The following is a 922746-nucleotide window of genomic DNA, read 5'->3' as shown; positions in this document are numbered from 1 at the left end:
GTTTTTGCTTTCTTTTGATGAAGAACATGCGAAGGCTTCTGGTATTTCAGCTAAGTGGATTCATTTTATTTTTATTTTAGTCGTTGCACTTGTCATCGCAGCATCGATGCGTATTGTCGGTACACTCCTAGTGTCCGCACTCATGACACTGCCAGTTGCGGCAAGTATTCGGATTGCCAAAGGGTTTAAACAGGCAATTTTCCTTTCCATCTTATTTGGGGAATTGTCTGTCATGGTCGGCTTGATTTTAAGTTATTATCTTGATTTAGCGCCGGGTGGAACCATTGTGATGCTGTCTATCTTGATTTTAATCGGGTGTATTAGTATTGGGAAATTCAGAAGGGGGAATCATCATGAACGTACAAGAAGCGCTTGATTTATTAAAGGAAAAAGGCTATAAATATACAAGCAAACGTGAAGATATGCTTCAATTGTTTTCTGATTCTGATAAATACTTGACCGCTAAAAATGTATTAACAGCATTAAGTGAAGATTACCCAGGGCTTAGTTTTGATACGATTTATCGAAACCTGTCTTTATATGAAGATCTTGGGATATTAGAGACAACGGAATTATCAGGGGAGAAACTGTTCCGTTTTAAATGTTCGTTTTCCCACCATCATCATCACTTTATTTGTTTGACGTGTGGTAAAACAAAGGAAATCGACGCTTGCCCTATGGACAAGCTTGATGCTGATCTAGAGGATTATCACATTAGCGGACATAAATTTGAAATTTACGGAACGTGTCCTTCTTGCGAACCGAAAGAAGTTCATTCATGAAAGAAGCCAGCCGATGGGCTGGCTTTTTGTTTTGTGATCTTGAAAACGTTTTACAAAGGATAGCTGTTTCATTAAAATGAGAACAATAGATCATCTATTGAAACATCATTGAGTCTTTTGAAATAGGGGAGTGGTCAAAGGTGGCATATTATGTTGTTTTCGATGTAGGCGGAACAAAAACAAAGCATGGGGTCATGGATCGAAATGGTGAGCTGATCACGAGCGGCGACTACGTAACAAACTGCCGACAACTTGAGCCGTTTTTAGAGGACATGGAGAACGTGGTGAAAGAGTATCAAAGGACTTGGGATATCAAAGGGATTGCGATGAGTCTTCCGGGTTTTGTTGACAGTCAAACGGGTTATACGGAATTTGCAGGAGCGATTATTGCTTTAAATGGCCAAAATGTCAAAACGCTTTTGGAAGAAAAAACATCACTTCGTGTAGAAGTAGAAAATGATGCGAACTGTGCAGCTCTGGCTGAAAAATTTAGTGGTCATGCGAAAGAGTGTGACAGCTTTATATGTATGACGCTTGGGACTGGTGTCGGCGGTGGTATTTTTGCTGGTGGCGAGCTTGTGCGCGGTGCCTCTTTTCGCGGCGGTGAATTTGGTATGATGCTGACAGAAACAGAAAATGGTCAGTTTACCACACTCAACAGCAGTGCTTCGACAGCTGGATTGATACGAAGCTACAAAGAGCAGCAGGGCATTCCACAAAGTCAGCAAATCGACGGTCAAGAAATCTTTGAAAAAGCCAAGCATGATCCGGCCATTGAGAAGATGATCGATCAGTGGTACAAACGAATCGCAATTGGTATTTACAATGTGGCAACAGTTCTCAATCCAGAGAAAATCCTCATTGGCGGGGGCGTGAGTGCAAGGCCCGATTTGATTCCAAACATTGAGAAACATTTACATACTTTGCATGCATGGAAAAACATACAGGTGACACTGGAAACGTGCTATTACTTCAATCAGGCAGGTATGATGGGTGCACTTTATCATTTTTTAATAAAAGAAGGACATTATCGTACAATCAAAAAGTCGATACATTAAACGGATCGGCTTCAGCGTGTAGACAAACCCTCGCATTCGCCCGCAGTCCTGCGTGCTGGTGCTTACGAATGTCAAATTCGCTCCGCTCCGATGCTAGTCCTTCCTAGACTGCAAAGGTTTTCTATCACGCTGAAACGAAGACAAAGGGCTAAAATCAAGTTCATTTTAGCCCTTTGTCAACAATCTGAAGCCGATACATTAAAAACGTATCGGCGGCTTTTGATCTGTTTTAGTAAGCAGTTTGCAGACGCTTTTCATACTGTTTGATCCATTGGGATGCTTCTTGCCAGTTATTAACGCGAATGATCCGTTCATCAATTGGCATTTGATTATACGGTGAGTTAAACAGAATCACTGGAATGTCAGCTTCTTTTGCAATCATTGTGGCATTGCCATGGTGATCTTCAAAAAACACATCGATCTTATGTTTTTGAACAGCTTCCACCTTATGATGTCCGCCAACAAGCTCGATATCGTCGTAATGGACATGATTCTCCTCAAACCATTTGTAGGTGATGTCTGAGTGATGCTGCCTTCTGGCTGTGATATAAATCAATTGATGATGATGTTTCATTTGATTGAGGATTTCTTTTGCACCCTCGGCAGGCTTTGCCTGTTTATAAATAAGAGGCTCATACTCATTCATCCAGCCCCAAAATTCTTCATTTGAAATCTTTAAAAGCTTCGTCAAATCATATTCCGTCATATCATCTAGTGTGATGTCACATTGAAACGACTCATTTAAGTAGGGGACAAAGGTGTCCTGCGCCGTGACTGTGCCATCGATATCAATTCCTAAACGTAACATGCCCACACTCCTCATATTTATCCTCTTAAAGTGTAACATAATCAATTCACAATTCCAGCAAGTTTTAGCAAACATGAAACAGACATTTTTGCTCATACTAAAAAAGCTCCTTTCTATTAACCAAAAGGGGGAATTGATCATGGAAAGAGACGAAGATTTCAGAAGAAATGATCGTGAAATCGACACACACTTTAGTAATGATGATGGCTATTTAGAAGAAACAGCTGCTGAAATTGCAGAGCCATATCAAGCATCAAGAGATCGTGAAGACAGAAGAGAACGTGACCATGTAGGTGACGATTCAGGCAGTAAGGGGATAGGCTATACAGCACTCGCGATTGCGATTATCTCACTATTTGTCTTGCCGGTGCTATTAGGCGTAGCGGCAATCGTCGTTGGTTATATTGCAAGAAGAAAAGGAGCACATGCGCTTGGCGCGTGGTCAATCGGGATCGGAATCGTTTCCGTCATCCTCGGCATCTTTATCACCCCGTTCTTTTAACAGGACAGGAACAGAAAAACGCCTGACAGTGATGTCAGGCGTTCTTTGTTATGCGTTCGCTTGTTTTGCTTTTTCAGCTTCCATTTTTGCATAATGTTCTTCAGCGATTTTATCGATTTCTTTTTTCAGTTCTTCGACCATTGTTTCTTCTGGCACTTTTCGAACGATTTCACCTTTGCGGAATAAGAGGCCTTCACCTCTAGCGCCAGCGATGCCGATATCAGCTTCACGCGCTTCACCCGGACCGTTTACAGCACATCCGAGAACAGCTACTTTGATCGGTGCTTTAATTTTAGAAATATATTCTTCGACTTCATTTGCAATGCTAATGAGGTCAATTTCAATTCGTCCACAAGTTGGACATGAGATGAGTGTTGCTGCATTTGATGCAAGGCCAAATGATTTTAATAATTCACGTGCCACTTTGACCTCTTCGACCGGGTCAGCACTTAATGAAATACGGAGTGTGTTACCAATTCCCATATTCAAGATTGCGCCAAGACCAGCTGCACTTTTGACCGTACCTGCAAATAACGTACCTGATTCTGTAATCCCAAGATGAAGAGGATAATCAAAGGCTTTTGCTGCTTTTTCGTATGCCTCAATCGCAAGGTTTACATCAGATGCTTTCATACTGACAATGATGTCATGAAAATCTAGGTCTTCTAAAATTTTAATGTGATGCAGTGCACTTTCAACCATACCATCTGCTGTTGGATAGCCGTATTTATCAAGAATCTTTTTCTCGAGCGAACCGGCGTTTACCCCAATACGAATTGGAATGCCTTTTTCTTTTGCCGCTTTCACAACTGCTTCGACTTTTTCTCGTCTTCCGATGTTTCCTGGGTTGATACGAATTTTGTCTGCACCTGCTTCAATCGCTTTCAGTGCAAGCTTGTAGTCAAAATGAATGTCGACAACAAGGGGGATGTTGATTTGTTTTTTAATGTCCGCAATCGCATTTGCTGCACGCTCATCTGGGCATGCGACACGCACGATTTGACAGCCAGCTTCTTCTAAACGTTTAATTTCAGCTACTGTCGCTTCGACATCATGTGTTTTGGTTGTCGCCATACTTTGAATGACGACTTCATTGTTTCCACCTATAGTTAAAGGTCCCACTTTGACGGGACGCGTTTTTGTACGATGTGTGACTTCACTCACTTGTCAATCGCTCCTTAGTGTACATGCAATTCGTTTGCAGTGTACGACGTGTTTTACATCTCATATTGTAACAGTCTCTTTGTATGAATGACAAGGAATTAACGTTTTATCTCTTATAGACCGGAAACTTGTATGTGCTGCCTGCCCGAATTTCGTTCGCTTTGACGCCTTGATTCAGTGCTTCAAAGTCTTCGATCACTTCATCTAATGGCTTACTTGTATGTACGATAGAGACGACGGTTTGACCTTGTTTAACAGTGACAGTTTTATATGCCTGTTTTTCAGCTGTTTGAAAGGCGCTGGCGGGAACAGCAGGGCCTTCCTGAACGGGGATCGTTCCATTTTTTAAATCAAAAAAGATAATAAAGAGGACAAACAAACTGACTAGTAAAAAAATAATTCGCCGCATTTTACTCACCGCTTTTAAGAGTTTACTTCAGATTATGCATGTCCCTGAGTTGATAGAACAAAAAAGAGTGGAAAAGCTAGGAAGGGTGGTTCTAGTGAGTTCTAGTATGACTTGTAAGTGAAAAAAGTTTGGAAAAAGCAATCCTAAGCCCTTTCTTTATTATGATAAAATCAAAACAGGGGGAGAGTATATGAAGAAAATCAGTCAGCATATATATGTAAGAACACTAACAGAAAGTGATGCAGAAGCACTATTAACACTTGAACGAGAAAACCGCACTTATTTTCAGCAATTTACTCCTTTGGTTCAGGATGATTTTTTTACTGTACCTCGTCAAAAGGAACGGATTAACCGCAGTATGCAAAGGCGTGCAAAAGATGAAGCCTATATGCACGGTATTTTCTTAAATGAAACAGATGCATTAATTGGAACGATCTCACTCAATTCTGTTGAAAGAGGACCGATTCAAGGGGCTTTGCTTGGATATGTACTTGATGAAAAGCAAGGCGGGAAGGGGTATATGACAGAGGCGATTCGTTTGATTATCGATTATGCCTTTTATGAACTGTACCTTCACCGTATTGAGGCTGGCGTAAAACCATCTAACATTGGTTCCATTCGTGTGCTTGAGAAGACAGGGTTTGAAAATGAGGGACTTCATCGTAAAAAAGTAAAGATCAATGATACGTGGGAAGATCACTATTTGTTTGCGATCATCCATCCAGATGAGTCATAGGGTCAAAACAAATAAAAAAGCTCCCCAAAATGAGGGAGCTTACAGCGTGTAGACAAACCCTCGCATTCTTTGTCAGTCCTGCGCTTCGGTGCTCACGAATGTCAAATTCGCTCCGCGCCGATGCTCGTCCTTCCTAGACTGCAAAGGTTTTCTATCACGCTGAAAAGAAGACAAAGGGCTAAAATCAACAACATTTTAGCCCTTTGTCAACAATCTGAAAGCTCCTCAAAATGAGGGAGCTTATTTTTTGGCAGGTATTTCTTTAACGACAAGATATAAGAAAATAAAGTTAATCACCCAATTTAATAAAAATGAGTTCGCAACCGGCGTGTTTAATGCACTCATGATGGCGAAAAAGACGGTTGTTAATGTGAGTGAATAGGCAGAGAGCTTCCAAAGCATTTGAAAGGACAGCTCTTTTTGCTGCATTCGTTTAATAAATGTGCCAAGCATGGCTAGGAATGTTGCGCTGATGAACATGAGAGCAGCAGTAGATAGGTACAGCAGGACACAAATGACAGGGATAATGATCGCTTGATTCTGGTTTGTGACGCTGGCAAGTTCATCTTTTGTGAGTGTTCCGCCAAGCAGCTGGTATGGAATATCTGTCATTTGTCCGTCAATGGCAATCACTGCTTTTTCTTTCAATAACGCAATGGCTGTTTGTTTTGATTCAAGCTCACTTGATTTTATTTTTTCATTGGGATCAAAGATAATCGTGATGCCATTTTCTTCTTTTTCGATCGGCGTGCTTTGATCCGCTTGAAGCGTTCCTTTTTCAATGGAAAAGTCGGGTAAATCTTTTTTAATCACATGTTGAAATCCTGACATCGCATTTGAAATTTCTTTGCTCATATGATAGCCCTGGGGGACAGCTGCGATGATCGAAAGGATAAAGATGAATAAAATGGCCTTTCCAATCCCAGTAAAACGTGCTCTGGCAATATCTTTTGGTGAATAAATTCCTTTTAACAATAAACTAAATACGTTCAACCGATTCACTTCCTACATTCTTTTCTATTTCTCACATTGTATCAATGTCTATCCATCCAGTACAAGTACGGCCTTCATTACTGGTTAAGATAGAAGGAATGAGGCATAATGTATACAGCATATAAAAAGGAGGCGGCAGCGGATTGGACGTGCTGTATTGGATTTTGATCGGCTGTGCATTTATCATTGCGTTTGTGGGACTTGTCTATCCAATCATTCCTAGTGTGGTTTTCATGGTTCTTGGGTTTATTTTATATGGGCTCTTTTTTAGCTTTGAGAAATTGACGCTCACCTTTTGGCTCATTCAAGCCATGTTTACAGCTGTGTTATTTGCCGCGGATTATGTCTCCAATCTGATTGGGGTGAAACGCTTGGCGGCAGCCGGGCGGCCATTTGGGGAAGTACCATTGGGCTTTTAGCCGGTCCTTTTGTGATTCCGATTGCTGGAATTATCATTGGTCCATTTATCGGCAGTGTCATCGCAGAGCTGCTCGTTCATCAAAAAGATCTGAAGACAAGTGTGAAAGTTGGGCTTGGCTCATTAATTGGTTTTGTGTCAGGCGTATTTGCAAAAGGGTTGATTCAAGCACTGATGCTGGGAATCTTTTTGTTTTATGTGCTTCGCTAAATGGAAAATCGGTGTTTAACACTCTTTCTGAAGGGTTAAATACAAAATAAACACTGAAATGTTTCAGATCATGAGCAATAACGTTGAAACAAGCCGTTTCTTTTGATACTCTTTGATTAGGGTGAATTGCTTGCTTACTAAGGAAGCATTTCAGTACATACATTTCTAAGGAGGAATTTAACCATGGCTTTTAAACTTCCAGAATTACCATATGCTTACGATGCATTAGAACCACATATCGACAAGGAAACAATGACGATTCACCACACAAAACACCACAACACTTATGTAACAAACTTAAACAAAGCAATCGAAGGTGTATCAGCTCTTGAAGATCAATCAATTGAAGAGCTAGTGGCTAACTTGAACTCTGTGCCTGAAAACATTCGTACAGCTGTACGTAACAATGGCGGAGGACATGCAAACCACTCATTATTCTGGACGCTTCTTTCACCAAACGGTGGCGGCGCACCAACTGGTGAACTTGCAGATGCAATCGAAAAAGAATTAGGCGGATTTGAAAAATTCAAATCTGATTTCGCTGCAGCAGCTGCAGGACGCTTTGGTTCTGGTTGGGCATGGCTTGTTGTGAACAATGGCAAACTTGAAATCACAAGCACACCAAACCAAGATTCTCCTTTAACTGAAGGAAAAACACCAATCCTAGGACTAGACGTTTGGGAGCATGCTTACTACCTAAACTACCAAAACCGTCGTCCTGATTACATTTCAGCATTCTGGAATGTTGTGAACTGGGATGAAGTGGCTCGCCTTTACAGCGAAGCTAAATAAATGATTTGATTTGAAAAGACCTGCTTCTCTCTGAGAGCGGGTCTTTTTATATTTTCCCTCCTTTTTTTACATATCTGCCTTTTGATGAGACAGACTATTGTGTAGAAAAGGAGAATGAATGATATGAGCAGATTAAAGAAAATGTTCGGGGACATGGATGTCACAAGAGATTTATTGCTCCTCCTCACGATTGGCGGATTATACGCACTTGCGATTGCGCTTTCGAATACGTTTGTGAACGTGTATTTATGGAAACAGTCTGGGCGATTTACAGACCTTGCGATTTATAACTTGGCGATAGTTGTCCTTCAGCCCATTACCTTTTTATTTGCTGGTCGGCTCGCTAAAAAAATAGATCGTGCATTTGTCCTTCGTTTCGGTGTCATCTTCTTAGCCGCTTTTTACTTAATTGTTCTCATGGCAGGAGAGCAAGCGGCAGCTCGGCTCGTGTTATTAGGCAGTGTGCTTGGAATCGGCTATGGTTTTTACTGGCTTGCCTTTAACGTGCTTACTTTTGAAATTACTGAACCTGAAACAAGGGATTTCTTTAATGGATTTTTAGGAGTGCTTACCTCTACAGCTGGTATGATTGGGCCGCTCATTGCAGGAATTGTGATTTCTCAATTAACGGATGATACAGGCTATACAGTGATTTTCACTTTATCGCTTTTTTTGTTTTCACTAGCGGTTGTGATGAGTTTTTTCCTCAAGAGGAGACAATCAAAAGGAAAATTTATCATTAAGCAAATTTGGAAAGAGCGCCATGCGGACGAGAATTGGCGTAAGATCACAACTGCTCACTTTTTTCAGGGGCTCCGTGAAGGCGTGTTTGTCTTTTTAATCAGTGTCTTTGTGTTTATTGCAACAAACAGTGAGCTTGCTTTAGGCACATTTGGTCTAGTCAATTCAGGTGTTGCCTTTTTCGCCTATTTTTTTGCTACCCGTTTGATTAAGAAAAAATGGCGTAAAAAAGCGATTATGTTTGGCGGGCTTATTTTATACGGCGCTTTATTTTTAATCGTCTTTCACTTGTCCTATGTATCACTGCTTATGTACGCTGTAGCCATTGCGATCGGCTACCCGCTTCTGCTTGTTCCGTATGTCTCTTTAACTTACGATGTCATCGGTCATGCCAGATATGCAAGAAAAGCCCGAATTGAATATATTGTCGTCAGAGAACTATTTTTAAATGCAGGGCGTATTTGTTCGATTGTCTTTTTTCTTTTATCTGTCACCTTACTGGGCGATCGGCTTGGGATTCCTGCTTCACTTGTCGTACTCGGAGCGGGGCACACCCTTATTTATTATTTTGTAAAGGACATTCATTTAAAAGAGAAAACAGCTGATATAGAAGAGGCTGACGGTCAAAAGCCTGTTTCTCAAACGAACCTTATGAAGGGAGAAAGGTAAAATTTCTTACCAATGGAACATCAAATTTCTAGATAAATGATAGAAAAACCGCTAAAATGATGATGGCACCTTTTATACACAAAAAGGGGTGCCATTTCTTTCTTGATAGAAAAGGTGATGTGATGAGAAACAAGAAAAACAAAAAAGACGCGAAGGAAGGGCGCAAAACACTTCCGATCCGGCTGAATTTATTATTTTTAGCTGCGTTCATTATTTTTACCGGTGTTGTGGTCAGACTCGGTTTTGTGCAGATTGTGAATGGAGAAGATTATAAAAAGCAGGCAGAAAAACAAGAAGACGTGAATGTCAGCTCATCTGCTCCGCGCGGAAAAATTTATGATCGAAACTATAACACGATTGTCAGCAATAAAGCGCTAAATGCCATTACATATACGAGAACCTCGACGACTTCACAAGAAGAGCGGCTCAAAGTGGCAACAAAATTAGCAGATATGATTCACGTAAGTACGAAGAAAATCACAGATCGTGATAAAAAAGATTTCTGGATCTTAACCCATCCGAATGAAGCGAAAAAGCTTGTTCAAAAAGAAGCCGATTTAAAGGGTGACGATAAGGTCTCTGATGATAAACTATACGAGCTCCAGCTGAAACGCATCACAGACAAGGAATTAAATCAACTGACGAAAAAAGATTTGCAAGTGCTTGCGATTAAAAGACAAATGGATGCAGGCTATGCACTTACGCCTCAATTCATTAAAAATGAAGATGTAAAACCAAGTGAAATTGCTTACGTCTCTGAGCATTTGGACGAGCTGCCAGGTGTAGATGTCACAACAGACTGGTCGCGCAGCTATCCTTATAAAGGACTTCTCCGCAGTATGCTCGGCAGTGTGTCTTCAAGTGATGAAGGTCTTCCGTCGTCACTGCTTGAACATTATCTATCACTCGGCTACAGCCGAAATGATCGTGTAGGAAAAAGCTATCTTGAATATCAATATGAAGATGTCCTGCAAGGTCAAAAAGAAAAAGAACAAAGTACAACAGATAAAGAAGGCAATGTCACAAGCTCTAAAGTGTTAACAGAAGGAAAGAGCGGGAAAGACCTTGTGCTGACGATTGATATTCAGCTGCAAAAAGCGGTGGAAAAAATCATCGAAAAGAACTTGAAAAGTGCGAAGCAAAGAGGCGGCACAGAACTTCTTGATCGTGCGTTTGTTGTCATGATGGACCCGAGAAATGGGGAAGTGCTCTCGATTGCGGGTAAACAGATTACCAATAAGAATGGGACATACAAATTTGATGACTATGCACTAGGAACGATGACATCATCATATGCGATGGGATCAGCAGTGAAAGGGGCAACTGTGCTGACAGGTTATAAAACAGGCGTCCTTCATATTGGAAGCACCCAATACGATGAACCGCTCTATATCGCTCAGTCACCGCCGAAAAAATCCTATCAAAATATGGGACTCATTAATGATTTAACCGCACTAGAACGTTCATCAAACGTGTATATGTTTAAAACAGCGATTGCAATTGGGAAAGGGGAATATCGTAAGAATCAGCCGCTCCCAATTGATACAAAGGCGTTTGATACGTTCCGTTACAATTTTAGTAAATTTGGTCTTGGAGTGGAGACAGGTATTGACCTGCCAAACGAAGCAACTGGCTATCGTGGAACGTCTACACAATCCGGTCTTTTACTTGACTATGCGATTGGACAATATGACACGTTTACACCGCTACAAATGGCGCAATACGTCTCAACGATTGCCAATGGCGGCTATCGTTTACGTCCTCAGCTCGTAAAAGAAGTGAGAGAGCCAGATCCGCAAAGAGGCATTGGGGCTGTAACGGAGTCCGTCAAGCCGGATGTACTGAATAAGCTCGATATGACAAGTGATGAGATCAAACGCGTACAGCAAGGATTCAAGCTTGTGATGCAGAACCCAAGAGGGACAGCATATTCGAACTTTGGCAACAAAAAATACAATCCAGCTGGCAAAACAGGGACCGCTCAATCATTCTATGACGGCCCGATTAAAAGTAAACGCGGCACACCAACGTATAACACAACACTTGTTGCGTATGCGCCTGCTGATAATCCAGAAGTAGCGATTTCAGTTGTCGTGCCTTGGGTGTATCAAGATTACAACCAGCGCTATCCGATTACAAATGATATTGGTGAACAAGTATTAGACAAGTACTTTGAACTGAAATCGAAACAGGAAAGCAATGATACACAAGCGAAGAACAAAAACAAAATTGAAAATGAAGCAGAAACAAATAACTAGACCTATTCTAGGTAAAAACGCTCACTTTTTGTGGGCGTTTTTTATATTTTCTTCAAACTTTTCGATATAAATTGACAAAAATCATAAAAAACCCCGCAATTTCTCTACAAATCTTCGACATTTACAAAACCTTAACATTCCATTTAAACGAAATTAATAAAGAACCTTTAATGTATTACTCGTAGGACAAATTATTCAGGGGGTATTCTTGAAATGAAAAAGAACAAATTATGGCTGCTTACTTTCCTTACTATCGCATTGTTAGCATTCGTCACAGCATGCGGAAACAGCAGCTCAAGCGGAGATTCAAAAGACAGTAAAGGAAATGCTTCAAACAAAGATGAGGCATCAGGTTCCATTACCATCTCAGGATCATCTGCGATGCAGCCTTTAGTTCTTGCGGCAGCAGAAAAATTCATGGATAAACATCCAAAAGCCGATATTCAAGTACAAGCCGGCGGTTCAGGAACAGGACTTTCTCAAGTATCAGAAGGATCTGTACAAATTGGTAACTCAGATGTATTCGCAGAAGAGAAAGACGGAATCGACGCAAAAGCTTTAAAAGACCACAAAGTAGCAGTTGTTGGAATGGCTGCAGCTGTTAACCCTGAAGTTGGTGTCAAAGACATCACAAAGGACGAATTGAAAAAAATCTTCACTGGTAAAATCAAAAACTGGAAAGAGCTTGGCGGGAAAGACCAAAAAATCACACTTGTGAACAGACCAGACTCATCAGGAACTCGTGCAACATTTGTGAAATATGCACTTGACGGTGCGACACCTGCAGAAGGAATCACAGAGGATTCTTCAAACACAGTGAAAAAGTTGATTGCAGAAACACCAGGTGCGATTGGGTACCTAGCATTCTCTTATTTAACAGATGACAAAATTACACCGCTTAGCATTGATGGTGTGAAACCAGAAGAAAGCAATGTAGAAAGCGGTAAATATACAATTTGGGCATATGAGCACTCTTATACAAAAGGTGAGCCAGAAGGTTTAGCAAAACAATTTTTAGATTACTTGATGAGTGACGAAGTACAAAAAGAAATCGTTAAAGACCAAGGCTACATCTCAGTCTCTAATATGAAAGTAGAAAGAGACGCAACAGGCAAACAAACAGATAAGTAAAAGGTCTTGAATTGATGATGAAGGAAAAGTGGAGCTTTTCACTTTTCCTTTTATGACATTCATAGGAGTGTAGAAAAAGATGAAACAGATAGAACATACAGAAGCGAGCGATCGACTGATCAGCTCGAAAAAAAATAGGCAAATGGATGAAGTAAGAGGAAGTATTTTGGTGAAATTTTGCGCATTCTTAATGATTGCTGTATCAATTGCCATCACAATCTTCCTTGGCATTAAGGGTTTACAATCTTTCATCGTAAATGGTGTAAGCCCAATTGAGTTCTTAACCAGTATCAATTGGAACCCTACAGCGGAAAATCCGCAATACGGCGCATTTCCATTTATCTTTGGATCAATCGCTGTCACGCTTCTATCAGCACTCATAGCAGCACCGCTAGGCATCGCAGGAGCGATCTTCATGACAGAAATTGCACCTGCATGGGGACGGAAAATTCTCCAGCCAGTGATTGAACTGCTTGTAGGGATTCCATCCGTTGTTTACGGATTCATAGGTCTTACAGTATTGGTGCCGTTTATTGGACATTTTAAGTCAAGCGGTTCAGGGCACAGTGTGTTAGCAGGAACGATTGTCCTGTCTATTATGATTCTGCCGACTGTTACATCCATTGCAACTGACGCAATGGCTTCACTTCCAAAAAGTTTACGTGAGGGATCGTATGCATTAGGCGCAACAAGATGGCAAACGATCAGACGTGTTCTTGTACCGGCAGCGCTGCCGACATTAATGACAGCGGTCGTGCTTGGAATGGCAAGAGCATTTGGAGAAGCCCTTGCCGTTCAGATGGTCATTGGAAACACGCGTAATCTACCAGAAAGTATTATGGACACAGCTGGTACATTAACAACCATTATTACGTTAAACATGGGACATACAACGTATGGAAGTGTTGAAAACAATACACTTTGGTCAATGGGACTTGTCCTTCTAGTTGTATCATTTATGTTCATACTCATTATCAGATACTTGTCATCTAGGAGGAAGATTTAATGAATAGCAAAATGACCGATCGTTTTGCCACAATCGTTTTTGGATTATGTGCCGCCATTATCACGGCGATACTTGTTGGCTTGTTTTCTTATATCATCTTCAACGGTGCCAAAGAATTAAATTTTGACTTTTTGACTACCCGCTCAAGTGCGATTGGCTCTGGTGGCGGTATTAGGGATCAGCTGTTTAACTCGTTTTACATTCTATTTATTACGATGCTGTTTACCGTGCCTCTTGGCGTGGGCGGCGGGGTGTACATGGCAGAATATGCACCTCAAAACAAAGTAACCGATTTTATTCGTACATGTATTGAAGTGTTATCCTCTCTGCCATCGATCGTCATCGGTATGTTTGGTTTGCTGATGTTTGTTAATTTAACAGGATGGGGCTATACGATCATCGGAGGAGCCCTTGCGCTGACTGTCTTTAACCTGCCAGTGATGGTCAGGGTGACAGAAGATGCACTTCGATCTGTACCGAAGGATCAAAAGGAAGCATCGCTTGCGCTTGGTGTGACAAAGTGGCATACAGTGAAGACGGTTCTGATCCCAGGTGCGATTCCATCCATTATTACCGGAGCGATTTTAGCATCGGGAAGAGTTTTCGGTGAGGCGGCTGCTCTTCTTTTCACAGCAGGTCTTTCAACACCGCGTCTTGATTTTACAAACTGGAGTCCTTTCTCCGATACGTCACCACTAAATATTTTTAGACCGGCAGAAACATTAGCCGTTCATATATGGAACGTCAATACACAGGGGATTATTCCAGATGCAGAGGCCATTGCAAATGGTGCATCAGCCGTACTTGTGCTCTCTGTATTAGTATTCAACTTAGCAGCTAGATGGCTTGGTTCATTTATTCATAAGAAGCTTACGTCAAAATAAATAGTGAGAGGTGTGAAGGGGATATGGTTCAAATGCTAGCAGAAAAAAAAGAGATTGCAGCAAAAAAGGCTCCACTTCAAGCGGAACAGATTCTACAGGTGCAGGATTTAAGTATTTATTATGGTGAAAAAAGAGCAGTCAATCAAATTTCATTTGAAATTGAAAAAAATGCAATCACTGCATTAATCGGCCCATCAGGGTGCGGAAAATCGACTTTTTTACGCAGCATTAACCGCATGAACGACCTAATTCCAGGTGCACGAAGTGGAGGGGCGATCATGTACGAAGGGCTAAATATTTTGGATGACCGTATTAATGTGGTGAATTTAAGAAGGGAAATCGGGATGGTCTTCCAAAAGCCAAATCCATTTCCTAAATCCATCTATAATAACATTACGCATGCACTAAAATATGCGGGTGAAAAAAGGAAATCAGTGCTTGATGATGCGGTAGAAGAAAGCTTAACAAAGGCAGCGCTATGGGATGAGGTCAAGGATCGCTTGCACCGCTCTGCCTTATCATTATCAGGCGGCCAGCAGCAGCGCCTCTGTATTGCACGTACCCTTGCGATGAAACCTAGCGTGCTTTTATTAGATGAACCGGCTTCTGCCTTAGACCCGATCTCAAATGCAAAAATCGAAGAATTATTATCGGAATTGAAACATGATTATTCGATTGTCATTGTCACACACAATATGCAGCAAGCGTTACGTGTATCTGATCATACAGCCTTCTTCCTGAACGGTGATCTAGTGGAATACGATGCGACTGAACGTATCTTTACACGTCCTGCGCAGCAAAAAACAGAAGACTATATTAATGGTCGATTCGGATAAGGCGGGTGGATTTTGATGAATGCAGTAGCAACTGAAACAGCCAAAAAAGAAGTGTTTCGTGTGAATGATATGAACCTTTGGTACGGACAACATCACGCACTGAAGCATATTGATTTAGACATTAAAGAGCATGAGGTCACAGCGATTATCGGTCCGTCCGGCTGCGGAAAGTCAACATTTATAAAGACCTTAAATCTCATGGTCAAAACAGTGCCAGGTGTGAAAATCACCGGGGATATGATGTATAATGGTGACAATATTTTAAAAGGCCGTGTCGATCTAGTGGAACTGCGTAAAAACGTCGGGATGGTCTTTCAAAAAGGAAACCCATTCCCTCAATCTATTTTTGATAATGTCGTCTATGGACCAAGAATTCACGGGGTGAAGAGCAAGCAGCAATTGAAAGAAATCGCTGAAAAAGCGCTTCGTGATGTTGCCCTTTGGGATGAAGTGAAAGATCGATTAAGTGCGCCTGCATTAGGTCTTTCTGGTGGTCAGCAGCAGCGTCTTTGTATCGCAAGAGCCATTGCCACAAGCCCGGATATTCTATTAATGGATGAACCAACATCTGCGCTTGATCCTGTTTCAACATTAAAGATTGAAGAATTGATCATGAAACTGAAAGAGAAATACACGATTGCCATTGTGACACATAACATGCAGCAAGCGGCAAGGGTATCCGACCGAACAGCGTTCTTCTTGATGGGCGAGCTTGTTGAGGTCAATGATACGAATGTGATGTTTTCAGAGCCAAATGATCAAAGAACAAATGATTATATATCAGGACGATTTGGATAATCAAAAACCCCCTGGAGGTCAATGCCGCCAGGGGGTTTTTGATGTTATTTTGTTAAGGCTTTGACAATTTGTTTGAATGTCATACCTGTTTTTAAATTGAATTTGCCGGCACGAATTTCTTTATGGTAGCCTGCGTCTATCACGTAATCATTAAAATCTTTAGACGAGTTGATGATTCCGTCCTTTTCAAGCATGTCTGAAACATCACTTGTGCTCATACCGTTTTTAATCACGAATTTAACCGTTTTGCCTTTTGGCTTGTCCGTTGTTTGTTTATCGTTCTGAGAATCGCCGTCTTCACTTGCTTTCAGCGCTTTTTCTTTATAATCAAGAAGTTGTTGATATGTTTCACGGCTGACGGAGACTTCTTTTTTAGAGTCTAAGTAATTTTTCACGTCAGTGTCTGTCACTTTCGCTGCGAGGGTTTCTTTTGTTGTAGAATCAGCTGCCGCTTCATCTTTTCCAGTAAGGAAAAAGACGATCGCCAGAACACCAGTTGCAAGAATCATACCTGCTGCAAACGTTTGGATGCTTTTTTTCGTCATACAAGCACCCTCTCGTTGTCTTTAATGATCATGTTCACATCTTCTACAGATACATGCTCAGCGCGCGCAATGGCCTCAGGAGACATGCCATTTTGGTGCTTTGAAATGATTTGTCTTGCAATAGATGGATCAATTTCTGAATGCTTGCGGACAACGATGTTTGTTTCAAGCAATTCTTCTTCAAGAACCTTCATTTTCTTTTTCAGTTTATAGATTTCTTGCATTGCAGATAGTTGAAGTGTTTCAAGTTCTTGTTCGACTTCTTTAATCGGCTCTCTTTGAAAATATGAGAATGCGATCAGTACAATACTGACAACAAGCAATCCGATAATTGCAATTTCCATGTTTCATCACCTTTTATTCATATTTTAATGCTGAAAGCCAAAAAAGGCTCTCATGTTTGTTTCAGACAGTTTTCGACCCTTCTTTTTTATACCATAAAAAAGCTAGTTTCAAAAGGAATTGCTGAAAAAATCACCTTTTTTTCATCATTTTTCTTTTTATAGGGAAACCGAGTATGAAAACCTTGCCCGCTGTTAAAATAAAAGAAGACGGATCAGATGAAAAAAAGCTGTGGAACAAAGAGGGGGTTCTCATGTATACAGTACGACAAAGAACGTGTTTTTATAGGGGAGAAGGCGATTTTTCATCACATGACCAGACAATATGGATCAGGATGCGGGTGGAATGCATTGAAAAATGAAATTGGTGAAAAAACATTCTAGCATTCCTTAGCTAGAAGTGGTATTATAGTTAGGTCTGAATGTGAATTGATTTTAGTTTGGAGGGAAAAACATGCGCGTAAATATTACTCTAGCTTGCACTGAATGCGGTGAGCGTAACTATATTACTAAAAAGAATAAGCGAAACAATCCAGATCGCGTTGAATTCAAAAAGTATTGCTCACGTGATAAAAAACAAACTTTACATCGTGAAACAAAGTAAGCAGCAGGGAATTTTCCTGCTGTTTTTTTATGATGGGAGATGAACCTGTATGAAAAAGGAGCTCCGCCTTCAAACATTGGCCATGCTTGATCAGATAAGCGCTGAAGAGTTCAATCGCCACGCCGCTCTACTTCATGAACACGTGCTACAGCTGTCAGAATGGAAACAGGCGAAAACGATTGCTTTGACTATGTCTAGGGGAAAAGAAATACCGACAATGCCTCTGATTGAAAAAGCGTGGGAAGAAGGAAAAACAGTTTGTATTCCCACCTGTTTTCCGAAAACAAAAGAGATGGTGTTTTATGAATATACACCTGAAACAAAGATGACATCCAGCTACTTTGGGCTATTGGAGCCAGACCCTCTTGAGTCTACAGCTGTACATAAAGAAGCCATTGATTTGATCATTGTTCCTGGGGTGTGCTTCGATCAACGTGGTTACCGGATTGGGTTTGGTGGCGGCTATTATGATCGCTACTTAGCGGACTACCACGGGGTAACCATTGCCCTTTGTTTGTCTTTACAGCAGACGAGGCATATTCCGGCTGAAACGCACGACATCCCGGTGTCTATGATTGTCAGTGAAAAAGGTACGTTATATCAAAAGTGAAAGCCCGCTCATTGTCCAAAAACGGGCTTTTTGTGTTGAGATCGTTTCATTAGTTCATGGCATTTTAGCTAGCAGGAGGCATATATTGAAAAAATTTCGAGGAAAGAAAAGATACTTCCGTAATTTGTGGGAGGAAGTGAATACTTTTGACTTACAACTTGATCATGATTATTGGTTCGATTTTTTTCATACCCATCTTGATTTTTGGGGTGTTGGGAAAAATAGCTTGAAAATAAGAAGAGAGCATATTAAAGCTCATGTCGCCTTGTACAATAGAACACTCAAGCTGCTTGAAGGTTTTGAAAAGCCATATCAAACATGGATTAGTATTTACGAACAAGATCCTGCATTAGACGCAGTATATATCCATACACCAAATCCAAACGATCACAACTTCCCGCATAAGATCGAAGAGTTAGAGTGGAATGGTAAACTGCCTCATACGTTCAAGGATTTGATTGACCTTCAACAATTTGATGTAGCTTATCTTCAAACAGAGTATGGAGAAGAGTTTTATATTCAATCAAAAGAACATGGGATTAGGCTGTGAAAACTGATTAATAAAAGACGCGCCATTGTCAGTGATAAAAATGATGGTTTATGCATAAACAAATCCTATTTAAGCCACGATACGAACATAGGAGGGAATATGATGAATAAAATGATTTGGAGCATTGTGTTCACACTGTTTGCATTCGTTCTTGTGCAAAATCGTTATCGGCTCATGAATTTGATCTTAGGTCAAAACCAAGTGCGTCACTTTTTTATTAAATGGCTGATGAAAATCCCATATTTTCGGACGAAATTTATTCGCCAAGCATTCTAATCCCGCAAAAGCCGGGATTTTTTTGTTGAGAAATGCGTATAAGAGTAATTCTTGCTATAATAATGTAAAAAATGGAGCGCGAATGAATGAATGTCATAGATAGTCTATTTTGGCGAGTGATTGATGAACTCAGACAAAAAGGATACGAGATGATTCAAAGTCCGTACCCAGAAGATGAAATCTTTTTTGAAGCACCACGAAACTCAGGATATGATCTCATCCGTCTATATAGAAGAGATGTGAATTTTAGACAGGAGATCGTTCGAGATATGGAAGAGCAGGCCTTTCGGATGAATCAGTTGAGAGAAGCCATGCGTAAACGTTCTCTTCATCTCCTGCAGCTACAATTTACAGCTGATCATCCAGTAGATGATTGGGAAGACATAAACGGTCAACCGCAAAAACAGCAAAAGGTGACGGTGACACCTGTTTTACTGAATGAAGAAACCCTTCAAAACGATGGACACGAGCTGCAAAAATGGCTGAATACATCACTTTCGATTGATGTAGAAGAGGCGAAGGCAGATACAGTCGAAGATGTGATGCATCTGAAAATGAACGTGCTTCAGGCATTTCAAGATCAGGAAAAGCAGCGTGAACGAGAACGGGCCGTTTTTCAAAATGGCAGACCGATTTTTACCTACTTGTTAATCGCAGTTCAAGTGGTGATGTTTCTTTTACTTGAATTATCTGGTGGAAGTACCAATACAGCCACTTTAACAGCATTCGGTGCGAAAAATAATGTGCTGATTTTAGAGGGTGAATGGTGGCGTTTTGTGACACCTATGTTTTTACACATTGGTTTGACGCATTTACTCTTTAATACATTTGCTCTTTGGTCCGTTGGAGCGGCTGTTGAGAGAATTTATGGTTCAGGAAGATTTTTGCTGATTTATTTAATTTCCGGCATCTTTGGCTCCATAGCGAGCTTTGTGTTTAATACAGCCATCGCAGCAGGAGCATCAGGTGCGATCTTTGGCTGTTTAGGCGCATTGTTATATTTAGCGATCTCTAACCGGAAGCTCTTCTTTCGTACGATGGGGACAAATATTATCGTGATTATCCTCATCAACTTAGGGATAGGTTTCACTGTATCAGGGATTGATAATGCAGGGCATCTTGGGGGGCTTGCTGGCGGATTTTTAGCCGCTTTAGCGGTCCGTCTTCCTAAACAGTTTCAGCCTGTCAAAATGCTTCTTGCTAGTCTTCTTCTCCTCCTTATTGGCGGCTTTGGATTGTATACAGGGTTTCATTCAGACGATCAAAAAGAAGCGGCGGCAACTAGCGAGGCAGCGAGTTTATTTGATGAAAAGAACTATAGCGAAGCAAGTCAGCGTCTAGAGGAATATGTAAAGCAAAAGGATGCCTCAGCTGAAGCACTTCATATATATGCGCTTTCCGAAGCGCAGCTTGGACATCTTGACAAGGCCATTGAGTATTTGCAAAAGTCGCTTGAAAAAGATCCAAATGAGCCGAATAAATTGTATCACTTATCGTTGTTATATGTAGAAAAAGGCGAGACAGCGGAAGCAGACGACTTCATCGAAAAAGCATTAAAACAAGATCCGCAAAATGACCAATTTTTAAAGTTGAAACAATATATTGAAAACACTCAAACACGTTGAATGACTTGACTGAAAGCGTATTTATGAATACGCTTATCCTATCTGTTGATTTAGAGAAATGGTGAAAATAATGAAAACGTTATATGATGTACAGCAGCTGTTCATGAGATTTGGAAATTACGTATATTTCGGAGATCGTAAAGTGGAATTAGAATTTATGGCAGATGAATTGAAGGAAATGTACACATCGGGCATCATCGATCGAACTGAATGGTCAAACGCAATGACCATCCTTCAAATGGAACTAGCCAAATTAAATCGAAAAACAATGTGAAGGTGGAGGACATATGACAGGGGATTGGTTTGTAGGAGTTGATCTTGGCGGTACGACAATTAAGCTTGCGTTTATTAATCTTTATGGTGAAATTCAGCATAAGTGGGAGATTCCTACGGATAAATCTGGGCAGACAATTACAGTCGACATTGCCAAGTCAATTGATCATAAACTAGTTGAGATCAGCATGCCGAAATCAGCACTAATTGGGATCGGTATGGGGGCACCTGGACCAGTGGATAAAGTATCCGGAATTGTCTATAAAACAACGAATCTGGGCTGGACAAACTATCCCTTGAAAGACCATTTAGAGGCAGAGACAGGACTTCCATCTGTCATCGAAAATGATGCGAATATTGCTGCACTCGGTGAAATGTGGAAGGGTGCAGGTGATGGCGCCAAAAACATCCTGATGGTTACACTGGGCACAGGGGTTGGCGGCGGTATTATTGTCAATGGAGAAGTGGTTCAAGGCGAAACAGGTGCTGGTGGAGAAATTGGTCATATTTGTGCCGTTCCATTTCAAGGAGCACCATGTAACTGCGGGAGAACAGGCTGTATTGAAACCATTGCGTCTGCCACAGGTATCGTCCGAATCGCAAAGGATACATTACAAACAAAGAGCCATACATCATCACTTGGCTCACTTACTTCGCTGTCTGCAAAGGATGTATTTGAGGCAGCAGAAAACGGAGACGAACTGGGGATGCGTGTCGTAGATGAAGTGACAACCCATCTTGGTCTTGTCCTTGCGAATCTGGCTAGTGCCTTAAACCCAACAAAAATCGTCATTGGCGGGGGTGTATCTAAAGCGGGCGAGCTTCTTCGCAGTAAAGTAGAGCGTGTCGTCAAACATCATGCCTTCCCCCCATGTGCTGAGGATGTTGAAGTGGTAATTGCCACACTAGGAAACGATGCAGGCGTAATCGGCGGTGCATGGATGGCAAAAAACAAGTGGCTGTCTTGAACAAAAATGTCATAATGATGTCATTTTTATTAAAATCAGCGATAGATAGGCATGAAATTGAATGATTAGCATATTCATAAGTTTGTCATGGGGAAAAAGACATTGATTTTCCAGCATAGACAGGATAAGATATACTTTAGTTATTTTTGAAGAAGCACCAATAATTGGGGATGTCCCTAACCTGAGTGCGTTTTTAGCATAAGGAGGTTACAATGCGAAAGAAAAGATTAAAGGCGATGTCATTTTTACTGATTGCGACTTTGTTAATGTGGGTGAAAACCTATGTTATCTATAAATCTAGCTTTAATATCAAAATTGAAAATTTCATGCAGGAATTTATCCTGTTTATTAATCCGCTTAGCTTTCTCTTGTTTATCTTCGGTATCGGTTTATTCTTTAAAGAAAAAAATCGCAATCGATATATCATCGTGACGAGTTTTGTTCTGACATTTATTTTATTAGCTAACATTGTATTTTATCGATTCTACAGTGATTTTCTAACCATCCCCGTCCTATTTCAAACAAACAATATGGGTGACCTCGGGTCAAGTATTACCTCTTTAATTGAACCAGTTGATTTTCTGATGTTTGTTGATATCATCATTTTAATTTGGCTCTATAAAAAACAGCCTTCCTTTAGAACAGATGTAACGATTTCACGTAAGGGACGTGCAGCTTATTATTTATTTGTGGCAGCCACTTTCTTTTTTAACCTTGGTTTGGCTGAAACAGAAAGACCAGAGCTGTTAACTCGTTCATTTGACCGTGAGATGCTAGTGAAAAACATCAGCTTATATAACTTCCATATTTATGATGGGGTTCTGCAATCGAAGCAATCCGCTCAGCGAGCACTTGCCGACAGCAATAGCTTAACTGAAATTGAAAACTATGTAAGCGCAAATCAAACAGACCGTAATGAAAAGACGTTTGGTCAAGCAAAAGGACGAAATGTCATTCTAGTATCGCTTGAGTCTACTCAGAGCTTTGTGATCAATGAAAAATTGAATGGGAAAGAGATCACGCCGTTCTTAAACAAATTGATCAAGAAAAGCTACAATTTCAGTAATTTCTATCATCAAACGGGTCAAGGGAAAACATCGGACTCCGAGTTTATTGTTGATAATTCACTCTATCCGCTTGGAAGAGGAGCTGTATTTTTCACAAATCCAAGCAACGAGTTCAAAGCCGCACCTGAGTTGTTAAAAGAGGAAGGCTATCATTCTTCTGTTATTCATGCGAATAACAAAAGTTTCTGGAACCGTGACCTGATCTATGACAGCTTTGGCTACGACAAATTTTTTGATATTAAATCATTCGATGTAAATGAAGAAAATTCAGTTGGCTGGGGACTAAAAGATGGTCCGTTTTTTGAGCAGTCAGTAGATTTAATGAAAACGATCCCGCAACCGTTCTATACGAGATTGATTACATTAACGAACCATTTTCCATTTGACTTAGATGAAGAAGATAAGCTCATTGATGAATATGACTCAAAGAGCAAAACGTTGAACAAATACTTCCCTACAGTGCGTTATCAAGATGAGGCACTAAAGCTTTTCTTTAAAAAAATGAAGGAAGCAGGGTTATACGACAACTCCATTTTTGTGTTATATGGTGATCACTACGGGATTTCTGAAAACCATAACGAAGCAATGGGACAATTCTTAAACAAAGACATTACACCTTTTGAAGAAGTTCAGCTTCAAAAAGTACCATTTGTTGTACACATTCCTGGTATCACGGATAAACATCCAAAAGAGATTAATACAGTTGGCGGGCAAGTAGATATCCGTCCAACAGTCATGAACCTTCTAGGAATCGATACAAGCAAGCAAATTCAATTTGGTCATGACCTATTATCAAAAGATACAAATGACTTCACAGTGCTTCGAGATGGAAGTTTTATTACGAAGGACAGTGTTTTCACAGCGGGTGTTTGCTACAACAAAGAAACGGGTGAGCCGAGAGAAGATGAGTCTGTTTGTCAGTCTTATGAAGAAAAGGCAAAACAAGAGCTTCAATTCTCTGATCAAATTATCTATGGAGATCTCCTTAGATTTTATGACCGAAACAACTCGGACCATTCACCATCTAAAAAAGAAGATGACACTGAGCTAAAAAAGGCGTCTTAATTTAAAAGAAAACCTCTGCTATTTACATGCAGAGGTTTTCTTTTTTTACTTACTGGTTCATATAGTGTGAGAGGAGGGATGTAAATGAAAAAGTCGTTTGGCACAATTGAATGGCATCTGGATGAGGCAAGGAAGGAGGATGTGGCAAAGCAGCTTGGTATAGGAAAAGAAGCTTTCCGTTTGTCCAATCAGTCAAATACGGAGCACCTCCTTTTACCGGGGTATAGACTTCCAGAAGGGACCCATTCATTTCAATCGGTAGGTGAGGTGCAAAGCTTCATTGCGCCTTACCGGCTCCAGCAATCAGATGATTGGATCAGCGGCACATTTGAATATGATAGCGCTCACTTAGAACGAGAGCTTCAATATTTGAAAGCTGTTTTTCCTTTTCTTCAGATGAGTGTGATTGGTCAATCAGTGCTTGATACGCCCATTTATGAAATCCGTACGGAGCCTGTACAACATTTACATTCCATACATGTTAATGCCTCTTTTCATGCAAATGAATGGATCACGACCTCTGTTTTATTAAAATGGCTTAAATCACTTTGTTTAGCGGCCTCGGACCCAGTGCAAGCAAGACATCATGAAGCGGTTCGTATATTGCAGACCACTGCTTTGTCTATTGTCCCGATGGTAAATCCAGACGGTGTTGATTTGGTTCGCAATGGTCCAGAATCTTTAGGGTTGTGCCGTGAGGAGTTCGCGCCGCTAAATGGTGGATTTTCCGATTATCGAGAATGGAAGGCGAATATTCGAGGAATTGATTTAAACAATCAATTTCCTGCTTATTGGGAAATCGAATATTATCGTAATAAGCCGAAGGCACCGTCTTATAGGGATTTCCCAGGGCATCAGCCGTTAACAGAACCAGAAGCGAAAGCAATGGCACATCTCGCCTTACGAAAACGCTTTGACCGGCTAATTGCCCTTCATACACAAGGAGAAGAGATATACTGGGGTTTTCTTGGCCACGAACCGGCCATTTCAAAAGAGACGGTCGAACGGTTAGAACGGGTGAGCGGTTACAAAGCGATTCAATATCTTGATAGCTATGCAGGTTATCGTGATTGGTTTATTTATCAATGTAAAAGTGAGGGATATACGGTGGAACTTGGGCGAGGTAAGAACCCGCTTTCTATGAGTCAATTTGATTCGATCTATGAAAAAACAAAGCGGTTATTGTGGGAAGCATGTAAGTATTAAAAGCACCTAATCGGTGCTTTCAGCGTGTAGACAAACCCTCGCATTCTTTGTTAGTCCTGCGTGCCGGTGCTCACGAATGTGAAATTCACTCCGCGTCAGTACTCGTCCTTCCTAGGGCTGCAAAGGTTTTCTATCACGCTGAAAAGAAGACAAAGGGCTAAAATCAAGTTCATTTTCGCCCTTTGTCAACAATCATTTAATACGTTCAAACCAATCAATTTCTTATGGTCAATAAAAACCGTGCTGATGTGATTGACGAGAGCATTCCTGTAAGCTATTGTGAAAGAGTGGATGTAAAAAAAAGGATATGAATTAGGGAGATGTCGATGATTGAATGCTCAAAGCCTGTGGAAACGGAATTTTACTTATCTATTTGTTTCTAAAATGTGTAAAATTACTGCTGATAGTTTATCTTTTAACACCATTTTGTGGCTTTTAGTGCTAGGGGGAAAAGGAGCAATTGGAACAGCATTTTTTATTGCCGTTAGTTTTGTCCCTCAAGCCATTATTGGGCCGTTTATTACCCCAATGATGAAGCCGCATCAATTGAAATTTTGGATGTGCTTTGCTGATTTAACTCGGGCGGCGATTATACTTGTGATTGTGGTGAGTTACTTTTATGATTTTTCTCCTTTGGCACTCATCATTGGCGGTATGTTGCTGCATTCAGCGACTGGTGGTTCCTATGAACCAGCTTCGGTGTCCATTATTCCAAAGCTTGTGCATGAAGATGTGATACAAAAGGCGAATGCAACCATTCAATCAGCCAGTCATGTGGTCAGGCTTGTGACTGTGACGATTTGTGGTGTCATGATTGCATTTGTAGGGGTAGGATATACAATGCTTGTGATTATTCCTCTTTACCTCATGTCCGCTTTGCTGGTTTTGCTGATTACATATAAAACGGAAGCGATCATGGATAAAGGAAAAAAAGGATTATCATACGGAAAACGATTAATAAGGGGATTTTCACTTGTGAAAAGTCATCATATTTTGTTTCCATTAGCCATTTTTTGTGTCTGCTCCAATTTTGCTGCGGCACCGTGGGAGGCATTGTCGGTTATTTATTTAACAGAAGATTTACATAGTGGACCAGTAGTATATTCATTCATCAAAGTGACCACGGCATTAGGTGCATTTTTGATGGGATTCGTTTTAACAAAGGTGAAAGTGAATCGATACGGTCTGTTGTTTATCGGGGCAGGGATCGTTGATGGAATTGCATTTTTCATTACAGGGATGAATGCCTTATTACCACTTGTGTTTATATCTGCATTTGCCTTAGGTGCAGCCATCAGTGCAGTCAATGTACCTGAACATACGATGATTCAATTGTCAGTAAAAGCGGAGGATCAGCCGCAAGTGTATGCGATTATTAACATGATCTCGTATTTAATGATACCGTTAGGCGCTCTCATTGGTGGCTATATGGCGACGTTATTCGGTTCAGGATATGTCATTGCAGCTGGTGGACTGATCGAAGCCATTTCAGGTATATGCCTGCTCCTTTTCACAAAGATTGGGAAGGTAGAGAGAGCAGATTTGACGATAGAACGGGACAAACCAAGCTTAAACGCCACATGATCATGGCATTTTTGAATCACGATGGGTTACAATGAGAACGAGAAAGAAATAGGATGTCATTGAAAGGAGCAAGAACCATGGCGATAGCAGATGTCACCATCATTCCAATAGGCACTGAGACACCAAGCGTGAGTGCATATGTAGCAGACGTACAAAGACTGTTAGAGGGCTTTCAACAAGAAGGGAAAATCAAATATCAGCTCACACCAATGAATACATGTTTTATTTGAGGTCATTCAGCGTATTCATGAGGCTCCATTTGAAAAGGGTTTACACCGAGTAGCAACCAATATCCGCATAGATGACAGAAGAGATCAAACGACCACCCTTTCAAGCAAATTAGAAAGCGTGAATAAACATTTGAATCAATAGAAAAAGCCTGCTAATTGCACGCTTTTTTGTATAATAAGGGCAATAACACATTTCTGTGGGGGATGAACATGTTATCGAAACGTGAAGAAGAAAGAAGAAATCAATTAGAAGTAGTGGCCTTAGATGAATTAGTGCCTGAAGATCATCTTGTACGAAAAATTGATCAAGCGATCGATTTTGATTTCATTTATGATCTTGTCAAAGATCATTATAGTTCTGATAACGGCAGACCAAGTGTGGATCCCGTTGTTCTTATTAAAATGGTTTTGATCCAATACCTATTTGGCATTCGCTCTATGCGTCAAACCATTAAAGAAATTGAAACTAATGTGGCTTATCGTTGGTTTATTGGATATGGATTTTCGGAGAAAATTCCGCACTTTTCTACCTTCGGTAAGAACTACGTGAGACGCTTTCATGATACAGATTTATTCGAACAAATTTTTTATCGAATCTTAAGAGAAGCGATGAAAAAAGGTCTCGTTGATCCATCTATCGCTTTCATTGACTCAACTCATGTAAAAGCAAACGCCAATAAGAAAAAACTTGAAAAGAAAATTGTTCGAGTAGAAACGAGAAGTTATCAAAATCAGCTTCATGAGGAGATCAATGTTGATCGTGAGGAACATGGAAAAAAGCCGTTACCCCTACAGAATAAGAAAGAGAAAAAAGAAATCAAGGTCAGTACAACTGACCCAGAGAGTGGCTACTATGTAAAAGATGAACGTGAAAAGTTATTTGCTTATTCATTTCATACGGCTTGTGATTCAAAAGGATTTATTTTAGGATCACTGGTCACTGGTGGAAATGTTCATGATAGTCGTATGTTAGATTCACTCGTATCAAAGGTGACAAAGAAAGTCGGAAAACCCAATGTAGTCGCAGTAGATGCTGGATATAAAACACCATATATCGCCAAGTTTTTAATGGATCAAGAGATAAGACCTGTCATGCCTTACACCCGCCCGAGAACAAAAGCTGGTTACTTGAAAAAGAATGAATACGTATATGACGCACATGTTGATTGTTACATTTGCCCAAACGGGCAAATTCTTTCTTATCGTACAACGACTAGAGAGGGATATAAGCAATATGCGTCCGATTCAGAGGTATGTAAATCCTGCTCGTTTTTAGATAACTGTACACAAAGTCAAAATCACACCAAACAGATTCACCGACATATTTGGCAGGACTACCTAGACGAAGCAGACCATCTGAGACTCACTGAAATGAATAAGAACATCTATGCAAAACGGAAAGAAACGATTGAACGCGTTTTTGCGGATGCAAAAGAAAAGCATGGAATGCGATGGACGAAACTTCGAGGATTGAAAAAAGTTTCGATGCAGGCGATGCTTACTTTTGCTGCCATGAATCTTAAGAAATTAGCAAACTGGACATGGAAAGAGCCATGTCCAGCGTAAAGCAACTGATCAATTTTATCAAAATAAGTGAAAACCCCACTTTTACTTGAAGTAAAGGTGGGGTTTGTCTACGGTCTGAAAGCCTGCTAATTGCAGGCTTTTAATGTGCAGTTGGATAACCGCTATAGATGATGGTCATGACGGTAAACCATCCAAAAACCAAAAATGTGGCGCCAGCGAAAGCAATGGCCAGTACGTTCACTTTTTTGAGTGAGCGATAGATGCCGAGAGCGGCTAAAATCGTGACTAGACCAAAAATAATGACGAGCATCATATGAAAGTCCCCCTTTGTCATCAATCCCCTTGATTTCCTTTCTTTTCATTTTAACCGTTTTCATAAAGCTTGTCGAGTACATTCAAGTTGACGATTGTTTGAATTTTTATTGAATAGCCTTCATAATAAAAAAGAATGAAAAAAGTAGTAGGTGATGAAAATGAATTGGAGAAGAATGCCGCTAGGCTATGTGCAAGCGAACGCATATATTTGGAAAAATGAACAGGGAGAATGTTTAATTTTTGATCCAGGCGGCGAAGCGCAAAAGCTAATTTCTTATGTGAAAGAAAAACAGCTGAAACCACTTGCTGTCTTATTGACACATGCCCATTTTGATCATATTGGTGCAGCAGATGAGGTGCGTCAAGAATGGGGAATTCCGCTTTATGTCCATGAAAAGGAAAAAGAATGGCTGACAAATGCTCAGCTAAACGGTTCAGCTCGACTAATTGGTAACGGAATTACGGTCAAAGAAGCTGAACAATTGATTACGTCAGAAGGACCTCTTCAAATTGGATCGTTTACATTAGAAATGTTCCACACACCAGGTCATTCACCTGGCAGTGTGTCTTACTATTCAGCGGAAGAGGGATTTGTGATTTCTGGTGATACTTTATTCCAAGGCGGTATCGGGAGAACTGATTTAACGGGCGGTAATCAAGACGTGCTGCTTCAATCGATACATGACAAATTGTTGTCATTGCCAGAATCAACTCTTGTGTTAAGTGGACATGGCGAGGAAACAACTGTGCTTACAGAACAGGAGCAAAATCCGTTTATCAATGGGTTTTCTTTATAATAGCACGCACGAAAAAAGCATCTCTTTCAAAAGAGATGCTCAGGCTGTCGAGAAAATCTCGACAGCTTTATTTTTTTCCTTAAATTTTCCACTACCCCATTTTATAATAGAGAAAAGCATACTAAAGGAAGGTGTTTTTCTCATGTTCCACACTAGAAATTCGTCTCAGCACGAAGCCGAATTTGTATTACTAGATCAACTGGTCGAAGAGGATCACCTGCTTCGTAAAATTGATCAGTACATTGATTTTTCATTTATCGTAGATAAAGTAAGACCGTATTATAGCGAGAATAAAGGTCGTCCTTCTCTTGATCCACTTATTTTGTTCAAAATGATGTTTATCGGATACCTGTACGGTATCCGTTCTGAAAGACAACTTGAAAAAGAAATTTACTATAACATGGCGTATAGATGGTTTTTAGGTTTGAACATCAATGACCCCGTTCCTCATCACTCGACCATTAGCTGGAATCGTCGTACTCGATTCAAAGATACAACGATTTTTCAAGACATTTTCGACGAGATTGTGCTTCAAGCTATCAATCATGATATGGTAGGAGGCCGCGTTCTTTTTACTGATTCAACTCATCTTAAAGCCAATGCCAATAAACATAAATATATGAGAAAAACGATTGAACAAGATACCCAGAACTATATAAATGATTTAGAAGAAGCGATCCAAGAAGATCGGGTGGCACACGGAAAAAAGCCCTTAAAGGTAAAAGAGGAGGTGAAAACGGAAAAAGACATTCGTCAAAGTACGACTGATCCTGAAAGTGGCTATCTTTATCGTGAAAACAAACCGGAAGGCTTTTTCTACCTAGACCACCGTACAACGGATATGAAGTACAATATCATCACGGATGCCCACATCACGCCCGGTAATGTCCATGATTCTGTTCCGTATCTTGATCGGTTGGATCACCAAATCGCACGATTTGGTTTTCAAGTAGAAGCTGTTGCCCTTGATTCTGGTTATTTGACGACCCCAATCTGTAAAGGTTTATCAGATCGCCGTATTTTTGGTGTCATCGCACATAGACGCTTTCATCCAACAAGAGGTTTATTTGAGAAGTGGAAATTCAAGTATGACTCTGAACATGATCATTACATATGCCCAAATGGTGAGAAGCTATTATATACAACAACTGATCGAAAGGGTTATCGATTCTACAAATCAGATCCTAAAAAATGTGCATCGTGTTCTTTCCTTGAAAGATGCACAAGGTCGAAAAATCATCAAAAAGTCATCTCAAGACACATATGGGAAGAACATAAAGAAAAGATCAGACAAAATCGTCTATCTGTCTCTGGAAAAGAGCTATATAAAAAAAGAAAAGAAAAAATAGAGCGAAGCTTTGCAGATTCAAAACAACTGCACGGGCTTCGCTACTGCCGGTTGAGGGGAAAACAAAATGTGAGTGAGCAAGTTCTTCTCACAGCTGCCTGTCAGAACATGAAGAAGATTGCCACACATCTAGCGAAGCTAGGTTAGGTGTGTGGGAGGCCTTTTTCATTCAATCTCATCCATCATCATTACGATGAAAATAAAAAAGATTGTAGAAAAACATGAGTTTCTCTACAATCTGAGCATCTCTTTCAAAAGAGATGCTTTTTTCTATTAATGTCCGGTACCGGGAACCATGATGAAAATTGAATAATATGTAAATCCGGCAAAGAAAATCGTCAAGTACGCTCCGAAAATGTAAATATACATTCTTTCGGATAAATTCAAGTAGGATAAAAATACAAAAAGAACGGTTTGACCGAAGAACAGCAAGGATGCATCTTTCATATGTCCTAAATAGAACATGACAGCAAAAATACCCGTCCAAAACCCAAGAACGCGGAACATGCGATTCATTTCTTTCCCTCCCCTTAAAAAACCCCTTTGATTCATATTATAGCTGATGATCACTTGTTATGTAAACATTTACATTTTTGACAACGTGTGAACATTCATTCTTTCGTTAGAAAAAATTTTTTTGAAAAAGTGATGAAAAAGTGTTTATGCCTAAATGCATGAGGGTACTTAGTCCATAAGAGAAAAGGTTAACGACCTAAGGAGGAAGACTAATGAGTGACATTACTTTTTATTCATACCCAAGCTGCACGTCTTGCCGCAAAACAAAGCATTGGTTAAAGGCGAATCAAATTGATTTTAAAGAGCGTCACCTTTTCAGAGAAACGCCAACACTAGACGAATTGAAAAAAATCCTTTCCTTAACAACAGAAGGAATGGATGAAATTTTAGCTACTCGAAGCCAAGCTTTTAAAAGCTTAAATTTAAATATTAATGATCTAAAAGTAAATGAGGTACTTCAGCTTCTCATTGAAAAACCAAAGCTGCTCCGGAGACCTATTATCATTGATGGAAATAAATTAGTGGTCGGCTATAATCCAGGGGAACTCATGAAAATTTCAAAAAAGAAAGCGATTCATCAATCGGTTTCCTAATCAAAAACGAAGATCAGCTGAATGATGTTTCAGCCGTCTTCGTTTTTGTGCTGAACTGGGCTAGCTGGGTTCGAACCAACGATCACGGAGTCAAAGTCCATTGCCTTACCACTTGGCTATAGCCCAATATGAAACGTGTAATGCTATTGTTCACCATCTGCGGTCATTTATACATAAAAAGTTGGTTGTCACTAGTTGTAAGTGAAAAAGGAGCGAACGACAGAAATGAAAAATGAAAAATCCGAGCAATTATATGAATTTATTCTTAAAGAAGCCCCTGTCATGACCGAAGAATGGCTGAAAACAAGAACAGAAGAAGGCTCATTATACTCCAAACATGCTTCAGAGGAGACAGAAAAGAAGCTGAAAGAACAAAACACAGCATTTATTCAAACGATTGCAGCAACGTTAGTCACGCTATCAGATAAAGTAGAAGACCATCTAAAAAAGTGGTCAGTTGATATTGCCCGCGATCGAGCTGTTCATGAAGTACCTTTATATGAAATCATCGGACAATTTAAGGTGTTCCGCCACATTTTTTGTTCCAGAATTGAGACCTTTACACAACATACGGAGCTTGAAGTGACACTCAAAGATGTGTGCGATTGGAATCAGCATTTTCACGCCACATTTGATGACATGATTGCGCGTTTATCAGAAGAGTATGACCGCGTGACAATCAATCAGCTTAATGCACAAAGAGAAATGATTCAAGAGCTTAGTGCGCCTGTTATTCCAGTTTCAAAAGAGATCGGTATTTTGCCGCTGATTGGTGAAATTGATACGTACCGGGCGAAAATCATTTTGGAATCAGTACTAGAACAGGCATCTAGACTGCGTCTAACCCATTTATTTATTGATATATCTGGCGTTCCCGTTGTTGATACGATGGTTGCTTATCAGCTGTTTAAAGTGGTTGATAGTGCGAAGTTGCTAGGAATTGAGACGATTATATCAGGCATTCGCCCAGAAATCGCTCAAACTGTAGTGAAACTCGGTATTGATTTCTCAAAAGTAAATACTGAACACAGCCTTGCAAAAGCTTTAGAAAAAAGAGGATTTCGTATCTTTGAAGAGCAGCAGCAAGAAGCAACGTGAACCAAAAAATGTTACTAGTAAAAGTAACGGGTCCGTTGACAAGGAGAAACAATATAATGAGCATATGAATGAGATGACCAATTCGCATACAGATTTGGTCTCTTTTTTACCCATAAATCAGACACGAAAGGATATTCTTTATCTTCAAATCAGTAATCTATTAAGGAGGATTATATTTGGAGACACCTCCTTGTAACAGATCATCCATAATGAAAGAACCAAATGAAAGGTGCCAATAGCACTTCTTTTTTATTTTTTCCTCTGAACGGAACCCGTTGTTGTAAAAGTCAAATTTTTTGATATGTCCTTCTGTTATTTATAGATGAAATACACCTCAAATTGAACATTTTTAACCCTTTTCAGGCATGAATATCATGAAATACGCTTTTGTCAGGCACGTTACGCCATCATACAATATGGTCACTGAAAGGAGTGAACCACTTGTATGGTATTGAATATTTGGGGCAAGAGCTGCTAGAAGAGGCGTGCCGCATGAGAGCATCTGATGTGCATATTGTTCCGAGAGAAAAGGAAGCTTCAGTCTCTTTTCGTGTAGACGCTGACCTCATTCAGCAGCGGATCATTGACAAAAAGAGCGGAGAGCGGCTCATTGCTCATTTCAAATTTTTATCTTCTATGGATATTGGTGAAAGAAGGAGACCACAAAATGGATCATTGGCTGTGATGTTAAGGCGCGGTCAAGTGTTTGTTCGGCTCTCTACACTACCAACTGTAAATGATGAAAGTCTAGTGATTCGGATTTTACCGCAGGATCATGTGCCGAAAACAAAGTATTTGTCACTGTTCCCGAAGGCTTCAACGAGATTATTATCGTTTCTGAATCATTCGCATGGGCTCATTTTATTTACAGGACCAACAAATTCAGGGAAAACGACAACACTTTATTCATTGATTCAGTTTGCCAAAAAACATTTTAATCGGAATATTATTACCCTTGAAGATCCTGTGGAAACAAGAAATGAAGAAGTGCTGCAGGTTCAAGTAAATGAAAAAGCTGGTATCACGTATGCGGCAGGTTTACGCGCTATTTTAAGACATGATCCAGATATGATTGTGCTTGGAGAAATAAGAGATGCGGAAACAGCCAGAACAGCTATTAGAGCAGCTTTGACAGGTCATTTAGTCATGAGCACATTGCACGCAAAGAATGCAAAAGGAGCTCTTTATCGAATGCTCGAATTTGGTGTGACGGTGAATGAACTCGAACAAACAATGGTTGCTATTGCTGCTCAGCGGTTAATCGAACTCGCATGTCCATTTTGCGGCGAAACGTGTGAGCTTTATTGCAAACTAAATCGGCCAGTCAGACGAACAAATGTATTTGAATTGCTTTACGGAAAGGAGCTTGGTGAGTGTATCAAAGAGGCAAAAGGAGAATACGCTCATTCGTCATACGAAACACTGCAAAGGTTAATTCGGAAAGGAGTGGCACTCGGCTATTTATCAAAAAGCACATATCATCGCTGGGTTTATGAAGAAGCGAACCTCTAAAGCCTGGTCTAAAAAAGAACAAGCTGAATTCTTATCGAAACTGGCTCAATTGATTCAAGCTGGATATACATTGGTTGAGGCATTAACGATGGTGAATATTCAGTTATCAAAAAAACAGCAACAGCGATTAACGCCAGGCATTCAGTGGCTGCTTGAAGGGGAGCCTTTTTACGTTGTACTTGAGCGACTTCATTTTCAGCGGGAAGCCGTCGCTATTCTTTGTTTTTCAGAGAAACATGGCAGCCTAGCGCGAGCTCTTGAACAAAGCGCCCGTTTTCTAGAGAAAAAAATCATGCAGGTAGACACATTCAAGCGTATGTTACGATATCCGATTTTTCTTATGTTTACGGTTTTTGTTGTGCTCATCATTGTTCAGCAAATGATCGTCCCTCAATTTTCTTTATTATATTCATCTATGAATACAAGCATGACATGGCTGATTCAAGGAATGTTTGGCCTCTTCCAATTCCTACACGCTTTGCTGCTCATGATCGGTTGTATATGTATCTGTCTTTTTGGATATTATGAGCTCTTTTTTAAGAAAAAATCGACCCTTGAGAAACTGAAAGTCATCAGCAGGCTGCCGGTGGTATTTAAAGGGGTGCAGCTGATGCATACGTATCTTTTTTCCCTTCAGCTAAGCGGACTTCTTCAAGCTGGGTTATCGATTTACGAAAGTTTGCAAGCTTTTAAACAGCAGACCTATTTACCCTTCCTTCAAGAAATGTCTGAACAAATGATAGGAGAGTTAAGAAAAGGTGAGAGTATGGAACATCAAATAAGCCGGTCTCCTTTTTTCGAAAGGCATTTTGCGGCTGTCATTAAGCATGGGGAAGCAAGTGGGATGCTAGCGAGAGAGATGTACACATATAGTCAATTTCTTTTAGAGAATGCAGAATTGAAAATTGAAAAATGGGTTTCATGGCTGCAGCCTGTCATCTATGGCTTAACAGCATTTCTTATACTCATTGTGTATTTATCTATTCTTTTACCAATGTATCAACTAATGGAACAAGTGTGAAAAGGAGGACTAAGGCATGAATGATAAAGGATTTACACTGTTAGAAATGTTAATTGTCATGCTTGTGATCTCCATTCTTTTATTGATCACCATTCCAAATATCACTCGGCATCATCAAAGCATTCAAGCAAAGGGCTGTGAAGGGCTGAAATCAATGGTGAGTACACAGGTAATGGCATATGAATTAGAGCATGACGGCAAGACGCCATCTTTAGCTGAATTAGAAAAAGAAGGCTATGTCAAAAAAGGATTATCTTGTCCGAATGGAAAGGCAATTTTCATTCAAAACGGCGATGTGAAAAATGAATAAATCGCTTTTCCAGGAGAAAGGATTTACACTCATTGAACAGCTCTTGATCGTCATGATTTTCTCTATCTTATTATCGATAATAGGTGGAAAAGTGCCCAATATATTAGAAAGTGCTGAAGCAAAAAAGCAAGTGAACTTGCTAAAACAAGATCTTCAATTGGCATCTTATACTGCATTTATTAAAAAAACACGAGTAACTGTTGAGTTTCACCCGCCCAATGTATCTTATCAAGTCATCGAACAGAATAGTGAGCAGATCATTGCTTCTAATCCACACAAAAAAGGCACCATCAAGCAATCCACATTTCAAAAAGGCCTTCACTTTAATAAAAACGGACATCCAAATAGCGGCGGTTCTCTCATTGTTCAATTTGGCAGTCAAATATATAAACTCACGATTTACTTAGGGAGCGGGCGGATTCATGTTCATCAACAATAAAGGATTTAGTACGTTTGAGATGCTCTTTTCTTGCCACCTCTTTCTATTTGCTGCTCTTGTGCTCGTGCCATCCTTTGAAAAACTGACAATTGGGAAAGAAGAATTAAGGGCTAAACTGGAAGCTTATCAAATCTTACATGAGTATATGAATACAGCTTTTATAGAAGGTCAAAATGAATCAAGTACAAAGAAACGAGGCGAGATCACATATGAATTCATTTGGGGTCAGGAGAAGGGATGTGTTTCATACAAAGTACAAAAAAAGAAGACGATTTGCTTTCGACATTTGGAGCGATGAACAAGGCTTTACACTCGCTCAAGCAATATGGCAATTGCAGCTATTTTTGCTGCTTTCTTTTGGCTGCATGCTGCTTTTATCAATTGCTGAAAAAGCTCATCCGTTTGCAGAAATCAACAAATTTTCGCAAATGGAGTGGAAACAAACGGTCCTGCAATTAGAGGAGGAGCTAAATTGTGCTGTCGCTGTAAGAGCGGTGAAAAATGGAACAGCACTGGAGTATATTTCAAATCAAGGGCGAGTGGTGACGATTGAGCCGTATCAAGAGATGCTTCGTAAACGAACGGATCAGGCAGGTCATCTCCCTTTATTACAAAAGGTGAAACAATTCCATGTAAGAACAAAAGAGCAAACCACCACTCTCCAAGTCACAGATGTATTTGGTCAAGTACATGAAGCTGTTTTTTTCACTTACAAAGGAGTGATTCCTAAAACGTGAAAAGAGAAGACGGGTTTATTTATCCCCACGTACTTGCTGTCATACTTTTATTTTTATTGATTCTAGGCTCGATGACCATTGGGTTTCAAAAAGAGTTGAAAAGTGCAGAGCTCACGATTTCTTTTTATCAAAAACAGCAGTTATTTCGAATGGGACTAAATGAAGCTGCAAACAAATTAAATCGTATTTGTGATCAGCCATTGAGCCCAATTGTCACAGAAGAAGGTCGAGTGACGTTGAAGCGAATTGGGTGCGATGACAGAAAAAAGCTAGTCCGGCTCTTGGTTAATATCGAGACAAAGGGTGGTGTAACTGACGAGCGGGAACTAGAGATGAATAAGGAGACAGGAGAAATCAATCAATGGATCAGCACTTATTAGCGAGTGTATAAAACGATACTCTTCTTGGTAACACTTTAAGGAAGAAGAGGTGAGTGTTCGATGAAGACAAATGATTATGTAAAATATATGACGCAGGAAATCATTAAATATATGAATACACCACGTGACGAGCGGAAAGAACATAAACAGGAAAAAATGGAGACAAAACCACCATTTTCTCAGCGTTTATTCGGTGTTCTGCCTTTTGGCTTCTCAATGATGCTAAAAAAACGTCAACGTCATCGACAAAAGTAAAAAGCCGCCAGCAGGCGGTTTTTTTCATGCCATTTTAGCTGTATTCTTCCACAACAATGACTTTATTGACCTTGTTCGAGTAAGGGTTATAGGAAATGGTGACATATACCCCAAATTCTTTGGCCTGATCTTTCAACGTAATATGGTATTGCTTCACGGATTCTTTCTCCCGGTGCCGATCCCACACTTTTTGTTTGAATAAAACATGTGCTAACGGATACCGTTTTTTTGCTTCTTTGACTGCCCTTGTTTCCCATTGATCTGCGGCAGCAGTGATTCCTTTTGCCTCCGCTAGATGGGCGCTTTGGATCAAAGGGTTTAACAGTAAACTGAGCATGATCATGATTCTTCCATATTTCAACTAACATCACCTCACCAATTATTATCCTGACCAAATCCTGCACTTTTATGTAAATTTTTAAGAAGTACAAATGTCACAGAAAAAAATATTGAATATGGCGAAAGAATGAGAAAATGGAAGAATTTTCTCGGTAATGTTCTTGTTTAAGAACAAAATGGACTAATTTGACGTTTTGGATTTTATAGGTAATTCCTTATACTGAGTGTAATCGTTCTTTTTAAAGAACAATTGTTCAAGGAGTTGAAAGATTCAATGAAACAGCCGCTCTTTGTACTATTTTGTGCTATTTGTTTGATTTTCACTTCTTTTTTTATTACGTCTACTAACGCTTCTTTTAACGATGTCGAGCATTCGAATTTTGTCATGAAAACATGTGAAAATTTCGAAGAGACAGATCAGCATTGCCAGCCAAAGAAATGGGATAGAAGTCATTTGAAACTGATCGATCAAACGATCATTGAGGGGACAGTCTGTGCGCCTCAAAAGCTGAGCATGTCACTAAAAAATATTGGACAACCCATCGTGCACTCTGAATGGAAGTGGGAACTACATAAAGTAGAGAGTGTTCAGATGCCATTACAAGATGGCCATGTTATTGAAAAAGGTGCTATACAGTCCCTCTCATCAGAAGAAATGACGACTGTCACGGCAGTTAAAGCAAAAACAAATGGAATCTATGTGTTTAAAATCTATTATCCTAAAGGGTTTGGTGGTTCTGAAAAGCCATTCTTTACGTCTCAACATATACAGCTTTCAAACTGTCAAGAAAAGGCGTCCTAAATAGGGGTTGCCTGCTGAATGAAATATGATATGTAAAGGGGAGAAAGGTATGAAAAAGTGGATGAAAATGTCTGGGAGTATTCTTTACGCGCTGGTCTTCACGATGATGATTGTGTGTATTATTGTCGTGTTGTCATCAAGGACAACAGGCGGAGATCCTCAGATTTTTGGTTATGAGTTCAAGCAAGTATTATCTGGATCAATGGAACCGGAATTTTCGACTGGTTCATTGATTGTTGTGAAACATGTCACCTCACCTGAAACACTCAAAAAAGGGGATATTATTACGTTTCAAACGAAGCAAGACCAATCCTTTGTGACTCACCGCATTGTTGGGGTGAAAGGAAAAGGAGTAAATAAAGCCTTTGAGACAAAAGGAGACCACAATATGTATCAAGACGGCACGCTCGTCAAAGCGAATCAAGTGACTGCGCAGTATACGGGCGTGAAGATTCCTTATGCAGGAAAGCTTCTTTCGTATGCAGGAACTTCTGCTGGGACCGCTCTTTTGCTCATTATTCCAGGGGTGATGCTGCTTGTTTATTCAACCATTCATTTTGTTGGTGCCGCCAAACATCGAAGACATACGGCTGAGTTACATATGTCAGAGGAACAAGTATAAATTTTCGTTTGTAACCTAAATCAGGTTTCAATAAAACAATTTATTAGGGGGTTCAATCATGGCAATGAAAAAATCAATTCGTTTAGGTGTTTTATCGGGAGCGTTAGGTCTTGCTTTAATTGGCGGGGGAACGTGGGCTGCATTTAATGATGTTGAGACGGCAAACGCGGTCTACTCTACAGGAGAGCTGAATCTATCTGCAAAAGAGAATTCCGGCGCCATCAACCTTGCGAACATAAAACCCGGTGACCGTATAAAGAAGGAATTTAATTTTGAAAATAAAGGGTCTCTTGCAATTAATCAAGTGCTGATGAGTCTCGATTATAGCCAGTTTCAAGATGGAACATCAGCGAAGAATGGCGGGAAGAATACAGCTGAAGAATTCCTCAGCCAATTTCAGGTGAGTGTTCTAACGGTTGGAGCCGAAGGTGGGAATGGATACCCGAAAAATATTATTTTAGACCATGCAAACCTGCTTGACCTGCATCTATTAACGTCAAAGCAGGATCAGACCGCATTTGAAAAGCTTCGTCATGCCGTCGATGAGAAGTTTTTACATGAAAGTGGTAAAATTAATGTTGCCACCGTTGATGGATCAACAGCTCCAGAGTATGACGGCATTCCAAAGAATCCGTTTGATTACGATAAAATGGAAATGATCATTGAATTTGTCAATGACCAGACGAAGGATAAAGCGGGTAACTATATCCAAAATAAATACCAAGGCGATGCGATTCAAGTTGATCTTTCCTTCGAAGCGACTCAGTGGAATGGTTTAACGATCAATCCAAAAAAGCATACGGATGAAAAAGGCTACGTGAAAGAAAACGAAAAAGCACACAGCGAAGATAAAAAATAAAGTCAGTCTTTAGACTGATAACAAGATCTGCATAGCAATTGGAGGAGTATGCGCTAAAATATGCGCATTACTCCTCTTCTTGCTTTTTTTTCCAGATTTGATAATCTAAAAATTCACGAAATTGCTTTTTCGAAACCCCTGATGTCATTGCATCTCGAACTAGTTTTTCCCATTCACTATCTAATTGACCATCGTATTCGGTTTCATCATTTTCGTTTAACAGTGTATGAACCGAGACGTCCAGAACAGCGGAGACTTTTTCAAGAAATTGAATGGAGGGGTTTGTTTGCAAGTTTCTTTCTATTGAACTTAAATAAGACTTCGCTACCCCAGCCTTTTCGGCCAGTTCTGATAGTGAGTAGCCTTTTTCATTGCGGTATTGTTTAATACGCTGGCCAATCAATGTCATCACCTTCCTTTCGATATTATAGCACATTCAGAAAGGTTTGATAGAATGACTTCTTGCCATAGGGGGAGACTCAGAGGACTTTTCGCGTGATTTGAGAAAATGACGGACTTCTTCTACTGTTAGTCCTGCTTTGCGCGCTTCGCGTAATAATTGAACCCATTCACTGTCTAATAACTTCGTTTTCTTTTCCATACAAATACCCTCCTAAAATACTGAATCGTGTATTTCAGGCACTTAACGCATGAAATGGAAAAACACAGGTGATAAGACTTCATAGATTGCTTGCGTCATGTTTCCGCCCAATACAAACAGACAAACGTTGCTTTTGATTGATCGAAAATTTGATATCACATGAAAGGGAGGGAGACTCGCTAAGTCAGCCTCCTCTTTTTTGCTGTAAGTAAAAAAGTCCGCCATTTTCAATCGTAAGACTGATTTTTGGTTCGTATAAAGTTTTAAGTGCTTGTCTTTCTATTTCATATTCTACAGATGTGTCTGAAGTCCCTTCATAAAATTGGTTTAAAAGTTCCGAGTCTTCTTTCCACTTTTGAACAGCTCTTACCGCCCAATCATCCGGCTCTTCATTGGCATAACGTTCCATCAGGCTGTAAAGCCGTTTGACGCCGCTCTCTGGCTTAATCATCGTACTCATTGTGAAGCAATAATCAGGAATTTGAGACGATAGCTCACGCGCTTCCAGCTTCTCTTGAAATTGTTCGATGACTTCTCCACGTATTAGATGAAGTCCAAGAGACAGCAGTTTGTCTTTTTTACGGTCTGCCAGATAGGATATTTTGACATTGAGACCAAGCCACGGCTCCAGCGCGATCTGGCTGTTTGTGAGCGGTCTGACTTTTTCGTACAGCCGAATAAAACGGCCTTGCTGTTTCACAACCTCGAATATTTGGAATAAACGAGGGGAGCCGAAGTGGACAAATTCTCCTTCGACCGAGTCATCAGCTTTTTTTTGATCAGTGATCAAAGTCAATTGCCGCGGCTCAGGTACGCCTCCCGTTTTTTCGAGCCAATGCCAATAAAAAGGACGGTTCATGATCAATTTATCCATTTCGATTGTCAGCTGTACGGTCATGTGCCCTGCACTTTCTTCAAGTATGTCGCATTGATTTGCCTGAAAGAAACGGAGAAGAAATGTGTGAATCTCGCGCTGCTCCATTGGTCAACTCTCCTTTATGAACCTTGCTGTCTTTCTTCTAAAAGCGGTGTTTGTGCTTCTGTTAAATAGGAAGCAAATTGGGTTAATTTCTTTTTCATGTCTACGTCAGACTCGTGTTGGAAGAGAATTTGATGCAATTCTGTTTCAGCATCTTGGATATCAATTCGGGTTAAAATATCATCTAGATCGCCAATGACGTTTTCAAACAGCTGAATTTTTTCATATAAAAGTTTTAAAATATGTTCTTCAACTGTCCCGCTAGTTGCCATATTGTAAATGTGGACATCCCGCTCTTGACCGAGCCGGTGAATACGTCCAATTCTTTGTTCCAAGCGCATTGGGTTCCACGGAAGGTCGTAGTTGATGATTTGGTTGCAAAACTGAAGGTTGATCCCTTCGCCGCCTGCTTCTGTCGCAATGAGCACTTGCGCCCGCTCTCTAAATAAATCTTTCATCCAGTCTTTTTTACTCCGTTTAAACCCGCCTCGAAAAGGAACCGAACTGATGCCGTTTTGCTGGAGAAACCATTGCAAATAAATTTGTGTCGCGCGGTATTCAGTGAAGATAATGACTTTTTCATTTAATTGCTGAATGAGTTTAACGACTTCAAGTGCTTTAGAATTTTGTTCTACCTGGTTGATTTTCTCCATGATGTGCATTATCGCAGAAGCACCTAGAATGTGTTTTTCCTCTTCTTGCATTTTTTTAATGGTCATATAGACAGCCTCACGACTCGAACAGCATTCTCGTTCTAAGGTCATAATTGAAAACATGTGCTTCGTATAGGAAGGGTTTTCTTTTAACTTACAAATTTCATCATATAGTGCTTGTTCTGTAGGGGAGAAATCAATAGAAATCGTCTTTACATGCCGCTTTGACCATTCGATGCCAGTGTCTTGTCTCCGGTTCCGAATCATGACTTTATTGACTAACTGTTTTAGCCGGTCATGGTCCTCAAGTTGAAGGTCTTTTTTGGCAAAGAGGTCTTTAAACTGTGTTTCATTACCTAAATGGCCTGGCTTCAACAGAGAAACGAGATTAAAAATTTCTCCTATTCGATTTTGGATAGGTGTGGCTGTGAGCAGTAAGCAGAACTTTTTATTCAAATTTCTCACAAACTCATAGTTTTTCGTTTTATTGTTTTTCAGTTTGTGTGCTTCATCAATAATGACCATATCGTAGGAGATGGATAAGATCGTGTCTCGATGTGGCTGTCTTTTGGCTGTATCAATTGAGGAAACCACAACATCGCACTGCTCCCACACATAGCTCTTCTTTTGCTCGACAGCATCTATGTAAAATTTTGTCCGCAGTTCTTGTACCCATTGGGACACAAGGGAGGCGGGTACGAGAATGAGAATCTTTTTGGCAAGTCCGCGAATCATGTATTCTTTGATAATCAGTCCTGCTTCAACGGTTTTTCCAAGACCCACTTCATCTGCTAAAATGGCTTTCCCATTCATCTCTTCTACGACTCTTCTAGCGACTTCGAGCTGGTGTTTTAAAGGAGTAAATGCAGGCAGGTGCGCAGGTGCTTGCAGTCCTTCAAATGAATCAATGGCTGTCACTTTTTGTACTTGTGCTGCTAAACGGTACATATCCCAATTCGCCCAGGGACCGTCTGCTGTAAGCCGCTTTTGAAATTCACTTGCCCATTTTTGATCAAATATCGTTTGAATATTCAATGTGACCGCCTGCCTTTCTGGTAGAGTGATGATAAAATCGTTCTGTTTTTAAACGCTTCATTTTTTCATAGCGATTTAAAAGATGTTATATATCAATAAAGGCGAACGATAATGAATGATTATTTTAAAAATGTTAATGATTTTTCTGTTGCTCTTCATCCATTTCTAATGGTAGGATGTTGGTAAGTGATCTAGAGAATAAGTCACCCATTTTGATAGTATGTCCAATAAAGGTGAAGAATATGAGCGGATGATGGTATGGGGAGAGACCTAGCGGTTATTTTGCACTGACAGGCGCCGAAGGAGCAAGCTGAATTGGTTCAGTGAATCTCTCAGGCAAAAGTACTCTTACCGGACGCAACTCTGGAGAGTGTTTGCGCAGCGATTTTTAGCAAACCACCAAAGGGGAAAACGCACAATGATGTTGTGCTGTAAACTTTCAGGTGCAAGGACAGAGACTTCTTTTTGATAAAAGGGAGCGCTCTGTCCTTTTTTGCTGTGATTTTTTTCTGAAAATTCAGCTTGTGATGTGCACTGTAAGAAAAAAGGGGGAAACGATTGATGTTGAAACGAACACCGCTTTTTCATGCGTATGAAACGTTTGGCGCAAAAACCATTGACTTCGGGGGCTGGGAATTACCTGTCCAATTTTCTTCCATTAAAGAAGAACATGAAGCTGTTCGAACAAAAGCAGGGCTGTTTGACGTGTCTCACATGGGTGAGGTGGAAGTCACAGGTCAGGGAGCCCTTCCTTTTTTACAAAGGTTATTAACCAATGATCTGTCAAAGCTGACAGACGGTAAGGCACTATATACAGCCATGTGTTATGAAGATGGCGGAACGGTGGATGATCTGCTTGTCTACCAAAAAGAAAAGAACAACTATTTACTTGTGATCAATGCTTCAAATATTGAAAAAGATGTGGATTGGCTGCTGAAACATCAAGGTGAGGAAGGCGTTTTCATTAAAAATGTCTCTGATCAAACCGCCTTGTTAGCCCTTCAAGGACCTCTTGCTGCTGACATCATCAAAGATGTTGCGGATGAAGAGGTAACATCACTGAAGCCATTTACGTTTTTATCAAAAGCGATAATTGCGCAAAAAGAGGTGCTTGTCTCAAGAACCGGTTACACAGGAGAAGATGGCTTTGAAATCTACTGCCAGTCAGAAGATGCTGTTCACCTTTGGACCGCTTTATTAGAAGCCGGACAGCCGAAAGGACTGATCCCATGTGGACTCGGTGCACGTGACACCTTAAGATTTGAAGCAAGACTCCCGCTTTATGGCCAAGAGCTTACGAAGGATATTTCTCCTTTAGAAGGCGGCATTGGTTTTGCTGTTAAAACGGATAAAGAAGCAGATTTTATCGGAAAAGATGCACTTAAAAAACAAAAAGAAGAAGGACCGAAACGAAAGCTTGTCGGGATTGAAATGATAGATAAGGGGATACCGCGGACAGACTATCCGGTCTTCTCAGGAGATAAGCAGATTGGTGTAGTCACAACCGGTACACAATCTCCAACATTAAAGAAAAATATTGGGCTTGCCTTGATTGAAACATCAGAGGCGCAGCTTGGGACAGAAGTGGAAGTGCAAGTTCGTAAAAAACGTCTAAAAGCCAAAATCGTCGCTACACCATTTTATAAAAGAGCCAAATAACGAGGAGGAATAGAGGATGAAGCACAGGTATTTGCCGCAAACAGAGCAAGATCAAAAAGAAATGCTGGATGTCATCGGTGTTCAGTCAATTGATGAGCTTTTCTCAGATATCCCAGAGAAAGTCAGATTCAAAGGTGCGTACAACATCAAAGAAGCCGCATCTGAAACAGAGCTAGTGCGGGAATTGTCTCGTCTTGCTGCAAAAAATAAAGATACAGTGGCTTATGCCTCGTTTTTAGGTGCTGGTGTGTATGATCATTACCAGCCTGTGATTGTCGACCATGTGATTTCACGTTCTGAATTTTATACAGCGTACACACCTTATCAGCCTGAAATTTCTCAAGGTGAATTGCAGGCAATCTTTGAATTTCAAACAATGATTGCTGAGCTGACCGGTATGGATCTTGCCAATTCCTCGATGTATGATGGCGGAACGGCATTAGCTGAAGCGGCGATGCTGGCTGCAGGACATACAAAGAAGAAAAAGATTGTGGTATCTGAGACGGTTCATCCTGAATCAAGAGCGGTGCTGAAAACATATGCGAAAGGACAGCATATTGAAGTCGTCGAGGTACCTGCGCGAAAAGGTCAGACCGATCTAGCCGCATTAGAAGAAGCCGTCTGCGACGAAACAGCAGCGGTCCTTGTACAATACCCAAACTTCTTCGGTGTTGTTGAACCATTAAAGGACATTGAACCGATTGCGCATAAAGGGAAAAGTTTATTCATCGTCTCAAGTAACCCGCTTGCACTTGGTTTACTGACACCACCAGGAAAGCTTGGGGCAGATATTGTCGTTGGTGATGCGCAGCCATTTGGCATTCCAGCTGCATTTGGCGGACCTCATTGTGGATATTTCGCTGTGACGAAAAAATTAATGCGGAAAGTGCCGGGGCGTTTAGTCGGGCAAACAGAAGACGAGAACGGTGTGCGAGGATTTGTGCTGACCCTTCAAGCGCGCGAGCAGCATATCCGAAGAGACAAAGCGACTTCAAATATTTGTTCAAACCAAGCATTAAATGCGTTAGCCGCTTCTGTTGCGATGACGGCGCTTGGGAAAACAGGTATCCAAGACATTGCCTATCAAAACGTACAAAAAGCCCATTATGCCAAGACGCAGGCAGAAAAACATGGGTTACAGGCTGAAATAGAGGGCGCTCATTTTAATGAATTTGTGTTGAAACTGAATGAACCTGTGAAAGAAGCGAATGAGCGATTGCTTAAAAAAGGAATCATCGGCGGATATGACTTGGGACGGGATTATCCAGAGCTTCAGCAGCATATGCTCGTCGCTGTGACAGAACTAAGAACAAAAGAAGAAATTGATACGTTCATCAAGGAATTGGGGGATCGTCATGAATAAACAAGATCAGCCGCTTATTTTTGAATTATCCAAAGAAGGAAGAATTGGTTACAGCCTGCCTGATTTAGACGTACCTGAGGAGAAGCTCCCAGATTTATTTGATGAAGCGTATATCCGCCATGAAGATGCGGAGCTGCCAGAGGTTTCTGAACTGGATATTATGCGTCACTACACAGCATTATCTAGGCGTAATCACGGGGTCGATTCTGGCTTTTATCCTCTAGGCTCTTGTACGATGAAATATAATCCAAAGATTAACGAAAAGGTGGCACGTCTTGCAGGTTTCTCGCATGTGCATCCACTTCAAGAGGCAGACACTGTGCAAGGTGCATTAGAGTTACTTTATGATTTAGGTGACCATTTAGAAGAAATTACAGGAATGGACGCCGTGACATTACAGCCTGCGGCAGGAGCACATGGCGAATGGACGGGGCTCATGATGATTCGTGCATACCATGAAGCAAGAGGAGATCTTAAACGAACAAAAGTCATCGTGCCTGATTCTGCTCATGGAACAAATCCCGCATCTGCAACAGTAGCAGGATTTGAAACGATTACGGTGGCATCTAATGAACATGGGCTTGTCGATTTAGACGACCTGCGCCGTGTTGTCAATGAAGAAACGGCGGCTCTCATGCTCACAAATCCAAATACACTCGGCCTTTTTGAAGAAAATATTTTAGAAATGGCTGAAATCGTCCACGGAGCAGGCGGGAAGCTTTATTATGATGGAGCGAACTTAAATGCTGTATTAAGCAGAGCAAGACCGGGGGATATGGGATTTGATGTGGTTCACTTAAATCTTCATAAAACCTTTACAGGTCCACACGGAGGAGGAGGCCCTGGTTCAGGTCCAGTTGGCGTGAAAAAGGATTTGATTCCATATTTGCCAAAGCCAGTGCTTGTGAAGAAAGAAGGTCGTTATTTCTTTGATTACGATCGTCCAGAATCCATCGGCCGTGTGAAACCGTTCTATGGGAACTTTGGCATCAATGTCAGAGCGTATGCGTATATCCGCTCTATGGGACCAGACGGCTTAAAGGCTGTAACTGATCATGCGGTGTTAAATGCAAACTATATGATGCGCCGCTTATGTGCTCATTATGATTTGCCATTTGACCGTCACTGTAAGCATGAATTTGTCCTTTCAGGTAAACGTCAAAAGAAACTAGGTGTGCGGACACTGGATATTGCCAAACGATTACTTGATTTTGGCTATCATCCGCCAACGATTTACTTCCCGCTAAATGTAGAGGAATGTATCATGATTGAACCAACTGAAACAGAATCAAAAGAAACCCTTGATGCATTTATTGAAGCGATGATTCAAATTGCAAAAGAAGCGGAAGAGAACCCAGAAATCGTACAGGAAGCACCACATACAACCGTTGTGAAACGAATGGATGAAACAAAGGCTGCACGGAATCCAGTGCTGGTTTTTGAAAGAAAATAAAAAGACTCATGGGGGCAATAGCTCCCAGAGTCTTTTTTGTTAGTTCTTTGTTTTAATGCGGCCGCCCCATTTTTTAAAGCCGCCCTTTAAATTATAAATCTCACGACAGCCATTTTTACGTAACGTTTGAGCAGCTTTTCCGCTTCTCAAATTATTTTGGCAATAGAGATAAACAGGCTTGTCAGGGCGTATTTCATTTTTGCGCTGCTTTAATTGTGAAAGGGGAATGTTTCTTGCGCCTAAAATATGTCCACCTTCAAACTCATTTGGTTCTCTCACATCAATGAGTTGGGCTTTGCGGTAACCTTTGATAAATTCTGCTTCCGTCAGCGTTTTCATTATGCGCTGCTGATAAATGTAACTGCCGATGGAATAAAGAACGAAAAGTCCACAAAGTGAGAGGACGATATAGTTGAATATTGGCAATACGACTCGACTCCTTCTTGAGCATCAGCACAGTCACCTGTCTGATGGTACGTTTTAGACAAATACTATTATAGTAAAGCAAAAGAAACTTGTCATCATAAATGGTAAGAATTATTTTCAATTCCTTCCCTATTTGATAGACTGATGAAGAGAGAAAATCGGTGGTCACCACCGTCATCTAACATTGACTACGTAAAAGAGAAGGGATTTTATATGCAAAAAGAGAAATGGTGTTTCATTGATACAGGAAACCAAGACCCTGCCTTTAACATGGCAATGGACGAAGCCTTGCTTTATTGGCATAGCGAGAAGCTGATCCCGCCTGTTATCCGTTTTTATGGTTGGAATCCAGCGACATTATCTGTTGGATATTTTCAACATGTTGAAAAAGAAATCAACATGGAAGCGGTTGAGCGCTATGGTCTTGGATTTGTTCGCAGGCCTACAGGAGGCCGCGGCGTTCTTCATGATCAGGAATTGACTTACAGTGTGATCGTGTCAGAAGAGCACCCAGAGATGCCAGCGACGGTGACAGAGGCATACCGCGTCATTTCAGAAGGGATTTTAGAGGGCTTTAAAGAACTAGGACTCGATGCATATTTTGCCATTCCTCGTACAGAAAAAGAAAAAGAAAGCTTAAAAAATCCAAGATCGTCTGTATGTTTTGATGCGCCTTCATGGTACGAACTTGTTGTAGAAGGCAGAAAAGTAGCAGGCAGTGCGCAAACAAGACAAAAAGGTGTGATCCTCCAGCATGGCTCGATCTTAATTGATCTTGATGAGGACAAATTGTTTGATTTATTTCTGTATCCAAACGACCGGGTGAGAGAGCGGATGCAGCGCAGCTTTAAAAACAAAGCGGTGGCGATCAATGAAATTTCAGATCGAACATGTACGATAGACGATGCGCGTGTTGCATTTAAACGAGGGTTTGAAAAAGGATTAAATATCGAGCTTGTGCCTTATGAGCTGACAGATGAAGAGTTGGCATTTGTTCAACACCTCGCCAAAACGAAATACGCCACAGATGATTGGAATTACAAGCGTTAAGACGAAGGACTCTTCTTGTTTTTTAATGGGCGATGGTGTAGAATTGTTATGATTATTAAGTAAAGGTGCATTTTGGAGGGGTTTTATGACTACACCTAGTATGGAAGATTATATTGAACAAATTTATATGCTGATAGAAGAAAAAGGATATGCAAGAGTATCTGATATTGCAGAAGCCCTCGCTGTCCATCCCTCCTCTGTAACAAAAATGGTTCAGAAGCTAGATAAAGATGAATACCTCATTTATGAGAAATATCGTGGTCTAATTTTAACCCCGAAAGGCAAAAAAATTGGAAAACGTCTCGTATACAGACATGAACTGCTAGAGCAATTTTTAAGAATCATTGGTGTAGATGAAGAGAAAATTTATGATGATGTAGAAGGTATTGAGCATCATCTCAGCTGGAACAGCATTGACCGCATCGGCGACCTCGTCCAATTCTTTGAAGAAAACGATGAGCGATCCGTTCAGCTGAAAGCGATTCAAAAGAAAAACGAACAAACAAATCAAGAATCTTAAGAAAAAGGACACCCTTAGCATGGGTGTCCTTTTTGAATATAGTTCTAATGAAAGGCAAATGCTCCTACACTATTAATAGTGTGACAGAAAAGGGGGCTCCTTGATGAAGATAGATGGTGTGTTCTCAGGTGGAGGCATTAAGGGTGCAGCACTTGCAGGCGCCTATGAAGCGCTTGAAGCAAGAGGATTTCAATTTGTCCGTCTCGCTGGAACAAGTGCGGGAGCGATCATTGCTTCACTCATCGCAGCGGGTTTTACGAGTCAGGAGATTCGGGAGCTGTTAGACGAAATGGATGAGCATCAATTGCTTGATCGAAGGTGTCAATTCATCCCGTTTAAAATGCTCAGGTGGGTGTCTATTTATTGGCGTCTTGGCCTTTACAAAGGTGACCGTCTAGAAAAATGGCTGACAGACGTGTTAAAACGAAAAGGCGTCACCGTATTCGGTGATCTGAAAAAAGATACGCTCAAAATCGTCGCTTCTGATTTAACAAATGGCAAAATCCTTGTCCTTCCAGATGACCTTCCTTCCTATGGGTTAAATCCAGAACGGTTTTCTGTCGCCAGAGCCATTCGGATGAGCTGCAGTCTGCCGTATTTTTTCGAACCTGTCAAACTGAGGTCTTCAAAAGGAATTTGTACCATCGTGGATGGCGGCGTGCTCAGCAACTTTCCGATTTGGCTTTTTGCTGAAGAGAAAAAAAGACCGTTTGTCGGTGTCACATTAACCCCAAACGAAAAAGAACGCCCTCAACATTCCATCCGCAATGCGTTTGAACTGTTTGGCGCTCTATTTGAAACGATGCGTGGTGCTCATGACGAAAGACATATTGCCACAAAACACGAACGTCATATTATTTTTATCCCTGTAGAACACGTCATTGCCACTGATTTTCATCTCATGACAGAAAAGAAAAAGGCGCTCGTCGATCTAGGCAGACAGAAGGCCGAGCAATTTTTAAAGAGCTGGACATTTTAAAATAAGGCGCGATTTTTCTTTTTGTTTTTCTTGCCTTCAATGACTGTCAAATGTGTTTGGCTTTTCTTTTTGAGAAGGACGGGCTTAGACTTGTGGTCAGTCGGCACGCTTCGCAAATGAGTGACCCGGTTTTTCATCTGGCTTTTCGTTTTTGGTTTAGGCTGCTGGTAGCGACGTTTTGATTGTTTGACTGCTTTACGATAAAGATTTCCTTCTGTTCCAGTTCTTCGATTCATCAGCCATCTAAATAAGAAAAATAGAACCGCTCCAATGATCACAACTGATAGCAGCATCGTAAAGAGTCTGCCTGGATTCGTTGTGAGTAAATACACAAATCCCAAAACACCTAAAGCGAAAATAATGGTAAAAGCAGGATGTACTCGGCGATTCATAACTGTCCACCTCCGAAAGAATTTACCGGATTTATAAACTAGATCACTTGATGAGCAGAATCTGATGCTTGTTTCGCAGATGCTTCCTCTAAACGAAGAAGTTCATTAAAACTTGCAATGGCTACCTCGACTTGATCATCAGAGGGTTCTTTTGTTGTGAGCAATTGCAGCCAAAGGCCAGGATAGCCAAGCACTTTAAGCACTGGCACGTCACGGAGTTTGTTTGTGAGCTGAAGCACTTCAAATGAAATGCCCAGAACAACCGGAATAAGCGCCAAGCGATTCAGAACTCTCACCCATAAAGGATCTGTCGGTACGAGTAAATAGACGAACATGCCGACAATGACAGTGAATAAAATAAAGCTGCTGCCGCATCGATAATGCAGGCGAGATTGGCTTTGGACATTTTCCACTGTGATGTCAAGATTCTGTTCATAGCAGTTTATGACTTTATGTTCTGCCCCATGATATTGAAATACCCTTTTAATTAAAGGGGTCATGGAAATAAAGTAAATATAGCCTAATAACAGGATCAATTTAAAGAACGTTTCCACTGCAATTTGTGCGAAGTTTCCAGAAAACACCGGACGCACAAGTTCGGCTAAAAAGACAGGCACTAAAGTAAAGACAAATTTACTAAAAAGAAGAGAGAGAACTCCGATCACAGCAATGCCAAAGATCATTGATAATTTCGAGCTTTTTTGTTCCTTTTCAAGAGAATGATCTTCAGAAGGATCTAAGTCATAGCGCTCGCTGGAGAAGTTTAAGTGCTTACTGCCGTTTGCGCTTGCTTCAACAAGTGCAGCAACACCCCTGACAAAAGGGATTTTCTTAAGAAAGGCGGTTCGTTTATTGGAGGTTCGGGGAAGCTTTAAAAACTCAATGGACTGATCCTTACGCCGGATCGCTGTCACATAGTTCTTTTTACCTCCGAACATCACACCTTCCACAACTGCCTGCCCTCCATATGCTGGAGGTTTCGTTTGATTGGACATATTTCATCAACCTGCCTGTTTCCTGTAATTTACATGCATTTCCTTATACCTTTATTGTACAGGAAAAGAGGGGAAATCACTAGCTCACAGGTCGATTATCTACTAGAATTCTATCTACCTCTTTTTAGCCAGTATACCCTGTTATAAAAATTTTACACTCTCGCACGGAAATCCTTTTTTTTCATGACATTTTGGACATACTACTTGCTGGAGGTGTTCATATGAAACGTGATGAAAAGAAAAACCAAGAAGAAAAAAATCAATCAGTACAAACGTCTTCAATGGTGGCAAGGGCAGCAGCCACAGGTTTTGTCGGCGGAGTTTTTTGGGGCTTTATCGGATTTCTGACCCATATGTTTCATTTTTCAGAGGTGAGTCCAAATATGCTGTTGCAGCCATTTGTGCTTGGTGAATGGAAAAAAGGCGGACTTGGTACATTTATGAGTATTGTACTTTTAGGGATTTTATCTATTGGAGCAGCCTTTATTTATTATGGACTGCTCAAACGGATCAAAGGTTTTTGGATGGGACTGATTTATGGCGCAATTTTGTGGCTGCTTGTTTTTTATGTATTTAATCCTATATTCCCCGATGTGAAGCAAGTGCAAGATTTGCAGCAAAGCACCATTGTGACGACATTTTGCCTATATATTTTATATGGCATGTTTGTCGGGTACAGTATTTCATTTGAATACAATGAATTAACGAGTCAGAAGCTTGCAAGGGCACTCGGGAAAAAGACAGAATAAAGTGTAAATCCACCATTCATATGATAAAATTATTTTTGGAAACGAAAGGTTTCTAAGGAAAAAGAAACAGACATCGATATAGAGTGAATTAGGGTGAAGGAGTGGTCATATGCCTCATTTTCTAGTGCTGAATGGGCCCAACTTAAATAGGCTCGGCAAGAGAGAGCCAGGAGTTTATGGAAGTAAAACATTAACAGATTTAGAAACGAATTTGTTTCAGTTTGCAGAAAGAGCAAATATTCAATTGACGTTCTTTCAATCGAATCACGAGGGAGATTTGGTCGATGCGCTCCATGAAGCAGAAGATCAGTACGATGGCGTCGTGTTTAACCCGGGTGCTTTTACCCACTATAGCTATGCACTGAGAGATGCCATTGCAAGTATTACGTTATCTGTCATCGAAGTACATATCACAAATGTTCATAAGAGAGAGGAATTCCGCCATCATTCGGTTCTTGCTCCAGTATGCCAAGGTCAAATCGTTGGACTTGGTTTAGAAGGATATAAATTGGCGATTCGTTATTTAGTCAGTGAAGGGGGAGCAGTATCATGAAACTTGAAAAACTAAGAAAACTTTTAGCCGAATTAGACATAGATGGTTTAGTGATTACGAGCAGCTTTAATTTACATTATATGACGAGTTTTACTGGATCAGCCGGTCTTGCCATCGTTTCAAAGGATCGAGCCGCCTTTATTACGGATTTTCGTTACACGGAACAAGCCAAGGATCAAGTAAAGGGCTATGACATCATTGAACATAAAGGAAACATTGTGGAAACTGCTGTCCAAACGGCAAACGAATTTGGGGTGAAACGTCTTGGTTTTGAACAAAACCATATGACATTTGCCACCTACCAGCAGTATTCGGGGAAAGCAAGCGGTATCGAGCTTGTTCCAGTCTCAGAATCAGTTGAAAAGTTGCGCTTGATTAAGTCTAATGAAGAGATTAAGATATTAGAGGAAGCTGCGAAGATTGCAGATCATGCCTTTGATCATATTCTCACGTACATCAAGCCGGGCCTGACAGAAATTGCGGTCATGAACGAGCTTGAATTTTTCATGAGAAAAGAAGGGGCAGAAGGATCTTCATTCGATATGATTGTTGCCTCTGGCGTTCGTTCAAGCCTGCCACACGGGAGAGCGAGCGAAAAGGTGATTGAATCTGGCGACTTGGTGACACTGGATTTCGGTGCCTATTATAAAGGCTATTGTTCAGACATGACAAGAACCATTGCTGTAGGAACACCAAGCGACAAATTAAAGGAAATTTATCATATCGTATTAGAAGCAGAAAACGCTGGTGTGGATAAAATCAAGCCAGGCTTAACAGGAAAAGAAGCTGATCGCATCACACGAGACATCATTGAAAAGTATGGCTACGGTCAATACTTCGGGCATTCGACTGGACATGGGCTTGGTATGGAAGTACATGAAGCACCTGGCCTTTCCTCACGCTCAGATGTCGTGTTAGAAGAGGGAATGGTTGTGACAGTTGAACCAGGCATTTACTTGCCGGATGTCGGCGGCGTGAGAATTGAGGATGATATTGTCCTAACAGCTGACGGCAATAAACGATTGACCCACTCACCGAAAGAACTTATCATATTATGATGGTGAAATGTAGGAGGATGACAAAATGATTTCAGTAAACGATTTTCGTACAGGCCTGACAATTGAAGTGGACGGCGGTATTTGGCGTGTAGTGGATTTCCAACACGTAAAACCAGGAAAAGGCGCAGCGTTTGTCCGTTCGAAACTGCGTAATCTGCGTACAGGTGCGATTCAAGAGAAAACATTCCGTGCAGGTGAAAAAGTAGCGAAAGCTCAAATTGAAACAAAAACAATGCAGTATTTATATGCAAATGGCGATCAGCATGTATTCATGGATACAAGCTCATACGAACAACTTGAACTAAGCGAAGCGCAAATCAAAGATGAGCTGAAATATTTGCTTGAAAATATGTCGGTTCAAATCGTCATGTACGGTGATGAAACACTTGGAGTAGAACTTCCAAACACTGTAGAACTAGAAGTAGTAGAAACAGAGCCTGGTATTAAAGGTGATACGACATCAGGTGGATCAAAACCTGCAAAAACAGAAACTGGTTTAATCGTGAACGTTCCTTTCTTTGTGAACCAAGGTGATAAACTAGTGATCAATACATCTGACGGTTCATACGTTTCAAGAGCGTAATGAACGGAGAGAGACTGTAAACCTCGTGTTTACAGTCTTTTTTTATTTGGAAAAATAGGACGCCTCGGACACCCCTTACTCTATTCTCTCATCCATCTCTCTTCCTTTTGAAAAACAAGACTACTTCTAGCTAGTGAAGCATATAGTGTAAAAAAAGCTGGAGGTTCTATATGAAACAATTTCTTCCGGGTATACACCCATCAGTCGCTGCCATGGCAGGGATGAGGTTTTTATCTGCCGCGATTGAACTGACGGCCGCCATCCTCATTTTAGTGACAAATGATGTGCGTAAAGCGGTTGTCATCAATAGTATATTAGCGATCATCGGGCCGCTCATTTTTATTATTACGATGACAATTGGAATCTACCAAATTGCAGGGCAGTTATCCTATGCGAAGCTTGTGTTTATTTTCATTGGTGTCGTATTTATTCTTGTTGGAATTTATAAGTGAAATGGCTTGGCATAATTAACGGCATGCATCATACATTTTAGAGAAGAAAAAAAGGAGGGGAATTCGTTGCGGAGTTTGTTGGATATTCTCCCGCACTCAATTGGACAAGAACTCAGCATGTTAAAAGAAGCAGAGTGGGCGCAAATAGAAGAAATCCGCATTCGCACCGATCGCCCAATTGAGCTGATGCAAGGAGGAAAACCCCGCTTTCTTTCCTATCATACAACAGGTGAAGATGCGGCTCAGTTATTAGGCAGGCTCAGTAATTACAGTATGTACACACTGGAGGAAGAGTTAAAACAGGGCTATATCACCATATCTGGCGGACATCGGGTTGGGCTTGCTGGAAAGGTCATCGTCGAAAATGGATTCGTCAAAGGCTTAAGAGATATTTCTTCATTTAATATTCGCATCGCAAAAGAGAAGATCGGAATTGCTCTGCCGTTTCTCCCTTATTTATATGAAAAACATTGGTGTAACACACTGATTATAGGTCCGCCGCAAACCGGGAAAACGACATTGCTGCGTGATCTAGCACGTCTTGTCAGTACAGGAACAACAGCCATTTCTCCTAGAAAAACAGGGATTGTAGATGAACGCTCTGAAATCGCAGGTTGTATAAGAGGAGTGCCGCAGCATTCTTTTGGGCACCGGATTGATGTACTTGATGCGTGCCCAAAGGCTGAAGGGTTAATGATGATGATCAGATCCATGAGCCCAGAAGTCATCATTGTCGATGAAATCGGAAAAAGTGAAGATGTACAGGCACTGTTAGAAGCAATCCATGCGGGAGTCACCATTATCGTCTCAGCTCATGGGTATTCTCTTGAAGACTTATCTAAACGGCCATCATTTGAACCGTTATGGCAGCTTCGTGTGTTTGATCGATATGTGGAATTAAATAGAGAAAAAGGGCCTGGCACGATCGGACGGATATTTGACCAAGAGGGACAAGAGCTGAAGCGGAGACGGGGAGTGGACGTATGTTAAAGCTTATTGGTGCTATTTTCATTGTTGCGGCTACGACATGGGGAGGATTCGAGTTTGCGAAGCGGTACAGTGATCGGCCAAAGCAAATCCGCCAGCTCCGGTTTGCACTCCGATCTCTTGAAGCTGAAATTATGTATGGTCAAACACCTTTAGCTAGAGCCGCTGACCAAATTGCGTCCCAAGTAGGACCGCCTGTGAATCGGCTATTTGAACAATTTGCAGAAAAACTCAACGTCGGAACCTTTTCTGCGAGGCATGCATGGAATGAAAGTCTAGAGGATGTATGGAAAAAAACCGTATTAAAAAAAGGCGAATATGAGGCGCTGAAGCACTTTGGGGAAACCCTTGGTCAGCATGATGTGACGGCTCAGCAAAAATATATCAAGCTAGCTTTAGGCCATTTGGAATCAGAGGAAAAAGAAGCTGAAGTTGCCCAAGCGAAAAATGAAAAAATGGTGAGAAGTCTTGGTTTTCTAAGTGGGTTACTACTGATTCTGTTATTGATGTGAGAGGAAGGGAGTCGAGAGCATGGGCGTTGATGTAAACGTCATTTTCCAAATTGCGGGAGTGGGTATCGTCGTGGCTTTTCTCCATACGATTTTAGATCAAATGGGGAAAAAAGAGTACGCACAGTGGGTCACACTGCTTGGATTTATCTACATTTTATTTATGGTTGCTACCATTGTGGATGATTTGTTTAAGAAGATTAAAGCCGTATTTCTATTTCAAGGATAGGGGAGGGCTTACAAATCGAAATTATTCAAATTGTTGGACTTGGTTTAATCGCTACTTTTCTAGCATTAATCGTCAAAGAACAAAAGCCAACCTTCGCCTTTATGCTTGTTGTGTTTACTGGGTGTGTCATTTTCCTTTATTTAATCGATCAAATCTATGCCATTATCTCCATGATTGAAAAAATTGCAGCAAGTGCAGGCGTCAATATGAAATACGTTGAAACCATTTTGAAAATCATTGGCATTGCCTATATTGCAGAATTTGGTGCCCAGCTCACAAAGGATGCGGGACAAGGCGCCATCGCTTCAAAAATAGAGCTTGGCGGCAAGATTCTTATTTTGGTCATGGCGGTACCGATTTTAACGGTCATCATTGAGACGATCCTAGGTATGATCCCGTCCATGACTTGATGGAAAAGAGGTGATGATGATGAAACGGGTGACAGCTGTGCTAGGGTTTATGATGTTCTTTTGGATGATCGTTCCGTATGCAGGTGCAGAAGAAAGTGTGCCTTTATCAAGTGAAGAACCGGTTGCAGAAGAAGTTGTGGGTGGACAGGCTGATGCCTTAGAGCTTCATTCTATCAGTGACTTTTGGGAAACGATATTGGACGAGTATGGCGGCTTTCTGCCTGAAAGCCAAAAAGGTACAGTGAAGGAAATGATCGATGGCGATAAAGAGCTGTCTCCCCAAACGTGGCTGAAGGCTTTTGTTCATTATCTGTTTCATGAGCTGATTGCCAATGGAAAGCTCTTAGGCACACTTATATTACTCACCATCTTTTGTTCGCTTTTGCAGCTTTTGCAAAATGCGTTTGAGCAAAGCACTGTTAGTAAAGTTGCATACGCTCTTGTTTATATGGTGCTTATCATTATTGCATTAAACAGTTTTCATGTTGCGATCTCTTATGCAACAGAAGCCATTCAAACGATGACTAGTTTTATTCTTGCTCTTATTCCTCTTTTATTAGCACTTATTGCCTCATCAGGCGGGCTTGTCTCAGCCGGATTCTTTCATCCTGTGATTTTGTTTTTAATGAACACGAGCGGTGTTTTTATTCAATATGTCGTTCTTCCGCTCATCTTTTTATCAGCGATCTTGAGCATAGTCAGTACATTGACCGAACAATACAAAGTGACCCAGCTTGCCCAGCTGTTAAGAAATGTCGCCATTGGCGGGCTCGCTGTTTTTTTTACTGTATTCCTCGGCGTCATTTCTGTACAGGGGGCATCTGCTGCTATCACTGATGGAATCGCTCTTCGCACAGCCAAGTTTATTACCGGAAATTTCATCCCTGTCCTTGGCAGAATGTTTACTGATGCGACAGATACCGTTATCAGCGCCTCTGTGCTGCTGAAAAATACGGTTGGCCTTGTAGGCGTCGCCATTTTGATTTCAATTGCGGCTTTCCCAGCGATTAAGGTGCTGTCGCTCGCTCTGATTTATAAACTGGCCGCTGCGATTCTTCAGCCTTTAGGGGGCGGGCCGATTATTAGCTGCCTTGATGTCATTTCAAAAAGTGTTCTTTATATATTTGCTGCATTAGCTGTTGTATCGCTTATGTTCTTTTTAAGTATTACCGTTATCATCACAGCTGGCAACCTCACCATGATGATGAAGTAAGGAGGGGACACCATTTGAGTTTTCTCACAGAATGGATCACAAGTATTATCCTATTTATTTTATTTGCGATTGTGATTGATCTTTTGCTTCCCAATTCAAGCATGCAGAAGTATGCAAAAATGGTCGTCAGCTTATTGTTGATTGTGGTGATGCTCAATCCGATCTTTGCGTTATTCCGGGCAGATCCGGACCAAATTTTCTCAGAAATCATGAAAGGGAAGGACCAAGCGCAATCAGAAGAAATAAAAAATCAGATGAATTTAGAAAAAAAAGAAATACAAGCTTCACAGCGTGCATATATTTTAAAGCAAATGGCTGTCCAACTAGAAAAAAGCGCAAAGGAGCCACTGGAGAAGGAGAGCTATGAAATGAAACACGTAGAAGTGTTGGCAGATGAGGAGCACCTTGATCAGAATATGGAGGCAGATCAATTTCGCATCAAAGCAGTCCTTGTCCCGCTCACAGGTGATGCTGTAGAAACGGTGGCAAAGGTCGACATTGATCTCTCCAGGCAAAAGGAGGAAAGCGCCGAGACGTCAGCAAAAGAGATGGCGAGGGTGAAAGAGACGCTTGCAGATGTTTGGAATACACGGCCTGAACACATTGCGCTCAACATTGAGGGAGGTGACGCAGCAGATCATGAATAACAAGGACTGGAGACAAAAACTGAAATCAATGTTCCAAGCACCTGAAAAAGGTGAAGGGAAACCAAAATTAACGAAGCACCATTACTTACTGCTTGTCTTCATCATCGGCGTGTCATTCATGTTAGTCAGTCAAATTCTGTCACCGCCATCAAGCAAACAAGAGGCTGCTGTTCCTGCGTCTAAAAAAACATCCTCAGAAGAGCAGGCGGTGTTCAAACCATCCTCTTCAGGTAAGTCAAACAACTCGATAGAGGATGTTGAACAAGAATACGAAAATCAGCTAAAAGAGATTTTAGAAACGATCATTGGTGTTGAGGATGTTTCCATCGTGGTAAATGTAGACGCAACTTCTTTAAAAGTGTTTGAAAAAAACAAATCCAATAAAAGCACTACGACCGAGGAAACAGACAAAGAAGGCGGCGTGCGAAGTGTCACGGATCAAACAAAAGAAGAAGAGATTGTCATTATTAAAAATGGCAATGAAGAAACACCTGTTGTTGTCCAAACGAAAAAGCCAGACATTCGAGGTGTCCTCGTTGTTGCTCAAGGAGTAGACAACGTTCAAATAAAGAAAACCATCATTGAAGCGGTTACACGAGTGCTTGATGTACCGAGCCATAGAGTGGCTGTTGCCCCTAAAAAAATCAAGGAGGATTCGGAATGATGTTAAAAAAACAAACGGTTTGGCTATTAACGATGCTAAGTTTAGTTGTCGTATTAAGTGTGTACTATATCATGTCCCCACAAGGTGAGAATGCTGTGACAGTAGAAGATACAAAATCAAAAGGAATGGAAGAGAAAAAGGCTGAGCCAGAAAAAGGGACTGATAAAGGAACCGAAAAGAATGCAGAAGAGAAATCAACTGACAAAGAAACCAATGCGAAACAAGAAGATGTTGAAACAAGTGGAGAAGAAGGAAAGGCTGTTTCAGAGCAGACCGACGATGAACTTTTCACAACCTACAGACTTGAACTGGAAGATAAGCGCAGCAAGCAGCGTGAAGAGTATAACGAAATCGTGTCTAGCGATGATGCAACAGCGCAAGAGAAAAGTGAAGCTTATGATCAAATGACAGCGCTTAGTGAGGCAGAAGGAACAGAGCGTCAGCTGGAGACATTAATCAAAACAAAAGGATATAAAGATGCGCTCGTCAGTGCAGAAGGAGATAAAGTGAACATCACGGTTCGTTCTGATAAAAAATCAAAGTCCCAAGCAGCAGATATTATTGATTTGGTCACAAAAGAAATGAGAGGGCTTGATAACGTAGCCGTCACTTTTGAGCCATCGAATCAATAAAAAATGCACAAGCGCCCTTTTCTGAAAAGGGCGTTTTTTCATGCGGGTTGACGCCCTTTTTCAGGTGCTTGCGCGAGGTGTCTCATCACATTAATAGTTGAATTCAACGAAATCCTCCTGTAAGATGGTTATAGTATGTACTTTTAGTACTAGCCTATAAAAAAAGATAAATCCATACATAGGGGTGCAAATCCATGTTAAAAATTGAAGAGATTCATGAACTGATTAAATTAATTGACGAATCAACAATTGATGAATTTACGTACGAAAATGAAGGTGCAAAAATCAAGTTAAAGAAAAATAAAGAAGTCGTTCAGCAAGTTGCGGCACAAGCACCAGTGGCTCCTGTCCAAGCAGCTCCAGCTCAACAAGCTCCTAAAGCACAAGCTCCAGCTCAGACCGAAGCCCCTGCACAAGAGGCAACTGCGTCTGAAAACCTGCATAAAATCACATCCCCAATGGTTGGCACATTTTACGCTTCTTCTTCACCAGAAGCAGATCCATATGTGACAACAGGTTCTAAAGTGAAGGAAAACTCAGTTGTATGTATCGTTGAAGCGATGAAACTGTTTAATGAAATCGAAGCAGAAGTAAAAGGCGAAATCGTCGAAGTATTAGCTGAAAACGGTCAGCTTGTAGAATTCGGACAACCCCTCTTTCTAGTGAAAGCAGAGTAAGGAGTACGATCATGATTAAAAAGCTATTAATTGCAAACAGAGGAGAAATCGCAGTTAGAATCATCCGTGCTTGTAAAGAGCTTGGAATTGAAACAGTTGCGGTATTTTCTGAAGCAGATCGTGATGCGCTGCATGTTCAAATGGCTGATGAAGCATATTGCATCGGACCGACTGCTTCAAAAGATAGTTATTTAAATGTGACAAATATTGTCAGTGTGGCAAAACTAACAGGTACAGATGCCATCCATCCAGGATATGGTTTCCTTGCTGAAAATGCAGACTTTGCAGAGCTTTGCGAGGAATGTAATGTCATCTTTGTTGGACCAACTGCGTCAGCAATTTCCAAAATGGGAACGAAAGATGTGGCAAGAGAAACAATGAAGCAAGCTGGAGTTCCAATTGTCCCTGGTTCTCAAGGAATTGTAAAAGATCTTGATGATGCTGTTTCAACAGCAGCTGGTATTGGGTATCCTGTCATTATTAAAGCAACTGCAGGCGGCGGTGGTAAAGGTATCCGTGTGGCTCGCACAGAAGAAGAGCTCATTAACGGTGTCACCATTACGCAGCAGGAAGCAGCACAAAACTTCGGGAACCCAGGTGTCTATTTGGAGAAATTCATTGAAGACTTTAGACACGTTGAAATTCAAGTCCTTGCTGATCAGCATGGGAATACCATTCACTTAGGTGAACGTGATTGTTCTATCCAAAGAAGAATGCAAAAGCTTCTGGAAGAAACGCCATCACCTGCACTAAATTCAGATATTCGTGAGCAAATGGGTGAAGCTGCCGTAAAAGCAGCCGAAGCTGTTGAATACACAGGTGCTGGAACGGTTGAATTCATTTACGATTATAATGAAGAGAAGTTTTACTTCATGGAAATGAATACACGTATCCAAGTAGAGCATCCTGTAACGGAAATGGTCACTGGTGTTGATTTGATCAAAGAACAGATCAAAGTAGCTTCAGGTGAAAAGCTTTCCCTTACGCAAGAGGATGTCGTATACGAAGGCTGGGCGATTGAATGTCGTATTAACGCAGAGAACCCTGAGAAAAATTTCATGCCTTCTGCTGGTGAAATTAAAATGTACCTTCCGCCAGGCGGTTTAGGAGTACGTATTGATTCTGCCGCTTACCCTGGTTATGTGATTCCGCCATATTACGATAGTATGATTGCGAAAGTGATCACATATGGTAAAACGAGAGAAGAAGCAATTGCAAGAATGAAACGTGCGCTTCAAGAATTCGTCATTGAAGGAGTCTACACAACGATTCCATTCCACCTCAGATTACTAGAGCACGAAACATTTGTGAGCGGTAATTTTAATACGAAGTTTTTAGAAACGTATCAAATTATGAAATAATAACAGCTTTCGGAGGTGAATGATCGTGTCAGAAAACAATTTGCTTGAAATGAACCTTGATGAAGATCAATTGGGAAAAGTGCAAATTGCGCCAGAAGTGATTGAAGTCATTGCTGGGATCGCTGCATCAGAGGTCGAAGGAATTGCGGAAATGCGCGGCAACTTCGCTGCTGATGTGGCAGAACGCTTTGGGAAGAAAAATCACCGTAAAGGTGTGAAAGTAGATGTCTCTGATGAAGGCATCACAATTGATGTGTATTGTGTGGTTGAATTTGGCCTATCCATTCCAAAGGTATCCACTGCTGTTCAAGAAAATATCCGTCAAACCCTTTTAAACATGACGGCCTTAACGATTAATGAAATTAACATTCATGTCGTTGGCATTCAATTTGATACAAAAACAGCTGAAGCTGAAGTTGATCAAGAAATGTAAAAAGGGTTGAAGTGAAACCAAGGAGGCATTGCCTCTTTGGTTTTTTAAAGCCTATTTTTGGGAAAATTCCACATGATGATTACGTCACGCATGGAGTGATTCGTTTTTCGTCACAGCTCGCATGGATCTTGGTGCGACTGCGGTCAAAATATGTTATGATCTCTGTATGGCTTAACGACAAGCGGATAAAGTGGTTAAAGGAGTAAATAATGAAAAGAAGAACTGCAAGAGAAAAGGCGCTACAAACATTATTTCAAATTGATGTCAGCAATATTGATCCGAAAGAGGCCATTACACATGCGCTGGATGAACAAGAATCAGATCCTTTTTTCGAGGAACTGGTTTTCGGTGTGCTCGAACAAAAGGACAAGCTCGATGACATGATTTCACAGCATCTTGTGAATTGGAAACTTGATCGTATTGCGAACGTAGACAGAGCCATTTTAAGGCTGTCTGTGTACGAAATGGTATATCAAGAAGATATCCCGGTGAGTGTTTCAATGAATGAAGCCATTGAACTGGCTAAATTGTTCGGTGACGATAAGGCGCCGAAATTTGTAAATGGTGTACTTTCAAACATTAAAAACGACCTAAAGCAGCAATAGGAGGATTCGACATGACAGCAACAATCATCGATGGGAAAGAAACAGCAAAAGAAAAGCGTGAACAATTAGCAAAAGAAGTAGAAGAGCTAAAACAAAAAGGAGTCACACCTGGTCTTGCCGTTATTCTAATCGGTGATGATCCGGCTTCACTTTCTTACGTACGCGGGAAGAAAAAAGCAGCAGAAGCCATGGGCATGCATTTCCAGCTTGATCATTTAGATGCTTCTTTAACAGAAGAGGAATTGCTAAAGATGATTGATCAGTACAATGCGAATGATCAATTCCACGGAATTCTTGTTCAGCTTCCACTGCCAAAACATATTTCTGAAAAAGCCGTCATTGAACGAATTTCACCAGAGAAAGACGTAGATGGTTTTCATCCGCTGAATATCGGGAAAATGCTACTTGGGGAAGACACATTCCTCCCTTGCACACCAGCAGGTATTGTTGAATTATTGAACAAAACAGGTGTGGATCTCTCTGGCAAAGAAGTGGTCGTTGTAGGACGAAGCAATATCGTCGGCAAACCAGTTGGACAATTGCTATTAAACGAAAATGCAACTGTCACCTACTGTCATTCAAGAACGGCGAACATTTCAGAACATACGTTAAAAGCGGACATTTTAGTTGTTGCCGTCGGTCGAGCAAACTTTATTAAAGCTGACCAAATTAAAGAAGGCGCTATTGTCATTGATGTAGGAGTCAATCGTCTAGAAACAGGGAAACTTGTAGGGGACGTTGACTTTGAAGCAGCAAAAGAAAAAGCTTCTTACATCACACCAGTCCCTGGCGGAGTGGGCCCAATGACAATTACGATGCTTGCACACAATACGGTTAAATCAGCAAAACGTACATTATCATAAGCTTGATCCATTCATCCACCTGCGTGCTGCCGGTGGATGAATGTGCGTTTTTGAAGAGGAGGAATACGTCATGAGTGAAAAAGCCTTTGTGACGGTCACAGCCCTTACAAAATACATAAAAAGAAAATTTGATGTTGACCCTCATTTAGAAGATATTTGGATCAAAGGTGAGTTATCAAATGTGAAGATTCATTCAAGAGGTCATGTTTATTTCACCTTAAAGGACGAAAATGCACGTATGCAAGCTGTTATGTTCCAGCGCTCCGCGTCCAAGCTACCTTTTTCACCAAAGAGCGGAATGAAAGTGTTCGTACGTGGCGGAATTCAAGTCTACGAACCGAGCGGAAGCTATCAATTATATGCAAAAGAAATGCAGCCTGATGGTGTTGGTGCTCTTCATCTTGCCTATGAAGAGCTGAAGAAGAAACTAGCAAGTGAAGGTTTATTTGATGAGCGCTATAAAAAAACAATTCCTGAATATCCAGAGGTTGTTGGTGTCATTACATCCCCAACAGGAGCAGCTGTTCGAGATGTCATTACCACGATCAATCGGCGCTATCAGCAGGCCAAGATCATTGTGCTTCCGGCATTAGTCCAAGGAGAAAATGCTCCGCGTTCGATTGTGGAACGGATTAAAGAAGCCAATGAAAAACAGCTTTGTGATGTCTTGATTGTCGGGAGAGGCGGAGGATCGATTGAAGAACTTTGGGCCTTTAATGAAGAAGCAGTCGCAAGAGCGATCTTCGCATCAGACATTCCAATCATTTCTGCAGTTGGGCACGAAACAGACTTTACCATTAGTGATTTCACTGCAGACATGAGAGCACCCACACCAACAGGAGCAGCAGAACTAGCTGTTCCAAGCACCGCTGATTTAATTGAACGAATCAAATCAATCGACATTCGGTTAACAAGAGCAGTAAAAAATCGAACGTCACAAGCAAAAGACCGTCTTGTGGCACTTCAATCCTCTTATGCTTTCCGATTTCCAAAACGATTACAAGAGCAAAAAGAGCAGCAATTCGATATGATATTTGATCGTTTTCAAAAACAGCTGACAAGACAAATGGAACAAAAACGCAGTCAACTTGACCGCCAAACATATAGACTGAAGCCGCTTCATCCAAAAGAGCAGCTGCTTCAGGCGAAAAAACGTCACGCCAATGAAACAGAACAGCTCGTTCGGAGCATGAATGTGCAAATGAAAACAATTCATTCGCAGTTCCAATCGGTTCTTGGTAAACTAAATGCATTAAATCCGCTTCAAGTCATGGAAAGAGGCTATAGTTTAGCTTATAAAGAAGATGAGCTCATTAAAAGTGTGAATCAAGTAGAAACGAAGGATCAACTGACGATTACAATGAAGGATGGACGTCTGATTTGTGAGGTTATTGAGAAGGAGGGCAATCATCATGACAGAATCAAATAAACAAAAAGAAGAACAAATGACATTTGAAGAGGCCATGAAAGGACTTGAAGAGATTGTGGGAAAGCTCGAAGAAGGCGATGTACCGCTAGAACAAGCTATCCACTATTTCCAAGAGGGTATGACGCTCTCAAAACTTTGCCATGAAAAATTACAGCATGTTGAAAAGCAAATGGATTTCATTTTAAAAGAGGACGGTGAACTGGCTCCTTTTTCTGTGAAGGAGGCAGATGCTGGTGACAAGTAACTTAAACGAATTTTTAACAACACGAAAACATGCAATTGAAGACTATTTATTTACATATGTGCAGGAATTGTCTATTCCAGAAGAGCTGAAATCATCTATGCTTTATTCTCTGAAAGCTGGCGGAAAAAGACTGCGTCCTGTCCTTGTTCTTGCTCTTTTAAATGCGTATGGGAAAAAGGAAGAAGACGGTATACCAGTAGGTTGTGCAGTGGAAATGATTCATACGTATTCCTTGATACACGATGATCTTCCTTGTATGGACGATGATGATCTGCGCAGAGGAAAGCCGACCAACCATAAAGTATACGGCGAGGCAACAGCTGTTCTTGCAGGTGATGCGCTGCTCACTGAAAGCTTCCGTCTGATTACATCGCAATTATCTGACGATGTACCTGCTGATCAAAAGCTTCGAATCATCGATGAACTTGTTACATCAGCAGGTGCACTCGGAATGGTTGGCGGACAATTTGATGATATGGAAGCAGAACAGAAACAAATCCCTCTTTCTGAATTAGAATCGATTCATGCCCGCAAAACAGGAAAGCTACTCACCTTTAGTGTGGTTGCTGGTGCGATACTGGCAGGTGCATCTGATGATGAGATCGAAAAGCTGAGAGAATTCAGCTATCATATTGGCATTGCTTTTCAAATCCGTGATGATATTTTAGATCTTGAAGGCAGCGAAGAGAAAATAGGAAAGCGGATCGGCTCCGATACAGCAAATGAAAAGTCGACATATCCTTCTTTATTAACGCTTTCAGGAGCAAAAGAAAAGCTGGATGAACATATCACTCGTGCGAAAGAAATTGTCTCAAATCTTGAGTTGGAGCAAAACTTGCTGCATGATTTATGCGATCTGATTGCCTCACGAGATCACTAAAAACAGCCTAGATTTGAGGGTCCTCGAGCAATTGTGGTAAACTGTAAACAGTTTATCATGATGAGACAACTCTTATTCCTGAATTGGTTTTCATAGGAATAAGGCATTATATATGTAGATAGAAATTTTGTTGAAAGCGAGTTGATCCTGATTGGATCTTTTATCAATAAAAAATCCAACGTTTCTAAAAGGAATGTCAAATGCAGAATTAGAGGAGCTGAGTGCGGACATTCGCACGTTTTTAATTGAGTCGTTAGCGAACTCTGGTGGGCACATTGGTCCAAACCTTGGTGTCGTTGAACTTACTGTTGCACTTCACAAAGTATTTGACAGCCCGAAAGACAAATTTCTTTGGGATGTTGGACATCAGTCTTATGTTCACAAGCTGTTAACTGGAAGAGGCGCCGAGTTTGATACACTTCGTCAATATAAAGGGCTCTGCGGTTTCCCTAAACGAAATGAAAGTGAACATGATGTTTGGGAAACTGGACACAGTTCAACCTCATTATCTGGTGCAATGGGAATGACGGCAGCGCGTGATATTAAAGGAACAGATGAATACATTCTCCCGATTATCGGCGATGGTGCACTAACCGGCGGTATGGCGTTAGAAGCACTGAACCATATCGGGGATGAAAAAAAAGACATGATTGTGATCTTAAACGACAATGAAATGAGTATTGCGCCAAACGTTGGTGCGATCCATACAATGCTTGGCAGACTACGTACAGCTGGTAAATACCAATGGGTAAAGGATGAGCTTGAATACTTATTCAAGCGTATCCCAGCAGTAGGCGGGAAGCTTGCTGCAACAGCAGAACGTATCAAGGACAGTCTGAAATATTTGCTTGTCTCTGGTATGTTCTTTGAGGAAATGGGCTTTACTTACTTAGGACCAGTAGATGGACATTCCTATGAAGATTTGTTTGAGAATCTTGAATACGCAAAGAAAACAAAAGGCCCGGTTCTCCTTCATGTCATCACGAAAAAAGGAAAAGGCTATAAGCCGGCCGAATCTGATAAGATCGGCACATGGCACGGAACAGGCCCATACAAAATCGACACAGGTGACTTTGTAAAACCGACAGCAGCAGCACCGTCATGGAGTGGTCTCGTCAGTGAAACCGTCAGAAAGCTGGCACGGGAAGATGAGCGGATTGTCGCAATTACACCTGCAATGCCCGTTGGCTCAAAGCTTGAAGGATTTGCAAAAGAATTCCCTGAGCGAATGTTTGATGTTGGAATTGCAGAGCAGCACGCTGCAACAATGGCAGCTGGACTTGCTACACAGGACATGAAGCCATTTTTAGCGATTTATTCAACGTTCCTCCAAAGAGCCTATGACCAAGTGTTGCATGATATTTGCCGTCAAAATCTCAATGTGTTCATTGGAATTGACCGTGCAGGTCTTGTCGGTGCAGATGGAGAAACACATCAAGGTGTGTTTGACATTGCTTTCATGCGTCATATGCCGAATATGGTTCTCATGATGCCAAAGGATGAAAATGAAGGACAGCATATGGTCAACACAGCCATTCAATATGATGATGGTCCAATCGCCATGCGCTTCCCGCGTGGAAATGGACTAGGCGTCAAAATGGATGAACAGCTGAAAACCATCCCAATTGGTTCTTGGGAAGTTCTTCGTCCCGGGAAAGATGCTGTCATTTTAACATTCGGTACAACCATTAAAATGGCGCTGCAGGCAGCAGAAGAACTGCAAAAAGAAGGAAAATCAATCCGTGTTGTCAATGCACGTTTCATTAAGCCTCTTGATGAAGGCATGTTAAATGAGATACTGTCTGAAGGTTTGCCAATTTTAACAATAGAAGAAGCGGTGCTTCAGGGTGGATTTGGCAGCAGCGTATTAGAATATATTTACGACAAAAAAGCGTCTCATATAAAAGTAGAACGTATGGGCATTCCAGATGAATTTATTGAGCATGGAAGTGTCGATGCGCTACTTGAGGAAATTGGACTGACGAAAACACAGGTTGCTGAAACATTACGTGACCTGCTTCCCGCAGCACCAAGAAAAGGAATTGGATCATGACATCAAAGAAAGAACGACTTGACGTTTTATTAGTCGAACAAGGACTAATGGAAACGAGAGAGAAAGCAAAACGCGCCATTATGGCAGGGATCGTTTACTCAAATGAAAACCGTTTGGATAAGCCAGGAGAAAAAATCGCTCGTGATACCCCGCTGACTGTGAAGGGGAATCCGCTGAAATATGTCAGCCGAGGTGGGCTAAAGCTCGAAAAGGCACTTCAAGATTTTGATTTAACCGTTGAAGGAAAGCTTTTAATTGATATCGGCTCATCAACAGGGGGATTTACAGATTGCGCACTCCAAAATGGAGCAGTCAAATCCTATGCTGTGGATGTTGGCTACAATCAGCTTGCGTGGAAATTACGACAGGATGATCGGGTGATCGTCATGGAACGCACCAACTTCCGCCATTCTGTTCCGGCAGATTTCACCGAAGGATTACCAGAGGTTGCATCTATTGATGTATCATTTATCTCGCTCAAACTCATTCTTCCCGCATTAAAGCATATTCTTATCCCAGGCGGCGACTGTATTGCGCTAGTGAAGCCGCAGTTTGAAGCGGGCAGAGAGCTTGTTGGAAAAAAAGGCATTGTGCGAGAACCTTCTGTACACCTTGGTGTGCTAGAAGAAATGAATCAATTTGCTGCAAAAGTAGGCTATGATGTAAAGGATGTTTCGTTTTCACCGATTACAGGCGGAGATGGAAATATCGAATTTCTCCTCCACTTGGTCCTGCATCCCGATCAAGAAGAGAATACGGCACTTCCAGTATCTGAACTTGAAAAAGTCGTCAAAGAAGCCCATGCCGTATTGAAAGAAAAGAAAAACAGTCCTGAGCCGGCTGACACATGAATTATTGAAACAAAAGGAATAATAGCTCGCTATTATTCCTTTTAGATTGTTGACAAAGGGCTAAAATGAACTTGATTTTAGCCCTTTGTCTTCTTTTCAGCGTGATAGAAAACCTTTGCAGCCCTAGGAAGGACGAGTACTGGCGCGGAGCGAATTTGGAATTCGTGAGCACCAGAGCGCAGGACTGACAAAGAATGCGAGGGTTTGTCTACATGCTGAACGGAATAATCGCTCGCTATTTTTCTTTTTTACATGGTCAAAAGATCAGAATTGACCGTTTCTCACGTAATGCTTGTTTTTTGAAGTGTGCATCATATAACATAGAACGTAAAGACAAACTGAGATTCTAACGTCTAGGGGGGTCAAAATGAACAAAGGTCAAAGACATATTAAGATTAGAGAAATTATCGCAAGCCAAGAAATCGAAACACAAGACGAATTAGTCGATATTTTGAAAGCGGATGGATATAACATCACACAGGCGACCGTATCAAGAGATATCAAAGAACTGCATTTAGTCAAAGTGCCAACAAATAACGGAACATATAAATACAGCCTTCCTGCAGATCAGCGGTTTAACCCGCTATCGAAATTAAAGCGTTCCTTAATGGACGCATTTATTAAAATGGATGCTGCCAGTCATTTAATCGTTCTAAAAACAATGCCTGGGAACGCTCAAGCCATCGGTGCTTTAATGGATAATTTAGATTGGGAAGAAATTATGGGAACCATTTGTGGGGATGATACCATCTTAATCATTTGCCGCACGCCAGACGATACGGATACCGTTTCGTCCAAAATTTTAGAGCTTCTATAAAGAGATCAGGTTTACAAAAAGAGGTGTCAAATGAGTGTTAGCAGAACTAACCATTAAAAACTTTGCAATCATTGAGGAGTTAACGGTTTCGTTTGAAAAAGGACTCACAGTTCTAACAGGGGAAACAGGTGCCGGAAAATCAATCATGATTGACGCTGTCTCACTTCTCGTAGGGGGAAGAGGATCATCCGAATTTGTCCGTTATGGCGAAAAAAAAGCAGAGCTGGAAGGTCTTTTTCTTGTACCAGCAGATCATCCTGTATTTGCTCTTTGCCAGGAACAAGGAATTGATGCATCTGATGAAATGATGATTCTTCGCCGTGATATCAATCAAAGCGGGAAAAGCATTTGCCGCATTAATGGTAAGCTTGTCACCATCTCGCTTTTAAGAGAAGTTGGTCGGCTTTTGCTTGATATACATGGACAGCATGATAATCAGCTGTTAATGGAGGATGAAAATCATTTGCATTTGCTTGATCAATTTGGAGCAGAAGAAATTGCACCTGCTCTCTCGCAGTATCAAGAAGCGTATGATCAATATATGAAGACGGCGCAAAAACTCAAACAGCTGTCTGAAAATGAACAGGAAATGGTTCACCGGTTAGACTTATTGCAATTTCAGCTGGAAGAGATTGAGGCGGCACAATTAGAGTCTGGGGAAGATGAGAAGCTTCAAGAGGAACGCCATCAAATCAGCAATTTTGAAAAAATCTTTTCCTCGCTTCAAAACGCGTATAATGCTCTGCGTAATGAGCAGGGAGGACTTGATTGGGTTGGGATGGCTTCAAGCGAGCTTGAGCAAGTTTCTGAGATCAATGACGATCTGAAAACGCTCTCTGAGCAAGTGTCAAACTCCTATTATTTATTAGAAGATTCTACTTTTCAAATGCGCAGCATGCTTGATCAATTAGAATTTGACCCAGCCCGTCTTGATTTTATTGAGTCTAGGTTAAATGAGATGAAGCAGTTGAAGCGAAAGTACGGCACAACCGTTGAGGAAATTTTAGAATATGCGGCTAAGATTGAAGAGGAGATAGACCAAATCCAAAATCGAGACAGCCATTTGCAGACACTTAAAAACAAACTTGATGCGATAAGCCGGGATGCATTGCTTGAAGCGCTTAACGTGTCAGAGCTCCGTAAAAAATGGGCGAAAAAACTGGCGAAGCACATTCAAGCTGAATTGAAGGATTTATATATGGAGAAGTCTTCTTTTGATACCGCTTTTACGATTCGATATGCACCTTTTGGCAGTACGGACTGCCCGCTTTTAGATGGAAAACCCGTACAGCTCGGGAAAAATGGCATAGATCAAGCGCAATTTGTCATTTCTACAAATCCGGGTGAACCGATGAAATCTTTGTCAAAAGTAGCATCTGGAGGAGAAATTTCACGTGTCATGCTGGCAGTGAAAAGTATTTTCTCAGCGAAACAAGAAGTGACGTCCATTATATTTGATGAAGTGGATACGGGTGTTAGTGGCAGAGTCGCACAAGCCATTGCTGAAAAAATTTATAAAGTAGCAGCAGGCTCACAAGTACTCTGTATTACCCATCTGCCGCAAGTTGCAGCAATGGCTGATACACATCTTTTTATTTCAAAACGCGCTAAAGCTGGTAGAACAATGACGAACGTCAAACCACTCAGTGATGATGAAAAAGTGAGTGAAATTGGCCGAATGATTGCTGGTGTAGAAGTCACTGAGCTCACAAAACAGCATGCAAAAGAATTACTGCACCAAGCAAATGATGTCAAAACGACAGGGTAGCTGAAACAACAGCTGCCTTTTTTATATTGTCTCATATTCGCCGTATATACGCATGAAATCGTCTTTTTCTTTTATCAATTTATCCAATCATTTTCTAAAGGTGTCGGTTATAAATCCTCGCTAAGAAGGCAAAAGTAAAGATGTAGCCAAAACATTAATGTTCTGGTGTGGGTAAGGAGCGAGGAGAGTGAAAAATGAATGCCCGAAAAGATGAGAAAAGCCATTGGTGTGATTCTCCTTGTTTCTTTAATAAGTACAGGGTTTATGAGCATAGTGAAGGAATATATCAGCATTCCAACAACTGTCGCAGTATTTGAACACGAGAAGCATTCGATTGATACATCCATTGAAGCGTCAGCCAATGCTTCTTCACCAGCCTTTAGTCTTTCAGAGAAAAAGAATCAACTTGAAGTAACCGGACAAAAGGCGGGAAAAGCCGAAATTGTTTATGATCTTAAAGGATTTCCTATTAAGAAAACAAAAGTCGATGTTCTTCCCGAATTAAAAGTCATTCCTGGAGGACAATCCATTGGCGTCAAACTCCACTCTGTCGGAGTTCTCGTTGTCGGTTTTCATCAAATCACAACAGCAGACGGCAAAAAATCACCAGGTGAAGCTGCAGGCATTCAATCAGGGGATATGATCATTGAGATCAATGGTCAGAAAATGGAGAAGATGAATGACCTCACCCCATTTATTCAGAAAGCCGGAAAAACGGGGGAAACCCTTCATTTACTCATAAAAAGAGACCATAAAACCTTTCAAACGACATTAACACCCGCGAAAGATGCAAGTGAAGGTACTTATCGAATCGGTCTTTATATTCGTGATTCCGCAGCAGGAATCGGGACGATGACCTTCTTTGAACCATCTTCTAAAAAATATGGCGCCCTTGGGCATGTGATTTCTGACATGGATACAAAAAAACCAATCGTAGTCGACAATGGTGAAATTGTCAGATCAACTGTCACATCCATTGAAAAAGGGACAGGAGGCAACCCTGGAGAAAAATTGGCCAGGTTTTCTTCCGAAAGAAAAACGATAGGTGATATTTCACGTAACAGTCCATTCGGTATATTTGGTACGTTAACCGAAAAACTTGAAAATCATGTAGCAGACAAACCACTTCCAGTCGCATTATCAAGTGAAGTAAAAGAAGGTCCAGCCGAAATATTAACGGTTGTGGACCATGATAAAGTAGAGAAATTTGATATTAAAATCATCAGCACAACACCGCAAAAATTCCCGGCAACAAAAGGAATGGTGCTTAAAGTAACAGATGAACGCTTATTAAGCAAAACGGGCGGGATCGTTCAAGGAATGAGCGGAAGTCCGATCATCCAAAATGGCAAAGTCATTGGAGCGGTCACTCACGTGTTCGTCAATGACCCGACAAGCGGATACGGCGTACACATTGAATGGATGCTGTCAGAAGCAGGGATTGATCTTTATCAAAAAAACAAAAAAGCAAGCTGATGAAAACTGCCGCGAATCTTCCGGCAGTTTTTTTCTACCCTTTCTTTCTCTTCCATCATGTTATAAAATAAGGAAAAAGAGATTTTTCGACAAAATGGAAAACAGTGTGTTGTCAAATTGCAATAATCGTCGATTCATTAAGAAAAACGTAGAAAAAGCTAGATAATGCTCTATTATTCGGAAAATTAAACTTTTTTAAAGGGGATAGCATGGTTTTGTCGAATTGAACACTCAGAAGAGAAATGCAAAAGACTAAGGAATCGACATTGGGGAGGAAAGAACGTGGAGAAAATTAAAGTGTGTGTAGCTGATGACAATCGAGAACTTGTTGGCCTTTTGACAGAGTATATTGAGGGACAGGAAGATATGGAAGTACTTGGCGTGGCGTATAATGGTCAGGAATGTCTGACATTATTTAAAGATAAAGAGCCCGACGTTCTCCTCTTAGATATTATCATGCCTCATTTAGACGGTCTTGCTGTACTGGAACGCCTCCGTGAAAACAATGAAATGACCAAACAGCCAAGTGTCATTATGCTGACGGCTTTCGGACAAGAAGACGTAACGAAAAAAGCAGTCGATTTGGGCGCATCCTATTTCATTTTGAAACCATTCGATATGGAAAACCTCGTAGGTCATATTCGTCAAGTCAGTGGAAACGGCACACAAGTCAGCCATCGATCTTCATCTATCCAAAACAGTGTCCTTCGCAGCAAACCTGAACCGAAACGTAAGAACTTAGATGCGAGCATTACGACGATTATTCATGAGATTGGCGTGCCAGCTCATATTAAAGGTTATTTATACTTAAGAGAAGCCATTTCAATGGTGTACAATGATATTGAACTACTCGGCAGTATTACAAAAGTATTGTACCCAGACATTGCAAAGAAATTTAACACGACAGCCAGCAGGGTAGAACGAGCGATTCGTCATGCCATTGAAGTGGCTTGGAGCAGAGGGAATATTGACTCCATTTCGTCACTCTTTGGTTACACAGTCAGCATGTCAAAAGCCAAACCGACCAATTCCGAATTTATTGCCATGGTGGCTGATCGTCTGCGTTTAGAGCATAGAGCAAGCTAACGGTGTTTATAGACGGTTTACTACTCGGTAAATTCCGATAAACTACGTTAACACACCGATAAATATTCGCAAACTTATACGATAAACTTTTACGTCCGCTAATTCCGTACAAACGGGTATTAGGGGGCGTTTTTTATGTTGGATGATCTCGATTTGCAGCTCGATAACTTCATGCTTTACTGCGATTCAAAAAACCTCGCAATCAAAACGAAAGCAAGCTACGAACAGACGTTGCATTTGTTTCTCGCTTATCTACGCGAAGAACACAAAATTGATGAGCCGAAAAATATAAAAACGGTTCATATACGCAGTTATATAAAGTATCTTCGCGAAAGGGGCAAATATACCGTCGTGGCTCGCGAGAGTTCGAAGTCGTTAAATAATCCGCATAATAGGACCGATCACAGCAAGCCGCTATCCGATACGACCATAGCGAATTATCTTCGTAATATTAAAGTGTTTTTCTCATTTCTTTTATCCGAAGGTGAGATCCGCGATAACCCGGTTAAGAACGTGCAGAGAATTAAGCCGAATAGAAAAAAGAAAAAACTGCTTTCGGAAGAAAATTTACGCCTGTTTTTTAGAGCGTTTGACACGGCAACTTTTTGCGGTTATCGGAATTGGATGCAAGCACGCCTATTATTAGATACAGGAATGCGCGTCGGTGAGCTTGTAAATCTACGTTTAGAGGATATTGATTTCAGAAGGAAGACGATTTTGTTGTCCGATCCTAAGAACGGAAAACAACGATTCGCTTTTATGTCGCTAAAAACTATGCGGGATATAAAACGGTGGCTTCGGTACCTAGAACGCTACACGAATTCGGAATTCATCTTTCCGACAAATAGGGGAGGTAAGCAAAGTATAACGGGAGTTGAAAAGAACTTTACGATCGCATCAAATAAAGTAGGACTTTCCGTCGCGCCTCACCATCTTCGTAACAACTTCGCGAAATATTACTTATTAAACGGCGGAGATATAACGACGTTATCGACTATACTAGGTCATTCTTCTGCTGAAGTTACGCGACAAGCCTATCTTGATTTTGATGACGATGAGGTAGGCCGCATTTATCAGAAACACGCGCCATTAAATAACATGCGCATATAAAAATACAAAAAAAAGAACGCTCACCAACCGAATAAATCCGGTAAGTGGAACGCCCTAACCCTGCTTCCAGTATATCGGAAAAAAGCGTACGAGTCAAACGCTTATTTAAGTGCGCCTTAATTTCGAAATGGTCTGCGTTCTCCTAAAGGGAGCGACGAAAATGTACACGAAAGAATCCGCTAAAATGGCCCAATTCCGCTCAATTGACGAGCTAAATGGCGCCATCCGCACGCACATCTACCGCAATAAATCCAACCTATCACCGTCAGCAATAGACGTCTTGAAGGTGCTATCGCGTCACGCAGTCAAAACGCCAGGCGTTGCGTGGCTGAAGATCGATTCCATAGCGTCACTAATCGGCAAGCACCGTACTACAATTATACGCGCGATCAAGCGCCTAGAAACTCTCGGCATTATTCGTAAAGAAATAAAATACCGTCCTGTTAGCGGAGGTAACGGCGCAAATATGTACGTCATCCTAGCGCCTGCGCCTTCTAGTGCTACTCCGCAAATGCAACTCCGCCAAGATGCGGCCAAGCCTACGGAGACTAAGGCGGATCGCCCAAAATCCGAAGACGAAGCCGTTATTCTTAAAAGCAAAAATAATTTACTAAGTAATACGTATGCTGCGTTCAGAAATGTCATTGATTGCTTTGTAACCGATCGGCGTCTAACAAGCCGTCTATATGGCGTGTACTTGGCGCAGACGTCCGCCCTTAAATCTGCATATGATAAGTCTTTGCTAGATGAAATCGGCTTGAATGCGCTTCGTATCGCTTTTATCGGTGTTAAACGGAAGCATATACGAAATATTGTCGGATATTATAGTGGGATATTAACGAATCTGTTCGATAATCTTTACCGCAGGGAAATCGAAAGGGGCGCATGAGAATGGCGAATACAGTTGACGCAATCAAAAATAAACGAGATATAGAACGAATGAAGAAGGCGCTCCACGGCCGCGATCTAGTTATGTTCGTACTAGGCGTATCGCTGGGCCTCCGTATATCTGACTTGCTAACGATTAAAGTCGGCGACCTTCGAGGACAGTCGCATTTAACTATCAAGGAAGGTAAGACGGGAAAGACTCGCGATATCAAGTTGTCATCTACGGTTGTTAAGCTGGCGCAGAAGTTAGACGGAGACGACGATTCGTATGTATTTCAGTCGCGCAAAGGTATTAATAAACCGATCAGTCGCGTTCAGGCCTACCGTGTCTTAAATGCGGCCGCCGAAAGAGCCGGAATAAATATCGATATAGGTACGCACACACTTCGTAAAACATTCGGGTATCAGCTTTATTCGAAAGGTATAAACATTACGCGGATTATGAAAGTATTCGGCCATAGTTCGGAGGCTCAAACGTTGAAGTATATCGGCATAACTGCGGATGAGATTGACGCAGCATACGAGGCTATCGAGATATAAAACACCAAGCAAGCGCCTCCCGCGGACAAGGCCGCCTAAAACTCAGGGGGTTGCGCCATGTTACTGTATTACGGACTGTAGGGGCTGCGCATAATGGTCGGCACACTGCGACATAAAGAGGCGTCAAGCCGCGTCCTATCAACGTTTATGTGACGATAAGTTACGTGGACAGGACGCCTTAACGGTGTGTGTTACGTATCGACGTGTAACATACGAAGACGAACCGTTTATGCATGATCTTATACAGTCGGGCCGGCATAGGGCATCGGGGAGCATACAGGCGTGGCGCGGTTTATACGTTGCATAAAAACAATAGTAGTCATTGCGAAGATAAGAACGTGACAAACGTTATCATACCAATGCTTTCGTACGCTCGCGAATGTAACAAAAGGTGATTCTGTTACGTTCATTATGCGTTTTTATGTATAATTTATTCATTTTCGCGATGAAACGAAGGAAAGAGCCGCCCGCCCCCAAGCGCCCCAAACAAAAACGCGGAATCTAGTAAACAAAACTTGCGCACAATTTTTTAAACTCGGAGGGATTCGAACCCCCGGCAGACGTGGTACCGGAAACCTATTGCGGAACTTATTACGATTCTTACTACGAAAGCCTTACGTACACTTATTTCGGATACGGTCCGTATTATTTCGGACACGAAACCGGAATGTAATCAATGCGATTATACACCGATTGAATTTGTTAAGTCAATAAGTTCCGATGTCATCGCAATTTGCGATAAGATGCCCTCAATCTTAGCGTATCATAAATTACTCCGCTTCGATAAACGACTCGAACGCCGCCAATTTACTACGCATTTTCCTACGTTTTGACTCGCTTGCTGCGCGCTGGAACGCAATATATACGTAGTCATCAAAACGGCTAATTTCGTTCAATTTCGTAATAAAAAAGACCAGCCATTACGACTGATCATCGGTATCATTCGGAACAAATTCGACTATGTCTTCGATGCGACAATCAAGATAATCGCAAAGCTGCGCGATAACGGTCATAGCTACAAATTCGCCAGCGGAGATTTTAGCGACTGTATTAGGCGAGAGTCCTAACTCATTACGAAGGTCCGTTTTCTTTTTATCCTTCCTGATGAGCATGTGTTCTAACGGCTTGTACGATGGTTTTAACCTAATGTCCTTTTGACGTCTAGTCATATTAACACCTTCCTTTGTCCATATTGTATAACAAATAATACATTTTGTCCATTTTTAAAAATATTTCGTATATGTTGTTGACTTAAAATGTATAACAAGTTATACTAAGTATAGAAAGTCATACAAAAAGTATGGCAAGAAAGGAGTGAAAAAATAATTGATTGAACTGGCAACAAAAATATCCGTACTCATAGGCGCATGGCTCGGAATTATTAAGATTTCATTAGAGCTAATCGCAATGAGAAAAAAGAAAAAGAAAAAGCGACGGTCTCCCGCCAAGAAGAAACGTCGCAAGTAAACGGACGGGGCGATAAGCCCCGGTTCAATCAATTATACCACATATGAAGAAATTCTATACTTTTGATTACTTGATACTTCTCGCGCTCGGCTTTTTGATCGCATCAATGACCTTCAGAAAAATATCTACGCTTGACCAAATAATTATTGCAACCACATCTCTATACGCATCACTACTTATTATGAAAGTGATTAAAGGGAGGAAATGAAAATGAAAAAAGATTTGATTAAGGCTGAACTTGTATTTTATGATTTTTACGGGCAGGGCGCACATTTTCGGAAGGAAAAAGATTTAGTCCACTTAGGGGATGGTCTCGCGATAGGGTACGAAGAGGGCAACGGTCTTGCGCTTTATAAGATGGCGGGCGTTCCTGGCGCCTGGGAGATCGGCGACCGAGACGAAGTATTGTTCCGAATTGACGACGAAAACGAAGCGATCGCAGGTCGTTCTATAGAGGAAATCGCGCAAATGTCGGTTGTCGATTTTATGGTTATGGCATCGCGCCGTACGGTTTCTCACTGAATACGGAAGCCTTACCATAAATTACACGTAAATATTTAGATTTATTCGACAAATTACGACTACAATGTCGATGGGTTTAGTGTTATATTAAGAACGAAATAGAACGGAGGTTCCCTTTGTGTCGGAAATATCGACGGAATTGTTGTACGAACGTACAACTTTCGGGTGACGGGCGTGTTTGACCCGCCAGCGACCGACATCTAATCATACTCAATCCATTCGTAAAGGTCGTCAATGGTGCAATTAATCGCAGCGGCTATGGTTTTCGCGGTATCAAAATTCATGCCACGCGTGCCGTTGACGTACTTCGAAATAATGGACTTATCGTAGCCAGTTCTATCGGCTAGTTGCGTTTGAGTATAGCCACGCTCACGGAGTCGGTCGCTAAGTAAACATCTACCTCGACGATACTTAACCGTAACAAACACCTCCGCATAGCTTATATCGGGGCTATACGGTTCAAATTATACCTTATAAAAGACCAAATATAAAAGAGAGATACCAAAAAGAGGGGGATTCATTTGTTTAGTATTCGCGATGATGTGTTTAATACAATGGAAGATCGTGATTTAAGTTTAGAGACGGCAGCTTCGATTCTTGAAGTTCATGTTAATTCGCTTTACAACTTTAAAAAAAGTGGTTCTATCGGATTCCGAACATTACTTAAAATTGCTCAAATGCTGTATGGTACAGACTATCACGATATTATGAGGAAGTGGTGCCTTCTTTTGAACACTACCGAATCAATAAAACATTCATTCGAATACGCAGCAATAAAAAGGGATTTGGTTCTGCTGAAAGAGATTATAAATTTAGCTGAAGATGATCCGTCGTTACTGCTTTACACAAAAGTCTATAGCGCTATCTATGCTTATATGACTGACGAAATATCTTTTCCTGAACTAAGAGGAGTTCTGAAAAGCATTAAATGTGCGAAAGATAAGGATATATCTCTTTTGATAAAGATTTATAATTGCTATGTGCTGTATTATGATAAAGATTTCTTGAAAATGGTTACTGAAGCCAGTGACATAGAAAATGAGCTTCGCGATTATAGAGGAGAGCGTCGGCAGTTTTTCAAAGAATGTTACTTGTATAGGCTCGCGGAAATCTTGATGCCCGTTCATCTTCATTTCTCTAACTTTAAAGAAGTTCGTCACTATGCGGAAATGATTATTTTTGCAAATGCCTGTTCAAAAACTGTTTCCGATGCATATTTTTACTTAGGTATGTCTTTTGTCCTAAGTGATAAAGGGAAATGCCTTCTTTATATGAATAGAAGTAGAGAATTGATGGAGGGAGTAGATAAGTCTAAAATGGTAAAAGAGGCGGACATAGATGTATATCTAACCGAACTTTATTTCTCGGTAAAAGAGGGGGGAGAAATACCAGACGTGTCCCGTCTTACGAACGAAATGGCGCTAGGTGACAACTCGGACTTTATCATGTACTTTAAGTTCCGCAGCGAAAACACGCTTCAAGCATGTTACGACGGATTTTCGTATTTTTTTAAACAAATGAACTGTCTTTTCGCAAACATGATTGCCGATGACTTATCTACGTTCGGTGTAGACGATATTCAAATTCAAGCATTAAAGTCAATTAACTTCAGCAAAGGAGAGATTAAATTTGAAAAAAACGTTATTAGTTGCTTTAACTTTGGGTGTAGTAGTGAGCTTGTTGGGGCTTGATAATCCTAAAGGCTTCAAAGATGCTAAAGGAGACAATATGATTAAAGTCGCGGAAAGAAAACCGGGCGGTTGATATGGCTAACAAAGAGGTCGCTAGATTAATTCTAGCGGCTTTTTTATTTCAATAATTTTCATTAATTACATAAAAATTCTTTTTTCTATGTTTGTGTAGTTTTCAGAATCTTTCGCCCTTCCCATGCTACTATTTACTTACAGAAGAAAACATTACTAATTCGGAGGCGAGGAAGTGGACGAACGAAAGGCGTATCTACTAACGTTAGCGATGGAATCCGGCGCAATGCCGTATATACATCATGAATCTGAAAGAATAGCGGGAAGCGTACCCGATCAAACATCGTTTGAACAACGAACATTACTATCGGTTGGTTACTGGCTAGATCGGTATAGGGAAAACGGGCGCGACAAAAGGGCGCTGATACAGCGAATTATCAAACGCGAAAGTATTACGTATCTGAAACAAACGAAACGAGCAGCAGCTTTATCTATAGAAGGAATGCGAGATGGCGGTAATATCTCGTGGGAGCCGAAAGACGTTTTAGCGGACGTCGAAAGCGAAGTTTTATTAAAAGAAAAGACCGCCCTGTTAGCGCAAGGCGATCTTCGTAAAGAAATGATATTAACGAACTGGTCACGGGGATGTACGAATAACACCGAAATCGCCATGCTGTTAGCGCGGCACTTTGGCGGCAATATCGAGGGCAATCGAAAGTACATCCAACGTTTCCGATTAAAATGCCAGCGGGAACTGGCGTCCTAATCAACTAAACCGCGAGGGCTTCGTCATATTTATGATAACCGTTTTCAATACGGTTAACAAGCGAACAAAGTACGAACGACCTCGTATGCAAATACGGGAGGGCATCAAATGAACGAAATCATGTCGGACTTCGCAATGATCGGTAGTTTTATCGGAAGCATTGCCGCGGTAATAATCGGCGGTATGTATTGGTCAATCGTAAAGGAAGAACGAGGCAATTCAAATGATTGACGCACTTGTTATCGAATATCGCGAAACCAAAAACGAGCTTGTATTTAATGAGCTATATCGGGAACTTATCGACAAACAAAGAAAAAAATTTTCCACAATAGCACGGTCGATCAACTCAAATGAAGCTGACGTGATTGCGTTATACGAAGACATATTGATGAAGTGCGTTGAAAAGTGGGACGGCATTCGACCGTTCGAACACTTGTATAAATTCAGCATGAAAAGGGCGCGCGCGAACGTCTACAGGAATCAATCGGTGCGCCGCAATAAAGAAACTATCGTCGACCCGCAGGACGTGGGAGCGGGTAAAACCGCAGGAGCAACGACAGAAGATGCCTATATTCAAAATGAGACAATGCGAGTTTTTAAAGCCATGATAGAAGACGAAATCAGCTTAAAGGTAGTTGAAACGTTTTTACAGCTCGACAAGCCGTCATATACGAAAATAAGCAGGCTGACAGGCGTAAATAGATGGAGTGTAACACGCATTCTCAAAAGACTAGATACAACTAAAAATCGCGAGCTTCTACTCGCATAAAATTCGGAGGGATACCCATGAAAACAATTTACAACGTAACTAATAAAACAATCGCAGAGGCAAACCGCATTTTTGGACTATCAAAAAAGGACGCAGCTAACGAACTAATCGGACGCGCGTACCAAGCCGTCAAAGTATATACGTTTGATTCGACGAGCGGGTCTGAAGCAGTTTACGACCACTATCCGACTAATACGCGTCTTATCATCGCAACAAATGGCGCAATCATCGGCGTTTATGAGATCGGAAAGCTACCTGGGAGCAACCGCAGCGCGTGCGAATTAGTTAGATCGACTATTCTTCGCGGCCTCAAAGTGGAATATGAGCGTCTTTACAGTCAGTGGGCGGACGTCGAAGTAACTTTCGCGCAAACGAGTCTCGAAATCGCTATGACTAAACGTGCGCAGATCGGCGAAAAGGATGCCGCAGTTTTGGTTGAATACGCGAAAAAGTTGTCCGACCTTTGCTTCGAGAATAGCAAGCGCCATAAAGAAAGAAGCGAATTACATCGCGAACTTATCGAATTGGAACGCGCCTTCGTTCCGTATCTTTAAAGCAGTAAAATTGCACGAAATTTAGAAGTTTTAGAAGCGGCCGAGGCTTAGTATACTCGGAAGACCTAAACGGCTTAATTTCGTGTGATTTTGTTTCATGGCGAACGCCGTGTATCGTCTACCCATATACGGCTAATCCGTTAACATCATTATTTGAAGTGCTAAGGCTTCATGTGGTGAAGGGTACTGCTCCATGTATCATGAATGACACAGGGTTTCAGTGTGGCGAAAACAGAACACTTCATAACGTATATTTATACGATTATATGTATGTATATGCTTAGGTTAAACGTAGTCTAGCCGTAATTGCTTGCGTTCATTCTCAATTAAAGCGTCCTAACTGATAATCAATACGACTTCATTCGTACAAAATCGCCAAAAGTACGACTTTATTCGTACAAGCGAAAACGGGGTTGACGCTTAGAGCCACGTGGGGTACAGCGTTTTGAGGACGGAAATTACTTCTTATCTTCTAAATCTAAAACCTAGTGATCCGTCGCTACGCTCCGTCTCACATATACGCAATATGTATAATTAATGTATATTTGCGGACGAGGCGGAGCCGAGGGCGCTGTACTTAAATACATACGGTAGGGATAGCGTTAGTAGGACGGAGATATAAACGATAAATAAACGCCTAAGCAACGTTAATTTACTTGTGAAACATACGCTTAGTTGGCTATACGTAGTAGAAGGACGTAAATGAACGTAACATACTAACGGTAGGGTGACGTATTAATCGCATTCCTCGATAAGTACGAGAAGGCGAAATTACTTACGAGATAAAAGACTAGCGCTCAGTTAAAACCCTTCGCGCAAATACCTAATTTAAAAGATATATCTATCGCGATAAAGGATATTTGCAAGAGTAAGCGTAAGCGAACGAATTGCTTTGGTTTATGTTAGTACCACTTGTTGCGTCGGTAATGTAAATTTAGACTTCTGACTAAGATATACCAGCACTTTATAAAATGCCGTAAAACCGCGCAGTTCTAGGTGTTCCTCCACTTTTGGTAGCGACCCGAAAAACCAAGTATTCGACGGAAAAGCGACCCGAAAAACCAAGTAATTCTAATCAAATTAATCATGACCGATTTCTAAACGATAATACAGCGGACATATAAACGATAAATAAACGCCCAAGCTACGTTAATTTACCCATAATACCTACGCATAGTTGGCTATGTCTTATGAGGACGTAAATAAACGTAACATACCCGCTGATTGCGTAAATATACCCTACGTTTACTACGGATATGCTGTCTTACGTTATAGAGGGAGACACAGACGATGACTAATCGTTAAGGACTACGTAGATATACTTGTGTAACCTACGAATATGTGTCCTATATAATGAAGGTGCTTGTATGACTATTGAATATGCTGTACTACGTTATAGGAAGGATAACCCGATAATGGGTTCTTTTTTATTTGCATAGAAAGTTTATAAATAATAACAAAAATAAGGGAGGGCGCTGTAATGACACCGGAATTGTTGCGCACATTCAGAGTCACAAGAAATATGACTCAGGCTGAACTAGCCGACAAACTAGGATGTTCTACTCAGATGATCGCCTTAATTGAGCGCCAAGAAAGAAGGTTCACCGAACGAATGGCGAATCGATTCATGGTTGCGTTTAATTTAGACGAAAAGAAACTTCAAGAGATACGAAAATTAAGGGAGGCGATCGTATTTGACGAATAGAGTTATGGAGCAACGCCAATGGATGAGCCTACCAGCAGGCGTCAAGAAGGATATCTTCGGCATTAAAGCGGAAGCAACGATAAGAGACGGCCAAATCTTCAATAAACACGGCAAGGACGTCTCTCATTTAGTAGAAGTAGTTACGAAAACGTCCGGTAAACAGGTGCGTAACCTAAAAATCAAAGACGATCTGACTGCGCATGAATCTGAAAACGGTGGTTTTGTTACCGCTTTTTACAATGACGCAGTTACTATGGAAGAAAGTTTTCCAAAGCTCAACCAATCCGACCTAGCACGCTTAATGCTAATCGGTACATACACCGGATGGGGCGACGGCCAGCTAAAATATGATAATGGTAAGCCAATTAATAAAAGCGGATTAAATAATCTAGTAGGAATGAGCGCCGGTAAATTCAGAGACTTCTATAGAAAGTTAGAGGACGAGAACATTATCCGCGAAGAAAATGGCGTTATTTATATGAATCCTTGCGTTTTCTATCGCGGGGCGCATTCCGACGTCAGACAACTTACGAAAGAAATGCAGCATACAAGAATGTTCCGTGCCACAGTAAGGAATCTTTGCAAGGCGTACAACGGGCGTTCAGTAAAACAACTTGCGATCATATACTCCATTTTGCCGTTTGTAAACTTCAAATTCAATATCGTTTCATTCAATCCAAGCGAATCAAATGAGGACTTAGTAAAACCTATTCCATTAGATAAGTTAGCCGCGCTTCTTGGATACAAGGATCAAGGCCAATTTAAAAATACTTTAAACAGAATTAAATATGAAGGTAAGCCAGTTTTTGGGTTCTTTGAAATTAGTGGAGACAGAAGGAAACGAAAAACCGTTGTTAATCCTCGTGTTATATATGCGGGCAAAGGGGACTCACTGGCCGCGATTAAAGCCTTATTTAATTAAACACCACAATAAACCTGTTCTATGAGAGGTGAGTTATGAAGCATACACTATTTATTGCGAAATTTATGGACGATCGACGCTCCGTTTACTCTTATATGATAACGAACTATGAAGGAATAAAAGCATCAGGCAGTTTTGTTACATTAGGCAAACGAAACAATCAGAATACGGACTATCGAGTTCTTCAAAGAGCATTAAAGAGTGTCTCGCAGATGTTGGGCGTTGTTGACCTGAAAATTATATTCGATCAATCTCTTATACAAATCGCCTATGAAATGGTAGAAGTTGACGAGCCGAAATGCCCCGAAATCACTGAAACAACGGCGCGCATTATAAGACGTTTTAAATCATGTGAGTACGCTACGACAGATTTTTCCGACATAAATGCGATACCAGAGGAAGTATACGTCATGGATACCGCTGTTGATTTACTCTCTAAATACAGTTCAATAACAGGAAATGTGCGCCTTTTAACAAAGGAATTATTCGGTAAAAAGATATTAATATACTAGGAGGACGGACCATGATATTCGAGATGTCGAGAGGCCTCGCCGAGAAGGTTTCTAAATTAGATTCACTAAGCAAACAGAAAAAAAGAGTGAAGAAGAGTTGGCTATGCATGATGAAAAGTTAGGAGAAGAGCTAAAAAAAGCAGAGATAGAGCTAGAAGAAGCGATTATCAATTTATCAATCGAATCATCACAAGCAAATAGGTCTAAGGAGAGAAAAGCCCGGGAAAAAGTGTCCTCATTGCGATTAGAACTATCAGGAAGCAGCGAGCGTCGACAGACTGTTAGTAGAATCCTTCAGAGAGACATACTAAAGATCAAAGAAGAAGTCATGTCTGATCTGTCTGCTGAATTGAAATCTCATAAAAATACATTTGAACAAGGAACTCTTGATCGAATACGCCTGGCAAAGAAAGAGTATTTAGACGCATTAAAAGCCCATCACGAACTGATTGATGTACAGTGCCGTCAGACGTATTTTGATGTGGCAAGGTCTATCGGTGAGACTGCGTCGGCGACGTCAACTGGCTTATTTGATAAATACTATCCCAATATATACGTTAGGGAAACAACCTTTCGACATACCCCAAACGGAAATTCACCATACGGTATCGGCACCAAAGAAATACAAGACGCTTTGAGTAAAGGCATTGTACCAAAATTAAACGAAAATAATTAAAAATAGTAGAGGTGTGGAGTTTATGACAAAGATGAAAGAACTAGAAACCAATTACACAGAGCTTGCTAACATTAGAGATCAAATTCCGAGGGTATTTTTGGATATTAAGAAAAGAGTAGCAGAGAGTGAGGACGCCATCCTTCGAGATACATCATTATCGCGTGAGGCTCAATCGAAGAAGTTGTCGGAAATTAGAGCGCACCATTTCGATGAGTTAATGAAGGATCTACAGGGTAGAAATGAGCTGTACAATATTGCTGCGGATAGAGCTATTTCAGGCGCAAACGATATTATTCTGAATGAACCCGACCGACCGGCCGATGCAGAAGTAGCTGAATTCGATCGAAGTTTTCTCGCGTTAAAAAATAATTTGCTACTAGCTAGAAATACGGCTGCCGCTCTTGAAGACTTAGATAACTTTGTAGGTCAAATTAAGTCTCCATACTTTGCGAGAAGGGCATCATCAGAGTTTGCATCAATAGCAACTTCGATTATGGACAGAGACAATTCTAGTCGCGTAAAACTCAACCACATAAATTCTAAAATAAATGCTTTCGCGGATACAGATGAACAAAAGCGGGCGCGGCAAGTCAAGGAAACGGCTATTCAATTAAAAGAACGCGGCATCTCTTCGGCGTATAGTCAGTATTTCGACTCGGTTGCTAAGACATTCGGTCCAAAATTAGCCAACTACATCCACAATCCGGGAGCCTACCTGCCTCAACAAGATTAAAAGACGACATAAGCGCCTTCGGGTGTATTTTTTTTGCGTGTTTTTAGGAAGGGGAGGCGATCATCGTAATAGTTTTCGTTAAAAGTGACGAGGTGTTACTCGTAGATTCCGAGACCGGCGAAATTATGCTTCGAGAATCAGAAGGATCGAAAGACATGCGGATTTCCCGCGCCGTCATGACATGTCGTTATGCAGATGTAGGCGGAGAATTGATATACGCGAAGGGGTGATCGGATGTACTGCGTTTCCAAAGTAAACGAATTTTATGGCGATTATGGCGCCGCAGAGTCTTATTATGTTCGCGAAACTTCAAACGGCAGACTAACCGATCTTTTTAAAAATGGCGCTGCGCACATTAAATTGGAAGTTGACCGCGGGGCCTTCGCAGTTACAAATAACAACGGCGAAATTTATGTTGGTTCTACTAATTGTGAACGCGATTTTCTTGCGCTGCTTAAAAACGCAGTGTCTAGCGCCCACCTTTTAGGTGCTAACGAAGTGTACGTCTTGCCGGATATGAAGAACGCTGAAGATATGATCGAAAAATTAAGTAAGCATACTGACTAGACTTCGCGGGCGCCTTAGGGCGTCCTTTTTTATTCTATAAAGAGAGGGTGCGAATTAAATGAGTGAATCAAAACTAACCGTCACTGACCAAGAAGCCGAAGCAACCGGCAGAGCGGTCGGTGTTTTTTTATGGGCTGTGAATGAAGCAATTAAAGGGAATTTCGAACTCAGCGAGGAGCAGGCTATCGCAATAAATGACGCTCTAAGCGAGTTAGATAAGTTCGATCAAAAGGGCCTTGAGATATTATTCGAAGGGGCGGCCAAAGCTAGAGGCGATGAGTCATGAGTGCGGTTTCAGTTGGTGAAATCGTAGCGCGTTTAGAACTCGATTCTTCTCAGTTTTCTTCGAGTGTCTCGCAAGCCCAAGCGCAAATGCAGCAGATGGGCAATTCGGCCAAGTCGTTAAGCTCGCAAATGGGTCTCGTTCAAAAAGCGGCCTTAGCGGTAGGCGGCGCAGTCGTGGTCGGTATCGGGGCATCAGCAAAAGCGGTGGCAACGTTCGAGCAGCAAATGAGCGCCGTCAAAGCGGTATCGGGCGCAACGGCCGGTGAGATGAAAACGTTGACCGATCTCGCAATCAAGCTGGGCGAATCGACGTCTTTTAGTGCAACCGAAACGGCGCAGGCGACCGAGGAACTCGTAAAAGCCGGCGTATCAACTAAGGACATCATAAACGGAGGCTTAGCGGGCGCGCTCGATCTAGCAGCGGCGGGCAACTTAAATCTTGCGGATGCGGCCGAGATTGCCAGTACGGCACTAAACGCGTTCAAAGCCGACAGCTTATCGGTGTCTGAAGCGGCTGACATTCTCGCAGGCGCGGCCAACGCATCGGCAACGGACGTAGGCGAAATGAAATTTGGCTTGGCTCAAGTATCTGCGGTTGCGTCAGGAATCGGAATGTCTTTTAAAGATACGGCGACGGCACTTGCGGTATTTGCTCAGAACGGAATCAAAGGCTCAGACGCCGGTACGTCTCTTAAAACGATGCTATCGCGGCTAGAACCACAGACGAAGCAGCAACGCGAAGAAATGATGGAACTCGGTATTATAACGTCGGATGGGACGAATAAGTTCTTCGACCAAGCCGGCTCTCTAAAAGACTTGGCGACTATTTCCGGCATTCTACAGAACGCATTTAAAGGATTAACGGATCAGCAGCGGCAGTCTTCGCTACAGACGTTATTCGGTTCGGATGCGGTTCGGGCAGGTACCGTCTTCTACAAAGAAGGCGCAAAAGGCGTTGAGGATATGGCGGCGGCCATGTCGAAAGTAACGGCGGCCGAAGTCGCAAAGGTAAAGCTCGATAACTTCCTCGGATCAGTCGAAGAATTCAGCGGCGCAGTCGAAACACTCGGCATTAAGCTCGGGAACGAGTTCTTGCCGCATCTACGGAAGATAGTCGACATTGGAGCCGATTTAGTGCGGGCTTTCAGTTCGATTAATCCTAGCGTAGTAGCGACCGGTCTAGCGATGGCAGGAACGTCGGCCGCGATCGCTCTTACGGCTTCTTCTGCGATAAAACTCGGCTTCGCATTACGTGGGCTATTCGCGGCGATGGGGCCGGCGGGCTGGATCATAACGGGCCTTTCGGTGCTTGGCGGCTTGTTAGTCGGCGTCAACGCGAGTTATAAAGCGATGAACACCGTTAGCCTCGAAGCGGCAAACGCGAAGCAAAAGGAAGTCGACGGCATTAACAAAACGATCAAAGAGTACGACGGCTTGCAGGCGAAGATGAAGCTTACGAACGATGAATTGCTGCGCTACTTAGACAACAAGGACGCGTTGGCTAACGAGAAGGATTCGGCTGCGATTAAAAAGCTAAACGCAGAACAGGATGGCCTCCGTAAAAATTCGGGGCTTACTAATAAGGAGTTCGACCGGTTCCTCGAATTGAACGATCAGATCATTAAGAAGTCGCCGGAAACAGAAGCGGCTTTTTCTGCGCAAGGTAATGCGATCGCGAAAAACACTGTGGCGATGAAGGCGTTAAGTAAAGAGAAGGCGGAAGAAGTGCGCTTAGAGTTAGAGAAGCAGCACTTAATCGCCGAGCGGAATATGGAAGGTCAACTAAAAAAAGAAAAGCAGATACAACAAGAGATCAATGATGTCAGATCAGAGAGAGCTTCAAAAGAAAAGGCAGTATCAGATCAACTTAAGAGAGTCGAAGGCATTGAAAAAAGCATAGCAGAAGCAAAAGATAAAGGAGATAAAGCCACTGCTCAATCGCTTCAAGTTAATCTAGAGCAAGAAAAAAGATTACTTGAAGCTAAACGATCGGAGTTAATTAAGAGTACAGAAATCCTACAGAAAAAGCGAGAGAGTCTAGCGGAAACTCAAAAAGAAATCGGAAAACTTGATCAAGTTAAACAAAAGCAAATAGAACTAGAGCTCCGTCAAGTCGGTCTCAACGCGAAAAAAGGTCAAGGAGTAGCGGTTATTAATCAAGAGATTATGAAGCTCAGAGATGCGCGCTCAAATCTTATAAACAACACGACCGAAGCGGATAAGAAGACGGCAGAATATCGGGAGTCCTTAGCCGCAATTGAAAGCGAGCTATCGCAACTAGAACGCACGAAGAACAAGGTTATCGAAATCACGGGCCAAGCATCGAACATGAACGCTGAACTCAGCAAGGATCTTAGTAAGCGTATCACGATCATTACAACGGACGTCACACGTAAAACGGAACGAGCCGTCAGCCGAGGGCGCGGTAACGAAGGTACGTACCACGTCGGAGGCATCGTCGGCAAACCGGCTGGTAAGCTTCATTCAGGCGGAATGGCATCGAAGTTTATCGACCGTCCTATGAGTCACGAAGTTGATATCCGCGCGTTAAGGAACGAGATGGTCTTGACAGAAGCGCAGCAAGCGAACTTATTCCGGATGCTAGACGCTGGGCACACAGCGCGGATAACATCGGCAGCCGGCGGCCACAGTCCGCAAATACAGGCACACCTTTCCAGCCTCGCAACTGCCATCGAGTCACTTAAGGGGCTTTCGGTGGTCATGGAGGGTGAAGTGGTCGGGCGAATCGTCGAACCGCACGTTAGTAGACGGCAGATGGACGAAATAGATCGAAGCAGTTACTAGAGAAACATACGGCCATTGCGACTAATATTGCGTGGCCGTTTACATATTTACGTTGATGCCGATATAAAGAACAGCGTATAATAAATTCATACATAGAAGGGGGATAATTCCATGATTAAGGTATTTCCGAAAGTCCTATTCGTTCTTGCGTGGGTATTGCTGGCGGTAGGTATATTAACGAATATAGAAAATACGATGTATTATAACGCTACTCAGTTCGTAGTGGAAGGTGAGACAGCGAAGCCGATCCGATTAATGGAGATCGTTAGAGATATTACTTCGCCTATATTTAATTCTGCGGTACTTATCGCGATTTCGTATATACTTCAGTTAATGATAGATCGTAAGACAAACGCGTAATTCAATACGCAGCCTCGTCCTTAATTGAGCGGGGCCCTTTTTTTATGCCGTAAAATAGACGCGATGGAAAAGACTGCTTGTCATATCCGTAGCGATCGTTTAATATAAGAGATAACACAACGGTAAATATCCGATAAACTTAACGGGTGTTTTCCGATAAAGCGGATGTAAAATAGTTAAATAACGTATAAAGGATGCGACTAGCCTCGCTTCTAAACCGGACGACTACGGCACCAATTCCGAATTTATTGCCATGGTGGCTGATCGTCTGCGTTTAGAGCATAGAGCAAGCTAAGTCACCTTCCATGAAAAAACGTTTCTTCAATGAGGCGTTTTTTTATTTTCGTAAAATATTGCTAAAAAATGGTTATGTTGATAAAATCATCTTTAATGTTTAAATTGGACAAACGGGTCGCTTTATTTTCAGAATAAAATGAAAAATAAAGCATGAAAGAAATGATTAGGTCATAAAATAGTGGTAATCAGCTACGCTAATCAATTGGCTTATAGAAGAAGAAAACGCTCATTCGTAAGAAAAAGGATGAGAGGAAAAGGTCTTATGTAATTAGTAAATAAAGTAAATGAGATCGAAAGTTCTATTTCTATTGACCTGATTGGTTGGCGTTTTAAAGTCACTGGCTTCTTAGAGATTGTGCCATTTGAACTGAATATTCCCATTGTCGAATTTAATAATTTTCACATTCTTTTACTATGCTATAATAATGAAAAGAAGAGGGTGAGGTTATGGGAAAGCTGAAAATCCACTCTGCTGAGGTTGCGAACGAAATTAGCAAGTGGACGAGGGTCATTTCTCAGAATGACCTAGAAAAATCTGCTGTCTATAAAGAGAAAATTCAGAATTTGCTAAAAAATACAGATGAGGATCGAGAAGTTCTTCTTTATTATCAGCTAGTCGACGGCAGACATGAAATGTTACTTGGAAATATTGAAAAAGCCAATCAGATTATGAAAAGTGTCGGAACGCTGGATGAAAAAGCAGATGACATTATTAATTTTTATTTTTACTTTTATAAAGGCCAATATGCTGCCTATGTCAAAAAATATGATGAGGCGATTAGTTTTTATAAGATTGCTGAGCAGCGGCTAAAACGTGTGAATGAAGATCTTGAAGTAGGAACTTTTCATCATAAAGTCGCTTCCATTTATTACGAACTGAAGCAAAATTTCATTTCCATTAATCATATTAAAAAAGCCATTGATACGTTTAAAGCGCATGAGGAATATACCGCACAGGCGATTGACAGCTTGATTTTGCATGCGAGCAACTGTATAGATTTACTACAATTTGATGAAGCTGAGGAAAAGTACCAAGAGGCACTTGAGAAAAGTAAGCGTATTAACAATGAAGTGCTGATTGGGAAGTGCTATCACAATTTAGCGGTTCTTTATTACGCAAAACCTGATTATAAAAAAAGTGCGCAATACGCCAAAAAAGGGATGGGCATTCAAATTCATCGCGACAATAGCCATTATTTCATCCAATCTTTATATGTTCTCGCAAATGCCTTAGTTCATTTAGGAGATCATGAGGCGAAAGAATGTATTAAAGAGGGGATTCAATATAGTTGTGATATCCAAAATAATGAATATATAGTAAAATTTGAAATTTTGGATTTGATGTGCGAAAATAGTGGAGCAGCAGACGTATTCTCTGAAAAATTAGACTACATAGAAAAAAATAGATTATATGTGGAGCTTGAGGATTTGTCTGAACAAATATCGAAATACTTCAAGGAACGAAATGATTATCAAAATGCCATTCGTTTTCTTGAAAAGAAATTCGATGCACAAATACTTCAAAAGAAAGTGGAGGTTATCTTATGAAAAAGTTGTTGTTAGGTGTAACAATCGTTACAGCAGTCGCAGTTGTTTCTTCCCTTTTTGCTCTTGACGCAGAGACGACAGAGCAAGCCATCAGAGCGATTACGTGATCGAATTTACCTGTCAACCTCTTCTCTCTTATTAGAAGAGGTTTTTTTATGTGCTCAAACTGGCAAAACGAAAAAAGACACGTCATAATATAGGTAATCATCATATTTAGAGGTGGCATATGACGAAAATTTTTGCACATAGAGGCTTTAAAGGAAACTATCCAGAGAACACCATGATTGCCTTTGAGCACGCACTCCATTCTGGAGCGGATGGGATTGAGCTTGATGTTCAGCTCACCAAAGACGGCAGGCTGGCTGTCATTCACGATGAAAAGCTGAACCGAACGACCAATATGAAAGGGTTAGTGAAAGACTATACATATGAAGAGTTAAAAAGAGGAGATGCCAGTCATTCTTTCTATGAAGAAACGGGTGCGGTCTCCATTCCTCTTTTAGAAGAAGTATTAGAGCTAGTGACGCAGAGATCATCCTTTATGATCAACATTGAATTAAAAAACTCTATTTATCGATATCCAGGGATTGAAGAAAAAGTAAAAGAGCAAATTGAGCACTTTCAAATAGAGGATCGAGTACTTGTCTCATCATTTCATCACGGCAGTTTAGCTCTTTTTCACAAGCTGATGCCGCACATTGAACTGGCGGTCCTCACGATGGATGTGATTCATCAGCCGGACATGTATTTAAAAACAATCCCAGCTAAGGGCTACCATCCGAATATAAAGGGCGCTGGGGTGACAAAAGAAGTAGTAGCCGCTCTCCATGCGGACCAACAAGTGATTAGACCGTTTACTGTAAACAGTGAGAAGCAAATAAAAAATATGTTGAGATTGGGTGTTGATGGAATCTTTACTGATTTTCCTGATCGAGCCGTCAAAATAAGAGAAGAAATGAAATAAAGACCCGCTATCAACAGCGGGTCTTTTTCATGATTACCTTTGCTTAAAACGAGTTGTTACTTTATTTCGTTTACGGTCCCTATATAAAATAAATCCTGCAACAACATAAAGACCTCCCCCTAAAAATAACAACCCTGCAATTCCTTGCAGCCATAAATATGGAAATGGTGCAATGATGATGCCAAAAACAGTGTCACGCAGCAACTTAATGCCAAGTGCTGCAAAGGCTCCAGGTATTAAAATAATCACTAATGCCAGTATTCTCCCCATCAAATGTCCCCTTAAACGTCATTTACTTCCATTGTCTAATTCAAAAAATATTTTGTCAAGAAAGGAAAACGTGGTAATATAGGTGTTGTGCAATTTTTTGCAACGGAAAAATATGGTGTGCAAAATTTTTCATATAAAGGGGTAACGGGATGCAGAGAGTCTTGATTGTCGGTGCAGGACAAGGTGGATCAGCACTGCTTGAAACATTGCTGAAAACAAATACGGTTCAAATCATTGCGATCGCCGACCTTGATCTCGAGGCACCGGGGATGGATGAAGCGAAAAAGAATGGAATTGAGACGACGACGGATTGGAAAGAATACATAAAAGATGACATTGATATCATCATTGAAACCACAGGCAGTTCTGCTGTACTGAAGGAACTAATTGAACAAAAACCAGAGCATGCTGTGATTGTGCCTAGCTCGATGGCATACGTCATTTCAGAATTAATGGCAGAGAAACAACAGCTTATTCAAATATTGAAGGAACAAACCTATAAACATGACCGCATTTTTAATGCAACGAATGATGGCATGATTTTTATTAATATGGATGAAGAAGTGGTCCTGTTTAATCGATCGGCTGCCAAAATGGTGGGGTGTTCGCAAAAGGATGCGATTGGCCGTCACATTCGAGAAGTGATTCCGAACACGAAACTTCCCGATATATTAAGGTCAAGGGAGCCAGAATTTAACCAAAAGCAATTTTTGAATCAGCAAATTCAAATTGTGACCACCCGTCTGCCGATTATTGATGACGCGGGGAGAATGTTAGGTGCTTTATCGATCTTTAAAGACATAACAGATGCGGTGGAGCTTGCGGAGGAAGTAACGAACCTCAAAGAAGTAAGAACGATGCTTGAGGCGATTATTCAATCATCAGATGAAGCCATATCGGTTGTCGATGAGCAGGGGAAAGGTATTTTGATCAACCGTGCTTATACGAAAATGACCGGTTTAACGGATAAAGAGGTCGTGGGGAAACCAGCAGGAGCTGATATTTCCGAAGGGGAAAGCATGCACTTAAAGGTGCTTGAAACAAGAAGACCAGTTCGAGGCGTCAGAATGAAGGTTGGTCCAAATAAAAAAGATGTCATCGTCAATGTAGCACCTGTTATTGTGGACGGCATTCTAAAAGGCAGTGTCGGGGTCATTCACGATGTATCCGAAATTCAATCATTGACGAATGAATTAAATAAAGCAAGACAGCTCATCCGAACACTTGAAGCAAAGTACACATTTGAAGACATTATTGGAGAAAGTGAACAAATGCTTGTCGCACTTGAGCAGGCAAAGCTGGGTGCAAAAACGCCGGCAACCATTTTACTCCGCGGAGAATCAGGTACTGGGAAAGAGCTGTTTGCGCATGCCATTCACAATGAAAGTGATCGCAAGTACAACCGCTTTGTCCGTGTCAACTGTGCTGCCTTATCAGAAACTCTTTTAGAGTCAGAACTGTTTGGCTATGAGGAAGGAGCGTTTTCTGGTGCAAGGCGTGGCGGGAAAAAAGGGCTGTTTGAAGAAGCCAATCACGGCAGTATCTTTTTAGATGAAATCGGTGAAATGACGCCAAGTACACAAGCGAAATTGCTGCGTGTCATGCAGGAAAAAGAAATTGTTCGGGTAGGCGGAACGAAAGCGATACCGGTTGATGTGCGTGTGATCACAGCGACAAATGTCAATATTGAAAAGGCGATGGCAGAAGGGAAGTTCAGAGAGGATTTATATTATCGAATGAACAGATACCCGATATCGATCCCACCGCTCAGGCAGCGTCTCGAAGATATTGAATCATTAAGTAAACGCCTCATCCAGAAGATCAATTTAGACTATGGGCGAAACGTCAGCGGCTTAACAGATCGTGCGCTTAATAGACTTCGTTCGTATAGCTGGCCAGGCAACGTGAGAGAGCTTGAAAATGTGCTTGGACGAGCGATGATCTTTTTGAATCCGCAAGAAGAATGGATCGATGAAGCGCATATCGCCTTCATGGAGTCAGACGAGCATGAGGAAAAAGAGCAGCAGGAACTGGCTGTTAGTCAATTTGAGGGGGAGACGCTCTCGGATGCTGTAGAAGCATTTGAAGCGCAGCTGATCAAACAAACCCTTGAAAAACATCAATTCAATCGCACAAAAACAGCGAAAACATTAGGGATCAGCATTCGCAATCTTTACTATAAAATGGATAAGTATCAGCTTGCAAAAGATAGCATGCAGTAACATGCACGTAACCTGCAAGAAATTGCATAATTTCTTTGCGAAAAGGCTTATTTTTCACACATTTCAAGCTGGCACGGAACTTGCATATAAAAAGAGGAACCGAGCACAAGGAAAGGTGGGCAAGTATGAAGCTTGACGATCTGATTATCAAAGCCTCGAAGCTGCAGAATAAAACAGCGGCTGTGGCTCATGCAGAAGACGAAGAAGTGCTTCATGCCATCAAAATGGCAATCGAACGAAAAGTCGCTCGCTTCCTGCTGGTTGGAAACAAACGCAACCTAAAGGAGCTAGTCAAACAGCATGAGATTAATGAAGACTGGATAGATATTATTCATTCAGATTCACCCGAAGAATCTGCCAAAATTGCTGTTCAGGCAGTAAGTGAAAATCATGCAGATATTCTCATGAAGGGTCATGTCCCGACAGCCGTACTGTTAAAAGCTGTCCTAAATAAAGAATATGGACTTCGGACAGCGAGTGTCCTTTCGCATGTTGCTGCCTTCGAAGTACCGGGCTTTGACCGTTTTATCTATGTGACGGACTCTGCGATGAACATTGCACCTGACTTAAATATGCTGAAAGAAATTACGGTGAATTCCGTTCAAGTCGCACAAGCTGTCGGAAATGATATGCCCAAAGTGGCGGTATTATCAGCGGTAGAAGTCGTAAACCCAGCGATGGATTCGACGCTCACAGCTGCAAGCCTTGCGCAAATGAATCGAAGAGGTCAAATTTCTGGCTGCCTGATTGATGGGCCGCTTGCTTTAGATAATGCCATTTCTCAAACGGCAGCTTCTCATAAAAATATTACGAGTGATGTGGCGGGTCATGCAGATATTTTGCTTGTGCCAACCATTGAAGCAGGCAACATTCTTTATAAATCTCTCATCTACTTTGCTCATGCAAAAGTGGGAGCTGTGGTGGCAGGAGCGAAAGCACCGATTGCTTTAACAAGTCGGTCTGATTCAGCTGAAAGCAAGCTCTATTCAATTGCACTTGCCATCTGTACATCAAATTAAGTGAAAGTATTAGGAGGAATAGAAAATGGAACTTTTTAAATATATGGAACGATACGATTATGAACAGCTTGTATTTTGTCAGGATGAACAGTCTGGTTTAAAAGCCATCATTGCCATTCATGATACAACACTTGGGCCAGCACTCGGCGGAACAAGAATGTGGACATATGAAAATGAAGAAGCAGCTATCGAAGATGCCTTGCGTCTTGCAAGAGGTATGACCTATAAAAATGCGGCGGCAGGACTTAACCTTGGCGGCGGTAAAACGGTCATCATTGGTGATCCGAGAAAAGACAAGAATGAAGAAATGTTCCGTGCTTTTGGCCGTTACATTCAAGGATTAAATGGCCGTTATATCACCGCTGAAGATGTCGGTACAACGGTAGAAGATATGGATCTTATCCATGAAGAAACAGACTTTGTCACAGGCATCTCTCCTGCATTTGGTTCTTCAGGAAATCCATCTCCAGTGACTGCTTACGGTGTATATAAAGGGATGAAAGCAGCTGCAAAAGCAGCATTCGGTACAGATTCATTAGAAGGAAAAACAATTGCCGTTCAAGGTGTTGGAAACGTGGCTTACAACCTATGTAAACACCTGCATGAAGAAGGCGCACAGCTCATCGTCACTGATATCAACAAAGACTCAGTTCAGCGAGCTGTAGAAGACTTCGGTGCAAAAGCGGTAGACCCTGATGATATTTATGATCAAGAATGTGATATTTACGCACCATGTGCACTCGGTGCAACCATTAACGATGTGACGATTCCTAAATTAAAGGCAAAGGTCATCGCAGGTGCAGCGAATAACCAGCTGAGAGAAACTCATCATGGAGATCTTATTCATGAAATGGGCATTGTGTATGCACCGGATTATGTGATCAATGCAGGCGGTGTGATTAACGTTGCAGATGAGCTTTATGGCTATAATGCAGATCGTGCAATGAAAAAAGTAGAAGGCATTTACCAAAACATTGAGCGAGTGATTGAAATCTCTAACCGTGATGCCATTCCAACTTATAAAGCGGCAGACCGATTGGCTGAAGAGCGAATTGAAAGAATGCGCAAATCAAGAAGCCAATTCCTGCAAAATGGTCAACATATTTTAAGTCGTCGCTAAATGGATGAATGAGTTGAAACGGAGGTTTTGTTTTTGCTGACAAAAGAATGGCGTATTCTCACTATTAATCCTGGCTCTACTTCAACAAAAATCGGTGTGTTTCATAATGAACGATCTATTTTTGAAACGACATTAAGACATACAGATGAGGAAATCAAGCAGTTTCCTCATATCATTGATCAATTTTCATTCCGTAAAGAAACCATTTTGAAAACACTGCATGAACAGGGGATGAACATCTCAAAGTTTGATGCAGTTTGCGCACGCGGTGGTCTTCTGCGTCCGATTGAAGGTGGCACATATGAAGTAAATGAGCAAATGGTTGAAGACCTAAAAGAAGGGTATGCTGGCCAGCACGCCTCTAATCTAGGCGGAATTATAGCCCGAGAAATTGCACTTGGCCTTAACATCCCAGCTTTTATTGTTGATCCCGTAGTCGTAGATGAACTGCAGCCGATTGCTCGTATTTCAGGACTGCCAACAATTGAGCGGAAAAGCATTTTTCATGCGTTAAATCAAAAAGCAGTCGCAAGAAAAACGGCTGCTTCGTTTGGAAAGCGTTACGAAGATTTGAACATGATCATTACCCATATGGGCGGCGGAATTACGATTGGTGTACATCAAAAAGGAAAAGTCATTGATGTGAATAACGGTCTTCATGGCGAGGGTCCTTTCAGCCCAGAGCGGGCAGGTACTCTTCCAACAGGTGACCTTGTTAATTTATGCTTTTCTGGTGAATATTCGCAAGAGGAAATGCTCAAACGTATTATTGGCGAAGGCGGTCTTGCGGGCTATCTTGGTACGACAGATGCAGTAAAAGTAGAGCGCATGATTGAAGCAGGCGATGAGCGTGCGGCGCTTATTTATGAAGCGATGTGCTATCAAATTGCCAAAGAAATCGGTGCGGCTAGTGCGGTTTTAAAAGGGGCTGTTGACGTCATTGTGTTAACAGGTGGCCTTGCGTACAGCAAACAAATTACGTCAAGCATTAGAGGATACATTGACTGGATTTCAGATGTTGTTGTGTACCCAGGTGAAAATGAATTGCAATCCTTAGCAGAAGGGGCCCTTCGCATTTTAAAAGAAGAAGAATCACCAAAAGAATACCCAAATGATCAAAAGGCGGAGAAAGGAGTGACAAGTCATGGCAACTGAATATGACCTCGTCATTCTTGGTGGAGGCACAGGCGGCTATGTAGCGGCCATTCGTGCCTCTCAACTTGGATTGAAAACAGCAGTCGTAGAAAAATCAAAGCTCGGTGGAACATGTCTTCATAAAGGCTGTATCCCATCTAAAGCGCTTCTTAGAAGTGCAGAAGTCTATCAAACGGTCAAACGTGCCGCTGATTTTGGCGTTGAAGCAAGCGGAATTGCCTTACAATTTGCCAACGTACAAAAAAGAAAAACAGAGATTGTCGACAAATTAGCAGGCGGCGTCAAACACTTAATGAAACAAGGGAAAATTGATGTATACGAAGGAATAGGCCGTATCCTAGGCCCTTCGATCTTTTCGCCAATGCCAGGCACCATCTCGGTAGAAATGGCGAATGGCGATGAAAATGAAATGCTGATTCCAAAGCAGGTCATCATTGCGACTGGGTCAAGACCGCGCGTCCTGCCCGGACTTGAAGCGGATGGAACACACATCCTTACATCAGACGAAGCACTTGAACTGCAAGAACTTCCTCAGTCCATGCTGATTGTCGGCGGAGGCGTGATTGGGATCGAATGGGCTTCCATGCTTAACGATTTTGGCGTAAAAGTCACAGTGATCGAATTTGCAGATCGCATTTTACCAACAGAGGATCAAGATATTTCTAAAGAAATGGAAAAGCTTTTAACGAAAAAGGGCATCACCTTAGTGACAAATGCGAAGGTTCTGCCAGATACTGCCGAAAAGCACGAGAATCTCGTCAAGATCCAAGTGGAACAAGGTGGAGACACTCAGTCGTTTGAAGCAGAGAAACTGCTTCTCTCAGTTGGCCGAGTGCCAAACGTGGAAGGAATAGGACTTGAAAACACGGACATCCAGACAGAAAAGCAAGGCATTGTCGTGAATGAGCATTATCAAACGAAAGAGTCGCATATTTACGCAATAGGTGATGTCATTGGCGGTCTTCAGCTGGCGCATGTCGCATCACATGAAGGCATGATTGCAGTGGAACATATGGCTGGTCAAGATCCAAAGCCGCTTGATGAAACGCTCGTGTCTAAATGTGTGTACTCTCACCCAGAAACCGCTAGTGTTGGACTGACTGAACAGGCGGCAAAAGAGCAAGGCTACGAAGTCAAGATTGGGAAGTTTCCCTTCATGGCCATCGGAAAAGCGCTTGTATTTGGAGAGTCTGATGGATTTGTCAAAATCATTGCTGACCAAAAGACAGATGATATCTTAGGGATTCATATGATTGGTCCTCATGTAACAGATATGATATCTGAAGCTGGATTAGCCAAAGTATTAGATGCAACTCCGTGGGAAGTGGGACAGACGATCCACCCGCACCCAACCTTGTCAGAAGCAATTGGCGAGGCAGCACTGGCTGTTGACGGAAAGGCGATCCATTTTTAATCAAGGAGGGAAACATGATGAGTAACATGCGTCATCAGGAATTAGGATTATCAGATGAACAAGCGATTGACATATATAGAACCATGCTTTTAGCAAGAAAAATTGATGAACGGATGTGGCTTTTAAACCGTTCTGGAAAAATTCCATTCGTCATCTCTTGTCAAGGACAGGAAGCGCAGCAAGTCGGTGCCGCTTTTGCCCTCAATAGGGAAGAGGATTACGTTTTACCTTATTACCGTGATATGGGGGTTGTCCTTGCATTCGGGATGACGGCGAAAGATTTAATGATGTCTGGTTTTGCGAAAAAAGACGATCCAAGCTCAGGCGGGAGACAGATGCCAGGTCATTTTGGGCAAAGATCAAACCGAATTGTGACTGGATCATCACCTGTGACAACACAGGTTCCTCATGCGGTTGGAATCGCACTTGCCGGGCGTCTAGAGCAAAAGAATTTTGTTAGCTTTGTCACGTTCGGTGAAGGTTCTTCAAACCAAGGAGACTTCCACGAAGGCGCCAACTTTGCTGCGGTGCATAAGCTGCCTGTTATTTTCATGTGTGAAAACAATAAGTATGCGATTTCTGTCCCGTATGACAAACAAGTGGCATGTGAGCGTATTTCAGATCGTGCAATAGGGTACGGAATGCCTGGTGTGACGGTTGATGGAAATGATCCGCTTGAAGTGTATGCAGCGGTCAAAGAAGCGAGAGACCGTGCGGCAAGAGGCGAAGGCCCAACATTGATCGAAACCATTTCTTACCGGTTAACTGCGCATTCAAGTGATGACGATGATTCTAGCTATCGAGAAAAAGAAGAAGTGCTCGAAGCAAGAAAGAAAGATCCGCTCATTCAATATGAAACGTACTTAATCGAAGGAAATGTCATGACTTCTGAAATGAAAGAAGAGATGACAAAAGAAATCATGCAAATCGTAAACGAAGCCACTGATGAAGCGGAAAACGCAGCTTATGCCGATGCAGAAAGCGCACTTCGTTACGTGTATGCGGAGTAAGGGGGAAGAAAAATGCCTGTTATGTCATATATAGACGCTATCACATTAGCGATGAAAGAAGAAATGGAGCGAGATCCGAAAGTGTTTGTGCTCGGAGAGGATGTCGGGAAAAAAGGAGGCGTATTTAAAGCAACAGCGGGTCTTTACGAGCAATTTGGAGAAGCGCGCGTCATGGATACACCTCTTGCCGAATCAGCGATTGCAGGTGTAGGTATTGGGGCTGCTATGTATGGAATGCGTCCGATCGCGGAGATGCAATTTGCGGATTTTATTATGCCAGCCATCAACCAAATCATTTCAGAGGCTGCAAAAATTAGATATCGTTCCAATAATGATTGGAGCTGCCCAATGGTCATTCGTGCTCCTTACGGGGGCGGCGTACACGGGGCGCTTTATCATTCACAATCGGTCGAAGCCATTTTTGCCAATCAGCCAGGCTTAAAGATTGTGATGCCCTCTACACCTTATGATGTCAAAGGGTTGTTAAAAGCCGCAGTGCGTGATCCAGATCCTGTATTGTTCTTTGAACACAAACGTGCATACCGTCTCATTAAAGGAGAAGTGCCTGAAGAGGATTATACGCTCCCTATTGGAAAAGCGGATGTGAAACGAGAAGGCGATGACATTACGGTCATTACATATGGCCTTTGTGTTCATTTTGCCCTCCAAGCAGCAGAGCGCCTTGCGAAGGACGGAATTTCTGCTCATATTCTCGATTTACGTACAGTGTACCCGCTTGATCAAGAAGCGATTATTGAAGCGGCATCAAAAACAGGGAAAGTACTCTTGTTAACAGAAGATACAAAAGAAGGAAGCATCATGAGTGAAGTGGCGGCCATCATTTCAGAGCACTGCTTGTTTGATTTAGATGCGCCTATTAAACGTCTAGCAGGACCTGATATCCCTGCAATGCCTTATGCACCGACAATGGAGAAATTCTTCATGGTTAATCCGGATAAGGTAGAAGCTGAAATGAGAGAACTAGCGGCGTTTTAAGAAAGAGGAGGGTTTCAAAGTGGCAACTGAACAAATGAAAATGCCTCAGCTTGGTGAAAGTGTAACAGAAGGAACCATTAGCAAATGGCTCGTTTCACCTGGCGATCATGTGAATAAATACGATCCGATTGCGGAAGTCATGACAGATAAAGTAAATGCAGAGGTTCCGTCATCCTTTACAGGAACAATCACTAAACTAGCGGCTGCAGAAGGTGATACACTTCAAGTAGGAGAAGTGTTTTGTGAAATTGAAGTAGAAGGCAGTGCGCAGCAGAGTGCGAAAATAGAAGAGGCGCCTGCGCAAGATGAAGCACCAGAACCTGACCAAACAAATGTGGATCAGAGTCAAAAGAAACGATACTCTCCGGCAGTCCTGCGTTTAGCAGATGAACACGGAATTGATTTAACGGCTGTTCGAGGAACGGGAGCTGGCGGCAGAATCACAAGAAAAGATTTGCTGAAGCTTATCGAAAGTGGAGGTGTAAAAGAAGCGGCAGCACCTGTGAGTGAAGGTACGGGTCAAACAGAACCTGCAAAGCCGTCACAAGCAAAAGCGGCTCCTTCCATCTCTTCAATGCCTGGAGATGTTGAACTGCCGGTCACGCCGATTAGACAGGCGATTGCCGCAAACATGCTAAGAAGCAAGCATGAAATTCCACATGCCTGGACGATGATGGAAGTGGATGTGACAAACCTTGTGACAAGAAGAAATCAGCTAAAAGATCAATTCAAAGCAAAAGAAGGCTTTAATTTGACGTTTTTTGCATTCTTTGTCAAAGCAGTGGCTCAGGCCTTAAAGGAATTCCCTGAAATGAACAGCATGTGGGCTGGTGATAAAATTGTTCAAAAGAAAGCGATCAATGTCTCCATTGCTGTTGCGACAGATGACGCTCTTTTTGTCCCAGTGATCAAAGATGCGGATGAGAAAACGATTAAGGGAATCGCCAAAGAAATTCATGAACTTGCTTTCAAGGTCAGACAAGGCAAACTGAAGCAAAGTGACATGGAAGGCGGCACTTTCACTGTGAACAACACAGGATCATTTGGTTCGGTTCAATCAATGGGGATTATTAACTATCCGCAAGCAGCCATTCTACAAGTAGAATCTATTGTAAAGCGCCCGATGATTGTTAATGGTATGATTGCCGCAAGAGATATGGTGAATCTTTGTCTTTCATTAGATCATAGAGTACTCGATGGTCTTGTATGCGGTAGATTCCTGCAAAGAATCAAACAAATTCTTGAAGGCATTGACGAAGAGACGTCCGTCTATTAAGCTCATTTATATGTCCCCTTCTCACAATGAGAGGGGGATTTCCATATCAATCAGAAAGGAGCGATGAGATGTCTGGACTAGATTTTTTTGCTTTTCTTACGATCGGTCTGATGTTTATCACAGCCATTGCGTTCGCTTTTCTTCGGTATATTTCCAAATCACGCAATCATCCTGAACGCTTACTGCTCATCATATCGATCGTTTCAATCATTCAAATCGCCTATTGCTTGTTGATGATAGGAGGATTTAAAGGAGTCGCCAATAGTTTATTAGGCATTTCCCTTCTGATAGGTACACTGCTAGGGTATGCACTTGAATATTTATACAGACGCTATATCAAAAAAACGCCCGCATCGAAATGATGCAGGCGCTTTTTTATTCTGGTGGAACAATAAAGGTCAAATGCTGTTTTAATACTTCAAGGGAAGAAGGAGCGGTCATGTATACTTCACCATCTGTATCTGCATCCATTTCCTCTTTAGTATGAATATGAATGCGGGATGCTTGTATAAGAGACAGGTCACCTTTAAAATCTTCTAGCTCTTCGCGATTCATTGAAAAAATCTCTTTTAAAGCAGAGAAACTCGTATTTCTGCAAATTAAAATTTCGGCTTTTCCATCATCAATTGAAGCATTTGGCAGATCTATTTTATTTGTACCGATAAAGTGCCCATTCATGACAAGGACAATCACAGCTTCTTCTTCCCAGTTTTCCTCTTCGGTTTCAATGCGTACGTAGAAAGGTTCTGTCTGCTGAAGGGTTCGAAGAGCGCTCGTGAAGTAGCTGATTTTTCCGAGGACAGCTTTTTCTTTATCATTAATATTGTTTGAGGTATCTGCGATGAGACCAATCCCCCAAAAATTTAAAAGGTATCGATCCTCTGCTTTGATTAAATCGACCTTTTTTTCAGTGCCATCTATCACCATTTGAGCGGCCTTTGGCATCTGCTGGGGGATGCCCAGCGTTCTAGAAAAGTCATTGCACGTCCCGCCAGGTAAGATCGCTACAGTCGGCCTTTTTTCTAAACCGCCAATTCCATTCATACATTCATGGACGGTTCCGTCTCCGCCTAGTATCATCAGCAATTCAACCGACTCATCCATCTCACGGCAGAAATGATAGGCATCATTCGGCTGTTTTGTAGGCTTAAGGATGAGTTCATCAATATGTAAAGAAAGAAGAGGCACTGTTTGACCTAGTGTTTTTTCCATGTTTTTTTGTCCAGCATTTCCGTTATAAATGAGTATTGCTTTTTTGAATTGTGCCATCACGCAGTTCTCCCTTTCATCACTTTACTATCACTTTTCCCCAATTCCACAGGTCATAAACGACGTTTGAAAAAAGTGAAGGGAGCGAAACAAGACATTTGCCCGCCGGCGTTTTCCTTGATATGATGTAGTTAAAATGGTTTGGTACGTAGAAGGAGTGGACGGTTATGAATATTGATTTTAATTTATTTATGAATGATATTGTGAAACAAGCACGAGAAGAGATTAAACAGGCAGGTTATACGGAACTGACTACAGCTGAAGAAGTCGATGAAGCACTGACGAAAAAAGGAACGACACTTGTCATGGTGAATTCAGTGTGCGGCTGTGCAGGCGGTATTGCTAGACCAGCGGCTGGTTATTCTGTTCATTACGATAAGCGTCCAGATCAATTGCTCACAGTGTTTGCTGGACAGGACAAAGAAGCAACCGCAAGAGCACGTGAATACTTTGAAGGCTTCCCGCCATCTTCACCATCATTTGCTCTATTAAAAGACGGGAAAATCATTAAAATGGTCGAACGTCACGAAATCGAAGGACATGAACCGATGGAAGTGGTGTCAAAACTTCAAGCCGCTTTCGATGAGTATTGCGAAGAAGTGTAACATGTTACTTTTGAATGAATCATTTAGAGGCAGTCCGGTCTTTTGATCGGTCTGTTTTTTTGTTTTATATGACATACGAATCAAAATAATTTTAGCAAAATACTATTGCATATCAAAAATAAAGTGTTTAAAATACACTATAGTGAATAAATATTCAAATCTACTCATGATTTTAAATACTAGGAGGCATTATCATATGAAAAAGTGGTTATTATTACTTATGACAGCTGGTCTTGCAGCTGCACTAGCAGCATGCGGAACTTCTTCTAATAATTCAAACGCATCAGGAGACGACAAAACACTCATTATGGCGACTTCAGCAGATTATCCGCCATTTGAATCAAAAGACGGTGATAAAATTATCGGTTTTGATGTCGACCTTGCTACAGCTCTAGCGAAAAAGAACGGCTATAAGCTAGAAATTCAAGATATGGACTTTGCAAGCCTCGTGTCAGCTCTTAAAACAAATAAAGCTGATATTGTGCTTGCAGGCATGACACCTACTGAAAAGCGTAAAAAACAAGTTGATTTCTCAGATGTTTACTACAATGCTGAAAACTTGGTTGTATCAAAAAAATCTAGCGGTATAAAAACAGAGAAAGATTTAAAAGACAAAACGGTTGGCGTTCAATTAGGTTCTATCCAGCAAGATGAAGCAAACGGATTGCAAAAGAAATATAACTTAACGGTTGAAGATCGTAATAAAATCTCTGATATCATTCAAGAAATTAAAGCAGGCCGTTTTGATGCAGCCATTATTGAAGATAAAGTAGCGGCTGGCTACTTGAAGAAGGAAAAAGATTTCCAAGCATTTGGATTGAATAGCTCAAACGAAGGTTCAGCCATTGCGTTCAAAAAAAATAGCGACTTAACAGCGAAATTCAATAAATCATTAAAAGAAATGAAGGATAATGGCGAACTTGATAAACTCATTAAAAAATGGTTTGCTGATGAAAAGTAAGTCAGGAAAAGGATCAGCGTCATTCATGAAAATCAAGTAGAAAGCGCTGAAAAGTTCAACATGTGTTGAACTTTTTTCCTGTTTATTCTTTGATTTTATCTGAAGGAAAAAAAGGAGAATATCATGATGGATTTTAAAGATGTAATACCTCAGATGCCCTTTATTTTAGAAGGTCTTAAAGTAACGCTTTCTATTGTTGTGGTATCACTGTTCCTTGGTTTTATTTTAGGAATCTTATTAACGCTCTGTAAAATTAGTGTATTTAAGCCGCTTATCTGGCTAGCCGATTTTTATACGTCAATCTTCCGAGGCACACCGCTTGTGCTTCAGCTTTTGATTATTTATTTTGGTCTTCCCCAGCTGCTCGGCTTTCAAATTGATCAATACTGGGCAGCTGTAGCCGCCTTTTCACTAAACTCGGCGGCGTACGTATCTGAAATCATTCGTGCGGGTATTAATGCCATTGATAAAGGGCAAAAAGAAGCAGCCGTTGCTTTAGGTATCCCGTATGCTAAAATGATGAAGGACTTATTGCTTCCGCAAGCATTCAAAAATATTTCACCAGCACTTGTGAACGAAACGATTACACTGACAAAAGAATCAGCGATTGTCACAGTCATTGGACTGGGCGATGTCATGAGACGAGCTTATCAAGCAGGTGCCGTCACCTATAACTATCTTGAACCGCTTATTTTTGCGGGTCTCATCTATTATGTCATCGTGCTTATTCTTACCTTCGTCGGCAAATCGGTGGAAAGGAAGTTAAAATCAAATGATTAAAATAGAGAAACTCACAAAATCTTTCGGTAAAAATGAAGTGTTGAAAGGGATTGATACCACGATTAAAGAAGGCGAAGTGGTAGCTGTCATCGGGCCGTCTGGTTCAGGAAAATCAACATTTCTTCGCTGTATTAACTTACTTGAAAAACCGACTTCTGGAGTGATTACGATTCAGGGGACGGAAATTACCAATCCAAAAACAAATGCACTAAAAGTGCGCGAGAATATTGGTATGGTGTTTCAACATTTTCACTTATTCCCGCACAAAACAGTGCTAGAAAATATTACGTATGCGCCAATGAATGTGAAGAACCAATCGAAGGAAGACAGCATCAAGCAGGCAGAGGATCTTTTAAAAAAGGTAGGACTTTTAGAGAAAAAAGATGATTATCCGAACCGGCTGTCAGGTGGTCAAAAGCAGCGTGTCGCCATTGCACGTGCCCTTGCGATGACACCAGACATCATGCTTTTTGACGAGCCGACGTCTGCTCTTGATCCAGAAATGGTAAAGGAAGTATTAGAGGTCATGAAAGAGCTCGCTCAATCTGGGATGACGCTGATGATCGTCACACATGAAATGGGCTTTGCAAAAGAAGTGGCAGACCGTGTGATCTTTATGGATGATGGGAAAATTGTAGAGGATGCAAATCCTGTAGAATTCTTTGAATCTCCGTCTTCACAGCGTGCTCAAGATTTCTTGCAAAAAATATTATAATGAAAAAAACGAGGGGGAGACTTAACATCTCCTTCTTTTTTTGATTATAATGGGGAAAGTAAAAAAAGTTCATCATTTCACAAAAGTAGACAGAAAAGAGTGAATCACATCATGTTTAAAATCGGCTACCGAACGCTGAAAACAGCATTAGGAACAGCTCTAGCCATTTACATTGCACAAATGCTCGGTCTGCAAAACTATTCAGCTGCCGGCATTATTACGATCCTTTGTATTCAGGTGACGAAAAAAAGGTCACTCCTCGCATCTGGGGCCCGCTTTGCCGCATGCAGTCTTGCCATCTTATTTTCTTATTTGTTTTTTGATCTAATTGGGTATCACCCTTTCGTCATTGGACTGATGCTGCTCGTCTTTATTCCAACAACGGTCTTGCTTCGGATTAAAGAAGGGATTGTCACAAGTTCAGTGATTATCCTTCATTTGTATATGTCTGGAGGCATTACGCTTCATCTCATCTGGAATGAGCTTTTACTCATCACCATTGGTGTAGGGGTCGCACTCATTATGAATCTGTATATGCCTAGCGTTGATAAAAAGCTGAAACAATACAGTGAACAAATTGAAGCGAATTTTGCGAAAATCTTTGAAGAAATCGAGCAATATTTAATGACCGGAAAACAAGATTGGACAGGAAAAGAAATACCTGAGACGCATCAATTGATTAAAGAAGCGAAAGCTCTTGCATACCGTGATGTTGAAAATCATGTCTTAAGACATGAAAATCTGTATTATCATTATTTCAATATGAGACAAAAGCAATTTGAAATCATTGAGCGGGTGCTTCCGAAAATTACGTCCATATCTGTTACAACGGAGCATGGGCAAATCATTGCAGAATATATTAGAGATTTACGAGAACATATTCACCCAGGGAACACGGCACATAAGTTCTTAAGACGCCTGATTGATATGAAAGAAGAGTTTGAGGCACTGCCGCTTCCACAAACACGTGAAGAATTTGAAGCTAGAGCCGCACTCTTTCATTTCCTCGGGGAAATGGAACAATATTTGGTGTTGAAAAGTTATTTTAAAGGGATGAAAGAATAAAGACGCATGAGTTCCTCCTTCATTGGTCAATCTAATGAAAAAGGAGGAGCCTATGCGTCTTTTATTTTATACTGTGCTGACCATGTCCCTTTCACCCATCTGGCCGCTCGGGCAAAACCCGCTTCCAGGAGATCCGTATGTCATTATTAATAAACAAACGAACGAGCTTGCGTATATTGATCATGGGAAAATTCAAAAAGTCTACCCGGCTTCTACTGGCAAAACAGCTGATTTAACGCCAGAAGGTGAATTTACGATTATGATCAAAGCGAAAGATCCTTATTACAGAAGAAAAAATATTGAAGGCGGCGCGAAGAATAATCCACTCGGCCGAAGGTGGATTGGATTTGATGCGCGAGGAACCGACGGGAGAACCTATGGCATTCATGGAACAAGTGATGAGACATCGATAGGGAAATTTATTACGGCAGGCTGTGTACGTCTTCATAATCAAGATGTAGAACGGCTATTTGATCAGATTCCAGTTGGTACAAAGGTATGGATCACGACATCAAGCGATGCATTTGAGAAACTGGCCAAAGACAAACAGGCCATTCGTTAAAAAACGAATCACCTGCTTGTCTGCTTTTTTATCAACACTTTATAAAAAGGCTGCCGCTCCTGCTAAAAGTGAAGAAATTAACAGTAAGCTAATCATGAGCAATACCATAAATTTCATGAATTTCTGAGACATATCGCACCCCTATAATCAAATGTTTTTGCGACGAGCGCACCTTTCTTTATTCTAGCTCGTTTTTACGCAGGCGACAAGTGATGTACAAAGGAAGTGAACGGATGAATCAAATCGATCATATAGCCATTGCCGTTTTTTCTATTCAAAAAACAGCACGTACGTTCTCCAATCTGTTTAACTGGGAATTTTCAGACATAGAAGTACTTCCGAACCAAGGGGGCAAAGTATCTTTTGCTTCCCTAGGTGATCTGCACATTGAGTTGATTGAACCGATGTCGGATCACAGCACATTACATACCTTTTTAATGAAAAGAGGAGAGGGGCTTCATCATATTGCATTAAAGTCAGGTGGCATTCAGGCTGATCTCAGTCAACTTGACGAGCTCGGTGTACAGCTCATTCAAAAGGGCGCACAAAATGGTGCGAACGGAAAGCGCATTGCGTTTATTTCACCAAAAGAAACGTCAGGTGTGCTAATTGAATTGTGTGAACCTTTGAAAGGAGAGAAACAGGAAGATGCATGAATCGTTCAATGGCTTATCTGAATGGCGTCAGAAAGCTTTAAGGGGCGGCGGTGAAAAACGAGCAGCGGCTCACCGAAACAAAGGAAAGCTGACTGTTCGGCAGCGGCTTCATGAACTTCTTGATGAAGGCAGCTTTATGGAAATTCAGTCATTTGCTAAAGGCTGCCGCTCAGAACATTTAGGGGATGGCGTTGTCACTGGGACGGGACTGATTCATGGGAGACAAGTAGGCGTTTATGCACAAGATGCGACCGTGTACGGGGGTTCGCTAGGGGACATTCATGCGAAAAAAATAGCGGCTTTAATGGATTTGGCTGCTAAAAATCAAATGCCTGTTATCGGTCTAAAAGACTCAGGTGGTGCGAGAATTCAAGAGGGTGTGGTATCATTAGAGGGATACGGTCAGATTTTTAAACGGAATGTGCTGTACTCTGGTCAAATTCCGCAAATATCCGTTATTTTAGGCTCCTGTGCGGGAGGTGCAGTATATTCACCTGCATTGACGGATTTTGTATTCATGACGGAGCAAACAGCTCATATGTTTTTAACTGGTCCGAAAGTGATAGAAAAAGCAACAGGAGAGACGGTCTGTCCTGACCGGCTTGGAGGTGCAGCAGTTCAGCATCAAACAAGCGGGAATGTGCACTATACAGGGAAAGATGAGAGAGACGTGTTAAAAGCAGTTAGAACGCTTTTAACGTACATACCAACGAAACGACGGCCTGTCATTCATCGTAAGGTGCAAAAGCATGATGCGAGCGATCTTGGGAACATCTTGCCAAAGGAGCCATCACGTACTTATGATGTCAAACAAGTGGTGACAGCGATCACCGACCACGGCTCATTTTTTGAAACGCAGCGTTGTTTCTCCAAAAATATCGTCACAGGTTTTGCCAGATTACAAGGGTCTTCCATTGGTCTTGTAGCCAATCAGCCTAAGGTGCTGGCAGGAAGCCTTGACCTCGATGCTGCTGATAAAGCGGCTCGGTTTATTCGATTTTGCGATGCATTTCATATTCCCATTTTAACCCTTGTGGACGTTCCTGGTTTTTTGCCAGGTGAGAAAGCTGAGCATGCAGGCATTATCCGCCACGGCGCAAAGCTTCTGTATGCGTACGCTGAGGCGACCGTTCCAAAGATCACTGTGATTTTGCGAAAGGCGTTTGGCGGTGCATACGTTGCGATGAATAGTAAGGGCTTAGGTGCTGACTTTGTGTATGCATGGCCAGAGGCAGAAATTGATGTCATGGGAAAATCGTTTGCAGACGAAATTGTTCATCCTGCTTTGCGTGAGGTGGACAATGAAGCTAGTGTCATGAAGGCAGCACAATTAGGATTAATCGACGATATTTTAATGCCAGATGAAACGAGAGAGCGGCTCATTCGCTCATTTGACCTGCTTCGCAGTAAGGAAGAAGATAGACCGTTAAAAAAGCATGGAAACATGCCGCTATAAGAGGAGGAACATCATCATGATCAATGAGAAACGCTTATTAGACGAATTTTTAGAACTTGTTCAAATCGATTCAGAAACGAAACATGAAGAAAAAATTGTTGAAGTCCTAAAAGAGAAATTTACTGGTTTAGGGCTTAATGTAGTTGAAGATGATTCAAAAGAGACAACCGGCCATGGAGCAGGCAATCTTATATGCACACTTGAAGGGAATCAAGAGGCAGATACGATTTATTTTACTTCTCATATGGATACAGTTGTACCAGGTAATGGTGTTAAGCCAGTCATTGAAGACGGCTATGTCAAGACAGATGGCACAACCATTCTTGGTGCTGACGATAAAACAGGGCTTGCCGCGATGTTTGAAGCGATCCGTGTCCTAAAAGAGAAAAATGTACCGCATGGCAAGATTGAATTTGTCATTACAGCTGGTGAAGAATCAGGACTTGTAGGAGCAAAAGCGTTAGATCCGAAACTGATGACAGCAAAATATGGTTATGCCCTTGATTCAGATGGCAAGGTCGGTACCATTATCGTGGCTGCGCCAACACAGGCGAAAGTACGTGCAACCATTTACGGAAAAACAGCTCACGCAGGCGTGGCACCTGAAAAAGGCGTCTCTGCGATTACGATTGCATCAAAAGCGATCGCGAGCATGCCGCTTGGCCGTATTGATGAAGAAACAACGGCGAATATCGGCCGCTTTGAAGGCGGAACACAAACGAATATTGTCTGTGATCAAGTGGATATTTTGGCAGAGGCACGTTCTTTAGAACCGGCAAAAATGGAAGCGCAAGTAGCGAAAATGAAAGAAGCCTTTGAAAAAACCGCTAAAGAAATGGGCGGAAGTGCCGATGTACAAATTGACATCATGTATCCAGGCTTTAAATTCTCACACGGCGATCAAGTCGTTGAAGTGGCGAAAAAAGCGGCTGCGAAAATTGGCCGTCCTTCAGAACTACAGACAAGCGGGGGAGGCAGTGATGCAAACGTCATTGCTGGAAACGGCATCCCGACCGTCAACCTAGCTGTTGGATATGAAGATATTCATACGAAAAATGAAAAAATGCCGATTGAAGAATTAGTCAAGACAGCTGAAATGGTTCTCGCCATTATCGAAGAAACGACAAATCCATCGTAAAGGCAGGAGACTCTGTGAGCACGCAAAAGATCATTATTTTCCAGGTGGGACAAGAGGATTTTGGTATCAGCGTAGAACATATACGCTCAATTGAGAAGGTCCCTTATTTACAAGAAGTATCGAACCTTCCAAAAGAGATTAAAGGACTCATGTCGTTAAGAGGAGAGGTCATTCCAGTCAGTGACACAGGTGTCATGCTGCACGGAAAACCTCTGGATGTAACCGAACAGTCTAAGGTTCTACTATTTGAATTAAACGATCAAATGATTGGCTGCCTTGTTTCTGATGCAAAAGATATCATTGATATCGAGCTAAGTGAGATCAAGCCATTTCATATGAACACAAAAGCATCTGAATATTTCTTCGGCGTCGTTGAGAGAGAGAACAAGATGATTTTACAAGTGGACCCTAATAAGTTTCTAGGGAAAATCGAGGATCTGGATCAATTGCCTGAGCGATTGAAAGAGGAATTGGCATAAACAAAGGCCCCTTATCCATGGATAAGGGGTCATTTTGTGTGCCGGAGCTCACGCATCTTTTATTTGTTGCGCTCTACAGAAGACAAATAAAGCCTCCTTACCATGTTCGGGTAAGGGGGCTATCATTTATTCAGCTGCTGGGTTAATTGAATCGTTTGCCGCAGCTTTTGTTTTTGATTTTTGGTACATCACATTTAATATAATCGTTTGAATGGTGAGTAAAAGTCCGCTTGTCATCCAATATAAAGGAAGAGCAGCGGGAGCATTAATTGATAGAAACAGCATCATGACTGGGAAAATCATGCCCATGATTTTTGCTTGTTTCAGTGCGGCTTCTGTTTGGGTGCCTGATTGCTTTGCGAATTTTTGTGTGACATAAAATTGCAAGAAATACATGGCCCCTGCAAAGATCGCCACTAAAAGATCAGTTTGTCCTAAGTTAAACCATAAGAACGAATGCGTCGCAATCTCAGGTGTTGAGCGGATTGCAGAGTAAAAGCCAAGAACAATTGGGATTTGAATCAGCATCGGCAGACAGCCCATTGCCAGCGGGTTCACATTGTTGTCTTTATATACTTTCATCATTTCCATTTGCAGTTCTTTTTGTTTTTCAGGTTCTTTTGTTTTTTTCAATTTGCTTTGTATTTGGTCAATCTGAGGCTTAACGAGTGCCATTTTCTCTTGCATCACTCTCTGCTTTTTAAATTGGTTTGCAAAAAGCGGGAAAATAAGCAGCCGGACAATCAATGTCACGAACATAATAGATAAACCGTAGTCATCATGGAAAAAGTTCGCAAGCCAGATAATCAACTCAGAAAAAGGCTGAACAAAATAATGATGGAAAAACCCATCAGAGCTTGTATTTGTTTGCGCACTTGCAGCAAATGCCGGTGACGCTACCATCATCAAAAATAAAGTCGTACAAATAGTCAATAAACGTTTCAATTCGTTTCCTCCTCAATAATAAAATCTAATAAGTGAGAGGAAGCGAATGGTCTTCATCATCATTTGATGATCTTTTCATTCGAATGACTTTACTAATCCAAGTTGTAATGCGATCATATATGATAAACAGAAAGTCTGTTCGATTCAAACAAGATGCATCCAACTCTTCTAAACGATGTCCTCCGAGGTGCTCGTTCATTCGGCAGTCTTTTAATAAGAAAGCAACACCGATGGCGGTCAGCGCTGGAAGAATAATCGTAAAGAATTCAACAAGGAAAAAGACTTCATTGAATGTATCAATAATCATGATTATCACATCCATTTCATTACTCACAGTGTACTATACACCATATGAAATGTCTAATGGAACAAACAGGTGAGATCACGGTGAAGTGAAGGAAAGTAGATCACCTAAGGAGGCAAGCGAATGGCTGATTCTCAAAAGAAGGGGCGAATCATTTTTCATATTGATATGAATAGTTTTTATGCATCGGTAGAAATGGCGTATGATCCTTCTTTGAGAGGGAAACCTTTAGCCATTAGCGGAAATGCAAAAGAACGCAAAGGGATAGTTGTGACCTGCAGCTACGAGGCAAGAGCACTCGGGGTGAAGCCGCCGATGCCACTCTGGGAAGCGAAGCGGCTATGTCCGGGACTGATTGTGCGTACACCCAACTTCGACCGGTACCGCAGCTCCTCACAAGAAATGTTTACCATACTAAGAGAATATAGTGACTTAGTTGAACCCGTTTCAATTGATGAAGGCTATATTGATTTAACCGATACACCTTATGCTGAGCATGCCGTGAAAACCGCTCATGATATTCAAACGAGGCTCGTAGAAGAGCTCATGCTTCCTTCGAGTATTGGCATTGCACCAAATAAATTTCTAGCGAAGATGGCATCTAATTGGAAAAAGCCAATGGGCATTACCATTTTGCGTAAACGAGATGTCCCGACAATGCTCTGGCCGCTCCCTGCAGGTGACATGCATGGGGTTGGACAGAAAACGGCAGATAAGCTGAAAACCATCGGAATTCATACAATTGAAGATTTAGCGAAAGCGAATGAATATGCGCTAAAAGAGTTATTAGGCATCAATGGACCGAGGTTAAAGCAAAAGGCAAACGGAGAGCATGACGGCATTGTCGACCCAGAAAGAATATACGAATTTAAATCTGTCGGCAATTCTTCCACTCTTCCTCACGATTCTGATGATACAGATGAACTCGTTTCATTAATAGAGAAACTGTCGCAATCGGTGAGTGCCAGATTACGAAGAAAAGAAGTGATGGCAAACCGGCTGCTCATTATGATTCGGTATGCAAGCTGGAAAAATATCACACGGAGCGTCACACTCACGAATCCAACTGATCGAAAGGAAGATCTATTTGAGGCGGCAAAGCAGCTATTCCTAAAGCATTGGAATGACCAGCCTGTAAGACTTTTAGGTGTGACGGGGACCGATCTTGTGGAACGAAAATCAGCCGTCAAGCAACTTGATTTATTCTCTTATACAGAAGATGCAAAAGACGAACCGCTCCAATCTCTTTTAGACGGACTGAAAGAAAAATACGGTAAACCACTCATTCAAAGAGGAGTGACCATTAAGGAAAAAGAGAGCAAAACAAGTGGTACAAGTTTTAATAAAGACTTTTTTCAGGACGAAAGAGGAAATGACTAGCCTGAAAACTTGATAAAAGAGGTGATGTTGTGGTAATTTCAAAGGGTACATCATTTCAGCAGTAATCAATATAGTGTGTTAGAAGGGACGTCAGAATTATGTCAAAACAACAAATCGGTGTCGTTGGACTAGCCGTTATGGGGAAAAACCTTGCCCTAAATATTGAAAGCCGCGGTTTCTCCGTGTCCGTTTATAACAGATCTAGCAGCAAAACAGAAGAGTTTCTTCAAGAATCACAAGGGAAAAACGTTGTAGGCACATACAGCATTGAAGAATTTGTTCAATCGCTTGAAACGCCGCGTAAAATTCTTTTAATGGTAAAAGCGGGTGCAGCAACAGATGCAACCATTCAATCATTACTGCCTCACCTAGAGAAAGGTGACATTTTAATTGATGGTGGAAATACATATTACAAGGATACACAAAGACGTAACCAAGAGCTTGCGGAAAGTGGTATTCACTTCATTGGTACAGGTGTTTCTGGCGGTGAAGAAGGCGCACTTAAAGGTCCTTCTATCATGCCTGGCGGTCAAAAAGAAGCGCACGAGCTAGTGAAACCAATTTTAGAAGCCATCTCTGCGAAAGTAGATGGTGAGCCTTGTACAACGTATATCGGTCCAGATGGAGCAGGACATTATGTCAAAATGGTTCATAACGGTATCGAGTACGGAGACATGCAATTGATCTCTGAATCATACTTTATCTTGAAGCATGTCGCTGGTTTATCAGCAGGGGAGCTTCATGAAGTATTCTCAGAGTGGAATAAAGGCGAACTTGACAGCTACTTAATCGAAATCACAGCTGACATTTTCACAAAAGTGGATGAGGAAACGAACCAGCCGCTAGTAGATGTCATCTTAGATAAAGCTGGCCAAAAAGGAACTGGAAAATGGACAAGCCAAAGCTCACTTGATTTAGGTGTCCCGCTTCCAATCATTACGGAGTCTGTTTTCGCTCGTTTTATTTCTGCGATGAAAGATGAGCGTGTGGAAGCAAGTCAATTAATTCAAGGGCCTGAGCCAACTCAATCAGCTGAAGATAAACAAGCATTAATCGAAGCTGTTAGAAAAGCTCTCTTCATGAGTAAAATCTGCTCATATGCACAAGGTTTTGCGCAAATGAAAGCAGCATCTGATGAGTATAACTGGGATTTGAAATACGGTGAAATTGCGATGATCTTCCGCGGTGGATGTATCATTCGTGCAGCCTTCCTGCAGCAAATCAAAGAAGCATATGACCGTAACCCTGAATTGAAAAACCTATTGCTTGATCCTTACTTCAAGGATATCGTAGAAAGCTATCAATCATCACTTCGTAAAGTGATTTCACTTGCAGTAGAACAAGGTGTTCCTGTTCCTTCATTCTCAAGTGCACTTGCTTACTTTGATAGCTATCGTACAGCTGTCCTTCCAGCTAACTTAATTCAAGCACAGCGTGACTACTTCGGCGCACATACGTATGAGCGTACAGATAAAGAAGGCGTCTTCCATACTGAATGGATGAAATAAGTATAAAACCTCAAAAGACCTTACCTTGGTAAGGTCTTAGATTGTTGACAAAGGGCTAAAATGAACTTGATTTTAGCCCTTTGTCTTCTTTTTAGCGTGATAGAAAATCTTTGCAGGCTAGGAAGGCCGAGTACTGGAGCGAAGCGAATTTGACATTCGTGAGCACCAGCACGCAGGACTGACACCGAATGCGAGGGTTTGTCTACACGCTGTGACCTTACCTTTGGTAAGGTCTTTTTTGTGTTTACATCTATTCGGCTAAAAATCCGAAAAAGAGGGATGCTAAGTAAAAAAGAACAGAAAGTAGGGATAGAAGTGGGCATTTTATATGCACTTCTCCCAGCGATATTTTGGGGAAGTATTGTTCTCATCAGTGTCAAACTTGGCGGGAATGCCTATCAGCAAACACTCGGCATTACCCTCGGCGCTTTTTTGTTTTCAATCGGCGCCTATTTGATCAAAATGCCGGAACTGACACCGCTTATTTTTGCGGTTTCCGTTATCTCTGGGATCTTTTGGAGTATAGGGCAAATGAATCAGCTTTCAAGTGTCGCCTTTCTAGGGGTGTCAAAGGCTGTTCCTTTATCAACGGGTATGCAGCTTGTGAGCACGACATTATTTGGTGTCATTGTCTTCAAAGAATGGCAAACCATGACGGTCATACTTATTGGTTCTTGTGCCATTTTATTTATTATTGCTGGCGTTGTCATGACATCCCTCGGTCAAAAAAAGAGTGGCGGAAACGAAGGCGGCAATTTTAAAAAGGGAATTATCATTTTGCTCATCTCAACCGTAGGCTACGTCGGATACGTCGTCATTTTAAGATGGTTTCATATAGATGGCTGGTCTGCGCTCGTTCCGCAATCTGTCGGCATGCTGCTTTCATCGTTAGCGATTAGTCTAAAGCAAGACCCGTTTAGCAAATATACGTTCAGAAATATCATTGCTGGTCTTGTGTGGTCGACAGGAAATCTAGGACTTCTTTTGGCGATTCCACTCATTGGCGTAGCAGTAAGTTTTTCCATGTCTCAAACAGGAATTGTCATCTCGACTTTAGGCGGTATTTATTTATTAAAAGAGAAAGCATCAAAAACAAGCTTTGTCATTGCAGGCTGCTTGATGATTATCGCAGGCGGTGTGCTACTAGGTTTTACAAAATAGGAGGTTTAAGCGAATGTATCCAGATTTGGAAGGGAAAACAGTTCTCATCACAGGAGCAGGTACAGGGATAGGTCAGGCGATGGCACGCCGGTTTGGACAAGAAAAAGCCAATGTAGTGATCAATTATTTCTCAGATAAAGAAAACCCGGACGACACGATTGCTGAGATTCAAAAAAGTGGCGGACAGGCTGTCAAAATTCAAGGGGATGTTTCAAAAGAAGAGGATATGAAGGCGATGATTGATCAAGCTGTCAATACATATGGCAGTCTTGATGTCATGATCAATAATGCAGGAATTGAAAATGAAGTTCCTTCAACTGAAATGACGCTAGATAACTGGAACAAAGTGATGTCCACCAATTTAACAGGTATGTTTTTAGGGTGCCGTGATGCATTAAAGTATATGACAGAACACGGGATCGAGGGGTCGATTATTAATATGTCGTCGGTCCATCAGCAAATTCCGTGGCCTCATTTTGTCCATTATGCAGCAAGTAAAGGAGGCGCCAAGCTTTTGACGGAAACGCTGGCACTAGAATATGCGCCTAAAAAAATTCGTGTAAACAGCATTGCACCAGGCGCAATTGATACCCCGATCAATGCCGAAAAATTTGATGATCCAGCATTGAAAAAGGGCGTCATTGAGCTGATACCAATTGGTTATATCGGAAAACCGGAAGAAGTGGCAGCATGTGCTGTCTGGCTTGCATCAAAAGAGGCGAGCTATGTGACAGGGTTGACGTTATATGTAGACGGCGGTATGACCAAGTACCCTGGATTCCAAGCAGGAAAAGGATAATCGTGATGATCACGGGCTGGGCCCAGAGGATAACACAACACCAAATTATGATCTAGTATGTGCATGTGAAGACTAGTGAAAAGCGTGTGTATAAACATTCACACGCTTTTATCCGTTTATACGCCCTATTCAAATATGTTCGTTTCTTTTACAGGCCTTACACAAATTTTGATTGCAAAGATATGAATAGATTCGTAAAGTAGCAGCAAAAGACGTTTACCTATCCATGAAATTGAGTGGGAATAGCATCTGTTTCCATCTCGGGGCAGTTACTTCTCATGATTTATGGGTTTTTGAATGAGCTAAGTCATTAGCACTTATTTTAACAAAGTTCTCAAAGACTGTCTTCTGAAGAAGAAGCTACTTTATGGTTCATTCGGAGAGTATTTTTTAAAAGAAAAGGGGTCTCGTTCATATCTGGATGAGATCTCTTTTGTTCTGAAAGCTTGATGTGAGTATTGATACGGTCATTTATAAAATAAAATACATACATATAAAATTAAATGTCTAGACATTTAAAATAAAAATATATAATATTAACTGGAAGCGCTTTTATTACAACAATGGGGTGAGAGAAATGAAACGTATTTTATTAGCATGCAGTTCAGGTATGTCTACGAGTTTACTAGTCACAAAGATGAAAGCACATGCTGAGTCTATAGGGGAGGAAGCAGAGATTTGGGCAGTCGGACAAGACCAAGCGAGAAAAGAAATGGCACATGCCGATGTTGTATTAATTGGACCGCAAATGAGCTTTTTAAAAGGGGATCTTCAAAAAGAAGCTCAAAAATATGGGATTGAAGTAGAGGTCATCGATATGCAGGCGTATGGGCTAGCAGATGGTCAAAAAGCGTATGAACAAGCGGTTTCATTGATGGGGGAATCTTAAAGGATGGAAAAGAAAACGCTCGAAGGACTCACGGAAGAACAAATCAGTTTTCAATTGATCTTACACAGCGGAAATGCACGAAGCAAATTGCTTCAATCTCTTAAACAATTTAGAGAAGGTCATGAAACAGTAGCATCTGACCTTCTCAAAGAAGCGGAAGATGATTTGCGGAATGCACATGATATCCATTTTCAAATGGTACAGCAAGAGGCAAGCGGAGAAACGATTTCATTCTCCTTGCTGCTCATGCATGCCGAAGATCATTTCATGTCAACGATGACAATAAAAGAGCTTGTGGGAGAGCTCTTACCGATATTGCAATCACTGAAACAATAAAGGGTGTAAACAAGGGGGGGAAACCAATGTTTGATAAAATAAGTGCGATTTTGGTTCCGGTTGCTGGGAGATTGAACAACAATCGCTATCTAGGGGTATTAAGGGATGCCTTTATGCTTGCGTTCCCATTAACAATTTTTGGTTCCATCATGGTCGTATTAATGAATTTGCCATTTTTAGATAAGATCATGAGTCAAACAGCACTGGAAGGTGTTCAGTCTGCACTAAATATTGCACCTAGTGCGACCATCAGCATTATGAGTGTGTTTGTTGTATTTGGGATTGGCTACTATTTATCGAAAAGCTATGATGTGGAAGCTGTCTTTGGCGGTGTGATCGCTTTAGCCTCTTTCCTGCTCCTTACGCCATTTTTACTAGAACAAGAGGGCGGTGCATCCATTGCAGGCGTCATCCCAGTCGATCGTTTAGGCGCAAAGGGAATGTTCCTTGGAATGATCACAGGCTTTTTGTCAGCTGAAATTTATCGCTATTTTGTCCAAAAGAAATTTGTCATCAATATGCCGCAAGGGGTTCCGCCAGCTGTTTCTAAGTCTTTTGCTGCACTTATCCCGGCTACTTTGACACTTACAACCTTTTTACTGATCAATATCATCATTACACAAGGGTTCAAAACCAACATGCATGACTTGATTTACAATGCGATTCAGGCGCCGCTTGTCGGACTTGGGAGCGGTATCATTCCGACCTTGATCGCTATTTTCTTTATACAAATTCTTTGGTTCTTTGGGCTCCACGGCCAAATTATTATCAACTCTGTCATGGACCCGATTTGGAATACATTGTCCATTCAAAATCTAGAAAGCTACACAAAAACAGGTGAGGTTCCGAACATCATCAGCAAGCAGTTTATCGAAATCTATACAGTGGGTATGGGTGGAACCGGTATGACGCTAGCTGTTGTGTTTACGATTTTAATCTTTCTTAAAAGTAAGCAATTGAAACAAGTAGCAAAGCTCGGCTTAGGACCAGGTTTATTTAACGTCAATGAACCCATTATCTTCGGTTTACCGATTGTGATGAACCCGCTTATTCTCATTCCATGGATTTTGGCGCCAATGGTGATTACTTGTATTTCTTATTTTGCGATGGCCGCAGGTATTGTGCCGCCTCCGACAGGCGTGAATATTCCTTGGACAGTCCCGATCTTTATTAGCGGAGTCATGGCAACAAATTCATTAGCGGGCGGTCTGCTTCAGCTGTTTAATTTAATGATTGTGTTTGTCATTTGGTTCCCGTTCCTAAAATTTATTGATCGTATGAATGTGAAAAATGAAAAAATAGTCACGACAGAAAAAACGAAACAAACAAACATCAAAGGTGAAGGAGACTCAATACATGTCGATGGAAACTAACAGTCAATCATATACATTTCCAGAAGGTTTCTGGTGGGGATCTTCTGCCTCTGCTACGCAAACAGAAGGCAGTTATCCAGGAGATGGAAAGGGACCGAACATTTGGGATCACTGGTTTGAAAAAGAGCCGAATCGTTTTTTTCAGGGCGTCGGTCCAGGTGTAACCTCGCAATTTTATCGTAAATACAAAGAGGATATCCGCCTCATGAAGGAGATTGGGCACAACTCGTTTCGTCTATCTATTTCATGGTCACGCCTTTTACCTGAGGGAAAAGGGGCTGTTAATGAAGAAGCTGTGGCTTTTTACAATGATGTGATCAATGAACTGATAGCCAGTGACATTGAACCGTTTGTGAACTTGTATCATTTTGATATGCCAATGGCGTTGCAGGAGACGGGAGGATGGGTAAACAGGCAGGTTGTAGACGATTATGTCAGCTATGCGACATTGTGTTTTCAGCTATTTGGCGACCGGGTGAAAAAATGGTTTACCCATAACGAGCCGATTGTCCCTGTAGAGGGTGGATATATGTATAGCTTCCATTATCCAAACGAAGTTGATTTCCAAAAGGCAGTGCAAGTTGGATTTCATGAGATTTTATCAAATGCTAAGGCCATTGCGGCTTATAAAGAGATGAAGCAGGATGGGAAAATAGGCATTATCTTGAACCTTACTCCTTCGTATCCGCGAAGCCAGAATCCGCGGGATGTCGAAGCAGCTGAGATGGCTGACGTCTTCTTTAACCGGTCCTTCCTAGATCCAGCAGTGAAAGGACATTTCCCTGAAAAGCTAGTGGACGTGTTAAAGAAAGAAGGATTGATGCCGGCTATGGAGGAAGGAGACCTTGAACTCATTCAAGAGAACACGATCGACCTTCTCGGCATCAACTATTATCAGCCAAGAAGAGTGAAAGCAAAGGAACATATGCCTCACCCTGATGCACCATTTATGCCAGATCATTATTTCGATTCTTTTGAAATGCCGGGCAGAAAAATGAATGTGTACCGCGGCTGGGAAATCTATGAAAAGGGTATTTACGATATATTGAAAAAAGTCCAGACAGACTATGGGAATATTGAATGCTTTATTTCTGAAAATGGAATGGGTGTCGAAGGAGAAGAGCGGTTTCAGGATGAAGAAGGAATGATTCATGACGATTACCGCATTGATTTTATTTCTGAGCATCTTAAATGGGTGCATCAAGCCATTCAAGAAGGAAGTCATGTAAAAGGCTATCATCTGTGGACGTTTATGGATAATTGGTCATGGTCGAATGCCTATAAAAATCGCTATGGATTTGTCTCAGTGGACCTTGAGGAAGACGGGAAACGTACCATCAAAAAAAGTGGCTATTGGTTTCAATCGGTTTCAGAGAATAATGGTTTCTAATCAAGATACTTGCTCTTTCCTTGAAAAGGGCAAGTATTTTTCTTATGTAAAGATGAAAGGGGTGAAATGAAAGTGGCTCGAACCTTTTAAGCGCACTAGGCTTAGTGTAGAATGAGAGGAAGGCTAGAAAGCGCTATAATAGGATATGAAAAAACAAGTCAGTTGGTGGTGTGAGATGACAAAGTACGAACTCATTTCAGAAGAAATTAGAAAAAGAATAGGAACAGCATATTATCCAGAAGATCAACCCATTCCAGATGAAAACTCGCTTGCCGCTGAATTTAAATGCAGCAGAATGACGATGAAGCGTGCGCTCGATCTTTTAGTGGCGGAAGGTCTGCTCTTTAGAAAAAGAGGTCATGGCACATTTATTGTGAAGGCAGCACTAAATCAAGGTGCGATCAACGTATCAGGTCATGAAAATAAAGGGTTCACGAAAGTGATGGCAGATAAAAACGTGACGAGCCAAATCATTCGCTTTGATGTGCATTTTCCAAGTGAAGAGGTGGCAGCTCATTTATCCATTGACTCAAGCACACCCGTCTATGACATTATTCGGCTCCGTTTGGTAGAAGAAGAGCCATATGTATTAGAAAAAACCTTTATGCCTGTCAATGTCATTAAGGGAATAGATGAAGAGGTTTTATTGGGTTCCATCTATAGCTACATTACAAACACACTGCAATTAAAAGTAGCAGGAGCGCACAAAAAAATTAGAGCGGCTAAATCAGATCAGCTTGATCAGCAATATTTAGGCTGTGACCCTACGGATCCGGTGCTAGAAGTGGAGCAGGTGGCTTATTTAAACACAGGCCGGCCGTTTGAATATTCCTTTAGCCATCATCGCTATGATAAATTTGATTTTTCAACAGTTGAAATTACGAAAACACGACTTTAAAAAAAGAGCAGAACCCCCTCAATCGGGAGACTGCTCTTTTTTGTTGATTTTATATATTCCACCAGTGATATCCATCTTTTTCAAGAAGCTGATCTGCTTCTTTTGGTCCCATAGAACCAGCAGGATAATTTGGTTTTAACGTTTTGGTTTCAGCCCATTTTTCTGAAATTGGATCAACAAAGTTCCAAGACAGTGCTACTTCATCCCAGTGGGCAAAGTTTGTTGCGTCACCTAGCAAACAGTCATGAATTAGCTTTTCATACGCTTCTGGTGTATTCATGATGTCGTTGTAATTTGTTTGATAGTCAAGCTTAATTGGTTTAGCATACGTTCCGCCATCAAGCTTGCGAGCATTCAGGTGAAGGGTGATGCCTTCGTCTGGCTGAATGTGAATCACAAGTAAGTTTGGATGCATGGAATTCCCGTTTCCGTAGTACAGGTTCATCGGAATGTCTTTAAATTGAACGACGATTTGAGTGGATTTCTTTTCTAGACGTTTTCCTGTACGAATGTAAAATGGTACCCCTGCCCATCTAAAGTTATCGATGAGAAGTTTCCCTGCAACGAATGTTTCTGTGTTGGAGTTTGGGTCCACATTTTGCTCTTCAAGATAGGAAGGAACCATATTGCCATCAATCGTTCCTGCATCATACTGTCCGCGGACAAAGAATTGATCCACTTCATCTTTCGAGAATGGACGAAGCGCACGCAATGCTTTCCGTTTTTCGCTACGGATTTCCTCTGTATTGAGCTTAATCGGTGGCTCCATGGCTAGTAGTGCAACCATTTGAAGCATATGGTTTTGTACCATATCTCTCAGTGCACCAGAACTCTCGTAATATCTCGCACGGTCTTCGACACCTAATGATTCACTCGATGTGATTTGAATGTTTGAAATATAGCGGTTTGTCCAAAGCGGTTCAAAGATCGCATTCGCAAAACGAATTACCTCAATGTTTTGCACCATCTGTTTACCAAGATAGTGGTCAATACGATAAATTTGATCCTCTGTAAATGCATCTCGGATCTCTTCATTTAATGTTTTGGCACTAGGCAGGTCATGACCAAACGGTTTTTCAATGACAAGTCGAGACCATCCAGTCGTTTCTGATACGCCTTCACTTTTTAAAAACTTCGCAATGGTTCCGAAGAATTCTGGTGCCATCGCTAAATAGAACATCCGGTTATTCGGGATACTGTATGTATCTTCAAGACCAGAAAGAAGCGTGTTCAGTGCTTGATAGGAAGCAGGGCTTGAGACATCAAAATCATGGTAATAGAAATGAGAAATAAATTCCTCTGCTTTTGCTTCTGCATCATCAGAAGAGACCGATTCTTTTACCACAGCTCTTAGGTCTTCATGAGACCAAGGACGACGTCCAACACCTACAACGGCGAATTGATCTCCAAGCTTTCCGCTATGATAAAGTCTATGTATAGAAGGGTAGAGCTTGCGTTTTGCAAGGTCTCCTGTTGCGCCAAAAATGACAATGACTGCTTTTGGATAGTTAGTTTCTGTATTCACGAAAAGTACCTCACTTTATTCGTAGCATTGTTGTAAAAACCGAGAATGTATGTACATTTTCTTTATTTTAAAGGTTCATTGTTCGTAAAGCAAACATTTGATTCGACTTTTTCTGCCCGAGTTTGACTTTTTTCAAAAATTCCGCTGAATTCACATTTATCCTGTCTTCATGTATTCTATATGAATGAAGAGATTGTATACCGGCTGTAGGAGGAAATCGTAATGGAACTGCTCTTTTTAGGAACAGGTGCAGGCATTCCTGCAAAAACAAGAAACGTCACTTGCACTGCGCTGAAGCTTTTAGAAGAGAGAAAAGCCGTGTGGCTTTTTGATTGCGGAGAAGCGACGCAGCATCAAATATTACATACAACGATTAAACCAAGAAAAATTGAGAAGATCTTTATCACGCATATGCACGGTGATCATGTATATGGTCTCCCGGGTCTGCTTGGCAGCAGGTCCTTTCAAGGCGGAGAGGATGAATTGACGATATATGGTCCAAGCGGCATTAAAGCTTTTGTAAACGCGGCACTTTCAGCGACACAAACGCATTTGACTTATCCGCTGCATATCATAGAAATAGAGGAAGGGATCGTTTTTGAAGATGAGACCTTTCAAGTAGAAGCAAGACGAGTGTCTCATGGGATCCCAGCTTACGGTTATCGGGTCGTGGAAAAAGATGTACCTGGTGCACTAAAAGCCGAAGACCTAAAAAAAATCGGTGTAAAACCTGGACCTTTGTATCAGAAGTTGAAAAATGGGGAAACCGTTACACTCGAAGATGGAAGAATGATTGATGGAACCGATTATTTGGAACCCCCTAAAAAAGGGAGAATCGTTGCATTTTCAGGAGATACCCGTTTGTGCGAGAATATAACAAGGCTTGCCAAGAATGCGGATGTGTTAGTCCATGAAGCAACATTTGGGAAAGAAGATGCAGAACTAGCCTATAATTATTATCACAGTACGACAGAACAGGCAGCAAAAACAGCGCAGGAAGCAGGCGCAAAAAGACTGATTTTGACCCATATTAGTGCAAGGTACCAAGGGGAAGAGTCACTGAAACAATTACTCAAAGAAGCCCGCGATATATTCCCGCTGACTGAAGCTGCACATGATTTCTTTTCTTTTCCTATTGACCGTACCCTGTAAAAATTGGATGAATCGTCAAAAAAAGTTGTGTGATTTTTTTGATATTTATGATGACGCTCTTTTTCAGGTAGTGGTAAAATGGTGAAGAAAAAACAAATGACGAATTACACTATGAAGAATACGGGAGGCACAATCAAAGATGAGCGGTTTTACAGCGTTAAGTGAAGCAGAATTAAATGACCTATATGCAGCACGACAAAAAGAATATGAAACGTACAAAAGTAAAAACTTACACTTAGACATGTCTAGAGGGAAACCTTCACCAAAACAGCTCGATTTATCTATGGGCATGCTCGATGTCGTGACATCAAAGGATGCAATGACAGCTGAGGATGGTACAGATGTGCGAAACTATGGCGGCTTGACAGGCCTTCCTGAAACAAAGAAATTTTTTGCAAGTGTGCTCAATCTGAAGCCAGAACAAATCATCATTGGCGGTAATTCTAGTCTGAATATGATGCATGACACAATTGCACGTGCTATGACTCACGGCGTATATGGCAGCAAAACACCTTGGGGAGAGCTTCCAAAGGTAAAATTCCTTGCACCAAGCCCAGGATATGATCGTCATTTTGCCATTTGTGAGCATTTTAACATAGAGATGATTACGGTAGATATGAAGTCGGATGGACCTGACATGGATCAGGTGGAAAAATTGGTTGCAGAAGATGAAGCCATTAAAGGGATTTGGTGTGTACCGAAATATAGTAACCCTGACGGCATTACGTATTCAGATGAGGTTGTTGACCGTCTTGCTTCTATGCAGACAAAAGCAGACGACTTCCGTATTTTTTGGGATGATGCCTATGCAGTCCACCATCTAACAGATACGCCTGATACGTTAAAAGATATTTTTCAAGCAGTAGACAAAGCAGGACATGCAAACCGTGTGTTTATGTTCGCCTCTACTTCTAAAATTACGTTCCCAGGCTCGGGTGTTGCACTGATGGCATCTAGTCAGGACAACGTCAGCTTTATTCAAAAACAGCTATCAGTTCAAACCATTGGGCCAGATAAAATCAATCAATTAAGACACCTTCGTTTCTTCAAGAATCCAGAAGGATTGAAGGAACATATGAAAAAGCATGCAGCGATTATTAAGCCGAAATTTGACCTCGTTCTTTCGATCCTTGATGAAAAGCTTGGTGGAACAGGCATCGCTGAGTGGCACAAACCAAATGGCGGATATTTTATTAGCTTAAATACACTCGATCATTGTGCAAAAGCTGTTGTGCAAAAAGCGAAAGAAGCCGGTGTGACACTAACAGGTGCAGGGGCGACATATCCTTATGGAAACGATCCGCTTGATCGTAACATCCGTATTGCGCCAACGTTCCCAACACTTGAAGAACTAGAGCAGGCGATTGACATCTTTACGTTATGCGTTCAGCTTGTCAGCATTGAAAAGTTGCTGTCTGAGAAAAGTCAATCAGCACCAACGGTATAATGAAAAAACTCCTTGACTGATGTCCGGTCAAGGAGTTTTTGTTTTTAGTTGGCTGTTTGATAATAAGAGACAGGCTGTTTTGCTGCACACCATACATCATAAATCGCAAGCTGCACAATATGTGGTTCATCGTGATGAATATAGTGCGAGCTGTTCTGCGCCTGAATCCATCCGCTTTGGGATGATAATGTGAGCATTCGTTTATGAAGCCTGAGCCAAGCTTCATGTGCTGGATGAAACAAGCGGCTTTTGCCTGATGAAATGACAAGAAGGGGCATCATCCCATAATGCGTTTGCTCCTCTTTGATCGTACGCAGCATTTGCTCAAAGTCCTCATGTGTACATTCTGCTGTGAATTGCGCCATATATGAAGTGCGTTCTTCCTTTGATAAGAGTGGCAGAATGACCTGCTCTTGCTCCTCACTTGCTGGGTCTAGAAGGACCATACCGATAACATCTTCTTTTCTGCGGCTTGCCCATAAGCGGCTGACAAGAGAGCCAAATGAGTGCGCCACAATGAGAAATGGCGGCTGAATATTGGCTTGATGTAAGAGTGTATCTAAATCATCCGCAAGATCATGCAAAGTTCTTCCTTCTTTGCTTTCACTGCTTTTTCCATTGCCTAAACGGTCATATAAGAAAACACCAAGCTCTGGGTCAATATCACGAGCGATATTCGCCCACGTATCGCCTGAAATTCCATATCCTGCTTCAAAAATAATGGTGGCTTGCTTTTTTCCTTGACGATGCCTTGTATAAAAGTGATGTCCATCTATATGATACGTTCTTTCAATCAATGCCGAGTTCATTCTTCCATCTCCTCTAAGTGGTTCTTTAGCTAAAAGACGGCACAAAAGGCAAAGATGTTTCTCTTAAAAACAAAAAAGATGCCTATTTCAAAAAATAGACACCTTTTTGCTTAAAGATGTTACCAAGCGCGATCGTATTGGCGCGGGCTTTCGATGGATGTACGAAGCTCTTTAGCGGCTGTTTTTGGGAAATACGGATCCCGTAAAAATTCTCTGCCGATAAAGATCAAGTCAGCACGCTGATTTTGTAAAATTTCTTCGGCCTGTACACCAGATGTGATCATACCGACAGCGGCTGTTTGGATGCCGGCACCTTCTCTTATTTTCTCAGCAAAGGTGACTTGGTAGCCGGGGAATGTTTTAATACTGGCTTGCACCACAGCGCCTGAGCTCACATCAATTAAGTCGACTCCTTGCTCTTTCAGCCATGCGGCAATGCCAATATAATCTGCAATATCTAGTCCTTTTGTTGTGTAATCAGAAGCGGATACACGGACAAATAATGGTCCATCCCACACTTCATTGACTGCATCAACAACTTCTCTCAAGAAGCGATAACGATTTTCTGGTGAACCGCCATATTCATCTGTCCGGTGATTGGCAAGCGGTGAGAGAAATTCGTTAATCAAATAGCCATGCGCACCATGAATCTCAATGATGTCAAATCCAGCTTTCTTGGCGCGGACAGCGGCATCTTGAAACGCCTGAACGGTGTCTTTTATTTGATCGATAGACATCTCAAGAGGTCTTTTAGATTGCTCGTCAAATGGAATGCTGGATGGAGCAAGAATGTCACCATCTAGCTCAGCCTTGCGTCCTGCATGGGCTAGCTGGATGGCCGTTTTTGTTCCGTACGCTTTGATTTGTTCGTTTAATGAGGCAAACCCTTCAATGTGCTCATCACTCCAAATTCCGAGGTCCTGATCACTAATTCTTCCCTCAGGTGAAACAGCACTTGCCTCGACCATAATTAATCCGGCCTGACCTTGCGCACGGGAAATATAATGTGCAAAGTGGAAAGGCTGTAATTTTCCATCACGGTCATAGGATGAATACATACACATCGGGGACATGACGATGCGGTTTTTGAGTGTGACACCTTTTAATGTCCAAGGTGAAAAAAGCTTTGTTTCCAATTACCTTCGCCTCCTCATAGAATGGTATAGCCGATTATAACAGTCATTCAAACATTCGTCATAAAAGGTGCTCAAACCATATAGCTTTTGAACATGATTTTGTATAATGAAAGATATGGACATCAAAGGGGGATAAACGGATGAAATGGCAAACGGAAAGTGAACTAAAGGAGCTACTCACAGCTCTGATGCAGTATGAAAGCATATCTGGTACAACGGGAGAAGTCGCATTAGCGGAATATTTATATTACTTGCTGAGGGAGCGGCCATATTTTGAGCAGCATCCTGATCACTTGGCTTTGCATCCAATGAAAGATGGCCGGTATTTTTTAACGGCACTTGTCAAACGAAGTACGCTGCCACGTACTGTTTTACTCCTCAGCCATTTTGATGTCGTCGATACAGAGGATTACGGAGAATTTCAAAATATGGCGTGTAAGCCCGAAGAGTTAATTGCGTCCTTTTCTCAAAAAAGTGCACTTCTTCCAAAAAGGGCAAGAGAGGATTTAGCTTCAGGTGACTGGCTGTTTGGACGAGGGTCCATGGATATGAAAGCAGGCCTGACTGTCCAGCTTTCCATGCTGGAAAGAGCGATGGCAGGGAGGTTTGAAGGAAATATTCTGCTCGTCACAGTGCCAGATGAAGAAGTGAATTCACAGGGGATGCTGGAGGCTGTTCCGAAACTAAAGGAGCTCAAGGAGACGTATGACCTTGAGTATACCGCGTGTTTAAACAGTGAGCCGATGTTTGAAAAGTATCCCGGGGATGCGCACCAATACATCTATACAGGTAGTATAGGGAAGGTACTTGCGGGATTTTTCTGCAAAGGAATTGAAACACATGTAGGTGAGCCCTTCTCAGGATTAAATGCAAATTTTATGGTATCTGAATTAAACAGGCTGTTAGAACTAAATAGTGATTATTGTGAGGAAGTAGATGGTGAAGTGACACCGCCTCCGACCAATTTGATGCAAAAGGATTTGAAAGAAGCTTACTCTGTTCAAACGCCTCACACGGCTGTTTCTTTATTTAATGTGCTGATGATGAACCGCTCTAGTGAAGAGCTTCACGGGCTCCTCTATGAAACTGCGAAACAAGCAGCAGTCCAAATCGAAGCCAATCTCAAACAGAAAACGGCTGCATTTCAACGCTTTAAACATTTTACACCCATCGATACAAACATCACGGTGTTAACGTATCATGAGCTGTACGAAAAAGCTGCTGAACGATCCGGCAAGCAGGAGGTCGAGCGAATTGTCAACTACGCCTTTGCCAACCGGGGTGAGCTTGGGGATCGTGATTTTTCAACCAAAATTGTATCAGAACTGACGACCCTTTGTAAGGAAGATGGAGCACTGATTGTGTTGTTTTATAGTCCGCCATTTTACCCATCTGTTTCTTCAACAAACGATCTGCATATTCAAACGACCTTAAAGAAGATTCAAAGAGAAGCAAAAGAGATCTATGGAATCGAAGTAGAAGAAGTCAAATATTTTCCTGGTTTATCTGATTTAAGCTACTTACAGCTTGAAAATCAAGATATAGCCGATTATACAGCCAACATGCCGCTATACCAAAAAGGCTACTCGTTACCACAAGGAGAAAAAGAAGCTCTTAACGTTCCTGTCATCAACGTTGGTCCATTAGGAAAGGATGCGCACAAATGGACAGAACGGCTGCATGTCCCATTCTCTTTTGGCGTTTTGCCGTCGCTCTTAGAATCAACAATTCATGCTTTACTAGAAAAGAATTAAGTGAAAGCCCTATCGCCATGATAGGGCTTTTCTTTTTGATTTTAATCACCTTCTGTCTAAAGAAATAGAGTATGATATAGAATGATACTTACATATATTTGAAGGGGGATTGTGAGAGTGAAAACAGGAGTACTAAAAAAAACAGAGATCATGACATCACTTCAAGAGAGTTTGCGTAAGCTTGAGGAGTTATTATGGACATGTGATGAGGCTACATTAGATGAATCTTTTGGGGAAGGCAAGTGGTCGATTAAACAAATTGTTGGACATTTGTATGATACAGAAGAAGTCTGGTCAGAGCGGATAGAGCAGGCAATATCAAATGAGCACACGCTTTTCGCATCATATGATCCAGAGATATATGTGAAGGGAAGAGCTTATGAAACGTATACCGCACAAGAGGTCAGTGCATTGATCGAGCGCTTAAAAGAGAGCAGAAACAAAACACTACACTACAACTATTAGAAAAGGATACATGGGATTTTTCAGGTCTCCATCCTGAAGAAGGAGTGATGACAGTCCAAATATTAGCTGAAACCATTGCTTTACATGAAATTCATCACCTCGATCAAATCAAAGCCATCATATCCATGAGAGCATCGAGTGATAGATGAAAAGCACCTGTCATCAAGGCAGGTGCTTTTCTATATTATTTATACGTACTCGCTGAAAACATGTCGTTTAATTCTGCTGCGCGTTTTGTCGCTGTTTTCACACAATCGACAATCGCTTCTTCAAATTGATAGGAAGCAAGGGTATTCAGTCCTGCTTCTGTCGTTCCACCTTCGCTCGTAATTTCTTTGCGCAATTCAGCAGGTTCCTTACCGCTATCCTGAAGCATATTTGCAGCGCCTGCAATCATTTGACAAATGAGCAATTTCGCTGTCTCTTGGTCCATCCCAAGTTCCGATGCACCTCGCTCCATTCCTTCAATCAAATGATAAATAAAGGCAGGACCGCTGCCTGCAATGGCTGTGACCGCATTCAGCTGTGATTCATCTAAAACCGTCACATGACCGATCGTTTCAAACAGCTGAACTGCTTTTTCCTTTTGCGCCTCTGTGACTTCATCACTGACAGCAATGCCAGTAGCTGATTGTTGTATGGCTGCTGATGTATTTGGCATCGCACGAACCACCGCCGTTTTTGCGCCAGTATATTGCTGAATGGTTTCAATAGAAATGCCCGCTAAAATAGAAATAATCAGCTGTCCATTTAAATGGGGCCTTACTTCAGAAATGCCACTTTCCGCATCTTTTGGTTTTAAAGCAAACACCAGCATATCGGCTTCTTCATAAATAAAGGAACGAGCGAAATCTGTTTTGACTCCATAACGTGCATTTAATTCTTCTAATCGTTTTTCATTTGTTTTATTTGTGACAATGATATCTTCATTTGACATAATGCCGCTCTTTAAAAGACCTTTAATCATAGACTCGGCCATTGAGCCTGCACCAATAAATCCAATTTTACTCATAAGCTGCTCCTCCTTGTAGAAAATAAAAAAACCTCTCGTCTGCAAAGGACGAAAGGTTTTTCGCGGTACCACCCTCAATTAGCATGCAATGTTGCATACTCAGCTCTAGTCCCTTAACGCGGGAAACGTTTAGGTTTGCCTAACAGCTCAAAGGGCAGGTTCAGCAAATAAGAGGATGGTGAAGTCTTACAGCCGGTGGACCTCACTCTCTTGCATCGTTATTTTGCTTACTAATCCTTGTCATCGCGCATCTTATATTTGTTGTTCATTATGCAACGATGGACAAGTTTGTGTCAATAGGGAGAGATAAAAAAATTGACCATCTAAACCGCATGACAGTCTGCCCTTTGCAAGATACAATGAATAAAGAAGAGTGAGTTCAGAAGATCTATGAGTCAAAAATCAGGAGATGACGTATAAAAGTGAAAGAAGAAATGATTCAATTATCCATCCCCACACCGTTTGCGGTGGGGGATGTCCATGCATATGTATTAAAAGGCAATGCCGTGACCTTAGTCGATTGCGGACCGATGACACAAGAAGCGCAGCATGCCTTTGTCACGCAATTAAAGGAACATCATTTATCAATAGATGATATTGATCAAGTGGTTTTGACACATCATCATGCAGATCATGTCGGTCTTTTAGATCTGATGAAACCTCAAGTCCGTGTCATCGGACACGAGTTGAATGAGCCCTATATTAGTCAGGATGCAGCGTTTAAACAGCGTCAAATCCATTTTATGAATGATTTTTTTCAGCAGTTAGGTGTGCCGCTTCGTCAAGGTGAGTGTGAAAGAATTGTGAGGCAGTCCTATACATATTCATGTACGGCACATGTCGATGACGTCATAAAAGAAGGCGATCGTTTGAAGGGACATGAGCACTTCCAAGTGCTGGAGACACCGGGACATGCACAATCTCATCTTTCTTTTTTAGATGAAACAACAGGGAATTTCATCGGCGGTGATCTGCTGCTTACGACCATTTCTTCCAATCCGTTAATGGAAGCGCCAATGAAGGGAACAGAACGTCAAAAATCGCTGCTTCAATATAAAGCATCACTCGAGCGTTTATTGCATTTGCCCATTCAGACGATTTATCCAGGGCATGGCCAGCTCATTACCTCTCATCACGAATTGATCGAAGAAAGATTTAAAAAACAGGAAAAACGGGCAAATACGATGTATCAGCTGCTTCAACGAAAGGAAATGACCGCCTTTCATCTTTGTCGCACCCTATTTCCGGGCCTGTATGAAGAAGCATTATTTCTGACAATGTCTGAGACAGTCGGACAGCTTGATGTGCTTTTAGCGGCTGGACAAATTGAAGAAGTGCAAAAAGACGGAACCCTCTACTATCGAGCAAATGAAGGAGTGAAATAAATGGGGCGACTAACAGGAAAGAGAATATGGATTACAGGTGCTTCAGGCGGTATTGGTGAAAAGATGGCGTACTTGGCAGCAGCCGAAGGAGCAGAAATCATTGTGTCGGCAAGACGAATTGAAAAGCTCACAGGTGTAAAAGAAAAGATTATAAGTGCTGGCGGCGTATGTCACATCGTTCAGCTTGATGTCAGTCAGCTTGAGGACATTGATCAAGCCTATCAACAAGTGGGCGCTGTTGATATTTTGGTGAACAATGCCGGCTTTGGTGTGTTCGATCTCGTCGAAGACGCATCCATTGAGGAAATGGTGTCGATGTTTGAGGTCAATGTCTTTGGTTTAATTGCCTGCACAAAAAAGGTCCTTCCTGAGATGAAACAAAGAGGGAAGGGACATATTATCAATATAGCGTCACAGGCAGGCAAAATTGCCACCCCTAAATCCGCCATCTATTCCGCATCAAAGCATGCGGTTCTCGGATTTTCAAACAGCCTCAGAATGGAGCTGGCAGACAGCGGGATTCATGTCACAACCGTCAATCCAGGACCGATTGCCACAGACTTCTTTACCATTGCAGACCGTAGTGGTGAATATGTGAAAAATGTTGATTTTATGATGCTCAGTGCTGACAAGGTAGCAGGGAAGGTCGTATCCGCCATGATGACGAAAAAAAGAGAGATTAATTTACCAGGATGGATGAATGCTGGCAGTAAGTTGTATCAATTATTCCCGTTTTTATTTGAAAAAGCAGCACGTAAAGCGATGATGAAAAAATAACAAAAAAAAGAAACCGGTCACAGGCTGGTTTCTTTTTTTGTTTGATGGGGCTTGATATTGGTGACGCCAAAGACATTGCCATCAACATCTTCGAAGCTAAAACCGCCTAAGTCTGGGTCAGCTAATATTTGAATATCTGATACAGTCACTTCATGCTCGCTTAAATACTGGTGAAAGTTTTTTAAATCCTTCACAAATAGATCAATCATACTATGCCGAACTCCTGTAAAAGAGTTCATAAAGTAGATTCGTTTCTCGTGTTTTGTTTTGACGAGATAAAAGTGAGCATGGCGGCTTCTTCTGATTGATGTAGAACGATCATCTATAAAATCTGTTCATACCAAGAGACAGCCCGGGGGATATCAGTCACAGGAATTTCAATAGTAGCAATTTGTTGAATGGTCAATGGCTTCACTCCTTTTTCTATATTCGTCTTGCCGCTTGCTGAAGTGGATCCCATACACTGTTAAAAGGAGGGGCATAGCTAATATCTAAATCTTCAAGGTCTGTCACAGTCAGCCCTTGATAAAGAGCAGTTGCCATGACATCAATTCGTTTATCAACACCTTCTTTACCGATGATTTGTGCGCCAAGCAAGGTGTGATCATCGCTTCTGTAAATCAGTTTCACTTTTATTTTCTCTGCATCTGGGTAATATCCAGCGTGGTCAGTGCTGTCGATGGTGATGGTGGAGAAAGGAAGGCCCGCGTCTTTTGCTTCTTTCTCTGATAAACCCGTTCGCCCTGCTGTCACGTCCATAAATTTCATCACCGCTGTGCCGGTTACGCCTTGAAACGCACGGTTTGTTCCTGTCATATGAAAACCTGCGATTCTTCCTTGTTTATTTGCTGTCGTGCCGAGCGGAATATAGTCCAGTTCCTTTTTGATACGGTGATAGGTTGCTGCGCAGTCACCCGCCGCATAGATATCTTGTACATTGGTCTGCATGTATTCATTCACAACAACTGCACCATTTTGAAGACGCTGAATTCCTGTGCTGTCTAAAAAGGATGTTTGCGGAGTGACGCCAACGGCAATGATGACCATATCTGTTTCAATGGTCTGTTTGTCTGTTTGAACAGCTGTTACATGTGTCTTGCCCTTTAACTTTTGCACTGTTTCACCAAGTACCACGTGAATGCTTTGATTGTCCGCTTCTTCTTTCAGATATTTTGCCATATCGGGATCAAAGCCTGGGCCAAGTGTTGCACCCCGCTGAATGATATGAACGTCTTTGCCTAGCCCTTTTAAATTTTCTGCCATTTCTAAGCCGATATATCCTCCGCCGATAATCGTGATATGTGTGACGTCTTTTTTTAGATTGTCTAAAATAGACAGCGCATGCGGGATTGTTTTTAATACGTGGACACCTTCTAATGAATGACTGTCTAGATTAAGTGTGACGGGGCTTGCTCCTGTCGCAATTAACAGGCGGTCATACGTTTCTGTAAAGGGCTCTTTTGTTTTAGAATGAATACCCGATACTGTTTTTTGCTCCGGGTCAATTGAGGTCACTTCGTGTAAGCATCTGGCATCAATTCCGTACTTGTCACGAAAAGTGTCAGCGCTACGTGCGATGAGTTTTCTGTGATGATCAATGAGACCGCCGATCAAGTAGGGGAGCCCGCACTGTCCATATGAGAAAATCTCTCCTTTTTCAAAAGCTACAATTTGTGCGTCTGGATCCTCTCTATATATTTGCATAGCGCAGCTCATTCCTGCTGCATCTCCGCCAATCATCACATATTTCATTTGGTGTGCTCCCTTCTATCTATCAAACTGAATACTCTTATTTACCCTCATTTTCCTTTATTTAATGCTTTTTTTTCGCAAAAGAAGCAAACTTTCGTTGAAAAATAAAGACAGCGCCTTCATTTTAAGCTACAATCGGATTATCGTCTTTTTGGTTATGAGTTTAGTTTAGATTGGTGGGAAAGACTTTGGGTGACGAACGACTAGATTTTAATACACTATATACACGCCATACGAGAGAGGCATGGGCCGCTCTTGGAGAATATATGCCGGTATCTGTTTCAGAAGAAGAAGTGAGAGCACTTCAAGGATTAAACGACTACTTATCGCTAGAAGAAGTTCGAGATATTTACATACCGCTTATTCGGTTTCTGACATTACATGTCTTTGCAGAAAAACAAAAAAATCAGCATGTCAATGCTTTTTTAAACTACCCGCATCATGCGAAAATCCCTTTTTTAATTGGGATTGCAGGAAGTGTGGCCGTCGGAAAAAGCACGACAGCACGTATCATTGAAACGCTTTTATCAAGGCTTGGAGATGGGCTGAAGGTGAGTCTCGTAACAACGGACGGCTTTTTGTATCCTCAAAAAGAGTTAAAAGATCGGGGGCTGATGGAAAAGAAAGGCTTCCCGGAAAGCTATGATGTTAAAGCGCTACTTTCGTTTTTAAATGAATTAAAATCAGGGAAACAAACTGTGCATGCACCTGTATATTCACATCTGACCTATGATCGTCTTGAAGGGGTGTATGAAACAGTAGAAGATGCAGATATTGTCATCATTGAAGGGATCAATGTGTTGCAATCACCGGCACTGGATGATCTGAAGGATGAGCCGCGCGTGTTTGTATCAGATTACTTCGATTTTTCGATTTATGTAGATGCCGCTGAGACGCAAATTCAATGCTGGTATAAAGAACGGTTCCGTTTGCTGCGGGAAACAGCCTTCCAAGACCCTGAATCTTTCTTTCATCAATACAAAGATTTGACGGATGAAGAAGCAGATCAGATGGCAAGCACGATTTGGAATACAGTGAACCGGCCAAATTTATATGAAAATATTTTGCCGACAAAATATAGAGCCGATTTGATTTTAAAAAAAGGTGATCAGCATAAGGTGGAAGAGATCGCCATCCGCAGGGTATAAAGAAAACCGCTCAAATTGAAGTGCACCCCAAATATTAGACACAGTCTAACATTTGGAGGTGCTTTTCTTTTGGCTAAATTTACAATTGAAGATAAAATCAAAGCTGTAAAACGATACCTCATTGACCGCGAACCCCTGCTTGGAATTGCAAAACAGATTGGCGTGCACAAAAGCATACTTCAATATTGGGTCAGAAAGTATCAATATCATGGCGAAAAAGCTTTTTCAAAGTCATATACAAATTATCCAGTCCAATATAAACTAGACGTACTTGATTATATGAATGAACATGGGACGTCTATCTTGGAAACAGCTGCACTCTTTAACCTGCCTTCTGATACCACGCTTTGGAACTGGAAGCGCATCTTGGAAACACAAGGAGTAGACGCCCTTCAATCTAAGAAAAAGGGGCGTCCGTCTATGAAAAGGAAAACTGGAAAACAAGAAATAACGAAAGGATCAATGGAAGCGTTACAGGCAGAAGTAGAACATTTGCGCATGGAAAATGAGTATTTAAAAAAGTTGAATGCCTTAGTTCAAAACAAGGAACAATCACCAAACAAGACAAAGCGCAAGTAGTCTATGATTTAAGGCATCAATATCCGGTGAAATCACTTCTTAAGCTCGCATGTATTCCACGCAGTACCTACTATTACTTGATCAAGCATTTAGATCGTCCTGATCAGGATGTCGAACTGAAAAAGATGATTCAAACTATTTATCAGGAACATCAAGGACGTTATGGATATCGCCGGATTCGTGATGAACTAATTAATCGGGGACAAAAGGTGAATCACAAAAAAGTCCAGCGCATCATGAAAGTTCTAGGGCTAAAATGCATGGTCCGAGTGAAGAAATATCGTTCATACAGAGGCACAGTGAACAAAATAGCGCCTAATATTTTGGCTCGTCATTTTCAAGCTGATAGGCCAAATGAGAAATGGGTCACAGATATAACGGAGTTCAAGTTATTTGGTCAGAAGCTCTATCTTTCGCCCATATTAGATCTATTTAATGGTGAAATCATTACCTATACAGTCGGTTCAAGACCTGTTTATTCACTCGTCTCAACGATGCTTCATCAGGCGTTCAACCGTTTAGATGAAGATGAGAAACCAATGATACATTCTGATCAAGGATGGCATTACCAAATGAAGCAATATAGACACGACTTAAAAAAGCGTGGGATTACACAGAGTATGTCCCGAAAAGGTAACTGTTACGATAACGCAGTTATCGAGAACTTTTTTGGTATCTTAAAGTCTGAATTTCTATACCTAAAAAAATTTGAGAACATCGAACACTTCAAGCAAGAACTTGAACAATATATTGATTACTACAATCACACACGTATAAAGACAAAACTAAAAGGCATGAGTCCGATACAATATCGAACTCATGCCTCGAAAGCTGTCTCATAAAAAAACGCGTCTAAATTTAGGGGGTCACTTCAAATTGAGAGCGGTTTTTTTAATGACCTCCACTTACTTTCACAGCCACGGCAGCCGCCGTTCGTTTTTTTAGGCGGTAGTATCCGATAAGTAAAAACGGAACGCCTGCAGCGGTGACAATCGCCAAGACTGAAAAAATAGAAAGGGGATGGGCTGCGCCAAATAAGTCAATACACAATCCTCCGACAAACGGTCCGACGACGCTGCCGAGCTGAGAAAACCCCATTGCGCCGAAGTATGATCCTTTCACTTCAGGTTTTGCAATATTGTCTACAAACAGATCCATCATTGCAAAGAGCAGCACTTCACCAATCGTAAACACGACAATAATAAAAGCAAGCGTACCGAGACTTTGTGAAAAAGCAATGGCAAACAAACTGCCTGCTAGAAGCACGTTCCCAGTCGTTAATGACAAAATCGTTGAATAGCGCTTAGCGATCATAATCAGCGGGTACTGAACGACAATGACAACCACTGCGTTTAAGGATAAAAGATACCCAAACAGTTTAGGGCCATCCTCAATCATAGGGGATGCCGATAAATATTGAGGCAGTGTTGAGCTTAGGTGTGAATAGCCAAATGAACATAAAGTAACGCCAATGAGGATGATGCTAAAGACCGTATCTTTCTGAATAATGGAAAGAGCTTTTTTGACGCCGATTTGTTTGGTGCTTTCTGGAGCAGCCACTGGATGCTTTTGAAATTGCCATGCCAGCGTTAACCCATACAACAAGTAAATGAGGGCAGCGACGAGAAATGGAAAAGTCGTTTTTGATGACCCGAGATATAAGCCAAGCAGTGGGCCGAAAATGACACCAATGTTAATGGCCGTATACCGTAAGTTAAAGACAAACAACCGAATGCTTGATGGGGTGACATCGGATAAGAGTGCTTTAGACGTTGGTTCAAACAGCGCCCGGCACAGTCCATTTAAAGCATTCATAAAAAAGAAGACCCAAATGGCATCTGCAAACGCGAAGCCAACAAAGACAAGTGTCCAGCCAAAGATGGATAAAAGCATGACCTTTTTTCTGCCGATTCGGTCGGAAACATAGCCGCCGTAAAAACTCGCAACAATCCCAATAAGAGAGCTGACGGCAATGATCAATCCAGCTGAAGAGGCTGAGGCGCCTTTGATTTGTGTCAAATAAACGGCTAAAAAGGGAATGCTCATGGATGTCGCCATTCGGCCAAATATCGTGCCGATGATGATCGTCCAACTAAGTGGATGTAAAGTGCGTAAGTTATTTTTCATGCTGTGTCTCCCCTGAGTTTGTAAGATGTTCCAATCATACATGAAAAATTGTGCAAATTAAATACACAATTTGATGGAGGAGTCATCCGTCAAATGACAGAGAAGCTTGAACTGTTCCGTTCATTCGAAGAGCATATGCCTCGTTTTCAAGGTTTTAAGCCTTGATGGATCATAATTTTTTCAGAAAAACGAAGCGGGTTTTTCAATGATCATGTTTTCGTTTTGCGAAAATCAATTGAGATCGATGGCAATAATTTGATGTAAGGAAAGGTTTAGAACATCTTCGTCATTCACGATTTTCATTTGGCGTGTTTCATAATGAATGGCTTTCACCCAGCCCCAAAACTGTGCTTTCATGCCTGATGAGACATATGTCACGCAAATCGCTTGATCCTCGGTAATCGACTGTGTGATCAAAACATTCATTTCCTCTAGCTGATCGGAGCTGAGCGGTAGAGGTGTATATTCTTTTTTCTTTCGTTTTTGAGCAAGTAGTTGCTCCCGGTGCTCTGGTAGCATCATTCGGCTTGATTCCCACATGATGTTGTATCCAGGTGTTAATTTATTGGGATTCATGCTTGTTCGCCTCCGTTATTTGTAATGCCCGCCAATTTTTTCGGCGCGGTGATATACCTGCCCTGCGCTTGTCAGTGACGAAGCATGCAATAATGCCGCAGGTCCATATTTCAGATGGATTTCATCAAATACTTTGCTGAGTTGATCTTTCTTCAAATGATGATCAAATAAAGTCAGCTGATAGTGGCTGTCAGGCTGCAGCTGTGAGAGGGTAATGCCTACACTGCGAATGGGCTGGCCATCCCAGTGCTGCTGGCATAGCTGAATCGCTGCCTCTGCAATATCTGAGCCATACTGTGTCGGTGAATGAAGCTTCATTTGTCGATGAAAGCCTGTTGGATGTGAAAAATCAGCCCCTCTTACACCAACAGACACCGTTTGACCGAGATAATGCTTAAAACGTGCCCGCCTAGCGACTTCCTCACTCAATTCAAGAAGAGCGACTTTGATCTCCTCAAAAGATGCGTAATCACGGGGAAGGGTCATATGATGCCCAACGGCTTTTTGCTGATCATGTGTGTGAATAGTGACTGGGGAGGGATCGTGTCCTAAAGCTGTTCGCTGCAGAAGCTCCCCATTGATTCCCCAGCGTTTTTTTAATCGGTCTAACGGATAAGTAGCAAGTGTGCCAATGGTACTGATACCCATTCGTTTCAAATGATGCTCCATTCGTTTGCCGACGCCAAATAATTTTCCAATTGGAAGCGGCCATAAATCAGCAGCAACCCGGTCTGCACTCAGTTCATAGATGCCGGATGTGTTTTTTTTGGCAAAATGGTCACAGGCCATTTTAGCGAGCACTTTATTAGGGCCGATGCCCACACGTGCGTAAATGCCAGTCTGATTCATAATCGTTGTTTGTATATGTTGAGCGATCTCATGTGGAGAGCCGAATAGTGTAAGACTGCCTGTAATATCAAGAAACTGTTCATCAATGGAATATGGCTCGACAAGGTCTGTGTATTGTTCAAGCAGTTCTGTAATCATGACAGAGACATCGAGATAGCGCTGCATACGTGGACGTACAACCACTGCTTCAGGACATTTCTCCTGTGCTTCCCATAACCTTGATGCATTTTGTACGCCACGTTTCTTCGCGAGAGGGCAGGCTGCCAGGACGACTCCGCTTCTTCGTTCTGGATCTCCAGAGACAATGAGCGGTACATTCTCCAAATGAGGCGCCTCCACCTTCTCGACTGATGCATAAAATGACTGCATATCCACAAGCAGAATGGCTCGTTCATTCATTGTACTTCACCTCTAGGAACGTATGTTCTGTATCTATTGTAAACAACATGAGGTGAAATTCATACTGGTAAATCATTCAAAAGCTGTCCATACAAAAAAGACGAAGTGGTGAACACTTCGTCTCGTCTGCTGCAACGATTGTTAGGCATGTGCCATGTTGTGGAATGTTTGGAGCGGTTCAGAACGCAGACGATAAGCCATCAGCTTTTTCTTTGGCTTATGTGTAAACTGCCGAACCACATCCACATGGTCATCATAATGGAACAGATAAAGGGTGACATCATGCTTCCCATGCTTTGTTTGCATAGTAAGCGGCGCTGGCCCTTCATTCGGATGAAGAAAGCGTTCTTCATCACCAGGGTAAATATAATAGCGTTCAGTAAAGATCGCATCATTAAAATGTTGAATGATTTCAGATGCTCGCTGCTCATCAAGCGAACGACCTTGAAAAGTAATATTTGTTTGCTCACTTGTTACTTTAGCATGTACGGCGTAGCGGCTAAAAAGGCGCTCAACAACACCAGAAGGCAAAGAGGTGACAAGCAGCTTTAAAAGACTAAACACAACAAGCGAAATAACAACCCAAACCAATCTCATCATCTCCAATAAACATTTGTACCATTTCCTATATGAACCATCTTAACATAACAAATGAATGAAACTTTCGCACAAAAAGTGAACTTTTTGAAATAAGTGTGAAGATTTAAAAGGAGATGACGGCTGAAAGACGAAGAACCAACAAATGAACATGAAAAAAGACGTGCATACTGTCTTTACAACCATTTGATCAGACAGTAGACTATTGAAACAATCGCATTTTTGAGAAAAAACGAATCAAAGGAAAGCCAAAATGGAAAAAGGGGCGAGGCCATCATGATACGTCAAGTGAAACCGTCAGATTTTTACGCAGTCACATCCGTTATTCAAAGCTGGTGGGGAGGCAGAGATTTGCGTGCAAAATTGCCAAAGCTCTTTTTTGAACATTTCCAGCAAACAAGTTTTGTTGTCGTTGAAAAGGGAGAGCTGATCGGCTTTTTGGTTGGTTTTTTATCGCAATCTCATTCGGATGAAGCCTATATTCACTTTGTTGGCGTCCACCCAGATCACCGTAAATTAAAGATAGGTAAAATCCTCTATCAAGCTTTTTATGAAGCGGCTGAAAAGGAAGGAAGAACAACAATTAAAGCTGTCACAGCTCCTATCAATAAAGTCTCCATTGCTTACCATACAAAACTCGGATTTCAGATAGAAAAGGGAGATAAAACAGTAGATGGCATCTCAGTCTTTTCAGATTACGATGGCATTCATGAAGACCGTGTGTTATTTGTGAAGAAGCTGGAGGCAATGAAATGATTGTTTATTTAGATCACACAATAATTGATGTAGCAAAGCAGATCTTACATATTCAACTAGCTGCATACCAACAAGAAGCTGAACAAATTGGCTATGCTGATCTTCCGCCATTAAAAGAGACCATTCAAGATGTCATGAAAGCAAAAGAGCAATTTATTGGTTTTGAGCAAAATGATCTCTTATTAGGCGTAGTTTCATATGAAGAGCTGAAAGATTGTTTGATCATTAGTCGATTGGCTGTGCATCCCAAAGCGCTAAAACAGGGCATTGGAACAAGACTCATGTCCACAATCATGGAAAAGAATGTTCCGATAGAACTGACCACAGGGCAGGAAAACACCCCTGCAAAAAGGCTATATGAAAAATTAGGGTTTTTTGAAACAAATGTCATTCATGTGGCAAAAGAGCTCACCCTATCAAAAATGAAATGGACACCGCGACGCAGGGTTGAGGTTGTCGAATTCAAAAAAGAATGGCATGAAGAATTCCGTCAAGAAAAGCAGCGACTCAAGCAAATCATTCAAAAGATCTGGATAGAAGGCTACCATATTGGCAGTACGTCAGTTACAGGACTTGTTGCCAAACCAATTATAGATATATTAATAGAAGTAAGCGATATAGAAGAGATCGATAGAAAAAAAGAGAGATTTGAACACCTTGGATACGAAGCGCTCGGTGAAAATGGTATAAAAGGGAGACGCTTTTTTCAAAAGGGTGGCTTGAATCGTACGCATCATGTCCATGTGTATGAAAGAAATCATCCTGATGTGAAAAGACATTTATTGTTTCGAGATTACTTAAGAGTCCACCCAGAACGAGCTGAGGCGTATGCGTCTGTCAAGGAACAATTAGCAAAGCAGTATCCGGAAGATATACAAAGCTATATGGCAGGAAAGAATGAAATCATAAAAGAAATAGAAAATGAGGCATATCGCTGGGATAAAGAAGGAAGAGAGGAAGCTCTTAAATAAGCTGCCTCTTCTCCTCAGTTAATTAGGAAGCTGAACATTGCCTTTTACAATATAGGCCTGTGAAGCAGCAGTAGATGGAAGAGCGGGTAATTGATCCTTTACTATGACCCCGCGGATATCTGTGATTCGAACAGGAAGAGATGTAGACCCCATATGAAAGCCAAGGAAATGGTTGTAGTCGGTCTTTTCCATGTTCACCCATTGTCCATCTTTGTAATATTCCATTTTCATAACCGGATATTTATGATTGCGCACTTGAATCGCAGCCCACCACTCACTGCTACCTTCTTTTATTCTGTAAGCTACATTTCCGCTAATCGGTGCTTTTATAATTTTCCAACTAATTGGGATTTTCCCGTCTGCCATATTGCCAATTTTGGCAAAGGCATTAGGAGAAAGATCAAGAGCTCCTTTTGATCCTTCTGGATATTTATCGGTTACATACACCACGGTTTTTCCTTTTGGCCCCGTTACTTCAAGGTAAGCCCTGCAAGTGCCGCATTTACCCCTTTATAGTTATAGTCATGGGGATTTAAAGCCGTAATTTTCATGTCAGATGGAATAGGATCTAATAAAGCGGCGCCCCCTGAGTAACCAGATCCCGTATAAGTCGCATAGCTTTCTCGTACTTCATCAAGGATAGATGCCGCTTTCATGTTGGGCATAGTGAAACTCAACATCAATATCAGCGCCCCGATAAAGCAGAGAGATAATCTTTTTTTCACGATCTAAAACCTCCTGTTTCTTCTTTTAAAATTGATAGCGTCATCAGTATAATTCTAAAAAACAGGATGCAGAAAGAGCCAATAGATAGATATAATCCTAGTGAGAAGAGCGTGTATTTCAAAGAGTATGACTTTCGGATTTAGTCGTGTGTCATGTTTTATGGTGTTTTATGTGTTACAATGTAAGCATCAATTTAAAAAGGATGTTCGCCATGTATATTCACATCACAGAACTGGCTAAAACGTATATAGAAAAACAGCAAACAGGAAACGGAACGAAGGAATTACTGCTTCGCTACGATTCAGAAGGTTGTGGCTGTGCAGTGAGTGGCGTACCGATGCTTTGGTTAACAAGTGAAAGAACAGGTGAATGGGAACCACTTAAAAATAGCCAATATTTAAAACTATATATACACACAGCACAAAAGGTGTTTTTTGACGAGGAAATGACGATTGATTTTAATGAAAAAGCCAATACACTTATGTTGAAAAGTCCTCAACAAATACTCAGCCCGAGAATGGGTATACTTGTAAAGTAAGGTGGAAACGTAGTGGATCAAAAGCTGAAAGTGATACAAAATACGGCACAAAATAAAACGTGGGTGTCGTTTTTAAATAATAATCATCCATATAGCCTTTTGCACTGGTCAATCGGTGGAATGGATTCAGTAAAAAAGGACGTCTGGCTTCTCCAAGATGAAGTCACATTTGAAACGGAAGAATTTCCAACGCTTGAATTAGCAGTCAGTTGGATAAAAGAGAATATGGAACACGTAACAGATGTGTTATAAGCCCTTTGCTGAAGAGGGCTTTTTTTGTGCCATCATCATCTCATCAAACAGGAGAACTGTCTAATTTGAAAAATGAGATTTTTCAACGATAAAAAGTCATTTTTAACAAACATTTCGACAAAATGAGAAAAATAGAAAGAGAAAAATAGAGACTGTAAATGCCGAAAAATCGGCAATGAAAGCGGTTATTGCGGGATACCGAAAACTTTACGAAAAACGACATTTCATATTTCTTCCATTCGAGGAAATATGATAGAATACAACATGTATCGTACATGAGGAGGGAGGTGCTAAGGTGAATTGAAGCTCAAGCTGTCATCGCCTCAGGTTGGAATCAAAATAAACGAATGGTATAGGCAGATTTGCGGATTTCATGTCATGAAAGCAGAGAAGCTAAAAGCCGAGATCGAGCAGGAAATCCTTGAGATGGAGCAAGATCAGAACTTGCTGCTTTTTTACCAGCTGATGGATTTTCGACATAAGGTCATGCTTGAATATTTTGAACCGGCAAAAAAAGCCTCGAATGATGAGGAGATTAAGAAGCTTCTAGAAACAATTGAACATTCGCAGACCAAATTAACAGATATGCTTGAATACTATGTTCATTTTTTTACAGGAATGTTTGAATTTGAACAGAGAAACTATTTGAGCGCCATTGCTTATTACCGTTCCGCTGAAAAAAAGCTCAATCTCATATCAGATGATATAGAAAGAGCAGAATTTTATTTTAAATTAGCAGAAATATACTACCACATGAAACAAACCCACTTTTCGATGCACTATGCTTTGCAAGCGTTAGATACGTACTCTGCCTACAGAACGTACACGCTGAGAATCATCCACTGTGAATTTGTCATAGGTGCAAACTATGATGATTTGAAATGCTATGAACATGCATTGCCCTACTTTAAAAATGCTCTAAAGCGAGCACGCTCAATTGGAAACCCTCGAGTCATAGGTTCGGCCCTTTTCAACTTAGGTAACTGCTATTACCAAATGAACGATCTTGCTACAGCAAGTCGCTATCTCAAAGACTCTCTTGAAGTGTTTGAAAAGGAGAATTTAACCCATCTGAATCGCTCTCTAGACCCACTATTTATGCTGACCCAAATCCTGTTTAAACAAAAACAAATAGAAGAGTCGTTAACCCTCTATCAACAAGGTATTATGAAAGCCTGTGAATTAGAAGATGAAATTTACATCTGCAAGTTTCAGTTTTTAAAAGCATTATACGTTGATGCAGAAATAAAAATCATAGACGATACATTAGATTTGTTGGAGGACAAGCGTTTATACCCAGATATTGAGGAACTGGCACTTGATGCGGCTCATTATTATAATGAGCTTGGATTATTTGAAGTTTCTACCCGGTATTACGAAAGGAAAATTCAAGCCATATCAAAAATTCAAAATGGAGGTCATTTATATGAAAATGAGTTTGATAGTTCTTTTATTGGCAGCAACTGCAGGGTTATCGGTCATGAGTCAGCAGCAATCGGAAGAGAGCCATATGGAGCTGGCGGGCAGACACCATACAACAGTGGTGACTATCGTATAAGTTAGCAAAAAGAGGAGACGAACGGCTGTTCATTCTCCTCTTTCATTTTGATTGAATTGAAATGCTTCCAGAAATGCTTCGACCTCTTGTTCATAGACTTCCTTATTGTCACTATAAGACATCGCATGCGCACCATGTGGCGCAATAAATAGCCGTTTATCACCTTTTTTGCGTGCGTATAACTGCTCGCTTTGCTCACAAGGGATATAGTCATCATGGAGGCTATGAATAAAAAGGATAGGTTCTTTCACCTGATCGATGACATCAAGTGGAGAAACTTGCCGAATGCTGTAACCGTCCCGCCATTTCAACACTTGATCACTTAGTGGAAGAATCCACTGTCCTGAAAGACGAAAATCTGTTTTTAATCGATACAGAAGCTGATCCTCAAAGGAAGCAAAAGGACAATCAGCGATGTAAAAATTGGCGTTTGCATCCGGTTTTGCAGCATATAATAAAGTTGTGACTGCGCCCATCGATTCTCCGTGTATCCCAATGATTGCTTTTTCCCCAAGCCTTTTTCTCAGCCACTTGACGACTTGAGCCAAATCTTCTTTTTCATAATATCCATAGCTCGTTGTTTTTCCGCCGCTCATCCCATGTCTTCTATGATCATAAAGCAGCACATTCCATCCAAGCTTTTGGAATAATTTCATATACTTCACGGAATTGATCAAACTGACTGTAACCCCGTGACAAAGAACGATGGTACGTGTTGTATGAGGGATCGGTACAAAATAGCCATGAAGATCATAACCAAATGTTGAAGGAATACAAACTTTCTCTTTTTGCAGCTGTTGAAACTCCTCGTGATGATAGTGCCCTTCATCTGATTCTCGTTTGATGAGCTCTTCATCCGTTAATTTTCGTATATACATCATTTTATTGGTAAAAAAAATGCCGATTGCAGCGAGTGGACATAATATCAAGGCGAGTATAGCGAGCCATTTCTTCTTCAAGCTGATTCTTCCTTTCCGAAGGGTTTCTATGATGATCATACCACATGTTGGGAGTTTGGCGTGACTCTTGCTGAGCAAATAAAACGGATGATACACTAAGGCAAAAGGAGAGAGGCAAAGTGAAAAAGACGAATCAAGATCAAGCAAAGCTAAAGGACGGCATAAAGGATGATGTGAAACAGCAGCTCCTTCAAATGAAGCAGAATCTGGCCGCCGAGACAGAAAAAAGAGAAGAACAAAAACGACAAGACCTCCTTCGGCAACAGAAAGAAAAAGAAAAAAATAAAAGCTTCTCAGAGCTGCTAGATGAAAGTCATTTAGACTGGAGAAAGTATAAAAGTTAAAAAAGGGAGCTGTGATGCTCCCTTTTTTTGTTATATCATTGAGATGAATACATACTACATGAGCCTGAGAGGAAACACGTCTAACTCCCTCGTATTACTTCATTTCAGAATCGCACCAATAGGTTTGGTTGTACATTAAAACAAAACATAAGTGGCAAGCTGTTCTTCCATTTGTCTTCTATTGATTCAAACGATGCGTCTCATACACAGACTGTTTTGTGAAATATGACAAAGCTTTAACTTCTTGGTCGCTTAATGAACGTGCCTTTGCCGCTGCCACATTTTCTTTTAACTGTTTCACCGAGCTTGCGCCAAAAACAACAGAGCTGACTGCAGAATGCTTGAGCAAGTATTGAATGGACAGCTCTGTCAGTGATAGGTCATAAGCGACTTTCTTTAACGAAGGAATGATTTGCTGGAGCTCTTCAAATGAATATTCAAGATACCCGTTCTTTTGAATCGCCGCACTTGCTTGCGAAAGGGGTTTTTCAGTTAATAATCCTTTTGCTAAAGGACCTCTTGCCACGACACTAATGCTTTGTTCTTCAAGAAGAGAGAACCATTCTTCTGGGCGGCGGTCGAGTAAACTATATTGCATCATCACACTCACGATGTTTGATTTTTTGGCGTATTCTTTAATGACATTTGGACGGATTGACGATATGCCGTAATAGCGAATGACACCTTCTTCAACCAATTCTTCAAATGCCTCGATGGTTTCGTCAATTGGATCGTCAATTGTGCCGCCATGCAATTGATATAAATCAATATAATCTGTTTGAAGTCGTTTCAGGCTTTGTTTCACTGCCTCTTTTATATATGCTTTTGAAGGATCCCAGTCCCAGCCAGGTTTGCCTTTTTCAAAGCGGTTGCCGCCTTTTGTGGCCAAAATCAAATCTTGGCGTCTGTTCTTAATGGCTTCCCCGACGATTTCCTCATTTGTTCCAAAATCATATAAATCAGCTGTATCCAAATAGTTAATCCCAAGATCAATGGCTTCATCTAATAAAGAGAGCGCTTTTTCTTTTTCAGTCCCAAGGGACATACATCCTAGTGCCGCCTCACTAACCACGAGATCAGAGGTGCCAATTCGTCTTTTTTTCAATTCAATCACACTCCTATCCTTTCACATTAAGTGAAACAATTCTGGAATTCAAGCTAGGTGATTTCAAAAGGCGCATTGAAGCAGGCATCCGCATTTTGGCTTCTCCTAAAACATCTATGTTAAAATGAATGAAGTAAAAAGTGAAAGTAGAACGAGGAGCTGACAAAATTGAAGGACTTTGAAGAAAAAACATTATCGTCAAAAACATTATATAACGGAAAAATCATTGACTTGGTTCTTGAAGATGTAGAATTGCCGAACGGAAAACCAGGCAAACGCGAAATCATTAAACATCCAGGTGCAGTAGCAGTCATTGCACGTACAGACGAGAATAAAATCATTTTGGTCAAGCAATACCGTAAAGCACTGGAGAGAGCCATCGTTGAAATCCCGGCTGGAAAATTAGAAAAAGGAGAAGAGCCGGCACATACAGCACTGAGAGAATTAGAAGAAGAGACAGGCTATACAACTCAGGCGCTCCAAAAACTGACCGCCTTTTATACATCACCAGGGTTTGCGGATGAAATTGTTCATATCTACCTTGCCGATCAGCTGGTCCCGCTTGAAGAGAAACGAGAGCTGGATGAGGATGAATTTGTCGAAGTGATGGAAGTTTCATTAGAAGAAGCGCTGCACCTCATCGAAAAACAGCATATTTATGATGCAAAAACAGCCTATGCCATTCAATACTTACAATTACAAGAGGTACTTAAGTCTACAAAATGAGGGAATTCTTTGCAGATATCCATATTCATATTGGTCGAACAAGAACAGGCAGGGCTGTCAAAATTACAGGTGCAAGGTCACTGACCATTGACCAAATTCTCATTGAAGCGTCTCAAAGTAAAGGGATGGGGATGATTGGTGTGATTGATGCACAATCTCCTGAAGTCTTAGAAGAATTGATAGAAGGTGTAGAGGAAGGCACGTACACTGAACTAAGCGATGGCGGTTTATCATTTGGAAAGACCGTTTTGCTTTTAGGCAGTGAGCTAGAAATCAATGATGACCAATCAAAAGGTCCGATTCATGTGCTTGCCTTTATGCCCACGCTTCGTAAAATGTCGGAGTTTTCCGCATGGCTTTCTCTTCATATGAAAAATGTGCATTTGAGTTCACAGCGGTTATATGTGGATGGGAGAACGCTTCAGCATAAGGTGAAGGAACTAGGGGGATTATTTATTCCTGCCCATATTTTTACGCCGCATAAAAGTTTATACGGCAAAGGGGTCAATACGTCTTTAACCGAAGTATTCGATCCAGAACTCATTGATGCTGTTGAGCTTGGCCTTAGCTGTGATACGTCTATGGCCTCCCAGCTAAGTGAGCTAAACCGCTATCCTTTTTTAACAAATTCAGATGCCCATTCTTTAGGGAAAATTGCGCGGGAATATACTAAGATCCGAATGGATCATGCCTCCTTTGCTGAATTCGAGCTAGCGCTTCAAGGAAAAGATGGCAGAAACATCACTGGAAATTATGGGCTCGCTCCGCGGCTCGGAAAGTATTATCATACGACCTGTGAGAAATGCGGGGTAAGACCTGACAGTCAGGAGCAAGAACAGTGCGAAGCATGCGGCCATACCCGAATGACAAAAGGGGTGAGTGAGCGGTTAAAGGAGCTTGCTGACCAAGAAAGTGATAAAGGAATAAGGCCTCCTTATGTTCACCAGCTTCCCCTTCAATTTATTCCAGGTGTTGGAGCCAAAACGTTAGAAAAATTGAAAGCTGTCTTTCATACAGAGATGAATATTCTTCATCAAGCAACAGAACAAGAATTAAAAGCGGTCCTGCCTGAGAAAACAGCCGATTACATCATCAAAGCAAGAAGAGGTGAAGTTGGACTGATCGCTGGCGGAGGCGGGGTCTACGGTAAGGTGGATATCAATCATGAATCAACTTAAATGGACATGTCACACATTTGAACAACTGTCTAAAGAGGACCTTTACCTAATTTTAATGGAAAGAGTGAATGTGTTTGTTGTAGAACAAACATGTCCTTATCCTGAAATTGATCATCGTGATCAAGAGGCGCTGCATGTAATCGCCAAAGAGAACGGCACAATTGTGGCTTATTGCCGCATTTTCCAAAGCGGGATCATGTACAAAGAGGCATCCATTGGCCGTGTCCTTGTGACGAAGACCGGCCGGAAAAAAGGTTACGGGAAGATCCTGCTCGATCAGGCGATAAAAAAGCTCAGTGAATTAGGCGAAACAAAGATTAAAATCCAAGCACAGGCTTATTTGAAATCGTTCTACGAATCGTTTGGCTTCGAAGCTGTCTCAGATTGTTATGATGAGGATGGAAGTCCGCATCTTGATATGATGAGAATAGAAAGATAGGCGTCTATACGTCTATCTTTTTTAGGTTCTTTCATGTATCATAACGACAACGAAAGGGGTTTTGTGAAATGGGAAAAAGCAAAGCAAAGAAAAAGAGAGAACACCTTCAAAGGCAGCACAGTCGAAATCCAGAACAATCGAGAGGAAATATACCGCATTTTAGTACACACGAAAGAAAGACAAAAACAAAACAAGAAGCCTTGCAGCATATGATGAAAAAACATAAAGGTAGGAATGCTTATGATCGCTATGAACAGGATCATAAGCATTTTTATTTTGCTTTTTTGTGACAAGTAGATCAAATAATTGGAAAAATTTTAAAAAATAGGACAAACGGTCGTTTCTTTTTGTCTAAAAATGTAGTTAAATGACAAAAAGAAATGAAAGGGAGAGTGGGTATCGTGAAGGTCAAATCATTTGGAGCAGGGCTTTGTATGGCAAGTATGCTGCTGGCATCGATGACATTCGGCGCATCAGATGTATCTGCAAAGGATCAAGCAAAAAAAGAGTATATGATCGGTTTTTCTTCTTCCGTTCAAGACAAAACACAAAAACAGCTTGTTGAAAAAGCTGGCGGTCATGTGAAAGAATCAATAGATAAAATAGATATGATGAAAGTTTCGTTGAACGAAGCATCAAAAGAAAAACTACATCAAGCAAAAGAAGTTACTTTTATTGAGGAAGACCAAAAAGCAAAAACAAGCGGTCAAAGCGTCCCTTATGGTATCAAAAGCATTAAAGCACAAAAGGTACATAAACGAGGATATGCCGGACAGAATGTCAAAGTAGCTGTTCTTGACAGTGGAATCGACGGCAAGCATGAAGATTTACATGTAACTGGTGGTGTTAGCTTTGTTCCAACAGAGTCCGATCCGCTCGTTGACCCGCATGAACACGGAACCCACGTTGCAGGCACGATCGCAGCATTAGATAATAAGGTAGGCGTGGTTGGTGTGGCACCAAAAGCTTCGATCTATGCGGTGAAAGTGGCAGATGAAAATGGTGACGGCTACTATAGCTGGATCATTAAAGGCATTGAATGGGCGATTGAGAATGAGATGGATGTCATCAATATTAGTATGGGGGGAGCAAGTGAATCAGAGGCGCTGAAAGAAGCGGTCGATCGAGCATATGACAACGGGATTCTCATTGTCGCATCTGCAGGAAATGCTGGGAGCTACGGGTCACTTAATACGATAGATTACCCGGCCAAATACAGCTCTGTCATGGCAGTCGCATCAGTGGATCAACGAAAGCAAAGAGCCTTTGATTCCTCTGTTGGGGAGGAAGTGGAAGTATCAGCACCAGGCGTTTCAACATTAAGTACCATTCCTCATAACGAATATGGATATAAGAGTGGAACGTCTATGGCATCACCTCATGTAGCTGGTGCTGCGGCAGTCATTCTATCAAAACATCCGAATCTGACAAATGATGAATTGCGTGAAAGGCTGACAAAAACGGCCACAAAACTTGGCGAACCTTTTTATTATGGGGCTGGGCTTGTGAACGTACAAAAAGCTGCACGATAAAGGAAACGAGAAAGCAGTGTGCAGCTGCTTTCTCGTTTTTCTTTTCATAAAACTGTCATGTTTCGTGTGCTCTCTCATAGAATCTAGTAACCTTTACTATTTGGGAGGAAGGCGCATGCGGAAAAAGTCTTGGAAAGAACATCTTCTTCAGCACGTGAAAGATCATTTATCAATTTATTTGTTTGTTTCTGTACTATTTTTAATGGGCGTCATTTTTGGAGCCATTATCGTCAATAGTATGACAATGAGTCAGAAAGAGGATTTATTCTACTATTTAAATCAATTTTTTGGTCAACTGACGAATGAGAAAGCAGCAGAATCAAAAGAAATGTTTTTGCAAAGCTTTTTGCATCATATGAAATATTTGGGCCTCATGTGGATACTCGGAATTTCCATCATTGGCCTGCCGCTTATTTTTCTGATGATCTTTTTAAAAGGGATTGTAGTTGGGTTTACTGTCGGTTTTTTGGTCAATCAAATGGGGCTTAGCGGTTTTTTTCTATCTTTTGTCTCGGTGCTTCCTCAAAATATCTTGCTCATTCCTGCGTATTTAGTGATCGGAACTTGTGCGATTGCGTTCTCCATTCGTTTAATTGGTCAGCTTTTTATGAAAAAAACCATCAGTCAAGCGCCAATCCATTGGTTTGGCCGGTATGCTTCTGTTCTACTGATGATTTTAACCCTCGCTGCTCTTTCGTCCTTTTTTGAATCATACTTATCATTCATGCTGATGAAAAAGCTGGCAGGTGTTCTGTTTTGATAATTTTATAATCGTTATTAAATAATAATCAATTTATTTATCAATTTAAAATGATTATAGTTGGCTCTCTGCACATCATTTGATATAATGATCAAGTAATGTGGCGTAGGAGGGAAAGTCAATGGAAAATCGGATTGATCGAATTAAGAAACAGCTTCATTCTTCCAGCTATAAGCTCACGCCACAGCGTGAAGCAACAGTAAGAGTACTGCTTGAGAATGAAGAAGACCATTTAAGTGCAGAAGATGTATACCTCCTCGTAAAAGAGAAGTCTCCTGAAATTGGTCTTGCTACTGTTTATCGGACGTTAGAATTGCTTACTGAACTGAAAGTTGTTGATAAAATTAACTTTGGAGACGGCGTTTCGCGATATGATCTTCGCAAAGAAGGAGCCGCTCACTTCCATCACCATCTTGTCTGTATGGAATGCGGAACAGTCGATGAGATAGAAGATGATTTATTAGAAGATGTTGAAGAGATTATTGAACGCGACTGGAAATTTAAAATTAAGGATCATAGATTGACATTCCATGGTATTTGCCACCGGTGTCATGATGATGAATCCGGCAAATAATCCGAATTGGAACCTTTTCATTCAAAATGAAAAGGTTTTTTGCATGTTCGCTGTATATTCCTTGTCCCACCTGGCATATGCTAAAGTAATGAGAACACGAGAAAGGACATGAAGAACATGCGAAAATGGCTCAAAACAACAGGTGAAGTAATGAAAGTATTTATCTTGTTCACTGGTTTTACCGTCCTGTTCTATTATGCTATGATATGGATAAATTCAGAATATGAAAGCTATCATCGTTATGATAAACCAGAAGGTGCAGCGATAAAAGTGATGGAAATGGATCAGCCGAAACAAGACAGGTGGCAGGATCGATTGATTTATTTTTATCAAAACGGGGAGTAGAAACCATTGAAGGATCAATTATCCGACTTTATTCATTTTATGACAGTAGAGAGAGGACTCTCTGAAAATACCATTGTCTCTTATAAAAGAGATTTACAGAACTATTTGTCTTTTTTAATGATGCATGAACAATTGACAGATGTAAAAGACGTCACACGCCTTCATATTATTCATTATTTAAAACAGTTAAAAGACGAGGGGAAATCGAGTAAAACGTCCGTCCGTCATCTATCATCGATACGCTCCTTTCATCAATTTTTGCTCCGTGAAAAAGTGACAACAGATGACCCGTCATGGAACATTGAATCACAAAAAACAGAGCGGAAATTACCGAAAGTTCTATCATTAGATGAGGTAGAAAAGCTGCTCGATACACCTAAGCAGCAAACACCATTTGACTACCGTGACAAAGCCATGCTCGAACTTTTATATGCAACAGGTATTCGCGTAAGTGAAATGCTTGATCTGACTCTTGCAGATGTGCATCTGACCATGGGGTTTATCCGCTGTTTTGGAAAAGGAAGAAAAGAGCGAATCGTGCCTATTGGTGAAGCTGCTGCAAGTGCGATTGAAGTGTATATAGAAAAAGGCAGAAACAAGCTGCTCAAAAAACAGCCGGCCGATGCTTTATTTCTGAATCATCACGGAAAAAAAATGTCGCGGCAGGGCTTTTGGAAGAACTTAAAGAAACGAGCCATAGAAGCAGGTATTCAAAAAGAACTGACGCCTCATACGCTCAGACATTCATTTGCGACACATTTGCTTGAAAACGGTGCGGATCTTAGAGCCGTACAGGAAATGCTCGGACATGCCGATATTTCTACTACACAAATTTACACACATGTCACAAAAACAAGATTAAAAGACGTGTATCACAAATTCCATCCAAGGGCATAAGTAAAGCATGGCACGGTGAACGTGTATCATGCTTTTTTATGTTTGGACCGTTTATGGTTGTCAATTGACTTGAAAACGGTTTATACTTGAGATGTCTGACCTCTCCAGTTGTGAAAGGTGAAAGGACAAGAATATTGAAGGAGGCGCTTTTTTATGCCTGATTATCAGTATAAACGTATTTTCCTCATTGTGATGGATTCAGTAGGAATCGGGGAAGCACCTGATGCTGCTGATTTTAATGATGTAGGTGCAGATACACTTGGACATATTGCTGAAAAAATGAACGGGCTTCATATGCCGAATATGGCGAAGCTTGGGCTAAGTCATATTAAAGAAATTAAAGGAATTCCAGCGGACGAAAAACCGCTTGCGTATTATGGGAAAATGCAAGAAGCATCCAACGGGAAAGACACAATGACAGGGCATTGGGAAATCATGGGTCTTTACATCGACACACCATTTAAAGTCTTTCCAGACGGCTTTCCAGATGAACTGTTAAATGAATTAAAAGAAAAAACAGGGCGCGGCATCATTGGAAATAAACCAGCGTCTGGTACAGAAATTCTGGATGAGCTTGGCGAAGAGCACATGAAAACAGGCGATTTAATCGTTTATACTTCAGCAGATTCTGTGCTGCAAATTGCTGCACACGAAGAAGTTGTGCCATTAGACGAACTTTACCGCATTTGCGAAATCGCACGTGAACTGACATTAGATGAAAAATATATGGTAGGGCGCATCATCGCTCGTCCATTTGTCGGGGAGCCGGGGGCATTTGTTAGAACACCAAATCGTCATGACTATGCATTAAAACCATTCGACCGTACCGTCATGAATGAATTGAAAGATGATGGACTTGATGTCATTGCGATCGGAAAAATCTCTGATATTTATGATGGTGAAGGAATCACCTCTTCACTCAGAACGAAATCCAACATGGATGGAATGGACAAGCTAGTGGAGACGCTGAAAACAGACTTTACTGGGCTGAGCTTCTTAAATCTTGTCGACTTTGATGCGCTTTATGGACATAGAAGAGATCCAGAAGGCTACGGTAAGGCACTAGAGGAATTTGACGCACGTCTACCTGAAGTGTTTGATCTATTAAAAGAGGATGATCTGCTTGTGATCACGGCAGATCACGGAAATGACCCGGTTCATCACGGAACAGATCATACAAGAGAATACGTTCCGCTTATTGCTTACAGCAAAAAGCATCAAGAAGCGAATGAGCTGCCAACAGCGAAAACATTTGCTGATCTTGGGGCAACGGTAGCAGATAATTTTAAATCAACGCTGCCAAAATACGGAACAAGCTTTTTATCTCAACTCAAATAGGGGGAAATCACGTGGGAGCACAGTTTTCAGAAGCGGCGGCATATATTAAACAAGCATCGACATATGTACCAACAGTTGGATTGATTTTAGGTTCAGGTCTTGGCATTTTAGCCGATGAGATTGAAAATCCAATCAAATTGAAATATGAAGATATTCCTGGATTCCCTGTTTCAACAGTAGAAGGGCATGCAGGCCAGCTCGTCATTGGAACGCTGAAAGGCACGGTCGTTTGTGCCATGCAAGGACGTTTCCATTACTATGAAGGGTATGATATGAAGCAGGTGACATTTCCTGTCCGTGTGATGAAAGAAATCGGCATTGAGACATGTATTGTGACAAATGCAGCGGGCGGTGTGAATACGTCCTTCCATCCTGGCGATCTTATGTTGATTACAGATCATATCAATATGATGGGAACCAATCCGTTAATTGGACCAAACGACAGTCAAGGGGTTCGTTTCCCTGATATGTCTGCACCGTATGATAAAGATTTGTTGGCACTTGCAGAGAAAACGGCTAAACATTTAGGCATATCTGTGCAGCAAGGGGTTTATGCAGGAATGACAGGCCCTTCATATGAAACACCGGCAGAGGTTCGTTTCCTCAGAACGCTTGGCGCTGATGCAGTCGGTATGTCGACTGTGCCAGAAGTGATTGTGGCACGTCATGCAGGCATAAAAGTACTTGGTATTTCATGCATCTCTAATGCGGCTTCAGGTATTTTAGATCAGCCGCTTTCTCATGATGAAGTGATCGAAGTGACGGAAAAAGTGAAAGCAAGTTTCCTTGATTTAGTGAAAGAAGTTGTCAAACAACTCTCATAGATCGTGTGAAAAAGCCTTCTGTTCATAAACAGAGGGCTTTTTTTTATGGCAATCAAACGATCTCTGAATAAAACAGCCTTTATGAGGAAAAAATAGAAAGGATTACGATAATGGAGGTCTGCCACTTGAAACGTCATATATGTGCATTGTTTATTTTAATGATCCTTATCTCAATGGTTTCACCATCAGCGATGGCAAAAGAAAAGATTGAAAAGCCAGGAGAAAAACAAACATCAGAATTGGCGCATGAAGCCAAATCAGCGATTTTAATGGAACGTGACACGGGAAAAGTGCTTTACAACAAAAACAGTGATGAAAAGCTTGCCCCTGCAAGTATGACCAAAATCATGACGATGCTTCTCATCATGGAAGCGATGGATCAAGGGAAATTAAAAATGACTGATAAAGTAAGAACGAGCGATCATGCAGCATCTATGGGGGGCTCACAAATTTTCCTTGAACCGGGAGAAGAAATGACGGTTAAAGACATGCTAAAAGGCATTGCGATTGCGTCAGGAAACGATGCTTCAGTTGCCATGGCAGAACATATAGCTGGATCTGAAGAACAGTTTGTTGAGCAAATGAACAAAAAGGCAAAAGAGCTTGGGCTCACCTCAACGGTCTTTCAAAATCCAACAGGACTTCCTGAAAAAGATCATTACAGCACGGCTCATGATATGGCAAAAATGGCGAAAGAGCTGTTGAAATATGAAGAGATCACCAAGTTCACAGGTGTATACGAAGATTATCTTCGTCAGAACACGGATAAAAAATTCTGGCTTGTGAATACAAACCGTCTCATTAAATTTTATCCAGGTGTGGATGGGGTGAAAACAGGGTTTACAGGCGAGGCGAAATACTGTCTAACTGCATCCGCTAAAAAAGGGAACATGCGCGTGATTGCTGTTGTATTCGGTGCAAGTACACCAAAAGACAGAAATGCTCAAGTCGTCAAAATGCTGGATTACGCCTTTAGTCAATATACAACGCATCCTCTGTACAAGCGTGGTCAAGATGTAGCAGAGATCAAAGTGAGCAAAGGAAAAAAGAAAAAAATTCAGCTTGTCACGTCTGAACCGATTTCTCTGCTAACGAAAAAAGGCGAAAATGTCGATCAGATCAAAAAAGAAATTAAATTAACTCAAGATGTCACAGCCCCATTTTCAAAAGGAACGAAACTTGGCACCATCATCTTGAAAAAAGATGGAAAAGTGCTTCATGAAAGTCCTGTTGAAGCGAAAGAAGATATGGAAAAAGCCGGTGTTTGGACGTTCTTCAAACGGGCTATGGCCGAATTTGTTAAATGGAAGTAAAAGGTGAAAGACTGCTGCAACGGGCAGTCTTTTTTGCTATGAACGAAAAGAACATCTAAATGTGACGAATGATCACTAGTTTTGTCATGGTGAAGGATTTGCATGTGAAGAAAGAGAAACATTCTTTATCCGAAAATAGAGCAAGGAGGAAGAAAAGATGAGCCTTGGTATTGATTTTCAAATAAAAGAGAGCGTACTTTGCATTCGGTTGACAGGGGAGCTTGATCATCACTCCGCAGAGACATTGAGACAAAAGGTGACGAATTATTTGGAAACAGAGGACATTCGCCACATCGTGCTGAATTTAGCTGATTTATCGTTTATGGACAGCTCTGGGCTCGGAGTGATTTTAGGAAGATACAAAGAAATTAAACAACTTGGCGGTGAAATGGTCGTCTGTGCGATCTCGCCAGCGGTGAACCGTTTATTTGATATGTCCGGCTTGTTTAAAATTATTCGTATGGAGCCTTCAGAGCAAACTGCGCTGCAAACATTGGGGGTGGCATCATGACAAATGAAATGAATCTGACTTTTTCTGCTTTAAGTCAAAACGAATCCTTTGCGAGAGTAACGGTGGCAGCATTCATCGCTCAGCTCGATCCAACATTAGATGAGCTAACAGAAATCAAAACCGTTGTATCAGAGGCGGTCACGAACTCGATCATTCACGGGTATGACGGGAATCCAGACGGCAAGGTGCACATTAGCGTTACGCTGGATGACCATATTGTGTATCTGACGATTCGAGACGAAGGTATGGGCATTTCAGATCTTGAGGAAGCAAGGCAGCCGCTTTTTACGACGAAACCAGACTTAGAGCGCTCCGGGATGGGTTTTACGATCATGGAGAACTTTATGGATGATGTCATAGTGGACTCATCTCCAGAAATGGGCACAACAATCCGCTTAACAAAGCATCTATCAAAAAGCAAAGCGCTTTGTAATTAAGGAGCTGCTCATATGGATGTGGAGGTAAAAAAGCAAGCAAAAAAAGCACAGCTGTCTAATGATGAAGTGAAACAGCTCATCAAAAAAAGCCAAGACGGAGATCAACAAGCAAGAGACCTCCTCGTAGAAAAAAACATGCGTCTTGTTTGGTCCGTTGTTCAGCGCTTTTTAAATAGAGGATATGAACCAGATGATCTGTTCCAAATAGGCTGTATTGGCCTGCTGAAATCTGTTGATAAATTTGATTTGTCTTATGATGTGAAGTTTTCGACGTATGCCGTTCCAATGATCATTGGTGAAATTCAGCGTTTCATTCGTGATGATGGAACCGTCAAAGTCAGCAGGTCTTTAAAGGAACTTGGAAATAAAATCAGGCGGGCAAGGGACGAATTGTCTAAATCTCATGGCAGAATGCCGACTGTTCAGGAAATCGCTGAATATCTGGACATCACACCTGAGGATGTCGTTCTTGCTCAAGAAGCGGTCCGCTCACCATCATCTATTCATGAAACCGTGTATGAAAATGACGGCGATCCGATTACGTTGCTCGATCAAATTGCCGATCATTCAGAAGAAAGATGGTTTGATAAAATTGCGCTAAAAGAGGCGATTAAAGAATTAGAAGAGCGTGAGAAACTGATTGTCTATTTAAGGTATTATAAAGACCAAACACAATCAGAAGTAGCAGAAAGACTCGGAATTTCCCAAGTGCAAGTCTCACGGCTTGAAAAGAAAATTTTAAAACAAATCCAAATGCAAATGGATCAAAAAGACAGCTAGCCAATTCGGCTGGCTTTTTTTGTGTGGTAATTACCGGTAAATCAAGTTCTTTCAGTATGAGAACCATTTTTCACCACATACTATTTTTAACCCATCGTATAGGAAGTGACTTGGATGGACGGACAAATCTTTATTCGGCTGCGCCATCGGATTAAGACTGGTAATGATCAGCTTATTTATTTAGAGGATATCGCCCAAATCACTGGAGATGACAGTGCTGTGCAAAAGCTGAGCAAAATGCCGATATACCATGTCAGCAAAAAGGATCGTCACATCGTTGTGTTAGATATCATGCATGTGGTCAAAACGATCAAAAAAACATGGCCTGACATTGACATTCAAACGGTCGGAGGCTCAGAAGCCATTGTTGAAATAGACACAGGCAAACGCCAGCTGTCCCCCGTATTATTCGTGTTTGTATGGCTCCTCTTATTTGTCGGAGCGGCCCTTGCCATCATGAATTTCCATGAGGATGTTAGTATGCGACTTGTTCATATCCGCCTTTACGAGATGATTACTGGAAACACGGTTGAGCATCCGTATTTATTACAAATTCCATATAGCTTTGGACTCGGTTTTGGCATGATTTTATTTTTCAATCATGTGTTTAAAAAGCGTTTAAACGAAGAGCCAAGCCCGCTTGAAGTGGAAATGTTTAAATATCAGCTCGATCTTGATCATTATGTCGCACTCAATGAAAACAAAGAAACATTGAAAGATATCCATGATCGGTAAATGGCTTTTTGTGGTGCTTGTTGGGCTCGGCGGCGGTTTAACGGTAGGGGCAGGATTTGTGGCGTTTCTCACAGTGCTTGGTATTATCCCTCGATTAATGCAATTAACGAAAACGCAGCGTTTTATTCAAGGATATGAGGCTGCCGTGATAAGTGGAGCGGTCGTTGGCGGCTGGGCTACTTTAAGTCAAGTCCATTTGCATTTATCCAAATGGCTGGCGTTACCGATCGGTCTTTTATCTGGCATTTTTGTCGGCATGCTTGCTGCCGCACTCACTGAAGTGTTAAATGTACTTCCTATCTTAACGAAAAGAATTGGAATGGACGGGAAAATTGTGCTGCTGCTCATGGCCATCGTCTTAGGAAAGGTGTTTGGCTCGCTATTTCATTGGCTTATTTATATTTAAAAATGTGGAGGGAACAACACGTGTCAAGTTTAAAAGAGAACTATCCATCTAAAGTGAAAACGTATCAGCCGAAACCTCCTTATGTACTGAACTGCATCAAGGCTTTTCTTGTCGGCGGTTTGATTTGTGCGATAGGCGAGGGATTGCAAAATTTCTATATTACTTTTTTTGATTTTAATGAGAAGACAGCAGGGAATCCAACGGTGGCGACCCTTATTTTAATTTCTTCTATTTTAACTGGTATTGGTATTTACGATAAAATCGGCCAGTTTGCTGGAGCGGGGTCAGCTGTCCCGGTGACAGGATTTGCAAATAGCATGACAAGTGCGGCTCTTGAGCATAAAAGTGAAGGGCTTGTGTTAGGTGTAGCGACCAACATGTTTAAACTAGCTGGGAACGTCATTGTGTTTGGTGTCGTCTCGGCATATGTCGTAGGGATTATTCGATACGTCTTGGAAAAGATGTTTTCGTAGGAGGAATAAAACGTGAAACTAACAGGTAAGCAATCTTGGGTATTTGAACACAAGCTTTATGTGAATGCGGAAGGAACAGCTGCAGGACCGAAAGAAAAAGAAGGCCCAATCGGTCATCTCATTGATAAAACCTATGATGAAATGCACTGTTATCAAAAGAACTGGGAAATGGCTGAAAGGCAGCTCATGGATGATGCCATATCAATGGCCTTATCAAAAGCAAATTTGCAAAAAAGTGATATTGACCTTTTGCTGGCAGGAGATTTACTAAACCAAAACGTGACAGCCAACTATGTGGCAAGAGAACTCAAAATCCCGTTTCTTTGTTTATTTGGTGCCTGCTCCACATCAATGGAATCAGTCGCCATTGCCTCAGCGTTAATAGATGGTGGGTTTGCCAATAGAGCACTTGCTGCGACAAGCAGTCACAATGCGACGGCGGAGCGGCAATTCCGTAATCCAACAGAATATGGCGGACAAAAACCAGATACAGCCACAAGTACAGTGACAGGGAGCGGTGCTGTCGTCATCAGCCAAGAACCTTCCCAAATTCAAATTACAAGTGCCACCGTCGGACGGGTGATGGATCTTGGGATTACAGATCCATTCGATATGGGTTCGGCTATGGCGCCTGCAGCGGCAGACACAATCAAACAACATTTAGAAGACTTAGGAAGAACAGTAGATGATTATGATCTCATCCTAACAGGAGATCTATCTGGAATTGGATCGCCTATTTTAAAGGATCTTCTGAAAGAAGATGGCATTCAGCTTGGACGGAAGCATGATGATTGCGGATTAATCATATACACACCTGATCAAAATGTATTCGCTGGAGGCAGCGGCTGTGCCTGCTCAGCTGTCGTGACATTCAGTCACATCTTTCAAGAAATGAAAGCAGGGAATTTGCAAAGAGTATTGGTTGTAGCAACCGGTGCGCTTCTCAGCCCAATGATGGTTCAGCAAAAAGAGACCATTCCAACCATTGCGCACGGAGTTGTATTTGAGCGTGCAGGAGGAGAAAGCTAATGGATTATTTGATTGCTTTTGTTGCAGGCGGACTGATTTGCGTGATCGGCCAGCTTTTACTTGATGTACTGAAGCTCACACCGGCACATGTCATGACGACCTTTGTTGTGGCGGGGACGATTTTAGACGGGTTTGGTATTTATGATAAATTTATTGAATTTGCAGGAGCGGGTGCTACCGTCCCTATCGTAAGCTTTGGTCATAGCTTGCTTCATGGGGCGATGCATCAGGCCGATGTCCACGGATTTATTGGAATCGGAATTGGGATTTTTGAGTTAACCTCTGCTGGAATATCAGCTGCAATTTTATTTTCATTTATCATTGCACTTATCTTTAAACCGAAAGGATAACCTAATATGGGGCAAAGACGCAAAGTCATTTTAGTGACAGACGGAGATATATATGCTGCCAAAACGATTGAGCTTGTCGCAAAGAAAGTCGGCGGAAGATGTATTTCCAGCTCAAAAGGGAATCCGAGCAAACGAACAGGGCCAGAACTGGTCCAGATGATTTTAAAAACGCCGTATGACCCAGTGTTTGTCATGTTTGATGATTCTGGCTTAACAGGTGAAGGAACAGGGGAGACGGCTATGAAGCACGTAGCACGTCACCCTGAAATTGAAGTGATTGGCGCCATTGCAGTGGCATCTAAAACCCATCAAGCGGAATGGACAAAGGTACATGTCTCCATTGACCGGGAAGGTGAACTGACAGAATATGGCGTTGACAAACATGGACTTCCAGAAATGGAACCACACAAAATGAGTGGAGATACAGTGTATTGTCTCGATTCACTACAGCTTCCGATTGTTGTCGGCATTGGAGATATTGGCAAGATGGGACGGAAAGATGATCTAAGCAAAGGGTCCCCCATCACAATGAAGGCAGTCGAATTAATTTTAGAAAGGAGCGGTTTCCATGAAGAAAGACAAGGTGCACGTGTACCGAGATCCGAAGAAAAATGAAGATTTTTTCAAAGACAATGTCGGGATGGGTCTCAGCTTTGACCTTGGCGTTCGGAAAATTTATGTCCATGATCAGGAAATCCAGCTTTACTATGTAAATGGATTATGTGATACACAATATGTGATCTATTTATTAAAAGAATTGATTGAAATCAATGACAACGAACCTGAATCAGATGATCTTGCACGTGTGGTAGAAAACCGTCTTGTCAATCAGCAAGTCTCAAAAGTTGAAACGCTTGATGAAGCAGTGGATCAAGTGTTGTCTGGACTTGTGGCAGTCGTTGTCGAAGGTGAAAATTACGCATTTATTATTGACGTCAGGAGCTACCCTGGCAGAATGCCGGAGGAACCGGATACAGAAAAGGTTGTCAGAGGTGCAAGAGACGGCTTTGTTGAAAACATCATTGTGAACACAGCACTCATTCGCAGAAGAGTGCGGGATGAAAAACTGCGATACAAAATGCTTAAAGTAGGCGAGCGTTCTAAAGCGGACGTCTGTGTTTGTTATATTGAAGACATAGCTGACCCCGATCTTGTTGATATTATCGAAAAAGAAGTGTCTGGGATTAAAGTTGACGGACTGACGATGTCTGATAAAACAATAGAAGAATTTATCATTAAGCAAGGATATAATCCCTTCCCGCTTGTGCGATACACCGAGCGCCCAGATGTAGCCGCTAACCATATATTAGAAGGGCATGTCATCATCATTACGGATACATCCCCTAGTGTCATCATTACACCAACCACTATTTTTCATCACGTTCAACATGCTGAAGAATATCGCCAGGCGCCAGCGGTTGGGACTTTTTTAAGATGGGTGCGTTTTTTAGGCATCTTATGTTCTACTTTTCTTTTGCCGATCTGGTTTCTTTTTATTCTAGAACCGAATCTTCTGCCAGACAATCTAAGCTATATTGGATTTAACAAACCTTCTCATATCCCTGTCATTCTCCAAGTATTCCTTGCTGATTTTGGGGTGGAATTTTTACGAATGGCGGCGATTCATACGCCGACCGCCTTGTCGACTGCCATGGGCTTGATTGCAGCCGTTTTAATTGGACAAATTGCAATTGATGTCGGTTTATTTACACCAGAGGTCATATTATACGTCTCGCTAGCAGCCATCGGTACATTCACCACTCCAAGTTATGAACTGAGTGTCGCTAATAAAATCATCCGACTGATCATATTAGCACTAGTAGCGATCTTTAAGCTGAATGGACTGATCATCGGTTTTACGCTGTTACTTATTTATTTAACATCCATTCGTTCCTTACAGACGCCTTATATGTGGCCATTCATTCCTTTTAATGGAAAGGCTTTATGGCAAGTGCTCATTCGGACGTCTGTTCCTGGCTCAAAAGTAAGGCCAAGCATCGTTCACCCTCAGAACAGATCAAAAATTCCGCCAAATTCTTAACGCTCGTTGAAAGTGGCTGAAGATTGTGATATTGTATTTTTAACTTTGAGAAACGGCAAAAGGCAGCTTGTGCAGCTGTCTTTTTTCAGCCGAGGCGGAGAAAGAGGGAATGACATTGTATTTACACGGCACTTGCAGACAAAATGAACTCGGACATTTAGAAATTGGTGGTGTTGATGCCGTTTATTTAGCTGAAACGTATGGGACACCACTTTATGTATATGATGTGGCTTTAATACGGGAGCGTGCAAAAAGCTTTCAGAAAGCATTTATTGAAGAAGAACTAAAGGCTCAGGTGGCATATGCGAGTAAGGCGTTTTCTTCTATTGCCATGTTCCAGCTGGCAAAAGAAGAAGGCTTATCACTTGATGTCGTTTCAGGCGGGGAGCTGCACACAGCCATTTGTGCCGGGTTTCCAGTAGAAAAAATTCATTTCCATGGTAACAACAAAAGCAGAGAAGAATTAAAGATGGCATTAGCGCATGGAATCGGCTGTATTGTTGTTGATAATTTCTATGAAATCAACCTCATTGAACAGCTTGGGCAAGAGCTGTCAAAACAGGTGAAAGTACTCCTCCGCATCACGCCGGGCGTTGAAGCACATACGCATGACTATATTACAACAGGTCAAGAAGATTCAAAATTCGGTTTTGATCTTCATAATGGACAAGCAGACGAAGCGGTCAAACAAGTACTTGAATCAGAAGTGATCGAGCTTTTAGGTGTCCACTGCCATATCGGCTCTCAAATCTTTGATACAGCTGGTTTTGTCCTTGCGGCAGATAAAATTTTCTTAAAGCTGGATGAATGGAGAGAATCATTTGGATTTATTTCCACAGTGCTTAACTTAGGCGGAGGCTTTGGCATCCGTTATACAGAAGAGGACGAACCACTTCCAGCAACTGAATACGTGGAGAAAATTATTCAAGCGGTGAAAGAAAATGTAGCCCGCTATGAGTTTAAGATGCCTGAAATTTGGATTGAGCCAGGCCGCTCACTTGTTGGAGATGCGGGAACCACTCTTTATACGATTGGTTCATCCAAACATGTACCTGGCATTCGCGATTATGTAGCCATTGACGGCGGAATGAGTGATAACATTCGACCTGCTTTATATCAAGCAAAATATGAAGCAGCGAGCGCCAATAAAATGAGTCAAACGCATGATCAAACTGTGTCCATTGCAGGGAAATGCTGTGAAAGTGGAGATATGCTCATTTGGGATATTGATCTGCCAGAGTTATCACAGGGAGACTTGTTAGCTGTCTTTTGTACAGGAGCTTATGGCTACAGCATGTCAAACAACTATAACCGCATCCCGCGCCCGGCTGTAGTATTTGTAGAAGATGGGGAAGCGCAGCTTGTCGTTGAGCGTGAGACATATGAGGACATTGTCAAATTGGATTTACCTTATCAATCAAAAGTGAAGTCATCGACTTAAAAAAGCTGCCTGATCATCAGGCAGCTTTTTCTATGACATTTATTTTCCACCAGTAAATACAGAGACGATCGCGTTCCAAATGGAGACAAAGAAATCCCAAATCTTCTGTAGAAGGTTTTTCCCTTCATCTGATTCTATGAATTTTGTAATCTTGTCTTTTGCTTTATCAATTTGAGATCCGACTTGTTTCCAATCGATATTGATATTTTTCATCTTATCAAAGAGAGAGACAAGTTGATCTTTTTGGTCTTGCGTTAGATTTAAGTTCAAATCAGAAGCGGCTTGATCTACTTTTTCTTCCACTTCTTTTGTTGTTTTAGGAACTCCATTTTTGGCAATGTCATCTTTGATTTTTGCAATCAGGGCAGAGGCATTGTCTTTTCCAATAGAGTCTCCCAGTTTAGATGTTGTTACAAGTTCTTCGTTTGCCACCTGTTTCACATCTTCAGGAATGGCTTTGTCGCTTGACACTTCATAGGCTTTTAATAGACCTGTCAGTGCTGCTGTACCAGATACTTCAAACGGCGCCGTCACGACAACCTTTGCATCTTTCACGCCTGCGGTCATTAAAGCATTTAAATACATCTCATCTGTAATGGTCTTAATGTTATGTGTATCCACGGTCAGACCCGTACCTGATTTTTCAATGGTGATGGATGAAGATGATAATGCTCTCGTCCCGATAGAAGAACGAGGGATATACTTTCCTAAATATTCGTGCTCTTCTTTATTGGTTACTTCAATTTTTGTCGCATTTTCAGGTGGATTCAACTCGTCAAGCACCTTCTGGCGATCAGCCGGTGTTAAGTCTTGCCCGAGTGTGACGATGACATCGCCGACAGCTGCATCCGCTAAGCTGACTTTTGGCGCACCAATCAGTAAAAGGAGCGCTGCCATCATACCAAGCATTGTTTTTTTAAACATGTTGACCTCCTTCAAGTCGAAAGCGTTTCTCGATGGTGAGAAACTCATCTTTTGAGTACATGATTTGAATCGTACTCCATCATATAGACGTAACAAATCAGTCTGACGTTTCAATTTTCTTTTAAAGATGTTTGAAACCTCCAATATGATGAAGTGATTTGCTCAGTCTGTGATCATTTCCTTAGGAGAAAAGGATCAAGCTCTTTTATTTTATCAATGATGGCAAAAGAGGTAAATCACATTCGACAAGCAGGGGATGTTTAACATCACCAAAAATGTGCTATAATGAGCGTTGTTTAACCTGAAAGGAGAATGTGAAAAATGGCGAAAAAAGGATACATACAATTAACGAATGGAAAGAAAATTGAGTTTGAACTTTACCCAGAGGCTGCTCCAGGTACAGTAGCAAACTTTGAAAAATTAGCGAATGAAGGCTTCTACGATGGATTGAAATTCCACCGCGTGATCCCAGGGTTCGTAAGCCAAGGCGGCGATCCAAACGGTAATGGAACTGGAGGACCTGGTTACACAATTAAATGTGAAACAGAAGGAAACCCTCATCAGCACGAGAGAGGTTCATTATCAATGGCACACGCTGGTAAAGACACTGGCGGCAGCCAATTCTTTATCGTACATGACCCACAGCCGCACTTAAACGGTGTTCACACTGTTTTTGGCAAAGTAACATCTGGTATCGAAGCTGTTCTTGATATGGAACAAGGACAAGGTATGGAAAAAGTCGAAGTGATCGATGCTTAATCCAAAACACCGCTTAATTGCGGTGTTTTTTTTATTTTACATCTGATGTTCCTGTGATCTGTGCCGTGAAGCGGTAGGTGATCATCCAATATAAAAGGGCTAAGGCGCTGATAGAGGCTCCAAATAAACATACCCCATTCCAGCCAGCGTTTGCGTATATGTTAGTTGATACAATAGAACCGAGCGCACTGCCGAGGGAATAAAAAATCATATAAGCAGCAGTCAGCCGGCTTCTCGCCTCAGGCCGGACCATGAAAATCATACTTTGATTGGTCACATGAACGGCCTGCACAGATAGGTCAAGAATGACTATACCAACGATTAATAAAATGAGGGAATATTCAGTGAAAAAAATAAAACACCATGAAAAGAGTAATAGGACAAGGGCGATGCACGTTGTTAACTGTCCTAAGCCTCGATCAGCAAGGCTTCCAGCTCGAGCGGCACCTAATGCTCCGGCAACTCCAGCAAGGCCAAATGCACCAATTGCCGTATGTGACAGATTGTATGGCGTAGTGCTGAGAGGCAGCACAAGTGAAGTCCACAGCGTGCCAAACACAACAAAGATCAGAAAACCCAGTACGCCACGAATACGTAGAATTCGTTCTTGTCTGAACAATATAAACATTGAAGCGAGCAAGTTCACATAGGATATGGAGGCTCTCTTGCTGTCAGCACGCGGAAGATACCGGTACAACACGCCAGTTATGATCAGCATCATCACGCCGGAAACGAGATAGACTGATCTCCAGCCGGCGAGATCGGTTAGTACACCAGCAAACGTTCGTGCGAGAAGAATACCAATCACAATTCCACTTTGAACCAAGCCCACTATGCGGCCACGTTCTTCAGGAGCGGCCCACGTTACGAGTACCTGAGTGACTACAGCGAGCAGTCCCACCGCAGCTAGTCCTATGAACAGGAAGGTGGCGGTAGGGGCGATACCGACTAGAATGAGAGATAACACGGATACTAGCATTTGAGCTACGATGAGCCGCCGTTGGTTGAACAGATCACCAAGTGGTACGATCAGTAGCAGTCCTAGCGCATAACAAAGCTGAGTAATCGTAATGACCATACCAACGGATGAATAGCTGATACCAAACTCGGATGCGAGGGAGTCTAATAATGGCTGTGCAAAGTATATGTTTGCAACTGCCATCCCCGAGGCTGTCGAAAACAGTAGAGCCATCTTGCGAGTCATCGTTGATCGGGTGGTTATTTGTAAATGAATCGTTTCCAGATCACAATGTTCATCGGCAGTCATTTTTTCTTTTTTCATGCATTTCATCCTCTCTTTTTGTACTAAATAGTATAATATACTGATTGGTATAAAATGATTCCTGTTAAGGATAACCAGAGAAACGTTTTAAAGTCAAGATGATGTAGTGAAGATCTTGAGAGGGGCAGTCGATTTGACAATGATACGTCAATAAAATAAAATGATAGTGTACCGATAAGTAAAAATATCCTTATAAGAAATAGATGATTGATTTAGTGAAGAGATTTTTATGATAGAAATGAGGGTTGATGATGGTTCGACAACGGGAATTTGATGAGGAAAAAGCATTAGATGAGGCCTTGTTGCTTTTTTGGGAGAAGGGGTACAGAGCCACTACATTAAGCGACTTAACTGCAAAAATGGGAATACAGCGGCCAAGCTTATACTCAGCGTTCGGTGATAAAGAGGAATTGTTTGAAGCGGCATTACGCAAATATACAACTCAGCATGCTGCCCACATTCGAACAAAACTTCAAAACAATCTATCTGTAAAGGAAGCATTTCATACATTATTTGCTGAATTAGTAGCAGAGGAATATGGAAATGGGCCGAGTAAAGGGTGCTTCTGCATCAATACAATAGTCGAGCTTGCCCCCCACGAAGAGAAATTTGAAATTCTCACAAGAGAGCATCAGATGTATCTTTCGGTCATTTTTGAAGAAAAAATTGTACAAGGTATTCGCTCGGGTGAGCTCGAAAGCAGTCTGAATGCCAAAGCCTTAGCACAGGCGTTGGTTGTTTCTTTTATTGGACTTACAGTTCTCATGAAATCTCGCCCAGAGCGTTCATTTGTAGATCATTCTGTAGCGACGATACTATCCATATTGAAATAAATAGTCTATATAAAGAAAGCGTATTTTGATCAATTGATTAAAACACGCTTTTTCTTTTAGGGTGTGATGGACACGTTTTTGTGATATGATAAGAGAACAAACATTCGTATTCGTGAGTGTCACCATATGTAGCTCTAAAAATAAGTGAAAGTGCACATCTAAAAAGCGTGTGATCATGCTGAAAGAAAGCAGGAGATACTTTGAGACCATTAACAAAAGAAGAAAAAAATCAGATGATGATTGCTATTCAGCGTTACTTTGCCGAAGAACGAGAAGAGGAGATTGGTGAATTAGCAGCCATCAATATATTAGAATTTATCACAAAACATCTTGGAAGCTACTATTATAATCAAGGGGTTCGTGACAGCCGAAATATCGCTGTTCAAAGATCTCAATTGTTAGAGGAAGATCTATTCGCACTAGAGAAAAGAATATAATCAAAAAGCTCGTCTTTCTTGTTTACCCTGCTAACAGATAAAGAGGAATAAAGACCCCCTTAATAAAGAACGCATATTCGTATCATATGTAATGATGAAAAGGTGGAACCAAAAGTCCATTTGAATCGTTATATAAGTAACCATTAATGAAAATCAGCTTTTTTGGTTTTATTTCATCAAAAGAAGGAATAGAACATACAAATAGGCGAAGTGCAGATGATGGAGGTTCTAAATATGGGGAAAATCAAATTAAAAATCGCAATCTTATTTGTTTTACTGCTTTGTTTAGGCGCAGGTTATTTATACATGAATGGTATGAAAATTGAAGATGTGCCAACAGCCATCGGCGAAAGCTTAACGAATAATGACAAAGATTACACAATCTATGAATATACCATTACAAAAATTGATGGTGATGAGTATTACGGTCAAGCCAAAAATGGCACGAAAATCATTTTTAATGGAAAGAAATTTGAAGATGATGTGGCCGATCTGAAAAAAGGCGATCGTATTAAAGCATACTTTAGTAATGAAAAAAGAATAGACGGTCTTATAAAAGTAGTAAAAGTCGTCAATTAACAAGTCTCCTTTCCTATAAGGAGGCTTTTTTTTATGAACAGGTGAATAAATCTTGATTGTTGCATTTGACAACAAGGATCGCTATAATAGCCCCTAAGGACAGCTAAATATCGATTGTATCCTTCGGGGCAGGGTGAAAATCCCGACCGACGGTAATAAAGCAAATGCTTTACAGCCCGTGACCCGTTAATTTATTAACGGTTGATTCAGTGAGAAGCTGAAGCCGACAGTGAAAGTCTGGATGGGAGAAGGATAACGAAAGCTATGTATGAACAAAAAATAAGTGTTGATCATAGTTTTATTTCTAATGCAAAAAAACCAAAGCCCCGGAATTTTTCCGGGGCTTTCTGTATGTCAATATAGTCATCGCATGCAGTGTTTATTAGGTGATCCCTCATTTACCTTGTATGGACCATAAAAAGCGACGAAGGTGTTCAATCGATCACATGTCCCAAACATCGCTTTTTCATAAAGTGAGAAGTACAAAAGAAAGAGAAAGGGAGGATCACATGTTTACGGGGATTATTGAAGAAGTGGGTACAGTCCAGTCATTGAGCAAAAGATCCGCAGATGCCATGGAAATTATCATCAAGTGCAGTCGTGTACTAGAAGATGTTCACCTAGGTGATAGTATCGCCATCAATGGCGTTTGTCTCACTGTCACAAGCTTCACAAAAGAACAGTTTGCGGCAGATGTGATGCCTGAGACGGTCAAAGCGACATCACTTGATCAGCTTGCGCCAGGTAGCCAAGTGAATTTAGAGCGAGCGATGTCAACAAATGGACGATTCGGCGGTCATTTTGTTTCAGGCCATGTTGATGGAACGGCTGTGATTACCCGTGTAGAAAAGAAGAGTAATGCCATTTACTATGATTTGAAAATGGACAAGACCCTCACAGATATGCTCACAAAAAAGGGATCGATCGCAATAGACGGCGTCAGCTTGACTATTTTCGATTTGCGAGATGCTCATGTGACAGTTTCTATCATTCCACATACGCTTGAAGGAACTATTTTCCCGACTAAATCTATGGGGGATGTAGTAAATATTGAATGTGACATGATCGGTAAATACATTTATCGCTTTTTAACAAAAGAGCAAAACGAAAAGCAGCCATCACGATTAACCCCATCATTTTTAAAAGAGCACGGATTCTAGGAGGCGATTGTATGTATCATTCAGTTGATGAGGCAGTAAATGCCCTGAAACGAGGAGAAATCATTATCGTAGTAGATGATGAAGACAGAGAAAATGAAGGAGACTTTGTGGCACTTGCTGAGCATGCAACGCCGGAAGTCATTAACTTCATGGCTTTACATGGAAGAGGTCTTATTTGCACACCAGTTCATGCCTCGATTGCGAAACACTTGGATCTGCATCCCATGGTCGAGCGAAATACGGATGCACATCATACAGCATTTACAGTGAGCATCGACCATACGTCAACGACAACTGGTATAAGTGCTTTTGAGCGCTCAACGACCATTTTGGCCATGTTAAATAAAGAGTCAAAACCAGAAGATTTTGCCCGCCCAGGTCATGTTTTCCCTCTTATTGCGAAAGAGGGAGGCGTAGTAGAAAGACCAGGTCATACAGAAGCGGCCGTTGATCTTGCTAAACTTGCGGGTTCAGTGCCAGCGGGTGTCATATGTGAAATTATGAATGCAGATGGAACCATGGCCCGCGTACCCGAACTACAAAAAATTCAAAAAGAACACGATTTAAAGATGCTGACGATTGAAGCATTGCAGGCATATATAAACAAGCAAACAACGACAATGAAAACAAAATAAAAATCACAAAAAAGGATGATGAACATATGAATACAATACAAGGTAATGTAGTAGCAGAAGGATTAAAGTTTGGAATCGTCGTCGCTAGATTTAATGATTTTATTACAAGCAAATTGCTAGATGGAGCAGAAGATACATTGCTCAGACACGGAGCAAACGGTGACGATATTGATGTCGTGTGGGTGCCGGGGGCTTTTGAAATTCCGTATATGGCAAAAAAACTAGCAGAAACAAAAAAATATGATGCAGTCATTACACTTGGAACCGTGATTCGCGGGGCAACATCACATTACGATTATGTTTGTAATGAAGCGGCTAAAGGAATCGCACAAAGTGCCATCTCAACAGGGGTGCCGATTATCTTTGGTGTACTGACAACAGAATCTATTGAACAAGCCATTGAAAGAGCCGGTACAAAGGCTGGAAATAAAGGCAGTGAATCAGCTGCAGCTGCTATTGAAATGGCCAACCTAAATCGAACGTTTCGTTAATTTGATGAAAAAGAGTTTAAAAACAACCTAAAAGTGTTTATAATGTGTGATGAGCAAGTGATTCATAAGACATTTGCTGGAGAATAGGATAATTTTAATATTGAGGGGTATATATGTTAATTCGTTACAAGAGGTCTTTTGAAAAAATTGCCATGGGACTCCTGTCCTTTATGCCGGGTGAGAAAGACGTCAAACAGCTTCAGCAGACGATAAAGTCGTATGAAATGGATGAAGATCGGCAGCTGTTCCTTTGGAAAGATGGTGAGGATATCGTCGGTGCGATTGGTGTGCTGAAAACAGACGACCAAGTACAAATCGAACATATTAGTGTCAATCCGTCCCATCGTGACCAAGGCATCGGCAAGGAAATGGTATTAGCCGTGGAAGAAGTATTCAAAACGAAAACACTCATTCCAAATGAATTAACGCAAGGCTTCTTTCATAAGTGTCACAATGAAACAAACTAAATATCACACATGTAAAAGCAGAGTTATATGCCTCTGCTTTAGATTGTTGACAAAGGGCTAAAATGAACTTTATTTTAGCCCTTTGTCTTCCTTTTCAGCGTGATAGAAAACCTTTGCAGTCTAGGAAGGACGAGTACTGGAGCGGAGCGAATTCGATATTCGTGAGCACCGGCACGCAGGACTGACACCGAATGCGAGGGTTTGTCTACACGCTAGAGCAGAGGTTATATGCCTCTGCTTTTTTTACGTTCCATCTGCTTTTCACGTTCAAGCAATACGTCCGTTCGATCACGCAGTCTATGCTTTTCAATTAAGAATGTATGGGATAAGTTGCTCTCCTGTCCGAAGGTTAAGCCTTCTTTTTGGGCCATCTCTTGGCATAAAGAAAGAAGCGTTTCATCTCGGATTGGCAGCATCACACTTTCGTAGGGCATGTCTTCATCGATTTTCTTTTTCAGTGTTCTCAGCAGTAAAAGAAATGCCTCTTCATCAAGACCTAATTCTGTTAGTACGTTCCGGTCCGAATCTAATATATGAAGGCTGTTTGAAATCAGCCGTTTTGCTCCTTTTCCATTTCCTCGTCTTTGATGATACAAAGCAACAGCAAGCTGAATGAGACCCGCCCAGTACTTTTTGCGCTGATGAGGAGGATCTTCTTTCCAAAATTCTTCAAGAATTTCATGACACTCAAAATAATCTCTTGTCGTATGAAATTCATGTAAAAAAGCCACGTACGCTTTAGGATACACAGCGGTCATCTCCTTTTCCACTATCAGTCTAACATACCGAAAAGAAAAGAAGAAAGAGCGCCCCTTTATGAAAGGACGCTCTGTTTCTTTAATAAACCCAAGCCGCGCCAACGATGATCAGCAAGATGAACAGCACAACAATAAGCGCAAATCCTCCGCCGAAGTAATAACCATCTCCCATAATGTTACGGCCTCCTTTTTCATCAGTTCTGATTACAATGGTATTCTATGTATAAATGCCCTCATTGGTATGGGCGAATCCACTGTTTTTCTTTTTTTGCCTGCTGCCTCATGGTCGAAATTATATTGGACGAGAGCTTTATGGTGTCTTATACTAAAGGTTAGCCGATGAAAACGGTACTTAGAAGACAGTAGAAATGGTGAGAAAAGAATGCTGGAATATCAGGTGAAAATAGATTCGTTTGAGGGTCCTTTGGACTTGCTTTTACATTTAATTAACCGTTTGGAAATTGATATTTATGATATTCCCGTCGCTAAAATTACGGAGCAGTATTTATTATATGTCCACACGATGAGGGAGCTTGAACTGGATGTTGCAAGTGAGTATTTGGTGATGGCTGCAACTCTCCTCAGCATTAAAAGCAGAATGCTTCTTCCAAAACAAGAGGAAGAGCTGTTTGATGAAGACCTGATGGAAGAAGAAGAGGACCCTCGTGATGAGCTGATTGGCAAATTAATTGAATACCGCAAGTATAAAAATGCAGCGCAAGAACTGAAGGAACGTGAAGAAGAGCGGCAAAACGCCTTCACAAAACCACCAAGTGATTTAAGTGAATTTGCAAAAGAAGCAGAAGCGAAGGACACAAACTTACACGTCACGGTGTATGATATGTTAGGTGCGTTCCAAAAGGTATTGAACCGCAAAAAAATAACAAAACCAGCACCATCAAAGATTACAAGACAAGAAATCCCGATTGAAGACAAAATGAATGAGATTATGAACCATTTAAGAAAAACAAAAAAGCGAACCAATTTCATGACTTTATTTCAACATGATCAAAAGGAACACCTTGTCGTGACGTTTCTTGCTGTTCTCGAATTGATGAAAAGCCATCAAATCATGCTGGAGCAAGAAGGAAACTTTGAAGATATTTATATCATAGGGAGTGAAACGATTCATGACGCTTGATATCGTGAATTGGAAAGCCATCTTAGAAGCGCTGCTTTATGCAGCAGGTGACGAAGGCTTAACAAGAAAACAGCTCATGTCTGTTCTTGAAGTTGATGAGGCAGCGTTGCTTGATATTATGTCTGCCGTAAAGGAAGAATATCAAAAACAAGAACGAGGAATTGAGCTCATTGAATATGCAGATTCATATATGCTGCTGACGAAAAAAGAATACAGCGTATATTTAAAAAAATTAGTAGAGACACCATCGAAAGGTTTGTCACAGGCAGCGCTAGAAGTGCTCGCCATTGTCTCGTATAAACAACCGATTACACGCAGCGAAGTCGAGGAGATCAGAGGCGTTAAATCAGAACGAGTGCTGCATAGTTTAGTTGCCAAAGCACTGCTCTGTGAAGTAGGACGTGCCGATGGACCGGGACGAGCGATCCTTTATGGGACAACACCTACCTTTTTAGAGCAATTTGGTTTAAAAGCCTTAGATGAATTACCGCCACTTCCAGAGAATGTGGAAGCAGATGGGGTGCAAGAAGAGGCTGATCTCTTTTTTGAAAACTTCAATCAAACATTTGAAGAGATAAAATAGTTCAAAATAAGGAAAAATGTATGATAAAATATAAAAAAGATTTTAGGTCTAAAATCTTTATTTGAAAGATAAAATGGTGACAAAGCCATGAGGGGAAGGTAAACACGAAACAAATGGCACATATGAATGTAAAGGCTCAAGTTGATCAAGCAGGCGTTTTTTTATCAAAGGTTGCAGTTGAAGTGAATGATTTTCTGAACGAAGCTACCTTATCAAGCTTGAAACGATTAAACCCGGAAGCGGAAGCCTATTATTGTGACATATTAAGTACATTGCGGAAGCTTGCAGTTTATAGCGAGGATGCCGCGGCGGTTTGTAGGAAAATCAGGAAGCAGCAGACATTCCCGCAGCAAGCCGCACAGCAGACGCTTCATCGTATTTATCATCAATGTATTGAAGAATTTTTTACACCAAAAAAGGATACATGGTATGAAGATAGCCGTTCAGCCTACACAGGAAAAAGCTGCATTGTTTTCCATCATGCAGTATCGGCTGAGGTCAAACGTTTGTTTTCTTCATTAGAAAAAGATTTTTTAACGATGAGAGAAGAGCTGGAATATACAACATCTCATCAGCAAATGAAAATGGTATAAAGAAGACAAGGCAACTCTCACATGAGAGTTGCTTTTTTTTATGGACGAGGCATCATAACTTTTTCAGCCGCGCATACACTTGTACAAAACGGACAAGGACGTGAATGAACATGCCCTATTTAAAAATTGGAACAGCAGTCCTTCTTCTATTAACACTCTTACTGCCTTTTTCCTCACACGCTCAAGCAGACGTCTCATTATCGGTGAGTGCGAGAAGCGCCATTTTAATAGATGGACAGTCAGGCAGAGTCCTATTTGGAAAGGACGAGCACGAAAAAAGAAGAATCGCCAGTATCACAAAAATTATGACGGCTGTATTAGCCATTGAATCAGGAAAAATGAACGACATGGTCAAAGTGTCAAAACGTGCGATTCAAGCGGAAGGTTCTTCGATTTATTTAAAGGAAGGACAGAAGGTGAGTTTAGAAGACTTGACATACGGGCTCATGCTGCGCTCTGGAAATGATGCAGCTGTTGCCATTGCAGAACATGTTGGCGGCAGCTTAGAAGGGTTTATTTTTATGATGAACCAAAAGGCCTCTGAACTAGGCATGGAGAATACGAATTTTCAAAATCCGCATGGACTCGATGATCATAAAAACCATTATTCATCAGCTTATGATATGGCGATCTTAACGAAGTACGCCATGAAGCATCAGCAATATCAAAAAATTGCCGGTACCACCTTTTATAAAGCAAAAACAATCGAGGGTTATTGGAAAAATAAAAACAAGCTGCTCACGGGTTTGTATCAATATTCGACTGGAGGGAAGACAGGATATACAAAACTTGCAAAACGCACACTTGTCTCCACAGCTGCAAAAGGAGATGCTGCGCTCATTGCTGTGACGATTAATGCACCGGATGACTGGAAGGATCATATCTCAATGTTTGAGTATGCATTTGATCACTATAAAACGTATGTGCTTGCTGAAAAAGGCAGGCTCGCTTCGTTAAAAGGGACTTTTTACGAAAAAAAAGCGTTTATTAAGCGGGATGTGGACTATTTACTAAATGAGGATGAGAAAAAACTAGTGGAAATCGAAACGGAAATGCTGACGCCTGAAAAGAAATGGGAAAAAAACAAAGAAGCGATCCCAGATGTAGTAGGGAAAATGACGTTCTTACTGGATGGTCAGGTAATTGAGCAAGTCCCCATTTTTTATGAAAACAAACGCAACCGAATACCTCAAAAAAGCTTTCAAGAAATGTTTAAGTCTGTCTTTCAGACATCGATAGGCGGATCTTCATGGTCAATCTGATCTGGGTATTCCTCACGGTCATCGGTCTTGTCTATGCAATGTTTAACGGAACGATGCATGAAGTGAATGAAGCGGTCTTTAAAGGATCAAAAGAAGCGGTCACCATTTCAATTGGGTTGATTAGTGTTCTTGTATTCTGGCTAGGATTGATGAAGATCGCAGAAGAAGCGGGGTTGTTACATTTCTTTAGTAAATTATGCCGGCCCTTTATCTCAAAACTATTTCCTGAGATTCCTGCGAATCATCCAGCGATGGGGTATATTCTGTCCAATCTCATGGCAAATTTCTTTGGCCTTGGGAACGCCGCTACACCACTTGGGATTAAGGCGATGGAGCAGATGAAAGTATTAAATGGCGGAAAAAATGAGGCGAGCCGGTCTATGATCACTTTTTTAGCAGTCAATACATCTTCTATCACACTTGTGCCAACGACTGTCATTGCCATTCGTATGACCTATGGCGCAGATCAGCCAACAGATATTGTAGGCCCAACCATTTTGGCGACACTTATTTCAGGTATCGGTGCGATTATGATTGATCGCTATTTCCACTATCGCAGAAGCAGGCGGGGGTGATCTTGTGGCATTTATTAACTGGCTGTCACTTGCTTTGATTCCACTGATCATCGCAGGAATATTGATTGCAGGGACGATTAAAAAAGTACCGACGTACGAAACATTTGTAGAAGGCGGGAAAGAAGGCATTCAAATTGCCTTTTCAATCATTCCATATTTAGTCGGTATGCTTGTCGCCATTACGATTTTCCGAGCATCCGGGGCACTTGACTTTGTCATGGAGTTATTAAAACCTGTGTTTACAGCGATTGGTGTTCCTACAGAAGTGGTGCCGCTTGCGTTAATACGCCCTATATCAGGAACAGCTGCGCTAGGTATGACATCAGACTTAATTGCGACTTATGGTCCAGACTCTTTTATCGGCAAGCTTGCCGCCGTTATGCAAGGGTCAACGGATACGACTCTTTATATTTTAACCGTCTATTTTGGAGCAGTTGGTATTAAAAAAATGGGAGATGCACTGAAAGTGGGGCTGCTTGCAGACCTGATTGGGATCATTGCATCAATTATTATCGTCAGTTTGTTATTTAGCGGCGCCTAATCAGGTGCTTTTTTTATTTCGTGGATGGAAAACAGCTTTTTTGTTGAAATTAGACAGATGAAACGCTTATTTTTCCACGAATGCTTGTTTGTTTCAAGCCAAGCAAGTAAGATAGTACATGAGGTGAAAGACAAATGGAACGTTTACAGAAAGTAATTGCCCATGCCGGCGTCGCTTCTAGACGAAAGGCTGAAGAATTAATTAAAGAAGGACGAGTTACCGTTAATGGTGAAACAGTGACAGAGCTCGGAGTAAAGGTGGGCTCTTCAGATAAAATTGAAGTCAATGGCTTAAAGCTTGAAAGAGAAGAACCGGTTTACTTTATGCTTTATAAACCGCGCGGCGTCATTTCAGCTGCCGAGGATGATAAAGGACGCAAAGTCGTGACAGACTTCTTTGATGATGTTCCGCAGCGTCTGTATCCAATCGGCCGGTTGGATTATGATACGAGCGGTTTAATTTTGATTACAAATGATGGCGAATTTGCCCATAAGCTCATGCATCCGAAATATCAAATTGATAAAACGTATGCAGCGAAACTAAAAGGCATCCCTTCAAAAGAATTGCTTAGAAAGTTAGAAAAAGGAATCATGTTAGACCATAAAAAAACAGCACCTGCCCGTGCCAAAATGCTTTCGATTGATAAACGAAAGCAAACATGTATTGTGCAATTAACCATTCATGAAGGCAGAAACAGACAGGTTCGCCGTATGTTTGAAGCGATCGGCCACGACGTTTTAAAACTCAAAAGAGAGCAATATGCTTTCCTTCATATTGAAGGCATGAGACCAGGAGATCGCAGAGAATTGACGCCGCATGAAGTAAAACGCCTAAGAGCGATTGCGGATCATGGGAAAAGCGCTTTTTAATTTTCACATAAACTTCAAAAAATGAAGAAGCATCAAAAGAAGGAGAATGCTATAATTTACCTGAATGTCTATGGGGAAGGGGTACTTCAGATGAAGAAAAGACGATTTTTCATACGGACGGGCATTCTCCTCGTGATGCTTGCTGCACTGTGTTATACGATGTATAACTCAGTATTTGCCAAACAGGATCAAATCAAAGAAGGATCTATTGCGCCGAACTTTGTCCTTCAATCGGTAGATGGGGAACGGATTGAATTAAAGGACTTAAAAGGCAAAGGCGTCTTTCTCAATTTTTGGGGTACATGGTGCGGTCCATGTAAGCAGGAATTCCCTTATATGGCAAATCAGTATGAAGTGTTCAAGGATCGCGGTGTCGAAATTGTTGCCGTGAATGTGGGGGAATCCAATATTGCTGTGAAGAACTTTATGGATGCTTATGGCGTGAATTTTCCTGTTGCCATGGACAAAGATCGTCAAGTGACAGAGGCATATGATATTACGCCGCTGCCAACCACATTTTTAATTAATCCTGAAGGCAAAGTAATCAAAGTCATAAAGGGGACGATGACAGAACGTAATGTCTATGAATATATGAATTTGATTAAACCAAAGGGGTCATAGAATGAAAGAGGTAAAGTGCGAGTGTGGACATATTAATCCAATCGGTACTGTTCTATGTGAATCATGCGGGAATCCCATTTCAGTAAAAGAGAAAAATTCATCAAAACTGCTTGATATGAGATATGACGGCAGTGCAAGACGCTCGCAAACATACAACAAAACGATTGTTGATAAAGTATGGAACTTTTTTTCTTCCGTAAAAGTGGGTGTGTGGCTCATTGTCATCACACTGTTAGCTTCTTCGCTAGGAACTATTTTTCCGCAGGAGCGGTTTATTCCGCCAGGTGCATCAGCTTCCACTTATTATGAGGAGCAATATGGGTCGTTTGGCAAGTTATATTACATCCTTGGATTCCATGATCTTTATAATTCTTGGTGGTTTTTAGCCCTTGTCGCATCTATCGGAATTTCCCTTGTGATTTGCAGCCTTGATCGAGTGATTCCACTTTATCGTGCACTCAAAAATCAAGGGGTTGTCAAAAAAGAAGGTTTTATGAGAAGGCAGCGTCTTTTCAGCGAAACAAACCAAACATTAGATCAACATACATATGAAGGCATCGTTAGTAAAATGAAACAAAAGCGTTACCGCGTAAGAGAAGAAGATGGACATATTTTAGCTGAAAAAGGCCGCTTTTCCCGCTGGGGACCTTACGTCAATCATATTGGATTAATTATATTTCTCATTGGATCCATGCTTCGGTTTGTCCCAGGAATGTACGTGGATGAAACATTATGGGTAAGAGAAGGCGAAACGGCACCAATCCCAGGGACGGGAGGCCAATACTTCTTAAAGAATAATGCGTTTTCAATTGACCGCTATGAATCTGAAAAAGAAAAAGAAGTCTTTGAAAATGCGATTGAAAAGGCTGGCGATGGTCAAGTCGTCAAAAGTTATAAAACCGATGCCGTTTTATACAAACGTGAAGGGGAAGTTGTTTTTGGTGAAAAGCCAAAGCTGAAGCAGGTAACAGAACACGATATTAAAGTGAATGAACCGCTTAAGTTTGACAATTTCTCATTATATCAAGTGGATTTTAAACAAAATGAACTCGATCAAATGGTCTTTCAGCTGATTCGAAAAGATACTGAGAAATCTTTCGGAACAGTGAAGATTAATCTGCTGGAGCCTAAGTCAGAATATGATCTTGGTAGCGGTTACAAAGTCAAGGTGATGAGTTATTTGCCTGATTTTTATTTTGACGAAGATGGCACACCTAGTACGAAAACGAGGAATCCGAATAATCCTGCGTTCGTCTTTGAAATGATCTCTCCTGAAAAACCAAAAGGTGAAAAAAGTTTTGTCGCGATTCAAGAGACAGTAGAGGGTTCTGATAACAATCTTTATAAAATGAAATTTGACCGGGTTGAAACAAAAAACGTGACAGGTTTAACGGTTCGAAAAGACTTAACACTTGGGGTACTCATTGTTGGCGGAATGATCTTTATGATTGGGGTCATACAAGGGATGTACTGGCAGCATAGAAGAATCTGGCTGTCGGCAAAGGATGGAAAAGTATTTGTGGCAGGACATACAAACAAAAACTGGTTCGGCTTAAAGTCTGATCTCAAGGTGTTACTGCACGGCAGTGGCATCAAACAGCCAGTGGATCAAAAAGAACTGCCTGATACAACAAGTATCAGCAAAAGCAAGGGGGAAGGATTAGATGGCGGCAGTCAGTGAAAACCTGTTATTTGCAGCTTTTCTATTGTATTTAGCGGCAGTTCCTTTTTTTGGAGGGGCCATTAAAGGAAAAAAGAAAGAAGAGGGTCCGCGCAAAAACAAGGCGGCACTTATCGGCATAACGCTGACCATCATCGGTTTTTTGAGTCAATTTGGCTATTTTATTTCAAGGTGGATCGCGTCTGGTCACGCACCAGTCAGTAATCTGTTTGAATTCACCACAGCCTTTGGCATGATGCTGGTGCTCGCATTTATTATTTTATATTTTGTCTATCAAGTGTCTGTGCTAGGTTTATTCACACTTCCAATCGCTTTATTAATCATTGCTTATGCAAGCATGTTTCCATCGGATATTTCACCGTTGATTCCTTCGCTTCAAAGTAATTGGCTATATATTCACGTCACGACAGCAGCGCTTGGTCAAGCCATTTTGGCGATCAGTTTTGTGGCAGGTGTGATTTTTCTTTTGAAGCATGTCGATCAAACAAAACCGGGGAAGAAAACCTTTGGCTTAGAGCTGGTCATGTTTATGATTGTGGTCACCCTTGCATTTATCGCAGTCACGTCCATTTTTAGAATGACAGGGTATGAAGCGAAATTTAATTGGGTAGATAAAAATAAAGAAGAGAGCGTCATGGTCTATGAGCTTCCTGCCTTAGTAGGACCTCATAAAGGAGAACTTATCACAAAAGATCGTTTAGAGCCTGTAGTTGATCTGCCGCCTGTTTTTTCAGGTAGAAAGGTGAATACAGTGCTGTGGTCATTTGGCGTTGGGCTGATTATTTATGGACTGCTAAGATTGATCATTCGCAAACGACTAAGTGCGCTGCTTCAGCCGCTCGTAAGACAGGTGAATCTCGATTTAGTCGATGAAATTGGGTACAGGGCTGTTTCCATAGGATTCCCTGTATTTGCGTTAGGCGGTCTTATTTTTGCGATGATCTGGGCACAAATTGCATGGACGAGATTCTGGGGATGGGACCCGAAGGAAGTATGGGCTTTAATTACATTTTTATTTTACGCCGCCTATCTCCACCTTCGGTTATCACGAGGCTGGCATGGTGAAAAGTCCGCTTGGCTTGCTGTAATCGGATTTGCGATCATTATGTTTAACCTCATCTTTGTCAACCTAGTGATTGCGGGGCTTCATTCTTACGCGTAATCGCATGAAAAAGGCCAACTTTTATGATTCGATTCGGCTTTTTGTTAAAATGTATGTAACAACGGAGAAAGCAGGAGGATTGTCTAATGGAACACACAACTCAAACGAAAATATTAGTCGTCGATGATGAGGCAAGAATTCGTCGCCTTTTAAAAATGTATTTAGAACGGGAAAATTATGAAATTGATGAAGCGGAAAATGGGGATGAAGCCATTCAAAAAGGACTTCAAACCGATTATGACCTCATTTTGCTTGATTTAATGATGCCTGGGACAGATGGGATTGAAGTGTGTAATCAAATCCGAGATAAAAAAGCCACACCAATTATTATGCTGACAGCAAAAGGTGAGGAAGCTAACCGTGTGCAAGGCTTTGAGGCAGGAACGGATGATTATATCGTCAAACCTTTCAGCCCGCGTGAAGTGGTTCTTCGTGTGAAAGCACTGCTAAGAAGATCGTCTCAAACGTCATACCTTAATACTGGAACAACCACAAAAGATGTTCTCGTGTTTTCTCATCTATCTATTGATCATGATGCACACCGGGTCACAGCAGATGGAAAAGAAGTCAGCCTCACGCCGAAAGAATACGAACTTTTGTACTTCTTGGCAAAAACGCCGGATAAGGTCTATGACAGGGAAAAGCTTCTCAAAGAAGTGTGGCAGTATGAATTCTTTGGGGATCTGAGAACAGTGGATACTCACGTCAAAAGGCTTCGCGAAAAACTAAATAAAGTGTCACCAGAAGCAGCGAAAAAAATCGTGACAGTATGGGGTGTCGGGTACAAATTTGAGGTCGGCGCTGAATGAAGCTGTGGAAAAGTGTCGTAGGAAAGCTATGGTTAACCATTCTTTTCCTCGTGCTCATTGTTTTATCGATTTTAACTGTGCTTCTTTTAGAGTTCATTGAGAATTACCATGTGGAAGAAGCAAAGTCTGATTTAACACAAATGGCCAACAAAGTAGCAGTCATTTTAGAAAGCCATGAGGATCAATCGCTTGCAAGATCGATTACATCAGAACTAGCTGATAAATTGACAAGTATCGCGATTGTTCAAGAGGATGGACTAGAATGGTATTCGTCTGAAAAAGGCGGGAAGCTTCCTGCGATCACAAAAGAACAAATTGAAGCAGACAAAGATTTGAACAGGGCACTGACAGAACGAAAAAAAATCAGTAAACGAGCTGAATCTGATACAGGCAATCAGAAGGATGAGCGCATTGTAGTAGGTGTTCCTTACGAGGCGAACGGAAAGAAAGGGATGGTCTTTCTTTCTCAATCCCTCCTCGCAGTAGAGCAGACGACAAAACATACGACGCGTTATATCTTCCTCGCAGCCGGAATTGCGATTGTGCTCACCACGATTTTCGCTTTCTTCTTATCCACTCGTGTCACCTATCCTCTTAGAAAGATGAGGGAGGGAGCACAAGATTTGGCGAAAGGGAAATTTGATACAAAGATTCCTATTTTAACGCAAGATGAAATTGGGGAACTGGCGATCGCCTTTAATCAAATGGGTAAGCAGCTTAAATTTCATATAACTGCTTTAAATCAAGAAAAAGAACATTTGTCCAACATTCTCAGCAGTATGGCAGACGGTGTCATCACGATCAATATTGATGGGACGATCCTCATGACAAACCCTCCTGCAGAAAGATTCTTGCAGGCTTGGTATTACGAGCAAAATATGAAGATCAAAGATGGGGATGAACTGCCGCCAGAAGCGCGTGAATTGTTTCATACTGCCGTCAGTACGGAAAAAGAGCAAATGATCGAAGTCACGCTGCAAGGGCGTACTTGGGTTCTTCTCATGTCTCCGCTTTATAACCAGCAAGATGTCAGAGGGGCGGTAGCGGTACTTCGCGATATGACAGAAGAGAGAAGACTGGATAAGCTAAGAAAAGACTTCATTGCAAATGTCAGTCATGAACTCCGTACACCTATTGCTATGCTTCAGGGCTATAGTGAAGCGATTGTCGATGACATTGCCGGATCAGAAGAGGAAAAGAAAGAGATTGCCCAAATTATCTATGATGAATCACTTCGAATGGGGCGTCTTGTGAATGATCTTCTCGATCTCGCACGTATGGAAGCTGGTCATATTACACTGAATCTTGAATCAACTGATACAGAAGAGCTGACTGAAAAAATCTACCGTAAATTCCTTGGAATTGCGAAAGAAAAACAAATCAACCTGACGTATGAAATTGAAGTAGAAGAACCGTATTTTGTATTTGATCCAGATAAAATAGAACAGGTTTTTACAAATCTCATCGATAATGCCATTCGTCATACACCAGAAGGCGGAGAAGTTCACTTCTCAGTTCAATCGGTGGAAAATGGGCTCAAAATGGATGTGAAAGATTCGGGAAGCGGTATTCCTGAAGAGGATCTCCCGTTTATTTTTGAACGGTTCTATAAAGCAGATAAAGCAAGAACAAGAGGACGTTCCGGTACGGGGCTGGGCCTTGCGATTGTGAAGAACATCGTAGAAGCGCATCAAGGCTCCATTCATGCACATAGTAAAGCTGGAACAGGTACTCACTTCACTTTCTATATTCCGAAAAAAAAGCAGGAACTCGTCTAATCTTGACGAAGAATCTTGTTACATGAGAAACACTTCTTTTCGAAAGAAAATGAAGTGTTTTTTCTATTTTCATATTTTTAAGGAGAAGTTAAACTAAAAGCCCTTTCTAAATTGTCGATCTTGTAATATATTTGTCATAAAGTTGTAATGTAACGTTTTGTGAGAGTCACTCGACAAAAATAAGTGAACGGAGGGGTTTCCTATGCATGAAACCTTTCAAAAAATATATGATTCGTACCATCAAGATTTGTACCAATTTTTATTTTATATGGTAAAAGATAAAAATCAGGCAGAGGATCTCGTTCAGGAGGTTTACATTCGGGTACTTCACTCATATAAAACTTTTGAAGGAAGAAGCAGCGAGAAAACATGGCTGTTTTCAATTGCGAGGCATGTGGCAATTGACTGGTTTCGCAAACAGCAAACCATCAGACAACGGGTGCTCGGCACGTTTGATTGGGATAAACAGGATGTAAAAGATCCAGACCTGCTCCCAGATGAATTGGCTGTACAGGATGAAAATATCAAAGAAATTTATGCCGCACTTGATCATTGTACCATTGATCAACGAGCCGTCATCATTTTAAGGTTTATCCAAGGCTACTCAATCATGGAGACGGCCAAGGCGCTAAAGTTCTCGGAAAGCAAAGTCAAAACAACGCAGCACCGAGGCCTGAAAGTGCTCCGAAAACATATGGAGCTTTTGAAGGAGGAGCTAGTGAATGAAAACGAACAGGTCCAATTGGAGCGAAGAACGAATTAAAGTATTACTCAGTCAGCTTCCAAAGGTGGAGGACAACCGTTCATCTAAGCAGATTTACCAGCAAATGCTGATGGCAAGCGGGAAGAAAAAGAAAAGTGCCAGATGGATCGGTCCAGCGGTCGCAACCGTTGTGGTCTTATTTATGGCGTTTTTGATTTCTCCTCATTTATTTCAGCCGGCTGCTCAAGATATAAAGAAAGTGAAAATGGACTCGAGTGCTGAAAAAGGACAGGTGAATGCTACATTAGAGGCAGTAAAAAACACAAATGATCCTTCACATGTTGCTTACGCATCTGACAAAGAAAAGTATATGACGATTTCATACATAGATGAATCGACTTCTCAAGTTGTCCCAATCAGTATTCAAAAAGAAAATAAGCATGATGATGTGCAGGCGCTTCTTGATACATATGAAAAACTGGAGCTGCCTGAAATGACAAAACCTCTTCAAGCCTATATGGATATGATGGATGTGAGTGAAAAAGGGGACACGTTGATTTTTCAGCTGAAAAATGATTTGTCTCTTGATACATTAAAAGAAGCCAATCGTTTTAAAGACATGGTCAAAGAAACGTTAAAATGGAGCCAATATAAACAAGTACAGGTCAAGTCTGTCAATGGCTCGCACCTTCAATTAGGGACGAATGGCCGTCTTGGTACCATTTCAATTAATAAAAAAACAAAGCACGCTTACTACGTTTTAGAAAATAAGAGCGGGACATTTTTGGTGCCGTCAAAAGATGATTATCCTTCTTATAAAGATGCGGTAGAGGCGATGAAGCGGGCGAATGATGCAGGACTCGATCCACTCATTAAAGAAGAGCCTATTCAAAAGGTGACATCAAAAGGAAAACATGCAACCATCACGTTTGGAGCATCAGCACAATTAACGGACTCAATTGATCATATTTTACTTATTGAAGGACTGCTGCTCACAGCGAAAGATTTCGGTTTTACAGATGTCACGATACAAAATGCAGGAACAGATCAAGTAGGCCCATATGAATTAAAAGAACCGCTAGAGGTACCGGCACTGCCAAACCCAGTTGTTATCAAAGAACGCTAAAGGACGCAACTTATTGCGTTCTTTTTTCATGTATAGAAAAGGGCTTCCTTGAGGTATACTATGCTGTCATGAAAAGAACTTCAAAGAAGGGAAGTCACTGATGAAAAGGTATTGCTACATATGTGCTAGCTGTTTCTTGTTCTTGACCTTATCACCGTTTGCCCGTGCAGAGAAAACAACCGAGTGGGTGGAACCAATCAGAGGTGAAGTCACTGATTTGTTTGGGACAAGAGGTGGTTCGCATAAGGGGTTAGACATTGCTGCACCGGAAGGAGAATCCATTTTGGCTGCTAGCGAAGGTGTGGTCACTCGTTCCTATGTATCTGCTACATATGGTGAAGTTGTATTTATTCGGCATCCAAATGGATATGAAACCGTCTATGCGCATTTAAATGCGCGTTTTGTGAAGAATGGTGACCATGTACAAACAGGACAGCCGATCGGCATCATAGGCAACACAGGCGCTTCTAGGGGCACTCATTTGCATTTTGAGGTGCACAGGGGTAATTGGTCAGTCAGTAAAGAAGATGCAGTAGATCCGCTCACAATCATTGCAAGAGATCGTTTCCAAGAGCCAGCCCTTCATGTAGATGGATATGAGAAACATACATATGTCATACAACAAGGGGACACGCTCTGGTCCATTGCTAAAGCACATCAAATGACCGTTGATCAATTGAAGAAAATCAATGCACTGACAACGCATCTCATACGTACAGGTGAACGTTTAATCGTTTCAACAAAATAAACCTCATGCTTTTGCATGAGGTTTACCATTTTTTATAGGTCAATCAGACGCACAGAAAGAATATCGCTTACTTCAGTTAACGTTTGGACAATTTCATCTTCAAGGTGCTTGTCAAAAGAAAGCATCATGATGGCTTCGCCGCCTTTTTCTTTACGGCCTACTTGCATTGTCGCAATGTTCACATCGTGGTCGCCTAAAATCTTTCCAACTTGACCGATCACACCAGGTGCGTCAGTATGCTGAATATAGACAAGGTGCCCATCTGGGTAAAAGTCAATATTGAAACCATTAATAGAAACGACACGTTCACCTAGATGCGGGATATACGTTGCTTTTAATGTAAAGGTGGAAAGGTCACCTTTGACTTCAATGGAAATGCTGTTCTCATAACCAGATTCGCTTGAAGAAATTTTCTCGCTAAAGCTAATGCCGCGTTCTTTTGCGACCATACCTGCATTGACTTCATTTACAGTCGAATCGACACGCTCTTTCAAAAAGCCAGAAAGCAGACTTTTTGTAATAAATGATGTTTCGAGTTTTGCGATAGATCCTTCATATGAAATGCTGACTTCTTTTACAGGTTCTCTCATCGATTGAGAAACAAGACGTCCAAGTTTTCCTGCAAATTGATGATAAGGCTGGATTTTTTTGAACTCGTCTTTTGTCATCGCTGGTAGATTAATAGATGACATGACCGGGAGTCCTTTTGCAAATTGAAGAACTTCTTCAGAGACTTGTGCCGCGACATTTAATTGTGCTTCTTTTGTAGATGCACCAAGATGCGGAGTGGCAATGACGTTTGGATGATCCACAAGTGGATTCTCAGTAGGTGGTTCTACTTCAAATACATCGAGTGCCGCCCCTGCGACATGACCATTTTCAAGTGCTTCAAGAAGGTCTCGTTCGTCAATGATGCCGCCGCGTGCACAGTTCACTAGACGAACACCTTTTTTCGTTTTTGCGATTGTTTCTTTATTGAGAAGTCCTCTAGTTTCTTTTGTTAAAGGTGTATGTACCGTAATAATATCTGATACTTCAAGCACTTCATCAAGTGATTTTGCATTGACACCAATTTTTTCGGCACGTTCTTTTGTGAGGAAAGGGTCAAATACGTTGACCGTCATGCCAAATGCTCTTGCACGCTGGGCGATTTCACTTCCAATTCTGCCTAAGCCAACAATCCCAAGAGATTTTCCGTAAAGCTCAGCACCGACATATGCGCCTCTGTTCCATTCTTTTGATTTCACAGAAATATTCGCTTGAGGAATATGACGCATGAGAGATGAGATCATCGCAAACGTATGCTCTGCCGTTGAAATCGTATTCCCATTTGGTGCATTGATGACAATCACACCGTGTTTTGTCGCTTCATCAATGTCAATGTTGTCGACTCCCACACCGGCACGGCCAACAATTTTTAATGAAGTCATTTTTTCATAAAGTTCTTTTGTCACTTTTGTGGCACTTCTGACAAGTAAGGCATCAAACGTGTGTAATTCATCTTCTGCTTCTGTTACATTTTTTTGAACAATTTCAACAAAATCTGATTCTAATAGTGGTAAAAGACCATCATTGCTCATCTTATCTGAGACTAATACTCGAAACATCGTAAGATTTCCTCCTAAAATAAACGTCATAAATATCTGATAATTTACCATATTCCTTTTCACTGTGTCAATCAAATTAAAGCAGTAAAGCGAAAAAGAAAACACGAACATTTTTTAGTGTCTTGATCGAGAATGGACACCTTTAAACAAAAGATAACCAATTTTTACGCATTTGTCATTATAAATTTTAGGTTTTTTACGATTTCTTAAAACTGATGAATTTGCTCAGGATTTTTATCTGTACAAATGCTCATATATCATATATAATGATGTCGAATTGAATAATGATCAATCTTCGGGGCAGGGTGTAATTCCCTACCGGCGGTGATGAGGCATAGTCTCTAAGCCCGCGAGCCTTTTTTGGCAGGATTCGGTGTGATTCCGAAGCCGACAGTATAGTCTGGATGGGAGAAGATGGAGGTTCGTAAACGTTGAAAACATGTCTGTTTATACGTTTATTTGTGTAGCCTAAATTTCCCGCTCCTGTGTATGTATTCAGAGCGGTTTTTTTGTGGCTAAAATTGAACAATCCTCTTTTCGAAAGATTTGATCGAAAAGGAGAGAGAATATTGAATCAAAGTAAAGTAAAACGTTTAGTTGTCATCAGCATGCTTAGCAGTATCGCATTTGTATTAATGTTATTGAATTTCCCTTTCCCTGGGCTTCCTGGGTATTTAAAAATTGATTTTAGTGATATTCCTGCGATTATTGCGATTTTAATTTATGGGCCAGGTGCTGGGATTGCTGTTGAAGCTTTAAAGAATCTACTGCACTACCTCATTCATGGTAGCATGTCCGGTGTTCCTGTGGATCAAGTAGCGAATTTTACAGCAGGTGTACTATTCATCTTACCGGTGGCTTTTATTTTTAAAAAGATTAAATCAGCAAGAGGGTTAGCGTGGTCCATGATTCTCGGAACATTACTCATGACAGTCATGATGAGCATCTTAAACTATTTCTTGTTCCTTCCTGCTTATACATGGTTTTTGAATGCACCCGTCCTGTCAGATCATGTGCTAAAGGCAACCATTACAGCAGGGATCTTGCCTTTTAACCTGATTAAAGGAATCATCATCACCATCGTCTTTAGTTTCATTTTTGTCAAAATGCGTCCATGGTTTGAAAATAAACGCCGACTTCAAAATAGTTAATATAAAAAAAGCCCCTTTTAAAGGGGCTTTTATCCTATTCATGCTTAAGTGGATCACCATCGAAAGTTTCGTCCGCAACTTTAATTGAGTCAGTTGGGCAACCTTCAAATGCATCAAGCATATCTTCTTCAAGTACTTCTGGAACTTCTACAGTCCCCTGATTGTCATCAAGCGTGACAAATGCAATGCCTTCATCATCATAATCATAAATGTCTGGAGCAGCTGCACCGCATGCGCCGCAAGCAATACATGTGTCTTTGTCTACAATTGTATATTTTGCCATGTTAAAAAAATACCTCCCAGATTGTTCGATGGAACAAATGGTTTAACCTTTTTAGTTTCACCGATAAAAAACCAATTTCCTCAAACCTTATTGTAATGATTTTAAATTCACATTTCAACTGTAAAGTGATTGAGAATGCTTATCACATAAGGGTTTGTTCATAACTTTCCACCATTAATTGAGTTTAAACATTTCTTCTTCAATGAAATCTGTTAAAATAAAGGGAGAAAATATTCGAATTTTGTCAGGAAGACAGGTGCTTTGGTCAATGACGATTCATTACTTGGATGTCATGTTGATGGACAGCGTACATAAATTGAACGGCGAACGCTCCATTAGTGCTGTCTACCATCTTTTTAAAGGGAAAAAATCATCACAAACGATACAGGATGCAAGTTTGTTTCAGCTTTCTAGCTACTTCGGCTGCTACCCAGCTTTTACGAGGGATCAGCTGAACCGCTCTGTACAAAGGCTAAAAGAGCAGCACTTAATCAGAAAGACAGGGGATACATTCATTGCCACAGATGCAGGAATAAGTATGCTCAGTCAGTGTTTCACTGAAAAACCGATGCCAGTTTATTTTAATGGTGCCAAGTATCATGATAAAGCAAAGGTGTTATGGATGAGGCTGTCTTTACTTGTGCAGGTCCTTTCGCATCATGCAGCGCGATCACAACACTATGTGCCGATTCAAAGAGATATATCGGTTCAAAACTGGACGAAATCCTTCTTCTCGCAATATCACCAGAAGACAAAGCTTTCTGAAGATATCCATCATGAGCTTGAAACACTTCTTGCTCATTTAACTGATCAAGAGGCACTGCTTTTTGTTTATTCATTGACTTCCAATGAAAGAATCGGACGGACGTACCAGCAAATGGCGGAATGGATGAAAGAAGATGTATGGTATGTTTACTTGCTTTTTTGGAATGTGCTCCATTATTTTATTCAATGTGCGCAAAAAGGTGAGGCACCGATCATCCAGCGAATGATAGATGATCTTCAATTCAAACGTGTGCTGACCACCTCTACCCATAAAACGCTTGAGCTTGTACAAAAAGGGTTCAGTATTGATCAAATTGCTCATATTCGTTCATTAAAAAAAGCGACAATTGAAGATCATATTGTGGAGCTCTCGATACATGAGCCGAGTTTCTCGATCGAACCATATGTCAGCAGTGAAGCTCAAAAGGCGATACATGAGGTAGCCGGTCAGCTCCAAACCAACAAGATGAAGCTGATCAAAGAAAGTCTCGAGCATTCATTTACTTATTTTCAAATACGATTGGCATTGACAAGGATGGTGAAAGCAAGTGGATAAGCTTCATCAGACGCTGATGCGATACTTTGGTTATGATGCCTTCAAAACAGGTCAGGAGGACATTATTCGAAGTGTACTTCAACAAAAAGATACGGTTGCCATGCTTCCTACTGGTGGCGGGAAGTCACTTTGTTATCAAATTCCGGGCTATTTGACAGATGGGTTAGTGCTGATCATTTCACCTCTTTTATCACTCATGGAAGATCAAGTGGAACGCATGAAAATGCGCGGTGAAAAGCGAGTGGCTGCGCTTAACAGTACACTGTCTTTTCAAGAAAGAAGACATATTATTCGGCATTTGCCATCATATAAATTTTTATTTGTCGCACCTGAGGCGCTTATGTCAGAGGTATTGTTAGAGCAGCTCAAAGCGATGCATGTGGGGTTATTCGTTGTAGATGAAGCTCACTGTATATCGGAATGGGGACATGATTTCCGCCCGGAATACTCCAAGCTTGGGGAATGGAGAGAAGCGCTTGGCAATCCTGTCGCCTTAGCACTAACGGCAACTGCAACGAAACAAACCTTAAAAGATACTGTGCAAACGTTGCGGCTAGAGCATCCAGATGTTCATATTCATTCAGTCAACCGGCCGAATATTGCACTATTAAAAGAGGCACATGAAACGAAAGAAGCAAAAGAGAAACGAGCACTTGAGCTTGTGGAAACCCTTCAAGGGCCTGGGCTGATTTATTGTCCGACCCGGCAAATGACAGAAGATATTTCACGTTTGGTGAAACAAAAAACGCATCAACGTGTAGAGTTTTATCATGGTGGAATGGAGTCAGGAGACCGCATGCTGATCCAGCAGCAATTTATCAGTGGTCAAATTGATCTCATTTGCTGTACAAGTGCTTTTGGAATGGGAATTGATAAAGCAAATATACGCTTTGTGATTCATATGAGTCCGCCTCAGTCAATTGAAGCATTTATGCAGGAAATTGGAAGAGCTGGACGGGACGGGAAAAATAGTGTGAGCGTTCTTTTATATACAGAAGAGGATGCGGATATTCAAAGTCATTTGATTCAAGCAGAAGGTTTTGATGATCCAGAAATTGATTTTTTCTTAGCTCGAGTATCACATATGCCGATAAATGATGAAAAGAAATTACGTGAACAATTGATGGAAGCAGGGCTTCAGGAGACGCGCGCGCGAATGCTCTCGCATTATTACACGATGTACCAAACTGAACAGCCCCGTTTACTCATGAAGAAGCTGAAAGAAAAGCTGCAGGATAGACAAACAGAAAAGCTAAAAAAAGTGTGGCAGTTTAAAGAGCATATCACTGGCCATCGCTGCTTTAGGCAATCTCTGTTATCATACTTTGATGAGCAGCTTGATCTAACGGAGGACGCTTCCTTTGGGAACTGTTGCTCTTCATGCGGACTTGACCTGTCTGATTACGAAAAAAAAGATCAACCATTGGAGCTGAATGAAATGAAACACTGGAAGACCGAGCTGGATCGTCTGTTTCACCTGACAAAAGAGGCGCAGCATTGATTGAACAACATCGCCGTATTATTGAAAAATTAACCGATCGACAAGTAGTAGAACAGTTGTATTTCACACAGCTGCTCATGCTGATTGTCTCTTTTTTACTAGGGATGTTTATGTTTGATCATTGGACTGATTTTACAGCCCTATGGCAGATCCGAGATATGCGTATCCTGACTTACGGAATTGGCGGCGCTTTGCTTGTAATTATTGTCGACGCTATTGTCATGAAGGTGTTTCCGGCTCATATGTATGATGATGGCGGATTAAATGAAAAAATGTTCAAAAACCGCAGCATCCCGCATATTGTTTGGTTAACGCTGCTCATTGCCTTTTCAGAAGAAATTTTATTTCGCGGGATCGTTCAGCAGCAATTTGGACTGGAGATTGCAAGCATTGTGTTTGCACTTCTTCACTTTCGCTACTTGTCAAAAATACTCTTGTTTATCCTTGTGGTTTCTATTAGTATTTTTTTAGGACTTTTATACGAGTGGACAGGGAATTTATTCGTTCCTGTCATGACACACTTTGTCATTGACCTAGTCTTTGCATGTCAAATTCGTTTTAAATATTGGGGGAGGGATGAACATGGAAGAAATGTCGAGAATGAAGAGAAAAAAGCAGCAGCTGACAAACATCCATGATGATGATGTAGAGAAAAATCTTGAAGAAGAAAAAGTGCATCCTTCAGATGACTCTCACTTTCCTACACGAGAAGATTTTCATGAATATAAAAAGCAGCGAACCAAAAAGGTGCGTAATCCATTGTTTACGACACTGGCTATTATCTTTCCTATTATTGTCGTCACGGTTTTCTTCCTGTTGATTTATTACACATCAAAGGAAATTAACGATAACAACAATCAAGGTGTTTATATTGATAAAACATCGAGTGCTGACACAGATCCAGTCCCGTCAGCACTTGTTGACACAAAAAATGATTCAAGCGCTGACAAAGCGGATGCGTCTGATGATGAGAAGAAAAAGAAAGATGCTGATAAAGAAAAGCAGCGTTCAAAAGAAAAAGCAGAGCAAAAGAAAAAAGAACAAGCCGCTAAAGAGAAGGCTGAGCGTGAAAAGGCCGAAGCTGCAAAAAAGCGTGAGCAGCAGCAGCTCGCTCTTCAAAAACAGCAGGAAGAAAAAAAGCGAAAAGAAGCAGAAGAGAAGAAGAAGCAGGAAGAAAAGCCTGTTCGTGTCGTGCAGCATACTGTTGGACCAGAGGAAAACTTGTATCGAATTTCCATGAAGTATTATCAAAACCGATCAGGGGAAGAGAAAATTCGATCTTACAATCATTTAAAAGGAAATAGCGTGTACAGCGGACAAGTATTGAATATCCCATTAGAAAATTAATATTTGACATGAATGAATCGAAAAGCACATACATATGTAGAAAAAAGGGACAAGGGTGTATGTGATGACATTGCACGCAATCAGCCGCTATATGGATCAGCCGACACAGAAAATGATTGAAACATTGATCAAAAGGAAACGCAAATACGAGGGATTTGCAAAACAATGCAAAAGGTGGCAATGGACAGCCCTTTTATCACTTGCGATTCTTCTGTTTTATTTTGTGATAACAGCTAATAGCGGGGGCTCCCTGCAGCCGGAAGCGATGATTGCCACATTGCTTGGCCATGAGGTGTTTCTGTTTTGGATCATGGCTGAAGTGTTTGCTTTTTACGCATCGTATTATTATAAGAAAAAAGAAGAAAAGGCTGAGGATGAATATCATAAGCTCAGATGTGAAATTATACAGAAAAGCACAGATTTATGGCCTCAATCAAATCAGTGGAAAGAGCGCGAGGCCGTTTTTCACTTCATGCAGACTCAATATGACATCAATCTCTATTATGAAAGTAAATAAATGAGCAAAAGACGTTTAAACAGTTGAAACGTCTTTTTTCATTCAAGCGTCCTATAAAAGAAAGCTGATACAAGGGAGTCATTCATAATGAAATATGCCATTGGATTTACTGCTGCCATAGCGGCTGTGACAACAGGTGTGTGTGTAACAGCGAAAATGGTGAAAACGGCAAAACAAAACAACATCAAAAAGCATTACTTTACAATAGAAGGACTTAAGTCAGATCGACCTGCTGTCATTTTCTTTATTTCTGATACACATCGCCGTCTAATTAGTGATACTTTATTAGCGGAAGTGGAAGAGCAGCAACCTGATGTCATTATGATCGGCGGGGACTTAGCTGAAAAGGGAGTCCCTTATGCTAGAGTCGAAGAAAATGTGAAACGTCTAGCAAGGATTGCCCCGGTGTATTTTGTGTGGGGGAATAACGACCATGAGCTGCATCAGCAAAAACTTAAAGACATCCTCCATACCTATCAGGTGACGACATTGCAAAATGAGACGGCTGTGTGGGATTTTGAAGGACAGCCCATTAAAATAGGCGGAATCGATGATATCCGGCTTGAAAAAGCAGATTATGAAGCGATACGGCCGGAGTTTGTCAAAGAAGATGTGAATATCCTTTTATCACACAACCCAGATGTGCATCACTTGATGAGTGAAGAAGAGGGAATTGATCTCGTTTTGAGCGGTCATACCCATGGGGGTCAAATTCGCATTGGGAAATTTGGTCCGTATGAAAAAGGAAGAACAGGCCAAGTCAAAGGTGCTTTCTTTCTGATTAGTAATGGTTACGGAACAACAAAGATTCCGATGCGTCTTGGAGCAGAACCAGAAACCCATCTGATCTATTTAATGCCGCTAAAAACGCGCTAAGTTGATGCCCCATCAATATTTTCCATAAAAGTCACCGTAAGCATAGCTTCATGCTTGTCTTCCGTCTTGACACAGTGTAAACTGAATACAAAATTAAGAACCTATGACTCATCATCTCATATACTACAGTATGATGTGTGTTAGAAGAGGCAGGAGGGAACGTTATGCGGCTAGAGCGTCTGAATTATAATAAAATCAAAATTTTTCTCACACTAGATGATCTGACAGACCGAGGTCTTACGAAAGAAGACCTTTGGAAAGATTCGTTCAAAGTTCATCAGCTGTTTAAAGACATGATGAACGAAGCGAATCAGGAGCTCGGTTTTGAAGCGAATGGACCGATTGCTGTTGAAGTATTTTCTCTTCAGGCGCAGGGGATGGTCGTCATTGTGACAAAGAGTCAGCAGGAAGATGCTGATGATGAGTTTGATGAAGATTACATTGAGATGCAAGTCAAGCTCGACGAGAGCAAGCATGTGCTCTATCAATTTGCCTCGTTTGAAGATGTGATTCAACTGTCCCATAGTTTAAGTCGTATTGGACTTTTGGGGGGTACAGTTTACCATTATGAAGGTCAATATTTTCTCAGCCTAGATGATTTCGAAGAACTGTCTGCAGATACGGTCATTTCTATTTTAGCGGAGTTCGGTTCTCCGACGACATTAACCATTCACCGGTTAAAAGAATACGGAAAAGTGATCATGCAGGAAGATGCAGTGAAAACGATTCAACTGTATTTTTAATCACTTTTTTCTATTATATTTAATACTGTTGTGATGAAACAACAGTATTTTTTTATATCCATTTTTATATTTATAAACGCTGATATTTTATTTTGATAAAAAACGCTTTTTACCTTTGCTTTACCAGTACGAAGGTGTATACTATTGCTTGAAAGGGAGCAGTAGATCATGAAAGATTTCTAGGGGGTTTATTTTAATGGCAGCCGATCAAAACGCCGCTCATAACGCAGAAGATAAGCTAGATGTTTTAAAGTCAACTCAAACCGTCATACATAAAGCGCTTGATAAATTGGGCTATCCGCAAGAAGTGTATGAATTGCTGAAGGAGCCAATTCGCCTATTAACGGTCAAAATTCCAGTACGTATGGATGATGGATCGGTGAAAATTTTCACTGGTTATCGTGCGCAGCATAATGATGCTGTCGGTCCAACAAAAGGCGGAATTCGATTCCACCCGAACGTTACTGAAAAAGAAGTAAAAGCGCTTTCAATTTGGATGAGTTTAAAATGTGGTATTGTGGATCTTCCTTATGGCGGAGGAAAAGGCGGTATTATCTGTGATCCAAGAGAAATGTCATTTAGGGAGCTTGAAAAACTAAGCCGCGGATATGTTCGCGCAATTAGTCAAATCGTTGGACCAACAAAAGATGTTCCAGCGCCAGATGTGTTTACAAACTCTCAAATCATGGCATGGATGATGGATGAGTATTCTAGAATTGATGAATTTAACTCGCCAGGATTTATTACAGGAAAACCAATTGTTCTTGGAGGCTCACATGGACGTGATACTGCAACGGCAAAAGGTGTAACGATCTGTATCAAAGAAGCGGCGAAGAAAAAAGGAATTGACATCAATGGGGCTCGTGTTGTCGTTCAGGGATTCGGAAATGCAGGAAGTTACTTGGCTAAATTTATGTATGATGCCGGAGCGAAAATCGTAGGAATTTCAGATGCTTACGGCGGTTTGTATGATGAAGATGGTCTCGATATTGACTACTTGCTTGACCGACGTGACAGCTTTGGAACCGTCACTAAATTATTTAATGATACAATTACAAACCAAGAGCTGCTTGAGCTAGATTGTGATATCTTAGTACCTGCAGCCATTGAAAATCAAATTACAGAAGATAATGCGGCGAACATTAAAGCCAAAATTGTCGTAGAAGCAGCAAATGGACCAACGACATTGGAAGGGACAAAAATTCTTTCAGATCGTGGTGTACTGCTTGTTCCAGACGTACTTGCAAGTGCGGGTGGAGTGACTGTTTCTTACTTTGAATGGGTTCAGAATAACCAAGGGTTCTACTGGACAGAAGAAGAAGTAGAAACTCGTTTAGAAGATATGATGGTGAAATCATTTAATAATATTTATGAAATGGCGCAAAACCGCCGTATTGATATGCGACTAGCAGCATATATGGTCGGTGTACGTAAAATGGCTGAAGCTTCTCGATTCAGAGGCTGGATTTAAGCGACTTATTTGCATCGCGCCTTAAAATCTCCTATCCTTAAATAGGAGATTTTTTTATGGAATCATGCAAAGAATCAAACAGCCCAGCAATTGTTATTGCAGTGAAACGACAGGAGTGGAACAAATGAAACAAGAAAAAGCGATCATAATAGGAGGCGGCCCCTGCGGTCTATCAGCTGCCATTGCATTCAAGCAAATTGGGATTGATGCACTTGTGATTGAAAAGGGCAATGTGGTCAACAGTATTTATCATTACCCTACACACCAAACCTTCTTCAGTACAAGTGAAAAGCTTGAGATCGGTGACGTCGCTTTTATCACTGAAAATCGGAAACCCGTTCGTATTCAGGCGCTTTCCTATTACCGAGAGGTGGTCAGACGAAAAAGCCTTCGTGTGAATGCTTTTGAAAAGGTAAACGCTGTGACGAAAAAAGATGGCCGTTTTACGGTAAATACATCAAAAGACGACTATACATGTGACTATGTTGTGATTGCGACTGGCTACTATGATCATCCTAACTATATGAATGTAAAAGGGGAAGACCTTCCTCATGTGTATCATTATTTTAAAGAAGGACACCCCTACTTTGATAAAGATGTGACGGTGATCGGCGGGAAGAACTCTAGTGTTGATGCTGCCCTGGAACTTGTGAAATGCGGAAGCAGGGTGACGGTTTTATATAGAGGAACTGAATATTCATCCAGCATCAAACCTTGGATTTTACCAGAGTTTGAAGCGCTTGTTCGAAATGGCACCATTCGAATGGAGTTCGGTGCAGAGGTGAAGGAAATCACAGAACAGGATATTGTCTTTACAAACCAGCAGGGCCAAACGGATCGAGTGAAAAGTGATTATGTGTTTGCGATGACAGGTTATCATCCTGATCATTCATTTTTAGAAAAAATGGGTGTAACAATCGATCCAGAATCAGGCCGCCCAGCATTTGATGAACAAACAATGGAAACAAATGTAGAAGGTATTTTCATTGCAGGGGTCATTGCAGCTGGTAACAACGCCAACGAAATTTTCATTGAAAATGGAAGATTTCATGGCGGGTTAATTGCAGAAGAAATCAACAAAAGAATCAACGGGTAAAAAAAGAACTGGGTCCTTCTAAGGGATTCAGTTCTTTTTTATGTAAATTGGGATTATATAGAAGATTATTTTTGGGAAAATGGGCTCGAGTCATATAAAAAAGGGGTGATTCGTGGTACGATAATAAAGGATAATGTAGGGAAAGAGGTCTGATTATGATCGCAATCATTTCAGCAGGTTTAGCTCCCGGCATCGCACTTTTAAGTTATTTTTATTTGAAAGATCAATACGACAATGAGCCGGTTCATATGGTCATCAGATCTTTTATGCTAGGTGTCATACTTGTGTTTCCAACCATGTTTATTCAGTATGTCCTCCAAGAGGAAAATATCGCTACGAATCCTATCGTGATTTCATTTGTGACATCGGGATTTTTAGAAGAATCATTAAAGTGGTTTATTTTAATGGTCAGTGTCTATGCGCACGTACAGTTTGATGAACACTATGACGGGATTGTCTATGGAACAAGTGTCTCGCTTGGATTTGCGACACTTGAAAATATTTTGTACTTAGTGGGTCATGGGGTAGAGTACGCGTTTACACGTGCCTTGCTGCCTGTATCAAGCCACGCTTTATTTGGTGTGGTGATGGGATTTTATATAGGTAAAGCTCGCTTCTCTGATAAAAAAGAGCAGCGAAAATGGCTGATTCTCTCTTTAATACTTCCTATCCTTTTTCATGGCTTATATGATTTCATTCTTCTTGGCATGAAAAATTGGGGATATATTATGTTGCCATTCATGATTTTTTTATGGTGGTTTGGTCTGCGGAAAGCCAAAAAAGCCCGTGCGGTGAAGATGGTACAAATTTAAATTGGAAAACGTCCTATACGTCTTTAGGGCGTTTTTTGTCTTTTCCATCCAATTCCCTCCTGTGATGAATGTATAAAAATAGGGATCGGAAGAAACATATATTCAAACATCAAAAGTACAGGAGGATCAAATATGGACAAAGCTCGTTTTATGAAACAAATCGTCCTTATCTTCTCAATTGTTCTGCTCGCGTCTTCATTGATGACAGCTGAAAAAAGTGAAGCTTTCACAAATCAAGTGATTCAGCGGGGAGCTACAGGAGAAGATGTCGTCGAGCTCCAGGCAAGGCTCCAATACAATGGTTTTTACAATGGAAAAATAGACGGGGTGTATGGCTGGGGAACTTACTGGGCCGTGCGCAATTTTCAAAGCCAGTTTGGTGTAAAGAAAGTTGATGGACTCGTAGGGGAAAAAACAAAAAGCCTATTAGTTCAAAAGACGAAATACTATAAAGAGTTTGTGCAACAGCAGTTGCAAAAAGGGAATCAGTTTACGCACTATGGCGGGAAACCTCTTGATCAGCAAACAAAGGCTCCTGCGCAAAGAAACACGCAAAAAAAGACAGCACAAGGTGCAAAAGAGAATCAAAAAAGTCAAAGCGGAGGAAACAGCTCGTCTGGAAAGCAGTCAGGAAATGGTCAAGCAAATCAAACGCCGAAACAAACAGCAGCCAACATGCCAGGTGGTTTTTCAAGCAATGACATTCAGCTCCTTTCACAAGCTGTTTATAGTGAAGCGAGAGGTGAACCTTATGAAGGACAGGTAGCGATCGCAGCCGTCATCTTAAACCGTTTAAACAACCCGACCTTTCCAAACACGATTGCTGGTGTCATTTTTGAACCGCTTGCGTTTACCGCTGTAGCAGATGGACAATTTTATATGGCGCCAAATGAAACCGCTAAAAAGGCAGTATTTGATGCCATTAATGGCTGGGACCCATCTGAAAGCGCCGTTTATTACTTTAATCCTGATACAGCAACAAGCCCATGGATTTGGGGAAGGCCACAAATTAAACGAATCGGGAAACATATTTTCTGTGAATAAAAAGAGGTGTAAATAAATGATCAGAGGAATATTGATTGCTATTTTAGGAATTGCTGTCATCTCAACAGGATACTGGGGCTATAAGGAGCATCAAGAAAAAGATGCAGTGCTGCTTCATGCAGAGAACAACTATCAAAGAGCCTTCCATGATCTAACGTATCAAGTCGATCAGCTGCACGATAAACTTGGCGCAACACTTGCGATGAACAGCCAAACATCTATATCTCCAGCACTTGCAGATGTATGGAGAATGTCATCAGAAGCGCATAACAATGTCAGCCAGCTTCCGCTCACATTGATGCCTTTTAACAAAACAGAAGAGTTTCTAGCGAATGTCGGTGACTTTAGCTACAAATCGTCACTTAAATCTTTATCAGATGAACCATTAAACAAGGATACACACAAAACCATTACCACTTTATATGATCAAGCGGCAGATATTCAAAACGAGCTTAGACAAGTGCAGCATCTCGTACTCAACAAAAATTTAAAATGGATGGATGTTGAAATGGCACTGGCTGATGGAGATCGAAAAAATGACAACACCATCATTGACGGATTGAAAACCGTTGAGAGAAATGCTGATGCGTTTGCAGATGTTGATCTTGGCCCTACAAATGTGTCAACTGAATCAGAAACGCAAGGCTACAATCACTTAAAAGGGCAAAAGATTTCAAAAAAAGAAGCGATCCGTATCGCCCAGCAATTTGCGCCTGACCATAACAAAGATTTTAAGGTGAGAAAAAGTGGGAGTAAAACGAACCGTGATGTCTACAGCCTGTCAATGTCTGACCCAGACAATCGGGCAAACTTTTATTTAGACTTGACTGAAAAAGGCGGCCATCCTGTCTATCTTCTTCAGAACCGAGAAGTGAAAAAACAAAAAATCAGTTTAAATGATGCCTCAGAAAAAGCACTAAGTTTCTTAAAGAAGCATGGATTCGATACTGAATCATTTCATTTAGATGAGAGTGCGCAATTTGATAATATCGGCGTATTTACCTATGTACCTTTACAGAATAACGTATTGCTTTATCCAGATAGTATTCGAATGAAAGTCGCTTTAGATGATGGTGAGGTTGTGGGATTCTCAGCGAAAGACTATTTAATGAATCACAGAAAACGCGACATAAAAGCACCAAAGATTTCTCGAAAAGAAGCTGAAAAGACCTTAAATAAACATGTGAAGATCGAGGATACACATGTAGCTCTTGTTCAAAATGATATGTCAGAGGAAGTTCTCTGCTATGAGTTTTTAGGAACCATTAAAAACGACACGTATCGAATGTTCATTAATGCAGATACTGGAAAAGAAGAAAGAGTAGATAAACTAAAAAATGCAGAACCTATATATAAAGACCTATAAAAAAGGAAGCGAGGAAAAGGCGAATAAGCCTTTTCCTTTTGTTTTATACATGGTTTAATATAAGAGAGGATACGATTTCACAGATGAAAAGAGTGATGAGGAATGTTACAAATAGGGGATGCAATCACAATTGAGTATGTCAATGAGAACAAAGAAGTGAAAACCGCAAAATCGAAAGTTTTGGAAAATAATAACGATGATATTTGCATTAATTATCCAGCTGATAAAGAAACGGGGCGCACGATCTATTTAAATCAAGAAACAGAAATCACCGTCTTCTTTTTCGATGAAAATCAAATTCCATACAAATGTACAAGCAAAGTCATTGGGAAAAGAAAAGAAGATATCCCGATGATTGTCGTTTCGATTCCGCCAAAAGAAGAAATGATTCGGCTTCAGCGAAGAGAATATCTTCGAGTGGATACGATGGTGAAAGCGTCCATTACGCAAAATGGTGAAGAAACCTTCGACACATTTATTGTCAATATGAGTGCTGGCGGTGTAGCAATTGCCGTTCCAGAAGGTGTCTCACTAAAAGAATATGGCGAGGTCGTCACAGAGTTTGAACTTTCACTTAAAGAACCAGTGAAAATTAAAGCGATTGCAGAAATGAATCGTGTTTATCAAGATGAACAGACGGGGAAAACAAGAGCGATCATGGAATTTACTGAAATCACAAACGACCACCAGCAACACATCATGAAGTATTGCTTCCAGCAGCAGCTTCTAACACGTGTGAAAAAAGTATAAGAATAAAGGTTGTCAAAAGCTTCCATACTAGAGAGGAAGAATCTAGCGTTGGAGGCTTTTTGTATGAAAACAATGGAAAGATGGTTATTCAAAGCAGTGCTTATTCAGCTCATTCTGCTTTTGGCGGTTCAGGTCACCCTTCACTTGACGAAAGGAGAACTATTTTTGTCAAAAGTCGTACAATACGAGGGTGTGAATAACATGAGCATTGAAGATTGGATTGAGACATTTAAGCAAAAGGATTGATAGAAAATTCCCCCGTTTGAGCGGTGATCGTGTTACAATTCATAAGGGAGATTCAATCAAGGAGAGGTATTATGAAAAAGAAATTATCTATCGCAATTGACGGTCCTGCTGCAGCAGGAAAAAGCACTGTGGCAAAAATTGTCGCAGCGAAAAAATCATATATTTATATCGATACAGGTGCGATGTACCGCGCAATTACACTTGCAGCACTCAATCAAGGCGTAGACCTTGAAGACGAACAGGCACTTGATGTGTTATTGAAAAACACAGTCATTGAACTTGTGTCAACTGACGAAGGTCAAAAAGTACATTTAGACACGATCGATGTCACAGAAGACATCAGAACAGACCGCGTAAGCAATCAAGTCTCTGTTGTTGCAAAGCATCGAGCTGTCCGGGAAGAAATGGTCCGCAGGCAGCAAGAGCTGGGGAACCGAGGCGGTGTCGTCATGGATGGAAGAGACATTGGCACGCATGTTCTTCCAGATGCAGAAGTGAAAATTTTCTTGCTTGCGTCAGTAGAGGAAAGAGCAAAACGTCGTTTTGAAGAAAATCAGAAAAAAGGCTATGATGTCAACTACGATCAGCTGATCGAAGAGATTGCAAGACGTGACAAGCTTGATTCTGAGCGGGAGGTATCACCGCTGAAGAAAGCAGATGATGCCATTGAAATTGACACGACTTCCCTTTCTATTCAAGAGGTTGCAGGTAAAATTTTAGATGCAGCAGAGCGTGTAGAAAAACAGTAAGAAATTTTAGAAAACTTTTATAAGTTAGAGGTTTATCTCTTGACAAACAAGGTCTTTTATTAGAAGTTTATACTAATACTATTTTTATTGATCATTCAAGCAATTCTGTTGATTTGAATGTTTCTATAATACATATTCGGCTGGCAATCATCATGCTAAGGACACATATTCACCCAGTCGTTTTAACTAAGCTGTGTAGGTTTGGACCAAGGAGGTTATCGAAATGACAGAGGAAATGAATCAAATCGATGTTCAGGTACCAGAGGTTGGAGATGTAGTGAAAGGGATTGTTTCTAAAGTTGAGGACAAGCATGTCAATGTAGATATCGTCAATGTGAAACAACCTGGGATCATCCCAATCAGTGAATTATCAAGTCTTCACGTTGAAAAAGCATCAGATGTCGTGAAAGATGGCGACGAGTTAGAGCTTAAAGTAACAAAGGTCGAAGACGATGCTTTGATTTTATCGAAACGTGCTGTTGATGCAGACCGCGCTTGGGAAGACCTAGAGAAAAAGTTTGAAACAAAAGAAGTATTTGAAGCAGAAGTAAAAGACGTTGTCAAAGGTGGTCTAGTGGTCGACATTGGTGTTCGCGGATTTATTCCTGCGTCTCTTGTTGAGGCACACTATGTAGAAGACTTCACTGACTACAAAGGAAAAACACTCTCGCTTGTTGTGGTAGAGCTTGACCGCGAAAAAAACCGCGTGATTCTATCGCATCGTGCAGTCGTTGAGCAAGAACAATTAGACAAGAAGCAAGACTTCCTGCAAAAGCTTGCAGTAGGCAGTGTGATTGATGGAAAAGTGCAGCGCCTGACTGACTTTGGTGCATTTGTTGACATTGGCGGCATTGATGGATTAGTTCACATTTCTCAACTATCCCATGCGCATGTCGAAAAGCCATCTGACGTTGTTGAAGAAGGACAGGAAGTGAAAGTCAAAGTTCTTGCTGTTGACCGCGATAACGAACGTATCTCACTATCTATTAAAGAAACATTACCAGGACCTTGGAGCCAAATTGGTGAAAAGGTAAAACAAGGTGATGTTCTTGAAGGAACCGTTCAACGTCTTGTGAGCTTTGGAGCATTTGTTGAAATTCTGCCAGGTGTAGAAGGACTTGTGCATATTTCCCAAATTTCACACAAACATATCGGTACTCCTCAAGAAGTCCTTGAAGAAGGGCAGACTGTGAAAGTGAAAGTGCTTGATGTCAATGAAGATGAAGAGCGCATTTCACTTAGCATTCGTGAATTAGAAGAGAATCCTGAAAAACAAATCGAAGAGGATTACCGTCAATATCAGGCGAAAGAAGAAAATACAAGCGGATTCCAGCTTGGTGACCTGATTGGTGATAAACTCAATAAACTAAAATAATTTGGTGATCAAAATTGACGCGAGCAGAAAGAAAGAAACAGCATATTGAGCATGCTTTGTCGACTGGCCAGCATGCAGCAACAGGTTTACAAGATGTTTCCTTCGTTCACGCCAGTTTACCAGATCTTGCGACATCACAAATTGATACACATACGACAATTGGCGGACTGACTTTCGGTTCGCCAATTTTTATCAATGCAATGACTGGTGGAGGCGGAGAATCGACCTATGAGATTAATCGCTCTTTATCTATCGCAGCGAAGGAAACCAATATTCCAGTAGCAGTCGGATCACAAATGGCTGCACTGAAAGATGCAGACGAACGTCGTACGTATGAAGTGGTTCGAAAGGTAAATCCGGATGGACTCGTTTTTGCCAATTTAGGCAGTGAGGCGACAATTCAGCAAGCACGGGATGCCGTTGACATGCTGGAGGCAAACATGCTCCAAATTCACTTAAACGTGATTCAAGAGATCGTCATGCCTGAAGGAGATCGTGATTTCAGAGGTGCTGTTGAGCGGATCGCAGCCATTACTGAATCAATTGAGGTGCCTGTTGTCGTCAAAGAAGTTGGATTTGGGATGAGTAAGGAAACAGCAAAGAAATTATTTGATGCTGGAGTTGCTGCTGTTGATGTAGGTGGATTTGGGGGAACGAATTTTTCTAAAATCGAGAACCTGCGCCGTCAAAAAGCACTTCGCTATTTTGACCAGTGGGGAATTCCAACTGCAGCGAGTCTGGCTGAAGTACATACAGCCTTTCCAGATCAAACCGTCCTAGCTTCTGGAGGCATTCAAGATGCACTTGATGTGACAAAATCAATTGCTCTTGGTGCGTCTGCCGTTGGATTAGCCGGTTTTTTCTTAAAATCCCTGACGAGTGGAGGAGAAAAGGGCCTCATCTCTGATATCATTGATCTACAAGATGATGTGAAGATGTTGATGACAGTACTTGGCATGAAAACAATGGAGGAGCTAAGGCAAGCTCCGATTGTGCTTACAGGGGAAACAAGTCATTGGCTGAAAGAAAGAGGCGTGGATACTACGTACTATAGTTTAAGAAATAAGAAGACAAAGGACTAAATGAAATGTAGCCCTTTGTCTTCTTTTCAGCGTGAAAGAAAACTTTTTTTGTCTATGAAAGACAGCTCCTTTTTGCGGAGCGAATTTGACATTCGTGAGCACCAATGCGCAGGACTGACACTGAATGCGAGGGTTTGTCTGCACGCTGAGACATGTGGTAATCACATGTCTTTTTTTTATTGATTTCTTTTGCGAGCGTCTTCCGGGCCTTCTAAAGTTGTTGCCCCTTTGTGATGAATGGATTGATCACGGTCAGACTCAACTCTTCTTGACGCCTTAAGGCGTTTTTCCTGTCTATCCTTACCCATCATACATCCCTCCTCAACTATTAGGGTGTCACCTCTTGTTTATTTCATGCAAATCCCGCACCTTCTCATATGTTTAAAAATTGGAGATTTTCCCATAATGTAATTGAGGTGATGAGGGTTGGAGGCATTGTACTATTATTGGTCAATATGGTTCGTTTGGATTATGGTGACATTTATCATGGAGAAAAGCACGTGGCGCAATGTGCTGGGCGTATGTGTTCTCATTCATATTATATGCAGTCATGTCATGGTTTCTATTTTAGACATTAGGATCAATGCAGGATTTTTGATGACCTTTTTATATGCTTGCATGTCATTCGTGATCTTTCGGCCTGCTCATCGAATCATGCGAATCATGCGAATCATGCAATTAGGTTCCATGGTCAGTGCGTATGCCTTTTTTATGATTTTTGCATTATATGATCCAGTTTGGTTCACGATAATAAAGGTGGACTGGGTTGTATTTGCCTTGCTGATCTTGATGTGTTTAACATATGGGCATCAGTTAACGGAACGGATCACTTTATGGATGATGGCTATATGTCTGGGGGAAGCCCTTTATGCGCTTACGATTCATCGCCTCACATCTTCCATTGTCATAGGAGATCTCTCGTTTCTTTCCATGGCTGTTCAAGGAGCTGTCTTTCTATTAGGTGTAGGTCAGCTTGAAAAACTCTTGAACACCCGTTCATCTAGAAAACCAGTAAAAGGGGCTGCAAAATCAACATGACAAATTACACGTTTCCTGTGATTATTGGTGTCATCTTTGGGATGGCGGCTAGGCTCTATATGCTAAGAACTGATTATCGGCAATATCCCACATATATTCATGGACAAGTGATTCACATTGCGCTAGGTTTTATCGCATCAGGGCTTGGTGCTATTATTATGCCTGCGCTGATCCAGGAAGAATTCACTGCAATTACCTTTCTGACGCTTGCAGCCACGCAATTTCGTGATGTGCGTAATATGGAAAGAAATACATTGACCCAAATGGATTCGTATGAGCTTGTCTCACGAGGCAGTACATATATCGAAGGCATTGCGATCGCCTTTGAAAGTAGAAATTATATTGCCATTCTTACTGCCCTTATTACAACGACCGCCTGTATTTTCTTTTCGCTCGTCGTTGGGACCGTGGTCGGTATTCTTTGTTTTTTCATGGCAAAACTATTAATGTCAGGGAGCCAATTAAAGGATATCGTGAATATTCAAAAAGGGGAACTTCGTTTTGACGGCGCAGGACTTTACGTAAATGATATTTACATTATGAATATCGGGCTGCCTGAAAAGCAAAAATTGATTTTAGAGCATGGAATGGGGTTCATCTTGACTCCGAAGAATTTTAACTCGGCCACAACCATCGCAAACCTTGGGCAGCGGCAAGCTATCTTATTTGATTTATCCAACGTGCTTGGTGTATACCGAGATTCTGGTGAACCATCGCTTTGTCCGCTCGCAAAACGTGATCTGAATAATGGCACACTTGGCGTATTCATTTTACCGCAATGGCAGCGTGAAGATTTAGCTGTCCGTGTATTAGAAGAGGTGCCTATTTTAGAAAATGCCATTAGAATGCCGACAGATTTCATTAAAAAGAAAGTGAGGTAATAGGGCATGGCGAACACCATTGAACAATTTATATTGGCTGTGGCGACAACAAATAAAGAGCGGGTCATTGGCGGAACAGCCGTTTTTTTCTGTGAAAATAAAGAAGAGCTCGACATGTATGCCATGAATTTAGAGGCCATTTTAGATGGAATTGCACACGGCATTGGAGAAGATCTTTACTTGATCGTCAAACATTTTTAAGTTATTCATTGTGGTCTGATTAAAAATTGATATAATATATAAGTTGAACCCTTCATGTTTGAAGGGTTTATTTCATAAAACTGAATGAAAATTATAAATCCCGGTTGAAACATGATGATGAACATATTGAATCGCGGCTGGATTGAAAGGAAGGGTACTATGGGTAAACCTGTCGTAGCCATTGTTGGAAGGCCCAACGTTGGAAAATCTACAATTTTTAATCGAATCGCAGGCGAAAGAATATCGATTGTAGAAGACACACCTGGTGTAACAAGAGATCGAATCTATAGCTCTGCTGAATGGTTAAATTATGACTTTAATTTAATAGATACTGGTGGAATTGATATTGGAGATGAGCCGTTTTTGGCGCAAATTCGCCATCAGGCTGAAATCGCAATGGATGAAGCGGATGTTATTATCTTTATGGTCAATGGAAGAGATGGCGTCACATCTGCGGATGAAGAAGTCGCAAAAATTTTATATCGCACGAAAAAACCTGTCGTACTTGCTGTCAATAAATTGGACAACCCTGAAATGAGAAGCGACGTGTATGACTTTTATGCACTTGGATTTGGCGAACCGTATCCGATTTCTGGAACGCACGGACTCGGTCTAGGTGATCTGCTTGATGCTGTCGCAGAGCATTTCAAAAACTTACCAGATACACAGTATGATGAAGAAGTGGTCCAGTTCTGCTTAATCGGCCGCCCAAATGTAGGGAAATCCTCTTTGGTGAATGCGATGCTCGGTGAAGAACGTGTCATTGTCAGCAACATCGCTGGTACAACAAGAGACGCTGTAGATACAATGTTTACGTACAACCAACGTGACTTTGTCATTGTCGACACAGCCGGTATGAGAAAAAAAGGGAAAGTTTATGAAACAACAGAGAAATACAGTGTACTCCGTGCGTTGAAAGCCATTGATCGATCGGATGTTGTCGCTGTTGTTCTTGATGGTGAAGAAGGCATTATTGAACAGGATAAACGTATTGCCGGCTACGCACACGAAGCGGGTAAAGCCGTTGTGATCATTGTGAACAAGTGGGATGCTGTTGAAAAAGACGAGCGTACAATGAAGGAATTTGAGCAAAACATTCGCGAGCATTTTCAATTCCTTGATTATGCACCTGTCTTATTCATGTCTGCTCTTACGAAAAAGAGAATTCACACGTTAATGCCAACAATCATTACCGCTAGTGAAAATCATGCGATGCGCGTTCAAACTAACATTCTAAATGATATTATCATGGATGCCGTAGCAATGAACCCAACGCCGACCCATAACGGACAGCGTCTGAAAATTTACTATGCAACACAAGTGGCGATCAAACCGCCGTCCTTTGTTGTGTTTGTAAATGATCCAGAACTTATGCACTTTTCTTATGAGCGTTTCCTAGAAAACCGAATTCGAGATGCATTTGGTTTTGAAGGAACACCAATTAAAATATTTGCGAGAGCGAGAAAATAAAAAGGGTGAGCAGGATGAAGAAAATTTCAGTACTTGGAGCAGGGAGCTGGGGAACAGCTCTTGCGCTTGTATTAGCTGATAATCATCATGATGTACACATGTGGGGACATAGACAAGAATTAATTGATCAAATCAATGAGAAACATGAAAATCATGATTACTTGCCTAATGTTGCATTGCCAGCGTCTATTCAAGCGACAACAGATATGAAACAGGCACTAGAAGGGACAGATGCGATTATTGTCGCTGTGCCAACAAAGGCTATTCGAGAAGTATTGAAACAGGCCAATGAGTTCATTACGTCAAAGGTGCCATTTGTTCATGTCAGTAAAGGAATTGAACCAGATACGCTTCTTAGAATTTCTCAAATGATTGAACAAGAAGTCCCAGAAGCGAAAAGGGAAGCAGTGGTTGTTCTGTCAGGACCAAGTCACGCTGAAGAAGTTGGCTTGCGTCATCCGACAACTGTGACTGTCTCGTCAGAACATATTGAAGCAGCTCAATTTGTTCAAGATTTGTTCATGAACAATCATTTTAGAGTGTACACCAACCCTGATGTGATTGGGGTGGAAATTGGCGGGGCGCTGAAAAACATCATCGCTCTTGCGGCAGGGATCACAGACGGACTCGGATATGGCGATAATGCGAAAGCAGCGCTCATCACAAGGGGTCTTGCTGAAATCGCCCGCCTCGGCACAAAAATGGGAGGAAACCCTCTTACATTTGCCGGATTAACAGGTGTTGGAGATTTGATTGTCACATGTACAAGTGTTCATTCGCGTAACTGGCGCTGCGGGAATTTACTCGGTAAAGGATATAAGCTCGAAGAAGTGCTTGAAAAAATGGGGATGGTTGTCGAAGGCGTCCGCACAACAAAAGGCGCTTATCAGCTCTCCAAAGAATACAAGGTCAGCATGCCGATTACAGAGGCTCTTTACGGCGTCCTATTTGAAGGGAAAAAGGTTGACGATGCTGTAGAATCTTTGATGGCACGTGTGAAAACACATGAGATGGAAGACCTTGTGAACATGTTCGAAAACCAAACAAAGTAATTGGAAGACTGAACTTAGGCGTGTAGAGGATGCAAGAAGGGGAAGACTTGCATAACATAACAATGAAGTTTGAATAGAGCTTTGCCTCTACAGAATGAGGAAAAATAGTCGACCTAATGACTGAAGCAGAGTCCCCCTCTTTGCTTCAGTTTTTTTATTCACTTTTTTCTGAATGATTGGAAAAATGATTGATATTTTACTTAATTTTGGTTTAGAATGAAATATAAACGCTTACAATTCGTTTATATTAAAGGGGGACAGGCACGATGAGTTTTGCTTTAATCAAGATGTGGTTTGCGCTTGGTTCAATGGGGCTCATGTTTTTAGCCGTTGTAACCATTTATTTGAGTAGGTTTAAGCTGAAGAGCCGATTTCTGAAAATAACAGCTTCGACTGTTGCGTACAGCTTGATGCTCATATCAGGTATCATTGTGTTTTTAGTTGTAGTTAGCGGGCCGGTCAATGAATAAAGAAAAAGGAAGAATGTGATGATCAAAGCAAAAATCAGTGTCATGCTGTTAACACTTATTTTACTTACGGGGTGCCTCTATCCAGAGAATCGCAAAGCTGAAAACCGCGTGCCATATAAAGAGCAGCTGCAAAGTGTGCAGACAGCGATTGAAGACTTTCAAAAAGCGACAAATGGCCTTTTACCGATTGAAACAAAAGAAGGCGACACACCTATTTATCAGAAGTATGTCATTGACTTTAAGCGTCTGTCACCAAGATATTTACACGATGTACCGTCGACATCTTTTGAAGGCGGGGGCGAATATATCTATGTCCTCACAGACGTCGAACAAAATCCAACGGTGAAACTGCTTGATGTCAAAATGACACAAACGATCAGTGAATTACGTCTAAGGATCAAAATATATCAAGATGAACATACATATCCGCCATATGGCAAAGTAGTATCCAAAGATTTATATACGTTAAATGAAAAAAAACTAGGGTTAAAAGCACCGCCTACAGTGACGAGCCCTGTCACGGGTGAATCACTTCCATTACTGATTTCCTCAAATGGCGAAATCTATGTTGACTATCGCAGTGATTTTGCCCAGATTTTGAAAAATACGAAACAAAAGCTGAAACCAGGTGAAAATATTCAAGATGTCTATTGGCAGGAAACCCCGTTTGTACCAGCGTTTTCTGTTCCATATACGATCAACAAAAAAGGTGAGCCGGCTTTTTTAGAAAAAAAGACGTCATAAACAAGAATGAACCTTTCTCCTCTGCATATAAATGAGGAGAAAGGTTTTTTTATGGCTAAACATACTCTCAAAACAAAAAAGGTGTCATATTCAAATAGGACAACGTCATACACATATATTGTCCTGACACCTTTCAAGCACCGTTTGATTGAAGTATAGAGTATTTTATTTGAAAACGAGGATAGCAAGTCCGGGAGGGGATCACTTGGAAAAAGTCGATATTTTCAAGGATATCGCTGAACGAACAGGAGGCGATATATATTTAGGAGTCGTTGGAGCTGTTCGTACAGGGAAATCTACGTTTATTAAAAAGTTTATGGAGCTCGTGGTGCTCCCGAATATCAATAATGAGGCAGACCGTGCAAGAGCACAGGATGAATTGCCGCAAAGCGCAGCAGGAAAAACCATTATGACCACAGAGCCAAAATTTGTGCCAAATCAAGCGGCATCCATTCACGTGAGCGACGGTCTGGATGTCAACATTAGGCTTGTCGATTGTGTAGGCTACACCGTGCCTGGTGCACGCGGGTATGAAGATGAAAATGGTCCGAGAATGATTAATACGCCGTGGTATGAAGAGCCAATCCCGTTTCATGAAGCAGCGGAAATTGGTACACGCAAGGTCATTCAAGAGCATTCAACCATTGGTGTTGTGATTACAACAGATGGATCAATTGGGGAAATCCCAAGACATGACTATATTGAATCAGAAGAACGTGTCATTGACGAACTCAAAGAAGTTGGAAAGCCGTTTATTATGGTGATCAACTCTGTGAGACCTTATCACCCTGAAACAGAAGCACTGCGGCAGGAACTTAGTCAAAAATATGATATTCCTGTACTCGCGATGAGTGTCGAAAGTATGAGAGAACAAGACGTCCTCAGTGTACTTCGTGAAGCATTATATGAATTCCCAGTGCTTGAGGTGAATGTGAACCTGCCAAGCTGGGTCATGGTACTAAAAGAAGATCATTGGCTAAGAGAGAGTTATCAGGATTCAGTGAAAGAAACCGTCAAGGATATTAAGAGATTAAGAGATGTTGACCGAGTGGTAGGTCAGTTCAGTGAATTCGATTTTATCGAAAGAGCGGGCTTAGCGGGCATTGAAATGGGTCAGGGGATCGCAGAAATTGATCTGTATGCGCCGGATGATCTATATGATCATATCCTAAAAGAAGTGGTTGGTGTGGAAATTAGGGGCAAAGATCACCTTCTTGAGCTCATGCAAGATTTTGCACATGCGAAAACGGAGTATGATCAAGTGTCTGACGCTTTAAAAATGGTGAAGCAGACTGGTTATGGAATTGCGGCACCAGCTTTGTCGGATATGAGTTTAGATGAGCCGGAAATCATTAGGCAAGGATCAAGATTCGGCGTCAGATTAAAAGCAGTCGCACCATCTATTCATATGATTAAGGTAGATGTAGAAAGTGAGTTTGCGCCGATTATCGGAACAGAAAAACAAAGTGAAGAGCTCGTCCGATACTTAATGCAAGACTTTGAGGATGATCCGCTTTCTATCTGGAATTCCGATATATTTGGACGCTCACTCAGCTCGCTTGTCAGAGAAGGCATTCAAGCAAAACTCTCGCTGATGCCGGAAAATGCAAGGTATAAACTAAAGGAAACGCTTGAACGAATTATTAACGAAGGATCAGGCGGTCTGATCGCGATTATTCTATAGGATGTGAGACCTCTCATTGATGGGGGTCTTTTTTTGCGTGCAGGTGAAGTCATAAAAAGACAATTGTATAAAGATTAGTCAGATTCAGGCTGAAATTAGGAATATTCGTTCGCAAAAGTGCCCTTAATCCTTGACGAATAAGGATTCTTCCCTTTAAAATGCTTGATATGGTATTTCATATGTGTTAATCTACTTACAGAAAATCTTCACTTTGTTGGACAAACATTCCTTCAAAGAGAAGTTTTCTAATGAAAAGCCATGTATGACGCTTTCTAGACGCTCTTTTTTTCAAAAAAAGTGTATAGAAAGAAGATGAATTGTGAAGAAATGATAACAATCTATTGAATGCATATTTTTGGGAGGAGGTGAAAGGCATGAACAAGACAGAACTTATTAACGCGGTTGCTGAAGCAAGCGAGTTATCTAAAAAAGACGCGACAAAAGCAGTTGATTCTGTTTTTGATACAATTTTAGATGCACTTAAAAATGGTGACAAAATCCAACTTATTGGTTTTGGTAACTTTGAAGTACGTGAGCGTTCAGCTCGTAAAGGACGTAACCCACAAACTGGTGCAGAGATCGAAATCCCTGCAAGCAAAGTACCTGCTTTCAAACCAGGTAAAGCACTTAAAGACGCGGTGGCAGGTAAATAATCGTTATGTGTAATGATCCTATTGAAGGAGTTATACATATACAGTTTCACACTGGTCTAGAAAAGCCCCTTTGATAAGGGGCTTTTCCTTTTGAATCAAATGGTTTGTTTAGAACGCTCTCCTTTGCTTTTAGGATCTGAAGTGTGCTAGAATCTGAATGAAATGTAATCGCCTTTGGAGGATATAATACATGAGTGAAATAAATAAAGAATTAATCGAACACGCGGTACGCGATATATTAAAAGCAATCGGAGAAGATCCAGATCGTGAGGGACTTCTTGATACCCCAAAACGAGTAGCAAAAATGTATGAAGAAGTGTTCTCGGGATTAAATGAAGATCCAAAAGAACATTTTAAAACCATTTTTGGTGAAGATCATGAAGAACTTGTTCTTGTGAAAGATATTGCTTTTCATTCAATGTGTGAACACCATCTTGTGCCATTCTATGGCAAAGCCCATGTCGCTTATATTCCGCGCGGCGGAAAAGTAACGGGACTCAGCAAGCTGGCGAGAGCAGTAGAAGCCGTGGCAAAGCGCCCGCAGCTTCAGGAGCGCATTACATCAACGATTGCAGATAGTATGGTGGAAACTTTAAATCCACATGGTGTGATGATTGTCGTTGAAGCAGAGCATATGTGTATGACGATGCGCGGAGTGAAGAAACCCGGCGCTAAAACCGTCACTTCAGCCGTACGCGGTACATTTGCAAATGATGCGGCAGCAAGAGCAGAAGTGCTTTCATTTATTAAAAACGACTAATCCATAGATGGAAGGTGAACAGATTGAGTGAAAATAAAGCATCTGATTTTGTGGTGATTAAAGCCATTGATAATGGTGTCAATGTGATCGGCTTAACTAGAGGTTCCGATACAAGATTTCACCATTCCGAAAAGCTCGATAAAGGTGAAGTCATTATCGCACAATTTACTGAGCACACATCAGCCATCAAAGTGCGAGGCGATGCTGTCATTCAAACAAGCTTCGGTGAAATTCAAAGCGAAGCAAAGAAATAACGCACGACTATGCACTTGATAGCATGAAAGTCAGGCCTGATATGGTATAATAAATCTCTATACAATGTAGAGAGCTACATATGAAACTGTAATTTTTGGGACAAGGGTGATATCTTTGCAAGACATCTACGGAATTTTATCTAATCTGAATATAAAATTAAACAAAAAGCTTTCTCATCCTTATTTGGCGAAGCATTTGCGTGCGCCGCTCATCGATGAAGATAAGCTCCTTCTTTTTCATGCAATGTTTGATGAAGCTCAAATCGATGCTGAGAAAAAAGAAAATTATATTTTAACGGCGATGCTTGTGCAAATTGCCCTTGATACCCATGACGAAGTCACAACTGCTGCAGCCATCAAACAAGACGAGTTCAAAAATCGTCAGTTGACCATCCTAGCAGGAGACTATTTCAGCGGTCTCTATTACTCTCTTCTCTCTGACATGAAAGATATTTACATGATCCGTACTCTCGCCACGGCGATCAAAGAGATTAATGAACATAAAATTAGACTATATGATCGATCCATTCAAGATGCAGCCCACTTTTATAAAAGTGTTGCTACAGTAGAATCTGCGCTATTCCAAAGAATTTCTGAGCACTTTCAATTGACGCATTGGAATGAAATTGCAAGTCGCTTCCTTGTTTATAAACGTTTTATGAAACAAGCAGAAGACGACAAACATTTAAAACTTTTTTTGAACGATAGCTATACGGACGCCTATACATGTTTTGACAACTTTGAAAGTGAAGGCTATGAAAAGGCCAAACGATCAATCAAGGAGCATCTAGTTTCATCTCCGATCGTTCAAAAAGAGCTATTAAATCGCTTGGATCATATGAAAAATGAACCTGCGTACCATCAGAAAGTGGAAGAAGGGTAAGTCATGCAGCAATCAAAAGAACAGCGAGTACACGGTGTATTTGAAAAAATTTATAAAAACTATGACCAAATGAACTCTGTCATTAGCTTTAAACAGCATAAAAAATGGCGCGATAAAACAATGAAGCTCATGAATGTTCAAAAAGGAGCCAAAGCGCTAGATGTATGTTGCGGAACTGCCGATTGGACGATTGCACTTGCAGACGCTGTTGGAGAAACAGGCGAGGTCAAAGGCCTTGACTTCAGTAAAAATATGCTGAGTGTTGGCGAAACGAAGGTGAAAACAGGCGGCTACAATCAAATTGAGCTGCTCCACGGCAATGCAATGGAGCTTCCTTTTGAGGACAACTCATTTGATTATGTCACAATCGGTTTTGGCCTTCGAAATGTCCCTGATTACTTAACAGTGCTAAAGGAAATGACACGAGTGGTAAAACCCGGTGGAATGGTTGTCTGCCTTGAAACATCACAGCCTGAGATGATTGGGTTTAAACAAGGATATTATGTCTATTTCAAATACATCATGCCGCTCTTTGGCAAGCTGTTTGCCAAAAGCTATCAGGAGTATTCATGGCTTCAAGAATCAGCCAAAACGTTCCCTGGCATGAAAGAACTGGCGTCTCTTTTTGAAGAGGCCGGTCTGTCTGATGTCTCGTATCATCCATTTACAGGCGGTGTAGCAGCAACACATATCGGAAAGAAGCTTTGAATAAACGATATTTGGGTGAAAATAATGAAACTAAAAGCAATGATTTCTTTTCTAAATCATGATATCGATATAATTGAAAAAGAGCTTGAACAAACCGTTCGCTCTGATTATGCATTATTAAGTGAAGCCGGTCTTCATTTGCTGCAAGCGGGCGGAAAACGAATCCGCCCCGTTTTTGTTCTCCTTTCAGGCATGTTTGGTGACTATGATATTAATAAAATTAAATATGTAGCCGTAGCGCTTGAATTAATCCACATGGCATCACTTGTCCATGACGATGTCATTGATGATGCAGAACTGAGAAGAGGAAAACCGACGATTAAAGCAAAATGGGACAACAGAATTGCGATGTACACGGGGGATTACTTATTTGCAAGGTCACTCGAGTACATGACGAAAATCAATCACCCAATGGCACATGAAATTTTGTCAAAAATGGTCGTCGAGCTCTGTCTTGGGGAAATAGAACAAGTCAAAGATAAATACAACATGGACCAAAACCTTCGTACATATTTAAGAAGAATTAAACGAAAAACAGCCTTGCTTATTGCAGGTAGCTGCCAATTAGGTGCGATTGCAGCTGGAACAGATGAAAAAACACATAAAGCCCTTTACTGGTTTGGGTACTATGTTGGTATGTCGTACCAGATCATTGATGATGTCCTTGATTTTACAGCAACTGAAGAAGAATTAGGTAAACCTGTTGGTGGGGACCTTTTACAAGGAAATGTTACCCTTCCTGTTTTATATGCGCTTCAGAACCCGACGTTAGAAGGTCAGTTGAAGCTGATCAATAGTGAAACGACGGAAAAGCAGCTGAAACCTGTGATTGAACATCTCAAACAAACAGATGCGATCGACCGTTCCATTCGAGTGAGTGAAATGTATTTGAAAAAAGCATTTGAACAGCTCGATCAACTTCCGCGTGGGCGGGCTAAATCTTCATTAGCGTCGATTGCAAAATATATTGGTAAACGAAAATTCTGATCAACGTTTCGTTGATTGGTTTTTTTGTGAAATTTTTTGTCAAAAATTGATTATTATAAAAAAAAATGATACGATCACTTTGTAACAATGTAAGCCTATACATACATAACGACGGGGTGGAAAACGTATATGGACAAAACATTTCTTATGGTCAAGCCTGATGGTGTGGAAAGACAATTAATCGGTGAAATTGTGTCAAGATTCGAAAAAAAGGGGCTTCAGCTTGTTGGAGCAAAGCTCATGAGCATTCCAAAAGAAGTAGCAGAAACACATTACGGAGAGCATAAAGAAAAACCATTTTTCGGTGAATTGGTTGACTTTATTACGTCAGGACCTGTATTTGCGATGGTATGGCAAGGTGAACAAGTCGTAGACGTAACAAGGCAGATAATTGGAAAGACAAATCCGAAGGAAGCGCTTCCAGGAACAATAAGAGGCGACTATGGATTAACTGTTGGCAAAAACATTATCCATGGCTCAGACTCACCAGAAAGTGCCGAAAGAGAAATCAACCTTTTCTTCAAACAAGAAGAACTGACAAACTGGGATCAAACGATCTCAAGCTGGATTTATTAATGTTCAAGCCAAAGTGTTCATCAAATGATCACTTTGGCTTTTTTATATTGAGATTTCTATACGATTTTTCGCATGAGATGATACAAATTTATGATAAAAACAGCTATACTAGGACAAAGATAGATGAGACAGGAGAGGACATTGATGGATCAGTATCAAGTATTTGTTGGGAAATGGAAAAAACTAACTGGGGTAGATCTGAATTTATATAAAGAAGCACAAATGAAACGAAGATTAACATCTCTTTATGATAAAAAAGGATATAAAGATTTTGAGGCATTTGCGTCTGCTCTTGAAAAGGACAAAGCGCTATTAGATGAAACGATGGATCGAATGACGATCAATGTGTCAGAATTTTACCGAAATTATCAGCGCTGGGAAGTACTTGATCAAAAAATCCTGCCGCTGCTTTCAAAAAACAGCGGCACCCTAAAAATATGGAGTGCAGCTTGCTCTACTGGAGAAGAGCCATATACACTCTCAATGTTGCTATCAAGCCATCCGCTTGTGAAGGACTTCCAAATTATTGCAACGGATATAGATGATAAAGTACTGCAATCTGCGCAAAAAGGAAGATATCATGAACGATCTTTGCAAGAGGTGCCAGATCAAATCAAGCAAAAATATTTCACCAAAGAAGATTCTTCATTTTACACGGTGAAGGATGAGATTCGAAAGCACATTCAATTTAAGAAACACAACCTTTTAGCAGATCCATATGAAAAACAGCTGGATCTCATCGTGTGCCGAAATGTCCTCATCTACTTTACAGAAGAGGCGAAAGAAGAAATTTACTTAAAAATGAGCAGCAGTTTAAAGCAAAACGGCGTATTATTTGTTGGTTCTACAGAACAAATTTTTCACCCAGAAAAGTTTGGACTAACCTCTGCTGATACTTTCTTTTATCAAAAGAAGGGGTAGTAGCTGACTTTTTAGTAGGAAGTGTGTTATTATAGTTTTACTTAAAAGCGTTAATGCGATGAAGGGAGAATAAGTCATGAGGTACTTAACAGCAGGTGAATCACATGGTCCACAACTGACCACAATTATTGAAGGAGTTCCAGCGGGACTTTACATAGAGCAGGATGACATCAATTATGAACTGGCTAGAAGACAAAAAGGTCATGGCCGCGGAAGAAGAATGCAGATTGAAAAAGACCAAGCAAAAGTGTTAAGTGGAGTCCGCCACGGGAAAACATTAGGTTCTCCTATTGCACTTGTTGTTGAAAATAATGATTGGAAGCACTGGACAAAGGTCATGGGTGCAGAGCCGATTACTGAAGAAGAAGAGAGTGAAATGAAGCGTCAAATCTCTCGTCCAAGACCAGGGCATGCGGATTTAAATGGTGCGATTAAATATGGTCACCGTGATATGAGAAACGTATTAGAGCGCTCATCAGCACGCGAGACAACGGTTCGTGTAGCAGCAGGTGCAGTAGCGAAACAAATTTTGGCTCACCTTGGAATCAAAGTGGCTGGTCACGTCCTTGAAATTGGTGGAGTAAAAGCTTCCCATACCGCTTATGAATCTATTGAAGATTTGCAAAAAGTAACAGAAGAATCACCTGTTCGCTGCTATGACAGTGAAGCTGGTCAAAAAATGATGGATGCCATTGACGAAGCGAAGAAAAACGGCGATTCAATTGGTGGTATTGTCGAAGTCATCGTTGAAGGGATGCCAGTTGGGGTCGGCAGCTATGTACACTATGACCGCAAACTGGATAGCAAGCTTGCAGGCGCAGTACTGAGTATCAACGCTTTTAAAGGTGTTGAATTCGGTATTGGCTTTGAGGCGGCTTCTAAAAATGGCAGTGAAGTTCATGATGAAATCATCTGGGATGAAGAAAAAGGCTATACGAGAAAAACAAACCGTTTAGGTGGTCTTGAAGGCGGAATGTCAACTGGCATGCCAATCGTCGTAAGAGGGGTTATGAAACCAATCCCAACCTTATACAAACCATTGCAAAGCGTGGATATTGAAACAAAAGAACCTTTCTCTGCAAGTATTGAGCGTTCTGACAGCTGTGCTGTTCCAGCCGCAAGTGTTGTAGCAGAAGCAGTCGTTGCATGGGAAATCGCCAATGCAGTGGTTGAGCAGTTTGGTCTTGATCAAATTGACCGCATTAAAGAAAATGTGGACAAAATGCGCCAGCTTCAGAGGGAGTTTTAATGAAAAAACTGGAAGTGAAGACGTCTTCAGCCACTTATCCTGTATATATCGGTGATGGGATTAGACAAAATATCGTAGACTTGATTACTTCCACTGGGCGATCCTACACGAAGCTCTTCATCGTGACAGATTCAGCCGTCGATGCCCTTTATGGAGATGAAATGGTTCAATTACTTAAACAGAAATGGTCTGTACAAAAAGTAGTGGTGCCAAACGGAGAACAATCAAAATCTTTTGCGCAGTTTGAGCAGATTCATACGAAAGCCATCCAATTTCAACTCGACCGCTCCTCATGTATCATTGCACTAGGAGGCGGGGTGATTGGAGACTTGGCTGGCTTTGCTGCTGCCACTTATATGAGAGGCATTGATTTTATTCAAGTGCCGACCACGCTGCTTGCACATGATAGTGCAGTCGGCGGAAAAACCGGAATCAATCATCCGCTCGGCAAAAATTTAATTGGTGCGTTTCATCAACCGGCTGCTGTCATCTATGATACAAGTATGCTAGAGACACTCTCACCAATAGAGCTAAGATCAGGCTTTGCTGAGGTGATGAAACATGCACTGATTTCAAGTGAAGTCTTTTTATCAGAACTGATGTCCATTCGTTCGTTGACAGAATTATCAAAGGATGAACTGGCACATATGCTTTATCAAGGGATTCAAGTGAAAGCATCCATTGTTCAAGAAGATGAAAAAGAACAAGGTGTGCGGGCATACTTGAATTTAGGTCATACACTAGGGCATGCCATTGAAGCGGAGTATGGATACGGTGCGATCACGCATGGAGATGCCATTGCAATTGGCATGCAGTTTGCTTTATATGTCAGTGAAAAAGAGCAAGGACTCAGCCTAGATCGCGAGAAACTTAAAGTGTGGATGAAAGAACTAGGGTTCCCAGTACAAGTCACACAAACGATTTCAACCAAAACATTTGTCGATCGCATGATTGGTGATAAGAAGGCAAGAGGCGGGAGTGTTCAGTTTGTTTTGCTAAAACAAGTTGGAGACGTCACCCTGCAATCTTTCACAAAAGATGAGCTGTATCACTGGCTCGAAGAATGGAAACGGGAGGAGGGCTGTCTATGATGTTTCGCGGGATACGCGGGGCTACAACTGTGACAGAAGATACAGAAACAGAAGTGTTAACCAAAACGAAGCAGCTACTAGAAGCGATCATTTCAAAAAATCAAGTAGATCCAGAGCGTGTCGTGCAGATCTTGATTTCAGCTACACAAGATATTCACTCTGTTTTTCCAGCAAAAGCACTCAGGCAGTTTGAAGGATGGACCTATGTGCCTGTTACTTGTATGCAAGAGCTTGACATTGATGGAGGTCTAAAGAAGTGTATTCGCGTTTTAATGACCGTTCAGACAGATGTCAAGCAGGAAGACATCCAGCACGTATACTTGGAAGAGGCTGTCACGCTTCGGCCTGATTTACAGTTGACAAAAAACAAGGAATTATAATACGATATGAACAGCCGAAGTTTACACACAGGTGTGAACGGCATTGCAAGCTTAGAGAAGATGAGAATGAGACTAGGGTAGTTGAGATGAGTAGAGTTGAGCAGAGATACGATACTTCTATTTAATCATACTGCCTAAAAGAGCGAAGCCTCTTTTAGGCTTATTTCGTATACTCAAACAAATCCTCAAGATGTCCCCTCATTCTCCTTAAATCCATTTAAGGAGTGTGCTTATGAAATCCCAATCAAATCTTACCCAATTTTTAAGAGACAGTCAGTTTTACAAAACCATCCCGATTGTTGAAACCATTACAGTTGATACGCTCTCACCTATTCAAATTGTTGAGAAACTGAAACAGGATATTGTGTATTTGCTAGAAAGCAAAGACGAATCTTCTAGCTGGTCGAGATATTCCTTTATCGGATTACATCCTTTTTTAACATTACATGACGAGCAAGACCATTATATTGCTCGTGACGCTGCGGGAAAGTCAGTGATGCAAAAAGCGGAGCTGAAAGAGTTGCTTGACTGGATGAAAGAGCAATATCAAATCAAGACACCTGAAATTGATATCCCATTTACTGGCGGAGCCGTAGGGTACTTAAGTTACGACCTCATTCCCAACATTGAGCCGTCTGTCAAGCCGCATCCGAATGCATCAACAACAGATAATTGCACATTATTTGTTTGCCAAACAATGATCGCATTTGATCACGAAACAAACCAAGTTCATTTTATTCAGTACACGCAGCTGAACGGTCATGAAACAGAGGAAGAAAAAATTCTGGTTTATCGAGAAAATCAAAAGCAGCTTGAACTGATGATACAGCAGCTTCATACAAAAATTGATATGAAAGAACTGATTATCTCAGGGAATATGAATGAACCCCCTTCGTTTGAACAGGTGACGTCTACCTATGAAAAAGCAAAATTTTTAAAGGATGTCGAAAAAATCAAGGAGTATATTCGAGCGGGTGATATCTTCCAGGGTGTACTTTCTCAGCGTTTTGACATTCCAGTGACAGTGAGCTCATTTGAATTATATCGTGTGCTTCGGATCGTCAATCCATCACCGTATATGTATTTTATGAAATTAAAAGATCGAGACTTAGTCGGAAGCTCGCCAGAACGATTAATCCATGCGAAAAACGGACACTTAGAAATCCATCCAATTGCTGGTACAAGAAAACGAGGAATGACAAAAGAAGAAGATGATGCACTAGCAAGAGAGTTGCTCGATGATGAAAAAGAAAAAGCAGAACATTACATGCTGGTGGATCTGGCTCGAAATGATGTTGGACGTGTGGCAGAATACGGCAGTGTGTCTGTCCCAACTTTTACAAAAGTCGTGAATTTTTCGCACGTCATGCACATTATTTCTATTGTGACAGGGAAGCTGAAGCAGGATACACATCCAGTAGACGCACTTATGTCCGCTTTTCCAGCAGGCACATTGACAGGCGCCCCAAAAATTAGGGCGATGCAATTATTAAACGAAATGGAGCCTGAGCCAAGAGAGACGTATGGCGGCTGTATTGCCTATATTGGTTTCGACGGCAATATCGATTCCTGTATTACCATTCGCACAATGAGCGTCAAACATCAGACTGCTTCAATACAAGCAGGTGCCGGCATTGTCGCTGATTCCGTTCCAGAAAACGAATGGGAAGAGACATGTAATAAGGCAGGAGCACTTCTAAAAGCCATTCAGCTTGCTGAACATATTTTCTCAGAAAAGGAGAGTGTGCCAAATGAATCAACGACTATCAGCTCTTGTTAATGGAGGAAAACTATCAGAAAAAGAAGCGAATGGCCTGATGCATGATATGATGAGCGGCTCGTTAACAGATGCTGAAGTCGCTGCTAGTCTATCTATTTTAGCGCATCGAGGAGAAACCGCCGAAGAAATGACAGGCTTCGTGAAAGCCATGAGGCAGCATGCAGCACCAGTAGAAAGGTCACTTGATGTCGTTGATACGTGCGGGACAGGAGGCGACGGTTTATCAACATTTAATATATCAACAGCCGCTGCCATCGTTGCTTCGGCTGCTGGGGCGAAAATCGCCAAGCACGGAAATCGTTCCGTCTCCTCTAAAAGCGGGAGTGCTGACGTGCTAGAATGTCTTGGTATTCAAATTCAATCCACACCTGAAGAAACAAGACGACAAATACAGCAGAAAAACATGGGCTTTTTATTTGCACCGCTCTATCATTCTTCTATGAAACAAGTAGCCGCCGTACGCAAGCAGCTCGGATTTCGGACGGTATTTAACTTATTAGGACCGCTTTGCCACCCGATGCAGGCCAAAAAGCAAATCATTGGTGTGTATGCAAAGGAAAAGGCAAAGCTCATGGCGAAAGCTCTTGCTCCTTTAGAGCCAGAACATGTCCTGTTTGTTTGCGGAGATGATGGGCTGGATGAATTAACCATTACAGCAAATTCATACATCATTGAACTCAAAAAAGGTGTCATGACAGAATATACGTTAAACCCAGAAGACTTCGGACTTGAAAAAGGGCATTTATCAGACATTCAGGTCCAATCACCAGAAGAAAGTGCCAAATTGATTCAGAATATATTGAATTATCAAGCGGGTGGAGCACCGCTTCATATTACAGCGCTTAATGCTGGGGCCGCATTATATGTGGCAGGAAAAGCAGAGAGTCTGATGGCAGGAACAATGAAAGCATTAGAAACGATCAAAAACGGATCAGCTAAAGAACAATTAGCCCGTCTAAAACAAAAAACGAAAGAGGAAGAGATCTATGCTTAATCAAATTATCGCCCGTAAAAAAGAACATGTGAAAACCTTGCAATTACCTGAGGATGGACATTATGAAAGACGATCATTTAAAGAATCCCTTATGAATCCTCACCGCTCGATTGGACTGATTGCTGAGGTGAAAAAAGCGTCTCCTTCCAAAGGAATCATTCAGCCTCATTTTGATCCTTTACAGACAGCAACAGCATACGAGGCATCGAATGCAGATTGTTTATCTGTCTTAACGGATGAACCGTTTTTCCAAGGGAAAAACGAATATTTGTCTCTTATTAAAGAACACATCACACGTCCTATTTTAAGAAAAGATTTCATTATTGACTCTATACAAGTAGAGGAATCGAAACGGATAGGGGCAGATGCCATTTTATTAATTGGAGAGGTGCTTGAGCCGCAAAAGCTGTATGAGCTCTATACAGAAGCGAAAGAAAAAGGACTGGATGTCCTCGTTGAAGTACATGCAGCACATACACTAGAAAAGATCTTACACCTATTCACTCCTGAGATCATCGGTGTGAACAACCGGAATCTCAATACGTTTACAACAACAGTTGAACAAACAAAAGAGATCGCGCCACTTGTTCCAAAAGACGTATTACTAGTAAGTGAAAGCGGCATAAAGACATTTGATGATCTGACCTTTGTGAAACAGCATGGAGCAAACGCCGTTCTTGTTGGTGAATCTTTAATGAGGGAACAATCACAGGAGAAAGCCGTTCAGGCATTGTTCGGAGAATGAATAGGATGAAACCTTATTTAAAATATTGCGGGGCTGTCTCACAAGAGGATGTCGCATGCATCTCGCAATCACAAGCGGATGCCATCGGTTTTATTTTTGCCCCGAGTAAAAGACGAGTTCATCCAGATCAAGTGAAACACTGGCTGTCACAAGTAAAATGCAAAAAAGAGATAGTGGGCGTATTTGTGAATGAAAAAACACCAAAAGTGTGCGAGATCACAAACAACCTCCCCTTAGATATTGTGCAGCTTCATGGTGATGAGACGCCAGAAGATGCAAGCGACATCAAACAACAAACGAAGGCGCTCGTTTGGAAAGTGTTCCATCACGAGCCCGATGTAAACGACACACTTGAACATATGACGGCATTTGCTCCAAGTGTCGACGGTTTTCTCATTGATGCGAAAGTGAAAGGAATGAGAGGCGGTTCTGGAACAGCTTTTGCATGGGAGGCAGTGCCTTCATATGTTCAGCATGCAAAACAACTGGGAAAAACTTGCGCCATTGCTGGCGGGATCACGCCAGACACCATAACAGATCTGCTTGCTTTTGGTCCAGACGCCATAGACCTTTCAAGCGGTATAGAAGAAAACGGAAAGAAAAGCAGTACAAAGATGAAAGTGCTCGAAGAAAGGATGTTGAACCATGTACGCATATCCAAATGAGATTGGCAGATATGGAGAATTTGGAGGGAAATTCGTTCCTGAAACGCTCATGCAGCCACTAGAAGAGATCGAACAAGCTTTTCGTGAATTAAAAGAAGACCCTGCTTTTCAAAAGGAATATATATCGCTTTTGAAAAACTATTCAGGCAGACCAACTGCACTCACATACGCTGATCAATTATCGGCATATCTCGGTGGTGCTAAAATCTATTTAAAAAGAGAAGATTTAAACCATACAGGCGCTCATAAAATTAACAATGCGCTTGGGCAGGCACTGCTAGCGAAAAAAATGGGAAAATCAAATATCATCGCCGAAACAGGAGCAGGTCAGCACGGTGTAGCTGCTGCAACAGTGGCCGCAAAATTCGGTTTATCCTGCACTGTATTTATGGGAAAAGAAGATGTGGAAAGACAATCACTCAATGTGTTCCGAATGAAACTGCTCGGCGCTGAAGTCATACCTGTCACAAGCGGGAACGGAACATTAAAGGATGCAACCAATGAAGCCATCCGCTATTGGGTCCAGCATTGCAGTGACCACTTTTATATGATCGGCTCAGTCGTTGGACCTCATCCGTATCCTCAAATCGTCAGTGAATTTCAGCGGATGATCGGAGATGAGGCAAAAGCTCAGATACTTGAAAAGGAAGGGCAGCTTCCTCATAAAGTCGTTGCCTGTGTTGGCGGAGGGAGCAATGCGATAGGGATGTACCGGGCGTTCTTAGATGAAGAGGTCGATATCATTGGTGTAGAAGCTGCTGGGAAAGGAATCGACACTCCGCTTCATGCAGCGACCATCACGAAAGGGACAAAAGGTGTCATACATGGATCTTTGACATACTTGATCCAAGATGAATTTGGTCAAATTATTGAGCCTTATTCGATTTCAGCTGGATTAGACTATCCGGGGATCGGGCCAGAGCATGCGTATTTGCATGCGAGCGGCCGGGTTCAATATGTGAGTGCGACAGATCAAGAAGCACTAGATGCGTTAAAGCTGCTCACAGAAAAAGAAGGAATCCTGCCAGCGATCGAATCTGCACATGCTTTAGCAAAAGCGTTTGAAATGAGCCAGAACATGAGGGGAGACGACATTGTCCTTGTCTGCTTGTCAGGCAGAGGAGATAAGGACGTGCATACATTAATGAATGTGCTTGAAAGTGAGGGTGAAACAAAATGATCACATTTCAATTAGAGCAAGGTCAGAAATTATTTATTCCATTTATTACAGCGGGTGATCCATCAGAAGAGATCACCATTGATTTAGCTCTCGCGCTTCAAGCAGCAGGGGCACATGCGATTGAACTAGGTGTTCCGTATTCCGATCCGTTAGCGGACGGCCCTGTCATTCAAAGAGCTTCTAAAAGAGCACTTCATCATGGTATGAATATCGTAAAAGCGATAGAATTAGCAGGAAAGATGAAAAAAAACGGCGTAAAAATTCCTGTAATTCTATTTACGTATTATAATCCTGTGTTACAATTAGACACAGAATACTTTTTCGCTTTACTGCGCAAAAATCATATTTCGGGACTCTTAACACCCGACTTGCCTTTTGAAGAGAGCAGCGAGCTGCAGAAGAACTGTCAAGCACACGACATTTCATATATATCACTCGTTGCACCAACAAGCAAGGAACGATTAGAAAAAATTGTAGAGCAGGCAGAAGGTTTTGTGTATTGTGTTTCATCTCTCGGCGTCACAGGTGTTAGACAATCTTTCGACGCATCGATTACAGATTTTATTCAACAAGTGAAACAGTTGAGTCAAATACCAGTTGCTGTAGGTTTTGGTATTTCAACAAGAGAACAAGTAGACTCAATGAATAAAATGAGTGATGGTGTCGTTGTCGGCAGTGCGCTTGTCAAAAAAATTGAAGAGCTTCAAGAACAATTAGTAGCAAGTGATACACGCCAAGAGGCTTTAAGAGAATTTGAAACATATGCAAAAACATTTAGTCCCCTCTATTCATTCAAATGAGGTGAAACATTTTGCAAATCAAAGATCAATTAAAACAGCTAAAACCGTATCAACCTGGGAAACCAATTGAAGAGGTCAAAAAAGAATATCAATTAGACAAAATTGTGAAATTGGCTTCAAATGAAAACCCTTTTGGATGTTCCACACATGCAAGAGAGGCCATACAAGCTGAACTTGAACATTTAGCGATTTATCCAGACGGATACAGCGCAAGTTTAAGAACGGAACTGGCTGAGTTTCTTCAAGTAAATGAAAAACAATTAATATTCGGGAATGGCTCAGATGAACTTGTGCAAATTATTGCTAGGGCATTCCTTGATCAACATACAAATACGGTGATCCCATCTCCGTCATTCCCGCAATACCGTCACAATGCAGTAATTGAGCATGCAGAGATTAGAGAAGTACCACTTCTAAATGGAGGAGCTCATGATCTAAAGGGAATGCTGAATGCGATGGATGACAACACAAAAGTCGTTTGGGTGTGTAACCCGAACAATCCGACAGGAAATCATTTGTCAGAATCTGAGCTCGTATCGTTTTTAGATCAAGTGCCTGCTCACGTGCTTGTCGTTTTAGACGAAGCATATTTTGAATATGTTCGTGCGGAAGACTTTCCGAACAGTTTATCTCTATTAAAAGCCTATCAAAATGTCATTGTACTGCGCACGTTCTCTAAAGCATATGGACTTGCGGCACTTCGAGTAGGTTATGGGGTTGCCTCAGAGGAGTTGATTACCGCCATTGAACCTGCGAGAGAGCCATTTAATACAAGTCGTATCGCTCAGGCAGCTGCACGTGCAGCCATTAAAGATCAAGACTTCATTCAATCGTGCAGACAAAAAAATGAAGCAGGTCTCAAGCAATATCAAGAATTTGCGGAACGTTTTGGACTATTTATCTATCCATCTCAAACAAACTTTGTGCTGATTGACTTTAAAAGAGATGCAGATGAGCTGTTTAATGCACTTTTGAAAAAGGGCTATATCGTTCGATCTGGTCAAGCTCTCGGATTCCCAACTTCTTTGCGTATTACTGTTGGAACAAAGGAGCAAAATGAAGAAATCTTAACTACACTTGCCGATTTATTACAAGGCATCCGTGCGTAGCATAACAATGAAGTCATATCCTGTTTATGGGATATGGCTTTCGTTGTAACTCATCCAATATACATATAAGCTATTGAAACAGCTTGTTTAATTTTCGCGAAAAATCAGGTGATGAACATGAATGAAGCAAACGAAACCATATTAATCGCTGGACTTGGTTTAATTGGTGGTTCTATTGCACTGTCGATTAAAAAAGAATTTCCACATAAAAAAATTGTAGGCTATGATGTCTCTAAAGAACAAATGATTGCTGCAACAAAACTAGGGATCATCGACGCGACTGCCGAGTCCTTTATAGAAGGCTTAAAAGCATCAGCAACGATTATTTTGGCAACGCCAGTACAACAAACCGTCAAAATGTTAAGTGATATTGCAGCATCTGGAATTGAAAGAGAGCTCACGATTACGGATGTAGGGAGCACAAAGCAAAAGGTCGTTCATTTTGCTGAAAAAACGTTGCCTGATCATTACCAATTTATTGGTGGGCATCCGATGGCAGGGTCTCATAAGTCAGGTGTTATTGCAGCGAAAGACTTTTTATTTGAAAATGCATTCTACATTTTAACGCCAGCAAAGGTAACAAGTCGTCAGGCTGTTGACCGTTTGAAGGATCTACTGAAGGGAACCAATGCTCATTTCATTGAAATGACACCCGAAGAACATGATGCTGTGACAAGTGTGATTAGTCACTTTCCACACATCGTCGCTGCCAGTCTTGTGCATCAAGCGCATCATTTTGAAGAAGAATTTCCTCTTGTAAAACGGTTTGCTGCTGGAGGCTTTCGAGATATTACCCGTATTGCATCAAGTAATCCTGCAATGTGGCGCGATATCCTTTTGCACAATAAAAACAAGATTTTAGACCGATTTCATGAATGGAAAAAAGAGATTGACCGCATTGAATCCTTTGTGCAACAAGAAGATGCTGAGGGGTTATTCTCTTATTTCCAAGAGGCCAAGGAATATCGCGACGGCCTGCCTCTGAGGAAAAAAGGAGCGATCCCTGCTTTTTATGATCTTTATGTCGATGTGCCGGATCATCCTGGTGTTATTTCGGAAATTACAGGATATCTAGCAAATGAAAACATCAGTATTACAAATATCCGTATTATTGAAACGCGAGAAGACATTAACGGGATTTTACGCATTAGTTTTCAAACAGATGACGATCGAAAGCGGGCAGAACTCTGTATAAAAAATAGAGCAAATTACGATACATTTTATGCTGATTGAGGTGAGGAACATGAAAATTCATAAAAGTGCTCCTATGAATGGAGAAATTCATATTCCAGGAGATAAATCCATTTCTCATAGATCTGTGATGTTTGGCGCTATTGCTGACGGGACTACAGTAGTAAAAAACTTTCTTCCTGGCGCTGATTGTTTAAGCACGATTGATTGTTTTAGAAAAATGGGTGTCGACATCGAACAAAAAGGTACAGATGTTGTCATTCATGGTAAAGGACTAAAAGGACTTAAAGAGCCGAGCGATATTCTCGATGTTGGTAACTCTGGCACAACCATTCGTTTAATGATGGGAATCTTGGCTGGCTGTGAGTTCCACAGTACGCTGATCGGAGACGAAAGTATTGCCAAAAGACCGATGAAACGGGTAACAGGTCCGCTCAGACAATTAGGAGCCAAGATCGATGGTAGAGCAAATGGCGAGTATACACCGCTTTCTATACGTGGGGGTAATTTAAAAGCTATCTCTTATGAGTCTCCAGTTGCCAGTGCCCAGATTAAGTCGGCTGTCCTTCTAGCTGGACTGCAGGCAGAAGGAACAACGACGTTAACTGAACCGCATAAATCAAGAGACCATACCGAAAGAATGTTATCAATGTTTGGTGTCTCGCTACATGAAGATGCACAAAGTGTTTCAATTGAAGGTGGACAAACGTTAAAAGCAACAGATGTATTTGTCCCTGGAGATATTTCTTCAGCTGCATTTTTCTTAGTGGCTGGATCTATCGTTCCAAACAGCCGGATTGTATTGAGAAATGTCGGTTTGAACAAAACGAGAACTGGTATTATAGATGTGCTAAAACAAATGGGTGCAGACCTCGACATTCAAGAAGTGGATGCTAAAGGCGGAGAACCGTACGGTGATTTAACGATCTCTACCTCTTCATTAAAAGGGATCGACATTTCAGGTGATATGATCTCTAGACTCATCGACGAAATTCCTATTATTGCGCTCCTAGCTACTCAAGCAGAAGGAACAACGATCATTAAAGATGCTGCTGAATTAAAAGTGAAAGAAACCAATCGTATTGATACAGTCGTTTCAGAACTTAAAAAACTAGGTGCTCATATTGAAGCAACAGATGATGGAATGAAGATTCATGGTAAAACGAGCCTTAAAGGCGGTGCAGTCGTCTCAAGCTACGGAGATCATCGAATTGGTATGATGTTAGGAATTGCGGCATGTATAACAGAGCAAGCAATCGAGATTGAAGATACAGATGCAGTACGTGTATCTTATCCAAATTTCTTTGAACACATTGAATACTTAACGCAAACAGTCTGAGGATTTCCTCAGGCTTTTTCTTTCCTTTTGCATATTTGAAAGAACTATAGCATAGCTTGTCTCAAGGTGAAACCTTGAAAAAGAGCATTTTGCTGATTCAAAAACAATTTTTTAGCGTATTCGGTTTACAAATCATCAGTTTAGTAAAGTATTGATTGAAAAAGAGTCTTCAAAACACAAAAATGGCTTCATGTTAAAAGAGCAACATATTTGCTGGATATGCAGCTGTCGATTATGATATGAAGTAACAACAGTTTAGGTTTTTGGAAACAGAAAGGAACGGTTTGATTTGAATAGTTCATTACAAGAAGCCATAAAATTAGTTGAGGCGGGTGAGACTGAAAAGGGACTCCAAACACTTGCTCAAGCAGAGAAGCATCTTCATGATGAAGAAAAAGCGCAGGCAGCTCAGTTATATTATGACTGGGGAGATATTGATAAAGCACGGAATCTCATTAGTGATTTACATGATTTATATCCAGAAGAAACAGGATTGACCTGTTTTTATGCAGAGCTGTTAATAGACTCTGATGAAGAAGAGAAAGCAATAGCAGTTCTTGAAACGATTCCTGAAGATGACGATGCGTATCCAGAGAGTTTATTGTTAATGGCAGATTTGTATCAAATGCAAGGACTATTTGAAGTTAGTGAACAAAAGCTTTTAAAAGCGAAAGAGTTACTACCTCATGAAGCCGTCATTGATTTTGCTTTAGGGGAATTGTATTTTTCTCAAGGTCTTTCAAAGAAAGCAGCCGACTATTTCTACAAAGTGGCCGATCAACAAAATGAAATTGGTGGTGTCAATGTATATCAGCGGCTCGCTGAATCATTAAGCACAGCTGGAGAATTTGAAGATGCCCTTGAATGGTATGAAAAGGCTGTAAAAGATCAAGTGGATCCAAATACACTTTTTGGCTACGGATTTACAGCGATGAGGGCTGGCAGAACGAAAACGGCTATTCAGCAGCTCTCTGAACTAAAAGATATTGATCCTTCGTATTCATCACTTTATATGCCTTTAGCCAAAAGCTATGAGGAAGAAGGACTATATCATGAAGCTTTAGAGATAGTAAAAGAAGGAATTAAAGTGGATGAGTATAACAAAGAGTTATATTTATATGGGGCAAAGATTGATTTGAAAAATGGCCATTCGGAAGATGCGAAAAAATTGCTTCAAGAAGCACTAGCTCTTGATCCAGGATATATTGAAGCGGTTCAAACGCTGCTTGCGATCTATTTAAATGAAGAGCTGTTTGATGAAATTCTGGATGTGATTAAAGAGGTTAAAAGCTTTGGGGAAGAAGATCCAAAATGGAATTGGTATGCTGCTTCTGCTTCTGTCGGACGAGAAGAATACGATGAAGCCGCTGAGTATTTCAAACTTGCTCTGCCTGATTTTGATGAGGAACGTGACTTTTTATATGAATATGCTTCGTTCCTTTTAGAAGAAGGCAGACAAAAAGAAGCCTTGCCGTTATTACGAAAAGTTCTTCAGAAAGATGGCACGAATGAAGAAATTGAAGAAACGATTTTAAGAATTGAAGACGAAATTTCCTTATAGTTTGCAGGAATGAAGAACTGGTTTGTTGAATAATTCATGTATAGCAATTTAATTTACGATAGAGGAGGGAATAACATGCAGACCCCTGTTTCTGTCAATGAAAAGAAGGAATTTATCCGATGGTTCTTAAACCATTATCAGTTAAAGCGAAGAGAGTGTGTTTGGATATTAAATTATTTAATGAGTCACGACTCTTTGATGGAAAAGGTTCATTTTGTAGAGCAAGCAGAATTTTGCCCAAGGGGAATTATTATGTCAACACACTGTGTGGATGAAGTTCCCTTTAGATTTTATAAAGAAAATATCATGACGACAGATGCAGAAAAATCATTTCATGATATTCGTTTGAATAAACAGCAAGATTTGTTTATTCAATTGAATTTCCGATCTGCATATCGTTCGCCGGAATATGCCGCTGTACTTGAAACAAATCCTCATATTCCTAAAGATCTTTATGAAAATGAAAAAGATAAAGATCTTGCTGAGAAAGTGCTAGAGCATTCTATCGCTACTTTCCAAAAAGAACGGCTGATGAAAGAAATCGATGAAGCGCTTGACCGTCATGATCAAGAAACATTTAATAAGTTAGCAAAAGAATTAAGCCTATTATCATAAACCAAGCCAATAAGCCTTGCCCTATACAGGCAGGGCTTATGTGATGAAAGAGGGGAACTAGATGAAGTTTCAGGCGGAGGACGCGGATCTCTTTTTACAATCTAAAGATTACATTGATACCGCTATCATTCCATTAGTTGGGATAAACGCAAGCCATATCAAACAAACCGTGTCTTTAGGTGAGTTCACAATGCTTGTGGCAGAGGATCTTGAAAGGCAACTGAAAGGCAGAGTGTTTCTTTTTCCTCCACATACATATTTAGAAGTAAATAATCGTAAGCAAGAAGACATACTTGCACTAAAACAATCATTGCAAGAACATTTTCAGCATGTTGTGTTTATCACATCTGATAACAAATGGAAAGAACAGCTAGAAGTGAGTGAATCGGCATTTATATTGCAGTCTGTTCCGCTTGAGCATTTAAAGGTCAATTTAAAGCAAAAAGTCATTCAAGACAGTGTAGAACAAATTTTGAACTTTTTGTTACAAAAATGGAACCCGTCATAAAAACCCTTACATTTGCATTGTACATAGCTTTTTAGGCTGTTGACCTTGTGAATAGATTGATATATTATGAGGGTGTCCTAGTTTTATGAAATTTTTTCTAATTCAGTTATAAAGTAGCTGACGACCTGAGGGGGGGAGAAAAAAATGAGCGAGAAGAGACATGGAGTGTCCAGGCGTCAATTTTTGAATTACACGTTGACCGGCGTGGGGGGATTTATGGCCGCTGGAATGCTCATGCCTATGGTTCGCTTTGCGCTTGACCCTGTGCTAAAAGGAACAGAGGATCAGGATATGGTTCAAGTTGTCAGTGTAGATGAACTGACAAAAGAACCGAAGCGCTTTGACTTTAAAATTGATCAAGTAGATGCATGGTATGAGTCAAAGGAATCTAGGTCTGCATGGGTGTACAAAGAAGGGGATGAAATTGTCGCTTTATCGCCAATCTGTAAACATTTAGGATGTACAGTGAACTGGAACAGTGATCCGAAAAATCCAAACAAATTTTTCTGTCCATGCCATTATGGGCTGTACGACAAGGATGGTACAAACGTACCCGGAACTCCGCCGCTTGCACCGCTTGACCATTATAAGCAGCAAGTGAAGGACGGATACCTCTATCTTGGAAAAGCTGTGCCGAAAGGGGAAGGGTAACGATGCTTAACAAGATTTACGATTGGGTAGATGAGCGGCTGGACATCACACCGATATGGAGAGACATTGCGGATCATGAAGTGCCTGAGCACGTCAATCCAGCACATCATTTCTCTGCTTTTGTGTATTGTTTTGGCGGTTTAACGTTTTTTGTGACGGTCATTCAAGTCCTTTCGGGCATGTTTTTAACGATGTATTATGTACCGGATATTAAAAACGCATGGGAATCTGTCTATTATTTGCAAAATGAAGTGGCATTTGGACAAATTGTAAGAGGGATGCACCACTGGGGTGCGAGTCTAGTCATTGTTATGATGTTTTTACATACGCTGAGGGTCTTTTTCCAAGGGGCGTATAAAAAGCCTAGAGAGTTAAACTGGATTGTTGGTGTGCTCATTTTCTTTGTGATGCTTGGACTTGGTTTTACAGGATATCTTTTACCGTGGGATATGAAGGCGCTATTTGCGACGAAGGTTGGTCTTCAAATTGCAGAGGCGACACCTTTCATCGGGAAAGAGATTAAAACGCTGCTTGCAGGTCATCCTGACATTGTAGGTGCACAAACGCTGACGAGATTTTTCGCTATCCATGTCTTTTTCTTGCCAGCGGCATTATTTGGGCTGATGGCTGCCCACTTTATTATGATTCGTAAGCAAGGAATTTCTGGACCGCTTTAAAATTTTGCGTTTGATGAATGTTCAATGAGGAGGGGATGACTTTGCATAGGGGAAAAGGGATGAAGTTTGTCGGAGATTCCAGAATACCGGCAGAAAGAAAACCTAACATACCTAAAGACTATTCCGAATATCCGGGAAAAACCGAAGCCTTTTGGCCGAACTTTCTTTTAAAGGAATGGCTTGTAGGTGCTGTTTTTTTAATTGGATTTCTTGTCCTAACTGTTGTTCATGCACCTCCGCTTGAGCGGATGGCTGATCCGACAGATACGGGCTATATTCCGCTGCCAGACTGGTATTTCTTATTTTTATACCAGTTGTTAAAATATGAGTTTGCTGCAGGAAGCTATACGGTAGTTGGCGCAATGATTATGCCTGGAATTGCGTTTGGTGCTCTTTTACTCGCACCATTTCTTGATTCTGGTCCTGAACGTAGGCCATATCGAAGACCAATTGCAGTTGGGATGATGATTCTTGCAGTTGGTGCAGCAACCTATTTAACATGGGAGTCTGTTGCTACTCATGACTGGGAAGCAGCAGCGAAGCAAGGTGAAATCAAGAAAGAAGCAGAGATTGATACCTCAGCTGAAGAGTATAAAATTTATCAAGAGCAGACATGTATCTCCTGTCACGGAGATAATATGCAAGGCGGGGCAGCTGGACCGTCACTTGTTGACAATGGCTTAGCACCAGAGGAAATTGCGAAAATCGCTGTAGAAGGAAAAGGCAACATGCCTAAGGGCATTTTTAAAGGCAGCGATGAAGAACTTGAAAAGCTCTCGAAATATTTATCTGAGGTCAAATCTAAATAATTCAGTTGTTTAAATGCAAGTACAAGGATATACTCAAAAGGAGAAAAAAGCTGGCGCTGTCAGCTTTTTTCTGATTTTAACAGATCGTGAGTGAAGAGAAATATGAGATGGATTCAATATCTGCTAGCCACACGCTACATGCTTGTGCTCGTGCTCATTGTCAACTTTCTTGGTACTGCGTACGGCTATTACTGGTATATTCCGCAGCTCGTAGAGACGCCGGCTGTCTTTTTACCTTTTGTACCGGACAGTCCGACGGCAAGCTTTTTCTTTTTATTTGTATTACTAGCCTTTCTAATGAAACGCCATGCTCCTTATTTTGAAGCACTGGCCCTTGTCACCTTGATCAAATATGGATTATGGGCTGTAGGGATGAATCTTTTCGTGCTCGTTTCTGTTGATGATTTTCCGTGGGAAGGATATATGCTAATTGGTTCGCACTTTGCGATGGCGGTACAGGCTGTGTTATTTGCCCCGTATTATCGTTTTCACATGCGTCATTTGGTTGTAGCAGGCATATGGATTTTACATAATGATGTGATTGATTATGTATTTGGAATGATGCCGCGTTATTCTATGCTTTCTGCCTATTCAAATGAGATCGGCTACGTGACGTTTTGGTTAAGTATTGCCGTTCTTCTTGTTTCGTATTATCTTGTCCTCTCGAAAAAATCGGTCAAGCTTGAGCTCCCTTAACAATGTTGGTCTAACCTTGTCCTTTTTTTCATACGCTGTATGGAGAAAGGCTAGGAGGGACTTGCATGAAACGAAAGTCAATCGCGATGATTCTATTATTATTTCTCGTCTTGCATCCAGCTGCTGCAAAAGGTGAGGAAACAACAGCTGCTAAAGCGCTGCAAGAATTAACGGAACTATCAGATTCAATCTTTCAATTAACGAGACAAGCTAAATATGATGAGGCATTACAAGTCGCATTGTATGCTGAAAAGACATTTAAAGCTGAGAATTGGCGTGGAACTCTGACGAATACGCAGGTTCGGCAAATTACACTTGGCTATCAAGATATCATTAAAGGACTCCCGCAGGAAGACTTAAATGAGCGCGAAAAACTTCGGTATGCCTCTCAGTTTAGAATGCTTCTTGATGCGATACAATCAAATTCGGAACCTCTTTGGGGTTCGCTCGAGAAGCCGATTATGGGGTCTTTTCCGACATTAAAGAAAGAAGTAAAAGATCCAGAATCGACGACGTTCTATGAAACTTGGAATGAGCTGGTTTCATTGTATGATATGATTTATCCGAGTTTAACCATTGATATCTCGCCTGAAAAGCTGCAAACGATTAAGCAGCACATGGAAGTAATTGAACAAGGTGAATTTTTAAAAGCATCGAGTGGGACAAAGCTTGAGCGTCTCACGAAACTCGAAGAAGATTTATCAAGTGTGTTTGCGAACGTTGATCAAGATGAAGCGGATCCATCGCTTTTATGGGTCATCTTAACAACAGGAAGTATGATTTTACTCACTTTAACGTATGTTGGGTTTAGGAAATACCGTGCTGAAAAAGAAAAAAAGCAAAAGCGACAAGCCGATTATCCAAAGTCATAAAAAAAGAAGCACCGTTATCGGGCTTCTTTTTTTAGTGGGGATTGAGCGGCTTTTTATGTTCATCTAATGTGAAGCCTTCACCAAGTACGTCATGCACGTCACTCACTGATACAAAGGCATGAGGATCGACGGAAGTTACGACACTCTTGAGGTGGACAAGCTCATTTTTTGGAACGACGCAGTAAAGCACGTTGCGTTCCTGTTTCGTATAGGAGCCGACACCCTTTAAAATGGTCACTCCGCGCTCCATTTCCTCTGTGATTTTCTTTTGAATGATGTCATCCTTTTCAGAAATAATCATCGCTCCTTTGGCAGCGTAAGCGCCTTCTTGCATGAAGTCGATGACTTTTGCAGCAACAAATACGGCAACAAGTGTATACATGGCTTCTTTGTAATTTAAATAGGTGAGAGAGATGGTAATGACACATGCGTCGAAGATAAACATCGTTCTTCCCATTGCGACTTGATAATGTTTGTTGATCAGTCTTGCAATAATGTCCACGCCGCCTGTTGTCCCGCCGAATTTAAAGATGATTCCGAGGCCTGTTCCGATAAACACACCTGCAAAGAGTGCGGCTAAGGCTAAATCATGCTGAAGAGGCATATGTATTTGAAAGCGCTGAAAGATGGCTAGAAAGACAGAAAGACTGACGGTTCCGACAATTGTATATGTAAACATGGTTCTGCCAAGCATTTTCCAGCCGATAAAAAAGATCGGAATGTTTAACACAAGGTTTGAAATAGATGGGTCAATGTGAAATAGAAAATATAAAAGCAGTGTGATACCTGTAAATCCGCCTTCCGCCAAGTTGTTCTGCATATTAAAATGAACAAGGCCGAAAGAAAAAATCGCAGATCCTATTAAAATAAATACGATATTTTTAAGACGAATTTCTTTTAGCAAAAGATCACTCCTTTTTTTGCTTAGACAGCGATAATATTATATGGTATGGAAGAGAAACAAGCAAACTGAGTTTTAAACATTTGTCAAATATTTATGATTTCGCTAACATGTAAGAGATGGATAGGAGGATGAGCTTCATGACGAATGAAAAAACGCTGCGTCACGTGCAGCAAGAAGTCGATGATTACATAGGACAATTTAAAGAAGGCTATTTCAGCCCGCTTGCCATGATGGCCCGTCTGACAGAAGAATTAGGTGAGCTGGCAAGAGAGGTCAACCATTACTATGGAGAAAAGCCGAAAAAAACAACAGAAACAGAAAAAAGCATGGAAGAAGAAATTGGCGATGTGCTGTTTGTGTTAACATGCCTTGCCAATTCACTCAATATATCACTTGAAGAAGCCCATGATCGTGTGATGCATAAATTCAATACAAGAGACAAAGACCGCTGGACGAAAAAAGAAGGGAAGTAGAGAAGATGACGAATCAAACCATCAAAGTTGTAATCGCTGGAGCAAGAGGAAGAATGGGGATAGAGGCTGTCAAGCTGGCAGAAGAAACAAGCCATTTTGAACTAGTAGCAGCACTTGATCACACACATGAGGGGAAAAAGCTATCAGATGTGCTTCATACAACATCTGATGCGCCCATTTATACGGATATTGACGTGTGTCTTTCAGAAACAGCACCGGATGTATTAATTGATTTGACGACCCCAGAAATCGGGAAAGTACATACAAAAAAAGCCCTTGAACATGGCGTACGTCCAGTCGTAGGCACAACAGGTTTTTCAGAAGACGACCTAAAAGAACTTCAGCAATTAACAGAAGAAAAAGGGATAGGCTGTATTATTGCGCCTAACTTTGCTGTTGGTGCTGTTTTAATGATGAAGTTTGCCAAAATGGCAGCGAATTATTTTCCTGATGTTGAAATCATTGAGCTTCATCATGATAAAAAATTGGACGCTCCGAGCGGTACAGGACTAAAAACGGCTGAAATGATTGCTGAAGTAAGAGAAAGCAAAAAGCAGGGGCACCCTGAAGAAAAAGAACTAATCGAAGGTGCTCGAGGAGCAGATTATGATGGCATCCGTCTTCACAGCGTAAGGCTTCCAGGCATGATTGCTCATCAAGAAGTGCTGTTTGGAATGGACGGACAGACGCTCACGATCCGTCATGATTCTTATAACCGTGCATCCTTTATGTCAGGTGTGAAGCTTTCTGTTGAACAGGTGATGCATATTGATCAACTCGTCTATGGCTTAGAAAATATTATCGACTAATAAGGAGTGGATCCCTGATGAACATTGCTTTAATCGCTCACGATAAGAAAAAAAGTGACATGATTCAATTCGCCATTGCGTATCGAGATCTTTTGGCAGATCATACACTTTATGCAACAGGAACCACAGGTTTAAGAGTGAAAGAAGCGACTGGGCTGCCCATTCAACGTTTCCAATCAGGACCACTTGGAGGAGATCAGCAGATCGGTGCTATGATTGCTGATAATGCAATGGATCTTGTGCTCTTTTTTAGAGACCCTCTCACTGCACAGCCGCATGAACCGGATGTATCTGCACTCATCCGGCTTTGCGATGTGTATGCCATCCCATTAGCAACCAATATGGGGACCGCCGAAATTTTAGTCAGGAATTTAAATAAAGGTACGTTTGATTTTCGAGATGTAGCAAAAAACGGAGGAACGCATGAAACCACTTGATATCCTTGCATTCGGTGCCCATAGCGATGATGTAGAGATCGGTATGGGTGGAACGATTGCAAAATACGTAAAAAAAGGGGCACGTGTTGGGATTTGTGACTTGACTCAGGCTGAATTATCTTCAAATGGAACGGTTGAAAGCCGAAAAGAAGAGGCCAGAGCAGCCGCTGCCATTTTAGGCGTCACGACTCGAATCCAGCTCACGCTGTCAGATAGAGGACTTTATCTGAATGACGAAGCGATGAAAGAAATTGCAGGTGTCATCCGAACATACAAACCGAGACTTATTTTTGCCCCGCACCACCAAGATCGACATCCTGATCATGGTCATGCGGGTTCACTTGTAGAAGAGGCCGCTTTTTCTGCAGGTATACATAAATTTGAAGATTCATACAAGCAGCCAGCGCATAAAATAAGCCAGATGTATTATTACATGATTAATGGCCACCATCGTCCAGATTTTGTGATCGATATTTCAGACGAGATGAAGCAAAAAATTGATAGCTTACATGCGTATAAAAGCCAATTTGTCAAAACAGAGAGTTCAGTGGAGACACCGCTTGTAAATGGTTATATCGATTTTGTCAAAATGAGAGAGTCGATGTATGGAAGGGAAGTCAATAAACCTTTTGCAGAAGGGTTTCTGACAAAGAAGCCACTTTTGATGGACGATGACTTACTTGGGGGGTAATTATGAAAAAATTGAAGATCGGAATCACTTGTTATCCGAGTGTTGGCGGTTCGGGCATTATTGCCACAGAGCTTGGAAAACGTTTAGCTGAAAAAGGGCACGATGTTCATTTCATTACCTCAAGTATTCCGTTTAGACTCAATAAAGTGTATCCGAATATTTATTTTCATGAGGTGGATGTCACTCAATATGCTGTGTTTCAATATCCGCCTTATGACCTTGCACTGGCAAGTAAACTCGCAGAAGTCGCAAAACGAGAGAAGCTTGATATTATTCATGCGCATTATGCGGTCCCTCACGCTGTCTGTGCGTTCTTAGCCAAACAAATGACTGGACAGTCTGTCAAAGTCGTCACCACCCTTCACGGGACGGATATTACGGTTTTAGGCTATGACCCATCTTTAAAGGAAGTTATCCGGTTTGCGATCGAATCATCTGACCGCGTAACGGCTGTATCACATTCATTAGCTGCGCAGACATACGATCTGATTAAACCGAATAAAAAAATTGATACGATCCATAATTTCGTCGATGAGCGCGTATATTTGCGCGAAGATCACGAAGTGCTGAAGACGCATTATGGTCTTCTGCAGGATGAGAAGGTCGTCATCCATGTATCAAATTTCCGTAAAGTGAAGCGGGTGCATGACGTAATCCATGTGTTTAAACAGATTTCTGAACAGGTGAATGCAAAACTGCTACTGATTGGGGACGGCCCTGAAAAATCGGTTGTTTGCGAGCTGGTGAAAAAGCTTGGATTAACGGACCGCGTGTTATTTTTAGGAAAGCAAGAGAAGGTGGAGGAGCTCTATTCGATTAGTGATTTGAAGCTGCTGCTTTCTGAGAAAGAGAGTTTTGGTCTTGTACTACTTGAAGCAATGGCATGCGGAGTACCTTGTATAGGAACAGACGTTGGAGGAATTCCAGAGGTGATTGCACATGGAGAGACAGGATTCCTTGTTCCGCTTGGTGATGTAGATGGAGCAGCAAAACATGCCATCTCTATTCTGAAAGACAATGCGCTCCATAAGCAAATATCGATGGCAGCCAAGTCTAGTGTTGAAGCCAATTTCTCTTCTGACAAAATTGTGAGAGAGTATGAAGAGCTTTACTTAGAATTGATCGAAGGTGATGTTGAAGATGAATGAACCATTCACACATGCGATCCCTATTTTACATACACTGCATGAACATGGGTATCAAGCTTATTTTGTCGGCGGTGCGGTGAGAGATGTCCTTTTAGGCAGGGAAATTGGAGATATCGATATTGCGACAGATGCCACACCTGATGTGGTGGAGTCTTTATTTGATAAAACAGTAGATGTCGGTAAAGAGCATGGCACTGTTATTGTGTTACTTGACGGGGTCAGCTATGAGGTCACTACGTTTCGGACTGAATCAGAATATGAAGACTTTCGCCGGCCTAAAGAAGTGGCGTTTATTTCATCACTAAAAGAAGATCTTTTAAGAAGAGATTTAACGATCAATGCAGTGGCCATGGATATTTATGGTGACATCATTGACCATGTGGGCGGCAATCGGGATATGAAGCGGAGACGAATTCAAACGGTTGGAGATCCTGCATGCCGCTTTCAAGAAGATGCGCTTCGGATGATGAGAGCGGTGCGGTTTTTAAGCCAGCTCGGGTTTGAGCTTTCTAAAGAGACGGAAGAAGCAATGAAAAAAGATAAACATCTGCTTGCTAACATATCTGTTGAACGCAAAAAAATCGAAATGGAAAAACTTTTAAAAGGCCGCTACTGTGAGCAAGCGATCAAGGTGCTCATCTCCACCAAATTGTATGAAGAATTGCCCGGCCTCAAAAAAGATCAGCTGAATGAAACGTTCCAAGCTTTCCCGTATTATTTATTGGATGGGTTAGATGAGGTGTGGGGAGCCTTTATCCATTTACTTGGTCTAGATGAGGCGGAGGCGGTGTCCTTTTTAAAAGAATGGAAGTTATCAACGAAACTTTTAAAAGAAGCCGTTGCCATTAGCAAATATGTTGATTGTGACTGGGATGCGGAAAAAATGTTTGAAGCTGGTGAACATGTCCTGCTTTCTAGTATGAAAATCACGCAGCTCAAACATGAGCGCCGCATTTTCTTTGATGAGCTGGAGGCGGCGAAACGTTCATATGATGCGTTGCCGATTAAACAGCTTCAAGACCTTGCAGTGTCAGGAAAAGATTTGATGGCCTTTCGGCAAAAGCCAGCTGGTAAATGGATTGCAGAAGAGCTTGCTTCTGTGAAAAAAGCCGTTTTGCAAAACCAGCTTGAAAACCGAAAAGAAGTCATAGAGGAGTGGCTCATAGCGTGCGATCAGCGATTAGAAAACGATTAATTGAACTATTTACAGCATCTGAGCAAGATTTTGTCTCAAGCCAGCAAATATGTGATGAGCTTGGCTGCTCCCGAACGGCAGTATGGAAGCATATAGAGGATTTGCGAAAAGAGGGATATGAGGTCGAAGCGGTCAGAAGAAAAGGATACCGGCTGCTTCGTAAACCGGACAAAATTAGTGAAGACGAAATTCTGTTTGGTTTGGAAACAGAGCTGTTTGGCAGGCATATTTACTTTCAAGAAGAAGTCGCCTCAACTCAGCTCATTGCCCATGACCTCGTCAATAAAGGAGCCCCGCACGGCTCGCTTGTTGTCAGTGATCATCAGACAAACGGAAAAGGACGCCTTCAAAGAACGTGGCATTCACCAAATGGGACAGGCATTTGGATGAGTTTGATTCTCCGGCCGGAAATACCGCTGCACAAAGCGCCGCAAATGACGCTTTTAGCATCTGTCGCCATCGCTGAAGCCATCGCGCAGCAAACGGGTCTCAGTCCATCAATCAAATGGCCAAACGATATTTTGCTAAACGGAAAAAAGGTCGTTGGTATTTTGACTGAATTAAAAGCAGAAGCTGACCAAGTTCACGCAGTCATTATTGGTCCAGGCATTAACGTGAATCAGACGGCAAATGATTTTCCTGAAGAATTAAAGGATGTTGCAACGAGTTTGCAAATGGAGCTGGGTGAAAAGGTAGACAGAGCGGCATTGATTCAAACCATCATGTCCACCTTTGAAAAAAGGTATGATGAATATATGACTTATGGTTTTGCTCCGATCAAACAATTATGGGAATCATATGCGATGACCATTGGAAAGCGTATCATCGCACGCACCGTCAATGGGCAATATGCTGGAACGGCGCTTGGGATTAATGATGAAGGCGTTCTTTTACTCGAAACGGAAGGCGGAATCCAAAACATCTACTCCGCTGACATTGAGATCAAGTCAACTTAAGTGGAACACCACCCGGCACATTTTTGATATACTTCGTGTGGGCAGTATCTGAAAAAGAACTGTACCTGTTAGGAAGAAAAATTCGATAAATTTCTGCCTTGATCCTAAGGGACTTGGACAGAGGGATGATTCGTCTGCACATGAGAGATAAAAGCGTGTGAGATCAGACAAGCCATCTCCTCTCCAGAATGAGGAGGAACAAATGAAGACAAAGTTAGATTTTTTCAAAATGAAAGAACAAAACGAACCTATTGTGATGCTGACAGCATACGACTATCCAGCTGCAAAGCAAGCGGAAAAAGCGGAAGTCGACATGATCTTAGTTGGTGACTCACTTGGGATGGTTGTCCTTGGACTTGATTCCACAGTGCAAGTGACGATGGATGATATGATTCATCACACAAAAGCAGTCAAAAGAGGCGCAAAAGACACATTTGTTGTGACGGATATGCCATTTATGTCTTATCATTATTCATTAGAAGAAACGATGAAAAATGCAGCAAAAGCTTGAAGGTGGAGACGGAGTATTTGAATCCATCCAAGCACTTACAAGAGGCGGTATTCCTGTTGTAAGCCATTTAGGGCTGACCCCTCAATCAGTCGGTGTCCTTGGCGGCTATAAAGTGCAAGGAAAAGACAAAGAGAGTGCACAGAAATTGATTGAAGATAGTCTGAAATGCGAGGAAGCAGGCGCCATCGCTCTTGTGTTAGAGTGTGTACCTGGTGAACTGACAAAACGGATTACTGACATGCTAAAGATTCCTGTGATCGGAATTGGGGCAGGGGCTGAAGCAGATGGACAAGTTCTCGTTTACCATGATGTGGTAGGGTACGGCGTGTCTAGAACACCTAAATTTGTGAAACAATACGCGCAAATCGATGCTGTATTAGAAGAAGCGCTCATACAATATACAAAAGAAGTAAAAGCACGCACTTTCCCAGAGGATGCTCATACCTTTCATATGAAAGAAGAAGTCCTTGATGGTTTATATGGGGGGATCAAGGAATGAAGGTTGTCTCCCATATTCATGAACTAAAAGAAATGATCAAGCAGCATCAAAAGAAGCAGCATTCCATTGGATTTGTCCCTACAATGGGTTTCCTTCATGAAGGACATCTTACGCTTGCAAAAGAAGCGAGAGATCAAAATGACATCGTAGTGATGAGCATCTTTGTTAATCCATTGCAATTTGGACCGAATGAAGACTTTGAATCCTATCCAAGAGATATGAAAAGAGACCAGCGTCTTGCCGAAGAAACTGGAGTAGATATATTATTTACACCTGATGTGAAGGAAATGTACAAAGATGAGCCATCGATTACGATGACTGTTCAAAAGCGTACAGACGTCTTATGCGGGAAGAAACGCCCAGGACACTTCGACGGCGTTGTCACGGTGCTGACAAAGCTGTTTCACCTTGTCGCACCAACCAATGTATACTTTGGTCTAAAGGATGCACAGCAAGTCGCTGTTATCGATGCGATGATCAAGGATTTCTTTTTTGATCTTCACCTTGTGTCTGTTCCTACTGTTCGAGAAGAAGACGGTTTAGCGAAAAGTTCAAGGAACGTGTATCTGTCTGAAACAGAAAGGCAAGAAGCACCTGCTTTATACCGGGCATTAAAAAAAGGACAGACAGCTGTAGAAAACGGTGAACATGATGTAAATCGTATTTATCAATTAGTGGAAGAGGAGATTCTTCAAACGAGTGGAGAAATCGATTATATTGACATTTACTCCTACCCAGAGCTTGAACCTCTTCAGCACTTAACGGGCCAAGTGATCATTGCCACTGCTGTGAAGTTCTCCCGGGCAAGACTGATAGATAATGTGATTTTCCATGTTCCTGAAAGCGGTGAAAAGCATGTATAGAACTTTTATGACCTCGAAACTTCATAAAGCGACAGTGACTGAAGCAAACTTACACTATGTAGGTAGTATTACCATCGACGAAGATTTGCTTGATGCGGCAGGCATGATGGCAAATGAGAAAGTGCAAATTGTTAATAATCACAATGGTGCTAGACTTGAAACATATATCATCCCTGGAGAAAGAAAGAGCGGTGTCATTTGTTTAAATGGTGCGGCAGCAAGATTGGTTCAGCCAGGAGATGAAGTCATTATTATCGCTTATGGGATGTTGTCAGAGGAAGAAGCGAAATCGCACACACCTAAAGTGGTCGTGTTAAATAAACAAAATCAAATTGAACAAATGATTGGGCAAGAGCCTGCGAGAACGATTTTATAACGCACGCTCACATGGAAACAGAACAGTTTCATCATAAGGAAGCTGTTCTGTTTCAGCTATATTGCCCAGAGTGTGTTTCACTATGAGTGGAACGAGGAATTGAGGTGTCCATTTTATGACCGATCAAAGGTTTGTTGTCGTTGATATTGAAACCACCGGGAATTCACCAAAAAAAGGTGATAAAATCATTCAAATTGCTGCGGTGGTCATTGAAAATGGACAAATTGTCGAACGGTATTCAAAATATGTGAACCCAGGGAAAACGATTCCTGGATTTATTGAACAGCTGACAGGTATTAAGCAGCACATGGTTGATGACGCGGTGTTTTTTGAGGACATTGCCCAAGAGGTGTATGATCTCATACAGGGCGCTTATTTTGTTGCGCACAATGTTCATTTTGATTTGAACTTTTTAAACGATGAACTAAAAGCATGCGGGAAAAATGAGCTGGATGTGCTAGCGATTGATACGGTTGAAATTTCTAGAATTCTTTATCCTGAGCTTGAAGGTTATAAGCTAACTGAATTAAGCGAAGAGCTCATGCTTCCACATGACCACCCGCACAGGGCGGATAGTGATGCGGAAGTTACTGCCATGTTATTTTTAACCTTATTACATCAATTAAGGAATACACCGCCAAATGTGTTAAAACAGCTGCGCAGATTATCCTCTTATCTTCTAAGTGATATAGGACTTTTAATTAAGCAGCTTGAAACCAATCACTCTAGTCAGGATGATTCGCTTGTAGAAGTAGGATCTTTTGCTGTGAAAGATGTGACCAATCCTATCACTGAATCGACATATGCAGTAGGCGCTGACGACGAGCAGCTGTTTGAGGAGATAAAAGAGAAGCTTCCTCAAACATTAGAAGGCTATGAAGTAAGAGAAGGCCAGCTCACGATGATGAACAAAGTAAGAGATGCGTTCCATGAAAGAGCTTATGCGTTAATTGAAGCGGCGCCAGGAATCGGGAAAACACTCGCTTATCTTATACCAGCTGCTTTAGAAGCAAAGAAATCAGGAAAACCTGTCATTATCAGTACATATTCTATTTTACTGCAGCAGCAAATGCTTCAGCGCGATGTTCCGCTACTCAAGCAATTGCTCCCATTTGAGCCAGCCGCCTGTGTGTTTAAAGGGCGGGCACATTATATTTGTTTAGATAAGTTTGAGCATGTCCTGCATGAGGAAGATGATAACTATGATGTTGTCTTAACAAAAGCGCAAATTTTAATGTGGCTTCTTGTCACTGAAACAGGTGATTTGTCTGAACTGAATTTACCGTCAGGAGCTGCAAATATAAAAGACCGTATCTCTTGTGTGCATATGCCATTTACATCGAAAAAACGCCGTTTTAAAGAACATTGTTTTTATGAACGGGCTAAACGAAAGGCTCAAACCGCTGATTTAATTTTGACGAATCACCGTCTGCTTTTATCTCAAACAGAAGGAGCTTCTATCTTTCAGCATGCAGATGTCTATGTGATTGATGAGGCCCACCAATTTGAAAAAACAGCCAATGAAACGCTAGGTGACAGTGCGTCTTATATCCAGCTTCATGCGAAATTAACGCAGCTTGGCTCTTTGCATGGCGGGCTGCTTAAGAAATTGAAAAAGAGATTTCATGGGGCAGGTTTATCAACTGACACCTTTATTGAAATGGACGAGTATCTTCAGCAGCTTCAGATGGAAAGTGACGCATTTTTTAGTACCGTTCATTCTTTTGTCAAAAGGACAAAACCAAAAGCGGACATCAATCGTCTCATTCATAGAGTCCGTCATCATTCAAAACATGCTCAGTGGGTCCGAATTAAAGAATCAGCGAGTAAGCTTTGTTCGTTATTGATTGCTTGTGAGAAACTGTATGAGCAGCAAAAAAATGAGTTGCTTCACAAAAGTGATCAGTTCATAGAGCAGTTTGCATTTGAAGCAGAAGAATACGATCAAGTGATGTCATTTATGCAGACATTCTGCAGTACGCTGTACCGGTTTATCTTTGAACCAAACAATGATGAAACCGTTTGGATTGAGATTGATGCAAAGGGTGCCAAGAATGCTGTCTTTATGCACGCGCAGCCGCTAGATACAGGGGAGTTGCTAGCTGATCGGTTCTTCATGAACAAAAAAAGCGTTGTCCTCACATCAGGGACGCTTACCATCAATCAACGCTTTGATTATTGCTTGGAACGATTTGGACTGCAAGATTTTTACCCACACCTTGTCCAAATTGATTCACCTTTTGAACTTGAAAAACAGCTTAAGGTCGTTGTGCCGGCTGACATGCCGCCGATCACAAACCGTGATGAACGCGAATATGTGAAGCAAGCTGCAACATATATTAAGATCATGGAAAAGCAGGATCAAGCGAAAATATTGGTATTATTTAATTCACATGAGATGTTAAAAGCAGTGTATGAAGAGCTGAAATCAGAAGGTATGCAATCGGCATTGTTTGCTCAAGGTTTGACAGGCGGGAGCCCTGTAAAATTGACGAAAATGTTCAAATTGGCTAAGCAGGCCATCTTGCTAGGAACAGGGAGTTTCTGGGAAGGTGTGGATTTTCCTGGCTCAGAGCTAACGACCGTCATTATGGCAAGGCTTCCTTTCCGCCCGCCCGATTCACCGCTCATTGAAGCAAAATGCGAAGCGGCAAAAAAACAGGGGAAGAATCCGTTTAAAGCCGTCGCTCTCCCGGAAGCTGTGTTAACTTTTAAGCAAGGAGCAGGCCGCTTGCTGCGCTCGGAAAAAGACATCGGAACATTGCTGATTTTAGACCGCCGAGTGAAAACCGCTTCGTATGGAAAACTATTTTTAGAATCACTTCATCATGCGCCAGTTCACGAGATGTCCAAAGAGTCGCTTGAGGCGTATATAGAAAAGCTTAACAACGAAAAGCCGCTGTCATAAGCGGCCTTTCACTGGTGTGGGTTTGGAGTTAATTTATCGTAACGGCTTTTTATGTTCCGTTGTAAAAATAGTATCGGTTCTCACATTGAAAAGTATGATTAACAATATTTACGTACCGAGGAGGAATTAGAAGTGGAAAGTAAAATAGAGGTACTTTCAACTGTTCAAATTAAGCATTCAGAAGACCTATACAAAATCGTCGATTTGCTGAACAGAACGCTTAAAAGGGAAGATCTTATGTTTGGATTAGCATTAGATCAAGAAGATCAAAATCAAGCGATATTTACCATATATCGCACATAGGGGAAGCTTGACATGAAAAAAATAGTTTGGATTATTTCATCCGTTGCTGCGCTCGTTTTACTCATTGGCATCATTAGCTTTTCGTGGATATATCAAATTGCCATGGGTCAAAAAGAAGAAGGTCATGAGGCAGCGATTGAACGAGCAAAAAAGCAAGTATCATTAGCACAAGTAGAGCAAGTGGATACCTTTGTTGGGAAAGAAAAGCAATTTATTGTGGAAGGTAAAAACAAAAAAAACGAAGCGATCTATGTGTGGGTACCTGCCAGCAAAAAAGAAAAAGTCATTGCTAAAAAAGCAAAAGAAGGCATTACTTCAAACCAAGCAGTACAAGCCGTTCAAAAGGAGAACACCATTTCTAAGCTAAAAAATGTTCAATTAGCACGAGAAGGTGATGTGCTCCTTTGGGAAGTAACGTACTTAAATGAGAACAACCAATATAGTTTCAGCTATGTTGATTTTACGACAGGACGAGTGGAAAAAAATTTAACACCGTAGTTTCTTCTGTCTTGCGTTGACCATGCTGATTTAGAACGGTTATAATAAAATGTATGAAAAAAGAATCACACCTATCTAACAAGGTGAGTTTCTTTCTGGCTTTGGAGGGAAATATGTTGAAAACAACTATTAATCAAGTGTTCAAACACGTCGATGAAGAAGTAACAATCGGCGCATGGATTGCCAATAAACGTTCAAGCGGGAAAATTGCATTCTTGCAGCTTCGCGACGGGACAGGCTTTATTCAGGGAGTCGTTGTAAAAGCAGAGGTGGAAGAGGAAGTCTTTAAGCTTGCGAAATCAGTGACACAAGAGACATCGGTCTATGTCACAGGACAAGTAACAAAAGACGAACGTTCACCACTTGGTTTTGAATTACAAGTGAAATCCATTGAAGTGATTCACGAAGCAACAGATTACCCAATTACACCAAAAGAACATGGAACAGAATTCTTAATGGATCACCGTCATTTATGGCTGCGTTCTAAAAAACAGCATGCCATTATGAAAATCCGTAATGAAATTATTCGTGCTACATATGAGTTTTTCCATCAAGAAGGCTTCGTGAAAGTGGATCCGCCAATCTTAACAGGAAGTGCTCCTGAAGGAACAACAGAGCTGTTTGCTACTAAATATTTTGATGAAGATGCGTACCTTTCTCAAAGTGGACAGCTTTACATGGAAGCTGCTGCGATGGCACTAGGAAAAGTATTCTCATTCGGTCCAACATTTAGAGCAGAAAAATCGAAAACAAAACGTCATTTAATCGAGTTCTGGATGATCGAGCCTGAGATGGCATTTGTTGAATTCAATGAGAACCTTGAGTACCAAGAAAATTATGTGTCTCACGTTGTTCAAAGTGTACTTGAAAATTGTAAAGTAGAACTGCACACACTTGGCCGTGATACAGCAAAATTAGAAAACATCAAAGCACCATTCCCGCGCATCACATATGATGAAGCGATTAAATTCTTGCAGGATAAAGGATTTGATGACATCGAATGGGGAGATGACTTCGGTGCGCCGCATGAAACAGCGATCGCCGAAAGCTATGATAAACCAGTCTTTATCACTCATTACCCAACCTCATTAAAACCATTTTATATGCAGCCTGCACCAGACCGTGATGATGTCGTCCTTTGTGCAGATTTAATTGCGCCAGAAGGCTATGGAGAGATTATCGGCGGTTCTGAACGTGTTCATGATTTAGATCTGCTTGAAGCAAGACTAAAAGAACATGGGTTAGATCAAGAAACGTACAAATGGTACACAGAATTAAGACAGTATGGTTCTGTACCACATTCAGGTTTTGGTCTTGGACTTGAACGAACAGTTGCTTGGATTAGCGGAGCGCCGCATGTGCGTGAAACAATTCCATTCCCAAGATTATTAAACCGTTTATATCCTTAAGACGTGAAAGCCTCCAACATATGGAGGCTTTTTCAAACGTCTTAAGGGCAGCACGTATGAGAAAACGTGATATACTGAAAGTGAAGAGGTGTATCCGATGAAAAGGCAGCAATTTATAGATATGCAGAAAATGGGTTCGACCAGTTTGCCTAATTTGCTGATTGCCCATTATGAGCAATTAGGACTGAATGAATCACAAATGATGGTCATGTTAAAGATTAAAATGAATGAAGAACAAGGCGTCTTTTTTCAAACATTTGAAGAGCTTTCACATGGTATGACCATTTCGGCCGAAGAATGTGCTTATATGGTGCAGTATTTGATTCAAAAAGGGTTTATTTCGATCCAGCCGTTTGAAGACAGGTCTGGTATTCAGCATGACCGATACTCGGTAGAACCCTTATGGGGTGTGCTGTATGACTTTTTAGAAGCAAAACAGGCGAAAGACCTGCAAAAGAATCATGTGCAGGCTGAAAAGTCTTTATATGCGCTATTTGAAGATGAGTTTGGCAGACCACTTTCTCCTCTTGAAGGGGAAACACTCTCGATCTGGATGGACCAAGACCATCATGATGCTGAGATGATTCGTCTTGCTCTAAGAGAAGCCGTTTTATCAGGAAAATTAAATTTTCGCTATATCGATCGAATATTGTTTGAGTGGAAAAAGAAAGGGCTGAAAACAGCGGAAGAAGCGAAAGAGCATAGCCAGCATTTCCGTTCGCAGCAAAAAGCCCCACCTTCAAAAGAAGAAACATCTTCATATAAAAGACAAGTTCCTTTTTATAATTGGCTGGAACAATAACCAATAAAGGAGAAGGCATGTTATCAAAAAAACAAATCAATGAATGTTTAGATATTATAGGAGATATGTTTCCAGAGGCTGAGTGTGAGCTTGTTCATTCCAATCCATTTGAACTAGTGATTGCTGTCGCACTCTCAGCGCAATGTACAGATGTTCTAGTGAACAAAGTGACCAAACATCTATTTCAAAAATATAAAACACCAGAAGACTATTTAAGTGTGCCGCTTGAAGAGTTGCAGCAGGATATTCGTTCGATCGGTCTTTATCGTAATAAGGCAAAAAACATTCAAAAATTAAGCCAAATGCTGATTGAAGATTATGGCGGTGAAGTGCCAAGAGATCGAGATGAGCTAATCAAGCTCCCAGGGGTTGGGCGGAAAACAGCAAATGTCGTTGTATCTGTCGCTTTTGGAATTCCCGCCATTGCAGTAGATACACATGTCGAGCGCGTAAGCAAACGACTTGGGATTTGCCGCTGGAAGGATTCTGTTCTTGAGGTAGAGCAAACCTTAATGAAGAAGGTGCCAAAAGAGGATTGGTCCGTGACCCATCATCGTCTCATCTTTTTCGGCAGATATCACTGTAAGGCGCAGCGGCCACAGTGTGAATCTTGTCCACTTCTTGATATGTGCAGAGAAGGGCAGAAGAGGCTGAAAAAAGGGCTGGTGAAGCTGGCATGAGCGGAGCAGCTGTTTTCACCTCATATGTCGAAAAGCTAAAAGAGAAAAAGGTAGAGATAAGCGGCGAAAAAAAGGATATATTAAGAATCAATCCACTCGCATTTGATCTATCTTCAGAACCTTTACTAGATGAGCAACCGTGGCAGAAAACGGAAGAATTTGTTCCTTTGATGTTTGATCTGTGGAATGAATTAAAAGACAACATGCTTCCTCGCTTTCAAACGAGAAAATCTCGGTGTGAAGAGGATGATATGCTGCAAGGCATTGTCAGTATGATTGCAATGTTTTACTGGATCAAAGGAGAGAAGCTTCAAACCGTTGATTGGGAGGAAATCAAACAACAGACGTTTCCAGTAGCCCCCATTAACTGGACAGAACGATTAGAGTTTATTTTACTTAAACCTACTCAATATCATTGCTTTATTCAATTGGACGAGTTATACACAGAGCTCAAAAAGCAGTATGGAAAATACGAAGCACTCAGAAAGTTAAAACAAAATCGTTAAAAAAGCACTTGCCACATAGGGCAAGTGCTTTTTTGTTATTCGTCTTCTTTGCGAGAAGTAGAATTTGACTGAGTATTTGAGCTTTGAGAATTGGCTTTCTCGTCGTCTTTCTTTTTATCTTTATTGGCATCGCTCTGTGAGTTGCTGTTTCCATTTGTACTGTCTGAGCCATCACTTGAACCGCCATCACCATTTTCGGTATTTCCGCCTTGATCTTTTTTATCATCAGGCTTCTGCTCATCAGTGCCACCTTGGTTTTGATTATCATCTGTTTGATCTGTCTGCTCATCATCAGGTTGCTGTGGCTCTTCTTCTTCTTTGTTCTCATCATCTGCTTTTTCTTCCTCTTCTTCGTCATCTTTAATGGTGAGGAAGGTAGAAGCAGCTTTACTTGTGACATCGTCTACAGTCGCTGTCACTTGGAATTTATAGGTGGATCCTGGCTTCACATCAGAGATGACGGCTTCTTTAGAAGAGCTGTTTTGAATGTCTTTATAGCCTCCATCATCGACCGCTTGCTTCACATTAAATGTTGCATCTGCATCGTCATCATAACCCCAAGTGAGTGTAATCGATTTTTTCTCTTCATCATACACCGCTTTTAAGTCAGATGGTTTGTCAGCTTCTTTCTTTTCATATGTGTCAGAAACTTTTGTTGGGACAGTTCCTTTGACGAAGTATTCCGTTGTCTTCTTATCACTTGGTGTGTTTGGTCCAGCTAACTTCGCTGGATCTGATCCTTTTTCAACCGTTGCTTCAACGACACTGTCTGGCTTTTCAAATGAGCCGCTTCCATCATCAATTTGAGAAATTAATTTCTGGAAGACAACTTTGGCAACACGTTGTTCATAATCCGTGAGCCACATTTTGCCGTCTGCATCTTTTGAGTTACCGATTCCGGTCCACACAGCTGCTGTGTATTGCGGCGTGTAACCGACAAACCAAGAATCTTTCGCCCCGCCAGAAGGGATGTTGTATTTATTAATATCATCTTGTGTAAAGTTGGTTGTACCTGTTTTACCAGCTACTTGAACATTCGGTACTTGTGCGAGTGTACCTGTTCCAGATTGTACAGCAGTTTTCAGCATATCTGTGATCATAAATGCAGTGTAATCACTCATGGCTGCTTTAGAGTCTGGCGTTAAGTCAAGCTTCGTCCCGTCATTAAATTCAACAGACGTTACGGCATGCGGTTCATTATAGTATCCGTTGTTACCGAATGCACTAAATGCACCAGCCATTTTAAGAGATGAGACACCTTCGTCAAATCCGCCGATTGAGTAAGACTCAGGAATGTCAGAAGGTAAGTCCAAACCTAAGTTATTGGCGAATTGAACAGCATTATCTGTACCAGCTTCTTGGAAAGCTTTTAAAGCAGGGATGTTTCGTGATTGTGCCAAAGCACTTCTCATCGACATTTTCCCTAAGTGTCTTCTGTCAAAGTTGTTAATTGGTGTACCGTTAGAGTACGTATAAGGCGCATCATCAATTTGCTGATATGTTGACCATTTTTTGTTTTCAATTACAGGACCGTAATCTAAAATTGGTTTAATTGTAGATCCCGGCTGGCGTTTTGCATCAGTGGCATAGTTAAAGCCGCCGGCTGGTACATCACGACCACCACCAATGGCACGAATTTCACCATTTTTTGTATCCAGCAGGGTGACTCCAGCTTGCATACCTTTCGTAAATCCGGCTGAATCCCCATTGATGATGTCATCCAGATGATCCTGAGCTTTTCGATCAAGAGAAGTATAGATTTTTAATCCATCTGTTGAAACATCTACTTTGGCTTTTTTCTGTACTTCTTCCATGACTTCTTCAATATAAGCAGAGTACTTACTTGAGTTTTGACTCTTATATTTATCAGCTGAAACAACGGTTTTGCTGACAGGTGTTGCTTTTGCTTCCTCATACTCTTTCTCTGAAATATAGCCTTGTTTTTTCATTAGGCCTAAAACGATATTACGGCGTTTTTCCGCTGCCTCTGGATGTTTCACTGGGTTATAGGCAGATGGACTTTGCGGCATACCTGCAAGTGTGGCAGCCTGTGCAACAGTTAGTTTATTTAAATCTGTCACTCCGAAAAATTGTTCAGCCGCTTTCCCAACACCATAAGCATAAGGAGAGAAGAAAATACGGTTTAAATACATTTCTAAAATTTCATCTTTAGAGTATTTTTGCTCAAGCTGAATCGAGAGCCATACTTCCTGTACTTTACGTTTTAACGTCTTTTGATTGTTAAGCAGGGAGTTCTTCACAACCTGCTGTGTAATCGTACTTCCACCTTCTGCTCCAAAACCGTCCTCGACGTTTGCGACAAGAGCACCGCCAATACGGATAGGATCAATCCCGTGGTGTTTATAAAAACGTGCATCTTCAGTTGCAATAAACGCGTCTTTTACAACGTCGGGTATATCTTTAATCGAGACATACGTTCTTTTTTCCGCCCCGACTTCTGCAAAGACTTTTTTGTCTTTATCGTAAAGTTTTGAAGAATACGGCGTTTTTAGCTTGCTATCATCAATAGAAGGAGCGCTTGATGCAAAAACGGCAAAAGTTGTGATTCCGGCTACTAAACAAAGAAGACCGATCACGAGTAAAGATAAAAATATTTTTTTAAATAGACCTGCTTTCTTTTTGCCTTTTTTGTTCTTTTGCTTCTTATTGTTTTCTTGACTTGCTTTACGTCGCTGTTCACGACTTGTAAATTGATCAGACATCACATCTCAACCTTTCGTGTTAAACCTTTTTCGAACGTAAATGTTGCTTCCTGTCATCCGAAAAATGAAGTGTCTCCACTACTTTAATATAATCAATTCTTGGCGAATATCCAAGTGTCATGAGGTGACCTGCTTCCATTAATTCATCTTTGCTAATGGATTTACGGCCGTTTTGCTGCTGCCGCTCCCAAAAGAAGAAGAGGTCAGTAGCGGACAAATAATAAACGGAACCAAATGCGGATATAATAACAAAACAAATACCGCCTTGCTTTTCAACCTGTTTCATATGCTCAATTTGATGGTCGTGGAAATTTTTGAGCGGAAACGAGGTGGTGCTTTTGGTTTCCTTTGCTTCAAAATCGATATAGCGTCCTTTGTATACCCCGTTGTAGTCTGTTGTGGAGGATTGTTTAAAATAGGCTTCTTTAATGACAGCAGCGCTTCTTTTTGGATAATCCACATTGACAATTTGAACAGGGGTAGGCTTTTTATGAATGACTGCGATCCCGTTGACCAAATAGTACTGGTTCGTTTCATTTAAGTCAGCTTCAAGCGTCATCCCGCGGTTACTATAAGATGATTCGCCGCTGATTCTTTTTTTTGTCCCAATTTGTTGAATGGGCTGATACGATTTTCCGTTAGGATACCGAATCATCAAGTTCAGCCTCCTTTTAATGCATTTTGTATTGGAGAGATCGCCATGTTGTTACAACAAGAGCACATGATTACCCAGCATATTTTACATGAAACGAAAGCGAAAAATAAGGATAACCTGACAAGGACAAATGCGTACAAGCGCTTTTATGACCGTCATCCAGAGATGAAATGGTCTCTGCTTGCTTCTTTTGTCTCCAGAAATGCTGGATGGTCGATGACAGATTTAAAAGGCGAGCTCTTCCATCCGGGTTTAACGGATCAGCAAGGGCATCTGTTCTTTACAGCGTATGAAAGAGCGAATTGGCTGATCTTTTCAGATGCTTACCCGCAGCTTCTCTTGTATGAATGGTCAAAAAGGTGCCGCAAACCTTTATTTCATCTGCTGCCCCATTTCGGTGTGTCTCGTTTTATGAACGCTGAGTGGGAACGATTTTGGCAAAAGCGTGACACAGAGCGACTGCTGCATGCACTCATCATAAATGAACAATATACTATACAATCTCCTATTATACAAAATCCTCTACTGAAAAAGAATGTTTTTCACTCGATTCAATATCTTTTCAGCGAGTGGGCACATTTTCAAACCGTCGTTTTTCCGACAGTAGACGGGCATTTGTACGGGTTAACCATCCGAAAGTTTTCCCAAGTAAAAGAGCGCATTACGTTAGGGAAAAAGCTAGCAAAACTATTGTTTCGAGCCGATTTGTTTTCGGATTTTTATCATTTTTTGCATACCGTGCCGCATACGGGATCTCGATTTGATTTTGAACCGTTTTTAGGGATTGCGCGAAGGTCAAGCCCTTTCCTCAGAACGGTGTATCCAGTCATGACACATTCATTAGACGATCAAAGGGAAGATTGGTTTCAAAAGAAATTGAGTCCATCCTTGTTTGAAGCAGAGCGTTTACCAAAACAAATTGAGCTGACCGACTGGTATTTTCATAAAAAAAGGCAGCTTCGTTTTCTTTTCTCATTAGAACACTATTTTTTGCATAAATAAAAAGCAGGGGGTACCTGCTTTTTTTACGTGGATGGACGGTTAGGGCCGCCGAGCTTTTTATCAAGCTGATCTGTACTGTTTTCTTTCCCTTTTGTTTTTTGCTCTTTTGGTGCTTGCTGCTTTTTCATGACATCTACCTCCTTTGTCCTTAGAATTTACACAATCGGACGCGATCATACAAAGAAGGACAAGCACGTGTCGAAATGGAAGAAATTGCGCTTATCTTCACTTAGATTGGCGATTTAGTTCTAGTTTTGTCATGTATGAAGGAGGGAGCAAAAGAAAAGAGAATGTAACGAGAGATGATAAAGGAGGAATCTGATGATGAGCGAATTTGTATCAAAAGAATCCATTATGCAGTTGTTAGAGGAAATTGAGCGAAAGATTGATGCGGTGGAAGAAGAACTGTCTTTAGCTGTCAAAAAAACAAAAAACGCTGCCGTAGAGGAGCAAGAACAAATCATTGACCGTCTTGAATCTGAAGTGAAGGAATGTGAATTGAAAATTCATGCAGCAGAGTATAAGCTGCAGGCAAGACCCGCATATCACGCCGGATAGCTTTTCTATTTGAGCAATAAGTAAACGTTTGATAGGATGGTTCATAGAGGTGAACACTTTGGATAATCAAACATTACTTAAACATACACAAGAGTTGATCACGTGGATCGAAGAAGCATACGAGCAGTACCTAAAGGGAAAGGCAGAAGAGGAATACCCAGTTTATGATTTTTACAACGATATTCAACCGGCCGTTGTCAAATTTGATCAGCAAATGGAAGAGTGGCTTACTGCTGCTACCTCATTTATTCATCAGGCCAAACCTAGATACTTACATCAAGAACAGCTTGAAGCCGTCCAAGAAAATGGAAAAGAGGTTGTGCTGCAATCTTATTTTGGCAAACAGCATGCACCTCGTGTGAAAAATTTAGTTGAGTCAGTGATTTATACACTGAACCTTTTAATAGAAGAAATCAACAAACGCAGCTGATGAAACAGCCTGCGTTTTTCTTATGGCTGCTGTAGGCACATCTTCTGCTTCCTGAACATAATATATCATTGACTTCAATATGTTTTCAGAGCGAGAGGAGCGAGATGCATGTTCCCTTATTCAAACCAACCATCTTATGAAATGAATCAATTTCAGCAACGGCCTTTTCCGTATCCAGATATGCAGCAACCTCCGCAGCCTCCAGAATATTTCATGCCCCCATATCAAGGTGAAATGAACCAGCCGCCGTCTGCAGGTTATCAGCCGCCTTTTGGATATCAGGAAAACTTCCAGCCTTATCAGCCGCAGCCTGAAGCAATGAATCAGCCGCAAATGCAGCCGCCGGGCATGATGCCTATGCAGCAGCCTATGAATCCTTATCCTTTGCCAAGGCCGCAAAAACAGCAATCATCTCAATTTAAAAGTGTGCTGTCACAATTTAAAAAAACGAATGGGCAATACGATTTTAATAAAATGTTTGATACTGCTGGACAAATGATGAGTACAATGAATCAAGTGGGCTCATTGGCGAAAGGATTTACTAGTATTTTTAAAGCATAGCAAAACCCAATAGATATACATCTATTGGGTTGTTTGTTTTGGCGCAGTCACACGAAGTGATTGATCTTTCCAAACGCTCTTCATATTGGTTTCATCTATTTTTGCAGGCATTAAAATGGTTTTGGTAAAGCTCGAATAGGAGGATGTCGTGTCTGTTTTGATTTTTTCCTGTACCGATAAGTGTAAATATTGCGCTTTCACTTCTAGTGCGATATCACCTTCGACAAAATGGTCTGGAAATCGAATCTCAATATATACATATTGATCATCTTCTGTCACATCGGTTGTAATGGATGCAAGTGAATGGCTCGTGGTCATCAGCGCCTCTGCACTATTTAAAATGTCGTGAAACGGCGATGATGCAAAAAATTGTTCAATCGCTTCATATAGAATGTCTTCATTTGTTAACAACTCGTGTTTCTTTTCACTTTCATGTTTCATTGGAATCACCTCTCATCTACAGCCTATGCAAAAGGGGCTCAGGCGGTTATCAATTGATGAGAGGAAAAAATTATGATTAAATAGTGTTGAATGAAGCAAGGTGTATGGGCATGAAGGTTTATACGCTGAATAGATCTAGAAGCAAAGCTTGAAGGGAGCAAATGAACATTGCTGAAAAAATTATTCGGTTTCGGAAAAAACCAAGATGATGTAAAGGAAGAAGTCATTTATTCTCCAGTTGATGGAGAGTTAATGGATATGACCGATGTACCAGATCCAGTTTTTTCTCAAAAGATGATGGGAGACGGCGTAGCTGTAAAACCAAAAAACGGAACCATTGTGTCGCCAGTAGATGGTGAAGTTATTCAACTCTTCCATACAAAACATGCAATTGGGATTCGAACACTCTCGGGGCTTGAGCTTCTGATTCATATCGGACTTGAAACGGTTGGATTAAATGGTGAAGGCTTTGAAGCACACATAAAAGAAGGGGATAAAGTGAAAGCAGGTGATCCTCTCATTACATGTGATTTAGCGCTGATTGAAGAAAAAGCGGCAAGCACAGTGACACCAATTGTCATCATGAATGGTGATTTAGTAGAACATCTTGACAAAGAACCTAAGGGCTCTGTAGAAAAGCAGACGTCCAAGCTTTTTACAGTGAAAATGAAATAATCCAAAAAAACTACCCTGAGTTGGGGACTGACCCCCGTTTTTGAGACAGGAATCAAAACACCTTTATACAGCCAATTGCCGATAATTTATCGGTGATTGGTTGTTTAGTTTCGTTTGAATACGAATGTTGTTATAATAATAAATGTATTCTTTGACAGTGCGTTCTACGATGGTGGTCGTAGTGCGATCAATCCTGTTAAGATAGAACGTTTCAGACTTTAGTGAGGAATGAAACGATTCGATGGAGGCATTATCAGCGGGCGTCCCTTTACGGGACATGCTCATGGTAATGCCTTTTATATGAACAGCTTTCTGATACTCGTAAGATGTATACACAGAACCTTGATCGCTATGTAACACGCAATTCTCAGGAAGTGCTGGGAGCTGATTAAGTGTGTTTAAGATAAAGTCTGTGTCCTGCTTATCACCAATCGTAAAAGCAATCACTTCTCCATTATATAAATCCAATATACTGGAAAGGTACAATTGTTTCTGTCCATAAGGCAAATACGTGATGTCCGTGACTAGTTTTTCAAGAGGGCGATCAGACTGAAAATTCCGATCCAGTATATTACCGGCTACGGCATAAGGCTGCCCATTCTTCTTACGCTTTTTCATTTTAACCCGGCATTGCCACTGGTTTTTCTGCATGATACGTTGAACAGTTTTATGGTTAATACGCATTCTCATTTTTAGTATGGCTGTGATTTTCCGATAACCATATCGATATTTGTGCTTTCGGCACAACGTGCCGACCTGTTTCTCTAGTTGTCTTTTAGAATGAGTCTGAGTCAAATCCTTTTTCCATCTATAATACGAAGTACGTAAGATGCCTAAATGGACACAGATGTCCTGTACCGTCATCGTTTTGCACAATTCTTCTACCAGTTTGATTGACGTTTCCTTATCAACTTCCTTTCCAATTCGTTGTACTTTTTTAAAACTTCATTCTGTTGACTCAAATAGCGATTTTCTGCCCGCAGTCTCTCTAATTCAGAAGAGTACTCGGGACCCTTTCCATAGGTATATTGTTTTCCAACAGGTTGTTCGAACCTGTGTGTATCCCCAGTTTTATGCCATCTCACCCATGTCTGAACCTGCGTCTTATTCTTGATATTCAATTCCTGCATGATCTCTTTCATAGGTACGCCTGCCAATCTCATTTCCACAGCCTTCTGTTTGACTTCAACCGGATAACTCACTCTTGTCCCCATAGAAAAAACACCTCCATGTTTTATTTCGGATCACAACGATCCGTTTTCAAACTTGAAGGTGTTTTTTATTTGTCTCATCTTAGGGGGGTCAGTCCCTTGATAGGGTAGTTTTTTTATTGAGGAGATTAATCCTCCATTGGAACCCAGCCTTTACTTGCTTCCATAACAGTCCATAAACCCTCTGGAATCATGTACTTGTCTTTTTGACTGCGTTTAATGACGGTTTCAATCTCGTTTTCTCTGCCTTCTTTAATCTTTACTGCCCAATCGGGATCAACAATGACTTCTCTTGCAACAGCGATGAGTGGAATCCCTTGATTGTATGCATTCAGTGCATCCTCAGCTGTAATGACGCTACCGACGCCGATGAGTGGAAGCGTGTCACCACAGCGCTCTTTTAATAACTCCATCCGCGTCTTACTTGTATCAGCACCACGTCTTGCTTTAGAGTCAATCTCCATTAAAGAAATATGCAAATAATCAAGGTTTTTTGTCTTAAGTACGTCCACTAAAGTAAATGTTTCTGTCATGGTTAAACCAGGTGTTTCTGGTTCTTCAGGTGATAATCGATACCCAAAGATAAATGGTTTTGTTACATGCTCTTTGATTGCTTCTTTCACCGCATCTACTACTGCAATTGGAAATGCGAGCCGTTTTTCTTCGCTTCCGCCCCATTGATCTGTACGCTGATTACTATGCGGGGAGTAGAATTGCTGTAATAAATATCCGTTCGCTCCATGGATTTCGATCCCATCAAATCCTGCTTGGATTGCGCGCCTTGCTGCTTCTTTAAATGAGTCGATGATGTGAGGAATTTCTTCTTCTGTCAAAGCTCTCGCAATTTGTTTTCCATCTTTAAATACATCACTTGGCGCAACGACATCACCGTTTGGGACTAAATGAGGGAGAGCCTGAGAGCCGCCATGATGAATTTGCATAATGGCTTTTGTTCCTTTCGCTTGAATCGCAGAAGCAAGCTTTTGAAGGCCAGGTATATCTTCATCCCTTGCAATAGAAGGCTGTCCTTCAAACGCCTTACCATCTGGCGTCACGTTTGCACATGCGGTGATGACCATGCCCATTTCGCTTGATCTAGCGGTAATAAAATCAATTTCTTCCTTTGAGATCGTGCCATCCTCATGAGAACCGAAGTGTGTCATTGGTGCAACGACTAAACGGCCATCAATAGAGGCACCCCCTGGGAATGTAAAAGGTTCAAATAAAGGCTTAAATTCGTTTTTCAATCTGATCATCTTCTTCCTTGATAAAATCATTTCACTATAGAAGTGTAATAGATATTGTTACAACACATCAAAATATTTGCTCACAAGCGGTGCATCAAAAAATTGCCGCCTAGTCATGCAAACAAATATTCGGTACACTAGAATGAGAGGTGGATACCAGATGAAGAAAAAAACAATGAACGAACTCATAGAAGAATTAAAAAAAGACGAACAGGTCGAGCATTGGCATGAAATTGAAGCGAAGCCTGCACTGACTTCTTCAATTCCTGAAAGAGTCAATGACAGGCTCAAAGTGGCGCTTGAAAAAAGAGGTGTGAGCGAACTGTACATTCATCAAAAGGAAGCCTTTGAACGTGTGATGGATGGTGAGAATGTGGTGACTGTGACACCTACAGCTTCAGGTAAAACGCTTTGCTACAATCTGCCAGTTCTTCAGTCGATCGCAGAAGATCAGACAAGCCGCTCCCTCTATTTATTTCCAACAAAAGCACTTGCGCAAGATCAAAAAAGTGAATTAAACGAAATCATTCATGAGATGGATGTTCCAATTCACAGTGAAACCTATGACGGGGACACCTCCCCAGCGATTCGCCAGCGCGTCAGACAGGCAGGACATATTGTCATCACAAATCCAGATATGCTGCACTCAGCGATTTTGCCTCATCATACGAAATGGGTCAGTTTATTTGAGAACTTAAAGTATATTGTCATTGATGAACTTCATACATACCGAGGCGTGTTTGGCAGTCATGTCGCCAATGTCATTCGAAGACTAAAGCGAATTTGTGCATTTTACGGAAGTGACCCGACCTTTATTTGTACATCAGCGACCATTGCGAATCCGAAAGAGCTTGCAGAGCAGCTGACCGGAAGCAAGGTGCATCTCATTGAACGAAACGGAGCACCTAGCGGTAAAAAGAATTTTGTCTTTTACAACCCGCCAGTCGTCAATAAGCCTTTAAATATTAGACAAAGTGCGGCCACTGTTGTGAATCAGCTCGCTAAAACATTTTTAAAAGAAAAAATTCAAACGATTGTTTTTGCTAGAAGTAGGGTAAGAGTTGAAGTCATCCTAAGTCATATTCAAGAACTAGTGAAAAAAGAAATTGGTCCTAAATCGATCCGTGGTTATCGCGGGGGCTATTTGCCGAAAGAGCGGCGCATGATTGAAAAAGGCTTAAGGGAAGGAGACATTCTCGGTGTTGTCAGCACAAACGCACTAGAATTAGGAGTAGATATTGGACAGCTAAAAGTCTGTATCATGACGGGATATCCTGGCAGTGTAGCGAGTACGTGGCAGCAGGCTGGACGAGCTGGAAGGCGTCATGAGGAAGCACTCATTATCATGGTCGCAAGCTCATCGCCACTTGACCAATATATTGTCAGACACCCTGAATACTTCTTTAACAGACCACCTGAATCGGCAAGAATCAATCCTGAGAACCTTATCATCCTAGTCGATCATCTAAAATGTGCGTCCTACGAGCTACCGTTTCGAGAAGATGAACAGTTTGGCGGTATGGAAGTAGAAGAAATCTTGCAATATTTACATGAAGAAGGGGTTCTTCATTTCAGCGGGAACCGTTATTATTGGTCAGATCAATCGTTCCCGGCTCATGGCATCAGTCTGAGATCTGCAAGTCAGGAAAATGTCGTCATTGTCGATCAATCCGATGTAGCGAACGTTCGAATTATTGGGGAGATGGATCGATTCAGTGCGATGACTTTACTTCATGATGAAGCGATTTATTTACATGAAGGGGTTCAGTATCAAGTGGAAAAGCTAGATTATGAACATCTTAAGGCTTATGTGAAACAAGTCGATGTAGAATATTATACAGATGCGAATTTAGCAGTTCAGCTCAAGGTGCTTGAAATTGATCAAACAACAGAAAAAGAGGCGGTATCTGTTCACTACGGTGATGTGACCGTCAATGCAATGCCGACTATTTTCAAAAAAATTCGATTATCAACCGGGGAAAATATCGGTTCCGGCCCGATTCACTTACCTGAAGAAGAGATTCATACGAGTGCTGCTTGGTTTGAATTACATGAAGCAGAGCGGACATTTGAAGAAAAAACACTTGAACAGCTCTTGCTCGGTATTGCCAATGTTCTTCAGCATATTGTTCCGGCGTTTGTCATGTGTGACCGTTCAGACATTCATGTCATTTCTCAAATAAAGGCAGCCCATACCGGGAAACCGACCGTATTTTTATATGATCATTACCCAGGTGGAATCGGTTTAAGTAAAGAGGTCCATGCTCGCTTTGATGAAATTGCTCGTGCAGCCACTCAGCTGATTGAGCGATGCAGCTGCGAGAACGGCTGTCCATCTTGTATTGGCATGGAAATGAAAGAGATCGATGGAAAAAGCAGTATCATTCAATTGATGGCAGGATTTTAAGGAAAGGGGGAAAAGACCTACTCATGTCATTAAAAGGAAAATTAAACAGAATGAAAAAACACCTGTCGCACAATCAGTCAGATGAAAAGCGTGGGGCAGTAAAAGAGGGACAAACGCCCACTGTGACGGCTGAAACCATTCCATTTCTAAAAGAGTGGGGGGAATTAGGTGCAGCTCCTTACTACTTTGAAGACTCTTTCTGCCTCATTCGGGAAGTGACCTATCCACTTGACCATCAGCATGGGCGATATTCATTTGCAGAACTGCCGGAGATGGTGAGTGCATGGAACAAAAGTGAGATTCAGCATTCACTTTCTGCAAAAGGCTACAAGCCTCACGAGCTATTTTTCTTCGATACAGAAACAACAGGACTATCTGGCGGAACGGGAAATATGATTTTTCTACTTGGGCATGCGAGAGTTTATTCAGATAAAGTGGTGGTAAAACAACATCTGCTCACGAATCCAGGAAATGAAGCGGCACTTTACAAAAGCTTTCTTAGTGAGGTGGATGTCGAATCACTCGTGACATATAATGGGAAATCGTTTGACTGGCCTCAAGTCAAAACGAGGCATACATTATTACGCGATCAAATACCTGCTCTACCTGAATTTGGTCATTTTGACCTTCTGCATGGGTCAAGGAGATTGTGGAAACATAAATATGAGCGTATGGCTCTTTCGGTTGTAGAAAAAGAGGAACTGCACGTCAATCGAGAGGGAGATACACCGGGGTTCCTCGCACCAATGATCTATTTTCACTTTTTAAAGGAACAAAACCCGAAACTGATTGAAGGAATTTTGACTCACAATGAACTTGATGTCTTATCGTTAATCAGTCTCTACATTCATTTGTCTAAAAAAATCTTATCCAAAGATGCGGTGAAGGAAGACGATGAGAAATATGCATTAGCTAAGTGGCATCTTGCTCACCGTGATGTGCAGGAAGCAACAAAGCACCTGCAAGAATTAACGGGAGCAGCGTTTGAGCATGCGGATCAAGCAGCTTATGACCTATCATTACAGTACAAGCGATTAAAACAATGGGATGAAGCGGCATGCATATGGAGACGTCTATTTGAATCAAGTGATGTTCATTTAAGATTAAAAGCGGGTGTAGAGCTTGCAAAGTATGAAGAACACCGTCAAAAAGATCCAAAAGCAGCCCTTTCCATTACCCAAACATTGTTATCACAATCGTCTTTAAGTGAACGAGACATTGTGGAACTTGACAAGCGAGAAAAGCGGCTCTTAAGAAAAGCTGGGCAATGAAATTATTGCCTGGGAAAGCGCAAAAAATGACAACGTTCGGCTCTCGGCCGAAAATAAAAATTGTTTAGCACTTTTATTGTAGAAAAGTCACGAATCCTGTAAAATAACGTTAGATATTGAATGAGGAGCGTAGAGCATGTATAAGGGTCTTTTCTACTTGTTTTTTCTTGTTGTCATATTGGTCGCTTTTGTGTTTTCAAACCATAAAGATGTTTTTCTTACAAACTTTTAAAATAGGTTAATGCATTAGTACATGTACACCTCTTGATTCATACATTATTAATGTAAGAAAATCAAGGAGAGGGGAATGCTACATGTACCATCATCATCATTGCAATCCAAATGTTACACAGCCAATTGTACATCCAACGAATCACTGCTGTACGCACAGTGAGTCAACTACAATTGTGCCGCACATCCACCCGCAGCATGTAACAAATGTTCATCACCAGAATTTCCAACATGTTCACTACTTCCCGCATACGTTTTCTCAGGTGGACCCGGCAACACATCAACACTTTAACTGCGGTGGACCTTGCTGTAACAGATAAAGTGAAATGGGACTTTTATAAGTCCCTTTTTTTAAAAGTAGGTGAAAAAATGAAAATTATTGCTGTCACAGGGTACAAGCCATTTGAGCTTGGGATCTTCAAACAAGACGAGCCTGCACTTCAATACATAAAAGCGGAACTTCGGAAAAGGCTGACGGCACTCATTGAAGACGGGCTGGAATGGGTGCTCATTTCAGGTCAGTTAGGGGCAGAAATATGGACAGCTGAAGTGGTCTTTGAGCTTCAAGAGGAGTTTCCAGATTTAAAACTTGCTGTCATTACACCATTTTATGAACAGGAAGAGCGCTGGAATGAACAAAATAAAGAGCTGTATGAAGGCGTTCTTGCACAAGCTGATTTTGTAGAAAGTGTCACGCATAGACCGTATGAAAGTCCGGCACAATTTAAACAAAAGAACCGCTTTTTTATTGAAAAAACGGACGGCCTTCTCGTCTTATATGATCCCGAGCACGAAGGCTCGCCAAAATATATGATCAAAGAAGCTGAAACCTATACCGACTACCCAATTATGTATATCACAATGGATGATTTAAGAGCACAGGTTGAGGCGGAAGATCCGTTTTTTGACTAAAAGCAAGAGAAAATTTGACAACGTCACGTATTTCTGAAAAAATATACTATGAATTCACGATATGAGGTGAAAAAGATGCTTGCTGATAAAGTAAAGCTTTCTGCGAAAGAAATTTTAGAAAAAGAATTTAAAACAGGTGTCCGAGGGTATAAACAAGAAGAAGTCGATAAATTTCTAGATATGGTCATTAAAGACTATGAGACATTCCATCAAGAAATTGAAAAACTCCAACAAGAAAACCTTCACTTGTCAAAACAGCTTGAAGAAGCGGTTGAGCAAGGGAAAAGACAGCCTGCACAGTCCAATACAACAAACTTTGATATTTTAAAAAGACTATCTAATCTTGAGAAACACGTTTTCGGCAGCAAACTTTATGATTGAGTAATACCAAAAAAGCTTGTGTCAGATGACATTGTCGTTTATAATAACGCATGTTGATTAACGTTCGGGTAATCGCTGTAATGCTTTGACATTGCAGAGGAAAGTCCATGCTCGCACGGTGCTGAGATGCCCGTAGTGTTCGTGCCTGGCGAAAAAATAAGCCAGGGCAGCCTGGGAAAGGCTGACGGCAGGAAAAATGCCTACGTCCTTTAGGATATGGCAAAGTATCCTTGAAAGTGCCACAGTGACGAAGTCTCACTAGAAATGGTGAGAGTGGAACGCGGTAAACCCCTCGAGCGAGAAACCCAAACTTGGTAGGGGAACTTTCTCAAAGGAACCAAACGGAGAGAAGGACAGAGAATTCTGTAGATAGATGATTACCACCTGAGTACGAGGCTTTTGCCGTTTGCAGTACGATGGAACAAAACATGGCTTACAGAACGTTATATCCGTTATCATAAACATGATGAAATCAAAGCTCTCCTATTTCTACATATGGAGAGCTTTTATCTTGATTAAGAAAAGAACGAGAAAACAGGTGATAAACAAATGAAAACCTATACACTCATCGCAACAGCGCCAATGGGAATTGAAGCGATAGTTGCAAAAGAAGTAAGAGACCTTGGGTATGAGTGCACTGTAGATAACGGAAAAGTCATTTTTCAAGGAGATGCACTTGCCATCTGCCGTGCGAATCTATGGCTGCGTACAGCAGACCGAATCAAGGTCCAAGTTGCTGAATTTTCGGCCAGGACATTTGATGAGCTTTTTGAACAGACTAAAGCCATTGACTGGGCCGCATTTTTACCGAAAAATAGCACATTTCCCGTCATTGGTAAATCTGTTAAATCTCAGCTTGCCAGTGTGCCGGATTGTCAGCGCATCGTCAAAAAGGCTATCGCGCAAAAACTTAGATCGTCTTACAACATACAGTCTGAATGGCTAGAAGAGACAGGCCCTGAATACAAAATCGAGGTAGCGCTTTTAAAAGATAAAGTATTGCTGACGCTTGATACGTCTGGTGTGGGTCTTCATAAACGTGGATACCGTGCAGATCAAGGGGGTGCGCCGATTAAAGAAACCCTTGCAGCGGCGCTTGTCTTATTAACGAACTGGACACCTGACCGTCCGTTTGTCGATCCTTTTTGCGGATCAGGAACAATTGCTATTGAAGCAGCGATGATTGGACAAAACATTGCCCCTGGATTTAACCGTGAGTTCGCATCTGAATCATGGGAATGGATCGGTGAGGACGTTTGGAACAAAGCACGCCTTGAAGTAGAAGAAAAGGCGAACTATGATCAGCCGCTTCACATTATCGCGAGCGATATTGATCATCGTATGGTAGAGATTGCGAAACTGAACGCAGAAGAAGCTGGTCTTAGTGAACTGATTCAATTTAAGCAAATGCAAGTGAAAGACTTTCAAACAAAAGATGAGTATGGTGTGATTGTCGGAAATCCGCCTTACGGTGAACGTCTCAGCGATAAGCCAGCTGTGGAAAAAATGTATCAAGGCATGGGTGAAGCATTGAAAAACTTAGATACGTGGTCCATTTACATTTTAACGTCACATGAAAAATTCGAAGAGTGTTTCGGAAGAAAAGCGACGAAAAAGAGAAAACTGTTTAATGGATTTATTAAAACAGACTATTATCAATACTGGGGAAAACGCCGGCCTAGAAAGCAAACAACTGAATCGTAACAAATGTCCACACCACGAGAAGGTGTGGATTTTTTTATGCTAAAACGGTATAAGTCTTGACGGGACGGAATAAACTGAACTTGATTTTTAAAAAAGAGGTGTCTTCATGATTCATTATGATCAATTTCAGTTAATTCAAAAAGCACTCGCTTCAACAGCCCGAGAAATAGAGGGGATTGAAACGGGACAATCTGCTAAACTTACGGCAGCCATCGAGAACTTAGCAATGGCTCAAAACTACATAGACCATTCAGAGCACGCATTTTTAATGAAGGAAAGCTACCAGCATCGCCTGCGCTCTTAAAAAAAAGATTGTCATACCCCAGCATAAATGTTACTATTGAATGTCTGAATGATTCAAAAGTTGGGGGTTGAAGCAGGTGACAGCATCTCGTTTGCCTTTTTCATTAACAAAAGAACATAATTTTTACGAAGAACTGGGCAACTGGATTGGTGATGTGTTTTATGACATTTTGCCAGAAAAGGGCTTTGATCTTCGAGATGAACAAATATTCATGGCTTTTCAGTTAGAAAGGGCCTTTAAAGAAAAAAGTGTGATGTTTGCCGAAGCTGGGGTAGGCACAGGCAAAACAATCGTTTATCTTTTATTTGCGGTCACATATGCAAGATATACAGGGAAACCTGCGATCATTGCATGTGCAGACGAAACGTTAATTGAACAGCTGGTCAAACAAGAAGGTGATATCTATAAAATTGCCAATCACCTTGATATTCAAATAGATGCGAGATTAAGTAAATCGCATGATCAATATTTATGCTTAAAGAAACTAGAGAAAACGATGCAACGTGAAGATGATGAGAAGTGGCTCGACATTTATGAATCGCTTCCTTCATTTGTTCATGAATCTCATGGGATGCAGACATTTTATCCGTATGGTGATCGAAAAGAGTATCCAGAATTAACAAATGATGAGTGGTCAAGAATTGGTTATGACTCTTTTCAGGACTGCTTAACGTGCGACATGCGGCACCGCTGTGGCTTGAATTTATCAAGAGACCATTACCGAAAAGCAACAGACCTCATCATTTGTTCTCATGACTTTTACATGGAGCATGTATGGACAAAGGAGTCACGTAAACGTGAAGGACAGCTGCCGCTCCTTCCTGAGCATAGCTCTGTTGTATTTGATGAAGGGCATCTTCTTGAGTTTGCAGCACAAAAAGCGCTAACATACCGAGTGAAACAATCAACACTTGAGACGTTTTTGGAGCGTCTTTTGCAAAATGATATTCGTGAAGAGTTTGCAGAGCTTGTTGAAGATGCACTTGCAACAAACGATCAGTTCTTTTATCTCTTAAAAACGAATGCCAAAGAAATCAAAGGATCACACCGTCTTGAAATTGGTCGTGTAGATGAGGTAAAGCGTTCAGCAAGTGAATTATGTGATTTGCTTGAGAAGATTGGAGAAGCGCTCGTATTTGAATCAGAGATGTACACAATTGATCAATACGAATTGTCTGTTGTGGAAGAGTACATTGAACAGATGGCGTATTCTTTGTCGCTTTATCAGAAAAATGCCATTAGCTGGCTGGAGAAGCAGGAATTAGATACAACCTTTGTCGTCATGCCAAAAACGGTAGCAGAAGTTCTCGGTGAAAAGGTATTTTCGCAAAAAATCCCTTATATTTTCTCATCTGCTACGTTGTCTGAAAATCAATCATTTGATTATTTAGCTGAAAGTCTTGGGATCAAAGATTATTTATCCATGAGTGTGGCTTCGCCGTATGATTATGAGGAGCAAATGCAAATGTATTTCCACGGAATTCAGCAGCCAATGACAGAGTCAGCTGTAAAAGGTCAGCACGTGCTATCTCAGATAAAAGAAAATGGCGGTCGATCTCTTATTTTATTCCCTTCATTTGATGAACTGCATGTATTTAGAAAGCAGCTTGATGCATCAAATGAATCACTGCCTTTCCATGTGTATTTTGAAGGAGACGAGGAGATCAGTACCATTGTTCAAAAGTTCCAAGCGGATGAAACATCTGTGTTATGTTCCGTTCACTTGTGGGAAGGGCTGGATATTCCAGGACAGTCTCTAACAAATGTGGTCATTTGGGGACTTCCATATCCACCGCATGACCCAGTATTTGAAGCAAAACGGAATGAAGCGAAAGATGCATTTACTGAAGTGGATCTTCCGTACATGTTGCTTCGTCTAAGGCAGGGCATTGGTAGACTGATTCGGACAAGCCAAGATGCTGGCAGCATTCATATTTACTTTGGCAGTCAGAAAGATATTGAGCTGCAAAGTAAAATTGAATCCGTTCTTCCAGTAAGGCCAGTGATCTCTTAATGATAGAAAACCATTCAATAAGAGGAGGATACGATCAGCGTATCCTCCTTTTTCATTGACAAAAGAACATTTATTGAAGTAGCCTTGAAACGTACATACATATTTTAATGATTGGGGGAACGAACGCATGAGTCTTGAATCAAAAGAGAAAGCGTTTTATCAATTGCTAGGAAAAATCGCCCATTATACAGAGGCGCTTCATTTACTTTATTGGGACTCTCGAACACAAGCACCTAAAAAAAGCGCTGATTTCAGAGCAGAAACCATCGGTCAATTATCCAGCGATATCTTTAATATGAAGACTTCTGATGAAATGAGAGATCTTCTTGATGCATTAAATAAAGAGAAAGAAAAGCTGTCAAAAGACACGCAGAAGGCACTCGAATTATCGCAAAAAGAATATGATGAAAACAGTAAAATTCCAAAAGAAGAATTTAAAGAATACTCCATTCTTCAATCAAAAGCAGAACATGTTTGGGTAGAAGCAAGGGAGAAATCAGATTTTTCACTCTTTGCACCCTATTTAAAACAGCTGATTGATTTTAACAAGCGTTTCATTCAGTACTGGGGCGTGAAAAAAACACCATATGATGTGCTGCTCAATAATTACGAGCCGGATATGACGGTTGAACAACTCGATCAAAAATTCGGTGCACTTCGAGACGCCATCGTTCCTCTCGTGAAAAAAATTGAAGCTTCGCCAAATAAACCGGATACTTCGTTTTTATCGAAAAGCTTCCCGATCGACAAACAAAAAGAGCTGAGTCTCTTTTTCTTAAAAGAGTTAGGGTATGACTTTGACGCAGGACGACTTGATACAACGGTTCATCCATTTGCTGTGACATTAAGCAGAGGGGATGTACGTGTGACGACGCGTTATGATGAGCACGATTTTCGCATGGCGATCTTTGGCACCATTCACGAATGCGGCCACGCCATTTATGAACAAAATATTGATGAGGCACTGAGCGGAACGCTCTTATGTGACGGCACATCAATGGGTATTCATGAATCACAGTCTCTTTTCTTTGAGAACTTTATCGGCAGACATGAAGATTTCTGGAAAACGTATTATCAAAAGCTGCAAGAGGCATCTCCTGAACAATTTAAAGATGTCACTTTAGAAGAATTTGTGCATGCGGTGAATGAATCGAAGCCGACTTACATTCGAATTGAAGCAGATGAACTCACGTATCCACTTCACATTATTATTCGCTATGAAATTGAAAAAGCCATTTTCAATGAAGAAGTAGCCGTTGAAGATCTGCCAGCGTTATGGAATGAAAAATATAAAGCATATCTTGGCATTACGCCGCCTAACGATGCGCTTGGTATTTTGCAGGATGTTCACTGGTCTGATGGTAGTTTTGGTTATTTCCCTTCATATGCACTTGGTTATATGTATGCGGCGCAATTAAAGCAGCAAATGATCAAAGATTTACCGAATTTTGATGAACTGATTCAAAATGGGTCTTTTGCACCGATAAAAGAATGGCTAACTGAACATGTCCACAAGCACGGAAAACGGAAAAAGCCATCTGAGATCATTCAAGACGCAACTGGTGAAGAATTAAATGTTCAATACTTAATTGATTATTTAACAGATAAGTACACGAAACTGTATTTATCATAAATGAAAGGCACCCTTTAATCAGAAGGGTGCTTTTTTGCTGCTTGAATATTCTAAAAACGAACGTTTAAAGCTTAATGATTATTTAAGTTCGGTATTTTTCTAGAAAAGTGCTTTCCAAGCGTCTGAAATCTTGTTATAATTTGAACACTATGAAACACTCATATAATCGCGTGATGAAGGCACGCAAGTTTCTACCGGACACCGATACCGTCCGACTATGAGTGAGCAAAATGAAACAGCTTTTGTATGAGCTGAAGATCCCGTGGATCGTTTTCGCATTGCTTGCTCCTTAATGGACAGCAATGCTTTTTTTATGCAAAAAAATGAAAGTTGCTAATATGCTGGGAGGAAGAATGATGGAATTGTTACGTCAAAAGATCGAGAACGAAGGAATCGTTCTGTCAAATCAAGTGCTAAAGGTAGATGCTTTTTTAAATCATCAAATTGATCCTGTGTTAATGCATGAGATCGGTCAAGAGTTTGCTAGATTATTTAAGCATGATGGAATTACTAAAATTATCACAATCGAATCTTCTGGTATTGCACCTGCTGTCATGGCTGGGCTTGCCCTTCATGTGCCAGTTGTTTTTGCCCGAAAGCGGCAATCACTGACTTTAACGGATAACCTTTTGACAGCAAGTGTGTATTCTTTTACCAAAAAAGTAGAAAGTACGATCGCTGTCTCTAACACGCACCTTAGTGAGGATGATTGTGTGTTAATCATCGACGACTTTTTAGCAAATGGAGAAGCCGCTAAGGGACTAGCTGCAATCGCAAAGCAAGCGAAAGCAAAAGTAGCTGGTTTTGGAATTGTTATCGAGAAATCATTCCAGCCTGGAAGAAAAGAGCTTGTGCAAATGGGCTATAGAGTCGAGTCACTCGCACGTATCGAATCGCTCGAGGAAGGAAAAGTCACGTTTGTACGCGAGGTACAATCATGAGTGCCGCTAAAAAAGCCAAAACCCTTTCGCTAGGGATACAGCATGTACTGGCGATGTATGCAGGTGCGGTTCTTGTCCCGCTCATTGTTGGAGATGCGCTTGGGCTCACGCCAGCCCAGCTGACGTACTTAATTTCGGCAGATATTTTCATGTGCGGTGCCGCCACACTGCTTCAAGTATGGAAAAACCGCTTTTTTGGCATCGGTTTGCCTGTTGTACTAGGCTGTACATTTACTGCGGTCTCTCCTATGATTGCGATTGGCTCTAAATATGGAATTTCGTCTATATATGGAAGTATTATCGCCGCAGGGTGTATTGTCATTGCTCTTTCATTTTTCTTTGGGAAGCTTGTGAAATTCTTCCCGCCCGTTGTCACAGGTTCCGTCGTCACGATCATTGGAATTACCTTAATTCCGGTAGCCATGAACAATATGGCAGGTGGTGAAGGAAGTGCAGACTATGGTTCTTTTGAGAATCTTGGACTTGCTTTTCTTGTATTGTTTATCATTGTCCTTCTCTATCGATTTACAAAGGGATTCATGAAAGCCATTGCCATCTTAATCGGCATTCTACTTGGGACAGCAGTTGCTGCTTTCTTAGGGAAGGTGGAGACGGCAGAAGTGGCGAATGCACAAGTTTTCCGCATCATTGAGCCTTTTTACTTTGGGTTGCCTACTTTTGAATTTGCACCAATCATGACAATGACATTAGTTGCCATTGTGTCATTAGTCGAATCAACGGGTGTATACTTTGCGCTCGGAGATTTAACGAATCGTTCATTAAAAGAGAAGGATTTAGCAAAGGGATATCGTGCAGAGGGAATTGCCGTCTTATTAGGCGGTATCTTCAACGCTTTTCCATACACAGCCTACTCCCAAAACGTTGGATTGATCCAATTAACAGGTGTGAAGAAAAATCAGGTCATTGTGGTGACAGGGGTATTATTAATGGTATTTGGCCTTTTTCCTAAAATCGCGGCATTTACAACGATTATTCCAAAGTCCGTTCTAGGCGGTGCAATGGTCGCCATGTTTGGCATGGTCATTGCGTATGGGATTAAAATGCTCTCACGCGTCGATTTTGCCAAACAGGAAAACTTACTCATTGTCGCATGCTCAGTTGGCATCGGGCTCGGAGTAACGGTGGTACCGCAAATGTTTGAGCATTTGCCAGAATCGATTAAATTGTTAACAAGTAACGGAATTGTCGCCGGAAGCTTTACCGCTATTTTGCTTCATATTATTTATCACATGATTCCTTTTAAAAAAGAAACAGAGCAGGAGCTAATGGAAGAACCTAAGCAATCTGTTATGTAATCACTTCTCTTTGGAGAGCTGAAAGCCCGCATCCTTTGGATACGGGCTTGTTGTGATTAGCGCTATTAATGTTGTACCGGCGGCATTGTTTCGTTAATGACTGCAAATGTATAGCCCCTTGCTTTTAGTTGTGTAATCAGGCTATCTAAATAGTTCGTGGTAGAGGGTTGATCATGCATTAAAATAACTTTTGGTTCCCATGGTTTATTTTTCTCAAACATTTGCAGTTGATTCAATACCTCTTGAACATATTGTGAGTTTTTATATCTCCAGTCAAGGCTATCAATCGTCCAATCCCAGTAAATAAAGCCATTTTGGTTTAAACGTACTTTTTGATCATATGTTAAATTTGGAACACTGCCATAAGGTGTTCTCACAAGACGGGTGTAAACGCCTGTAACAGAAGCAAGAATGAGCTGAGCTTCTCTCATTTCATTTGCGGGAGACTCACTGTTCTGATAAAAGCGGTTTATATCATGCGTCATGCCATGAAGCCCTAATTGATGTCCTTCTTGATAAAGTCTTTTCACAGCTGCTTGGTGAGCTTGGATTTGCGGTCCAAGCATGAAGAATGTCGCCTTCACTTGATGTGCTTTTAAGACATTTAACAGCTGATTTGATGTAGCAGAAGGACCATCATCAAATGTTAAAAAGACCGTTTTATTCGTTGTCTGTTGGTTTGGATTGGTCCTAAATTGTTGATCCAATGTTCTTGTAGAATGATCTTTTGCTTTCAGACTGATACTTGTGTCTCGGAAGTCACTGCTAGTAACAATTTTTGCTTGCCCATTTGTCGCCTGCGAATATCCCAGATAAAAACGAGAAACAGTGTAAGAAGCACTAAACCAATTATCTTCGAGAGAAATATCGTGTTGTAGGGTGTCTGTTTTTTGGACACCTTTTTCATGACAATCACTCCAGTCAATTAAATTTTGTGCCGAATCATGTAGTAGATTCTATCTTTTTTCACTGTTTTTCATGGTGTTCATATTGATTAAGTATACAGGAAAAAACCCCCTTTTTATATATAATCATCAAATAAATTAGCATTTTATGGTTATTTATTTGTGTTGATCAGAAAAAAGGTGATCCATTCATGTTTAAATGAAATAATTCTGAATAATGATCGAAACGTTGATGTTTATACGCTAAGATAGCAACAGATTTAACCATTAATGCGAAGTGAAAGGAGATTCCGTATGAAAGTGTTGTATAATGACGATTTCATTGAAAAAAGGGTGCTCATGTGGATATTGGAGATAGAGGCTAGCAATCGCGAAATACATAGAGAAAAGCTCTTACCCTACAAAATAAAGAAGAAACAAAAGAAAGCAAAGTCAGTACAACTGAATCAGAGATTGGCTACTATGTAAAAGGTGAACGTGAAAAGTCATTTGCTTATTCCTTTCATACAGCACTTTTACTTGAAGTAAAGGTGGGGTTTGTCTACGGTCCTTCTCATTTGAGAGGTGTTTTTTTGCATAAAGCTATGTTAAATAACTCTATTAAAATTGCATAAAAAAAGCAGGTTCGCTTGGCTTGGAACGAACCTGTGAAGGAGGAAAACTACATCATGTTTTCACCTATATTATCCAATATTTATCAATTGTCGTCAAGACAAAAAGTTAGACGGAGGAAAATATTTTGACTGAATTGTGTCGTTTTGGCATGTATATCCTTTTTTTGATTGGGGATATTAACCGAAAAAAGAGGTGAAGCCGATGGCATACATTCTTTCAGTTGGAACAAGTCTGCCAAAACATCATGTGGATCAGCAAGCAGCTGCTCAATTTGCAAGGTCTCAATTTAAACGATCGTTTAAAAATATTGATCGGCTATTAAACGCTTTTAATAATGGCGAAATAGAGAGCAGGCAGTTTGTACAGCCTATTGATTGGTATCAAGAACATCACTCTTTTGAAGAGAAAAATAATCTCTATGTCGAAAAAGCATTGGCTCATGCGAAAGAAGCCGTTTTTCACTGTCTGCATGAAACAGCGTTCCTTACAAAGCCAGTTCCTTTTGATGAGATTGATGCTTTGTTTTTCATCTCCAGTACAGGGTTATCAACGCCAAGTCTTGATGCCAAGCTGATGAATGTTCTTCCATTTTCTCCTTATACGAAACGAGTGCCAATTTGGGGGTTAGGATGCGGGGGCGGGGCGGCAGGCTTATCTCGAGCTTATGAATACATCAGGGCGTATCCAGAAGCGAAAGTGCTCGTTGTTGCCTGCGAGCTTTGCAGCCTCACTTTTCAGCCGCAAGATCAATCAAAAAGCAATTTAATTGGAACCTCGCTGTTCGGTGACGGGACTGCGGCCGTTCTTTTAACTGGAGAAAAGGCAGCATCTGAGTATACGCGGTTAAAAACAGTACCTAAAGTGCTTGGCACGCAGTCAGTGACCATGAAAGATTCTGAGGATGTGATGGGATGGGATTTTACCGCCGACGGATTTCGGGTCATCTTTTCACGTGATATTCCGTCCATCATTTCTGGGTGGTTAAAAGAGCAAGTGGATCAATTTTTACATCAGTTAGGGTTTTCAACAGAGGATGTATCCGTTTTTCTTGCTCACCCTGGAGGGAAAAAAGTGATTGATGCCTATCTTGAAAGCCTATCTTTACAAGAGCATCAGCTATTTTCTTCAAAAGAGGTTCTGAAACAGCATGGAAACATGTCCTCTGCCACCGTTTTATATGTCATGAAGCATTTTCTTGAACATCAGTCACTAGATGCAGGACAGGTGGGGCTTTGCGGAGCACTTGGTCCAGGCTTTTCGTCAGAATTATTGCTCATGAAATGGGAGGGGCTCTCGTGATGATTTTCTGGATAGTGATTGGCATTTTCATTTGTCAGCGTCTCATTGAAATGCTTGTGGCGAAAAGAAATGAAAAGAAAGTGAAGGCGCTCGGAGCGATTGAATTTGGTGCAAGCCATTATCCTTATATGGTCGCTATGCATGCAGCTTTTTTCCTCTCGCTTATTGGAGAGACATGGCTGCTGCATCGTCAACCGTCTCGTTTTTTCCTATTGCTGCTTGTGTTTCTGCTTGCGACCCAGGTGATTCGGTACTGGGCACTATGTTCACTTGGGACGTTTTGGAATACAAAAATCTTAGTCGTTCCAAATGCGATGATTGTGAAAAAGGGGCCGTATCGCTGGTTAAAGCATCCTAACTATGTGGTGGTGGCGATTGAACTGATGTTCATTCCGCTGCTATTTAACGCATTTATTACTGCCATTTTGTTTACGTGTTTAAATGGATGGATGATGATGGTCAGAATACAAACAGAAGAAAAAGCACTGAATCAGTATTTATTAAATTAATATTGAAAATCATTATCAATTGTGCTACACTTTCATTAATGATAAACATTCTCAATCATGAAGGATGGACGGTGATCACATGACAATGATTTTCTTACTCGGTACGGTCTGTGTATACAGCTTATTGATTGGCTTCGTATTAAAAGGTGTTTCAAAAAAATCTGCTTCCTGATTGCAGTCCATTGTGACTGATCGGGCAGCAGATTTTTTTATTTCCTCAGATCAGAAGAAAAATCTCTTTATTTTGTGTAAAATGGTACACATACATAACTGACTTTTCTAAAAACAAAGGGGTTTATCGTCATGAAAGACTTGTCTATTCGAGATTCGCTCGTTCAAACTACAGGTGCTTTATATCAAAGCCTTCTGAAAAGGGATGATCACGAGCGCGCAGCCAAACTTGCATCTATTATGAAAAAGGAAGCTGAAGAAGAAGTATATATCGCATTTACCGGCCACTATTCTGCTGGTAAGTCATCACTAGTGAATCATCTTCTTCATGATCACATCCTGCCCACAAGCCCAATTCCAACGAGTGCAAACTTGGTTGTTGTCAGGAAAGGGGTCAGTGAAGTTCAGCTCCATACGTCTGATGGACGTTTTGCAAAAATGAGCGGTTCTTATGATAAAGAAGCGGTGCAGCGTTTTTGTAAAGATGGGGAACAAATTGAGATGGTGGAAATTAGCGGTGATTATAGTGGACTTGAAGAAAAAGTGGCACTCATTGATACACCGGGAATTGATTCAACGGATCATGCGCACTTTTTATCCGCTGCTTCTATTCTTCATCAAGCGGATGCTCTTTTTTATGTCGTTCATTATAATCATGTCCATTCTGAAGAAAACATTCGCTTCATTCGCTCGATTAAAGAGAAAGTGCCCAATCTTTATTTCATCGTCAATCAAGTGGATCGGCATGATGAACAAGAGACAACTTTTGAAAACTACAAAAAACAAGTCGTTGAGATGCTTTTAAAAGAAGGCATTGAAGAAGAACATCTATATTTTACTTCTGTGACGGATGAGGCACACCCAAAAAACGAAATGATCCGTTTAGTGAAGAAACTACAAGAATTACAAACCATGCCTAAAGCATCACTTCGAGCCTATACAGAGCAGAAAATCGAACATGTTTTAAAAGAACATATAGACTCGTTAAAAGAAGAACTGCATGAAGAGGACCTTGATAAGCAGCTTCAAGAAAAAAGGAATGAAGTGCAAGAACTAGAAGAGAAACGCCGATTTATTGAAAATGGAGCAAAGCAGTTAGAAGATGAAGTGTCTTCTGAAGTAGAGAACATCTTAAAAAATGCAAACCTCACGCCATTTAAGATGCGAGAGCTTGCAAGTGACTATATCGAATCGAAAGCACCTGGCTTTAAAGTGGGTTTACTTTTTGCCAAAAATAAAACCGAGCAGGAAAAGGAAAAGCGGGCAAATGATTTCTTAGCAGATGTCAAAAAGAGAATGAAAGCGGAAGTTGACTGGCACATTGCCGAGCTCCTCAAAAAAGAAATAAAACAGCATCAGCTTGGGGAAGCGTTATTAGACAAAGCCATGGCATTTGAGACACCTATTGAAGAATCCCTGCTTGAAAAGGTCATTCACCAAGGGGCAACTTTTTCTAACGAATATGTTCTTCAATATGCGAAAGATGCTGGTGAAGCATTGAAAAGACAGGCGAAACAGCAAGCACTTCAATTGATTGAACAGATGATTGAAACCTTGAAAGACCAGCTCAAGAATGAACAGGAGAAGCAAGAGGAAAAATGGGAGCAAGCGAAACAAGAGCTTCAGAGCCTTGAGGAGTATAACGAAAAAAATGAACAAATAAGACAGGATATTCAGCATTTATGGGATATTTGGCAAAACGGAACGGATGAGCCTATCCCAGGTGACTGGTTTTATGCGAAAAAGCAATGGATGCAGCACGACCAGCTGGAGAAGAATCGCGCATCAATTCATGTTGAAGAGAGCGATCAAGCTGCTGAACGGACAAAGCGCGATCAATACCGCCAATCACAGCATTTAACAACAGCACAATCGATTGCACAATTTAAAGAGCTTTCCCGCATTTTATCGCCTTTAGATATTCTAAAGTCTCAAAGAGATTCCTTTGAAAAACGAACAGAACGGCTACAGGCAAAAGAATTTACACTCGCTTTATTTGGCGCTTTTAGTTCTGGAAAATCTTCTTTTGCCAATGCGCTTGTTGGACGGAAGGTGTTACCATCATCTCCTACGCCAACAACTGCAACAATTAACAAACTGACACGACCTACGGAAGATCATCCTCATGAAAGTGTCAAAGTGGTGTTTAAAACGAAGCAGGACATTCTAGAGGAACTCGATCAGATTCTTGGATTTTCGATCACAACAGAAAAAGGAGATTCGTTTAAGGCAAAGCTGGAAAGAGTGCTGAAAAAACGGCAGCTCGAACAGGATCACCGAATCATTGTAGAACATTTTCTACAAGCCTATGCCAAGTTTCATGATGACATTGACAACCAAACCAATTTACATGTCACACTTCAAGAATTAAAGCCTTATGTAGCGGAAGAATCTGTTTCTTGTGTGGTGAAGGAAGTGACGGTGTATTTAAGTACACCTCTGACAGATAAAGGGCTGACGATTGTCGATACACCAGGTGCAAGCAGTATGAATAAGCGTCATACAGAAATCGCCTTCCAGTATATGAAGGATGCAGACGCCCTTCTTTATTTAACGTATTATCAGCATTCTTTCTCAAAAGCTGATCGCTCATTTTTACGGAAGCTTGGACTCGTAAAAGATTCCTTTAGCATGGATAAAATGTTCTTTATCATCAATGCAGCTGATTTGGCTAAGGATCAAGCAGAGCTTGAAACCGTATTTGACTATGTACGAAGCGAGCTCACAAAAGAAGGCATCCGCAATCCAAACCTGCATCATGTGTCTAGTAAGGAAGAGATCGAAGGGAAAGAGCCGACATCTTATAATCAATATGCAACACTGAGAAAACAGCTCGACTATTTTATCGAGGAAGAATTAACGAAAGATGCCATTGAACTTTTGCATTTTGAAGCTAGTACATTATGTACAACGGTCGATAGACTACGTGCGACCTTGCATCAATCAGAAGATGAGAAAGAAGCTGAAAAGAAAAACATCAAGACATCCTATGAAGCCATTCTCGAAAAAATGCAAGATGTGAAACGGTCTAAGCTTGTGACCGAAAGCGTAAAAAAAGACGTGCACGAACAGCTCTATCATATTGTACAGCGGCTTTCATTATTTGCGAATGATCTATTAAAGTCGGCCTTTTATCCTGGCATATCTCAAGGGAATTTTGGTCAGCAGTTAAAAATGGCACTTGAGAAAGCGTTAAAGGAGTATGAATTTGAATTTGTGCAGGAGCTCAAGGCACTTGATATCCGAATGGAATCGTTTATCCACCATTATTTCCAGGAGGAGTGGGAAAAAGGGATGCAGGCTGCATGTGCGGAAGATCCTTACTTTTCTCTCAGCCTGTCAGCCCCTGAGGAGAAAAATGCTGAGCTAAAACAAATTGAAGTTGAAGCAGAGATTACACCATTTGAGCCGCTTTTAAAGAAACAAAAATCAGCGAAAGCCTTCTTTGAACAAAATGAAAAGGCTACGTTTATTGAAGCCATTCGAGATGTTCTACATCAAATGACAACACGTTGGGCAGATAACGAAAAAGAAGAGTTGCTGAGCAGATATGAAAAGCTAGTGAAGACCTATACGGAAAGGTACGAACAAGATGCTCTCCAACAGCTCAATGAGCAAAAACAGACATTTATGACGAGCCTTACAACAGATGCTGAAAAACAGGCGGTCATTGAACAAGTTTATGAACAAACAAATGAATGGAAGAACCAGTTGAAAACGATATGATTCATGGTAGACTATATAAAAAAGAAAGCAGTTGATAGACGATGACGAGCGTACACGAAGAAATTTCTGCACATTCACAGAAACAACATGCCCACATCCAATCTTTTCTTGCACTTGAACAAAAAAGAGAGCAGGCGATTGAATCGGCTGTGAAAAAATGTGAACACAATGAACCATTTTCAACAGATGAGATCAACGCCATTACGTCTAAAATGAATGAGCTTGCCCGAGGCGGAATTGTTCCGCTTCGTAAACATGTCACGATTGAGATGGTGGAGGAATACACCCAGCGTAAACAGAAATAAAGAGTAACTTTCTCATTTTTGGTCATCTTAACAAATGAACCAGAAAGGGGAATGATCATGGCAAAAAAGCAAAACGTAAAGCAGCAGGAGGAGCGCATGCCGAAGGAAAAAGGCATGCCATCCTACGCAGAAGCGGAAACGAAAAAAATGCAATATGGTAAAAAGTAATCGGGCTGCCTCTTCTTTATCAAAAGAAGAAGGCGCCTTTTTTATGTTCGTTTCGATGTTCTATGATAGAATAGGAGTATTGTTTATAAAAAGGGAGTTTAGATGAATGAATAAACACGTACTACTTGTAGATGGCATGGCACTTCTTTTTAGGTCGTTTTATGCGACGGCTGTCCATCGCAATTTTATGATAAATGATCGTGGTGTGCCGACAAATGGAGTGAATGGTTATTTGAAGCATTTGTTAACAGCTGTCCAAACATTTGAGCCGACTCATATCGTATGCTGCTGGGATATGGGGAGCCAGACATACCGGAACGAATTGTTTCAAGATTATAAAGCCAATCGAGGCGAGGCGCCTGTTGAGCTTATCCCACAGTTTGATTTAGCAAAAGAGGCGACAGAAGAACTGGGGATCATGAACATTGGTGTGAAAGGTTTTGAAGCAGATGATTGTATTGGAACGCTTGCATCAATCTATCAAAACGAAGCACATGTGACCGTCTTAACAGGAGATAAAGATTTGCTGCAGATCTTGAATGAACAAGTGACCGTGGCTTTAATGCAAAAAGGCATCGGGAATTATAAGCATTACACAAAAGCCCTTTTTGAAGAGGAAATGGGCATATCTCCAAAGGCGCTGATTGATATGAAAGCGCTGATGGGTGATGCTAGCGATAATTACCCTGGTGTAAAAGGAATCGGCGAAAAAACAGCATTGAAATTTATTCAAACGTATCAAACGATTGATCGACTGTTAGAAAATGTTCATGCATTAACGGCAGCTCAGCAAAAGAAAATGCAAGCAGGATTAGAAGATTTGAAGCTTTCTCGTATACTGGCAGAAATTAAATGTGATGTACCACTCAGCTGTCCGATTGACGAAACAAAAATAAAAATGGACCCAGAGCGGGCAGCGACAATGCTTCGCTTGCATCAAATCAAAGGGATCGAACCAATGGTTAACCGCTTAAGTCAATTAGGAATCAGTTAAGGTTGTTCTTATGTAGAAAAGAAACAAAGGGCTACATGTATTAGCCCTTTGTGTTGCTTTTTTTCGCCTTATTTTCTAATTGCGATATTGGCTGTTTATCTTTTGTTTGCGCATCACCTTGAGGAGTCGTTCCGTTTGTGACACGGCCTCTGTTCTCTTTATCCAATTCGTATCACCTCACACATTAGCATAACCAAAAGAAAAGCGATTCATCCTTTTGAAAGGTGAATCGCTTTTCTAGCGAGCTGATCAGCCACTTGATTTTCCTTGCTCGGAATCCACTTAATGAAAAATAAATCAAATTCGCTTTGAAGCTGCAGCATTTCTTCGATAAAATGACGAAAAGATGGATTTTTAGCAAATCCTGCATTGGCTGCACGATCCACTACTTGTGAATCAGTGCGGAATGAAACGGTCCGTAATCCTTTTTCTACGCAAATTTTCATGCCTTCAATGAGCGCGGAAAACTCTGCTTCATGATTGCTCATGATGCCAAGAGGAATGGAGAAAGACTCAGCTTTTCCGTCATATTTCAAGAATATGCCGATGCCAGATGGACCTGGGTTTCCGGCACTAGCACCGTCAATATATATTTCAGCTGGCAATTTATTTCCCCCTTTCATCAATCGGAACCATTTTTTTCGCCGCATAGGCATAAGGTGTGCCAATGGCAGCGACGATAAATTTAATCACATAAGTCGTGATGAAAATTTCGATCCATATATGGAATGGGTAGGTCCCAAGAAAGGCAATGGTTGTGAAAACGAGTGTATCAAGTAGCTGGCTAATCATTGTACTCCCCGCATTTCGCAGCCAGAGCGCACCGTCTGAAGGAAATATCCGGCGAATAAACGAATATACATAAACATCTAACATTTGACTGATGATATAAGCAGCAAGACTACCAAGAGCGACCCTTGGCATAAAGCCAAATATCGTTTCTAATGATGATTGGGAAATGTCAGATGGAGCGGGATGGAAAAGCAAAGCCTCCTGCATGACAACAGTTAATGTTAAAAGGGTGGCAAAGCCAATCCAGACAGCTTTTTTCGCTTCGGTTTGTCCATATTTTTCATTGAGGACGTCCGTTGCAAAGAACACACTGCCATATAAAATGTTGCCAAGTGTTGCTGTTAAGCCAAATAATTCAACGGTTTTGACCACTTGTAAATTGGCAGCAACTGTTGCAAAACTAATCCATACGAAAAGTCCCATCTTGCCAAATCCTTTATAAAATAGAAGAACAATGATAAAATTAATGATCGCAAATAAGATCCAAATACCTTCATTAAACAAGTGACATGAACTTCCTTTCTAAATGTAAAATGTAACTTTTTGATTATAGCATAACGAACGTTTACCTTAAAAGTATGGGAAGGCGATGTGATCAATGAAACTAAGAGCGCACTATACAATGAAAGTGAAATCGATTGGGTCCATTGCTTTTTTCCAAGAAGATTGGATGGAGCTCAAAGAGGCCTTGCTTTTAGCAAAACATATAGACAAAAAAGAACCGCAGTCACTTCTATCATTTGAAGATGAAAAGGGTGCGATGTGGTCGATGAAAGAACTTGAAAAGCTAAACGAAGAACTTAGGCTTGAACCCGATCAGCTTCAGGTCTATTTTGATGCGAGTTTTCGCAAAGAAACAGGTGATGCTGGGCTTGGAATTGTCGTGTATTATCAGCTCGGACAGGATGCATACCGGTTAAGGAAGAATCACCCTTTTCAGAGCACCACGAACAATGAGGCAGAGTATGCGGCTTTATTTGAAGCGGTAAAAGCTTTAAAAGAACTGGGAGCCAGCAGAAACTCTGTAACGATTAGAGGAGATTCTCTTGTTGTGATGAATCAGCTCAAAGGGGAATGGCCTTGTTATGATGATATACATAACAAATGGCTCGACCGAATTGAGGCTGCGATCAAAGAGCTGAAGCTCACGCCAACATATGAAGTCATCGATCGTAAACAAAATGCAGAAGCAGATCAGCTTGCCAGACAGATACTTGCAGACGTCCCTATCGAAAGTAAGTTGAAATTAGAAGCAGACGGAGCTGAATAAAGTGGATAAAAAAACAGCAGTAAAAGAATTAACTGATCTTCAAGACACGTATTGTGCAGATTGCTTGATTAAGAAGCATTTTCGTAAAGAATTTGGCAAAAAATACGCCCACTCCTTTTGTATACAGCAATGCACGGTAGGAGAGAAGATCAAACAATACGGGAATGAATTACTCAAAAAATAAGCGTACACTCCGGTTTTCCCCTAGATGTATCACGCGTTCACGAAAAAAAAACGAATAGAATGTGTAAAAAAAGAACATATTCTGAAAAATGAGCCGATATAACTATAGAAAGTTTTGGTTGAGTTACTTTTTGACTAAGTGACGGATAATAGAGGAAAAGGGGAAGGCCGGCATGGATAATAAGGATTTTGAAACGGTATTACATCGGACATTTCAAGAGGTGTACAGTGATCTAGAGCAACTGGTAGATGTAGCAAAGAAGGGAAGACCTTTTCTAGAAAAAGATATCTCTGAAATTGAACAAAGATTAAAGCAAAATATTTTAGCGATTGAAATTCAGCTGAAAATCAAATAAGAGAGGCATACGCCTCTCTTTATTTTGTCGTTTCATCATTGATTGAGTTGATTAGATTTTTGTTACGTTTGCAGCTTGAGGTCCACGATTACCTTCAACGATTTCAAAAGAAACTTCTTGTCCTTCTTCTAGAGATTTGTAACCGTCACCTTCGATAGCTGTGAAGTGAACGAATACGTCGTCTCCGCCTTCAACTTCAATGAAGCCGAAACCTTTTTCATTATTGAACCATTTTACTTTACCGTTTTGCATATTGCTTTTTCCTCCTAGTACTGTAGCACACCTTTCGGCATACTAAAAAAAATTTTTCATCACCTAACGACTTAAGAAGTTGTTAAATGATGGTTCCACTATACACCATCAAAAGTAAAGCGTCAAGCAGGCAAGCCAAATTTTGAGCAGAATGTTTGATTTTTTTGTTTTTTTAGTGAATGACATTTATCTATAAAACGTCCTAATCTCATGAAACCTAACGTATAACTTGTCCGTATATAGTAAAAATATAGAAAGAGGTGCGTCATGAATCGTTACACAATTGAGGAGTTTGTTCAGAATACGCAGCAAGAAGACAAAGGGGAAGGGGTCTTTGAACTTGAAACACCAAGATTGTTAGAAATTAATTTAACGGATACCATTTGGGCAAAAACAGGCTCCATGGTTTCATATCGCGGGAAAATAAAGTTTGAACGTGAAGGTGTGTTTGAACACGGTGTGTCAAAGATGTTCAAAAAAATGTTATCAGGAGAAGGAACTTCTTTGATGAAGGCCACAGGTGATGGGAAATTATATGTAGCAGACCAAGGGAAAAAAATTTCGATTCTTCGATTGGCTCAAGGGGAGTCTATTTTCGTTAATGGAAACGACTTGCTCGCATTTGAACCGTCTGTTCGGTGGGATATTAAATTAATGAAAAAGGTGTCTGGCATGCTTGCAGGCGGATTATTTAATGTCAAACTTGAAGGACCAGGTCTTGTGGCAATCACAAGTCATTACGAACCGCTGACGCTGATTGTTCAGCCAGGTGATTCTGTTTATACAGATCCGAATGCGACGGTCGCATGGTCAGGAGATTTGCAGACTGAATTTGTGACAGATGTATCGTTCAAAACGTTTATTGGCAGGGGAAGCGGAGAGTCTATTCAAATGAAGTTTAGCGGAAGCGGCTTTGTTGTCGTGCAGCCGTTTGAAGAAGTGTATACAACGAATGGGAATCAAGGTTAAAAGAAGAAAGGTGTCCGTCATTGACGGACACCTTTTTATGATAATGCTTGAGCATACGATTTGTTGCTCATGATCAGATCTGATTGTTCGACGATATCTTCTAAAATGGTTTGAGAAGACTGTTTTAAGTGTAATTTTTTGATGTTTTGTTTCATGGATTCTAATTTTTCTTCGTCTTGCAGCAAGTTGGTGACAGATTCTAAAATGTCTTCGTGTCTGTTGATGACAATGGCAGCGCCGTAATCTTCAAAGAAAAGAGCATTTTCTTTTTCTTGTCCTGGAACAGGTTTGTAAAGAATAACTGGGACACCAATTGCTGTTGCTTCTGTTAATGTAATTCCGCCCGGTTTTGTAATCATACAGTCCGTTACTCTGAACAATTCATCAATTTGTTCCACATATCCAAGCGCCTTCAATTGATTTGGGTGTGCTTGTTCAAGTTCGCTAAGCGATTGCTTCAGCGCTGCATTCTTACCGCACACAACAACAATTTGTACTTCACTGTCAAGAAGTAATGCTTCACACAGTTCCTTCACATTTTTTAGTACACCATGGGCACCCGCCATAATGAGAAGGACTTTTTTGTCTGATGATAATCCATATTTTTTATAGATGATCGATTTAGGCACGTCTACTTCAAATTGTGGTCTAATCGGAATGCCTGTTACCTTGACATCGCTTGGATGTGTGCCGATTTCTACTAGCTTTTGTTTCACATAATCGGTTGCAACATAGTATCGGTCAATGTTTTCATGTACCCAAATTTTATGAAGACAAAAGTCTGTCATCACATTAAATGTTGGAATGACTTTACCTGTTTTGTTTCGGTATTCAGGTACAACAATCATCGGGAATGTAATGATGATGATATCCGGATTGTGTAATTGAATTAATTCATCTAGACGCTTATTTCCCATCTTTAAATAAATGTTAAATTTGCGTTTATTGTAAATTTTATCTACACCGTAATAAAACAAGCGATAAAATTGTTTCCCAATGGAGAAGCTCTTTAAATATAAATATTGAGTCACTTCGGACACAATGGGATTTGATTCTTGATACAAATTAGAAACTATCACATGTTCAAACCCTTGGGATTTGCATTCATCATACAGTGTTTTTGCAACCTGCATATGTCCATTTCCATAATTTGCGGTCAAGATTAATATTTTTTTATTGGTATTCAAGAATATTCACCTCAAATGTAATCAACAACAACAAAACTTCGTACGAAACTATAAATCTCATAGGTCTACATATACATAAAGATAACATATAAACAGCGAGAGCATATCATTCGTTACGAAAGAATTAAACTAATTTTAAAAAACAAACAGACTAAATTGATAATGGAAGACAGAGCCATTTGTATTTTAACACATTTTAAGCATTTATCATCAGACTACAGTCTATTTTATTCCCACACATATGGTGTTTCTTGATAAACATAGTAATTAAGCCAATTCATAAACAGCAAAGTAGCATGGGCTTTCCAGCGGTTCACTGGAACTAATGTGTCTCCATCTTCGATGAAATAGTGGACGGGTTTTTTGACTGTATCATGTTTCAACAAATCTCTTTCATATTCCTGCTTCAATGTATCTGTATCGTATTCAGGATGTCCAGTTAAAAATACTTGTTTATCATCATCTGAAACAATTAAACAAACACCAGCTTCCTCAGACGTGCTCAATACTTTTAGATTCGGCGTGTTTTTTAATTGTTCTGTATTAATATCTGTATGCCTAGAATGTGGGACATAGTATACTTCATCGAAACCTCTTACTAATCTTTCTTTTTTCTCTTTGACAAGATGCTCAAAAACACCGAATTTTTTCTCTGGAAGCTTGATTTTTTCAATGCCATAATGATGATAAAGACCAGCCTGTGCCCCCCAGCATATATGGAGAGTAGACGTCACATTCGTTTTACTCCAGTCCAAAATGTCCTGCAGTTCTTTCCAATAGGAAACTTCTTCGAAAGCTAAATGCTCAATTGGTGCACCTGTAATGATCATGCCATCAAATTTTTTATGGCGAATCGAGTCAAAGGTCGTATAAAATTCATCTAGATGCTCTCTCGATGTATTCTTCGGTGTATGTGTACTTGGAATCAAAAATGTAAAATACACTTGCAAAGGAGAATTTCCGAGCATTCTCAGCAGCTGCGTTTCAGTTTGTATTTTTTTTGGCATTAAATTTAAGATCACGATATTCAAAGGACGGATATCTTGTTTGAATGCCCTTGTCTCATCCATGACGAAAATGTTTTCGCTCTCTAGTATTTGTTTTGCCGGCAGATGAACTGGTATGTTAATAGGCAACTCGCCACCCCCTGAACCAAAGCTAATTTCACTTCATTATAGGAACTTTCTGGCGATATTTCAATGTTTCAATTATGTTACAATGAAAAATAGAGCAAAAAAGAAAGCTGTTTCTGTCAAAAAAGGAGGCCATTAATCATGATCACAAAGCATTTATCAGATATTGACATTGCCCAAAAGGCAAAGCTGAGACCGATTCAAGACATCGCAGCAAAATTACAAATACATGACGAAGAATTAGAATGCTATGGTTTCACAAAAGCGAAAATATCTTTGACTATTTTTGACCGTTTGAAGGAACAAAAAGAAGGAAATGTGATTCTTGTGACTTCGATCAACCCAACGCCAGCAGGTGAGGGGAAGTCCACCGTAACAGTTGGCCTCGGTCAAGCCTTCGAGAAAATTGGGAAAAAAGCGATCATTGCCATGCGTGAACCTTCACTAGGTCCCACAATGGGTATTAAAGGTGGTGCAGCTGGCGGCGGATATTCACAGGTGTTGCCTATGGAAGAAATCAATCTTCATTTCACAGGGGATTTTCATGCGATTACATCTGCACATAACGCTTTATCTGCTTTTATTGATAATCATATCCATCACGGAAATGAGCTTGGGATCGACGCACGCCGAATTGTATGGAAACGAGTGTTAGATTTAAACGATCGTGCTCTAAGACAAGTGGTCGTAGGACTTGGCGGTCAATTAAATGGGTACCCTAGAGAAGATGGGTTTGATATTACGGTTGCATCCGAAATGATGGCCATCCTCTGTTTAGCAGACGACTTAACCGATCTAAAAAAACGTCTTTCTTCTATTGTTGTTGCCTACAATCAAGAAGGTGAACCGGTCACAGTTGGAAATCTAGGATATGAAGGCGTATTAACCTTGCTTTTAAAAGATGCGCTGAAACCAAACCTTGTTCAAACGATTGAAGGAACTCCAGCCCTTGTTCATGGTGGTCCTTTTGCCAATATTGCACATGGATGCAATAGTTTAATTGCCACAAAAATGGCGGCAAAACTAGCAGATTACGTCGTAACAGAAGCGGGATTTGGTGCAGACCTCGGTGCGGAAAAATTTCTTCACATCAAAACAAGAGCCGGTGATTTTAAACCAGGCGCTGTTGTCATTGTAGCAACTGTCAGGGCGCTTAAAATGCATGGCGGAATGCAGAAAACAGAGCTCAAGGAAGCAAATGCACAGGCTGTATTAGAAGGTATACATAATTTAGAGAAGCATATTGAAACAGTGCAAGCCTTCGGTCTACCATACATCGTTGCAGTGAACCGTTTTATTACCGATACAAAAGAAGAAATTCAAGCAATAGAAAACTGGTGCGAAACGAATGGACATCCAGTCAAAGCCGTCAATGTATGGGAAGAAGGAGGAGCTGGCGGCGTAGCACTTGCCGAAGAGCTCACGACACTCATTGAAAAGAATGAAAACAGCTTTTCTTATTTATATGAGGAGCAAGATTCCATTGAAGAAAAGTTGTCAAAAGTCGCCAAAGTGGTTTATGGTGCAGACGGCGTCAACCTTACATCAAAAGCAAGAAAGCAGCTAGCTGCAATTGAGAAAAATGGCTGGGACCATTTGCCGGTTTGTATGGCAAAAACACAATATTCACTATCAGATGATCCGACTTTAATCGGCAGACCAAAAGGCTTCACCGTTACGATTCGAGAGTTAAAACCATCTGTAGGAGCAGGTTTTATCGTTGCACTAACGGGAAGCATTCTGACCATGCCAGGTCTCCCTAAAAAACCTGCGGCACTTGAGATGGATTTATTAGAAGACGGCAGTGTGACTGGACTCTTTTAGCAGGAAGCATAAAAAGCGATTTTCTAAAAGAAGCATGTTACGATAGGAAAAAAGTGAATCCTAGGAGGCTATTAGATGTCAATTTATGATATTCAGGTCAAGACCATTAACGGTCAGGAAAAATCAATGGCAGATTACAAAGGGAAAGTACTGATCATCGTGAACACAGCGAGCAAATGTGGACTGACCCCTCAATTTAAACAATTACAAGAGTTATACGATCAATATCATGAAAAGGGCCTTGAAATTTTAGGATTTCCGTGCAATCAATTTATGAATCAAGAACCAGAAGGGGAAGAAGCAATTCAAGAATTCTGTTCGTTAAACTATGGTGTGACCTTCCCGATGTTTGCAAAGGTAGATGTCAATGGTGACAATGCGCATCCGCTTTTCAAATACCTAACGAGTCATGCGAAAGGTGTGCTTGGTACAAAAACGGTGAAATGGAATTTTACTAAATTTATCGTTAACCAAAATGGAGAAGTGACTGAACGATTCTCTCCTAAAACACCACCAAAAGAATTAGAAAGCTCCATTATCGCTCTTTTGGAGAAATAAGTATGTATTCGAGTAAGCAGCAAGAACAATTGGAGGCAGCTGCCTCCTTTGTTTCAAAACAGCTAAAGAATGAACCGACTGGACACGATGAAGCTCATATCAATCGTGTTCGCCAGCTTGCCGTCCATATTGCACAACAGGAGGGCGGGTCGCTTTTTGTCATTGAAATGGCAGCGATTGTCCATGATGTAATTGATGACAAGCTGTCTAGTGAATGGAAGATTTCACCGCATGATCTCAAGCAGCAGCTCCTTTTGTGGGAAGTGGACACGCGAGATATTCGCTATATCATGGATATCATTACAACAATGTCTTTTCGTCACCGGCATATGCAGCATAAGCCAGTGACATTAGAAGGGGCCATTGTTCAAGATGCAGATCGACTGGATGCGATAGGTGCAACTGGGATTGCAAGGGTGTTTACATATGCAGGTGCAAAAGGGGAGCCTCACTATACAGAGGGTGCTCACCAAGGCACAGTACTTTTGCATATGCAAGAAAAGCTGCTTCAATTAAAAGACTTGATGAACACACGTGCTGGAAAGCAGCTGGCTCATGAGCGACATGAGTTTATGTGTCTATTTATTAAGACATGGAAAGAAGAATGCGGCCTTACAGATGAGTAGGGTCTTTATGTGTGTAAGGAGGATGTGTATAGATGAAAATAACTGCCATAGAACCAACGCCAAGCCCGAATACAATGAAAGTCATTTTGACAGAAGCGCTTGCAGGCGGTAAAAGCAATAACTACAAAAAAGATCAAAAAGACGAAGCGCCAGAGATGATCAAGCGCATTTTAACCATTGAAGGTGTAAAAGGTGTTTACCATGTAGCCGATTTCTTAGCGGTTGAGCGCAATGCGAAATTTGACTGGCAAGGTATTTTACAGCAAGTCAGAGAAGCCTTTGGACAAGAAACAGAAGGGCTTCAGGGAGAATCGCAGTCAGGTGATGACACATTTGGAGAAGTCAAAGTGTTTGTTCAAATGTTTAATGGGATTCCGATGCAGGTGAAGCTGACAGACGGTGAAAGAGAAGAACGATTTGGAATGCCTGAACGTTTCCAGGCAGCGATTTTAAAGCTAAGAAGCAGTTCAGATAATGTTGTATTTGAACGTGTGTGGAAAGAACATGGCGTACGTTTTGGAGAATTTGCTGATATCGGTCAAGAAGTCACAGAAGAGCTGCAAGCTGCATATGACGACGAGCGTTTATCCCGTTTAACAGAGGCAGTGAAGGAAGGTCAAGAGGCTGTAGATAAACAAGTGAACCGAAAAGCATATGATGTGACAGAAGAGATGCTGCGCGATGAAGATTGGAAGAAACGTTTTGCTCATTTAGAGCAAATGCAGCCAGAGAAAAAAGATATACCTGTTTTAATGAAAGCGATGGAGGATCCAAAAACATCGATTCGCAGACAAGCTGTTGTGAATGCTGGCATGATTGAAGATCCAGCTATCTTGCCTATTTTATATAAAGGGCTTGAAGATAAAACAGTGACAGTTAGAAGAACTGCAGGAGATTGTATTTCGGATCTTGGTGATCCTAGTGCGATTGAAGCGATGATCCAAGCCTTAAAGGACCCAAGTAAGCTTGTCCGCTGGCGTGCGGCCATGTTCCTTTATGAAGAAGGTGACGAAACAGCACTTGAAGCTTTAAAAGAAGCGGAGCAGGACCCTGAATTTGAAGTCAGTCTTCAAGTAAAAATGGCCATTGAACGAATTGAGCACGGAGAAGAAGCAAAAGGCTCTGTGTGGAAGCAAATGACAGAAAGTAGAAAAAATGCACCAGAATCATAAGAAAGACGAGCAGGCTGCCAATAAAAGGCAGCTTGTTTTCTGAAAATGACTTTTTTATTGGCAGAAAAATTTTTTTAGAAAAATTATTTTGAATATTGTTGAAATATGAGAAAAAACTCTATATAGTAGTACCAATATAGAATATTGGAGGTCAGATTTTATGACACAATCCTTGCTGAGCACTTGCTTCAGCAGAGAAATCAGTCACTATCTATTATAGGTGGCTAAATAAACAGAAAATTTGTAAAATAAAATGAACTCAAAATCATACAGTCAACAAGACTAGTAGTATAGGAGGCTTTTTAAACAGATGGCAGAACTTCGCAGTAATATGATTAAACAAGGAATTGACAGAGCACCTCACCGAAGCTTACTAAGAGCAGCTGGGGTAAAAGATGAGGATTTTGGCAAACCGTTTATTGCCGTATGTAATTCCTATATTGATATTGTCCCAGGGCATGTCCATCTTCAGGAATTCGGAAAAATTGTGAAAGAAGCCATTCGTGAAGCTGGCGGTGTTCCATTTGAATTCAATACAATTGGGGTAGATGATGGTATTGCGATGGGGCATATTGGGATGAGATATTCATTGCCAAGCCGTGAAATCATTGCTGATTCAGTAGAGACGGTGGTGTCTGCACACTGGTTTGATGGCATGGTTTGTATTCCGAACTGTGATAAAATCACGCCAGGTATGATGATGGCTGCCATGCGTGTGAATATCCCAACTGTATTTGTCAGTGGTGGACCGATGGAAGCTGGGAGAACAAGTGATGGCAGAAAAATTTCTCTTTCTTCTGTCTTTGAAGGCGTAGGCGCATACCAATCAGGGAAAATTAATGAAGAGGAATTAAACGAATTAGAGCAATTTGGCTGTCCAACATGCGGATCTTGCTCTGGTATGTTTACAGCAAACTCAATGAACTGTTTAGCAGAGGCGCTAGGGATTGCTCTTCCTGGAAATGGAACCATTTTGGCGACTTCACCAGAACGAAGAGAATTTGCGAAGAAGTCAGCAAAACAATTGATGGAGCTGATCAAAAAAGACATTAAACCACGTGATATTGTCACCGAAAAAGCGATTGATAACGCATTTGCTTTAGATATGGCACTTGGTGGTTCAACAAATACAGTTCTTCATACATTGGCGATTGCAAATGAAGCAGGCGTTGAATATTCACTTGAACGCATCAATGAAGTCGCAGAACGTGTACCGCATTTATCGAAACTTGCTCCAGCTTCAGATGTATATATTGAAGATTTACATGAAGCTGGCGGAGTGACCGCTGCACTAAATGAATTGTCCAAAAAAGAGGGGGCTCTTCATTTAGATACCATGACCGTCACAGCGAAAACGTTAGGCGAGAATATTGCAGGTCATGAGGTAAAAGATTATAACGTCATTTATCCAATTGACAAGCCATTTACTGAAAAGGGCGGTTTAGCCGTTTTATTTGGAAACCTTGCGCCAGATGGAGCAATCATTAAAACAGGCGGTGTACAAGACGGCATCACACGTCATGAAGGACCTGCGATCGTATTTGAATCCCAAGAGGAAGCACTTGAAGGAATCATTAATCGAAAAGTAGAAGCAGGACATGTTGTCATTATTCGTTATGAAGGACCTAAAGGCGGTCCAGGCATGCCTGAAATGCTTGCACCAACTTCACAAATTGTTGGAATGGGACTTGGTCCAAAGGTTGCTTTAATTACAGACGGACGATTCTCCGGTGCTTCTCGCGGATTGTCTATTGGACACGTTTCTCCAGAGGCAGCAGAAGGTGGCCCGCTTGCCTTTGTTGAAAATGGTGATCATGTCGTTGTCGATATCGAAAAACGCATTTTAAGCGTAGATGTCCCGGAAGAAGAATGGGAAAAAAGAAAAGCAAACTGGAAAGGCTTTGAGCCAAAAGTAAAAACAGGTTACCTTGCCAGATACTCAAAACTTGTGACATCAGCCAATACAGGCGGAATCATGAAAATTTAATGTGAAATTGAACATTTGAAAATTGGCTCTCTCTATAGTATCCTTTATTCACAACATAAGGATTATAGAGGGGGCTTTTTTATGTCAATGGCATATGAAGAATATATGCGTCAGCTCGTCGTACCAATGCGCCAAGAACTGACAAGTGCAGGGTTTCAAGAATTGACGACTGAAGAAGAAGTAGAAAAAACGATGCAGGAAGCAGAAGGAACAACATTTGTTGTCGTCAATTCCGTATGCGGATGTGCTGCCGGTTTAGCACGCCCTGCTGCTACTCAAGCTGTCATGAAAGCAGAAAAAGCACCAGATCGAATGGTGACGGTCTTTGCTGGTCAGGACCGGGAAGCTACGGCTAAAATGAGAGAATACTTCACAGGTGAGGAGCCATCTTCTCCATCTATGGCACTTTTAAAAGGAAATGAACTCGTTCACTTTATCCCGCGTGACGAAATTGAAGGTCATGAAATGGAAGATATTATGAAGAACGTCTTATCTGCATTTGAAAAACATTGCTAATACAAATGTTGAAATGTCCTGTGATCCATCAGGGCATTTTTTCTTGATTATGATGGAGGAACGTCATGCTCATTACAACAAGCTTTAGAGCAAATGAACAAACAATTGAAACGGCAAAGGCCCTCGCAAAGGACTTGCATGGTGAGTATATCGAGCGGCGCAAACAATCTGTCAAACAGCTTGCGATCAAGCGGGGGGATGTACTGGTTGTTGGGAAAGAACGATTTGAATGGTATCAGCCAAATGGTGAAAAGTTCTTTTTCCATCCAAGCTCAGCGATGTTTAGGGTGAAGCGGGTTCTGCGAGGGGAAAAAGATCCATTGATAGAAGCAGCACAATTAAAGCCGGGCGATTCCTTTTTAGATTGTACGCTTGGATTAGGATCTGATGCGATTACCGCAAGCTGCGCTACAGGAGCCAATGGAAAAGTGGCCGGTATTGAAAAAAATCCGATGACGGCATTGCTTGTTCGAGAAGGACTCAGCACTTGGGAAACGGGTGTGAAAGAGGCAGACGAAGCGATGAAACGGATATCTGTCATCAGCGGGGATAGTATTGAGCAGTTAAAGAAGCTCCCTGATCGATCCTATGATATCGTCTATTTTGACCCAATGTTTGAAGAAACCATACAAGAGTCTGCTAGTATGATGCCGCTTCGTCATGCAGCTGAGCATCATTTTGACCATGAAACCGCTGTGAAAGAAGCAATGAGAGTGGCTAGAAAAAGAGTGGTTTTAAAAGATCATTGGAAAAGCACACGATTTACCACTGATTCCTATCAATTTCAGGTGATGAAACGTAAAACCGCCCAATTCCATTACGGATATATCTCAATAGAAGAAGACAAATCAACAAAAATTTAATCACTCTTAACAATTAAAAAAGCCCTATTTCAGGGCTTTTAATCGGTGATCTCCATATAGACAAAATAAAATAACGTCAGCAAGGAAGCTGTGATGAAAAACCCTTCAAGCATATCCATTCCTCCCAAATTTTAGTCGTCGTTACTGTCATTGTAAACGTTTTATCATGAAAAAGAAAGTCTCAACTCAATGACCGAATTGAATGACTGAAAATTCATTATATGCTAGAATAGCAGTATGATAACTTATGGAAGGAATTAGATATCATGAAAATGTGGATGAGAAAAACGCTCGTTGCACTCTTTACGATTGCGACTTTTGGTTTAATCTCTCCTCCATCAGCTTTGATGACAGACAAGCCATCTGAACTTTCTTCATCTGATAAATCACCTTATACAGCAGTTTATGATACATCAGATGATACGCGCAGCTGGGAATTATCGCAAGAAGACAACAAAGAGCGGGTAGACCCCTTTGAGCAATATAAGCAAGAGGTTCTATCAAGTGCAGAAAACCAATCCTTTCTCAAATTTGGTCGTAAAATCACACCTGTCATTGAGGACGAGTATAGAGAAGAGATTCAACCAAAAATTGAACAAGTGTTAACCGACTTTTTAACAAATTTCAAAGATGACGAAAAATTTCAAGATGTTGTTTTAACTGATCAGCCTTCAAGCGGAAATGGGGAAAAAATCTTCCACATTTATAATAGAAAGACTGGAGAAGATTTGCTTCGTTTTCATGTCAGGAGAGATCAGCCGCCTCACAGCGGATATTGGTTTAACTTTCACTACCATACAGCAGAAGATGGATTCCAGACGCATCATGAACTCGGTAATATTTACTGGGATAAAAACACCCCGCCGAGCTGGATGAGCCACTAGAAGGAGATGTCATGCCAATTGAAAAAGTATACAATGAACGAAATGGTTCGCATTACAAAACAGATGTTAAACGAGCGTGGAGTGAAAATAGAAGATATTGCACACATTGTGCTGAAACTCCAAGAGAAATACAACCCAAATCTTCCACTTAGTGTCTGCATTGAAAATGTTGAAAAAGTGCTGAATAAAAGGGAAATTGTCCACGCAGTTTTGACAGGACTTGCTCTTGATCAGCTGGCAGAAAAAAAGCTTTTGCCAGAACCTTTGCAGCATTTAGTTGAAACAGATGAACCGCTATATGGAATTGATGAGATTATTCCGCTTTCCATTGTCAATGTATATGGATCAATCGGTTTGACCAACTTCGGTTATCTAGACAAAGAGAAATTTGGTATTATTAGAGAATTAGATGAAGGTCGTCCTGGTGAAGTACACACCTTCCTTGATGACCTTGTCGCTGCGCTTGCCGCTGCAGCAGCAAGTCGCATAGCTCACTCTCACCAAGATATTAAGGACGAAGAGCAGGATCGAGTGAATCAAGCATAAAAAGAAAAACATGTCTGCTCATCTTGCAGACATGTTTTTTTGGTTTCAACAAAAGCAGAAATAAGGTAAACTACAACAAGAACATAAATAAAGGATGAAAAAAATGAAACAATACAAAGAGTTATGCCGTCATGTATTACAGCACGGGGATGAAAAAGGTGACAGAACAGGAACAGGCACTATCAGCACGTTCGGTTACCAAATGAGATTTGATTTACAGGAAGGGTTTCCTTTATTAACAACAAAGAAATTACACCTGAAATCAATCATTCATGAGTTACTGTGGTTTTTAAAAGGTGATACAAATGTCAAATATCTTCAAGAAAATGGTGTCCGTATTTGGAATGAATGGGCAGATGAAAATGGAGAGCTAGGGCGTGTGTATGGTGCGCAGTGGAGATCATGGGCGAGTGGAGACGGAGAGACAGTAGATCAGATCAGCAAGCTGATCCATGATATTGAGAATCATCCTAATTCGAGAAGATTGATTGTCAGTGCGTGGAATCCAGGAGAAATTGATCAGATGGCGCTGCCTCCTTGTCATTGCTTGTTTCAATTTTATGTATCAAACGGTAAATTATCGTGCCAGCTCTATCAACGTTCGGCAGATATCTTTTTAGGTGTGCCTTTCAATATTGCTTCGTATGCACTTCTAACGATGATGATTGCCAAAGTGACAAACCTTGAGCCAGGAGAGTTTATTCATACGCTAGGAGATGCTCATATTTATCAAAATCATCTTCCGCAGGTCAAAATGCAATTAGAGCGTGAGGAGCGCACACTTCCGCAGCTTCGCATCACTAGAGATGTCAAAAGTATTTTTGATTTTACGTTTGATGATTTTGTGCTCGAGAACTATGATCCACATCCGCATATTAAAGGAGAAGTCAGTGTATGATTTCCATGATAGTGGCGACAGGAAAAGACAGAGTCATTGGCAAAGATAATCAAATGCCTTGGCATTTACCCGCTGATTTAGCGTATTTTAAAAAAGTCACAAGTGGCCATACCATTGTCATGGGCAGAAAAACGTTTGAATCAATTGGACGAGCACTGCCTAACCGCCGGAATATCGTGTTAACCACAAGTTCTTCTTTTCAAGCTGAAGGATGCGAGGTAGTTCATTCAATCGATGATATTTTAACCATTGCGAAGACCGAGGAAGAATTATTGATCATTGGCGGGTCTAAGCTGTATGAGGAAATGATGCCATACGCAGATCGTCTATATATCACGCACATTCATCATTCATTTGAAGGCGACCGTTTCTTCCCTTATTACGATGAAGAGAATTGGACGGTTGTATCACGTGAAAAAGGCCATCGTGACGAAAAGAACCCCTACAATTATGAATTTGTCGTCTATGACAGAAAAGAAGGATAAGTGAGTAGGAGGAGTACGGTTGTTTCGTTATTGGTTTTTAACGATTTATGTTGTTGTATCCTTTTTTAAAAGTATAAGGCATTTGTATGATCATGAATTAACGGATCCACGCATTTCCTATACGAAACGAATGCATCTCATCCATGAGCATGCAAAAAGGTTTGCCAGAGGGTGTATTGATCAATCAGGGTCGGTCATGACCATTCATCAGCAAAAAAAGCTGCCAGATGGTCCTGTTATTTATGTCACAGAAGCACATCATCCAGTGACGACGACATTGCTGATTGGTCACTTAGAGAAGCCATTTGCTTTTATGGCAAAACCGCATCTGTTTCGCTATCCCATCTTAAAACAATGGTTGAAGAAGATGGCGGTGATCAAGCAGAATCAATCTGATGAGGCGTTATTAGAAGAAGCAAGAGAAAGAGTTCTATCTGGCCAGAGTCTGTTGCTTTCTGAACAGTATCGTGTCATGGCAGAAACGCTTGCTGAAGAATGTAACTGCTCACTTGTTCCGGTTGAAACAAGCGGCACAGACCGTCTTTTAACAGGGAAGATCGTCAAAAGACTTCGTCCAGTTAATGTCGATATCCATATAAAAGCACCGGTCAAGATGAGTGATTACGCACAAAAGCGCGCATAGAAAAAACCAGCATCCGAATGTGGATGCTGGTTTTTTGATCATGCTGGGATGTTGACGCAATAAAATAGAATGCAGAAGAACATGGATGCACTTCCGCCGAGAACAAAGCTGTGCCAAATCGCATGATGATAGGGAATTTTCCGCCAAATATAAAAGATCGTTCCGACTGAATACAAAATACCGCCTAATAGTAAGAGGCTGAATCCAGCTCCTGTTAATTGAATGTACAGAGGTTTAATTGCGATGATAATCATCCAGCCCATTAATAAATAAACAAGGGTGGATACAATGATAAACCGTTTGACGAAAAAGATTTTAAAAACGATACCGCCTGCAGCAAGCGCCCATACGATTGCAAGAAGAGTATAGCCAAGTGCGCCTTTTAATGGGCCAAGCAAAAATGGCGTATATGTACCAGCAATCAATACATAAATCGCAGAGTGGTCAAGGATTTCAAATACATCTTTTGTTTTTTTGTGCCGAATGCTATGAAGCAAAGTAGAGCTTAAATAAAGCAGCAGCATCGACGCGCCAAATATCGAAAAGCTAATAATGTCAGTGACAGTGCCGTATTGAACAGCGAATAAAACGAGAAAAACAATGGCGGGAATGGATAAAATGACGCCAATGCCATGTGTAATTGCGTTGGCAATTTCTTCTTTTACAGTAAACAATGGATGTCCTCCTTTATTGAACCGGTATATAACCATCAAGCGACTTCAGAAATGAGAGACCTTCAAGTGTAATCTTCGTTCCAGCTCTGCCTTTCCCTTTCGTCACATAGGCTTTTTTCTCAAGATCATCTAATCGACTCCTGACTTGCTGAGGGGTCAGCGGGATGTCGCCTTGTTTGCTTAACTCAGACAAGATACGTCTGCTGGCTGCTTCTCCTTTTTCATTTAGAGACTTAATGGCTTCGAGTAAGAAAACAAATTCTTGTTTCTCCATAAGCGTGAGCTGGTGTTCTTCTTTTTTTCCTTTACCAGCTGTTTGTTGAGGTAATAATACAAAAGGTGGCAAGTGATGCAAGAAAACTGTTTGCCCTTCGAGGATCGCAGCTGCATAATGAACGATATTTTTGAGCTCCTGGACATTCCCTTCAAACGAATATTGCTGTAAGACTTCCCACACACTTGAGTCGATGTCAGGCGTCATGTTCAGTTCTTGAAAGAAAGCAGCGGTTAAAATAGGAATATCTGTTTTTCGATCTTCTAAAGGCGGGAGAGGGATATGAAGCACATTGAGCCGATAAAACAGCTCAGGTAAAAAACTGGACGAAACGCTCATCGCCTCTAATGATAAAGACGAAGAAGCAATGATTTTTGTTGCAGGAGAATCTTCGAGAAAACGAATGACCTGATGCTGCATAGGAATACTAAATGCGCTGACTTCGTCTAAATAAAGCACATGATTTGCCGCATGAGTAAATGCTTCCTGCAAAGTCACTTCATCTACAATGGGGCAATAGATATATTTCATCGAAGCCTGCGCAGCAAATGAATGGGCCATTTCTTGTGCAAAGCGTGATTTGCCTGTTCCAATTTCACCTGTGATCAACACAGGCTGATCGTTTTTCGTGAATTGTTTTGCCAAATGAATGGCGTGTTTTATATCTTGGTGTTCTCCATATATATTAGCAAACGGATGTGTGGTCATCGAGCGATTCCTTTCTTTTGGTTCTAATTGGTTTTATTATAACACCCAATTAGAACAAATGTATAGAAAAACGAAAAAGTTCATGAAATTTATCTCCGATCTATGATCTATTGGTTTATTTTTTGAATATTCATGTTATAATGACAAATTAAATAAGGTTAAAGAGAAAGGATCTTGTACATGAAACCGTTGCTCAAAGAAAACACGCTAATTCAAGTGAAAGACATCTTAAAAGCCCATCAAAATTTGAAGGATGTAGTGATTCACACACCACTTCAAAAAAATGAGCGACTTTCTGAACGATATGAATGTAATGTCTACTTAAAAAGAGAGGACCTGCAAGTTGTTCGTTCTTTTAAATTAAGAGGCGCTTTTAATAAAATGAGCCAGTTGCCAAAAGAAAAACTAGAAAACGGCATTGTTTGTGCCAGTGCAGGAAATCACGCACAAGGCGTTGCCTATTCTTGCAAATATTTAGGTATCCATGGGAAAATCTTTATGCCTGCTACCACACCAAGGCAAAAAGTATCTCAAGTGGAGCTTTTCGGAAAAGAATATGTTGACATTATCTTAACCGGAGATACCTTTGATGATTCGTATCATGAAGCAGTCAAATGCGGAGATAAGGAAAAGCGGGAATTTATCCATCCGTTTGATGATTTAGATGTCATGGCAGGACAAGGAACAACTGCTGTAGAAATATTAAATGATATCGAAGTGGAGCCTCACTTTTTATTTGCAAGTGTTGGGGGCGGAGGTTTGTTATCTGGCGTTGGCACGTATATGAAAAATATCGCACCAGAAACAGAAATTATTGCAGTCGAGCCACTTGGTGCCGCCTCACTTCATGCTTCCCACGAGAAAGGGGAGGTTGTCACACTTGATTCAATAGATAAGTTTGTAGATGGAGCAGCGGTTCAGCGGATTGGCGAAAAGACGTTTACGTCGCTTCAGTCTGTTGTCGATAAGATTAGTCTTGTACCAGAAGGAAAAGTATGTACAACCATTTTAGAGCTGTATAATCAATGTGCAATTGTAGCTGAGCCAGCGGGTGCGTTACCGATCGCGGCTTTAGATGCACATCGTGAGGAGATTAAAGGGAAAAATGTCGTTTGTATTGTCAGCGGAGGCAATAATGACATTGGCCGAATGCAAGAAATCAAGGAACGCTCCATGATTTATGAAGGACTCCAGCATTATTTCATCGTTAATTTTCCGCAAAGAGCAGGTGCTCTCAGGGAATTTTTAGATGAAGTGTTAGGGCCAAATGATGATATCTCACGCTTTGAATATACGAAAAAGAATAACCGAAGCAAAGGACCTGCGCTTGTTGGGATCGAATTGAAAGAAAGAGATGACTATGCAGCGCTGATTGACCGAATGAATAAAAAAGGCTTCCACTATGTTGAAGTGAATAAAGATCAAGATTTATTCCACCTATTTATTTAGGCTTAACAGATAATTGGAAAAGAGGATTGATCGTTTGTGCTGCTCAAAACAATATGTTTTAGACGGATGGATGGAGCTCAGATCAAGGTAACAGAAGTCCCTGTTTTAAAGGGAGATGAATCCTATGGTTTCATGCTCACCTTTAGACTTGAAGCTTTCTTGAAAAAAGTCTATGTATCTAAGGGAAAGAGGCATGTGTACTCTTTCAGGGAGGATGTGAAACGTAACGTCAAGTGGAGCACATATGAACAGATCTACCAAGAGCCTACACTAAAACACAATGCGTAAATTGGAATCTTTGCCAAAGAGAGTGAGCGGCCATTTTCAAATGGCGGCTACTCATCTTGGCAAGGATTTTTTACATGAAAAGAAGAAAATGTGACAATTTCAAAAACGTTCTGACAGTTGTTTTCAAGTATGCATGAAATAAGGTAATATCATATGTAAAGACTAAGACAGCAAGGATGAGACGATAGTGAAACAAATTAAAATTGTAACAGATTCAACTGTGGACCTTCCGCAAGAAAAAATCAATGATCTTTCCATTCATGTCATTCCGCTCAATATCTCCATTTCTGGGGTTGATTATATTGACCGAGTGAACATACAGCCAGATGAATTTATTGAAAAAATGGAGGACGCTGAGGAACTGCCGAAAACGTCTCAACCTGCCATCGGTCAATTCGTCGAATTATATGAAAAACTGACGGCAGATGGAAGCGAAGTTATTAGTATCCATTTAACTGGTGGGATGAGTGGTACGGTTCAAACTGCTGAAAGCGCTTCTAAAATGGTAGACGGAAATATTACTGTCATCGATTCGAATTTTATTTCCTATGGTTTAGGGTTTCAAGTCACCAAAGCAGCAGAGCTTGCAAAAAAAGGGGCAAGCCGTGATGACATCCTCAAAGAAATGGACAAAATTCGTCTTAAAACAAAGCTATTTGTCACAATCGATACATTAGAAAATCTCGTGAAAGGTGGACGAATTGGAAGAGGAAAGGCGCTGATCGGTTCACTTCTTCATATTAAACCAATTGCCAGCTTAACAGACGGCATATACACACCAGAAGCGAATGTGAGGAGTTACTCCGCTCTTGTCCGCTATTTGACAAAACAGTATGTACAGGCGGTGAAAGGAAAAACCGTTCAGGCCATTGGGATTGCACATGCAGATGCATTAGAACTTGCAGAAAAGCTTAAAACAGCACTGCTTGATCACACACCTGATGCACTAGTTGACATCGCTTATACAACACCGATTATTTCCTGTCATACTGGTAAGGGCGCTATAGGCTTTACTTTTTATACCGATTGATTGAAAAGGGGATGTAATTGTCATGTATAGAAAAAGGGGAGCCTTATTTGGTGCGCTTACGATTATAAGCGTGCTTCTTTTAGTCTCATGTTCAAATGGACAAATCAAGGATGCATTAAATTATCAAATCCAGCCGTTTGAGTATCAAAACCAGGATGGTCAAAAGGTGTCGCTCGACGATTTAAAGGGGAAAGTCTGGGTGGCAGATTTTATTTTCACAAGCTGTGAAACGATTTGCCCGCCGATGACCGCACATATGACAGAGTTACAAAAACGGTTAAAAGAAGAAAAATTGGATGCGCACATCATTTCATTTAGCGTCGACCCAGAGGTGGATTCACCGAAAAAGCTAAAGGAATTTGCAAAAGCATATCCATTATCCTTTAAAAATTGGGATTTTCTCACTGGTTACTCGCAGTCAGCGATTGAAAAATTTGCAATGAAAAGCTTTAAGACGATTGTGAAAAAACCTGAAGACGAAGACCAAGTGATACACCAATCTCTGTTTTTCCTCGTTGATCAAGAAGGAAAAGTGATGAAAAACTATGATGGTGTTCAAAATACGCCATATGATGAAATCATCAAGGACATCAAAACACTGAATCGAAGCTAGTATAAGGATGTTCAAATGAGCGAAAACATGATACACTTTTTTAATCAGAAAAAGGAGGGACATCATCGTTTGAAGGCTCGTTTGATTTTGATTGTGATGTCTCTAGCTTTTGTTCTTTCTGCATGTTCCGCGCAAGAGGCTGGCATAAAGGATAAACTAGAAGACACACAAAACGTAAAAGAACATATTACGATCGCAGCGGTTGGAGATTCCTTAACAGAAGGAATCGGAGATCAAAATAAAAAAGGGTATGCCGGCATCACCCGTGACAAGATAGAAGCGGTGGACGGTGTACAGTCTGTTACATTAAAAAACTATGCCATTAAAGGCAGTAGAACGGTAGATTTATTAAAAAGATTAAAAGAAAAAAAAGTGCAGGATGGACTGAAAGACGCTGATTATATTTTCTTTACGATCGGCGGAAATGACTTAATGCATGTCGTCCGTCAAAATGTGCTCAACTTGACATTTGCTCCTTTTCAAAAAGAGCAAGGTCCTTTTGAAGAGCGTTTTAAGACCATTCTTGCTCAATTAAGAGAGCATAATGACCATGCAAAGATCATGTATGTCAGTATGTACAATCCTTTTAAGTTCAGCTTGTCTGAGCTGAGAGATATTGATGAGGTCGTCAAAGACTGGAATGCTGCTGCCGAAAAAGAACTAAAAAAAGACGGCAATGCTGATATGATCGATGTAGCAGATTTATTTGAAGATGATAAAGATGAAAAATTACTGGCAGATGATGATTTCCACCCAAACCAAAAGGGGTACTCTCTTATGGCAAATCGTTTATTCTCAGAAGTGAAAAAAGAAGGACTGCCGAAGGAATAGGGTGAAAAGATGAAAAAATGGAAGAGTTTATTTTTTATTTTACTGTCAATTAATCTATTGATTGTTCTTGTATGCGGTATTTTTATGCTGCTGCCGAGCGATCAATCCGCTTCGAAAAAAGAAGTGAACAGCGAGTATGCTTTTAACATTTCTAGTTCAAAAGAATCGCTCACCAGCTTTGTCAATGATTATTTAAAAAACCAAGGATCAAGCGATATGCCCGACTTTCATGTTGCGATTGACCAAGATGTGAAAGTAACAGGTGCAATCAAAGCTTTTTCTTCAACGATTAATGCAAATGTATTATTTACACCAACTGTTGAAGATAACGGGGATGTTCTGCTGAAAGTAGATGACTTTTCAATTGGACAATTAAGCATCCCAATCAGTTTTGTTTTAAGCTACATGGGTCAATTCTATGAACTGCCTGATTTCGTTCATGTGAAACCAGACCAAAAAACGGTGGAAGTGCGTCTTTCAGAAATGCCGCTGACGAATGATATGTATGTCAAAGCGAACAAAATTGATCTTGAGAATGATGAAATTGAATTCTCATATTATCATCCAAAGCAATAGAACGTGTAAGTCAGGAGTGAAACTATGAAGCGAGTCTATCAATATTTTAGTTTACTGTCGCTCTTATTTGCTGCATACTTTGGCATGACAGCTGCCTCTCATTTAAAAGCAGAAAATATCGACCAGTTTTACTTAAATATCGCCTATTGTGCATTATTTTTAGGTACCATGATTCTTGCTTTTGATTTTCAAAAACAAGAAAAAGCTGAAGATGTCTCGTAAATAGCCTTTTCCATTTGGAAAGGCTATTTGTCTTCTTTTCAGCGGAATAGAAAACCTTTGCATTCTAGGAAGGACGAGTACTGGCGCAGAGTGAATGTGACATTCGTGAGCACCGGCACGCAGGACTGACACCGAATGCGAGGGTTTGTCTACACGCCTGAGAGCCTTTTCCATTTGGAAAGGCTCTTTTTACATTTGGTGAGACAAGACGACTTTTGCCATTAGCTCTGGCTCTCCGTTTGCAAATCCATGAAGTAAAATAAGATAGGCCCGCTTTGTTTGCAGGTGAACTTTCGGAATATCTAGCAGTACACTTTGAGTACCGGCAGCTTTTAATTCAAAGTGATACTTATTCGGAGAGAAGTGGTGGGTTTGGGTGCCGTTCACATATCCGAGCTCCTTTGATAAGATGCCTTGATCTCGTTCATATATATCAATGAAAGGGAGGTCTGGTGACAGCTGGATAAACGTGAGTGCTGATAGCTCATCTTGCTTAATCAGCGAGTCTTGCTTTTCTGTGAGCAGCGCAAAGCCGGTATGAGCTCCTGTGATACATAGCGTGTAAGTCTCGTTTCCATTAATCATCATACGGGAAGAAAGAATTCTTTCTTTTGTAGCCAGCTTGAATACTTCTATCTCATAAACACCCTCATCCCATTCCATATAAGCAGACAGCTGACCGTATGGCAGCTTTTTTTGGATTGGATGCTGATTTACCAATACAGCAAGCTCACTTAAATCCGGTGCAGCGTGAAATAATCGAATAACAGCTTTGGAAATGGTGTTTCTCGGATGGTATGGGGGGAAGGTAGCTAATGGACGATATAGAAATTGATTCATCTCGTAGAGCTGCTGCACGTCTTCATCCCTTCTTTCTCTACAATGTGTTTTTTGTAGCGTATGCAAGAAAGGGACGGTCTGTATAGGCAAAAAAAGCATAGAAAAAAGCCTGACAAAAAGTGTCAGGCTCTCGTATTAAGAAGGAGATGAATATTGATGATATTCAGCCAGCTTAATGAACGTTTTTTCATCCTCAATTAATCCGCAAACGCCGCACTGGACTTTGATTTTCGGTCCTTGATAGTTCATGTGAAAAGGAGAAAGCTGATCTCCTTCATATGTTTCGACAATAGCTCCAGTTGCTGGATCAAGTTTCACAGGTTCTGAATGCTGCTCGATGAGATTAAAACGCGTTCTGTTGGTTTTGCAGTTCGGACAAAGATATGGACTTGTCATGGTTCATTCCACCTTTTTATCCGTAGCATGTCCTCCACGCTAAAATCTATGCTTAATCCTTTTGACTTTTATCCAGCTTTTTAAATAATTTGATCATCGTTTTCAGTTCTTCATCATCAAATGATTCAAATCGTTCCATGAAGTATTCTGTTTTCTTTTTCTCAAAATGCTCAGTAATTTCCTTGCCCTTATCGGTTAAGTGGATTTTGATGATGCGTCGATCCTCTTTTGAACGGATACGAGTGATCCAGCCTTTTTCTACAAGTGTGTCGGTTACAGCTGTAATATGGCTTGCTGATACACCGAGAATTGAGGCGAATTCCGTTACTTTTTTTGCGCCTTGTTCACGCAGCAGATTTAAAATGAGAAATTCATTCCGAGATAATTCGTTTTCAAGCAAGCTGTTAATTTCATAACGTATTTGCTTAAATACGGTTCTCAGTAAAGTATCCATTTCATACATCATTTGTTTTCTTTGTTCCAATCATTAAACCCCCATTATATTTTAAGATACGACAGAATGCTTTCTTTTGTTTTTAGGTATACAAGTCGTATCATTTTCATTATTTTTTATCATGTTATAATATGATGATACCATTTTTTAAATGAAGGGGGCACTAATATGTCTGAAAAACAAGAATTAGCCACATTTGCTGGAGGCTGTTTCTGGTGTATGGTTAAACCTTTTGATGAACAGCCAGGCATTATCAAAGTTGAATCAGGGTATACTGGCGGACATACAGTGAATCCAACCTATGAGGAAGTATGTACAAATACGACAGGCCATAGAGAAGCCGTTCAAATTACCTTTGATCCAGACGTTTTTCCGTATGAGAAGCTATTAGAACTATATTGGCAGCAAATAGACCCAACAGATGATGGAGGACAATTTGGTGATAGAGGAGAGTCCTACCGTACAGGGATTTATGTCCACAATGAAAAACAAAGGCAACTTGCAGAAACATCAAAAGAGCAACTGAGCCAAAGCGGAATTTTCCAAAAGCCAATCGTGACAGAAATTTTAGAGGCTAGTCCTTTTTATCCTGCTGAGGAATATCATCAGCATTATTATAAAAAGAACAAAATGCACTACGAACGATACCATGTCGGTTCGGGCAGAGCCGGTTTTATTCAATCTCATTGGAGTGATAAATAATGGCTAACGAAAAAGAGCAGCGCATCAAAGAATTAAACCGAATGCAGTACGAAGTGACGCAAAATAATGGCACTGAGCCGCCATTTCAAAATGAATTTTGGGATCATAAGGAAGAGGGCATTTATGTAGATATCATTTCAGGCAAGCCATTGTTTTCTTCTTTAGATAAATTTGATGCCCATTGCGGCTGGCCAAGTTTTACAAAGCCGATTGAAGATCAAGAGGTAGAAGAGAAAGTAGATACGAGCCATGGCATGGTGCGGACTGAAGTTCGCAGTAAGACGGCCGACTCTCACCTTGGTCATGTATTCCCTGACGGCCCAGGGCCAAACGGACTTCGATATTGTATTAATTCTGCCGCTTTAAAGTTTATCCCGAAGGATGATCTTGAAAAAGAAGGCTATGGTCATTTGAAACACATCTTTCAATAATTGATTTTAAAAATCGTCACATGGAAGTCAGCTGCTTCCGTGTGACGATTTTTTTATTTTTTATGGTGGGTATGATGTAATTGTTCAATGATGTGAAACAGTTTCTCTTTTGTAATGAGCGGTGCTTCGTTTGATGTGTAATGGGTCAAATGGACTTTTTGAAAATGAGGGTGAAGATGTGGTCTTGGTAAAATGGCATAAAATTGTTCATGTTCAAATAGTGCATCTGCCTCGTGAGGGAATGTGAGTTCCTCGTGAAGTTTTTCTCCAGGTCTTTTTCCGACAACAAGAATATCAGGAGAAGGAACGTTGATCTGACCAGCATATTCATGAAATGCTTTCAATAGATCAGCCAGCTGTAATGACTCCATCTTGAGGATGAATGTTTCGCCGCCTTTCATCATGATAGCTGCTTCAAGCGTGAGAGATACAGCTTCTTCGATAGACATAAAAAAGCGTGTCATCTTAGGATCAGTTACAGTTAGAGGTTGTTCATTTAACAACTGTTGAAGCATGATGGGTATGACGGAACCCCTTGATCCAAGCACATTGCCAAACCGGACAGAGCAAAACCTCGTTTTCTGATTTGAAATACTTTCATTCGCTTGAAAAAACAATTTTTCTGAAATTAATTTTGTAGCTCCCATGGCATTTGTCGGAGAAACCGCTTTGTCGGTTGAAATGTTGACAACATGACTAACTTCATGTTCAAGTGCTGCTTCAATGACATGCTGTCCGCCGATGATGTTGGTTTGGACAGCTTCAAACGGATTATCTTCGCAGGTGGGTACTTGTTTGAGTGCAGCTGCATGGAAGATGATATCTACCCCTTTGACAAGCTGCCTGACGCGGCTGGCATCCCTCACATCTCCAAGTGCAAATACAACCTCTGGATTTGCCGCATATTCATTTTTCATCATGTATTGTTTACTGTCATCTTTACTGAAGACAATGACCTTTTTAGGAGAGCATGCTGTTAATTTTTTCACAATCTGCCGGCCAATCGAACCCGTACCGCCTGTGACCAAGATGATTTTGTCACGAAAAAAGGTCTTCAAACTCGTTTCTATTTGTTTGGACATATCTAATCCCCCAACTCTCATTTCTCTACTTTGCATCATATGTGAAAGAGTGGAAGACGTTTGAGGAAAAGAACCACTTCATGCATAAATTAGGTGAACCAATTATAACCATCTGCTTGACGACTTAATAGAATATGTAGAGATAGAAGATTAAGTAGAATAGCGAGGCACCTAAAGAACTTCAGTACGGTGATCAGTTCAGCTCTCAGAATTTATTCTCTGATACTGAGCTGCGCGAGGGGAGAAGATCATACATGTATAGGGGAAATCGTATTTTAGCTATGATACCAGCTTTTAGCAGCAAGCAGGGACATCATGCTGAACACATTCGCGTATTGGCGGAGCGGCCGCTGATCTATTGGACCATTCAGCCATTATTACAAATGATTGAATTAGATGAAGTCATCGTATCTTCAGAGGATGTGAATACTCAAATCATTTCGTCCCACTATGGAGCAAATGTGATTGAACTGCCAAGCACACATGTGACGGAACAAACACCTTCTTTATTAGCTGTGAAGCATGCACTTGCTTATTTAGAACGAGAGGGAAAGACGTTTGATATTGTTTTGTATTTGCATCCATCATCACCACTAAGGCAGACGGCAGATATTGAGAACTGCTTACAGCTTCTAGTAGAGGGGGGATATGATTGTGCGGCTTCTTTTACAGAGGCGTTAGAAAATCCAAATGAAACTTGGACACTTCATGACACCAATGAAGCCAGCCTGTATAAGGACAATCATTATTTTTTTGTACCAACTCAGGAGCACCCTTATACGTATGGACGTTTAAATGGAGCTGTCTATGCGTTTCATGTTCCATATGCAAAAGAATGCATTCATTCCTTTTTAGAAGGATCTGTTGGTGCATATATGATGGATCATGCGCAATCGCTTGTTGTGAAAAGTGAGGAAGATCGGAAAAAGGCAGAGAAGATTTTATTGGCTCGACAAGATGCAGAAGAAACGGCATAAGATGATGGCAATTAGAAAAAGCGCCCGGTCATAGGGCGCTTTTGACTATTTCATAAAGTCTGTATGGCAGCGTATCAAATGTGTTCCAGCGCACGACTTGCTCGTAATTGTTCTCTGCAACTGCTTGCCTTTGTTCAGCGTTTGTTACATAATACTCGACCTGTTCAATCAAATCGTTTTCGTGTGTGTAAAAAGCGAAACTTGAAAATGCCGGTGACGGTTGTAGGTCTGTCAATTGAAAGCGTCCGCTTGCAGCGATATCAAATGCTCTGTTGTTCAGGCTCTTATTTTGAACATTGGCTTTGTTTTGATTATAGGCAAATTGCGCGGGTCTGTGTGGATTTAGGACAATGGCTGATGTTTGATAGATGTCTGCCATTTGCTCGGGACTCAGCCAGTGGGTCATCAGTGTGAGATCGCGATATCGTCTGCGTGATTTATTCAACTGGCGATGCCATTCTTTACCTGCAACGAGAATGCGCCATTTGTTTTGATGTAAGAGTGTATCGACGGCTTTGATGCGGTTTGGATAAGGGTAGCCAATGAGTGCAATGTCATAGATGCACGACTCATGTGGTGATTCTTTTTTCTGAAATACGTGTGTATTGGTCGGAATGGGAAAGTAGTGCGAGTGATTAGCGCCCATTTGTTTGTAAAATGACAAAGCACCTTCGTCAATCGTTAAGATCAGCTGTGCATCACTTACGCATGCAGCTGACACATCTATATAAAAAGGGTCTTCTGTCATCCACAGTACGACAGGGATCTTTTCTTGTTTGAATTGATGAAGTACTTCTGTTGGAATATGATCACCGATCATCATGAAAACAAAATCCGGAGAAAATGTCCGGATTTTGTGCATATGAGCGGGTAGAGATTCCCTTTCCATCTTGATACATGAAAAGGGGGAATCAATGAAGCTCTCTTCAATCCATTGATCGAACATCCGATAGATTCCACCGTAGCCAGAGCTGACATAAAGAAACTTCATGATGGCCCTCTCACATTAAGATGTGAATGTAACACTTTCCACTTTATCTACATCTAATAGAGTTGTTGCAGAGCCTGTAGGTGTCACAGAGCTTTCCTGTGTGACAAAAACAATACCAGTAGAAGCATCGAATGCTACGAATTGAACGGGTCCAATTAAGTCTCCAGAGTCCATCACAATACTAATAACTGTTCCTGGTGTAAGTCTTGCGAAAATCCACCTTGCTCCTTGAGATGAATTAAGTGCTGAAGCAGCATCTGAAGTTGATGCTTCAGCTGCGACTTCACTTAATAAATCGTTTAATTTATTTTCCAATTCTGCACCTCCTTCTTCGAGATTAACTGTTAACGCATGACTAAGCGGTTTGAAGAATAGTTTCAATAGTTCTTTTTTTAACTCAGTACGATTGTCATTCATTTTATCCCCATCCTTCCTTCAACAATTGAAACACACCACTATGTATATGCCGTTCAGTTTTTTTGGTATAAGCAGAATGCTCATTCCTTGTTCTTTTTTCATTTAATGACTTCACACATTTTTTAAAATGTTTTCAAATGCTGATGCTAAATGAAGTGATTCTCATACTCTAGTAAAGATCAAACGAGAAGAAAGAGGGAATTTTGAATGGAATTTGAACAATTATTAAATGGCTGGAACAAAGAATTACTAGAAACAGAAGGAATACTCGAAGTTGTGTTGATTTTGCTTCTTCTTCGTCTTTTAGAGGGACGTGAGGAAGAAAGTGAGTCAGAAATCAAAGAGTTGCTGCGCCAGTGGCTTGAGCTCGGCATTCCGCTGCCTCGTGTTCATTTAGTCAATGGTGAGGTGCTGCAAAACGTGGTTGTTGTTCAATTGTTTCATACAGTGGCGGTTTTTAAAAATGCTACGAATCAGCTAAGAGTGAATGTTCCTTACACAAATATTGTTAGTTAGGGAGCTTTTTAATCTCATTAAAAAGGATAATGCCCATGAAAGTATCGGTGATTTTAACAAGCTACAATAAACCTGATTTCATTGATCGTGTGCTAAAGAGTATGATAGAACAAACATATCAAAACTGGGAGCTTTTGATTATGGATGATGGCTCGGAGCCAGAAACATTAAAAAAGATTCAGCCCTTTTTAAGCGATGAGCGTATCCACTTGTATCCGCATACTGTTCATCCTGCAAAAAGGCTGATGACTGTACGTTATGCGACGCTTATTAATGAAGCATTAACACGAATATCAGGGGAGCTTATTTGTTATTTAACAGATGATACAATGTATTGCAAAGATCGTTTACAGAAAATGGTGGATGTTTTTCAATCAAAATCACATGTAGATATCGTTTATTCCTCGCAGCGTGTGGTCCATATTGATAAGCATCTAGTGGAAACAATGACCTTTGTTCGAGAAGCGGAACATGTGTTAGAACATGCGTCCTTTCAAGTAGATCACTGTTCGGTCATGCATAGAAGACGCTTGCTTCCTTTGATTGATGAGAAATTTGGGCAATATTGGGATGATGACCCGAAGCATTGGCATCATGCAGATTCTGTTTTTTGGATGCGGTTGAATCATTTTGCTGCGTTTTATCCATTAAAAGAGGTACTCGATATCACATTTAAAACACCCCAATCCTTTCATCACATGTTTTCAAGTATGCCGTATGATGTAATTGATGGGACGGTCATTGAAAGAGAAGGGGCTTATTTTCAACTTGCTTATGGGAATCTTCATGAGATTGACAAACGATGGGTTCATGAAAAGAAGATACGTGCGATTCGTGTCCCTTTGATTTGTGCGATGAAATATGAGGTGAAAGATAAGCGCGTTGTGCCGAACTATACAGTGGTCACCGCAGATAATGGAAGAACGATTTATTATATTGAAGATCAGAAAAAAAGACGATTTGCTTCAAAACGTGATATGCAATATTTTCAGTTTCATCCAAAAGAAATGTGCACCGTTTCAAACGAACTGCTACAGACATTAGACGAGGGCAAAATCATTCAAGTATCTCCTGAATTCAGCCCGCCAAACCGCCGGCTTTTTAAATGGCAACGGGATGTCTATTTATTTGTGCATGATACCTTCTGCCGTATTGCCCCTGAGGTGGTCAAGTTATTCGCATTTTATCATCAGCCAATCAAATTATATCCTTCCCACTTTACTTTATTTCAAGAAGGGAAGTCGATTGTTCCATTGTATATGGAATCATTCCACGAGTTTGACATGTCTCTTTATCAAACGTCAGGACGAAAGCACTCCTCATAAGTTGGGGTGCTTTTTTTAGAATTGACGAAAAAAGCAGGAGATCGAAAGGAAAAAGCGAAACGTGAAAAGGATAGGGGAACACGTTGAATATCATCAAACCGCTGAAAATTGGGCAATACTATGCCGGATTTTCGGCATAGAAAGTGAGGGGGAAATAGTGGGGAAGGTTGTCGAAAGAGCGGATTGGTTTGAATTAATTTTAGAAGCCATCGATGAAGCGATTCACGTTGTAGACGATCAAGGGGTCACCATCTTTTATAATCATAATGCAGCGAAGTTCGACTGTTTAGCGAAAGAAGAGGTGATTGGCAAGTACATACTGGATGTGTATCCTTCATTAACTGAAAAGACAAGTACACTCATGCATGTACTTAGAACAGGAAAACCCATTTATCATTCGTTGCAAACCTATTTGAATAAAAATGGAGAAAAAATTGAGACCGTCAACACCACACTGCCCATTATGGAAGGCAGCAAGTTAATTGGGGCGGTAGAAGTAGCGAAGGATGTGTCGAAGCTGTCGGCGCTTTCGAATCGTTTAGATCAAAAAAAACGAACGGATGGTGCCGCGGAGACCACTCAAATGCTCGATTTTTCTTCATTTTTAACAAATGATCCACACTTAAAAGAGATGCTGGAGAAAGCGAAAAAAGCTGCTGCATATCCTTCATCGGTTATGGTCTTCGGGGAAACTGGGACAGGAAAAGAGGTACTCGTACAAGCGATTGTTCATGCATCTGATCGGAAAGATCAAGTCTTTATCCCGCAAAACTGCGCTGCTCTTCCAGAATCGCTGCTTGAAAGTCTTTTATTCGGGTCTGTCAAAGGAAGTTATACGGGCGCAATAGATCGCAAGGGGCTGTTTGAGTTAGCAGATGGCGGTACGCTTTTTCTTGATGAGCTGCAAGCGATGCCGCTTACGCTTCAAACAAAATTACTGCGTGTGTTAGAGGATGGTGTTGTCCGCCGGATAGGTGATGCAAAGGCGGTTCAAGTAAATGTCAGAGTGATTACTGCCCTCAATATCGACCCATTTGAAGCCGTTAAAAAACAAATGTTAAGAGAAGACTTATTTTATAGACTGCATGTGTCATCATTTCATATCCCGCCGCTTCGCACAAGGAAGCATGATATCCAGCTGTTATCCCGCCACTTTATTCAAACGTATCATCAGCAATTTTCTAAAAACGTCAACCGCCTTTCTGAAGAAACCGTCCAAGTATTTATGGCCCATCAGTGGCCAGGGAATGTCAGAGAATTAAAACATACGATCGAGCATGCCGTCTTGATGATGCCAAAGGAAACAGAAGAAATCACCCCAGCATATCTCCCTGCCCATTTGCGGACGCATCAGATAGAAAGTCATCCTCCAGAGTCCTCATTAAAAAGTCAAGTGACGTCATTTGAACAAACGCTGATTCAAGAAGCTTTAAGACAGCACGCAGGGAATATTAAGCAAACGGCAGCCGCTTTAAAAATTCCTCGACAAACATTGCAGTATAAACTAAAAAAATATACAGATGCCGAAAAGTAAGCACTTCAAACAGGTGAATGTGACGGAAAAGCTCCTTTTGTAAAGAATAGGGGCATTTTCCCATGTTGGCACATAACTTGCATAGTATAAAGTGAATGCTGATAGGGGGAATGGATATGAATCAAAAACTGTATCAACCTGCGCGACATTGGAAGGACATTGAACTTTGGAAGGACGTACCCGAGGAAAAGTGGAACGACTGGATTTGGCAGCTGACGCATACGGTCAAAACGCTTGAAGATTTAGAAAAAGTCGTGAACTTAACAGAAGAGGAAAAAGAAGGGGTGAAGATTTCCACGAAAACCATTCCACTCAACATAACACCCTACTATGCCTCACTGATGAATCCAGACGATCCAAGATGCCCAATTCGTATGCAGTCTGTACCGATTGCAGAGGAGCTTCATAAAACAAAATATGACCTCGAAGATCCGCTCCATGAAGATGAGGATTCACCTGTTCCAGGTTTAACGCACCGCTACCCAGATCGTGTGCTGTTTCTCGTCACAAATCAGTGCTCCATGTACTGCCGCTATTGTACGAGAAGGCGCTTTTCCGGTCAGATCGGGATGGGCGTGCCGAAAAAGCAATTAGATGCCGCCATTGGATATATTAGAGAAACCCCTGAAGTGCGGGATGTGTTAATTTCAGGCGGTGACGGGCTGTTAATTAATGATCAAGTGCTTGAATACATTTTGAAAAACTTACGAGACATTCCTCACGTTGAAATCATTCGAATTGGAACACGTGCACCGGTCGTGTTTCCGCAGCGAATTACAGATGAATTGTGTGAGATTTTAAAAAAATATCATCCGGTTTGGCTGAACACTCACTTTAATACAAGCATTGAAATCACAAAAGAAGCGAAAGAAGCGTGTGAGCGACTTGTCAATGCTGGCGTGCCTGTTGGTAATCAGGCGGTGATCCTAGCAGGGATTAACGACAGTGTTCCAATTATGAAGAAGCTGATGCATGATCTCGTCATGATTCGCGTCAGACCTTATTATATTTATCAATGTGATTTATCTGAGGGGATCGGCCACTTTAGAACACCTGTTTCAAAAGGCCTTGAAATCATTGAAGGCTTAAGAGGACATACGAGTGGTTATGCTGTGCCAAGCTTTGTTGTAGATGCACCAGGCGGAGGAGGTAAGATCACCTTACAGCCAAATTATTTATTATCTCAAAGCCCAGAGAAAGTGGTCCTGCGTAACTTTGAAGGTGTGATCACCTCTTATCCGGAGCCAGAACATTACGTCGCCGGCCAAGCGGATGCGTATTTTAATGAAATCTATGAAGAAAAGAAAGAACCCGCCATTGGCATAACAGCTCTATTTGAGGACGAAGCAAGATCCTTTACGCCTGAAAATTTAAGCCGAATGAAACGAAGAGAGTCTTATGAAACGAATCCTGAACATGATACGCTCAAAAACAAACGTGAAAAACGAGATGAATTAAAAGAGAAGAAGTATCAAGCCCAGCTCAAAAAAGAACAAACCGTAAAGGAGGAGAAATAACGTTGCTGACATGTGATTGGTGTGAGGAGAAGAAAGCGAACGCAGGACAGACCACAGTCTATTGGGAACTCATCACGGGCACACAATCGATTGAGATTTTGGAAACGCCTTCGATTTCTTGCACGCATTGCGGGATGACGTATCAGAAGGATGAGACAGTAAAAGAGATAGAAGATCAATTAATTTTAGTCGATCAAACAAAGCTTCCAGAAAAAATCTCATATGAAGAATTAATGAGCATGGAGCGGTTATTAAAGCGTAATTACTTTGATTTTTCTTCATAAGTTGTACCTCCGCCTATACAAGTCATCAAATTCCTGTATAATATAACAACAAAATAGAGTGTCGCGGAGGGAAAAACAGGTGAAGTCGTTTTACCATTATTTAATGAAGTACAGACATCCAAAACCAAAGGATGAAATCAGTCATTTTGCAAATGCTGCTTATGAAGATCACAGCTTTCCTAAAGCATCCACTGATTATCATGAGCTATGTGCCTATTTAGAGTTAAATGGGGACTATTTAAGCTCCATGACGACATTTGATGAGGCTTTTGAGCAATACGAAGTAGAAGTCAAAAAAAAATAACACACACAACCGCTTGTTCCGTATGGAAGAAGCGGTTTTTTCATGAAGAAATAAAATGGCGTTTTGCATGGTGTGGTTGCCCATGCAGAATTCCTTGCGCCGGCATACGATACGTTAAGACCAAAAGTCGGGCAAGGGGGAGACAGAATGAAGGCGAAAGCACCAAAATATAAAGTAGGGGATATTGTCGTCGTTGTCATGTACGGCACAGTTGGAACGATAACAAAAGTCCATCAAATTGACCAACATTATCTATATGAGGTCAATCATAATGAGGTGCTTTATTTTGAAACATCACTCCAGCTTTACGATGAGTACGACGGGGTGATTGTAGATACGGAAAAGCTGGACATTGAATATGAGTTCCTCATTGGCGATGTTGTATATGTAAAGGATTACGGGAAAGAGCTATTTAAAATCATTGGCCATCGGACTGAGATATGGCGCTACCTTGAAGATGGCTGGGAAGATGTCATTTATGAACTGACAAGGTTAAAAGACGGAGAATGGCTGGAAACAGAAGAAGAAGACTTGACGCTTGTCCTAAGGAAATATGAGATGGATCAGTTTGTTCATCAGCTTCTTTTTGTGCATTACGTTGGAGAAACCTCAAAAGAAATAGAGGAAGATATGGTGCAAACCGCTCTATTACAGTTAGAAGAGAAACAAGAAAGCGAAGCATCACTAGAATTTCTCGCTGTATCTATAGTGGATGAGCTTCTTGACATTTACAATGATTATAAAATTCTCTATGAATTTTTCAAAGACCCAGAATATAAGGATATGATGGACTTTATTTTGGAAAGTTTAAACGAGCATTTTGGTTAAAAGAAGACTTGTCCTAACACGAATAAAAAGTAAGGAACACAGAAAAAAGCAATCACATAAAACCAACCCCTCAAGATACGGCCCATCACCTGATCAAAAGTATGTCCATCTAAAATGCTTAACCATTTCATTGCCTCATGCCCCTTTTCTTTTCGTTTACTGCATTTATATGTATGGAATAAGCCATTATGACAAACTGTAATAAAAATAAGGCAGCGTTCATACATCATAAAAAAGGAGGCGGAAAGCAATGAAAGAAGCAGATTTGGTGATTGATACAGAGGAAATTGCAGAATTCTTCTACACGGAGCTGGTCAAAAGAGGGTACATACCATCTGAGCTGGAAACGTTTGAGCTTGCCGATATTACATTTGAATATATGCTGAGGAAAGCAATGATAGTTGAAGAAGAGGCGCGGTAGGCACTATACTTTGAAGAGATTCTGAGTAGAAAGGGAGGGGAATTGTTTCGCGTGTATGTCATCATTTTTTTCCTTTTGTTTGGCGCCATCGCAGCGCTTATGGTGTCTGGCATGTTCCAGGAGTTGGACAACCAGATCATCTTATCGTTTGAAAACATCAGACTTCCTTTTTTAAATGATGTCATGCTGACTTTGACTGACTTTGGTATCAGTGCGCTGCTTGTCCCAATCATGCTCATCTTTAGCGTGGTGCTGTTTATGTATAAACGCTACCACTCTATTATGCTGCTTTTTCTACTATATATAGCAGAAAAAACGGTCAATCATGAACTGAAAGGACTGTTTGCTAGAGAGCGTCCAGCCTTTGATCATCTAGTGAATGAGACCTATTACAGCTTTCCGAGCGGTCATTCTATGAATGCGGCAACGATCTATCCATTTATCGCCTATCTATTCATTGAAATGATTCCGTGGCTGAAAAAGAGACAAAAAGCAGTCTACATGGTGACAGGATGTTGTGTGCTGATGATCGGCATCAGCAGGATGTATATCGGTGTTCATTATGTCACTGATGTAGCAGGGGGCTTTGCGATAGGACTAGCTTTATTTCTCATATGTAAAAAGATTGACGAAAAATTGTCCGTCATTCGACAAAAATAGAAGAAGGAAATTCTTAGATCCCAGCCAATTTTATATAAAAGGGGAGGGATTTGAATGCAATTGACGTTGAGATTTTTTCAAAAGAAACCTTCAGCTTATCACTTAACCATTTATCAAACACCTGAATATGGTGCAGAAAGCGGACATCAGCCTGTGTACCGGACAAAGATTGGCGGCAGGACACACCTTGATGTACTGGAAAAAGCATTCTCGACATTTAATGTACAAGATACAGTCCCTAATGATTACAATGCACGGTTTATCACAACAGGGGATATCGTTGTGATTGATGACCAGAAAAAAGGGAAGTGCTACTACCAGCTCTTTCCGGCAGGATGGAAACGCAGTGAACGCCTAATGACGATGAGTTAAATATAAACGACGATGCCAGCTTTACTTTCAGCTGGTATTTTCTTTTTTGATCTCAATCGTTTATAATAAATGGGACTAAACACATGTTAAACGTAAGTGGAGGCTAAAAAATGAGTGTACATATTGGAGCAGAAAAAGGACAAATTGCAGAAACGGTATTGCTGCCAGGCGATCCGCTTCGTGCGAAATATATTGCAGATACATATTTAGAAGATGTTGTGTGCTATAACGAAGTGCGCGGCATGTATGGTTATACTGGAACATATAAAGGAAAACGCATTTCTGTACAAGGTACTGGAATGGGCGTACCGTCTATTTCGATCTATGTGAATGAGCTAATCCAAAGCTATGATGTTCAAAACTTAATCCGTGTCGGTTCTTGCGGAGCGATCAAAAAAGATGTCAATGTACGTGACGTCATCTTAGCTCAAACATCATCAACAGATTCTCAAATGAACCGTGTGGCATTTGGACCGATTGATTACGCACCATGCGCTGATTTTGATTTACTGAAAAAAGCCTACGACACAGCAGAAGCGAAAAATGTAGCTGTGCGTGTTGGGAATGTATTTACAGCAGACCAATTTTATAATGAAAAACCACTTGAGCTGATGGACCAATATGGAATTCTAGCGATTGAAATGGAGACAACGGCTCTTTATACGCTTGCTGCAAAATTTGGCAGAAAAGCGTTGTCGATTCTAACAGTGAGTGATCATGTGCTAACAGGAGAAGAAACAACTGCTGAAGAGCGTCAAACGACATTTGACGAAATGATCTTAATTGCACTAGATTCTGTTTTATAATAGTATAAAGGGTGTGCTACGATGTAGCGCATCTTTATTTTTTTAGTAGAGCAAAAGGAAGGTATGTCATGAAGAAAAGCTATAAAATACTCTCAATCGCATCGATTCTTGGTTTGACGGCCGCATTATCAGGCTGCCAGTTGCTGGATCAGAAAAGCGGTACCACTGAATCTAACAAAACAAACGAACAAAAGAACGCAGCAAGTTCATCACCCCAGCAAAACTCAAACGATACGGCAGATTCATCTAATCAAGAGCTGACGTTAAAGAGTGAATATTTCAATGACATCAAGGTAGTGAGCGGACTGAAGACCATTCAAAACCCTGAAAATGTGCTTGCTTTAGTGAACAAAGAATATGCACTGCCAGGAACCTATAAACCTTCTGATCTCGTTGTACCAAAAGTGGAATTCTCTTTTTCAGAGGATATTGAAAAACGATATATTCGAAAAGAAGTAGCGGATGCACTTGCAAAGTTATTCAAAGGTGCTAAAAAGGAAAACTTTGAGCTTGCTGCAGTATCTGGCTATCGTTCCTATGACCGTCAAAAAGTCATTTTTGATAGTGAAGTGAAACTAAAAGGGAAAGAAAAAGCCCAAGAAGCCGTAGCCTTACCAGGGGAAAGTGAACATCAAACAGGTCTAGCTATGGATATTTCCTCAAAAAGTGCCGGCTTTGAAATCTCTGAAAAATTTGGTGAAACACCTGATGGTAAATGGGTAGCCAAAAATGCTTACAAATATGGCTTTATCATCCGTTATCCAAAAGGGAAAGAAGACATCACGAAATATGAATATGAGCCGTGGCACCTGCGCTATGTAGGGAAAGAAGCTGCAAAAGCGATGCATGATCATGATTTAACATTCGAAGAATACATGAACAAAGTGAAGAAAATATAAACAAATAAAAGGCCTCCCGAAGCTGGGAGGCCTTCTTTTATACGCCGTTTTAAAAAAAGAACAAACCTGCTAAAGCGAAGCCGGTAATAAAACCGAGACCGATGCCATAAGCTGCACCCCAGCCATAATAACCTCCGTAATATCCATAACCAAAGCCCCCGCGGGACCCGCCGACTGGACGAATATAAACTTTGCGGTTTGTCACCCGCTCAATACGTCCAACATGTACTCTGCCATTTCGATCAGTAATTCTAGCTACTTTCCCCATATGCTGCTGACAAAGTTTGTAGTAGCGCTCCATGTTTTTCCTCCTTATGACAAACTCTTTTCACTCTTATCCTATGCGAAAGACTTCATAGAGTTTGGACAAAACATATAGGAGATTCGCTCATTTTATACTGTACATTCAAATACAAGGTGACTCAGATGTTCTCGGTGTGTTTGAATCAGGTCATAGTGTGTCTGCAATGTATCATAAAGAGAAGGTGGTATTTGATCTGATAATTCCATTTCGGTCGGCTCCTCCTGCACCATGTGCTCATCGAATGAGAGAATCTGAATGTCACGGAATCCTGCGGACGCTAACTGTTTTTTCCATTCAGAAAATGAAAAGAGGGAGTGAAACCCATAAAACTCCCGAATGGCTGCCTGTTCTTCTGAGGAAAGCGGCACTTTTAACACAGCCTCATTTGCGATCAATTGTTTTCCAGGAGCAAGCACCCGTTTTATCTCAGCAAGCGCAGCAGGTAAATGGGTGAAACTTAAAACAGATTCACTGATCAGTAGAGAGAACGAGTCATCCGCAAATGGCAGGTGTTCGATCGATGCTTGCTGTGCACGGAAAGGTAGTTGTTCCCGCTCGAATCGCAGATTGGCTTTTTCAATCATCAAAGGGTGTGTATCAATCGCCTCTACTTCATAACCTAAATGTCCTAAATAGGCTGCTGTTTGTCCTGTGCCGCATCCAACATCCAGTATACGATCGTCAGACGCCAGGTTGAGATGCTCAATCATCGTTTTAGTTAGCTCAATTCCACCAGGATGGGCACCTGATACACCAAAATAGGCAAGCATTTCTACATAGTCACTCATGGAATCCCTTCTTTCTTTATCATGTTTCTCTCTAAAGATTATGCATTGCAGGGCTAAATGGCTTATCTTTTCAAATAGAAGTTTGATCCTTTGGTTGACGGATGAAGAATCGTCCTTGATAATAATGAAAGGAGATAAAGGTGGTGTTTTTTTGAAAAAACAATTCAAGTTCGTGATAGCCATTCTGGTGACAGCAGCGCTTTCCTCAGCGATTACATTTGTGATCACAAAACAAGGTGCTGTCAGCGTTTCAGGAGATGAGAAGTTTAGTAAACTCATGGCTGCATATACGAAGGTAAAAAACGAGTATTACGAAAAAACGGATGATCAAAAACTAGTAGACGGTGCGATTCAAGGCATGATTGCATCACTTGATGATCCATACTCTACATATATGGATCAGGAGGAAGCCGAAGGGTTTAACAACACCATTTCATCTTCATTTGAAGGAATTGGTGCACAAGTAGAAGAGAAGGATGGACAAATTTTAATTGTCGCACCGATTAAAGGCTCTCCTGCTGAAAAAGCTGGTTTGAAACCTCATGATCGTATTTTAAAAGTGGATAGTAAAAGTACAAAAGGCATGTCAGTGAATAAAGCCGTTTCTCTTATCAGAGGGAAAAAAGGAACGGATGTCAAACTGCATTTGAACCGACAAGGTGTTGGAAATGTGGATGTGACGATCACACGAGATACGATTCCACTTGAAACGGTGTATGCAAAACTAACAAAAGATAAAATAGGCGAAATCCAAATCACTTCTTTTGCTGAAACGACATCTAAAGAGTTGGATAAAGCGATTGATGACCTCGAGAAAAAAGGGGCAAAAGGTTTTGTCATTGATCTGAGAGATAATCCAGGCGGCATTATGACAGAAGCAATTGAAATGAGCAATGACTTTATCGATAAAGGAAAAGTCATTATGCAGGTTGAGGAAAAAGGAAAGAAACAAGTGTACAAAGCGGAAAAAGAACGCAAAGTTCATCAGCCGGCAGTTGTTCTTGTAAACGGCGGTTCAGCGAGTGCTGCTGAAATTATGGCGGCAGCTCTGCACCAATCCTCCAGCATTCAACTTGTTGGAGAAAAGACATTTGGTAAAGGGACTGTTCAGAATGCGCAAAGCTACAATGATGGTTCTAGTGTGAAATTAACCATTGCCAAGTGGCTGACACCAGACGGGTCTTGGATTCACAAAAAAGGAATTGAGCCACAGGTGAAAGCATCTCTGCCGAGTTATGCGAAGCTGCCATACTTAAGTCCGAAAAAGACGTATCAACTGAATGATGATGGAGATGAAGTCAAAGCGGCTCAAAAAATGTTCCAAGCGCTTGGCTACAAAGCAAAAGCCAATGGAGAATATGATCAAGCATTCCAGTCGGTCGTGAAAAGGTTCCAATCAGATCACGATCTAAAGGCTGATGGTATTCTGACAGGGGACACAACGACGGTACTGATGACAAACATCCAAGATAAGCTCAAGAAAAATGATACGCAAATGAAAAAAGCCATTGAAGTGTTGAAAAAAGAAATGAAATAGAAAAAGCAGTCCTCATCAGGGGACTGCTTTTTTTCTTGTGTTACGCTTTGTTAGCCACAGGTTCCGTTGTTTTCCCATTCTTTTCAAACAAATCACTTGTCACAGAATTAGATGTGACATTCTTCTGGAAGAATGGATTCAATATCAAGATGACCACAACGTTTGCTAGTAAACCGAGAAAGCCTTCATAAAGGCCGAATGTCATTTGTGTCATATTCGCTGTAAAGGTAACGATAATTCCTACGATGAGCCCCGCAATCGTTGCTTCTCTCGATTGTTTTTTCCAGAATAAGCTGATGGCAATGGCTGGGAAAATTTGAACCATTCCAGAAACACCGATCAGCTGAAGCGTGACAAGCGCAGTCGGGAACAGCATACCGAATAAAAGAGCAAGCCCGATCACGATAAATACCATCGAACGTGTAATGATCGTTAACCGTTTAGGTGACACATTTGGATGGATTAAATCACGGTACAAATTATTGGCAAATAAATTCGATGCCCCAATGGCCATGATCGAACATGGAATGAGAGAAGCAAGTGCAATCGTTGAATACGCAAGCCCCTGCATCACGCCGCCATATGACGTCTGAATTAAATGAAGAAGAGCAAATCTTGGATTTGTATCTTCCGGTAAGACTAAAAAGGCAATGAAGCCAAGGAAGATGACCAAAATCAATACAATGTTGTAAAGAGGTAAAAACATACTGTTTTTACGGATGGCATCTGCGCTTTTGGCTGTGAAAACACCAGTTGCTGCATGAGCCCACATAAATAATGCGAGTGCAGAAACACCTGATGCGGTAATAAACCACAAAATGCCTTTAGGGCCGCTTTCAGGAATCGTCAGAAGCTGTGGAGCTTCCTTAGCTAACGTATTCATCATTGGTGTCCAGCCGTTAAAATGAATAATCGGGAGGGAAACGACCATAAAGAGCATGATCACCCAAACAAGAATATCTTTAATAATGGCTGTATATGTAGGACCTTTAATACCACTGAAAAATGTATAAAGTGCAACTAAAATAAATGAAATCATAACCACTGCATTCACATTAATATAACTCGTTCCAGCGACAGTTAATGTATCTTGAATCCCGCTTAGCTGAAGACAAATGTATGGTATGAGCATGAGTACACCAACAATGGCAATCAAACTGGATAACAGTTTACTGTCAAATCGCTCACGTGCATAATCAGCAAGTGTTGTCAGCTTGTGATTTTTTGCAACCGTCCAAAGTTTTGGTAAGAAGAAATACGCAATAAAATAAGCAAGAACTGAATAGGGGATAGCGAAAAAAGCAACACTTCCCGCTGTATAAGCTGTACTTGTGAGCCCTAAAAAGGTATAAGCAGTATATAAGTCTGCGCCAACAAGGAACCAGACGAGAAGCCCGCCAAATTTTCTCCCGCCAACAGACCATTCTTCGACTGATTGTCTTGATGATTTATCACGACCAGCGGCAAAACCGATGACCACGACGATGAAAATGATACTTGCAGTAATCAATAAAGCTGTTAAGTTTCCTTGCATTCGTCAGTTCCTCCATTTGAATGTTGCATCCTGTAAATGATAAATGTGCAAACGGGTGTGAGTACAATCCATAGTAAGAGCCAGAAGTGGAAAAAAGGCAGCCCGATGACAAATGGATGAATACGATTCACAAAGGGGAGCAGTGCAAGCTGTCCAATGAATGGAATCGCGATAAGTAGCGCCAGTATCAGTTTTTTGTTCATGTTTTCCTCCTCTAATATTTTGTAATTTCATAATAATAGCAGTTGTCAGATTAGATCACAAGACCATTTTCAGAAAAAACAATCATTTTTATGAATATCATACTAATATAACGCTTTCATTTTTAAAAAGAGGTAAATACTGAAGAATGAGAAAGGAAGACTTGAAAATAAGTATGGAAAAATAATATTTAGAGCAAATAAAAAAGCCCCAGCATGACGCTGAGACTGAGCCGTTTTTTATAGGAAATCAGATACTTCTTCGATGTCAAAACGATTGCTTTTGTGAGCTTCTTTTGCTGCTTTCCCGACAGAAATCAACATCACTGGTTCGTATCGACCACTCACATTGAATTCTTTTACGTACGCTTCTTTACTGAAACCGCCCATTGCGCATGTATCATATCCCATTGCTTTCGCCGCAATCATTAACTGCATAGCAGCTAACGAAGCGTTTGAATACGCAGCTTCACGTGCATATTGCTCGCTTTGGTAAGCACCATTGATTTGCGTCATCAGTGTTTCTTTAATATCTTCTGTGATGAAGCCTTGTTCTGCTAGCTCACTGTAGATTTTTTCACCCTTTAGATTGGCTTCAAGGTCACCTAGCACAGCAATCACAGCTGATGCTTGAGAGACTTGTTTTTGGTTGTAAGCAATTGGAAGAAGTTTTGCTTTTGATTCAGCACTATGGAACACAGTGAAATGCCAATGCTGAAGGTTCCAAGCAGATGGTGCTTTTGTTGTGATATCAAGAAGCTCTGTTAACTCTTCTTTTGTCATTTCATGAGTTGTATCATACTCTTTTACTGAAGCTCTTTCTTTTAAAATGTCAATCGTTTTTTGATCGCTCGCCATATGGATATTTCCTCCCGTTTTTGCAAATAGTATGGTACAATAAATAAAAAAGTGAGAAACTTACTTATTGTAACTAGAGATATATTTTAAATTGTATACCGTTAGTTTGTCAAACGATTATGAAAAGAAAGGCTGAAATATATGGAATTTCAATTATGTCCAAACATTCAGCAAGCTTTTTTGCTTCTTGGCAAAAGGTGGAATGGTCTCATCATTCATGTATTGCTTGACGGTCCGAAGCGGTTTAAAGACCTGACGGACATTATTCCATCCATCAGTCAAAAAATGCTCGCAGAACGCTTAAAAGAGCTTGAGCAAGAAGGAATCATAAAGCGCACTGTACTTCCTGAAACGCCAGTCAAAGTCATCTATTGTCTAACCGAAAAAGGGAGTGCATTACATGGTGTGTTCGGAGAAGTATCGCGCTGGGCAGGGGAGTATGCTGGATCTCATGTAAAAAAGGAGCAAGCCTAGTTTTAGGTTTGCCCAAACGTTTTGTCTCCTAATGAATATGCTGATGTTAGGCACATGACAAAGGAGGAGAAAAGCATGTACCCTCATACTCCGTATTTTCGAGGCGGTGCCCCTGGCATTCCGCCATATGAATCTAGAGTCCCTTTGTTTTTTGGTTTTGGCGCTCCTTTAGTCGGCGGACTGCTTGGCGGATTTCTAGGAAGTGCGATTTTTAATTATCCTCGTCCATATTACCCGCCACCACCACCGCCTGTTCCACCACCTTATGGCGGCGGATATCCACCATATTATTAAGAAAAAAGAGTAAGCCTGCTTCCATTTCAAAGCAGGCTTTTTATAATGGAATATCAATTTCAGAAATGCCTGGATCATCATGCTTTAAAAACATAATTTCTAAAATACCATCTTGATACGATGCCTTCGTTCCTTTTCTTTTCACAGCAGCAGGCAGGACAACCTTCTTTTGTTTATTCTCTTCAGGAAAATGATCAATAAACAGCAGATTGGCTGTATGTTTGATTTTTACTTTTTCCGTGTTCGGACGATCGAGCTCTATTTTGACAAACACGTGATCTGTCGTCTCAAATACTTCAACATTCGGCTCTTTCTTTTTTTTATCGTCTGTCTCTCTTGTTTTCTGCTGCTGAGACAGCGGATCCTGAAAGGGGAATTGAGCAGAATAATTGGAGCCGAAAACACTTTCCATGACTTGATTGACATATTGCTCAACGTCTTTAGGATCTGAATTTTTTAACGCTTCTTTTGAAAATTGCTTTTGAAAAGGGAATAATCGGTTCCAGTCAAACATGCAAATCATCCTTTCTAAATGCCCTGAATTAGTATATGCCCATAAAGTGATGTGCGTGCTATAATATACGATAGGTTTAGAAAGGAATGGTTAGATTGAACGAACAACTATCAAAAGGTGTCTTATATACGGCTGCATCTTTTACATTATGGGGATTGTTCCCATTATATTGGAAACTGATGGAGCATATTTCGTCAGGCGAAATTTTAGCGCACAGAATAGTATGGTCCTTTATTTTTATGTGCGGTATTCTTTTATATTTAAAGCAAGTCCGTCCAGCGATGCAGACTGTGAAAGGTCTGATGATAGATGGAAAAGCACTTTTTTCATTACTTTTATCGGCTATTTTAATTTCGGTCAATTGGTATGTATACATTTGGGCGGTAAATCACGATCTTATGCTGGAAGCGAGTTTAGGGTATTATATTAATCCACTTGTATCAGTTTTACTAGGCATCATTTTCTTAAAAGAACGACTGAATAAAATGCAAACCACCGCCATTCTCATTGCTGCAGCTGGGGTCATCATCTCAACTGTTCAGTACGGCTCATTTCCTGTCGTGGCTTTCGTATTGGCTTTTAGTTTTGGGTTTTATGGACTGATTAAAAAAAGAATGAGTTTTACGAGTGCCATTGGATTAACCATTGAAACACTGCTTCTTGCACCAGCTGCGCTTGTTTACTTATTCTTCTTCTTAAAAGAACCTGTTGTCACGATGAATCCGAGCAGCTTCGGCTCTCTTGGGCTATTATTTTTTGCAGGTGTCTTTACAGCTGTACCGCTTCTTTTATTTTCTGAAGGGGCCAAAAGAATTCCTTTATATCAAGTTGGTATTTTGCAGTATATTGCACCGACCATTACACTCTTTTTGGGGCTGTTTGTGTATCACGAACACTTATCTGCAGCAAAAATCGTGACATTCCTCTGTATTTGGGTGGCGATTTTACTATTTACAACCTCTCAACTGCGAATGAAAAAAACAGCGAATTCTCATTAAAGAGACGAAGCAGTTTGCTTTTTTTTGCAGGCGGATCATGTCATAATAAGTTGTTACCAAAACTGTAGAGGTGATCACATGTCATCAGTCGATGAGCTTGCACACGCTTATCAATCTTTATGGAAAAATCGGCAGCTTGATGTAGTGGATATGACTTCATTACACGAGGCGATACGAGATGATTTGCTTGATGCACGCACCCATCCTCGCGCAAGAAAGTCATTGCATCAAAAGTATGTACTCGCTGTGGAAAGAATTTTAGAAAGCACGATTGAACAGGGTCATCAACTACAGCTGATCAGCTTACATACAAAAAAGCTGCGCGAACTAATTCAAAATGGAGGAAGGAACCACTCATGAAACCAATTCAAACGGAAGATGTCACAGCGCATCTTGAATCGTTTTTAAATCGGCCAGTCTTCGTTCATCTTGAAACGACAACTGGTTCTTATTCAGCTCATGTGAATGAGCAAAATATGACGGTCGTGGCGTATATCCGCAACGCAAAAGTCGTCTATTCACAGGCAAAAATAAAAGGACAAGGTCCATACCGTGTCGGGATGAAAACAGAAGATGGCTGGATTTACGCAGAAGGTTTAACCGATTACGTGTTTGATGAACAAGGCCGCCTGCTGTTAGCAGGACACCTGCCAGACGGAAAACTAGCGATCTCATTACAAATTAGTGAAACACCATTTCAGGTGTAGGAGAGAGGGGAACAGTGATGAACGAACATGTACTTGTGATGCTGCCTCACCCCGACGATGAATCCTTCGGGGTCGCAGGGCTCATCGCGCAAAGCAGAAAACGTGGAATTCCAGTGACGTATGCATGCGGGACACTTGGAGAAATGGGAAGAAATATGGGAAGTCCAACATATGCTAACCGTGAGACACTTCCTGAATTAAGAAAACAGGAATTAATCAATGCATGTAAAGAAATGGATGTCACAGACTTGCGAATGCTTGGTCTTCGGGATAAAACGTTGGAATTTGAAGATGATGAGTATTTAGCGGATGTGATGGAAAGTATTATTGATGAAGTGAAACCAACCCTTATTGTCACATTTTATCCAGGTCATGGTGTACACCCTGATCATGACGCGACAGGTGAAGCGGTCATTCGTGCTCTATACCGAAAGAAAAAAGAAGACCGTCCCGTCACATACTGTATGGCCATTACGAAAAATCGAGAAGAAGTGCTAGGAAATGCCGATATTGTGATTGATATTACGGATGTAGCCGATATCAAATTAAATGCACTAAGAGCGCATAGAACACAAACAGAAGGCATGCTAAGAGAGCTTGAACAAAAGTTGAAAAACAAAGAACCAGTCGTTCAAAAATGGTTTGATGAAGAAATTTTTTGGACGTATCAATGGAATGACTAAATGAAAGGCAGCTGACTTTGAAGTGACCCCCTAAATTTAGACGCGTTTTTTTATGAGACAGCTTTCGAGGCATGAGTTCGATATTGTATCGGACTCATGCCTTTTAGTTTTGTCTTTATACGTGTGTGATTGTAGTAGTCAATATATTGTTCAAGTTCTTGCTTGAAGTGTTCGATGTTCTCAAATTTTTTTAGGTATAGAAATTCAGACTTTAAGATACCAAAAAAGTTCTCGATAACTGCGTTATCGTAACAGTTACCTTTTCGGGACATACTCTGTGTAATCCCACGCTTTTTTAAGGCGTGTCTATATTGCTTCATTTGGTAATGCCATCCTTGATCAGAATGTATCATTGGTTTCTCATCTTCATCTAAACGGTTGAACGCCTGATGAAGCATCGTTGAGACGAGTGAATAAACAGGTCTTGAACCGACTGTATAGGTAATGATTTCACCATTAAATAGATCTAATATGGGCGAAAGATAGAGCTTCTGACCAAATAACTTGAACTCCGTTATATCTGTGACCCATTTCTCATTTGGCCTATCAGCTTGAAAATGACGAGCCAATATATTAGGCGCTATTTTGTTCACTGTGCCTCTGTATGAACGATATTTCTTCACTCGGACCATGCATTTTAGCCCTAGAACTTTCATGATGCGCTGGACTTTTTTGTGATTCACCTTTTGTCCTCGGTTGATTAGTTCATCACGAATCCGGCGATATCCATAACGTCCTTGATGTTCCTGATAAATGGTTTGAATCATCTTTTTCAGTTCGACATCCTGATCAGGACGATCTAAATGCTTGATCAAATAATAGTAGGTACTGCGTGGAATACATGCGAGCTTAAGAAGTGATTTCACCGGATATTGATGCCTTAAATCATAGACTACTTGCGCTTTGTCTTGTTTGGTGATTGTTCCTTGTTTTGAACTAAGGCATTCAACTTTTTTAAATACTCATTTTCCATGCGCAAATGTTCTACTTCTGCCTGTAACGCTTCCATTGATCCTTTCGTTATTTCTTGTTTTCCAGTTTTCTTTTTCATAGACGGACGCCCCTTTTTATTAGATTGAAGGGCGTCTACTCCTTGTGTTTCCAAGATGCGCTTCCAGTTCCAAAGCGTGGTATCAGAAGGCAGGTTAAAGAGTGCAGCTGTTTCCAAGATAGACGTCCCATGTTCATTCATATAATCAAGTACGTCTAGTTTATATTGGACTGGATAATTTGTATATGACTTTGAAAAAGCTTTTTTGCCATGATATTGATACTTTCTGACCCAATATTGAAGTATACTTTTGTGCACGCCAATCTGTTTTGCAATTCCAAGCAGGGGTTCGCGGTCAATGAGGTATCGTTTTACCGCTTTGATTTTATCTTCAATTGTAAATTTAGCCAAAAGAAAAGCACCTCCAAATGTTAGACTGTGTCTAATATTTGGGGTGCACTTCACTTCAGTCAGCTGCCTTTTCCTGTTGCAGAATGCATACGTCTTTCAATCAACCTGAGACGAACAAATAGGACGATGGCACCTGCGGCAAGCCCAGTAATCAGACCAATCCAATAACCAAACGCTCCAAATGAGGTATACGTGCCAATCAAGTAGCCAGCTGGAAGGCCGATGACCCAGTAAGAGACAAACGCAGCAATCAGTGTATAATTCACATCTTTATACCCGCGTAGAGCTCCCTGAATTGGTGCGGCGATCGCATCTGACAGCTGGAAAAAGATCGCATACATCAAAAAGTGCTGTGTCATTTGTAAAACAGCTGATTCAGTTGTATATAAACCAGCGATCTCAGGTCTAAATAACAAGATGAGTGTTGCGGTACATAATGAGAACAAAACAGCTGTTGCAATGCCAATATAGCTGTAGCTTTTTGCGTCTTTATACCGCATGGCACCGGCTTCAAAACCTACAACAATCGTTAAAGCCATTGAGATACTAAGCGGCAGGATATATAAAATAGAAGCAAAGTTCATCGCTGCTTGGTGACTGGCGATTGTCACGGTATCAAAGTGACCCATTAAGAGCGTGACAGCTGCAAAAATACTTGTTTCAAAAAAGATCGCAAACCCAATAGGGATACCGATTTTCAGTATTTGACCCATTCGGGAGACGTTAAAACGAGGTAATGTCTGAAACAACCGAAAGGATGCAAACGGTTCGGCTTTGATGACAATACAAATACTCATGATGAAAATCGCCCAATACGTCAGCGCAGATGCAAGACCTGCCCCTGCACCGCCAAGCTTTGGAAACCCAAAGTTTCCAAAAATAAAGAGATAATTTAAAACAAAATTAATAGGAAGTGCGGTTAACGTAATGAACATCGTCACACGTGTTTTTCCTAATGCATCAATGAACGATCTCATGACTGAATAACCAAAAAGCGGGATGATTCCAATAGCAAGGAAGCTGAGAAAATGACGGGCAATGATTTCTACGGATGGTTCAAGCCCAAGTCTCCCTAAAATAAAAGGAACACACAACGATCCAATGACAATCACCACGATACTTAAAAGAAAAGATAAATAAATGGCCTGGAAGACTGCACGAGGAACGTCTTCCCTGCGGCCGCCGCCCATTAACTGAGCCACAATAGGGGTAACAGCCATTAAAATACCAGCGAGACCAGTATAAACAGGTGTCCAAATGCTCGAACCGATGGCTACACCTGCTAGGTCTTCTGCACTCACTTTTCCAGACATCACCGTGTCTAAAAATGTGATGAGCGAAAGACCTGCTTGTGTAATTAAAATCGGAATCAATATGGTTAAAAATTGTGCCAACTTTGCTCGAATACTATTCGTTTCTCTCATCATAAGTTCCTCTCTGAACAGAAATAACGAGAGGAATTATATCACGCTATGTAAATAAATCAATTCTCCGTCGGATTATTTTTCTTTGAGGGCTTCGTTTTTTTGAACATTTGGGCATAAATAAAAGAAAGACTGACAACACCTAAAATGCTGCAAGCATATTGAATCACTTTTTGAATGGTCATATTGAATTCACCTCCATACAAATAGAATGTGCACAATTTGTTATTTTATGACACAAGCGAAAGAAGGAGGGACATGGTGAGATGATCAATCGCACAAATGAAGAAGCGATGTTTAAGTTAGAAATGAAATCTCATTTAACGCAAATTATGATGGATGCAAGGAAAATCGTCGATTCGCTTGACCAGACGGAACAATGCCTTCTTTGTGAACTCGAATCATTGCATGATCAGTTTAATGAAATGCATGCAGAGGCTTCCTCATTTTATTTACAAGCATATATGGAAGAATTCACACCAGGTTTTGCTCAATTTTCTTTAGCCATTGAGAACTTATCAAAACAAAAGCATGGCGCACTGATTGTGATTCAAAGGAGAGATGAGGTGGAGGATTATATACAAAAAGGGACAAACCTCCATGCGAAAATTAGCGCATCATTAATAGAAAGCATTTTCTATCCTGGAAACCCACTTCATGATGGCGCCCTTTTAGTAAAAGAAAATACGCTTGTTTCCGCTGCAAACGTCCTACCGCTCACCTCAAAAAAAGTCAGCCCTTCTCTAGGCACAAGACACCGGGCAGCCATTGGACTTTCTGGCATGACTGATGCCCTTGTTCTTGTGGTATCAGAAGAAACAGGGAAAATGTCGTTTGCAAAAGAAGGCGTCCTCTATCCGTTAACTGTAAAAGATCAAGAAATCAGAAAGTAAACATGAACACAGCATTCTTCATGGGGAAGGGTGCTTTTTTTTATTGAGGAGAAAAAACAGGCAATTAAGTAAAAAGTCATTTGATACAGAAAAATTTGTCATGTAGAATAGAACTATGAAACTAGCAACGTGCTTGTTTTGACAAATTTCTAAACGTCAACTTAAAAATTCCTTAAAAATTGTTTATAAATACAGCAAACAGCCGATAGAAACGATATGGCTTTGTTTTAGCATTTTGAGTTTGCTGCTCTAAAACCTATTTAGTATTGCCCAACGTCTTCATGTCGAGTAATATTATAGAAATAAAGATAAAATAGTGCAAGAGAAGCAGAACCATTAAATGCTAAACTCAAAACTAGTACATAAGTCTTACGGTACGAAATCATGAAAGGCGGAGATTCATCTATGAAGAAAAAAGTAGTAACCGGCCTCACAGTTTCAGCGATCGCAGGCTCAGCTGTTATTGCTACACCGGCAGAAGCACAGACGATCAAGGTGAAAAGCGGTGACTCACTTTGGAAGATTGCCGAACAGTACAACACAAGTATTTCGGAACTTCAATCTCTTAATCAATTAAAAACGACGATGATTTTTGCAGGACAAAGCTTAAAGATTCCTAGTGCAAAAAGTTCAAAATCCAGCTCATCAACAAGTTCAAAAGCAACGAAATCAAGTGCTTCAACAACATCTAGCTATACAGTCAAGCTTGGGGATTCATTATGGCTGATTGCGAAGAATCACAAAATGTCAGTTGCAAGTTTGAAAAGTTTGAACAGCTTAAACAGTGACCTCATTCGTCCTGGACAAAAGCTGAAAGTGTCTGGAACAGCGAAAACGAGCGGCAGCCAGTCCTCAAATTCAAACTCAACATCTAATTCTAGCTCAAGTAACAAATCAACGAATTCTAATAGTTCGTCGTCAGCATCTAGTACATATAAAGTGAAATTAGGCGATTCACTTTGGAAAATTGCCAATTCGTTAAATATGTCGATTGGTGAAATTAAAACATTGAACTCGCTAAAATCTGATACGATTTATCCAAATCAAGTATTGAAGGTAAAAGGAACGGTGACGTCAAAACCAAGTCAGCCGAAAGCACCTGCTCAACCTAGCACGCCTTCAAACAGCAATCAGTCTTCAAGTAGTAAAACCACATCTTATACGGTTAAATCAGGTGATTCATTATGGAAAATTGCGAATCAGTTTAAGGTGCAGGTTCAATCAATCCGCACAGCAAACAGCTTGAAAAGTGATGTGCTTAGAATTGGACAAGTATTAAAAATCAACGGAACAGCTTCCGGTTCAACTGGATCTAATGGTTCTACGTCAAATGGTTCAACAACACCGGTCAACAATAATAAAAATGACGTTCCAATGAATGCAAAAATCACGACAATGATTCAAGAAGGTAAAAAGCTCACAGGCATACCTTACAGGTGGGGCGGCAATACACCAGCTGGATTTGATTGCAGCGGCTTTGTTTACTATCTCATTAATAAGGTTTCATCAGTATCTAGATTGAGTACAGCAGGATACTGGAATATGATGACGCCTGTCAGCACACCACAAGTTGGAGATTTTGTTTATTTCACAACGTACAAAGCAGGTCCTTCTCATATGGGACTATACCTAGGTGGAGGAGATTTCCTTCATGCAAGTGACAGCGGAGTAGGAATTTCAAACTTAAGCAATCCTTATTGGAAAAAAGCCTATCTAGGTGCGAAACGTTTCTTCTAAAAAAGCCGATTTTCGGCTTTTTTTGTTTGCCTTCTCATCAGTTTGTCCATACTGATAGCAAAAGGGGGCAGTCATAAATGAAAAAGTCAGTGTGGATGATCATGATATGTTTGATCTTTACCGCATCAGCATGTCATGCACCGCCGAAAAAAGAAACGACAGAAGAAACAAGAGAAGTTGCCGCACCTAAACAAGCACCAGTCACAACGTCACTCATAAACGAAAGCGGGCAAAAAATAGGGAGCATTGAAATAAGAGAGTCCTCAGAAAATGGGCTGGATCTGCATGTGAAAGCGAAAGGACTGCCGCCAGGTCCTCACGGCTTTCATATTCATGAAACAGGAATATGTGAAACGCCAGATTTTGATACGGCGGGGGCTCACTTTAATCCGACTCATAGAGAGCATGGCTTCGACAACCCAAAAGGGCATCATACTGGAGATATGCCTAATTTAGAAGTAGGGGCAGATGGTCAAATTGACGTCGTTGTGAATGTTCCGAATGTGACGGTCAAAGGAGGCCCGAATCAATTGGTTGATCAAAACGGGCGAAGTTTCATCATCCATGCAGAAGCAGATGATTACTTAAGCAACCCTTCTGGCAACTCAGGGAAACGCATTGCTTGCGGAGCCATCACAAAAGAAATGGTAAAATAACAGAAGTCGAACCTTTATGTATTGAGTGCATAAAGGTTTTTTTAGTATACTTGGTGAGGAAAATGATCGAAGAGAGGAATTAATCATATATGTTTAACCAACCAGCACTCCCAGAAGAAATTCAAGCAATGATCGAAGCAAAAGGAAAAGTTCTCGAAGAAGAATTTCGTCCGCTTATCGGAACAAGCGGCTATGAATCACAAGATACGTCTATTATTCAAGATGCCATGATTGCACTTGCCCTAGGAAAAAATGTTCTGTTAAAAGGACCGACGGGCTCAGGTAAAACAAAACTAGCAGAAACTTTATCCGCGTTTTTTCAACAGCCGATGCACAGTGTAAACTGCTCAGTTGACCTTGATGCAGAAAGTCTAATTGGTTATAAAACCATCCATAATGATGGACAAGTTGCTTCTATAGAATTCATTGAAGGACCCGTTACAAAAGCAATGAAAAAAGGACACCTTTTATATATTGATGAAATCAACATGGCAAAACCAGAAACACTGCCTATTTTAAACGGTGTGCTTGATTACAGAAAAATGATGACAAACCCATTTACAGGTGAAGTCGTTAGAGCAGAAGAAGGCTTTGGCGTGATTGCAGCAATCAATGAGGGGTATGTGGGGACAGTGCCGCTCAATGAAGCGCTGAAAAACCGTTTTGTCGTCATTGAAGTTCCTTACATTGGCGGTGGCATTTTAAAAGAAGTACTGCACACTCAATCTGTATTAAAGGATGAGCGTTTAATCGATCAATTCGTACAGCTCTCATCAGATCTCATCGTCCAAGCACACAATGGACAGGTCAGTGAAGAAGCCGCATCCATTCGCGCACTGTTAGATACATGTGATCTTGCGCAATATATCCCGCCGCTTCGTGCAATTGAACGAGGAATTGTAGAGAAGCTAGAAGATGACCGGGAAAAAGCAGCGGTAAGAAATATCGCTCAAACATTATTCGAGTGAGGTTCTGACTTTTGAAATTCATCAAATTTAATGACAGCAGAATCGATTCATTTCTATTTATGGAATTAACGGATTTAGCCAAAACACTTGCCAAAAGTGATGATGTGGAGCTTGAATACGGTGTTCAATCGTACTATGAACCGTTTGAAAAGAAAATTTTCATCAGCCATTTTTGGGATGATCGTCATCAAGAGGATATGATGGCAGGCCTAAAAAGTGATGTGTTCCTGCGAGCAGTAGGGACAGTGTATAGCGATCTTACAGTATTTGAAGACATCATTCGCTATGCCCACACATTATCCATTCCTGATGTGTGCAAACAATTGTTTATGCTGTTTGAAGATATCCGCATTGAAGAGCGGATTAAACGTGACCGCCTAGGAACAAAAAAGGTGTTTAAACGGAGAAGAGAGCTTTACAGACGTCACTTTAAAACACAATTAACGATTAACCAAGAGCGCAGTATTTTAACAGATGCACTCTTTTGTGCGATATACGTGAAGCTGACAGCCGAATCTCCGCTTGAAGAAATTCCACCCCTTCATGAGCGGATAGATCCAATGATTCCGTTTATTGAGTCAAGTCTTGAACGTGTATATGACGCACGCTCGACATCTGATATCGCCATCATTGTGAAGGAATTGACAGAAGGCTTCGATGAGCTCCTTGAAAAGGATATGCTAAACACATACTTTTTCTTCCCAGAATTGGACTATGAAAAAGCGGCAAAAGAACCGCTTTTCCATGACCTCAAAAGAAAGCCAAAATTAAGTGAGGATATAAAAGTCGATCGGGAAAAAGAGGGGGATGAAGACATCCATAATGAATATATGGAAGTATGGCATAGAGAAACGGAAGCACCATCTAAAAGTTTCCTTCAATTTGATTTAGAACACGGTGGTAAAAGCGATCTCGGTAAAGATGCGGCAAGAGAAGGTGACGATGGAGATCAGGCGCTTGGAACGGTTCAAGGTTCAGCCAAACAAACCCATCGAAAAGACTATTCAAAGCTTGAAGCACTAGAAGAGGCAGAAGGAGAAGAAAGCGGGGCAGATGCGCATGAGAATGGAAAAGAAAACAAATATGCGTTTCCAGTCATGATTTCACCAGAACCTCCTTCACCAGAGCAAATAGATGTGTACAAGCAGCACGCAAAGGCAATCGAGCCTTATCAGAAACGCTTAAAACAAATGATTCAAAAAACACTTGAGCATAAAAAATCATGGCCAAAAACAGATCTTCATGCAGGACGTCTCAGTAAAAAGCTCATTCGTTATTTTACAGAGTCTAACCCTCGACTATTTTATAAAAAACAAGCGCCATCTTCTCAAATTGATGCTGTGTTCACTTTATTAGTTGACTGTTCGGCAAGTATGTTTGACAAGATGGATGAGACAAAAAAAGGGATTGTTCTGTTTCATGAAGCTTTAAAATCAGTGCAGGTACCTCATCAAATTGTAGGGTTCTGGGAAGATACAAATGATGCAACTGAAACAAGTCAACCGAACTACTTTAACACCGTCGTATCGTTCAAAGATTCCTTATTTGACGCAGGACCATCCATTATGTCACTTGAGCCAGAAGAGGATAACCGGGATGGCTATGCGATTCGCCAAATGACAAAAATGATTTTAAAACGAAGAGAAGAGCAAAAGTTCCTCATTGTTTTCTCAGACGGAGAGCCGGCTGCATTCAGCTACGAACAAAATGGGATCGTGGATACACATGAAGCGGTTCTCGAAGCGAGAAAAAAGGGAATTGAAGTGATCAATGTGTTTTTATCCAATTCTCCGATTGAAGAGGCGCAGATGAAAACGATCCAAGATATGTATGGCAAGTTCAGCATTTTTGTACCAGATGTCGATACATTGCCAGATGTGCTATATCCATTACTCAAGAAATTGCTGCATAAAAGCATTGGGGCATAAGGTTTTGCCCCTTTCTTTAAAATATTTTTCGGAATGATTTAAATTTTTTGTTTTTCTTTGAATTTTTTATCTTTAATTGAACAAAGAATGTAGAAAGTAATCCGAAACAGTGGTAGAATATGATTGGAAGCGTTTTATTACATAAATTTGGTCATTGTGTTCTGGAAGTTATATCGAGATAGTGTTCAATCACTTGATGATCAAAGTTGGGGGTAGTGTTCAAAATGTTTCAAAATGATGTGAAACAACCGTTGAGTTGGGAAGAATTTCATGGTCCGAACCTCGGCTACGTGCTCGAGCTCTACGATCAATATGTCCAGGATCCTACTAGTGTTGATGAAGACATAAGAGGCATATTTGATGAACTTGGTGCACCACCGAGTGAAATGAAGGAGGAAATTGGGAAAAAAGAAAATAGCGTAGTTACTTCTGAACAAATCCAAAAGATAGCATCAGTCGTTAAACTGGCAGAAGACATCAGAACGTATGGCCATTTAAATGCTTCCGTCAATCCTCTTCGCAAAGAAAAGGAATTACAAGAGCTGTTTCCATTAAAGGAATACGGTTTAACTGAAGAAGACGTTAAGAATATTCCAATATCAATTATTAGTCCAGATGCACCTAAACACATTTCAAACGGCATAGAAGCCATTAACCATTTGAGAAATACGTATAAGCGTACCATTTCATTTGAGTTTGATCACGTACATGACTTCGAAGAGCGCAACTGGCTCTCTAAATCTATTGAGTCTGGTGAATTATTTAAGAAAAAACCAGCAGATAAACTAGTTTCTGTATTCAAAAGATTAACAGAAGTCGAGCAATTTGAGCAGTTCCTTCATAAAACATTTGTTGGACAAAAGCGTTTTTCTATTGAAGGATTAGACGCACTTGTTCCAGTACTTGATGAAATTATATCCGAGTCTGTTACACAAGGGACTTCAAATATTAACATTGGAATGGCACATAGAGGCCGTTTAAATGTATTAGCACATGTGTTAGGAAAGCCATATGAGATCATTTTCTCAGAATTCCAGCATGCGCCTAATAAAGAGCTTGTACCATCAGAAGGCTCTATCGGCATCAGCTACGGATGGACAGGGGATGTAAAATATCATCTCGGTGCTGACCGCCAAATCAAAGATGAAGATACAAAGAGTGCAAGAGTCACACTTGCCAATAACCCAAGTCACTTGGAATTTATTGACCCGATTATTGAAGGAAGCACTCGTGCAGCTCAAGAATCGCGTACTCAAAAAGGCTATCCAGTTCAAGACGTTGAAAAAGCGTTAGCCATCTTAATTCATGGGGATGCTGCATTTCCTGGTGAAGGAATTGTCGCAGAAACATTAAATTTAAGTCAATTAGTCGGCTATCAAGTGGGAGGAACGATCCATATCATTGCCAACAATATGATTGGATTTACCACAGAAAGCAATGAATCTCGTTCAACAAAATACGCTAGTGACCTTGCAAAAGGTTTCGAGATTCCAATTGTTCACGTCAATGCAGACGATCCAGAAGCTTGTTTAGCAGCTGTTCAGCTGGCGGTAGAATACCGTAAACGGTTTAAAAAGGATTTCTTAATTGACTTGATTGGCTACCGCAGATATGGCCATAACGAAATGGATGAGCCATCTACTACTCAGCCAATGCTGTATGATGCGGTCAGAAAGCACAAAACAGTCAAGAATATCTTCGCAGATAAGCTTGTCACTGAGGGCCTTCTGTCAAAAGAACAAAGAGAAGAAATTGAGCAGGCTGTCACGGCAAAAATTGAAGAAGCTTATAAAAAAGTACCTTCAAAGAAAGAACATACAATTCAAGAAATCGAACTGCCAGAGCCTGTATCTAACGGCTTCCCTGCAGTTGATACATCTGTAGAGTTTGATGTATTAAGAAAGCTGAATGAAGAATTAATTAGCTGGCCGAAAGACTTCCAAGTATTCGGTAAGCTAAAGCGGATCCTTGAAAAACGTGCAAAAGTGTTTACAGATGATCGCAAAGTGGAATGGTCACTTGGTGAAGCACTGGCATTTGCATCTATATTAAAAGACGGTACGCCGATTCGAATGACCGGACAGGATTCTGAGCGAGGCACATTTGCTCAAAGAAACCTTGTTCTTCACGACAGTCAAACGGGAGATGAATTCATTGCTCTTCATGAACTGAGTGATGCAAATGCATCATTTACAGTCCATAATAGTCCACTGTCAGAAGGCTCTGTCATCGGGTTTGAATATGGTTATAATGTCTATTCTCCTGAAACATTAGTAATTTGGGAAGCTCAATTTGGAGACTTCGCAAATGCGGCTCAAGTGTATTTTGATCAATTTATTTCAGCAGGCCGTGCCAAGTGGGGACAAAAGTCAGGGCTTGTGATGCTCTTGCCACATGGATATGAAGGACAAGGTCCAGAACATTCTAGTGGAAGAACAGAACGCTTCTTGCAATCAGCTGCTGAGAATAACTGGACAGTTGCGAACCTGACAAGTGCAGCTCAATACTTCCATATTCTTAGAAGACAGGCGAAAATGCTACTTCGTGAAGAGATTCGTCCTCTTGTCATCATGACACCGAAGAGTCTGCTTCGTAACCCGAACACATTATCCGAAGTCCAAGAACTAACAGATGGACAGTTCCGTCCAGTTCTTGAACAGCCGGGCCTTGTGCATGATCATGAAAAAGTAACACGCCTTGTGCTATCGAGCGGGAAGGTATCGATCGATATTAGTGATCGTTTTACTCAAATGGAAGACTCAAAAGATTGGCTTCATATTGCGAGAGTGGAACAATTATATCCATTCCCGGCCAAAGATATTAAAGCCATTTTATCAAAACTGACGAACTTAGAAGAAATCGTATGGGTGCAAGAAGAACCGCAAAATATGGGCGCTTGGGGATATATTGAGCCATATTTACGTGAAATTGCATCTGAAAAAGTAAAAGTACGTTACATCGGCCGCAGAAGACGTTCAAGTACGGCTGAGGGTGATCCAACTGTTCATAAAAAAGAACAAGAACGAATTGTATCTGATAGCTTGACTCGCAAAAACTAAGGGGGAAATGAAAAATGGCGGAAATTAAAGTACCTGAACTAGCGGAATCAATCTCGGAAGGAACAATTGCTCAGTGGCTAAAACAGCCGGGCGATTATGTTGAGCAGGGGGAATACCTGTTAGAACTTGAAACAGATAAAGTCAATGTCGAATTGACAGCTGAAGAATCTGGTGTTCTAAAAGAAGTACTGAAAGATTCTGGTGACACTGTCCAAGTTGGAGAAGTCATCGGAACGATTGCAGCAGGTGAAGCTGGCGGAAGCGAGTCCGCAGCTCCAGCACCTGAGCAAGATTCTGCACCAGCTTCGAAAGAAGAACCAGCAGCTGAACAAAAAGAAGAGGCAGCAAAAGAAGAGCCGAAATCTGGTAATGGCAGAACGATCGCTTCTCCAGCAGCTAGAAAACTAGCAAGAGAGAAGGGGTTAGACTTATCTGAGATTCCAACCGCAGATCCGCTGGGCAGGGTACGAAAGCAGGATGTAGCTTCTTACCAAAAGAATGAAGCTCCTGCAAGTGCACCGAAAGCCGCGCCAAAAGCAAATGCTGCGGTGCAAAATGATCAAGCAGGGAAACCAGTTGAGCGTGAAAAAATGTCACGCCGCAGACAAACCATTGCAAAACGTTTAGTTGAAGTTCAACAAACGGCAGCGATGCTGACAACATTTAATGAAGTCGATATGACAGCTGTCATGGATCTAAGAAAGCGTCGCAAAGATGCCTTCCTTGAACAAAACGATGTGAAACTGGGCTTCATGTCCTTCTTCACAAAAGCAGTGGTAGCAGCACTTAAAAAATATCCACTTCTCAACGCAGAAATTCAAGGTGATGAGCTTGTCATTAAAAAATTCTATGACATCGGTATTGCTGTAGCCGCCAATGAAGGGCTTGTGGTACCAGTTGTCCGTGATGCAGACAGACTATCGTTTGCTGGAATTGAAAAAGAAATCGGTCATCTTGCGAAAAAAGCAAGAGATAACAAATTATCGCTCAATGAATTACAAGGTGGATCATTCACGATCACAAACGGAGGAACATTTGGTTCTCTGCTTTCAACACCAATTTTAAACAGTCCTCAAGTTGGAATTTTAGGTATGCATAAAATTCAGCTTCGTCCTGTTGCAATTGATGAAGAACGCTTTGAAAACCGTCCAATGATGTATTTAGCTCTTTCATACGACCACCGTATTGTCGATGGTAAAGAAGCTGTTGGGTTCCTTGTCACGATTAAAAATCTACTTGAAGATCCTGAACAGCTATTGCTTGAAGGATAATCGAAAGAAAAAGCTAGTACCGATGAGGGTACTAGCTTTTTTGGTCTTTATTTTCTGGGTAGCCTCTTTTTGACCAAAATGTTGCCAGCCAAGAGCCAGATAAATTATGCCATACGCTAAAAATGGCACTGGGAACGGCGGCAAGTGGAGAAAAATGTGCGGTTGCAAGGGCTGCGCCAAGTCCAGAATTTTGCATCCCTACTTCTATTGAAATTGCTCGTTGAGAAGGAATGTCCATTTTACACCATTTTGCAATGAGGTAACCCAATAATAGACCAAGAGCATTATGTAAAACAACAACGGCAAAAATAAGCAGTCCAGATTGCAGAATCTGTTCTTTATTTGCGCTGACAACAGCTGCAATGATGGCGACAATGCCAGTAACAGATACAAGCGGGAGTGCTTGTACAGCATACGTCACTTGTTTTTTAAAAAACAATTTGACGATGACCCCTAAAATAATCGGAATTAAGACAACTTGGACAATCGACAAAAACAAAGCACCCGGTGATACAGATAACCAAGATTTTGCAAAAATATAAATAAAAACAGGGGTCAAAATGGGAGCAAGTAGTGTCGAGATCGTTGTCACGGCAACGGATAAGGCCGTATTTCCTTTCGCCAAAAAGGTCATTACATTGGATGCAGTCCCGCCTGGACAGCAGCCGACGAGAATGACACCAACAGCGATTTCAGAAGGCAAATGTAACCCATAGGCCAATAAAAATGCAATGAGTGGCATTAATGTATACTGCGCTAAAACCCCGATCAATACATAAAGAGGCTTTCTAAAAAGCTCTTTAAAATCTTCAGAAGACAGCGTCAGCCCCATGCCAAACATAATAATGCCAAGTAAAAAAGGGATATAAGGTCCAATCAAAGAAAATGCCGCAGGAAAAGTAAAACCTAGACAAGCAAAGACAATGACCCATATAGCAAATGTTCTTCCCGCAAAGTGACTAATGTGTAAAAGGGTGTTCATACTATCTTTCAACTCTCTTTCTTTTCATATCTTTTCTATTTTAAATGAATTTTCTGAAAAAACAACCTATGATTTTGCATCTGGTGCTCATAATATTATTATGTAAACTAATAAAAAACCACATAGTATATGAACTATGTGGAGTATGCGATCAAAAAGGTGTCCATTTCACTTGTTGAGCCTGTTTTAGTCTTGCTTCTGGCTCACGCCAGTCAACGACATTCCACCACTGGTCTACATATTGCGCCTTCTCATTTCGATATTGGAGGTAATAGGCATGCTCCCACACATCAAGAGCAAGAAGGGGGATGATGTCCCATTGCGAGAGGAACTGATGGCGCTCTGCTTGTAAAATGTCTAAACGCTGAGATCTCGGGGACCATACAAGGATCGCCCATCCGACACCTTCTACTTGTTTGGCAGCAGCTGAAAAATGTGACTTGAACGCCTCATAGCTGCCAAATGATTGATCAATGAGACGAAGCATTTGACCAGTAGGTTTTCTTTTTCCTGAAGGACTCATTGAAAACCAAAAGATACAATGTAAATAATGTCCTGCCCCATGAAAGGCAAGTTCACGTTCCCAATGCTTGATCATCGTAAAGTCATTGGTTCTTCTTGCTTTTTTTAGCGCAAGTTCAGCTTGATTTAGACCATTAACATAAGTTTGATGATGCTTTTGATGGTGCAAGTACATAATTTCTTTTGAAATATAAGGTTCGAGCGCGTCATACCGATAAGGCAGTGGTGGTAACTGATGATTTCCAGCTGCTACATCGCGCACTTCTTCGTGTGGCTGCATGTCTTCTGCAATCCTTTCGGCTAGTTCGTACCATTCTTGCTCACTCGAACGGTCATCCTCCATTTTGAGTCGTAAATTTTCCACTTTTCGATGAATTTTATCATCTTGCCACACATGTTGAATCGTGCTAAGCCACTCTTTGAGCTGTGAGCGATATTCTTCTTTATTCATGTATACGCCTCATTTCGTCTAAAAATGTAGAACAAGCCATCATCGGAAACACAAATGGGTAGCTATGATAGGTGATGTAAAATTGTTTTGGCAGTCCAATGCCGACTGGATAGTACATGGCTTCTTCAGTATGGTGATGGTTCACTAAAAAGGAGACAGCTTTCAAAATGGCTGCGTTATTTGCTTTCTCATATTGGAGGAGCGCCTCTGTCGCCCATGCGGTTTGAACCACTGTGCCAAAGGGAAGCGGGACATAGGTTTTCAGTTCTGCACTTTTACACGATTCTCCGAAACTGCCATCTTCAAGCTGAATCTGCTTTAGAAAACGGTACGCTTTTTGCACAGCAGGGTGTGAGGAGGGAACACCGGCCGCTTTCAGTCCTGTTAACGCTGCCCAAGTTCCATAAATATAACAAACACCCCATCTGCCAAACCATGATCCGTTTTTCTCTTGGTGGTCAATGAGCCATTTTACACATCGATCTTTTTGCCTGAGAATCGAGGGTGAAGCAGTATCTTTTTCTTCTAAACCAATCAAATGGAGCACACGACCAGTAATATCAGGAGTTGACGGATCAATCGCTGCATCCTCCGCAGATTCAAGCGGAAGGTGACGAAGTAGAAAGTGATCTTGATTTTTTTCAAAAGCAGAAAAGCCGCCATCACGGTTTTGCATGGAGAGAAGCCAGTCATATCCTCGTTTCCACTGAAGTGGATCGTATTCTTTTGGGATCGCTTTTAACACAATTTGCGTGTCATCACAATCAGGATTATTCGTATTGATATGTGAGAAACCAAAGCCCCCGGGAGCAGCATGACGGTTATGAACTGCCCAATCCGCTTTCTTCATTTGCTGCCGGTCCAGCAAATAGGTGAAGGAATTCATGATCATGGGATCTTCTCGTTTTCTTCCTGCTCTTTGAGAAGCGTAACTGACAAGCGCTGTATCCCACACAGTCGAGGTGGAATTCTCAGCATATAACTTGCCTTGACAGGAGGTGACGAGCCTTTTCATCCCTCTGACTGCTTTTTGGATGAGATGATGTCCAGGGGAGTACCCAAGGCTCATGAGGGCATAGACCATAAAGATGGTTGCACTTAAGTAACTATACAGCGTCCCATCTTTTTCAAGACGGTCAAACATGTATCGCTTTGCCGCTTCATATCCGAAAAAGTCGAGCCGGCTGTCGAGGGCTGTATATGACCGCATATACATGAGGAAGTGATCAGTCGAACGTTCTTCTCTTGCCATAAACCAGTCAAATGGATTTTTAGACATGTTTTCATCAAGATGGGCTAATGATGGAAACGTAGCATGAGAGGTGTACCGTTTGTTCAGTGCGATCATCATGGGTACAAAATGAATCCTTGCATAGGCACTAAGGTGGTAGAAGTGCAGTGGAAAAGCCGTAGGGATGAGTAAAAGGGAAAGAGGTGCATAGAAGTAGGGCCAAGGGTGCATGCCATTTACGGCAAGCATCCATTTTGTCATAAAATGAACGCTCTTTAGTCCACCTTTTGAGCGAATATATTGTGCTGCTTTTTCCATATGGGGCTCGTCTTTTTGAAATCTGCCAGATGCGAGCATGCCGCAATAACCTTGTACTGTAGCTGTGAGATGTCCCGACTGGTCATGATACAAAGAAAAGGAACCATCTTCATTTTGTTTGGCATGTATTGCTTCGGCCAATTGATGGATCAATTGCTGATCAGGGTCACCAACGGCTTTTAACAGCATAATGAAAAAAGCATTTGTCATCATAGGTCCTTCAAAGCAGAAAATAAATGCGCCATCTTCTCTTTGTCTGCGTTCTACCTGCATGTGCAGTTCATCGATATATTCGTTGACTCTCGTTTTAAAATCTTGCATTCGGCCATGCTCCTTTCCTTTATCACTATATTCAGGAGTCGGCCTGTCACATGCCAGCACAAAAAAGCCGATGACATCGTCACCGGCTCAGCGTGTAGACAAACCCTCGCATGCGCCCGCAGTCCTGCGTGCTGGTGCTCACGAATGTCAAATTCGCTCCGCGCCAGTACTCGTCCTTCCTAGGGCTGCAAAGGTTTTCTATCACGCTGAAAAGAAGACAAAGGGCTAAAATAAAGTTCATTTTATCCCTTTGTCAACAAATTAAGCCGATGACATCGTCACCGGCTTTAGCGTGATTAGTCTTGCAGATTAATCCACACGCTTTTGACTTCTGTATAGTTGTTAAGGGCATATGATCCCATTTCTCTGCCAAGGCCTGACTGTTTATATCCGCCAAACGGGGAGGCGGCATCAAAGACATTATAGCAGTTGACCCAAATGGTTCCTGCTTCTAGGCGTGCAGCGATATCGTGAGCATGCTTTAAGTTTTCTGTCCACAGTCCTGCCGCTAACCCATAGTCAGATTGATTGGCCCGTTCGACCACTTCATCAATGGAATCGTAAGGAATCGCAGATAGAACTGGACCGAAGATCTCTTCTTTTGCGATTGTCATTTCATCTTCTACATCTCTAAAGACAGTAGGGGAGACGAAATAGCCTGCTTCATAAGGGCAGTCACCACCGACTACGGCTGTTGCACCTTCTGACTTCCCTTTTTCGATATAACCTAACACACGTTCATGCTGCTCTTTACTCACTAGAGGCCCAATCTGGGTATCATGATGAAGACCAGCTCCTTGTTTTAATGATGTCGCATATTTAGCCATTTGATCGACGACTTCATCATATTGGCTCCGGTGCACAAAGACCCTTGATCCTGCACAGCACACTTGGCCTTGGTTAAACATCACGCCGTTTAATGCACCTGGAATGGCTTTCTTTAAATCGGCATCTGGTAAAATAATATTCGGCGATTTTCCGCCAAGCTCTAAAGTAACACGCTTGATGGATTTGGCTGCTTTCTCCATGATCAATTTCCCAACACTTGTTGATCCAGTGAAAGCCAGCTTATTGACATCAGGGTGATCGGTTAATGCTTCACCGGCTGTTTCACCGAATCCAGGAACGATGTTAATCACGCCTTCTGGGAATCCGGCTTTATCCACTAATTCAGCTAAATATAAAGCAGATAGTGGCGTTTGTTCAGCTGGCTTTAAAACGATGGTGCAGCCTGTTGCTAGTGCAGCACCCATTTTCCACATGGCCATGAGCAGCGGGAAGTTCCAAGGAATGATTTGTCCCACAACGCCCACAGGCTCATGGCGGGTATAATTAAAATATCCCTGGCTGACAGGAAGGGTTTGTCCAGTCATTTTTGTGGTCCACCCTGCATAATAGCGCATGTGCTCAATGGCAAGAGGGATATCCGCATTGGTTGTTTCATTAATTGGTTTTCCATTATCAAGTGTTTCCAGCTGAGCCAGTTCTTCTTGGTGTTCTTCCATTAAATCTGCCAGCTTAAACATCAAGCGGGCACGTTCGGCTGCAGACATAGAACGCCAAGGTCCATGGAACGCCTTTTTAGCAGCTTTTACTGCCTCATCAATGTCGGCTGCACCTGCTTCATATACATCAATAAGGGTTTCTCCTGTGGCAGGGTTAGGTGTAGAGAATGTTTTGTTATCATGACTTGTGACAAACTGACCGTTAATGTAGAGTTTTTTCGTCCCTTGGAGAAAAGATTCGAGTTTTGAACTGATTTGAAGTGTTGTAGAGCTCATAAATAAACAAACCTCCTTAAAGATATGGGTTGTTCTGCGAGTTCTAGGTGGAAAAAGTGGACATGAAGCCATTTGTATACGCACACACATGTAAACGTATACATTTATCATATTACACGACATCTTTGAAAGCAATCGATAACACTCATTGCATTTCACGAAAAATTGGCTACAATAAATGTATAGATGAAAAAAGGAGTTTTTAAATCATGATCCATCAAAACTGGCAAACGGCTGAAACGGTAAAACAAGTAAAATGTGTACATACAAATGCGAAAAAATATATGGTTGACCGGGCATTAACGGTTGGGCACACATATGATGTGAAAAATGAAACAGAGGAATTTCTCTTTGTCGTTGATAATACGGGTAAAGTAGGCGGGTATTACAAAGAGTATTTCGAAGACAATTCTGCTGAATGATTTTGATGGTCATCACTCATACTAAGAAAAACAGTAAAGGGTGATGATGATGAAAAAGCAGCAAGAAGAGCAGAAACATCAAAATGCTTGGCATGACAATGAAGATGCTGATATGGCGATGACACTTGAGCAAATTTCTGATGTGTATGCCGAAGGAACGATTGATACCCCGAAAGATGAATAGTCATTTAAAACAGTGATTTTACATAATCACTGTTTTTTTATGGTCTCATAACGAATGATTTCTTGAAAAAAACTGAAACTTTTTTCCTGCTTTAACAGTCTAAATAAGTAGAGGAAAGAGCATCGGATCAAAAAGAAAAAGTTAAATGAAATTTAATCTATTCGTAATGGAATAACGACGATTTATAGCGTATTCTATAAGTGAGAATAAAACGTACCCACAGAGCCGTGTGGCCGTTTTGTCATAAAGGAATTTGATGCAGGAAGAGGGGGTTTACGTGGGTATTTTTTCTGTCAGTAAACAAAATGATCATAAAAAATTCGAATCCTTATTAATTGAAGGAGAAAGAATTGAGGCTGTTTACAGACTGCGTCACGACCAAATTTGTTTCACCAATAAACGACTGATCTTTGGCGATAACCGCGTATTTTCTAAAAAGAAAGTCAGGGTCTCCTTGCCGTATCGATCAATTGAAAGTTTTGCCATTCAAGAAGCTGGCGTGTTTGATCAGGACACTGGTATGCTGCTTGTTACAAGCTCAAAAGTATTTGAACTCGATTTTTCTAAAGATACCGATTTGAGTGACGTGCAGGCCATTTTAACCAAACATCTTTGCTGATCAACGATGCGATTACATAGATCACATGCACTTTTCTCATTCTTTGTTCTTATTTTTATCTATCGCATATCCCTTGAGCTTTTCCCATCACAGTGGGGAAGGCTTTTTTCTATTCGTGTGTTTGAATCACATCAAAAAAGGATAAAGATGAAACAGATACAGAAAGGAGAATGAACAATGAAAGTATTAGTTGCTGGAGCAAACGGACATACAGGGAGACTTGTCATTCGATATTTAAAAGAAAAAGGACATGAGCCGCTTGCTCTCATTCGAGATGAAAAACAAGCAGATGCGCTAAAAGAACTTGGTGCAGCGCCTGTCATCGGTGATCTTGAAAAGGATGTGACAGATGCTGTGAAGCAAGCAGAAGCTGTCATCTTTGCAGCTGGTTCAGGCTCAAAAACAGGTGCAGATAAAACCATCGCTGTTGATCAAGAGGGAGCAAAACGCCTCGTTGATACAGCCAAAAAAGAAAATATTCAGCATTTTGTGATGCTGAGTTCTTATAATGCCGATGATCCTCATCAAGGAAAAGGACAAGGCAGTATGGAGCTTTATTATGAAGCGAAAAGAAAAGCCGATGAACATTTAAAACAGTCTGGTCTTTCTTACACCATTGTGCGGCCAGGAGCACTGCTGCATGAGGAGAAGACAGGGAAAATAGAAGCGGCTGCTCATATTCCAGAAGATCGTGACATTGAGATTTCAAGAGAAGATGTAGCCACTGTCTTAGTGGAAAGCTTAACGGAATCCAATGTGAAAAATAAAGCCTTTGACTTAATCAAAGGTGATATACCAGTAGAAGAAGCACTTCGTAATCTTTAAATGAAGAAAGCCGCTGCCAAAGGCGGCGGCTTTCAGATTGTAGAGAAACTCATGTTTTTCTACAATCTTTTTTATTTTCATCGTAATGATGATGGATGAGATTGAATGAAAAAGGCCTCCCACACACCTAACCTAGCTTCGCTAGATGTGTGGCAATCTTCTTCATGTTCTGACAGGCAGCTGTGAGAAGAACTTGCTCACTCACATTTTGTTTTCCCCTCAACCGGCAGTAGCGAAGCCCATGCAGTTGTTTTGAATCTGCAAAGCTTCGCTCTATTTTTTCTTTTCTTTTTTTATATAGCTCTTTTCCAGCGGCAGACAGACGATTTTGCCTGATCTTTTCTTTATGTTCCTCCCACACATGTCTTGAGATGACTTTTTGATGATTTTTAGATCTTGTGCAGTTTTCAAGGAAAGGACACGATGTGCATTTTTTAGGATCTGATTTGTAGAACCTATAACCTTTTCGATCAGTCGTGGTATATAAAAGCTTTTCACCATTCGGGCATATGTATTGATCGTGTTCAGAGTCATACTTGAATTTCCACTTCTCGAATAGTCCTCTTGTTGGATGAAAACGTCTATGTGCGATGACACCAAAAATACGGCGATCAGATAAACCTTTACAGATTGGGGTCGTCAAATAACCAGAATCAAGGGCAACAGCTTCTACTTGAAAACCAAATCGTGCGATTTGGTGATCCAACCGATCAAGATACGGAACAGAATCATGGACATTACCGGGCGTGATGTGGGCATCCGTGATGATATTGTACTTCATATCCGTTGTACGGTGGTCTAGGTAGAAAAAGCCTTCCGGTTTGTTTTCACGATAAAGATAGCCACTTTCAGGATCAGTCGTACTTTGACGAATGTCTTTTTCCGTTTTCACCTCCTCTTTTACCTTTAAGGGCTTTTTTCCGTGTGCCACCCGATCTTCTTGGATCGCTTCTTCTAAATCATTTATATAGTTCTGGGTATCTTGTTCAATCGTTTTTCTCATATATTTATGTTTATTGGCATTGGCTTTAAGATAAGTTGAATCAGTAAAAAGAACGCGGCCTCCTACCATATCATGATTGATAGCTTGAAGCACAATCTCGTCGAAAATGTCTTGAAAAATCGTTGTATCTTTGAATCGAGTACGACGATTCCAGCTAATGGTCGAGTGATGAGGAACGGGGTCATTGATGTTCAAACCTAAAAACCATCTATACGCCATGTTATAGTAAATTTCTTTTTCAAGTTGTCTTTCAGAACGGATACCGTACAGGTATCCGATAAACATCATTTTGAACAAAATAAGTGGATCAAGAGAAGGACGACCTTTATTCTCGCTATAATACGGTCTTACTTTATCTACGATAAATGAAAAATCAATGTACTGATCAATTTTACGAAGCAGGTGATCCTCTTCGACCAGTTGATCTAGTAATACAAATTCGGCTTCGTGCTGAGAAGAATTTCTAGTGTGGAACATGAGAAAAACACCTTCCTTTAGTATGCTTTTCTCTATTATAAAATGGGGTAGTGGAAAATTTAAGGGAAAAAATAAAGCTGTCGAGATTTTCTCGACAGCCTGAAAGCCGCTGCCAAAGGCGGCGGCTTTTTTGATGTTTTCATTTCACATGGAGCTGGAAGGTAAAGAGAAAGGAGTGATTGACCGTGAGCTTAACGAAAGAGCAAAAAGCTGATTTATATGAAAGACTTATTCAATTAAAAGAAGATGTGAAAGGATCAAAAAAGAAAGAAGAATCCATGCTGGTCGAATCGAATGAGATTTCAAATGGTGTTGGAAACCATATCGCAGATCACGGAAGCATCTATTTAGATCGCATGACCGAACAGACGCTGGATCAAGTCGATGATCAGCTCGAAGGTGAAATAGAAGCGGCGCTTAAGCGGATGGAAGACGGAACATATGGAATTTGTGAAAAAACAGGAAAAGACATTCCATATGAACGTTTGAAAGCAGTACCCTATACTCGTTATTCAATTGATGCAAAGAAAAATGAAGAAACCAATCAAGATCCAAATGAATTTGACCGTTCGTTCTCTGAGCAAATGCGTGATTTAACAAATAGAGAAACAATGGATCAATTACATTCAGATACGTATGAAAGGCTAGAAGAAGAGCAAGATGTTGATGTAGATGAGGAAAAATAACATGATGAGAGAAATTTATGTTTTCTCAACATAATGTTTTCCCACGTCTACATGGACAAAAATCTTGTATACATGAGTATTTTTTAGAAAAAACATATCTTGAAATTTAATAAACTTTCGTGTAGTATAGTTTAAAGGCTGCGATGCGCGTAATGTTAATTAAGTTTTAACCTTTAAGCTGTAATAGGGAGTTTTATATTGAAGCCGGAATGTCACGCCTCCTTCGAGAGGAAGACAGGAACGTTTCTGCAAACACCCACTTTGAGGAGTGGTGGTTTAAAACTTTCTTACTTAGATTACGGCATCTGCAGCTTTTCCTAGGATGATTCAAGCCATTTTCCATTTTTGGAAAATGGCTTTTTATTTTGTCCAAAATACGATTTTGAACAGACCGAATGTGGATGTACAAATGTATGTTAAAATAGACAAAACAAACGACGGAGAGGGAATTGGATGTTACAACAAGCAGAAGCACTTCTTAAACAATATTATGGCTTTGATGCTTTTAGACAAGGACAAAAACAAGCCATTGAATCGATTGTGAATAAACGGAAGGATACGGTCTGCATTATGCCGACAGGCGGAGGTAAATCGGTTTGCTACCAGATTCCTGCCCTTATGATGGAAGGAACGACAATCGTTGTATCTCCGCTTATTTCTTTAATGAAAGATCAGGTTGATGCGTTAAATGAGATGGGAATACGATCGTCCTTTTTAAATAGTACACTTTCAGCAGGTGAAATGAATACAAGGCTGAAAAAATGTGAACAGGGGGAGTATGATTTGCTTTATATCACCCCTGAACGCTTACAAAATGAACGTTTTTTTCAGCTGCTTGATCGATTGACGATTCCTTTAATGGCTATTGATGAAGCGCACTGTATATCTGAGTGGGGACATGATTTTAGACCGAGCTATCGCTTTATACAAGAATGTGTAAACAAGCTTTCAAAAAGGCCTGTTATTGTAGCATTAACAGCCACTGCTACAAAGAAGGTCCAACAGGATATATGTGAGCAACTTGGCATGGACGAAGAAGAAACAATCTTTACTGGTTTTGCTAGAGAAAATTTGTCTTTTCAAGTGGTGAAAGGGCAAAACAGCGACCAATTCATCACACAATATATGAAGAAAAACAGTCTTGAGTCAGGCATTATTTATACAGCCACACGAAAAGAAGCAGATCAAATTTATCATCGTCTAAAAAAGCAAAAGATCAAAGCGGGTGTTTATCACGGAGGATTAGATGATGAAGTGAGAGAAGAACAGCAAAATCTTTTTTTAAATGATGATATTCAAGTAATGGTAGCTACATCTGCATTTGGTATGGGGATTAATAAGTCTAATGTACGTTTTGTCATTCATCATCAAATTCCAAGAGATATTGAAAGTTACTACCAAGAAGCAGGACGTGCCGGGAGAGACGGGCTTGAAAGTGAATGCATTTTACTGTTTTCACCGCAAGGCGTACGCGTGCAGCGCTTTCTCATTGAACAATCAACAGAAGATGAATTGAGGTATCAGCATGAATTGCTCAAGTTGAGACAAATGGTAGACTACTGTCATACGGAACAGTGCCTTCAGCAATTTGTGATGGATTACTTTGACCAATCATCAAGTGCCCCTTGTCAAAAATGCAGCAACTGTCTAGACGAGAGAGAGCGTGAAGACGTCACGAGAGAAGCACAAATGGTTTTGTCGTGTACCGTTAGAATGAACGAACGATTCGGAAAAATGATGATTGCTCAAGTATTAGCCGGCTCTAAAAACAAAAAAGTGCTTGATTTTGGTTTCGACCGGCTTCCTACTTATGCTTTAATGAAACAGCATTCAGCCCAACATATCAGTGATTTCATTGAGTTTTTAATTACAGAAGAGTATTTACACATGTCTGAAGGAGCTTTTCCAACACTAAAAGTGACACAAAAAGGAAAGAAAGTGCTAGTGGGGCAGGAGACCGTCTATAAAAAGCAGGCGATAAAGGCAGAGGCTATTCAAGAAAATGATGCTTTATTTGAGCAGTTAAGAATGGTCAGAATGAAGTTGGCAAGAGAGCAGGGCGTTCCGCCATTTGTTGTCTTTTCTGATCAAACATTGAAGGAAATGTCAGCAGTAGAGCCTAAAACAGAAGAAGAACTTTTAAATATTAAAGGTGTCGGTGCACAAAAAAGAGAGAAATATGGAGATGTTTTTTTAGAAGAAATTCGTTTATTTATAGAAAAAGAGAAAAAATAAAGAGTTTGAAGAAGGAAAATAAATTTTTTTCGTTTCACTTGGACGCGTTTTCATCATGATGATTTCCATCCCTACAAAACCTTGATATGATGCGGAATTGAGCCATTTAGTGGGCTGATTTACCAATGGAGAGAGATGTTTCATGTAAAGGAACTGTAATCTAAAACATATCGTTTTGTTATTGAAATGACATTTACATATGTTACGATAGCACTCGTTAGCCGCCATAAAAAGCTAACAAGGGAGGATTTACTTTATGAAGAAGACTATTATGTCCTTGGTTGCTGTTGCAGCAATCTCAACAACAGCATTAGGAGCACAGCAAGCTTCTGCAAAGGAAATCACTGTACAGAAAGGTGATACACTTTGGGGAATCTCTCAAAAAAATGATGTGTCTCTAAAGGACCTAAAGGGTTGGAACAATTTATCTACAGACATGATCTATGTAGGAGATAAATTGACAATCTCTTCAAAAGAGAAAACTCAGGAGCAGTACAAAGTCCAGAAGGGGGACAGCCTCTGGAAAATCGCTCAAAAATTCAATGTGTCAATTAGCGATATTAAGTCTTGGAATAACTTAAACTCAGATATAATTATGATTGGTTCAACATTAAGTGTTGCTGGTCAAAGCTCAGCTCCGGTAAGCTCAGAACCTGTTCAAAAACAGGCACCTGTCCAAAAAGAGCAAACAACGAAAAAAGCTGCTCCTAAAAAGGAAACAGCTAAAGCAGAATCATCTTCTGCTAGTCAAAGTGTTCAAAAAGAAATGACTGTAACGGCTACGGCTTATACAGCAAATGATGGTGGCATCTCAGGTATCACTGCAACAGGGGTAAACTTAAACAAAAACCCAAATGCAAAAGTAATCGCAGTAGATCCTAATGTCATTCCATTAGGAAGTAAGGTTTATGTTGAAGGCTACGGTGAAGCCATCGCAGCAGATACTGGCGGCGCAATTAAAGGTAACAAAATTGATGTACACGTACCAAGCAAATCCCAAGCTAAAAATTGGGGCGTAAAATCAGTCAAAGTGAAAGTACTTAACTAGTAGTCTATTGTTTTTGGAAGAAAGCATCAGGTGGCGGCCTGATGCTTTTATTATACCTTTTTTTGGCCGGAAATACACATATTTTTCTGAAAAATTCGCATTTTCGACAAAAACCAGCGTATAAGTCTATCTCAACGCTGGTTTTTGTGTCGTTAGCTGTCCACCCAATAAATTTCTCCGCTTTGCTCTTTCCAATTAATTTGGACATCAAAATGGTGTTTTTCATAAAAATGAATCAGGCGGTCCACATGGTTCCAATCTCTTTTGACGAGATCCCCAGTAATGACTGGAATGTTTTGCTCTCTTGCGATTTCTTTTAAATGCTTCATACAGATGGATCCATAGCCATTATCAGGCGGGCCTTTAATATCGGCAATGTGAATCTTTCCTTCTTCAGGATATTCCGCGATCAAGGAAAAATCAGATTGTCCGCGAAAAGCTTTTTCACAATCGCTTAACATGATTTTGCACGTATCTGCATTCTCAATTGCAGAGACGATCATCCATTCATCTTCCTTCGCTTGATCAATGCCAATAATCTTTGCTTTTTTTGAAATATCTTTTATATTTTCTTGCATTCGATACATTTGGAACTGCAACTGCTGTAATTCTTGTTCTAATGTCTTCACATCTTTTGTTGTTTCCTGTAAGATTGACAAGTCTATTGCTCCTTTCATAGAAGAGTTGATAAAAACCACACAAATTCCCATTCTAAAGGAAGTGAGTGGATCTTTCAAGCCGCTAGAAGGCAGGCAATCGGCAAGTTTGTCTAAAATTCGACGAAGACAGCGAATTCATTGACTTTAGAGACAAAGTTAAATAACATACTCTTAGTCGGAACTAATAAAGAGAGGTTTTCAAACATGAACGAACAGAATCAAAAACCGAAAAATTTCACCGGCATTGTTGTCTTTTTAACAATTGCCATAAACGGCTTAATTGCTTTATTATTTTTCATGCCAAAAACAGATAAATTTAGTCATCTGGATATTACATTTCTGCCGTTACTGAATGCCGTGATGAACAGTTTTACGTTTATCTTTTTACTTTCAGCGCTCATTATGATTAAACAAAAGAACATTAAAGCCCATAGACGATTTATCTTTGCGGCTTTTTCAACAACACTTGTCTTTTTAATTTCGTATGTGACGTATCATTCAATGGCAGCTGATACACACTTCGGGGGAGAAGGAATCATTCGTCCGATTTACTTCTTTATTCTCATCACACATATCGTCTTATCTGCCGTCATTGTACCGCTTGCACTGATCACTCTCTTTAGAGGCGCACAAATGCAAGTCGAACGTCATCGTAAAATTGCCAGATGGACCATGCCTCTTTGGCTCTATGTCAGTCTAACAGGTGTCATCGTATATATCATGATTTCTCCATACTACAGCTAACGTATGTCCATTTGGACATACGTTCTTTTATTTACAAGATGAAGTGCTTTGGATAAAATGGGAATTGGGTATCCGACTTGCACGGTATCTTCCCACCTATAGAATCACATCATGTCTGGCCGTTTGCTCGTTTGGAGAACACAATTGAACGAAACGGGGGTTATATGATGACTGAACAATTGCAGTACAAACCGGGGCTTGAAGACATTGTGGCAAGCGAAACGTCAATTTCGTTCCTAGATGTCCAGCAAGAAGAAATTGTGATTCGCGGTTATGACCTCATCGAGCTGGCACAAAACAAGACGTACTTAGAAACAGCCTATCTGCTCATTTACGGAAGATTACCAGATGCAATGGAATATCACCAATTTCAGCAAGATATTTCCTCACAAACAAGCTTACATCCAACCATTCAAACCATTTTGACAAAACTGCCAAAAACCACTCACCCAATGGATGCCATGAGAACGTGTTTATCTGCTCTTGCAGGGTACGATGAACAACTGAATGATCGATCAGAAGCATGCCAACAAGCGCGTGCCGTTCGATTACTTGGCCAGCTGCCAGCGATTGTTGCGGGAAGCTATCATATTCTCACACAAGACACCACACCTACTCCAGACCAGACCAAATCCTACACTGAAAACTTTCTAGCGATGTTAACAGGCCGCACTCCGGCACAAGACGAAATCAAAGCATTTGACCAAACACTCACGCTTTATAGTGAGCATGAGCTGCCGAATTCAACATTTGCAGCAAGAGTCATTGCATCTACTCATTCTGACATGTATGGTGCTTTTACTGGAGCGATTTCTTCATTAAAAGGTGACTTACACGGAGGCGCAAACGAAGCAGTCATGCATATGTTGCTCGAAGGCAAAACAACTGAAGGTTTCCTTGCGCTCATTGAACGTAAATTAGCCGCAAAAGAAAAAATGATGGGCTTTGGACACCGGGTATACATGAGAAAAATGGACCCAAGAGCGGCTCTTTTAAAACGATCGTTGAAAACGCTTACCGAATCAAAAGGAGACACGACGCTGTATGACATGTGCGTCGCAGGCGAGGCATACATGAAAGAAAAGAAAAACCTCTATCCAAACCTTGATTATTACGCAGCACCTATTTATTACGTGCTCGGCATTCCTATTTCACTTTATACACCGATTTTCTTTGCTGCGAGAGCAAGCGGATTAGCAGCGCATGTCATCGAGCAGCATTCACACAATCGGATTTTTAGACCGAGAGTAAGGTATTTAGGACCAAGAGGATTAAAAGTCTCAAATGATGATGGAAAAACGGGGGAATGAATATGAATAAAACAGCAGTAGCCAATCAAACAGATCAACTATTAGAAGATATCGCAGCCTATGCCGTGGATGGAGAAATTACGAGCAAAGAGGCCATTGAAACAGCTCGGTATGTACTCATGGATACACTCGGCTGCGGAATGCTGGCGCTCAACTTTCCAGAATGTACGAAGCATCTTGGACCCATCGTACCTGGAACTGTTGTCCCTAACGGAGCAAGAGTGCCCGGCACTTCATTTGTATTAGATCCTGTTCAAGCGGCGTTTAATATAGGATGTATGATCCGTTGGTTAGATTATAATGACACGTGGCTTGCACAGGAGTGGGGCCATCCCTCAGATAACCTGGGCGGGATATTGGCTATAAGCGATTATATCAGCAGAACGAGGCTTGCAAACGGAGAAGAACCGCTTTCGATGAATGACGTACTGCATGCGATTGTAAAGGCACATGAAATACAAGGTGTGCTTGCTTTAGAAAATTGTTTGAATCGAAATGGCTTGGATCATGTTCTTTTTGTCAAGGTGGCATCAAGTGCAGTCGTATGTGCAATGCTTGGCGGAACGAAAGAAGATGTGCAGCATGTGTTATCACAAGCTTTTGTGGATAATTCACCGCTTAGAACATACCGGCATGCCCCGAACACAGGATCAAGGAAATCGTGGGCAGCAGGGGATGCTACAAGCCGTGCGGTGAGACTGGCGATGATGACATTGAAAGGAGAAATGGGCTATCAAACGCCCCTCAGTGCAGAAAAGTGGGGATTTGAAGATGTGTTAATGAAAGGAAAACCACTCACACTTGCCCAGCCGCTCGGGTCATATGTGATCGAAAATGTACTCTTTAAAATTGCTTATCCAGCAGAATTTCATGCGCAAACTGCCGCTGAGGCCGCTGTTATTCTACATGACGCGGTAAAAGACCGTTTAGATGAGATTGACAGGATAGAGATTACGACACATGAATCAGCCATTCGAATTATTGATAAAAAAGGACCGCTTTACAACCCGGCAGATCGTGACCATTGCTTGCAGTATATTACGGCCATTGGGTTGATCTATGGTGAGCTGACCGCTGATCATTATGAAGAAGAAACGGCGCAGAATCCGCTCATTGACCGTTTGCGTGATCAAATGATCGTGAAAGAAGATAAACGGTATACAGAAGACTATTTAGATCCAAAAAAGAGATCAATTGCAAACTGTGTTCAAATCTTCTTTAAAGACGGAACGATGACAGATCGAATCGAAATTGAATATCCGCTTGGTCATCGCAGAAGAAGGCAGGAAGGGATCACGCTGCTTGAAAAGAAATGGGAATATCATTTGAAAACGAGATTTCCACAAAAACAAGTCGATCAAATTGTTTCACTTTGTCAAAATCCAAATCAATTAAAAACAACGACAGTACCAGCATTTATGGATTTATTTGTCATATAAGGGGGAGCTAGTGTGTGGATCGTGAATGATGAAGTAAATCAAGCTGACTTAGCCGCAGCTTTTAAAGAGCAAATGCACAAATCCGCTTTATTTCAAATTCCAGGCGTTCACGATGGAATGTCTGCGCTCTATGCGAGGAAAATGGGATTTCAAGGGCTTTATTTATCGGGTGCCGCTTTTTGCGCAAGCAAAGGGCTTCCTGACCTTGGTATGATTCATTCCACTGAAATGGCGGAAAAGGCAAAGGAAATCATTCGAGCTTCTCAGCTGCCTCTTTTAGTTGATATGGATACTGGCTATGGCGGTGTATTAAATGCAGCCAGAGCAGCAAAAGAGATGGTTGAGAGCAAGGTAGCTGCTGTTCAAATTGAAGATCAGCAAATGCCGAAGAAATGCGGACATTTAAACGGAAAATTACTTGTTTCTGTAGAAGAAATGATGGCGAAAATCAAAGCGATCAAACAAGCGGCTCCTACACTTCTTGTCATCGCAAGAACGGATGCGAAGTCAGTAAACGGGATGGAGGATGTCATTCACCGGGCTAATCTCTATCTAGAAGCAGGAGCAGATGCCATTTTTCCTGAGGCGCTGATTACAGCAGAAGATTTCACGTATGCTTCAAACAATATAAAAGGGCCGCTTCTTGCAAACATGACGGAGTTTGGAAAAACACCTTATTATCATGCAGACGAATTTTCTATGTTTGGCTTTCAAATGGTGATTTATCCTGTGTCATCCCTGAGAGTTGCTGCAAAAGCGTATGAGCGTTTATTTACAGAGATTAAGGAAAAGGGGACGCAACAGGGGATGCTGGAAGACATGCAAACGAGAAAAGAGCTATATGAAACGATTCATTATGATGAATATGAAGAAATGGACCAGCGTTTAGCCAAAACGATCCTGCCGGAAATCGGGAAAGAACATTCATAAAATGAAAAGCACTTCCTTCATGGAAGTGCTTCAGACCGTAGACAAACCCCACCTTTACTTCAAGTAAAGGTGGGGTTTTCACTTAATTTAATAAAATTGATCAGTTACCTTACGTTGGACTAGGTCCTTTCCATGTCCAGTTTGCTAATTTCTTAAGATTCATGGCAACGAAAGTAAGCATCGCCTGCATCGAAACTTTTTTCAATCCTCGAAGTTTCGTCCATCGCATTCCATGCTTTTCTTTTGCATCCGCAAAAACGCGTTCAATCGTTTCTTTCCGTTTTGCATAGATGTTCTTATTCATTTCAGTGAGTCTCAGATGGTCTGCTTCGTCTAGGTAGTCCTGCCAAATATGTCGGTGAATCTGTTTGGTGTGATTTTGACTTTGTGTACAGTTATCTAGAAACGAGCAGGATTTACATACCTCTGAATCGGACGCATATTGCTTATATCCCTCTCTAGTCGTTGTACGATAAGAAAGAATTTGCCCGTTTGGGCAAATGTAACAATCAAAATGTGCGTCATATACGTATTCATTCTTTTTCAAGTAACCAGCTTTTGTTCTCGGGCGGGTGTAAGGCATGACAGGTCTTATCTCTTGATCCATTAAAAACTTGGCGATATATGGTGTTTTATATCCAGCATCAACTGCGACTACATTGGGTTTTCCGACTTTCTTTGTCACCTTTGATACGAGTGAATCTAACATACGACTATCATGAACATTTCCACCAGTGACCAGTGATCCTAAAATAAATCCTTTTGAATCACAAGCCGTATGAAATGAATAAGCAAATAATTTTTCACGTTCATCCTTTACATAGTAGCCACTCTCTGGGTCAGTTGTACTGACCTTGATTTCTTTTTTCTCTTTCTTATTCTGTAGGGGTAACGGCTTTTTTCCATGTTCCTCACGATCAACATTGATCTCCTCATGAAGCTGATTTTGATAACTTCTCGTTTCTACTCGAACAATTTTCTTTTCAAGTTTTTTCTTATTGGCGTTTGCTTTTACATGAGTTGAATCAATGAAAGCGATAGATGGATCAACTAGACCTTTTTTCATCGCTTCTCTTAAGATTCGATAAAAAATTTGTTCGAATAAATCTGTATCATGAAAGCGTCTCACGTAGTTCTTACCGAAGGTAGAAAAGTGCGGAATTTTCTCTGAAAACCCATACCCAATAAACCAACGATAAGCAACATTGGTTTCAATTTCTTTAATGGTTTGACGCATAGAACGAATGCCAAATAGATATTGGATCAAAACCATTTTAATAAGAACAACGGGATCCACACTTGGTCTACCGTTATCAGAACTATAATGATCTTTGACAAGATCATAAACAAAATCAAAATCGATCGCTTGATCAATTTTTCGTACAAGATGATCTTCAGGCACTAATTCATCTAAGGCCACTACTTCTAATTGATTTCTTCTTTCTTCTTCACGTTTCGATAACATGTTCATCCCCCACAGAAATGTGTTATTACCCTTATTATACAAAAAAGCTTGTAGACTTTGTCTACAAGCTGAAGCACTTCCTTCATGGAAGTGCTTTTTTTACGATGATGGTGTGGATGATGAAGCCAATTTCATCTTTTCTTCAACTGTTTTCGTTTTTTCTTTTACTTTTTCAGCATAAGTGAAATCACCGTAGCAATACGGATAGCGGAAGTTATCTTTGTCGCCCCCGCATGTATAGACTTCAGGGTTTCGCTTCACTTGCTTTTTGGAGTATTGCTTTGCCAATTTTTCGGAATGTTTTCCCCCGTTTTTTGCAACAAAATCAATATAGCCGATTCCCATGTTATAGCTTTGAATAATGGTTTCCAAATCAACGCCTTTTTTCTTCCCATGCTTGTACATGGTCGAAAAATGATGGACTCCTTGTTTAATGCTTTTCTGAGGGTCATTGATTTCATTTCGTTTCAAACCAAGAGATTCAGAGGACTGCATTGGATCTCCGCCTCTGCCTTTTGATTCTTGATACATCATACCGAGAATTAACGCGGTATATTGATCTAAATCTTGATCTCTTAACTCTGTTTCTACAAGCGGTTTGTAATCATCCAGTCTCGACAAAACAATTGATTCCGTATCAATCGGCAGCTTTTTTAACTCCTTTTGATTAAAGGAAATGACAATGGCCGCTAATACGCAAACAAACAGAAAAATCGTGAAACAGCCTGAAATGGCAAAACATCCTGTTTTTTTCTTTTTCAAGGTCAGTTCACCCCTGTTTTGCCCCGCTTTTAAAAGGGAAGTACAGCCTTTATATTATGCCATATCCTGCACAGGATACCAAGTGAAAACCTTATATTCAATCATAGCCAAACGTAAATTCTGTTCTTGTTTTCAGTCTATAGCAGAAATAAACAAAACCGATCATGAGCCACACCATGCCGATGATTAATGCATTTGTACTGATGCTTGTTAAGAGCCAAATACAAAAAGCCGTTCCGCAAAGAGGGATGATGGCATACCTCAGTGTGTTTAATACACCTCTTTGTTTTTGTTTGATGAAATAGTAAGCGAAAACAGACAAGTTAACAAACGTAAATCCAATTAATGCCCCGAAGCTGATAAACGAGTAAATGACCTCAAGCTCACCAATAACTGCGGTTAACGAGAAAACACCAATTAATAAAATATTAAATACAGGCGTTTTCAATGTTGGGTGAATATAACCGAAGAAACGCTTTGGTAATGATTGATCTCTTCCCATCGCATACAAGAGTCTTGCGGCACTCGCATGTGATGATAGGGAGGAAGAGATGACAGCGACCATGGTGCCGGCTAAAAAGAATGAGTGGAGAAACGCGCCGCCCACAAATTCTGCAATTTCAAGTGATGCCGCATCTGGATGCTTGAACTGTTGAAAATTTGGAAACACCTGCTGTAAAAAATAAGAGGTAAGGGTAAACAGCACACCTCCAATAGCGACCGTTAAAAATATGGCGAGAGGAATCGTTCTTTTTGGCTTAATTGTTTCCTCAGACATGGTTGAAATCGCATCAAATCCTAGAAAAGAAAAACATAAAATCGTCGCGCCGGAAAAAATAAGAGCGGGATCTAAGCTCGCTGAATAAAACGGACGGGTTGACAGTATCTCTCCCGTGCCTGCATGCTGCGTGAGCCCATAAATAATAAACCCAACAAATGTCACAGCGACAATCACCTGAAAGGTCACAAATAGCGCTGTAATGTTGGCTGTAAGACGTATACCGATCACATTGACAGTCGTTATGGCGATAGCAAGTATGATGATCCAAATGTAATGAGGTACATCAGGAAAGGCTGCCGTTAAATATGCACTTCCGATTGCAAAATTCACCATAGGCAAAAATAAATAGTCTAGCAATAGTGTCCAGCCTACAAGGAAGCCGACGTGAGGATGAATACTTTTTTGCGCGTATGTATATGCAGATCCTGCTTTTGGAAAAGCCTTCACCATATTCCCATAGCTAAGCGCTGTCAATAGTAATGCCAGTAAAGTAAAGATATAAGCTGCAGCAACGTGTCCTTTCGTCAGCTGAGCAACAATGCCGTATGAATCAAATACGACAAGTGGGTCCATATAAGCAAGCCCGATCACAACAAGTGGAAAAACAGTCAGGCTGCGTTTTAGTCTTGGCTCTTCAGTCAATTTGCCTATCAGCTCCTCTAAAAAAATGAATAAATAATGCTCATTTTAAAAAGAATGCTACCACGTGTCAATGCTATTTGAATAAATCTTTTTTCAAAAGGTGTGGAAGCTTTGCATGCTACACGTTTTGGTATATGATGATACATAGAATAAGTCGTGAGTTGACTGACAAGAAAGGTGAAGCGAAATGAAGGAAGAACTGAATACAAATCAAGAACAGGAACGGATGGAGCTGGACGAAGAAAGTCTATTTCTTGTCTCCCAAACATTTAAAGCCTTATCTGATCCGACGCGTATTCGTATTCTGCATTTACTGTCTCAAGGTGAACATTCAGTAAATGATATAGCAGAAACACTAAACCTTATGCAATCAACCGTATCTCATCAGCTGCGCTTTTTAAAAAATCTTCGTCTCGTGAAATCTAGACGAGCAGGGACCTCGATTTTTTACAGTCCTGAAGATCAGCATGTGATGGAAGTGCTTGAACAAATGATACACCATGCACAGCATGATTGAGAAAAAACCTTCCTACTTTTATATAGGAAGGTTTTTTATGCATGATGTACTTGGGTTGATCGTTTATTTGCTTTCATCATTTGATAAGAAAACACAATATAGTAAGCCGCTAGAAGGAAAAAGCTGAGTATTGTCAGCGCATCATCGCTGACAATATGCTGATACAATTCAACGATATCCATTTTGGTGATCGCATGTGTTGTCAGATTGACCGATTTAAATGCAAGCCTAGATAAAAACAAACATAAAATAAAGCTTTCAATCCATTTACTTGTTTTCATATACAGCCGGCCATTTTCTAATTTCATCTGAATCGTCTGATAGGCGTGAACGGCGAGACTGCTCCCGAAAATCATGCCAATGACGGCATAGATAAAAATACTGTGATTTTGCCATCCTTCTGATAAGAGAATAAGGGCAGTGAGACTAAATACATACATTCTCATGAAAAGATTTACCGGGCGCACAAGCTGATAGCGTCTCATTCGATTCATTCGAATGATGATCCAGACGAGCATGACGATCCCGATCATGAACAACTGCCATACGTGATGTGTCATGATGCAACCTCCTCCTGCACAGGCAGGGATGTAAACGAATGCTGGCTGTTACTTATCATTACCATTCTTTCTTTTTTTATCAAATCAAAACCTATATTTATGAAAAAGAGGAAAAGTCATGAAAATTGATCGCATTTTGTCCATTGTGATGATACTGATTAGCAAACGGCAAGTACAGGCGAAAGACCTCGCTGAACTACATGAAGTGAGCGTAAGAACCATATACCGTGACATTGATACGATTAATCAAGCGGGGATTCCAGTTGTCACAAAACAAGGCGCAGGGGGTGGAATTTCACTCGTTGACGACTATCGTCTAGAGAAAAAATTATTCACTGATGATGATATTGAACTGATTTTAACAGCTCTTGAAAGCATTACGAGTGCATACACCTTTAAAGAAAGTGAACATGTACTAAAGAAAATGAAATCCCTGATTCCGTCTCAAAATGAAAAACAGCAACATGTATTTATTGATTTAAGCTCTTGGGGGAAAGACAGCTACTTAGAAAAGAAGCTCCAGCTCATTCATACCGCTGCCTCAGCGCATCAATATATCCAGTTCACCTACCGCAATGCAAAAGGCGAAACACTTCCTAGAAAAGTAGAGCCTTATACACTTGTCTTAAAAGGAAGACACTGGTATTTGTATGCGTATTGCTGCGTGAAAAAAGCGTTTCGCCTGTTTAAACTCAAAAGAATGTCAGACCTTATCACGCATTCAGTATCTTTTCTTCCTAAACGAATAAAAAATGAAGAAAAGCCTTGGAATGATTCTTGGCACGAAGAACCTTCCGTCAGTACACTAACGCTCAGGTTGACTGAAGATTCTGTTGGTAAAGTGAAGGAATGGATAGATGAAAATGAATTTACCGTATGTGCAGATGGTACGTATCTTGCCACAATCACGTTGCCTCAGGATGATTGGTTATATAGCTTTCTTTTTTATTTAGGGCCAGATGTAGAGGTTGTCTCTCCGCTATCCGTTCGGGAAGCATTTGATCTCAAGTTGAAACAATTTCAAAAACCAAAAGGAACTTGACACGATGTTGTCAGGTTTCTTTTTATATGATGGAAAAAAAGGAGATGAGAAGGTATGTACGATATCGTGATTTTACAGAAACAATGGATCAAGGGATTATCTGTTCGAACAACAAACGAAATGGAGCAAACAAACGAGCGGAAGATTGCACCGCTTTGGCAGCAATTTTTCACGCAGCAGCTTCGCGGAGGACATGCGCCAGTCATAGGGCTGTATTCAGATTATGAAAAGGATGAAAATGGCGCTTATTTGTTCACAGCGGGGCAATTGGTTGACCAGCAGCTAGCACAAGATGCAAAAGAGATTCCAGGCTCCACCTACGCAAGATTTCAAACGAGAAAGGGCCCGATTGAAGAGGTTGTGTTTGAAACATGGCAGCAGATTTGGAGTTGGGATCAGCGTTATTTGCGAACATATACTGGCGATTTTGAATGGTACGACGAACGATCGATTGATCCAAAAGAAGCGCAAATTGATATTTATATTGCAGTCGATGAAAAAATAGTTGCTAAAACTAATGCTATTAGTTAATATAAAACTAACGACATTAGTTTTAGGGGGAAAACAAGATGAGATTGACAACATTTGACCGTTTGCACCAGCTTACATTAATGCCGCGTATTTTTCCGGTAAATTGTTATGTATTTGAGGAAGAGAATGAACTCATCTTAATTGATGCAGCTTTGAAAATGGCAGCAAGCTCGATAATTGAATTTGCACATCAATTAAACAAACCCGTTAACAAAATTATTCTGACTCATAGTCATATGGATCATATTGGCGCACTAGATGAAGTGAAAAAGGCTTTTCCAGAGGCAGTTGTTTATTTATCGAAACGAGATGCTCGCCTGTTTGCTGGCGATTTCTCTTTACTTCCTGGTGAGCCAGAGAAAAAAGTCAAAGGCAGTTTTTCAAAAGACATTCACACAAAACCAGACGTGCTTGTTGAAGAAGGGGGCGAGATTGGGTCACTGAAAGTCATTGCCGCACCAGGACATACACCAGGAAGCATCTCTTTATACGATGAAAAGTCAGGGGTTGTCATTGCGGGTGATGCAGTTGTGACAAAAGGCGGTTTATTTGTAACGGGTGAGTTTCGCTTCACCTTTCCATTCCCGGCTTTTGCCACTTGGGATGCAGAAACAGCACTAAAAAGCGCTGAAAAATTACTGGCACTTCCCTTGTCTTGTCTCGCAGCAGGACATGGTGATCTCATCATAGAGCCTGAGGCAAAGCTCAGAGCCGCTATCGAAAAAAGGAAGCAGCAGCTACAAAAGGGGGGACAGTAAGCCATGTCTCCAAGAATGGGTATCACACAAGAAAAAATTGTTGAATCTGCCATCGAATTTGTCGATGAAGAGGGCTTTTCCGCTTTGACTATTGCAACATTGTCCAAACGGCTTAACATCAGACCACCATCTCTTTACAACCATATATCCGGTCTTCATGAAATACAGGCAGCTCTTGCTGTCAAGGGGCTGACAATGCTTTGTGAGGCCGGCAAACAAGTAACAGCGAGGCTGGAAAAAGAAGACGCTGTTTTAGCATTTGCAAGACAATATGTTCAATTTGTTCGTCAGCATCCCGGTCTTTATGAGGCTGCTTTTTCACATATGAATGAAAAAGAAGTCAGTGTGGCTGCAGAGCATCTTGCTGATTTTGTCCAATCCATCATGTCTCGTTTTGGTGTAAAAGAAGAGGACATGACGCATGTCGTCAGAGGGCTCAGAAGCTTACTGCACGGTTTTGGAGATATTTCAAATAAAAAGGGATTTCAACGGAAAGAACACCTTGAAGATAGTGTGAGCTATGCGGTCCGTCTTTATATTGCAGGCATCAAAGAGCAAGAAGATCTGTCTCGTTGACAGGTCTTTTTTATGTATCGAACCGATATGATGAAGGAGATGTAAACAAATCAAAACATTTTTTGGGCAAAAAACCAATAAAGATTTGACAGTTTTGTGAAACATGGTATGCTTATTATGTGAAATAATTCACATAGAGGAGTAGAGGCAGATGAAAAGAAAGCCTGTTTATGTGGAAACAACCATTCAAGCACCTATTGAAAAAGTATGGGAGTATACGCAAAATCCAAAGCTTCATGAACAATGGGATTTGCGATTTTCAACCATTTCATTAAATGGACCTAGTGATGAACAGCCCCAATCCTTTTTGTATGAGAAACACCTTGGATTCGGCATTAGTGTAACTGGGACAGGAGCGTATCGAACGAGCGTGAAGGATGAGCGTCATGAAAGAGCATCCTCACTTCAATTTAAATCATCACACCCTTTGTCTTTCATCAAAGAAGGCGGAGGGTATTGGAAATACATGAAAACGAATGATCACATTGTGTTTCAAACGCAATTTGATTATGAGACAAAGGAAGGAAAAGGGTGGAAATGGGCAGACCGTTTGTTTTTTCGACCAATGATGGGGTTTATGACTGCCTTTAGCTTTGGCGCATTAAAGACGTGGCTTGAAAAGGGCACGCATCCCCGGTTGCTGCTAGAGAGAACACTTGCCCATTATGGCATTTGTTTGTTGTTTGCTATCGTCTGGTTATGTCAAGCGATCATTCCTTTTTCACCTTCTGCTTTTGAACATAGCACCGGATTTCGATTGTTTTATGCGCTATTAGGTGTATCATGGCTCATGCCTAAACTGCCAAAGAAATATATATTCATCCTTCAAAGCATCTTTCTGCTGCTGATGCTTGGTAGCGGGATTTTATCGCCAGAAACGACTCTGCACGAGCCGCTGGTGCTGAGTGCATTTTTGATTTTATCTGTTGCAGGAATGATCAACTTAAAAGATTGTGTAGATGTGTTTTCGATCAAACGAAAAAGGGGAGGTAGACATGGTCGTTCATCATCATCAAGTAAAGGACTACGATAAGTTGCATCCAACATTAAAAGAACGTTATAACCGCGCGTTTACGGCTGAAGGCATCATGGAGGAAATAGGAGGCGGGACAAAGCTCATCCGATTGTTATTCAAAATCGGTCCATTGTTTCGCTGTTTTTTTCCTGAAAGAGGGCGAAATATTCCCTTCCAAATTGTGAACAAGCCTTTTACGACAAGTAAGGGAGAAGAAGGGATGCACTGGTTTCGAACATTCTATTTTCCTGACAAGGAAAGACATTTTGATGCAGATATGATCATTGATCAGAAGAGCCATCAAGTACTAGACTACTTTGGAAAACCTAGGCTTCTTGTGTCAGAGCTTCATTTTACAGTCACGGAAAAAGGGTTCTTGCACATTCAATCAGGTAAGCAAAGGTTTTTGCTGTTTGGGCGGGAGTGGCCGCTCCCTTCTTGGCTTTATGGTGAATCTAATGTAACAGAAGGGTACGATGAGCGTGCAGGTGAGTATACGATTGATGTTCAAGTGAAAAATCGCCTTTTTGGCACTCTTTTTACTTATAAGGGCAGGTTTACGGAAAGGGTGTCACCTTATGAATAAATGGCATTTGATGTGTAGCATCGTGTTGATGTCTTGCTTTCTCGTTACCCGTTTGACGACAGCTCCCATACCAGAATTTTTTGTTCTCATCGCGATTTTATTTTTTCTTCCCGCTTTCTTACACTTTTTTTATCAGGAAGAGAAGAAACGGCAGCAGGAGGGGCTGATCGGCTTCATAATGAAAACCTTTCCAGTAGCAGCTCTATGTGCAACAGGCGCATTCATCTATCATTCTCTTTGGCTTGCATTGGGATGGCTTTTCTTTACAATGATTCTGGCTTTATTTGGTTTCACTCGTTTGCTGAAAAGAGGGGCCCATCCGCTTCATGAGCTGATGATCGATGGCGCATGTATGTATATCGCTCTAGGTGGGCTTTGGTTCTGGCTGTACATAGCAGATATACAAGTGATGACATTTTCACCGATGATTGTTCTTTTGACAGCTATTCATTTTCATTATTCGGCTTTTTTTATCCCAATCTTTTATGGCTTATTAGGAAGGCAGCGCAAAAAAGAGACGACGCTATACAAAGTGGGTGGCTGGGTTATTTTACTGTCGCCAGTGATGATTGCTGTTGGAATCAGCTATTCTCGCCTGTTTGATACGTTCAGCGTCATTTTGTATGTGATCGCACTTTATTTGTATGGAATTTTGTGTATGAAAACTTCTTTTCGTTCAACTGTCGCAAAAGGGTTCGTTGTGTTTTCTAGCATCATGTTAATGGGAACCATCGTCCTATCATTCCTTTATTCTGCCGGAATGCTTTTACATGTTACCTACATCAGCATGGATCAAATGATTTGGTTTCATGGCAGTATCAATGCAAGTTTGGTTATTTTACCAGGCCTCATTGGATGGTTGATTGAAAGACCAGCTGATCGATTGAAACAGAAGGATTTTCCGGTATCGAGAGTTCACGGTCGTTTTCAGATCATGTCTTTTCAACATGACGACATGCAGCATGATGAGAAGATTGGTTTAGTCGATTCTCTTGACCAATTAAATGGAAAGGCATTTTCAGCAGAGAGTGTGTCACCTGTTATTCGCAGATTTTATGAGGACCCGATGTCCTTTACGTTAAAAGCAGCCGTCTGTTTTCATTGGTGGGTAAGGCCGTTTGTCTTTTTGCTTCAACCTGTTTTTAGACAAATAGGACAGCTCTATTTAGGGTCATCACGAATGCCATATGAAATGCCGGGGAGTCTTTCAAGATTTCAACATCCTCTTGAAGAAAGGAAGAATGTACGTGTGTGGATCAGGCGCAATGAGAAAGGCGAGCAAGTCTTTTATGCGCTCTATGCTCAGCACCATGATGAAGAGACAGTCTATATGAATATTGCTTTGCCGCTTCCTTTTTCACAGCTTACGGCTATTTTAAAACCTTTGAATGAAAAGGAAGATTTTCTATTAAAAAGTAAAAGTCCAAAAGGCAGTACGGGTGATGAAGGATTGTATTTGCATACGTCTTTCATCACCATGAAACTGCCAATGGAAGAAAGCTTTCATATGAAACCGGAGACGGAAAAAAGTCTCACAGCAATTCATCAAATGAAGCTATTCGGTATTCCTTTTTTAACGATTCAGTATCAAATCGACAGTGAAAGCCACTCATCTTAATCAATGATGTCACATGGTTCACCGTGACGAATGATGTTCACAATCGCTTGCCCATCACTCGGATGATGATCTGCATACTGTACTGGCAGTAAAGCAAAAAATACATAGTAGACTGAGAAGTAAGCAAATTGATAGAAAAATTGATGTTCTGGCAGGAAATCGTTGGCGATCATTGTGTTCAATATGAGAACACTGAGCAGGTTGCATAATGATCCGCCTAAGTAGACAAGAATGTGTGAGAAACGGTTATTTCTCCTCATTTCTTCATAGTGGCAAAATGCATCTAGAAAATAGATTCTTCTAATTTCAACGACGCCTATTTTCAATACTTTTTTGCCTCTGCCAAGCGCAAACGAAACCTTTGCTCCAAACAGCCAGGCGACTACAATATGGCCCAGCTGATGCAAGATGGCAACGATAGGAAGAATGACGAAAAACGACCAGCAAAACGTCCACATATCTGATAATGTAAACAAGTGTTAACCCTCCCCGAAATATTCGAGAGGAAGCAGTAGGATTATTTGCCATTTTACCGAATTCATTTTCATGATGCAAACATTTAATAGACTACTATAAAATCATTATGTAAACTAAAAAGGATTTTCAATGAATAGGCTTTTTAACTCTTTCTTTTAGAAGAGTAGGGTGTGCTACAATAAAGAAATTAGTGGAAGACAAGTGGTCATCTAGCAGAAGAAAAATGTGACCTTTTTTATGAAAGATTGAAAGGGAGAGAGATTCTAATGGCAGATATTGAACAGTTTTTAGCGTTAGACATTCGTGTTGGGACGATAGTAGAAGCAGAATTTTTTGCAGAAGCAAGAGTGCCTGCTTTCAAGCTGAAGATTGACTTTGGGGATGAGATTGGCATAAAACAATCTAGTGCACAGCTGACAAAACGTTATCAGGCTGAGAATCTCACTGGGAAACAAATTATTGCAGTGGTCAATTTCCCGCCAAGAAGAATTGCCGGGTTTAAATCAGAGGTGCTTGTCTTAGGAGGCATGCCGTCAAAAGAAGACGTTGTTCTGCTTGCCACTGATGAGCCGGTTGAAAATGGCACCAAAATAGGGTAAGAAAAAAGACATCTTCATCAGAAGATGTCTTTTGCGTATTGAGGCGGAATAACCACACGCCACATTCGTGTGTGTCTCAAAGAGACGTGTTACCCGACTTACACAATTCAGCTCATCGCTTGATTAATATAGCATGGGATTGGTATGAATGCAACCATTATTTGAGTTCTCTTTGTTTTTGGAAGAAAAAAAGAAGGTTCATATCCTCATATCATAGAAAAAATGACAAGAAATCAATTATTTGGATTATTTTTTCAAAAAATATTGAAAAGTCAGATCATATTTTATAAAATGAATTCATCTTAGTTTGTTTAATCGATAAACTAAGATGGCGATCATCTGTTGATCTATTGTTTAAAGCGAATGATTTGCTGCTATGTGGGCTAAGCTGAAAGAAAGAGATGTTCAGCTTCATTTTTATAACGAATTGAAAGCGCTTTATTTTCGACCTATTGATTGCTGCTGCCCTGCACCATCTGTCCGCTAGAAGAGGCTAAGTGAAGAAGGGAGAAAACTCATGGTGAGTGAGAATTTAAAGAAGATTCGTATGGCTGAAAAAGTGGGGTATGCTTCAGGAGATTTCGCATGTAATTTAATTTATGCAACTGTCTCTACGTATCTATTATTTTTTTATACGGATGTCTATGGATTATCAGCAGCAGCAGCAGGGACGATGTTTTTGGTGGTTCGGGCTATCGATGCGCTTGCAGATCCGTTTATTGGGGCGATGGTTGACCGAACGAACAGCCGTTTTGGCCGGTTTAGACCTTATTTGTTATTTGGTGCGTTACCTTTTGCCGTTCTTGCCATTCTTTGTTTTACGACACCGGATTTTTCCGAAATGGGAAAACTCATTTATGCGTACATCACGTATGTTGGTTTATCGCTTACATACACGTTCATCAATGTTCCTTATGGTGCTTTAACTTCCGCAATGACAAGAAATAACCAAGAGGTCGTCAGTATTACGTCTGTTCGTATGCTTTTTGCAAATCTCGGTGGTTTAGTTGTTGCTTTTTTTGTTCCGTTTCTTGCGACGTTTTTGAGTGATACAACAGGAAATACAGCACTTGGCTGGCAGATCACGATGGCATTTCTCGGCGTACTTGGGGGCGGATTACTGATTTTCTGTTTTAAAAGTACGAATGAGCGCGTCACGCTTCAAAAGCCAGAGGAAAAGATCAAGTTCAGTGATCTCTTTGTCCAGTTACGAGTGAATCGTCCGCTTGTTGTGTTAAGCATTTTCTTTATCATTATCTTTGGTGTGAACTCGATCAGCAACTCAGTCGGGATCTATTATGTGACGTATAACCTCGGCAGAGAAGATTTAGTGAAGTGGTACGGCCTGATTGGCAGTCTGCCAGCTTTAATGGTGCTGCCGTTTATACCTAAGCTGCACAAGTTGTTAGGAAAGAAAAAGCTGCTGAATTATTCATTATTGCTGAATATTGTAGGTCTTCTTGCATTACTTGTGATCCCGCCGAGTCAAATCACTTTAATACTTGTTTTCAGGCTCGTTGCGGCTGCAGGGAGTATTACAGCAGGTGCTTACATGTGGGCGCTCATCCCTGAAACCGTTGAATACGGCGAATATAAAACAGGGAAAAGGATGGGCGGACTCATCTATGCCATCATCGGATTCTTCTTTAAATTTGGGATGGCATTAGGCGGGATTGTACCAGGGCTTGTCCTTGACCGATTTGGTTATATTGCAAATCAAGTGCAAACACCAGAAGCTTTACTTGGCATTTTAATCACGACAACGGTGATTCCTGTATGCTTACTGATTTTAGCGATGGTTGATATTAATTTTTATAACCTAGATGAAGAAAAACATAAAAAAGTCGTACGAGAGCTTGAGAATAGAGACAAGGTGTATATCGATCATATGGACGACTTTAAAATGTAGTTCTCTGAAAGAGGAGGAAGTTCAATTGAAGATTACTAATCCAGTGCTCAAAGGGTTTAACCCTGACCCAAGTATTTGCCGTGCGGGAGAGGATTATTACATGGCGGTTTCTACATTTGAATGGTTCCCAGGGGTGCAAATTTATCATTCGAAGGATCTCGTCCATTGGCGGCTCGCCGCGCGTCCCTTGCAAAAAACTTCTCAACTCGATATGAAAGGAAATCCTGATTCCGGCGGGGTATGGGCGCCGTGTTTAAGTTATGCGGATGGTCAGTTTTGGCTCATTTATTCAGATATTAAAGTAGTAGATGGTCCGTTTAAGGATGGTCATAATTATTTGGTCACAGCTGACGAAGTAGATGGTGAGTGGAGCGATCCGGTTCGACTCAATAGTTCTGGGTTTGATCCTTCCTTGTTCCATGATCCAAGCGGAAAGAAATACGTGTTGAATATGCTGTGGGACCATCGAGAAAAACATCACTCCTTTGCAGGTATAGCCTTGCAGGAATATAGTGTATCTGAAAAAAAACTGGTCGGTGAACGGAAGGTCATTTTTAAAGGCACGCCAATCAAACTGACAGAAGCCCCACATCTTTATTACATCAATGATGTCTATTATTTATTAACAGCTGAAGGGGGAACGCGTTACGAACATGCAGCCACAATCGCCCGTTCCTCGCGTATTGATGGGCCGTACGAGGTTCATCCTGACAACCCAATTTTAACGGCTTTTCACGCGCCTAGCCATCCACTACAAAAATGCGGGCATGTTTCCATTGTACAAACGCATACAAATGAATGGTATATGGCCCATCTGACTGGCCGCCCAATTCATTCAAGGAAGGAATCCATTTTTCAGCAAAGAGGCTGGTGCCCTTTAGGAAGAGAGACAGCCATACAAAAGCTTGAATGGAAAGATGGCTGGCCGTATGTGGTAGGCGGAAAAGAGGGGCTCCTAGAGGTTGAAGCGCCTGCGATGAGCGGAAAAGAGTTCTCCCCAACCTATCACATAGTCGATGAATTTAAAGATTCATCGTTAAATAGACATTTTCAAACATTAAGAATCCCATTTACGGATCAGATTGGTTCAGTGACGGAAAATCCTCATCATTTAAGGCTGTATGGGCAGGAATCTTTAACGTCTAAATTTACCCAAGCGTTTGTTGCGAGGCGCTGGCAAAGCTTTTATTTTGAAGCAGAGACAGCGGTTTCCTTCTTTCCGAAAAACTTTCAGCAAGCGGCAGGTCTTGTGAATTATTATAATACGGAAAATTGGACTGCACTTCAGGTGACTTATGACGAGGCGCTTGGCCGTATCCTTGAGTTATCTGTGTGTGAAAATCTGGCCTTTTCTCAGCCGCTAATTAAAAAAATCATCATCCCAGACGAGATTCCGTATGTGTATTTAAAAGTGACCGTTCAGAGAGAGACGTACACGTATTCTTATTCTTTTGATCAACAAGAGTGGAAAAAAATAGATATACCGCTTGAATCGACTCATTTATCAGATGATTTTATTCGAGGAGGGGGGTTCTTTACAGGGGCTTTTGTCGGAATGCAGTGCCAAGACACAAGCGGCGAACGTCTGCCTGCCGATTTTAAGTATTTTCGATACGAAGAAACAACTGAATAAAAAAAGACAACACTCTAAAGGCTGTCTCTCTTTAACATGTATTCCATTATGGTGAAGGCGTGACATCACGCAAAAAAGCTTCAGTGACAAGAGATGTCATCCCTAAGGCTGGTGCGTTTTGTCCTAATGACGAAGGAAGCAGCTCCACCCGTGAGCTGAATTGTGCATCCATTCTAGAGGATACTTCATCTTGAATGACACTTAGAACGGCCTGCTCAGATTCAATGACCTTGTTTCGTAAAATAACGGCTTGTGGGTTGAAGGTATGCAGAACGTTTGTGAGACCTACCCCAATGTAAAAGCCAAAGTTACGCAAGGCATTGAGTGTCTTCATATCATTTAACTTCGCCAGCCGCTCAATATCTTGATAGGTGAATGGCTGACCATCTGTTTGGAGCGATTGGAACAGTGCCTTCTCAGATGCATACAGTTCCCAGCAACCACGATTTCCGCAGCTACATGTCGGTCCATTAAAGTCGATCGTCATATGTCCCATTTCACCAGAAAAACCGTTTGTGCCTCTATATAAATGATGATTGATAATGATGCCTATTCCAATACCAGTGCCGATACTTGCATAGATCAGATGGTCATAATGTTTAGCAGCACCGAAGATTTTTTCACCGTACGCACCGGCATTTGCTTCATTCTCGATAAAAACCGGTACTTGGAATGTGTCTTGGAGACTTGTTTTTAGATCGACATTTTTCCATTTTGAATGAGGCGTAAACACAATTTGTTCATCTGCATCGACCAGACCTGGTATACAAATCCCTATACCAATCAGCCCGTATGGAGAAGAAGGAATGTGTGAACGTAACTGCTGAATCAATTCAATTAATATACGGACGGTCACATCAGGTGTGCTGGATGGGAGCTTAAACTGCTCATTATGAATCATCGACCCTTCAAGGTCTGTTAAAATGCCGTTGACATAATCAACACCGACATCAATGCCGATAGAGTAACCTGCACGTTTATTAAACATGAGAAGCACGGGTCTTCTTCCGCCGCTAGATTCGCCTTGACCGATTTCATAAACAAGATGTTCTTTCATTAATGTACTCACTTGAGAAGAAACGGTCGATTTATTTAACCCAGTGCGTTCAGATAATTTTGCTCTGGAAATTGGTGCATGGTGCAGAATTTCGTTTAGCAATAGCTTTTGATTTATTTTTTTCACAAAGTTCTGATCCGCAATATCCATTGTATCCACTCCATTTGTTTCGTCTTTAGATTAAGTGAAGAAAAGCCGTTTTTTGTCGAGTTCATTCTCTATAAAACATGCTTTTCATTTTATTATAACGAAAATATTTCTAAAAAACTAAAAAATATGGGAAATTCAAAGAGATTAGTTGGTAAACTCATTCGTTCGTTTGTTGAATCAACTTACTAAGTGAATATATAGGGGGAATCACTTATGGTCAAATCAAATATGACTTCGTTAAGTAGTTTACAGGGGATTGGCAACATTCAATATGAAGGAAAACATTCAAAGAACCCATTCGCATTTAAATATTATAATCCGAGCGAAATGATTGGCGGAAAGACAATGAAAGACCACCTGCGATTCTCCGTCGCTTATTGGCATACACTGACTGCTGATGGAACAGACATGTTTGGAACTGGCACGATGAAAAGAGCTTGGGATTCTTATAGTGGAATGGATTTGGCGAAAGCTAGATTGGAAGTGGCTTTTCAGCTCTTTGATCTATTGGATGTTCCGTATTTTTCATTCCATGACCGTGATATTGCACCAGAGGGCGACACGCTTCAAGAGACCAATCAGCAGTTAGACATCATCATAGAAAGAATGAAAGATTACATGCAGCAAAGCGGGGTTCGGCTTCTATGGAACACGGCTAATATGTTTAAGCATCCAAGATTTGTTCACGGTGCAGCGACATCCTGTCATGCAGATGTATATGCCTATGCAGCTGCACAAGTGAAAAAGGGCATCGAAACAGCAAAGGAACTCGGCGCAGAAAATTATGTTTTCTGGGGAGGACGAGAAGGTTACGACACACTGCTGAATACAGATATGAAAAGAGAGCTTGACCATTTGGCGACCTTTTTGCATATGGCGGTCGATTATGCAAAAGAAATCGGATTTACAGGTCAATTTTTAATTGAGCCAAAGCCGAAGGAACCGACAACTCATCAATATGATACGGATGCAGCGACATCAATCGCCTTTTTAAAACAATATGGATTGGATACACACTTTAAATTAAATATCGAGGCCAATCATGCGACATTAGCGGGTCATACGTTTGAGCATGAGCTGCGTGTAGCAAGAATTCATGGACTGCTCGGTTCCGTTGATGCCAACCAAGGAAACTCCCTTCTAGGCTGGGACACAGATGAATTCCCAACAGATTTATATGCCACAACACTCGCCATGTATGAAATTTTGCAAAATGGCGGACTTGGAACAGGCGGTCTCAATTTTGATGCAAAAGTCAGAAGAGCCTCCTTTGAACTGGAAGATCTTCTGTATGCCCATATTGCGGGGATGGATGCATTCGCAAAAGGGCTGCGGGTGGCTCATAGACTCATAGAAGACCGTGTGTTTGAAGATGTGATCAAGCACCGGTACCGTAGTTTTTCTGAAGGAATTGGACGGGAGATTTCAGAAGGAACGGCAAACTTTCATACATTAGAAGAATATGCACTGAAACATCCGCTCATCAGAAACGAATCTGGCAGAGAGGAACAGTTGAAAGCCAGATTGAATCAATATTTGTTAGAAGATTAATGGAGCGGGCTGCTGTTTTGAAGGAGTGAACACATGAAGTATGTAATGGGAATTGATCTTGGAACGAGCGGAGTCAAAGCGATATTAGTAGATGAGAGCGGGAAGGTATGCTGTGAGACGACTAAATCTTACCGCCTCATTCAAAGCAAACCAGGTTATTGTGAGCAAAATCCTGAAGACTGGGTAGAGCAGACGATGGCCGCGATGACAGAACTTATGGAGAGAAAGCCTGTTCAGTCAATGCAGGTAGAAGGCATCAGTTTTTCTGGACAAATGCACGGCCTTGTTTTATTGGATGAATCCCTTCAGGTGCTCAGGCCTGCCATCTTGTGGAATGACACAAGAACAACACCGCAATGCGGGCGCATGACAGAAAAGCTAGGAGGCAGGCTGCAAGCGATCACAAAAAATCAGGCGTTAGAAGGGTTTACACTGCCAAAGTTGTTATGGGTAAAGGAACATGAATCAGAAATTGATCAACGAATCCATTTGTTTTTACTTCCAAAAGATTATGTCAGATATCGATTAACCGGCGCTATTCATATGGACTATTCTGATGCGGCTGGTACGTTACTGTTGGATATTGGAGAACAAACATGGAGTGAGGAGATTTGTCAAACCTTTGATATTCCGATTCGTATTTGCCCGCCGCTCGTTTCATCGGAGGCGGAGGTTGGAACACTCTTGCCGCAGATCGCAAAGGAAACCGGGATGGCAGAAGAGGCGAAGGTTTTTGCGGGTGGAGCGGATAATGCTTGCGGTGCCATTGGTGCCGGCATTTTATCATCAGGTCACACACTATGTAGCATTGGCACATCAGGTGTCATTCTTTCCTATGAAGAAAATCATAACAGAGAGCTGAATGGAAACTTGCATTTATTCCATCATGCAAAAAAAGACGCTTTTTATACAATGGGAGTCACTTTATCAGCAGGTTATAGCCTCGATTGGATTAAATCTTTACTTGCTCCAAATGATTCGTTTAAAGCCCTTTTAGCCGGAGCAAAGGATATAGCGCCTGGCGCAAATGGATTGCTGTTTACGCCATATTTAGTTGGGGAAAGAACGCCTCATGCAGATTCAGTCATTCGTGGAAGCTTCATTGGATTAGACAGCCGGCATGAAAAAGCGCATATGGTTAGAGCTGTGCTCGAAGGAATCACTTTTTCATTAAATGAATCGATCGCTTTATTCAGGCAGGCCGGAAAAAGAATCGATGCTATTGTGTCCATTGGTGGAGGTGCGAGAAGTCATACATGGCTTCAAATGCAGGCAGACATTTTTCAAGCTAAGGTGATTCAGCTTGAAAATGAGCAAGGGCCTGCGTTAGGTGCAGCGATGCTTGCAGCAGTTGGATGCGGCTGGTACGAGTCACTTGAGGCGTGCGCGGATGAGTTTATCCATCAAGCGGCAATATTTACACCAAATCAACAGCATGTCGATGTATATGATCATCTCTTTCGTTTGTATCAAAGCATTTATACAAACACAAGAGACATTCATGCGGGTCTAGCACAGTATCGATAATCTAGTAGTGAGTGGGGGCATGAAAGGAGGTGATGAATTCGTTTCATCTTAGAGATGACAGAATCAAAAGGATGAAAAAGGAGAGGAATGGAAGATGAATTTGAGAAAATTAAGACTGTTGTTTGTGATGTGTATTGGACTGACGCTTATACTGACGGCTGTACCAGCCCATGCGAGAACCATTACGAATAATGAAATGGGTAACCATAGCGGGTACGATTATGAATTATGGAAGGATTATGGAAACACCTCGATGACACTCAATAACGGCGGGGCATTTAGTGCAGGCTGGAACAATATCGGAAATGCTTTATTTCGAAAAGGAAAAAAGTTTGATTCCACTAGAACTCACCATCAACTTGGCAACATCTCCATCAATTACAACGCAAGTTTTAACCCAGTCGGGAATTCCTATTTATGTGTCTATGGCTGGACACAATCTCCATTAGCAGAATACTACATTGTTGATTCATGGGGCACATACCGTCCAACAGGCACACATAAAGGAACATTTTATGCAGACGGGGGCACATATGACATTTATGAAACAACCCGTGTCAATCAGCCTTCCATTATCGGGATCGCAACCTTCAAGCAATATTGGAGTGTACGTCAAACGAAACGTACAAGCGGAACGGTCTCCGTCAGTGCGCATTTTAAAAAATGGGAAAGCTTAGGGATGCCAATGGGGAAAATGTATGAAACGGCATTTACTGTAGAAGGCTACCAAAGCAGCGGAAGTGCAAATGTGATGACCAATCAGTTGTTTATTGGCAACTAAAAAAGTCAAAGAAAAGAGCCGGGAGCAAAACGCCTGGCTCTTTCTATCATAATTTTTCAACTTCGACTCTGCCGGAAAAGAACGTCGCACCACCGCCCATATCTGCCAAACGATCAGGTGTGAGGCCATTCACCAAATGTTTTTTGCCTTTTTGGTCTGCCCATAATCCCTGGCTGACAACAACGCCAGATAACACATTTTGTCCGACTGACACGATGAGCTCGCATTCTCCTCGATCATTCAGCACACGAACCATGTCCCCATCTTCAATCTGTCTTTCTTTTGCATCTTGTTCATTCATATGAAGCTTCGGAAATTTCTCAAGCTTTTGATGCTTCTCATGAAGAGAGAAGGTGGAATTAAGAAAATTATGGTTTGGTCCCGGTATAAACGTCAGTGGATAATCACTTTCCTTGAATAAAGGTACATAGGTTGGGAGGGCTGGATATCCATCTTTTTTCATTTGTTCAGAGTAAAGCTCAATTTTCCCGCTTGGGGTAGGGAGCTTTAAATCTTCGAAAGGCCCTCGTTTTGCTTTGATCCACTTTTTCTCTTTTAACGCTTGATATGAAATGTTTTCATAGTGCGGATTTTCAGGATGATGAAGAGCTTGTTCCATTAGTTCCGCATCTGTGTCTTTAAAGGCTTCATCTTCAAAGCCCATCGCATGAGCCAAAAGACGAAACACTTCTGTGTTTGATTTGCTTTCTCCATAACGTTCTATAACAGGTTCTTGAATTTGAATGTAATGATGCCAGTAAGAAGTATAAAAATCCTCGTTTTCAAAGGCAGAGGTCGCTGGCAGAACAATATCCGCATAAGTGGCTGTCTCTGTCATGAATAAGTCATGGACAACCGTAAATAAGTCTTCCCGCATCAAACCGTCTCTTACTTTATTTGCTTCAGGTGTCACAACAGCCGGGTTGCAAGAGTAGACAAAAAGAGAATCAATAGAAGGTTCTGCGTTCGTTAGCACGCTGCCCAGCTGATTCATATTAAATGTTCTAGGTTCGCGTTCCTTTAATAATTCCGGCCGCTGAAGAGCGATTTCATTATAACTAAGAAAAGAAGAGTTCGATTTCATCGCACCGCCGCCTTTGTGCAACCATTGACCGGTGAGGGCAGGGAGGCAGGAGATGGTTCGAATACTCATACCGCCATTATCGTGATGCTGTAGCCCATTGCCAATACGAATGAGAGACGGCGATGTCTCTGCGTACATTCTCGCAAGTGTGATGATGTCTTCTTTCGGGACACCCGTGATCTGTTCAACCGTTTCTGGATCGTACTGCTTCACATGCTCGCGAAGTTCATTGTGACCGACCGTGTAAGTCTCTAAAAATGACGCATCTGTGAGGTCTTCTTTAAAAAGGACATGCATGATCCCAAGAGCTAGCGCACTGTCAGTGCCAGGGCGAAGCGGAATGAACCAATCTGCCATCCGGCCCGTTTGGTTTTTGTGCACATCAATGACGACAATTTTAGCCCCTTGCTTTCGAGCTTTTTGTGCCAACGTGATTTGATGCATATTGGTTGAAACCGCATTGATGCCCCAAAAGATAAATAGTTTCGTATGAATGGTCTCTTCTGGGTCTGTCCCGATGCTTGCGCCCATTGTATATTTATAGCCAGTTGTTCCGGCTGACTGACAAATGGTTCGGTCTAGCTGACTTGAGCCAAGTCGATAGAAAAAGCGGCGGTCCATTCCTTCTGCATTGAGATTCCCCATATTCCCATAGAAGCTGTAAGGCAAAATGCTTTCTGGTCCTTTTTCTTCGATCAGCTTTGTCCATTTTTGACGAATGGTTTCAATCGCTTCTTCCCACGTAATTGGAGCAAATTGCCGGTCACCTTTTTGACCTACACGTTTTAATGGTGTTGTCAGACGTTTTTCATCATATAAACGAGCTGTGACATTCCGCACTTTATTGCAAATGTTTCCTTGAGTGACTGGATGATCTGGATCTCCTTGAACTTTAACGATCTTTCCGTTCTCTTTATGTATTAAAAGACCGCACTGATCAGGGCAATCTAACGAACAAACTGATTTGAATATTCCGTCTTTCATTGCTGTGTAATCGGTCATACGTTTAGCTTCCTTTCCAAATTCCGTGATCACTGTACATATGGATTTTATTTTAGCATGTTCAGACGAGGAAGGTAAGGATAAGCATATGAAAAAAAGCCCCTAATGAAAGGGACTTTTAAAAACGGGTGACCTGCACAGGGAATTCTTTGACCCCAAACACAAACGTGCTTTGAATCGGTTTCAGCTGATCTGCCGCACAGGTGATTTCTCGAAACGTACGGAGTAAAACCTCAAGTGCTAGATGAGCCTCAAGCCGGGCGAGAGGGGCACCAAGACAAAAATGGATGCCGAAGCCAAAGCTCAAATGCGGATTTGATTTTCTGTCAAGACGAAACGTATCTGGATCGTCAAACTTCCGTTCATCACGATTCGCAGATGCCACCCAGCTGATAAGATAGTCTCCTTTTTCAATGTGAGAACCGGCAATCTGAACATCCTCTGCTGCAACTCGCCCAATCGCTTGAACAGGCGGATAATAGCGTAGCGTTTCTTCTGTCAATTGAGGAATGAGAGACAGGTCTTGCCGCACTGATTCGCCGATATGCGGCTGCTCTGTTAAAAGTCGTACGGCATTTGTGATTAAATTCGTTGTTGTTTCATTACCAGCAACGAGTAAGAGTATACAAAAGCCAAGCAGTTCATTTTCTGATAAACGCTCACCGTCAATTCCCGCTTGGATGAGAAGGGAGATTAAATCTTCGGCTGGCGTTTCTTTTCGCTTTTGGATCAAATGAGCAAAGTACTCTGACAGCTCTTTTTCTGCTTGTTTTTGCATGTCGACAACGGCTTGAACAGCTTCTTTTGAATCATCTTTGGCTCCTGCAACTAGAGCATCTGAATGTTTTTTGATCAGCTCTCTGTCTTTCACTTCTGCGCCGAGAAGCTCGGCGATGATCATGACAGGTAGGGGAGCGGCCAGATCTTGCACAATATCGAAGGTTCGTTGATCCTTTACTTGATGTAATAGATCATGGGTCAAGTCTTTGATCTTTTCTTCTATTTGTTTGATCGCTTTTGGCGTGAAGGCTTTATTGACGAGTGCTCTCATTTTGGTATGTTTTGGAGGGTCCATTGTTAAAATACTCGTTTTAGATGTACTTCTTCCTCGCTGTGATGAAAACACTTTTGGCTGCTTCAGAACGGACTGAATATCAGCATATCGAAAGAGATCCCAGCACTTTCTCGTTTCATCGTATCGAATATCACCCTGCGATCTTAATTCATTGTAGATAGGGAATGGGAAAAGAAGGTCATCTGTAGATCGGATTTCTTTCATTGGGATGACATTGACGTAATTTTCTTTTACTTTCATTATGAACGCTCCTTTTTCTCTTGATTCCCTTTCACGGTATCACCACAAAAAACGCATTTCAACGGACATGTTTTCTAAAATATGTCAATAGTCTAATCGAAAGATTCAAACACATTCATCCTATAGGAAAATAGAAAGTCATCAAAATGATAGCGCTTTCTAAAAACTAGAATTGAAGTCACCGAAACCAAAAATAAAATGGTGAATTCAGTCGAACGAAAGGGTACTATGATTCAAATCTGTATAGTTCTTTTGATCTAAATTGATGATTTTAAAAAACACGGCTAACATATATACCGCAAGCTGTTCAGCGTGTATTCGGGACTTTTGAAAAGCGCTGGCTCTTTCTTGACACGATTTCTCATCATGTTACGATAACTAACGTGCGAAAAACACGAACAAAAAGCGAACAAGGGAGAGGATCAATATCATTGATCAAAAGAAAGTTGCTTTCATTGGAGCAGGTTCTATGGCGGAAGGAATGATTGCAGGTATTGTGCGATCAGGTCAGATGCCGCTCAGCCAAATTTACGCAACAAACAAGCAAAATAAGCAGCGATTAAACGAACTAACGAAACGCTACGGAATCCAAACAGCCACAATGGATTCATTTCCTTTTGAAGAAATGGATATGTTGATCCTGGCAATGAAGCCAAAGGATGCTGAAACAGCACTTGAATCATTAAAACCTCATATTCAGAAAGATCAGCTCATCCTGTCTGTACTTGCAGGTGTGAAATCATCGTATATTGAAGACATGCTGCATGAAGGGCAGCCTGTTATGCGAGTAATGCCAAATACGTCAAGTACGATTGGGGCGTCGGCGACCGCTTTATCTGCTGGACGTTATGTGAAAAATGAACATGTAAGCATGAGTCGGGCTCTTTTATCTGAAATGGGAGAAGTGTATACCATTCAGGAAGAGCAAATGGATATTTTCACAGGAATTGCCGGAAGCGGTCCAGCTTATTTTTATTTCTTAATGGAAAGAATCGAAGAAGCTGGAGAAGAAGCTGGCTTATCAAAAGAAATGTCCCGTCAAATCGGTACACAGACACTTCTCGGTGCAGCGAAGATGCTGCAAGAAACAGCTGAAAATCCTTCTGTCCTCAGAGAAAAAATTACGTCACCTAATGGAACAACTGCTGCAGGACTAGATGCATTAGATGATTTTGGCGGAGGAGAAGCCATCAAACAGGCTGTCAAACAGGCTGCCAATCGATCAAAAGAAATAAGTGAACAGCAAAAACAAAAAGTAACGATATAAATAGAGCCTCAATACAGGAGTGATAAGGTGTACGCAGATAAAGAGAGAAAACGAATTGTTGTGAAAATCGGAAGCAGCTCTCTTACTAGCTTTCAAGGTGAGATTAGTTTGAAAAAACTAGAAAACCTCGTCAATCAAATTGTAAAACTCAAAGATGAAGGACACGAAGTCATTTTGGTCTCATCTGGTGCGGTTGCAGCTGGTTACCGAAAATTAGGGTTTATTGATAGACCGAAAACACTGCCAGAAAAACAGGCGTCTGCCTCAATAGGGCAAGGGCTTTTAATGGAGTCATATTCTACTTTATTTTTATCGCACGGTTATATTGCTTCACAGCTATTAATTACAAGAAGCGATTTTTCAGATGAAACGCGCTATCAAAATGTGCGAAATACAATGAATGTGTTATTAGATCGAGGGATCATCCCGATTATTAATGAAAATGATACAGTGACGATCAATCGGTTGAAATTTGGAGATAATGATACATTGTCTGCAAAAGTAGCTGGACTGATTGATGCGGATTTCCTCGCTATTTTATCTGATATTGACGGCTTGTATGAAGATAACCCTCATACAAATCCGAATGCGAAAAGAATTCTAGAAGTCACAGAAATCACAGAAGACATCGAAGCAGCCGCTGGAGATGCGGGAAGCAGCGTTGGCACAGGCGGAATGAAATCAAAACTCGACGCCTTTAAAATTTCAATGGCCTCAGGCATCAATGGCTTTTTGGGAAAAGCCGATACGCCTCACATTTTAGACAAAGCCATTAATGGGACAGAGGACGGCACTTATTTTACAGCTGACGAAAATTTAGCGCCGCTGAATTATAAAAAACAGTGGATTGCTTTTCATTCTGGCCCAAAAGGCGAAATCGTTGTTCAAGAGAAAACACAGGAGCTTCTCATGCATCGTGAGAAAAGTCTGGATTCTGACGGCATAGTCGATGTAAAGGGTTCGTTTAAAAAAGGCGATGTTGTCCGTATTTTAGATCAAGATGAAAGAGAAATAGGGCTTGGCATTGTCAATTATGCGTCCGACGAACTCGCACTGAACGGTGACTTGCTACAGGATGAAGTGGTGCATGTCGTAGATCTTGAAGCATTTGTTTGTCATTTAGATTTATCAATACCAGTTTGCTAATCATAAGGGAGGAATTTCATGACACTGACAGCTGAAGTTGTCACATCGGTCAAAGAAAAAGCGAAAAAAGCAAAGCACGTATCAAAAAAACTAGGTTTACTTCAAACAGAGGAAAAAAATGAGGCGCTGCTGAAAATAGCAGAAACACTCGAACAGCAAAGTGATTTTATTTTACAGGAAAATCAAAAGGATTTAGAGGCAGGAAAAGAAAAGGGCTTCTCTGAAGCATTAATGGATCGATTAATGTTAAATGAAGAGAGAATTCATGAGTTTGCAGAAAGTTTGCGGCTTGTGACGAGATTAACAGATCCTGTTGGAGAAATATTGGATGAATGGACTCTTGAAAACGGCTTACATGTGAAAAGCCGAAGAGTACCGCTCGGCGTGATCGGGATGATCTATGAAGCGAGACCGAATGTCACTGTCGATGCAGCAGGGCTTGCCCTTAAGGCAGGCAACTCAGTGATTTTAAAAGGCGGTTCCTCCGCTATTTCTTCCAACAAAGCCATCGTCCGCGTCATTCATGAGGCATTGGATCAAACAAAGATCCCTCGTGATGCGGTACAGTTTATTGAACAAACAGACCGTTCATCGGTTCAAGCGATGTTTCATCTAAAAGAGTGGATTGATGTTTTAATTCCGAGAGGCGGGGCTTCGTTAATCAAAACAGTTGTAGAAGAATCGACCATTCCAGTTCTTGAAACAGGGACAGGGAACTGCCATATCTTTATTGATCAAACAGCGAATGTAGAAAAAGCCATTCAGATTGTCATCAATGCGAAAACAAATCGTCCGGCCGTTTGTAATGCGCTTGAGACTCTGATCGTTCATCGCGATTGGCTGAAAGAAAATGGTGCAGCATTGAATGAAGCACTCCTTCAGCATCATGTCACTGTGCATGGAGATCAAGACGCTCAATCTTTCTTTTCCGAAGCGGTTCCTGCGGAGGAAGTGGATTGGACAGATGAGTATTTAAGTCTTGATCTTGCGGTGAAAGTCGTTGACTCAATTGAGGACGCCATTCACCACATTGATCAGTACGGAACGAAACATTCAGAAGCCATAGTAACAGAGGATGAAAAAAACGCACAAATCTTTCTAAACGAAGTCGATGCGGCCGCTGTTTATCATAACGCATCTACACGTTTTACAGATGGCGGTGCACTAGGATATGGCGCTGAAATTGGCATTTCTACTCAAAAGCTGCACGCAAGAGGGCCAATGGGACTTCCTGCACTGACAACAACAAAGCTGCTTCTGTCTGGTGATGGTCAGATTAGAAGCTAGAATGAATGTAACGAACACTACCTTTCTCCTTGGGGTAGTGTTTTTTTAGTGTATGAGAAAAGAAGAGAGAAAAAGGGGGAACGACATGGAAACGATGCTGAAGCACTGACAACTCTTGAAAAAGAAGACAAAGGGCTAAAATAAAGTCCATTTTAGCCCTTTGTCAACAATCTGAAATTCCCCATAAGAGGGAGTTTTTTTATGAACTTGAACAATCTTTTTTCATGACTTTCTCAAATTTGAAAAATTCAAATGTCTCAGGTGCTAAAGGGTCATTTTCTTGATTCTTCTCATGAGGGAAGCTCGGATCTGGATGGTGTAAGTGATAAAACTCAACAATCTGAAACCCGCATTTGTTCACATAAAAATGAATGTTGCGCTTTTCAAAATAAGGAGTGACAACTTCCCACACCTTCGTTTCTGGATATTGCGCCTCAATGGCTTTCCATGCTGCCTGACCAATGCCTCGGCTGTGAGATGATGAAGAGATGTATAACAGGTCCACCGAATTGCGGTGTGTGTGATGGTTGATTTTTAAAACAACCCCTCCTGCCTTTTGACCATTTAGTAAAATATGATAGACAAGGTTCTCTGACGAATAAAAGGATTCATCAATCGACTCATCAGGAGGAATTGGTCCACCTTCTGCATCGCCAAATGCATCAATGATGCCAGCAGTGAAAGCATCTTGCAGTTCCTTTTTCATCAAAGGGAAGTCTTCTTGATTTGCAAGTGATAATGTGACTTGATCTTGTGCGATTTTGTTCATGTGTAAATCCTTTCTCCACATACGTGGTGTTTCTGCATGTTATCATAAAGGATGGAGTAACTCCATAGTCAAGAAAGGAGCCTTAAAAATGATGAGCGATGTTCAAAAAACATTTTTAACTGGAGAATTTGCGGCATTATTTGAAGTGAAAAAAGATACACTGCTCTATTATGATAAGATCGATTTGTTTAAGCCGGCAGGTGTTCAGGAAAATGGATACCGTTATTATACATTTGAACAATTTGATCATTTCATGGCCATTCAATCCCTTCGTGCTGTTCAATTTCCGATCAAGCAATTAAAACAATACTTTACTGAGCCTTCTCAAGATAAATTGCAAAGCCTGGCGGTTGATCAAGCAGAAAAGGTCGGGGAGGAGATCCAAAAACTACAGGATATTCAATCTTTTCTTTTTCGTGTGATCGAGACAACGAATGAATTATCATCAGTGAAAACAGGGGAGGTCTTGTTTCAAGAACTGCCAGAGGAACCGATCGTCCTCAGTACATCAAACCCGATTGATTCAAACACACCTATAGAAGAAATTTCTCGAATTGTAGGAGAATTTCTGAAAGGGATTGGTATTAAAGGTGCCGCGGCAAATGGTTCTGTTTTAAACAAGGAGCAGTTTTTGCAGCGTCATTATCAACAATCTGATAGGCTGTTTTGCCGAATGGAAGGGCCGGATGCAGTCAAAAAGCCTGCGGGTCTATATGCAGTCATGTATCAACAAGGAACATATGAAGAGATGGAGACTGCCTATTCACGTTTATTAGATCGAATCGAAGCAGAGGATATGATACTGGATGGGGATGTCTTTGAGGAGTATTTACTTCATTCTCTGATGTCTAAAAATGAAGCGGATTACATGACGAAACTTAGTGTGAAAGTCAGAAAACGGGAAGCTTAAGGCATCACAAAAAGGATAGACAGGCATTTTTACATGCTGTCTATCCTTTTTGGTGTTGTTTAACCGACTTGGTTTTCGGCAAATTGACTCATATAGAGGTCTGCATAAAAGCCTTTTTCTTTCAAAAGCTCACGATGAGTTCCTTTTTCAATGATCGTGCCATCTTTCATGACTAAAATGAGATCGGCATCTTTAATCGTTGAAAGTCGATGTGCAATGACGAAGCTTGTTCTGCCGTTCATTAATTCATTCATCGCTTTTTGAATATGCATCTCTGTCCGTGTATCGACACTGCTTGTTGCTTCATCTAAGATTAATATCTTCGGATCAGATAAGATGGCACGGGCGATGGTTAACAGTTGACGCTGACCTTGTGAGAGGTTGCCGGCATCTTCTGTTAAGAGTGTGTCATATCCATCTGGAAGGGTGCGGATGAAATCGTCTGCATAGGCATGTTTAGCGGCCTTCAACACATCCTCTTTTGAAACATTTGGTCTGCCATATGCGATGTTGTCATAAATTGTGCCTTCAAAGAGCCATGTATCCTGAAGAACCATCGCAAATAAGTCACGCACTTGCTCTCGGCTGAGGTCGGTGGTTTTTACGCCGCCAATGCGAATGGAGCCTTGATCTAGCTCGTAAAAGCGCATTAACAGATTAATAATCGTTGTTTTTCCAGCGCCTGTTGGCCCAACAATGGCAACTGTTTGTCCTTCTCGGACTTGTAAATTCAAATCTTTAATAATGGGTTGATCTTTCTCATAACCGAAGTGAACGTGCTCAAAGGCCACATCTCCGGAAAGGGATTTAAGATCAATCGCTGCATCTTCTTGCGCATGTTCTTCTTCTTCATCCAGAATTTCAAACACCCGTTCAGCAGAAGCGATAGCAGATTGAACTAAGTTTGCAACACTGGATGCTTGCACAAGCGGCTGCGACATTTGCTGTGTGTATTGGATAAATGCTTGCACATCCCCAACACGAATATTCCCATTAATGACAAGAATTCCGCCAGCAACACTTACCGCCACATAGCCAAGATTCCCAATAAAGGTCATCATCGGCATCATTAAGCCGGAGATAAATTGTGCTTTTCTTGAAGATTCATATAGTTGTTCGTTTAATTGATCAAATGTATCAATGGCTTTCTTTTCATAGCCATACGCACGAACCGTCTGATGTCCTGTGAACATTTCATTAATATGTCCATTGATCATCCCTAGTTCTTTTTGCTGTGCTTTAAAATGCTTTTGCGAAAATGATGTAATGCCTCGAATCGCAAACAAACTAAGAGGCAGCGTCAAACAAACAAGCAGCGTCAGTAGCGGACTGATGAAAAGCATCATGACGACAATTCCAATGACTGTAATAACAGATGTGATCACTTGCGTGAGTGCCTGCTGTAAAGAAGTATTAATATTATCAATGTCGTTCATCACCCGGCTCAGCGTGTCTCCGTGTGTTGTTTTATCAAAATAACGAAGGGGGAGACGTGTGAGCTTGTCATTTGCTTCTTGCCTTAATTCAGCAATGGTCTGCTGCGAGACACCCGCCATTACATATTGCTGCACGAATGAGAAGAGAGATGCTACGACATATAATAGAACAAGCAGCAATAAAATGCGTGAAATGACATCGAATTGAACACCAGTTCCTTGTGTAAAACTTTCAAATAGGGAAGAGGTGGCATCCCCAAGTAATTTTGGACTGACGACATTAAAAACGGTTGAACCGATCGCTGCAATCAGGACAATGATCAGCTGAAATTTCCTCGGTTTTAAATAGCCCGTTAAACGAAGAAGTGTTTTTTTAAATTCCTTCGGTTTTTGTACTGGGCCCCTTGGGTGACCGCCTTTATGTCCCATTCCAGAAGACATTTTTTTACTCATCCTTGCTCCACCTCCTGACCTTCCTGTGATGCGACTATCTCTTGATAGACAAGGTTATCTTTCAGTAACTGTTCATGTGTACCGATACCTGCTATTTTTCCATCATCTAACACAATGATTTTATCGCTATGCTTCACTGTGCTGATTCTTTGAGCCACAATAATCAAAGCAGCATGCTCTTTTTCAGCTTCTAGCGCTGACCGAAGTTTTGCATCCGTTTTGTAATCAAGGGCAGAGAAGCTATCGTCAAACAGGTAGAATGCAGGTTTTCTTACGAGTGCTCTTGCGATCGAAAGACGTTGTTTTTGACCGCCAGAGAGATTCGAACCCCCTTGGTCTATCTCTGCGTGAATTCCGCCATCTTTTTGCAAAACAAATTCTTCGGCCTGTGCTGTCCGCAGTGCCTGCCAAATCTCGTCATCTGTTGCATCGCGTTTGCCAAAGCGCACATTATCAGCAATGGTTCCGCTAAATAAAATGGCTTTTTGAGAAACATAACCCATCTGACTTCTCAGTTTCTCTTGAGGCAATTCTCTAATATCGACACCATTTAATGTAATTTTTCCTTCTGTTGCCTCATAAAAACGTGTCATCAGCTGAAGAAGGGTCGTTTTCCCGGAACCTGTACTGCCGATGATCGCCGTCGTTTCACCCTTTTTGGCTTCAAACGTCATGTCTTGAACGGCTGGTTTTTCAGCATTTGAATAATAAAATGACACATTCTCAAAGCGAATGGACTGGGCTGGCTGATCAAGTTTAGTGACAGCTTCTTTTTTGTCTTTAATTTTTGGTTCTAGATTTAACACTTCATTCATCCGTTTAGCTGATGCCTGAGCTCTAGGCACCATAATAAAACTCATAGAAAGCATAATGAGTGCCATTAAAATCATCATCGCATATTGAATGAAGGCGATCAGATTCCCGACTTCCATCTGTCCGGCATCAATCCGATTAGCACCAATCCAGACAATGCCGATATTCGTGAAGTTCATGATAATGAGCATAAAAGGGAACAAGTACGCCATTAATCGATTGACCTTAAGACCAGTCTCCTTATACGATGTATTGGCTTCTTGAAAACGTTCCTTTTCGTCATCTACTCGGTTAAACGCACGTATGACCCGAATGCCTGAAAGCGACTCTCTCATAATCAAGTTCAGCCGGTCCGTTTTTTTCTGAAGCTGGCCAAAGAGGGGGATCGCTTTTCTTGACACCAAATAAATGAACCCACCAAGAAGGGGAAGAGCTGCTAAAAAGATGAGAGATAACACAGCATCTCTAGATACAGCCAAAATAATTCCACCAACGAGCATAAGAGGCGCCCGAGTCATCATTTGTAAGATCATGATCGTGACATCTTGAACTTGTTTCACATCATTTGTGGATCTTGTAATAAAGGAAGATGTCCCGATTTTTTGAAATTCTTCTAATGAGAATTGTTCGACATGCACAAACAGCTGTCTTCTCATATCACGCCCGAAGCCTAGAGCTGTCTTAGATGACAAGTAGGACTTCCAAATCGTGAGCAAGATGGCAAGTAAAGAACAACCCACCATCCAGCCCCCAACTTTCCATATATAAGCGACATCTCCTTGGACGATCCCGACATCAACGATATCTGCCGTAAGCGTCGGTAAATACAGCTGGAGCATACTGCTTAAAAAGGTGAGAATCACAATGGACACAACGGATAGCCGATAGGGCTTTAAAAACGATAAAATTGATTTCATACGATTACCTTTCTTCCATATAGTCTGTTGTTCTGTAACTCATCATATACAAAGAGGGATTATTTCTACAAATGAAATGTCTTGTTTTAATGAATTATTTATATTGTTCAATTTTTGAAAAGAAGTCCTTTACAAACATATAAAAATCATGGGCAGAAGGAGACATCTCTCTCGATTTAGAAGCAATAATTCCGACCGTTCTTCTCACTTGCGGGAAATCAATGGGAATTTTCACTGTAAATCGCGGTGTTGTTTCATAAAAAGCACTTTCGGGTAATAAAGTAACGCCCATACCCGCTGACACAAGACCTTTAATGGCATCCAAATCTTCTCCTTCAGATGAGATAGTTGGCTCATAGCCAGCCTGCTTACAGGCATCAACCGCAATTTGTCTCAGCACATATCCTTCAGGAAATAAAACGAAATGGTCTTTTCTCAAATCACTTAAATGAATACTTCTTTGCCCGCTAAAGGGGTGACTAATAGGCAAAAGGGCATAAATGCTTTCGGAAAACAAGATATTTCCTTCTATTTGAGGATCGTTTGTCGGGACGGGTCCTAAAAAGGCAAGATCAATGTCTCGATTTTTGACAGCTTCAATCAGAAACTTATAGGAACCTTGACGAAGTAAAAAATCGACCTCTGGATATTCCAGCTTAAATGCGGAAATGACAGAAGGGAGCACTTGGCTTGCTAGACTTGTAGGAAATCCAATGTTCACTGTCCCTTTGTGGGGGTCTAAGTATTCATCAATTTGTTCTTTGGCGTAATCTATCGCTTTTAGGGCGGTTCTGACATGGTCCAAAAATTGTCTGCCGATTTTCGTTAATTTGATATTTCGTCCTTCTCGTTCGAATAAAGCCACTCCAAGTTCTTCTTCTAAATTGGCAATCTGCCGGCTGATGGCAGATTGGGCAACGTGTAAGTTTTCAGCCGCTTCTGACACGTGTTCACGGTCAGCAACTTCTACAAAATAACGTAATTGACGAAGCTCCATTTTTGCACTTCACACCCATCTATCTCAAAAAGAGATTGTTTTGATCTAAATTATATATTGTTTATATTAATTTGAAAACTTAAAATAAGTTACAGAGTTTGTGAGATTTTATTACTGTGAAAAAACGGATCTTTTAAACGGGGGAGAGAAACGATGACTTATAATCAACTACCACAACCACAAGGTCTCTACCGTCCTGAATTTGAACATGATGCATGTGGAATCGGACTGTACGCCCATTTAAAAGGGGAGGCGACACATAGCATCGTCAAAAAGGGATTGCAAATGCTGTGCCAGCTTGATCACCGCGGCGGGCAAGGCAGTGATCCGTATACAGGTGATGGTGCCGGCTTAATGGTACAACTGCCAGACGCTTTTTTTAGAAAGAACTGCCAAGACTTTGCACTTCCTGAAAAGGGCCGTTACGGGGTAGGAATGGTGTTCTTTTCAAAAGATGATGATGCCAAAACGCGTCAAGCGATCGAACAAAAGATCAACGGCTTCATTAAACAAGAAGGGCAAACATTAATTGGCTGGAGAACGGTCCCTGTTGATGCTGGGAAAATTGGAACGGTTGCAGCGAAGAGCTGTCCGGTTGTCCGGCAAGTGTTCATCGGAGCAAACGACAACGTAACAGACCGTTTGTCATTTGAACGAAAATTATACGTCATCCGCAAGCAGGCTGAAAACTGGGGAACAGCAGAGGAAAAACAATTTTACTTTGTCAGTCTGTCTAGTCAAACCATTGTATATAAGGGGCTTTTAACATCAGATCAAGTTGATGCTTTTTATCTTGATCTACAGGATGAAACATTTGTTTCTGCATTTTCACTCGTTCATTCAAGATTTAGTACAAATACATTCCCGACATGGGAACGAGCGCATCCAAACCGTTACTTAATTCATAACGGAGAAATCAACACATTAAGAGGAAACATCAATTGGATGAGAGCAAGAGAACAACAATTCGTGTCTGAAGCCTTCGGAGAAGATCTAGACAAGATTTTGCCAGTGCTGAATGCAGACGGAAGTGATTCATCCATTTTAGACAATGCCTTTGAATTTTTCGTGCTTGCAGGGCGTACTCCTGCTCATACAGCGATGATGCTGATTCCTGAGCCGTGGACGGAGAATACGCACATGTCTAAAGAGAAACGGGCATTTTATGAATACCATAGTTCGTTAATGGAGCCGTGGGATGGTCCGACAGCGATTTCGTTTACGGATGGTAAACAAATCGGCGCCATCTTAGATCGGAACGGATTAAGACCCGCGAGATACTACGTGACAAATGACGATCATATCATTTTCTCATCTGAGGTCGGCGTCATCGACACAAATGAAGAAGATGTGAAGTATAAAGACCGTCTTGAACCAGGTAAAATGCTGTTAATCGATTTAGAAGAAGGACGCATTATTTCGGATGAAGAAGTGAAATCTTCGATTGCGAATGAACTTCCTTATCAAAAATGGCTCGATGAAGAAATGGTTCACGTCAATCGCTCTGAAGAAAATTCAGAAAATTCTAGTATAATGAGTGATTTGTTAACACGTCAGCGTGCTTTCCATTATACGTACGAAGACATTCAAAAGTATTTAATTCCTTTACTAGAAGAAGGCAAGGACCCAATCGGCTCAATGGGAAGTGATACACCGCTTGCTGTGTTATCAGATCGTGCGCAGTCGCTGTTTTCTTATTTCAAACAGCTGTTTGCTCAAGTCACGAACCCGCCAATTGATGCCATTCGTGAGCAGCTCGTTACATCAACCATGACTTGGTTAGGTGCTGAGGGAGATATTTTACATCCAAATGAATATTCATGCCGAAGAATTAAACTTTATACACCTGTTTTAACAAGCGGGCAGTTCAACGGCTTGAAAACGATTGTTCATAACGCCTTTAAAAGCAAAACGATTCATACACTTTTCACTGATGACCTAAAACGTGGTCTTGATGCGATGTTTGAAGAGGCAGAAAAAGCGATTCGTGAAGGGGTATCTTTACTAATTCTTTCCGATCGTGACATGACGGAAGAAAAAGTGCCGATTCCACCACTTCTTGCATTGAGTGCACTTCATCAGCATCTTGTGCGTCAAGGCTTACGAACAAAGGTGAGCTTAATCGTCGAATCTGGAGAAGTAAGAGAGGTTCATCATTTTGCCGCACTGATTGGCTACGGTGCAGATGCGATCCATCCGTACCTCGTTTACGAAACATACAAACAGCTTATTGCTGAAGAAGCGATTGCGATTAGCTTTGATGAAGCTGTCACAAAGTTTGGGAAAAGTGTGACTGAGGGCGTAGTTAAAGTAATGTCTAAAGTGGGAATTTCCACTGTCCAAAGCTATCGAGGCGCACAAATTTTTGAAGCGGTCGGCATTAGTGAAGATGTCATCCAGGCGTATTTCACAGGAACAGCTTCTCAGCTAGGCGGTATTGATCTTGACACCATTGCAAATGAAGCAAAGCTTCGTCATGAGGCTGGGTATCAGGCATCAACAGATCAAACGCTAGAATCAGGCAGTGAGTTCCAGTGGAGAAAAAATGGAGAGCATCATGCCTTTAACCCAAAAACCATTCATACCCTTCAGTGGGCATGCCGCAACGAAGATTATGATTTATTTAAGCAATACACGAAGGCAGCGGATGAAGAACGAATTGGTTTCCTTAGAAATCTATTTGCTTTTCGTTCAAAACAAAAGCCAGTTCGTCTAGAAGAAGTTGAATCTGCTGAATCCATTGTACGCCGCTTTAAGACAGGTGCGATGTCATTTGGTTCACTAAGTAAAGAAGCGCATGAAGCACTAGCGATTGCGATGAACCGAATTGGCGGCAAAAGCAACAGCGGAGAAGGCGGGGAAGACCCTGCACGCTTCACAGTAGATGAGCACGGGGATGATCGCAGAAGTGCGATTAAACAGATTGCTTCTGGCCGCTTTGGCGTGAAAAGTCATTATTTAGTCAATGCAGATGAACTGCAAATTAAAATGGCGCAAGGTGCAAAGCCGGGAGAAGGCGGACAGCTGCCAGGAAATAAAGTATATCCTTGGGTCGCAGACGTACGTGGTTCTACGCCAGGTGTTGGCCTAATCTCACCACCGCCTCACCATGATATTTATTCAATCGAGGATTTGGCTCAATTGATCCATGATTTGAAAAACGCAAACCGTGATGCACGCATCAGTGTCAAGCTAGTTTCTAAAGCTGGCGTTGGTACGATTGCAGCAGGTGTCGCAAAAGGGACAGCGGATGTCATCGTAATTAGTGGATATGATGGCGGTACTGGAGCTTCTCCGAAAACAAGTATTAAACATACAGGACTTCCTTGGGAGCTTGGATTGGCAGAAGCGCATCAAACCCTTGTCTTAAACGGCCTTCGAGAGCGAGTCGTTCTTGAGACGGATGGCAAATTAATGACAGGACGCGACGTTGTCATGGCTGCGATTTTAGGAGCAGAAGAATACGGCTTTGCGACAGCTCCACTTGTCGTATTAGGATGCGTCATGATGAGAGCATGTCATTTAGATACTTGTCCAGTCGGTGTCGCTACTCAAAACCCGGAACTTCGCAAAAAATTCATGGGTGACCCTGATCACATTGTCAACTTCATGATGTTTATTGCAGAGGAAGTAAGAGAAATTTTAGCTGAACTTGGCTTTACATCAATGGATGAATTGATTGGGCGTACGGATGTTTTATCAGTAAGTGAAAGAGCAAAAGCACACTGGAAAGCAGGACAGCTGAACCTTGAAACCCTGCTTTATCAGCCAGAGGGACCACGCACATTCAGAACGCCACAAAATCATAAAATTGATGAATCACTGGATATGAATGAGATTCTCCCTTATGTACAGGAAGCGCTCGATCATCAAACACCAGTTGATCTGTCACTAAACATTCGCAACATTCACCGTGTAGCTGGAACGATTACGGGCAGCGAAGTGTCTAAGCGCTACGGAGAAGAAGGTCTGCCAGAGGATACGATCACACTTCGGTTCACTGGTTCAGCTGGACAAAGCTTCGGCGCATTTGTTCCAAAGGGGATATCTTTATATTTAACAGGTGACTCAAATGACTATATCGGCAAAGGACTCTCTGGAGGCAAAATTGCTGTCAAAACATCTGATCACTTTGTACAAAATGGACATGAGAACGTGATTGTCGGTAACGTTGCATTTTACGGCGCGACAAGCGGAAAAGCGTTTATTAACGGTCGTGCAGGTGAACGTTTTGCCGTGCGTAATTCAGGTGTCAATGTGGTCGTTGAAGGAATCGGTGATCACGGCTGTGAATACATGACTGGCGGACGTGTTGTCATTTTAGGTGACGTTGGGAAGAACTTTGGCGCAGGGATGTCTGGCGGTATCGCTTATGTGCATACATCCGATGCAAAACAGTTCAAAAGAATGTGCAACATGGAAATGATCATGTTTGAAAAACTCACAGATCACGAAGAAGAACAAGAAGTGAAGCAAATGATTCAGGAACACCTTGATTATACAAACAGCTCAAAAGCAGCAGCGCTTCTAGAGAACTGGGCACAAGAAAAGAATCAATTCATTAAGATCATTCCGAGAAATTACAAAATGATGCTTCAAAGCATTGAGGAACAAAAACAAGCAGGCCTCAGCCACGAGGAAGCTGTTATGTTCGCATTTGAAGCAAACACAAAACCGAAAAATAAAGAAACGGCAAACGGGCAAAAAGCAGCCCTCGCTCATTAAGAAAGGGGAGAGGACAATGGGCAAAGCAACAGGTTTTATGGATTATAAAAGAGAAAAGCCAAATGAACGTGACCCTCTCACTCGTCAAAATGACTGGAAAGAATATTCAGCTCCTTATACAGATGAGGTATTGAAACAGCAGGGTGCTAGATGTATGGATTGCGGAACACCGTTTTGTCAAATTGGGATGGAGATCAGGGGCGGCGTTTCTGGCTGCCCGATCTACAATTTAATTCCAGAATGGAACGACCTTGTCTACCGAGGCAGATGGAAAGAAGCGCTTGAAAGACTACAAAAAACGAACAATTTCCCTGAATTTACTGGAAGAGTATGTCCAGCACCTTGTGAAGGCTCATGTACCGTCGCGATCAATGATCCAGCAGTATCGATTAAAAATATCGAACGGACGATCATTGATAAAGGTTTTGAAAATGGCTGGATTACACCAAGAATTCCTTCAAGTCGTACAGGGAAAAAGATCGCCATTGTCGGATCAGGACCAGCAGGATTGGCAAGTGCAGACCAACTAAACCAAGCAGGACACGCTGTAACCGTGTTTGAACGATCTGATCGTCTAGGCGGACTGCTCACTTATGGTATTCCGAATATGAAGCTCGATAAAGAAGTCGTTGAGCGCAGAGTTAAACTGCTAAGACAAGAAGGCATTGACTTTGTGACCAATACAGAAATTGGTGTGGATATCACGGCTGATGAACTGAAAGAGCAATTTGATGCGGTCATCCTTTGTACAGGTGCACAAAAGCAGCGTGACCTGTTAATTGAAGGCAGGGAAGCAAAAGGGATTCACCTGGCAATGGATTATTTAACACTCGCAACAAAAAGCATGCTTGATTTAGGATTCAAAGATAAAAACTTTATTGACGCAAAAGGGAAAGACGTCATTGTGATTGGCGGAGGAGATACAGGCGCTGACTGCGTCGCAACTGCACTTCGCCAAAAAGCAAAAAGTGTTGTTCAATTCGGAAAGCATCCAAAGCTTCCAGATACACGTGTAGGGGATAACATGTGGCCAGAACAGCCTTATGTCTTTTCTCTAGATTATGCTTACGAAGAAGCACAAGCAAAATTTGGAGAAGACCCGCGCCAATATTCGATTCAAACCACAAAGATTGTGGCTGATAAAAATGGGAAGTTAAAAGAGCTTCATACCATTCAAATGGAAAAGGTGAAAAACGAGCAAGGGAAGTTTGAATTTCATGAGATTCCAGGAACAGAGAAGGTATGGCCAGCTCAGCTAGTCTTTATTGCGATTGGTTTTGAGGGAACTGAACAGCCACTAGTGAAACACTTTGGCGTGGACAGCAAAAACAATCGGATTGACGCAAAATATGGGGAATATACAACGAATGTAGAAGGCGTATTTGCAGCGGGAGATGCAAGACGCGGTCAAAGCTTGATTGTCTGGGCAATTAACGAAGGCAGACAAGTGGCGCATGAGGTAGACCGTTATTTAATGGGGAGTTCGGTTCTGCCAAAATAGGTCAAACAAAGGGTGTTTACCATATATAGAGAAAAGCCATGACCAAAGAGTGGTCATGGCTTTTTATGATTCAGACATGGTTGGCTGGATAATGACTTTTTTACGTTTGAACTGGGAGACAACCAAACAGAGGAAGACAGCAAGAACAAAAAGAGAAATGGTCAAAAAACCAAACGTATAGGAGCCCGTCATTTCTTTTAAACTGCCAAGAACGTTTGGTAAAAAGAATCCCCCAATGCCTCCTGCAGCCCCTACAATTCCAGTCACAATCCCAATTTCCTTATGAAACACTTGCGGCACAAGCTGGAACACCGCCCCATTCCCCATACCAAGACACATCATTCCGACAAATAAAAGCGCAATGACCACTGGTAATGCAGGTAGACTACTCACTGCCCCTAAGCAGATACCAATCAAAGCAAATAAACCGAGCAGTACTTTCATCCCGCCAATTTTATCGGCAATCAAACCGCCAACTGGTCGAAAGAAGCTGCCTGCCGCCACGCAAAGCGTCACAAAATCACCAGCATGAATTTTTGAAATCGCATATTGGTCCACAAAGAAAATACTCAAGAAACTTGAAAGGCCGACAAAACCACCGAATGTAATCGCATAAAGCAGGCAGAAAAACCACGTTGTTTTCACTTGAAAGACTGAAAAATAGGACCGAAGCGGCTGAGGGGCGGGCTGGTTTGGTGCATCTTTTGCTGTGAAAATAAAAAACAAAAAGACGAAACTTAAAGGAATAAGAGCGAGCCCCATCACTGTATGCCAGCCATACATCTCCGCAAGCCTTGGTCCAAAGAGTGTCGAGATCAGTGTTCCGCTGTTTCCGGCGCCGGCAATTCCCATCGCTACCCCTTGTAAATGAGGAGGGTACCAGCGGCTTGCCATCGGTAAAGCGACCGCAAAACTCGCACCTGCAACCCCTAATAAAATCCCGATCAGTACTAGCTCTGAAAGGGTTGTACCACCGAAAAACCCCCATATGAGTGGAATGGTGGTCAAAATCATGCCCATCATCGCTGTTTTTTTAGGTCCCATTCGGTCTGTTAATAGACCTAGCACAATTCGAAAAAAAGATCCGGATAAAATCGGAATGGCTACAATCATGCCTTTTTCTATTGTCGATAAGGCAAAATCTTGTGCAATAAAAGCACCGAGTGCCCCCAGCAAAACCCAAATCATGAAACTCACGTCAAAATATAAAAATGAACCAAACAATGTCTTAGGATGACCACTAGAAGTCAATTCTGAGAGTTTCACAAAACCCCTCCTTTATTTTGAATTTTCTGACTTAAAGATAGCGAGTTGATAGAAGGAATGGAAGTGTTGTGTTAGAAAAAATGACATGGATAAACACTTTTTTACAAATGTGTGCCATAATCTAGGCAAACATTGCTTTGGCGCAAAAAGCTAGAAAGGTTGATCTCACATGGCAAAACGTAAACTCGTGTTTATCGGAAACGGCATGGCGAGTATGAAATGTATCGAACATATCGTAAAGAAACAGCCAGAACGCTATTCCATCACGATCATTGGAAAAGAGAAGCACCCGGCCTACAACCGAATAAAACTTTCGTCAGTTTTACAAAAAAGTGAATCGTTGTCTCAAATTGAACTAAAGCCAAAAGAATGGTACACCAAACATGACATCACCATCCAAACAGGCGAAGCAGTTGTCCACATCGATACAAAGCGTCAATTGCTCATGACAGAAGCACGCCGGAATATCCCGTATGACAAACTGGTTATCGCCACAGGCTCATCGCCTCATTTTCTGCCTATACAAGGCGTATCCAAAAAAGGGGTCTATGCTTTTCGTACGATTGACGATTATGAGGCCATTTACGCTGATTCTTTACGCTATGAGCGTGCAGCAGTCATTGGAGGTGGTGTACTTGGTGTGGAAGTGGCCGCTGGTTTACAGATCGCTGGACTGAAGACAACCTTGATTCATCACACGGATTGGCTTATGCAACGCCAATTAGATGAAACAGCTGCAGGGCTTTTGTCTCAACAATTAAGTCGCAAGGGGATTCAGGTAAAAACAAATGCTCATACGATTGCATGTTTAGGAAACGAGAGAGTAGAAGGCGTTCTGTTAAAAAGTGGAGACATCGTGGATGCTGATCTCGTGGTTTTCACAACGGGGGTCCGTCCGAATATAGAGCTTGCAAAACAGCACGGCATTCATACAAGAAAAGCCATTGTTGTAAATGATGTCATGCAGACAAACGTTGAGAATATTTATGCTATTGGAGAATGTGCAGAGCATAAGGGGATGGTGCACGGTCTTGTGCAGCCTATTTATGAACAAGCAAACGTGCTTGCGAATCATTTATTAGATGAACTGGTCACGAATTTACCTCCTGCCATTTATTCAACAAAATTGAAAGCAAATGACATATCTATTTATTCTGCTGGCAGTATTGTAAACCGATCCCCCTCCGCTTCAGTGGTGACTTACTTAGATGAAGAACAAGAAGTATATAAAAAACTAGTGTTTGAACATGATGTGCTCACAGGCGTTGTATTAGTTGGTCAACTTGAGAGAGCTGAGCAGCTTTTGCAGGATGTAAAAGTGGGGCGTGATAAAAGCGTAGTCATGAAATCACTGAATGAAGAGCAGATATCCCCTTTAGATTCATTAAAAACAGAGGATCTCATCTGCCAATGCCACACGGTGACGAAGGGAGCGATATTCAAAAGCATATCGGCCCATCAGCTGACAAATTTAGAAGAGATAAAAAAACAGACAGGGGCCGCAACGGGCTGCGGAGGCTGTCAAGAGCTTGTTCGTGCCTGCTGCCATGTCTCATCAAATCAGCTAACGGAAGCACTGGACACGTTTTGCTCGTGCACAAATGTAGAGAAACAGACCATTTTTTCGTATATAAAAAATCAGCATCCGCTGAATGAAGAGCAAGTAAGAAGACGATTTAATTGGATGACAGATAACGGCTGTGACAAATGCCGAGCAGCCATTCCATACTATCTTGAGCAGTTTCAAGATCTTTTCGTAAAAGACAGCCCATCAGATCATGAGCACATACTAATGCCTCAGTTATATGGTGGCCGTCTTGATCTGACATTTTTACAGATGATAACCGGATTATTAGAGCAAAAGCAAATTCAGCACGTAGAACTAACGGAGAATAAACGAATTCGGCTGATCGGTATTTCACAAGAGGCCGCCCATATTGTAAAAGAACATGGACACAGCATGCCACAAGAAAGCAAGAGACTTTCTCATGTTCTTTCATGTGATTGTCGTCACGATCCATCTGTCACAACACTTGTCATGGAGATCGAAAGACAACTAGAAAACACGCTTTTACCTGCAGTCACATCGATTCATATCGCTGGTCCTTCCTGCGTATGTCATTTCAGCCCCATCTATGACATCTGCATCAAGAAGCAGCTGGATGAATGGGACATTTATATAGGAGGCAGCATACGTCAACCTAAGGCAGGTCAGCTTTTTTATTCTGTGAGCCGAACGGATGAGCTGATTCCTTTTTTAAAAGCACTGCTTGAAGACTATAGAAAACGTGCATATTTTCAAGAATCTATTGGAGACTGGATCCAAAAAAACGGCATCATTTCCATACGAGAAAAATTGCTCGATGAGGAAATGAGAGAAGAGCTCTGCGAGCAATTTGAGCAAAGTAGACAAAAGGGTGTGAATGTATGAATCAATCTTTTTTACAATATGTGCAGCAAACATCAGAGCAGCAAGAGCGAAAAAGGGTGTTCCCATCTCAATGTCCGTTTTGCAGTATGCAGTGCAAAATGCAATTAGTCGAGCAGCATGCAGAAGGGCGAACACGCTACCAGACGATAGGTATTCATAATCCAACCACGTTCGGCAGGATCTGTATGAAAGGGCAGCATGCCCACCAGCACGCACTGCACAAGGAACGATTGAATCACCCCCTCATCAAAAGAAACGGTCAATTTGTCAAAGTGACTTGGCAAGAGGCACTTGACGAAATCAAAGCACGCACTCAAACCCTTCAGACGGAACATGGGCACGATGCTATCAGTGTGTATGGTAGTGCATCGATTACAAATGAAGAAGCTTATTTACTCGGAAAATTTGCAAGGGTCGCCCTTAAAACGAAATACATTGATTACAATGGAAGACTGTGTATGTCTTCAGCAGCAACAGCAGCTAACCAAACATTTGGACTTGATCGGGGTCTAACCTTTCCGCTTCGTGACATCAAGCATGCCCGGGTTTTACTATTGGTTGGAACCAATATAGCGGAATGTCAGCCGACCCTCATACCGTATTTGGAAGAAGCTAAAAAGAACGGGGCATTTCTCATCGTGATCGATCCGCGAAAAACAGCAACAGCCAAACTAGCTGACTTACATGTCAGCTTAAGGCCTGGGTCAGATGCTGCACTCGCAAATGGAATCTTACACGTCATGCTCCATGAACAGTTACTAGACGAAGAATTTATTAAAAAACGAACATCAGGTTTTCAAGAAATGAAACAGCATATTTCACACATGTCCCTGCAAGACATTACGCAGCAAACCGGTGTATCGATGAAAGTCATTCAAAAAATAGCGAGAAAATTCGCCCGCGAAAAAACAGGCATGATTCTGACTGCAAGAGGCATTGAGCAGCAAATAGACGGGACAGCATCCGTTCGTAATTTCCTGAATATTCTGCTTGTTACTGGGAAAATTGGCCGGATTGGGTGTGGCTATGGTGCCATTACTGGGCAAGGAAATGGACAGGGTGCAAGAGAGCATGGACAAAAAGCAGATCAGCTTCCTGGTTACCGTGATATCACAAACCCAGTACATAGAAAAGAAATGGCTGAAATATGGAAGATCGATGAAAAAGAACTGCCTAGAAAAGGTGTATCTGCTTTTGAAATGTTTGAAAAAATGCAGAAAGGAGAGATAAAAGCGCTCTTTTTAATGTGTTCTAATCCCGTTCAATCAGGTCCGCATGCAAGCTTTATCAAAAAAGCCATCGAGCAGCTGTCCTTTTTTGTCGCAATTGATTTATTTATCTCTGAGACGGCTGCACTCGCAGATGTTATTTTACCAGCTTCGTCATATTTAGAGGACGAAGGGACCATGACGAACATAGAAGGACGCGTTACGCTGAGAGAAGCAACCTATCCACTCAAACACCAAAGAAAGCACGATTGGCAAATCATTTGTGATATAGCAGCAGTATTAGGCAAAGGCGGCTCTTTTTCTTTTTCATCTGCAGAAGACATCTTTGAGGAATTGAGAACAGCAACGAAAGGAGCCAAAGCCGATTATTCCGGTATGACCTATGACAGGTTAAGGAAGACGCAAGGCATATTATGGCCCTGCTCTCATTTGGAAGACCGAGGAACAGAAAGACTATTTGAGCATCAATTCTCACATCCTGATCAATTAGCAAAATTTGCAGTCGTTGCACATGGACAACAGGGTGCAAAAGAACCAGTCAGTCCAGAATATCCACTCTATTTAACGACCGGCAGGGTGATGGCTCATTACCAAACGGGCGTTCAAACAAGAAAAAGCACCTCTCTTGTTGCCCGGCAGTTTGAAGCTTATGTAGAGCTTCATCCTGATACAGCCGAAGCTTACGGGATTCAGCACGGGGAACTCGTCACCATCCAGTCAAAACGAGGTAGTGTCATCATGAGGTGCCACATAACAGATACCACCCGAAAAGATACTGTGTTTGTTCCATTTCACTGGAATAAACATCAATCAATTAACCTATTAATTGGTAAACAGTTAGATCCACACAGTAAAATGCCAGGTTTTAAATATTGTCCTGTACAGCTGTCAGCCTACAAGAATTGAAAACTATGTGAGAAATTTTAACATGTATTTTCCATCTTTGTTTAGATTATGGTACTTTCTAAAAAACGATCACATGAGGGGTGTTTTTCATGAAAGAAAAACTCGTATTAGTAGGGAATGGTATGGCTGGTATCCGAACGCTCGAAAACATTTTAAAAACGGACAATGAACGATTCGACATGACTGTATTTGGAACTGAGCCGTATCCTAACTATAATCGGATTCTTTTATCGAAAGTTCTCCAAGGGGATACAAAGACAGAGGATATTACGTTAAACGATTGGAATTGGTACAAGGAACATCATATTCAGCTGTTTACAAATGAGACCATTGTGAAGATCGATCCAGACAATCAAACCGTTATGAGTGATCAAGGACGGACCGTGCATTATGACCGTTTAATTTTAGCGACAGGGTCACTCCCGTTCATCCCGCCCATTCCAGGGAGCGATAAAAAAGGGGTAACAGCTTTTCGTACATTACAAGACACAGAGGAAATGGTCAAAGCATCTACGATGTACAAAAAAGCAGCCGTTATTGGAGGCGGGCTCCTTGGACTTGAAGCAGCACGTGGTCTATTAAACTTAGGTATGGAAGTGACCGTCATTCATCTTGGCCCTCATCTAATGGACCGGCAGCTCGATCCGGTGGCAGGTCAACTTCTGCAAACAGCATTAGAAAAACAAGGCATGAGCTTTTTATTAGGAAAACAGACAAATGAAATTTTAGGAGATACAAGAGTAGAAGGGCTAACATTTTCAGATGGTTCTACATTAGAGACAGATATGGTGGTCATGGCAGCAGGAATTAAACCGAATCACAAGCTTGCCGAAACGAGCGGCATTAAAGTGAACCGGGGGATTATCGTCAATGATTTCATGGAAACAAGTGTCCCGCGGATTTACGCAGTCGGAGAATGTGTTGAACATAGAGGACAAACGTACGGTCTTGTTGCGCCATTATACGATCAAGCAAACGTGCTTGCGAAGCATGTATGTGATATGGCCCCGACGCCTTATGAAGGATCTGTACTATCGACACAGCTAAAAGTATCAGGGGTTGATGTATTTTCAGCTGGTGATTTTATCGAAAACGATGAGAAACAAGCGATTAAGATTTTTGACGAACAGCAAGGCATTTATCAAAAACTAGTCTTCCAGCAAAACCGATTAGTCGGCGCCGTCATGTTTGGAGAAACAAGCGATGGACCACGTTTATTCTCGTACATTAGAGAAGGTGTTGATATGTCAGATATGGAAAAAGTATCTGTCTTAACATCAAATGAGCTGGCGCAAGAAAACACGATTGAACAAATGGCAAACGACCATATCGTTTGTGGCTGTAATGGTGTCTCAAAAGGTCAAATAGTGGCAGCTATTCAAAAAGAAGGCCTAACGACTATACAAGAGGTCAAGCAATGTACAAGTGCTTCTAGATCATGCGGAGGCTGCCAACCTGTTGTGGAAGAGATTTTATGGCACACTTTAGGCGATGATGCAAACCGCACTGCGCAAAAAGAAACCATCTGCGCCTGCACCACCTTATCAAGAGATGAAGTGATTCATGAAATCAAAGAGAAAGGTTTGCAGCATGTCAAAGAAGTGATGAGTGTACTTGACTGGGAAACAGAAGAAGGCTGTTCAAAGTGCCGGCCTGCACTGAATTACTATTTAGGGATGATGTATCCGCTTGACTACAAAGATGAAAAAAGCTCGCGATTTGTGAATGAACGAATGCATGCCAACATCCAAAACGATGGTACCTATTCGGTCGTTCCACGTATGTACGGAGGCGTGACAAATGCTAATGACCTGAGAAAAATAGCGGATGTCGTTGACAAATATGAGATACCGCTTGTGAAAATGACTGGAGGACAGCGAATCGACCTTTTAGGTGTCAAAAAAGAAGATTTACCAAAAGTATGGGCTGATTTAGATATGCCGTCTGGTTATGCTTACGGAAAATCATTAAGAACCGTCAAAACTTGTGTTGGAGAACAATTTTGCAGATTCGGAACGCAGGATTCCATATCTCTTGGGATCGCGCTTGAAAAGAAATTTGAAGGACTTGCCACACCGCACAAAGTCAAAATGGCCGTATCAGCCTGTCCAAGAAACTGTGCTGAATCTGGGATTAAAGATCTTGGCATCGTAGGTATCGATGGGGGATTTGAATTGTATGCTGGCGGGAATGGAGGGACACATTTACGAGCTGGAGACTTATTAATGAAAGTAAGTACAGCAGAAGAAGTAGAACAAATGGCCACAGCCTACCTTCAATATTACAGAGAAACCGCAAATTATTTAGAGAGAACATCCGCTTGGGTTGAACGGCTTGGATTGAATCATATCCAAACGGTACTGCTAGATGACAAGAAACGTGCAGCACTCATCGAAAGAATGGACATCGCACTTTCAACTTATGAAGAACCGTGGCAAGAGATTCGAGAGAACGAAACAGAAACAAGACAATTATTTCAAAAGGCAACTGCTTCCGTCTAAATCAATTGAAGGGATGAGATCAGATGACAGTTTCAATTGTAAAAGTTCATATTGGTACAATATCAGATTTCCCGTTGCAGCTAGGGAAAACAGTCGCAGCCGGTCCACTTGAATTAGCTGTTTTTCAAACCTCTAACAAGCAGTTCAAAGCCATTGAAAATCGCTGTCCTCATAAAGGCGGTGTACTAGCTGAAGGAATGGTGAGCGGAGATCATGTCTTCTGTCCAATGCATGATTGGAAAATCAATCTTTCATCAGGAAATGTTCAAGAACCAGATCATGGATGCGTGAAAACATATGAAGCATTGGTTGAGGGAGACGACGTCTTTATTTTACTGCCTTCATAAATGGTTTAGAACCTTCCTTTCCTGTACATGCTGTAAGTACATGCAGTGAGAAAGGAAGGTATATGTGTGCCATTTTTTAATATTTTGATTGAACTCTTTATCGGATTTTTCGCTTTATTTTCCATTACAAAGCTATTAGGGAAAACACAATTTGCACAAATCACGCCGTTTGATTTTATTTCTGCACTGATTTTAGGGGAGATGGTCGGTAACGCCATTTTTGATCCAGAAGTCAGCGTGCTACATATCCTTTTTGCAGTTGCAGTCTGGGGCGTTTTAATCTACACAGTTGAATGGCTTTCACAAAAATTCAAATCCATTCGTGCTTTTTTAGAGGGAAGACCCACTCTTGTGATTGATAAAGGAAAGATTCACTACAATCGATTAAAGAAAAATATGCTCGATTTAAATCAGTTGCAGACGCTGATTCGAGCGAAAGGGCATTTTGCTCTTAATGAAATTGAATTTGCCATTTTGGAAACGGATGGGTCTGTGAGTGTGCTTCCGAAAATGAAATATGCACCAGCTACAGCCGAAGATATGAACGTGAAAGGAAAAGAAGTCACATTGCCTAGAACGTTTATTATCGACGGAGAGATTTTAAGAAAAGATTTAAAGGAAGCTGGATTTGATGAAGCGTGGCTGAGAGAGCAATTGAAAAAGCAGCACATTTCCTCCTATAAAGATGTCCTAATTTGTGAATGGATTGAAAATGAAGGAATTTATGCGATGAAATATGAAAAAACATCCACAACCTAACACAGTGGATGTTTTTTTGTTTTATAACTGAATAGGATCAAAAAGAATACGTCAATGAAAACGTTCACAATATAAGGGGGAGATGTGTGATGAAGTATGGAAAACGACTGCTGATGATGGTATTGGCCTTACTGCTTTTTGACTCAGCTTATGCGCAAGCAGCTGGACACAACCATCAAACAAACCGCGTGCTTATTGTCGATCAAAAAGGAAATGGGACATTTCGAACGGTTCAATCTGCCATTGATGCGATACAAGTGAACAATCAACAGCAAACGACGATATATATTAAAAATGGTGTGTATAAAGAAAAGATTCTCCTTCCGCAAAATAAGCCGTATGTGTCCTTTATTGGAGAAAATCAGTATCAGACGATTCTGACGTATGATGATACAAATGCAAGCAGCGGGAGCACAACCAATAGCTCTAGTACAATGATTCGGGCAAATCATTTTTACGCAGAAAATATCACGTTTCAAAATACAGCTGGCCGAAACGCAGGGCAGGCGGTTGCCCTTTATGTATCCGGGGACCGGGCTATGTTTAAACACGTACGTGTTCTCGGTTATCAAGATACACTTTATGCCACAGGCACAGGGAGACAATATTATGAAGATTGCTATATCGAGGGCACGGTTGACTTCATCTTTGGTTCAGCAACGGCTGTATTTAAAAGAGCTGAAATAAAAAGTCTTGGAAATGGGTATATTACAGCGGCATCCACAACAGAAGCGCAAAAGTATGGCTACGTTTTTATTGATTCCACATTAAATAAAGGAACGTCTGCGTCTCAATCTGTGTACTTAGGCCGTCCGTGGAGACCTCATTCGGCTGTCACGTTCCTCCAAACAAAAATGGATGGACATATTAAAGCTGAGGGATGGCATAACTGGGAGAACAAAGACAACGAAAGAACGGCTAGATATCAAGAATATGGATCAACGGGCGCAGGGGGTCATGTGGCAAACCGGGTGAAGTGGTCAACGATATTAACAAAAAACGAAGCAAGTCAAATCACCGTTCAATCCGTGCTTAGCGGAAGCGATGGCTGGAATCCTGAAAAAAGGTAAAAGAGGCTTGTCAGTTTTCGTCAAAGAAAGCTGACTTTTCTGTTTAAAAAACCTTTGAGAACAAACGTTCTTTTGTGTATAATGAACATAATCTGCTAAATTTGGCTGCTTTTCTAAAAAGGAGGGATTGCGTGAAACGTTTCTCACAGGTCATGTTTTTACAACTATGTATTTTGTCGATGTTATTTCTCCCTTTTTCAGTGAAAGATGAACAACTAACAGCTCATGATGATCAATCAAAATGGATCACTTCTTTAGACGAATTCATTCGAACAGCACCTGATTTAGAGGGCGCAATTGCTGGCATCAGCGTACGCGATACTTCTGACACTTCTCTTCTTTATGAACATCAAGCGGACATCCGTCTGACTCCTGCTTCTAATATGAAATTACTCACATCTGCTATCGCACTCGATCTACTGGGTGAAACACACACTTTTCCAACAGACGTTTGGATAGATGGTTCAATTCACAAAAAAACATTGCACGGCAATCTTTATCTCCGAGGCACTGGAGACCCGACATTGTTAGAAAGCGATTTTGCCGCATTAGCCAAACAAGTCAAAAAGGCCGGAATACATACGATTCGTGGACAGCTTGCAGCTGATGATACTTGGTTTGATGACACAAGGTATTCCATCGATCTGCCGTGGAGTGATGAAGATCAATATTACGGCGCTCAAATATCTGCTCTTACTGCTTCACCGAATGAGGATTATGATGCAGGGACGATCATTCTCGAAGTCAATCCGGGAAAGAAAGCAGGGCAGAAGGCCAGCTATAAGATGATCCCGAAGACTGACGTCGCTCAAGTTGTCAATCAAGTGAAAACTGTGCCAGAAGGTGGAAAGAAGAAAATATCTTTTAAACGCTCTCACGGTACAAACAAAATTACACTGACTGGGACGATTCCGCTAAAAGCATCCTCGTCTAAACAATGGGTCGCATTATGGGAACCGACAACGTATGCTTTAGACTTAATGAAACGAGCATTAAAGGCTGAGGGGATTCAGCTGAAAGGACCACTCAAAACAAAACAAGTTCCTAAAAAAGCGAAAAAAATCGCTTCCCATACATCAATGCCTTTATCCGATCTTCTTGTTCCGATGATGAAATTAAGCAACAATACACATGCAGAAATTCTGTTAAAAGAACTTGGGAAGCGGGTAAAGAACAAAGGGAGTTTTGACAAAGGGCTTGACGTGCTGAATGAACGTCTTCCTGCCTATGGCATAGATGCATCTATGACTGTGTTGAGAGACGGATCAGGCATATCACCGATTAACCTTGTTTCTGCAAATCAATTCACGTTATTTTTGACAAACATTCAAAAGGAAAAATGGTTTAACACCTATGTCCATGCACTTCCGTTAGCTGGGGCAAGTGAGCGTATGGTGGGAGGTACATTAAGAAATAGATTGAAAGAACCAGCTACACTAGAAAAAGTGCGTGCAAAAACAGGTACACTATCAACGGTCAGCACACTATCTGGATATATTGAAACGCAGAGTGGAAAAACGCTTGCTTTTTCCATCTTATTGAATCATCTCGTTGATGACGAAAAAGGAAAAGAGATAGAAGACCGCATTGTCAGCATGTTAGCTGAGGATCTTTAGACAGAGAAGGAGAACCATCATGACGTTAGATAATAATCAATCTTTAGTAAAAACCATGTCGATCTTTCTAATTCCACTTTTATTAAGCAATATTTTGCAATCAATTGGACAGCTTGTTTCCATTGTGCTTGTCGGTAGATGGATTGGAGAGGATGCAGTAGCTGCGATTTCTGCATTCTTTCCACTTTTCTTTTTACTTGTTTCTTTTTCCATTGGGATTGGATCAGGGAGCTCGATCCTTATTGGACAAGCATACGGAGCAAAAAATGAGCAGAGGTTAAAGGAAATTATCGGTACAACGCTTTCGTTCACCTTTTTAATCGGACTTTCTTTAGCTATCATTGGAGGTTTTTTTGCCACAGATATTTTACATCTGATGGGGACACCTGCAAATATTGTGGAGGAAAGTGCGGCATATGCCAGAATCCTATTCATCTCCATGCCCATCTTATTTCTTTATTTTGTCTATACAACTTTTTTACGAGGAACAGGAGATTCAAAAACACCATTTTATTTCTTAATGATTAGTACAGGAACCAATATTTTATTGCTGCCAATTTTATTATTCGGCTGGCTTGGTTTACCGGCATTTGGTTTATATGGTGCTGCGTATTCTTCTGTGATTTCTACAATCGTTACGTTTATCATTCTTCATATCTATCTATATAAAACAAAGCACCCGCTGCGCATTGATGCGTCGGTTAGAAAGCATTTATTGATGAAAGGGGATTTATTAAAAACGCTATTAAAGTTAAGTATCCCTTCTAGTATTAATATGATTCTCATTTCTTTATCCGAAATTGCTGTCATTTCTTTTGTCAACGATTATGGATCACAGGCGACCGCAGCTTATGGCGTTGTCAATCAAGTCGTTAGTTATGTACAGATGCCTGCAGTGAGCCTTGGTATTGCGGTTTCTATCTTCGCCGCACAATTCATTGGCGCAGGAAACATGAATCGTTTGAAGGATGTCATTAAAATTGGGCTGGGGCTAAACTTTGCAATAGGCGGATTGATTATTATTTTCGTCTATATTTTCGCACCACAAATTTTATCTATCTTTTTAACAGATCCTGCAACGATTGACATTGCATATAGTTTGGTCGTGATTACCCTATGGAGCTATCTCATTTTTGGAACAGCACAAATCGTTGCAGCCACAATGAGAGCAAGTGGCACAGTTCTATGGCCGACCATCTTTAGTATTTGTTCCATTTGGCTTGTTGAAGTACCAGTGGCTTATGTGCTATCACACCATACATCGCTTGGGATCAAAGGAATCTGGATAGGATATCCTGCAGCCTTTTTTGTAAACTTATTGCTCCAATACGGCTATTATCGACTGGTATGGAAGAAAAAGCAGATCGTTGCACTTGTCCAATCATAATGTGAGCCCATTCAATTCATCATTTCGAAAATCATCGAATCAAATGATTTAAAAATTAAATCGTTTTATGTTATGGTGTTGAAAGAATGAAACTAGTATGATTTTTGAAAGAAATGGGGCATCATGTATGAGTCAATCAGTTTTACAACGTGCAGCATATTCCGTGTTAAATTTATCCTCTGTAACAGAAGGTGGCACAATCAAAGAGTCATTTGAACATAGTATGGATTTAGCAAAAAAAGCTGAGAAGTGGGGCTACCATAGATATTGGCTTGCGGAGCATCATAATATGGAAGGGGTTGCGAGTTCAGCAACATCCGTCTTAATTGGATATATTGCCGGAGGGACTGAAAAGATCCGGGTTGGTTCTGGGGGGATTATGCTTCCAAACCATTCTTCACTCGTTATTGCAGAACAATTTGGAACACTGGAGACTTTGTATCCAGGGAGAATTGATTTAGGTCTTGGCAGGGCACCCGGAACAGATCAGTTAACGGCAAGGGCACTTAGACGTAATCTTCATAATGGGGAGGATTTCCCTGAGCAGCTTGAAGAACTTCGGCAATATTTCAAACCGACTGGTCAGGTCAAAAAACATGTAAGAGCCGTTCCGGGAGAAGGATTGGATATACCAATTTGGCTTCTTGGTTCAAGTGGTTTTAGTGCAAGGCTTGCAGGAGAACTGGGACTGCCATTTGCCTTTGCGGCACATTTCTCCCCTAAAAATACCATCCCTGCTTTAGAATTATACAGACAGTCATTTCAACCTTCAGATGTGTTAAAAGAACCTTATGCGATGGTTGGTGTGACGGTTTTTGCTGCTGATCAAACAGAGCGGGCTGAATATTTGGCGACGTCTCATTATCAGCGCTTCTTGAGCCTCATTCGCAATACACCAGGAAAACTCAAAGCCCCTGTTGAAAGTATGGATGGGCTATGGAGTCCATATGAGAAGGCGATGGTGGACGAACAATTAAGTTCGACGATGATCGGGGATAAACAAAAGGTGAAAAAAGAGTTAGAAGCCTTTATTGAGGAGACTCAAGCAGATGAAGTCATGATTAATTCTGATATGTTTGACCATCAAGAAAGAATGCGTTCTTATGAAATCATTGCAGAGATATTTCAAGAGGAACAAGAAAAATAAGAATAAAAAAAGAACTGCCAAGAGCAGTTCTCAGATTGTAGAGAAACTCATGTTTTTCTACAATCTTTTTTATTTTCATCGTAATGATGATGGATGAGATTGAATGAAAAAGGCCTCCCACACACCTAACCTAGCTTCGCTAGATGTGTGGCAATCTTCTTCATGTTCTGACAGGCAGCTGTGAGAAGAACTTGCTCACTCACATTTTGTTTTCCCCTCAACCGGCAGTAGCGAAGCCCGTGCAGTTGTTTTGAATCTGCAAAGCTTCGCTCTATTTTTTCTTTTCTTTTTTTATATAGCTCTTTTCCAGAGACAGATAGACGATTTTGTCTGATCTTTTCTTTATGTTCTTCCCATATGTGTCTTGAGATGACTTTTTGATGATTTTTCGACCTTGTGCATCTTTCAAGGAAAGAACACGATGCACATTTTTTAGGATCTGATTTGTAGAATCGATAACCCTTTCGATCAGTTGTTGTATATAATAGCTTCTCACCATTTGGGCATATGTAATGATCATGTTCAGAGTCATACTTGAATTTCCACTTCTCAAATAAACCTCTTGTTGGATGAAAGCGTCTATGTGCGATGACACCAAAAATACGGCGATCTGATAAACCTTTACAGATTGGGGTCGTCAAATAACCAGAATCAAGGGCAACAGCTTCTACTTGAAAACCAAATCGTGCGATTTGGTGATCCAACCGATCAAGATACGGAACAGAATCATGGACATTACCGGGCGTGATGTGGGCATCCGTGATGATATTGTACTTCATATCCGTTGTACGGTGGTCTAGGTAGAAAAAGCCTTCCGGTTTGTTTTCACGATAAAGATAGCCACTTTCAGGATCAGTCGTACTTTGACGAATGTCTTTTTCCGTTTTCACCTCCTCTTTTACCTTTAAGGGCTTTTTTCCGTGTGCCACCCGATCTTCTTGGATCGCTTCTTCTAAATCATTTATATAGTTCTGGGTATCTTGTTCAATCGTTTTTCTCATATATTTATGTTTATTGGCATTGGCTTTAAGATGAGTTGAATCAGTAAAAAGAACGCGGCCTCCTACCATATCATGATTGATAGCTTGAAGCACAATCTCGTCGAAAATGTCTTGAAAAATCGTTGTATCTTTGAATCGAGTACGACGATTCCAGCTAATGGTCGAGTGATGAGGAACGGGGTCATTGATGTTCAAACCTAAAAACCATCTATACGCCATGTTATAGTAAATTTCTTTTTCAAGTTGTCTTTCAGAACGGATACCGTACAGGTATCCGATAAACATCATTTTGAACAAAATAAGTGGATCAAGAGAAGGACGACCTTTATTCTCGCTATAATACGGTCTTACTTTATCTACGATAAATGAAAAATCAATGTACTGATCAATTTTACGAAGCAGGTGATCCTCTTCGACCAGTTGATCTAGCAATACAAATTCAGCTTCGTGCTGAGAAGAATTTCTAGTGTGGAACATGAGAAAAACACCTTCCTTTAGTGGGCTTTTCTCTATTATAAAATGGGGTAGTGGAAAATTTAAGGGGAAAAATAAAGCTGTCGAGATTTTCTCGACAGCCTGAGAACTGCCAAGAGCAGTTCTTTTTTATTTATGCTTTAGTAAACACGCGAAATGGTTGTCCAACTGGCAGTACTGTACGACCAAAATGTGTATTCAGCACAACAGCTGCAGAACCATAAAATGAAAGAAGAGAAATAATCAATTCTGCAATACCAGCCATCGTATGAGTCACATCGTACATCACACCAAACGAGCTTAGGGACAGGCCAATGAATAAGAAATCAATAAAGACGAAAATCAAAAACAATACTTTATGTGTTTCCATTGCACCAATCGTCATAAATAAGCTGAAAATCAAATAACCAATAAAAGCAAAACCTAGTTGTTTTGGGTCCGCAGCTCCCGCAAGCGTTTTCCCAAAAACGCCCGCTTGAATGAGCCAAGTGGTTCCAACGCCCATCCAAAAAAGACCGAATGCGCCGAAGGCAGTGGCTCCAAAAATATTATGATGCTTTGAATCTTGTATGGACGCAATCAGCTGCGCGATTCCTCCAAGGAAGATAGCCCAAGGTAAAATAAGGGATGTGCCATCTGTGATTCCTAGTTTTTGTGAAGACGCAACAAGCGTCACCATTGCTAAACCAAACAAACCAAGTGGTGTTGGGTCTGCGATTGATAATCGAATTGCTTGAACATTCTGTTTTTCCATAATGACCTCCTACAATTTGCACTTACAAAAGATACTCGAATTCGATAGAAACGTCAAGCTCTTTTTTAGTAGACACTTGCAACGTCTTCCAAATAAATCTATATTTAATACAATACATCATACATGTGATAGAAAAAGAGGGATGAGAATGAGTAAAGGCTTAGCTGGAAAGACCATTGCCATATGCGGAACAAGAAAAACAGAAGAAATGCGTACACTTGTTGAAAAGCAAGGAGGACAAGCTGTTATTCGTTCTCTTCAGGGCACTGTATTTTTAGCCAAAGAGGAATTGAAGCCAGGCATAGAAACCTTTGTAAAGAAGGGAGCTGACTGGGTCATTTTAACAACGGGTATCGGCACAGACACATTAATTGAAAGTGCAGAAGAGCTGCAGCTTCGAGAAGCTTTTATGAACATTTTATCAAGTGCCCATATCGCTTCAAGAGGATACAAAACGTTCGCGGCTCTAAAAAAACACGGCATTCAGCCAGATGTTTCTGATGAAGATGGAACCGTTCGTGACCTCATTTCAAAGTTAGAAGACAAAGAACTTCAAGGTAAACGGGTCATGGTGCAGCTTCACGGCGAAAATGCACCAGCTCTCATTGATTTTTTACATCACAAAGGAGCAGACGTTTTGCAGCTCATGCCATATCAGCACACGCCCCCTGAACCAGAGGCGGCGGACACTTTGCTTCAAGAAATGAAAGAAGGGAAGGTCCATGCCGTTTGTTTTACAACTGCTGTTCAGGTTCATGCCTTTTTCAAACTAGCAGAAGAATGGGGCAAAAAAGAAGAACTGCAACATCTATTCGAGCAGCATGTATTAGCTGTAGCTGTTGGAAAAGTCACAGCTGAAGCTTTAAAAGAAGAGGGGATAAACCGCATTCTAGCCCCTTCACTTGAAAGAATGGGTGCAATGATTATGGAATTATCTCAATATATGAAAAAACAATCGACGCACGCATAGAAAAAACGCCTTTCACATGACGAGTGAAAGGCGTTTTCGTTAGATTGTCCGTTTTCGATTTGTGCGAATTTTTTTCAAAACGAAATACAGTACGATCAGAACGATGGCAATGACCATAATTGGTGTTGTATACGTGTGAGCGACACTTTGAATGTGGTCCCATTTTGTCCCAAGCTGCATTCCAAGATAAATAAATAGAATGGACCAAGGAATGGCGGCTAATCCGGTCAAAAGAACAAATTTGAGAAATGGCATCTTTGCAATACCAGCTGGAATCGAGATCGCGTGGCGCACGACTGGGATAAAACGAGCTGTAAATACGACACCAGTTCCATATCGGTCAAACCAGCGTTCTGCCGTGGCAATATGATGCTCATGGATGAATAAATACTTCCCATACTTTGTTAAAAAAGGTCTTCCGCCGTAAAGACCGATCCAGTAAATAAAGCACTGGGCAAGTGTTCCTCCAATAACCCCAGCGATGACGGCTCCAACAAATCCAATGCTTCCTGTTGACACCATATATCCGCCGTAGGCAAGTACAATTTCACTCGGGATAATTTCAATCATCAGTCCGAGTGCAACACCTGCGTAACCAAGGCTTGTCAGCCAGGTTAAAATTTCATTAAACAAGGTTCCCATTCATTTCACTCTGCCTTTAAATACGAATTTTCTTCAAGCATCCTTATAAGAGCCTATGCTTGTTTTGCTTCTCTCATGAGTATGCTTTGCATATATGCTAGCATGGCTGGCCGCATATCATGACGCATTAATCCAATTTCAGCCGCTGCCTTAAATGAACCCAGCTTATCACCAACGTCAAATCTCATCCCATCTAATTGTTTTGCATAAATGGGTGATTCATGTGCAATGATTTTCAGCGCATCTGTCAGCTGGATTTCGTTCCCAGCACCTCTCTCGATTCCTTGTAGAATAGGAAAAATCGATGGTGTTAACAGATACCTGCCCATCACGGCTAAATCGGAAGGAGCTTCATGAATAGCTGGCTTTTCCACTAAGTCTGTGACTTCAAACACTTGACCGTCTACTCTAGCTGGTCTTATCATACCATACTTACTGACATCTAGACGATCCACTTGCTGGACGCCAATGACCTCTCTTTGTTTGTCTTCAAAGACTTCCATGAGCTGAGAGAGTGCAGGTCTTTCTGACACCATGACATCATCACCTAAAAGCACCGCAAAAGGATCATTGCCAGTAAAATGACGTGCACATAATACCGCATGTCCAAGACCTAAGGGCTCCTTTTGACGAATATAATGAATATTGGCCATATCCGCAATATGTTTGATTTCAGCCAGCTGTTCTTTTTTTCCTTTTTCAAGCAAATTCTGTTCTAGCTCAATCGAACGGTCAAAGTGATCTTCAATCGATTTTTTATTTCTTCCTGTGATAATCAGTATATCTTCAATGCCTGATTGAACAGCCTCCTCAACTATGTATTGAATGGCGGGTTTGTCGATAATCGGCAGCATTTCCTTTGGCTGTGCTTTCGTTGCGGGTAAAAAACGTGTGCCTAATCCGGCTGCTGGTATAACGGCTTTTTTGATATTCATTGAATCATCGCTCCATTTCTGATCGTTTATTTTCTGATGGAAACACCCATAGACGGCTTCCAGTAAAAGTGATCATCATGCCAAGAAGGGTACCAATCGCTTTACTAATGAATAATGAGAATCCTGCTTGTTGCATGACATATAAGACAACATAGGTGAGGAGACACGCTGCGCCGTTGACTGTGGCCCACTTGATCCATTCCCACCTGTCCGCTTTCTTTTTTACTTGGAACGTCCATTTTCGATTCCAAACATAACTGTTCAGCATTCCTGCTGTATAGGAGAGCACTGTGCAAGAAAAGAGGGAACAAAGCAAGCAGTGAAAAAAAAGAAGAACAGAAAGTCAATCATCGTATTGTTTGCGCCTACAGTTAAAAATGTGGCATAGGTCCGAATATTTTTCTTTGTCATGCGAAGGATCATCACCTCCTAGTGTTTGAGTGGGTGTATGAATACTGTACAAAAGCGAGTTGACGAATCAGTGAAGAAAAGATGAAAAAAACATGAACAAGCGATATCTGTTTTTTCACCAGCTCGTGATATAATTTGTAAGATGAAACGAACGGTGGTGCACATGCATGTATTTAACAATTGGAGAAACAGCTGAATACTTAGAAGTATCAGAAGCATATGTTGAAAAATTAATCCAGCAAAAAAAGATTCGTTACGTATTTGACGGGGAATCGTATCTCATTTATCAAGGGCAGTTTCAAACCCATATGAAACAGCTAGAACAATATAAAGAGCTCATTCAAGACATCTTAAATGAACCAATCCCTGAGGACCCGGACGTAAAAGATGAAGATTAAAAAAGACTGTACAAGAAGGGAGAACCTGTTCATACAGTCTTTTTTATTGGCTGACACCCGTTTGGACAATGTTCATATGACAATTCACTTGAACATCTGCATCAGGGTAGAGTTTTTGCCATTCCTCCGGTGTCATGGCTTTATCTTTAGAGCGATACCTCAAACCAAGTCCAAGTGGATCAATTTTTTGCTTTTTAAAGGATTGAACAAGGTCTTTTCCTTGCTGGGCCACACGCTCCTCCACTTCTTTTTCAACATGCTGCAAGATAGAAGGCGTATCGATTTTTTTTGATTTCATAAATTCTTTTAACTCACCTTTCAGCTTGATATCAATGGTGATATGAGGCTTTTTTGAAAGGTTTTCAGTTGGTTTAATGTGATAAGACACATGTGATTTGATATTTTCAATAACAACATGGGTTTTCTTTCTGTCATTAAATCGAAACTCATAAATCCCATTTTTATGATTTTCAATCATCGCTTTAAACGTAAACGTATCTTCCCCTGGAATATGCCCAACCATTTTTTCTTGATCAAAAAGAGCGACACCTGACACTTTAATAGAGTTGCTTGTATTTTTAATGTAAGGGAGGTAGGCGTCCACGCCTTTTGCCATCATCTGGTTCATAAAAATATGCTGATTGGTCACAGGTTGATTGCCGTTTCGCATGTTTTGAGCCAGTAAATCTGAAAGATATACACCGATATTTAAGTTGGTTTGATTCATTTTTGTATGCAATAAATCTTCAACTTCTCCGTCTACTATGGCAAATACTTGACGAGACCCAATGATCGGATCACGATAGATGTAATTCATCAAATCAATCATGCCCACTTCTTTCGCCAGCTTTTCACTTATTAAAATCACGAGTACTTGTCCCATGACAACGGGGAAAGGCGATTTTTCCGAAACAAGAAACTGAATATTACTAATGGTATTTGACTTAGCACTTACAATTTGATAGCTTCCTTGTTCTTCGCTTTTAAAAACAGGGAAAACAAAGAAGCCCTTCATTTCTCCATCTTCCAATAAGTCAAATCCCGCCGCCTGTGAGATACTTAATTCATCTAAGAGACGAGGCTGTGCACAGCTCGTTAAGAAAAGACTCAATAACATGAGACATATCAGAATAGAATGTTTCATGTTCGTTTTTTCACCCACCTTTTTTTTAGCAGCAGCACAATGATCATACATCCAATCAATCCATAGATGAGGATGTATCCGCTATATTCCACCCATTTATTAAATGTCTCAAATGAGGTAGCTCTAATAAAAAATGAAAACATGACGAGAATGAGAAGGCTGAGAACTATTAACGTGGTGCGCTGGCTCGTTTGAAACACTTGTTTTGCCATTCTGCTGGCTGCCCATAATGGAATAGCGATATTTGGAACGATAAGCAAAAGCCATAGCGACACTTCAATAAATTCAAAGCGCTGGATAAACGGAAGTTTGACAATGCTGGTTAATGTCAATGTCGGCCATTTCGTTAGTTCGAGCTGAGCACTTGAGTAGTACGCTATAGAGACGAGAAATACAAGCAAATTCAGGCATGTAGTTAGCAACACTCCCATATGTGCAAATTTTTGCGACGTTTGTGCTTTTTTAATAAAGGGATAATAGACAAGCAATGTTCCAAAACCAAACATGGATAAAGAGGCATCTTTGACCCCCATCATGAGTTGTGAAAATGAATGATCAAACATTGGGAACATAAACCGGATGTGACTATATTTCATGACATAAAAGCAGATAAAGGTCATCCAGTACGTTAGGACAATGCTAAAGAATGCCCAGCCAGCGATTGTTCTAAATCCGCCTGTGTGAATGTAATAGACGAGGATGAGCAGCACTGATGCAAATAAAAGACCAGGAATTTCTTTAAACAGCCAAACATGGATCACATCCATATAATGAACAAGCACAATCAAAGACAATGAAGAAAAATACAAAATGTAGAGAATGTTGATGAATTGTCCAAGCCATTTACCAAACACAGATTGCGTAATGTCACTAAATTCGTCAGTAGGTGCTTTTTTAAACAAAAAGTAAATGAGGAAAATCATCAAATTGACGCTTGCACCAGCAATTAAAATGGCGATCCACCCATCATTATTAATCGTCCGGACAAGATTCGTCTGGAAATTTAAAATACCAACACCTACTTGATTGGCATTGATCAGAAAAAACACAAAAAAAGGGGATACTTGAAATTTTTCTTTCACAGAAGAAGAGCTCATGCCTTCACTTCCTTATTCATAAAAATCATTTTTCCCCTTACGGCCTTGCTTTGGCTTTTGGCGGTGTATCGTTTCATTTTGCGGGCGTAAATTTTCTGGACGTTTTTTCAAAAAGCGGAGCTGGGGACGAATCAAACTACCCTTTAAATCGGCTAATCGAAGTGGAAAGATTGGCTCTAAGTAAGGCTGGCCTATAGACGTTAATTTCATTAAATGTGTAAGAAGAAAAGCCCCCATCAGCGAAATCCCTAGCGCTCCCCACACTTGTGCAGCAAAAAGGAATGGGAAACGTAAGAGACGAATGGTTGTCCCCATTTTATAAATAGGGGTGACAAAAGAGGCAAGAGCTGATAATGCAACTATAATGAGCAGGATATTACTTGTTAATCCCGTTGCAACCGCAGCCTGTCCGATCACAATACCTCCAACAATCCCGAGCGTCTGTCCGACTTTTGCAGGAAGGCGAGAACCGGCTTCCCTAAGTAGCTCAATCGATATCTCTAAAAATAATGCTTCAATAATAGGCGGAAAGGGCACGAGATAGCGTGATGCGACTATCGTCTCTAATAAGTCCTTAGGAATCAGTTCATAGTGAAACGTTAAAACAGCTACATACAAAGGGGTTGCAAAAATAGAAAAAATTACAGCAAAAATGCGTAACAGCCGAAAGGAGGATGCTGCGATCCAAGACATGTTATAGTCTTCCATTGTAGAAAAATACTCGAGTAAAATTGTAGGTGCAAGCAGGGTATGAGGCGAACCGTCAACCATAATGGCTATTTTTCCTTCCGTTAAACCTGAGGAAACCCTGTCTGGCCGTTCTGTATTTAAAAACAATGGAAAGATTGTATTGGACACATCATAAAGCATTTGCGCAAGATAATTAGAATCTAGAATTTGGTCATAGTCAACATCTTGAATCCGCTGAAGAACGGTTTTCAATGTTCTGCGGGTTGGCGATATTCTCTATGTATACAACGGCTACTTTCGTTTGAGAAAGGGTACCAACTGTGTGTTCAACTACTTTAAGGTCAGGAGTGGGCAGCCTGCGTCTGAGCAAGTTTCAGCCCTTCCACAAAGGCTTCCTGCGCACTGATAATCCCGAATTCAATCTCAGGTTGGCTCACTTGTCTGCCTTTCTTTTCTTCAATCGGCAAAAGGAGCGCTTTGCCCCAGTCTGTCTCAATTCGAACAGCAATACTGCCTCGATGAAGAGCTTCTTCCACTTTTTGAAGGTCCCTCGTAATCAAAGCTTGTTCGATTGGGATGTGTTCTTTCAGCTCTTCAAGGGTGGGTGTCAGATGCAATTGCTGAATAAAAGGCAAGATTTGTTCATGAAGGAGGTTGCCATTAATTAAAGGACGAAAAAAAGAAATTCTATAAAGGAAACCTCCGGAACTTGATAATTCATTGATAAAATCAGAGGAACGCGATAGTGCCTCAAATACTGAATTCGGGTCTTTCTGTTTTGATTTGTTTTTCTTCAGCACTTGAACCATCTCCTTCCGCGATTTTCCTCTATTATCCAACCAATCGTCTGAAGATATGCATAAAAAAAGCGTTCAGCTTCATGAGCTGGACGCTTTTTTTCCATATTGAACGGCTTCTAATAAAAAGTCAGCCAGATGAATCGCTCTCATGCTAGGCATATGTCCTGCCTTTTTGACGCCTGCTGCCATTTGTAATTGACAGCCGGGATTCGACGTCACAATGGCAGCTGCAGCTGTGTTGCTCGCTTCCGTCATTTTATGATCTAAAATTTGCATCGACATGTCTGGCTGCAAGATATTGTAGATTCCTGCAGAACCGCAGCAGCGGCCGGCATCTTTCATTTCTTTAAACGTTACCCCTTGGATGGCTTTCATGAGCACCCTCGGCGCCTGTTGTACATTCATCCCATTTCGTAAATGACAGGAGTCTTGATAGGTGATTACTTGCGCTGGCAAAGCCAGTGGCACGCGGCGGTGAAACTCCAGCTCCACAAGGATGCTTGATATATCGGTTATTTTCTGTGAGAAGGCTTTACTTCGTTTTTGAAAATCTGGGTCATCCTGAAGCAAATGACTGTAATCACTTAAAAAGGCACCGCAGCCGCCCGCGTTCATGACAATCGCATCGGCATCTGTTTCCTCGAATGCTTCAATATTACGCTTGGCTAACTGTTTTGCTTGGTCTTTTTCTCCGCTATGACCATGTAGCGCGCCGCAGCACGTTTGTATAGGAGGAACGATCACATCGCAGCCTGCCAGCTGCAAGAGATGAATGGTCGCTTTGTTTGTGTTTGAGAAAACTGTATCCATTAAACAGCCAGTAAAAAACGCCACCCGTTTTTTTGCCTGACCAATGGCTTTATATTCATTCAAACGTTTTTTCTTTTGAGGCGGCACCTTTGGAAGTGCCTGTTCCATCAACTGTAAATGGGAGGGAAGCACCTTCAGTATGCGCGTCTTCCTGGCGGCTGTTTGCAGACCAGATGTTTGATAAAATCGAAGGAAACTAGCAGCTTGTCGCATACGACTTTGTGACGGAAAGAGACCTTTAAACACAACACGTCTCATCAATTTGACAGGAAATGATTGTTTTTTATGTTGTTGAATAATGTCTCTGGCATCTTCTAGCAACTGTCCATACTTGACGCCAGAAGGGCAGACTGGTTCACATGCACGGCAGCCAAGACAAAGATTAAGGGAATGTTCAACATCTTCATCTGGCTCAATGACGCCATCTCTTACAGCTTTCATTAACGCAATTCGGCCCCGAGGAGAGTGCGTTTCTTGTTGTCCAGATTCAATATAAGTAGGGCAGGAAGGGAGGCAGAAGCCGCAGCGCATGCAATTAAGCAGCTCCTTTTCATCCATTTGCTCCTGAAACTGCTGCTGGATCTCTTTTTGCTTAGAAGAAGAACTCATGAGACCACCACTCGCTTTCTTGAGGCTTTTCCAAACACTTTATCTGGGTTCATGATATTTGCTGGGTCAAGTGCCTGTTTAATCGCCTTCATGGCAGCGATTCCTTCTTTTTTGACCTTCAGCTCCAAATAGGGGGCTTTCATGAGACCCACGCCATGTTCGCCTGTAATCGTGCCGCCAAGTGCAACGGCTTTTTCAAAAATGGCCTGAAAGGCAGCTTCTACACGTTTCATTTCTTCTTCATTTCTTGCATCTGTCGCACAAGTGGGGTGTAAGTTGCCATCACCTGCATGACCAAACGTACAAATGTTCACCTCGTACTTTCGTGCAATGTCTTCGATTGCACGAACCATATTGGCAATTTCAGACCGGGGAACGGTAGCATCTTCTAAAATCGTTGTAGGACTTAATCGAGCAAGGGCAGATAAAGCAGAGCGTCTCGCTGTTAAGAGCGCACTTGCCTCTTCTTCTGAATGTGCAATCTTGACGCTTTTAGCCCCGTGCTGCTCACAGACTTCTGCGATTTTTTGGATATCACGAGAAACAGCTTCAGGGTTGCCGTCCTGTTCAATTAATAACACAGCTTGAACGTCGGTGGGCAGGCCGATGTTTGCAAAATCTTCAACGACTTCAAGGGTCGGCTGATCCATAAATTCTAATGTAGCAGGAATGATACGCTCAGCAATGATGGCCGATACAGAAGTCGCAGCTTCTTCAAGGCTTTCGTATAAACAAAGCATTGTTTGTTTCGTTTCTGGAAGCGGCAGGAGCTTTAGCACCGCTTCTGTGACAATCCCGAGTGTTCCTTCTGAACCAACGAACAATCGAGTCATATCATAGCCAGCGACATCTTTTGCAAGCTTTCCGCCTGTTTTGATAATGTCACCATTTGGCAAAACCACTTCAAGCCCAAGGACATAATCTCTTGTGACTCCATACTTTAACCCCCGCAGTCCCCCTGAATTTTCGTTAATATTGCCGCCTAATGTGGAAATTTTCATAGAGCTTGGATCAGGCGGGTAGAAGAGACCTTTTTCCTCTACTTGATGAATCAACTCCTGCGTAATTAAGCCAGGCTGCACCGTTGCGGTTAAATTTTCTTCGTCTATTTCTAATAATTGATTCATTCTAGTAAAGAGAATCACCAATCCGCCCTGAGTAGGGCATGTTCCTGCGCACAGATTCGTCCCTGAGCCTCTTGGGACGATCGGCACTTTGTAAGAGGCGCACAGTTTCACAATTTGCTGCACTTCTTCTGCCGTGCGAGGTGTCACGATGGCATCTGGCATCTGTTGAAAATTTGGTGTCGCATCATAAGAGTAGGCAAGACGATCCGCCTTGCTTTCTTGGACATTGGGCGCACCGACAATCTCTTTTAATTGATTTGAAAATTCTGAATCTAGCATATACAATCACTCCCGCTCATTTAACGTCTCGTTTCTACAAGTATAAAAAAAGAACCGTCACATGACTATAGACGATTCTACAAAATATCAGGCTGTTTTATCGTATTTTTTGTATCATGAGCTAAAAGCAGCAAGGCCAAATAAAAAAGCATCGCATCTTGCATGCGCTTTGGATCAAGTGTCGTTAAATCCTGAATCCGTTTTAATCTGTAATGAAGTGTATTAATATGGACATGCATAGTTTCTGCTGTATGTTTCAATGAGTAATCCGAAGCGATGAGTACCCGCAATGTTTTCACTAGTTCAGGATAGGGGAAAAGGGACGCAATCGTTCGATCAAGAAACGCATCTTTTGTTTCCTGACTGATTTCCTCCATAAAAAGTTCAAGCGTCAAATCTTCATCAAACACAATGGGTGTTTCAGCATGTGCCAATTTTAAAGCGCGAAAAGCTTGATGAAAGGACTGCTTCATGACATGAGAAGCTGCTGGTTTTCCTGCCCCCATTAAAATCCTCGATGGTGACAGCGCTGTGAGTGCAGCATGAATATGGAACAAGCGCTTGTGCCATGTATCACGACCATCTGGTGTGGCTTGTAGCATGAGCAAAAAACGTGCATGCCCCCAGCGCACAATGATCTCCTGATTGGTGAGTTGCAATTTGTCCTTCATCAGTTTGTATTGATCCTGCTTCATAAACGATTCGTCTTGACAATCAATGAGAATAGCGACACGCTGCTTGTTGACATCAAAGCCAAGCCGCTGCGCCTTCTCGGTCATACCAGCCGATGTCTCTGGCAGATGAAGCCAGTCGAACACAAAGGCTTCAAGCTGCCGTTCATCTGTTTCCGTTTCTTGAAAGAATTCATGCTCTTGAATGAGCAGCTCCGTCATTTTCCGTAAAATGTCGCCAAAAGGGGAGACATGCCTTGGATCACCTGTCATTCCAATGACCCCAATGACTTCTTGTTTGAAATAAATAGGCAGATTGATACCGGCTTTAACGCCTTTCATCTGCAGCACATCATCCTTTGTGAGAATTCGTTTCTGCCCTTCTAAGGATGTGACATATGCTCCTTCATGAAATTGACCAATGCGTGCTGGATCTGTTGCAGCAATAATGGTACCGTTTGTTTGTGTGATGATGATTTCTTCCGTCAGTAGCTTTTTGACCTCATCTACGATTTTTTCTGCCAGTGTCATTGTGAGCAAAACGGTCCCCTCCGAGATGTTTCTTTTTACACTATCATACCATCATATGCTCAGGCATATCTTTCTTTTCATGTGTTATGCTAAAATAAAAAACGCATATGAAGTAGATGAAAGGAGATACAGTCATGTCACTGCAAAATCGCTTACAAGATTTATTGAAAGAAGGGCAGGCGCTCACCGACTTTGAATATAACAAAGCCGCAAGTCAAAATTGGCCGCTAGAAGGGGCAAAAATGACAGAAGAAGCACGCTTTGCAGATGTTTATATAGAACGTGTAGACAAGGAATCGGAGGAAATGATTCAAACAGAAAATGCTTCCTTTTTAAATACACCTCTTACATACGTAAAAAAACAACAAAAAGAATTCATTTATATCGAGTCGAAGTGGTTTGATGTGGTGAGAGCCGACGGACTTGCCATAGAATGGGATGAAGTATTTCAGACGTATACCGTGTTATTCGGATTGAAGCGTCCTAAAAAAGATACTGGATTACTAAAAGAGATGCTCTCAACATTAAATGGTGCTCAGCTTCAATTTAATGGACAAGACGGGTTATTTGATATCAACATTCCGCTTCTTGAACTAGAAGACATCAAAGAAGATACGCCTTTAATTGGTGTGATCTCAGCAGTGTACCGCTATTTATTCAACTTGCTCATACAGCTTGAAAATGAATGAATCAAAAAACGGCTCACACTCCTGAGCCGTTTTTTAAAGCCATCCTCTTATGAATTGAGCCTCACCCATCCCGAAGCTCCAATCGGCGTCTCCATTTTCCACGATGGAGATCATCACATCCGTCTTGGCAACCCCGCATTCTTTTTCTATACGTTCTGCGATTTGTGCATAAAGCTGTTCCTTTTGTTCTTTCGTCCGCTGTTTACTGACAACACTAATGACAACAAGATCCTTTGTTCTCGGATAACCAAGCCCAGTGTCTTCAATGATCATCTCTTCAGGGCGGTGCTGATGAACAATTTGATAGCGATCTCGTTCAGGTACCCCAAAGGCATCAACCATTGCTTCATGGCAAGTGTCCAGCAGTTTCTTTAATTCCTCTTTTGAACGGCCCTCTATCACGTCAAATCGTAACAACGGCATCAGGTCAACCTCCAAACATGTGTTAAATGTACAATCATAATGTAACCAACACTTCGCCGTTTCACTCTTTTGCGCATAAGAAAAAAGCCAAAACATTGACGCTTGGCTTTTTTGCTCTGGACTAAGGCGTGACAAATTTCACATCATGCTCTTTTCCATATTGAAGGTAATCTTCATTTGGTTGTTCATTCGTCACGACGATGTCTATGTCTTTTAAGTCACAAAACGTGGTCAAGGCATAATGGTCAAACTTACTATCATCGACTAATAAAAAGGTTTTGGCGTTTTTTTCAACGAGCGTTTTTTTAATATCTGTCTCAAGCGGGGAGGAATTCGTGACGCCATGATCAATGGATAAACCAGTTGATGCAATAAATGCTTTATTGACATTGTATGCTTTTAGACGCTCAACACTTTGATAACCAACGAAAGAATTTGTCTTTCGCTCTAGCATACCCCCGGTTGAAAAGATGGTGAGGTGTTCATAAGGCATAGCCTGTGTAATGAAATCCACGTTATTTGTCACAACGGTAATCTGTTTCTCCTTCAAATAGGGAAGCATCTCCAGTGTCGTTGTACCAGAATCAACAAAAATCATATCACCATGTTCAACAAAAGCGGCGGCAGCCTGTCCGATCATTTGTTTTTTACTCAGCTGACGAGTCTTTCGCTCCTGATACACCACCAACGTTGAGTGGTTCACAGCGACGCCGCCGTACACTTTCTTTAGCACGCCGGATTCTACCAATGCTTGTACATCTCGGCGTATGGTGTTTTTTGAGACGCCAAAATGCGTCACAAGCTCATCAAGAGAGGCAGATTCCCGGTCAAATACATACTCTTTTATTTGCTGAATACGTTTTGTTTTTATCATGCTACAATCTCCAATCAATACGAATATGCTGATTCTATTATAACAATAATTCCACGTAAAAGATGTCACTGATCAACATGGGAGAATTGAATGATCTTTTTCTCTTATCTTTTCTCATTTTTCATAAAAGCGTATGATAGAGAAAAGAGGATAGAAAGGATTTTCACTTCTATGAATGAGCACAACATACAATTTTCAAAGCTAGCAAATTTTAGAGAGGTAGGGGGACTCCAAACAACGGATCAGATGGTCATCAAACAAGGAATGATTTATCGATCTGCCGATTTATCACGTCTCACGAAGCAAGACATATTGACGTTCTCAACACTTGGAATTCAAACAATTTGTGACCTGCGTACAAGCTCAGAACGAAAATCACACCCACCAAAAATCATGGAACATGACAAAATTGTTCATATCCCTATGCAGCCTGACAGCATGATGCCTAGTAAATGGACCATGTTTCGAATGCTGATAGCAGAAGGAAAATCTCTATCGTTTACACCGATCATGAAAGATGTATATCAAAGTATGCTCTATGAGCGAAAAAAAGAGATTCAGCAATTGTTTACATTACTGTCCGATGAAAAAAATTATCCGCTTTTGCTTCACTGTACAAGCGGAAAGGACCGTACAGGCTTTTTATCTGCTCTTATTCAATTAGCGGTGGGTGTGCCGGTGCATACCGTTTTAAGTGAATACATGCGTTCCAATGAAGGCGTGAAAATGCTAGTGAAAAGACAAGAACGATTTGTTCGCATGATGAGTTTATATCGGGTGTCAAAAGAACAAATTCAGCCCCTCCTCGGTGTTCAGCAAGATTATCTTGAAGATGTACTGAATGAGATGATGGATACATACGGAAATGCAGAGCGGTATTTACTAGAAGCCTGCGACGTCCCTAAAGCTCAGCTGCTTAAAGTAAAAAACATCTTGCTTACACCATCTGCTGGCATTCCATCACAAAACGCAGAATAAACTTAAATTGAGGTGATGCAAAACATGCTGAAAAAGATCAGTATGACGGTTCTGACACTAGTTTTCATGGGTGTCTTCTTATTGATTCCGTCTAGTAGTCTAGCTCGTTCGATGCCAAAAGGGAAGCTTGAGAGCACAAGAGAGATGCGTGCAGTGTGGGTCGCATCAGTTTATAACTTAGATTGGCCTTCAAAGAAAGGACTGCCCGCAGATGAGCAGAAACAAGAGTTCATTCAACTGTTAGACGACATCAAAGCGATGAATATGAACGCCGTCATCATGCAAATTAAACCAACAGCAGATGCCTTTTATCCATCAAAATTTGGTCCATGGTCTGAATATTTGACTGGTACACAAGGGAAAGACCCTGGATATGACCCGCTTGAATTTATGATAGAAGAAGCACATAAACGTGGCCTTGAATTTCATGCTTGGTTTAACCCTTATCGAATCACCATGAATCATACCGATCTCAACCGGTTATCAGACGATCATCCTGCAAAAGCACACCCTGAGTGGACCATTGCCTACGGAAATCAGCTTTACTTTAATCCAGGCATTCCTGATGCTCAGGACTTCATTGTTGACGGGATAGAGGAAGTGGTGAAAAACTACGATATTGATGCGGTGCATATGGATGATTATTTTTACCCGAATAAAATCGCTGGTGTGCCATTTCCAGATCAAGAAACGTATGAAACTTACGGGAAGAAGTTCACTCATATAGAAGATTGGCGAAGGGATAATGTGAACGAGCTAGTGAAGCAGATCAATGACACCATTAAGAAAGAAAAGCGGTATGTGAAATTTGGTATTAGCCCATTTGGTGTATGGCGCAACATAAAAGATGACCCAACCGGTTCAAACACAACAGCAGGGATGACCAATTATGATGATTTGTATGCTGATACAAGAGAGTGGATACAGCAGCACCATATTGATTATATCACCCCGCAAATTTATTGGAGTATCGGCTTTCAGCCCGCTGCCTATGATGTGCTGACGAAATGGTGGTCAAATGAAGTGAAGGGGCAGCCTGTTCACTTGTACATTGGTCAAGCGACGTATAAAATCAATCAAAACAGTGATCCTGCTTGGTCTGATCCCGAGGAGTATTTTCGCCAGATCGAGCTGAACAGGCAGTCACAGCTCGTACAAGGAAGCATGCATTTTAGTCTGAAAGATATCAATCGGAATCCCTTGAATGTAAAGAAACGATTAATAGAAGAAACCTATAGCAAACCGGCTCTCATACCAGAGATGCCATGGCTTCATCAAAAAGCGCCAAAAAAACCAATCATTCAATCTGTGAAAAAGACAGAGGATGGTGCAGTTTTACAGATACAAAATGATCCGCACTCTAGTGCATCCTATTATGCAGTCTATCGATTGTCGAATAAAGGGACATACGAATTTGTGCAAACGGTCAGAAAAGAAACAGGTTCCTTCACACAAACGAAAGACATTTTAGCAAATCAAAAGAAGAGCTATACCTATAAAGTGACGGCACTCAATCGCCTTCATCATGAAAGCAAACCTTCTACAAAAACAGTAAAATAACAAAGACAGCATAAATGAGGGTTTTCCTCCGTTTATGCTTTTTTGCTTTCTCTATTTTTCTACTATTTTTATTTTAATTTTCTGAATTCAATCAAGCTTGGCATGAAGCAGCTATTTCAATAATAAATATGATAGAAAAGCGCCAAAGGGGGAAGCAAAATGGATTTTGAATTAACGAAAGAGCAGCAAATGATCCGTCAGATGGTCAAAGAATTTGCAAAAACAGAAATTGCACCACACGCTCAAACTGTTGATGAACAGGCAGCATTTCCCGTAAAAACATTTCAAAAAATGGGGGAGCTCGGTTTTATGGGTATACCCTTTCCAGAGAAATATGGAGGTTCTGGAGGAGATACGATCACGTATGCACTGGCAGTCGAGGAAATTGGAAAACAGTGTGCGAGTACAGGTTTAAGTTATGCCGCAGCGGTTTCCTTAGGCGCAAGTCCACTTTATTACTTCGGCACGGAGGAGCAAAAGATGGACCATCTTGTTCCATTAGCCTCTGGAACAGCGCTTGGCTCCTTCGGATTAACAGAACCAAACGCCGGATCAGATGCAAAAGGAACAAAAACAAAAGCCATTAAAGACGGACAAGAATATGTCATCAGTGGGGAAAAGTGCTGGATCACAAATGCCAATTATGCCAGAACGATTATTGTCACCGCTGTGACAGATCATGATGAAAACGGACGTCCAATCATCTCCGCCTTTATTGTGGAGAAAGGGCAAAAGGGACTGTCGATTACAAACCCATATGACAAAATGGGGGTTCGCGGTTCAGATACGGCTGAAATCATTTTAGACGAAGTGCGTGTACCAGCGCATCATATATTGGGAGACAAATCGAAAGGATTCAAGCAATTTTTATATACATTGGACGGCGGACGAATTTCCATTGCAGCCTTATCTGTCGGAATTGCACAAGCTGCACTTGATGCTTCACTTTCCTATGCAAAAGAAAGAAAGCAATTTGGAAAGACGCTCTCATCCTTCCAGGCCATTCAGTTTAAGCTGGCGGATATGGCGATGCAAATAGAGCTTGCAAGACAAATGGTCTGGAAAGCCGCTTGGCTGAAAGATCAAGGCAAACCATTTACAAAAGAAGCGGCCTATGCCAAACTGTTTGCTTCAGAAATGGCGACAAAAGCAAGTCTTGATGCTGTCCAAATTCATGGCGGAACAGGCTATATGAAAGAATGCGGTGTTGAACGGCTTGTGAGAGATGCCAAGCTCATGGAAATCGGAGAAGGGACCTCTGAAATTCAGCGGCTCGTGATCGCAAGACAGTTGTTAGCGTAATACCTTAATGAAAACGCTTACTACACATGAGGGAGGAAAGCAATGATGTCGATTCACCCGCAAACGATTGGCTCCCTATTAAGAGAAAAAAAAGAACAGCACCCAGCACATGAAGCCATTGTTTACCCAGAACGTTCTTTACGTTATTCGTACGAAGCGTTTTATCAAGAGGTCAAGGAAACAGGTAAAGGTCTCGTGGCATTAGGGGTTCAAAAGGGAGATCACATCGCCATTATGGCACCAAATATACCTGAATGGCTCATTCTTCAATTTGCCTGCGCCTCCATTGGTGCTGTTCTTGTCACTGTGAATACCAATTTTCAATCACAGGAACTCGCCTATTTACTCAAGCATTCTGACAGCAAAATGTTGTTTATTGTAGACGGCTTTAAAGAAACGTCCTATGTCAACATACTTGAAGAGCTAATTCCAGAACTTCAAACCGCTCATCAAGAGGAGATCACTTCCACACAATTTCCTTATTTAAAAAGATGTATCTATATCGGTCAGCATGTACCAAACGGTATGCTCAGCTGGGATCGTCTTCAAGTGGCAGCCAAAAGAACCGAAGATCATGAATGGGAGAAGCGAATGAATGAGCTCACGCCTGATGACGTTATTAATATGCAGTACACTTCAGGCACAACCGGCTATCCAAAGGGCGTCATGCTCAGCCACACAAACATCGTCTGTAATGCGAGTCAGATCGCAGATTGTATGAAATTAACAGAGCAGGACCGTATGTGTATCCCAGTACCGTTTTTTCATTGCTTCGGCTCTGTTCTTGGTGTACTTGCTTGTCTCACAAAAGGGGGAACGATCATCCCACTTGAATCTTTCCATCCAGAACGAGTCCTTCAAACAGTAGAAAAAGAAAAATGCACCGTTCTTCACGGTGTACCAACCATGTTCATCGCAGAGCTCGATCATCCAAATTTCCACTCTTATGACCTGTCCACATTACGAACGGGGATTATGGCCGGTTCACTCTGCCCATCCCACGTCATGAAAGCAGTCATTGAAAAAATGGGACTGAGAGAGCTCACGATTGCCTATGGTCAAACCGAAAGTTCACCCGTCATTACCCAAACAAGAACCGATGATTCGTTTGAAAGACGCGTTCAAACGGTCGGACGTGCGCTTCCTCAAATTGAAGTCAAAATTGCCTTACCAGGAACGTCAGAAGAAGTGCCAAGAGGACAGCAAGGGGAGCTTTGTACAAGAGGTTACCATGTCATGAAGGGCTATTATAAAAACGAAGAAGCAACAAATGAAGTCATTGATGAGGACGGATGGCTTCATACAGGGGATTTAGCTGAGATGGATCATGACGGTTATGTGAAAATCACAGGCCGGCTCAAAGATATGATCATCAGAGGCGGAGAGAATGTGTACCCAAAAGAGATTGAGGATGTCCTATACACTCACCCTGCCATTCTTGACGCACAGGTTGTTGGTATTCCTGACGAGACATACGGCGAGGAAGCAGCCGCATTCATTCGGCTAAAACAAGGGAAGTCGGTCTCAATTGAGACATTAACGAGTTATTGTCAGTCGCAAATGGCACGCTACAAAATCCCGAAATACTTTTTCATTACAGATGAGTACCCAATGACCGCCTCATGCAAAATTCAGAAATTCCGCTTGAAAAAGCAGGCGCTTGATCTAATAAAGGAGTGAAAGCAGCGATGTTTGAACAAGTATTGATCGCCAATCGAGGCGAAATTGCCCGTAGAGTGATTCGGACATGTAAACGGCTCGGAATCAAAACCGTTGCCGTTTATTCAGAGGCTGATCAGCATGCACTTCATGTGCAAGAAGCAGACAGCGCCTATTATATCGGCGGCGCTAAAGTTTCTGAAAGCTATTTAAACATGGAAGCGATCATTAAGGTTGCCAAACAAACAAATGCTGATGCTATCCACCCAGGGTATGGTCTTTTATCAGAAAATGCGGCATTTGCTGAGCGCTGCCGGAGCGAAGGCATTGCCTTTATTGGACCATCTGCACAAGTCATTCAGCAGATGGGAAATAAAATTGAAGCGAGAAAAACGATGGAACAAGCGGGCATCCCAATCGTTCCTGGTGTTTCAGCCCCACTCCATGATGCACACGAAGGTGTTCATAAAGCACAGACACTCGGCTATCCCATTATGCTAAAAGCATCGAGTGGTGGCGGCGGGATTGGTATGCAGCTCGTCCGCAACGACGAAGAACTGCATCGAGCGTTTGAAGGAAATCAAAAAAGAGCACAAAGTTTCTTTCAAGACGGTACTTTATACATGGAAAAGGTGATTGAACACGCACGGCACATCGAAATTCAAGTTCTTTTTGATTCGTTCGGTCACGGCGTTCACTTATTTGAAAGAGATTGTTCACTCCAAAGAAGACATCAGAAAATTGTTGAAGAGGCACCAGCCGTCTGTCTTGAAGAAACGGTGAGACAGCAAATGGGACAGATGGCCGTCAAAGCTGCCAAAGCAATTGGGTATGAAAATGCGGGCACGATTGAATGTTTAGTCGATCAAAACCAGCAATTTTATTTCTTAGAAATGAATACGAGATTGCAAGTAGAACACCCTGTCACAGAAGAAATTACCGGGATTGACCTTGTCGAGGAGCAGCTAAAAATTGCCGCATTAGAGCCCCTGTCCTTCAGCCAAGAGGATATTCATCAAATTGGGCACGCGATTGAAGTTAGAATATACGCTGAAGACCCTGTGACATTTTACCCTTCGCCAGGCACGATCACTCGGCTTTCTACACCTGATGCCCCATATATCCGTCATGAGTCAAGCGTCACGAGCGGAAGTGTCATTACCCCATTTTACGATCCAATGATTGCGAAAATGATTGTGTACGGTGATACTCGAAAACTCGCCATAGAACGATTAAAAGCAGCATTACAAGCATATGAAATAGAAGGGATCAAAACCAATGTACCGCTTTTAAAGGAAATGGCCGAATCAACTGCCTTTTTACATGGCCGCATCACAACCGATTATCTGATGAAAAAAAGGGAGGAAAACCGTTCATGAAAACTGTCACGATACAAATGGCCGGAAACTTGTGGAAACTTCTTGTGAAACAGGGTGATGATGTGCAAAAAGGACAGGAAGTCGCCATCTTAGAATCGATGAAAATGGAGATTCCCATTGTTGCAGAAGAAGCAGGTGTGATCAGTAAAGTGTATAAGGCGGAGGGGGAATTTGTTGACGAGGGAGAGGTACTTTTAGAGCTGACAGAATAGGGGGAGGGGGAAAGCCGCATGGCATTACCAAAAAACGTGCTCATTAGAGAGGTCGGCCCGCGCGATGGACTACAAAATGAATTCGTTTGGCTGGACACAATGGAGAAGCGAACATGGATCCATTTACTCGAAGAAGCCCATCTTCCTTATATTGAAGTCACCTCATTTGTTCATCCGAAATGGGTTCCAGCCTTAAAAGACGCCAAAGACTTAGCCCAATCATTCAACAAAAAAGAGGATATCACCTATGCCGCACTCATCCCAAATGAAAAAGGATTAGCTCATTTTTTTGAAGCAAACCTTGAGGTAGGGGCTATGTTTATCTCATCGAGTGAGACACATAACAAAAAGAATATGAATCGATCTATACAGGAAACATTGCCTGTGATCAAACAAATGACAGCCGATTTAAAAGCAGAAGGACGGCAAACGCGGGCCTATATTTCAACCGTGTTTGGATGTCCTTATGAAAAACAAGTGCCGATGGACCAAGTGCTGCGATTAACGGAACAGCTGCTGTCCTTCGGCATTGATGAAATATCACTTGGGGATACCATTGGGGAAGCCCATCCGCTGCAAGTAGAAAGACGGTTAGACCTTTTACTTGAACGCTTTCCTGCTGATAAAATCGCACTTCATTTTCATGATACGAAAGGAATGGGGCTTGCCAATATTTATACAGCATTAAAAGCCGGCATCACCATATTTGATGCCTCTAGCGGGGGGCTTGGCGGCTGTCCTTATGCACCTGGCTCCAGCGGAAACGTGGCGACAGAAGACGTGGTGCACATGCTTCACAAACTCGGGATCGAAACAAATGTCGACCTCCCTCGCTTGATTAAAGCGGCTGAATGGATTGAAGCAAAAGTGGATCGAACCCTGCCAAGTCACTGTTTACGCGCTTTTCAGTCTCACACTACTTGATAAAGGGTGAATCACATGACTTCATTGATCAATTTTTCAATACAAGATCACATTGGCATCATGACATTAAATAGACCAGCGCAAGCCAATGCTCTCTCCGCTGCTATGCTAGAGGAAATCAACCAAACGATTCAAGAAATCAAACATGATGCAAACATCCGCTGTTTGCTCATGACAGGAGCTGGCGCTAAAGTTTTTTGCGCAGGAGCAGACTTAAAAGAAAGGCGATTGATGACAGAACAAGAAGCCAAAGAAGCCGTTCTGACCATTCAGCAAACCTTTACAGACATTGAATCTTTGCCTGTTCCTGTCATTGCCGTGATAAACGGACACGCACTTGGCGGAGGTCTTGAGCTCGCGCTCGCCTGTGATCTCCGCATCGCAAGAGCGGGTGCAGCGCTCGGCCTGCCGGAAACAGGACTAGCTATCCTGCCGGGAGCAGGGGGCACACAAAGACTTTCGCGCCTGATCGGACCCGGGAAAGCGAAAGAAATGATCTTCACCGGCACTTCTTTACGAGCAGAAGAAGCCGTTCAAATTGGGCTGATTGAACGTATCTCTACAGCCGATTCACTGATGAATGATGCCATCACACTCGCAAAACAAATCACCAAAAATGGACCGATCGCTTTAAAAGAAGCAAAACAAGCCATTCAATCCAGCCTTGATCACGATTTACAAACAGGTCTGACGAAAGAATACGAAGCTTATCTGCGGCTTATTCATACAGAAGATCGACTAGAAGGTCTCAAGGCTTTTCAAGAAAAACGAACGCCTTATTACAGAGGGAAATAGCAAGAAAGGGGAATGTTTATGATCGAAGAATATGAATTAAAAAAACAACGAATTGAAAAGGGCGGGGCAGAACGCTACCATCAAAAAAACAAAGAAAAAGGAAAATTATTTGTCCGTGATCGGCTCCATTTGTTGTTAGATGAGGATTCTTTCATTGAAGATGCCATGTTTGCAGAGTGCAAAGATGAACATTTACCAGCAGATGGTGTCGTCACCGGAACCGGGCGTATGAATGGGCAGACTGTTTGTGTCATGGCAAACGACTCTACGGTTAAAGCAGGATCGTGGGGCGTCAAAACAGTAGAAAAAATCATTCGAATTCAAGAAACGGCCGAGAAGCTCAATTGTCCGATGCTGTATCTAGTCGATTCAGCGGGTGCAAGAATCACTGATCAAATCGCAATGTTCCCAGGCAGAAGAGGAGCAGGGCGCATTTTTTATAACCAAGTCAAGCTGTCTGGGCGCATTCCTCAAATTTGTTTACTATTCGGTCCTTCTGCAGCCGGTGGTGCGTATATCCCTGCTTTTTGTGACATTGTCGTCATGGTCGAAGGAAATGCCTCTATGTATTTAGGCTCGCCGCGAATGGCTGAAATGGTGATCGGTGAAAAAGTATCACTTGAGGAAATGGGCGGTGCGAAAATGCATTGCAGCATTTCTGGATGCGGAGATATATTAGCCAAAACAGAGGAAGAGGCCATTCAAATTGCACGTGATTATTTAACCTATATGCCTGCCAACTATACAGAAAAACCAAAAACGACAGCAGCAAAAGCACCTAAACCATCTGAAACCACCATCCAAGACTTAATCCCTAAAGGCCAGAATACCCCATTTGATATGTATCAACTCATCGATTTACTGATTGATGAAGGGTCATTTTTTGAAATCAAAAAGCTGTTTGCCGCAGAGTTAATTACCGGCTTTGGCAGAATGAACGGTCAGCCTGTCGGTCTCATTGCCAATCAGCCAAGGGTCAAAGGCGGCGTATTATTCCACGACTCAGCTGATAAAGCCGCCAAGTTTATTCAGCTCTGTGATGCCTTTCATATCCCGCTGCTCTTTCTTGCGGACATACCAGGATTTATGATTGGAACAAAAGTGGAACAAGCCGGCATTATTCGTCATGGGGCAAAAATGATCTCCGCTATGTCAGAAGCGACCGTTCCGAAAATATCCGTCATCGTCCGTAAAGCATACGGAGCAGGACTATATGCAATGGCAGGCCCTGCTTTTGAGCCAGACTGCTGTCTCGCTCTTCCATCGGCGCAAATCGCTGTGATGGGTCCAGAAGCCGCTGTAAATGCCGTCTATGCAAATAAAATTGCAGAACTACCGCCCGAAGAGAGGGCTTCATTTATACAAGAGAAACGGAAGGAATACCAGGAAGATATGAATATCTATGAGCTTGCCTCTGAAATGATTGTCGATGGCGTCATCCCATTTGACCGTCTCAGAACGGAACTTTGTCATAGATTAGTAGCCTATTCATCGAAAGACATGACATTTACGAAACGAAAACATCCGGTCTATCCGGTCTAAAGGGGGCAGACCTCATGATCAACCTGAAACCAGAATGGATACCGGAAGAAAAGCAGAGCCAAAAAACACGTTTGCATCAGTGGATGAAATCTCTTGGTTTTTCTACGTATGACTCATTCTATCAAGCCAGTATTGCACGCACAGACTGGTTTTGGAGAGAAGCGGAAAAGGCGGTCGGCATTCAGTGGAAAAAACCATATGAAGCGGCATTAGGTCACAACTCATTGATGTGGCCGAAATGGTATCAGGGCGGCACACTAAACATCACCGAAACGGCTGTGGACAAATGGGCAGAAAAAGAAGAGACGAGGCATCAGCCCGCCATCATTTGGAGCAATGAAGCCGGTGAAGAAAAGAAATGGTCATTTCTCGAACTTCAAGAGAAAGTGAGCCGTCTTGCAGCTGGCTTTTTGAAAGAAGGACTTCAAAAAGGGGATGTAGCCATCATCTATATGCCAATGCTTCCAGAAACGGTCGCCGTCATGCTTGCCTTTGCAAAGATTGGTGTTATTTTCAGCCCAGTCTTCTCAGGCTATGGAAGCGAGCCACTCGCTGTACGCATTCGTGCGTCAGGCGCATCCATTGTCGTCACAGCGAATGAAATGATGCGGCGAGGGAAAACGATCAACATGCGGGAATGTGTGGCGGATGCCATCAATAAAACCACAACTGTGCAAAAAGTGATTGTGCACACTTCCTCTCATACCGGATATCAGGACGATGTCCTGCTGAATGATTTGTTAAAAGAACAGCCGATCACCGGCGAGACCTATGTCACAAATGAAGACCCGCTGATGATCTTGTATACGTCAGGCACAACCGGCACACCAAAGGGAGCCGTTCATACACACGCAGGCTTTCCGATAAAGGCAGCTTTTGATGCCGGGCTATGTATGGATGTGGCAAAAGGAGACCGGCTGTTTTGGCTGACTGATATGGGCTGGATGATGGGGCCATTCCTCGTCTTTGGCGGCTTGATCAATGGAGCTACCATCGTTTTATATGACGGCGCTCCCGATTATCCAGATGAGCAGCAGCTCTGGTCATTCATCCACGAGAAGAAAGTCACTCATTTTGGACTTTCCCCTACATTTGTTCGTTCTGCGATGCAGCAAACGATTGATGGGGTCGAACTATCGCATGTCAAAGCCATTATTTCTACAGGGGAACCATGGAATGAAGCTCCGTGGCAATGGTTATTTCACACCATTGGTCAAAAGAACATTCCAATCTTAAATTATTCAGGAGGAACCGAGGTTTCTGGTGGCATTGTAGGCAGTACGTTGCTTCGTCCCATCAAACCGATTCTCTTTAATGCGGCGATCTTAGGAATGGCGGCAGATGTATACAATGAAGCTGGGCAAAGCGTGATGAATGAAGTAGGGGAGCTTGTGGTGAAAAAGCCATGGGTCGGCATGACATGTGGTTTTTGGAACGAACCGGAGCGTTATGAAGATACGTATTTCAAACGATTTGATGGTGTATGGACACACGGAGATTGGGTCATGCAAACAGAGGACGGAGAATTCCACATCACCGGCAGATCGGATGATGTCATTAATACAGCAGGGAAACGCATCGGGCCAGCTGAAATTGAATCCATCCTTACCTGGCATCCTTCCGTGCATGAAGCCGCTGTGATTGGGGTAAAGGATGAGGTGAAAGGGGAGGCGCTCGTCTGTTTCATCGTGACCAGTCCGCATGCTTTTGAAGAAGCAGCCCTTATCCAAGAGCTTTCAGCCCATGTTGGTTCACATGCTGGAAAAGCGCTCACACCAAAAGAAGTTCATCTCATTTCAGCTTTGCCGAAAACAAGGAATGGAAAAATCGTACGACGTTTACTTAAAGAGGCGTATGAAAAGCAGCCTTTACCCGATCTATCTTCATTAGACAATCCAGATGTATATAAGAGTCTGACCGAATACTTGAATAAGAAACAGAAAAAATAAAAAAGACAGGATGGTTCCTGTCTCAGCGTGTAGACAAACCCTCGCATTCGGTGTCAGTCCTGCGCTTCGGTGCTCACGAATGTCAAATTCGCTCCGCGCCGATGCTCGTCCTTCCTAGACTGCAAAGGTTTTCTATCACGCTGAAAAAAAGAAGACAAAGGGCTAAAATCAAGTTCATTTTAGCCCTTTGTCAACAATCTAAGACAGGATGGTTCCTGTCTCTTTTTTATTGTACATGAAAATTCGTTCCATCTGTTGTCTCTTTCACAATCCCTGCCCGAATGACAAAATCGCCGAAATGTTCATTTTCTTCTCGTTCTTTTGCGTAGCGGGGGAGAAGAGAGCCAAGTTCTTTTAGAATGTCTTCCTCACCCACATTTTCACGGTATAATTTACTTAATCTGCTGCCATCAAATGCGGCACCGAGATACATATTATACTTACCAGGTGATTTTCCGATAAATCCAATCTCTCCAAGCGCATGACGAGCACAACCATTTGGACAACCAGTCATTCGAATGGTGATTTCTTTATCACTTAATCCGTTTTCTTCAACGATGTCTTCGATTTTATCAATCAATCGTGGAAGGTAGCGCTCTGCTTCAGCCATTGCTAAACCGCAAGTTGGCAAAGATACACAAGCCATTGAGCTGCGGCGCAGGGCAGAGTGCTGCTGGCCGTCTGATAAACCAAACTTCTGAATGAGCTGTTCGATTTGTTTCTTTTTATGAGTTGTCACATTCCCAATGATTAAATTCTGATTGGCGGTTAAACGGAAGTCACCTGTATGAACCTTGGCGATTTCGCGGATGCCTGTCATCAGCGGATAATCATCATAATCTGTGATGCGTCCGCCTTCTACAAACATCGTATAATGCCATCTGCCATTGATGCCTTTTACCCAGCCATAACGGTCACCGTTATGATCAAAGTGATAATCCTTTGCCTCTAAAAGAGTAAACCCAAGACGGCGCTCAAGCTCTTCTTTTACATTCTCAAGACCAAGGCGGTCCACCGTATATTTAAAGCGGGCATTTTTTCGCACAGAACGGTTTCCGTAGTCACGCTGAATAGTGATGACTTGTTTGGCAATTTCTACGACCTGTTCAGGTGTACAAAAGCCGATGACCTTTGCAAGCTGCGGATAAGTCGCTGTATCACCATGCGTCATACCCATTCCGCCGCCAATTGCGACATTAAAACCGACCAGTTGATCGTTTTCGATAATGGCAATAAAGCCTAGATCCTGCGAAAAGACATCAATATCGTTAGCAGGAGGGACCGCCACACCAATTTTGAATTTCCTTGGCAAATAAAGCGGACCATACATCGGTTCAACTTCCGTATCTGGCGTTGCCGCAACCTTTTCCTCATCAAGCCAAATTTCGTGATAAGCTCTTGTTTGCGGGAGCAGGTCATCACTTAATTTTTTCGCCAGCTCGTATACATCATGGTGCACTTCAGATTGATAAGGATTCGATGTACACATGACATTCCGGTTCACGTCGCCGCAAGCAGCAATCGTATCAAGCATAGTAGAATGAATGTCTTGAATGGTTTTTTTCATATTCCATTTTAAAATACCGTGAAGCTGAAAGGTTTCACGAGTTGTCAGCTTTAACGTACCGTTTCCGTATTTGTGAGCAAGCTCATCCATCACAAGCCACTGCTTAGATGTGGCGATTCCGCCAGGCAGACGGACACGCAGCATAAATTGATAGGCAGGCTCAAGCTTTTGTTTTTGTCGTTCATTTCTCAGGTCACGATCATCTTGTAAGTAGCTGCCGTGATGCTTCATCAGACGGTTGTCATCATCCGGAATTCCCGCTGAAATCGGATCAAGCATCACTTCTTTTAACGTACCCCGTAAATAATTACTTTTTTCTTTGATTTCCTCTACGTCGCTCGGAGGTCCATCCGGCGCTGTTAATGCTGTCTTCACCATGTAAGTAAAAGCTCCTTTCTTTCAAGCATCAAATCAATAAACGTCACGCTGATAGCGTTTTTGCTGCTGTAAGTTGGCAAGATAGCTTTCTGCTTTTTCTTTGCTCATCGCACCTTCTTCTTGAATGATGGATAGAAGGGTATTGTGAACATCATGCGCCATATGCTTTTCATCTCCGCAAATATACACGTAAGCACCTTGCTCAAGCCATTCAAATAATTCTTTGCTTTGTTTCTTCATTTGGTGCTGGACATATACTTTTTCCTCAGTATCTCTTGAAAAAGCCACGTCCATTTTCGTTAAGACGCCATCCTTTAACCACTTTTGCCATTCCGTTTGGTATAAGAAATCCGTCACAAAATGCTGATCACCGAAGAATAACCATGACTTTCCGTTTGCACCCAGTTCCTCACGTTCCTGCATAAATGAACGGAAAGGGGCGATGCCTGTGCCTGGTCCTACCATAATGATCGGTGCATCTGGATCTTGAGGAAGCTTAAAGTTTTGGTTGTGCTGAATATAAACAGGTAACGTATCACCTGGCTGCAGGCGCTCTGCACATAAAATCGAACAGACACCTTGGCGTTCTCTGCCGTGCGCATCATATCTGACAGCCCCTATCGTCAAATGAACCTCTTCGTCATTTGCTTTGAGACTGCTTGCAATGGAATAAAGGCGTGCAGGGATTTTTCTTAAAAGGGCTGTGAAATCTGCGGCGGTTCCTTCAAAAGGACCGAAATCACGAGCCGCATCTACTAAGTCCCGGCCTGCGATATATTCTTTCAGTTTTTCTTCGTTTCCTTCTTCTAAAAGGGCATGCAAGGATTCGCTTTTTGTCAGTTCAGCGATCTTTTGAAGAAGTGGTTTTGTTAAAACCGTGATCTCAAAATGCGAGGTGAGTGCTTCTTTTAAAGGAAGAGTGTCTCCATTTTTATGAACGGTGACGGATTCTTCTGCATTCCACCCGCATGTTTGAATCAGTTCGTCGACAAGCGCAGGATCATTTGTCGGGTAAATGCCAAGGCTGTCACCTGGCTCATACACGAGGCCTGATCCTTCAAGCGAAAGCTCTAAGTGACGTGTTTCTTTATTAGATCCACGCCCATTTAAGTTGATATTTTCAAGAACTTCAGCATAAAAAGGATTCGTTCTTGAATATTCAGAAACGGCTTGATTGTTGGCTCCCGCTGTTTCTTGCGGCAGTGATGCAGCTTCACCTTCACTCAAAGAAGAGGCAACACCTTGAAGCCATTCTGAAAACGGCTCATCATAATCAAGGTCACAGTCCACTCGGTCAAACAGGCGTGTACCGCCAAGCTCTAGGAAGCGTTCGTCAAATTCTTTTCCTGTCTGACAGAAGAATTCGTATGAACTGTCACCTAATGAAAGGACAGAAAAGCTTAAATGATCGAGCTTTGGCGCACGTCTGCCGTGAACATATTCATGGAACGAAAGGGCATTATCCGGCGGATCTCCTTCGCCATGTGTGCTGACAATGACCAGTAAATTGTTTATTTTTTTCAGATTATTCGGTTTAAAATCGGACATAGAAGAGAGCGTCACTTGAAAGCCTTTCTCTTCAAGATGCTGGGCTGTCTTTTTTGCTAACCCTTCGGAATTGCCTGTTTGCGACCCATAAAGCACGGTCACATCTTTGCTCACAGGCTGGGCAGATGCTGCGGCAGAAGGCGCCGGAGTGACAGCTTCTGAGCCGGCAAGCGCTGCCTGCGCTGATAAATAACCAGTAAGCCAAATTTTTTGCTGATCTGTTAAAGTCGGAAGCAGCTGATTGAGTAACTCTGCCTGCTCCTGGCTAAACGGACTGTTCAATACATGAAGTTGCAACAATATCCACCTCACAAGGAATATAAACATAGATTAATTCGATAGGAATTATATATATAGGTTCAATTTGAACTTTACCGAAAGTTTGCCATTAAGTAAAATATATAATATTGATTGTCATGATTAAGATTTCTAATGACAAAACACGGATGAATAGGGGAGAGGGCACAAAAAAAGGAAAACGGATCACCGTTTTCCTCAGGCTGTCGAGAAAATCTCGACAGCTTTATTTTTTCCCTTAAATTTTCCACTACCCCATTTTATAATAGAGAAAAGCATACTAAAGGAAGGTGTTTTTCTCATGTTCCACACTAGAAATTCTTCTCAGCACGAAGCCGAATTTGTATTACTAGATCAACTGGTCGAAGAGGATCACCTACTTCGTAAAATTGATCAATACATTGATTTTTCATTTATCATAGACAAAGTAAAACCATATTATAGTGAGAATAAAGGTCGTCCTTCTCTTGATCCACTCATTTTGTTCAAAATGATGTTCATCGGATACCTGTATGGTATCCGTTCTGAAAGACAACTTGAAAAAGAAATTTACTATAACATGGCGTATAGATGGTTTTTAGGTTTGAACATCAATGACCCCGTTCCTCATCACTCGACCATTAGCTGGAATCGTCGTACTCGATTCAAAGATACAACGATTTTTCAAGACGTTTTCGACGAGATCGTGCTTCAAGCTATCAATCATGATATGGTAGGAGGCCGCGTTCTTTTTACTGATTCAACTCATCTTAAAGCCAATGCCAATAAACATAAATATATGAGAAAAACGATTGAACAAGATACCCAGAACTATATAAATGATTTAGAAGAAGCGATCCAAGAAGATCGGGTGGCACACGGAAAAAAGCCCTTAAAGGTAAAAGAGGAGGTGAAAACGGAAAAAGACATTCGTCAAAGTACGACTGATCCTGAAAGTGGCTATCTTTATCGTGAAAACAAACCGGAAGGCTTTTTCTACCTAGACCACCGTACAACGGATATGAAGTACAATATCATCACGGATGCCCACATCACGCCCGGTAATGTCCATGATTCTGTTCCGTATCTTGATCGGTTGGATCACCAAATCGCACGATTTGGTTTTCAAGTAGAAGCTGTTGCCCTTGATTCTGGTTATTTGACGACCCCAATCTGTAAAGGTTTATCAGATCGCCGTATTTTTGGTGTCATCGCACATAGACGCTTTCATCCAACAAGAGGTTTATTTGAGAAGTGGAAATTCAAGTATGACTCTGAACATGATCATTACATATGCCCAAATGGTGAGAAGCTATTATATACAACAACTGATCGAAAGGGTTATCGATTCTACAAATCAGATCCTAAAAAATGTGCATCGTGTTCTTTCCTTGAAAGATGCACAAGGTCGAAAAATCATCAAAAAGTCATCTCAAGACACATATGGGAAGAACATAAAGAAAAGATCAGACAAAATCGTCTATCTGTCTCTGGAAAAGAGCTATATAAAAAAAGAAAAGAAAAAATAGAGCGAAGCTTTGCAGATTCAAAACAACTGCACGGGCTTCGCTACTGCCGGTTGAGGGGAAAACAAAATGTGAGTGAGCAAGTTCTTCTCACAGCTGCCTGTCAGAACATGAAGAAGATTGCCACACATCTAGCGAAGCTAGGTTAGGTGTGTGGGAGGCCTTTTTCATTCAATCTCATCCATCATCATTACGATGAAAATAAAAAAGATTGTAGAAAAACATGAGTTTCTCTACAATCTGAGCCTTTTCATGAAAGGCTTTTTTTCTGTCCATAGTCGCTTGCTTGATATTCTGTTCGATCTTTCGCTACGAGAACACTATAAGCGATTTTTCGTTCGATTGCTTCCGTAAGAGATAACGCAAATGGTGCACTATCAATCACCAAAATCGATTCAGTATTTAAAAAGCTGGATCTTGCATCTAGATTATATGTTCCAATAATACTTAAGTTATCATCAATGACCATTGATTTGGCGTGAATTGAATACGGCCCTTGATATTCATACAAATGAACACCCGTTTTCATCAATTCCTTTTTCGTGCTTAAATATCCTGCAAATGCTAAAGGGTTTGGTGTCGCTGTAAGAGAATTCGTCACGATCGTCGTTTGAATATGTAATGGCGTGAGTCCGTCTTTCATTGGCCGTGTCGGTATGACATAAGGCGTCTGGATCAGAACCGAACGCTTTGACCGCTGTGCGAGATCGTTTAACTTTTTCAAGACGAGCGGACGTTTATTTAAGCGTTCCACTGGATTTGTGAAAAATGCAATCTGTTTTGCACGAATGGCGTCTTTTGCCCAATCATATGTGGACGTGACAAAGGGTTCTTTTGTACGAATGGCTTCCTGATAAGATCTTAGCAGCTGTTTTCTTAGCTTTTTTCCTTTCTTCGCTTTTGCCTTGGAAAATACATCTTTTGTTCTTTTCGTAAACTCATGATTCCACAAATAAACGAAATACTGCTCCATTTCATCTAATACTTTTCCCCTTTTGGCGTTGTACAGTAGCACATCTCGGTCATACGCAAAGTCTTTCGGGGGCTGATCTGCAAAGTATTTATCACCAATATTTCTGCCGCCCATGACAGCGACCCTGCCATCTGCCAAAAGAAGCTTATCGTGAAGGCGGTTATGCCACGTCCATGGCTTGAACAAACGAAAAGGCTCATAAAAACGAATGGCCATATTCGGGTGATTCGCCACAGCGTAACGCAAATGCTTCAGCGGTCCACGCAGGCTATGGCAAATGCCATCTAACAACAGCTGAACTTTTACTCCTCGATCAGCCGCTTCAATTAAAGCACCAAGCACCCATTCGGCGGTTTTTCCTTTTTGAATGGAATAATAACTCAAACGAATGTTCTTTTTAGCCTCGCGAATCATTTGAACTCTCACTTGACCTGATTCAAACCCATCATCAAGCAGCATGACTTGATTTATGCCTTGGTCGTCTCCTGAGATGGAAGAGGCTTTATAGATGCAATGTTCTTTACATGTTTTTTGAAACGGTAAATAAAACAAGACAAATGCGGTCAAAAATACATACACCACATATAAAAGGATCAGAAAAAACAAGAATTGAAGCACAGTGATCAACTCCTTTCACACAAACCGTTCTTTTTCTTAGCTTATGTTAAAAACAAAATTTCACTCATTCAGCTTTCTAATGAAAAATACAGGATAAAAGAATCACCTTGTTTTCATAGGGCATTTAATTATAGTATGAAATGAGTAAGGGGGAATCGCATTGAATGAACCATTATTTAACATACCAAGTGATGTGTATCAAACGTTAAGTGAAACAGAACGTTATTTACTGCATTATATTCACCAGCATTTAGAGGATATCTCCACCTTATCCATCGTCACATTAAGTGAAAGAGCCAACGTGTCGACAGCGACCATCGTCAGACTGATGAAGAAAATCGGATACAATGGCTATACATCCTTTAAATATCGATTGAAACAAGAAAAGAAAATGACAGATGATAGTGATCAACTAAAAAATATTGACGAAGACATCAAACTAGCCATTCGAAAAAATGAAGAAGAGGTCTTAAAGACGATTCAACTGCAGAGTATTGGGCAAATTGAGGATGCAGTTCAAAAAATCCACGATGCGGACAAAATTTATATTTTTGGCAGAGGCTTCTCAGAGATGATCGCCAAAGAGATGACCATCAAATTGCAGCTCATCGGAAAAACATGTGAAGTTCATGACGACCCGAATATCATTCGGCTCAAATCGCGTGACATTGATAAAAACGAACTTGCCATCTTTGTTTCATTAAATGGAGAAACGTCAGAACTAGTGGAAGCCTGCCAAAACCTCAGTATGAAGCAGGTCACGACCATTACGGTCACAACGAGAATCGATTCTACATTAAGTAAAATATCAGATATGACACTCGTCGGATATAAAGGGGAACAATCATTCTTCCCAGATTACGAAGTCAGGTCCCGCCTGTCGCTTCATGTCATTGCCCGCATTTTACTAGACGCCTATGTGATTCGGATGAAATAAACACTCAAAAAGCCTTCCACACTTTATGATGGGAGGCTTTTTACCGTGAAAACCTTTACACAATCTGAAAACATTTTCACTGAATCGTATGAGATACTTTCTTTAGAGAAAAGAAAGAAGGTGAAACCAATTGATTTATACCTGCACCTTAAATCCTGCTATTGACCTATATATTGCTTTAAAAGAAATGCGGGCAGATACAGTCAACCGCACGGAAGATGAGGATTATCAGCCGAATGGAAAAGGTGTTAATGTGTCCATTATGCTAAAGAAATATGGCTTCACCAGCACTGCATTAGGATTTATTGCTGGGTTTTCAGGTTCATATATTGAACAATCGTTAAACGATCTCTCCATTCAAACTGATTTTATCCCAGTGGATGGGATTACACGCATTAATGTATTTATTAACACAACGGAAGAATACAAGCTTGTGAATCAAGGACCTGCTATTGAGGCAAAAGCGCTTGATGCCTTTCGCGAAAAAATCTCGACCATTCCAAAAGGCAGCATCTTCATTATGTCAGGCAGTCTGCCTAAAGGCGTTCCTGCTAGCATTTTCTCAGAGATAGCCGCTATTTGTCATCAAAACAACGTGAAATTTATTTTAGACACAAGCTCTAAAGCGGTTTTAGAGACTCTTCAGTACAAACCATATTTACTAAAACCAAATGAAGAAGAGATTGCCGCATTTTTTGGAAAAACCCACCGTTTATCAGAAACAGAACTCGTTGAATCAGGACGAAAGCTGATCGAGATGGGTGCAGAGCAAGTACTCATTTCCCGAGGAGGAGAAGGTGCACTATTCCTTACAAACGAAGCCGTATTAAAAGGAAATGCACCAATAGGAACGGTCGTAAACACGGCTTGTTCTGGTGATGCCATGCTCGCTGCATTCCTAAGTAAACAGCTGGAAGGACAACCTCATGAAGAATGCTTACGCTACGGAATTGCAACAGGGGCATCTACCGCCTTTTCAAAAGGGTTAAGTGATTTACATGACATTGATTCATTAATTGAGCAAATACACATTCAGAACATATAAGGGGGAGTTCACATGAGCCGCAAGAAAATTGTCGCTGCCACTGGCTGTCCAACAGGCATTGCGCATACATTTATGGCAGCTGAGGCATTAAAAATCGCAGCTGAGCAATTAGGGGTCGACATCAAAGTTGAAACGCATGGTCAAGTAGGAATTGAAAACGCTTTAACTGATCAAGACATTTTGGAAGCAGATGGCGTTATTGTTGCAGCGGACAAAGATGTGAATACAGATCGTTTTCACGGCAAACCACTCATTGAAGTGCCTGTAGCAAAGGGTATCCGCACACCAAATGAACTGATTCAAGGCATTATCAATGGAGAAGCCCCCGTTCATCAAGTGAAAGGAAGAGCTTCTGGAACAGAAAAACCATCTGCGCCTTCATTAGCTCAACAAAAGTCAGCGAATAAGTGGATACACACCATCTATAAGCATTTAATGAACGGTGTATCACACATGCTTCCATTTGTTGTTGGGGGCGGGGTCTTAATTGCTTTATCTTTTCTATTCGGTATTTACTCAGCTGATCCTCAGCATGAAACGTATCATCCGTTTGCTGCCTACTTGAAAAACATTGGCGGACTCGGCTTTAGCTTAATGGTGCCTATTTTAGCAGCATTTATCGCTGATTCAATCGCGAAACGCCCAGGGATGGTTGTCGGATTTATCGGTGGCTTGCTTGCAAACGATGGAGGCGCTGGATTCTTAGGTGGTATTATCGCAGGTTTTGCAGCAGGGTATATCATCGTACTTCTTCAATTCCTGCTTCAAAAATTACCAGCATCACTTGACGGATTAAAATCAATTTTCATCTATCCTGTTATCGGTATTTTCTTAATTGGGGCTGTCATGACCCCGCTATTAGTTCCAATCACAGGGCTAAATAATTCATTAATGGATTTTCTCTCATCAGTTCAATCCACAAATCCATTGCTTTTAGGTTTAATTGTTGGAGCCATGTGTGGATTTGATATGGGAGGACCTTTTAACAAAGCAGCCTATGTCACAGGAACGGCTTTACTCGCAGAAGGTAACCTTTACTTCATGGCAGGGGTGTCAGCAGCATGTATCACACCACCGCTTATCATTGCGATTGCCACAACGATTTTCCGAAAACATTTTACACCACAAGAACGAAATGCTGGGATGATCAACTATATTCTCGGAGCGACTCATATTACCGAAGGAGCCATTCCATTTGCAGCAAAAAACCCAGTCGTTGTCCTGCCAATTATCATGTTTGGCTCGGCCATCTCTGCCATTTTGACCTATCTGTTTGGCGTACAGGTTCCTGCTCCGCATGGTGGATTCCTTGTCTTACCAGTCGTCACAGGGGCATTTCAGTGGGTGCTTTCCATACTCATCGGATCACTTGTAGGTGCGATTCTATACGGACTTTACCGCAAGAAAATAGACAAACCCGCAGTTTAATAGGGAGGAAGAGAAATGATGGAACATATTTATATGAATCTACATGAAACGGCTTCTTCACAGGCTGGCGTTTTCGCAGCCATAGCTGACATTGCCGCTGAAGCAGGGATTTGTACATCTCCTGAGGCAGTCAAAAAAGGACTAGCTGAAAGAGAAGCTCTGAGTACAACCGGCTTTCAAGATGGATTTGCCATTCCGCATACACAGTCAGACGCCATCACAAAACCGGCACTCGTCATCGTCCGTACAGAAACCGGAATCGAATGGGACGCTTTTGATGGGAAGCCTTGCTTTTTCTTCTTATCCTTACTCATTCCAAAAAGTGAAGCAGGAACTACTCACTTACAAGCACTTTCTGCTCTTTCACGAGGATTAATGGATGAAACGAAACGGCAAAAACTGCTCGAAACAAGAACAAATGAAGAAATGCTCACTTTATTAAAAACAGAGATTTTGACAAGAGAGGATGTTTGACTATGCCTTTACTTTCCACAACACCCATGCTTGAAGCAGCAAAAAAAGAAAAATACGGAATTGTCGCTTTCAATGTACATTCCTTTGATAGTATTTACTGGGTACTTGAAACGGCAGCTGAATTAAAATCACCTGTCATTTTGCAAACAACGGTTGGCACGGTCCAATCGCTTGGTGCAAAAGCTATTGCAGATACAGTAAAGGCGGCAGCGGATCAATACCAAATCCCAATCGGCCTTCATCTCGATCATTGCACTGATTTTGATGTGATTCTTACTTGTATACGAGCAGGATATACATCCGTGATGATCGATGCTTCCATGCATTCATATGAAGAAAATGTACGCCGCACAAAAGAAGTGGTGGACCTCGCCTTAAAAGTAGGAGTGAATGTGGAAGCCGAGTTAGGCAAGGTAGGCGGGGTAGAAGATGATATTGTCGTGGATGAAAAAGATGCTGAAAAAGCCATTCCATCAGAGTGCCGTCAATTTGTAGAAGAAACTGGTGTACCTACTTTAGCACCTGCGATCGGCACGGCCCACGGCATCTATAAAGGGGTGCCGGATATCGACTTTGACCGCATTGAACAAATTGCAGCGCTTGTCGAAGTGCCACTTGTCCTTCATGGTGGTTCAGCTGTACCAGATGAGGATGTCAAAAGATGTGTCGCACTCGGTATGGCAAAGGTCAATGTGTCCACTGAACTGAAAAATGCATACTCTGAAGCGATTCGTGATCATTTCTCAAACGAACCTGAAAGCTTAGATCCGCGTATGTATTTACAAAAAGCAAAACAAGCAGCCAAAGACATGGTCACATCTAAAATAAAGATCGTTGGCAGTGAAGGAAAAGCCCAACTTTTATATCAATAAGATGAAAAAAAGCAGAGCCGCATCGCTCTGCTTTTTTTACATTATTCGCTTTCTTTCATTTCATTTGATGTACGTACTCGTGCATTTCCCATAAATACGACCGTAATCGCCGCAAGTGCAATCGGGAATAAAGCAATCATAAATACATACGTAATACTTTGTGACATCGCATCAATCACTTTATTTAAAATATCAGGCGGAATTTGTGAGCGTGCCCCCTCTTGGAAAATGGCTTGTGGGTCACCAACTTGAGAAGAAGCTCCTTTCATTCCGCTAAAAGCATCTGCTAAACGATTTGTCAGGACATTGGTTTGAATCGTTCCAAAAATCGTCACGCCTAAAGTCATCCCAAGTGATCTCATGAATGAATTGGTAGAATTAGCACTGCCGCGGTAGCGCGGAGAGAGATCATTCATTGAAGCAGATGGTAGAAGGGAGAAGCTAAATCCAACGCCAAAACCTGAAATCATCATAAAGAGCGTAAGCCACAATCTTGCTGTATCAGGCGACATATTGGCAAGCAGCAGCATCCCAGCAAAAAATGAAATCACAGAGATGGTCATTAATCGTCTAAAAGGTACTTTCGTCTGCATCGTTCCGCCAATCATACTGCCAATCACGGACCCAATCATCATCGGTGTTAAAATGAACCCAGCACTTGTTGCAGATTCACCGTACACTGCCTGGACGAAGATAGGAATAAAGACAGCTAGAATAATAAACGTCCCGCCATATAAAAACGCCAAAATTTGAGATGTCGCAAACAAACGATTTTTAAACATCCAAAAAGAAATAATCGGTTCTTCAGCCTTTCGTTCAACAATGAAGAAGATGGTTCCGAAGACAACAAACACAGCAAATAGTGTTAAGATTTGAACAGAATCCCATGCATACGATTTACCGCCAAGCTCAAGGGCGAACATTAAACTGACAACCGCAACGACAAGTGTAATGGCACCTGACCAGTCAATTTTCTGCTTGCGATGCTCGAGCGATTCTTGATAAAATTTGGCGATCAAGAACACACTGACAATACCGATTGGTACGTTAATATAAAACACCCAATGCCAGCCGATCGAATCCGTAATAATCGCTCCTAACAGCGGGCCTAATACACTGGATAGACCAAAAACTGCACCAAACATACCGGACATTTTCCCGCGCTTTTCTGGCGGGAAGATATCAAAGATAATTGTGAAAGCGATCGGAAGAAGAGCACCGCCTCCAAGTCCTTGAATCGCACGGTAAATAATAAGCTGATCCATTGTTTGTGCGATGCCGCACAGCGCAGATCCAATTAAAAAGAAAATAAGTCCAAACAGAAAAAAACGCTTTCGACCATACATATCTGAAAGCTTTCCATAAATCGGCATACCGGCCATCACTGCCACCATGTAAGAAGCAGTCACCCAAGCAAATTTATCAAAACTGCCCAAATCGGCGACGATGCTTCCCATTGCTGTTGCGACAATGGTGTTATCCATCGCTGCCATAAAAATCCCTAACAGCAACCCGATGACAACAAAGCGAGTGGATGCCTTGCCTTTATGATCCACGTTATTCATTTCATTACCTCCTGCTTACGTTCTCTTCACTTTTTTGCTATGATCAAGTTAATTATAAAGTAAGAGAACATTTATCTTGATGATCAAGATAAATTGATTTTAAAGGGAGGAGAACAAGTTGTCAATAAAGAACGAGGCAGAAGGTCGAGCGGACCAGATCATACATACGATGAGACGCCTTGCTACACGAACAGTCCTATTTCACCAAGCAGCCGCTCAAGCGCTCGGCCTTTTCCCAACAGATCTCAAATCAGCAGATTTGTTAAACGAACTTGGACCACTCACAGCAGGTGAATTAAGTGAAAAAACCGGTCTCAGCTCAGGTGCGGTCACCGCTCTCATTGACCGGTTAGAAAAAGCAGGTTACGTCAAAAGGGAGAAGGACCCAAAAGACAAGCGAAGGGTCATCATTGTTCCATTAACGGCTGGGAAATCACAAGTGAAGGAACTCTTTCAATCTTTATCGGCATCAACTAAACAGCTCACAAACGAATACAAACGAGAAGATTTAGACTTGATCATTCAATTTATTAACGAAGCAGCAGATATTATGGACCAAGAGCTACAATTGCTTAAGTCTAAGTCTTAAGAGAGCACAATGTTAAGGGGTGCTTTTCTTTGAAAAATAAAATAGCGAGGATATGCTTCTGATCATTTACATATTAAGTACTGTTTTTGTATCTTTATTCCTATTTAATGACAAACTTCGTGTTGGTAAAATTGACCTTGTCAATGAATAGGAAGGAGTGAATTCTTCTGGGCAAGATACTTGATGCAAAAGCACTAACCAGTGCCGTGGATACAAGGGCAAAACACTATCAGGAACTCCGTGAACAAATGATAGATTTAAAAAAGGCACTTCAAGGTGTTGCCAATCTCGGTGACGACTTCACTGGAAAAGGTGCCGATAACATTAAAAGCTTCTACAAAGAACTTGCAGGAAATGTGGACATGTTTATTAGCTTCATTGATAAACAAAAAGCCTTTCATGAAGGTGTTTCTGGGACACTTGATGATACAAATTTTGGCGGCGACACCTTTGTAGAAGAACACTTTTTAGACAACGCTGTACATATGGGAATCAAGAATGCCAAAAGCATCGTGAAGGATCAAAAAAAGGCACTCAAAACGATTTTTCAAGATATTGATGACCTCATTTCTCTGGAGGTATTTGATAGTAAAAACTTTGACGAAAAGATTGCAGATGCGGAAGATGAACGGAAGAAAACGGTTAAAGATTTAATAGAACTTGATCAAAATCTAAAAGATGAATATGCTTTGTCAGAGACTGAGGAGAAGGCTACAATGGCATTGTACGCAGAAATGATGAATGCGACAAATGACGGAAAATCCATTTCGCCTATGAATTTTGACAAGAAAGCGTATCAAAATAGCGAAATCTACAAGGCAAAAAGCGATATTGAGAAGCAAACTTCTGAATATCTAAAAATCAAAAAAGATCAAGAAGAAGCCCGCAAGATCGCAAAGGAACAAGAAGCGCTCGCCAACCGTCCTTGGTATGAAAAAGCTCTTGATTACGGAGGAAATATCGTCAATGAACTGACAGGCGTGAACGATGCAAAACGTGCCGCAACAGGCGTTGATCCGATCACAGGTGAAGAACTCACCGCAGGCCAACGAGTCGCCGCAGGCGGCATGGCAGCAGCAGGCTACATCCCGATTGTCGGCTGGGCAGGACGTATTTTCAAAGGCGGAAAAGCCGTCTATAAAACGACTCAAGCCACGTCAGCCGCAGTCAGAGCAGTCGACATCTATAAGACGTCACAGAAGTCTTTCGATGCGTTGAAAACATCACAAAAAGGCTTATATGGCCTCACCGCAACAAACGGCTTCAGCGAAGCAATTACAGGTCGAGACATGTTTGGAAACAAAGTCTCGAAAGAACAACAGGAAGCGAGTATGAATGCGGCTTTGGGGATGCTTTTACCGTTTGGGGCAAAAGGGTTTCATGGGAAGATAGGGTTAAGTTCTCAAAGTCCAGAAGGATTTAATCGAAAAAGGGCTTTGCGACACGCTAAGGATTTAGGGGGGATACCTAGATCTCAACAACCTACTCGTCAATGGCAAGTAGGAGATAATGTTTTTAAGAAAGGGCAAGAACATCGTAATTATGAGTACAGTTCTAACCATACTCACCATGGTCGGTACTATGAATTTGATACCCCAAAAGGAAAAAGAGTTATAGTACAACATACTAATGATGGAGAATTACACACTCATGCAGGGAAACCAAAAGAGGGTGCCGATCCATTTAATTATGATTTTAAAAAAGAAAGGTATTCAAATATATATGGACCAAATGGAGATCACCATATCTATTATAATGAATAACGAGGAATGAAAAAATGGTATATAAAAATGAAAAAATACAGAAAAAAATTGCTTTGATGAATGCTAAAAAGAAAATACAACAATTAGCATATATTGAGGTAATTGATTTTGAAGATGATGCTTCTCAATGGCTAAAATTATGTGAAACAGTATTAAAACAATTTCGTCAAATAGATTCAACACCTTCCGAAATATTAACAAATACAGACAAAGACTCGATTATGACTTGGTTAAAAAATTCATTAGATTTTCTCAAAGAGAAAAAAGAATGGTTTATTTTAATTGAAAATGACCCTTTTCCTGTTTGGGCAAATGTAAAAGCTTTAGATTTCGATAAGGCAATTGAAGAAATTTGGCTATTTTCAGAGAATCATAGCATCATTGTAGCAGATAAAATAACAGGTAAAATTGCTCATATATTTTCAGAAGAAAAACACTTTGAACTTCATATTGGAAACTGCGCAATTTAATTGTAAGCAAGATTAATTGATCAAAGAGCAGAGCCACAACCTGAAAGCTCTCGTTTGACATTAATTAGGTTAGCAAACACCACTACATTGTTTTCTATGAGATGAAGGTTTTTAAATTCGACTATTTAAACTGATAATTTTAATTATGATAGGTGATTCAATGAATGAGAGCTCCAGTTATTTAAAGAAGTTAGAAGATTTTTTAGGTGGGACATTTCATCAGGATATTGATTCACCAGAGGAAGCGTTAGATGAGTTTATCCATGAAGCTAGCAAAGAATGTCTGCAGTCTACTATAAAGGATTGTCAGGTTTTTTTGAATAGTACTCTAACAATACAAAAAAAAGAAAGCTTTATTGAAAATAATGCAGAAATATACTTTCCGGCGATCTCATTAAACCCTCTACAGTGGTTTAATCAAATAATAGAGGAAATGAAAAAAGCAGTGAAAATGCAATAACAAAATGAACCTTGATTGGCTAATACCTTTCAAGGTTTTTTGTGTTGATTGAACTTCATACCGAAAAAAATTGGGGATAAAAATAGAAAGTTGAAGTGGTATTTTGATAAAGAGTCGATTCACAACATTCAATTATGAAATTCACGCTCTAAGTTTCAAACAAAATCGTTCATGAACCACCAATTTTATTTCCATGCTTCTTTTAATAAACAAATGCCTCTTTCGATTTGTTCAAGAGTAAGGTTTGCGAAACCGAGCAGTATGTGCGGTTGTACAGGTGGATTTTCGATAAATAAATGACTTGTAGGATACACTTTAACATGCTGTTGAAGAGCTTTTTCAATTAATTCTTTTTCGGAATGGGGTGTGTGTATACGTAACATAATATATAACCCTGCATTGTCACCAATGATCTCAATTTGTTTTCCAAATAAATGTTGAACTTGTTGTACCAATAAATTCATTTTCCTTTTATAAGTATTGCGCATACGCTTAATATGCTTTGTCCATTCTCCACTTTTCATAAATTCAGTCATGGTCAGTTGGTGCAATAAAGAAGCATTATGTTCGAAATGTTCAAATTTACTCATATAGATATTGATTAATGAATCAGGTAAAACCATATATGCTAATCGTATAGCTGGTAGAAATGCTTTTGAAAACGTACCAAAATAAATGACATGTGCAGCATCTAAAGAGGCTAAAGCAGGAAACGGTTTTTGTCCATATCGAAATTCTCCATCGTAATCGTCCTCTAATAAGAAACCGTTATTTGATCGTACCCATTGAATCAATTCCATTCTTTGTTGAATCGATAGTGCAGTACCAGTAGGATATTGATGTGAAGGTGTTATATACAATAATTTCCCATTTTTATGTACAAGTTGGTCCAATAATACACCCTGTTTTAATGCAGGAATACTCTCCATTTCAAATCCATGTAAATGAAAGACCTCCCGTACACCGCTATAACCAGGGTTTTCAACAATCATACTAGAAAAACTTTCTTTTAATAGAAATCCCAAATACAACAGTAGTTGCTGTGTATTACTTCCAACGATAATATTTTTGGGGTTAATGATCATACCTCTCGCTTGAAATAAATAATCAGTCAGTTCTTGTTTAAACCCCGGTTCTCCAAAAGGATCTCCATATTGAAAGCTAATGGATTGCTGCAGCACTTTGTTGGAAAATTGCCGCCAAACTTTTAAAGGGAATTGTTCCTCATCAACAGTACTTGCTTTGAAATCAATGAAATCGATCAATTGTATTGGTTCATTTCTAGTTTCTTCTGGAATCGGGGTATGAAGAAATATTAGTTCAAATTCATTGACACTATAGCTTTTACGCTCATTGGCTTGAATATATCCTTCAGCTAATAATTGATCATATGCTTGTAGTGTTGTGTGGCGACTAACACCTAGGTTATTGGCTAGTGAACGAATGGAAGGAAGATTTTCTCCTGTTTTTAACTTTCCCTCCTCGATTAATTTTTTAAATTGTTCATAAATTTGTTTATATTTTGGTTGATTGGCACTGAAAGGGAAAATATAATGTTTCATTTCTTCATTCCTCCCTCCTGACATTTAATAAAGTATAAATCTGTACATTTTTACATGTCAGAATATCGATTATTATACTATTAATTGATATGAAAAGGGGATAGAAGAGTGGATATAGTAAGAGCTAATGAAAATGATTTAAAACAAGTTTCGGTTCTATTTGATCAATATCGCCAATTTTATAAGCAGATTTCTAATGTAGAAGGTGCTTATCATTTTCTAGTGGAACGATACCGTAAACAAGAGTCTATTTTGTTTGTTGCAAAGCAAGGTGAACAATACGCAGGATTTGTACAACTGTATCCCACATTTTCATCTGTTGCGATGAAAGATGCGTTCATTTTAAATGATTTGTTTGTTATAAATGATTTTCGTCAAAGGGAGTAGGTAAGGAATTGATGAAAAAAGCATTTTCATTTGCAAACGATAAAGGAGCCCGATTTATCTGTTTAGAAACAGCGACTTCTAATATAAAAGCACAACAATTATATGAAAAAATGGGGATGACAAGCGATTCTTCAACTCAGCACTATATTTATTATTGGGATTGAACACAGAAGAAATATGAACTGATGCAAAACACTAATTTGTGAAGAAATATTTACCAGAACATTCACGACATCGTTAGCATCGTTTCTTTCAAGTAAAAGAAGACTGAGAAATTTTTGTCTATAAGGTTGAAAGCACACTCATACGGGTGTGCTTTTTTGACGGAAAAACAGCACCCAAAACCTGCACAGCATTTACTGAAGACATTTGGACTTCTTTGACGCATGGGAGTTGATTAGACTTATAACCAAAGGGAAGAAGGGAGGGATTCCAACTGCACTTAACCAAGAGGGGCACGACTTTATTATCGATGCTGCTTCACACGACCACTTATTTATCAATTGAAGATTTACAGAATCGACTGAATGTCTCTACTCGAACGGTCTACGCTGAAATCAAGCGAATGAATAGTTGGCTGGAAACCCATCAGCTTAGTGGCGTCCAGCGAAAAGATCAACGAGGCTACTATTTAAATCCACACGAGAAAGAAGTCATTATCGAAAAAGCTGACACCGTTCTTGTCGGTCATGACTATGAACCATGTGTAAAAGAAAGACGTGCCATCTTGCTCCTATCCATTGCATGCAGTGAGAAGCATCTAAAAATTGATGATTTTATGGAGATGACGAAGGTAAGCCGCAATACACTGCTTGAAGATATGAAACAACTAAAAGAAGCACTTTCAAAACAGCAGCTTACACTTCATTATCAGGCGGCCAGTGGCTATTTAATTTCAGGAGAAGAAAGAACAATTCGGTTGGCACTGAAACCTCATATTCATTTCATTCGCAACATGATAAAAAATGAAAAAACATTTCCATCGGTTTGGTTAAAGGGTCCTATCTCATATAAGAGAATACATGCTCTCCTTCAACAGTCCGAACAAGATCTGAAGCTTGAGTTTGCAGATGACATGCTGGATCAGCTGTCTATGGATCTCTTTTTCTACTTTAAACGGATGAAGCTAGGACGTGCTGTACACATTTCAACAGAAGAAAAACGGACACTGCAGGAAACAGATGAATGCTTGGCTGCTATTCGTTTCATGGCGCAAATTCAAAAAGAAACCAGTCTTTTGGTTCATGATGATGAAATCTATTTTCTTAGTACGCTATGGCTCAGTGCCAAAAAACAAAAACTTCCATCAAGTCAAAAACCAGAAGAACATCTCATTCGAACCATTGCGAGACAAATGATCATTGACTTTCAGCGTTATGCGTGTATTTCCTTCCAGGAAGTAGAAGTCTTGGAACAAAACTTAACCATGCATTTAATTCCGGCCTATTATAGGCTCATCTATCACATTGATATCATCAATGAATTAACAGATTCCATGAAACATGCACAGCCAGAGGTGTTTGACATCACGCAAAAGGTTGCTTGCCATTTAGAGAAGGCGACCTGTTCAAAGATGAGCGATCATGAAATTGCCTATGTGGCGATGCATTTTGGCGGCTGGATGAGAAGAGAAGGGATTTCGTCGATTGCGAAACGTTCTGTTTACATTGTTTGTGGAGAAGGAATTGGCACAAGTCACATGCTGAAAACGCAGCTTCTTGAATTAATCGGCTACATCGACATACGCGGACTGTTATCAAAACGTTCATATGAAGAATTAACATCCATTGATGTCGACTTTGTTGTATCAACGACACCTATTTCGTTTAAAGGAAAACCTGTTCATCTCGTTCACCCTATTCTCACTGCTTATGAGAAAAAAACATTGCTTCAATATGGAGAAGGCTCAGAACCTAAGCTTGATGAGCAACATGTGAATGCTTTATTCAATATCATTCAGCAGCATACCATCGTTCAAAATGAAAAAGCATTGCTTCATGACTTGAAGGAGCTGCTTCATTCCACATATGTATCACACCAGAAAGGGTGGAAACCAGTGTTAAACGATTTATTAACAGAAGAAACCATTCAGCTCCAGCAAACAGCAGACACATGGCAGGAGGCCATTACAAAAGCAGCGCAGCCTTTGCTTGATCAACAAGCGATTCAGGAAAGTTATGTGAAAGCGATGATCCAGTCTGTTCATCAAAATGGCCCTTATATTGTGATTGCGCCACAAGTGGCGATTCCGCATGCCAGGCCAGAGGATGGCGTGAACAAATTAAGCATGTCACTTATGTCATGTCATCAGCCCGTTTTCTTTTCAAAGGATGGAAAAAAGCAAGTTCGGCTCATCATTGTATTAGCTGCCATTGACAGTATGACCCACCTGAAAGCACTCAAACAGCTGACGATGCTGTTAAGTGAAGAAAAACGGGTGAGACAATTGATTGAAGCAGAGGAATTAGCAACCATCCAACAACTAATCAATCAATTTTCACAAGTATAAAGGAGGAAAAAGAGAATGAAAAAAATTCTAGTTGTATGCGGAAACGGTTTAGGAAGCAGCTTTATTGTTGAAATGAATGTCAAAAAGGCTTTAGAAGAATTAGGACTTTTAGCGGAAGTGGATCACACCGATCTCAGTACAAGCAAAAATGAACAAGCAGACCTCTATATCGGAGCAACAGACATTATCGATCAGCTGGATGACGGCACAAGAAAGGTCGCTGGATTAAATAACTTGTTAGACCAGGAAGCCATTAAAGACGTCCTTCGTAAACACATATAATCGACGGAAAAAGGGGGATTCACATCATGATAGAACTGATCATGAACGATATATTGGGCACACCCGCAATTCTCATCGGTTTGTTTGCACTGGCTGGTTTACTTTTGCAGAAAAAGTCAGCTGCCGATACTGTATCAGGCACCTTAAAAACAACAATGGGTTTTTTAATATTAGGAGCGGGCGCCACAGTCGTATCTGATTCACTTGGGGTTTTCAGGAAGATGTTTGAAGCAGCCTTTCACATTCAAGGGGTTGTCCCAAATACAGATGCCATGGCGGCCATTGCCCAAAAGGAATTCGGTACACAGACAGCACTCATTATGATTTTTGGTATGGTGGTCAATTTGCTTTTGGCAAAATTCACACCCTTTAAATACGTCTTTTTAACTGGGCATCATACGCTATATATGGCGGCTATGCTTGCAGTCGTTCTGTCAACAGCCGGCATGCAAGGAACGCTGCTGATCACCACTGGTTCAATCGTATTAGGTGCAGCGATGGTCATTGCTCCCGCAATCCTTCAGCCGTTTACAAGGAAAGTCACTGGAAGTGATGATCTGGCACTCGGTCATTTCAGTACGTTCGGCTATTTTACAGCGGGAATGATCGGCAAATGGGTCGGGCGCCCAGAGAAATCAACGGAAACCATTCAAGTGCCTAAATCACTCGGTTTTCTAAGAGATACATCGGTGGCCATCTCCATTACGATGGCTTTGCTTTTCTTTGCGATTGCACCGTTTGCGGGAATTTCATTCATAGAAAACATTAGTGGTGGTACGAATTTTGCTGTCTTCATTCTCATTCAGGCCATTACCTTTGCTGCTGGGGTGTACATTATTTTAGCAGGTGTACGGATGGCAATCGGGGAAATTGTGCCTGCTTTCAAAGGGATTGCCGATCGTTTCGTCAAAGGGGCAAAGCCGGCACTTGATGCGCCAACTGTTTTCCCATTTGCTCCAAATGCGGTGATCATCGGTTTTTTATGCAGTTTTGCTGGAGGCATCGTGTCTATTTTCCTTCTTCCTTTGTTTGGTTTAATTGTCATTGTTCCTGGACTTGTGCCACACTTTTTCTGCGGTGCGACAGCGGGCGTATATGGCAATGCAACAGGGGGAGTGAGAGGTGCAGTCGCCGGTTCCTTTGTGAATGGAATACTCCTTTCATTTTTACCAGCTTGTTTACTTCCTGTGTTAGGCACTCTTGGCTTTGAAGGGACAACATTTGGCGATACAGACTTCGGTATCATCGGAATCTTGATTGGATTGATCAAATTTATATTTCATCTTTAAAAAGGAGGCATTTCAGGATGACAGCTATTTTCTCACCTTCATTGATGTGCATGGATTTAACGCACTTCCGTGAACAAATTCAGCTTCTGAACACAAGGGCAGATCGTTATCATGTCGACGTCATGGATGGTCATTATGTAAAAAATATGACCTTATCACCCTTTTTCATTGAACAACTTCGGAAACTGACAGACGTTCCGATTGATGTTCATCTAATGGCCGAACAGCCTCAGGAATTTTTAATTGATGCATGTATTGATGCAGGCGCAACGATGATTTGTTTACATCCAGAAGTGGTGCAAAAAGACGTTTTTCGAATCATTCGGCATATCCACGAAAGAAAGTGTGAGGTCGGCTTTGTTCTCAATCCCGCCACACCAGTTGCAGCATTAGATGCTTTTATTCATTTAATAGACCGGGTGACGATCATGACAATTGATCCAGGGTTTGCGGGTCAGCCTTTTATCAAAGAAATGCTTCCGAAAATGAAAGAGGTGAAAGAAATCAAAGAGAAGGGGGGATACTCATTTTCAATTGAGGTAGACGGCTCTTGTAATGAAAGCACGTTCCGGTTGCTTGCTGAGGCAGGAAATGAAATTTACATCATCGGCACCTCAGGTTTATTTGGACTTCACGAAGAATTAGATAAAGCATGGGAAATAATGAAGCAATTGTTCGCAAAAGAAACAGCCACAATGAAATCACCTTAGTAAAAAAGAGGATGAAGCCCATCCTCTTTTTTACGCAATTTTACTAAACAAACTATCTCCTTATCAAAACATACTCAAAAACTTCATAAAAGCACAAATTTATAATTGAAAGCGCTTTATTTATGTGTTATTCTTCAAATATCTTTAGTAAACATTTAGTCAAAAATGATGAGGAGTTTGCCTATGACTACACTCAAAGATATTGCTCATGATGCAAAAGTATCCGTCTCTACTGTATCCCGTGTGTTAAATGGCGACCAAACGCTTGCCGTTTCACACGCAACAAGACAAAACATCCTCGACATAGCCAAGAAATTAAACTATACCCCAGTCAGAGCAAGAAAAGCCGATCAAGCAGAAGTAAAAAGCCCACCCGCATCCCCAGTCATCGGTGTCGTTGTCGCCCAATCCATTGACGAAGAATTAAATGATCCTTTTTTTTCATCGATTCGAAAAGGAATTGAAAAAGAATATGCCAAACAAGGTCTGTCCACTCTCCATACCTTTCGCCTAAGAAACATGGATAAAGGGGCGATACTAAAGGATATTGACGGTTTGATTGTCATTGGACGAATCAGCCCTGATACGGTTGAAAAGATGACAAACCGAATGGAACATATCGTTTTTATCAATCATTATGCGGATGAAGATTTGTATGATTGTGTACATGTGGATTTTGTCAGAGCGGCAGATCGTGCCATTCGTCATCTGCAATCTCTCTGCTATACACATCTAGGCTATATTGGCGGGAAAGAGAGGGAGCATTATTTCGAAGGAAATGCTGTGATTGAGGACGAAAGACAAACAACTTTTATCAAAAGAATGCAAGAAGCGGGAACTCTTCATATGAATGACATCCACATAGGCGAATATTCGATGCAAGAAGGCTACTCGCTTATGCAAAAAGCCATTCAGAAAGGAAAGCTTCCAGAAGCCTTTTTTATCGGAAGTGACTCTATGGCAATAGGCGCTATGCGAGCGCTACATGAAGCCGGTCTTCGTGTACCTCAAGATGTCTCAATCGTGGGGTTTAATGATATCGAAGCCGCTTCCTTTTCAAGCCCGCCGCTCACAACGGTTAAAGTATATACAGAAGAAATGGGGGAAGTAGGTCTAAAGCTTTTGCTTGAGCGCATAGAAGGAAGAAAGCTTCCTCTAAAAGTCGTCGTGCCAACAAAACTCATGCAAAGAGACAGCACATGCCCAATCCATGAAAGGGGGTGAATAAGCATTTCAGTAAACAAAAAAGAGACAAAAAAGCAGGAAGGGAGCTGCTGAGCATGATGGCCAGATCATGCTGAAAACAACGCAGTTTACCCAATTGCTCTCTTATCTCTTTGAAAAGAATAGAATTCCAGTATAATGGACTTCTTTTGTTTCCGCAACTGCATGAATTCTACCGATAATCGTCTGAATTTTCAGTGATCAAGAGGAGGAAACGATGAATAAAAAATTTTTGATGTTGTGTGCAGCTCTAGTTTTGTCGATGATCTTGTCTGCTTGTGGCAATAACGGTGCGTCTGAAGCAAACGGAAAAGTGACCTTGACTCTATTCTCTACAATGAGCAACAGCGGGGAGAGAAAGGCATTTGAAGAAGTGATCCGTGACTTTGAAAAAGAACATCAAAACATTCGAATTGATGCCAACTTCCCTGGCAACAGCTATGAAGATATGATACGCGTCAAAATGGGCGCAAACGACATGCCAGACCTATTTGATACACACGGCTGGGCCAAGCTGCGATATAGCGAATACGTGGCTGATCTAAAGGAGATGGACTGGGTAAAACAACTCGATCCTTCACTTGATCAAATCTTAAAAGACAAAGATGGCAAAGTCTATGCCTATCCGCTAAATCAAGCAAAAGACGGACTCAGCTTTAATGCCAATCTATTAAAAGAATATGGCATAAAAGTTCCTAAAACACTGAATGAACTGAAAAGTGCTTTACAAACTGTCAAAGAAAAAAGTAAAGGAGACGTTGTGCCGCTCTGGATACCAGGAGGCGATAATTCAAATATTGCCCAAGTCTTTGATGAGCTGGCAACGCCTTTACTCATTACCGATCAAAAACATCAATACGGAAAAGACCTTGAAAATGGATCATTTGATTGGTCTCAATATACACCGCTTGCACAGTTTATGAAGGAGCTGAAAGATCAAGACCTTTTAAACAAAGATGTACTCACTGCGAAACTATCTCAAGCACCTGAGCTAATGGCACAAAACAAAATCGCTTTCACCTTTGTGGGAGGATCTTTAGGACCTGAGGCGACTGAACTCAATCAATCGATCAAAGTAGGCACCATGCCCGTACCAGCGATTCATGAAGGAGATGAGCAAAGCTGGATTGGCGGGGAACGCTTTACTGTCGCGGCATGGAAAGACTCCAAGCATCTAAAAGAAGCAAAACAATTCATTGACTTTCTAGCAAAGCCTGAAAACGCAAAAAAAATCGCAGAGGGCACTTCCTCTGAAACGGCTTTAAAAGAAGTCAAAGCCAAAAACTATTACTCTACATTTTACGAGCAATATGAAGATATTAAGATTGAACCATATTTTGATCGGAAATACTTACCGAGCGGCATGTGGGCTGTCATGGCAACGACCGGTCAAGAATTATTAGCAGGCTCCATCACACCGGAACAACTATCGAAGAAAATGGAAGAGGAATATAAGCGTCTGAAAAAACAATAGCAGGCTCATGCTGAAACAGGAGTGAAGCCAATGAGTGACATCACAAAAGAAAAACAGGCGGCGACATTTACCTCTTTTCCAAAACAGAAGATGAAAAATAGCCAAAATTCTTCACTTTGGTGGATGTATCTGCCTGCTGTTCTCGTTGTCAGTGCCTTTATCATTTATCCCTTTTTTAACGGGATTCAGCTCTCTTTTACAAATTGGAACGGTTTCTCACAACAGTATAAGTGGATCGGACTTGATCAATACAAACGGCTACTGCAAGATCCAACTACATGGCTTGTTGTGAAAAATACCCTTCTTTACGGCATCGGGAGCACCATCTTACAAAATATGATTGGACTTGGATATGCACTCTTATTAAATCAAAGTTTAAAAATGAGAGCCATCACAAGAACGGTGATCTATTTACCCGTCATGATCAGCCCGATTGCTATGGGCTATATTTGGTATTTTGTCTTTGCGTACCAAGGTGGTGCTTTAAACGACGTTGTTACCTTTTTTGGATTTGATCCAATGAATGCACTTGGTAATCCGCAGCTAAACACTTGGATCATTGTGTTTGTGAATACGTATCAATTCGTCGGGATTGCCATGATCATTTATTTAGCAGGACTCCAAAGCATTCCTAAAGATTATTATGAAGCAGCACAACTCGACGGAGCTTCAGGTCTTCAGCAATTTTGGCGCATCACATTACCGCTTTTAATGCCATCTATCACCATCAATGTTGTGCTCAATGTGATCGGTGGACTTAAATTGTTTGATGTCATTGTCGCGCTCACTGGCGGAGGACCCGGAGATTCCTCGCAATCGATGTCGACTTTTATGTACGATTTGTATTTCAAACGGCAGGATGCAGGCTATGCAGCGACGCAAGGTGTTTTCATGGCTGTTATCATCCTTGTCGTTAGTGTCGCAGCGCTCATTTATTTCAAACGAAAGGAGACCGAGGTGTGATGGATAACGCCTATAAACGAAAGAAAAGATGGTACTCCTTACTCGCCCTTTTGATTACATTGCTTCACCTGATTCCATTTTATATTTTAGTCACGACCTCTCTAAAGGGGATAGGAGATTTTAGCTCAAAATGGTTGTTCCCATCAACGCTTCATTTTGAAAACTTTCGCATGGCATGGACAGATGCTCAGCTTGGCCAGTCCTTTTTGAATACAGTGATCATTACGTTCAGCTCGGCTGTCCTACTCATCATCTTTGGATCACTTGCCGCCTATCCGCTCGCAAGAAGAGGAACAAAGCTGAATCAAGCGGTGTATCTCTTATTCATTGCCATTATGGTCATACCGCCGCTCACAGCCCTTGTCCCTTTATACAAAATGGTTGTACAAATTGGCATGATGAATACTTATCAAATCGCTATTTTAAACAATGTTGCTGCTTTTTTGCCACTGACGATTTTTCTATATGCCGGTTTTATCCGGTCGACGATTCCAAAGGAGCTTGAAGAAGCCGCTCGTATTGATGGCGCGGGAACACTCAGAGTCTTTTTCACCGTCGTTTTTCCGCTGCTGAAGCCGATTACCGCTTCTGTTTTAATCATTGCCTGTGTGTATATTTGGAACGACTATCAATTTGCCATCTTCTTCTTGCAAGATAAAGAGATGCATACACTGACAGTCGCCTTATCCAATTTCTTTGGTCAAAATCAACACCAGCTCCAGCTCGTTGGCGCCGCTGCTCTTATTGCGATGCTGCCAATGGTCACGATGTTTTTACTGTTGCAAAAATACTTTATCGCAGGGCTGTCTCAAGGCTCTGTTAAAGGGTAATCCAACCTTGATGTAAAAAGGAGTGTCGTCTATGTCTAAAATTACATTTATCGGTGCAGGAAGTACCGTTTTTGCTAAAAATATATTAGGAGATTGTCTGTTCGTTCCCGCACTTGCCGGCTTTGAATTTGCGTTATATGATATCGACCATAACCGGCTGAAAGAATCAGAAACGATGCTACGTCACTTAAAAGAGAACTACGGTGCACATGTGACCATTCAGTCGTATCACAACCGGAAAGAAGCCTTAAAGAATGCGAAATATGTCATCAATGCCATCCAGGTAGGAGGCTATCAGCCAAGCACTGTCATTGATTTTGAGATTCCAAAAAAATATGGATTAAGACAAACGATTGCGGATACGGTTGGCATCGGCGGTATTTTCCGCTCACTTCGAACCATTCCCGTGATGCTGGACTTCGCAAAGGATATGGAAGAAGTATGTCCACACGCCTTATTATTAAATTACACGAATCCAATGGCCACATTGACTGGCGCTATGCTGCGTTATACTCGGGTTCAAACGGTTGGTCTTTGCCATAGCGTACAGGTGTGTACGAAAGATTTATTTCAATCACTTGAAATGGACCATGAAGGCATTGAAGAAAAAATTGCCGGCATTAATCACATGGCATGGTTATTAGAAGTGAAACGGGACGGTCAAGACTTGTATCCAGAAATCAAAGCAAGAGCAAAAGAAAAACAAAAAACACGGCATCCAGATATGGTTCGTTTTGAACTAATGGATAAATTCGGCTACTATGTCACCGAATCCTCAGAGCACAATGCAGAATATCATCCGTATTTTATCAAATCTCGTTATCCAGAACTGATTGGACAGTTTAACATTCCGCTCGATGAATATCCAAGACGCTGCGAGGAACAAATCAACAATTGGAATACGATGAAACATGACCTTGTGGGAAACACACAAATCACGCATACGCGCTCTAAAGAATATGGTTCACGTATCATTGAAGCGATTGAAACGAACGTTCCCTTTAAATTTGGTGGAAATGTACTGAACACAGGAGGACTCATTCACAACCTTCCTGAAAAAGCCTGTGTCGAAGTGCCGTGTGTTGCAGACCGGAGCGGTATCATGCCATGTTATATTGGAGAGATACCTGAACAATTGGCTGGACTCAACCGAACCAATATCAGCTCACAGCTCATGACGATTGAAGCTGCAATCAGCGGCAAAAAAGAACACATTTACCAAGCGGCATTATTAGACCCGCATACAAGTGCTGAATTATCAATTGATGACACCATTAAACTATGTAATGAATTAATTGAAGCACACGGGGAGATGCTCCCGGCTTATACAGAGCCGAGTCAATACGCAATTTCTTCTAAATAACTAACATAAACAGTCTTAGCCTGATGCACCTGGCATCAGGTTTTTTTAAATCAACAAACTGCTCATTGACTGAAAGCGTTTTTAATATTATGATTTTTCTAAAGTTAACCAACAGTTAACCAAAAATACATCATCAATTAGTTAACATGATCATGCCACATGACATACAGACAAAACGAGCTAAAAGGGGGACAGATCTTCGGCTAGAAGGTATAGACTTCACATGTTTTATCAGAACGTAAAGCAAAACTGTGGTTTCATTTGACAAAGAGTGTATACAGATGAAGGCCCCTTAGATGAGACAATGACGATAAATCAATACACGATTGCATCACAATCCAAACAAAGAGGAGAGAGGGAACATGACCAAAACAGATGTACAAACGTTGAAAAATTATATTGGCGGACAATGGGTGGACGCCGAAACGAATCAAACGGAAGCTGTTTATAATCCAGCTACTGGCGAAGTCATCGCAGAAGTACCGCTTTCAACAAAAACGGATGTAGAACATGCAGTCCAAGCAGCACAAGAAGCGTTCACCACTTGGTCTAAAACAGCTGTTCCCCGGCGGGCACGTATTTTATTTAAATACCAACAGTTACTCGTTGAGAAATGGGATGAGTTGGCTGAACTCGTCACGCTGGAAAACGGAAAAAGTGTAACAGAAGCAAAAGGAGAGGTGCAGCGAGGAATTGAATGTGTGGAATTTGCCGCTGGTGCACCAACCTTAATGATGGGGAAACAACTGCCTGATATTGCGACTGGTCTAGAGTCTGGCATGTACCGCTACCCAATTGGCGTCATCGGCGGCATTACCCCGTTTAACTTTCCGATGATGGTCCCATGCTGGATGTTCCCGCTTGCCATCGCTTGCGGAAATACATTTGTTTTAAAGCCTTCAGAACGGACGCCAATCCTTGCTGCACGGTTAGCAGAACTATTTGAAGAAGCGGGACTTCCAAAAGGTGTGCTCAACATTGTCAATGGCGCTCACGATGTAGTAAACGGTCTGCTTGAACATGAAAAGGTAAAAGCCATTTCGTTTGTCGGCTCTCAGCCAGTCGCAGAATACGTCTATAAAAAAGGGACATCACATGGTAAACGTGTACAAGCACTTGCCGGTGCAAAAAATCACTCCATCGTCTTGAAAGATGCTGATTTAGAATCAGCCACAAAACAAATCATTGGCGCTGCTTTTGGATCAGCAGGTGAACGCTGCATGGCAGCAGCCGTTGTCGCAGTGGAAGAAGACGTGGCGGACGACTTGATTCAACAATTGGTCGATGAATCCAACCAGCTTGTCATCGGAAACGGAATAAATGAAGATGTCTTTCTCGGACCAGTCATTCGGAAAGAGCATAAAGAACGAACTCTTCAATATATCCAATCAGGAATTGAAGAAGGCGCAAGCCTGATTCGTGATGGCAGACAAGATAACGAAACAAATGGAGAAGGGTATTTTGTCGGACCAACGATCTTTGATCATGTCACAAATCACATGAAAATCTGGCAGGACGAGATTTTTGCCCCAGTCTTATCCATTGTCCGTGTCTCATCACTCGCAGAAGCAATCGACCTGTCCAATCAATCAAAATTCGCAAACGGTGCCTGCCTATACACAGACAGCGCTTCAAGCATAAGAGAATTTCGTGAAAACATCGAAGCCGGCATGTTAGGCATTAACATTGGTGTTCCTGCTCCAATGGCTTTCTTCCCATTTTCCGGCTGGAAAGATTCCTTCTACGGAGACTTGCACGCCAATGGAACAGACGGAGTAGAGTTTTACACGAGAAAGAAAATGGTGACCGCTCGGTATATGTAGCCTACATTTATTGAACATTGAGGAAGAATGCAGCTCCAAAATGGAGACTGCATTTTTTTGTTGTCTTCTAGTTAAAAAGTAAGGGTTTTCATCGCACTCTTTACAAGGATTCACAGGGAGAAATCATTCTTTGTATTCATTCTTCATCACGAAACATCAACATAATTTGAAATTGGGCCTAAACCCCAATATCAGGAAGATGAAAACAGGAGGAAATGACACGATGAGGACGAGGATGAAGTGCAGCATTTGTTTATTGATCTTCACTTTGGTACTGAGTTGTTTGCCGGTATATGAAGCGAATGCGGCAAGCACTCCTATTGCCAAGCAAGTAGGAAATGCAAACCCGCTCATTGATCATCACTTAGGAGCAGACCCGTTTGCGCTTACCTATAACGGAAGAGTATACCTTTATATGTCGAGTGATGACTATGAATATCAAAGCAACGGAACGATTAAGGACAATTCATTTGCAAATCTGAATAGAGTATTCGTCATCTCTTCGGCGGATATGGTCAACTGGACCGATCACGGAGCGATTCCAGTTGCGGGGGCAAATGGGGCAAACGGCGGCAGAGGCATTGCCAAATGGGCAGGCGCATCATGGGCCCCATCAGCGGCAGTAAAGAAGATCAACGGAAAGGATAAATTTTTCCTTTATTTCGCTAACAGCGGCGGAGGGATTGGAGTCCTTACAGCAGACAGCCCGATTGGTCCATGGACTGATCCAATTGGAAAAGCGCTCGTTACGCCAAGTACACCTGGCATGTCCGGAGTTGTATGGCTTTTTGATCCGGCCGTATTTGTAGATGATGACGGTACTGGTTATCTATATGCCGGCGGAGGCGTTCCAGGCGGTTCCAATCCAACGCAGGGACAATGGGCAAATCCTAAAACAGCAAGAGTCTTGAAGCTAGGTGCTGATATGACAAGTGTGGCCAGTAGCGCATCCACCATTGATGCTCCTTTTATGTTTGAAGACTCAGGGATGCATAAGTATAACGGAACCTATTACTATTCCTATTGCATCAATTTTGGCGGCTCACATCCTGCTGATAAACCACCTGGTGAAATCGGCTATATGACGAGCTCAAGTCCGATGGGACCCTTCACGTATAAAGGACACTTTCTGAAAAATCCGGGTGCTTTTTTTGGTGGCGGCGGTAACAACCATCATGCGGTATTCAATTTTAAAAATGAGTGGTATGTGGTGTATCATACGCAAACCGTTAGCTCTGCATTATACGGAAGCGGCAAAGGCTATCGCTCTCCACATATTAACAAGCTTGTGCATAATGCAGATGGCTCCCTTCGAGAAGTAGCAGCCAATTATGAAGGAGTGAAACAGCTATCTAATCTGAATCCATATCAACGTGTTGAAGCTGAAACATTCGCTTGGAATGGACGCATTTTGACAGAAGCCTCGTCAGCACCAGGGGGACCAGTGAATAACCAGCATGTCACCAATATTCAAAATGGCGATTGGGTCGCTTTAGGGAATGTAGACTTTGGTTCAAATGGCGCTAGAACATTTAAAGCCAATGTCGCATCGACAGTAGGCGGGAAAATAGAAGTACGCCTTGGCAGCGCGAACGGCAGACTGGTCGGTACACTGAATGTCCCTTCCACCGGTGGAACACACAACTGGCGGGAAATAGAAACATCGATTAACGGCGCATCCGGAGTGCACAACGTATTTTTTGTCTTTACCGGAACAGGCGGAGGAAATCTATTCCAATTTGATTCTTGGCAGTTTACTCAAAGGTAGCGAATAAAGGTGCTTAAATGTTTGATAGAGGAGTGGGAAATTTGATGTCATGTGTAAAAAAACCAATGCTTGCTTTATTGGTGTGTTTCACCATGCTATCTGTCATGTTCATAGGGCCCGGAGTAGCTGAAGTATCAGCAGCTGACGCAAACATTAACCTCAACGCAGAAAGACAAGTGATTCGTGGTTTTGGCGGAATGAACCATCCAGCTTGGATTGGTGATTTGACAGCACCACAAAGGGAAACCGCCTTTGGCAATGGACAAAATCAGTTAGGGTTTTCCATTCTTAGAATTTATGTAGACGAAAACAGAAACAATTGGAGCAGAGAAGTCGCGACGGCCAAACGAGCGATCGAGCATGGTGCTCTAGTCATTGCTTCCCCTTGGAATCCTCCAAGCAGTATGGTTGAAACATTCAACCGGAATGGATCACCTGCCAAGCGGCTTAAATACAATCAATACGCAGCATATGCTCAGCATCTGAATGATTTTGTCACTTACATGAAAAACAACGGAGTCAATCTTTATGCGATTTCTGTTCAAAACGAGCCCGATTATGCACACGAATGGACATGGTGGACACCTCAGGAAATCCTGCGATTCATGAGAGAAAATGCCGGCTCCATTAATGCACGTGTGATTGCACCAGAATCCTTTCAATACCTTAAGAATATCTCAGATCCTATCTTAAACGATCCGCAGGCGCTTAGGAATATGGACATTCTCGGCGCTCATCTATACGGAACCCAAATTAGCCAGCTTCCGTACCCTCTTTTCAAACAAAAAGGGGCAGGGAAAGAGCTATGGATGACAGAGGTCTACTATCCGAATAGTGATAACAATTCAGCGGACCGCTGGCCTGAGGCATTAGGGGTATCAGAGCATATTCACCATTCAATGGTGGAAGGGGACTTTCAGGCGTATGTGTGGTGGTACATCCGGAGATCATACGGTCCTATGAAAGAAGATGGACTGATTAGCAAACGTGGATACAACATGGCGCATTTCTCCAAGTTTGTGCGTCCAGGGTACGTCAGAATTGATGCAACGAAAAGCCCTGAACCGAATGTTTTCGTCTCAGCCTATAAAGGAAACAATCAGGTCGTCATTGTGGCGATTAATAAAAACAATGCAGGGGTCAATCAACACTTTGTCGTGCAAAATGGCTCTGTTTCTCAGGCGTCTAGATGGGTGACGAGCGGCAGCAGCAACCTTCAGCCTGGAACTGACTTAAACATATCAGGAAATCAATTTTGGGCTCATCTCCCTGCTCAAAGTGTGACAACATTTGTGGTCAAACGCTAGAGAAACACGAAAAGCCAATTTTCTCATTAAAAAAGAAAATTGGCTTTTTTCTGTGTAAATAGAAAGTTGATTTTTCACGACGTCAACACTTTGGGTATAATAATAACAACGACTTCAGGAGAGTGATCATCATGCCAAAGGTTCAAAGCAAAGTATTGATTATAGATGACGAAAAAGAAATTTTAGAATTAATCCATACCGTATTAACAAGAGAAGGCATTGACCAGGTGTTAACAGCTTCAACTGCCCGTGATGGGCTCACGCAATTTCATCAAGAACAACCAGATCTCGTCATACTGGATATTATGCTGCCAGACGGTGAAGGCTACGATATTTGCAAACAAATCAGAGATGTCTCGCATGTTCCGATTATCTTTTTATCAGCAAAGGGAGAGGAATCAGACAAAATTGTAGGACTTGCCATTGGAGGCGATGATTACATTACAAAACCGTTCAGTCCAAAAGAAGTCGCCTACCGGGTAAAAGCCCAGCTTAGACGGTCATCCTACTTACAGCCTTCTCAAGCGGAGCCCGTGATCAAAAAAGGCCCATTTGAGTTAAACGAGCAGCAAGCCGAACTAACGAAAAACGGAGCGGCAATTGAACTCACTCCGAAAGAACTTATGTTGATAACTTATTTCTTACAGCATCCGAATCGCGTAATCAGTAAAGAAACGCTTTATCAAACGGTTTGGGGAGAGGATTTCTTCGGTTCTGATAATACGGTAATGGTTCATATAAGAAGACTGCGGGAAAAAATAGAAAATTCCCCATCTACACCAGAATTTCTCGTGACGGTCAAAGGGCTTGGCTATAAATTTGTTGTAAAGGATGCGTAAAGATGAAATGGCGATTAACAGGCAGATACATGGTCTCTGTCATTATCGTGACCATTATCACGGTCTTTATTAACTTATTTGGATTCATGATATGGCTTGTACTACAAGCAAGCAGTCAGCAAAACGAAGAAAATACGCCGGAAACCTTCACAAGAACATTTGAACAATACATCACCTTGTCTGATCAAGATATCACTGTGAGTAAAGAAGGACAGCAAGCTTTAAAACAACAAAATGCGTGGATTCAAATATTAGACGAAAATGGACAAGACGTCTATCATGCACTAGCACCTAAAGGCTTAAAGAGCAAATACACACCTATAGAAATTGTAAACTTACATAAATATAAAGATAAGCAGTTGATGTCGACGATCTATGCTGGCGGGAAAAATGGAAAGGGTAAGGAATACAGCTACTTCATCGGATTTAAGGACCCTTCCATCGGAAAGTATTTATTTTCTTTTGATACGAAAGACTTAATATCGCAATTCAATATCGGGACGATGATTTTATTATCGATTGATGCCATCATTGCCTTATTCATTGGATACTTATTCAGCCGGCAGCTCATCAAACCGCTCGGCCGTGCCATTTATGGCATCCAGAGGCTCGCAAACGGAGATTATACGACGAAGCTGCCAACTAAGGGGATATATAAAGATGTGTTCTATAATGTCAATCACTTATCAGAGCAGCTCGCTTCAAGCCAAAAAGAAAAAGACAAATTAGAGCAAATGCGAGAAGAGTGGATCAGTCATATTTCTCATGATATTAAAACACCATTATCCTCTATTCAAGGCTATGCAGAAATCATGAAAGATCCAAATTATCCTCTTTCAAATCAAGACATTAGACATTATGCCAGCATCATAGAGAATAAATCACTGTACATCAAAGATGTGATGGAGGATCTAAATTTAACAACAAGGCTAAAAAATAACGACGTGATGTTGCATAAAGAGCTTGTGAACATTGTGCCATTGCTGCGTGAAACGTTAATTGATATCCTCAACGATTCGAGATATGCAGATCAGACCATTGAGCTACAAACGAATGTAGACAAGCTCATGCTGAATATTGATACGATCCTCATACGAAGAGCGGTCACCAATCTCATTTTAAATGCCCTTGTTCACAATGATGCTGATGTGAAAATCATTGTACAGCTTGAACAAAAAGAACATACCCACATCACCATTCAAGACAACGGCAAAGGAATTGAAGAGGCAGAGCTAGAAAAAGTGTTTGATCGCTACTATAGAGGGACGAATACTGGAGGGACACATGCAGGCTCAGGCCTTGGAATGGCGATTGCAAAAGATATCATCCAAAAACATGGGGGAGATATTACAATACAAAGTATGATAGGAGAAGGAACAACGATTGATATCCAATTACCCGCTTAAACGGACATACAAAAAAACGGTTCTGCTCAAACACAGAACCGTTTTTTCTAACTCTTATTCTGAAAACACTTTTATGCCTTTCACAATGTTCCAAATGAAGAAGTAGATCGCCACAAGGAATGTCACAGCATATGTTGCAATTAAGAACGGACCAGCATGACTGATATCGTTCATGCCAAGTAAACCTGAACCGGCAATACCAAGACCGAAAATCAAATAAGGAATAATATGTGTCCATAGTGATTTTTTCGCATGGTATTTCACTTCGTCTTTTCCTAAGAAATAAACGATAATCGGAAATAGAAACGGTGCAAAAAAGATACTGAAGTAACATAATGAAGACAAAATTTTATTTTCTCTCAAAGCTTTTCACCTCTATGATTGATTTAGAAGAGGGGACCATTTGACTCATCCCTCAATTCCTTACAAACCCATTGTACAACCTCAACCTTAACTTGTTTTAATCCGAACCTTACAGCAACCTTAAATATGTTAAACCATAAAATGATGATCGATATTTCCATTTATTTTTCCAGAAAAAAAGTTGACTTCACCCCCTCTGAATCTACAATCAGTAAAATCGACCCATTTGAAGATGTTCTACCCGGATGTTCAAGCTAGAGACCTCTTCGCTACAATTATTTGATAACAAAAGTTGGCCGAAAAATGTTTCACCTTGACCTTGAAGTGTAGTTCAACCTTTATAATGTACATATAGTAAAACAAAATAATAAAAAAGGAGTAACGATGGAGTTGATGACTAGAGGAGAACTTGCCAAAAAAACAGGAGTGAGTCCTGCCGCAATTCGTTACTATGAAGAGCACAACATATTACCTGCTCCAAGACGACGTTCAAACGGTTACAGATTCTATACAGACGACTATGTTGTGAAAATTCAATTGATCAAAGATGCGAAAACGCTCGGTTATTCATTAAAGGAAATAGCTGAAATTATGGACATGCTAAGTCAAGACATAGACCTTGATACCCTAAGACAAATTGTCCATCTTAAACATGAAGAAATTGAAAAGAAAATTAAAAGCCTTCGTCTCATTCAAGACCTTTTATCTAACTTATTAAAAACCCCTGAAAAAAAAGTACAAGTCTACCTGGAATCATTTCGTGTTCCGAAGCAGGATGATCAATAAACCTATTGAGTGAAGGAGAGAAAAAAATGAGTGTAGAAATGTATCATGGTGAACGTTCTAAAGAAAGTATTCAATTTGAAACATTATTCGCTTCGCAAAGTAATAAAGAGAGTTTTTCTAGTATCGAACAGACAAAAAAATTTCTTGAGCAAAAAGGAATTGAAAATACGCAGCCTTATGCCATTGGGGATGATGTGAAGTTAATCAGTGAGGTACAAGAGCAGACATTCGAAGGCATGCAAGTTTTCACATTGAATGAACAAGCATCACAAAATCAAAAAGTCATTCTCTATCTACATGGTGGCGCGTGGACAAATCAGCCTTTGAATGTCCATTGGTGGTTTATGGATAAAATGGCGCAATCACTAGGTGCGAAAGTAGTCGCTCCTATTTACCCAAAAGTACCTCATTATAGCAACCAGGATACGTATCCGAAAATGCTTAACCTATATAAAGACCTTCTGAAAACTGCCGGAAGTGCCAATCAATTGACGATCATGGGAGATTCAGCTGGAGGAAACATCTCACTTGGTCTTGCGCACCTTTTAAAGAAAGAGGATCTGCCGCAGCCGAAGGATATCGTGTTACTATCTGCGTGTGTGGATATGAGCATGAGCAACCCTCTCATATTTGAATATGCAAAAAAGGATCCGATTCTAGGTCATGAAGGAATGGAAGTCATCACAAAAATGTGGGCAGCTGATCAAAGTCTCACAGACCCATTGATTAGTCCCATTTACGGTGACTTTAAAGGGCTCGGGAAGATCACTCATTTTATCGGAACACATGATATGTTATATCCAGATGCCATAAAGCTCGATGAAAAACTATCAGAACAAGGAATGGACATCAAAACCTTTGTTTATCCTGAAATGCTGCATGTGTTTGTTGTCATGCCAATTCCAGAAGCGGCAGATGCTCTGAAGAAAATCATTCAAGTGATCAATCGTTAGGGATTCAGTTCACACCTAGAAAGGGTACATGTTCTGATGTAAATAGGGGAAAAGGCTGCTTATTTGAAAGCAGCCTTTTTCAATTGAATATGAAATACATTCAAAATGGCAATGCACTACAGATTAAACGGTCTTTTGGCTGGTTTGTAAAGGAGAGTGAAGTTCAGTTCATCACCTCATGTTTGGTATAATACATACGAGCAGTGAGGCGAAAGGGGAACGCAATGAAAACGTTTGATCTATCACAAGAAGATATCGAATTAATAGACGAAGCAAAAAAGAAGATTATCAGTCTTTATGAAGATGACAAGCATCATGTAGGGGCAGCGATCCGCATGAAAACAGGAGAAATCATATCAGCTGTCCATATAGAAGCCTATATCGGACCGGTAACTGTTTGTGCAGAAGCCATTGCAATTGGCAGCGCTTTATCGAATGGATACAAAGATTTTGATACAATTGTTGCAGTGAGACACCCTTATTCAGATGAAGAAGATAGAAGAATTAGGGTAGTCAGCCCTTGCGGCATCTGCCGAGAGCTCATTTCAGACTTTGGACCAACGTGTTTTGTCATCCTTGATATGGATGGGGAGCTGGTCAAGGTGAAAATCGAAGAACTCATTCCGCTCAAATATACTCGAAGCTGATGCACCACATAAAGATAAAATAGGAAAAGGGATGTAGCAAACGTTACATGTGATCCTTGCTACATCCAAGATGACTGAAAAAGCGTTCAACAAAAGAGGCCCCATGTATCTTCTCCATATATTTCGTGTTAAAAATATACTGTTCCATTTGTTCAAGCTTCCGCAGACTCCGCACTATTATTTTCCGATCATGGTCAGACAGAGTAGGATCATCATCTATCTTCTCTAAGGCCTTTTTCACACGTGCAGATACATGTTCAACATATAAATGGTTTTTGGATGCTGGCGGAATACATGCCGCTAGGTCACAGCCTATAAAACGAACACCATCAAGGGTGCAGTTTTCAAAATTGGCGATCAGCTTTTGTTTGCCATTTCCCTCAAACGTTATATCTATTAGCTTACCAGCAAAGGTACAATTGACGATGTTCGCTGCCTGTAAAACACGGTCATTGAATCTACAATTAGAGAAAGTACAATCGATAAACGTAGCATTCTCCAATGTCATTCCCCTCATATCGCAGGAAGAAAATTCGCAATTGGTGAAGACAGCTTCGTTTTTGCCAATGCCCACAGAGCTCAAGTCTGAACGACTAAAAGTACAATGATCAATCGTACTACCGGCAAAAAATCTCGTATTCGTCAGATCAATCGTATCAAATACAAGATGATCCAAGTGACAGCTCCAAAAAATAGGAGAACGAACATTTGAGTTGATGATTGTCGTTCTGCTGATTGTTTCGTTTTCATACCTGGCAACATCAGAAAATGTTTCGTTGTCTACTGATATACCAGACTCAAGTCTTCTCATCGCTGTCACCCTATCATTTCTTCAGAATTTTTCACAATCATGATGTCCATTCAGCCAGTTCATTTTCTCTTAGCGCTTGTCTTTGACTCAAGATTATATCACAAAACGATATGCGTTTAATGGACCTTTTGTGATATGAGGAATGTCAGAATTCATATCAAAGATTTTCGCATTGATATCTATTATGCCAAAGCTAGTGATTCGTTTAGCGTGCATATCGTGATATGTTTCAGCAGTTTCTTTTGTTTTGAATAAGTAGATTCCCTATCGGGGTCAGCTTGTATACATTCTTTGACTGAACACTAAGGTAAATCACAAAAACCTAAACAAAATCCACCGTCATAAACAATGGGTATTTGTTTAGGTTTTTTAGCGATTGAATCGTTTTCGAAGAACTAGGCATGAGACAGCGAATACTGCGAAAGCGCCCGCCGATCCAGCAGCAAACACCAACTCAAATTGTTCTGGTTTCGGTTTGAATAACAAAGGGACTGAAAGAATGAGCGCAGCACCACTAAAGCTCAATCCTAATATCAACATGGCCAATAATTTATTCATAGAAACACCTCTTACACTTAGAGTGAGAACAATGGAGACCTACTGATCCAAGTATTATTGTTATGATTCGACAACCTTTAACCGTCCTAAATGGAGTGTATCATATGATGGTAGGCGATTGGTTTCTTTTCATGAAAACACAATCGTACAACAAACAATTTTAAACGAACACTGTTCTTCACGAACGGTGTTCGTTATAATATAAATGAAATGAAATTTAAAACGCTTTCCATAAAGGGATGAGGAGATGCAGAAGATGACGTCATTATCTAAGAATCAAAAGCAAATCGCTATCATTGGAGGAGGACCTGGGGGACTAACACTTGCCTTAATTTTGCAAAATTACGGTATACAAACAACCATCTATGAACGGGAGATGCATGACAAGAGCCTTGAACGAGGGGGCTCACTGGATATTCACGAAGAAACAGGTCAAAAAGCCTTAAAAGAAGCAGGAGTTTATGAGAAATTTCAAAGGAATGCTCGCTATGAAGGGGAAGATTTCCGATTACTTGATAAATCAGGAAGAATTTATTTAGATGAAGAAACGGAATCAGATCAAAAAGGTACTCGCCCGGAAATTGATCGTGGTGTGTTATGTGAACTACTATTAGAACAAATTGATGCTGAAACCATCAAATATGGATATAAACTAGAAAGATGCGTTTCATTAGAAAGTGGTATGACCGAGCTTCATTTTGAAAACGGAGTTGTCGAAACAGTTGACCTTTTGATTGGGGCTGATGGTGCTTTTTCTCGTGTGCGTCCTCTGTTAACAGATATTGAGATTGAATACTCTGGGCTCACGATGCTAGAACTGAATGTCTTAAGCGTAGAGGAGAACCACCCTGATTTAGCTGAATTTAATAAACGAGGTAAGATGTTTGCTTTGGCAGACCACAAAGGACTGATTGGGCAGTTAAACGGAGATGGCCGAATCAAAGTGTACGCAAGCTTCATGGTAGAACGCAATTGGATCGAGACTTGTGGTATACCGTTTCATCAAGCGAAAGAAGCAAAAGAACAATTATTAGCGTTATTTAGTGATTGGGATGATCAGCTGAAAAACTATATTCGTTATGCAGAAGATGCCATCATTCCAAGGCGGATCTATACGCTTCCTACCAGTTTTAAATGGAATCGTCATAAAGGAGTAACGCTTATCGGTGATGCAGCTCACGTCATGTCGCCATTCGCAGGCGAGGGTGTGAACATGGCGATGTTTGATGCAAGGGAGCTAGCACTTGCTATTGTCCGACATCCTCATCATATTGAAAAGGCGATTGAAGAATACGAAGACATGATGTATGAATATTCATCGGAAAAAGCGCATGAATCGGAGAATAGTTTAAAACTGTGTTTTTCAAAAGACGCTGCGATCAAGCTTGCAGATATGATGAATTCTTTTCAAAAGGATGATGATTGATGCTCAATTTACTATTTTACTTTGACATGTTATAAAGAGAGTATGAACAATTCAAATCGTCGTATGATAAGTCGCCGGTCTCGGCCGGCTAAAGAACCCTTAAGCCGTGAGCTGATTGTGAAAACGGCCTATGAGCTTCTTAAGGAGCAAGGAATAGAGGGCATGAGTATGCGTAAGGTGGCTAAAGCATTGGATACGGGACCTGCATCCTTGTATGTCTACGTGAACAATGTTCAAGAACTCAGTGCTTACGTTTTGGATTATGGTCTCGGACAAATGGTTTATCCAGATTCAGAAGATGGCACATGGAAAGAACAGTTATTCGACATATTGCATACTTATTTCCTACTGCTATTCGAAAAACCGGGTCTCGCTGAAATTTCTCTTTCCACCATTCCACAAGGAACGAACTTTCTTGAGTTGACCGAACGTATTCTGGCTGCATTGCATGAAGGCGGGATCAAATCTACATCTGCAGCATGGGGAGTAGACCTATTGCTGTTATACGTATCTTCTGTAGCTTACGAAAAGGTCTCTTGGAAGAAACAAGGCTCTTCACAGATTTCAGACACAAAAAAAGCATTTCTTCAAGCAGACAAAACACAGTTTCCTTTCATTCATCGTGTAAAAGAAGAAATGTTTGCAGGTGATACCGTATCAATGGAACGGTTCCGATGGGGAATTGACGTCATTTTGTATGGAATCCAGCAGGAAGACAATTAGAAAGGAGCATAAGCAAAAAGCAGTCAATGGCTGCTTTTTTTATATGGTGATTTTCATATTTGTGACCTTGTGAGCATTACAATATATAAATAAATCTATATATTGTTTTTATATATAAAAAATTATATAATCTAGTGGAATAAAAAAATGGGGTGCTTAGGCATGGAACATATTAAAAAGTTATTAGAGAGTTATATTCCTTTAGCAAAATCTACTGCAAAAATGTTTGGACCAAATTGTGAAGTGGTGATTCATGATTTAACGAATCCTCAAGCATCTATCATGTTTACAGTAAATAACCATGTGACAGGAAGAGAAATCGGCCAATCATTTGATCATCTAGTAAAGACTGTATTACAATCAGAAGATTTTAAAGAAGATTATCTGGCTGGTTATACATTTGTAACAGAAGATAAGCGTACGATCCGTTCTTCGACTTCATTAATACGTGATTTAAAGCAAAAAGTGATCGGTGCTTTCTGTATCAATTTTGATGTTGAAGCACTGAATCAAATGCAGCAATTTATGGATACTTTTCTTACTACACAGGTGGAAGCTCAAGAGAAAGAAACAACATCAAATGATGATCTTGAAAATGTGGAAGAAATAGTAGATCAATTGATTCAACAAATCATTCAAAACAGTGTTCACCCAGTCATGAAACGTCATGAAAAAATTGAACTAATCAAATTTATGGATGAAAAGGGCATTTTTTTAATGAAAGGATCTGTTGAGAAGGTCGCATCTATGTTAGGTATTTCCAAAGTAACCGTCTATAGCTATTTGGATGAAATCAAAAATAAATCGAGGTAAGGAGTGTCAAAATGGAAAGCATACTCGAGGTAGGAAATCTAAAATCAAACGGACACTATGCATTCGCAACCATTCATCAAAACACGGTCTATGTGTCGGGACAATTTGCCATCAATCCTGAAACGACAGAAAAAGAGTTCGGCCCCATTGAAAAAGAGACATTACAAGCGCTTAAGAATGTAGAGATGATTGTAGAGGCTGCTGGAAGTCAAAAAGAAAAGATTTTGCGCATGACATTATACATTTCAGATATTGAATTATGGGACAAAGTAGATGCGGTTTATACCGAATTTTTCGGTGAACATAAACCAGCACGTACGATTGTACCAACGAATGAATTACATTTTGGTTTCAAAATTGAAATGGATGCCATTGCATATATTTAGAATATTTTTTTGACCACCCTATATAAAAAATTATATTTTGTATAAAAAAATATCCAAAGGGGTAGATGATGAATGAATCAATTAAGTTGTAACCATTGCGGGGAAAAATATGAGATGACACCAACTCTATGGAAATGTGATTGTGGTGGAGTATTAAATCTAGTGAAAGATACCCCGAAAATAGACGTCACAGCTTGGGAGCACTATCCAAATTCATTATGGCGTTATGTTGAAACCATGCCATTTCCAAAAGGTTCTAGGACGTGGGAAACTGTGACAATGGGCGAGGGCCAATCTCCTTTAATCGTTCTCGATTCTAATGAGCCAAACACTTATGTAAAAGTTGATTATATGATGCCGACACTATCATTTAAAGACCGTGGAGCAGCTGTGTTAATGACAAAAGCTAAGGAATTAGGGGTAACAAAAGTCATTGCTGATAGCAGCGGGAATGCAGGAACGGCAATTGCTGCGTATGCTGCGCGTTGTGGTATTGCCTGTGACATCTATCTAAGTGATCAAACATCACCTAAAAAAGTCGCTCAAATAAAAGCCCACGGAGCAACGATTAAAGAAATTCATGGTACACGAGAGGACATTGCAGCTGCTGCCCAAAAGGCAGTAGACGAGGAAAACGTTTTTTATGCAAGCCATGTCTATAACCCTTATTTTTTCGAAGGTACAAAAACATACGCCTATGAAATCTATGAGCAACTAAAAGGAGCACCGGATGCTTTAACCATTCCGGTTGGAAACGGCACTCTGCTGCTCGGTGCGTATTATGGCTTTAGAGAGTTATTCGAAAATGGTCTCATTCATAAAATACCGAAAATTGTTGCTGTACAAGCGAAAAACTGCGCACCCCTTGTGAAAGCCTATCAAAATGAAGAAGAATCAGCATCACCTGTCACAAATAAAGGGACCTTAGCAGAAGGGATCGCTATTGCTGCCCCGGCTCGCTCCAAACAAATTTTAGAAGCTGTATACAAGACGAATGGTACGTTTATTGATATTGAAGAAGAAGAAATTATACATGCACGCTCTAAACTGAGTGAGAAAGGATTTTATGTCGAAGTGACATCTGCCATCAATTTTGCTGGCTACATGAAATATCAAAAGGAATCAGAAGAAACCATTATCATACCTCTTTGTGGGGCAGGGATTAAATCAAAATAACCTTAGGACTCTGGTAGAAAGATGTTTGTAAGACCGTTGCAGTTAGATTACGTCAACTGATTCACAATTGGCCTGATGATGATATAGATAAGAAGAACGCTCTCTATCTGGCAGAAGGAATGGAGTTAGCGCATCAACAAAATGAGCCAATCGGATTGATATAAGGTGAGAAGAAAGCTACTTTAGAAAGCGTGTTTAAACCGTAGTAGCTTTCTTTCCACTCTACCTAATTATTTTTCATTTGTTCCTCTCCCCAATAACATATCTCATCTAATACAGGCATCAGTGATAAGCCCTTTTCAGATAAACTATATTCTACTTTTGGAGGCACTTGGGGATATTCTTTACGATGAATTAAGTGATCCGCCTCAAGCTCTTTTAGTGTATTGGTTAATGTTTTAAAAGAAATCGTTCCGAGCTTACGTTTCAGCTGATTATAGCGAACAGGACCATCGTTTGAATATAAAGCATACAGAACTGGCATTTTATATTTCCCACCAATTAATGACAAAGTATACCCAAAACCAGTATCTTTTAGCTCAGCTTTCGTCTGGAAGGACTCCTCATTCATTTTATACTCTCCTTTGGGTTAGTATCGCACTTTGATTACCGTACTTGTAGTATGTTATAGCATACAATAAAATGAATGTACATCAAAAAATGATGCAAAACTCAGAAAAAGGGTGAATGAATAATGAAAACGATTGTCTATGCACATCCTTGGGATGGAAGCTATAATCATGCCATTTTGACTTCCATAACAGAAAAATTAGAAACAAAGAGAGAACCGTTTCAAGTAATCGATTTATATAAAGATGGATTTAATCCTGTTTTTACAGCTGAAGAATTAAAACATTTTCATAAAGGAGAAACGCCTTATCCATTAGTGAAGGATTATCAAGAAAAATTAAAACAGTCAACAGAATTGGTATTTATATTCCCAGTCTGGTGGTGGGATCTACCTGCTATGTTAAAAGGATTTATTGATAAAGTGATGTTAAGCGGTTTCGCATTCATTGAAGATCAAAACACTGGTACTTTGAAAGGTTTATTGACAAATATAAAAAAAACAACCGTGATCTCAACATCTACAACAGATAAGGATTATATTGAATCTGAAGCTGGAAATGCTATTCAAAGCGTTTTTATTAACAGAACGCTAGCTGATTTGGGATTGAAAAATGAATCCACGAAATGGATTCATTTTTCTAGAGTGAATTTAACAACAGATGAAAAGAGAAAGCAATTTTTAAAAGAAATATCCCAGAATATTTGATTTACAGTACAACAAATAAGGCCCATCTTCTACGACCGATTTAATTTATTGAGAAGGTCGTAGAAGTTTTGAAATTTGAAAGAGGTGAGATTTAGACAAACAAAAGGATTGACTTGTACAAGAAGGTAAATGTAGATCCATTGTATGATCTGATAAACAATAGTCGTATAAGAATCCCACTATTTAAAGTAAGCTTTATAACTTTAGTGCTACACGTTTCAGCAGACTCTTTATCACCAGTCATTTAAGCAACAACAAATCGAGCCTGCCTAATTGACCTCTTGCACTCCTCCAAATACCCCACTATTTAAATCCATACCATTTCTGTGTTATAGCACTGCCGGCTCAAGCAGATTGTTAACATCATTTCATTAAAGAAAATACTGACTCATAACATTTCTAAAGATAGGCAGTGTCTTAGTCACTAGCTCTTCTGATGAAATAAGTCTTCCATCCTTATTCCATGTGTATGCAGCTCCGTATATCCCCCAACTTAGCATAGTAGATAGGGTTGTTACCATTTGTTTATCCTCTAATTCGATGATGTTTTTAGTTCCTTTTAGCATAAGATCAGCTATTAGTTTCTGTAACTCCTCTTTAATTTTACTTTCGATAATAGTTCCTAAAGAATGATAACCTTTGGGACATAGGTCGCTTATCTCTTTATGGTGATCACACATGGCTAGAAAAATATTTGCAATGACTTTTTCATTGAATCCATCGTGATCATTGAGTCTTTTTTTCAATTTGTCTGTAAATGTATTGGTGATTGTAGAATGTAACAAATCAAATTTATCGTCAAAGTGCGCATAAAATGTAGCGCGGTTAATAGTAGCCTTTTCTGTGATATCACGTACCGTTATATGGTTGAAATCTTTTTCACTAGCTAATGAAAGAAAAGAGTCTACAATCAACTGTCTTGTACGAAGGATTCTCGGATCTTTTTTTGGCATAATCATTTTTTCTTCTCCTTTTAGGGTTCATCATCTTGTCTAAAAACGACAATACATATAGAAGTGTTGCGTAAACTACATATTGGCTATTTTGGTTATTGTTTATTATTCTTTTTCATCTTATCATCAATTATACAACGCGCGTTGCTTAAATAACACATGTTATCACGAAAGATTTTTGATCAAGGAAATCATTGTGATCATTCTGAATAACAAAAGGAGATAGACGACCATGAATATCACTATTTTTGGGGCAACTGGTGCAATCGGTCAACTTTTAACACAGTTTGCATTAGAAAACGGAGATTTCGTTACGGTATATGTTAGAAACCCTGAGAAAATCAAGCAAAAGCATTCGAATTTACGCATTGTAACGGGTGAACTAACGAACACTTCAGCTATTGAAACGGCAGTTTCAGAAGCTGATGTCGTGATAAGCACCTTAGGTCCCGGCATTGATTTGTCTCGAAAACAAAAAGGTACACCGATCGCCGACGGACATAACCGAATTGTCAAAGCGATGAAGAAGTTCACCAAAAAAAGGTTGATTACACTCGCGACGCCAGCCTTGCAATCTGAAGACGATAAGAAAAGCTTATCGACGATATTGCCAAGAATATTGCCTAAACTTCTCATGCCAAATGGTTATGCCGAAATGAAGAAGATAGGAGAACTGATTAAACAATCGAACCTGGATTGGACAGTCGTTCGAATCATTAATCCTAATATCAAATACAACGGGCAATCTTACGGTTATTCATTCGGCGATCAGCCAGCCAAAATGTCCGTATCTAGGGAAAATGTCGCTAAACTCATGTATGACGCTGCTAGGCAACACCAATTAATCGGAAAAATGCCCATTGTTTATAATCATTAAATGAGCTTTTTGTATGAGGTTGTTGATTCAGCAGAAATTATAGGAATCATTTAGAGTCATACCAAAATATTGCGTGTGAATTCTTTTTATAAGTATTCAAAATCAAAATCATAAAGGGGAAATGATCATGTCAAAAGTATTATTTGTTAAAGGAACACCTCAAAGTGAGGAACAATCAAGAAGTACGCAAGTTGCTAGAGCATTTATCAATGAATATAAGGAAGTAAATCCAACAGATGAAATAATAGAAGTAGATGTCTATTATGCAAATGTGCCATTAATCGATGCTGATTTTTTAACTGGACAAAAGAAGTTAAGAAGTGGGGAAGTGCTAACAGATGTTGAAGCTCAAAAAATAGAAGCAGTGAATGCATTCACAAAGCAATTTATGGAAGCAGATAAATACATCATTCAGTCTTCAATGTGGAATTTAGGAATCCAACCTTTATTAAAAGCCTATTTTGATACAATCATGAGTGCTGGAAAAACGTTTAAATATACATCAGAAGGTCCAGAAGGATTGATGAAAGGGAAAAAAGCAATCCATATTCATGGAATGGGAGGATTTTATTCACAAGCAATTGGAATGGAACATTCTGATTCTTACGTAAGAGGTGCGCTGAAGTTTGTTGGAATTGAAGTGGAACCAACGATTTTTGTTGAAGGTATTGACTATGATCCAACTAAAGAAGAAGAAATTGTTACTTCAACAATTGAAAAAGCAAAAGAGGTAGCACGAACGTTTTAAAAAAGCATTGGTGGGATTAGTTAAAAAGATTTTAATTAACATCATCCCACCTCGCACGTTCAAAAGCGTAATAAAGAAGAATAGACAAAATACATTCATCAAAATCATAAAGGGGGAACATATGATGAAAGTAGAAATTTGGTCTGATTTTGTTTGCCCGTTTTGTTATATTGGCAAACGTCAATTTGAAATAGGGTTAGAACAGTTTGAACATAAAGAAGAGGTAGAAGTCGTATTTCGACATTTTCAATTAGATCCATATGCGAAAAAAAATACAGGAATGGATATCCATCAAGTATTATCCTCTAAGCATGGTGTCCCATATGAAAAAGCAAAAGTACTGAACAATCAATTGAAACAGAAAGCAAAAGAGGTTGGTTTAGATTATCAATTTGATACAATGATTCCTACGAATTCATATGATGCACTTCGTCTTTCTTATTATGCAAAAGAGAAAGGGAAGATTCGGGAGTTTATGGAGCGTATTTTGAAAGCTCATTTCACAGATTCACTAGATATCGGTGATCACGCAACACTTGCTCAACTTACAAGTGAAATAGGTCTTGATGGCAACGAAGCTTTGGATGTTTTATCAAATGATCAATATAGCGAGAATATCACAGCTGATAGAGCCGAGGGATCTAAAATTGGGATTCAGGGCGTGCCCTTTTACGTTGTGAATGATAAATATGTCATCTCAGGAGCACAACCTAGCGAAGTGTTTTTAGAAACATTACAACAGGTATGGAAAGAAGAGTACGCGAATCGTAAGGTTGAAGAGCATAAATTAGAGTCATCGCTCGATGATGATTGTTCAGATGGAACATGTAAATTTTAATGGATATTCAAAAAAGATTCAGAAATCACAAAAGAATATTATAGTATTTCAAGGCACAGGTATTGTTGTTCTAAATCTTGCAGTAGTGCCAACATCACTTGACTTGTATTGAACCTAATTTATAGCTGCTTTAAATACCACTTTATTATGAATCATTTACTTCCAAAAAATCAAAGGGGTTTAGCGATATGAAAAATACAATTTTCCAAGGCACAATCGAGCATTCAGGATTTGTAGTCCCCGATATCGAAGTAGCAGTTGAATTCTTCACTCATATTTTGGGTTTTGAAGTCTTGTTTCGGCCAGGACGGATGCAGTTTGAAGACGATAGTTTAAAAAGATACTTTGGGGTTCACGAACAGTCAATTGTAGAAGGGGCGGCATTTTTGCAATATGGCGGTAGAAAGATTGAACTGGTTCAATGGTCGACGCCAGATCAACAGAATGTTCACCTAAAACCCAGTGATATCGGTGTAGCCCATCTAGCTATTACAGTCACCAATATAGAAGAGGCTTTAAAATATTTTGCAGAACAGGCTGATGTTAAAGTTAGAGAGCTGAGCCCTCTTGGATTTTTCTATATCACAACTTCATGGGGGATGGAGATTCAAATAATGGAATTACCCCAAAAACCTTTATGACCTATCTAATTTGTACCAAGACAAGAACAAGGGTCCTTTAATTAGTTGAAACAATAACTGTATTTTTATTAATGGACCCTCTTTCTCCTTCTGATCAAAGGACACCAAGAAGGGTCCTTTCCATCTAGTTGACCTCTTACAGGCAATTGATCATTGTTTTCTCCTCTTAATAACTCACTAATATCCTGCTTTCTTAAAATCCATATCATTTCTGGGCTTTTTGATGTCTCTTTTAGCTTTGGCAGCTCGAGCAAAGTGTTAACAGCAGAATGCCCAATGCCAACTACTGCAATTCTGATACCGAGTCAGATCGCGATTTAAAATATCAGGAATACCATTCGATTGTTCATTTTCTGTCATAATCCCTTCAGCATTTATGGTTAGGGGTTTTCCACGTACCAGTGGCATGTATAACCGCCTTTGCCTCGTAAGTTTTTTCTTCTTGATTATATAATTTCACTCGAATGATAAAAGGCACAAGATCTCTGTCTTTTGTTTTTATCAACACCTTTTTGCCAATTAGGAGAACTGGGCTATTTAAATAAATATGTGGTTTCATTTGAAAAAGAGAAGTGGGTATTTAAATCAATCATTTTCACACGAATCAATCTTTGTTTGAATTCATATAATCAATTGATTATATAAGTTTTCAGTTATATACTATTGAAGGAGTTGAAAAGAGGGGGAATCATTGTGACTACAGATGTTTCAATTGGTGTGACACATATGTCGAATTGTTTAAAAACACTCAGTGATCAAACAAGACTGATCATGATGAAATTGTTTTTGGAGAAAGAATATTGTGTTTGTGAACTGGTAGACATGTTCGAAATGAGTCAGCCAGCGATTAGTCAACATTTACGAAAATTAAAAAAAGCTGGATTTGTTCATGAGAACAGAAAAGGGCAGTGGCGTTATTATTCAATCAATACACTGTGTCCAGAATTTGAGACGATTCGTATCATCTTAAATCAAATTGATAAAGAAGATGACCTTTTAAAAAGAATACAACAGAGCGCAACAAACATTTCTTGTTCGTAAGGAGGGATGGGTTTGAGTTTTGCCGTTTTATCATTAATCATATTTTTGTTCACTTTGGTATTGGTTATTTGGCAGCCAAAAAATTTATCCATAGGGTGGTCCGCTTGTGGAGGAGCTATTTTAGCTTTAATCGTAGGTGTTGTGAATGTTGACGATGTGATCACCGTGACAGGCATCGTTTGGAATGCGACTTTAGCTTTTGTCGCCATTATCGTCATTTCACTCATACTTGATCGAATCGGCTTTTTTGAATGGGCAGCATTGCATATGGCAAAGGCTGCAAAAGGCAGTGGGCTACGTATGTTTGTGTATGTGACCATCCTTGGGGCAATCGTCGCTGCTTTATTTGCAAACGATGGTGCAGCACTTATTTTGACACCCATTGTTTTAGCCATGGTCAGAGCATTACACTTCAATGAAAAAATTGTATTCCCTTTTATTATCGCGAGTGGGTTTATTGCAGATACAACGTCGCTTCCACTTGTCGTAAGTAATTTGGTGAACATTGTAACAGCCGACTATTTCAACATTACGTTTATTGAATATGCATCCAGAATGGTTGTTCCAAACCTTTTTTCATTGCTAGCGAGTATCACTGTGCTGTACCTTTTCTTTAGAAAGAGTATACCAAAACGCTATGATAAGACTGAGTTAAAGCAACCTAGGGAAGCAATAAAAGATCCAAAGATGTTTAGATCATCTTGGTATATATTGGCTTTTTTGTTGATTGGTTATTTTGCAAGCGAATTTTTATCTATACCTGTATCGGTTATAGCTGGAGTGATTGCCATTTTATTCTTGGTCATTGCACAAAAAAGCCCTGCTGTTCAAACAAAAAGCGTTCTAAAAGAAGCTCCTTGGGCGATCGTATTCTTTTCCATAGGTATGTACGTTGTTGTCTATGGCATGCGAAATGCAGGGCTTACTGATGTTCTTTCTAGCGTGATTCAAGCTGTAGCAGATCAAGGTTTATTGACAGGTACTCTTGGTATGGGATTTATCGCAGCGATTCTTTCATCTGTCATGAATAATATGCCGACGGTCATGATCGATGCATTAGCCATTTCCGGCACCGATACACAAGGAATGATGAGAGAAGCGTTAATATACGCAAATGTCATTGGTTCTGATTTAGGACCAAAAATTACGCCCATTGGCTCCTTAGCAACACTACTATGGCTTCACGTCCTTTCTCAAAAAGGGGTGAAGATTTCCTGGGGGACATATTTCAAAATAGGGGTCATTTTAACTGTACCAACACTATTCATCACACTTTTAGCGTTGTATTTCTGGCTAATGATTATACATTAAAGGAGACGATCAACATGTCAAAGAAAACAATATACTTTTTATGTACCGGTAATTCTTGCCGCAGTCAAATGGCTGAAGGTTGGGCTAAAAAATATCTTGGAGATGAGTGGAAGATCTATAGCGCTGGTATTGAAGCTCATGGATTAAATCCGAATGCTGTAAAAGCAATGAAAGAAATAGGGATTGATATTTCTCATCAAACGTCTGACCTGATTGATCAGAAGATATTGCATCACGCTGACTTAGTCGTCACACTATGCGGTGACGCAGCTGATAAATGCCCGATGACTCCTCCACATGTCAAGCGTGTCCATTGGGGCTTTGATGATCCAGCAAAAGCAGAAGGAACAGAAGAAGAGAAGTGGGCATTTTTCCAAAAGGTACGAGATGAAATTGGAGATCGATTGAAACAGTTTGCTGAGACTGGAAAATAGTGCTGCCGTTTGAGTCAATTGAATATAAAATCTAATAATAAAGAGGATCAAGTCAAAAGTTCTCTTTTTTTAATATCTAGTTTACATAATATATATTCTAGGAAGTTAATCAATAATTGAATTTTCTTTGTCTCATTATTAAGTATACTTATCTTATTGAGATAAAACAAAAAATGAAAAATCCAACGGTTGATTCGTCAGATTTTCATTCCTCTAAATGTTTTAAAATTTTTGCAGGATTCCCGCCAACAATCACATTTGCCGGAACATCTTTTGTCACAACAGATCCTGATGCAATGACAGCATGATCTCCGATTGTCACACCTGGATTGATAATGGCGCCGCCGCCAATCCACACATGATGTCCAATTGTGACTGGTTTGCCGAATTCAATACCTGTTTGACGTTCTTCTGGATTTAACGGATGTCCAGCTGTGTATATATGTACATTCGGACCTAACAAACAATGATCTCCAATTGTAATCTTGCAAACATCTAATAACACAGCATCAAAATTTGCAAAAAAATGCTCGCCAACCTCGATATTGTATCCATAATCACATTGTATTCTGCCTTCAAACACCACATCTTCTCCGCAAGCGCCTAAAAGTTCCTTTAAAATGGCCTTTCTCTGTGATGGCTCATTTGTTTGCTGATAGGCAAATGTCATTTGTCGCGCTTTTGCTCGATCTGCCATCAATGTGTGGTCATTTGGGTGATAGTATTCTCCTTTGATCATCTTTTCTTTTTCTGTTGTCATGTTCATCTCCCTTTTATTGAAAATTCATTCATCGTTTGAATGAATGCCTCGGTGAATTGTGTCGTCGTCTCATTTCCTCCTAAATCCTTCGTTTTCAAGTTCTTTTTTAAGCTCTCATCAAGAGTATGTTCGATCAGACTGGCTGTCTGTTTTAATCTTTCATCTTGATATTTTACATGTAGCCAGTTACAAAGCATTACTGTAGAAAGAATCATGCCCATTGGATTGGCGATATTTTGACCAGCTATATCAGGTGCTGAACCATGTGCCGCCTGTGCCATCGCTTGATTTTCGTTGCAATTTAATGAGGGTGCCATTCCTAAACTGCCGACTAGTTCCCCTGCAAGATCAGATAATATGTCGCCAAACATATTTTCTGTCACAATCACATCAAAATCACCTGCACGTCTCACTAAATGAGCAGCCATCGCATCAATATGAATATCCTCAACCTCCACTTGTGGATATGCTGTCGCTACCTCTTGACATGTTCGTAAAAACAAGCCAGATCCTAATTTGATCACGTTCGCTTTATGAACAATGGTGACTTTCCCCCTCCTCTCCACTGCACGTTGAAAGGCTGCGTGGGCAATACGGGTAATTGCTTTTTTTGTAAACACACCTGTAGATATGGCGACATCTGGTGTAATCATCCACTCTCCTGTCCCCTGATACATATTACGGTCTGGATAAAAACCTTCTGTATTTTCTCGAAAAATGACAAGGTCGACGCCACTGGCAACGCTTTTCACACCTGGCAGCGATTGCGATGGACGAATATTTGCAAATAAATCAAATGTATGACGCAGTTCTCCACTTGGATTTCTTCTTTCTTTCAATTGATCAGGATATGAAGCTGAATCATGAGGTCCTAATATCCAGCCATGGCATTTTTTCAAGGCGGCTATAGTAGAAGCTGGCACTGGATCTTGATGAGAATGAATGGCTTCAGCACCGATAGGACACTCTACAAATTCCACAAATGGTTCATTGAACTGTGACAACGCTGTCTTTAAAATACGCATACTAGAATAAACAATTTCCGGTCCAATCCCGTCTCCCTTTAAAATACCTATTCGATATGACATATGTATCGCCCCTTTTGTCTTTATTCTATCAAAGAATGATGAAGTTGGAATATTTTCTTCATGATGATCCTCCCTCATGTTATTTACAAATCAAGAAGTCTCCTTTATAATCGAGTAGATTTGTTCTGTATGACTACATAGATATGAGGGATTAGATGAAATTAAAGTGGTATAAAGCGATTATTGTTATTTTTACGATGTCTGGGATCTCCATCTCCACTTGGTTTTCAAGAACACCAGAAGTGAGAGATTTATTGCAAGCAGATACAGGCACAATGGGACTCATTTTACTCGGCTTATCTGTAGGTTCCATTGTCGGGCTGATTCTTTCCAATGTATTCGTTCGCAAAAAAGGCGGCCGAGTGGCGATTGTAGTCAGCGCTTTTTTGATGTTTATTGGATTCTCAACCCTTGCAATCGGCGCCGCCCTCTCTTCTACGCTGGTTGTCACTGCTGGTCTTTTTCTTTTTGGTTCAGGCTCAGGCATGTGCAATGTAGCCATGAACTTAGAAGGAACGGAGATTGAGTATCAGATCAAGAGAACGATCCTGCCGATTTTGCATGCTTCTTTCAGTATTGGAACGTTAATTGGTGCAGGTGCCGGAATTCTCTTTATTTATTTAGGTGTGTCTGTCCTCATTCACCTTCTCACCATTGCACTCCTTTTCTTTCTCAGCATCCTGATTTGTACACGGTTTATTCCGCACGGGACAGGAAAAGATCCGGATAAGACGCAGACAGAATCAGTTGAGGCTTCTCAAACATCATGGCTGAACAAACGGACGATCTCATTAGCGATGATTGCCTTATGTCTCGCATTTGTAGAAGGTTCTGCAAATGATTGGATTCCACTAGCAATGGTTGATGGCTATCAGGTTTCTCATTCAATGAGTACGGTCATCTATGCATTATTTTTGTGCGGGATGATTAGTGGCAGATTACTGAGCGGACGTTTCATTGATCGCTTTGGCAGGGTGCTGTTGCTAAGAGTCGCGATCTTATCTGCTGCCGCCGGACTATTCTTGGTGATTTTAAAGATTTCACTCGTCGTGTGTATGATATCTATCTTTTTATGGGGACTTGGCGCGTCCCTAGGCTTCCCACTGACCATTTCAGCAGCTGGTGATGATAGCCGCTATGCTGTCAAACGTGTCAGTATCGTCACTTTATCTGGGTATACAGCCTCTCTATCAGGGCCCCCTGTTTTAGGACTGCTCGCCAATCAAGTCGGTCTGCTTCATGCGTTTATTTTTGTTCTGTTTGCCATTTGTATTGCGGGAATCTTTACAAAAGCTGTTGCAAAACCGACATCAATACATTCTTTTTGAAAAGTGCCAGATCTTTGATCTCGGTACTTTTTTTAAATTTAATAAATAAAATTGAAACCTTTCACGAAGTGAAACAGTCCTATAGATGTCTTGATGTTTATCGCTTTTTTAAAGAGGGAAAGTAAAAAAATAAGACTTTTCAAATAACTGAAAACGTGGTAAGATCATGAAAATAAACAGGAAGGGGTGAGAAAAATGAAAAAAAATATGCTGTTAAAATTAGCAGTTTTATTCATAGCACTTGCAAGTTTTCATTTGTTCTCAATGCCTCATTCCGTTCAGGTATACCATCATGCAAAGGTGGTTGCTGATCAAGAATCACATGAAATGAAAATCGTTCAGACAGCAGGCGATGATAAAAAACAAAAACATGTGAACGCAGTATTTGCGGCATTTACAGCACTGCTAGCCATTGGCAGTATGGCAGCTGGATTTGCACGCATCACTTATACTGATCGATTTGACCGGAAAAAGAAGCATTTACTTGCAGTGTTCTACCAGTCTTCGAATTTCCGAGTAGCTCGTGTTAACCCAACCATTTAAATCAAACAAAAATTGGGAGGTTTTACACGATGTTATTTTTCTTAAGAGTATTCATTCTAGGTCTATTCTCTGTCACTTCACTTTCTCTTTTCGTTTACCAAGGAATTGAAGTAGTGCATGCCATCACAAGCATGTTTGGCAATCACGAGAGTTAAATTGACCTCATCATAAAAAACCCCCTGCCTTACGCAGGGGGTTTTCGATTTGCTTATTTATTGTCATCTTGGTCAGATGCAGCAGGTGATAAAAGAACTTGAATTACTTCTCCCTGCTCTTCCTCATCTAAAATAAACGATCCATTGCTATAACGATCATTTGCCCTTAGTGTGGAAATATCGAGCGGGATCGTGGCACCCTTTTCCGTATCAATCTCAAGTGTATCGTGCAGTGAAGCAGCAATCACAGCAACAATTCTGTGAGGGTTTTTCTTTAATTCTCTTAGCATGATCACTCCACGTTTTGCTCTTGATGTCTTATCAAATTCAGAGAGGTTCATCCGCTTCACAGCACCTCTTTGTGTCGTGAGAACAAGCACATTGTTCTTCGGATCAATGATTTGTCCAGAGACCACCTCGTCTCCGTCCTTCAAATTGATGCCTTTCACACCAGCCGCTCTCGGACCGACCACACTCACTTCTTCTTCATCAAACCATAATCCATAGCCATTTTTCGTTGCAATAAACAATTCTTGCTGACCTGTTGTAACATGAACATCTACAAGTTCATCATCACCTTTTAAATTCAAGGCGACAAGCGGTTTTGAATAGCGCTGCGCTTTATATTGGAGAAGCTCTGTTTTCTTCACCATACCGCCTTTTGTGAAGAACAAGAGATACGATGATTCATCGAATTCTTTAATTGGGATCGCTTTTTGAATGGTTTCATCGCGATCAATCGAAATAATATTCGTAATGTGCTGCCCCATGTCTTTCCAGCGTATATCTGGCAACTGATGAACTGGACAGTAAATGTAGCTCCCTTTATTCGTAAATAGCAGAAGAACATCTGTTGTATTCATTTCAAACTGGTGAATCAGTCGGTCTGTATCCTTCATACCGAAGTCCTTACCGTTTGATGCAGCATAGGAGCGCTGGCTTGTCCGTTTGATGTATCCATCTTTTGTGACTGTGACGTACACGTCCTCTGATGCGATCATCACTTCAAGGTTAATCTTAATTTCTTCAATTTTTTCCTCAATGACGGATCGTCTTTCATCAGCATACGTCTTTTTCAACTTCTTCAAGTTGTTCGTAATGACTTTAAACAGCTTCTTCTCATTCGCTAAAATGTCTTCAAGCTCTGCAATTCGCACGTCAAGCTCTCTTGCTTCGTCTCTTAGTTGAGTGATATCTGTATTTGTTAAACGATATAACTGGAGAGAAACAATCGCTTCTGATTGAGCTTCTGTAAAATCATATTTCTCCATCAAATTGTTTTTCGCATCACGCTTATCATTAGACGAACGAATCGTCGCAATGACTTCATCTAAAATTGACAAAGCTTTAATTAATCCATCTACAATATGATGACGTTCTTTTGCTTTTCGAAGCTCGTATGCTGAGCGGTTCGTCATCACTTCTTTTTGATGAGCAATGTAAGCGTCTAGTACAGTTGTAAGCGTCATTAAAGTCGGTCTTCTGTTATGTATCGCGACCATATTAAAGTTATATGGGATTTGCAGATCAGAATTTTTATATAAGAAATTCAAGACACCATTCGCATCCGCTTCTTTTTTCAGCTCTACAACAATCCGAAGGCCGGTACGATCCGTCTCATCCCGAACTTCAGAAATTCCTTCTACTTTTCTTTCAATGCGGAACTCGTCCATCTTTTTGACAAGATTGGCCTTATTCACTTCATAAGGAATTTCTGTGATCACGATTTGCTGGCGTCCACCGCGGATGGTTTCAATCTCCGCTTTTCCGCGAATCATAATCTTTCCTTTTCCTGTTTCATATGCCTTCTTAATACCATCCACACCTTGAATGATCCCGCCTGTTGGGAAATCAGGCCCTTTGATGACTGTCATTAAATCTTCAACCGTACAATGCGGCTGTTCAATTCGCTTAATCACACCATCAATCACTTCTCCTAGGTGGTGCGGCGGAATATCAGTCGCATAACCGGCTGAAATCCCTGTTGACCCGTTCACAAGAAGGTTGGGAAACATCGCTGGTAAGACAACAGGCTCTTTGCTTGTATCATCAAAGTTCGCGACAAATTCGACTGTCTCCTTGTCGAGGTCTTTTAAAAGCTCTGATGCAATTGCAGAAAGCCTTGCTTCCGTATAACGCATGGCAGCAGGAGGATCTCCGTCGATACTCCCGTTATTTCCATGCATCTCAATCAGCACGTTTCGCACTTTCCAATCCTGGCTCATTCTCACCATTGCTTCATAAACAGAAGAATCACCATGGGGATGATAGTTACCAATTACGTTACCGACTGTTTTGGCAGCTTTACGGAAGTTTTTATCTTGTGTATTTCCTTCTGCATACATTGCATATAAAATTCTTCGTTGTACAGGCTTTAATCCATCACGTGCATCTGGAAGTGCACGATCTTGGATAATATATTTACTATAGCGACCAAAACGGTCCCCAATCACTTCTTCTAACGGTAAATCATGAAATCGTTCTTGTTGTGCCATGTTTAAACCTCCTCAGCTAGCGACAAGTTTTCATTTTCAAGAATGTTGCTTTCCTCATCAAGTCCAAAGGCGACATTCTTTTCAATCCATTTACGGCGTGGTTCTACTTTGTCACCCATCAGTGTCGTGACGCGGCGCTCCACCCGTGCAGCATCATCGATCTTCACCCTGACAAGCGTTCTCGACTCTGGATTCATTGTCGTTTCCCATAGCTGGTCGGCATTCATTTCACCTAAACCTTTATAGCGCTGAATCGTATATCCTTTTCCAACTTTCTTTAGTACATCATCCATTTCTTCATCAGACCAAGCATATTCAATGACTTCTTTCTTCCCTGAGCCTTTGCTAACTTTATATAAAGGCGGAAGGGCAATGAATACTTTGCCATGCTCAATCAGCGGCTTCATATAGCGGTAGAAGAATGTAAGCAATAGAACCTGAATATGCGCGCCATCTGTATCAGCATCTGTCATGATGACAATTTTGTCATAATTGATGTCTTCTACATTAAAATCGACACCAACCCCGCCGCCAATGGCATGGATAATGGTGTTGATTTCTTCGTTTTTGAAAATATCCGCAAGCTTTGCTTTCTCTGTATTAATGACCTTTCCTCGAAGCGGCAGCACCGCTTGGAATTTTCGATCACGTCCTTGCTTGGCTGATCCACCCGCTGAGTCGCCCTCTACTAGATACAGTTCGTTTCTTGCCGGGTTTCTAGATTGAGCAGGTGTTAATTTTCCGCTGAGTGTTGCTTCAGATTTTTTCCGTTTCTTGCCGCTCCTTGCTTCTTCTCTTGCTTTTCTAGCCGCTTCTCTTGCCTGCTGCGCTTTAATCGCTTTTTTCACAAGCAGTGTCGCCGTTTCGCGGTTTTCTTCAAGAAAATAAGCCAATTTTTCAGAAATCACGGCATCAACAGCTGACCTTGCCTCACTCGTTCCAAGCTTTCCTTTTGTTTGTCCTTCAAATTGAAGAAGTTCTTCAGGAATTCTGACAGAAATAACAGCTGACAGACCTTCACGAATATCCGTACCTTCTAAATTTTTGTCTTTTTCTTTTAAAAGGGTCACTTTGCGTGCATATTCATTAAAGGCTCTCGTCATGGCCGTTTTTGCACCAGACTCATGCGTACCGCCATCTTTGGTTCTTACGTTATTGACGAACGACAAAATATTTTCTGAATATCCGTCGTTAAATTGAAAGGCAAAATCGACTTCAATGGACTGATGTTCGCCTTCAAACGAAACGACTTCACTAAGTACATCCTTTTCCTCGTTTAAATAAGCAACGAACGCTTCAATACCTGTCTCATAATAAAAGGTTTCCTGCACATCATGGCGCTCATCAATCAGCTCTATTTTTAGCCCTTTTAATAAAAAGGCTGATTCTCTTAAACGCTCTGATAATGTATCAAAATTATAGGTGGTGACACTGAACATCGTTGGATCTGGCTTAAAATGAATCAGTGTACCGGTCTTTTTCGTTTTCCCGATTTTTTCAAGTGATGTGACTGGCTTTCCGCCATGTTCAAAGCGCTGGTGATAAATACATCCATCGCGTTCTATCGTCACGGTGAGCCACTCTGAAAGTGCGTTCACAACGGACGCCCCAACACCGTGAAGTCCACCACTTGTTTTATAACCGCCTTGACCAAATTTTCCGCCTGCGTGCAGGACCGTTAAAATGATTTCTGGTGTCGGTTTTCCAAGCTTATGCATACCAGTAGGCATTCCGCGCCCTTTATCTTGGACGGAAATGCTGTTATCTTTATGTATTTTGACAATGATATGATCTCCATGGCCAGCGAGCACTTCATCGACAGAGTTGTCTACAATCTCATAGACAAGGTGATGAAGACCGCGTGAATCCGTCGATCCAATATACATCCCTGGGCGTTTACGGACGGCTTCAAGCCCCTCTAGCACCTGAATAGAATCATCGTTATAATCTACTTGCTGCTTTTTAACCAAATGCTTAATCCCCTTTCACTAACAAACATAACCGGCTAATCATCAATGATCTCTCTAGATTTTAATGATGATCATGCTGCTCATTACTGTCCACTTTAATAAGCTGCATCATCACCATGCATGTGTGATTCAGCGATACATGCTCTTATGCACGGTTATGAGAATGTTCTACATTCTGCAATCAGAACTAGAAGTCCATTATAAACAAGACTGTTTCATAAGCCAAATGCAATCATATGATGGTTTTAGCAAAACAGAACAAACGTTCTATATTTATCTTATCGCTCTTTTTCTCGATATGCAAGGTCACCGATAGGTCCCTGTCGCCTTATTTTATCGCTTTCTTCTAGAATCGCAAATATATTTCTGCAACAAAAAAGCAAAAATCCTTGAAAAACCAAGGATTTTTGACGATTTAATGAGTTTTTGTCATCGCATGAGCCACTTTGATACATAAGTCCATGATGGCGACCTTGCCATTTTCCTCAATCAGCCTTTTTGCCTCTTCATGATATACGCCTTGCTGCGCCCAAAAAACAGGTGCGTCTATTTCAAGAAATTCTTTCGCCACCTCAGGCAAAAACTCAGAACGTCTAAAGACATTGACGATATCAACAGGCTCTTTTATGTCTTTTAAAGAGGCGACCGCTTTTACCCCAAGTGCTTCATCAATCGTTGGATTGACAGGAATGATGTCATAACCGGCATCTTGCATGGCTTTTGAAACCATATAGGACGTTCGGTGCGGCTGATCTGACAAACCTACAACTGCAATTCGCTTACTGCTTTTTAATATACGCCCAATTTCTTGTTTTGAAGGATGATTCATCCAGACACTCCTTTTCTTCTATTTTAGCGAATTTCTTGTTAAAAACAAAGCTGAATTCATCGGCCATCGTTTTTTTCAAAAAAAGATCGCCATGTTTTTCATAAGATCATGTTAAAATGTAAGACAAGAGGGAGAATATAAAGGAGTTATGCAGATGTTAATTGCTTTGATGTTTATTTTGGCTTATCTTCTCGGCAGTATTCCATCAGGTCTCATTGTCGGGAAAGCTGCAAAGGGAATCGATATCCGTGAACATGGCAGCGGGAATCTAGGTGCGACGAATGCATTCCGTACACTAGGTGTGAAAGCAGGGTCCATCGTTATCACAGCTGATATTTTAAAGGGGACTCTTGCTTCGGCTTTACCGTTTTTCATGCAACTGGACATTCATCCCTTATTAGCAGGAGTTGCTGCTGTTATCGGTCACAGCTTTCCTGTCTTTGCAAAATTTAAAGGGGGAAAAGCGGTCGCTACATCAGGCGGCGTGCTGTTATTTTATGCCCCGTTCTTATTTATCACGATGATCGCTGCTTTTTTCTTATTTTTATACATTAGTAAATATGTTTCATTATCATCTATGCTGACTGGGATCTACACATTCATTTACAGCATATTCACCCAAGATCTATTTTTAATTATTGTTGTTGCTGTTCTTGCTGGCTTTGTGATCTTCAGACACATCGCCAACCTCAAACGAATTCTCAACAAAACTGAACCGAAAATCAAATGGCTTTAGCCGTTTCATCAATTTAAATATGTGGTAAAAGTAAAGAAAAGCTGTTTTTGCATCCTGCATTTAAAAACAGCATGACTTCAAAAAGGGGCGATCACATTGAAATTAACGATAAAAGATGATGCACTCAATTGGTACAAGAATGAACTGGATTTAGAAAAAGGTGATCATGTTCGCTTTTTTGTCAGATATGGCGGGTGCAGTAATGTACAAAAAGGCTTTTCTCTCGGCGTCGCAAAAGATGAACCTCAAAATGCCGGCGCAACCGCTGAAGTAGAAGGCATTACTTTCTTCGTGGAAGAAAGTGATATTTGGTATTTTGACAACCATGATCTGCATATTGATTATAACGAGTCCGTGAAAGAACCAGAATTTCATTATGAATAAACAAAAAAGATACCTCATCCCTCGGGTATCTTTTTTGTTTATCACTCAATATAAAGTCCATACTCCTGAATGTTTCCTAACGACCGCTCTTTTTGTAAAATTCGTTTTTGCGAATCACCGATGAGATCAAAATGAGGAAAACCTTCGCGAACATGAATCCATTCTTTCTTTAATCCATGCTTTTGTCCCCAAGCGATTAATTGCTCTATATCCTGACAGGCTGCCTTTGTGACAGTATTCGCATGCGGAAAACGGTCATCAAGCCAATAGTGTGTCAAAAAGGCCACATTCCCTTGCCGAACAGCTGATTTCCAAGCATTCAAATCTCTTCTTTTAATTCCAAATGCCATGAATCAAACCTGCTTCTTGGACTGTTCGTATACGCTGTGCCATGCAGGGAAAGCTTTTCTAAATTGAATCGGTCTAAAGGTTTCTTTGTCCACACAAATATGTGAGGTGGTCCCTGTAATAGCCGTTTGTCCATCAGGTTTTTGTATTTCATAGCCATACACTGTTTTCACGCCGTTATATTCTTCTATCCATGTGTGAACTGTAGCCGTTTCACCGTACAGTAGTGGTTTCTTATATTGAACCTGAAGATCGACAACAGGTGCAAGGACACCGTCTGCCTCTAACTGGGCATAGGAAAAGCCTAATTCTTTAATTAACGCTGTTCTGCCGACTTCCATCCAAATTAAATAGTTGGCATGATACACAATGCCCATTTGATCTGTTTCTGCATAACGGACTTCTATTTCTTTTTTAGATACATACACGTTTTCATCGCTCTCCTATCAAAACCTAACGTCTCTGACATTTTACCACATTCCAAATGGTTCTTCTAAAAAGAGGCAATAAAATAAACCAGGAATCCCTGGTTTATTCAGTGTAACCGCTCTTTCTTGCTGCTTCCTCGTCCTTTATTTCAGAACGCATTGCGTCAATACTCGTTCTACGGTTTTCATTTTTTTGCTTGATCATCTGCTTTTCTTCCTCTGTTGAAAGACCCATTGCTACTTCAGATTCATCAATATTTTCAAGTGTGTTTTCGATCATATCCTGCAGCTTCTCAACATTGTCAGAACGATCATCTGGATTGGATTGATATGACTTGTCATTCATCATGCTTCCCTCCTATTATTCGCCCTTCGTCTGTATCACATCAGGCTGTTCATTCGATTTATTATGCATCTTTTTGCCTTTATTTCGTTTGTATGCTACAGGTTTTGTCCCTAAATGGTCTGGTGTAAACTGCGCTTGTTTATCATGCTCTCTACCCATCATTCATCCCTCCCTCTTCTTTAGGATGAACGAAAAAGGACAAATCATAACTTATTTCTGTCTAAATCGCTCTTCCAACTTTTCTTCAAGCTGGTTTAAAAATTCCTCATTGCTTAATAATTCTTTTTTATTTTCAAGCACAAGTTCTTCAAATGTACGGCGCTTTCTTCTTCTCATGTCTATCACCACCTCCACTCTGTTCATACCATTTTCGCCAAAACATTTAGAAAATAAGCAAAAAAGAGCTGAATCATTATAGATCCAGCTCTTTTTCAATTTCTCTTTTTGTGAGCATTTGATGCTTTACAGACAGGATACGCCCTTTTTCATCTAGTATGTATGTCGTCGGATAGGAAAGTACCTGATATCTCGCTTGAATACCTTTTTGATCTAATAAAACAGGAAAACTGACCTTAAGTTCATCAATAAATGAGGCGACGTGATCCACACTCTTTTCAGTGTTCGTCAAATTCACCGCTAGTACCTCAACTTGGTCATTTTCACTTCTAATTGCATCTAGATCTGGCATTTCTGTTCGGCAAGGCTTACACCATGTCGCCCAAAAATTGAGGAGTACTTTTTTCCCTCGATAATCAGATAACGATGCCGTTTTGCCATCAAGGGTTTTGAGCTCAAAATCAGGGGCTTTGTCCCCTGTTTCAAGACCGATGGCAGGTTCTTTTGGTCCGAATACATTCCATGCAAGTAAACCAATCAACACAAGTAAAACAGCGCTTGCCATTCCTTTTTTCCACATGATTGATCCTCCACTATGTTAAAAAAGAAGAGAAAGCTGTCTAATCGCCTTCTCTTCTTTGCTTTATTAGTTGCTTGCCAATTTTTCACGCAATACCATTTGAAGGATACCACCATGACGGTAGTAGTCAATTTCGACTTCACTGTCAAAGCGAACAATTACTTCAAATGTTTTCTCGTTGCCATCTGTATCAATTGCTTTTACAGTGACAAGATCACGCGGACGAACTGTTTCATCAACATCTACTTCGAATGTTTCTGTTCCTGTTAGTCCATAAGTTTCTGCACTTTCACCGTCTTTAAACTGTAAAGGAAGTACACCCATGAAGACAAGGTTACTTCTGTGGATACGCTCAAAGCTTTCCGCTAGAACGAATTTAATTCCAAGAAGATTTGTTCCTTTTGCAGCCCAGTCACGAGAAGAACCCATTCCGTAATCTTTACCTGCTAAGATCGCAAGACCAGTTCCATCTTCTTTATAACGCATGCATGCATCATAAATGGATGTTACTTCACCAGTTGGCCAGTACGTTGTATACCCGCCTTCTGTTCCTGGTGCGATTTGGTTTTTAATACGGATGTTTGCAAAAGTACCTCTCATCATAACATGGTGGTTACCACGGCGAGATCCGTATGAGTTAAAGTCTCTAGGCGATACGCCTCTTTCTTGCAAGTATTTACCTGCAGGTGTGTCTTTACCAATCGCTCCAGCAGGAGAAATATGGTCCGTTGTGACAGAATCACCGAACTTCGCCACTACGCGCAATCCTTTAAGTGGTTCAACTTTACCAGGTTCAACTGATAAGTTTTCGAAGAATGGCGGGTTATCAATGTATGTGGAATTTTCATCCCATTTATACAATGCATCGTCCGTCGTTTTAATTTCATTCCAGCGGTCATTGTTGTCAAAAACAGTTTCATACTCTGAACGGAATAGCTCAGGTGTGACAGTGCTTTTCACGACGCTGTTGATTTCATCCATTGATGGCCAAATGTCATTGAAATAAACGTTCTCGCCATTTTTATCGACACCGATCGGATCTTTTGTTAAATCAATATTCACCGTACCAGCAAGTGCATAAGCCACAACTAATGGTGGAGATGCAAGGTAGTTTCCTTTTACAAGCGGATGGATACGACCTTCGAAGTTACGGTTACCTGATAAAACAGAAGTGATCAGCAGATCATTTTCAGAGACAGCATCTTCAATTTCTTTTTCAAGCGGTCCGGAGTTTCCGATACATGTTGTACAGCCATACCCAACAATGTTAAATCCGAGGTCTCTTAAGTATGGAAGAAGTCCTGAGTTCACGAGGTATCCTGTTACAACCTTAGAACCTGGCGCTAGTGACGTTTTCACGTAGTTTGGCACCTTCATGCCAAGCTCACTTGCTTTCTTCGCAACAAGACCTGCTCCGATTAAGACGTATGGGTTCGATGTATTCGTACAGCTCGTAATCGCTGCAATGGCAATCGCACCTGTCTTCATCACAGCTTTTTCACCATTTGCTAGATCAAATTCGATTTGTTTGTCTAGCTCTGATTTTTCTAAGCCAAACCCTTGGTTACCAGCTGGGCTTTCAATGTGCTGATGGAACGTTTCTTTCATTTTAGAAAGTGGAATCAAATCTTGTGGACGCTTTGGACCAGATAAGTTTGATTCAATTTGAGAAAGATCAATTTCCACAACATCAGTAAAGATTGGCTCTTCTGCATCTGGCGTATAGAATAAGCCATTTGCGCGAGAATATTCTTCAACGATATTAATTTGCTCTTCATCACGTCCAGTAAGGCGAAGGTAAGCTAGCGCTTCTTCATCTACTGGGAAGAATCCGCAAGTTGCACCGTATTCTGGCGCCATGTTCGCAATTGTTGCACGATCTGCTAACGGCAATTGTGCAACACCAGGTCCGAAGAACTCGACGAACTTGTTCACTACGCCTTTTTCACGAAGAACTTGTGTCACTTTTAAGGCAAGGTCAGTTGCAGTTGTTCCGTTTGGAAGCTCTCCAACTAATTTAGCACCAATAACTTCTGGTACTGGGAAGTATGAAGGCTGACCAAGCATACCAGCTTCTGCTTCGATACCGCCAACGCCCCATCCAAGTACACCGATACCGTTAATCATTGTTGTATGTGAGTCAGTACCAACTAATGTATCTGGGTAAGTGATGATCTCGCCATCTTCTTCGATTGCATGAACAACACTTGCAAGATACTCTAAGTTCACTTGGTGAACGATCCCTGTTGCAGGCGGAACAGCTTGATAATTGTTAAACGCTTTCTTTGCCCAGCTAAGGAAGTTATAACGCTCTGCGTTACGTTCGAATTCTAAATCCATGTTAATGTTTAATGCATCTTCAGTTCCAGCTTTATCGACTTGTACAGAGTGGTCAATGACCAGGTCAACTGGAATTTCAGGGTTGATTTTATCTGGGTCTCCGCCCACATCTGCCATTGCTTTTCTTAAAGAAGCAAGGTCAACGACAGCTGGCACACCCGTGAAGTCTTGTAAAATAACACGAGAAGGTTTAAATGGAACATCAATTTCTTTTACCTCGGCAGTTCCCCATTTTGCCAAGTTTTCAACGTGTTCCTTCTTGATCACTCTACCATCTACTTGGCGAAGCACTGATTCTAAAAGTACCTTAATGGAATAAGGCAGCTTAGAAACATTTCCGATTCCTTGTTTCTCTAGTGCTTCTAACGAATAATAGTGATACGTTTTCCCATTTGTCGAAAACGTTTTTCTAGATTGAAAAGCGTCTTGTTTAGCGACTTGCTGCTGTTTCGACATGTCCAAAATCCCCCTTTTGATGATCAAGATCAATTTCAATTCTCAGAAAAATCGTCGTATTTCACCACAATTTTCTCACAATTTCATCTTAAAACAAATTCATACATAAGTAAATAACAATGCTTTTATTAAATTCAATAAGTTTAGCTTATCATGAGGAAATGATTACTTTTCATAAACTGAGCAGCACGGGTTCATACTAATGTTGAGGTGATAGAACATGACAAAAAGAAAAGCAAATCATGTCATTGACGGCATGAACGCAGCCAAAAGCCAAGGAAATGGTGCAGGCTATATAGAAAATGATCAGCTCGTTTTAACAGAAGAACAAAAGCAAAACAATAAAAAGCGTAAAAAAAACCAATAAGAAAGGAGTGAGAAATGATGACGAACAAAAACACAGGGAAAGACATACGTCAAAACTCTCCTAAAGAACATCAAGGCGGGCAGCCTGAGCCACTATCAGGCAGTAAAAAAGTGAAAAACCGCAACCATACAAGACAAAAGCACAATTCACATCATGATATGTAAACATTTTCTCTAAAGCCCGTGACCAAACGGGATGTTTTAGGTCTTTCACACATTTCAGCTTTCATCATATGATTTATTATGAGATGTGATGGAGGAGTGTTTATGGAGAATGAAAAGCAAGTGAATTCCTCTGATTTTCTTGAAATAGATGATTGGCTGAGTGTATTAATGGACGATCCTTTTGCATGGTATGACGAACAGCTCCCAATAGATCTTTATGAAACGAGCCGTGATTATATTATTGAGATCGACCTCTCCACCCTGTCGATCACTGATTTAAAACTGACCTTTTCCGGATGTGAGCTCATCCTAGCTTATTTGATTGATGAAAGAGAACAGCCGATTGAAAAAAGTGTCATGCTCCCTTTTTATTTGAATGACAAAGACATTGATACAGATTACGAAAACAGAATCATATCAATCAAAATCAAAAAGGATGCCCATCGTCAAGACGGAGCATTTTCCTTTCAAATGCCGCACTTCAAACATTAAGAGCCCGCCTGTATACAGGCGGGCTCTCTTCCGTTCGTTTCAAGTCAATACCTTGTGCGAACCACCATGGCCAAATAGTAGAGTCGCTATACAATAATGTATTCCTTTTCTACTAAATAGTTTGGGTCATTCTAGTAAATGGGCGCCTCTTAATCAAAAAAGGCGTTAATAGAAAAAACACATACATTTTTGTTATTTTCTTCTACCTTCCCTTCATGTAAAATAGAATAGAGAGAAGGGATATAGGGAGTGAGAACATGTTAAGCGGCTGGTTTTTGTGGTTCATTTTATTTTGGGGTACAGTGATGATTGGATTACTAGCAATCGGTGGCTTTTTTATGTTTCGCAAGTTTTTAAAACGATTGCCGAAAGAAGACGGGAAATCAGAGCTTGATTGGCAGGATGAATATATTCAAAAGAGCCTGCACCTATGGCGCGATGAAGACAAACAGCTATTAAATGAGCTAGTATTACCGGTTCCAGAGCTGTTTAGAGATGTCGCCAAAGAAAAAATCGCCGGTAAAATTGGCGAGCTGGCACTTAAAGAACAAGCGGCCAGCATTAATTTAGACTTAATCATTCGCGGCTATATTATCGCTACACCGAAGCGGGATCATAAATTTCTACTAAAGCGCCTTCAAGAAAAAAAGATCGACCATTCACCATATGAATCTTTATTAAAATAACCTCCTTTTTAAAAAGGAGGTTTAATTTATTTGGGCCTGCTGCACATCTAATTGTTTAGATATCTTTCTAAACGACAAATACATCGCAATCCGCCAAGGGACAATCATGCCAAAGGCTAGAATCCAAAACATCCCGCTGAGCGCACCATAATCAATGGAAGAGCTTAAAATCGTCTTCATTCCGATACGAAGGACAAGAAGCCCAATGAGAATAAACACAAATGCTTTTGAACGCTTCAAATAGATTTCATTGCCTCTAATTTCAAATTTCGATGTTTTAATTAAAAAGATAGAGAAAAACATCCCTACAGTAATCGCCTCTAAAAATTCAGCTCCAGTTACTTGAAACATTGGCACAAAAAACATCAGTGCACCAGTGCTCATAAAGATAGGAGGTAAAATAATTTTTTTCGCGGTTGCAGGTTTTGCAGATGATTTAATGCGAATAAACATGACGGCTACCGCCATACATACCGCCACTATAGAAGAAATTATGATCATCATATCAAATCATTCCTTTATTCTTTAAGGTCAGCCTATGTATAATATACTCCAATTGACGAAAAAAAACCATTCGCCGCGACTGTAGAAAACGATTTCAAAAACCAGTAAATCCTCCAAATAATGATGAGAACATAATAATGATCCACGTCAGAAGATCAAAGAACAGCAAGATTCCTACCACGATCATAATAATCCCGCCAGTTTTCATAATGAGCTGCTGACGCTTTCTGATCCAAGCCATTTTTGTGATGAAAAAGGAAAGAACAAAAAATGGGATAGCAAAACCTAATACATACGCAATCATGTAGGTCACAGCGGACTCTGGCTTGTTGCTGGCAAGTGTGATGACAGCTGATAAAATCGGGCCGGTACATGGTGTCCAACCAGCAGCAAAACCCATTCCGATGAGAATCGATCCAAAAAAACCGGCTGGACGATTTTTAAACTGCAACCTCTTTTCTCCCATTAAAAAAGAAGGCTGAAATACACCAAGAATCATAAAGCCAAAGAAAATAATGAGAATGGCACCAATTTGACGAATCGCATCTTGATATTCAATGAAAAACTTCCCAACAAACGATGTCCCAAATCCAATGGCAATAAAAATGAGAGAGAACCCAATTAAAAAGAATAATGTATGAAGAAGACTTCTCCTTCTCAGCATCACCTTCTCAGATTTCACTTCATCTATACTAACGCCCGTAATATAGGATAAAAAGGCTGGATAAAGTGGCAGACAGCACGGTGAGATAAAAGAAAGAAACCCTGCTCCAAACGCTAAAAAGTAATTCAAATCTGACAAAAGAACACCCCCTTCTTACAATATACAATAAGAGATGACAAATTCATTTCATTTTTTTTACATCATCTCAATAAAGATGGTCTAATCTCTTAAAACCTTATATAATTTAATTTGACATCAAGATACCAAACCCTTTAAATTTGAAAATAAACCTTAAAATGGATATAATAGAACCGATTCTTTTTATCAAGATTTGCATGAAAGGAACATGACTTTGGTAAAAACATCATTATTAACTCAAATTGAAGAAAAAAGAGAAGAGTTGATGAAAGTTGTCTTGCATAATGGGATGACATCAACAGTGACCATCGAACATAGCCAGCAGCTAGATCATCTCCTCTTACAATATCAACGACACTTACACTCAAACTCAGCCAACTAATGATATCTCAAGATAGAAACAAATGCCGCACGATTTTAGAAAAGTTGATATGTGTGACAATAAAAGAAACAAAAACCTCTGCTCACAAGGGGTTTTTTGTTTTGTCTTTAACGGACGGTTCACGGCAAAATAAAAACCACTTTCCCTGCTTTATTCATGCAAGTACAGTGGTTTTATGCGTCTGATGAAGGTGACTTCAATAAAGAAAGGACATCGCTTGTCCAATCTTTAGGGACCATGTTCCATCTATGATCATAATAACGTACGTATTATTTCGCTTGGTTGTTCATGGCTTTCATCATTTGATTGATTTTCTTTTGGGACGGTTTCATGCCCATTTGCATCATCATCATTCGAAGCATTTGTTCATTAATTGGTGGATTCTTTTTCAAGTAGCTCATCATATACTTACGAGCAATAAAGAATCCGAGTGCAACTCCTGCAAGCAGTGCAACAACGCCTACAAGGATGACAACCCATAAATCCATAATTCTTCCTCCTTCATGTTGTCTCGTATAAAGTGTACTAAACAAAAGGCTATTATACAACATTTCACGTTCAATTTTATTTTTTTAAACAAAATTCATCACTTTTACCGGATTGAGCCACCCATGCTTCTTTGATCCAAAGTCCATAGCCAGGAAACAAGGACTAATTTTTCTGAGTACTTCAAAAAACACCGCTTCTGCCTCATAACTGCCTGTGGCAGACATTTGAATGTAACGGTCTTTTATAATGAATGCGGCTGTGCCTTTTCCATCTGGCAGCGATGCACTGTATATTGAGCCTATTTGTGTATAGTGAATGTTGGTTAAATTGTTCATTAAACGCTGGTGCATATGAAAAGCAGGGATTCGTTTCGTTACATAATCCACTTGCTTAACAAGCATGACTAATTCGTCATCACTGCGGTTCGTCCAGTGTAACGATTCAAACAAATGAAACAAAATAGATTCTCTACCAAAATAATGATGAGCAAACTCATCCTCAATCCAATAAATATAATAATGGCGTTCCATGTCTATCCCTTCCTTTCACATTTCGTCAATCTCGCTTATTGCTTGTATTATACAAAAATGTGAAAGAAAGAATTGTCTATATATGAAGCAAGAAGAAACTAGTTTTGTCAAAAAAACAAGAAAAAAGAAAAAAGTTTGCAGAGCATAGTGAAAAGCTCTGCAAACCGTCTGCAAAAAAGCATGATGCTTGGAGACTGATTATTTATTCAGCTTTGCTTTTACGCGGCTCACCACGTTGCTGACAGTGAAACCGTATTTTTCAATAATGGTTTCGCCTGGAGCAGAAGCGCCAAATTTATCAATCGCAATCACATCGCCATCAAGGCCAGTGTAACGTTCCCAGCCAAGTGAAGCACCCATTTCGATTGCAACACGTGCTCTCACTGCTTTAGGAAGAACGGACTCTTTGTATTCGTCTGACTGCTCATCAAAGCGATCCCATGCAGGTAAGCTCACGACAGAAACGCGAATGCCTTCTTTTTCAAGTGCTTTTTGCGCTTCAATGGCTAAACCTACTTCAGATCCTGAAGCAAGTAGAAGAGCTTCTGGCTGTGCATCAGCTGCTTCAACGACGACATATCCACCTTTTTCTACGCCTTCATACGCCTTCTCTGGTGCTTGATCAATCGTTGGAAGGTTTTGACGAGTAAGAACAAGCGCTGTCGGTTTATTCGTTGAAGATACAGCAATTTTCCATGCTGCAGCTGTTTCGTTTCCATCAGCTGGACGAATCACAGAAAGGTTAGGCATCGCACGTAATGAAGCGAGCTGTTCAACTGGCTCATGCGTTGGTCCATCTTCCCCAACCGCAATGCTGTCATGCGTAAATACATAAGTGACAGGAAGTCCCATTAATGCAGCAAGACGAATGGCAGGTCTTAAGTAGTCAGAGAAAACAAAGAATGTTCCGCCGAATACACGAAGTCCGCCGTGAAGTGCCATACCGTTTAATGCTGCACCCATTGCGAATTCTCTCACACCAAACCAAATGTTTCTGCCAGCGTAATTCTCTCTGCCAAAGTCAGTTGTATCTTTGATTGTTGTTTTATTTGATCCAGCAAGGTCAGCAGACCCGCCAATAAAGAATGGTACTTGTTTAGCAATGCCATTTAATACTTCTCCCGAAGAGGCACGAGAGGCAAGGCTTGAACCTGCTTCATAAACAGGAACCTCTTGATCCCAATTCTCAGGAAGTTTTCCTTCAATCGCAAGCTTCAGCTGAGCTGCTAGTTCTGGATATTCTTTTTCATATTGCTCAAACAGTTCATTCCACGCTGCTTCTTTTTTCTGTCCAGCGTCTTTAACAGCTGTTTTGAAATGATCGTACACTTCAGAAGGTACATGGAAATCTTCTTCAAACGTCCAAGAATAAGCTTCCTTCGTTAGCTTCGCTTCCTCACTGCCAAGCGGTGCACCGTGCACCCCAGACGTTCCCGCACGGTTTGGAGATCCGAAACCGATTGTCGTCTTCACTTCAATAAGTGTAGGTTTGTCTGTACTTTGTTTGGCTTTTTCAATGGCAGCCGTCACTTCGTCAATGTTATTGCCGTCTTTTACATAAAGAACTTCCCAATTCATCGCTTCAAAACGATTCTTCACATTTTCAGAGAAAGAACGATCGAGGTCGCCATCTAAAGAAATGTCGTTTGAATCATAAAGAACAATTAAACGGCCTAAGCCTAAATGACCAGCAAGTGAAGCAGCTTCAGAGGAAATGCCCTCCATTAAGTCTCCATCTCCGCAAATGCTGTATGTATAGTGATCCACAACATTAAAGTTATCTTTGTTATACGTTTCTGCAAGATGTCTTTCTGCAAGTGCCATTCCAACAGCCATCGCAATCCCTTGTCCTAAAGGACCTGTTGTCGCATCTACGCCTTCTGTATGTCCAAACTCAGGATGTCCAGGTGTTTTGCTTCCCCATTGGCGGAATTGTTTTAAATCTTCGATGCTCAGATTGTATCCGCTTAAATGAAGCATGCTATATAAAAGCATAGAGCCATGTCCCGCAGATAACACAAAACGGTCTCTGTTAAACCAATTTGGATTTTGCGGACTTACGTTTAAGTGATTCGTCCATAAAGCGTATGCCATTGGTGCAGCGCCCATCGGCATTCCAGGGTGACCGGAATTCGCTTTTTCAATTGCGTCTATGGAGAGAGTACGTATTGTTGCAATAGATTTCAATTCAATCGTTTCCATATAAATCCCCTTCCGTATCTTGTGTACACCATTATCATAAATCTACTGTCCTTTTTTCACAACTATTTCACGCCGAAAAAGAAGGATTTTGTCACATTTAGTTTATCGATCACCTAAAAACTTATGCAAATATGAAAAAAGATGAGAATATTCCTCCCATCTTTTCAAAAATAAAGAAATGATGACCTTTAATGAAGATTCTGGTCTCTTTCTCTTTTTAATTTTTCTGGTGTGACATCGTTTCCTTCTGGATCGACGATTTTCACGGTTTTGAGTGTATTTTTCATAGAAGAACGAAAAGCCTTTAAATATTCCTCTCTTAATTGCTTCTGTTCTGTTTTCTCAGCGTCCGACAAACCGGCCTCTTTCGACTTTTTTGAAAGCTCATTGATTCTTGCAAGCTGTTCTTTAGAAATCATGACAAACTCCTTTAAAACATTTTCTCTACATACTACTAAATATCAGTCATTTTTACAACAAATCACGCTTTAAGTCGCAAGCCCTTTTTCATATTCTTGGTACCTTCTATGGACGGTTGCTTTTGAAATGTCAAAACCAAGTGCCTGCAATGTCGCTGCAATTTCAGCGAATGTCATGTTGTTTTTTCTTAATCGAACAATTTCAGAAATCGGTACTTCAATACGTTCGCGGCCAGGCGCCTGTTCTTGGTGTTTTAAATTTAGTTCGGGTTGATACCCTCGCTCAACAGCTTTTTTCATCCCACGCTTAATTTTCAAATTATGAATTTTCCGCTGATACTCTTCTACAACGCCTACAATTTCAATGACCATCTCGTCTGCTTCTGAAAGCTCAAGCTCTCCTCTATGAAATACGCTGTACACCTTGACTTTTTCTTTAAACAGACAATGAAGAAGAGCGATTTTCGCCTGCCCTCTTCCAAGGCGTGTCTCATCTTGAATGAGAACAGCATCGATTTCTTCCTCTTTCAGCGCAGCCAGCATGTCAAAAACACCGTCACGATCAAGATCGTATCCACTCGCTTTTTCTTTAATCACTTTGACTACATTCATCTTTTGCGCTGCAGCTAAAGCAAGCAGTTCTTCTTCTTGTCTTTTAAGCGAGGTTTCTTGCTCTTCTTTGGCAGTACTTACTCTCGCATAAATGATTGCATTCATGTCTTCAATCGACCTTTCTACTGTACTGTTGCAAGTTGATATACGACTGGATGCTCTTTTTTAACTGGAATCACAAGGATATCTCCCGGCTGGATGTCAGTTGAAGCGAGATCATTGTGTTCAGTTACCCAGTCAATAAAAGCATTTTTATCGATTGATTTACTGTCGTTTACTTGATCAGCTAATCCCCAAAGAGTATCACCTGATTGAACCTCTATTTTAACATATTGATTTGGATCATTATGGCTAGTGACTGCAATAAGTGAGAGAAATATGCCAACGATGAATGAGAATAGCCCAATAAAAATAATAGATTCCTTTAACCTCATAATGTCATCTCTCCTAATAGAATGTGTGTTCGTTCTTTCTGACACTCATTATAAATACGAACAAACGTTTCTGTCAAACGTTTTTTTCGAACCTATGTTTGTACTGTTAGGAAAAACATGCTATAATTTCTTTAAAATTGACGTTTTGAGGTGCAAAAGATGACGAAGCTATCAAAAAGACAACTCGATATCCTGAAATTCATAAAAGAAGAAGTAAAAAGCAAGGGTTATCCCCCATCCGTTCGTGAAATTGGCGAAGCTGTCGGTCTAGCATCAAGTTCAACTGTCCATGGACATTTAGCTAGACTAGAAACGAAAGGTTTAATTAGAAGAGACCCGACGAAACCTAGAGCGATCGAAGTACTAGATGAAGAGGAAATGAATATTCCAAAAAGCGCTGTAATGAATGTTCCAGTCATCGGAAAAGTCACAGCAGGCTTGCCTATCACGGCTGTTGAGAATGTAGAAGAATATTTCCCACTTCCAGAAACTTTTGCAGCACCAGATGAACAAGTATTTATGCTTGAAATTATGGGAGAAAGTATGATCGATGCAGGTATTTTGGACAAAGACTACGTGATTGTGCGTCAGCAAAGCACTGCCAACAATGGAGATATTGTGGTGGCTATGACAGAAGAAGATGAAGCAACAGTGAAACGTTTTTATAAGGAAGATACACACTTTAGATTACAGCCCGAGAATCCATCAATGGAACCGATTATTTTACAGAATGTGAGTATACTAGGTAAAGTGATTGGCGTATTTAGAAATATTCATTAAAAAAAGCCGGTATTTCATCAATTGCTGATGAGAGCCGGCTTTTTCTTTTATGAACAAGAATATGCAAGAATACTAGAGCTTGGGAACGAGCCAAATGTAAAGTTCGGCCATATGAAACCCGTTGTACGGCCAAAAGGCTGCGAGGAAAGAACATACATGAGAAATACTTGACCGTTTCTAAGGAACACAATGGTCCACCTTCTATTACATCCAGCTGCAAATTGAACCGTTTGCTGGCTTCCGCCTACACTCTGCCCTGCAATGAGCGGCTGCATACTTTGAGGCTGAGAAACTGCTTGTTGATATTGCGAGATGATATGCTGCGGCGGGGCTGGCGGGACCGACTGTCCTCCTGCACCTTGCCCTTGCCCAGTTCCTCCAAATGGCAAGCCGGGAAATCCTCCAACTTGAGAAATAGGAAACGCCGGCATGCTTTGTACCTGCCGATCGTACAAGTACCCATTCCACGTACCTTCATATGGATTATACATACTAAACACCACTTTCTTAGACATTCATCACGACAGTATATGTCATACATAAAAAAAGAGTGTTGAGGAGACAAATAGAAATCTTTCCAAAAGACGTTTTATTCTTCTTTAGAACGGTTAAATACTAATGAGGAAGAAAAAAATAAAAAAATGAAAACTTTTTGTCTCCCTCAAACGTTATATAGATAGAAAGTAAAGAAATAAAAAACATTTAGATTTAATGCTTGTAATATCTATGTAACTATTGTAACATTTGTAACATAAGAAGTTTTCATTGAGAAAAGGAGGCAATCGCCTTGAAAAAATTATTTGTTTTATTAACCGCTATTATGCTTATGATCTCATTACAAACAACAACACTGGCCGCTTCCAAAAAATCAGCCGCTTTGACAAATAAAGAAGCGTTACATATTGCCCTTGATGCAAGAGAACACTTTTGGAGTGCGATGTCAGGCTACAACATTAAAGAGCATTCAGATTACAAATTAAAATCATTTACTTATAAAGATATGACTTACAACTACCTGTCTAAAACATTTGATACAAAGAAAAAACTAAACAGCTATCTATCTCAAGTTTTCACAAAAGATGCCATTACTCACGGTTTAAAAGACTATCAGTTCATCGTTCATAAAGGAAAAATGGCTGTGCCAGTTGGTGACGGAGACAATATGCTTAATTGGGATAAGGCAACACCTAAACTCGTCTCTAAGAAAAGTACAATCCGCACATACGAATTCACAGTTCCAACACTTGATGGACGCAAAGTAAAACGTACTGTCACTTTCGAGAAAGTACAAAACGAGTGGAAAGTAACAAAAATTGACGCTGTGATCTAAATAAAAACCAGGCCGTTTACTAGGCCTGGTTTTTATATGGATGAAAATTCAGTCATACGATCTAAAGCGTGAGCAAGTGATGAAGCCGTTTGAAATTCATTAAAAGGAAGTCCAAGCTGTACAGCCGTTTGAGCAATTTCTGGTCTAATCCCTGAAATGGTCGTATCAACCCCAATTAACCGAAGTGACGTGACAAGATCAAAGATTTGATGTGCTACCATCGTATCAATGATGACGACACCTGATAAATCAATACATAAATGTTGAACACCTTTTTGCGAACACTGTTTTAATGTATTTTCTAAGATAATCTTTGCTCGCGCAGTGTCAATATCTCCAACTAAAGGCAATAAGGCAACATGACTTTTTAACACAATGACTGGGGAACTCAGCTCATAAATCATGTCTCTTTGTGCAACGAGTTTTTTGGTGGTATTTTTCACATATTGCTGAATAAAGACATGAATTGAAATGTTAAATGCCTCAGATATCAAATCATACCAATAAAATATTCGATCAATGTCAATATCACCTTGATGCTGTTTTATAAACTCTTTTAAGTAATGAAGAACCACTCTTTGATTGGACATATATTCTCTCACGACGTAATCTAATGGCGTGTTCAAGTGCTTCGGATCACTTGCTAAGTCTTCAGACCATTTTTTAAATTTCGTATGTAAATACGTCTTGTCTTCAATAAGTGCGCGGATAAAATGCTGATAATAATCTTGATTTTGCCGTTTTAGCTCTGCTATGATGCTGGAATCTGTTGAACGATAAATGGATTCTGGATCATCATCCTCAATTGATTCATACCATGTTTCAGTCAGTTTCTCTGCATGTTGCATGAAAAAATCGTATTATGCACGGTTCTTTTCCATAAGCATATGTCCCTTCACATTTTCTACTTGTCAGTCTTTGTACCTGATGGATTGATTGTACCACTGAATCTTTTGTACCTGCTAGCTCGAATACGCTCCTGTTGAACAAAAAGAGCCCCTCTCAAGGAGCCTCTTGTCTATGTTTATTTAACAATAAATAAAATTCGTTTCCCGTCAGGATACCCGCTGATTTGATGCCCGACCCATGAACCAGCGCCTCTATTATCTGATGGACTGACATATTGAACGCTCGCCCCCTTTCCTCCTTCAAGACACACCGCCATCGGCCATTCATCCCGGTCAAAACCAGGTTTTGTGGGAATTCCTTTTAATGATTCTTGCCTGCGGGCATCTGCCCCATTTCGGTCAATGGTACACACGTCTGAGTGCCCTTTTCGAATAGCTTCTTGAATATGACTGCCTGTTTCAGGATACCGTTCCTTAGGAAATTGAATCACATGATCATAACGATCTGCTCCTTTTGCGGAACGATCCTCTCCAAAACCACCTAATAATGCACCCATCCAAATGACAAAACAAAGAACGACAGCAGCGATCCAGCCTTTTCTCATCTTCAAAAGCTCGTGACCTCCTCATACTTTTGATGAAATGATGTTGACTTGAAGGGAATGAGTCATTTTTAATGTATGAGTGGCTGAGTGATGACATGTGAAAAACATGAGCTGAATCTTCCTGGATACTGATCCATAAGAAAAAACGAATGATCTCTTCATCATTCGCCTTGTTCTACTTAAGATATTTCATCTACCCTATATAATGTTTCGTTTTGTGAAGACATCTCGGATGGCATCCCCTCTTCAGCTGATGTGGATCGTTTATATTCTTCAGATGAGATGACTGTACCATGTGATTTAATCCAGCTAACCAATTTGCTGTTAGCTGATGACTGATTGTCTGGTAATAAAAAGTATTTCACCTTTCCTTGTTGAATAAGTGCTTTTAATTTGTTGACATTCAAAATAGGATCTGTCCCATTAAAACCGCCTAAAGCCATGACATTCTCATCTTCATCAATGATATATGGCGCTGCGGTAACAGTCGTAAGCGTTGCAAATAAATACGTTTCACCTGTTTGATGAGCCTTTAAATAAGTGAGTAAGCCTTGATCGACACTAGATGTAAACATGTTCCCACCTCGTGAACTAGCCAGCTGTACACCTGCCTCTGGAAGAACAGCATTTCCACCATATATGATTGGGGTGGAGGACCAAAAACCTGGAAACAGTAACAGCGTTGTCAAAGCAGTGATGAGCAGTCGTTTCATGATCAATTGTTTTTCTCTGTACATCAGCAATAGGATAGCGATACTTGTTCCCGCAATGGCAATGGCATACATCCAAATACTACTGATTTGAGTCGTATAGTTACTCAAAATATACCCTTGGAAGATGGCTGTAACAGCGATTGCTGCTGGAAGCAAATAAGCAGATATTCCTTTGTTTGCCTTAAATAACTCTCCCATCTTCTTAGCTCCTATGCCGCATAGTGCTGCAATAGGCGGGGCAAGCATAATGAGATAGTAATGGTGAAAGAAACCCGCAATACTAAAGAATCCGGCAGCAGGAATCAACCATGCTGTCCAAAACATCGTTTGTTTCCATTCATTTAATTGAGCTTTTCTCTCCTTCCACCAGCTGATGATCATCCCTAAAAGCCCAAACAAAGCAAACGGCAGCATCCAGCCGATTTGACCTGACAATGCAGATTGAAATAAACGAAATATACCGGGATTCCCAGTGCCATACATATTCATACTTTGTTGACCTACAGCACTTCCAGGCGGAGAACCACCACCTGAACCATGTTGAGGTGGCATCATTTGATTTGGGGATGGAGACGGCTGATTTCTGTTTGACTGATCCTCTGACGAATTTCCTAATCCAGAATTGTCTGGCATCATCATACCTGCTTGCTGGTTCATGTCACCAAAGGATTTCCCTGTCGTCTGACCAAGCAGCCGTTCCGTGCCGTTATACCCAAAGGCAAGTTCTAACACTGAATTTGTTTGGCTGCTTCCCACATAAGGGCGCTCACTTTCAGCTGTCATATCTACAGCAACTGCCCACGATAGAGATAAGCAGACTAATACGACGATCGAGCATAAGAGAGAGAAAATTTTCTTTTTTAACGGTACGCGAGCAGCAATGAAATAGTAGAAAATAAATGCTGGAACGACCATAAACGCTTGCAGCATCTTCATATTAAATCCTACCGCTACCAAAGCGAAGGCCATAAGAAGCCAGCGCATCTTTCCGCTTTTTACAGCACGCATCAAGAAATATGTACCCGCAAGTAATGTGAAGACGAGCATACTGTCTATATTGTTTGTTCTGCTCACAGCTGCGGCAATTGGTGTGAGAGCCATAACGGCCGCTGACACCCTTGCAGCACCTTGACCGAAAGCCGGTTTTATCATGAGATAAAGAAGAAGAACAGACCCCACTCCAGCAAGTGCCTGCGGCAATATCACACTCCATGTATGAAAGCCAAAAATAAGTGCACTGATGGTTTGAATCCATAAAACGACGGGTGGTTTATCAATTGATACGAATCCAGCTGCATCAAACGAGGCATAAAAAAAGTGATGGAAGCTTTTGGACATACTTTTGACTGCAGCTAAATAATATTGATTGGCACTGTCATTCTGCCAAATTTGATAAGTGTAGAGAAAAGCTGCAATCAGTAAAATCAACAACAATATCATATCTATTTTTTTATTTTTCACTCATATCTCTTCTTTCTTTTTCATTTATTTCATTCAGCATAGCTTGTAAATATGAAATAGTGATGAACAAAAAAAGAAACTTTTCTGCATTTGACGATAAAAAAAGCCTGTCCCCTGTAAAGGAAACAAGCTGATTGTTCTATTTTTTACTGCGCCTTCGCATAGTTGATAAATTCAACAAAGGCAGCAGTCGCTTTTGGTCCACCGTTGATCGTTCCATTTGAATAACCCGCATTATGGACCCCGACGATTTGTTGGTTCTGATCTAGCATCGCAGAGCCAGAGTTTCCGCTAAATGTATCGATCGTATAGTATGCGAGATTCGTATCTTCTCTCGTGACTGGACCTGACATTTCCCATTGTGACACTTTGCCAGTCGATCTCATTTTATCACCTGGATATCCAGAAATTTTAATCGTTGTACCTGTTAGATTTGTCACTTGACGAATAGAGCGGTAGCCGACCGTATTTCCAATGTTCGTATCTGTTTTAATGACGGCAAAATCATATTGACTCGCCCCCGTGTTGATATATCCACTTGGTACATAGAATTCGGTCATGTTTGCTGAGCCGTTCACAGCCGTGCTGTCATTCATGCCTGGGTAGACAGACCCTTTTGCACTATAGCTTCTTGTGGCTGTATTGTAGACGCAGTGTCCGTTTGTCAATATTTTGTTTGGAGCAATGAGTGTTCCAGTGCAGCTAGATCCACCAAATGTAATATAAGCAATAGAATTATAGGGTGCTACTCTTGTATTCGTCACTTTTGTTCTACCATCGTCTCCAATGACTACTTTTGTTTGAAAGTCTTTTAAATATTTTGTGAGTGGTTTTACTTTTTCGCCAATAGTAGAAGAGAGATCATCCACTTTGTCAAAGGATGAGGGGGTTTTCATATCGTTGTGGAAGTCAGCTGAAGAAATCACCTTTCCGTCAGAAGTCACCATGTCATAATCAGACGTAAGTACTGAATCAGATGCTGCATGGGCAAAACTAGGCACACTTAAAGCACCAAAAACGAGTAGAGAAGGGATTAATTTTTTCACCTTTTTCATCATATTCCTCCTTTATGTCCTATATCAAAAATGATATGATTGTTTCATATTGGAGTAAATGAGAGAATATTCTTATTTTTTACAAAATATTTCATTTGTAAATTAGGTGTTTCGTATCTTCCAAATATTTATTCTAGCGATCTCTCTATGAAAAAAGAAAAACCGCCATTTTGGCGGTTTCAAGATTTTTGACAAAGGGCTAAAATGTGATTTATTTTAGCCCTTTGTCTTCTTTTCAACATGATCAGCTCCATACATCTTTTACATATCTGTTGTCATTGGCTAGAGATGTCAGCCATTGTTCAGCTGTTTCTTTCGCACACTGTTTCTCAGTCTGATACAGTTCAATAAGTGTTGCCTCGACATCTGGTGCCATGACCTTTCCATCTCCGCAAATATACAGATAGGCGCCTTTGTCGAGCAATTCAATGAGCTTGGCTCCATCATTTTTAATGAAGTGCTGGACATACACTTTTTGCTCCTCATAGCGAGAGTAAGCACGGTGGATGGTGACGACTCCTTTTTCTTGTGCAAGCTGCATTTCGTCATAATACAGATCATCTTCATGCGGGTGGCGGCAGCCAAAATAAAGATGGGCTTCACCTAACGACTTCCCTTCATTTTGCCATGCTTCCCTTGCCTGAATGAAACCTCTAAACGGGGCGATACCTGTTCCTGGTCCAATCATGATCATTGGTATTTCAGGAGAAGACGGCAATTCGAATCCTGCTTGAGCTTCATGAAGGAAGCAGGCCACTTCATCTCCTTCTTGCAGTCCGCATAAATAGTTTGATGCGACGCCTGCGTATTCACCGCGTCCGCTCCATGATTTTCCTTTCACAACAGCTACTGTGATACTAAGCCTCTTTTCATCCACCTTTGGCGAACTGGAGATCGAGTAATAACGAGGCTTCAATCCTGGTAAAAGGGCTAAAAAATGATCAAATGGCAGTTCACATGCTTCGTATTGTTCTAGTAAATCCAGCATGGTCACACGCTTCTTTAATACAGCTTCTTGATAAATGTCTCCCGCCATTTGTTCAAGTTCAATACGATGAGGTGGGCATACCGTATATTTTGCAAGATCTCTTAGCTGAGTACGTGTCACAGGCTCTTGTAGCTCTACATGTGACGCCAGCAATTCTCCGACTTGAATTGGCTGATTTAATGGTAAATGACTTGCTTCTTTTTCCGAAGAGAGTATCATGTGCTGCTCTGGATCCAGCTTAAAACGATCAGTCACTCGCTGAACGAGTGTTGCACTATTTTTTGGCACGATTCCGATATGATCTCCTTCTTTATAGTGCTTGCCTTCAGGTAATTGAAGTTCGATATGCCTTGTTTGGCGGGTACTTTTTTCAGATTGTAATTCTTGATTTTTCAATACAACAGCTGAAAAGGCACCGTATGTTTTAGCAACAGGACGTTCCACTAGCTCATTCGTATATGCAATGGATAGGTTTGGCTTTTCTTGACGTTTCTCCTGCAAGGTTAATTTGAATTCTTTTGCAAGCTCATTGAAGACTGTCTTCTGGAATGTTTCTTTATCTTCATCCATATCACCGCCCGCATCGCCTTCACCAATATCCGTTACACGCTTAGCCCCTTTTCTTTCAAGTGCTTCATCAATCAGACGAGGAATACGCTGATACGTGCTCGCCCAATTTCGATCCCCGCACCCAAAGACTGCAAATGTCACATTTGATAGATCCTGCTCCTCATCCTGCGTCACCCAATCCACAAACTGTTTCGCATGATCAGGCGGATGACCGTTGTATGAAGCCGTTACAATTAAAACTGCGCCTGACTCTGGTAACTTTCGAGTATAATCATCAAGCGGTGCCGTTGTCACGTCAAACCCTTTTGCTTTCCCGTCTTCAGCAAATTCGTTTGCCATCTGCTTTGCTGTGCCCAGATTTGATCCATACAAGACCAATAGCGGTGTTCCATGACTCGCTATTTTCACTTCAGCAGATGCCGTGCTTTTTGTTGGTTCTTCTTTCGGAGGCGCCATAAAGAATTGCTGCTTTCTTGGCCGCACTTTGATTTTAAAATCATTCGGCTTAATCGTCAGGGATTCTTTTAAATCCAGTTCATACGACGTATGGTCAATCAGTTCAAGGTTGTGCAGAACCATCGCCAGAACCATCGTGGCTTCATGAAGGGCAAATTGCATCCCAATACATGCACGTTGGCCATTTCCGAACGGTTTATAGGCATGCTGTGGAATCTTTTCAGGATGCATAAAACGTTCAGGCTTGAATTCTTCTGCATCCTCCCCCCAAACCGCTTGATCCCGATGTATTTTAGGAAGTAGCACACTGACACTTTGGTTTTTTTTGATCGGATATTTCCCTCCAATGACTGTATCCTCTTTCGCATAAAGAGAGAACGTAGGCGCCGTCGGCCAGAGGCGAAGTGCTTCATTTAAGACCATACGCGTATAACTTAGTTTTTGAACCTGCTTAAATGTCGGCAGTCCGCCTTGTAGCACGTCGTCTGCTTCTTGTACGGCTTTTTTTAATTTGTCTGGATTTTTTAGTAAAAAATATATCGCAAATGACAACAATCCACTTGTTGTTTCATGACCTGCTATTAAGAAGGTAATGATTTGATAACGGATATTTTCATCTGACAGGCGTTCACCTGTTTCAGGATCCTTTGCATGTAGCATGAGAGAAAGTAAATCATTGCCCGTTTTATCTTGTTTTTTCCGTTCTTGAATAATGTCATCTACTAATTGCTTCATAAATTCAACATCTTGTTCAAATTCTTTTCTTCTTTTGATCATTAATTTATCTGCGACCGGCAATCTACTTGCTTGATCCATCGCTTCATTTAAGCCATTTAGCATGCTTTCAATAAATGGATGTTGATTTTCTTTGTAAAAGCTGTTAAATCGAAAATCAAAACCGCATAGCCCGATCGTATCTAAAGTGAGCTTTGTCATATCCTCTGCTACTTCAATTTCTTCATCACGGCCCGTTCTTTGCCATTTTTGTACAAGCTGTGTGGCAATATCGAGCATCATCTCATGATACCCCTTCATGGCCTGCTGGCTAAACGCCGGCATCAAGATGTGATGAGCCTTTCTCCAGTTCGGCTCTTCTGTCCAACTTGTGAATAACCCATCCCCTGAAAAAGTTCTCACTTTATTGAGACTGCTTCCAATGAATTTATCAAAACGCCTCTCATCAAATACTTCTTTGGCAAGTTCATGGCTGGAAACAAAAATACTTGTTGCTTTTGAAAATTCAAACTGAAAGATCGGCCCCAATTCATCTGCCAGCCGCCAAAAGCTTTGAGAAAGCTCTCCCTTTTTGATATGAGGGATATTTTTAAAAGGTCCATATGTTTTCGGTTTTGGAATGATTGATGTTTGTTGCATGTGCCCACTCCCTTTATTTCTTTATGATGCAACGCTAATGGCACGCCATAAGCATTGCTCAATATCTTCTAAAAATTCAATCGTTGGCTCAATTTCCTCTGCTAGATTCTGTTTATGAAGCTGAACGAACGCTCCAAAAACAATGGATAAAATCGTTCTCCCTGAAAGATTTGGATGAATTCCATCCTTTTTGCCTTCTTCAAAAATATGAAATAGCTCATTTAATAGCTGCTGCATCTTCTCTTTACTTGTCTCATCTAAATAGTGTGAGCGTTTGTCAATTTCTAAGAAGTACAGACCACTTGGATTCTCTTTTGTAAAGAGCACTAAGCAATAAAAGACATGTTTGAAATAAGCCCTGATGCTTGCTTTAGGGTCTGGACTGTTTGTATTCACCTTGTCGATAAATGCAGTCAGGCTTCGCTGGTATAAAATGTTCACAAGAGCTTCTTTACTATCAAAATAACGATAAATAGTTCCTGCTCCAACGTTGGCTCTTTTCGAAATCATCGGCATCGTTGTACCGTCAAAGCCCCGTTCAATAAATAAGTCCAGAGAAGCCTTCATAATCTGCTCCTGTTTATCAGTAGTTGCTGCGGGCATTTCATCCTCTCCTTTCGTTTTATCAGGAATGAATGTTCATTCCGCTTGATGTATATTATATTAATATTTTAAATTCTTCTATTTATACTTAAACATACTTATTTTTATCCGTCATCACATTTTCTGAAAATAATAATAATTGAGAAATGATACCTAGATAGATGACATCCAAACGACTTATAAATATTGGCATTTTTGTGACGCGCGGGTGTCGTCTGTACTATATGTTCATTCTTGGTCAATTGGAGAATCGATGTGATCGTCATATGTATCAATGTATAAACTGCCATTACTTGAACAAACCGCATAAACAATGTCTTTTAAAGACAGCTGCCTTTTTTGAAGTTCTTCATAGATCCACTGCTCCGTTAATTGGTTTTCTTGAAGGTTTTTCAAAATGAGCTTTCCGTCCATAATGACTTCAATGGGCATGTAACGCTCTGCCTGCTTCCACAGGTTAAGATCTTTTCGCGTGACATAATCAAATGAAGGGTATTTTTTCACTGACATGTGCCCATCTGTTTCAATCATTGCAAATTCAACTTCACTAATGTCAAACACATTCTTTTCTCTGAGCTGTTGATTTAAATAATCAAGTGTATACCTCATTCCTTTCATATTCTCTTCAAGGATTTTGCCATTTTGAATCACAAGCGTTGGTTTACCGGCCATAAATCCTCTCATCTTCCGGCTTCTTAAAGCAAGTAAAGAAATGACATAAATAATGATCACAAGTGTCACAAAAGAAATGGTTGTGTGATGAAGCGGAAGCGTAGTATTAAACGCCAGGTTCGCCGCAATTGAACCTAGACTGATCGCTGCAATGAAATCAAAAATATTCATTTGCGCAATGGTTTGCTTTCCAAGAAGACGGGCACCGCCGAATAAAATAGCAAAAGCAAATATGGTTCGAAGAATGACTTCAATATGATCTGGCATTTCAGCTTCCACCTTTCGATTTCATGAAAAAAAGCCTTTTCTTTAGAAAAGACTCTTTGTTAGACTATGCATTTATTCCGTCATTATTCAAATGGCCCGCTTCCGTTTGCTCAAATTGTGAACGCAGCTCAATGATTGAGCAGTTTCTCACGTTTACTGGATCTTGCTCGAGCAACCATGTATAAAATCTTGCTTGCTCTGCTGTTTGCAAAGCCTGCATATATTTTTGGGTGGAGCGCTTATCTGCAACACGCTGTTTAATGGATCGCATTTGCTTCCAAAATTGATAATAAGGAAGCTTTAACTTGGTCATAAAGCCGCTGTTATCCTCAATGACATAGCCTTCTTCTTTGATTGTGTCATCATGTGATACAGATTGATACCATTTATAGAAAGAGGTCCAATCATGAAACACTGCCACTTGCTGTTTGCACCGCATGCCAAGCTGTTCACTGAGCCTTTTCACTTCAGCAAATGGTTCTTTTTCATAGCTCAGCTGACGCTTCACGATATCAAGTAAAATGAGTTGATCATGATCATATGTGATAATATGCGGGTCTTTCTCTGGCAAAATGACTTCAAATACAAGGGACACATGGTTGTCGCGTACGTATGATTTGATGTAATCGACCTGCACATCGTCAAAGGTCGCATAAAATAGCTCTTCGACCCAAGCAGCATGCTGATTTTGCTTCACATGTGACGTATACGATTTGGACGTAAACACCAGCTCATCTTTTATGTCGTTAAACCCAACCGTACCTAAGTATCCATTTGCTTTATCATAGACCGTCACAGGAAATTGAAGATGATTCACTAGATGCTGCATTCTGGTTTCAGGACGTTCATCAATATTAAAGAACTTATTATAACTTCTAGACACAATCTGCTTTGAAGTCATATTGATAAACAACCCTCTTGCTTTGACATTTATTTCATCCCATTGTCTTTCACTAAATGCTTTTTTGGTGAAATTAAAAGATGAAATATCGTGTGGCAGCTTTAATTCCTGTACATATTCATGCTGATCTAAATGGGCTAAAAAATCATCCAGCGTCAAATTGGGCTGAACAAAGACCGGTTGCTTGTTTTCAGAAGCTCTGTAGACAGGATTGTCAATTTCATGTGTCTCAATCCCGCCTGCTGTGATTTTTAACACACGCAGCTGTCCGCCAAATTCAACCTGACCTTCGAGATTATAAGATCTTTCCGCCGCTTGGATAGGCAGTCTATATAAATTGCGATGACCGTGAATTTGAATGATATCTAATCCAGAAGTATTTTGCACAAATAAGTGGTCAATGTCATCTGAATATTCACCTACTCCGTGAATAAGCTGCTGCGCTGAGACATGCAGAAGCTCTTCTGGCAAATGAGCAAGCCCACCATGGGTGACAAGAAATGTCTGACCATGATACGTAAAATAGGTGAGCTGATGAAATGTTCTGACAAACTTCCTTAACTCTTTTAGGTCAAAACCTGCTTCCGCAATTTCAGGCGCAGTATGACGGTTAAACATATTGCTTCTCACTTTTTCTTCATGCGCATATTTGTAAAGATGCTGATCATGATTTCCTTCAATGACGATCACATTGCGGCATTCTCTATGTGCCAGCATCCATTCTAAAACTTCCTTGTTTTCTATTCCTCTATCAAGCAAATCACCTGCAAAGATATAAAGCTCGTTTTCTTTCAAGTCTCCTTGCAAATAAGTATTTAGAGCCGTGTAACAGCCGTGAATATCACCGAAGACGTGAATGGCCTCATACTGATCAAAAGATCTGGGCTGATAAGTCATAATGGTTGGATATTCCTCAGGCGTCAAAACGGTTACCCATGAAGGCACCTTCTCTGTCTTTAACCGTTCATTCATTTGATATAACACAGATTCCTTCACTACTTTGTGCGGCTCTCGACCGCGATTTTGCAGCAGGGATGTTTCAAGAGGCACTTGCGTAAAATCGACGACATACACTCTATAGCGGTATGAAGTAGCTAATGATTTATACTGCGAAATGGACTTACTTGTGACATGTGTTGCATCAATGACAGTAAAGTCTCCTCGTTCCATTCGGGCTGTGAGGAGTTCAAATAATAAAGACCAGACTTTATGATCATGTTTGCTTGAAATTTCCGGTTTCCCATTGACTGATAACTGCGGAGGCTGGGTTAACAGACGGATTTGATCCGCTGATAATGTATATGGTTCTAAGCCTTGTTCTTTGATCCAAGTTGATTTACCTGCACCTGGGAGACCTCGTAAAAGGACTAAAGTTCTCATAATGGTTCTCCTTTAATGAGTGATATTTTACCTATTATAGATAAATTATGGATAAATCTCAATCTTTTATTGATTATGGTAATATATAGATATAAGGAGGGTTACACATGCCTAATGAAGCGAATACTGCATTCAACATTGGGGATATCGTATTCCAAGTATTTTCTCTTCTATTCATTGCATTGATCGTGACCATCGTTGTCATCGCGATTCGAATGATAAGAAGAAAACAAGTGGAATTGAAGAAAGTCGAGGCTAGATTAAATAAAGTAATTGAAAAAAATCATTTAAAAGAGTAAAAATCCGGGAGTTAACCGGATTTTTTTGTTTTCATCACGATTCCTTGTCGCTGCTGCATCAAAAAGAAAAAGACACCTAAAAGGACAAGTAGACCACCGAACATTTGTAGCAGCGTGACTTTCTCTCCAAGCAGTAAAACAGCGAGTATCGTTGCCCCAACAGGTTCGCCTAGAATACTCATTGAAATAGTTGTCGCATTCACATAGGTTAACAGCCAGTTGTTAATGACATGGGACATGGTAGGGATAATGGCGAGCAGTAAGAAAATCCCCCATTCTTTACCCGAATAGCCTACAAAAGGCGTTTGCTGTATAAGGTTAAATAAAATTAAAAAAAGGCCGGCAAAACCAAATACACAAAAACTATAAATCCAATGAGATATCTTTCTCACAGCTTGTTGACCGATTAATAAATAACAAACAACAGCGATTACACTGAAAAAGGATAAAATGTCTCCTATAATGGCGTCTTGGCTATGTCCGACATCCCCCCATCCGATCATGAGCGCACCAACAATCGCCGCACACATTGTGAAAATGGCTGACTTCGTTGTTCGTTCACGAAAAATGAGAAATCCGCCTAATAATGACACCATCGGCTGAAGTGCAATGATGATTGTAGAGCTCGCCACTGTGGTGAGCTTCAATGAGCCGAACCACAAAACAAAATGGAGCCCTAAAAAGAAACCTGACATACATAAGAAAAACCAGTCTCTCCACTTTAACGAGACAAACTCTTTTTGACGCGGCAGAATAAACGGAAGCATCAAAACCGCCGCAAATATCATTCGATACATACTTAAAATAGCAGCAGGCGCACTTGACCACTTCACAATAATGGCCGAAAACGAAATCGCAATGATTGAGATCACAAGCGGCACCGCAATCGACTTCTTTGGAGCATTTGTCTTCATTTCCATTAGCAGCTTCCTTTACATCAGCAGTAGATGAGCTTCTCATCTTGTATGACGTCATCTTACTATGACTATTCGCCTAGAAGCAAGATGAATTTTAAGAATGTTTACATAAAAAAGGCTTTCTTCACGAAAGCCCTCATTCATCATCTATTAATACATACACAGCCTGCACCGGCCCATGAACACCAACCACTAAATTCATTTCAATATCGGCAGAATTACTTGGACCTGATATAAAATGAATGGCGCCTTTCGTCTGCTCTCCTTCTTCTACTAGGCGATGAAGAGCTGAAGCAGCATGAATCATCCGCGGGACAATTGTGCTTTTTTCAATACATACGATATACATCATCGGTAAAAAATGAAGTGCTCTCCCTTGACCTTGATGGGAGGAAAGAACAACGGTTCCGGATTCTGCAAGTGTGTAATCACTGAATACCACTGCATATTTCGCTTGTTCTGCCTGCCTTATATTTTCTTCTCTTGATGTATCTGCATTCCAGCTAGTGACTGAGATTCCTTCTTTCTGCAAAGCTTGAAACATAGGATGACATTCATATTGTGCAAAACGTCTATCGCTCGAAGTCATCACAGGACCTTCTCCATACTCTTTCATCAATAATCGTAACGTTGAGGGTGCTTCTTTTGGCGTTGTTTCTACCACTCTCGTATGAATTTGCTGACATTGCACCTTCAATTGCTCTATCAATTCTTCTTTCGACAGACCTTCATTTGTTTCCCAATTGACTCGATGCTTCCAAACCGGACGCCGAATAGATGCAGGCTTGGAGGAGCTTTTGCCTAATTGTTGCTGGATATGTGCTAAAAATGGATCTCGATGAGAAATGGTACCTTTCATTGCCGCTCCTCCTTTTGTTTCTTTTTAAACCAATCCCGAAACCTTTCTTTGCTTGGCGCTGGGAGGTCACGAATTTCTGTCCAATTCTTTAAAGGACCCGCACCTTTTGAAATCTGTCCGTTTGAAGCCATACGTTTCAAGAGCACAGGGGCTGCTTTTGTTCCAAATCGATACATTCTAGGAGTGGATGCGCCCATTCCGAACATTTTCATTGCCATCATTTCCGCTTTAGGCGCTCTCCCCTCTTTTTCAACGATGGCTTGTCGATGTTTGATTAATAATTCGTGAAGTGGAATTTTCACTGGACAAGCATCTGTACAGGCTGCGCATAAACTTGAGGCGAAAGGAAGCTCTTGGTAGTCGTCATATCCTCCAAGTAGCGGCGAAAGAACAGCGCCAATCGGACCCGGGTAAATTGATCCGTACGAATGACCGCCAACATGCCGATAAACGGGGCACACATTGATACAGGCTGCACACCGAATACATTGCAAAACTGGCTGAAATTCCGTCCCTAATATATTTGACCGCCCGTTATCCACAATGACCAAATGAAACTCTTCTGGTCCATCGACCTCTCCTTCTCCTTTTGGTCCCACGACAGAGATATAGCTTGTTAACTTTTGACCGACTGCGCTTCTGCACAATAGACCGACAAGGACATCGAGCTCCTCCATCGTTGGTACAAGCCGCTCCATCCCCATGACTGCGATATGTGTCTTTGGAATGGACGTGACAAGATCCGCATTCCCTTCATTCGTCACAAGACAAATCGATCCTGTGTCAGCCACAGCAAAGTTACAGCCCGTCACACCAATATCTGCTTCAAGAAATTTTTCTCGTAACAAAGCTCTTACAAATTTGGTCATTTCTTCAGGAGTCTCTGACATATCATATCCAAGCTTTTCGTGAAAAACTTCCCGTATTTGTTCTTTCGTCATATGAAGGGCTGGTGCCACGATATGTGAAGGTGGTTCATGGTCATCAACTTGAAGAATATATTCTCCAAGATCGCTTTCAACTACCTCGCAGCCAATCTCTTCTAGCGCTTCATTCATTTCAATTTCTTCTGTGACCATTGATTTTGATTTCACGATCTTTTTTGCTGCTTTTTTTTGTGCTACATCTTGGATGTACGCCGATGCCTCTTCCTTTGTTTTTGCAAAAAACACATGACCTCCACGTCTACTCACGCTCTCACTTAATTGATATAAGTAGTCATCAAGATGGGCAAGTGTATGCTGCCTGATGTCCTCTCCAAGTTCCCGCCACTTTTCCCAGTTTCCAAGCTCTTCACTTGCGGTCATCCGCCTTTTATACAGACGCTCCTGTGCTGAGGAAACAGCTCCTCTCATCACAGCGTCTTCTAATCCTTCGCCGATCCGCTCTTTAAAAGCCTTCTCTCCAATTTTCATACTCATGTGCCGTTCCCCCTCTTAGCTTCAGCGGCTATTCAACACTTCTGCGATATGCATCACTTTAACTGGCTTATGAAGACGATTCAGCCTTCCTCCGATATTCAGGAGACATCCACAGTCAGCACCGATGATATATTCAACGCCTGCCTCCTCTATGCTTTGTACTTTTTCATCGACCATCTGCTCAGAAATGGGTGTCATTTTGATTGAAAAAGTTCCTCCAAATCCGCAGCAATTTTCAGCGCGAGGCAATGGTTCCATCACCAAATCTTTGACATTTGACAACAGTGTGAAAGGCGCTTCCTTAATTCTAAGCAGTCTCGTCATATGGCAGGAGGTATGATAGGTGGCTTTTCCTTTCAAACTCGCTCCTACATCTGTTACATGTAATATATCAACAATAAATTCCGTTAATTCATATGTTTTCGCAGCAAGTGCCTGAGCACGGGCAAACCACGCTCGGTCTTCTTTAAAAAGGTGCGGATATTCTAAAAACATGGCCTTACAAGAACCTGATGGTGTGACGACATATTCAGCTGATTCAAAGGCTTTCATCATATTTTTGGCCGCTTTGATTGTTTCTTTTGTATAGCCGCTGTTAAAGGCAGGCTGCCCGCAACACACTTGTGCTTCAGGGAATTCTACTTCAACACCGAGCCGCTCTAACACCTCGACAGTCGCCTTTCCTACATATGGCTGCATCGTGTCAATTAAACAGGTGACAAATAAACTGACTCTCATCGGCGAACTTCCTTTCTTTTGCTGCACCTTGATTTATGTCTGGTCATCTGATGACTAAATAATGGACCTTCATTTCATTTTAATCCCAAATTTCTGAAATTTCAACGAACGGATTTGTCTAAAATTTGGACATCATGCTTGTGAAGGTACATGAAAAAAACGCCCTTTTTACAGGGCGTTTGAGAACATTCATGTTTTTATTTCTTCATACTACCGAAGGAAGTGTCGTCATTCACACAAACCGCCTTCACTTCATGATTTTCTTTATGTGATGAATTCGTTTTTCAAAAGAAGGATGACTTTCACGCCATTCAGATTTTCTTCCGTCATCTCCATCTTCTTCAATCAAATGACTTAATTTTATCAAAGTATTGAGATATAGAGTTTGATTCTCAAGATGGTGAACAGCAAAGCGATCCGCCTGAATCTCAAATAACCGACTCATTTTCTTTGGCAGCCACTCCGTCATAAATATCATGATCAATATCCCTGCTGGGAACAACAAAATATATTGCCACCAACCATTGGCAAGCATCACCTGTCTGGCATAATACATACTGATTCCCATAAGTAAGGTGACAATCACAGTGAGGTAAATGGTGAAATGCACATGTTTTAATTTTACATGTCCCATTTCGTGGAATAAGATCGCACGAATTTCCTCTGTATCAAACTTATCTAGTAACCCTTCCGTCACATATAGATTGACTTTTCTTCTAAATGGAAGTTGAAATGAATATATCCAGGCATTCATATCATGTTGTGAGTCTTTTTTTACCCATATTTTTACCTTTTGGTTCGTTTGATGCTCAATATCTTTGCAAATATTTATGAATTCGTCCGTCCGTAAGATTTCATACTTATTTATCATTTTTTGAATGAATGAGTAACCCATAATAAATAAGATGACTAGGGCGAAATACCAAGCACAAAATAGAAAAAGATGATCCATAACCTTCGCTTGAAACGCCAAAGGCATGACTAAATAAGAGCCGAAATATATCAAGGATAATGTGATAGCACCAAATAAAACGGCTTGCTCCCTAACGTTCAGGAAGAATGAATTCCCTAAAGTGTCTTCATTTTCTCCTACTACATCAGAAGAATCTTTTGTCACATACTCAAATGAATAAGCTGTCAATAAGACTGACAGGAAACTAGGCACAAGTATAGAGAGAATCATACTCAACACATAAGATCCTGTAACTGATAGCACGTATCCCATTAAGAAATAATAATTTAATCCCAAGGGAAGAAAAATGGCTAGAACAAAGGGAATGAATAATGTGAATAGGTTTTTCATCGATTCGTGAAGGTTAAAAAGGAAAAATAACAAAGCGGGCAAAAGAATTCCCATTAAAGTCATGAATGTAACAAATGTAATGCTATGCTTAAAGTTTGTGTTGATCTTAGTTGTTTCTGTTAGATTCGTTAGATTGTATGTAGAAAAGAAGGGATTTTGCGTTACCTGTTCCATCATGATCGTATCATCATGGATAGGTACAAAACCTTTTCTTAGAAAAACCAATGCCTTATCATTCATTATTTTGTCTGTTTCAATCATACTGATTCCATTCGCAGATGGGATCTGTGTGAGATTTATGTTCTTTCCACTTAATTGAAGGGATGCTTCTGAAGGGCCATTGAAAGAACCGTCTTGATAGGTTAATAAAACGTCACCCTGATATAGCGAATGAGCAACGAATACCTTTGGGTTGCTCTCTTTGTTCGAATCAAGTAAAACAAATGGTGAAACAACGGCTGAACGAAAACCGAGTTCAATCATAATGACGATGATTGTGATCATACTGGCAGTCAAATAAGAGAGGAAGGCTTTGCGTAACATGTCATCACATCCTGCTGTTTAATAGGATTAAAACAAAATGAATATCTTGAATAATGTATTTCATAATAAAGTAAGCGTCATTCATTTGCTGGAATCATCTCATAAAATTCTAACATCTACATACAAGAATATGTACGACAAAATGGACATTACACCTATTTTTTCAAAATAACGGATCAACAAGGATAGAAAAAACGCCCTTTTACAGGGCGTTCCAGACCGTAGACAAACCCCTCCTTTACTTCAAGTAAAAGTGGGGTTTTCACTTATTTTGATAAAATTGATCAGTCGCTTTACGCTGGACATGGCTCTTTCCATGTCCAGTTTGCTAATTTCTTAAGATTCATGGCAGCGAAAGTAAGCATCGCCTGCATCGAAACTTTTTTCAATCCTCGAAGTTTCGTCCATCGCATTCCATGCTTTTCTTTTGCATCCGCAAAAACGCGTTCAATCGTTTCTTTCCGTTTTGCATAGATGTTCTTATTCATTTCAGTGAGTCTCAGATGGTCTGCTTCGTCTAGGTAGTCCTGCCAAATATGTCGGTGAATCTGTTTGGTGTGATTTTGACTTTGTGTACAGTTATCTAGAAACGAGCAGGATTTACATACCTCTGAATCGGACGCATATTGCTTATATCCCTCTCTAGTCGTTGTACGATAAGAAAGAATTTGCCCGTTTGGGCAAATGTAACAATCAACATGTGCGTCATATACGTATTCATTCTTTTTCAAGTAACCAGCTTTTGTTTTCGGGCGAGTGTAAGGCATGACAGGTCTTATCTCTTGATCCATTAAAAACTTGGCGATATAAGGTGTTTTATATCCAGCATCCACTGCGACTACATTGGGTTTTCCGACTTTCTTTGTCACCTTTGATACGAGTGAATCTAACATACGACTATCATGAACATTTCCACCAGTGACCAGTGTTCCTAAAATAAATCCTTTTGAATCACAAGCCGTATGAAATGAATAAGCAAATAACTTTTCACGTTCATCCTTTACATAGTAGCCACTCTCTGGGTCAGTTGTACTGACCTTGATTTCTTTTTTCTCTTCTTTATTCTGTAGGGGTAACGGCTTTTTTCCATGTTCCTCACGATCAACATTGATCTCCTCATGAAGCTGATTTTGATAACTTCTCGTTTCTACTCGAACAATTTTCTTTTCAAGTTTTTTCTTATTGGCGTTCGCTTTTACATGAGTTGAGTCAATGAAAGCGATAGATGGATCAACGAGACCTTTTTTCATCGCTTCTCTTAAGATTCGATAAAAAATTTGTTCGAATAAATCTGTATCATGAAAGCGTCTCACGTAGTTCTTACCGAAGGTAGAAAAGTGCGGAATTTTCTCTGAAAACCCATACCCAATAAACCAACGATAAGCAACATTGGTTTCAATTTCTTTAATGGTTTGACGCATAGAACGAATGCCAAATAGATATTGGATCAAAACCATTTTAATAAGAACAACGGGATCCACACTTGGTCTACCGTTATCAGAACTATAATGATCTTTGACAAGATCATAAACAAAATCAAAATCGATCGCTTGATCAATTTTTCGTACAAGATGATCTTCAGGCACTAATTCATCTAAGGCCACGACTTCTAATTGATTTCTTCTTTCTTCTTCACGTTTCGATAACATGTTCATCCCCCACAGAAATGTGTTATTGCCCTTATTATACAAAAAAGCGTGTAGACTTTGTCTACACGCTGAAACGCCCTTTTACAGGGCGTTCAGATTGTAGAGAAACTCATGTTTTTCTACAATCTTTTTTATTTTCATCGTAATGATGATGGATGAGATTGAATGAAAAAGGCCTCCCACACACCTAACCTAGCTTCGCTAGATGTGTGGCAATCTTCTTCATGTTCTGACAGGCAGCTGTGAGAAGAACTTGCTCACTCACATTTTGTTTTCCCCTCAACCGGCAGTAGCGAAGCCCGTGCAGTTGTTTTGAATCTGCAAAGCTTCGCTCTATTTTTTCTTTTCTTTTTTTATATAGCTCTTTTCCAGAGACAGATAGACGATTTTGTCTGATCTTTTCTTTATGTTCTTCCCATATGTGTCTTGAGATGACTTTTTGATGATTTTTCGACCTTGTGCATCTTTCAAGAAAAGAACACGATGCACATTTTTTAGGATCTGATTTGTAGAATCGATAACCCTTTCGATCAGTTGTTGTATATAATAGCTTCTCACCATTTGGGCATATGTAATGATCATGTTCAGAGTCATACTTGAATTTCCACTTCTCAAATAAACCTCTTGTTGGATGAAAGCGTCTATGTGCGATGACACCAAAAATACGGCGATCTGATAAACCTTTACAGATTGGGGTCGTCAAATAACCAGAATCAAGGGCAACAGCTTCTACTTGAAAACCAAATCGTGCGATTTGGTGATCCAACCGATCAAGATACGGAACAGAATCATGGACATTACCGGGCGTGATGTGGGCATCCGTGATGATATTGTACTTCATATCCGTTGTACGGTGGTCTAGGTAGAAAAAGCCTTCCGGTTTGTTTTCACGATAAAGATAGCCACTTTCAGGATCAGTCGTACTTTGACGAATGTCTTTTTCCGTTTTCACCTCCTCTTTTACCTTTAAGGGCTTTTTTCCGTGTGCCACCCGATCTTCTTGGATCGCTTCTTCTAAATCATTTATATAGTTCTGGGTATCTTGTTCAATCGTTTTTCTCATATATTTATGTTTATTGGCATTGGCTTTAAGATGAGTTGAATCAGTAAAAAGAACGCGGCCTCCTACCATATCATGATTGATAGCTTGAAGCACAATCTCGTCGAAAATGTCTTGAAAAATCGTTGTATCTTTGAATCGAGTACGACGATTCCAGCTAATGGTCGAGTGATGAGGAACGGGGTCATTGATGTTCAAACCTAAAAACCATCTATACGCCATGTTATAGTAAATTTCTTTTTCAAGTTGCCTTTCAGAACGGATACCATACAGGTATCCGATGAACATCATTTTGAACAAAATGAGTGGATCGAGAGAAGGACGACCTTTATTCTCACTATAATATGGTTTTACTTTGTCTATGATAAATGAAAAATCAATGTATTGATCAATTTTACGAAGCAGGTGATCCTCTTCGACCAGTTGATCTAGTAATACAAATTCGGCTTCGTGCTGAGAAGAATTTCTAGTGTGGAACATGAGAAAAACACCTTCCTTTAGTATGCTTTTCTCTATTATAAAATGGGGTAGTGGAAAATTTAAGGGAAAAAATAAAGCTGTCGAGATTTTCTCGACAGCCTGAACGCCCTTTTACAGGGCGTTTTTAATTGTTTAGTTTGATATCATTTCTCGTATTCTATCTTCAATAGGTGTTAAAGAACGGCCTAATAGTTTTTCGAAATCATGGCTTTCGACTGCTAATGCCCCATCGCGAATTCCGCTTTGCATCGCTTTGACAAATGGAACAGCTTCTTTCGGTACACCATTTGACGCTAAAAATTCTCCAAATGCGTCTATATCCATGTGTTCTACTTTGATTTCTTTCCCGCTCACGTTGCTGACCATTTGTGCAAGTTCAGTGTGTGTGCGAAGCGGTCCTGACAATTCATAGATTTCCTGATCATGTGCCGGCAGTGTTAACGCATTTGCTGCTGCTTCCGCATAGTCATTTCTTGTTGCCCAGCCGACTTTACCTTCACCAATTGGGCTGATAAACGGCGCTCCGTTGACTGATGCCAGAATCGTATCTTTTTCATTTTCCACATACCAATTGTTTCTTAAAAAAACATGAGGGATGCCAGAGGCCATAATCGCTTCTTCTGTTCTTACATGGTCATTTGCTAGGTTTAGCTGACTTTCTTTTGCATTGGCAACACTTGTATAAGCAATAAATGATACATTCGCTGCTTTCGCTGCTTCGATGGCATTTAGATGCTGCTTCACTCGTTCTCCATCCCCAGACGAAATGATCAAAAGACGGTCAATCCCTTGAAACGCTGATTGAAGTGTATCCGGCTGTGTGAAGTCTCCTTTGCGCACATCCACCCCAGCTTCCTTCAAATGTACTGCTTTTTGCGGATCTCGAACACTGACCGCAATTTGTTCAGCTGGCACTTTCGCGAGCAAATGTTTGACGACGAGCGATCCAAGTTGTCCTGTTGCACCTGTCACTAATAATTTCATTAATTTGACCTCCTCATTTTTCGTTCAACGGTGATGTTCCTGAATGAAACAGCTTGTTTCTTACATCAGAGCATTCGTTATAATCAAAATGGTTACAACGAAGGGATAAAAAAAGCTCTGTGTATGAGCTTTTTCTACTCTTCTGCCTCCATCAATAACTGCTTGATTGTCACTTGTTTTAGGCGATGCTCAAGTGCAGACTGTGCTTCTTTGAGTTCTTTCCGCAGTCTCGTATCCATGGCTTGACCAATTCGACACGCAATGACTGGTTGATGAAAATTAAACAACTCTTCATCATCGATTACATCCACAGCTCGGTACACATCTAGCAGTGTGATGTCCTCTGCCGGTCTTTTTAAGTAAGCACCGCCTACTCCGCGGCGAATCTCAATGAGATCCGCTTTTTTCAGCATAGCCATCATTTTTCGTATAATGACAGGATTTGAATTGACACTTTCCGCAATAAAATCCCCTGTACACTCTTTTGAAACACCCGCAATAAATGACAAAATATGAACAGCAATGGTATACCTGCTGCTAATTTGTTTCACATTCCTTCACCACCGTTGTAATTATTATAGTTACAACGAATAAATTTGTCAATCCATAAACGGATTTTTCTTTCTTCCCCAATCTTCAAATGTCATCATCTCATGATGTTCTGCTGCATCGATTTCTAGCGGTGCGATACATTCAAGCAGATTCCCATCAGGGTCAAGAAAATAAATGGCAGCATGAAATTGTGGTGGATTATCAAGTACTAAAGGCTGTTGCTCTTCCGAAAAGCCAAACATCGGATGTATGCTGATCCCTTTTTCTATCAGCCATTCTTTGATCTGGTCAAGGCTGGATGTTTCTATTTGGAAGGCCACATGTCGCGTCGCTGGGTGATATGGAACAGTGGACATATCAACCTTCCAAAGGCCGAGCCAGCTCTTTCCTTTCTCAATCCATAAAAAGGCCACTCGTTCATTTTCATGAGCAAGCGTTAATTCCAATTTTTCAAAAAAAGAAATGGATGCCTTCAAATCACTCACAGGTAAATGTGCTTCATACAAGCCTTTCATCATCATTTCAATCACTCCTTTACTATCTTCTATTGTGCAGGAATTGAAAACATTCTTCCTCAGCAAAACGATGTATTTCAACCAAGCCATTGGATTGAGATGGTGAAATGTTTGATCCATTGCATATGGGGGAAGGTGTTCAAATAAAAGAAAGGAGCGTTCAATATGCCTTGGACAATGGAAGATTATCCAGCTTCATTCCAATCACTAGACAAAGTCATTCGAAAAAAAGCACTTGAGATTGCCAACAAAATGGTGCAGGAAGGCTATGAAGAAGGTAGAGCGATTCCAATTGCGATCAATCAAGCGAAAGAGTGGAAAAAGAATGCGACGGAAAAAGAAATGGAGGACTTTCACTCTCATGGTTCTGTGACTCCTTCTAAGAAAAGCAGCTCTGCACGACCTGAGCTCATGGATCATGCGCAGCATGTCGTGAAACATGATGAAGGCTGGGCGGTTCAAACTGAAAAAGCGAAGCGTGCAAGTGAGGTAAAAGAAACGAAACAGGAAGTCATCGACCGCGCGAAAGAGATTTCATCTAAAAAAGGAACAGCAGTTGTCATCCACCGAACAGACGGGACGATTCAGGATGTGGTGAAGCCAAAATAAGACCGCCCTTTGGTGAAGTGCACCCCAAATATTAGACACAGTCTAACATTTGGAGGTGCTTTTCTTTTGGCTAAATTTACAATTGAAGATAAAATCAAAGCGGTAAAACGATACCTCATTGACCGCGAACCCCTGCTTGGAATTGCAAAACAGATTGGCGTGCACAAAAGTATACTTCAATATTGGGTCAGAAAGTATCAATATCATGGCAAAAAAGCTTTTTCAAAGTCATATACAAATTATCCAGTCCAATATAAACTAGACGTACTTGATTATATGAATGAACATGGGACGTCTATCTTGGAAACAGCTGCACTCTTTAACCTGCCTTCTGATACCACGCTTTGGAACTGGAAGCGCATCTTGGAAACACAAGGAGTAGACGCCCTTCAATCTAATAAAAAGGGGCGTCCGTCTATGAAAAAGAAAACTGGAAAACAAGAAATAACGAAAGGATCAATGGAAGCGTTACAGGCAGAAGTAGAACATTTGCGCATGGAAAATGAGTATTTAAAAAAGTTGAATGCCTTAGTTCAAAACAAGGAACAATCACCAAACAAGACAAAGCGCAAGTAGTCTATGATTTAAGGCATCAATATCCGGTGAAATCACTTCTTAAGCTCGCATGTATTCCACGCAGTACCTACTATTATTTGATCAAGCATTTAGATCGTCCTGATCAGGATGTCGAACTGAAAAAGATGATTCAAACCATTTATCAGGAACATCAAGGACGTTATGGATATCGCCGGATTCGTGATGAACTAATCAACCGAGGACAAAAGGTGAATCACAAAAAAGTCCAGCGCATCATGAAAGTTCTAGGGCTAAAATGCATGGTCCGAGTGAAGAAATATCGTTCATACAGAGGCACAGTGAACAAAATAGCGCCTAATATATTGGCTCGTCATTTTCAAGCTGATAGGCCAAATGAGAAATGGGTCACAGATATAACGGAGTTCAAGTTATTTGGTCAGAAGCTCTATCTTTCGCCCATATTAGATCTATTTAATGGTGAAATCATTACCTATACAGTCGGTTCAAGACCTGTTTATTCACTCGTCTCAACGATGCTTCATCAGGCGTTCAACCGTTTAGATGAAGATGAGAAACCAATGATACATTCTGATCAAGGATGGCATTACCAAATGAAGCAATATAGACACGCCTTAAAAAAGCGTGGGATTACACAGAGTATGTCCCGAAAAGGTAACTGTTACGATAACGCAGTTATCGAGAACTTTTTTGGTATCTTAAAGTCTGAATTTCTATACCTAAAAAAATTTGAGAACATCGAACACTTCAAGCAAGAACTTGAACAATATATTGACTACTACAATCACACACGTATAAAGACAAAACTAAAAGGCATGAGTCCGATACAATATCGAACTCATGCCTCGAAAGCTGTCTCATAAAAAAACGCGTCTAAATTTAGGGGGTCACTTCATTGGCGAGCGGTCTTTTCTTTATGCATTCTTTTCTTTTTTAGCGGGTGCTTTTCTTTTCTTAGGTGCTGCTTTTTTCGTTTTTTCTGGTTTTGATCGATCGATAGAAGCCTGCAAAGCGGCCATCAAATCAGTGACATTGGATGAAGCCTCTTTTTTACCTGTCGTTTCTGGTTGAACGGTATGTTCTCCAGAAATTTTGTCTCCAATTACATTCATCAGCTGCTCTCTGTATTCATCGCGATAAGCGGCTGGATCGAATGTGGTGGTCAGCTGCTCAATTAAAAGGAGTGCTGTATCTAACTCTTTCTTCACGATATTTTCCTCTTGCGGGATATTCGGGACGTCTGATACTTGCCTAATTTCGTCAGGGAAATGAATGGTTTCCATTAGTAAAATATGTTCGTAGCACCTAACAATCGCTAATTGCTCCTTTGAGCGAATCATGATCTTGGCTACACCGATTTTCCCTGATTCTTGTAACGCTTTTCTTAATAATGAATAAGCCTTTGCTCCGCCAGTATCTGGAGATAGAAAATAACTTCTTTCATAATAGATGGGGTCGATCTCTTCTATCTTCACAAAATCAATGATTTCGACGGCTTTTTCTTCATTTTCTTTTCTCAGCCTTTCGAGTTCTTCCTCATCCAATTCAATGAATTTATTTTTGGCATACTCGTACGCTTTTACAATTTGCTCTGGCGCTACCTCCTCGCCGCAGTTAGCACAAACCTTTTTGTAGTTAATCGGCGTATGGCATTCTTTATGAAGCTGTCTTAATTTAATATCTTTGTTTTCTGTAGCGGTAAACAGCTTGACTGGAATATTCACCAGTCCGAAGCTAATGCCACCCTTCCATACTGTATGCATCGTAATGCCTCCGTTCTTTTCTCCTTACTATGTAATGTTTTCATCAGAGTTATGTATGTTTATGAAAATTTCATCCCACTCTAAGAACACATGATGTAAGGAAGTGAAAAACACAATGAAACCGATGCGTTTAACGTCTGCACATGATATTCCTGTTGGAGCAGACTGGCTGTATGAATTAAAATATGACGGCTTCAGGGCCATTCTTATTTGGGAAAAAGACACCATCCATTTAGAGAGCAGAGCCGGAAAGCGATTAAATGAACAATTTCCTGAAGTCATTGATCAGTGCCAGCAACTAACAAAGCAGCTTGCACCTTTTTTACCGCTGACCCTAGATGGAGAATTGGTCTTTTTACTGAGTGAACAAGAAAGCGACTTTACAAAGGTTCAGCAAAGAGGCCGCCTGAAAAACAAAGAAACCATTCAACGCCAGGCTAAGCGGTTTCCATGTCATTTGATTGCATTTGATCTATTGAGATTTAAAGGGAAATCCCTCGTTGATTTACCGCTGATTGAAAGAAAAGCTGAGCTGCATGAGGTGTTCCAAGAAGCAAATCTTCCTCCCTCCGTTCAGTTGAATCACCCCTCTCTTCTTCAAATCATCCAAACCGATAGCAGCCCTGATGACATGAAAAAAATCATGCTGACCTATTTAGCGGAAGGATTAGTTGCTAAAAAGAAGATGAGTAAATGGCAGGAGCATACCCGCTCGAAAGAATGGCTCAAAATCAAAAATTGGCGGTATGTATCTGTCATCGTGACTCGTTTTGATAAAGACAATGGCTATTTTCAAGGATGTCTTTATCAAGAAACGAATCTCATAGAGGTTGTCCAATTTAAGCATGGTTTTTCTAAAGAAGAAGAACAAACCCTGCGCACCTTATTTCTAACCAAAGGTCAAATGACTGGAGCATCACATTATGAAATCCCACCATCCATTGTCGCAAAGATTGCCTGTATCTCTTTTGATGGATCAGCCTTACGAGAGCCCCGGTTCTCTTCGTTTTTATTCGATGCAGATCCAGCAACGTGTACCTTTCAACACATGCTCAAACAGCTTTATCCGCTCCCAGCTTTGATTGACGTCACCCACCCAGAGAAACCGGTTGTATCTGCCCTTCATATCACAAAGGCAGATTACTTACTTTATTTGAGGCAAGCCGCTCCCTATTTATTACCCTTTTTACGTGAAAGACGTCTTACGTTAATACGCTTTCCTCATGGCACTGGTGAAGAATCTTTTTATCAAAAGGCAACGCCCGATTATGCGCCTGATTTTGTTGAGACAGATCAAGCGCACGATATTTCTTACACAATCTGTAATGATCCTAACACGTTGCTTTGGCTTGGTAACCAGCTGGCGATGGAATTTCATATTCCTTTTGAAACGAGAGATACGGATCGGCCTGTAGAAATTGTATTTGATTTAGATCCGCCTTCTGTTAAAGAGTTTCACCTAGCAATAGAAGCAGCCAAACGAATCAAGGTCATTTTAGATGGACTCTTTCTCACCGCATTTATTAAAACAAGTGGTAGGAAAGGGCTACAAGTTTATATCCCATTGAAGAAAAATGCCTTCACATATGAACAAACTAGACAATTCACTGCGTTCATCTGCCAATTTTTATGTGAACAAACACCCGAGCTGTTTACGCTAGAGCGTCTAAAGAAAAACCGCGGCAACCGTTTATATTTAGACTACCTTCAACATGATGCTGGAAAAACAATCATCGCCCCGTATTCCCCGAGAGGAAACGAGCTCGGACTTGTTGCAACACCGATTGAATGGGAAGAATTAAACAGCGAAGAATGTCACCCTTCTTTATTTACGATGCCGGCTGTTATGAAACGTCTAAAGGAAAAAGGCGACCCATTCCGGCAAATGAGGCACCATGTGAATGATGATTCTTTTCGACAAGTTTTATATCAGCTGCAGGACATGTTACCAGCTCATAAAATGGACATACGCGGTCATTAAGCGTTACACTTATTCATTAGAGAGAAAGAAAGGGATGACCATTTTGACCGCACACTCAATACGAAACATTGCCCTTATGTTCTTATGTCTTACCGCAGGAATAGTGGATGTTATTGGCTATTTAAGCCTAGGGCATGTGTTTACAGCAAATATGACGGGAAATATAGTACTGCTTGGCATTGCAGCAGGCAGTTCATTGCAGTTAACCGCTCTTCATTCCATCACGGCACTTAGCGGATTTGTTTTAGGTGTTTTACTAGCTGTTGTCATAGGTGGAAAACAAGAAAAAACATTTTGGCCAAAAGCCGTTACACGCATCTTTATCATAGAAGTCATCATCTTGCTTCTATTTGCTCTTATGACCATTTTTCCTTATACGCAAGGTGCTTATTTTATGCTGATTATCCTTTTAAGTATGGCGATGGGCATGCAAACGGCGGCCGCACGCAAATTAAATGTCGCTGGCATTTCTACAACAGTTTTAACGAGTACACTTGCTAACTTATTTGAAGATTTGGCGCAACGCTTATCAAATCGGGAAAAAAGAAAAGCCCCTATTCAACATGTGAGCTTGCTGCGAATCGGTTCTATTGTCTTTTACTGCCTAGGAGCTGCTTTAGCTGCGTATACAGATGCTTACGATCCGTTTATCATCATTTGGCTGCCTATTTGCATCCTAGGGGTTATTGTGATCACAGCTACATTTAAGCACTTTCACCAATTGAAATAGCCAATCTTAGATGGCTATTTCAATCACTGTGATGAAACATTAATAACTTCTTACATAAAAACCAGGAGGACGCCCCATAATGAATGTGGAGCCATATGGAGAATATCCAGAAAACGTCCCGAACCCCCCATATCCAGGGTAACCTCCTAAGCCTGAGAACACGCCAGGGCTCACATAATACCCGCCAAAGCCAATATGAGGTCCCACTGCTCCGCCGCTAAAACCGCCGCCATGAAAGCCTCCATACACCCGAGGATCCATACAATCACCTGCCTTCAACTTACACCTCATCTCATCATATGCGTGACAAATGGAGCGGTGTTCCCTCTTTTGTAACAATTTCTATGTACAATAGACCAATTTGATGAAATTTGAATGAAAAGTCCTGCAAAAAATTAAATTAAGCAAAGAAAGGTGACCTTTTTAACTTGTTGCTCTGCCCAATGTTTATTTAGAATAATGGAGCAGGTAACAAATTTGCACACCCCCTTTGTTGCGAATTCTTCTTATTAAACGTTCTTGCAGCGTTTAATAAGAAGAGCCTATTTTCACCCATATAAAAAACCCTTGCTGATCATCATCAACAAGGGCGAGATATGATTGGGTGATTAACCACCAATGATTTTTTCTGCTACTTCGAAAGAACCCGCTACATTTTCAGTTAAAACAGCCGCAGCGACCGCTAAACCTACAACGAATAATACTTTTAATCCTGTTTTCATCTTATATCAACCCCATTCTTTTCATATGTAAATCCGCTTCTAAACTTTTATTCAAGTAAAAAACAGACTGCTCATAAAGTGCTTGCTTTTCACAATACTTTGCAGCAAAGTGAGAAAGCTCTTTCACTTCATGATATTCATTCTTTTCTTCTAACTTTCTTAATTTCTCATTAATTTGCTGAAATCTTTGTGGCACATTCGTTAAGTAAAGATCATGTACGATGCCTATTTTGAGCTGAAACACTTCATGAGAAGCTTCTTTCATTCGGGCATATGCAGCCTCTATATACTGGCTTGCACGCTGCTTTTCACCAATTACACAGAGTTCCCGGCTGATCAGATACGTAGAATGGAAAAAGAAATCTGAATCATAATACTCTTGATGAGACAATGCTTTTTCAAGATGTCGTATAGATTCTTTCGGTTTATTCCAAAATGAATATAAAATGGCCACATTATGGTGGTGCTGAGCCAGCATAAAATCATCCTGTTCGCTAGTCAACACCTCTTCCGCTAAACGATAATTCTCAAGCGCTTCTTCGTACCTGCCAATCTCTGTAAGGTTGGCTGCAATAAGAGAATATGAAAGTGCAGTTCTTCTTTCATAGTGCTTCTGACGTTTATAGACGTGTAGAGCCCTACGAATATAACTTAATGAAAGCATAATATGACTCAGGCGATAGTAAAGCCACGCGACCTTAAAATCGAAATCAGCGCGTTCGATTTCACTTGGAATTTTATCTAAGAGCTTTTCCGCACTTTGATACATCTGTAATGCAACCTCATAATTCCCCTGATGCTGTTCATACACACCCTCATAAAAATCAAAATAATAAGCAAGGCGATTAGACAAATCATCATCTTTTTTCCCATAATGGCCTTCTATACTTTTCGTTGAAACATTGCCTTTTTGCCCTCTTAAATTGTACATCAGAATATGATGCCTTTTCTCTAGAAGAGAATAATACATGAGGATGTCAGCATCATCAATTTCCTCTACTGCCTGTTTCGCTTTAGCAAATAGCCGTTCTGCCTCATCTGCATGATCTTTTTTGATTTCTATGTTCCAGTCATTTAATAGTGATGCCAATTCCGCCACAGGAACTTTGCTCATTCTACACCCCCAATCACCTTCAGCTACACCACATGATTTCACTAAATATGGAACTTCTATTAGCAATTGCTAATTCGTCCATTTGACATCATTTTAATATGAATCACTTGAATCTTCAATAACCGATTCCTTTGTTATTGCGTTTCTTTCTCCTAGTCAATGATGTATACACTAAAAATTCCGTCTTTTTTTATCAAAAGACACAGTTGATTGGTTTTATTCCATTGCCTATTTTGTGCGATGGCCCTGAATCATGAGCACTGCTTTTCATTTTTGAAGTTTCTTTATATAATATGAACAAGAACTTCCGTGCCTCAGTAGCTCTAGAAGGGAAGAGCGCCGTAAAACAATTGTAGCTAGCGGGTCGCAAGGCAAGGGTTTCAGAAGCACCGAAAAGCAAATGAGCTAAGACAGGTGAAACTCCTGTCGGTGAAATTCCGTAGGGAAGCGTGTTGCCCCCTAGCCTATGCTTACGAAAGGAGTGCGGGTTCGAATCCCGTCTGAGGCTTGATGAATATGGAGGATGAAAACAATGCAGGTTTTTGAAGAATATGTAAGCAATATCGGTCATCCAGAGCTGAAACAGCGCATGCAAGACATCTTACAATGGATTTCAGACACATTCCCTCAATTAGAGCCAAGAATTGCTTGGAATCAGCCCATGTTCACAGATCATGGCACATTTATTATTGGATTTAGCGTCGCAAAACACCACATTTCTGTTGCTCCAGAAGGAAAAGGGATTGATCACTTTTCAGCAGATATTGTACAAGCTGGTTATGACCATGGAAAAAAGATGTTTCGGATGAAAGAAAGCTTACCGATTGACTATCCTCTGCTAAAAAAAATCATCGAATTTAACATTGAAGACAAAGCAGATTGTACTACATTTTGGCGAAAGTAATAAACACCCCGATCTGATGTCATAACAGATTGGGGTGTTTTTTCGTGGGATTTACATTCTATTTGGTTCTCTCTCCTGCCCATTTCTGCTCCACCCATTCATAGCACGACAGAAGCAGGCTAACGCCCTTTTGGAATAGCGGCAAATAAACAACGGTTACCGCCGTTAAACAGGCGATCATAGCACCTACCAACACATCAAATGGATAATGAACACCTACCCAAATCCTTGAAAAGCCTACAGCGCAGGCAATGAAAAGCCAATAAATACGACGCTTGTGGAAAAGCCAAAAGACTATACAAATGGAAAAAATAAAAATGGTGTGATCACTCGGAAAAGAGTTGTTCACTTCCTTTTCGATTAAAAGATTGACTTGATTCAATTCTGCAAAGGGCTGTTGATTGGAATAAAAGAGCCCAGCGACTTTCCCTAACATCTCTGCCAAGATAAAGGTCAACCCAGCAGATATCATCATGTTTCTTCTGCTCCGATTTTGAAACCACATGATCAAAAACATGATCGCAATGAACATCACTGAATATTCAGCCAATCCAATAAGAACTGGATTTAAGACATCGTGATTCATACTAAGTTGATTAATCGACCGAAATACCCGTTCATTAAACTCCTGCATCTCATTTCATTCCTTTTGCTTCGTTTAGGAAAAGGATAAATGAAAAAAGAAGCCCGTGACATCGATCGAGCGAACAAAATAAAGGGATCATCTCACATTTTTGTCACTTCGTTGTCATCCGGATACAAAGAAACAAAGCACTATTTAGAATGAAACTGCTCCCATTCTTTTTTCAGCAAAGCATATTGATAGGTGTTGTCATATTTAGGGGTTCCATCCTCATTTGTAGTAAATGAAACAAACTCAAGAAAGAGGCCTTCTTTCCTCATGCCTAAACGCTCACATAATGTTTGAGATCGATCATTGTCATCTTCTACATATGCATATAAGTGCCTTGCTCCTTGATTGACAAATAGATATGACAAGAGAGCTTCTGCACTTTCACGGGCATATCCCTTCCCTTCATATAACGCATGAAAATTCCAGCCAATTGAATACGTGTCAGGCTCATCTTTTAAATGAAACAGTTCACCGATAATCAACTGACTTTCTTTTAAACAAATCGCCATATAAGAGTGATCTGCTTTTCTTTTTTACACCTTAGCGACCGCTTCTTCTAATGTAGAGATTTGATCATCCAGAAAACAATTTACTCTTGGATGCAAGCATTCCAGGTGCATCTTCATCACGAAATGGTCTAAGAATTAACCGTTTTGTTTCTATTTTATCCATAAGGGTCTCCTTACTATTTCTTCTTTATCTTTCACTATTTTAGATGTCATGGACTGTTTTTGATCATTTGATCGCATGGACGTATCCATTTTTAAACTCCAAGCGCTTTTTGTAATGAAATAATGTCATCAAAACTGATATAATAGAACATAAGTTTGTATTTTATTGAAAAGGGATGACTTGAAATGATCAAAACGGTAGAAGGCAATATTTTAGACGCAGAAGAAGATATCATCTGTCACCAAGTGAATTGTAAGGGTGTCATGGGAGCAGGATTAGCAAAGCAAATCAAAAGCAAATACCCAAATGTGTATAAAGACTATAAACGTTTATGTGCAGAACAAGGAGATGACTTATTAAGCTCCGTCCAGTTCATCACAACGAGCGACGGAAAAACCATTGCCAACTTATTCGCCCAAGTTGGATACGGAAGAAAAACAAAACAAACAGATGACGACGCATTACGCAGCTGCTTTGAACATCTAAAACAGACAGTGACAAATCCAAATGAAGAGAACCCCCTTCATTCTATCGCCATTCCTTATGGGATCGGCTGCGGCTTGGCAGGCGGAGATTGGACGATTGTTCGAGAGATGATAGAAGAGGTCCTTAGCGATTGTGAAGTGACGGTTTATCGGTTTAAATAAGTAAAATGAGAAATTATTATGAAACAAATATTACAAAAACCCTCCTTAATTGATATGGAGGGTCATTTGCTATTTTCTATTTTCTTCTTTATTTTTCAAATAATCTAGCACAGCTTCTTTATCTTCCTCATCTTCAGGTAGAAATCCGAACGTTTCGTATTCCCAAACAGCTATTCTTTGATCACCATCAATACCTAATGAGAAAATATCTTCATACCCATATTCAATCGAGAATTTACCTGAATGCTCCATCTCAAGCGTGAGATTAGTCCATGAACCATAATTATTTTTTTCATAAAATGTTTTTAACTGTCTAAATAATCGTGTTAATTCAACTAAAAAATCCATATATATTGATCTACTGATATTAAATAATTTAGGTATATTGTGCCCGTAAATAAACTCCTTATCACCCTTTTTTCTAAAGTAAAAAGTTATTTCTGCTTCGTGTTTGACCACTTCCGTATACATTCGTATTTTTTCCCATTCAACTGGAATGTTATCATGAATAAGTTCAGCTATTTTTTGATAGATAGAATCTATTGTTATGTTTTCCATATTATTCACCCTCCGATTTTATTTTCAATAATTAGATACTTTTCTTTTCCTTCTATGCTATAAAACACACCAAACTCAGAGGGTCTAATTGAATCATTTAAATATTTCGGCTCAATTATAACTTCTACACGCTTTGGGGGATCAGATGCTAATGCTTTTCTCCATTTCTGTTCCATCTCATACCATTTCCCGCCACTACGATTAATCTGCGAATTCATCGGCACCAGATTATCAATATCACCAGAACCTTTGAAAATAGTCGCAATTAAATGACCACCATCATCATCCAGCAATCGATCCGGCTTTCCTGAATTGGATTGAGCATATTGGTTTCTTTTCATCTCTCCATATTTTAAATCACTTGCTTCGACTTTGACAATGCGGCCATAGTGATCTGTTGTGTAGGTGTAACCTTGTTTGGTTGAATAGACAACATTAGGCTTTAGCACTTTTTTACGTTTCCATCTCACATAATGATCTCCGTAACTGACAACGGTCGGTGGTGATTTGGGTGCTGGTAATCTTCTGCCTGTCTTAGAGATTCCGTATCCTGAGTTGTTGTCTAGACGCTTTGCCATGGAGAGGAGTTTATTTTTGAGATTTTCTCCGTCAAACACGTTATAAGGGAGTTTCCCTCCACCTGCTAGTTGAAACTTTGGTGAATATGGCAATAGATTCGGAATAGAGACTCTATCTAATGATTTTGCCCCTTGTTCAAGCCCTTTCTTCACTGTTGTTTTGGCAGCTGTTGTCCCTGTTTTTGTGATGGCTCCTGCACCTTTAGAACCAAAGACAATTTCTGCAAGTGAACCAGTCGCATAGGCGAACCAGTGTGACCGCGAATACGCGTCACCATTTATGACTTCTTTTTGGAATGAGTCTGAAATCGATTTTCCAATCGCTTTCGACGTTTCAATTGGATGAGAAACAGCCGTTACGACCGATTCAACGGCACCTCCAGGATCTGTCACAAGATCGTAGATACCAACTACTGTATCTTTTGCTACATCATATAGACCCACTGCAGTACCTTTTACACTATCAATGAATACCTCCGATGCTTCTTCCTGTGCTTTGATTTGGAGAAGCTGGCTGTAATACATTTTTTGATCATATGTGAGATTCTCATAACCGATCTCATCTACAATCTCAAAGTACTTCGCTTCTGATAGACACGAAGGATCATTGAGCTTTTCTTTCAGTTCTTTGATTCTTCGTTTTTCTTTTTCATCTTTTTTCACCTTTAAATAGGCTTTCACTTGAGCATCAATCTGATCATGGTTCTTGTACACGTCTGTCTCATGAAATGCTTTTGCATCATAATACATTGGCTGCGCATTCTTTCCTTTTCCAGTAGCAGCCATCATCTTTGCATAAAAAGTGTTGAGGTGGTTCTCAACCGCTTCTGACTTTGCGTATTCCGTTTTTAAATCATTGTCTATTTGATGTAAAACTTCAATGGTCTCTTTTCTTTTTTTGTTCGCATCATCTAAATGTTCATTGACCTCTTTACTTGAAAAAGTATGTAATTCAATTAAATCACTAATATCATCAAAAATAGTGGAAAGTGCCTCTTTTTGTTCTTTGACCATATCTTTATTGTTCTGAATCCCTTGTTTCAATTGAGTGTCTAAAAAGTGCTCATCAATAAAAGTACTCCCACCTAATGATTCATCATCAAGCTTTCCTTTCACCCCATCTAAAAAAGCTTTCTGCATATCGATAAAATCAAGATATGTGTCTGTGTACAGCGCAAGATCCCCATAAAAAGATTTGATATTGTCTGCACCTTTTCCAGTAAATTCATCACCTAAGCCCGACACACTTTTTAATGCTTTTTTCACAAGTTTCATTTCTTCTTGAAGCTCATGATAGGCCTTTGATCTCTGTTCTACAGCTGATAGTAAAGATGGAGCATCTAATATTTTCATATAAAAAAGACTCCTTTTATGGCATATTCTTTTACTAGAATACCATAAGGAGCCTGACACTTTAATCCACTTTATCGTTTTTTAACCAATTTTGAAGGATTTGAACATACTTATTGAATGAGATGCTGTTATTAATAGGAATTAATAAGGTATCCTAATAAAGAGAAGGGCTTCACTCTTCTCTTATCTATCTCCATATACAAAGCTATATTCTGTAACTAAATCATCTCCCCAACTATCGCTAAAACTTATTGAAGCTGGGCCAACACTAATTGAAATACCATTTATTGTTGCATAAGTGTGATGATATTTTGTGATAATATTTGCAGGATCTCCTTTTTTAGACTTTGGAACAAGTACATCTCTATCCATCGTTATAAATTGAGTATCTCCATAGCCAGGTGAAAGAATAACTCCATGACCATAATTTTTGTATGAGTCTGTATCAGCTGATAGTTGTTTATCTTCTGTTACATGTGTGAGGCCACCTTTACCGTCAGCAACGGCCTTTTGTTGCTGCCAATACCCCTCAAAAGTACCTGATAAAGGGACTGCAGATGTATCCCAAGCTACTGCAAACGCATCTTTCTTATGGTTAACAGGCTTTTTAAACCATTCGGCATAAGAATGATATTGATATTTATAATTAGTTCCAGATGTACCTTTATAAAAAACTTGTTGAGAAATAAGCAGTTTGCTATTTGTTGCCGGATCGGTTGGCGGTAAAGATGAATAAGGTATGTATTTTATCAGATTCTCCTAAATCACCATTATCTTTCAACCCTACATCTTCGTATGAAATACTTTTTCCTGTGAGCTTTTTATACTTCTTTATGTCCTCTAATTTTGTTTTTGCAATCCGCTTTTCATTCTCAGAATTATATTCAATTCTTTCTCCATCTAGTGAATTATAATATGTAGTAGACTTGACAACTTCAAGTTTGACTGAATGTTCTTGGCTTGTATTATCTTTAGTTTCCTTACTTTTTGCACTTGAAATACCCCCAAACATTGTCAATGAGAATACGAAAGCTAGTAAAATGAGTATGAACCTGATTTTCATCCCAAACACCTCCGCCCACACACTACCATATAAAGAAAAAACCGTAAATATCTCAAGTATGGTTTTTATTATAAGAAAATACAAAGATTAGAATTAACCAAAAAGACAATACTTCAAACAGTCCACTGTTGTATATTTTTGAAAAAGGTAAAATCAAAGTAAAATATGTTAAAATGATGGCTCCTAACAACATGTATAATGTGCGTTTCATATACATCCCCCAACAATTTTTTCTCAACGATATCATATTTTTTAAGACCTTTCAAAAATGATTTAGCAAAGTTGCTCTTATAGTCTACACTTCGGTAGACAGTACTCAAATAGATTACTTTCACGTTCAAACTCCATCACAACTTCATCAAATTATGATAGCAATCATTAAGACACTTATTAATATTTTGCATCTCAAATCACTTGGGGTTGTAATGCCACCCTGTAATATTCTGTTTACCATTCATTTATTTTCACACCTACATGTGAAGAAAGAACTTTCTCCACACCTTACTCCAAGTAGACACAAAGCTAAGAAAGGTGAAACTATACTCCACTAAATAATAAAAGAAAAACCCTATTATAAGGGTTTCAGACCGTAGACAAACCCCACCTTTACTTCAAGTAAAAGTGGGGTTTTCACTTATTTTGATAAAATTGATCAGTCGCTTTACGCTGGACATGGCTCTTTCCATGTCCAGTTTGCTAATTTCTTAAGATTCATGGCAGCGAAAGTAAGCATCGCCTGCATCGAAACTTTTTTCAATCCTCGAAGTTTCGTCCATCGCATTCCATGCTTTTCTTTTGCATCCGCAAAAACGCGTTCAATCGTTTCTTTCCGTTTTGCATAGATGTTCTTATTCATTTCAGTGAGTCTCAGATGGTCTGCTTCGTCTAGGTAGTCCTGCCAAATATGTCGGTGAATCTGTTTGGTGTGATTTTGACTTTGTGTACAGTTATCTAGAAACGAGCAGGATTTACATACCTCTGAATCGGACGCATATTGCTTATATCCCTCTCTAGTCGTTGTACGATAAGAAAGAATTTGCCCGTTTGGGCAAATGTAACAATCAACATGTGCGTCATATACGTATTCATTCTTTTTCAAGTAACCAGCTTTTGTTTTCGGGCGAGTGTAAGGCATGACAGGTCTTATCTCTTGATCCATTAAAAACTTGGCGATATAAGGTGTTTTATATCCAGCATCCACTGCGACTACATTGGGTTTTCCGACTTTCTTTGTCACCTTTGATACGAGTGAATCTAACATACGACTATCATGAACATTTCCACCAGTGACCAGTGTTCCTAAAATAAATCCTTTTGAATCACAAGCCGTATGAAATGAATAAGCAAATAACTTTTCACGTTCATCCTTTACATAGTAGCCACTCTCTGGGTCAGTTGTACTGACCTTGATTTCTTTTTTCTCTTCTTTATTCTGTAGGGGTAATGGCTTTTTTCCATGTTCCTCACGATCAACATTGATCTCCTCATGAAGCTGATTTTGATAACTTCTCGTTTCTACTCGAACAATTTTCTTTTCAAGTTTTTTCTTATTGGCGTTCGCTTTTACATGAGTTGAGTCAATGAAAGCGATAGATGGATCAACGAGACCTTTTTTCATCGCTTCTCTTAAGATTCGATAAAAAATTTGTTCGAATAAATCTGTATCATGAAAGCGTCTCACGTAGTTCTTACCGAAGGTAGAAAAGTGCGGAATTTTCTCTGAAAACCCATACCCAATAAACCAACGATAAGCAACATTGGTTTCAATTTCTTTAATGGTTTGACGCATAGAACGAATGCCAAATAGATATTGGATCAAAACCATTTTAATAAGAACAACGGGATCCACACTTGGTCTACCGTTATCAGAACTATAATGATCTTTGACAAGATCATAAACAAAATCAAAATCGATCGCTTGATCAATTTTTCGTACAAGATGATCTTCAGGCACTAATTCATCTAAGGCCACGACTTCTAATTGATTTCTTCTTTCTTCTTCACGTTTCGATAACATGTTCATCCCCCACAGAAATGTGTTATTGCCCTTATTATACAAAAAAGCGTGTAGACTTTGTCTACACGCTGAAACCCTATTATAAGGGTTTTTCTTTTTTGGAATCGTACTCTTTAATAATATCAATTGGATCAATCGCATCATCATCTTGTGTATATTCCTCTACATAAGGAGTAATTAATTTCTCAAACTGCTTTTCATCATCCACTAGAGCAATACAAGTTTCATACCCTTCAAAATCAGATGGGTATAAATTTGCAACAGCACTGCCGTTTTTTAAAGCCTGATCTATCGCATTTTTTAATTCCAATAGACCCTTCCTGTTTCCTAAAATCAATGCTTCTCTGTGATGAGTTTCTTGAGCATATATATTACACATCTCTAAAACATCATCATCCTCCACTTGAATAGACATATAAAAGCACCTCCGAAGTTAAATTTAGTTCATTATATAATTCTTAATGCCAACATGCCAAAGAGCCATGACCTCAAACGTCTGATCCAAATAGTGATTGCGGACACCGCAAACAAAAATAGCTCAAACTACTTAACTGTACTTTGCTCCTTTTTATATTTCATTACTTTTATAATTCTATAAACTATTACAGCAACATAGCACACAACTAAGGTAATCAGATATTCAAAAGGAAAATCTCTTTGTACACCTTGATAAAGAAAAATTGCCAAAAGGACTGTAAACAAAACTATTTGAAAAACTTCTTTTTTTATCATCCAAATCCCCCGATATACTTTCACTTACGTTTTATACTTTTAATTACGTTATGTTACCGTGAAATTATAAAACAATCAGTCTTAACATTCTACAGTCAGTTCCATATTTAGGATTTAAGTAACAAAATTGAAAGTATGTACTATATTTATTTTTATCTCAAATTGTTTTCTTCTCTTTCTTCATAAAAACATCCTGAAATTCTTCATAAATTTTTTTCGTTTTTTCAGAATCCCATGCTTTATACAGCTCTCGCATAAATATATACAGTGAAATTGGGTAATACCCAGAGTTCCTCTAACGGACACTGAAAGTTTCCTCTTCAAAAATCTTAATTAATTCATTTGTTTTTTTAGTATCTCTATACGCTGCCATCAAAGCAAATGGAGCACCTAATATAAAATAGACTCCTTTATGGCATATTCTTTTACCAGAATACCATAAGGAGCCTGACACTTTAATCCACTTTATCGTTTTTTAACCAATTAACCTCCAGAGCTACCTCTTGATGCAACTGTTTGGACATCTTCATGTAGAGGTTGAGTCAAACCGTTTGTAAAGAAAAGTGTACCTAGAGCTACCACAGCTAGTGAAAATGTAATAAAAACCGACTTCTTCAATTAATTCACTCCTTTTCCTACATACTGGCTTGCGAGTAAGGCTCTTTTATAGTAATTTAATGACTGTTTCAGCAAGCCTCTCCCCTCTAAATATTTCGCCACATCAACCAGAATCTCCTCTAAATCAACCCATACTCTTTTCTCTTCAAGCTCTAAACACAGATTGTTTATATTGTTCAATTGAGATTGATTTTTTTCATACAATAGTTCTTTTAACAATTTAAATTTTATTTGAAAAACGTTATGGTTGACTTGTTCTGATAAAGAAATGCCTAGATCAATCCATTCAATCGCGTCATTACTTTTACTGGAGATTTCTATTCTAGAAAGTTCATATAAACATCTCATCTTCAATAAATCTTGATTTTCGATCTCTTTATAACTCAACGTGCGCCTAAATAGTGCTGATGCTTCTTCTAAATTTTCTTTTTTGCTTTCTAGAAAACCCATATTGTAATATAGATGAATGATTAAATGATTGTCATTAATACTTTCGATCATATTCTCAGCTTCACTAAAAAGAGCTCTTGCTTTATCATATTCAAATTGATCAATTAAGTTTAACGCATGTAGCATCCTACAGTTAATCTGTCTTTTGATATATGTTTCATGCGCATTAAATGTATCACACGCAATTTGTGCATGATATTTTGATAAAAAGGTCATTTTCAAATCATAAAATAGAACTGCGATTTTATAATGAAATTCAGCTTTTTCTATTTCATCATCAACATAAGCCAACTTTTTTTCAGCTATTCTGAAGTAACTTAATGCCTTATCATAATCTTGCAAGTAGTCATGATAGATCCCATTATAAAAGTAGAAGTAATATGACATGAGTTTATTTGTTTTTTCTTCTTTTTCGTCTGGAGCATTCCGCTGAAAGAATGGCTTATCTAAATTTCTGCTAATATTCTGAAGTTTCAGCTTAAGCCTAAAGCTCAAAAGTTGATAGTACAAAAGAATATCTTGATTTTCTTCCATTAAATCAATTGCCCTGTCTATGTCATCTTGCATTTCTATAGCTGCCGATAAATCCCCTTTTTGTATCGCAAGATTCCAAGTGTTTAACATGTTCCCTACCTCCTGAGAGGCAATTAATCCTGACATTCCTTTACCCCCTTCTAAACAAATCCCTAGTATAATTCTAACACGCATTTTACAACATATGTAAAGTGAATCTGCTCATAATAGAAATTTTCGGTATCCCGCAAATATGATAATAATTGAATGGTATGCAATTATAAGAGTTGGTTAAAAGAGAGAGTAGCCAGAAAGGACTTGATACTTATTTCTTTTATTGACCACCTTCATTTTTTAAAAAGAAATTCACAAAATATTGTTTTGAAATTGATATAAAAAGACCTGACTGAGTTTCAGCCAGGTTCATGAAGGGGTCAATCTAAATTATATTATAATGAAATCAAAACAGATAATTAAACATCCGTTCTCATTCACTCTTTGAAAATTCAACCTATACAGTATACTCTACATTCTCTAATTTTGCCTTAATCTAAAAAATCAATATTAACAGCGAAATTTCCAGCTGTTACAGTTATCTGAGGAATTTTAGTTTTTTCAAAAATGTCTACAATTTCAAATAATGTCTTTTTTATAATATCGTTACTTGGCATTGTATATACTCTTAATATAAGGATTGTTTCAATGCTTCTAGCTACTTCAAAAAGAACGTCTTCATCTTTAACAGATTCAATGTAACTTTTTATTCTTTTAAAGAACCACTCTACTTCTTCTAAATCTTGTAACGGATATTTAGTAATTTGATGAATATCGGCTGGATTAGCTGCTTCTTTCTCTAAGATCGCTTCAAGTTCTGCTTTAGTTATATATTCCTCCTCTTCTTCTTCGTATTCACCCTCTGCTGCTTCCTCATCAACACTGTACTCAGCTGTATAAAGCCCCTCAATGAATTCATCAAAGGAATCTGCTAATTTAAAGTCTTCTTCCATCTCAACATCAAAATAATGAATTGCAGGATTCTCTTTCGTCTTTCGATAATCCATCGCTACCCAAGTATGGCCATCGCCGTTAATCAAAACAAGCCCTTCTGGCAGCTCCCACTCTTTTATTAAGTAGGCACTATCCATAATTCCTTCACCTTCGGCGATACCCATCAGGTGATTAAATTGAATATGATCCTCAGCCCATGAATTAGAGTAAGTGGTTGGAAAAGCATTATGAACGGTATAACCACCATTCTGTTTTAATATGAGCTTTTTATATGTATCTGGTAAAATGACTCCAAGTTTCTTTTCAGCTTTAGCTATTTCTGCTTCGTTGATCTTTTTTAACGTATAGTAACCTTCCTCGTCTATTTCCCAAAATGATTTCAAGGTGATGCCTCCTAGTAAAATATGCACATAATTATACCACCTTGATGAGTATATTTGACAATTTAATCAAAATAAAAGAAGAATATTTGTTACTTAGTCATTCACGCTGTCTATTTTTGTCGAAACGATAGTAAAAAGAAGGTACTTCATGTAAAATTTCCTTTGCACCTAAAAATCAGGAGGATCCAATATGAAGAAATTATCTATATTCATTTTTATTTGTTTAATGATGCTAACAGCTTGCAGTAGCGCAGCATCAAATGAAAAACAGCTCACGACAGCCAATATTATTGAAGCTTTTAAAAGTGCTGGGCTTGAAGCAGAAAAACCATCTGATCTTAAACAAAAAGAGTTTGGAAATATAAGAGAAGAAGGAAAAAGAATTCTCGTTCCTTCCTTAGGTGAAAATGCTGGTGGACGGATTTTTAAATTTGGAAATGAAACTGATTTACAGCAGGCGAAATCTTATTATGATGAGTTAGGCAATGCTGGATCTATGTTCTTCTCTCACACCTATTCAAAAGGAAACTTTTTATTACAAATGAAAGATGCTGAATTTGAAAAGTATAAGAAAGTAATGGATGAGGAAATAAAATAATTTCATATATTTTTAAAAGAAGGAAGGTCAATAAATGTCATCATTTTGGCTGCTAACAGTTATCCTTACGATTGTTATATTGGGTGTTTCTTTGATCTTTAAAAGAAAGAATGCACCTTTACAGTATGGAATACCATCGATTCTCATTCTCATAAGTATTATCTTATTATTAATAAGTTTTTTCGTAGGAAAGTGGGAAGGTTTAGGACTGGGTGCAATCAGTATATCTTTACTGATTGCATCTGTGATCACCTTAATTATTAATAGTACCTTGAGTTATTTTAGTCATAAATAACATAGAGCCACTTCTGCATAAGAAGTGGCTCTTTCGATTATAAAAATATACTAATTAAAATAAAAACACCCTCAAAAAACACCCTGAAGCCAATGGCTCCAAGGGGTTTTCTTTATTAATACTGAGACATATACTGATCGCGTTCCCATGGGTGTACTTGGGTGCGGAACATATCCCATTCGATTTCTTTTGATTCGATGAAGTGCTCGAATAAGTGATCGCCTAGTGCGTTGATCATGACTTCGTTTGACTTGAGCAGCTCAAGTGCTTCTGCAAGTGTTGCAGGTAAGTCAGCGATGCCGTTTTCAAGGCGCTCTTCTTTGTCCATGACATAGATGTTTCTGTCGATTGGCGCTGGTGCGTCTAGTTTGTTTTTGATTCCGTCTAGACCTGCTGCAAGTAATACGCTTAGTGCAAGGTATGGGTTTGCAGATGGGTCTACACTGCGTACTTCTACACGTGTGCTAATGCCGCGTGATGCTGGAATACGAATCAATGGGCTGCGGTTTTGTGCACTCCATGCTACGTAGCAAGGTGCTTCATAGCCAGGAACAAGACGTTTGTAAGAGTTCACCGTCGGGTTTGTGACCGCTGTGAAGCTTGTTGCGTGCTTCACAATACCTGCGATAAAGTGTCTAGCCGTCTCGCTTAATTGTAAGTCTGCTTTCTCATTAAAGAATGCGTTTTTACCATTTTTAAATAATGATAGGTTACAGTGCATACCAGATCCGTTTACACCGAACAATGGTTTTGGCATGAATGTCGCATGAAGACCGTGCTTTCTAGCGATTGTTTTCACAACAAGCTTGAACGTTTGAATGTCATCACAAGAACGGATGGCGCCTGCATATTTGAAATCAATTTCATGCTGACCAGGTGCTACTTCGTGGTGAGAAGCTTCAATTTCAAAGCCCATTTCTTCAAGCTCAAGCACGATGTCACGGCGGCAGTTTTCACCTAAATCTGTTGGTGCAAGGTCAAAGTATCCACCTTTATCGTTTAGTTCGAGCGTTGGCTCGCCTTTTTCGTCTAATTTAAATAAGAAGAATTCTGGCTCAGGTCCAAGGTTGAAATCACTAAATCCTAGTTCTTCCATTTCCTTCAAGATACGCTTTAAGTTGTTACGAGGGTCTCCATCAAATGGTGTTCCGTCTGGCTTATAAATGTCACAAATAAAGCGTGCAACTTTACCTTTTTCTGCTGTCCAAGGGAAAATAACAAACGTGTTTAGATCTGGATATAGGTACATATCTGATTCTTCAATACGTACAAACCCTTCAATAGATGAACCATCAAACATACATTTGTTATCGAGAGCTTTTTCTAACTGGCTCACAGGAATCTCAACATTTTTAATTGTTCCGAGAATGTCTGTAAATTGCAGACGGATGTACTTTACGTTTTCCTCATTTACTAATTTTACGATATCTTCTCTTGTGTACTTTGCCATTTCGTAAAACTCCTCCCCTACAAAAGGTAAAATGTGTATAGCAATGCTTTTGCTAATTGGTTAACGGAAGAACCTTGACATATCCCCCTGCCTAAAGGTCGTTCCTTGTTGGAAACGTCCAGCCTGAATGAGTTCCTTCTTCAGTAGCTTCCTGAGTTCATCATCTGTCAAGTTGTGCTTCGCTGTGGTTTTCTCCTCTGTCTTTGTTTCAGACGATGGATTTTCTGCCTCAGCTTTGGCAAAAAGTTTTTTGATTCCTGCCATGTTTACACCTTGTTCGATGAGGTTTTTGATTTCTAGTAATTTATCAACATCATGGAAAGAAAATAATCGGCGATTCCCATCACTTCTAGCTGGAAATACTAAACCATTTTCCTCATAATAGCGAATTTGTCTTGCAGATAATTCTGTTAGCTGCATGACAATCCCAATTGGGAATAAAGGCATTGAGCGGCGAATGTTATCACTCATCTCAACTGTCTCCTCCTCTTTGCTTAAATTTATTATATGTCATGTTATATTATGTGTCAACGAAATGTTAGGAATATTAACATGGATTTTTTTATCGAGCAGGCACTTCAATAAAACCTTGCTCTAGTAAGGCATCTACAGCACTGCAAATGGCATTTTTCACATGGGCATACGTGAGACCGCCCTGAACATAGGCTGTGTACGGCGGTCTGATCGGACCATCGGCAGATAATTCAATGCTGGCTCCTTGGACAAATGTGCCCGCTGCCATAATAACATCGTCCTCGTATCCCGGCATATAGCTCGCATGCGGTGTGACATGACTGTTAATCGGTGATGCATATTGAATGGCCTGACAAAATGCAATCATTTTTTTAGGGTCTCCAAATTCTACAGATTGAATCAAGTCGGTTCTTTTCGCATTCCACGACGGGTTTGTTTGGAACCCGAGTTTTTCAAGAAAACGCGCTGTAAACACGGCGCCTTTTAAACTTTGTGCAACAACATGCGGTGCTAAGAAAAATCCTTGATACATTTCCTGGAGCGCATACAGCGATGCACCCGCTTCACTGCCGATGCCTGGAGATGTCATTCGATAAGAGCAAGCTTCTACCCATTTTTCTTTTCCAACAATGTAGCCGCCCGTTTTGGCAAGGCCGCCGCCTGGGTTTTTAATGAGCGAACCTGCCATAAGGTCTGCACCCACATGACACGGCTCTTGCAATTCAGTAAATTCACCATAACAGTTGTCAACAAATACAATGATGTCCTCATTGATGTCTTTCACAAATGAAATCATTTGTTCAATTTCTTCTATTGTAAAGGATGGTCTTGACGCATAGCCTTTAGAACGCTGAATCCCGATGACTTTTGTTTTTTTGGAAATAGATTCTTTGACTTTGTCGAAATCGACAGATCCATCTTGACGCAAATCAATGGCTTTGTAATCGATCTGAAAATCTTTTAATGAGCCTGTCCCTTCTTTGCCGCGAATCCCGACAATCTCTTCTAGGGTATCGTAAGGTTTCCCCGTCATGTAGATCAATTCATCACCAGGTCTTAGCACACCAAATAAGGCGATGGAAATGGCATGTGTTCCAGAAATGATCTGCGGGCGTACAAGACCGCTTTCCCCTCCAAATACATCCGCATAGATCTTTTCTAACGTGTCTCTTCCCATATCATCGTAGCCATAACCAGTTGTCGGGTTAAAATGAGAGTCGCTGACTTTATGTTTCCGGTAGCTTTCAAGAACCCGCCACTCATTTTGTTCGCTCTTTCGATCAATTTGCTGATGTATTTGTGAAATGTCTTGTTCTGCTTCTGCTGCTATTTTTTCTAAAATGGCGCCATGTTTTAAAGTGTGAAACATCGTGATTTAATTCCTTTCCTACAACATATACTTCTTGATTTGTCCTAATATGGTTTGCTCCTCACCACTAAATCCAGTGATGTCATAAAGCTCTGCTTCCTTTTGAAATTCCAGTGATTCCACCAAGGTTTCTGACTTTAAGGCAGATATGAGTTTCCCTTCATATGCCGGAATCCTTACATGATATGGCTTTAAAAAATCTTTTTTCAGTTCAGCCATGATATCCGCTTTTAACCGCTTCACATCTTCCTCGCGCCTAGCACTGATTAAAATGTGGCGCTGCTTTGAGGAAGGGATAAAATCCGGCCGGATTTGGTCTTTTTTGTTATAGACAGTCAGCATCGGAATACGATCAGCTTCTAATTCTTCTAAAAGCTTATGAACCGTTCGTTCGTGCCCTTCATAATCCTCATTCGAAGAATCGATCACATGAAGCAAATAGTCTGCTTCTTTTACTTCTTCAAGAGTGGAACGAAATGCTGCAATCAGTGTGGTTGGAAGGTCTTGAATAAAACCAACTGTATCGGAAATCAGTACACTGTAGCCAGATTCAAGTGTCATTTTACGCGTCATTGGATCAAGTGTGGCAAACAGCAAATCTTCTTCATGGCTATCCGCTTCTGTTAACTGGTTAAACAATGTTGATTTCCCGGCATTTGTGTACCCGACAATAGCGATTTGGAATACGCCATTTTTCTTCCGTCGTTCCCGGTATCTCGTGCGATGTTCTTTGACTGCAGACAGTTGTCCGTGAATTTCGTGTATGCGGTTTCGAATATGACGTCTGTCTGTTTCAAGTTTTGTTTCACCTGGACCTCTTGCGCCAATTCCGCCGCCTTGTCTTGAAAGGCTGATCCCTTGTCCACTCAGTCTCGGCAAGGCATACTGAAGCTGGGCAAGCTCTATTTGCAGCTTCCCCTCTCTTGTACGGGCTCTTTTGGCAAAGATGTCTAGAATCAATTGCGTACGGTCAATAATTTTCACATCTAAGGCAGTCGCCAAAGCTTTTAACTGGCTAGGCGAAAGCTCGTCGTTAAAAATAATAACGTCACAGTCTAACTCGTCGCAAAGCACTTCAAGCTCTTCCACTTTCCCTTTCCCGATGTAAGTCGCGCTGTCTTGTCTATTTCTTTTTTGCGTCATGATGCTGACAGCTTCACCGCCAGCTGTTTTGGTTAAGGAAGCTAATTCTTCCATAGAATATTGAAAGCGTTCATCCGTTATATGCGGCAGTTGACAGCCGACAAGGATCGCTTTTTCGATCATTTCATGTTCATTCAACGTCAGTTGTTTCCTTTCTGTACTTAAGTTTCAGTAGTACCATCATACCAAACACACCACACGTATACCACCATTCGGAAGGTTTAATTTCTTGTCTCTTTACAAAAAGGATACGCCATTTCAAGAAGGCGTATCCTCTTTCATTTGCAGATCATGGCTTTTAATCGTAAGTAAGTCTTTTTTATCATAATGATCCACAAGAAGCAGCCTCATCGCCTGAGTTCGAATCGCTTTTTCAATGGTGTTTCGCACAAAACGGCCGTTGCTGAATTTGGCAGGACTCGTTGTGCTCTTGATGTGCATTAAATAGTCTCGCAGTTTCCATTCTGCCTCTTGGGTAAAGACATATTCCCGATCGGCCATCATTCGTTTTGCAATATCCATCAGCTGATCGACCGTATAATCAGGGAAGTTGATATTGATCGGAAATCTCGATTGCAGACCAGGATTTAGAGAAAGAAAATGATCCATTTCCTTGGAGTATCCAGCTAAGATGAGGATGAATTCATGCTGCTTATCCTCCATATGTTTTACAAGGGTATCAATGGCTTCTTTCCCGAAATCCTTCTCTCCTCCGCGGGCAAGAGAATAGGCTTCATCGATGAACAAAATGCCGCCTAGTGATTTTTTAATCAAATCTCTTGTTTTTTGAGCTGTATGTCCAATGTACTCTCCAACCAGATCTCCTCGTTCTGCTTCAATTAAGTGCCCCTTTGAAAGAACATTCATTTCAAAGAAAAGCTTCCCGACAAGCCGTGCAACCGTTGTCTTCCCTGTGCCAGGATTTCCTTTAAACATCATATGAAGCGCTTGTTTTCCTACTTTTAATCCTTGTTCTTGTCTTTTTTGATTCACAAAAATCCAAGCATAAATTTCTTTTATGTTTCGTTTCATTTCATCCATCCCGACAAGGCTGTTCATTTCTCGTTCTATTTCTCGTAAGATGCTGTGTTTGGCCTCATTTTTTTGCAAGGCCTCTAGGTATTCTGCCTCTGAATCTGCATCAACCAATACTTGCTTCTGTCCATTAAGTATAATGTTGATTTGGCCGTTATTTTTATATGTGACAGCTCGCTCCAACGTATTCACCTCTCGCTCTTCTCTCTTTAATCTATTCGGGTGGAGCTGTAATCGTGACAATCGCCCGCACTAGCATCGGTTTACTGTCAAAATGACCCGAGATACCGGTTATTGTAGGGGATTGTGCGGTTTCCCAGGAAATGATGTGCTATTTCCATTGTATTCATCCATTTCGGGCGGACAAACCAACAATTTGTTTTTTCTTAGAAAAATGGCGCTTTTTCATCACAAATTGTGCAGAAAAGAGTCTCGATGATTTCCGCATTTTGTACAGGCAATTTTTCTATTTCCTCATAAAATAAAGACGAGGTGATGAATAGATGGTGAAAATTTTTATTGATCCTGGCCACGGAGGAACAGATTCTGGAGCTGCTGCTAATGGACTTTTGGAGAAAAATATCACACTGCAAATTGCGCTTTTTCTGAGAGATATGTTGATTAGTGAATATGATGGGGTTTCCGTCCGCTTAAGTCGTTCAATTGACCAATCCGTCACGTTATCCCAGCGTACGAATGCGGCAAACAGCTGGGGAGCTGACTATTTCGTGTCTATTCATATTAATGCTGGCGGAGGCACAGGTTTTGAAAGTTATGTGTATCCTGGCGTTTCAGCACCAACCACCACGTATCGCAATGCTCTTCATGATGAGATTGTCCGCTCCGTTGATTTTGCCGACCGCGGCAAGAAAACAGCGAACTTCCACGTTCTTCGGGAAACTTCTATGTCTGCCATTTTAACTGAAAACGGTTTCATCGATACGGTAGCTGATGCAAATAAGCTCCGTAACGCTACTTTCCTTCAAGGGATCGCTCGTGCTCATGCCACTGGATTAGAAAAAGCCCTTCAATTGAAAAAAAAAGCAAGTAACCTATATAAAGTGCAAGCAGGGGCTTTCAAGGTCAAAGCCAATGCGGATGAACTAGCAGCTACACTCAGATCCAAAGGATTTGAAGCGCTGGTCGTACTGGATAGCGGCATGTACCGAGTCCAAGCTGGCGCTTTCCGTTCAAAGCAAAATGCAGATGACCTCGTCGCCCGATTAAAGCAGGCCGGTCACGACGCATTCGTTTTTCAATAATCTAAAAAACAAACCGGCTCAAGTCATCTTTAGAGCCGGTTTGTTGTCTATCCAATTATGCTAAAATGTTCACGACAAATTGAGACCATGTTTCAAGACGATCGAAGTACTCAGGCTTTTTCAAATCTGTTACTTTCATCCATTTGCCTGAGATTTGATCTGTTTCTTTTACTTCTACATGAGCACCCGGCGATAATTCAAGGGCCGATAACAGTCCGATGTGCACACGGCCGACACTGTTGTCATCATCATTAATGAGTCCAAGGGTTTTCATCTCAAGTTTGTCTTCTTCTTGAATCGAAAGTTCCTCGTCCAGTTCACGATCGGTATTTTCTTTTAGAATCTCAGCAAAATTTTTTCCTTCAATGAAATTCATATGACCCCCAAAGCCAAGAGATAACTTATGATGTAAGCGCGTCTCTCCCCCACCTTGAAGTCTTTCATATACATACACTTCGTCCTCACGCTTAATCACGACATAAGGTATCGGCTGTTTGAAGTCAGGGTTTTCTTCTGCATCGCCTCTTCGCATCTGCTCGAAGTGTTCTTCGATTTCTTTCATAATGGTGCTGATTGTTTTCTCTTCACTATTCACACCATTAAACGCAAGTGTTTCGTTTTGGAACACGCGTGCGCGCGGTGCAACTAAAATCATTTCGTCCATTTTTCCCATGTTCGGTATCCTCCAGTATGTAACACATTGTTAGAAATGGCAAAAAGCCAAAACGAGTGATGCGTTTTGACTTTTACGCTTTCTTATGATTCATCTCCAAAGAAGAAATCGTCATCTTTTAACGGCTCAACTGTTGCCTTTTTGTAGCCGTTCCCTTTCATTGAGAAGAAGTCATGTGACTTTGTTTTTGTATTGAGTCCGTTCAATACAATTGGGTTGATCTCTTCTTCTTCAAAGTAAGGGGCAAATCCAAGGTTCATTAACGCTTTATTGGCATTGTAACGAATGAACTTTTTCACATCATGCGATAAATTGACTTGGTCATAAATATCCTCAGTGTAATGAAGTTCATTTTCATAAAGCTCATTAAGCAGATCGATAGAGAAATCATAAAGCTCTTTTTGCACGTCAGGTGTTTGTTTGTTGTAAATTTCTTGTGCTAACAATCCAACATACACACCGTGAATCGCTTCATCGCGCAAAATCAAGTTAATGATTTCACCACTTTGCATGAGCTTTCCTTGACCGTAGAAATATAGCGGGTAATAAAAGCCGCTATAGAATAGGAAGCTTTCTAAATACACTGAAGCAACCATTGCTTTAAATAATGAAATCGGGTCATCCTTTTGAATGGAACGGTACAGACCTACAATCATATCTGCTTTCTTTTGCAAGAATTTATTTTTCTTGACCCATTCAAATACTTCACTAATCGTTTCAGTCGGTGCAAGTGTCATGAAGATATTTGAGTATGATTTTGCATGCACGGCATTTTCCATCATAGCCATAAAGTTTAACACGGCTTTACGCTGATGACCGTCCACATGTTCAGCCACTATCGGCATTCCTGTATTTCCTTGTTCTGTATCAAGTAACGTCAGTCCAGCCAGTACCTTCATGTACGTATCTCGCTCTTCTTCACCTAAATATTTCCATGTCAAGAGATCCCCGTTTAAGGAAATCTCTTCTGGAAGCCAGAATTGCTTGACGTTTTGGTTGTAAAACATTTGTGTAAAATCATCTTCGTGTTTTGACCAGTTGGCTGCATCATAAATTTTTGTCACGTTAAACTCTCCTTTAATCAAACAACACAAGAAAGACAGCCTTCCTGCCCTGTATCCTTCGTTCTTGCATAATAAAGTGTCTTAATGCCTTTATGGTGTGCATAAAGATCGATGCGATTTAAGTCACGCGTTGTCATCGTATCTTTTAGGAATAATGTAAAGCTGATTCCTTGATCGACGTGCTGCTGAATGGTTGCGATCATATCGACCACTTTAAACATGTCCATATCGTATGCTTCTTTATAAAAGAACCAGTTTTGTGCTGAAAGTCCTGGCATTGGATAATACGTTTTGCTGTTTCCGTATGTTCTTTCTTCGATACGTTCCATAATTGGCATCACAGACGCTGTTGCCGATTGAACATACGAAATAGAACCTGTTGGCGCAATACATAATCGATAGCTATGATACATGCCATTTTCCGCTACAAAATCTTTGAGTGCTGCCCAATCTTCTTTCGTTGGAATGTGCATCCCTTCAAATAGCGCAGCTGCTTTTTCTGTTTTTGGAGTGAAATCATTTTCCACGTATTTATTGAAGTACTCACCTGTTGCATAACCAGAGCCCTCATAACGGTGGAATGTTTCCCCTTTTTCTTTTGCAAGCTCACTTGAACGCTTAATGGAGTAATAGTTCACCATCATAAAGAACGTATTAGCGAAATCTCTTGCTTCTTCACTTTCATAAGCGATTTGGTTTTGAGCTAAATACCCGTGAAGGTTCATCGCACCAAGTCCAATCGACTTCATCGCTTTGTTCGCTTTTCTAACAGCTGGTGCATTGCGGATATCTGTTGTTTCAGACACAAGTGTAAGTGAGTCCGTTGCAAGCTTGACTGTTTTTTCAATGGATTTGTTTTTCATCACGTTCATGATATTTAAAGAACCAAGGTTACAAGAAATATCAAGTCCGATCTCATCATCTTGATCATAGTCCGTGTAAGAAGAGACTTCTGAAGCTTGAAGTACTTCTGAGCAAAGGTTTGAGAATTTCACACGTGAAATATGGTTCAGAGCGTGCTCTCTATTCACATTATCTTGGAACATGATATATGGATAGCCTGATTCTGAGCGCAGAACAGCTAATTTTTCAAGAAGTTTTCTCGGATTGACTTTTTCTTTTTTGACTTTCGGGTTTTCTACAAGCTCATCATACATTTCTTCCATATCCATCTCATCAAGATGCTGTCCATAAGCTTTATAAACTGTATGAGGATAGAATGTGTAAGCTGTTTTATCTTCTCTAGCAAGCTCGATAAATTTATCTGGGATGACGACACCGATCGAAAGTGTTTTCACACGAACATCTTCATCCGCAGAGATTTTTTTCGTATCTAAGAAATCATTAATATCTCTGTGGAAAATATTCAGGTAGGCACTGCCTGAACCTTGTCTTTGTCCCATTTGATCTGCATATCGGAATGCATTATCAAGAAGTTTCATGACGCCTACGACACCTTTGGTCGCATTTTCAACATCTTTGATCGCTTCACCTTTCGCACGAAGCTTTGAAAGGTTCAAGCTGACGCCGCCGCCTAATTTAGACAACTGCATGGAAATATCAATGGCTCTTGAGATATCGTTTAATGAGTCATTCACTTCAAGCAAGAAGCAGCTCACCAGCTCACCACGTCTTTTACGGCCTGCGTTTAAGAATGTTGGTGTACTTGGCTGATACTCTTGGTTGATCATCAGTTCCACAAACTCAAGTGCTTTCTTTTTGTCTCCGCCCGCAAAGAAAAGAGCCACAACTGAAATGCGGTCTTCATAGCGTTCAAGGATTTTCTTTTTGTCATTTGTTTTCAGTGCATAGTCATTGTAAAACTTAAACGCACTCATAAATGATGGGAATCTAAATTTCTTGGCATATGCAGCTTCAAATACTTCTTTAATATCTGACATGCTGTATTGTCTTAAAAATTCTTCCTCATAGTAGTCGTTTTCTATTAAGTAATCAATCTTCTCTTCTAGATTATGAAAGAAGACCGTGTTTTGATTAATATAATCTACGAAATAACTATGTACAGCTTCTTTGTCCTTGTCGAACTGAAACTTTCCTTCTTTTTGAATCATAATCTCGTTATTTAATTGTATCCACTTTGGAACCTGATTTTGTGACAATTCTTTCTACCTCCTGTGTAAACAATTCAACATCCCTTTTTGTTCCGCTTAGTTCAAAGGTGTGCAAAATAGGAACTTGATATTGTTTAGAAATCGTATCGGCGCTTTTGGCAAAGTTATCTCCCCACACTTTGTTCCCACTCACCGCTACACCTAGTAAAAGGTGCGCATTTTTCTCTAAAAATGACTGAGTGGTACCAGGGACTTGTCCAAATCCTGTCGTAAAGGTGACGAGAATAAACGGCGTATCCAAAAACTCTTCTCCAGTCAATTTTCGTTTGTCTGTAAAAGGGGTCTTGTCCAAAAAGCGTTGAACATTTCCTGTTTTTGAATCAAATACGATTTGAATCAATTCCATCACGACCTAGTTTTTAGTATTGTTGATCATTTCGTTATTCACTATATATAGTATACTATGTTTTTTCAAAACACAACATATAGATGCTCGAAACGAAAAAAATCAACCAACCCGGCCGAACATTCATAGCCGAACTCGTACGTTCAAATAAATAGAGCAGAGCAGGTTCTAAAAATAGACTGCCCTACTCCCTATTCAACTGAAACCGAAATCTATCATAACATGAAAAAAAATCGCTTAGTAGACTAGACTTTTTGTTTTATTTTTTGTAGGCATCGCACTGTAAATCTTCTGACACTTCTGTTATTTCCACTTCAACACCTAATTCTTTGAGCACCGCTTCAAGCGCAGAGACGATCGAGGCTTCTCTTACTAACTCTTTCCCGTTTACAGAAACGCTTGTTCCATATTCGAAACAGGAGTCATCTTCACAAGTTTGTTCCCAATGATTAATTTTAATTTTGTGTGTCATGAACTCATCCTTTTCTGTCTAGATGTCTGATGCATGTTTATAGTGTAGCGACTTCACATTCATTTGTAAATTTACGTGCTTACTCTTCATCAAAGTCTTCACTATCACCATCATCTTCATCCCATTCATCTATGTACTTTGTCGTAATGAGCGTCAGCTCTCCTTCTTTTTCATCAAACCGGTATACATGTACTTCATCATCTTTCACAACAGCAATGTGATTATTTTTTAGCGCAACAGATGATGGTAAAAGACCATCAACATGGCTCCCATCATGCTCACCAGCATGGTTATGCCAACTTTCTTGTCTCGTTTCGATGTTCGAGATGGCGCATGATCCAAATAAGACAACGATTCCAATCAAAAGAAGGATCACTCGAATCCTTCTCAATTCAAGCTCTGCATTTTCCATATAAATCCCCTCACCTTTTAAATGTCCAATAAGGATTTATACGCAACTTGGACAGAAAAGTTTCATGGCATGCAAAATAGCCCCTCTGCACTGACAAAAAACGTAGCGGGTTTCGGCCGGTTTATTCGCAGCTGCATGGGGCTATTGGTGAAAACGGGTGTTTATTCTAATTCAAGATTTACATTTTTTTGAGGTGCAAATGTTGAAATCGCATGTTTATAAATAAGCTGCTGCTTCCCTTCTGTCTCAAGCAGCACCGTGAAATTGTCAAATCCCTTTACTTGACCGCGAAGCTGAAAGCCATTCAGTAAAAATACTGTGACAAATGTATTGTCTTTGCGGATCTGATTCAAAAATTGGTCCTGAATATTAATCGGTTTCATGTTTCGTCCTCCTTGATTCTGATAACTACAGTTTCGCTTTAAGTCCAAGCTTTCCTGCTATATATGCGAAAATTTCCTCTTTTTTGTCCGAAAAGTGGCAAGGTGGTGTCATATCAAACCAGGTGACATCCATTTTATTACGGAACCACGTAAACTGACGCTTCGCATATCTGCGGGAATTTTGTTTTAATTGCTGGATGGCTTCATCAAGTGAGCAATCGCCTTGAAAATAGGCATACAACTCTTTATAACCAATCGCTTGAACAGACTGACAATCTTTCAAACCAGATTGATAAAGTGCGCTCACTTCTTCAATTAAGCCTTCATCTAACATCATATCAATTCTTTGATGAATGCGCTCGTACAAAAGCTCTCGGTCCATTTTCAGCCCAATGAAGGCAGTGTCATAAAGAGGAACTTCTTGATGCCCGTTTTGCATATCAGACATTTTCTGACCTGTTGTATGGATGATTTCAAGCGCTCTGATCACGCGGCGGACGTTATTCGGATGAATCGCTTTTGCAGCGTCAGGATCGGCTTCTTTTAGCTTTTCATACAGCTTGATCGGTCCATGCTGCTGCTTAAACAGCGTCATCTCTTCTCTAAAAGCAGGATCACTTTTCTCATCAGTAAACGTGTAATCATATAAAACAGACTGAATATATAGCCCAGTTCCACCAACAATCATGGGCGTTTTCCCTCTCGCAGCAATCTCTTTGATTTTTAAGCGGACAAGCTGCTGAAATTCAGCTGTAGAAAACGATTCATCCGGTTGTTTAATATCGATTAAATGGTGCGGTACGCCATCCATTTCTTCAGGGGTGATTTTCGCTGTGCCAATATCCATCCCTTTATAGATCTGCATGGAATCTCCGCTGATAATTTCTCCATTAAATGCTTTCGCTATATCAATGCTCAGCTTTGTTTTTCCGACAGCCGTCGGACCTACTAATACAATCACTGGTTGTTTTTTCATAACATCACTCTCTTTTACAAACTGCCTACAGTATAGCATAACTTCTCTTTCTCTCCTATATCCTCCCGTCACCAGCCAAGTGGTTCATTCCCGACCACTTCATATGTCTTTCCTTTTATACGGTGCTTATGCGTTGGCCTTTCTTCATCTGGACTGTAAACGACTCCCCCGTATGGAATCGGGACAGAGTCGGTATAGGCAGAAAACGTGACTTCCTCAATTTCATGGTAGTGCGTCCCGTCCACTCTTGGGATAGCAGGTCCAGTGACGCCATAATATCTATGAAAATGCCCTCTTTCAAATGACGTGATCCCCCGGTAATAATGAGTATGTCTGTCGGTACTGCTTCCATTCACAGGCTGAGAAATACCTTCTATTAAATGATAATGTTCTTCGGTTACATCCGTTCGGGCTTTATAAGCATGTGCATGAGGTGGACATTTAGCCCAATCAGACGGATACAGGCCCATTTTTTACATTCCTCCTTATTTTAGGCATTCACCCAAACACAAGTGGGCCACTCGAATACACTGATGTCAGTTACAGTGATTTTATGTGAAAGGAGTCTTTTTTTATGAATTATTTTGACGCACCGTTTGTTCAAGATGAGATGAGAAGACCTTTTGGATTTGGACGCCCTGGATTTGGTTTTGGAAGACCTGGGTTTGGGTTTGGGCGCCCTGGTTTTGGCTATGGGAGACCTGGATTTTTTGGACCGCCATTTTTAGGTGGTTTTGCTGGAGGGCTTTTAGCTGGGTCGCTTCTTGCTCCAGGATATGGCTATGGTTATCCTTATCCACCGCCATACCCGCCATATGGACCATACCCTTATTATTAAATATGACGATTTAGTGAAAACATCCTCTTATAATATGAATCGATTGACACATTTGTTTTTCATAGGTTAACATTTACTTTACCGACCGTTCAGTAAAGTAGGTGTTTTTTTTATGTCTAAAACGAAAAAAGAACAAATTTTTGAGGCAGCAGCTCACACCATTCTAAAAGAAGGATTGAGTCAGCTCACCCTTCAGCAGGTGGCAGAACATGCAAATATGACCAAAGCCGGGCTACTGTATCATTTTTCGAGCAAGGAAGACCTGATCCAGCAAATGAATGAGCATGCGGTTGCCTCTTTTCGTCAGCAGCTTGACACGTATCAGGAAACATACAAAAACGAAAAGGCACCTTATGTACGTGCCTATATATTGGCCACATTAAATGACCTTGATAGACAAAACACCACACAGCTATGTACAAGCATGCTGGCTACCATGTCATTTGATGAAGCATTATTAAATCCTTGGCGTCATTTTTATGCGGAATTTAAAGAAAAAGCAACCGAGGAAATCAATGACCCTGCACTTAGCCAGCTGATCCGTCTTGCCTGTGATGGTATATGGTTTTCAGAAATGTTTCAGCTTGAACCATTGAATCGAGAGGAAAAAACCCTTTTACTTCATCGGATTTTACACATTTTAGAGGAGGGATGATGATGATCCTCGGATATCTTTTTTTGGCTATCGCCATTTTTTCAGAAGCAATCGGGGCAGCGATGCTGAAACTATCAAATGGTTTCACACGCTTTAAACCTAGCGCTGTCGTTGTCGCTGGCTACACACTTGCTTTTTACATGTTGTCATTGACCCTTAATATCATTCCACTTAGCATGTCTTACGCCACTTGGTCTGGGGTCGGTACCGTCCTCACGGCTTTTTTTGGCGTGCTCTTTTTCAAAGAAACCTTGAACCGTCAAGCACTTATTGGAATGGCGATGCTTGTTTCAGGGGTCGTACTATTAAATATGTCTTAAAGGATGTGAAGTGATATGAAAGGAATGCTTTATTTAACAGGAGCGATTTTGACAGAGGTTTTTGGCAGTACGATGCTGAAGCTTTCGCAAGGTTTTACACAGGCGCTGCCGAGTATGGGGGTGCTGATCGGATTTGGGTGTGCCTTTACCTTTCTCAGTTTGGCACTCAAAACAATTGAGTTGTCATCTGCATATGCCACTTGGTCTGGGGTCGGTACAGCACTTACTGCTCTTGTGGGCCTCGTGCTATTTAACGAAACCATTCATATGAAAGGATTCATTGGTCTTGCACTTGTCATATGCGGCGTCATTGTCTTAAATCAATCCAAAAAACAAAAGGAAGAAAAGAAAGAACCATTCGATCAAACCGAATGGACGTCATAAAAAAAGTCATTTTCTCCATTAATCAAGAGAAAATGACTTTTTTACTTAATAACCAGCTTTGATGGTTTCTTCTAAGGAAATATGGACATTCCCTTGCACAGCTCTAGAGATCATACATGAGCTTTCAGCTTTATGTGCAAGCTTACGAGCTCGTTCTATGTCCTGTGCTGTAGCCGACTCTTTGAGAATGATGACAGGACGGTGAATGATTTTCTCATATGTAAACACACCGTTTGTCACATCGACAACTGCCTCAGAGCTCATCGATAAATCCTCTTTCTCTAATTGACTCCGCTCCATCATGGCTGCAAGTGTAATGATATAACATGTGGCCGCTGCACCTAGGAGCATCTCATCTGGATTTGTTCCAATACCCGGTCCATCCATTTCTTTTGGAATGGAAATCTCCGTCTTTAACTGTTCACATTCGATTGTCCCCACATCGTTACGCAGACCAGGCCAGTTTGCCTGAAGATGAAAATGATGACGCGCCATATCTGTCTCTCCTTTTGTTATCACTTTTTATAGTGTAACAAGAATTCATCTTGCTGTCTTAAGATGTGCACCATCCTTACGTATATTCTTCATCCAGCACCGTTCGAATCGCCCTGACATACCGGTAGAACGTCTCGTTTTTTGTACTCGACCGCTGCCGAAAATCGAAACTGTCAAATAACGCTTCCCGTTGACTTCTACTAATCTCAAGCTGTACACTTTGCCCTGTTTTTGTAAGATTATTAATATTATGATTGCTCGTTCCGCTTAGGGTTGCGTGTGCAACTGCAAGTTCAGCAGAAAAACCGTTGCGCTCTAATGAGTTCACAATTTTCTCAGCACGGTTATAGTCTGTTCCGCCAACAAGGGTGTGATCAATTCCCGGCTCCCCTTTATAACCATGAACAGCTAAGACATAATCATGTGCTTTTGCCTGTGCGACTCCGATTGGTTCATCGAAGTTTGTACTTGTAATATGAAGTTCTGATGCATTTTCTCTAAAACCTTCAAATAAGTACGTAGAAAAATCGTTATCAAAAAAATGGACAATCTCACTAACGCCGCCTTCGATTCTCCCGCCATGAGGCGACATCACTAGAAGACGGCTGCCGGGCACTGGATTGGATGTAATTTGATAATGATCTGTTGATTCATTCTCTTCCAGTTCTTTAAAATTGCGATACATATCATTTGAACCGCTTTCGTCTTCTCCACCTGATGACACTGGCTCATCATGTTCCTGTGCTTGCATGGTATAATAGACGCCCCATCCGATGACAAGCAGGAGAAGCAAAGCAAAAAACTTCTTCATTCCCGTTCTCCTTTAACAGATTTCTAAGCCGTTTCTATGATTAATATTGAATCATCATTTCTTTTCATTTTTTCCACATTTTCTCTTCAAATTTGATCATAACACTCTAGATCATGAGATTCCTCAAAAATAAGATAATTGCATTTATATACACAGAAACGCCTCTCCTGATTGAAAACAGAGTTAGAATAGTATGACAAACAAATGAAGTTATGTTTAAAATGACCTAGTCCTACCCAGTCTGTTTTCTTTAATTCGTCTTTTTTTTATGCGAATTTGATTTTTTTCATCTGGAATGAATCACATTTGTATGAGCATTGACCCTGTCTAGAACCCCCCTTTTTTCTGCAGAATCCTCTGTTTTACTGGTTCTCTAAGAAGAACTCTCCCACCTATCATCGGCAGTTTTGATATGATTTCCACCTTTTTCTATTATTTTACAAAATGTAAGCGCTTTTCTTTTTAAAGGGAATGAGTCAGCCGCCAATATGAACAAAAGAAGGGACAAGAATCCGAACAAAGATGCTGTCATGTTCATAACGTAAGAGTGTACGAGAATGGATAGCTAGAATGGAGGGCATCACATGTTTGGATTTTCCATGGTACAAATGGTCAGAACACATGCTAGTAAATTGGATCAGCCTTTAAGAGAAACCGTCCTTCACCTCTATAAGCCTTTTAAGTGGACGCCTTGTTTTCTTCATCGTTTTTTTGAAGGAAGGCTAAAGAAGAGCAAGAAGCTTCGGGTCATCATTGAATTTAAAGAAGATGCAGTCGAAGCAGGTATTCAAAGCACAAAGCAGCTAATGAAAAAAAGCAGAAAAACAAACATCAAAAAACATTTTTCACATATTAACTGCTGCGCAGCTGATCTTACCCCTGCGGCTTTAGAGGAACTCTTAGCAAATGGGGAGCATATTCGCAAAATATATTTAGACAGACAGGTACATGCACTGCTGGATGTGGCGACACAATCAAGTCATGCGGATGAAGTCGTTCGAAATGGCACAACCTTAACCGGTGAAGGCATTACGGTTGCGGTCGTTGACACAGGCGTATACCCACATGAGGACTTAGATGGAAGAATTCGCGACTTTGTAGATTTAGTCAAACAAAAAACGAAACCTTATGATGATAACGGTCATGGAACGCATTGCGCTGGGGATGTGGCTGGAGACGGAGCTGCCTCAGACGGCTTATACAAAGGACCCGCTCCAAAAGCCAATATCATTGGGGTAAAAGTGTTAAATAAACAAGGCGCTGGATCACTTTCTACTATTATAGAAGGTGTTGAGTGGTGCATACAGTTCAACGAAGACCATCCTGATGACCCAATTCACATCATCAGTATGTCACTAGGCGGCGATGCACAGCGTTATGATGACGAACAAGACGATCCGATGGTGCGCGCTGTTAATGCAGCTTGGGATCAAGGGATTGTCGTATGCGTTGCTGCCGGGAACTCCGGTCCTAACAGTCAAACGATCGCAAGCCCTGCCGTGAGTCAAAAAGTCATTACGGTCGGAGCCTATGATGATCGAAATACGCCAGAATCAAGTGACGATGTCGTGGCACCATTTTCGAGCAGAGGTCCAACGGTCTACGGTGAAACAAAGCCTGACCTCCTCGCACCAGGAGTCAATATCGTCTCTCTTAGATCACCAAGATCATTCCTAGATAAACTAGATAAATCAAGTAGAGTCGATGATGATTATACGACGTTATCTGGCACTTCGATGGCGACACCCATTTGTGCCGGTATCTGCGCACTATTATTAGAGCATTCACCAGATTTAACACCTGATGAAGTCAAAGCCTTATTAAAAGAAAATACAAGCAAGTGGTCTGGAGAGGACCCAATGATTTACGGAGCAGGTGCCATCGACGCAGAAAAAGCAATCCAAGAATAAATAAAAAAGCCCTTTACGTTTTTCGTAAAGGGTGTTGTTTTGTCTGTTTTTATGTGTGAAGTCTTTCTTCTACTTGAGCAGCTGACATGTTATGCTTCGTTCTCATACATCTCATCTCCTTTTTGAATGTGCGTACGCGCTTCGATCACAATTTCAAAAAAAGTGGAAGATTCCTTGTACATGTCGCGTTCCTTATAATAATTAGCCGCATCAAGTGCCAATTCCTCTAAATCAGCAAACATTTTTTTGTTTCGTAGTCCCAAAAGGGCTGATCTCAATTGTTCAGAGCTGTCTGTTTCTATATAGAGTGCCTGTAAAAATTGGAATTTCAATTGATAAATTTCATCTCCCAATATAGAGGCCTGATTCATGCCTTCCTTTATAGCCTCACTCGCTCGCTCCATATCTTCGAGTTTAAAACAAGTAAGAGCCAGTGAAAACAATGATTTGATCATCGTTGCAGCTTGATCTTTTTGATAAAGTGAAATGGCTTGTTCAAAGAAGACAGTGGCTGTATGATAGGTTCCCATACTATAATGACAAGTTCCTAAGTTATTGAGGGCCATCGCCTTAAAATAAGATGTGCATTTTTTTCTTTCCATTGCTTCACACACTTTTAAAGCTTTTTCTAAATACGGGAGCGCTTTTTGATGCTGACTTACATCAATCCAATTACCTGCCATCACAAAATCGCATTGAATGCTTCTTTTTCCATAAAGCTGATGTTTCTTATAGATGTCTCTCGCTTTTTTCGCATAATGCATAGAAAAATAGGTTTGTTTCATATGATAGTATACTTCAGCAATTTTATAATAAAATTCCGCTTTTTCGATCTCATCTGTCACTAAGATCAGCTGATGTTCCGCATGCTTATAATAGGAAATGGCTTCGATATACCGGTGCTGGGTAAATGCATACATTCCATGGAAAAAATGAAAGTAATAGCCCAATAAACCCGTCATCTCATCTTCTGCCTCTTCAATTTCTTTTGGAAAAGAAACCGCTTGAAGCGATTCATTCCCTGCATGGACTGGCGTTAAGTGCTGAAGCATCATTTGATGGCGAAAATCCATGAGAGAATAATAGAGTAATAAATCTTGATCTTCTTCCATCTCATGAATGTCTTCTTCAACAAGGCGCTTCATATCGTTTGCCTGATCAACTTCAAATTTGCAAATATGTGTGTACCATTGATTGATTTTTACACCTACTTCGGAAGATGGTATTTTGTGTGCCATCCACTTCAGCCCCATTCTATCATATCAAACTGATAACTATTATTTTACATAATTTATGATTTTAAGGCAAATTGTCATTTATTTCATATTTTATGTTGATTTTGCACATTTCTATCTTTTTTACCAAGTTTAAAGAGAGTCCTTTTGCCCATCAAAACCTTTTTTCTACGAAGAAGGGTCGAATTCTCTAAGCACTTCTTTTAAACCACTGATATAGCGACTAAATGCTTTTTTCTTTCCTTTTCTCGTATCAAAGTTGTCAAAAAAGGCTTTTCTCTGCGCCGTACTAATTTCTAACTGGACACTTTCGCCACTGGCATTTTGATTATTAATGTTGTTTGGATCCGTTCCAGAGAGGCGCTCGCCTTTTTGCACGAGCTCTGCGGAGAAGCCCCGGTCTTTTAGTTCTCGCACAACCGCTTCTTGCATTTTTTCGTTTGTCCCGCCCACAAGTGTATGTCTTCTATCACTTTTATAGCCGTGGATAGATATAGAAAAGGGATATGTTTTAATCATTTGAACCAAAATCGGTTCATCGAATTTTGTACTAGTGATATGCAAGTCACGATTGTTGTCTTGTTTTGTCCCTTCAAATAAATACGTAGAGTACTTCTTTTCAAATGCTTCTACAATTTCACTTGTTCCTGGTTCAATTTCGCCGCCATGAGGAGAAAAGACAAGTAAGTCACTTCCCCCTTTTTCATGAAACTCTATCTCATAGCCGTCTCTTTCATGCCGTATAAGCTGTTTAAAACTTTCATATTGATCCCCTTTTTTTCGCTCTTTCTTATACTTTTCTACTTCTTCATGATGTTGTTTTTGCTCTTTATTTTCTTGGATAGAATGGCTGCATTTCACCATTAAAAGAGCACACAGGATGAGAAAGATGAATCCACATATGAGTAGTCTTTTCATTTCACCGCTCCTTTTCATTCTCTTCGATGTCATCTTATCGCATTATTTTACTATCAATCGCTAAAAGAATTCAAAGAATGTCCGGCTCCTTTTCATGAATCAGGAGAACTTACCTGTTTTTTTATGTTGCCCTAGGTATTTTCGGCTTCTTTCAAACGGTTCATGTGCAAGTAAAAACTAAATCCTATGACCTCATTTTAGTTTTAGTCAAAAACGCCTACAAAATTGGGAATTTTCATCTTTTTTCAAATAAAAAAGCTGTAAACAAAAGGAATATCTCCTTCTGTTTACAGCCAGTCTCTGTATATCCAGCATTAAACTCTTAATTCATTCTCTAATGCTGTCAGCACTTCATCTTGCGACATGCCTTGTGCAAGTGAAATTTCGCTCACTAACATGCCCCGTGCATCTTCAAGCATCTTCTTTTCACTAGAATTTAAGGCTTTTTTCTGATTACGTCTCATCAGATCTTTGACAACGTCTGCACCATCTTCAATCGAACCTGTTTTTAGCTTTTTCAGATTTTCATCATATCTTTGCTTCCAAGTAAGCGTGTCGTCGTTTGTTTCTTCTGCAAAATTGTTCATCACAACTTTCAGCGTAGCTTGATCAGCTACCGGACGTATACCTAGTTGATTGATTCTGCCTTTTGGGACCATCATCTGCATATTCGGCATTTGAATCAGAAAATATTCCTGCGTCTTACCTAAAATCTCTTTTTCTTCCATTCCTTCAATCACACCGGCTCCATGCATTGGATAAACAATTTTATCACCTATTTGAAACAAATCCGCCACCTCCGAAAGTATTCACAATATCATTATAACACATTTCAGCAGAGGATAAAAATTTATATTTTATCATGTTAATTTAGCACTAGTCAATTCTTTTTATTTGAGTTTTTAAAGAATTAGCCTTTTTTTACAAAAGGAGCGCCACCATCCAGTCCTCGTACACCTTTCTTGCATATACTAGCATTGAGTCACATTTAGGAGGGATGACAATGTGCAAATGCAAGAGCAAACATTCCCACTCAAAATGCTATAAAAAGCATGACGATCATCACCATATTGATCCGTGTGAAAAAAAGAAGTTTTATCATAAAAAAGATGATTGGTTTGAGAGCGATTTTTGGGATACGTCAAGAAGTTACGATCCCCATTATTTTCCTAAAAGTGTCTGTAGCAGATGTAAGAAGCGTCGCAGAAAAAGACATAGCTTCTCATTTTAGTGTTTGACGCTGCACCTGCTTTTTGTTTTCCCGGCTGAAAAGCCGGTTTTTTTGTTACATGTCGTTCTTTTCTTTCATATGGATAGGCTCATGAAACAGGTGCAGCTCATAAGATATGGCAACCTGAAAAAAAGGATGAGATACAAAATGAATAATATGAATAACCAAACCAACCATTACCATCAAGGAAATCCCTATCACACGTTTGAAAATGTGTATACAGCCAATCATGAGCATATGATCGCACCAAACATGCATGACCCTATGAATATGCCAAATCATTATCATACCGGTAAAAAAGATGCTTATAGCGGACACCATCCGCATCATCATTCAGCCTATTCCCCTTTTATGAAGCAGTATGAACCCTATTCAAATGTACAGATGAACGATCACCATCACTTCGGTCACTACGGCGGTTATGGTATGGCTCCCTACCAGCCATATGGCTATCATGATATGCATATGATGATGCCGGCAAATCATCATATGACAGGAAATGCTTACGGAATGAACCAACCAAATGCATTCCTACCCCGTTATTACTAAAAAACAAGCAAAATAAGGGTATAAAATACCATTTAATGACATATAGGAATATGGTAACCTTATAGGTAAATAATGGATGTAATCATCTATTATTTACCTATAATCAACCAAGGGGGAAGGAAGAAATGAAGAAAACATGGACAATCATTATGATGGGGATGCTTACATTGGTCATGGCACTCTCAGTACCGCTAGCCGCATCAGCTGAAGGGGCTAAAACAGAGGAAGGCAAAGCTTCAACAAATGCTCGACCAGCTGCACTTTATGCAAAAATCACAGGAGCAAGTAAACAGGAATGGTCTTTTTCTGACATTGACCTGACTTACCGTCCAAATTCTGTTCTTAGTATTGGTGCAGTTGAATTTACTTTACCAGCAGGTTTTCAAGCCACAACAAAGGATATTATCAACGGAAAAGCATTAAAAGACAGTTACATTTTGAACAACGGAAAAACTGTCCGCATTCCAGCTCGTTTCGATTTATTCGGAAGTTCCCAATATACATTACAACTTTCTCATAAAGTACTTCCTGCTGCAGGTACATATACGTTCCGCGCAGAAAATCGTGCGATCAGCATCGGTTCCACATTTTATGCAGAGGATACGATTGATATTAATAAACGACCAGTTGTCGTCACACCGCCAAATCCTTGCGGATGCTAAACAAAAAAGCGCTTTTAGAGCGCTTTTTCTCATTTATCATATCTCTTGCCGCTGTGCTTACTGCATTTTATATAATTGTTACACCATATCTCATGATGGTCTGTCATCATTTAGTTGGCAAATCCATATATGGCGTTTTTTATTGTTATTTTTGCTCTTTTAGTTTTTTAAAAATCACAAATTGATATACGCCAAATAGTAAGGTTAGGATCATAATTGCGGTAAATAGTTGATCGACTGGAAGCAAAAAATATACGACAAAAAAAGATAAAAGCAAAACAAAGTAACCTATATTGAACGCTTTTTTGAATGTCATCATATTCCCTCCTTTTTACAATCATATCACGCTTCACCTAATCGTATAACCAAATAACAAAAACCCCTATCCATTTGAGGAAAGGGGTTTATCCTTACAACATGACAGCGGGTATTTATCTTCACATCACAAAAACACGAACCAAACTATCGGATTGAAAAATTAATTGGTGGGCAAACCGATTCACCCACCATCTCAAACCTAGCTACATCACCCGCTTAAACATCTTCTCCATTTCATATGTGGAATGATGAATCATAATCGGCCTGCCATGCGGACATGTAAATGGGTCTTGTGTTTGCCGGAGTTCATCTAATAAGGCTTTGATTTCATCGTGACGCAAATGACGATTTGCTTTAATCGAGCCTTTACAGCTCATCATGATCGCCGCTTCTTCTCTCAGTTTCTTGATATCCACACGCTTTTCATCAAGTACTTGCTGAATGATTTCTTCGATGAGTTCAGCCTCTTCTCCTTTAGGAAACCACTGCGGATGCGATCGAACGATATAGCTGCCTGATCCGAATGGCTCTAAGAAGACCCCTACTTTTGCTAAAATATCGATATGCTCTTCAATAATCAACATATCGTTTTTTGAGTAGTGAAAGGTTAATGGAACAAGCATTTCTTGCACTTCCTGTTCAATGTCTCCTACCTTTTCACGAAAGTACTCATACTTGATTCGCTCTTGGGCAGCGTGCTGATCGATGATATAAAGACCGCGTTCATTTTGAGCCAAAATATACGTTCCGTGCATTTGTCCAATCGGATACATCACAGGGACACGTTCACTTTCAGCCTGATGCTGGGCTGCACTGTCTTCCAGTATCACTTCGTCATGTTGGTCATGCGAAGCTGCAGATTCCTCTACATATACATGGTCAAACGTTTCTTCAGACGATGCTGGTAAAGTCGCTTCCGTACTTTCCGGTTCACGCATCCCGTATGTGTCGTTCTGAGTGGTCTCGTATACAGCCGATTCGAGCGAGTCCGGCTCATAGGAAGCAGGTGTTTCTATTCGGCTTTTCATTGTTTGTTTAGAATCAAAAGATAAAGACTGCTGCTCATTTTTCACTGCTGGCATTGGTGCTTTTTTTGGCACTGAAGCACTTGGAATAAGCTGCTGCTTTTGAAAGACGTCTTTAATCCCTTGTTTGATCAACTCATGAAGTTCCTGCTCTTTACTTAGTCTTACTTCAAGTTTAGAAGGATGTACGTTCACATCGACTAAAATTGGGTCCATCTTCATCTCAATAAATGTAATCGGATGGCGTCCGATCGGGAGCAGTGTATGGTATCCTTCATGAATGGCTTTCACCAGCGGGAAATGCTTGACATATCTGCCGTTGACAACAGAAGACATATAATTACGTGATGCCCTTGTCACTTCTGGTAAGGAAATATAGCCTTTTACTTCAAAATCAAGTGATTGTACATGTAGTGGCAGCATTTTTTTGGCCACTGCCGTTCCATAAATGGCCGCAAGCACATGCCGCACATCTCCGTTTCCATTTGTTTGAAGCAGCACTTTTCCTTGATGTCGCAAACGAATCGACACTTCTGGATGAGCAAGTGCAATTCGGTTCACAACATCAGAAATGTTGCCAAGCTCCGTATGAACAGTTTTCATGTATTTTAGACGGGCTGGCGTATTATAAAATAAATTGGTGACCACAATTTCGGTGCCGCGACGGCCAGAGGTTTTTTTCTCCGAAATGATCTTCCCGCCTTGGAGAGCTAAGTGTGTTCCAGCACCTTCACCGGTACTTGTCTTCATTTCTAAGTGAGAGACGGAGGCAATACTTGGCAGCGCCTCCCCCCTGAAACCGAGCGTCCTGACACGAAACAGATCATTTTCATCTTTGATTTTACTCGTCGCATGACGCTGAAAGGCGAGCTTACAATCTTCAGCATCGATTCCCACCCCATTATCAATAATTCTAATAGAAGAAAGTCCTGCTTCTTCTACATCGATTTCAATGACAGTACTACTAGCATCGATCGCATTTTCCACCAGCTCCTTCACAACAGAAGCCGGACGTTCGACCACTTCACCAGCTGCAATTTTATTTGATAGGTCATCGGATAACTGAATAATCTTTGCCATTTCTTGCTCACCTCACCTTACATTATAATTTCTTTTGCAATTCATATAGCTTTGTCATCGCTTCAAGCGGTGTCATATCCATTAAGTTAAATGACTTCAATTCTTCGATCACTGCTTGATCTTTGTTTTTCAGCACAGGTTTTGTTTGCGGTTTTTCTTCCACTTCAAAGAAAGAAAGCTGCTGTTTTTCCTCAGCCATTTCTTTTTTCGGGGCTTTAGAGACGCGCGGAATCACTTCATGTGATCCGCTCTCAAGCTCCGTTAAGATGGTCTGGGCTCGATCAATGATCGCATCAGGCAGTTCAGCAAGCTGCGCTACATGGATGCCGTAGCTTTTATCCGCTGCTCCTTCTTTGATTTGATGTAAGAAAACAACTGTCCCTTCATGTTCTTCAGCTCGTACGTGGACATTTTTCAGTTCGCTTAATTGGGATTCAAGTACCGTCAGTTCATGATAATGAGTGGAGAAAAGGGTTTTGGCACCAATATGATCATGCACAAATTCAATGATTGCCTGTGCAAGAGCCATTCCATCATAAGTGCTTGTCCCGCGTCCAATTTCATCAAATAAAATCAAGCTGTTCTTTGTCGCATGTACCATCGCATTTTTTGCTTCGAGCATCTCTACCATAAAAGTACTTTGACCAGAAATCAAATCATCTGCCGCCCCAATACGTGTAAAGATTTGATCAAAAATCGGAAGGGTTGCCTTTGATGCTGGCACAAAACAGCCAATTTGCGCAAGAATCGAGATCAATGCCATTTGTCTCATATATGTGCTTTTCCCTGACATATTCGGACCAGTAATGAGCAAGGTTTGTCTCCCTTTGCCCATTTGGCAGTCATTCGGCACATACTCTTGATGATCCATCACTTTTTCAACAACAGGATGACGACCATCAATGACTTCCACTTCATCTGATGAAAATTCAGGGCGGACATAACGCCGCTTTTCACTCACAGTCGCAAAGCATTGCAGCGCATCAAGCTCACTCATTTGTTTTGCGAGCAACTGTAATCTAGGAATATAGGCTTTTACTTGTTCCCGAAGCGCAGAAAATAGTTCATATTCCAATTCACTAATATTTGATTCCGCCTCAAGAATAAGGGCTTCTTTTTCTTTCAATTCAGGTGTAATATACCGCTCTGCATTGGCAAGGGTTTGTTTTCTTTCATAACGGCCTTCTTCTAATAAATGCGTATTTGCACGGGTCACTTCGATATAGTAGCCAAACACTTTATTAAAGCCGACTTTCAACGATCGAATGCCTGTATATTCTCTTTCTTGCTGTTCAAGACGAGCGATCCAATCTTTCCCGTTTCGGCTCGCATCACGATATTCATCTAATTTTGCATTGTAGCCGTCTTTAATCAAATTGCCTTCTTTTAACGTCATCGGCGGATTCTCATAAAGAGCATCTTCTAATAAATCAAGTAAATCACCGCATGGGTCAATGTTATTTGCTCTAGATTTCGCCATATCCTCTGGGAGAGAATGGACAAGCTCTTTAATAGCCGGCACTTGCTTGAGAGATTCTTTCAATTGAATAAGATCACGGGCATTCACATTTCCAAATGCCACACGGCCCGCTAGACGTTCAAGATCATACACTTGCTTTAAACGTTCTCGCAGATCCTCTCGTTCAAAGAAATGTTCCATCAGAATTTGCACCATTTCCTGGCGTTCTTTGATTTGTGAAAGGCGGATGAGCGGACGATCAATCCATTGCTTCAGCAATCTTCCACCCATTGCCGTTTTTGTTTCATCCAAGAGCCATAATAAAGAACCCTTCTTGCTTTTTGAACGGATGGTTTCTGTTAATTCAAGGTTTCGCTTTGAGTAAAGATCAATTTTCATCGTTTGTTCAAGCTCAAATACTTGAACTTGCTGAAGATGATCAAGACTCCTTTTTTGCGTTCTTCTTAAGTATGCATAGAGTGTGAAAAATGCTATTTTCAGATGCTCGTCAAGATGAGAAACGAGTCGTTCAGCTTCATCTATTAATTCATCGCTATCTTCGTATGAGATGGTCGCTTGGCAGCGTTCCTTCAGGGTTTTCACTGTTTCTTCATCGAGCTGCTTTGATACCACAATCTCTTTTGCACCGACAGAATAAATTTCAGACACAACTTCATCTAACCGTTCAATGAAAGCCGCCATGTTTTCACCTGTTGATAAATCGGACAGCGCAAGACCGTAGCCATTTTGAAAGCTGGAAACAGATGCGATAAAGTTATTTTCGTTTTCATTCAGTCCTTTGCCGTCCATGACCGTACCTGGTGTAATCAGTTGAACGACCTCTCTTTTGACCACACCTTTTGCCGTTTTAGGGTCTTCCACCTGCTCACAAATGGCGACTTTATAGCCTTTTTCTATCAGTTGTTCTATGTATGCAGACGCAGAATGATATGGAACACCACACATTGGAATCGTGCCGCCATCCCTGCTTGTTAACGTAATTTCTAATTCTTGTGCTGCTTCTTTTGCATCATCAAAAAACATTTCATAAAAATCGCCTAAGCGAAAAAATAAAAAGGCATCTTGGTAATCTGCCTTGATCTTTAAATATTGCTGTATCATGGGCGTATAACTTGCCATATTTCTAATCCCTCACTATATTACTTTCGAATTCATACCATCTTTCATTATAGCATAAAAATTCACCTTTTTTCCCTAGATCAAGGCACAAAAAAACTAGGGGGATATGCGCCCTAGTCATCAATTACTCTTCTGGATCACCCGCGAGGAATTCTGGATGAATATCTTCTAATTCCTCATCCACTTCTTCTTCCCATTCGTGATCATCTTTTTCTTTCCAGCTTGAATTGACTTCTACAACAATTTTGGTTTCCCCTACTACTTCAGCAATGAATTCACGCTCTGCTTGAACGACAATTTTATTGCCATTTGGAGAAATGGTGACTTCTAAGCAATTGGGTTGCTGTAAGACTTTCGCAATCACTTCGTGCTCATCATCAAGGAAGTTTTTATCTTTATATCTCAGTTTGATGATATCTACATATTTTACACGTTCTGTGACCACTTCGGTTTTCGTGTTGTCTGCGTAAGAATACCACACGTTAATATCAAATGTACCTTCAATCTCAACTGTTTTACCGACCTTTTCAGCATCATACTTATGATTAATGATCCAACCGCCTAGGATGCTGGTTGGTTTTTGCGATGGAGAAATGGTGTGTGTGCTTTGGGTAAATTTCCTCCCTTTTGCAACCACCGCTTTTGTAATAATTTCTCTGTATTCAGACATTCCGGCATGCCTCCTTGTTCTTGATCGTTTTATCTTATGCTGGGCATTCGTCTAGTGTGTCACGATTTTGAGTCTCATGTTCAATTAAATTCATTTCTGTTTCAGTGTATGCATGGTCGCCCATAAACTTGCCTTGAAAATTGGAAAAGTTGGAGAGTGAGAGATTGGGGTTGACTGAAATGGTGTAATTTGATGTAATAAAGTTAGTAGCCCTTCTTTATATAGGGAGGGATTTTTGTGAAAGAGTTTCATATTACAATAAATATTTTTGGATTAAGCATTGAGTTTCAATTTAAATCTTCTAATCTGTAAAATCAATTCATTTTTAGTTTAAGACATTTTTATGGTATACAGGGGCTACTGCATCAACATTTTGTTGTTGGTGCAGTAGCAAAATACAAATAACATGTATTCTATATAATATAAAAACCCCGCATCTGCGGGGTTTTCTCATTTAATGGAGCAACTTGGGGATGAGTTTTTCACTTTTGAACCGGTTTCTCCTAATAAGAGGTCACCGCCGGTTGAAAGAATGATTTCATCCGTTACTTGATTAGAAATTGTGTGCGCTACAAGCTGAAGCAGGGAATTAACCTCTGTTTGTGATTCTTTGAATTCTTGAATCACTGGGATCTCATCCAGTTCTTCTTGCAGGGCATCAATTTTTTCTTCCACTTGTTTTAAGGCTTCATGTTTGCCATAATGCTTTAAATTCACAGCTTGCTTTTGAAGCGCCTTAATTTGATTAATGATCGCTGCAATTTTTGTATTTTCATTGATTTGCGCTTCTGCTTTTTTGAAGAAATCAACTTCTTCTGTTTCAGAAATCATTTTTGCGAGCTCTCTTGCGCGCTCGACAATCTCTTTCTTTGAATAAAGCGTCATTTTAATTCACCTCGATAGCTTCTCCAACCATTTCTCCGTCAAGAGACCAAGTTTTGGCTTGTGTGATTTTCACTTTGACGATGTTGCCAATCGCTTCTTTTGGTGCTTTAAAATTCACAAGCTTGCTTTTACTTGTATATCCGGCTAGGATCTCAGGGTTGTTTTTACTTTCACCCTCTACTAATACTTCGACAGTCTGCCCTTCATATTCCTTCATTTTTTTCGCAGAAATTTCATTTACGAGTGCATTCAGGCGCTGCAGACGTTCTTTTTTTACACGCATTGGCACGTTGTCTTTCATATTGGCTGCTGGTGTTCCTTCTCTTGGAGAGTAAATGAACGTATAAGCCGCATCAAACTCAACCTCACGATAGAGGGAAAGCGTCTCTTCAAACTGCTCATCTGTTTCATTTGGGAACCCAACGATAATGTCCGTTGTTAATGAAGCATTTGGCATTGCCTCTTTGATTTTGCGCACTAGGTCAAGGTAACGTTCACGGTCGTATTTTCTTGCCATGAGTTTCAGCACAGAAGAACTTCCTGATTGAACCGGCAAATGAATATGGTCGAGAAGGTTTCCGCCTTTGGCAAGCACTTCAATTAAGTGATCATCAAAGTCACGCGGGTGGCTTGTTGTAAAACGGATACGTGGAATATCGATTTTACGCAGCTCATCCATTAGGTGACCAAGGCCATATTCCATGTCTTCAAAATCTTTTCCATACGCATTCACGTTTTGACCAAGAAGGGTAATTTCTTTATATCCTTCTGCTGCTAAGCGTCTGACCTCTTGAATAATTTCATCAGGACGGCGGCTTCTTTCCTTACCGCGCGTGTAAGGGACGATACAGTATGTACAGAATTTATCACAACCGTACATAATATTCACCCAGCCCTTAATTTTTCCTTGGCGGGCTCTCGGAAGATTTTCAATCACATCGCCTTCTTTAGACCAAACCTCAATGACCATTTCTTTTGAAAGGTAGCATTCAGATAATAGCTCTGGCAGGCGGTGAATGTTGTGGGTACCGAAAATCAAGTCAACAAATGGGTGTTTCTTTAAAATACGGTTAACGACAGATTCTTCTTGTGACATGCATCCGCAGACGCCTAAGATTAAATCTGGCTTTTCACGCTTTAATGCTTTTAAATGACCAAGCTCTCCAAACACTTTGTTTTCTGCATTCTCACGAATGGCACAAGTGTTTAATAAGATGACATTCGCATCTTCAGTCGAATTTGTTGGTTCATAACCAAGCGCCATAAAAATACCAGCCATCACTTCTGTGTCATGCTCATTCATTTGACAGCCATATGTGCGAATATAAAACTTGCGGCCGTTCCCTAACCCTTGAAACCGCTCGTCAATTTGAAATTGATTGTATTCGACTTCTTCTTTACCCCGTTTTTTTGCATCTTTTAAGGAAGGCGGAATGTACACAGCTTCAAAATATTGGCTGTAGTCCTTCTCGGATTTTTTGTCCGATGAACTTACTTGTCCGCTCGCTTTTCTCTGCTCTTCATTCATGAATTTGTACTCCTTTCAAACCAAGCTCCACCCTACAGTATAGACTATTTTGTCGTGAATTGAAAATAAATTCATATGTGTTTTTTCTATGAAAAATGTCTATTCATCTGGACAGTCATCAATACTCTTGATCAAAAGAAAAGAGAGCCTCAGCTCTCTCAATCAAGTATATTCAGTTTTTTTGCTTCTTCTTCGATGATTGTCAGTGCACGGTCAAGCTCTTCTTTTGTGTGCTCTGCTGTGATGATGGCTCTAATTCTCGCTTTTCCTTTCGCTACAGTTGGGAAAGCAATGCCTTGAGCGAAAACGCCGCGCTCGATTAATGCTTTTGAAAAACGGAAAGTGAGTGCCTCGTCTCCAATCATCATTGGAATAATAGGCGTTTCTGTTGGTGCCACCTCAAATCCAAGACCGATGACTTTTTCTTTAAAATAGGACGCGTTCTCCCAAAGTGTTTCAATGCGATCCGGTTCGTCTAACAGCACTTCAATGGCTTCTTCACAGGCTCTTGTGACAGCCGGCGGATGTGAGGTGCTGAATAAAAACGGTCTTGCTTTATGCTTTAAATAGTCGATTAAAACGGCAGAACCAGCGACGTAACCGCCTAGCACACCAACTGCCTTACTAAGTGTGCCAACCTGAATATGCACTCTGCCGTCAAGTTGAAAATGATTCACTGTTCCGCGCCCATTTTCACCAAGTACTCCAGACGCATGGGCATCGTCTACCATCACAAAGGCATCATATGCTTCTGCAAGTCTTACAATCTCAGGAAGCGGTGCAATATCTCCATCCATTGAGAACACACCATCTGTCACGATAAGACGGACGCGGTAATTCATCGATTTCTTTAAAATTTTCTCAAGCTCTTCCATATTAGAATGAGCATATACTTTTTTATCTGCCTTTGTTAAGCGAATCCCATCGATGATTGAGGCATGGTTCAGCTCATCTGAAATGACAATATCATCTTTTGTGAGAATACTGGATAAGACTCCTTGGTTGGTCGTAAAGCCTGATTGGAATACAAGGGCTGCCTCTGTCTTTTTAAAAGCTGCGAGCTTTTTTTCAAGCCGTTCATGCATTGTCATCGTTCCAGCAATGGTTCGTACAGATCCTGTTCCAGCACCGAATTCATCAATCGCCTCTTTTGCCGCTTTCATCAGCCTTGGATGTGAGGTGAGACCTAAGTAGTTATTTGAAGAGAGTTGTATGACGGATTGTTCATTTAATGTCACCGTGGAAGATTGTTTGGAATCGATTTCTTTCAGTGTTTGATGGGTGCCTTGCTGCTTCATTGTGTCCAATTCATCTTGTAAATACGTAAATTCTTTCATCATTTCGTCCCCCTTTGATATGATGGCATGATCAGTACGACCTTCCCGCACGTACCATTTCTCATGAGTTCAAATCCCTTTTCAAAATCTTCAAATGGCAGCGTATGGGTGACAACCGGCTGTACATCAATGGTATTCGTTCTTAAAAGTTCAGATACTTGACGCCACGTCTCAAACATTTTTCTCCCCGTGATCCCTTGCACGGTTAATCCCCTAAAAACAATTTGATTCGTAATGTCAATGGTTACTGGCCGCTCTGGCAAACTTAGTATATTCACTTTCCCTCCATTTACACAAGCTTCGAGTGCTTGATTAATTGCAACGGGATGTCCTGACATCTCACACATCACGTCTGCCCCTTCCATCCGCGTGAGCTGCTTAATCATGGCAACAGGATCATCTTTTCCGATATCCACGATATGATCTGCACCCATTTTACGGGCAAGACCCAGTCTGTATTCATTTTTATCAACAGCGAACACTTGGACAGCCCCGGAGGCTTTTGCAACCGCAATCGCCATTAAACCAATGGGACCACAGCCAAAAATCGCCACTGACTTTCCTGAAACAGGTGTATGCAGAACTGTATGAACAGCATTTCCAAGCGGTTCTTGAATAGATGCAAGTTCCACTGGCATTTGAGCTGGATTATGCCACACATTTTGTTCTGGTACTTTGACATATTCAGCAAAACAGCCATCAATGTCTACCCCTAAAATTTTCGTATCGCTGCACAAATGCTGCTGACCCGTTAAACACATATAACACTGATTACAGACAATATGCGTCTCAGCCGATACAAAATCCCCTACTTTTGCTCGTGAGACTTGGTTCCCCGTTTTGACAACTTCCCCTGTGAATTCATGACCAAAAATGTACGGTGCTTTGACTCTCCCCTTCGCCCAATCATCCCAATTATAAATATGCACATCCGTTCCGCATATCGATGTAGCCTTTACCTGGATGAGCACTTCATGATCACTTATTTCTGGAATCGGCATTTCCATCATCGTCGCTCCGTAAGCGCTTTCTTTTTTAACAATCGCTTTCATCGTTCCACACATGACGTACAACCCCTTTGTTAAAAAACTTCTCCCAATCCGATCTTATCATGTCTTATTTTAGACGTAAATACCACTGTCTTTCAGGAGAAGACAAATGAACACTCCACATATTTTTTTAGATATTTTTCTAAAAAAAAAGCAAATCTCCTTTTATTCGGAGATTTGCTTTTAAGTTGTCAGCGTTTTTTTGAAACGGCTACATATAAAGCCGGCACAATCAGTAGTGTCAGAATCGTTGAGAAAAAGACACCTGATACGATGCAGATCGCTAGCGGCTTAAAGAGTGGGTCATTACTTAAAGCAACGGGCATAAGAGCGACAAGTGCTGTAAATGCTGTCAGCAAAATAGGTCTAATCCTTGCCCTCCCCGCTTCAATCACAGCTGCCTGTTGATCGAGACCTTGCTTGCGCCTCTGTTCAATAAATTCAAACAAAACGACCGCATTTCGGACAACAATACCTGCCAATGAGACAATCCCCATTGTGGCCATAAAGCTAAACGGCGTTTGAGTGACAAATAGTCCAATAATGACTCCGGATATCGCTAAGTAAACCGTTCCAAGAACTAAAAGCGGCAGCATGAGTGAATTGAACTGGAAAGCGATGGTCACATAAATGAGCAGCAGGACTACCCCAAATAAGAGACTAATTTCAATAAAGAATTGGGTTTGATCTTCATTTTCTCCGCCCTGAGAAATGGTCAAATTCTTCGTTGCATCGCTTTTCCCAACTTCATTTATGACTTCTGTCATATCGTCTTTAAACGTATCTGATGTGCCAGGATATGCCTTTAACGTGATCGTCGGCATCCCGTTTTCATGCGGAATGCTTTCATACTGCTCTGTTTCTTTTTCCTTTACGTATCGGCTAAGCGGCTCAAGTTGAGGCATGCCACCCTCATTTGTACTCACAGGCACCTTGATGTCTTTTAGCTTCAGTCCGTTTTGATGTGTGCTCATGTCTTGTTTCACTACGAGGTCGATGTCATCTGTTCCTTGTTTAAAGGTGCCTAATGGAATTCCTTCTGTGACAAGGCCAAGCTGTCTGCTGACAAACTGAGCAGTGAGCCCATCCTCTGCCATTCGGTCACGATTCAATTCAAATGAGATGGTTTTCACCGGTTGATTGACATCGTCTGTGATCAGACTTGCTCCGCTTTCTTTCATTTCTTTTGTGAGCTTCTCTTTCACATCCACGAGCTTTGAAAATTGTTCTCCTGCAATGGTTACGGTCACAGGCGCCCCAGTTGGCGGTCCTTGAACAATGGTTTTCATAAAGATATCAGCATCTTTAAATTTCTTTCGCAATGGCTCTGTCATACGATCGATCAATGCTTTGCTTGTCATCTGCTCATTGTCTACTCTGACAACAACCTGACCCGTATGATCACTTGCGTTTGAGATACTTTCATTAAACAAGTTCGGCACACCGCCGCCTGCAAAAATGGCCGTCTCTTCAATGCCTTTTTGCTGTTTGATCTCTTGTTCTATTTTCTCTAATGTGTCATTCGTTTTATCTAAGGTTGTTTCACTTGGCAGTGTCACAGTGACAACAACCTCTTTCTTATTCGCCGCAGGGAAAAACTCAAATGGTGTGGCGAAAATAAGCAAAAAGGCAAGTGTGGCAACGAGCAAACCACTTAATCCAATGAGAAGTGGTCGCTTCACGATGTTTGTCAGTACTCGATCTGCATAAAAATCGGCTAACCTTTTTAATGGTTTGCCTAAGAAACCAGGTTCCTTTTGAATCTTCTTGTTCTTTCTTTTTCGATTTGCTGTATATTGATACACTGGCACAAGTGTCAATGAAATGACCATTGACGCAAGTACAGTTGTGACTAGAACAGACGGTAACGCTCGAATAAATGAACCGTTCGCACCAGAAAGGAAAACAAGCGGCAAGAAAGCAAAGACAACAGCCAGCGTTGACGTCAAAATGGATCCAGCCACTTCTTTTACACCTGCAATTGTTCCTTTAAGCGGACTTTCGTATTTTTTCATCTGCCTTAAAATATTATCGTTGACGACAATGGCGTCATCTACAAGTATCCCTAGCGCAATGATAAAGCCAATAATTGAAATTTGATTAAGGTCCACTTGTAAAAAAGGCAGCGGGATGGTTCCGATCGTTATGGATAGCGGAATCGCAAGTGAAACGATAAACGCACCACCAATGGTTAGACCAAGTGTGGTGACGACAATGACGGCGATGACGGCCACGATCGCTTCTTTGATTAAATCGTTAAAAATGGCATCTACTTCACTTTTTTGTGAATAGTAGTCTATCCAATCCACACCATTTGGCAGCTCTTTCTCTTTTTCAATGACCGCACTGACTTTGTCATACATTTTAGGTATATCCAGTCCTGGCTTAATATTGACTGTAAATGAATAGGCTGGCTTTCCGTTATATGAAACGATATCACTTTTCTCTTTTTCTACTTCTTTTAAACGACCAAGCTCACCGATTGTAACAGGCTCTCGGCTCGTTTTTGAGAAAATCTCAATCTTTTTCATTTGATCTAAACGATCATAGGCATCAATGGACAGCTTGACCTTTTCTCCATCTGCCTGGACGTCACCTAGAGGGGATGTGTCAAATTCTTGATTGATGGCATTTGTGACATCGGTCACGTTTAACCCGTTATCCTCCAGTTTACTTGAATCCAAGTTCAATATTGCTTGTTTGTCATTGAACCCTTTGATGACGACACCATCAACACCTTTGATGTCCTCCACTTTTTCTTTTAACGCACGCAGCGATTCCTGACTTTTTGCTAAATCAGATGAGTTACTTGCTACAATCATATAAGAACCAACTGGCACGTTGCCAAACTCATCCTTTACATCTGGCTCCATCACACCATCTGGAAAAGAAGAGGCGGCATTTGTGGTTTCACTCTTGATTTGACTTGCCACCTTTTGAAAATCGGCTTGATCATCAATTTCAAGCACAATATTTGAGAAACCAATAGCAGAAACAGAGCTTGTCTTCTCTACACCATTGATATCAGAAATAGCCGACTCGAGCTTATTGGTGACATCACTTTCTACCTGTTTTGCATCAGCACCAGGGAAAACAGTCGAAATGGTTACAATATTTGCTTGAAACTCTGGCAGTTCTCGTTTAGGAAGCTGTGTAAACAAATAACCTCCAGCAATGAGAACGATAAAAAATAAAATAAAAACAAGCTTTCCTCTTTTCAAAAAAGCTTCAATCATTATTTCACCTACTTAAATATTTATTTTTGATGAAGTATTTTCAACTTAATCTTAATTTATCATCATGGTGAAAAAATGCAAGCTCTAATATGTCATTTTCTATCTATTTTGTGAAAGAAATATGTTATATGAGAAATGTATAGCGGTAAACAAAAACAACCTGCTTACATGATGTAAGCAGGTTGAAAATAATAAAATTAGAATTATCGTGGTTCAACAATCAGTTTGATTGCTGTTCTTTCTTCTCCATCGATAAGAATGTCAGTAAAGGCTGGAATGCATATCAAATCCACTCCGCTAGGCGCAACAAATCCCCTTGCAATGGCGACAGCCTTGACCGCCTGATTCAGTGCTCCAGCGCCGATAGCCTGTATTTCCGCTGCACCGCGTTCACGTAAAACGCCGGCTAATGCTCCTGCTACTGAATTTGGATTTGACTTTGCTGAAACTTTTAAAATTTCCATTTTTGCTCCCCCTTAAATTTACAATGGATAAGTGAGTGTTCATTAGAACAATCTTTGTTAGATGTTGCTATTTTTTTGAAAATCCATCCCCAAAATGTTTTTCAAAAATAGCAGGCTACCTACCATTTTTACTATATTCACGATAGAGGGCGCATATTCCTTCTTTCTGATTAATATTTTTCTGAAATAAATATGTGAATATTTATTCAAAGAAAATATGGTCATCATTTATCAAAATTCGATCAATTTTGACAGCTTTTTTCGACGGTTCGTCAATTTCTACGATCACTGCACTTAATGTCGTGCGGCCTTCTGCAATTTCAAAACGAACAGGGAGGCTCGTTTTAAATCGTTTAATAATCGTTTCCCGATCAACACCTAAAATACCGTCATAAGGACCAGTCATGCCTACATCCGAAATATAAGCAGTTCCTTTTGGCAAGACGCGGTTATCTGCTGTTTGAACATGTGTATGTGTTCCAACGACACATGATGCACGGCCGTCTGTATACCAGCCCATTGCTTGTTTTTCACTTGTGGCTTCACCATGAAAATCAATAAAAATAAACGGTGTACGTTTTGAAGCTTCTGCTATGAGCTCATCTACTTTTTGAAATGGGCAGTCAATCGGAGGTAAAAATGTGCGGCCTTGCAAGTTGATGACAGCTAGTTCTTTACCTTGTTTTTTAATAAAAGTGAGCCCTTTCCCTGGTGTACCTTGCGGGAAGTTTGCCGGACGAACAATATGGGGTGCATCATCGATGAAATCGAAAATGTCTCTTTTATCCCATGTATGGTTCCCCATCGTGAGCACATCAGCCCCAGCTTGAAGCAGCTCGTGATAGATTTTCTCTGTGAGTCCTTTCCCATGAGCCGCATTTTCTCCATTGACAATCGTAAAGTGTGGCTGGTATTTTTTCTTTAGCTTTGGCAAGTATTCTTTCAGTGTATCTCTGCCAGGTGAACCAACGATATCTCCAACAAATAATATTTTCATACGTTTTGAACCCTTTCTCTTATAAAATGATCTTCTTATCAGTGTTGCATATTTACACAAAAAAATAAAGCGGCGCTAAGCGCACCGCTCTATTTTGCATACTCTACTGCGCGAGTTTCTCGAATAACTGTCACTTTAATGTGACCAGGGTAATCGAGCTCGTCCTCAATCCGCTTACGAATATCCCTTGCTAGACGGTGAGCTTCAAGATCATTAATTGAATCTGGCTTCACCATAATACGCACTTCACGTCCAGCTTGTATCGCAAACGATTTTTCAACACCTTCATAAGATTCAGAGATGTCTTCTAATTTCTCAAGTCTCCGAATGTAATTTTCAAGCGTCTCACTTCTTGCACCAGGGCGTGCTGCAGATAATGCATCGGCTGCCGCAACAAGAACAGCGATAATAGATGTCGGTTCTTGGTCACCATGGTGAGATGCAATACTGTTGATGACAACAGGATGCTCTTTATATTTCGTCGCAAGCTCAACGCCAATTTCCACGTGGCTTCCTTCTACTTCATGATCAATGGCTTTTCCAATGTCATGCAGAAGACCTGCTCGTTTTGCAAGCTTTGCATCTTCTCCAAGCTCTGAAGCCATGAGACCTGCAAGATGTGCAACCTCAATTGAATGCTTCAGGACATTTTGTCCATAACTTGTACGGAATTTTAAGCGACCGAGAATTTTGATGAGATCCGGATGCAAACCGTGAACTCCGACTTCAAATGTCGTTTGCTCACCCATCTCGCGGATATAATCATCGACTTCACGGCGTGATTTTTCCACCATTTCTTCAATTCGTGCAGGATGAATACGTCCATCCTGGACTAGCTTGTCCAGAGCTATCCTCGCTGTTTCACGTCTTATCGGATCAAAGCCCGATAAGATGACAGCTTCAGGTGTATCATCAATGATCAGGTCAATACCTGTTAACGTTTCTAACGTACGGATATTTCGTCCCTCACGTCCGATAATACGACCTTTCATCTCATCATTTGGAAGATTGACTACAGATACTGTTGTTTCAGCTACATGATCAGCTGCACAACGCTGTAACGCAAGTGAAAGAATGTTTTTCGCTTTTTTATCAGCCTCTTCTTTCGCCCGGTTTTCAGATTCTTTCGTCATGACTGCAATGTCGTGGGAAAGCTCATTTTCAACTTGATCCAGAATGATTTGTTTCGCTTCATCTCGAGTTAGACTAGAAATACGCTCCAACTCAGCTTTCTGCAAACGAATCATATCATCCACTTTGCTTTCCATCTCTTCAATATGTTGTTGTCGTTCATTCAGAGAATGATCTCTCTTCTCCAACAGGGACTCCCGTTTATCTAAAGATTCATCCTTGCGATCAAGGTTTTCCTCTTTTTGAAGTAAACGGTTTTCTTGTCTTTGAAGCTCATTACGTCTTTCACGAACTTCTTGCTCCGCCTCTACACGAAACGAATGAATTTCATCTTTCGCTTCTAAGAGCGCTTCTTTCTTCAATGCTTCCGCATCACGCTTTGCATCCTCAACAATTTGTTCGGCCATGTTTCTTGCGCCGGATATTTTTGCTTCTGCAATGGTTTTACGAACAAAGTAGCCAACAACTAAACAGATTAGGCTCAGCAAAATGGAGATGATCGTAAACATCGTAGGCGACATATTTTCACCTCCTCTTGCTATGAACTTGGTTTTACAAATAAAGTGTCGGCATGTACATTGTTTTGTGTCTCAACATACAGGGCCTTCACAGGGAATGAGATCCTCACTGCCCTTGTCAAGTTTAAATTAGTTATCAATCATGTTAAGAAAAACAAGTGATACATTCCCATTGTAATTGTGTCGGAAATACTTGTCAAGCTAGTCAGACTAAGGCGTAAGTCGTTATTTCAAGCAAAGACAGAACTTTTGACCCGCTAGCTGTTATGTAATTGTAAAAAAAAGACGCTTTTCAGCGTCTTTTTAGTCATTCAATTCCAATTCTTCTTGTCCTTCTTCGTCAGTTGATTTCACTCCGTTTGTATCCAAACCGTAGTGTTCCCTGATCTGCTCCTGAATCATAAGAAGAATGTCCTTATTCTCTTTTAGGAATTGCTTCGCATTTTCACGTCCTTGTCCAAGACGTTCCTCTTGATAAGAATACCAAGCCCCGCTCTTTTGTACGATATCTAGTTCGCTTCCAAGGTCGATGATTTCTCCCTCTTTCGAGATACCTTCACCGTACATAATGTCTACTTCGGCAATACGGAATGGTGGTGCCACTTTGTTTTTCACAACTTTAATTCTCGTTTTGTTCCCCATGATGTCGTTCCCTTGTTTCAACTGTTCAGCACGGCGTACTTCTAAACGAACAGATGAATAGAACTTAAGTGCACGTCCACCAGGCGTTGTTTCAGGATTACCAAACATAACCCCTACTTTTTCACGAATTTGGTTAATAAAGATCGCAATTGTTTTTGATTTGTTGATAGCACCAGATAGTTTACGAAGTGCTTGAGACATCAAACGTGCTTGAAGACCAACGTGTGAATCTCCCATGTCTCCTTCGATCTCTGCTTTTGGTACAAGAGCAGCTACTGAGTCAATGACAACAATATCAACTGCACCACTACGAACAAGTGCTTCTGCAATTTCAAGTGCTTGTTCTCCTGTATCCGGCTGAGAAAGTAACAACTCATCAATGTTGACACCTAATTTTTGAGCGTAAACTGGATCTAGCGCATGCTCCGCATCGATAAATGCAGCTTGTCCTCCCTGCTGCTGAACCTCAGCAATCGCATGAAGTGCTACTGTCGTTTTACCAGAACTCTCTGGACCATATACTTCAATAATACGGCCGCGAGGGTATCCACCTATTCCAAGCGCAGTATCAAGTGCTAACGAACCACTAGGTACTGTTGAAATACGTGTATCTGTTTGCTCTCCTAGTTTCATAATAGAGCCTTTACCAAACTGTTTTTCTATTTGTTTAAGAGCCATATCTAAGGCTGCTTGACGATCACTCATTCTATTGTTTCCTCCTTTATCAATTCCACTATCTATACTATACCTTGTTTTACGTCATTTGCCAAGAAAAAAACGAACACATATTCGATTTTTTCTTGGCAGATTATTTAAGAAAAGAGCTGTTTCTATTAGAAAAAACGCTCTTTTATAAAGGAGTAAACCTCATAAAAAACAAAATTAACTATCTTTTAATAATTTGAGAAGGTGGTGCAAACCATATTTCACAGCACGCTTGCGAATGCCTGATCGACTGCCAGTAAACATCCATTCAAACACGTCTGTCTGGTCTTTTGTCGATAGCCCGATAAATACTTTTCCAACCGGCTGTCCTTCGTGTGGTTCAGGACCTGCCACACCTGTAAAGCTAATACCGATATCGCTTCCCGTCAGTTTTCTAACGCCTTCTGCGAGCTCTAACGCACACTCTTTGCTGACAGCACCATGAGAAGACAATGTTTCTTCACGGCAGCCCAGCACTTGCTGCTTGACTTGATTTGTGTAACAAACCACACTGCCGTTTAAAATGGATGATGCCCCTTCGAGATCTGTCATCCACTCTGAAAACATACCACCAGTCAGGCTTTCAGCCGCTGCTACTGTTTTCCCGTGTTCATGCAAGGCCTTTGAAGCTTCAAAGGCAAGAGATGTATTACCATATCCGTAGAAGTACTCGCCGACCCGTTCTAAAATTTGTGCTTCTGTTTCTTTTAACAGACGCTCTGTTTCTTTTTCATCCTCATGCTTGGCTGTCAGCCTTAGCGTCACTTCCCCGTCAGCTGCAAGCGGTGCAATCGTTGGATTGGTCTGTGCATCAATTAAATCTTCAAGATCTGTTTCCAGCTGAGATTCACCGATGCCAAAGAAACGCAAGACAACAGACACGATTTTTTCCTTTAGGCCGAGTTTTTCAGAAATAAGCGGCTTCGCTTCGTTTTCAAACATCGGGTGCAATTCACTTGGCGGTCCAGGGAGCAGAATGTAAAACGTATCTCCCTCTTGTATAAACATACCAGGTGCCATTCCGAAACGGTTTACGAGCACATCAGATCCCTCTAGAACGAGCGCCTGTTTACGGTTGTTCGGCGACATATCGCGTCCGGTTTTACGGAAGTATTCTTGAATAGACTCAAATGCTTCTTCATTTAGCACAAGCTCTTTACCGAGCGTACTCGCAATGGTTTCTTTTGTTAAATCGTCTTTCGTTGGTCCAAGACCACCTGAGAAGATAATAAAATTCGATCTTTCCTGTGCCACTTGAATGGCCCTTTTTAAACGCTCTGGATTGTCACCAACTGCTGTGTGGTAATAAACATTCACACCAATTTCAGCTAGTTGTTTGCTGATGAATTGTGCATTCGTATTCGTAATTTGCCCTAGCAAAAGTTCGGAACCGACTGCAATAATTTCTGCTTTTCTCTCTGACTTCAAAGCGTACACGTCCTTTTTAGTTAGAATTCTTTAAGGCTTCCCAGTTTTTCGCAAAGTAATCCCATCCTGAGACAACAGTGAAGAACACAGCTACCCACATGGCAAGATCACCAAAAGGGAATGATACAAGTTCAAACGGCAGGTTATGCAAAAGAAGTGCCGAAATCGCAATGATTTGCGCCCACGTCTTCACTTTTCCAAGCATATTGGCTGCGACCACTTCACCGCCTCCAGCTAAGACAAGCCTTAGGCCCGTTACAGCAAATTCACGGCTAATGATCACAATTGCCATCCATGCCGGTGTGAGATTGTATTGAACAAGTATAATTAAAGCCGCTGAAACAAGCAATTTATCTGCAAGCGGATCTAAAAATTTACCAAAGTTTGTGACTAAATTGAGCTTACGTGCATAGTAACCATCAATCCAGTCGGTTGTCGAAGCGACAATAAACAAGATCGCTCCAACAAGGTGAGTGACTTCGATGCTGACGTCACCAAAGCGCGCGACACCCCAATCTAATGGAGCAAGCATAATCAACATAAACACAGGAATCAAGGCGATCCTAGAAAGAGTTATTTTATTCGGTAAGTTAAACATGAATTCCAATCCTCCAATAAAGCATTTTTTTATGTATATAATAGTAGGAACAAAAGAAAAGTCATCTACTTGCTTAAGATGACTTTTCCTTTCCTTTATTCACAATCACAATGTTTTGTGTCATGGTGTTTTTAGGGTCTAATTCGTACTTCAGCGTTTCGTCATTGACTTTGATATCGATTCCTGTTGCATTTCCTAAGCGGATATCGACTTGGGAAAGATCAGTTAAGTCTGTTTTAAACGATTCGCCATCTTTCAATTCACCCATCTTCAGCACTTTTCCAGATTCGTCTCTCACACGAAGCCATGAAGCTTGTGAGGCTGAAATGGTTAGCTCCATCTCTTCTGCACCTGATACTTCATACGTTGTCGTAGAACCCTCTGTATCCGTCGCCTTCAAAGAAACATCTTCATCGTCTTTAGATGAATCCTTTGAGGAATCGTCTTTTTCAGATGATTTTTCTTGATCATCTGACGAAGCTTTATCCTTTTTCTTTTGATCCTTTGCAAGCGATGAATCCTCAGACACTTCGTATTTTGATTCTGATTGCTGAGGAGCCGCCTGATTATTTTTCTGTCCGCTATCATGATTAACCGCTTGAACGATCACATAAATGATAGCGACCACCACAAGGATCCCTCCAATGATTAAAATCGTCGGAAGCAGCTCCAGTACCTTTGAGGCAGGCTTTGGCAGCTCTCTTTGCGGTTTAATATTTGATAATTTATCAGACACTTCATCGTTATACGTACTTGGTACATCTTTACGAAACTCTTCGAACAATTGTTCAGGATTCAGTCCAACGGCTTCGGCATATTGTTTAATAAACGCTCTGACGTAAAATTTACCTGGAATGATATCATAATTTCCTTGTTCTATTGCTAGCAAATAGCGCTTTTGGATTTTGGTAGCCGCCATCAGATCCTCCAGCGACATCCCTTTTTCCTCTCTGGCCTCAACGAGCCGTTTTCCTAATTCAGTCAAAACAAACACCTACCATTACCATATTAAAAATCGAAGCCAGAAAAACCAGAATGATCAAACACTTGTGGTTCTTCAGCGTGCTCGTATGTAATTTCTTCGTCTGCACTATTACGCAATTCAATGATGTAGTCGAAATCATCCATTGTATATTCTGAATTTTGAATAAAGATATCTGGATGCTCTACAACCTTTGTAGCAGGCAGTCTCATAATTTCTCTTAAAAGCTGCAAGTGCTTCTCAGAACCTCTTCTTGTCGACACAATCCCATCAATAATAAAGACGTTATCCGGGCTGTATTCATCTGCAATCAGCTGACTGCGAATGGTCTGTTTCAAAAGAGTCGACGATACAAACAGCCATCTCTTACTTGCACATACACTTGAAGCAACAATTGATTCTGTTTTTCCAACCCGCGGCATTCCGCGAATTCCAATCAATTTATGTCCTTCTTTTTTAAATAATTCAGCCATAAAATCAACAAGTAGACCAAGCTCGTCCCTTTCAAAGCGGAACGTCTTTTTGTCATCCGCATCACGCTGAATGTATCTTCCATGACGAACAGCTAAACGGTCACGAAGTTTTGGCTGTCTTAGTTTCGTTACTTTTATCGTTTCCATTGTATTTAAAATTGATTCAAGCCGCTTAATTTGATCTGTGTGATCACAGCGAAGAAGCATGCCGCGTCTTGATACATCAACACCATTAATTGTCACAATATTAATTGAAAGCATCCCCATTAAAGAAGAAATGTCTCCTAAAAGTCCGGGACGGTTCACCTGTATCTCATATTCAAAATACCATTCGAGCTTTGCCAAATGATATTACCCCCTTCATTGTGGCAAATTTTTACCTTCCTTTATCATAAAGCATTTTCACATTTTTAGAAAGCACAATGTTGTGAAACAGTTAAAATAAAAAGAGAGGCACAAACGACCCCTCTTTTTGTTTAGTGCGAGCTATTATTTTCAACCAGTTTGACCATCATATTGGCAATTGCGCGCTGCTCATCTTCTGATGCGACGCTCCAAAGGTCAGCAAGTACTCTTTCTTGCTCATTCTTTGCTTCAACTTCATTAGCCAGGTATCCGCCAATTTCATACGCAAGGTTATTGATAGTATCATCTTTTAAGCCTTTATCCTGCGCATGATTTAAACGGTCACCTAAAAAGTTTTTCCAATGGTCCCAGTTCTCAAGTACTGACATGTCGATTCCTCCATTCGAAAAGATGAATTACAGCCATAGCTTTTGTCATGGAGTGACGAATTATACACGTTTTTAACAGTACCAGCCGCCATTAACGGATAAAATTTGACCTGTCATATAACTTGACTGCTTTGAGGCGAGAAACCAAATGACATCGGCTATCTCTTCAGGTGCGGCAAGACGGCCGAGTGGAATCTCCTCTTCCATCATCGCAAGGTCTTCTTGTGTGAAGCTTTTCATCATATCAGTCTGAACCGCACCTGGTGAGACTGCATTTGCTCTAATTCCACTTGGGGCAAGCTCTTTGGCAAGCCCTTTAATGAAGGCATTTTGAGCACCCTTGACCATACTGTACAGTACTTCACACGAGGCACCCGTTTCCCCCCATATCGAGCTAACTGCAATAATATGACCTGACTTTTTTTGGATCATGGCAGGCAAAATAGATTGGGTAAGCTCATATGGACTTGTCACATGAAGCTGCACCATGCTGGCTAGAACTTCTTTTTCAGTATCTGTCACTAAACCAACATGACTCTTTCCGCTATTTAAAACAAGAATATCTGGATCAAGCGGCAGGCGGCTGACAAGCTCTGCTGCTCCGCCTGTTTTCGCTAAATCAGCTTGGACGACGTACGTTTCTACTTGATATGTTTCTTTGAGATCAGCGGAAAGACGACTAGCCGCTTGTTCATTTTGATGATAATGGAGCATCAGATGGCAGCCTTCTTGGGCAAGCTTTTTGGCTGTCGCCTGCCCAATTCCGCCACTGGCACCAGTGATCAGTGCCCAACGACTCATACTTTGTTCCTACTTTCTTTATGGAATCCTTATTCTTTTCGTTTAAATGGGAACCAATTCGCTGATCCGAACAATTTGACCATCACAGGTACGAACAATGGTAGCACAACGAGTGCATACAATAAAAGCCCTGTGAGAACAAGTGTTGCAATCTGTAAGAGTGACAATACACCTGATGGCAGCATCGCTGCAAATGTTCCTGCCAAAATGACGGCAGCAGACATAATAACAGATCCCATATTTTTCATTGATTCAGTCATGGCAAACTGAATGTCTTTCGTTTTGTATTCATTGAACCGTTCCATTAAGAAAATCGAATAATCGACTCCTAGTGCCATTAAGATGACAAAGCCAAAGAATGGAACAGCCCAGTTGATACCCGGATATCCGAAGAAATGGGTGAAAATAAATTCTGTTACACCAATGGCGGTAAAGTACGTTAAAATCAGCGATCCAACTAAGTATAGCGGCATCACGAGAGAACGGAAGAGAATCACTAGTATTAAGAAAATACCGATCATCATGTAAAAAACCGTCTTATTGAAGTCTTGGTCTGACAGCTGTTTTAAATCAGCGTTCATACTTGATACACCAGATACGCCAAATGAAACATCTTTTAAGTTTGTTTCAGGAAGTGCACGTTTGACGGAAGCCTCTACTTGTTTAATCGTTTTCATGGCGTCGTTTCCATATGGATTGTCTTCTAAGATGACGTCAATCTTTGTCATCTTGCGGTCATCCGACATATAGGAATCGAACACTTGCTTGAAAGCTTTATTTTTTAGGACATCTTTTGGAATAAACCAACCGGCCATGTCTTGATCTGGTGCGTTTTTCAGTTCATCTAAGTAGTCTCCTGCACCCATTAAGCCGTTTGAAATTTTCTCAAGTCCGTCGACACTTTTGTTTAGACCATCTGTCAGCTTGGTCAGATCGTCACCAAAGCCGCCAATTTTTTCTTTCATTTGTTTTTGACCATTAATGATGTCGCCGGCTCCATTTGCAAGTTTAGGCATACTATCAGCTAGCTGTCCTTGGCCTTTAGACGTTTGATCTAGCCCGTTTTCAATGGCTTCTAAGCCAGCAATCAGCTCATCAATTTGATTTGTAAACACTTTTTGCTGCTCTGAAGCTTTTGCGATAAAAGCATCTGCTGCTTCAAGCTGTTTTTTTGCTTCTTTTGCTTGTTTTGCATAGCTGTCAGCCTGTTTGGCTCCTTCTTGCAAGGTAGTAGAAAGTTCCTTATATGAAGCTTTGATGGCTTGATATGATTGATTTTCTTTCACTTGCGGAATTTGCTCTTCAAGTGTACTGAACTGTTTATTCGCTTGACTGATCAAAGCTTTCACATCCGCTGCGGCAGAGGATGACGTATCGACTTGTGCCAATGCGGCTTTTAATTCTTTGGAAATGCTTTTATACAGTGCCACTTGCTGATTCACTTGTGCGACTTGATCTGTTAATTCTTTTTTCGCACCCTTTATTCTTTCTTTAATTTCAGAAACACCTTTTTTGTTTTGATCAATTCCGTTTTGCAGATCTCTCATCTTTTTTTCGACGTTTTGAATACCTGATTTTACGGATTCGGTTCCAGAAATCAATTTGTTAATGCCTTTTCCAGATGATTTAATTTGTGGTGTTTGATCCTCGATGGATTTACTCATGGTTGTAAGAGCATCTTGGATCTTTTTCAACCCTTCGTTACTTTTATCAAGCCCGCTATTTAGCTCTTTGGCTTGAGATTTCACGTACAGATCATTCAGTCCTTTTCCAACAGGGCGTGTCGCACTTCTTACTTTACTCACGCCATCTGTTTGTTCAATCGCACGACTGAGTTTTTCAACAGCAATCAGACCTTCGTTATTGTCTAAAAGATCAGATGATTTCACGACAACTGTTGCTGGAAGGGCTTCACCTGGTCCAAATTTGTCAGAGATCGTATTAAATGCATTGACGGATTCGTATTTATTGCCGATTTCGTCTAGGTTGTTATATGAAAGTGTTCCTTTATACATAAGAATCGCTGGAAGGGTAATAATTGCAACGATTAGCAAGCTGAGAAGTGGTTTCTTAAATGAAAAACGACCGGCTGTTTCCCACATTTTCGATTGCGGGTGGGCAATATCGCCTTTGATCGGCCAAAATAACACTTTTCCTAAAACCGCCATAAAGAATGGAACGACAGTGAGCAGTGCCACAATTAACACGGCGACACCAACCGCCACGGCGACAGCTGATTTATACAGTTGGAATTGGGCTAAACCGATACACGTAAAACCAATGAGGACAGCAATTCCGCTGAATAAAACGGTTTTACCTGCCGTCTTATATGTTGTAATAATCGCCTCAATCTTATCTTTTCCGTGAGATAGTTCTTCTTTAAACCGGCTTAGCAACAGGATGCAGTAGTCGGTTCCAATCCCAAACATGATGGCGACCATAAAAATTTGGGTAAAGGTTGAGAGCGGAAAATCAACATACTTTACTAGGTAAGCCACAATGGATTGGCTGACCAAATAGGAAAGCGCCACGGCCACTAAAGGAACGAACGGTGCCACTGCAGATCTAAAGACAAGCACAAGAACAATTAAAATAAACCCAATTGTAATGAATTCCGTTTTTTTCAGACCTTCTTGTGAGCTTGTGATGACATCATCGTCGATTAGCGGCTGCCCTGTCATTTCAAATTTCAGGTTCAGGCTCTTAAGCTTTTCATTGACTCTTTCTTTAAAATCGGATGCTTTGATTTTGTTCGAGTCGTATGTAACTGGAACAAGAAGTGTTGTTTGATCTTTAGAGAGCATCTGTTTTTTAATATCTTTGTTTGCATCAAAATAAGAAGTGATGTCTTCCACATGGAGATCTTGATCCTTTTCTAAAATCTCCATCGCTTTCTTTAAAGAGGCTTCTCTTTCTTTGACGATATCCTTTCCTTGAAAGACAATGACGATCGATTTTTCCGTATCCCCATTTTCAGACATGTTCTTTAATAATTGATCGGCGTAGGAAGAAGGATAACCATCTGGAACAGAAATCTGCCCTTTTTCTTTTGTTAATTGCGCCATATTAGGAGCGGTGATTAATAATACAGCCGCTAGTACGACCCAAAGGATCGTGATCAGCCATCTACCCTTTATGATTGCTCTCATTACTATGTTGTGCCTCCTCTTCGATGATAATTTGATAAATCTTTTCATATGTTTGAATAAATGATTCTATTTCTTTTTCATCAAATTTTTCTAAATATGACCGAACAAGATCCTGAAGCTGCTTTTCCATTCGGCTGACCACTTCTTTTCCTTCGGGTGTCACATAAAGATGAACGTTTCTTCGATCAGCTTGATCATGCTCTCGATAAATATAATCTTTATTAAAAAGACGATTGGTCATGGATGTCACAGCACTTTTGTTGACATTACATTCGATGGCAAGGTCTGTTGATGTACATCCTGGGTGTAAATTGATGTATCGAAGCGAGTAATATTGATCAAGTGTCAGTTCTTTATCCAGCTTTTCCGTGATCATACTCGATACTTTTTTCTCCATCATGAGATAGACGTCCGCATATCTCTGGATGAGCTGGGCAATTTTATTTTGTACCATATGCTGCTCCTTTAGTTTGATTGTTTAACTATTAAAGAGTTTAACTAATTACCGAAACAATTGTCAATCAATATCTTCGCATATAAAGCGATTTCTTTAGCTGGACACAAAAAAGACAAACTCTTATATGTTGAGTTTGTCTTTTTTCGTTTTATTTTGTTTTCGGTACGACTTTAAAAACTGACATTCTTTCTTCATCAATTTCTTCGTCTAAGATTTGCTGAATATCTGTTAATTGGATTTGCTCCAGTACTGGCACGACATCAAATAAGCTCATTTCTAAGAATGCGTATCGAGTGAATTGATTGGCAATGTACTCCGGGGAGTTCATTGCTTTTAAAAAGCTGCCAATTTTTTTCTTGCGAGCAAGTTCAATCTTTTCTTCTGTGATCAGGCTTTTTGCTTGAAGAAGCGTTTCTTTTAATTCATCTGCAAGTTGATCAGGGTCATTTGTGTCTCCGCCAACTGAAGTGAAGCCAAAACCGCCTTCTTCCGTATAATCGTAGCTGAAGGTCTCATCAATTAAGCCTTTTTCATACATCTGTTCATATTGTAAGGAGCTTTTACCAAACAGCGTCTCTAAAATGAGATTCATTCCGAGCTCATGTTTTAACAGTTCATTGCCTTTTTTATGAGGATTCTTTGTTTTTAATCCAAACATACATTTTGAGCCTTGTACGTTCATTGGAAGTTCGTATTCTTTTCGGTACACACCTTCAGGCTCATTGATGTCTTTTCGTTTGATCTCTGGCTGGTCTGTAAATGGCTTTTTCGCCTGATTCGCTCGAACTTGCTCTAATATTTGCTTCGGATCAACGGGACCGACAACAAATAGAAGCATATTGCTTGGGTGATAGAACGTTTCATAGCATTCATACAAATGATCTTTTGTAATCGGAGCGATGCTTTCTACTGTTCCAGCTATATCAATTTTCACAGGATGCTCTTGATATAGATTTTCAATCAAACCGAAGAATAAACGCCAGTCGGGATTGTCATCATACATGTTAATCTCTTGACCAATGATGCCCTTTTCTTTTTCGACTGTTTTTTCAGTAAAATAAGGTTCTTGCACAAAATCAATGAGTGTCTCAAGGTTTTGTTCGACATTTGAGGTGCTTGAGAATAAGTAAGCTGTTCTCGTAAACGTTGTAAATGCGTTTGCGGCTGCTCCTTGTTTACTAAATGTATGAAACACATCCCCATCTTCTTTTTCAAACAGCTTGTGCTCTAAGAAATGGGCAATTCCATCAGGCACTCGGATCATGTCTTCTTTGCCAAGCGGCACAAATTCATTGTCGACAGAACCGTATTTTGTTGTGAAGGTTGCATATGTTTTGTTAAACCCTTGCTTTGGCAGCACATAGACGTCAAGTCCGCTATCCATTTTTTCGTGATAGACCGTTTCTTGCAGCTGGTCGAATTGAATTGTTTTCACTGTCATGAAGCACCCTCCGTTCCTTTAAGAAAATAGGTCGTATCCCATTCGATTTTTTGACCCACTTTGATGATGTCCTCTTTTGTCACTCTGTCTAACGCTTCTAAAAAGGAATCGAGGCTCTCCCCTGTTGGCACGACGGCATGCTGATATAAGTATTCCGCTGTTCCATAAGACGTATCAATGGTTTCGAGCAACTGGTTTTTGACGACAGCCTTTGTCTGTTCAATTGCTTCATCAGAAAAATCGCCTTTTTGCATGGCATCAAATTGTTCTTTGATAATGTCTACTGCCTGCTGATAGTTGCCGACTTCAATTCCTGACATGACCATCATCAAACCTTTAAAGCTCTCAAGTCTAGAAACAGCATAGTACGCAAGACTTGCTTTTTCCCGCACATTGATAAATAGCTTTGAATGAGAGAAGCCGCCGAATATGCCATTAAACAAATGCAGCGCCGGATAATCTTCATCTGCTATCGTTGTATGTGTGCGAAAGCCAATGTTCAGCTTTCCTTGTTTTACGTCCTCTTCATCAATGACTTCTTTTGGCTCTATTTGTGATCTTGATGATTCGGTATTTTGTTTGACTGGCTCTCTTTCACTTGTTTTAAAGTATTGCGAGACCATTCGATTGATGTCTTGTTCATCAACGGCTCCCACAACATAGAGATCCAGCTGGTTGGACTTAAGTGCATGTTCGTATGCTTTAAAGAGCGCTTCTGCCGTAATCGCTTCGACGTCTTCCATTTCACCATTAACGTGCAGTGCATATGGCTCACCTTTACACATTTCCTGTACAAGTCTTAAGTTTGAATAGCGCATTTTGTCATCATAAACGGCTTGAATGCGCTGTTTCAATGTTCGTTTTTCTTGCTCAACGTACAATTCATGAAATACTCCGTTTTCCACGTACGGGTGGAATAATAGTTCAGAAAGTAAGGCAATCCCTTTTTCTAGTAAAGGGGTTTGATCCTTTAAATATTTTTCATTCGCCATTTCTAGACGGAAGGTAATGATGTGATTTTCACCTTTTTTCGCCATGTCTGCGGAAACGGTCGCCCCATAGAGCTCGTCGAAATAAGCACGAAGCTCTCCCGTTTTCGGCATTTTTTCTGTTCCTCTTAAAAGCACATGCGGGAAAAGGGAACGCATGGTGACGTCATCTTTGGATAAAGGCGCAAGCATTTTAAAAAGGATCGTCACGGTTTTAAATTTTTCTGTTTTGACAATATGAGTATGAAGACCAGGTGTATCAAATGTCTTCTCTTGTAAGTACGTCATGAGAAACCTCCTTTGTTCATCCTATTTATTATGTATTAGAACATAGCTGATATATACGTGAAACAGCCATTTAATAGTCATTATATCAATCAGAGGAAAGGATAGGAAATAAAAACGCCTCTGCTAAAAGCAGAGACGCAGGTTGTTATTTCATTCTAAACGGCCACCAATTCCATTTTCCAAAGATGCGAACCATGACCGGGATAAAGAGTGGTAGAACAACAAAAGCATATAATAAAAGTCCAATGAGTACGACCGTTGCAATTTCAACTAATGATAATACACCCGATGGCAGCATCGCAGCAAAAGTACCCGCTAAAATAGCAACTGCTGAAATAATGACGGACCCCATATTTCTCATCGCTGATATCATGGATGCTTGAACATGCTCTCCCTTCCATTCATTAAAGCGATCCATCAGGAAGATCGAATAATCAATGCCAAGGGTCACAAGGATAACAAAGCTGAAAAATGGAACAGCCCAACTGACACCATCGTAGCCAAAGAATGTTTTGAAAATCCATTCTGTTAAGCCAATGGATGTAAAATACGTTAATATGAGTGAAAGTGTTAAGTATATCGGCATGACGATTGACCTTAGTAATAAAACTAAAATAATAAAGATACCAATTAACATGAAAATAACCGTTCTGATAAAGTCACCGTCTGACGTTTCTTTTAAGTCAACATTTAAACTGGAGATACCAGATACACCGTAATTGGCATTTTTCAAACCACTTACAGGTAAATATTGATCAAGGGTTTCTTCGATTTTTGCTACACCTTTCATTGCTTCATTGCTGTATGGATTTACATTTAAAATTACTTCAAAGGTTGTTAATTTGCGATCTGGGGACATATACGTATTAAATATTTTCTTAAACTCATGGCGTTTCAATACTTCTTCTGGTATAAACCAGCCCGTTACTTCTTCATCTGGTGCTTCTTGAAGCTGTTTTAAGTAGCTGTCTGCCTCGGTAAAGCCGCTTTTTACTTGCTCAAGTCCGGAAATACTTTCATCTAATCCATCTGTTAATAGTGATAGTTTAGATGATAGCTGGTTAAACCCTTTTTTCACGGCTTTTTGGCCATCTGTCAGCTGATCTGCGCCATCTTCAATTTTAGGCATTTCTTTGATGAGCTGTTTTTGGCCTTTATTCGTTTCATCAAGACCATCATAAATTTGATCTAGACCTGTCATCAGCGCCTTTACTTGTTGTTTGATTTCTTTTTGCTTGCTTGAGAACGTTTGAATGACTTGATCTGCTTTCTTGATCTTTTGTTTAAAGGCAGATGCTTCCTCTTCATAGACGCTCATTTGCTCTCCAGCTTGATCGAGCATTCCTTTTGTGTCTTTGAATACTTTTTTGATTTCTTTATATTCATTCATGTCTTTGATTTCTGGAAGCCGGTTTTCAAGCCCTTCAAATGATACGTTTTCATAGGATTGTTTCACTTTTTTAATCGTTGTCATCAGCTGCTCATTTGATGTTGCGTGACCTTCAAGTGTGCTTACGACTCGTTCAAGATCTTGAATCATGGTTTCACTTCTGCGATATTCTTGCTCTAATTCTTTTTTCGCTTGTTTGATTTCAGTGCGAATGGTTCCTACGCCCTCTTTACTGCGCCTCACACCATCCTCTAAAGAAATGAGTGATTTCCTCACTTCTCCGATACCGCCTTTGATGGCTTTTGTCCCATCAATCAATTGATCAATCCCTTTAGCGGATTCTTCAATTTTTGGTTTTTGTTTGAGAAGTGCTAAGTTTGTTTCGGTCAAGCCATCTGTAATTTTCCCGATGCCCTCGTGACCTTTCCCAAGCTCTCCTCCCAGCTCTTTCGCTTGAGAGGTAACGTAGAGCTGACTTAACCCGGCTCCAACTGGGCGAGTGACACTGCGAACCGCTTTCACTTCCTCAATGTCATTTAACTTACGGGTCAGTTTTTCAATCATGACAATCTTTTCTTGATTATCGAGCTCATTGTCACTTTCGACAAGCACATTCAGCGGCAGCGCTTCACCAAAGCCAAATTGCTCAGATATCGTATTAAATGCAGACACTGACTCATACTTTGTCCCAATCTCATTTAAACTATTATAAGAAAGAGTGCCGTCATACATCAGAATCGGAGGAACAGTGATGAGTGCAACTACACCTAAGCTGATGAGCGGTCTTTTAAATGAAAAGCGCCCAGCCCATTCCCAAATCTTACTTTGTGGATGACGAATGTTTTCTCTTTTAGACGGCCAAAAAAGGGATTTTCCGAAAACCGACATAAAAAAGGGAACGATTGTGACAAGTGCAATGAGCAGGATGCCAACGCCTACGGCAACGCTGACGGCTGATTGGTACAATTGGAATTTTGCGAAACCAATACTTGAGAAGCCGACTAACACAGCTAAACCGCTGAAAAAGACTGTTTTCCCTGCACATTGATACGTGATGATAATCGATTCTTTGACATCACGCCCCTGACCAATCTCCTCTTTAAAACGGCTTAAAAGTAATATACAATAATCCGTTCCTATACCGAACATAATAGCTACCATAAAAATCTGAGTGAAATTAGAAATAGGAAATGGTGTATATTCTACGAGAAAAGCCACAATACACCGGCTGACAGCATAAGAAATGCCAATCGTAATAAGCGGAACAACAGGTGCCAGTATCGATCTGAATACAATTATTAAAATAAAGAAAATAAAAATCATCGTGATAAGTTCAGTTTTCTTCAGACCTTGTTGAGAGCTTTTAATGACATCTGAGTCCACAAATTTTTGACCTGTCATTTCATATGAGACGTTGTAGGGCTTTAAAACTTCCTCAATTCGTTCTTTAACCTTCACAGCTTTTGTTTCGTAGTGGTCGAATTTGAATGGAACAAGAAGTGTACTTTTATCCTTTGATAAAAGTTGTTTTTGAATGTCACGATCTACATGAAAATACGAAGTAATTCCGTCAATGTGGAGTTCTGGGGCATGTGTCATGAGTGCAGCTAAAGCCTTTTTTAATTCCTGCTCTTTGGCAGGGAACAAATGTTGTTCGGAGAATACAATCACACCAGTATCTTTTTTCCCATTATGATCTGAAAGCTTATCCAATAAGTGAAGTGCCTCAGCTGTTGGTGTCCCCTCTGGAACCTTTAACTGCCCTTTTTCTCTTGTTAATTCCTCTAAATCGGGCGCAGTAATAAACAGAATCACAGCTGTTATCATCCACACCATTAATACAATCCATCTTGCTTTAATTATTTGCAACATAGCTACTTCAAGCTCCTTCTAGTTCATCAATCAATTTGCTGTTTTTGAGCGTGTCTGAAGTGCTGACTTCGTCTCCTTCAACGTGCTAATGGCAGGATGACCTATTCAATTGTCCTTTCGTGTTGAAGAAACGCATATCTATCATCAGCCACGAGCTCAATTTCTGCCTTAAAACAAAGACAGAAAATGAATGTTTTTGAACACCTCCTATTTGGGATAATTTAAAAGATATTACTATACATTAGTTTAACTATCAAAATTTTACATGTCAATTTATAAAAAAGAAAAAAGATGGCAAAATACCGTCTTTTTTCTATGTTTAAACCGTTTTCAATTGTTCACTTTCATCCTTTTCATCTGGCTGGATGAAAAAGAGGACCAAAAATAATGAAATGAGACTACATATGGTCGATAGAATAAAAACGATGGAGTCTCCTTTATCCATAAGAAATGCGTAAATTGGAGGTCCTAAAGCAACACCGATAAAACGCATACTGCTATAAAATGACGTAATGGTTCCGCACTGCTCTTTTTCAATCCCTTCTGTTATCAACGCATCAAGTGCTGGAAGCACAATGCCAATTCCTACGCCGCCAATACTTAAGCAGACAAACAACACGTAAAAACTGTGATTCCACCATAAAAATATATACGAAAGTGATAAAAGAGCCATACCAACGATGAGAAATATCCTCATTTTCCCCTTTTCTTTCCCGATTGTTTTCCCCGCAATATACGAGCTGATTGATAAGAAAAGGAGCGGGATACTTAGCAGCAAGCCTTTTTTGACACCCGTTATTTGATACGCTGCCTCTAGGTTATCTGATAAATAAAAGAGCACGCCAAAAAGAAGAAACATAATAAAACCACCAATAGCAAAAATGGCATAAAGCCAGCGTCCCTCATGTTTAAAAATCGTCTTTGTTGATTTTAAAAACTCTTTAAATGTAGGCGGATCTTCCTCTTTCTTTGCGGATTCAACCATAAACAGTACCATCACAAAGCTGATGATTGAAAAGAATGGAATGAACCAAAACGGTACGAACCAAAACCAAGAAGCGAGAAGTGCCCCAATAATAGGACTTAGTACCTTTCCAGCTGTATTAGAAGTTTCAATTGCTCCAAGTCCCGCACTTACCTCTTCATCATCGTGAAACAAGTCGCCAATAAACGGCATGACGACAGGTGCCGCCCCAGCTGAGCCAACTCCTTGAAGGACCCTGCCAAATAGAATCCACATGTATGGTTCTTTCATGATGGTTGAGGCAACAGCTGCCACAGCTCCCCCAAGTCCTGCGATTAAAAGACACGGTAAAAGTACCTTTTTCCGCCCAATTCGGTCAGATAAATAACCGGCAATCGGAATACACAAAATCGCCACAACGGAGTATACCGTAATAATGAGTGACACTTGAAAGGAAGTGATTGAGAGTTTCTTTTCTATCTCTGGTAATACGGGTATTAGCATCGAGTTTCCAAGCGTCATGATTAGAGGCACTGATGATAATGCAATAATATTCTTTTTACTGACTGTTTTCTCGCCCAACATCATTCACCCAATTCTATATACTGTTACGTATTAGTGTGGCACGTTTCACGGGTTTTATGTATAGACAAACAAAAAGCAACCGCCTATGGAAGCGACTGCTTTTTAAAATCGTTTACGTATGACATGGAAACTGAATTTATCCGCTCGAAAATAATTGAGCGAGTATAAGACCGGCTGATCGTCTTGATCATAGTGCATTTGTTTCAGTAATAGTAACGCTGTTTCTGGGTCACATTCTAGTATCGGTGAAACCTGATCGTGATAACCAATCGGTTCGATGTCTGCCACGGCATATTTAATTCCGCTGTGCGGTTCTCTCCCAAACAGCTCAAAAAGCGACTCTTCCTCGTGAGTAAAAGAAGCGGGAAGATGTTTAACCGGAATTTTATCTAAACAATAGACGACTGGCTGTCCATCTGCTGTTCGAACGCGTTCCATTGAAAAAACCTTCTCGGATTCATCACACTGAAAACGAATGACATCATTCTCCGTCGGCTCCCCTTCTTGTGAGGACAAAAAGATGGTACCTGGTGTCATATTGACCTGTTCAATCATTTTTGTAACACTTGTCAGCTGTTCAATGCCAGTAGAAAAAAGCGGTCTTGAGTTGACGAAAGTCCCCACACCATGCCTTCTTATTAAATATTTCTCTTCTTCTAATATACGAAGGGCTTCACGAAGGGTCGCTCTGCTCACGCCTAAAAGCTTTGAGAGCTCAAATTCAGAAGGCAGCTTTTCCTTTTCGGCATATACACCTGTTTGAATATCTTCTTTAATACGGTCAATCACTTTCAAATATAAATGGCGATTGTCTGTTTTGGTCGACATGTTTTCCCTCCGTCTAATCAATGCAAATGATAAGATGAGAAATCTCTATTCCGAGATAAGATGAACATAACTATATCATGTTTTTGCAAATAAATAAATAGTCTGACATCCAGTTAACATAATCTTTATATCGTTAACTTTATGATAGGAAAGCTCTCTTCGAATTATGAAGAGAGCTCGTCATGTTGTTCTTTTGAAAGGAGGACTTCTCTCGGTTTACTTCCTTCATATGGTCCGACAACCCCGCGCTCTTCCATTGCGTCAATAAGACGTGCAGCACGAGTATAACCAATGCGGAACCTCCTTTGCAGCATAGAAACAGAGGCCGTCTGCATGCCAATGATCAGTTCAACTGCTTCATCATATAAGTCGTCGTCCACAGCCCCAAGCTGATTTTGCGTTTCTTCACTTGGGATCATTTCTTCTTGATATTGTGCTTTTTGCTGTGTGATGACATGATCAACGACATGTTCCACTTCTTCATCTGATAAAAAGGCGCCTTGTACACGAACTGGTTTGTTCGCACCGACCGGTAAGAACAACATATCCCCTCTGCCCAGTAATTTTTCTGCGCCTCCCATATCAAGAATGGTCCTTGAATCGGTTTGTGACGATACGCTAAATGCAATACGGGATGGAATATTGGCTTTAATGACACCAGTAATGACATCAACCGAAGGTCTCTGTGTGGCGATAATTAAATGAATCCCTGCAGCACGTGCCATTTGAGAAAGCCTTGTAATGGAATCTTCCACATCAGAGGAAGCAACCATCATTAAATCAGCAAGCTCGTCTACAATGACGACAATATAAGGGAGTTCTGGCTGCTTCGCCTCTTCTGATTGATTCATTCGTTTAATGTAATCATTGTACCCTTCAATATTTCTTGTGCCCGTATGCGAAAACAATTCGTAACGGCGCTCCATTTCACTAACCACTTTTTTAAGTGCCTGTGAGGCTTTTTTAGGATCGGTTACAACTGGAGCCAACAGATGCGGGATGCCGTTATAAACATTTAATTCAACCATTTTCGGGTCAATCATCATCATCTTCACTTCATGAGGTTTTGCTCTCATGAGAATACTTGTGATAATGCCATTGATACATACGCTTTTTCCGCTTCCTGTCGAGCCAGCCACAAGTAAATGCGGCATTTTGTTCATTTCAGCCAGCACAGCTTCACCAGAAATATTTCGGCCCAGTCCGATGAGTAGCTTGGCATTTGGGCGGTCATTTTGTTTCGATTCTAAAACCTCTTTTAAAGAAACCATCGCAATTTCTGCATTGGGAACTTCAATTCCGATGGCGGATTTGCCAGGAATCGGCGCCTCAATTCGAATGTCTTTTGCTGCTAATGCAAGGGCTAGATCATCACTCAAGTTGACGATCTTACTTACCTTCACGCCGACATCAGGGTATACTTCATATTTTGTGACGGCCGGCCCTAAATGAACTTGTGTCACTTTTGCTTTTACACCGAAGCTTTGGAAGGTCTTTTCAAGCTTTCTTGCATTTTCATAAATATTCTTCTTATCTGTTTGCTGACCTGAATGCTGCGGCTCAGCTAAAATATCAAGCGATGGCAGCTCATAATCCTTATTTTCAAGCTCCGTAAACGTCATAGGCGGAGCTTCTTTTGGTTCAACCCCTATATCATGAGACGGAGTGCCTTGTACAGTTTCTTGAAGAGGATCTGGCTCATTGACCGGCTGATCTTTTTGAACCGGCGGTGTGAGCATGTCATCTCGATCAGCAAAACTTGAGATAATCGGCTGACGATTGTCAGAAGCCTGCTCTTCTTCCTCGATCAAGATTTGATCACGATCTTCTTCGGCCTCTTCTTGTATGCGTGAACGTTTTTTCTTTTCACTTGTTCTCTGCGCAGGTGCATTCTTTTTCGCCTGCCTTATGCCTTTCATATCTTCAATAAATGCTTTCCACTGCTTCACCAAAAATTGTGATACAGGTAGCGTCACTTTTTTGACCATTTCTTGCAGTGACCGGTTAGTGATCAGAACAATGCCAATCAGCATTAGCACAATGGCCATGATTTGAGATCCTGCTTGTGCAAACAAGAAATAGGAGGCCGCAAATAATACGGCACCGATCATACCGCCTCCTAAATCGGGCGAGCCTGTCTCACCTTTCATATCCATTAAGAATAACTCAAACGTATTTCTGATTACACTTTGAGAGCCTATCACGCCTGCAGCTGAAAGATGCTGAAAAAGCTTCACATGCGACAAAAGCAAGATACTCGCAATGATGCAGTATAAACCTGCTTTTCTTCTTGTCAGTAAATCAGGAATTTGTTTTTTCCAAAAGATCGTCACACCAAAAAGAAATAATCCGATAAGGCAGAGAATAAACCATTCACCTGCAAAGAATCGGAATAGATGTACAAAGGTTTGTCCAACTACACCTAGCTGTAAAATGGCAATGATCGCTATGGCAATACAGACTAACCCATTTAGTTCATATTTCAGTTTTAGCTGTTTATTTTGTTTTTTTCTTGTCTTACGTTTTCTCTTTTTCGCCATACTCATCACCTTACTACAAAAGAAAATATAACCTACGAAAAGATCAGAAAGAAAGCAGCCTGGTTTTGGCTGCATCTTGTTGTAAGTTTTCCCTTTATTATAGCATAGAATCATTCATATGAGTCGGTTTGATTGGTGCCTAAATGTAACTTCAATCGCTTACCTGGTGCAAGCTCCTGATTCAAAAAGTCCATTGGATTCGTACTCATTACTTGAACGATTTCCACTTCATCTTCTTTCATTTCAACCATCACTGGCACGCCCTGAATGTTTACCTGCTGGAGTTTGCGTTCTCCTTGTTCCTCAGCGTAAATGGCTTCATAAGGCATAGGTGTATATAAAATCATTGGATCAGCCCCTCGTTTTGTGCTGCCCGTTCTCCAATGAGCTCGTTCAGCTTTTTAATCGCTTGTCCAACGCCGCCTACTTCATGCATCAGCCCGTATTCCGCCGCCTCATGGCCAACGACATTTGTCCCAATGTCTCTTGTTAGATTGCCTTTAGAGAACATAAGCTCTTTAAATTTCTCTTCTGTAATGTTTGAGTGACTCGTGACAAAATTTATGACTCTTTCCTGCATTTTATCTAAGTATTCAAAGGTTTGCGGAACACCGATGACTAGACCGGTTAAGCGTACAGGGTGAATGGTCATCGTTGCTGTTTCGGCAATGTATGAATAATCACACGATACGGCGATTGGGACCCCAATAGAGTGGCCGCCGCCAAGCACAATGGATACAGTCGGTTTGGATAAAGAAGCGAGCATTTCTGCAATAGCTAGTCCCGCTTCTACATCGCCGCCCACTGTATTTAAAATGATTAGAAGTCCTTCAATTTTTGGGTTTTGTTCAACTGCTACGATTTGTGGAATGACATGTTCGTATTTGGTTGTTTTATTTTGTGGCGGCAGCTGCATGTGCCCTTCAATTTGTCCAATAATAGTCAGGCAATGTATGTTTGTATCTTGTGACAACTGCGGGACGGCTGTTTCACCAAGCTGTTGTATTTTGCTCATAATGCTATCTTTTTCTTCTGGTTTTCGCTCAGGCTGCTGTTCATTCTGTTCGTCCATTTGTCTCCATCCTTTCCTAAAAACTCTCCTCCTATTATGAACAAGATCGTCACATTCCATCCGCATTCATCATGTCACATCAAAAAAGCCCAAAGAGCTTGTGCTCTTTGGGCTTTTCTCATCACACTTCCATAATAATTGGAATGATCATTGGCTTACGTTTTGTTTTTTCATATAGGAATTGATTTAGTACATCGCGCATGGATTGTTTCAGTGTTGACCATTCAACAATTGAGTTTTCCGTTTGCTCTTTCACAATCCCTTTGACCATTTCTGTTGCTTTCACAATCAGCTCTTCGGATTCTCTAACATAAACAAATCCTCTTGTGATGATCTCAGGTCCAGAAATTAATTGTTTCTTTTGTTTATCGAGCGTAATGACTACAATCAAGATGCCATCTTGAGACAATAGGCGTCTATCACGTAAGACAATATTCCCAATATCACCAACACCAAGACCGTCGATCAAAATGTTCCCTTGATGTACTTTTTCACCGATTTTGACGTTTTGACCTCTAAATTCCACAACATCCCCTTTATCAATTAAGAAAATGTCGCTTCGTTTCATACCCACTTCTTCAGCAATACGAGAATGTGCTTTTTGCATGCGATATTCGCCGTTTACTGGAATTAAATACTTTGGCTTCAGTAAGTTCAGCATGAGCTTTAACTCTTCTTGACAGCCATGTCCAGATACATGCACACGTTTTTGAGCAAAAATCACTTGTGCTCCGCTTCTTGTAAGGAAATCCACCGTTTTTGAATAGGTGAGTTCTTGTCCTGGAAGAGGTGTAGACGCAATCACAACCGTGTCATCTTTTTCAATATGAAGCTGTTTGTGATTTTGTTTCGCCATTTTTGTTAAAGCAGCGAGAGGCTCACCGTGGCTTCCTGCTGTGAGAATGACCACACTGTTTTTCGCCATTTTTTTCACTTCTTGGACTGGAACAAATAATTCTTCGTCTGCTGTCACATAACCAAGTTTGATCGCAAGCTGAAGCGTTGTCATCATATTTTTCCCTGCTACTGCAAGCTTACGGCCATTTTGGTTTGTGGCATTAATGATTTGCTGTACACGGTTAATATTTGATGAAGATACAGCCACAATCACACGGTTTTCAGCATTGTACATCGCATTTGAGATTTCGTCTTGGACGAGCGCCTCAGAAGGTGTATAACCTGGTTTTTCAGCATTTGCACTGTCTGAAAGAAGTGCTAAAACGCCATTGTTTCCAATTTTCGCAATCTCTCCGATGTCACAGGCTTGGTTAAGCGCTGGGGTTTGATCAAATTTAAAATCACCTGTGCATACGATTGAACCAAGAGATGTTTTGAAGCTGATTCCGACTGAATCAGGAATACTGTGATTCGTTCTAAAGAACGATACCTTTGTTGTTTCAAATGTAATGACTGACTTTGCATGAACTTCGCGCAAATCAGCTTTTTGATTGAAGCCGTATTGCTTTAACTTTTCTCGAAGTAACGCAAGGGTCAGCTTCGTGCCGTAAACTGGTACAGACAATTTGCTTAAGCAATGGAATACGCCTCCGATTGCTTCATCATGTCCGTGGGTAAGAAAAATTGCTTTCACCCGATCAGCTCGTTCTGTTAAATAAGAGATATCAGGAATGACCACGTCAATGCCTAGCATTTCGTTTTCTGGATGCATGAGTCCTGCATCTACAACATATATGTCGGAATCAATCTCAATGACATATAAGTTTTTCCCGATTTCTCCAACGCCTCCCAGTGCAATAATTCTTACGTTCTCTGTATTTTTCTTTTTCAAAATTCTTATCCTCCTAGTCTCAAGCCCGTCCATCATCGCTTAATGCTATTATAACTGAATCTAATTTTAGAAAACAAGATGAAGTCACATTTTAAGAAAGTGTTTATGTATAAAAAACGGTCATACTCAGGGACATCTGAGAATGACCGCTTACGAATTTTTTTGTTTTGATCAGCTGTTTAATACGCTGCTTAAATTCAGTCTCTCTTCTTCTGATAAAGGTAAAAGCGGGAGTCGAACGGATCCGACATCTAATCCTTTCAGCTGAAGAGCTGTTTTGACAGGCGTTGGATTTGGCGCTGAGAACAGCTGGTTCATGATCGGCACCAGCTTTTGATGAATCAATGCCGCATTCGCTGTTTGTCCTGAGGCGTAGCTTTTTAGCATTTGCTGCATATCAAGGCCTACGATATGAGAAGCCACTGAGACGACTCCTTTTGCACCAACCGCAACCGCAGGAAGCGTTAAGCTGTCGTCACCAGAATAAACGTCAAAATCTTCTGGTGTCTCTGCAATGATTTTTGTCATGGCATCTAGATCACCGCTTGCTTCTTTGATTGCGACAATGTTCGGTATTTGCGCAAGCTTAATCGTTGTTTCTGGTGCTAATGAAGCAACCGTTCTTCCTGGTACATTGTAAAGCATGACAGGAAGAGATGTAGACTCGGCAATTGCTTTAAAGTGTGCATACATGCCTTCCTGTGATGGCTTGTTGTAGTAAGGTACGACAAGCATCACTGCATCAACGCCCGCTTCTTCTGCTTTTTTCGTTAGTTTAATAGACGCATTTGTGTTATTACTGCCTGTTCCTGCAATGATTTTACAACGACCATTTGCTAATTTCACCGATTGCTGAAAAAGAGCGACTTTTTCTTCAGTCGATAAAGTTGGCGATTCGCCTGTTGTCCCTGCAACGACTAAAGAGTCACTGCCGTTTTTTAACAAGTAATCAATGAGAATTGATAGCTTTTGGAAATCAATGTTGCCCTTTTTATCAAAAGGTGTAATCATAGCTGTTGCGATATTTCCGAAATTCATTTTTTTCACCTCATCATGATTCAATCACATTTATCTTGAAAGTTCAAACACTTCATGAAGGGCATTAACAGCCGCTCTCATGTTTTCTTCGTTCACTAACACCCAAATCGTCGTATGACTGTCAGCGGACTGTAAGATCGGAATATTTTGCTCAGATAGTGCAGATACAATTTTAGATGTGACACCTGGTACACCCATAATGCCTGCTCCAACAGCTGATACCTTTGCACAGTTTGTCGTGACAATCGGCGTATAGCCCAGATCTTTTAGGATCGCCGTTGCTTTTTCAGTCATTGCACCTGTCACCGTATAGACGATTTCGCTCGGTGTAATGTTGAAGAAATCGACACTGATTTGGGCATTTGCCATTGCTTTAAAGACTTCTGTTTGTACGCTGTACTGTCCCTCTTTAGCTGGGACTTTGATTTGTGTGACATCATTGACATGTGCAATACCCGTAATCAGGCGGTCGTACACATCATGACTCATTTTATCTGAGTAGTGTGATGTCACGAGTGTGCCCTCATCATCAGAGTATGTTGAACGGACCCTCATTGGTACTTTTGCTTGCATGGCAATTTCAACAGCTCTAGGGTGAATGACTTTTGCCCCTTGGTATGCGAGGTTACAAATTTCTGTGTATGTCACGACTCTCAGTGGTTTTGCATTTTCTACGATACGGGGATCTGCTGTCATGACCCCTTCTACATCTGTAAAAATATCGATGAAATCTGCCTGCAATGCAGCTCCTAACGCAGCAGCTGACGTATCACTGCCGCCTCGTCCGATTGTTGTCACGTCTCCATTTTTTGCAGCGCCTTGGAATCCAGCAACGACAACCACATCATGCTCTGAAAGTGCCGCCTCAAGACGTTCACACTTCATGTCAATAATTTTCGCATTTGTATGTTCTTTATCTGTCACAAAGCCTGCCTGTGATCCTGTCATCGCTACAGCCTTTAGCCCGTTTTCATTCAGCATACTTGAAAAAACAACAGCTGAAATATTTTCTCCGCAAGACACGAGTAAATCTTTTTCTCGGTTTGTCATATGCTGCGCATTGCCGTAAAGCAGACCCAGCAGCGTATCTGTCGCATAAGGATCGCCTTTTCGTCCCATCGCAGACACGACAACGACCGATTTATAGCCTTTCTCTTTTGCAGATAAGATATGTGCAAGTGCCCTTTTTCTCCCTTGATCATCTTTGACAGATGTACCGCCAAATTTTTGGACAATTATTTTCACTGTTTTCACTCCAAGTTCATTCTGACGTAACAGAAGAGAGCAGGCGAAAGATGCCTAACTCTCTTCTATTCGTCCTCATCATCCATTGAATGTTAAACTAATTTTAATGCTCGTAAGCTTTCTGCAATTTGAACGGAGTTCCATGCAGCGCCTTTTAGCAGGTTATCAGATACAATCCACATATGGAAGCCATTTGGACGATCCAAATCCTTCCGAATGCGGCCGACAAATACGTCGTATTTACCAACAGCATCTGCAGGCATTGGATAAATTTGCTGAGACGGATCATCTTGTAATGTGATGCCTGGTGCATCTTTTAGGATGGACTTGACGTCATCAACCGTTGCGTCATTTGATTCAAGTTCAACGTAAACCGATTCTGAATGACCCGTTTCAATTGGTAGTCTCACACATGTTGCCGCTACTTCCAGCTCTGGCAAGTGCATGATTTTTTTCGTTTCATTGATCATTTTCATTTCTTCAAATGTATAGCCATTGTCTTGGAATTTATCAATTTGCGGAATCGCATTGAAGGCAATTTGATAAGGCATGACTTCTGGTTTCACATCTTCTTTATTTAAAATGGCTTGCGACTGGCTGTACAGTTCGTCAATGGCTTCATGTCCTGCACCTGATACTGCTTGGTAAGTAGACACAATGACTTTTTTCATGCCATACGCTTGACGAAGCGGTTCTAGCGCCGCCACCATTTGAATCGTTGAACAGTTAGGGTTTGCAATGATCCCTTGATGATCATGTAAATCTTTTTCGTTTACCTCTGGTACGACAAGAGGGGTATTTTCGTCCATACGAAAAGCACTTGTATTATCGACAACAATTGCACCTCGTTTGACTGCTTCAGGAGCTAGCGCTTTGGAAACATTTCCTCCCGCACTGAATAGTGCAATATTGACCCCTTCAAAGCTTTCAGGTGTTGCTTCTTGAACGGTATACTCTTGACCTCTGAATGTCACTTTTGTTCCAGCAGAACGTTTTGAGGATAGTAGAGTAAGTGTATCCATTTCAAAATCTCTGTCAGCTAGTGTTTTTAACATTTGTTGACCGACAGCTCCAGTCGCTCCAACTACAGCTACATGCAATCCTCTTCCCATCAGTAAAACTCCTTCCGACCCATCCATGATTCTTTTCTTTCGGATGGCCATCCTATGACTTTTTACATTTTATTTTACCATAGAAAAGCAAGGCTTGAAGTACCTTTTTTGAATCTTTCATGATTTTCTAGTGAATCTATTATTCGTTTGATCCAATTAAAATGGGCTGAATTTGTCTATGCTCGAGCGCCTCTTCTACTGTTTTCGTCAGTAGATCCATATGCGCTACCATGGAAGTCGGTTTTTTGAATGGATCATCTTGGCCGAATGGAATAAAGAAAATGTTCTTTGTCGACATGAGTCTCATGAGATTTGTACCATTTAAACCTAATGCATCATTGGTGGAAATGCCTAAAACGACAGGGCGATGATTACGAATGGTCGCCTTAGCAGCCATTAAGACTGGACTGTCTGTTAGTGCATTTGCAAATTTCGCCATTGAATTGCCTGTTAAAGGCGCAATGACCATACAATCAAGTGGAAGTTTTGGTCCAAGCGGCTCTGCTTTGACGATTGAGTCAATCGCTTGAAATCCTGTCAGCTTCTCAATCCGCTCAATCCAGTCCGCTCCTTCTCCGAATCTCGTATTCGTATTTTGCACCGTATATGACACGACAGGACGCACTTCTGCCCCTTCTTTCACGAGTGATTCGATTTGCGGAAAAACGGCTTCGTACGTGCAGTGAGAACCTGTTAAACCAAAGCCGATTCTTTTCCCCTTTAGTGTAGTCATGATTTCATCCCCCTTTTTTCCTCCGCAAGTTCACATAAGAGCCCAGAAAGCACTTTTGCAATGATCTGCCCGGCTGTCTTTGGTGCCACAATCCCTGGAAGTCCTGGTGCAAGAAGTGCCTTCACTCCATGCTTTTGTGCAAAGTCAAAGTCTGTTCCACCTGGGCGGGAGGCGATATCCAAAATGAGTGTCTTTGGTGTCATGCTGACGATGACAGATGAATCTAATACTAAGCTTGGAATCGTATTAATGATGATGTCGACATCCGTTACTTCATCTTTTAAACGGTCCATTGAAAATGGATCAAGTCCCATCTCAAAGGCTCGCGCTAAATGGGCTGTATCCGCAGCACCAACTTTCACTTTCGCACCTAGCGCCCGAAATGTGCGGGCAATGGTGAGCCCTGTTCGACCAAGTCCGAGAACAGCGACATGTGACCCATGAATCGTATAGTCCGTTTGCTGAATGGCCATCATGATAATCCCTTCAACTGTTGGAATAGAGTTATATATGGCAATATCATCTCGCTCAAACAGCTTCACAAGCTTCCGGTTCACCTGCTTTGCCATATTGTCTAAGTACATATTAGAAATACCTGAGTACAAGGTACAATGTGCAGGGGTTCTTTCTAAATATTTAACTTCTAGCACGACCTTCTCATTTGAAAAAACGGTGGCAACGACCCCTTCGTCTGTAGCACCTGATACCGGAAGGATCATACTATCCACTTGTTCAAATGGAAGCTCTGACATTTTCAGCTTTTCAGCACCAATAAATCCATGATCCAGCTGATCAAATCCGACCAAAAACACTTTGGCATGCTGCTGTGACAGCTTGCGAATGATTTCAAGCTGCCTAGCATCTCCCCCGATCACCGCAACCGTTAAACCGCTCAACATACTGACCGTTCACCTTCTTTATTTAAAAAAGTCTGTAATATTTTCCGAATCTCCCTTTCAGCATATGAGGAGAGGATTCAGCCTGTGAACAAATCGGAGAGAGAAAAGAAAAAGAGCACCCTTTTATGATGGGTGCTCTTTTTCTCCGTGCGGCTGAAGTTCTTCAGGCACATCGAGAATGATCATATCTGATCCTATTTTTTGAATGTGATTCCACGGAACGCGGATGTCATTTCCTTGTTTTCGAAAGCCAAACCATTTGACGGAAGGTATGATGAGTGCTGTAATTTGACCGTCCTGTTCATTTATTTCAAGGTCGGTTTGTCCAAGCACGCCAAGCCGCTCCGCTCTTTTAATATCGACGATCTCTTTTCCTGACAGCTCACTCAGCCTCAAAATCGCATCACTCCCCTTCCATATCATATATGCAGCAGGGATGGTGAATAGACCGGGCCTCTTAATGACTAGTTTGGAGCGGAAGACGCGCCCCTTTGATATAGTGATCATGCCATAATTCCAAGTTGTAAAGCATCCACACTTTTTGGTCCGCTCCATTTTTGTTCTTCTGATTCGAATGATGTCGCAAAAATTGTTCTAGCGGCTCTTTTTGAAATAATTGTGTTGCAAAGCTTTGTTGATCAAGAAGTTTCTCTTCGATTTCTCCCATTCTTTTGTTCATCCAATGATACACCGGAACCGGAAAACCCATTTTTCTTCTATATAATATACGCTTATCCACCGTTTGCTCCATTGTCTTTTTCAACATATATTTCGGAATATCTTGGACCTCACTTGTTTTAAGGCTCGACTGGAAAAATGCTTGCACTTTGCTAGGTAGCCCTTTATAAGGAAGTTTGTACTTGAAAGGCATATCGTTGACAAATTGGATGATGCGATGATCAAGAAACGGTACACGTGCTTCTAGTCCGTGTGACATCGTCATCATATCAAGCCGGTCTAACAAGTTGGGTAAATGAATTTGTTGAAATAAATAGAGCAGTTTGTTTTCATACGACGCCCCTTCCATCTCTTTAAAGCAATGGGCGATCAACTGATTCATGTGCAAATCAGCAGAATCAATAGAATGAGCGTGCTGACCTAAGAGCTGCTCTTTTTCGCTATCCGTAAACCAAGCATATCTTTTTTTATAATGTTCCATTTCCCCATCAAGATGGATAAATTGATGCACCTGTTGCTGAAAGGACGGTTCAAATAATACCTTTGAAAGGATGGATGACAGCTTTCGGTTTTTTTGAAGCCATAAAATTTTACGCCAATCTGAAGGACTCCTAAATACACGACCATACCCTGCAAACAATTCGTCCGCTCCTTCACCACACAAAACAACCGTTACATGCTTTTTTGCTTCACGTGACATATGGTAAAAAGCGACTTCATGAGGAATGGAAAGAGGATGATCTCTTCGTTTCACAACTTCTGGCAATAATTGAAAGTATTCTTCTTCACTCATTCGATGTGAGTGAAGCTTGACATTGTATTGATCTGCCGCGAGTTTGGCATAGCTTTCTTCAGAAAAGCCTTCCTCTTCAAAGCTGGTCGAAAAACAGTGAATATTCTCGTTCGCATATTTGGACATCAAAGCAACAATCGAAGTCGAATCCACTCCTCCACTCAAAAAAGCTCCTACAGGTACATCAGACATCATTTGTTTTTGCACACTATCTTGAAGTAATTCAAACAATCCCTTTTGATAATAACGTTCTCCCCTGTCAATTCCATCAGATGGGAAAGGATATTGCCAATAGGCCTCTTTTGTCATTCCTGTTTCATCTATTTTCAAGATGACACCTGGGGGTAATGTTTGAATTCCTTGAAAGAAAGTTTGCTCGCCGATCGCATAACGGAAGGATAAATAACTAAGGACAGCCTCAGGCTGAATGGCAATTTGTATATCTGGATGCTGAAGAAGAGCCTTCATTTCCGATCCGAAAATAAGCCCTCCTCTACATTCTGAAACATAAAGCGGCTTAATCCCAGACCGGTCTCTAAATAAAAAGAATTCTTTCTTCTTTTGATCCCATATCGCAGCTGCAAACATTCCATTTAATTGCTCAATAAAAGAAATACCATATTCTTCATAGCCATGAACAAGTACTTCTGTATCTGTCAGCGTACGAAACGTATGACCTTTATTCCATAAGTCCTCTCTTAGTTCTTGGGAATTATAAATCTCGCCATTTAAAATCACACAAATAGACTCATCTTCATTCGTTATTGGCTGCGACCCAGATTGAATATCGATAATGGAAAGCCGCGTATGAACCAAACCAACTGAGTCGTCTTGATATACACCACTATCATCAGGTCCACGCACACTAAGTGCGTTTTTCATCTTCAGTAAGATGTGTGGATCAAGTGGTGCTTTGTTAAAATGACAATAACCTGCAATGCCGCACATAGACATGGCTCCCTTCCATCACTGATCTGACTGCTGGATCGTCATTGCGAAAATATGCATAAATGGATTATCTTGAAAACGGATTTCATCAAAAACGATTTTTTGCGAGAAGGAAAGCGAATCAATCCATAGGTTTGATGTCAAATGATGATTGATGCCGGCTACCGTATGAATATAATCAAATGCATAAGCCAATCGATCATCAAATGCAGGTTCACGTTCAATCACATCGGTTAATGAAAGACGAGACTCCAAGACAACGGTCCCCTCTCGTAATAATGTCATCTTTTCATAGAGATTACCATTAGATGAACAGCCAACGACATGGAGCGCTTCTGCTTCAACTGCCTGAAGTTGAATAGACTGACCCTCTAATTCAATATTGTCTCCTTGATCTTGATAAATGAACTGAAAAGGAATGCCTTCGACCAAAGAGTCTTTCACGTTCATGACCAACTCAGCCGGCAAAGAAGCCCCGCCAATGGTTAATTGGCCTTTTTCATATTCATTTTGATATGTGATGCCTCTGTTATTGACATAATCATGAAGAGTGAGGGGTTGATAGGTTTTCATTTTGAATCACCTCTTTTAGTTGCGTGAGAAGGCTTGTCTCCACTTCTAATGTTTTTTGAAACCGATTCGACGTTCTTTCAATCATACTGCGAGGATTTTTGCTGAGGCCGACTCTAGCTGTAAAATTAGCAAGCACTGTCCAGCTTTGATAAGCATCTTCAAATGCTTGAATAAGGGGTTGTAAATGCTCATTTTCATATGATGATAAAAATGTCACCATATGTTTTCTGGAGTTGGCGACATCCTTTAGTCCTTCAAAATAAACATTGTCTAATAAATTACCATTTTCATCACCTTTGATACTATCTATATAATCTCTTTGAATGACTGAAATTGCATCAAGACCCGTGATAGCTCCAGGCAATTCAAAATGTGGCGGTGCACCTTCTAATATGGCGACATGCTCTTTTAAAACTTTCATTACATCCGGTTCTTTCTCAAGATCAACCTGTTTGATCCATTTATAACGATTTTCGGTTCGAGGCGTATGTTCGTAGACAGAGCGTGCGGCTTTCATCAAATGATCTTTACTCAATGTGCCATGATAAGAATAAGCATGGTCACTGATCACTACATGATCATCATTCACCTCAAGTACTTCCAATGTATGATATCCATGTTCTCTTTCAAAAAATGGACAGTACGGTAATTCAAATATATCTAAAGAAACAGACACAGTACCTCTCTCAGGATGCTGTTTAAATACCCGATTCATATAGAGGTCTAATTCCTCTTCAGTGTAAAAAATTTCTTCTAAATGAATGCCATTATGATGCAGAATATCTTCACGAAAATGTTTAAAGGAACCGATCAAAACAAATCCTTGGTCTTGAGATCTATAAACAAGACCAGCTTGCCTCCAAATCCTGTCGATTTGAATTCCTTGTCTAAGAAGCATGGCTGCAATCGTTAATTGAGAACAGTTTAAATAATTGTTTCGGTAAATAGGTGCTGCAGTAGCCACATCTGTCTCCTCCTTTTTTACGCCATCATACCCAGCGATTTTTTAACGGGATAATGCCCAGCTCTTTTTTCGCAATCACTTCTTTTAATACATCTTCTGAAGGTGGATGAAATTTTGCCGCTTTCACATCTCGGCTTAAGCGCTCGAGCAAAGATCCTTGCTGTAATGAAGAAAAACCCTCGACCTGAGAAGCCAGTTCCACAATTTCTTCTGCCGCCTGCGTCACAAAGTGTTTAGTAATCAGCGTCTTCGTATACAACTCACTCGAGTAATGAGCTTGTTTCTTTTCTCGATCTGCTTGCTGGGCACAGGCCATGAGCTGAGAATGTGCAACATCTAATTTCATTTTCATATCTGCAATACGAAATTGTTGACCTGGTAAAAAGGCTGATTTTTTCTTAGAAATTCGATCATTCCTTTTATATGCCATACCGAGGGCATGTTCATATGCTGCCTTTGCAATCCCGTAATAAACAGCGGTAACAGCTAAACGAAACCAATAGATTAAATGTTCAGTATCTTCTATTGCGTAGCCTTCACGCCCGATGAGCTGATAATCGGGTATAAACACTTGATCAAAATGAATGTGATGACTCATCGATGCTCTCATTCCCGAATAATTCCACGATTCCTCCACCGCAGCACCTTCACTCGGTAATGTCATTAAAAGCGCCGTCATTCCATATTGAGATGTACATGACGACGGGGCATACTCACAATAGATTGGCAAATATTTAATGCGCGGTGCACCTGTCACAGTAAACTTAGTTCCACTCACAAGATATCCGCCATCTGTTTTTTCGGCGGTGATGGTTGGAATTCCCTCCATTTGCTTTCGCTGATAAATAAAAATCACATTCGGGTCGCTGACAGAAGCGATGAACTCTCCTGAATGCCGAATATCGTCAAATACCGAAGCCTGCTGCTCACTTGTCAGCACTTCAGAAAATGCGCCGAGCGAATAGTAATGCATCGCCATAATGAGGCCTGTTGACGCACACCCTTTAGATATGTGTGACAACAAGGTGATCGTTTCTTCAAATCCATATCCAAGACCTCCGTCTTGTTTCGGCATATTGGCGACATGTAATCCACAATCAATCAGCTCGTCTAGATTCTGATGTGGGAACCGAGATTCGGCATCCAGCTGCACTGCTCTTTCTGAAAATTGGTGAATGAGACGATCAATCGTTTCTTGTCGAAGCTCTGTCAGTTTCATTTCCACCCCTCCTTTGTCTAAAGAATGATCTATTTTGTTTCAATAACAGATCTTCTGGGGTCCCTCTATCTCGCACAACATAATCGTTCCCCTCAAACAACAGTAGCTCAAGCGGAGAAGAATGACCTAAAAATAAGGTAGGGCTGTAGCTCAGTCCATATGCACCAGATTTCTCTATACAAAGAAGATCCCCTACTTCCCCTTGCGGAAGCTCCACCTGCCTCCCAATTAAGTCTTCTGGTGTACAAAGCGGACCAACAATTGATTGTTTCACTACGTCTGCGGTGTTGCTGGAATGTTTAATGAGCCGCATAGGGTAATTATTGCGGAGCAGTCTGCCTCTAAACGTCATCGCTTGATGATGATGCATCCCGCCATCTGCTATTAAAAACGGCTGCCCTTTTGATTCTTTTACATATTGTATGGTTGTTAAATAAACACCACATTCTGCTAAAAGAAATCTCCCCATTTCGATAATAAACCTCGGAAATTCAAGCTCAGTTTCATATGATCTAATCAAATCCGCTACGTGTTGAAATAGCCTTTCAGCATGAAGCGGGGTTTCATGCTGAAAATACGGAATGCCAAAACCGCCACCTAAATCAACCATCTGGCATGTTCGTCCATATTCATTCTTGATTCGAACAGCTGTGTTAAGTGTGTATTCAAACGATGATAAAAGCGATGTTTCATCAAGAACTTGAGTTCCCAGATACATATGGATACCTTTAAATAGCAGCGAATGATCATACTTCTGAAACAGATCAAATACATCATTCAGTTTAGATTCATCTATTCCAAACGGACTTGGAACTCCGCCCATTTTTATTTTGGCCCGTGACTCAATTGATTCTGGATTGATCCGAATGCCTACTGATGCCTGCTTGTCTTGACGTTTTGCAGACTCAGCGATGTAGGTGAGTTCTTCCTTAGATTCGGCGATAATACAATAGATCTCATGCTGAACAGCGGTATCAATCTCTTCCTTCTGCTTACCCGGTCCAGAAAAAATGATATGTTGCGGTGAATAACCTGCTTTTATCGCCATGAAAAGCTCTCCTTCAGAAGCCACTTCTATACCAGCTCCAAAAGACCGTAACAATGATGCAATCGAGACATTTCCATTGGACTTAAATGAAAAGAACACCTCAGCTGTTTGATGGAGCCATGATGTAATGTGCTCATAGTGCTCTTTCAATGCATCTCCATCGTATACATACATCGGCGTCCCATAACGATTCGCTTTCTCTAAGAGCGTAAAGTCATTTTCCAGCACTACTCCTCCTCCTTTCTGATGAAAATTCCATCTCATCAAACATTGTCAGCATATGAATCTGCTTGTCCTTCTTCATATGGTAAAACAAGATAAACAATCGATAGTGCCACATATCATCAGATCTCGTCTTACCAAAAGTATAAATAAAGAACCCGCCATCTTCTCCCGGATTAAGTGCTTCTGTTACCTCCGTTAAGACATCTTCAAATGGCAGGTCAGCGCGGCATGAGAATCGTTTAAAGCGGCTTTCGATATATTCGTAGGTTGAAAAAAAACGACAAATCAGTGGGAGTAAATAAGTGACCTGTGTGAACCGGGCATTTATTTCGATGATCGGTATGAGAAGTTCATTTTCATCAATAATTGAATCGACACCAACCACACCACGATACCCTTCATCATAAAGAAGCTCTATGATTCGATGCATGCTTGCTTCGTATTCACATTTTTTGTCCAATTCATACACAGGCGCAAAATCCGTCCCTAAGTAAATGCCGTCCTCATTAATTTTCTGCTCTGTAATGGAGAGTAAGTGTGACCCCTCCTCTTGAATGAGCAATTGGGCATTTAAGGACCGTTTAATCGGATGCCATCCCTCTAAGAGCAAATCCGTTTCGATATTCCTTCTTTCAATAAAGGTCAGCAGCTGCATAAATTCTCGGTCATTTTTTAAAATACGCAGCCCCTTCCCAGATGATCCATAAGGTATTTTCAGAACCATTTTGGAGAAATTCTTCGCCTTTAATTCTTCATACGTCTGTTTTAATTCGTCAGCATCATGACAGATAGCGCCGCACGTGACGTTAAACAGATGTTCTTCTGCCCATCTTCTAGTAGAAATCTTATGATTGAACCGCTTTACGAGTGTAGCATTTGAGCCGTATATCGTTCTTTTTTCAATCAATGCTTCTTTTTCAAGGGATTCATCTAAAAGATACGGTACAATCAGTCCATTTAATTTAAATGCTTGGTCTAGTTGAGTCATATGCGGAAGCTGGACACCTTGATTTTCCAAATAGGCTAAAAAAGCTTTATCAGGCTGATGATGCAAGATGACATGATGCTCTTTAGATGCAATCAAAAGCAGTTGTTGTTCTTGCTGAAGAACCAGATCATTTTGAACATGGTCTGTCATGACTGGTAAAGCTCTTGTTTGATCCCAGCTTTGTTCTTGATTCATATTTCCATACCAAATCACGTCATTTCTTCCCTTAAAATCAAATAGCGAGGCCGGATCTTTCATGACACTACTCCTTATGCACAGAATGCTTGTTAATATCTAAAGATCGATTAATATGAAAGAATCGTTTGCTAATTGGTTGATTCCAAGTATGAACGACATCATTTGCATCCAGCACTTCGGATAAATAAGCAAGCGATTCAGGCTGAAGTGCATCCATGACAAGTTCAGGAATCGTTTGAGGAAAGACCTCATTCACATAATGAAAAGCAAAATAGACCATCTTTTCAAAGCCATACGCTTTCGTCTGGCGGACAAACAAATCCACATCGAGTAGGTCTTCCTTCATAAACATGCCATATATATCTAGCAGTTTATAAAGCAGTAAGTCTTTCATTGATTCCACTTCATTTAAATAAATCGCTTCTTTATAAAAATGAATACAGAGGAAAAGAAGCATATCCTCTTCTTTTAAAGACCATACAAGGTGCTCGTCAACAGACGTTTGAATTCGTCTAGACAGCATTTCTTTGACGATTGAATCCGTTCGGTTCCCTGTCATGAGGTCAACTGAAAACTGAACATCAATTTTATGACAATCAATAAAGCGGCAATCTGGTGTAGGTTTCATATAGGTGTAGGTTTGATGTGAGTTCATGATGAGGTAAAGGATGTCTTTGCGTTTCGCAGGTGTGACTGTCTCCGTTTCATAGTTCCAAGAACCTTGAATATAGCCTAATTCGTTTAATACGTGTCCAGTTTCTTGCAGCTGATCTTGTGAGATAAAGAGATCGTTGTCCCCAAATAAGCGAAGCCCAACATCACCGTATGCCCACTGACCAATCACACTTCCTTTTACAATGGCATATTCAATTCCTTTTTGATCAAGTGCTTGAAATAACTGATCATTTAACTTGATATTGTCTCGAGCCGTTTCTAATTGACCCTTATACATAATCTCTAATGACTTTAAAAAATAAGTCGCTTTAAACTCTTTTCTTAAATGAATGGCATAACGTTTAATATTCTTCCACGCAATGCCTGCTGTCCGGTGAACATGCAGCATCCCGAGAATGACATTCCAGTCTTGCTGCTTATACAAAAGCTCCTGCATCTCTTCGATTTGACTGGCTTTTAAAAAAGGAGTGGATAAAGTGAGAGCTGTATGTTCTTCTTGAGTCAGATTACTTTGCAGCATAGCGCTCCTCCTTTAAATGAAGCATGTCTTTCGGCCAATTCTTTCGATTTCGACCGTATGTTTGTAAAAACACTTGAACCCAACGATCGATCCCAAATGCCGCACAACCTGAATAAAGCGGCAGACCATCTTCTCCGCTAATATGGAACCTTTCACAAAGCATCTCTCCGCAGTCGTTAAAAGAAGCGATTGAAACGTCTTTCTTTTCTGTCACAGCGACTAATTCATATTTGCTATTAGCCATTAATTGATAATTCGCTTTATCCATATCATCATAAAAGAAAAAAGGGTCATTTGCGGTCGTGACCTTTCCACTTAGACCAAGTTGATGAAAGCATTCCCATGTGTTCTCAAGGAGTGCTTTTCTCGTTTCATTGATAAATTCTTGATGACCAATAAAGACAATTTCGCGCATACTAAATTCTATTTTCCTGAGAGGGTCCACTTTCCAAGAGATTTCATGTCTAAAACATTGCCCCGCTGCTGTCATCATGTGATTGTCTGTATACGTCTTCCCTTCCCATTCCTCATAGCAGTGATAACAAATACACGGCTGTAAAAAACGGCCTGCCTGCTGGAAGTGTTCAGGCTGAAAACCATGATGCTTTTCTCGAATATCATCAATGATTTGATAATCATGAGGGATCTCAAAAACAGAATAAATATTTTGCGGAAAATTCGTATGATACTTACATTTTTCCATTAAATCTTTACTGATCGTCGAAGGGTATCGCCTTACTTTCGCTCCAAGTGAAATCCCTATATTTAAAAATAATTGATCAAAGTAGTTTGAAAGTTCCAATTCAACTTCATCATAGAAAGTTCTTTTCTGATCTTCCTCGCTTAGTTTCGAATGAACAGGCTCACTAGATAAATGAATATTTGATTTTATTTCTTTTTCACGAAATCTCCGCAGCTGTGAAATATTTGACGATAGATTCGAAAACGCAGTTGATATTGCCTCCTTGTCTCCCATTTTATCTACGGTTACTTCAATCATAGATTCCTCTTCGTTAAGAGCCACGTGCACAATATGAGCAGATAGAAATGAAACTCTTTCCATAAAATCCGATATCATTGTGTCTTCTAATGCTTCTGGTAAAGGCAGTTGAAGGGTCCTCAACTAAATACCTCCCTTTTCATTGATAACGTGCGGCGTTTCAAATGATTGTAAAACTTTAAATAGATAATCAGAAATAGGCTCCTGTAAATGAACATCACTTAACTCAATCGCCGACGGATGACTATCTTGAACGGCTAGCCCCCACTTGGCCTTCTTCAGCATCAGCCTGTCATTATGACCATTTCCAAAGGCAATCACACGATCTAAATCTCTTTCTCCAAAACAATCGAATAAATGGTGCTCAAGCATGTCTGCCTTACAAATCCCTTTTGGAGATATGACTTGAGCATTTAAAAACTGGGCATCTGCTACGTCGCAATGACAATTTTTTAATTGTTGAGCAAGATCCACTTTTTCTTTTGGTAAAATAAATAGTTTTGTGACACGCTCAAAGTTGAATTCTTTCTTGTGACCAACCTCTATTTTTTCTCGTGGAAAGCTATATAGCATGCAGTATTTCAACTTAGCACTTTTACTTGATGCCACGTGCTTCCCATGAGATTCCATGACAAATTCAGCTTTTCCATCAAGTGATGCGATGATCTGTTGGCATAAAGCAGCATCTACATACTGCTTCACCTCAAATGTTTTCTTTTCATGATGACAAATGACATTCCCATCATTCAACAAAACATCATGATGAAATAAGGCGAGTAGAGATCGATCTAAATCCAGAGAGAAGAAAGAATCATAGGTTCTTCCTGTCACAATAATGGGAATAATGCCTCTTTGGCGCAGCATGTTCACTGCGCCATGGACATCACCAATAAGCTCGCCTCTGTCATCAATTAATGTTCCATCCAAGTCAAAAGCGGCAAATTTTATCTTGCGAAGATTGAGTTCCGCTTCCACTGGTTACACCTTTTTCAGCTCAGCATTTGCCACATATTCATTGAACAAACGCAATGATTCTGAATCGACTTGTCCAATTGGTGGACTCTTAAATAAGAATGGGCAGACGTCATGTATGACACCGCTATGATTCATATCTTTAGCTGCTTTTGCAACACGCATCGCATTCGCAATGACACCAGCTGAATTCGGACTATCTTCTACTTGTAAACGAATTTCAAGTGAAATGTCAGAATCTAAAACCGAATTCCCTTCTAATCGCAGGAAGCAGACCTTATGATCCCCTAAGTAGCTGACATAACCATTTGGACCTGCTGCCACTTCACTGGCATCAATCCCTGAAGCGAACAATGCTTTTCTCTTCGATTTTTGCTTACTCGTTGATCTCATAGGGTTGGCTAGGTTTAAAAAGTCCGTATTGCCTCCAACATTTAGTTGGTACGTATTGGTGATATCAATCCCGCGGGATTTTAATAGTTCAATTAAGGCTGTATGCAGTGTGGTTGCACCTAAGTGACTTCTTAAATCGTCTCCAAGGAGCGGGGTCTCCGACTCTTCAAACATTTTGACAAACTCAGGATCATTTGCCACCGGTTCAGGTGTCGCATTAATAAAGGCTGTTTGAGCGTGTGCACACGCCTCTGCGTACACACGAACTGCTTCAAACGAACCTGTTGGTAAGAAGCAGACGAGTACATCTGCCTGAACATCTTTTAACCTTTGCGTCACATCATGTGTTTTCATGTTCAGTGAATGTTCATGTGGTTGAATGCAGTTGGACAAATCTCCTTCAAGTCCATCACATAAAGGACCAGCTTCGACGGTTACTTGGAAAAACGGAACATCGATATGTTTCACTGCAGCTGTTGGTTTAGTAAAAATGGCCTCTGATAAGTCTTTTCCGACTTTATTTTGATCTACTTCAAAAGCGGCAACAAATTCGACATCAGATAACTGATAGCCTCCAATGACGTCATGCATAACACCAGAGAGCGTATCCTTCTTTTCCTTAGCCAACTCAACAAATTGAACGATACTTGACGCACATGATCCTACTCCTGCAATTGCTACACGAACTTTTGTCATTTTCATAACCCCTTTTTTATGAATTTATAGAGCCAATTTTCGCTTTTGACGAGATTGAAAAATACACCATTCCTGGTAACCTAATTCCTTTAGCGTTTGTTTCACTTTCAGCCAATCATCTGCCACGCGGGCGGGCTGATGAGCATCTGAGCCAAACGTGACTTCCACACCATAAAATTTGGCTCGCTCTAATAGATCCATTGATGGATACCAGCCTCCGCAGTCTTTTGTTTTGCCAGAGGTATTCACTTCAATCACAGAACCACTCTCCGCAATGACTTTTAGTGCATCATCGACAGCTTCTGTTTTGAGATGAGCAATTTCTGGATAAAAACCTTTTAAGGCGTCAATATGCCCTAAAACGTCGAACATTTGACTCTCAGCAGACATCTTAATCAACTGGTAATACGTCTCTTTTTCAATGATGGCTTGTTGCTCTGTGATTCGTTCCCAGCGTTTCCGGTTGAATAGATCGTATCCATTACTGACATGAACCGAGCCAATGATATAATCAAATGGATAATGTCGATACACGTCTCGGTAGAGGGCTTCGTGTTCTGGAAAATAATCAGATTCAACACCTAATAGCACGTGAATTTTCCCCTCATATTCCTTTTTCAATTGCTGGACTTCCTCTACATATGATTGAAATTCACTCTTCGCCATCGCTACCCATGGTTTAAAATGATCAGCCTCTTCACCAAAAAACGGGGAGTGATCCGATATTCCGATACATTCTAGACCTAGTTTGACAGCCTCATCGATATATTCTCTGATGTTTCCCTCCGCATGACCACAGCGCTGATGATGTGTGTGCAGATCAAATTTCATCAAAATGTTTACTCCTCTACATGGCAGTATAGCCGCCGTCAACCATTAGATTTTCTCCTGTGATAAAACTCGCTTCATCAGAGAGAAGAAAGATGACAGCAGATGCGATCTCTTCTGGATCAGCTGTTCGTTTTAACATGTGCATCCCTCCAATATCAGGGTGCTGATTTGCTTGATCTCTTGTCAATCCAAGTTCTTCCAAGTGAAATCGTTCGTTATTTTTGTTCCACACCGTACCGGGATTCACTGCATTCACACGAATACCTGCATCTGCCAAATCCATTGCCATGCATCGCGTCATATTCACGACGGCTGCTTTTGTCGCGTTGTATGTTAAATATTTCGGCTGGGCAATATGACCTGAAATGGAGGCAATATTTACAATGGATCCTTTTCCTATTTTCTCCATGTAAGGTGACGTGTGTTTGACACATAGGGCTTGCCCCATAATATTTAAGTCCATGATGCGCCGCCATTCTTCAACAGTAGCTTCAAGGCCACGCATGATAAAAACGGCTGCACAATTCACAAGCATGTCAATTTTCCCAAAATGATCGACTGTTCTTTCTACCATTGAGACAATGGCTGCCTCATCAGCAATATCAGCTTCTATAAACAACACATCAAATCCAATTTCTTTGAGCCTTTTTTCTGCTGCTAATCCGTAATCTACATGGTGATCAGCAATGACGACTTGCGCACCTTCTTGTGCTGCTCGTTCTGCGACCGCATATCCAATCCCCTGCGCCCCGCCTGTCACAATCACTGTCTTTTCTTTCATCCCTCGCATGTAGCTGCCTCCTCTTACCACTGAAGTCTTTTACCGTCTCTTAGTAGCTCTCCTGTTGGTCCATCTCGGGGGAGCTGTGCCGCCCATACGATTCCTGATGCACCTTCCTGTACAGTTTTAACCGCCTCTGATGTCCCCATGTCCGTTTGTACCCAGCCAGGACAAACCGCATTCGCAAGAATAGAAAATGGCGCCCCCTCTAAAGCCGTGACTTTTGTCAGAACGTGCAAAGCCGCTTTTGACATCCTGTAGTAAGGACCGCTTTTTCCGTCACGCCTAACATCGTTTGAAGCGGAGATGGCGGAGAGCCTTCCCATGCCGCTAGATACATTGACGATTCGTCCATATCCAGCCTCTTTCATGTAAGGGAAAACCGCCTTGGTCATTCTGGCTGCGCCATACACATTGACATTCATCGTTTCTTGAAGTGTCGATACAGGAAGATCTAAAAAAGATGGAAAGGCGTCATCCATTATGTTGTCAAGAAAGACTCCCGCATTATTAATCAGCACATCCACTCTTCCGTACGAATCCTTTATAAAAGCCGACAGACGTTCAACCGACTCTTCGTTTGTCACATCCAGCTGGTATGGCACAACCTGCTCATTTATATCAGAAGCAGCTAATTCAGCATTTTCAATCTGCCGTGCTGTTAAAATGACAAGCATGCCATCTTGCGCAAGCTGTCTGCACACTTCTTTTCCAATGCCTCTATTTCCACCAGTGACAACAGCAACCTTCAAATCCTCATCTCCTTTTGGAGATACCATTCTTCTTTAAGCTGGCTTGATGCGGATTCTAGTGCTTCCCAGGACCAATCAATATACCAGTTCAATAAGTGAGGTGTGTAAGTATGCAGAAGTGTTAAATACCGACCTGTCGGAATATATAAAAGTCTGATAAAACCAGATATAGAACGCCACTCGTTTTCAGATAAGTCATTGGCATATGCCTTTAAAAATTGAATCGTTTTCACAATGTCTAGTTGAAATGTTCCCCGCTTGATTCTCGTTAACAAAAAAGCAGATATGGCTGCATCATAAATTCGTGGTCTATAACCTGCTGTATCAAAATCAAGAACCATGGCGAGCTTCTTATGACGGATGAGCAGGTTGCCAGAATGAAAATCACCATGTGTGACAGCATGTGGTAATGCCTCATACAGACTAGGATTTAGCAGCGTGAGTACATTCATCAGCTCCTGTTCATACACTTTAAGCAAAGAAGCAGCCTTTTTAGAAGAAACGACTTTCTTTAATACACTTGCCGTCTTATCCAGTGTTTCGTCCGGTGAAGTTATCCAGTTTTTCAATTCACAGTTTGGGTTTACAGGCCCTTTCGGTAAGTTCTTTAATGAATGAAGTTGTCTTAATACCCGAATGGCTTCTTGTTCATCTGAACGATTTCCCATTTCATATGGCCTTCCTTCAAAATAGGGCCGCAACTGCCAAAAATGTTCTTTGAATAAAATGGTTTTACGACCGTTCTCTGCCTCTATCATTGGTTGAATCGGGAAACCATGATTAAGCAAAGCATCTGTTAAATCTTCTAAATATTGAAGCCACTTTGCATCATGATTTCTCGCACATTTTTTTAAGACAAAGCGGTTTTTAGCATCCTCTACAAGCCAGCCTTCATTAGGGCTTCTTCCGTTTAAAGGTGTTAAGCGGATTGGCTGTTCCGAAAACCAATATTTCAGGACATTATCAGCATCATCAGATTTCATCATGTCCTCACCCCTTTTTCTCAAGGTTTTTGATTTTCCTAAGTACCAGATCTGCTGCTTCCTGCTTGTCTATGCGCAGGCATTTCACACGTGATTCTTTTTTTAATTTATGAAAAAGCTTCTCGTTTTGATGGAGCACCTCTGGATACACATGAAAGGCATATGAGAAAAATTGGAGCGCATTACCTATTCGCTCCTTATTTCCATTCCAAAGTTTTTCCCTTGTCATGAGCCGCTTGAACGTCCTTTTCATGAGACGGGGGAATGTCTTCCTTCTCTTCACATCAAGCCATATGATCGTATCAGCATATTCAGTCAAGATATGGTGAACAGATGAATATTGACCATCAATCACCCATTTCTTTTGTTTAACAACTTCATGGACGTTATCGATAAACAACTTCCGATCTGTTTTTTTCCAGTTCGCTTGCCAAAATAGGGCATCGAGCTCATAGTGAGGTAACATGAATTCCTGTTTCAAGTGATGGGCAAGGGTCGTTTTTCCAGATCCAGGTGGACCAACAATCCATATTCGCTGGCTAGCTCCTTCATTATTCAAGTGGTTCCCCCCTGTTACAGAACACGTTCATGCTTTTGAATGTCGTTTCTCACTTTTGTTAACAGATCTAATGATTCATCCCAATTAAGGTTTTCAGTTAATTCAAATACTGGTACTTCGCTTGAATGAATGGACACATCTTCACATAACAGATCTAGTGATTCATCCGAAAAGCCATTTTTCTTTAACAACTGGCCAAAAAGTGTATGTGCGGGAGTCAGCCTTGTTTCAGGTGTACGAAAATAGTGAATCATTCCCGCCATTGCTTCTACAGGTCCCGGTGACAGGTGAATGCCATTAAATCGAGTACACACGTTCGTTAAACCAAACCGCTTTTGCTCCGACAGCAGCATGTGTTTAAAAGAACCTGCTTTTGCCTCTTTAGGGTCCGTTGCACCGATAAAGTCTTCTCTTAACATCCTCATAGGCTTCTTTGAAAAACATTCCATGACGATAATAGACTTTGCAGGTGCAGTGAACCACTCAATTTGACAAGGGTGGAATGAATTGAGCAGAAGCATCTGTTCTCCATCCACCTCGGCCTTTATGGCGTATGTGCCCGCACCTAGCTTGTCCACCTTCATATTCCGTGTCAAAAGCTCTAAACCATATGGCGTAAGCTCTTCGTACTTTTGTAAAAATTGATGGCCTCCATATATGAAATGTTCCTTCTGTTTAAACTCTGGATATTTAAAGAACAGCATCTTTTTTGCCGTATCTGACAATTCACTCAGACCGTTTTTAGAGATTTTGTTCAGCATCCCATATTGTCTTTCTATTATTTTCTTTTCTTTCAAATATAAGGATGATATAACGCGCACTGCTCCTATTTCTACATCATGATTATCTAAGCGTAGGAAAAGTTCATCTAGTATTCGATCAAGCTGTACACCTTTATGGATACTGGTTAATTCAGGCTTTAGCATCAATAGAAGATGATGTTGATTCAATTGTTGGTGTTTTTCAATTTCATATGGATGAATGGTCACTGCCATGGGTTCTTTTGTATGAATACATGCATGAACGGCATCAATGACTTTTTCTTTCATCCTTATTACCACATTGTCACGCCTTTAAAAATTAAATCTTTTGTCACATCGCCCATCGAATGGACCGCATTCATGACAATGTCTTCAATTCTCTTTCTATCCACTTCATTTCCATCCCACTGTTCAATACGGACGGCAATTTCATCAGGGTTGTGGAGCGGTGCTTCTTTTGAAGTAAAGATATGCACTTCTGTTGGCTTTTGAATGGTCTCAAAAATTTGATCTGCCAATCGTTGTGCGAGCACTCCATACAATTTCCCTGTATGATCAAGCGGATTTTTACCAGCCGGCGCTTCAATACTCATAGACCGCATTGGGGTGATCAGTCCATTTAATCGATTTCCTCTTCCAACAACACCTACATCGCCTGTATCTGCTACAGAACCAAGTGCTGTTAAGTACGGGCGACCATTGCGATCTGTTGCGTTCAGCATAAGATCAGGCGTAAGTCCTAACGTTTCATGAATATAGCGAGCAATTTGATCCTGACACTCTTTTTTACGGGAAAAATATTCCTCAAGACTATGAATATCTTTTGCTAGAAAAGGCATGTTTACTATGAGTTTGAAATCTTCATGACGTCTGCTTCCAAATATTTTCACATCCCAGCCGGTATCTGGGTTCACCTTTTTAAATTCTGGTCCATTCACATAACGCTCTGTATAGAGAACGAGCTTCTCAAGACGGCTTAACGGGGCATGAGCATGCAGTAAATTACAGTCATTTGAAACAAGCTTTGGATCCCCGATCTCGATCATATCTGTTTCAACCATCGGACGATATCTTGAATTTTTACGCCCTGCCCCTTGATGATCAACAATCCGGCAGTCAATGACGAGATGTTCGTCAGCATCAAATCCGGTCGTCACCTCTGATAACACATCTTTGGCTGCATCGAAAAGAATCTTTTTAAGAGGAATCGGCTCATCACCATATGCGTATGCCCCTTTTCCAGCAAACACAACTTGATAAGGTTTGACCATTGTTCCTTTTCCGTACGTTACATCAGCATCTCCACCAAGAAGCATTACTTTGTCAAACCAGTGGTGTGCTACTCTGCCGAAATGCTCCATGCAATATTGAGAATAATATTGAGAAGCTCTTTCTGCGATGGCGTCACACATCGTATCTGGATGCCCTACTCCTTTACGTTCTACAAGCTCATATGGAATTTGTTCGATATCCTGGCCATCGCCTTTTAAAATATCAAGAATGGTTTTTTGAATTGTTTTCATTATCAATCGCCCGCTCTCTTTTAAAATATAAAAATATTGATCCTTTACCTTAAAACAACATGAAACATTTGGTAATATATATATATTCTGTATGAAAGAGGTGTCTATTTTGATCAATGAATCGATCCTACAACGCTTGCAAGATACAACCACTGACATGAAGAAGTTATTGAATCAACATCAAATTCCTGGCTGCTCTATTTGTATTTGTCATGAAGATAAACACATTTGGTCGTGGCATGAGGGCCTAGCTGATATTGAAAGCGGCACCCCTGTTACAAAAGACACAACCTTTCGAATTGGTTCTGTGACTAAGCCTTTTACTGCAATGGTCATGATGAAAATACGAGAGGAAGGATTGATTCAACTCGATGAGCCTATTCATACTTACGAACCTTTACTTTCTTTCATAAAAAGTCACATATCTGAACCAATTCCACTCACTTTTCGAATGATTGCCTCTCATATCTCAGGCCTGCCCAAAACACTCGATAAAGCAACTCATCTGCGAGATATGACATTAGCTCAGTGCATGGAAATACTGACTATTTTTACACCGCCTTGGTCTATCATCAATTATTCCAGTCTTAGCTATTCAATCTTAAGTAAAGTACTAGAAAAAGTGAGTCAACAGCCATTTAGAGAATTAGTGTATACCCACATACTAGAACCGCTAGATTTGCAGCAAACTGGATTTATTGAAACTGCATCGACAGCCAAAGGGTATACCCTTTCTTCCTCTGGTCTTTCCGGCATATCTTATCCAAGTGCTGAAACACCATCTTGGGAGGACGGTTCAAGCGGACTATTCTCTACAGCAGACGATTTGATTCGATTCATTCAAGCTCAATACGACGGAAACCGTCTGCTTCATCAGCATTCGCTAAAAGAAATGCAAAGCCCCGTTATGGTTGAAGAAGATTTCACTAGAGGTGTTGGTCTATCATGGTTTTTGAGACCTTTTAACGGATTCACCTTAGCTGAACATAGCGGAGAAATTAAAGGCTTCACCTCCTATATTGGCTTCATTCCAAAGCGTAAATTAGGTGTTTGCATTCTCTTAAACTCTGACGAAAGGCTCGCACGGCCGATTGCCGACATGCTCTTTCAAATCATGCTGCCAGCAGATCACGAACAGATGAAAAAGCGTGAAGACCGGCTCAAACGAATGTTTAGACAATCGTCTCTTTAAATGGAACTCACTTTTTTGTTTAATAAATCTGGAATCGCGTCCTGCAGATACCGTGGATCACCCTCTAAATAAAAACATGGCATATTGAATAAATGATGGATCAGCTCAGATGCCTTTTGTTCCAGAAAGGTATCTGACACATGCCGAAGGCCGAGCCAGCCTTTTAAATAGTCAGGATCTTCTGGTTCTCTTATATTGGCGACCATGATATCTTTTGCTCTCTGATCATCTTTTTTTACTGGTACAAGCCTGATCTCACCTGATCCTATTTTGAGTGAAGGGAAAATCACCATATTTACTTTCGTAGAGCTCCGAATCGTTGTTCCTGTCATGTCAGCAGCTTCTTTTGGTGTAATTTCAAACTTACAGCCGCTCGCCCATTTTTCTTTTGCCTCTTCCTCTGTTGATATGGTTTCATCCCATATTCTTTGATCTTGAGACCGGCTGAATTTTTTGTTTTTCAGTTCCTGTATATTTGTTGTGGCTTGGACGGTTCCTACTCCAAGTGCTAAGCACATCGGCCATCCATACACAGTAAGCTCCTGATCTTCAAGCACTGAAATGGAACGATCGTTTGTGATAAAATCTGCTCCTCCATGATGCAAAAACTGCCACATAGTGGTTGACTTCCCGGCACCTTTATCGCCAATAATGAGCGCTCCTTTTTGGCCATCTTCAAAAGAGACAGCCGCTGCATGTGTAAAGCATCCACCTTGGTTTTCTAATGTTCTAAGGGCAATTTCTCGAACGATACGCAGTGGACAGCGTATCGCAGATTCATTATTGTTTTTTCCAATCACAGCATAACGCCCTTTAAAAACCGCCACACTGTGCGGCTCGTCACCTTCATGCGAGGCAAACAATACTTGATCGTCTAATTTCAATCGTTTGTAAGTAAACTTCCTTTTTGCTGTAATCGTTTCACCCTTTTGAAAGCACGCATTGCGAACGGACTGTTCAAGCTCAGGATCAATGATGAACCGTATATCAATCTGTGAAGGCATATCCCCCACATGGCTGTCTGGTTCTTTCGGGATATAATGTTCGATATCTTCAATTGCCAGCGATTCGGTTGATAAAATGTGAAAATGAATACCTGCAAACACAAATGATTTTTCATAAGGAAAATCGTTCTTTGGCTTTTCAAAAAGCGCTTTTATCTCCATATAGAATCCTCCTCTTCATTTTGCTACTGCCTTTCAGGGAACAGCTGTACGACAGGCTCCTCTTCAAGCTCATCACGATTATCCAAGCTGAAAAAACGCTCAACAAAAGATTTTTTCCACATTTTCGAAGAACCAAAATCATTTTCTCCATAGGTTTCTAAGAACGATTGGTCACTCATGTCTAACTGCTGCAATTGATCGATATAGTTCGTTTGATACAATAAATCTACAAACGTAAACGTGTAAAAAAGTGCTTTCTCGGCCCCTAATTCCTTCGCTCTTGCTTGCAAAGCATGCCAATCAAGTTGGTTTTGCTCTTCAGCAAACTTGACGTACTCCCTTACATCGCAAAACTTAATCAAATTGAGATCTGCATGTAAATAGACATACTGCACATTTGTTGCTTCCTTGTATAAATGGAAAGCAAGATGAATGAGAAAATCTAAAGGTTCAAGCATATAAGTATCCGTTTGCAAAAATGACTTTTCATTAGCAGCATCTAGCAAGGCATTTGTCGCGTCGTAGTTTTTTTTCAGCTCAACATCGTATGAAAAATCAACACGGTGAACCTTCAAAAAGTCTTCTCCGCTCCGTTTAATATGTGAATAAAGATTCCCGGCATTCATTCTCCACATCATTTCTTCTTCTCGGGAAATCGGTATTTCTTGATCGGTTGCCCAGTCATATTTCCCGATGATAAACCCTTCCTCCTTGAGCAATGAAGAAGCTCTTTTTCGATCATCTGGATGAATTAAGAAATCAATGTCTGACATCATTCGGAGTCCATAATCTTTGTAAACAAGAGGCGTTAAAATGGCTCCTTTAAGAGGGACTGCTTTCAGCTTTGCTTTTCGAAATGTTTGTAAAAGACGCTTTAATTCCTTGAATCTCTCCATATTTTTTTGACGATTCCCGATATAATGATAATGAAGTAAAAATTTGTAGGTTGTCGTAATTTTTTTTTCATCATCAAGGCGAATCAAATGAGGCGTCATCAGTTGAAGTACCTTATGTCTTGATGCAAGTCCAATCAATTGAGGTACATCGATGCCATCTTTTAATACATCTCTCATCAACTCTTCTTCTTTTTCATTTAATTGAATACGTGAGCCAAGTAATAGTAGCCTCTCTTCATTTGAGAGAGTGGATTGATCCAAAACAGCCCGCATGTGGATTACTCCTTCCCGTATAGTGATTTAAATCTAGTGATAAATCGAGAGCGTTTCCCTTTTCGATTGACTGGTATGGCCAAATCATCCGTTAGTCTATGAAACCATTGATCTGCCTCATATGCTTTTTCACTGTCATATTCAATTTCTAATTCATGATCTGTGATGCCAAGATAGCTGCTTTGATCCAGATCCACTTTGATGCCTGTCTCGATATAAAAGGTAGTTCGTTCAGTAACCAATAGTCCTAACAACTCTGGCTGTTCAGTCATTGTAAAAGGTAAAGACGTTACGATGTTCTGTACATCTAGTTTTTGCGGTAGATCCTCAATAGGAAATGACTTTTCTTCCCTTACTCTTTTATAACCAGACGTTTGACTGGGACATTTGATCTCAAGTGTTCGTTTGCCGCTGGTTTGACGGATCCGTACGGTATAGCCATATCGTTTTAATAAAAAATCTGAGGTGTCGTAATAGTAATTGAAGTTAAGTAGATACGCGGGTTTATGATTTTGACTTAACATGTTGTAGATGTGTTGAAAATCTGTTTGTGACAACAAATATTTATACTCCTGCTCAACCATGACTCACCTCCAAAACGTCTTACACGACCATATCGGATTGTTCAAGAAGCTCTTGAATGAGAAAGGTTCCTTTCTCTAAAGAAGTAAATGCCTGTTTTAATGAATAACAAGGGATCTTTTCCGCTAGATGTTCAAGAAATGGTTCTAGCGCTTCGGGTGTCGGTAATGTGAAATATGGTAAGAGGAACTCATTATGTCTTCCAGGATTGATCACTGCGTGCTCCTTTAGACGTTCCGCTGCTTCATGTGGATTGATTTTCGAAAGTGCGGCACCCGTTTGCCCATGAGGTAAAAACTCAGGAAACACCATGACATCGATTTTCCCCATTGTTTTGACTTCACGTGAAAACCATTTTTCTAATTCCTCCGGATAGACGAAATGATAGTTCTTATCATCTTCATTAAATGGGTGACTCGATGTTTGAAGTCTATATGGTGAACCAAGCTTTTCAATGGCTTCAAAAGAATCTTTCCGAATACTCATAGATCTCGGCCAACCAGTTCCTTTGTACTCGTTGTTCGTATATGAAATCCCTATATCATCGTTTGTGATGTACGTTGCATCGGTTAATGATAACAAGGATAAAATGGTGGATGTTTTGCCCGCTCTTGATCCGCCTACTAGTGCAATCCCTTTTTGATTCATCTCCATCATGCCGCCATGCAAATAGACAAGTCCATCCTGATAACACAAAAGGCGAAGCAGTACTCTTATTAAACGCAGTGCGTGTTGTGCTGTCCATCTGACATCTTTTGGTTCATCTATCACAACGACTTTCTTCTCTCCGTGATACAGGTAGCGGCAGCGAGGTTCCATCTTGGTTTGATAAAAGACTTCTTCAAGTGGCACTTCTGTTTGAATGTCTTGTGCATATTTGCTGGTTAAAATCGTCCAAACGTCTCCTTCAGGTCTGTCTGTTATTTTGCTGCACTCAACATAGGGATGTACTTTACTGATGACTAAATTCTGAACTGATTCATCTGCCCCTAATACCACACGAACATTATTTTTTTGATAGCTTACATATGACAATGAATGCCACCCCTTATGATAGATTGATAAAAACAATTGCAATTTTCTCCTTAATCCACCAAAATATAACACATATTAAACTTTTAGAAAGGAGCCACGACATGAATGAACTGACACGAACAGAAGTTGAAGAAAAAATTGTCCAACTTGTGATGAATAAGTTGTCGCTCACTGAGCAGCCAGGCCTTGATGATAGTTTAAAAGCTTTAGGATTAAATTCTGTCCAAATTGTCTCTTTTGTTATTTCATTAGAGGACACCTTTCACATTGCGTTTGAAGACGAAGAATTACACCCTGACCACTTCCGCACCTTAGATCGACTCTTTACTTTGGTCAAAACCAAACTGACTAAGACGCTGTGATGACCTGCGCCATAAATAAAGAGCGGTAATGCGAGGAGGCTTCCATCAGCTCCTCATGAGTACCGCAGCTTTGAACAGCACCGTCTTCAAGTACATAGATCATATCTGCATTTTGTATGGTCGATAATCTGTGTGCAATCACAAGCAAAGTGCTTCCCCCTTTTGCATCGTCTATCCCTTTTTGAACCTGCCTTTCTGTCTGCCGGTCAAGGGCCGATGTCGCTTCATCTAATATCAGAAAATCAGCCTGTTTTAAAAGCGCTCTAGCGATAGCTAAACGCTGTCGTTGTCCCCCTGACAAGGAGATTCCCCTCTCTCCAATGACTGTATCAAATCCTTTTTCAAGTCCTTTAATGAAAGGAAGAATTTGTGCAATCTCACAAACCTGTTCAAGTTGTTCTTCAGTAATATCAGTTAATCCCATGATGAGATTGAGGCGTATGGTGTCTGGGAAGAAATAGGGTTCTTGCGGGACAACGGCTACCCGTTTTAAGAAATGAGATGGCTCTATCTCTGATCGTTCAACGCCATTTACTAAAACGTTTCCGCTATCCGGTTGATAAAGTCCCAGTGCCAGTTTTGAGATAGTCGATTTCCCGCTGCCGCTCGCTCCAACAATGGCCACTTTTTTTCCTTTTTGAATATGAAGATTCAAGTCGTTTAAAGCCCCTTTAGATGTTTGTTCATAAGAAAAACAAACATCTTCAAACACCACCTCTTCCACAGAATGTATTCGTTTCGTTCCTTTTTCTTCGTTTTCTATTTGCAGTACTTCTGCAATTCGATGAACAGATGCACGCTGCTGGAAAAATTCAAATACATACTGGAATAACTCCTGATAACTTTTCATTAATTGAGAAGCATATTGGTAAATGACGACAAACAAGCCGATTGACATGTTTCCTGCTGCTACTTGATATGTGCCAAACACAAGCACAGATAGTATTCCAAACCATTTCAATGGTTCTGTTAAAAATAGAAGCTTATTTTGAAACTTACCTTCTTTTATGACACGATCCATCATGTTGTTAAATAGCTTTTCATACAAACCGATTTCCCATTTACGTCGATCAAATGCAACCACTTCTCTTGTAGAAGAAATTCCTTCTTCGACATGCACGAATAGATCTGACTTTCTCTCTTGCACTTCTTTTGCGATGTTTGTTGCCGTTTCCGCCATTTTTTTACCGACAATGAAATAACACGTACTTGCAAAAAGAAGCAAGAAAAATAATACAGGACTCACAGATAGTAAAATGATCGATAAAACAACGGCCATAAAAATGGTTTGTACAATCTTCGGTATATGTAAAGCAGCTGTGACAGCGACTGTCTTTACATCTTGGTTAAGCTTGTGTAGATAATAACTGACTGGATGAATTTTATATGATCTCATCGTTACTTGCTGAAGCTGATCTAACATCTTTTTCTGTAATGAATGGTGGATGGTAAGGTAGTTTTTGTGCATCACATATGGGCTGGCGACAAACATGACAACATAGACAAGAAAAATGATGGCAAACAGCATCAAGATATGGGGGAAATGTTGATTTCCGCTATTCAAAAGAACATCGTCAATGAGCCACTTTTGCAGCCCAATCATGGCTAAATTAGCTGCTGCTTCAATCAAAACGAGTAAAAGAGCGAGGATGAGCATCCATTTTTGCTTTGTGATCAAAAGAAACAGCCAATTTTTCCTCATGTTACACCTGCCTCCTTTTCTGAGCGGTCAGACGCCAATTGATAAAAATGTCCCTTTTTTCTCATCAATTCATTAAAATGTCCAGTTTCTAACATACGACCGTCTTCTATCAAAATAATTCTGTCAAAATGTCTTACAGTAGATAAACGATGTGCGACTGCAATAACAGTCGATTCCTTAAATGTTTGATGTAATGCCTGCTGGACTTTTTGCTCGCTGACACTATCAAGAGATGCTGTTGCTTCATCGAGTAATACAACACTTGGATTCTTAGCAAATAGCCGGGCAATGGCGATCTTTTGCTTTTGACCACCAGATAGTTTTAATCCTCTTTCCCCAAGTATGGTGTCGTATCCGTTTTCTAGTTCTCTTATAAATGAGTCGCAATCTGCTTTTTTAGCGGCTTCAATGATCTGTTGATCTGAAAGACTTGTATCTCCAAAACGAATATTGTCCTTTACACTCATATTAAATAAAAACGTTTCTTGAAAAACAAACCCCATCGCACCTCTTATTTGACTAGTAGGTAAACAGCGCAAATCAACTCCATCAAGTGTAATCATCCCAGATGAGGGGTCATAAAAGCGTCCAATTAATTTAAGTAGCGATGTTTTGCCTCCACCGCTCGTACCGACAAGCGCCACTTTTTCACCACGCCGAATATGTAGATTCATCCCCTTTAATAAAGGAGGATGATTGGGATAATGAAAATCAACGTCATGAAACACGATATCGCCTTCGACTTGATCAAGCAGCATAGGCTGACGAGGCTCTCTAATATCGGGTGTTTTTTTCATGAAATGATATAAAGGTTCAATTTGAAAGGTTAAGATTCGTTGTTCTGTTAGAAGTGTGACAATAGAAGTAAGCATATGCATTGCTGAAAAATAATATAGTATATATGCCACAAAACCGCCTGTCGTCAGCTGGCCATTATTTACAAGGTAGATGCCGAGAGCAAATGTAGCTAGAGCGCCAATATAATAAGTGAGCCTGCGGTTGCTTCCTCGTAAGTAAGCGAAAAAAACATTTTTTTCATGATCTTGGCGGACCTGTTCATGCAGCTTTTGAATCCGCTCCATGTCCCAATTCATATAACCTAAAATTCTAAGCTCTTCCATTGAAGCAAGACTTTCGTATAATTTTGTTTGCAACGTGCGAAAACCTTCTGCACTTTGTCTTCCGTAGATCGTTGCCTTTTTTTCAAGCCAAGGTCCAAAGATATAGTAGAGAATAAAACTTGGAATGATGATGAGAGTAAGTAAGATAGAAATTTGTATCATAAAGTATAGTGAGATGGCGATAAATAGTGTCTGATTAATAAATTGTGGGAAGTAACGTCTGTAAATTTCTTGTACAGCTCGTGTTTGTGTGTTAACAAAGGAGAGTGTTTCACTAACAGAATGTTGTTCGTAGTATGAGAAACCGAGTTGACGGATTTGCTGGAAGGCAGCAAATTGTGAATCTCTTGAGGCTTGTTCGATTAATTTTCTTTGCCATAAATTTCGTGCAGCTGTCAGTATAATACCAAGTGCTATCAAGCCAGTCAGGCCTAACAATAATCCATTCATTTTAGAAAAGTCTTTTGCTGGCAAAATCGTTTCAATAAAATATTGAATAAATTTAGGTATAATGAGTTCGCTCAAGGTAATAACGAATCCACTCATAATGACTAGAATCACTTTACCTGTATAAGGCTTTAAAAATGAGAGTGTCCATAAATATACACGCCATAACTGCTTTGAATCTTTGTCGATTTGTTTCAATCCATCACCAGCCTTTTGCTCTTTTTCAACAAAAAACGGAATTTTTTTACAACTTTTTCGATCCTTGTTTGGATTATATAAAATGTTTCTACTCATGACAATGTGTAATTTGTATCATTATAATAGAAAAGGCAGTGACTTCCATCACCGCCTAATCGTCCTATATTTCACTGTTATCTAGTGATATGCGTATACCAATGAGGTTCTATTTGACGAAAATAATCATGATCTTTTAATACATCTTCTAGTCTTTCGATCATCTCATCCATTTGACCTGGATCAAATTTAATGACCCACATAATCGATGAAAAGATGCTCATTGCGACATATACAGAGTAAAGCTGCCAAAAATCAGCTGGTATTTCACCATCAAAATACCCCTTTATTTGACCAGCCGCAAAGGCTTCACTTGTTTCTCTACTGAAAAGAGCTACTTTATAAAAATCATGAATGGGGTCTCCCCAATCAAAATTATTAAAATCAATAACGCCTGCATATTTATCATTCTTTATAATAATATTCCCTAAATGAAAGTCATCGTGCTGAAATTGGTTAGGCCTTCCCTTCACCTTATCGATGTGCTGTGCGATAAACTGCGCAACTTTTTCATCCCCTTCTATGGAGATACCGCTTTCCCGATAAGCAGTTAAATATCGATGATGCTTTTTCACAACACGCTCTTCCCAAGGTTCGATATGTGATGGCGCTGGATATGTATGCATGTTTCGTAAATCTCGTCCTGCACTTACCCCGATCGCATACTGCTGTTCTTCTGTTAACTGACTCATGATTTCTTTTGCTTCTTGACCTTCTACAAACGATAAAATATAGTACACTTGCTGTGTTTCATCTAGAACGCCCATTTTCACTGGATCAGCACACTGAACACCGTGACGTCTTAATTGGGAAAGGAGCTCAAATTGCGTCTTTATTTTGTCATATTGGTCTTGATCTGTGAATCGAAGGACATACTTTTCACCTGATGACATCGTCACGACCCATTTTTCATCTCGAGAATAGCCTTTATCAATCTGGTCTATGGAGATCGCTTTTTTTAATAAGGGAATGTGCTGCATAAGGTCTGTTTTATTCATGGATTGATCCATCCTTCCCAGTCTCTTTTCTTCTCACTCTACCAAATTTTTCATTTGAAGAGAATGATCAACAATTCCTATTTATATCGAAACTGCTTTACAATGTTTTTCCATTCTAATATAGTTAATTTATGTAAAGAATAGAAAATTTGTAAAGAGGAGCGTTGCAGATGAATGAAACGACGGATGCCCTTTCACTATCAAGTCAAGTAAAGGATTTGGTCCTGCGTTCTTTGGACGATGATAGCAAGATTTCTATTGGTGCAGATGAAGAGTTAACAAATCACGGTCTCGATTCAATTAAAGCAGTTTCACTCATTTTGGAATTAGAAGAGGTTTTTGATATTCAATTTGCAGATGAGGAACTATTGACCGAGCACTTTTCGACAATCAATAAAATTGTTCATCAGCTGCAAAACAAGTTAGCTGATTAATCTTTAGACATGAAAAAAAGGCATCTCTTTTAAAAGACATGCCTTTTTTTGATTAAGCAGAAGGTACATCACCCGTTGGACTAATAAGCGAGAGAGCATAATCTTCTGTAAAGATTCTTTTCGATAAATTGTTCACGCCGTCTAATGAGACGCGATTGATTTCATCAATAATTTCATCAAGCGTACGATGTTTGCCAAGGAGTAATTCATTTTTACCATTTCGGCTCATCTTGCTGTTTGTGCTTTCAAGACTAAGCATGAGGTTGCCTTTCATTTGCTCCTTAGAGTTTTCAAGTTCTTTCTGCGTAATTCCCTCACGTTTTAAGACGTCTAATGTTTGTAAGATGGTTTCAGATAGCAGATTCAGCTGTTTCGCTCCAGTTCCACCATAGATCGTCAGCATTCCGTTATCTGCAAATGAACTATGATAGCTGAATACAGAATACGCAAGTCCTTTATCTTCTCTTACGTCTTGGAACAACCGGCTGCTCATGCTACCGCCTAGAACATTATTTAAGACGATTAAGTCATAGATGCCCTGATCTCCAGCAGGAAGTCCGTTAAAGCCCATGCAAAGATGCGCCTGTTCTGTTTCCTTTTTGCGTGTCAGTTTGTCATAGTGGAATTGCGGTGCTTCGACAGGCTGCTTTTTCCCCTTTCCTTCATACGAGCCAAATAATGTTTCGACCTCACGAATGAAGGTGTCATCGACGTTCCCTGCAACAGAGATGACGACGCGATCCGGCGTATAGAATTCGTCCATATATTTTCTAAGGGAATCACCGTTAAAAGTAGAGAGTGTTTCCTCTGTCCCTAAAATCGGATAACCTAATGAATGATCACCGTAAATGGCTTTGCTTAACAAATCATGAACGATGTCATCAGGAGTATCTTCATACATTTTAATTTCTTCATAGACAACATTTTTTTCTTTCTTCAGCTCTTCTTCGTCAAAAGCAGAGTTGAAAAACATGTCACTCAATACATCGAGGGCATAGCCAGCATGTGAATCAAGTACCTTTGCATAATAGCAAGTATATTCTTTTGACGTAAAGGCATTCACTTGACCACCAATGCGGTCAAAGGATTCTGCGATATCACGTGCAGATCTCGTCTTTGTTCCTTTAAAGAACATATGCTCTAAAAAGTGTGAGATTCCATTTACTTCTGGTGTCTCATGTCTAGAACCTGTTCCAATCCAGACGCCAATTGCGACAGACCTTACAGTGGGATTGTTTTCAAGTACAATTCTTACTCCGTTTTGGCATGTATACGTTTTGACCAAGTTTTGCTCCTCCTATTCAACAAACAGATCGCATCACGGATGTCTTTTTTCACTTAGGAGGTCAGAAACCGTTCCTAATTCATATCCTCTTTCTTTGATTTGAATGATAAGTGCGTCAAGACTTCTCGCTGTTGCGTCTGTTGGATGCATTAATATCATCGCCCCATTGTGAATTTTCCCAAGCACTCGTTTTTGTAATACAGCTGGTGATGGTTTTTGCCAGTCGATCGTGTCTACTGTCCACATAATGGTTTCCATTCCTTCTTGTTTCGCAAGCTTTACTGTTTCTTCTTTAAAGCTGCCACTTGGAGGCGCAAACCATATCGGTTTTTTCCCAAGGGATTCTTCAATTTGGCGATTTGTTTTAATCATCTGCTCTAATGCTCGTTCTCTTGTCAGTGTGCGCATATCCGGGTGATTGTATGAATGATTTCCAATTTCATGACCATCTGCCACGATTTTTTTAGCAAGGTCTGGACTGTTTTTCACCCATTTGCCTTCTAAGAAAAAGGTTGCATTCACTTGATGCTTTTCTAGTGTATTCAACATCTTTGTTAAATGCTCGTCGCCCCAAGCTACATTGATCAGGAATGCATTCATCTTTTTGTCTGGATGTCCCTTATAGATAGGTTCAGCACCAAGTTCATGTAAATGGACAGATGGTTTTGTTTCTTTAAAAACAAGCAGCTTTTCATCGAAAGATCCCTGTTTTTTCATTTTTTCGTAAGAAGCATCGATATCGACTGTCTGTCCATTTAAACCAGGCATCTTTTTCCACACTTTATCAATCTTAGCATTTTGCGGCTTCTCTTCATAGTCAGAAGACTTCGATTCGATCTCTTGATACAGAATATCTTTTGAAACAGATGCTACCTCGGCGTGCTCTTTCATTGAATTCATATATGTAACAGCAGCCGGCTGCTTCATCGTTTGATATGACACGAGCAGTAAAAATACAAACACAAAGAATGGTATCGTTTTTTTCAATGGTTGTCCCTCCCCTTTACCACAAATTATGATAGGGAGAAACAAGCTAGAACTATTGTTACGCGCAAGAAAAGAAAGAAGCCTGGCACGGATACCTGGCTTCTAACACATTTTATTTGTTCTCATTAAGACTGCTTTTCTTCTTTTTCCTTTTCTTCACGTAAAACAGCTTTACGAGAAAGGTTTACACGGCCTTGTTTATCGATCTCAGTGACTTTGACGAGTAGCTCGTCACCAATCTTCACGACATCTTCTACTTTGCCAACACGTTCAAGTGCAAGCTCAGAAATATGAACAAGTCCATCTTTGCCGCTGAAGATTTCAAGGAAGGCACCGAATTTTTCAATTCGTTTCACTTTACCTAGGTAAAGTTGGCCAACTTCAACTTCTCTGACAAGATCTTCAATGATTTTCTTCGCTTTTTGGTTCATGTCTTCTTCAGTAGAAGAGATAAAGATTGTACCGTCTTGTTCAATATCAATTTTCACACCGGTATCTTCAATGATTTTATTGATTTGTTTACCGCTTGGTCCAATGACATCGCGAATTTTATCTGGATTGATTGTCATCGTTAAGATTTTTGGTGCATAACGTGACAATTCTCCTCTAGAAGCTGGAATCGTTGACAGCATGCTATCTAAAATTTCCATTCTTCCTTTTTTCGCTTGTTGAAGTGCTTCTTCTAAAATGTCTTTTGATAAACCATCGATTTTAATGTCCATTTGAAGCGCTGTTACACCTTTAGATGTACCTGCTACTTTAAAGTCCATATCTCCAAGTGCATCTTCCATTCCTTGAATGTCTGTCAGCACTGTGTAGTATTCACCAGATTTAACAAGTCCCATCGCAATCCCTGCAACTGGTGCTTTAATTGGAACACCTGCATCCATCATCGCAAGTGTGCTCGCACAAATACTTGCTTGTGAAGTAGAACCGTTTGATTCTAACACCTCAGACACAAGGCGAACCGTATAAGGGAAATCTTTTTCAGATGGTATGACTGGCTCTAATGCACGTTCGCCTAGCGCACCATGTCCAATCTCACGACGGCCTGGACCACGCATTGGGCCGGTCTCACCAACACTGAATTGTGGGAAGTTATAATGGTGCATGAATCGCTTAGACTCTTCAACACCAAGACCATCAAGAATCTGTACATCACCAAGTGCACCTAATGTACAAATACTGAGTGCCTGTGTTTGGCCTCTTGTAAACAATCCTGAACCGTGCGTTCTTGGAAGAAGTCCTACTTCTGAAGAAAGTGGACGGATTTGATCGACGCCGCGTCCATCTGGACGTACTTTCTCTTCAGTAATAAGGCGGCGAACTTCGTTTTTCACAAGCTTATTTAAGACATCCTTCGCTTGTTTAATCGTTGCTTCGTCACGCTCTTCTTCTTCAAATTTTTGAACGACAGCTTTTTTCACAGCACTGATGGCATCTTCACGAGCATGCTTCTCATGTACTTGAATCGCTTTCAGTAGATCCGCTTCAGCAAGTTGTTTTACTTCCTCTGCTAATGCTTGATCGACTTCATATAAAGGAATATCGATTTTTTCTTTACCGACAGCTTTCACAATTTCTTCTTGGAATTCGATTAAGCGTTTGATCTCTTGATGGCCGTACATGATGGCTTCAAGCATTGTTTCTTCTGGTACTTCATCAGCACCAGCCTCTACCATGTTGATTGCATCTTTTGTTCCAGCTACAACAAGGTTGATATCGCTTTGTTCAAGCTGCTCAACATTTGGGTTGATGATGAGTTTTCCATCTACTCGTCCTACTGTCACGCCAGCGATTGGTCCCTCAAATGGAATGTCAGACACACATAAAGCTAAAGATGAGCCAAACATTGCAGCCATTTCAGATGAACAATCTTGATCCACACTCATGACAATACTAATGACTTGTACTTCATTTCTAAATCCGTCTGCAAATAGTGGACGGATCGGTCTGTCAATTAAGCGGCTCGCAAGGATTGCTTTTTCACTTGGGCGGCCTTCTCTTTTAATGAAACCACCAGGAATTTTACCAACTGCATATAATCTTTCTTCGTAGTTTACAGTGAGCGGGAAAAAATCAAGTGGTTTTGGTTCTTTAGAAGCTGTTGCTGAGCTAAGCACAGCCGTATCTCCGTAGCGTACGAGAACCGCTCCGTTTGCTTGCTTTGCAAGCTGGCCAGTTTCAACTGTCAGTTGACGTCCAGCCCAGTCTATGGTGAAGACTTGTTTCTCTTGTCCCATTCTGAGATAAACTCCTCTCTTGTCGTAAAGTTTTTAGGTTATTTCTTATTATGAACAAAATGATTTTCACATATCAATGTGAAAGCTGTATGTAGAAGGGTTTTTGCCATTCTTTCAACATTTTAACCATAAAATATTAGTGATTATACGATAAAAAAGCGGGAATCCTCCCGCTTTTTACGATTATCGACGTAAGCCTAGTTTGTTAATTAACTCACGGTAACGAGTTACGTCTTTATTACGTAGATACGTAAGAAGATTACGACGTCTACCTACCATTTTCAAAAGACCGCGACGTGAGTGGTGATCTTTCTTATGAGTACGTAAATGCTCGTTCAAGTTGTTAATTGATTCTGTTAGGACAGCGATCTGAACTTCTGGAGATCCAGTATCAGATTCGTGTGTTTTGAACTCATTAATTAATTGAGTTTTACGCTCTTGAGTAATAGCCATCCTGTTTCACCTCCAAATCATGTTAGCCCCATCTACCTCGCAACCGTCGGTGAAGTCGGCCTGCCAAGTAAGTGGTTTTAAAGCTACAGGAATTATCATACTAAAAATATGCCGATTTTGCAAATGATAGAGCGGTTTTTCTGCGATTTTTTTGTTTAATGAAGATGATCTTGAAAAAACTGAATCGCTTCTTCTTTATCTTGACTAATTTGAGCCGTTAATTCTTGGATACCGTTAAATTTTTGTTCACTGCGAATCCGTTTGTACCACTGTAATTTAATCGGTTCACCATAAATTTCTTCGTTAAAATCAAAAAGGTTCACTTCAATCGCAGGCTGATCAGGACGTTTTTCATAAAATGTTGGTTTGTAGCCAACGTTACAAACACCGTCATACACCTTGCCTTTCACTTCCGCTCTCACTGCATATACGCCTGTTGGCGGGATGATGTATTCAGCAGATAAACCAACATTGGCGGTTGGGAAGCCAATCGTGCGTCCTCGTTTATCTCCATGAATCACAATGCCTCGCAGCTGATACGGTTTCCCTAAAAGCTCACTCACATATTCAACGTCTCCATTTTTCAATGCGGAACGTATAAGGGTCGAGCTGACTTTCCGGTCTTGGTTGGAAAGCTTAGGTACAATGGTCGCAGCAATCCGCCCTTTCCCGTATTCGTCAAACGTTTCCATTGTGCCTGCACCAAACCGGCCGAAGGTAAAATCGAAACCAGCGACTGCATGCTTCACATTCAGTTCGTCCAAATATTGATCGACAAACTCTTGAGGAGACAGTGCTGCAAAGCTTTCGCTGAATTGCACAATGTATAAGTAGTCAGCACCTAATTGTTCGATAAAATCAATCTTATCCTCAAGCGGTGTGATTAAGTCTTTTGGTTCACGTGCTTTTTGCAGAACATGTGATGGATGCGGATGAAAAGTCATGACAGCTAGAGCTAAACCCTCTTTTTCCGCAATGTTTTTCGCTACATCAATCACTTTTTGGTGTCCGAGGTGAACACCGTCAAAATACCCTAAAGCCATCACAGACGGGACTTGATCCTTTTGATTCAATGTATGTGGGTGTGAAATATGTATAGTCTTCACGAGATGGTCACCTTTTCTTTAAGATTGCTTGTCCTGTGATAAAATCTTCGCCGGCTTCATCAGGTTCTGTTTGGTCGGGTGCTTCATATAAATCGCCATACAACGGCCTGAAGGAGCAAAGACAGCGACACGATCTTCCTCTGCAAAATGAGCAAATTCATCAGGCATAGGTAGGACTGCACCGTTTTCCACTTTACTTGCTAATGTATCATTTATCTCCCATTTCGGCAAATGATTGAGCGCACGCTCGATCGGCACAAGATGTTCCTCAACCGTTCCTTCCTCACTGATCTCCCGCAACTCATCAAGAGTGATACATTCATCTAACGTAAAGTCACCAGATCCTATGCGAATGAGGTGAGACATGTGGGCTGGAAACCCAAGTTTTTTTCCAATATCGACGGCTAACGTTCTCACATATGTGCCTTTTGAACACAGGACGGTGAATCTAAAGGATACCTTTCCATTTTCAAATGTGACAGGTGTTGTCCGCTCGATGCGATGAATGGTAATTTCACGGCTTGGACGTTCAATTTCAATGCCTTGCCTTGCATATTCATAGAGCTTTTTTCCGCCAATTTTGACAGCAGAAAACATGGGGGGGATCTGTTCAATGGTTCCTTCAAATTGTTTCAACGCAGCATCAATGTCATCTTCTGACATCGGTAACGGCACCTTTTTTTCTTCTACTACTTCACCTGTTTGGTCTTCTGTCGTTGTAGAAAATCCAATGGTGATTTCCGCATCATACGTTTTCGATTTATCTGTTAAGTACTCCACAATTTTTGTCGCTCGTCCAATACAAATAGGCAGAACACCTGAAACCTCTGGATCGAGTGTCCCTGTATGTCCCACTTTTTTTGTGTGTAAAATCTTTCTCACTTTAAACACACAGTCGTGAGAGGTCATGCCTCTTTCTTTATGTAATAAAAGAACACCGTTTTGCACCTGCGTTCTCTCCTTTCATAAACGATGAAAAAGGACAGACGATCATCGCCTATCCTTATTTCAACGTCTTATTCGTGATCTTTTGTGTTTAGTTCAGCAATCAGGCTTTCAATTCGGTTACCGTAATCTACAGACTCATCGAATTCAAAGTGAAGCTCTGGTGTTTTGCGAAGTCTGATTCGATTGCCAATTTCAGAGCGGATATACCCTTTCGCCTTTGCAAGGCCTTTTAAGGTTTCCTCTCTTTTCTTCTCGTCGCCAAGAACAGAAATGTAGACTTTGGCAATTTGCAAATCACCGGATACTTCAACATCCGTTACAGTCAAAAAGCCGATTCTTGGATCTTTTAGCTTTCTGCCAAGGATGTCGCCTAATTCTTTTTTCATTTGCTCACCCACACGGGTTGCTCTCATACTCATGATCTTATCACCTCTAGTTAAAACCACTCAGTTTTCGTGATCGTTCGTTCAATTTCCGGAAAAGAATCAATAAAGCTTAACACACGCTGAAGTTCCTTTTCCACTTGAACCCGGGAGGAGGAAATAACGGCGATTCCGATCGAAGTACGCTGCCATGTATCCTGATAGTCCATTTCAGCAATGGTCACATTGAATTTATGGCGCGTTCTTGTCATGATACGCTGCAGAACCGCACGTTTTTCCTTCAGTGAGGATGCATCATAGATCATACACTCACACTCGGTATAACCGATCATTTTCTTTCGATTTCTTGCATAACGAATGATTCCATGACATCACCTTCACGGATATCATTGTATTTCTTAATGGTAATACCACATTCGTAGCCTTGTGAAACTTCTTTCACATCGTCTTTGAATCGTTTTAATACGTCGACTTCACCTTCAAAGATAACGACGCCATCACGAATTAAGCGGATACCACTGTCTCTAGTAATGGTACCTTCAGTGACATAGCCACCAGCAATTGTACCGATTTTAGATACTTTGAACGTTTGACGAACTTCAACTTGACCGATGACTTTTTCTTCATATTCAGGGTCAAGCATCCCTTTCATCGCAGCTTCAATTTCATCGATGACTTTGTAGATGATGCGGTGTAAGCGGATATCTACGTTTTCTGTTTCAGCTGTGCTCTTCGCATTGCCATCAGGACGTACGTTAAATCCAATCACAATCGCATTAGAAGCACTTGCTAAAATGATATCAGATTCTGTAATCGCTCCAACACCCGTATGGATGATTTTCACTTTGACGCCTTCTACTTCAATTTTTTGAAGAGCTGCCGTCAGTGCTTCAGCAGAACCTTGTACGTCTGCTTTTACGATTAAGTTGATATCTTTCACATCACCTTGTTTGATTTGCTCAAATAGGTCATCGAGAGATAATTTCGCTTTGTCTGAACGCTGTTCATCAAGTTGTTTAGATGCACGCGCCTCACCAACTTGACGAGCTGTTTTTTCATCTTTGAATACGAGGAACTGATCCCCTGCATGCGGTACATCATTTAAACCAGTGATTTCAACAGGTGTAGATGGTCCTGCAGTTTTCACGCGGCGTCCGATGTCATTGACCATTGCACGTACACGGCCAAATGTATTTCCGACAACGATTGGGTCACCTACTTGAAGTGTACCAGTTTGAACGAGAAGGGTTGCAACAGAACCTCTTCCTTTATCAAGCTCAGCCTCGATCACAGTTCCTTTTGCCGCACGATTTGGGTTGGCTTTTAGTTCTGCTACTTCGCTGACAAGAAGGATCATTTCGATCAATTCGTCAATGCCTTCACCTGTTTTTGCAGATAAAGGAACGAAAATGGTTTCGCCGCCCCAAGCTTCTGGTACAAGACCATGCTCAGTTAACTCCTGCATCACACGGTCAGGGTTCGCTGTTGGTTTGTCAATTTTATTGACAGCCACAATGATTGGCACCTCTGCCGCTTTTGCGTGGTTGATCGCTTCAATCGTTTGCGGCATGACACCGTCATCTGCTGCAACGACCAAGATCGTCGTATCTGTTACTTCAGCACCACGTGCTCGCATCGTAGTGAAAGCTGCGTGTCCTGGTGTATCAAGGAACGTGATTTTCTTGCCGTTTTCTTCAATTTGGTATGCACCAATATGCTGCGTAATTCCACCCGCTTCGCCTTCAACAACTTTCGTTTTACGAATGCTGTCAAGAAGCGTTGTTTTCCCGTGGTCAACGTGTCCCATGATCGTTACTACTGGAGGGCGTACTTGCATATCTTCTTCTTTATCTTCAACTTCATACTTTTCAAGTTCAGTTTCTTCTAAAATGATCACTTCTTCTACTGGAACACCATATTCAGAAGCAATTAATTCGACTGTATCTTTGTCGAGCTCTTGGTTGATCGTAGCCATGACACCAAGCATCATCAGTTTTTTGATGATTTCAGCAGTTTCTTTGCCAAGCTCGTCAGCAAGCTGGCCGACTGTCATTGAATTTGTAAATTCAATTTTTTCAGGAAGCTCTTTTTTCGGCTTCACAGGTCTTGCTTGCTGATGCTGCGCCTTGTTGTTGCCGCCGCGTTTATTTTTGTTTTTGTTTTGGTTGTTGTTTTTTTTGTTTTTATTAAATTGATTATTCTGCACGTCATTCTTCTTTCTATCATTGTTTTTGTTAGATGATTGTTTTTTTTGTTCTGCGGGTTTCTCGTTAGCTGTCTCTTTTGCTTTGGCTTTTTTATAGATAGCGTCTAGCTTTTTCACAGTGTCGTCTTCAAGCGTCGCCATGTGGTTGTTCACTTCCACGTTCATATCCTTAAGCGCTGCTATAATATCTTTACTTGAAACATCTATGGCTTTTGCGTATTCATATACTCTCACTTTAGCCATTCGTTCACCCCCAAATAAATTAATCGAGCAAGCTTATGAGCTTCTTAGCGAAGCCTTGGTCAGTGACAGCGACAACTACGCGAGCTTCCTTCCCAATAGAACGTCCGAGAACGGAACGGTCTTCAACTTTTCTAACCGGAACATTGTAAAATTTGCATTTGTCAGATACCTTTTTCTCTGTGTTGGATGAGGCATCTGCTGCAAGAAGAACCAGCTTAGCACGCGCATGTCTAATTTCTTTGATCACCAGATCTTCTCCTGACACGACTTTACGAGCTCGATTTGCTAGACCAAGCAAAGGATACCATTCAGATTCAGTCATTAGGTTTTTTCACCTTTTCAGCTAGTTCTAGTAATTCTTCAAAAATGTGTTCGTCAATCTGTGTCTGAAATTGCTGCTGTAAACTACGTTTGTTCTTCGCCGCAAGAATGGTTTCTTTATCGAGAGAAAGGTAAGCGCCGCGCCCGTTCATTTTTCCGGTTGCGTCAACAGACACTTCACCTTCTTTTGAACGAACAACGCGAATCAGTTCTTTCTTTGGTTTCATTTCTCCCGTCACGACGCATTTTCTAAGCGGGATTTTTTTTCGGCTTTTCACCTTTTATATCACCTCTTATTCGTCAGATTCCTCAGCTACTGGTTCAGCCTCTAAGAAAAGAGATTCAGAGTCTTCAGTTCTTGGGAAAATACCGAGTTCTCTTGCATCTGTTTCGCTTTTAATGTCAATCTTCCAGCTCGTTAGTTTCGCTGCAAGACGCGCATTTTGACCTCTTTTGCCAATGGCTAATGACAGCTGATAATCAGGGACAATGACAGTTGTCGCCTTATCTTCTTCATTTACAATGACATCAAGAACTTTTGATGGACTTAACGCATTGGCAACAAATTCAACCGGGTCATTAGACCAATGAACAATGTCAATTTTTTCGCCTTTCAGCTCATTGACAATTGCTTGTACACGCTGACCTTTAGGTCCTACACAAGAACCAACTGGATCAACATCAGGATCATCTGTACGAACAGATATTTTAGAACGGTCCCCTGCTTCTCTAGCGACAGATTTAAGCTCTACAGTACCATCATAAATTTCTGGCACTTCGATTTCAAATAAACGCTTTAAAAGACCTGGGTGTGTTCTTGATACATAAATTTGTGGTCCTTTTGTTGTTTTTTCTACTTTCGTAATGAACACTTTAATGCGGTCATGTGGTTTGTAGTCCTCATTTGGCATTTGTTCGTTGACCGGAAGAAGGGCTTCGATTTTGCCAAGTGACACGTAAATGAATTTACTGTCAATTCGCTGAACGATTCCCGTCATGATGTCTTCCTCACGATCGATAAACTCAGTGTAAATCACACCTCGCTCTGCTTCTCTCACTCGCTGCGTCACGACTTGTTTCGCTGTCTGAGCTGCAATGCGTCCGAAATCTTTTGGTGTGACTTCAATTTCAACCACGTCACCAACCATGTAATTCGGGTTGATATTTGCTGCATCATCTACAGAGATTTCAAGGCGAGAATCATACACTTCATCTACAACATCTTTTCTTGCGAATACGCGAATCGTTCCCGTTTCACGGTTTAAATCAACACGCACATTTTGTGCTTGGTTAAAATTACGCTTGTATGCAGAAATGAGTGCAGCTTCTATCGCTTCAATAATAATTTCTTTACTAATGCCCTTCTCTTTCTCAAGAACAGTCAGGGCATCTAACAACTCACTACTCATTTTTATGGTTCCCCCTTATATCAATGAAAAGGTTAATTGAACGAAACTGCTAATCTTGCGTTAGCAATTTTTTCGTATGGAATATTGATCTCTTTCTTTCTTGTCTTGATCTTCACTGTCACTGTTGCAATCTCACCATCAAAGCTTGTAAGCTCACCTTCAAATGCCTTTTCACCATCAATTGGTTCGTATGTTTTCATGAAAACATTTTTTCCAAGTGCTTTTTCAAAATCAGCTTTTTTCTTTAATGGGCGCTCCGCTCCAGGAGAGGACACTTCAAGAAAGTAGTTTTGGCTAATTGGATCTGCCTCATCAAGCTTTTCGCTCAAGGCTTCGCTCACTTTGGCACACTCCTCGATATCGACGCCTTTGTCAGAGTCAATAAATACGCGAAGGAACCAGTTTTGACCCTCTTTGACAAATTCAACATCAACGAGTTCAAGCTGTAAGCCATCTAAAATTGGCTGTACCATGTCGCTTACGATGTCCACTACTTTTTTGCTCATTCTCTTCCTCCTTGTGCTTTCGATAAACGCTCTTATCAATCATTCTGCATAAAAACCCTGCTTTATTGTGAGCAGGGGGAGCAGAAAACGGATGAATAATGTCGAGACAAAAATTGCCTGTTCAATACAAAAGAGCGGGTTTCCCCACTCTTGTCTCGGTAATCGTTAGCATTTCCATAAAAACTATACCATATCCAATTTTTTTATGCAAATGAAGTTCCTTATAAACAGGCATTCTTCATCAGTTCTTTTCATTCATTCTTTTGGCGTGTTCACGAATGATTCCTGCCTCCCGGCTCTCCTTTAAAACTCGAAACCCGTCATAATCCGGGTAGAGGGAATCATCGTCTTGAATGCTTGTTAAAATCCAAAATTGGCTACCTGCGCCTCCGAGCTGTTCAACTGTTTTCAGCCAGCTATCATATACATCAGGACGGGCTGCTTGATTTTGATAGCCAAACTCTTCTAATACAACAGGTTTTCCAATTTCGTTTCCTCGGGTGATATGATCTTTTATCCATTTCACTCCCCATGCAGCAGACTGATTCCAGTGATCCGGGTATAAATGATAGGTTCCATAATCAATATGAGGGAGAGCAGTCAAACGATCCCAATCAACACCTTCTCCCCCATTGTAAAACCAATCGTCATGACCTGTCATGCGAAAGAACCCTTCGTCTCCTACTGCAACAAGGTGATTCGAGTCAATTGATTTGATCCATGCACTCATTTCATCTGCCCAGTTTACTAGTATATCTCCCGAAGGGTCTGACTGAGCGCGCGGCTCATTGGCGAGCTCCCATGTCATAATAGCAGGATCATCTTTATATTGAACACCTGAGTACGTATTGGTTCTCTCTAATACATAGCGCACATAGTTTTTGTAAGCTGTTTTAATCCGAGAATCTGTATAAAAGTGATCATGTGATCCTGCCTGAAACCACTTCACATATTGATTCATCCCGCCAAAGTCATCCCAATTGTTCACGAGTGGGATGACCAGCTTGATTCCTTCCTGCCCTGCTTTATAAATCGCATAGTCTAGTTTTTGAAATCCGGATTCTTCATAAACACCTGGACGAGATTGTAAGACTGAGTTTTCTTGTGGGGTACCATCGTGAAATCCCCAAATACGAATAACCTTTAAATCCATTGCCTTCATATCGTCAAAAACAGCATCTACCATCTTTTTTGATTTGTAATGAAAATAATAATTATTTGTGCCAGCAAAGTAAAATGGGTGGTTGTTCAATACAAAATGTGTACCAGATGTTTGCACATAGGAGGAGGCCTTTACGGTCAGAGTGAACCAACCCGCCCATAAAGTGATCAGCAGCATAAAACAAGCCACCCGTTGAACCCATTTTTTCATTCCATTCTCCTCACAATCTCTTATTCTACTGGTACGATGATATCTAGTTGAAGCGGTGTTTGTTTAGTTGAATCAAGTTCAATCGTCTGCTGCTGCAACATTTTACTTTCTTCACCAATTCGAACCTCATACGTCCCGTGAAACGCTGGACATGTCACTTGGCCATTCGCATCTGTTTTTTCCACTCTTTGTGTCGTCCACTCCTGTAGAAGCTTTTCATAACGCCTGCCTGCTTCATTTAACGACCAATCATGATTCACGATGGCTGCGTGCTCACCTCTCCAATGAGCACCCGCCCAAAACCCCCACATCAGCACACCTTTTACGGCTGGATGACTAAAGGCAACCCGATATAAAGCTTCTAAGTTATCCGCTCGTCTATTGGCATCCGGGTGAACAGAGTCATACTCTGTCACCCATATCGGTAGACCAAGCTCAGCAAGCACATCTAGTCTTTGTTTTACAACGACTGGATCCACTCGATCTTCAAAGTGACCTTGAACTCCAATAGCCTCAACCGGTGCCCCCAACTGACGAAGTTCATTGATATGTGCTTTATATGCGTGATGTTCGCCGTATGAGATTACATTATAATCATTGACAAACAGCAAGGCTTGAGGATCAATTTTTTTCGTTTCTTCATACATCCATTTCCAAATCTGTTTCCCAAACCGGTCTTTAAAAAATGAACCATGCATCATTTCGTTGTTTACATCCCAATGACGGAATTTCCCTTTGAAATGATTGCCTGCATGCTCAAGCCGCCTTTTCATGGCTTCATATACTTCATGATTCGGTAATGATTTCAGCCAGTTTGGATTGGCATCCTCTACCTCCCAAAATAAGGCGTGCCCCCTCACTGGAATTTGGTGTCTATTGGCAAAATTCAGCATGGCATCTGCTTTTTCGTAGGTTATTTTCCCTCTTTCAGGCTCATTTGCATACCATTTTGCCTCATTTTCAAACACAGCCCAATTAAAATGTTGAACAAAAAAATCAGCATACGTTTGATTGAATAGAACTTGGTCATTCATTGCTGAACCAAATGCAAATTCATGTCTGATTTGTTTTATTTCCACCTCTATTCCGGCAACTGGCTTTTGTTCCTTATTGATGACGTTTATGACAAGCTCTCTTTGTCTATGTTGTAAGATTCGATTATTTGCTTCTTTTCTCCAGCTTTGATTTTCTTGTTCCTGTGATCCGCCATTCGATGAATGATTCATAAATTCTTTCTTATTAACCATGATGACATCACCTTTGCTTTCATTTCATTTATCTTATTAGGAAACCGCCGACTAAAAAAGCCGGCAGCTGTACTACGTTCTATTCGTTTATGAGACGATGGTATTCTGCATAAGCCGTAGCCATATCAACTTGCGACCAGAAACGGTGATAGGTGAAACTTGGCGCTCCGTTTTCCCATTTGCCTGTTGCTTCATTAAAAGATGATTGATATTTACTCTCCAGGGCTGACCAAGCTGGGTCTTGCTTGATTTTCGGACGAAGATCTGCAAAGCTCGTATACACTCCGTTACCTCCTCGCTGCGGGTCAGAAGGAATGGTGCTGGAACCAGGGATCTGATTTCCTTGACCAAATGTTCCGTTCCAGCCATTTGGGAAGTACACTTCTTTTTTAAAGAAACGGTGGTAGTCTTCTCTGTCTTCCTCTGTCACAATCCCTACACCATCATTGTAATTCCAAGCAACCTCAAGGAGCTGAGCCGCTGTCTCTTTTGCTCTTATGCCAAGTGCTGTGTAGTTTCCTGTCTCTTTCTGTGTTGCAGCAGCAAAGAATGTAAGTGCTTTGATTAGACTGCCCAGTACACCAGTATCTTGAGTAGGATCTTTTGTAACTGCCGTTAAATTTGGATTACCTGTTGCAGATTGGAACCCGCTCCAAGTGTCAGGCTGACCGCTCCATTCTATATTCCCAGGAATCCAAAACTCTCCAGGTGCACTCGTCGTAGCAACAGCAACATTTGTCCCCCCTAGAATCCTTTGACCCTGACCATCTAAAAAATATCCATCTTGATCCGACACAGGACGCGTGCCAATAAAAATATAATCTAGTGAATAGTTGACCCATTTTGTGATGACAGATTTGGCCATTTGGAAATTTTCAGATGTTTTGTCGCCATCTTTTGCAAAGATATAATAAAGCTCTGCTACACGCTCAATCGGCCATGCTTGCATTCCAAACCAATTATTGGACGGAGGATCATGGTAAACAGGCGCATCTTCATAAGCCATATCATAAAATGTGCTTCTTCCTGCTGGATAAGCGCTATAGTCTCCATTCCAGCTGTTGGTAGCACCTCCTGCAATCGCTCCCTCTTTTGATTGAAGCCAGACGTAAAATTCAAGCTGTCTCTTTAACGTCTTTTCCCAATCACTTGCAGCAGTCGGTGACGATGGCTTTAAGCCTCCCTTATCTGAGGATAAAGCGTAAGCAGCGACTGGGTTTTGATACCCTTGATGACAATGGCTCGCTCCGATACGCCATGACCAATTTGCATATTCTCCAAGTCCCCCGCCCCAAGAGGTGTACCATGCCATTAAGTGATGACATGCACTTTTTCCATTTCCAGGATACGGATTACCTTGCTTGCCGCTTCCAATTGTTTGAAAATATTTATCGTACATTCCGTAACGAAGGAAATCACCCATCTTTTTCGCTTTATCAAGATAGACTGACCCATTATAGCCAAGTTCCTTTGCCCAATACATTGCCTGTATTGCACGCGCATCAGCATCCGTCGCATTTGTATAGCGCCACTGGGCGGCGGGCGCTTGATTTTCTTTTGTGAACAAGCTCATGAAACCTTCATTGGGCTTTCCGGCCGTTTTATCATCTTGTGATGGATGAGGGATGGCCTCCCATACGGATTCTTGCGGACCCCGCTGGAATGTGTTTACATATGCGGCTGTATGTGATGGGTTGAGCAAATTCCCATATTCATACCAGTTGTCTACATCAAGAAGCCAGTGCATTAAATACGTTTCATTCGTTCCGTAAGTTGACCTCAGTTCTTGATCAATTGGATCTTGACCAGCAGGGCGAGCACCCGTCAACTGGCTCGGATATTGATCTGGATATGGTTTTTCTGAAGCGTATGTGGCTGGGCTGGATGGATTGTAAGAACTCATATGCGGCTGTTCGTCATGTCCATCTTCGTTTACTGGAATGATAAACTTCTCCATATTATCCCAAGCCGCTTCTAGTTTGCTCCAATCGCCTGTGTAGTGACCATACAATGCTTCAAGCCATAACCAATAGCTGTAAGCTTCTGAAGTTGTCATATGCCCGTAATCAGGTGCCTCACAAATGAGTGTTTCAACGGAATGATACGGAATGCCTTCTTTTGAAAAATATCCATTCGCATCGTTTTTCATTTGATGATAAAGTGTTAAAAACCGTTCTTTATTTGTCATGTCCTCACCCTTTATATTTATTCGGAAGCGTACCAAATACTAAATCACCTTGATCAAAAACAGGAATTCTCGCTGTTTTTTGCATATTGGATGTTAATCCTTGAAAGGAATAATCATTTGAGGCATCCCATATATTCGCACCATTTGGCGCAGATAACCGGAACTGTATTTCCTTCTTATGAAGCGATTCGCCTCCTGGAAAAATAGCTACGCCAGTAAAATCGATTTCTGTAAAATAGATATGGGATGATGCGTCATACACCGTTAACGGAGATAAGGAAGCGCCTTCATTGTAGACAGCTGTCACTTGAATATCTTTATCAGTGAATCCCTTCGCAAATATCTCGCTCAGATTGACATAATATCTAAAAGAAAGTGATTGACTACTTCTGGCCGGCCAGCCTGATCGATTGTATAGAATGGCTTTGATCTGAGTAGATGTTGTATCGTTACTCATGACAGCTGCCTCTACAAAAAACTCATCTTCCACTTTTTCTTTAGGCGGAAAATTCGGCAGTTTTGACTGCCCCTGACCAAACAGCTGTACCATTTTGGCTACATTTCCAGTAAAGGCGGCATTATAGTCTGTTGCTACCTCGTTTGATACATAGTCAGAGATGTCATCAGTATACTGATCCTGTGCATTAGGCCCCCCAACAAGCGCTCCATAAAGCGTGTGCCGATGAGAAGAAGGAGTTGTCAGCTGATTAGACCATGAGCCATGTGCAGTTCGATGGTGTGGATGCATCGGCGGATTTTTGCCAAACCCAACGACATAGCTTCTATTTTGCGGATTATCCCCTAACATATAGTGTGTTTGCCTGATCGCAAACGTTTGGTATCGATTCTTTTTTTCTTGATCAGAGACCCAATCTGCGTACACAAACGCTAAAAATGCAGCATTTGCTGTATAACGAAGTGAACCCCATTGATCTAACCACGCTAGTCCGCCAGGCGTATAAGTGATTCTTTCTACTTTTCCATTTTGAACAAAACCCGTCGACCAGTAATCGAGATTACGCTCCGTCGATTCGATAAACCTTTTCTCCTTTGTGATTCTCGCAAGTAAAATTTGCGAAGCAAAAAAGGTATTGTCCCACGACATCGTAAACGTATAGTCCCAATCCTTCGGCCATTCTTCTACTGCTTTTAGTGCTTTGTTTAAATAGGTCTGGTCATTTGTCGCCAAGTAGAGCCATATTCCACCCCAAATGAGCTCATCAATATAGCCACTCCAAGAGTTATAAAATGGCTGCGCATTGGTGACACAATCTGTATACTCACCGCGATATTGGTCAGCAAATGCATAAAGCTGTTTTGCATGGGTGAGAAGCTTTGCTGCATAAGGCGCATCAGTTTCTTTAAAAATAATTGAACCTGCTGCTAAAGCGGCTGCGGTTTGGGCGGCTACTTCTGTTCCTGGACAATGTTCATCAATTTTAAATGCCGGCCGATTCATCGGCATCACTTCTGCTGGACCCCACCAGCCATGATCCGCGTTCCCATCGCCTACTTGTGCCCAAAATTCATTTGGACCTGTATGGGCTTTCAAAAAATAATCGGTTGCCCACTTGATTTGATCTAACATATCATCAAGCAGCTCTGCCTCTTCGTAAGCTTCTCGGTACTCATAGACTGTCCATGCAAGCACGGCTGCCGAGTAAGCCATCGGAAGCCCGAACTTCACATGATCACCAGCATCGTACCAGCCGCCTGTTAAATCATGACCAACATCTTTCCCATCCTCTAGTCCAGAATCCCCTCGCCAGTTAAGACGATTGCTTTCAGGAAGCTTTCCGGAACGCTGGGCTTCGTAAAACAAAATCGATTTTTGAAGCACCTCTACATAGTTGTAATCTGACATGTACCTACTTCTCACCCCTTCTTTTTTCTTAAACGTGAAACATTGAACAAGAAATGACCACCTCCTTGTTATTCCGTTCGTGTTTTGTACAGTGTTGAAAAGAATCAAGCGTGTTTCAAAAATGTGCATAGTAAACAGCCATCAGCTTGACGCTCACCGAGGGTTTTCTCCTGATTCTTCATGTGACTGTACCCAAAATGATCATATGTCGTATGAGAACATTTCAGACGGCTAAATTCTCTTTTTTGCTCTATTTGGGTAGAAAGAATGACATACAATCTCTTCTCTCAAAACACGACGTTAAAACAAGATATATGAACCAACAAGAAAATAATTCCAGTTAAAATATTTAGTTAACATAATAATATTATTGTATATACAAAAAAGAACGCCCTTTAAGGGCGCTCTTCATTTTTTACATTAGAACAAAGAAAGCTGGTTTTGATCAGGAAGTGCTTCTAAGCAACCTTGACGATCCAAATACTCAAGGATGGTCTTAGACACTTTTCCTCGTTTTTGTAAATCTTCTTTTGAAAGGAATTCACCATCTTGGCGTGCGCGTACAATATTTAACGCAACGTTTGTTCCGAGTCCAGGGATGGAGTTGAATGGCGGGATTAGCCCGTCTCCATCAATGATAAACTCAGTGGCACTTGATCGGTATAGGTCTACTTTTTTAAAGTGATAGCCTCTTTCACACATTTCAAGTGCAAGCTCTAGTACAGTTAATAGGTTCTTCTCTTTCGGTGATGCATCAAGACCTTTTGAGTTAATATCGTCCATGACCGCTCGAATCGCATTCGATCCTTTTGTCATCGTTTCGATATCAAAATCATCAGCACGAACGGTAAAATAAGCCGCATAGTACAGAAGTGCATGGTGCACCTTGAAATAAGCAATCCGAACAGCCATTAATACATAAGCAGCCGCGTGGGCTTTAGGGAACATGTATTTAATCTTTTTACAAGAATCAATGTACCAGTTCGGTACGTTATTATTCTTCATTTCTTCTTCCCATTCAGGAGGAAGTCCCTTCCCTTTACGAACAGATTCCATGATTTTAAAGGCAAGTGACGGCTCTAAACCTTGATAAATCAGATAGACCATAATATCATCACGACAGCCAATCACTTCGCTTAGTTCACACGTTTTATTATGAATCAGCTCTTGGGCGTTGCCGAGCCATACATCTGTACCGTGAGATAGACCAGAGATCTGAACAAGCTCCGAGAAGGTGGTCGGTTTTGTATCCTCAAGCATCTGACGAACAAACCTTGTGCCAAACTCTGGGATCCCAAGTGTTCCCGTTTTACATCCAATTTGTTCTTCTGTGACACCGAGAGGTTCCGTTCCTTGGAAGATTTTCATGACCTCAGGATCATCTGTCGGAATCGTTTTTGGATCAATTCCGCTCAAGTCCTGAAGCATCCGAATGACCGTTGGATCATCGTGTCCAAGAATATCTAGTTTCAGCAAGTTATCATGGATTGAATGGAAATCAAAATGCGTCGTTTTCCAATCAGAACCTGTCGCATCTGCTGGATATTGAATTGGTGAGAAATCGTAAATGTCCATATAATCCGGCACGACGATAATACCGCCTGGATGTTGGCCTGTTGTCCGTTTGACGCCCGTACAGCCCTGTACGAGCCGGTCAATTTCAGCACCTCTCATATGAAGGTTATGATCTCCTGCGTAGCCTTTCACATAACCATATGCCGTTTTTTCTGCAACGGTACCGATTGTACCTGCGCGGTATACATACTCTTCACCAAACAACTCTTTCGTATAGTTATGGGCAATCGGCTGATATTCTCCTGAGAAGTTCAAGTCGATATCAGGCACTTTATCTCCTTTAAAACCTAAGAACGTTTCAAACGGAATATCGTGTCCGTCCTTTTTATACGGCGTCCCGCATTCAGGACAGTCTTTATCAGGAAGGTCAAATCCTGAGCCAACCGATCCGTCATTAAAGAACTCAGAGTGCTTGCAACTTGGACATACATAGTGCGGCGCAAGCGGGTTCACTTCTGTAATCTCTGTTAATGTCGCAACGAGAGATGAACCAACTGATCCCCTTGAACCAACTAGATATCCATCATCAAGTGATTTCTTAACAAGCTTATGAGAAATTAAATAAATAACAGCGAAACCGTGACCAATAATACTCTTTAATTCTTTCTCAATCCGGTCTTCTACAATTTTCGGTAAATCGTCACCGTAGATGCTGCGAGCCATGTTATAGCTCATTTCCCGAATTTCTTCATCTGCACCTTCGATTTTTGGTGTATAAAGATCGTCTTTGATTGGTTTAATACTTTCGATCATCTCAGATACTTTTTGCGTATTCGTCACGACAATCTCTTTTGCCTTCTCGTCTCCAAGGAAAGAGAATGCTTCTAGCATTTCATCAGTTGTTCTAAAATGAACTTTTGGCAGTTCATGACGATTCAGCGGATTCGCCCCGCCTTGTGATGAAATTAAGATTTTGCGATAAATTTTGTCTTCTGGATGCAGGTAGTGCACATTTCCAGTCGCCACGACTGGTTTATTCAGTTTTTCACCAAGTTTCACAATGTTTGTGATGATCTCTTTTAATGCACGTTCATCCCGAACAAGCTCCAGCTGGAGTAAATGCTGATACACTTCTGGCGGATGAACTTCTAAATAGTCGTAAAATGCGGCAATGTCTTCTACCTCATCAGGTGACTTCTGCATCATCCCTTCAAACACTTCACCCTTATCACAAGCAGACCCAACAATTAAACCTTCTCGATATTTCTCAAGCTGTGAACGAGGGATACGCGGCACGCGGTAGAAATAATGAATATGAGAAAGTGAAACAAGCTTAAATAAATTCTTTAGACCCGTCTCATTTTGTGCAATCACGGTTGCATGGTAAGGACGTGAGCGCTGATACGCATTGGACTGCCCCATGTTTTCATTTAATTGATCGTGGTAGGCAATCTCTTTTTCAGCCGCATCTTTTAGCATCTTCAGCATGAGGTAACCAGTTGCTTCTGCATCATAAATCGCCCGGTGATGCTGCGTGAGTTCAATATCGAACTTTTTACACAGCGTGTTCAGCCGGTGATTTTTAAATTCTGGATAAAGGAATCGGCCGAGTTCTAGTGTATCAATGACAGGGTTTGACGCTTTATCTGTTTTTAACAGTCGCTTATATGCTGCATTTAAAAAGCCCATATCAAAGCTCGCATTGTGAGCAACAAGGATATCTTGTCCAATCCACTCTTTGAAATCCCGAACAACATCGACCACATCTGGTGCATCTCTCACCATGTCATCCGTGATACCGGTTAGTTCAATGGTTGTTGCTGATAACGGATGATGAGGGTTTGCAAATGCCTCAAAGCGGTCAATGATTTCCCCGCCTTTGATTTTCACAGCTGCAAGCTCAATGATCGTATCATACACAGCAGAGAGTCCCGTTGTCTCAACATCAAATACGACAAACGTCGCATCTTCTAACAAGCGGTGCTCTGGATTATACGCTATCGGAACCCCGTCATCGACTAAATTGATTTCCACCCCGTACATCATTTTGATGCCATGCTTTTTACTTGCTGCATACGCATCTGGAAAGGATTGTACAACGGCGTGATCTGTCAGGGCAATGGCCTCATGCCCCCATTTTTTTGCTTGTTCAACAAGTCTACCGATGCCAGTGACAGCATCCATCTGGCTCATTGGCGAATGCAAATGAAGCTCAACACGCTTTTCTCCCTCTGGTGCAGTATCTTCTTTCAGCTGAGGTTTCATTTCATTGACGTCATTTGCGATCATGACAAGATCTCTCACAAACGTATCGTTTTGAATGCTCCCTCTTGCTTTGACCCACATCCCTTTTTTCAAGGATTTCATGAGCTGGGCATCTTCTTTTTCTCTCGCAAACATTTTGATCAAAATACTATTCGTATAATCGGTAATTTTAAAGATACAAAGGGTTCTGCCGCTTTTTAGTTCGCGCGTTTCTGCATCAAACACGTATCCTTGGACGGTGATTCGTCTTTCTTCGTCCATAATACTATCAAGCGTACGTATTTCTTCATTGTCTTTGATTTGATAGCCAATCATCAGAGGGCCAGAAGGGGCTTCCTCTTGATCCTCACTTTCCTTCTTCTCCATCTCAACAAGGGCTTGCATGGCTCTTTCTTGATCTTCAGCAAGTTTTTGTTCTCTGAACTTCTGAATCTCTTGATCTGATACAAAAATTTCTGTATCAAATTGAAGTTCTGGAAAACCAACTTGTTTAAATGCAGCCTGGAGCATTGGGCTATATTTCTTCTTGATGGCCAGAGCCTCAGTTTCGCTTTTTGTTTTGATGATGATCTTATGTCCAGACAGCACTGGTTTTTGCTGTTGAAGCAAGCTGATGATTGGGGGAGAAATTCCTTGAAGCTCTTCCACACAATGTGACCAATACGATTGAACGAGCTCTTCAGATATGTGCGGATCATTGACTTCAATCGTACAAGTGACTTGTGCGATATGAGAAAATGCATTTGTCAACCTGCTTAAAAACATTGCATATACTTTGTAAGGCAAAAGCGCCTTAAATTTAAAATGGAAATGCCACGTTTTTGCCGCCTTATGCACCGTCAATTTGACGATCTCGCCTTCTTCAAAGTAACGGCTGAGGTCATCATCTGTCATTTGAATCTGATTGAGTAATATATGAAATTGCCGCCGGGTAATCGGTAATTGTTCATCCAAGACAGGACCCTCCTTTTGCAAATCAGAAAGGTACCTCTTTTTTGCAGGAGGTACCTTCATTTTTTTGTTCGTTTTTTATGCTTGGCGTATAAATGAAATCAGTTCATCAACAGATACTTCGTGTGATTCACCTGATTTTCTGAATTTCACTTCGACAATACCTTCTTCTGAACGTTTCCCGCAGCTAATGCGAATTGGCAGTCCAATTAAGTCACTGTCGGCAAATTTGACGCCTGCACGCTCTTGGCGGTCATCGAAAAGGACTTCATAGCCCTCTTCCTGTAAACGCTCATACAGCGTTTCAGCCAGTTCCTTTTGTGCATCGTTTTTCATATTTAAGGCAAGTAGATGAAGATCATATGGTGCAACTGTTTCTGGCCAAATAATCCCCTTGTCATCATGATGTTGTTCAACAATCGCAGAAAGGGTTCTAGAAATTCCGATGCCATAGCAGCCCATGATCATTGGCTGCGCACGTCCATTTTCATCGAGGTATGTTGCATCCATTGCCTCTGAATAACGTGTGCCTAGCTTAAAGACTTGTCCTACTTCAATTCCTTTTGCGAACTGGATTGTTCCTTCACCATCTGGAGAAACGTCTCCTTCTTGAATCAAGCGAAGATCTGTATATTCCTTCACTGATAGATCACGAGCAGGATTAACATTGACATAGTGATAATCCGATTCATTTGCACCTGCAATTGCATTTGTCATTCCTTTGACAGCGTGGTCTGCATAAATCGTTACTTCCGCTTCAAGCTTCACTGGTCCAACAAATCCTGGTTCTGTTCCGATCACGTCTAGTACTTCCTCACGTGAAGCAAGCTCTACAAGCTGTGCTCCAACTAAGTTTTTCACTTTCACATCATTTACTTCATGATCGCCTCTTGTCAGGACAAGTACATACGCATCGTCTGCTTTAAACAAGACAGATTTGATACATGTAGAAGGAGCCACTTCTAAAAATGACGCAACATCTTGTATCGTCTTCACCTGCGGCGTGTGTACTTTCTCAAGTTCTTTGAAGTCCGCAGGGTTTGCTTCTTCTCCGTGATACACAGCCTCAGCCATTTCAATGTTCGCAGCGTAGGAAGATGTGTCAGAGTATGCGATTGTATCTTCTCCTACTTCTGACAGTGCCATAAACTCATGTGTATCTTTTCCTCCCATTGCCCCAGAATCGGCAATGACTGGTCTAAAGTTAAGACCTACTTTTGAAAAGACATTCGAGTAAGCTGTAAACATTTTGTTGTATGTGTCATCAAGGCTCTCTGGTGAAGAGTGGAATGAATAGGCGTCCTTCATAATAAATTCACGTCCGCGCAATAATCCAAAGCGAGGTCTTTGTTCATCACGGAATTTAGATTGGATTTGATACAGTGTCAAAGGAAGCTTTTTATACGATTTGACTTCACTGCGTACGAGTGATGTGATCACTTCTTCGTGTGTTGGGCCAAGTGCAAACTCGCGGCCGTGGCGATCTTTCATACGCATGAGTTCTGGACCGTATGTATACCATCTTCCTGACTCTTGCCACATTTCTGCTTGCTGCAGCACTGGCATTAACAGCTCAGCTGCTCCCGCCTTTTCCATTTCCTTGCGAACAATGGATTGAATGTGCTGAATCACTTTATGTGCTAGCGGCAGATAATGATAGATACCGCTCGTGTTTTGTCTAATAAATCCAGCTCTTACTAACAGCTGATGACTTTTTGCCTCAGCATCTGCTGGCACCTCTCGAAGAGTTGGAATGAAAGTCAGGGATTGTCTCATGTCGTTACACCTCATTTAAGAAATAGGACTTCTCACAAAAACTCTTGTTTCCCAGAATGAGAAACAAGAGAGAATGGTTTTTATAAAAATAATCGCTGGATGTCATTCCATGTCACTACTAGCATTAATAGCATGAGGAACGCAACACCAATGAAGACAACAAGTGCCTCTTTCTCACGATTAATTGGTTTGCCGCGAATGGCTTCAACGAATAGGAAAAGTAATCTTCCTCCGTCTAATGCAGGAATCGGTAATAAATTCACGATCCCTAAGTTGATACTAAGAAACGCAGCAAACTGCATTAATGTTAACACACCTTGTTTCGCTACTTCTCCTGTCATGTCATATATTCCAACAGGACCTGCAAGCATATCTAACGAAAATTGTCCTGTGACAATCTTTTGCAAGTTCGTTAAGATGAGACCTGCTGTAGATATCACTGTAGTGCCTGAGGATGAAATGACTTTGAGAAAGCCATTTTCCGTTGGCGGATAAGAGCCAAAACGGCCAATGGTTTTTCCTTCGGCCTTCACAGCTTCTGGTACAACTTGGATGGTGCTTTCTTTGCCGTCTCGATCAATGACGACATTCATTTTTTTATCTGGGTTCTTTTGAACCGTTTGAACAACGTCTGTCCAAGAATTCATTTTATCCCCGTTAATTGAAACGATATGATCTCCCTGCATAAGCCCAGCTTGCGCTGCCCGGCCATCTTTTGTCAGCTTACCAAGTACAGGATCATCCACGGTTACACCTTGAATAAATCCTAAAGCCACTAGAATCACATATGCCAGGATAAAGTTCATAATCGGTCCAGCTGCAATGGCTTTAATACGCTGCCATACTGTTTTTGAACCAAACTGACGGTTGTATGGCGCAATTTGAATTTCTTCACCATCTGCAATATAGAAGCTTGTTTGGCTTACATTGTAGCCAGTCAGAATGTCTTCATTTCCAGCCTCATATCCTGAAATTCTCATCGCATGATCTAAATCAATTTGTTCAACTTCAATGACAAGTGCATCAGGATATTTTTCTTTATCATTTAAAATGATTTTTTCTACTTCATTTTGCTCATTGAATAAGAGCCCCACTGTATGACCCGGTTTAATTTCAATGACTTCAGGGTCTTCTCCAGCCATTTTAACAAATCCGCCGATTGGCAGAAGTCTGATGGTATAGACGGTTTCTTTTCGTTTAAAGGAGAAAATCTTCGGTCCAAAACCAATTGCGAACTCGCGGCATAAAATGCCTGCGCGCTGCGCCATAATTAAATGGCCAAGCTCGTGGAAAAAAACGAGCGTTCCAAAAATAATAATAAACGCAATCACTGTATTCACGAACATACCACCTTATGCGAGGATTGATTGAACAAAGTCTCGTGTATCTTTGTCCACTTCATGGATATCTTGCAAACTAGGCGTTGAAATCACATGATGTCTGTTCAGTGCCTTTTCAATCAATTCTTCAATTTGCAGGAACGTTACTTTGCCTTTTAAAAATGCATCAACAGCTATTTCATTTGCTGCATTAAGCACAGTAGGCATTGTCCCTCCTATTTTACCTGATTCATAAGCAAAATGTAAGCAGCGATACCTGTCAAAATCCGCTTTTTGGAAATTTAATTGTCCAATCTCCCAAAGGTTTAATGATTTCGCTTCTTTTAATGGCGCTCTATCAGGATAAGTGAGCGCGTATTGAATCGGAACCCTCATGTCAGGTGTACCTAACTGAGCCATGACACTTTTGTCATGGAATTCCACCATGGAATGGATGATGCTCTCTTTATGTAACAGCACATCAATTTGATCGTATGGGATATCAAACAGCCAATGCGCCTCAATCACCTCAAGCCCCTTATTCATCATGGTCGCTGAATCGATCGTGATTTTTGCGCCCATGGACCAGTTCGGATGATTCAGCGCTTCTTCTACCGTTACACCTTCAAGCTCCGTGCGTTTTTTATCTCGGAAACTGCCGCCTGAAGCTGTGACGATTAAGCGTTCAATGTTTTTAGCTTGTTCACCTTGCAGGGATTGAAAAATAGCGGAGTGTTCACTATCGACAGGAAGTAAAGGCACGTCATACTTTTTGGCGTACTCTTTTACTATATGACCAGCTGTCACAAGTGTTTCCTTATTTGCAAGTGCGATCGTCTTTTTTTGTTCAATGGCTTTTAATGTTGGCACAAGTCCGACACTTCCTACCAGTGCATTGACCACAACATCCACTGCATCATAGGTCGCTGCTTCGATGTTCGCTTCATCACCCGCAGCCATTTTGACATCGTATTGAAATGAATGACCTTTTAACGTGCGATAGGTCTCTTCGTCTACACATCCAACAAATTCAGGGTGAAATTGTTCAATGATAGGGATGGCCTTGTCTATATTTCTGCCAAACGTCATCGCTTTCAACTTGAATTTGTCTGGATGCTGCCTGATCACATCTAATGTTTGTTCTCCAATTGATCCTGTTGCGCCTAATAGCGAAATATATTTCAAATTGCCACTCCTTCTCTCGTTCAATTAGTTTCTATGAGGTTAGCTAGCAAACGTGGCCAGCAATAGATATAAAAACGGCAGAACGAATAAAAAGCTGTCAAACCTGTCCAAAATTCCGCCATGACCTGGGAGTATTGTCCCTGAATCCTTCACATGGTAATGACGCTTTAAAGCAGATTCCACAAGGTCGCCAAGCTGTCCAAAAATACTGAGCAAAAGAGTAATAAACATAACAAGCAGATATGATGGCAAAAATCCTGTAACCGCCTGGAACACAAGTGACAGCACGACCGCTGTGACGATTCCGCCGATAAATCCTTCTACTGTTTTGTTTGGGCTGATCTCTGGCCAAAGCTTTCGTTTCCCCATAGATTTCCCAATAAAATAGGCACCTGAGTCAGTGGACCAAATAATCACCGCTGCGAAGAAGATCGCACTCATGCCATACAAGCCTCTAATTTGAATAAAATAATAGAAACTAACGCCAATATATAATGTGGCTAATATAACAAAAGCAACCTCATCGAATGTGAAAGAGTTTTTGCTCAGAACTGTATAAGTTAAAAGGATTAAGACTGCAAATAAAGCAATCTGCATTTTTGATGCGTCTACGTTCGGGAAGAAGCTATTTTCTCCGCCCATTAAAAGCCAAAGCAATATTAAGCTGACAATGCCAGGAAAGCTGAAAATCGAAATCTTTTTCATTCTAAGAAGCTCAAAGAGAGCGACACTTCCCATTAAATAAATCAGCAGGGTAAACGGCATTTGTCCATAAATCACTGCAAGTAAAAACACTGCAGCTGCCAGAACACCCGTCAAAATTCTTTGTTTCATCTGCACCACCCTCTAAATTCCACCGAACCTCCGGCCGCGGCGCTGGTACTCTCCGATAGCGCCTATGAGATGCTCATCAGAAAAGTCAGGCCAAAGCACATCCGTAAAGACAAACTCGCTGTATGCAATTTGCCAAAGCATAAAGTTGCTTAATCTAATTTCTCCACTCGTACGAATAAGCAAATCCGGATCTTGAAGAGATTCTGTCATTAAATAAGCTGAAAACATCTCTTCTGTGATGTCTTCTGCTCGAAGCTTACCTTCTTTGACTTTTTCAGAAATTTGTCTGCATGCAGAAATAATTTCTGTCCGTCCTCCATAATTGAGCGCAAAATTTAAAATGAGTCCGTCATTATTCGCCGTACTCTTCACTGCGTTCTCTACCGCTTTTTTCGTATGCTGCGGGAGGCCGTCTGGATCACCTGTTAAACGCACACGGACATTTTCCTCGATGAGTTCAGGCAGATAGATGTTTAGAAACTCTTCAGGAAGCTTCATTAAAAAGTCTACTTCTAGTTTTGGACGTTTCCAATTTTCTGTAGAGAAAGCATACAAAGTCAGCACTTTGACATTCAGCTCATTTGCAAGCTTGGTCATGCGCTTGACAACTTTCATTCCTTCATGATGTCCTGCTACCCGTGGAAGCGCACGTTTTTTCGCCCATCTTCCATTCCCATCCATGATAATGGCGATATGTTCAGGAATTTCTCCATTTAATATGTCTTCTTTTGTCAGGCTTTCTAAGTTGGAAGCTGCTGTTTGCTGATTCTTCCAATTTTTGAGTATATTGAGCATGAGATTCCTCCATCACCCAAAAAGGTTGCGTTCCCGCTAATAATATAGTCCTCAACAGTATTAACAAAAAAACCCCCTGTAAACATGAAGAGGGTCTTTTCACTATTATCTATTGTACATAGTTTTTTCTTAAACTTCCATGATTTCTTTTTCTTTATCTTTTGTCACTTCATCAATTTTAGCGACATATTCATCTGTCAATTTTTGAACATCCTCTGTAGATGATCTTAATTCATCTTCAGTGATCTCCCCATTTTTCTCTAGCTTTTTCAATTCATCGTTTGCATCACGACGAACGTTACGAACAGCTACTTTTGCTTCTTCTGAGTATTTTCTCACAACTTTTACAAGTTCTTTACGTCTTTCTTCTGTTAGTGCTGGGATCGCAATACGGATCACGTTTCCGTCACTTGTTGGTGTGATACCAAGATCAGACTTTTGGATCGCCTTTTCGATATCACCGATCGCTGTTTTATCGTAAGGTGTGATAATCAGCATACGTGCTTCTGGCACTGTAATTGACGCAATTTGGTTTAGTGGTGTTTGCGCACCATAGTAATCCACTGTTACTTTGTCTAAAAGGGAAGCATTAGCTCTGCCCGCACGGACAGTTGCTAGTTCACGTCCGTATGCTTGAACGGCTTTTTCCATTTTTTCTTTTGTTTGGTTCAACACTTCTTTTGACACGTTATTTCCCCCTCACGATCGTTCCGATTGATTCGCCATTGACGGCACGTTTAATATTTCCTTCTTCCATAATAGAGAAGACGATTAATGGAATGTCATTGTCCATACATAATGAGGACGCAGTAGAATCCATTACAGCAAGCCCTTCTTTTAGTACATCAAGATATGAAAGCTTATCATATTTTACTGCATCCGCATCTGTACGAGGATCAGCACTGTAGACACCGTCTACATTGTTTTTCGCCATTAAAATGACATCTGCTTCAATTTCAGCTGCACGAAGTGCTGCTGTTGTATCAGTAGAGAAATAAGGGTTACCAGTACCTGCAGCAAAAATCACGACACGTTTCTTTTCAAGGTGACGGATCGCTTTTCTTCTTATGTATGGCTCTGCAACCTGTCTCATTTCGATAGAGGTTTGTACTCTAGACTGAATGCCAAGCGTTTCTAGGCTGTCTTGTAATGCCAATGAATTCATCACTGTTGCAAGCATTCCCATATAGTCTGCTGTTGCCCGGTCCATTCCTAAGTCACTGCCTGTCTTACCACGCCAAAGGTTTCCTCCGCCTACAACGACTGCAACTTCAACATCAAGTTCTGCAATTTCTTTTACTTGCTTTGCAATTGATTGAATGACAGTTGGGTTAATTCCATTTCCAGCATCACCAGCTAGTGCTTCTCCACTTAGCTTCAGTACAATGCGATTATATTTCGGTTTGCTCATGATAACCTCCAAGTGTAAACTATACCGTCTCTTATTATGCGTAAGAAACCGTCTTTTGTAAATCAATATCCTCTAAAAAATAGGGAACACAGTGCTTGTGCTCCCTAAAAAAGCCCCAGAGAGCTTTTCAAACATTATTTTTTCACTTGGCTCATGACTTCTTCAGCAAAGTTGTCTTGACGTTTTTCGATACCTTCGCCCACTTCATAGCGAACATAAGTTTGAACAGTTGCGTTTTTCGCACCTACAACTTGTTTCACTTTTTCATCTGGGTTTTTAACGAATGCTTGGTCAAGTAAGCAAATTTCTTCGAAGAATTTGTTTAGACGGCCTTCTACCATTTTAGCAACGATATTTTCAGGCTTTCCTTCTTGAAGCGCTTGTTGTGTTAATACTTCACGCTCACGGTTTGCTTCTTCTTCAGACACTTGGTCACGAGAAATGTATTTAGGGTTTACAGCAGCAACGTGCATTGCGATGTCTCTCGCAAGCTCTTCATCAGTTGTTCCGTTAAGAACCGCTAATACACCGATACGTCCGCCCATGTGTAAGTAAGAACCGAATGCAGCGTTATCTTCTTTTGTGATGACTGAGAAACGGCGTAGCGTAATTTTTTCTCCGATTTTCGCAATTGCAGAAGTAATATGTTCTTCAACTGTTGAACCATTTTCCATTTTAGAAGCATGTGCTTCTTCAATTGTTGCAGGTTTCGCAGCAAGTAAATGATCAGCAAGTTCGTTAAGAAGATTTTGGAATCCTTCGTTTTTCGCAACGAAATCAGTCTCAGAGTTCACTTCTAGGATAACACCAGTGTTGCCGTCAGTTTTAATAAGAGTTAATCCTTCTGCCGCAATACGGTCTGCTTTTTTCGCAGCTTTTGCGATCCCTTTTTCTCTTAGAAGATCGATTGCTTTGTCGATGTCACCATCAGTTTCTGTTAACGCTTTTTTACAGTCCATCATACCTGCACCAGTTTTTTGACGCAGTTCTTTTACTAATTGAGCAGTAATTGCCATTTTACATTTCCTCCTTCTATGTTAAAACACGGATTACTAGGTGAAAAAAAGGTGATAAAAGGCAGTTCCCTCTTATCACCTTTTGAATAGGTTACGCAGTTGTTGTTTCAGTTTCTGTCGTTTCTTCTACAACAGCTTCTTCTTCGCCTTGTTTAGACTCAAGAATCGCATCTGCCATTTTAGCAGTTAGAAGTTTTACAGCACGGATTGCATCATCGTTTGCAGGGATCACAACATCAATTTCGTCTGGATCACAGTTTGTGTCAACGATACCAATAATTGGGATATTCAATTTACGAGCTTCTGCAACTGCAATACGCTCTTTACGAGGGTCGATAATGAAAAGTGCATCTGGAAGACCCTTCATGTCTTTGATTCCGCCTAGGAATTTTTCAAGACGTTCTAATTCTTTTTTCAGTTGAACGACTTCTTTCTTAGGAAGAACTTCGAACGTACCGTTTTCTTGCATTTTTTCAATATCTTTTAAACGTTTGATACGTTTTTGGATTGTTTCAAAGTTTGTTAACGTTCCACCAAGCCAGCGTTGGTTTACATAGAACATACCAGAACGGATTGCTTCTTCTTTCACTGAATCTTGTGCTTGCTTTTTCGTACCAACGAAAAGGATTTTTCCTCCGTCAGCAGCAAGGTTTTTCGTGAAGTTGTAAGCTTCCTCTACTTTTTTCACCGTTTTTTGAAGATCGATGATGTAGATACCGTTACGCTCTGTAAAGATGTAACGCTTCATTTTTGGGTTCCAACGGCGTGTTTGGTGACCGAAGTGAACACCAGCTTCTAGCAATTGTTTCATAGAAATAACTGACATGTTGTTGCCTCCTAATATAATGGTTTTTTTTCCTCCGCTTAAGTCATGTTCACATAAAACTGCGCCACGGCAGCACCTTCATACGAATCATTAAGCGTGTGTATTTAACACCAAGAAATAATATAACACATGATGGACTGACAATCAAGAATCCTTTACAGCTTTCCGCTAAATTTTAATAAAAGCTCGATTTCTGTCTTGCCCGTTTTTAATTCTTTCGCTATTTCTTCTAATGATAGCCCTTGATCATATAAGGCCTTTACTTGATCCTCAAATGTTTCTTCTCTTTCACTTTCAGAAGGCGCAGAAGCTTCTGTTTCGAGACTTGAAACGGGTTCGTTTACCTTCTCTTCCTGCACCTCAACTTCGCTAAGGAGAGTCGACAGGTGCTCTGGAACTGGATCTTCACTTTCTACCGATTGCTGGGATTCAATTGGTGGTTGTGGCTGCTTTGGTGTCTGAAGATCCGATTTCAGCTCTTCAGCAGAAAAATCAGGGGAAGTGGCTGCAGCTTTTGATAGTTTTTCATTCTCTTCTTTGACTTCCATCAAAAATGCAGCCAGGGTATTTTCCGTTTCTTCTAAAAGCTCTCGCTGCTTTTGTTCTGTTGCCTTCAGCGAATTCATTCTCGTGTATAAAATGATCACAAAATAAATAAGTGCAGCATGAAGCATAAAGCTAATCAGCCATAGCATATTTTTTCACTCACTAACTCTTTAAGATTGAATGGCTTTATCAAGCAGATGCTTAAGCTTGAACAATGCCTTTGAATGAATTTGCGAAATGCGGGAGGTCGATAAATTAAGCACTTGACCAATTTCCGTTAACGTCAATTCCTCTTTATAGAAAAGACTAATCACAAGCTTTTCTTTTTCCGAAAGCTCTGTCATTTTTTCGGCAAGCTGTTCAATTAATTCATCTTTCAGCATTTTTTCTTCAGGTGTCACAGTCTTTTCGTCGCGAATCATGACTTGAACGTTTTCTCCGTCTTCTTGATCATGCAGCTTCTCATCAATCGAGAGCAAATTCGCAAAGAACCCTTCATTCATCGTTGTGACCACATCTTGTTCACTCATGCCGAGTTCTTCAGCAACCTCTGTTGGTGTCACATTTCGTAAATATCGCTGTTCAAGCTTTTCAATTGCCGCTTCTACTTTTTTTGTTTTTTCTCTTGATGTACGAGGCAGCCAGTCCTCTTTACGAAGACCGTCGATGATGGCCCCGCGAATTCTGAAGGATGCATATGTATCAAACTTCAGATCTCTTCCGGGGTCAAATTTTTCAAGGGCATCATATAAACCGAGCATCCCTAGACTGATCAAGTCTTCTTTGTGCACTGACTTCGGGAGACCGATGGAAATTCTTCCAACATGATATGTGACGAGCGGCATATAGCGGCGCATAAGATCATCTCCAGCAGCTGGGTCCTTCCACTCTTTCCATCTAGCCCATAGCGCCTGATCTTCGTAATTTAAGGATTGCATCTTTCTCCCCCTATACTTCCTTAGTTATATCTTCATAATGCCTTGTTTCACAGTGCGGATCTCAAGTTCTGTTGTAAGCGGATCGAATTCAATCGTGCGTCCATTGTTTCCGCCCGTGTCCTCACTAATGATCGGGATATGATGAAGAGACAGATGTTCTTTCACAGCTGATACATTTCTAGGTCCAATTCTCATCAGATCATTGGTTGACTTAAATTTAAACATTTCTGCGCCGCCAGCAAGCTTCGCTTTTAGCGCATGTTTGCGCGCTCCTTCTTTTAAGAGCAGATCAATTGTATGCTTGACACCTGTATCTGCATACTTAGCCAAGTTCTCTACCGCTCCTTTTGAAAGAGAGGAGTCTGGAAGCATGACATGGACAAGTCCTGCCAGTTTTTTTTCTTGGTCAAAAAGGACAAGTCCTACGCAAGAACCGAGACCGGATGTCCGAATACGGTCCGGTGTTTTCACAAGCTGAACATCCGCTATACCAACCTTTACAACTGCCGGAATCTGCACGTTCATTATAGGTTACCTAATGCTTTGAACAGTTTTTCAAACGATTCAAAGTCTGGTAATAGAAACATATTTCCTTTCAGCTCTTGCTGATTTTGATCATCGAAAATCGATGTATCAATCACAATCGCCTGATCGCCGAGCGGGCTAAACTGCATTAATCCTTCACTAATGACAGCCCCAAACATGTCTAGCGTGACATCTGGAACACTTGGGTGAAGCTGCAGTTTTGTTAAATCGGCAAGTGCTGATAAATAAGAGCCTGCTAAAATATTTCCTAGCTCATGAAGCGCTGATGTTCCTAGCATGTGTTCATGAATCGTATCAATATCAAATGCTGGGTCCTGAACAAGCTCTCTTACAAATTGTTCAGCTTGTTCAAACGGCATAATGAAAAAGATTGAACCGGTAAGATCACCCTCCATTCGCAAAAAGATACTGGCAACTGGAAGGTCTGCTCCACCAAAGAAATCCATTAAATCTTCAAACGAGAGAACTTTGACAAAAGGAACAGCCATATCAATTTTGCGATTCAATAGGCTGGCAAGAGCAGACGCTGCATGGCCTGCTCCGATATTCCCAACCTCACTTAATATATCTAGCTGTTCATCTTTAATTTCATTGAAAATGCTCATCTCACATCCCCCTTAATGAACAGGTGCATCTTGCACGCTCTTGTCGAGGACCGCACCAGCATGAATGATATTGAATAGACGCTGATCATGCTTAATAATTCCTGTCACCCATGACAGTCCTTCTTTTTCAGCTGAATCAGTAGAAGTTTCTACCTCTTCCTGATGAACAGTAATGACATCATTTGCTTCATCAACAATCCAGCCGACTTCAATGTCACCAACTTGTACAATAATCATTCTTGTTTCGTCTGTAATCTCGTTGTCAGTTGATCCAAGTCTCACTCTAAGGTCAATGACAGGTGTCACGACACCACGTAGATTAATGACACCGCATATATAAGGGGCAACGCCAGGAACTCTTGTCGGCTGCTGCCATTTTTCAATGGACTTTACTTCTGATACTGAAATGGCGTATTCTTTTTTGTTTACGATAAACACAATCATCTTTTCGCCAGTTTTGATATCTGTACTCATTTCAGACCGCTCCTCTATTGTTTTTTACTTAATCAGTGCATTACAGTCAACGATGAGTGCAACCTGACCGTCACCTAAGATTGTTGCGCCTGATATCGCAAATACGTTTGGTAGGTAATCTCCAAGTGATTTTAATACAACCTCTTGCTGACCGATAAACGAATCGACCACAAATGCTGTTAGCTTGTCTCCTTTACGGACAACAATAATGTGCAGTTCTTCTTCTAAATCATTCGCATTTGGTACGTTGAACTGTTTCTTCAAGTACACAACCGGTACGATAAATCCACGGAAATCAATGACTTCACGATCATGCGTTTGAAGGATGTCACTCTTCTTAATGACAGCTGTTTCTATAATAGAAGAAATCGGAATAGCAAATGTTTCTTCCTCTAGTTTCACAAGAAGTACGGAAATGATCGATAATGTGAGTGGAAGCTGAATTGAGAACAGTGAGCCTTGACCTTCTGTTGAGTTAATACTCACAGAACCACCTAATGATTCCAGCTTGTTTTTCACAACGTCAAGACCTACACCTCGGCCCGAGATATCAGAAATCGTATCAGCTGTAGAGAACCCTGCTGCAAAGATCAATGAATCAATTTGGTGATCTTCAAGTGTTTCCGCTTCTCTTTCTGTAATAACCCCGCGCTCTAATGCTTTTTCAAGGACCTTTTTACGGTTAATCCCGCCGCCATCATCTTCGACTTCAATGAAGACATGGTTTCCGCTATGATATGCTTTTAAAAGAACAGTTCCTTTTTCTGGTTTGCCTTTTTTCACACGTTCTTCTGGTGATTCAATCCCGTGATCGAGACTGTTTCTAAGTAAGTGTAATAGCGGATCGCCAATTTCATCGATCACTGTTCGATCAAGCTCTGTCTCAGCACCTTCAATGATCAGTTCAATTTTCTTATTGAGCTCTTTCGTCAATTGACGAATCATACGTGGGAATCTGTTAAACACCGTTTCTACAGGCACCATTCTCATGTTCAAGATGATCGATTGCAGGTCTCCAGAAATACGGGACATTCTTTCCACTGTATCCGTGAGTTCGTTGTTTTCAAGTTCTTTAGCAATCTGTTCTAAACGTCCTCTATCAATGACAAGCTCTTCAAACAAGTTCATAAGTGAATCCAGACGATCGATGTTGACACGGATCGTTTTCGTTCCGCCGGCAGCTGCACCGTTATTGCCATTTGCTTTTGGCGCATCGTTTGCTGGCGCTTTAGCAGCAGGAGCTGCGACTTCTTCATTTTTCTGCTCAGGTTTCTCTGCTTTTGTTTCAGCCGGAGCCGCTTCTTCAAAGGCAGAGACTTCAGAAATCTCCACTTGTTCAACCTCTGAGATCGCTGTCACGATTTTTTTCACTTCTTCCATCGGCTGTTTCGATAAGTAAGAAATGCTGAATTCAGATTCAAAATCTTCTGATTCTAAAAGTTCTGCATTCGGAACCGTTTTGACAACTTCTCCTGCTTCGTTCAGTCTTTCAAAAATCATATAGACACGAACGGCTTTTAATAAGCATGCGTCACTTAATGTCACGTTCAGCTCATAACATTTAAAGCCTTGTTCTCTCGCTTCATCAAGAACTGTTCGTTCAAATTCGTTATAGTCTAGGTCGCTTGCAGCTGATGATGCTTCAGCAGTCTCAACGGCAGATGCTGTTTCTGCATGGCTTCCTGTCACATCTAGTTTTTTACTAATCTCCGTGACATCACGTTTTCCATCCCCGCCCTCTGCAATCGATTGAACCATCGCTTCAAGGTGATCAAGTGCTTCAAACATCGTATCCATTGATTCAGGAGTGACAATCATTTGTTCGTTTCTGATGGCATCAAACATGTTTTCTAAATGATGTGTTAATTGAGCCATATCATCAAAGCCCATCGTTGCACTCATGCCTTTCAGTGTATGAGCGGCTCTGAATATATCATTCACTAGCTGCAAGTCTGTTGGGTTCTTTTCTAATTCAAGAAGTTTTTCATTACAAGTTTGTAAGTGTTCTCTGCTTTCATCTAAAAAGATATCTAAGTATTGGTTTACATCCAACGTGTTCACGCCCTCTCTTTTTTCATGGTGCTTATAATTGCATGTGCGATGTCATCCACATGCCTTGTTTCATGTGCAAGGCCTGCTTTAATGACTGATTTAGGCATTCCGAAAACAACACATGATTCTTCTTTTTCTGCAATGACTTTTGTATGACCGCTTGCGACCATTTTTTTGACACCTTCTGTGCCGTCACTACCCATTCCTGTCATAATGACAGCGATTTTCTCGTAACCTTTTATCTTGCTGATGGATTCAAATAAATAGTTAACAGAAGGTTTGTGACGGCTGTCAGTGTCTTCTGGGGACAGCCTGATCACTAAAGCTGCCCCTTGTTCATGAAGTGACATATTCAATCCACCAGGAGCTATGTAAGCCACTCCATTTTTAGCGATGTCTCCATCTTGAGCTTCTTTGATCGTAATTTGTGATAAATGATCTAATCTAGTAGCCAGCGATGCCGTAAATCCTGCCGGCATATGCTGCACAATCAAAATCGGCGCCTCTATGTCTTTTGGCAGCTTCGTGACGACTCGTTGAAGCGCCCTAGGCCCTCCCGTAGAAGTTCCGATTGAAATAATCTTTCGGAGTGATGAACCGCTTCTTACTTCTTGCAGGCGGGGAGCGGCCGCTGGAATTGGACTTGGCGGCTTCATGAACGGCTTAGGAGAAACTTGTTTCTCAGTACGTTTTCTCGACAGGCCTGCCGCAAGTACCCGCTCTACAATTTGACCTCTTACTTTGTGTAAATCGAGCGAAATACTTCCTGAAGGCTTTGTCACAAAGTCAAAAGCACCGAGTTCTAAGCAATGGATGGTTAATTCCTTCCCTTGCTTCGTCTGGCTTGACACCATAATCACAGCAAGGTCGTGTTCAGCCAGAATTTGTTTTAATGCTTCTGTTCCATTTAGAACAGGCATTTCCACATCAAGTGTGACAACATCTGGATTCAATTCCTTAATCCGCTTTAAGGCATCTTCTCCATTTCGCGCCGTTCCGACGACTTCAATTTCTTGCTCGGCACTTAGGAAATCACTGATGAGTTTTCTCATAAAAGCCGAGTCATCTACTACAAGCACTCTAATCATGAGTCCACTTTCCTCCTTTTAAAAAAAGAGGACAACTTATCTATAAACGTATGCTGCTCTCTCCGTGCCTCTCTTATCTGCTGATGATACAGTGTTTCAGCTAGCATTTTAATGGTTTTACTTAGCCTTGAATGAGGCTGCTTCATATAAAATGGCATTTGTTCAGTGACTGCTTTAGGAACAGCAGGATCATCAGGCACCGCCCCAGCAAACACAAGCTTTCGGTGTAGAAAGGATGTCACCACTCCTGCTAATTTCCGGTACGTTTCAGACCCTTCTGACGGGGTTTTACACCGGTTGACGATGATTTGAACAGACTGTTCAAACTGATGAATGGCTAAGTGCTTAATTGCGCTGTAGGCATCCATGATGGATGTTGGTTCTGGCGTTGTCACAACGACCACCTCTCCTGCCGATAAGACAAAAGGGAGTTGATCTTTTGACAAGCCTGCACCCATATCAAAGAATATACAATCAAAGTCATTCAATATTTTCTCCATCTCTTCTAAAAAGAACGACCATTGATCTTTGTCTAAAGAAAACAGCTGTTCAAGCCCGCTTCCGCCAGAAATGTAATACAGATTGTCCGTTCCTTTTGTCATAGCCGCTTGGAAGGATTTTTTTCTAACAAGCACGTCTAATATAGAGCTGGTCGATGTTTTCCCTAGTAAAATATCAATATTCCCCATGCCAAAGTCGAGGTCGATGATGAGCACTTGCTTGCCCGTACTTGCGATAGACAGTGCCATATTCAGCGTTAAATTCGATTTACCTACTCCGCCTTTACCGCTCATGACAGCAATGGTTTTCGCCTGTCCATTCGCACGAAGAGTGTTCGGTACAATCAGTTGATTCTGCTGAACAAGCTTTCTTAAACCTTCGGCTTGGTCAGGCTTCATCATTGTAAGACCATCCTTATCAAATCAAGGGGGGAACTCTCAAGAATATCCTCAGGCACATTTTGGCCATTTGTTAAAAACCCGAGCCCGATTTGAGATTCTGCAATGATTTGAAAGATCGTTCCCATCGTGTCTGTTTCATCAACTTTTGTAAAAATAAATTGATCGATTGGAACGTGTTCAAAACGTTTGACCATGGCTTTCATATCTTGATATTTCGATGTCGCACTCATGACGAGAAAACTTTGAATGCTTTCATCAAATGGAATGATATCTGTCAGCTCTTTGATGTACGCCTCTTCTTTAAAGTTACGGCCTGCTGTATCGATGAAAATATGATCATAGTCTTTAAAAGTCTGCTGTGCTTTCACAAAGTCCTCTCTTGAATAACAAACCTCAAGAGGTGCATTCAGCAGTTCAGCATATGTTTTTAGTTGTTCAATCGCTGCAATCCGGTACGTATCTGTTGTGATAAAAGCAATTTTCTTTTGCTGCTGAATAGCCGTTTTCGCAGCCAGCTTTGCAATCGTTGTCGTTTTACCAGCACCAGTTGAACCAAACAGCACAATGTATTTCGAACGAATCATCGGCTCATCAGAAGTGTGAGCCGGCAGCATCCCTGTGAGTAGTTTTTCAAGTTCTTTTTCAATCTGCTCTTCTTTCACAGCACCTTTTGTTAAAAGACCCTTTAAGCACTCATCTCGAATCTCATCATCAAGACCTTGATCCTTTAGCTTTTGATCCATTTTCATGAGAGAATGCGGCAAGATCCCGGCATGGCGTTCGTTTCTTGCATATTCTATAGGCTGAGAATGAGAAGGCGTTGCTTTGACTGCTTGAGCAGCAGCCGGCAGCTCTTGTGTAAGGTGTTGAGTCTGCTCCTTTTTCGGTAACACCGGGATAGGCGCAGCTGCTGGTTGTAATCCTTTACCGGCTCTTTCTTCAAAATCTTGATCTAGCACCGCAATCACTTCGACCATTTGCTGTTTCTTTAAACCGAACAGCTTTCGTTTGACAACGGTTTTCGAATTTAATATGACGGCATCCTTCCCAAGCTGCTGCCTGATTTGGATCGTTGCCTCCTGCATAGAATTCGCTGTGATTTTTTTCATTTTCATTAGATATCCACCACTCCGATGCTCTGTACTTCCACATTTGCTTCTAGTTCGTTATAAGATAGTACCGGTAAATCTGGGAAATATCTTTCTAACAACTGTTTGACGTACATTCTTATAGGAGGTGAGCATAATAGAACCGGCGTTTCCTGACGAAGCGAAAGCTGTTCAATTTCTCTCGCCACTGATTGAATCACACTTTCAGAGGATTCTGGATCTAACGATAAATAATTCCCATGCTCTGTTTGCTGCACGCTGTCTGCAATTACCTTTTCGACTCGGCCTGAGCATGTCACGACTTTCAGTGATTCATTTTCTCTTGCATACTGTGCAGTAATCTGTCTTGCAAGTGCCTGTCTAACATACTCTGTTAGCAAGTCTGTATCAGTCGTTAATTTTCCGTAGTCTGCAAGGGTCTCAAAAATGGTCACAAGATTTCGAATGGAGACCTTTTCTTTCAGAAGCTTTGCAAGTACTTTTTGGATATCCCCGACTGCTAGTGGATTCGGTGTTACCTCATCTACTAGAACTGGATAACTTTCTTTCAGATGATCGATTAATTGCTTCGTTTCTTGGCGTCCAAGCAGCTCATGGGTATTTTGTCTAATCTTCTCTGTGATGTGGGTAGACACAACAGATGCTGGATCGACCACTGTATAGCCAAGCATTTCAGCCTGATCTTTTTCTGCTTCTGATATCCATTTTGCCGGCAGACCAAAGGATGGTTCGATTGTTTCAATTCCTTCAATCGGATCATCATCAGGCGTTGGAGACATCGCTAAGTAATGATCGAGCAGCAGCTCTCCTTTTGCCACTTCGTTCCCTTTTATTTTGAGCCTGTATTCATTCGGGTTCAGCGCAATGTTGTCTCGAATACGGACAACTGGAATGACAAGACCTAGTTCAAGAGCAAGCTGCCTTCTGATCATGACAATTCGGTCTAGCAGGTCTCCGCCTTGATTGGCATCTGCAAGCGGGATCAACCCGTAGCCAAATTCAAATTCAATGGCATCCATTTGCAGGAGATGAATGACGCTTTCTGGACTTTTCATCTCTTCTACCTCTGCCTGTTCTTCCAGTACTTCTTCAATCTCTTCTTGATCCTGTTTGTTTTTCGACATCATGTACGCACCGAGTGCAAGTAAACCTGCGATCGGCCCTGTCAAAAGTACGCCAATTGGCGTAAACAATCCAAGCAGGAAGATCGTACCTGCTGTGACATAAAGCATGGCAGGGAAGGCAAAGAGCTGACCCGTAATGTCTGAACCAAGGTTTCCGTTAGAAGCCGCTCTCGTGACAACAATCCCTGTCGCTGTTGAAATAAGAAGTGCAGGGATCTGCGAAACAATTCCATCACCCACTGTTAAAAGAGTAAAGTGGGAAGCTGATTCTTGAATTGACATTCCTTGCTGAATCATCCCAATAATGATGCCAAAAATAATATTGATAATGACGATAATAATACCTGCGATGGCATCCCCTTTAACGAACTTACTTGCACCATCCATTGCACCATAAAAGTCTGCTTCTCTTGCTACTTTTTCACGGCGGTTTCTAGCTTCACTTTCTGTCAGCATTCCTGCATTCAAATCTGCGTCAATACTCATCTGTTTACCTGGCATCGCATCGAGTGTAAATCTGGCCGCAACCTCTGATACACGCTCTGCCCCTTTGGTGATGACAATAAACTGAATGATGATCAGAATAAGGAAGACAACCAGACCAACGAGTATATTGCCCCCAACAACAAATGATCCAAACGTTTCTACAACCTTACCAGCATCTCCAGTTGATAAAATAGAACGGGTTGTAGAGATGTTAAGCCCTAAACGAAACAGTGTTAAGAGCAAAAGCAAAGATGGAAAAATGGAAAATTGCAGTGGTTCTTGCATGTTCATTGTGGTGAGAAGCACGATAAGCGCAAGAGAAATATTAATAATGATTAAAATACTTAATAGGATGGGCGGAAACGGTATGACCAGCATCGCCACGATTAAAATAACACTGAATAAAACAGATAAATCTCTTGCTGACATGCCTGTTCTCTCCTTTTAAAACCAAAAATTCATAAAATCTTTTGTTTCGTTTTATATACGTAAGCCAAAATTTCTGCGATCGCCTTAAAATACTCTTCCGGCACCGCTTGGTCGATATCCACTTGATCATAGAGGGCGCGGGCGAGTGGCCGGTTCTCTACAGTCATGACATCATGTTCTTTCGCAATTGTTCTAATTTTCAAAGCCAAAATATCTGTTCCCTTTGCCACAACAAACGGCGCGTCCATCTTTTCTTCGTCATATTTCAAGGCAATTGCGTAGTGGGTCGGGTTTGTAATGATGACGTCCGCTTTTGGGACTTCCTGCATCATCCGTCTCATGGCCATTTCCCTTTGCCGCTGTTTAATTTTTGATTTTATGAGCGGGTCACCCTCTGATTTTTTATACTCATCTTTGATGTCTTGTTTAGACATCCGTAAGTTTTTTTCATAATCAAATTTCTGATACATATAATCAAGCCCTGCTAAGATCATGAGAGCACCTGCTGCATATAGACCCATAATCAAGGTCATATTTGCCACGAAATGAAGAGTTTCCTCTGCTGTTAATAAAGGAAGCCTCAGGATATCGTCAAAGTGCATCCAAAGTGCAATAAATGTCGCAAAACCAATTAAACCAATTTTCAAAATGGATTTTAATAGCTCTACGAGGGCTCGAATACTGTATATTCGTTTAAACCCTTTGATTGGATCGAGTTTTTCTAATTTCGGTTTGATTACTTCTGTCGAAAAGAGAAAGCCAACCTGCAAATAGTTACTAATGATCCCTGCCAGCATACCAACACCAAGGATTGGCATGAGGAGGAGTCCTGTTTCCTGAAGCAATTCCACAAATAGTTGATGAATATTAGATGTGCTAACCTTCATTAGCATCGTTGTTGAATAAAAACGTTCAATGAGCGCAATAATACGCTCTTTCATAAAAGGCCCAATAAAAAAGAATGATAAAAAGATTAGTAGAAATGAGATGGCTGTATTGACGTCGGTACTTTTGGCAACCTGCCCTTTTTTACGTGAATCCCGTCTCTTTTTCGGTGTTGCTTTTTCTGTTTTTTCACCTGCGAAAAATTGCAAGTCGAGTCTAAGTCTTGTCGTCATGACGAACCACCGACCAATGCTAAGAAATTCCTCATGGTGAGCACAATCGTTTCAAATGTATTTTGGACGACCCCGAAGATGACACCCATACAAATGATGATCATAATAAAACTCACGCCCATTTTAATGGGCAGTCCAACGACAAATACGTTCATTTGCGGAACTGTACGTGCCACAATTCCTAATGCCAAATCGACTAAAAACAAACTAGCCACAACAGGTGCTGAGATTTGAAAGGCTATGATGAACATTTGGTTGAAGCTCTTTGCAATAAAGTAAGCAAAGGATTCACTACCGAAGTTCAGCGCATACTGATCAACTTGAATATATTGAAAACTGTAATAGATTCCATCAAGCAGCAAATGATGAGCATTTGTTGCCAGCATTAGTAGCAAGGTCACCGTATAAAAAAACTGCCCCATCAGCGGCGTTTGCGCCCCTGTTTGTGGATCAATAATATTGGCAATCGCAAAACCCATTTGAAAATCGATGAATGAGCCGGCAATTTGAACTGCGGACACCATGATATATGCAATCAGTCCAAGCAGAAGTCCGACCATTGCTTCTTTCACGGCAAGCATCATGTAAAGACCGTCGATATCGAGTGCTGGCGGTTCTTTAATGGTGCTAAAACTAATGACAGCCAAAAACAGTGAAAAACCAACTCTGTGAACTGCTGGTATCGTTCGATGCGCTAATAGCGGCACTGTCACGAAAAAAGCGGTGATCCGAATGAAAACGAGAAGAAAGGCAGGAAATAATTCTATGATTGACATCTCTGATTAACCTGCAAATCGATCTAAATTCGAGAACAGCTCTGTTGTAAATGACACAATTGTTGAAAGCATCCACGGACCAAACACAACAAGTCCAATGAGCACTGCAACAATTTTTGGAATGAACGCAAGCGTCTGTTCTTGGATTTGGGTTGTCGCCTGAAACACACTGACAATTAGTCCCACGATTAGTGCGAGCGCTAGAAGCGGCCCGCTGACAAGTAATACAACATACACTGATCTTTCAGCCATCGTAATGACAAATTCTGAACTCATGTTTTAAGCACCTACTCTAAAAGCTTTGCAGCAAAGATTTAACAATCAAATACCATCCATCAACTAATACAAATAACAATATTTTGAAAGGGAGCGATATCATAACCGGCGGAAGCATCATCATCCCCATCGACATCAGGACACTTGCGACCACCATGTCAATAATTAAAAATGGAATAAAAATCATAAAACCAATTTGAAATGCCGTCTTTAATTCTGAAATTGCAAACGCTGGTACCATCGCCGTTAAGGGAATATCTTTAATCGATTCAGGGGTATCCATTTTTGCGTAACTAAGAAATAAAGCCAAATCTTTCTGTCTCGTATGTTTACTCATAAACTCTTTAATTGGCACTTCGGCTTTTTCATAGGCCTGATTTAACGTAATATCATCATTTAAAAGCGGCGTGAGTGCCTCTTTATTAATCTCTGAGAACGTGGGTGCCATAATAAAAAATGTGAGAAACAAAGCAAGTCCTACAAGCACTTGGTTTGGCGGCATTGAGTTGGTTGCAAGTGATGTTCTGACAAACGAAAGAACAATCACAATTCGTGTAAAACAGGTCATTAAAATAAGAATGCCTGGTGCAACTGAAAATACAGTTAACAATAAAAGAAGACGGACAGATGTGCTAATATTCCCTGCGCCACTGGAATTAAATAAATCGATAAACTCATTCATTTTGTTTCGGGCCTTTCTTTCTGACTTCTGATTGGGTCTTTTTCAATTCGGCTAGCTGCGCCTTTAAATTGGCTGAAAAAGAAGAAGTGGTCGGCTGATCGTGTTTCTTCACTTGCGATGTTAATTTTTGCATCATTTTCGGTAAGTCAGTCTTACTTTCCATCGCTTCTTCGTATTGTTTCACAATCGCTTCGCATTCTTGTTCATCATCGATTTCTTTTAGCAGCTGGATTGAGTCTGCTACGCCGACAACTAATACTCGTTTGCCCACTTTGATCAGCTGAACTGAACGATTTTGACCAACCGTCGTTCCGCCAATATTTTCAACATAGCGAAATGGCTTGAGTAAGCGGTTTTGCTTTCCAACAAATCTCACCAATCCGTAAATGAGCAGGATGACAAAAAGTAAGGCACCAATCATTTTGACAAAATCCATAATGGAGACAGAAGAAGAGGGAACTTCTTCTGCCGGATTCGTTTGATTGTCAGTGGTTTTCTTTTCTGTATCCTTTTTGCTTTCTTTCTCATCTTTGAGCCAGTCATTCACTGTGCCATTTTCAGGATCTTTTGTTTCAGCAAACAGTGAGGCTGGCTGCGCTGTCAAGAAAAGCATAAAACTGATCATTGCTATACATATCAAACGTTTTTTCAACAAGTCTTACACCCTTTTTTAGCCTAACGTTTTATTAATTGCTTCAAGTACACGGTCTGCCTGGAATGGCTTCACGATAAAGTCTTTTGCACCTGCTTGAATGGCATCAATAACCATTGATTGTTGTCCCATCGCTGAGCACATAATGATTTTTGCAGAAGCATCGATTTGTTTAATTTCTTTTAATGCTGTGATCCCGTCCATTTCTGGCATTGTGATATCCATTGTGACTAGATCAGGAGATGTTTCTTTAAATTTTTCAACAGCTTGTGCGCCGTTTTCTGCTTCTCCTACTACATCAAATCCGTTTTTTACAAGAATATCCTTAATCATCATTCTCATGAATGCTGCATCATCTACGATTAATACCTTAGTAGCCATTTACTTATTCTCTCCCTATATGTTTGTTTATTTTAAATTAGAAAGTCTTTCAGACTGACTTAAAATGTCAGTCACACGTACACCAAAGTTCTCATCAATGACAACAACTTCTCCTTTGGCGACGATTCGTTTGTTGACCAGAATGTCGACTGGCTCACCTGCAAGTTTGTCCAGTTCAATGATACTTCCAGCGGAAAGTTCAAGTACTTCTTTCACACTGCGCTGCGTTCTTCCAAGCTCCACTGTAATGGAAAGTGGAATATCCATCAGCATATCAAGATTACCGAGCTGACTTGTTGTATGCTGAGGCTCACTAAATGCCTCAAATTCAACTGGCGCCACATTGACTGGTTCTGCCGGCTTTGGCTTCGCCTGTCTTTTCGGCGGTGCCGATTGCTGCATAGGAGCAGATTGTGCTTGCGGAGCAGCCTGCTGTGGTTCAGGTGCACTCTGAGGTACTTCTTGAACCGGCTCTTCTTCCGCTGGGTCTGTTAATTCTGCAATCAAATCTTTCGCAAACGTAATAGGGTAAAGCTGCATAATATTTGAATCTATGAGTTCACCTATTGTTAATCTAAAGGACACTTTGACAAGCATCTCTTCAGCTGGAATGCGGTCTGTGCCTTCTCCTTCTTTCACATCAAGCAACTCAACGCGAGGCGGAGAAATATCAATCTTTTTATTAAAGACTGTTGACATGGACGTCGCTGCTGAACCCATCATTTGGTTCATCGCTTCTTGTACTGCACTTAAGTGAATTTCACTTAACGACGGGTCAGCATTTGTTCCATCTCCGCCCATCATTAAATCCGCAATGACTGCCGCATCGGTTTGCTGGATGACAAGCAGGTTACTAGCGCTGAAGCCTTCCGTATAATTCACTTCAATCGCGACATACGGATGAGGAAATTCCTCATTCAGCTTGCTTTTTTGAATCACTGTGACAGTTGGAGTTGTAATCTCCACTTTTTGACTTAATAGGGTTGAAAGTGCTGTTGCAGAGCTTCCAAATGATATATTTCCGATTTCCCCAATGGCATCTTGTTCCATTGCAGAAAGGAGTGTATCAGGCTCTATATCGTCATTGCTGCCTCCTTTAAGGAGCGCATCGATTTCATCTTGTGATAATTTACTTCCGTTATTCTCCATCTTCTTCACCTCTTATGTCGTGATCTAGAATTTGAATCGCCTGTTTCCGATTCACGCGGCCGGCCTGTCCCAAGAATTTCGGTTTATTTCCGACCATAACAGTAAGAGGCGCATTTACTGGTTTGTCCAAGGCAATACAATCACCAATTTCCAAATTCAAAAACTCTTCCACCGTCATTTCCGATTGTCCAAGCTCTGCGACTACCGGTATTTTCGCCGTCATAATCCGTTTTTCAATGGCCTTTGTTTCTTCTTGTTTCGGTTCATTTCGTTCAGATTGCATCCAGTAGTGTACAGACAGCTTCGGAATAATAGGCTCTAATACTACGTGAGGAATACAGAGGTTAATAACCCCGCTTACCTCACCAATTTGTGTATTAAGAGAAATGACGACAACTGTTTCATTTGGTGACACCATTTGAACAAACTGGGGATTTACCTCGAAATCTGCCATTTCTGGCTCGATGTCAGTTATGGACTGCCACGCTTCTCTGTAGTTTTCCAAAGCTCCCTCAAACATGTTTGAGATAATCTTTGTTTCGATTTCTGTCAGTGATTCTGTCTTATTATGACTAATGCCAATCCCGCCCATCAGCCTATCCATCATGGCATAGCCAATCGTTGGGTTCACTTCAAGCATGATTCTTCCTTCAAGCGGGCTGACGTAAAATAAGTTTAATAATGTCATATTAGGAATCGAACGAATAAATTCTTCATATGGCACTTGGTCAACCGAGCTGACAGAAATTTGAATATATGATCTTAGCTGCGCTGAAAAGTGTGTGGTAAGCAGTCTAGCGAAGTTATCATGAATTCTTGTTAAACTTCGAATCTGGTCTTTTGAAAAGCGCAGTGCACGTTTAAAGTCGTACACTTTCACTTTTTTCGTCGTTTCTTCTTTTTTCAGCTCTTCTGCATCCATTTCGCCTGTTGATATGGCGGATAATAATGCGTCGATCTCATTCTGGGAAAGCACTTCTCCTGACATTTCTTCACCTCCATCGTGTCAATTAATCGCCTCTATTGCAGATTAAAGGAGGTTATATAAACTTCTTTCACCTTGCCATCTTGCAAATAGTTATTCACTTTGTTTTTGACCTGTGTTTTAAAATGTTCTCTGCCTTTTTTGCCATCAAGTTCATCTGCATTCGTGTCTGATAAAATGTCAATCACGGCATCTTTCACTTGGAAGCTTCTTTTTTCAAGCTCTTCTTTGGCTTTTTCTGAATCAGTTTCAATATTTAGTACAAGTTTAACCGCATTTCCTTCAGATTTTAAATTGGTCACAATCTCAGGAATTTCAACAGAAGCTTTTACGACTTCATCTGCTGTTGGCTCTTTTTCTGCTTTTGCTTCGTCTGACCCATTCACCAGAAAGACAATACCTGCTCCAATTCCGACGATAGCAATAATCATGATTAGCATTACTACGACTAATTTCTTCTTCATTCAAACTCCTCTATTCCTTGATTCAATGAAATGACTTGGATTTTTCTATAGAAAGAAATGATTTTCTCCTGAAGCTGCTCTTCATCTTCTTTCACAACGAATTTCTTTCCATTGGCGAGTGTAATGGTCGTGTCTGGAAAGCTTTCGATTTGCTCAATATGGAGAGCGTTGAGCATAAATCCTTTGCCATTTAATCTTGTCACTTCAATCATATTAAGCAGAGAAGCGATAAACCGCTCCCCCTACCTCCTATCGTTTCAGATTCACAAGTTCTTGCAGAATTTCATCAGATGTTGTGATCGTCTTTGCATTCGATTGGAATCCACGCTGTGCGATAATCATTTCTGTAAACTCGTCTGTTAAATCAACGTTTGACATTTCAAGTTTACCTGTTTGAAGTTCACCTGTTCCTTGAGTTCCAGGAGCCATGGCATTACTTGGTGCACCGGAACTGAGCGTTTGGCGATATAAGTTATCCCCAACTTTATCTAGTCCTCCTGCATTACTGAAAGACACAAGTGATACTTGTCCAACAGTACGAGAAACGTTGTTCTCAACAACAGAAACGGTCCCATCTGGCCCAACACTAACACTTGACACATTGTCTCGTGGAATGTTGATTCTTTGCCCATCCATGCCAAGAAGATAGTTTCCATCAGATGTTACCAAATCCCCTTCTGAATCAGGTTTGAAGTTCCCTGTTCTTGTAAAAAGGATTTCACCTTGCTTTTCAATACGGAAAAATCCATCTCCATTAATATAGAAATCATATGGTTCGTCAGTATTTTGAGAAGAACCTGATGTCATGATTTTATCAATAGAAGATAAAGCTGATCCTAATCCAACTTGTTTTGAGTTGATTGAACCAGAGTTATTCGTCGGTCCACCAGAACTTGCAATGGTTTGACTGACCATATCTTTAAAAGTGATACGGCTTTTTTTGTATCCATGTGTATTGACGTTGGCCACGTTATTGGCTACAACATCTAATTTTGTTTGGAAGTTTTTCATTCCGCTAATTCCTGAGTAAAGTGAGCGTAACATTTATTTTCCTCCTCGATTTGCTTACGATTTTTCTCCAACAGTTGTAACATCCCATGGGCTGATTTTCGTTCCATCTTCTAAATATAGGAAGTATTCATTGTTTATGTTTTTCACAGACTTCACAGTGCCAGATATGTCTTTATCATCTTGTTTGCCCGCTACTTCTTTACCAATCCAGCCTACATATGTCGTAAATGGATCTTGGTGTGCAACAAATGTAGACATGATCTGATTCATTTGAGTGATAGATTCGTTCATATTCATTTGCTGTTCTAAAGAAGAAAATGTTGCAAGCTGTGTGACAAACTCACGGTCATCAATCGGGTTTGTCGGATCTTGGTTTTGAAGCTGCGTAAGCAAGATTTTCAAGAACTGATCTCGGCCAAGTGTATCTGTTTTCTTTGCTGCGTTTGAAGAAGTGTCCGCTTGTGCGGCTGTTCTATTCGTCGCATCAACAGTTGCCATTAGATCTCCTCCTCTTCTTCTTCTGATCCAACAAGCGCATCTAGTACATCTTGGAATTCAGCTTCCTGTTCATCAGGCTGCTGGAAATTTTGTCCTTTTGATGGCTGCTGCTTGCTTTCCTCATTAAATTGTCCAAAAGACGGCTGCTCATTTGACTGAAGCGGTATATGGAAACGGTCAACTTGAACCGACATATTCGGTAGCGCCTGCTTGAGCTGCGGCAGATGATGCTCGAGCAGCTCTTTTGCTGCTTGCGTTGAAGCTGTAATTTTACTTGCATACATTCCGTTTTGTTTCGTTAGCTGGATGGTAATAAACCCTAGATTTTCTGGATTTAATCGTACGGTAAACCGTCCGCTTGAATTACCAAATGGTGTGAACTTCATTTGTTTCCACGTATTTAAAATCTGCTGATCAACCGTGCCTGGCTTTTCGTCAGTTGTTTGCGTCTGCTGCACAGGAGCAGCTGATTGCAGTTGGAAGAACTGTTTATGCCCTGGAAGCAGCGTATGGGTGATTGTTTTTTCAGAAGCAGGTGCCGTAGTGCCTTGACCTTTGGTGACTTCTTTTTTCATAAGCCATTCAAGTGAGGCAGCACCTTTTGCTGGAGATGAGAAGGAAGATTCTTGCCTTGGAGCAACCATTTCTTTTAACTCTCCTAAGGAAATTTTCCACTCTTTATCTGACCCTTTCGCATTCGCCATCATATGATCGATTAACTGATTAAAGTGTTTCAGCTCGCTTTGCGACATATTATTCAGCTTAGGTGCCGATCCTTGCGAGAAGAACTGCTCTTTTACTTGTTGAATGAGCTTTTCATCTGCTCCGTTTTTCGTTAGAAACTTGATGAAATCTTCACCTTTTGCTTGAATATCCTGTACAAGTTTTGCATCAAAGCTCACCGGCTGCTGATTCAGTATTTGATATAAGAAAAAGTGGACTTGTATGAGCTGTTCACTATGTTCAGCAACTGGCTTCTCATCCTGATCGCCATAGATCACCGATTCCATCTTTTGAAATAGCTCTTCAAGTGACATTAAGTCTGCCCCTTCAAGCTTTTGCCCTTGCAGCGCCTGAAGTGCCGCAAGAAGATCTCCATCTATTCCTTCTTCAGGTGATTGCATCCATTTTCCAATGATTTGCATCGCATCATTCATGGATAGAGTGGTTTCCGCTGGCTGAGAAATAGCTGGACCACTTTGAATACCTGCGCCATTTAACAATTGTTTAAACAGGCCGCGAGCAGATACTGCCCCCTCTCCCTTTAGTCCCGAGAGACCTTGGGAAGATTGCTGTAAGGCTCCAATGTCCAATAGCTTCACTTATTGTCCACCTCCATTTTCACTTTCTTCTTTTTTGGCAAGCTCCTTCGTGAACGTTGCTGCCTTCTGAGGTGTCAGTTTTGCTAATATGTCCGTCAGCTTATTTTTACTCAGCTCTTCAAGGATCTTCAAAGCTTCTTTATCACTTAGCTCTGATAGAATTTTGGCAGATTTCCCTGCATCCATGCTTTCATAAATGCTGGCGACCTTTCCTTTTGATTGCTGATTAGAAGATGCTGACGAATCAGTTGAAGATCCTGATGCGTTATTACTTGATGATGTACTGTTTGATGAACTGTCACTTGCTGACGTGTTCTCTTTATCAGATGTTTTTTCAAGTGAATTGATTTTTTGATTCAATCGTTTAATCTCTTCATCACTTGTCTTCAAGTCTTTTTGAGCAATTTCAAGTTCATTCTCTTGTTCTTTAATCGTCTTTTTCAACGCTTTCAACTCTGTATCACGTTGATCGTTATTTGAAGATGACGTTTTTGATGTGTCATCTGATCCAACCAAGCTGCTAATCCCTGGGATGTTTTGGAGCGGTTTCTTTAGATCATAACCTGCCATATAAAGGATTGTGCCCGTTACAATCACAAGCACAACCAATGGGATAATGACAATAAACAAGATCCATTGAAATTTACCGCCGCCGCTTGATTCCTTTGTTTTTTCCTTCTTAGGCATTCATCTCGACTCCTAATGTCCTTGAAACATGAATTGGCTGATAGAGATATCATCCATTTCTTTCATTTCAATTGCCTTATGTTCAAGGGAGAACTTTTCAAATTGCTTTTCTTTCATTTTTTCAAACTTTTTAAACTCAATATTTTTTTCAGTTAAATCAGATTGTTTTTCATTCATTTGATGGCGTTTCATGATCACAAGCTGCTGATAATGATGAATGGTGTTATCTAAGTTCGTCACAAATTGCTGATAATGACGCATTTCTTGAACACTCATCCCACTTCTCAGCTTTTCTTCTTTGCTCTTTTCCATTAGCTCTTTTTTACTCATATTTTCATAGAGTTTTTCAGCGGCTTGCTCAAATGCCGAAACGGATTGTTGATACGCTGCGAGTGATTTGTCTTTTTCACTTTCTTTCAATTCTAAGAGCTTTTGAAATTTGTATTGATATCTCACTGTTCTTGTCAATCCTCTCTATTCATCAAACTGAGCAATATCCTCACGCTGTCTTCAATCGATACAGCCTCTTCAACATCCTGCTTCAAAAATGAAATCAGTTGTGGGTAAGCTTGCATGGCCTCATCAATATCTTTAGAGGAGCCTTTTTTATATGCTCCAATGTTAATGAGGTCTTCAGCGTTTTGATATGTGGATAAAAGCTGGCGGAACCGGTTAGCCGCTTCCTTGTGATCATGACTTGCGATATTACTCATGACACGACTGATACTTTTCAGAATATTGACAGCTGGAAACTGTCCTTTGTTGGCCAGTGCACGATCAAGTACTATGTGGCCATCTAAAATCCCCCGCACTGTATCAGCGATCGGCTCATTCATATCGTCACCATCAACAAGCACTGTGTAAAACGCTGTGATGGAACCAAGTTGATTTGTACCAGTTCGTTCTAGCAATTTTGGCAGTATAGCGAACACTGAAGGCGTATATCCTTTTGTTGTTGGCGGTTCACCGGTTGCAAGTCCTATTTCGCGCTGTGCCATGGCGACCCTTGTGACAGAATCCATCATAAACATGACATTTTTGCCTCTGTCTCTGAAATATTCGGCAATAGCTGTTGCAGTATAGGCTGCTTTTAATCTTGTCAGTGCGGGCTGATCTGAAGTTGCGACAACAACAATCGAACGCTTCAGTCCTTCAGCTCCTAAATCTTTTTCGATAAACTCGCGAACTTCACGTCCACGCTCTCCAACAAGTGCAATGACATTGAGATCCGCTTCTGTCTGCTTGGCAATCATCCCCATCAAGGTACTTTTACCAACACCGCTTCCCGCGAATATGCCAATTCTTTGACCAGTGCCGACTGTGAGCAAGCTGTCGATCACTCTGACACCAACGCCCATTTTTTCACGAATAGGCGGTCTGTCCATCGGGTTTGGAGGAGATTGTTCTGTTGAGACAGGTGCAAGTCCTTTAGGAAGCATGCTGCCGTCCAGTGGATCACCGAAGGCATCAACAACCTGACCGATTAAACCAGTTCCTACTTTGACCTTTAACGACTCACCTGTTGCTTCAACAAGACTGCCTGGTGAGATGTTAGAGGCTTCTACATAGGGCATAAGCAGAATGTTTTCATCTTTAAAGCCAACGACTTCTGCTTTGATCGGATGATTCTTACTCCCTTTTTTGTGAATAAGACATACATCACCGATTGAGCTTTCTGGCCCCTTGGACTCGATCATCAGTCCAACAACTCGATTGACTTTACCAAAACGTTTATAAGGATCGGCGGTTTCAATCGTTTCTTTTAGCACATCTATGTTCATTTGTGATCACCTGAATCAATGACTTCTAATAACTTTTCTTTTAACTGATTCATTTGGGTATCAACGCTCGCTTCCACTTTTCCAAAGCTTGTTTCGACGTAACAAGTACCTTTTGGTGCTTTTTCATCCGAGTAAATGGCAAGATGTGTATTCTTTTGAAGGATTCTATTTAATTCATCTTTATATTCCATCACATGTTCGTAATGTGCAGGGTCGACATAGATGGAAATATCGTCATATTCCTTCACTTCTGAAATGACCTGCTTCACTAGCGTTAAAAATTGTTCTTTTGTGTCCTCAGCTGCATTCCATACTCGTTTAGCGAGCTCAAAGGCAAGTTCGACAATTTCTTCAGCAGAGCTTTCGATTTTCGCTTCATAGTCCTGCTTTGCAAGGCTGACAATGTCATTCGCTTGATCAAGAATCGATTGATACTGTAAATTCGCATCTGCTTCGCCCTTTTGAAAACCATCTTGATATCCTGTTTGTTTCGCTTCTTCAATGAGCTGTACTCTTTCTGCTTCAAAATCAGCTCGCCGCTGATTGATTTCAGCCATTGTTTGTTCCAGCTCACGATTTGCTTGTTCTAAAATACGGCTTGCTTCATCTTGTGCATCACTTAATACAAGTTGAGATGCTTCTGTCTCGTTGACAAGCTCTTCTTCGTGATGTTCTCTTTTGAATTCCACTTGCTGCAAGGGAATGGTTTGACGGCCTTGTTCAGGAATAACAGATGTTTCATGTTTGATAATCCTAGACAATGATATCGTCTCCTCCACCTCGAGCTATGACGATTTCTCCAGCCTCTTCAAGTCGTCTTACGATGCTGACAATACGAGTCTGTGCTTCCTCGACATCTCTAAGCCGGACAGGTCCCATAAACTCCATTTCTTCTTTGAACGTTTCGACCATACGTTGCGACATGTTGCGGAAGACAATTTCTTTGACTTCTTCGCTTGCCACTTTGAGTGCAAGTAGTAAATCGTCATTTTCAACATCTCGAATCACACGCTGAATGGCTCTGCTATCAAGAGTAACAATGTCTTCAAAGACAAACATACGTTTCTTAATTTCATCAGCAAGCTCAGGATCTTGAATTTCCAGTGTATCTAAAATGGTTTTCTCCGTTGCACGGTCTACACCATTCAGTACTTCGACTACCGCTTCGACTCCGCCCGTTTGGGTATAATCTTGCGTAAAGGTTGAAGAAAGCTTTTGTTCAAGAATACGTTCCACCTCATTGATGATCTCTGGAGATGTGCGGTCCATTAAAGCAATTCTTCTTGCAACCTCGGTTTGTACTTCCTCACCTAACTCAGATAAAATCTGTCCAGCCTGTACTGGATCTAAGTAGGAAAGAATGAGCGCAATGGTTTGTGGATGCTCGTGCTGGATAAAGTTTAAAATTTGCTCTGGGTCAGCCTTTCTAGCAAAATCAAATGGTTTCACTTGAAGTGAGGATGTTAAGCGATTTAAGATGCTGTCCGCTTTGTCCTCACCAAGCGCTTTTTCAAGCACTTGTCTTGCGTACATAAGGCCACCTTGTGATATGTAGTCCTGCGCGATGGCAATGCTGTGAAATTCTTCGATGATCTCATCTTTTTTAGCAGTATCTACACTTCTTACATTTGAAATTTCTAATGTTAATTTTTCTATTTCGTCTTCAGACAGATGTTTGTATACAGATGCTGACACGTCTAGCCCTAAGGAAATCATTAGGATTGCTGCTTTTTGTCTGCCTGTTAGTCGATTTGGATCTTTTCTCGACATGTGTATTCCTCCTAATCCTCGGACAGCCAGCTGCGTAGCAATTTAGCAAAGTCTTCTGGTTTATCTTTTGCCATTTTTTCAAGCTGATTTTTTCTCACCATTTCTTCTGTTTCTGGCTCAGTATCGATATCAGGAACATGAATTGGTGTACGTTCATCAAACTCAAACTCTTCTTCCTCTTCTTTTCTTCGCTTACGTACGAGAAGAATGATGAGAGCGATAATGGCGAGTAGTAGCACACCGCCAACAATATAAACCCAAATTGGAATATTGTTTGAAGGGTTTTCTGCTGCCGTTTGCTGTTTACCGTCTAATTTTGATACAGATAAAACGATTTTGTTATCTAAGTCAGCTTGAGTGAGCGCTTGACCGTTTGTGTATTCTTTATCAATCGATGTACTGATGATGGTTGAAAGAATTTTTTTGATATCATCCTGCCTTTCAGCAGTTAATGAGTTCGGATCGTTTGCAGTAGGCGGTTCAACCAGTGCCTGAATGCCAACGTCTCTGATTTTATAAGGACTTTCTTTGATATCTTTATGAATGCGGTTGACTTCATAATTGATACGATCTTCGCTCTTTTCGTAATCTCCGCTTCCATTCGTTCCATCGGCACCTTGATAATTTGTGACATCATCGTCACCTGTTCCAGCGGTGCCTCCAGCTGCTGCGCCATTGCCTGAATAAGTTTCAGCAATCTTTTCAGCGCTGACAGCAATTCCTTGCATGTTTTCTTGATCAACTGGTTCGACAAGATCTTCTTTTCTTTTTTCTTCAGTAAAATCAATGTCTGTAGTGACCGATACGGCAACTTTCTCTTGACCCATCATCGTTCCAAGTAGCTGTTGAATTTTTCGTTGAAGATTCTTTTCAATCTCCTCTTTTTTCTGCTGCTGTGCATCCATTCCACTTGCATAGGAATCTGAGCTGCTGTTTAAGTCATAGTAGTTGGAATCTTGGTCCATAATGACAATGTTTTCTGTTTTTAAATTCGGCACACTTTTTGAAATAAGATGATAAAGGCCTTTTACTTGTTGCTGAGTAAGCGTGTAGCCTGGTTGAACTTGCAGCACAATTGATGCTGATGCATTACTTTGCTCTTCTCCAACAAAAACGGAATCTTTTGGCAGGTTAATCATAACCTTTGAATCTTTAATCCCATCAATCGTGTTGATCAGATTGGATAGTTCTGTCTGAGTTGCGTCTACTTTCAGAACATCAAATTCATTATCTGTTAAACCGAAGCCGGAATTGTTCGCAAAGAAGGAGTAATCAATATTCCCTGTTTTAGGAAGTCCTTCTGATGCAAGTGTTACTTTTAAAGTGTCTGCTTGCTTTTCGGGAACTAAAATCGTCGTTCCGTTATTTGCAAGTTCCGATTTAACGTTTTTGCCATCCAGTTCCTGTTTGATTTGTCCTGCTTCTGCCTCAGACAAATCTCTAAACAACGGAACCATTTTTTCAGAAGAAGCAAAGATGCTAACAACCGTAATAATGATTGCTAGGGCAGCTACGCCGCCAATCATGAGTATTTTTTGTAATTTTGATCGATTTCGCCAAAACTCAACTGTTTTTGTTCTTAATTGCATTAAAGTACGATTCATCTTAACCCCCGGTCATTCCATTCAGTCTATTTTTTGTCCACCAGCACCTCCTACATCTGCATTCTCATAATCTCTTGGTACGCTTCGACTGCTTTATTCCGAAACTCGGTTGCAGCTGTGAGTGTCACACTCGCTTTTTGTGAAGCAATCATGACTTCATCGAGATTGACATCTTTCCCTTGTGCGAGAGCATTCGTATACTGGTCTGATTTCAGCTGTGATTGATTTAATGCCTCAATGGAATTCTTCAGCACATCAGAGAAATTCGTTTGACTTTTAGGTGCAGCCGCCTGCACAGACGATGCATTCGTCAATTCACTTGCTTGCTGAGCGGTTTGAAGCTGGAAAGGAGATATTGCGTTAACCAATTCTTTTCACCTTACTTTCCTATTTCTAAAGCTTTCATCAGCATGCTTTTATTCGCATTCAGCGCAGTCACGTTTGCTTCATATGATCTTGAGCTGCTGATGAGATCAACCATTTCCTTTAATGGATCAACGTTTGGTGTTTGAACATATCCATTTTCATTGGCATCGGGATTTGTAGGATCATATTGAAGGTTGAATGGAGTTTCGTCTTCAGTAATTTTTGTTACTTTGACGCCGTTTCCTAATTTGCCGCTCGAATTCATGCTTGAGTTCAATATAGATGAAAATGATTCACCTGACGGCTGTAATGTGACGAGCTTGCGTCTATAAGGCTCCCACTTGCCATCAACCTGTTTAGCTCTTGTTGTATCCATATTCGCAAGGTTAGAGGATACAACGTCCATTCTGAGCCTCTGTGCTGTTAATGCTGAGGCCGAAGCGTTCACGCCTGAAAAAATCGACATCACTTACCTCCTGTCAAAACTGTTTTAAGAGAATTGAACTTTCCGCTCATTCTTTCAACCAACGCATTATACTGAATTTGGTTTTTAGCGAGTTCACTCATCTCTTGATCAATATCGACATTATTTCCGTTTTCTTGATAAGAAGTACGGTTACTCGAAACAACTGAATAATTAGACCCTGTTTTAGAAAAATCAATGTGACCTTGGTATGTTTTTTTAGCATCTAATTTGATTGACGCATCATTTAGCATGTCGTGGAATGCAACTTTTTTAGACTTGTAGTTCGGTGTGTCTATATTCGCGATATTATTGCTTATGACTTTTTGCTTAACATTCGCTCTGCCCAAGGCATTCTCAAGGTTGCTTATCGTTCCAGAAAATATATCCAAAACCATATACCTCCAATCATATGTATTTCATTCCATTTAATCATGTCGAGATTTGTAAAACCATATGTTCATTGTAAGAAATAATAGGATTAAAGTCTATGATGTAATTGTAAAAAAAACTCGTAATATATATCTATTTTACGAATAGGTATAAAGACCTAGATTCAAAGAACTACAGAATTGTAAGGGGTTTCTTGGAAAAAAGAGTGTCATTTTTCGGACAAATCCTCATTTTTTATACAAAAAAACCCTTTTCAGCGTTTATTTCGGCCGAAAAGGGTTTTTTTTGATTAGTGAGATTTTAAATTTTCAAGTTCAATTAAAAATTTGTTGTTTAATACTTTGATGTATGTTCCCTTCATTCCAAGAGAACGAGATTCAATAACGCCTGCACTTTCTAATTTACGAAGTGCGTTTACGATCACTGAACGAGTGATTCCTACACGGTCAGCAATCTTACTTGCCACAAGTAGCCCTTCGTTTCCATCAAGTTCTTCAAAGATATGCTCAATCGCTTCAAGCTCACTATATGAAAGAGAGCTGATTGCCATTTGAACAACCGCTTTACTTCTTGCTTCTTCTTCAATTTCTTCCGCTTTCTCGCGAAGAATCTCCATTCCAACAACTGTTGCGCCGTATTCAGCAAGAATTAAATCATCATCTGTGAATGTATCTTGCAAACGAGAAAGGATTAACGTCCCTAAGCGGTCTCCGCCTCCGATGATTGGTACAATCGTTGTCAAACCTGATTGGAATAAATCACGGTTCTCAATTGGGAAAGCTGTGTACTCACTGTTGATGTCAAGGTTTGAAGATGTTTCAGGGACATTGAATAAGCTTTTTGTATATTCTTCAGGGAACTGACGATCTTCCAGCATTTTTTTCATACGTGCATTTTCAATCTGCTGGTTAATGGAGTAGCCAAGAAGTTTCCCTCTTCTGCTTAATACGAAAATGTTTGAATCAATGACATCTCTCAATGTTTCTGCCATCTCTTTAAAATTAACCGGCTTCCCCGCTGCATCTTGCAGCATCGAGTTAATAATCCTTGTTTTTTGTAGTAACGCCATAATAATGATCCTCCTAGATTACTTTATTCATTTGTTAAAGTATAAATTGACTTAAGTCTTTATTATTTGCAATCTTTCCTAGCTTCTCTTCTACATACTGAGGGGTAATGGTCACTGTTTCCATTGTAATATCAGGCGCCTCAAATGAGAGCTCTTCAAGCAGCTTCTCAAGTATGGTGTGAAGCCTTCTTGCACCGATGTTATCCGTCTCCTGATTGACGTGATAAGCCACTTCGGCAATCTTATGAATAGCATCGTCAGAAAATTCAAGAGATATACCTTCTGTTTCAAGTAAAGCCTTATATTGCTTTAATAACGCGTTATCTGGTTCCGTTAAGATTTTCACAAAGTCTTCTATACTTAATTTATCTAATTCTACACGGATTGGAAAGCGCCCTTGAAGCTCTGGAATCAAATCCGAGGGTTTCGCCATATGAAAAGCGCCTGCTGCTACAAATAGAACATGATCTGTTTTCACAGCCCCATACTTCGTCATCACAGTGGAACCTTCTACAATCGGTAAAATATCACGTTGAACCCCTTCACGAGAAACATCTGCAGACGATGCACCACCGCTTTTGGCAATTTTATCGATCTCATCGATAAAGATTATTCCTTGCTGCTCTGCTTTTTGCACGGCTTCCTGACCGACTTCATCCATATCAATCAGTTTTGAAGCTTCCTCAGCAGTTAACGCTTTTCTCGCTTCTCTGACGGTCAGCTTTCTGCGTTTTTTCTTTTTAGGCATGAGATTGCTAAGCGCATCCTGCATGTTCATACCCATTTGCTCCATACCCGAGCCTTGAAGCATATCAAACATGGAAGGCTGCTGCTCTTCGACTTCAATCGTGACGTAATGGTCTTCAAGTTCACCCATCGCCAGCTGGTGCGCAATGCGTTTTCTCGTCGATTCAAGCTCTACTTCTTCACTTGAGTGATCTCGATCACTTTCATCAGCATCAGAACCACCAAACAGCATCTCAAAAGGATTTTTCACAGACTGACTTTTTTTCTTTCCAGGAACAAGTAGATGAACAAGCCGTTTGTTTGCTTGTTTTTCCGCTTCTTCTTGAACATCCTTCATTTTTTCTTCTTTGACTAGTCTGATTGCTGTTTCCACTAAATCTCTGACCATTGATTCTACGTCACGTCCGACATATCCAACTTCAGTAAACTTCGTCGCTTCCACTTTAATGAAAGGTGCACCAGAAATCCTTGCAATTCTGCGGGCAATTTCTGTTTTCCCCACACCTGTCGGACCAATCATTAAGATGTTTTTAGGAACGACTTCATCCTTTAGCTTATCATGTAAAAGACTTCTTCTGTAACGGTTTCTTAAAGCCACCGCCACTGCTTTTTTCGCATCAAGCTGACCAATAATGTACTGATCGAGCTTTTCAACTATCTCTCTTGGGGTGAACGGCTTTTTCTCCATACGTCTCATGTCCTTTCTATTCAAGCTCTTCTAAAGTGATTTGATCGTTCGTGTAGACACAGATTTCTCCGGCCGTTTCAAGAGCCGCCTTTGCAATCTCACGAGCTGAGAGATGGTCACCTGCATGTTTTTTGAGTGCTCTACCGGCGCTAAGCGCGTAGTTACCGCCTGACCCGATAGCCAAAATGCCATCGTCTGGCTCGATGACCTCTCCTGTTCCAGATACGAGCAGGATGCTTTCTTTATTCATGACGATCAGCATGGCCTCAAGCTGTCTGAGCATCTTGTCACTTCGCCATTCTTTCGCCAGTTCTACAGCTGCTCGTTTTAGGTTACCACCGTATTCTTCAAGCTTCGTTTCAAACTTCTCAAAGAGTGTAAATGCATCTGCAACTGAACCAGCAAAACCTGCGAGTACTTTGCCTCCGAAAAGACGGCGCACTTTTTTTGCTGTGTGTTTCATAACGACAGCCTGCCCAAAAGTGACTTGACCGTCTCCAGCCATCGCACTTTTTCCTTTATGTTGAACGGCAAAGATTGTGGTTGCATGAAATGATGACATGAAAAAACCTCCTTTTAGGATCGTTTAAAAGCCCTTGGGTGATGAGACATGTACGTTTTTCTTAAAGAATCTTTTGATACATGTGTGTACACCTGTGTTGATGATAAATTTGAGTGACCGAGAAGTTCTTGAACACTTCTTAAATCCGCTCCCTCGTTTAAAAGATGCGTAGCAAAGGTGTGCCTTAACATGTGAGGATGGATATGTAATGTGCCAGACGCCTTTTTCATTAATTCAGTTAGAATGAATCGAACGCCTCTGTCTGTAAGAGGAGCTCCGCGCTGATTCAAAAACACATGTGAATCAGCACGATCCTTTCCCTTCACTTTCAGCTTCTGCCTTCCATCCTCTAAATATGTGGAGAGCGCTTCATGTGCATAAGAGCCGAAAGGTACATACCGTTGTTTGCTACCTTTCCCATGAACAAGCACTGTATCCATCGATAAATCAAGATCAGATTCTTTTAATGAACATAACTCACTGACCCTCATACCTGTTGCATAAAGAAGTTCTAAAATGGCTTGATTTCTTTGACCAAGCGGTGTATTTACATCAGAAACTGTAAATAGCTCTTTTAGCTCCTCTTCATACAAAAATGAAGGAATTCGCTTATCCTGCTTTGGTAAGCTAACGAGTAAAAAAGGATTTTCTTTCACAAGCTGTTCTCTTAATAAAAATTTATAAAAGCTGCGAAGTGCAGAGACTTTCTTACTAATCGTTCTTCTTGTAAGGCCTTTTTCATAAGCTTCTGTTAAATAAATTCTCGTATCTTGATAGGATACCTCTTCAAAACCGTCTATTCCTTGAATGTTCATAAATCTGACAAACTCTTCAATCGCCTCAGTATAACCCGAGATCGTTAAAGCTGAATAGTTCTTTTCAATCTGCAAATATTCAATGAATAAGTGGACAAGACGCTGTTTCTCTGTCATTTTTACACCTCTTTAAGGCTTTTAAATGGTATCACATATCTTGCTTCCCGTGCAATGTTTTACTACAGAGATTTCGAAATAGTTTGAATAGTTTCGATTGCGCGTTTAGCGTACTCTGCATAGCGCTCTTGTTTGTTTTTAATTCGAACGCCAAGATCTTTCAGCAAGCCAAAGTTTGCATTCATCGGCTGGAAGCTTTTCTTGTTTGTTGATGTGATGTAGTAAGCCATACTGCCAATCGCTGTTTCTTCTGGAAGTGTCACAAGCTCTTCTCCTTTAACAAAACGAGCTGCGTTGATTCCAGCCACTAGTCCTGAAGCCGCGGACTCAACATATCCTTCAACACCAGTCATTTGTCCGGCAAAGAATAAGTCGTCTCTATTTTTAAATTGATATGTCGGTTTTAGAAGGCTTGGCGAGTTAATAAATGTATTACGGTGCATCACACCATAGCGAACAATCTCTGCCTCTTCAAGACCTGGGATCAAACGGAATACTTCCTTTTGATCGCCCCATTTTAGATGTGTTTGGAACCCAACAATATTATATAAAGTACCTGCTGCATCATCCTGTCTTAATTGAACAACAGCGTAAGGTCTTTTTCCTGTTTTTGGATCTTCAAGTCCAACTGGTTTCATCGGGCCAAACAACATGGTTTTTTTCCCTCTTTTGGCCATGACTTCAATGGGCATACAGCCTTCGAAGAAGATTTCTTTTTCGAACTCTTTTAACGGCACAGTTTCAGCAGAAATGAGCGCCTCATAAAAACGATCGAATTCTTCTTCTGTCATCGGACAGTTTAAATAAGCCGCTTCCCCTTTATCATAACGTGATTTCAAGTACACTTTATCCATATCGATGCTGTCTTTCTCGAGGATCGGCGCTGCTGCATCGTAGAAATATAAATACTCTTCACCTGTTAAGGATTTTAATTCTTTTGAAAGTGCTTCTGATGTTAGAGGACCCGTTGCGATAATCGTCGGACCTTCTGGAATGCTTTGCACTTCTTCTTGAAAGACCGTCACATTCGGGTGATTTTTCACGCGGTCTGTGACGTTAGCTGCAAATTCATGACGATCTACTGCAAGCGCTCCACCAGCAGGAACCGAGCTTTCATCTGCTGCTGCGATGATTGCTGAATCTAAATGACGCATTTCTTCCTTTAGTACACCTACTGCGTTTGTTAAAGCGTTCGCACGCAATGAGTTACTGCATACGAGCTCCGCAAATTTATCAGTGTGGTGAGCTGGTGTTTGTTTGACAGGTCTCATTTCATACAGATGAACTTTAATTCCGCGCTTGGCAATTTGCCAAGCCGCTTCACTTCCTGCTAAACCTGCTCCGATCACATTTACAAATTGACTCATTGTACAACTCTCCTATTTCGTAAGTTCTATTTGATGACATAAAAAAGCAGGTGAACAAGGCTGCTCACCGCTATTTTTGTTGTTCCTCTTTATAATCACAGTTCACACATTGAACTTGAATGCCTTTTTTCAGCTTTTTCTCTACAAGCATATTTTCGCATTTTGGACACTTTCTTTCAATTGGTTTGTCCCAAGAGACGAATTCACACTCTGGAAAACGATCGCAACCGTAAAAAATGCGGCGCTTCTTAGATTTCCGTTCAACGATATTTCCTTCGTGACAAGTTGGGCATTTGACACCAATATCTTTGACAATTGGTTTTGTGTTACGGCAGTCAGGGAAATTAGAGCATGCCATGAACTTACCGTATCTCCCCATTTTGTACACCATTGGATGACCACACTCTTCGCAATCAACTCCGGCGTATTCAGGCTCGATCTCAACTTCCTGCATCTCTGCTTCTGCTTTTTCTACCCGTTTTGCAAAATCTTGATAGAAACTGTCGATAATGCGTACCCATTCAATCGTACCTTCTTCAACGCTATCAAGTTCTTTTTCCATTTTCGCAGTAAATTCTACGTTAATGATTTCAGGGAAGAATTCAATAATTAAGTTGAGCACAATCTCTCCAAGCTCTGTTGGAATAAACCGTTTGTTATCAAGTGCCACGTAGCCGCGCTTTTGAATGGTATCTAATGTTGGTGCATACGTCGATGGGCGGCCGATACCTAGCTCTTCAAGGGTTTTGACAAGTCTAGCCTCAGTGTAGCGTGGAGGCGGCTGCGTAAAGTGCTGCTCTGGTTCAATATCTTTTGAAAGAACGGTGTCTCCCTCTTTCAGATCAGGAAGCATTTTGTCCTTTTCTTCTAACTGGTCGTCCTTCCCTTCAACATATACTTTCATAAATCCAGGGAATTTCACCTTACTTCCATTTGCACGGAAAGTAAGCCCGTTATTTTCAAGATCCACACTCATTGTATCAAGAACAGCTGGTGCCATTTGGCTTGCCACAAAACGTTCCCAAATCAATTTATAAAGACGAAGCTGATCTCTGCTTAGCACGTGTTTGACATCTGCTGGTTTTCTTAGCGTAGAAGTCGGACGGATGGCTTCGTGAGCATCCTGTGCATTTTCATTCTTTTTGGCAGTACGTTTTGTTGTATTCAAGAAATTCTTGCCATACGTTTGATCAATGAAAGCAGATACTTCTTCAATTGCCGTATTGGAAATACGTGTTGAGTCCGTTCTCATATATGTAATGAGACCTACTGTACCTTCTTTACCAAGATCAATTCCTTCATATAATTGCTGTGCAATCATCATCGTTTTCTTCGCACGGAAGTTTAGTTTTCTCGCTGCCTCTTGTTGTAAGGTAGATGTTGTAAACGGAACAGCTGGGTTGCGTTTACGTTCTTTTTTCGTCACTTTTTCAACAGAAAACTTGCTTCCTTTTAATTTCGAAAGGATTTCTTTTACATCTTCTTTTGTTTTTAGCGGATGTTTTTTGCCATTTACGCCAAAGAAACTCGCTTCAAAGCTTTCTTTCCCTTTTAGGAAGGTGCCATCAATTGTCCAGTATTCTTCTGGTTTGAATTCATTAATTTCATTCTCGCGGTCAATAATCAGGCGGAGTGCAACTGATTGAACACGACCGGCGCTTAAGCCCTTTTTGACTTTCTTCCATAAAATTGGGCTGATTTTATATCCAACGAGACGATCTAAGATTCGTCTTGCCTGCTGCGCATCAACCAAGTCCATATCGATCATACGTGGATGTTTAAAGGAATCTTTAATTGCATCTTTTGTAATCTCGTTAAAGACAACGCGGCAATCTGAAGAGAGGTCAAGGTCAAGGCTGTGGGCTAAATGCCAAGCAATCGCTTCTCCCTCTCTGTCGGGGTCAGCTGCGAGATATACTTTTTTTGCTTTTTTCGCTGCTGTTTTTAATTCTTTTAAGACTGGACCTTTTCCTCGAATCGTAATATATCTCGGTTCGAAGTCATGCTCAGTGTCAACACCAAGCTGACTTTTCGGTAAATCCCTTACGTGCCCCATTGAAGCCTTTACTTTATACTTTTTTCCTAAATAACGCTCAATCGTTTTCGCCTTTGCTGGCGACTCAACGATGACTAAATAATCAGCCATACTCAAAATCCCCCTTAAGAGGTGTTCTCTCTTTATCCATTTCACAAATTTATATTTATGTTAATTGCACCTATCTAACAGGCAATCGTTAAAAATTCTTTATGATGAACATCATTATAAACACGAAAAACAAAGTGTAAACTTAAATCCTCACTATTATTAAATATTCCGATGTCTTTTGTCAAACGATATTTTTATGGGAGTTCAGTATATTGAACACCACTCAAGGAGAATTCCTCTAAAATATCCTTCGTTGAATGAACAAGCTTGGCACCTTGCTGAATCAGTCTAGCTGGACCTATAGAATTAGAATCAAAGATCGATCCTGCAACAGCAAACACTTCTTTTCCTTGCTCTAATGCCTGGTAGGCTGTAATAAGCGAACCGCTCTTTTCTTTGCACTGGACCACGATGGTTCCTCTTGTCAGGGCACTAATTAATCGGTTTCTCATTGGAAAATGCCATTTTTCTGGTTTGATATAAGGAGGATGCTCTGACAACAGTAAATGATGTTCTCCCATATATTGAGCCATTTGCACATGTTCTTTTGGATATACATGTTGAAAGCCGCCAGCTACAACACCAATCGTTTTTCCTTTTTTTCTTATGCACTCTTTGTGTGCAAGTCCATCAATTCCTTTTGCTAAACCACTCACAATCATCCAATCTTCCTCTACAAGTTCTCCAACAATTTTCTTCACGCACGCTTCTCCATAAGAGGATGGCACTCGTGTACCTACTACACCTAAACTTTTTTCTTCATTTAAATAGGTAACGTTTCCTTTTAGGAATAATACTGGGGGAGGATCATAAATGTGTTTTAGTGAGCTGGGATATAAAGGTGATGTGATGGGAATCATGTGAATATTTTGCTTTAAATAGGCTTGAACGATGTGTTGAAAAATGGGGAATTCATTTTCTTCAGCTTGTTGTAAGCGGGTAAAGTCGATCTTTTGTAATGATCGATCCTGTTTGAAATGATGTGTTTCTTCATTTATATATAGCTCAGGATCGACTTTCCACCATTTTGTTAACAAAGAGGGTGAGATGAGGCCTTTTAAGCGGTGAAAAATCATTCTTTCGGACACGTTGTACATACCATTCCTCCAGTTTAAGATAGAAAGAAGAAGACTTGTCAAAGAACAAGTCTTCTTGTGTCATTAATGCGTTTTACAAGCTTCGAAGAGATTCTTCTCTTTTAACACTTTAATTAAGGTTTCTCCCATGACAGATGGTGTCTCTGCCACTTCAATTCCACATTCACGCATTGTTTTTACTTTTTCATCAGCAGTTCCTTTACCACCAGAAATAATGGCTCCAGCATGTCCCATACGTTTTCCTGGAGGCGCTGTTTTACCGCCAATAAAGCCAACAACCGGCTTGGTCATATTTGCTTTTACCCATTCAGCTGCTTCTTCTTCAGCAGTACCACCGATTTCACCAATCATGATCACAGCATGCGTTTCAGGATCTTCATTGAAGGCTTTTAATACATCAATAAAGTTCGTGCCATTGACAGGGTCTCCGCCAATTCCTACAGCTGTTGATTGACCAACACCAGCCTCTGAAAGCTGATGTACCGCTTCATATGTAAGCGTTCCAGAACGAGACACAACACCAACATGACCTTTTTTATGAATGTAGCCAGGCATGATGCCAATTTTACATTCTTCAGGTGTAATCACGCCAGGACAGTTCGGTCCAACAAGTCTTGTCTTCTTACCTTCCATATAGCGTTTCACTTTAACCATATCCAGAACTGGAATGTGTTCTGTGATACAAATCACTAGATCCACTTCTGCATCAACAGCCTCTAAAATGGCGTCTGCTGCAAATGGTGCTGGTACATAGATAACAGAAGCATTTGCTCCAGTTGTCTGTACTGCTTCAGATACAGTATTAAATACAGGAACTCCCTCTACTTCAGTTCCACCTTTTCCAGGTGTGACACCGCCAACGATATTTGTTCCATACTCAATCATTTGTTTTGTATGGAATAATGCGGTTGAACCGGTAATCCCCTGAACAATTACTCTCGTATTTTTATTAATAAATACACTCATTTAGGTTCCCTGCCTTTCTGCTCTACTTGACTAAAGATACGATCTTTTCTGCCCCGTCAGCCATAGACTCAGCAGAAGTGATATTTAAGCCTGAATCACTTAGGATTTTCTTCCCTAATTCAACGTTTGTTCCTTCAAGACGTACAACGAGTGGTAATGTTAAGCCGACTTGTTTCGTCGCTTCAACAACACCTTCTGCGATGACATCACATTTCATGATGCCGCCAAAAATGTTCACGAAAATCCCTTTGACATTTTGATCAGATAAGATGATTTTAAATGCTTCCGTTACTTTTTCAGCAGTTGCACCGCCGCCAACATCAAGGAAGTTTGCAGGGTCCCCGCCGTAATGCTTGATGATATCCATTGTAGACATCGCAAGGCCTGCTCCATTCACCATACAGCCAATATTCCCATCTAGAGAAATGTAGCTTAGGTCATATTTAGATGCTTCAATCTCTTTTGGATCTTCTTCATCAAGGTCACGGTATTCTAATATATCTTTTTGTCTATATAAGGCATTGCTATCAAAGTTTAATTTTGCATCAAGTGCCATGACTTTTCCATCACCTGTTACAACAAGAGGATTAATCTCGGCAATTGAACAATCCTTTTCAATAAACGCATTGTAAAGGCTTGTCATAAACTTAACAGCTTGACCAACTAATTTTGTTGGAATATTAATTTTAAACGCAACTTCTCTCGCCTGATAGGCTTGAAGACCAATCGCTGGGTCGATGACCACTTTCACGATTTTTTCTGGCGTTTTTTCTGCTACTTCTTCAATTTCAGTACCGCCTTCTTCAGAAGCCATCAAAACAATTCTTGATGTCGCTCTATCCAAAACGAGTCCTACATAGTACTCTTTTTGAATATCGCAGCCTTCTTCAATAAGTAAGCGTTTTATTTCGCGCCCTTCAGGCCCTGTTTGATGTGTGACAAGTATCTTGCCGAGCAATTCCTCTGCAAACCCTTTCACTTCATCTTTTGTTTTTGCAATTTTTACCCCACCTGCTTTACCACGGCCGCCTGCATGAATCTGTGCTTTTACGACATATACAGAGCTTCCTAGCTCTTCTGATGCTTTCACTGCTTCATCAGGTGTAAATGCTACTTTACCATTTGGAACTGAAACCCCATATTTTCTTAGGATTTCTTTTCCTTGGTACTCATGGATATTCATTTCCCATCCTCCCAACATATGTAGAAACAAAAATTATAAAATAGACTGCGCTTTCATTTTAAAGAATAAAAAAGAGAATGTCTAGGGTTCTATGTAAAATCGTAAAATCCTTCTAAACATTCAAACTTTTATTTTATTAAAAATATAAATTTTTCAGTCAAAACACTTATTTTACCTTATTTTTTCATTTTTTGATCCAACCGATAGATAAATGAAAATATTTCTGCTACAGTATCGTATAACGCTTCTGGGATTTCCTCATCGAGCGTTAAGTGGCGCATCAGTTCTACTAAATTACGGTCTTCTTGGATAGGGACGCCAGCTTTTTGAGCTTCTTCAATAATATGATCAGCCACATAGCCGCTGCCTGTTGCAACGACTTTTGGCGCTTTTTGTTTTTCTTCATCATAGTGTAGAGCGACCGCTCTTCTAAGCGGTTTTGAATCTTTCATACTCGTAAGTCCAGCCCTTTCTCGCTGATTTTATGAAAGTGTTCATCTAGAAAGTCAGACGGATCAATTGGCTCTTCTCTCTTTTTCGCTGTAATCCCCGTTAAACTATACCCTAGGGCATTTAAATTCTCTCGAACAGCTGGAATCATTGGATTAATGGTCCCTTGAAGTTCGTGAGCCGTCTCGACTGTAATTGACATGACTTTTTGCTGAATCGTACAGTCTATTAACGTTTCTTCTAAGTTTTCCATATTTAAATAAAACATTAAACGGCACTGAGAAATATCAATAGAGCCATCTTTTTTCTTATGCCCTTTTAGAATAAAGGTTAAATCTTGAACACTATGTTTTGAGAAAAGAGGGTAAGAAACCATCATTTGACTAACTGTTTGGTTTTCCTGATGCACTAGTAACTGCCCATTTAATCTATGGAATAATTGATCCATTTCTTTTTTTACGGGTTCCGGAACATCAGCTTGCCTTGCATCATTTAAAACCATCTTTAATTGGTGAAGCTCTTGGTTTTTGACATCTTGGCTGCCCTTTTCCAGTAATTTCAGCATTCCAATTTCATCTCGTACACCTATCGCTTTTTTCATCGTCATCAGTAAATCGAGTACATCGGTTTTATTGCTTAATGCTGGTTCAGTCTGCTGAATGACCTTTGCCAATGCGTTCGCCTCTGTTTTTGAAAGAAACGGAAATTCCTTTTGAAGCACAGCTGCCTTTGCGTCAGCCTGTGGCTCTGCCTGCTGGACTGCTTGAACCAGTGATGTGAGTTGTTTTACATCAAGCTGCTGCTGTCCGTCTGTGCCTTGCTTTGTGATGCTTGTCAGAATGCGTTCTATTTGCTGAAGCGGGAGCTGTTTTGGACTTAATAATTGCTGCACGCTGTTCTGATTCACTGTATCCACCTGTCGCCCTTGTATAACGGCGGGCTGGCTCTGCTTTGTTTGCTGAGCCGGATTGACATGAGGCTGCATCTGCTGCAAGCTTTCTCCTTGCTTCGTTTGACCTTCTTTTGCTCCTAGAAGCACCGATAAGAGCTTTTCTGCATGAACAGTTGTCTCAGCATTTACAACCGTACGAACGGCCTGTGTAAGAGCCTGTGTGGCTTCTGATTGCTTCGGAAGCTGTGTTAATCGATCTAGCAGTGCTGTCACATCCTGATGAAGTGCAGAGGGGGATTTCATCGCTAATATTGATTGGAGCACTCCTTGTTGAATCGGCAAATCTTTCTTTAAAGCAAAAAGAAGTGCTTGCAGACCTTTTTTGATATCCGCGCCTTGAAGTTGTTCAATCCATTTTACTGCCGTTTTTAACTCTGCTTCGTTGATGACCGGTTTTTCTTTTAAAAAGGCTGTAGCTGTTAACATTTGTTCAAGTCCATTTTTAAGCGACAGACCTTCTAGTAGTTTAGCTGCGGCATCCTTTAATGTTTTAGGATCTTGGTCAAATTGCTGAACAGGTCTTAATTTACTCAGACTGCCTCCACCTTCTTGTTCTAATTGGAACCAGTAGAAAGAATCGGCTTTTAGCTGAGCCGCTAGCTGCGCTTTGATTTTGGTCGAACCTATTTGAACAAGTGCTGTATCATCACCAAGCATTTTCAGTACTTTGCCGAGAATGAGCCGGTGAATATTTTCCTTTCCTTCCGTGTTAAGCGGAACAGATTCTGCCGTATTCAGCCGACTATTCAGTGCAGTATGTATATCTTCAACTCTTGTCATCACAGGCAGCCTCCTTGTGTCAAAATATTTATGAAATAACAGATTTCACTGGTGCAAATGATAACCGGTGGATAGGTGTGGCGCCATGTGTTTGAATGGCAGCCAGGTGCTCTTTCGTTCCATACCCTTTATGTTTTTCAAATTGATACTCAGGGTACTGGCGTCCATACTCTTCCATCATTTTGTCCCTTGTCACTTTGGCAATACATGCACCAGCTGCGATGGATGCGCTTTTAGCATCTCCTTTGATGATATTCTCCTGTTGAGTAGGAAGCGGGAGCGTCATCGCATCTATGAGTAGATAATCAGGTGTGTGAGTGAGCTGCTTTACAGCCTTCACCATCGCCAGTCTTGATGCTTCGTATATATTCATTTCGTCAATCGTTGCCGCATCAACAATGCCGATGCCGATGTCGAGTGCTTCCTTTTGAATGAGCTCATAATAGGTCATTCTTTTTTTCTCAGATAGCTGTTTTGAATCATTTAAACCGAGTAGGACGGTATCTTCTTTTAATATCACAGCTGCCGCCACAACTGGTCCAGCAAGTGGTCCTCTTCCTGCTTCATCTATGCCTGCAATACAAGTGTATCCTTGCGCTCTTGCTTTGGTTTCAAATTGCAGCATTTGCTTCCATGCTGCACGTAGTTCTTGCTGCTTTTCTCTCTCTTTGTTCCATTTGCCCATCAGTTTCTGGACACTTTTTCTTGTATCGTCTTTCAATAGTTCACGAATGTATGACTCGTCGTCAGCATGTTGTTCTATTAATTCTTTTATTTGTTTGACCGTGTACATTGGCTTTTCCGCAGCCTCCTTCTTTATATCGGCAGTTTTTCGCAAAAAATAAAGACCCGCATGAGCTGCGTGTCTTTTAGCTTTCAGGCTTCTCAAAAGTGAGGGGACCAAATTTTTCCGTTCGAATATCCCGAATAATGATTTCGGTCGTTTTGTCGTAATTAATGAATCCCCCACTCATCAGACAGCCGCGTTTTGTGCCAATGGCATCAAACAGCTCAACTGTATCTTCAGGTATTTCTGCTAAATCATAGCGTTTTTTTAACCGCTCTGGATAGTGCTCTTCTAAAAAGCGGAGCGCATACACTGCGACATCCTGCAAGTTGATGATTGAGTCTTTAATCGCTCCAGTGACGGCCAGCCTAAGACCTACTTGTTCATCTTCAAATTTCGGCCAGAGAATTCCGGGGGTATCGAGCAGTTCAAGTTCTTTTCCTACCTTCACCCATTGCTGTGACGTCGTAATACCAGGTCGATCTCCTGTTTTCGCAATATTTTTCTTTGCCAACCGATTGATCAGCGTTGATTTGCCGACATTGGGAATTCCGATAATCAAAGCTCGAATGGCACGCGGCTTAACACCTTTTGCTTTCATTCGATCGAACTTTTCTTTTAAGATTTCTTTTGATGTCGTAATGATTTGATTTAACCCTTGTCCATCGACAGAATTAATGGCAAGCGACCGTACACCTTGCGCTTCAAAGTGTGCCTGCCACTCTTTTGTCATACGAGGATCTGCTTTATCTGCTTTGTTCAAAAGCATAATTTTCGGTTTGTTTTGGAGGATTTCTTCAATCATTGGGTTTCTAGAGGACATCGGAATTCTTGCATCGGTTAATTCAAATACGATGTCGATGAGCTTTAATTTTTCTGTGACTTCCCGTCTTGCTTTTGCCATATGGCCTGGAAACCATTGAATTGTCATATGTGCACCTTCTCTCTTCTAACGGTTGTCTCTATACATTGTACAAAAAAAGAGCCTGTTACAGGTAACAAGCTCTTTCTTTTGATATCATTATCGTCTGATTTCTTTGATACGAGCCGCTTTACCGCGAAGTTCACGTAGGTAGTAAAGTTTCGCACGACGTACCTTACCGTGACGTACAACTTCGATCTTAGCGATTTTTGGTGTGTGTACAGGGAATGTACGCTCAACGCCTACACCGTAAGAGATCTTACGAACTGTGAAAGTTTCGCTGATTCCACCACCACGACGCTTAATTACAACACCTTCAAAGATCTGGATACGCTCACGAGTACCCTCGACAACTTTCACGTGTACACGTAAAGTGTCACCAGGACGGAACGCAGGAAGATCAGTGCGTAATTGTTCTTTTGTGATTTCTTCAATCAATTGTTGCATCGTTTTCAACTCCTTCCAACAGATGCTCATGTCCTCTTTCTTCATTGCAGCGGAACATCGTTTTCAAACTTGAATCGGCAAGCCGTCCAAGTCACAAGTAGTATCATACCACACCTGTATACCTTGTGCAATACAATCTAGTCATTATGAAGCTGCCAAAGCCATCTTTTTTCTTCATCCGTTAATGTTTTGCAAGAATCGATCAAATCTGGCCGTCTTGTATAGGTTCGCTTCAACGATTCTTTACGCCGCCACTCTTCAATTTTGGCATGATTTCCAGAGAGAAGCACATCTGGTACTTTCAATCCTTTATAATCAGCTGGTCTTGTATAGTGCGGATGCTCAAGCAGACCTGTACTAAATGAATCTTCGATATGAGACGCTTCTTTTCCAAGCACATGAGGCAAAAGCCTGACCACACTGTCTGCAATCATCATCGCCGGCAGCTCTCCGCCTGTGAGAACGAAATCCCCGATTGAGATTTCATCTGTGACAAGATGCTCCCTGATGCGCTCATCGTAGCCTTCATAGTGGCCGCAAATGAACATAAGATGCTCTTCTTTTGCAAGCTCTTCTGCTTTCTTTTGTGTATATCTTTCTCCTTGAGGACAGACAAGAATAATGCGGGGCTTCTTGTTTGCTTTTTTCGTTAAATCTTCTACCGCATCAAATACAGGCTGTGCTTTCAGAACCATGCCAGCGCCGCCGCCATACGGATAGTCATCCACTGTTTTATGTTTATGATCGGAATACTCCCTAAAATTCACGACATCAAATGAGACCGCATCTTTTTCCTGAGCTTTTTTTAAGATCGATGAGTGAAGCACTCCTTCAAACATTTCAGGAAACAGTGTTAAAAAGTCAATTTTCATTCGTCAATGAGTCCTTCCATCACTTCAATGTGTACTTTCTTGGATGAAATATCAACTGTTTTGACGACAGATGGAATATAAGGGATGAGGGCATCTTTTTTGCCTTTTCTGCCAACCACCCATACATCATTTGCCCCTGGCGTTAAAACTTCTTTGATTTGACCAATCAGTTTGTCCTCTTCATCATATACTTCACAGCCGATGATTTCGTGGAAATAGAATTCCCCTTCATCTAATGAACCAAGATGTTCTTTTTCTACTTTTAAAATCGACTCTTTTAATTGCTCAGCTTCATTTAATGAACCGACTTCTTCAAATGTCAGTAAATCAAATTGTTTGTGCTGTCTATGTGATGCGACAGTCACTTTTAGCGGTTCTTTTTGATTTTGTTTGAAAATATAAAGGACGCTGCCTTTTTTGTAGCGTTCTTCTGGGAAATCAGTCTTTGACACAACACGTACTTCTCCGCGCACTCCATGTGTATTGACGATCTTTCCGACATTCAACCATTCTAGCTCCATGTTCTCAATCACCCCTGACGTATTTCCACAATGGTGCCGTCTTTCACGACGATGACATTGTCTTGCATTTTGTCATCCCATTTATCACCTATTTTTACTTCAATCAGCGCATCCACTTCTGTTTCTTTCATTTCACTGCCAAGAGGCAAGATATGCAGCTGCTCGACTTGAAAGTCAATTTGCCTCATTTTCTCTTGTCTTTTTTCAATGGCTTTTTGAAATTGAGGGATGGCTTCTTGCTGATGTGGTTCTTTTTCATGCTTTTTGAGTTGAAAATATAGTTGATTGCACTCACGTTCTAGTCTTTCTTTTTTCTCCAAAAAAGTCGTTAACAGTTTGTCCTTACTGCTTTCAGTTAATACTTGCATGACGGTGACATGTTGAATGATCTGCATCTTCCTTTTTGTCCCCCTATCCGAAGGCATTTGTCCTCTACAGTATAACGAAAAATAGATTTAAACGTGTAAAAAAAGGGGAGGTCCTAAGCCCTCTCCCTTTTTAGTCAGCAATCTCAAGTTGAACTTTCTTAGAAGACTCTGCACTTGCTGCAAACATGACTGTTCGTATCGCTTTAGCTGTACGTCCCTGCTTTCCGATCACTTTTCCGGTATCTTCAGCATTGACAGACAGTGTGTAAATGACCTGCTCATCTTTTTCTAATGAAGATACATGAATATCTTCAGGGAAATCAACAAGTGGCTCGACGATGGACACAATCAATTCTTCCAAGGACAGCTCATTCATTATTTGCTGTTTTTCGCATTATGAAATTTTTCAAGAATTCCTTGGCTTGAGAAAAGGTTACGAACTGTATCAGATGGTTTCGCACCATTTTGAAGCCATTTAAGCGCTAATTCTTCGTTGATTTTCACCTCAGCTGGTGATAACACTGGATTGTATGTTCCAACTGTTTCGATGAAACGACCGTCACGTGGTGAACGAGAATCTGCTACAACAATACGATAGAAAGGAGATCTTTTTGATCCCATACGTTTTAAACGAATTTTTACTGCCATTTTACTAGCACCTCCGAAAATATTTCAACAAGATAGTATATTAACAATGATAAAAGGGTTTGTAAAGTGTTTTTTCTTAACAACGGTTTTATCATGTATAACCAATTACATAAATGGTAATTTAAAGCCGCCTTTTTTCTTTCCTTTGGACATATTGGTCATTTGCTTCATCATCTTTTTCATTTCGTCAAATTGTTTTAAAAGGCGATTGACTTCCTGTACAGATGTTCCGCTTCCTTTTGCAATCCGTTTTCTTCGGCTTGCATTGATGACCTCTGGCTGTTCTTTTTCTTCGGTCGTCATTGATTTAATGATCGCTTCGATGTGATTGAGCTGCTTTTCGTCTACTTGGACGTTTTTGAGCCCTTTCATTTTACCGGCTCCCGGCATCATTTGGATCAGTTCATCAAGTGGCCCCATGTTGCGAACCTGCCCAAGCTGCTCGAGGAAATCATCGAGCGTGAAGCTCATTGTCCGCATTTTTTGTTCAAGCTCTTTCGCTTTATCTTGGTCAACGTTTGCTTGTGCTTTTTCAATAAGCGTGAGCACATCTCCCATGCCAAGAATTCTCGATGCCATCCGCTCTGGATGGAATGGTTCAATTGCATCAAGCTTTTCACCTAGTGCGGCGAATTTAATCGGCGTATTTGTGACTGCACGAATTGATAGTGCTGCCCCGCCTCGCGTATCACCGTCTAGTTTTGTCAGAACGACACCTGTTAAACCAAGCTGTTCATTAAAGCTTTTTGCGACATTGACAGCATCTTGACCAGTCATCGAGTCAACAACGAGAAAAATCTCTTCTGGATTTGCGACTTCTTTTACTTTCTGAAGTTCATCCATTAAGTCTTCATCAATATGAAGACGTCCTGCTGTATCTAAAATGACATAATCATGATGTTCTTCTTTCGCTTTTTCAATTGCCTGTTTGGCAATTTCGACAGGACTAACTTGATCACCTAATGAGAATACGGGCATATCAAGCTGTTTCCCAAGCGTTTGAAGCTGCTGGATCGCTGCTGGTCTGTAAATATCAGCGGCCACCATCATCGGCTTGCGATTATGTTTTTTGCGAAGTAAGTTGGCAAGCTTTCCAGTTGTGGTCGTTTTACCTGCCCCTTGAAGACCAACCATCATAATGACAGTTGGAGATTTTTTCGCTACAGCGATTTTACTCTCTTCCCCGCCCATTAATTCAGTGAGTTCTTCTTTTACAACTTTAATGACCTGTTGTCCTGGGGTAAGACTTTGCATGACCTCTTGTCCAACTGCCCGCTCGCTTACTTTTTTCACAAAGTCTTTGACTACTTTAAAATTGACGTCAGCTTCAAGAAGGGCAAGGCGTACCTCGCGCATCATTTCTTTTACATCTTGCTCTGACACTTTTCCTTTGCCGCGGATTTTTGAAATCGTCTGCTGCAGTCGGTCGGCTAATCCTTCAAATGCCATACTGTGCCGCCTCCTAATCTAATTTCTCAAGCGATTCAATTAAAGCTTCTGCTTCTTCCTTTTGCGCGGAATCTGCTACAAGCTCTCTCATTTTTGTGAGAAGTTCTTTACGCTCTTTAAATTTCTTAAACAAGAGCAGCTTTTCTTCATATTGTTCAAGCATCGCTTCAGTCCGTTTAATATTATCATAAACAGCCTGTCTTGATACTTCATATTCATCCGCAATTTCACCGAGGGAAAAATCGTCTAGGTAGTAAAGCGACATGTAGCTCTTTTGTTTTGCGGTCAACAACGATTGATAGAAATCAAACAAGTAGTTCATTCTCGTTGTCTTTTCAAGCGTCATGGGCTCTCTCCCCTTTGTTAAGTTCATTCCCTTTACAACAACTAAGTCTACACGGTTCTAATCTATGTGTCAAGTTTTTATCTTGTCACTTCCTGCGGCGATATTTAAATAAAAAAGCCGGCAGTTTTGCCGGCAGTTTGATTAGTCTTCTTGATCAATCATGTCTGAGAATAATCCATACACATACGATTCAGCATCGAACTCTTGCAGATCGTCTACTTTTTCACCTAATCCGACAAGTTTTACAGGGATGTTGAGCTCATTGCGAATGGCAAGAACAATCCCGCCTTTTGCAGTACCGTCAAGCTTTGTTAAAGCGATACCTGTCACGTTTGTCGCTTTAGAAAATTCCTTCGCTTGCGCCATCGCATTTTGACCCGTTGTCGCATCAAGGGCAAGCAGTACCTCGTGCGGTGCATCGGGCACTTCGCGTTCAATGACTCTCTTGACCTTCTCTAGCTCTTTCATCAAGTTGACTTTGTTTTGCAGTCTGCCTGCTGTATCACAGATCAAGACATCTGCTTTTTTGGCTTTAGCTGATTGAACGGCATCATAGATGACCGCTGCCGGGTCAGAGCCAGCTGTTTGTTTAACGACAGGAACACCAGAGCGCTCGCCCCATACTTCAAGCTGCTCAATCGCCCCCGCACGGAACGTATCACCTGCTGCTAAAATGACGGATTTCCCTTCATTTTTCAGCTTGTTTGCCAGCTTACCAATGGTTGTGGTTTTACCGACACCGTTCACGCCTACGAATAAAATAATATTTAAACGGCCGTCTTCAATGTTCAGTTCAGAGATTTGTTCCTCACCGCTATTGTAAATCTCTACGAGTTTTTCAGAGATGACTGCTTGTACTTCACTTGGGTCTTGAATGTTTCTTAATTTCACTTCTTTTTTCAGCTCATCAATCAGTTCCATCACAGTCGTGAAACCAACATCCGCACCGATTAACACTTCTTCTAGTTCTTCAAAAAAGTCTTCATCCACTTTACGATAGCGAGAAATGAGTTCATTTACTTTTCCCTGAAACGAATTTCTCGTTTTTTCAAGTCCATCTTTAAACTTTTCTGATACTGAATCGGTTTGTTGCGTAAATTTTTCTTTTAATTTCTTAAAAAAGCTCATGGGTTCAAAAACCTCCTTTAATTACTGGACAAGCTCTTTCGTTTCCTCTAGTTTGACAGATACCAGTTTTGAGACACCTGACTCCTGCATCGTGACACCGTACAGAACATCTGCTTCTTCCATGGTTCCTTTTCGGTGTGTAATCACAATGAACTGTGTTTCTTGGCTGTATTTCTTTAAATACTGGGCAAAGCGGAACACATTCGCTTCATCAAGTGCCGCTTCTACCTCATCTAGCACACAGAATGGAACTGGTCTCACTTTTAAGATCGAGAATAATAAAGCGATGGCTGTTAATGCTCTTTCTCCGCCTGAAAGCAGACTTAGATTTTGCAGCTTTTTCCCCGGCGGCTGCGCCACAATATCGACACCTGAGTTTAGTAAATCGTTTGGATCTGTCAACTTAAGGTCTGCTCTTCCTCCGCCAAATAATGCTTGGAAAACAGATTCAAAATGCCCGCGGATTTGAGAGAATGTCTCAGAGAAACGTTTCGTCATCTCCTGATCCATTTCTTCAATGACTTGGAATAACGTATTTTTCGCTTCTGTCAGATCATTGCGCTGTTCAGTTAAGAAGAGAAAACGTTCATTCACACGTTCATACTCGTCAATGCTGCCTAAGTTCACTGTTCCAAGCTCTTCAATGGCTAGTTTGATCAATTTCACGCGTTTTCTTGCTTCATCCGGTGATAGCGTCAGATGATACATTTCTTTTGCTCCTTCAAAAGAAAGGGCATACTCTTCGTTTAAATAGGCGATGAGGTTATCAAGTTCAACTTCCATGCGGCCAAGCTTGATTTCTTCATCTTTTAAGCTTGTCGTGAGCTGTTTATACAGGCGTTTTTGCTCTTTCAGTTCTCGTTCAGCGAATTCTAATGTTTCAGAAAGAGCCAGGCGCTGTTTGCGTCGCTCTGAGATAAGCGCTGTCGTTTTGTTTTTATGTTCCAGTTTCTCTTTTGCCGCTTCTTCCAGTTGTTCGGCGCCGCTTGAGCTGGATGACATTTCACTTGTTAAGAGGGACAAATCTTCTTTTGTTTCCGTCAGCGTCTTTTCAGCCTCTTCTAATTCAGCCGTTAAGCTCGACAGTTTTTCTTGTTCATTTGCTAATGACTGCTCTTTTTTGGCAAGCGAGATTTTCAGCTCTGTTAATTCGGAAGAAATGGTTTCTTTCGTTGAGCTTTGGGTCTGCTTCCGTTTTGTTAACGTGTTGATCTCTTCGTCAAGAGAGGTCAGTTTCTCACCTATAGATGTTTCAAGGGCTGCCTGCTCTTTATCCTTGCTCGCAAGTTCGCTAGAGCGCTGCTGCAACTCTGCTTTTTCTTGATCATAGAGCTCTAGATGAGCGTTAATATTTTTTTCAGCTACTTGCAGTTCATATAATGTCCCTTTTAACTCTTGCTGCTTTTCTCGAAGCATTTCGCCGCGCTGACGCAATTCATTTAATTGGACTTCGCTTTCGGCAATCGATTGCTTCGTTTCTTTTGTTTCTTTTTCAAGGATCGTTGTTTTTTCTTCCATTTCAACGAGCTGCTTTGTTAATGTTTCAATCTCTCGGTTTCTGGAGAGGAGGGAATTGTTCTTTTTCTTTACGCCTCCCCCAGTCATTGAACCGCCTGGGTTCACGACGTCCCCATCAAGGGTCACGATACGATAACGATGTCCAAGCATTTTCGCTAGCTCGTTGGCACCTTTTAAGTCTTGAACAATCAGGACTGTTCCAAGCAAATTCCGAATGACTTTTTCATACTTTTCGTCAAAGGAAACGAGCTGACTCGCCACGCCGATAAATGCGTCATGCTGCTCAGCTGTTTGAATATCTCTGAACTGAATGGTTCGTTCTTTGATGACGTTCATCGGCAGGAAGGTCGCACGCCCAAAGGAATGCTGCTTTAAGTATCCAATGGCCTGTCTGGCAGCCGCTTCATTTTCAGTAACGACATGCTGCGTGGCTGCGCCAAGTGCAATTTCAATCGCTGTTTCATGTTGCTGCTCTGTTTGAATCAGCTCTGCAATCGCCCCGTGAATACCGCCTAACCGGTCCTTTGCCTTTAAAACCTCTTTCACTCCTTGGAAAAATCCTGAGAAGTCTTCCTGCATGGATTCAAGCATTTCTTTTTTAGATTTTGCCTGCTGTACATATTGATAGGCTTGGTAAAGAGCCGTTTCTTTTTTCTCGTATTGACGTTTCATCTGCTCTAGCTTTTGTTCCGCTTCTCTAAAGCGTTTCACCTGAGCCAAAATGTCTTCTTCTCGTTCTGAAAGTTGCTTCTCGGCTTCTGTTTTCTTTTCCTTCACAGATACCCGTTCTTCGATATGTTTCTGATTATTTTGCGTTAACCGCTCTAGCTGCAAGGCAGCTTGGCGCTGCTGTTCTTCTAGTAATGTACGTTCGTTTCGGATAGAAGCTTGCTCGTTTAATAGGTCAAAATAATCGCTTTTTAGCTGTTCAATTTGCCCTTCCACATCTTCACTATGAAGAGACAGCTGATGCTGTTTTGTTTTCACTTCATCTTTTAGCTGCTGCACTTCTGTTTGCAGGCTGTCACGTGTGACTTTCTGCTGTTCAATCTTTTCCGTTAACAACGCCTGTTTTTCGGTTAAACGCACGAGCGTGTCTTCTAGCTGCCCTTGGTTAGCGGCCGCATTTTTTTTCCGTTCTTTTAGAACTTCTTTTTTCCCTTCAAGTTTTTCTAGTTCTTCACTTGTGAAAAGGAGGACTTCTTGGAGGTCATGAATCGAATCGTCAAGCGCCTGAATACGGTCTCTCGATTCTTCGATTTTGGCTTCCTTCGCTTGAATGTCTGTGGACTGCTTCATTTCATCTTGTTTGAACCGCTCGACAGCTTCACCAAGTGTTGTCCATTTTTTGTGCAGTGCTTCAATATCATGGACGGTGAGAGCAATTTCTACATTTTCAAGTTCTTCTTTCTTTTGCAAATAGTCTTTTGCAATAGATGCCTGCATTCTTAGTGGTTCTACTTGATCTTCTAGTTCATGCAGAATATCTTCTACCCGGTTTAAGTTGTCCTGCGTTTCAAACAGTTTATTCTCGGCTTTTTTCTTTCTTGTTTTATATTTCAGGACACCAGCTGCTTCTTCAAAAATGCTACGTCTTTCTTCAGCTTTACTCGATAGAATCTCTTCTACCTTACCTTGGCTGATGATCGAAAAAGCTTCTTTTCCAAGACCTGAATCCATGAAAAGATCAATAATATCCTTTAAGCGGACAGATTGATTGTTAATGAGAAATTCACTTTCTCCAGAACGATAGACTCTTCTTGTCACACTGACTTCGTGAAAATCGATCGGCAAAAAGTGATCTTCGTTATCGAGCGTTAATGTCACTTCTGCTAAGTTGACTCGTTTTCTTGAGTCACTTCCTGCAAAAATGATGTCTTCCATTTTTCCTCCGCGGAGGCTTTTTGCTGATTGCTCTCCAAGTACCCAGCGGATCGCATCAGTAATATTACTTTTGCCGCTTCCGTTTGGTCCAACAACAGCTGTAACCCCTTTGACAAAGTCTACAGTCACCCGCTGTGCGAAAGATTTGAATCCTATCACGTCTAAACGTTTGAGGAACATGAGAGTGATCCTCCTTATGTATTTAAAGTACTATTATCTTACCATATGAACTGAAAAAAGATGATGGAAAACAGAGTGAAATCCCCCTGAATCACGAGGGGGATTTTATTGGTTCATATGATGTTTCTGTAATTTAGCAAGTGCTTCCTGTGCAGCATGCTGTTCCGCTTCTTTTTTTGAACGGCCATTTCCAATTCCGAGCACTTCTCCCCTAAGGGATACATTTGCTTCAAATTCCCGGTTATGTGCTGGGCCTTTTTCATGCAGGATTCGGTATTCAAGTACACCTTTTCCATCTCGCTGAACAAATTCTTGAAGCTGGCTTTTAAAGTCCATAACATGTGAGAATGCCCCGTCATTAATTTTCGGGTACACATAGGCTTCTAGGAATCGTTCAACAGGCTCAAGTCCTTGATCTAAATAAAGCGCTCCGATAAACGCCTCAAATACGTCTGCTAAGAGTGCCGGACGCTTTCTGCCGCCTGTCATTTCTTCCCCTTTTCCTAAAAGAACAAGGTCTCCGAAGGACAGCTCATGTGCTAATGACACAAGTGATGGCTCACATACGATCGCCGCTCTCAGTTTTGTTAAATCTCCCTCGCTCATGGCTGGATACTTTGCAAATAAGAACTGTGAGATCGTCAATTCTAAAACAGCGTCCCCTAAAAATTCAAGTCTTTCATTATCCTCATAAGGTTTTTTCCGATGCTCATTCACATAAGAGGAATGTGTAAAGGCTTGATAGAGTAGTTTTTCATTTTTAAAGTGTACAGAAATGCGCTGCTGAAATTCTCTGAATTGCTCTAGTTTTTTGCTCTGTTTCTGTTTGTCTTTATAGTGTTTTGGCATAGCAACCTCCAGGTAGGCGTCATCGCCTTTAAGGATACTGATTATATGGAGTCTCTCTTTCTACATGCAAGGAAACCGTGCTCCTTAGCATCTGAAAAAGGCTGACAATTGATCAGCTGAATATGTTGAAACTAACATAAATTTTCAAAGTCCCGCCATGAAAATAGACGGGACTTTGTTACGCTTATTGCTGGCTATTTATGTAGTTCACAGCGTCACCGACTGTTGCAATTTTTTCAGCATCTTCGTCAGAAATTTCCATATCGAACTCATCTTCAAGTTCCATAACTAGCTCAACTACATCAAGGGAATCAGCGCCTAAATCTTCTTTAAATGAAGCTTCCATTTTCACGTCAGCCTCATCAACGCCAAGGCGGTCTACAATAATTTTTGATACACGCTCTAATACGTCTGCCATTGCCTTTCACCTCCCCTCAAAGTATTATAGTTGATACGTTTTTAAAAAACTAGAGAAAACGTAACGAAATTTTGATATTTCTTAGGACATAACCATTCCGCCATCCACTTGGATGGTTTGGCCTGTAATATAACCTGCTCCTTCTGAAGCTAAAAAGACAACAACGTTGCTTATATCTTCAGGCGCACCAAAGCGTGCGAGCGGGATTTGCTTCAGCATTTCTGTTTGAACATTCTCATCAAGCTTGTCAGTCATATCAGTAGAAATAAAGCCTGGTGCTACGGCATTGACTGTAATATGACGGCTTGCCAGCTCTTTCGCTGTTGTTTTCGTTAAACCGATCACACCTGCTTTTGCTGCAACATAGTTTGCTTGTCCAGGGTTTCCGCAAACGCCGACAACAGATGCTACATTGATGATTCTTCCGCTGCGCTGTTTCATCATTTGACGTGTCACAGCTTTTGTACAGTTGAAGACACCTTTTAAGTTTATGTTAATGACATCATCCCATTCATTTTCTTTCATTCTCATGAGCAGGTTGTCCTTTGTAATTCCAGCATTATTCACAAGAATGTCGATTGAACCAAATGTATCAACGGCTTGTTTCATTAATGCCTGTACTTCTTCTGCATTTGACACATCCGCTTTGACAGCAAAAGCCTGCTGGCCAAGTGCTTTGATCTCATCTACGACTTCATTTGCTTTTGCTTCGTTGCCTGAATAGTTCACCACAACATTGGCACCTTTTTTCGCCAAATCGATCGCAATCGAACGACCAATACCGCGAGATGCACCTGTGACAACGGCTGTTTTATTTGTAAGCATCAAGAATCCCCCTTGAGTGTTTGAATGGCTGCTTCAATTGTTTCTTGATCTGATACGGAAATGGTCGTCAGGCGGCGATTGACTTTTTTCACAAGACCTGAGAGCACTTTACCAGGACCAATTTCAATAAATGTTGTCACGCCTAAGTCAATCAGGCGTTCTACACTTTCTTCAAATCGAACAGGAGAATACAATTGTTCAATCAGCTTCGTTTCAATTTCATTACGTGATGTCACGATGTCTGCTGTTACGTTTGAAATCACTGGCGTCGCGGCATCAGAAATGTCTAATTTAGATAATACATCTGTGAATTTTTCAGCTACTGGTTTCATTAATGCAGAATGGAAAGGTCCACTCACTTCAAGTGGAATTGCACGTTTTGCGCCCTTTTCTTTCGCTTTCTCTGATGCAAGTTCCACACCTTTTGCTGTACCAGAGATGACGATTTGGCCCGGACAGTTTAAGTTCGCAAGTTCTACAAGATGACCGCTTTCTGTCACTTCTTTTGTCACTTCTACAAGCGCTGCTTGGTCTAAGCCAAGAATTGCCGCCATTGCGCCTTCTCCTGCTGGAACGGCTTCATTCATTAATTCGCCGCGCTTTCTCACTGCGAAAACGGCATCTTTAAACGAAAGAGCTCCCGCTGCAACAAGGGCCGTATATTCACCCAGGCTGTGCCCTGCTGCATAATCTGCTTTGATTCCGCTCTCTTCAAATTTCTTTAAGATCGCGATGCTTGTCGTTAAAAGAGCTGGCTGTGCATTATATGTCAGCGTCAGTTCTTCTGCATCTCCTTCAAAAATCATTGAAGATAAATCAAAACCAAGGGTCTGATCTGCTTCTTCAAACACAGCTTTAGATGCTGCTTCTTGGTCAAATAAATCTTTTCCCATGCCAATTTTTTGAGAGCCTTGGCCTGGGAATAAAAAAGCAATTTTACTCATGCTGCTCTACCTCCATTACGACTCATTCGTGTCTTCTTTTTGAACTTCTTGATGAATGATAGCTGAAACGTCTTTTTTAACGATGTCGCGCGCCTGACGAATGGCATGAAAAATCGCATTTTCATCAGAGGAACCATGCGCTTTAATAACGGGTGCTTTCAAACCAAATAATGCGGCACCACCATATTCGGAGTAATCCATTTTAGATTTCATCTGCATTAATTTTGGCTTCATCATACCTGCTGCTATTTTAGCTGTGAAGCTGGATGTTAAGGTTTCTTTCAGCATTTTAAAAACAGAAAGGGCTGTGCCTTCGATCGTTTTAAGGGCGATATTCCCCGTGAAACCATCTGTGACAACGACATCAGCTACACCCTCTAATAAATCACGCGATTCTACATTTCCTACGAAATTCAAATCTGATGCTTTTAATAATTCAAAGGTTTTTTTCGTTAAATCGTTGCCTTTTTTATCTTCTGTCCCGACATTTAAAAGTCCAACGCGTGGATTGCTCTTCGGGAAGACATGCTCTGCGTAAATAGATCCCATCATGGCATATTGCACAAGATGCTCTGGCTTTGCATCAACGTTTGCGCCGACATCCAATAATAAGAACCCGCTGCCATCAAGTGTTGGCAACGTCGGAGCAAGTGCTGGTCTGTCAATGCCATCAATTCTGCCTACGATAAACAGGCCTGCTGTCATGAGTGCCCCAGTATTTCCAGCTGAAATACAGGCATCTGCTCTTCCTTCTGAAACTTCCTGCGCCATTTTCACCATAGAAGAATCCTTTTTACGTCTCACTGCACGCACTGGTTCATCCGTTGGTTCAATGACTTCTTTTGCATCTAAGATCGTGATGCGTTCATGATTTGTTATGTATGATTTGATCTTGCTTTCATCGCCGACTAGTGTAATCTCGATATCTGAAAATGCTTCTAAGCTTTTTTGCACACCGTCAATAATGGCTTTAGGGGCATGATCTCCCCCCATTGCATCGACTGCAATTCTCATGTTATGTGCCACCTTTTACTTTTGTTTTGAGCGATACATGACGAAATCGCCTGAGAAGACAACTTCCTCACCTACATAGCTGTTTACTTCAACTACGGTTCTGCCTTTTTCTTTATCATGTGAGGCAACTTTGGCTTTTGAGACGACTCTTTCGCCTTGTTTGACCTGCCTTGTAAACTTAATATTTGCTTTTGCTGTCAAAGCCAGTTCATCGTCGATGACGGCTACTGCCAGCGAATTTGCCTGGGCAAAAAGATGATGTCCCCTGGCAATTTGGTTACGGCTGAATACATGCTCTTTTCTTACTTCAAAAATGGAAATCGCTTGATCATCAAGCTCTACATCAATCATTTCTCCAATGACTTCATCCAGCGGAAGAGACTTCACTTCATCCTTTAATGTCTTTTCGGCCACGTGCTTAATTCGTTCGCGTAATTCAGGGATTGACAGCTCCAAACGGTCAAGACGAACTGTTTGAATGCTTACACCGAACTTACTTGCCAATTCTTCATCAGTAATGAACGGAGTCGAGCTGATCGTTTGCTGGAGAAGCCTTTGTCGTTCTTTTTTATTTAGTTTCATATGCAGACACCATCCGTACATTTATGACTAGGTACTAATAGTAGTATATAATCTCATAGATGATAAATCAATCCTTGTTTCAAAAAGACAAGAAAATTCCTCCAGCACTTGATCAGCTCAATTTATCTCCGCCAAGCACACCGCTGTCTACGAGTGTTTGCCTAAGTTCTTTGTATTCAGGGTCTGTCCAAAAGGCATCAGACTGCACGAGCTCTGCCGCATCTTTTCTAGCGGTTTCAAGCGCTCTATAGTCATGAACCATATCTGCCACTTTAAATTCAGGCATTCCGCTTTGTTTTTTGCCAAAGAAGTCGCCAGGGCCTCTTAGTTCTAAGTCCTTTTCAGACAGTTCAAAGCCATCCGTTGTTTCAGACATGATCCGCATGCGCTCTTTACCAGTCTCTGATTTAGGGTCCGCCATTAAAATACAAAAAGATTGATGCTCTCCGCGTCCGACCCGGCCTCTTAACTGATGAAGCTGTGACAGTCCAAAACGGTCCGCATCATAAATGACCATGATGGTCGCATTTGGCACGTTGACTCCAACTTCAACAACTGTCGTTGACACAAGGATTTGCACTTCATTGGAAGTGAAATCTCTCATCACTTGATCTTTTTCATCACTTGCAAGTTTCCCGTGCATTAAGCCGATCGACCATTTTCCGCGATACGCCTCTGTCAGCATGCTGTGAACATCAATCGCATTTTGGACATCCAGTTTGTCTGATTCTTCTATAAGTGGACAAATAATATACGCTTGTCTGCCTTTTCTGAGCTCTTTATCAACAAAAGCAAGAATCCGCTCAAGCATGTCATGCTTCACCCAATACGTTTCAATCTGCTTTCGGCCGGCTGGTAGCTCATCAATGACAGAGACGTCCATTTCTCCAAATACTGTGATGGCAAGCGTTCTTGGAATCGGCGTTGCGGTCATAAACAAAACATCTGGGTCCTGCCCTTTGCTTCGCAGTTTTTTCCGCTGTTCCACGCCGAACCTGTGCTGTTCATCTGTAATAACAAGACCAAGCTGCTGAAATTCCACTTCATCCTGGATAAGGGCATGCGTGCCGACTAAAATATCAATATCTCCCTCTTTCAGACGTTCAAGCAGTTCTCTGCGGCGCTTTCCTTTCACTGAACTCGTCAAAAGAGCAATATTTAGCCCCCATTTTTCAAATAGCTGATACAGTGAATCGGCATGCTGTTCAGCCAAAATTTCAGTTGGCACCATCAGCGCACCTTGAAAGCCGGATAAATGAGCGGCATAAAGGGCAATTGCCGCTACAGCTGTTTTCCCCGATCCAACATCCCCTTGAAGAAGCCGGTTCATTCGGTACGGGGATGCCATATCTGACATAATTTCATCCAGCACTCTTGATTGTGCTTTTGTCAGTGGGAACGGCAGGCTATGAACAAACTCAAAGACCGCCTCTTTTGAGAACGGATGCTGGATGCCTGATGTTTTTTCTCGTTCTTTTTTTCTGATCGCCTGCATCTTCAGCTGAAAGATGAGAAATTCCTCGTACACGAAGCGTCGTCTTGCTTGCTTGAGCGAGTCTCTCGTTTCAGGGAGATGAATGGTTTTTAGTGCTTCTTGATAAGACATGAGTTTATAAGCAGCTACAAGCTGTTTTGGCAGTGGATCTTCTGCATGATCTACATAGAGTGACAACGCTTGTTTTACAAATCGTCTCATCATCTTCACGGTTACATTTTCTTTGACTGAATAAACAGGTTCTATACTGCCATCTTGTTCGTGTGTTCCTTTTTTAAATTCCTGAACCATAATGGATTGCCGGTTTTTATCCCACTTCCCTGTGACGGATACCGTATCGCCTAAAACAAGACTTCGTTTTAAATAAGGGCGATTGAAGCATATGGCTGTAATCAAAAAACGACCGACAAGCAGCCTGAATGTCAGCCTGCTTCGTTTTTTTCCATAATAGGTGAGAACGGGCTCACTGTGCACTTTTCCTTCAACTGTGACACGTTCGTCATGCCTGACTTCTTCTAAGTTGCGAAGCTCATAGTCGTCATATCGATAAGGGAAGTAGCCGAGTAAATCGGCTACTGTGTAGATTCCAAGTTCATTTAGTGTTTTTTCTGTTTCTTCTCCAATCCCTTTCAAGGCAGAGATCTTATCTTGCAATTTCTGTATCACGAGATGAGGTCACACCTCCGAAAATCTTCTTTTCAAGCTCTCTTGCTGTCGGTGTTGCAGCAAGTCCGCCTTGTGCGGTCTCACGAAGAGCGGTTGGCATCGTTTGACCAATTTTGTACATCGCATCAATGACTTCATCACAAGGGATGCGGCTTGTAATGCCGGCAAGTGCCATATCTGCTGCAATCATCGCATTAGAAGCGCCCATTGCGTTTCGTTTCACACATGGCACTTCCACAAGTCCTGCGACTGGATCGCAAACAAGACCTAGCATATTTTTTAAGGTGATGGCCATGGCTTCAGCGGATTGCTGCGGTGTACCGCCTGCCATTTCTACAATGGCTGCTGCTGCCATACCTGATGCAGATCCTACTTCTGCCTGACAGCCGCCTGCTGCACCAGAGATACTTGCGTTATTGGCGACAACAAAACCAAATGCACCAGATGTAAATAGGAATCTGACCATTTGTTCCTTTGTTGGCTTTAATGTTTCTTTCACCGCAAAGAGCGTTCCTGGCACAACACCTGCTGAGCCAGCTGTAGGCGTTGCACAGATCGTTCCCATTGCTGCGTTCACTTCATTTGTTGCCACTGCCTTACTGACAGCATCTAAAATGGTATGACCAGACAATGTTTTGCCTGATGCGATATATGCTTGAAGTTTCACCGCATCCCCGCCTGTTAAACCAGATAATGATTTCACACCTTTCAGTCCGTTTTCAACGGCCTGTTCCATCACTTCTAGGTTGCGGTACATCTGCGAGAAAATGTCTTCACGTGACTTCCCTGTCACTTCCATTTCTTGAGTAATCATAATTTCTGAAATGGAGGTATTCCGTTCTTCTGTTAGCTGCACGAGTTCTTTGACGTTTTTAAACATCATACATAACCTCCTTGTTGTTACTCTGCAATTTGTGTGACTTGAATAATGTTTGGCAGCGTCTCAAGCTCTGTTAAAACCGCTGGATCAATATTCTGATCCACTTCAATCGTCATGAGTGCTTCTTGCCCGACCTCTTTACGTGCCACTTCCATATGACCAATGTTGATGGCGAATTTCGCTAACACATTGGCAACTGCTGCAATCGTCCCGTAACGGTCGTTATGAACCACAAGAATGGCCGGGTGATTCCCTGAGAGTCTCAGTTCAAAGCCATTTAATTCTGTGATTTCAATTTTACCTCCGCCAATGGAAATCCCGATTAATTCAAGGCTTCCATTCGCATCTGAAATTTCTACTTTTGCTGTATTTGGATGCGCTGGTACCGCATCTTCTTCTTTAAACTCAATGTCGATTTCTTTGCTTTTTGCAATATCGATCGCTGTTTTAATTCGTTCATCAAATGTATCAAAGTCAAGAACACCGCCGATAATGGCTACATCTGTCCCGTGTCCTTTATACGTATCTTTAAAAGAGCCATAAAACGATACAGTAATTCGTTTCGGTTCTCTTCCGAACAAGCTGCGAGCCACTCTTCCAATACGAGCCGCACCCGCCGTGTGCGAACTTGATGGACCAATCATGACGGGTCCAATAATATCAAACACACTTCTAAATTTCATAGGTCTTCCCCTCTCATCACCAATCACAGATTGGTTTGTTACTCCCTTTAGACTAATGGATTCATTCGATTCCCGCAACTCATTTCACCGATGAACACATAGTAAAAAAATGCAAAAGAAGAAGAAGGGCTTCATGTGCCCTTCTTTCTTTATTCAACAGCCAAAATATATGAATAAAGCGGCTGTTTTCCATCGTGGACTTCAACTTCTACATCTTCAAATGTTTCTTCAATATATGCTTCTAAAGCTTCCATCTCATCAGATGATGCATCTTCCCCTTTGATGATTGTGACAATCTCATCATCTTCTGTCACCATTTGGGTCAAAAGCTCTTTTGCTGCATCTAATTGATTTTTAGCTGTTAAGGTGATTTTTCCATTGTATAGGCCCATATAATCGCCTTTGGCAATGTCGATCCCATCAATTTGAGTATCCCTCACTGCAAAGGTAATTTGACCGCTTTTCACATGATCAATCGCTTCTAACATCGCTGCTTCATTGTCTTTATTTGAAGCTGCTTCATTTAGAGAAAGAAGTGCCGACATTCCTTGAGGAACGGTCTTTGTCGGAATAACAACGACCTCACGACTTGAGACAGTTGCCGCCTGTTTAGCTGCCATGACAATATTAGAATTATTAGGTAAGATAAAGACGGTTTCGGCATGAATGCTATCAATTGCTTTGACAATGTCTTCTGTGCTCGGATTCATTGTCTGTCCGCCTTCAATGACGACGGATGCTCCGATACTTTTAAACAAGTCAGCAATCCCTTCTCCCATTGCGACACTCACTACTCCAAAACGCTGTTTTTCAGCAGCTGTTGCTTTTGGTGCAGCAGGCGAGTGATCTTTTTCTTCATTGACGATCGAGCTATGCTGCTCTCTCATGTTTTCAATTTTCATATTAATTAAGCTGCCGTAGCGCTGTGCATATGATAAGACATCTCCTGGCTGCTCTGCATGAATATGAACTTTTGCAAGCGTATCATCAGATACCACAAGAAGTGAATCTCCGAATTCGCTTAATTCTTCTCTGAAGGCATTTTCGTCAAAGGACTGTTTGTCTTCTTCGAATTTCACCATAAATTCTGTACAATAGCCAAATTCAATATCTTCTGTGTTCATATGGCTTTGTGCACTTTTATGATGCTCTGCACTCACTAATTCTTTTAATGTTGGCAAAGAGGCCGTTTTAGGAGGAAGCTCTTCTCCTCTTAATGAAGCAAGGAAACCTTCATATACACAAAGAAGTCCTTTACCGCCGCTATCTACAACGCCGACTTCTTTTAAAACAGGAAGGAGATCTGGTGTGCGGTCTAGTGATGCTCTTGCTTCCTCAATCGTTAATTCAAGCACACGATCGATTTGGTCTTCTGTTGCTGAAACAGCAACCGCTTTCTTTGCTGCGTCTTTTGCAACCGTTAAGATGGTTCCTTCAATCGGTTTCATGACGGCTTTATATGCTGTATCAACACCAGCCTGCAAGGCAAGTGCAAATTCTTTTGCGTCAATTGTTTCTTTTTGTTCTATATTTTTGCTGAAACCTCTGAAGAGCTGAGACAGGATCACACCTGAGTTTCCTCTTGCCCCCATTAACAGCCCTTTCGACAGAGCCACCCCGACCTTACCAATGTGATCGGTATTTGTTTCTTCAACTGCTTTTGCCCCTGAAGTCATTGACAAATTCATATTTGTCCCCGTGTCTCCGTCTGGCACTGGAAAAACATTTAACGCATCAACAATTTGTGCGTTTTGAGAAAGATGGTGAGCACCTGCAAGAATCATTTTTGCAAATGTGCGGCCACCCAGATTTCTAATAGACAATATATTTCCTCCTTACTACGGGTTCGTAACTTTTACTCCTTGTACATAAATGTTGACTGAGTCAACTGAAAGTCCAATCGTGTGATGAATCGTATATTTGACTTTCGTTTGAACATTATGTGCGACTTCTGATATTTTTGTACCGTAGCTGACGATGATGTACATATCAATATGAATGCGATCTTCTTTTTGACGCACAAGAACACCCCGGCTGAAGTTCTCTTTGCGGAGAATATCCGTCAAGCCGTCCTTTATTTGATTTTTGGACGCCATGCCAACAATACCATAGCAATCGATCGCAGCGCCTCCTGCCACCATTGCAATGACTTCATTTGATATATCAATTTGTCCGTATTTCGTTCTAAGTTCAATGGACACATTGGTTCCCCCTTTTTGAGAAATTGCCCTGAGTTATCACTATTTTACTATAAGACCCTTCTTTTTAAAAGAAATCATTCAATCCGACCCAATCCTACTTATACTATAGCCTTGATTTTTTATCAAGATGTCAAGGTATTTTTCTTGAAAGAGGAGTAAACAATCCTTGCAAACCCCTTGAAGCTGTGGTAAATTATTAAAGTATCTTGAGGCATCTCTAAGTACGTATATGAAGAATATGATGATGTTTTCGCAGTTAGGAGGGAAACAAATGGCACGTAAATGCGTTATTACAGGCAGAAAAACAAAAGCTGGGAACAACCGTTCTCACGCAATGAACTCTACAAAACGTACATGGGGCGCGAACCTTCAAAAAGTTCGTATTCTAGTGGACGGTAAGCCTAAAAGAGTATATGTATCAGCTCGAGCTTTGAAATCTGGTAAAGTTGAGCGTGTATAAGCAAGAGTAAACGCCTGCTACATTTAACTGTAGCAGGCGTTTTTATGTGGAAATAAAGGAGATTACTCATTAATCTTTCTTAAATGAACCAAGCATCGCACGGACAATGCCGCCAAGAAATCTAGGCAGTTTGATTGTATAAAATTTCATTTTGTCCCCCTCCTAAAAGTACCGCTTGCAGCACAATTGAGCTTAATCAGCCATCCACATTGATAGGTTGGTCAATCTTTGCTTCTTACCATTATTAATATGCCTTCATGAAAAGAAAAAGTACCATTTGAGTGGATGAGTTCGTTACTAATACATAGTGTGGAACCAGGCTCAATATGACAATTTTTCAGAGGATATTTGAAACCTTTTAATGTCAGCTTTTCAACCGATGTACCGAAAGGCAAAAACGACACATATTTTTTATCCAGGTCTTGTTTGATTTCGTATGTACCAGGTCCAAACATTTGAATGATATTTTGTTTATCTACAAGGGTCATGCTCTGTTTGTGCTGAATGCCTTTGTAAAGGAGATGGATATTCCCAAGAAAATGATCTGCTCTTCCGCCTGTGATGCCGTAAATTTGAATATGTGCTGGATTCTGACGCAAAGACCAGTTCAGCGCAAGTTCTAAATCCGTTTCATCTTTCTCTGCCTGAAATAGATTGAGTGCAGGCAATTTCTTTTTCAGTTCATGAAGCTCTTCTTCTGTCACACTATCAAAATCACCAAATGCTCTGTCAGGTACAATGCCGTGCTCTAGTAAGAAAAGGGTTCCCCGATCTACGCCGACCCAGAGAATGTCCTCCTCAGATGCTTCATGATCAAGCGGCGGGATGTACGCAAAAGGACCGCCGGCTACGATATGTATGTGCATGATTACGCTCCTCTCCATTGAAAAAGAACCAAAGTCATTGTGATCTTTGGTTCTTTTTCTTATGCTTCTCGAATGGCCTGAATGGCCGCCGCGCGGTCATCTTTCCCATATACCGCTGAGCCGGCAACAAGTAGATTAGCGCCTGCTTCTTTGCAGCTCTTTGCTGTCTCTACATTGACACCGCCATCTATTTCAATGAGTAAATCAGTTAAGCCTTTTTGTTCACTAAGTGTCTTTACTTCTTTTACCTTTGAGAGAACAGAAGGAATAAACGCCTGTCCTCCAAAACCAGGGTTCACCGTCATGAATAAGACAAGGTCAACATCCTCTAATACATGCGCGATTTGAGAAACGGGTGTGTGCGGGTTTAAAACGACCCCTGCTTTGACACCTTGTTCTTTTATATGCTGAATCGTGCGATGTAAGTGTGGACACGCCTCAACATGAACAGAAATAATATCAGCGCCCGCTTTTGCAAATGCAGGGATATACTGGTCTGGCTGCTCAATCATTAAGTGAACATCGAGCGGCAGCTTTGTATGCGGCCTGATCGCCTCCACTACATTTGGTCCAAATGTCATATTCGGCACAAAATGACCGTCCATCACATCAATATGAATATAATCCGCTCCACCTTGTTCCACATCACGGATATCTTTCTCCAGATTGGCAAAATCGGCTGATAAAATGGATGGGGCAATATAAACCATGATTTAGTACCTCGGCTTTCTGTCTTTAATTTCAGTTAAAAACTCTAAATAATGCTGATAGCGATACTCTCTGATGCGATCGTGTTCTACCGCCTCTTTTACCGCACATCCAGGCTCTTTTACGTGCAAACAGCCCCTGAATTTACATTCTGCACTCTTCTCTCTGATTTCTAAGAAATAGAGCCCTAAATCTTCCGCTTCGATACCTGTAAATTCAAGCGAGCTAAATCCTGGTGTATCGGCAATGAGCCCTTCAGCCGTTCGAATGAGTTCCACATGTCTTGTTGTATGTTTCCCCCTGCCAAGATGGGAGGAAATATCATTTGTTTTCAGTGCTAAATCAGGACTCATCGCATTTAAGAGGGAAGACTTCCCTACACCCGATTGACCTGCAAATACAGTAATCTTGTGATGGAAATACGGGGTCAGCTTTTCAATTCCATCCCCTTCGATCGTCGATGTTAAATGAACGTCGTATCCAATTTGGCGATAGTCTTCTGCATAGGCTTGAATCGTTTCTCGCTCTTGCTCTGTTTTCAGCAAGTCCATTTTTGTGATGCAGATAATCGGTTCAATCTGGCTCTCTTCAACAAGCACTAGGAATCTGTCTAACAGCGATGTACTAAAGGTCGGCTCTGCTGCTGAGAAAACGAGCACCGCTTGATCAACGTTGCTAATAGGCGGGCGAATCAGCTCATTGGTCCGCTCTTTTACTTCCAGCAAATAGCCTTCCTTATCGTTATCTGCTTGATAGACGACATAATCTCCAACAAGCGGGGTTATTTTGTTTTTACGAAAAATCCCTCTTGCTCTACACTGAATTACTTTGCCACTTTCTAGAGACTCATCCAGCACATAATAAAATCCGCTTAATGCTTTAATAATTTTGCCCTCAGGCATAAAGTCCCTCCTTTATTCATCATCAGGGTATTCAATCGTTTTGGAGCTCACTACTTTATCATCCACTGTCACCTGATAGTATCCTTTTTGACCAGGTTCTATCTTAAATTTAATCGTTCGCTCAGTGGGCGCAGTGATTTTAAAGGTTTCATATAAATCAGAAATGCTATGTTCTGCGTCATCAATAGATATTTGAACATTCATTTCTTGTCCTTCTGTTTCTGGTTCATACGGGATCGCAATCTTTTCAGTCACCGTTTTAGCCGGTTTCTCTTTTGGGCCAAGAGAGAACGTAATTTTAACCGTATCACCAGGTTTAACAGCTGTCCCCGCTCCTGGTTCCTGCTTCATGACCTCACCTTTTGGCACATCGTCAGAATATGCTTCTTTTTCATCTAGCTTTAGTCCATTATCCTCTAGATAATTTGATGCGGCCTGTTTACTATACGTCGTTAAATCCCGTAAGGTAATATCGGCAGGGCCTATACTGACGGTCAATGTGACTTCTTCATCTGCTGCGACAAGTTCTGTATTCGCGGAAGGTTTCTGTTCCATGACAATGCCTGATTCTGTGTCATTATCATTCACTTCCTCCACAACAACCTGTTTAAACCCTTTTTTCTCTAATAGTTCTTTTGCTTTCTCGACCTTTTCACCTGTTACATCAGGTAATTCGGTTTTTTCTTTACCTGTACTTTGATAAAGCTGAATTTCTGTCCCTTCTTTTACCTTCGTTCCGATTTTCGGGTCTGTTTTGACAACCAGCCCTTTTTCAATCTTCTCGTCGGCAATATCAATGGGTTCAGAAGCGACGGTAAATCCGGCTTTCTTCAAGGTATCTTCCGCTTTTTCAACCGTCATGCCAGAAACATCGGTCACCTCTACATCCTTTGGAAAGAGTAATCCTGGGAAGACCGTGATCGCTAAAATGGTCGCAGCCGTCAAAACAAATAAGATCGACGCTACAATCCACGGCCATTTTTTCCGTTTTTTCTTCGGTTTTTGTTTCTCTTTTTTCTTTGGTTTTTGAACCGGGTGGACGGCTGTTTTTTCATTGTCTTGATCGACTTGATGGTCTTTTATAATAGGAATGGCTTTTGTTGCTTCATGATCTTCTTCAATGACAAAGCGCTTTTCTTTTAGTCTTGCAGGGTCAAAAGCCGTTTTTAAGTCTTTTTGCATTTCAGATGCATCTTCGTATCGATAGAATGGATCTTTGGCCATCGCCTTTAAGATGATGTTCTCCACGCTTTGTGGTACAGAAGGATTCCACCTTCTCACAGATGGCGGCTCTGATTGCAAATGCTTCAGTGCGACACTGACAGCGGATTCTCCTTCAAATGGCATGCGTCCTGAAATCAGCTCATAAAGAACAATACCAAGTGAATAAATGTCTGACTTTTTCGTTGCAAGACCGCCGCGCGCTTGCTCTGGGGACAAATAATGCACGGAACCAAGAACAGAATTCGTATGGGTAATGGTCGCTGAGCTAAGTGCCATGGCAATGCCAAAATCAGTGACTTTGATATTCCCCAAGTTGTCTATTAATATATTGTGAGGCTTAATGTCTCTGTGGACGAGCTGTTTCGCATGGGCTTCTTCCATCGCCGCAACGACTTGCTCCATGATGCGAACGGCTTCTTTTGGATGAAGCGGTCCATTGGCGTGTATGTATTCTTTCAGCGTCATCCCCTCGACATATTCCATGACAATATAATAAATGTCATCTTCTTCCCCTACATCGTAGATACTGACAATATTCGGATGATCTAAGCTGGCTGCTGATTGCGCTTCTCTCCGGAACCGTCTAATAAAATCATCATCGCTTGCAAAGTCAAACCGTAAAATTTTAATCGCCACTTCGCGATCTAAAATCATATCCTCCGCCAAATAAACGTTGGCCATTCCGCCTCCGCCTATGGCGCGAAGAATTTGATAACGGCCGCTGATCCTTTTTCCGATCAACACTTGCTGTCACCCTCCTCTGTTTGGGAGGAGATTTCTAACAGTACTGCTGTAATGTTATCTTCACCGCCGTTGTCATTCGCTGTTTGAACTAACTCTGTTACTTTTTCATCTGGTGCGGTTGTTTGCGATAAAATCTGAATCAAATGTTCTTCTTCTACTTTATTCGATAATCCGTCTGAACAAAGCAAAATTTGATCTCCTGGATCCACTTCAAAAGTTCGTGCATCAATTTGAACGTGTTTATCTGTTCCTAACGCTTTGGTCAGCACATTTTTTCTTGGATGATATTCTGCATCCGCTTTTGAAATCTCTCCTGTTTTCACTAACTCATTCACTAGTGAGTGATCATCTGTTAATTGGGTCAGCGCGCCTTCTCTTAGCAAATAGCAGCGGCTGTCACCAATATGGGCAATTGTGACCGTTTGCAAATGCACGAGCGCACAAACGATGGTCGTCCCCATGCCTTGGCATTCCTCATTGTTTTTCGCATGTTCGTATACTTGGTCATTAATGTCGCTAATTTTTGAGATTAACCAATTTTCTTGATCGGCTGGTTTATTTGGAATTGAAGATGTTTCCTGCCAGTATTCTTTTAAAGAAGAAACTGCCATCTTGCTGGCTACATCACCAGCAAGATGACCTCCCATTCCATCTGCTACAACAGCTAGAAGTGTGTCTTCTTTTGCTTCAAAAATACCTGCATCATCTTCATTATGCTGACGGACTTTTCCTGTATCGGTTTGAAAGGCTGCCCTTATCAACATTCGTCACCTCGTCTCTTCCTGACGCTCCTTCGCTCTTAGCTGACCGCAAGCAGCATCAATATCATGGCCTTGCTCTCGTCTAATCGTTACGTTTACGCCTCGTTCTTTCAGCGTTTTTTCAAATAGGAAGATTTGTTCTCTTGATGTTCTCACGTAATCTCTTTCTGGTACATAGTTCACCGGGATGAGGTTTACATGGCATTTGATTCCTTTTAATAAATCAGCAAGTTCTTCTGCGTGATGAACTTGATCATTGACTCCGCCAAACAGACCGTATTCAAAGCTCACGCGTCTGCCTGTTTTTTGAATGTAGTATTCAATAGCTTCCATTAATTTTGGCAGCTTGTATGCCTTATTGATTGGCATGAGGCGGCTTCGAATTTCAGTATTTGGTGCGTGCAGGGAGACAGCAAAGTTGATTTGCATTTGCTCATCCGCAAATTGATAAATCTTTGGAATGATCCCGCTCGTCGAAACCGTAATATGACGTGCTCCAATATTTAAGCCGTTATCATGGTTAATGATCTTAAGGAATGCAAGCATTTCATCAAAGTTATCAAACGGTTCGCCAATTCCCATGATGACAACTGAGCTGACGCGTTCATCTGTTTCATCAAGCGCCTGTTGTACTTTCAATACTTGGGCCACAATTTCTCCCGCCTCAAGGTTACGTTTCAATCCACCAAGTGTAGATGCACAGAATGTACAGCCAATCCGGCAGCCAACCTGTGTTGTGACGCAGACAGAGTTGCCGTATTCGTGGCGCATTAGCACGGTTTCAATGGTATAGCCATCGTGTAATTCAAATAAGAACTTGATCGTTCCATCTTGAGATGTTTGTTTGATCACTGTTTTTAAAGTCGTGATGGCGAATTGATCTTTTAATTTTTCTCTTAATTCCTTTGAAAGGTTAGACATTTCATCAAAGGATGTGACGCGTTTTTCATAAAGCCACTCGAAAATTTGTGTTGCACGGAAAGGCTTTTCGCCTTGTTCCTTTAACCAGTCTTTGATTTCATTTAGCTCAAATGAGTAGATCGACGGCATGTCTGTTTTCAGTTCTTTTCTTACTTTTTGTTTTTGTTCTGTCATTTTTTATCCCTTCTTTCTCATGCTGCAAATAAAGAAACCATCTGTTCCGAAATAATGAGGAAGTATTTGTACACTTCCGTTTTGAACAAACGGAGCAACCTGCTCAGGCAGCCGTTCATTAAGAGATAGATCGGGTTCGAAGTCTTGGTGTTCTTGTAAAAACGCATGAATCACTTGTTGATTTTCTGTTGGATCCATTGTACATGTACTGTATACAAGGGTTCCGCCTGGCTTTAGCAGCTGGGCTGTTTCATGCAAGATCGATTGCTGAATTGTCGCAAGTCTTGCTGAGTCTTCCGAGGACTTTGTATATTTCATATCTGGTTTTCGTCTGATGACGCCAAAACCTGAACATGGTGCATCAATGAGAATACGGTCAAACGAAGCATCATCATAATGGTCGGATGCTTTTCTTGCATCAAGCGCTTTTGCCTCAATATGCGTTAAGTTCAGACGCTTTGCCGCCTGTTTGATCAGTTTTACTTTGTGCTCATGTAAATCAAGAGACACAATGTTCCCCTCATCGTTCATTCGCTCTGCGATATGTGTTGATTTACCACCAGGGGCGGCACAGGCATCAAGCACCATTTCTCCCGGCTGAGGGTCCAGCGCTCTTGCGACAAGCATGGAGCTTTCATCTTGGATCGTGACAAAGCCCTCTTGAAAGAAAGGAGTGGATACGATAGATCCTTTCATGAGTTTGAGTGCATCCTCAGAGAGATCGCCGAGCTCTGTCTCAATTCCTGCATCCATGAGTTCTTGCTGCAGTGCAGTGCGGTTTTTTTTCATTTGATTGACACGCAATGTCTGCTTTGGCGGGACTAAATGAATACGGCACATGCTTTCTGCTGCTTCAAAACCGTACGCCTCCACCCATTCTTGTACGAGCCACAATGGATGGCTTGTCTCAACCGATAGCCGCTTGACCGGATCTTTGATCGCATCAAATGATGGCACGCCTTCTCTTTGCACAGAACGAAGAACGCCGTTGACTAGTGAAGAAATACCTTTATGTCCGCGCTTTTTCGTTAGTTCCACTGCTTCGTGGATGGCTGCACGATCTGGAATTTTTTCAAGATAAACCATCTGATAAAGAGACATACGCAAAAGCTGCATCACCCATGGAGCCACTTTTTGCGGTTTTTTCACAAAGGGTATGAGCATATAATCAAGTGCCAGCTTGTTTTGCAGTGTACCGTATACAAGTTCTGTTAATAGCGGTTTGTCTTGATCGGAGAGTTCTTTCTCTTTCATCACTGACTGCAAAAGCAAGTTACTGTAGGATTGATTTTGTTCGAGTTTGATTAAAGCGTCTAGCGCTACTTCTCTCACATTACTTTTCTTCATTGATTAGCCCTAATTTCTGTCCAATTTCGATATTTGCGCCTCTTAAGAAGTCTTCACCGCTCATTTTTTTCTTTCCAGCCGGCTGTACACTCGTTAATAAAAGGCCTAGCTGATTTCCTGTTCCAACGACTGGTCCTTCTTTTTGAAGCTCAATCACTTTCCCAGGTTCTTCTGGTGCTTGAAGCGGAACTTTTTTCGCTTCCCATACTTTTAAGTTAGCACCGTTCCATTCAGTATAGGCAACTGGCCATGGATTTAAGCCACGAACTTGGTTGTAAAGCTCTTCTCCTGGCTTGGTCCAGTCTAACCTTTCCTGCTCCCGCTTAATATTTGGTGCATACGTTGCTGCCTCTTCATTTTGCGGAATTGGCGAGATAGACCTGCTTAACACATTTGGAACTGTGTCTTTTAATAAGGCCGCACCAGCCACACTTAATTTATCATGCAGTGTTCCGACGTTGTCTAATTCATCAATTTCTACTTCTACTTTGCTAATCATGTCACCTGCATCAAGCTTTTCTACCATATACATGATCGTCACGCCTGTTTTCTTTTTGCCTTGCAGGATCGCATAATGGATCGGTGCACCGCCTCTTAGTTCTGGCAGCAGTGAGGCATGAACATTGATACAGCCAAATTCAGGTTCATCAAGTAATCTTTTTGGCAAAATTTGTCCGAACGCTGCTGTTACGATCAAATCTGGCTTTAACGCAAGCACTTTATCAATTTCTTCATCAAGACGTACCTTTTCAGGCTGTAAAACTGGAATGCCGTGTTTTAAGGCTTCTACTTTTACAGGAGGCGGTGTGAGCACTCGTTTTCTGCCTTTCGGGCGATCTGGCTGCGAGACGACCCCGACAACTTCGTATCCTTCTGTTATAAGTGTTTGCAGCACAGGTACTGAGAAATCAGGGGTTCCCATAAATACGATACGTGCCATTTTCTTCACCCTTCCATTTCCGCAAGTTCTTTTTCTGTATATGTTTGAATGATCTTCGACGTGAATAATACGCCGTCTAAGTGATCAATTTCATGCAATAAAGCTCTTGCTAAAAATCCTTCTGCTTCTATTGTAAATGGTTTGCCTTTCTTATCAAAGGCTTTCACCTTCACATAATTTGGTCTTTCAACCGTTCCGTACAAAGATGGAAAGCTCAGGCAGCCTTCAATGTCTGTCTGGCTCCCTTCCACTTCAAGAATCTCAGGATTTACTAAGTCAATCCTCCCAGAATCTTCTCCGATATCGACCACGGCGATTCTTTTTGAGATGCCGATTTGTGGTGCGGCTAGGCCGACTCCATCTAGTTCAAGCATTGTATCATACATATCATCCAGCAGTTTTTTCAGTTTTTTATCGAATGTATCAACAAGCTCTGTTTGTTGTTCAAGCACGTCTGCAGGATGTAAGACTATCGGTTTGATTGCCACGAAAAGACCTCCGTTTTACATCATCATATATGGATTCATATCGATTGATATCATCAACTGTTTTTGTTCCATTTCTTTTTGATAATGATCTTGTATTTTTCGTAATAAACTTGCCAGTTCATTTTCCCTTTTGTATTTTATCACGCATTGATATCGATATCTATCTTTGATCTTAGCGATCGGAGAAGCAGCAGGACCGAGAATTCTTGTATTCGGTGCACAATTCATTTTCAGGAACTGAACAATTTTGTCTGTGACATGCGCTGCCTTCGTCACTTCTTCATGTGATACAGTCACCATCGCCAAAAAATAAAATGGCGGATAGGACTGATGACGACGGTGCAACATCTCCTGCTCATAAAAGGCTTCATAATCATGCTGTTTGGTTAATTCAATACTATAATGCGAAGGTGTATATGATTGAATAATGACTGACCCCGCTTTTTCATGACGTCCCGCACGTCCGCTTACTTGTGTAAGAAGCTGAAACGTTTTTTCACTTGAACGAAAATCAGGGATGTGAAGAGACGTATCCGCACTAAGGACACCGACAAGTGTAACATCTGGGAAGTCTAATCCTTTTGCAATCATTTGCGTCCCAAGCAGAATGTCTGCTTCTTTATTACCAAAGGACGTGAGAAGCTTTTCGTGCGCACCTTTCCGAGAGGTTGTATCTACATCCATTCGGATGACCCTTGCTTCTGGCAATACCTTCGTCAGCTCTTCTTCCACACGCTGCGTGCCTGTACCAAAATAGCGAATATGCTCACTATGGCATTCTGGACATTCTGCAGGTACAGGAGCTTCGTGACCGCAGTAATGGCACTTCAGCCGTTTTTGAAAGCGGTGATAAGTGAGAGAGATCTCACAATGAGGACATTGTTCCACATATCCGCAATCCCGGCACATCACAAAGGATGAATAACCTCTTTTATTGAGAAATAAAACCGCCTGCTCTTTCCTTTCAAGTACTTCTTTTAACCTGAGCATTAATTCTTCTGAGAACATGGAGCGGTTGCCGTTTCTTAATTCTTCTCTCATATCAATTAACGAAACGTGCGGCAGCTGCTGCTGATTGACGCGCCGTTTGAGCGTCAGCAGTGTATACACACCCTTTTTCGCACGCGCATATGACTCAAGTGAAGGCGTTGCACTGCCTAATACAACCGGACATTGGTGCCGCCCTGCTCGTTCAATGGCCACATCTTTCGCATGATACCGAGGCATTTCTTCTTGTTTATATGACGATTCGTGTTCTTCATCTATAATGATCATTCCTAGATTCTCAAACGGGGCAAAAACAGCCGATCTTGCGCCAACGACAAGTTTGACTTCCTTGCGGTGGATTTTCCGCCATTCATCGTATTTTTCCCCAGTCGATAAGCCGCTATGAAGGACAGCCACATTGGAGCCGAAGCGCTCTTTAAAACGCTGGACCATTTGAGGCGTTAATGAAATTTCAGGAACTAGGACGATCGCTTCTTTTCCCTTTTGGAGGACATGATCAATCGTCTGTAAATAAATTTCGGTTTTACCGCTTCCTGTGACCCCGTGCAGTAAAAACGTTTCATGTTTTTCATCGCTCACTGCTTGATGAATGGGTTTTGCCGCTTCTGCTTGCTCTGTTGTGAGATCAAGAGGAGTAGATGGTGTAAACTTTCTGTCCCGATAAGGATCTCGATAAATCTCTTCATAGCTTTCTGTTAACAGGCCTTCTTGAATCAAGGCTTTTAGCGTTTGAGAACTAGCGCCTGTTTGCTGCTGCAAATCTTTTGCTAAAAACGTCGTTTCATTCGCTTGAAATAAAAAGGTAAGCAGCGCCTTCTGTTTCACCGCATTTTTCTTTAACTGCTTCTGTTTTTCTTCAAGTTTTTCTTTCGTAACTGCTACCTGAAGTGTCCGCACCTTTTTCTTTCCGGATTTTTGTGAGACGTGATATCTGACTTCTAGATGGCCTTTTTGGACATGCTTTTGAATAGGCTTCAGCTGTTCAGGCAGAATGTCAGCGTAAAGGATGCTCTCTTGCTGACCGAAAAGCTCTTTCAATGACTGCGGAAGTTCCTCAGCTGATAACACCTGAATTTCTTTTTCATATTTGGCTTTCATCGCTGCTGGAAGCATCGATTGAAGCGCCGTAATATGATAGGACAATGTTTTTTCCGTCAGCCAGTGGGAAAGCTCCAATAGCTCATCTGTCAGAACAGGAGATAAATCAAATAAATCGACAATGTCCTTGATGTTTCCTGACTGTACGTCTGTTTCTTCTTTGATTTTTGTCACAAACCCTTGAATCTTCCTTGGGCCAAAAGGAACCACTACCCTCATACCAGCCTTGACAAGGCCTTTAAAGCGGTCTGGCACACGATAGTCAAATGGCCTGTCAATGGCTTTCGTTGTGACATCGACGATCACTTCAGCAATCATGCTCGATCACGCTCTTTTGGCAGCAGCTGCTTTGCCTCCTGTAAGATTTCAAAGGCAAGATCTTTTTTGCTCATCATTGGCAGCTCTTTTTTTGTTCCGTCTGCTTTGATCAATGCTGCGACATTTGTATCTGTGCCAAAGCCTGCGCCCTCTGCTGCAACATTGTTCGCGACAATCATATCTAAATGCTTGGATTCGATTTTCTTTTTCGCATAGTATTCAACATCCTGCGTCTCAGCTGCAAAGCCGACTAGGACCTGATGTTCTTTTCTTTTCCCAAGCTCTTTTAAAATATCTTTCGTCCGCTTAAATTCAACCGCTAGTTCACCGTCTTGTTTTTTCATTTTATGAGAATACGTCGTGACAGGCGTATAATCGGCAACGGCTGCTGATTTAATCACTATATCCGCTGTCTCGTATACATTTAACGCTGCTTGATACATCTCCTCAGCCGATTCCACTTGCACTACATCCACATGCTCAGGTGCAGTTAACGAAACAGGTCCTGAAATGAGCGTGACATCAGCGCCCATTTGCTCGGCAGCTTCTGCAATGGCATAGCCCATTTTCCCAGAAGATCGATTTGAAAGGAAACGAACAGGGTCGATCACTTCTCGTGTAGGACCAGCTGTGACCACGACTTTTTTACCTGAAAGCGGCAAGCTGGTTGGCTCATCAAAAAACGCACGGATGTGTTCAACAATTTTTTCAGGCTCCTCTAAGCGTCCTTTTCCAATGTAGCCGCATGCTAAATAGCCTTCACTTGGCTCTATAAACCGGTAGCCGTCTTCATATAAAGTGCGGATGTTCCGCTTGACAGCTGGATGGTCATACATGTGCACATTCATAGCCGGTGCAACCCATACAGGAGCTGTTGAAGCAAGCAAGGTCGTTGTGAGCATATCATCAGCAAGTCCTGCGGCCATTTTACCAATGGTATGTGCTGTTGCAGGGGCAACAAGAATGAGATCGGCCCAGTCAGCTACATCAATATGCGCAATGACTTTTGGATTATTTTCTTTAAATGTATCCACATACACCTCATGCCGAGATAGGGCTTGAAAGGTGAGCGGAGACACAAACTCACGGGCAGATTCTGTCATAATCACTCTTACGTTTGCGCCTGCCTGTACGAGTTTACTAGTGAGTGCAGCTGCTTTATATACGGCGATTCCTCCGCTGACGCCGAGCAAAATATTTTTTGACTGTAACATTTGTTTGTCCCCCTTAACGGCCTTTTTCACAAATTCGTCTACAATTCAAAAAAGTCAAAACCAATCATAGTTTTGACTTTTTTGAACGTATCGTATCTGCATAGCAGAAGCGATGTTATTCTTGCTCTTCTTTTTCAAATGTCAAAAGACCAGCATCGATTTCTTCAAGAGCTTTCCCTACAAATTTGTAGGATTTTGTGTTTTCGATTTGTTGATCTTGATGGATTTGCATTTCACGTGCACGGCGTGCAGACACTGTGACAAGTGTATATTTTGAGTCAAGTTTGTTCATCAATGAGTCAATTGAAGGATCTAACATGGTTTATTCTACCCCCAGCATTTTTTTATATCTTGGTGCGACTCTGTCTCTTCGCAGGTGCTCTGCAAGGACGATCGCTTTAATTCTTTCACATGCAAGCTCGACATCGTCGTTTTCAACGACATAGTCATAAGCATCCATCATTTCAATTTCTTCTTTTGCAGCAGCCATTCGGTTACGGATGAGATCCTCAGATTCTGTCCCGCGTGTAATAATGCGGTTTTGAAGTTCTGAAAGACTTGGCGGTGCAAGGAAAATAAAGAGACCTTCCGGGAATGCTTCTCTTACTTGAAGTGCACCTTGCACTTCGATTTCAAGGAAAACATCTTTTCCTTCGCTCAATGTTTGTTCTACATAGTCAACAGGCGTGCCGTAGTAATTCCCGACATATTCTGCCCATTCTAACAGCTTTTTGTTTTCAATCATATGTTCAAATTCTTCCCTGGTTTTAAAGAAATAATCAACACCATTTCTTTCACCTTCACGCGGTTTGCGGGTTGTCACAGAAATAGAGTATTCAAATTTCGTATCTTCCTGGGAGAAAATGGCTTGTCTGACCGTTCCTTTTCCAACTCCCGAAGGTCCAGAGAGAACGATTAAAAGTCCTCTTTCTTTCATAATGGCGTATTACCCCTGCCCTTCATCTATGATTTCTTCTTTTACAGAAAGTCTTTGCGCGACAGTCTCAGGCTGAACGGCAGATAAGATGACATGGTCACTGTCCATAATGACAACAGCACGGGTTCTTCTTCCGTATGTCGCATCAATGAGCATGCCTCGATCTCTTGCGTCTTGTATCATTCGTTTAATCGGTGCTGATTCCGGACTGACGATCGAAATCATCCGATTCGCTGAAATGATGTTTCCAAATCCGATATTGATCAACTTTATGGTCATCTTCTTTCGTCCCCCTGTAATATAAACGTCTCTAGTCTCGCCGAAAGAGACGCACTGTAAACAGCATACACAATGACTATTCTATATTTTGCACTTGTTCTTTTATTTTTTCAATAGCGCTTTTCATTTCAACCACCAGCTTTGTTAAATGGTGATGGTTTGCTTTTGATCCAATCGTGTTCACTTCACGGTTGAGCTCCTGTACAAGAAAGTCAAGCTTTCGTCCGGCAGCGCCGCCTTGCGTCAAAATTTGCTGAAACTGCTGAAAATGACTTTTCAGCCTGGTAATCTCTTCTGTAATGTCACAGCGATCAGCAAAGATGGCCGCCTCTGTGGTCAGTCTGCTCTCTTCAAGCGCCTCTCCGATCCATTCTTGCAATCTTTGATTCAATCGTTCTTTGTACTGACTCACAACCTCTGGTGCAAACACTTTGATTTCTTCTGTAAATGCCTCGAGTTCTGACAGCCTGAGTTCACAGTCTTTTTGAAGTGATGTTCCCTCCTGCTCTCTCATGAAGCAAAGCTCCTTGACAGCTTCTTCACAAGTGTCAATCAGCAAATGCTCCAGCTGCTCATTTCGGCTGACTGACTCTTCCACCTGAACAGCCTGTTCCAGCTTCAGTAAGTCATGTGCATGCTGAATACCTGAAATATGATAGCGGTCCTCAAGGTCTTTTGCGGCTTTCATATATTCATCAAGCAGCGGCCAGTCAATCTGTAAAGACCGGCTTGCAAGTTTACCGCCTTCAATCGTAACAAACAGCTCAATTCGACCGCGCTGCACGTGACGAAGAATGATTTTTTTTAATGTATCTTCGAAATATAAAAGCGGCCTCGGCAAACGGGCATGAACCTCTTTAAAACGGTGATTGACCGATTTTAGCTCAACTGACACTGTCAGTTCTCCATCCGTTTTACTCGCTTGGCCGAATCCCGTCATACTGCGTATCATGTGAAAACACCCAATTCTTTCATATTAATAAAATGAAAAAGGTAATAGCAGACACTATTACCTCAAAATTATACCATAACCAATTATTTTTTTCTTGTCAAAAGTGATCCCGCCAGTAAAAAAGTTGGCAATGCAGACATACCGATGATCAGAAGCCAATCGACTGGTGCGACCGCCACCGTTTTGAAAATTGGCTGAAGCGGCGGATAATAAATGACCACAAGCATCAGCAGCAGGGAAGACACAACAGCGCCGATCAAGTACATATTCCCAAATGGATTGCGTTCAAAAATAGACCGTTCACTGCGGCAGTCAAACACATGAATGAGCTGCGCCAAAACGAGTGTGCTGAATGCAACCGTCTGCGCATATTGAAGATTGTTCGGATCACGGTGATACACAAACATAAAGGCTAACAAAGTGGCAATCCCGATCAGAAACCCTCTTGATATGACCTTCCAACCAAGCCCTCTTGCAAAAATCCCCTCTTTCATGTTCCGCGGCTTTCTCTTCATGACATCGCCTTCTGGTTTATCCATTCCAAGTGCCATAGCCGGCAAGCCGTCTGTGACAAGGTTTACCCACAAAATTTGAATTGGAACGAGAGGCAATGGAAGCGCAAGAAGCATCGCAAACAGCATGACCAAAATCTCTCCCACATTCGATGCCAGCAAATAGCGGACAAATTTGCGAATGTTTTCATAAATATTCCGGCCCTCTTTAATAGCGGATTTAATGGTCGCAAAGTTGTCATCAAGCAAAATAAGAGAAGAAGCTTCTTTGGCAACGTCTGTTCCGGTAATCCCCATGGATATGCCGATATCCGCCTGTTTAATCGCTGGCGCATCATTCACCCCATCACCTGTCATCGCGACAATATGGCCATTTTTTTGATAGGCCTTCACAATTCTCAGTTTATGCTCAGGTGATACACGGGCAAAGACGTACACATCTTCTGCTGTTTGCTCCAGCTCTTTGTCACTTAGCTGATCCAGAGCTTTTCCATCAAGCACCTTTCCTTGCTTCGGTAAGAGACTTAAATCTTTAGCGATCGCTTTAGCCGTTTCTACGTGATCGCCTGTAATCATCACTGTTTTAATGCCAGCATCCCGGCATTCTTTAATCGCTCGTCTCACTTCAGGACGAGGTGGATCAATCATGCCCTCTAGACCGATAAATGTGAGGCCAGTTTCTGCCTGCTGAACAGAGGTAATTTTTTCTGTCAGGCTTACTTTTTTATATGCAATCGCAATGGTTCTAAGCGCTTGTCTTGCTAAACCTTGAATGGCAGCTTCTGTTTCTTGCCGGTGGGCCTTTGAAAATGAGGCGGTGCGTCCGCCGTGCATCATATGACTTGAACGGTTCATCAGCACATCTGGCGCCCCTTTGGCAATGACATACCGCTCCTTCTGATTCGTTTCCACGACGACTGACATCATTTTTCTTTCAGAGTCAAAAGGGAATTCCTCCACCACACGAAATCCCGCTTCGATGAATTGCTCTGTAAAACCCGCTTTACGCGCAGCGGTTAGAAGTGCTCCTTCTGTCGGATCGCCATCAAGTCTCATCTCTCCGTCTTTTTCAACGATGGTCGATGTATTACAAAGTGCTCCGTATAATAGCACCTTTTGCAGGCTTGGATGTTTGTCTACATGGACAAGTTCTCCGTTTAAGGTAAAATCACCTGACGGCTCGTACCCAGTGCCAGAAATATTCCACGTTTTCCCCTCTGCCCATACATGTGTCACTGTCATTTTATTTTGTGTCATTGTGCCTGTTTTATCTGAGCAAATAATCGAAGCGCAGCCAAGTGTTTCCACAGCCGGCAGCTTTCTGACAATGGATCTTTGTTTAATCATCCGCTGCACACCTAGGGAAAGTGCGACAGTGACGATCGCCGGCAGTCCTTCTGGAATCGCAGCAACAGCGAGAGATACACCCGCTAAGAACATATGATACAAATCATGACCTTGCACCACACCAAGAACAACCACAAGAACAGTTAAAAATAATGCAGCAACAATTAAAATTTTCCCCAGCTGCTCAAGGCGTCTTTGCAGCGGTGTTTCCATATTACCTGCTGAATCCAGCATACCGGCAATTTGTCCCATCGCCGTATTCATCCCTGTACCAATGACAACCCCTACACCGCTTCCCCTCGTGACAAGCGTCCCCATAAAGGCCATGTTCGTCAAATCTCCAAGTGAGACATGATCTCGCGAGAGCGGACTCGCATGTTTGACCGCTGGGATGGACTCTCCAGTGAGGGCAGATTCTTCGATTTCCAAACTCTTTGTTTCTAGTAATCTGATATCTGCCCCAATTCGGTCCCCGCTTGAAAACTTCACAATATCTCCCGGCACGAGGTGCTTGGATGGGATCTTGACCCATTCATTGTTTCTCCTTGCATAGACATGCGGCGTTGATAATTCCTTTAGTGCTTGGAGGGACTTTTCCGCACGGCGTTCCTGATAAAAGCCAAGCACACCATTTATCAGCACAATCGCCACAATCGCCACAGCATCAATGTATTCACCTAAAAAAGCAGAAATAATCGTTGCCGCAAGCAGGATTAACACCATAAAGTCTTTAAATTGCGCTAAAAAAATAACGAACGCCGACGCCTTTTTCCCTTCCTGCAATTCATTTGGCCCATGCTTTTCAAGCCGCTTTTGCACATCTTTTTCTGACAGTCCGTCACCTATCGATGTATTCATTGTTTTTAATAAATCGGTTTGGTTCAGTTCATGCCAATTCATTTGACCTCGTCCACTCCTCTTTTGTTCTCTCTCTTATGCAGTGTTCTATAAGCCAGTTTATTCAGACTCGTCCTAAATCATGCTATAATAATAAGACTGCCTAAAGAACGAGAAAACGTAAGGTTCTTTCAGTAGATTTGTGTGAAAGAAGAGGGTGTATCCAACATGTCATTTGACGGCATTTTTACATACGGTATGACAAATGAATTGCAAGAAACATTAACTGGCGGAAGAATTTCGAAAATACATCAGCCATACAAGCATGAGCTGATTTTTCATATCCGGTCAAAGGGGAAGAATCATAAGCTTCTTTTATCCGCTCACCCGAGCTATGCAAGGGTACAGCTCACTGAGCACCATGATGATAATCCGAGCGAACCGCCAATGTTTTGTATGCTCCTCAGAAAACATCTTGAGGGTGGGTTCATTGAACGTTTTGAACAAATTGGGTTAGATCGGGTGATCGTGCTGCACGTGCGAAGCCGAAATGAAATTGGCGATGAACAAACCCGTAAGCTATATATTGAAATTATGGGCAGGCACAGCAACTTAATTCTCGTGGAGGACGAAACGGAGCAGATCATTGACGGACTGAAACATCTTTCTCCATCTGTGAACAGCTATCGAACGGTGCTACCAGGACATCAATATCTTCTGCCGCCGGCACAGCAAAAGCTGAATCCTTTTGACGTGACGAAGGAAGATATTTTAAAGCATTTACGTTTTCAAGAAGGGAAAATCGCCAATCAAATTGTCGATACATTCTCTGGGGTTTCTCCGCTGTTTGCTAAGGAAGCTGTCCACAGGGCCGGTCTTGCCAATCAGGAAACGATTCCAAGTACATTGCTCGAGATGTTTCAGCTCATTCAGGCGCATTCTTTTACCCCTCAGCTCACGAGAAAAGATGGGAAAGAGTATTTTTATTTATTAGAACTTCAGCACGTCGATGGTGACATGAAGACATTTGATTCTCTTAGCGAGCTACTTGACCGTTTTTATTTCGGAAAAGCTGAAAGAGACAGAGTCAAACAGCAGGCGGCTGATCTTGAACGTTTTGTTGCCAATGAAAAAAAGAAAAATGAAAACAAGCTGAAAAAACTAACAAGAACACTTGAAGAATCTCAAAATGCGCATAAGTATCAGCTTTATGGTGAATTGCTTACTGCCAATATATATGCGATTAAAAAAGGGGATAAAGAAGCGACTGTCATCAATTATTATGATGAAGAAGGCGGAGAGATCACGATCCCGCTCAAAACAAACAAAACCCCTTCTGAAAATGCGCAAGCGTATTTTACAAAATACCAAAAGGCAAAAAATGCAGTAGAGGCCGTAAATGAACAAATTGAGCGAACACATGAAGAAATTGCTTATTTTGACGAGCTGATCCAGCAGCTGTCCTCTGCCTCACCAAAAGATTTAGAGGAAATAAGAGAAGAACTGGTGGAAGGAAAATATTTGCGTCCCAAACAAAAACGCAATGCCAAAAAGAAAAAACCATCGGCCATTCAGCTTGAAGCATATGAATCCTCTCAAGGTGTTCCGATTCTCGTTGGAAAAAACAACAAGCAAAACGAATATTTGACCACAAAGGCGGCAGCTCGTGATGACATTTGGCTGCACACAAAGGATATTCCTGGATCACATGTCGTCATTCGTCACAAAGCACCTGATGAACAAACCTTGCTTGAAGCGGCACAAATTGCTGCCTACTTCTCGAAGGCAAAAGAATCAAGCTCCGTCCCTGTCGATTATACGAAAATCCGGCATGTGAAAAAACCAAACGGAGCAAAACCGGGCTTTGTCACATATGATCAGCAGCAAACGTTGTTTGTGACGCCTGATGAGGATGTTGTCCTAAAGCTGAGAAAATAAAAAAAAGCCGGTTAAATCTTTAGATGAGATTTTATCGGCTTTTTCTTTGTCTTTTTTTTCTTTCTATATAGAGCTCATCCAGTGCATCTACATCCTCTTGTTCAAGCAAGGTCTCAATGGCCGCAGCCAGCTGTTTAGTGCGGGCTGGGCTTGCACCACTCGTAGATATGGAGATTGTTACTTTTCCTGCCCTTACAACCTTTGGCACAATCACATTGCCTAGCTCTGACTGGCTCACACAGTTGACGAGCTGATGAGGAAGCGCTGATTGCGTCATCCACTCGTTTACTGAAGGATCGTCTGTAGCAGCGACAATTAAAAATGCATCCTTTACATCTTCCGCATCCACTTTCTTTTTCTTCCAAGTCAGCTGATATGTCTCAATGAGATTCGCCATTTCATCACAAATGTCAGGGCTCACAATGGTTATGCTGCATGGCTCCATGCATAGCGCACTCGTCCTTCTAGCCGCAACCCTTCCACCGCCGACAATTAGCACGTGTTTATTGGTTAGATCAAGATGAACTGGAAGCATGGCTTTCTCCTTGAAACCGAAACGCATCCTCTTTGTTTAAGATGGTTTCCTGCACACGTTCAATATAAGCTGCTTTTACATGGGGATGAAACCCAATATATCGGCAGACACGGACATCTCGCAGCCGCTCTCTCGCCTGATTCGCTTCACTCTCAATCTCTTTCATTAAAATGCCGGTAAATAAAAGATAAGGCACGAGATAGACAGGCGTATCGTCATCTACTGTTAACTGTGCTAAGACGTCACGATAATTCGGTTCACACGCTGTAATAAAACACGGAAAAACCTCTGCACAAGGCAACATGCTTCGGACATCATCTGCAATGCCAAACACATCCCGCTTTACATCTGGATCAGAGCTTCCACGGCCAATTAAGAGAATTTTTGCGTGCTCTCCCTTGTATCCTGCTTCTTCAATCCTTGCAATAACCGCTTTCGTGACTTCTTGGTTCACGCCTATAGGTCTTCCATATGTCACCTTCACTTGTGGGAAACGTTTTTGTACTTTCACAATCTCATCTGGAATATCTGATTTGGCATGCATGGCAGTTAAAAGGAGGAGCGGGACGATCGCAATGTGGGTTGCTCCTTTTTGTACACAAGTCTCAAACCCTTCTTCGATTGAAGGGTCCGTCAACTCTAAAAAACAAATTTCTTGGATATCTGCTTCCACTAACGGCATACAGCTTTTCATAAAAGAAATGGCTTTATCCTGTGCTTCTTTTACCCTGCTTCCATGCCCAACATAAAGGACAGCTTGTTTCATTTGACTCCTCCTTGCAACCCTAGTTTTATTCAGACGAAAAGACACGATGTCCACACGTGTCTTTTCACCTTTGTTCTCATTTCTCAATCAGTGCTGGTTCAAACCAGTTCAACTTTTGATGAAAGTGAACGACATCTCCTACCACGATTAAACTTGGGTGCTCGATCCCTTCTTTTTCAACCGTTTCAGATAGTGTCGCCACCGTGCAGCAAGTCGTCTTTTGCCTTGTGGTCGTTCCCCAGTGAATAAACGCAGCTGGGGTTTCAGGATTCCGCCCATTTTTCAAAAGCAGCCGCTGGACTCTTTCCACGTTTTTGACGCCCATGTAAATGACAAGGGTATCAATCCCCGTCGCCAGCGCTTCCCACTTTTCTTCAAAATGTTCATCCTTTTGATAATGCCCTGTCACAAACGCAACATTTGAGCTGAATTCTCGGTGCGTGACTGGAATGCCTGCATAAGCAGCCGCTGCAATGCCAGAAGTAATCCCCGGGACAACTTCATACGGAATACCATGCTCAGCTAAGCATTCGATTTCTTCACCGCCACGGCCAAATACAAAGGGATCACCGCCTTTTAGACGAACGACTATGTTCCCTTCCTTCGCATGAGCAACAAGTGCTTCGTTAATCGCTTCCTGTCTCATCGTATGATGATTCGGCAGTTTGCCGCAATAGATCAACTCCGCCTCCGGTTTGGCATGGGCAAGAATCTCTTGATTGACAAGTCGATCATATAAAATGACATCTGCCTGCTGTATTGCCTTATGGGCCTTTAGCGTAATTAAGTCTGGGTCACCCGGTCCGGCACCAACAATGTATACTTTCCCCATCTTGCTTTCTCCCCCTGCCATCAGGCGATTATTTCGTTTTATCCTTTACATAATCAACAAGGCGCTGTTTTGACTCCTCGCGTGATAATTCACCTGTATCTAGGACGAGCTCAGGCGCAGCTGGCTCTTCGTATGGTGAATCGATTCCCGTGAAAAATGGAATTTCGCCGTTTCTTGCTTTTTTATATAATCCCTTTGGATCACGCTCTTCACACACGTTCAGATCACATTTCACAAACACTTCGTGAAATTCTCCGTCTTCGACTAACTGTCTTACGATTTGGCGGTCTTCTTGAAATGGTGAAATAAAAGCAGTAATGACAATCGTTCCTTGCTCAACAAATAATTTCGCCACTTCACCGATGCGCCGAATGTTCTCTTTTCTGTCGTCATCTGAAAAGCCTAAGTCTTTATTGAGTCCATGGCGTACGTTATCGCCATCAAGGACTGTCACTTGGTACCCCTGTTCAAACAGCTCTCGAGCCGCTGCGTTGGCGATCGTCGATTTACCTGAACCGCTTAGACCTGTCAGCCAAATGATCCCGCTTGTATGGTTGTTTTTCTGTTGATATTCTTTTTTAGTAATAGATGAATCATGCCACACGATATGTTCGTTGCTCATGTCATATCCTCCTTTAAAATACCGTCGTTTTTAATCCTTCGATTAATGTTTCAATGACTTCTTTTCGGCTGAACGTGCTCGGTGGTAATTCACCATTTCTCAGCATCGTTCTTACCTTTGTACCTGAGAGAATGACATGTTCGCTTTTATCATGTGGGCATGTTTTTGGTGTTGCCATGGCTTCACATGTATTGCAGTAAAAGCTGTGCTCAAATTTTAATGGTGTGATCCCAATTTCTTCGCTTGTAAATTGTTCAAATAGCTCCTGCGCTTCGTATGTGCCGTAATAATCACCAACACCCGCATGATCTCTGCCGACAATAAAATGTGTACAGCCATAATTTTTACGCACAAGCGCATGAAAAATCGCTTCCTTTGGTCCAGCATAACGCATGGCAGCAGGAAAAACACCTAAAAAGACGCGGTCTTTCGGGTAATAACCGTTCAGTAACACTTGATAGCTTTTCATTCTTACATCTGCTGGAATATCATCAGATTTTGTTTCACCAACAAGTGGATTTAGAAATAGACCATCCACTGTTTCCAGTGCTGTCTTTTGAATGTATTCATGCGCACGATGGACTGGGTTTCTCGTTTGGAAACCAACAATGGTTTTCCAGCCGTTTTCTTTAAAATGTTTTCTTGTTTCTTCTGGCTCATACGTAAATTGCGGGAAAGGTTTTTCACTGCGTTTCGTCAGTGTAATTTTACCACCAATATACGTATCACCGCGTTCAAATAATTTTTTCACGCCTGGGTGATTGCGGTCATCTGTTTTATACACATTCACTGCTTCTTTTTCCTTATCAGGTGTGTATTGATCTTCCACCTCAATGACCCCGTATACTGTTCCATTATACGATAGACGAACAATGTCACCTCGATTGATCTCCGCTGCTTTTTCCTTTGTGACAGGCAAAGTAATCGGAAGAGACCAAACGACACCACTTGCTAGTCGCATACTGCTGACAACTGCTTCATAATCAGCTTTCGTTAAAAACCCTTCAATTGGACTATACCCGCCAATTGCGATGAGTTCAAGGTCTGCAAAAGAGATGGCATCCAGCTCGATTTCTTTCGCAGCTGTGCTTAGATCAAATTCTTCATTTACTCGATTAATTAATACGCCACCATGTGGTGTTAAACTCATTTGTTCATCTTCCTCTCAATGTTCATATTTATTAGATGTTAATAGTCGGATTTATATTTAAATCCCGCCGCCCTGTTCATGAATCGAGCTGCTCTCATTTTTAACTGCCTTCATAAGACTCAGTGCACCTAGTGAAGCAAGCAGTACACTCATCATGATAAAGATAGAGTAATAGTCTCCTTTTAAGAAAAGGCTTACCAACAAATAAGATAGACTAAGTGATAAGAAAGGTGACACAACCCATACCTTCAGCATTTTTTTCACAACATGTTTATGAAAAATGTTCGGTCCACCCTTTGCCATACCAAGCCCAATAATGGACGAGGAGGTAATTTGAGTAAGGGGAACAGGGAGTCCGAATATAGAGCTGACGATGACAAGTCCTGCACCGGTGCTCGATAATAGAATGCCTTCACCCGTTTGATAGCGTGTAATTTTCTTTCCATTTGTTTCTAGTACCCTTCTTCCTAGAAGCAGCGCCCCAATGGCCACAAAGATTCCGCCGTAAAGGGTTCCTTGCCCGACTGATAAAACACCTGACGCGACAAGCGGGCCGACCGCATTGGCGACATTGTTCATGCCGGCTGAAAACGCTTCTAAAAACCCACTGATAATCAAAACAACAGATAAGATCAATGTTCCTTTTTTGGATAATGTCCGTTTAGGGAACAATCTGATGATTTTGACAACAGCAAAGGTAAAAACAAAGGCAACAATCGGAATAATCACCCAAAAAGAGACAATGACTAAGATCGATTTCACATACAGCACTTTATATGCGGCTGCCACACCGACCACAGCTCCTACTGTGACCTCACTTGTGGATAAAGGAATGGCCAAGAGATTCGCTATGAAAAGTGATAATGCGGCCGAGCCAATGATGATACACACAATTTCAAGTGTGATGACAGATTCAGGCATAATCCCGGAGCTGATCGTTTTGACGACCTCGCCGCCGCCAATCACTGAACCTGCTAATATTCCAACTGCACAAACGCTGAGCGCGTATATTGGCTTTTTGATCGCACCTGAACCATATGCGATGCCCATCGAAGCGGCTGCTCCGCTTGCGCCAATATTTAAAGCAAAGAATAAGCTAAATAAAATTGCGGCGATTTCCATACATTATGCTCCCTTACTCATGTAATCCGCACTCAGTCTTTGCTGTCCCTGACCATCTTCCAGAACGCAAATCATCAGCAGTAAATGCCGGCTGTGTACAAGGTGCACACCCGATGCTTGGATATCCTTGGTCATGCAGCGGATTATAAGTAAGATCCTCTCTAGACGCATATCTCCATATGTCCTTCCACGTCCAGTGGATGAGCGGACATACTTTGACTGATTGGAATTTTTCATCCTTATTTAAGAAGTTCGTACCTGCTCGTTTAGGCGACTGCTCTCTTCTTAAACCAGACAGCCATGCCGGATAGCCAGATAGTGCCTCTTGCAATGGAATGACCTTTCTCATATGGCAGCAGCTTTGAGGATTCGTTTCCCATAATTTATCACCATGCTGCTCATTCTGCTCTTCCACCGTCAGCTCAGGTGTTTTCAGCACGATGTCTAACCCAGGATATCTTTCCTTAACTGCATCAATGGTGTCGTATGTTTCCTTGAAATGCAGACCTGTATCTAAAAAGACAATTCTTGCATCTTTTTTTACTTTCGCAATAAGATCGATCAGGACAATGCCCTCAATGCCAAAACTGCATGCATAAACGAGCTGATCACCATAGTGGCCGTACGCCCATTTCAGCACAGATAGGGCCCCTTTATACAAATCGTCCTCTTGAAATGTAATGGACGGCTCTTGCCAATTTTCATAAGTTAACATTGTTTCTCCCCTTCCGGAGTACTGCTTCTATTGCTATTCTCCGCACTACTTTAATCTGATTTTTTCATTTTTTTCCACTTGAATCACTTGACCGTCCTGAACGACCAACGTAATTGAACCGAATTTCATATCCCCAATCAGCTCTTGCATATGCTTCACTAAGTCCTCATCCTGGTTTTGTTTCAGTTCCATCTCCTCTTCCTCCTCACCGTTAAAATAAAAAAACTTTCTTTCAGTCCGAAAGAAAGATGAGGAAGCTCACGATTTCCTTATCTTTCAAAATAGAATCATTTTGCAGGAAGTAGCACCTTGCAAATCGCAGGTTGCCGGGCTTCATCGGGCCAGTCCCTCCACCTCTCTGGATAAGAGTTTTAATTTGTATTAAATATTAACACAATTCAAACAAAAGTCAACCCGACTTTATTGATAGGATTAGTTTTTATTTAAATTTGAGTCTATTTTACTATTTTTAACCAAATAAAAAACTGTGCAGCGCAGCACAGCTTTTTTAAAACAAGACAAGCTTTTTAGACCGTTTCTTCCATCCAAGATTCAGACGAAGGATCCTGTCTCCAGCGTTTTAGTTTATTCATAGCAGAAGGCTCGATTGCTTTTAGCTCAAGTGCCACTTCTGTCAGTGTGTCATAGTCTGTCAGCGTGACATAGGGAATGTTTTTCTCTTGAAAAGCCGCAGCTGCTTTTGGCAGTCCATAAGTGAAGATCGCAACAACTCCGAGTACGTCACAGCCTTCGTCTTCTAGAGCAGCCACAACTTCAAGAACGCTGCCTCCAGTTGAGATGAGGTCTTCTACGACAACCACCTTTTGTCCAGGTGATACGGCTCCTTCAATTTGATTTCCTTTTCCGTGTGCTTTTGGTTTACTTCTTACATAACACATCGGTACATTCAGACGATCAGCTGCTAATGCCGCATGAGGAATGCCAGCTGTAGCTGTACCTGCGACAACTTCCGCTCCTTCAAAATGAGTGAGAATCAAGTCTTTTAAACCTTCCGCAATGTCCCCTCTGACCTCAGGATAAGACAAGGTGAGGCGATTGTCACAGTAAATCGGTGATTTGATACCGCTCGCCCATGTAAATGGTTCGTCTGGTTTTAAAGAGACAGCTTTGATTTGTAATAAATGCTTCGCGATTTTCGTTTTCATCCGGCAGTCACTCCCACTCTTTCAAAATTTGTTGATAAGCTTCCACTGGGTTTGTGGCTTTTGTGATCGATCTTCCCACAACAATCTGTGAAACACCCTGTTCTTTGGCAAAGGCAGGTGTCGCCACACGCTTTTGGTCATCCGTTTGATCATTTGGTAAGCGAATTCCTGGCGTCACAGTGAGAAAGGAAGGAGAGATTTGTTCATGAAGCTGTTTTGATTCATGAACAGAGCACACCACACCATCAAGTCCACTTTCATATGCCAATTGTCCATAATGAAGCACCGCCTCTTGCAATGGGCGGTCAATTAGTAATTCTTTTTTCATCATATCTTCTGACGTGCTTGTCAGCTGGGTCACTGCAATAATAGCCGGGCGATTTTGCCCGGCAGGGGTTCCGCTTTCAAGCCCCTCTACGGCCGCCTGCATCATTCTTTTCCCGCCGGCTGCATGTACATTCACCAAATCAACACCAAGTGCAGCAAGCCTGTTCATCGCTTTTTGCACAGTTGTTGGAATGTCATGAAGCTTCAGATCAAGGAAAATACGGCAATTTTTTTCTTTCAGTGCGTCAATAATGGCAGGACCTTCTTGGTAAAACAGCTCCATGCCGACCTTTACGAATAATAGAGTGCCTTCAAAACGATCTATAAAGGCGTGCGCCTCCTGTCCTGATGGAAAATCAAGCGCGATGATGGGCAAGTGCTTCATGTTTCCAGCTCCTTCCGATGCATTCCTCTACAGATGAATACCCATAAGCCGCTAACACATTCGGCAGTTCATCAATGATTTCCGGGCATATAAATGGGTTCACAAAATTGGCTGTCCCAACAGCTACCGCACTTGCGCCAGCTAGTAAAAATTCAAGTACATCTTCAGCGCTTTGCACCCCGCCCATCCCAATAATCGGAATAGAAACGGCCTGACTGACCTCATGCACCATTCGGATGGCAACAGGTTTTACAGCAGGACCTGATAATCCACCTGTTTTATTGGCAAGAATGGGTTTGCCTGTTTTTAAATCTAAACGCATCCCAATCAAGGTATTGATCATGGTGAGTCCATCCGCTCCAGCCGATTCAATCGCTTTAGCAATCTCAACGATATTGGCTACATTAGGTGACAGTTTCACATAAACAGGAACGGAGGAAACTTCCTTGACGGCTTTTGTCAATGTAGCCGCCATTTCTGGATCGGTCCCAAAGGCAATTCCACCTGTTTTCACATTCGGACACGAGATATTCAGTTCAAGGGCGTGAACATTGCTTGCTTGACTAATTTGCTTTGCTACTTCAACATAATCATCAACTTGTGATCCAGCAACATTGGCAATAATAGGGGTATCGAACTGCTCAAGCCAAGGTAATTCATGTTCAAGCACGCCTTTTAGACCTGGATTTTGGAGACCAATCGCATTCAGCATACCGGCTCCTGTCTCAGCTACCCTCGGTGTCGGGTTGCCAAATCTCGGTTCAAGGGTCGTGGCTTTAATCATGATGCCGCCCAGCAAGGAAAGGTCATATAATGATGCGAATTCTTTTCCAAATCCAAAACAGCCTGATGCAGGAATGATTGGATTTTTTAAAGATAAGCCGGGTAATTCGATGTTTAGCATGATAGCGCCACCTCCTCCGCTTTAAAAACAGGTCCATCCAGACAAACTTTAACGTACGGTTTCTCGTGCTGATCGGTATGACAGACACAAGCAAAGCATGCACCGATTCCGCAGCCCATTCGTTCTTCCATTGAAATATAGACAGGCTTATCGGGATAAGAGTCTTTTAGTGCTTTTAACATAGGTGTCGGTCCACAGGAAAGCAAGACATCAAAGTCCAGCTCATTCTCTTCAATGACATTTGTCACGAAACCTTTCGAACCATATGTCCCATCAACGGTTGCGATAAACGTATCTCCGAGTGCTTGAAACTTCTCCTCATAAAATACATCCTTTTTCGATTGAAAACCGAGAACATGTTTTACGATGACGCCTTTTTTCGTTAACCGCTTAGACAGTTCATATAGCGGAGGCACACCGATTCCTCCACCGACTAATAATGCGGTCTGTCCGGCCTGAACGACTGAAGGGTCATAGCCGTTTCCAAGCGGTCCTAACACATCGACTGATTCTCCCGCCCGCTTTTGGGAAAGGAGCTTTGTGCCCTCTCCCTCTGCGCGGTAAATGATGGTTGCTTCTTGCTTTTCGGCATGAATATCGGCAATACTGATCGGTCTTCTCAGCAGCGGTGTCATGGATTCACTGACCTTTATATGAAGAAACTGTCCAGCTGTTTGAAAGGATTCAACAAGATCACCCTTTAATGTCATTTCGTAAATATGATCAGCGATCTCTCGGTTCGAGACGACCGTCAAGTATGCTTTTTTCATATCGTTACTGTCACCTCAGCATTCGTTTTCACTTCTGGCATTTCATCTGCTCTAAATGTCATGCTCTCTAGCACTCTTAAAATCGCTTCCGCTGTATCTAGTGACGTTAAGCAAGCGACACCATTTTCAACAGATTCACGTCTAATTCTAAAGCCGTCTCTTGCTGGCTGTTTTCCTTTTGTTAAGGTGTTGATGACAAATTGGGCTTCACCATTTCGAATGACATCCAGCAGATTCTTTCCTTCTTCTCCTATTTTGCCGACAACACTTGATGGAATGGAAGCTTGTTTTAAGTAATTCGCTGTTCCTTCTGTTGCTAAAATATGATAGCCGATGGAATGGAATCTTCTTGCAATCTCAAGTCCTTCTTCTTTATCTTTATCAGCCACTGTCAGGAGAACCGTTCCGTCTTTTGGAATTTGAATGCCTGATGCAATCAGCCCTTTGTAGAGGGCTTTTTCGATTGTGACATCTTTCCCCATGACTTCACCTGTTGATTTCATTTCAGGCCCTAGTGTAATATCTACTCTTCTTAGTTTTGCAAAAGAGAAGACTGGAACTTTAACATATACGCCTTCTTGCTCAACATGAAGCCCTTCTTGGTAGCCATAGTTTTTCAGTTTTTCTCCTAAAATAACCTTTGTAGCTAAGTTCGCCATTGGAATGCCTGTAATTTTACTTAAGAATGGGACAGTCCGGCTTGAACGCGGATTCACTTCAAGTACATACACTTCACCTTTTGATAGAACAAATTGAATGTTCAAAAGCCCAATGATGTTAAGGCCTTTTGCGAGTTTAATCGTGTATTCTGCGATTTTCGCTTTGATGTCCTCAGACAAAGTTTGCGGCGGGTAGACCGCAATGGAGTCTCCAGAGTGAACGCCGGCTCTTTCAATGTGTTCCATAATGCCTGGTATGACAACCGTTTCTCCGTCAGACACAGCATCTACTTCAATTTCTTTTCCTGTCAAATACTTGTCAATGAGCACTGGATGCTGCGGATTGACTTTCACCGCATTCTCCATGTAGTGAAGTAGCTCAGCTTCTTGATACACAATTTCCATTGCACGGCCGCCTAATACATAGGAAGGACGGACAAGCACAGGGTAACCGATTTGATTCGCAATCGCTACTGCCTCTGGCACAGACGTTGCTGTCTTACCATTTGGCTGCGGCACGCCGAGTGTTTCTAATGTTTGTTCAAACTTGTCACGGTTTTCCGCACGGTCAAGGTCTTCAAGCGAAGTTCCAAGAATCTTAACCCCTCTATTTGATAATTCATCTGCTAAGTTAATCGCTGTTTGTCCGCCAAACTGAACAACGACACCTTCTGGTTGTTCAAGGTCGATGATGTGCATCACATCTTCTACAGTGAGTGGTTCAAAGTAGAGCTTATCTGAAATACTAAAGTCTGTTGAGACGGTTTCAGGGTTGTTGTTAATAATAATGGCTTCATAGCCTGCTTGTTTGATTGCCCACACTGAATGAACGGTCGCATAATCGAATTCTACTCCTTGTCCGATTCTGATTGGACCTGAGCCTAGCACGATGACACTTTTCTTATCTGTTCGTTCGGATTCATTTTCATCTTCATATGTGCTGTAGAAATACGGTGTTTCTGATTCAAATTCTGCCGCACATGTGTCCACCATCTTATACACAGGAACGATGCCTGCTTCTGTTCTTAGGTTATAGACATCTGCCTCATTCATATTCCATTCGCGACTAATATAAATATCTGAGAAACCTTTTTCTTTCGCTTCTTTTAAAACGTCTACATTGCCTTTGTTTTCTTTTAGTGTCTTTTCAAAAGCGATGATGCCTTCCAGTTTATGAAGGAAGAAATAATCAATTTTCGAGAATTCATGAATCTGTTCGACAGTATAGCCTCTTCTTAGCGCCTCAGCGATATAAAACAGACGCTCATCTCCTGCTTTGATAATCCGCTTTTCAAGCACTTCGTTCGTAATGTCCGCTTCGTCTTTTAATTCAATGTGATGCACATCCGCTTCAAGTGAACGAACAGCCTTTAAAAGAGACTCTTCTAATGTGCGCCCAATCGCCATGACTTCACCCGTTGCTTTCATTTGTGTTCCAAGTCGTCTGTTGGCAGATTCAAATTTATCGAACGGCCAGCGCGGGATTTTTGAAACAATATAGTCAAGTGCTGGCTCGAACGCTGCATATGTTTTGCCTGTGACTGGGTTCATCATTTCATCAAGTGTTAGGCCGACTGCGATTTTCGCTGCAAGTTTTGCAATTGGATATCCAGTTGCTTTAGACGCAAGAGCAGAAGAACGGCTCACGCGCGGGTTTACTTCGATAATATAGTATTGGAAGCTGTCTGGATCAATCGCCAGCTGTACGTTACATCCGCCTTCAATGCCAAGTGCACGAATCAACTTGAGTGACACATTACGAAGCAGCTGATATTCACGATCACTTAGCGTTTGACTTGGTGCCACAACGATACTGTCACCTGTGTGAATGCCGACAGGATCAAAGTTTTCCATGTTACAAACCACAATGGCATGATCTCCGCTGTCACGCATGACCTCATATTCAATTTCTTTAAAGCCTGCGATACTTTTTTCAAGCAAACATTGTGTCACCGGACTTAACTTCAGTCCATTCTCGACGATTTCTTTTAATTCTTGCTCATTTGTACAAATTCCGCCGCCTGTTCCGCCTAGTGTATAGGCTGGTCTCACAATGACCGGGAAACCGATTTGATCTGTGAATGCCATCGCTTCTTCAAGGTTATGGATGATTTCACTTTCTGGTACAGGTTCATTTAATTCATTCATTAGATTACGGAATAAATCTCTGTCCTCTGCTTTTTGAATAGCTGACAGCTTGGTCCCTAGTACTTCAACACCGCATTCAGCGAGTACACCAAGATCTGATAATTCAACAGCAAGGTTCAATCCAGTTTGTCCGCCAAGTGTCGGCAGAATCGCATCAGGACGTTCTTTTCGAATGATTCGTGTTAAAAATTCTGGTGTCAGTGGTTCGATGTATACCTTATCGGCCATTTCTGTATCCGTCATGATCGTCGCAGGGTTAGAGTTCACAAGAACGACTTCATAGCCCTCTTCTTTTAGCGCTAAGCAAGCCTGTGTGCCTGCATAGTCAAACTCCGCTGCCTGACCGATGATGATTGGACCTGAACCGATCACTAAAATCTTTTTGATATCTACGCGTTTTGGCATACTTCTTCCCCTTCTTTCTCAGTTGTATGAATCATGTCCATGAACTCGTCAAATAAGTAGTTCGCATCTTCTGGACCCGGCGATGCTTCTGGGTGATACTGGACAGTGAATGCTGGTGCATCTTTATGTTTTAATCCTTCAATGGTATTATCATTTAGCGCAATATGTGTGACTTCAAGCACGTCTTCATTAATGGCGCTAACCGTGTAGCCATGGTTTTGAGACGTCAAGGTTACCTTGCCAGTTGCTAGTTCTTTGACTGGGTGATTGGATCCTCTATGCCCAAATTTCATTTTTTCTGTACTTGCGCCGCACGCAAGCGCGAATAACTGGTGTCCTAGGCAGATACCAAAGAGTGGTACCTTTCCAATCAGCTGTTGAATCATTTCAACCGCTTCTGGCACATCGACTGGATCCCCAGGTCCGTTTGAAAGCATGATGCCATCTGGTTTTAACTGTAATACTTCATCTGCCGTGATATTGTATGGCACCACAATGACATCACAATCTCGCTTATTGAGTTCGCGCAAAATGCCATGCTTCATGCCGAAATCGACAAGCACAATTCTTTTGCCTCTTCCTGGGCTTGGATACGCATTTTTCACAGATACTTGGCTTACTTGATCTGTTGGTAGCTGCATTGTTTGAAGGCGGCTCACAACGTCTTCTACTTGTTCATCCGGTCCTGCAAAAGCTCCTCTTAATGTACCTGCACTTCGAATCATGCGCGTGAGCTTGCGTGTATCAATGCCGCTAAGACCCGGGATATTTTTCATTTTTAAATACTCATCAAGTGAGTATGAAGAGCGCCAGTTTGAAGGCTTTTCACAAAGCTCTTTCACGATCAGCCCTTTCACAAACGGTGTGATCGATTCAAAATCATCACGGTTAATGCCGTAGTTGCCGATCAGCGGGTAAGTGAGTGTGACAATTTGTCCGCAGTACGACGGGTCAGACAAAATTTCTTGATAGCCTGTCATCCCTGTGTTAAAGACGACTTCTCCGACTGACGGTTCTAAGCTGCCAAAGCCTGTTCCTTCGAATACTGTTCCGTTTTCTAGCACTAAGCGTCTCTTCATTTTACTAGTCTCCCCTCTTCATAAACGACTTTCCCAGATGCAAGTGTCATGACCGGCCATCCTGATACAGTCAATTTGTCAAACGGTGTATTTTGTCCTTTAGATAAGAAGCTTTTTTTGTCAATTGCCATTTCTTTGTTTAAATCAATCAGTGTGATATCAGCGATTTGACCTTCTTCCAGCTTTCCGTATGGAAGAGCAAAGGCTTCTGCTGGTTTGATGGTCATATAATCAACAAGTTCTTTTAATGTCCATTCCCCTGTTTTCACAAAACGTGTGTACAGAAGCGGGAACGCTGTTTCAAGTCCGACAATCCCAAATGGTGCCCTCTGCATCGTTTCGTTCTTTTCTTCTTCTGTATGCGGTGCATGGTCTGTGGCAATAAAATCAATCGTGCCATCTAAAAGTCCCTCGATCAGTGCCTCGCGATCTTCTGCTCCTCTGAGTGGCGGATTCATTTTATAGTTTGTGTCAAGACCTGGAATGTCTGCATCACATAAGAGAAGGTGATGTGGAGAGACCTCAGCCGTCACACGAATGCCTGCTTTTTTTGCATCGCGTACCACTCGGACGGATTCCTTTGTACTGATATGACATACATGATAATGACAATTCGCTGCTTCTGCTAAGAGGACATCTCTTGCAATATGCACCGATTCACAAATTGACGGTATCCCGTTTAACCCATTTGCTTTTGAAAAGTCTCCTTCATGAACGCATCCTCCATAAATGAGTGAGTTATCTTCACAGTGCGCCACTATGGCTTGATCAAGGCTTGCTGCCTTTTTCATTGCTTCGTACATCATGCCTGCGGTTTGAATACCAACACCGTCATCCGTAAAGGCAAATGCGCCCGCTTCTTTTAACGCTGCAAAGTCTGTCATTTCTTCGCCAATTTGTCTCGTCGTGATGGAAGCGTATGGCAGTACTCTTACAGAGGAGGTCTCTTTGATTCGATTCATCAGCCATTCCATTTGTTCTTTTGTATCTGGAACTGGCCGTGTATTCGGCATTGCTGCAATGGTCGTATACCCGCCTCTTGCTGCTGCCTTAGAACCTGTTTCAATGGTTTCTTTTTTCTCGCCGCCTGGCTCTCTTAAATGCACATGCAGATCAATCAAACCTGGTGATACAAATAGCCCTGCTGCATCAATGACTTCTTCTCCGTCTTCTCTTTCTAAGTGACCCATTGCTTGAATCACTTTTCCTTCTACCCTAATATCCTGCTGCACTCTTTCCCCTGTGCTCGTTAAGATAAAACCGTTTTTAATGAGATATGACATAGACAGAATCTCTCCCTTTTTGATGTAGTCTGCTATTTTGAAAAGCCCTTTTTAACACAGCCATTCGGATATACACACCATTTTCCATTTGTTTGAAAATCCTTGACTGTTTTGACTCTACTAATGAATCATCTATTTCAACACCTCTATTTACTGGTGCTGGATGCATAATAATCGCTCTTTCTTTCATTTTGCTTGCCCTGTCTACTGTTAATCCATAAGTCGATAAGTAACCCTCGTTGCCCATCTTTTCTGAGTGTCTTTCATGCTGAATTCTCAGCAGCATCACCACGTCAGACCGCTTCATGGCTTCGTCCACTTCGACATACGTTCCATGAGGATTTTGTTCATCTTGGAAAGAAGCTGGTCCTGAAAAGAGCACTGTCGCTCCTAGTCTTGCGAGGACTTCAGCATTGGACCTTGCCACCCTGCTATGTTTGATATCACCATGAATCGAGATCGTTAAGCCTTCAAAACCGCCAAACTCTTCATAAATCGTCATCAAGTCCAGCAATGATTGGGTAGGATGCTGACCGCAGCCATCTCCCGCATTAATGATTGGAATCCCGACCTTCCCAATCAGCTCTTTGTAATATTCGTCTGTACTGTCTCTGATGACACATGCCTTGACTCCGATGGATTCAAGTGTTTTCACTGTATCGTAAAGGGTCTCTCCCTTTTGAACAGAGGTACTTGCTGCGTCTAGGTTCAGCACATTCATTCCAAGTTTCTTCTCTGCCACCTCAAAGCTAAAACGCGTTCTTGTACTTGGTTCAAAGAAGAGGTTCGCTACAAATTCACCTGCTAAACCATGTTCCTGTTTCCCTTTTTTCAATGCACATGCTTCTTCAATCAGCTGTAAAATTTCTTCCTTTGACAAGCTGCTCATTGTCGATAAATCATTCATTTTTTCTGCCCCCTCTAGTTTTTCATCACTTTCAGGTTCAAAAAAACCCTAAGCCTCGGCAGCTTAGGGTTCTCCAAAAGAAGCAGGGGTGCTTTCGCACGTTCTGCTCCGTTTAGAACCCTTGTCAGCCTCACTGGACTTCTTTTAAAAGGTTTTCGGTATTCGATTGATTTGACTCATCATCTTCTGCCTTCTGATGCGGCAGAATCAGGTTTAACAGGACGCCAGTAATGGCAGCGAGTGCCATTCCTGACAGCGTCAGGTTGATTTGTTTCACCTCAATGAATGCCCCGCCAATTCCAATGACTAAGATGACTGATGCGATAATGAGATTGCGCTTTTCTTCAAAGTTCACTTTATGATCAATCAGGATTCGCAGTCCGCTTGAGGCTATGATTCCAAAGAGCAGGAACGAAACGCCCCCCATAACCGCGGACGGTACTGTACTGATTAATGCTGAAATTTTCCCAACAAAGCCGAAGCAGATCGCAAACACCGCTGCTCCGCCGATGACGAAGATACTGAACACTCTTGTGATCGCAAGGACGCCAATGTTCTCTCCATAAGTCGTTGTTGGAGGTCCGCCGATGAGTGAAGCGAAGATTGTCGCCGCACTGTCTCCTAAAATGGAGCGATGAAGACCTGGCTTTTTAATAAAATCTTGTCCAACAACTTTGCTTAACACGACTTGATGGCCGATGTGCTCAGACATGGTCACAAAGGCAACCGGCACCATCACTGTGAGAATGCTTAAGGTCACAGCAGGTGTATAGTCGACAAATGGCACAACAAAGTCTGGTACAGCAAACCATTTTGCGTCAATGACCGGCTGGAAGTTCACAATGCCTTGTGTTAAAGCAAAAAGGTAGCCGCTGATAATGCCGATTAAGACTGGAATCAAGCTAAGGAATCCTCTTAGGAAGATCATACTAATAATGGTGACAGCGAGCGTGAAGCCTGCAACCATTAAATGCTTCAGGCTGTAAACAAGCTCCTTTGCATTTGGATCCACGTACATCGCCATGTTAACAGCTGTTCCAGCGAGTCCGAGTCCGATGACCATAATGACGGGTCCTACAACGACAGGCGGCAGAAGCTTCATTAGCCAGCCTGTGCCGAGCCATTTGATAAATAATGCAATGAGTGCATATGCCACACCCGCCATAAAGGCACCTACCATTGCTGCTCCAGGGCCGCCAGTGGCTTTTACATTCAAGATAGGGGCGATAAAGGCAAAGGACGATCCAAGATACGCCGGAATTTGCCCTCTTGTGATGATTAAGTACACAATGGTTCCAACCCCGCTTGAGATGAGCGCAACGGCTGGGCTCATATCAATGATCTTTGGTACAAGAATGGTTGCACCAAACATGGCAAACAAGTGCTGCAGGCTGAGTGACAGCCATGTGAACGGTTTTGGGATATCTCGAATGCCTAAATTGGCTTTTTGCTGACTCATGATTTTCCTCCTAGATGTGTCCTTTTTCATTAAAAAAGCCTCTTTGCGAGTATGCGCAAAGAGGCCTAGAAAAACCGTACACGTCACTTTAGCCGTGTGCTCGGTGTCTCTTGTTAATGCCCTCTTTGCAAACTCTCTGGAATGCATTTAAAAAGGTTATTTTTCATATATAGCGACAAGGTCGTTTTGATCTACTTCATTGAGCTGAACCATGACTGTCTCTGCTTTTGATGTCGGGATGTTTTTTCCGATATAATCCGCTCGAATCGGCAGCTCCCGGTGTCCCCGGTCGACTAAAACAGCCAGCTGAATGGAAGATGGTCTTCCTACATCCACAAGCGCATCCATAGCTGCTCTCACCGTTCTGCCTGTGAACAGAACATCATCCACGACAATGAGTGTTTTGTCATTAATGTCAGCTGGAATGTCTGCACCCTTGACAAGTGGGTCTTGATTCTCTGTCTTTTTTGTCAGGTCATCACGGTATAGCGTAATATCCAGTTCACCCACAGTCACGGGGTTTCCTTCAATTTGCTCGATGCGCTCTGCAAGGCGCTTTGCAAGATGAATACCTCTTGTCTTGATCCCGGCCAGGATGACATCCTTCATCCCTTTGTTGCGCTCAATCATTTCATGTGCAATACGGGTAAGCGCTCGTCTTATCGCTTGTTCATCAAGAATGACTGCTTTTTGTTCCATCTTTTACACCTCTTTTTGACAAATAAAAAGCCCCTTCTGCAAAGGGCAGAGAGGGGCGCGCTCATTTGTGCATACTCGTGCACAAATTGATCCGTTATCCTTCTCAGCCTCTCTGGACTGTTTTAAAGAATCTCAATTTCTTCGTTTATTATTTCAAAAAAAGAACGGCCTGTCAATCGTTATTTCTTAATGAATCGATAAAGCCCCGCATATCAGCTGGAATTGGAGCTGTAAACTCCATATATTCTCCTGTTCTAGGGTGATCAAATCCTAACACGCCTGCATGCAGCAGTTGTCCATTGAAATCAACGGTTTTTCTCGGGCCATATTTTGGATCTCCTGCAAGCGGATAGCCAATGTATTTCATATGAACACGAATTTGGTGGGTTCTTCCTGTTTCAAGGCGGCATTCTACAACGGTAAAGTCTTTAAAGCGCTCCATCACATCAAAATGAGTGACTGCCTGCTTTGCATTTTCTTTTGTGACCGTCATGCTTTGGCGATCTTTTTTGTCTCGACCAATTGGTGCATCAATCGTTCCAGTATCATGCTGAATGATACCATGAACAACGGCTGTGTATTTTCTAGTGACCGTTTTCGCCACCAGCTGATTGACGAGTGATTCATGCGCCATATCATTTTTTGCGACCATTAAAAGCCCTGACGTATCTTTATCAATCCGGTGGACAATTCCTGGTCTCATCACACCATTAATGCCTGACAAATCATTGCAATGAGCCATGAGGCCATTAACAAGAGTACCTGTCACATGTCCTGGTGCTGGATGAACGACCATTCCTCTTGGTTTATTGACCACTAGTACATCTTCATCCTCATAATAAATATCAAGATCCATTGATTCCGCTTCTACATCTAGTGCTTCTGGATCTGGAATCTCTACTTTGATTTGATCTCCAGCTTGTACTTTATAATTGGCCTTCACTTGTTTTCCATTTACTTCGATGAGCCCATCTTTCACCCACTGCTGGACTTGGGTTCTTGACCATTCTGGTTCAGTTGTGCTTAAAAATTTATCAAGCCGTTCACTCGTTTGTTCTTCTGAAACGGCAATGTTTACTTGATTCATGTAGTTGACTCCTTATTTTTCTTTCCATCTAACAGCATTTGAATAAAGAGCAGAATGACCCCCACACATAGAGAGGAATCTGCGATATTAAAGATTGGATAATGATAATCCCCAAATACGAAATGAGCAAAATCAACCACTTCTTGACGGAAAATACGGTCAATAAAGTTTCCAATCGCTCCGCCAAGCATTAAGGCAAGCGCTACGCCAAGTAGCTTGTCCTTTTGTCCATGTTTTTGCAAATAATAAACAATTCCTGCAATAACAACGAGTGTGATCACATAGAAAAACCACATTTGTCCTTGGAGGATCCCCCATGCGGCTCCTGAATTTCGGTGGGATGTGATGTAAAAGAAGCCATCAATCACAGGAATAGAATCACCGAGCATCATATGTTTGACAATGAGCCATTTTGTTAATTGATCTAAACAAATTATCACGAATGCGATTATGTAATAGAACACACACGTTCCTCCATCTTCATACTTTGGTCTTTATGCATTTTATCAAGAAAACAGGATGGAGTAAAGAAACTTTAGTTGACAGACAAAAACCTCCCTACATGTGGAAGGCTTCAAAATGAGAATCGTTTGATTCATAAGGATAAGGGGTGAATGCTTTTTTCTCGTATTGCTTATGATATAAAAAGTCGTCAGTCGTACGAGCTGTCGGAAGAATACTCATTTGTTCAATGGGCATTGTATGCCCTGTCGCCTCACATATGCCATAAATTCCTTGTTCAATTTTTGCAATCGCGAGCGAAACATCTTGCAGTTCTTCTTTGATGTGATAAAGAAGCGTGGTCGTTTTTGCTTGATCGAACGTGACATGTTCAGCGGGTGAACGCAATGATGCATATTCAAACAGTTTCGATTGCAGTTCTTCTCTCATTTGAAGGAGTTCCATGTAAATCGTCTCTAGATCGCCATTCATGTCGCTGTTTCAACTCCTGCCCTGTCGTGATAATCATATTGTTGCCCCGCCTGTTCACTTTAAAGCCATAAGATTTTTCCTTTCGTTCTAAACGCTGTCATTTTCTCTATATCAAAAACGCCCCGCTATATGCGGGGCGCTAGTTGGTGATATCACGCTGTTAATTCTGGTAATATTTCTCCACGATTTCAGCATTTTTGAGCGACAATGTTGGGTATTTTGGATTTGCGCCAACATCTTTTGAAATAATGCGGGAGCGTTCGCACAGTTCGCCTTCTGCTTTTTGAACAACAATACGTCCTGATGTGTATTCAGGCGCTGATGCGTCTGCATGCTTCTCATCTTCTACTGTTAACTCAGAAATGATAAAGAGCTGCTTCACATCTTCTTTAATGGATGCAAGAAGGTTTTTCACTTCCTCTGTTGCATAAAGGGTCACACTTGCTTCAAGTGAACGTCCGATGACTTTCTCATTACGCGCAATTTCCAGCGCTTTTAGCACATCGTCACGTACTTCCATAAAGCGGTCAAACTTCACTTCTGTCGCTTCTGCTTGAGGAACAGCTACACCTTCTGGCATATCTGTTAACTGAACACTTGGCTCTTCAACAAAGCTTAAGTGGCTCCATAGTTCATCTGCTGTATGCGGAAGAATTGGTGCTGTCAACTTCACTAACGCCATTAATGTTTCATAGAAAACCGTTTGCATGCTGCGGCGGTCTGGATGATCCGCATGCTCAATGTATACCACATCTTTTGCAAAATCGAGATAGAAAGAGCTAAGCTCAATCGTACAGAAGTTGTGGATGGCATGATAGACAACCGCAAATTCGTAATCATCATAAGCTTTTTTCACTTTATCAATCAATTTGTTTAATTTGATTAAGATATATTGATCCACTTCGCGAAGCTCTTCGACTGGTACTGCATTGACTGCTGGATCAAAGTCAAACAGGTTACCATGCAAGAAGCGGAACGTGTTACGGATTTTACGATAAACTTCTGCGACTTGTTTTAAAATGTCGTCAGACACTGGATGATCGGCTTGATAGTTGACAGAAGATACCCAAAGTCTAAGAATCTCCGCACCAAGCTGCTTCGCCACTTTCGTCGGATCAATCGTATTGCCTAATGATTTACTCATCTTGCGTCCTTCTTTATCAAGCGTAAAGCCATGGCTGAGAACACCTTTATATGGCGCTTTTCCAGTGACTGCAACTGCTGTAGATAAAGATGAGTTAAACCAGCCGCGATATTGATCAGAACCTTCAAGGTAAAGGTCTGCCGGACGAACTAGGTCATCTCGTTCTTCTAATACCGCTTGGTGAGAAGAACCAGAATCAAACCATACATCCATGATATCTTGCTCTTTCGTAAATTCACCATTCGGGCTGCCTGGATGTGTAAAGCCTTCAGGCAATAATTCTTTTGCTTCTTTTTCAAACCAAATATTCGAGCCATGTTCTCTAAATAATTGAGAGACGTGCTGAATCGTTTCATCTGTGATGATTGGCTCACCATTTTCAGCATAGAAGACTGGGATTGGAACGCCCCAGACACGCTGTCTTGAAATGCACCAGTCACCTCTGTCACGCACCATATTGAACAGACGCGTTTCGCCCCAAGCTGGAACCCATTTCGTTTCTTTAATATTATCTAATAGTGCTTCTCTGAAATCTTTAATGGAAGCAAACCACTGAGCAGTTGCACGATAAATTGTTGGTTTTTTCGTTCTCCAGTCATGCGGATAGGAGTGCGTGATAAAGTCGAGCTTTTTCAATGCGCCTTTTGCTTCAAGCTGTTCTGTGATGGCTTTATTGGCATCCTCATAGAATAGTCCTTCAAAACCAGGTGCTTCTTCTGTCATCACACCTTTTTCATCTACTGGACATAACACATCAAGACCGTACTTCATACTTACGATAAAGTCATCTTCCCCGTGACCTGGCGCTGTGTGAACACAGCCTGTTCCTGCATCTGTTGTGACGTGATCGCCAAGCATCACAAGAGAATCTCTATCGTAAATTGGATGTGCTGCAACGACCTTATCTAATTCTTTACCTTTTAAGGTTTTCACAACTTCGTACTCTTCAAAGCCAAGTGTTTTTGCCACTTGTTCAACTAGCTCAGATGCGATGACATATCGCTCAGTACCCACTTGAAGCACACTGTACTCTAGGTTTGGATGTACACAAATGCCAAGGTTTGCAGGAAGTGTCCAAGGTGTTGTTGTCCAGATGATGAACTGCTCGCCGTTTTCAAGTAAGCCTTTGCCATCTTTCACTTTAAATGATACGTAAATCGATGGTGAACGTTTGTCCTTGTATTCAATTTCTGCTTCAGCAAGTGCTGATTCACTTGATGGAGACCAGTTAACAGGCTTAAGACCTTTGTAAATATAGCCTCTTTTCGCCATTTCACCAAAGACAAGAATTTGCTGCGCTTCGTATTCAGGCTTCAATGTCACATATGGATTATCCCAGTCTGCTCTTACGCCCAAACGTTTAAACTGATTGCGCTGACCTTCGATTTGTTTCCAAGCATACTCCTCACATAGTTTACGGAATTCTGCTGTCGACATTTCTTTGCGTTTGACTTTTTTATTTTTCGTAAGGGCTGTTTCAATCGGTAAGCCATGTGTATCCCAGCCCGGTACGTACGGTGCATGGAATCCATTCATTGATTTAAAACGGACAATAAAATCTTTGAGGATTTTATTGAGTGCGTGCCCCATATGAATGTCACCATTCGCATATGGAGGTCCATCATGCAAAATAAAGGTTGGGCGTCCTTTTGTCCGCTCTAAAACCATTTGATAGATGTCTTTTTCTGCCCACTCCTCTTGGATTTCAGGCTCTTTGTTCGGCAAGTTCCCTCTCATCGGGAATTCTGTTTTTGGCATTAATAAGGTGTCTTTGTAGTTCATACCTATTCCTCCACATGCAAATTCGTATTAAAAAACAATAAAAAAAGCCCTCTCATCCCATAAGGGACGAGAAGGCTTGTCTCGCGGTACCACCCTTTTAGACAAGCGCTTTGAAATTGCCGCTTATCCACTCTAAAATCGTAACGTGATCTGACGCCTTTTCTTACTCATTCATTTCAGAAAAGGAACTAAAGGGGTGATCTCATTGCAGCGTTTCGTAATGTCAGGCTTCCACCGTCCCTGATTCGCTTTATTACGCATGTAACCGCTGCGAGTGTCCCTTTCAAACGTTTATCTCTTGTTAATTTATGATGGTATTATATGCAACATGAGCACGTCATGTCAAGGTGATGCGCTTATTCTTTTTCGTCAAAGACAGCGTCAACTTCATATTCCAGCAAATGATCCCAATCATCATTTTTCAGAAGATCAAGCTGAGCTTCGATGAGCATTTGGAAACGAGTTCTAAAGACTTTCGACTGTTTCTTGAGCTCTTCGATTTCCATTGCAATCTTTCTTGATTTTGATAACGCTTCGTTGATAATACGGTCTGCATTTTTCTCAGCTTCACGAATGATCAATTTCGCTTCTTTATCAGAATGACGCTTCACGTCTTCTGCTGCTTCTTGCGCCACAAGAATGGATTTGTTTAATGTTTCTTCAATTGTTGCAAAATGGCCTAGTCTTTCATCAAGCTCGTTGACTTTGTCTTCAAGCTCGTTCTTTTTGCGAAGTACGATCTCGTAATCTTTACGTACTTGGCTTAAAAACTCATTTACTTCATCTTCGTCATAGCCGCGGAAACTTTTTGTGAACGTTTTATTATGAATATCATTAGGTGTTAATGGCAATCTTGCCACCTCCAGATTCAAATTCGTTATGTCAGAAGCTCAAATGTTACTTTGAATTTATCTTTTTTCGTCTTCCCATCAATTGTTTTTAAGCTAAAGCGGCCAAATCCCCTGACAGAGAGCTGATCACCTTCACCAATTGTAAAGGAAGGGTCTTCAGTGACTTTCCAGTTTACTTTGACAAGACCATTTTTGACCAAAAGCTGTGCTTTTTGCCGAGACTGACGGCTGACAGCAGCACATACAGCGTCAAGACGCAGTGAAGAAATCGTATCTTCTTTGATATCGGTTTTGCTGATGACTGGCTGAAGATCTGCCTTGCTGATTTCCTCTAATGAAACAGATGCTCTGCCGACATGCGTCAGCTGAGCCCGAACAAAATCGGCAACATCGCTTGTACAAATAAATTGCACGTTGTCCTCTGAAAACAACAAATCACCGAATTTTTGACGCTTCAGGCCTGTCCCAATGAGCGAACCGAGAAGGTTGGGGTGTTCTATAGAAATAAACTTTTTCGCATAGTTCACCTGAAAATAAGTCAGTTCAAAATCCTGTATGGTCGGCGCTAAATAGTCAGGATAGATCAAAGCCCTTTTCCGCTCTGCTTCCTCATACCCGCCAAAAAACATGAGACCCAGTTCATCAGAATGCTGAATCACGGACTGGGTAATGAACTGCTCACGAGGATCAAGAAAGTCTGTTAATTTCATTCGATATTGTTCGAGTGCGATGTTTTTCCAGCCTAATACTTGGTCGACAAATGGCTGTTCGTCTTTTCTAAAATGTTGATAAATATCGCTCATTTTGTTCCCCTTTTATGTAAAAGAGCCTGGCAGATGCCAAGCCCGGCAGCCTGTTTACATGAATCGTACAATCATATTATAAAGACCAGTTAGTCCATACGATGATGCGAAACGAATCACAAGCAATGCCACAATCGGCGAGATGTCAATCATGCCAATTGGCGGAATAATTTTACGGAATGGTTCTAAATACGGTTCGCAAATGTTTGTCAAGAAGCGGCCAATCGCTGTTTCTCTTGCAGATGGCACCCATGACATAAAGATGTAAATAATGATCGCGAATGAGTAAATCGTTAATACCGTACCCAAAATATTAAAAATGAAATTTAGAATAACTATGATTTACCACCTCTGAGGTTCTTCCTCTGTCAATAGCTCTGATATTGTGCCAGATACATCCACATTATCAGGTGTGCAGAGGAATATATTCGAGCCAATACGCTGAATGTCTCCACCGATTGCATAAACCGTTCCGCTTAAGAAGTCGATGATTCGCTTTGCTTGATCGTGCTGAATGCGCTGCAAATTGACGACGACTGCACGACGATTTTTAATATGGTCTGCAATCTCCTGAGCCTCTGCATAAACACGCGGCTCACTTAACACCACTTTAGAGGATTTTTGCACGCTTTGCAAGCTGACGACATTTTGTTTTCCTGCCTGAGGACGCTCTTGAAATGCCGCTTTATCTTTTGTGTTTTTTTCTTCTTGTGCTGGTTCTCTTTCTTCATCAATATATTCGTACTCATACTCTTCATCATCGAGTGTGAAGAAGCTTTTAAACTTATTTTTTATGCTCATGTCACGCACCTCCTGTTTCATTTCCAACAAGTGAAGAGCCAATCCGAACAAATGTCGCACCTTCTTCAATTGCGATTTCAAAATCGTTTGACATGCCCATCGATAAATGCTGACAAGGTGCATTTACTTGGTTCAGTTGTTTTACCTCTTGTTGAAGGCTTTTTAATGTTTTAAAACAGTTTCGTATCACAGTATGATCATCTGTAAATGGAGCCATCGTCATGAGTCCAGCAATTTCAATATGTTTGAAATCAGCGAGCTGTTTGACAAATGGAATCACGTCTTCGCTTTGTAAGCCGTGTTTTGACTCCTCAAGTGATGTGTTCACCTGTACAAAACAGCGAACCGTGTGATCCGCTCTTTTTTCAATTTCATTCGCAAGGGACATTCTGTCTAGCGAATGTAAGTAGTCAATGGTCTGAATGACAGATTTCACTTTTCGCGTCTGTAAACTGCCGATGAAGTGCCAGCTAATGTTTTCATCGGTTATGGCTTCCTGTTTTTCAAGTAACCCTTGGTCACGATTTTCACCAAAGTGCAAAATTCCGGCATCCTTTGCTTCTAATGCTCGTTCAATCGAGACATACTTTGTGACAGCGACAACCGATACATCGTCTGGATCTCTACCTGCTCTTTTACATGCTTCGTTGATTTGTTCATTTATTTGTCTGAGATTCTCTCGTACATTCAATTGCACTTATGCCTCCTTAAACCCGACAAAAGACATCATACGTCCTGTTTTCCCTTGATCACGCCGGTGTGAGAAGAAATGCTGCTCATTGCAACTTGTGCACATCGAACTGACATGTATGTTTTCTTCTTTTAATCCTGCATGAAGTAATACGTTTTTGTTTAGTGTTTTTAAGTCAATTTTGTATTGTCCTTGTGAAATCTCGGAATACACATCCTCTGTTGAAAAAGGAAGCTGTTTCACTTGATCTATGACAACATCATCTACTATGTAGCAGCAGCTGCCAATGGATGGTCCAATGACGACTTGTATATGATCGGCATCAGCGCCTTCTTGGCGAACCCATGCATCAACCATGTTAGCGCCAATTTGTTTGACGGTTCCTTTCCAGCCGGCATGAGCCGTTCCAATCAGCCCAGATTGCGGAGCTAGAAAATAAAGCGGAACACAGTCAGCGAAACAAAGAGCGAGCATGATGTTTGGTTCAGAGGTGTATAAACCATCTGTTCTAGAGAGCGCTTCATCATACTGAAGACTTCCTCTTCCCTTTTGTTCCTTCGTGACTTTCATGATGCGATCCTCGTGTGTTTGGTCAGCAAACACCCAATTAGAGAGCGGCACAGCAGTAGCATCTGCAATGACTTGACGATTCATTTGGACACTAGAAGCATCATCTCCTACATGGAGTCCAGTGTTCAGTGATTGATATGGAGAAAGACTAAAGCCGCCATTTTTTGTCGTAAAACCGGCCAATATCTCTTTTCCAGAACATGTCATGTTCGTCCAATCATGAATCAGCATTGCATCAGGTGATTTCTGCTGAAAGGGGTCATATTTGTCTATCAAAGCTGCCTCCCACCTTTCATTCATCTCTCTTTATATCGCTCCTATTTTACCACAAGACCTGCTAAGACAGTTAGTGGGATTCATTAAATATTACACTCAAATGTGCCCTTTCTACAGGTTTTTTTTCAAATTGATATGAAAACGTAATCTTTTTACCCGAAAAAGACATTGATTGCTGAGAATGGAGAGCTTGTTTTAAGGAAAATTTGATCTATTAGTTGAGGAATTTACACAAATTAAGAAGACAAACGGACAAGTATCACATCTTCGCCAATTTTTACTATATTTCGCCACGGGACAATCATTTCCTCTTCTTTTCCGAAAAATCCCATCATTTTACCTGTACCGCCAATGATAATCGCTTGTATTTTACCGCTCGTGACATTGATATCGATGTCTCCAATAGTACCTAATTTTTTTCCGCTGGACACATCGACGACATCTTTGATTTGGAATTCAGAAATACTGATCATCTGTCCTTCCCCGCCTTTCGTTTTCTACTATAATATGTATGATGGAAAAGCAGGGAAGCAGACCAATAGTTTCTCTTATCTACAATTTACTTAAGTGAGGGCGGCCGTTTTGCCACATGACTTCGACTGGACATTCAAAAAAGGAAGAAAGCAAGTCACTTGTCATCATCTGCTTTGTCTCCCCTTTATGAAAAACAGTACCTTCTTTTAATAATAAGGTGTGCTGAAAAATCGGGAGAATCTCTTCTGCATGGTGGGTCGTATAGAGCAATGTGGGCGCATCTGGTTTTGATGCAATCAATGAGATCGTCTCTAGCACCTGTTCTCTTGCTAAAAAATCAAGACCCGTCACAGGTTCATCTAAGATCAGAAGCTTCGGATCATTCATTAAAGCTCTTGCGATGAGCACTTTTTGTTTCTCTCCTTGCGACAGGGTTTCATACGTGCGATTGGCATATTGAAACGAGCCAAATGTTTTTAATAAATCAATCGCCTTCTCTCTTATCTCATCTGTCGGTGTTTCATAAAGTCCGATGGAAGCAAATGCCCCGCTCAAAACAATTTCAAATGCATTGTCATCTCTGTGCAGCTTCTTTTCAAGACCAGCAGAGATGAGACCAATTTTCTTCCTTAGTTTTTCACCAAGCGCTTCCTTGCCAAACACATGGCCTAACACCGTCATCTCACCTGACGTTGGAAAATAATATGAGCAAAGCATATTTAATAAAGCCGTTTTCCCAGCACCATTTAAACCATAAAGCACCCAGTGTTCCTGGTTTTTCACCTGCCAGTCAATAGAACGAAGCAGCCATTTTCCATTTCGTTTTAAAGAAACATCCTTCAAGTCAAGCGACACGATCTTTTCCCCCTGAATAAAAATTCTGAATATACAAATAATAACGTCTACAGCATATCGCAAATGTTTCAATCAGTAAACCTAACGCAAAAAAGCTGCTCCCTATAAGGAACAGCTTTTTTCCATGGTTACGAAATTTCAATTCGTACGCCTTCTTTAATATCAGGAAACGTATGTGGGGATGCAAAGACAGCTCCCGGTAATACATCATCAAACGGCTCTTGGAAGTAGATCGAAATATGGCCGAGTTCCTTAAAGTTGTCATTTGCTTTATTGCCTAAAGCAGTAATGGTATAAGTTTGGTCGCCCACTTGAATCGTTCCGCCTAATTTCAGCGGCTCTTCTTCTAAGTGTTCAAACTCATGAATGACAGACATATCTCTTAATTCCTGCGGCGCTGCTGGTCCAAATAAAACAATCAGCTTATCTTCTTTAAACTGCGGGACTAAGATCCCAATTTCTTTTACGACAGATTGTGTTACCATGTATCTCGATTCCTCCTTTAATACGTTTAATACATACCGAAGCTAGCAACGTATGCGATCACAACAGATAGAACGCCTGTAATGAGACGGCTATACAAAACAGCTGGTACCCCATATTGTACCGTTTCCGGCTTCGCTTCACCAAGTGATAGCCCAACCGGGATAAAGTCACACCCTACTTGACCGTTGATCGCAAACAGTGCTGGAAGAGCAAATTGAGGCGGAATGTTTCCTAGTGCAATTTGACTACCAATCAGTACACCGATGACTTGTGCAATGACTGCCCCAGGTCCTAAGACAGGCGACAGGAACGGTAAGGTACAGACAACAACGAGCAGTAAGAGCCCCCATAAAGATCCTGCCAAAGGTGAAAGGAAATGGGCAATCAGATCACCGATTTTTGTATAATTGATAATTCCAATTAACATACTGACAAAGGCCATGAATGGAATAATGTTTTTAAGGAGCATATCAACAGAATCACGACCAGCTTGATAGAATGTGCCGGTTACTTTTCCGATTCCTCTTGAGAATCTCATGAGGAAATTCCCTTTTTCTTGACGCTCGATATTTTCCTCTTTCAGTTTTGAATAGGTTTCTTTGAAATTCTCTTTGTCAATTGGGCCGCTGCTTTCTTGACCTTCTACATTCCCTTCACTATCAGATGCTTCCGCAAAGGAAATATCTTTTTCTGTGACACCTGATACGAAGATATCCTCTGTAATGTGTTTTGCAAGCGGTCCAGAAGGAGAGGATGCCAGCACATCGACAGTAGGAATGCGTTTCATTGGATAAAGCCCAATTCGCGCTGTTCCTCCGCAGTCAATGACAACACACATCATTTCATCTTCTGGTATAGAATTTTTAAAGCCATCACATGCTTCTGTCCCTGTCATTTCTGCAATTTTTCGTGCAACTGGGTGAATGCCTCCTCCTGTAATGGAAACGACCTTTCTTCTTTTACCGGTTGGTTCAAGCTCTAATCCTTTTCCCCATCCGCCAGCACCTTTTGCAACAAATACTTTGTGGTTTGTCATGTCTAACCCTCCCCTATTGTGAATTCGCTTTCATTTTTCCTGCTAAGTACTTTGTGATCCATTCCGTAATGATTCCACGAAGTAAAATGACAACGATCCCGACTAAGAAGTAACGAACAGCCAGCTCTGACATAGAGTATCCAGCTTCTTTAATCCCGTTCGCAATTCCTAAGTAGACAAACAGTTCTCCTGCGTTGGCATACGGGAATAGTGATGTCACCGGATGAACAAATGAAACAGCTGAATCATAGAATGCTGGTTTTTGTTTTTCAGGTAAGAAGCGGCCAAACGTATAAGCCATTGGGTTTGTCAAAATAAGAACGGATAAGATCGGCATTAACGTATAGCGCAAAATGGTATATTTCGCTGCAAACTGAATCGCTCTATTCACTCGCTCTTCTCCAATAAACTTCATGACAGCATAAGTGAAAGTAAGTAACACAACAAGCGTTGGAACGATACCTGTAACAAGACCCATGAACTGCTTTCCGCCGGCTTCAAACATCCCGATAAAGTGCTCTCCAAACCATTGAATCCATTCTATGTTTCATCTCCCCTTTCTTAGTTCACATTTGTTATATTTTTTTTAGAAATCGAGACAAGCGCCTGCTCCGCTGCCATGGAGAGTGCTTGCATGACAGCTGGTCCCCTTTTGCGCTTTTTCAATGTTTGTTTCATCATGTGATGCTCATCAAGCACAGCCCCCACATGTTTTCCTTCATAGGAAGGCAGTTCCTTAAATTTAGACAAAATCGAGACGCCACCCAGCACATGACACTTTTGAATGATGTATGATTCATCGACAATGATGAGCGCAATGGCTCCAGGACCAAATTTGCGCCGCTCCATTCCTGAAAACAAGTGATAGCCTTGTTTCCCTTTATAGTCGTCAATCAGTGAATCCATGCTCTTGCGGTAGTACTTGATTTGAATAAACGATAAACCATACTGCACAATCAAAATGATACAAAGTACGATTGCTAATTTTTCCATAGCCTCACGTCCTTATGATTGAAATAAGTGATCTTGTAATGAACGCAGCTTCCAGACCGTTGTGCTTGCATCAAGTTCTACATCATCATGAGATAGGAATTGCCCCAATTTGATATCTTTTTTCGCTACCACTTTTCCGCTGATTAAGCCAATTGGGATGTGGCCGTTCGCTTTCATGTCTTGATGTGTTTCAAGTACACCTCTTACGGAGTATCCGCCAATACCATCAAGTGTTTCTCCTGCTTTAATATCTCTTTTCGCCACAGCGACAGTTTCTGATACTGGTACACCAATTGGATGGATTGAAGAATCGTGTTGTAAGACTGCTTTTGCGATCGTCACTGGTGTTTCAAGACTTGCTAAGTGGAAAGGACGATACAGTGTGTAGTGAGGACCTTTTCCAACTTTTAAGTAGCGAAGTTCTTCATCTACTGGCTCAAGATCACTCTTGACGATGACAAAGACACCTGGTGCCAGTCCATTTACATATTCAACGACTCCGAAGTTATCCAGTACGCCGCCTTGCTGTTTCTGATTTAATTTATCTGCTACATTTTCTAAATTCGCTTCTACTCCATGCATGCCGACTTTATCAGGCAAAAGTCCTGTTGCATTACTTAATAGGTTCATTTCTGCCATCGTTTTTGTTCCGTCTTGGAATGCTGCCAGCATGTGGGCACTCATATGTTTACTATCTGCTTCAGCTTTACACGTATCTGGGTTTGCTTCTGGGAAGAATGGGTTGTTCTTACCTTTCCCAGCAACCAATACTTCAAGCCCCATTGTTTTTGCAAATTCGTATAGTTCTAGCGTTGCTGCTGGTTCATCTCCAGCTGATCCAGAGTAAACAAGTCCTGCATTCGTGAATAATTTATGCATGACCAAGCCGATCGTAATATCGACTTCTACATTTAAAAGAACGAGATGTTTTTTTGAATTAAGCGCTTCCAAAGAAATGTTTGCTCCGACCTCTGGAACACCTGTTGCATCCACAACGACTTCCACAGAATCTGATTGAATCACTTCTCTGTAATCATTTGTGACGACCATTTGATGTGGTTTCGCATGTTGCTTGTAAAAATTCGCTGCTTTCTCAGCTGCACTAAGATGAATATCACAAACACCTGCGACAATCATGCCTGGAATTTTAGAAATTTGTGAAATGAGTCCAAACCCCATTTGGCCTGCCCCGATAATCCCAACTTTGATTGGATCTCCGCTGCGTTCTCGTGCTAACAATTGTTGATAAATTGACATCTAAATCATCCTTTCAGGTTTTCTTGCTTCACAATAGATTGCTAGAAAAATAATCCGAAACTTTTAACAAATGTTATAAAAATTAACAAAAATCTGTTTCTTGTAACATTTGTTATTTTGTTTATCATTTGTTATGAACTTAGTTTATATGATGTGTCAACTTTGTGTCAAGATAAAATCGATAAAATTCTCAATCTTTTTGAGTCTAAAGACTCAAAAAAACTACCTAATCGGCTTAGGTAGTTACTTTAATAGGGCATCTCCGGTTTGTTCATCTGTAATTAACACATGAATTAATCCACCTTCTAACGCTGCCCTGATCGCTTCAATTTTTTCTTCTCCTCCAGCGACACCAATCACAAGAGGGATCTCTTTCAGTTTTAGAGGACTGATCCCCATCACCCGGTCGTTCCACGGATGCGGATACACTTCACCTTTATGATCAATAAAGTTATAACAAATGTCACCCGCGACATCTTTCGCTTGCAGGATATCTTCCTCACCACTTGTCATATAGGATTTCACCATCGTTGAATGTTGCGGAACCCCGCCTATTCCTACGACCGCGATATTTGATGATTCTCCTAATTCAATGACTTTTTTGATCGACGGCTGTCTAATGAGTACATCTTTCGCTTCTTTCGTATCAAGCATGACAGGCACATGTAAAAACTCACATTTGGATTTGAGTGCTTCTGAGCATCTTCCAATAATATAGTTGGCATGAATATCAACATCTTCATTTCCGACGCCTCCGACTAGCGGAACAAATGTTACAGACGGAAAATGCTGAACAGAGGTAAGCGCTTTCGCCATTTCATGCAAGGTTGTCCCTGATGAAAAACCGATGACTTGTCCATCCTTCATGACTTTTAATAAAAAGCCCGCAGCCGCAGCTCCTATTCGACTTTTTGTTGTTTCTTGACTGAGAGATTCCACACACACGACTTCTCGCAGCCCGTATTTTCGCTCTATTTTTCTTTCTAACGAACCATATTGTTGATTTACTTCATCATGAATAATGATTTCCACGATTCCTGCTTCACGTGCTTTTGCCAAATATTTCGATATGAGCGAACGGCTAACCCCAACAGCTTCTGCAATTTTAGATTGAGTGGCGCCTTCTTCATAGTACATATGCGCAACCTTAATGAGCAGCCTTCTTTCATCATGGAATGTCATAATAACCCTTCTTTCCGCTTCTCTATTCCCTCACAAATGATATTTTAAATAACATTTGTTAAAAACAGATTAAATGAAAAAAATAACAGAGTCAATACTACAGATGGGTTCTCTAAAAAGAATGAAAAAAGCCGCACATTAGCGGCGGCTTTAAAAAATATTTTTATTCATTTGTTTGATTGCTGCTTTTTCAAGCCTTGATACTTGTGCTTGAGAAATGCCGATTTCTTCTGCCACTTCCATTTGTGTTTTACCTTGGAAGAAGCGTTTGCGAAGAATCATTTTTTCTCGATCATTCAATCTGCGCATTCCCTCTTTTAAGGCCAATTCTTCTACCCATTGTGTATCTTTGTTCCGTTCATCACTAATTTGATCCATTACATAAATCGGATCTCCTCCGTCATTATAAATCGGTTCAAACAAAGAAACAGGATCTTGAATGGCATCTAGGGCAAAAACAATTTCCTCATGAGGGACTTCTAACACTTTGGCAATGTCTTCTGCCGTTGGTTCCTTGCTTGTCTCACTAATCAGTCTCTCACGGACTTGAAGCGCCTTATAGGCAATATCTCTTAGTGAACGAGACACCCGGATGGGGTTGTTATCGCGCAAGTATCGACGGATTTCTCCTATGATCATAGGGACCGCATAAGTTGAAAATCTGACATTGTGGCTTAAATCAAAATTATCAATTGATTTCATTAATCCGATACAGCCTACTTGGAAGAGATCATCAACATACTCGCCTCTGTTGTTAAAACGCTGAATCACACTTAAAACCAACCGCAAATTGCCATTGACTAGCTTTTCTCTTGCTGTATCGTCACCTTCATCTTGCAGCTGTCTGAATAATTTTCTCATCTCGTCGTTTTTCAGAACAGGCAGTTTGGAGGTGTCGACTCCGCAGATTTCCACTTTATTTCTGGACACTTTTTTCCCTCCCTACAGGAGCTGTTGTACAAAGTTCAGTATCTCCGTGGGATGGAAAAATATGCACGGTCTACGACGAGAAATATGTGAAAAAATGGTGATCCCTTTGACAGTACAGGGATAAAGCTTTCAAAAAATTTTTTTAGACCATCTTATTAAATTCTTTTTGCAATCGTTTAATAATTCTTTTTTCGAGCCTTGAAATATAGGACTGAGAAATACCAAGCATGTCGGCAACATCTTTTTGTGTTTTTTCTTCACCGCCAACTAAACCGAATCTCAGTTCCATGATCTGTTTTTCACGATCGTTTAATTGTTCTAACGCTTTTTTCAGTAATTTTTTATCGACATTTGCTTCAATATCCCGGGTGATAATATCATCATCTGTCCCAAGAACATCTGATAAAAGCAATTCATTGCCGTCCCAGTCGATGTTAAGCGGCTCATCAAAGGATACTTCTGAACGGATTTTATTATTTCGGCGCAAATACATCAAAATCTCATTTTCAATACATCTAGACGCATATGTGGCCAGTTTGATCTTTTTTTCTGGATTAAACGTATTTACTGCCTTGATGAGGCCTATCGTTCCGATACTAATCAAATCCTCAATGTTAATGCCTGTGTTTTCAAATTTTCTTGCGATATAAACGACCAATCGCAAGTTTCTTTCGATCAAAATGGCTCTTGCTGTTTGATCCCCTTTAGGTAATTTAACGAGCAATTCTTGTTCTTCATCCTTTGATAACGGCGGAGGCAGTGCCTCACTTCCACCAATATAATAAATCTCATCACTCTTTAGCCCTAGCTTCATGAGGAGTTTATACCAGTAGTAAGTGAGTTTAAATTTTAATTTTTTCATCTTCTTCTCCCTTCTAAATGTCCAGTTGACTTCGTAAGATAAAAGACATCACAAAAAAACTACGACACCCCTTGTATCATTTTTCCGTCTAACATCTCTGGATGAATGATGGATTGAAATTCCTGATCTGCTGATAATCCACTTAGACTCATCCCAACAAAACACTTCGCTGGCTGGATCATATGCGTTTTTGTATAAAGGACGACCGTATCTGGTTTAAAGCATAGTAGAAACCCGTGATCATGACCGACTGCGCGATACGGAACGAGTCTTAAACGATCAAGCAGCGAAAAATGGTCATCGAGCTTTTGCATCACTTCAACAGGATGAAACTGTTTCATTTTTTCTATAAATGGCTCTCCGAAAATAGATGTGAGCTGATCGAGCTGGACGATCATGACAGGTGTTTTCGTCAATGGATCATACAGCTGATTTCCAGAATCGACCAGACCATTTAAGCGGATTGTTTCTCCTTGAATGTGTATCTCCACAAGTACTTGTTCGTCATATTGTCTTTTTTTCGCACCAACCTCTCCTAATCGTTTCTTTGAAAACAGCCAAATGGCCGGAAAGCCAGTGAGAACAAAAAGCCAGCTAATGGGATCACCAAATCCATCATTTTGTGAAATAAGCAGTCCATCTTGAATGACTGTATTTGTCTGCAAAAACGAATGAACCCCGATCATGCCCCCTCCCATCAAAAATGTGACAAAGTAAAAAGCAAACAGGTTTTGAAAAAAGGAACGAAATCTTTGAAAGCCAAAGGTTCCAAGCACGATCAAGACAGAAAAAAGCAGTTTGCCTAATGAGTGCGACACAATCATTGCAAATGGCGTAAAGAGCAAGAGAACAATGCTCGATCCAATGAGAGCTCCTAACATATATCGCCTTTTTTTCACTTGTCGTTTGAGAATAAATGCCGTGAGTAAGAGCAGCAATAGATCAAAACAAAAGTTTAACAGCCAAATGACATCTAAATAAATGACCACCTTCTGCTCCTTTCATCTGAAACAAAGAATCAAAAGCAGTACTTGTACTTGTTTGTACCAGTATAAAACAGTCATCGGATGGAAGTCTGTCAATTCTTGTAGGGGATGATAGAGAACTTTTGGTGGATTGTTATCGTTTTTGTCGACGTATGAGACAGAAAGAACATCCGAATGATTTGTTGGACAAGTGTCTCCTCTATCCATTGAACAAAAAAAGACACGCTCCGAAGAGTCGTGTCTTTTTCGCTGTCATTCTTTCTCATTAATGGTGAGTGTTCCTTCTGCCTTCTGTCTTGTGACATTTCCATAATCATCTTTGACAATGACTTCAATCACTGCACCTTTTGCTTTTGCAATAGATGTCGCCGTCCAGTAGCCTTCATACGTTCCCGGTGCTACTTCACGAATCGGCAGTTCGGTTGTGTTTTGAAGTTTTGATCTAGCATTTGTTAGCGGCATATGAAGAACAAAGGTGGCATCTAGCTTTTCCCTGCTTTTAAATGAAATCTTAACCGATTCACCTGATGATAGATTCATATTATCTTTTGGCGTTAATTCAGAAATGACAGGTGCATCATATTGAACATCGATGTCGACCTTTTTAGTCGTTTTGTTTCCAGCTGCATCTTTTGCTGTCACTTTGATTGTATTTTTCCCGTTCTCAAGCAGCACCCTTGCAGAATATGCCCCATCCTTTACGGTCGCTTTTTTTCCATTGACTGTGACTTGATCTAGATAATCATCCGCTACTTTCCCTTCCACCGTGAGTGATTCTCTATTAGACTTGTCGCCTTTTTTCGGTGTATCAATGGTCAACGTCGGTGCTGTTTGATCGATGATCACCTTGACTGGCTTGGAATGTTTTGTTGAGCCTTTATCCGTTACAGTCGCCGCCGTGAAGACATGCTCTCCACTTGGAACAGATACATTTTCTTTGAAAGTACCCGACTCATCTGATTTGACGTTGGCCACCTCTTCATCATTCTGATAAATGGCCACATCGAGACCCGGAGAGGCTGTGCCTTCAATCGTCAATTCACCTTGATTTGTAATGGTTCCTTCCTTTGGAGAAGTGATTTCTGGTACATCTGCTTCATAGTTTACGAGCGCACGAATCATATAATTCCCCTCTTCTTTCGGAGAAGGAGAAAAAGCACCGCTCGTCAGCTGCCAGCTTCTTTCAGCATTAGGGCCATCTTCATCTGTGGCAAGTCCCGGAGATTCGGTATTCTTTTTCGTTTGAATATAAACAAGATAGAAATCTCCATCCACTGTAATGGCTTGATCTTCTAAATCTACTTTTGTCCATTCACCATTACGCAGCGCATTTGCTTTTAAAGGTCCTGCGATTTTCTCACCTGGTGCGCCACCCTTCCCAGAAGCATCATATACTTCAACAGCAAATTCATCGCCTCCAGGAGCTGGCCATTCTGATGTCCAAAACCGGAAAAGACCACCTGTGACTTGTGCTTGTTTCTTTCCTTTTTCTAATGAAAACTTTACAGCCCAGCCATTGCCAGGATCGTAGAAAGCCCGTGCATTTTCAGCCGTTCCATCATCGTAGCCAATCTCTCCCGGAAAACCGATAAAAGGCTCAAGTTTCACTGACTTTTCAAGTGGCTTTTCCGTCACATCCGCTGTAAACGTATAGCCTTTAAACCCCTTTGCAAAAATTTTGACTGTATAGACACCGCTTAATGCCTCTAGAGAAAATTCACCGGATTCATCTGTTTTCACCGGCTCAATTTTTGCGTCCTCCACAAGATAAACAGTTGCATTCTTGACCTTTTCACCAGTTGTTTCATTGACGACCGTGCCGGAGATCGTTCGTTTCTCTAGCGGCTGTAAGGAGAAATTCGCTTCTGCTGTTTCTTTTGATGCCACTTTGACTTTTTGGGACCGTGATTCAAAGCCGTAAGCTTCCGCTTTCACTGTCCATTCTCCTGCTCCTTGAGACAGCTGATATTTCCCTGTCGCTTCATCGGTGGAAGTTGATTTTCCGCTTTCTAGAACACTGATTTGCGCTTTCATTGGAAGAGCTTGAATAGACGGAGCATCATGACTGTTTTGCTTTTGAATGTGTACATGTTTATTTTTTACTTTAGCAGGCTTTGCCTTTTTTGGATCAACTGATTTCTTATTCTGGCTTGTGGATTTTTCTTTTTTGATCACACCTAGCTGGTTCTTGGCTTGTTGAGACAAAGCCTCATCTGTGATTTTCACATCATCTAAATAAAAGCCATCTTTTGTGACACTGCCATCTGTTCTTATCTGAAACAGGACTCTCACTTTTTGCCCTTTATAAGCAGATAAATCAACTTCGCCTGCTGTCCACGCATTTGTTTTCCCCGTATAAGCTGTCACTTGAACGGCGTCTTCACCCTCTGGCTGTACATAGACATGCACATAATCATAATTGGCTTCGAGATCATGCCAGTATTGATATTGCAGGTAGGAAGAACCTGAATCTGATACAGCAATGAGCGGCATAGACAAATTGGCGTCCGTTTTATTTTCATAAGGACTGTCTAAATTGGTGGCATAGACATGTTCCCCGCTAAATGCTTGTTTTGGACCTGTGGACGGTTTTCCCCACTGCCACGGATCTTTTGAACCATCCACTTGGCCATGCTTCAAAATCTTGTGAGTAGCCAGTGGTGATGGATGTTTTAATTGGAAGTGTATAAGAATCTGATGCCGCTTCATTTTCTCCAAAATCTTTCACAATCCATCGGTACGTCACGTTTTCCCCCTCAAGTTCAGGGAGCTGTACCGTATAGGTTCCTTTTAAATGATTTCCATCCATGCGGTTGGCTTGCAACGTCTCCCATTCACCTTGATCTACTCGGTAAGTCAAAGAAACATTTGTCACTGCTATCCCATCTTCTGCAGTGATGGTCAATGGGGTTGGCGTTGCAGCAAAAATTTCATTCGGACCTTTATGTGAAAAAACAGGTGGTTCTGTATCTTCTCCCTCTTTTGTCACCTGACCTTCAATCGTACCGATGCCATTGGTTAAAGCCGTAATCGCCTCTCTTGCATCCACTAACCCTGCCCCATAGCCGTTGTTAGGGGATTCAGGAAATTGCTGATCTGTCAGTGGTTTCGCTGTCTCAATGAGAATTTGCTGAATTTCATCAACAGAAAGGTCTGATTGCACTTGGCGAAGAAGAAGAACAACAGCTGAGACATGCGGACCGGCCATCGAGGTACCATTCCACCCATCCTCATATCCTTTTCCCGGGATCGAAGAACGAATGTTTACACTCCCGGAGCAGCAATATCTGGTTTCATTACGCCATATGGAGAAGGACCCTGAAGGGAGAAAGACCCTAACTTGTTGTCATGGTCTGTTGCGCCTGTAGCAAAGGCTTCTTGATAGTTAGCGGGATTTGCAATCGAACCCGCGCCGCCTGGATTGAATAAATCGGTATTACCGGCTGAAAATTCTGGAAAGATGTCTGCTGCTCTCCAAGCATTCACTACATCTTTATACCAATCATCAAGACCTGGGCCACCGCCCCACGAATTATTCACAACATCAGGTGCCTTTTCTGGGTGAGGATTTCCGTTTTGATCTTTCGGTGCTAAAACCCACTCACCGGCATCTAACAGATCAGCATCTGTACCGCCATCTTCTGAAAAAGCTTTCACTGCAATCCATTCTGCTCCCGGTGCGACCCCAATTTGATTCTTTCCATCTGGCTCAGAACCAACCATTGTGCCTGTCACATGGGTCCCGTGCTCCAAGTCATCATAAGGGACTTCAGAGCCTGCCGTGGCATCATACCAATTCAGTTCATGAGATGGTTCGTTCGGACGAGCAGGATCAAACCCGCGGTATTTTTCTTTTAGCGCAGGATGATCCCATTCGACACCTGTATCAATACTTGCCACAACGGTTCCGGTCCCGTCATAGCCTAAATCCCACGCTTCTGGTGCATGCACCTGAGCAATATTCCATTCGACCCCATCTACTGCTTTGATTTGTTTGTTTGGCTTAGCATGCTTCAAATCAACAGGACGATGAAGTTGACGTGTTTCATTTGGCAGCACTTGAGCTACTTCTGGAAAAGAAGCAATCTTTTCCATCACTTCTTTTGTTGCCGTCACAGCTAGACCATTCACAATATAGTAGGAATGAATATCTTTCACTTGCTTATTCTTTTTTTCCTTTTGTAAATACGCTAGGAGCGCTTGCTGCGTTTCATCAGATGTTGCTCTCAGCTCAGATACAACGGCTGATCTTTTTGTGTACTGCGTTTTAGCCGCAGTTAATTTTTGTTTTTTTGCTTTTGATACAGCTTCTTTTGCTACTTTTTGTACATTCGTTTGTTCCTTCATTTTGACTAAGAAGGTCACCTTATCTTCCTTTTGAAACTGTTTCTTTAATCTCGAAGAAATCTTGGCTTTTGTTGTCTTAGAGGAAACGGCTTCCTCCTGATATGAGGTAGAAGTCGATTTTGCTTGAACCATCCCAAAGCTTGTCATCGTTAAAGTACCAATCACCAAAAGACTCATGAAACGATAGACGGCGGTTTTACGAAACTTCACTTTCAATAAAATCCCTCCTCCTCAAATGGTCAAACAGTGTGTATCCTGCCCCTCCCCCTTCTTTTTGATCATGACAAGATTCATGGTGTTCTCATTAATGTAGTCAAATAAAGTTCAACATTTTGTCGTTTTTTGTAAAGGAAATGAAAAATGATTCTTTTGACTTAAAAGACTCAAGCCAAAACACATACAATAGTTCCAAATAACACGCAGAAACAAGACTTTTATATCAATCAGACGCAGGATCTTCTCACCATGCAGACATAAAAAAACCCCTTCCAAAGGAAGGGGATGAATCGTGCTTGCTTATCGTTTGTTGCGGTTACGTAAGAACGTTGGGATATCCAATGTATCATCACTTGACTGTGTATTTTGTCTTGGTTGTGATGATGTTTGCTGATGTTCCTCACGTTTTACTTCACGCTTTTGTGGAATGGATTGATTTTGCTTTAATCCTTGTCCTAATGGATTTCTTTGAGGTTTTGTCACTTCCGGCTCTTGCTCAATAAAACCGGTTGCGATGACTGTGACCACAATTTCATCCTTCAAGTTATCATTAATGACAGATCCAAAGATCATGTTGACATCTTCATCAGAGGCTGATGCAACAATATCCGCTGCTTCTTGTACCTCATAAAGACTAAGGTTCGTACCACCAGTAATATTCATGATAACACCTTGTGCTCCATCAATCGCTGTTTCAAGAAGTGGTGAAGAAATGGCTTTTTTAGCTGCTTCAGCAGCACGGTTTTCGCCTGTTGCGACGCCAATTCCCATAAGAGCTGAACCTTTGTTAGACATGATCGTTTTCACGTCAGCAAAGTCAAGGTTAATTAAACCTGGTGTTGCAATGAGATCTGAGATCCCTTGAACACCTTGTCTTAACACGTTATCAGCTGCACGGAATGCTTCAAGCATTGGCGTGTTTTTATCGACAATTTCAAGCAGGCGATCGTTTGGAATCACGATTAACGTATCAACTGCTTCTTTCATAGAAGCAATCCCTTCAACTGCTTGAAGCTGACGCTTTCTTCCTTCAAATGTGAAAGGACGAGTCACAACTCCAACTGTCAAGGCTCCAGAATCTTTTGCGATTTTCGCAATGACAGGTGCAGCACCCGTACCAGTTCCACCACCCATACCGGCAGTCACAAAGACCATGTCAGCGCCTTTTAGAACTTCTTCAATTTGTTCTTTGCTTTCTTCAGCAGCTTTTTTACCGACTTCAGGATTCGCACCTGCTCCAAGCCCTCTTGTCAGCTTAGCACCGATTTGCATTTTTGTTTCTGCTTTTGATAAGTTTAACGCCTGTGCATCTGTATTCACTGCAATAAAATCGACACCCTGTACGTCATTTTCAATCATTCGGTTGACAGCGTTATTTCCGCCGCCACCTACACCGATTACTTTAATTGATGCTAGGCCGTCTATATTTGTTTCAAACTCCAACATGCTGAATCCTCCTAATCCGTCGAAAATCTAGTTCTATTCCCAGAACATATTAAATAGTTTTTTCATTTTGCCTGGTTTTTTATTTGTCTCTTGTTGCGCTTTTTGTTTCACTTTCGGTCTTGGCTGAACTTCTTTTACTTGTGGTGTAGAAGAAACCGGCTCCATGGACGCGCCTACTTCATGAAATGCTTCATCCGGCATTTGGAATCCAACCTGTCTGCCCTGAATCTTTGCATTGCGATAAGCAAAATGGATCAGGCCCACTCCTGTCATATATTGAGGTTCCCTGACCCCAATATAATTAGGACTTGCGATTCTTACATTGTTTTGTAAGACCGTTTGTGCCAGAGAAAGGATACCTGGTATAGCTGCCTGTCCACCTGTTAGAACGAATCCGCCAGGCAAATCATGGACACCCATATTGCGTAATTCCTCTGCCACAAAAAGCAGAATCTCTTCCAATCGTGCTTCAATGATATTGGCTGCTTCAAGTTGTGTATACGTCTGTTTTTGGTCCGTACCGATGACGGAAACTTCAAATGTCTCCTCAGACGATGCCTCATCATAGAATGCATGCCCAAATTGCTTTTTGATTCGTTCAGCTTCTTCAGTGGAAGTTCTAAGTCCTATAGACAAATCTTTTGTAATGTTCTCTCCGCCCAATGGGATACTGTGAGTAGAATAGAGATGCCCGTTTTCAAATACGGATATCGTAGTAGAGCCGCCGCCAATATCGACAAGAGCTACCCCTAGATTTTTTTCATCTTTCGATAACGCCGCTGAACCCGATGCGAGTGGCTGCAAGCAAATATCCATAATTTCAATACCAGCCCGCTCTACACATCGGAGCCAGTTATGTAGAATCGTTTTAGAACCTGTGATTAACGATCCATCCACTTCTAGCCGTACACCTAGCATTTTTTTCGGATCTGTGATTTCATCTCTTCCGTCGACGATAAATTGTCTCGGAATTACGTCTACTACGAGATGTTCTTGCGGAATAGATACTACCTGTGCAGCATCCAAGACACGTCTCACATCTTCAGCATGTATTTCTTTATTTTCACTAGACACTGCGACCACGCCGCTCGTATTCTGAATATGAATGTGGTTTCCGTTAATTCCGACTATCGCCTTTTGTAAAGGAAAACCTACCATTCTCTCAGCCTGTTCAAATGCTTGTCTAATAGAATGAACTGTTTCATCTATATCAACAATCGATCCTTTTTTTAACCCCTCTGAAGGGACATTTCCAACACCTATAATGTTAAGCGAATCATCCGCCATTTCTCCGACGATGACTTTTATATTGGATGTACCGATGTCAAGGCTGACGTAAATTTCATTGTTGTTCATTCTATGGCACCTCCTCACATATCAATACTTTCTATTCTATTATTTGCTGAACAACAATACAATGAATGTGTTTTTACAAGTGTGTAACAAAACTTAAAAAATCAACATTTTTTATTAGGATTACTGAAAATATTCGTTACATCATATGTATATCCTTTTTTATGACTCACTTTTTTTCTTTTTTTCTCTAGAAATTGTCCATTTTGTTAGTAGAATTCTTCGAATAACGGCGATATTTTGAAACAATCTAACACCGAATGCAAACATTCCGACTAAATACAAGTCTACACCAAGATGGACGCCCAGAAAAGCTAAACTTATTGCGAGTATAATATTAAAGAAGAAACCTGATACAAACACTAGTTCATCGTATGCCCCTTGCAGATGTGCTCTGATTCCACCAATCAATGTATCAAGCGCAGCAAGTACGGCGAGGGAAAGATAGTTAGAATACTCATTCGATATCGTAAAATTCGTTAAGAAACCGATCGCAACTCCTATGATTAAACCAAGTACAGGAAGCCACATTAAGATTTTCCCTCCTTTACATCGTCAAGAGGCTTCAATTCATTTAATTGAATTGTACCGTCAAATGCTTTTAAATGAACTTTTTTCTTCGGCGGTCTAATACTCAAACTGAAATTTTCCTGAGCAAACAAATCACCAATATCTGATACATTTAAACGGCTGTATAATTTGTCGGCCTGCTCGCTGACCATCTTAATCGTGACTGTATCACCATCTATGCTGTAACCATCCATTTTCGTCGTACCATTAATATCTCGAATAACACTGGTGTTAATCACCCGGTGTTCATTAATGGAAATATGTTTTGCCCCAAACATATTGGCTTCGTTGATTAATTTTTTTAGAAGATCAGGTGGTATATTTTTGACTTCTTCTCCGGTAAGTTCCTTAGAAAAAAGCTGAGTAATTTCTATTTCAACTCCTTCACCCGTTACCTCTGTAAAACCAGCCTTTTCTTTCAAATCCTTCAACGTTTTTGTTAATTGTGCTTCTTTTGATTGATCTTCTTGGTTGCCATACTTTTTTAGCATTTCATCATATTTATCAATTTCTTTCAATAAATCCAGTTCTTTACTTTTAGATGCAGATAAATCCTCTCTTAATTCCCAAACGTCTCGAGTATCGCGAACTTTAGGCTTTTGTAGAGAGTTAAACTGGATGGAGACCATGATGCCAAATATGACCATCAGGACTGTCAAACTAAGTAATGGCTTCTTTTTCCTCAACACCACTCACCTTTTCACATTTAATCTTTGTTTCTTAGAAGAGGATTCATACGAATATCCTTCTTTTCAATCGTCATGGAAATATGATCACTTGTCAGCTGATCAACCACCCCGCCTGCAATGTTTAATGCAGGAATTAAAACAGCTGGATCTCCAATAGCAGAAATGACAAATGGTGCTGGATGTTGAACACCATCAACCGTGACGACTGGACCGTTACAATGTATGTATGATTGGTGTGTGATTCTTTGTCCGTTTATAGCTACAGCAGATGCCCCTGATATAAATAGTTCGTTTATCACATGGAAAATGTGGCTCTCATGCACAATGTAATTATTGACATTTTGTCCACTCGGGATATAAGATGCATCTTCAAGAGATACTTTTACCCCTTTCCCTTTTACACCTATTTCTCCTGTAAACATTCTGTATTTCTCAACATCTTCCAAAACATTAAAATACTGCTCTTTTTCATTTTTCAAACCAAACTCTGTTTCTTGGACTTTTGATTGAAGACGATAAAGTTCTTTTTCAAGTTTTTGATTCGCCTTTTCTTGCTTTGTTAGCTGACTTTTCAAAGAATATTCTTTTTTCCATTGTTCTGTTCGATTGACATCTGCTCGATGCTGCTTCGTATATTGGTATGAAAAAGAAATCAGAAATCCAAGAACAAGCATTACAATTGAGAATATGACGGTTTTGCCTCTCAACGTTCATCTTCCTTTTTCTTAGATTTAAAAGCTTCAAAATACGTAGCTACTTCCATATGAATCGTACCTTTCTCAGAGGACGAAAGCTCTTTGACAATGGCAGGGTACGTCGTCATTTTATCTGCGAATGTTTTAATTGATGCAATAACGGTGTTTCCATCATTCATATAAAATTTAACGAGCCACTGATTGGAGCTAGTCGGTACGTAATATACTTCTGAGATTAGTTCCTGAATAGAAGCCGGCAGTTGATTCAGAGCTCTCACTGTTTGCTTCAATTTCTCTTTATTGTCCCAATCGACAAAAATAGGTCCTGCGTGACTTGGTGTTACTTCATCTGGCAAAGCCGTCCCGTTTTCAAGAAGCTCATAATAAAAATGTCCCTTTTGCAGATACGCAATATTTGCATACTCTTTGACAGCAATACTGACCTTATTAGGGAAATGTTTTTTGATACTGACACTTTTAATCAATTTATTTTGCTTTATATGGTCTGCTGTCATATCTTTATTTAAATTCCAAAACTCTGTCTCGCCTTCTTTAATTTGCGAAAGTTTAACGAGCTGTTTTGTTGGTACATGTTCATTACCGGTAATGGTTAAAGAAGAAATTTTACTGATTGGTGTTTGCAAATAGACAATAATTAAAACCATGATAAAAAACAGCAAAATAAAAGAGATTAATCTCCGATTCGCTTTCTGCTTCCTTTGTTCTTTAATTTTAGGGATTCGCTCTTCTATATTGACGATCTTTTCATTTTCATGATCAGGCCGCATATATACTCTTCACCTCATTCAAAGCTGCTTGTCCGCACCTTTGGATCATTCTTTATCTCATATTGATTAGAAAACAAACGGCATGAAAAAATGCCGTTTGTTTTCCTGTGATACCATCATTCATAAGTAGTAGCCTTTAATTTGCTTCACCAATAATTTCTACTTCTGTATGCATCTCTACATTGTAGTCATCTTTGATTTTCTTTTGAATGTACTGAATTAAGTCGAGCACATCTTGAGCCTTCGCCCCACCAGCATTGACAATAAAGTTTCCGTGCATATCAGAAATTCTAGCGCCGCCAATCTGATATCCTTTTAAATTCGCCTTTTCTACAAGCTGTCCTGCATATTCAGGTAATGGATTTCGGAAAATACTGCCGGCGCATGGTTTATTATACGGTTGTGTTTCCTTGCGATAATCTTTATTTTGCTGCATTTTCTTTGTGATTTTCTCACGTTCGTCCTGTTTAAGCTTGAACACTGCTTCGAGAACAATTCCAGGGCGTTCCTTTTGAAGCACAGAAGTTCGATAGCTAAAGTTCATTTGCTCATTAGTTAACCACTCAATCTTTCCATCTTCAAATAAGACTCTCGCTTTCACAAGAATCTTGCTAATGTCAGATCCATGCGCCCCTGCGTTCATATAAACAGCGCCACCAATAGATCCTGGAATACCAGCTGCGAATTCCAATCCTGACAGCCCCTGCTTACTAAGAGACGTCGCGAGTCTTACAACTGAATAGCCTCCACCAACTGTAATCTCTTCATCATTGACAGTTAAGTGATCAAGCCCAGCGCCCAGCTTTAAAACGACCCCGCGAATTCCTTTATCAAGGACAAGTAAATTAGATCCTCTGCCAATGACCGTCCATTGAGTATCATGTTTTTTTACCTGATCCATAATTGTTTTGACAGCATCGATATCTTTAGGGATGACTAATAGATCGGCCGGTCCGCCTATTTTCATTGTCGTATGATTTGCAAGCGGTTCATTTTCAAGTACTTTACCAACTTGCGCTTCTAATAATTCATTCTTCAAGTTCTCCATATTACCCTCCGCCTTACCTCATATCATTCATCATGAAGTTGTAATTTCTTTTAACACATTATATAAACGTGTGGCCGCATCTGGTACTCCGAGTTCTTTTGTTAAACGGCTCATTTGATGTAGTTTCTCGTCATTACCAGCAATTTCATCAATTGCATGAAGCAAGCGATCTCCAGAAAGCTCTGATTCTCTTAAAACGATCGCAGCATCATGTTTTTCAAGTGATCTTGCGTTAATTTCTTGATGATTTGCGGTCACGTATGGACTTGGAATGAAGATGGTCGGAATTCCAAGTGCCGTCACTTCAGCAATCGTTGTGGCTCCAGCTCTTGCAACAATGACATCAATTGATTTTAAATACTCCGGCATTTGATGCAAGAAAGGCTTTGTGATCATATTCGGTGCTTCACCTTTTTCTTTTAATTCGTTCAGCACTTTTTCATAATGAACCTCACCTGTAATATATAAAAGCTGATAGTTCTTTGCCTTTAATTCATCTTGCATGTCAATCACTGCTCGATTGATTGGGGCTGCACCTCTGCTCCCGCCAAAAATGAGAACCGTTTTTTTCTTCTCATCCAGCCCGAACTCTTTAAGAGATTTTCCCTCTTTAATAGAGACGACTTCAGAGGCTCTTGGGTTTCCCGTAAAAACAACCTTTTCTGAAGGAAAGTGTTCCTTTGCTTCTTCAAAACAGATGGCTACTTTATTCACATACCGTGCCAGAAACTTATTTGTGATGCCTGGCAGGCTATTTTGTTCGTGAATGATCGTCGGGATTTTTAGCTTAGACGCAGCATAAACAACAGGACCACACACATAACCACCTGTTCCAATAACAGCATCCGGCTTAAATTCTTTTAAATAAGATTTACTTTTTTGGACGCCCTTTAGAAACCTCATCACTGTTTTTACATTATCAAAGGAAAGCTTTCTTTTAAAACCTGAAATTTCAATTGATTTAAAAGGGATATTTTCTCTTTCTACAATTTTCTTTTCAAGCCCATTCTCAGTGCCAATATATAAAAATTCCACATCAGGATGCAGTCTTTTCACTTCTTTAATAAAAGCTAGAGCAGGATAAATATGCCCGCCTGTTCCGCCTCCACTAATAACTATACGCATTATACCATTTCCCCTCAATTTTTTTCTGCTCTGAACAAAGTATAAACCCTGTTTTAAACAACAGGGCTCCGTCAAAACCTGTAAAGAAGAGTCAATCATCATGTTTTCGAAACAGAAACTGCCATTTTCACTCTTCAAATCATTTTTTCATACTTTTGCAAAATAAAAGTCTATATGGTTTCATGAACTATCAGCACATTAATATCTAGCATACCTGCTTACATTCAAAAGTACGCCAATTGCCATCAGCATTAATGTCAGTGATGAACCGCCATAACTTATGAATGGGAGTGTGATGCCCGTCACAGGGATGAGACCAGTGACAACTGCGATATTAATCATTACTTGAATGGCAACCATTGAGATGATGCCCACTGCCAAGAAACTTCCATATAAATCTGGTGCACCGAGGGCTATTCTAATGCCTCTCCACAATAGAACACTAAAGAGCAGCAAAATGAGTGATCCACCTATAAATCCAAGTTCTTCAGACAAAATAGCAAAGATAAAGTCTGTTTGAGGCTCAGGCAAATAGAAGAATTTTTGTCTACTCTGACCTAGCCCCATTCCAAACAGACCGCCTGGACCGACAGCGTATAAGGATTGAATAATTTGAAACCCGCTGCCAAGTGGATCCTCCCAAGGATTTAAATAAGATGTAATTCGTTTTATTCGATAGGGTGCTGATAAGACAAGTGCGGCAAATCCGCTAAGCCCTAAAAGACCGAGAAAGATAAAGTGAGCGATTCTCGCACCTGAAACAAATATCATAATAATACAGGTTCCAACCATAACCGTTCCTGTACCTAGGTCCGGCTGCAGCATAATGATGGCAAATGCAGAAAACACAATGCCTAGTGCTGGGGCGAAACCTTTACGAAAGGATGTGATATTCTTTTGCTTTTCAGATAAGAATTTTGCAAGAAACGCAATCATCGCAAGCTTCATAAATTCAGAGGGCTGAATACTAAACGCACCGACACCAATCCAGCTTCTTGAACCATTTCTCTCCATACCGATACCAGGAATCAAGACAAGCACGAGTAGGAGAAAACACACTGCAATCAGTATCTTTGACCAAGTCCGCCACGTCCAATAATCGACCCGCATAATGAAAAACATTGCGATAACTCCGATTCCGGCAAACAAAAGCTGTCTTTTTGCAAAATAAAACGAATCATCAAATTTATAGGATGCCCACACAGCACTTGCGCTGTACACCATAATTAAACCAATCGTCAATAAAAGTAACGTAATGACAACAAGCAAAAAATCCGGAGAAGTTTTCTTATTCGTCAAGAGACCGACACCCCAAGCATAATTTCATTTGGGCTGTCAGTCATATGAGAGACAAGCCCTTATTTAAGCATATGCACGGCGTTTACAAACATGTCTCCTCGTTCTTCAAATGTTTTATGCTGATCCCAACTTGCACAAGCTGGAGACAATAAAATCACGTCTTCTTCTTCAGATATGCTAAACGCCGCAGGTACTGCTTGTTCAACATTATCGACATGTTTTACGTGATGTATTCCCAGCTCTTCACCAAGCTTCACAAACTTAGGCGCAGTCTCACCAAATGTAATTATTCCTTTTACATTCTTCATAAAAGGTTTTAATTCATCAAATTCATTGCCACGATCCAGTCCACCTGCTAGTAAAATGGTCGGCTGCTTGAAGGCAGACAAAGCTTTACTTGTTGCCAGTATATTGGTCGCTTTACTGTCATTATAAAATTTTCTATTTTGAATCGTCTCCACAAATTGCAAACGATGCTTCACTCCACTAAATGTAGTAAGAACTTGCGCAATCGCTTCGTTTGAGCAACCTGCATTTTTTACAACACAAATAGCTGCTAGAATATTTTCTTGGTTATGCTCACCAGGAAGAACAACATCCTTGAGGTCAATGACATGTTCATTCATATAGTAGATGGCACCATCTTTAATAAACGCTCCATGTGCTACCGGCTCTTTAACTGAGAAAAACACTTTTTGCGCTTTCGACTCTTCTGCTAGTTTGACAACAGATGGATCATCTAGGTTAACCACAGCTATGTCATCTTCTTGTTGATGTGCATACACTTTCTGTTTTGCTTTTTCGTATTCTTCACGCGTGTGATGATAGTCTAAATGTGCGTCAAAAATATTTAATATTAAGCTGATTTTAGGTCTGAATTCAACGGTTCCCATTAACTGAAATGAAGAGAGCTCAGTTACGATCCATTCATCGCCCGCTGCACGCGCGGCAACTTCACTTGCGACCGTTCCGATATTACCTGCTACCAATGTTTTTTGACTGTCTTTTTTCAACATTTCATAAATCAAAGTGGTCGTGGTCGTTTTTCCATTTGATCCGGTAATCCCAATAAAAGGAGATGAGGTCAAATGATACGCCAATTCTATTTCAGTCCAAACTGGAATTTTTCGGCGAAGCGCCTCTTGAACCATCACATTCTCATAAGGAATTCCAGGGTTCTTAATTAAAATCGTAATTTCTTTATCGTCGAACATACGAAGAGGATGACTGCCACAAATGACATCAATCCCCTTTTCAGAAAGTAACTGAGCAGGCTCGTTTTCTTCAAAAGCTTTTTGGTCATTGACCGTCACGTTTATTCCGTGCTCGTGAAGAATTGAGGCTGCCGCATATCCGCTTTTTGCAAGGCCTAGTACTAGTACATGTTCGTCTTTTAACATTTGCATCCTATTCAATTATAACCACACCTCGATGTAAATTCCTAAAACAGCAAGCAATAAACCAGCTGTCCAGAAGGTGACAACTACTCTCCACTCAGACCAGCCAACTAACTCATAGTGATGGTGAAGCGGGCTCATCTTAAAGATTCTTTTTCCAGTTGTTTTGAAGGAGATGACTTGAAGGATAACGGATAACGTTTCAACAACAAATACTCCTCCAATAATGACGAGTAAAATCTCAAGTTTCGTTAAAATGGCAATGGCCACTATGGCACCGCCTAAAGCAAGCGATCCCGTATCACCCATAAATACTTTTGCAGGATGCGCATTAAAGACAAGGAACCCAAGGACAGCGCCTGCTACTGCTACCGAAAAGATCGCCACATCATACTGAGATTGATTCCAAGCCAATATAGCAAAAGCTCCGAATGCAATAGCAGCTGTTCCAGATAATAAACCATCAAGTCCATCCGTAAGGTTTACCGCATTAGAACCACCGACAAGCATGAAAACGACGAGGATAAAGTATGCCCATCCTAAGTCAAAGCTGACATCTGTTCCTGGAATGCGAATAGTCGTTGCAAACTCATAATAATGGAAGACTGCATAGAAAATCACAGCAATCACAATTTGCCCGATCAGTTTTTGTTTCGATGTTAAGCCAAGATTTCGCTTCATCGCTACTTTAATATAATCATCTAAAAATCCTAATAATCCGTAGCCAAGGGTGACAAATAACAATAAAAACATTTCTGGACTAATCTCAGAGAATTTGTTAATCATCACGATCGTTGTAATTGTAATAGAAAAGATAATCATAATTCCACCCATTGTTGGGGTACCAGATTTCTTTTGGTGAGACTGAGGTCCTTCTTCTCTAATACTTTGACCAAATTTAAGTCTTCTTAAAAACGGAATAAAAATCGGGGATAAAAGAACACTGATTAAAAATCCCATTATGATTGTAAACAATATCACCTGTTCAAGCATTGTTCTTTACTCCTTCCGAATTTCCAAAGCCGTTTTCCATTAGAAAATAGCATTCATTATTATGATATTCATTCGTGTCTTTCGTATGTTGTTTTTGTACAAAATGCTTCATTTCATTACACTCTTTTCATCATTTTTAAGATTTGTTTAGATCTAAAATAGCGTCCGCTGCCACCTTGGCATCATCAAAGTCATAGACTTGATCACCAATGATTTGGTACGTCTCATGGCCTTTTCCAGCTATTAAGACTGTATCGCCCTTTTTTGCATTAGAAATGGCAAAAAAGATGGCCTGTTTCCGGTTCACAAAGCTGTGATAATAGGCGTTTGGCACGCCGTTTTCCATGTCTTTCAAAATGGCTGATGGATCTTCACTTCTTGGATTATCTGATGTGAAAACAGGCTCATCTGCATATTTCACAGCGATTTGGGCCATCTGAGGGCGCTTGGTTTTATCACGGTCGCCCCCGCAGCCAACTACACAGAAAATTCTACCTTCTGTTAATTCTCTACACGTAGTCAGTACATTTTCTAAACTGTCAGGTGTGTGCGCATAATCAACGATGACTGGGAAGTCTTGATCAAAATTCACAAGTTCGAATCTTCCTTTGACTCCCTCAAGTTCTTCAATGGCACTAACGATCGTTTCAAACGTTAAGCCTGATACAATTCCTACTGATACAGCTGCTAGAATGTTATACACATTGAATTTCCCAATAAGGGCAACCGTCACGTTTTTTGTGCCGATTGGGGTAATCAAATCAAATTGTGTTCCCTTTGGTTTGATTTGAATGTTCTTTGCCATTACATCTGATTCTTGCTCTAAGCCATACGTCATAATTTCAGCAGCTGTGACTTTTTCAAAATAATTAGACGCTTCATCATCTGCATTTAAAATGGCATGCTTCGGCTTATCGTGCTGAAAGGCACTTCCGAGCTGGGAAAAGAGCAAGCTTTTTGCATGTTTATATTCTTCCATTGTGTTGTGGTAGTCCAGATGATCTTGGGTAAGATTTGTAAAGACGGCAATATCATAATCACATCCATGAACACGCCCAAGATGCAAAGCATGTGATGACACTTCCATAATGGCCGTATCTACGTCTTGATCAAGCATCTGCTTAAAGGTCTTCTGAAGGGTGACACTCTCAGGTGTTGTGTTTTTCACTTCGAGAATTTCATCGTTTACCTTCATATACATCGTACCGATTAAACCTGTTTTTTTATCGGCTTTTCTCATGATTTGCTCAATCATGTGTGTTGTGGACGTTTTCCCGTTCGTTCCTGTAATACCAATTAGATTGAGTTTATGAGTTGGCTGTTCGTAAAAAGCATCTGCCATTCTTGCAAGTGCTCTTTGAGAGTGTTTTACAATAATGACTGGTACATCTGTTAGGTGAAGTGGGTGTTCTGCTACAATCGCTGCAGCCCCGCTTTTCACTGCTTTTTCAGCGTAATCATGTCCATCTACTGTATAGCCTTTTATACAGACAAAAAGACTCCCTTTTTTCACTTCTCTTGAATCCATTTCAATGGAAGTAATCTCCGGATTTTCGTTTATCAGTTCATTGTTTTCACTTTTAAAGTATGTAAGGAGTTCTTGTAATTTCATTTCATATCAAACCTCTCAAATTCGTTCACGTGCATGTCTTGTGAAAAAAACACACAGTCTATATTTTATCGTAAAAAAAAGGATACATCCAGCGTATTCCTTAAGTTTCTCTTGGAAAAAACACACTTTATGCTCTTTTTTTAAAGCGACCCTTCACTTTCAACAAAAAGAGGCAGCCGAATGAGTGCGGCTACCCTCTGTTCATTCTTTATTATTCATCATTTAAGTATAATCGGATCGTGGAACCTTCTTTGACCTTTGTGCCGGCAGCAGGCGATTGCTTCACCACTTTACTGCCAGTTCCTGAAGCATCAATCTTTAAATTAATCAGGAGTGATTCAAGGTCAGAAACAGATCCTCCTACAAGATTCGGTACCTCAATGGTTTTTGTGTCCAGCCATTGGTACTTCTTTTCAATTTGTCCTTTTCTTTTTTTCACGCCCATTTCAGGCAGACTGTCTCGCATAATATGGCCCACAATAGGTGCTGCTACTGTCCCACCAAATTGAATCGTGCCTTTTGGGTTATCTACTGCTACATATACAACAATGCTTGGATCATCCGCAGGTGCAAACCCGATAAATGACACAATGTGGTTATTTTCCATGTACTTTCCGTCTTTTACTTTCTGTGCTGTTCCTGTTTTTCCGCCCACCCGATATCCTTCAACGAATGCATTCCGGCCAGTTCCTTGAGCGACTACACTTTCAAGGGCATACCTGATTTCTTTAGATGTCTCCGCTGAAATGACTTTCTTCTTGGCAATTGGTGATTGCTTTTTCACCACCTCTTTTGTAATTGGATCGATCCATTCTTTTGCAATATACGGCGTGTAAAGCGTTCCTCCATTTACTGCGGCTGCCACTGCAGCTACTTGTTGAATCGGCGTAACAGATACACCTTGACCAAAGGCTGTTGTTGCCTGTTCTACAGGACCAACACGATCAAGCGGGAACAAAATTCCTCTACCTTCTCCTTGAAGGTCGATGCCTGTCTTTTGACCAAAGCCGAAATTTTTAATATAAGAAAATAATTTATCTTTTCCAAGACGGTCGCCTAGCTCGACGAATCCTGGGTTACAAGAGTTTTGTACCACTTCTAGAAACGACTGTGATCCATGTCCTCCCTTTTTCCAGCATCTGAGCCTTGCGCCATCCACTGTCACAGATCCGCTGTCAAAAAATTGATCACGTTTTAAATTTACTTTATTTTCTTCCAGAGCAGCTGCCAGTGTAATGATTTTAAACGTCGATCCTGGCTCATATGTGCTCCACACCGGTAAGTTTCGGTTAAATACTTTTGGATCAACTGATTGATAGTCAGCCGGATCAAAGTCAGGTCTGCTCGACATTCCCAGCACCTCACCATTTTTCGGATTCATGGCAATGGCAATCATGCCATCTGGGTTATATTTTGCCTGAGCATTGTCTAGTTCTCGTTCGATGATGGTTTGCACTTTTGAATCAACTGTTAATTTCATATCAAGCCCATCTTTAGGCGGTGTATAATCATCTGCTTCATCTGGCATTTTCTGCCCTTTTGCATCAGAATAAAATTTCACAGAGCCTTTTTCACCTTTTAGGTCATCATCATAGTACGCTTCTAGCCCAAGTAAGCCTTGATTATCAATTCCAGCAAAACCTAATACATGAGATAAGAAACTTCCAAACGGGTAATGTCTGATGCTGTCCTCTGCTACATAGACTCCATCTAAATCAAGTTCTCTGACTTCTTTTGCTTTTTCATGAGATACTTTTCTCCCCTCTGGGGAAATTCGTTCTATAGACGTTTTCTTGGTGACATGCTTGTACGCTTTCTCCTCAGACATATTCAGTACTGCAGCTAATTTTTTGCTTGTTTCTGCTGGGTCTTTCACCTGCCGCGGCACGACTAAAATAGAGGGAGCACTTTTGTTCGTCGCAAGCTCCACCCCATTTCGGTCCAAAATATCTCCTCGTTCTGGTTCAAATGGGAGGTTACGGCTCCATGAATCTTTCGCTAAACTTGTCAGCTTCTCGCCCATAATAAACTGCACATATCCTAATCTAGTATCTATGATGAAAAAAATGATCACCCCAAACAGCAGCACGAAAAGCAATCGTTTTCTCACTGTTACACTTGACACTCGCACGCCCGGTTCACTCCTTACATATGGCTTGTTTTCATCATATGCAGGCTCGTCTTTTTATAGAACGATCTCGTCCATCGCTCAAGCAAAAGAAAAAAACCTAGCAAATGATTTGCTAGGTTTTCAGGCTGTCGAGAAAATCTCGACAGCTTTATTTTTTCCCTTAAATTTTCCACTACCCCATTTTATAATAGAGAAAAGCATACTAAAGGAAGGTGTTTTTCTCATGTTCCACACTAGAAATTCTTCTCAGCACGAAGCCGAATTTGTATTACTAGATCAACTGGTCGAAGAGGATCACCTGCTTCGTAAAATTGATCAGTACATTGATTTTTCATTTATCGTAGATAAAGTAAGACCGTATTATAGCGAGAATAAAGGTCGTCCTTCTCTTGATCCACTTATTTTGTTCAAAATGATGTTTATCGGATACCTGTACGGTATCCGTTCTGAAAGACAACTTGAAAAAGAAATTTACTATAACATGGCGTATAGATGGTTTTTAGGTTTGAACATCAATGACCCCGTTCCTCATCACTCGACCATTAGCTGGAATCGTCGTACTCGATTCAAAGATACAACGATTTTTCAAGACATTTTCGACGAGATTGTGCTTCAAGCTATCAATCATGATATGGTAGGAGGCCGCGTTCTTTTTACTGATTCAACTTATCTTAAAGCCAATGCCAATAAACATAAATATATGAGAAAAACGATTGAACAAGATACCCAGAACTATATAAATGATTTAGAAGAAGCGATCCAAGAAGATCGGGTGGCACACGGAAAAAAGCCCTTAAAGGTAAAAGAGGAGGTGAAAACGGAAAAAGACATTCGTCAAAGTACGACTGATCCTGAAAGTGGCTATCTTTATCGTGAAAACAAACCGGAAGGCTTTTTCTACCTAGACCACCGTACAACGGATATGAAGTACAATATCATCACGGATGCCCACATCACGCCCGGTAATGTCCATGATTCTGTTCCGTATCTTGATCGGTTGGATCACCAAATCGCACGATTTGGTTTTCAAGTAGAAGCTGTTGCCCTTGATTCTGGTTATTTGACGACCCCAATCTGTAAAGGTTTATCTGATCGCCGTATTTTTGGTGTCATCGCACATAGACGTTTTCATCCAACAAGAGGACTATTCGAGAAGTGGAAATTCAAGTATGACTCTGAACACGATCAATACATATGCCCGAATGGTGAAAAGCTTTTATATACCACGACTGATCGAAAAGGTTATAGGTTCTACAAATCAGATCCTAAAAAATGCACATCGTGTCCTTTCCTTGAAAACTGCACAAGATCTAAAAATCATCAAAAAGTCATCTCAAGACATGTGTGGGAGGAACATAAAGAAAAGATCAGGCAAAATCGTCTGTCTGCCGCTGGAAAAGAGCTATATAAAAAAAGAAAAGAAAAAATAGAGCGAAGCTTTGCAGATTCAAAACAACTGCATGGGCTTCGCTACTGCCGGTTGAGGGGAAAACAAAATGTGAGTGAGCAAGTTCTTCTCACAGCTGCCTGTCAGAACATGAAGAAGATTGCCACACATCTAGCGAAGCTAGGTTAGGTGTGTGGGAGGCCTTTTTCATTCAATCTCATCCATCATCATTACGATGAAAATAAAAAAGATTGTAGAAAAACATGAGTTTCTCTACAATCTGAAAACCTAGCAAATGATTTGCTAGGTTTTCAAGTTAATTTGGACTTTTGAAGGTCACTGTGACGACTTTATCTGAAATCTCCGCTCCACTTTTCACGCTTTGTTTGACAGCATATCCCTGTCCATTTGTTTCAATATGCACACCTGAAATAGACGCATATTGAAGAACTTCCCTTCTGGACCAGCCTGTCATATCAGGCATTTTAATGGTTTTCCCTGCTGTTTTCAAAAAGACTTTCTGGCTTTCAGAGAATTCAGAGCCCGCACTTGGCCATTGGCGTTTAATGGATAGACCGTCACCAATGACAACAGGTAATAACTTTTTGTTTTTTGCTTCTGTTTCTGCCTGTTTCACTTCTAAATCTAGGAATGACGGCATTGTTTCTTGTTTTATTTTCTGTTTGCCAGATTTTTTATCGTCTGTTTTTGTTGGTGCGATATTTAAATAGAGCAAACTATTTTTCATCACAGGGTTAAAGATTTCTGAAACAGGGGCTGAGCCTGTTTGTGTTTCAGATAGCTGAGGCTGTTGGACAGCCACATAAACGAGCAGCTTCGGATCATCTTTTGGTGCCATTCCCATAAATGAAAAGACGTAATCGTTTCTCCCTTGAAGGTAGCCGCCAGCACCGCCAATTTGTCCTGTACCCGTTTTCCCAGCGACATCAAAACCTTTGATTTGGTATGGCTGTCCTGTGCCAATTTTTGAGGAAACGACCTCACCTAAAATGTCACGGACTTGCTTCGCTGTATCAGAAGAAATTGGTTTTCCTGCTACTGTTGGTTCGTGCTGTAAAATTGTTTTGTTTGTGTTCGGGTCAGTAATATGATCGATTACATATGGCTTCATCATCGTTCCACCGTTTGCAATGGCTGTCGCCGCTTCAATTTGCTGAATTGGGGTAATCGCGGACGCCTGACCATAAGCAGTCGATGCTTTGTCATATTCGTATCTGAAATTGATTTTACTAGACGCTTCGTTCGGCAAGTCTATGCCTGTTTTGTCATAGAAATGGAATTTTTGCAAGTATTGTTCGTAGCGTGTGAAACCTAATTTTTCTTTTGCCAATTTCGCAAAAGCTACGTTTGAAGAACGTAGAACACCTTCATGAAAATCAATTTTTCCCCAGCCATTTCCGTTGTTATGGTCTCTTACAAGACCGCCGCCTACTTTATAAGTACCAGACTGATACTTGTCACTGCCTTGGTACACTCCTTCTTGGATAGCAGCAGCAAGTGTAAAAATTTTCATCGTTGAACCTGGTTCAAATGCGTAAGAAATGACATCGTTGTTATAATTCGTAATGTCGAGTTCATTTAAATTAAAGCTTGGCCGCTGTCCCATTGCAAGAACTCTTCCAGTTTTCGGATCAACGACTGTCGCAATGATTTTCTTCGGCTTATATTTTTTAGCGACCTGCGTCATACTTTCTTCAAGAAATGCTTGAATTTTTTGGTCGATGGTCAGTGTGACGTTTTTCCCGTCTTTCGGGGCAACGATGTCTTCTTTACTATTCGGAAGTGCCCATCCGCTTCTGTCGCTGTTATACGTTACATAGCCATCTTTTTCTTTTAAATATTTATTCAGAGCCTTTTCTAGACCCATTGCGCCTGACATGTCCTTGGTGGCTTCATCTAATCTAGCATAACCGATTAAGTTCGAAGCAAACATGCCGTTTGGATAATACCTCTTTGTATCTTTTTCAAAGGCGATCCCAGGAAGTTTTAGCTTTTCAATTTTTTCCTTAGTTGAAAAACTAATATCCTTTCCGGCTTTACCAAACTCGACTTGGAACGCATCCTTTGTATTCAGACGCTTTAAAATTTCACTCTCACTCATATCAATGACTTTTGACAGCTCTTTTGCTGTCTTTTCTTTGTCAACGACATGCATCGGATGCTTTGGATCGACCGTCATTTTCTTGCTCATGATCGCAATCAGTTTATACACAGATGTATCTTCCGCAATCACATTTCCGTTTCTGTCTAAAATGGACCCTCTTTTGGCTTCAAGTGTTTTTTTCGATTGATATTGTTCATTGGCTTTTGCAGCTAACACTTGTCCATCGACGGTTCCCGTAATCTGAATATAAATAAAACGTGCAAGGATGATAAAGAAAAACAGGGCGAAGCAAATACTCGCAATTGCCGCGCCTCTGTTCATCATTTTATTCTTTTTAGGCATCGCCATGTTAATCGACCTTCTTAACATCTTTCGACATGCTTAAGCCTGCTTTTTTAGCGGCTTCAATGATTCTCTCTGGTTCACTTAGTAAATCTTTTTGCTTTTGCAGTTCAGTGATCTTTTTCGATTCTAAAGACACTTGCTGTTCTAGCTTCTGCACTTCGATATTTGCGTGATAAACAGCAAAGGCTTTCGAAATGATGAGGATCGAGCTGCACATGAGAGCCATGACAAACATGACAAGTAAGATTTTTTCACCAAGTGTAATAGAACCTCTTCTTCTAATCACAACCGATTGACCTTGTTGCTCGGTTTGATGTTGCTTTACTTCTCTTTGGTAAGCCAAATTACTCATAAGAAACCTCCTTTTTATCATCATCTATGGTGTCGTTTACTTTTTTTCTGCAATTCGGAGCTTCGCTGAACGGGCACGGTTGTTATATTCCAGCTCTTGTTCTGATGCAACGATTGGTTTTCTCGTGATCAGCTTCAGTTTTGGTTCAAGTCCTTCTGGAATCACTGGCAGTCCGTGCGGAAGTTCTGGAAGAGAAGACATTTCTTTAAATGTACTTTTACAAATCCGATCTTCAAGTGAATGGAATGTAATGACAGAAATTCTCCCCTTCGGATTGAGTAACTCTATTGCTTGTTCTAGTGCTTCTTCAAATACTTTCAATTCATCATTTACGGCAATTCGGATCGCTTGAAATACTCTTTTCGCTGGATGTCCGCCTTTTCGTCTTGCAGGTGCGGGAATTCCTTCTTTAATAATGTCGACAAGCTCTCCTGTTGTTTCAATTGGCGCTTTTTTTCTGGCTTCTTCAATTTTGCGTGCGATTTGCTTGCTGAACTTTTCTTCCCCATATTTGTAGAAAATCCGAACTAGATCTTCAAATGGCCATTCATTCACCACTTGTTTTGCCGACAAAGCAGCGGTTTGATCCATTCGCATGTCAAGAGGTGCATCATGGTGATAACTAAAGCCTCTCTCTGGTGTGTCAAGCTGAGGTGATGAAACCCCAAGATCAAAAATCACACCGTCTACGCTTGTAATTCCTTGTTCATTCAGACGTTCTTTTAAATATCGGAAGTTGCTTTTTATGAAAAGAATGTTCGCTTTAACATGTGCGAGCTTCTCTCGTGCATGATCCAGTGCAGCATCGTCTTGGTCAAACCCAATTAATGTACCTTTTTCTGATAATTGAGATAGTAAATATGAGCTATGACCTGCGCCGCCTAGCGTGCAGTCCACATATGTACCGTCTTCTTTGACGTTTAAACCGTCAACTGTTTCTTTTAATAATACTGTCTCATGTTGAAACATGATGATATGGTCCCACCTTTTTCAAATAGAAATGAATGTGTAGAAAGCTTGCTGCACAAGGGATTATTATATATCAAATCCAATCATGTTTTCAGCAATTTCAGCAAAAGAATCTTCTTGCTCTTCTGTATATTGTTCCCAGATCGACTTACTCCACAACTCAATTCGATTTGAAACGCCGATGACCACACATTCTTTTTCGAGTTTTGCATATTGGAGTAGGTTGGATGCGATGTTAATGCGCCCCTGCTTGTCCAGATCACATTCAACTGCGCCGGAGAAGAAGAACCGGGTAAACGCACGTGCATCTTTTTTCGTTAGCGGCAGTGCTTTGAGTTTCTCTTCAATTAGTTTCCACTCACTCATAGGGTAGCCAAATAAACATTGATCAAGCCCTCTCGTCAGCACAAACTGTTCTCCGAGACCGTCTCTAAATTTAGCAGGGATGATCATGCGCCCTTTTGTATCAATCGTATGTTGGTATTCACCCATGAACATGATCATCAGAGCCCCACTTTCTCACCTATACTCTCCACTATCCACCACTTCTCTCCACAAAACTTATTTTACACTGTTTCTACATAAAAAAAAACCCTGAACTAGTCAGGGTTCATTAAAACTTTATTTCAAAGTTTGACAATTTGTTGCTTGTTTTGAAATGAAAATGGCAGATTTTTGAACGTTTTGAAGAATTCTGGACCATATTTGTTTAAAAAGTACATGATATTCCAAATTCTTTCTTGTGGTGCTTCGAGTGGTTTTAAACTATTTTCAATCCGTTCAAAATCTCGAAGGATGTATCCTTCCTTCTCTTCCACACGCTTTGCAACCTTTTGATAAACAAATTGAAGCTGGTCTTCTATAAATTTGGCATTTTTATCTAATAGCTGTTCAAAGCTTGGTTCGATCTCTAGCGCTTCTTGTCTCATGGCCTCGTGAACATTCGCTAATTCACGTTTGGCATGTTGAACCGATTGAACGAAGCTGTCTGGAAGACTGTGCTGAAAGTGCGCATCCTTCTTTTCTTTCACGCCTTTTGTCAGCACTTCTTCAACCGACAATTCTCTTATCGGCAGCTTCTTATCAATATGCCTTTCAAGAATGGTGACGTGCAATCTTGGAAGAACGGGTGCCATTTTGACATCGAAGTACTCGAAGATGCCTTTCAGCTCACCCCAATAATTCACTTCACCGTGTCCAGCCATAAAAGCAAGCGTTGGAAGAAGGGTTTCCTGCATCAATGGACGTGTCACCACATTATTGCTAAACCGCTCTGGGTGCTCCTCGACTTCCTGCAAAAGCTCATCTTTTGTCCAAGTAAGCCCCACTTCAGATATAGAAAATTGGCCATTCTCTTGTTCAATGAGGAAACGCTCATCATCATATTCGTAAAACAAGTTGGCTTGATGGTCACCAGCTTCAATAATCGGCTGATACCCCGCTTGTTCCATGGCAGCCTGCGTGTTATTTAAGTGAGCCACGATCGCATCACTCGACTCCACAATTTGCTTGAATAATGTACGTTCAAGTGGCTTCACGCCGAAGTCTCCTGAATTCAATAACAGCAGTCCATCTTCTTCAAATAGATCGCAAACAATCCACTCAAAGAAATCAGTAAACGTTTCTGATTTGCGTAAACATCGAAGAAGCTGATCAAACAAGTCATTCGTGTAAGGAGATTCCTCATAGGTTGAAAATACATCACGAAGCCATCTCTCTGTTTTCTCTTGGTGGAGAGGTGTTCTTTTCGCAGCTGTTTTTTTCACATGATGTAATGGAAGCTTTTGTTTGACTGGGCCTTTTTCGCCAGACGTGTACACAAAGTTAATTTCGTCTACGTCGTGATCTTCACCCGCTACCCAAAAGACCGGAATAACAGGAACGCCAAGCTCTGATTCTTTTTCTTTGGCAAACTGAATAATGGAAATGATTTTATGTATGGTATAAAGCGGACCTGTTAAGAGGCCTGCCTGCTGTCCTCCAACCACCATGACGCTCCGTTCATCACGGATCTTCTCAATATTCTCACGCATCGCAGCCGAATCAAATTTTGCATGATATGCGCTCATATAATCCGCTAAAGCCTCGCGCGGGAAGCTCCTTTCCATGAGATCGTCGTATCTCTTTTTCCATGTGTGCTCAGAATGTATATCATAATCAAAAAAAGCAGTCATCTCTTTTTTTTCTTCTATATAATCACGTATGAATAAATTCTGACTTCGGATGGAAAGTTCAGTCAATTGCATGTTTAGAACTTCCTTTCTTCAATAAATAGTTAGTTTCCCGAAAAAAGTATAGCATGTAAATGAGCTCACTCAAAAGATTTTGTTTGCTTTTTTTCCAATACTTCCAAGCTTCTATTCAAGAAAGTGAGGAATGGCGGCGTCATCCCTTGACCTTGAGCTTTTTTTAAAAGGTAGCCAATGATTGCTTTTCTTTCAGTTTGGCGGCCTTTGACGATATCTTGTAGCATTGACGATTGATTGGCAGCCGTTTGATGGCAAATTGATTTCACATGAGCCCATAGACGATCTTTCTCAAGCAACCCTAGAATGGAAACCGCTTCTTCAAATGCACATGTCATCATATGTTCATATGACGGGTTCGATACCAATTCCCCATTATTCACATGTAATAAAGCCGTCAACGGATTAATACACACATTGACGAGCAGCTTTTCCTCCAGTACTTTCTTCCATTCATCTGTATAAACCATTTGAAAATCGCACGTTGACAGTTCACTACCCATAGGTTCTTTTTCCTCATGCAGAAATGCTCCCCACTTGATGACACCAATTCCTGTATGGTTTACTGCGCGATCAGACACCTTCATTGCACCATGCTCTACTACACCAATATATAACTGATGCGCCGTTTTCCAGTTCTTTAAATCGACGAGGTGGGCCATTCCGTTCTGCAAAAATAAGATCCGATGACGAGGCAGTCCCGATAATTCCCCTAGAACATCTTGCAGATGATGATACTTCACTGTCACAATCAGCAAATCAAATATTCCTTTGACCCCCGTATCGGCCCCAACAGCTGATTCAATGGTTTCCCCTCTTACCATTCGTTCAATGCCTAATGCTCGAATTTCTTCTGCCTGCTGTTTCCTTCTTGTAAAGACGGTGATGTCATGATGTTCTGATAAATAACTGGCACAAAGCAGACCAATCGCACCACCGCCAATGATTCCAATTTTCAATTGCCGCACTTCCCTTTTTCTGTTTACTTCATGTTATCAACTATTTTACCAGTTTCGTGCTACGATGCAAAAAGCAGATAACGCGCTATGATTGAATTTTTTTAATTAAAAAACTATAATAATAAGTGTAAAAACTTTTTTAGGCGGATGGGATGAAAACGCCTTCAATAACATCACTGTCGACATTATGTGTGTAAGGGGGAAGATCACATGACACAAGTAAAACGTCTTCTGATTAACTACAAAACATTAGAGGAATTTAAACAATTTAAGGAATATGGTATACAAGAACTTTCCATGCTTGAAGACCTAGAAAGTAATATGATTGAAAATGACAGCAACTCTCCATTTTATGGGATTTACTTTGGAGATAAGCTTGTGGCACGTATGAGCCTCTATCAAGTAGATGGCTCGACGACGACGTATTTTGACCATAATCATGATTATCTAGAGCTGTGGAAGCTAGAAGTGTTGCCAGGATATCAGCGTAAAGGATACGGCGAAGCACTTGTTGATTTCGCAAAATCTTTTGGCCTTCCAATTCGAACGAATCCACGCGTCAAATCCGCCGGTTTTTGGGATAAAATGGGCTTTGAAGCGGTGAAATATGATATGGAACGCGATAAAGGAGAAAACCCACTCATTTGGGAGCCTGCACATATTCAAAAGAACACAGGTGAGTCCGCTTAATCATTTTAATCATTAAGAAAACGCCCCTCTTTCCATCTGTGAGGGGCGTTTTCTTATTTTGCGTAATCTTTTAAGCTGATATTCTGTTTGACTCTTTCAACAATACCAATAAGTGCCCGGTAATCTTCTTCTGTCATTTTTAATTGACGTTTCAGCTGTTCATTTTCTTCGGTGAGTGATTTTAATTGATGCTGTGCATCTTTAAGCTCCTCCCGTAAATAAGCTGGACCAGATGGTTCTTTCTCAAGCTGCTCTAGAAACCGAATTACTTCTCGAAGCGTCAGTTCAGTCTGATCAGAAGATGCCTTCTCTTCTATGGTGAACGCATGCTGCGGTAAACCCGAAGAATGGATACCAATTTTTTTACGCAGTTCTTTTCGCTGTTTTTTGGCAAGCTCAATGCCTGCCTGGTACTGCTTTCTGACGTAAGAATTCCACCTGAATCCACATGCTGCTGCTGTTCTTGACAATGCTTTTCCAACCTCTTCAAATGCTGAAAGCTGGGTACCCCCATCTCGGATATGCCTTAAGACAACTTCTGCTAAAAGTAAATCTTCATCTTGTGTCCATGCGTCCTGCCGTGTAATCGTCAACTCATCATCCCCCCTGAATCTGAATACCACATCATATGCGCTTACTAGAGTAGATAGACTATTTGCAGGAGAGAAACCTAAAAAATAGATCAATAAAAAAACGCAAGGGAAGATTCCCTCACGTTTTTTTATCAAGCATTAGTTGCTTTTTACGTCTTTGCCTTTGTATGTTCCGCAAGATTTGCAGACACGATGAGAAATTTTCATTTCACCGCATTCTGGGCAAGCTACCATACCAGGTACTTGTAGTTTGAAATGCGTACGACGCAATCTTTTTTTCATTTTAGAAGTTCTTCTAAAAGGTACAGCCATTATTCCCACCTCCTTAAAGAGTTAAGATTCATTATTTTCTTCTAAGAGCTTCTTCAAGCCTTCCAGACGAGGATCAATTCGGTTTTGATGTGCATCTTCCGAAATGACCGCCCAGTCATTCCCTTCCTGTGGTGCAGCACCTTTTACGCCAGCTTGGTCGCAAAAGATTTGCATAGGCACTTCAAGAAGAATTTCTTCCTTGACTATAGGCGTTAAGTCGATGATATCGTCTTCTACAACAGATACGTCTTCATCTTCTATATCGTCTGTCTTATGAAGTACAAATAGTTCTTTTGTTGAAATCGCAAATGGATAATTTACATCAACAAGCGTTCTTGAACAAGGCAATGTCATTTCACCTGTGATGGTTAAATCAAATGCGACTTGCTTTGATTCGATCACTCCAGTCCCTTTCACCTCTACTGGTGAAATGCGACGTATATCTGAATGAAGGCTAGTAAGTTCATTTAAGTCAACCGTCTCATGAAAATCGAAGCTGTTTTTAGCTTTTTGATGTAACTGATAAACTGTCCATTTCAATTGTATCACCTCTAAGAGCAACAAACATGATTATAGCTTTCATCATGCTATTTGTCAATATTTTTTCTTTACAGTCCTTCATGATGTCAAAGGGCTGTTTGACATCAGTTCTCGGAATGCCTACACTGAAAAAAATGGTCTCCATTTTTCCCTTATGCTACTGTAGCACAGACCATTTAACCATAGCAAGAAAGGCGGAACATCTATTGAAAGCAGTGGGAGTCGTTGTCGAGTACAATCCATTTCATTATGGGCATGCCTATCATGTGAATCAGGCGAAAAAACAAACCTCCTCAGATGTTGCCATTGCCGTCATGAGCGGTTCTTTCCTCCAGCGCGGGGAGCCTGCCATCGTCTCAAAATGGGCACGTACAAAAATGGCACTGCAAAACGGCGTAGACATTGTGTGTGAGCTTCCATACATATATGCCGTACAAAAGGCAGAAACCTTCGCCAATGGCGCTGTGTCCATCCTCGATGCATTAAAATGCCATTCTCTTTTTTTCGGCAGTGAGGATGGAGAGATCAACGCATTTGAGCGCACAGCACACGCTTGGCATGAAAAAAAGGCAGAGATTGATCTTTTAACAAAAGAAAAGGTGAAAGAAGGCCTTAGTTATCCCGCAGCAGCAGCAGGTGCGTTTCAAGAGGCCATTCATTCTGAACACTTACTGGATTTGTCCAAACCAAATAACATTTTAGGCTTTCATTATGTTAAAGCCATCTTAGAGAGAGCTCCTCACATGCAGCCTTTTACGTCTCAAAGAATTGCATCTGATTATCATGATGAAGAACTGCCTGACAACCAAAAAATCGCAAGCGCCACAAGTATCCGAAAAGCATTAAAAGAACAGAGCTCATTTCAAGCAGTCACGCCCTACCTCCCGGACGCTACTTTAAAGCAATTACACGACTATCATTCTTCATATGGTCTTTTACATACGCAAGAAGCCTATTTTCGCTTTCTGAAACATGTTTTTCATACAATGGATACGAGTGAACTAGAGGGCATCTATGAAATTGAAGAAGGCATTGAACATCGCATGCAGAAAGCCATGACACATGCGTCTTCCTACGAGGAGTATCTATCACTTGTCAAAACAAAACGATATACGTGGACAAGGTTACAGCGGATGAATACGCATCTATTAATGAACGTGAAGAAAAAGACGATGCACGAGCTGCTTGAAGAGAAAAAAGCGCCCTATATTCGTTTACTTGGAATGACAAGGAAAGGACAACAGTACTTGTCTCTTGTAAAAAAAGAGTTGGATGTACCACTTGTGAGTAAACTGTCTTCCTTTTCACATCCCGCCCTTGATCTTGATATTCGTGCTTCAAGGGTGTTTAGCCTTCCCATCTCTGAACCCATGCAAACAGAATTAACAAAAGCAGAGTTTAAAACATCACCGATTCGATATGATGAAGAGAGCGGACTCTTTTCATCTTGATAGAAAAAAGCAGCCTGATTTGCAGGCTACTCTTTTTTATGATGCTTTCTCTTTTAATTTGTTTAAATAGTTTAATGCGTCCTGCATGGTATCCACAGGAACGATTTTCATATCACTTTTAATATCTTTTGCTGTTTTGACTGCATTTTTGTAGTCAGAGTTTGGGTCACCTTTATCATTCGGTGCAAAGAAAATGTCTTTCCCTGCTTTGTCTGCTGCAACAACCTTTTGATCAATTCCGCCAATCGGTCCGACTGTACCATCTGCATCAATCGTTCCAGTTCCTGCGATCGCATAGCCGTGTGTTTCATCTTCTTTTGTCAGCTGATTATAAATTTCAAGTGACATCATTAAACCAGCCGATGGACCGCCTATGTTTTCAATATCCACTTTCACAGAAGGAGACACTTTCACATGACGGTCTGTAAATAATGATACGCCAATTCCCACTCGTTTTGGCTCTTCTTTAAATGGTTTTAACGTCACGTTCTGCGTGATTTCTTTGCCATTACGTTCAAGTACAAAACGGACAGTCGTGCCTGCTTTTTTACTGCTGATATACGAAACCATTTTATCTGCTGACTCATATGTATGGCCGTCGACGCTTTTGATCTTATCGCCAACTTCAATCTTCCCATATGCAGGCATTCCTTTCATCACATAGCTCGCATATACCCCATTAAACGTATAATCTACTTTTTTCCCTGCTTTTGTATAAGCGGCAATCATCGCATTTTCTTGAGAACTTTTCATGAGCTGCAGCTGCCGTTTCATATAATCCTCATCAGACTCTCCGTCCGCTTTAATATTTTCTTCTGGAACGATTTCGTCATACTTGTTCATTTTTGCAAGCAAATACGTATATGGATTGGCTGGACCTACTTTAATGGTCATAAGAGAAAAGCTGCCCTTCTCGCCATATCCTCCGTCTACTTGAATGTGTGGCGCAATTTCTGTTGCATCACCTGGCTTTGTGACGTAATAGGGCAGTTTCACAAAAGTTAAGCCAAATAAGACTAGAACAACAGCAAAAAAGCTGAGCCAGCGAATATTTAATTTTTTCATTCGATTAACACTCCCATTTATCAATGACATCTTTCAGTTTTCCTTTTAGTTGGTCGGCGGCGAGTTCACCTGCTTCAATCATTTCTTGAACCTGTGTAAACGCACTAGAGCTAAAGGTCTCGAGCTTCGGCCGAATCATGAGATCTGCATGAATGGTTTGGTGACGGACCAATTCATTTTGAAGGATGTCCAAACTTTGCATAATGACATCCGATAATCTCGTTGCCTTTTCTGTTTTTTTCACCCTTGATACATCAGAGGCGATAATGAGATCTGCCCCCATTTCTTTGAGAACAGAGACAGGAATGCGGTCCACTACCGCTCCATCCACCAATTGCCTGCCGCCTATTTCATGCGGAACAAACACACCCGGAATGCTAATGCTTGCCCTGACTGCTTGTGAGACAGACCCTTCTTTGAACACAACCTTCTCCCCTGTCTGAAGGTCACAGGCGACAATCGCAAGAGGCATGCGCATTTCTTCAATATTCTTCCCATATGTAAACGTGTGAATCAGCTGCAAAATTCGATTTCCTTTTAACAGACCGATTTTTGGCAGTGTATAGTCAGCATAATACTTTCTTCTGAAGACAAGTGCAAGTTTTTTCATTTTTTCTACGTCTTGTCCTGCTGCATAAAAGCTCCCCACAAGAGCACCAATACTGCTTCCTGCGATCATATCCACCTGAATTCCTTGTTTCTCAAGACTAGATAAAACCCCGATATGCGCCATCCCTCTGGCACCCCCGGAGCCCAGCGCAAGCCCGATAATCGGTCGTTTCATGAATCCACCCTCCTCTTTCTATGCATATATACGAATCTATAGGTCTAAACATGCCCCTTCTCATCGTATAGTAATAGAAGACAGGCTCGGCTAGCATCTCTTTTTCTTTAATCACGAGCTCGCCAATAGATTATAACGGCAAGGGGCGACATCTCCATGAAAAAATGGAACACTCTGTTCATCGCTGCTTTTTTTATCTTTTTAACAGCCACTGTGATTACACATCCACAAGCCTCTTTGCAAGCATCGAAAAATGGACTTGCAATGTGGTGGGAAGTGGTTTTTCCATCGCTGCTACCTTTTTTTATTTTGTCCGAGCTATTAATCAGTTTCGGGATTGTCAGATTTGTCGGCGTATTATTAGAGCCATTTATGCGGCCTATCTTTCGGGTGCCTGGTGTCGGCGGATTTGTGCTGGCGATGGGAATGGCCTCTGGTTTTCCTTCTGGCGCTAAATTGACGACAAGACTTCGGCAGGAAGGACAGCTGACAAGAATTGAAGCAGAACGCCTTGTGTCGTTTACCAATTCTTCAAACCCTTTGTTCATTTTTGGAGCAGTGGCTGTAGGATTTTTTCATCACCCAGCTTTAGGCATTGTGTTAGCCTGTGCACATTATTTAGGAAATCTCGCGGTTGGGGTGACAATGCGCGGATATAAAGCACGTCATGATGCGCACCTCAGAAGCCGAAAAGGATTTTTATTACCTCCAATTCGAGAAGCATTCAGCGCTCTTCATATGGCAAGACTCGCAGAAAAAAGACCACTTGGCCAAATATTAAGTGACGCTGTCATGTCATCTGTTCAAACGCTCTTTATGATTGGCGGCTTTATCATTTTATTTTCTGTCTTTAGTAAAATGCTCGCTGTCGTTCATGTAACAGATCTTCTCTCTATCGGGATCGGCTCTATACTGAAAACGATGCACCTTCCGCCAGAATTAGATCTAGCCATGATTGCGGGTCTATTTGAAATCACATTAGGAAGTCAGCTCACAGGGTCACAAGAGGTTTCCCTGCTCGCTAAAACAATTGTGGTCAGCTTTATTTTAGGATTTAGCGGATTCTCCGTTCAAGCTCAGGTAGCCGGCATTTTGGCAACAACCGATATACGCTTTAAACCGTTTTTCTTCGCCCGTTTACTTCACGGTATTTACGCAGCCGTCTTTGCCTTTTTGTTATTCAAACCCCTTTACGTCTCTAAAGCAGACATGGCGCTTCCAGCAGGGGCATTTGAAGCAAGCGAGCAAGTCGTGATGTTTAGCAGCGTGTTATGGAATCAGCTTGTATCTACTGGTCCCCTCATCACCTTGTTCAGTCTGATCGTGTATATTGCGCTCTATTATCAGAAATTAAAAAAGGGATGAGTGCACAATGCACTCATCCATTAAATTTTTCTTTCAGCGCAGCTTCGACCTCTTGCGGTACAAGCTCTTTGACTGATCCATGATACTTCGCTACTTCTTTAACAATGCTTGAACTTAAGAAGGAGTATTGATTATTCGTCATCATAAAGAACGTTTCAATGTCATCATTCAACACTTTGTTCATTGATGTCCCTTGCATCTCGTATTCAAAGTCCGTCACCGCTCTAAGTCCGCGTAAAATGACTTTCGCCTCTTTTTGTTTCGCATAATCAACGAGCAGTCCATGAAAGGATTCCACTTTGATATTCGGCAGCTCCTTTGTTGCTTGACGAATGAGTTCACATCGCTCTTCAACAGTAAACAACGGCTTTTTTGACGAGTTATTGAGGACGCACACATATACTTCATCAAAAATCTTTGCCCCTCTTTTGATAATATCCAAATGGCCCAATGTGACTGGATCGAAGCTACCCGGACAAACGGCTATATTCCCCATGCTTTAATTTCCCCGCTTTCTATAGATCGTAATGCCAGTCATTCCGTACATTTCCTGCCTTGAGATATGCAGCTGTCCTGCTTCCTCTGGCAGTGTCACATCTTTATCGTGCTCACACACAATGACGCCATCATCTGCTAATAAGGAATGCTCATCAATCGTATCAAGAAGTGCTTTCAACTTTTGATCTTTATACGGCGGATCAAGGAAGATGGCTTGAAATGATTCTTCTCGCTTCACTACAGCAGCGAGTGCACGGTTTGCATCATTTCGAAACACTTCACTTTGATCCATCAGCGACAATTGATTCAAGTTGCCTTTAATCGTCTGAATCGCCTTCATATCTCGATCCACAAATATACAATGATCGAATCCTCTAGAAAGCGCTTCAATTCCTAAACCACCACTTCCGGCAAATAAATCAAGGGCCCATCCCCCATCAAAATACGGTCCAATCATATTAAAAATGGATTCTTTTACTTTATCTGTTGTTGGTCTTGTTGATTGGCCGGGTACGGCTTTCAGCGTGCGACCTTTTTTTGTTCCAGAAATCACTCTCATTTTTCCACCACTTTTTCTGCTTGCATCTATTGAATATTGTTTGATGACAAAAAATTCAACATTATCTTACCATATCCACTCCACATGGGACAATGCACTGAATTCCATTCATTTTCTATGTATAGATCACAAAAGAGAGGGTCATACTACTGTTAACAGCATCTGATGTGGTGCTGTTGCCAACCGCGGAGAAGACTTACGTTTCCCCATAAGTTCTTCCTCCGGTTTCTCCTCTCCCTTTGCCTTCTCCTTAATGAATCATTAAGAATAGAAGGACCCCGCGGGTGATGCCGCGGGGGTTTTTTTGTGTCTTTAAAAGCCCACCTTATAATCATACTCTTTTGCTTTGTCCAATTTCGATTCGTACTCTAATTTAATAAAAGGTTTATAGGAAGGCTCAACACGTTTTACAAATGGCAATGAACTGAGCTTTGCCATGTGGCGCTCAAGATCATTCATATCACAATAAATCACTGCATATTTCATTTTCCTTGAAATATAGTGAACATTCCCAAATTTCCTTAGCGCTTTTGACTGCTTTAACGAATGCAGCCAAACGACCATCCCTTGACGTTTGGTATCCATCTTTTCACCTGCCGCTTTTCAATTCTTTCCGTTCATTATGTAAAAGACGAGACGTTCAAGTCTCGTCAAGATACTTTACAGCCACAGCTGCCTCCTGATCCACAGCCACCGCCGCATGATGATAGACCATCAAAATATGGGTTCCCTGTTGGAACTTTAATATATGCTGATACAGCTTGACCGATTTCAATACTAATCTCATCTAAGATGGATTGAATCGATGTTTCTGCTTTTTTGAAATCAACCACTGTATCGTGAAGATCTAGCTTTCTTTTGACCTCACGCATTTCTTTTGAGATCGTTCTATAGTCCGGATGGTATTTGCCGAACCGCTGCACATCTTCATATTGCTCTTTTACTTTTGTAAAATGGGCAATAATTTGTTGGGCTTCTTCGTCTTGCTGGAGACGCTTAAAGCAGTTGCGGTAATGTTCAGCCTCCTCCGACTGAAGAATCATGGCAGCCAATTGATTTGCTTCCTCTTGGAGCTCCACGAATTCGATTGTCGCATACATAAATGTTGCACCTCCAATTCATAGTTTACCACGAAACCTATGGATCAGAAAATGCTTTTACGTGACAAATACATCCCACGTCTCTCTTTTCTGCTTATATTCAGGGTGACGAGAATTTAGCACAACGGTCATTTTATGCTTTCCTTTTGAAAGGTGCTTGACCACAAACGCCGCAGTATACTCATTGCCTGCCCGTTTCCCGTCTACATACACTGTAAAATACCCCGCCTTCTTATCCTTTTTCAAGGGTGAAGGTTCAAGGTGAAAATCTTGAAGTGTACTTTCTATATACACAACAGATCCCTGCACTTTGTATTTTAAAAAGCCTTGCTGCTTCATTTCACTTTGCGTCTGCTGCATGACTGGTACTGCTGGTTCTTGCCTAGTTACTTGCTCTTGATCATGTTGACTTTGACATCCGGTGAGAAGAAAAAGCAATGCGCATATTGACAGCATCCATTTCATGTTCTGATTCTCCTTTCGTCTACTTTCATAGGATGCTCATGAAATAGACATCTTAATCAACTCAAAAAAAGCCTCACCCGGCTCCATTTTGATTGCGCATTGCTTGGAACATCTGGATCATCATTTCAGCCATTTGGACACTATTGCTCAACTGGCTCACACGATGAGGAATGGTTTTTTCGTAAAAGTTCATTTTATCTAATTCAAACGAAGTGACATTTTCAGGATGCCGCGTTAACTGTCTATACCAGAGTGGGCGCTGCCTGATGAATTTGATTCGATCCTCTTCGGCCATGACAAACTCTTGTACTTCTCTCCGCACCAAAAGCATCCCCTTTCAATTAATCTTTCCTGAAGGAGAATGGGTGCTGGCTGCCTCCAGATGAACCCTTCTTTGAGCCATTTGATGAAAATTGACCGAGTAAGCTTTGTAAAGAGGAAATAGACTGGCTCATTTTATTAATTTGTTCATTCATTTGATCAGCGTCCATTTTTTTCACTGCAGAAACCATTTTAGACATAAAATCTGCTTTTCCCGGTTCACTTTGCTTAGCGGCTTTTTCTTCTTTTGCTTCTTCCGTTTGTGTTTGCCGGTAAGGAGACCACATGTCATCTTCCTCACCAAACATGACCCAATTCTCGTATAAACTTTGCCAGCTTTTTTCTTGCGTCTGCACTTCTTGAATTAATTTCGGATGGCGTCTGACGAACTGTTTAAATTCATCAATGGATGTTTGCTTTTGCTTATTTGTCATATCCTCACCCCCCATACAAATGCCTACTATACTATATACATCTGGGTCTATTTTGGTGAGCCCTTTTCATAAAAAAACAGCCGCCATCTGTGCGCAGCTGTTTAGAGGATTAAGACGTTTTCTTAATGAAGTTTTGTGTATAGTACTTTTCTTTCACACCAACGCCAAGGTGCGTGTAATCTTGATTTAACAATGCCTTCCGGTGACCTTCGCTATTCAGCCAGCCTTCTACAGCTGCAGGGCCATCAACATAATTATACGCAATATTTTCCCCCGCAAGCTGAAATGCAACCTCGCCTCTTTCTAACCGGTCTTTCAGCGTGCCGTATTTTTTAGATTCATGGGAGAAATAATGATGATCTTTCATGTCCTCACTATGCATGAATGCCACTTCAGAGGTTTCATCGTCCCACTTTAAGGTCGGTAGTTTGTACTTATGGCGGATAATATTGGTCATATCAAAAATTTGTTTTTGACTCGACGCTTCAATATCCTTCCACTTTTCGCCTGATATCGCCTCAGGTTCAATTAATTGACCTCGATAAACGACTTCATACGGCTTTTGTTTGACAAATGTATCTGCGTTAAAGGCTCTAATGCTCGAAAGAGTGCTTTCAAACTTATCCATGTAGAGCTGGACATACACATCATCTCCCACTTTCACCGTCGGCCTGGTATTCATATCATCTTCTGAGAATTCAAAGCGATATGAATTTCCCTCGTCCTCTACATGAATGTAAGGAGCGATTTGTGTTTTTTTAAATACTTCACTTGTGGCTTGACCGATTTTAAATGGCTCAACATTCAGCCCATCCCCTGTCGCAAACAAGGTCACCACTTTACTGTCCTTTACCCCTACTTGAATATAGTGTTTCTTCGATTGATTGTATATCCACCAGTCATAATCATATGCGGAAGGATCAATGCGATCTGGTTCCCCTAGCTGTTTAAGCACTTCGTTTGAAGACTTCCCCATAAAGGACATGAGACCTTTTTTCGGAATGTTGATCGGCTTATCGCTAGATGTTTCTTCATTAGACACCTTCGGCTCATTGCTGTTTTCTTTTTCTGGTGAAGATCCATATTGAATAAACAGAACGTACGTTCCAGATATAATCAGGAGGATGAAGAGTGTTTTCAGCACAGTTTTCAAATAAACACCTCCGTTAAATTGGCAAGGTACAAAAAGTACCTTCTACTGTCATTTAAACAAAACTTGCTCCATTTATCAACGACAATACAGCCTATTTAACACGAATTTAAAATATGCCCCTCCTAATGAAGAAATCCTTGGCCATGATCCTGGTCTTGTTGAGAGATTTCCGTCAGAGCATCACCTGCACGATCGTTTGATAAATCTTCAACTGATAAATCCCCAAGGGCTACGATTCCTGTTAGTGCCCCGTTTTTGACAACCGGGATACGGCGGAGCTGATGTTCTGACATCAACCGGACAATTTCTTCTAGGGTTGCATCTTCTTCAGCTGTCAATACTTCCTTCGTCATGAGGACACCAACCTCTTGTGAGTTCGGCTTTTTCTCAGCAATACCTCTAAGTACAAGGTCGCGGTCTGTGACAATACCAACAAGCTGATCCCCATCGACTACTGGAATGGCACCAATGTCAGCATCTTTCATTTTGACTGCGGCTTCATACGCATTGTCGTCCTTTTGCAACGTCACTACTTTTTTCGTCATGATATCTTTGATTTTTTTCGTTTTCACGTTGATTCCTCCATCCGTTATTTTCTTTATTACTGTAACCAGCTTATAAAAGAACATACCTTTCACAGTTGAAAGTTTAACGCTTTCATACTATGATTGTCAGTAAAGGGAATTTTTATAAGGAGGGGTTTTGGGTGAAGTTTGAAGGTACGGGGATTGAAAAGGTATCAGCTGACTTAAATAAATTGGATTTCATTATGGAAAGTGAAGGATTTGTACGAGCCGATCAATGGGATTATGAGCGTGTGACGTACGACAGGAAGTATAACATGGTAGAGGGGACGTTTTACTTACGGATCTCTGGCTATGCCACTGAGGGAGATGTCGGCTCCAAAAAAGCCCACATCCAGCTGCTGACACCTTTACTTGGAAAACACTATTATCCGCATGGTGTTGAATATGGAGAAGGCGAAGATTTCCCTAAATCTCTTATTCAATCCAGCAAAAAAACACTGAACCAATTGAAAGAAAAACTAGAAGCGATAACTGCTGAAGCATAAAAAGCACAGCCCCTGCGGCTGTGCTTTTCATTTATTCATATTTCGGAATGAGCGCATCTGGTACGGCATCTTTCGCTCTTTCTTTTCTCGCCCAGTCAAAGAAGACAACAGCAAGAATGGATCCGTATACAATCTCCTGAATGATTTTCATCAAAATAGCACCTAGCTGCTGATCTTCTAGTAGCGGCAATGTATGAAACATGTCAGGTCCCGTAAGCGCAAGACCAGCAAGCATATCACTCGGTACGCATAGGTGCAGTGCTTGTATCCATGCGCCGGCATCTGAATAAGTGGCATAGATAGGCGCTTCACTAAACATAATGAGTGCGCAGGCAGGTGTCATTAAAATCCCATCTGCCATAATATATCCAAGCTTTAAAATGCCTGTAATCTGCGGCTGACTTTGCACTTTATGGACAAGCGGCCACCACATGAAAAAGGCAGCGATAAAAATGACAACCGTCATCAATGCGTGATAAAACGGATCTGTTTTAACAAAATCGAACACAAGCGGAATATGATACAGCGAAAACAACCCGTTAAATCCGAGCAAGGCAATCAACGGCTTAGAAAACAAGCGGAAAATCGGCTGAATACCCCGTGTTTGAATGATCCGCTCCCAAATCGCCGCAGGTAAACCTGTAATAAGAAGGGGCGGGATGACCAAATAGAGCACTGCCATTTGCGCCATATGCGCACTGAACATAATATGCCCCATTAAATCAATCGGGCTCCCCTTCACTGCATAAAGCAACACAAGCCCCGTGAGAAACAGCGTTTTCTCTTTCACCGTCGCACGGTGCTTCCCCTTCGTCACGAGAAGCAGATAAAAAGCGGCTGCTGCTACAATACATGTCAAATAGTAAGGACTCCATAATGCACGAAATCCAAATATCTCTAAGTTTTCCATTGCTGCGCCTCCTTCAAGGGCAAAGCGAGCTTACCACCAAATAATGGTCAAAAAGGCTAAAACGGTAATAAACGCGACAAACACACCTGAGTAAAGAAACAACGCGGGTGTTTCATGCCCTTTTTGGTTCATGTGCATAAAATAATAAAGCTGAAAAGCGACCTGAATCACTGCAAGCAGTAAAATAAAAGGGACAGCGAACCAATTTCCGACGTCTTCAGAGGCGATTGTTAAAAAGGCAACAAACGTTAAACCAATCATCAAGCCGAAAGAAATGAGCTGATGCTTCATTTCTTCGGCATTTTTCTTTTTCCGATAGACAAGATCGACTTTGGACTGATTTGTGTTTTTATTTCCCATTCTTATCCCACCATTCCCATTAAATATACAACGGTAAAGATGAAGACCCACACAACATCAATGAAGTGCCAATAAAGGCTTGCCACATAATATTTTGGTGCATTGTATAAATCGAGTCCGCGTCTCATATTCCGAATCATCAGAGCGGTGATCCAGCAAAGTCCAAATGCGACGTGAGCCCCGTGTGTTCCAACAAGCGTATAGAAGGAAGAGCCAAGTGCAGAGCTCGTAATGGTAAATTCATACGCATGCACATAATGATAAAACTCATAAATTTCTACCCCTAAAAATCCAGCACCTAAAAGAACGGTTACACCTAACCAAAGCTGCATTTTTTTAAAGGCAAAGTTTTTCATATGATACATAGCATACACACTCGTTAAACTGCTCGTTAACAGAAGCATTGTGGCAATAAAGACAAGTGTGAGGTCAAACATTTCAGTTGTTGTTGCACCGCCTGCATTTGAATTTTTCAGCGCCAAATAAGTGGCAAACAAAGATGCAAACAGGACCGTTTCTCCCCCAAGAAACAACCAGAACCCGACGAACTTATTCTTTCCTTCTAACGTGGCTTTCTCAGGAGAAGCCGGAAAGGTTTCCGCTGTCATTTTTTGTGGTTCCATTATGCTTTCACCCCTTTGTCATCGTCATCCGTCAAATCTTCTTTGTGAATATGGTATCCATGATCATCTTTAAGAGAGCGAACGAGCATGGTCGCAAACGTGATGCCAAGACCAATGAAGATCACCGGTAGACCCCAGCTGTGTTCTTGACGATACATAAAACCAAACGCTGACACAAATAGACCGAATGAGATAATGATAGGCAAGATGGAATTATTCGGCATGTGAATATCATCGAGCGGTTCAGATGCTGTCATTCCTTTTTTACCATCCATTTTCTCAATCCATAATGGATCAAGTCCCCGCACAAGAGGCAGCTGCTTAAAGTTATATTCTGGGGGAGGTGAAGATACTGCCCATTCAAGCGTTCTTCCATCTCCCCAAGGATCGCCCGATACACGCTCCCCTTTTGCTGTCGTCCAGATGATATTAATCAGCATGATGACAACTGCTACAAACATGAACAGTGCCCCAATCGTACTCACCAAGTTCCCAAGGTCTAGACCCTGACCTGGCAAGAATGTAAAGACTCGGCGCGGCATGCCCCAAAGACCGAGAAAATGCTGGATAAAGAACGTTAAATGGAAACCGACGAAAAACAGCACAAAGCCAATTTTCCCAAGCTTCTCATTCAGTATTTTCCCAAACATCTTCGGCCACCAATAATGCACACCTGCTAAAATACCGAAGACCACACCACCGATAATGACATAGTGGAAATGCGCCACAACGAAGTACGTGTCATGGAACTGATAATCCGCTGCTGCTGCTGCAAGCATGACGCCGGTTACACCGCCAAGTAAGAATGACGGAATGAACGCAACTGAATATAGCATCGGCGTTGTGAACTTCACATTACCGCCCCATATGGTGAGCAACCAGTTAAAAACTTTAATTCCAGTTGGCACCGCAATCGCCATCGTGGCTACGGCAAAGATCGCATTGGCAATTGGACCAAGTCCTGTTGTGAACATGTGATGCGCCCACACCATGAATCCAAGGAAACCAATTAATACAGTCGCAAACACCATGGACGAATAACCAAACAATCTTTTTCTTGCAAACACCGGAATGATCTCAGAGAAAATCCCAAATGCCGGCAAAATCAAGATATACACTTCTGGGTGTCCAAAAATCCAGAACAAATGCTCCCAGATGATTGTATTTCCGCCGAGCTCTGGATTAAAAAAGCTCGTATCAAACATTCGATCAAGCATCAGCATCGCAAGCCCTGCTGTCAGCGGCGGGAATGCGAATAAAATTAGTGCGGATGCCACAAACGTCGTCCAGGTAAAGAGCGGCATTCTCATATACGTCATACCTGGCGCTCTCATATTAATAATCGTTGCAAGAAAGTTGATTCCGGCAATTAGCGTACCAATACCCGCTATCTGCAACCCTAAAATATAGAAATCCATGCCGTGCCCTTCTGAATTCAGCGTGAGCGACGCATAGGCAGTCCAGCCTGCATCAGGTGCTCCGCCCATAAACCATCCAAGGTTTAAGAAAATACCTCCGAAAAAGAACAGCCAAAAACCAAGTGAATTCACAAATGGAAACGCTACGTCACGTGCACCAATTTGAATGGGTACAACCGCATTCATTAATGCAAATAAAAGCGGCATTGCTGCAAGGAAAATCATCGTTGTTCCATGCATCGTCATGACTTCATTGTAAAACCCTGCACTCACAAAATCATTTTCAGGGATGGCTAGCTGAATACGGATAATCATCGCTTCCAGGCCACCAATTAAAAAGAAAAATCCCCCTGCCACTAAATATAATATGGCAATTTTTTTGTGGTCAACCGTCGTTAAGTAATCCCATAAGACAGCGCCAAACCCCCGCTTTTTAGCTATTGTACTCACCATGAAATCCCCCTCTTATCTCCCATTTGCCCCTTTTCATATCAATGTCTATCTTCACGTTCTAAAAACAGACTATATCTGACAGATGACTTATTCTTGGATGTAGAGACTTATTCGGGAGCTCTTAACAAAAACTTCACATAGATCGTATACCCTTTTGAATGTGCGCAACTTCAAGCTGCTCAAGGCATTTACTGTATTTTAAGACCTTTTAAATACTCGTAGAGTGCATCTGCTTCTGAGTCATTTAGTTTAGGGTACGTCCCTGTCATCTTATTACCTGGTTTAAAGCTCTCTGGATCTTTCAGCCATGCTTTGACATTTTCTTTGTTCATGTCTTTAATTCCAGCTACTTTTGTCCGCTCTCCGAAGGTTGCAAGGTTTGGTGCAGTCCTTGCCGCCTCTGGTCGTTCATCTCCAGGCTCTACCGCATGACAGCTTAAACAGTTTTTCTCTTTAAAGAGTTTTTCACCCTCAAGGGCTAGATCTGACGTAGCTGCAGGCTTCTTATAATCTGTCATCTTTTTCGTCCAGCCTAAAAACTCATCTTGAGAAAGCGTTTTAACTTTAAAGTCCATTAAAGCATGTGATGGACCACAAAGCTCTGCACATTTCCCATAGAAATATTCTCCAGCATCTTTCGTTCGTTTTGAGTCAAATGTTAAATAAAACTTGTTTTCGTTGTCTGTATTTGTATCAATTTTACCCCCAGCTGATGGAATCCAGAATGAGTGTTTCACATCAGATGCTTTCAGCTTAAAATAAACCTTTTGATCAGTTGGAACAATCAATTCCTGACTTGTCACAATCCCATAATCAGGGTATTCAAATTCCCACCAATATAAGCTGGCTCTTACATTCACTACAAGTGTCTTTTCAGGATCTCGTTTTTTCTTATCCATGGCGCTTGTATCCCCTAGCTCAAGCGTGTATGCCACAACAGGTACAACGAGAATAATGAGTAGAAGTATCGGAATCGCTGTCCACGTAATTTCGAGGTTACGGTTCCCTTCTACCTGTTTAGGAATCGTATCTTCTCCCACTTTAGAACGTTTGAATTTAATGATGACGTAAAAGAAAATGATCGATACAACAATAACGACAAGAACCATAATAAGTGTACTCAGTACCGTTAGGAAAAACTGTTTATCTGCTACTTCCCCAACTGGCTTGAGTGTTGATAAGTATGGTTCACCGCAGCCCGCCAAAACGAGCGTCAGTAAGAGAAACAGTGAATAAACACGCCATTTTCTTATCATAATTTGTCCCAACCCCTTTTGCTTGATCTCCTTTGCCTTTCGCTTTTACCTCTTATTTATAAAATCACCTTTCACCCATCCATAACCCCCGCCTCTTATAAAAGCACTTACATTTCCTCTTTTCATAAAAAAATGATGTTTTTACTCAAAATACCATCTATGTATAAACAGAAAGCCGCCTAAATAGAACTGAATATCAGGCGGCTTTCATAGTTGTAAGAAAATGTTGTGTTATAAGATATAGCCATTGTTTTGATGTGATCAAAGTGTATTTCACTCTAGAATAGTGTAATAATAATCATCGCAACGAAAAAGATCGTTAAGTAGTTTAATGAATAAACGAACATGAGTGTTGACCACTTCATGATATCTTTCATTTTAAAGCCCATAAGACCAATGACGAGCCATCCAATGTTCAGCAATGTGCCAAGTGCGACAATCGGCCATCCTAATCCACCTAAGAAAAATGGAAGCGGAAGAAGACATGCTGTCCAAATGATGATTTGGCGTTTTGTGACTTCAAAGCCGTAAACAACTGGCAGCATTGGAATACCTGCTTTGCGGTAATCCTCCGTTTTCTTAATCGCAAGTGATAAGAAATGCGGAATTTGCCAGATGAACATAATCATAAACAGGACCCAAGCCGTTGTGTCGATGGTGCCTGTAACAGCTGTCCAGCCAATTAATGGCGGAACCGCACCAGATACACTCCCAATGACTGTATTAATGGTGTAATGGCGTTTAGACCACATCGTGTATAGAACTGCATAAGTAAAGACACCGATAAATCCAATCACTGCTGATGTAACAGTTGTCATCAGAAGCATAATCAGTCCAAGTACAACAAGCAGAATACCAAATGCATACGCTTGACCTGGCTGAACTTTACCTGTCACCGTCGGTCTTGTTTTTGTTCTTTCCATTAGTATATCAATATCACGGTCAAACGCATTATTAATGGCGCATGAACCGGCAATAATAAGAGAAGAACCAATCATTGTTAACAGCACAATATCAAGATTCCCAAGGAAACTCATACCTGTAAAATAAAAAGCAAGCCACATTCCAGTAAAAGTTGTAATGAAATTGGAATTGACGATGCCCATTTTAATAAGAGCAAGAAAATCTTTTAAAGCGGTTGTTTCTTCTATTTGTCCATGAATAGCTGCTTCCGCGGCTGTTTTGGAATTTGCCAATGTGTATAACCTCCCTTGCCCAAACCTTCAAACGAATGAATAAAACGTAAAATCGTTACAACTCTATCATACAAGATAAAGAGCTGTAAAAAAACATCCTATTAAATAATAAACGACAAACTTGAAGTTATTTGTGAACTTTTCGTGAATTTATTAGGATGTGCGTTTCAGAAGGCGGTGCAAAATGAAATATTCTCTCCTCTATTTCTATCAGACTGTCAAAGAAAGATCAAGCACTCTAAATCTGTAAACTTTGTGAACTAACATATCATTTTTTTGTGAACTTTGGTCATTATGAATTGCAACAGAACACGCATTTGGCTTAAACTTGAGAGCATGTGAGGTTTTCATTTAGATCAGAAGTTATTTAGAGAAGGTGAAATCATTTGATGAAATTTGCTTTAAGGTTATTGAGCGTTGTCACAACATTTGTGATGCTGATCGTTCTGATTGGCGGTGCGCTTGTGACAAAAACTGGCTCCGGTCTTGGCTGCGGCAGACAATGGCCCCTTTGCCACGGTCGTTTCTTTCCAGAAATGAACCCTGCTTCCATTATCGAATGGAGCCACCGCATGTCAACAGGAGTTTCCACCATTCTTGTACTGGCACTGGCGGTCTTATGCTGGAAAAAAATCAGTCCCGTATTCCGTGAAACCAAATTTTTGGTCATCATGTCCATTATATTCTTACTGCTTCAAGCGCTGTTAGGGGCACTCGCCGTTGTGTTTGGTTCTAACGCACTTGTCATGGCACTGCACTTCGGTATTTCACTGATTTCTTTTGCTTCCGTTTTACTGCTGGCACTGCTTGTGTTTGAAGCCACCAGATCTGAAACAAAGCTTGTGAAGCCGCTTCATATCGGCAAAAGAATGCAGTTCCATATTTATGGGTTGATCACATATACGTATATTGTGGTGTATACGGGCGCCTATGTGAGACATACAAAATCAAGTCTTGCATGCTCTGTCTTCCCATTTTGTTCAAAAGACGGCGCACTTCCAGCGTATTTTAATCAATGGGTTCAAATGTCTCACCGAGCAGCAGCCCTTCTTTTATTCGTTTGGATATTTGTTGCGATGTTTCATGCCCTTAAACATTATAAAGAACAAAAGCAGCTGTATTATGGATGGATCATTTCAGCCATTCTCATTACACTTCAAGCGATCTCAGGTGTGATGTCTGTTTATTCTCAGCTCGCACTCGGTTATGCGCTTGCTCATTCATTCTTTATTTCTTGTTTGTTTGGGGTACTATGCTACTTCTGCTTACTCATTGCCCGGTTTAAATATGAAAATAGAGAGCCTTTCAGATAAACATACAATCCCCCTTTCATCCGAAAAGGGGGATTTCTTTTATGTTTGTTTCGCTTCTTCAAATAGCGAAATGGCCTTTTTTCGTCTTTCTTGATGATCTACTGTAGGCAGAGGATATGTATCCCCCAACACACATCCCGATTTCATTTGCTCATCTATCGGCATTTTACTCGGTTCATGAATCCATTTTTCATTCACATGCTTTAGTTCTGGTACATACCTTCTAATATATTCTCCGCTTGGATCAAATCGTTTCGACTGGGTCGTTGGGTTAAAAATACGGAAGTAAGGAACAGCATCCGTTCCGACAGAGGCTGCCCACTGAAATCCTCCAATATTCGAAGCCTCATCATAGTCGACAAGTTTTCTCGCGAAATACGCTTCGCCCATTCTCCAATCGATGAAATAATCTTTTGTCAGGAATGAAGCCGTCACCATTCTCAAACGGTTATGCATCCAGCCTTCTTCATTTAACTGTCTCATCCCAGCGTCAACAAGCGGGAAGCCTGTTTGTCCTTTACACCAAGCTTCAAAAAGTGTCTCATCATCATTCCATTTTATATGTTGAAAGGAGGAGTTGATTTCTTTTTCTTTCATCTCTGGATAATGCGCAAAGATCATATGATAAAAATCGCGCCACGCTAGCTCTTTCATAAATGTTTCCTTGCCCTCATCCTCAAAAAGTTCTTCCTCATTGACAGCATGAAAGATCGTGCGAATAGAAATGGTCCCAGTTTTTAAAAACCGAGACAGCTTGCTCGTCCCAAAAACAGACGGAATATCTCGTTTCTCATGATAATGCGTCAATCTTTCTTGAATAAAGCCGCCTAGCGTGCTCATCGCTTTGTCTGACCCAATCTGATCGAACTTCCTTGTACATTTCTTGATGATGTCCCTTAGTTTCGCATCTCCTTTTTCAGAAAGTGACTCATCACAAATCGTATGCTCACTGCTCAGAAATGATTTGTCAACTTTTATCACAGACTGCTTCTCCTGCTTCCGCCACGCTTGATAGTATGGAGTAAACACTTGATAATGAGAACCATCCACTTTTAAAATATCTCTCGCCCCATGCAGATGCGTATCTTGCCACTTTGACACATGAATGCCCTTTTCTTCTAAGAAACGGGTCACTTGCTCATCACGTGTTCGACCATTTCCTACTTCGTCCTCATTAAAAAAGACCGCATTGATGTCATAAGCATCCAAGAGCTTTTGAAAAGCGGACAAAATATCATCATGAATGAGATGAACATACATGTGAGATTCTCTTGCTTCCTTGACGAAATTGGCCAAGTTTTGAAAGAAATGTTCGTTGTTCAAATCCAGTTCCATTTCTGTAAAAAACGGATCTAGATGATAAAAAGCAAATAATCGGTACTGATGTTTTTTTGCATATGTGATCGCTTTTGATAAGGCGATATGATCATCCAATCGCATATCTCGGCGAAACCAAATCACGACAATTTCCACTCTTTCTTCACCTCATTCTATAGTGTAATCACTCTAGCGGGCGGCTGCACATTTTAATGCGCTCAAAAAAAGACACATCGCAGTGGATGTGTCTTGGATTGTTGACAAAGGGCTAAAATGCTCTTTATTTTAGCCCTTTGTCTTCTTTTCAGCGTGATAGAAAGCCCTTGAAGTCTAGGAAGAACGAGTACTGGAGCGGAGCGAATGTGACATTCGTGAGCGCCAGCACGCAGGACTGACAAAGAATGCAAGGTTTGTCTATACGCTGAGACACATCGCAGTGGATGTGTCTCACTCATTATTCAGGCTTTAAGACAATCAACAGATCTCCAGTTTGAATCCCTTCTCCATTCGTGACATGAATTTCATCCACGACTGCTGAGAACGGTGCTTGTACCGTCGTTTCCATTTTCATCGCTTCATTGATCATCAAATGCTCACCTTGGGAAATTTTCTGTCCTTTTTCAACAAGTACTTTGATGACAGTGCCTGGCATTGATGCCGCAATGTGATTTGGATTTGAGCGATCTGCCTTCATTTTTTCTTGAACGGAGGATTTGATGCTTTCATCCTTAATGACCACTTCACGGGGCTGTCCATTCAGTTCAAAGTAAAGCACTCTTGTAGCGTCCGGATTCGGTTCTCCAATGGACACAAGTTTGACAATGAGGGTTTTCCCTTTTTCAATTTCCACCTCAATTTCTTCACCAAGTCTCATGCCGTAGAAGAAAGTAGGTGTGTCAAGAACAGAGATATCTCCATAGCTTTCTGCTGTTTGAACAAATTCAGAAAAGACTTTCGGGTATAAAGCATATGCAATGGCATCTTGTTCTGTCAACGTCAGATCATGTGATTCTTTGAACTGCTTTTTGATCTCTTCAAAGTCCACAGGCTTCAGTTTCTCACCCGGTCTGACAGTAAGCGGCTCCTCCCCTTTTAAAATCAGCTTTTGCAGCTTTTCTGGGAATCCGCCATGAGGCTGCCCTAAATACCCTTTAAACAATTCAACAACCGAATCTGGGAAATCCAGTGTTGCTCCTTTTTCATAAACATCCTCTTCTGTCAGATCGTTTTGCACCATATAAAGTGCCATATCTCCGACCACTTTAGAAGACGGTGTTACCTTCACGATATCACCAAACATGTCATTTACACGTCTGTACATTTCTTTTACTTCATTCCAGCGTTCGCCAAGGCCGACACCTTTCGCCTGCTGCTGCAGGTTACTATACTGACCGCCAGGCATTTCATGCTCATAAATTTCTGTATGCGGTGAATTCATTCCGCTTTCAAACTCATGGTAATATTTTCTGACGGAATCCCAATATTGAGAAAGACGTTCAACCGCTTGAACATTCATTTCTGGCTTTCTTTCATGTCCGTCTAAAGCATAATATAATGAGCTCGCACTTGGCTGTGATGTGAGCCCCGCCATAGAGCTGACAGCAACATCAACAATATCAACACCTGCATCAATCGCTCTTGCATAGGTGAAGAGTCCATTCCCACTCGTATCGTGTGTATGAAGATGAATTGGAATCGTGAGCTCGTCTTTTAGAGCAGATACAAGTTCATAAGCCGCCTGCGGTTTTAATAATCCCGCCATATCTTTAATGCCTAAAATATGAGCGCCTGCAGATTCAAGCTCCTTCGCAAGAGAGACATAATATTTCAAATCATATTTCGGACGTGATGGATCAAGAATATCACCTGTATAACAAATGGCTGCCTCTGCCACTTTGCCGGATTCACGAACAGAATCAATGGCAAGCGTCATACCTTTGACCCAGTTTAAACTGTCGAAAATACGGAAGACGTCAATGCCTGCCTCTGCCGATTCCTTTACAAATGCTTTAATCACATTATCCGCATAGTTTGTATATCCGACAGCGTTTGATGATCTTAATAGCATTTGGAACAAAGTGTTTGGCACTTCTTGACGAAGCTCTTTCAATCTTTCCCAAGGATCTTCTTTCAAGAAACGATATGCCACATCAAATGTAGCACCGCCCCACATTTCCATACTGAATAACTCTGGCCATAAGCCTGCTGTTGGCTGCGCAACTTTCTTTAAGTCGTGTGTTCTAAAGCGTGTTGCAAGCAGGGATTGATGTGCGTCTCTAAAGGTTGTATCCGTTAAGAGTACACCGCTTTGCTCTTTCACCCAATTGGCGAGCCCCTCAGGTCCATGCTTGTCTAACAATTGTTTTGTTCCAGAAGGAATCGTTTCATGGACAGCAAGTTTCGGCACATTTGGTTGATCAAAATGAGGCTTCTTATTTTCCGAAATACCAGGGAACCCATTAATGGTAACGTTACCAATATAAGTAAGCATTTTCGTTCCGCGGTCTTTTTGCTTAGGGAAGTTAAATAGCTCAGGTGTTGAATCAATAAACGATGTATCATATTCCCCTCTTAGAAACTTCTCGTGCTTTGCGACGTTTTCAAGAAACGGGATATTTGTTTTAATGCCGCGAATCCTGAATTCTTGTAAATTTCGGACCATTTTAGCCGCAGCTTGATCAAATGTAAGTGCCCAAGTTGACAGCTTGACCAACAGTGAATCGTAATAAGGTGTAATCACCGCACCTTGGAAGCTGTTCCCTGTATCAAGACGTACACCAAAACCACCGCCTGAACGGTAAGCCATGATTTTTCCTGTATCTGGCATAAAATCATTCAAAGGATCTTCTGTTGTGACCCTTGATTGAATGGCAAATCCATGTGTAAAGATATCTTCTTGTTTTGGTATCCCGACTTCTTTGCTGTGAAGGTCATGTCCTTTTGCGACAAGAATTTGGGTTTGGACGATATCGACACCTGTGATCATTTCTGTGATCGTGTGTTCCACCTGGACCCTAGGATTGACTTCAATAAAATAAAACTCGCCATTTGCCACTAGGAATTCTACAGTCCCTGCATTGATATACGATACATTATGGGCCAGCTGAACAGCCGCTTCACAGATATCTTCACGTAATTGATTAGAAAGAGACACACTTGGCGCAACCTCAATGACTTTTTGATGACGCCTTTGAACAGAGCAGTCACGCTCGTATAAATGAATGATATTGCCGTGATTGTCTCCAATCACCTGCACTTCAATATGTTTCGGATTTTCAATCAGCTTTTCAACATATACTTCGTCATTTCCAAAAGCCGCTTTCGCCTCTGACTTTGCACGGTCATAGGCTTCGTTCAGCTCCTCTTTTGATCTGACAATCCGCATACCTCGGCCGCCGCCTCCAAGTGAAGCTTTAATAATAAACGGGTAACCGTATTCTTCACCGAATTTTTCGACTTCTTTGACCGAATCAACTGGCCCGTCACTTCCTGGAATGACTGGAATCCCAGCTTTTTTCGCTTCATCTCTCGCTTTTACTTTATCTCCAAACATATCTAAATGTTGAGAAGTTGGGCCGATGAATTGGATGCCTTCCTCTTCGCATCGTCTTGCAAAATGAATGTTTTCAGATAAAAATCCGTATCCTGGATGAATCGCATCCACGTCATTTCGTTTTGCAATTTCGATGATCCCCTCGATATCAAGGTAGGCATCAATCGGCTTTTTCCCTTCTCCAACTAGATATGCTTCATCGGCTTTATAGCGATGATAAGAGCCCGAGTCTTCTTTGGAGTAAATGGCCACTGTACGTAAGTTGAGCTCCGTACAGGCCCTAAAGACTCTGATAGCGATTTCCCCTCTGTTTGCAACTAGAACCTTTTGAATTGTTCTCTGTGACATTCTCACTCCTCCATATCCCTTAAAATTTTATATGTACTCTATAATAAAGGAAGAAATGAAAACTGTACACTTTTGTTTTCTAAAGATTCAAAGTTTTCTGCAATCCATTTTTTTGAATCGATGGTTTGCTGATTGATTTTTTCTTTTTATAACGCTCTTTATATTCAGTGAACATGCTGATATTCAGCAATATTCCCATACATCCACTCAGTAAAATGATAGAGGATCCCCCGTAGCTGATAAACGGAAGTGTGACCCCAGTGATCGGAATGAGACCTGAAACACCACCCAAATTAATACACGTTTGGATGGCAATCATTGAAGAAATTCCTATTGCAAGCAAACTTCCAAACGGATCTTCACACTTTCTCGCAATGTAAAAACCTTTCACAACAATAAAGCCAAGGAGAGCAAGGACAAAAAATACACCGAAAAAACCAAGCTCTTCCGAGATAATTGCCATGATAAAATCTGTATGCGGTTCTGGAAGGTATCCATACTTTTGTACACTCTCTCCAAGACCAAGCCCAAAAAAGCCGCCTGATCCAATCGCATAATATGAATTAATCAATTGATGCCCAGAAGCGCCTGCGTCTTTAAATGGATCTTGGAAACTCTCAAAACGTCCAAGACGATTCTGCGTGAAAATTTTATCCCAAAAAAGAATAATAAACGGTGTCACAACAACCATCACCGCACTAAATAAAGCGAGCAGCTTGGCCAGCGTTTTGCCGCTAAACCCTGAGCATAAAATCATCGCAAGGGCAATCATACCAATGATAAAAGCTGTCCCATAGTCTGGCTGTAAAATAATAAATCCGCATAGGATGGAGACAACTACAATTGGAGGTGTAACCCCTCTTAAAACATGGTCAATATAATGCTGCTTCTTTGCATAGACAGCAGCAAGATAAATGATGACAACGATCTTCACGAATTCCGCTGGCTGAAGCCTTAATGGGCCTACCTCGATCCAGCTTCTTGCATTCCCTGCAATATGACCGAAAAAGTATACATAGATAAGTGAACACACAGATAGTAAAAGCATCACAATTTGGAATCTTTTATTTAAGAGCAGCTGATACGGAATGAGGGCTGTAAACATCAAGATGACCGCCCCGACAATCATAAATAAAAGCTGTTTCTTGAAAAAATTATCTGGCGCAGCATCATATCTGATCACAGATGTAATCATACTTGAGCTATACACCATCACCAAGCCGAATGCGCTAATTAATATAATGGCGAACAATAATGAGTAGTCATACGATTTTAGCATTCTCTTTAACATATAATCCTCTTCCTAACGTCTATTTCTACTGCTTGATATTCTCTTCTCTTAGCTGTTCTTATTCTACTACATTTTCTCCGTTTGATCCCGTTTTACCTCTTTATATTGTTCGTCTTTCATGAGACAATCAAGTCCGTTTGGCATCAAATAAAAAGGCGGACAAAAAAACTCAAACTTATGTTGTGGAAGTTTGAGTTTTCAATCATTATTTTTTTGTGAACGCATCATGAAGTGCGGATAGTTCTCTCTCAAGTTTATCGAGTAGTTTTTTGCCTTCATGTTGATCAACTAATCCAAGCCGGACAGCGAAATCAATTTCTCTCGATAATCCGAACATTTGAGTATCTAAAACCTCTTCATAAAGAGGACATTGCGGCATCGTTAAGTTGTCCATTTGCACTTGGATCAATTTTAAAATTTTATCTGCATCCAATTTTAATAAAGCCAGTGCTTTTTGCCGATGATCGACTAAAATTTCTGACGCCAAAAGTATCCCTCCGTTCCCCAGGCGAGTACCTAATTCTTCTATTTATCATAAAGCGAAACGCCCAAAATTGCAAGCAGATTTGTACAGTTCGCTCTGTAAAAATAAAAAGAAGCCATTCGTCATTAAAAGATACTCATCTCATATTTTTCACTCATGAGCTCAAGCAGCTTAATACCCGCAATACTATTCCCTTTTTCATCCAAAGCAGGACCGAATATACCTATCCCAAAGTCGTATGGCGCCGCCCCCATAATTCCGCCTGAAACACCACTTTTAGCAGGGATTCCGATATTGATTGCAAATTCCCCGCTCGCATTGTACATACCGCATGTGACCATAAACGTTTTACAAATTCTAGCAACATCTTTCGAAAGGATTTGCTTTCCTGTCTCTGGATGCCTGCCATCTAATGAAAAAACACACGCGATCTTCGCCAAATCCAGGCTATTCATCATGACGGCGCACTGCTTCGTATAGACATCCATCACCTCTTCTACATTCCCTTTAATGATATGATATTGCTTCATATAATAGCACATTGCGCGGTTAATCATTGATGTTTCAAATTCGGATGCAGCGGTTTCTTTGCAATATGTAATGGTGGTGTCATTGGCAAGCTCTCTAATAAAACCAAGCAGCCGGTTCAGCTGATCTTGCGGCGTTGCCCCTCTTATTAAACTTGTAACGGCAAGCGCTCCTGCATTAATCATTGGGTTAAGCGGCTTATTGGGGCTTGCTGTCTCTAGTTTAATCATCGAATTAAACGGGTCGCCAGTCGGTTCTTGTCCAACATATTGAAACACTTTTTTCGGTCCTTCTTCTGAGAGCACGAGCGCCAGTGCTAATACTTTTGAAATACTTTGCAGGGTGAATCGTTTATCAACATCCCCTGCTGAGTGGCACGTATTACTCACATGATAAACAGCGACAGATAAATCCGATTGATCCGCTTTACCGAGTGCCGGAATATAGGATGCTACCTTTCCATTTTTGGCCACCTTTTTTGCCTCTTCTACAAATCGCTGAAGCTCTTCATTGTCACGACATGCCATGCCCAAAATCCTCCCTATTTTTCGTCTAATCGTAGTGTGTACAAGGAGGTGCATGTTTATGAAAGTGACAAAGCGGGCGAAAACTTCTATAATTTATGTTGGAAAGGGGTTGTCTTAAACATGAGTATTATTCAAATCAAGGGGAACGTACAATACAAGATCACCATTGATCCGAGTGTATGGATTTTTGATGACCGTAAATTTTTAATGGATTCATTTTTTGAGAAAAGTGCAGCAAACGAAGAGCAGCAGCTAGATCAGGAACTCGATCAAGAGCGGGTCATAAGAGAAGGTCAAACACTTCCACCCACATTAAAAACAGAGAAAAAGTACGAAAAAGAAAGACTTGTCACAGGCAGCTTCGGGATGAAACTTGGCGACATGATAAAAAATGCAGAACCGCTCGAACAAGCGGAGACGTGTGAATTTGTCACAGAAACAGAAACAATTGCTGTTCCGCTCTCTAAGGCGATGGATAGCATTGCCCATTTCAGCCAAAATGGAAAGCCTATAACAGAAGAAGGACCAATCCACGTCTATTTCGAGGATCAGTCCAACATCACTCAGCCGATTAAAGGCGTCAAAGAGTTAATCATTACATAAGATGACGGGTCTGGACTATAATAAATCAGCTGCAAGCTGTGCAAGTCCAGACCTTTCTCCTTTGACAAGCTTGACATGTCCAGATATTTGCTGCCCTTTGAAACGCTCAATGACATATGTGAGCCCATTATTTAAGCTGTCTAAATAAGGGTGATCAATCTGCTCTGGGTCTCCCATGAGCACAATTTTACTTCCCTCACCAACCCGCGTTAATAATGTTTTTACTTCGTGTTTTGTTAAATTTTGCGCCTCATCGATAATGATAAATTGATCTGGGATACTTCTCCCGCGAATATACGTTAAAGCTTCCACTTGAATTGAACCGATGCCCGCTAGTATCGCATCGAGTTCACCAGGTTTTTTTGTGTTAAATAAAAATTCTAGGTTGTCATAGATCGGCTGCATCCACGGTCTGAGCTTCTCTTCTTTTTCGCCTGGCAAATACCCTAAATCCTTACCGACAGGAACAATAGAGCGGGCCACGATGAGCTTTTTAAACATGCCAAGGTCCTCTGTCTGCATTAATCCAGCAGCAAGTGCAAGCAGTGTCTTTCCTGTTCCCGCTTTTCCGATAAGTGTCACAAGCGGAATATCGCGGCGTAAAAGTAACTCAAGCGCCATCGTTTGCTGGACATTTTTTGGGCGAATTCCCCAGATATGTTCTTGGTCATAAATAAGCCGTTTCACATGCTCTGCTTTTTGATCAAGCATCCCCAAAGCAGAACCACCTTCATTTCCCTTCATAATGATAAATTGATGAGGGTTTAATGGCGCCTGGGTGACGTCTTTTATCGGTAACTGATTTTGCTTATAAAATGTATTCAGCTGCTCAGTCGGAATATAGAGCTCGTGATAGCCGTTATCAATGTCTTCATTTTGTAGCACTCGATCGCTTAAGAAATCCTCTGCTTGCAGACCAATGGCATCCGCCTTTACTCGCACTAGGACATCTTTGCTGACCAAAATAACAGGCCGGCCATCCGGTTTTGTTTCTTCCTCTAGGCTCAAATTCTTCGCAACAGCCAAAATTCGGTTATCGTTTGTTTTTTCGATGAAAATTTCTTGAAGTTCATGGAAAGAGCGATGATTCAGCTCAATACGCAGTGTTCCTTTTGACTCCAGCGTAATTTTTTCATGCAGTTTCCCTTTCGATCTCAACCCGTCGATTAAACGTGAGACACGTCGTGCATTTTGCCCAACCTCGTCCATATATCTTTTTTTCGAGTCAACTTCTTCTAACACTACGGCCGGAATCACGACCTCGTTGTCTTCAAATGAAAAGATTGAATTCGGATCCTGTAATAACACATTTGTGTCTAATACATAAATTTTACTCAGGTCCTTCGCCTCCTGATCGGGGTTTCATTCATCCTTGTCTTTCCAAAAACGATTGTTAAAATATATGTTTTCATGAATAAAGTTAGAAGATTAATTCAACAATAAAATAAATCATGCAGTTTGTGAAGGAGGGAATACACATGCGACTATTTTTGACGTTATTCATGGTTCAAACCATTCTTTTATTAGGCGCTTGCCAACATCAAGAGAAGCCTTTGGCACAAGAACATCAAGACGGAAACAAGCATTTAGTAAGAGTATCAGACTCATCCAAGAAAAACACTGACAAAGCCAGCCCATCAACAGATGTGGCAAAGCACCTAGTGAATGTGACTGAGCATGTAGCAGATGTAAATGACGCAACAGCGATCGTCATCGGCAAGTATGCTGTCGTCGGCATTGATGTAAAAGATGATTTAGATAGAAGCAAAGTTGAAACCATTAAATATTCAGTCGCCAAAGCACTGAAAAATGACCCAGAAGGTGCGAATGCTGTTGTCGTCGCTGACCCTGATACAGTGAGCCGTTTAAAGGAAATGGGCAAAGAAATACAAGCAGGCAGGCCAGTAAGCGGAATTATGGACGAATTAGCAGCCATTGTGGGCCGTGTTATGCCAGAAATGCCTCGAAATGAAATCGACCGTAACGAAATAGATCCGACAAATGATCCGAACCATCAGCTCAAACAACAAGATCAAAAGCAATTAGAAAAAAACCAAAATGATCAATCAAACCATCATATGAATCAGAAGAAATAATGAGAACGGCTTATATCTCTTGTGATATAAGCATCAGATTGTTGACAAAGGGCTAAAATGAACTTTATTTTGGCTCTTTGTCTTCTTTTCAGCGTGATAGAAAACCTTTGCAGCCCTAGGAAGGACGAGCATCGGCGCGGAGCGAATTTGACATTCGTGAGCACCGAAGCGCAGGACTGACACCGAATGCGAGGGTTTGTCTACACGCTGCGGCTTATATCTCTTGTGATATAAGCCTTTTTTATACTGATTTTAAGTGGTTAAAAAAACATGCTATAATGAAGGCATGACCAAAGTGAGGTGAAAATGATGAGAGTGAAGTGCTCATTATGTGAAAAGCTTGAAACCATTAATGATGATACACTTGTTGCTAAGCGGTTAAGAAATCGACCGATTCATACATATATGTGCGATGAATGCCAAGAAAGAATTAAAGTAAAGACAGAGGCACGCATCAAAACTGGCAGATTCTCTCTTTATCAAGATCCTGCGACGAAAGAGAAAAAGAAGAAAAAAGGAAAAAAAGAACAGAAGACATAAAAAAGACCTGACACAAGTTCAGGTCTTTTTTACGTACTTACTGTTCCTTCTTTTTTCGCACGATGCAGCCGTATTTTATAAATAATCAAAATGACAGCTGCCACAACCAGGCCTTCTGCGACTGGCAAGAAGATACCTAGAAATGTGAGAAACGTGCAACCAAAAATCAAAAACAAATAAATGACAAGTGCTTTTAAAATCGGTAAACGTCTAGCAAAGCCGAGTTTAAAAACAATAATCGCTAAAACAAGGATGGTGCCATATAAGAGCCACATCCCTGTTTGCGGATTTTCATCGACACGAAACAGCATCGCGAAAAAGGATAGATTCTCACTTACTTCCTGATCATTCAAAAAGATTCCCTCCCCTTATCTTTCAGGGTTCTATCTTTTTAATTCTTCATGGAATTACGATAATCCTGCTAGCTTTTTCTTCTTCGCTGCTTTCTCACGTTCGTTTTTATCTAAAATTTTCTTTCTTAAACGGATCGATTCCGGTGTAACCTCACAGTATTCGTCTTCATTCAAGTACTCAAGAGATTCCTCAAGTGACATAATACGTGGTTTTTTCATGCTCACCGTTTGATCTTTCGTCGCTGAACGTACGTTTGTTTGTTGTTTCATACGGCTCACGTTGACAACAAGATCGTTTTCACGGTTATGCTCACCAACAATCATTCCTTGGTATACTTCAACACCCGGCTCAACGAAAATCACACCGCGCTCTTCAACGCCTTGGATTCCGTAAGCAGTTGCTTTACCTGTTTCCATTGAAACAAGTACACCTTGACGGCGTCCGCCAACTTGACCAGACTGCATCGGCTGGTAGCTGTCAAACGTATGGTTCAAAATACCAAAACCACGAGTTAATGAAAGAAATTCAGTTGTATATCCGATTAAACCACGTGATGGCACTGTAAAGATCAGGCGAACTTGACCGTTACCATTATTGATCATGTCAATCATTTCACCTTTTCTTGCGCCCATTGATTCCATGATAGAGCCAGTGTGCTCTTCAGGTACATCAATTTGAACGCGCTCAACAGGCTCACATCGAACACCGTCAACTTCTTTTACAATAACTTCTGGCTTCGATACTTGCAGTTCAAATCCTTCACGTCTCATATTCTCAATCAGAATGGATAAGTGAAGCTCACCGCGTCCTGATACGACCCAAGCATCAGGTGAATCCGTTGGATCTACACGAAGACTTACGTCTGTTTGAAGCTGCTGTTCTAAACGCTCTTCAATTTTACGTGATGTCACGTACTTTCCTTCACGTCCTGCAAATGGGCTGTTATTCACAACAAATGTCATTTGAAGTGTCGGCTCATCAATACGAAGGATCGGCAATGCCTCTTGGTGTTCTACCGGGCAGACTGTTTCTCCTACGTTGATGTCTTCCATACCAGATACTGCGACAAGATCTCCAGCTTTCGCTTCATTGATTTCCACTCGTTTTAACCCTTGGAAACCAAAAATCTTCGTCACGCGGAATTGTTTTACACTGCCATCCACTTTCATTAGAGCAACTTGCTGTCCTACTTGCATCGTTCCTCTAAATACACGGCCAATTCCAATTCTTCCAACATAATCATTGTAATCAAGTAGCGCCACTTGGAATTGAAGCGGCTCTTCATGGTTGTCGACTGGGCATGGGATATGGTTGACAATCGCTTCAAACAACGATTCCATGTTTTCATCTTGCTTACTAGCATCGTTACTTGCTGTACCATTGATTGCTGATGCATATACAACTGGGAATTCAAGCTGTTCTTCTGTTGCATCCAATTCAATGAACAAGTCAATGACTTCATCGACTACTTCAGCTGGACGAGCAAAGTCACGGTCAATTTTATTGACAACAACAATTGGTGTTAAGTTTTGCTCAAGTGCTTTTTTTAGCACGAATCGTGTTTGAGGCATACAACCTTCATATGCATCCACAACGAGAAGTACACCATCTACCATTTTCATGATACGCTCAACTTCACCACCGAAATCGGCGTGTCCTGGTGTATCTAAAATATTAATGCGTGTATCTTTATAATGGATCGCAGTATTTTTAGCTAAGATCGTAATACCGCGCTCTCGCTCTAAATCATTTGAATCCATGGCTCTCTCAGCGATATTTTCATTCGCACGGAAAGTACCAGCTTGATGGAGCAATTGGTCAACAAGCGTCGTTTTACCATGGTCAACGTGGGCAATAATTGCGATGTTGCGAAGGTCTTTTCGAAGTTTCACATTTTCATCTCCTAAAATAATTAGATAACTTTCATATTATATCACAATCCCCTTTAAATGCCGATCGTTTTTCTGTAAACTTATATTAACTCTAAAAAAAGGGATGGAGACAAATGAAACAAATCAAATGGCTTCTATTATTATGTGCATTACTTGCGGTTGTCAGTATGGCGTTTATTGGGGTAACTCTTGCAGAAAAAAACGTGCTGGGTATTTGTCTAAGTATTGTGTTCGCCATGATTTTCATGGGTACAGGATTTACATTAAAACGAAAATTAAACGTACAATCATAAAATTTATGAAAAGCCTTTTACATTTTACATGTAGAAGGCTTTTATTTTGGGTAAAAACAAGACCAACCACCTATGTAACACTAATGATTCAACTAAAAATTTCATATAGTGTTGGCAAATCTAAGCAATCTGAACTCCTCCATTTTTCGACAAGAACTTTTATAGTTCTCCAAAATCAAACACAAAGTTACATTTTTCCTATTCTTCCACAAAGTTTCTCATGGTATGCTGTTCTTGCAACAAATTTAACAGAAAAGGGAGAGAAAAGAAGCATGAAGAAGTTTTTGAGCAAATCGCTCAGCTCTGTTGTATTTTTCGCTTTAGCTATCATTTTTACTTTCACAACAGTAGCTCCTGGGCAAGCAAGCGCTGCAACTTTCAAAGGGATTCCTTTTGAGCAGCAACAAATTATTAAAGATTTATTGGAGAAAAACGAGCGTGTCATCAACATTCTCATCAATTCATTTGTTGAGGAAGACAACAACTACACATTTGATGTGAAAAAAGCTGTTGAGCTCGGTTTGACTGAAGAAGAAGCGGCGACTGCTGAGAAATTCTTAGATCGCGCAGCTGTTCTTACAATCGTTTTCAGTGAAAGCATCTCTAAAAACGAAAAAGGGAAATTGGTTTTTGATGCAGCGAAAGCTGTTGAACTTGGTCTTACTAAAGAAGAAGCAACTAAATTCGAAAAGCTTTTCAAATCAGTGATCAGAATTGCTGATCTTGCTGGTGATGCACTTATTCTAGACAAAAAAGGAAACGTTGTAATTGATTCTAAAATCGCTAAAGGTCTTGGATTCAGCTCTACTGAATTACTTGTTTTCAACCAATTGCTTAAGAAAATTCCTCAAGAGCAATTAAAAACATTCTATGATGCAGTTCAAATTGCTAAAGAAAAATTGAACTAAGCTCAAAAACCCCCATCCGGTTCATCCAGATGGGGGTTCTTTCTTATATCCAATAGATCAAGAGCATGATGAGATAGACGATACTAAAAACGATACTTGCCCGTAATAACAGTTTTCCATAGTAGCGCTTTTCAAACTTTCTTTTTTCTTCTTTTTCATCTATGAACGGTATGAAATCTGTTGACTTTGCAATAGAGACTGGTTCTTTCATTTCTTCATATAGATGAAGGCATTTTTTGCATGAACGTAAGTGCTCATTCACTAATTGATTTGTTTCTTCACTCGTGTCCCCTTCTATATAAAGTGGTAATAGTTCTTCAATCAAATAACAGTTCATTTGTTGAACTCCTCACAATGTAGCTTTCGTTTCAGCTCTAATCTTGCTCGATGAAGGGTTGTCTTTACTTTAGATAAAGTCCAATTCAAAATTTCCGCTACTTCTTCATACGATAATTCCTGAATATCTCTTAAAATGAGGACTTCTCGGTAAGAATCCTTCAATTGATTGATATGGCTCCACAGCCTTTGAATATCAGCTTGAGTTTCTAAATGCTCTTCAGGTGTCATGAATATCTGCTGCTCTAAAAAGTCAGCTTTTTCTACATCCGTAAAAGTTCGTTTTACTTTTCGGCGATAGTCGTTGACAAATGTATGATAAGCAATGGTGTAAAGCCATGTTTTAATGCTTGAATGTCCTTTAAAAGAGGATAATCCATGCAGTGCCTTGATAAATACATCCTGCGCAAGATCCTTGGCTGTTTCGACATTTCCCGTTCTGCGATATAAATATTTGGTGATTTCCTGAAAATATTCTTCATATATTTTTTCAATTTGATTGGTCGGTCTAGACATCAAAAATAAAACCACACAGTCATCCAAATTGATAAAACGATAAAAAAGAAGTATAACGAAGAAATAAACCACTTCATGCGTTTTAATTCGTGATAATCGCTCTGATCCTCAGTGTGGACAGGAGCAAACTCGTTTCCCTTAACAGAATGCTGAAACTGCTTTTCATGCGTCTTCATCCAGTTAGAAGCCTCTTCTCCAAGCTCCCCTTCCTGATACAATTCATATAAGTCTTGAAAGATGGCTTGTTTTTCTTTATCTGTCAAAACGTTGCACCTCTTTTGTTCGTCCATTTACTTCATATATTTTCCGCTCATTCGATCCGAAGGTTTGAATGATCACAAACCACGAAATGCGCATTTTCCCCTCTTTGTCGATCATTCTCACCGGCTTGATTTGTTTTTTATAGATGGCATAAGGTTCATACTTTTTGAGAACTTGCTGATAGACTTCATCACGTTCTTGATTCGATACCGTATGCGGTAAAGAAGAGTTTGATTGCCAATTCAACGCAATTCCATCGGCATCTCTCGTCACATGAAGTAAATTTGATGATCCGTGAAAAGTATATTGTTTGTGTTCACGAGTTCCTGTTTCTATCTTCACGTCTTTTGACTGTTCCCCTATCAATTCCAACAAATCTTCGTCACTGATATTTCCTTTTTTCTGTTGAAGAATCGCTTTTGATAGCTGTATTTTCAGCAATTCTTTCGTTGAACCATTAAACAGAAATTCAGATTGATCGGCTGTCTTTACCGCCACTTCATGCTGCCATTCAAAATAAAAAGCATCAACGTCTGTGATCTGGTAAGCTGGGGGCTGTAAATTTAACTTTTTATAAATACGATTAATTTTCGTTTTCATTTCTTTGTTTGTTAAATTGATCCCATCTACATCCTTCAATTGAAAGATGGCGTTCCCATATTGCGCTTGTCGAAGCGTCTCTTTTTTCCAGGTGGCAAACGCTAAGCTCTCATCTTTATTCTGAGACATTTTTGGCAAAAGAAGAACGCTTGTCTCCCCGTCTTCTTTTTCAACCACTACATGAATGCGGTCTAGATCAACGGATCGGCCGCTTCTTTCAAAAAATTCAATGGTTTTTTCCCTATATTCTTTATCGGTCAAATGCTGACCCTTTGCGCGACCATGATAAAAATAGCTGTTTAATTCACCTGTAAACGCAGAAACATTCACTTCATATTGATCGGCTGCAAACACGTAGTTATCAGAGATCGGCTGTTTAATAGTCGTTGAATATAATGAAGTGTCCGCCGGTACAAACTTTGAAGCGAATGCTTTTGCACTTGCTTCAGATAAAGGGCGATATTCTTCTGAAAAAGTATCTGTCAGTTCCGTTTTGGTGAATTGAAACATGATATGTGGGAGATTTAGGACCGGGTTTAGCATTAGCATAAAAAAGACGACAATTCCCCAAGCACCCCACTTTCTCAACTTCACCTTGTTTTGTAGTAACGCACATAACAAATGTAATGTCATAAAGCTTCCTGCGGCCGCTACTAAAATCACAATGGATTTAAACGAAGATTGCAGCTCATACTTCGAGATAGAAGGATAAAAAATATACAGCAGCGCAGCGAAAATCAGGCCATAGAAAAACAGCAATTCTTTCCACTTCTGATGCCAAAACAAACGAAAGAATAGGTAAAGTACCAAAGCGGCAAAGCCAATCATAAGCACAATGGTCATCAAATTTCTCCATACCAGCTCCGTATCACCGCTGAGAAAGAACTTTTTGCTTTCAACTAACACAATAAATACCGTTTGACATAAAGGCAGAAGTAACACAGATAAATCAAACGCAAAAAACATGCCCCTATTTTTTAAATAAGGAAGAGAAATCACATAGAAAAGTGATGCAAGCAAGACATAACCATAGATGAGAAATTGCATGAACTCTGTCAGCACTTCAAATGTTTCGATCGTATACTGTCTAGCTAGCACTTGGTGAATCATCTCAAGTGTCATACTCCCTAGCAGAACTACTCTTAATACGATTCCAGCATAAAATACATAACTACTCTTCTTTTCTTTCCATATGGGAAGTGCAATGAAAAGGACAAATAGTCCAAGCACACACCATTGAATCATGTGGATACTGTACTCATTTAAAATAAAAAACCTTTCAAAATGGAGGGATAAATCACTAAACAAATCAAACATCGCTACACAATCCTTTACTTCAAATTAAGGCCTCGTTCGTATAGACATTTGACTTGTCAAAAAGTTTCATCAAATACAAAAAATCACTTCATTCTCATGAAGTGATGTTGTTTATTTTTTATTTCCGCTTCCCTTTATGTAATCATGCAAGATTTTTTCACAGACGGATCGATTTCCAGCAACAATGCTATTTTTCTCTAGAAACGTCAAGCGTTCTCCGTGAATATTCGAGTAAACAGCGCCTACTTCATCAAGTAACACACATCCAGCCGCATAATCCCAAGGCGCTAGCCTTAACGTGACATATGCGTCGCTTCTTCCGCTTGCAATATAAGCTAGTTCAAGTGCAGCTGACCCAATCGTTCGTGTTCCTCTCACATCGCGTACGAGACGAGCAAACGGTTTAGCGTCAAAATGGGGGCTTTCAATCGCCCATGTTGGGTTAATGCCGACAATGGCTTTTTCAATGGCGACATCTTTTAAAGGCGGGAGTAAGGTATCGTTCATATACGCCCCTTCTCCTTTGACTGCATGATAGAGCTCGTCATGGATGACGTCATAAATAAGGCCGATTTTCCCCACACCATGTTCAAATATCCCAATTGAAATGGCAAAATTTCGTTTTTGATGGACAAAGTTCATGGTGCCATCAATTGGATCAATGATCCATACTATCCCGTCAAGAGAGGTCACTTCTTCCCCTTGGCCCTCTTCTCCTAAAATGTGATGATCTGAAAATGTCGACTGAATCTTTTCAATGAAGAAACGTTCTGTTTCTTTATCGATGTTTGTGACAAGATCATTTGGATTTGATTTTGTTTCAATTGATAGACCTTCCTGCATGGATTCTTTAATGCGGCTACCCGCTTCTTTTACCCAAAGCTTTGCAAGTCGGTCAATTTCCACCCAGTTTGTCATCGGACTGTAAACCTCTTTTCTATGTAGTACCTATTTGTATTAGCATACTGATATTATGTACGTAAAAGCAAGAAAAAAGCAGCTTCATACAAAAACGAACCGATGAATTGGTTCGTTTTTACCTCACCTTGTTTTACCCTTGAAGCTGCTCCCATTCTTTTCTTAGGCGCTCAAGCTTTCGTTTGCTGCGTTCTACCTGGATATCATCTTTTTGCTCGATGGCTTCATGAAGCGTAGAAAGCTCATAATCAACCTCTAATCTCCACACAGCGATGCGATTCTTCTTCTCTTGTCTATACCCATGCTTCACGATTTGCTTCACTGGTCAACGCCCCTTCCAGAGAATGATTCATTCCTTGTCAGTTTTCATTGATAAAAAATACAATCGATAAGAGAAATGGTTCTTGCTTATATCGTATGAAGCGATCGCATAACCGCAACGACATTCTGAAAATTGTGTTTTTACCTATTTGTTATGTACCACAAAATCGAAGTTTTTAAACGCCGAACCAAGATCCCTGCTATCTTTCTCTTTAAAGTGCATCTTTTTTTGAGCTTGACCCAAGCTATGATAAAATATGATCAGCGAAAAGATACAGGAGGCATAACATGAGTGAAATGCGTTTTAGAGATGAAGATTTTGAAACATTCACAGTAGACGGTTTAGATGAACGTATGACCGTATTAAAAGAGAGAGTCCGTCCAAAGCTTGAAGCACTTGGTGAACATTTTGCACCGCTTCTTTCTTCTATTACAGGTGACGAAATGTTTGTCCACGTGGCAAAACATGCAAGAAGATCAGTCAACCCGCCAAATGACACTTGGGTGGCTTTCGCTAACAGTAAGCGTGGGTATAAAAAGCTCCCTCATTTTCAAATTGGGCTTTGGAAAACTCATGTATTTGTATGGTTTGCGCTCATTTATGAATCTCCAGTGAAAGGTGAATATGGGCAACTATTCGAAAAAGAGCTGGACACGATCCAAAAGAAAATACCGCAAGACTTTGTTTGGTCTAAGGATCATATGAAACCGGACGTCCTCCGCCACAGCGAACTTGATGCTGAACAGCTGAGAACACTATTTGAACGTGTTCAAACAGTCAAAAAGGCCGAACTCCTTTGCGGCATCCAGCTTCCTAGAGAAGAAGTTGTTCAAATGAATAATGAAGAATTCTTATCAAAAATTGAAGATGCCTTCCGCACAGTAACTTATCTATACCGCTTTACACAAAAAGAATCTGTATAAAAAAACGAGCCTATGTTGGCTCGTTTCAGATTGTTGACAAAGGGCTAAAATGAACTTTATTTTAGCCCTTTGTCTTCTTTTCAGCGTGATAGAAAACCTTTGCAGTCTAGGAAGGACAGCTACTTGCGCGGAGCGAATTTGTCATTCGTGAGCACCAGCGCGCAGGACTGACAACGAATGCGAGGGTTTGTCTACACGCTGAAACGAGCCTATATTGGCTCGTTTTTTACATCCGTATCATAGCTGCTTCTTCAGCCTCTCTTGCACTTTTTACTGTGCGATAAGGGGAATACCCACTTCCCTTTTCAAACGCCGCACAATGCGTCTTTTCTTCTGCTTTTGATGGTACAACTTCTTTAAATCGTTTATAAGCCTCTAGTAACGCTTGTTTCGCAATTCCTGTTTCATAGGCTTTTTCAACGGCTTGAAAAAATGAAATGACCGCCATCTTTTCTTCAGTTGTCCAGTCGACATCCATTGGATATTGATATTCCATTTACTTGTCCCTCACTTTAATCCACATTTCTTATTTGAACTTTTATTATAGCATCTGTTTGATCAGAATCCGATTGATTTTATGCTTTACATTCCGATCAGTTCATAATATAATTCTTTTGTTTTATGCAATGAAATCTGCTGTTATTGGGATAATAATAGCAGGTATTTCGATGAAGGTGGGAAAGCAATTGTCGCAACATGATACACCCTTATACACTGGACTAAAAAAACACGCTTCAACCAATCCAGTCCAATTTCACATTCCAGGCCATAAAAAAGGGGCCGGAATGGATCCTGAATTTAGAGCATTCATTGGAGACAATGCATTAAGCATTGACCTTATTAATATAGAACCTCTTGATGATTTACATTCGCCTCGAGGAATGATCAAAGAAGCACAGGAGCTTGCAGCAGAAGCATTTGGTGCCGACCATACGTTTTTCTCTATACAAGGAACAAGCGGCGCGATCATGACAATGGTGATGACCGTCTGTGGCCCTGGAGACAAAATTATTGTTCCACGTAATGTCCATAAGTCGATTATGTCTGCAATTGTATTTTCTGGTGCAGTACCTGTTTTTATTCACCCGGAAATTGACAAAGAGCTTGGCATCTCTCATGGCATCACGCCAGAGTCAGCTAAAAGAGCGCTGACTAAACATCCAGATGCGAAAGGGCTACTTGTGATTAACCCAACGTATTTTGGCATTTCAGCTGATTTAAAAACCATTGTAGAGATTGCTCATTCATATGACGTACCTGTTCTTGTAGATGAGGCACATGGTGTGCATATTCATTTTCACGATGAGCTTCCACTGTCTGCGATGCAGGCGGGAGCTGATATGGCAGCAACAAGTGTGCATAAACTTGGTGGCTCTCTCACCCAAAGCTCGATTTTAAATATAAAAGAAGGGCTTGTTTCAAAGGATCGAGTACAATCTATTTTAAGCATGCTGACAACTACGTCTACTTCTTATTTGCTTTTAGCCTCCCTGGATGTCGCTAGAAAGCGATTAGCGACTGAAGGAAAGGCACTTGCAGATGAAGCCATTCGATTAGCTGAATCAGCAAGAACTCGTTTAAACGAAATTGAAGGTATTACTTGTATTGGTCAAGAAATTCTCGGTTCACCTTCTACTTACGATTATGACCCAACAAAATTAATCATCTCCATTAAAGACCTTGGACTCAATGGCCATGATGTGGAGAAATGGCTAAGAGAAAGCTACCGAATTGAAGTAGAGCTCTCTGACCTATACAATATTTTATGTATCGTGACGCCTGGTGATTGTGATGAGACGATTGATACGCTTGTAACGGCTATGAAGGAAATTGCGGCCACCTCTGCACGTCAAGGCGGAAAACAAGCCGTGACAGAAGTGTTACTGCCTGAGATCCCTTCGCTTGCGATGACGCCGCGTGACGCTTTTTACGCAACAACGGAAGTCATTCCATTTAAAGAAGCGGCTGGCCGGATCATTGCAGAATTTGTCATGGTTTATCCGCCTGGTATTCCTATTTTTATACCAGGAGAAATCATCACAGAAGAAAATATCTCCTATATCTTTAAAAATATCGAAATCGGTCTTCCTGTTCAAGGACCTGAAGATTCCACACTAGATATGATTCGTGTCATTAAAGAACAAAAAGCCATTTTATAAAAAAGAAACATGCAGCCCCAATTGGAGCTGCATGCTTTTTTATTTATTCAGAGGCTTCATCACAGCAATGACAGTGACCACATGTTCCATAAAGTGTTGTCACTTTTTCATTTTCAAATTGATCAATGGTTTCATTGCAATCTTGACAAATAATTGTACCCACTTGTACATTCCCCTTTTCTTTACTCAAAGTTTGAAAGCGTTTAATCTATTTCATATCTCTATAATATGATGTCACATTTAAGTTGTCAACGGTTAATTGTATGACACATTTAATCATTTTTTATAAAAATATGCTTTTTTCTCATCATATTGAGGAAACGTTTCAAATGTATTTTGCTTCATATCAATTCTGTAACAATTGAGTAACAATCGAAAATTGTCAAAAAGGACGTGATACACTAGAGTGACTAACAGGGAACTGGCTCCTAAAAATGTTGGTACAACCCCAAAGGATTTTGAGGTGAATAGATTGAATTTTATGAGGACCCTTCTCATTATATTCCCTATGCTCTTTGTACTTAGTTCATGCTCATTTGCGTATATCATACCGAATCAGACAGACCAGGTCAGTCATATTCAAAAGCCGAGAATTCTCTTTTTTACTGATGCAGAAAATCTTGATAAAGAAAGTCCTTATTATGACGCAGTGCTCGATTTAAAAAATGAATATCCGAAGGAAATGTCCAAGATGATTGTCAAAGAAGATCGTAAAGGCTGGAAAAATGAAGTAGACGAACTGCCGGCTATTTTACTTGTCAATAATGAAAAGGTCATTGTGAAGGTGGAAGGTAATGTCCGAAGTAAAGAGGATATCTTATCACCCATATGCCAAGCATTAGATCGAGTGAATACAAATTAACGATTCGACTTTGCACTTATATATCCATATGAAAAAAGCCCTCAGCTCATGAGGGTTTTTCGTTTTCAGCGAGGTTTCACATACATAAAAAAACCCTCTCCGTGTGGAGAGGGTTTCAACGTTCATTATTTTACGATATGGATTGGGCTTCCGATTGCTACTTCAGCCGTTTCCATTGTGATTTCACCTAAAGTTGGGTGAGCGTGAATTGTCATTGCGATATCTTCAGCTGTCACACCAGCTTCAATTGCAAGGCTAAGCTCTGAAATCATATCAGAAGCACCAACACCTGCGATTTGTGCACCGATAACTAGACCATCCTCTTTACGAGTGATCATTTTCATGAAGCCATCAGTTGCATCAAGAGAAAGTGCACGTCCGTTCGCTGCGAATGGGAATTTCGCTGCAACGATGTCGATTCCTTCTTCTTTTGCTTCTGCTTCAGTATATCCAACAGTTGCAAGTTCTGGCTCAGAGAATACAACAGCAGGAATACCAAGGTAATCAATTTCAGCTGGCTCTCCAGCGATTGCTTCAGCAGCAATTTTACCTTCGTAAGAAGCTTTGTGTGCAAGTGGTGGTCCATCAACGATGTCACCAATTGCATAGATGTTTGAAACGCTTGTACGGCATTGTTTGTCAGTTTTGACAACTCCGCGGTCTGTCAGTTCAACACCAACTTGCTCAAGACCAAGCTCATCTGTGTTTGGACGACGACCAACAGTCACAAGTACGTAGTCAGCATCGACAGTTTTTTCTTCACCTTTTACTTCGAAAGTAACAGTGACACCGTCAGATTTTTCTTCAACGCCTTTTGCAAGAGCGTTTGTGTGAATTTCAACGTTTCCTTTTTTCTTCAGGTTACGTTTCACTAATGAGCTCATTTGCTTTTCAAAACCTGGAAGGATTTCGTCTCCACCTTCAAGGATGACAACTTCTGTTCCAAAGTTCGCATAAGCAGTACCAAGCTCAGTACCGATGTATCCACCACCGATGACAACTAACTTTTTAGGTACTTCTTTAAGCGCTAAAGCACCAGTTGAGTTAATCACGCGGTCTGTGTATTTAAATGTAGGCAATTCGATTGGACGAGATCCAGTTGCAAGAATTGCATTTTTAAATGTATAAGTCTGCGCTGAATTTTCATCCATGACACGTACAGAGTTGCTGTCTACGAAATAAGCTTCACCTTTGACGATGTCTACTTTATTTCCTTTTAGAAGACCTTGAACTCCACCTGTTAATTTGTTGACAACAGAAGCTTTCCACTCTTGAACTTTTGTGAAATCAACTGTTACGTTTTCAGCTTTGATACCCATGTCTTCAGAATGCTTTGCATTCTCGAAACGATGTCCAGCATTGATCAATGCTTTTGAAGGGATACAGCCGACGTTTAGACATACGCCGCCAAGTGTTCCTTTTTCAACGATTGTTACTTTTTGTCCTAGCTGTGCAGCACGAATAGCAGCTACATATCCACCAGGACCTGCACCGATGACAAGAGTATCTGTTTCGATTGGGAAATCTCCTACTACCATGAATTTACGCCTCCATTAAAATTAATTGTGGATCATTCAATAAACGCTTGATGTGGTTAAGGGCATTTTGCGCAGTAGCTCCATCAATCATACGGTGGTCAAAGCTTAGGGAAAGAGCTAAGACTGGAGCTGCAACGATTTCGCCATCACGAACAACCGCTTTTTCAGCGATACGGCCAATACCAAGGATCGCTACTTCTGGGTGGTTGATGACTGGAGTAAACCATTGTCCACCAGCAGAACCGATGTTTGTGATTGTGCAAGATGCACCCTTCATTTCAGCTGGAGCCAATTTACCATCACGTGCTTTTGTTGCAAGCTCGTTGATTTCGTTAGATACTTCGAAAATCGCTTTGCGATCTGCATTTTTCACAACTGGAACAAGCAAGCCTTTTTCAGTATCAGCTGCAATTCCGATGTTGTAGTAATGCTTTTGAACAACTTCATCTGTTTTATCATCGATAGAAGTGTTAAGTACTGGGTACTTTTTCAAAGCAGAAGTTAGAGCTTTTACAACGTAAGGCAAGTAAGTTAACTTGATTCCTTGATCAGCTGCAACTTGTTTGAATTGTTTACGATGTGCAACAAGGTTTGTTACATCAACTTCATCCATTAATGTTACGTGTGGAGCTGTGTGCTTAGAGTTCACCATTGCTTTCGCGATCGCTTTGCGGATTCCGCTCATTTTCTCGCGAGTTTCTGGGAATTCTCCTTCTAGAACTGGAGCTACTGCCGCTTTTGGAGCCGCTTCTTCTTTCGCACTTTCAGCTGCTTGAGGTGCTGCTTCTTGAGTTGCTGCAGAACCGCCATTAAGGAAGCTGTCGATATCTTCTTTTAGCACGCGGCCATTTTTACCAGTACCTGCAACTTTGTAAATTTCAACGCCTTTTTCACGCGCATATTTACGTACAGATGGCATAGCAATAACGCGTTTGTTAGGATCAGCATCTACTTGCTCTTGTGCGCCAGCACCAGTTGCTGCTGCCGCTTCTTCTTGAGCAACTTCTTTCTTTTCAGGCTCGTTACCAGCTTCAGCAGTACCTTGTACTTGAGCTTCAGTTTTCGCTTCGCCTTCTTCTTCGCTGCCTTTAAATTGAAGATTTTCGTAACCAGGTGCATCAAACGTAATGATTGTTTGTCCTACAGTTGCAACTGTTCCCTCTTCAACTTTTAATTCTAATACTTTTCCTTTAACAGGTGAAGGAATTTCTACAACTGCTTTATCATTTTGTACCTCTGCTAAAACGTCATCTTCATTGATTTCGTCGTTTGGTTTTACAAACCACTTAACGATCTCACCTTCGTGGATACCTTCTCCGATGTCCGGAAGTTTAAATTCAAATGCCACTGTTTTTCGCCTCCTAGATTATGTTAAACCCTTGTTCTGTCAACATTACACGGTCATGTAATTGATAAAGGGGAAGAGAAATAAATTCTTTTCCCCCTCTGTCATTTAATTAAAATTCAAGAACTTTCTTAGCTGTTTCAAGCACGTCTTTATGGTTTGGAAGCCATACGCTCTCAGCTTGAGAGAAAGCAAATACAGTATCAGGTGCAGCTACACGAAGTACTGGTGCTTCTAGGCTAAGAATTGCTCTATCATTGATTTCAGCTACTACGTTTGCTGCAATACCAGCTTGTTTTTGTGCTTCTTGAACAACGATCGCACGGCCTGTTTTTTCAACAGAAGCGATGATTGTTTCAATATCAAGCGGGCTCACTGTACGAAGGTCAACGACCTCAGCAGAAACGCCTTCTTTTTCAAGTTCTTCAGCAGCTTTAAGTGATTCGTGAACCATTGCACCGTAAGTGATGATTGAAAGGTCAGAACCTTCACGTTTCACGTCAGCTTTACCGATTTCAATTGTGTACTCTTCTTCAGGAACTTCCTGACGGAAAGAACGATAAAGTTTCATATGCTCAAGGAATACAACCGGATCGTTGTCACGGATTGCAGAAATTAATAGTCCTTTCGCATCGTAAGGTGTTGAAGGAATAACAACCTTGATACCAGGCTGTTGTGCAATAAGACCTTCTAAGCTGTCAGCGTGAAGCTCAGGTGTGTGAACTCCTCCGCCAAATGGAGAACGGATTGTCACTGGAGAATGCCAGCGTCCACCAGAACGGTAACGCATACGAGCCATTTGTCCAGAAACAGAATCTAATACTTCGTAAACGAATCCGAAGAATTGAATTTCCATTACTGGGCGGAATTCTTGTAGTCCAAGGCCAATTGCAAGACCGCCAATACCAGATTCAGCAAGTGGAGTATCGAATACACGATCCTCACCAAACTCTTTTTGCAATCCTTCAGTCGCACGGAATACGCCGCCGTTTTTACCAACGTCTTCTCCGAAAACGAGAACGTTTTCGTCATTTTTCAGTTCTGTGCGTAACGCATCAGTGATCGCTTGAATCAATGTCATTTGCGCCATGGCTTACTTCGACTCCTTCTGTTTGTAGATTTCAAGCTGTTCAACCAAGTTAAATGGTTTCACATCGTACATGTTTTCAATCAAATCAGTGACTTTCTGCTTAGGCTGTTCGTCAGCTTCTTTGATTGCTTGTTTGATTTGTTCTTTTGCATCTTCGATGACTTTATTCTCTTCTTCTTCAGACCAAAGGCCTTTGTTTTCCAAGAATTTGCGGTAGCGTACCAATGGATCTTTTTGCTCCCACTCATTTTCATCTTCTTTTGTACGATATCTTGTTGGATCGTCACCAGCCATTGTATGTGGGCCGTAACGGAATGTAAGAGTTTCAATTAATGTTGGACCTTCACCATTTACAGCACGCTCACGAGCTTCTGCAGTCGCTGCGTATACAGCTAATGCATCCATACCGTCAACTTGTACGCCTACGATACCAGCTGCAGCTGCTTTTTGTGCAATCGTTTGTGCAGCAGATTGCTTTTCAACAGGTGTAGAGATCGCATATCTGTTGTTTTGGACAACAAAAATCGCTGGCGCTTTGTAAGCCCCTGCAAAGTTAATACCTTCGTAGAAATCACCTTGTGAAGCTCCACCATCACCAGTGTAAGTGATTGCAACAGCATTTTTACCGCGCTTTTTCAAACCAAGAGCTACACCAGCAGCCTGAATGATTTGTGCACCGATAATGATTTGCGGAGAAAGTGCATTCACATCTTCAGGCATTTGGTTTCCAACAAAGTGTCCACGAGAGAACAAGAATGCTTTTGTTAGTGGAAGACCATGCCAGATTAATTGTGGTACATCACGATATCCTGGAAGAATGAAATCTTCTTTCTCAAGTGCAAAGTGAGTTGCAAGCTGAGAAGCTTCTTGTCCAGCTGTTGGCGCATAGAAGCCAAGACGTCCTTGACGGTTCAATGAAATTGAACGTTGATCTAATACACGTGTAAACACCATACGGCGCATTAATTCTTTTAATTGGTCATCTGAAAGATCTGGCATTGCCGCTTCGTTTACGACTTCGCCTTTTTCGTTTAAAATTTGGAACGTTTCAAACTGCTTTTTGATGGCATCGAATTGCTTTTTGCTATCAACAATTGCTTTTTTTGTTTTTGCAGCCATTCTAAAGTCACCTCTTCCTTTCTTTTAACAGTCAATTTGTCGTGAATCCATTTATACATACAGATATAGGATAACCCAAAATGCTCATATGACTCCTGTATATAATAGCCACAAAGATCATTGTCGAAACATTGGATGATCGCTTGCTTTTGAGTTTTTCTAACTGTATTAACGATAGTTCACAAAAAACTAATACAACTTCTGTTAACAAGGAATAGTTTACAACAAGAAAAATAGTCCGTCAATTGATTTAACGGCTTTATTTAAATAAATGTATTCGCTTTACTTTTTATGGTGACCTGTATCAATCTGTTTAATCAACAGCACAAACTGTACTAGTATAGAGTGGATCACTGTACTACAATAGCACATGTTTGTTTTTGTCGAAAAATAAAAAAAGAGCTATTTTCAGCTCTTTTGATCGTGATGGACAAAGGGCTAAAATGAACTTCATTTTAACCCTTTCTCTTCTTTTCAGTTTGACATCTTGGAAAAACGAGTAACGACACGCAGGCACTTTGGGAGTAGCAGCGATAAACAGAGCTAGCAAATATGCAAGTACTGTTTTTAGCTGTTTTGTGATTCTTTCTGAGCTGTTTTGTATAAAGCTTGTTTATATTCGTTCAATTGATCTGTATATTGATTGAACTTCTTGCTTTCTTTTCTAACTTTACTATAGGAACGATTCACTGTCTTTAATTTGGATTTCAGCTCAGCGTATCCTAAGTCTTTTCTTTTTAAGGATTCATACAAGTGCTTGTCTTGTTTCAGCGCCTTTTGATACTCACGGTAAAGCTGATCATACGATGCGTATCTTTTTTCAATTGATTTGACTGTTTGTTCTGCTTTGTCTTTTACTTCCGCATCTTTTATCTGTTCAGCGAATTCCTTTACAGATTGAAATTCTTTTTTCGATTGATCCATGCTGTCTTTTTCTGTTTTTAAATGTTCTTCACGCTTTTCTGCCGATGCTAATGCTTGATCAGACAAGTTTGAGACTGTTTTTGTGTGGTCTTTTGTTGTTTGAATCATTTTTTTATACAACTGCTGCTCTTTTTTTTCATAGCTTTGCAGTGCGCCTTGTTCTTTTTCAAAGGATGCTTCTTTTTCGCTCATTTTTGTCATGGCATCTTGCATCTCATAAAGCGGATTTTGACCTCCGCAGCCCGCAAGCAAGAGGGTGCATATCCCCGCTAAAGTTGCACCTGCTTTTATTCTTCTTTTCATCTGTTTCAATTACAAGGTCCCCCTTTACATCTCCACATACCACTATAATTTTTCAGGGCGGTTGTGACAAGGAAAGAAGATTTTTTTCATGCTCTAGGCTCATGACTATACAAATAGTGCATTCATACATAGTTTATATTACACGCTTCGCCTTCACTTATGAGAGGCCGAGTGTATTTCCAAAGGAGGTCAAAAGTATGTCTAATTATAGTCATGGAAGTATGTATGGTGGATACGGCGGTTACGGTTATGGATACGGCGGCGGTTGTTGCTATCCAAGTTATGGTGGTGGATACGGTTACGGTGGTGGACGTACATTCGCTTTAATCGTCGTCCTATTCATTCTATTGATCATTGTTGGCGCAGCATTCTTAGGCGGCGGTGGCTGCTGCTAATGGCTGAATAAGCCTCTGACCGGTCTCATACGACCGGTCTTCTTTATTTCATTGCATATGTTGTGTATCATTTTATATACTTTACATACAAAGGAAATAGGAGTGAAGTTTTGTGATTACCATGGATGATATCGTACGAGACGGGCATCCCGTCTTAAGACAAACAGCTGAAGCGGTCGAACTCCCGCCAACAGAAGAAGAAAAACAGCAATTAGCTGACATGATTGAATTTGTCAAAAACAGTCAGGATGCAGACATTGCTGAAAAATATGAACTTAGACCCGGTGTTGGCCTAGCAGCCCCGCAAATCAATATCAGTAAACGAATGATCGCTGTACACTGTGAAGACGAGGGCGGAGAACTTTACAGCTATGCATTATTCAATCCTCGCATTGTTAGCCATTCAGTCAAAAGAGCTTATTTAGCTACTGGAGAAGGCTGTTTATCTGTTGATGAAGCCATCCCCGGATTCGTCCCGCGCTATGAAAAAATCAGGGTGAAAGGTACAACGCTTGAAGGTGAAGACATTGATATTCGCCTCAAAGGGTTTCCGGCCATCGTTTTTCAGCATGAAATTGACCACTTAAATGGCATTATGTTTTATGATCATATTCAAAAAGATCATCCATTCGCCGAGCCAGACAACGCGGTTGCGATCGGCAGATCATAACATAAAAACAAGACCCGTCCATCAGCGGGTCTTGTTTTTTATTCTTCAATAAGGCCTAATTCAGTCACAGCGTGGAATATGCCATCCTCATCTACAGGTTTGGTGACAAAGTCAGCTAATGTTTTTAATTCATTGACTGCATTCCCCATCGCAACGCCTGTTCCAACAAACGAAATCATTTCTCGATCGTTCAGCCCGTCACCGAAGGCAATTGTGTCCTTTTGATCGTACGGAAGTCTTTCAATGACTCGTTTAATTCCTTCAGCCTTTGATCCACCTTTTGGCAGGACATCAGTAGACAGCTCATGCCACCTGACGAGATCAATTTCTTCACGGAACGCTTCATATTGGTGTTCCTCTTCTGCTTTACAAAATAGCAGCATTTGATAAATGACGTTTTCTTTAAAGAATGACAAATCATGCTCGGGATGCTCTGTTTTTAAAGTGCCAATCCCTTCGTGGATAAATGGATGGTTCGGCACAGACGCCTTCATCGTCTTCTCTCCCATGAAAACAAGCGGATGATCATGTTGATCCGCTGTTTCATAAATTTTATCCATTAGCTCTTGCTTAAGCGGATTGCCGTAAATGACTTCTCCTTCGTACATAACATACTGACCGTTATAAGCAATAAATGAGTCAAGCCCTATTTCTTCTAAAATAGGTTGGATGAGAAAAGGCGAACGGCCAGATGCAATGAAGAGATGATGCCCTTTTTCTTTTAATAAACGAACAGCTCGCTTCGTTGATTCAGGTATTTTTTTATCATGGTCATATAAAGTACCGTCGATATCAAAGAAGATGACTTTTTTATTCATATCTCGTCTCCTGTCTCTTGTTATGTATACCCTCTCCCCTTCATCATACAGAAAGATCTTCACTGACGAAACCACTTCCTCTTAAAACGCCCATTTCCCACATATAACCATGTAACATTAAGTGGAAACATCATATAATACAAGTATATAGAGAGAACGGAACAAATGGCTGAATGAGACTCATACCGAAAGGAGGCGATCCGCGATGCTTCGTCGTCTGCGCAAGAAAATTCGAAGACAATGGAAGGACATGCTTCGTAAAAAATCGATTGCTTAAAAGGATCTTCCGCACATTTGCTGAAGGTCCTTTTTTCTCTGAGACTTTTCTTATGCGCGTTTTTTTAATATAATAGAATAAGCGAGTGTAACATACGGTATTTAAGGAGAGATTTGGATGATATATAAGGTATTTTTTCAGGCAAGTACGACTGAGGTACCTGTGAGAGAACACACAGATTCACTATACGTTGAAGCGGTTTCTGAAAGAGACGTACGCGATAAGTTGAAAAAACATAACTACAATATTGAATTCATTCAGCCTGTAGACGGTGCTTTTTTAGACTATGAACGAGAAAGTGAAAATTTTAAAGTATTGGAGCTATGAGAGGAATGAAATTTGTAAAAAACGATCAGGCGGCAGTTTTTGCGCTCGGCGGATTAGGCGAGATCGGTAAAAACACGTATGGCGTTCAATTTCAAGATGAAATCATTTTGATTGATGCTGGTATTAAGTTCCCTGAAGATGAACTTCTTGGAATTGATTACGTCATCCCTGACTATACGTATTTAGTTAAAAACGAAGATAAAATCAAAGGTCTTTTTATTACTCATGGACATGAAGACCACATCGGCGGTATCCCTTACCTTCTCAAGCAAGTGAATATTCCAGTTTACGGAGGCAAACTCGCAATCGGCCTACTTCGTAACAAATTGGAAGAGCATGGTCTATTAAGACAGACCAAACTTCACATCTTTGAAGAAGAAGATACGATCAAATTTAGAAAAACAGCTGTGTCTTTCTTTAGAACGACGCACAGTATCCCAGATTCTTATGGAATTGTCGTGAAGACACCTCCTGGTAACATCGTACATACAGGCGATTTCAAGTTTGACTTTACTCCTGTTGGCGAGCCTGCCAATTTAACGAAAATGGCTGAGATCGGGAAAGAAGGCGTTCTTTGTCTTCTATCTGACAGTACAAATAGTGAAATTCCAGAATTTACGATGTCCGAAAGACGTGTAGGTGAAAGCATTGATGACATCTTCAGAAAAGTAGATGGACGTATTATCTTTGCTACATTTGCATCTAACATTCACAGACTTCAGCAAGTCATCGAGTCAGCTGTTGCCAACGGCCGAAAAGTCGCTGTGTTTGGGCGCAGCATGGAGTCTGCCATTGATATTGGACAAGAGCTCGGATATATCAAATGTCCAAAAAACACATTCATTGAACACAATGAAATCAACCGCCTTCCAGCAAACAAAGTAACCATTCTTTGTACTGGTAGTCAGGGTGAACCGATGGCCGCTCTTTCACGTATTGCCAACGGTACGCACCGCCAGATTTCAATTAACCCTGGAGACACTGTTGTCTTCTCGTCTTCACCGATCCCAGGTAACAATATTAGCGTCAGCCGTACTATTAACCAGCTTTATCGTGCTGGTGCTGAAGTCATTCATGGCTCACTCAATAATATTCATACCTCTGGACACGGCGGGCAGGAAGAACAAAAGCTAATGCTCCGTTTAATTAAACCAAAATTCTTCATGCCGATTCACGGTGAGTACCGCATGCAAAAAACGCATATTAAACTTGCGAATGATTGCGGAATCCCTGAGGAAAACTGCTTTATCATGGATAACGGTGAAGTTCTTGCACTGAAAGGTGACGAAGCAAGTGTCGCTGGCAAAATTCCATCAGGCAACGTGTATATCGACGGTAGCGGTATTGGTGATATTGGTAACATCGTGTTAAGAGACCGCCGCATTCTTTCAGAAGAAGGTCTTGTCATTGTTGTTGTCAGCATGGATATGAAAGAATTCAAAATTTCTGCAGGGCCTGATTTAATCTCAAGAGGTTTTGTCTACATGAGAGAATCTGGAGACCTCATTAATGACGCGCAAGATCTCATTTCAAAGCATCTTGAAAAAGTAATGGAACGCAAGACGACTCAATGGTCAGAAATTAAGAACGAGATTACTGACACTCTTGCTCCTTTCCTTTATGAAAAAACAAGACGCCGCCCAATGATCTTACCGATTATTATGGAAGTGTAATGACGTACAAGGAGACACAGTCAATTGGCTGTGTCTCTTTTTTATGCGCAATAAAAAACCCGCATATCTGTACGATACGTGCGGGTTCAGTCATTGTTTTACGATTGAATCGGGAGATGCTGAAAACTTCTCACATCAAACAATCCTTGTGTCGTCATTTTCACATCAGGAATGACTGGCAGTGCCAAAAAGGATAATGTCAAAAACGGATTAAAGTCTAAGACAAAGCCTGTTTCCTTTAAAACATCATGGAGTGCATGAAGGCTTTCATTGACCGTATGTGCAGGTTGATCTGATAATAAACCGGAAATCGGTAATGGAAGCGTATGAAGAACTTCTCCGTCTTTTACAACGGTCAAACCGCCCCCTGCTTCTTTTAACGTTTCAATGGCTTTGATCATATCAGCATCATTTGTGCCAACGGCAATTAAGTTATGCGAGTCATGGGCAACTGTTGTTGCAATCGCCCCCTCTTTTAAGCCGAAACCGCTGACAACCCCTATACCAATTTCAGATAGACCTTTGTGACGTTCGACAAGTACTATTTTTAATACATCTCGATCAATATCACTCGTAAATTGTCCATCGCTACCAGAAGGAGATATTTGTTCTAATTTCGTTTCAAGCTGATTCGGTATAATGCGGATGACATTCATCTTTTGATGATCTGTTATAGGCAGCGTTAAATCTTTCTCTTGAACGTCCACTGCATGTACCGATTGCATGAGCGAAGAATTTGGCGTGATCTTGTCGACACTTGGCAAATATTCTCCATGTTCAGAGACCAATTCTCCTGCGATAAAGACGCTTGTAATTCCTACCTCATGTAAGTCAGAAATGAGCATAAAGTCCGCGTCAAAGCCTGGTGCAATCGCTCCCTTTGTTTTGAGACCGAAACACTCCGCTGCGTTTAAACTTCCCATTTGATATGCTAAAAAGGGGTCCAATCCTGCTTGTATCGACATCCGTACTTGTTCATCAATACTTCCTTGAGCCATTAAATCATCTAAATGTTTATCATCCGTACAAAAGAAAAAGCGTCTCGCATTCTTCTCATTGACAGCAGGTAATACGTTTTTCACGTTTTTAGCAACAGAGCCTTCTCTGAGCATGACATACATGCCTCTTTTGACACGTTCAAGGACCTCTTGAGCTGTTGTCACCTCATGATCCGTTTGGACATTAGCTGTTCGGTACACATTAATTAATCGGTCCGTTAATCCTGCTAGATGGCCATCAATGAGTTTATGTTCATGTTGAGCATCAAGCAGTTTTTGAAGCATATCTTCTTCCGCTTGTTCCACCGCGACATAATCCATCACTTCGGCAAGACCAAGCACTTCTTTCTCCTGATAAAGAGGCTTTAAATCTTTTGCTTTTAGTGTAGCACCTGATCGTTCAAAGCTGACTGCCGGTACACAGGATGGCAGCATGAAATATATATTTAGAGCAGCTTTTCTCGCTTCTTCGAGCATAAAACGGATACCTGCAACACCGGATACATTGGCAATTTCATGCGGGTCTGTTACAACAGTTGTCACGCCGTGAGGAACGACAGCTTTGGAAAATTCAGCAGGAGTCACCATCGAGGATTCGATATGAACGTGGCCGTCAATGAAACCAGGAACAAGCATTTGACCTGTTGCATCCAGCTCCTGTTCTCCCTCATACTCCCCAATTCCTACTATTTTTCCATTTTCAACAGCGACATCAGCGTCTATCCATTCCTGGTTAAACACGTCCATAACCTTCGCATGTTTAATCACTAGGGCTGCTTTTTTTCTCTTTGCAGCTACCTCAATTTGATGTCTGAAAAGCTCCTTATCCAACGACACTGCCTCCTCCGAGTAAACAATATAATGTTTCTTATCGTAAACGAATCTGTTTGCCCAGTCAATGACATTTAGAGAAAATCAACCATATCAAAAGATTGATTTTTATTTCTGAATAGTGATAATTGGCTGAAAAATAACCATGTTCTATTTTGCTGTTCTTTTAGAAAATAAACGGCTCTTTTCCACTTTGTTCTCTTCCGCAATGTCCGCCTCATATGTACACTTCTAAAGCAAAAAACACCCCTTCTCGGAGTGTTTAATAGTCGTTCTGCATTTCTCGTTTTTCAAAGCGCCCGATATCTGCCACTGCCCCAATGACAATGAGGATATCTTCTTTTTGAATCATTTCATCTGCGAGCGGTGAAACGATCACTTCTTTCCCGCGTTTAATTGCCACGATATTGATCCCGTACCTTGCACGAATGTCGAGATCTAACAAAGAGTGCCCAGCGAGTCTGCTGTTGGCGACGATTTCAATGAGGCTGTACTCATCTGACAGCTCTAAATAATCAAGCACGTTGTTAGAAATAATTTTATGTGCAATCCGTCTGCCCATGTCTCGTTCTGGATGGACAATACGGTCCGCACCAATTTTATTCAAAACCTTTTCATGGTAGTCATTTTGAGCTTTCACTGTGACCATTTTGACACCAAGCTCTTTCAGCATAATCGTTGTTAAAATACTCGCCTGAATGTTTTCACCTATCGCCACGATCACATGATCAAAATTGCGAATGCCTAGGTTTTTTAGGACAGATTCGTCCGTCGAATCACCAATCACGGCATGTGATGCAATTTTAGCATATTCGTTCACACGATCTTCATTCATATCCATGGCCATGACTTCAAGTCCTTCTTCGCTTAGCGCCTTGCAGATACTTCCGCCGAAGCGTCCAAGACCAATGACTGCATATTCCTTTTTCATGTTCAGACTCCTTTTATATCACTTACCATGCATTTTACTACGGTTTCATTAATGAATCCATATGCGACCGTATTTTTTTACGGAACGCTTCACTTAAGTAAAGGTCTGCTCCTTTTTCGATTTCACTGCGATAATGACCAGGAGGCGCAATTTCTTCGCTCTTTTTTAAAACGAGAAACGTTAAGCAGTCCTCATACACTTGATCACCTACTGTGACATCGACAAATGCTGGACGATAAGTCCCTTCATTTACACCTTCTCGTTTGTACAAATAACGAATGGCATCAAAAGGTACTTCATATAGAACACCCTCTGTTTCTCCGCCGTCTTCTACCATATCTGCTCTTGATCCATCAGGACGCACCAATGTAAACCTTGTGGTAAAACGATCAAGTGTGCCGCCGCCGATGATTTGTTTGAAATAATGTTCCACTTTCGCAAGCTTAAACCTTGCATCATCCATACAGGACCCATAGGCAAAATAATAGAAGGAAGACGGTTTGCGCTCCCATAGTTGATATGACTTCCAGCAGCCGCTTTCAATCTCCTTTAGACTCGATGCCTTCTGCTTACATATTGTATAAGCAACGGCTGACCTTGGCCCCTGGTCTGTCATAACCTCTATTTCCTGCTGGTCATACCCTTCCTCTAGCTCATCTATCTTATGCAGCGTTTCATCACTGACCTCATACAATTCTCCATATACTGTGCTTTGTTCCGAGACAACACACACAGGGTAACCCTCACCTGTATCGTACAGTCTCCCTTTTATCCAAGCAGATGCTGCTAATGGACTGCTTTCTTTCATCAATGTCTCGTGATACTTTTCGTGCTTTAAAAGTGTCCCATACACAAATAACGTCTTTGTCTCCTTCGTCATCACACATCACATCCTCTCACCTTGCTACTATCTGCTTTTTTGATACACAGGTAAGTAAATATCAAAAGCCGTCCCTTTGCTGAGCTCGCTCTTTACATCCATTCTTCCATGGTGATCTTTTAAGATCGTCGCACAGATCGTTAAACCAAGTCCTGTACCTTCTTTTTTAGTCGAAAAGAAAGGATCATATATTTTCAGAATGTCCTCTTCGGACATTCCTTTTCCTTCATCTTGAATCGTGATTTTCCATTCATTCATCACTTTTTCTGTTGATATGTATATATTGCCGCCTTCAGGCATCGCCTCGATCGCATTTTTGATTAAGTTAATGAACAGCTGCTTCATTTGATTGGCGTCTGCTAATATCGTGCCAGCATCCTGCTTTTTAAATGGCTGTTTGAGATCAATATTTGAAAGAACGGCATTTGTCTTTAATAAGGTAATCACCTGCTCTAGCAAATCATGGAGCTGTACTTCTTGAAATTGAACCGATTGAGGTTTTGCTAAGACAAGCAGTTCACTTAAAACAAAATCAATGCGTTTAATTTCAGAAAAGATGATATCAAAATAATCGGTTCTTTCAGGATATTGCGTTTTCATCAGCTGCAAAAATCCATTGACTGAGGTGAGCGGATTTCTGACTTCATGGGCAATGCCAGCAGCTATTTGTCCTGCAACAGCCAGCTTTTGTGCCTGCATTTGTAATTGCTGATTTGATCTTTCAAGTTCAAGCTTTGCCTGCTTTTGTTTCGTGATATCTGCAACCGTTCCAATACCTCCAGTAAACTGGTGCTGTTCATCGAAATAAAGCTTATAATGCACATCTCCCCATACCTTTTTTCCTTCTTTATGGAGAAGCTGCAGCTCCACCCGCCCCTCATCCTTATGCTTTTTGATCACAGACAACAAATGCTGAACGACATGCTCTTCTTGATCAAAGTACTGATTGTACATCGTACCTAGACACTCCTCTATGTCGTAACCCGTCATTTGTTTCCATGCTTGATTTAAAAAAATGATTTCACCTTTTTCATTGGTTTCAAAAACGATTTCTTGCAAGTTATCTGTTATTCGATTCAGCCGCTCTGTCAGTTCGTGTGCTTCTTTTTCTCGTTTATTCAAATCTGATACAAGCAAATTCAACCGGTCCACATAGCCTGAGATGGTCCAAATACCGGACAAAACAACGACTGTAAAGGCTAGATCGAGCGGCCAATTAATGTGATAGCCGCTAAGATAATAAAAGAAATCCCAGCTCAAAATTAATATAAATGCAAGAACGGATAACAGGATCCGTACTTGATATGTTTTGTTCAAATAATTCCACCTGCCGCCCTGAGATTCTTTGTCAATTGTACCATTTTCCACTTATTTTTTGAGGGAGATGCGGCATTTTTAAGGAACTTTTTTAGAAAAAAAGCCTGCTCTCAGCACAATGGGAGAGAACAGGCTATTTTTATTTACTGCTGAAGGGCTTCTTGAAGCTCTTTTAGCAGTAGTTCTGCGCCTTCAGCGCTTAATGTAATTTGACCATTTCCATACTCGTGGTTCTCAGAAGTAATCTCACCAGTCATCAGGCAGACGCCCTCTGGCTGATATTTTTTCAAGACGATTTTATCTCCATCTATAAAAAATTCCATGCTGTCTTTAATAGCGATATCAAGTGCTCTTCTCAATTCGATTGGCATCACAATACGCCCTAGTTCATCTACTTTTCTTACAACTCCGATAGATTTCAATTTCGTTCCCTCTTTCTTTCATTAGCTCAAGATCAATCTGTTTTTCACCAATTGATATATCGTAGACGTAAGAGATTCTTAAAAGGTTTCTCCTGCATAAAAATTTTTTTCAAAATCGAAAAACCAAAGGGAAAATTTATTGTGATTGTCAAAATGAGACTTGAATTTTACAGATTCATTTCAAGGTGATCACAAACCCCCACAAATGACCTCAACCCTCTGAACTTTTAAATGTAAAATTGTTTAAAACAGCAAAAATAGAGATTGGGTGAAAACATGTTTCAAAATGCCGAAATTGGAATTGATTTAGGAACAGCTAACATATTGGTTTACAGTAAAAATAAAGGAATTATTCTTAATGAACCATCCGTTGTGGCAGTAGATACGGAAACAAAAACTGTCCTTGCAGTGGGGTCAGAAGCAAAAGAGATGATTGGGAAAACACCTGGAAAAATTGTAGCGATCCGTCCGATGAAAGATGGTGTCATCGCTGATTATGATATGACAACCGATTTACTTAAACAAATTATGAAAAAAGCAGGAAAAAATATTGGGTTTACCTTTAGAAAGCCGACTGTGGTTGTTTGTACACCTTCAGGTTCAACAGCTGTCGAACGCCGCGCGATCAGCGATGCTGTCAAAAATTGCGGGGCAAAACATGTGCATTTAATTGAAGAACCCGTCGCAGCTGCAATCGGTGCTGATCTCCCGGTGGACGAGCCTGTTGCCAACGTCGTTGTAGATATTGGCGGAGGAACGACAGAGGTAGCGATCATTTCATTTGGCGGAGTTGTCTCTTGCCACTCGATCCGAATTGGCGGAGATCAACTGGATGAAGATATCATTACTTTTGTGAGAAAGAAATACAATTTACTGATCGGTGAACGGACAGCTGAGCAGGTAAAAATGGAAATTGGTTATGGACTCATTGAACACGAACCTGAGTCATTAGAAGTTCGTGGACGCGACCTTGTCACAGGTCTTCCAAAAACAATTACACTTGAATCAACAGAAATTCAAGGTGCTATGCGAGAATCACTTCTTCATATTTTAGAGGCGATTCGGGCTACATTAGAAGACAGCCCTCCAGAACTGAGTGGTGATATCGTAGATCGCGGCGTCATTCTAACTGGCGGTGGTGCACTATTAAACGGCATTCAAGAATGGCTCTCTCAAGAAATTGTCGTCCCAGTTCATATCGCAGCAAATCCTCTTGAATCTGTCGCAATTGGAACAGGTCGTTCATTAGAAGTAATCGACAAATTGCAAAAAACATTAAAATAATCTTCATGTTCTACTTCTTTTTTCATCATTTCGATCATATCGTGATGAATGGATAAACGTGAAGGAGGAAGAACATGTTGCTTGATTTAGGTAAACGGGTCGTTGTCACAGTCATTTTAACCGGTATTATTTTAGGAGGAATGAGCCTGTCGTTTTCACATATGCCCCCTTCTAATGCACAGCCTGTGAAACAACTGAACCGCTAAAAAAGCCGCACGAAAGCGGCTTTTTTATTTTGCTTCGGGACGGCTCCCCATTTTCCTTTTCGGTCTTAAATCTGATATGATGAACATGACTAAAGGAGGGTTTTTTATGAGTTCATTCGAAAAACAACTAGATCAATATGCAAAAACCATCGTTGAAGTAGGTGTAAATGTTCAAAGTGGTCAAGAAGTGGTCGTATCTGCGTTCACTGAATCTGTAGACCTTGTCCGCCTTGTGGCAAAACACGCATATGAGCGCGGAGCGAAAAACGTACATATCCGCTGGAGTGATGGTGTTCTGACCCGTTTAAAATATGAACATGCCCCACAAGATGTGTTTGAGCAATTTCCAGAATGGGAAGCACAGATGATGGAAACCATCGCAAAACGTGGCGGTGCTTTTATTACGATCTTGTCAGAAAGCCCTGATCTTCTAAGTGGCATTGACTCGAAAAAAATTGCTTCACAGCAAAAAGCTGCAGGTTCAGCACTTCATACATATCGTCAATACGTTCAATCTGACAAAGTTGCATGGACAGTCGTCGGTGCTGCATCAAAAGATTGGGCGAAAAAGATTTTCCCTGAGCATGCAGATGAAGAAGCTGTTGCATTATTATGGGAACAAATCTTTAAAGTCGCCCGCGCTGATCAGCCAGATCCTGTTGAAGCGTGGAAAAAGCATGATGAATCACTAAATGAAAAAGTAAAAGTATTAAATGAACGTCACTACAACAAGCTGCACTATGAAGCACCAGGTACAGATTTAACGATTGAACTTCCAGAGCAGCATATTTGGGTAGGTGCTGGCAGCGTGAGTGAACGCGGCGTATCATTCATGGCCAATATGCCAACAGAAGAGGTCTTTACCGTACCTAAAAAAGATGGTGTAAACGGGACTGTCTCTAGCACTAAGCCACTTAGTTATGCAGGAAACATTATCGATGAATTTACGTTAACCTTTGAAAATGGGCGTATTGTAGATGTGAAAGCCAAAGAGGGCGAAGACATTTTAACCTCTCTCGTTGAAACAGATGAAGGCTCACATTATCTAGGTGAGGTTGCCCTTGTACCAGATGATTCACCAATTTCTAACTCAAATATCCTCTATTACAATACACTTTACGATGAAAATGCATCCAATCACCTTGCCATCGGCAGCGGTTATGCATTTAATATCGAAGGCGGTAAAGAGATGAAACGTGAGGAATTAGACGCAGCTGGTGTGAACAGCAGTATTACACACGTCGATTTCATGATTGGTTCAAAGGAAATGAATATTGATGGGATCACAAAAGATGGTAAACGTGAACCGATTTTCCGAAATGGAAATTGGGCTTTTTAAAGAAAAAAGACATCCTCATGTGGATGTCTTCAGATTGTAGAGAAACTCATGTTTTTCTACAATCTTTTTTATTTTCATCGTAATGATGATGGATGAGATTGAATGAAAAAGGCCTCCCACACACCTAACCTAGCTTCGCTAGATGTGTGGCAATCTTCTTCATGTTCTGACAGGCAGCTGTGAGAAGAACTTGCTCACTCACATTTTGTTTTCCCCTCAACCGGCAGTAGCGAAGCCCGTGCAGTTGTTTTGAATCTGCAAAGCTTCGCTCTATTTTTTCTTTTCTTTTTTTATATAGCTCTTTTCCAGAGACAGATAGACGATTTTGTCTGATCTTTTCTTTATGTTCTTCCCATATGTGTCTTGAGATGACTTTTTGATGATTTTTCGACCTTGTGCATCTTTCAAGGAAAGAACACGATGCACATTTTTTAGGATCTGATTTGTAGAATCGATAACCCTTTCGATCAGTTGTTGTATATAATAGCTTCTCACCATTTGGGCATATGTAATGATCATGTTCAGAGTCATACTTGAATTTCCACTTCTCAAATAAACCTCTTGTTGGATGAAAGCGTCTATGTGCGATGACACCAAAAATACGGCGATCTGATAAACCTTTACAGATTGGGGTCGTCAAATAACCAGAATCAAGGGCAACAGCTTCTACTTGAAAACCAAATCGTGCGATTTGGTGATCCAACCGATCAAGATACGGAACAGAATCATGGACATTACCGGGCGTGATGTGGGCATCCGTGATGATATTGTACTTCATATCCGTTGTACGGTGGTCTAGGTAGAAAAAGCCTTCCGGTTTGTTTTCACGATAAAGATAGCCACTTTCAGGATCAGTCGTACTTTGACGAATGTCTTTTTCCGTTTTCACCTCCTCTTTTACCTTTAAGGGCTTTTTTCCGTGTGCCACCCGATCTTCTTGGATCGCTTCTTCTAAATCATTTATATAGTTCTGGGTATCTTGTTCAATCGTTTTTCTCATATATTTATGTTTATTGGCATTGGCTTTAAGATGAGTTGAATCAGTAAAAAGAACGCGGCCTCCTACCATATCATGATTGATAGCTTGAAGCACAATCTCGTCGAAAATGTCTTGAAAAATCGTTGTATCTTTGAATCGAGTACGACGATTCCAGCTAATGGTCGAGTGATGAGGAACGGGGTCATTGATGTTCAAACCTAAAAACCATCTATACGCCATGTTATAGTAAATTTCTTTTTCAAGTTGTCTTTCAGAACGGATACCGTACAGGTATCCGATAAACATCATTTTGAACAAAATAAGTGGATCAAGAGAAGGACGACCTTTATTCTCGCTATAATACGGTCTTACTTTATCTACGATAAATGAAAAATCAATGTACTGATCAATTTTACGAAGCAGGTGATCCTCTTCGACCAGTTGATCTAGCAATACAAATTCAGCTTCGTGCTGAGAAGAATTTCTAGTGTGGAACATGAGAAAAACACCTTCCTTTAGTGGGCTTTTCTCTATTATAAAATGAGGAGATGTAAATTTTAAGGAAAAAAATAAAGCTGTCGAGATTTTCTCGACAGCCTGAAGACATCCTCATGTGGATGTCTTTTCTTTATGTTTATGCATACAGCTCTTGTAGTCTTTTTTGAATCTCTTGATCTGATAAGAACTCATCATAAGTTGTTTGTTTATCAACGATGCCATTTGGCGTCACTTCGATAATACGGTTTGCAACTGTTTCAACAAACTGATGGTCATGAGATGAGAAGAGCATAGCCCCTTTAAAGCTCATTAGACCGTTATTCAGCGCTGTGATGGACTCTAGGTCTAAATGGTTCGTCGGCTCGTCTAACAGCAAAATATTCGCTCCAGACAGCATCATTTTTGATAACATACAACGAACCTTTTCTCCACCTGATAAGACGCTTGCTTTTTTCTTCACTTCTTCCCCAGAGAAAAGCATACGGCCTAAGAAACCACGCAGGAAGCTTTCACTTTGATCATTAGGAGAATATTGACGAAGCCAATCAACAAGATCTAAATCGCTTCCTTCAAAATATTCACTGTTGTCTTTAGGGAAAAAGGCTTGAGATGTTGTCACGCCCCATTTAAACGTCCCGCTGTCTGGCTCCATTTCACCAGCAAGGATTTTAAATAAAGTAGAGACAGCAAGCTCATTACGGCTTAAGAACGCAATTTTATCCTCACGATTCATAATAAAGCTGACGTTATCCAGTACTTTTACACCGTCAATCGTTTTTGATAGACCTTCTACTTGAAGGACATCATTTCCGATTTCACGCTCTGGCGCAAAATGAACATAAGGATATTTACGAGAAGATGGTTTAATGTCATCTAGCGAAATCTTATCAAGCAATTTCTTTCTTGATGTCGCTTGCTTCGATTTAGATGCGTTCGCACTGAACCGAGCAACGAATTCTTGAAGCTGCTTAATTTGTTCTTCTTTTTTCTTGTTGGCATCCTGGCTGAGTTTTAATGCCAGCTGGCTTGATTCATACCAGAAATCATAGTTTCCGACATACACTTGAATTTTTCCAAAGTCAAGGTCTGCAATATGCGTACATACTTTGTTTAAGAAATGTCGGTCATGCGAGACGACGATGACGGTATTCTCAAAGTTAATGAGGAACTCTTCTAGCCACTGGATCGCTTGTAAGTCCAAATGGTTCGTTGGCTCATCGAGAAGGAGAACGTCAGGTTTACCGAATAAAGCTTGTGCTAACAATACTTTTACCTTTTCAGATCCGCCAAGCTCAGACATTTTCTTCGATTGCAAGCTCTCTGGAATGCCAAGACCTTTTAATAGGATCGCAGCTTCACTTTCCGCTTCCCATCCGTTTAACTCAGCAAACTCACCTTCAAGCTCTGCTGCACGAATCCCGTCTTCATCTGAGAAATCAGGTTTCATATAAATCGCATCTTTTTCCTGCATCACATCATATAGACGTTTGTGACCCATGATGACGACTTTTAACACTTCAAACTCTTCGTATTCAAAGTGGTTCTGTTTTAAAATCGCTAAACGTTCACCAGGACTCATATGGACATCGCCCGTTTGAGCTTCAATTTCTCCAGAAAGAATCTTTAAGAACGTTGATTTACCAGCTCCATTGGCACCAATTAGTCCGTAGCAGTTGCCAGGAGTGAACTTAATATTTACTTCTTCAAATAATTTACGATCAGCAAATCGCAAACTAACATTATTCACTGCAATCATTTATTAATCCTCCATCACTCATTCATCAATATGAAGTATAACATGAATAACGATTGATAGAAACGTCTCTCGCTAAGAACAAAGGCTTTTTGTCCAATATGGTATAATAAGTGGGAATGTTTTTATTGAAGGAGTTCGGGCGATTTGAGATTACTCACACTCATGGAATACTGTTTATTGATTTTCTTTATGGGCATTTATTTATCAGCGACAGGCTTTAATGCAAGAGACTTTGGCCTTTATATTGGGCTTGTCCTCATTTACACACTGGTCCATATCTTTTCAAAACGCTTTTTACAAAAGCGCGGAAAAGACAATGTGAAAATTGGATTATTCCGTTCTGTTTTGGCGATTACTGGGTCCGTTTTCGCTTCTGTTTTGGCCATTGTCATCATTGTCACGATGCTCACACCAAATTAAAAACGACCCTACATGAAGGGTCGTCCATTCAAGCACCTTTCTTACGCATTGAGAAAGGTGTATTTATTGTGTTTGTCGAATATCGCCAAATGGGAAGAAAACAAATTCTGATGTGCCGACAATCCGATCCTTTTCAATGAGTCCGAGTCCATTTCGACTGTCCATAGAATTCAGTCTGTTGTCACCCATAACAAAGTAATCGTTTTTCGGTACTTTCACTGGACCAAAATCTCCTGTTAAATGTACCTCATACTCTTTGGCATGCGCCTTGTTCTCTTTTAAATAAGGCTCATCTACTTTTTTACCATTAATGTAAAGCGTATCATCCTTCATTTCAATCGTGTCGCCTGGAAGGCCAATCAATCGTTTGACATAATGAATTTTCTGACCGTCTTTTCCATTAATAATCACGATGTCACCACGTTTGACTCCACCGAGATAGTTGATGGTTTTGTTAACAAACAGCTTTTCTCCATCATGAAGGGTTGGTTCCATTGACTCTCCTTCCACCACATACGGCTCAAAAATAAACGTACGGATGATGAGGACGAGGGCAAGTGCAATTAAAATGGCTTTGATCCATTCAAACAGAGAACTTTTCTTCTCTTTTTTGGCTTGTTTCCCATCAGATTGAATGTCATTTTCGTTTTGTTTGTTTTCTTCGTTCAAAATACTGCTTCCTCCTAAGACTTTCTGCTAAAAGACTTGAAACGCGAATTGAATAACTTTACTTTATCACATGTTATTTAAAAATTCACAAGACAACCATTCAATTAGATATTTTTTCCTAATTTGCTGATGATTAAACAAAAAGAAGCACCGCTCTTCACGATGCTTCTTTTCAAATTAAGCTTCTTGTCGGACTGGTTTTTTTAGAATTCCGAGAAGTAGCGCTGTAACAATGGCACCGATTAAGATGCTGATGATGTAAAGAACTGGATGGTTTGTTACCCAGAAAACGAATAGTCCGCCGTGCGGTGCAGGAAGCGTCACTCTAAAGAATTCTGTTAATCCACCTGCAACTGCTGCACCAATCACAGCTGAAGGAATAACGCGCAGAGGATCTGCCGCTGCAAACGGGATCGCCCCTTCCGTAATGAACGCAGCTCCCATGAAGTAACATGTAATACCTGCTTCACGGTCACGTTTAGAGAATTTGTTTCTAAAGATCGTTGTCGCTAGGGCAATTCCTAGAGGCGGCACCATTCCACCTGCCATAATCGCAGCATGCGGTGCATAGTTGCCAGCAGCAATCATCGCAAGACCAAATGTGTAGGCCGCTTTGTTAATCGGACCACCCATATCAATGGCCATCATACCAGCTAAAATAATCCCCATTAATACAAGGTTTCCAGTACCAAGTGATTCAAGCCAGTGTGTTAATCCGTCCATGACCATTTTAACAGGTGTGTTGACGATGTAATGCATGATAATCCCTGTAAAGAAAATACCGAACAATGGATAGAGCAGAACTGGTTTAATACCATCGAGCGACTGTGGTACAAAAGTGAATACTTTTTTGAGCAGCACCACGATGTAACCAGCAAGGAAACCAGCAATCAATCCGCCTAAGAATCCAGCACCTGCTGCAGAGGCCATGAATCCGCCAACCATACCTGGTGCGAAACCTGGACGATCTGCAATACTCATTGCGATAAATCCAGCTAATACAGCAACGATTAAGGCAAGTGCATTATCTCCACCAATTCCTTTTAATACAGCTGCAAATGAATTGAAAGAAGGATCTTTAGGGTCAGCTGAGTTAATTCCCCAGAAGAATGAAATCGCAACGAGGATACCGCCCCCAACAACAAACGGAAGCATGTTGCTTACACCGCTCATTAAGTGCTTATAGAATCCACTTCTTCCCTTACCTGACGATTCATTTTCATCTTTTGAAGAACTGCCGCCTGAACCTTTATAAATCGGCGCATCTTGATTGATGGCTTTTTCGATCAATTCTTGCGGACGGCGAATTCCAGCTGTCACAGGTACTTCAATGACATGTTTGCCTTTAAAGCGTTCCATTTCCACTTGTTTATCAGCTGCCACAATAATAGCTGGCGCTTCTTCAATTTCTTTTGCTGTCAGGGCATGTTTAATTCCACTAGAGCCGTTTGTCTCAACTTTAATGTCAACGCCCATTTCTTTTGCTTTTTCTTTCAAAGCATCTGCGGCCATAAATGTATGCGCGATGCCTGTTGGACAAGCTGTCACCGCTAAAATTTTAGCAGGTTTTCCCGGTGCAGCCGGTTCCTCTTTGACTTCCTCTTCTTCTTCATCGTCTTTATCATGTGTATTGATGATTTCAATGATTTCATCTTCAGTAGCCGCTTCAAGAAGCTGCTTTCGGATCTCTTCACGCATGAGAAGTGTGGATAAACGAGAAAGTGCTTCTAAATGCGTGTTGTTTGCGCCTTCAGTTGCTGCAATCATAAAGACAAGATGACTTGGCTGTCCGTCTAATGATTCATAATCTACACCAGCTGTTGAACGGCCAAATGCAATGGCAGGTTCTTTCACACTTGCTGTTTTCGCATGAGGAATCGCAATTCCTTCTCCGATTCCCGTAGAGCTTTGTTTTTCACGATTAACAACAGCTGCTTTGTAGCCTTCTTTATCATTTAATTTACCAGCTGTATCTAATACAGTGACCAGTTCTTCAATAACGGCTTCTTTTTGCTGGCTGTCTAATTGAAGCTTAATCGTATGCTTCGTGAGTAGTTCTGTAATTTTCATGATGACTCCTCCTTTAAATGCGTGTGACTTTTACTTGTGGCAATAATGTATCGACAAGCTCTTTTGTTCCAAGTTCCTCAGAAAATGCTGTAGCACTTCCTGATGTGACGCCAAGCTTAAATGATTCTTCTATGGAAAGGCCTTTAGAAACGCCAGCTAAGAATCCTGCAACGACTGAATCCCCTGCACCAACTGAGTTGATCAGCTTGCCTTTTGGAACATTAGATTGAAAGATCCCTTCCTTACTGAATAAGAGAGCGCCGTCTCCAGCCATAGATACAATGACATGTTCAGCACCTTGTTCCAACAGCTTTTTCCCATAAGGAATGGCTTCTTCTGCAGATGAAATACTGGTTTCAAACATTTCACCTAACTCATGATGGTTTGGTTTCATTAAGAATGGTTTCAGATCTGCTGCTTTTTTTAAGGCTTCTCCAGAAATATCAAGTACTACTCTTACCCCTTGCTTCGCACATACCTCAGCAATGCGCTCATATGTGTTATGAGGCAGTGAAGAAGGAATGCTACCCGCTAATACAACGACATCGCCTTCTGTTAATGAAGTGAATTGGGATAAAAACGAATCGAACTGTGCTTCAGTAATACTTGGACCGAGCCCGTTGATTTCTGTTTCTTCGCCTGTTTTTAGTTTCACATTGATACGTGTATCTTCTGACACCTCATGAAAGGCTGTTTGTAATTGTTCGTTTTGTAAAAAGTCTTGAATATATTTGCCTGTAAAACCGCCAATGAATCCAAGTGCTTTTGATTCAACACCGTGCCGTTTTAAAAGCCTTGAGACATTGATTCCTTTACCACCTGGATATTTTTTGTCATAGGTTGAACGATTTAAACCGCCGACCGCAAAATCCTCCACGTGTACGATGTAATCAACTGATGGGTTTAAAGTAACTGTATAAATCATGTTTTCACTACCTTTATAACCGTTTTTTCATGGTAATTATCGAATGAATCCTCTTTTGCGTCGTTTGTGATAATGGTGGCTTCCTGTAAACTAGCAAAGGTTGAAAACGATATTTCGCCAAACTTTGAGGCATCTGTTAAAATGTAGGTTTTTTTCGCCTGCTTCATAGCTCTTTTTTTAATGAGCGCTTCTTCTGGATCAGGTGTTGTAAACCCTGCCTCGGGATGAATGCCGTTCGTCCCAACAAAGCTTTTGTCAAAACGGTAATTTTCCATAGCTGTCAAAGCTGCGGCTCCCACCATGGCTCCTGTTCGATGTTTCACTGATCCGCCTATCAGGTAAAAAGAAATGCCTTTTCTCATGAGTGCTTCAATGTGCATGACACCATTTGTCACCACCACGATATCTTGATCTGGATCGATAAAGTCAATCATTTGCTGTGTTGTCGTACCAGCATCTAAGTAAATACAATCGCCTTGTTTTAAAAGTGATGCAGCTGCCTCTGCAATCAATGACTTTTCATGAAGGTTTTTGGCAGATTTCTCAAACACATCTGGCTCAAGACGAATACTAGATATTTTAGCAGCTCCTCCGTGAACTCTTTTAAGAAAGCCTTTTTCTTCGAGGGCTGATAAATCTCTTCTAATTGTAGATTCAGACGCATCCGTCATAATCGTTAAGTCCTGTATTTTGATGACATCGTTTTCTTCCAAATAGTCGATAATGAGTTGATGTCTTTCTGGTGTTAGCATTGAAAACACCCCCCTTTTGAAAACGTATTCATTTTGCGCGCACCTTTATTGTAATCGCTTTTTTCAACATTATCAATACAAAACAATCAAATACATTCAATAACTATCAAAATCTTTCACAATGGTCATCTTACCTTTATATGTACCATTTGTAAACTGAAAAATATGTGACATTGAGAAGAAAGTCATGATATTAGCATTTCTATCATTTTTCATTTCATTCAATTGAACGAAAAAAAGCCTTTATGCGTTTTGCATAAAGGCTTCAGGTGCGGAACAGCAGGCAACATATCTCGTTCTACCTTCTTGTCAGCACCTCGTACGTTAACTTTAGGATTATTCATATCTAAGTGATTCAATAGGATCGAGCCTCGCTGCTTTATTGGCAGGAATCAGTCCAAAAATAATACCAATGAGCATACTAAATAGGACGCCTCCACATACGATTTGCCACGATACAAGAGA

At 41.0% G+C, this 922746-nt stretch carries 942 protein-coding genes, 1 tRNA gene, 2 other RNA genes, 10 pseudogenes, 6 riboswitches and 2 other annotated features (2 of these 963 only partly in view); of the genes and pseudogenes, 480 read left to right on the top strand and 475 right to left on the bottom strand.

What is annotated here, in order from left to right:
• The 3 genes from M2353_RS11900 to M2353_RS11890 form a co-directional block, all read left to right on the top strand.
• Positions 1 to 376: the final stretch of a metal ABC transporter permease gene (locus M2353_RS11900; RefSeq protein WP_007501274.1), read on the top strand. Its footprint begins 485 nt before the window's first position; the window shows 376 of its 861 coding nt (coding positions 486–861); its start codon lies beyond the left edge, outside the window; it ends in the stop codon at positions 374 to 376.
• Complete coding sequence (gene zur, locus M2353_RS11895; RefSeq protein ID WP_003217433.1) at positions 354 to 782, top strand: zinc uptake transcriptional repressor Zur; 429 nt, start codon at positions 354 to 356, stop codon at positions 780 to 782. Before M2353_RS11900 ends, zur begins: the two co-directional genes overlap by 23 nt.
• A 140-nt stretch (positions 783 to 922) precedes the next feature.
• The gene (locus M2353_RS11890) at positions 923 to 1840 is read left to right on the top strand and encodes an ROK family protein (RefSeq protein WP_284725471.1); all 918 of its coding nucleotides are present in this window, start codon (positions 923 to 925) and stop codon (positions 1838 to 1840) included.
• Positions 1841 to 2069: 229 nt separating this feature from the next.
• On the opposite strand, the gene M2353_RS11885 is transcribed toward M2353_RS11890, so the two are convergent.
• Entirely contained in the window at positions 2070 to 2648 is a 579-nt protein-coding gene (locus M2353_RS11885; protein ID WP_008342361.1) for a 5' nucleotidase, NT5C type, read from the bottom strand.
• A gap of 139 nt (positions 2649 to 2787) precedes the next feature.
• Between M2353_RS11885 and M2353_RS11880 the strand changes: the two genes are divergently transcribed.
• Entirely contained in the window at positions 2788 to 3150 is a 363-nt protein-coding gene (locus tag M2353_RS11880; protein WP_008342359.1) for a DUF308 domain-containing protein, read from the top strand.
• Positions 3151 to 3198: 48 nt separating this feature from the next.
• Here M2353_RS11880 and ispG read toward each other — a convergent pair whose 3' ends face one another.
• Positions 3199 to 4314 carry a flavodoxin-dependent (E)-4-hydroxy-3-methylbut-2-enyl-diphosphate synthase gene (ispG, locus tag M2353_RS11875; protein WP_008342357.1) on the bottom strand — a complete coding sequence of 372 codons (1116 nt, stop codon included), beginning with the start codon at positions 4312 to 4314 and terminating at the stop codon, positions 3199 to 3201.
• 106 nt (positions 4315 to 4420) lie between these two features.
• Positions 4421 to 4723, bottom strand: a complete 303-nt coding sequence (locus M2353_RS11870; protein WP_007501268.1) for a hypothetical protein — start codon at positions 4721 to 4723, stop codon at positions 4421 to 4423.
• A 190-nt stretch (positions 4724 to 4913) separates the two neighbouring features.
• Between M2353_RS11870 and M2353_RS11865 the strand changes: the two genes are divergently transcribed.
• Positions 4914 to 5459 carry a GNAT family N-acetyltransferase gene (locus tag M2353_RS11865; protein WP_284725470.1) on the top strand — a complete coding sequence of 182 codons (546 nt, stop codon included), beginning with the start codon at positions 4914 to 4916 and terminating at the stop codon, positions 5457 to 5459.
• 240 nt (positions 5460 to 5699) lie between these two features.
• Here the strand turns inward: M2353_RS11865 and M2353_RS11860 are convergent, their stop codons facing one another.
• On the bottom strand, positions 5700 to 6452 hold the full coding sequence (locus M2353_RS11860; RefSeq protein ID WP_061419598.1) for a DUF1189 domain-containing protein: 753 nt from the start codon (positions 6450 to 6452) through the stop codon (positions 5700 to 5702).
• A 143-nt stretch (positions 6453 to 6595) separates the two neighbouring features.
• Between M2353_RS11860 and M2353_RS11855 the strand changes: the two are divergent.
• The 9 genes and pseudogenes from M2353_RS11855 (at position 6596) to pstB (M2353_RS11815) (ending at position 16195) form a co-directional block, all read left to right on the top strand.
• Positions 6596 to 7080: pseudogene (locus M2353_RS11855) on the top strand (DUF456 domain-containing protein).
• A 183-nt stretch (positions 7081 to 7263) separates the two neighbouring features.
• Positions 7264 to 7872 (top strand): superoxide dismutase SodA, encoded by a 609-nt coding sequence (gene sodA, locus M2353_RS11850; RefSeq protein ID WP_007501264.1) that lies wholly within the window; start codon positions 7264 to 7266, stop codon positions 7870 to 7872.
• Between the two features lie 123 nt (positions 7873 to 7995).
• The gene (locus tag M2353_RS11845; protein ID WP_008342348.1) at positions 7996 to 9282 is read left to right on the top strand and encodes an MFS transporter; all 1287 of its coding nucleotides are present in this window, start codon (positions 7996 to 7998) and stop codon (positions 9280 to 9282) included.
• 122 nt (positions 9283 to 9404) lie between these two features.
• Positions 9405 to 11540: a peptidoglycan D,D-transpeptidase FtsI family protein gene (locus tag M2353_RS11840; protein WP_017358000.1), complete on the top strand. Its 2136-nt coding sequence runs from the start codon at positions 9405 to 9407 to the stop codon at positions 11538 to 11540.
• A gap of 213 nt (positions 11541 to 11753) precedes the next feature.
• On the top strand, positions 11754 to 12671 hold the full coding sequence (locus M2353_RS11835) for a phosphate ABC transporter substrate-binding protein (protein WP_017367609.1): 918 nt from the start codon (positions 11754 to 11756) through the stop codon (positions 12669 to 12671).
• Positions 12672 to 12750: 79 nt separating this feature from the next.
• The gene (pstC, locus tag M2353_RS11830; protein ID WP_017357999.1) at positions 12751 to 13677 is read left to right on the top strand and encodes a phosphate ABC transporter permease subunit PstC; all 927 of its coding nucleotides are present in this window, start codon (positions 12751 to 12753) and stop codon (positions 13675 to 13677) included.
• The gene (gene pstA, locus M2353_RS11825) at positions 13677 to 14561 is read left to right on the top strand and encodes a phosphate ABC transporter permease PstA (protein ID WP_007501259.1); all 885 of its coding nucleotides are present in this window, start codon (positions 13677 to 13679) and stop codon (positions 14559 to 14561) included. Before pstC ends, pstA begins: the two co-directional genes overlap by 1 nt.
• Before the next feature lie 23 nt (positions 14562 to 14584).
• Entirely contained in the window at positions 14585 to 15397 is an 813-nt protein-coding gene (gene pstB / locus M2353_RS11820; RefSeq protein ID WP_425332875.1) for a phosphate ABC transporter ATP-binding protein PstB, read from the top strand.
• Positions 15398 to 15412: 15 nt separating this feature from the next.
• A complete protein-coding gene (gene pstB, locus M2353_RS11815) occupies positions 15413 to 16195 on the top strand; it encodes a phosphate ABC transporter ATP-binding protein PstB (RefSeq protein ID WP_017367606.1) in 783 nt (260 codons plus the stop codon).
• Positions 16196 to 16239: 44 nt separating this feature from the next.
• Here pstB (M2353_RS11815) and M2353_RS11810 read toward each other — a convergent pair whose 3' ends face one another.
• Both M2353_RS11810 and M2353_RS11805 read right to left on the bottom strand, forming a co-directional pair.
• Positions 16240 to 16740, bottom strand: a complete 501-nt coding sequence (locus M2353_RS11810) for an endolytic transglycosylase MltG (protein ID WP_007501254.1) — start codon at positions 16738 to 16740, stop codon at positions 16240 to 16242.
• Complete coding sequence (locus M2353_RS11805) at positions 16737 to 17084, bottom strand: hypothetical protein (RefSeq protein ID WP_003217285.1); 348 nt, start codon at positions 17082 to 17084, stop codon at positions 16737 to 16739. The genes M2353_RS11810 and M2353_RS11805 overlap by 4 nt, the downstream gene beginning before the upstream one ends.
• Positions 17085 to 17535: 451 nt before the next feature.
• Here M2353_RS11805 and rpmG point away from each other — a divergent pair, with 451 nt between their 5' ends.
• The 12 genes and pseudogenes from rpmG (at position 17536) to M2353_RS11745 (ending at position 28705) form a co-directional block, all read left to right on the top strand.
• Entirely contained in the window at positions 17536 to 17685 is a 150-nt protein-coding gene (gene rpmG / locus M2353_RS11800) for a 50S ribosomal protein L33 (RefSeq protein WP_008360061.1), read from the top strand.
• Positions 17686 to 17734: 49 nt separating this feature from the next.
• Positions 17735 to 18295 (top strand): 5-formyltetrahydrofolate cyclo-ligase, encoded by a 561-nt coding sequence (locus tag M2353_RS11795; protein ID WP_284725468.1) that lies wholly within the window; start codon positions 17735 to 17737, stop codon positions 18293 to 18295.
• Positions 18296 to 18380: 85 nt separating this feature from the next.
• On the top strand, positions 18381 to 18845 hold the full coding sequence (locus M2353_RS11790; RefSeq protein WP_061419592.1) for a hypothetical protein: 465 nt from the start codon (positions 18381 to 18383) through the stop codon (positions 18843 to 18845).
• Between the two features lie 102 nt (positions 18846 to 18947).
• Positions 18948 to 19121 (top strand): hypothetical protein, encoded by a 174-nt coding sequence (locus tag M2353_RS11785; RefSeq protein ID WP_017367602.1) that lies wholly within the window; start codon positions 18948 to 18950, stop codon positions 19119 to 19121.
• An 86-nt stretch (positions 19122 to 19207) separates the two neighbouring features.
• Complete coding sequence (locus M2353_RS11780) at positions 19208 to 20746, top strand: rhomboid family intramembrane serine protease (protein ID WP_284725467.1); 1539 nt, start codon at positions 19208 to 19210, stop codon at positions 20744 to 20746.
• 70 nt (positions 20747 to 20816) lie between these two features.
• On the top strand, positions 20817 to 21020 hold the full coding sequence (locus tag M2353_RS11775; RefSeq protein WP_284725466.1) for a YqgQ family protein: 204 nt from the start codon (positions 20817 to 20819) through the stop codon (positions 21018 to 21020).
• A gap of 13 nt (positions 21021 to 21033) precedes the next feature.
• Positions 21034 to 21987, top strand: a complete 954-nt coding sequence (locus M2353_RS11770) for an ROK family glucokinase (protein ID WP_284725465.1) — start codon at positions 21034 to 21036, stop codon at positions 21985 to 21987.
• Between the two features lie 212 nt (positions 21988 to 22199).
• The gene (locus M2353_RS11765) at positions 22200 to 24119 is read left to right on the top strand and encodes an LTA synthase family protein (RefSeq protein WP_284725464.1); all 1920 of its coding nucleotides are present in this window, start codon (positions 22200 to 22202) and stop codon (positions 24117 to 24119) included.
• Positions 24120 to 24203: 84 nt separating this feature from the next.
• Complete coding sequence (locus M2353_RS11760) at positions 24204 to 25325, top strand: M14 family metallopeptidase (RefSeq protein ID WP_056705261.1); 1122 nt, start codon at positions 24204 to 24206, stop codon at positions 25323 to 25325.
• Positions 25326 to 25655: 330 nt separating this feature from the next.
• On the top strand, positions 25656 to 26909 hold the full coding sequence (locus M2353_RS11755) for an MFS transporter (protein WP_048001385.1): 1254 nt from the start codon (positions 25656 to 25658) through the stop codon (positions 26907 to 26909).
• Positions 26910 to 26986: 77 nt separating this feature from the next.
• Positions 26987 to 27281: pseudogene (locus M2353_RS11750) on the top strand (MTH1187 family thiamine-binding protein).
• A gap of 68 nt (positions 27282 to 27349) precedes the next feature.
• Positions 27350 to 28705 carry an IS1182 family transposase gene (locus tag M2353_RS11745; protein ID WP_284725463.1) on the top strand — a complete coding sequence of 452 codons (1356 nt, stop codon included), beginning with the start codon at positions 27350 to 27352 and terminating at the stop codon, positions 28703 to 28705.
• A gap of 100 nt (positions 28706 to 28805) precedes the next feature.
• Here M2353_RS11745 and M2353_RS11740 read toward each other — a convergent pair whose 3' ends face one another.
• Complete coding sequence (locus tag M2353_RS11740; protein ID WP_003217333.1) at positions 28806 to 28979, bottom strand: DUF2759 domain-containing protein; 174 nt, start codon at positions 28977 to 28979, stop codon at positions 28806 to 28808.
• Positions 28980 to 29139: 160 nt separating this feature from the next.
• Between M2353_RS11740 and M2353_RS11735 the strand changes: the two genes are divergently transcribed.
• Positions 29140 to 29778, top strand: a complete 639-nt coding sequence (locus tag M2353_RS11735) for an MBL fold metallo-hydrolase (RefSeq protein ID WP_017357989.1) — start codon at positions 29140 to 29142, stop codon at positions 29776 to 29778.
• 142 nt (positions 29779 to 29920) lie between these two features.
• Positions 29921 to 31273 (top strand): IS1182 family transposase, encoded by a 1353-nt coding sequence (locus M2353_RS11730; protein ID WP_096880954.1) that lies wholly within the window; start codon positions 29921 to 29923, stop codon positions 31271 to 31273.
• Positions 31274 to 31399: 126 nt separating this feature from the next.
• Here M2353_RS11730 and M2353_RS11725 read toward each other — a convergent pair whose 3' ends face one another.
• Positions 31400 to 31642 carry a DUF2626 domain-containing protein gene (locus M2353_RS11725; RefSeq protein ID WP_003217440.1) on the bottom strand — a complete coding sequence of 81 codons (243 nt, stop codon included), beginning with the start codon at positions 31640 to 31642 and terminating at the stop codon, positions 31400 to 31402.
• Between the two features lie 212 nt (positions 31643 to 31854).
• On the opposite strand from M2353_RS11725, the gene M2353_RS11720 reads away from it, so the two are divergent.
• On the top strand, positions 31855 to 32235 hold the full coding sequence (locus M2353_RS11720; RefSeq protein ID WP_007501232.1) for a Spx/MgsR family RNA polymerase-binding regulatory protein: 381 nt from the start codon (positions 31855 to 31857) through the stop codon (positions 32233 to 32235).
• A 55-nt stretch (positions 32236 to 32290) separates the two neighbouring features.
• Here the strand turns inward: M2353_RS11720 and M2353_RS11715 are convergent.
• Positions 32291 to 32361 (bottom strand) — tRNA-Gln (locus M2353_RS11715).
• A 99-nt stretch (positions 32362 to 32460) separates the two neighbouring features.
• Here M2353_RS11715 and M2353_RS11710 point away from each other — a divergent pair.
• From M2353_RS11710 to M2353_RS11670, 9 genes are all read left to right on the top strand, one after another.
• Positions 32461 to 33333: an STAS domain-containing protein gene (locus M2353_RS11710; RefSeq protein WP_041506953.1), complete on the top strand. Its 873-nt coding sequence runs from the start codon at positions 32461 to 32463 to the stop codon at positions 33331 to 33333.
• A gap of 441 nt (positions 33334 to 33774) precedes the next feature.
• Complete coding sequence (gene comGA / locus M2353_RS11705) at positions 33775 to 34845, top strand: competence type IV pilus ATPase ComGA (protein WP_058336648.1); 1071 nt, start codon at positions 33775 to 33777, stop codon at positions 34843 to 34845.
• Positions 34826 to 35866 carry a competence type IV pilus assembly protein ComGB gene (gene comGB, locus M2353_RS11700; RefSeq protein WP_041506954.1) on the top strand — a complete coding sequence of 347 codons (1041 nt, stop codon included), beginning with the start codon at positions 34826 to 34828 and terminating at the stop codon, positions 35864 to 35866. Before comGA ends, comGB begins: the two co-directional genes overlap by 20 nt.
• A 16-nt stretch (positions 35867 to 35882) precedes the next feature.
• Positions 35883 to 36176: a competence type IV pilus major pilin ComGC gene (gene comGC / locus M2353_RS11695; protein WP_024718841.1), complete on the top strand. Its 294-nt coding sequence runs from the start codon at positions 35883 to 35885 to the stop codon at positions 36174 to 36176.
• Positions 36169 to 36615 carry a competence type IV pilus minor pilin ComGD gene (gene comGD, locus M2353_RS11690; RefSeq protein WP_284725462.1) on the top strand — a complete coding sequence of 149 codons (447 nt, stop codon included), beginning with the start codon at positions 36169 to 36171 and terminating at the stop codon, positions 36613 to 36615. The genes comGC and comGD overlap by 8 nt, the downstream gene beginning before the upstream one ends.
• Positions 36599 to 36913: a competence type IV pilus minor pilin ComGE gene (comGE, locus tag M2353_RS11685; RefSeq protein ID WP_284725461.1), complete on the top strand. Its 315-nt coding sequence runs from the start codon at positions 36599 to 36601 to the stop codon at positions 36911 to 36913. The genes comGD and comGE overlap by 17 nt, the downstream gene beginning before the upstream one ends.
• Entirely contained in the window at positions 36855 to 37352 is a 498-nt protein-coding gene (comGF, locus tag M2353_RS11680; RefSeq protein WP_034647459.1) for a competence type IV pilus minor pilin ComGF, read from the top strand. The genes comGE and comGF overlap by 59 nt, the downstream gene beginning before the upstream one ends.
• Positions 37349 to 37732, top strand: coding sequence for a competence type IV pilus minor pilin ComGG (locus tag M2353_RS11675; RefSeq protein WP_024718845.1), 384 nt, complete (start codon positions 37349 to 37351; stop codon positions 37730 to 37732). Before comGF ends, M2353_RS11675 begins: the two co-directional genes overlap by 4 nt.
• 60 nt (positions 37733 to 37792) lie before the next feature.
• Complete coding sequence (locus M2353_RS11670; protein ID WP_008342191.1) at positions 37793 to 37987, top strand: YqzE family protein; 195 nt, start codon at positions 37793 to 37795, stop codon at positions 37985 to 37987.
• A gap of 34 nt (positions 37988 to 38021) precedes the next feature.
• On the opposite strand, the gene M2353_RS11665 is transcribed toward M2353_RS11670, so the two are convergent.
• Positions 38022 to 38348: a DUF3889 domain-containing protein gene (locus tag M2353_RS11665; protein WP_284725460.1), complete on the bottom strand. Its 327-nt coding sequence runs from the start codon at positions 38346 to 38348 to the stop codon at positions 38022 to 38024.
• Between the two features lie 252 nt (positions 38349 to 38600).
• Here M2353_RS11665 and tapA point away from each other — a divergent pair, with 252 nt between their 5' ends.
• From tapA to tasA, 3 genes are read left to right on the top strand one after another with little or no spacing between them, the layout of a single operon-like run.
• Positions 38601 to 39128, top strand: a complete 528-nt coding sequence (gene tapA, locus M2353_RS11660) for an amyloid fiber anchoring/assembly protein TapA (RefSeq protein ID WP_284725459.1) — start codon at positions 38601 to 38603, stop codon at positions 39126 to 39128.
• Positions 39129 to 39177: 49 nt separating this feature from the next.
• Positions 39178 to 39750: a signal peptidase I SipW gene (gene sipW, locus M2353_RS11655; RefSeq protein WP_284725458.1), complete on the top strand. Its 573-nt coding sequence runs from the start codon at positions 39178 to 39180 to the stop codon at positions 39748 to 39750.
• A 58-nt stretch (positions 39751 to 39808) separates the two neighbouring features.
• Positions 39809 to 40609 (top strand): biofilm matrix protein TasA, encoded by an 801-nt coding sequence (gene tasA / locus M2353_RS11650; RefSeq protein ID WP_008342195.1) that lies wholly within the window; start codon positions 39809 to 39811, stop codon positions 40607 to 40609.
• A 67-nt stretch (positions 40610 to 40676) separates the two neighbouring features.
• On the opposite strand, the gene sinR is transcribed toward tasA, so the two are convergent.
• From sinR to M2353_RS11630, 4 genes are all read right to left on the bottom strand, one after another.
• Positions 40677 to 41012 (bottom strand): transcriptional regulator SinR, encoded by a 336-nt coding sequence (gene sinR, locus M2353_RS11645; RefSeq protein WP_017357978.1) that lies wholly within the window; start codon positions 41010 to 41012, stop codon positions 40677 to 40679.
• Positions 41013 to 41045: 33 nt separating this feature from the next.
• Positions 41046 to 41210, bottom strand: a complete 165-nt coding sequence (locus tag M2353_RS11640; RefSeq protein WP_008342197.1) for an anti-repressor SinI family protein — start codon at positions 41208 to 41210, stop codon at positions 41046 to 41048.
• Between the two features lie 184 nt (positions 41211 to 41394).
• On the bottom strand, positions 41395 to 42192 hold the full coding sequence (locus M2353_RS11635) for a YqhG family protein (protein WP_017367588.1): 798 nt from the start codon (positions 42190 to 42192) through the stop codon (positions 41395 to 41397).
• Between the two features lie 14 nt (positions 42193 to 42206).
• Entirely contained in the window at positions 42207 to 43877 is a 1671-nt protein-coding gene (locus M2353_RS11630; RefSeq protein ID WP_284725457.1) for a DEAD/DEAH box helicase, read from the bottom strand.
• Between the two features lie 250 nt (positions 43878 to 44127).
• Positions 44128 to 44235, top strand: a riboswitch (glycine riboswitch).
• A gap of 3 nt (positions 44236 to 44238) precedes the next feature.
• A riboswitch (glycine riboswitch) is annotated at positions 44239 to 44334 on the top strand.
• 104 nt (positions 44335 to 44438) lie between these two features.
• On the opposite strand from M2353_RS11630, the gene gcvT reads away from it, so the two are divergent.
• Genes gcvT through gcvPB form a run of 3 tightly spaced genes read left to right on the top strand, consistent with a single transcriptional unit; the run spans position 44439 to position 48352 of the window.
• Positions 44439 to 45536: a glycine cleavage system aminomethyltransferase GcvT gene (gcvT, locus tag M2353_RS11625; RefSeq protein WP_073413953.1), complete on the top strand. Its 1098-nt coding sequence runs from the start codon at positions 44439 to 44441 to the stop codon at positions 45534 to 45536.
• Between the two features lie 16 nt (positions 45537 to 45552).
• Entirely contained in the window at positions 45553 to 46899 is a 1347-nt protein-coding gene (gene gcvPA, locus M2353_RS11620) for an aminomethyl-transferring glycine dehydrogenase subunit GcvPA (RefSeq protein WP_284725456.1), read from the top strand.
• Positions 46892 to 48352: an aminomethyl-transferring glycine dehydrogenase subunit GcvPB gene (gene gcvPB, locus M2353_RS11615; protein WP_039166001.1), complete on the top strand. Its 1461-nt coding sequence runs from the start codon at positions 46892 to 46894 to the stop codon at positions 48350 to 48352. The genes gcvPA and gcvPB overlap by 8 nt, the downstream gene beginning before the upstream one ends.
• Positions 48353 to 48391: 39 nt before the next feature.
• Here gcvPB and M2353_RS11610 read toward each other — a convergent pair whose 3' ends face one another.
• Positions 48392 to 48772 (bottom strand): rhodanese-like domain-containing protein, encoded by a 381-nt coding sequence (locus M2353_RS11610; RefSeq protein ID WP_024718853.1) that lies wholly within the window; start codon positions 48770 to 48772, stop codon positions 48392 to 48394.
• A 219-nt stretch (positions 48773 to 48991) separates the two neighbouring features.
• Between M2353_RS11610 and M2353_RS11605 the strand changes: the two genes are divergently transcribed.
• The 3 genes from M2353_RS11605 to M2353_RS11595 all read left to right on the top strand — a co-directional run bounded on the left by M2353_RS11605 (position 48992) and on the right by M2353_RS11595 (position 51327).
• Positions 48992 to 49828 (top strand): lipoate--protein ligase family protein, encoded by an 837-nt coding sequence (locus M2353_RS11605; RefSeq protein ID WP_135009237.1) that lies wholly within the window; start codon positions 48992 to 48994, stop codon positions 49826 to 49828.
• 85 nt (positions 49829 to 49913) lie between these two features.
• Positions 49914 to 50348 (top strand): transcriptional regulator MntR, encoded by a 435-nt coding sequence (gene mntR, locus M2353_RS11600; RefSeq protein ID WP_003215946.1) that lies wholly within the window; start codon positions 49914 to 49916, stop codon positions 50346 to 50348.
• A gap of 103 nt (positions 50349 to 50451) precedes the next feature.
• Complete coding sequence (locus M2353_RS11595) at positions 50452 to 51327, top strand: patatin-like phospholipase family protein (protein ID WP_041091753.1); 876 nt, start codon at positions 50452 to 50454, stop codon at positions 51325 to 51327.
• On the opposite strand, the gene M2353_RS11590 is transcribed toward M2353_RS11595, so the two are convergent.
• Both M2353_RS11590 and M2353_RS11585 read right to left on the bottom strand, forming a co-directional pair.
• On the bottom strand, positions 51324 to 51719 hold the full coding sequence (locus M2353_RS11590; RefSeq protein ID WP_024422959.1) for an SA1362 family protein: 396 nt from the start codon (positions 51717 to 51719) through the stop codon (positions 51324 to 51326). The genes M2353_RS11595 and M2353_RS11590 overlap by 4 nt on opposite strands.
• Before the next feature lie 38 nt (positions 51720 to 51757).
• The gene (locus tag M2353_RS11585; RefSeq protein ID WP_007501199.1) at positions 51758 to 52714 is read right to left on the bottom strand and encodes a DUF1385 domain-containing protein; all 957 of its coding nucleotides are present in this window, start codon (positions 52712 to 52714) and stop codon (positions 51758 to 51760) included.
• 221 nt (positions 52715 to 52935) lie between these two features.
• On the opposite strand from M2353_RS11585, the gene M2353_RS11580 reads away from it, so the two are divergent.
• The 30 genes from M2353_RS11580 to M2353_RS11435 all read left to right on the top strand — a co-directional run bounded on the left by M2353_RS11580 (position 52936) and on the right by M2353_RS11435 (position 78481).
• Complete coding sequence (locus M2353_RS11580) at positions 52936 to 53463, top strand: YqhR family membrane protein (protein ID WP_035390792.1); 528 nt, start codon at positions 52936 to 52938, stop codon at positions 53461 to 53463.
• A gap of 109 nt (positions 53464 to 53572) precedes the next feature.
• Entirely contained in the window at positions 53573 to 54016 is a 444-nt protein-coding gene (gene aroQ, locus M2353_RS11575) for a type II 3-dehydroquinate dehydratase (protein ID WP_284725455.1), read from the top strand.
• Positions 54013 to 55074 (top strand): M24 family metallopeptidase, encoded by a 1062-nt coding sequence (locus M2353_RS11570; protein WP_007501193.1) that lies wholly within the window; start codon positions 54013 to 54015, stop codon positions 55072 to 55074. Before aroQ ends, M2353_RS11570 begins: the two co-directional genes overlap by 4 nt.
• Before the next feature lie 25 nt (positions 55075 to 55099).
• The gene (gene efp, locus M2353_RS11565) at positions 55100 to 55657 is read left to right on the top strand and encodes an elongation factor P (protein ID WP_007501192.1); all 558 of its coding nucleotides are present in this window, start codon (positions 55100 to 55102) and stop codon (positions 55655 to 55657) included.
• Positions 55658 to 55827: 170 nt separating this feature from the next.
• Positions 55828 to 56109 carry a YqhV family protein gene (locus M2353_RS11560; RefSeq protein WP_017367580.1) on the top strand — a complete coding sequence of 94 codons (282 nt, stop codon included), beginning with the start codon at positions 55828 to 55830 and terminating at the stop codon, positions 56107 to 56109.
• Positions 56110 to 56175: 66 nt separating this feature from the next.
• Positions 56176 to 57099, top strand: a complete 924-nt coding sequence (gene spoIIIAA / locus M2353_RS11555) for a stage III sporulation protein AA (protein WP_019743012.1) — start codon at positions 56176 to 56178, stop codon at positions 57097 to 57099.
• Positions 57093 to 57608 (top strand): stage III sporulation protein SpoIIIAB, encoded by a 516-nt coding sequence (gene spoIIIAB / locus M2353_RS11550; protein ID WP_284725454.1) that lies wholly within the window; start codon positions 57093 to 57095, stop codon positions 57606 to 57608. Before spoIIIAA ends, spoIIIAB begins: the two co-directional genes overlap by 7 nt.
• 19 nt (positions 57609 to 57627) lie before the next feature.
• On the top strand, positions 57628 to 57834 hold the full coding sequence (gene spoIIIAC / locus M2353_RS11545) for a stage III sporulation protein AC (protein WP_003153142.1): 207 nt from the start codon (positions 57628 to 57630) through the stop codon (positions 57832 to 57834).
• Positions 57831 to 58244, top strand: a complete 414-nt coding sequence (gene spoIIIAD / locus M2353_RS11540; RefSeq protein WP_087978339.1) for a stage III sporulation protein AD — start codon at positions 57831 to 57833, stop codon at positions 58242 to 58244. The genes spoIIIAC and spoIIIAD overlap by 4 nt, the downstream gene beginning before the upstream one ends.
• Positions 58245 to 58263: 19 nt before the next feature.
• The gene (spoIIIAE, locus tag M2353_RS11535; RefSeq protein WP_425332874.1) at positions 58264 to 59457 is read left to right on the top strand and encodes a stage III sporulation protein AE; all 1194 of its coding nucleotides are present in this window, start codon (positions 58264 to 58266) and stop codon (positions 59455 to 59457) included.
• Between the two features lie 14 nt (positions 59458 to 59471).
• Positions 59472 to 60104, top strand: coding sequence for a stage III sporulation protein AF (gene spoIIIAF / locus M2353_RS11530; RefSeq protein WP_024718859.1), 633 nt, complete (start codon positions 59472 to 59474; stop codon positions 60102 to 60104).
• Positions 60105 to 60132: 28 nt separating this feature from the next.
• Positions 60133 to 60768, top strand: coding sequence for a stage III sporulation protein AG (gene spoIIIAG, locus M2353_RS11525; RefSeq protein WP_370539206.1), 636 nt, complete (start codon positions 60133 to 60135; stop codon positions 60766 to 60768).
• Positions 60768 to 61400, top strand: a complete 633-nt coding sequence (locus tag M2353_RS11520) for a SpoIIIAH-like family protein (protein ID WP_024718861.1) — start codon at positions 60768 to 60770, stop codon at positions 61398 to 61400. Before spoIIIAG ends, M2353_RS11520 begins: the two co-directional genes overlap by 1 nt.
• 194 nt (positions 61401 to 61594) lie before the next feature.
• Positions 61595 to 62077: an acetyl-CoA carboxylase biotin carboxyl carrier protein gene (gene accB / locus M2353_RS11515; RefSeq protein ID WP_019743732.1), complete on the top strand. Its 483-nt coding sequence runs from the start codon at positions 61595 to 61597 to the stop codon at positions 62075 to 62077.
• A gap of 11 nt (positions 62078 to 62088) precedes the next feature.
• On the top strand, positions 62089 to 63438 hold the full coding sequence (gene accC / locus M2353_RS11510) for an acetyl-CoA carboxylase biotin carboxylase subunit (protein ID WP_284725453.1): 1350 nt from the start codon (positions 62089 to 62091) through the stop codon (positions 63436 to 63438).
• 25 nt (positions 63439 to 63463) lie between these two features.
• Complete coding sequence (locus M2353_RS11505; RefSeq protein WP_017357965.1) at positions 63464 to 63871, top strand: Asp23/Gls24 family envelope stress response protein; 408 nt, start codon at positions 63464 to 63466, stop codon at positions 63869 to 63871.
• Between the two features lie 209 nt (positions 63872 to 64080).
• Entirely contained in the window at positions 64081 to 64476 is a 396-nt protein-coding gene (gene nusB / locus M2353_RS11500) for a transcription antitermination factor NusB (RefSeq protein WP_012010530.1), read from the top strand.
• Positions 64477 to 64487: 11 nt separating this feature from the next.
• On the top strand, positions 64488 to 65339 hold the full coding sequence (folD, locus tag M2353_RS11495; protein WP_007501171.1) for a bifunctional methylenetetrahydrofolate dehydrogenase/methenyltetrahydrofolate cyclohydrolase FolD: 852 nt from the start codon (positions 64488 to 64490) through the stop codon (positions 65337 to 65339).
• A 70-nt stretch (positions 65340 to 65409) separates the two neighbouring features.
• On the top strand, positions 65410 to 66768 hold the full coding sequence (gene xseA / locus M2353_RS11490) for an exodeoxyribonuclease VII large subunit (protein WP_047945452.1): 1359 nt from the start codon (positions 65410 to 65412) through the stop codon (positions 66766 to 66768).
• Positions 66752 to 67012, top strand: a complete 261-nt coding sequence (locus M2353_RS11485) for an exodeoxyribonuclease VII small subunit (protein WP_003215880.1) — start codon at positions 66752 to 66754, stop codon at positions 67010 to 67012. The genes xseA and M2353_RS11485 overlap by 17 nt, the downstream gene beginning before the upstream one ends.
• The gene (locus M2353_RS11480; RefSeq protein ID WP_375805431.1) at positions 66996 to 67892 is read left to right on the top strand and encodes a polyprenyl synthetase family protein; all 897 of its coding nucleotides are present in this window, start codon (positions 66996 to 66998) and stop codon (positions 67890 to 67892) included. Before M2353_RS11485 ends, M2353_RS11480 begins: the two co-directional genes overlap by 17 nt.
• Positions 67893 to 68043: 151 nt before the next feature.
• Positions 68044 to 69945, top strand: coding sequence for a 1-deoxy-D-xylulose-5-phosphate synthase (dxs, locus tag M2353_RS11475; RefSeq protein WP_284725451.1), 1902 nt, complete (start codon positions 68044 to 68046; stop codon positions 69943 to 69945).
• Complete coding sequence (locus tag M2353_RS11470) at positions 69942 to 70796, top strand: TlyA family RNA methyltransferase (RefSeq protein WP_284725450.1); 855 nt, start codon at positions 69942 to 69944, stop codon at positions 70794 to 70796. The genes dxs and M2353_RS11470 overlap by 4 nt, the downstream gene beginning before the upstream one ends.
• A 367-nt stretch (positions 70797 to 71163) precedes the next feature.
• The gene (gene ahrC / locus M2353_RS11465; RefSeq protein ID WP_007501163.1) at positions 71164 to 71613 is read left to right on the top strand and encodes a transcriptional regulator AhrC/ArgR; all 450 of its coding nucleotides are present in this window, start codon (positions 71164 to 71166) and stop codon (positions 71611 to 71613) included.
• A gap of 34 nt (positions 71614 to 71647) precedes the next feature.
• Positions 71648 to 73381, top strand: a complete 1734-nt coding sequence (recN, locus tag M2353_RS11460; protein WP_284725449.1) for a DNA repair protein RecN — start codon at positions 71648 to 71650, stop codon at positions 73379 to 73381.
• A 198-nt stretch (positions 73382 to 73579) separates the two neighbouring features.
• Entirely contained in the window at positions 73580 to 74857 is a 1278-nt protein-coding gene (gene spoIVB / locus M2353_RS11455) for a SpoIVB peptidase (protein ID WP_284725448.1), read from the top strand.
• Between the two features lie 282 nt (positions 74858 to 75139).
• Positions 75140 to 75943 carry a sporulation transcription factor Spo0A gene (gene spo0A, locus M2353_RS11450; RefSeq protein ID WP_008342226.1) on the top strand — a complete coding sequence of 268 codons (804 nt, stop codon included), beginning with the start codon at positions 75140 to 75142 and terminating at the stop codon, positions 75941 to 75943.
• A 135-nt stretch (positions 75944 to 76078) separates the two neighbouring features.
• A complete protein-coding gene (locus M2353_RS11445; RefSeq protein WP_284725447.1) occupies positions 76079 to 77053 on the top strand; it encodes a tyrosine-type recombinase/integrase in 975 nt (324 codons plus the stop codon).
• A gap of 160 nt (positions 77054 to 77213) precedes the next feature.
• On the top strand, positions 77214 to 77942 hold the full coding sequence (locus M2353_RS11440; RefSeq protein ID WP_284725446.1) for a helix-turn-helix domain-containing protein: 729 nt from the start codon (positions 77214 to 77216) through the stop codon (positions 77940 to 77942).
• A 2-nt stretch (positions 77943 to 77944) separates the two neighbouring features.
• Entirely contained in the window at positions 77945 to 78481 is a 537-nt protein-coding gene (locus tag M2353_RS11435; protein ID WP_284725445.1) for a site-specific integrase, read from the top strand.
• 920 nt (positions 78482 to 79401) lie between these two features.
• Here M2353_RS11435 and M2353_RS11430 read toward each other — a convergent pair.
• Positions 79402 to 79650, bottom strand: coding sequence for a helix-turn-helix domain-containing protein (locus M2353_RS11430; protein WP_284725444.1), 249 nt, complete (start codon positions 79648 to 79650; stop codon positions 79402 to 79404).
• Positions 79651 to 79807: 157 nt separating this feature from the next.
• Here M2353_RS11430 and M2353_RS11425 point away from each other — a divergent pair, with 157 nt between their 5' ends.
• Positions 79808 to 79948 carry a hypothetical protein gene (locus M2353_RS11425; protein ID WP_284725443.1) on the top strand — a complete coding sequence of 47 codons (141 nt, stop codon included), beginning with the start codon at positions 79808 to 79810 and terminating at the stop codon, positions 79946 to 79948.
• A gap of 210 nt (positions 79949 to 80158) precedes the next feature.
• A complete protein-coding gene (locus M2353_RS11420; protein ID WP_284725442.1) occupies positions 80159 to 80470 on the top strand; it encodes a hypothetical protein in 312 nt (103 codons plus the stop codon).
• Between the two features lie 200 nt (positions 80471 to 80670).
• Here M2353_RS11420 and M2353_RS11415 read toward each other — a convergent pair whose 3' ends face one another.
• Positions 80671 to 80898: a helix-turn-helix domain-containing protein gene (locus M2353_RS11415; RefSeq protein ID WP_034622472.1), complete on the bottom strand. Its 228-nt coding sequence runs from the start codon at positions 80896 to 80898 to the stop codon at positions 80671 to 80673.
• Between the two features lie 93 nt (positions 80899 to 80991).
• Between M2353_RS11415 and M2353_RS11410 the strand changes: the two genes are divergently transcribed.
• The 15 genes from M2353_RS11410 to M2353_RS11340 all read left to right on the top strand — a co-directional run bounded on the left by M2353_RS11410 (position 80992) and on the right by M2353_RS11340 (position 95636).
• The gene (locus tag M2353_RS11410; RefSeq protein ID WP_284725441.1) at positions 80992 to 82161 is read left to right on the top strand and encodes an AimR family lysis-lysogeny pheromone receptor; all 1170 of its coding nucleotides are present in this window, start codon (positions 80992 to 80994) and stop codon (positions 82159 to 82161) included.
• A gap of 298 nt (positions 82162 to 82459) precedes the next feature.
• Complete coding sequence (locus tag M2353_RS11405; RefSeq protein WP_284725440.1) at positions 82460 to 82939, top strand: hypothetical protein; 480 nt, start codon at positions 82460 to 82462, stop codon at positions 82937 to 82939.
• Between the two features lie 108 nt (positions 82940 to 83047).
• The gene (locus M2353_RS11400) at positions 83048 to 83170 is read left to right on the top strand and encodes a hypothetical protein (RefSeq protein ID WP_284725439.1); all 123 of its coding nucleotides are present in this window, start codon (positions 83048 to 83050) and stop codon (positions 83168 to 83170) included.
• Positions 83163 to 83708 carry a sigma-70 RNA polymerase sigma factor region 4 domain-containing protein gene (locus tag M2353_RS11395; RefSeq protein WP_284725438.1) on the top strand — a complete coding sequence of 182 codons (546 nt, stop codon included), beginning with the start codon at positions 83163 to 83165 and terminating at the stop codon, positions 83706 to 83708. Before M2353_RS11400 ends, M2353_RS11395 begins: the two co-directional genes overlap by 8 nt.
• A gap of 17 nt (positions 83709 to 83725) precedes the next feature.
• On the top strand, positions 83726 to 84262 hold the full coding sequence (locus tag M2353_RS11390) for a hypothetical protein (RefSeq protein ID WP_284725437.1): 537 nt from the start codon (positions 83726 to 83728) through the stop codon (positions 84260 to 84262).
• 1480 nt (positions 84263 to 85742) lie between these two features.
• Positions 85743 to 85967, top strand: coding sequence for a helix-turn-helix domain-containing protein (locus tag M2353_RS11385; RefSeq protein WP_284725436.1), 225 nt, complete (start codon positions 85743 to 85745; stop codon positions 85965 to 85967).
• Positions 85957 to 86889: a hypothetical protein gene (locus M2353_RS11380; protein ID WP_284725435.1), complete on the top strand. Its 933-nt coding sequence runs from the start codon at positions 85957 to 85959 to the stop codon at positions 86887 to 86889. The genes M2353_RS11385 and M2353_RS11380 overlap by 11 nt, the downstream gene beginning before the upstream one ends.
• A 35-nt stretch (positions 86890 to 86924) precedes the next feature.
• A complete protein-coding gene (locus M2353_RS11375; RefSeq protein WP_284725434.1) occupies positions 86925 to 87401 on the top strand; it encodes a hypothetical protein in 477 nt (158 codons plus the stop codon).
• A gap of 103 nt (positions 87402 to 87504) precedes the next feature.
• Positions 87505 to 88077: a hypothetical protein gene (locus tag M2353_RS11370; RefSeq protein ID WP_284725433.1), complete on the top strand. Its 573-nt coding sequence runs from the start codon at positions 87505 to 87507 to the stop codon at positions 88075 to 88077.
• Positions 88078 to 88099: 22 nt separating this feature from the next.
• A complete protein-coding gene (locus M2353_RS11365; RefSeq protein ID WP_284725432.1) occupies positions 88100 to 88810 on the top strand; it encodes a hypothetical protein in 711 nt (236 codons plus the stop codon).
• A gap of 234 nt (positions 88811 to 89044) precedes the next feature.
• The gene (locus M2353_RS11360) at positions 89045 to 89377 is read left to right on the top strand and encodes a hypothetical protein (RefSeq protein ID WP_284725431.1); all 333 of its coding nucleotides are present in this window, start codon (positions 89045 to 89047) and stop codon (positions 89375 to 89377) included.
• Between the two features lie 58 nt (positions 89378 to 89435).
• Positions 89436 to 89663 carry a hypothetical protein gene (locus M2353_RS11355; protein WP_284725430.1) on the top strand — a complete coding sequence of 76 codons (228 nt, stop codon included), beginning with the start codon at positions 89436 to 89438 and terminating at the stop codon, positions 89661 to 89663.
• Positions 89660 to 92467, top strand: a complete 2808-nt coding sequence (locus M2353_RS11350) for a phage tail tape measure protein (RefSeq protein WP_284725429.1) — start codon at positions 89660 to 89662, stop codon at positions 92465 to 92467. The genes M2353_RS11355 and M2353_RS11350 overlap by 4 nt, the downstream gene beginning before the upstream one ends.
• A 1104-nt stretch (positions 92468 to 93571) precedes the next feature.
• Positions 93572 to 94672, top strand: coding sequence for a response regulator aspartate phosphatase (locus M2353_RS11345; RefSeq protein ID WP_284725428.1), 1101 nt, complete (start codon positions 93572 to 93574; stop codon positions 94670 to 94672).
• Positions 94673 to 94898: 226 nt separating this feature from the next.
• Entirely contained in the window at positions 94899 to 95636 is a 738-nt protein-coding gene (locus M2353_RS11340) for a glycerophosphodiester phosphodiesterase (protein ID WP_024718886.1), read from the top strand.
• 33 nt (positions 95637 to 95669) lie between these two features.
• Here M2353_RS11340 and M2353_RS11335 read toward each other — a convergent pair whose 3' ends face one another.
• The gene (locus tag M2353_RS11335) at positions 95670 to 95906 is read right to left on the bottom strand and encodes a DUF2627 domain-containing protein (RefSeq protein ID WP_017357960.1); all 237 of its coding nucleotides are present in this window, start codon (positions 95904 to 95906) and stop codon (positions 95670 to 95672) included.
• Positions 95907 to 96055: 149 nt separating this feature from the next.
• Between M2353_RS11335 and M2353_RS11330 the strand changes: the two genes are divergently transcribed.
• The 9 genes from M2353_RS11330 to M2353_RS11290 all read left to right on the top strand — a co-directional run bounded on the left by M2353_RS11330 (position 96056) and on the right by M2353_RS11290 (position 106480).
• Positions 96056 to 98128, top strand: coding sequence for a sigma-54 interaction domain-containing protein (locus M2353_RS11330; protein ID WP_041506974.1), 2073 nt, complete (start codon positions 96056 to 96058; stop codon positions 98126 to 98128).
• Positions 98129 to 98253: 125 nt separating this feature from the next.
• Complete coding sequence (gene yqiS, locus M2353_RS11325; protein WP_284725427.1) at positions 98254 to 99147, top strand: phosphate butyryltransferase; 894 nt, start codon at positions 98254 to 98256, stop codon at positions 99145 to 99147.
• Positions 99148 to 99172: 25 nt separating this feature from the next.
• A complete protein-coding gene (gene bcd, locus M2353_RS11320; protein ID WP_007501155.1) occupies positions 99173 to 100267 on the top strand; it encodes a branched-chain amino acid dehydrogenase in 1095 nt (364 codons plus the stop codon).
• A 33-nt stretch (positions 100268 to 100300) separates the two neighbouring features.
• Positions 100301 to 101422, top strand: coding sequence for a butyrate kinase (buk, locus tag M2353_RS11315; RefSeq protein ID WP_017357958.1), 1122 nt, complete (start codon positions 100301 to 100303; stop codon positions 101420 to 101422).
• Positions 101412 to 102836, top strand: coding sequence for a dihydrolipoyl dehydrogenase (gene lpdA / locus M2353_RS11310; protein WP_113767104.1), 1425 nt, complete (start codon positions 101412 to 101414; stop codon positions 102834 to 102836). The genes buk and lpdA (M2353_RS11310) overlap by 11 nt, the downstream gene beginning before the upstream one ends.
• A 17-nt stretch (positions 102837 to 102853) precedes the next feature.
• Entirely contained in the window at positions 102854 to 103846 is a 993-nt protein-coding gene (locus M2353_RS11305; RefSeq protein ID WP_039165916.1) for a thiamine pyrophosphate-dependent dehydrogenase E1 component subunit alpha, read from the top strand.
• 12 nt (positions 103847 to 103858) lie between these two features.
• Positions 103859 to 104842, top strand: coding sequence for an alpha-ketoacid dehydrogenase subunit beta (locus tag M2353_RS11300; RefSeq protein ID WP_007501148.1), 984 nt, complete (start codon positions 103859 to 103861; stop codon positions 104840 to 104842).
• Positions 104843 to 104861: 19 nt separating this feature from the next.
• The gene (locus M2353_RS11295; protein ID WP_284725426.1) at positions 104862 to 106118 is read left to right on the top strand and encodes a dihydrolipoamide acetyltransferase family protein; all 1257 of its coding nucleotides are present in this window, start codon (positions 104862 to 104864) and stop codon (positions 106116 to 106118) included.
• Positions 106119 to 106186: 68 nt separating this feature from the next.
• On the top strand, positions 106187 to 106480 hold the full coding sequence (locus tag M2353_RS11290) for a YesK family protein (protein ID WP_008342236.1): 294 nt from the start codon (positions 106187 to 106189) through the stop codon (positions 106478 to 106480).
• Between the two features lie 13 nt (positions 106481 to 106493).
• On the opposite strand, the gene M2353_RS11285 is transcribed toward M2353_RS11290, so the two are convergent.
• Positions 106494 to 107387, bottom strand: a complete 894-nt coding sequence (locus tag M2353_RS11285; RefSeq protein WP_243173101.1) for a YegS/Rv2252/BmrU family lipid kinase — start codon at positions 107385 to 107387, stop codon at positions 106494 to 106496.
• A 167-nt stretch (positions 107388 to 107554) separates the two neighbouring features.
• On the opposite strand from M2353_RS11285, the gene M2353_RS11280 reads away from it, so the two are divergent.
• The 6 genes from M2353_RS11280 (at position 107555) to M2353_RS11255 (ending at position 112075) form a co-directional block, all read left to right on the top strand.
• Positions 107555 to 107992 (top strand): BrxA/BrxB family bacilliredoxin, encoded by a 438-nt coding sequence (locus tag M2353_RS11280; RefSeq protein WP_007501138.1) that lies wholly within the window; start codon positions 107555 to 107557, stop codon positions 107990 to 107992.
• Positions 107993 to 108188: 196 nt separating this feature from the next.
• Positions 108189 to 108953, top strand: coding sequence for a transporter substrate-binding domain-containing protein (locus tag M2353_RS11275; RefSeq protein ID WP_008342238.1), 765 nt, complete (start codon positions 108189 to 108191; stop codon positions 108951 to 108953).
• Positions 108954 to 109079: 126 nt separating this feature from the next.
• Positions 109080 to 109733: an arginine ABC transporter permease ArtQ gene (gene artQ, locus M2353_RS11270; RefSeq protein WP_008342239.1), complete on the top strand. Its 654-nt coding sequence runs from the start codon at positions 109080 to 109082 to the stop codon at positions 109731 to 109733.
• Positions 109726 to 110448 carry an arginine ABC transporter ATP-binding protein ArtM gene (gene artM / locus M2353_RS11265; RefSeq protein WP_008342240.1) on the top strand — a complete coding sequence of 241 codons (723 nt, stop codon included), beginning with the start codon at positions 109726 to 109728 and terminating at the stop codon, positions 110446 to 110448. The genes artQ and artM overlap by 8 nt, the downstream gene beginning before the upstream one ends.
• Positions 110449 to 110559: 111 nt before the next feature.
• Complete coding sequence (locus M2353_RS11260) at positions 110560 to 111513, top strand: aromatic acid exporter family protein (RefSeq protein WP_073413982.1); 954 nt, start codon at positions 110560 to 110562, stop codon at positions 111511 to 111513.
• Between the two features lie 52 nt (positions 111514 to 111565).
• Positions 111566 to 112075, top strand: coding sequence for a L,D-transpeptidase (locus M2353_RS11255; RefSeq protein ID WP_047945447.1), 510 nt, complete (start codon positions 111566 to 111568; stop codon positions 112073 to 112075).
• Positions 112076 to 112114: 39 nt separating this feature from the next.
• Here M2353_RS11255 and prli42 read toward each other — a convergent pair whose 3' ends face one another.
• Positions 112115 to 112207, bottom strand: a complete 93-nt coding sequence (prli42, locus tag M2353_RS11250) for a stressosome-associated protein Prli42 (RefSeq protein WP_017357951.1) — start codon at positions 112205 to 112207, stop codon at positions 112115 to 112117.
• A 101-nt stretch (positions 112208 to 112308) separates the two neighbouring features.
• On the opposite strand from prli42, the gene mce reads away from it, so the two are divergent.
• Genes mce through M2353_RS11230 form a run of 4 tightly spaced genes read left to right on the top strand, consistent with a single transcriptional unit; the run spans position 112309 to position 115804 of the window.
• A complete protein-coding gene (mce, locus tag M2353_RS11245) occupies positions 112309 to 112731 on the top strand; it encodes a methylmalonyl-CoA epimerase (RefSeq protein ID WP_284725425.1) in 423 nt (140 codons plus the stop codon).
• Positions 112724 to 114187 carry an acyl-CoA carboxylase subunit beta gene (locus M2353_RS11240; protein WP_284725424.1) on the top strand — a complete coding sequence of 488 codons (1464 nt, stop codon included), beginning with the start codon at positions 112724 to 112726 and terminating at the stop codon, positions 114185 to 114187. Before mce ends, M2353_RS11240 begins: the two co-directional genes overlap by 8 nt.
• A gap of 16 nt (positions 114188 to 114203) precedes the next feature.
• On the top strand, positions 114204 to 115325 hold the full coding sequence (locus M2353_RS11235; RefSeq protein ID WP_035390776.1) for a tripeptidase T: 1122 nt from the start codon (positions 114204 to 114206) through the stop codon (positions 115323 to 115325).
• 14 nt (positions 115326 to 115339) lie between these two features.
• Entirely contained in the window at positions 115340 to 115804 is a 465-nt protein-coding gene (locus tag M2353_RS11230; protein WP_008342245.1) for a chemotaxis protein CheW, read from the top strand.
• A 126-nt stretch (positions 115805 to 115930) separates the two neighbouring features.
• Here the strand turns inward: M2353_RS11230 and M2353_RS11225 are convergent, their stop codons facing one another.
• Positions 115931 to 116749, bottom strand: coding sequence for a membrane protein insertase YidC (locus M2353_RS11225; protein WP_007501121.1), 819 nt, complete (start codon positions 116747 to 116749; stop codon positions 115931 to 115933).
• 25 nt (positions 116750 to 116774) lie between these two features.
• Positions 116775 to 117056 (bottom strand): hypothetical protein, encoded by a 282-nt coding sequence (locus M2353_RS11220; protein WP_284725423.1) that lies wholly within the window; start codon positions 117054 to 117056, stop codon positions 116775 to 116777.
• 120 nt (positions 117057 to 117176) lie between these two features.
• Between M2353_RS11220 and M2353_RS11215 the strand changes: the two genes are divergently transcribed.
• The 9 genes from M2353_RS11215 (at position 117177) to M2353_RS11175 (ending at position 126787) form a co-directional block, all read left to right on the top strand.
• Positions 117177 to 118433 (top strand): DNA polymerase IV, encoded by a 1257-nt coding sequence (locus M2353_RS11215; protein ID WP_007501120.1) that lies wholly within the window; start codon positions 117177 to 117179, stop codon positions 118431 to 118433.
• A 98-nt stretch (positions 118434 to 118531) separates the two neighbouring features.
• Positions 118532 to 119941 (top strand): NADP-dependent phosphogluconate dehydrogenase, encoded by a 1410-nt coding sequence (gene gndA, locus M2353_RS11210; RefSeq protein ID WP_025207592.1) that lies wholly within the window; start codon positions 118532 to 118534, stop codon positions 119939 to 119941.
• A gap of 315 nt (positions 119942 to 120256) precedes the next feature.
• A complete protein-coding gene (locus M2353_RS11205) occupies positions 120257 to 121102 on the top strand; it encodes a GRP family sugar transporter (protein ID WP_024718904.1) in 846 nt (281 codons plus the stop codon).
• 13 nt (positions 121103 to 121115) lie between these two features.
• On the top strand, positions 121116 to 121901 hold the full coding sequence (locus M2353_RS11200; RefSeq protein ID WP_041091776.1) for a glucose 1-dehydrogenase: 786 nt from the start codon (positions 121116 to 121118) through the stop codon (positions 121899 to 121901).
• 577 nt (positions 121902 to 122478) lie between these two features.
• A complete protein-coding gene (locus M2353_RS11195; RefSeq protein ID WP_008342261.1) occupies positions 122479 to 122790 on the top strand; it encodes a PTS sugar transporter subunit IIB in 312 nt (103 codons plus the stop codon).
• 3 nt (positions 122791 to 122793) lie between these two features.
• Positions 122794 to 123126, top strand: a complete 333-nt coding sequence (locus tag M2353_RS11190) for a PTS sugar transporter subunit IIA (protein WP_017357943.1) — start codon at positions 122794 to 122796, stop codon at positions 123124 to 123126.
• 26 nt (positions 123127 to 123152) lie between these two features.
• Positions 123153 to 124499, top strand: coding sequence for a PTS cellobiose transporter subunit IIC (celB, locus tag M2353_RS11185; protein ID WP_284725422.1), 1347 nt, complete (start codon positions 123153 to 123155; stop codon positions 124497 to 124499).
• Positions 124483 to 125889, top strand: coding sequence for a glycoside hydrolase family 1 protein (locus M2353_RS11180; RefSeq protein WP_284725421.1), 1407 nt, complete (start codon positions 124483 to 124485; stop codon positions 125887 to 125889). Before celB ends, M2353_RS11180 begins: the two co-directional genes overlap by 17 nt.
• Positions 125890 to 126064: 175 nt before the next feature.
• Complete coding sequence (locus M2353_RS11175) at positions 126065 to 126787, top strand: GntR family transcriptional regulator (protein ID WP_008342268.1); 723 nt, start codon at positions 126065 to 126067, stop codon at positions 126785 to 126787.
• Between the two features lie 49 nt (positions 126788 to 126836).
• Here the strand turns inward: M2353_RS11175 and zwf are convergent, their stop codons facing one another.
• Positions 126837 to 128312, bottom strand: coding sequence for a glucose-6-phosphate dehydrogenase (gene zwf / locus M2353_RS11170; RefSeq protein ID WP_008342269.1), 1476 nt, complete (start codon positions 128310 to 128312; stop codon positions 126837 to 126839).
• 222 nt (positions 128313 to 128534) lie between these two features.
• On the opposite strand from zwf, the gene rnz reads away from it, so the two are divergent.
• Both rnz and M2353_RS11160 read left to right on the top strand, forming a co-directional pair.
• Positions 128535 to 129464, top strand: coding sequence for a ribonuclease Z (gene rnz, locus M2353_RS11165; RefSeq protein ID WP_039165882.1), 930 nt, complete (start codon positions 128535 to 128537; stop codon positions 129462 to 129464).
• Between the two features lie 139 nt (positions 129465 to 129603).
• On the top strand, positions 129604 to 130911 hold the full coding sequence (locus tag M2353_RS11160; RefSeq protein WP_039165881.1) for an aspartate aminotransferase type Ic: 1308 nt from the start codon (positions 129604 to 129606) through the stop codon (positions 130909 to 130911).
• A gap of 44 nt (positions 130912 to 130955) precedes the next feature.
• Here M2353_RS11160 and M2353_RS11155 read toward each other — a convergent pair whose 3' ends face one another.
• Together M2353_RS11155 and namA are read right to left on the bottom strand one after the other, a co-directional pair.
• Positions 130956 to 131720, bottom strand: coding sequence for an alpha/beta fold hydrolase (locus tag M2353_RS11155; RefSeq protein WP_041091946.1), 765 nt, complete (start codon positions 131718 to 131720; stop codon positions 130956 to 130958).
• A 119-nt stretch (positions 131721 to 131839) separates the two neighbouring features.
• On the bottom strand, positions 131840 to 132856 hold the full coding sequence (namA, locus tag M2353_RS11150; RefSeq protein ID WP_061419551.1) for an NADPH dehydrogenase NamA: 1017 nt from the start codon (positions 132854 to 132856) through the stop codon (positions 131840 to 131842).
• A 140-nt stretch (positions 132857 to 132996) separates the two neighbouring features.
• Here namA and M2353_RS11145 point away from each other — a divergent pair, with 140 nt between their 5' ends.
• On the top strand, positions 132997 to 134610 hold the full coding sequence (locus tag M2353_RS11145; RefSeq protein ID WP_284725420.1) for a M20/M25/M40 family metallo-hydrolase: 1614 nt from the start codon (positions 132997 to 132999) through the stop codon (positions 134608 to 134610).
• A gap of 117 nt (positions 134611 to 134727) precedes the next feature.
• On the top strand, positions 134728 to 135075 hold the full coding sequence (locus M2353_RS11140; protein WP_284725419.1) for a DinB family protein: 348 nt from the start codon (positions 134728 to 134730) through the stop codon (positions 135073 to 135075).
• A 184-nt stretch (positions 135076 to 135259) separates the two neighbouring features.
• Here the strand turns inward: M2353_RS11140 and proC (M2353_RS11135) are convergent, their stop codons facing one another.
• Positions 135260 to 136087 (bottom strand): pyrroline-5-carboxylate reductase, encoded by an 828-nt coding sequence (gene proC, locus M2353_RS11135; RefSeq protein WP_284725418.1) that lies wholly within the window; start codon positions 136085 to 136087, stop codon positions 135260 to 135262.
• A 41-nt stretch (positions 136088 to 136128) separates the two neighbouring features.
• Positions 136129 to 136340: a binding site (T-box leader), on the bottom strand.
• A 169-nt stretch (positions 136341 to 136509) separates the two neighbouring features.
• Here proC (M2353_RS11135) and M2353_RS11130 point away from each other — a divergent pair.
• Together M2353_RS11130 and M2353_RS11125 are read left to right on the top strand one after the other, a co-directional pair.
• Positions 136510 to 137472: an MBL fold metallo-hydrolase gene (locus tag M2353_RS11130; protein WP_284725417.1), complete on the top strand. Its 963-nt coding sequence runs from the start codon at positions 136510 to 136512 to the stop codon at positions 137470 to 137472.
• Complete coding sequence (locus M2353_RS11125) at positions 137473 to 138249, top strand: SDR family NAD(P)-dependent oxidoreductase (protein WP_007501086.1); 777 nt, start codon at positions 137473 to 137475, stop codon at positions 138247 to 138249.
• A gap of 17 nt (positions 138250 to 138266) precedes the next feature.
• Here the strand turns inward: M2353_RS11125 and M2353_RS11120 are convergent, their stop codons facing one another.
• Together M2353_RS11120 and M2353_RS11115 are read right to left on the bottom strand one after the other, a co-directional pair.
• The gene (locus M2353_RS11120) at positions 138267 to 138458 is read right to left on the bottom strand and encodes a hypothetical protein (RefSeq protein WP_284725416.1); all 192 of its coding nucleotides are present in this window, start codon (positions 138456 to 138458) and stop codon (positions 138267 to 138269) included.
• Between the two features lie 214 nt (positions 138459 to 138672).
• On the bottom strand, positions 138673 to 140001 hold the full coding sequence (locus tag M2353_RS11115) for a CoA-disulfide reductase (RefSeq protein WP_284725415.1): 1329 nt from the start codon (positions 139999 to 140001) through the stop codon (positions 138673 to 138675).
• A 188-nt stretch (positions 140002 to 140189) separates the two neighbouring features.
• Here M2353_RS11115 and coaA point away from each other — a divergent pair, with 188 nt between their 5' ends.
• Positions 140190 to 141149, top strand: coding sequence for a type I pantothenate kinase (coaA, locus tag M2353_RS11110; protein WP_008342294.1), 960 nt, complete (start codon positions 140190 to 140192; stop codon positions 141147 to 141149).
• 69 nt (positions 141150 to 141218) lie between these two features.
• Positions 141219 to 142570 (top strand): IS3 family transposase gene (locus tag M2353_RS11105; RefSeq protein WP_284725414.1). Its coding sequence is split into 2 segments (ribosomal slippage): positions 141219 to 141663 and positions 141663 to 142570, totalling 1353 coding nucleotides; the frame shifts between segments, so codons are not numbered across the junction.
• Positions 142571 to 142619: 49 nt separating this feature from the next.
• Here the strand turns inward: M2353_RS11105 and M2353_RS11100 are convergent.
• From M2353_RS11100 to M2353_RS11085, 4 genes are all read right to left on the bottom strand, one after another.
• The gene (locus tag M2353_RS11100; protein ID WP_173408112.1) at positions 142620 to 143855 is read right to left on the bottom strand and encodes an MDR family MFS transporter; all 1236 of its coding nucleotides are present in this window, start codon (positions 143853 to 143855) and stop codon (positions 142620 to 142622) included.
• 231 nt (positions 143856 to 144086) lie between these two features.
• A complete protein-coding gene (locus tag M2353_RS11095) occupies positions 144087 to 144431 on the bottom strand; it encodes a YolD-like family protein (protein ID WP_017367544.1) in 345 nt (114 codons plus the stop codon).
• 15 nt (positions 144432 to 144446) lie between these two features.
• On the bottom strand, positions 144447 to 145679 hold the full coding sequence (locus M2353_RS11090) for a DNA polymerase IV (RefSeq protein WP_073414018.1): 1233 nt from the start codon (positions 145677 to 145679) through the stop codon (positions 144447 to 144449).
• A 141-nt stretch (positions 145680 to 145820) separates the two neighbouring features.
• A complete protein-coding gene (locus tag M2353_RS11085; RefSeq protein ID WP_342394143.1) occupies positions 145821 to 146270 on the bottom strand; it encodes a YfmQ family protein in 450 nt (149 codons plus the stop codon).
• A gap of 282 nt (positions 146271 to 146552) precedes the next feature.
• On the opposite strand from M2353_RS11085, the gene M2353_RS11080 reads away from it, so the two are divergent.
• Positions 146553 to 147032 carry a GNAT family N-acetyltransferase gene (locus M2353_RS11080; protein WP_007501073.1) on the top strand — a complete coding sequence of 160 codons (480 nt, stop codon included), beginning with the start codon at positions 146553 to 146555 and terminating at the stop codon, positions 147030 to 147032.
• Complete coding sequence (locus M2353_RS11075; protein ID WP_284725412.1) at positions 147029 to 148003, top strand: GNAT family N-acetyltransferase; 975 nt, start codon at positions 147029 to 147031, stop codon at positions 148001 to 148003. The genes M2353_RS11080 and M2353_RS11075 overlap by 4 nt, the downstream gene beginning before the upstream one ends.
• 18 nt (positions 148004 to 148021) lie before the next feature.
• Here the strand turns inward: M2353_RS11075 and M2353_RS11070 are convergent.
• A pseudogene (locus M2353_RS11070) lies at positions 148022 to 148728 on the bottom strand (expansin EXLX1 family cellulose-binding protein).
• Positions 148729 to 148940: 212 nt separating this feature from the next.
• Between M2353_RS11070 and M2353_RS11065 the strand changes: the two are divergent.
• The 3 genes from M2353_RS11065 to M2353_RS11055 all read left to right on the top strand — a co-directional run bounded on the left by M2353_RS11065 (position 148941) and on the right by M2353_RS11055 (position 151082).
• On the top strand, positions 148941 to 149267 hold the full coding sequence (locus M2353_RS11065) for an iron-sulfur cluster biosynthesis family protein (protein WP_284725411.1): 327 nt from the start codon (positions 148941 to 148943) through the stop codon (positions 149265 to 149267).
• A gap of 12 nt (positions 149268 to 149279) precedes the next feature.
• Positions 149280 to 149519 (top strand): YqkC family protein, encoded by a 240-nt coding sequence (locus M2353_RS11060; protein ID WP_008343836.1) that lies wholly within the window; start codon positions 149280 to 149282, stop codon positions 149517 to 149519.
• Between the two features lie 300 nt (positions 149520 to 149819).
• Positions 149820 to 151082: a response regulator aspartate phosphatase gene (locus tag M2353_RS11055; RefSeq protein WP_024718943.1), complete on the top strand. Its 1263-nt coding sequence runs from the start codon at positions 149820 to 149822 to the stop codon at positions 151080 to 151082.
• Between the two features lie 24 nt (positions 151083 to 151106).
• Here M2353_RS11055 and M2353_RS11050 read toward each other — a convergent pair whose 3' ends face one another.
• Positions 151107 to 152036 (bottom strand): alpha/beta hydrolase, encoded by a 930-nt coding sequence (locus M2353_RS11050; RefSeq protein ID WP_284725410.1) that lies wholly within the window; start codon positions 152034 to 152036, stop codon positions 151107 to 151109.
• 119 nt (positions 152037 to 152155) lie between these two features.
• Here M2353_RS11050 and M2353_RS11045 point away from each other — a divergent pair, with 119 nt between their 5' ends.
• On the top strand, positions 152156 to 152380 hold the full coding sequence (locus tag M2353_RS11045; RefSeq protein ID WP_008343840.1) for a YqkE family protein: 225 nt from the start codon (positions 152156 to 152158) through the stop codon (positions 152378 to 152380).
• 178 nt (positions 152381 to 152558) lie between these two features.
• Here M2353_RS11045 and M2353_RS11040 read toward each other — a convergent pair whose 3' ends face one another.
• Positions 152559 to 153485 carry an aldo/keto reductase gene (locus M2353_RS11040; RefSeq protein ID WP_168948775.1) on the bottom strand — a complete coding sequence of 309 codons (927 nt, stop codon included), beginning with the start codon at positions 153483 to 153485 and terminating at the stop codon, positions 152559 to 152561.
• 168 nt (positions 153486 to 153653) lie between these two features.
• Between M2353_RS11040 and M2353_RS11035 the strand changes: the two genes are divergently transcribed.
• From M2353_RS11035 to lysA, 23 genes are all read left to right on the top strand, one after another.
• On the top strand, positions 153654 to 154211 hold the full coding sequence (locus M2353_RS11035; RefSeq protein WP_024718940.1) for an NUDIX hydrolase: 558 nt from the start codon (positions 153654 to 153656) through the stop codon (positions 154209 to 154211).
• A complete protein-coding gene (locus M2353_RS11030; protein ID WP_268360833.1) occupies positions 154208 to 155389 on the top strand; it encodes a TIGR00375 family protein in 1182 nt (393 codons plus the stop codon). The genes M2353_RS11035 and M2353_RS11030 overlap by 4 nt, the downstream gene beginning before the upstream one ends.
• Positions 155376 to 155828, top strand: coding sequence for a GNAT family N-acetyltransferase (locus M2353_RS11025; RefSeq protein ID WP_284725409.1), 453 nt, complete (start codon positions 155376 to 155378; stop codon positions 155826 to 155828). The genes M2353_RS11030 and M2353_RS11025 overlap by 14 nt, the downstream gene beginning before the upstream one ends.
• A 68-nt stretch (positions 155829 to 155896) precedes the next feature.
• On the top strand, positions 155897 to 156118 hold the full coding sequence (locus M2353_RS11020) for a hypothetical protein (protein WP_024718937.1): 222 nt from the start codon (positions 155897 to 155899) through the stop codon (positions 156116 to 156118).
• Positions 156119 to 156229: 111 nt separating this feature from the next.
• The gene (locus M2353_RS11015; RefSeq protein ID WP_024718936.1) at positions 156230 to 157360 is read left to right on the top strand and encodes a S8 family peptidase; all 1131 of its coding nucleotides are present in this window, start codon (positions 156230 to 156232) and stop codon (positions 157358 to 157360) included.
• 115 nt (positions 157361 to 157475) lie between these two features.
• On the top strand, positions 157476 to 158120 hold the full coding sequence (gene spoIIM / locus M2353_RS11010; protein ID WP_017367532.1) for a stage II sporulation protein M: 645 nt from the start codon (positions 157476 to 157478) through the stop codon (positions 158118 to 158120).
• A gap of 121 nt (positions 158121 to 158241) precedes the next feature.
• Positions 158242 to 158694, top strand: coding sequence for a ferric iron uptake transcriptional regulator (fur, locus tag M2353_RS11005; RefSeq protein WP_003215577.1), 453 nt, complete (start codon positions 158242 to 158244; stop codon positions 158692 to 158694).
• 117 nt (positions 158695 to 158811) lie between these two features.
• A complete protein-coding gene (locus M2353_RS11000) occupies positions 158812 to 159039 on the top strand; it encodes a YqzK family protein (RefSeq protein ID WP_024718934.1) in 228 nt (75 codons plus the stop codon).
• A 6-nt stretch (positions 159040 to 159045) separates the two neighbouring features.
• A complete protein-coding gene (gene xerD / locus M2353_RS10995; RefSeq protein WP_243824268.1) occupies positions 159046 to 159936 on the top strand; it encodes a site-specific tyrosine recombinase XerD in 891 nt (296 codons plus the stop codon).
• A 153-nt stretch (positions 159937 to 160089) separates the two neighbouring features.
• Positions 160090 to 161274 carry a phosphopentomutase gene (deoB, locus tag M2353_RS10990; protein ID WP_017357920.1) on the top strand — a complete coding sequence of 395 codons (1185 nt, stop codon included), beginning with the start codon at positions 160090 to 160092 and terminating at the stop codon, positions 161272 to 161274.
• Between the two features lie 11 nt (positions 161275 to 161285).
• Positions 161286 to 162098 carry a purine-nucleoside phosphorylase gene (locus tag M2353_RS10985; RefSeq protein ID WP_019743098.1) on the top strand — a complete coding sequence of 271 codons (813 nt, stop codon included), beginning with the start codon at positions 161286 to 161288 and terminating at the stop codon, positions 162096 to 162098.
• Between the two features lie 158 nt (positions 162099 to 162256).
• Positions 162257 to 163411: a D-alanyl-D-alanine carboxypeptidase family protein gene (locus tag M2353_RS10980; protein WP_201297801.1), complete on the top strand. Its 1155-nt coding sequence runs from the start codon at positions 162257 to 162259 to the stop codon at positions 163409 to 163411.
• 157 nt (positions 163412 to 163568) lie between these two features.
• Positions 163569 to 163922, top strand: coding sequence for an anti-sigma F factor antagonist (gene spoIIAA / locus M2353_RS10975; RefSeq protein ID WP_008344431.1), 354 nt, complete (start codon positions 163569 to 163571; stop codon positions 163920 to 163922).
• Positions 163919 to 164359 carry an anti-sigma F factor gene (spoIIAB, locus tag M2353_RS10970; protein ID WP_284725408.1) on the top strand — a complete coding sequence of 147 codons (441 nt, stop codon included), beginning with the start codon at positions 163919 to 163921 and terminating at the stop codon, positions 164357 to 164359. The genes spoIIAA and spoIIAB overlap by 4 nt, the downstream gene beginning before the upstream one ends.
• A 12-nt stretch (positions 164360 to 164371) precedes the next feature.
• Positions 164372 to 165139, top strand: a complete 768-nt coding sequence (gene sigF / locus M2353_RS10965) for an RNA polymerase sporulation sigma factor SigF (RefSeq protein ID WP_007501051.1) — start codon at positions 164372 to 164374, stop codon at positions 165137 to 165139.
• A 114-nt stretch (positions 165140 to 165253) separates the two neighbouring features.
• A complete protein-coding gene (locus tag M2353_RS10960; protein WP_024718931.1) occupies positions 165254 to 165874 on the top strand; it encodes a stage V sporulation protein AA in 621 nt (206 codons plus the stop codon).
• On the top strand, positions 165864 to 166280 hold the full coding sequence (locus M2353_RS10955) for a stage V sporulation protein AB (RefSeq protein ID WP_007501049.1): 417 nt from the start codon (positions 165864 to 165866) through the stop codon (positions 166278 to 166280). The genes M2353_RS10960 and M2353_RS10955 overlap by 11 nt, the downstream gene beginning before the upstream one ends.
• A 20-nt stretch (positions 166281 to 166300) precedes the next feature.
• On the top strand, positions 166301 to 166753 hold the full coding sequence (gene spoVAC / locus M2353_RS10950) for a stage V sporulation protein AC (RefSeq protein WP_024718929.1): 453 nt from the start codon (positions 166301 to 166303) through the stop codon (positions 166751 to 166753).
• A gap of 12 nt (positions 166754 to 166765) precedes the next feature.
• Positions 166766 to 167782 (top strand): stage V sporulation protein AD, encoded by a 1017-nt coding sequence (gene spoVAD / locus M2353_RS10945; protein WP_024718928.1) that lies wholly within the window; start codon positions 166766 to 166768, stop codon positions 167780 to 167782.
• Positions 167782 to 168132 carry a stage V sporulation protein AE gene (gene spoVAE, locus M2353_RS10940; RefSeq protein WP_007501045.1) on the top strand — a complete coding sequence of 117 codons (351 nt, stop codon included), beginning with the start codon at positions 167782 to 167784 and terminating at the stop codon, positions 168130 to 168132. The genes spoVAD and spoVAE overlap by 1 nt, the downstream gene beginning before the upstream one ends.
• A 6-nt stretch (positions 168133 to 168138) precedes the next feature.
• Positions 168139 to 168747: a stage V sporulation protein SpoVABEA gene (gene spoVAEA / locus M2353_RS10935; RefSeq protein WP_007501044.1), complete on the top strand. Its 609-nt coding sequence runs from the start codon at positions 168139 to 168141 to the stop codon at positions 168745 to 168747.
• Positions 168701 to 170173 carry a spore germination protein gene (locus tag M2353_RS10930; protein ID WP_007501043.1) on the top strand — a complete coding sequence of 491 codons (1473 nt, stop codon included), beginning with the start codon at positions 168701 to 168703 and terminating at the stop codon, positions 170171 to 170173. The genes spoVAEA and M2353_RS10930 overlap by 47 nt, the downstream gene beginning before the upstream one ends.
• A 115-nt stretch (positions 170174 to 170288) precedes the next feature.
• Entirely contained in the window at positions 170289 to 171614 is a 1326-nt protein-coding gene (lysA, locus tag M2353_RS10925; protein ID WP_284726001.1) for a diaminopimelate decarboxylase, read from the top strand.
• A 39-nt stretch (positions 171615 to 171653) separates the two neighbouring features.
• On the opposite strand, the gene M2353_RS10920 is transcribed toward lysA, so the two are convergent.
• A complete protein-coding gene (locus M2353_RS10920; RefSeq protein WP_008344446.1) occupies positions 171654 to 172538 on the bottom strand; it encodes a DUF1002 domain-containing protein in 885 nt (294 codons plus the stop codon).
• A 321-nt stretch (positions 172539 to 172859) separates the two neighbouring features.
• On the opposite strand from M2353_RS10920, the gene M2353_RS10915 reads away from it, so the two are divergent.
• The gene (locus tag M2353_RS10915; RefSeq protein ID WP_007501040.1) at positions 172860 to 173297 is read left to right on the top strand and encodes a peptidylprolyl isomerase; all 438 of its coding nucleotides are present in this window, start codon (positions 172860 to 172862) and stop codon (positions 173295 to 173297) included.
• Positions 173298 to 173328: 31 nt separating this feature from the next.
• Here M2353_RS10915 and M2353_RS10910 read toward each other — a convergent pair whose 3' ends face one another.
• On the bottom strand, positions 173329 to 174579 hold the full coding sequence (locus tag M2353_RS10910; protein WP_284725407.1) for an MFS transporter: 1251 nt from the start codon (positions 174577 to 174579) through the stop codon (positions 173329 to 173331).
• A 251-nt stretch (positions 174580 to 174830) separates the two neighbouring features.
• On the opposite strand from M2353_RS10910, the gene M2353_RS10905 reads away from it, so the two are divergent.
• The 7 genes from M2353_RS10905 (at position 174831) to M2353_RS10875 (ending at position 179181) form a co-directional block, all read left to right on the top strand.
• Positions 174831 to 175412 (top strand): TetR/AcrR family transcriptional regulator, encoded by a 582-nt coding sequence (locus tag M2353_RS10905; RefSeq protein WP_284725406.1) that lies wholly within the window; start codon positions 174831 to 174833, stop codon positions 175410 to 175412.
• A gap of 200 nt (positions 175413 to 175612) precedes the next feature.
• Positions 175613 to 175849 carry a DUF2164 domain-containing protein gene (locus M2353_RS10900; RefSeq protein ID WP_284725405.1) on the top strand — a complete coding sequence of 79 codons (237 nt, stop codon included), beginning with the start codon at positions 175613 to 175615 and terminating at the stop codon, positions 175847 to 175849.
• Positions 175850 to 176083: 234 nt separating this feature from the next.
• The gene (locus M2353_RS10895; RefSeq protein ID WP_008344451.1) at positions 176084 to 176428 is read left to right on the top strand and encodes a hypothetical protein; all 345 of its coding nucleotides are present in this window, start codon (positions 176084 to 176086) and stop codon (positions 176426 to 176428) included.
• A 115-nt stretch (positions 176429 to 176543) separates the two neighbouring features.
• Positions 176544 to 176685, top strand: a riboswitch (FMN riboswitch).
• 252 nt (positions 176686 to 176937) lie between these two features.
• On the top strand, positions 176938 to 177588 hold the full coding sequence (gene ribE, locus M2353_RS10890; protein WP_284725404.1) for a riboflavin synthase: 651 nt from the start codon (positions 176938 to 176940) through the stop codon (positions 177586 to 177588).
• A gap of 11 nt (positions 177589 to 177599) precedes the next feature.
• On the top strand, positions 177600 to 178223 hold the full coding sequence (ribB, locus tag M2353_RS10885) for a 3,4-dihydroxy-2-butanone-4-phosphate synthase (protein WP_017359786.1): 624 nt from the start codon (positions 177600 to 177602) through the stop codon (positions 178221 to 178223).
• 26 nt (positions 178224 to 178249) lie between these two features.
• Positions 178250 to 178714 carry a 6,7-dimethyl-8-ribityllumazine synthase gene (ribH, locus tag M2353_RS10880; protein WP_007501031.1) on the top strand — a complete coding sequence of 155 codons (465 nt, stop codon included), beginning with the start codon at positions 178250 to 178252 and terminating at the stop codon, positions 178712 to 178714.
• A 113-nt stretch (positions 178715 to 178827) separates the two neighbouring features.
• A complete protein-coding gene (locus M2353_RS10875) occupies positions 178828 to 179181 on the top strand; it encodes a GNAT family N-acetyltransferase (RefSeq protein WP_017359785.1) in 354 nt (117 codons plus the stop codon).
• 224 nt (positions 179182 to 179405) lie between these two features.
• Here M2353_RS10875 and M2353_RS10870 read toward each other — a convergent pair whose 3' ends face one another.
• Together M2353_RS10870 and M2353_RS10865 are read right to left on the bottom strand one after the other, a co-directional pair.
• On the bottom strand, positions 179406 to 179930 hold the full coding sequence (locus tag M2353_RS10870) for a DUF309 domain-containing protein (RefSeq protein ID WP_284725403.1): 525 nt from the start codon (positions 179928 to 179930) through the stop codon (positions 179406 to 179408).
• 88 nt (positions 179931 to 180018) lie between these two features.
• Complete coding sequence (locus M2353_RS10865; protein ID WP_008359694.1) at positions 180019 to 180111, bottom strand: YjcZ family sporulation protein; 93 nt, start codon at positions 180109 to 180111, stop codon at positions 180019 to 180021.
• A gap of 210 nt (positions 180112 to 180321) precedes the next feature.
• Between M2353_RS10865 and M2353_RS10860 the strand changes: the two genes are divergently transcribed.
• The 15 genes from M2353_RS10860 (at position 180322) to M2353_RS10790 (ending at position 194131) form a co-directional block, all read left to right on the top strand.
• The gene (locus M2353_RS10860) at positions 180322 to 181080 is read left to right on the top strand and encodes a segregation/condensation protein A (protein WP_007501021.1); all 759 of its coding nucleotides are present in this window, start codon (positions 180322 to 180324) and stop codon (positions 181078 to 181080) included.
• A complete protein-coding gene (gene scpB / locus M2353_RS10855) occupies positions 181070 to 181663 on the top strand; it encodes an SMC-Scp complex subunit ScpB (protein WP_008344462.1) in 594 nt (197 codons plus the stop codon). Before M2353_RS10860 ends, scpB begins: the two co-directional genes overlap by 11 nt.
• A 113-nt stretch (positions 181664 to 181776) precedes the next feature.
• On the top strand, positions 181777 to 182256 hold the full coding sequence (locus M2353_RS10850; protein WP_284725402.1) for a YpuI family protein: 480 nt from the start codon (positions 181777 to 181779) through the stop codon (positions 182254 to 182256).
• A 110-nt stretch (positions 182257 to 182366) separates the two neighbouring features.
• Entirely contained in the window at positions 182367 to 183518 is a 1152-nt protein-coding gene (locus M2353_RS10845) for a D-alanyl-D-alanine carboxypeptidase family protein (RefSeq protein WP_284725401.1), read from the top strand.
• A complete protein-coding gene (locus M2353_RS10840; protein ID WP_008344468.1) occupies positions 183506 to 184093 on the top strand; it encodes a nucleoside recognition domain-containing protein in 588 nt (195 codons plus the stop codon). Before M2353_RS10845 ends, M2353_RS10840 begins: the two co-directional genes overlap by 13 nt.
• A gap of 4 nt (positions 184094 to 184097) precedes the next feature.
• On the top strand, positions 184098 to 184634 hold the full coding sequence (locus M2353_RS10835) for a spore maturation protein (protein WP_017359781.1): 537 nt from the start codon (positions 184098 to 184100) through the stop codon (positions 184632 to 184634).
• A 134-nt stretch (positions 184635 to 184768) separates the two neighbouring features.
• Entirely contained in the window at positions 184769 to 185503 is a 735-nt protein-coding gene (gene rluB, locus M2353_RS10830; protein WP_008344472.1) for a 23S rRNA pseudouridine(2605) synthase RluB, read from the top strand.
• Between the two features lie 90 nt (positions 185504 to 185593).
• Entirely contained in the window at positions 185594 to 186124 is a 531-nt protein-coding gene (gene resA, locus M2353_RS10825; protein ID WP_017359780.1) for a thiol-disulfide oxidoreductase ResA, read from the top strand.
• Position 186125: 1 nt separating this feature from the next.
• The gene (gene resB, locus M2353_RS10820) at positions 186126 to 187805 is read left to right on the top strand and encodes a cytochrome c biogenesis protein ResB (RefSeq protein WP_284725400.1); all 1680 of its coding nucleotides are present in this window, start codon (positions 186126 to 186128) and stop codon (positions 187803 to 187805) included.
• On the top strand, positions 187789 to 188967 hold the full coding sequence (gene ccsB, locus M2353_RS10815; RefSeq protein ID WP_017359778.1) for a c-type cytochrome biogenesis protein CcsB: 1179 nt from the start codon (positions 187789 to 187791) through the stop codon (positions 188965 to 188967). The genes resB and ccsB overlap by 17 nt, the downstream gene beginning before the upstream one ends.
• Before the next feature lie 86 nt (positions 188968 to 189053).
• Entirely contained in the window at positions 189054 to 189776 is a 723-nt protein-coding gene (locus tag M2353_RS10810; RefSeq protein WP_003215596.1) for a response regulator transcription factor, read from the top strand.
• Complete coding sequence (locus M2353_RS10805; RefSeq protein WP_072367783.1) at positions 189773 to 191554, top strand: ATP-binding protein; 1782 nt, start codon at positions 189773 to 189775, stop codon at positions 191552 to 191554. The genes M2353_RS10810 and M2353_RS10805 overlap by 4 nt, the downstream gene beginning before the upstream one ends.
• Before the next feature lie 202 nt (positions 191555 to 191756).
• On the top strand, positions 191757 to 192317 hold the full coding sequence (gene sigX, locus M2353_RS10800) for an RNA polymerase sigma factor SigX (RefSeq protein WP_007501006.1): 561 nt from the start codon (positions 191757 to 191759) through the stop codon (positions 192315 to 192317).
• On the top strand, positions 192277 to 193383 hold the full coding sequence (locus M2353_RS10795) for a sigma X negative regulator (RefSeq protein ID WP_284725399.1): 1107 nt from the start codon (positions 192277 to 192279) through the stop codon (positions 193381 to 193383). Before sigX ends, M2353_RS10795 begins: the two co-directional genes overlap by 41 nt.
• A gap of 100 nt (positions 193384 to 193483) precedes the next feature.
• Entirely contained in the window at positions 193484 to 194131 is a 648-nt protein-coding gene (locus M2353_RS10790; RefSeq protein ID WP_039165787.1) for a M23 family metallopeptidase, read from the top strand.
• 32 nt (positions 194132 to 194163) lie between these two features.
• Here M2353_RS10790 and serA read toward each other — a convergent pair whose 3' ends face one another.
• Positions 194164 to 195738 carry a phosphoglycerate dehydrogenase gene (gene serA, locus M2353_RS10785; RefSeq protein WP_017359773.1) on the bottom strand — a complete coding sequence of 525 codons (1575 nt, stop codon included), beginning with the start codon at positions 195736 to 195738 and terminating at the stop codon, positions 194164 to 194166.
• A gap of 287 nt (positions 195739 to 196025) precedes the next feature.
• A riboswitch (FMN riboswitch) is annotated at positions 196026 to 196158 on the top strand.
• A 149-nt stretch (positions 196159 to 196307) separates the two neighbouring features.
• Between serA and fmnP the strand changes: the two genes are divergently transcribed.
• A complete protein-coding gene (gene fmnP, locus M2353_RS10780; protein WP_008344490.1) occupies positions 196308 to 196889 on the top strand; it encodes a riboflavin transporter FmnP in 582 nt (193 codons plus the stop codon).
• A 34-nt stretch (positions 196890 to 196923) separates the two neighbouring features.
• Here the strand turns inward: fmnP and M2353_RS10775 are convergent, their stop codons facing one another.
• Positions 196924 to 197172 (bottom strand): ferredoxin, encoded by a 249-nt coding sequence (locus M2353_RS10775; RefSeq protein WP_008344492.1) that lies wholly within the window; start codon positions 197170 to 197172, stop codon positions 196924 to 196926.
• A 268-nt stretch (positions 197173 to 197440) separates the two neighbouring features.
• Here M2353_RS10775 and M2353_RS10770 point away from each other — a divergent pair, with 268 nt between their 5' ends.
• From M2353_RS10770 to fni, 17 genes are all read left to right on the top strand, one after another.
• A complete protein-coding gene (locus M2353_RS10770) occupies positions 197441 to 198493 on the top strand; it encodes a YpbB family protein (protein WP_284725398.1) in 1053 nt (350 codons plus the stop codon).
• Complete coding sequence (locus M2353_RS10765) at positions 198486 to 199994, top strand: RecQ family ATP-dependent DNA helicase (RefSeq protein ID WP_058336694.1); 1509 nt, start codon at positions 198486 to 198488, stop codon at positions 199992 to 199994. Before M2353_RS10770 ends, M2353_RS10765 begins: the two co-directional genes overlap by 8 nt.
• Complete coding sequence (locus tag M2353_RS10760; protein WP_008344498.1) at positions 199991 to 200632, top strand: CPBP family intramembrane glutamic endopeptidase; 642 nt, start codon at positions 199991 to 199993, stop codon at positions 200630 to 200632. Before M2353_RS10765 ends, M2353_RS10760 begins: the two co-directional genes overlap by 4 nt.
• Positions 200577 to 201341, top strand: coding sequence for a LysM peptidoglycan-binding domain-containing protein (locus M2353_RS10755; protein ID WP_284725397.1), 765 nt, complete (start codon positions 200577 to 200579; stop codon positions 201339 to 201341). Before M2353_RS10760 ends, M2353_RS10755 begins: the two co-directional genes overlap by 56 nt.
• A gap of 64 nt (positions 201342 to 201405) precedes the next feature.
• Positions 201406 to 201858 (top strand): DUF2663 family protein, encoded by a 453-nt coding sequence (locus M2353_RS10750; RefSeq protein ID WP_007500988.1) that lies wholly within the window; start codon positions 201406 to 201408, stop codon positions 201856 to 201858.
• Positions 201859 to 201945: 87 nt separating this feature from the next.
• Positions 201946 to 202734 carry a metallophosphoesterase gene (locus M2353_RS10745; RefSeq protein WP_048001875.1) on the top strand — a complete coding sequence of 263 codons (789 nt, stop codon included), beginning with the start codon at positions 201946 to 201948 and terminating at the stop codon, positions 202732 to 202734.
• 164 nt (positions 202735 to 202898) lie between these two features.
• A complete protein-coding gene (locus tag M2353_RS10740; protein ID WP_007500984.1) occupies positions 202899 to 203477 on the top strand; it encodes a genetic competence negative regulator in 579 nt (192 codons plus the stop codon).
• 196 nt (positions 203478 to 203673) lie between these two features.
• Positions 203674 to 204948 carry a Glu/Leu/Phe/Val family dehydrogenase gene (locus tag M2353_RS10735; protein WP_007500982.1) on the top strand — a complete coding sequence of 425 codons (1275 nt, stop codon included), beginning with the start codon at positions 203674 to 203676 and terminating at the stop codon, positions 204946 to 204948.
• A gap of 124 nt (positions 204949 to 205072) precedes the next feature.
• Positions 205073 to 206044 (top strand): YpdA family putative bacillithiol disulfide reductase, encoded by a 972-nt coding sequence (locus tag M2353_RS10730; RefSeq protein WP_024718498.1) that lies wholly within the window; start codon positions 205073 to 205075, stop codon positions 206042 to 206044.
• A 155-nt stretch (positions 206045 to 206199) separates the two neighbouring features.
• Complete coding sequence (gene prsW, locus M2353_RS10725; protein WP_008344507.1) at positions 206200 to 206856, top strand: glutamic-type intramembrane protease PrsW; 657 nt, start codon at positions 206200 to 206202, stop codon at positions 206854 to 206856.
• Positions 206857 to 206988: 132 nt separating this feature from the next.
• Positions 206989 to 207900 carry a spore cortex-lytic enzyme gene (gene sleB / locus M2353_RS10720; protein WP_008344509.1) on the top strand — a complete coding sequence of 304 codons (912 nt, stop codon included), beginning with the start codon at positions 206989 to 206991 and terminating at the stop codon, positions 207898 to 207900.
• 16 nt (positions 207901 to 207916) lie between these two features.
• Entirely contained in the window at positions 207917 to 209266 is a 1350-nt protein-coding gene (gene ypeB, locus M2353_RS10715) for a germination protein YpeB (RefSeq protein ID WP_008344510.1), read from the top strand.
• A gap of 102 nt (positions 209267 to 209368) precedes the next feature.
• Positions 209369 to 210016 carry a flagellar brake protein gene (locus M2353_RS10710; protein ID WP_007500975.1) on the top strand — a complete coding sequence of 216 codons (648 nt, stop codon included), beginning with the start codon at positions 209369 to 209371 and terminating at the stop codon, positions 210014 to 210016.
• A gap of 63 nt (positions 210017 to 210079) precedes the next feature.
• Positions 210080 to 210262 (top strand): YpfB family protein, encoded by a 183-nt coding sequence (locus M2353_RS10705; protein ID WP_008344514.1) that lies wholly within the window; start codon positions 210080 to 210082, stop codon positions 210260 to 210262.
• A gap of 71 nt (positions 210263 to 210333) precedes the next feature.
• Positions 210334 to 211011: a (d)CMP kinase gene (cmk, locus tag M2353_RS10700; RefSeq protein ID WP_072368265.1), complete on the top strand. Its 678-nt coding sequence runs from the start codon at positions 210334 to 210336 to the stop codon at positions 211009 to 211011.
• 223 nt (positions 211012 to 211234) lie between these two features.
• Positions 211235 to 212386 carry a 30S ribosomal protein S1 gene (gene rpsA, locus M2353_RS10695; RefSeq protein WP_008344519.1) on the top strand — a complete coding sequence of 384 codons (1152 nt, stop codon included), beginning with the start codon at positions 211235 to 211237 and terminating at the stop codon, positions 212384 to 212386.
• A gap of 14 nt (positions 212387 to 212400) precedes the next feature.
• Positions 212401 to 213468: a type 2 isopentenyl-diphosphate Delta-isomerase gene (fni, locus tag M2353_RS10690; RefSeq protein WP_046343860.1), complete on the top strand. Its 1068-nt coding sequence runs from the start codon at positions 212401 to 212403 to the stop codon at positions 213466 to 213468.
• 176 nt (positions 213469 to 213644) lie between these two features.
• On the opposite strand, the gene M2353_RS10685 is transcribed toward fni, so the two are convergent.
• Positions 213645 to 213776: a YpzI family protein gene (locus M2353_RS10685; RefSeq protein WP_008344525.1), complete on the bottom strand. Its 132-nt coding sequence runs from the start codon at positions 213774 to 213776 to the stop codon at positions 213645 to 213647.
• A gap of 118 nt (positions 213777 to 213894) precedes the next feature.
• Between M2353_RS10685 and M2353_RS10680 the strand changes: the two genes are divergently transcribed.
• The 36 genes from M2353_RS10680 to ypjB all read left to right on the top strand — a co-directional run bounded on the left by M2353_RS10680 (position 213895) and on the right by ypjB (position 245662).
• Positions 213895 to 214506 (top strand): YphA family membrane protein, encoded by a 612-nt coding sequence (locus M2353_RS10680; protein ID WP_425332873.1) that lies wholly within the window; start codon positions 213895 to 213897, stop codon positions 214504 to 214506.
• A complete protein-coding gene (locus M2353_RS10675) occupies positions 214503 to 215387 on the top strand; it encodes a YIEGIA family protein (protein ID WP_039165753.1) in 885 nt (294 codons plus the stop codon). The genes M2353_RS10680 and M2353_RS10675 overlap by 4 nt, the downstream gene beginning before the upstream one ends.
• Positions 215388 to 215393: 6 nt before the next feature.
• The gene (locus M2353_RS10670; RefSeq protein WP_008344527.1) at positions 215394 to 215588 is read left to right on the top strand and encodes a capping complex subunit for YIEGIA; all 195 of its coding nucleotides are present in this window, start codon (positions 215394 to 215396) and stop codon (positions 215586 to 215588) included.
• A 159-nt stretch (positions 215589 to 215747) separates the two neighbouring features.
• Complete coding sequence (gene der / locus M2353_RS10665) at positions 215748 to 217058, top strand: ribosome biogenesis GTPase Der (RefSeq protein ID WP_008344528.1); 1311 nt, start codon at positions 215748 to 215750, stop codon at positions 217056 to 217058.
• Positions 217059 to 217072: 14 nt separating this feature from the next.
• Positions 217073 to 218110, top strand: coding sequence for an NAD(P)H-dependent glycerol-3-phosphate dehydrogenase (locus tag M2353_RS10660; protein WP_035702907.1), 1038 nt, complete (start codon positions 217073 to 217075; stop codon positions 218108 to 218110).
• A 266-nt stretch (positions 218111 to 218376) separates the two neighbouring features.
• Entirely contained in the window at positions 218377 to 218580 is a 204-nt protein-coding gene (locus tag M2353_RS10655; protein WP_024718503.1) for a DUF2768 domain-containing protein, read from the top strand.
• An 18-nt stretch (positions 218581 to 218598) separates the two neighbouring features.
• The gene (locus M2353_RS10650) at positions 218599 to 219324 is read left to right on the top strand and encodes a hypothetical protein (RefSeq protein WP_007500961.1); all 726 of its coding nucleotides are present in this window, start codon (positions 218599 to 218601) and stop codon (positions 219322 to 219324) included.
• A gap of 205 nt (positions 219325 to 219529) precedes the next feature.
• The gene (gene spoIVA / locus M2353_RS10645; RefSeq protein ID WP_008344534.1) at positions 219530 to 221008 is read left to right on the top strand and encodes a stage IV sporulation protein A; all 1479 of its coding nucleotides are present in this window, start codon (positions 219530 to 219532) and stop codon (positions 221006 to 221008) included.
• A 374-nt stretch (positions 221009 to 221382) separates the two neighbouring features.
• On the top strand, positions 221383 to 221661 hold the full coding sequence (hbs, locus tag M2353_RS10640) for a non-specific DNA-binding protein Hbs (protein WP_003215863.1): 279 nt from the start codon (positions 221383 to 221385) through the stop codon (positions 221659 to 221661).
• A 190-nt stretch (positions 221662 to 221851) separates the two neighbouring features.
• Positions 221852 to 222421, top strand: a complete 570-nt coding sequence (folE, locus tag M2353_RS10635; RefSeq protein WP_003215789.1) for a GTP cyclohydrolase I FolE — start codon at positions 221852 to 221854, stop codon at positions 222419 to 222421.
• Between the two features lie 23 nt (positions 222422 to 222444).
• Positions 222445 to 222675, top strand: a complete 231-nt coding sequence (gene mtrB, locus M2353_RS10630) for a trp RNA-binding attenuation protein MtrB (RefSeq protein WP_008344541.1) — start codon at positions 222445 to 222447, stop codon at positions 222673 to 222675.
• Between the two features lie 115 nt (positions 222676 to 222790).
• The gene (locus M2353_RS10625) at positions 222791 to 223558 is read left to right on the top strand and encodes a heptaprenyl diphosphate synthase component 1 (RefSeq protein WP_024718505.1); all 768 of its coding nucleotides are present in this window, start codon (positions 222791 to 222793) and stop codon (positions 223556 to 223558) included.
• A 3-nt stretch (positions 223559 to 223561) separates the two neighbouring features.
• Positions 223562 to 224266 (top strand): demethylmenaquinone methyltransferase, encoded by a 705-nt coding sequence (locus M2353_RS10620; RefSeq protein ID WP_007500957.1) that lies wholly within the window; start codon positions 223562 to 223564, stop codon positions 224264 to 224266.
• 24 nt (positions 224267 to 224290) lie between these two features.
• Positions 224291 to 225253, top strand: a complete 963-nt coding sequence (gene hepT / locus M2353_RS10615; RefSeq protein ID WP_024718506.1) for a heptaprenyl diphosphate synthase component II — start codon at positions 224291 to 224293, stop codon at positions 225251 to 225253.
• 129 nt (positions 225254 to 225382) lie between these two features.
• Complete coding sequence (gene ndk, locus M2353_RS10610) at positions 225383 to 225829, top strand: nucleoside-diphosphate kinase (RefSeq protein ID WP_003216015.1); 447 nt, start codon at positions 225383 to 225385, stop codon at positions 225827 to 225829.
• A gap of 144 nt (positions 225830 to 225973) precedes the next feature.
• The gene (locus tag M2353_RS10605) at positions 225974 to 226750 is read left to right on the top strand and encodes a CheR family methyltransferase (RefSeq protein ID WP_008344547.1); all 777 of its coding nucleotides are present in this window, start codon (positions 225974 to 225976) and stop codon (positions 226748 to 226750) included.
• A 76-nt stretch (positions 226751 to 226826) separates the two neighbouring features.
• A complete protein-coding gene (gene aroC / locus M2353_RS10600; RefSeq protein ID WP_007500947.1) occupies positions 226827 to 227999 on the top strand; it encodes a chorismate synthase in 1173 nt (390 codons plus the stop codon).
• On the top strand, positions 227999 to 229090 hold the full coding sequence (aroB, locus tag M2353_RS10595) for a 3-dehydroquinate synthase (protein ID WP_113767079.1): 1092 nt from the start codon (positions 227999 to 228001) through the stop codon (positions 229088 to 229090). The genes aroC and aroB overlap by 1 nt, the downstream gene beginning before the upstream one ends.
• Positions 229087 to 229470, top strand: coding sequence for a chorismate mutase (gene aroH / locus M2353_RS10590; protein WP_008344549.1), 384 nt, complete (start codon positions 229087 to 229089; stop codon positions 229468 to 229470). The genes aroB and aroH overlap by 4 nt, the downstream gene beginning before the upstream one ends.
• 232 nt (positions 229471 to 229702) lie before the next feature.
• A complete protein-coding gene (gene trpE / locus M2353_RS10585; RefSeq protein WP_072368270.1) occupies positions 229703 to 231250 on the top strand; it encodes an anthranilate synthase component I in 1548 nt (515 codons plus the stop codon).
• The gene (trpD, locus tag M2353_RS10580; RefSeq protein WP_017359755.1) at positions 231222 to 232244 is read left to right on the top strand and encodes an anthranilate phosphoribosyltransferase; all 1023 of its coding nucleotides are present in this window, start codon (positions 231222 to 231224) and stop codon (positions 232242 to 232244) included. The genes trpE and trpD overlap by 29 nt, the downstream gene beginning before the upstream one ends.
• Positions 232237 to 232989 carry an indole-3-glycerol phosphate synthase TrpC gene (gene trpC / locus M2353_RS10575; RefSeq protein WP_008344552.1) on the top strand — a complete coding sequence of 251 codons (753 nt, stop codon included), beginning with the start codon at positions 232237 to 232239 and terminating at the stop codon, positions 232987 to 232989. The genes trpD and trpC overlap by 8 nt, the downstream gene beginning before the upstream one ends.
• Entirely contained in the window at positions 232986 to 233654 is a 669-nt protein-coding gene (locus M2353_RS10570; protein WP_272511667.1) for a phosphoribosylanthranilate isomerase, read from the top strand. The genes trpC and M2353_RS10570 overlap by 4 nt, the downstream gene beginning before the upstream one ends.
• Complete coding sequence (gene trpB / locus M2353_RS10565) at positions 233635 to 234834, top strand: tryptophan synthase subunit beta (protein WP_039165720.1); 1200 nt, start codon at positions 233635 to 233637, stop codon at positions 234832 to 234834. The genes M2353_RS10570 and trpB overlap by 20 nt, the downstream gene beginning before the upstream one ends.
• Entirely contained in the window at positions 234831 to 235634 is an 804-nt protein-coding gene (trpA, locus tag M2353_RS10560) for a tryptophan synthase subunit alpha (RefSeq protein ID WP_017359752.1), read from the top strand. Before trpB ends, trpA begins: the two co-directional genes overlap by 4 nt.
• Positions 235635 to 235645: 11 nt before the next feature.
• The gene (hisC, locus tag M2353_RS10555; RefSeq protein ID WP_061419491.1) at positions 235646 to 236743 is read left to right on the top strand and encodes a histidinol-phosphate transaminase; all 1098 of its coding nucleotides are present in this window, start codon (positions 235646 to 235648) and stop codon (positions 236741 to 236743) included.
• Positions 236744 to 236860: 117 nt separating this feature from the next.
• The gene (locus M2353_RS10550; protein WP_025207544.1) at positions 236861 to 237976 is read left to right on the top strand and encodes a prephenate dehydrogenase; all 1116 of its coding nucleotides are present in this window, start codon (positions 236861 to 236863) and stop codon (positions 237974 to 237976) included.
• Between the two features lie 10 nt (positions 237977 to 237986).
• Positions 237987 to 239273: a 3-phosphoshikimate 1-carboxyvinyltransferase gene (aroA, locus tag M2353_RS10545; protein ID WP_024718513.1), complete on the top strand. Its 1287-nt coding sequence runs from the start codon at positions 237987 to 237989 to the stop codon at positions 239271 to 239273.
• Between the two features lie 289 nt (positions 239274 to 239562).
• Positions 239563 to 240834 carry a tetratricopeptide repeat protein gene (locus M2353_RS10540; protein ID WP_035702924.1) on the top strand — a complete coding sequence of 424 codons (1272 nt, stop codon included), beginning with the start codon at positions 239563 to 239565 and terminating at the stop codon, positions 240832 to 240834.
• Between the two features lie 75 nt (positions 240835 to 240909).
• Positions 240910 to 241449, top strand: a complete 540-nt coding sequence (locus tag M2353_RS10535; RefSeq protein WP_008344562.1) for a ReoY family proteolytic degradation factor — start codon at positions 240910 to 240912, stop codon at positions 241447 to 241449.
• Between the two features lie 61 nt (positions 241450 to 241510).
• A complete protein-coding gene (locus M2353_RS10530) occupies positions 241511 to 241957 on the top strand; it encodes a YpiF family protein (protein ID WP_073414792.1) in 447 nt (148 codons plus the stop codon).
• Between the two features lie 144 nt (positions 241958 to 242101).
• Positions 242102 to 242608 (top strand): ubiquinol-cytochrome c reductase iron-sulfur subunit, encoded by a 507-nt coding sequence (locus tag M2353_RS10525; RefSeq protein ID WP_007500911.1) that lies wholly within the window; start codon positions 242102 to 242104, stop codon positions 242606 to 242608.
• Between the two features lie 2 nt (positions 242609 to 242610).
• On the top strand, positions 242611 to 243285 hold the full coding sequence (gene qcrB / locus M2353_RS10520) for a menaquinol-cytochrome c reductase cytochrome b subunit (RefSeq protein WP_003215804.1): 675 nt from the start codon (positions 242611 to 242613) through the stop codon (positions 243283 to 243285).
• Positions 243286 to 243326: 41 nt separating this feature from the next.
• Positions 243327 to 244094, top strand: coding sequence for a menaquinol-cytochrome c reductase cytochrome b/c subunit (locus tag M2353_RS10515; protein WP_008344567.1), 768 nt, complete (start codon positions 243327 to 243329; stop codon positions 244092 to 244094).
• Positions 244095 to 244196: 102 nt separating this feature from the next.
• Positions 244197 to 244790 (top strand): lipoprotein heptaprenylglyceryl N-acetyltransferase LhaT, encoded by a 594-nt coding sequence (gene lhaT / locus M2353_RS10510; protein WP_007500909.1) that lies wholly within the window; start codon positions 244197 to 244199, stop codon positions 244788 to 244790.
• Between the two features lie 65 nt (positions 244791 to 244855).
• Positions 244856 to 245662: a sporulation protein YpjB gene (ypjB, locus tag M2353_RS10505; protein ID WP_008344572.1), complete on the top strand. Its 807-nt coding sequence runs from the start codon at positions 244856 to 244858 to the stop codon at positions 245660 to 245662.
• A gap of 31 nt (positions 245663 to 245693) precedes the next feature.
• Here ypjB and M2353_RS10500 read toward each other — a convergent pair whose 3' ends face one another.
• Entirely contained in the window at positions 245694 to 246566 is an 873-nt protein-coding gene (locus M2353_RS10500; protein ID WP_003215598.1) for a YitT family protein, read from the bottom strand.
• Between the two features lie 137 nt (positions 246567 to 246703).
• On the opposite strand from M2353_RS10500, the gene M2353_RS10495 reads away from it, so the two are divergent.
• The 17 genes and pseudogenes from M2353_RS10495 (at position 246704) to M2353_RS10415 (ending at position 261630) form a co-directional block, all read left to right on the top strand.
• Positions 246704 to 247039: a nucleotide pyrophosphohydrolase gene (locus M2353_RS10495; protein ID WP_008344575.1), complete on the top strand. Its 336-nt coding sequence runs from the start codon at positions 246704 to 246706 to the stop codon at positions 247037 to 247039.
• A 5-nt stretch (positions 247040 to 247044) separates the two neighbouring features.
• Positions 247045 to 247848, top strand: coding sequence for a 4-hydroxy-tetrahydrodipicolinate reductase (dapB, locus tag M2353_RS10490; RefSeq protein WP_017359745.1), 804 nt, complete (start codon positions 247045 to 247047; stop codon positions 247846 to 247848).
• Between the two features lie 17 nt (positions 247849 to 247865).
• Positions 247866 to 248285, top strand: a complete 420-nt coding sequence (mgsA, locus tag M2353_RS10485) for a methylglyoxal synthase (RefSeq protein ID WP_249855684.1) — start codon at positions 247866 to 247868, stop codon at positions 248283 to 248285.
• A complete protein-coding gene (bshB1, locus tag M2353_RS10480; RefSeq protein ID WP_284725395.1) occupies positions 248272 to 248976 on the top strand; it encodes a bacillithiol biosynthesis deacetylase BshB1 in 705 nt (234 codons plus the stop codon). Before mgsA ends, bshB1 begins: the two co-directional genes overlap by 14 nt.
• A gap of 2 nt (positions 248977 to 248978) precedes the next feature.
• Positions 248979 to 250124, top strand: coding sequence for an N-acetyl-alpha-D-glucosaminyl L-malate synthase BshA (bshA, locus tag M2353_RS10475; protein ID WP_024718520.1), 1146 nt, complete (start codon positions 248979 to 248981; stop codon positions 250122 to 250124).
• A complete protein-coding gene (locus M2353_RS10470) occupies positions 250117 to 251319 on the top strand; it encodes a CCA tRNA nucleotidyltransferase (RefSeq protein ID WP_284725394.1) in 1203 nt (400 codons plus the stop codon). Before bshA ends, M2353_RS10470 begins: the two co-directional genes overlap by 8 nt.
• The gene (locus M2353_RS10465; protein ID WP_017367494.1) at positions 251292 to 252275 is read left to right on the top strand and encodes a bifunctional biotin--[acetyl-CoA-carboxylase] synthetase/biotin operon repressor; all 984 of its coding nucleotides are present in this window, start codon (positions 251292 to 251294) and stop codon (positions 252273 to 252275) included. The genes M2353_RS10470 and M2353_RS10465 overlap by 28 nt, the downstream gene beginning before the upstream one ends.
• Before the next feature lie 202 nt (positions 252276 to 252477).
• Positions 252478 to 253285, top strand: a pseudogene (gene panB / locus M2353_RS10460) (3-methyl-2-oxobutanoate hydroxymethyltransferase).
• Positions 253282 to 254148: a pantoate--beta-alanine ligase gene (gene panC, locus M2353_RS10455; RefSeq protein WP_039165690.1), complete on the top strand. Its 867-nt coding sequence runs from the start codon at positions 253282 to 253284 to the stop codon at positions 254146 to 254148. Before panB ends, panC begins: the two are co-directional and overlap by 4 nt.
• On the top strand, positions 254141 to 254524 hold the full coding sequence (gene panD / locus M2353_RS10450) for an aspartate 1-decarboxylase (protein WP_017359738.1): 384 nt from the start codon (positions 254141 to 254143) through the stop codon (positions 254522 to 254524). The genes panC and panD overlap by 8 nt, the downstream gene beginning before the upstream one ends.
• Positions 254525 to 254639: 115 nt before the next feature.
• On the top strand, positions 254640 to 257432 hold the full coding sequence (gene dinG / locus M2353_RS10445; RefSeq protein ID WP_024718523.1) for an ATP-dependent DNA helicase DinG: 2793 nt from the start codon (positions 254640 to 254642) through the stop codon (positions 257430 to 257432).
• 132 nt (positions 257433 to 257564) lie between these two features.
• Positions 257565 to 257735 carry a YpmA family protein gene (locus M2353_RS10440; RefSeq protein ID WP_008344594.1) on the top strand — a complete coding sequence of 57 codons (171 nt, stop codon included), beginning with the start codon at positions 257565 to 257567 and terminating at the stop codon, positions 257733 to 257735.
• 12 nt (positions 257736 to 257747) lie between these two features.
• A complete protein-coding gene (gene tseB / locus M2353_RS10435; RefSeq protein ID WP_284725393.1) occupies positions 257748 to 258233 on the top strand; it encodes a cell wall elongation/penicillin-binding protein regulator TseB in 486 nt (161 codons plus the stop codon).
• A gap of 116 nt (positions 258234 to 258349) precedes the next feature.
• On the top strand, positions 258350 to 259642 hold the full coding sequence (gene asnS, locus M2353_RS10430; RefSeq protein WP_024718525.1) for an asparagine--tRNA ligase: 1293 nt from the start codon (positions 258350 to 258352) through the stop codon (positions 259640 to 259642).
• A gap of 97 nt (positions 259643 to 259739) precedes the next feature.
• A complete protein-coding gene (locus M2353_RS10425; protein ID WP_007500879.1) occupies positions 259740 to 260444 on the top strand; it encodes a DnaD domain-containing protein in 705 nt (234 codons plus the stop codon).
• 17 nt (positions 260445 to 260461) lie between these two features.
• The gene (gene nth / locus M2353_RS10420) at positions 260462 to 261124 is read left to right on the top strand and encodes an endonuclease III (protein ID WP_008344602.1); all 663 of its coding nucleotides are present in this window, start codon (positions 260462 to 260464) and stop codon (positions 261122 to 261124) included.
• Positions 261121 to 261630 (top strand): YpoC family protein, encoded by a 510-nt coding sequence (locus M2353_RS10415; RefSeq protein ID WP_019744018.1) that lies wholly within the window; start codon positions 261121 to 261123, stop codon positions 261628 to 261630. The genes nth and M2353_RS10415 overlap by 4 nt, the downstream gene beginning before the upstream one ends.
• A gap of 35 nt (positions 261631 to 261665) precedes the next feature.
• On the opposite strand, the gene M2353_RS10410 is transcribed toward M2353_RS10415, so the two are convergent.
• Together M2353_RS10410 and recU are read right to left on the bottom strand one after the other, a co-directional pair.
• Complete coding sequence (locus M2353_RS10410) at positions 261666 to 264353, bottom strand: PBP1A family penicillin-binding protein (RefSeq protein WP_284725392.1); 2688 nt, start codon at positions 264351 to 264353, stop codon at positions 261666 to 261668.
• A gap of 19 nt (positions 264354 to 264372) precedes the next feature.
• Positions 264373 to 265008, bottom strand: coding sequence for a Holliday junction resolvase RecU (gene recU / locus M2353_RS10405; protein ID WP_072368256.1), 636 nt, complete (start codon positions 265006 to 265008; stop codon positions 264373 to 264375).
• A gap of 45 nt (positions 265009 to 265053) precedes the next feature.
• Here recU and M2353_RS10400 point away from each other — a divergent pair, with 45 nt between their 5' ends.
• Positions 265054 to 266010 carry a DUF2515 domain-containing protein gene (locus M2353_RS10400; RefSeq protein ID WP_284725391.1) on the top strand — a complete coding sequence of 319 codons (957 nt, stop codon included), beginning with the start codon at positions 265054 to 265056 and terminating at the stop codon, positions 266008 to 266010.
• 23 nt (positions 266011 to 266033) lie between these two features.
• Here M2353_RS10400 and sspM read toward each other — a convergent pair whose 3' ends face one another.
• Positions 266034 to 266138, bottom strand: coding sequence for an acid-soluble spore protein SspM (gene sspM / locus M2353_RS10395; protein ID WP_017359731.1), 105 nt, complete (start codon positions 266136 to 266138; stop codon positions 266034 to 266036).
• Positions 266139 to 266334: 196 nt separating this feature from the next.
• On the opposite strand from sspM, the gene M2353_RS10390 reads away from it, so the two are divergent.
• The 3 genes from M2353_RS10390 to M2353_RS10380 all read left to right on the top strand — a co-directional run bounded on the left by M2353_RS10390 (position 266335) and on the right by M2353_RS10380 (position 267559).
• Entirely contained in the window at positions 266335 to 266568 is a 234-nt protein-coding gene (locus tag M2353_RS10390; RefSeq protein ID WP_224558417.1) for a DUF5446 family protein, read from the top strand.
• A gap of 49 nt (positions 266569 to 266617) precedes the next feature.
• Positions 266618 to 266998: a YppE family protein gene (locus M2353_RS10385; RefSeq protein ID WP_225310452.1), complete on the top strand. Its 381-nt coding sequence runs from the start codon at positions 266618 to 266620 to the stop codon at positions 266996 to 266998.
• Positions 266999 to 267106: 108 nt separating this feature from the next.
• Positions 267107 to 267559 (top strand): YppG family protein, encoded by a 453-nt coding sequence (locus tag M2353_RS10380; protein WP_017359729.1) that lies wholly within the window; start codon positions 267107 to 267109, stop codon positions 267557 to 267559.
• Positions 267560 to 267580: 21 nt separating this feature from the next.
• On the opposite strand, the gene M2353_RS10375 is transcribed toward M2353_RS10380, so the two are convergent.
• Entirely contained in the window at positions 267581 to 268000 is a 420-nt protein-coding gene (locus M2353_RS10375) for an Hsp20/alpha crystallin family protein (RefSeq protein WP_116307053.1), read from the bottom strand.
• 168 nt (positions 268001 to 268168) lie between these two features.
• Between M2353_RS10375 and M2353_RS10370 the strand changes: the two genes are divergently transcribed.
• Positions 268169 to 268675: a PTS sugar transporter subunit IIA gene (locus M2353_RS10370; RefSeq protein ID WP_058336717.1), complete on the top strand. Its 507-nt coding sequence runs from the start codon at positions 268169 to 268171 to the stop codon at positions 268673 to 268675.
• A gap of 63 nt (positions 268676 to 268738) precedes the next feature.
• Here M2353_RS10370 and M2353_RS10365 read toward each other — a convergent pair.
• Together M2353_RS10365 and M2353_RS10360 are read right to left on the bottom strand one after the other, a co-directional pair.
• A protein-coding gene (locus M2353_RS10365) for an IS3 family transposase (RefSeq protein ID WP_138279068.1) occupies positions 268739 to 269889 on the bottom strand; the annotation gives its coding sequence in 2 pieces (ribosomal slippage) (positions 268739 to 269616 and positions 269616 to 269889; 1152 coding nt in all).
• A 125-nt stretch (positions 269890 to 270014) separates the two neighbouring features.
• Positions 270015 to 271133, bottom strand: coding sequence for an NADH-dependent flavin oxidoreductase (locus tag M2353_RS10360; RefSeq protein WP_234710323.1), 1119 nt, complete (start codon positions 271131 to 271133; stop codon positions 270015 to 270017).
• 160 nt (positions 271134 to 271293) lie between these two features.
• Between M2353_RS10360 and M2353_RS10355 the strand changes: the two genes are divergently transcribed.
• The 12 genes from M2353_RS10355 to pbuX all read left to right on the top strand — a co-directional run bounded on the left by M2353_RS10355 (position 271294) and on the right by pbuX (position 284247).
• The gene (locus tag M2353_RS10355; protein ID WP_024718534.1) at positions 271294 to 273540 is read left to right on the top strand and encodes a DEAD/DEAH box helicase; all 2247 of its coding nucleotides are present in this window, start codon (positions 271294 to 271296) and stop codon (positions 273538 to 273540) included.
• A gap of 23 nt (positions 273541 to 273563) precedes the next feature.
• Complete coding sequence (locus tag M2353_RS10350; RefSeq protein WP_096881564.1) at positions 273564 to 274811, top strand: ribonuclease H-like domain-containing protein; 1248 nt, start codon at positions 273564 to 273566, stop codon at positions 274809 to 274811.
• Positions 274812 to 275125: 314 nt separating this feature from the next.
• Complete coding sequence (gene cotD / locus M2353_RS10345; RefSeq protein WP_072368252.1) at positions 275126 to 275362, top strand: spore coat protein CotD; 237 nt, start codon at positions 275126 to 275128, stop codon at positions 275360 to 275362.
• A 49-nt stretch (positions 275363 to 275411) separates the two neighbouring features.
• Entirely contained in the window at positions 275412 to 275954 is a 543-nt protein-coding gene (locus M2353_RS10340; protein WP_202394241.1) for an SLOG family protein, read from the top strand.
• A gap of 75 nt (positions 275955 to 276029) precedes the next feature.
• Entirely contained in the window at positions 276030 to 276335 is a 306-nt protein-coding gene (gpsB, locus tag M2353_RS10335; protein WP_008344631.1) for a cell division regulator GpsB, read from the top strand.
• A 60-nt stretch (positions 276336 to 276395) separates the two neighbouring features.
• Positions 276396 to 276776: RNase P RNA component class B (rnpB, locus tag M2353_RS10330), an RNA gene on the top strand.
• A 108-nt stretch (positions 276777 to 276884) separates the two neighbouring features.
• Positions 276885 to 278039, top strand: a complete 1155-nt coding sequence (locus M2353_RS10325; protein WP_039165648.1) for a THUMP domain-containing class I SAM-dependent RNA methyltransferase — start codon at positions 276885 to 276887, stop codon at positions 278037 to 278039.
• Positions 278040 to 278145: 106 nt separating this feature from the next.
• Positions 278146 to 278343 (top strand): hypothetical protein, encoded by a 198-nt coding sequence (locus M2353_RS10320; protein WP_017359721.1) that lies wholly within the window; start codon positions 278146 to 278148, stop codon positions 278341 to 278343.
• Between the two features lie 76 nt (positions 278344 to 278419).
• Positions 278420 to 280357, top strand: coding sequence for an ATP-dependent DNA helicase (locus M2353_RS10315; protein WP_284725389.1), 1938 nt, complete (start codon positions 278420 to 278422; stop codon positions 280355 to 280357).
• Between the two features lie 127 nt (positions 280358 to 280484).
• A complete protein-coding gene (locus tag M2353_RS10310; protein ID WP_024718539.1) occupies positions 280485 to 281990 on the top strand; it encodes a carboxypeptidase M32 in 1506 nt (501 codons plus the stop codon).
• A gap of 138 nt (positions 281991 to 282128) precedes the next feature.
• A riboswitch (purine riboswitch) is annotated at positions 282129 to 282228 on the top strand.
• Between the two features lie 118 nt (positions 282229 to 282346).
• The gene (gene xpt, locus M2353_RS10305; RefSeq protein WP_008346333.1) at positions 282347 to 282931 is read left to right on the top strand and encodes a xanthine phosphoribosyltransferase; all 585 of its coding nucleotides are present in this window, start codon (positions 282347 to 282349) and stop codon (positions 282929 to 282931) included.
• Positions 282928 to 284247 carry a xanthine permease PbuX gene (gene pbuX, locus M2353_RS10300; RefSeq protein WP_007500846.1) on the top strand — a complete coding sequence of 440 codons (1320 nt, stop codon included), beginning with the start codon at positions 282928 to 282930 and terminating at the stop codon, positions 284245 to 284247. The genes xpt and pbuX overlap by 4 nt, the downstream gene beginning before the upstream one ends.
• A 65-nt stretch (positions 284248 to 284312) precedes the next feature.
• Here the strand turns inward: pbuX and M2353_RS10295 are convergent.
• Positions 284313 to 285154: pseudogene (locus M2353_RS10295) on the bottom strand (polysaccharide deacetylase family protein).
• A gap of 814 nt (positions 285155 to 285968) precedes the next feature.
• Between M2353_RS10295 and M2353_RS10290 the strand changes: the two are divergent.
• From M2353_RS10290 to M2353_RS10265, 6 genes are all read left to right on the top strand, one after another.
• Complete coding sequence (locus M2353_RS10290; RefSeq protein ID WP_284725388.1) at positions 285969 to 287066, top strand: type III polyketide synthase; 1098 nt, start codon at positions 285969 to 285971, stop codon at positions 287064 to 287066.
• Positions 287066 to 287575, top strand: a complete 510-nt coding sequence (locus M2353_RS10285; RefSeq protein ID WP_039165631.1) for an isoprenylcysteine carboxyl methyltransferase family protein — start codon at positions 287066 to 287068, stop codon at positions 287573 to 287575. Before M2353_RS10290 ends, M2353_RS10285 begins: the two co-directional genes overlap by 1 nt.
• A 64-nt stretch (positions 287576 to 287639) precedes the next feature.
• Positions 287640 to 287747: a Fur-regulated basic protein FbpC gene (gene fbpC / locus M2353_RS10280; RefSeq protein WP_306172627.1), complete on the top strand. Its 108-nt coding sequence runs from the start codon at positions 287640 to 287642 to the stop codon at positions 287745 to 287747.
• A gap of 131 nt (positions 287748 to 287878) precedes the next feature.
• Positions 287879 to 291472 (top strand): dynamin GTPase, encoded by a 3594-nt coding sequence (gene dynA, locus M2353_RS10275; protein WP_284725387.1) that lies wholly within the window; start codon positions 287879 to 287881, stop codon positions 291470 to 291472.
• 41 nt (positions 291473 to 291513) lie between these two features.
• Positions 291514 to 291777 carry a YpbS family protein gene (locus M2353_RS10270; RefSeq protein WP_008346351.1) on the top strand — a complete coding sequence of 88 codons (264 nt, stop codon included), beginning with the start codon at positions 291514 to 291516 and terminating at the stop codon, positions 291775 to 291777.
• A 274-nt stretch (positions 291778 to 292051) separates the two neighbouring features.
• Positions 292052 to 292939 (top strand): 5'-3' exonuclease, encoded by an 888-nt coding sequence (locus M2353_RS10265; RefSeq protein WP_096881554.1) that lies wholly within the window; start codon positions 292052 to 292054, stop codon positions 292937 to 292939.
• A gap of 40 nt (positions 292940 to 292979) precedes the next feature.
• On the opposite strand, the gene M2353_RS10260 is transcribed toward M2353_RS10265, so the two are convergent.
• Genes M2353_RS10260 through M2353_RS10250 form a run of 3 tightly spaced genes read right to left on the bottom strand, consistent with a single transcriptional unit; the run spans position 292980 to position 294235 of the window.
• Positions 292980 to 293105, bottom strand: a complete 126-nt coding sequence (locus M2353_RS10260) for a hypothetical protein (protein WP_008346357.1) — start codon at positions 293103 to 293105, stop codon at positions 292980 to 292982.
• Positions 293106 to 293148: 43 nt separating this feature from the next.
• Complete coding sequence (locus tag M2353_RS10255; protein ID WP_017359712.1) at positions 293149 to 293544, bottom strand: reverse transcriptase-like protein; 396 nt, start codon at positions 293542 to 293544, stop codon at positions 293149 to 293151.
• Between the two features lies 1 nt (position 293545).
• Positions 293546 to 294235 carry a queuosine precursor transporter gene (locus tag M2353_RS10250; RefSeq protein WP_284725386.1) on the bottom strand — a complete coding sequence of 230 codons (690 nt, stop codon included), beginning with the start codon at positions 294233 to 294235 and terminating at the stop codon, positions 293546 to 293548.
• 94 nt (positions 294236 to 294329) lie between these two features.
• On the opposite strand from M2353_RS10250, the gene M2353_RS10245 reads away from it, so the two are divergent.
• The 3 genes from M2353_RS10245 (at position 294330) to M2353_RS10235 (ending at position 295540) form a co-directional block, all read left to right on the top strand.
• Positions 294330 to 295001 (top strand): ribonuclease H family protein, encoded by a 672-nt coding sequence (locus tag M2353_RS10245; protein WP_047946658.1) that lies wholly within the window; start codon positions 294330 to 294332, stop codon positions 294999 to 295001.
• Between the two features lies 1 nt (position 295002).
• On the top strand, positions 295003 to 295185 hold the full coding sequence (locus tag M2353_RS10240) for a zinc-finger domain-containing protein (protein WP_072368241.1): 183 nt from the start codon (positions 295003 to 295005) through the stop codon (positions 295183 to 295185).
• Between the two features lie 172 nt (positions 295186 to 295357).
• The gene (locus M2353_RS10235; protein WP_008346368.1) at positions 295358 to 295540 is read left to right on the top strand and encodes a hypothetical protein; all 183 of its coding nucleotides are present in this window, start codon (positions 295358 to 295360) and stop codon (positions 295538 to 295540) included.
• Between the two features lie 51 nt (positions 295541 to 295591).
• Here M2353_RS10235 and cspD read toward each other — a convergent pair whose 3' ends face one another.
• Positions 295592 to 295792, bottom strand: coding sequence for a cold-shock protein CspD (gene cspD, locus M2353_RS10230; RefSeq protein WP_003215784.1), 201 nt, complete (start codon positions 295790 to 295792; stop codon positions 295592 to 295594).
• Positions 295793 to 296059: 267 nt separating this feature from the next.
• Between cspD and M2353_RS10225 the strand changes: the two genes are divergently transcribed.
• Positions 296060 to 296761, top strand: coding sequence for an AIM24 family protein (locus tag M2353_RS10225; RefSeq protein ID WP_007500832.1), 702 nt, complete (start codon positions 296060 to 296062; stop codon positions 296759 to 296761).
• A gap of 35 nt (positions 296762 to 296796) precedes the next feature.
• Here M2353_RS10225 and M2353_RS10220 read toward each other — a convergent pair whose 3' ends face one another.
• Positions 296797 to 297948, bottom strand: coding sequence for a diglucosyl diacylglycerol synthase (locus tag M2353_RS10220; protein ID WP_007500831.1), 1152 nt, complete (start codon positions 297946 to 297948; stop codon positions 296797 to 296799).
• Between the two features lie 227 nt (positions 297949 to 298175).
• Positions 298176 to 299084 carry a homoserine O-acetyltransferase MetA gene (metA, locus tag M2353_RS10215; RefSeq protein ID WP_008346374.1) on the bottom strand — a complete coding sequence of 303 codons (909 nt, stop codon included), beginning with the start codon at positions 299082 to 299084 and terminating at the stop codon, positions 298176 to 298178.
• A 138-nt stretch (positions 299085 to 299222) separates the two neighbouring features.
• Here metA and M2353_RS10210 point away from each other — a divergent pair, with 138 nt between their 5' ends.
• From M2353_RS10210 to M2353_RS10155, 12 genes are all read left to right on the top strand, one after another.
• Positions 299223 to 300905, top strand: a complete 1683-nt coding sequence (locus M2353_RS10210) for a formate--tetrahydrofolate ligase (RefSeq protein WP_284725385.1) — start codon at positions 299223 to 299225, stop codon at positions 300903 to 300905.
• Positions 300906 to 300980: 75 nt separating this feature from the next.
• Positions 300981 to 301463 (top strand): glutathione peroxidase, encoded by a 483-nt coding sequence (locus M2353_RS10205; RefSeq protein WP_284725384.1) that lies wholly within the window; start codon positions 300981 to 300983, stop codon positions 301461 to 301463.
• A 2-nt stretch (positions 301464 to 301465) separates the two neighbouring features.
• Complete coding sequence (locus tag M2353_RS10200; protein WP_284725383.1) at positions 301466 to 302089, top strand: HD domain-containing protein; 624 nt, start codon at positions 301466 to 301468, stop codon at positions 302087 to 302089.
• 32 nt (positions 302090 to 302121) lie between these two features.
• A complete protein-coding gene (locus M2353_RS10195) occupies positions 302122 to 303261 on the top strand; it encodes a conserved virulence factor C family protein (protein WP_284725382.1) in 1140 nt (379 codons plus the stop codon).
• A gap of 310 nt (positions 303262 to 303571) precedes the next feature.
• On the top strand, positions 303572 to 305248 hold the full coding sequence (gene ilvD, locus M2353_RS10190; RefSeq protein WP_007500822.1) for a dihydroxy-acid dehydratase: 1677 nt from the start codon (positions 303572 to 303574) through the stop codon (positions 305246 to 305248).
• Between the two features lie 81 nt (positions 305249 to 305329).
• Positions 305330 to 305764, top strand: coding sequence for a BrxA/BrxB family bacilliredoxin (locus M2353_RS10185; protein ID WP_008346384.1), 435 nt, complete (start codon positions 305330 to 305332; stop codon positions 305762 to 305764).
• Between the two features lie 65 nt (positions 305765 to 305829).
• Positions 305830 to 306627, top strand: a complete 798-nt coding sequence (locus M2353_RS10180) for a class I SAM-dependent methyltransferase (RefSeq protein WP_284725381.1) — start codon at positions 305830 to 305832, stop codon at positions 306625 to 306627.
• Positions 306628 to 306893: 266 nt separating this feature from the next.
• Positions 306894 to 307511, top strand: coding sequence for a YpjP family protein (locus M2353_RS10175; protein ID WP_024718552.1), 618 nt, complete (start codon positions 306894 to 306896; stop codon positions 307509 to 307511).
• 18 nt (positions 307512 to 307529) lie between these two features.
• On the top strand, positions 307530 to 308057 hold the full coding sequence (locus tag M2353_RS10170; RefSeq protein WP_008346387.1) for a phosphatidylglycerophosphatase A family protein: 528 nt from the start codon (positions 307530 to 307532) through the stop codon (positions 308055 to 308057).
• Between the two features lie 103 nt (positions 308058 to 308160).
• Positions 308161 to 308955, top strand: a complete 795-nt coding sequence (locus M2353_RS10165; RefSeq protein WP_017367468.1) for a thymidylate synthase — start codon at positions 308161 to 308163, stop codon at positions 308953 to 308955.
• The gene (gene folA, locus M2353_RS10160) at positions 308952 to 309440 is read left to right on the top strand and encodes a type 3 dihydrofolate reductase (RefSeq protein ID WP_024718553.1); all 489 of its coding nucleotides are present in this window, start codon (positions 308952 to 308954) and stop codon (positions 309438 to 309440) included. Before M2353_RS10165 ends, folA begins: the two co-directional genes overlap by 4 nt.
• A gap of 19 nt (positions 309441 to 309459) precedes the next feature.
• Positions 309460 to 310083, top strand: coding sequence for a lysophospholipid acyltransferase family protein (locus M2353_RS10155; protein ID WP_035703293.1), 624 nt, complete (start codon positions 309460 to 309462; stop codon positions 310081 to 310083).
• Positions 310084 to 310121: 38 nt separating this feature from the next.
• Here the strand turns inward: M2353_RS10155 and trhA are convergent, their stop codons facing one another.
• Both trhA and M2353_RS10145 read right to left on the bottom strand, forming a co-directional pair.
• Complete coding sequence (gene trhA, locus M2353_RS10150) at positions 310122 to 310757, bottom strand: PAQR family membrane homeostasis protein TrhA (RefSeq protein WP_008346394.1); 636 nt, start codon at positions 310755 to 310757, stop codon at positions 310122 to 310124.
• Positions 310758 to 310770: 13 nt separating this feature from the next.
• A complete protein-coding gene (locus tag M2353_RS10145; RefSeq protein ID WP_039165592.1) occupies positions 310771 to 311739 on the bottom strand; it encodes a sigma 54-interacting transcriptional regulator in 969 nt (322 codons plus the stop codon).
• A 180-nt stretch (positions 311740 to 311919) separates the two neighbouring features.
• Here M2353_RS10145 and ilvA point away from each other — a divergent pair, with 180 nt between their 5' ends.
• The 7 genes from ilvA (at position 311920) to ypmT (ending at position 316748) form a co-directional block, all read left to right on the top strand.
• Positions 311920 to 313188 (top strand): threonine ammonia-lyase IlvA, encoded by a 1269-nt coding sequence (ilvA, locus tag M2353_RS10140; protein WP_008346398.1) that lies wholly within the window; start codon positions 311920 to 311922, stop codon positions 313186 to 313188.
• A 36-nt stretch (positions 313189 to 313224) separates the two neighbouring features.
• On the top strand, positions 313225 to 313476 hold the full coding sequence (locus tag M2353_RS10135; protein WP_008346400.1) for a YpmP family protein: 252 nt from the start codon (positions 313225 to 313227) through the stop codon (positions 313474 to 313476).
• A gap of 187 nt (positions 313477 to 313663) precedes the next feature.
• Positions 313664 to 314506 carry a DegV family protein gene (locus M2353_RS10130; RefSeq protein ID WP_284725380.1) on the top strand — a complete coding sequence of 281 codons (843 nt, stop codon included), beginning with the start codon at positions 313664 to 313666 and terminating at the stop codon, positions 314504 to 314506.
• Positions 314507 to 314528: 22 nt separating this feature from the next.
• Positions 314529 to 315119 carry an SCO family protein gene (locus M2353_RS10125; protein ID WP_072368235.1) on the top strand — a complete coding sequence of 197 codons (591 nt, stop codon included), beginning with the start codon at positions 314529 to 314531 and terminating at the stop codon, positions 315117 to 315119.
• A 69-nt stretch (positions 315120 to 315188) separates the two neighbouring features.
• The gene (locus M2353_RS10120) at positions 315189 to 315950 is read left to right on the top strand and encodes an SGNH/GDSL hydrolase family protein (RefSeq protein WP_017359696.1); all 762 of its coding nucleotides are present in this window, start codon (positions 315189 to 315191) and stop codon (positions 315948 to 315950) included.
• A gap of 9 nt (positions 315951 to 315959) precedes the next feature.
• Positions 315960 to 316526, top strand: coding sequence for a YpmS family protein (locus M2353_RS10115; RefSeq protein WP_284725379.1), 567 nt, complete (start codon positions 315960 to 315962; stop codon positions 316524 to 316526).
• 24 nt (positions 316527 to 316550) lie between these two features.
• Positions 316551 to 316748: a protein YpmT gene (ypmT, locus tag M2353_RS10110; protein ID WP_008346409.1), complete on the top strand. Its 198-nt coding sequence runs from the start codon at positions 316551 to 316553 to the stop codon at positions 316746 to 316748.
• 189 nt (positions 316749 to 316937) lie between these two features.
• Here the strand turns inward: ypmT and M2353_RS10105 are convergent, their stop codons facing one another.
• From M2353_RS10105 to M2353_RS10095, 3 genes are all read right to left on the bottom strand, one after another.
• A complete protein-coding gene (locus M2353_RS10105) occupies positions 316938 to 317606 on the bottom strand; it encodes a DUF4397 domain-containing protein (RefSeq protein ID WP_284725378.1) in 669 nt (222 codons plus the stop codon).
• Between the two features lie 117 nt (positions 317607 to 317723).
• Positions 317724 to 317984, bottom strand: a complete 261-nt coding sequence (locus M2353_RS10100; protein ID WP_008346413.1) for a hypothetical protein — start codon at positions 317982 to 317984, stop codon at positions 317724 to 317726.
• Positions 317985 to 318036: 52 nt separating this feature from the next.
• The gene (locus tag M2353_RS10095) at positions 318037 to 318468 is read right to left on the bottom strand and encodes a MarR family transcriptional regulator (RefSeq protein ID WP_007500780.1); all 432 of its coding nucleotides are present in this window, start codon (positions 318466 to 318468) and stop codon (positions 318037 to 318039) included.
• Positions 318469 to 318606: 138 nt separating this feature from the next.
• Between M2353_RS10095 and msrA the strand changes: the two genes are divergently transcribed.
• Both msrA and msrB read left to right on the top strand, forming a co-directional pair.
• Positions 318607 to 319140 (top strand): peptide-methionine (S)-S-oxide reductase MsrA, encoded by a 534-nt coding sequence (msrA, locus tag M2353_RS10090; RefSeq protein WP_035391726.1) that lies wholly within the window; start codon positions 318607 to 318609, stop codon positions 319138 to 319140.
• A complete protein-coding gene (msrB, locus tag M2353_RS10085; RefSeq protein WP_007500777.1) occupies positions 319140 to 319571 on the top strand; it encodes a peptide-methionine (R)-S-oxide reductase MsrB in 432 nt (143 codons plus the stop codon). The genes msrA and msrB overlap by 1 nt, the downstream gene beginning before the upstream one ends.
• A 53-nt stretch (positions 319572 to 319624) precedes the next feature.
• Here msrB and M2353_RS10080 read toward each other — a convergent pair whose 3' ends face one another.
• Positions 319625 to 320653, bottom strand: a complete 1029-nt coding sequence (locus M2353_RS10080; protein ID WP_035703287.1) for an SDR family NAD(P)-dependent oxidoreductase — start codon at positions 320651 to 320653, stop codon at positions 319625 to 319627.
• Positions 320654 to 320907: 254 nt separating this feature from the next.
• On the opposite strand from M2353_RS10080, the gene M2353_RS10075 reads away from it, so the two are divergent.
• Positions 320908 to 321630 (top strand): acylneuraminate cytidylyltransferase family protein, encoded by a 723-nt coding sequence (locus M2353_RS10075; RefSeq protein WP_284725377.1) that lies wholly within the window; start codon positions 320908 to 320910, stop codon positions 321628 to 321630.
• 28 nt (positions 321631 to 321658) lie between these two features.
• Here M2353_RS10075 and M2353_RS10070 read toward each other — a convergent pair whose 3' ends face one another.
• Positions 321659 to 322621 (bottom strand): CgeB family protein, encoded by a 963-nt coding sequence (locus tag M2353_RS10070; RefSeq protein ID WP_284725376.1) that lies wholly within the window; start codon positions 322619 to 322621, stop codon positions 321659 to 321661.
• Between the two features lie 15 nt (positions 322622 to 322636).
• On the bottom strand, positions 322637 to 323038 hold the full coding sequence (locus M2353_RS10065) for a hypothetical protein (protein WP_268417688.1): 402 nt from the start codon (positions 323036 to 323038) through the stop codon (positions 322637 to 322639).
• 207 nt (positions 323039 to 323245) lie between these two features.
• On the opposite strand from M2353_RS10065, the gene cgeC reads away from it, so the two are divergent.
• The 7 genes from cgeC to M2353_RS10030 all read left to right on the top strand — a co-directional run bounded on the left by cgeC (position 323246) and on the right by M2353_RS10030 (position 329346).
• Complete coding sequence (cgeC, locus tag M2353_RS10060; RefSeq protein ID WP_284725375.1) at positions 323246 to 323554, top strand: spore maturation protein CgeC; 309 nt, start codon at positions 323246 to 323248, stop codon at positions 323552 to 323554.
• A gap of 29 nt (positions 323555 to 323583) precedes the next feature.
• Positions 323584 to 324879 carry a glycosyltransferase family A protein gene (locus M2353_RS10055; protein ID WP_342394142.1) on the top strand — a complete coding sequence of 432 codons (1296 nt, stop codon included), beginning with the start codon at positions 323584 to 323586 and terminating at the stop codon, positions 324877 to 324879.
• Between the two features lie 157 nt (positions 324880 to 325036).
• Entirely contained in the window at positions 325037 to 326413 is a 1377-nt protein-coding gene (locus M2353_RS10050; RefSeq protein ID WP_284725373.1) for a sigma-54 interaction domain-containing protein, read from the top strand.
• A 116-nt stretch (positions 326414 to 326529) separates the two neighbouring features.
• Positions 326530 to 327930, top strand: coding sequence for a lysine 2,3-aminomutase (gene kamA / locus M2353_RS10045; protein ID WP_008346434.1), 1401 nt, complete (start codon positions 326530 to 326532; stop codon positions 327928 to 327930).
• Positions 327931 to 327932: 2 nt separating this feature from the next.
• Positions 327933 to 328214 carry a YokU family protein gene (locus tag M2353_RS10040; protein WP_024718564.1) on the top strand — a complete coding sequence of 94 codons (282 nt, stop codon included), beginning with the start codon at positions 327933 to 327935 and terminating at the stop codon, positions 328212 to 328214.
• 79 nt (positions 328215 to 328293) lie between these two features.
• Positions 328294 to 328518, top strand: coding sequence for a YozE family protein (locus M2353_RS10035; RefSeq protein ID WP_003215834.1), 225 nt, complete (start codon positions 328294 to 328296; stop codon positions 328516 to 328518).
• Between the two features lie 147 nt (positions 328519 to 328665).
• A complete protein-coding gene (locus tag M2353_RS10030) occupies positions 328666 to 329346 on the top strand; it encodes a hypothetical protein (protein ID WP_008346441.1) in 681 nt (226 codons plus the stop codon).
• Here M2353_RS10030 and M2353_RS10025 read toward each other — a convergent pair.
• On the bottom strand, positions 329343 to 329477 hold the full coding sequence (locus M2353_RS10025; protein WP_017359686.1) for a hypothetical protein: 135 nt from the start codon (positions 329475 to 329477) through the stop codon (positions 329343 to 329345). The two genes, M2353_RS10030 and M2353_RS10025, sit on opposite strands and share 4 nt — an antisense overlap.
• A gap of 119 nt (positions 329478 to 329596) precedes the next feature.
• Between M2353_RS10025 and M2353_RS10020 the strand changes: the two genes are divergently transcribed.
• The 5 genes from M2353_RS10020 (at position 329597) to M2353_RS10000 (ending at position 332504) form a co-directional block, all read left to right on the top strand.
• A complete protein-coding gene (locus tag M2353_RS10020) occupies positions 329597 to 329767 on the top strand; it encodes a YozD family protein (protein ID WP_008346445.1) in 171 nt (56 codons plus the stop codon).
• Between the two features lie 51 nt (positions 329768 to 329818).
• Entirely contained in the window at positions 329819 to 330427 is a 609-nt protein-coding gene (locus tag M2353_RS10015; protein ID WP_061420887.1) for a phosphatase PAP2 family protein, read from the top strand.
• A gap of 54 nt (positions 330428 to 330481) precedes the next feature.
• Positions 330482 to 330799, top strand: a complete 318-nt coding sequence (locus tag M2353_RS10010) for a YodL domain-containing protein (protein ID WP_007500756.1) — start codon at positions 330482 to 330484, stop codon at positions 330797 to 330799.
• Positions 330800 to 330909: 110 nt separating this feature from the next.
• The gene (gene deoD / locus M2353_RS10005) at positions 330910 to 331605 is read left to right on the top strand and encodes a purine-nucleoside phosphorylase (RefSeq protein WP_135009168.1); all 696 of its coding nucleotides are present in this window, start codon (positions 330910 to 330912) and stop codon (positions 331603 to 331605) included.
• A 68-nt stretch (positions 331606 to 331673) separates the two neighbouring features.
• Entirely contained in the window at positions 331674 to 332504 is an 831-nt protein-coding gene (locus M2353_RS10000) for a M15 family metallopeptidase (RefSeq protein ID WP_284725372.1), read from the top strand.
• A gap of 49 nt (positions 332505 to 332553) precedes the next feature.
• On the opposite strand, the gene M2353_RS09995 is transcribed toward M2353_RS10000, so the two are convergent.
• Both M2353_RS09995 and M2353_RS09990 read right to left on the bottom strand, forming a co-directional pair.
• Positions 332554 to 332805 carry a hypothetical protein gene (locus M2353_RS09995; protein WP_047946638.1) on the bottom strand — a complete coding sequence of 84 codons (252 nt, stop codon included), beginning with the start codon at positions 332803 to 332805 and terminating at the stop codon, positions 332554 to 332556.
• Between the two features lie 92 nt (positions 332806 to 332897).
• Positions 332898 to 333596: a class I SAM-dependent methyltransferase gene (locus M2353_RS09990; protein ID WP_045034999.1), complete on the bottom strand. Its 699-nt coding sequence runs from the start codon at positions 333594 to 333596 to the stop codon at positions 332898 to 332900.
• A 151-nt stretch (positions 333597 to 333747) separates the two neighbouring features.
• Here M2353_RS09990 and M2353_RS09985 point away from each other — a divergent pair, with 151 nt between their 5' ends.
• Positions 333748 to 335133 carry a S41 family peptidase gene (locus M2353_RS09985; protein ID WP_135009166.1) on the top strand — a complete coding sequence of 462 codons (1386 nt, stop codon included), beginning with the start codon at positions 333748 to 333750 and terminating at the stop codon, positions 335131 to 335133.
• A gap of 40 nt (positions 335134 to 335173) precedes the next feature.
• On the opposite strand, the gene M2353_RS09980 is transcribed toward M2353_RS09985, so the two are convergent.
• The 3 genes from M2353_RS09980 to M2353_RS09970 all read right to left on the bottom strand — a co-directional run bounded on the left by M2353_RS09980 (position 335174) and on the right by M2353_RS09970 (position 337725).
• Positions 335174 to 336667: a sodium:solute symporter family protein gene (locus M2353_RS09980; RefSeq protein ID WP_041507073.1), complete on the bottom strand. Its 1494-nt coding sequence runs from the start codon at positions 336665 to 336667 to the stop codon at positions 335174 to 335176.
• The gene (locus M2353_RS09975) at positions 336652 to 336870 is read right to left on the bottom strand and encodes a DUF3311 domain-containing protein (RefSeq protein ID WP_017359680.1); all 219 of its coding nucleotides are present in this window, start codon (positions 336868 to 336870) and stop codon (positions 336652 to 336654) included. The genes M2353_RS09980 and M2353_RS09975 overlap by 16 nt, the downstream gene beginning before the upstream one ends.
• Positions 336871 to 337107: 237 nt before the next feature.
• Positions 337108 to 337725 carry a nitroreductase family protein gene (locus tag M2353_RS09970; RefSeq protein ID WP_017359679.1) on the bottom strand — a complete coding sequence of 206 codons (618 nt, stop codon included), beginning with the start codon at positions 337723 to 337725 and terminating at the stop codon, positions 337108 to 337110.
• Positions 337726 to 337866: 141 nt separating this feature from the next.
• Between M2353_RS09970 and M2353_RS09965 the strand changes: the two genes are divergently transcribed.
• Together M2353_RS09965 and M2353_RS09960 are read left to right on the top strand one after the other, a co-directional pair.
• Positions 337867 to 338199, top strand: coding sequence for a winged helix-turn-helix transcriptional regulator (locus M2353_RS09965; RefSeq protein WP_008346466.1), 333 nt, complete (start codon positions 337867 to 337869; stop codon positions 338197 to 338199).
• Between the two features lie 75 nt (positions 338200 to 338274).
• Entirely contained in the window at positions 338275 to 338493 is a 219-nt protein-coding gene (locus tag M2353_RS09960) for a hypothetical protein (protein ID WP_003215921.1), read from the top strand.
• 40 nt (positions 338494 to 338533) lie between these two features.
• Here M2353_RS09960 and M2353_RS09955 read toward each other — a convergent pair whose 3' ends face one another.
• Entirely contained in the window at positions 338534 to 339007 is a 474-nt protein-coding gene (locus tag M2353_RS09955) for an Hsp20/alpha crystallin family protein (RefSeq protein WP_024718570.1), read from the bottom strand.
• A gap of 86 nt (positions 339008 to 339093) precedes the next feature.
• Here M2353_RS09955 and rarD point away from each other — a divergent pair, with 86 nt between their 5' ends.
• The 4 genes from rarD to bshB2 all read left to right on the top strand — a co-directional run bounded on the left by rarD (position 339094) and on the right by bshB2 (position 341395).
• A complete protein-coding gene (gene rarD / locus M2353_RS09950) occupies positions 339094 to 340005 on the top strand; it encodes an EamA family transporter RarD (RefSeq protein WP_284725371.1) in 912 nt (303 codons plus the stop codon).
• A 78-nt stretch (positions 340006 to 340083) separates the two neighbouring features.
• A complete protein-coding gene (locus M2353_RS09945; RefSeq protein WP_284725370.1) occupies positions 340084 to 340365 on the top strand; it encodes a hypothetical protein in 282 nt (93 codons plus the stop codon).
• Positions 340362 to 340712, top strand: a complete 351-nt coding sequence (locus tag M2353_RS09940) for a YojF family protein (protein WP_008346474.1) — start codon at positions 340362 to 340364, stop codon at positions 340710 to 340712. Before M2353_RS09945 ends, M2353_RS09940 begins: the two co-directional genes overlap by 4 nt.
• Before the next feature lie 17 nt (positions 340713 to 340729).
• Positions 340730 to 341395, top strand: coding sequence for a bacillithiol biosynthesis deacetylase BshB2 (gene bshB2 / locus M2353_RS09935; RefSeq protein WP_024718573.1), 666 nt, complete (start codon positions 340730 to 340732; stop codon positions 341393 to 341395).
• A 50-nt stretch (positions 341396 to 341445) separates the two neighbouring features.
• On the opposite strand, the gene M2353_RS09930 is transcribed toward bshB2, so the two are convergent.
• From M2353_RS09930 to M2353_RS09920, 3 genes are all read right to left on the bottom strand, one after another.
• A protein-coding gene (locus M2353_RS09930) for an IS3 family transposase (protein ID WP_096881102.1) occupies positions 341446 to 342797 on the bottom strand; the annotation gives its coding sequence in 2 pieces (ribosomal slippage) (positions 341446 to 342353 and positions 342353 to 342797; 1353 coding nt in all).
• A gap of 59 nt (positions 342798 to 342856) precedes the next feature.
• Positions 342857 to 344221, bottom strand: a complete 1365-nt coding sequence (locus M2353_RS09925) for an MATE family efflux transporter (protein WP_284725369.1) — start codon at positions 344219 to 344221, stop codon at positions 342857 to 342859.
• Between the two features lie 59 nt (positions 344222 to 344280).
• Positions 344281 to 344406, bottom strand: coding sequence for a hypothetical protein (locus tag M2353_RS09920; protein WP_003215647.1), 126 nt, complete (start codon positions 344404 to 344406; stop codon positions 344281 to 344283).
• An 81-nt stretch (positions 344407 to 344487) separates the two neighbouring features.
• Between M2353_RS09920 and cdaS the strand changes: the two genes are divergently transcribed.
• The 7 genes from cdaS (at position 344488) to odhB (ending at position 354733) form a co-directional block, all read left to right on the top strand.
• A complete protein-coding gene (cdaS, locus tag M2353_RS09915; protein ID WP_024718575.1) occupies positions 344488 to 345114 on the top strand; it encodes a sporulation-specific diadenylate cyclase CdaS in 627 nt (208 codons plus the stop codon).
• Between the two features lie 405 nt (positions 345115 to 345519).
• Positions 345520 to 346851, top strand: a complete 1332-nt coding sequence (locus tag M2353_RS09910; RefSeq protein WP_284725368.1) for a C40 family peptidase — start codon at positions 345520 to 345522, stop codon at positions 346849 to 346851.
• Positions 346852 to 346928: 77 nt separating this feature from the next.
• The gene (locus M2353_RS09905) at positions 346929 to 347507 is read left to right on the top strand and encodes a superoxide dismutase family protein (protein ID WP_284725367.1); all 579 of its coding nucleotides are present in this window, start codon (positions 346929 to 346931) and stop codon (positions 347505 to 347507) included.
• A gap of 89 nt (positions 347508 to 347596) precedes the next feature.
• Positions 347597 to 348475, top strand: coding sequence for an ATP-binding protein (locus M2353_RS09900; protein WP_008346487.1), 879 nt, complete (start codon positions 347597 to 347599; stop codon positions 348473 to 348475).
• Positions 348476 to 348486: 11 nt separating this feature from the next.
• Positions 348487 to 350403 (top strand): vWA domain-containing protein, encoded by a 1917-nt coding sequence (locus M2353_RS09895; protein ID WP_284725366.1) that lies wholly within the window; start codon positions 348487 to 348489, stop codon positions 350401 to 350403.
• Positions 350404 to 350627: 224 nt separating this feature from the next.
• Positions 350628 to 353462, top strand: a complete 2835-nt coding sequence (gene sucA, locus M2353_RS09890; RefSeq protein ID WP_017359494.1) for a 2-oxoglutarate dehydrogenase E1 component — start codon at positions 350628 to 350630, stop codon at positions 353460 to 353462.
• 14 nt (positions 353463 to 353476) lie between these two features.
• Entirely contained in the window at positions 353477 to 354733 is a 1257-nt protein-coding gene (gene odhB, locus M2353_RS09885) for a 2-oxoglutarate dehydrogenase complex dihydrolipoyllysine-residue succinyltransferase (protein ID WP_007500721.1), read from the top strand.
• A 31-nt stretch (positions 354734 to 354764) separates the two neighbouring features.
• Here the strand turns inward: odhB and M2353_RS09880 are convergent, their stop codons facing one another.
• The 4 genes from M2353_RS09880 to M2353_RS09865 form a co-directional block, all read right to left on the bottom strand.
• Positions 354765 to 355715 carry a bile acid:sodium symporter family protein gene (locus tag M2353_RS09880; protein ID WP_159159725.1) on the bottom strand — a complete coding sequence of 317 codons (951 nt, stop codon included), beginning with the start codon at positions 355713 to 355715 and terminating at the stop codon, positions 354765 to 354767.
• 151 nt (positions 355716 to 355866) lie between these two features.
• Positions 355867 to 356688: a superoxide dismutase gene (locus tag M2353_RS09875; protein WP_284725365.1), complete on the bottom strand. Its 822-nt coding sequence runs from the start codon at positions 356686 to 356688 to the stop codon at positions 355867 to 355869.
• Positions 356681 to 358558 (bottom strand): terpene cyclase/mutase family protein, encoded by a 1878-nt coding sequence (locus M2353_RS09870; RefSeq protein WP_284725364.1) that lies wholly within the window; start codon positions 358556 to 358558, stop codon positions 356681 to 356683. Before M2353_RS09870 ends, M2353_RS09875 begins: the two co-directional genes overlap by 8 nt.
• 296 nt (positions 358559 to 358854) lie before the next feature.
• Positions 358855 to 360339 (bottom strand): aldehyde dehydrogenase family protein, encoded by a 1485-nt coding sequence (locus M2353_RS09865; protein WP_017359492.1) that lies wholly within the window; start codon positions 360337 to 360339, stop codon positions 358855 to 358857.
• A gap of 209 nt (positions 360340 to 360548) precedes the next feature.
• Here M2353_RS09865 and M2353_RS09860 point away from each other — a divergent pair, with 209 nt between their 5' ends.
• From M2353_RS09860 to M2353_RS09845, 4 genes are all read left to right on the top strand, one after another.
• Entirely contained in the window at positions 360549 to 360761 is a 213-nt protein-coding gene (locus tag M2353_RS09860) for a DUF6501 family protein (protein ID WP_017367443.1), read from the top strand.
• Between the two features lie 49 nt (positions 360762 to 360810).
• Entirely contained in the window at positions 360811 to 360945 is a 135-nt protein-coding gene (locus M2353_RS09855) for a DUF4025 domain-containing protein (RefSeq protein WP_284725363.1), read from the top strand.
• Positions 360946 to 361222: 277 nt separating this feature from the next.
• Positions 361223 to 361564, top strand: a complete 342-nt coding sequence (locus M2353_RS09850) for a PH domain-containing protein (RefSeq protein ID WP_008346505.1) — start codon at positions 361223 to 361225, stop codon at positions 361562 to 361564.
• Between the two features lie 177 nt (positions 361565 to 361741).
• Positions 361742 to 362389, top strand: coding sequence for an SDR family oxidoreductase (locus tag M2353_RS09845; RefSeq protein ID WP_284725362.1), 648 nt, complete (start codon positions 361742 to 361744; stop codon positions 362387 to 362389).
• A 127-nt stretch (positions 362390 to 362516) separates the two neighbouring features.
• Here the strand turns inward: M2353_RS09845 and M2353_RS09840 are convergent, their stop codons facing one another.
• On the bottom strand, positions 362517 to 363869 hold the full coding sequence (locus M2353_RS09840) for an IS1182 family transposase (RefSeq protein WP_284725121.1): 1353 nt from the start codon (positions 363867 to 363869) through the stop codon (positions 362517 to 362519).
• Positions 363870 to 364054: 185 nt separating this feature from the next.
• Here M2353_RS09840 and M2353_RS09835 point away from each other — a divergent pair, with 185 nt between their 5' ends.
• From M2353_RS09835 to M2353_RS09820, 4 genes are all read left to right on the top strand, one after another.
• Entirely contained in the window at positions 364055 to 364555 is a 501-nt protein-coding gene (locus M2353_RS09835) for a TraR/DksA family transcriptional regulator (RefSeq protein WP_217967063.1), read from the top strand.
• A 132-nt stretch (positions 364556 to 364687) separates the two neighbouring features.
• A non-coding RNA gene (gene ssrS, locus M2353_RS09830) (6S RNA) lies at positions 364688 to 364873 on the top strand.
• Positions 364874 to 365008: 135 nt separating this feature from the next.
• Positions 365009 to 366790: a DNA helicase RecQ gene (gene recQ / locus M2353_RS09825; RefSeq protein WP_024718583.1), complete on the top strand. Its 1782-nt coding sequence runs from the start codon at positions 365009 to 365011 to the stop codon at positions 366788 to 366790.
• Between the two features lie 256 nt (positions 366791 to 367046).
• Entirely contained in the window at positions 367047 to 367838 is a 792-nt protein-coding gene (locus M2353_RS09820) for a LysM peptidoglycan-binding and 3D domain-containing protein (RefSeq protein WP_007500712.1), read from the top strand.
• A 152-nt stretch (positions 367839 to 367990) separates the two neighbouring features.
• On the opposite strand, the gene M2353_RS09815 is transcribed toward M2353_RS09820, so the two are convergent.
• Positions 367991 to 368497 carry a GNAT family protein gene (locus M2353_RS09815; protein ID WP_008346514.1) on the bottom strand — a complete coding sequence of 169 codons (507 nt, stop codon included), beginning with the start codon at positions 368495 to 368497 and terminating at the stop codon, positions 367991 to 367993.
• 204 nt (positions 368498 to 368701) lie between these two features.
• On the opposite strand from M2353_RS09815, the gene M2353_RS09810 reads away from it, so the two are divergent.
• From M2353_RS09810 to prpB, 4 genes are all read left to right on the top strand, one after another.
• Complete coding sequence (locus M2353_RS09810) at positions 368702 to 369241, top strand: DUF420 domain-containing protein (protein ID WP_008346516.1); 540 nt, start codon at positions 368702 to 368704, stop codon at positions 369239 to 369241.
• A 167-nt stretch (positions 369242 to 369408) separates the two neighbouring features.
• Entirely contained in the window at positions 369409 to 370551 is a 1143-nt protein-coding gene (mmgD, locus tag M2353_RS09805) for a citrate synthase (protein ID WP_025207495.1), read from the top strand.
• Between the two features lie 2 nt (positions 370552 to 370553).
• Positions 370554 to 371990, top strand: a complete 1437-nt coding sequence (locus M2353_RS09800; protein ID WP_284725361.1) for a bifunctional 2-methylcitrate dehydratase/aconitate hydratase — start codon at positions 370554 to 370556, stop codon at positions 371988 to 371990.
• Between the two features lie 12 nt (positions 371991 to 372002).
• Positions 372003 to 372920, top strand: a complete 918-nt coding sequence (gene prpB / locus M2353_RS09795) for a methylisocitrate lyase (RefSeq protein ID WP_272511622.1) — start codon at positions 372003 to 372005, stop codon at positions 372918 to 372920.
• A 109-nt stretch (positions 372921 to 373029) separates the two neighbouring features.
• Here the strand turns inward: prpB and M2353_RS09790 are convergent, their stop codons facing one another.
• The 3 genes from M2353_RS09790 to M2353_RS09780 form a co-directional block, all read right to left on the bottom strand.
• Positions 373030 to 374385 (bottom strand): IS1182 family transposase, encoded by a 1356-nt coding sequence (locus tag M2353_RS09790; RefSeq protein WP_284725360.1) that lies wholly within the window; start codon positions 374383 to 374385, stop codon positions 373030 to 373032.
• Between the two features lie 99 nt (positions 374386 to 374484).
• Positions 374485 to 375147, bottom strand: a complete 663-nt coding sequence (locus M2353_RS09785; protein ID WP_017359484.1) for a lysozyme family protein — start codon at positions 375145 to 375147, stop codon at positions 374485 to 374487.
• 97 nt (positions 375148 to 375244) lie between these two features.
• Positions 375245 to 376570 carry an APC family permease gene (locus M2353_RS09780; protein ID WP_072368369.1) on the bottom strand — a complete coding sequence of 442 codons (1326 nt, stop codon included), beginning with the start codon at positions 376568 to 376570 and terminating at the stop codon, positions 375245 to 375247.
• Positions 376571 to 376757: 187 nt separating this feature from the next.
• Here M2353_RS09780 and czrA point away from each other — a divergent pair, with 187 nt between their 5' ends.
• Positions 376758 to 377087 carry a Zn(II)-responsive metalloregulatory transcriptional repressor CzrA gene (gene czrA, locus M2353_RS09775; RefSeq protein WP_007500691.1) on the top strand — a complete coding sequence of 110 codons (330 nt, stop codon included), beginning with the start codon at positions 376758 to 376760 and terminating at the stop codon, positions 377085 to 377087.
• 35 nt (positions 377088 to 377122) lie between these two features.
• On the opposite strand, the gene M2353_RS09770 is transcribed toward czrA, so the two are convergent.
• Positions 377123 to 377647, bottom strand: a complete 525-nt coding sequence (locus M2353_RS09770; RefSeq protein ID WP_035391760.1) for a CcdC protein domain-containing protein — start codon at positions 377645 to 377647, stop codon at positions 377123 to 377125.
• Between the two features lie 118 nt (positions 377648 to 377765).
• Between M2353_RS09770 and M2353_RS09765 the strand changes: the two genes are divergently transcribed.
• The 7 genes from M2353_RS09765 (at position 377766) to M2353_RS09735 (ending at position 383773) form a co-directional block, all read left to right on the top strand.
• Positions 377766 to 378689 carry a helix-turn-helix transcriptional regulator gene (locus M2353_RS09765; RefSeq protein ID WP_284725359.1) on the top strand — a complete coding sequence of 308 codons (924 nt, stop codon included), beginning with the start codon at positions 377766 to 377768 and terminating at the stop codon, positions 378687 to 378689.
• 54 nt (positions 378690 to 378743) lie between these two features.
• Positions 378744 to 379220 (top strand): GyrI-like domain-containing protein, encoded by a 477-nt coding sequence (locus M2353_RS09760; RefSeq protein WP_041507089.1) that lies wholly within the window; start codon positions 378744 to 378746, stop codon positions 379218 to 379220.
• Positions 379221 to 379258: 38 nt separating this feature from the next.
• Entirely contained in the window at positions 379259 to 379978 is a 720-nt protein-coding gene (locus tag M2353_RS09755; RefSeq protein ID WP_284725358.1) for an MBL fold metallo-hydrolase, read from the top strand.
• 3 nt (positions 379979 to 379981) lie between these two features.
• Positions 379982 to 380554 (top strand): TetR/AcrR family transcriptional regulator, encoded by a 573-nt coding sequence (locus M2353_RS09750; protein WP_284725357.1) that lies wholly within the window; start codon positions 379982 to 379984, stop codon positions 380552 to 380554.
• A gap of 151 nt (positions 380555 to 380705) precedes the next feature.
• A complete protein-coding gene (locus tag M2353_RS09745; protein ID WP_268417876.1) occupies positions 380706 to 381587 on the top strand; it encodes a hypothetical protein in 882 nt (293 codons plus the stop codon).
• The gene (locus tag M2353_RS09740) at positions 381550 to 382155 is read left to right on the top strand and encodes a DUF4166 domain-containing protein (protein ID WP_284725356.1); all 606 of its coding nucleotides are present in this window, start codon (positions 381550 to 381552) and stop codon (positions 382153 to 382155) included. The genes M2353_RS09745 and M2353_RS09740 overlap by 38 nt, the downstream gene beginning before the upstream one ends.
• Positions 382148 to 383773, top strand: a complete 1626-nt coding sequence (locus tag M2353_RS09735) for a YndJ family protein (RefSeq protein WP_284725355.1) — start codon at positions 382148 to 382150, stop codon at positions 383771 to 383773. Before M2353_RS09740 ends, M2353_RS09735 begins: the two co-directional genes overlap by 8 nt.
• Here the strand turns inward: M2353_RS09735 and M2353_RS09730 are convergent.
• The gene (locus M2353_RS09730) at positions 383770 to 384249 is read right to left on the bottom strand and encodes a hypothetical protein (protein WP_007500681.1); all 480 of its coding nucleotides are present in this window, start codon (positions 384247 to 384249) and stop codon (positions 383770 to 383772) included. The genes M2353_RS09735 and M2353_RS09730 overlap by 4 nt on opposite strands.
• A gap of 267 nt (positions 384250 to 384516) precedes the next feature.
• Here M2353_RS09730 and csaA point away from each other — a divergent pair, with 267 nt between their 5' ends.
• The 3 genes from csaA (at position 384517) to M2353_RS09715 (ending at position 388391) form a co-directional block, all read left to right on the top strand.
• Positions 384517 to 384849: a chaperone CsaA gene (csaA, locus tag M2353_RS09725; RefSeq protein WP_017367427.1), complete on the top strand. Its 333-nt coding sequence runs from the start codon at positions 384517 to 384519 to the stop codon at positions 384847 to 384849.
• A 517-nt stretch (positions 384850 to 385366) separates the two neighbouring features.
• Positions 385367 to 386758, top strand: coding sequence for a glycoside-pentoside-hexuronide (GPH):cation symporter (locus M2353_RS09720; protein WP_284725354.1), 1392 nt, complete (start codon positions 385367 to 385369; stop codon positions 386756 to 386758).
• Between the two features lie 25 nt (positions 386759 to 386783).
• Positions 386784 to 388391, top strand: coding sequence for a glycoside hydrolase family 43 protein (locus M2353_RS09715; protein WP_284725353.1), 1608 nt, complete (start codon positions 386784 to 386786; stop codon positions 388389 to 388391).
• Positions 388392 to 388437: 46 nt separating this feature from the next.
• Here M2353_RS09715 and xylR read toward each other — a convergent pair whose 3' ends face one another.
• Entirely contained in the window at positions 388438 to 389598 is a 1161-nt protein-coding gene (xylR, locus tag M2353_RS09710) for a transcriptional repressor XylR (protein ID WP_284725352.1), read from the bottom strand.
• Between the two features lie 213 nt (positions 389599 to 389811).
• On the opposite strand from xylR, the gene xylA reads away from it, so the two are divergent.
• From xylA to M2353_RS09695, 3 genes are all read left to right on the top strand, one after another.
• Positions 389812 to 391149 carry a xylose isomerase gene (gene xylA, locus M2353_RS09705; RefSeq protein ID WP_284725351.1) on the top strand — a complete coding sequence of 446 codons (1338 nt, stop codon included), beginning with the start codon at positions 389812 to 389814 and terminating at the stop codon, positions 391147 to 391149.
• Between the two features lie 33 nt (positions 391150 to 391182).
• Positions 391183 to 392676, top strand: coding sequence for a xylulokinase (xylB, locus tag M2353_RS09700; protein WP_284725350.1), 1494 nt, complete (start codon positions 391183 to 391185; stop codon positions 392674 to 392676).
• 94 nt (positions 392677 to 392770) lie between these two features.
• A complete protein-coding gene (locus tag M2353_RS09695) occupies positions 392771 to 393457 on the top strand; it encodes a glycoside hydrolase family 11 protein (RefSeq protein WP_008346560.1) in 687 nt (228 codons plus the stop codon).
• 46 nt (positions 393458 to 393503) lie between these two features.
• On the opposite strand, the gene M2353_RS09690 is transcribed toward M2353_RS09695, so the two are convergent.
• Entirely contained in the window at positions 393504 to 395543 is a 2040-nt protein-coding gene (locus M2353_RS09690) for a molybdopterin oxidoreductase family protein (RefSeq protein WP_041507097.1), read from the bottom strand.
• Between the two features lie 118 nt (positions 395544 to 395661).
• A complete protein-coding gene (locus M2353_RS09685) occupies positions 395662 to 396858 on the bottom strand; it encodes a cytochrome P450 (protein WP_284725349.1) in 1197 nt (398 codons plus the stop codon).
• Between the two features lie 469 nt (positions 396859 to 397327).
• On the opposite strand from M2353_RS09685, the gene proC (M2353_RS09680) reads away from it, so the two are divergent.
• Genes proC (M2353_RS09680) through M2353_RS09670 form a run of 3 tightly spaced genes read left to right on the top strand, consistent with a single transcriptional unit; the run spans position 397328 to position 400558 of the window.
• Positions 397328 to 398125 (top strand): pyrroline-5-carboxylate reductase, encoded by a 798-nt coding sequence (gene proC, locus M2353_RS09680; RefSeq protein ID WP_425332872.1) that lies wholly within the window; start codon positions 397328 to 397330, stop codon positions 398123 to 398125.
• Positions 398126 to 398152: 27 nt separating this feature from the next.
• Positions 398153 to 399271 carry a glutamate 5-kinase gene (gene proB / locus M2353_RS09675; protein ID WP_008346569.1) on the top strand — a complete coding sequence of 373 codons (1119 nt, stop codon included), beginning with the start codon at positions 398153 to 398155 and terminating at the stop codon, positions 399269 to 399271.
• Positions 399272 to 399289: 18 nt separating this feature from the next.
• Entirely contained in the window at positions 399290 to 400558 is a 1269-nt protein-coding gene (locus M2353_RS09670) for a glutamate-5-semialdehyde dehydrogenase (RefSeq protein ID WP_025207480.1), read from the top strand.
• Between the two features lie 199 nt (positions 400559 to 400757).
• Here M2353_RS09670 and M2353_RS09665 read toward each other — a convergent pair whose 3' ends face one another.
• Entirely contained in the window at positions 400758 to 401327 is a 570-nt protein-coding gene (locus M2353_RS09665) for a GNAT family N-acetyltransferase (protein WP_272511612.1), read from the bottom strand.
• Between the two features lie 88 nt (positions 401328 to 401415).
• On the opposite strand from M2353_RS09665, the gene M2353_RS09660 reads away from it, so the two are divergent.
• Positions 401416 to 402237, top strand: coding sequence for a MerR family transcriptional regulator (locus M2353_RS09660; protein ID WP_284725348.1), 822 nt, complete (start codon positions 401416 to 401418; stop codon positions 402235 to 402237).
• Positions 402238 to 402296: 59 nt separating this feature from the next.
• Here M2353_RS09660 and M2353_RS09655 read toward each other — a convergent pair whose 3' ends face one another.
• The 3 genes from M2353_RS09655 to gltC form a co-directional block, all read right to left on the bottom strand.
• Complete coding sequence (locus M2353_RS09655) at positions 402297 to 404126, bottom strand: ABC transporter ATP-binding protein (protein WP_024718328.1); 1830 nt, start codon at positions 404124 to 404126, stop codon at positions 402297 to 402299.
• Entirely contained in the window at positions 404123 to 405856 is a 1734-nt protein-coding gene (locus tag M2353_RS09650; protein ID WP_284725347.1) for an ABC transporter ATP-binding protein, read from the bottom strand. The genes M2353_RS09655 and M2353_RS09650 overlap by 4 nt, the downstream gene beginning before the upstream one ends.
• A gap of 94 nt (positions 405857 to 405950) precedes the next feature.
• The gene (gene gltC / locus M2353_RS09645; RefSeq protein WP_024718330.1) at positions 405951 to 406853 is read right to left on the bottom strand and encodes a glutamate biosynthesis transcriptional regulator GltC; all 903 of its coding nucleotides are present in this window, start codon (positions 406851 to 406853) and stop codon (positions 405951 to 405953) included.
• A 153-nt stretch (positions 406854 to 407006) separates the two neighbouring features.
• Between gltC and gltB the strand changes: the two genes are divergently transcribed.
• Positions 407007 to 411578 (top strand): glutamate synthase large subunit, encoded by a 4572-nt coding sequence (gltB, locus tag M2353_RS09640; RefSeq protein WP_284725346.1) that lies wholly within the window; start codon positions 407007 to 407009, stop codon positions 411576 to 411578.
• A 16-nt stretch (positions 411579 to 411594) separates the two neighbouring features.
• On the top strand, positions 411595 to 413079 hold the full coding sequence (gene gltD / locus M2353_RS09635; protein ID WP_284725345.1) for a glutamate synthase small subunit: 1485 nt from the start codon (positions 411595 to 411597) through the stop codon (positions 413077 to 413079).
• Between the two features lie 63 nt (positions 413080 to 413142).
• On the opposite strand, the gene M2353_RS09630 is transcribed toward gltD, so the two are convergent.
• On the bottom strand, positions 413143 to 414345 hold the full coding sequence (locus tag M2353_RS09630; RefSeq protein ID WP_008346586.1) for a nitrate/nitrite transporter: 1203 nt from the start codon (positions 414343 to 414345) through the stop codon (positions 413143 to 413145).
• 169 nt (positions 414346 to 414514) lie between these two features.
• Between M2353_RS09630 and nirB (M2353_RS09625) the strand changes: the two genes are divergently transcribed.
• From nirB (M2353_RS09625) to M2353_RS09585, 9 genes are all read left to right on the top strand, one after another.
• Positions 414515 to 416776 carry a nitrite reductase large subunit NirB gene (gene nirB / locus M2353_RS09625; RefSeq protein WP_284725344.1) on the top strand — a complete coding sequence of 754 codons (2262 nt, stop codon included), beginning with the start codon at positions 414515 to 414517 and terminating at the stop codon, positions 416774 to 416776.
• Entirely contained in the window at positions 416773 to 418911 is a 2139-nt protein-coding gene (gene nasC / locus M2353_RS09620; RefSeq protein WP_284725343.1) for an assimilatory nitrate reductase catalytic subunit NasC, read from the top strand. The genes nirB (M2353_RS09625) and nasC overlap by 4 nt, the downstream gene beginning before the upstream one ends.
• Before the next feature lie 89 nt (positions 418912 to 419000).
• A complete protein-coding gene (gene nirB, locus M2353_RS09615) occupies positions 419001 to 421412 on the top strand; it encodes a nitrite reductase large subunit NirB (RefSeq protein ID WP_284725342.1) in 2412 nt (803 codons plus the stop codon).
• Positions 421413 to 421435: 23 nt separating this feature from the next.
• Complete coding sequence (nirD, locus tag M2353_RS09610; RefSeq protein WP_008346593.1) at positions 421436 to 421759, top strand: nitrite reductase small subunit NirD; 324 nt, start codon at positions 421436 to 421438, stop codon at positions 421757 to 421759.
• A 66-nt stretch (positions 421760 to 421825) separates the two neighbouring features.
• On the top strand, positions 421826 to 422518 hold the full coding sequence (locus M2353_RS09605; protein WP_284725341.1) for a DUF421 domain-containing protein: 693 nt from the start codon (positions 421826 to 421828) through the stop codon (positions 422516 to 422518).
• An 89-nt stretch (positions 422519 to 422607) separates the two neighbouring features.
• Positions 422608 to 423588, top strand: coding sequence for a pectinesterase family protein (locus tag M2353_RS09600; RefSeq protein WP_284725340.1), 981 nt, complete (start codon positions 422608 to 422610; stop codon positions 423586 to 423588).
• A gap of 131 nt (positions 423589 to 423719) precedes the next feature.
• Positions 423720 to 425204, top strand: a complete 1485-nt coding sequence (dacB, locus tag M2353_RS09595) for a D-alanyl-D-alanine carboxypeptidase/D-alanyl-D-alanine endopeptidase (protein ID WP_284725339.1) — start codon at positions 423720 to 423722, stop codon at positions 425202 to 425204.
• 19 nt (positions 425205 to 425223) lie between these two features.
• A complete protein-coding gene (locus M2353_RS09590) occupies positions 425224 to 426591 on the top strand; it encodes an MATE family efflux transporter (protein ID WP_057079442.1) in 1368 nt (455 codons plus the stop codon).
• Between the two features lie 127 nt (positions 426592 to 426718).
• Positions 426719 to 427738 (top strand): LLM class flavin-dependent oxidoreductase, encoded by a 1020-nt coding sequence (locus tag M2353_RS09585; protein ID WP_284725338.1) that lies wholly within the window; start codon positions 426719 to 426721, stop codon positions 427736 to 427738.
• Positions 427739 to 427863: 125 nt separating this feature from the next.
• On the opposite strand, the gene M2353_RS09580 is transcribed toward M2353_RS09585, so the two are convergent.
• On the bottom strand, positions 427864 to 429216 hold the full coding sequence (locus tag M2353_RS09580) for an IS1182 family transposase (RefSeq protein ID WP_096880954.1): 1353 nt from the start codon (positions 429214 to 429216) through the stop codon (positions 427864 to 427866).
• A gap of 130 nt (positions 429217 to 429346) precedes the next feature.
• On the bottom strand, positions 429347 to 429967 hold the full coding sequence (locus M2353_RS09575; RefSeq protein WP_007499188.1) for an acetate uptake transporter: 621 nt from the start codon (positions 429965 to 429967) through the stop codon (positions 429347 to 429349).
• Between the two features lie 148 nt (positions 429968 to 430115).
• On the opposite strand from M2353_RS09575, the gene M2353_RS09570 reads away from it, so the two are divergent.
• A complete protein-coding gene (locus tag M2353_RS09570; protein ID WP_284725337.1) occupies positions 430116 to 430937 on the top strand; it encodes a uroporphyrinogen-III synthase in 822 nt (273 codons plus the stop codon).
• A gap of 39 nt (positions 430938 to 430976) precedes the next feature.
• Here the strand turns inward: M2353_RS09570 and uptA are convergent, their stop codons facing one another.
• The 3 genes and pseudogenes from uptA to M2353_RS09555 all read right to left on the bottom strand — a co-directional run bounded on the left by uptA (position 430977) and on the right by M2353_RS09555 (position 432937).
• Positions 430977 to 431579, bottom strand: a complete 603-nt coding sequence (gene uptA / locus M2353_RS09565) for an undecaprenyl phosphate transporter UptA (protein ID WP_007499192.1) — start codon at positions 431577 to 431579, stop codon at positions 430977 to 430979.
• A gap of 53 nt (positions 431580 to 431632) precedes the next feature.
• Positions 431633 to 432514: a UTP--glucose-1-phosphate uridylyltransferase GalU gene (gene galU / locus M2353_RS09560; protein ID WP_061419301.1), complete on the bottom strand. Its 882-nt coding sequence runs from the start codon at positions 432512 to 432514 to the stop codon at positions 431633 to 431635.
• Between the two features lie 4 nt (positions 432515 to 432518).
• Positions 432519 to 432937: pseudogene (locus M2353_RS09555) on the bottom strand (GtrA family protein).
• 155 nt (positions 432938 to 433092) lie between these two features.
• On the opposite strand from M2353_RS09555, the gene M2353_RS09550 reads away from it, so the two are divergent.
• Positions 433093 to 433323 (top strand): excisionase family DNA-binding protein, encoded by a 231-nt coding sequence (locus M2353_RS09550; RefSeq protein WP_008346618.1) that lies wholly within the window; start codon positions 433093 to 433095, stop codon positions 433321 to 433323.
• 43 nt (positions 433324 to 433366) lie between these two features.
• On the opposite strand, the gene M2353_RS09545 is transcribed toward M2353_RS09550, so the two are convergent.
• From M2353_RS09545 to M2353_RS09510, 6 genes and pseudogenes are all read right to left on the bottom strand, one after another.
• Positions 433367 to 434467 carry a Ger(x)C family spore germination protein gene (locus tag M2353_RS09545; protein WP_284725336.1) on the bottom strand — a complete coding sequence of 367 codons (1101 nt, stop codon included), beginning with the start codon at positions 434465 to 434467 and terminating at the stop codon, positions 433367 to 433369.
• A complete protein-coding gene (locus M2353_RS09540) occupies positions 434464 to 435564 on the bottom strand; it encodes a GerAB/ArcD/ProY family transporter (RefSeq protein WP_284725335.1) in 1101 nt (366 codons plus the stop codon). Before M2353_RS09540 ends, M2353_RS09545 begins: the two co-directional genes overlap by 4 nt.
• Before the next feature lie 12 nt (positions 435565 to 435576).
• Positions 435577 to 437054 (bottom strand): annotated as a pseudogene (locus tag M2353_RS20215) (spore germination protein).
• A 78-nt stretch (positions 437055 to 437132) separates the two neighbouring features.
• Positions 437133 to 438473 carry a (Fe-S)-binding protein gene (locus M2353_RS09520; RefSeq protein ID WP_052320521.1) on the bottom strand — a complete coding sequence of 447 codons (1341 nt, stop codon included), beginning with the start codon at positions 438471 to 438473 and terminating at the stop codon, positions 437133 to 437135.
• Complete coding sequence (gene glcD / locus M2353_RS09515) at positions 438470 to 439879, bottom strand: glycolate oxidase subunit GlcD (protein ID WP_284725331.1); 1410 nt, start codon at positions 439877 to 439879, stop codon at positions 438470 to 438472. The genes M2353_RS09520 and glcD overlap by 4 nt, the downstream gene beginning before the upstream one ends.
• A gap of 77 nt (positions 439880 to 439956) precedes the next feature.
• On the bottom strand, positions 439957 to 441090 hold the full coding sequence (locus tag M2353_RS09510) for a CdaR family transcriptional regulator (RefSeq protein WP_342394140.1): 1134 nt from the start codon (positions 441088 to 441090) through the stop codon (positions 439957 to 439959).
• Between the two features lie 125 nt (positions 441091 to 441215).
• Here M2353_RS09510 and M2353_RS09505 point away from each other — a divergent pair, with 125 nt between their 5' ends.
• Positions 441216 to 441770 carry a hypothetical protein gene (locus M2353_RS09505; RefSeq protein WP_056703144.1) on the top strand — a complete coding sequence of 185 codons (555 nt, stop codon included), beginning with the start codon at positions 441216 to 441218 and terminating at the stop codon, positions 441768 to 441770.
• Positions 441771 to 441803: 33 nt separating this feature from the next.
• Here M2353_RS09505 and M2353_RS09500 read toward each other — a convergent pair whose 3' ends face one another.
• Both M2353_RS09500 and M2353_RS09495 read right to left on the bottom strand, forming a co-directional pair.
• Positions 441804 to 442193 (bottom strand): tautomerase family protein, encoded by a 390-nt coding sequence (locus M2353_RS09500; RefSeq protein WP_035704432.1) that lies wholly within the window; start codon positions 442191 to 442193, stop codon positions 441804 to 441806.
• 121 nt (positions 442194 to 442314) lie between these two features.
• On the bottom strand, positions 442315 to 443067 hold the full coding sequence (locus tag M2353_RS09495; RefSeq protein ID WP_060832382.1) for a DeoR/GlpR family DNA-binding transcription regulator: 753 nt from the start codon (positions 443065 to 443067) through the stop codon (positions 442315 to 442317).
• Between the two features lie 90 nt (positions 443068 to 443157).
• On the opposite strand from M2353_RS09495, the gene M2353_RS09490 reads away from it, so the two are divergent.
• The 10 genes from M2353_RS09490 (at position 443158) to M2353_RS09445 (ending at position 455367) form a co-directional block, all read left to right on the top strand.
• Positions 443158 to 444045, top strand: a complete 888-nt coding sequence (locus M2353_RS09490; RefSeq protein WP_342394139.1) for a tyrosine-protein phosphatase — start codon at positions 443158 to 443160, stop codon at positions 444043 to 444045.
• Positions 444046 to 444069: 24 nt separating this feature from the next.
• Complete coding sequence (locus M2353_RS09485) at positions 444070 to 445605, top strand: glycoside hydrolase family 10-like protein (RefSeq protein WP_284725329.1); 1536 nt, start codon at positions 444070 to 444072, stop codon at positions 445603 to 445605.
• A 159-nt stretch (positions 445606 to 445764) separates the two neighbouring features.
• Positions 445765 to 446907, top strand: a complete 1143-nt coding sequence (locus M2353_RS09480) for an acyl-CoA dehydrogenase family protein (RefSeq protein WP_284725328.1) — start codon at positions 445765 to 445767, stop codon at positions 446905 to 446907.
• Positions 446908 to 446949: 42 nt separating this feature from the next.
• Entirely contained in the window at positions 446950 to 448587 is a 1638-nt protein-coding gene (locus M2353_RS09475; RefSeq protein ID WP_284725327.1) for an AMP-binding protein, read from the top strand.
• A gap of 8 nt (positions 448588 to 448595) precedes the next feature.
• Positions 448596 to 449945 (top strand): acetyl-CoA carboxylase biotin carboxylase subunit, encoded by a 1350-nt coding sequence (locus M2353_RS09470; RefSeq protein ID WP_284725326.1) that lies wholly within the window; start codon positions 448596 to 448598, stop codon positions 449943 to 449945.
• Entirely contained in the window at positions 449942 to 450157 is a 216-nt protein-coding gene (locus M2353_RS09465; protein WP_017367387.1) for an acetyl-CoA carboxylase biotin carboxyl carrier protein subunit, read from the top strand. Before M2353_RS09470 ends, M2353_RS09465 begins: the two co-directional genes overlap by 4 nt.
• Positions 450158 to 450175: 18 nt before the next feature.
• Entirely contained in the window at positions 450176 to 451081 is a 906-nt protein-coding gene (locus tag M2353_RS09460; protein ID WP_284725325.1) for a hydroxymethylglutaryl-CoA lyase, read from the top strand.
• A gap of 15 nt (positions 451082 to 451096) precedes the next feature.
• Positions 451097 to 451876, top strand: coding sequence for an enoyl-CoA hydratase (locus tag M2353_RS09455; protein WP_047947138.1), 780 nt, complete (start codon positions 451097 to 451099; stop codon positions 451874 to 451876).
• An 18-nt stretch (positions 451877 to 451894) separates the two neighbouring features.
• Positions 451895 to 453418, top strand: a complete 1524-nt coding sequence (locus M2353_RS09450) for an acyl-CoA carboxylase subunit beta (RefSeq protein ID WP_284725324.1) — start codon at positions 451895 to 451897, stop codon at positions 453416 to 453418.
• A 14-nt stretch (positions 453419 to 453432) separates the two neighbouring features.
• Entirely contained in the window at positions 453433 to 455367 is a 1935-nt protein-coding gene (locus M2353_RS09445; protein ID WP_284725323.1) for an AMP-binding protein, read from the top strand.
• Between the two features lie 226 nt (positions 455368 to 455593).
• Here M2353_RS09445 and cysI read toward each other — a convergent pair whose 3' ends face one another.
• Entirely contained in the window at positions 455594 to 457312 is a 1719-nt protein-coding gene (gene cysI, locus M2353_RS09440) for an assimilatory sulfite reductase (NADPH) hemoprotein subunit (RefSeq protein ID WP_284725322.1), read from the bottom strand.
• 33 nt (positions 457313 to 457345) lie between these two features.
• The gene (locus M2353_RS09435) at positions 457346 to 459157 is read right to left on the bottom strand and encodes an assimilatory sulfite reductase (NADPH) flavoprotein subunit (RefSeq protein ID WP_284725321.1); all 1812 of its coding nucleotides are present in this window, start codon (positions 459155 to 459157) and stop codon (positions 457346 to 457348) included.
• A 301-nt stretch (positions 459158 to 459458) separates the two neighbouring features.
• Here M2353_RS09435 and M2353_RS09430 point away from each other — a divergent pair, with 301 nt between their 5' ends.
• Positions 459459 to 460811 carry an IS1182 family transposase gene (locus M2353_RS09430; RefSeq protein WP_284725320.1) on the top strand — a complete coding sequence of 451 codons (1353 nt, stop codon included), beginning with the start codon at positions 459459 to 459461 and terminating at the stop codon, positions 460809 to 460811.
• 101 nt (positions 460812 to 460912) lie between these two features.
• Here the strand turns inward: M2353_RS09430 and M2353_RS09425 are convergent, their stop codons facing one another.
• On the bottom strand, positions 460913 to 462253 hold the full coding sequence (locus M2353_RS09425) for a phospholipase D-like domain-containing protein (protein WP_284725319.1): 1341 nt from the start codon (positions 462251 to 462253) through the stop codon (positions 460913 to 460915).
• A gap of 160 nt (positions 462254 to 462413) precedes the next feature.
• Here M2353_RS09425 and M2353_RS09420 point away from each other — a divergent pair, with 160 nt between their 5' ends.
• The 5 genes from M2353_RS09420 to M2353_RS09400 all read left to right on the top strand — a co-directional run bounded on the left by M2353_RS09420 (position 462414) and on the right by M2353_RS09400 (position 467009).
• Complete coding sequence (locus tag M2353_RS09420; RefSeq protein ID WP_007499235.1) at positions 462414 to 463190, top strand: MurR/RpiR family transcriptional regulator; 777 nt, start codon at positions 462414 to 462416, stop codon at positions 463188 to 463190.
• Between the two features lie 130 nt (positions 463191 to 463320).
• Complete coding sequence (pfkB, locus tag M2353_RS09415) at positions 463321 to 464235, top strand: 1-phosphofructokinase (protein ID WP_041092776.1); 915 nt, start codon at positions 463321 to 463323, stop codon at positions 464233 to 464235.
• A 12-nt stretch (positions 464236 to 464247) separates the two neighbouring features.
• Positions 464248 to 465663, top strand: a complete 1416-nt coding sequence (locus tag M2353_RS09410) for a PTS fructose transporter subunit IIC (protein ID WP_284725318.1) — start codon at positions 464248 to 464250, stop codon at positions 465661 to 465663.
• Between the two features lie 15 nt (positions 465664 to 465678).
• A complete protein-coding gene (locus M2353_RS09405) occupies positions 465679 to 466137 on the top strand; it encodes a PTS sugar transporter subunit IIA (protein ID WP_254001286.1) in 459 nt (152 codons plus the stop codon).
• Between the two features lie 2 nt (positions 466138 to 466139).
• Positions 466140 to 467009 (top strand): class II fructose-bisphosphate aldolase, encoded by an 870-nt coding sequence (locus M2353_RS09400; protein ID WP_019744149.1) that lies wholly within the window; start codon positions 466140 to 466142, stop codon positions 467007 to 467009.
• Between the two features lie 43 nt (positions 467010 to 467052).
• Here the strand turns inward: M2353_RS09400 and M2353_RS09395 are convergent.
• Positions 467053 to 468574 (bottom strand): annotated as a pseudogene (locus tag M2353_RS09395) (MDR family MFS transporter); the annotation flags it as partial.
• A 169-nt stretch (positions 468575 to 468743) separates the two neighbouring features.
• On the opposite strand from M2353_RS09395, the gene M2353_RS09390 reads away from it, so the two are divergent.
• From M2353_RS09390 to M2353_RS09375, 4 genes are all read left to right on the top strand, one after another.
• The gene (locus M2353_RS09390; protein ID WP_052472197.1) at positions 468744 to 469163 is read left to right on the top strand and encodes a MarR family winged helix-turn-helix transcriptional regulator; all 420 of its coding nucleotides are present in this window, start codon (positions 468744 to 468746) and stop codon (positions 469161 to 469163) included.
• A gap of 167 nt (positions 469164 to 469330) precedes the next feature.
• Complete coding sequence (locus M2353_RS09385; protein ID WP_284725998.1) at positions 469331 to 470926, top strand: T7SS effector LXG polymorphic toxin; 1596 nt, start codon at positions 469331 to 469333, stop codon at positions 470924 to 470926.
• A 14-nt stretch (positions 470927 to 470940) separates the two neighbouring features.
• Entirely contained in the window at positions 470941 to 471396 is a 456-nt protein-coding gene (locus M2353_RS09380) for a hypothetical protein (protein WP_284725317.1), read from the top strand.
• Between the two features lie 160 nt (positions 471397 to 471556).
• Positions 471557 to 471856: a contact-dependent growth inhibition system immunity protein gene (locus M2353_RS09375; RefSeq protein WP_284725316.1), complete on the top strand. Its 300-nt coding sequence runs from the start codon at positions 471557 to 471559 to the stop codon at positions 471854 to 471856.
• Between the two features lie 185 nt (positions 471857 to 472041).
• On the opposite strand, the gene pdxR is transcribed toward M2353_RS09375, so the two are convergent.
• Positions 472042 to 473418, bottom strand: coding sequence for a MocR-like pyridoxine biosynthesis transcription factor PdxR (gene pdxR / locus M2353_RS09370; protein ID WP_284725315.1), 1377 nt, complete (start codon positions 473416 to 473418; stop codon positions 472042 to 472044).
• A gap of 108 nt (positions 473419 to 473526) precedes the next feature.
• Here pdxR and M2353_RS09365 point away from each other — a divergent pair, with 108 nt between their 5' ends.
• The 16 genes from M2353_RS09365 (at position 473527) to M2353_RS09290 (ending at position 491592) form a co-directional block, all read left to right on the top strand.
• Positions 473527 to 473805, top strand: a complete 279-nt coding sequence (locus tag M2353_RS09365; protein ID WP_284725314.1) for a hypothetical protein — start codon at positions 473527 to 473529, stop codon at positions 473803 to 473805.
• 11 nt (positions 473806 to 473816) lie between these two features.
• On the top strand, positions 473817 to 473969 hold the full coding sequence (locus M2353_RS09360; protein ID WP_236781824.1) for a GNAT family N-acetyltransferase: 153 nt from the start codon (positions 473817 to 473819) through the stop codon (positions 473967 to 473969).
• A gap of 272 nt (positions 473970 to 474241) precedes the next feature.
• Entirely contained in the window at positions 474242 to 476314 is a 2073-nt protein-coding gene (locus M2353_RS09355; RefSeq protein ID WP_259254614.1) for a BglG family transcription antiterminator, read from the top strand.
• Between the two features lie 15 nt (positions 476315 to 476329).
• On the top strand, positions 476330 to 476596 hold the full coding sequence (locus M2353_RS09350) for a PTS sugar transporter subunit IIB (protein ID WP_017359544.1): 267 nt from the start codon (positions 476330 to 476332) through the stop codon (positions 476594 to 476596).
• A gap of 26 nt (positions 476597 to 476622) precedes the next feature.
• Positions 476623 to 477885, top strand: coding sequence for a PTS ascorbate transporter subunit IIC (locus tag M2353_RS09345; RefSeq protein WP_163116575.1), 1263 nt, complete (start codon positions 476623 to 476625; stop codon positions 477883 to 477885).
• Between the two features lie 17 nt (positions 477886 to 477902).
• Positions 477903 to 478595, top strand: a complete 693-nt coding sequence (gene alsE, locus M2353_RS09340; RefSeq protein WP_008343724.1) for a D-allulose 6-phosphate 3-epimerase — start codon at positions 477903 to 477905, stop codon at positions 478593 to 478595.
• Positions 478596 to 478778: 183 nt separating this feature from the next.
• Entirely contained in the window at positions 478779 to 479819 is a 1041-nt protein-coding gene (locus tag M2353_RS09335; RefSeq protein ID WP_284725313.1) for a LacI family DNA-binding transcriptional regulator, read from the top strand.
• A gap of 217 nt (positions 479820 to 480036) precedes the next feature.
• On the top strand, positions 480037 to 481293 hold the full coding sequence (locus tag M2353_RS09330; RefSeq protein WP_284725312.1) for an ABC transporter substrate-binding protein: 1257 nt from the start codon (positions 480037 to 480039) through the stop codon (positions 481291 to 481293).
• 30 nt (positions 481294 to 481323) lie between these two features.
• The gene (locus tag M2353_RS09325) at positions 481324 to 482256 is read left to right on the top strand and encodes a carbohydrate ABC transporter permease (RefSeq protein ID WP_284725311.1); all 933 of its coding nucleotides are present in this window, start codon (positions 481324 to 481326) and stop codon (positions 482254 to 482256) included.
• Positions 482256 to 483086: a carbohydrate ABC transporter permease gene (locus M2353_RS09320; protein ID WP_073414107.1), complete on the top strand. Its 831-nt coding sequence runs from the start codon at positions 482256 to 482258 to the stop codon at positions 483084 to 483086. The genes M2353_RS09325 and M2353_RS09320 overlap by 1 nt, the downstream gene beginning before the upstream one ends.
• Before the next feature lie 31 nt (positions 483087 to 483117).
• Entirely contained in the window at positions 483118 to 484449 is a 1332-nt protein-coding gene (melA, locus tag M2353_RS09315) for an alpha-glucosidase/alpha-galactosidase (protein WP_007499268.1), read from the top strand.
• Between the two features lie 362 nt (positions 484450 to 484811).
• The gene (locus M2353_RS09310; protein WP_284725310.1) at positions 484812 to 486272 is read left to right on the top strand and encodes a CoA-acylating methylmalonate-semialdehyde dehydrogenase; all 1461 of its coding nucleotides are present in this window, start codon (positions 484812 to 484814) and stop codon (positions 486270 to 486272) included.
• Positions 486273 to 486495: 223 nt separating this feature from the next.
• Complete coding sequence (locus M2353_RS09305) at positions 486496 to 488040, top strand: glycoside hydrolase family 43 protein (protein WP_284725309.1); 1545 nt, start codon at positions 486496 to 486498, stop codon at positions 488038 to 488040.
• A 44-nt stretch (positions 488041 to 488084) separates the two neighbouring features.
• Positions 488085 to 489347, top strand: a complete 1263-nt coding sequence (gene xynC / locus M2353_RS09300) for a glucuronoarabinoxylan endo-1,4-beta-xylanase XynC (RefSeq protein ID WP_425332871.1) — start codon at positions 488085 to 488087, stop codon at positions 489345 to 489347.
• A 131-nt stretch (positions 489348 to 489478) separates the two neighbouring features.
• Positions 489479 to 490186 (top strand): response regulator transcription factor, encoded by a 708-nt coding sequence (locus tag M2353_RS09295; protein WP_284725307.1) that lies wholly within the window; start codon positions 489479 to 489481, stop codon positions 490184 to 490186.
• A gap of 2 nt (positions 490187 to 490188) precedes the next feature.
• On the top strand, positions 490189 to 491592 hold the full coding sequence (locus tag M2353_RS09290; RefSeq protein WP_284725306.1) for a sensor histidine kinase: 1404 nt from the start codon (positions 490189 to 490191) through the stop codon (positions 491590 to 491592).
• A 54-nt stretch (positions 491593 to 491646) separates the two neighbouring features.
• Here the strand turns inward: M2353_RS09290 and M2353_RS09285 are convergent, their stop codons facing one another.
• Positions 491647 to 491955, bottom strand: coding sequence for a magnetosome magnetite crystal formation protein family (locus M2353_RS09285; protein WP_007499277.1), 309 nt, complete (start codon positions 491953 to 491955; stop codon positions 491647 to 491649).
• A 384-nt stretch (positions 491956 to 492339) separates the two neighbouring features.
• On the opposite strand from M2353_RS09285, the gene M2353_RS09280 reads away from it, so the two are divergent.
• The 3 genes from M2353_RS09280 to M2353_RS09270 all read left to right on the top strand — a co-directional run bounded on the left by M2353_RS09280 (position 492340) and on the right by M2353_RS09270 (position 494341).
• The gene (locus M2353_RS09280) at positions 492340 to 492741 is read left to right on the top strand and encodes a MerR family transcriptional regulator (RefSeq protein ID WP_017367349.1); all 402 of its coding nucleotides are present in this window, start codon (positions 492340 to 492342) and stop codon (positions 492739 to 492741) included.
• Between the two features lie 26 nt (positions 492742 to 492767).
• Positions 492768 to 493694: an alpha/beta hydrolase fold domain-containing protein gene (locus tag M2353_RS09275; protein WP_178896721.1), complete on the top strand. Its 927-nt coding sequence runs from the start codon at positions 492768 to 492770 to the stop codon at positions 493692 to 493694.
• 224 nt (positions 493695 to 493918) lie between these two features.
• Positions 493919 to 494341, top strand: a complete 423-nt coding sequence (locus M2353_RS09270) for a cytidine deaminase (RefSeq protein WP_284725305.1) — start codon at positions 493919 to 493921, stop codon at positions 494339 to 494341.
• Between the two features lie 43 nt (positions 494342 to 494384).
• Here the strand turns inward: M2353_RS09270 and M2353_RS09265 are convergent, their stop codons facing one another.
• The 3 genes from M2353_RS09265 to M2353_RS09255 all read right to left on the bottom strand — a co-directional run bounded on the left by M2353_RS09265 (position 494385) and on the right by M2353_RS09255 (position 495710).
• Positions 494385 to 495152, bottom strand: coding sequence for a pentapeptide repeat-containing protein (locus M2353_RS09265; RefSeq protein ID WP_284725304.1), 768 nt, complete (start codon positions 495150 to 495152; stop codon positions 494385 to 494387).
• A gap of 93 nt (positions 495153 to 495245) precedes the next feature.
• Positions 495246 to 495413, bottom strand: coding sequence for a YdhR family protein (locus M2353_RS09260; RefSeq protein ID WP_125701701.1), 168 nt, complete (start codon positions 495411 to 495413; stop codon positions 495246 to 495248).
• Between the two features lie 108 nt (positions 495414 to 495521).
• On the bottom strand, positions 495522 to 495710 hold the full coding sequence (locus tag M2353_RS09255; protein WP_024719068.1) for a hypothetical protein: 189 nt from the start codon (positions 495708 to 495710) through the stop codon (positions 495522 to 495524).
• Positions 495711 to 495966: 256 nt separating this feature from the next.
• On the opposite strand from M2353_RS09255, the gene M2353_RS09250 reads away from it, so the two are divergent.
• The 5 genes from M2353_RS09250 (at position 495967) to M2353_RS09230 (ending at position 500234) form a co-directional block, all read left to right on the top strand.
• Positions 495967 to 497136 carry an FAD-dependent oxidoreductase gene (locus tag M2353_RS09250; RefSeq protein ID WP_284725303.1) on the top strand — a complete coding sequence of 390 codons (1170 nt, stop codon included), beginning with the start codon at positions 495967 to 495969 and terminating at the stop codon, positions 497134 to 497136.
• 63 nt (positions 497137 to 497199) lie between these two features.
• On the top strand, positions 497200 to 497859 hold the full coding sequence (locus M2353_RS09245; RefSeq protein ID WP_284725997.1) for a TetR/AcrR family transcriptional regulator: 660 nt from the start codon (positions 497200 to 497202) through the stop codon (positions 497857 to 497859).
• A gap of 162 nt (positions 497860 to 498021) precedes the next feature.
• A complete protein-coding gene (locus M2353_RS09240; RefSeq protein WP_284725302.1) occupies positions 498022 to 498672 on the top strand; it encodes a helix-turn-helix transcriptional regulator in 651 nt (216 codons plus the stop codon).
• An 11-nt stretch (positions 498673 to 498683) separates the two neighbouring features.
• A complete protein-coding gene (locus tag M2353_RS09235; protein ID WP_017367342.1) occupies positions 498684 to 499058 on the top strand; it encodes a RidA family protein in 375 nt (124 codons plus the stop codon).
• Between the two features lie 72 nt (positions 499059 to 499130).
• A complete protein-coding gene (locus M2353_RS09230; RefSeq protein ID WP_284725301.1) occupies positions 499131 to 500234 on the top strand; it encodes a threonine synthase in 1104 nt (367 codons plus the stop codon).
• A 226-nt stretch (positions 500235 to 500460) separates the two neighbouring features.
• Here M2353_RS09230 and M2353_RS09225 read toward each other — a convergent pair whose 3' ends face one another.
• Positions 500461 to 500805 carry a winged helix-turn-helix transcriptional regulator gene (locus M2353_RS09225; RefSeq protein WP_017359567.1) on the bottom strand — a complete coding sequence of 115 codons (345 nt, stop codon included), beginning with the start codon at positions 500803 to 500805 and terminating at the stop codon, positions 500461 to 500463.
• Between the two features lie 123 nt (positions 500806 to 500928).
• Between M2353_RS09225 and M2353_RS09220 the strand changes: the two genes are divergently transcribed.
• Positions 500929 to 501510, top strand: coding sequence for an NAD(P)H-dependent oxidoreductase (locus M2353_RS09220; RefSeq protein WP_284725300.1), 582 nt, complete (start codon positions 500929 to 500931; stop codon positions 501508 to 501510).
• Positions 501511 to 501881: 371 nt separating this feature from the next.
• Here the strand turns inward: M2353_RS09220 and M2353_RS09215 are convergent, their stop codons facing one another.
• Positions 501882 to 502469, bottom strand: coding sequence for a TetR/AcrR family transcriptional regulator (locus tag M2353_RS09215; protein ID WP_284725299.1), 588 nt, complete (start codon positions 502467 to 502469; stop codon positions 501882 to 501884).
• A gap of 226 nt (positions 502470 to 502695) precedes the next feature.
• On the opposite strand from M2353_RS09215, the gene M2353_RS09210 reads away from it, so the two are divergent.
• From M2353_RS09210 to M2353_RS09195, 4 genes are all read left to right on the top strand, one after another.
• Entirely contained in the window at positions 502696 to 503340 is a 645-nt protein-coding gene (locus M2353_RS09210; RefSeq protein ID WP_039167765.1) for an NAD(P)-dependent oxidoreductase, read from the top strand.
• 127 nt (positions 503341 to 503467) lie between these two features.
• Positions 503468 to 504088, top strand: coding sequence for an FMN-dependent NADH-azoreductase (locus tag M2353_RS09205; RefSeq protein WP_058337567.1), 621 nt, complete (start codon positions 503468 to 503470; stop codon positions 504086 to 504088).
• A 124-nt stretch (positions 504089 to 504212) separates the two neighbouring features.
• Entirely contained in the window at positions 504213 to 504926 is a 714-nt protein-coding gene (locus M2353_RS09200; protein ID WP_284725298.1) for a DsbA family oxidoreductase, read from the top strand.
• Positions 504927 to 505114: 188 nt separating this feature from the next.
• The gene (locus M2353_RS09195; protein WP_284725297.1) at positions 505115 to 505567 is read left to right on the top strand and encodes a VOC family protein; all 453 of its coding nucleotides are present in this window, start codon (positions 505115 to 505117) and stop codon (positions 505565 to 505567) included.
• A gap of 258 nt (positions 505568 to 505825) precedes the next feature.
• Here M2353_RS09195 and M2353_RS09190 read toward each other — a convergent pair whose 3' ends face one another.
• Complete coding sequence (locus tag M2353_RS09190; RefSeq protein ID WP_284725296.1) at positions 505826 to 505975, bottom strand: hypothetical protein; 150 nt, start codon at positions 505973 to 505975, stop codon at positions 505826 to 505828.
• Positions 505976 to 506260: 285 nt separating this feature from the next.
• Between M2353_RS09190 and M2353_RS09185 the strand changes: the two genes are divergently transcribed.
• Genes M2353_RS09185 through arsC form a run of 3 tightly spaced genes read left to right on the top strand, consistent with a single transcriptional unit; the run spans position 506261 to position 508353 of the window.
• Positions 506261 to 506608, top strand: a complete 348-nt coding sequence (locus M2353_RS09185; protein ID WP_425332870.1) for a metal-responsive transcriptional regulator AseR — start codon at positions 506261 to 506263, stop codon at positions 506606 to 506608.
• A 12-nt stretch (positions 506609 to 506620) separates the two neighbouring features.
• Positions 506621 to 507919 carry an arsenic transporter gene (locus M2353_RS09180; RefSeq protein ID WP_284725295.1) on the top strand — a complete coding sequence of 433 codons (1299 nt, stop codon included), beginning with the start codon at positions 506621 to 506623 and terminating at the stop codon, positions 507917 to 507919.
• A 14-nt stretch (positions 507920 to 507933) separates the two neighbouring features.
• Positions 507934 to 508353 carry an arsenate reductase (thioredoxin) gene (gene arsC / locus M2353_RS09175; protein ID WP_100325054.1) on the top strand — a complete coding sequence of 140 codons (420 nt, stop codon included), beginning with the start codon at positions 507934 to 507936 and terminating at the stop codon, positions 508351 to 508353.
• A gap of 205 nt (positions 508354 to 508558) precedes the next feature.
• On the opposite strand, the gene M2353_RS09170 is transcribed toward arsC, so the two are convergent.
• The gene (locus M2353_RS09170) at positions 508559 to 509113 is read right to left on the bottom strand and encodes a sugar O-acetyltransferase (RefSeq protein ID WP_284725294.1); all 555 of its coding nucleotides are present in this window, start codon (positions 509111 to 509113) and stop codon (positions 508559 to 508561) included.
• Between the two features lie 2 nt (positions 509114 to 509115).
• Positions 509116 to 510279 carry an isocitrate/isopropylmalate dehydrogenase family protein gene (locus tag M2353_RS09165; protein ID WP_284725293.1) on the bottom strand — a complete coding sequence of 388 codons (1164 nt, stop codon included), beginning with the start codon at positions 510277 to 510279 and terminating at the stop codon, positions 509116 to 509118.
• A gap of 77 nt (positions 510280 to 510356) precedes the next feature.
• On the opposite strand from M2353_RS09165, the gene M2353_RS09160 reads away from it, so the two are divergent.
• From M2353_RS09160 to M2353_RS09150, 3 genes are all read left to right on the top strand, one after another.
• The gene (locus M2353_RS09160; protein ID WP_047946220.1) at positions 510357 to 511529 is read left to right on the top strand and encodes an MFS transporter; all 1173 of its coding nucleotides are present in this window, start codon (positions 510357 to 510359) and stop codon (positions 511527 to 511529) included.
• 195 nt (positions 511530 to 511724) lie between these two features.
• The gene (locus M2353_RS09155; RefSeq protein ID WP_284725292.1) at positions 511725 to 512072 is read left to right on the top strand and encodes a hypothetical protein; all 348 of its coding nucleotides are present in this window, start codon (positions 511725 to 511727) and stop codon (positions 512070 to 512072) included.
• A 29-nt stretch (positions 512073 to 512101) separates the two neighbouring features.
• On the top strand, positions 512102 to 512227 hold the full coding sequence (locus M2353_RS09150; protein WP_008343787.1) for a hypothetical protein: 126 nt from the start codon (positions 512102 to 512104) through the stop codon (positions 512225 to 512227).
• A 53-nt stretch (positions 512228 to 512280) separates the two neighbouring features.
• Here M2353_RS09150 and parC read toward each other — a convergent pair whose 3' ends face one another.
• The 3 genes from parC to M2353_RS09135 all read right to left on the bottom strand — a co-directional run bounded on the left by parC (position 512281) and on the right by M2353_RS09135 (position 517521).
• Entirely contained in the window at positions 512281 to 514722 is a 2442-nt protein-coding gene (gene parC / locus M2353_RS09145; protein ID WP_284725291.1) for a DNA topoisomerase IV subunit A, read from the bottom strand.
• 2 nt (positions 514723 to 514724) lie between these two features.
• A complete protein-coding gene (gene parE / locus M2353_RS09140) occupies positions 514725 to 516692 on the bottom strand; it encodes a DNA topoisomerase IV subunit B (RefSeq protein ID WP_284725290.1) in 1968 nt (655 codons plus the stop codon).
• Positions 516693 to 517107: 415 nt separating this feature from the next.
• Positions 517108 to 517521, bottom strand: a complete 414-nt coding sequence (locus tag M2353_RS09135; protein ID WP_007499324.1) for a CoA-binding protein — start codon at positions 517519 to 517521, stop codon at positions 517108 to 517110.
• 154 nt (positions 517522 to 517675) lie between these two features.
• Here M2353_RS09135 and plsY point away from each other — a divergent pair, with 154 nt between their 5' ends.
• Positions 517676 to 518257: a glycerol-3-phosphate 1-O-acyltransferase PlsY gene (gene plsY, locus M2353_RS09130; RefSeq protein ID WP_008343794.1), complete on the top strand. Its 582-nt coding sequence runs from the start codon at positions 517676 to 517678 to the stop codon at positions 518255 to 518257.
• 96 nt (positions 518258 to 518353) lie between these two features.
• On the top strand, positions 518354 to 518641 hold the full coding sequence (locus M2353_RS09125; RefSeq protein WP_008343795.1) for a HesB/YadR/YfhF family protein: 288 nt from the start codon (positions 518354 to 518356) through the stop codon (positions 518639 to 518641).
• A 41-nt stretch (positions 518642 to 518682) separates the two neighbouring features.
• On the opposite strand, the gene M2353_RS09120 is transcribed toward M2353_RS09125, so the two are convergent.
• From M2353_RS09120 to acnA, 7 genes are all read right to left on the bottom strand, one after another.
• Complete coding sequence (locus tag M2353_RS09120; protein WP_007499327.1) at positions 518683 to 518991, bottom strand: hypothetical protein; 309 nt, start codon at positions 518989 to 518991, stop codon at positions 518683 to 518685.
• A gap of 3 nt (positions 518992 to 518994) precedes the next feature.
• A complete protein-coding gene (locus M2353_RS09115) occupies positions 518995 to 519417 on the bottom strand; it encodes an acyl-CoA thioesterase (RefSeq protein ID WP_008343800.1) in 423 nt (140 codons plus the stop codon).
• Positions 519418 to 519520: 103 nt separating this feature from the next.
• Entirely contained in the window at positions 519521 to 519763 is a 243-nt protein-coding gene (gene tlp / locus M2353_RS09110) for a small acid-soluble spore protein Tlp (RefSeq protein ID WP_096881466.1), read from the bottom strand.
• Positions 519764 to 519778: 15 nt separating this feature from the next.
• Positions 519779 to 519922 (bottom strand): acid-soluble spore protein N, encoded by a 144-nt coding sequence (locus tag M2353_RS09105; protein ID WP_008357830.1) that lies wholly within the window; start codon positions 519920 to 519922, stop codon positions 519779 to 519781.
• A gap of 51 nt (positions 519923 to 519973) precedes the next feature.
• Positions 519974 to 520099 (bottom strand): FbpB family small basic protein, encoded by a 126-nt coding sequence (locus M2353_RS09100; RefSeq protein WP_003211002.1) that lies wholly within the window; start codon positions 520097 to 520099, stop codon positions 519974 to 519976.
• A 76-nt stretch (positions 520100 to 520175) separates the two neighbouring features.
• Positions 520176 to 520679: a TlpA family protein disulfide reductase gene (locus tag M2353_RS09095; protein ID WP_284725289.1), complete on the bottom strand. Its 504-nt coding sequence runs from the start codon at positions 520677 to 520679 to the stop codon at positions 520176 to 520178.
• 66 nt (positions 520680 to 520745) lie between these two features.
• Positions 520746 to 523475 (bottom strand): aconitate hydratase AcnA, encoded by a 2730-nt coding sequence (acnA, locus tag M2353_RS09090; protein WP_058337578.1) that lies wholly within the window; start codon positions 523473 to 523475, stop codon positions 520746 to 520748.
• A gap of 220 nt (positions 523476 to 523695) precedes the next feature.
• Here acnA and sspO point away from each other — a divergent pair, with 220 nt between their 5' ends.
• The 4 genes from sspO (at position 523696) to M2353_RS09070 (ending at position 525184) form a co-directional block, all read left to right on the top strand.
• Positions 523696 to 523842 carry a small acid-soluble spore protein O gene (gene sspO, locus M2353_RS09085; protein ID WP_017359581.1) on the top strand — a complete coding sequence of 49 codons (147 nt, stop codon included), beginning with the start codon at positions 523696 to 523698 and terminating at the stop codon, positions 523840 to 523842.
• A 17-nt stretch (positions 523843 to 523859) separates the two neighbouring features.
• Positions 523860 to 524006: a small acid-soluble spore protein P gene (locus M2353_RS09080; protein WP_003211331.1), complete on the top strand. Its 147-nt coding sequence runs from the start codon at positions 523860 to 523862 to the stop codon at positions 524004 to 524006.
• 102 nt (positions 524007 to 524108) lie between these two features.
• Positions 524109 to 524498: an Hsp20/alpha crystallin family protein gene (locus tag M2353_RS09075; protein ID WP_024719083.1), complete on the top strand. Its 390-nt coding sequence runs from the start codon at positions 524109 to 524111 to the stop codon at positions 524496 to 524498.
• A gap of 257 nt (positions 524499 to 524755) precedes the next feature.
• Positions 524756 to 525184 (top strand): DUF2621 domain-containing protein, encoded by a 429-nt coding sequence (locus tag M2353_RS09070; protein WP_007499335.1) that lies wholly within the window; start codon positions 524756 to 524758, stop codon positions 525182 to 525184.
• A gap of 21 nt (positions 525185 to 525205) precedes the next feature.
• Here M2353_RS09070 and M2353_RS09065 read toward each other — a convergent pair whose 3' ends face one another.
• Together M2353_RS09065 and M2353_RS09060 are read right to left on the bottom strand one after the other, a co-directional pair.
• A complete protein-coding gene (locus M2353_RS09065; RefSeq protein ID WP_041507215.1) occupies positions 525206 to 525688 on the bottom strand; it encodes a CcdC family protein in 483 nt (160 codons plus the stop codon).
• A gap of 94 nt (positions 525689 to 525782) precedes the next feature.
• The gene (locus tag M2353_RS09060) at positions 525783 to 526490 is read right to left on the bottom strand and encodes a cytochrome c biogenesis CcdA family protein (RefSeq protein ID WP_008343813.1); all 708 of its coding nucleotides are present in this window, start codon (positions 526488 to 526490) and stop codon (positions 525783 to 525785) included.
• Between the two features lie 208 nt (positions 526491 to 526698).
• Here M2353_RS09060 and M2353_RS09055 point away from each other — a divergent pair, with 208 nt between their 5' ends.
• Positions 526699 to 526872, top strand: coding sequence for an aspartyl-phosphate phosphatase Spo0E family protein (locus M2353_RS09055; RefSeq protein ID WP_369810454.1), 174 nt, complete (start codon positions 526699 to 526701; stop codon positions 526870 to 526872).
• 269 nt (positions 526873 to 527141) lie between these two features.
• Here M2353_RS09055 and M2353_RS09050 read toward each other — a convergent pair whose 3' ends face one another.
• From M2353_RS09050 to yneA, 6 genes are all read right to left on the bottom strand, one after another.
• A complete protein-coding gene (locus tag M2353_RS09050; RefSeq protein ID WP_003212379.1) occupies positions 527142 to 527360 on the bottom strand; it encodes a YneF family protein in 219 nt (72 codons plus the stop codon).
• A gap of 84 nt (positions 527361 to 527444) precedes the next feature.
• The gene (sirA, locus tag M2353_RS09045) at positions 527445 to 527891 is read right to left on the bottom strand and encodes a sporulation inhibitor of replication protein SirA (protein WP_041507216.1); all 447 of its coding nucleotides are present in this window, start codon (positions 527889 to 527891) and stop codon (positions 527445 to 527447) included.
• Between the two features lie 198 nt (positions 527892 to 528089).
• Positions 528090 to 530093: a transketolase gene (gene tkt / locus M2353_RS09040; protein ID WP_041092713.1), complete on the bottom strand. Its 2004-nt coding sequence runs from the start codon at positions 530091 to 530093 to the stop codon at positions 528090 to 528092.
• Positions 530094 to 530281: 188 nt separating this feature from the next.
• Positions 530282 to 530512, bottom strand: coding sequence for a DUF896 domain-containing protein (locus M2353_RS09035; protein WP_008343816.1), 231 nt, complete (start codon positions 530510 to 530512; stop codon positions 530282 to 530284).
• 69 nt (positions 530513 to 530581) lie between these two features.
• On the bottom strand, positions 530582 to 531229 hold the full coding sequence (locus tag M2353_RS09030; RefSeq protein WP_284725288.1) for a YneB family resolvase-like protein: 648 nt from the start codon (positions 531227 to 531229) through the stop codon (positions 530582 to 530584).
• Positions 531230 to 531246: 17 nt separating this feature from the next.
• Complete coding sequence (gene yneA / locus M2353_RS09025; RefSeq protein ID WP_007499348.1) at positions 531247 to 531558, bottom strand: cell division suppressor protein YneA; 312 nt, start codon at positions 531556 to 531558, stop codon at positions 531247 to 531249.
• A 159-nt stretch (positions 531559 to 531717) separates the two neighbouring features.
• Between yneA and lexA the strand changes: the two genes are divergently transcribed.
• Complete coding sequence (gene lexA / locus M2353_RS09020) at positions 531718 to 532338, top strand: transcriptional repressor LexA (protein WP_007499350.1); 621 nt, start codon at positions 531718 to 531720, stop codon at positions 532336 to 532338.
• A 47-nt stretch (positions 532339 to 532385) separates the two neighbouring features.
• Here lexA and M2353_RS09015 read toward each other — a convergent pair whose 3' ends face one another.
• The gene (locus M2353_RS09015; RefSeq protein WP_008343821.1) at positions 532386 to 532829 is read right to left on the bottom strand and encodes a hypothetical protein; all 444 of its coding nucleotides are present in this window, start codon (positions 532827 to 532829) and stop codon (positions 532386 to 532388) included.
• 296 nt (positions 532830 to 533125) lie between these two features.
• Between M2353_RS09015 and M2353_RS09010 the strand changes: the two genes are divergently transcribed.
• Positions 533126 to 533668 (top strand): IseA DL-endopeptidase inhibitor family protein, encoded by a 543-nt coding sequence (locus M2353_RS09010; RefSeq protein ID WP_017359584.1) that lies wholly within the window; start codon positions 533126 to 533128, stop codon positions 533666 to 533668.
• A 32-nt stretch (positions 533669 to 533700) separates the two neighbouring features.
• On the opposite strand, the gene M2353_RS09005 is transcribed toward M2353_RS09010, so the two are convergent.
• From M2353_RS09005 to M2353_RS08970, 8 genes are all read right to left on the bottom strand, one after another.
• Positions 533701 to 534516: an STAS domain-containing protein gene (locus M2353_RS09005; RefSeq protein ID WP_284725287.1), complete on the bottom strand. Its 816-nt coding sequence runs from the start codon at positions 534514 to 534516 to the stop codon at positions 533701 to 533703.
• 176 nt (positions 534517 to 534692) lie between these two features.
• Positions 534693 to 535073 carry a NucA/NucB deoxyribonuclease domain-containing protein gene (locus tag M2353_RS09000; protein ID WP_224559893.1) on the bottom strand — a complete coding sequence of 127 codons (381 nt, stop codon included), beginning with the start codon at positions 535071 to 535073 and terminating at the stop codon, positions 534693 to 534695.
• A gap of 227 nt (positions 535074 to 535300) precedes the next feature.
• The gene (locus M2353_RS08995; protein WP_284725286.1) at positions 535301 to 537295 is read right to left on the bottom strand and encodes a glycosyltransferase family 39 protein; all 1995 of its coding nucleotides are present in this window, start codon (positions 537293 to 537295) and stop codon (positions 535301 to 535303) included.
• A gap of 146 nt (positions 537296 to 537441) precedes the next feature.
• Complete coding sequence (locus M2353_RS08990; RefSeq protein ID WP_008343827.1) at positions 537442 to 538350, bottom strand: trypsin-like serine peptidase; 909 nt, start codon at positions 538348 to 538350, stop codon at positions 537442 to 537444.
• A gap of 244 nt (positions 538351 to 538594) precedes the next feature.
• Positions 538595 to 541738, bottom strand: a complete 3144-nt coding sequence (locus tag M2353_RS08985) for a bifunctional cytochrome P450/NADPH--P450 reductase (RefSeq protein WP_284725285.1) — start codon at positions 541736 to 541738, stop codon at positions 538595 to 538597.
• Between the two features lie 21 nt (positions 541739 to 541759).
• Entirely contained in the window at positions 541760 to 542341 is a 582-nt protein-coding gene (locus tag M2353_RS08980) for a TetR/AcrR family transcriptional regulator (RefSeq protein ID WP_284725284.1), read from the bottom strand.
• Between the two features lie 228 nt (positions 542342 to 542569).
• Positions 542570 to 543280 carry a DUF421 domain-containing protein gene (locus M2353_RS08975; RefSeq protein WP_284725283.1) on the bottom strand — a complete coding sequence of 237 codons (711 nt, stop codon included), beginning with the start codon at positions 543278 to 543280 and terminating at the stop codon, positions 542570 to 542572.
• Positions 543281 to 543344: 64 nt separating this feature from the next.
• Entirely contained in the window at positions 543345 to 545561 is a 2217-nt protein-coding gene (locus tag M2353_RS08970) for an RNA ligase (RefSeq protein ID WP_284725282.1), read from the bottom strand.
• 107 nt (positions 545562 to 545668) lie between these two features.
• Here M2353_RS08970 and M2353_RS08965 point away from each other — a divergent pair, with 107 nt between their 5' ends.
• Positions 545669 to 545860, top strand: coding sequence for a hypothetical protein (locus M2353_RS08965; RefSeq protein ID WP_035391946.1), 192 nt, complete (start codon positions 545669 to 545671; stop codon positions 545858 to 545860).
• Between the two features lie 11 nt (positions 545861 to 545871).
• Here M2353_RS08965 and M2353_RS08960 read toward each other — a convergent pair whose 3' ends face one another.
• From M2353_RS08960 to M2353_RS08915, 10 genes are all read right to left on the bottom strand, one after another.
• Positions 545872 to 546780: a DMT family transporter gene (locus M2353_RS08960; protein ID WP_138278555.1), complete on the bottom strand. Its 909-nt coding sequence runs from the start codon at positions 546778 to 546780 to the stop codon at positions 545872 to 545874.
• A 133-nt stretch (positions 546781 to 546913) separates the two neighbouring features.
• Positions 546914 to 547636: a LutC/YkgG family protein gene (locus M2353_RS08955; protein WP_284725281.1), complete on the bottom strand. Its 723-nt coding sequence runs from the start codon at positions 547634 to 547636 to the stop codon at positions 546914 to 546916.
• Positions 547633 to 549057, bottom strand: coding sequence for a LutB/LldF family L-lactate oxidation iron-sulfur protein (locus tag M2353_RS08950; protein ID WP_039167696.1), 1425 nt, complete (start codon positions 549055 to 549057; stop codon positions 547633 to 547635). The genes M2353_RS08955 and M2353_RS08950 overlap by 4 nt, the downstream gene beginning before the upstream one ends.
• A gap of 21 nt (positions 549058 to 549078) precedes the next feature.
• Positions 549079 to 549795: a (Fe-S)-binding protein gene (locus M2353_RS08945; RefSeq protein WP_284725280.1), complete on the bottom strand. Its 717-nt coding sequence runs from the start codon at positions 549793 to 549795 to the stop codon at positions 549079 to 549081.
• 247 nt (positions 549796 to 550042) lie between these two features.
• On the bottom strand, positions 550043 to 551359 hold the full coding sequence (locus tag M2353_RS08940) for a M48 family metallopeptidase (RefSeq protein ID WP_284725279.1): 1317 nt from the start codon (positions 551357 to 551359) through the stop codon (positions 550043 to 550045).
• A gap of 575 nt (positions 551360 to 551934) precedes the next feature.
• On the bottom strand, positions 551935 to 553290 hold the full coding sequence (locus M2353_RS08935; RefSeq protein WP_047947312.1) for an IS1182 family transposase: 1356 nt from the start codon (positions 553288 to 553290) through the stop codon (positions 551935 to 551937).
• 187 nt (positions 553291 to 553477) lie between these two features.
• Complete coding sequence (locus M2353_RS08930; RefSeq protein WP_284725045.1) at positions 553478 to 554830, bottom strand: IS1182 family transposase; 1353 nt, start codon at positions 554828 to 554830, stop codon at positions 553478 to 553480.
• A gap of 132 nt (positions 554831 to 554962) precedes the next feature.
• Positions 554963 to 555814, bottom strand: coding sequence for an SDR family oxidoreductase (locus M2353_RS08925; protein WP_284725278.1), 852 nt, complete (start codon positions 555812 to 555814; stop codon positions 554963 to 554965).
• Between the two features lie 134 nt (positions 555815 to 555948).
• Positions 555949 to 556365 (bottom strand): Rrf2 family transcriptional regulator, encoded by a 417-nt coding sequence (locus tag M2353_RS08920; RefSeq protein ID WP_284725277.1) that lies wholly within the window; start codon positions 556363 to 556365, stop codon positions 555949 to 555951.
• A gap of 48 nt (positions 556366 to 556413) precedes the next feature.
• A complete protein-coding gene (locus M2353_RS08915; RefSeq protein ID WP_284725276.1) occupies positions 556414 to 556887 on the bottom strand; it encodes a VOC family protein in 474 nt (157 codons plus the stop codon).
• A gap of 159 nt (positions 556888 to 557046) precedes the next feature.
• On the opposite strand from M2353_RS08915, the gene M2353_RS08910 reads away from it, so the two are divergent.
• Together M2353_RS08910 and M2353_RS08905 are read left to right on the top strand one after the other, a co-directional pair.
• Positions 557047 to 557490: a DUF2188 domain-containing protein gene (locus tag M2353_RS08910; protein WP_284725275.1), complete on the top strand. Its 444-nt coding sequence runs from the start codon at positions 557047 to 557049 to the stop codon at positions 557488 to 557490.
• A gap of 66 nt (positions 557491 to 557556) precedes the next feature.
• A protein-coding gene (locus M2353_RS08905; RefSeq protein WP_096881102.1) for an IS3 family transposase occupies positions 557557 to 558908 on the top strand; the annotation gives its coding sequence in 2 pieces (ribosomal slippage) (positions 557557 to 558001 and positions 558001 to 558908; 1353 coding nt in all).
• Between the two features lie 51 nt (positions 558909 to 558959).
• Here M2353_RS08905 and ku read toward each other — a convergent pair.
• A complete protein-coding gene (gene ku / locus M2353_RS08900; RefSeq protein WP_035391954.1) occupies positions 558960 to 559808 on the bottom strand; it encodes a non-homologous end joining protein Ku in 849 nt (282 codons plus the stop codon).
• Positions 559809 to 559923: 115 nt separating this feature from the next.
• On the opposite strand from ku, the gene M2353_RS08895 reads away from it, so the two are divergent.
• Together M2353_RS08895 and M2353_RS08890 are read left to right on the top strand one after the other, a co-directional pair.
• Positions 559924 to 561789, top strand: a complete 1866-nt coding sequence (locus tag M2353_RS08895; protein WP_284725274.1) for a DNA ligase D — start codon at positions 559924 to 559926, stop codon at positions 561787 to 561789.
• A gap of 34 nt (positions 561790 to 561823) precedes the next feature.
• Positions 561824 to 562519, top strand: a complete 696-nt coding sequence (locus tag M2353_RS08890) for a YoaK family protein (RefSeq protein ID WP_008343947.1) — start codon at positions 561824 to 561826, stop codon at positions 562517 to 562519.
• 39 nt (positions 562520 to 562558) lie between these two features.
• On the opposite strand, the gene M2353_RS08885 is transcribed toward M2353_RS08890, so the two are convergent.
• Both M2353_RS08885 and M2353_RS08880 read right to left on the bottom strand, forming a co-directional pair.
• Positions 562559 to 562780 (bottom strand): hypothetical protein, encoded by a 222-nt coding sequence (locus tag M2353_RS08885; RefSeq protein ID WP_008343948.1) that lies wholly within the window; start codon positions 562778 to 562780, stop codon positions 562559 to 562561.
• A gap of 462 nt (positions 562781 to 563242) precedes the next feature.
• On the bottom strand, positions 563243 to 564355 hold the full coding sequence (locus M2353_RS08880; RefSeq protein ID WP_284725273.1) for a response regulator aspartate phosphatase: 1113 nt from the start codon (positions 564353 to 564355) through the stop codon (positions 563243 to 563245).
• Between the two features lie 532 nt (positions 564356 to 564887).
• Between M2353_RS08880 and M2353_RS08875 the strand changes: the two genes are divergently transcribed.
• Positions 564888 to 565259 (top strand): iron chaperone, encoded by a 372-nt coding sequence (locus tag M2353_RS08875; protein WP_017357912.1) that lies wholly within the window; start codon positions 564888 to 564890, stop codon positions 565257 to 565259.
• Between the two features lie 58 nt (positions 565260 to 565317).
• Here the strand turns inward: M2353_RS08875 and M2353_RS08870 are convergent, their stop codons facing one another.
• Together M2353_RS08870 and M2353_RS08865 are read right to left on the bottom strand one after the other, a co-directional pair.
• Positions 565318 to 565893 carry an undecaprenyl-diphosphatase gene (locus M2353_RS08870; protein ID WP_284725272.1) on the bottom strand — a complete coding sequence of 192 codons (576 nt, stop codon included), beginning with the start codon at positions 565891 to 565893 and terminating at the stop codon, positions 565318 to 565320.
• A gap of 140 nt (positions 565894 to 566033) precedes the next feature.
• Positions 566034 to 566565: pseudogene (locus tag M2353_RS08865) on the bottom strand (GNAT family N-acetyltransferase).
• Positions 566566 to 566750: 185 nt separating this feature from the next.
• Here M2353_RS08865 and M2353_RS08860 point away from each other — a divergent pair.
• Positions 566751 to 567212 (top strand): macro domain-containing protein, encoded by a 462-nt coding sequence (locus M2353_RS08860; RefSeq protein ID WP_284725271.1) that lies wholly within the window; start codon positions 566751 to 566753, stop codon positions 567210 to 567212.
• Positions 567213 to 567281: 69 nt separating this feature from the next.
• On the opposite strand, the gene M2353_RS08855 is transcribed toward M2353_RS08860, so the two are convergent.
• The 9 genes from M2353_RS08855 to M2353_RS08815 all read right to left on the bottom strand — a co-directional run bounded on the left by M2353_RS08855 (position 567282) and on the right by M2353_RS08815 (position 576485).
• Positions 567282 to 567770, bottom strand: a complete 489-nt coding sequence (locus tag M2353_RS08855) for an immunity protein YezG family protein (RefSeq protein WP_144665464.1) — start codon at positions 567768 to 567770, stop codon at positions 567282 to 567284.
• Between the two features lie 5 nt (positions 567771 to 567775).
• The gene (locus M2353_RS08850; RefSeq protein WP_284725270.1) at positions 567776 to 569701 is read right to left on the bottom strand and encodes a T7SS effector LXG polymorphic toxin; all 1926 of its coding nucleotides are present in this window, start codon (positions 569699 to 569701) and stop codon (positions 567776 to 567778) included.
• Between the two features lie 183 nt (positions 569702 to 569884).
• Positions 569885 to 570073, bottom strand: a complete 189-nt coding sequence (locus tag M2353_RS08845; RefSeq protein WP_284725269.1) for a hypothetical protein — start codon at positions 570071 to 570073, stop codon at positions 569885 to 569887.
• A gap of 325 nt (positions 570074 to 570398) precedes the next feature.
• Entirely contained in the window at positions 570399 to 570764 is a 366-nt protein-coding gene (locus M2353_RS08840) for a hypothetical protein (RefSeq protein ID WP_284725268.1), read from the bottom strand.
• 661 nt (positions 570765 to 571425) lie between these two features.
• A complete protein-coding gene (locus tag M2353_RS08835; RefSeq protein WP_047947312.1) occupies positions 571426 to 572781 on the bottom strand; it encodes an IS1182 family transposase in 1356 nt (451 codons plus the stop codon).
• A 79-nt stretch (positions 572782 to 572860) separates the two neighbouring features.
• Positions 572861 to 573196, bottom strand: a complete 336-nt coding sequence (locus tag M2353_RS08830) for a hypothetical protein (protein ID WP_268363704.1) — start codon at positions 573194 to 573196, stop codon at positions 572861 to 572863.
• An 800-nt stretch (positions 573197 to 573996) separates the two neighbouring features.
• Positions 573997 to 574131 carry a hypothetical protein gene (locus M2353_RS08825; RefSeq protein WP_259254329.1) on the bottom strand — a complete coding sequence of 45 codons (135 nt, stop codon included), beginning with the start codon at positions 574129 to 574131 and terminating at the stop codon, positions 573997 to 573999.
• Complete coding sequence (locus M2353_RS08820; RefSeq protein ID WP_039166523.1) at positions 574132 to 575241, bottom strand: response regulator aspartate phosphatase; 1110 nt, start codon at positions 575239 to 575241, stop codon at positions 574132 to 574134.
• 398 nt (positions 575242 to 575639) lie between these two features.
• The gene (locus M2353_RS08815) at positions 575640 to 576485 is read right to left on the bottom strand and encodes an SMI1/KNR4 family protein (protein WP_284725267.1); all 846 of its coding nucleotides are present in this window, start codon (positions 576483 to 576485) and stop codon (positions 575640 to 575642) included.
• A 190-nt stretch (positions 576486 to 576675) separates the two neighbouring features.
• On the opposite strand from M2353_RS08815, the gene M2353_RS08810 reads away from it, so the two are divergent.
• Both M2353_RS08810 and M2353_RS08805 read left to right on the top strand, forming a co-directional pair.
• Positions 576676 to 577083: a stress protein gene (locus tag M2353_RS08810; RefSeq protein ID WP_284725266.1), complete on the top strand. Its 408-nt coding sequence runs from the start codon at positions 576676 to 576678 to the stop codon at positions 577081 to 577083.
• Between the two features lie 34 nt (positions 577084 to 577117).
• Complete coding sequence (locus M2353_RS08805; protein ID WP_024720407.1) at positions 577118 to 577378, top strand: YesK family protein; 261 nt, start codon at positions 577118 to 577120, stop codon at positions 577376 to 577378.
• A 115-nt stretch (positions 577379 to 577493) separates the two neighbouring features.
• On the opposite strand, the gene glnA is transcribed toward M2353_RS08805, so the two are convergent.
• The 5 genes from glnA to spoVK form a co-directional block, all read right to left on the bottom strand.
• Positions 577494 to 578828 (bottom strand): type I glutamate--ammonia ligase, encoded by a 1335-nt coding sequence (glnA, locus tag M2353_RS08800; RefSeq protein ID WP_284725265.1) that lies wholly within the window; start codon positions 578826 to 578828, stop codon positions 577494 to 577496.
• A 60-nt stretch (positions 578829 to 578888) separates the two neighbouring features.
• On the bottom strand, positions 578889 to 579299 hold the full coding sequence (locus M2353_RS08795; RefSeq protein ID WP_007499423.1) for a MerR family transcriptional regulator: 411 nt from the start codon (positions 579297 to 579299) through the stop codon (positions 578889 to 578891).
• Positions 579300 to 579390: 91 nt separating this feature from the next.
• Positions 579391 to 580671, bottom strand: a complete 1281-nt coding sequence (locus M2353_RS08790; protein WP_284725264.1) for a methionine gamma-lyase family protein — start codon at positions 580669 to 580671, stop codon at positions 579391 to 579393.
• A gap of 18 nt (positions 580672 to 580689) precedes the next feature.
• The gene (gene hflX / locus M2353_RS08785; protein ID WP_017359031.1) at positions 580690 to 581952 is read right to left on the bottom strand and encodes a GTPase HflX; all 1263 of its coding nucleotides are present in this window, start codon (positions 581950 to 581952) and stop codon (positions 580690 to 580692) included.
• Between the two features lie 120 nt (positions 581953 to 582072).
• A complete protein-coding gene (gene spoVK, locus M2353_RS08780; protein WP_008344008.1) occupies positions 582073 to 583032 on the bottom strand; it encodes a stage V sporulation protein K in 960 nt (319 codons plus the stop codon).
• Between the two features lie 320 nt (positions 583033 to 583352).
• Here spoVK and M2353_RS08775 point away from each other — a divergent pair, with 320 nt between their 5' ends.
• Complete coding sequence (locus M2353_RS08775; protein ID WP_008344009.1) at positions 583353 to 584111, top strand: N-acetylmuramoyl-L-alanine amidase; 759 nt, start codon at positions 583353 to 583355, stop codon at positions 584109 to 584111.
• A 55-nt stretch (positions 584112 to 584166) separates the two neighbouring features.
• Here M2353_RS08775 and M2353_RS08770 read toward each other — a convergent pair whose 3' ends face one another.
• From M2353_RS08770 to M2353_RS08730, 9 genes are all read right to left on the bottom strand, one after another.
• On the bottom strand, positions 584167 to 584784 hold the full coding sequence (locus tag M2353_RS08770) for a hypothetical protein (RefSeq protein WP_058213759.1): 618 nt from the start codon (positions 584782 to 584784) through the stop codon (positions 584167 to 584169).
• An 83-nt stretch (positions 584785 to 584867) separates the two neighbouring features.
• Entirely contained in the window at positions 584868 to 585848 is a 981-nt protein-coding gene (nrdF, locus tag M2353_RS08765) for a class 1b ribonucleoside-diphosphate reductase subunit beta (protein ID WP_008344010.1), read from the bottom strand.
• A 17-nt stretch (positions 585849 to 585865) separates the two neighbouring features.
• Positions 585866 to 587968 carry a class 1b ribonucleoside-diphosphate reductase subunit alpha gene (nrdE, locus tag M2353_RS08760; RefSeq protein ID WP_017359033.1) on the bottom strand — a complete coding sequence of 701 codons (2103 nt, stop codon included), beginning with the start codon at positions 587966 to 587968 and terminating at the stop codon, positions 585866 to 585868.
• A complete protein-coding gene (gene nrdI, locus M2353_RS08755; protein WP_017359034.1) occupies positions 587928 to 588320 on the bottom strand; it encodes a class Ib ribonucleoside-diphosphate reductase assembly flavoprotein NrdI in 393 nt (130 codons plus the stop codon). The genes nrdE and nrdI overlap by 41 nt, the downstream gene beginning before the upstream one ends.
• Before the next feature lie 265 nt (positions 588321 to 588585).
• On the bottom strand, positions 588586 to 588798 hold the full coding sequence (locus M2353_RS08750) for a hypothetical protein (RefSeq protein ID WP_003212415.1): 213 nt from the start codon (positions 588796 to 588798) through the stop codon (positions 588586 to 588588).
• A gap of 79 nt (positions 588799 to 588877) precedes the next feature.
• Complete coding sequence (locus M2353_RS08745; RefSeq protein WP_284725263.1) at positions 588878 to 589210, bottom strand: YmzC family protein; 333 nt, start codon at positions 589208 to 589210, stop codon at positions 588878 to 588880.
• A gap of 161 nt (positions 589211 to 589371) precedes the next feature.
• Positions 589372 to 589593 (bottom strand): RNA chaperone Hfq, encoded by a 222-nt coding sequence (gene hfq / locus M2353_RS08740; protein ID WP_003211269.1) that lies wholly within the window; start codon positions 589591 to 589593, stop codon positions 589372 to 589374.
• A 25-nt stretch (positions 589594 to 589618) separates the two neighbouring features.
• Positions 589619 to 590569: a tRNA (adenosine(37)-N6)-dimethylallyltransferase MiaA gene (miaA, locus tag M2353_RS08735; protein WP_065460384.1), complete on the bottom strand. Its 951-nt coding sequence runs from the start codon at positions 590567 to 590569 to the stop codon at positions 589619 to 589621.
• Between the two features lie 68 nt (positions 590570 to 590637).
• Complete coding sequence (locus M2353_RS08730; protein WP_284725262.1) at positions 590638 to 591039, bottom strand: YmaF family protein; 402 nt, start codon at positions 591037 to 591039, stop codon at positions 590638 to 590640.
• Positions 591040 to 591143: 104 nt separating this feature from the next.
• Between M2353_RS08730 and M2353_RS08725 the strand changes: the two genes are divergently transcribed.
• From M2353_RS08725 to erbB, 4 genes are all read left to right on the top strand, one after another.
• The gene (locus tag M2353_RS08725) at positions 591144 to 591407 is read left to right on the top strand and encodes a hypothetical protein (protein WP_017359036.1); all 264 of its coding nucleotides are present in this window, start codon (positions 591144 to 591146) and stop codon (positions 591405 to 591407) included.
• 112 nt (positions 591408 to 591519) lie between these two features.
• The gene (locus M2353_RS08720; RefSeq protein ID WP_041507251.1) at positions 591520 to 592062 is read left to right on the top strand and encodes a TetR/AcrR family transcriptional regulator; all 543 of its coding nucleotides are present in this window, start codon (positions 591520 to 591522) and stop codon (positions 592060 to 592062) included.
• 2 nt (positions 592063 to 592064) lie between these two features.
• The gene (gene erbA, locus M2353_RS08715; RefSeq protein WP_017367286.1) at positions 592065 to 592382 is read left to right on the top strand and encodes an SMR family multidrug efflux transporter EbrA; all 318 of its coding nucleotides are present in this window, start codon (positions 592065 to 592067) and stop codon (positions 592380 to 592382) included.
• 15 nt (positions 592383 to 592397) lie between these two features.
• Positions 592398 to 592766, top strand: a complete 369-nt coding sequence (gene erbB, locus M2353_RS08710; RefSeq protein WP_056704771.1) for an SMR family multidrug efflux transporter EbrB — start codon at positions 592398 to 592400, stop codon at positions 592764 to 592766.
• 45 nt (positions 592767 to 592811) lie between these two features.
• On the opposite strand, the gene M2353_RS08705 is transcribed toward erbB, so the two are convergent.
• Together M2353_RS08705 and M2353_RS08700 are read right to left on the bottom strand one after the other, a co-directional pair.
• Positions 592812 to 593261: an OsmC family protein gene (locus M2353_RS08705; protein ID WP_058213761.1), complete on the bottom strand. Its 450-nt coding sequence runs from the start codon at positions 593259 to 593261 to the stop codon at positions 592812 to 592814.
• A gap of 76 nt (positions 593262 to 593337) precedes the next feature.
• On the bottom strand, positions 593338 to 594072 hold the full coding sequence (locus M2353_RS08700; protein ID WP_024720397.1) for a poly-gamma-glutamate hydrolase family protein: 735 nt from the start codon (positions 594070 to 594072) through the stop codon (positions 593338 to 593340).
• 584 nt (positions 594073 to 594656) lie between these two features.
• On the opposite strand from M2353_RS08700, the gene M2353_RS08695 reads away from it, so the two are divergent.
• Positions 594657 to 595982, top strand: a complete 1326-nt coding sequence (locus M2353_RS08695; RefSeq protein WP_056704767.1) for a S8 family peptidase — start codon at positions 594657 to 594659, stop codon at positions 595980 to 595982.
• Positions 595983 to 596071: 89 nt separating this feature from the next.
• Here M2353_RS08695 and M2353_RS08690 read toward each other — a convergent pair whose 3' ends face one another.
• The 3 genes from M2353_RS08690 to M2353_RS08680 all read right to left on the bottom strand — a co-directional run bounded on the left by M2353_RS08690 (position 596072) and on the right by M2353_RS08680 (position 598923).
• Positions 596072 to 597220 carry a response regulator aspartate phosphatase gene (locus M2353_RS08690; protein WP_284725261.1) on the bottom strand — a complete coding sequence of 383 codons (1149 nt, stop codon included), beginning with the start codon at positions 597218 to 597220 and terminating at the stop codon, positions 596072 to 596074.
• 165 nt (positions 597221 to 597385) lie between these two features.
• On the bottom strand, positions 597386 to 598135 hold the full coding sequence (locus tag M2353_RS08685) for a poly-gamma-glutamate hydrolase family protein (protein WP_284725260.1): 750 nt from the start codon (positions 598133 to 598135) through the stop codon (positions 597386 to 597388).
• Positions 598136 to 598449: 314 nt separating this feature from the next.
• Positions 598450 to 598923, bottom strand: a complete 474-nt coding sequence (locus tag M2353_RS08680; RefSeq protein ID WP_007499456.1) for a CarD family transcriptional regulator — start codon at positions 598921 to 598923, stop codon at positions 598450 to 598452.
• Between the two features lie 590 nt (positions 598924 to 599513).
• Here M2353_RS08680 and M2353_RS08675 point away from each other — a divergent pair.
• Together M2353_RS08675 and bslA are read left to right on the top strand one after the other, a co-directional pair.
• Complete coding sequence (locus M2353_RS08675; RefSeq protein ID WP_282833640.1) at positions 599514 to 599915, top strand: hypothetical protein; 402 nt, start codon at positions 599514 to 599516, stop codon at positions 599913 to 599915.
• A 125-nt stretch (positions 599916 to 600040) separates the two neighbouring features.
• Positions 600041 to 600577, top strand: a complete 537-nt coding sequence (bslA, locus tag M2353_RS08670; protein ID WP_017359045.1) for a biofilm surface layer hydrophobin BslA — start codon at positions 600041 to 600043, stop codon at positions 600575 to 600577.
• A gap of 145 nt (positions 600578 to 600722) precedes the next feature.
• Here bslA and M2353_RS08665 read toward each other — a convergent pair whose 3' ends face one another.
• The 53 genes from M2353_RS08665 to M2353_RS08405 form a co-directional block, all read right to left on the bottom strand.
• A complete protein-coding gene (locus M2353_RS08665) occupies positions 600723 to 600893 on the bottom strand; it encodes a hypothetical protein (protein ID WP_167493203.1) in 171 nt (56 codons plus the stop codon).
• A 205-nt stretch (positions 600894 to 601098) separates the two neighbouring features.
• Positions 601099 to 603000 (bottom strand): DNA mismatch repair endonuclease MutL, encoded by a 1902-nt coding sequence (gene mutL, locus M2353_RS08660; protein ID WP_284725259.1) that lies wholly within the window; start codon positions 602998 to 603000, stop codon positions 601099 to 601101.
• Between the two features lie 22 nt (positions 603001 to 603022).
• A complete protein-coding gene (mutS, locus tag M2353_RS08655; RefSeq protein ID WP_284725258.1) occupies positions 603023 to 605599 on the bottom strand; it encodes a DNA mismatch repair protein MutS in 2577 nt (858 codons plus the stop codon).
• Between the two features lie 124 nt (positions 605600 to 605723).
• The gene (gene cotE, locus M2353_RS08650; RefSeq protein WP_007499466.1) at positions 605724 to 606269 is read right to left on the bottom strand and encodes an outer spore coat protein CotE; all 546 of its coding nucleotides are present in this window, start codon (positions 606267 to 606269) and stop codon (positions 605724 to 605726) included.
• A 450-nt stretch (positions 606270 to 606719) separates the two neighbouring features.
• Positions 606720 to 607154, bottom strand: coding sequence for a regulatory iron-sulfur-containing complex subunit RicA (gene ricA, locus M2353_RS08645; RefSeq protein WP_008344661.1), 435 nt, complete (start codon positions 607152 to 607154; stop codon positions 606720 to 606722).
• Between the two features lies 1 nt (position 607155).
• Positions 607156 to 608682, bottom strand: a complete 1527-nt coding sequence (gene miaB / locus M2353_RS08640) for a tRNA (N6-isopentenyl adenosine(37)-C2)-methylthiotransferase MiaB (protein WP_007499471.1) — start codon at positions 608680 to 608682, stop codon at positions 607156 to 607158.
• A 158-nt stretch (positions 608683 to 608840) separates the two neighbouring features.
• Positions 608841 to 610019, bottom strand: coding sequence for a glycine C-acetyltransferase (locus tag M2353_RS08635; protein WP_284725257.1), 1179 nt, complete (start codon positions 610017 to 610019; stop codon positions 608841 to 608843).
• Positions 610019 to 611083, bottom strand: coding sequence for an L-threonine 3-dehydrogenase (tdh, locus tag M2353_RS08630; RefSeq protein ID WP_284725256.1), 1065 nt, complete (start codon positions 611081 to 611083; stop codon positions 610019 to 610021). The genes M2353_RS08635 and tdh overlap by 1 nt, the downstream gene beginning before the upstream one ends.
• A 176-nt stretch (positions 611084 to 611259) precedes the next feature.
• Positions 611260 to 614304: an efflux RND transporter permease subunit gene (locus M2353_RS08625; protein WP_284725255.1), complete on the bottom strand. Its 3045-nt coding sequence runs from the start codon at positions 614302 to 614304 to the stop codon at positions 611260 to 611262.
• A 203-nt stretch (positions 614305 to 614507) separates the two neighbouring features.
• Positions 614508 to 614768: a stage V sporulation protein SpoVS gene (gene spoVS / locus M2353_RS08620; RefSeq protein ID WP_003211281.1), complete on the bottom strand. Its 261-nt coding sequence runs from the start codon at positions 614766 to 614768 to the stop codon at positions 614508 to 614510.
• Between the two features lie 202 nt (positions 614769 to 614970).
• On the bottom strand, positions 614971 to 615765 hold the full coding sequence (locus M2353_RS08615) for a TIGR00282 family metallophosphoesterase (protein ID WP_019744184.1): 795 nt from the start codon (positions 615763 to 615765) through the stop codon (positions 614971 to 614973).
• An 89-nt stretch (positions 615766 to 615854) separates the two neighbouring features.
• Positions 615855 to 617417, bottom strand: a complete 1563-nt coding sequence (gene rny / locus M2353_RS08610; RefSeq protein WP_003211958.1) for a ribonuclease Y — start codon at positions 617415 to 617417, stop codon at positions 615855 to 615857.
• A gap of 300 nt (positions 617418 to 617717) precedes the next feature.
• A complete protein-coding gene (gene recA / locus M2353_RS08605; protein ID WP_007499478.1) occupies positions 617718 to 618761 on the bottom strand; it encodes a recombinase RecA in 1044 nt (347 codons plus the stop codon).
• Between the two features lie 177 nt (positions 618762 to 618938).
• Entirely contained in the window at positions 618939 to 620189 is a 1251-nt protein-coding gene (locus M2353_RS08600; protein WP_284725254.1) for a competence/damage-inducible protein A, read from the bottom strand.
• A gap of 16 nt (positions 620190 to 620205) precedes the next feature.
• Positions 620206 to 620787 (bottom strand): CDP-diacylglycerol--glycerol-3-phosphate 3-phosphatidyltransferase, encoded by a 582-nt coding sequence (gene pgsA / locus M2353_RS08595; RefSeq protein WP_008344688.1) that lies wholly within the window; start codon positions 620785 to 620787, stop codon positions 620206 to 620208.
• Positions 620788 to 620860: 73 nt separating this feature from the next.
• On the bottom strand, positions 620861 to 621772 hold the full coding sequence (locus M2353_RS08590; protein WP_284725253.1) for a helix-turn-helix domain-containing protein: 912 nt from the start codon (positions 621770 to 621772) through the stop codon (positions 620861 to 620863).
• A gap of 23 nt (positions 621773 to 621795) precedes the next feature.
• A complete protein-coding gene (locus tag M2353_RS08585) occupies positions 621796 to 622587 on the bottom strand; it encodes a DUF3388 domain-containing protein (RefSeq protein WP_003211480.1) in 792 nt (263 codons plus the stop codon).
• Positions 622588 to 622718: 131 nt separating this feature from the next.
• Positions 622719 to 622976, bottom strand: coding sequence for a DUF3243 domain-containing protein (locus tag M2353_RS08580; RefSeq protein ID WP_003211590.1), 258 nt, complete (start codon positions 622974 to 622976; stop codon positions 622719 to 622721).
• 72 nt (positions 622977 to 623048) lie between these two features.
• A complete protein-coding gene (ymfI, locus tag M2353_RS08575) occupies positions 623049 to 623777 on the bottom strand; it encodes an elongation factor P 5-aminopentanone reductase (protein ID WP_284725252.1) in 729 nt (242 codons plus the stop codon).
• Between the two features lie 29 nt (positions 623778 to 623806).
• Positions 623807 to 626926, bottom strand: coding sequence for an MMPL family transporter (locus M2353_RS08570; RefSeq protein ID WP_284725251.1), 3120 nt, complete (start codon positions 626924 to 626926; stop codon positions 623807 to 623809).
• Positions 626904 to 627380 carry a MarR family winged helix-turn-helix transcriptional regulator gene (locus tag M2353_RS08565; RefSeq protein ID WP_024720380.1) on the bottom strand — a complete coding sequence of 159 codons (477 nt, stop codon included), beginning with the start codon at positions 627378 to 627380 and terminating at the stop codon, positions 626904 to 626906. Before M2353_RS08565 ends, M2353_RS08570 begins: the two co-directional genes overlap by 23 nt.
• 151 nt (positions 627381 to 627531) lie before the next feature.
• Positions 627532 to 628824: an EF-P 5-aminopentanol modification-associated protein YfmH gene (gene yfmH / locus M2353_RS08560; RefSeq protein ID WP_284725250.1), complete on the bottom strand. Its 1293-nt coding sequence runs from the start codon at positions 628822 to 628824 to the stop codon at positions 627532 to 627534.
• Positions 628821 to 630101 (bottom strand): EF-P 5-aminopentanol modification-associated protein YfmF, encoded by a 1281-nt coding sequence (yfmF, locus tag M2353_RS08555; protein ID WP_284725249.1) that lies wholly within the window; start codon positions 630099 to 630101, stop codon positions 628821 to 628823. The genes yfmH and yfmF overlap by 4 nt, the downstream gene beginning before the upstream one ends.
• A 145-nt stretch (positions 630102 to 630246) precedes the next feature.
• Positions 630247 to 633363 (bottom strand): MMPL family transporter, encoded by a 3117-nt coding sequence (locus M2353_RS08550; RefSeq protein ID WP_047945904.1) that lies wholly within the window; start codon positions 633361 to 633363, stop codon positions 630247 to 630249.
• Between the two features lie 319 nt (positions 633364 to 633682).
• Positions 633683 to 634912, bottom strand: a complete 1230-nt coding sequence (gene bcbE / locus M2353_RS08545; protein ID WP_172793306.1) for a bacillibactin exporter BcbE — start codon at positions 634910 to 634912, stop codon at positions 633683 to 633685.
• A 102-nt stretch (positions 634913 to 635014) separates the two neighbouring features.
• Positions 635015 to 635740 (bottom strand): GntR family transcriptional regulator, encoded by a 726-nt coding sequence (locus M2353_RS08540; protein ID WP_008344706.1) that lies wholly within the window; start codon positions 635738 to 635740, stop codon positions 635015 to 635017.
• A gap of 164 nt (positions 635741 to 635904) precedes the next feature.
• A complete protein-coding gene (locus M2353_RS08535) occupies positions 635905 to 638280 on the bottom strand; it encodes an FtsK/SpoIIIE family DNA translocase (RefSeq protein ID WP_284725248.1) in 2376 nt (791 codons plus the stop codon).
• Positions 638281 to 638390: 110 nt separating this feature from the next.
• On the bottom strand, positions 638391 to 638627 hold the full coding sequence (locus tag M2353_RS08530) for a YlzJ-like family protein (protein ID WP_203144333.1): 237 nt from the start codon (positions 638625 to 638627) through the stop codon (positions 638391 to 638393).
• Entirely contained in the window at positions 638624 to 639352 is a 729-nt protein-coding gene (locus tag M2353_RS08525; protein ID WP_008344713.1) for a ClpP family protease, read from the bottom strand. Before M2353_RS08525 ends, M2353_RS08530 begins: the two co-directional genes overlap by 4 nt.
• 121 nt (positions 639353 to 639473) lie before the next feature.
• Positions 639474 to 641141, bottom strand: coding sequence for a ribonuclease J2 (rnjB, locus tag M2353_RS08520; RefSeq protein ID WP_008344715.1), 1668 nt, complete (start codon positions 641139 to 641141; stop codon positions 639474 to 639476).
• Between the two features lie 171 nt (positions 641142 to 641312).
• The gene (gene dapA / locus M2353_RS08515; protein WP_008344717.1) at positions 641313 to 642179 is read right to left on the bottom strand and encodes a 4-hydroxy-tetrahydrodipicolinate synthase; all 867 of its coding nucleotides are present in this window, start codon (positions 642177 to 642179) and stop codon (positions 641313 to 641315) included.
• A gap of 30 nt (positions 642180 to 642209) precedes the next feature.
• Complete coding sequence (gene dapG, locus M2353_RS08510; RefSeq protein ID WP_019744173.1) at positions 642210 to 643424, bottom strand: aspartate kinase; 1215 nt, start codon at positions 643422 to 643424, stop codon at positions 642210 to 642212.
• Between the two features lie 92 nt (positions 643425 to 643516).
• Positions 643517 to 644536, bottom strand: coding sequence for an aspartate-semialdehyde dehydrogenase (asd, locus tag M2353_RS08505; RefSeq protein WP_284725247.1), 1020 nt, complete (start codon positions 644534 to 644536; stop codon positions 643517 to 643519).
• Positions 644537 to 644675: 139 nt separating this feature from the next.
• Entirely contained in the window at positions 644676 to 645269 is a 594-nt protein-coding gene (gene dpaB, locus M2353_RS08500) for a dipicolinate synthase subunit B (RefSeq protein WP_017367267.1), read from the bottom strand.
• Positions 645266 to 646168, bottom strand: a complete 903-nt coding sequence (gene dpaA / locus M2353_RS08495) for a dipicolinic acid synthetase subunit A (protein ID WP_284725246.1) — start codon at positions 646166 to 646168, stop codon at positions 645266 to 645268. Before dpaA ends, dpaB begins: the two co-directional genes overlap by 4 nt.
• A 123-nt stretch (positions 646169 to 646291) precedes the next feature.
• Positions 646292 to 646564, bottom strand: a complete 273-nt coding sequence (locus M2353_RS08490; protein ID WP_008344726.1) for a YlmC/YmxH family sporulation protein — start codon at positions 646562 to 646564, stop codon at positions 646292 to 646294.
• A gap of 61 nt (positions 646565 to 646625) precedes the next feature.
• Complete coding sequence (gene asnB / locus M2353_RS08485) at positions 646626 to 648593, bottom strand: asparagine synthase (glutamine-hydrolyzing) (protein WP_284725245.1); 1968 nt, start codon at positions 648591 to 648593, stop codon at positions 646626 to 646628.
• 12 nt (positions 648594 to 648605) lie between these two features.
• Positions 648606 to 649160 carry a hypothetical protein gene (locus tag M2353_RS08480; protein WP_058337321.1) on the bottom strand — a complete coding sequence of 185 codons (555 nt, stop codon included), beginning with the start codon at positions 649158 to 649160 and terminating at the stop codon, positions 648606 to 648608.
• Positions 649129 to 650124: a hypothetical protein gene (locus M2353_RS08475; protein WP_058337322.1), complete on the bottom strand. Its 996-nt coding sequence runs from the start codon at positions 650122 to 650124 to the stop codon at positions 649129 to 649131. Before M2353_RS08475 ends, M2353_RS08480 begins: the two co-directional genes overlap by 32 nt.
• A gap of 25 nt (positions 650125 to 650149) precedes the next feature.
• Positions 650150 to 651343, bottom strand: a complete 1194-nt coding sequence (locus M2353_RS08470; RefSeq protein ID WP_284725244.1) for an acyl-CoA dehydrogenase family protein — start codon at positions 651341 to 651343, stop codon at positions 650150 to 650152.
• On the bottom strand, positions 651309 to 652619 hold the full coding sequence (locus M2353_RS08465; protein ID WP_216895131.1) for a type III PLP-dependent enzyme domain-containing protein: 1311 nt from the start codon (positions 652617 to 652619) through the stop codon (positions 651309 to 651311). Before M2353_RS08465 ends, M2353_RS08470 begins: the two co-directional genes overlap by 35 nt.
• Complete coding sequence (locus M2353_RS08460) at positions 652606 to 653862, bottom strand: ATP-grasp domain-containing protein (RefSeq protein WP_284725243.1); 1257 nt, start codon at positions 653860 to 653862, stop codon at positions 652606 to 652608. Before M2353_RS08460 ends, M2353_RS08465 begins: the two co-directional genes overlap by 14 nt.
• 4 nt (positions 653863 to 653866) lie before the next feature.
• Positions 653867 to 654997, bottom strand: a complete 1131-nt coding sequence (locus tag M2353_RS08455) for a nucleotidyltransferase family protein (protein ID WP_284725242.1) — start codon at positions 654995 to 654997, stop codon at positions 653867 to 653869.
• Positions 654984 to 656120 carry an aminoacyl--tRNA ligase-related protein gene (locus M2353_RS08450; RefSeq protein WP_284725241.1) on the bottom strand — a complete coding sequence of 379 codons (1137 nt, stop codon included), beginning with the start codon at positions 656118 to 656120 and terminating at the stop codon, positions 654984 to 654986. The genes M2353_RS08455 and M2353_RS08450 overlap by 14 nt, the downstream gene beginning before the upstream one ends.
• On the bottom strand, positions 656121 to 656972 hold the full coding sequence (locus M2353_RS08445; RefSeq protein ID WP_284725240.1) for an HAD hydrolase family protein: 852 nt from the start codon (positions 656970 to 656972) through the stop codon (positions 656121 to 656123).
• Positions 656973 to 656975: 3 nt separating this feature from the next.
• Positions 656976 to 658058: an inositol-3-phosphate synthase gene (locus tag M2353_RS08440; RefSeq protein WP_057079536.1), complete on the bottom strand. Its 1083-nt coding sequence runs from the start codon at positions 658056 to 658058 to the stop codon at positions 656976 to 656978.
• Between the two features lie 24 nt (positions 658059 to 658082).
• Positions 658083 to 658889, bottom strand: a complete 807-nt coding sequence (locus M2353_RS08435) for a histidinol-phosphatase (protein WP_144678989.1) — start codon at positions 658887 to 658889, stop codon at positions 658083 to 658085.
• Between the two features lie 16 nt (positions 658890 to 658905).
• Positions 658906 to 659679: an SDR family NAD(P)-dependent oxidoreductase gene (locus M2353_RS08430; RefSeq protein ID WP_284725239.1), complete on the bottom strand. Its 774-nt coding sequence runs from the start codon at positions 659677 to 659679 to the stop codon at positions 658906 to 658908.
• Positions 659680 to 659693: 14 nt separating this feature from the next.
• Positions 659694 to 660422, bottom strand: a complete 729-nt coding sequence (locus M2353_RS08425; protein ID WP_041507281.1) for an SDR family NAD(P)-dependent oxidoreductase — start codon at positions 660420 to 660422, stop codon at positions 659694 to 659696.
• Complete coding sequence (locus M2353_RS08420) at positions 660419 to 661408, bottom strand: phosphotransferase enzyme family protein (RefSeq protein ID WP_284725238.1); 990 nt, start codon at positions 661406 to 661408, stop codon at positions 660419 to 660421. Before M2353_RS08420 ends, M2353_RS08425 begins: the two co-directional genes overlap by 4 nt.
• Positions 661409 to 661412: 4 nt before the next feature.
• On the bottom strand, positions 661413 to 661964 hold the full coding sequence (locus M2353_RS08415; RefSeq protein ID WP_052463351.1) for a P-loop NTPase family protein: 552 nt from the start codon (positions 661962 to 661964) through the stop codon (positions 661413 to 661415).
• Positions 661965 to 661978: 14 nt separating this feature from the next.
• Positions 661979 to 663013, bottom strand: coding sequence for a hypothetical protein (locus M2353_RS08410; protein ID WP_284725237.1), 1035 nt, complete (start codon positions 663011 to 663013; stop codon positions 661979 to 661981).
• A 5-nt stretch (positions 663014 to 663018) separates the two neighbouring features.
• Positions 663019 to 664248, bottom strand: a complete 1230-nt coding sequence (locus M2353_RS08405) for a methionine adenosyltransferase (protein ID WP_058337555.1) — start codon at positions 664246 to 664248, stop codon at positions 663019 to 663021.
• A 109-nt stretch (positions 664249 to 664357) separates the two neighbouring features.
• Here M2353_RS08405 and M2353_RS08400 point away from each other — a divergent pair, with 109 nt between their 5' ends.
• Positions 664358 to 665440, top strand: coding sequence for a serine hydrolase domain-containing protein (locus tag M2353_RS08400; RefSeq protein ID WP_284725236.1), 1083 nt, complete (start codon positions 664358 to 664360; stop codon positions 665438 to 665440).
• On the opposite strand, the gene M2353_RS08395 is transcribed toward M2353_RS08400, so the two are convergent.
• The 4 genes from M2353_RS08395 to M2353_RS08380 are packed head-to-tail and all read right to left on the bottom strand — an operon-like array spanning position 665437 to position 669392.
• Positions 665437 to 666606: a phosphoenolpyruvate carboxykinase (ATP) gene (locus tag M2353_RS08395; RefSeq protein ID WP_135008894.1), complete on the bottom strand. Its 1170-nt coding sequence runs from the start codon at positions 666604 to 666606 to the stop codon at positions 665437 to 665439. The two genes, M2353_RS08400 and M2353_RS08395, sit on opposite strands and share 4 nt — an antisense overlap.
• Before the next feature lie 23 nt (positions 666607 to 666629).
• Positions 666630 to 667775, bottom strand: a complete 1146-nt coding sequence (locus M2353_RS08390; protein ID WP_148780414.1) for a nucleotidyltransferase domain-containing protein — start codon at positions 667773 to 667775, stop codon at positions 666630 to 666632.
• Positions 667776 to 667780: 5 nt separating this feature from the next.
• Positions 667781 to 668359 (bottom strand): CYTH domain-containing protein, encoded by a 579-nt coding sequence (locus tag M2353_RS08385; protein WP_268355737.1) that lies wholly within the window; start codon positions 668357 to 668359, stop codon positions 667781 to 667783.
• 19 nt (positions 668360 to 668378) lie between these two features.
• A complete protein-coding gene (locus M2353_RS08380) occupies positions 668379 to 669392 on the bottom strand; it encodes a hypothetical protein (protein WP_268355736.1) in 1014 nt (337 codons plus the stop codon).
• 101 nt (positions 669393 to 669493) lie between these two features.
• Between M2353_RS08380 and M2353_RS08375 the strand changes: the two genes are divergently transcribed.
• Positions 669494 to 669754 (top strand): acyl carrier protein, encoded by a 261-nt coding sequence (locus M2353_RS08375; protein ID WP_041507289.1) that lies wholly within the window; start codon positions 669494 to 669496, stop codon positions 669752 to 669754.
• Here the strand turns inward: M2353_RS08375 and M2353_RS08370 are convergent.
• The 3 genes from M2353_RS08370 to M2353_RS08360 form a co-directional block, all read right to left on the bottom strand.
• The gene (locus M2353_RS08370) at positions 669741 to 671456 is read right to left on the bottom strand and encodes an ABC transporter ATP-binding protein (protein ID WP_284725235.1); all 1716 of its coding nucleotides are present in this window, start codon (positions 671454 to 671456) and stop codon (positions 669741 to 669743) included. The genes M2353_RS08375 and M2353_RS08370 overlap by 14 nt on opposite strands.
• Positions 671453 to 673222: an ABC transporter ATP-binding protein gene (locus tag M2353_RS08365; RefSeq protein ID WP_168948755.1), complete on the bottom strand. Its 1770-nt coding sequence runs from the start codon at positions 673220 to 673222 to the stop codon at positions 671453 to 671455. The genes M2353_RS08370 and M2353_RS08365 overlap by 4 nt, the downstream gene beginning before the upstream one ends.
• 173 nt (positions 673223 to 673395) lie before the next feature.
• Positions 673396 to 674316 carry an aminoglycoside phosphotransferase family protein gene (locus M2353_RS08360; RefSeq protein ID WP_251185389.1) on the bottom strand — a complete coding sequence of 307 codons (921 nt, stop codon included), beginning with the start codon at positions 674314 to 674316 and terminating at the stop codon, positions 673396 to 673398.
• A gap of 170 nt (positions 674317 to 674486) precedes the next feature.
• On the opposite strand from M2353_RS08360, the gene M2353_RS08355 reads away from it, so the two are divergent.
• Positions 674487 to 674750, top strand: coding sequence for an acyl carrier protein (locus M2353_RS08355; protein ID WP_052463354.1), 264 nt, complete (start codon positions 674487 to 674489; stop codon positions 674748 to 674750).
• A 52-nt stretch (positions 674751 to 674802) separates the two neighbouring features.
• Here M2353_RS08355 and M2353_RS08350 read toward each other — a convergent pair whose 3' ends face one another.
• From M2353_RS08350 to M2353_RS07890, 93 genes are all read right to left on the bottom strand, one after another.
• Positions 674803 to 676035 carry a M16 family metallopeptidase gene (locus M2353_RS08350; protein ID WP_041090488.1) on the bottom strand — a complete coding sequence of 411 codons (1233 nt, stop codon included), beginning with the start codon at positions 676033 to 676035 and terminating at the stop codon, positions 674803 to 674805.
• 33 nt (positions 676036 to 676068) lie between these two features.
• Entirely contained in the window at positions 676069 to 677022 is a 954-nt protein-coding gene (locus M2353_RS08345) for a polysaccharide deacetylase family protein (protein ID WP_425332869.1), read from the bottom strand.
• Between the two features lie 125 nt (positions 677023 to 677147).
• A complete protein-coding gene (pnp, locus tag M2353_RS08340; RefSeq protein WP_007499522.1) occupies positions 677148 to 679265 on the bottom strand; it encodes a polyribonucleotide nucleotidyltransferase in 2118 nt (705 codons plus the stop codon).
• A gap of 183 nt (positions 679266 to 679448) precedes the next feature.
• A complete protein-coding gene (rpsO, locus tag M2353_RS08335; RefSeq protein ID WP_008354438.1) occupies positions 679449 to 679718 on the bottom strand; it encodes a 30S ribosomal protein S15 in 270 nt (89 codons plus the stop codon).
• Positions 679719 to 679873: 155 nt separating this feature from the next.
• Complete coding sequence (gene ribF, locus M2353_RS08330; protein WP_058337341.1) at positions 679874 to 680824, bottom strand: bifunctional riboflavin kinase/FAD synthetase; 951 nt, start codon at positions 680822 to 680824, stop codon at positions 679874 to 679876.
• Positions 680825 to 680842: 18 nt separating this feature from the next.
• Positions 680843 to 681772 (bottom strand): tRNA pseudouridine(55) synthase TruB, encoded by a 930-nt coding sequence (gene truB, locus M2353_RS08325; protein ID WP_268382638.1) that lies wholly within the window; start codon positions 681770 to 681772, stop codon positions 680843 to 680845.
• 68 nt (positions 681773 to 681840) lie between these two features.
• A complete protein-coding gene (gene rbfA / locus M2353_RS08320; protein ID WP_007499525.1) occupies positions 681841 to 682191 on the bottom strand; it encodes a 30S ribosome-binding factor RbfA in 351 nt (116 codons plus the stop codon).
• A gap of 17 nt (positions 682192 to 682208) precedes the next feature.
• The gene (locus M2353_RS08315) at positions 682209 to 682487 is read right to left on the bottom strand and encodes a DUF503 domain-containing protein (protein ID WP_017359071.1); all 279 of its coding nucleotides are present in this window, start codon (positions 682485 to 682487) and stop codon (positions 682209 to 682211) included.
• Positions 682484 to 684604, bottom strand: coding sequence for a translation initiation factor IF-2 (infB, locus tag M2353_RS08310; RefSeq protein WP_007499526.1), 2121 nt, complete (start codon positions 684602 to 684604; stop codon positions 682484 to 682486). Before infB ends, M2353_RS08315 begins: the two co-directional genes overlap by 4 nt.
• A gap of 19 nt (positions 684605 to 684623) precedes the next feature.
• Complete coding sequence (locus M2353_RS08305) at positions 684624 to 684926, bottom strand: YlxQ family RNA-binding protein (RefSeq protein WP_007499528.1); 303 nt, start codon at positions 684924 to 684926, stop codon at positions 684624 to 684626.
• A complete protein-coding gene (gene rnpM, locus M2353_RS08300) occupies positions 684919 to 685203 on the bottom strand; it encodes an RNase P modulator RnpM (protein ID WP_008344742.1) in 285 nt (94 codons plus the stop codon). The genes M2353_RS08305 and rnpM overlap by 8 nt, the downstream gene beginning before the upstream one ends.
• A 15-nt stretch (positions 685204 to 685218) precedes the next feature.
• A complete protein-coding gene (gene nusA, locus M2353_RS08295; protein WP_007499530.1) occupies positions 685219 to 686334 on the bottom strand; it encodes a transcription termination factor NusA in 1116 nt (371 codons plus the stop codon).
• Between the two features lie 32 nt (positions 686335 to 686366).
• Positions 686367 to 686840, bottom strand: coding sequence for a ribosome maturation factor RimP (gene rimP, locus M2353_RS08290; protein WP_008344744.1), 474 nt, complete (start codon positions 686838 to 686840; stop codon positions 686367 to 686369).
• Positions 686841 to 687081: 241 nt separating this feature from the next.
• Positions 687082 to 688212: a glycoside hydrolase 5 family protein gene (locus M2353_RS08285; RefSeq protein ID WP_072367257.1), complete on the bottom strand. Its 1131-nt coding sequence runs from the start codon at positions 688210 to 688212 to the stop codon at positions 687082 to 687084.
• Between the two features lie 20 nt (positions 688213 to 688232).
• Positions 688233 to 689459: an endo-1,4-beta-xylanase gene (locus M2353_RS08280; protein WP_041507294.1), complete on the bottom strand. Its 1227-nt coding sequence runs from the start codon at positions 689457 to 689459 to the stop codon at positions 688233 to 688235.
• Positions 689460 to 689538: 79 nt separating this feature from the next.
• Positions 689539 to 691647: a glycoside hydrolase family 48 protein gene (locus M2353_RS08275; RefSeq protein WP_284725234.1), complete on the bottom strand. Its 2109-nt coding sequence runs from the start codon at positions 691645 to 691647 to the stop codon at positions 689539 to 689541.
• Positions 691648 to 691651: 4 nt separating this feature from the next.
• Positions 691652 to 693511 carry a glycoside hydrolase family 9 protein gene (locus tag M2353_RS08270; protein WP_146270237.1) on the bottom strand — a complete coding sequence of 620 codons (1860 nt, stop codon included), beginning with the start codon at positions 693509 to 693511 and terminating at the stop codon, positions 691652 to 691654.
• Positions 693512 to 693931: 420 nt separating this feature from the next.
• Positions 693932 to 698245: a PolC-type DNA polymerase III gene (locus tag M2353_RS08265; protein WP_425332868.1), complete on the bottom strand. Its 4314-nt coding sequence runs from the start codon at positions 698243 to 698245 to the stop codon at positions 693932 to 693934.
• Between the two features lie 75 nt (positions 698246 to 698320).
• Positions 698321 to 700018 (bottom strand): proline--tRNA ligase, encoded by a 1698-nt coding sequence (locus tag M2353_RS08260; protein WP_284725233.1) that lies wholly within the window; start codon positions 700016 to 700018, stop codon positions 698321 to 698323.
• A gap of 80 nt (positions 700019 to 700098) precedes the next feature.
• The gene (gene rseP, locus M2353_RS08255; protein ID WP_007499546.1) at positions 700099 to 701364 is read right to left on the bottom strand and encodes an RIP metalloprotease RseP; all 1266 of its coding nucleotides are present in this window, start codon (positions 701362 to 701364) and stop codon (positions 700099 to 700101) included.
• Positions 701365 to 701370: 6 nt separating this feature from the next.
• Positions 701371 to 702522: a 1-deoxy-D-xylulose-5-phosphate reductoisomerase gene (dxr, locus tag M2353_RS08250; RefSeq protein WP_079919196.1), complete on the bottom strand. Its 1152-nt coding sequence runs from the start codon at positions 702520 to 702522 to the stop codon at positions 701371 to 701373.
• A gap of 39 nt (positions 702523 to 702561) precedes the next feature.
• Positions 702562 to 703356: a phosphatidate cytidylyltransferase gene (locus tag M2353_RS08245; protein ID WP_007499550.1), complete on the bottom strand. Its 795-nt coding sequence runs from the start codon at positions 703354 to 703356 to the stop codon at positions 702562 to 702564.
• A 12-nt stretch (positions 703357 to 703368) separates the two neighbouring features.
• Positions 703369 to 704151 (bottom strand): undecaprenyl pyrophosphate synthase, encoded by a 783-nt coding sequence (locus M2353_RS08240; protein ID WP_007499552.1) that lies wholly within the window; start codon positions 704149 to 704151, stop codon positions 703369 to 703371.
• Between the two features lie 129 nt (positions 704152 to 704280).
• Positions 704281 to 704838 carry a ribosome recycling factor gene (gene frr / locus M2353_RS08235; RefSeq protein ID WP_008344764.1) on the bottom strand — a complete coding sequence of 186 codons (558 nt, stop codon included), beginning with the start codon at positions 704836 to 704838 and terminating at the stop codon, positions 704281 to 704283.
• Between the two features lies 1 nt (position 704839).
• Entirely contained in the window at positions 704840 to 705562 is a 723-nt protein-coding gene (gene pyrH, locus M2353_RS08230) for a UMP kinase (protein ID WP_008344767.1), read from the bottom strand.
• Between the two features lie 134 nt (positions 705563 to 705696).
• Positions 705697 to 706578 (bottom strand): translation elongation factor Ts, encoded by an 882-nt coding sequence (gene tsf, locus M2353_RS08225; RefSeq protein ID WP_007499558.1) that lies wholly within the window; start codon positions 706576 to 706578, stop codon positions 705697 to 705699.
• A 91-nt stretch (positions 706579 to 706669) separates the two neighbouring features.
• On the bottom strand, positions 706670 to 707404 hold the full coding sequence (gene rpsB, locus M2353_RS08220; protein ID WP_007499561.1) for a 30S ribosomal protein S2: 735 nt from the start codon (positions 707402 to 707404) through the stop codon (positions 706670 to 706672).
• Between the two features lie 155 nt (positions 707405 to 707559).
• Entirely contained in the window at positions 707560 to 708099 is a 540-nt protein-coding gene (locus tag M2353_RS08215) for a Swarming motility protein SwrB (RefSeq protein ID WP_284725232.1), read from the bottom strand.
• 21 nt (positions 708100 to 708120) lie between these two features.
• Positions 708121 to 708888, bottom strand: a complete 768-nt coding sequence (locus M2353_RS08210; protein ID WP_007499565.1) for a FliA/WhiG family RNA polymerase sigma factor — start codon at positions 708886 to 708888, stop codon at positions 708121 to 708123.
• 24 nt (positions 708889 to 708912) lie between these two features.
• Positions 708913 to 709413 (bottom strand): chemotaxis protein CheD, encoded by a 501-nt coding sequence (locus M2353_RS08205; RefSeq protein ID WP_007499566.1) that lies wholly within the window; start codon positions 709411 to 709413, stop codon positions 708913 to 708915.
• Positions 709413 to 710039: a chemotaxis protein CheC gene (locus M2353_RS08200; RefSeq protein ID WP_007499567.1), complete on the bottom strand. Its 627-nt coding sequence runs from the start codon at positions 710037 to 710039 to the stop codon at positions 709413 to 709415. Before M2353_RS08200 ends, M2353_RS08205 begins: the two co-directional genes overlap by 1 nt.
• A 12-nt stretch (positions 710040 to 710051) precedes the next feature.
• Entirely contained in the window at positions 710052 to 710513 is a 462-nt protein-coding gene (locus M2353_RS08195; protein ID WP_045034266.1) for a chemotaxis protein CheW, read from the bottom strand.
• A 24-nt stretch (positions 710514 to 710537) separates the two neighbouring features.
• Positions 710538 to 712565 (bottom strand): chemotaxis protein CheA, encoded by a 2028-nt coding sequence (locus M2353_RS08190; RefSeq protein ID WP_024720362.1) that lies wholly within the window; start codon positions 712563 to 712565, stop codon positions 710538 to 710540.
• Positions 712566 to 712570: 5 nt separating this feature from the next.
• Entirely contained in the window at positions 712571 to 713653 is a 1083-nt protein-coding gene (locus M2353_RS08185) for a protein-glutamate methylesterase/protein-glutamine glutaminase (protein ID WP_284725231.1), read from the bottom strand.
• A complete protein-coding gene (locus M2353_RS08180) occupies positions 713650 to 714555 on the bottom strand; it encodes a MinD/ParA family protein (RefSeq protein ID WP_058337350.1) in 906 nt (301 codons plus the stop codon). Before M2353_RS08180 ends, M2353_RS08185 begins: the two co-directional genes overlap by 4 nt.
• Positions 714552 to 715670: a flagellar biosynthesis GTPase FlhF gene (gene flhF, locus M2353_RS08175; RefSeq protein WP_284725230.1), complete on the bottom strand. Its 1119-nt coding sequence runs from the start codon at positions 715668 to 715670 to the stop codon at positions 714552 to 714554. The genes M2353_RS08180 and flhF overlap by 4 nt, the downstream gene beginning before the upstream one ends.
• A complete protein-coding gene (gene flhA, locus M2353_RS08170; RefSeq protein ID WP_008344782.1) occupies positions 715670 to 717703 on the bottom strand; it encodes a flagellar biosynthesis protein FlhA in 2034 nt (677 codons plus the stop codon). Before flhA ends, flhF begins: the two co-directional genes overlap by 1 nt.
• Positions 717704 to 717732: 29 nt before the next feature.
• A complete protein-coding gene (flhB, locus tag M2353_RS08165; RefSeq protein WP_039166670.1) occupies positions 717733 to 718821 on the bottom strand; it encodes a flagellar biosynthesis protein FlhB in 1089 nt (362 codons plus the stop codon).
• Positions 718818 to 719597 carry a flagellar biosynthetic protein FliR gene (gene fliR / locus M2353_RS08160; RefSeq protein ID WP_007499578.1) on the bottom strand — a complete coding sequence of 260 codons (780 nt, stop codon included), beginning with the start codon at positions 719595 to 719597 and terminating at the stop codon, positions 718818 to 718820. Before fliR ends, flhB begins: the two co-directional genes overlap by 4 nt.
• A 6-nt stretch (positions 719598 to 719603) precedes the next feature.
• Positions 719604 to 719873: a flagellar biosynthesis protein FliQ gene (fliQ, locus tag M2353_RS08155; RefSeq protein WP_003211206.1), complete on the bottom strand. Its 270-nt coding sequence runs from the start codon at positions 719871 to 719873 to the stop codon at positions 719604 to 719606.
• A gap of 16 nt (positions 719874 to 719889) precedes the next feature.
• Positions 719890 to 720555 carry a flagellar type III secretion system pore protein FliP gene (gene fliP, locus M2353_RS08150; RefSeq protein ID WP_007499580.1) on the bottom strand — a complete coding sequence of 222 codons (666 nt, stop codon included), beginning with the start codon at positions 720553 to 720555 and terminating at the stop codon, positions 719890 to 719892.
• Complete coding sequence (gene fliZ, locus M2353_RS08145; protein WP_024720357.1) at positions 720548 to 721207, bottom strand: flagella biosynthesis regulatory protein FliZ; 660 nt, start codon at positions 721205 to 721207, stop codon at positions 720548 to 720550. The genes fliP and fliZ overlap by 8 nt, the downstream gene beginning before the upstream one ends.
• An 18-nt stretch (positions 721208 to 721225) precedes the next feature.
• Entirely contained in the window at positions 721226 to 721588 is a 363-nt protein-coding gene (cheY, locus tag M2353_RS08140) for a chemotaxis protein CheY (RefSeq protein ID WP_003212360.1), read from the bottom strand.
• Positions 721589 to 721615: 27 nt separating this feature from the next.
• Complete coding sequence (gene fliY, locus M2353_RS08135) at positions 721616 to 722737, bottom strand: flagellar motor switch phosphatase FliY (protein ID WP_284725229.1); 1122 nt, start codon at positions 722735 to 722737, stop codon at positions 721616 to 721618.
• Entirely contained in the window at positions 722727 to 723725 is a 999-nt protein-coding gene (gene fliM / locus M2353_RS08130; RefSeq protein WP_008354483.1) for a flagellar motor switch protein FliM, read from the bottom strand. The genes fliY and fliM overlap by 11 nt, the downstream gene beginning before the upstream one ends.
• Before the next feature lie 32 nt (positions 723726 to 723757).
• The gene (gene fliL / locus M2353_RS08125; RefSeq protein ID WP_007499592.1) at positions 723758 to 724186 is read right to left on the bottom strand and encodes a flagellar basal body-associated protein FliL; all 429 of its coding nucleotides are present in this window, start codon (positions 724184 to 724186) and stop codon (positions 723758 to 723760) included.
• On the bottom strand, positions 724183 to 724398 hold the full coding sequence (gene swrD / locus M2353_RS08120) for a swarming motility protein SwrD (RefSeq protein ID WP_008344794.1): 216 nt from the start codon (positions 724396 to 724398) through the stop codon (positions 724183 to 724185). Before swrD ends, fliL begins: the two co-directional genes overlap by 4 nt.
• A 37-nt stretch (positions 724399 to 724435) precedes the next feature.
• On the bottom strand, positions 724436 to 725230 hold the full coding sequence (flgG, locus tag M2353_RS08115) for a flagellar basal body rod protein FlgG (protein WP_047945916.1): 795 nt from the start codon (positions 725228 to 725230) through the stop codon (positions 724436 to 724438).
• Positions 725231 to 725251: 21 nt separating this feature from the next.
• Complete coding sequence (gene flgD / locus M2353_RS08110) at positions 725252 to 725695, bottom strand: flagellar hook assembly protein FlgD (RefSeq protein ID WP_041507305.1); 444 nt, start codon at positions 725693 to 725695, stop codon at positions 725252 to 725254.
• The gene (locus M2353_RS08105) at positions 725695 to 727017 is read right to left on the bottom strand and encodes a flagellar hook-length control protein FliK (protein ID WP_284725228.1); all 1323 of its coding nucleotides are present in this window, start codon (positions 727015 to 727017) and stop codon (positions 725695 to 725697) included. The genes flgD and M2353_RS08105 overlap by 1 nt, the downstream gene beginning before the upstream one ends.
• Positions 727018 to 727704: a MotE family protein gene (locus M2353_RS08100; RefSeq protein ID WP_007499599.1), complete on the bottom strand. Its 687-nt coding sequence runs from the start codon at positions 727702 to 727704 to the stop codon at positions 727018 to 727020.
• A gap of 12 nt (positions 727705 to 727716) precedes the next feature.
• On the bottom strand, positions 727717 to 728160 hold the full coding sequence (gene fliJ, locus M2353_RS08095; RefSeq protein WP_024720352.1) for a flagellar export protein FliJ: 444 nt from the start codon (positions 728158 to 728160) through the stop codon (positions 727717 to 727719).
• A gap of 8 nt (positions 728161 to 728168) precedes the next feature.
• On the bottom strand, positions 728169 to 729485 hold the full coding sequence (fliI, locus tag M2353_RS08090; protein WP_008344803.1) for a flagellar protein export ATPase FliI: 1317 nt from the start codon (positions 729483 to 729485) through the stop codon (positions 728169 to 728171).
• Positions 729482 to 730246, bottom strand: a complete 765-nt coding sequence (gene fliH / locus M2353_RS08085; RefSeq protein ID WP_017367245.1) for a flagellar assembly protein FliH — start codon at positions 730244 to 730246, stop codon at positions 729482 to 729484. The genes fliI and fliH overlap by 4 nt, the downstream gene beginning before the upstream one ends.
• A complete protein-coding gene (gene fliG / locus M2353_RS08080) occupies positions 730239 to 731255 on the bottom strand; it encodes a flagellar motor switch protein FliG (RefSeq protein ID WP_008344808.1) in 1017 nt (338 codons plus the stop codon). Before fliG ends, fliH begins: the two co-directional genes overlap by 8 nt.
• 11 nt (positions 731256 to 731266) lie before the next feature.
• Entirely contained in the window at positions 731267 to 732859 is a 1593-nt protein-coding gene (gene fliF / locus M2353_RS08075; protein ID WP_017359091.1) for a flagellar basal-body MS-ring/collar protein FliF, read from the bottom strand.
• A 50-nt stretch (positions 732860 to 732909) separates the two neighbouring features.
• Positions 732910 to 733227 (bottom strand): flagellar hook-basal body complex protein FliE, encoded by a 318-nt coding sequence (fliE, locus tag M2353_RS08070; RefSeq protein WP_007499609.1) that lies wholly within the window; start codon positions 733225 to 733227, stop codon positions 732910 to 732912.
• An 11-nt stretch (positions 733228 to 733238) separates the two neighbouring features.
• Positions 733239 to 733691 carry a flagellar basal body rod protein FlgC gene (gene flgC / locus M2353_RS08065; RefSeq protein WP_007499610.1) on the bottom strand — a complete coding sequence of 151 codons (453 nt, stop codon included), beginning with the start codon at positions 733689 to 733691 and terminating at the stop codon, positions 733239 to 733241.
• Positions 733691 to 734080: a flagellar basal body rod protein FlgB gene (gene flgB / locus M2353_RS08060; RefSeq protein WP_017359092.1), complete on the bottom strand. Its 390-nt coding sequence runs from the start codon at positions 734078 to 734080 to the stop codon at positions 733691 to 733693. The genes flgC and flgB overlap by 1 nt, the downstream gene beginning before the upstream one ends.
• A gap of 290 nt (positions 734081 to 734370) precedes the next feature.
• Positions 734371 to 735150 (bottom strand): GTP-sensing pleiotropic transcriptional regulator CodY, encoded by a 780-nt coding sequence (gene codY, locus M2353_RS08055; protein ID WP_007499612.1) that lies wholly within the window; start codon positions 735148 to 735150, stop codon positions 734371 to 734373.
• A gap of 34 nt (positions 735151 to 735184) precedes the next feature.
• Positions 735185 to 736585, bottom strand: coding sequence for an ATP-dependent protease ATPase subunit HslU (gene hslU / locus M2353_RS08050; RefSeq protein ID WP_008344818.1), 1401 nt, complete (start codon positions 736583 to 736585; stop codon positions 735185 to 735187).
• Positions 736586 to 736601: 16 nt separating this feature from the next.
• Entirely contained in the window at positions 736602 to 737147 is a 546-nt protein-coding gene (hslV, locus tag M2353_RS08045; RefSeq protein WP_007499614.1) for an ATP-dependent protease subunit HslV, read from the bottom strand.
• A gap of 14 nt (positions 737148 to 737161) precedes the next feature.
• A complete protein-coding gene (gene xerC, locus M2353_RS08040) occupies positions 737162 to 738079 on the bottom strand; it encodes a tyrosine recombinase XerC (RefSeq protein WP_039166693.1) in 918 nt (305 codons plus the stop codon).
• Positions 738080 to 738141: 62 nt separating this feature from the next.
• Positions 738142 to 739446 (bottom strand): FADH(2)-oxidizing methylenetetrahydrofolate--tRNA-(uracil(54)-C(5))-methyltransferase TrmFO, encoded by a 1305-nt coding sequence (gene trmFO, locus M2353_RS08035; RefSeq protein ID WP_007499618.1) that lies wholly within the window; start codon positions 739444 to 739446, stop codon positions 738142 to 738144.
• Between the two features lie 70 nt (positions 739447 to 739516).
• The gene (gene topA / locus M2353_RS08030) at positions 739517 to 741592 is read right to left on the bottom strand and encodes a type I DNA topoisomerase (RefSeq protein WP_008344821.1); all 2076 of its coding nucleotides are present in this window, start codon (positions 741590 to 741592) and stop codon (positions 739517 to 739519) included.
• Positions 741593 to 741786: 194 nt separating this feature from the next.
• Positions 741787 to 742689, bottom strand: coding sequence for a DNA-processing protein DprA (dprA, locus tag M2353_RS08025; protein WP_041090524.1), 903 nt, complete (start codon positions 742687 to 742689; stop codon positions 741787 to 741789).
• Between the two features lie 63 nt (positions 742690 to 742752).
• Positions 742753 to 743655, bottom strand: a complete 903-nt coding sequence (sucD, locus tag M2353_RS08020) for a succinate--CoA ligase subunit alpha (RefSeq protein ID WP_007499624.1) — start codon at positions 743653 to 743655, stop codon at positions 742753 to 742755.
• A 22-nt stretch (positions 743656 to 743677) separates the two neighbouring features.
• A complete protein-coding gene (sucC, locus tag M2353_RS08015; RefSeq protein ID WP_284725227.1) occupies positions 743678 to 744838 on the bottom strand; it encodes an ADP-forming succinate--CoA ligase subunit beta in 1161 nt (386 codons plus the stop codon).
• 176 nt (positions 744839 to 745014) lie between these two features.
• Entirely contained in the window at positions 745015 to 745290 is a 276-nt protein-coding gene (locus tag M2353_RS08010; RefSeq protein ID WP_008344827.1) for a FlhB-like flagellar biosynthesis protein, read from the bottom strand.
• Positions 745287 to 747020, bottom strand: coding sequence for a glycosyltransferase (locus M2353_RS08005; RefSeq protein WP_284725226.1), 1734 nt, complete (start codon positions 747018 to 747020; stop codon positions 745287 to 745289). Before M2353_RS08005 ends, M2353_RS08010 begins: the two co-directional genes overlap by 4 nt.
• Positions 747021 to 747048: 28 nt before the next feature.
• Positions 747049 to 747813 (bottom strand): ribonuclease HII, encoded by a 765-nt coding sequence (locus tag M2353_RS08000; protein WP_125588884.1) that lies wholly within the window; start codon positions 747811 to 747813, stop codon positions 747049 to 747051.
• A gap of 76 nt (positions 747814 to 747889) precedes the next feature.
• Entirely contained in the window at positions 747890 to 748738 is an 849-nt protein-coding gene (gene ylqF, locus M2353_RS07995) for a ribosome biogenesis GTPase YlqF (protein ID WP_007499632.1), read from the bottom strand.
• 90 nt (positions 748739 to 748828) lie between these two features.
• A complete protein-coding gene (rplS, locus tag M2353_RS07990; protein WP_008344834.1) occupies positions 748829 to 749176 on the bottom strand; it encodes a 50S ribosomal protein L19 in 348 nt (115 codons plus the stop codon).
• A gap of 137 nt (positions 749177 to 749313) precedes the next feature.
• Complete coding sequence (gene trmD, locus M2353_RS07985; RefSeq protein WP_007499635.1) at positions 749314 to 750048, bottom strand: tRNA (guanosine(37)-N1)-methyltransferase TrmD; 735 nt, start codon at positions 750046 to 750048, stop codon at positions 749314 to 749316.
• The gene (gene rimM, locus M2353_RS07980) at positions 750045 to 750569 is read right to left on the bottom strand and encodes a ribosome maturation factor RimM (protein WP_008344836.1); all 525 of its coding nucleotides are present in this window, start codon (positions 750567 to 750569) and stop codon (positions 750045 to 750047) included. The genes trmD and rimM overlap by 4 nt, the downstream gene beginning before the upstream one ends.
• An 8-nt stretch (positions 750570 to 750577) precedes the next feature.
• Positions 750578 to 750964, bottom strand: a complete 387-nt coding sequence (locus M2353_RS07975; RefSeq protein WP_008344839.1) for a YlqD family protein — start codon at positions 750962 to 750964, stop codon at positions 750578 to 750580.
• 103 nt (positions 750965 to 751067) lie between these two features.
• Positions 751068 to 751313: a KH domain-containing protein gene (locus M2353_RS07970; protein ID WP_012009937.1), complete on the bottom strand. Its 246-nt coding sequence runs from the start codon at positions 751311 to 751313 to the stop codon at positions 751068 to 751070.
• On the bottom strand, positions 751313 to 751585 hold the full coding sequence (gene rpsP, locus M2353_RS07965; protein WP_003212139.1) for a 30S ribosomal protein S16: 273 nt from the start codon (positions 751583 to 751585) through the stop codon (positions 751313 to 751315). Before rpsP ends, M2353_RS07970 begins: the two co-directional genes overlap by 1 nt.
• 105 nt (positions 751586 to 751690) lie before the next feature.
• On the bottom strand, positions 751691 to 753034 hold the full coding sequence (ffh, locus tag M2353_RS07960) for a signal recognition particle protein (RefSeq protein ID WP_008344842.1): 1344 nt from the start codon (positions 753032 to 753034) through the stop codon (positions 751691 to 751693).
• A gap of 13 nt (positions 753035 to 753047) precedes the next feature.
• Positions 753048 to 753380, bottom strand: coding sequence for a putative DNA-binding protein (locus M2353_RS07955; protein ID WP_008344844.1), 333 nt, complete (start codon positions 753378 to 753380; stop codon positions 753048 to 753050).
• Positions 753381 to 753521: 141 nt separating this feature from the next.
• Entirely contained in the window at positions 753522 to 754508 is a 987-nt protein-coding gene (ftsY, locus tag M2353_RS07950; RefSeq protein WP_017359097.1) for a signal recognition particle-docking protein FtsY, read from the bottom strand.
• 21 nt (positions 754509 to 754529) lie between these two features.
• Positions 754530 to 758090, bottom strand: a complete 3561-nt coding sequence (gene smc / locus M2353_RS07945) for a chromosome segregation protein SMC (protein WP_052320402.1) — start codon at positions 758088 to 758090, stop codon at positions 754530 to 754532.
• A 105-nt stretch (positions 758091 to 758195) separates the two neighbouring features.
• Positions 758196 to 758939: a ribonuclease III gene (gene rnc / locus M2353_RS07940; protein ID WP_017367233.1), complete on the bottom strand. Its 744-nt coding sequence runs from the start codon at positions 758937 to 758939 to the stop codon at positions 758196 to 758198.
• A 184-nt stretch (positions 758940 to 759123) separates the two neighbouring features.
• A complete protein-coding gene (acpP, locus tag M2353_RS07935) occupies positions 759124 to 759357 on the bottom strand; it encodes an acyl carrier protein (RefSeq protein WP_003212028.1) in 234 nt (77 codons plus the stop codon).
• 81 nt (positions 759358 to 759438) lie between these two features.
• A complete protein-coding gene (gene fabG / locus M2353_RS07930) occupies positions 759439 to 760182 on the bottom strand; it encodes a 3-oxoacyl-[acyl-carrier-protein] reductase (RefSeq protein WP_008344855.1) in 744 nt (247 codons plus the stop codon).
• Positions 760182 to 761126, bottom strand: coding sequence for an ACP S-malonyltransferase (gene fabD, locus M2353_RS07925; RefSeq protein ID WP_284725225.1), 945 nt, complete (start codon positions 761124 to 761126; stop codon positions 760182 to 760184). Before fabD ends, fabG begins: the two co-directional genes overlap by 1 nt.
• Before the next feature lie 15 nt (positions 761127 to 761141).
• Positions 761142 to 762140 (bottom strand): phosphate acyltransferase PlsX, encoded by a 999-nt coding sequence (plsX, locus tag M2353_RS07920; protein WP_017359101.1) that lies wholly within the window; start codon positions 762138 to 762140, stop codon positions 761142 to 761144.
• A gap of 15 nt (positions 762141 to 762155) precedes the next feature.
• Positions 762156 to 762722 carry a transcription factor FapR gene (gene fapR / locus M2353_RS07915; protein WP_284725224.1) on the bottom strand — a complete coding sequence of 189 codons (567 nt, stop codon included), beginning with the start codon at positions 762720 to 762722 and terminating at the stop codon, positions 762156 to 762158.
• Between the two features lie 112 nt (positions 762723 to 762834).
• The gene (recG, locus tag M2353_RS07910; RefSeq protein WP_284725223.1) at positions 762835 to 764883 is read right to left on the bottom strand and encodes an ATP-dependent DNA helicase RecG; all 2049 of its coding nucleotides are present in this window, start codon (positions 764881 to 764883) and stop codon (positions 762835 to 762837) included.
• Positions 764861 to 765763, bottom strand: a complete 903-nt coding sequence (gene sdaAA / locus M2353_RS07905; protein WP_024720342.1) for an L-serine ammonia-lyase, iron-sulfur-dependent, subunit alpha — start codon at positions 765761 to 765763, stop codon at positions 764861 to 764863. The genes recG and sdaAA overlap by 23 nt, the downstream gene beginning before the upstream one ends.
• A gap of 20 nt (positions 765764 to 765783) precedes the next feature.
• The gene (sdaAB, locus tag M2353_RS07900) at positions 765784 to 766446 is read right to left on the bottom strand and encodes an L-serine ammonia-lyase, iron-sulfur-dependent subunit beta (RefSeq protein WP_017367229.1); all 663 of its coding nucleotides are present in this window, start codon (positions 766444 to 766446) and stop codon (positions 765784 to 765786) included.
• 149 nt (positions 766447 to 766595) lie between these two features.
• On the bottom strand, positions 766596 to 768269 hold the full coding sequence (locus M2353_RS07895; RefSeq protein WP_284725222.1) for a DAK2 domain-containing protein: 1674 nt from the start codon (positions 768267 to 768269) through the stop codon (positions 766596 to 766598).
• A 15-nt stretch (positions 768270 to 768284) separates the two neighbouring features.
• Entirely contained in the window at positions 768285 to 768647 is a 363-nt protein-coding gene (locus M2353_RS07890; protein WP_008344871.1) for an Asp23/Gls24 family envelope stress response protein, read from the bottom strand.
• A gap of 271 nt (positions 768648 to 768918) precedes the next feature.
• On the opposite strand from M2353_RS07890, the gene rpmB reads away from it, so the two are divergent.
• The gene (gene rpmB, locus M2353_RS07885; protein WP_003212514.1) at positions 768919 to 769107 is read left to right on the top strand and encodes a 50S ribosomal protein L28; all 189 of its coding nucleotides are present in this window, start codon (positions 768919 to 768921) and stop codon (positions 769105 to 769107) included.
• Between the two features lie 69 nt (positions 769108 to 769176).
• On the opposite strand, the gene spoVM is transcribed toward rpmB, so the two are convergent.
• The 17 genes from spoVM to M2353_RS07800 all read right to left on the bottom strand — a co-directional run bounded on the left by spoVM (position 769177) and on the right by M2353_RS07800 (position 786747).
• Positions 769177 to 769257 (bottom strand): stage V sporulation protein SpoVM, encoded by an 81-nt coding sequence (gene spoVM, locus M2353_RS07880; RefSeq protein ID WP_008354550.1) that lies wholly within the window; start codon positions 769255 to 769257, stop codon positions 769177 to 769179.
• A 71-nt stretch (positions 769258 to 769328) separates the two neighbouring features.
• Positions 769329 to 769973 carry a thiamine diphosphokinase gene (locus M2353_RS07875; protein ID WP_041090541.1) on the bottom strand — a complete coding sequence of 215 codons (645 nt, stop codon included), beginning with the start codon at positions 769971 to 769973 and terminating at the stop codon, positions 769329 to 769331.
• Positions 769974 to 770032: 59 nt separating this feature from the next.
• On the bottom strand, positions 770033 to 770683 hold the full coding sequence (gene rpe / locus M2353_RS07870) for a ribulose-phosphate 3-epimerase (protein WP_017367226.1): 651 nt from the start codon (positions 770681 to 770683) through the stop codon (positions 770033 to 770035).
• Positions 770684 to 770686: 3 nt separating this feature from the next.
• Positions 770687 to 771583, bottom strand: coding sequence for a ribosome small subunit-dependent GTPase A (gene rsgA, locus M2353_RS07865; protein WP_041090545.1), 897 nt, complete (start codon positions 771581 to 771583; stop codon positions 770687 to 770689).
• A gap of 12 nt (positions 771584 to 771595) precedes the next feature.
• Positions 771596 to 773551 carry a Stk1 family PASTA domain-containing Ser/Thr kinase gene (gene pknB, locus M2353_RS07860; RefSeq protein ID WP_025207318.1) on the bottom strand — a complete coding sequence of 652 codons (1956 nt, stop codon included), beginning with the start codon at positions 773549 to 773551 and terminating at the stop codon, positions 771596 to 771598.
• Positions 773545 to 774315 (bottom strand): Stp1/IreP family PP2C-type Ser/Thr phosphatase, encoded by a 771-nt coding sequence (locus M2353_RS07855; RefSeq protein ID WP_034647887.1) that lies wholly within the window; start codon positions 774313 to 774315, stop codon positions 773545 to 773547. Before M2353_RS07855 ends, pknB begins: the two co-directional genes overlap by 7 nt.
• 3 nt (positions 774316 to 774318) lie before the next feature.
• Positions 774319 to 775407 (bottom strand): dual-specificity RNA methyltransferase RlmN, encoded by a 1089-nt coding sequence (rlmN, locus tag M2353_RS07850; protein ID WP_284725221.1) that lies wholly within the window; start codon positions 775405 to 775407, stop codon positions 774319 to 774321.
• A 3-nt stretch (positions 775408 to 775410) separates the two neighbouring features.
• Complete coding sequence (gene rsmB, locus M2353_RS07845; protein ID WP_284725220.1) at positions 775411 to 776754, bottom strand: 16S rRNA (cytosine(967)-C(5))-methyltransferase RsmB; 1344 nt, start codon at positions 776752 to 776754, stop codon at positions 775411 to 775413.
• Positions 776741 to 777694: a methionyl-tRNA formyltransferase gene (gene fmt, locus M2353_RS07840; protein WP_268416695.1), complete on the bottom strand. Its 954-nt coding sequence runs from the start codon at positions 777692 to 777694 to the stop codon at positions 776741 to 776743. Before fmt ends, rsmB begins: the two co-directional genes overlap by 14 nt.
• A gap of 5 nt (positions 777695 to 777699) precedes the next feature.
• Positions 777700 to 778182, bottom strand: a complete 483-nt coding sequence (gene def, locus M2353_RS07835; RefSeq protein ID WP_017359337.1) for a peptide deformylase — start codon at positions 778180 to 778182, stop codon at positions 777700 to 777702.
• Between the two features lie 15 nt (positions 778183 to 778197).
• Positions 778198 to 780606 (bottom strand): primosomal protein N', encoded by a 2409-nt coding sequence (gene priA, locus M2353_RS07830; protein WP_284725219.1) that lies wholly within the window; start codon positions 780604 to 780606, stop codon positions 778198 to 778200.
• On the bottom strand, positions 780603 to 781820 hold the full coding sequence (gene coaBC / locus M2353_RS07825; RefSeq protein ID WP_047947052.1) for a bifunctional phosphopantothenoylcysteine decarboxylase/phosphopantothenate--cysteine ligase CoaBC: 1218 nt from the start codon (positions 781818 to 781820) through the stop codon (positions 780603 to 780605). Before coaBC ends, priA begins: the two co-directional genes overlap by 4 nt.
• Before the next feature lie 115 nt (positions 781821 to 781935).
• Positions 781936 to 782139: a DNA-directed RNA polymerase subunit omega gene (gene rpoZ / locus M2353_RS07820; RefSeq protein ID WP_008344896.1), complete on the bottom strand. Its 204-nt coding sequence runs from the start codon at positions 782137 to 782139 to the stop codon at positions 781936 to 781938.
• 3 nt (positions 782140 to 782142) lie between these two features.
• Positions 782143 to 782757 carry a guanylate kinase gene (gene gmk / locus M2353_RS07815; protein ID WP_007499680.1) on the bottom strand — a complete coding sequence of 205 codons (615 nt, stop codon included), beginning with the start codon at positions 782755 to 782757 and terminating at the stop codon, positions 782143 to 782145.
• A 9-nt stretch (positions 782758 to 782766) separates the two neighbouring features.
• A complete protein-coding gene (remA, locus tag M2353_RS07810; protein WP_008344898.1) occupies positions 782767 to 783036 on the bottom strand; it encodes an extracellular matrix/biofilm regulator RemA in 270 nt (89 codons plus the stop codon).
• 76 nt (positions 783037 to 783112) lie between these two features.
• Entirely contained in the window at positions 783113 to 783988 is an 876-nt protein-coding gene (locus M2353_RS07805; protein ID WP_007499682.1) for a YicC/YloC family endoribonuclease, read from the bottom strand.
• Between the two features lie 83 nt (positions 783989 to 784071).
• Positions 784072 to 786747, bottom strand: coding sequence for a calcium-translocating P-type ATPase, SERCA-type (locus M2353_RS07800; protein WP_284725218.1), 2676 nt, complete (start codon positions 786745 to 786747; stop codon positions 784072 to 784074).
• 165 nt (positions 786748 to 786912) lie between these two features.
• On the opposite strand from M2353_RS07800, the gene M2353_RS07795 reads away from it, so the two are divergent.
• Positions 786913 to 788622, top strand: a complete 1710-nt coding sequence (locus tag M2353_RS07795) for an Rqc2 family fibronectin-binding protein (RefSeq protein WP_047947050.1) — start codon at positions 786913 to 786915, stop codon at positions 788620 to 788622.
• Between the two features lie 31 nt (positions 788623 to 788653).
• Here the strand turns inward: M2353_RS07795 and M2353_RS07790 are convergent, their stop codons facing one another.
• The 53 genes and pseudogenes from M2353_RS07790 to M2353_RS07525 form a co-directional block, all read right to left on the bottom strand.
• The gene (locus tag M2353_RS07790; RefSeq protein WP_284725217.1) at positions 788654 to 789157 is read right to left on the bottom strand and encodes a precorrin-2 dehydrogenase/sirohydrochlorin ferrochelatase family protein; all 504 of its coding nucleotides are present in this window, start codon (positions 789155 to 789157) and stop codon (positions 788654 to 788656) included.
• Positions 789138 to 789923: a sirohydrochlorin chelatase gene (locus M2353_RS07785; protein ID WP_017367214.1), complete on the bottom strand. Its 786-nt coding sequence runs from the start codon at positions 789921 to 789923 to the stop codon at positions 789138 to 789140. The genes M2353_RS07790 and M2353_RS07785 overlap by 20 nt, the downstream gene beginning before the upstream one ends.
• A 76-nt stretch (positions 789924 to 789999) precedes the next feature.
• A complete protein-coding gene (gene cobA / locus M2353_RS07780) occupies positions 790000 to 790755 on the bottom strand; it encodes a uroporphyrinogen-III C-methyltransferase (RefSeq protein WP_035700704.1) in 756 nt (251 codons plus the stop codon).
• Positions 790756 to 790783: 28 nt separating this feature from the next.
• Positions 790784 to 791377, bottom strand: a complete 594-nt coding sequence (cysC, locus tag M2353_RS07775) for an adenylyl-sulfate kinase (protein ID WP_008344911.1) — start codon at positions 791375 to 791377, stop codon at positions 790784 to 790786.
• A 13-nt stretch (positions 791378 to 791390) separates the two neighbouring features.
• A complete protein-coding gene (sat, locus tag M2353_RS07770) occupies positions 791391 to 792527 on the bottom strand; it encodes a sulfate adenylyltransferase (protein ID WP_284725216.1) in 1137 nt (378 codons plus the stop codon).
• A gap of 57 nt (positions 792528 to 792584) precedes the next feature.
• On the bottom strand, positions 792585 to 793649 hold the full coding sequence (locus M2353_RS07765) for a sulfate permease (protein ID WP_008344915.1): 1065 nt from the start codon (positions 793647 to 793649) through the stop codon (positions 792585 to 792587).
• Positions 793650 to 793662: 13 nt separating this feature from the next.
• A complete protein-coding gene (locus M2353_RS07760) occupies positions 793663 to 794364 on the bottom strand; it encodes a phosphoadenylyl-sulfate reductase (RefSeq protein WP_008344917.1) in 702 nt (233 codons plus the stop codon).
• Positions 794365 to 794409: 45 nt separating this feature from the next.
• Positions 794410 to 794514: a DUF2292 domain-containing protein gene (locus M2353_RS07755; RefSeq protein WP_373367998.1), complete on the bottom strand. Its 105-nt coding sequence runs from the start codon at positions 794512 to 794514 to the stop codon at positions 794410 to 794412.
• A 116-nt stretch (positions 794515 to 794630) separates the two neighbouring features.
• A riboswitch (SAM riboswitch) is annotated at positions 794631 to 794733 on the bottom strand.
• Positions 794734 to 794891: 158 nt separating this feature from the next.
• Positions 794892 to 795530 (bottom strand): orotate phosphoribosyltransferase, encoded by a 639-nt coding sequence (gene pyrE / locus M2353_RS07750; protein WP_284725215.1) that lies wholly within the window; start codon positions 795528 to 795530, stop codon positions 794892 to 794894.
• A gap of 7 nt (positions 795531 to 795537) precedes the next feature.
• A complete protein-coding gene (gene pyrF / locus M2353_RS07745) occupies positions 795538 to 796242 on the bottom strand; it encodes an orotidine-5'-phosphate decarboxylase (protein WP_284725214.1) in 705 nt (234 codons plus the stop codon).
• Positions 796214 to 797146: a dihydroorotate dehydrogenase gene (locus M2353_RS07740; RefSeq protein ID WP_017359348.1), complete on the bottom strand. Its 933-nt coding sequence runs from the start codon at positions 797144 to 797146 to the stop codon at positions 796214 to 796216. The genes pyrF and M2353_RS07740 overlap by 29 nt, the downstream gene beginning before the upstream one ends.
• Positions 797140 to 797916, bottom strand: coding sequence for a dihydroorotate dehydrogenase electron transfer subunit (locus tag M2353_RS07735; RefSeq protein ID WP_171465313.1), 777 nt, complete (start codon positions 797914 to 797916; stop codon positions 797140 to 797142). The genes M2353_RS07740 and M2353_RS07735 overlap by 7 nt, the downstream gene beginning before the upstream one ends.
• Positions 797913 to 801128 (bottom strand): carbamoyl-phosphate synthase (glutamine-hydrolyzing) large subunit, encoded by a 3216-nt coding sequence (carB, locus tag M2353_RS07730; protein WP_039166760.1) that lies wholly within the window; start codon positions 801126 to 801128, stop codon positions 797913 to 797915. The genes M2353_RS07735 and carB overlap by 4 nt, the downstream gene beginning before the upstream one ends.
• Positions 801113 to 802207, bottom strand: coding sequence for a carbamoyl phosphate synthase small subunit (locus M2353_RS07725; protein ID WP_284725213.1), 1095 nt, complete (start codon positions 802205 to 802207; stop codon positions 801113 to 801115). Before M2353_RS07725 ends, carB begins: the two co-directional genes overlap by 16 nt.
• Positions 802204 to 803490 (bottom strand): dihydroorotase, encoded by a 1287-nt coding sequence (locus M2353_RS07720; RefSeq protein WP_035392124.1) that lies wholly within the window; start codon positions 803488 to 803490, stop codon positions 802204 to 802206. Before M2353_RS07720 ends, M2353_RS07725 begins: the two co-directional genes overlap by 4 nt.
• Complete coding sequence (locus M2353_RS07715) at positions 803474 to 804397, bottom strand: aspartate carbamoyltransferase catalytic subunit (RefSeq protein ID WP_041090575.1); 924 nt, start codon at positions 804395 to 804397, stop codon at positions 803474 to 803476. The genes M2353_RS07720 and M2353_RS07715 overlap by 17 nt, the downstream gene beginning before the upstream one ends.
• 130 nt (positions 804398 to 804527) lie before the next feature.
• Complete coding sequence (locus tag M2353_RS07710) at positions 804528 to 805856, bottom strand: solute carrier family 23 protein (protein WP_281201362.1); 1329 nt, start codon at positions 805854 to 805856, stop codon at positions 804528 to 804530.
• A gap of 156 nt (positions 805857 to 806012) precedes the next feature.
• Positions 806013 to 806555, bottom strand: coding sequence for a bifunctional pyr operon transcriptional regulator/uracil phosphoribosyltransferase PyrR (pyrR, locus tag M2353_RS07705; protein ID WP_007499718.1), 543 nt, complete (start codon positions 806553 to 806555; stop codon positions 806013 to 806015).
• Positions 806556 to 806727: 172 nt separating this feature from the next.
• The gene (locus M2353_RS07700; protein WP_007499719.1) at positions 806728 to 807642 is read right to left on the bottom strand and encodes an RluA family pseudouridine synthase; all 915 of its coding nucleotides are present in this window, start codon (positions 807640 to 807642) and stop codon (positions 806728 to 806730) included.
• On the bottom strand, positions 807639 to 808106 hold the full coding sequence (lspA, locus tag M2353_RS07695) for a signal peptidase II (RefSeq protein ID WP_008344942.1): 468 nt from the start codon (positions 808104 to 808106) through the stop codon (positions 807639 to 807641). Before lspA ends, M2353_RS07700 begins: the two co-directional genes overlap by 4 nt.
• 94 nt (positions 808107 to 808200) lie before the next feature.
• Complete coding sequence (locus M2353_RS07690) at positions 808201 to 808575, bottom strand: TraR/DksA family transcriptional regulator (protein ID WP_284725212.1); 375 nt, start codon at positions 808573 to 808575, stop codon at positions 808201 to 808203.
• Positions 808576 to 808735: 160 nt separating this feature from the next.
• Complete coding sequence (gene ileS, locus M2353_RS07685) at positions 808736 to 811501, bottom strand: isoleucine--tRNA ligase (RefSeq protein ID WP_284725211.1); 2766 nt, start codon at positions 811499 to 811501, stop codon at positions 808736 to 808738.
• A gap of 59 nt (positions 811502 to 811560) precedes the next feature.
• Positions 811561 to 811798: a binding site (T-box leader), on the bottom strand.
• 59 nt (positions 811799 to 811857) lie between these two features.
• The gene (locus M2353_RS07680; RefSeq protein WP_008344947.1) at positions 811858 to 812352 is read right to left on the bottom strand and encodes a DivIVA domain-containing protein; all 495 of its coding nucleotides are present in this window, start codon (positions 812350 to 812352) and stop codon (positions 811858 to 811860) included.
• Positions 812353 to 812378: 26 nt separating this feature from the next.
• On the bottom strand, positions 812379 to 813155 hold the full coding sequence (locus M2353_RS07675; RefSeq protein WP_057079575.1) for a YlmH family RNA-binding protein: 777 nt from the start codon (positions 813153 to 813155) through the stop codon (positions 812379 to 812381).
• Positions 813156 to 813209: 54 nt separating this feature from the next.
• Positions 813210 to 813488 carry a YggT family protein gene (locus tag M2353_RS07670; protein WP_370539204.1) on the bottom strand — a complete coding sequence of 93 codons (279 nt, stop codon included), beginning with the start codon at positions 813486 to 813488 and terminating at the stop codon, positions 813210 to 813212.
• Positions 813489 to 813497: 9 nt separating this feature from the next.
• Positions 813498 to 813956, bottom strand: coding sequence for a cell division protein SepF (gene sepF, locus M2353_RS07665; protein WP_017359354.1), 459 nt, complete (start codon positions 813954 to 813956; stop codon positions 813498 to 813500).
• Position 813957: 1 nt separating this feature from the next.
• Positions 813958 to 814647, bottom strand: a complete 690-nt coding sequence (locus M2353_RS07660; RefSeq protein WP_284725210.1) for a YggS family pyridoxal phosphate-dependent enzyme — start codon at positions 814645 to 814647, stop codon at positions 813958 to 813960.
• Positions 814648 to 814653: 6 nt separating this feature from the next.
• Complete coding sequence (gene pgeF / locus M2353_RS07655) at positions 814654 to 815517, bottom strand: peptidoglycan editing factor PgeF (RefSeq protein WP_284725209.1); 864 nt, start codon at positions 815515 to 815517, stop codon at positions 814654 to 814656.
• 212 nt (positions 815518 to 815729) lie between these two features.
• Positions 815730 to 815966, bottom strand: a complete 237-nt coding sequence (locus tag M2353_RS07650) for a YlmC/YmxH family sporulation protein (RefSeq protein ID WP_008344958.1) — start codon at positions 815964 to 815966, stop codon at positions 815730 to 815732.
• A 79-nt stretch (positions 815967 to 816045) separates the two neighbouring features.
• The gene (locus M2353_RS07645) at positions 816046 to 816822 is read right to left on the bottom strand and encodes an ABC transporter ATP-binding protein (protein ID WP_019743283.1); all 777 of its coding nucleotides are present in this window, start codon (positions 816820 to 816822) and stop codon (positions 816046 to 816048) included.
• A gap of 128 nt (positions 816823 to 816950) precedes the next feature.
• Positions 816951 to 817307 carry a PTS glucitol/sorbitol transporter subunit IIA gene (locus tag M2353_RS07640; RefSeq protein WP_007499733.1) on the bottom strand — a complete coding sequence of 119 codons (357 nt, stop codon included), beginning with the start codon at positions 817305 to 817307 and terminating at the stop codon, positions 816951 to 816953.
• A 26-nt stretch (positions 817308 to 817333) separates the two neighbouring features.
• Positions 817334 to 818344: a PTS glucitol/sorbitol transporter subunit IIB gene (gene srlE, locus M2353_RS07635; protein WP_024720315.1), complete on the bottom strand. Its 1011-nt coding sequence runs from the start codon at positions 818342 to 818344 to the stop codon at positions 817334 to 817336.
• Between the two features lie 13 nt (positions 818345 to 818357).
• The gene (srlA, locus tag M2353_RS07630) at positions 818358 to 818888 is read right to left on the bottom strand and encodes a PTS glucitol/sorbitol transporter subunit IIC (protein ID WP_003210918.1); all 531 of its coding nucleotides are present in this window, start codon (positions 818886 to 818888) and stop codon (positions 818358 to 818360) included.
• 17 nt (positions 818889 to 818905) lie between these two features.
• Positions 818906 to 819337, bottom strand: coding sequence for a transcriptional regulator GutM (locus tag M2353_RS07625; protein WP_008354650.1), 432 nt, complete (start codon positions 819335 to 819337; stop codon positions 818906 to 818908).
• 12 nt (positions 819338 to 819349) lie between these two features.
• Entirely contained in the window at positions 819350 to 820594 is a 1245-nt protein-coding gene (locus M2353_RS07620) for an NAD(P)H-dependent oxidoreductase (RefSeq protein ID WP_007499740.1), read from the bottom strand.
• Between the two features lie 243 nt (positions 820595 to 820837).
• Positions 820838 to 821776 carry a sugar-binding transcriptional regulator gene (locus tag M2353_RS07615; protein ID WP_024720314.1) on the bottom strand — a complete coding sequence of 313 codons (939 nt, stop codon included), beginning with the start codon at positions 821774 to 821776 and terminating at the stop codon, positions 820838 to 820840.
• Positions 821777 to 821926: 150 nt separating this feature from the next.
• Positions 821927 to 822706, bottom strand: coding sequence for an RNA polymerase sporulation sigma factor SigG (sigG, locus tag M2353_RS07610; protein ID WP_003211879.1), 780 nt, complete (start codon positions 822704 to 822706; stop codon positions 821927 to 821929).
• A gap of 142 nt (positions 822707 to 822848) precedes the next feature.
• On the bottom strand, positions 822849 to 823568 hold the full coding sequence (gene sigE, locus M2353_RS07605; protein ID WP_007499746.1) for an RNA polymerase sporulation sigma factor SigE: 720 nt from the start codon (positions 823566 to 823568) through the stop codon (positions 822849 to 822851).
• 59 nt (positions 823569 to 823627) lie between these two features.
• A complete protein-coding gene (spoIIGA, locus tag M2353_RS07600; protein ID WP_284725208.1) occupies positions 823628 to 824557 on the bottom strand; it encodes a sigma-E processing peptidase SpoIIGA in 930 nt (309 codons plus the stop codon).
• A gap of 249 nt (positions 824558 to 824806) precedes the next feature.
• Positions 824807 to 829117, bottom strand: a pseudogene (locus M2353_RS20210) (S8 family serine peptidase).
• 300 nt (positions 829118 to 829417) lie between these two features.
• Entirely contained in the window at positions 829418 to 830563 is a 1146-nt protein-coding gene (gene ftsZ / locus M2353_RS07585; protein WP_007499752.1) for a cell division protein FtsZ, read from the bottom strand.
• A 33-nt stretch (positions 830564 to 830596) separates the two neighbouring features.
• Positions 830597 to 831919 (bottom strand): cell division protein FtsA, encoded by a 1323-nt coding sequence (gene ftsA, locus M2353_RS07580; RefSeq protein WP_284725206.1) that lies wholly within the window; start codon positions 831917 to 831919, stop codon positions 830597 to 830599.
• Between the two features lie 159 nt (positions 831920 to 832078).
• Positions 832079 to 832447: a small basic family protein gene (locus M2353_RS07575; RefSeq protein WP_284725205.1), complete on the bottom strand. Its 369-nt coding sequence runs from the start codon at positions 832445 to 832447 to the stop codon at positions 832079 to 832081.
• The gene (locus M2353_RS07570) at positions 832447 to 833172 is read right to left on the bottom strand and encodes a DUF881 domain-containing protein (RefSeq protein WP_284725204.1); all 726 of its coding nucleotides are present in this window, start codon (positions 833170 to 833172) and stop codon (positions 832447 to 832449) included. Before M2353_RS07570 ends, M2353_RS07575 begins: the two co-directional genes overlap by 1 nt.
• 20 nt (positions 833173 to 833192) lie before the next feature.
• Positions 833193 to 833882 (bottom strand): DUF881 domain-containing protein, encoded by a 690-nt coding sequence (locus tag M2353_RS07565; protein ID WP_007499760.1) that lies wholly within the window; start codon positions 833880 to 833882, stop codon positions 833193 to 833195.
• Positions 833879 to 834658 carry a cell division protein FtsQ/DivIB gene (locus M2353_RS07560; protein ID WP_017359362.1) on the bottom strand — a complete coding sequence of 260 codons (780 nt, stop codon included), beginning with the start codon at positions 834656 to 834658 and terminating at the stop codon, positions 833879 to 833881. The genes M2353_RS07565 and M2353_RS07560 overlap by 4 nt, the downstream gene beginning before the upstream one ends.
• 136 nt (positions 834659 to 834794) lie before the next feature.
• Positions 834795 to 835706, bottom strand: a complete 912-nt coding sequence (gene murB / locus M2353_RS07555; protein ID WP_193804271.1) for a UDP-N-acetylmuramate dehydrogenase — start codon at positions 835704 to 835706, stop codon at positions 834795 to 834797.
• 30 nt (positions 835707 to 835736) lie between these two features.
• Entirely contained in the window at positions 835737 to 836831 is a 1095-nt protein-coding gene (murG, locus tag M2353_RS07550) for an undecaprenyldiphospho-muramoylpentapeptide beta-N-acetylglucosaminyltransferase (RefSeq protein ID WP_024720309.1), read from the bottom strand.
• Between the two features lie 198 nt (positions 836832 to 837029).
• Positions 837030 to 838130: a stage V sporulation protein E gene (gene spoVE / locus M2353_RS07545; protein ID WP_039166797.1), complete on the bottom strand. Its 1101-nt coding sequence runs from the start codon at positions 838128 to 838130 to the stop codon at positions 837030 to 837032.
• A 59-nt stretch (positions 838131 to 838189) separates the two neighbouring features.
• Positions 838190 to 839536, bottom strand: coding sequence for a UDP-N-acetylmuramoyl-L-alanine--D-glutamate ligase (murD, locus tag M2353_RS07540; protein ID WP_411908501.1), 1347 nt, complete (start codon positions 839534 to 839536; stop codon positions 838190 to 838192).
• Positions 839537 to 839545: 9 nt separating this feature from the next.
• Positions 839546 to 840520, bottom strand: coding sequence for a phospho-N-acetylmuramoyl-pentapeptide-transferase (gene mraY, locus M2353_RS07535; protein ID WP_007499771.1), 975 nt, complete (start codon positions 840518 to 840520; stop codon positions 839546 to 839548).
• Positions 840521 to 840656: 136 nt separating this feature from the next.
• On the bottom strand, positions 840657 to 842132 hold the full coding sequence (locus M2353_RS07530) for a UDP-N-acetylmuramoyl-L-alanyl-D-glutamate--2,6-diaminopimelate ligase (protein WP_284725203.1): 1476 nt from the start codon (positions 842130 to 842132) through the stop codon (positions 840657 to 840659).
• A 211-nt stretch (positions 842133 to 842343) separates the two neighbouring features.
• Positions 842344 to 844263 carry a stage V sporulation protein D gene (locus M2353_RS07525; protein ID WP_060781051.1) on the bottom strand — a complete coding sequence of 640 codons (1920 nt, stop codon included), beginning with the start codon at positions 844261 to 844263 and terminating at the stop codon, positions 842344 to 842346.
• Positions 844264 to 844486: 223 nt separating this feature from the next.
• On the opposite strand from M2353_RS07525, the gene M2353_RS07520 reads away from it, so the two are divergent.
• Positions 844487 to 845839 carry an IS1182 family transposase gene (locus tag M2353_RS07520; protein WP_284725121.1) on the top strand — a complete coding sequence of 451 codons (1353 nt, stop codon included), beginning with the start codon at positions 844487 to 844489 and terminating at the stop codon, positions 845837 to 845839.
• A 127-nt stretch (positions 845840 to 845966) separates the two neighbouring features.
• On the opposite strand, the gene M2353_RS07515 is transcribed toward M2353_RS07520, so the two are convergent.
• The 6 genes from M2353_RS07515 to M2353_RS07490 form a co-directional block, all read right to left on the bottom strand.
• Positions 845967 to 848117 carry a penicillin-binding protein gene (locus M2353_RS07515; RefSeq protein ID WP_284725993.1) on the bottom strand — a complete coding sequence of 717 codons (2151 nt, stop codon included), beginning with the start codon at positions 848115 to 848117 and terminating at the stop codon, positions 845967 to 845969.
• A 7-nt stretch (positions 848118 to 848124) separates the two neighbouring features.
• Complete coding sequence (gene ftsL / locus M2353_RS07510) at positions 848125 to 848472, bottom strand: cell division protein FtsL (protein WP_025207292.1); 348 nt, start codon at positions 848470 to 848472, stop codon at positions 848125 to 848127.
• A 36-nt stretch (positions 848473 to 848508) separates the two neighbouring features.
• On the bottom strand, positions 848509 to 849441 hold the full coding sequence (gene rsmH, locus M2353_RS07505) for a 16S rRNA (cytosine(1402)-N(4))-methyltransferase RsmH (protein WP_007499781.1): 933 nt from the start codon (positions 849439 to 849441) through the stop codon (positions 848509 to 848511).
• Between the two features lie 66 nt (positions 849442 to 849507).
• Positions 849508 to 849939, bottom strand: coding sequence for a division/cell wall cluster transcriptional repressor MraZ (mraZ, locus tag M2353_RS07500; RefSeq protein ID WP_003211163.1), 432 nt, complete (start codon positions 849937 to 849939; stop codon positions 849508 to 849510).
• Between the two features lie 128 nt (positions 849940 to 850067).
• Positions 850068 to 851687, bottom strand: coding sequence for a bacillithiol biosynthesis cysteine-adding enzyme BshC (gene bshC, locus M2353_RS07495; protein WP_178896662.1), 1620 nt, complete (start codon positions 851685 to 851687; stop codon positions 850068 to 850070).
• A gap of 65 nt (positions 851688 to 851752) precedes the next feature.
• On the bottom strand, positions 851753 to 852646 hold the full coding sequence (locus tag M2353_RS07490) for a 2-dehydropantoate 2-reductase (RefSeq protein ID WP_024720302.1): 894 nt from the start codon (positions 852644 to 852646) through the stop codon (positions 851753 to 851755).
• Between the two features lie 210 nt (positions 852647 to 852856).
• On the opposite strand from M2353_RS07490, the gene M2353_RS07485 reads away from it, so the two are divergent.
• Positions 852857 to 853336 carry an N-acetyltransferase gene (locus M2353_RS07485; protein ID WP_007499784.1) on the top strand — a complete coding sequence of 160 codons (480 nt, stop codon included), beginning with the start codon at positions 852857 to 852859 and terminating at the stop codon, positions 853334 to 853336.
• A 53-nt stretch (positions 853337 to 853389) separates the two neighbouring features.
• Here M2353_RS07485 and gerR read toward each other — a convergent pair whose 3' ends face one another.
• The 3 genes from gerR to M2353_RS07470 form a co-directional block, all read right to left on the bottom strand.
• Positions 853390 to 853929 (bottom strand): sporulation-specific transcriptional regulator GerR, encoded by a 540-nt coding sequence (gerR, locus tag M2353_RS07480; RefSeq protein ID WP_017359370.1) that lies wholly within the window; start codon positions 853927 to 853929, stop codon positions 853390 to 853392.
• 138 nt (positions 853930 to 854067) lie between these two features.
• Complete coding sequence (rpmF, locus tag M2353_RS07475; RefSeq protein ID WP_008354700.1) at positions 854068 to 854241, bottom strand: 50S ribosomal protein L32; 174 nt, start codon at positions 854239 to 854241, stop codon at positions 854068 to 854070.
• A 21-nt stretch (positions 854242 to 854262) separates the two neighbouring features.
• Positions 854263 to 854781, bottom strand: a complete 519-nt coding sequence (locus tag M2353_RS07470) for a YceD family protein (protein ID WP_061419002.1) — start codon at positions 854779 to 854781, stop codon at positions 854263 to 854265.
• A gap of 206 nt (positions 854782 to 854987) precedes the next feature.
• On the opposite strand from M2353_RS07470, the gene M2353_RS07465 reads away from it, so the two are divergent.
• Positions 854988 to 856232 (top strand): nucleotidyltransferase, encoded by a 1245-nt coding sequence (locus M2353_RS07465; RefSeq protein WP_349773984.1) that lies wholly within the window; start codon positions 854988 to 854990, stop codon positions 856230 to 856232.
• A gap of 36 nt (positions 856233 to 856268) precedes the next feature.
• On the opposite strand, the gene M2353_RS07460 is transcribed toward M2353_RS07465, so the two are convergent.
• Both M2353_RS07460 and M2353_RS07455 read right to left on the bottom strand, forming a co-directional pair.
• Positions 856269 to 857297 (bottom strand): SepM family pheromone-processing serine protease, encoded by a 1029-nt coding sequence (locus tag M2353_RS07460; protein WP_017359372.1) that lies wholly within the window; start codon positions 857295 to 857297, stop codon positions 856269 to 856271.
• A 4-nt stretch (positions 857298 to 857301) separates the two neighbouring features.
• Positions 857302 to 858081: a patatin-like phospholipase family protein gene (locus M2353_RS07455; protein ID WP_025207288.1), complete on the bottom strand. Its 780-nt coding sequence runs from the start codon at positions 858079 to 858081 to the stop codon at positions 857302 to 857304.
• Positions 858082 to 858237: 156 nt separating this feature from the next.
• Between M2353_RS07455 and ylbJ the strand changes: the two genes are divergently transcribed.
• Positions 858238 to 859446 carry a sporulation integral membrane protein YlbJ gene (ylbJ, locus tag M2353_RS07450; protein ID WP_284725202.1) on the top strand — a complete coding sequence of 403 codons (1209 nt, stop codon included), beginning with the start codon at positions 858238 to 858240 and terminating at the stop codon, positions 859444 to 859446.
• 13 nt (positions 859447 to 859459) lie between these two features.
• On the opposite strand, the gene coaD is transcribed toward ylbJ, so the two are convergent.
• The 9 genes from coaD to M2353_RS07405 form a co-directional block, all read right to left on the bottom strand.
• Positions 859460 to 859942, bottom strand: coding sequence for a pantetheine-phosphate adenylyltransferase (gene coaD / locus M2353_RS07445; RefSeq protein WP_007499803.1), 483 nt, complete (start codon positions 859940 to 859942; stop codon positions 859460 to 859462).
• Between the two features lie 3 nt (positions 859943 to 859945).
• Positions 859946 to 860503 carry a 16S rRNA (guanine(966)-N(2))-methyltransferase RsmD gene (gene rsmD, locus M2353_RS07440; RefSeq protein ID WP_007499805.1) on the bottom strand — a complete coding sequence of 186 codons (558 nt, stop codon included), beginning with the start codon at positions 860501 to 860503 and terminating at the stop codon, positions 859946 to 859948.
• 312 nt (positions 860504 to 860815) lie between these two features.
• Positions 860816 to 861088 carry a YlbG family protein gene (locus M2353_RS07435; protein ID WP_008345023.1) on the bottom strand — a complete coding sequence of 91 codons (273 nt, stop codon included), beginning with the start codon at positions 861086 to 861088 and terminating at the stop codon, positions 860816 to 860818.
• A gap of 65 nt (positions 861089 to 861153) precedes the next feature.
• Positions 861154 to 861603 (bottom strand): regulatory iron-sulfur-containing complex subunit RicF, encoded by a 450-nt coding sequence (ricF, locus tag M2353_RS07430; RefSeq protein ID WP_284725201.1) that lies wholly within the window; start codon positions 861601 to 861603, stop codon positions 861154 to 861156.
• Positions 861604 to 861660: 57 nt separating this feature from the next.
• Positions 861661 to 862068 carry a hypothetical protein gene (locus M2353_RS07425; RefSeq protein WP_007499810.1) on the bottom strand — a complete coding sequence of 136 codons (408 nt, stop codon included), beginning with the start codon at positions 862066 to 862068 and terminating at the stop codon, positions 861661 to 861663.
• Positions 862069 to 862141: 73 nt separating this feature from the next.
• On the bottom strand, positions 862142 to 862390 hold the full coding sequence (locus M2353_RS07420) for a YlbE-like family protein (RefSeq protein ID WP_017359376.1): 249 nt from the start codon (positions 862388 to 862390) through the stop codon (positions 862142 to 862144).
• A gap of 19 nt (positions 862391 to 862409) precedes the next feature.
• Complete coding sequence (locus M2353_RS07415) at positions 862410 to 862823, bottom strand: YlbD family protein (RefSeq protein ID WP_024720298.1); 414 nt, start codon at positions 862821 to 862823, stop codon at positions 862410 to 862412.
• A gap of 109 nt (positions 862824 to 862932) precedes the next feature.
• Positions 862933 to 863976 (bottom strand): CAP domain-containing protein, encoded by a 1044-nt coding sequence (locus M2353_RS07410; protein WP_008345031.1) that lies wholly within the window; start codon positions 863974 to 863976, stop codon positions 862933 to 862935.
• 122 nt (positions 863977 to 864098) lie between these two features.
• Complete coding sequence (locus tag M2353_RS07405; RefSeq protein ID WP_235701872.1) at positions 864099 to 864521, bottom strand: CBS domain-containing protein; 423 nt, start codon at positions 864519 to 864521, stop codon at positions 864099 to 864101.
• A 161-nt stretch (positions 864522 to 864682) separates the two neighbouring features.
• Between M2353_RS07405 and M2353_RS07400 the strand changes: the two genes are divergently transcribed.
• Complete coding sequence (locus tag M2353_RS07400) at positions 864683 to 865048, top strand: YugN family protein (RefSeq protein ID WP_008345035.1); 366 nt, start codon at positions 864683 to 864685, stop codon at positions 865046 to 865048.
• Positions 865049 to 865079: 31 nt separating this feature from the next.
• On the opposite strand, the gene ctaG is transcribed toward M2353_RS07400, so the two are convergent.
• The 6 genes from ctaG to cyoE form a co-directional block, all read right to left on the bottom strand.
• Positions 865080 to 865958, bottom strand: coding sequence for a cytochrome c oxidase assembly factor CtaG (gene ctaG, locus M2353_RS07395; RefSeq protein WP_017367183.1), 879 nt, complete (start codon positions 865956 to 865958; stop codon positions 865080 to 865082).
• A gap of 30 nt (positions 865959 to 865988) precedes the next feature.
• A complete protein-coding gene (ctaF, locus tag M2353_RS07390) occupies positions 865989 to 866318 on the bottom strand; it encodes a cytochrome c oxidase subunit IVB (RefSeq protein ID WP_003211520.1) in 330 nt (109 codons plus the stop codon).
• 2 nt (positions 866319 to 866320) lie between these two features.
• Positions 866321 to 866941 carry a cytochrome c oxidase subunit III gene (gene ctaE / locus M2353_RS07385; RefSeq protein ID WP_007499822.1) on the bottom strand — a complete coding sequence of 207 codons (621 nt, stop codon included), beginning with the start codon at positions 866939 to 866941 and terminating at the stop codon, positions 866321 to 866323.
• Complete coding sequence (gene ctaD / locus M2353_RS07380; RefSeq protein WP_007499823.1) at positions 866941 to 868812, bottom strand: cytochrome c oxidase subunit I; 1872 nt, start codon at positions 868810 to 868812, stop codon at positions 866941 to 866943. Before ctaD ends, ctaE begins: the two co-directional genes overlap by 1 nt.
• Positions 868813 to 869000: 188 nt before the next feature.
• Complete coding sequence (gene coxB / locus M2353_RS07375; RefSeq protein WP_284725200.1) at positions 869001 to 870068, bottom strand: cytochrome c oxidase subunit II; 1068 nt, start codon at positions 870066 to 870068, stop codon at positions 869001 to 869003.
• A 278-nt stretch (positions 870069 to 870346) separates the two neighbouring features.
• Positions 870347 to 871264 carry a heme o synthase gene (gene cyoE, locus M2353_RS07370; RefSeq protein ID WP_024720296.1) on the bottom strand — a complete coding sequence of 306 codons (918 nt, stop codon included), beginning with the start codon at positions 871262 to 871264 and terminating at the stop codon, positions 870347 to 870349.
• Between the two features lie 389 nt (positions 871265 to 871653).
• On the opposite strand from cyoE, the gene M2353_RS07365 reads away from it, so the two are divergent.
• Positions 871654 to 872577 (top strand): COX15/CtaA family protein, encoded by a 924-nt coding sequence (locus tag M2353_RS07365; RefSeq protein WP_024720295.1) that lies wholly within the window; start codon positions 871654 to 871656, stop codon positions 872575 to 872577.
• A 39-nt stretch (positions 872578 to 872616) separates the two neighbouring features.
• Here M2353_RS07365 and M2353_RS07360 read toward each other — a convergent pair whose 3' ends face one another.
• The 5 genes from M2353_RS07360 to glsA all read right to left on the bottom strand — a co-directional run bounded on the left by M2353_RS07360 (position 872617) and on the right by glsA (position 880625).
• On the bottom strand, positions 872617 to 874050 hold the full coding sequence (locus tag M2353_RS07360) for a cryptochrome/photolyase family protein (protein WP_284725199.1): 1434 nt from the start codon (positions 874048 to 874050) through the stop codon (positions 872617 to 872619).
• Positions 874051 to 874348: 298 nt separating this feature from the next.
• A complete protein-coding gene (gene pyc / locus M2353_RS07355; RefSeq protein ID WP_284725198.1) occupies positions 874349 to 877795 on the bottom strand; it encodes a pyruvate carboxylase in 3447 nt (1148 codons plus the stop codon).
• Between the two features lie 79 nt (positions 877796 to 877874).
• The gene (gene ftsW / locus M2353_RS07350) at positions 877875 to 879086 is read right to left on the bottom strand and encodes a putative lipid II flippase FtsW (RefSeq protein ID WP_284725197.1); all 1212 of its coding nucleotides are present in this window, start codon (positions 879084 to 879086) and stop codon (positions 877875 to 877877) included.
• A 205-nt stretch (positions 879087 to 879291) separates the two neighbouring features.
• A complete protein-coding gene (locus M2353_RS07345; protein WP_003212509.1) occupies positions 879292 to 879573 on the bottom strand; it encodes an Fpa/YlaN family protein in 282 nt (93 codons plus the stop codon).
• Between the two features lie 122 nt (positions 879574 to 879695).
• Entirely contained in the window at positions 879696 to 880625 is a 930-nt protein-coding gene (gene glsA / locus M2353_RS07340; protein ID WP_019743436.1) for a glutaminase A, read from the bottom strand.
• Between the two features lie 120 nt (positions 880626 to 880745).
• Between glsA and M2353_RS07335 the strand changes: the two genes are divergently transcribed.
• Positions 880746 to 881228: a hypothetical protein gene (locus M2353_RS07335; protein WP_008345056.1), complete on the top strand. Its 483-nt coding sequence runs from the start codon at positions 880746 to 880748 to the stop codon at positions 881226 to 881228.
• A 15-nt stretch (positions 881229 to 881243) separates the two neighbouring features.
• On the opposite strand, the gene M2353_RS07330 is transcribed toward M2353_RS07335, so the two are convergent.
• The gene (locus tag M2353_RS07330) at positions 881244 to 882566 is read right to left on the bottom strand and encodes a PhoH family protein (RefSeq protein WP_039168623.1); all 1323 of its coding nucleotides are present in this window, start codon (positions 882564 to 882566) and stop codon (positions 881244 to 881246) included.
• A gap of 140 nt (positions 882567 to 882706) precedes the next feature.
• Between M2353_RS07330 and M2353_RS07325 the strand changes: the two genes are divergently transcribed.
• Together M2353_RS07325 and M2353_RS07320 are read left to right on the top strand one after the other, a co-directional pair.
• Entirely contained in the window at positions 882707 to 883324 is a 618-nt protein-coding gene (locus M2353_RS07325; RefSeq protein WP_284725196.1) for a YhcN/YlaJ family sporulation lipoprotein, read from the top strand.
• Positions 883325 to 883633: 309 nt separating this feature from the next.
• Positions 883634 to 883864, top strand: coding sequence for a YlaI family protein (locus M2353_RS07320; protein WP_058337385.1), 231 nt, complete (start codon positions 883634 to 883636; stop codon positions 883862 to 883864).
• 29 nt (positions 883865 to 883893) lie between these two features.
• Here the strand turns inward: M2353_RS07320 and M2353_RS07315 are convergent, their stop codons facing one another.
• Together M2353_RS07315 and typA are read right to left on the bottom strand one after the other, a co-directional pair.
• On the bottom strand, positions 883894 to 884175 hold the full coding sequence (locus tag M2353_RS07315; RefSeq protein WP_045034298.1) for a YlaH-like family protein: 282 nt from the start codon (positions 884173 to 884175) through the stop codon (positions 883894 to 883896).
• A gap of 96 nt (positions 884176 to 884271) precedes the next feature.
• The gene (typA, locus tag M2353_RS07310; protein WP_012009833.1) at positions 884272 to 886110 is read right to left on the bottom strand and encodes a translational GTPase TypA; all 1839 of its coding nucleotides are present in this window, start codon (positions 886108 to 886110) and stop codon (positions 884272 to 884274) included.
• A 113-nt stretch (positions 886111 to 886223) separates the two neighbouring features.
• Between typA and M2353_RS07305 the strand changes: the two genes are divergently transcribed.
• Together M2353_RS07305 and M2353_RS07300 are read left to right on the top strand one after the other, a co-directional pair.
• Positions 886224 to 886403: a DUF5325 family protein gene (locus M2353_RS07305; protein WP_003211596.1), complete on the top strand. Its 180-nt coding sequence runs from the start codon at positions 886224 to 886226 to the stop codon at positions 886401 to 886403.
• Positions 886404 to 886486: 83 nt separating this feature from the next.
• Complete coding sequence (locus tag M2353_RS07300) at positions 886487 to 887311, top strand: hypothetical protein (protein ID WP_284725195.1); 825 nt, start codon at positions 886487 to 886489, stop codon at positions 887309 to 887311.
• A gap of 43 nt (positions 887312 to 887354) precedes the next feature.
• Here the strand turns inward: M2353_RS07300 and M2353_RS07295 are convergent, their stop codons facing one another.
• The 6 genes from M2353_RS07295 to M2353_RS07270 all read right to left on the bottom strand — a co-directional run bounded on the left by M2353_RS07295 (position 887355) and on the right by M2353_RS07270 (position 891581).
• Positions 887355 to 887648, bottom strand: coding sequence for an anti-sigma factor family protein (locus tag M2353_RS07295; protein WP_025207277.1), 294 nt, complete (start codon positions 887646 to 887648; stop codon positions 887355 to 887357).
• Positions 887645 to 888163, bottom strand: a complete 519-nt coding sequence (locus tag M2353_RS07290) for a sigma-70 family RNA polymerase sigma factor (RefSeq protein ID WP_025207276.1) — start codon at positions 888161 to 888163, stop codon at positions 887645 to 887647. The genes M2353_RS07295 and M2353_RS07290 overlap by 4 nt, the downstream gene beginning before the upstream one ends.
• The gene (locus M2353_RS07285) at positions 888163 to 888426 is read right to left on the bottom strand and encodes a hypothetical protein (protein WP_058337388.1); all 264 of its coding nucleotides are present in this window, start codon (positions 888424 to 888426) and stop codon (positions 888163 to 888165) included. The genes M2353_RS07290 and M2353_RS07285 overlap by 1 nt, the downstream gene beginning before the upstream one ends.
• Positions 888416 to 890341, bottom strand: coding sequence for a hypothetical protein (locus M2353_RS07280; RefSeq protein WP_284725194.1), 1926 nt, complete (start codon positions 890339 to 890341; stop codon positions 888416 to 888418). The genes M2353_RS07285 and M2353_RS07280 overlap by 11 nt, the downstream gene beginning before the upstream one ends.
• A 111-nt stretch (positions 890342 to 890452) precedes the next feature.
• Positions 890453 to 891259 carry an inositol monophosphatase family protein gene (locus M2353_RS07275; protein ID WP_046343457.1) on the bottom strand — a complete coding sequence of 269 codons (807 nt, stop codon included), beginning with the start codon at positions 891257 to 891259 and terminating at the stop codon, positions 890453 to 890455.
• Between the two features lie 133 nt (positions 891260 to 891392).
• Entirely contained in the window at positions 891393 to 891581 is a 189-nt protein-coding gene (locus M2353_RS07270; protein ID WP_008345085.1) for a hypothetical protein, read from the bottom strand.
• A 287-nt stretch (positions 891582 to 891868) separates the two neighbouring features.
• Between M2353_RS07270 and M2353_RS07265 the strand changes: the two genes are divergently transcribed.
• Positions 891869 to 892504 (top strand): DUF1054 domain-containing protein, encoded by a 636-nt coding sequence (locus tag M2353_RS07265; RefSeq protein WP_008345087.1) that lies wholly within the window; start codon positions 891869 to 891871, stop codon positions 892502 to 892504.
• A gap of 226 nt (positions 892505 to 892730) precedes the next feature.
• Here the strand turns inward: M2353_RS07265 and M2353_RS07260 are convergent, their stop codons facing one another.
• On the bottom strand, positions 892731 to 893000 hold the full coding sequence (locus M2353_RS07260; RefSeq protein WP_056704806.1) for a UPF0223 family protein: 270 nt from the start codon (positions 892998 to 893000) through the stop codon (positions 892731 to 892733).
• A 190-nt stretch (positions 893001 to 893190) separates the two neighbouring features.
• Here M2353_RS07260 and M2353_RS07255 point away from each other — a divergent pair, with 190 nt between their 5' ends.
• A complete protein-coding gene (locus M2353_RS07255; protein ID WP_017359394.1) occupies positions 893191 to 894663 on the top strand; it encodes an aminotransferase class I/II-fold pyridoxal phosphate-dependent enzyme in 1473 nt (490 codons plus the stop codon).
• 43 nt (positions 894664 to 894706) lie between these two features.
• On the opposite strand, the gene M2353_RS07250 is transcribed toward M2353_RS07255, so the two are convergent.
• On the bottom strand, positions 894707 to 894826 hold the full coding sequence (locus M2353_RS07250) for a GapA-binding peptide SR1P (RefSeq protein WP_003212464.1): 120 nt from the start codon (positions 894824 to 894826) through the stop codon (positions 894707 to 894709).
• A 318-nt stretch (positions 894827 to 895144) separates the two neighbouring features.
• Between M2353_RS07250 and M2353_RS07245 the strand changes: the two genes are divergently transcribed.
• Positions 895145 to 895525, top strand: coding sequence for a hypothetical protein (locus M2353_RS07245; protein ID WP_223255627.1), 381 nt, complete (start codon positions 895145 to 895147; stop codon positions 895523 to 895525).
• A 125-nt stretch (positions 895526 to 895650) separates the two neighbouring features.
• Here the strand turns inward: M2353_RS07245 and lpdA (M2353_RS07240) are convergent, their stop codons facing one another.
• The 5 genes from lpdA (M2353_RS07240) to M2353_RS07220 form a co-directional block, all read right to left on the bottom strand.
• Positions 895651 to 897063, bottom strand: a complete 1413-nt coding sequence (gene lpdA, locus M2353_RS07240; RefSeq protein ID WP_003211097.1) for a dihydrolipoyl dehydrogenase — start codon at positions 897061 to 897063, stop codon at positions 895651 to 895653.
• 4 nt (positions 897064 to 897067) lie between these two features.
• On the bottom strand, positions 897068 to 898411 hold the full coding sequence (locus M2353_RS07235; RefSeq protein WP_284725193.1) for a dihydrolipoamide acetyltransferase family protein: 1344 nt from the start codon (positions 898409 to 898411) through the stop codon (positions 897068 to 897070).
• A 109-nt stretch (positions 898412 to 898520) separates the two neighbouring features.
• Entirely contained in the window at positions 898521 to 899498 is a 978-nt protein-coding gene (pdhB, locus tag M2353_RS07230) for a pyruvate dehydrogenase complex E1 component subunit beta (protein ID WP_007498597.1), read from the bottom strand.
• A gap of 3 nt (positions 899499 to 899501) precedes the next feature.
• Positions 899502 to 900617, bottom strand: coding sequence for a pyruvate dehydrogenase (acetyl-transferring) E1 component subunit alpha (pdhA, locus tag M2353_RS07225; RefSeq protein ID WP_007498599.1), 1116 nt, complete (start codon positions 900615 to 900617; stop codon positions 899502 to 899504).
• A 567-nt stretch (positions 900618 to 901184) separates the two neighbouring features.
• Positions 901185 to 901853 carry a YkyA family protein gene (locus M2353_RS07220; RefSeq protein ID WP_046343450.1) on the bottom strand — a complete coding sequence of 223 codons (669 nt, stop codon included), beginning with the start codon at positions 901851 to 901853 and terminating at the stop codon, positions 901185 to 901187.
• 212 nt (positions 901854 to 902065) lie between these two features.
• Between M2353_RS07220 and M2353_RS07215 the strand changes: the two genes are divergently transcribed.
• Positions 902066 to 902239 carry a YjcZ family sporulation protein gene (locus tag M2353_RS07215; protein ID WP_117590933.1) on the top strand — a complete coding sequence of 58 codons (174 nt, stop codon included), beginning with the start codon at positions 902066 to 902068 and terminating at the stop codon, positions 902237 to 902239.
• Positions 902240 to 902351: 112 nt separating this feature from the next.
• Positions 902352 to 902909 (top strand): peptide deformylase, encoded by a 558-nt coding sequence (def, locus tag M2353_RS07210; RefSeq protein WP_008345111.1) that lies wholly within the window; start codon positions 902352 to 902354, stop codon positions 902907 to 902909.
• 38 nt (positions 902910 to 902947) lie between these two features.
• Here the strand turns inward: def (M2353_RS07210) and M2353_RS07205 are convergent, their stop codons facing one another.
• Positions 902948 to 903727 carry a Cof-type HAD-IIB family hydrolase gene (locus M2353_RS07205; RefSeq protein ID WP_008345112.1) on the bottom strand — a complete coding sequence of 260 codons (780 nt, stop codon included), beginning with the start codon at positions 903725 to 903727 and terminating at the stop codon, positions 902948 to 902950.
• A gap of 394 nt (positions 903728 to 904121) precedes the next feature.
• Here M2353_RS07205 and M2353_RS07200 point away from each other — a divergent pair, with 394 nt between their 5' ends.
• Both M2353_RS07200 and rnjA read left to right on the top strand, forming a co-directional pair.
• Positions 904122 to 904331, top strand: a complete 210-nt coding sequence (locus M2353_RS07200; RefSeq protein WP_008345114.1) for a DNA-dependent RNA polymerase subunit epsilon — start codon at positions 904122 to 904124, stop codon at positions 904329 to 904331.
• Positions 904332 to 904336: 5 nt separating this feature from the next.
• A complete protein-coding gene (gene rnjA, locus M2353_RS07195; RefSeq protein WP_008345116.1) occupies positions 904337 to 906004 on the top strand; it encodes a ribonuclease J1 in 1668 nt (555 codons plus the stop codon).
• Between the two features lie 98 nt (positions 906005 to 906102).
• Here rnjA and ade read toward each other — a convergent pair whose 3' ends face one another.
• From ade to M2353_RS07170, 5 genes are all read right to left on the bottom strand, one after another.
• On the bottom strand, positions 906103 to 907833 hold the full coding sequence (ade, locus tag M2353_RS07190; RefSeq protein WP_284725192.1) for an adenine deaminase: 1731 nt from the start codon (positions 907831 to 907833) through the stop codon (positions 906103 to 906105).
• 262 nt (positions 907834 to 908095) lie between these two features.
• Positions 908096 to 908764 (bottom strand): potassium channel family protein, encoded by a 669-nt coding sequence (locus tag M2353_RS07185; RefSeq protein WP_008345123.1) that lies wholly within the window; start codon positions 908762 to 908764, stop codon positions 908096 to 908098.
• A 37-nt stretch (positions 908765 to 908801) separates the two neighbouring features.
• A complete protein-coding gene (locus M2353_RS07180; protein WP_045034222.1) occupies positions 908802 to 909644 on the bottom strand; it encodes a gamma-glutamylcyclotransferase family protein in 843 nt (280 codons plus the stop codon).
• Between the two features lie 27 nt (positions 909645 to 909671).
• Complete coding sequence (locus M2353_RS07175) at positions 909672 to 910961, bottom strand: ATP-binding protein (protein WP_284725191.1); 1290 nt, start codon at positions 910959 to 910961, stop codon at positions 909672 to 909674.
• Between the two features lie 143 nt (positions 910962 to 911104).
• Positions 911105 to 911383 carry a transcriptional regulator AbhA gene (locus M2353_RS07170; RefSeq protein ID WP_017359400.1) on the bottom strand — a complete coding sequence of 93 codons (279 nt, stop codon included), beginning with the start codon at positions 911381 to 911383 and terminating at the stop codon, positions 911105 to 911107.
• A 276-nt stretch (positions 911384 to 911659) separates the two neighbouring features.
• On the opposite strand from M2353_RS07170, the gene mreBH reads away from it, so the two are divergent.
• From mreBH to M2353_RS07155, 3 genes are all read left to right on the top strand, one after another.
• Entirely contained in the window at positions 911660 to 912667 is a 1008-nt protein-coding gene (gene mreBH / locus M2353_RS07165; protein ID WP_017359401.1) for a rod-share determining protein MreBH, read from the top strand.
• Positions 912668 to 912741: 74 nt separating this feature from the next.
• On the top strand, positions 912742 to 912873 hold the full coding sequence (locus M2353_RS07160) for a protein YkpC (protein WP_003210922.1): 132 nt from the start codon (positions 912742 to 912744) through the stop codon (positions 912871 to 912873).
• 106 nt (positions 912874 to 912979) lie between these two features.
• Positions 912980 to 914212: an aminopeptidase gene (locus tag M2353_RS07155; protein ID WP_284725190.1), complete on the top strand. Its 1233-nt coding sequence runs from the start codon at positions 912980 to 912982 to the stop codon at positions 914210 to 914212.
• A 124-nt stretch (positions 914213 to 914336) separates the two neighbouring features.
• Here M2353_RS07155 and M2353_RS07150 read toward each other — a convergent pair whose 3' ends face one another.
• Together M2353_RS07150 and M2353_RS07145 are read right to left on the bottom strand one after the other, a co-directional pair.
• A complete protein-coding gene (locus M2353_RS07150; RefSeq protein WP_096880954.1) occupies positions 914337 to 915689 on the bottom strand; it encodes an IS1182 family transposase in 1353 nt (450 codons plus the stop codon).
• A gap of 136 nt (positions 915690 to 915825) precedes the next feature.
• Complete coding sequence (locus M2353_RS07145) at positions 915826 to 917445, bottom strand: ABC-F family ATP-binding cassette domain-containing protein (RefSeq protein WP_007498620.1); 1620 nt, start codon at positions 917443 to 917445, stop codon at positions 915826 to 915828.
• Positions 917446 to 917589: 144 nt separating this feature from the next.
• Between M2353_RS07145 and M2353_RS07140 the strand changes: the two genes are divergently transcribed.
• The gene (locus M2353_RS07140) at positions 917590 to 917865 is read left to right on the top strand and encodes a hypothetical protein (protein WP_008345136.1); all 276 of its coding nucleotides are present in this window, start codon (positions 917590 to 917592) and stop codon (positions 917863 to 917865) included.
• Between the two features lie 63 nt (positions 917866 to 917928).
• On the opposite strand, the gene lepB is transcribed toward M2353_RS07140, so the two are convergent.
• From lepB to M2353_RS07115, 5 genes are all read right to left on the bottom strand, one after another.
• Positions 917929 to 918501: a signal peptidase I gene (lepB, locus tag M2353_RS07135; protein ID WP_034647709.1), complete on the bottom strand. Its 573-nt coding sequence runs from the start codon at positions 918499 to 918501 to the stop codon at positions 917929 to 917931.
• 210 nt (positions 918502 to 918711) lie between these two features.
• A complete protein-coding gene (locus tag M2353_RS07130; protein WP_008345139.1) occupies positions 918712 to 920604 on the bottom strand; it encodes a PTS fructose transporter subunit IIABC in 1893 nt (630 codons plus the stop codon).
• Between the two features lie 13 nt (positions 920605 to 920617).
• A complete protein-coding gene (pfkB, locus tag M2353_RS07125; RefSeq protein ID WP_017359406.1) occupies positions 920618 to 921529 on the bottom strand; it encodes a 1-phosphofructokinase in 912 nt (303 codons plus the stop codon).
• Complete coding sequence (locus M2353_RS07120) at positions 921526 to 922281, bottom strand: DeoR/GlpR family DNA-binding transcription regulator (protein WP_008345143.1); 756 nt, start codon at positions 922279 to 922281, stop codon at positions 921526 to 921528. The genes pfkB (M2353_RS07125) and M2353_RS07120 overlap by 4 nt, the downstream gene beginning before the upstream one ends.
• A gap of 336 nt (positions 922282 to 922617) precedes the next feature.
• Positions 922618 to 922746: the final stretch of an ABC transporter permease gene (locus M2353_RS07115; protein ID WP_073414367.1), read on the bottom strand. The gene runs 1065 nt beyond the window's last position; 129 of the gene's 1194 nt are visible here — the last part of the coding sequence; its start codon lies beyond the right edge, outside the window; it ends in the stop codon at positions 922618 to 922620.

The organism is Bacillus aerius, from assembly GCF_029894105.1.
Taxonomy (GTDB): domain Bacteria; phylum Bacillota; class Bacilli; order Bacillales; family Bacillaceae; genus Bacillus; species Bacillus altitudinis.
Note: the sequence above shows the minus strand (reverse complement) of the source record. Positions and strands in the feature narration are given on the sequence as shown.

Coding starts and splice junctions, on each gene's coding strand:
- M2353_RS07260 (WP_056704806.1), bottom strand. CDS start 893,000: ATGGAATATCAATATCCAATGGATGTCGACTGGACAACTGAAGAAAAG.
- aroH (WP_008344549.1), top strand. CDS start 229,087: ATGATGTTTCGCGGGATACGCGGGGCTACAACTGTGACAGAAGATACA.
- coxB (WP_284725200.1), bottom strand. CDS start 870,068: ATGATAAGAAAATGGCGTGTTTATTCACTGTTTCTCTTACTGACGCTC.
- M2353_RS07620 (WP_007499740.1), bottom strand. CDS start 820,594: ATGTCAATTTATCAACAATTGTTAGCACGAGAACGCAGCGGAGATCCA.
- gndA (WP_025207592.1), top strand. CDS start 118,532: ATGTCAAAACAACAAATCGGTGTCGTTGGACTAGCCGTTATGGGGAAA.
- M2353_RS10735 (WP_007500982.1), top strand. CDS start 203,674: ATGGCAGCCGATCAAAACGCCGCTCATAACGCAGAAGATAAGCTAGAT.
- M2353_RS09865 (WP_017359492.1), bottom strand. CDS start 360,339: ATGAGCTCTACAACACTTCAAATCAGTTCAAAACTCGAATCTTTTCTC.
- gcvPA (WP_284725456.1), top strand. CDS start 45,553: ATGAAGCACAGGTATTTGCCGCAAACAGAGCAAGATCAAAAAGAAATG.
- dapB (WP_017359745.1), top strand. CDS start 247,045: ATGACGAATCAAACCATCAAAGTTGTAATCGCTGGAGCAAGAGGAAGA.
- M2353_RS11395 (WP_284725438.1), top strand. CDS start 83,163: ATGATTGACGCACTTGTTATCGAATATCGCGAAACCAAAAACGAGCTT.
- sepF (WP_017359354.1), bottom strand. CDS start 813,956: ATGAGCATAAAAAATAAGTTTAAAAGCTTCTTCACACTCGATGATGAA.
- M2353_RS10620 (WP_007500957.1), top strand. CDS start 223,562: ATGCAGCAATCAAAAGAACAGCGAGTACACGGTGTATTTGAAAAAATT.
- gpsB (WP_008344631.1), top strand. CDS start 276,030: ATGCTTGCTGATAAAGTAAAGCTTTCTGCGAAAGAAATTTTAGAAAAA.
- M2353_RS08925 (WP_284725278.1), bottom strand. CDS start 555,814: ATGAAATTATTAGTGACAGGTGCAACAGGACAACTTGGATCGCTCGTC.
- M2353_RS10350 (WP_096881564.1), top strand. CDS start 273,564: ATGTCATTAAAAGGAAAATTAAACAGAATGAAAAAACACCTGTCGCAC.
- M2353_RS09690 (WP_041507097.1), bottom strand. CDS start 395,543: ATGACCGATTACACAGCAATGAAAGACGGAATATTCAAATCAGTTTGT.
- M2353_RS11180 (WP_284725421.1), top strand. CDS start 124,483: ATGTCGATGGAAACTAACAGTCAATCATATACATTTCCAGAAGGTTTC.
- M2353_RS10145 (WP_039165592.1), bottom strand. CDS start 311,739: ATGACCACACATCCGTTTGCTAATATATATGGAGAACACCAAGATATA.
- prli42 (WP_017357951.1), bottom strand. CDS start 112,207: ATGTCTCAGAAATTCATGAAATTTATGGTATTGCTCATGATTAGCTTA.
- zur (WP_003217433.1), top strand. CDS start 354: ATGAACGTACAAGAAGCGCTTGATTTATTAAAGGAAAAAGGCTATAAA.
- M2353_RS07295 (WP_025207277.1), bottom strand. CDS start 887,648: ATGAACTGTTATTTGATTGAAGAACTATTACCACTTTATATAGAAGGG.
- M2353_RS10670 (WP_008344527.1), top strand. CDS start 215,394: ATGGCGAACACCATTGAACAATTTATATTGGCTGTGGCGACAACAAAT.
- M2353_RS11405 (WP_284725440.1), top strand. CDS start 82,460: ATGCCGTATATACATCATGAATCTGAAAGAATAGCGGGAAGCGTACCC.
- M2353_RS09790 (WP_284725360.1), bottom strand. CDS start 374,385: ATGTTATCGAAACGTGAAGAAGAAAGAAGAAATCAATTAGAAGTAGTG.
- M2353_RS11585 (WP_007501199.1), bottom strand. CDS start 52,714: ATGTCCAATCAAACGAAACCTCCAGCATATGGAGGGCAGGCAGTTGTG.
- M2353_RS09660 (WP_284725348.1), top strand. CDS start 401,416: ATGATGAGCGATGTTCAAAAAACATTTTTAACTGGAGAATTTGCGGCA.
- M2353_RS09275 (WP_178896721.1), top strand. CDS start 492,768: ATGAGTGTAGAAATGTATCATGGTGAACGTTCTAAAGAAAGTATTCAA.
- cotD (WP_072368252.1), top strand. CDS start 275,126: ATGTACCATCATCATCATTGCAATCCAAATGTTACACAGCCAATTGTA.
- M2353_RS10205 (WP_284725384.1), top strand. CDS start 300,981: ATGTCAATTTATGATATTCAGGTCAAGACCATTAACGGTCAGGAAAAA.
- M2353_RS10905 (WP_284725406.1), top strand. CDS start 174,831: ATGGTTCGACAACGGGAATTTGATGAGGAAAAAGCATTAGATGAGGCC.
- M2353_RS08860 (WP_284725271.1), top strand. CDS start 566,751: ATGATCAAAACGGTAGAAGGCAATATTTTAGACGCAGAAGAAGATATC.
- xylB (WP_284725350.1), top strand. CDS start 391,183: ATGAAGTATGTAATGGGAATTGATCTTGGAACGAGCGGAGTCAAAGCG.
- M2353_RS09065 (WP_041507215.1), bottom strand. CDS start 525,688: ATGATGATCATAATTTCTTCTATAGTGGCGGTATGTATGGCGGTAGCC.
- M2353_RS07435 (WP_008345023.1), bottom strand. CDS start 861,088: ATGGATACCAAACGTCAAGGGATGGTCGTTTGGCTGCATTCGTTAAAG.
- ricF (WP_284725201.1), bottom strand. CDS start 861,603: ATGTATGCGACAATCGAATTCGTGGAGCTCCAAGAGGAAGCAAATCAA.
- M2353_RS11290 (WP_008342236.1), top strand. CDS start 106,187: ATGTCTGGACTAGATTTTTTTGCTTTTCTTACGATCGGTCTGATGTTT.
- M2353_RS11125 (WP_007501086.1), top strand. CDS start 137,473: ATGGGGCGACTAACAGGAAAGAGAATATGGATTACAGGTGCTTCAGGC.
- M2353_RS08690 (WP_284725261.1), bottom strand. CDS start 597,220: ATGGCACACAAAATACCATCTTCCGAAGTAGGTGTAAAAATCAATCAA.
- M2353_RS08985 (WP_284725285.1), bottom strand. CDS start 541,738: ATGCAACAAACATCAATCATTCCAAAACCGAAAACATATGGACCTTTT.
- lexA (WP_007499350.1), top strand. CDS start 531,718: ATGACGAAGCTATCAAAAAGACAACTCGATATCCTGAAATTCATAAAA.
- M2353_RS10745 (WP_048001875.1), top strand. CDS start 201,946: ATGAAATATGCCATTGGATTTACTGCTGCCATAGCGGCTGTGACAACA.
- M2353_RS10875 (WP_017359785.1), top strand. CDS start 178,828: ATGTTAATTCGTTACAAGAGGTCTTTTGAAAAAATTGCCATGGGACTC.
- rpsA (WP_008344519.1), top strand. CDS start 211,235: ATGACAGAGGAAATGAATCAAATCGATGTTCAGGTACCAGAGGTTGGA.
- M2353_RS11260 (WP_073413982.1), top strand. CDS start 110,560: ATGTTTAAAATCGGCTACCGAACGCTGAAAACAGCATTAGGAACAGCT.
- M2353_RS07455 (WP_025207288.1), bottom strand. CDS start 858,081: ATGAAACGACCGATTATCGGGCTTGCGCTGGGCTCCGGGGGTGCCAGA.
- celB (WP_284725422.1), top strand. CDS start 123,153: ATGTTTGATAAAATAAGTGCGATTTTGGTTCCGGTTGCTGGGAGATTG.
- M2353_RS08875 (WP_017357912.1), top strand. CDS start 564,888: ATGCAGGTTTTTGAAGAATATGTAAGCAATATCGGTCATCCAGAGCTG.
- M2353_RS07405 (WP_235701872.1), bottom strand. CDS start 864,521: ATGACGAAAAAAGTAGTGACGTTGCAAAAGGACGACAATGCGTATGAA.
- spoIIIAC (WP_003153142.1), top strand. CDS start 57,628: ATGGGCGTTGATGTAAACGTCATTTTCCAAATTGCGGGAGTGGGTATC.
- pdxR (WP_284725315.1), bottom strand. CDS start 473,418: ATGAAACATTATATTTTCCCTTTCAGTGCCAATCAACCAAAATATAAA.
- M2353_RS08745 (WP_284725263.1), bottom strand. CDS start 589,210: ATGGAAAATGCAGAGCTTGAATTGAGAAGGATTCGAGTGATCCTTCTT.
- M2353_RS09320 (WP_073414107.1), top strand. CDS start 482,256: ATGGATAACGCCTATAAACGAAAGAAAAGATGGTACTCCTTACTCGCC.
- M2353_RS07690 (WP_284725212.1), bottom strand. CDS start 808,575: ATGAATGGCGATCTAGAGACGATTTACATGGAACTCCTTCAAATGAGA.
- bcbE (WP_172793306.1), bottom strand. CDS start 634,912: ATGTTGGGCGAGAAAACAGTCAGTAAAAAGAATATTATTGCATTATCA.
- fliP (WP_007499580.1), bottom strand. CDS start 720,555: ATGAATGAGTTTATCGATTTATTTAATTCCAGTGGCGCAGGGAATATT.
- M2353_RS08275 (WP_284725234.1), bottom strand. CDS start 691,647: ATGACAAATAAAGAACGGTTTTTAACACTTTATCATCAAATGAAAAAC.
- M2353_RS10840 (WP_008344468.1), top strand. CDS start 183,506: ATGGTCAATCTGATCTGGGTATTCCTCACGGTCATCGGTCTTGTCTAT.
- M2353_RS08675 (WP_282833640.1), top strand. CDS start 599,514: ATGAATAATATGAATAACCAAACCAACCATTACCATCAAGGAAATCCC.
- accB (WP_019743732.1), top strand. CDS start 61,595: ATGTTAAAAATTGAAGAGATTCATGAACTGATTAAATTAATTGACGAA.
- M2353_RS10070 (WP_284725376.1), bottom strand. CDS start 322,621: ATGAAGTTTCTTTATGTCAGCTCTGGCTACGGTGGAATCTATCGGATG.
- M2353_RS07615 (WP_024720314.1), bottom strand. CDS start 821,776: ATGACATTCCATGATGAAAGAAGGCTGCTCATTAAGGTTGCGCATATG.
- M2353_RS11275 (WP_008342238.1), top strand. CDS start 108,189: ATGAAAAAGTGGTTATTATTACTTATGACAGCTGGTCTTGCAGCTGCA.
- M2353_RS08880 (WP_284725273.1), bottom strand. CDS start 564,355: ATGAGCAAAGTTCCTGTGGCGGAATTGGCATCACTATTAAATGACTGG.
- erbA (WP_017367286.1), top strand. CDS start 592,065: ATGATCCTCGGATATCTTTTTTTGGCTATCGCCATTTTTTCAGAAGCA.
- M2353_RS10165 (WP_017367468.1), top strand. CDS start 308,161: ATGAAACAATACAAAGAGTTATGCCGTCATGTATTACAGCACGGGGAT.
- coaBC (WP_047947052.1), bottom strand. CDS start 781,820: ATGTTACAGTCAAAAAATATTTTGCTCGGCGTCAGCGGAGGAATCGCC.
- tkt (WP_041092713.1), bottom strand. CDS start 530,093: ATGGAAACGATTGAATTGAAATCTATTGCAACAATACGTACTCTCTCC.
- M2353_RS09910 (WP_284725368.1), top strand. CDS start 345,520: ATGAAGAAAAAAGTAGTAACCGGCCTCACAGTTTCAGCGATCGCAGGC.
- M2353_RS09735 (WP_284725355.1), top strand. CDS start 382,148: ATGAATAAATGGCATTTGATGTGTAGCATCGTGTTGATGTCTTGCTTT.
- M2353_RS10845 (WP_284725401.1), top strand. CDS start 182,367: ATGCCCTATTTAAAAATTGGAACAGCAGTCCTTCTTCTATTAACACTC.
- asnB (WP_284725245.1), bottom strand. CDS start 648,593: ATGTCTATGTGCGGCATTGCAGGTTATTGTCATTTTAACAAAGCACCA.
- M2353_RS09550 (WP_008346618.1), top strand. CDS start 433,093: ATGTATTTAACAATTGGAGAAACAGCTGAATACTTAGAAGTATCAGAA.
- M2353_RS07805 (WP_007499682.1), bottom strand. CDS start 783,988: ATGATACGCAGTATGACGGGATTCGGCCAAGCGAGTAAAACGGATGGA.
- M2353_RS11640 (WP_008342197.1), bottom strand. CDS start 41,210: ATGGAAAAGAAAACGAAGTTATTAGACAGTGAATGGGTTCAATTATTA.
- M2353_RS09255 (WP_024719068.1), bottom strand. CDS start 495,710: ATGAATAAATTATTGGCCATGTTGATATTAGGATTGAGCTTTAGTGGT.
- M2353_RS11740 (WP_003217333.1), bottom strand. CDS start 28,979: ATGATGCTCGTCATTATTTTTGGTCTAGTCACGATTTTAGCCGCTCTC.
- xylR (WP_284725352.1), bottom strand. CDS start 389,598: ATGGATATTGCGGATCAGAACTTTGTGAAAAAAATAAATCAAAAGCTA.
- ctaE (WP_007499822.1), bottom strand. CDS start 866,941: ATGGAACCACAAAAAATGACAGCGGAAACCTTTCCGGCTTCTCCTGAG.
- M2353_RS10685 (WP_008344525.1), bottom strand. CDS start 213,776: ATGGGTAAGGATAGACAGGAAAAACGCCTTAAGGCGTCAAGAAGAGTT.
- M2353_RS08455 (WP_284725242.1), bottom strand. CDS start 654,997: ATGCTGCAAAGTAATCTGACTCAAGAAGAACATACAGCTCTCACTTTA.
- M2353_RS09330 (WP_284725312.1), top strand. CDS start 480,037: ATGAATAAAAAATTTTTGATGTTGTGTGCAGCTCTAGTTTTGTCGATG.
- M2353_RS10210 (WP_284725385.1), top strand. CDS start 299,223: ATGATCACAAAGCATTTATCAGATATTGACATTGCCCAAAAGGCAAAG.
- M2353_RS11780 (WP_284725467.1), top strand. CDS start 19,208: ATGAATGTCATAGATAGTCTATTTTGGCGAGTGATTGATGAACTCAGA.
- M2353_RS09335 (WP_284725313.1), top strand. CDS start 478,779: ATGACTACACTCAAAGATATTGCTCATGATGCAAAAGTATCCGTCTCT.
- M2353_RS10960 (WP_024718931.1), top strand. CDS start 165,254: ATGGACGGACAAATCTTTATTCGGCTGCGCCATCGGATTAAGACTGGT.
- M2353_RS09980 (WP_041507073.1), bottom strand. CDS start 336,667: ATGCAAGGAAACTTAACAGCTTTATTGATTACTGCAAGTATCATTTTC.
- ypjB (WP_008344572.1), top strand. CDS start 244,856: ATGAAACGAAAGTCAATCGCGATGATTCTATTATTATTTCTCGTCTTG.
- rsmH (WP_007499781.1), bottom strand. CDS start 849,441: ATGTTTCAACATGAGACAGTATTATTAAAAGAAACAGTTGACGGTTTA.
- M2353_RS07130 (WP_008345139.1), bottom strand. CDS start 920,604: ATGAAAATTACAGAACTACTCACGAAGCATACGATTAAGCTTCAATTA.
- M2353_RS11795 (WP_284725468.1), top strand. CDS start 17,735: ATGAAAAAGGAGCTCCGCCTTCAAACATTGGCCATGCTTGATCAGATA.
- ymfI (WP_284725252.1), bottom strand. CDS start 623,777: ATGAGTCGTTGGGCACTGATCACTGGTGCCAGTGGCGGAATTGGGCAG.
- M2353_RS10055 (WP_342394142.1), top strand. CDS start 323,584: ATGCCCATGAAAGTATCGGTGATTTTAACAAGCTACAATAAACCTGAT.
- serA (WP_017359773.1), bottom strand. CDS start 195,738: ATGTTTCGAGTATTAGTCTCAGATAAGATGAGCAATGATGGTCTTTTA.
- fapR (WP_284725224.1), bottom strand. CDS start 762,722: ATGAAACTAAATAAAAAAGAACGACAAAGGCTTCTCCAGCAAACGATC.
- M2353_RS08915 (WP_284725276.1), bottom strand. CDS start 556,887: ATGATGATGAAAGGCTTGTATGAAGCACATTTACCTGTGAGTGATTTG.
- pyc (WP_284725198.1), bottom strand. CDS start 877,795: ATGTCACAGAGAACAATTCAAAAGGTTCTAGTTGCAAACAGAGGGGAA.
- tsf (WP_007499558.1), bottom strand. CDS start 706,578: ATGGCAATTACTGCTCAATTAGTAAAAGAACTGCGTCAAAAAACTGGT.
- flhA (WP_008344782.1), bottom strand. CDS start 717,703: ATGTCAGCAAGAGATTTATCTGTTTTATTCAGTGTTATTTTAATCGTG.
- M2353_RS09765 (WP_284725359.1), top strand. CDS start 377,766: ATGAAAATTGATCGCATTTTGTCCATTGTGATGATACTGATTAGCAAA.
- M2353_RS07275 (WP_046343457.1), bottom strand. CDS start 891,259: ATGACAAACTGGGTGGAAATTGACCGACTTGCAAAGCTTTGGGTAAAA.
- fabG (WP_008344855.1), bottom strand. CDS start 760,182: ATGCTTACAAATAAAACAGCCGTTGTCACAGGTGCATCTCGCGGTATT.
- M2353_RS08420 (WP_284725238.1), bottom strand. CDS start 661,408: ATGATGAAATCTGATGATGCTGATAATGTCCTGAAATATTGGTTTTCG.
- artQ (WP_008342239.1), top strand. CDS start 109,080: ATGGATTTTAAAGATGTAATACCTCAGATGCCCTTTATTTTAGAAGGT.
- M2353_RS07795 (WP_047947050.1), top strand. CDS start 786,913: ATGTCATTTGACGGCATTTTTACATACGGTATGACAAATGAATTGCAA.
- M2353_RS07280 (WP_284725194.1), bottom strand. CDS start 890,341: ATGTTTGATTTGTTTAGTGATTTATCCCTCCATTTTGAAAGGTTTTTT.
- ileS (WP_284725211.1), bottom strand. CDS start 811,501: ATGAACTACAAAGACACCTTATTAATGCCAAAAACAGAATTCCCGATG.
- M2353_RS09245 (WP_284725997.1), top strand. CDS start 497,200: ATGATAAGTCGCCGGTCTCGGCCGGCTAAAGAACCCTTAAGCCGTGAG.
- M2353_RS10705 (WP_008344514.1), top strand. CDS start 210,080: ATGAAAACAATGGAAAGATGGTTATTCAAAGCAGTGCTTATTCAGCTC.
- ribB (WP_017359786.1), top strand. CDS start 177,600: ATGTATCATTCAGTTGATGAGGCAGTAAATGCCCTGAAACGAGGAGAA.
- M2353_RS10980 (WP_201297801.1), top strand. CDS start 162,257: ATGATCCTTATCTCAATGGTTTCACCATCAGCGATGGCAAAAGAAAAG.
- M2353_RS08370 (WP_284725235.1), bottom strand. CDS start 671,456: ATGAGGAAAAATTGGCTGTTTCTTTTGATCACAAAGCAAAAATGGATG.
- pgsA (WP_008344688.1), bottom strand. CDS start 620,787: ATGTTTAACTTACCGAATAAAATAACTCTTTCTAGGATCGCCTTGATT.
- M2353_RS07205 (WP_008345112.1), bottom strand. CDS start 903,727: ATGAATAAAAAAGTCATCTTCTTTGATATCGACGGTACTTTATATGAC.
- M2353_RS09905 (WP_284725367.1), top strand. CDS start 346,929: ATGAAAAAGTCAGTGTGGATGATCATGATATGTTTGATCTTTACCGCA.
- M2353_RS07715 (WP_041090575.1), bottom strand. CDS start 804,397: ATGAATGATTTATCGACAATGAGCAGCTTGTCAAAGGAAGAAATTTTA.
- M2353_RS11240 (WP_284725424.1), top strand. CDS start 112,724: ATGCATGAATCGTTCAATGGCTTATCTGAATGGCGTCAGAAAGCTTTA.
- M2353_RS07740 (WP_017359348.1), bottom strand. CDS start 797,146: ATGCTAAACATCGAATTACCCGGCTTATCTTTAAAAAATCCAATCATT.
- M2353_RS11580 (WP_035390792.1), top strand. CDS start 52,936: ATGAAACGTGATGAAAAGAAAAACCAAGAAGAAAAAAATCAATCAGTA.
- M2353_RS08285 (WP_072367257.1), bottom strand. CDS start 688,212: ATGAAAAAATGGGTTCAACGGGTGGCTTGTTTTATGCTGCTGATCACT.
- ypeB (WP_008344510.1), top strand. CDS start 207,917: ATGATCAGAGGAATATTGATTGCTATTTTAGGAATTGCTGTCATCTCA.
- nth (WP_008344602.1), top strand. CDS start 260,462: ATGTTATCAAAAAAACAAATCAATGAATGTTTAGATATTATAGGAGAT.
- ftsZ (WP_007499752.1), bottom strand. CDS start 830,563: ATGTTGGAGTTTGAAACAAATATAGACGGCCTAGCATCAATTAAAGTA.
- M2353_RS08935 (WP_047947312.1), bottom strand. CDS start 553,290: ATGTTATCGAAACGTGAAGAAGAAAGAAGAAATCAATTAGAAGTCGTG.
- bshA (WP_024718520.1), top strand. CDS start 248,979: ATGAAAAAATTGAAGATCGGAATCACTTGTTATCCGAGTGTTGGCGGT.
- hfq (WP_003211269.1), bottom strand. CDS start 589,593: ATGAAACCGATTAATATTCAGGACCAATTTTTGAATCAGATCCGCAAA.
- M2353_RS10390 (WP_224558417.1), top strand. CDS start 266,335: ATGAGCGAATTTGTATCAAAAGAATCCATTATGCAGTTGTTAGAGGAA.
- M2353_RS10320 (WP_017359721.1), top strand. CDS start 278,146: ATGATTCATTATGATCAATTTCAGTTAATTCAAAAAGCACTCGCTTCA.
- M2353_RS09135 (WP_007499324.1), bottom strand. CDS start 517,521: ATGAATCATCCTTCAAAACAAGAAATTGGGCGTATATTAAAAAGCAGT.
- M2353_RS11810 (WP_007501254.1), bottom strand. CDS start 16,740: ATGACGAAAAAAAGCATCCAAACGTTTGCAGCAGGTATGATTCTTGCA.
- M2353_RS09695 (WP_008346560.1), top strand. CDS start 392,771: ATGAATTTGAGAAAATTAAGACTGTTGTTTGTGATGTGTATTGGACTG.
- bshB1 (WP_284725395.1), top strand. CDS start 248,272: ATGAAACCACTTGATATCCTTGCATTCGGTGCCCATAGCGATGATGTA.
- M2353_RS10325 (WP_039165648.1), top strand. CDS start 276,885: ATGAAAACCTATACACTCATCGCAACAGCGCCAATGGGAATTGAAGCG.
- rpe (WP_017367226.1), bottom strand. CDS start 770,683: ATGGTTTATATTGCCCCATCCATTTTATCAGCCGATTTTGCCAATCTG.
- ahrC (WP_007501163.1), top strand. CDS start 71,164: ATGAACAAAGGTCAAAGACATATTAAGATTAGAGAAATTATCGCAAGC.
- M2353_RS11590 (WP_024422959.1), bottom strand. CDS start 51,719: ATGAATCGCCGAGTACATCCTGCTTTTACCATTATTTTCGCTTTAGGT.
- nusA (WP_007499530.1), bottom strand. CDS start 686,334: ATGAGTAGTGAGTTGTTAGATGCCCTGACTGTTCTTGAGAAAGAGAAG.
- mraZ (WP_003211163.1), bottom strand. CDS start 849,939: ATGTTCATGGGTGAATACCAACATACGATTGATACAAAAGGGCGCATG.
- glsA (WP_019743436.1), bottom strand. CDS start 880,625: ATGGCATGTCGTGACAATGAAGAGCTTCAGCGATTTGTAGAAGAGGCA.
- M2353_RS08635 (WP_284725257.1), bottom strand. CDS start 610,019: ATGAAAGAATTTACGTATTTACAAGATGAATTGGACACAATGAAGCAG.
- M2353_RS09270 (WP_284725305.1), top strand. CDS start 493,919: ATGAAAACGTTTGATCTATCACAAGAAGATATCGAATTAATAGACGAA.
- M2353_RS09685 (WP_284725349.1), bottom strand. CDS start 396,858: ATGAAAGTAAAAGAAAATTACGTCAATGTCATCCCAATGAAAGAAATC.
- cspD (WP_003215784.1), bottom strand. CDS start 295,792: ATGCAAAACGGTAAAGTAAAATGGTTCAATAATGAAAAAGGTTTCGGC.
- artM (WP_008342240.1), top strand. CDS start 109,726: ATGATTAAAATAGAGAAACTCACAAAATCTTTCGGTAAAAATGAAGTG.
- M2353_RS07265 (WP_008345087.1), top strand. CDS start 891,869: ATGAGTGAAATGCGTTTTAGAGATGAAGATTTTGAAACATTCACAGTA.
- M2353_RS10185 (WP_008346384.1), top strand. CDS start 305,330: ATGTCAATGGCATATGAAGAATATATGCGTCAGCTCGTCGTACCAATG.
- M2353_RS08855 (WP_144665464.1), bottom strand. CDS start 567,770: ATGGAAAACATAACAATAGATTCTATCTATCAAAAAATAGCTGAACTT.
- ftsY (WP_017359097.1), bottom strand. CDS start 754,508: ATGAGCTTTTTTAAGAAATTAAAAGAAAAATTTACGCAACAAACCGAT.
- spoVM (WP_008354550.1), bottom strand. CDS start 769,257: ATGAAATTTTATACAATCAAACTGCCTAGATTTCTTGGCGGCATTGTC.
- M2353_RS09095 (WP_284725289.1), bottom strand. CDS start 520,679: ATGTGGAAAAAAGGAATGGCAAGCGCTGTTTTACTTGTGTTGATTGGT.
- M2353_RS10770 (WP_284725398.1), top strand. CDS start 197,441: ATGACGATTCATTACTTGGATGTCATGTTGATGGACAGCGTACATAAA.
- M2353_RS09925 (WP_284725369.1), bottom strand. CDS start 344,221: ATGAGAGAAACGAATAGTATTCGAGCAAAGTTGGCACAATTTTTAACC.
- M2353_RS09430 (WP_284725320.1), top strand. CDS start 459,459: ATGTTCCACACTAGAAATTCTTCTCAGCACGAAGCCGAATTTGTATTA.
- yfmF (WP_284725249.1), bottom strand. CDS start 630,101: ATGACGTACTTACAAGAGAAGACATTTGATACACCTGGTCTTCATACT.
- swrD (WP_008344794.1), bottom strand. CDS start 724,398: ATGATTGAAGTGACAAGATTAAATGGCAAAGGATTTATGCTCAACGCT.
- sdaAA (WP_024720342.1), bottom strand. CDS start 765,763: ATGTTTAAAAACGTCAAAGAACTCGTGCAGCTAACAGAAGAACGGAAT.
- M2353_RS07640 (WP_007499733.1), bottom strand. CDS start 817,307: ATGGTAACACAATCTGTCGTAAAAGAAATTGGGATCTTAGTCCCGCAG.
- ku (WP_035391954.1), bottom strand. CDS start 559,808: ATGCATACAGTATGGAAGGGTGGCATTAGCTTCGGACTGGTGAATATT.
- M2353_RS07365 (WP_024720295.1), top strand. CDS start 871,654: ATGAAATTTGCTTTAAGGTTATTGAGCGTTGTCACAACATTTGTGATG.
- priA (WP_284725219.1), bottom strand. CDS start 780,606: ATGATTGCTGAAGTGATCGTCGATGTCACAACGAAAGCCATTGACAGG.
- M2353_RS10310 (WP_024718539.1), top strand. CDS start 280,485: ATGAGTCTTGAATCAAAAGAGAAAGCGTTTTATCAATTGCTAGGAAAA.
- M2353_RS10010 (WP_007500756.1), top strand. CDS start 330,482: ATGCAATTGACGTTGAGATTTTTTCAAAAGAAACCTTCAGCTTATCAC.
- tapA (WP_284725459.1), top strand. CDS start 38,601: ATGAAACAGCCGCTCTTTGTACTATTTTGTGCTATTTGTTTGATTTTC.
- M2353_RS10415 (WP_019744018.1), top strand. CDS start 261,121: ATGAGCGGAGCAGCTGTTTTCACCTCATATGTCGAAAAGCTAAAAGAG.
- M2353_RS09250 (WP_284725303.1), top strand. CDS start 495,967: ATGACGTCATTATCTAAGAATCAAAAGCAAATCGCTATCATTGGAGGA.
- M2353_RS09445 (WP_284725323.1), top strand. CDS start 453,433: ATGATCAACCTGAAACCAGAATGGATACCGGAAGAAAAGCAGAGCCAA.
- sspM (WP_017359731.1), bottom strand. CDS start 266,138: ATGAAAAAGCAGCAAGCACCAAAAGAGCAAAAAACAAAAGGGAAAGAA.
- M2353_RS10195 (WP_284725382.1), top strand. CDS start 302,122: ATGAAAATAACTGCCATAGAACCAACGCCAAGCCCGAATACAATGAAA.
- trpE (WP_072368270.1), top strand. CDS start 229,703: ATGAAATCCCAATCAAATCTTACCCAATTTTTAAGAGACAGTCAGTTT.
- cysI (WP_284725322.1), bottom strand. CDS start 457,312: ATGGTGAAGACAGCATTAACAGCGCCGGATGGACCTCCGAGCGACGTA.
- pyrH (WP_008344767.1), bottom strand. CDS start 705,562: ATGAGCAAACCGAAATATAATCGCATTGTACTGAAGCTAAGTGGAGAA.
- mmgD (WP_025207495.1), top strand. CDS start 369,409: ATGACTGAACAATTGCAGTACAAACCGGGGCTTGAAGACATTGTGGCA.
- M2353_RS08440 (WP_057079536.1), bottom strand. CDS start 658,058: ATGACAAAAGTTCGTGTAGCAATTGCAGGAGTAGGATCATGTGCGTCA.
- spoIVB (WP_284725448.1), top strand. CDS start 73,580: ATGCCCGAAAAGATGAGAAAAGCCATTGGTGTGATTCTCCTTGTTTCT.
- M2353_RS08775 (WP_008344009.1), top strand. CDS start 583,353: ATGGTGAAAATTTTTATTGATCCTGGCCACGGAGGAACAGATTCTGGA.
- M2353_RS09650 (WP_284725347.1), bottom strand. CDS start 405,856: ATGAAATCAATTTTATCGTTTTTAAAGCCCTATCGGCTATCCGTTGTG.
- ricA (WP_008344661.1), bottom strand. CDS start 607,154: ATGACGCTTTATTCAAAGAAAGAGATTGTCGAGCGCGCAAGAGAGCTC.
- hslU (WP_008344818.1), bottom strand. CDS start 736,585: ATGGAGAAAAAGCCGTTCACCCCAAGAGAGATAGTTGAAAAGCTCGAT.
- sirA (WP_041507216.1), bottom strand. CDS start 527,891: ATGGAACGCCATTATTATATTTATTGGATTGAGGATGAGTTTGCTCAT.
- aroC (WP_007500947.1), top strand. CDS start 226,827: ATGAGGTACTTAACAGCAGGTGAATCACATGGTCCACAACTGACCACA.
- M2353_RS11765 (WP_284725464.1), top strand. CDS start 22,200: ATGCGAAAGAAAAGATTAAAGGCGATGTCATTTTTACTGATTGCGACT.
- M2353_RS10175 (WP_024718552.1), top strand. CDS start 306,894: ATGAAAATGTGGATGAGAAAAACGCTCGTTGCACTCTTTACGATTGCG.
- tlp (WP_096881466.1), bottom strand. CDS start 519,763: ATGAATGACAAGTCATATCAATCCAATCCAGATGATCGTTCTGACAAT.
- M2353_RS11880 (WP_008342359.1), top strand. CDS start 2,788: ATGGAAAGAGACGAAGATTTCAGAAGAAATGATCGTGAAATCGACACA.
- M2353_RS08960 (WP_138278555.1), bottom strand. CDS start 546,780: ATGGAAATGAAGACAAATGCTCCAAAGAAGTCGATTGCGGTGCCGCTT.
- M2353_RS08405 (WP_058337555.1), bottom strand. CDS start 664,248: ATGAAAACAATTCAAAAAACCATTCTTGATATTTTAAAAGGCGATGGC.
- accC (WP_284725453.1), top strand. CDS start 62,089: ATGATTAAAAAGCTATTAATTGCAAACAGAGGAGAAATCGCAGTTAGA.
- nasC (WP_284725343.1), top strand. CDS start 416,773: ATGAATCAATCTTTTTTACAATATGTGCAGCAAACATCAGAGCAGCAA.
- fmt (WP_268416695.1), bottom strand. CDS start 777,694: ATGGCACGTATCGTATTTATGGGAACCCCTGATTTCTCAGTACCTGTG.
- M2353_RS09500 (WP_035704432.1), bottom strand. CDS start 442,193: ATGCCGTTGTTACGATTTGACGTGATAGAGGGCCGTTCAAAAGAGGAA.
- M2353_RS10915 (WP_007501040.1), top strand. CDS start 172,860: ATGGCGAAAAAAGGATACATACAATTAACGAATGGAAAGAAAATTGAG.
- flgC (WP_007499610.1), bottom strand. CDS start 733,691: ATGTCGATTTTTTCAGGCGTGAACGCTTCGGCCTCAGCATTAACAGCA.
- M2353_RS09465 (WP_017367387.1), top strand. CDS start 449,942: ATGAAAACTGTCACGATACAAATGGCCGGAAACTTGTGGAAACTTCTT.
- M2353_RS09215 (WP_284725299.1), bottom strand. CDS start 502,469: ATGATTATGCCAAAAAAAGATCCGAGAATCCTTCGTACAAGACAGTTG.
- plsY (WP_008343794.1), top strand. CDS start 517,676: ATGTTAATTGCTTTGATGTTTATTTTGGCTTATCTTCTCGGCAGTATT.
- M2353_RS07460 (WP_017359372.1), bottom strand. CDS start 857,297: ATGAAAAAATTAAATATTCGCTGGCTCAGCTTTTTTGCTGTTGTTCTA.
- mce (WP_284725425.1), top strand. CDS start 112,309: ATGAATCAAATCGATCATATAGCCATTGCCGTTTTTTCTATTCAAAAA.
- parC (WP_284725291.1), bottom strand. CDS start 514,722: ATGGCACAACAAGAACGATTTCATGATTTACCGTTAGAAGAAGTGATT.
- M2353_RS11080 (WP_007501073.1), top strand. CDS start 146,553: ATGATACGTCAAGTGAAACCGTCAGATTTTTACGCAGTCACATCCGTT.
- M2353_RS09290 (WP_284725306.1), top strand. CDS start 490,189: ATGAAATGGCGATTAACAGGCAGATACATGGTCTCTGTCATTATCGTG.
- M2353_RS10125 (WP_072368235.1), top strand. CDS start 314,529: ATGTATAGAAAAAGGGGAGCCTTATTTGGTGCGCTTACGATTATAAGC.
- folE (WP_003215789.1), top strand. CDS start 221,852: ATGAGTGAAATAAATAAAGAATTAATCGAACACGCGGTACGCGATATA.
- pgeF (WP_284725209.1), bottom strand. CDS start 815,517: ATGAATGAAAGGTGGGAGGCAGCTTTGATAGACAAATATGACCCCTTT.
- remA (WP_008344898.1), bottom strand. CDS start 783,036: ATGACCATAAAGTTGATCAATATCGGATTTGGAAACATCATTTCAGCG.
- comGD (WP_284725462.1), top strand. CDS start 36,169: ATGAATAAATCGCTTTTCCAGGAGAAAGGATTTACACTCATTGAACAG.
- M2353_RS08730 (WP_284725262.1), bottom strand. CDS start 591,039: ATGGGCCTGTATCCGTCTGATTGGGCTAAATGTCCACCTCATGCACAT.
- acpP (WP_003212028.1), bottom strand. CDS start 759,357: ATGGCAGACGTATTAGAGCGTGTATCAAAAATTATTGTAGACCGCCTT.
- M2353_RS09960 (WP_003215921.1), top strand. CDS start 338,275: ATGTACCCTCATACTCCGTATTTTCGAGGCGGTGCCCCTGGCATTCCG.
- rimM (WP_008344836.1), bottom strand. CDS start 750,569: ATGGAGCTAGAATGGTTGAATGTCGGAAAGATCGTCAATACACATGGA.
- nirB (WP_284725342.1), top strand. CDS start 419,001: ATGAAAGAAAAACTCGTATTAGTAGGGAATGGTATGGCTGGTATCCGA.
- M2353_RS10020 (WP_008346445.1), top strand. CDS start 329,597: ATGAAAGAAGCAGATTTGGTGATTGATACAGAGGAAATTGCAGAATTC.
- rsmD (WP_007499805.1), bottom strand. CDS start 860,503: ATGAGAGTGATTTCTGGAACAAAAAAAGGTCGCACGCTGAAAGCCGTA.
- spoIIIAB (WP_284725454.1), top strand. CDS start 57,093: ATGTTAAAGCTTATTGGTGCTATTTTCATTGTTGCGGCTACGACATGG.
- spoVAE (WP_007501045.1), top strand. CDS start 167,782: ATGGATTATTTGATTGCTTTTGTTGCAGGCGGACTGATTTGCGTGATC.
- flgG (WP_047945916.1), bottom strand. CDS start 725,230: ATGTTACGCTCACTTTACTCAGGAATTAGCGGAATGAAAAACTTCCAA.
- M2353_RS10400 (WP_284725391.1), top strand. CDS start 265,054: ATGTTGTTACAACAAGAGCACATGATTACCCAGCATATTTTACATGAA.
- melA (WP_007499268.1), top strand. CDS start 483,118: ATGTCTAAAATTACATTTATCGGTGCAGGAAGTACCGTTTTTGCTAAA.
- rsmB (WP_284725220.1), bottom strand. CDS start 776,754: ATGAAGAAAAGTAATGTGAGAGAAGTAGCGCTAGACGCTTTAATCAAA.
- M2353_RS08895 (WP_284725274.1), top strand. CDS start 559,924: ATGAAACCGATGCGTTTAACGTCTGCACATGATATTCCTGTTGGAGCA.
- codY (WP_007499612.1), bottom strand. CDS start 735,150: ATGGCGTTACTACAAAAAACAAGGATTATTAACTCGATGCTGCAAGAT.
- M2353_RS11785 (WP_017367602.1), top strand. CDS start 18,948: ATGAATAAAATGATTTGGAGCATTGTGTTCACACTGTTTGCATTCGTT.
- fbpC (WP_306172627.1), top strand. CDS start 287,640: ATGGACGGTGATCACATGACAATGATTTTCTTACTCGGTACGGTCTGT.
- spoVS (WP_003211281.1), bottom strand. CDS start 614,768: ATGGAAATTTTAAAAGTTTCAGCAAAGTCAAATCCAAATTCAGTAGCA.
- M2353_RS10030 (WP_008346441.1), top strand. CDS start 328,666: ATGAAGGCGAAAGCACCAAAATATAAAGTAGGGGATATTGTCGTCGTT.
- alsE (WP_008343724.1), top strand. CDS start 477,903: ATGACAGCTATTTTCTCACCTTCATTGATGTGCATGGATTTAACGCAC.
- ftsL (WP_025207292.1), bottom strand. CDS start 848,472: ATGAGTAATTTGGCTTACCAAAGAGAAGTAAAGCAACATCAAACCGAG.
- M2353_RS09205 (WP_058337567.1), top strand. CDS start 503,468: ATGTCAAAAGTATTATTTGTTAAAGGAACACCTCAAAGTGAGGAACAA.
- M2353_RS08005 (WP_284725226.1), bottom strand. CDS start 747,020: ATGACAAGAGTTGAAGATATACATACTGCACTGAATAGTCGGCTGAAT.
- murB (WP_193804271.1), bottom strand. CDS start 835,706: ATGGAGAACTTGAAGAATGAATTATTAGAAGCGCAAGTTGGTAAAGTA.
- hepT (WP_024718506.1), top strand. CDS start 224,291: ATGAAACTAAAAGCAATGATTTCTTTTCTAAATCATGATATCGATATA.
- coaD (WP_007499803.1), bottom strand. CDS start 859,942: ATGGGGAATATAGCCGTTTGTCCGGGTAGCTTCGATCCAGTCACATTG.
- M2353_RS11775 (WP_284725466.1), top strand. CDS start 20,817: ATGAAAACGTTATATGATGTACAGCAGCTGTTCATGAGATTTGGAAAT.
- M2353_RS09750 (WP_284725357.1), top strand. CDS start 379,982: ATGTCTCCAAGAATGGGTATCACACAAGAAAAAATTGTTGAATCTGCC.
- M2353_RS11570 (WP_007501193.1), top strand. CDS start 54,013: ATGAAACTTGAAAAACTAAGAAAACTTTTAGCCGAATTAGACATAGAT.
- M2353_RS10710 (WP_007500975.1), top strand. CDS start 209,369: ATGTTACAAATAGGGGATGCAATCACAATTGAGTATGTCAATGAGAAC.
- aroQ (WP_284725455.1), top strand. CDS start 53,573: ATGCCTCATTTTCTAGTGCTGAATGGGCCCAACTTAAATAGGCTCGGC.
- xerC (WP_039166693.1), bottom strand. CDS start 738,079: ATGACAGAGAAACAGCGTCTTGTCCACTTATTCATTGAATATTTGCAG.
- M2353_RS07150 (WP_096880954.1), bottom strand. CDS start 915,689: ATGTTCCACACTAGAAATTCTTCTCAGCACGAAGCTGAATTTGTATTG.
- comGB (WP_041506954.1), top strand. CDS start 34,826: ATGAAGAAGCGAACCTCTAAAGCCTGGTCTAAAAAAGAACAAGCTGAA.
- M2353_RS07875 (WP_041090541.1), bottom strand. CDS start 769,973: ATGCACATACATATCGTAGCCGGCGGTCCTTTTGCGTACATCCCGCCG.
- M2353_RS07300 (WP_284725195.1), top strand. CDS start 886,487: ATGATTCAACTAAAAATTTCATATAGTGTTGGCAAATCTAAGCAATCT.
- M2353_RS09670 (WP_025207480.1), top strand. CDS start 399,290: ATGACACTGACAGCTGAAGTTGTCACATCGGTCAAAGAAAAAGCGAAA.
- M2353_RS07485 (WP_007499784.1), top strand. CDS start 852,857: ATGACACAAGTAAAACGTCTTCTGATTAACTACAAAACATTAGAGGAA.
- rplS (WP_008344834.1), bottom strand. CDS start 749,176: ATGCAACAATTGATTGAAGAAATCACAAAAGAACAATTACGCACTGAT.
- M2353_RS11670 (WP_008342191.1), top strand. CDS start 37,793: ATGAAGACAAATGATTATGTAAAATATATGACGCAGGAAATCATTAAA.
- M2353_RS10750 (WP_007500988.1), top strand. CDS start 201,406: ATGACATTGCACGCAATCAGCCGCTATATGGATCAGCCGACACAGAAA.
- M2353_RS10530 (WP_073414792.1), top strand. CDS start 241,511: ATGAAGTTTCAGGCGGAGGACGCGGATCTCTTTTTACAATCTAAAGAT.
- M2353_RS09310 (WP_284725310.1), top strand. CDS start 484,812: ATGACCAAAACAGATGTACAAACGTTGAAAAATTATATTGGCGGACAA.
- folD (WP_007501171.1), top strand. CDS start 64,488: ATGACAGCAACAATCATCGATGGGAAAGAAACAGCAAAAGAAAAGCGT.
- M2353_RS11145 (WP_284725420.1), top strand. CDS start 132,997: ATGAAATGGCAAACGGAAAGTGAACTAAAGGAGCTACTCACAGCTCTG.
- flhB (WP_039166670.1), bottom strand. CDS start 718,821: ATGACGACAAGACTTAGACTCGACTTGCAATTTTTCGCAGGTGAAAAA.
- flgD (WP_041507305.1), bottom strand. CDS start 725,695: ATGGCAACTGTTGATGCGACGAATAGAACAGCCGCACAAGCGGACACT.
- M2353_RS09720 (WP_284725354.1), top strand. CDS start 385,367: ATGGTGAGTGAGAATTTAAAGAAGATTCGTATGGCTGAAAAAGTGGGG.
- sleB (WP_008344509.1), top strand. CDS start 206,989: ATGGACAAAGCTCGTTTTATGAAACAAATCGTCCTTATCTTCTCAATT.
- ylqF (WP_007499632.1), bottom strand. CDS start 748,738: ATGACAATTCAATGGTTTCCAGGCCATATGGCAAAAGCAAGACGGGAA.
- M2353_RS08430 (WP_284725239.1), bottom strand. CDS start 659,679: ATGCGAGGGATGAAAGAAAAGACAGTGATTGTGACAGGCGGGGCGCAG.
- M2353_RS09240 (WP_284725302.1), top strand. CDS start 498,022: ATGGAACATATTAAAAAGTTATTAGAGAGTTATATTCCTTTAGCAAAA.
- M2353_RS09070 (WP_007499335.1), top strand. CDS start 524,756: ATGTTAAGCGGCTGGTTTTTGTGGTTCATTTTATTTTGGGGTACAGTG.
- ctaD (WP_007499823.1), bottom strand. CDS start 868,812: ATGGTGAGTACAATAGCTAAAAAGCGGGGGTTTGGCGCTGTCTTATGG.
- rpsB (WP_007499561.1), bottom strand. CDS start 707,404: ATGTCAGTTATTTCTATGAAACAATTGCTAGAAGCTGGTGTTCACTTC.
- M2353_RS11375 (WP_284725434.1), top strand. CDS start 86,925: ATGAAGCATACACTATTTATTGCGAAATTTATGGACGATCGACGCTCC.
- M2353_RS07765 (WP_008344915.1), bottom strand. CDS start 793,649: ATGGAAATCGCCGCAATTTTATTTAGCTTATTCTTTGCTTTAAATATT.
- yfmH (WP_284725250.1), bottom strand. CDS start 628,824: ATGACAGTGAAAACAATTCAATTCGACCAGCTGCAAGAAACGGTCTAT.
- M2353_RS11090 (WP_073414018.1), bottom strand. CDS start 145,679: ATGAATGAACGAGCCATTCTGCTTGTGGATATGCAGTCATTTTATGCA.
- rnjA (WP_008345116.1), top strand. CDS start 904,337: ATGAAATTTGTAAAAAACGATCAGGCGGCAGTTTTTGCGCTCGGCGGA.
- dpaB (WP_017367267.1), bottom strand. CDS start 645,269: ATGACTACACTAAAGGGGAAAAGAATCGGCTTTGGTTTAACAGGTTCT.
- mraY (WP_007499771.1), bottom strand. CDS start 840,520: ATGCTTGAACAGGTGATATTGTTTACAATCATAATGGGATTTTTAATC.
- M2353_RS08245 (WP_007499550.1), bottom strand. CDS start 703,356: ATGAAACAAAGAATTTTGACGGGTGTTCTGGCAGCTGCAGTGTTTTTA.
- M2353_RS07720 (WP_035392124.1), bottom strand. CDS start 803,490: ATGTCATATCTCATTAAAAACGGTTTTATCTTAACGAGCACAGGGGAA.
- M2353_RS08435 (WP_144678989.1), bottom strand. CDS start 658,889: ATGAAATTTGATCTGCACACACATCATCAGCGCTGTGGTCATGCGGAG.
- M2353_RS10180 (WP_284725381.1), top strand. CDS start 305,830: ATGCTCATTACAACAAGCTTTAGAGCAAATGAACAAACAATTGAAACG.
- M2353_RS10380 (WP_017359729.1), top strand. CDS start 267,107: ATGTTCCCTTATTCAAACCAACCATCTTATGAAATGAATCAATTTCAG.
- M2353_RS08980 (WP_284725284.1), bottom strand. CDS start 542,341: ATGCCCGCAGCAACTACTGATAAACAGGAGCAGATTATGAAGGCTTCT.
- dapA (WP_008344717.1), bottom strand. CDS start 642,179: ATGAATTTCGGAAATATCGCAACAGCTATGATTACACCTTTTGATAAA.
- M2353_RS09545 (WP_284725336.1), bottom strand. CDS start 434,467: ATGAAACATTCTATTCTGATATGTCTCATGTTATTGAGTCTTTTCTTA.
- M2353_RS09975 (WP_017359680.1), bottom strand. CDS start 336,870: ATGAACAAAAAACTGATACTGGCGCTACTTATCGCGATTCCATTCATT.
- trpB (WP_039165720.1), top strand. CDS start 233,635: ATGTACGCATATCCAAATGAGATTGGCAGATATGGAGAATTTGGAGGG.
- xpt (WP_008346333.1), top strand. CDS start 282,347: ATGGAATTGTTACGTCAAAAGATCGAGAACGAAGGAATCGTTCTGTCA.
- fliM (WP_008354483.1), bottom strand. CDS start 723,725: ATGTCAGGAGAAGTGCTTTCCCAGAATGAGATCGACGCATTATTATCC.
- M2353_RS11175 (WP_008342268.1), top strand. CDS start 126,065: ATGACAAAGTACGAACTCATTTCAGAAGAAATTAGAAAAAGAATAGGA.
- M2353_RS07735 (WP_171465313.1), bottom strand. CDS start 797,916: ATGAAAAAAGCATACTTGACGGTCGTCTCGAACCGAGAGATCGCTGAT.
- M2353_RS08315 (WP_017359071.1), bottom strand. CDS start 682,487: ATGATCGGTTATACCGAGTGTGAGTGTATGATCTATGATGCATCCTCA.
- M2353_RS10425 (WP_007500879.1), top strand. CDS start 259,740: ATGAAAAGGCAGCAATTTATAGATATGCAGAAAATGGGTTCGACCAGT.
- M2353_RS09400 (WP_019744149.1), top strand. CDS start 466,140: ATGCCTTTACTTTCCACAACACCCATGCTTGAAGCAGCAAAAAAAGAA.
- aroB (WP_113767079.1), top strand. CDS start 227,999: ATGAAAAAACTGGAAGTGAAGACGTCTTCAGCCACTTATCCTGTATAT.
- M2353_RS11370 (WP_284725433.1), top strand. CDS start 87,505: ATGCATGATGAAAAGTTAGGAGAAGAGCTAAAAAAAGCAGAGATAGAG.
- pstB (WP_425332875.1), top strand. CDS start 14,585: ATGGTTCAAATGCTAGCAGAAAAAAAAGAGATTGCAGCAAAAAAGGCT.
- murD (WP_411908501.1), bottom strand. CDS start 839,536: ATGCAAATGTTAAAAGACGAACATGTACTAGTACTAGGCCTTGCAAAA.
- ctaG (WP_017367183.1), bottom strand. CDS start 865,958: ATGGAAAACTTAGAGATATTTGGATTTCGTGCATTATGGAGTCCTTAC.
- M2353_RS09820 (WP_007500712.1), top strand. CDS start 367,047: ATGAAGAAGACTATTATGTCCTTGGTTGCTGTTGCAGCAATCTCAACA.
- M2353_RS09945 (WP_284725370.1), top strand. CDS start 340,084: ATGTCATCAGTCGATGAGCTTGCACACGCTTATCAATCTTTATGGAAA.
- M2353_RS09920 (WP_003215647.1), bottom strand. CDS start 344,406: ATGACCATTCAAAAAGTGATTCAATATGCTTGCAGCATTTTAGGTGTT.
- M2353_RS11595 (WP_041091753.1), top strand. CDS start 50,452: ATGAAGATAGATGGTGTGTTCTCAGGTGGAGGCATTAAGGGTGCAGCA.
- glnA (WP_284725265.1), bottom strand. CDS start 578,828: ATGGCAAAGTACACAAGAGAAGATATCGTAAAATTAGTAAATGAGGAA.
- M2353_RS10235 (WP_008346368.1), top strand. CDS start 295,358: ATGGATAATAAGGATTTTGAAACGGTATTACATCGGACATTTCAAGAG.
- M2353_RS11065 (WP_284725411.1), top strand. CDS start 148,941: ATGTATATTCACATCACAGAACTGGCTAAAACGTATATAGAAAAACAG.
- rluB (WP_008344472.1), top strand. CDS start 184,769: ATGGAACGTTTACAGAAAGTAATTGCCCATGCCGGCGTCGCTTCTAGA.
- spoIIIAE (WP_425332874.1), top strand. CDS start 58,264: ATGAAACGGGTGACAGCTGTGCTAGGGTTTATGATGTTCTTTTGGATG.
- M2353_RS09495 (WP_060832382.1), bottom strand. CDS start 443,067: ATGATAAAAACAAAACGTATTCAGCAAATAAAAGAGTATGTATTTGAC.
- gcvT (WP_073413953.1), top strand. CDS start 44,439: ATGTTGAAACGAACACCGCTTTTTCATGCGTATGAAACGTTTGGCGCA.
- M2353_RS11870 (WP_007501268.1), bottom strand. CDS start 4,723: ATGCGGCGAATTATTTTTTTACTAGTCAGTTTGTTTGTCCTCTTTATT.
- M2353_RS07760 (WP_008344917.1), bottom strand. CDS start 794,364: ATGTTAACTTATGAAAATTGGCAAGAGCCGTCCATTACATTTCAAGAG.
- M2353_RS08700 (WP_024720397.1), bottom strand. CDS start 594,072: ATGAAGAAGTTTTTTGCTTTGCTTCTCCTGCTTGTCATCGGATGGGGC.
- M2353_RS11730 (WP_096880954.1), top strand. CDS start 29,921: ATGTTCCACACTAGAAATTCGTCTCAGCACGAAGCCGAATTTGTATTA.
- M2353_RS10355 (WP_024718534.1), top strand. CDS start 271,294: ATGAAGAAAAAAACAATGAACGAACTCATAGAAGAATTAAAAAAAGAC.
- M2353_RS10285 (WP_039165631.1), top strand. CDS start 287,066: ATGATTTTCTGGATAGTGATTGGCATTTTCATTTGTCAGCGTCTCATT.
- M2353_RS10410 (WP_284725392.1), bottom strand. CDS start 264,353: ATGTCTGATCAATTTACAAGTCGTGAACAGCGACGTAAAGCAAGTCAA.
- M2353_RS08930 (WP_284725045.1), bottom strand. CDS start 554,830: ATGTTCCACACTAGAAATTCTTCTCAGCACGAAGCCGAATTTGTATTA.
- M2353_RS11000 (WP_024718934.1), top strand. CDS start 158,812: ATGCGAAAATGGCTCAAAACAACAGGTGAAGTAATGAAAGTATTTATC.
- M2353_RS09840 (WP_284725121.1), bottom strand. CDS start 363,869: ATGTTCCACACTAGAAATTCTTCTCAGCACGAAGCCGAATTTGTATTA.
- M2353_RS11365 (WP_284725432.1), top strand. CDS start 88,100: ATGACAAAGATGAAAGAACTAGAAACCAATTACACAGAGCTTGCTAAC.
- fliQ (WP_003211206.1), bottom strand. CDS start 719,873: ATGAGTTCAGAATTTGTCATTACGATGGCTGAAAGATCAGTGTATGTT.
- M2353_RS10025 (WP_017359686.1), bottom strand. CDS start 329,477: ATGAAATGGTTAAGCATTTTAGATGGACATACTTTTGATCAGGTGATG.
- cotE (WP_007499466.1), bottom strand. CDS start 606,269: ATGTCTGAATACAGAGAAATTATTACAAAAGCGGTGGTTGCAAAAGGG.
- M2353_RS10910 (WP_284725407.1), bottom strand. CDS start 174,579: ATGAAAAAAGAAAAAATGACTGCCGATGAACATTGTGATCTGGAAACG.
- bslA (WP_017359045.1), top strand. CDS start 600,041: ATGAAGAAAACATGGACAATCATTATGATGGGGATGCTTACATTGGTC.
- M2353_RS09100 (WP_003211002.1), bottom strand. CDS start 520,099: ATGAGAAGAAGAAAGCGCCGTACATTTGAAGAACTTGTGCTTGAAAAT.
- M2353_RS09965 (WP_008346466.1), top strand. CDS start 337,867: ATGGAATTTCAATTATGTCCAAACATTCAGCAAGCTTTTTTGCTTCTT.
- proC (WP_425332872.1), top strand. CDS start 397,328: ATGGCGGAAGGAATGATTGCAGGTATTGTGCGATCAGGTCAGATGCCG.
- sigE (WP_007499746.1), bottom strand. CDS start 823,568: ATGAAAAAATTAAAATTTAAACTCACTTACTACTGGTATAAACTCCTC.
- M2353_RS07120 (WP_008345143.1), bottom strand. CDS start 922,281: ATGCTAACACCAGAAAGACATCAACTCATTATCGACTATTTGGAAGAA.
- flhF (WP_284725230.1), bottom strand. CDS start 715,670: ATGAAAATGAAAAAAATCACAGCGAATTCTATGCAGGAGGCAACGATC.
- asd (WP_284725247.1), bottom strand. CDS start 644,536: ATGGGAAGAGGATTGCATGTAGCTGTAGTTGGAGCGACTGGAGCTGTC.
- M2353_RS08805 (WP_024720407.1), top strand. CDS start 577,118: ATGTCATCATTTTGGCTGCTAACAGTTATCCTTACGATTGTTATATTG.
- M2353_RS08695 (WP_056704767.1), top strand. CDS start 594,657: ATGTTTGGATTTTCCATGGTACAAATGGTCAGAACACATGCTAGTAAA.
- M2353_RS09580 (WP_096880954.1), bottom strand. CDS start 429,216: ATGTTCCACACTAGAAATTCTTCTCAGCACGAAGCTGAATTTGTATTG.
- M2353_RS07325 (WP_284725196.1), top strand. CDS start 882,707: ATGCGACTATTTTTGACGTTATTCATGGTTCAAACCATTCTTTTATTA.
- sodA (WP_007501264.1), top strand. CDS start 7,264: ATGGCTTTTAAACTTCCAGAATTACCATATGCTTACGATGCATTAGAA.
- M2353_RS11445 (WP_284725447.1), top strand. CDS start 76,079: ATGTTGGATGATCTCGATTTGCAGCTCGATAACTTCATGCTTTACTGC.
- M2353_RS07245 (WP_223255627.1), top strand. CDS start 895,145: ATGAGGACCCTTCTCATTATATTCCCTATGCTCTTTGTACTTAGTTCA.
- M2353_RS08100 (WP_007499599.1), bottom strand. CDS start 727,704: ATGCCTAAGAAGGAAAAAACAAAGGAATCAAGCGGCGGCGGTAAATTT.
- xseA (WP_047945452.1), top strand. CDS start 65,410: ATGAGTGAAAAAGCCTTTGTGACGGTCACAGCCCTTACAAAATACATA.
- rlmN (WP_284725221.1), bottom strand. CDS start 775,407: ATGACAGAACAAAAACAAAAAGTAAGAAAAGAACTGAAAACAGACATG.
- M2353_RS09755 (WP_284725358.1), top strand. CDS start 379,259: ATGAGATTGACAACATTTGACCGTTTGCACCAGCTTACATTAATGCCG.
- M2353_RS07530 (WP_284725203.1), bottom strand. CDS start 842,132: ATGAAATTACAAGAACTCCTTACATACTTTAAAAGTGAAAACAATGAA.
- M2353_RS09225 (WP_017359567.1), bottom strand. CDS start 500,805: ATGAATGAGGAGTCCTTCCAGACGAAAGCTGAGCTAAAAGATACTGGT.
- hslV (WP_007499614.1), bottom strand. CDS start 737,147: ATGTCATCATTTCATGCAACCACAATCTTTGCCGTTCAACATAAAGGA.
- fur (WP_003215577.1), top strand. CDS start 158,242: ATGGAAAATCGGATTGATCGAATTAAGAAACAGCTTCATTCTTCCAGC.
- arsC (WP_100325054.1), top strand. CDS start 507,934: ATGTCAAAGAAAACAATATACTTTTTATGTACCGGTAATTCTTGCCGC.
- fliR (WP_007499578.1), bottom strand. CDS start 719,597: ATGTCAATCATAGAATTATTTCCTGCCTTTCTTCTCGTTTTCATTCGG.
- M2353_RS09105 (WP_008357830.1), bottom strand. CDS start 519,922: ATGGGTAGAGAGCATGATAAACAAGCGCAGTTTACACCAGACCATTTA.
- M2353_RS08195 (WP_045034266.1), bottom strand. CDS start 710,513: ATGAGTACAGATATCAAAACTGGCGAAAAGATGATTGTGTTTATCGTA.
- aroA (WP_024718513.1), top strand. CDS start 237,987: ATGAAAATTCATAAAAGTGCTCCTATGAATGGAGAAATTCATATTCCA.
- M2353_RS11435 (WP_284725445.1), top strand. CDS start 77,945: ATGGCGAATACAGTTGACGCAATCAAAAATAAACGAGATATAGAACGA.
- M2353_RS08550 (WP_047945904.1), bottom strand. CDS start 633,363: ATGTTGCAAATAATTAAAGCAAGATGGATTGTATTAATGGTGTGGATG.
- M2353_RS08375 (WP_041507289.1), top strand. CDS start 669,494: ATGAATGAACTGACACGAACAGAAGTTGAAGAAAAAATTGTCCAACTT.
- M2353_RS09875 (WP_284725365.1), bottom strand. CDS start 356,688: ATGAATAAAGAAGAATATCGCTCACAGCTCAAAGAGTGGCTTAGCACG.
- M2353_RS11560 (WP_017367580.1), top strand. CDS start 55,828: ATGAAACAATTTCTTCCGGGTATACACCCATCAGTCGCTGCCATGGCA.
- M2353_RS10375 (WP_116307053.1), bottom strand. CDS start 268,000: ATGAAACATGAAAGTGAAAAGAAACACGAGTTGTTAACAAATGAAGAC.
- M2353_RS09995 (WP_047946638.1), bottom strand. CDS start 332,805: ATGGAGCGCTACTACAAACTTTGTCAGCAGCATATGGGGAAAGTAGCT.
- ftsA (WP_284725206.1), bottom strand. CDS start 831,919: ATGAACAACAATGAAATTTACGTCAGCCTTGACATCGGTACATCCAAT.
- M2353_RS10115 (WP_284725379.1), top strand. CDS start 315,960: ATGAAAAAATGGAAGAGTTTATTTTTTATTTTACTGTCAATTAATCTA.
- M2353_RS09005 (WP_284725287.1), bottom strand. CDS start 534,516: ATGCAACATGCAGAGAAACTGACTGAAACATGGTATGAATCAATTGAG.
- M2353_RS10805 (WP_072367783.1), top strand. CDS start 189,773: ATGAAGCTGTGGAAAAGTGTCGTAGGAAAGCTATGGTTAACCATTCTT.
- M2353_RS08470 (WP_284725244.1), bottom strand. CDS start 651,343: ATGAAACTGACAGAGCTTCGACAAGAAACGATTGATCGTCTCATTCAC.
- M2353_RS09000 (WP_224559893.1), bottom strand. CDS start 535,073: ATGGGTGCATTATTAGGTGGTTTTGGAGAGGATCGTTCCGCAAAAGGA.
- M2353_RS09080 (WP_003211331.1), top strand. CDS start 523,860: ATGACGAACAAAAACACAGGGAAAGACATACGTCAAAACTCTCCTAAA.
- ribE (WP_284725404.1), top strand. CDS start 176,938: ATGTTTACGGGGATTATTGAAGAAGTGGGTACAGTCCAGTCATTGAGC.
- M2353_RS07675 (WP_057079575.1), bottom strand. CDS start 813,155: ATGAGCGATATTTATCAACATTTTAGAAAAGACGAACAGCCATTTGTC.
- sipW (WP_284725458.1), top strand. CDS start 39,178: ATGAAAAAGTGGATGAAAATGTCTGGGAGTATTCTTTACGCGCTGGTC.
- M2353_RS08910 (WP_284725275.1), top strand. CDS start 557,047: ATGCCTTGGACAATGGAAGATTATCCAGCTTCATTCCAATCACTAGAC.
- M2353_RS11200 (WP_041091776.1), top strand. CDS start 121,116: ATGTATCCAGATTTGGAAGGGAAAACAGTTCTCATCACAGGAGCAGGT.
- bshC (WP_178896662.1), bottom strand. CDS start 851,687: ATGCAATTGACTGAACTTTCCATCCGAAGTCAGAATTTATTCATACGT.
- M2353_RS09410 (WP_284725318.1), top strand. CDS start 464,248: ATGAGCCGCAAGAAAATTGTCGCTGCCACTGGCTGTCCAACAGGCATT.
- ccsB (WP_017359778.1), top strand. CDS start 187,789: ATGGCGGCAGTCAGTGAAAACCTGTTATTTGCAGCTTTTCTATTGTAT.
- M2353_RS07575 (WP_284725205.1), bottom strand. CDS start 832,447: ATGTGGCTTCCTGTACTTGGTTTAATCATAGGAGTTGCGATCGGTTTC.
- M2353_RS09955 (WP_024718570.1), bottom strand. CDS start 339,007: ATGTTTGACTGGAACCGATTATTCCCTTTTCAAAAGCAATTTTCAAAA.
- M2353_RS11280 (WP_007501138.1), top strand. CDS start 107,555: ATGAATATTGATTTTAATTTATTTATGAATGATATTGTGAAACAAGCA.
- prsW (WP_008344507.1), top strand. CDS start 206,200: ATGATCGCAATCATTTCAGCAGGTTTAGCTCCCGGCATCGCACTTTTA.
- M2353_RS07650 (WP_008344958.1), bottom strand. CDS start 815,966: ATGATCAGTATTTCTGAATTCCAAATCAAAGATGTCGTCGATGTGTCC.
- M2353_RS07335 (WP_008345056.1), top strand. CDS start 880,746: ATGAGTATTATTCAAATCAAGGGGAACGTACAATACAAGATCACCATT.
- M2353_RS11440 (WP_284725446.1), top strand. CDS start 77,214: ATGTACACGAAAGAATCCGCTAAAATGGCCCAATTCCGCTCAATTGAC.
- gmk (WP_007499680.1), bottom strand. CDS start 782,757: ATGAAAGAAAGAGGACTTTTAATCGTTCTCTCTGGACCTTCGGGAGTT.
- M2353_RS11635 (WP_017367588.1), bottom strand. CDS start 42,192: ATGGAGCAGCGCGAGATTCACACATTTCTTCTCCGTTTCTTTCAGGCA.
- M2353_RS11215 (WP_007501120.1), top strand. CDS start 117,177: ATGGCTGATTCTCAAAAGAAGGGGCGAATCATTTTTCATATTGATATG.
- M2353_RS08720 (WP_041507251.1), top strand. CDS start 591,520: ATGTCTAAAACGAAAAAAGAACAAATTTTTGAGGCAGCAGCTCACACC.
- ylbJ (WP_284725202.1), top strand. CDS start 858,238: ATGAAAAAATGGAACACTCTGTTCATCGCTGCTTTTTTTATCTTTTTA.
- M2353_RS07185 (WP_008345123.1), bottom strand. CDS start 908,764: ATGAAAAAGGAATATGCAGTCATTGGTCTTGGACGCTTCGGCGGAAGT.
- pyrR (WP_007499718.1), bottom strand. CDS start 806,555: ATGGAACAAAAAGCAGTCATTCTTGATGAACAAGCGATAAGACGAGCG.
- M2353_RS09575 (WP_007499188.1), bottom strand. CDS start 429,967: ATGGAAAAACAGAATGTTCAAGCAATTCGATTATCAATCGCAGACCCA.
- ctaF (WP_003211520.1), bottom strand. CDS start 866,318: ATGGGAAATAAAAACACAAATCAGTCCAAAGTCGATCTTGTCTATCGG.
- M2353_RS07800 (WP_284725218.1), bottom strand. CDS start 786,747: ATGAATTGGCATGAACTGAACCAAACCGATTTATTAAAAACAATGAAT.
- M2353_RS10605 (WP_008344547.1), top strand. CDS start 225,974: ATGGATCAGTATCAAGTATTTGTTGGGAAATGGAAAAAACTAACTGGG.
- M2353_RS08185 (WP_284725231.1), bottom strand. CDS start 713,653: ATGATTAGAGTGCTTGTAGTAGATGACTCGGCTTTTATGAGAAAACTC.
- M2353_RS10660 (WP_035702907.1), top strand. CDS start 217,073: ATGAAGAAAATTTCAGTACTTGGAGCAGGGAGCTGGGGAACAGCTCTT.
- M2353_RS10535 (WP_008344562.1), top strand. CDS start 240,910: ATGCAGACCCCTGTTTCTGTCAATGAAAAGAAGGAATTTATCCGATGG.
- M2353_RS09295 (WP_284725307.1), top strand. CDS start 489,479: ATGCCAAAGGTTCAAAGCAAAGTATTGATTATAGATGACGAAAAAGAA.
- gltB (WP_284725346.1), top strand. CDS start 407,007: ATGACTTATAATCAACTACCACAACCACAAGGTCTCTACCGTCCTGAA.
- M2353_RS09035 (WP_008343816.1), bottom strand. CDS start 530,512: ATGATTTCTAAAGAACAGCTTGCAAGAATCAATGAGCTTTCAAAAAAG.
- M2353_RS07625 (WP_008354650.1), bottom strand. CDS start 819,337: ATGGAAAAATTAGCAATCGTACTTTGTATCATTTTGATTGTGCAGTAT.
- kamA (WP_008346434.1), top strand. CDS start 326,530: ATGAATCAAAAACTGTATCAACCTGCGCGACATTGGAAGGACATTGAA.
- M2353_RS09655 (WP_024718328.1), bottom strand. CDS start 404,126: ATGAGTAAAAAAATGTCTTCTGGAATGGGACATAAAGGCGGTCACCCA.
- pstB (WP_017367606.1), top strand. CDS start 15,413: ATGAATGCAGTAGCAACTGAAACAGCCAAAAAAGAAGTGTTTCGTGTG.
- M2353_RS10075 (WP_284725377.1), top strand. CDS start 320,908: ATGTATAGGGGAAATCGTATTTTAGCTATGATACCAGCTTTTAGCAGC.
- M2353_RS09280 (WP_017367349.1), top strand. CDS start 492,340: ATGGAGTTGATGACTAGAGGAGAACTTGCCAAAAAAACAGGAGTGAGT.
- ffh (WP_008344842.1), bottom strand. CDS start 753,034: ATGGCATTTGAAGGATTAGCCGACCGACTGCAGCAGACGATTTCAAAA.
- rsgA (WP_041090545.1), bottom strand. CDS start 771,583: ATGCCTGAGGGCAAAATTATTAAAGCATTAAGCGGATTTTATTATGTG.
- M2353_RS11760 (WP_056705261.1), top strand. CDS start 24,204: ATGAAAAAGTCGTTTGGCACAATTGAATGGCATCTGGATGAGGCAAGG.
- M2353_RS11340 (WP_024718886.1), top strand. CDS start 94,899: ATGACGAAAATTTTTGCACATAGAGGCTTTAAAGGAAACTATCCAGAG.
- M2353_RS10810 (WP_003215596.1), top strand. CDS start 189,054: ATGGAACACACAACTCAAACGAAAATATTAGTCGTCGATGATGAGGCA.
- M2353_RS07425 (WP_007499810.1), bottom strand. CDS start 862,068: ATGAAATGGATGCTGTCAATATGCGCATTGCTTTTTCTTCTCACCGGA.
- cheY (WP_003212360.1), bottom strand. CDS start 721,588: ATGGCTACTAAGGTATTAATCGTAGATGATGCAGCATTCATGAGAATG.
- yqiS (WP_284725427.1), top strand. CDS start 98,254: ATGAAGCTTGACGATCTGATTATCAAAGCCTCGAAGCTGCAGAATAAA.
- bcd (WP_007501155.1), top strand. CDS start 99,173: ATGGAACTTTTTAAATATATGGAACGATACGATTATGAACAGCTTGTA.
- M2353_RS10895 (WP_008344451.1), top strand. CDS start 176,084: ATGGGGAAAATCAAATTAAAAATCGCAATCTTATTTGTTTTACTGCTT.
- M2353_RS08625 (WP_284725255.1), bottom strand. CDS start 614,304: ATGATTGAAGCTTTTTTGAAAAGAGGAAAGCTTGTTTTTATTTTATTT.
- M2353_RS11355 (WP_284725430.1), top strand. CDS start 89,436: ATGAGTGAATCAAAACTAACCGTCACTGACCAAGAAGCCGAAGCAACC.
- trmFO (WP_007499618.1), bottom strand. CDS start 739,446: ATGAGTCAATTTGTAAATGTGATCGGAGCAGGTTTAGCAGGAAGTGAA.
- M2353_RS10340 (WP_202394241.1), top strand. CDS start 275,412: ATGAAAATTATTGCTGTCACAGGGTACAAGCCATTTGAGCTTGGGATC.
- fliI (WP_008344803.1), bottom strand. CDS start 729,485: ATGAACATAGATGTGCTAAAAGAAACGATTGAAACCGCCGATCCTTAT.
- M2353_RS11840 (WP_017358000.1), top strand. CDS start 9,405: ATGAGAAACAAGAAAAACAAAAAAGACGCGAAGGAAGGGCGCAAAACA.
- M2353_RS11400 (WP_284725439.1), top strand. CDS start 83,048: ATGAACGAAATCATGTCGGACTTCGCAATGATCGGTAGTTTTATCGGA.
- M2353_RS11115 (WP_284725415.1), bottom strand. CDS start 140,001: ATGAAATATGTGATGATTGGCGGAGATGCAGCAGGAATGAGCTGCGCT.
- M2353_RS09970 (WP_017359679.1), bottom strand. CDS start 337,725: ATGGCGAGCGATCAAAAAACGATTGACATTTTAAAAGAAAGAGCTTCA.
- M2353_RS11350 (WP_284725429.1), top strand. CDS start 89,660: ATGAGTGCGGTTTCAGTTGGTGAAATCGTAGCGCGTTTAGAACTCGAT.
- M2353_RS08530 (WP_203144333.1), bottom strand. CDS start 638,627: ATGATTTTATATACACCTATGCCTTATGAAGCCATTTACGCTGAGGAA.
- pstC (WP_017357999.1), top strand. CDS start 12,751: ATGAAACAGATAGAACATACAGAAGCGAGCGATCGACTGATCAGCTCG.
- gltD (WP_284725345.1), top strand. CDS start 411,595: ATGGGCAAAGCAACAGGTTTTATGGATTATAAAAGAGAAAAGCCAAAT.
- gltC (WP_024718330.1), bottom strand. CDS start 406,853: ATGGAGCTTCGTCAATTACGTTATTTTGTAGAAGTTGCTGACCGTGAA.
- M2353_RS09480 (WP_284725328.1), top strand. CDS start 445,765: ATGGATTTTGAATTAACGAAAGAGCAGCAAATGATCCGTCAGATGGTC.
- M2353_RS11335 (WP_017357960.1), bottom strand. CDS start 95,906: ATGGGGAGAATACTGGCATTAGTGATTATTTTAATACCTGGAGCCTTT.
- M2353_RS11100 (WP_173408112.1), bottom strand. CDS start 143,855: ATGAAAAATAACTTACGCACTTTACATCCACTTAGTTGGACGATCATC.
- M2353_RS08965 (WP_035391946.1), top strand. CDS start 545,669: ATGCCTAATGAAGCGAATACTGCATTCAACATTGGGGATATCGTATTC.
- infB (WP_007499526.1), bottom strand. CDS start 684,604: ATGGCTAAAGTGAGAGTATATGAATACGCAAAAGCCATAGATGTTTCA.
- sspO (WP_017359581.1), top strand. CDS start 523,696: ATGACAAAAAGAAAAGCAAATCATGTCATTGACGGCATGAACGCAGCC.
- fliL (WP_007499592.1), bottom strand. CDS start 724,186: ATGAAGAAGAAATTAGTCGTAGTAATGCTAATCATGATTATTGCTATC.
- M2353_RS08180 (WP_058337350.1), bottom strand. CDS start 714,555: ATGATGAAGCCTGACCAAGCCGAAGGTTTAAGAAAGCTTGTTCAGCAG.
- deoB (WP_017357920.1), top strand. CDS start 160,090: ATGCCTGATTATCAGTATAAACGTATTTTCCTCATTGTGATGGATTCA.
- ypmT (WP_008346409.1), top strand. CDS start 316,551: ATGAAGCGAGTCTATCAATATTTTAGTTTACTGTCGCTCTTATTTGCT.
- M2353_RS09760 (WP_041507089.1), top strand. CDS start 378,744: ATGTACGATATCGTGATTTTACAGAAACAATGGATCAAGGGATTATCT.
- spoIIIAG (WP_370539206.1), top strand. CDS start 60,133: ATGTTCCAAGCACCTGAAAAAGGTGAAGGGAAACCAAAATTAACGAAG.
- M2353_RS09150 (WP_008343787.1), top strand. CDS start 512,102: ATGTTATTTTTCTTAAGAGTATTCATTCTAGGTCTATTCTCTGTCACT.
- M2353_RS08240 (WP_007499552.1), bottom strand. CDS start 704,151: ATGCTCAATATACTCAAAAATTGGAAGAATCAGCAAACAGCAGCTTCC.
- sdaAB (WP_017367229.1), bottom strand. CDS start 766,446: ATGAAATTTAGAAGTGTGTTTGATATTATTGGACCCGTCATGATTGGT.
- miaB (WP_007499471.1), bottom strand. CDS start 608,682: ATGAATGAAGAGCAGAGAAAAGCGAGCGGACAAGTAAGTTCATCGGAC.
- M2353_RS10570 (WP_272511667.1), top strand. CDS start 232,986: ATGAATAGGATGAAACCTTATTTAAAATATTGCGGGGCTGTCTCACAA.
- M2353_RS11770 (WP_284725465.1), top strand. CDS start 21,034: ATGACAGGGGATTGGTTTGTAGGAGTTGATCTTGGCGGTACGACAATT.
- M2353_RS09490 (WP_342394139.1), top strand. CDS start 443,158: ATGATCTTTTTCTCTTATCTTTTCTCATTTTTCATAAAAGCGTATGAT.
- M2353_RS09745 (WP_268417876.1), top strand. CDS start 380,706: ATGAAAAGAAAGCCTGTTTATGTGGAAACAACCATTCAAGCACCTATT.
- nusB (WP_012010530.1), top strand. CDS start 64,081: ATGAAAAGAAGAACTGCAAGAGAAAAGGCGCTACAAACATTATTTCAA.
- sucA (WP_017359494.1), top strand. CDS start 350,628: ATGTTTCAAAATGATGTGAAACAACCGTTGAGTTGGGAAGAATTTCAT.
- M2353_RS10930 (WP_007501043.1), top strand. CDS start 168,701: ATGAAGAAAGACAAGGTGCACGTGTACCGAGATCCGAAGAAAAATGAA.
- dinG (WP_024718523.1), top strand. CDS start 254,640: ATGACCGATCAAAGGTTTGTTGTCGTTGATATTGAAACCACCGGGAAT.
- M2353_RS09015 (WP_008343821.1), bottom strand. CDS start 532,829: ATGTATAATCCATATGAAGGTACGTGGAATGGGTACTTGTACGATCGG.
- csaA (WP_017367427.1), top strand. CDS start 384,517: ATGGCAGATATTGAACAGTTTTTAGCGTTAGACATTCGTGTTGGGACG.
- pstA (WP_007501259.1), top strand. CDS start 13,677: ATGAATAGCAAAATGACCGATCGTTTTGCCACAATCGTTTTTGGATTA.
- M2353_RS11285 (WP_243173101.1), bottom strand. CDS start 107,387: ATGGCACAATTCAAAAAAGCAATACTCATTTATAACGGAAATGCTGGA.
- trpC (WP_008344552.1), top strand. CDS start 232,237: ATGCTTAATCAAATTATCGCCCGTAAAAAAGAACATGTGAAAACCTTG.
- cdaS (WP_024718575.1), top strand. CDS start 344,488: ATGATCAATCGCACAAATGAAGAAGCGATGTTTAAGTTAGAAATGAAA.
- M2353_RS10860 (WP_007501021.1), top strand. CDS start 180,322: ATGCTGGAATATCAGGTGAAAATAGATTCGTTTGAGGGTCCTTTGGAC.
- tdh (WP_284725256.1), bottom strand. CDS start 611,083: ATGTGTGGAACGATGAAAGCGATTGTTAAAAAAGAAAGCGCTTACGGA.
- M2353_RS07855 (WP_034647887.1), bottom strand. CDS start 774,315: ATGTTGATAAGGGCAGCCTTTCAAACCGATACAGGAAAAGTCCGTCAG.
- M2353_RS08360 (WP_251185389.1), bottom strand. CDS start 674,316: ATGAATAAAACAGACCTTATGCAGCACATTCCCTTATTAAAAAAAGCG.
- pbuX (WP_007500846.1), top strand. CDS start 282,928: ATGAGTGCCGCTAAAAAAGCCAAAACCCTTTCGCTAGGGATACAGCAT.
- M2353_RS08870 (WP_284725272.1), bottom strand. CDS start 565,893: ATGCAGGAGTTTAATGAACGGGTATTTCGGTCGATTAATCAACTTAGT.
- lpdA (WP_003211097.1), bottom strand. CDS start 897,063: ATGGTAGTAGGAGATTTCCCAATCGAAACAGATACTCTTGTCATCGGT.
- M2353_RS08685 (WP_284725260.1), bottom strand. CDS start 598,135: ATGAAAAGACTACTCATATGTGGATTCATCTTTCTCATCCTGTGTGCT.
- M2353_RS08795 (WP_007499423.1), bottom strand. CDS start 579,299: ATGAGTGATAACATTCGCCGCTCAATGCCTTTATTCCCAATTGGGATT.
- M2353_RS11155 (WP_041091946.1), bottom strand. CDS start 131,720: ATGAACTCGGCATTGATTGAAAGAACGTATCATATAGATGGACATCAC.
- M2353_RS10495 (WP_008344575.1), top strand. CDS start 246,704: ATGACGAATGAAAAAACGCTGCGTCACGTGCAGCAAGAAGTCGATGAT.
- M2353_RS11720 (WP_007501232.1), top strand. CDS start 31,855: ATGAGTGACATTACTTTTTATTCATACCCAAGCTGCACGTCTTGCCGC.
- ftsW (WP_284725197.1), bottom strand. CDS start 879,086: ATGTTAAAGAGAATGCTAAAATCGTATGACTACTCATTATTGTTCGCC.
- M2353_RS11120 (WP_284725416.1), bottom strand. CDS start 138,458: ATGATTGATCTATTTGTGAAGGATTTAAAAAACTTTCACCAGTATTTA.
- ilvD (WP_007500822.1), top strand. CDS start 303,572: ATGGCAGAACTTCGCAGTAATATGATTAAACAAGGAATTGACAGAGCA.
- nirD (WP_008346593.1), top strand. CDS start 421,436: ATGACAGTTTCAATTGTAAAAGTTCATATTGGTACAATATCAGATTTC.
- sucD (WP_007499624.1), bottom strand. CDS start 743,655: ATGAGTGTATTTATTAATAAAAATACGAGAGTAATTGTTCAGGGGATT.
- M2353_RS10290 (WP_284725388.1), top strand. CDS start 285,969: ATGGCATACATTCTTTCAGTTGGAACAAGTCTGCCAAAACATCATGTG.
- M2353_RS08840 (WP_284725268.1), bottom strand. CDS start 570,764: ATGAAAATCAGGTTCATACTCATTTTACTAGCTTTCGTATTCTCATTG.
- M2353_RS11745 (WP_284725463.1), top strand. CDS start 27,350: ATGTTATCGAAACGTGAAGAAGAAAGAAGAAATCAATTAGAAGTAGTG.
- pyrF (WP_284725214.1), bottom strand. CDS start 796,242: ATGAAGCACTTGCCCATCATCGCGCTTGATTTTCCATCAGGACAGGAG.
- M2353_RS08460 (WP_284725243.1), bottom strand. CDS start 653,862: ATGAAAGATCCGGCCTCGCTATTTGATTTTAAGGGAAGAAATGACGTG.
- M2353_RS09075 (WP_024719083.1), top strand. CDS start 524,109: ATGGAGAATGAAAAGCAAGTGAATTCCTCTGATTTTCTTGAAATAGAT.
- M2353_RS08570 (WP_284725251.1), bottom strand. CDS start 626,926: ATGAGAGCAATCATAAAGGGTAGATGGCTGATCACGATCCTTTGGGTC.
- M2353_RS08845 (WP_284725269.1), bottom strand. CDS start 570,073: ATGGATAGAGATGTACTTGTTCCAAAGTCTAAAAAAGGAGATCCTGCA.
- recQ (WP_024718583.1), top strand. CDS start 365,009: ATGTTACAACAAGCAGAAGCACTTCTTAAACAATATTATGGCTTTGAT.
- M2353_RS09350 (WP_017359544.1), top strand. CDS start 476,330: ATGAAAAAAATTCTAGTTGTATGCGGAAACGGTTTAGGAAGCAGCTTT.
- deoD (WP_135009168.1), top strand. CDS start 330,910: ATGAGTGTACATATTGGAGCAGAAAAAGGACAAATTGCAGAAACGGTA.
- M2353_RS09455 (WP_047947138.1), top strand. CDS start 451,097: ATGACTTCATTGATCAATTTTTCAATACAAGATCACATTGGCATCATG.
- spoIIAB (WP_284725408.1), top strand. CDS start 163,919: ATGACAAATGAAATGAATCTGACTTTTTCTGCTTTAAGTCAAAACGAA.
- M2353_RS09235 (WP_017367342.1), top strand. CDS start 498,684: ATGGAAAGCATACTCGAGGTAGGAAATCTAAAATCAAACGGACACTAT.
- M2353_RS08280 (WP_041507294.1), bottom strand. CDS start 689,459: ATGGTTAATAAGAAAGAATTTATGAATCATTCATCGAATGGCGGATCA.
- M2353_RS09870 (WP_284725364.1), bottom strand. CDS start 358,558: ATGCAAGATTTTAAAACGAGAGTCAACGAATATATCGATGAACTGCAC.
- panD (WP_017359738.1), top strand. CDS start 254,141: ATGTATAGAACTTTTATGACCTCGAAACTTCATAAAGCGACAGTGACT.
- M2353_RS10265 (WP_096881554.1), top strand. CDS start 292,052: ATGAATAAACACGTACTACTTGTAGATGGCATGGCACTTCTTTTTAGG.
- M2353_RS07725 (WP_284725213.1), bottom strand. CDS start 802,207: ATGAAGAGACGCTTAGTGCTAGAAAACGGAACAGTATTCGAAGGAACA.
- rnz (WP_039165882.1), top strand. CDS start 128,535: ATGGAACTGCTCTTTTTAGGAACAGGTGCAGGCATTCCTGCAAAAACA.
- tasA (WP_008342195.1), top strand. CDS start 39,809: ATGGCAATGAAAAAATCAATTCGTTTAGGTGTTTTATCGGGAGCGTTA.
- M2353_RS07975 (WP_008344839.1), bottom strand. CDS start 750,964: ATGCAGATCATTCAACATGTCACCGTCATGCAAGTATTAACTGAAAGC.
- M2353_RS08810 (WP_284725266.1), top strand. CDS start 576,676: ATGAAGAAATTATCTATATTCATTTTTATTTGTTTAATGATGCTAACA.
- M2353_RS08790 (WP_284725264.1), bottom strand. CDS start 580,671: ATGTTTCACACTTTAAAACATGGCGCCATTTTAGAAAAAATAGCAGCA.
- topA (WP_008344821.1), bottom strand. CDS start 741,592: ATGGCTGATTATTTAGTCATCGTTGAGTCGCCAGCAAAGGCGAAAACG.
- M2353_RS10865 (WP_008359694.1), bottom strand. CDS start 180,111: ATGGGAGATGGTTATTACTTCGGCGGAGGATTTGCGCTTATTGTTGTG.
- plsX (WP_017359101.1), bottom strand. CDS start 762,140: ATGAGAATTGCAGTCGATGCAATGGGGGGAGATCATGCCCCTAAAGCC.
- acnA (WP_058337578.1), bottom strand. CDS start 523,475: ATGTCGAAACAGCAGCAAGTCGCTAAACAAGACGCTTTTCAATCTAGA.
- M2353_RS08565 (WP_024720380.1), bottom strand. CDS start 627,380: ATGGTACAAAATAAAATTGCCCAGCTCATCCAGAGATATGCGGACGTC.
- M2353_RS10775 (WP_008344492.1), bottom strand. CDS start 197,172: ATGGCAAAATATACAATTGTAGACAAAGACACATGTATTGCTTGCGGC.
- M2353_RS11805 (WP_003217285.1), bottom strand. CDS start 17,084: ATGGAAATTGCAATTATCGGATTGCTTGTTGTCAGTATTGTACTGATC.
- trpD (WP_017359755.1), top strand. CDS start 231,222: ATGAATCAACGACTATCAGCTCTTGTTAATGGAGGAAAACTATCAGAA.
- M2353_RS11735 (WP_017357989.1), top strand. CDS start 29,140: ATGAATTGGAGAAGAATGCCGCTAGGCTATGTGCAAGCGAACGCATAT.
- msrB (WP_007500777.1), top strand. CDS start 319,140: ATGGCTAACGAAAAAGAGCAGCGCATCAAAGAATTAAACCGAATGCAG.
- M2353_RS08205 (WP_007499566.1), bottom strand. CDS start 709,413: ATGAACGTGCAGATTCCGGCAGTTGTAAAGGTTGGTATAGCGGATGTT.
- miaA (WP_065460384.1), bottom strand. CDS start 590,569: ATGAAAAAACAACCAGTGATTGTATTAGTAGGTCCGACGGCTGTCGGA.
- M2353_RS11305 (WP_039165916.1), top strand. CDS start 102,854: ATGAGTAACATGCGTCATCAGGAATTAGGATTATCAGATGAACAAGCG.
- M2353_RS09050 (WP_003212379.1), bottom strand. CDS start 527,360: ATGGATTTATGGGTTGTCATCCTTGTAGGCGTTGTTGCACTGCTTGCA.
- M2353_RS07515 (WP_284725993.1), bottom strand. CDS start 848,117: ATGCCTAAAAAGAATAAAATGATGAACAGAGGCGCGGCAATTGCGAGT.
- M2353_RS11865 (WP_284725470.1), top strand. CDS start 4,914: ATGAAGAAAATCAGTCAGCATATATATGTAAGAACACTAACAGAAAGT.
- M2353_RS09470 (WP_284725326.1), top strand. CDS start 448,596: ATGTTTGAACAAGTATTGATCGCCAATCGAGGCGAAATTGCCCGTAGA.
- M2353_RS08480 (WP_058337321.1), bottom strand. CDS start 649,160: ATGAAAACCTATCAACCCCTCACTCTTCATGATTATGTCAATAACAGA.
- M2353_RS11075 (WP_284725412.1), top strand. CDS start 147,029: ATGATTGTTTATTTAGATCACACAATAATTGATGTAGCAAAGCAGATC.
- M2353_RS10755 (WP_284725397.1), top strand. CDS start 200,577: ATGGAAGAAATGTCGAGAATGAAGAGAAAAAAGCAGCAGCTGACAAAC.
- M2353_RS11330 (WP_041506974.1), top strand. CDS start 96,056: ATGCAGAGAGTCTTGATTGTCGGTGCAGGACAAGGTGGATCAGCACTG.
- glcD (WP_284725331.1), bottom strand. CDS start 439,879: ATGCTAGATTCAGAATTTTCAAATCAATTAAAAGAGATTGTCGGTGCG.
- M2353_RS08580 (WP_003211590.1), bottom strand. CDS start 622,976: ATGTCAGTACTTGAGAACTGGGACCATTGGAAAAACTTTTTAGGTGAC.
- M2353_RS07215 (WP_117590933.1), top strand. CDS start 902,066: ATGTATGGTGGATACGGCGGTTACGGTTATGGATACGGCGGCGGTTGT.
- mreBH (WP_017359401.1), top strand. CDS start 911,660: ATGTTTCAAAATGCCGAAATTGGAATTGATTTAGGAACAGCTAACATA.
- smc (WP_052320402.1), bottom strand. CDS start 758,090: ATGTTCCTCAAACGTTTAGACGTGATAGGATTCAAATCTTTCGCACAG.
- M2353_RS08850 (WP_284725270.1), bottom strand. CDS start 569,701: ATGAAAATATTAGATGCTCCATCTTTACTATCAGCTGTAGAACAGAGA.
- M2353_RS09165 (WP_284725293.1), bottom strand. CDS start 510,279: ATGAGGGAGGATCATCATGAAGAAAATATTCCAACTTCATCATTCTTT.
- M2353_RS09265 (WP_284725304.1), bottom strand. CDS start 495,152: ATGAGAAGACTTGAGTCTGGTATATCAGTAGACAACGAAACATTTTCT.
- M2353_RS11030 (WP_268360833.1), top strand. CDS start 154,208: ATGAGGGAATTCTTTGCAGATATCCATATTCATATTGGTCGAACAAGA.
- M2353_RS09055 (WP_369810454.1), top strand. CDS start 526,699: ATGACTTTGGTAAAAACATCATTATTAACTCAAATTGAAGAAAAAAGA.
- M2353_RS11190 (WP_017357943.1), top strand. CDS start 122,794: ATGGAAAAGAAAACGCTCGAAGGACTCACGGAAGAACAAATCAGTTTT.
- dpaA (WP_284725246.1), bottom strand. CDS start 646,168: ATGTTGAGCGGTTTAACGGTTGCGGTGATCGGGGGAGATGCTAGGCAG.
- M2353_RS09030 (WP_284725288.1), bottom strand. CDS start 531,229: ATGAATGCAATCATTTATGCGAGAGTAAGTACTGCCAAAGAAGAGCAA.
- M2353_RS10470 (WP_284725394.1), top strand. CDS start 250,117: ATGAATGAACCATTCACACATGCGATCCCTATTTTACATACACTGCAT.
- M2353_RS10245 (WP_047946658.1), top strand. CDS start 294,330: ATGAAACTAAGAGCGCACTATACAATGAAAGTGAAATCGATTGGGTCC.
- M2353_RS11385 (WP_284725436.1), top strand. CDS start 85,743: ATGACACCGGAATTGTTGCGCACATTCAGAGTCACAAGAAATATGACT.
- lpdA (WP_113767104.1), top strand. CDS start 101,412: ATGGCAACTGAATATGACCTCGTCATTCTTGGTGGAGGCACAGGCGGC.
- fliY (WP_284725229.1), bottom strand. CDS start 722,737: ATGGAGAATAACGGAAGTAAATTATCACAAGATGAAATCGATGCGCTC.
- M2353_RS09220 (WP_284725300.1), top strand. CDS start 500,929: ATGAAAACGATTGTCTATGCACATCCTTGGGATGGAAGCTATAATCAT.
- M2353_RS09845 (WP_284725362.1), top strand. CDS start 361,742: ATGAAAGTATTAGTTGCTGGAGCAAACGGACATACAGGGAGACTTGTC.
- M2353_RS09600 (WP_284725340.1), top strand. CDS start 422,608: ATGAAGTATGGAAAACGACTGCTGATGATGGTATTGGCCTTACTGCTT.
- M2353_RS08010 (WP_008344827.1), bottom strand. CDS start 745,290: ATGAAAGATTCAAAACCGCTTAGAAGAGCGGTCGCTCTACACTATGAT.
- spoIIM (WP_017367532.1), top strand. CDS start 157,476: ATGCGGAAAAAGTCTTGGAAAGAACATCTTCTTCAGCACGTGAAAGAT.
- M2353_RS09570 (WP_284725337.1), top strand. CDS start 430,116: ATGAGTAAAGGCTTAGCTGGAAAGACCATTGCCATATGCGGAACAAGA.
- M2353_RS11220 (WP_284725423.1), bottom strand. CDS start 117,056: ATGATTATTGATACATTCAATGAAGTCTTTTTCCTTGTTGAATTCTTT.
- M2353_RS09120 (WP_007499327.1), bottom strand. CDS start 518,991: ATGGCATTTGGAATTAAAAGAAGAGATTTGAATGCTTGGAAATCAGCT.
- M2353_RS10650 (WP_007500961.1), top strand. CDS start 218,599: ATGATCAAAGCAAAAATCAGTGTCATGCTGTTAACACTTATTTTACTT.
- M2353_RS08770 (WP_058213759.1), bottom strand. CDS start 584,784: ATGGGAAAAATGGACGAAATGATTTTAGTTGCACCGCGCGCACGCGTG.
- mutS (WP_284725258.1), bottom strand. CDS start 605,599: ATGGCAAGTTATACGCCCATGATACAGCAATATTTAAAGATCAAGGCA.
- M2353_RS09450 (WP_284725324.1), top strand. CDS start 451,895: ATGATCGAAGAATATGAATTAAAAAAACAACGAATTGAAAAGGGCGGG.
- M2353_RS08665 (WP_167493203.1), bottom strand. CDS start 600,893: ATGACATTCAAAAAAGCGTTCAATATAGGTTACTTTGTTTTGCTTTTA.
- M2353_RS08260 (WP_284725233.1), bottom strand. CDS start 700,018: ATGAGACAATCCCTGACTTTCATTCCAACTCTTCGAGAGGTGCCAGCA.
- M2353_RS07290 (WP_025207276.1), bottom strand. CDS start 888,163: ATGTCTAGACCGACCAATCAAATTGAAAAAATATATGAAGAATATTTT.
- M2353_RS07790 (WP_284725217.1), bottom strand. CDS start 789,157: ATGCTTCCAGTTCATCTTGATCTAACCAATAAACACGTGCTAATTGTC.
- M2353_RS09380 (WP_284725317.1), top strand. CDS start 470,941: ATGGTATATAAAAATGAAAAAATACAGAAAAAAATTGCTTTGATGAAT.
- galU (WP_061419301.1), bottom strand. CDS start 432,514: ATGAATATCAAAAAAGCCGTTATACCAGCAGCCGGATTAGGCACACGT.
- M2353_RS09940 (WP_008346474.1), top strand. CDS start 340,362: ATGAAACCAATTCAAACGGAAGATGTCACAGCGCATCTTGAATCGTTT.
- M2353_RS08385 (WP_268355737.1), bottom strand. CDS start 668,359: ATGGTTGAGCAGGAGTATAAATATTTGTTGTCACAAACAGATTTTCAA.
- pyrE (WP_284725215.1), bottom strand. CDS start 795,530: ATGAAAACGAAAATCGCGAAGCATTTATTACAAATCAAAGCTGTCTCT.
- M2353_RS08355 (WP_052463354.1), top strand. CDS start 674,487: ATGAATGAAACGACGGATGCCCTTTCACTATCAAGTCAAGTAAAGGAT.
- scpB (WP_008344462.1), top strand. CDS start 181,070: ATGACGCTTGATATCGTGAATTGGAAAGCCATCTTAGAAGCGCTGCTT.
- M2353_RS09190 (WP_284725296.1), bottom strand. CDS start 505,975: ATGCCACTGGTACGTGGAAAACCCCTAACCATAAATGCTGAAGGGATT.
- comGE (WP_284725461.1), top strand. CDS start 36,599: ATGTTCATCAACAATAAAGGATTTAGTACGTTTGAGATGCTCTTTTCT.
- M2353_RS07200 (WP_008345114.1), top strand. CDS start 904,122: ATGATATATAAGGTATTTTTTCAGGCAAGTACGACTGAGGTACCTGTG.
- M2353_RS07700 (WP_007499719.1), bottom strand. CDS start 807,642: ATGAATCAAGTAAACATTGCCGTTTCAGAAGAACAAACGAGTGAACGG.
- M2353_RS09460 (WP_284725325.1), top strand. CDS start 450,176: ATGGCATTACCAAAAAACGTGCTCATTAGAGAGGTCGGCCCGCGCGAT.
- M2353_RS07160 (WP_003210922.1), top strand. CDS start 912,742: ATGTTGCTTGATTTAGGTAAACGGGTCGTTGTCACAGTCATTTTAACC.
- cysC (WP_008344911.1), bottom strand. CDS start 791,377: ATGAGCAACGAACATATCGTGTGGCATGATTCATCTATTACTAAAAAA.
- dynA (WP_284725387.1), top strand. CDS start 287,879: ATGAAAGACTTGTCTATTCGAGATTCGCTCGTTCAAACTACAGGTGCT.
- hbs (WP_003215863.1), top strand. CDS start 221,383: ATGAACAAGACAGAACTTATTAACGCGGTTGCTGAAGCAAGCGAGTTA.
- M2353_RS09855 (WP_284725363.1), top strand. CDS start 360,811: ATGAAAAAGCAGCAAGAAGAGCAGAAACATCAAAATGCTTGGCATGAC.
- M2353_RS08615 (WP_019744184.1), bottom strand. CDS start 615,765: ATGAAAATATTATTTGTTGGAGATATCGTTGGTTCACCTGGCAGAGAT.
- M2353_RS09505 (WP_056703144.1), top strand. CDS start 441,216: ATGTCACTGCAAAATCGCTTACAAGATTTATTGAAAGAAGGGCAGGCG.
- trpA (WP_017359752.1), top strand. CDS start 234,831: ATGATCACATTTCAATTAGAGCAAGGTCAGAAATTATTTATTCCATTT.
- M2353_RS07955 (WP_008344844.1), bottom strand. CDS start 753,380: ATGACGCTTGAAAAGACAACGAGAATGAACTACTTGTTTGATTTCTAT.
- der (WP_008344528.1), top strand. CDS start 215,748: ATGGGTAAACCTGTCGTAGCCATTGTTGGAAGGCCCAACGTTGGAAAA.
- M2353_RS08305 (WP_007499528.1), bottom strand. CDS start 684,926: ATGACTGAATCTGAATGGTATCCTTTGCTTGGTCTAGCAAATCGAGCT.
- xylA (WP_284725351.1), top strand. CDS start 389,812: ATGGTCAAATCAAATATGACTTCGTTAAGTAGTTTACAGGGGATTGGC.
- M2353_RS08535 (WP_284725248.1), bottom strand. CDS start 638,280: ATGGCGAAAAAGAGAAAACGTAAGACAAGAAAAAAACAAAATAAACAG.
- rbfA (WP_007499525.1), bottom strand. CDS start 682,191: ATGAGTATGAGAGCAACCCGTGTGGGTGAGCAAATGAAAAAAGAATTA.
- M2353_RS07305 (WP_003211596.1), top strand. CDS start 886,224: ATGAAACAAATCAAATGGCTTCTATTATTATGTGCATTACTTGCGGTT.
- M2353_RS11430 (WP_284725444.1), bottom strand. CDS start 79,650: ATGACTAGACGTCAAAAGGACATTAGGTTAAAACCATCGTACAAGCCG.
- M2353_RS08990 (WP_008343827.1), bottom strand. CDS start 538,350: ATGAAAAAGGTGAAAAAATTAATCCCTTCTCTACTCGTTTTTGGTGCT.
- msrA (WP_035391726.1), top strand. CDS start 318,607: ATGTCTGAAAAACAAGAATTAGCCACATTTGCTGGAGGCTGTTTCTGG.
- resA (WP_017359780.1), top strand. CDS start 185,594: ATGAAGAAAAGACGATTTTTCATACGGACGGGCATTCTCCTCGTGATG.
- M2353_RS08000 (WP_125588884.1), bottom strand. CDS start 747,813: ATGTACACGGTCAAACAAATAAAAGAATTAATAGAACAACATGCTGAC.
- M2353_RS11605 (WP_135009237.1), top strand. CDS start 48,992: ATGCAAAAAGAGAAATGGTGTTTCATTGATACAGGAAACCAAGACCCT.
- rpmG (WP_008360061.1), top strand. CDS start 17,536: ATGCGCGTAAATATTACTCTAGCTTGCACTGAATGCGGTGAGCGTAAC.
- M2353_RS10080 (WP_035703287.1), bottom strand. CDS start 320,653: ATGTCCAAACAAATAGAAACGAGTTTGAAGACCTTTTTTCGTGACAAA.
- M2353_RS09810 (WP_008346516.1), top strand. CDS start 368,702: ATGAACGAACAGAATCAAAAACCGAAAAATTTCACCGGCATTGTTGTC.
- M2353_RS09800 (WP_284725361.1), top strand. CDS start 370,554: ATGAATAAAACAGCAGTAGCCAATCAAACAGATCAACTATTAGAAGAT.
- M2353_RS09390 (WP_052472197.1), top strand. CDS start 468,744: ATGAGACGCCTTGCTACACGAACAGTCCTATTTCACCAAGCAGCCGCT.
- M2353_RS08955 (WP_284725281.1), bottom strand. CDS start 547,636: ATGAAAGGTACCATTTCTCATCGAGATCCATTTTTAGCACATATCCAG.
- M2353_RS08835 (WP_047947312.1), bottom strand. CDS start 572,781: ATGTTATCGAAACGTGAAGAAGAAAGAAGAAATCAATTAGAAGTCGTG.
- rpsO (WP_008354438.1), bottom strand. CDS start 679,718: ATGGCTATTACTCAAGAGCGTAAAACTCAATTAATTAATGAGTTCAAA.
- M2353_RS09860 (WP_017367443.1), top strand. CDS start 360,549: ATGATCCATCAAAACTGGCAAACGGCTGAAACGGTAAAACAAGTAAAA.
- M2353_RS09200 (WP_284725298.1), top strand. CDS start 504,213: ATGAAAGTAGAAATTTGGTCTGATTTTGTTTGCCCGTTTTGTTATATT.
- uptA (WP_007499192.1), bottom strand. CDS start 431,579: ATGGGAACCTTGTTTAATGAAATTTTAACCTGGCTGACAAGCCTTGGT.
- qcrB (WP_003215804.1), top strand. CDS start 242,611: ATGCTTAACAAGATTTACGATTGGGTAGATGAGCGGCTGGACATCACA.
- M2353_RS08215 (WP_284725232.1), bottom strand. CDS start 708,099: ATGCTATGGCTGATTAGCTTTATGCTTCATGCTGCACTTATTTATTTT.
- proC (WP_284725418.1), bottom strand. CDS start 136,087: ATGAGTAAAATTGGATTTATTGGTGCAGGCTCAATGGCCGAGTCTATG.
- M2353_RS09375 (WP_284725316.1), top strand. CDS start 471,557: ATGAATGAGAGCTCCAGTTATTTAAAGAAGTTAGAAGATTTTTTAGGT.
- cobA (WP_035700704.1), bottom strand. CDS start 790,755: ATGGGGAAAGTATACATTGTTGGTGCCGGACCGGGTGACCCAGACTTA.
- M2353_RS11195 (WP_008342261.1), top strand. CDS start 122,479: ATGAAACGTATTTTATTAGCATGCAGTTCAGGTATGTCTACGAGTTTA.
- rimP (WP_008344744.1), bottom strand. CDS start 686,840: ATGAGCAAAAAAGTAGTGGACATCGTAAGCGACATGGTACAGCCAATT.
- M2353_RS09475 (WP_284725327.1), top strand. CDS start 446,950: ATGATGTCGATTCACCCGCAAACGATTGGCTCCCTATTAAGAGAAAAA.
- erbB (WP_056704771.1), top strand. CDS start 592,398: ATGAAAGGAATGCTTTATTTAACAGGAGCGATTTTGACAGAGGTTTTT.
- M2353_RS08885 (WP_008343948.1), bottom strand. CDS start 562,780: ATGGATCCTCGGGTGTATGGAGGCTTTCATGGCGGCGGTTTTAGCGGC.
- M2353_RS11835 (WP_017367609.1), top strand. CDS start 11,754: ATGAAAAAGAACAAATTATGGCTGCTTACTTTCCTTACTATCGCATTG.
- rseP (WP_007499546.1), bottom strand. CDS start 701,364: ATGTTCGTGAATACAGTGATTGCGTTTATTATTATTTTTGGAACGCTC.
- srlE (WP_024720315.1), bottom strand. CDS start 818,344: ATGACAAACCACAAAGTATTTGTTGCAAAAGGTGCTGGCGGATGGGGA.
- M2353_RS10740 (WP_007500984.1), top strand. CDS start 202,899: ATGCGGCTAGAGCGTCTGAATTATAATAAAATCAAAATTTTTCTCACA.
- M2353_RS08890 (WP_008343947.1), top strand. CDS start 561,824: ATGACCATTTTGACCGCACACTCAATACGAAACATTGCCCTTATGTTC.
- ilvA (WP_008346398.1), top strand. CDS start 311,920: ATGAAACCGTTGCTCAAAGAAAACACGCTAATTCAAGTGAAAGACATC.
- ndk (WP_003216015.1), top strand. CDS start 225,383: ATGGACAAAACATTTCTTATGGTCAAGCCTGATGGTGTGGAAAGACAA.
- M2353_RS09990 (WP_045034999.1), bottom strand. CDS start 333,596: ATGAGTGACTATGTAGAAATGCTTGCCTATTTTGGTGTATCAGGTGCC.
- M2353_RS09210 (WP_039167765.1), top strand. CDS start 502,696: ATGAATATCACTATTTTTGGGGCAACTGGTGCAATCGGTCAACTTTTA.
- M2353_RS09160 (WP_047946220.1), top strand. CDS start 510,357: ATGAAATTAAAGTGGTATAAAGCGATTATTGTTATTTTTACGATGTCT.
- sigF (WP_007501051.1), top strand. CDS start 164,372: ATGGATGTGGAGGTAAAAAAGCAAGCAAAAAAAGCACAGCTGTCTAAT.
- M2353_RS08830 (WP_268363704.1), bottom strand. CDS start 573,196: ATGTCTATTCAAGTGGAGGATGATGATGTTTTAGAGATGTGTAATATA.
- murG (WP_024720309.1), bottom strand. CDS start 836,831: ATGCGTATAGTTATTAGTGGAGGCGGAACAGGCGGGCATATTTATCCT.
- M2353_RS10790 (WP_039165787.1), top strand. CDS start 193,484: ATGAAAAGGTATTGCTACATATGTGCTAGCTGTTTCTTGTTCTTGACC.
- M2353_RS10730 (WP_024718498.1), top strand. CDS start 205,073: ATGAAACAAGAAAAAGCGATCATAATAGGAGGCGGCCCCTGCGGTCTA.
- bshB2 (WP_024718573.1), top strand. CDS start 340,730: ATGAACGAACATGTACTTGTGATGCTGCCTCACCCCGACGATGAATCC.
- M2353_RS10655 (WP_024718503.1), top strand. CDS start 218,377: ATGAGTTTTGCTTTAATCAAGATGTGGTTTGCGCTTGGTTCAATGGGG.
- comGC (WP_024718841.1), top strand. CDS start 35,883: ATGAATGATAAAGGATTTACACTGTTAGAAATGTTAATTGTCATGCTT.
- sat (WP_284725216.1), bottom strand. CDS start 792,527: ATGAGTTTAACACCACATGGTGGCGTATTAATTAATCGAGTAAATGAA.
- xynC (WP_425332871.1), top strand. CDS start 488,085: ATGTCATGTGTAAAAAAACCAATGCTTGCTTTATTGGTGTGTTTCACC.
- pdhB (WP_007498597.1), bottom strand. CDS start 899,498: ATGGCGCAAATGACATTGATTCAAGCGATCACTGATGCGTTACGCACA.
- pnp (WP_007499522.1), bottom strand. CDS start 679,265: ATGGGACAAGAGAAACAAGTCTTCACCATAGACTGGGCTGGACGTCAA.
- pfkB (WP_017359406.1), bottom strand. CDS start 921,529: ATGATTTATACAGTTACTTTAAACCCATCAGTTGATTACATCGTACAC.
- M2353_RS11470 (WP_284725450.1), top strand. CDS start 69,942: ATGACATCAAAGAAAGAACGACTTGACGTTTTATTAGTCGAACAAGGA.
- M2353_RS09305 (WP_284725309.1), top strand. CDS start 486,496: ATGAGGACGAGGATGAAGTGCAGCATTTGTTTATTGATCTTCACTTTG.
- cgeC (WP_284725375.1), top strand. CDS start 323,246: ATGGAATTTGAACAATTATTAAATGGCTGGAACAAAGAATTACTAGAA.
- M2353_RS09345 (WP_163116575.1), top strand. CDS start 476,623: ATGATAGAACTGATCATGAACGATATATTGGGCACACCCGCAATTCTC.
- M2353_RS09590 (WP_057079442.1), top strand. CDS start 425,224: ATGACGTTAGATAATAATCAATCTTTAGTAAAAACCATGTCGATCTTT.
- M2353_RS08705 (WP_058213761.1), bottom strand. CDS start 593,261: ATGGCGCGTCATCATTTTCATCTTCAGGCAAACTGGCCTGGTCTGCGT.
- czrA (WP_007500691.1), top strand. CDS start 376,758: ATGAAGGAAGAACTGAATACAAATCAAGAACAGGAACGGATGGAGCTG.
- panC (WP_039165690.1), top strand. CDS start 253,282: ATGAAGGTTGTCTCCCATATTCATGAACTAAAAGAAATGATCAAGCAG.
- M2353_RS09740 (WP_284725356.1), top strand. CDS start 381,550: ATGGTCGTTCATCATCATCAAGTAAAGGACTACGATAAGTTGCATCCA.
- M2353_RS11360 (WP_284725431.1), top strand. CDS start 89,045: ATGTACTGCGTTTCCAAAGTAAACGAATTTTATGGCGATTATGGCGCC.
- tseB (WP_284725393.1), top strand. CDS start 257,748: ATGAAAAAAATAGTTTGGATTATTTCATCCGTTGCTGCGCTCGTTTTA.
- M2353_RS09170 (WP_284725294.1), bottom strand. CDS start 509,113: ATGACAACAGAAAAAGAAAAGATGATCAAAGGAGAATACTATCACCCA.
- M2353_RS08525 (WP_008344713.1), bottom strand. CDS start 639,352: ATGGACGAACAGAATGAACAGCAGCCTGAGCGAAAACCAGAAGAAAAA.
- folA (WP_024718553.1), top strand. CDS start 308,952: ATGATTTCCATGATAGTGGCGACAGGAAAAGACAGAGTCATTGGCAAA.
- M2353_RS07755 (WP_373367998.1), bottom strand. CDS start 794,514: ATGCAAGAGCTGATTGGGGATATGAAATTCGGTTCAATTACGTTGGTC.
- M2353_RS09900 (WP_008346487.1), top strand. CDS start 347,597: ATGTTTAACCAACCAGCACTCCCAGAAGAAATTCAAGCAATGATCGAA.
- nirB (WP_284725344.1), top strand. CDS start 414,515: ATGGCAAAACGTAAACTCGTGTTTATCGGAAACGGCATGGCGAGTATG.
- spoIIAA (WP_008344431.1), top strand. CDS start 163,569: ATGAGCCTTGGTATTGATTTTCAAATAAAAGAGAGCGTACTTTGCATT.
- M2353_RS10200 (WP_284725383.1), top strand. CDS start 301,466: ATGTATTCGAGTAAGCAGCAAGAACAATTGGAGGCAGCTGCCTCCTTT.
- rnc (WP_017367233.1), bottom strand. CDS start 758,939: ATGCCAAAACACTATAAAGACAAACAGAAACAGAGCAAAAAACTAGAG.
- M2353_RS07180 (WP_045034222.1), bottom strand. CDS start 909,644: ATGACGAAGGAGACAAAGACGTTATTTGTGTATGGGACACTTTTAAAG.
- M2353_RS09195 (WP_284725297.1), top strand. CDS start 505,115: ATGAAAAATACAATTTTCCAAGGCACAATCGAGCATTCAGGATTTGTA.
- fliG (WP_008344808.1), bottom strand. CDS start 731,255: ATGTCGAGAAAAGATCCAAATCGACTAACAGGCAGACAAAAAGCAGCA.
- M2353_RS10065 (WP_268417688.1), bottom strand. CDS start 323,038: ATGAATGACAATCGTACTGAGTTAAAAAAAGAACTATTGAAACTATTC.
- M2353_RS08270 (WP_146270237.1), bottom strand. CDS start 693,511: ATGTCAGATTACAACTATGTAGAGGTGCTTCAAAAATCGATTTTGTTT.
- spoVAEA (WP_007501044.1), top strand. CDS start 168,139: ATGGGGCAAAGACGCAAAGTCATTTTAGTGACAGACGGAGATATATAT.
- sigX (WP_007501006.1), top strand. CDS start 191,757: ATGCATGAAACCTTTCAAAAAATATATGATTCGTACCATCAAGATTTG.
- resB (WP_284725400.1), top strand. CDS start 186,126: ATGAAAGAGGTAAAGTGCGAGTGTGGACATATTAATCCAATCGGTACT.
- gcvPB (WP_039166001.1), top strand. CDS start 46,892: ATGAATAAACAAGATCAGCCGCTTATTTTTGAATTATCCAAAGAAGGA.
- M2353_RS08725 (WP_017359036.1), top strand. CDS start 591,144: ATGAATTATTTTGACGCACCGTTTGTTCAAGATGAGATGAGAAGACCT.
- M2353_RS07315 (WP_045034298.1), bottom strand. CDS start 884,175: ATGCTGTTTCGTGTCGATGAAAATCCGCAAACAGGGATGTGGCTCTTA.
- M2353_RS11095 (WP_017367544.1), bottom strand. CDS start 144,431: ATGAATCCCAATAAATTAACACCTGGATACAACATCATGTGGGAATCA.
- M2353_RS11025 (WP_284725409.1), top strand. CDS start 155,376: ATGAATCAACTTAAATGGACATGTCACACATTTGAACAACTGTCTAAA.
- recA (WP_007499478.1), bottom strand. CDS start 618,761: ATGAGTGATCGTCAAGCAGCCTTAGATATGGCTCTTAAACAAATAGAA.
- rpoZ (WP_008344896.1), bottom strand. CDS start 782,139: ATGTTAGATCCTTCAATTGACTCATTGATGAACAAACTTGACTCAAAA.
- M2353_RS08540 (WP_008344706.1), bottom strand. CDS start 635,740: ATGTCGACCAAAACAGACAATCGCCATTTATATTTGAAAGTGATTGAC.
- cmk (WP_072368265.1), top strand. CDS start 210,334: ATGAAAAAGAAATTATCTATCGCAATTGACGGTCCTGCTGCAGCAGGA.
- mntR (WP_003215946.1), top strand. CDS start 49,914: ATGACTACACCTAGTATGGAAGATTATATTGAACAAATTTATATGCTG.
- rarD (WP_284725371.1), top strand. CDS start 339,094: ATGGTTAGATTGAACGAACAACTATCAAAAGGTGTCTTATATACGGCT.
- trmD (WP_007499635.1), bottom strand. CDS start 750,048: ATGAAAATTGACTTTTTAACACTGTTTCCTGAAATGTTTGAAGGAGTG.
- M2353_RS10795 (WP_284725399.1), top strand. CDS start 192,277: ATGAAAACGAACAGGTCCAATTGGAGCGAAGAACGAATTAAAGTATTA.
- M2353_RS11300 (WP_007501148.1), top strand. CDS start 103,859: ATGCCTGTTATGTCATATATAGACGCTATCACATTAGCGATGAAAGAA.
- M2353_RS10100 (WP_008346413.1), bottom strand. CDS start 317,984: ATGACAAGTCCATATCTTTGTCCGAACTGCAAAACCAACAGAACGCGT.
- pdhA (WP_007498599.1), bottom strand. CDS start 900,617: ATGGCTGCAAAAACAAAAAAAGCAATTGTTGATAGCAAAAAGCAATTC.
- rny (WP_003211958.1), bottom strand. CDS start 617,417: ATGTCGCCTACGATGTTTACGATCATCTCCATTTTGCTGAGCCTAATC.
- M2353_RS10955 (WP_007501049.1), top strand. CDS start 165,864: ATGATCGGTAAATGGCTTTTTGTGGTGCTTGTTGGGCTCGGCGGCGGT.
- M2353_RS07145 (WP_007498620.1), bottom strand. CDS start 917,445: ATGATTGCAGTGAATAATGTTAGTTTGCGATTTGCTGATCGTAAATTA.
- M2353_RS09665 (WP_272511612.1), bottom strand. CDS start 401,327: ATGAACAAAATCGCACAAGATCAAGTCACATTATCACTTGCAAATCAA.
- carB (WP_039166760.1), bottom strand. CDS start 801,128: ATGCCAAAACGCGTAGATATCAAAAAGATTTTAGTGATCGGTTCAGGT.
- M2353_RS11235 (WP_035390776.1), top strand. CDS start 114,204: ATGATCAATGAGAAACGCTTATTAGACGAATTTTTAGAACTTGTTCAA.
- M2353_RS10525 (WP_007500911.1), top strand. CDS start 242,102: ATGAGCGAGAAGAGACATGGAGTGTCCAGGCGTCAATTTTTGAATTAC.
- efp (WP_007501192.1), top strand. CDS start 55,100: ATGATTTCAGTAAACGATTTTCGTACAGGCCTGACAATTGAAGTGGAC.
- M2353_RS08940 (WP_284725279.1), bottom strand. CDS start 551,359: ATGATTGAAACAGACAAAATAATGAATGATAAGGCATTGGTTTTTCTA.
- rpsP (WP_003212139.1), bottom strand. CDS start 751,585: ATGGCAGTAAAAATTCGTTTAAAACGTATGGGATCAAAAAGATCTCCT.
- M2353_RS08975 (WP_284725283.1), bottom strand. CDS start 543,280: ATGCCAGATCATATTGAAGTCATTCTTCGAACCATATTTGCTTTTGCT.
- M2353_RS08945 (WP_284725280.1), bottom strand. CDS start 549,795: ATGAGAGTCAGTTTATTTGTCACCTGTTTAATTGACACGATGCAGCCA.
- M2353_RS08395 (WP_135008894.1), bottom strand. CDS start 666,606: ATGGAGATAAAAGCGCTTTTTGAAAAGCCAAAGAACGATTTTCCTTAT.
- recU (WP_072368256.1), bottom strand. CDS start 265,008: ATGATTCGGTATCCTAACGGAAAATCGTATCAGCCCATTCAACAAATT.
- M2353_RS11020 (WP_024718937.1), top strand. CDS start 155,897: ATGGGAAAAAGCAAAGCAAAGAAAAAGAGAGAACACCTTCAAAGGCAG.
- M2353_RS10000 (WP_284725372.1), top strand. CDS start 331,674: ATGAAGAAAAGCTATAAAATACTCTCAATCGCATCGATTCTTGGTTTG.
- M2353_RS08210 (WP_007499565.1), bottom strand. CDS start 708,888: ATGCAATCCTTAAATTACGAAGATCAGGCGCTATGGGCTAGATGGAAA.
- dprA (WP_041090524.1), bottom strand. CDS start 742,689: ATGTACAACGTGTCCGAAAGAATGATTTTTCACCGCTTAAAAGGCCTC.
- lhaT (WP_007500909.1), top strand. CDS start 244,197: ATGAGATGGATTCAATATCTGCTAGCCACACGCTACATGCTTGTGCTC.
- M2353_RS08950 (WP_039167696.1), bottom strand. CDS start 549,057: ATGAGTATGAAAATTGGAGAGAAGGCTTTTAAAGAGCGGATCGGCGAA.
- M2353_RS09405 (WP_254001286.1), top strand. CDS start 465,679: ATGATGGAACATATTTATATGAATCTACATGAAACGGCTTCTTCACAG.
- M2353_RS09485 (WP_284725329.1), top strand. CDS start 444,070: ATGCTGAAAAAGATCAGTATGACGGTTCTGACACTAGTTTTCATGGGT.
- M2353_RS08200 (WP_007499567.1), bottom strand. CDS start 710,039: ATGAGCATTTTCAATGAAATTAAAGATGAACAGCTAGATATATTAAGT.
- M2353_RS08820 (WP_039166523.1), bottom strand. CDS start 575,241: ATGTCAGGATTAATTGCCTCTCAGGAGGTAGGGAACATGTTAAACACT.
- M2353_RS07415 (WP_024720298.1), bottom strand. CDS start 862,823: ATGACAAATAAGCAAAAGCAAACATCCATTGATGAATTTAAACAGTTC.
- mgsA (WP_249855684.1), top strand. CDS start 247,866: ATGAACATTGCTTTAATCGCTCACGATAAGAAAAAAAGTGACATGATT.
- M2353_RS11520 (WP_024718861.1), top strand. CDS start 60,768: ATGTTAAAAAAACAAACGGTTTGGCTATTAACGATGCTAAGTTTAGTT.
- M2353_RS07520 (WP_284725121.1), top strand. CDS start 844,487: ATGTTCCACACTAGAAATTCTTCTCAGCACGAAGCCGAATTTGTATTA.
- M2353_RS10550 (WP_025207544.1), top strand. CDS start 236,861: ATGAATGAAGCAAACGAAACCATATTAATCGCTGGACTTGGTTTAATT.
- M2353_RS10850 (WP_284725402.1), top strand. CDS start 181,777: ATGGCACATATGAATGTAAAGGCTCAAGTTGATCAAGCAGGCGTTTTT.
- M2353_RS09880 (WP_159159725.1), bottom strand. CDS start 355,715: ATGAACACCCTTTTACACATTAGTCACTTTGCGGGAAGAACATTTGCT.
- M2353_RS11160 (WP_039165881.1), top strand. CDS start 129,604: ATGAGCGGTTTTACAGCGTTAAGTGAAGCAGAATTAAATGACCTATAT.
- M2353_RS10225 (WP_007500832.1), top strand. CDS start 296,060: ATGAATCGTTACACAATTGAGGAGTTTGTTCAGAATACGCAGCAAGAA.
- M2353_RS07970 (WP_012009937.1), bottom strand. CDS start 751,313: ATGAATGAGCTGTCCTTGGAAGAATTGATTGTGTCCATCGTCGAGCCA.
- M2353_RS11255 (WP_047945447.1), top strand. CDS start 111,566: ATGCGTCTTTTATTTTATACTGTGCTGACCATGTCCCTTTCACCCATC.
- M2353_RS07320 (WP_058337385.1), top strand. CDS start 883,634: ATGAGAGTGAAGTGCTCATTATGTGAAAAGCTTGAAACCATTAATGAT.
- M2353_RS10675 (WP_039165753.1), top strand. CDS start 214,503: ATGACAAATTACACGTTTCCTGTGATTATTGGTGTCATCTTTGGGATG.
- yneA (WP_007499348.1), bottom strand. CDS start 531,558: ATGAGGTTAAAGGAATCTATTATTTTTATTGGGCTATTCTCATTCATC.
- M2353_RS08390 (WP_148780414.1), bottom strand. CDS start 667,775: ATGCGGGCTGTTTTGGATCAATCCACTCTCTCAAATGAAGAGAGGCTA.
- fliF (WP_017359091.1), bottom strand. CDS start 732,859: ATGAATCGTACTTTAATGCAATTAAGAACAAAAACAGTTGAGTTTTGG.
- M2353_RS09540 (WP_284725335.1), bottom strand. CDS start 435,564: ATGAGCTCTTCTTCTGTGAAAGAAAAATTTCAAGTATCCCCTTTTTTT.
- rpmF (WP_008354700.1), bottom strand. CDS start 854,241: ATGGCTGTACCTTTTAGAAGAACTTCTAAAATGAAAAAAAGATTGCGT.
- sucC (WP_284725227.1), bottom strand. CDS start 744,838: ATGAATATCCATGAGTACCAAGGAAAAGAAATCCTAAGAAAATATGGG.
- M2353_RS08750 (WP_003212415.1), bottom strand. CDS start 588,798: ATGACACACAAAATTAAAATTAATCATTGGGAACAAACTTGTGAAGAT.
- M2353_RS11845 (WP_008342348.1), top strand. CDS start 7,996: ATGAGCAGATTAAAGAAAATGTTCGGGGACATGGATGTCACAAGAGAT.
- M2353_RS09770 (WP_035391760.1), bottom strand. CDS start 377,647: ATGACACATCACGTATGGCAGTTGTTCATGATCGGGATCGTCATGCTC.
- M2353_RS09230 (WP_284725301.1), top strand. CDS start 499,131: ATGAATCAATTAAGTTGTAACCATTGCGGGGAAAAATATGAGATGACA.
- fabD (WP_284725225.1), bottom strand. CDS start 761,126: ATGAGTAAAATTGCTTTTTTATTCCCAGGCCAAGGCTCTCAAAAAATT.
- M2353_RS08970 (WP_284725282.1), bottom strand. CDS start 545,561: ATGAGAACTTTAGTCCTTTTACGAGGTCTCCCAGGTGCAGGTAAATCA.
- M2353_RS11885 (WP_008342361.1), bottom strand. CDS start 2,648: ATGTTACGTTTAGGAATTGATATCGATGGCACAGTCACGGCGCAGGAC.
- M2353_RS09585 (WP_284725338.1), top strand. CDS start 426,719: ATGAGTCAATCAGTTTTACAACGTGCAGCATATTCCGTGTTAAATTTA.
- M2353_RS11420 (WP_284725442.1), top strand. CDS start 80,159: ATGAAAAAAGATTTGATTAAGGCTGAACTTGTATTTTATGATTTTTAC.
- M2353_RS07710 (WP_281201362.1), bottom strand. CDS start 805,856: ATGAGTCAGCAAAAAGCCAATTTAGGCATTCGAGATATCCCAAAACCG.
- M2353_RS10270 (WP_008346351.1), top strand. CDS start 291,514: ATGACGAGCGTACACGAAGAAATTTCTGCACATTCACAGAAACAACAT.
- M2353_RS07560 (WP_017359362.1), bottom strand. CDS start 834,658: ATGCGGCCTGATCATGAAAATGAAAAGATCGTCAATATAGAAGAGCGA.
- odhB (WP_007500721.1), top strand. CDS start 353,477: ATGGCGGAAATTAAAGTACCTGAACTAGCGGAATCAATCTCGGAAGGA.
- M2353_RS08410 (WP_284725237.1), bottom strand. CDS start 663,013: ATGAAAGAAAAAGTCATTGATGCCGTTCATGCATGTATTCATACAAAA.
- M2353_RS11485 (WP_003215880.1), top strand. CDS start 66,752: ATGACAGAATCAAATAAACAAAAAGAAGAACAAATGACATTTGAAGAG.
- M2353_RS11345 (WP_284725428.1), top strand. CDS start 93,572: ATGGGAAAGCTGAAAATCCACTCTGCTGAGGTTGCGAACGAAATTAGC.
- M2353_RS09360 (WP_236781824.1), top strand. CDS start 473,817: ATGAAAAAAGCATTTTCATTTGCAAACGATAAAGGAGCCCGATTTATC.
- mutL (WP_284725259.1), bottom strand. CDS start 603,000: ATGGCAAAGATTATTCAGTTATCCGATGACCTATCAAATAAAATTGCA.
- rpmB (WP_003212514.1), top strand. CDS start 768,919: ATGGCACGTAAATGCGTTATTACAGGCAGAAAAACAAAAGCTGGGAAC.
- M2353_RS11480 (WP_375805431.1), top strand. CDS start 66,996: ATGCTGGTGACAAGTAACTTAAACGAATTTTTAACAACACGAAAACAT.
- M2353_RS07155 (WP_284725190.1), top strand. CDS start 912,980: ATGAGTTCATTCGAAAAACAACTAGATCAATATGCAAAAACCATCGTT.
- M2353_RS10920 (WP_008344446.1), bottom strand. CDS start 172,538: ATGTTTAAAAAAACAATGCTTGGTATGATGGCAGCGCTCCTTTTACTG.
- M2353_RS09520 (WP_052320521.1), bottom strand. CDS start 438,473: ATGAGTTCTTCTTCTAAGCAAAAAGAGATCCAGCAGCAGTTTCAGGAG.
- M2353_RS09155 (WP_284725292.1), top strand. CDS start 511,725: ATGAAAAAAAATATGCTGTTAAAATTAGCAGTTTTATTCATAGCACTT.
- M2353_RS11710 (WP_041506953.1), top strand. CDS start 32,461: ATGAAAAATGAAAAATCCGAGCAATTATATGAATTTATTCTTAAAGAA.
- M2353_RS07785 (WP_017367214.1), bottom strand. CDS start 789,923: ATGAAACAAGCTGTCCTTTATGTTGGGCATGGAAGCAGGGTAAAAGAA.
- M2353_RS11725 (WP_003217440.1), bottom strand. CDS start 31,642: ATGAATCGCATGTTCCGCGTTCTTGGGTTTTGGACGGGTATTTTTGCT.
- M2353_RS09325 (WP_284725311.1), top strand. CDS start 481,324: ATGAGTGACATCACAAAAGAAAAACAGGCGGCGACATTTACCTCTTTT.
- ribH (WP_007501031.1), top strand. CDS start 178,250: ATGAATACAATACAAGGTAATGTAGTAGCAGAAGGATTAAAGTTTGGA.
- M2353_RS11390 (WP_284725437.1), top strand. CDS start 83,726: ATGAAAACAATTTACAACGTAACTAATAAAACAATCGCAGAGGCAAAC.